Source organism: Uruburuella testudinis (assembly GCF_022870865.1).
Taxonomy (GTDB): domain Bacteria; phylum Pseudomonadota; class Gammaproteobacteria; order Burkholderiales; family Neisseriaceae; genus Neisseria; species Neisseria testudinis.
In genome coordinates, this window is record NZ_CP091508.1 from 1144900 (window position 1) to 2067645 (window position 922746).

Sequence of the window (922746 nt, forward strand, 5' to 3'; positions counted from 1 at the left end):
AGCATCGGCCACGTTTCGCCTGAAGCCGCAGAAGGCGGCGCCATCGGTTTGGCGGAAGAGGGCGACACAGTGGAAATCGATATCCCCAACCGCAGCATCAACCTGGCCGTGTCGTTTGAAGAGCTTGAGCGCCGCCGCGAAGCCATGGAAGCACGCGGTGCGAAAGCTTGGAAACCGCAAAACCGCGACCGCTATGTGTCTGCCGCCTTGCGCGCCTATGCCGCCATGACCACATCGGCCGACACCGGCGCAGTGCGTGATGTGTCGCAGGTTGAACGTCAAGACTAATGGTTTTAAAATCAATAACAAAGGCCGTCTGAAGCGTAAGTTTCAGACGGCCTTTGTCGGGTAGGGGCTAGGGTGTCCTGGCCATTCGATTTATGGGTGTATTTTGCTCCTGCTGCGTTAAAAAGCCTCGCAAGATGTCCAATCTTGCTGCGTTTTTTGCCTGGCATCTGCATTTCATAAACGAATGGTCAGGACACTCTAGGGTGTCCTGACCATTCATAATGATTCAGATTTTTTGCGCTAAAAGCACATCTGCTGCGTTTTCAGGAGCAAAATGCACCCGTATATCGACACATCAGGACACCTTAGGGGTGATTTTCAGGCGGCATGGCGGCCGCGCTCGTTGTTGAATTCACGCACATAAGCCACCAGCGCAGTGATGCAGCCGTCGATATCGTCGACACCGGCCAAAAACAAAATCGTGCGCAGCGACGACAAATCATGATCGGCCACCAAGGGTGCTGCATATTGGTTGGGAAACGCCAGCGGGCAGAGCCACAGCTTGTCTTCGGGGCGGTAGATGCCCAGAATTTCGTTGCGGCCGTTGTGGCGGTGCAGGGTAAACTGCACGGCGGCGCTGGCGGGTATGGCCTGTGTGGAAAGCTCGAGTTGATGAATCTGCATCAGTGGTTCCTTTTCCTGTTTAGCATTTTGGGCAGCAATTGGGAGTAAATCGCCCGGGGGTGCGGATATTGCGCAAGCTGATAAAAAGCACCCTGTAAGCCGAAAGCCGGGTGCGTTGCCGTGTTTGCCGGCAGCTTTCCGGCTGCGGCCACATCTGCGCCTGCGTTCCACCTTGCCGGCAAAGGCAGGTTGGCATGGTTTCCCAACTCATGATGTCAAGCCATCTTAATGCCGGCGCATTTACGCTGTCAACTGCTTTGATGATATTCATCGGCGGCATTTTGTGATAAGTTTGCACATCGCTGAACACTCACCGCACGGATGATGAAAAAATACGATACTTTGGCCGATTGCGTCGGCCGCACGCCCCTGATCCGGCTGCAACGCGTGGCTGCACACACACAGGCAACGGTGCTGGCCAAGCTTGAAGGCGACAACCCCGCCGGTTCGGTTAAAGACCGCCCGGCTTTCAATATGATTGCGCAGGCCGAACAGCGCGGCGAAATCCGCCCCGGCGACAATCTGATTGAAGCCACCAGCGGCAACACCGGCATTGCGCTGGCGATGGTGGCGGCGATGAAAGGCTATACGCTCACGCTGCTGATGCCGAAAAACGCCACCCAAGAGCGCAAAGATGCGATGGCTGCCTACGGTGCCGTGCTGATTGAAACCGACAGCATGGAAGCCGCCCGCGATCAGGCGCTGGCGATGCAGGCGCAAGGCTTGGGCAAAGTGCTCGACCAGTTCAACAACCCCGACAACAAACAGGCGCACTACCTCACCACCGGCCCTGAAATCTGGGCGCAGACTGAGGGCAGAGTCACCCATTTCGTCAGCTCGATGGGCACCACCGGCACCATCACCGGGGTGGCCAAATATTTGAAAGAGCAAAACCCGGCTGTGCAGATTATCGGCCTGCAACCCGATGCCGAATCATCGATTGCCGGCATCCGCCGCTGGCCGGCCGAATATATGCCCGGCATTTTCGAGGCAGATTTGGTCGACCAAACGTTAGATGTCAATCAGAAAGATGCCGAGAAGTTCATGCGCGAAATGGCGAGAGAAGAAGGTGTGTTTGCCGGTGTGTCGTCGGGTGCGGCGGCCATGGTGGCGGTGGATATTGCCCGACAAAACCCCGGTGCGGTGGTGGTGTGTATTATCTGCGACCGCGGCGACCGTTATTTGTCGACCGGATTGTTCGGCAGAGCAGACTGACGGATACGGTATAACAGGCCGTCTGAAACCCATTGATTAAAATCATGGTTTTCAGACGGCCTGTCGATATTGTCAAACCAAAATATCAGGCGGCAACGCCGGGCTATTTTTGCAAACGGGTATACGCCTGAATCCATTCAATCATGATGCGCACTTTGGGTGTGGTGTCCATATTGGCCGGATACACCAGATAATAGGCGCCGTGCCGTTGCAGGCGGTGGGGCCAGGCCAGATGCAGTTGGCCGGCGGCCAGCTCGCGCTGCACCAGAATTTCCGGCACCAGTGCAATGCCGCAACCGCATTCGGCCGCATGGATAACGGCATAAAAAGAATCGAAGCGCGGGCCGTTGAACGTGCCCGCCCATTCGATATTTTGCGCCAGCAGATATTCGTGCCATGCCCGCGGCCGCACGCGCGACTGTATCAGAATATAATCGGTTGATGTGGTGATGTCGGCCAACGGCGGCGGTGAAATCTGCGGTGCGCACACCGCCACAAAATGGCCGTCAAACAACTTGATGCTGGCCAGCCCCGGCCAAACACCATCACCGTGTAAAAAGCCGATGTCCATATTTTGGTTGAATTCAGCGCAAAAATCGCCCAGCTCATCGTGAATATCCAAGTGGATGTGGGGGTGGGCTTTGCCGAAGCCTTTCAGGGCGGGAATCAGCCAGCGGGCGCCGAAAGTAGGGTGGGTGGAAATGCGCAGGGTGTCCGCCTCACTGCCGTGCGCCAACACATTCAATACGGCGTGTTCCAAATGGCTGAGCATTTCTTGGGCTTCTGTTAAAAACAGTTTGCCTGTCGGCGTGAGCTGCAAACCGTGTTGCAGGCGGTGGAATAACAAGCCGTTGAGCGTGGTTTCCAGTTGCGCCACTTGTTTGCTCACCGCACTTTGCGTCATGTGCAGCTCTTGCGCCGCCTTGGTAAAGCTCAGGTGGCGGGCCGAGGTTTCAAAGCATTGTAAAGATGAAACCGACGGAAATTTTTTGGCAGCCAGTTTTTTCATGATGATATCGCTGTAATGGTGTGTGTTGAAGAGCGGTTGCAAGTTGATGATAGCGAAAAACATGATAACCGTCACTCGCCGGGAAAGCCTTGAGGCCGTCTGAAAAAGCCTTTCGCTGTTATCGTGAAAGCGGTAAAATAGCGTGAAAATTTTAAGATGAAATATCAGGCCGTCTGAAAAGTGTTGTAGGGTTTCAGACGGCCTGTCGATATTGAAAGCATAATATGAATCTACACCAAACCGTAGCCGCTGAAGCTGAAGCGGCTTTTGCCGCCGCCGGCATTGCCGGAAACCCGGTGGTTTTGCAGCCGGCCAAAAATGCCGATTTCGGCGATTTTCAGATTAACGGCGTGATGGGGGCGGCCAAAAAGGCCAAACAAAATCCGCGCGAGCTGGCGCAAAAAGTGGCCGATGCGCTGGCGGGTAATCAGGTGGTCGAATCGGCCGAAGTGGCGGGGCCGGGTTTTATCAATCTGCGCCTGAAGGCGGCATTTTTGGCGCAAAACATTGAATCGGCGCTTTCAGACGGCCATCTGAATGTGCGCCAAAGCATGCATCCGCAAACGGTAGTGATTGATTATTCCTCGCCCAATCTGGCCAAAGAAATGCATGTCGGCCATTTGCGTTCGAGCATTATCGGCGACAGCATTGCCCGCGTATTGCGCTATCTCGGCCACCACGTGATTGCGCAAAACCACGTGGGCGACTGGGGCACGCAGTTCGGCATGTTGGTGGCGTATATGGTGGAGCAGCAGCAGGATAACGCTGAATTCAAGTTGGCCGATTTGGAGCAGTTTTACCGCAGCGCCAAAATCCGTTTCGACGAGAGCCCCGAATTTGCCGACGCCGCGCGTGAATATGTGGTGAAACTGCAAGGCGGTGATGAAACCGTGTTGGCATTGTGGCGGCAGTTTGTGGCGGTTTCGCTGCAACACGCACAAGCGGTTTACGATACGCTGGGCTTAAAGCTCACGCCCGCCGATGTGGCCGGCGAATCGATGTATAACCATGATTTGCAAACCGTGGTGGATGATTTGAGCGCCAAAGGGCTGGCGGTAGACGATGACGGCGCCAAAGTGGTGTTTTTAGATGAATTTAAAAACCAAGACGGCGAGCCGGCGGCATTTATCGTGCAAAAACAAGGCGGCGGCTTTTTATACGCCAGCACCGATTTGGCCTGCGTGCGCCATCGTGTCGGCCGTCTGAAAGGCGAGCGTTTGCTGTATGTGGTCGATACCCGCCAAAAACTGCATTTCGAACAATTATTTACCACTTCACGCAAAGCCGGCTACCTGCCTGAAAATGTCGCCGCCGAATTTATCGGTTTCGGCACCATGATGGGCAAAGACGGCAAGCCGTTTAAAACCCGCAGCGGCGATACCGTGAAGCTGGTGGATTTGCTCGATGAAGCGGTGGAACGCGCCACCGTGCTGGTGCAAAGTAAAAATGCAGATTTGGGCGCAGACGAAGCGGCACAAATCGGCCGCACTGTAGGCATCGGCGCCGTGAAATACGCCGATTTGAGCAAAAACCGCAGCAGCGATTATGTGTTTGATTGGGAAACCATGCTCAGCTTTGAGGGCAACACCGCGCCTTATCTGCAATACGCCTACACCCGCGTGCAGAGCGTGTTCCGCAAGGCGGGCGCATGGAATCAAAACGCCGCCGTGATATTGGATGCGCCGTTGGAAAAACAACTGGCGGTGGAGCTGCTGAAATTTGAAGATGTGTTGCAAAGCGTGGCCGAAACGTGTTATCCGCATTATCTGGCCGCTTATCTCTATCAAGTGGCCACCTTGTTCAGCCGCTTCTACGAAGCCTGCCCGATTCTGAAAGCCGAAGGCGCCACACGCGACAGCCGCCTGCAACTGGCGAAGCTGACGGGCGAAACGCTCAAGCAAGGCTTGGATTTGCTGGGCATTCAAACGCTGGAAGTGATGTAACGACAGGCCGTCTGAAAAAGGTTTCAGACGGCCTTTTTTGTTTTATTGCGAATTTTCCTGCGGATTGCCGCATCGGCTGATTGGGTAGGGTTGCTGCCAAATAAAATTCATCAAGCACAGAAAGCAGGGTATCGATGAACCGTTATGATTGGATGTTGGTCATTTTCACCGCAGTGCTGGTGTGGTCGGGCATTGCGCCGAAAGATTATCCCACTTGGGCGCTGGAAGTTTCGCCTGCTGTGATCGGTGCGGTGTTGCTGGTGGCTACGCGCAAGCGTTTTCAGTTTAGTGATTTTGCTTATTGGGTGATGTTGGCGCATGCAGTGGTGTTGATGGTGGGCGGGCATTACACCTATGCCGAAGTGCCGCTGTTTGACTGGTTGCGCGAGCCGATGGGCTGGAGCCGCAATAATTACGATAAAGTCGGCCATTTTATGCAGGGATTTTCGCCGGCGGTGATCGCGTTGGAGATTTTGTGGCGCAATCAGGTGGTAAAAAGCCGCGGCTGGCTGGTGTTTCTCACCATTTGCGTGTGCATGGCCGTCAGCGCGGTGTATGAGTTGATTGAATGGCTGGTGGCGGTGCTCAGCCAAGAAGCCGCCGATGCCTTTCTCGGCACTCAGGGTTATGAGTGGGATACGCAGTCGGATATGCTTTGGTGTTTGATCGGCGCCTGCACCATGATGCTGCTGCAAGGGTTTGGCGGCGGTTTGCGCAGGCGTTGATACGGATAGGTGCGTGTTGGTTGGAGGCCGTCTGAAACATTTGTTTCAGACGGCCTTGGCATGTTGCTGCGATATTTGTGTAACAAAAATGCGGTGTTTGTTTGAATGGTTGGTTCTGCTTTTGCTTTTGCTTTTGTCAGGCGTTGCCAACAGCATTCAGGCCGTCTGAAAAGCCAGCAGTTGCGCCACATTTTGCTCGGTTTGGGCGGCGATTTCTGTGAGGGCGATGCCGCGCAGCGTGGCAACGGTTTCGGCGATTTTGCGCACGTTGGCGGGGGTGTTGGTTTGGTTTTTCAGCATAAACGGGCTGTCGGTTTCGAGCATGATGTGCGCCAGCGGCAATTCGGCAGCGGCACGGCGGGCTTTTTGGGCGGTGGGGTTGAGCAACAGCGAGCCGATGCCGATTTTCAAACCGCAGCCGATCAGTAATCGGGCTTCTTCAAGGCTGCCTGAAAAAGCGTGGGCAATGCCGCCTTGTGTGAAACCGGTTTGCCGGATGGCGGCCACGATGGCGGCGGTGGCTTTGAGGTTGTGCAGAATGACGGGGCGGCGGTGTTGTTCGGCCAATTCGAGTTGGGCGCACAATAGCTCGTTTTGCCGCGCACGTTGGGCTGCGGTTTGCTGTTTGCCGTAAAAATCAAGGCCGATTTCGCCGACCAGCGCGCGCGGATGCTGTTGGAGCAATGTGCCCAGACAGGCCAAATCGGCATCGGCGGCGGCTTCGGCAAACCACGGATGAATGCCGAGGGCGATATGCACATGCGGATGGCGGGCGAGCGCCAAAACGGCGTCAAAGTCGCTGCGTTGTGTGGCCGGCACGATAAACCGGCACACGCCGGCCTGCGCGGCATCGGCGAAGATGGCGGGCAGATTTGGGTTGAGCACGGGGTCGGCCAAATGGCAATGGGTGTCGGTAAGCATGGTGTTTGACGGTAGAGGCCGTCTGAAACATATTCATATTTAATGTTTCAGGCGGCCTCTACGGCTTTATAAACTGCGCAAGCGCTCGATACTCGGGGCGTAATAATAAGCGCCGGATACGGCAGTAGACATATGTTTGAGCAGCAGGTCGGTTTTGCCGTCGGTTTCGCCAAACATGCTGAGCAGCTGCGCTTCGATATTGTGCAGGTTGGCGCAATAGGCGATAAACATCAGCCCGTGTTCGCCCGATACAGTGCCGAAGGGCAGGCTGCGGCGCACGATTTTGAGGCCGATGCCGTTTTCTTTGAGGTTGGTGCGGCCGAGGTGCGAATCGGGCAGGCGCACATCTTTGCTGAATTCTTCGTTGGTCGCTTTGCTGCGCCCCACGCAGCGCTCTTGTTCCGCCACGCCCACATCGGCCCATTTTTTCAAATCGTGGCGGTATTTTTGCAGCAATACATAGCTGCCGCCGCAATCGGGGCTGCCGGCGCAGATGGTGCCGACCCGGGTAACGTTTTCATCGCCCTGCGGGTTTTCAGTGCCGTCGACAAAGCCGTCGAAGCCGCGCTCTTCCAGCAGGCGGAAACCGTGGGTTTCATCGGCTACGGTGATGTTGCCGCCGAACGCGGCGAGCACGTCGGTGGCCAGTGCGAAGTTGATGTCGTGGTGCAGTGAGGCGATGTGGATCATCACATCATGCTGCGTGGCCGGTGCCAAGCCGTTGCCGAGCGCCCGAAAAGGCTTGAGTTCGCGGCCTTCTTCGCAGTGGCCGAAGCTTTGCCACAGGCGGCTGCCGAAAGCGATGGTGAGGCCGAGGTTTGCTTGGGGAAATTGCTGTTGCAGCGCTGCCAGTGCATCAAGGCCGGTGAGGCAGGCTTGTTTGATGGCGTTTTCGCAGCCGGGCAGCACATCGGCTTCGATAAAAATACCGGCTTTACAATGGTCGGGCACAATGGCGCTTTGCGGGGTGGTCATATCGGCTCCTTGTTTGAATATTTTCTGCTGTGCATTATAACGCTTTTCAGTGATGCTTTCAGGCCGTCTGAAAAAATACAGCCGCCGGTGTATCAGGGCTCTGACCATTCATATAACATTATCTTTTTTGCGCTAAAAGCACATCTGCTGCGTTAAAAAGCCTCGCAAGATGCCCAATCTTGCTACGTTTTTTTGCCCGGCATCTGCATTTTCAGGAACAAAAATCCCCCCATAAACGAATGGTCGGCACACCCTGGTAGTTTATGAGTATTTCAGCAGCCGCCGATTGCGTTTCTTTACTTTTCAGACGGCCTTTGAGCGGCGGCGGCCATGATAAAATTGCGGGTTTTTCAAATAAGGATATCCGCCGGTGCGCACTGTGATTTTTGTTTTGGTGCTGCTGCTGATGCAGCTGTTTACCTTCGGCCTCGGCCGCTCGCTGCAATGGCTGTTTGCCGCCCGTATCGGCAAACGCGGCCGCCGTTGGCTGATGGCGGCGGCTTTTCTGATTACCAATGCGCTGATTGCCGGGCTGGTGTTGCAGCTGGGGCATGCGGTGTTCCGCTGGATGGCGCTGTGGATGGTGTTGCTGCTGTTTGTGATGTATGCGGCGCTGGCCACGTTTTTGCTTTATCTTGTGCTGTGCCGCGTGTTGGACGAGCGGCCGATGTCGCGCAGCTTGCGCTTGTTTGCGCCGCTGTTTTTTATCGGTTTGGCAGGCTGCGCCGTGTATAACGCCTACACGCCGGTGGTGCGCCATGCTGAAATCACCCTCAACAAACCGCTGGCCAAGCCCTTGCGCATCGGCATGGCCAGCGATTTGCACACCGGTATGCTGGTGGGCGCCCGCCAGCTCGACAAACTGGCCGATATCATGAACCGCGAACAAGTCGACATTATTTTGCTGCCCGGCGATTTGATGGACGACAATGTAGAAGCCTACCGCCAGGAAAACATGCAGCCGCATCTCGAAAAACTGCGTGCGCCTTTGGGCGTGTATGCCACTTTGGGCAACCATGATCTGTTCGGCCACGAGCGGGAGATTTATCAGGCGTTAACCCAAGCCGGCATCAAAGTGCTGACCAATGAAGTTGTGGAAACCGACGGGCTGCTGCTGGTCGGCCGTAATGACGATTTAGACGAACGCCGCCCGAGTACGGCGCAATTGCTGGCGGGGCAGAATACCGGGCTGCCGGTGATTCTGCTCGACCACCGCCCGACGCAAATCGAAGCGCACGCCCGCTTGCCGGTAGATATCCAGCTGTCCGGCCATGTTCACAACGGCCAGGTGGCGCCGGCCAATCTGATTGTGCGCTACCTTAATCGCTTGGCTTACGGTTATGAGCAAATCGGCAACGGCCATTTTTTTGTGACTTCCGGTTATGGTTTTTGGGGCGTGCCGATGCGCTTGGGGTCGCAATCGGAAGTGTGGGTGATTGATGTGAAAGGGCGCTAGGGTGTCCTGACCATTCGATTTATAGGTGCTTTTAGCGCAAAAAAGATGATGATATATGAATGGTTAGAACATCCTGGAAAACTGTTTAAACAAAGGCCGTCTGAAAGCAATTATGTTTCAGACGGCCTTTGTTTAAACAGTATTATTTCATTCGACGAAGTTGTTTAGGGTATCCCGACAAAGCAAACCGATGCCGGTTCCCAACTGCTGTCAAGCCAGCCCGTGCTGTTTGCGCCATTGCAGCGGGGAGATGCCGTGCCATTGGTGGAAGGCGCGGCTGAAGGAGTGGGTTTCTTGATAGCCGAGGTAAAAGGCGATTTCGCCGATGCCCATGTCTTGGCGTTGCAGCAGTTGTTCCGCCGTTTGTGCGCGGGTGGCTTCGAGCAGCCGGCCGAAGCTGAGGTTTTCGGCTTTCAGACGGCGTTGCAGGGTGCGCGGGGTGATAAACAGGCGGGCGGCGATTTGTTCGAGCGTGGGTTTGTTGCCGTTGAGCAGGCGGGCGATTTCCTGCTGCACTTGTTGTTGCAGGCTTTGCGGATAGGGCGCGCCGCTGTTTTGCGCCAACAGCGGTTGGAACAGGTGCAGCAGTTCGGCGTTGTGGTTGTTGAGCGGCAGCTCGAGGGTGCGGTTGGCGTAAACAATGGCATTGCGTTCGGCTTGCGTGATAATCGGGCAGCCAAAATAAGCCTGATAGCCCGGCGGAATGCGGTTGCGGGTGAGCTCGATCCGCAACGGGGCGGGTGTGGGGTTGAGGCTGAGGACGAGGGTGTGCTGGATGGAGCGGAAAAACATATCGCTGATGATGTCGGGTTCGGGCTGCTCGCTGAACGGCCATTGTGAGGAAACGGCGGTTTCTTCTGCGCTCCGGTCGATGCAGATCCGTTGCGGGCAGACCATTTTTTTGTAGCGCGCCAGCCGTTCGAGTGCGGCGAGAAAATGGCAGGAATGCATCATCACGATGGTGGCGGGGTCGCAGCCGGCCTGATTGTCGCCGCCGTCGATTTTCAGGCCGAGCAGCGGGTCGCCGCTTTGCTGTGCCACGGCTTGCCAAAAGGCGAAATAGTGCGCAGTCGGCAGGGTGGGGCGGCTGTCGGATAATACGGTCGGCGAAATGCCGGCCGCTTTCATCAGCTGCACGATGTCCATACCCATGCTGCTGATTTGGATTAAGATGTTGTGATTCAAGGGAAATTTATCGGGTGCGTGCATACGGTTGCTTTATCGGTTGCCTGTGGTTTGATTGTAGAACAATTGGGCGGGAAGTCACGCTAAAATTTTCCACGCCGGCGGTTCAGCACTTCCAACAACAGCGCCAGCACCAGCGCCGCCGCGCCGATGGCAAACAGCGTGCGGTGGCCGCCGTGGGTGAGGTTGAACACCATCGACAGCAAATAACCGGCAGCGGCTTGAAAGGCGGCGAAAAACACCGTTGCCCGGCTCCAGCCCAGATGCTGTTTGTGCGGCTCGGGCACGGTTTCGTTAATCCGCGCCAACATCAGCGGCACAATGCCCGGCGGAAACGTGCCGATGATAACGGTCAGCCCGATCAGCAGCAGATAATGATCGCTGTAAGCCAGTGCAAACAAGGCCAGCATCTGAGCCAGCAGCACCATGCGCAGGGTCGGCTTGGCGCCGAAACGGTCGGCAAAATAGCCGTACAGCACCGGCCCGATCATCGAGCCGATACCGTACACGCCCCAAAACAGCGCGCCGGTGTGCGTGCCCAGCGCCATACCGCGTGCGATAAAATCCACCAGAAACACCGCCGGCGCCACAATGCTGACCGCAATCAGCGAATATTGCGCATACAGAATCCACAGCGGTTTCGGGGATGGCAAGTGCGGTGCGGCGTTGCCGTTTGCAGCCGCATCGGAATGTGCCGGCACCACGTGCAACAGCGGCGCAGGTTTGGGCAGATTCCACCAGCTCAACAAGGTCAGCAGCGCCGACACCACGCCCAAGCCGTACCAAGTGGCGCGCAGCCCCAAATCAATCAACAGCGGCACCAGCGTGGCCGAGGCAAAAATGCCCAACCCGATACCGAGAAAAATCGCCCCACTGGCCAAATTGCGGCTGCCGGCGGGCACATGCGGCAACACCGTGGCCGCCACCAACACCATAATCGCCCCGCCGGAAATGCCCGACACCAACCGCCACACAAAATACCACCCCACCGACAACGGAAACGCACAGGCGAAAAACGACAAAGTGACCGCCAACATCATCAGCCGCAAAGTGTGGTTGTTGGAAAAACGCGCCGCCAGCGGCCGCCCGAGCAACGCCCCGATCAGATAACCGGCCAGATTGGCCGCCCCCAGATAAGCCGCATCGGCCGAAGAAAACCAATGCTGGTTAATCAGCTCCGGCAAGAGCGGCGTGTAGGCAAAACGCGCCAGCCCGATAGCAATCAAACTGGCCGACAAACCTGCAAAAATATAGCGCATCATCGCACTGCGGGAAACGGCATGCGGCATGGTGTGTGACATGGGTTGCAATCCTCAATGAAAAAGGTGCTGTTTAGCACCCGTAAAACGAATGAGCCGTTATTTAAGCGGTAGAAATTCTGCCGGCAGCCAGCGATAGCCTTTGCCGTCTTTCACAATATGGCCGATACCGGGGAAAGGCAGGTGCGCCGCGCCTACCCATAAACGCTGCTGTTCGACCAGATTCAAAATCCGTTTGCGGGTGGCGATGGCTTTGGGTTGGTCGCTGTCGACTTCTACCGAAATATCAGGGTTTTTCAATTGAATAGAATGGCTGTGGATGATATCGCCCCACACCAGCAAACGCTGACTGCCGCTGCCGAGCAAATAGCCGGTCATGCCCGGCGAATGGCCGGCTTCGTCTACCGTTTCAATGCCGTGAATTGGGTTTTCGCCCCGCTTGAAGGTGCGGAATCTGCCCGCCGCCCGATAAGGTGCCACCGCGGCAACCGCCGCTTTAAAAAAGGCTTGGTCGTGCTCCGAGCGGCTTTGCGCCACTTTGCCGCCGAGCCAATAATCGGCATCATCTTCCGGCGCATACAACACGGCATTCGGAAACGCTATCGTGCCCTCGTCCGTGGTGACGCCGCAAGCATGATCGGGGTGCAGATGGGTAACCAGCACGCTGCTGATTTGCTCAGGCTGCACGCCGGAGGCTTTCAAGTTGTCGAGCATATGCCCCAGCCCGTCGCCGAGGCAGTTTGATGCACCGGCATCGATTAAGGTGTATCGGCCGTTTTGATTCAGCAGATAGGCATTCACCGAAGTTTGCACACCCTCTGCGGTTAAGGGCAGAAATAGGGCGTTAAACACATCTTTGGCTTCGTTGAGGCTGATGCCGCGCAACCACTGGTGCGGCAGGTTAACCGGCCCGTCGTATAAGGCTGTAACCGTGACGCCTTTGTCTAAAGGCAGGCGGAAATAACCGGCCACCTGCTGTTCCTGCACCCGCGCAGGGGCGGTGTGTTCAGGCAACGCGTGTGCCGCCGCTGTTGAAGCGGCTGCCAATGCCAAACTTGCCGTTAAGGCGTTTACCATTTGATGAAGTTTCATGTTTGCTCCTGTGTGAATGTCCGCAGTTTACAGGCCGTCTGAAAATAATGTGAACCGCAGTGCGACAAAAATATGGCAAAACACGACAAATTTTGCATCAAATGCGACGGGGGATTGCAAGGTGGAAAGACCGTCTGAAACTGCACTTTGTATCAGTGCATGTTCAGACGGTCTCTCCTTAGTCAAGCCTATTGAGCCTTTCCGCCTGCTCAAGCGCGGGTGGGTGTGGGGGTGGTTTTGTGGCGGTGGCCGGCCATCAGTGCGGCGATGGTCAGCAGCAGGGCGCCGGCCCAGGCGGTGTGGATCAGGCTGCTGTGCGCTACGATTTGTCCGCCGAGGGCGGCGCCGAAGGTGATGCCCAGATTGAAGGCGGCGATGTTGAAACCGGAGGCCACTTCAACCGCTTGCGGGGCGTCTTGCTGCGCTTGCTGCACCACCAGCAGTTGCAGCGGCGGCACGGTGGCGAAGCTGGTCAGCCCGAGCAGGATGGTGCTGACGGCAAGGGCGGCGGGGTGGGTTGCGGTGAGGATAAACGACAGCAACACCCACACCTGCGCGGCAAACAAAATTTTCAAGGCCGTGCGTGCGCCGCTGCAGTCGGCCAGCTTGGCGCCGAGAATGTTGCCGCTTGCCACGGCGGTGCCGTAAGCCACCAGCATCAGGCTGACGGCGTTATTGCCGAAGCCGCCCAGCTGTTGCAGTATCGGCGTCAGAAAGATAAACAACACAAAAGTGCCGCCGTAGCCGATCACGGTCATCGCATACACCTGCCACAGGCGCGGCGAAGTCAGCACCGCCAGCTGCTGCCTGCGGGTGGGCGGGGCGCCTTGCCGCAATTGGCGCGGGATAAACAGCAGGCTGCCGGCAAACGCCGCCACGCCCAGTGCCGACACGATTAAAAACGTGGTTTGCCAACCCAAATGTTGGCCGATAAATGTGCCCAGCGGCACGCCGGTAACCAGCGCCACGGTCAGCCCGGTAAACATCATCGCAATCGCTTGGGCGGCTTTTTCTTTGGCGACCAATTGGGTGGCAATGGTGGCGCCGATCGAGAAAAACACCCCGTGTGCCAGCCCGGTGACCACACGGGCGCTCAGCAAAGTGGCAAAGCCCGTCGCCTGCCAAGCGAGCAGGTTGCCGACCACAAAAACGGCCATCAGCATCAGCAGCACGTTTTTGCGCGGCCAGCGGGCGGTGGCGGCGGTCAGCAGCGGCGCGCTGACGGCAACCGACAAGGCATACAGGCTCACCGCCAGCCCAGCGGAAGGCAGGGTAACGCCCAAATCGGCGGCAATGGTGGGCAGCAGCCCGACAATCACAAATTCGGTGGTGCCGATGGCAAACGCACCGAGCATTAACGCAAACAAAGCAAGCGGCATGATTTTTTCCTCTTTGATGGATTCAGATGCAACAGAGGGCATCATGCCGCATTTATCTTTGCGAAAAAACACGGTAATATGCAAATTACTTTTACAAAAACCGCAAAAATAGCATGAAACTGGATTTAGACGCCTTGAATATCTTTGTGCAGATTGTCGACAGCGGCTCGCTCAGCGGCGCAGCGGCACGGCTTGATTTGCCTGTGTCGGCAGTGAGCCGCCAGCTTGCACGGCTGGAGGGCAACCTGCAACTGACGCTGTTGCAACGCAGCACCCGCCGTATGCAGCTCACCGATGAAGGGCGGCTGCTGTTGGCACAAGCGCGGCGGATACTGGACGAAGTACACCTGACCGAAGAGCGGTTGGCGATGCGGCGCGCCGAAGCCGGCGGCCTGTTGCGGGTGAACACGTCGGTGCCGGTGATGCTGCACGTGCTCGCGCCGCTGCTACACGAATTCCGCCGCCAATATCCGCAGATCGACATCGAGCTCGACAGCAACGACAACCTGATTGACTTAATCGAAGCGCGCACCGATGTCGCCCTGCGCATCGGCCGCCTGCAAGATTCCGCCATGCACGCCCGCCTGCTCGGGCACACCGCCGTCTGCGTGCTGGCTGCGCCCGCCTATCTGGCGCAACACGGCACGCCGCAAACCAGCGCCGATTTGGCACGCCACGCATTGCTCGGCTTCCGCAGCCCCGCCTCGCTCAACCAATGGCCGCTTCTCGACCACAACGGCAGGCTGCTGGAGATCGAACCCGCCATTCGGGCTTCCGGCGGCGAAACCCTGCGCCACCTTGCCCTCGCCGGCAACGGCATCGTCTGCCTTTCCGAGCTGATGACCTGGCAAGACCGCCAAAACGGCACGCTGGTGCCGGTGTTGCCGGAGCAGCAGCAAACCGTTACCCAACCGCTCTACGCCGTGTATTACCGCCACCGCACCTTATCCGCCCGCACCGCCGTGTGGATTGATTTTCTGGCGCAGCAAATCCCCCAAATGCCGTGGTATCGGGCGCAGGCGGCGCAGCCATCGGCAGGCTGAGGCCGTCTGAAAAGCCAAAGTGCGGTTTTTTAGCGATACAAGCCGACAAGCGGGCAGGCTGAAAACCATATGCCGCTTGCCCGCTTATGTTTGTGAATGAGGATAAACACAGCCAATCGTTTGCTGATAGGCAGATTGATTAAAGGAATCAATAAAGGCCGTCTGAAAAGCCCAAGTGCGGTTTCAGACGGCCTGTTCTTCACGAGAGAATCCTAGGGTGTCCTGACAATTCATGAATTTCCCTCATGATTTCTATGAGCATTGCCCCGCTAGTCAAGCCGGCTGTTTCTGCTTATGATAAATCCCATCGACGGCCATGTGACGGGCCGTCAACCGATTGATTTCACAATTAAAGGAAAAGAAAATGACTTTAGAACAACTGATCGACCGCCAAGCGTTAAAAGACTTGGTAGACACTTTTTCTAACTTGGCTGATGAAAAACGGGTGGCGGAGCAGATGCCGCTGTTTACCGAAGATGCGCAAGTCACCACCTATATCGGCGGCGAATTGTTTGCCGATATGCACGGGCGGGGCGAGATTGAAAAAGTGTTTACCGATTTTCTGGCGGGTTTTGAGCGTGTTTACCATTTGAACGGCCAGCACACGGTTACGTTTAACAGCAGCGACAGCGCCGATGCGATTAATTATTGTGCGGTGCAATTGGTCGGCGAGCAAGACGGCAAACAGGTGCTGCACAGCCACAGCGTGCGCTATCAGGACAGCTACCGCAAAATAGACGGCAAATGGCTGATTTCAAAACGCATTGCCAACTTTATGATCAGCGACAGCCGCGAAATCGGCGCTTAAGCACCGGTGCCGCAAGAGGAACACCGCATGAAAGCCAAAACATCCGCCTGGCTGCTTGCTGCCTTATCGTTGGCGTTGGCGGGCTGCCAACAGCTTGATCCGCAAGCGATTCATCTCGCCAAACAAGGCAGCTTCACCGTGGGCGGGCGCTACGTCACCCACCCCGGCACGTTCAGCCCCGATCATTTCATTTCACCGCAAGGCCAGCGGGCTTATGGCGATTTCGCCTACGTCAGCTACCAAACGCCGGTCAACGCCAAGCCTTATCCGCTGATTTTCCAGCACGGCGGCGCACAATCGAAGCGCACGTGGGAATCTACCGTCGACGGGCGCGACGGCTTCAACACCTTGTTTCTGAAACAAGGCTACAGCGTGTATCTGCTCGACCAGCCCCGCAGCGGCGAAGCCAATCTGTCGACCCAAGCGGTCACGCCCGACACGCCGTGGGCAGCCAACCCGATGTACGGCGACAAAACCCTCTACTTGCTTTCACGCATCGGGCATTACAACGCCCAAGGCGAAGCTGTGGCCAACGCCCAATTTCCGAGCGGCGAAGCTCATTATCAGGCATTCCAACAAAGCTGGACCATCGGCTCCGGCCCGCTGGACAATGATTTGAACGCCGATGTGCTGGCGCAACTGGTCGAACAAACCGGCGGCGCCGTGCTGGTTACCCACTCCATGGGCGGCACCATCGGCTGGCGCACCGCCTTGCGCAGCGACAACGTTAAAGCCATCATCGCCTATGAACCCGGCGGCACCCCGTTTATCTTCCCCGACAGCGAAATGCCCGCCGTTACCCAAGCCCGCTTCGCCGCCCTCAGCGCCACCGCCCTCGGCGTGCCGATGGCAGAATTTCTGAAACTCACCCGCATGCCGATCGTGCTGTATTACGGCGACTACATCAAGGTCGGCTCCGAGCATGTCGGCGAAGACAAATGGGGCACCGAGCTGGAAATGGCGAAACAATTTGTGGCCGCCATCAACCGCCACGGCGGCGACGCCACCCTCGTCCACCTGCCCGACATCGGCATCAGCGGCAACTCACATTTCCTGATGGGCGAAAAAAACAACCGCCAACTGGTTGCGCTGGCGGCTGCATGGCTGAAAGAAAAAGGGTTGGATCGGTAAGGTTAACGAGTTCATCAGTCAGGCCGTCTGAAAACCGCACTTGGGGTGTCAACGTGCGGTTTGGGCGGCGTTTTATTATCTGAAGGTAATGAATTAAATGTGATTTAAGAGTAAATATTATTTTTTGGCGTAAGAGACAAAAAGGCTGTTTTTCCTAACCATTAGAAGCAATTAGGTCAGTCATTTCATGTTCCGGCTTAAGTAAATGAATCATATTTTTACGGTTATGATCGCTACCCGCCAGGGTGTCCTATACCCTGACCAACGCCATCATTTGCTCAAAAGAATACAAAGCTGATTTTCGCCCCGCAGCTTCTTCTTTTATGCTCAAAATCTTCTTTTCAAGCAGGGATTTGGTGAAGCGGTTGGCGGTAGCAGGCGGAATGCCGGTTAATTCCGCCAAGCGGTTGTTGCGAAAGACGGGATAGGTGAAGACAAAATCCAGTACAGCCAATGAATACTTAGAAGATAGTGTTTCGGTGAAGACAGTTTTCATCTCTTCATATAGTGCCTGAATATTCTGGGCAATCGCCAGATTGTGTGCCGCTTGCCACTGCACCGCTTCTAAGAAAAAAATGCACCAGCTATGCCAATTACCCGTTTGTGAAACCTCGCGCATTAAATCAATATAACGCTCTTTGTGTTCTTCAAAGTAGCCGCTGATATAAAAATGCGGCGCGCCGATGGTTTTAGATTGCCAGAGCATTAGGGTAATCAGCATTCTGCCGATACGGCCGTTGCCGTCTTGAAATGGGTGCAGAGCTTCGAATTCTAAATGAGAGATGGCAGTTTTAACCAGCGTAGGGGCTGGGTCGTGGTTAATATACTGAAAAAGTTTGTCGATTCCCTCTTCTAATTTTTCGGGGCTGATGGGAACAAACAAGATAGCTTTCTTACCTCGATCAGCCAGATAGTTTTGTTCGCGCTTAAAAGTGCCGGGCGCTTTAGCCGCACCACGCCCGTAGGATAAAAGCTGCTGGTGCATGGTTTTAAGCACAGATTTACTGAAGGGATAACCCTCCTCTATGGCTGCTTGGGCATTTTTTAAGGTTCGCTGGTAAAGAATGGTTTCAACAATATCAGAACGTACCTCCATAGAATCGTCGCCTTCAGAAAAATCGGCCTCATACTGCATGATTTCGTCCATGGTACTGATGGTGCCTTCCATTCGTGACGAAATCACGGCTTCTTGGTTGCGTAATGGCGCCAACAAAATTTCGCTGTTGTGCAAGTTTTTCAGCATCTGATCATAACGGGCGAGTGCATCGGTTGCCTGTAACAGTCCGGGCATGAGTTGGATATAATCCAAAGATTGTGGAGGAAACTGATCGTAATGGTATTGTACGGCGTGATCTAACTTCAGCATGGGCGTCCTATTTCTCTGTGGAGCGAAATTTGTTAATCAAAAAGTAGCCATTTTGATTGGCAATCGATATTGTCGCTCATTTATGCATCGCAAACAAGTTTGTCAATCAAATTTTGAGAAAAGTGATTAACAAATCATCTTGTCACCCACCAATGAGGCGCAAAACCACTTGTGCCTCATTTTTATGTTTTTTTGATTGACAAACGCCGTCTGAAACCGCACTTGGGGTGTCAACGTGCGGGTTTCAGACGGCCTGATTTTACGGCACTAAAGCCTTAGGGTGTCCTGACAATTCAGAATGCACGCTTTTTACGATGATGCTTGGTTGGGGTCGTACGCCAGCAGGCGCTTGCTGATGCTGCGCAGCAGGGCGGCTTCTTCCGGGCTGATGGGCACGCATTGTGCCATTTGCTCGGGCACGGCGGCGGCTTGCGATTCCAGCGCGCGGCCTTGTGCGGTCAGTGCGATTTGCACCACGCGTTCATCGTATTCGGCGCGCCGGCGCTCAAGCAGCCCTTTTTGCTGCAAACGCTTGAGCAGCGGGGTGAGCGTGCCGCTGTCGAGATGCAGTTTGCCGCCGATTTGGCTGACACTCTGCCCGTCGTGTTCCCACAGCACTATCATCACCAGATATTGCGGATAGGTTAAATCGATCGCCTCTAAAAACGGCGTGTAGCGGCGGGTGATTTCTTTCGACAGCGCATACAGCGGAAAGCAGAGCTGGTTATCCAATTTTAATTGTTGGTACATTCAGACGGCCTCGATGGCGCAAAAAAAGATAAATGGCGGTTTAAAAAAGCCGCGCTGTTTGTTTCATACCGAATAGGATAGAGAAAAATTAAATTTCTCGCAATCTGATTTTATGAAATTTATTTTTCAGACGGCGCGGAAATGGCATTGAGGAACAAGCAATGCGGTGGGGCGAAGGGTGGAAAAGCGCCATGCCGGTTGTGATTGAAGCGGCTGAAAGAATATCAGGCCGTCTGAAACCGCACTTTGGTTTTTTCAATCAAACACCCTAATCCATACCGTTTCCCCGCGAATGTGTGTTAATTGGCGGCACGTTATCCAATGCATTGATGTGGAAATGATTTTATCTGTTGCATAAGGCAAAGGCCGTCTGAACCGCACTTTTATTATCCAAAGTGCGGTTCAGACGGCAAGCGGCTATACGCCGCGGCTTAGGGGGGAGCCGGGTTTTGCACGTTCGGCGTGAATACGGGCTTTTTCTTCCTCGCTGCGGGTTTTGTTGTCGTGCCAGGCTTGTTGGGTGGTGCTGTCGCCGCCGACGACGTTGGTGTCGCCGCGCTGCATGGCTTGGTAGCCTTGGCGGGCGACTTGGGCGGGGTCGTTTTTCCAGCTGTTGTCGCCGAAAGCGGTGGTTTGCATGCCGGCGCGGGCGTGGAATTCGGTGGCGGTGGCGCCGGGGTGGAGGTTGGTTACGCTGATGCCGCTGTCTTTCAACTCTTCACGAATGCTGTTGCCGAAGGCGCTTAAAAAGGCTTTCGACGGGCCGTATACGCTTTCATACGGGGTGGGCGTGCTGGCGGAAAGTGAGCTGACCAGCAGAATTTTGCCGCCGCCTGCGGCGATCATCGGCGGAATCAGCGCATGTGCCAGCCGCACCGGCGAGGCCATGTTGAGCGCCATCAGCTGCAAATGTTTTTCCAATGGGTTGTCGATAAAGGCGCCGCCGACGGCGATACCGGCGTTGAGCACCAACACCCGCACCGTGCGCCCGCTGTGGCGGACGGCATCGAGCACGGCTTGATTGCCGGCTTCGGTCGCCAAGTCGGACTGCACGGCGATGACTTCGCCGCCGTGGCTTTTCAGGCTGTCGGCGGCGGCAAATACGCGTTCGCCGGCGCCGGTGATGATTAAATCATGGCCGTCGGCTGCCAGCAGGCGGGCGATTTCGAGGCCGATGCCGGCGGAGCCGCCGGTAATCAGGGCTAAAGGTTTGCTCATGTGAATCTCCTTATTTTAATGATTAGGTTACTGACCGCTTTGCAACAAGGCCGGGTTTTGCCACCAATGGTCGTTTTGGAAGCGGTGCGGCTGGTATTTTTCGCCCATTTTCGGCACGTCTAACGGCAGGCCGGCACGTTGGGCGGCGGCGTTTGTGCGCTTGATCGATTCGTTCCACGGGTTGCGGCCGAGGCTGAATACGCCCCAGTGAATCGGCAGCATGCGCGCGGCGCCGAGATCGAGGGCGGCTTGCACGGCTTGTTCGGGGAACATATGGGTGTTCGGCCAGCCGGGGTTGGCGGCGTCGATTTCGATAAAGGCGAGGTCGAAGCCGGCGTATTTTTTACCGATTTCGGCGAAATGCCGTCCGTAGCCGGAATCGCCGCTCCAAAACAGCCGTTTGCCTGCGCCTTCGATCACAAACGAAGCCCACAGGGTTTTATTGCGGTCGTTGCGCCAGCGGGCGGAATAGTGCAGTGCGGTTTCGGCATGGAAAGTCAGCCCAGCAACGGTGGCGCTGTCGCCCCAGCCCAGCTCGGTGATGTTTTCAGACGGCACGCCCCACGATTGCAAGCGTGCGCCCACACCGAGCGGGGCAACAAAGTGCGGTATCGCACCCGCTGTCGGTTTTGCCAAACGGCGGATGGTGGCGGCTTCGAGGTGGTCGTAATGGTCGTGGGTGATCAGCACGATATCGGCGGCGGGCAAGGCGTTGCGCGCGATCGGCGCCGCTTGGAAGCGCGGCACCACAAACGGCAGGTTGAGCGGTGCGGCATTGTCAAGCACGGGGTCGATAATCAGCCGTTTGCCGTCCAATTCAAGAATGGCGCTGCTGTGGCCGAGCCAGTAATAGGCAAAAGGTTCGGCTTGGGCAAAGCTGCTGCCGTCTAATGCCGCCATCGGCAGCGGCGCGGCGGGGGCATAACCGCTGTAGCGCCGCCAGCCGCCTTTGCCGGCCGCTTTTTCGGGGTAAAACACCAATTCGTCATACAGGTTGTGAAAGCGGCCGTCACGGTAATAATCGAGCGATGCGAAACGGGTTTCATCGGGCAGCGCGCCGATATTGCGGGATAGCTGACAGCCCGCCGCCGCCACGGCAACGGCCAGTGCGGTCAAGGTGTAGAGGCTGTAGCGTTGCCATTTTTTCATCAAATCACGTTCCTTTCGCGGCGGGAAGCCTTATGATTGAACCCATTCGGCAAAACGCGCCTGCCAATCGGGGTGCCAGCGTGACAGCGCCGGTCGGTTGTGAATCATGTCGTCTGCCGCCCATTGAATGCGTTTGGCATCGAGTTCGGCGCTGACGGCATTGTCGGGGCAGATCAGGTAAAAATCGCCTTGCGTAAAACGGTCGGCAAAATAATCGGCCACCTGCGCCGCCGTCCACGGCTCATCGGGTTTGTCGGCCGGCCGGCGCAAATCCTGATCGGGGAAGTTCATCGGCGTCCAGGTATAGCCCGGCACCAGCAGATGGGCGCTGATTTTGTCGCCGGCGGTTTGGCGCAATTCGTGTGCCAGCTGCTCGGTCAGCACTTTCACCCCGGCCTTGGCGACCGAGTAGGCGGCATTGCCCGGCGGTGTGGTGATGCCTTCTTTCGAACCGAGGTTTACCACTGCACTGCGCCCGGATTGCGCCAGCATCGGCGGCACAAACAGCGCCTGCGCCTGCACGATGGCAAACAGGTTTACCTCCAGCTGCCGCCGCCACGCCGCCATTTCGCCCCACGGCCCGGCGCCGGCGAGAATGCCGGCATTGTTGATTAAAAGTGCGGTTTCGCCAAAGCGCCCGAAAGCGGTGTCGCGCAAACGGGTGAGATCATCACTCGACGCCACATCGCCGACCACCGCCTCGGTTTCGGTGTTTAGCGTTGCCGCCAGTGTGTTTAACGCCGCCGCATCACGGTCGAACAGGCACAAGCGCATGCCGAATCCGGCCAATTTGTGCGCCAGCGCCGCGCCGATGCCGTTGGCCGCACCGGTAATCACCGCCGCCCGCCCCGGTTGTAAAATATCCTGCTTCATGTTGCTGCTCCGTGTTGCATTGATTTTGACTATTATCGGCAAAACAAGCACGGGAAACAATGTATTGAAATGTGATTTCAGAATGAACGAAAATGCAATAATCAGGCCGTCTGAAACCGCACTTTGGCTTTTCAGACGGCCTGATGGTGTTGATATGGCTATAAAAATTCTTTGCGTAGAATGTCTGCCAAGATATCGAACACCAGTTTCACCCGTGCCGGCAGTAAGGTGGCGGAGGGGCGGTAAACATACAGCTGCCACGGCTCTGCTTTATAGCGGTTCAACACCGGCACCAGCTCACCGCGCTTGATATACGGCATCGCCAGATGGTCGGCTAAGTGGGCAAACACCCGTCCGCCGAGCGCCGCCGCCACTTCCGCTTCGGCATTGGCGGTGATAAAGCGCGGATTTTTCGGCAGAAATGCGGCGCCGTCGGCAAACTGCCATTGCCACATTCGTCCGGTGTGCGGGTTGATCAGGCCGCTGAGCGGAAAATTTTGCTGCAAATCGTGTAAATCTTTCGGCTCGCCCCATTGCGCCAGCAGCGACGGCGCCGCCACCACTTGCGCCCCCATCGGCATAATCGGGCGCACCACCAAGCGGTTGTCGGGCATGCTGCTGATGCGGATGCCGACATCAATCTGTGCATCGACAATATTCACATGCGCCTCGCTCACCCGCCAGTCGAGCACGATGTCGGGGTAGTCGTCCAAACGGCTTAACACCGCCTGAAGCAGCGCTTCGTTTTGGATAAAGCGCGGCAGCGCCACCCGCACCACGCCGCGCATTTCGCCCTGCAACGGGGTTTGCGCCGCTTGGAACAAGGCCTCGCCGTCTGAGAGCCATTGCCGTGCCAACGGGTAAAAATATTCGCCGTAACGGGTGAGCTTGATTTGGCGGGTGTTGCGCTGAAACAGAATTTCGCCCAGCTCTCTTTCCAGCCGGCGAATGGTGCGCGACACCATCGGCGCCGCCACGCCTAAGCGCACCGCCGCTTCGTTGAATTGCAGCGTTTCCGCCGCCGTGCAGAAAATGCGCAATGCTTCCGGTTTGTTCAGCATATCACCGTCCTGTTTGGGTTTTGGGAACACTATAGCAAAATCCGAGGGCAAGTTATATTGTGCTGAACCGAGGCCGTCTGAAACCGCACTTTGGGTTTTTCAGACGGCCTTTTCATGCCCGCACCCGATTGTTTAACCACGCTAAACGGCTTATTCGGCAAAGTGCGGTTTATCTCAACAGCGGATCGGGTTATGCTGAATGTCGACATATTTTTATCGCAACCCACAGGAGCAAATCATGAAACACAGACAATTGGGCGGCGCACAAGGCTTGAGCGTATCGGCGCTGGGCTTGGGCTGCATGCGCATGACGTTCGGCGATGCGCCGGTCGGCGACAAAGCGCAGATGATTGCATTTATCCGCCAAGCCGTTGCACGCGGAGTCAGCTTTTTCGACACCGCCGAATTATACGGCCCGTTTGACAATGAAGAATTGGTGGGCGAAGCGCTGGCGCCGTTTAAAAACCAAGTGGTTATCGCCACCAAATTCGGTTTCAATCCCGATAAAGACGGCAAGCCGACCATCGCCGCCGGGCTGAACAGCCGCCCCGAGCGCATCCGCCAAGTGGCGGAAGCCTCGCTCAAACGCTTGCAGGTTGAGGCGATTGATCTGTTTTACCAACACCGCCCCGATCCGAATGTGCCGGTGGAAGAGGTGGCCTCAGCGGTGAAAGAGTTGATTGCCGAGGGCAAGGTGAAGCATTTCGGACTGTCGGAATCGAACGCCGAACAAATCCGCCGCGCCCATGCCGTGCAACCCGTTACCGCCCTGCAAAGCGAATATTCGCTGTTTTGGCGTGAAATCGAGCAAAACGATGTGCTGGCAACTTGTGAAGAGCTGGGCATCGGATTGGTGCCTTACAGCCCGCTCGGGCGCGGCTTTCTCACCGGCACCATCACGGTCGGTCAAAAATTTGCCGCCAACGATATTCGGGCTAACAATCCGCGTTTTACCGATGAGGCGATTCGCGCTAATCAGGCGGTAGTGGATTTGTTGCTGCGCATCGGGCAGGAAAAGGGCGGTGCGACACCTGCACAAATCGCGTTGGCTTGGTTGTTGGCACAAAAACCTTGGATTGTGCCGATTCCCGGCAGCCGCAACCTGAAGCGCTTGGACGAAAATCTGGGTGCTGCGGATATTGTACTGACCCCCGCCGATTTATCGGCCATCGAACAAGCGATGGCAGAGATTGAAGTGGTAGGCGCGCGGTATTGATACCGCTTAAGGCCGTCTGAAAGCTTAAGTGCGGTTTAAAAGCGGCAGCCGCTGTTTTTGCCCATCATGATCCGCTTCAGACGGCCTGACCGTTATTCAAGCCTTGCGGCTTGTGCCCTCTCCCTAACCCTCTCCCACGGGAGAGGGAATTCGGTTGCTGTTGTGTTTTCGGTTGTGCGTTTTTGCCGTTGTGTGTTTTTGCCGTTGCGGTGTTTGGGTCGGCGTTTGTTTTCCCGCCAATCTTACCGCTTCAGCCGCTTGGCTCCCTCCCCCTGTGGGGGAGGGCTGGGGAGAGGGCGGCAAACCGCAGGTTTGCTTCATCGCGTATTCCGTCATCATCATTTTCAGACGGCCTGACCGTTATTCAAGCCTTGCGGCTTGTGCCCTCTCCCTAACCCTCTCCCACGGGAGAGGGAATTCGGTTGCTGTTGTGTTTGCCGTTACGCGTTTTTTGCCGTTGTGTGTTTTTGCTGTTGTGGTGTTTGGGGCGGCGTTTGATTTATCGCCAATCTTACCGCTTCAGCCGCTTGACCCCCTCCCCTGTGGGGGAGGGTTGGGGAGAGGGCGGCAAACCGCAGGTTTGTTTCATCGCGCCTTCCGTCATCATTTTCAGATGGCCTAACCATCATGCAAGCCTTGCGGCTTGTGCCCTCTCCCTAACCCTCTCCCACGGGAGAGGGAATTCGGTTGCTGTTGTGTTTGCCGTTGCGCATTTTGGTCGGCGTTTGTTTTATCACCACTCTTACCGTTTCAGCAACCTGGCTCCCTCCCCTGTGGGGGAGGGTTGGGGAGAGGGCGGCAAACCGCAGGTTTGCTTCATCGCGTATTCCGTCATCATCATTTTCAGACGGCCTGACCGTTATTCAAGCCTTGCGGCTTGTGCCCTCTCCCTAATCCTCTCCCACGGGAGAGGGAATTCGGTTGCTGTTGTGTTTGCCGTTGCGCGTTTTTTGCCGTTGTGTGTTTTTGCTGTTGCGCATTTTGGTCGGCGTTTGTTTTTCCGCCAATCTCACCGCTTCAGCAATCTGGCTCCCTCCCCAGTGGGTTGGGGAGAGGGCGGCAAACCGCAGGTTTGCTTCATTTTGCCGAGTTGTTTCAAACTTTATTGTGCGTTGGCGCATGGTCGGTTTGTGGTTGGCCGGTGTTGTCTGTGTGCAGCGAATGCAGCAGAGGCAGCAGTAAATCTTCCACGAGGTTCCAAAACAGCGGGGTGTCGATCGGTTCGTGTTCGTCGCGGCCGAATACCAGTTTGACTTCGGTATAGTCGCGCTGGCCGGTGCTTTTTTTGTTGCCGCGGTATTCGTTGCGTGCTTTTTGTTGTGCGTTTTCGCGTTTGTCGGCTGGGTTGTCGAGCAATGCTTTGGCGGTGGCTGATGAGGTTCTGGCGAAAAAGGGCAGCGGGCGGGTTTGGCCGAGGTGGAAGTAGGCCAGCCATTGTTGCAGTTGCGCCCGTGCGGATGCCTGCGGGATGGCGGGCAGGGTTTCGGTGTGGCCGGGCAGCAGCAGGTGGCTGTGGTAAGCATCGGTTTCAGGCGGCCTGACGGCGCAGAAAATCAGGTGTTGCAACTGATAGGCGAGCTCTTCGGGTGCGGAAGGTTTTTCGTTGAGAAAATAAATCAGGCCGTGCCGGTGGCGTTGGCTCAGGCTGCCGTGCAGGGTGTGGCCGCCAAGGGTGAGGGTGTAGGCATAGGGCGGCTGTGCGGGGCTGTGCAGCAGTTGGCTGTCGAGTGATTTTGCAGCGGTTTGAAACTGCTGCTGCCACAGGCGGCCGAGTTCGCCTTCGGGCAACAGGCTTTCGGCATTCAGGCGTTGCGCGGTGCGGGTGAAGTCGTGATTCAGACGGCGGGCGCGGGTGTAGGCTTCGGTGATACGGCCGTTGTGCAATGGGGCAAACGGTTCGGCGGCATCCCAGGCTTCATCGGTGTAGGGCTCGCGCCAGCTCAGGGTGTGTTGCAGCCAGCTGCGCACAGGGTTGCGCCAAAAGCGGATAAAGTCTTCTTGCCGGATTGCTGCGGTGGCGGCGGCTTCGGTGAGCGGTGCGTGGAAAAAAGTGCTGCCGGCTGCTGCGGGCCGGTTGAGTGCTGCTGCATAATCGCTGCGGCTGCTGATGAGGCCGTCTGAACGGGCAGAGGGTGCAAAATAGCGGTGTGAAAAGGCTTGCAACGGGTGTTGTTGCACCAAATCGGCGGCCAGTATGCTGCTGCGTTGCCCGCTCATGGCGGCGAGGGTGTCGATAAGCTCGCTCAGCAGGGCGGAGGGCGCCAGCTCGTCGTCGTTGCTGATGCTGCGCCCTACATAAGATAAATACAGGATTTCGCGGGCGCTGATGATGGCTTCGAGAAATAGGTAGCGGTCGTCGTCGCGGCGGGCGCGGTCGCCTTTTTGCGGGTGGCGGGCGATAAGGTCGAAGGCGGCGGCTTTGGTGTTGCGCGGAAAATTGCCGTCGTTCAGCCCCAGCAGGCAAATGACTTTAAACGGCAGGCTGCGCATCGGCACCATGCTGCAAAAGGTGATGCCGCCGCGTAAAAAGCCGGCCTGGCTCTGGCTGCTGAGAAAATGTTGCAGATGCCGGATGGCGGTGTGTTGCGGCAGGTTGCCTGCGAATGCGGCCAACTCGGCTTCTGCCTGCCATCGGGCGAGGGCTTGCTCGATTTGTTGCAGTGCGTGTTGGTCGTCGGTGCCGGGCAGGAAGAGGGCGGCCAGCAGTTTGCGCACACGCTCGCACCAGGCGCTGATATCGGCGGGCTGCTGCCAACTGTGGTAAAGCTCGGCCAAGGTGCGGATGAGGGCGCTGAAACGGCTGAATACGGCGATTTGGTTGGGGTCGCTGTGCCAGGCGCTGAGGTTTTGCCACACGGGGTTGCTGCTTTCGGGCAGCAGCCAGCCCAGCACCAGCCGTTCCAGCCCTTGCTGCCAGGTAAACAAGGTATTGGCGGCGCCGTGGCGGCGGCGCATGTCGCCGTCGAGCCCCCAATGTATGTTGAGTGCGGCTATGGTGTCGTGCAAAAGCGGCAGGTCTTCGCGGCTCAGTTCAAAGCGTGCCAGCACCAAATCGCTGTCGAGCAGGGGCAGCAGCCGGTCGACTTCAAAACGGCTTTCCAACAGCTCCAGTGTTTGTTCGAGCGCGTATAAAAGCGGCTGGCGGCGGCTGAGTTTGACGTCGGAAACAGAATACGGCAAAGCCTGTGCGCCGCCTTGAGCCTGCCCGAACACGGCTTCGATATAGGGGCTGTAAGGCTCGATATTGGGGGTGAGGACGGCGATATCGTGCGGCTGCCAATCGGGGTGTTCGGCCAATATGGCGAGCAGTTGGTCTTTCAATATCTGCAATTCGCGCAGGGGGCTGTGGGCGGCATGAATGCGGATGGAGCCGTCGTGCAGCAGGGCACTTTGTGCGGCATCGGGCAGGGAAAGGGTTTGAATGTCGTGTTGCAGCCGTTTCAATAATGAGGCCGTCTGAAGCGGCTCGCTGAAATAGCTGTGTTCTTCGGTAATCGGCGCTTCGGCCAACGCATCGAAAAAATCGCGCCCTTGTTTGCCCAACGAAGCCAGCAGCGGGTGGCCGCTCTGGCTGAGGTCGATATCGTCGCTGCTGTTTAAAATCTGCGCCGCTTCAATTACGTTGCCCCAATATTCGCTGCTGGGATTGAGCGCAAAAATGTGCACGTCGCAATGCTCGGCAACGGCTTGCAGCAATTGCAGATACATCGGCGCCAGGGTGGCGATGCCGAACACAAACAAACGCTCGGGCAGCTTGTCGGCGCTGAGTGCGTCAAGCAGCTGCTGCCACATGGCGACACGGTGCAGGGCGTGGCCGCTGCCGTCGTCGAGAAAGCGCCACAATGCGGCTTGCCAGATTTCATCATCCCCCAAGCCGATGAGCTGCCCTTGCTGCCAGGCCGTAATCCATTGCGGCCGGTAAACCAGGTATTGGTCGAAAATATCGGCCAGTTGCCCCGAAAGCTGATAAGCCGCCGATTCGCTGCTGTTCAGATAGCTTTGCAGGGCGGTATGGGCGGTGCGGTATTCAGAGGCCGTCTGAAAGGCTTCGCTTTGAAACAGACCCAGCAGCCGCCAGCGCATCACTTCGGGCGCAAACGGGCTCAGCTCGGGAATGCCGGGCAGGCACTCGCGCATCAGCCGCCAAGTCAGCCCGGCCGGCAGGCTGAATTTGAGATTGGCCGCCACGCCCAATTCACGCGCCAGATAAGTGTTTAAATAACGGCGCATGCCTTGGCTCTGCACCACGATTTCTTCAGGTGCCAAGGGGTTTTCAAGCGGCATCAGCTGTTGCAGCCCGGCGAAGACACGGGCAAGATTTTCCAAGCGGTCGGATTGGTGCAGATAGAGCATAATCGGCAATAGGGTGATGGCAGACAAACCATTATCCAACATTACAGGCCGTCTGAAAACGAGCGCAGCGAGTTTCTGCGGAGTTAAAACGAGCGCAGCGAGTTTCTGCGGAGTTAAAACGAGCGTAGTGAGTTTCTGCGAAGCTAAAACGGGCGCAGCGGGTTTCTGCGAAGCTAAAACGGGCGCAGCGGGTTTCTGCGAAGCTAAAACGAGCGCAGCGGGTTTCTGCGGGGTGATGGCGGGCTTTCAATACATTGACTACAGGCAGGCGGGCGGCGATAGTCAGTGCGCACGGTATCGTAACACTCCAATACATGTATCAAACTCCAATACATGTATCACAAGGAGCAAATAAAGAGGGTGTGCAAGTGCAGCATATCAGTTTGATAATGTCATAGAAAGGCCGTCTGAATGCGTTTCAGACGGCCTCGGTATTTTTGATGCCGTTAATGGTTGTGAGTCGGAATGCTTTGTGCGGCGGCGGCCACTTGCTCCGGCATCAATTTGTTCAAACAATCGGTATGGCCGAGCGGGCATTCGCGCTTGAAGCAGGGCGAGCAGTTTAGATGCAGGCTGACGATTTTGGCGCGGCGGCTCAGCGGCGGGGTGTGGTCGGGGCTGGAGGAGCCGTATACCGCCACCAGCTTGCGGCCGAGTGCGGCGGCCAGGTGCATCAGGCCGCTGTCGTTGCAAACTACGGTGTCGGCGCAGGCCAATAAATCGATGGCTTCGGAAAGGCTGGTTTTGCCGCATAAATTGGTGCAGAGGCCGTCTGAAAGGGTGTTGATTTCTTCGGCAATGTCGAAATCTTTTTGTGAGCCGAACAGCCATATCTGCCAGCCTTGCGCGGCATAGCGGCGGGCGAGTTCGGCGAAGTGGCGTGCCGGCCAGCGCTTGGCGGGGCCGTATTCGGCGCCGGGGCAGAAGGCGAGCACGGGTTTGCCGGTGTTTAAGCCGTGCCGGGCAAGTGCGGCGGCTTGGCTGTGCGGGTCGATTTGAAAGCGCGGATTGTCGGAATGGCCGTTGAAATCGGCTTGGGTGGGGTGGGCCAGCGCGGTGTAGCGGTCAACCATCAAGGGCAGCGCGGTTTTGTCGAGCTTGCGGATGTCGTTGAGCAAAAGGTAGCGCGATTCGCCGACATAGCCGGTGCGCTGTTTGATGCCGGTGGCGGCGGCAATCAGGGCGGATTTGAGCGAGCCGGGCAACACAATCACTTGGTCGTAGCCGCGTTTGCCGAGCATGCGGCCGGTTTGCCAGCGCTTTTTCAAATCCAGCGCGCCGTGGCCGAACGGGTTTTCGATGATGTTATTCACTTCGGGCATGCGCTCAAATACGGCCATCGACCATTTGGGGGCGAATATGTCGATGGTGCAGCCCGGATGCAGCGCGTGCAGGCGGCGGTAGAGCGGCTGGGTCATCACGCAGTCGCCAATCCAGCTGGGGGAGATAATGAGGATTTTTTTCGGCATGGTTAGGCAGATATTTTGATTTGAGTGGGTATTTTAACGCAAATCGCCAAGATGCCCTACAGGCCGTCTGAATCAATTATGTCGATTTGCAAAAGTCAGCGAACAAGGCGGCGAGTCGAGTTAATGCAGTTAGTTTATTTTTGTGAATGGGTATCAGGCCGTCTGAAATTTTTTCAGACGGCCTGATTGATATGGTTGGGCAGATATTGATGGGCGCATTCAGACGGCCTGTGGCGGCAGATGATCTGTGGTAAATATCAAATCACGGAACGAGGTTGCTCGTGAAATTATATTCCAATTAAAGTGGAATATTAAAATATTAATTTAAATTTTCGATAAATTAAATGGATTTTTTGATAAAAGGTTTTGTTGAAATTATTTTTTTGTTAAGGTAAAAAAGCCTTTACGGGTGTCGGGGCCGCCTGCGGCTGTTTGCGAACCAGAAAAGAAAGAGGCTTATGTCTGAACAAAATTCATTTGCGCAAGAATCGGCGCGGGCGAAAAGTAATATCAACCCGCCGGTGTTTTACAGCGCGGCCATCATTATTGTGGCGATTATGCTGTTTGCCGTTATTTTGCCGGAATTGGCGGATAGCACATTTAAATCGGTACAGGCGGCGATTGTGGAAAACGCCAGTTGGTATTATGTGCTCACGGTGGGCATTATTTTGCTGACGTGCGTGTTTTTGGGCGTGTCGCGCTATGGCAATATCAAATTGGGGCCCGATCATTCGCGGCCGGATTATAAAAATATTTCTTGGTTTGCGATGCTGTTTTCTGCCGGCATGGGCATCGGTTTGATGTTTTTCGGTGTGGCCGAGCCGGTGATGCATTTTCTGACCCCGCCGCACGGTGACGGCGGCACAGTGGGCGCGGCGCGCGAAGCTATGCGGCTGACGTTTTTCCACTGGGGGCTGCATGCTTGGGCGGTGTATGCGATTGTTGCTCTGATTCTGGCTTTTTTCTCTTACCGGCACAATCTGCCGCTCACGCTGCGTTCGGCGCTTTATCCTTTAATCGGCGATAAAATTTACGGCCCCATCGGCCATGCGGTGGATGTGTTTGCGGTGGTGGGCACGCTGTTTGGCTTGGCCACTTCGCTGGGCTACGGTGCTTTGCAGGTGAATGCGGGTATCAACCATTTGTTTCCGGCGGTGCCGGTGGGCACGCTCAGCCAGGTGGTGCTGATTATCGCGATTACGGCGCTGGCCACCATTTCGGTGGTGAGCGGGTTGGATCGCGGTGTGAAAATGCTGTCAGAATTGAATATCGGTTTGGCGGTGGTGTTGCTGCTGTTTGTGCTGCTGGCCGGCTCGACGGTGTTTTTGTTGCAGGCTTTTGTGCAAAACGTGGGCTATTATTTGTCTAGCATTGTGAATATGACGTTTAATCTGTTTGCCTACGAAAAAACCGATTGGTTCGGTGGTTGGACGATTCTTTATTGGGGTTGGTGGGTGAGCTGGGCGCCGTTTGTCGGCCTGTTTATCGCCCGTGTGTCGCGCGGGCGCACCATTCGCGAATTTATCACCGGCGTGTTGCTGGTGCCGGCGGGCTTCACGTTTATGTGGATGACGTTTTTCGGCAATTCGGCGATTGAGATGATTTTGAACCAAGGCATTGTATCGTTGGGCGAAGTGGTGTCGCAAGATGTGTCGCTGGCCTTGTTTGCCTTTTTGGAGCAGCTGCCGTTTGCCACCGTTTTCACTTATGTGGCGCTGCTGATGATTGTGGTGTTTTTTGTGACTTCCGCCGATTCGGGCGCGCTGGTGATGGACATGCTCTGCGCTTATGGCGAGGGCAGCACCGGTGTCGGCTACCGCATTTTTTGGGCGGCCGGTGCGGGTGCGGCAGCGATTGCGCTGCTGCTGGCCGGTGGTTTGGGCGCATTGCAAACGATGGCAATCGCCAGCGCGCTACCGTTTGTTACGGTGTTGATGGTTGCCATTTACGGTTTGTTTAAGGCCTTGAATATCGATGCGCAAAAGCAGGAAGTGTTGCAGCTGGGGCTGACCACGCCGCTGCCGGCGCAAGGCAGCGGTGCTTGGCGCGAGCGTTTGCAGGTGATTATGGATTTTCCCAACCGTGAAGTGGTGCAGCGTTTTGTTGACCGCACGGTGAAAAAAGCCTGTGAGGAAGTGGCCGAAGAATTGCGCAACAGCGGTTTGAATGCCGAAGTGAGCGCTCCTGAAAGCGGTCAAGTGGTGCTGAGCGTGCATCAGGGTGAGGAAATCGACTTCACTTATCAGGTGGTGGCCACCGGCCACATTCAGCCTGAATTTGCGCAAAGCAATACCAGCACGCAGGAAGCGGACGAAGCACAAAAATATTACCGCGCCGAAGTGCATTTGGGCGAAGGTGGTCAGGATTACGATATTATGGGCTGGAGCCGTGAGGGGGTGATTAACGACATCATCAGCCAATATCACAAACATCTGCATTTTTTACACAGTTTGCGTTGAGCGGATGTGTAAAAACGGGCAGGCCGAATCAATCGGTTTGCCCGTTTTTTTGTTTTCAGACGGCCGGAAACCTTTGCAAAACCCTAGATTTGAGTATAGTTCGAAATTAGAATAGTGCAGAAAGCGCATATATATCATGGGGATAGGTAAGATTTCGAGCGGCGAATAACGAAGAAATGTGCCAAAGATAGGGATTTTGCAAAAGTCTCGGCCTTACACATAATCATTTAAGCTGCTTGATTCGTTATTCCTGCTCAAGCCGGAATGTCCTTTTATATAAGTTGATTTGCAATCAATGGGTTGAATTGTTGTGGATAGATTCCGGTTTGTGCAGGAATGATTAGCTTTCGGGTTGTTTCCAAACTAAAATTTATTTTGCAAAAGCCTCAAGCTTTTGTTTGAATGATTGCCAATAATGGGTTTGCGCTCATTCTGCGTATTATGTATCAGGCCGTCTGAAAGTGTTTTCAGACGGCCTGATACGTAAAGCAAAGAAACACGCGTGTTTAATCGGTTTCCAGATATTGCGTTTGCTTGCCCTTGCGGGTGAGCGTGGCGGCGTTGTCCTGCACATGCCAGCGGGTGGTGGCGTTGCTGTATTCGGCACCTTGCGCCCATGCGCTGGCCTGAGTGAGGGTTTCTACCGTGCTGCCTTGGTGCAGCTCGACAGTCAGCGGGCTGTTGCTGTTGATATACACGGCTCTGATGCGGCTGTTGCCTTTGGCGGCGCGGTAGTCGATGGTGTAGGTTTGGGTAGCGGCCACGATGGGGGCGGGCGCTTCGGGGCGCACGGCTTTTTGCGAACCGCAGGCGGTGCAGGCGAAAATCAGCAGTAGGGCGATGGGTTTCATGCGGATCCCTCGGGCTCAGTGGTGGCCGGCTTCGCCTTCGAGTTTGTAAACCGCGCCGCAATAGGGGCATTCGATGCTGCTGTTGGACTGTATCGGCAGAAATACGCGCGGATGGCCGTTCCAGGCTTGGTTTTGCGGGCCTGAGCAGTGCAGCGGCAGATCATGGGGCGTAATCACGATGGTTTCTTGGTTCAGTTCGCTCATGGTTTTATCCTTGTGTTGATGTGTTGCAAGAGGCCGTCTGAAAGCGGAGGGATATCAGACGGCCTGATGGGGCTAATCAATAGGCTTATTTTACGTAAGTGAGCCAATGGCGGTATTGCGGGTTTTTGCCTTGCACGATATCGAAAAAGCGTTGTTGGATTTCGGCGGTTATCGGCCCGCGTTCGCCGATGCCGATTTCGCGGTTGTCGATTTCGCGGATGGGGGTAACTTCGGCGGCGGTGCCGGTGAAAAATACTTCGTCGGCAATATACAGCTCATCGCGGGTGATGCGTTTTTCAAACACTTCCAGCCCCATTTCTTTGGCAATCGCAATCACGGTGCGGCGGGTAATGCCGTCGAGGGCGACGTCGAGCGCGGGGGTGTAGAGTGCGCCGTCTTTGACCGCAAAAATGTTTTCGCCCGAGCCTTCGGCCACGTAGCCTTGTGCATCCAGCAAAATGGCTTCATCGTAGCCGCCTTGGTGGGCTTCGCTGTTGGCCATGATGGAATTCATGTAGTTGCCGTTGGCTTTGGCTTTAATCATGGTGATGTTGGGGTGGTGGCGGGTAAACGAGCTGATTTTGCAGCGGATGCCGCGTTTGATACCCTCTTCGCCCAAGTAGGCGCCCCAAGGCCAGGCGGCCACAATCAATTGCACATCGTCTGCTTTGGGGGCGATGCCGAGTTTGGCTGAGCCGTAAAAAGCCATCGGGCGGAAGTAGCACGAATGCAGATTGTTGGCTTTCACCACGTCGATGTGCGCCTGATTGACGGCTTCTTTGCTGAAAGGCAGCGTCATGCCGGTGATTTTGGCGGAGTTAAACAGGCGGTCGGTATGCTCTTGCAGGCGGAAAATTGCCGGGCCTTCGGCGGTTTCGTAAGCGCGCACACCTTCGAATACGCCCATGCCGTAGTGCAGGGTGTGGCTGAGCACGTGGGTTTTGGCTTCGCGCCATTCGGTTAATTCGCCGTTGACCCAGATTTTACCGTCGCGGTCGTCCATTGTTAATGCCATGATTTGCTTTCTGTATTTGTCGGTCAGAGTGTTGTGTGGTGCTTTTGCGGCAAACTGCGGCGTTGTGCGCGGCTTGAAGGCGCGGCAGGGCGGATGGCTGCTGCGGTGTTTGCGGGCATAAAGCAGAAAATTGTCTGCATTATTATACTCGTTTTTTATCGGGCTGCACTGCTTTGCCGCAGTTTATTGAAAGGCCGTCTGAATGGTTTCAGACGGCCTCAGCGCTTCTTGAGCATGGGTTAATCATCACCTTGATGCACGCAGCGGATATGTTTTCAGAGGCACAAAGCACCCGTTAACCGCATGGAATGCCCCAAAAAAACGGCGGCGGGCGGTTGTTAATCTTTCAAACGGAATTCCGCTGCGCGGGCGTGGGCGGTGAGCATTTCGCCGTGTGCCAGTGTGCTGGCGATTTTGCCGAGTGTTTGCGCGCCTTGCTCCGATACTTGAATCAGGCTGGAGCGTTTTTGGAAATCGTAAGTGCCCAAGGGGGAGGAGAAACGGGCGGTGCGGCTGGTGGGCAAAACGTGGTTGGGGCCGGCGCAGTAGTCGCCGAGGCTTTCGCTGGTGTATCGGCCCATGAAAATGGCGCCGGCATGGCGGATTTTTGGCGACCATGCTTGCGGGTTTTCAACGGAAAGTTCCAGATGTTCGGGTGCGATATAGTTGGCGATTTCGCAGGCTTCGTCTAAATTTTCGGCCAGAATCATGGCGCCGCGGTTGCCGAGTGAGGCTTCGATGATGGCGCGGCGCGGCATTTCTTCAATCAGTTGGTTCATGGCCGTCTGAACCTCGTCAAGATATGGCTGCGAGGTGCCGATTAAAATGGCTTGGGCGATTTCATCGTGTTCGGCCTGGCTGAACAAATCCATCGCCACCCATTCGGCGGGGGTGCTGCCGTCGGCAATCACCAGGATTTCAGAGGGGCCGGCCACCATGTCGATGCCGACCACGCCGAACACGCGGCGTTTGGCGGCGGCAACAAAGGCGTTGCCGGGGCCGGTGATTTTGTCTACCTGCGGCACGGTTTCGGTGCCGTAAGCCAGCGCGGCCACGGCTTGCGCACCGCCGATGGTAAAAACGCTGGTTACGCCGGCTACGTAGGCGGCGGCCAATACGATGTCGTTGCGCTCGCCGTTGGGCGTGGGCACAACCATGATGATTTCTTGTACGCCGGCCACGTGCGCGGGCATGGCGTTCATAATCACTGAGCTGGGATAAGCTGCTTTGCCGCCGGGCACATAAATGCCTACCCGGTCGAGCGCAGTGATTTGCTGGCCGAGCAGCGTGCCGTCTTCATCGGTGTAGCACCACGATTCCATTTTTTGGCGCCGGTGGTAGCTTTCTACCCGGGCGGCGGCTTGCTTTAAGGCCGTCTGAACGTTTTCGGGCAGGCGCTCGAATGCGGCTTTGAGGTCTGCCTGCGAAAGAGTGAGGTCGGCCATGTTTTGGGCGGATGTGCCGTCAAAGCGGTTGCTGTATTCGATGACGGCCGCATCGCCGCGCTTTTGTACATCGGCGCAGATGTCGGCCACAATTTGATCGATTTTTGGGTCTTGTGCGGTTTCAAAAGCCAGCAGTGCTTTGAGCTCGCTCTGGAAATTGTCGGAACGGGTGTTGAGCTTTTTCATGGTTGTTCTCTGGGTAGTTAAAAAGTGTATCGGATGCGGTTGCCGTCGAGGTGAATGATGCCGTGCGCCTGCAATTCGTCAAACACGACGGCGGCTTCTCCGGCTTCTGTGCGCAGCCAGGATGCAATCGAATTTTGCAGGCTGCGGCTGCTGATGGGGCGGTTGCGGCTGATTTTTTGTAAAACGGCCAGCGTTTTTTGTGCGGCATCGGAAAGCGTTGCGCTGGCTTTCGGGCGCCGGTTTGCCGGTGCTGCTTGAGTTGGCGGTAAAACGGTTTCAGACGGCATGATTTCGGCATCGATGATGTCGGCTTCGGCAATCTCGTCGGGGTAGCTGATTTTATTGTTGTTGAAAATAAAAATGCGTTGTTGCGCCAGCTTGGCGGCGGTTTGCTCGCTGTTGCCGGTGTCGGTGTCTTGGCCGCTGCCGGCAAAGCTTTGGATAACGTTATAAAGCGCCGTGCGGCTGCGTGGGCGCAGTGCCAGAATGCGTTTGATCAGACGTTGGTCGAAATCTTTGCTGCTGAAGTGATAGTGCAGGTTGTGGCCGGCATCTGCGCTGATAAAGCCTTGCAGCAGCAGTTTGGCGGCGATTTTTTCCACACTTTGCAAGCGCTCGTTTTTGCGGTGTGTTTTCAATTCGCTTTTCAGCAGCTTGCGCAAGGTTTTCAGCAGCTTTTCATAGTTGCCGGGCAGGGGCGGTTCTGCTTGGCTGAAATAGGCCACGGCTTTTTTGAAACCGTTGCGGATTAAAGCATTGTCGGTTTGGGGCAGGGGCTGAGGTGCTGTTTGGGCGGCATTGTTTTTGCCGTTGCCGAGCATTTTGACTGATTTTCCGCTCAATTCTTTTACCCGCACGATTTGCTCGGCCATCTTACGGTTGTCGATATGTTCGACCAGCGGGTCGAAGCCGCCGTCTTTGGAAAGAATGCAGATTTGCGCATCGGGATCGGTTTGGGTGATGCGGCCCATGTAAAAGGCCAGGTAAAAATCCAGCGCGTTTTTGCCGGTTTTTTCCAGGCGCACGAAATGCACGTTTTTACCGAAGCGCAATAAGGATTCGCATAAATCGATCGGGATGCTTTTTTGTTGGTGCAAACCGAGAAACAGCCAGATTTGGCAATCATCATCGCTGATTTTATTCAAATCGGCAGGTTGGGTGTTTTCAAAATCAATTAATAAATGTTTCATCGGTTTGCTCGCTTTTTCAGACGGCCTCGCTCAAGCTTCTGCGCCTACTGCGCCGGCAAAGGCATCGATAATCGGCTGGAGTAGGGCGTATTTGACTTTCAGCGCGGCTTTGTTGACCACCAGGCGGCTGGAAATATCGGCAATATGCTCCACTGCTTCAAGGTTGTTGGCCTTTAAAGTGCCGCCGGTTGATACTAAGTCGACAATGGCATCGGAAAGCCCGACCAAGGGCGCCAGCTCCATCGAGCCGTAAAGCTTGATGATGTCTACGTGCACGCCTTTGCCGGCAAAGTGTTCGGCGGCAATATCGGGGTATTTGGTGGCCACGCGCAGGCGGCGGCCGGGCTGCGAGGCGGCTGTGTAATCAAAGCCTTTTTGCACCGCTACCATCATGCGGCATTTGGCAATTTGCAGATCAAGCGGCTGGTAAAGGCCGTCGCCGCCGTGTTCGGTGAGCACGTCTTTGCCGGCGATGCCGAAATCGGCCGCGCCGTATTGCACATAAGTGGGCACGTCGGTGGCGCGTACAATCACCAGCCGGATATTGGGCAGATTGGTGCCGATAATCAGTTTGCGCGAGCTGCCCGGCTCTTCGGCAGGTGTAATGCCAGCAGCGGCCAGCAGCGGCAGTGTTTCGTCAAAAATACGCCCTTTGGAAAGGGCAATGGTCAGATGATTGTTGTCAGACATGGTTTTCTCTTGATGAGGCCGTCTGAAAACGTTTCAGACGGCCTGATGAAACGGTGAAGATGCTTATTGTAGCAAAATCTTGATATCATCGGCGATTTGTGCGGCGGTGCTGCCGTAAGGCGCAAATACCGCCACTTCGCCGGCTTTGTCGAGCAAATACGCACCGGCCGTGTGGTCAACCAGATAAACCGTGTCAGATTGCTGCCCCGCTTTGGCCGACACTACCCGGTATTGCTGCTTGATCACCGGCAGGCTTTGGCCTTCGGTAACAGTCAGACCGATAAAATCAGGGTTGAATTGTTTGGCATATTTGCCGATTAATTCGGGCGTGTCGCGCTCGGGGTCGACACTGGCAAAAACCACCGCCACATCTTTGGCCTGATCGCCCAATTGTTTTAACGCATCGCTATAAGTCAGCAGCTCGGTGGGGCAGACATCGGGGCAGTGGGTGTAGCCGAAAGACAAAACCACCACTTTGCCTTTTAAGCTGCTCAGGCTGAAAGGCTTGCCCTCGCCGTCGGTCATGGTGAAATCGCCGCCGATGTCTTCTTTGCGCATATCAGTGCCGTGGAAACCGGCCGAGGCGGCCGCGCCTGAAGAATCGGCAGAAGCCGGCGCAGAAGCTGCCGGTGCGGCGGATTGTTGCGGCTGGCAGGCGGCCAGCAGCGCTAAAGCCAGCGCAGGCGCCATCAAGCGGCGTGAGATAGGATTCATGTTATTTACTCCTGATAGGAAATACGCTTATCTTAACGTGTTTGCCGGTTTTGATGTAGGGGTTTCGGCAGTTTTTGCACCGAACTTGATTTAGGCGAAATCCGCCGCACAGGCCGTCTGAAACCGAGTTGAAATTAATATTTATTATTTTCAATTGTTTAATAAAAATGTAATAAAATATGACGATGTGCGCTTTACAAGAAAAAATTTGCCGCTATAATAGCCACTTCTTCACCGCCCAGGTGGCGAAATTGGTAGACGCAGGGGACTCAAAATCCCCCGCCGCAAGGTGTGTCGGTTCGAGTCCGACCCTGGGCACCAAATACTAAAGCGCTTGAATCTAAACGGATTCAGGCGCTTTTGCTTTTGGGTTTTATTCAATTTGATTTTTGGTTTTGTTCTACATTTTATATCTTGTTCTACATTTCGCCTGATTTGCGGCTATAAAAAATAGCCCGGATTGGGCTATTTTGTCGGCTATGCCGGTTATGTTCTGGATTGGCATTTTCATTCTAAAAATATTTTATTAATTTCTCTTTATAAAACAATTAGCTTGATTTAAATAATGCAGTTATTCAATTGCCGTTTCTATAGGCGGCTTTTTGGATTGTGTATTTTTATAAACCAGTGCCGTTTGATTGCAGTGGGCTGTATTTAAATTTTATCCTTGCATCCAATACCCTAACAAGCCGGAGGAGATCACGGCGATGAGTACGGTTGGCAGCATCGACAAGCGGCTGGAGGCCAGCAGGGTGAGCGCCAGGGCAATCAGCTCGTGCGGTTTGTCGGAAACGAAATGCGGGGCAATCACGGCAATGAGCACGCAGCCGGGCGCAGCTTCCATCACGGCGGCGGCGCGCGGGCTGAGGGTGCGGCGGCGCAGGGCGAGAAAGCCGATAAGGCGGGTGGAATAAGTGGCGGCGAGCATGCCGAGAATGGTGAGGAATGAGGCCCATGAAATCATGCTTCGGCACTCCAAAAATAGGCGGCAATCAAGCCTGCTGCCGCACCGGCCGGCACATACCACGCGCCTTCGCCCAACAGAGAAACCAGCGCCGCGACCGCCAGGCTGACCAGCCATGGCCGCGCGGCTCGAAAACCTTTCCACATTCCGCGCAACAACACCAGAAATACGGCCGGAAAAGCCATGCCGAAACCCAGCGCTTCCACATCGCCGAATGCGGGGCCGACGGCGGCGCCCAGCGCGGTAAATGCAACCCACATCACATATAGGGTCAGGCTGACACCCATATAATAAGCCAGGCTGAATGCCGGCAGACCGCGTGCTTTGCGGCGGTTGGCATCGGCAATGCCCATTGCCCAGCTTTCATCGGTCATAAAAAACAGTGCGGGCAGGGCTTTTTTCAGCGGCAGATGGCGCATATAAGGCGTTAACGCAGCGCCCATCAGGATGTGGCGGGTATTGATCATAAAAGTTACCGCGATAATCAGCAGCACGGGCAGTGGATTGCCCCACAAGCCCACGGCGGCAAATTCGGAGCCGCCGGCAAAGTTCAGGCCGGTCATCAGCGGCATTTCGAGCACACTCATGCCTTTTTGGGCGCCCTGTACACCTAAAATCAGCGCAAAGGGAATCATGCCCACCAACACCGGCAGGCAGTTTTTGATGCCGCGGTTAAATTCAGAACGGGGCGAGTCGGCCTTTGTCGGCAAGGTGTGGGCAGCGGTGGGCGGCATGGCATATTTCCTGTAAACGGGCGCTTATTATAATATCGGACGGCTAAAATCGGATTGCGTATATGCTGAAAATTTTCATCAAATAAGCATTAAAATCATTATTTCTGGAAAATCCTTGCTGCTTTGCAGCGCAACGGCAAATGGCAAAATGTGGAGCAGGCCAAACCGATAGGCTGTCGCTGTTGCCCTGTTTGAGGCGGGTAAACTGTTGGAAGAAGCGGGCATTATCGAGCGTTACCGCGCCCAAATCGATGCAGCCAAAGTGGGCAGGGGTTTGCCGTGTTTGTACGGGTGCGGGTGAAAAGCCGGGATGTGTGGCGGTGGTAGAAGGCTTTGCCGAAGCGGTGCGCGGCTTGGCGCAGGTATTGGAGTGCCATCTGATGGCGGGCGACAGCAATTTTTGTTGCGGGTGGTGGCTGCGGATTTAGACGATTACCGCTGTTTTCAGATTGAACACCTCACCCATATTCCGGGTGCAAAATATCAAAATCGGTGTTCCTCTATAGCAGGTAAAGCTGACTTCCCGGCTGCCCGGTTGCAGAACAGCCCGCCCGGTTTGCATTTCCAAGTGAATGAGATTAGGTGTTGTATTTTTGAGGCCGTCTGAATATTTTCAGACGGCATTTATTTGATATGGGTAAAATAAATGCTATGATAATTTCATTAACAATAACGGGGAACAATATGAGTATCAAGCAATGGCCGCAGGGCGAGCGGCCGCGGGAAAAACTGTTGGCACGCGGCGCGCAGGCTTTGAGCGATGCCGAATTGCTGGCAATTCTGCTGCGGGTGGGCACGCGGGGCATGAGCGCGGTGGATCTGGCGCGGCATCTGTTGGGCGAATTCGGCAGTTTGGGCAGGCTGATGAGTGCCGATGTTAGGGCGCTGTCGGCGCATAAAGGCATGGGGCTGGCGAGTTACACCCAGTTTGCGGTGGTGCGCGAAATCGGCCGCCGGGTGTTGAGCGAGGAGCTACAAGACGACACGGCATTCGGCAGCCCGCAGGCGGTGGCTGATTTTTTGCGCCTGCAATTGGGGCATGAAAAAGTAGAAGTAACGTGGGCGCTGTTTCTCAACCAGCGCAACCGCTTAATCGGCCAAAGTGAGCTCGGGCGCGGCACGGTGGCGGAAAACACGGTTTATGTCCGCGAAGTGGTCAAGCAGGCGCTCGATGCGCATGCCAGCGCCTTGATTATCGCGCACAACCATCCCGGCGGCACAGCGGAGCCTTCCGAAGCCGATATCGCATTTACCCGGCGTTTGCGCAGCGCGCTGGATTTGGTGGATGTGCGGCTGCTCGATCATTTTGTGATTACCGCGCGGCAGGCGGTATCGTTTGTGGAGCGGGGCCTGCTGTAGCTGCTAGGGTGTCCGGATAATTTGTTTATGAGGGGATTTTTGTTCCTGAAAATGCAGATGCCAGGCAAAAAACGCAGCAAGATTGGACATCTTGCGAGGCTTTTTAACGCAGCAGATGTGCTTTTAGTGCAAAAAATATGATGATGTATGAATATTAAGGATATCCTAGCTGCGTGTATCGGCAGCGGCTGCCAAACCATTCCGCAGGCCGTCTGAAAAACATTTACAAAAATAAGTAACGTGCGTTCGGGATAAGAAAATTTCAAAAAACAGCAGCTGATTGATAGTAAGGTGCTGTGTGTAAAAACAAAAAACACCAGAAGACTATATTTAAATCCATTGGCGGCAGAAAGCCGGGCAAAGATAGTTCATCGCACGGGCAGGGCATGACGGCGCAGGATTTTTATACGGGCCAAATCATCACCGAGCAAAGGGTTGCCGGACATTAAATTTTATCCGGCAGTATTTGGGTGGTGTTGCCGCACTCTGTTCCCTCCCCGTCCCAACGGGTTAGGGTAGGGGTAAAATCGTGAAGGATTTTTATCTCATGAATGATCTTAAATTATCTTATTCCGAACGCACGTTAAGTAGATAAGGCGGGGCAAGGCGGTCTGAATTATTTTGTGAATCGGAATAGGGCGCGCCGATTACCCTATGGACGGATGCGGCTTTCCGATATAATCAAGCCTTTCAGACGGCCTTTGTGTATCTCCATGCTGACCCCTCAAGATCTCGTGTTTGACCGCCGCCACATCTGGCATCCCTACACCTCTATGACTGAGCCGCTGCCGGTGTATCCTGTTGCTGAAAGCGCGGGCGTGCATCTGACCTTGGCCGACGGGCGGCGGCTGGTAGACGGCATGTCGAGCTGGTGGTGCGCGCAACACGGCTATAACCATCCCGAATTGGTGGCCGCCGCCAAAACACAGCTTGATACGCTGCCGCATGTGATGTTCGGCGGCATTACCCACGAGCCGGCGGTACGTTTGTGCCAGAGTTTGCGCACCATGCTGCCGCAGAATTTAGCGTGTATTTTTCTGGCCGACTCCGGCTCGGTGGCGGTAGAAGTGGCGCTGAAAATGGCGCTGCAATATTGGCACGGCAAAGGTGCGCCGCGCAGCAAATTTCTTACCATTTCCCGCGGCTATCACGGTGACACCTTCGGCGCCATGAGCGTGTGCGACCCCGTGAATTCGATGCACAGCCTCTACAGCCGCTTTCTGCCCGAGCATATTTTTGTGCCCGCGCCGCAAAGCCGTTTTGACGGCGAATGGCTGGAAAATGACATCACGGCTTTTCAGACGGCCTTACACACACACCGTCACGACACCGCCGCCGTGATTTTAGAACCGATTGTGCAGGGCGCCGGCGGCATGCGCGTGTATCACCCCGACTATCTGCGCCGTGTGCGGCAGCTGTGCGACCAATACGGCGTGTTGCTGATTCTCGATGAAATCGCCACCGGCTTTGGCCGCACCGGCAAGTTGTTTGCCTGCGAACATGCCGGTATAGCGCCCGATATCATGTGCATCGGCAAAGCGCTCACCGGCGGCATGATGACGCTTTCCGCCGCCGCAACCACCCGCAAAGTGGCGGCAATCATCAGCCGCAGCGAAGCCGGCGTGTTTATGCACGGCCCCACATTTATGGGCAACCCGCTGGCTTGCGCCGTGGCCGAAGCCAATATGCAGATTTTGGCGCGGGGCGAATGGCAGGCGCAAGTGGCGGCGGTTGAAGCGCATTTTCAGACGGCCCTGCGGCCGCTCTCAGCCGAGCCCAACGTGGCCGATGTGCGCATTATCGGCGCCATCGGTGTAGTGGAAACCCACAAACCCGTGAATATGGCGGCCATGCAGGCATTTTTTGTGCAAATGGGGGTGTGGATCAGGCCGTTTGGCAAATTGCTTTACCTGATGCCGCCGTATATCATTCAGGCAGATGAGCTGCAACAGCTGACCGATGCCGTGGCCGCTGCCGTCAGGCGCGATGATTTGTTTGCCTGAACATCTTGATATTTGAAAAACAGTTCAGACGGCATCGCAACGCATTCACAAAAATAGTGAGCAAGGCGGGCCAACGCGGTTAGCTTGCCTTGGTGAATGGAGATAACAGGCCGTCTGAAAGCATCAAGCAGGATAACCCACCAGGATAATAACCGACATGGATTTGACCGAAACCCAATTAAACTCCGAGCCGCTGATCGAAGGCTCGTTTCTCAACATTTACCGCGACACCATCCGCCTGCCCAACGGCCATGAAAGCGGCCGTATCGTGGTGCGCCACCCCGGTGCGGCCTGTGTGCTGGCCGTCACCGGCGAAGATGAAGTGGTCTTGGTGCGGCAATGGCGTTATGCCGTCGGCAAACCGCTGCTGGAGCTGCCGGCGGGCAAACTCGATGCCGGTGAAGACCCGGCACAATGCGCCTTGCGGGAATTGGCCGAAGAAACGCCATACACCGCCGAGCGCGTGGTGCTGCTGCACACGTTTTACACCGCCCCCGGCTTTTGCGATGAAAACATGTATCTTTACCGCGCCGAGGGCGTGCGCGCCGACAGTATGCTGAGCACCGATGAAGACGAATTTACCGAAACCGTGTTGCTCAGCCGCGAGGCCGTAAAAACCGCATTGAAAAACAACGAAATCGCCGATGCCAAAACATTGGTGGGTTTGCAGCATTGGCTGCTGGCAGATACTTGAGGCCGTCTGAAATATTGAGGCCGTCTGAAACCGGTACGGCGGTTCGGTTTGCCTGTTTTAACCGCAAACCAACGGCTATAGTGGAGTGAAGAAAGCCGTGATACAAGGCAGCAGCAACGCTGTAGCACGTGTTTATTTATGTCGCTCTATATCAGGTTCGGCGTGCCGCAGCGCATACCTTGTTTTAAGTTTGACCGCATAAAGGAAAAACACATGCCGAAAATCACACCGATTGCCGCCTTTAACGACAATTATATCTGGCTGATCGAAGCGAACGGCCGGGCCGTGTGTGTCGACCCGGGCGACGCGGAGCCGGTGTCGGCATATCTGCACCAACACAATCTGCAACTGGCGCAAATCTGGATTACCCACCATCATCACGACCACACCGGCGGCTTGGCGGCTTTGAAAGCAGCCTATCCCGATTGTATCGTGTATGGCAACAGCGATATCGCCGGCGCCACGGTTGCGGCAGGTGAGGGCGTGCAGATTGAATTTGCCGGCATGCACGCCGGGGTATGGCACACGCCGGGGCACACCGATCAGCACATCAGCTATCTTTTGCACACTTCCTCAGGCCTGCATGTATTTTGCGGCGACACCCTGTTCAGCGCCGGCTGCGGCCGTGTGTTTACCGGCACCGTTGAGCAGCTGTTTGCCAGCTTACAGCGCTATAACAGCCTGCCGCAAGACACGCTGTTTTACCCCGCCCATGAATACACCGCAGCCAATCTGCGCTTTGCCGCCCATATCGAACCCGATAATACCGATATTCAGACGGCCTTGGCGCAGGCCGCACATACGCCCACTTTACCGGTAACATTGGCGCACGAACGCCGCATCAACCCGTTTCTGCGTACTGCCGAAGCCGCCGTATACCGCCGCGTTGGCGGATTAACAGGCCGGCAGCCGGCCGATGAAACCGCCGTGTTTGCCGATTTGCGTATGCTGAAAAATCATTTTTAACCGCCATCAAACAATGCCGCTTCGGGCGCCTTTGCAAGGCGCCTTTTTCGTGTTCGGAAGCATTGCCTATAGGTTAAGGCCGTCTGAAAACGGTGAAAATGAAGTTTCAGACGGTCAAAATCATTTTAAATCAAAGGATGTCAAACCATTTGTCGAATACAAATATCCGACAAATGGTTGCTGGAAATAATAATGTTGGAATGCACGATAAAGCAAACCTGTGGTTTGCCGCCCTCTCCCCAGCCCTCCCCCACAGGGGAGGGGGCCAGGTTGCGGAAGCGGTAAGATTGGCGGGAAAACAAACGCCGGAAAAAACACACAACAGCAAAAACACCGCAACGGCAAACACAACAGCAACCGAATTCCCTCTCCCGTAGGAGAGGGTTAGGGAGAGGGCACAAGCCGCAAGGCTTGAATAACGGTCAGGCCGTCTGAAAATGATGGCGGAATGTGCGATAAAGCAAACCTGCGGTTTGCCGCCCTCTCCCCAGCCCTCCCCCACAGGGGAGGGAGCCCGGTTGCTGAAGCGGTAAGATTGGCGGGAAAACAAACGCCGACCCAAACACCGCAACGGCAAAAACACCGCAACGGCAAAAACACCGCAACGGCAAAAAACGCGTAATGGCAAACACAACAGCAACCGAATTCCCTCTCCCGAGGGAGAGGGTTAGGGAGAGGGCACAAGCCGCCAGGCTTGAATAACGGTCAGGCCGTCTGAAAATGATGGCGGAATGTGCGATAAAGCAAACCTGCGGTTTGCCGCCCTCTCCCCAACCCTCCCCCACAGGGGAGGGGGCCAGGTTGCTGAAGCGGTGAGATTAGCGGGACAAACAAACGTAGGTCAAAGCGTGCAACGGCAAAAACGTGCAACGGCAAACACAACAGCAACCGATTTCCCTCTCCCGCGGGAGAGGGTTAGGGAGAGGGCACAAGCCGCGAGGTTTGAATAACGGTTAAGGCCGTCTGAAACCCAAAAATGATTTTTTGGTAGAGCATCGGCTATCTGAATACCCATTCACAAAAGTAAGCGAACCAGGCGGCGAGAGCTGGACGGAAGGGGTTATTGTTATTACCAAAACACTTGCCACCCAAACACTTTCCACTGTGCGGCGCTCGATATTTATTGGCGGCACTGCAAATCCGGCTGCGGCCTCATGCCCGTTCTGACAAGCGCTCATGGCGCACGATGGCGCGGATGATGCTGCGGTTGGGGTGCAGTGCGTTGCGGAGGCGCGGTGAGAGCGGGTCGGGCAGGCCGAGGATGCGGGCGGCGATGCTTTCGGCGCAAATCGGCGCGGTGGCGAGGCCGCGGCTGCCGTGGGCGGTGTTGATGTAGGCGTCGGGCAGGTAGGGGCAGGGGGTGTTTAGGCGGTAGTTTTTATCCAGTGCCAGCTTGGCGTATGCGCTTTGTATGGCGCGGATGTCGCCGAGCGGGCCGGCCATCGGCAGGTGGTCGGGGCTGTCGCAGCGCACGGCGGCGTGGCCTAGGGTGTCCTGACCATTCGATTTGCGGGTGTATTTTGCCCCTGAAAACGCATCTGCTGCGTTAAAAAGCCTCGCAAGATGTCCAATCTTGCTGCGTTTTTTGCCTGGCATCTGCATTTTCAGGAATAAAAATCCCCTCATAAACAAATTGTCCGGACACCCTAGGGTGTTCTGGCCATTCGTTTGGCGGCGGTTCGGGCCGTCTGAAAGCAAATTGTGTGCCAATGCGGGATGAAGTGCGGCCAGCCCGGCGCGGTTGGCGGCTTCATCGCTGGTGCGCAGTCGGCTGTCTGCATCGTGCGGCAGAAATGTGGCGCCATAGCAATGCAGCCCTTGCCAGGCGGGGCTGATGTAGGTGGCGCCGGAAAGGGCGCAACGCAGCCGCGCGGATTGGGCGGTAACGGCGGCGAGGCTGGTTTGGCCGCGGATTAGTTGATAGGGCAGTGCGGCCAGGTTGAAATCGGCGGCGTCGGGGCTGTGGGCGCCGAGGCAGTAGATGATGTGGCTGCCGCAAAAGGTTTGTGCGGGGGTAGCGGCCTGCCATTCGCGGCCGTTGTGGACGGCGTGCAGCAGCGGGGTGTGGCTGTGCAGTGTGATCAGCGGGTGATCGAGCAGCGCTTGCACCAGCGCGGGCGGGTTCAGCCATACGCCTTGCGGCCAGTAAAGGCCGTCTGAAGCAATGGGAAGGCCGGCGATTTTGCTGGCTTCGGCGGCATTGACGCTGCGGTAAAGGTGGGCATGGTGTCGTTGTTGACCCAATGCGTGGTTGCGTTTGGTTTCGGCGGCGCTGTGGTTGAGGTGGAGAATGCCGTTGCCGCCCCATGTGTTGCTGTCGGGCAGCAGTTTTTGCAGCAGGCGGCGGCTGTGGCCGTAGCCGCAGAGCAGCAGCTCGGTCTGCTCGGTGTTGTGGGCGGAAATTTTGGCATACAGCAGCCCTTGGCGGTTGCCCGAAGCGGCTTGTGCCGGCTCGCCGGCTTCTAACACGGTGACCGGCAGCCCGCGTTCGGCCAGCGCTCGGGCAGTGGCGGCGCCGGCAATGCCCGCTCCGATAACGATGGCACGGGTGGGGGCGGCGCTTTGCCGGGGCGCTTGCAGCCACGGTTTGGCTTGCTCTTGCGGCTCTTGCGGCAAGGCGGGGGTTTGCCATTGTATCGGTGCGTTGAAGTAGTCGCCCAGCCGCGCGGCGTGTCGGGGCGGCAGCAACCACAGATGAACGCCGGGCAGGATGTCGTTAAGGGCGTTGGGGCCGTTGAATTGCAGGCAGCCGATTTGTGTGTTGAGGCGGTGCTGTAATTGTGTTTCGAGTGCAGACGGGTTTTCAGACGGCCTGAAGGCGGGCATGTCGGTGTCGTGCAGACACACAATCAGATAAAGCGGTGCGGCATGCGATTGCACGGCTTGTGCTATGGCGGCCAGCGGTGGCGGGGCGTTCCAGGCGAGAAAATTCATGATGAGGCCGTCTGAAAAATATGGGGTGGTGTTTTAGGGGGTGCCGCTGTTGCGCGGGTTGAGCCATTGCCATTGCTCGCGCAGGGTTTCGGCCAAGGCGCGGCGCCTCTCTTCGGGGGTGCTCATGCCGTAGGTGAGGCGCTGAAAGTCGATGGTTACCGAGGGGTTGTCGATGGGGCCGCTGATGGTGAGCGGTATCGGCTTGGCTTGGCGGTTGCGGGCGTTGTGGATAAACAGGTTTTCGGAAAGGGTTTGGCTGGCGAGGTCGGTGCGGCCGCTGCTGCGGATTTCCAGCCGCGGCGAGATCAGCTCGACGTTTTCGTGATAGTCGATGCCGTTTTCGATATGGCTGAGCATGGAAAAGCGGCTGAACGGGGTTTGCACGTCGGTGCGGCCGCTGCCGATGGCGGCGGCGTTGCTGGCGCGTTGCAGGATGTTGTCGAAATCAATGCCGAGCCAGGCGCCGTCGGATACGGTCAGTTGCAGGCTACCGTTCAGGCTGCGGGTGAGCTCGCTGCGGTTGCTGCCGCGGGCGGTGAGGTCGATAACAGCGTTGCCGTTGCCGCTGATGCTGCTGTAGGCAAACAAATCTTGCAGCAGCGCTCTGATGTGCACGCCGGCGGCGTTTTGCTGCAAGTGGTAGGAAATCGGGTTGGTGTTGGCCATGCTGATGCCGCCTTCGGTGATGCCGCCGTAAAGCCCGGCGCGAAAGCCGGATAAGGTGATGCGCTCGCGGTTGGCAAACAGGTGGCTGCTCAGGTTGTCGAATTGCAGACCGGGCATGCTGAGGCTGCCGATGGTGATTTCGGTATCGATAACGGGCGCTTTTTCATGCAGCAGCAGGGCGGGGTAAAGGCTGCCGGATTGCGCCTGCAAGTCTTGCCAATAAGGGGCGAGGGCGAGTTTGTGCAGGTTGAGCCTGCCGCTGAGTGTCGGCGTGCCGTGCGGATTGGGGGTGTAGGCGGCGTTGAGTGCGGCCGGTTGGCGGTCGAACAGGCCTTGCAATCCGGTTTGCCAGCTGCCGTTGTGCTCGAGTGTGAAGGTGCCGGCCAGCTGGCTGTTGAAGCGCGGATCTGCTGCTTTGCCGAGGTTGTCTTGCAGGGTGGTGAGCTTGATGTCGGCACGCAGTTGCTGGTTTTTCTGCCAGGTGGCGGCGCCGGAAAGGTTGAATGTGGTCTGCCGGCTGCTGCTTTGCAGATTGTTGTTGATTTCAAATTCATCGATGGCGGCAATGCTCGGACGCAGGCTGATTCTGCCCAGCGCTAAGGAGCCGTTCCAATGCGCCGACTCGTTGCCGGCGGTGTAGACGGCGTTGATTTTGCCGATGTTCAGGTGGCGGTTGGCCCAAGTGGCGGCGGGGCTTTCGGCGGTGAGGTGCAGGTTGTGGAAAGGGCTGTCGGCACGCAGACGTATGTTTTGCAGCGTGAGGGTTTGCGCGGAGGGTTGCCAGCTCAGGCTGCTCTCGCTGTTGAGGCTGAACGGCTGCCCGTGTATGGCGCTGTCGGCCTGCAAGTGCAGCTGCGGTATGCGCCAGATACCGTTGTTTTGTTGCAAACTGCCTTCCGCCGACCAGGCGGCCGGGGCGGATGTATGGCTTTGGAGGGTGCCGCGGCTGCTGAAGGGGCGGCCTTCGTTGCTATCGTTGCCGATATCGGTATAAAAATCATTCAGATAATAGCTGCGCTCGGGCAGGTGGATATTGATGCGGCTGTCGGATACGCTCAGCCGGCCGGGTGCGGCCGTGTCGGTGTGTGACTGCCATAAGTCTTGCAGGCTCCAGCGCCCGTCGCTGTCGTGCAGCAGCTCGATTTCCGCTTGGCGCAGCTGCCATTTTTCAATTTCGGGGCGTGCCTGCCACAGGCTGCTCCAGCTGATGCCGATGCGCATTTCTTTTACCATCACGGCGGCGGCTGCGCTGCCGGGTTTGGTAATCACCACGTTGTGCAGCGTGGCGGTGGGGCGGGGCAGCCAGCTGCGGCCGATGTTGCTGCTGAAGCGCACGCTGCGGCCGCTGCCCGCTACGGCATCGTCGGCCAGCGCGTGCAGGCGTTCGGGGCTGAAAAGCTGGTGCAGCGTCAGGTAAAGGCTGAGCACGGCCAAAATAAGGGCCATGCTGCCGAAGCTGATGAATTTCAGCCAAAATCTGCCTGAGCGCAAAAGACGAATCATGGGTGGATATAATCGGAAAAACAGCTTGGAGTATAACACACGCGTTTGGAAACATTGGCACGGCAAGGTGATTGTTGCTACTATGTAGCCGTTAAACTGCTGCTGCATCACGAAGCGGCGAGCCGGAGACGGTAGCAGCTTGTACGACAAGGTGAGACAGCGATGTAGGATGATGCAGTTGAACGGCTATCGTGCAATCAGCCAAATCGCCGGTTTTGTGTTTGGCGGCGTGATTTTTGCGTTGCCGTTTGTATGGTTCAAGCGGTGCGGCCCTTGAATATCCGGGAGCTTTATCATGATTATTGTTATGCAGAAACAGGCTTCGGGCGCCGCTATCGAGCGTGTGGTCGGGCTGATCCGCAGCCGCGGCCTGCAAGAGCATGTGTCGCGCGGGGAAGAGCGTACCATTATCGGCGCGGTGGGGGATGAGCGTGTGTTTCATCCGCACGAAATCGAGAGCCTGCCCGAAGTGGAGCGCGCCATCCGGGTGTTGAACGACTGGCGTATCGTCAGCCGTGAAGCACAGCCGCACGACAGCATCATTACGGTGCGCGGCGTGGCGTTCGGCGGCAGTAAAATGCTCGATATTGCCGCCACACCCGAGCGGGCGGCTGCGGCCGATGCGGTGTTTGCCGACCCTTTTTATCTGCCCTACAGCCCTTATGCCGACAGCGGTTATGGTGAGGAAAAAAACCAAATCCGCACCATGCAGGCGCTGATGCAGCAATATCATGCGGCAGGCAAACCGGTGATTGTGCGCATACGCGATGTCCGCCAAATTGCTCCCGCGCTCAATGCGCAGGCCGATATTTTATATTTGGGCGGCGAATTGATGGGCAATCGGGCGCTGCAAGACGAAGTTGGCCGTCTGAATACGCCGGTGGTGTTGTGCAAAGACAAGCACCATCGGGTTGACGAATGGCTGGTGGCCGCCGAACATGTGGCTTTGCGCGGCAATCACCACATTATTTTGGGCGAGGCGGGCACGCTCAGTTTTGAGCCTGAACATACTTACCGTTTGGATGTGGATGCGCTGGTGCGGGTGCGCAAGGCCAGCCATCTGCCTGTGATTGCCAACATCACCCGCCTGTGGCACGGCGATATGCCGCAAGAAACGCTGTATAAATTGGCGATGGCGGCAGGGGCGAGTGGGGTGGTGAACAGCTTGTAAGCGGTACGATCAAACCGCCGCCTTGTTGATCGTCAAACTCAAATAAAGGTATCACAAGGCAACAGCTTACTTTTGTGAATGGTTAAAGGCCGTCTGAAAACATAATTGTTTTCAGACGGCCTTTAATCATGAGCGCCTTGGGGTGCCCTGATGTGTCATAGATTATCATCTTTTTTGCGCTAAAAGCACATCTGCTGCGTTAAAAAGCCTCACAAGATGCTCAATCTTGCTGCGTTTTTTGCCTTGCATCTGCATTTCCGGGAGCAAAAATCCCCTGATAAACAACAGTCAAACCGATTCGGCAGGTTTTCCGCTCAGTTTTCGTTGTCTTCGTCGCCGTAATATTTGACGCCGATTTTAATCGGTGCGCGGCCTTGTGATTTGCGGTGGTGGTTGGAATCGCGCAGCGAATAGGCGCAGCCGCAGTATTCCTGCTGATAAAAATGCTCGCGCTTGCTGATTTCAATCATGCGCGCGCTGCCGCCGCCTTTGCGCCAGTTGTATTCCCAATATTGCAAACCGGGGTATTTTTCAGCCGCACGCACGCCGCAGTCGTTGATTTGGTTCATGTTTTTCCAGCGCGAAATGCCCAGGCTGCTGGTGATGACGGGAAAGCCGTGTTCGTGGGCATAAAGGGCGGTGCGCTCGAAGCGCATATCGAAACACATGGTGCAGCGGCGGCCGCGTTCGGGGTCCATTTCCATGCCTTTGGCGCGCTCGAACCAGTTGTCGACATCGTAATCGGCATCGATAAACGGGATGTTGTGTTTTTCGGCGAAGGCGATGTTTTCGTTTTTGCGGATTTCGTATTCTTTTTTCGGGTGGATGTTGGGGTTGTAAAAATAAATCGTAAAATCAATGCCCGAAGCGAGCATGGCTTCCATCACTTCGCCGGAGCAGGGCGCGCAGCAGGAATGCAGCAGCACTTTTTTGTGGCCGCCGGGCGGCACCAGCTCGGGGCGCTCGAAAGGTTTTTGGTCGGAGGTGTTACTCATGGTGTGGTGTTCTTTATGCGTGTGACAAAAGCGTTTCAGACGGCCTTTTCTCAAATAAAGGCCGTCTGAAAAGTGTTGAGGCATTATTTTAGCAGAACAATGCCTTATCGTAAAAGTAACCAATGCCTGAAAGCGCTAAAACTTATTTCACTTTAGCCAGCGTATCGGCAAAGGCGGCCACGGCGCGGTCGATGTTTTGCAGCTTGTCTAAGCCAAACAGGCCGAGGCGGAAGGTGGAAAAATCGCTGCGCTCGCCGCATTGCAGCGGCACGCCTGAGGCAATCTGCATGCCTTGTGCCGCAAATGCCTTGCCGTTTTGAATGTCGGGATCAGTGGTGTAGCTTACCACCACGCCGGGGGCTTCGAAGCCGGGCGCAGCCACGCTGGGGAAGCCTTGCTCGGCCAGCAGCGCACGCATTTTCTGCCCCAATTCGGTTTGCGCGGCTTTGAGGGTGTCGAAACCGATGGCTTCGGCTTCGCGTATCACATCGCGCAAAACCAGCAGCGCATCGGTTGGCATGGTGGCGTGATAAGCGTGGCCGCCGTTTTCAAAAGCCTGCATGATGGCGAGCCATTTTTTCAAATCGAGCGCAAAGCTGTCGGATTCGCTAGCCTGCACTTTTTGATAAGCGGCTTCGTTCAACATCACCAGGCCGCAGCAGGGGGAGCCGCTCCAGCCTTTTTGCGGTGCGGAAATCAATACATCAATGCCGAGTGCGGCCATATCCAGCCAGATGCAGCCCGAAGCGATGCAATCGATAACCAGCAAACCGCCGACGGCGTGCACAGCATCGGCCAGCGCTTTGATGTAATCATCAGGCAACATGATGCCGGAAGCGGTTTCTACGTGCGGTGCAAACACTACGGCGGGGCGGTATTCGGCAATCGCCGCGGCCACTTCTTCAATCGGTGCGGGCGCAAACGGCGCTTGGGCTTCATCGCTCTGACGGGCGGTAAACACGCACGTATCGGCGGCAATGCGGCCTTGTTCGAGAATCTGCGTCCAACGGAAGCTGAAAAAGCCGTTGCGGATAATCAGGCATTTTTCATCCCGTGCCAGCTGCCGCGCCACCGCTTCCATGCCTGATGTGCCGCTGCCGGGAATCACTGCCGCATAATCGGCGGCATACACTTTTTTCAGCGTGGCGGCAATCTCGCGCAAGGTCGTCTGAAACTTTTGCGACATATGGTTTAAGGCGCGGTCGGTGTAAACCACCGAATATTCGAGCAGGCCGTCTTCATCAATTTCGGGGCGGGGCAGGGTGGTCATGCAGGTTCTCCGTTTGTTGTAGTGATGTGTTGACGGATATTAGCATCAATACGCACAAGCTTAAAGGCCGTCTGAACCTCATATTTTCAGACGGCCTTTAATAAGCGCACGGTTGCTCGGATGCTGGTCAGACAAGCTGCCGTATTTGCGCGGGCAGTTGTGCCAAATCACCAAACAGCAATTTGCCGGGCAAGGCTTGCGGCAGGATGTGCTGGCCGGCAGGTTGAACCAGCAGTTGCGGTACACCTTGCAAGCCCAAACTTTGTGCGCATGCGCGGCCCTCGCTGATACGTGTTTGTGCCGCAACGCGGGTGGCAGGACGGGTGATGATAGCGGCGGCTTCGTGCAAATCAAGTGCTTGCAGAATATCAGCCAACACGTCAGCATCAGTTACATCACGCCCATCGACATAACGTGCAGTTTGGAATGCGGCGAGGGCGCTCAACTCTCGCTCGGGGCGATGTAAGGCAACCGCCGTCAGCGCATCGACCATAGGGGTGGAATCGAATCCGGTGTTGGAACCTAATACATTTTCACGGTAGGCATCGGAAAATACTTGGCCGGTGAGCGCGGCGATTTGTTGGTCGTTGCGCCGGGCGTGGGCGGCAAAATCAGCATCAATCGTGCGTCCGGGTTGGCAAAACAGTCCGGTGGGCAGGGCGCGGAGGTGGAAATCCGCTTGCGCGGCCAATAGGCGGATGGCAGGGGCGGCGCCATAGCACCAACCGCACAGCGGGTCGAACAGATAAGTGAGGTTTACCATTTCATTTCGCCTTTGTTGACTTTGGCGCCCAGTTCGAGATTGATTTGGCCGCCGAGATCGGGATAGGCTTTTTGCATGTTGTCAATCAATGCTGTGCTGTTTGGGCTGGCGGCCAGCTTCTGCTCGAAAGTGTTGAGGTAATCGCGGGTGTGGCGGATGGCTGATGCATCATATTGAGCACCTGCCTGTGCATGGCCGGGAATCACGGTTTGGGGTTGCAGCGCGGCCATTTCATCCAGCTGCTGCCGCCATGCGCGGCGCTGTGCGGCGGTGGCGGTGTCGGCCGTCCAAACGTGCATATTGCCGAATACGCCGATGTTGCCGGTAAGGGTTTTGATGGAGGGAATCCACACATACGGGCGGTGCGCCAATATGCCGGTGGTGCCGCGGATTTCAATGGTTTTGCCTTCCAGCGTGAGTGTGTTGCCGGTGAGCGGGGTGGGCAGCAGCGGTTTCACCGGCGCGTTGGCGCCCATGCGCGGCGACCATGTAGCCAGCTTGGCGGGCAGTTTGGCTTTGATTTTCTCCACTACGGCGGGGGTGGCTACCACTTTTGCTTCAGGAAAAATCTGTTTCAATGTTTCTGCGCCGAAATAATAATCAGGGTCGGCCTGGCTGACTAAGATGGTGGTGAGCTGCTTGTTGCTGTCTAATACGTTGGCGGCAATCCGCAAAGCATCGGCGCGGGTAAAGCCGGCATCGATGACCACGGCTTCTTTTTCGCCGCTGATTAAGGTGGAGTTAACACTGAAGCTTTCCGGCGAGGCGTTGTAAACTTTTACCTGCAAATCTTCGGCTTGGGTGAAGGCGGTAGCCAGCATCAGCGTGGCGGCAAAAATAGGGGTTTTGATGTTCATGCGGATAATCCTTTATTTTGGGGTGTGTGATAAGAAAGTGCGATTGTAGACGGAAACGGTGGAAAGATTAAGTGGCAATGGCTGATTTGATTGTTTAGTTTTTCTAATGAATTGCGGTGTGGCTTTGCTGCAAATCTAAGGCCGTCTGAAAATATATTTTCAGACGGCCTTAGGGTGTCCGGACACCCTGGGTTGCGGAAAGCTTAAGCGACCTGGGTTTGGTGCTCGTCGCCTTGGCGCTCGCGGATTTCGCCGAGGCGGTAAACGGTTTCGCCTTGTTCGGTTAAGAATGCCTGCACGGCGTCGGCATCTTCTTTTGCGATGATGACGGCCATGCCGATGCCGCAGTTGAAGGTGCGGTACATTTCCTGCGCGTCAACGTTGCCGGCCTGTTGCAGCCATTGAAACAGCTTGGGCATTTCCCATGCTGCGGCATCGATTTGGGCAACGGTGTGTTCGGGCAATACGCGCGGTATGTTTTCGGTGATGCCGCCGCCGGTAATGTGTGCCATGCCTTTGATGGTGAATTGCTTGAGCGCGGCCAGAATCGGTTTGACATACAGGCGGGTGGGGGCGATGATGGCTTGGCGCAGGGTTTTGCCGCCGTCAAACGGGGCATCTAAATCGGGTTGGTCGCGCTCGATGATTTTGCGTACGAGGGAATAGCCGTTGGAGTGGGCGCCGTTGGAGGCTAAGCCCAATATCACGTCGCCGGGCACGATGCTGCGGCCGTTAATCACTTGGTCTTTTTCTACTACGCCGACGGCGAAACCGGCAAGGTCGTATTCGCCTTCGGGATACATGCCGGGCATTTCGGCGGTTTCGCCGCCGATCAGGGCGCAGCCGGATGCTTCGCAGCCTTGGGCGATGCCTTTAATGACATCGGTGGCGCGGGCAACGTCGAGTTTGCCGCAGGCGAAATAGTCGAGGAAAAACAGCGGCTCTGCGCCTTGCACCAGAATATCGTTAACGCTCATGGCGACAAGGTCGATGCCGACGGTGTCGTGTTTGTCCCAATCGAAAGCGAGTTTGAGCTTGGTGCCCACGCCGTCGGTGCCGGAAACCAGAACCGGATGGCGGTATTTTTTGCTGATTTCCACCAGCGCGCCGAAGCCGCCCAAATCACCCAATACTTCGGGGCGCATGGTGCGTTTGGCAAAGGGTTTGATGTTTTCAACCAATTGGTCGCCGGCATCGATATCGACACCTGCATCGCGGTAGCTCAATGAATCGCTCATGTGGCAGGGCTTTCTTCGGGTGGGTAAAAGTCGGTGCTTATTTTACCTGATTTTAACGGGCTGTTGTTTGTGCCGGCCAAATAATTTCAGACGGCCTCTGCTGTCATAGCCGCTTAATTTAATAGCTATTCATAAAAATAACCTGACTGCGTCGGCTTGCCTTGTTTGCTTGCTTTTATGAATGGGTGTGATTCTGCAAACAAGCCGGGCCGTCTGAACGCATTTTCTTTCAGACGGCCTTTGTATGGGCAGGGTTTTTGTGAACTACACTCTGTTACGTGGGTTTGGGATAAGATAATTCATGAGATATAGAATCCTTCACGATTTTACCCCACCCTAACCCTTTCCCGTTGGGTCGGGGGAGGGAACAGAGTGCAGTAGTAGCAACCGAATGCGACGCTTGCCGGCTGCATTTCCAGAAGCAAAAATCCCCTCATAAACGACACATCAGGACACCCTAGGCCGGTTCGGCCATGCTCAGCGCTTGTTGGATATCGACGGCGACAATGCGCGAGACGCCTTTTTCTTGCATGGTCACGCCGATCAGCTGCTCGGCCATTTCCATGGTGAGGCGGTTGTGGGAAATATAGAGAAATTGGGTTTGCGCCGACATTTCTTTCACAAGCTTGCAGAAACGGCCGGTGTTGGCGTCGTCGAGCGGGGCATCCACTTCGTCGAGCAGGCAGAAGGGGGCGGGGTTGAGGCTGAACAGGGCAAACACGAGGCTCATGGCGGTCAGGGCTTTTTCGCCGCCGCTCAAAAGGTGGATGGTGCTGTTTTTCTTGCCGGGCGGGCGCGCCATGATAGAAACGCCGGCGGTGAGCAGGTCGTCGCCGATCATGTGCAGTTTGGCTTCGCCGCCGCCGAACAGAGTGGGGAAGAAGGTTTGTACTTTTTCGTTGACGGCTTGAAAGGTTTCTTTGAAACGGGCTTTGGTTTCGTTGTCGATTTGGGCGATGGCTTCTTCGAGCAGGGCGATGGCGGATTGCACGTCTTCGCTTTGGTTGCGGTAATAGCCGTCGCGTTCGCGGGCTTCTTCCAATTCTTGCAGGGCGGCGAGGTTGACGGCGCCGAGGGCTTGGATTTTTTGGGCGAGGCCGCCGATGTCGTCGCTGAGGGCTTTGAGGCTGCCTGATTCGGCGGCCAGGGTTTCGAGGGCGGCTAAGTCGGCTTGGCGCTCTTCGAGGTTTTGGTGGAAGCGTTTGGCGCCGAGCAGGGCTTCTTGCTGTTGCAGCAGCGCGGTTTGGGTGGCGGCTTGCAGTTGCGGCAGTTTGGCCGATAGGGCTTGCTGGGCAGCGTATTGTTCGCGGCCTTGGGCTTGGGTGGTGCTAAGTTGCTGCTGCACGGCGAGGTATTGCTCATCCAGAGTAAGCACTTCTTCGCTGAGACTGTCGAGTTTGAGGTGTTGTTCGTCGCCGGCTTGTTCGGCTTCATAAGCCAGTGCCAGCTCGCTTTGGCGCTCCTGCCAGTCGAGGGTTTGCTGTTCGAGCTGGGTCAGTTGCTGCTGTTGGTGTTGTTTTTGTTGTTGCAGTTTGTGTACATCGACTTCGGCGAGGCCGTAGCGGCGGTTGGCTTCGAGCAGGGCGAGGCGGGCTTGTTTGAGCCGGTTTTGCTGTTGGCTGCAGTTGTTGCTGATGCTGTGTTGCTGCTGCTCCAGCTCGGCGGCGGCTTCGCTGAGGGTAGCGATGTCGTCTTCGAGGCCGTCTGAAGTTTGTTCGAGAATCAGTTGTTCTGCTTCGATTTGCAGCAGTTCGCGCGCGATGTGTTCGCGGCGGATTTGGCCTTGGTTGGTGCGGGCGAGCAGCTCGGCGGCGCGGGTTTGGGCGGCTTGGTATTGTTGTTGGTGTTGTTTTTGCTGCTGCAACAGGTTTTTGTGGTGTTGTTCGGCGGCTGTTTGAGCGCTTCGGGCTTGGTTGTGGGTGCGTTCGGCGTTTTGCAGCTGTGGTGCGAGTGCTGCCAGCTCGGTGTTGAGTGCGTCGAGGCGCTCTTTGCGTTCAATGAGATTGCCGCCGCTGTTTTGGGCATACAGCATCACGCTGATGCGGTCGATTTGGTGGCCTTCGGGGGTGAGCCAGATTTGGCGGCCCTGCAAGTCGTTTTGGCGGGCGAGGGCGTAAGGTAGATCAGGGGCGCACAGAATGCCGTCGAGCCAGTGGTGCAAGGCCGTTTGAAATGGGGCTTTGGCTTGAATCTGATTGAGCAGGGCTTGTGCGGGCAGGCTTTTTTTGAGGCCGCCTGAAAGGTGGTCGGCCAGCCATGCGGCCTGGCCTTGGGGCAGCGGTGCGGGCGGGGTAAACCCGGATGGCACGGCGCGGGCGTGCAGGCGTTCGGCCAGCACCACGCTGAGGGCGTGCTGCCATTCGGCGGGGGCGGTAATGTGCTGCCACAGCTGCGGGGTTTGGGCGGCTTCGGTGTGCGCCCAAAAATCGCTGTCGGTGTCGCTTTGTGCCAGCAGTTGGGCGAGGGCTTGTTGTTGTGCCTGTAGGGTGATGTGTTGCTGTTGCAGCTTTTGCTGCTGCACAGAGGCCGTCTGAAGCTGTTGTTGTGATTCTTCAAGCTGTTGTTCTGCTTGAATGATTTGTTCTTCGTAATGTGTTTGCTGCTCGGCCAGCAGGGCGGCTTGCTGTTGCGCGGCCTCGGTGTCGGCATCGGCGGGCAGGTTGAGGGCGGTGTTTTCTTCTTTCAGACGGCCTTGACGTTGGGTTTGGGTGTGCAGGGTTTGTTTGGCATGGCTCAGTTGCTGCTGCTTCAAGGCCAGTTCGCGTTTGATGCGGTTGTGTTCGTCTTGCTGGTTTTGGTGGGCGGATTCGAGCGCGCTTTGGGCTTCTTCCAATTCGGGCAGTTGTTCTTCCTGTTCGGCCACCATCATCGCCAGCTCGGCCAGCTCGGTTTGTTTGTTTTCGATTTGATAATCGGTTTCTTCCTGCTTGGCGCGGATTTGCTGCTGCTCTTGATGGATGCGTTGCAGTTGTGCTTGTGCGGCGGTGCGGTCGCGCTCGATACGCTGATGCAGGGTTTGCCGGTGGCGGATTTGTTCTTCGAGGCGGGCGATTTGTTCGCGCAGAATGCCGCGGCGGTTGCTGATGTCATGCGCATCTGCCTGCTGTGCCTGTTCGGCTGCTTGCAGGGCGTGAATCTGCTCGCTGAGCGTTTGGATTTGCGCGGCGGTTTCGTCTTGCTGCTGTTGGAAATTTTGATGTTGGGCGGTGGCTTTGTCGGCGGCGGCCAGGGCTTGCTGCCATTGCACGTAGTCGAGCAAATCTTGCTGTTGCGACAGTTGGCGGGTGAGGGTTTGGTAGCGTTCGGCGGTTTCGGCCTGTTTTTCCAGCTTTTCAACCTGGCGGCCAAGTTCGCTTTGCAAATCGGCCAGGCGCTGCAAATGCTCGCGTGTGTCTTTCAGGCGGCCTTCGGTTTCTTTGCGGCGCTCTTTGTATTTGGATACGCCCGCCGCTTCTTCTATGTAGGCACGCAATTCTTCGGGACGCGCTTCGATGATGCGCGAAATCATGCCTTGTTCGATAACGGCATAACCGCGCGCGCCCACGCCGGTGCCGAGAAACAGATCGGTGATGTCGCGGCGGCGCACTACTTGGTTGTTGATGAAATAAGTGGATTCGCCTTGGCGCGTGAGCTGGCGTTTGATGCTCACTTCGGCATATTGCCCCCACGGGCCTTGCAGGGTTTGATCGGCGTTGTCGAATACCAGCTCGACCGAAGCGCGCGGGGCGGGGCGGCGGGTGGCAGCACCGTTGAATATTACGTCTTGCATGCTCTCGCCGCGCAGCTGTTTGGCCGAGGCTTCGCCCAATACCCAGCGCACAGCATCAATCACGTTGGATTTGCCGCAACCGTTGGGGCCGATAACGGCCACCAGCCGGCCGGGCACGTGGATGCTGGTGGGGTCGGTAAAGGATTTGAAGCCGGCAAGTTTGATGTGGGTGAGGCGCATAAATCGGACTGATGAAAGAGAGACGGCTATTTTAGCTGAAATCAGGATGATGTGCTTTTGTGTGTGGCGGGTATTTTGCCTGACGGCGGATGCCTGCTTGAAAAAAATATTTTGATTGTGTGAAGCTTGGTTGTTGAAGCTGCTGTTTCAAATAGATTTTTTGTGATTTGAAACACGTTTCTTAAAAATTTACACTCCATGCGAATGGCGGTGTTTTCGAGGGTAAAGGCGGGGTGTTGTAAAAAAGATACCCCGTGAAAATATTCTTAAAGCTGATAATTTTAAGCTTTAGAGCCTAAGATTTAACTTTTGTTTTGCATATGTTTATGTCTTTGGCATGAATGCATTGCTTACCCTTCCGGCATTTTTAAAAGGGTGGGAAAAAGGCCGCTTTCAACCTTTTGTCAGCTTAATTTGCCGTTTGTGAAGTCATGTTAAAAGCATGCGCAGATGCGTTTATCATTCTGCTACGTCTTGCTTTATGTGATACGGGGATTGCCGCAATCCGCTGTCAAACTAATACGGAAACGGCTTCAAATCACTAGGGCGTTCTGATGTGTTGTTTATGAGGGGATTTTTGCTCCTGGAAATGCAGATAGCGGGCAAAAAGCGCAGCAAGATTAGATATCTTGCGAGGCTTTTTAACGCAGCAGATGCGTTTTTAGGAGTGAAAGCACCCATAAATCGAATGGTCAGAACATCCTAACACATAGGGCCGAAAAATATTTAATAACGGCATGTGTCTTGAGGCTTTCAGGGCGGTGCCTACAGGAGCCTTGATTATGTTCAAACCTCGTCATTTGTTGTGGATTCTTTTGCCGGCACTCGCTTCCGGCTGCGCTTACCATCCGAAAGAAACCTGGGTAGATACCTATCCGATTGTATACGCTACCGATGTGCCCGAAGGCCGATCATCCGTTGTGTTTTACCGCCCGGCTGATGCAGTTGACGGGCCTGCTGTGAATGTTTATGTCAACGGCCAATATTCCGGCTCTTTGCAGCCCAATGCCTACCGCCAAGAAACCGTTTGTGCGCAAAACCAAAGATTTTATGCCGAATTTACCGACCGTGATGCGGCATACAGCAAAAAAGCCAACGCCGGCGATTATTACAACCTGCCCGAAGCGGCAGTGTCGTTTTTCAAAATTGTTGACAACGGCAACGGCGCACCGCAGTTGCAGGCTGTTTCCCCGGAGCAGGCGCAGCAGGAAATACAGGGCGTGATGCAGCAAAACCACACGCTTTCCCGGGTAAGCAAAACCGGGCAGTGTGCGCAGGTATTAAAACAATACAGCCTGCAAGCTGCTGCTTTGTTTCAATTCGACCGCTATCAATATAAAGACATGCTGCCGCAGGGGCAGCGTGAAATCGCCGCCATCTCTGAAGATATCAAGCAAAACCCCGACCACATCAGCAGCATTGCTGTTGTCGGCCACACCGACCCGCAAGGCAGTGCGCGTTATAACCAAAAACTATCTTACGAACGTGCCGCTACTGTGAAGCAGGCGCTGGCCGGCTCGGGCGTGCCCGGCAATCTGATTACGCCGCAAGGCCGCGGCGAGCGTGAGCTGAAGGTGGCCGACTGTCGTGCAAAACACCCGCGCAATGTCGAGGCACGCAAAGCATGCGACCAGCCCAACCGCCGTGTGGAAATTATCCTGCGTGGCGAAAAAGCAGAATAACACGTGATTCCAAAAATACCGAAATCAAAGAAATTTTAAGGTGAATAAAATGGCTAAAAACATTACGCTGAAAATCAATAATGCTCAAGAAACCGTAGAAACCGTGAATTTTCAGACGGCCTCAGGCGAGGCGCTGCGCATTCCGGCACAGGCGGATGTGAACTATCAGTTTGTCGACGACGCAACCCGGCTCGGCCCGGAAAACATCATGACCAAGCGCGTAGGCAATGATTTGGCCATCGCGTTTGAAGGTTCGGATATTCAAAATCCTGATATGATTCTCGAGGGCTATTATGCAGATACCACCGGTGCATCAAAAAGCAGCCTGTTAATCGGCGAGCATGAAAACGGCGGCATGTATCCCTATGTGCCTGAAAGTGCCGCGCCGGCCGATGCCGTTACCATGTTGGCAGAAGAAGTGGAAGCCGGTCAGGCGCTGGGCGGAGAAATCGTGCAAAGCTTGTGGGCACCCGTACCGTGGTGGTTGCTGGGCTTGTTGCCGTTGGCCGCATTGGCCGCCGCTTCAGGCGGCGGTTCGGATGATTCCGACCGACCGGTAATCGCACCGATTGAAATCAGCGCAGATGCCCCCGATAACACCAACGACAATACGCCGGCCATCACCGGCACCACCGATGCTGCAACCGGCAGCGTAGTGGTTGTGGTGCTGACAGACAGTGCCGGCAATACCCAAACCGTTTCCACCGTGGTGGGCGAAGACGGCTCTTATTCTGTGGTGCCGGAAACCGCGTTGGCCGATGGCGGATATACTGCGGCGGCCACGGTGACCGAGCCGGGCGGCAGAACGGCCACGGCTACCGACCCGGGCAGTATCGACACCACGGCCGTTATCACCGTTGATGCACCGGATTCAAGCAACGACAATACGCCGACCATCACCGGCACCACCACCGATGTAGAAGTCGGCCAACCGGTAACCGTTGTGGTGACCGACAGCGAAGGCAATACCCAAACCATCACAACCACCGTAGGCACCGACGGCACCTATTCTATAGATGTACCGAATGCCTTGCCGGATGGCACCTATACCGCCGTAGCAACTGTTCAGGATAAATTGGGCAATCAGGCTGAAGCCACCGATCCGGGCTCGGTAGACACCACCGCGCCGGTGATTACTGTAGACGCGCCCGACAATACCAACGACACCACTCCGACCATTACCGGCACCACCGATGCGCCGGCAGGTTCTGTAGTCACTGTTGTGATTACCGACAGCGAAGGCAAGACCCAAACCGTTACCACTACCGTTGATTCAGGCGGCCACTACAGCGTTGATGTGCCCGAAGCGCTGCCGGAAGGTAATTATGAGGTGGACGTTAGAGTAAAAGATCCGGCCGGCAACGAAGGCAAAGCCAGTGATGACGGCAGCGTAGATACTGTTGCGCCAACCATCACCGTAGACGCGCCCGACAATACCAACGACACTACCCCGACTATTACCGGCACTACTGATGCGCCAGAAGGTTCCGTAGTAACCGTTGTGGTAACCGACAGCGAAGGTAATACCCAAACCATCACCACTACCGTTGATTCAGACGGCCACTACAGTATTGATGTTCCCGAAGCGTTGCCGGAGGGTAATTATGATGTTGATGTCAGTGTAAAAGACCCGGCCGGTAACGAAGGTACCGCCGGCGATAACGGCAATGTCGACACCACCGCACCTGTGATTACCGTAAATGCACCGGATCATACAACAGATACCACCCCAACCATCACCGGTACTACCGATGCGCCGGCGGGCTCTGTGGTGACTGTTGTGGTAACCGATAGCGAAGGCAATACCCAAACCGTATCGGCTACCGTAGATGAAACAGGTAATTATGCCGTTGAACCCATCCGCCCGTTACCAGATGGCGATTACACCGCCGAAGCGACGGTAACCGATCCGGCCGGCAACGAAGGCAAAGCCAGTGACCCAGGTTCGATTGATACCACTGCACCGACGATTACTGTAGATGCCCCCGACAATACCAACGACACCACCCCGACCATTACCGGCACTACTGATGCACCGGCAGGTTCCGTGTTGACTGTTGTCGTCACCGACAGCGAAGGCAACACCCAAACGCTGACCACTACCGTTGATTCAGACGGCCACTACAGCGTAGACGTGGAAACCCCGCTGGCCGAAGGCGATTACACCGCCGAAGCGACTGTGACCGATCCGGCCGGTAACGAAGGTAAAGCCAGTGATGACGGTAGTATTGATACGAATGCACCGACCATCACCGTAGACGCGCCCGACAACACCAACGACACCACCCCGACCATCACCGGCACTACTGATGCGCCGGCAGGTTCTGTGGTGACTGTTGTGATTACCGACAGCGCAGGCAATACCCAAACTGTGACCACCACGGTTCAGGAAGATGGTACTTACAGCGTCGATGTACCCGAAGCATTGCCGGAAGGTGATTACACCGCCGAAGCGACTGTGACCGACGAAGCAGGCAATACTGCCACGGCAACCGATCCGGGCTCGGTAGACGTAACTGCGCCGAGCATCACCGTAGACGCCCCCGACAACACCAACGACACCACCCCGACCATCACCGGCACCACCGATGCACCGGCAGGTTCTGTGGTGACTGTTGTGATTACCGACAGCGAAGGCAATACCCAAACGCTGACCGCTACCGTTGATTCAGACGGCCACTACAGCGTAGACGTGGAAACCCCGCTGGCCGAAGGCGACTACACCGCCGAAGCAACCGTAACTGATGCAGCGGGCAACGAAGCGACCGCTACAGATCCGGGTTCGGTAGACACAACTGTGCCGACCATCACCGTAGACGCGCCCGACAATACCAACGACACCACCCCGACTATTACCGGCACCACTGATGCACCGGCAGGCTCTGTGGTCACTGTTGTCGTCACCGACAGCGAAGGCAACACCCAAACGCTGACCACTACCGTTGATTCAGACGGCCACTACAGCGTAGACGTGGAAACCCCATTGGCCGAAGGCGATTACACCGCCGAAGCGACTGTGACCGACGAAGCAGGCAATACAGCCACTGCAACCGATCCGGGTTCGGTAGACACAACTGCACCGACCATCACCGTAGACGCGCCCGACAATACCAACGACACTACCCCGACTATTACCGGCACCACCGATGCACCGGCAGGCTCTGTGGTCACTGTTGTCGTCACCGACAGCGAAGGCAACACCCAAACTGTGACTACCACGGTTCAGGAAGATGGTACTTACAGCGTCGATGTACCCGAAGCATTGCCGGAAGGCGGTTACACAGCCGAAGCAACGGTAACCGATCCGGCCGGCAACGAAGGTAAAGCCAGTGATGACGGCAGTATTGACACGAATGCACCGACCGTCACCGTAGACGCGCCCGACAACACCAACGACACTACCCCGACCATCACCGGTACTACCGATGCGCCGGCAGGTTCTGTGGTGACTGTTGTGGTAACCGACAGCGAAGGCAACACCCAAACGCTGAGCGCTATCGTTGATTCAGACGGCCACTACAGCGTAGACGTGGAAACCCCATTGGCGGAAGGCGGTTACACCGCCGAAGCGACGGTAATCGACGAAGCAGGCAATACTGCCACTGCAACCGATCCGGGCTCAGTAGACACAACGGCACCGACCATCACCGTAGATGCCCCCGACAACACCAACGACACCACCCCGACCATTACCGGCACTACCGATGCACCGGAAGGCTCGGTTGTGACTGTTGTGGTAACCGACAGCGAAGGCAATACCCAAACCGTTACCACTACCGTTGATTCAGACGGTCACTACAGCGTAGACGTAGAAACCCCGCTGGCCGAAGGCGACTACACCGCCGAAGCAACCGTAACTGATGCAGCAGGCAACGAAGCGACCGCTACAGATCCGGGTTCGGTAGACACAACTGCACCGACCGTCACCGTAGACGCGCCCGACAACACCAACGACACTACCCCGACCATCACCGGTACTACCGATGCGCCGGCAGGTTCTGTGGTGACTGTTGTGATTACCGATAGCGAAGGCAATACCCAAACTGTGACCACCACGGTTCAGGAAGATGGTACTTACAGCGTTGATGTACCCGAAGCATTGCCGGAAGGCGATTACACCGCCGAAGCGACTGTGACTGACGAAGCAGGCAATACTGCCACTGCAACCGATCCGGGTTCGGTAGACACAACTGCACCGACCGTCACCGTAGACGCGCCCGACAACACCAACGACACTACCCCGACCATCACCGGTACTACCGATGCGCCGGCAGGTTCTGTGGTGACTGTTGTGGTAACCGACAGCGAAGGCAACACCCAAACGCTGAGCGCTATCGTTGATTCAGACGGCCACTACAGCGTAGACGTGGAAACCCCATTGGCGGAAGGCGGTTACACCGCCGAAGCGACGGTAATCGACGAAGCAGGCAATACTGCCACTGCAACCGATCCGGGTTCAGTAGACATAACGGCACCGACCATCACCGTAGATGCGCCCGACAATACCAACGACACCACCCCGACTATTACCGGCACCACTGATGCACCGGCAGGCTCTGTGGTCACTGTTGTCGTCACCGACAGCGAAGGCAACACCCAAACTGTGACCACCACGGTTCAGGAAGATGGTACTTACAGCGTTGATGTACCCGAAGCATTGCCGGAAGGCGGTTACACAGCCGAAGCGACTGTGACTGACGAAGCAGGCAATACTGCCACTGCAACCGATCCGGGTTCGGTAGACACAACTGTGCCGACCATCACCGTAGACGCGCCCGACAATACCAACGACACCACCCCGACTATTACCGGCACCACTGATGCACCGGCAGGCTCTGTGGTCACTGTTGTCGTCACCGACAGCGAAGGCAACACCCAAACGCTGACCACTACCGTTGATTCAGACGGCCACTACAGCGTAGACGTGGAAACCCCATTGCCGGAAGGCGATTACACCGCCGAAGCGACTGTGACCGACGAAGCAGGCAATACAGCCACTGCAACCGATCCGGGTTCGGTTGATACCACTGTGCCGACCATCACCGTAGATGCGCCCGATAATACCAACGACACCACCCCGACTATTACCGGCACCACCGATGCGCCGGCAGGCTCGGTTGTGACTGTTGTGGTAACCGACAGCGAAGGCAATACCCAAACCGTTACCACTACCGTTGATTCAGACGGTCACTACAGCGTAGACGTAGAAACCCCGCTGGCCGAAGGCGACTACACCGCCGAAGCAACCGTAACTGATGCAGCAGGCAACGAAGCGACCGCTACAGATCCGGGTTCGGTAGACACAACTGCACCGACCATCACCGTAGACGCGCCCGACAATACCAACGACACCACCCCGACCATTACCGGCACTACCGATGCACCGGAAGGCTCGGTTGTGACTGTTGTGATTACCGATAGCGAAGGCAATACCCAAACTGTGACCACCACGGTTCAGGAAGATGGTACTTACAGCGTCGATGTACCCGAAGCATTGCCGGAAGGCGGTTACACAGCCGAAGCAACGGTAACCGATCCGGCCGGCAACGAAGGTAAAGCCAGTGATGACGGCAGTATTGACACGAATGCACCGACCGTCACCGTAGACGCGCCCGACAACACCAACGACACTACCCCGACCATCACCGGCACCACCGATGCACCGGCAGGCTCTGTGGTCACTGTTGTCGTCACCGACAGCGAAGGCAACACCCAAACGCTGACCACTACCGTTGATTCAGACGGCCACTACAGCGTAGACGTGGAAACCCCATTGGCGGAAGGCGATTACACCGCCGAAGCGACGGTAATCGACGAAGCAGGCAATACTGCCACTGCAACCGATCCGGGTTCGGTAGATACAACAGCGCCTACCATCACCGTAGACGCGCCCGACAACACCAACGACACTACCCCGACCATCACCGGTACTACCGATGCGCCGGCAGGTTCTGTGGTGACTGTTGTGGTAACCGACAGCGAAGGCAACACCCAAACTGTGACTACCACGGTTCAGGAAGATGGTACTTACAGCGTTGATGTACCCGAAGCATTGCCGGAAGGCGGTTACACAGCCGAAGCAACGGTAACCGATCCAGCCGGCAACGAAGGTAAAGCTACCGATGATGGCAGTATTGATACCAATGCACCGACCATCACCGTAGACGCGCCCGACAATACCAACGACACTACCCCGACTATTACCGGCACCACCGATGCGCCGGCAGGCTCGGTTGTGACTGTTGTGGTAGCCGACAGCGCAGGCAATACCCAAACTGTGACCACCACGGTTCAGGAAGATGGTACTTACAGCGTCGATGTACCCGAAGCATTGCCGGAAGGCGGTTACACAGCCGAAGCAACGGTAACCGATCCGGCCGGCAACGAAGGTAAAGCCAGTGATGACGGCAGTATTGACACGAATGCACCGACCGTCACCGTAGACGCGCCCGACAACACCAACGACACTACCCCGACCATCACCGGCACTACTGATGCGCCGGCAGGCTCGGTTGTGACTGTTGTGATTACCGATAGCGAAGGCAATACCCAAACTGTGACTACCACGGTTCAGGAAGATGGTACTTACAGCGTTGATGTACCCGAAGCATTGCCGGAAGGCGGTTACACAGCCGAAGCGACTGTGACTGACGAAGCAGGCAATACTGCCACTGCAACCGATCCGGGTTCGGTAGACACAACTGCACCGACCGTCACCGTAGACGCGCCCGACAACACCAACGACACTACCCCGACCATCACCGGCACCACCGATGCACCGGCAGGCTCTGTGGTCACTGTTGTCGTCACCGACAGCGAAGGCAACACCCAAACGCTGACCACTACCGTTGATTCAGACGGCCACTACAGCGTAGACGTGGAAACCCCATTGGCGGAAGGCGATTACACCGCCGAAGCGACGGTAATCGACGAAGCAGGCAATACTGCCACTGCAACCGATCCGGGTTCGGTAGATACAACAGCGCCTACCATCACCGTAGACGCGCCCGACAACACCAACGACACTACCCCGACCATCACCGGTACTACCGATGCGCCGGCAGGTTCTGTGGTGACTGTTGTGGTAACCGACAGCGAAGGCAACACCCAAACTGTGACTACCACGGTTCAGGAAGATGGTACTTACAGCGTTGATGTACCCGAAGCATTGCCGGAAGGCGGTTACACAGCCGAAGCAACGGTAACCGATCCAGCCGGCAACGAAGGTAAAGCTACCGATGATGGCAGTATTGATACCAATGCACCGACCATCACCGTAGACGCGCCCGACAATACCAACGACACTACCCCGACTATTACCGGCACCACCGATGCGCCGGCAGGCTCGGTTGTGACTGTTGTGGTAGCCGACAGCGCAGGCAATACCCAAACTGTGACCACCACGGTTCAGGAAGATGGTACTTACAGCGTCGATGTACCCGAAGCATTGCCGGAAGGCGGTTACACAGCCGAAGCAACGGTAACCGATCCGGCCGGCAACGAAGGTAAAGCCAGTGATGACGGCAGTATTGACACGAATGCACCGACCGTCACCGTAGACGCGCCCGACAACACCAACGACACTACCCCGACCATCACCGGCACTACTGATGCGCCGGCAGGCTCGGTTGTGACTGTTGTGATTACCGATAGCGAAGGCAATACCCAAACTGTGACTACCACGGTTCAGGAAGATGGTACTTACAGCGTTGATGTACCCGAAGCATTGCCGGAAGGCGGTTACACAGCCGAAGCGACTGTGACTGACGAAGCAGGCAATACTGCCACTGCAACCGATCCGGGTTCGGTAGACACAACTGCACCGACCATCACCGTAGATGCGCCCGACAATACCAACGACACCACCCCGACTATTACCGGCACCACCGATGCGCCGGCAGGCTCGGTTGTGACTGTTGTGGTAGCCGACAGCGAAGGCAATACCCAAACGCTGACCACTACCGTTGATTCAGACGGCCACTACAGCGTAGACGTGGAAACCCCGCTGGCCGAAGGCGACTACACCGCCGAAGCAACCGTAACTGATGCAGCGGGCAACGAAGCGACCGCTACAGATCCGGGTTCGGTAGACACAACTGCACCGACCATCACCGTAGACGCGCCCGACAATACCAACGACACCACCCCGACCATTACCGGCACTACCGATGCACCGGAAGGCTCGGTTGTGACTGTTGTGATTACCGATAGCGAAGGCAATACCCAAACTGTGACCACCACGGTTCAGGAAGATGGTACTTACAGCGTCGATGTACCCGAAGCATTGCCGGAAGGCGGTTACACAGCCGAAGCAACGGTAACCGATCCGGCCGGCAACGAAGGTAAAGCCAGTGATGACGGCAGTATTGACACGAATGCACCGACCGTCACCGTAGACGCGCCCGACAACACCAACGACACTACCCCGACCATCACCGGTACTACCGATGCGCCGGAAGGCTCTGTGGTCACTGTTGTGGTAACCGACAGCGAAGGCAATACCCAAACCGTTACTGCTACCGTTGATTCAGACGGCCATTACAGCGTAGACGTAGAAACCCCGTTGGCGGAAGGCGGTTACACCGCCGAAGCAACCGTAACCGATGCAGCCGGCAACGAAGGCAAAGCTACCGATCCGGGCAGTGTGGACAGCATTGAGCCCAGTGTGTCTGTAGAAGGCCAATCTGTACCGGAAGCGAGCCATACAGTGGTTAGCGGCACGATTAATGTCAGTGATGACCATGCGGTTACTGCCATTACAGTCGGGGGCAGGGATGTGACGCTTGCAACAGCAGATAACCCTGTTGTCATCGTGACTGATAAAGGCACGTTGGTAATCACGGCCTATGATGCGGCTGCTGGCGTAGTGTCTTATACCTATACTGAAAACGGCACGGCTAAAGACCACAGCGGCGGCGATACTTCCGTGATCGACAGCTTTATCGTGACGGTTCGTGATGCGGCAGGCAATCTTGTGATGGAAAGCTTGGATATCACCATTACCGATACGGCGCCTGTTGCGGCAGATGATGCCGGCAGCATTCGCGAAGGTGATGTTTCGGTGAGCGGAAATGTGTTGGAAAACGACAGCACCGGCGCCGATACTCCAACAGAAGTCAGCCTGGAAAACGGGCAGGGCGCTTATGGCCGGTTAACGCTTGATGCAAACGGCGGATACAAGTATGTGCCGGATGCTGATAATAGCGCGGTGAAGGCTTTGAATGACGGCGAAACCCTGACCGACAGTTTCACTTATACGATAACCGATGCCGACGGTGATACCAGCACAGCCACGCTGAATATCACCATCAACGGCGTATCAGACGATAAAGCCGTTATCGGCACCAATGAACCGGAAACCGATATTGTCGGCGGCGGCGGTAACGATGTGCTGATTGGCGACCGCGGCGGTTATAACACTGTGATTACCAAAGGCACCGATTACAACGTAGCGATTTTGCTGGATATTTCCAACAGTATGCAGGATTTCGAAACCGATGCCGGCATCACCTATCTGGAAATGGCGCGCCAATCTCTGCTCAAGCTGGCACAAGATTTGGGCAATCACGACGGCAATATCAATGTGGCATTTATGGCATTTAACCGTACCGCCAATATGGTGTTGAACATCAGTGAGCTGACTGAAGACAATGTGGATGAGTTGCTGGCATCGATTACTGCGTTGCAATTGGGCCCGCGCATTCAGGGCGCCACCAACTATGATGATGCTTTTGCAGATGCCGCCACATGGTTTAACAGCGTGTCCGACAACGGTCACACCAATGTTACCTATTTCCTTACCGACGGCCAGCCCACTGTATACGGTGCAAGCGGCGCCAACAGTGTCGGAGCATACACCACTCAGGAAACGGTAACGGCGGCTTTAGAAAGCTTCCAAACATTAAGCAAGGTTTCTGCCGTGCATGCCATCGGTTTTGCCCAAGGCATCAGAGAAACTGTGTTGGATTACTTCGACAACACCATGGAAAACGGCGGGGAAATGGCATCTGGCAGCACAACGTTGACCGAATATGCCGGCCAATATCCGGTTACTTTCACCTACAGCGGTGAGATGGGCGATTCTGCCATCGTTGCCAATCCGGCCGAGCTGGATGTCGCTTTGGAAAGAGGTACCACCACCAATGTGCAAAATGAAATCTCTTCCGACACCATGTATGGCGGTGAGGGCAATGATATTCTGTTTGGCGACAGCATCAACACAGACGATTTGTCTTGGGTAAACGGCGACACCGATGCCGAATATACCGCCGGCAGTCATGACGGTATGGGGGCAGAAGCCTTAACCGAATACATCAAATGGTCTGACAACAGCGGCAGCGATGCCAGCGATCAGCAGATTGTGGATTATGTTCGTGAAAATTGGGTCGATTTGCTCGACGGCCGCAGCGACGGGGGTAACGACACGCTTAACGGCGGCGGTGGCAACGATATCCTGATCGGCGGTGCCGGTAACGATACGCTGAATGGCGGCGAAGGTGCCGACCAGTTTGTGTTCTTGGCCAACAGCAACAGCGGCAACGATATCATTACCGATTTTGAAGAAGGCTCGGATAAAGTTGTATTTGCCGATTTGGTGGGGGCGGAGCAGCTGCAAAACGCTGTTTGGGATGATGCCGGCCACACCTTGAGCTTTACCGGTGTCGGCAGCGACGGCAGCGAATACAGCAACAGCATCACCTTCAGCGGCATGTCGGCCGGGCAGACTTTGGAAAGTGTGCTTGAAAAACATGTGGAATTTATCGCTTGATTTTAGGGTATTTTGACCAGTTGATTGATGAGTATATTTTGCCCCTGAAAACGCATTTACTGCGTTAGAAATCCCCTCATCAATCGAATGGTCGGAACACTCTGGTCGTATCAGAAAAGCCCTGCATCAGATGCAGGGCTTTTTATCGGCAGGTGCGTATTGATACCTAACCTGACTGCGTTGGTTTGCCTTATTGTAGTGCCATCGGCCCGCCGCCTGGTTGGCTTGCTTTTGTGAATCGGTTTCACTCAAGCAGAAGGTTCGCGGGCAGAAGTCGCGCTGTGCCTGTGTTGTCAACCACTACCGGCAATTTCATTAAAGCAAGGCCGTCTGAAACCGCATTTCACAGTGTTCAGACGGCCTTTACACACAGGGTTTTGTGAGCAGCATCCACGTGATACACCCTGTAGGCCGGCTTCTCGAATCCGATATTTTTTCAGACGGCCAAAATCATTTGGCATCACAAGAATCTCGAACGATTGGTCGGATACAAGTATTCGACAAATGCTTGCTTACTTTTATGAATGGGCATAACTTTTATCAACAGGCACCACGATAATCTATTGGATAAAAACACCGCTTTCGGCGCTTCTGCACAAACAGAAGCCGGAAGCGGTGCTTTGGCCAAGACCCGGTTTGCTAAATCACAAAATCGAGCAGATAAAATTCATCTTTGCCGACATTGCATTCAGGGCAGCGCCAATCGTCGGGAATGTCTTCAAACTTGGTGCCGGGTGCGAGGCCGTGTTCGGGGTCGCCCAGCTCTTCATCGTAAATCCAGCCGCAGGGGCCGCACATGTATTGTGCCATGATGAGTCCTTTTGATTTTCAGGGTGTTATGCCCATTCAAAAATAAGCTGAGCCGGCTTGTTTGATTGCACGATGGATGCCGGCTTTTTTGAATGGGTTTCAGACGGCCTGTCTGAATAAAACCAAGGTCAGGCCGTCTGAAACAAATTAAGCTTCCAACGCTGCGATTTCTTTACGCAGATGCTTGGTGGCGGGGGTTACAATGGCCACAAACATGGCTTCGCGCATGCGGCGTTGGGCCGGGCTGCGCATCAGGTAGCCTTTGGCGCCCGCGTGCAAGGCGGCAGATTGGGCGGCGGTGAGGCTCAGTTCGCCGGCGGCCAGGCGCAGCTTCAGCGTCGGCAATAATTCGGGGCGGTTGTGCCAAGCGGCATCGGCCAAGCGTTCGGTTTCCGCCCAGGCTTGGTTTAAGGCCGTCTGAATATCATCAAAGCTGTGATCGAGATAAGTGTTGACTTCGCCCGCGCTGACATTGGCCAAGCGGATAACGCCGAGGCAGCCGTCGATAATGCCGGCGCCTATGCCCATTTGCAGCAGAATAAAGCCGGATTTGATACGCTCGATGTAGTTGGCAAATTCATCGGCATCGGCAAGCAGATCTTGGTTGGAAACAAACACGTTTTCAAAACGCACGCTGAAAGTGCGGGTGCCTTCGAGGGCGCAGAATTCGGGGCAGGCTTGCAGCGATACGCCTTCTGCGTGGCCGCCGGTCATAAACATCACATAACTGCCGCCGATTTGGGCGGTAGAAGCCCAAACATGATCTTCGCCGATATTCGACACCCAAGGCAGCGAGCCGTTGACAATATAGCCGCCTTCGGTTTTTTCGGCCTGCAACAGGTGTTTTTCAATGCCGGCCAAATGTTTGACGGTGTTCGACATGCCCGTGCCGGCCAGTTTTTTACCTTGCAAAACATCGCGCTGATAGCGTTCGCGCACTTGCGGATTGCTGCTTTGGTGCAGATACCAGGCGCAGGCGGTTTGGCACCATACGGAAAATGCGGTTGCGCCGCATTCGCCGCCAACAGCACGAATCACATCGATTTGCGCGGCCAGCCCGAGGCCGTTGCCGCCTTCTGCTTCCGTGCCCACGCAGGCAAAACCGCCGATGCCGCCGAGCTTGTGCATAAAATCTTGCGGATACAGGCCCTTGCGGTCGATATCGTTAACCAGCGGGCGTAAATCAGCTTTGACGAGATTGCGTACAGATTCAATCAGTTCGGCGCGTGAGGTCATGGAAAGTCCTTTTTGATCATGCTTGTTTTCAGACGGCCTTAATGCAGGTAAAGGCCGTCTGAACAAAGCAAAAAGATTAAGCGTAGGCTTGCAGTTCGGGGTTGATTTCGTTGTGCGCCAGATTGTTGGCATAGTTGCACAACGTAGCCAAGGCCACGCCCAGCACCACTTCCAGCGCTTGCTGCTGGTTGTAGCCGGCATCGAAAAAGGCTTGCAATTCATCATCGCCCACGTTGCCTTTGTTGGCCATCACCGATTGGGTAAACAAAGCCAATCGGTTCAATTTGGGGTCGTCGATGGCATCAGTGTTGCGCAGCGCTTCGATGGCTTGCGGTTCCAGCAGTTTTTTCTTGGTGCTCAGCGCCGTGTGGCCGGCTTTGCAGAAGCCGCATTGGTTGATAACGGCAGCAGTAATCTGCACCACTTCGCGCTCACCGGGCGTGAGGCTGGTGCCGGCATTGATGGCGCCTACATCTTGATACATCGCCAGTGCAGCGGGCGAGTTGGCCAATACGCCGATTAGGTTGGGCAGAAAGCCGTTGTTTTTCTGCGCGGTTTCCACGCGGGCGCGGGCGGCTTCGGGGGCGGTGTCAACAGTGTGTACGGTTAAACGGGCCATGTTTTATTATCCTTTATATTATGTATGAATATGCTGAGGCAGATTAGCAGTGTATTTTACGGAGGCCGTCTGAAAAAAGGAAAGAACGGGAATGTATGAGTTTAGAACCAAAAGTTATATGGTTTGATGCCGTCTGAAAAAACCACTCGGCAGCCTTCAGCCGGTTTGCTTTTTCAGGGTATTCAGACGGCCTGAAACTTGCATTTTATGCTACACTCAACGCCTGTTTTTATTTGGCAGAGCAATCAATCATGGCAGGCAATACATTCGGACAACTCTTTACTGTCACCACATTCGGCGAAAGCCACGGCCCGGCGCTGGGCTGCATTATCGACGGCTGCCCGCCGGGGCTGGCCTTGGATGAAGCGGATATCCAAACCGACCTCGACCGCCGCCGCCCCGGCACCAGCCGCCACGTTACCCAGCGGCGCGAGGCCGATGAAGTGGAAATTCTCTCCGGCGTATTCGAAGGCAAAACCACCGGCACACCGATTGCGCTGCTTATCCGCAACACCGACCAGCGCAGTAAAGATTACGGCAACATCGCCCGCCAATTCCGCCCCGGCCATGCCGACTACACCTATTGGCACAAATACGGCACCCGCGATTACCGCGGCGGCGGCCGTTCATCTGCCCGCGAAACCGCCGCGCGCGTGGCTGCCGGCGCCATTGCCAAAAAATGGCTGCAACAAACATTCGGCACCGAAATCGTGGCCTACGTTACCCAAGTGGGTGAGCAGGAAATCGCTTTCGAAAGCTATGAACACATCGGCCGAAATCCGTTTTTCGCTGCCAACGAAAGCCAGATTGCCGAGCTGGAAAACTATATGGACAGCATCCGCAAATCGCTGGATTCGGTGGGCGCAAAATTGCGTGTCGAAGCGCGTAACGTGCCCGTGGGCTTGGGCGAGCCGGTGTTCGACCGCCTCGATGCCGATATCGCTTACGCACTGATGAGCATCAATGCCGTTAAAGGCGTGGAAATCGGTGCAGGCTTTAATAGCGTGACACAGCGCGGCAGCGAGCACGGCGACGAGCTGACACCCACCGGGTTTGCCGGCAATCATGCCGGCGGTATTCTCGGCGGCATTTCCACCGGCCAAACCATCACTGCCAACTTTGCTATCAAGCCCACCAGCAGCATTGCCACCCCGCGCCGATCCATCGATATCGACGGCAAACCGGTAGAAATCGCCACCCACGGCCGCCACGACCCCTGCGTCGGCCTGCGCGCCGCACCGATTGCCGAAGCCATGCTGGCGCTGGTCTTAATCGACCATGCTTTGCGCCAGCGCGCGCAAAATGCCGATGTGGCCGTGAACACGCCGGATATTGCGCGCCGCTGAAGCGGGAACACCATCTGCGCTCGGGCATGCCGTTTAACATACACTTTACAAAATAAAAAGCTTAGCCAAAACATTCAGTTTATACTACAATGCCGCCTGAATTTGCAGGCGCACCTGGCTTGTAAGAAGTAGCTACCACAGGAAACCAGAAATGACACAAGAAACCGCTTTGGGCGCGGCCCTGAAATCTGCCGTTCAAACCATGAGCAAAAAAAAGCAAACGGACATGATTGCGGATCATATCTATAATAAATACGATGTGTTCAAGCGCTTCAAGCCGTTGGCGCTCGGTATCGACCAAGACTTGGTGGCTGCCCTGCCGCAGTTTGATGCCACGCTGATTGCGCGCGTGTTGGCCAACCATTGCCGCCGGCCGCGTTATCTGAAAGCCTTGGCGCGCGGCGGCAAGCGTTTTGATTTGAACAACCGCTTTAAAGGCGAAGTGACGGCCGAAGAGCAGGCCATCGCCCAGCAGCATCCGGCTGTGCAACAGGCCGCTGCCGCACAAGCAGAGCGCAAGGCCGCCGAAGCAGCCAAAGCTGCCGAAACGGCGGTTGAAGAAGCAAAACCGCAAGACACGGCAGACACGGCAGCTGATGAAGTGCCGGAAAACAAAGCCGCAGAGTAAAGCTTGCCGGTATCTGAAAATAAACGACAACCCGCTACTGTAGAGCGGGTTGTCGTTTATTTTCAGACGGCCTTTGCATACACAGGGTTTTGTGGGCAGAACCCACATACACCCTGTAGTCGGATTCTTGAATCCGACATGTTTCAGACGGCCAAAATCATTGAGCATCACAAGAATATCGAACCATTTGTCGGATACAAGTATCTGACCTTGCTTGCTAACGGCGTTGGCTTGCCTTGTTCGCTTGCTTTTGTGAATGGGTGTTATCCTGAATATAAGCAAAGGCCGTCTGAAGGTATTTTTTTTCAGGCGGCCTTTGCATGCACAGGGTTTCGTGAGCAGCACCCACGCGCTACACCCTGTGGGTCGGGTTCTCGAATCCGACGTTTTTCAGATTGTAGATGATTGAGCCCGTCGAAGCTCTGCATCAACCGACAGAACGGTTCAAACAAGCTCCACCCGGCAAGCTCCACCCACCCAGGTTTCGGGATATTTTTAAGATATGCGGCTTGCGGGCGGAATACGGCAAATCCTATTCTGTTGCAATCTTCGCCGCCAACATGTCTTTGACCCTGCTGCGCCATTCGTGCTGCAAAATGCTGAGCACGGCGGTGTTGCGGCGTTTGCCGTTGGCCAGCACGATATCGTTGCGCAACACCCCCTCAAGTGTGCAGCCGATGTTGAGCAGGGCGCTGATGCTGGTGGTGTTGTTAACATCTGCGGTAAAGTTTACGCGGCACATGTCCCATTTTTCAAACGCATGCTGCAACAATAAAAATTTGGCGCGCCGGTTTACCCCTTTGCCGCGCATTTTGGTATGCAGCCAGCTGTAGCCGATGCTGACGGTTTTATGGCGTTCGTTAATATCATAAAAACGGGTGCTGCCCACGATTTCGCCGCTTTGTTTCAATAAAACCGTAAACGGCAAGTGGCTGCCGGCCGCACGTTGCACCAGCGCCCTTTGAATATAGCTGTGCATGTTTTCGGCGCCGAGAGCGGTGTTGGGCGTGTATTGCCAGGTGTCGGGGCATTCGTCGGCAATTTTCAGGAGCGCATCGAAATGTTCGATTGCAAGCGGCATCAGGCAAACGGTTGAGTCTTGCAAGGTCAGCATGTTGGTCTCCTTGTCGGTTTTTTTTATTGAAGGCGGCAGGGGCGGTTTCATCAGCGCCGCGTGGTAGCTTGCCGCCTTACTTTATTTATGTTTGTGATGGGTTTTTAATAAAAAATATGAAATTTCAAATACTTGAAAACATCTTTTCAGACGGCCTGATGTTCCCGTAGGGTATGCGGCACGATGGTCAGCGGGCAGCCCGACTGATGCGGTTGAGCGGCGTTTGCCCCTTTTTGAATCGGCATGATGCAACCATACGGTGCGAATGTGACAAAGCATACAGCAGCCGTTATAACCCGAAAATCAATTGTTCGGTAAATTTTTTGCGCGCGGCAGGCAGGCTGTCGAGCAGGCTCATCACGCCGCCGCGGCCGAGTTTGAGCACGGCATCGGGATGGTCGAACAAGGTTACCAGGCTGTGGGTAAAGCCGACAATGGCTTGCGCATCGAGCCGGCGGCAGGCGGCGTATTGCCGGGCCAAGTGATGATTGTGCAGGCTGTGCGGCGCATCAAAACAGCGTGCCAGCGCCAGCGCATCGCGCACCCCCAAATTCAGCCCTTGTGCCGCCACAGGATGCATGGTTTGAGCGGCATTGCCGATGCAGATTACGCGGCCGCTGTATACTTTGTTCAGCTGCTTGAGCTGTAGTGGAAATACTGCCGCTTCACCGCGTGTTTTCAGACGGCCCAAACGGTTGCCGAACGCCTGTTCGAAAGCTTGGGCGAAATCTGCAAACGGCATCTCTTTCAGCGCTTGGGCATCGGCGGGCGAGCGAGTCCACACCAGGCGGTAGGCATTGTGATAGGGTAGCAGCGCAAACGGGCCGCTGTCGGCAAAACGCTCGTAAGCAGTGCCATCATTGCCGTGCTCAAATTCGAGCGTGGTCACCAGCGCCGATTGCCGGTAATCATAACTGTGGCGGCTGAGGCCGGGCAGATTGTCGGTTAGGCGGCCGCCTTCGGCCAGCACCACCCAATCGGCAGTCAGGCTGTGCGGTTTGCCGTTGCACACAATATCCAGCTCGGCAAAGCGGCTGAGCGTACGCACGTTTTGCACCTGTGTCTGCCACAATACCGGTGTTTGCTGCACATCAAGCGCCGCCTCGCATTGGCGCATCAGCAGCGCATAATCCACCGTGCGCCCCAGCGCGGCTACGCCCATATCGGCGGCGAGCAATAAGGTGCGGCCGAACACGCCCTGCTGCGAAATGTGCACATTCTCAATTGCAGTAGTGGCTTCAGGGCGGCAAGTCTACGCCCGCCTGCTCAAAGGCACGCACGCTGTTAAACGATAAAGCCAGCGTGCGCCGGTCGCGGATGTCGGCATGTTGCGGCCGCGCTTCAATCAGCAATACCTGCTTGCCCTGGCGCTGCAAAGCCAGAGCCGCCAATACACCGACAGGGCCTGCGCCGATAACGGCAATTTGGGTGTGGATGGGGATGCTTGGCATGATATCGGCCTCAGGTTTCAGATGGCCTGTATTGTAGCGGATTTACGGTGGGGGTTGAATAAAAGGCCGTCTGAAATAATTGAACTGCTCCTCAAAAGTTGGACATCTTAACTAACTTATTCAGGAGCAGTTCAATTTATTTCAGACGGCCTTTGATGATTCAATTCAATCGAAATCAAGCGGCGAGGCGTTTGGTCACTTTGTCCCGATTAACGATTTCCCAGAAGCTTTTCCGAGCATTAGTGGCGGCTGTTGCGAATCATATGTAGGATGGGGGTAACCTCATCAAAACCGTTGCGATAGCTGAAATGATAGGGCTGAAAATCCTGTGGGTTTCGCATGTGTGAAACAACATGCAAGGCCGTCTGAAAAAAGCGAAGATGCAAAAAGGCCGTCTGAAAATAATCTTTCAGACGGCCTTTGATGATTCAATTCAATCGGAATCAAGCGGCGAAGCGTTTGGCCACTTCTTCCCAGTTAACGATTTCCCAGAAGCCTTTCAGGTAGTTGGGGCGGCTGTTGCGGTAGTCGATGTAGTAGGCGTGTTCCCATACGTCGCAGGTCAGCAGCGGGGTGGCGTCGGTGGTTAACGGGGTGGCGGCGTTGCTGGTGGATACCAAATCCAATGAGCCGTCGCTGTTTTTCACGAGCCAAGCCCAGCCTGAGCCGAATGTGCCGGCGGCGCAGGTGTTGAAGGCTTCTTGGAAGGCTTCGAAGCTGCCCCATTTGGCATCAATGGCGGCGGCCAGTTCGCCGGCGGGTTTGCCTTGGCCTTTGGGGGTAAAGCCGAGCCAGTAGAAGGTGTGGTTCCAGGTTTGGGCTGCGTTGTTGAACATGCCGCCTGAAGATTTTTTGACAATTTCTTCTAAAGACAGATTTTCAAACTCAGTGCCTTTGATTTGGTTATTGAGGTTGGTGATGTAGGTTTGGTGGTGTTTGCCGTAGTGGTATTCCAGGGTTTCTTTGGAAAGGTGAGGCTCCAGTGCATCCAGTGCGTAGGGCAGCTCGGGCAGTTTGTGTTCCATTATCCAGCTCCTGTTTGTGGTTGGTGTGGTTGTTCGGTTATGTTATGGCGTAGTCGGTATTTTTGGATACAGATACGGGTTAAATTCTACCCGCTTCGGGCTTAAAAGACCAATAAAAATTATTGCTGATTTGAGCGTACTCTTGCAGAGGCAGAGCCGTTATAATGCCGCTTTAACAACGATGAGGATGAGTGTCATGAATGATTATGTGGATACGATGCCGTCTGAAGACCGCGAAGTCAGTGCGTTGTCACTGCCGCCTCATTCGATGGAAGCGGAGCAGTCGGTGATCGGCGGGCTGCTGCTGGAAAATTCAGCGTGGGACCGCATTGCCGATGTGGTGATGGGGGAAGATTTCTACCGTCACGAGCACCGGGTGATTTTCCGCACCATTGCCAATCTGATTAACGAAAGCCGCCCGGCAGATGTGATTACGGTGCAGGAGGCGCTGGAGCGCAATGACGAGCTGGAAGCGGCCGGCGGTTTCAACTATCTGATTACGCTGGCGCAAAATACGCCTTCGGCGGCCAATATCCGCCGCTATGCCGAGATTGTGCGCGAGCGCTCGATTATGCGCCAGCTGGCCGAAGTGGGCACGGAAATCGCCCGCAGTGCTTATAATCCGCAAGGCCGTGATGCGGCAAAATTACTGGATGAGGCAGAAAACAAGGTGTTTCAGATTGCTGAGAGCACGGCCAAATCGAAGCAGGGCTTTTTGGAAATGCCGGCGCTGCTCAAAGAGGTGGTGGAGCGCATCGATATGCTTTATTCGCGCGATAATCCGGACGAGGTTACCGGTGTGGCGACCGGTTTTATCGATTTGGATAAAAAAACATCGGGCTTGCAGCCGGGCGATTTGGTGATTGTAGCGGGACGGCCTTCGATGGGTAAAACCGCATTTTCGATCAATATCGCCGAACATGTGGCGGTGGAATCCAAATTGCCGGTGGCGGTGTTTTCAATGGAGATGGGCGGTGCGCAGTTGGTGATGCGTATGCTCGGCTCGGTGGGGCGGCTCGATCAGCATGTGTTGAAAACCGGTGCTTTGCAGGATGAGCATTGGGGCCGTCTGAACGATGCGGTGGTGAAATTGTCGGATGCGCCGATGTTTATCGATGAAACCCCCGGCCTGACCGCGCTCGAATTGCGCGCCCGCGCCCGCCGGTTGGCGCGTCAGTTTGGCGGCAAGCTGGGCTTGATTGTGATTGACTATTTGCAGCTGATGCAGGGCTCTTCCGGCCGCGCCGAAAACCGCACCGCCGAGTTGGGCGAGATTTCGCGCTCGCTCAAGGCTTTGGCTAAAGAATTGCAGGTGCCGGTGATTGCGCTTTCGCAGTTGAGCCGCGCAGTAGAATCGCGCACCGACAAGCGTCCGATGATGAGCGATTTGCGTGAATCGGGCGCCATTGAGCAAGATGCCGATTTGATTATGTTTATGTATCGCGACGAATATTATAATGCCGAAACCCAGCTTAAGGGTTTGGCCGAATGCATTATCGGCAAACACCGTAACGGCCCTACCGGCAAGGTGTTTCTCACCTTTATGGGGCAGTTTACCAAGTTTGATAATGCTGCCTTCGTGCCGGAGGCAGCGATGATGGAAGATTGATACAGGTTTGGCCTTGCTAATAGGCGGATTTCATATTTTGTTAGCCATCTCGGGGTATTTTCATTTAAAATGCCCCGATAATTTTTATAAAACACATACATTACTTGAGGGCTGTTTGCCGCCGGCATGATTTGTGGCGTTCAGGAAACCATTTCAGGCATATTACTCATGCATTTCAGACAACGGGGCTTTACCCTTATCGAGCTTTTGGTGGTCATCACCATCATTGCGATTATGGCGCTCATCGCGCTTCCCAATATGAGCCAATGGCTCGCCGCCCGCCGTGTGGCCGGACAGGCCGAGCAGGTGGCCAATCTTTTGCGCTTTGCGCGTGCCGAAGCTGTGCGGTTAAATGCGCCGGTGTATGTTTGCCCGGTGCAGATCCGTGTTGACGGCAATCCTGATAATTATTGCAATCTGGGGTTTTCAGGCCGCGGCTTGGGCGCGTGGGCAGATACCGATAAAAGCGGCTTTTATGACCGCAATGCCGATGTGGCTTTGCGCGCCGTGGTGTTGAATGATGCAGGCAGCAACCAAACAGATTATGTTGCCGAAACCTATAATTTTGCCGGCACCCGCACCGGCGCCGATTCAGTGTGGGGCTTTTTGCCCAACGGCTCTTTCGGCCATATGCCCTCGGCCGGCGGCGCCTTGAGTGTGGCCGACGGCTATATCAAAATTGCGCTGACCGATGCCCGCGCAGTCGATAATGCCGCCCGCACCAACCGTGCCAGCGTGGTTTTGGTCGACAGCAGCGGCCGTGCCGAAGTATGCGCCAAACGGGATGCGCGCGCGCTGTGCCGATTTGCAGCCGCAGCAAGCAGTGATTGAGGGGCCACCATGAAAATAACCGCAACCGAAACAATCATCTTAAAAAACCAATCCGCCTTTTATGCAAGAGGCCGTCTGAAAACCGCCCAAAGCGGCATGACGCTGCTGGAAGTGGTTGTTGCCATGTTTGTGTTGGCCATCGGTGTGTTGGCGCTGTTGGCGACGCAGCTGAAAACCGTGGCCGGCGTGCGTGAGGCGGAAAGCCAAACCATCGTGGCGCAGGCTGTGCAAAACTTGATTGAAGGCATGCTGGTGAACCCCACCTTATCGGCGGCTGCCGATAATAGCGGAGAAGCTACGGGGTGGGCACTTAAATCTTATGATGCTTATCTGACCGGCGGCACACAAATCCAAAGCAGTGGAGGGGCGGTGCGCTATGACGGCGCAGGGCAAATCAGCAAACTTGCGCTGAGCCGGATGCAGATCAGCCAATTTCAACAGGAATTATTCAGCGCGCTGGGCGGACAGGTTTTTTACGCCATCTGCCTCGACAGCTCCGGTCGCGCGCCCACCGTCAGCAACGGCAATATGGCGGCCAATTGCACGGCAGCTGCCGATGCGCCGACGGTTGTTAAAGTGGCCTGGCTGATGGATAACGAAGAAAACCGTGATGGTACCCCCGGGCTCAATACCGACGGCGATTATTTTGTATACACCTATCAGGCTAGGGTAACACAATGATAAACCATAAAAAAATATACTCCGCCCGCCCGGCTGCCGCCGCGAAACAGGCGGGCTTCAGCCTGATTGAATTTTTAGTGGCCAGCGCTTTGAGCATGATTGTATTGATTGCCGTCGGATCGGGCTATTTTGCTTCACGCCAGCTCAGTGATACGGCTTTGGCGCGCCTGAATGTGCAGCAGGATTTGCGTAATACGGCCAATCTGATTGTGCGCGATGCCCGTATGGCAGGCAGTTTCGGCTGCTTCAATATGGCTGCCTACCGGCCGGATGCGGTCAGTGAGGCAGCAGATTCCGAGGCGGCTTTGCGCTTGAGCGTGCCGGGGCAGAATTCATTGGTGCCGGTGAAAGCCTTGGCGGCAGCCGAGTTCAGCCCGGCGGGCTTTGCAGCGGAATCCGAGGCGCTGGTGTTTCAATATGGGGTTGGTTCGGCTTCGATTATCAACCTAACCGCCAACGGTGCCGAGTTGCAGATACCGGCCGGTGATCCGCTGCAAACCGCCGTCAACGGCACGCCTTTGGTCTTCAGCAGCTGTGCCGTGCTCGACCGGCCGGCTGTCTATACCGTCAGCCGCAGCAATAACCGCTTGAACATCGGCAATATCGCGCCGGCTTTGAGTGCCGCGCAGGTGGCCAACGAGTTTGCCGTATTGCGGTATACGGTTAATGCTTATGTGTTGGGCACGGCAGGGGAGCAGCAAGGTTTATTCCGTTTCCAATTGGCGGATAACGGCGGTTGGAGCAATCCGCAATTGCTGATGCCGGGCATTGAGGCCATGGACATCCAATACGGTTATGTCAATAACTGCCCCGTTATCGGTGCGGCTTCAGAAGCGGCGGCGGAAGAAACATTTGAATTTACCGATACATTAAAAACCGGCAACGATGCAGAAGGAGAGGGCGTGGCTGCGCCGGCAATTATCCGCATCACGCTCAACGGCGGCAATGATGTGGCCGCGCAAACAGCGGTCGGCGACGCTGCCGGCGGTGTTCATGTTTACAATATCGATGCAACCGTTCGCGGGGGAAACATATGCGCAGACCGTGCCATTTAAACCATGCCAAAGCGCCGCAACAGGGTTTCGCCTTGTTTATCGTGTTGATGATGATGATCGTGATCGCTTTTTTGGTGGTGGCGGTGACGCAGTCGTATAACACGGAAATGCGCATCGGCAGCAATGATGCCGATCGGAAAATGGCGATGTCGCTGGCTGAAGCGGCTTTGCGCCGAGGCGAGGGAGATATTGCCGATTTGGGTAATCCTGCGTTTACGCAAAACTGCACCGGCGGCTTGTGTACGCTTGCCGGGGCGCAGGCCGCTACGCAGGGCAGTGTAACAATCGGCGCCGACAGCTCCAATGTAGCGGCTTGGGAGCGGCAATGCGGTAACAGCGGCTGCCTGGAAAGCAACGGCCGGGTTTATGCTGCCGGCTCCGAAGTCAGCAGGCCGCCGCGTTACATTATCGAATTTATCGATGCCAAAACCGACGACCGCATGATTTACCGGGTAACTGCCCGTGCGTGGGGGCGCAATGCCAACACGGTGGTAACGGTGCAGTCTTATGTGGAAGTGGCCTCTTAATGGAGTATATGATGGAGAAACCGCCGGGCCAACGTGGGTTTACGTTGATGGAAATGATGATTGTGGTGGCGGTGTTGGGCATTTTGGCCAGCATTGCCATGCCTTCTTATGCCCGCTATATGGAGCGCGGCCATTTGGCCAACGCCCATGCAGAGTTGGTCAATATCCATCATGCCATCAAGCGTTTCCGGGTTGCCAATCCGAGCGGGGCGGGCAGCGATACCGGCGGCAATGCGGCAGATACCGCCACCGAAGCGGGCTTGCAGCAGTTTGTGGCGAATCTTCGTCTGGAAAACACCGTGGAAGATAAATACCGGATTTCTGCAACCATGCCCAATGCCGCCGCCAACCGCCGTTACAACCTGTTGGCGATACCCCGGGAGCATACGGGTTATACCCTGGCCATATGGATGAGCAGCGCCGGCGAGGCTTACCGCTGCCGCAGCATAAGCGCGGCTCAAGCCTATCAAACCACGGGCAATTGCGAAATCATTCAGTAACGTGAGTTTGGGATAAGGTAATCCATGAGAGATAGTCAAACTCAAATAAATGCATCACGGGGATAAACTGAAGAGGGTGCGCAAGTGCAGTTTATCGGCTTGATAAGGCGGTGCTTTTTTATAGCCAAGACTCACCGAAATCAGGTGATTTTTGTGAATGGGTGTAAGCCATATGCCTTATCAAAAGGCCGTCTGAATAGATTTTCAGACGGCCTGTTGCTTGTATGGCGGCAAGTTACGGAATATTGGAAACCGGCTGCTTGCGCATAAACTTCCATTTCACGGCGTAGCCGAATAAAGCGGGAATCACGGCGATGATAATTTTGAAAGTCCAAGTGGCATACCACGGTTTGGTGATAACGATGGTATCGCTCGAGGCGCCCGGCATCAAGATATCGCTGACGGCATACCAATCGAGATAAGGCCACCAGCAGGCCACCAGCAGGCCGAGGAAAATCGGCCAAATCATGCGGCTGGCATTGCGTTGCCAGATGATAAAAAACACCACTGCCCAAATCAGGGTGAGCGCGGTAATCAGCAGCGCGGTGTGGGTGGGGGCGCCGAAATAGTCGGCAGCAAAATAAGTAAGCACCACCCACAGTGCGGCCAATATGGCCATAATGAATTCTTCGGGGCGTTTGAGCATGATTCGGGTTCCTTCAATGTCGTAAAAAGGCCGTCTGAAAGCGGCAGAATGGTTTGCTTGAATATTACCGTAATTTTGGCTGTTTGGGTATTTACAAGCGAAAAGCCGCCTTTTTAGGCACATGATTGGGTATGCCATGAAAGATAAGGCCGTCTGAAAGCTTAAACGTGCGGTTCATGTTTTCAGACGGCCTAATGGTAGCCGGGCAATATGGTTTGAGCCGATATCGCTGAATTCATCAGCTTGTAGAAGGCGGAACGGGGGGCTTGGTGCGCTGAATGAAAGACTCAAAATTCCCTCATAAACGAATGGTCAGGATGCCCTAGGGTGTCCTGACCATTCATATATCATCATCTTTTTTGCGCTAAAAGCACATCTGCTGCGTTAAAAAGCCTCGCAAGATGCCCAATCTTGCTACGTTTTTTGCCTTGCATCTGTACTTTTATCACAAAAAATCTGAGTCATTCTGAATGGTCAGGATACCCTAGGCGCAAGCTGTCTGCCCCACATTCAGGCTGAGATTATGGAACGCGGCCAGTGTGTTGCGGTGGCCGATGCTGATAATCATGCTGTCGGGCAGGCGGGTTTTGATTAAGGCATATAAGGCGGCTTCGGTTGGCTCGTCGAGCGCGGAAGTGGATTCGTCCAGCAGCACCACCTGCGGTTGCACCAACAAAATGCGGACAAAGGCGATGCGCTGCAATTCGCCGGGCGAAAGGCGGTGTTGCCAGTCGCTGAGTTCATCAAGTTTGCCGGTTAAGTGGCCGAGCCGGCAATCGTGCAGGGTGGCCGCCAGTAAGGGGTGGTGCGGATTGATATCGGGATAACAGATGGCTTCGCGCAAGCTGCCCTGCGGCGTGTAAGGGCGTTGCGGCACAAATAATATCTGCCGCAGCGCCGGGTGGCGGATGGTGCCGCTGCTGCCGAACGGCCACAATCCTGCCAATGCCCGCAGCAGTGAGGTTTTGCCGCAGCCGCTGGGGCCTTGTATCAGCAGCGAATCGCCGCGCCGCACGTGAATGTTGACGCCATCGAGCAACACCTCGCCGTTATTGCGGTAGAGCGCCACATTTTGCAGCTCGAGGCCGTCTGAAATTTCTTCCGTTGCTGCCCGGCGGCTGTGCGCCGGTTGTTCGAGGCTGCTTAAAAAACCGCTCAGGCGCTCCAGCCGTGCACGGTAGACAGTGAATTGGCCGTAAAAATTGCGGAAAAACGACATCGCTTTTTGCAGGCGCGCAAAGGCTTGCACCGTTTGCTGCATATCGCCGATTTTGATCTGCCCGGCAAAAAAACGCGGCGCTTGCAGCATCAGCGGCAGCAGCTGCATCACTTGTGAAAAAATATCATTAAATCCGCTGAGCGACACGCTTTGGCGGGCAATGCGCCAGCGGTTGCGGATAATGGCGGCAAAGCGGCCGGCGAGCTGCTGTTGCTCCTGCCATTCGCCGTTATAAAAAGCAATGCTTTCGGCATGGTCGCGGATGCGGATAAGCGCATAACGGTAATTGCCGTTCAGCTTTTCATTGTCATAATTGGCGCGGATCAGCGGGCGGCCGATCCACATGGCAACGGCGGTGGCCAGCAAAATGGCGATATACACAAAAAACACGATGCCGCGCGGAATTTCAATGCCGAACACCGGCAACACCCCGGCCAGGCCCCACAGCACAATGGTAAATTCAATGGTAGACAATACCGAATTGAGCATGCCGCGTACAAATTCGATGGTCGACACAATAAAATCCTGTGCATCTTGTTGAATACGCTGATCGATATTATCAGGCGCATGGCGCAGCATTTGCAGGCTGTAATAATTTTTATCGGCCAGCCAGCGCGAGGTTAAGATGCCGTTGAGCTTTTCCGACCATTTAATCGCCAGCGCCTGATCCAAAAAATCATTGAAAATACCGTTGACCGCGCGAATCAGCATCACTGCGGCATTAATCAGCACCGCCGTCCAAAATACGGCCGCGAGCTTGTCTTGCAAGGCGCTGTAGGCGCTGTTGTAGAGAAAAGTGTTTAACACAAACAGGCGGATTTCAGTGAGCAGCAGCAACACCATCACGCCCAGCAGCAAGATGATTTTGCCGCGGCTGCGCTTATTGAGGCAGGGCTTGAGAATTTGCCAAAACTGCTTGCCGAAGCGGGTTTTGCCCAGCAGAAACACCGCCAGCGCGAGCACCAGCACCACACCGCAGAATGTTTGCAACAGCCACAGCGGTGTGGCCTGTAGCTCGATTTGCCATTTTTGCATGAGAAACTTTGTATGAGGCCGTCTGAAATCATTTTCAGACGGCTATATCAATAGGATGAGTGATTTTAAATCTGAATATCTGCACAAGATAAGACTTGTGAAATTTTATTACTTTTTGTGCGGCAAAATCTACTGCCATCATCAAGCAGCATGCGCGGGTGTTATGAAAACGCAACATAATGGTTTTAAATAGCCGTTTTGCAATATTTTTGATGAAAGCATGCCGATAAAAAGAATATAATAACGAAAATTAAGCTGATTGAATACAATTCTCAAGCGCAAAGTATTTTTATTTCTTTTTGATGCGAGTATACACAATGACACACAAACTGGCTTTAATTCCGCTGCTGCTTGCCAATATGCTGGCTCATGGTGCAGAAGCAGCGGCCGATGATGCAGAAGCAGAAGCGCAGGCGCAGCTGCCAACCGTGCGGGTGAGCGGCAAAGCCACCCGTTCGTTTTCGATTGCCAGCGACGGCGACCTGCGCGACCGCGTAAACTTGGGCTTGCTCGGCAAAGCCAATGCATTTACCGCGCCGATTACGGTGGTGAGCTATGATGAAAAAGTGATTAACAACACCGAAGCGCGCACGCTGGTGGATGTGGTGGCAAAAAACGATGCTTCTACATGGTCGTTCGGCGGTGAAACCAACACACTGACCGGCCTCTATTTTCGCGGCTATCAGCTTGATTCGCGCCAGTTTAGCGTCAACGGTTTGGCAGGTATGTACGGCACGCAGGGCACATCCAGCGTGCAGGTGGCTTCGGCACAGCTGATTAAAGGCGCCAGCACGGCGGTAACGGGTATGGATCCTGAAGGTGCGGTGTCGGGCGCAGTGAATATCGAAACCAAAAAAGCGGCCGATGGGGGCAACCGAAAAATCGGCATCGGCTATTTCAGCGACAGCCGTGCACAAGGCACGTTTGATTTGGGGCAGCGGTTCGGCGCCGCTAAAGAATGGGGCGTGCGGGTTAACGGCAAGCTGCGCCACGGCGATACGCCACGGCAAGGTTATTCTGAAGACAATAAAGAATTTGCCTTAAATGCTGATTATCGCGGCGAAAAACTGCGTATGGCATTTGATTCTATTTATTCCAAACGCAAAACCAACGGCGGCCGAGCCCGCATCCAAGATATTCAAAATGCCGAAGGCCGCCTGTTTGATGCCTTAGACGGCGATATTAATCTGGTGCCGGGCTGGCAGTATCAAAATACGCGCGGCCAAACCAATATGTTTACCTTTGAATACGACACCGATTATGATTTTCAGGTAAGCGGCGGTATCGGCTATAACGATGCACGTTATTCCGGCATTTTGGCTTCGCCGCTTGCAGGTGCAACCGGCCAAAACTACCGCACCGGCACTTCTCGGTTGACCGACCAGCGCTTTAAAACCTTGAGCATGAATTTATCGGCGCGCGGCGAATTTGAAACCGGCAGCGTCAGCCATAATTGGAGCACCGCGCTTGACCGCGTCAACCGCAAGCGCCTCACTTATCGCGGCGCTTCGGCCAGCAGCAATAATCTGACCATTGATCCGAGCAGAAATATTGCGGACCAATTGGCTGCTTTGAATGCCGATTACAGCACCGCATGGGATCCGAATCCGACAGTTAATTCAAAGGTTAAAGTAACCAGCCTGGCCTTGTCCGACACCCTGGGCTTTGCCGGCAACAAATACCGCCTCACTTTGGGCGGCCGCTTCCAGATGGTGGATCAGAAAAACAAAGTGGCCGGCACCGATGCCGATGCAAGCCGCTTCAGCCCGATGGTGATGGCTGCATGGGTGCCCACGCCTGATTGGGTGGTATATGGCAATTACATGGAAGATTTGGAGCCGGGTGCCGTCAGCACCGACAGCATCACCGATGAGACTACCATGGCCGATCCGCGTGTGAGCCGCCAATTTGAAATCGGTGTGCGCAAAAACTGGGGCAATTTTGTGACCACGCTGAACGCCTTTCAGATTACCCGCCCCGGCTACTGGCGCGGCAATACCGCATCGGGCACAGATTTTGCCGCAAGACGTGCGGCCGGCTCTGCTTACGCCGGTTCGGAGCAGGGTAAAGAGCGCAACCGCGGGGTGGAATTCAATATTTATGCCAATCTGTTTGATAAAACCCTGCGCCCGAGTTTTGGCTTGATGTATTTGAAATCTGATTTGATTGATTATCCCAATTATCAAGACAACTTGGTAAACGGCACTCAGGTAGCCAACCCGAAGGTAGTGGCCAAAGCCGGTGTAGAATGGGATACCCCGTTTGTAAAAGGCCTGACCTTAAACGGCCATGTGCAGCATTACGGCAAATCGTATCAAGACACCGCAAAAAGATACAGTTTCCCGTCGTATACCGTTGTTGATGTGGGCGCGCGCTACAGCACCAAGCTGAGCAGCAAAAATCAGCTGACCGTCAGCGGCTCGGTGGAAAACCTGTTCAACAAAAATTACTGGCAGGTGCAGCGCGGCCAATACGACCGCAGCTTCGCCGTGCTCGGCATGCCGCGCACCTTATGGTTGAAAGCGGAATTGGCCTTTTAAGCGCCCTGAATACGAAAGCAGCAGTGGAGCTTGAAAGTTAAAATCAAGCACGGCAGCCGGGCTGAGACGGAACATACCCACATTGATGGGTATGTTTTTTATGATGTTGAAAAAATCCTGAAGTTTGACTCGGGTTTGATACCCATTCACCAAAATAACCTAACCGCGCTGAAGCGCCAAGCCAACCGGCCCCATACTGGCTGTACTGCCTTCGGCCCGCTGCCTTGTTGGTTTATTGTTGTGAATGGGGATAAGTCTTTATGCTGCATCAAAAATCAGCGGGCAGGGCGGCAGGCTGAAGGCCATACTGTTGCAAAAACCGCTTTATTGCCGCTGGATTGCCGGGATTTCGCTCTGGGCGCCAGATGATGGATTGGCCGGAATCAAATGTTTCAGACGGCCTGTTATCGGATGATTCTTAGCGTGATGATGGTGTATTTATAACGGTTGCGGTAAACAAATGTTGCAAAGGCCGGATTATCGAATCGCCGAACAGTTGTGCTTATGAGCATGCAGTAAAGGTGGCGATGATTGATTTTATTGAATATTTTGAAATGATTCTTGTGTGGGTCGTGCTATAGTAAAGATTGAATGCTTTCTGAGAAACTGCCGGCGAAACCGAGCCAATCAACCTTGGCGGGCAGGGAGTTTGGAGAAGGCAACAGCTGCGTTTGCATGGCTGAAAAAAGGCCGACAACATTCGATGCGGCGGCGCGCGCTGCGTTTACACGACGGAATGTTTATTTAATTGCGTTTGAATGGTTTCAGACGGCCTGATGTTTGCCGTTGCGTTTAGGCAGCTGCTGTTGAAATAATCCATTTTGCCAAATTTATTGACCGCCGGTTTGGGCTTTATATTTTATCAGGGCGGATGTTGAAGCTGTGTTTGTGTGCCGAATCTGCCGTTTATTTGCAGAGGCCGTCTGAAAAATTCAGGCTGCTTTTTGTTGTGTTGAAAAATGGAGCTTGCGATACCGGTAAAATCTTGTTGCCGGTATTGCCGGAAAGCTGTTTTATCGTTGTGCCGGCTGGTCAGGCAGGCGGTTAAGCTGGTATGCTTGCGCCAATTTCAAAAGGAATCGGGTATGTATCAAAAGAAAGTGCGCGGTATCAGGCCGTGGATGTTTGGCGTGGCGGTGCTGGCGGTGGTGGTGTGGCTGTTTTATGCGCTGGGCAATATTCTGACACCGTTTATTGTGGCGGCGGTATTGGCTTATATTCTGAACCCGTTGGTGGAAAAGCTGCGCGATAAAGGAATGAAGCGCGGCTTGGCTTCGATGCTGGTGATGATATTCTCACTGATTGTTTTGTTGGCGTTGGTGCTGATTATTGTGCCGATGCTGATTAATCAGTTTAATAATATGGTAACGCGCCTGCCGCAAATGATTAATTTTGTGCAGCATGTGCTGTTGCCTTGGGTGAATCAGTTTACCAATGAGCGGGTGGCGCTGGATACGGGCTCTATCATGGCATGGCTGCAATCGCATGCCGGCTCGCTGAATGCAGCGGTGCAGAAATTCGCGCCTACGCTGATGCGGCAAAGCAGCACTTTGGTGATCGGGGTGACGAATTTTCTGCTGCTGCCGTTTCTGCTGTATTATTTTTTGCTGGATTGGCAGCGTTGGTCGCACGGCATCCGTGCGCTGGTGCCGCGCCGTTATATCGATACCTACACCCGCATCAGTGGCAATATGGATAAGGTGTTGGGCGAATTTTTGCGCGGGCAGCTCACGGTGATGCTGGTGATGGGGCTGATTTACGGCGTGGGGCTGATGCTGACCGGGCTGGATTCGGGTTTTGCCATCGGTATGATTGCGGGAATTTTGGTGTTTGTGCCTTATCTGGGGGCGTTTACCGGCTTGTTGCTGGCTACATTGGCGGCTTTGCTGCAATTCGGCTCGTGGCAGGGTTTGCTGATGGTGTGGGGAGTGTTTGCCGTCGGCCAGTTTATCGAAAGCTTTTTTATCACGCCGCAAATTGTGGGAGACCGGATTGGTTTGTCGCCGTTTTGGGTGATTTTTTCGTTGTTGGCGTTTGGCCAGCTGATGGGCTTTGTGGGCATGCTGATCGGCTTGCCTTTGGCGGCGGTAACGCTGGTGTTGTTGCGTGAAGGGGCGGATGTTTATTTTAAAAGCCGTTTTTACCGGCATCAATAAACGCTGCAATCTTCAATGGCAGTAGTATCGGAATATGTTGTTTATCAGGCCGTCTGAAAATATTTTCAGACGGCCTTTGTTGATTGCATTATATCTATTCATAAAAGTAAGCGAGCAAGGCGGCGAGCGGAAGACAGTAAAACAGTACGATGAGGCAGGTCGACGCCGTGAGATTATTTTTGTGAATGGGTATGACGCAAAACAATAAATTTCAAATCGTGCGAGGCTGTGCCGCATACCTTACATCAACGTGTATTATTTTTATATATTTGAACAGCATGCGGCGGAAAGCAGGGTAGCGCCCCGTAAGGTTGTTTGCCGAGCAGCGATTGAAAAACTGATCAAAGATGAGCCGCCGTTATTTTTCGACCGGCAGCCCGAAATGCCGATAGCTGCGTTCGGTAGCCATGCGGCCGCGCGGGGTGCGTTGCAGAAAACCTTGCTGAATCAGATAAGGTTCGATAACGTCTTCGATGGTGTCGGTGGATTCGCCGATGGCTGCGGCCACGTTTTCCAGGCCGACGGGGCCGCCGCTGAATTTGTATAAAATCGCTTCCAGAAACTTGCGGTCCATCACATCCAGCCCGGCTGCATCCACATCCAGCATCGAAAGGGCAGCATCGGCGGTTTCAGCGTTAATCACGCCGCTGTGTTTCACTTCGGCGTAATCGCGCACGCGGCGCAGCAGGCGGTTGGCAATGCGGGGGGTGCCGCGGCTGCGTTTGGCTACTTCCATTGCGCCTTCGCCGCCCATATTCAGTTGCAGCAGTTGTGCCGAACGGGTGACGATGGTGGCCAGATCGGCATGTTCGTAAAATTCCAGCCGCGAAACTATGCCGAAGCGGTCGCGCAGCGGATTGGTAAGCATGCCGGCGCGGGTGGTGGCGCCTACGAGGGTAAACGGCGGCAGGTCGATTTTGACCGAACGGGCGGCGGGGCCTTCGCCGATCATGATGTCGAGCTGGTAGTCTTCCAGCGCGGGATAGAGAATTTCTTCTACCACGGGGCTGAGGCGGTGGATTTCGTCGATAAACAACACATCGTGCGGTTCGAGATTGGTCAGCAGGGCGGCCAGGTCGCCGGCGCGTTCGAGCACGGGGCCGCTGGTTTGGCGCAGGTTAACGCCCAATTCTTTGGCGATGATGTGCGCCAGTGTGGTTTTGCCCAAACCGGGCGGGCCGAACAGCAGCGTGTGGTCGAGCGCTTCGCCGCGCTTTTTGGCCGCTTCGATAAAAATGGCCAATTGCTCTTTGGCTTTGGCCTGGCCGATATAGTCGGCCAGCGTTTTCGGGCGCAGGGCGCGCTCAAGCAGCTCTTCTTGCGAAGAGATGTTTTGGGCGCTGATGATGCGTTGTGGTGCGGCGGCGGTAAGGTTGTCGGTTTGCAGCATGGGTGTCGGCTTGAGGAAAAGGGCAGTAAGAATGATACCTGAAATTGCCCGGCTTGGCTTGTGATACCCGTCCACAAAAATAAGCCATAGGGGGATGAAGAAAACACCCTAAGGGCAAGTGGATAAGGTAAATTAATTTGGTCGGGTTGTTTTTCGAATAAGTTGTAGTAGCCGTTTTTTAAACGGGCTATCAAACCCTCAGGCCGTCTGAAAACAGAAAACGGTTTCAGACGGCCTAGGGTGTCATGACAATTCATATATCATCATCTTTTTTGCGCTAAAAGCACATCTGCTGTGTTAAAAATCCTCGCAAGATGTCCATCTTGCTGCGTTTTTTGCCTTGTATCTGTACTTTTATCACAAAAAATCTGAATCATTCTGAATGGTTAGGACACCCTAGACTTTCCGGCAGTTTCCCGGAATCATCGGGCACGCATCTGCCGCCACATTTGGTAATCGCGCAGCGGCGGCACGGGCGGGTTGAGGCAGTGCGGGCATACGCCGGTAATGTCTTCATCATCTTCTTCGATGTGCAGCGCGTTGGGGTCGAATTTGGCTTGCTGCATCACGGCCTGTGTCAGTGCTTGCGCCTGCACGACGTCGAATTCGAAAGTAGCGAGAATTTCGGCCAGCAAATCGTGTTCGGCGCGGCTGAATTGCCGGCTGTGGGTTTCAATCATGCGGATATAGTCGGCATTGCGGATTTTAAGCGTGAGCAGCTGGGCGTGCATGGAAGTGGCCGTCTGAAAAAACTGGTGTGATTATAGCGTAAAACAGGCGGATTCGGGGCGGTAGCGGCGGTTGTTCCAATTTGTGAAGGCAAAAAAAAGGTGTGGTACGAAACCACACCCAAACACACACACATCAAGAGGAAAGAGATAACGGTAAATCAATTTTTCGGGCTGCTGTCTGCTTGCTTTTTTACCCAAAAAAATAAAAAGGTTGCAATCACCATCACAAATAAAATAGTAATCATTGATAAGATGCCTACCGGCGATTTAAATAATTCGTTCAGCAGTTCCATGTTGTGTTCCCTTTGTTTGCTGTTGATTTCATTATTTGCTGGGTGTGATTATAGATAAAAACCATTATCAGGTTTTGATGCAAGTCAATGTTGGCACCATTGCGTGGGAAATATTGAAAATAAACTGTTTTTTCGGGGCGGATGGCTTGTTTGGCAGCCGGCCTGAAATCAAAAAAACCGCCCGGGCGGGGCGGTTTGGCCGGTTGTTGTTCAGACGGCGGGTGAAAAAGCATCGGAAAAAAAGGCTTCGGGCGGTAGGCCGCGCTCGTTTTCGAGGTGTTTTTGTGCGCCTTCAATCATGTCGGTCGAGCCGCAGGCATACACTTCATAACCCGATAAATCGGCATAATCGGCCGCCACATGTGCCTGAATATAGCCGCGGGCGCCGTTCCAGCCTTCATCAGGGCGGGAGAGCACCGGAGTGAATTTTGCATCGGGTAATTGCGCCAGCAGGGCTTCGGCGGCGGGCAGGGCGTATAAATCGGCTGCTTTGCGGGCGCCCCAATAAAGATGCACCGGGCGGCGGCTGCCGGTGTCTATCATATGTTGCAACAGGCTTTGAATGGGGGCAAAACCTGTGCCGGTGGCCAGCATCACCATCGGTTTGTCGCTCTCTTGCAGGGTAAACGTGCCCAATGGGCCGCGGATGCGCATAATGGCTTTTTCTTTGACGGCCGCTTCTTCGCCAAACAGCATGCCGGAAAACAAACCGCCCTCGCGCTTGCGGATATGCAGCTCCAGCATATCGGTCTGAGCGGGGCTGTTGGCTATCGAATAGCTGCGGGTGTGGTTGTCTTTCAAGAGTAAGTCGATATATTGGCCGGCCCAAAATACAAACGGCGGCGCTTTGGGCAGCGAGAGCTTGACGATGGCCATGTCGTGGCGGATGTCAACACTGCAAACGCGCACGGGCAGGGTTTTGACCGGCGGTGCGTCGGCGCCGTTATAACCGGGCACTTTCAACTGCACGTCGCTTTTGGCGGTGCAGCAACACATTAAAATCTTGCCCTTGGCCGCTTCTTCGCTGCTCAGTGCCAGCTCGGCATGCGGGCCTTGTTCGACTTCGCCGCTGATTAAATCGGCTTTGCATTGGCCGCAAATACCGTTTTGGCAAGAATGGGGCAGGTTGAGGTTTTGGCGTTTGGCCGCCGCTAAAATCGGTTCGCCGCTGTTAACGGTGAAAGCGGTTTGATCGGGAGCAAGGGTAACGGTGTAAGACATGGTAAAGGGCGCAGCCGCAGGTAAAAATAAGATTATAGCGAATTTCCCCCACTATTGCTGGCATAGCCCGATTTTCTATCGTAGTATGAAATTCCTATAAACATGATAAATAAAGGGGCAGGAGATGAGAACAACATTATTGGCTGCGGCATTGGCAGCATTGGGTTTGAGCGGTTGCAACAGCTTGAGCGGTAAAACGCCGCAGGAAATGATGCAGATTTCGATGGCACGCAGTTTGAAGCAGGATTACAGCTATAATTTCAGTGGCGAATCAAGGATATATTTAAGCAAGCAGGAAGACGGTGTTGCGCCTGAAGTGGCCGGGTGGGGGCGCGAGCGTACCGGGCAGGCCGACGGCCAAACCGATGGTGAGGCAGCAGGTGCTGAGGGTGCTGAAGCAGATCAGGATGCCCTGATGTCTGCAACCGGCCGGGATTTGATGCAGGCCTTGACATCGGGCGGTGCGGGTCGTGGTTTGGGCAATAAAATGGCTGATGCTTTGCAGAAATATCCGGGGCTGGCAAACTATCTTGCCAATGGCCGCATCAACTTTGATGGTGCGGTGGATTTGCGCCAAGAATTGATGGAGATTGTGCCAGAGCTGGTTTTAAACGGGCGCAACGAGCAGATTGCCGTCAAAATGCCGATATTGCTTGACGGTAAAAACATGAGCATCACGGCCGATTTGCCCGACAGCGTGCAGATGGCTTTGAATTTTAAGGTTGGCGAACCGATGCGCAAACGGTTGGGGCATGAGCCGATACGCATTACCATGAAAGATGAAAACAAAAAAGGCATTCCGGTGCGCAATGCCGTGAAAGCTGCGGTTTACGCCAGTTATAAAGCTTATGGCGAACTGCCGCCGCAGTCGTTCAAGCTGAGGGAAATGGATGATTTCGGCAGGCAGATCGGCGGCCGCTACCGGCTGGAGTTGGTGATGGATGATGAAACCAACAAAGCTTATTATGAGGCGGCCGTGCGTGAATTTTCAGCCAAGCTCGACGAATTGGCGCAATCCTCGCCCGAAGCCGGCGCCACGCCGGAAGGATATGAAAAAGTGCGCAATATGGCTAAAGGGTTGATGCGTTTGGTGAATGGTTCTGTGAGCTTCACCAGGCTTTACGGCGGCCCGGCATTTGTCAGCTTTTATCTCGACGGCAAGGGGCGGATGCTGGGTATGCGCCAATATATGCAGTTTAACGGCAGCAGCGGTCAGGCATTGAATATCGACAGCAACCTCAAGCTGTATCATTTTGGCAAACCGGTGTTTACTTTCAAACCGCAAAATGTCAAAACCATTGGCTTAGACGAGTTGATGATGTCTATGCAACAGAAAAATCAGGCAAAATATGATGCGCGTCATGGGCGTTCTTCATCTGGTCGGGCGGATGCGGTTGCAGAGATTGCGTTGCCGTTTCAGCCGCATGTGGTTGAAGAAAAAGTGCTGGCCGAGTAATGGTTTGTTGGCGGCGGCATGATATGAAAGGCCGTCTGAAACAACTTATCACACAGGTTGTTTCAGACGGCCTTTGTTTTTTGGCTGAGGCGGTTACTTTTGGGCTTCGCCTACTTTTAACAATTTGATATCAAACACTAATGTGCTGTTGGGGCCAATTTTATCGCCCATTGCGCGGTCGTCATAAGCCAGTTTGGCCGGCACGAAGAAGGTGTATTCGCCGCCTTCTTTCATCAGCTGCAAGCCTTCGGTCCAGCCGGGAATGACTTGGTTGAGCGGGAAGACAACCGGTTCGTTGCCGTGTTGTTTGCTGCTGTCAAACACGGTGCCGTCGATCAGGCGGCCTTCGTATTCTACGGTTACGACATCGGTGGCTTTGGGTTGTGCGCCGGTGCCTTCGGTTTTCACTTGGTATTGCAGGCCGGAAGCGGTGGTTTTCACGCCTTCTTTAGCGGCGTTTTCTTTCAGGAAGGCTTCGCCTTTTTCCAGATTGGTTTTAGCGTCTTCCACCATTTTGGTTTGTGCTTTTTGCTGTTGTTCCGCTAAAAACGTCATCATCACTTCTTGCGCCTGTTGCTCGCTCAATTTGGCTTCTTTGCCGTCGAGCATGGTTTCCAGGCCTTCATTGAAGCGCTTGATGTCGATGTCGGTGCCTTGGTCTTTCATCTGCTTGAGTGTGCGGCCGATGTCCATACCCATGGCGTAGCTGGCTTGCTGGGTGGGGTTGCCCAAATCGGCTGCTGCGGCCGAAGCGGCTTGCGTGCCTGAGGCGGCATCGGTGTTTTTCACTTCTTGTTTGCAGGCGGCCAAAGCCAGCGTTGAGGCCAGCGCCAAGGCGCCGAGCTTAAAGGTTTTGTTCATAAGAAATCCTAGATGGAAAATGAAAAAAACATTATAACCAAGTTTACGTTAAGTTGATGGGCAGAATGTAATAATCAGGCCGTCTGAACATAAATTTGTTTCAGACGGCCTTTGTCAAAACACGGTTTTATTTCACCACATAAGCCAGTGCGTATTTGCGGCCTTGCTCGTCGCGTTCCCAATACACGCCTTGGATTTCCGGCTCGAAGCCGGGCAGTTCGTTAACGCCTTCTTCTAGAGCGCGGAAGTATTGCAGCGCTGCGCCGCCCCACACTTCGCCGGGCACGATACACAATACGCCGGGCGGATAGGGCAGCGCACCCTCGGCGGCAATGCGGCCTTCGATTTGGCTCAGCGGCACGAGCTCAATGCGGTTGCGGATGTAGGCATCGTGGGTTTCAGACGGCATCTGTTTGAGCTTCGGCCATTTGTCGCGCTGAAACATGTCTTGCAGTAATTGGTTGAGATAGTGTTTGCGGTAGAAATCGTGCATTTTTTGGCACAAATCCTGAATGCGCATATTTTGGTAAACAGGTTGCGCAGCCACCAGGCTCGGCAGCATTTCACGCACGAATACGTTGGCTTCGTAAAGCTCTTCAAAGCGGGCGATGGTGGCGACCAAATGCTGGAATTTGGCCATGTTTTCCGCCGGTGTGAGCAGAAACAGAATCGAATTAAGGTCGGCTTTTTCGGGAATCAGCGAGCGTTCGCGCAGATAGTGCGCCAACACCGAAGCGGGAATGCCGTGCTCTTCATATTCGCCGGTTTCGCGGTTGATGCCGGGGGTGGTCAACAGCAGCTTGCAGGGGTCGATAAAATATTGGTTTTCGGCATAGCCGTCGAAATCGTGCCACGCGGCATCTTTGGCAAAACGGAAATAGCGGATGTCGTCGACCATTGCTTCGGTTTCGTGTGCCTGCCAGGGTTTGCCGTCGATTTCGGGCGGCACAAACGGTTTAATCAGCTTGCAGGTTTGCAGCAGCATTTTGCGCGCATCGATGCCGCCGATCACGCATTCGCGCCACATGCGCTGACCGGCCTTGCCTTTGTGCATTTTGGCGTTGACATCGAGCGAGGCAAACAGCGGGTAAAACGGGCTGGTAGAGGCGTGCATCATAAAGGCATTGTTGAAACGCTTGTGGTTGCAATAGCGCGCTTGGGTGCTGATGTGGTTGTCTTTTTTATGGATTTGCGAAGTTTGCGAAAAGCCCGCCTGCTGTTTGTGCACCGATTGGGTGACCAAAATGCCGGGGTCGTTTTCATTTAATTCGAGCAGCAGCGGCGAGCAGTCGCGCATCATCGGGATAAATTGCTCGTAGCCCACCCAGGCCGAGTCAAACAGAATGTAGTCACACAAATGGCCGATGCGGTCGAGCACTTGGCGGGCGTTGTAAATCGTGCCGTCGTAAGTGCCGAGCTGGATAACGGCCAGCCGGAACGGCCGCGCATCATCGGCGCGTTCGGGGGCTGTTTCGCGGATGCGCGCGCGGATGCTTTGTTCGTCGAAATCGGCAGCGGGAATGCCGCCGATTAAGCCGTAGGCATTGCGGGCGGTTTGCATATACACGGGAATGCCGCCGCTCATGGTAAGCGCGCCCTGATGCACCGATTTGTGGTTGTTGCGGTCAAACAAAACCAAATCGCCTTTGGCCACCAGTGCGTTGATGCAGACTTTGTTGGCGGCAGATGTGCCGTTGAGCACAAAATAGGTTTTGTCGGCGTTATACACTTTGGCCGCGTGCGCCTGTGCGGCGTAGGCCGGGCCTTCGTGAATCAGCAAATCGCCCAGGCGCACATCGGCGTTGCACGAATCGGCGCGAAACAGGGTTTCGCCGAAATAAAGAAAGAAACGGCGGCCGGAGGGGTGTTTGCGGAAAAACTGGCCGCCTTGATGGCCGGGGCAGTCGAAAGCGGCGTTGCCGTAGTCGGTGTAGTCTTTCAGCGCTTGGAAAAACGGCGGGTCGAGCGAGTCGATATAATCGGCGGCCGCGGCGTTAATCAATTGGCCGTTGTAGTATTTTTGGTCGAGTGACAATTCAATCACGCCATACACTTCGGGCAGCCATTCGGCAGGCACACTCTGGCCGTATTCCACCGCGGCAAAAATCGGCACGGGAAAACCGATGCGCTCCAGCTCTTCCCACACCATGGGCAAATCGGCTACCGTGGCCACCACCGCGCAAACATTGGTGAAATCGGTCATGTCGATGTCCATTGTTTTGTAGTCGCACTCGAATGCAAATTCCGTGTCTTTGCTGGCCGCGATTTTCATGGGCTTATCCTTTGTATGTATGCGGTTTGTAGGCTTTTTCTCGGGTAAAAGAATAGGGCAAACAGGTAGGGGTGTCTATATTTTTTAAAAGGCCGTCTGAAAATATTTTTCAGACGGCCTCAGGTAGGTGTATGCGGTGCAGACAGGTTATTTTTGTGAATGGGTATTAAAACGAAGTGCCGACCAAATACGCCGTATAAGCAACATAAGCCGCCAGCAGCACACCGCCTTCGGTGCGGGTGATACGGCCGCGGCGGCCCCAGGCAAAAGCCAGCAGCAGCACGGTGAGCAGCGCCATCACCAGCACATCGCGGTTTAATACTTCGGCCGCCACCGGCATGGGGTGGATAAGCGCAGCCAAACCCACTACCGCCAGCGTATTGAAAAGGTTGGAGCCGATCACGTTGCCCAGCGCGATATCATGCTCGCCTTTGCGTGCGGCGGCCACCGAAGAAGCCAATTCGGGCAGAGATGTGCCCACCGCTACCACGGTGAGGCCGATAATCAAATCGCTCACACCCATGCTTTGCGCAATGCTGACGGCACCCCACACCAACAGGCGCGAGCTGAGCACCAACACCACCAAGCCTAATATCAACAGCATTAAAGCGCGGCTCAAAGGCATTTTGGCGGCGGGATTGGCAAACTCATCGGCAATATCGCCGACGATATTGTCTTTGCCTTTCATGTTTTTCAGCACCGTGTAGCCCATAATCAGCGCCAGCGCCAAGAGCAGCACCATGCCGTCGGCTAGCGATAATTCGCCGTCAAACAGTTGCGCAGCCGCCAGCGCCGTAACCGCCAGCAGAATCGGCAGCTCGCGGCGGACAATCTGCGGGCGCACCGCAATCGGGCTGATTAAGGCGGTGATGCCCAAAATCAGCGCAATATTGGTAATGTTGGAGCCGTAAGCATTGCCCAAAGCAATGCCCGGGCTGCCCTGCATGGCCGAGAGCACCGACACCACGATTTCGGGTGCGGATGTGCCGAAGCCCACAATCACCATGCCGATTAAAAGCGGCGACATGCCGAAATGTCCGGCAGTGGCGGCGGCGCCGTCCACAAAATAATCGGCACTCCATACCAACAGTATCAAACCGGCAATCACAGCCAAAACGGCCCAAATCATAGTGTTTCCTTGTGTGTGTTATCCATAAAACGGTGGCGAATATTAACAGATTTTCCCTATAAAGCCGATGTGCCGTTTTGGGGCGGTGTGCTGTAGGGTGCGCTCAAATATGATATCAAGCGCATGTTTTATTAGTATTTTTCAGACGGCCTGAAGATTGCTTTGGTTTTGCCGCCGAATGGCGCAGCCTGAAAAAACGCTTGCATCTGTATCGGAAATCATACACGATGGCCTGAAAAACAACGGGGTCGGAACAGGAGAATACCATGCAGAAACACAGTCGGGCGGTACGACCGCTCAGCAGCTATGCCGCCTATCACCGCGACAAACGCAATATTGCCAGCCATTTTATCGGCATTCCCTTGATTTGGCTGGCCATTGCCATCTTGCTGGCCCGCCCCGCATGGTTTGTTGGCGGGGTGACGGTTTCACCGTTATTGCCGGCCGCCGTTTTACTCTGCATTTATTATTTCCGCCTGCACCGCACATTGGGCTGGCTGATGCTGGCGGTGATGCTGTTCACTTATCAGATTGCCGCCTATACCGCGATGCAGAGCACCGGTGTGTGGCTGACAAGCGCATTGGCGATGTTTGCCGCCGGCTGGGTGATTCAGTTTGTCGGGCATTATTACGAGCAGAAAAAACCCGCTTTTTTCGACGATATCCGCGGCCTGATTATCGGCCCCGTGTTTATGATGGCCGAAGCCTGCTTTATGCTCGGGCGCATGAAAGATTTGCAGGCCGCCATCGAAGCGCAGGTGGGGCCGGCAGTTATCAAAACGCGCCCGAATAAGGCCGTCTGAAAAGGTTTGCCGACTGCCGGCAAACCTTTTCAGACGGCCTTTGCCAGTTTGATATTATTGCGCGAAATACTTCCGGTAAATCGTTTCATATTCGCCGCTGTCGCGCACTTTTTGCAACGAGGCGTTTAGGGTTGCCAGCAATTCTGTTTCATCCGGCCGCACGGCAATACCGTATTCTTCTACCGGAAAATCAGGCACTTCGATAACGGTAAAATGGCTGTTGCCGTTATTTTTCACATAATTGCCCACCACAGCGCTGTCGCTGATCATGGCTTGTGCACCGCCGGTTTCTAAAGCTTTGACCGTGAGCGGCAGGTTTTCGAAGCGGGCGATTTTCGGGCTGGTGGTGCCAAACAGCTTCTGCGCGGCATAATCGCCGGTGGTACCGGTGCTCACCGCGATTTTATCGAGCTTGGCCAAATCGTTAACCGATCGGATATTCTGGCCGTTTGAAACCAGCACCACTTGCTTCACTTCAAAATAAGGCTTGCTGAACGCCATGCTTTGGCGGCGTTCATCGGTAATGGTGATGGCCGAAATCAGAATATCGTTGTCTTTGCTCTTGAGCGAGGCAAATAGGCCGTCCCACGGCTGGTTTTTATATTGGATATTGAAACCGCCTGCTTTGGCCATGGCATCCATCAGATCGACATCAAAACCATGCACCCGGCCTTGGCTGTCGGTGGATTCAAACGGCGCGAAATTGGCGTTCATACCAACATTGTAAACCTTGTTGGTATGGTCGGCGGCATGGTTTCCGCTTTGGGCGGCGGGCTGGCAGGCCGCGAGCATCAACGCAGCGCTCAGGGTGGCAAGCAGGGCGGTGGGTTTGACAAACATGGCGGGCTCCTTTATCGGCATCAATGGGACGGTCGATATAGTTTAACTGATTGTTGACACAATAATCGGTTAAATTTAAGGCAGGGCCGCCTGAAACCCATTTACAAAAGTAAGCCAACAGTGCTGGCTCATCTTGTTCGCTTACTTTTGTAAATGGGTTTCAGACGGCCTCTGTTTATAAATTGTTATTTCCCCTGTAATTTCTTCAATACCGCTTTGGCCGTCTGAATCCGTGTGTCTACATCTTCCATCACCGCATGCACTCTTAATTTGTTCTGTCCGGCCAGGCGGTAGTTTTTGTTGTTTTGAATCAAGAGAATGATTTCGGCAGGGTCGATGCTGTGGTTTTTGCCGAAGGTCAGGGTAACGGCTTCGGAGGTGGCGTCGATGGCATCGATGCCCAGTGCTTTGGCGGCCAGACGCAGGCGGTGGCTTTCGAGCAGGGTTTTGACGGGTTGTTCGGGCAGGCCGAAGCGGTCGACCAGCTCTTCGTGCACGGCGTTGATTTGCTGCTCGGTTTCGCAGGTGGCGAGGCGTTTGTAGAGCACCAGCCGTTCGTGGATGTCGGGGCAGTAGCTTTCGGGCAGCAGCGCAGGGCTGTGCAGCTTGATATCGGTGGTGACACCCAGCGGGGCATCGAGGTCGGGCACGCGGCCTTTTTTGAGATCGCGCACGGCTTGTTTGAGCATTTCGGTGTAGAGCGAAAAGCCGACCTGTATCATTTCGCCGCTTTGGCCTTCGCCGAGGATTTCGCCGGCGCCGCGGATTTCAAGGTCTTGCATGGCCAAGGTGAAGCCTGCGCCCAAATCATCGGCGGCGGCGATGGCGTCGAGGCGTTTTTCGGCGTCTTTGGTGATGTATTCGGGAGTGAGCAGGTAGGCGTAGGCTTGGTGGTGGCTGCGGCCGACGCGCCCGCGCAGCTGGTGCAGTTGCGCCAACCCGAATTTATCGGCGCGGTTGATGATGATGGTGTTGGCGTTGGGAATGTCGATGCCGGTTTCGATGATGGTGGAACAGAGCAAAACGTTGAACCGTTGTTGCAGAAAGTCGCGCATCACTTGCTCGAGCTCGCGTTCGCGCAATTGGCCGTGGGCTACGCCGATACGGGCTTCGGGCAGGAGCTCGGCCAGCCGCTCGTGCATGTTTTCGATGGTTTCGACTTCGTTGTGCAGAAAAAACACTTGGCCGCCGCGTTTGAGCTCGCGCAACACGGCTTCGCGGATGCTGGCTTCGCTGAAGGGTTTGACGAAGGTTTTGACGGCCAGCCGGCGGTTGGGGGCGGTGGTGATGAGCGAGAAATCGCGCAGGCCTTCGAGCGCCATGCTCAGCGTGCGCGGAATCGGCGTGGCGGTGAGGGTGAGGATGTCGACATTGGCGCGCAGGCGTTTGAGCTGCTCTTTTTGGCGCACGCCGAAGCGGTGTTCTTCATCAATAATCACGAGGCCGAGGTTTTTGAATTCGATATCGGGCTGCACCAGTTTGTGGGTGCCGATAACGATATCGACTGTGCCGTCTTTCATGCCGGCCAAGGCTTGTTGGGTGGCTTTGCCGCTGTTGAAGCGCGACAATTGGGCCACTTTGACGGGAAAATCGGCGAAGCGGTCGGCAAAGTTTTGCGCGTGTTGCTCAACCAGCAAAGTGGTGGGGGCAAGTACGCACACTTGTTTGCCGCCCATCACGGCTACAAAGGCGGCGCGCAGGGCAACTTCGGTTTTGCCGAAGCCGACGTCGCCGCACACCAGGCGGTCCATCGGTTTGCCTTGGGTGAGGTCTTTCAACACTGCGCCGATGGCGGCGGCCTGGTCTTCGGTTTCTTCATAGCCGAAGCCGTCGGCAAAGGCTTGGTAGTCTTGCTCGTTTAATTCGAATTTGTGGCCTTGCTGGGCGGCGCGTTGGGCGTATAAATTCAGCAGCTCGGCGGCGGTGTCGCGCGCCTTTTCGGCGGCACGGCGTTTGGCTTTGCTCCATGCGCCGCTGCCGAGTTTGTGCAGATGCACGTTGTCGTGGGCGGCGCCGGAGTAGCGGCTGATGAGGTGCAGTTGCGACACGGGCACATACACGAGCGCTTCTTCGGCGTATTCGAGCAGCATCATTTCGCCGCTGCCTTCGCCCAAATCCATGTTGACCAGCCCCATGTAGCGGCCGATGCCGTGTTCTTCGTGCACCACCGGGTCGCCGATGTTGATTTCGGCCAAATCGCGCAACAGGCCGTCTGAAACGGCGTTGTGTTTGCGGCGGGTTTTGCTGCGGCTGCGGGCCACGTATTGATAAAGGTCGGATTCGGTGATGACGGCGATACTTTCAGACGGCAATTGAAAGCCGTAAGCCAGCGGGGTAACGGTAAGGCACAGCGGTGCATCGCTGTGCAAAAAGGCCTGCCAGTTGTCGACTGTTTGCGGCTTGATGCCGTGTTGCTGCATAAAACCGAGCATGGTTTCGCGGCGGCCGAGGCTTTCGGCACACAGCAGGATTTTGCCCGCAAAGGCCGTCTGAAAATCTTGCAGCGCCTGCAAAGGCTGTTCGGCCTGGCGGTTGACGGCTACATCGGGCAATGTGTGCGCGGGGCTGTCGAATTCGGGCAGGATTTGCGGATAGGGTTTCAGACGGCCTGAAAATTCGCTGTCGCTGAGATACAAATGCCGTGGATGTAAAGGCGGGTAGGTTTCATCGCCTTGCGCCATGGCAAAACGGGTTTTGACATCGGCCCAATAGCGCGCCGCCTCGGCATGGGCGTCGCCGATGCAGACGGCCACGGCATCTTCGCCGATATAGTCGAACAGCGTGGCGCAGTCGTCTTCAAAAAACAGCGGCAGGTAATATTCGACGCCGGCGCCGAAATGGCCTTTGCTCACGGCTTGATACACGGCGGCATGGGCGGGGTTGGCTTCGATTTCTTCGCGGAAGCGGGCGCGGAAGATTTTTTGCGCATCGGTATCGGTGGGAAATTCGTGTGCCGGCAGCAGGCGGATTTCGCTCACCGGTGCGAGGGTGCGCTGGCTGTCGGGGTCGAAAGTTTTGATGCTGTCGATTTCATCGTCAAACATATCCAGCCGGTAAGGCGCTTCGCTGCCCATCGGGAAAATATCCAGAATGCCGCCGCGCACGGCGAATTCGCCCGTGGCCACGACATTGGTCACGCTGCTGTAGCCCGCTTCCACCAGGCTTTCGCGCAAAGCATCGATGTTTAGCGTTTGCCCCGCCTTCAGCCAAAATGTGCGTCCCGCCATAAACGACACCGGCGCGAGCTTTTGCATTGCCGTGGCAACGGGCACAAACAGCACGTCGGCCTGTTTGTTTTTCAATTGCCACAAAGCCGACAAACGCTCTGATACTAAATCCTGGTGTGGCGAAAAGCGCTCGTAAGGCAGCGTTTCCCAGTCGGGCAGAAAGACGGTGGTGTCTTGCGGCCGGAAAAACTGCCACGCAGCCTGAAGGCGCAGGGCTTGTTCCACATCTTGGGTAAACACGGCTTTGAGTGTTTTTTCGGGCAGGTTTTCGGCGAGAAACAGCGGCAGGCTGCCGCGCGAGAGGCCGGGCCAGACGGTTTTTTGAGCAGGGGCGGGAAGGGTTTGGTTCATAAACGGCACGCAGGTATGGCCGTCTGAACGCCATCTGTAAAAGCAAGCCGGCCGGGCGGGTGTGCACAGTCAGGTTGTTTATCAATGGGCATGAAAAGGTTCAGACGGCCTGAGGGTGTGCAGGCCGCCGTTTGCAGGCGAATGGCGGCGGGCGCAACCCAAGTTGGCAGAAAAAAGCTTATTTTAACAGCTTTCAGGCCGTCTGAAAGCCTGTTGCCGGGTTTACAGGCGAAACAGCCTGCCGGTTGCGATGGCGGTAGAGCCGCCGAGTAGGGTTGCCAAGAGGCGGTGTTCGGTGGTGGCGAGCGGGTCGCCGTGGCCGATGGCAATCAGAAAGACGATGGTGGCGGAAACCATGGCGGTAAACAGGCCGTAATGCGCCCGCTGCATCGAAAACGCGGCGGCTGAAGTGATGGTGAGGCAGGCTGTCAGCCATAAGTGTGCATCGTGAAAAGCATACACCGCCAGTGTGGCGGCGGCACAGCCGGTGAGTGTGCCGATAAAGCGGTTGACGCCGCGGGTGAGCGTGTCTGCCGAGGCGGGGCGCAACACCAACAGTGCCGTCATCGCCGCCCAATAATTGTTTTTCAGGCCGGCGCTTTCGGCAGCATAAAGCGCCAAACCCACGGCCAAACCGGTGCCGGCGGCAAAGCGCAGCAGCCTTTGGCTGGGCAGCGGCGTGGCGGGCGGGGGCGGCAGCGGGGCGGCGCTGGCCGGGGTGATGCGTGCCAGCAGCATGGTAAACGCCATTTGCAAGCCGCCGCCGGTGAGTATGCATAAGCTGCGCAGGGCGGCTGCTTCGGGTGTGCCCGGATAATAAGCCGCCACCAAAAAGGCAATCACGATTTGCAGCATAATCCACCACCAATTATTGTTGTAGCTGCTCAATGCGGCGCAGACAGCGGCTAACAACGCCGCAGCGGCGAGCGCCACGGCCGGCTCACTTCCTGCCAGCGAACCGGCAAACGCGGCCAGCGCCATGCCCAATGTGGCTTGCCCCATGACCCGCCAGCGGTGTTTTCCGATACTGCGTGCCGCTCCGAAGCCGGCAGAAAAAGCAGCGCCCACAACCACCACGGCCATTACCGGGTTCAGTTTCATACTCAGCGCCATCACAATCAAAATGGCCGGCGCGCTCAAGACGGCCTGGCGCCAATAAATCGTGCCGCAGCTTTTTTTCAGGCGGGTTAACAGGTTTTGTAGGTTGGAGCAGGGTAAAGTGGGCATGGTCGGAAGTATTCGCGGTTTGGGAGGCCGTCTGAAAGAAGGGTTTTCAGGCGGCCTGTCGGTTTGGTATACGGAGCTGTGGCGGGCTGGGCACTCTAGGATGTCCTGACAATTCATATATCATCATCTTTTTTGCGCTAAAAGCACATCTGCTGCGTTAAAAAGCCTCGCAAGATGTCCAATCTTGCTGCGTTTTTTGCCTTGCATCTGTACTTTTATCACAAAAAATCTGAGTAATTCTGAATTGTCAGGACCCCCTAGGGCACTTTAAGCAATGGTCGGGCAGTTAAAACAGTTGCAGCAACATATCCGCCACCGGCACCACAATCATAAACAGCAGCGTGCTGGCGGTCACCACATTGGTGGCAAATTGCACATCGCCCTTGGCTTCGTGCGCCAGAATCGGCAACACCGCCAGCGCGGAAACCGACGATTGCATGATCAGGGTTTTGGCTTCGATATCGGGCAGCGGCATGATGCTATGACCCGCCAGAACCAGTATCACCATAATGGCGGGCGCCAGCACAAATTTGCCTGCCAGCGCGGCGATGGTGTCTTTATCGAAGCGGATGCTTTTCAAGCCTGCATCGGCCAGGGTGATGCCGATGTAAACCAGCGACAGCGGCGTTACGGTGTTGCCCACATAGCCGAGCGTGCTGTGGATAAACGAAGGCACGGGAATATCAGCCAGCAAAAATACCAGCGCCACCAAAAAGCCGAGCAGGGGTGCGGGAAGCAGCTTTTTCCAGTTGAATGCCTGCTTGTGCGCCGCTTGCGGCTCGGTGCTGTCGCCGGCAATCAGGAAGGCGCCGAAAGCCCAGGTGGATAAGGTGTTGAGCACGTAATACACCAAAAAGTAAGGCATGCTGGCCTCGCCGAACAGCGCCACATTCAGCGGCAGGCCGATAAAGATGGTGTTGGCGTTGACGATGGTGTTGATAAACACGCCGCGCCGCCCGCGCCGCACCTTCAGTATTTTGACCATCAGCCAGGCGGCCAGATAGCCGATTGCCATAGAGAGTGCACCGTAAATCAGGCCGTCTGAAAGCGCCATCAGTTTGTCGCGGCTCAGATAGGTTAATACCGAAACAAAAATAGAGGCGGGCAGGGCGATATTCATAATCAGCTTGGAAATATTGCCGGCAAAGCTGTCGGCAAACCAGCCTTTGTTGCGCAGATAAAACCCCAGCGCGATGATGAATATGATGGGAAGCACGCTTTCCACAGCGGTGAGGAAAATCATGATGCTTGTCCTTAAACGGTAAAATATTTGGAAACACAATGTGATACAGGCCGTCTGAAAGGTTTGGCAAACCCGGTTTGCCTTTCAGACGGCCTGTTGTTTTTATATTTTGCTTACCTTGGTTAATCGCGGTAAACCGGCTGCCACATGGCGTCTTGCACTGCCTGCACCAGATTGTCGTGCTGTTTGGTGGCCACGCCGTCGGCGATTGCCTGTTTGGCCACGGCCAGCGCCACGGTGGCGGAGCTGGCGCGCAGGTTGTCGACCGGCGGCAGCAGTGCCGCGCCGGGTGACGACACGTCTACCTGTCCGGCCACGGCTTCGGCGGCAGCCAGCAGCATGCCGTCGGTGACGTGTTTGGCGCCCGACACAATCACGCCCAGCCCCAAGCCCGGGTACAGCAGCGCATTGTTGCCCTGGCCGATGTGGTAATCCACGCCTTGGTACGATACGGGGGCGACCGGAATGCCGGTGGCGATCAGCGCTTTGCCTTTGCTCCACGGAATAATATCGGCAGGCATGGCTTCGATGCGTTCGGTCGGGTTGGAAAGCGGCAGAATAATCGGGCGCTCAGTGCCGGCGGCCATCGCTTCAATCACTGCCTGCGTAAACGCACCGTGATTGGTCGAGGTGCCGATTAAGATGGTCGGTTTGACTTGCTGCACCACGGTCAGCAGGTTGATTTTGCCGTCTGCGCGCGCCCAGGTTTGGACTTCGGCGGCACTGCGGGCATAGGCTTGCTGGTAATCGGGCGCATCTTGCATATCGTCGGTGACCAGGCCGTTGATGTCGACCAGCCACACGCGCTGTTTGGCTTCTTCGGCACTCAGGCCGCTGCGCACCATGGCGGCGTGAATCTGATCGGCCATACCGGTGCCTGCGGTGCCGGCGCCGTAAACCAGCAGGCGTTGTTCGGCAAAGCTTTGTTGGGTAACTTTCAGCCCGGAGAACACGGCAGCCATCACAATCGCGCCGGTGCCTTGCATATCGTCGTTGAAAATGCGGTATTGTTCGGCATGGTTGACCAGAATGCGGCGGGCATTGCCGGGGCCGAAATCTTCAAAGTGCAGCAGGGCGTTGGGGTAGAGCTCGCTGACGGTTTTCAGATACAGCTCGATAAAATCATCGTAAGCTTGGCCGCTGATGCGGGCGTGGCGGTTGCCCAGATAGGCGGGGTCGTTGAGCAGGGCTTCGTTGTCGGTGCCCACATCGAGGTTGACGGCAATCACGCGGGCGGGGTCGATGCCGGCGGCGGCGGTGTAAACCGCCAGTTTGCCCACCGAAATATCGGTGCCGTTGACGCCCCAGTCGCCGATGCCGAGGATTTCCTGTGCATCAGATACCACCAGCAGATCGATATCGTCGGGGCCGTAGCCGAGGTTTTCAAACGATGCGCGCACGTCTTCGGGGCGGTCGATCGAGAGATACACCGCGCGCGACTGGCGGTAGTCGCCGCTCCATTTTTTAATCGCTTCGCCGATGGTGGGGTCGTATACAATCGGCAGCATTTCGGCCAGGTGGTCGGTGATGACGGTAATACAGCACTTCGTTGCGGTTGTGAAGCTGGTCGAGATAAATATATTTTTCCAAATCGGTTTCATAAACACTGAGCTGCCGATAGGCGCGCGCGGCTTGCTGGTCGAGTGTTTCCACTGCGGCGGGCAGGCGGCCGGTGAGGCCGAGTTTGGCGCGCTCTTCATGAGTGAAGGCGGTTTCGCGGTTGGTGAGCGGGTTGCTGAGGATGGCGGGCTTTTGAGACATGATGGGGCTCCTTAAGGTCGGGAAGGAAAAAACGATGCCGGGCTTTGCGGCGGCAAGCTCTTTTAAAACAATAGAATATCAAAAATACTCATGAATATTAATCTGAATGAGTGTACTCTGTGTTTCACAGCCGAGTGTTTTCTGTTTGTGTCAAAAAATAATTTAATATAAATAAAAAAGCTTGGGTTTTGTTGCTGATTTTGGTCAAAAAATTTATCTTTGAGTAAAGCATATTGTACATTTTATTCTTACTTATCAGAATAAAATTCTCTTTTTTTTACAGTTTGAATGTCTGATAGTGAGTATTTTATAGGGCAAGACCATTAGCTGTGAAAAACCATACCATACACAAAATCGGGGCCATGATTGCCAAATACCGCAAAGCCGCCGGCATCACGCAGGCTGAGTTGGCCGAGAAGTTGGAATTGAGCAACGATGCCATTTCACGCTTGGAGCGCGGCCATATTTCACTGACGGTATCGCGCCTGTTTGAGCTGGCTGAAATTTTCGAATGCGATGCGGCAGATTTGCTCAATGCCAGCAGCCACCGTATCCAAGATCACGAGCGCCGGCTGATGGCGATGCTCAATAAGCTGGAAGCGAGAGAAAGAGTGATGCTGCTCGGCCTGATTGAGCAGTTGATTCATTGGAAACTCAATGCCATGGAAGAAGAGCTTGAATGAGCGCTGTCAGGCGCAGGCGGCAAATTATATTTATTCACAAAAGTAGGCCAACGCCGTTAGGGTGTCCTGATGTGTCATATTTTTTGCGCTAAAAGCACATCTGCTGCGTTAAAAAGCCTCGCAAGATGCCCAATCTTGCTACGTTTTTTGCCTGGCATCTGCACTTTTATGGCAAAAAATCTGAATAATTCTGAATGGTCAGGATACCCTAGGGTGTCCTGACAATTCATATATCATCATCTTTTTTGTGCTAAAAGCACATCTGCTGCGTTAAAAAGCCTCGCAAGATGCCCAATCTTGCTACGTTTTTTGCCTGGCATCTGCACTTTTATCACAAAAAATCTGAGTCATTCTGAATGGTCAGGACACCCTAGGTTGTTTTGTGAATCGGTATGATTGGTTGGCGGCGGTTTGAATACTTTTCAGACGGCCTGTTTCTTGCGATATGCCGGCGTTGCCCGGCCGCTTTTATTTCAACTTGGTATAAAATGCAGACTTTGATAAACCGTTTCGGGTAAGGGCAGGCAAATGAATGTGGTTAAGATAAAAAATATCACCATCGGCGAAGGCGCGCCCAAAATCTGTGTGCCGTTGGTGGCGGCGGATTTGGCGGCATTGCGGGCGCAGATTGAAGCTTTGGCGGGGCTGGAATTCGATTTGGTGGAGTTTCGTGCCGATTTTCTGAAAGAAGTGGAAGATGCGGATTATGTGATGGGCTGCTTGGCCGAAATCCGCCGCATGCTGCCCGATACGCCGCTGTTGTTTACATTCCGCACCGCTGTCGAGGGCGGCGAACATGCGGTAGCGGCGGAATATTATTTTGCGCTGCTGCATGCGGCCATCGGCTCGGGCCATATCGATTTGGCCGATATCGAACTGTTTGCCGGCGAAGAGCAGGTAAAGGCAGCGGTGGCGCTGGCCAAAGCGAAAGGCGTGGCGGCGGTGTTGTGCAATCATGATTTTGACAAAACGCCGTCGAAAGCTGAAATCATCAGCCGTTTGCGCTGTATGCAGGATTGGGGCGCCGATATTTGCAAAATCGCGGTGATGCCGCAATCGGATGCCGATGTGCTGGTGTTGCTGGATGCCACGGAAACCATGTACCGTGAGCATGCGGTGCAGCCGTTGATTACGATGGCGATGGGGCAGAGGGGCATCATCAGCCGCTTGGCGGGTGCGGTGTCCGGCTCGGCAGTAACCTTTGGGGCGGCCGGAAAAGCTTCGGCGCCGGGGCAGATTGCGGCCAATGATTTACGCTTTATTTTGAATGTGTTGACGCAAAAAGTTTAAGCAAATTGCGGCATCGGGCAGAGGCTGCCGCGTGCAGACAGGCCGTCTGAAATCAAGTTTCAGACGGCCTGAAATCGTTGCCATGCTTGATTTGAACAATGATGCATTTATACCTGTTTACAAAAGTCAGCCAACAAAGACGAATGGTCAGGGTGCCTTATCATCAATAAAACCATTTTGCCATACTGCTTTGGTAGTAGATAAAAGGCAGGGTAATGATTGTTGGCCGGCCATGATAAAACGGCGCTTTATTGTGTTGACGGGGCATATCATGCGTTTTTATCCAGCGGTTTGCGCGGCGGTGCTGCTGATGTGGGGGCAGGCGGTGTCGGCTGCCGAAATCACGGTATCGGCGGCGGCGAGCTTGAGCAATGCGTTTAAGGAAATTGCCGGGCAATACGAAAAGCAGTATCCGCAGGCGAAAATCAGGCTCAACACCGCCGGTTCGGGCGCTTTGCTGCAACAGGCGCTCAAAGGCGCGCCGGTGGATGTGTTGGCTTTTGCCGATGAAACCACGATGGATCGGGCGCAGCAGCAAGGTTTGATTCGCCCGGAAAGCCGCCGTGTGTTTGCGCGCAATTCGCTGGTGGTGGCAGCACCGGCCGGCAGCCGGCTGCGGGTGGGCAGCCTGGCCGATTTGAATACGCCGGCGTTCAAGCGCATTGCCTTGAGCAATCCGGCCAGCGTGCCGGTAGGGCGCTACAGTAAAGCGGTGCTGGAACGGGCAGGATTATGGGAAAAGCTGCAACCGAAAATCATCCAAACCCAGCATGTGCGCCAATCGCTGGATTATGTGGCGCGCGGTGAGGTGGATGCGGGTTTTGTATACCGCACCGATGCGGCATTGATGCGCGATAAGGTGAAGGTGTTGGCCAGTGTGCCCACGGCAACGCCGGTGTCTTACCCGCTGGCGGTAGTTACACAAAGCCGCCAACCGGCTGAAGCGCAGCGCTTTGCGCGTTATGTGCGCACACCGGCAGCGCAGGCGGTGTTAAAGAAATATGGTTTTGAAGCTTATTGATATTGAGGCCGTCTGAAAAATCCGCCCTGCGGATATGTTTATATCAATAAAATGATGGCTGCAAATAATGAATACCCATTCACAAAAGTAAGCCAATAAGGCGGCGGCCGAAGACAGTACACGCATATGGGGCTGCTTCGGGCCCAGCCGCACCAACGCCGTTAGCTTATTTTTGTGAATGGGTATAATTGGTGAATGGGTATAATCGAATGAATGATACTTTTATCAATATAAACTACCCTTAATAATTTTTCTTTGCAAATCTTGGGCAGACTGTATAAATTCTTAACTTTATTTCACTGTCAAATTAAAGCACAGCATCAGGCTGTTTTTTAATACCAAAGGAGTGGGTGGTGATGAAGTCTTCGAATTTGTATATTTACGGCGGCGGCGGCCACGGGCAGGTGGTGGCGGATATCGCAAGATTGGCAGGTTACCGCAATATCTGTTTTTTAGACGATGCCCACGGGCGTAAATTCGATGCCAGCCTGCCCAAGGGTGATATTATTGTAGCCATCGGCAACAATGCGGTGCGCCAGCGCCTGTGTAAAAAAGTAACCGCGGCGGGTTTCCGCCTGATTAACTTGGTTCACCCCAGCGCCATCATATCGCCCAATGCCACATTCGGCATCGGTGTGGTGGTGATGCCGCTGGCGGTGGTTAATGCCGGCGCACGTATCGGCGACGGGGCGATTATCAACACCGCATCGGTGGTGGAGCACGACTGCATCATCGGTGTTTGCGCGCACATCTGCCCGAGGGCGGCGCTGGCGGGCAATGTAACGGTTGGCGACAGGGCGCAGATGGGCATCGGCAGTTGCGCGATTCAAGGTTTGAAAATTGGCGCGGGCAGTATTGTGGGCGCAGGCAGTGTGGTGGTAAAAAATATTGCTTCAGATGTGGTTACTTTCGGCAGCCCGGCGCAAGTGTATCGGAAGCTGGCTTAAACGGCAGATGTTGAAGCTGCACACCGCCCAACTGATATGCCGCCCAACCGGCTATGAAATCATGCCGTCTGAACTTATTGATTTCAGACGGCCTTTTTTATCGGAACACAGATGGGTGATGCGGTTATAACGGCTTTGCTGCTTTCTTTAAAAGTGGCCGGATTGGCGACTTTATTCAATATCGTGCTCGGCACGGCAACGGGCTTTGCTTTGGCGCGTCTGCGTTTTGTCGGGCGTAATGTGCTCGACACGCTGCTGACGCTGCCGATGGTGATGCCGCCCACGGTGATGGGCTATTATTTGTTGGTGCTGTTGGGGCGTAACGGGCCGCTGGGCGGCTGGCTGCAAAACACATTCGGCATTCATTTGATTTTTACTTGGCAGGGTGCGGTGATTGCTGCGATGGTGGTGACTTTTCCCTTGGTGTTCAAGCCTGCGCGGGCGGCCTTTGAGGGGGTGAATCCGCAATTGGAGCAGGCGGCACGGGTGGCGGGTTTGAATGAGCGTGCGGTGTTTTTCCGCGTGAGCCTGCCGTTGGCCTGGCGCGGCATTTTGGCCGGTGTGCTGCTGGCATTTGCGCGCGCCTTGGGCGAATTCGGCGCCACGCTGATGATTGCCGGCAGCATTCCCGGCCAAACGCAAACCTTGTCGATTGCGGTTTATGAAGCGGTGCAGGCCGGAGAAGATAGCACGGCCAATTGGCTGGTGTTGCTGATTTCACTGGTGTGCGTGGTAATTTTGCTGGCCGTCGGCCGTTTGGCGCGCGCGCGTGACGGCAGGGAGCGGATTTGATGCGGTTTGATATCGATATTTATAAAAAGTTGCCATCGTTTGAATTGAAGCTGAAACTGCAATCGCCGCATGAAAAGCTGGCGCTGCTGGGGCCTTCCGGTGCCGGCAAAAGCTTGAGCCTGAGCCTGCTGGCCGGGCTGCTGCAACCCGACGGCGGCCATATCCGCATCGGCGGGGAAACATGGTTTGATGCGCATACGGTTTTAAGCGTGCAGCAGCGGCGGGTGGGGCTGGTGTTTCAAGATTATGCGCTGTTTCCGCACTTAACCGTGGCGCAAAATATTGGTTTTGGTTTGCAGCCGGGCTGGTTCAATCCCGGCAGAAGGCCGTCTGAAAAAGTGCAGCAATGGTTGGATATTCTAGATTTGAACCGTGTGGCCGATCATTATCCGCGGCAGATTTCAGGCGGCCAAAAGCAGCGCACCGCATTGGCGCGCGCCTTAATCATGCAGCCGAAACTGCTGTTGCTCGATGAGCCGTTTGCCGCATTGGATACCGATTTGCGCCGCCATACCCGCGCAGAGCTGTTGCAGCTGCAACAGCAAACCGGCGTGCCGATGATTTTAATCACGCACGATCAGGCCGATGCCGATGAATTGGCCGATGAGGTTTGGCGTATGGCCGACGGGCAGATGGCCGTCTGAAAGCATTGATTCACAAAAATAACCTGACGGCATGTTTGCTGTTGTCTTGGGCTCGCCACCTTGTCAGCTTACTTTGATGCGTGGGTTATTCTGGAAATAAGCCAGGCCGTCTGAAAGCATTTTTTTCAGACGGCCTGTGTAGGTGCAAGGTTTTTGTGAACAGAATCCATGCGATACACGATGTGGGTCGGATGCTTGAATCCGACATTTTTCAGACGGCCAAAATCATTGGGCATCACAAAAATATCGAATAATTTGTCGGATACCAGTATCTGATGTCAGCTTACTTTTGTGAATGGGTTATTCTGCAAACAAGCAAAGGCCGTCTGAAAGCATTTTTTCAGACGGCCTTGTGAATCAATTATATTTATGCACGTTTGGGGTCGTTCGGGCGTTGTTGTACGGCCAGTTTGTCGAGAATGCCGTTGACAAATTTGTGGCCGTCGGTGGCGCCGAAGGTTTTGGTCACTTCGATGGCTTCGTTGATAATCACCGGATATGGGGTTTCGGGCATGGCGTTCAGCTCGTGGGCGGCCATCAGTAAGACAGCGCGTTCGATGGGGCTGAGGTCGTTTTCATCGCGGTCGAGCAGGGGGCGGATCTGCTGCATGTAGTCGCGCTGGTTGCTGTGTGCGCCGAAAAAGAGTTTGGTAAACAATTCTTCATCGGCTTTTTTAAAGTCGCTGCTTTCGCGGATGTTTTTGGCAACTTCGGGTGCGGCGGTTTGGTTGAGCGCGGCTTGGTAGAGTGCCTGCACGGCAAATTCGCGGGCGCGGCGGCGGGGTGTTTTCATGGGTGTTTTCATGGGTGTTTCCTATATTGGCTGTGTTCAGACGGCCTCAAACAATATCCGTTTGTGCAAATCATCTGACTGCATCGGCTTGTTTCGCCGTATTGTTTGCGGCCGGCCGTTTGGTCAGCTTGTTTTGATGAACGGATATTGTTTGAGGCCGTCTGAAACCGAATTAATCTTTGGCGCCGATTAATGTGTTGATCAGATTGGCGCATTCTACGGCCACAATGGCGGCATCGGCGGCTTTTTCTTCGATGCGGGCGTGTGCCTGTTCGTCGTTTTCGGTGGTGAGGATGGCGTTGGCAATCGGAATGTTGAAATCAAGGCCGACACGGGTAACGGCGGCGCCCGATTCGTTGGCCACCAGCTCGAAATGATAGGTTTCGCCGCGGATGATGGCGCCGATGGCCACCAGGGCGTCATATTTGCCGGTGGCGGCCATGTTTTGCAACACCAACGGCACTTCCAGCGCTCCCGGCACGGTGGCTACGGTGATGTGTTTGGCTTTTACGCCCATTTCTTGCAGTTTGGCGGTGCAGATGTCGAGCATGGCGCTGCCGACTTCGTTGGTGAAGCGGGCTTGCACGATGCCGATGCGCAGGCCTTTGCCGTTGAGGTTGGGTTGGATGGTGTTCATTGCGGATACTCCCTTATAGGGTTGGAATGAGTCGGGCGGGTGGTTTGATACCCATTCACAAAAATAATCTAACGGCGTTGGCTCGCCTGGGCATGAAGCGGGCGATTGCTGCCGTTTGGTCGGTTTGCTTGTTTAAACAGCGATGGTATGCGGCGGCCCGGTTTAATCTTTGGGCTGCCAGTCGGCCACGGCTTGGAAGCCGCCGTTGTCGTTCAGCTCCCAGGCGCTGCCTTCGGGTTGGTTGATGAATTCGCTGACGGCGGGGTTGCTGCGGGTAATGTCGCCAACGCTGTATACCGTAAAATTATCGGGGTTGTCGGTATATTCGTCGCTTTCTTCGCCGCTGAAAAAGCGCCAGCCGCTGTCGTTTTCAAACACCGGTGCTTCGCGATACATAAAGCCTACCGGCTCGCCTTGTTCGCTCACGGTTTTGGTGGCGATGCAGCGGCCGAGGGCGGTGGAGAGTGCGGAGGCGAATTTATTCATGGTTTTCAGACGGCCTAAACATTTTAAAAGCAGATTCTACACGATTCGGCGCTGTTTCGCACCGTTAAGCATGTTTGCTTTTCAGCGAGCCGAGGTAAATTGCCAACAGCGTTAATGCGGCGCCCGTCCATTGCAGGCCGTTAATCGGTTTGTGCAGCCAGAAATAATCAATCAGCAGCGCCGCTACCGGCTCGCTCAGCAGCAGCAGGCCGGTCAGCGTGAGCGATAGCAGCGGTACGGCGTAGGCAATCAAGCCCCAGGCCAGGCATTGCATAATGGCGCCGTACACCAAAATCAGGCCGACGTCGCGCAGTGTGGTCGGGTAGAGGCTGTCGGCATTGAAAATCAGCGAGGGCAGCACCAGCGCGGCCATGCCGCCGAGGCTGACCAGCAACATCATGGGAAAGAGCTGCACTTTTTCTATTTTGTGTGTTTCGCGGATAAAAATCATCGACAAAGCCAACATGGCGCCGGAAATAATGCCGCTGGCAAAGCCCCAAACTGCATTGCCGTTGTGGCTGAATTCGGGGCTGCCGATCAGCGCCACGCCGCTGATGGCGATAAACAGGCTCAATATTTGCAGGCGGGTTTGGCGTTCGCCGAAAAAGAAAAAACCGATGGCGGAAAGAAAAAAGATTTGCAGGCTGTTGAGCAGGGTGGAGATGCCGGGGCCGACGGCATAAATGCTTTCGTGCCACAGCGCCAAATCGAAGCCGAGAAACACGCCGGAGAGCAGTGCCAATTTGAGCGCGCGTTTGTTTTTGGGCATCTGCTGGCCGAAAAAGCGCGCCAGCAGCCAGAAAATCACAGCCGCCACTGCCAGCCGCCAAAAGGCAATCGCATAAGCGCCCACGGGCACAAATTTAACAATCAGACTGCCGAGGCCGAATACCACGCAGCCGATAACCAGAAGCGGCGCGGCATGGCGGTTGGTTTGCGAGGTGGGCATAGCTTTCTTTCACATATTATTTTTCAGACGGCCTTGTATGTTATAGGCCGTCTGAAAGTTTGGCAAGCGGGTTTTGAGCGAAATTTTTTTTGGCTGTCTGCCCGGTGTGGTTTCAGACATTAACATGCTGTACGGGCTCGCTTGTGTATTCACATGCCTGCCGGTTTTCAGACGGCCTTTGTGGTGTTGCGCCATGAATTTATTTATCGTGCGTTCGGGATAAGATAGTCCATAAGATATAAAATTCTGCACGGTTTTGCTCCCGCCCTAGGGTATCCTGATGTGTCGATTTATGGGTGTATTTTGCCCCTGAAAACGCATCTGCTGCGTTAAAAAGCCTCGCAAGATGTCCAATCTTGCTGCGTTTTTGGCCTGGCATCTGCATTTCCAGGAACAAAAATCCCCTCATAAACGACACATCAGGATACCCTAGCTGCACTGTCTGCACTGTCTGCCGATTGCTGCCTTGTATCACTTTTCTTCATTCCACTATATTACATGGCGCCTTCGGGTGTTTCAAAGCCGACCACTTCCAAACCAAAGCCGGTAAGGCCGTTCATGGCTGAGGGTTTGCCCATCACGCGCATTTTTTTGATGTTGAGGCCGGCGAGGATTTGCGCGCCGATGCCGTAGGTTTTGCGATCCCATTTTTTTACTTGGAAAGCGTTTTTCGGCAGGGTGCGTTCCAGCAGGGCGCTGCCGTCTTCGGTGCGGTGCAGCAAAATCACCACGCCCGCTTCGGCATTTTGGATGCGTTCGAGCGCTTTGGGCAGCGGCCAGCTGTGGTTGGGGTCGACTTGCAGAAAATCCATCACGCTGAACGGTTCGTGCACGCGCACCAGCGTTTCGGCGGCGGTGTCGGGATGGCCTTTGACCAGCGCCAGGTGGGTTTCGCCGGAAAGTTTGTCGACATACACATGTTGTTGGAATTCTCCCCACGGGGTATGCACGGTGGTGTCGCCCATTTCTTCGAGCAGGCTTTCGTTGCGGCTGCGGTATTCGATTAAGTCGGCGATGGTGCCGATTTTGATGTCGTGCTCTTGGGCAAAGGCCATCAGCTCGGGCATGCGTGCCATGGTGCCGTCGTCGTTGAGAATTTCACAAATCACGCCGGCGGGGATGAGGCCGTTCATTTGCGCCAAATCCACGGCGGCTTCGGTGTGGCCGGCACGCACCAATACGCCGCCTTTTTGCGCGCGCAGCGGGAAGATGTGGCCGGGTTGTACGATGTCTTCGGCTTTGACGCCGGGTGAGACGGCGGTGAGGATGGTGTGGGCGCGGTCGGCGGCGGAGATGCCGGTGGAAATGCCTTCGGCCGCTTCGATCGATACGGTGAAGTTGGTGCCGTATTGGGCGCCGTTTTTCTGAGTCATCTGCGGCAGATGCAGGCGGTCGACCAGATCATCGTTCATGGGCAGGCACACTAATCCGCGTGCGTGTTTGATCATAAAGTTGATGGCCTGGGGGGTGACGAATTGGGCGGCCATTACCAGATCGCCTTCGTTTTCGCGGTCTTCGGCATCGGTGATGATGACCATTTTGCCGGCTTTGATGTCGGCCAGAATGTCGGAAGTGGGGGAAATTTTGTTCATGTTCGGGTTCGCTTGTCGGGGAATAGGGTGGGCATGGGTTATGGATGCGCCGCTGTGGTCGGTGTCGAGCCACATCACGGGCATACCGACGGAAGCTTCGATTTTGCGGGCTTTTTTCTCGCCGAAGGATTTATTTTTCAACAACGAAGAAAGCTCGCCCTGATTGATGGCGGCGGCTTCTGCAAAGGCTGACTGCTGGCCGCCGTGCAGGCGGTTGATCCATTGGCGCAGATTGTGGCGGCGCAGGGCTGTGGTGTCCATAATAGGCTTAATCGGGTTGGGTATCGGTTTGATTGTAGGCTGATGTTTACTGAAAGGCAAATATTTTTATGATTGGTTGATAATTACTTTTTAGTAAATAGCAGGCCGTCTGAAAGATTGATTCAGACGGCCTGCATATAGTCAAATTCAAAGAAATGTCGCACAAAGGATAAGCTGAAGTGGGCGGTAAGTGCAGTCTACCGGCTTGATAATATGGGCGTTTGTGTGGCCAAGGGCTGCTGCAATCCGCTTACTTTGTAATGTATAAAAATCCTTTACCGCTTTGCCCCTACTCTGATTCTCTTTTGTTGAGACGGAGGAGGGAGCGGAGTGCCGCCATATCAACCGAATGCTGCAACATCAAGCGAATGCGGCCGGGCAAAATTTGATGTCTGCCGGCCCGGTGATTATCCGGCCTGTATAAAAACGCTGCGCCGTGATGCCTGCTGTGTGCATGAATGATTTTTGCCCGGCTTTCTATAATAAATTGATTTGAATATATATATTATATCCGCCCTCAGACCTGTTGCGCCAATATGCGGGCGACGGTGTCGACGATGGCTTGTGTTTGCGGGTCGATTTCGATATTGATGATGTCGCCCGTTTTGCGGCTGCCGAACAGGGTGCGCTCTAATGTTTCGGGAATCAGGTGCACGTTGAATTCGCTGTCGGTTACCTCGCCGATGGTGAGGCTGCAACCGTCCAGCCCGATAAAGCCTTTGGTGAGGATGTAGGGTTTGAGTTCGGGCGGCAGGGCAAACCAAACGGTGCGGTTGTGTTCGTTTTCATCGATGCGGGTAATGGCGGTGGTGGCGATGATGTGGCCGCTCATCACGTGGCCGCCGATTTCGTCGCCGAAACGGGCGGCGCGTTCGAGGTTGACGGCGTCGCCGACTTGGAGCGCGCCGAGATTGGTTTTGGCCAGCGTTTCGGCCATCAAATCGAAGCTGACCCGGTTGCCTTCGATGCGGGTAATGGTGAGGCAGCAGCCGTTGTGGGCGACAGATGCGCCGGCTTGCAGCTGCTGTGTCATGTGTTCGGGCAGCTCGACGGTGTGGGTGCGGAAATCGGAAGCGGGGGCGTGGATGGCGCTGATGCGGCCGGTGCCTTGTACGATGCCGGTAAACATGGTGGTTCCTTTGAGATTGGCGTTTCAGACGGCCTGATTTAAGCGCAGGCCGTCTGAAAAAAATGTTAACGTGCCCTCTAGGGTGTCCTGACAATTCGATTTACGGGTGTATTTTGCCCCTGAAAACGCATCTGCTGCGTTAAAAAGCCTCGCAAGATGCCCAATCTTGCTGCGTTTTTTGCCTGGCATCTGCACTTTCAGGAACAAAAATCCCCTCATAAATAAATTGTCCGGACACCCTAGTGAGAGGTGTTTTAATCGGGATTGCAGGGGCTGTTGTGGTTGGTTTGCAGGCTTAAAGCTTTGCGTTTTGCGGCGGCTTTAAAGCGGCAGCGCTGTAATTCGGTGGCGAGCGGCAACGGCGGCACGGGCACGGGTTTGCCTTCGTGCATGGCCACCATGGTGAAATAGCAGCTGTTGGTATGGCGCACGCTGCGGGCGCGGATGTCTTGCGCTTCGACGCGGATGCCGACTTCCATCGAGGTGCGGCCGGTGTAGTTGACGCTGGCGAGAAAGGTAACCAGCTCGCCCACGTGTATCGGCTCTTTGAAGGTGACTTTGTCGACTGAAAGGGTCACGCAATAGTGGCCGCTGTAACGGCTGGCGCAGGCATAGGCCACTTGGTCGAGCAGCTTGAGCAGATCGCCGCCGTGCACGTTGCCGCTGAAGTTGGCCATATCGGGCGTCATTAATACCGACATTTGCAGCTCGTATTGCGGCAGGGTATCGGTGAGTGTGGTGTTGTTGAGATTGTTCATTATACTTTGCTTTTTATTGTTCAGACGGCCTTGCTATCAATCAGGAAATAAGGCCGTCTGAAAGATTTTACAACCATTTGCGCCGATGAAACACTGCCAGCAGGCTGATGATAATCAGTGCCATCAGGCCGAGCACCATAAAATAGCCGTAATGCCAGTGCAGCTCGGGCATATTGTCGAAATTCATGCCGTAGATGCCGGTGATGACGGTGAGCGGCATAAACAAAATGGTGATCACGGTCAGCACGCGCATTTGCTGGTTGAGGCGGTTGGATTGGAACGACAAATGAATATCCATCATGCTCACCACCATATCGCGTGAGGCATCCAGCGATTCGAGCAGCTGCATGGTGTGGTCGTAGGCATCGCGCAGGTAGAGGTGCGATTTGCCGTGAAAGGCGGTAAATTCGCCGTGCACCAGTTGCGCCAATACATCGCGCAGCGGTTGCAGCGTGCGGCGCAGGCGTACGGCGTCGCGTTTGAGGCGGTGGATGCGGGTGAGCAGGCCGCTGTTGTCGGCGGTGTCGGCAAACAGGGTTTTGTCGATGGCTTCGACGCGGTTGTTGAATTGATCGAGGGTGAGAAAATAATCGTCTATCAGGCGGTCGATGATGCGGTAGGCGAGAAAGGCGGCATCTTGGTTGCGGATGTCGTAGCGCGGGTCACTCATGTGTTGGCGGATGCTGCTGAACAAGCCCAGCGGGCGTTGTTGAAACGTGAGCACAAAATCGCTGCCCACAATCAGATAGACCTGATCCGATTGCAGCTTGCCGCCGCTGTATTGATAAACCCGTGCGGCAATAAAAAGATAGCTGCCATAGTCTTCGATTTTGGGGCGCTGCTTCTGGCTGAGAATGTCTTCCAACACCAATTCGTGAATGTTGTAGGGCGCCAGTGCGGCTTTGAGCAGCGCGGCGTTGTTGAGGCCGACAAAGTGCAGCCAGTTAACCTCATTACCGTCGGCGCGGTGTAGATCGGCAGGCGCAACCACGCTGCCGGTTGTGGTGCTGAGCATGCCGTTGTCGGCGGGCAGGTAGTCGGCAAGGGTGCAGTGTTCGGCCGTGTAGCGGGTTTGATGCACGGCATGTTCGGGCGCTGTGCTGATGTCGCTGCGCGGCACGGTGTAGTCGCTGCTGTGCACAGGCTCGAGGGCGGGAGTGTCGTGGTCGTTCGTCATATAATCTAAGGAAAACCGGGAAAACGGGTTTGCAGCATCAAGAGGCCGTCTGAAACTCATTCACAAAAGTAGGCCGGCAAAACGGGCTAACGCGGTGGGGTTGCTTTTGTGAATGGGGATAAAACCGAATTTCAGACGGCCTGCCGATTTATTGCGGCTGCACGGTAAACGGCATATTGATTTTTTGCCACTGCTCGCTTTCGTATTCGAGCGCGCCGGCCACCAGCGGATGCTCATCGAGCCAGCTTTGGCTGATGCGCAGCATAAAGCCTTTGCCGTGTTCGTCGAGGCGCAATTGGGTAAAAGGCGGTAATTCCAGCGGCAGGCGGGCGCGGCAGAACAGTGCGGCCAGGCGCAGCGAAAGTATGGCAAACCACATCATTTGGTTGCCGTTGATCGGTTCGGCCATTTTGCGCACATCGCCGCGGTGGCCGAGCACCAGCAGCGATAAAATGCTTTGCTCTTGGCGTGAAAAGCCCGGCATGTCGGCGTGTTCCAGAATATAGGCGGAATGCTTGTGGTAGCCGGTGTGGGCGATATCGATGCCGATTTCGTGCAGCAGTGCCGCCCAGCGCACATATTGCTGCCAATGAGCCAGCTCCTGCACCGGCGTGTTGTAGGCGTGGCAGATGCTTTCCATAAAATGCTGCGCTGTTTCGGCCACGCGGGCGGCTTGGTTGAGGCTGACGTGGTAACGCTGCTGAAATTCGGCGGTGGTTTGGTTGCGCATGTCTTCATTGAGCTGGCGGCCGATAAAATCGTAAAACACGCCGTCGCGCAGTGCCGCTTCGGTTACCATCATTTTTTGAATGTCCAGCTCTTCAAAAGCCGCCATCATTACCGCCAGGCCGCCGGCAAATACTTCTAGCCGGTCGGGTTTCAAGCCTTCCAGGCGGGCTTTTTTGGTGCTGCCCGCATCGATAATGCGTGCGGCAATTTTCTGCATACCTGCATAAGTGATGTCGGCTTCTTGCGGGTTTTCGGCAAACATTACATCGCGGATCGATTTGGCCGATCCGGATGTGCCGACGGCAAAATCCCAGCCTGTGCGTTTCAATAATTTGCTGATGCGTTGGATTTCGTTGCGCGCGGCAGTAATGGCGGCTTGAAAGTCTTTTTGGCCGATTTTGCCCTGAAAAAAGCGCATGCTGTAGGTTACGCAGCCCAAAGGCAGGCTTTCGGTGTTGGTGGGTTGCAAATCCGAACCGATCACAAATTCGGTGGAGCCGCCGCCGATATCGACCACCAGCATTTTGTCGCCGTTGGGCGGCAGCGTGTGCACCACGCCGGTGTAAATCAAGCGCGCTTCTTCACGCCCGGCAATCACTTCAATCGGAAAGCCCAGCGCTTGTTCGGCTTTGGGGATGAACTGGCCGATATTTTTGGCCACGCGGAAAGTGTTGGTGGCCACCACGCGCACTTGTTCGGGGCGGAATGCACGCAAGCGTTCGCCGAATTTCGACAGGCAGCTCAAAGCACGCTCCTGTGCCTCTTCGCTGAGGTTTTTCTGCTCATCCAAACCGGCGGCAAAACGCACCATTTGTTTGAATGAATCAATCACTTTCAGTTGGCCGTTGTGGTTTTCGCAAACTTGCAGGCGGAAGCTGTTGGAGCCTAAATCGACAGAGGCGATGACGTTGGAAGCGGGTGCGGTCATGGTGGCGGGCAGAAATGAATATTGAAACGGAGATGTTACCGTGTGGCGGCGGCGCTGTCATCTGTAATCATGCGGGCTGTTGTAAATCGGGCATAAACGGCGTCTGCTTTTACCTCTGCACGGCTGATATTCGGCAGAGTGGCCGATTTCGTGTATCAACCCCGTTGAGAATCAGAATCCGAACCGGGCGGCAAATGGCGGTGCGCTGGCGAAACAACCCAACTTTTATTCACAAGAAGCTTGATAATACGGCATAGGCCGTCTGAAAATATTAGATTGTGGCCAGAGTGGTTGTTTTACACGAGCGTTATAGAATGCGGCCGGATGCAGAGGCCGTCTGAAAGAGTATACGGCGGAATATGAAAATGATGAAATCAATCTCATGGGCAGCCATCCTGCTGCTGGGCGGCTGCGTGTATGCAGAAATGCCTTACGGATGTGTGGCGGCGGTAGATCTGCCGCAGCTTTTGGCGGCAGCATCGGCGCCTACGGCACTTATAACCTGTTCGATTTACTGCGCTGGACAGATTGTGCCTTGTTGGTTACACACGGAGACGACGGCGGCAAATAAACAGGCCGTCTGAAAATTCAGACGGCCTGTTTGAGTATAGGTAGATTACAGCGCGGCGAATAAAATAAAGCCGAAAAAGGCTGCCGGCATCAACATGCATCAGCCTAGAACCACGGTCAGATGAATTAAAACATTCATTGCATACCCCTTTCTAAAAAAATGAAGGCAGGCGCCGAGATGGCAAAAGACCTAGGGTGTCCGGACAATTTGTTTATGAGGAGATTTTTGCCCCTGAAAATGCAGATGCAAGGCAAAAAACGCAGCAAGATTGGACATCTTGCGAGGCTTTTTAACGCAGCAGATGCGTTTTCAGGGGCAAAATACACCCGTAAATCGAATTGTCCGGACACCCTAGTATTAAATATTATTATGAAAGCCGGCTCGGGCTGATTACCAAAGCGTTTGTAATACCAAGAAAACCGCATAAAGCAGGGCAGCTGCCGCCAGCAGAAAAAAGGCAGTGTAAAGGATAGCCAGCCATTTCAGGCTGGAATATAAGCCATCGGCCAGAGCGGTAACCACATGATTTTTATCCAGCATGACTTGCCCCTGATGATTGAGACGAAAAATGGCAAAAGACCTTGTATTAAATATTATTATGAAAGCCAGCGATAAAGCAAGCGCTGCGTTTCAACGGCTCAAGCAGAGCAGCAGCAGTTTGGGTGGCGAACTGGTTAAAAACCAAACCGAATTGAGCAAATTGGAGAAAGCAAAAGCGGCTTTGGGCAAGCATACGGCCGCCATCAATAATTTGAAGCAGTTAAGTGAACAGTTGTTTTGCTGATGCTGCATCAAACCACCCTGCATAAAACAATAACCATTTATGCTCCGCCGTGTACCACCGTGTTTTACCAAGATGCTGTGCCGGCAGATTATCCGCAGTATTTGCATTATCGTTATTGATGGTTGGGGCGTAAACCCGTTTTGAAAAAATATAGACAGAGAATCTGAGCATTTTTAATGCCTTTAATGCCGATTTACTTTGTGAATAGGGATGAAAATTAAAAAAACCTGCCGTTTCGGCAGGTTTCTGTTACGCGGTATGATCAGGCTTTATCAATCCAGTCGTCCAATTCTTTTTCGGCTTGTTCTTTAGTATAGCCGTAGCGCTCTTGAATTTTACCGGCGAGCTGGTCGCGTTTGCCTTCGGCGACTTTCCAATCATCATCGGTCAGCTTGCCCCATTTTTCTTTGGCTTTGCCTTTCAATTGATCCCATTTACCTTCTACTTGATCCCAATTCATCATTGTATCCTTTCTGGTTGGTGGCGGGAGGCGCTTGTTTCGTTGCGCTTGATTTCACTATAGGGGCAGGGCGGTTGTTTGACAAGGCGGGTCGGTATCGGGTGGGTTTTGTAAAGGCGGGAGTGGTTGATTGTAAGGAAAATATTTCTACGGCATTTATTTGTTTTTACTTGAATGGTTAAAAAAATAAAAAAATTAATCACTTGGATGCAGCTTAGGGTGTCCTGATGTGTCGATTTACGGGTGTATTTTGCCCCTGAAAACGCATCTGTTGCGTTAAAAAGCCTCGCAAGATGTTTAATCTTGCTGCGTTTTTTTGCCTGGCATCTGCATTTTCAGGGGCAAAAATCTCCTCATAAACAAATTGTCCGGACACCCTGGGCCGAAATGATGTGGCTGGAAAATAAGGCCGTCTGAAAAATATTTCAGACGGCCTCATGATTTCATCATATATTCTCAAGATTCTTAAGGCAGCTGCTTGATGGATTCGGCCAATTCGTGAAACATTTTATTGGCATTGACTTCGGTTACCCAGTGCGCATTGGCCGGTTTGCCGGTGGTGCCCCACCAATCGACCACGCAGGCGCCCATGGTCAGCTCGCTTTGGGTTTCTACCGCCACATGACAGTCGCGGCCGCTGAAAAATTCAGGGAACACGGCACAGGCGATTGCACAGGGGTCGTGCAGCGGCCCGCCTTCGAGGCCGAATTTTTGGGTGTCGAAACGCTCGTAGCTTTGCAGAATGCCGGCCAGGCGGCTGCCGTTGGCATTGGCCTGTTTGCGCAAAACATCCATGCGCGGGGTGGTGATGGTGGCTTTGTGGGTGACGTCCAGCGGCAAAACAGTAATCGGCACACCGCTTTGCAGCACGATTTGCGCGGCATGGGGGTCGACATAAAAATTAAATTCCGCAGCCGGAGTGATGTTGCCGGCTTCAAAATAATTGCCGCCCATCAACACAATGTTTTTAATGGCACGGCCGATATCAGGCGCCAGGCTCAGCGCTTGGGCAATATTGGTCAGCGGGCCGATGGGGCAGATGGTAATACTGGCATCATCGGCTTTGCGCAAGGTGTCGATTAAATAGGGCACGGCGTGCACCGGTTGCAGCGGGCAGACGGGCTCGTGCAGCGCAACGCCGTCGAGGCCGGTTTTGCCGTGCACTTCTTCGGCGGTAATCAGCTCGCGCAGCAAGGGTTTTCCCGCACCGGCATATACGGGGAAATCTGTTTGGCCGGCCCAGTCGCAGATGATGCGGGCATTGTTGGCGGTATGGTGCAGGCCGACATTGCCGGCAACCACAGTGAGCGCCATAAAATCAATCAGGCCGCGTTTGGCGAGGCCGTGTGCCATCAAAATGGCGGCGGCATCATCCTGGCCGGGGTCGGTGTCGATAATCAGGCGGATTTTGTCAGACATGTACGGGTGTTCCTAAGGCATGGGTTTATCTGTGAAGCAAATACCGTGGTTGTAAACACCGCCATTATCGAGGCAGGCGTCTTGTGCCAAAAAGCGTTCGGCAGCAATGCCGGCCATAAAGGCGGCGCACAAGCCGATAATTGTGAGAGCGGTTTTCATAAACGGGCGTCGGTTCAAACAAAATAGCAGTGTAACCCAGCCGATTGAACGGTACAATACGGCTTTGTTTTCAGACGGCCTCAGGCTTTATCCGATTATGCAGCTACTTTTGGCGCCCATGCAGGGGCTAACAGATGATGTGATGCGTGATTTGCTGACCCGCATCGGCGGTTTCGACGAATGTGTGAGCGAATTTGTGCGCATTACCCATACGGTGCATTCGCGCCAGACTTGGTTGAAATATGTGCCGGAAATCGGCAACGGCAACCGCACGTTTGCGGGTGTGCCGTGCACGGTGCAGCTGTTGGGCAGCGATGCGGAAAATATGGCTGTTAATGCGTTGGAAGCGGTGCGTTTCGGTGCGGCCAAGATTGATCTGAATTTCGGCTGCCCCGCGCCCACGGTCAATAAACATCAGGGTGGGGCGGTGTTGCTGAAAGAGCCGCAACGGGTGTATCACATTGTTAAAACGCTGCGTGCCGCCCTGCCAGCGCACATTCCGCTCACGGGCAAAATGCGCCTGGGGTTTGAAGATAAATCGCTGGCCTTGGAAAACGCTTGTGCCATTGCCGAAGGCGGTGCGTGTGCGCTGACTGTGCATGCGCGCACCAAAGTGGAAGGCTACGAACCGCCGGCGCATTGGATTTGGGTGCGCAAAATCCGCGAGGCGGTGGCGGTGCCGGTGACAGCCAACGGCGATGTGTTTACCTTGCAGGATTATCTCGGCATCAAGCAGGAAAGCGGCTGTGAGAGTGTGATGCTCGGGCGCGGGGCGGTGATGCGGCCGGATCTGGCGCGCCAAATCAAGCAATATGAGCGCGGTGAGGCGGTGATGGCGGCTGATTTTGCTGAAATTATGGCTTGGATACGCTTGTTTTTTGATTTGTGTCTGGCTAAAGAGGCCAACAATAAATACCCGGTTGCCCGCCTGAAACAATGGTTGGGTATGATGAAGCGGGTGTATCCTGAAGCGCAAGGCGTTTTCGATGCCGTGCGCACGTTGGAAGAGGCGGGCGATGTGCAAAAGGCGCTAGAGCATCTTAACCATTCGATTTACGGATGATTTTTGCCTCTAAAAATGCATTTGCCGGGTTAAAAAGCCTCGCAAGATGTCCACAATTTTGCTGCGTTTTTGCCTGGCATTTGTGTTTTTATCACAAAAAATCTGAATCATTCTGAATGGTCAGGGCACTCTGGCCGGCCGTGTCGGCGGGCCGGGCGGTGAAAGCCTGCTTGTTTCAGACGGCCTTTGGTCAGTCGGCGTTAATCCTGCGTCCGCCCAAGGCGGTGAAAGCCTGCTTGTTTCAGACGGCCTTTGGTATTAACATAGGCCGTCTGAATAAATGTTAACAATATAAAGGGCCGGATAATGAGCGAAACTGAAAAAACCGAACAAATTTCCCCCAGCGTGAAAGCCAGTATTCTTTCTGAAGCGCTGCCGTATATCCGCCGTTTTTCCGGCTGCACCATCGTCATCAAATACGGCGGCAATGCCATGACCGAGCCGCACTTGAAAGAGGGTTTTGCCAAAGATGTGGTGCTGCTCAAGCTGGTGGGCATCAACCCCGTTATCGTGCACGGCGGCGGCCCGCAGATTAACGATATGCTCAATAAAGTGGGCAAAGAAGGCACGTTTGTGCAAGGCATGCGCGTGACCGACGGCGAAACCATGGATATTGTCGAAATGGTGCTCGGCGGCCATGTTAACAAAGAAATCGTGTCGCTGCTCAATCAGCACGGCGGCAAAGCCGTCGGCATTACCGGGCGCGACAGCCACTTTATCAAAGCCAAAAAACTGTTTATCAACACCCCCGAGCGCAACGGCGTGGATATCGGCCAGGTGGGGGTGGTGGAAAGCATCGACAGCTCGCTGATTAAAGGTATGGTCGAGCGCGGCTATATTCCCGTGGTCGCCCCGATCGGTGTCGGTCGCCAAGGCGAGGCGTTCAACATCAACGCTGATTTGGTGGCGGGCAAGCTGGCTGAAGAATTGAATGCCGAAAAGCTGGTGATGATGACCAACATCACCGGCGTGATGGACAAGCAGGGCAATCTGCTCACCAATCTGACCCCCAAACACATTGATGATTTGGTGGCCGACGGCACGCTTTACGGCGGTATGCTGCCGAAAATCAGCTCCGCCATCGAAGCGGCCACCAACGGCGTGAAAGCGGTGCATATCATCGACGGGCGGGTGCTGAATGCCTTGCTGCTGGAAATCTTTACCGATAAAGGCGTCGGCTCGATGATTTTAGGCAAAGACAACGCTTGAGCAACGGTTTGATTGAATCAGGCCGTCTGAAAACCATTGAGAAAAATAAAGCAGGCAATATTATTTCTCCTTGCCGTTTGCGTAGGCTGCTTGCGGCCTGATTATGGCGGAGGCTTTCAGACGGCCTCAGTATTTTGTATGCTTGGTTTGCTGCCTTGTCTGATGATTAAATGAAATGGTTGCAGACAGATATGAGGCCGTCTGAAAAATGATTACCCGTGTTGGATGTTTAATATCTGATTGCCGCAAGCGATAGAAAATTTTCAGACGGCCTGAGTATTTTTCATCAAACAAACGCAACCGCCGGCAAACTTTAGGGTGTCCTGATATTTGAAACAAGCCGCCCATATTGAAAGGAAAAGCTGATGCAAAACTACCTTACCCCCAATTTCTCGTTTGCGCCGATGATACCCGAACGCGCACAAGGCAGCCGCGTGTGGGACAGCGAAGGGCGCGAATACATCGATTTGGCGGGCGGAATTGCGGTTAATGCACTCGGCCACAGCCATCCGGCACTGATTGAAGCGCTGACCGAGCAGGCGCAGAAGCTGTGGCATGTTTCCAATATCTACACCACAACCCCCGCACAGGCGCTGGCCAAGAAACTGACGGAAGCCACGTTTGCCGACAAAGTGTTTTTTTGCAACTCCGGCGCCGAAGCCAACGAAGCGGCTTTGAAACTGGCGCGCAAATATGCACACGATCATTTTGACGACAGCAAGAGCGAAATCATCGCTTGCATCAACGGTTTTCACGGCCGCACGCTGTTTACCGTATCGGTGGGCGGGCAGCCGAAATACAGCCGCGATTTTGCCCCCTTGCCGCCGGCCATCACCCACGTGCCCTATAACAACACCGCCGCGCTCGAAGCCGCCGTAGGGCCGCAAACCTGCGCCGTGATTATCGAGCCGGTGCAGGGTGAAAGCGGGGTGCTGCCGGCAGAGCAGGCTTTTCTCGAAGCCGCCCGCCGCGCTTGCGATGCCCATCATGCGCTGCTGATATTTGATGAAGTGCAAACCGGCATGGGGCGCACCGGCAAACTGTTTGCCTATCAACATTACGGCGTGGTGCCCGACATTCTGACCAGCGCCAAAGCATTGGGCAGCGGTTTTCCCATCGGCGCCATGCTTACCACCGATAAAGCCGCCGCCAGCTTCGGCCCCGGCACCCACGGCTCGACATTCGGCGGCAACCCGCTGGCCTGCGCCGTGGCCGGTCGGGCGTTTGATCTGATTAACCGCCCGAATACCCTGCAACATGCCGAAGAACAAGGCAGCAAGCTGCAACAGGCTTTAACAACTTTAGGCCGCGAAACCGGCGTGTTTCAAGAAGTTCGCGGCATGGGCATGTTGATCGGCTGTGTGTTATCCGCACAATATGCCGGGCGTGCCGGCGAATTGGTGCAACTGGCTTTGCAGCAAGGCCTGATGATTCTGATGGCCGGTGCCGATGTGGTGCGTTTGGCGCCCAGCCTGTTATTGAGTGATGAAGACATGCAGGAAGGCTTGGCACGCCTCAACAAAGCACTGCAAAACTGGCAGTAAATCAAAACAGGCTGCGGCCTGTTTTTTTGCCGTTGCGGGCGGCACTATAAGGTTGAGGCCGTCTGAACAAAAAAGGAGCCATATGAAAAAATGTGTGATTCTGACCGGAGCCGGTATCAGCGCCGACAGCGGTCTGCAAACCTTTCGTGATGCCGGCGGCTTGTGGGAAGGCCATAAAATAGAAGATGTGGCCACGCCCGAAGCCTTTGCGCGCAACCCGCAACAGGTGCTGGATTTTTACAACCAGCGCCGCCGCCAGGCTGCCGCAGCCGAGCCAAATGCCGCACATCGGGCTTTGGTGCGGCTGGAAGCATATTACCGGGTGCAGATTATCACGCAAAACGTCGATAACCTGCACGAACGCGCCGGCAGCAGCCGGGTGCTGCATTTGCACGGCGAATTAAACAAAGTGCGCAGCAGTATGGATGAAAACGATATTATCGATTGGGAAGGTGATCAGACTTGTGCCGATGTCGATAAAAACGGCTACCCGATGCGCCCGCATATTGTCTGGTTCGGCGAAAGCGTGCCGCTGTTTGAGCAGGCGGCGGCATATGTGGGCGATGCAGATGTGGTGATGGTGGTCGGCACGTCGCTGCAAGTGTATCCGGCCGCTTCGCTGTTGCAATTTGCGCCGCCGCATGCCGATAAGTATCTGGTCGACCCTTATCCGGGCGCGATGGCGGCCGATGTCATGGTGGTGGCCAAAAAAGCCAAAGAAGGCGTGCCTTCGCTGGTGGAAGATTTAATCGGCTTGGCCGGTTGAGTTTTGGCAAGGTGGATAACGAAACAAATACAGCAGGCGCCCTAGGGTGTCCGGACACCCTAGTCTTGTGCTTGTTTTTAAATGGATATGGCGTGGTGTTGCAGGCTTTTGCCTGCTTGCGAATGATGGAAAAACATTTGATTTGCAAATACTCAGGCCGTCTGAAATTCAGCGCCATTCGCAGGGAAAGCCTACGCTAAAGTCTGAATGCCGGGTTGTTACCGCAATCTTATCAAAGCAAGGCCGTCTGAAACGAAACGGGCTTTTCAGACGGCCTGTAAGACAATTCGACAAAGCATTCGATATTTTTGTGATGCCCAATGATTTTAGCCGTCTGAAAAATGTCGGATTCGAGAATCCAACCTACAGGACGTATCGTGTGGGTGTTGCTCACAAAACCCTGTGTGCAAAGGCCGTCTGAAAAACGCTTTCAGACGGCCTTGCTCGGTTTCAGAATAATGCCATTCACAACAGTGGGCTGGTCATGGTAAGCCGAACACCGTATGGCGCGGGTTGACTTGGCGCTTCAGCGTTTTAACGAAACCAGATTCTCTTCGAGCTCAGGCGAGGCCAACGCGGTTAGGTTTAACGGGTATTACAGCGGTTTGCAGGCCACCATGTAGTTGACATCGGTGTTGTCGCTCAGCTGGTATATTTGGGTGAACGGGTTATAGCTCAGGCCTTTGGTGGCGGTGACGGCAAGCCCTGCTTGGCGGCACATCCGCGCCAATTCGGCCGGGGCGATGAATTTCTGCCAGTCGTGGGTGCCGCGCGGCACCAGGCCGAGCAGGTATTCGGCGCCGAGAATGGCGTGCAGATAAGATTTGGGGTTGCGGTTGATGGTGGAAAAAAACACCGTGCCGTCGGGCTTGACCAGTTTGGCGCAGGCGGCCACGATGGCGGCGGGGTCGGGCACGTGTTCCATCATTTCCATACAGGTAACCACATCGAAACTTGCAGGCGCTTCGACAGCCAAATCTTCTACGCGGATGCAGCGGTAGTTAATGTTTGGTACATTTTGCTCAAGTGCATGCAGTTTGGCGATTTTCAGCGATTTTTCGGCCATATCGATGCCGGTGGCGTGTGCGGCGCCGAGTTTGGCCATGCTCTCGGTGAGAATGCCGCCGCCGCAGCCGACATCAAGCACGGTTTTGCCGCTGATGCGGCCGTGCGCATCAATATAGGCCAGCCGCAGCGGGTTGATGTCGTGCAGGGGTTTGAATTCGCCGCTTTCATCCCACCATTTGTGGGCGAGCTGGCTGAATTTGTCGATTTCGCCTGCGTCTACATTGTGCAGGTTTGGGGTGTGTTCGCTCATGGCTTTTTCCGTGTCGGTTTTGGGCGTATTTTACGCTATTTTTCAGGCCGTCTGAAAGATTTGCTGCGGGTTTTCATACCCATTCACAAAGGTAAGCCAACAAGGCTGGGGCGCCGAATACCGCGCAGCCTGAGGCGGGCAATGTAATTGGTTTTTTTGCGAATGGATATCAGCTGGCTTTTTTCCATAAGGCAAAGCCTTCGGTTTTATTGCGCGGCCGTGCGCCCTGCCATACGGTTTGCCAGCCTTGCGGGGCGGTGCTGTGCAGAGGTGTTTGCACCAGGCGGTAGCGGCAGTTGTGGCCGGTGTTCAAATCGAGCGGGCTGTATTGCGCCCATGCCAGGCGGGCGGCGTGGGCATCGGCATCGATGTTGATGCAGTGGCCGCCGTTGCGGATATCGTCGGGCAGGGCGGCGGCCATTTGGGCGACAACGGGGCGGTAGCTTTTGGCGGCATCAAGCCAGGGCAGAAACAGCGTCATCATCAGCGCCCACACCAATGTGGTGCCGGCGGCCCAGTTGGTAACGGCTTGGCGGCCTTTGATGTGCTTGCGGGTAATCGCCCACAGCCATACGGGGGTGAACGAAAGCGCCACCACCATCGGCATAATGTTGATGTCGGGCGTGTAATAAGGGCTGAAATAAGCGCTGCGTTCGGCCAGTTTGGCCGGCCAGCCATAGTTCATGGCGAAAAAGCCCAGCCATAAAAATGCCGCCAACAGGCCGAATGCCATGATGCCGAACCAGTTGATAAAAGCCGCTGCACCACGCCTCAGACCATCGAGCCGCGCGGCGCCCAACAAGGCCAGCGGCGGCAGCAGCCACAGCAAATGATTTTGATAGCGGCCGGGGCTGGCGGCTAACAGCAGGCCGATGAACAGCAACCAGGCCAGTGCCAAAACCCCCCAGCGCTCCTGCCAAAGTTTCAGACGGCTTGCGGTCCAGATGGCCAGCGGCCAGGCGGGAAAGGCAAACCAAAGCAGGTTTTTCAGGTAATAGGGCAGGGAAAAGGCCGTCTGAAAAGTGGTGCTGCCGCCAAAGATGCCCCATAAGTATTGCTGCCGCCATTGTGTCAATGCGGCGGCATCGGTGTGGTAAAGGGCGAAAGGATAAGCCGATATCAGCGGCAGCGCCACGGCCAGTGCGCCGATCAGGGTGATGTAATAACGTTTGACGCGCCACAGCGGGCTGACGGGCAAGGTCAGCGCCATCAGCATCAGCGCGGCAGCAACCGGCCAGCCTGCCGATAACGACAGCAAAGCCCAGCCGCTGCCGAGCAGCAGCGAAGCCATAATTACGCGGGTTTGCGCCAGCGAAAAGCCATACAGGCACAAGCCCAATGCGGCAAATTCCACCGATATGCCGCTGAGAAAGTGGCCGTTTGCCACCATACCGGCGCAGCCGATAAGAATCAGCACCACGCTGCGCCCCTGATGGCGGCCTAAAAAGCGGTAGCCGGCCATGCCGCAGGCAGCCAAACCCAAAGCCGTAAACAGCACAGTGGCGAAACGGGAAGCAGAATAAGCATCGGCAGCCCAAGGGGATAGGGCGGTTTGAAAGCCTGCCGCCGCCCAAACATACACCGGCGACACTTTGAAATAAGGCGCTCCTAATACTTCGGGCACCCACGCGCGGCCGCCGTCGAGAAAATGTGCCACCGCCGCATAAACCTGCGGCTCTGCAGGGTTCCACAAATCGTGTGAAAACACACCCGGCCACAGCCAGGCGAATACCAGCAATAGCAGCAGCCACGGTTTTTCATGGGTTTTTTCAAGGGCGCGGGATTCGGGCGGGGTATAAGTCAGCATGAGGTGGTTTTTGAATAATGAATGTTCAGTTTAACAAATTCAGGCGGGCGGCGGCGGATTTTCAGACGGCCTGTTTGGAGGCCGTCTGAAAGCTGCTGGGTATTAGGCAGTAAAATCAGAAACTTCGCCTTTGCCGGTGTTTGGAGGCCGTCTGAAAGCTGCTGGGTATTAGGGTGTTCGGACAATTCGATTTACGGGTGTATTTTGCCTCTGAAAACGCATCTGCTGCGTTAAAAAACCTCGCAAGATGTCGAATCTTGCTGCGTTTTTTGCCTGGCATCTGTACTTTTATCACAAAAAATCTGAGTCATTCTGAATGGTCATGATGCCTTAGGGTGTCCTGACAATTCGATTTATGGGTGCTTTTTGCCCCTGAAAACGCATCTGCTGCGTTAAAAAGCCTCGCAAGATGTCGAATCTTACTGCGTTTTTTGCCTGGCATCTGCATTTTCAGGAACAAAAATCCCCTCATAAACAAATTGTCCGGACACCCTAGAGCCATTCAGCCAAATCGGCGGTATCAATGTTCCACGCCCATACGCCGTTGCCGCGGCCGTCGAGCCCGCGCAGGAAAAGGTAGCGCACGGCAATAACCGGCAGCGCTCGGTTGCGGAGCTTGAAATAACGGGCAACGGCAATGGCGTAAATCAGCGCTTGCAGGTAATAGTGGTGTTCGGCCATCGCTTCATTCATGGCTTGGGGCGTGTAGTCGGCGCTGCCCATGCCCAAGTGGTTGGATTTGTAGTCGATAATACACACTTGGCCGTCTGAATCTTGATACACCATATCGATAAAGCCGTTGAGATAGCCCTCTACATCGGCAAAATCAAGCCATTGTGCGGCGGCGGCGCATTCGGGCGGCAGGCTGCTGCGGGCAAACCATTCGCGCAAACGGCTGAGTTTGAAATCGTGCATGTGCAGCGTAAAGGCCATTTCGGGCAGACGGCGGGCGGCGGGTTGGTCGGCCAGGGCGTGGCTGCCGGTGAGCGGTGTCAGACGGGTGTGATTGAGCATGGCGGTAACGGCATTTAGCCATTCTGCTTCGAAGCCGTAACGGGCCAGCGTGGTGCAAACCGCTTCGCTGCGGCTGTCGGCGGCGGTGTTGAAGTCAAAATTTTCCAGCAATTCGTGCAGGCAGATGCCGGCCTGGGCGCCGCGCGGAAAGTGGTGGATGTCGCCGGGCGAGCCTGTTGTTGTGTGTTCGGGCGGGTTTTCTGCGGCGGCGGCCTCGGCGGGGTCGATGGCCGGCTGCAATTCGTCGCGTTCGTGGTCGCGTGTTTGGGTGTGGCGGCTTAAGCCGGTAAAGCTGGTGTGGCGGATAAAGTCAAACGGCCGCGGCGGGAAGGCAACGGCCTGATAATGGCCGTCTGAAAGGCGGGCGGCAGGGCCTGTGGCCGGCTCGGGTGCGGTTTCGACAAATGCAAATTCAGTGTCTGCCGGGGCTTGGTCGATAAAGCGCTGCCAGTTGTTGTAGAGCATGGCTTTTTCGCCTGCGGCATCGTTGATTTTTTTTTCGGCGAGATAGGCGGCCTGTGTGTCGCTGCGGTTGCTGTGGCGGCCGCCTTCGAGCAGATAGGCGAAGGTGTTGACGGCGGTGTGGTTGCAATGGGCGGCGTAAATCACCAGCTGTTCTTCGGCGCGGGTCAGTGCTACGTAAAGCAGGCGCAGGCGTTCGCTGGCTTCTTCGTCGGCCAGCTGGATTTGGTCGGCTTCGTCAAGCTGGGTGTCGGCGAGCAGCTCGCTGCCGTTGCTGCGGTGCAGAATCTGCCAGGCTGCCGGTTTGTTGTCGGGGGCGTCCCACACAAAAGGGCAGAAAACCAGCGGATATTGCAAGCCTTTTGAGGCATGCATGGTAACAATTTTAACCAGCGCTTCATCACTTTCCAGCCGCAGCAGGTGGCTGTCGCTGCGCTGCCCTTGTCCGGCGGCCTGAATTTGCGCCAGCAGCCATTGGTGCAGCGATGAGGGGCTGTGGCTTTGTTCGTCTTCTTCGGCCAGTTTTTCTAAAATTTGATGGTAGTTGGTGAGGCTGCGTTCGTCGTCGGCGGCCAGCAGGCGGGTTTCGATGCCGTGGCGGGCGGTGAATTGCTGCATGGCGGCGTAAAAGCCGTGCCGCTGCCACTGTGCGGCTGCGGTTTCGGCAGAAGTAATCCAATCGAGCAGCGCTGCTTCGTTTTGGTTGAGTGCGTAAAGCTCGTCGGCCGTTTGCCGGAACAGCACGCTGCCCAACACAAAGCGCAGCGGCTCGGTGCGCTGCGGTTGCAGCCAAAAGCCGATCAGGGCGGCAATGGCAGCGGCTTCGGCGGTGGCAAACACCGATTCGCGCTGCAAAAGCACGCTTTGTACGTTGCGTGCTTTCAGCGCCCGGCTGATCAGGCCGCCTTCGTTGTGGGTGCGCACCAAAACGGCAATATCGCCCGATTGCAGCGGCGCGCCGTTTAAATTCAGACGGCCTTGCGCGGCCTGATTGAGCACGGCGGCGATTTCGTCGGCGCAATATTCGGCGGCACGGCTGCGCAGGATTTCTTTGGTTATGATTTGCTGGTTGTCGTCTATCCAGCGCACTTGCACGGCGCTGCGCGGCGGTGTCAGGTTGCTGTGCGCGCGGGCGGCGTCGACATCGGTGTAATCGATGTGCGGCAACACAAACGGGTGTTGTTTTTGTTGGAACAGCGCGCCAATGCTTTTAATCAGTTTGCGGTGGCTGCGGCGGTTGGTGGCGAGGGTGTAGCGGTGGTCGGCATCGCGCGCCGCTTGCAGATAGGCGTAGATATCGGCGCCGCGAAAGCTGTAGATGGCTTGCTTGGGGTCGCCCACAAGAAACAGCGGGTTGCCGTGGGCGGTAAAGATGCGGTTGAAAATTTCGTATTGCAGCGGGTCGGTATCTTGAAATTCGTCAATCAGAGCCACTCGCCAGTTGGCGGCTGCGGCGGCGGCCAGCTCGGCGCGGTGCGGGTTGCAGGTGAGGGCTTGGTGGGTGTCGATCAGCAAGTCGTCAAAGCTGCGGTCGCGTTGGGATTTTTTTTGCTCGGCTAGGGCGTGGTTGATGTAGGCGAGCATGTCTAGGGGCAGCGCAATCAGCGCTTCGGTTTCGACTTGGCTTTGTGCAGCCAGATCGCGGCCGAGATCGGCCAGCACTTGCAGGCGGGCAAAGGCAGCTGTATCGGGGCGGGCGGTTTTTTTGGTTTTGCTTTGCAGGGTGTCGGCCGCCAGCATGGGCAGCTTTTCTTCGGGTTTAGGCAGGCAGCCGTTGTCGGCGGCGGCCTGCAATCGGGCAAACAGTGGCTCGAAAGTGGTTTTGCGGTAGTTGTTGCCATTGAGTTGCGGGTGAACCTGCCAAAAGGTTTGTGCCAGCTCGGGCAGGATGGGAACAATGCGCTGCCATGTTTGCTGCACCTTGTGTTCAGCTTGCGCCAAATCGGCTTCAGGCCGTCTGAAACTCAAATAGGGGCGGTTGAGAAACGGTTGGATTTCGGCCAGCATGCGCTCGGGCGTGTATTTGTATTGGAAGGCCAAACGTGCTTGGTGGTTATCGGCGGCCACTTGTGTGCGCCAGAAATCTTGGGCGGGCGTGAGCAGGCGCGTGCGGCTGTGTTCGGCCAGCTCGGTATCGAAAGGGGCTTGGCACAGAAAGGCGTAATCGCGCAGCAGCCGCTGGCAGAAACCGTGTATGGTGTAGATGGCGGCGTTGTCGAATTGGCCGATGGCGGCTTTGAGGCGCACTGTCAGGCGCTCGTGTGATTCTTGCGCCAGCGCGCGGGTGAGTAGGGCGGAAATAAATTCGTCGGCACAATAGGGTTGCAGGCCTTCTGCATCGGTGATGCCGGCGCAGCTGCCGTCTTCCAGCGCTTGCAGGGCTTCATCCAAGCGTTTGCGCAAGCGGGTTTTCAATTCGGCGGTGGCTGCTTTGGTGAAGGTAACCACCAATATGTTTTCTACCGGCAGGTGTTCCAGCAGAATCATGCGGGTAAACAAGGCCGCAATGCCCCAAGTTTTGCCGGTGCCGGCTGAAGCTTCGATAAGGTTGGTGCCGGCAATGGGCACCTCAAGCGGGTCGAACGGGGTGGCTGGGGTCATGATGCAGATGCGGTTGGAGGAATAGGCAGATTATAGCAAAGGCCGTCTGAAAAGAAAGCGCTTGCCTTTTCAGACGGCCTTTTATATAAGTATGGGCATTATTGTGGGATAGAGAGCGTAAAGCATGCAAACGCCGATGCAGAATACGCAAAACTTGTGGCTGATTGTGCTGGCAGCGGTGGCGGCGGTGTTGAATCTGCCGATACGTGAAGCAAAAGTGGTGCGGCCGGGCCGTGGGGCAAAGGCGGCATAACCTATGCACAAAATAAAACTAACAAGGCGAGCCAACACCGTTAGGTTATTTTTGTGAGTGGGTATCAGGCCGTCTGAAAAATGTTTTCGTCAAATATTCAGACGGCCTCATGCGGCATTCAGATCAGCTCAAGCAGTGTTGCAGTGCTTTCTACCCGGCAATAGCCGAATTGCAGCGCGGCCATGAAGGCGGCGTGTACTTGTTCGGCGGGCACTTTAACGCCGTTGAATTCCATATCCAGCGTGGCGCAGGCATCATGGGCAAGCAGGCATTCGTAGCCGAAATCAACCGCCGCGCGGGTAACGGCATCAATACACATATGGCTCATGGCGCCTACGATAAACAGGCGCTCGATGCCGGCTTGTTGCAATTGTTGCTGTAGGTCGGTATCGCGAAAGCTGTTGATCTGTTGTTTGACAATCACTGCTTCGCCTTCTTGCGGCGCCATGCCGGTATGAATCTGCGCGCCTTCAGAGCCGGGTTGGAAAAAAGGGGCATCGGCGTTTGGAAATTCATGGCGCACGTGAAATACCGGCAGACCCTGTTTGCGGAATCCGGCCAACAGTTTGCTGCCGTTTGCGGCGGCGGCTTCGGTATGGTGCAGCGGCCATTTTGCGCCGGGAAACGTGGGGAAGTAATCGTTTTGGAAATCGATAATCAATAAAGCGGTTTTGCTCATGTCGGGCTCCTTTCAAAGAGTGGCTTGCAGGGTAAACCTAGGGTGTTCTGACCATTCGATTTACGGGTGTATTTTGCCCCTGAAAACGCATCTGCTGCGTTTGTTGCCCGGCATCTGCATTTTCAGGAACAAAAATCCTCATAAACAAATTGTCCGGGCACCCTAAGGTATCCTGATAATTCGATTTATGGGTGCTTTTTGCCCCTGCAAACGCATCTGCTGCGTTAAAAAGCCTCGCAAGATGTCCAATCTTGCTGCGTTTTTTGCCTTGCATCTGCATTTCCAGGAACAAAAATCCCCTCATAAACAAATTGTCCGGACACCCTGGTTATACCCATCCGTAAAAAAAGCGGCGTACCGAAGACAGTGCACGCATACGGCAAGGCAAGCCAATGAAATAGGTGATTAAAAGCAGGTGATTAAGTTGCACGCTTAATGTTGTTTACAGCGCAATCATCACATGCTTGGTAATCAGGTAATCGCCCACGGCTTCGGCCGATAAATCTTTGCCGAAACCCGATTGCTTAAAGCCGCCGTGCGGGGTTTCGGAGGTGAGCGGCAGGTGATCGTTTACCCACACGGTGCCGAAGCGCAAATCGGCGCTGAAGCGCATGGCGCGGGCAACATCGGTGGTAAACACGGATGAGGCCAGCCCGAAGCGTACATCGTTGGCCAGGGTCAGCGCTTCTTCATCGCTGCCGAATGTTTGGATGGTCATCACCGGGCCGAATACTTCGTTTTGCACGATTTCGGCTTTTTGGTCGACGTTGGTCAGCAGCGTGGGGCTGTAGTAATGGCCGCCGCCGAAATCGAGCGTGTGGCCGCCGAACAGCGTTTGTGCACCTGCTGCTTTGGCGCGTTCGACAAAACCGCTCACGCGTTCGAGCTGTTGGGCGGAAATCAGCGGCCCCATCATCACGCCTTCGTCAAACGGCAGGCCGACCTTGAAGTTTTGCGCCTGCACCAGCAAGGCTTCGGTAAATTTTTCTTTTACCGATTCGTGCACCAGAATGCGGGTGGCGGCGGTGCAGTCGTGGCCGGAATTGATAAAACCGCCAAACGCGGCTTTTTCGGCAGCCAGCTCGATATCGGCATCGGCAAACACTACCAGCGGTGCTTTGCCGCCCAATTCGAGATGCACGCGCTTGAGGGTGTCGGCGGCGCTTTTCATGATAAATTTGCCCGTGTCGCTCGAGCCGGTGAGGCTCACCATCTGGATATCGGGGTGCGCCACGATGGCTTTGCCGGTGTCGCCGGTGCCGGTGATGATGTTTAATACGCCGTCGGGCAGGCCGGCTTCTTGGGCGATTTCGCCGAGCAGCAGGGTGGTGCGCGGGGTCATTTCCGAGGGCTTGATGATGGAGGTGCAGCCGGCGGCCAGTGCGGGGCCGATTTTCCAAGCGGCCATCAAAAGCGGGTAGTTCCAAGGGGCAATGCCGGCGGTTACGCCGCAGGGTTCGCGGCGCAGCATCGAGGTATAGGCGCTGTTGTATTCGCCGGCGCGGCTGCCGCCGGTGTCGCGGGCGGCGGCGGCAAAAAAGCGCAGGTTGTCGACCACAAACGGCAAATCGCCGCCTTTGCTGATAAATTCATAAGGTTTGCCGGTGTCTTCGGTTTCGATTTTGGCCAGCTCGTCGGTGCGCGCTTCGATGATGTCGGCCATTTTCGACAACACGGTGGCGCGCTCGCCGGGTGTGGCTTTCGACCAGCGCCCGTCGTCGAATGCGGTTTTGGCGGCGGCCACGGCGGCGTTGACTTCTTTTTCGCCTGCTGTTGCCGCTTGCGCCACGGTTTCGCCGGTGGCGGGGTTTTCTATATCAATCATGCCGGCGCCGCTTTGCCAGGCGCCGTTAATCCATAATCCGTATTCCATCGGTTTGCTCCTTTGGTGATTCAGCGTTGATTTCAGTAACAGCAGTGGGTGGCTTTGAGGCCGTCTGAAAAGCAGGTTGGCTTTCAGACGGCCATTGTGTTTTCAGATGGCATGGCTGACGTTTTGCAAGGTGTCTTCCAAACGCGCCAGCACTTCGTCAAGCAGCTCGTAGGGAATATTCAGCGCCGGCTCCAAGCGCACAACCGATGAGTTGTTGAGCGTGCCGGCAGTCAGCACTTTCCGTTTGAACAGGCCGGAAACCACTTTGTAGCCGAGCTCGTCGTTTTCAAACACCATGGCCAGCAGCAGGCCTTTGCCGCGGATGTCTTTTAAAATATGCGGATATTGCTCTTTCAGACGGCCTAATTTTTGCAGCAGGTAGCGCCCTTTTTCAGCTGCCTGCCCGGGCAGGTTTTCTTCCAGCATCACGCCGATGCCGGCCAGGGCGGCGGCGCAGGCAAGCGGGTTGCCGCCGGTGGTGGTGGTGTGCATAAACGGGTTGGGCTCGAGGCACGACCAGATTTCGGCGGTGGAGAAAAAGCCCGACATCGGCACCACGCCGCCGCCGAGCGCTTTGCCGAAGCAGATGATGTCGGGGGCGACATCCCAATGGTCGACACCGAAAATTTTGCCGGTGCGGCCGAAACCGGTTTGCACTTCATCGGCAATCAGCAATACGCCGTAGCGGCTGCATATTTCGCGCAGGCGCGGCCAATAATCGTCGGGCGGCACCACAGCGCCGGCTTCGCCCTGTATCGGTTCGGCCACCACGGCGGCCACATCCATGCTGCCGACTGAGTCGGCGATTTTCAGCAGCTGTTCTACCGCATCGGCATCACCGTAGGGCACATGGCGCACGCCGCCCAAAAGCGGCAGCAGCGGTTCGCGGTAAACCGATTTGCCCAAGAGCGATAAGGCGCCCAGCGATTTGCCGTGAAAACCGCCGGTGGTGGAAATAAAGCCGCGCCGGCCGGTGTAGAGTTTGGCCAGCTTCATGGCGCCGTCTACCGCTTCGGTGCCGCTGTTGGCAAAAAAGCCGTATTGCAAATCGCCGGGGGTAAGCTTGGCCAGCACTTTGGCCAATTGGCCGCGCAATGGATCGAGCATTTCTTGGCTGTATTGCGGGCTGCGGTCGAGCTGGGCTTTGGCGGCGGCCACAATTTTGGGATGGCGGATGCCGGGGCTGTAGAGGCCGAATCCGCCGAGCATGTCGATGTATTCGCGCCCCATGATGTCGCGCAGAATCGAGCCTTGACCATACCAATCGGTTAAGGCGAAATCGTCGGTTTCGGTAACGGATTTGCGGTAATCGAGAAAGCCGCGGTTAACGTGGTTGGCGAAATTGTCGGCCACGTTGGAAGACACCCATTTGCGCTGCTCGTCGCTCAGCGCCGCTTCGGGCGTGTTGATGATGTCGAGTATTTTATTTGCTTCGCTGAAAGCCAGCTCAATGTCTCGGCCGGCCGGGGTAGGGGTGTGTTTCGACATAAATTCTCCTTGTGTGCTGCTTCGGGCAGGCGGCAGAATTTTATCGGTGGAAATGAAATGCTGAATCAATAAAATAATGCCGTCTGAAACGGAATATGTTGCATGGTTGTTGCTTTGCTATGATGTTGGCAGGTTGGAAAAAAATGATTCTGTTGTCAATCTACTACTTTTGTTGAAAGCCAGTCAAGGGGCATGATGAGGCCGTCTGAAATATTTCAGACGGCCTCATCTTCATCCACAAAAATAATCTAACGGCGTTGGCTCGCTTTGTCGTATGTGCGTACTGTTTTCGGCACGCCGCCTTGTGAGCTTGCTTTTGTGAATGAGTGTTATACCGGCTTGACGGCTTGCCTGATGCCGTCTGAAGCCGTTTGGAGAGGGTTGCGGCCAAGATGGGGCAAGGCGGGGGTGGCTTTTTTGAATGGGCATCAGGCAGGCGGGCGCTCTGGAAACAAGGGCATGATGCCGGTTTGCGGCGGAGTCAGGCAGGCGTGCAAATCGGTGAGTTGGCGGCTGATGCGTTGGCTGACGGCTTCGGCGGCAGCCAGATCGGCGGCGCTGATGCGGGGGGCGGTTTGGGCAAACAAGGCGGCATCCAGCAGGCGTTCGGCGTGCATGCCGGGGCGGTAATAATGCAATACGGCGGGTTCGTTGGCACCGAAAAGCGTGCCGACAATGCTGCTGCGGGTCAGGGCAATGCCCAGCGCGGCATCTTCGCCGCCGAAGCGTTTGAATAATTCGTCTGCTGGAAACCCGCCGCAGGCCAGCAGCAGGCTGCGGCGGAAGACGGTGTTGCCGCCTACGGTCATTTCTAAGCGCTGCCAGGCTTCGGGCAGCTTGGGGTGGCCGGCATAGCGGGCGGGCAGGCCGACTGCTTTTAATTTCAGGCGCACGAGGCCTAATTGGGGGTGCTGCGCCAAGGCGACGGTGGCAGCGGCCAGCGCGCCGGTTTCGTAGGCATCATCGGCATCGAGAAAGGCGATATAGTCAGCATTGCTTTGCAACAGCCCCCAGTTGCGCGCACGGGAAACGCCGCCGTTGTCGGGCAGGCGGGCGCTGAAGATGCGGTTGGAGGCAGTGGTCAGGCGGCTGATGATTTGCGGGCTGTGGTCGGTAGAGGCATCGTCTATCAGCCAAACATGCCGCACCTGTGCTTGGGCGAGCGCGCTTTCGGCTGCGCGGGTGAGGGTGGCGGCGGCGTTGTAGCAGGGAATGACCACATCTAAAGCAACAGGCATGGCGAAACCTCCGAAATAAGGTGGATGGGGCGAATATCCGGCACGCCGGGTGGGTTTGCAGGGCGTGTTTCATGATGCCGGTTTATGAAAATAACCTGACCGCGTTACTCCGCCCTATCTTGAAGAGGGCAGTGTTTGCCAAGCCAAGCGGCGTGGTGTATGCATGGTTTTCAGCCTGCTTGCTTTGTCTGCCTGCTTCTGCACATGGGTTTTACTGCTGTTGCAGAAACCGGGCCAGTTCGGCGGCGGTAGGCATGCCGCCTTGGGCGCCGAGTTTGGTAACCGATAAAGCGGCGGCGGCGCAGGCTTGTTTGACGGCTTCGGCCATGCCTTGCTGCCAGAATACCGCCAACGCGCCGTTAAAGGTGTCGCCGGCGCCGGTGGTGTCGGCGGGAGTAACTTTAAAGCTGGGCTGGTGTTGCACATGGCGCTGTTCATCATGATAGAGCGCGCCTTCTGCGCCGCGGGTCATCAGCACCGGGCAGGGGGATTGCTGCATCAGGGTTTCTGCGGGGGTGTCTTCGGGCAGGCCGAGGCTGATGGCCAGTTCGTAGGCGTTGGGGGTAAGCAGGGTGATGTTTGGCAGCAGCTCGGCGGGCAGGGGCTGCGCCGGAGCCGGGTTGAGAATAAAGGGCTTGCGGTGTTTTTTAGCCAGTTTGGCGGCGGTAATCACGCATTCCATCGGGATTTCGAGCTGGCACAAGATAATGTCGGCTGCGGCGATGGCGGGCGCTTGTGCTTCGATGTCGGCCGGGGTGATGCTGAAATTGGCGCCGGGGACGATGATGATGTGGTTGTCGTTTTCGGCCACGGTAATGTTGGCCATGCCGGTGGCTTGGCCGCTGGCAGTATGAATATTGTCGGTGTTGACGCCTTCGCGTTTGAGGTTGGCGCACAGCTCTCGGCCGAAGCTGTCGTCGCCGACTGCGCCGATCATGGTCACTTCGGCACCGAGGCGGGCGGCGGCCACGGCCTGATTGGCGCCTTTGCCGCCCATAAAGCGGTGGAAACCGCTGCCGATGAGGGTTTCGCCCACTTTGGGGAAACGCGGCGATTGGGTAACCAAATCCATATTGATGCTGCCGATAATGGTGATTTTGGGTGCGCTCATGAAAAATGCTTTCGTATTTGGAAAAGGCCGTCTGAAGGCTCTGAGATGTTTTCAGACGGCCTGACGGTTATGGGTTTGGAGACCGGTTTATCGTTTGTTGCTGCGCTGTAAAATAATGTCGGCATAGCCGCAGGAGGCTTGCAGGCGGATATGCTGCTTTTCGGCTTCGGCAATGGCGGCTTCAACCAGCAGGCGGGCAAGGCCGCGGCCGCGTAACGGCGGCCGGATAACGGTATGGTTGATGTCCCACCGCCCGTTGCTGATGATGCGGTAAGTGAGATAACCGGCCTGTTCGTCGCCGTTGTGGGTTAATGTGAAGCGCTGTGTGTCAGGATGGTGGGTAATTTGATTCATATTTTTTCCTTTTTTCGGGCTGCTATCCATTCACAAAAGTCAGCCCACGCCGTTAGGGTATCCTGACAATTCGATTTACGGGTGTATTTTGCCCCTGAAAACGCATCTGCTGCGTTAAAAAGCCTCGCAAGATGTCCAATTTTGCTGCGTTTTTTGCCCGGCATCTGCATTTCCAGGAACAAAAATCCCCTTATAAACGAATGGTCAGAATACCCTAGGTTGTTTTTGTGAATGGATATGAAGCAGCTTGTTGTCAGGTTTACCCGCTCCAGGCCGTCTGAAAAGCAGGCCGTCTGAAAAGCAGGCGGTTTGGAAAACGAATCTGCACAGCCGTAATGCATCATCTGATTGGGTTTTAAATATCCACTTCTGCCGTGTCGCCTTCGGCTTCCATCCAGGCGCGGCGGCTGGCGGCTTCGCCTTTGCCCATCAGTTTCACAAAAATGCTTTGGGTGGTTTCGTGGGCGGTTTCGGGAATCTGCACTTGCAGCAGCCGGCGGGTATCGGGGTGCATGGTGGTATCTTTGAGCTGGTCGGGGTTCATCTCGCCCAAGCCTTTGAAACGGCTGATGGAATAGGCCGTTTCTTTCACGTTTTCTTTTTGCAGCCGCTCCAGAATGCTGTCGAGCTCTTGCTGGTCGAGTGCGTAGAGTTTGCGGGCGGGTTTGGCTTTTCCTTGTGCATTCACATCCACACGGAACAAGGGCGGTTGGGCCACGTAAATATGGCCGTTGGCAACCAGCTTGGGGAAGTGGGTATAGAAGAGAGTGAGCAGCAATACTTGGATGTGCGAACCGTCGACATCGGCGTCAGACAGAATGGCGATTTTGCCGTAGCGCAGGCCGCTTAAATCGGGGTTGTCGTGGTTGCCGTGCGGATCCACGCCGATGGCCACGGCAATATCGTGGATTTCGGCATTGCCGAAGAGCTGGTCGCGGTGGGTTTCAAAGCTGTTGAGCACTTTGCCGCGCAGGGGCAGGATGGCTTGGGTGGCTTTGTCGCGCGCCAGTTTGGCCGAGCCGCCGGCGGAATCGCCCTCTACTAAAAACAATTCGTTTTCGCGAATATCTTCGCTTTCGCAGTCGGTAAGTTTGCCCGGCAATACGGCCACGCCGCTGCCTTTTTTCTTCTCGATTTTTTTCACCGAGCGCATGCGCGCCTGTGCCTGTTTGATGGCCAATTCGGCAATTTTTTTGCCGGCTTCCACATTTTGGTTGAGCCACAGTTCGAGCGGGTCGCCCGATACGGCGGCCACCAGTTTGAGCGCGTCGCGGTTGGTGAGTTTGTCTTTGGTTTGACCTTGAAACTGCGGGTCGAGCACACGGGCGCTCAACACAAACGCTACTTTGCAAAACACATCGTCGCTTTGCACTTTAACGCCGCGCGGCAGTAAATTATGGTGGGTGATGAAGTTGTTGACCGCGTGAAACACCGCTTGTTTCAGGCCGGCTTCGTGGGTGCCGCCCAGCGGGGTGGGGATGAGGTTGACATAGCTCTCGCTGGTGCAGCTGCCTTCTTCCAGCCAGGTCAGCGCAAATGCTGCGCCTTCGCCTGTGCTGAAATCGCTGTCGTGGCCGTCTGAAATATAATTTTCTGCCGAGAAAACCGGCACGGCTTCTTGTGCTTCGCTGATCAGATTGTTGAGATAGCCTTTGAGGCCGTCGGGGTAATGCCAGGTTTGGACAAGCGGCTCGATTTGGCCTTTTTGCGGGCGCGTGAGCGATACGGTTACGCCCGGCAGCAGCACCGCTTTGGCGCGCAGCAGCCGCTCCAGATCGGGAATGCTGTATTGCGGCGATTCGAAATATTTGCCGTCGGGCCACACGCGCACTTCGGTGCCGCTGTCGCGCACGGCGCATTTGCCGATTTCGGCCAAGGGCCCGACCACATCGCCGCCGGCAAACACGATGCGGTGGATTTTGCCTTCGCGTTTGACGGTAACTTCCAGCCGGGTCGACAGCGCGTTGGTCACCGATACGCCCACGCCGTGCAGGCCGCCGGAAAAGGCATACGCGCCGCCGTCTTTTTTGTTGAACTTGCCGCCCGCGTGTAATTGGGTGAACACCAGTTCGATCACCGGCAACCCTTCCAGCGGGTGCAGCCCCACCGGAATGCCGCGGCCGTTGTCGCGTACCGACAGCGAGCCGTCGTCGTGGATTTCGACTTCGATTTTATCGGCATAACCGCCCAGCGCTTCATCGGCGGCGTTGTCGATGACCTCTTGGCAGATATGGGTGGGGTTTTCGGTGCGGGTATACATGCCCGGACGCTCTTTGACCGGTTCGAGGCCTTTGAGGACGGTAATGCTGGATTCGCTGTATGAATTGGGTGTGGTCATGGGAGATGTTGCTGTGTAAAGGTTTGGCCGGAATTCTAACATGTATTGTGAAAGAACCAAATTATCCTGCGTTGCCGCTGCGGGCGTAATAAAGTGCCGGCGGCGGCATCAGGTGATTTGCAGTTGCCGGCGGCGGTGCAGAAAAAACGCTTTCAGACGGCCGTCTGAAAGCGTTTGCAGTTATTTTTCAATCAGATTGCCGGAATAGAATTCTTCCAGCGATTCCAGCCCGCGTAAAAAACGTGACAACTCCAGCAATGCGCCTTCATACACGCCGCGTTTGAAATCAATCACTTCGTCTATCGGTGCCCAATAACGGTGCCAGCGCCAGCCGTCGAATTCGGGGTGGCTGGTGGCGCGCAAATGTACATCGCTTTCGCGGCCGACCAGGCGCAGCAGATACCAAATCTGCTTTTGGCCGCGGTAAGAGCCGCGCCATTCGCGGCGCACCCAATGTGAAGGCACATCGTAGCGCAGCCAGTCGCGTGTGCGCCCCAATATTTTCACATGGTGCGGCAGCAGCCCCACTTCTTCCAAAAGCTCGCGATACATGGCGGTTTCGGGGCTTTCGCCGGGCTTGATGCCGCCTTGCGGAAACTGCCACGAATGCTCGCGCACGCGCTTGCCCCAAAATACTTCGTTGCGCTCATTGGTTAAGATAATACCGACATTGGGGCGATATCCTTCTCTGTCCAGCATAGTGTCGCCCTGTAATAGAATTTAATGGCGTAATTTTCCCACAAATACGGGGGGTTTGACAAATGTGCGGCCGTCTGAAAAAAATAAAATCAGTTTGTGGTGTAAGCCCCGAGGTGTCCTGACCATTCGGAATAATTCAGATTTTTTGCGCTAAAAGCACAGATGTTGGGCAAAAAAACGCAGCAGATGTGCTTTTGGCGCAAAGATGTGATATGACACATCAGGATACCCTATCGGAAGATGTGTTAAAAAATGTTTATTTTTACGCGGCAAAATCTTGCATCAGCCAGGGTTTTGCCGTTTAATGGCACCATGCTGCAACATGGCGGCGACACGTGTTGCTGGCGGCATATTACCGCTGCAATTTATTGACATGTTTTTTTTAAACATAAAGGACAAAAAATGAAAAAAACTCTGTTGGTTTCTGCGCTGGTGAGCCTTTTTGCGGCTGCTTGCGGCGGTTCGAACAATACCGGCGAACAGGCCGGCAGCGGGGCGGCAAGCGCGGGGCAACAAGCGGCGGCACCTTCGGCCACGGGCAATCTGAACATCTATAACTGGTCGGATTATGTTGATCCCGATACGGTTACCGAGTTTGAAAAAGCCAATAATATCAAGGTGCGCTACGATTATTACGACAGCAACGAAACGCTGGAGGCCAAAGTGCTGACCGGCAAGTCGGGCTATGATTTGGTGGCGCCGTCGATTTCCAACGTTGGCCGGCAAATTAAGGCGGGTGCTTATCAAGAAATCGACAAGAGCCAGATTTCCAACTACAACAATATCGATCCCGAGCTGCTGACCATGATGGCGCAGGTGGATCCGGGCAATAAATACGCCGTGCCTTATTTCTGGGGCATCAACACGCTGGCCATTAATAAAGATCAAGTGGCCAAAGCGTTGGGCAGCGAGCAACTGCCTGAAAACGAATGGGATTTGGTGTTCAATCCCGAATACACCGCCAAGCTGAAATCTTGCGGCATCAGCTTTTTAGACAGCCCCACCGAGCAGCTGCCGTTGGCGCTCAACTATATCGGCAAAGATGCTAACAGCGAAAGTGCCGATGATTTGAATGCCGCGGTAGACATGATGAAAAAAGTGCGCCCCGATGTGAAGCGCTTCAGCTCCTCAGGTTATATCGACGATATGGCAGCGGGCAATCTGTGTGTGGCGGTGGGCTATGGCGGCGACCTCAATATTGCTAAAAACCGCGCCAAAGATGCGGGCAACGGTGTGAATATCGAAGTGCTCACACCGAAAACCGGCGTCGGCATTTGGATTGACTCTTTCCTGATTCCGAAAGATGCGCAAAACGTGGCCAATGCCCATAAATACATCAACTACACGCTCGATCCGGGCGTGGCTGCCAAAAACGGTGATTTCGTTACTTACGCCCCGGCCAGCCTGCCGGCACGCAAGCAGATGGATAAAGCGTATGCTGATGACAACTCCATTTTCCCGAGTAATGAAGTAAAAGCCAAAAGCTTTGTGATTCTGCCCAAATCGCCCGATGCGGTAAAACTGAGCGTGCGCCTGTGGCAGGGCTTGAAAGCCGGCCAATAAGCATGAAGCAAAGGCCGTCTGAAACCAAAGCACCGTATATGAGCGGTGCTTTTTTGTTTCAGACGGCCTTGATGTGCAGCGTGATAACAGTGAAAGCCGCCGATTGCAGTAAAATAGACAATTTTATGCCGCAGTCGGTACAATAGGCCGTCTGGTGCCCATTTGAAAAAAGTCAGCAGATTAAGTGGCAGGCTGGAAACCGTGCGGCCAATCTGTTTTTCAAATAGGTGTAAAAAGGAAGCAAATGAATATTCTGATTTGTAACGACGACGGCTATCTTGCGCCGGGTATTGCGGTTTTGGCACGGGTGGCGGCTGAGTTTGCCAATGTGCGCGTGGTGGCGCCCGAACGCGACCGCAGCGGCGTGAGCAATTCGCTCACACTCGACCGCCCCCTGCACATCCGTCAGGCCGAAAACGGCTTTTATTATGTGAGCGGCACGCCCACCGACTGCATTCACTTGGGCTTGCACGCCTTGCCTGATTTCAAACCCGATTTGGTGTTGTCCGGCATCAACAACGGCGCCAATATGGGCGACGACACCCTTTATTCGGGCACCGTGGCCGCCGCCACCGAAGCGTTTCTGCTCGGTATTCCCGCCGTGGCTTTTTCACTCAATGATTTCAGCGGCCGCTATTGGGAAACCGCCGAGCGGGCGGCGTGGATGATGATTGAGCATTTGCTGAAACAGCCGCCCAAGCAGCCGATATTGTGGAACATCAATATTCCGGCCGTCGACCCTGAAGACATACAAGGCTGCAAAATTACCCGTTTGGGGCGCCGCCATCATGAACAAAGCATCGTGCCGGCTCAAAACCCGCGCGGTGAGGCCGTGTATTGGATCGGCCCGGTCGGCGGTATTTCAGACCGCGACAACGGCACTGATTTTGCCGAATGCGAAGCCGGCTATATCACGGTAACGCCGTTGCAGATTGATTTGACCGATTACCCGGCGATGGCCGGCGTTGCCGGTTTTTGGCAGGGGGTAATGCCGTAATGCATGCGCATTGGATTGGTTTTGAAAACCGCCGCCAGCGTATGGTAGAACGGTTGGCGTATATGGGCATCGGCGCAACGGTTTTGCAGGCCATGGCCGCCGTGCCGCGGCATTTGTTTGTAGAAGAAGCGCTGCGTACACGGGCTTACGACGAATTGTCGCTGCCGCTGGGCTTGGGGCAAACCATTTCCCAGCCCTATACCGTGGCAAAAATGACGGAACTATTATTGGGCAATCCCCCACAAAGCATGCGCCGGGTGCTGGAAATCGGCACCGGCTGCGGTTATCAAACCGCCGTGCTGCTGGCTTTGGGGTTGCCGGAAATCTATTCGGTGGAGCGCCTGCGCCCGCTGCACGAGCGCGCCAAGCAGCATCTGCGCGCGGCGGGTCTGCTGGCCAAAGCGCGCACGGTATGCGGCGACGGTTATCTCGGTCTGCCCGAAGTGGCGCCTTTCGACGGTATTCTGGTCACTGCCGCACCTACCGAAATCCCGCTGGCGCTGCTGCAACAGCTGGCTGTCGGCGGCCGCATGGTGCTGCCGCTGGACGAGGGCGGTCGGCAATATTTGTGGCTGATTGAAAAAACAGCGCAAGGCTACCGTGAAACCTGTGTGCAGGAAGCCAATTTCGTGCCCTTGGTCAGCGGGCGCGACACACCGTAAAAAAACGCTAAAGACTTGAGAGCAGGGCATAGTTTGATTATGATATGCCCCAATTCCATATAAAAACCAGACAGAAGGTAAGATGAATATGTTAAAACAAACCGCATTCCGTACCGGCTCGGCAGCCCTGATTCTCATGCTGGGCGCCTGTTCGTGGTTCCAACAGCCGGCAGCCCCCGTTGTGGCAGGCACCACGACCACGGGTGCGGCAACTGCCCCGGCTGAGCAAAGCAATCCGTATGGCGCTACCCCGTATGATCCGAATGCGGCCGGTGCAGACACAGCAGTGCCGTACACACCGCCGGCAAGCAGCGGCGGCGCCTATATACCGTCTAACGCCCCTGTCGACATCAATGCCGCCACCCACACCGTGATTCGCGGCGACACCGTTTACAATATTGCCAAACGCTACAACATCACCCAAGACAACCTGCGCGCCTGGAACAATCTGGCTGATAACAATATCGGTGTCGGCCAAGTGCTGCGCGTGAAACCTGCCGGTTATGTTGCGCCTGCCGGCACCGCCGCCGCACCGGTGGTGACCACACCGGCAGCGCCGGCAGCAACCACACCCGCAACCACGCCCACCGTGTCGGGCGCCACCCGCAGCGTGGCCGGCATTACCTGGCAGCGCCCCACCGCCGGCAACGTGATTGCCAATTTCGGCGGCAGCAATAAGGGCGTGGATATTGCCGGCACCGCCGGTCAGGCCGTGGTATCCTCTGCCGACGGTAAAGTGGTGTATGCCGGCTCGGGCTTGCGCGGTTACGGCAATCTTGTGATTGTGCAACATAATTCCACTTATCTGACCGCCTACGGCCACAACCAGAGCCTGCTGGTAAAAGAAGGCCAAACCGTGAAGCGCGGCCAAACCATCGCCCGCATGGGCAGCAGCGATGCCGACCGCACCAAGCTGCATTTCGAAGTGCGCCAAAACGGCAAGCCGGTCAACCCGACTCAATACGTACCATTTTAATTTTTAAACCGCTTAAGATAACAACCGCTTTCAGACGGCCTGATAAAACATACAGGCCGTCTGAAAGCGGTTTTTGTTTGTATGAAACAATCAGCGCGGGCGCATCAAAGACACACATCAAGGATACGCATCCGGCAGACAGATGAGGCCGTCTGAAACATCAAATATTTCATACCCATTCACAAAAATAGGCTGACAAAGCGGCATACGTTTGCAGAACCGGTCGGCTTAGTGTTTCGGCGCCTTGCCGGCTTACTTTTGTGAATGGCTGTCAGCTGAACCGCTATGCCTTAAATCTTAATGATTTTTAAGGTGACTACTTGCCAACCCAAAACGCTTTAGGTATATTGGACACTTGTCCAATATGTTCAGACGGCCTGAAAATGTCAGATAGTGCCCGTGCTCAATTGATTGCCGCCGGCTTGAAGCTGTATCCGCAATACGGCTATGCCAAGCTTTCGGTGCGCTTGTTGGCGGCCGAAGCGGGGGTGAGCCCGGGTATGTTTCATCATGTGTTTGCCAGCAAAGATGCGTTTGTGGCGGAAGTGTTGGTGCATCAATATCAGCGCACTTTCGGCCGTTTGACTTTGTCCGGCGCAGATACGGAAGATGCTTTTTTGCATCTGCGCGAAATCTTGCGGCAGCAGGTGCGTTGTCTGCGCGACAATCTCGATTGGGTGCAGCGGGCGTTTGCCGACAGCGGTGAAGGTGTGGCGGTGGTGCGTGATTTTTGGCACCGCCATTTCCAGGAACGTCATGAACAGCTGATGGCGCTGCTCAACCGCTGCCGGGCATTGCCGGTTTCCGAGCAGGTGCACCGGTTGGCGTATTTGCTCGGTGCCGTCGGCGCGCCGATGGTCATCGGCACCCGCATGCGCGAAATGGATGTTTTACCCGCAGATTTGGGGGCGTATATGTCTGAAATTATCGAAGATGCCGCAATAGACCGCCGCATCGATTGGGCACTTTCCGCGCTGTTTCCCGAGGCAAAAATCCCCTCCTAAACACAGGCTCAGAACAACCTTGGAATCGTCAGCCAAACAACAGGAACAAGTATGAAAAAAATCATAGCAATTGCGGTGGTGGCCGCATTGGCCGCCGGCGGCTGGTATTACTGGCAGCAGCAAAATAAAAGCGGTTTGCCCGAAGGCTTTGTGCAGAGCAACGGCCGGCTCGAATTAAACCGTTTTGATGTGGCCAGTCTGTATGCCGGGCGGGTGAAAGCGATGCCGGTGGACGAGGGCAGTGAAGTGGCCGAAGGCGATGTGTTGGCCGAATTGTCGTCGGATACCAGCAGCAGCCAATTGGATGCCGCCAAGGCGCAGAAACAGCGTGCGCAAGAGGCGGTGGCTCGTGCCGATGCCGAAATCAAGGCTTATGAGCAGCAGCAGAAAGTGGCGCAAATGGAGCTCGGCAATGCGCAAAACCTCAAGCGCGATGAATTGGTGTCGGCCGCCGAAGTGACCAAGCGCCGCGCTGCCCGCGACAGCGCTGCCGCTTCGGTGAGCGCCGCCCGCGCCGCCCGTGCCGAAGCGCAAGCTGCCGTGGCCGCAGCACAGGCGCAAATCGACCAAGCCGCCTCGGTAAATGAAGATATGGCCATCCGCGCGCCGATTGCCGGGCGGGTGGAATACAAAATCGCCGAAGTGGGCAATGTAATCGGCGCCGGCAATAAAGTGGTGAGCCTGCTTGACCCGCGCGATGTATCGATGACGGTGTTTCTGCCCACTACCGAAATCAGCCGTTTGAAAGTGGGCGATGAAGCGCGGATTGTGCTCGACGGCATGGATGCGGTCTGGCCGGCCGGCATCACTTTTATTGCCACCGATGCCCAGTTTACGCCCAAGTCGGTAGAAACCCAAAGCGAGCGTGAAAAGCTGATGTTTAAAGTGAAGTTGAAAGTGCCCGCCGACACTGCCTTGCAATACAAAGGCCTGCTCAAAGGCGGCCTCACCGGCAACGGCTATGTGCGGCTGGATAAGCAGGCTCAATGGCCGGAAAATTTGGCGGTAAAGCTGCCGCATTGAATCAGGCCGTCTGAAAACAGGCGCTTATCCGGCGGCAGGCAAACGGTGTTTCACAATCAGGTGCAGGTTTGTTTTCAGACGGCCTGATGCAGTAATGTCATATAAAAATAATATATTCAAGCTTTACCTGCATTGTTTTGGAGAAACACATGAAAGCCAAGTTAAAAGCCTATTTGAAACAACACTACGCCGACAGCCGCGCACACGATGAGGCGCAAAACGAGCGGGCGCAATGTTGGCGCAATCTGCATCCCGACAGCGCCGCGCTGCTGGCCTTGCTGGTGCGGGCGAAACAGGCGCGCAAGGTGTTGGAGGTGGGCACCTCTAACGGCTATTCGACTTTATGGCTGGCCGATGCCGTGCGCGATACCGGCGGTTCGCTGCGCACGCTGGAAATCGACAAGGCGCGCAAAAAAGCGGCCAAACAGCATTTGCGCGAAACCAAGCTCGATGATTATGTGCGCATGGAAGTGTGCGATGCGGGCGAATTTTTACGCGCGTATCAGAAATATTACGATGTGGTTCTGCTCGATGCCGACCGCAGCCGCTATGCCGATTATTGGCCGGATTTGCAGCGCATCCTCACCAAGCCCGGCAGCCTGTTGGCGGTGGATAACGCGTTATCGCATGCTGAAGAAATGCAGGAATTTGTGGCGCTGGTGGAAGCAGATAAAAATTTCAGCAGCACCATTGTCGATATCGGTGCCGGCTTGCTGTTGGCAAGCAGTATTTGAGGCCGTCTGAACAAGCGCGGCACAATCAGGTTGATAGATGAAGCCCCGGGTTTGACAGGCGGTTGAGTTTGTCAAAATCATAGCTTTGCCGACAAAGGCCGTCTGAAAAAAGGAATGTGATGAAAGTTGTGCTTATCGGTGCCACCGGTGCTACGGGCAAGGCATTGCTGCCGTTGCTGCTGGCTGATGCAAACTTCAGCCGTGTCGATGTATTTGTGCGCCGGGCGCCCGATGTGCAGCATGAAAAACTGCATGTGCATGTGGTAGATTTTGCTGATGTGGCCGGCTGGTGCGATAAGTTGCGGGGTGATGTGCTGTTTTCCTGCTTGGGCACCACGCTGAAGGCGGCGGGCAGCCAAGAAGCGCAATGGCAGGTGGATTATCAGGCGCAATATGATGTGGCGCAGGCGGCGCAGGCAAACGGTGTGGGCACGCTGGTGTTGGTGTCGTCGGCACAGGCCGACCCGAAAGCACGTTGGTTTTATCCGCGCATGAAAGGGCAGTTGGAAGCCGATGTAGCGGCGCTGGGCTTTGCCCGCCTGCTGATTTTCCGCCCGCCGCTGCTGCTGCGCCCCAACAGCAGGCGCACGGCGGAAGTGTGGGGCGGCAAAATATTGCAAGGGCTGAACCGTGTGGGTTTGCTGCAAAGCCAGCGCCCGTTGCCCACGCCGCAATTGGCACAGGCTATGCTGCAAGCGTTTCAGACGGCCTCAAGCGGGATGAAGGTTTATGAGGCGCAGGATATTCGGGCTTTGTTGGCGCATGTGCAGGCCGTCTGAAAAATGATGGCGGCTTAAATGTTCACTTTTGTCCGAAGCATCAAGCGCCAAGCTGCTTGATGCCGTCTGAAACCCGGCGGATTGCGGCAACGGCGCTTTTTTCTGCGGCAGGGTTCGGCAGCGGGCAGCAAACCGCAGATTCCCCCCGCGTTGCTGCTGATGTTTATCCACACGGTTTGAATTTCTTATATTGCGACCGGTATTGTTAACTGAGGCCGTCTGAAAGAAGATAAAGATGCCGACAAACCCAACTCAAAACGCTGCTATAAGCGTTAGCCAACTGTTTCACCGCTACGGCAAAATCGAAGCGCTGAGCGAAGTATCGTTTACGCTGCCTGCGGGGGCGACGGTAGGCTTGATCGGCCCCGACGGTGTGGGCAAATCAACCTTGCTGTCGCTGATTGCCGGGGTGAAAATCATTCAAGAGGGCACGGTGGAAGTGCTCGGCGGCGATATGGCCGACAAGCAGGCGCGGCAGGATTTATCGCACCGCATCGCTTTTATGCCGCAGGGTTTAGGGCGCAATCTGTATCCGACTTTGTCGGTGTATGAAAACATCGATTTTCATGCGCGTTTGTTCGGCTTGAATGCCGCCGAACGCCAAGCACGGATTCAGCGGCTGCTCGATGCCACCGGCCTGGCGCCGTTCCCCGACCGCGCGGCGGGCAAACTTTCAGGCGGCATGAAGCAGAAACTGAGCCTGTGTTGCGCGTTGGTGCACAACCCCGATTTGCTGATTTTGGATGAGCCGACCACCGGTGTCGACCCCTTGTCGCGCCGCCAGTTTTGGGCGTTGGTAGAAGATTTGCGCCGCGAAATCGACGGCATGACCGTTATCGTGGCCACCGCCTATATCGAAGAAGCCGAGCGTTTCGAACATTTGCTGGCCATGGACGACGGCAGGCTGTTGGTCAACAAACCCACGCAGGAAGTGATGCAGGAATACGGTGTGAAAACGCTGGAAGAAGCCTATATCAAGATGTTGCCGTCTGAAAAGCAGCAGGGTTCGGGCGGGCTGGCGCTCACGCCGTTCAAGCCTGATCCCGATTCGCCGCCGGCCATGGAAGCGCACGGGCTGACCAAGCGTTTCGGCGATTTTACCGCTGTCGATAATGTGAGCTTCTGCATCGAAAAAGGCGAAATTTTCGGCTTTCTCGGCTCCAACGGCTGCGGCAAATCCACCACCATGAAAATGCTCACCGGCCTTTTGCCTGCCACCGAGGGCGAGGCCGAGCTGCTGGGTAAACCGATTGATGCCGGCGGCATGAGCACACGCATGCGCGTAGGCTATATGTCGCAAGCGTTTTCGCTGTATGAAGAGCTGACGGTGCGCCGCAATCTCGAGCTGCACGCCCAGCTTTACCGCATGGAAGGCGCGGCAGCCAAGCAGGCGCTGGAAGATGCGCTGGTGCAGTTTGACCTTGCCGAAGTGGCCGATACCAAACCCGCCGATCTTTCGCTCGGTATGCGCCAGCGCCTGCAACTGGCCGCCGCCTGCCTGCACAAGCCCGAAGTGCTGATTTTGGATGAACCCACTTCCGGCGTCGACCCTGCCGCACGCGATATGTTTTGGCGCCATCTGCTCAAGCTCTCGCGCGAAGATAAAATCACCCTGTTTATTTCCACCCATTTTATGAACGAGGCCGAGCGCTGCGACCGCATTTCGTTTATGCATCGCGGCCGTGTGTTGGCGGTGGGCACCCCTGCCGAGCTGACCGAAAAACAGCATGCGCCGGATTTGGAAGAAGCATTTGTGCAATATCTGTTGGAAGACGAGCAAGCAGAAAATGCCGCAGGTTCAGACGGCCGTATGAAAGTTAGGCCGTCTGAAACCGCACCGGATAACGGGCGGCAAAGCCCGCACACACCTGCTACCGAAAATGCCGAAAGCGCAGCTGCGCAAGCCGCCCGGGTGGTTCGTGCCGATCGGCAGGCCGGCGGGCCTGTCACAGGCGGGCAAACACCTGCAACCGAAAGCAACGCTGTTGCTAAACCGCCTGCCGGATTATCGGCATCCGACCGTTCAGACGGCCTGAATATATCCAACAGGCCGTCTGAAAAAAATACACAAAATCATGTGCTTGAAACAGAATCGGCCGCAGCGCATGTGGAAATAACGACATCTGAATCTGAAACATCAGTATCCGACCGTTCAGACGGCCTGAATATATCCAACAGGCCGTCTGAAAAAAATACACAAAATCATGCGCTTGAAACAGCTTCGGCCGCAGCGCATGTGGAAATAACGACATCTGAATCTGAAACATCAGTATCCGACCGTTCAGACGGCCTGAATATATCCAATAGGCCGTCTGAAAAAAATACACAAAATCATGCGCTTGAAACAGCTTCGGCCGCGGCGCATGTGGAAGCGGCGGCACCCGAATCTGAACCATCGGCATCCGACCGTTCAGACGGCCTGAATATATCCAACAGGCCGTCTGAAAAAAATATACAAAATCATGCGCTTGAAACAGTATCGGCCGCGGCGCATGTGGAAGCGGCGGCACCCGAATCTGAACCATCGGCATCCGACCGTTCAGACGGCCTGAATATATCCAACAGGCCGTCTGAAACCCCAACACAGCACACTGATTCGCTCAAATACTGGCTCGCTACCGTGTTTACCTTTGCCATGCGCGAGGGCAAGGAATTGCTGCGCGATAAAATCCGCTTGTTTTTTGCGGTGCTGGGGCCGGTGATTCTGATGGCGGCTTTGAGCTGGAGCATTTCGTTTGATGTGCAAAACCTCAGCTTTGCCGTGCTCGACCGCGACCAGAGCAGCCACAGCCGGGCGCTCACCGAATATTTTTCCGGCTCGCGCTATTTTGTCGAACAGCCGCCGTTGCAATCAGATGCCGATGTCGACCGAGTGTTGAAAAGCGCGCAAACGCAATTGGTGATTGATATTCCGCCCGGTTTCGGCCGCGATCTGCTGCGCGGCGACCAGCCGGAAGTGGGCTTTTATATCGACGGCACGGCACCGTTTAATGCTGAAAATATCAAAGCTTATGTGGGCGGCATCCTCACCCGCTACACGCAAGACCAAATCCGTGCCACCGGCCTGCCGCTTGATTTGCAGCCGGCTGCCGATATTGAGGCGCGCTTTCTCTACAATCAGGATTTCAAAAGCATGTATGCGGTGGCGCCGGGCATTATGATGCTGGTGCTGATGCTGATTCCGGCAATGATGACGGCCATCGGTGTGGTGCGCGAACGCGAAATCGGCTCGATTGCCAATCTGTATGCCTCGCCCGCCAGCGTGCCACAATATTTAATCGGCAAACAACTGCCTTATATCGCGGTGGGCATGGTGAATTTTGCCGCGCTGATGCTGATGATGCTGTTTTGGTTTCAAGTGCCGTTTAAAGGCTCGTTTTTGGCGCTGAGTGTGGGGACGCTGCTGATTGTGTGCGTATCGACCGCGTTGGGATTGCTGGTGTCGAGCTTTGTGCGCTCGCAGGTGGCGGCAATTTTTGTGACCGCCATCATCACGCTGGTGCCCACCATCAATTATTCCGGCTTTCTTTACCCGATTTCCACCATGACCGGGGCGGCCTATTGGATCGGCACGCTGTTTCCCGCTTCGTGGTATATGCGCATCAGCGTGGGCACGTTTACCAAAGGGCTGGGCCCGGCGGATTTGCAGCAGGAATTTTGGGTGCTGGCGGCGGCGTTTTGTCTGATGTTGCTGGCAGCCTGCCTGTTGCTCAAAAAGCAGGAGAAATAAAATGCGCACCCTGAAAAATATTTGGTATCTCACCTTAAAAGAATGGCGCAGCCTGTTTGGCGATCCCATGCTGGTGATTATGATTGTGTTTGTGTTTTCCGCTTCGATTTATTCGGTCGCCAAAGGGGTGAGCAGCGATGTGAAAAATGCCACCGTGGCGATTATCGACGGCGACCGCTCGATGCTTTCCCATCAGATCCGCGATGCTGTTCAGGCGCCGTATTTCAAGCCGCCGGCCGACATCAAGCGCGAGGAAATCGATAGGGCGATGGATGTGGGCGATTATATTTTTGTGCTCGATATTCCGGCCGGTTTCGAGCGCGATGTGCTGGCCGGGCGCAAACCCGAAGTGCAATTGCTGATTGATGCCACCACCATGACCCAGGCCGGTGTCGGCTCATCGTATCTGATGCAGATTTTCCAGCGCCAGATCAGTGATTTTCTGCAACAAAACAACGCGGCGGCGATGATGCCGGTGCAGCCGGTGATCAATGTGTCGTTCAACCCCAACAGCCTGAGCGAATGGTATATGCCGGTGATGGAAGTGGGCAATATGATTACCCTGCTCACGCTGGTGTTGGTGGGCGCGGCGGTAATACGCGAGCGCGAACGCGGCACCATCGAGCATTTGCTGGTGATGCCGGTGCGGGCGGTGGAAATCATGATGGCCAAAGTGTTGGCCAACGGCACCGTGATATTGGCCGCTTCACAGCTTTCGATGTGGTTTATGGTGCACAAACTCATCGGCGTGCCCATCAACGGCTCGCTGGCGCTGTATGCGCTGGGCGTGGGCGTGTTTCTGTTTTCGATTGCCGCGCTGGGCATTATGCTGGCCACCATCGCCCCCACCATGCCGCAGTTCGGCCTGCTGATGCTGCCGGTGTTTGTGGTGTTGCTGCTGTTTTCCGGCTCCGGCGCACCGCGCAGCAATATGCCCGATGCCGCGCAGGGCATCAGCGAATATTGGCCGACCACTCAATTTGCCGGCTTTGCCCAAAACGTGATTTACCGCGGCGCGGGCATGGATATTGTGTGGCCCGAATTGCTGGTAATGGGGGTGACCGGCGCCGTGTTTCTGGTGCTGGCATTGTTCCGCTTCCGCAAGATGCTGGAGCAGCAGGGTTAGGGCGTCCTGACCATTCGATTTATGGGTGTATTTTGCCCCTGAAAAACGCATACGCCGCACAAAATTTATTCCCTTCAATAGATTGTGCCTGCCCGGGCCGTCTGAAAACAACCGCATCGCGGATACGGCTGTTGTTATGCAAACTTGATACAGGCCGTCTGAAAAAGGAAAACCATGAAAACCTGTTTGAAAACCCTATCGTTCAGCTTGATTGCCGCCTTTGCCTTGGCGGCCTGCCAAAACACCACGGTGCCGCTCGACAGCCAAATCGAAGTGCCGCAGCAGTTCAGTCAAGCCGAAGCGGCGAGCGGCAGCGCCCAAATCGGCCGTTGGTGGCAACACTGGCACGATCCGGTGTTGAGCGCTTTGATTGAGCAAGGCTTGCAGCAGAGCCACGATGTGCAGATTGCCGTCAGCCGCTTGAATGAAGCGCGTGCCACCAGCCGCATGGCACGTGCCGATTTGGGGCCGCAGGCAGGTTTGAGCGGCTCGGCGGGTATCATGCGCGGTGAGCTGGAAAACCCTTTGAGTGAAAGCGCCCGCAATGTGCTCGGCCAGTTTCCGCCAACAGCCGGTATGGCCGACAGCCGTCAAGATATTAAAGGCAACAGCCTTATCGGCGGTATTTCCGCTTCGTGGGAACCGGATATTTTCGGCGCCAAACGCAGCGATGCCGATGCCGCGCGCTATGCGGCATTGGGTGCGCAAGAGCAGCTTTACGGCGCGCAGATGCTGGTGGCCGGCGATATTGCCGAAAATTATTTCAAAGCCCGCGCCGCCGCCGTGCGCCTGGAGAATGCCGGGCGCACCGTGGCCACGCTGGCGCGCATGCAGCAATATGTGCAGGGGCGCTTTCAGGCCGGCCATGTGACGGCTTATGAAGTGGGCGATGTGCAAAGCAAACTTTCGGCGGTAAAGGCCAAACAAAGCACCATCCAATCCGAATATGATGCCTATGTGCGCAGCATTGCCGTGTTGGTCGGGCAGGTGCCGCAGCGTTTTACCCTGCCTGAAAGCAGCGTAGACGTGCTTGCCCGGCCGCCTGCCGCCCCATCGGGTCAAACCCCGCAAGGCATGCTCGAGCGCCGCCCCGACATCCGCGCCCGTGCCGCGCAGGTTAACGCTTATGCGGCCAAGCTCGCCAGCGCCAAAGCCGATTTGCTGCCGCGTTTCAGCATCAATTTTTTGGGGCAGGGCGGCCGCATCGAAATCGACAGCGACGCCCCCGCGCTGAAAGGTTGGGGCAGTTTGCTCAGCCTGGGCATTCAAATGCCGATTTTCACCAACGGCCGCATCAAAGCCAATATCGCCGCCAGCGATGCCCGCCTGCAAACAGCTTTGCTGCAATACGACCAAACCGTGTTGCAAGCCTTGAGTGAGGTAGACAGCGCCTATCAGAGCCAGCATGCGCTCAGCCGTCAAAATGCGCTGATGCGGCAGGCACACCGGCAGGCAGACAAACAGGCGGCCGATGCGCAAAAACTGTTCCGCTATGGCGATAAAACACTGGATGACGCGCTGACTGCACGCTTGAATGAAGAAGAAATGGCCGATAACCTGGTGCAGTCGCAATTGGCCAATGCGCAAATGTTGCTGAATCTGTATAAGGCTTTGGGCGGCGGCTGGCAAGAGTAGCTCATTTACCAAAATAACCTAGGGTATCCTGACCATTCATATATCATCATCATCTTTTTTTGTGATAAAAGCACATCTGCTGCGTTAAAAAGCCTCGCAAGATGCCCAATCTTGCTACGTTTTTTGCCTTGCATCTGCATTTTCAGGAAAAAATCCCTCCATAAACGACACATCAGGACACCCTAGCGGCGTGGGCATGCCTGAGCTTGAAGGTGTTCAAGCGCCAAGCCAATCAGCCCCGTACTGCCTGTACCGTCTTCAGCTCGCAGCCTGAACAGCTTGCTTTTTTGAATGGGTATTCTGCAAACAAGCAAAGGCCGTCTGAAAGCATTTTCTTTCAGACGGCCTTTGCACGCGCAGGGTTTCGTGGGCGGAGTTTGCGTTATGCACTCTGTAGATCAGATGCTTGAAGCCGACAAAGCGCGTGATGTTGCTGCTGTTTCCAAGCATTACGGTCATGTTGGAAATGTCGGATTCGAGAATCCGACCCGCTCTGGCTTAACTGCAAGCGCATAACATCATCATATTGCTGTTTTTGTGGAAGTAAATATTCCCTTTCGGCATCTGCACCAGCCGTGCCGCAAGTTAAGCGGCGCGGCGGTGTTTAGTTATCCAACCCTTTTGCCTTCAGCCAACCCGCCAAATGTTCCGCTACTTCTGCATTGTTTAAATCGGAAAACGGGAAATGGGTGTTGCCTTTAATGCCGGCTTTAGGCAATTCGACCACGGTAACATCGCCGCCGTGTTTGTTGACCGCATCGGCCCATTGTTTGGCCAACTGCAACCGCACATGCCATTGCTCGCCGCCTTGTGTGCCGTCTAATTGCTCGGGGATAAAGTCGCCGAAATAAATCACAATCGGCAGGCGGGTCAGCTTGTCAAATTGCGCTTTGGGTACGCTCATTGGGGCGACATCGCCGAAGCGGCTTGTTAATGTCGGCGGCGTTTCGCCTTCGGGAAACGGGAAGTTGCCCGGCTCATAGGCGGCGATGGCGTTGACTTTGTCGCTTGCCATGGCGGTTGTCCAGCCAATCACGCCGCCGGCGGAATGGGTGATGAAAATGCCGCCGCCGGTTTTGTCAAACAGCTTCACCATGCTGTCGGTTATCACGCCGACGTCAAATGCGCCGGTGCTCGGGGTCATTTGGCGGAAGAATTGTGCTTGGGCTGCTTTGTCGCTTGGAAATGCCACGCCGGGATTCATGTTCGGATACACGCCGATGCGGAATTGGGCGTACCAAAATTGATCGTCAGGTACGGCGGCGAGTTCGGCGGCTACGGTGCTTTGCCCGGCTTGGCCGCGCCGCGGTTGGTCGACCAGATAAATCGGGTAGCCTTTGCGTAAAAACAGCGTGTCGAAGCCTTCACGACCGTCGGGTGTGGTTTGCCAGCTGCGTGCGGATTGGCCGTAGCCGTGTAAAAACACCAGCGGGTGCGCTTTGGCACGGGTCGGAATTTGGTAAAACACGCTGGCGTGATCGCCGTGCAGGGTTTGACCGCCGGCCTGCACCGAGGCGTTGTATACGTCCCAAAAGTTGTTGCTGCTTTTGCCTGCGGTTGCGGCGGGAACCGGTGTGTAAGTGCCGGGGCTGGTTTTTACTGTGCCGCCCACGGCAAAACTGCCTTGTTGTTCAATCGACAAGGGCGCGGCGAAACCGGGAGCAGGCAGGCTGCACACCGCCAGCAATAGGGTGGTAAAGATTTTGTTGCGCATACATTACTCCTTGATGGTTACGGCTGTTTGGTGAATGGGTAGCAATGGGTTTCAGACGGCCTCAATATTAGGGTATCCTAATCGTGCGGATAGTCGAACGCATGTTTCGGGCAGGTTTCAGACGGCCTCAATATTTAGGACACCCTAATCGGGTGCTTGCCCGTTATGCGCCGGCCAGCGGCATTCGGTTAAAGCGAATTCGCTGAAAACAGCCTCAAAGCTCGATTCCTCGGGGCTACAGGCATAGATGCCGAAACGGATTTCGGCTTCGGCCTTGCCCAGATGGCAAATGCGCATTTGGCTGAAGTTGATGCCGTCAAAAGAGGATTCGATACAAAAATCAGCTTCGCGCCGGCTCAGGCGGTAGTAGATGGATTTGTGGGCGCTATCGATGGCGGTTGTCGCCCAATCCGAATAGCCTTGATTGGTGACCACACTGCCCAAATGCTGGAAATCGGCATTTTCATATTCGACCGAAGCTTTCAGCCAGTTTTCACTGTCCAGATAAACCACGATGCCGGCCTGATCAAAACGGTGTTTGCTGTCAAAAGCAACTTTCACGCTGAAGGAAAAGTAGGCTTCGGCACTGGCCGTCTGAAACAAGGGCGCATTGTCATTTTGAAAATGGTAATAAGTGCGCTGCCACAAATCGGTATGCGGGCGCGTTTTGATGCGGATTTGCTGGTTCTGAATTTCCCACTCGGCCGGGTGGCCGGTCCATTGGAAGGTGTTGAAATCGATGGTCATGGTTGGCTCGTTTGTGTTAAGGCTGGTCAGTTAAAATAGCTAGGCTGTCCTGATGTGTCAATTTAAGGGTGTATTTTGCCCTTGAAAACGCAGCAGATGTGCTTTTAGCGCAAAAAAGATGATGAGATATGAATGGTCATGACAGCCTAGGGTGTCTGGACAAGTTGTTTATGAGGGGATTTTTGTTCCTGAAAATGCAGATGCCAGGCAAAAAACGCAGCAAGATTGGGCATCTTGCGAGGCTTTTTAACGCAGCAGATGCGCTTTCAGGGGTAAAAAGCACCCGTAAGTCGAATGGTCATGACACCCTAGGGTTTTAGGAGTTTGCCGCGCTATTTTATCCTTCGGGTTGCCGATATTCGAATGCACAACGGTTTTCGGTGTCTGAACATACAGATGGCGGCAGAGAGTAGGCCATCTGCAATTTTCAGATGCAAAAACCCTCTTGTGCCCATACACAAAAATAAGCTAACGGTGTTGGCTCATCTGAGCTTGAGGAGAACCGGCCGCTGTCTTCGGCCCGCCGCGTTGTTGTTTTATTTTTGTGAATGGGCATCACAAACGGATTATCAAGCGCTTATACGTCCATGTGTTGCTTGGCCAGCCATTCCACCATGGCCGGGTCGCGGTGTGAGAAAAACTGGCTGGTGGCGGTGTCGAGCGTTTGAATGAGCGCCATATCGTCGGGGCTGAGGGCGAAATCGAAAATATCGATGTTTTCTGCCATCCGCGCTTTGCGCACGCTTTTTGCCAGCGTGGCGACACCGCGTTGCAACAGCCAGCGCAAGATTACCTGCCCCACTGATTTGCCGTATTTTTGGCCGATGCGGGCGAGTGTTTCGTTGTCAAACAAGCCGTTTTTACCTTCGGCAAACGGCGCCCAGGCTTGCGGCACAATGCCTTTTTCAAGCATAAACGGCACGTTGTCTTGCTGCTGGTGAAACGGGTTGGCTTCGATTTGGTTAACTGCCGGGCTGATGTGGTTGAACAAGCTTAAATCCACCAAGCGGTCGGGGTGGAAATTGCTCACGCCGATGGCGCGGATTTTGCCCGCTTCGAGCAACTCTTCCATCGCCCGCCATGCGCCGTGCACGTCGCCGATGGGCTGGTGAATCAGATAAAGGTCGACATAATCTGTTTGCAAGCGGTTGAGGCAGCGCTCGAATTGGGCTTTGGCACCTTCATAGCTGGCGCCGTTAATCCACAGTTTGGTGGTGATAAACAACGCTTCGCGGGCAATGCCGCTTTGGCGCAGGGCGTTGCCCACTTCGGTTTCGTTGTGGTAGGCAGCAGCGGTGTCGATCAGGCGGTAGCCGCAGTCGATGGCATCGAGCACCGCGCGTTCGCATTCGGCTTTATCTTGGATTTGAAACACGCCAAAGCCGGTTACCGGCATTTCAATGCCGTTATTCAGGGTGAAAGTTTGCATGATGATTTCCTTTTAATCAATGAGTTTCCGAGCTTTGCAGGCCGTCTGAAAACCGTTTTCAGACGGCCTGAAATTTATGGATAATGTATTAATATTTATCAAACGATATGGCTACCGATCCAACACCTCGCGTGCGTGTTGGGCGGCGGCGGGGATCAGAAACAGCCCTTTGTGGTTTGTGCCGGTGGCGTTTTTAAACACTTCTTCGGTCATATACAGGCTGTCGGCTTTGTCGCCCGCCATCATTAACAGCGGCTGGTTGATCAGCTCGACTTGGGTGTTGGCATCAAATGCCATCAAATCTGCCAGGCTGCTGAGGGTGGAATGGGTTTGCGAATTGGGTGGAAGTGGCTGCGGGCGTAATATTCGTAGCCTTCGCGATACATTTCAAACGGCAGCGCGGCAATTTGCGCTTCGGTCATGCCTGCGTCAAAGGCGATGGCGATGTAGCCTTGCTGCGCCAGATTCTGCGCATACAGCCCCGCCACTTGCTCTTTCACGCCGCCGTTGGGGTGCGCCACCACGATGGCGGGGTATTGTTTATTCGGGTCGTATTGCGCCGGCGTGTAGACATTCGCTGCAATATCAATGCCGTTGATGTGGTATTGCACCGGATGGATGTTGACTTTGCCCGCTTCGTTGCGGGTAATCGCGCCGTGATACACCAGCCCGAACGGATTGGCTTGGGCGACTTGGGTGGCAGCGGTGTTGTCCGCCGGGGTGTCGGCATAGCTGTTCATGGTGCTGAGTCCTATTAATACGGCCAAGAAAGCGGGTTTGAGTATGCGGTTTTTCATTGTCTGCTCCGGGCTGTGTGTTTATCAGTGTTTATCAGTGTTTATCTTAAACGGCTGAATCGTTCGGATAAACCGCCTTTTGCTGAATAAACTGTTTAGCCGTTTGAAACAATATGATTGAGGCCGTCTGAAACCGCACTTGGCTTGATCGTCGGCGCCACGGCGGCGGAAACCCTTTGCCATTTCGCCCGAAATGGTTAAGATGTAGCGGAATGAAGAAAGAAGTGATACAAGGCGAAGCAACGCCGCCGCACTTTTTATTCATTTCACGATAAAGCCATCTTTGCCCGCCGCATCGCAAGACAGGGGAACATCATGCGCCATTTCAACGAGCTTCACGCCTTTATCACCGTTGCCCGAGCAGGCAGCTTCACCGCCGCCGCGCAACGGCTGGGCGTGTCGAAATCGGCGCTCAGCCAAACCATCGGCCATCTCGAAGGCCGCCTCAACCTGCGCCTGTTTAACCGCACCACCCGCAGCATTTCGCTCACCCCCGCCGGCGCGCAGTTGTTTGGCGAAACCGAACCGCACTTTGCCGCCATTCAAGACGGCATCGACAATTTGGGCAATTTCAAAGACACCCTCAGCGGCAGCATCCGCATCAACACCAGCGAGCTGGCCGCCAACTTGATTCTCTATCCCAAACTCAAACCGCTGCTGGCGCAATATCCTGAGCTGCATATCGATTTAGTGGTCGACAACCGCTGGGTCGACATTGTCGGGCAGGGCTTCGATATGGGCGTGCGGCTGGGCTATGCCGTGCACCAAGACATGATTGCGGTGCAAATATCCGCCGCCGCCAAAATGGTGGTAGTGGCCAGCCCCGACTACCTGCACGGCAAACCCGCCGTAGCGGACATCAGCGATTTGCTGCAACACCGCCTGATCGGCATGCGTTTTTCATCCGACCACCAACAGACAGCATGGGAATTCAACGTTAACAACCAAACCGTCGCCTTCCAGCCGCAAGCGCAATTTTCAGCCAACAACAACCTGCGCTACCAAGCCGTGCGCGACGGGCTGGGCATCGCCTGGCTGCCCGAAATGGCGGTAAAAAACGACCTCGACAGCGGCAGCCTGATCGAGCTCTTGGGCGAATACGCCATCGTTTACGAGCCGCTTTATCTGTATTACCCTAACCGCAAAGGCCACTTAAACATCTTCAAAATCGTGGTAGACGCGCTGCGTTGGCGCGATTGACCGTTTGAGGCCGTCTGAAAGACCTGAAAAAAGGAGAAGAACATGAAAAAACGCTTAGCCGCCATCACCTTAGCGCTGATCGGATTGGCGCTTCACCCCCTATCGGAGGCCAAAGAAATGAAAGTCAAAATCACGCTCGACAACCACGTGCGCTACGCCACCCTTGCCGACAACCCCGCCGCCCAAAGCCTGTTTGCGCACCTGCCGCTCAGCCTGCCGCTGAAAGATTACGCCGCCACCGAAAAAGTTGCCTACCCCAACTTCAAACTCAACACCAGCCGCGCCCCCGCCCGCCACCGAGGCCGCCCCGGCGACATCACCTATTACGCCCCGTGGGGCAATCTGGCATTGTTTTACCAAAGCGGCCCCGAAGCCGCCGGCCTGATTTACCTCGGCCGCTTCGACAGCGACTACCAACCCCTGCTCAACGCCGGCCATATCAAAATCGAAGCCGCACATTAACCCTAACCGCACTGCTAAGGCCGTCTGAAAACCGTTTCACATCAAAAGTGCGGTTTCAGACGGCCTATGGGCTTCCAAGACGGATATGTGATACGCATTTTATCAAGTTGGCGTGTTATGATTTGCTGTAATAAATATACAGGTTTTTAAATAAGTATCGTCAAATCAGCAACTAACGACAACATGATGATGAATAATGGTTTTTTGTGCTTTACCGCTTCGGCATTACAAAATCCAAAATCATCAACAACCTTAAAGGCGGATAGCCATGGCAAACAGAATTTTAAAAGATATACGCTACTACGAAAGCACGCATCAGAATATTGAAGGGCAAAGCCTTCCCAACAATTTAGGCAAACTTTTCGTTCCGACCGGCGATACGCCCTACATCGGGCAACGCATCGCAAGAAAGTTGAACGAGCTGAAATACTCTTATGGGGAGTTTGACCATATCTATATCAACTTCACAACCTTCATTCAAGCGCATGAAATCATCGTTTCCGACAGGGATACTGATAGTAGAATCAAATAGATAGATTTGGCATTGATGCGGATAAATTAAACTCGCTTCAAGACATTGAAAAAGACCATTTTATAAAATCTTCAACTTTCAAAATATTAAGCCATATAAGCCAAGGTGAGAATTTGGCATTGGTGAAGCAGACTGAAAAATTGTTGGCTGAATTGGATACGGAAATCAAAATTCACTTCAAAACCAAGGAAACAAATTCGTACAAAGTGGTTATCTATTATCAAATAGCATCGATAAACGGCGGCACGCAAGCGTTAATCGAGTATTACGACAAGAAAACAATATTGGTAAAACAGCGAGCTATAAACTTCAACATGATGAAGATATTGATACGCCGGTCGACACCATAAGTGTCAAAGACGGCCTAATTATGTTGAAACTCAAAAAATCGTTTAGCGCCACACTCATCAATCAACGATACAACACACCGATAGCATTGAAAATTAGCGAACTCACAGAAATAAACTGCCATTAAATATACTGTATCTTGATGCCGTCTGAAAGCCTCACTTTTGATAATAAAAGTGCGGTTTCAGACGGCCTTAAACAGACAATCGACGCCCAAGTGCGGTCGGATGGGCGGTTATGGCTGTGGTGTTTGCAGTTCGGCAAGTAAAAAATTTGTTAACGCTTTAATTTTCATGATGCTTTTGCTGGCGGGCGGGTAAACCAGATAAATACCGTCGCGCTCTTTTGCGGTGTCGGGCATGAGTGTCCACTCGGGCAGAAGGCGAACGAGCCGGCCTTGGGCGAGCGGGGTGTCGATCAGCCAGTCGGGCAGGTGGGCGATGCCGATAGCGGCTAAGGCGTAGTTCAGCAGCAGCTCGGTGTGGTTGGTGCTCAGGCTGCCTTGCACTTGCACGGTTTGCGTGCCGTGGTGCGGGTGGCTGAACGACCATTTTGCCGCCGTATGATGAGGCGGCATGAAAACCAGACAATTGTGCTGCGGCAAATCGCTTGGTGCGGCCGGCGTGCCCCGCTGCACCAGATAGTCGGGGCTGGCGCACAACACGCGTTGCTGCGGGGCAAGGTATTTCGCCACCAGCCCGTCATCGCCGACCCGACCGACCCGAACGGCCAAATCATAGCGCCCTTCCGCCAAGTCAAAAAAATCATCGGCGGCATGCGCTTCCAGCCGGATATGCGGATAGCGGCGGGCAAATGCGGCCAACAGCGGCGCCAGCTTAGCATGGCCGTAAGCCGGCGGATAGGTAATGCGCAGTTTGCCCTGCAATTGCTCGGTTTCCTGCTTCAGCGAAAGGTTGGCGGCATGCAGCTCGTCTAAAACCGCGCGGGTTTGCTGCAAATAATGTATGCCGGCATTGGTTAGGGTGATGCGGCGGGTGGAGCGGTTTAACAGGCTCACGCCTAAGGTTTGCTCCAAGCGGTCGATTTGTCGTGCCACCGATGAAACGGCCAGATTAAGTTGGCGGGCGGTGGCGCTGAAATTGGCAGTTTCGGCAACGGAATGAAAAATGGTAAGTGCGGAAAAAAAGTCCATATCGGGTTTCTCTTTTGCGTAAAAGGCAAAGCTGTTTCGCTTTTATGGCATATTATCATTATTTTTAGGTGCAATATAATGGTGTCGAACGGATTTTTTAGTCATCGAAACCTTTACCGCAAAACCAAGGAGCGCAACATGTCAAAACGCATTGTATTTAATCAAACCGGCGATGCCGATGTATTAGAGATTATCGAACACACCGAGCCGGCACCGGCCGCAGGCGAAGTTCAAATCAAGGTGCACGCCATCGGCTTGAATCGGGCGGACATTATGTATCGCAACGGCGAAACCGGCGTGAAGGATTTTCCCGCCCGTTTGGGTTATGAAGCCAGCGGCGAAGTGGTGGCGGTGGGCGGCGGCGTGGCCGGATTTGCCGTGGGCGATCGGGTGGCGTCGATTCCGGCATTCAGCTTTGCCGACTATGCCGCTTACGGCGAAATCGTCAATCTGCCCGCCCGCGCACTGGTGAAAATGTCTGCCGGCCAGTCGTGGGTTGAAGCGGCGGCGAGCTGGATGCAATACATCACCGCATTCGGCGCACTGGTGGCATATGCCCGCTTGCAGGCGGGGGATTTTGTGATTATCAATGCCGCCTCCAGCAGCGTGGGTGTGGCAGCGATTCAAATCGCCAATATGGTGGGGGCGGTGCCGATTGCCGTCAGCCGCAGCGCCGCCAAAACACAGGAATTGCTCGATGCAGGCGCTAAGCAGGTGATTGTTGCCGCCGAAGAAAACCTGAGCGAGCGGGTGCTCGCCATCACCGGCGGCAAGGGCGCCCGTGTGGCGTTTGATCCGGTCGGCGGCAAAGGCGCCACAGAGATTCTGAATGCCTTGTCTGACGAAGGGCAGTATTATCAATACGGCACTTTATCGGGCGAACCGCTCACCGTGCCGGCGTGGACGCTTATCGGCAAACGTCTGACTTTGCGCGGCTATGTGTTGTTTGACATTACGCAGAATGCGCAAAAGCTGGCGCAGGCCAAAGCCTTTATCACCCAAGGGTTGAGCGACGGCCGATTGAAACCGCTGATTGCCAAAGTGTTTGACTTTGATGATGTCCGCCAAGCACACCGCTTGATGGAGCAGGGCAGCCAAGTGGGCAAAATCGTGCTTCAAACCCATTTGCAACAATAAGCCAACGGCGTTGGCCCGACTCATCATCATCTTCCTATAAGAAGCCGTCTGAAACCGCACTTTGATGATGAAAGTGCGGTTTTCAGACGGCCTTGATACTTCATTTAGCGCTTAATCTGCACATCCTGCCAGTTTTGCGTATTGCGGCGGATTTCGGGCGCGGCGCCGGTAAACACTTGTGCGGCTTCGCTGTCGTTCATCAGCGTATAGCGGAACCATGCCGTCATGTAGCCGTCGGGCAGATAGAGCAGCTCGCCATGGTCTGCATGGCTGCGCCGTGCCATCACGGTGAGGCCGTTGCCGGATATTCGGGCGTAATTGTCGCGCAGGGAGGTGAGCGGTGCAATGCCGCTGTCGGGGTCTTTGCCGTCGCCGCCGTCAAAAGGGCCTGTGCCGGCGTTCATAAAATACGGCACGTTTATTTTGCCTACGTTATACGGCCATTTCAGTGCTAAAGCCAAGGCATGTTTGGGGGTGCTGGCCGTGTAGAGCGCTTTGAACTGATGGCTGTTGGCGAAGTTGCCGACCGCATTAATAGCGCCGACACCGCCTTGCGAATGACCACTCACGCCGGCACGGTTGAGGTCGAGCTTGCGGTAGAACAGGCTGTCGGGATGTTGATTTTGCTGCTGCAAAAAGGCCAAGCTTTGCGATGTAGACGAGCCGTCCCAACTGCTGGAGTCGTCGTTGCCGATGACCACAAAACCCCATGAGGCCAGATGGTTAAAAATGGCTTCATATTTGTAATATGCCACACCGGAGCCGTTGGCAAATACCACCACCGGATAAGTCTGCTTGCTGTGCGGCAGATCGGCGGGATACCAAACCTTGTATGTTTTAAAACGCTGCCGGCCGCCGGCAAAGGTTTGCGAGGCGGTATGAAAAGTGCCCGGCGCGGTGTATTTGCGCTCCAGCGGCATTCCGGTTTGCGTTTTCTGATAGTAGTCTGATGCGACCATCGCCGGCATCATGCGGTCTAGCGCCGAGCAGCCGGCTAAAGCGAGCAGCGTTAAAGCAGCCGCTAAGATCTTTTTCATGGGCTTTTCCTGATTAAAATATCGCGTGAAACTGTTTCAGACGGCCTGCGGCTTATCGGCGGTAATAGCGGTCTTCTTTATTCAACTGGCTGCCGATCACGCCGCCCAACGCCGCACCGCCCAACGTTGCGCCCGAATCACCGCCGATCAGATGGCCGGCGGCACCGCCGATGACCGCACCGGCAACCATATTACGCTGTTGGCGGTCCAAGCTGCCGCACGCACTTAATGACAGAGTGATGGCAAACACAGCCAATATTTTGAAAACAGTTTTCTTCATGATGTATCCTTACCGGTTGGCATATTGATGAAAAGTGTTACATCTGTAACAATGTATACGGTATGGTAATCAGCGATTCAAGCAAAGGCAATGCAAAATCGGCAAGCTGAAACAAAACGGGGAATATGTAACATGGCAAAAACGCTCAACACAGTGGTGAAAGAAAGCATCACCCAAGCCCTGCTGCGTTTGATGGAAACGCAGGATTTCTATGCCGTCAGTATTACCGACATCACTAAACTGGCAGGGGTGAGCCGCATTTCGTTTTACCGTAATTTCGACTCGAAAGAAGATGTGCTGATCAAACATCTGCAAACAGAAACCATGGCGGAATTGGCGGCAAACATCATCGAACCCACCACCCGCTATATTTTTATCGGGATTTTTCATGCCATCAACCGTGTCGGTGAGCTGGTAGATTTATTGTATGCCCGCAATCTGTCACACCTGTTTTTGGCATACATCCGCGCCTGCTGCGGCGCCCGCCCTGAATTGGACAACGAAACCGCACATCGGAATTCACTGATTATGGGCATTTGCTTTGGCGCATTAGATGAATGGATACGGCGCGGCCGTCAGGAAGACGCGGAAGAAATGGCGGCGTCGGTGCACCGGCTGTTGGATAAAATCGCAACGGAATGGGATACGCCCAAAGAAGCGTAGCGCTGCTGTCAGGCCGTCTGAAAACCGTTTCGCATTAAAAGTGCGGTTTCAGACGGCCTGATCACCGTTCCCCGCCATCACTTCCCGCAGCCAGCGTTGTATGGGGTGGTGGCGTTGGTGCCAGACGAGCATCTGTCGCCGATTACCAAGCCATCGAACACCTGTTGATCGATCAATACAGCGAGGGCGGCAAACAGGCCGACAGTCGTATCATGAAGCCGGCGTTTCACGAGCAGGCTACGATTTATAGTGCCGATGAAAACGGCAAATTGGCAGGCGGTGCGATTCAAGGTCTGTTTGATGTGATCGATAATGTGTTCCGGCCGTCTGAAAACCCCGAAAGTGGCGATTGCCTATATCGATATCAGCGGTACGGCGGCGTCGGCACGGGTCGACACTGATGACTTGAACGGCTTTGGTTTTGCCGATTATTTCAACCTGTTGAAAATTGAAGGAAAATGGACGATTGTCAGCAAAATCTTCCATACTCATTATGCTGAGGTTTAAAGGAACAATATGAACATTTTGATTATCGGCGCCAACGGCCGTGTCGGCTCGCAACTGGCGCAAACCCTTGCCAAGCAAGGGCACACGGTACACGCCGCCGCCCGCCAAGCAAACCCTGATTGGCAGCACGGCCATATCCGCCATCAGCCGTTCGACTTAACCGCACCGTTGGCGGATATCAGCCAAATCATGGCAAGCGTCCGCCCTGATGTGGTGTATTTTACCGCCGGTTCGCGCGGCAAAAATCTGTTGCAGGTCGACGCTTTCGGCGCGGTGAAAGCCATGCAGGCGGCAAAAGCGGGCGGTGTGGGGCGGTTTATTTTGCTCAGCTCGGTGTTCGCCTTGCAGCCTGAGCGTTGGGGTGAAAAATTTTTGGCAAACATCACCGATTACAACATCGCCAAATATTTCGCCGATGATTGGCTGGTGCATCGAAGCGGTTTGGATTACACCATTTTGCAGCCCGGCGCACTGCAAGAAGGCGAAGCCGACGGCAAAATTCAAACCGATGTCGCCGAGCCGCTCGCCAACAGCATCGGCAATGTCGCCGCCACGCTCGCCGCCTTATTGCATGCGCCGAACACCATCGGCAAAGTCATCACCATGGCCGATGGCAACACCCCGATCGCCACCGCACTTGAGGCCGTCTGAAACCGCACTTTGAGGCTTTTCAGACGGCCTTGGTGGGTGCTGATAAGTTGGCGGTTACAAATCAAACTGTTGAATCAGATTAACGTGCAAACGGGTTGCCACATTGCCGCGAACCGCATTGGAATAAGGGCAGACTGCGTGGGCTTTTTCGATTAATTTGCGGGCCTCTTCTTCGCTTAAGCCTTTGACGGTAATGGTAATATCCAAATCCAAGCCGAATGCGCCGTCTGCTTTTTGCCCGATACCGACCGTAACGGTGGTACTGGCTTGCTCGGGTTTGATGCCCAATGTCGGCGCCACGTGGTTCATGGCGCTGTCAAAGCAGGCGGCGTAGCCCATGGCGAATAATTGCTCCGGGTTGGTGCCGATTTTGCCGCTGTCGTTTTGGAAGCCGACTAAATCAAAACCGATTGAACCGTCGTCCACTTGGGTGTGGCCGTCACGGCCGCCGGTGGCGGTGGCAGAGGTTTTGTAAAAAATTTTCATGGTAAGTCTCCTTGATGGTGAGGTTAAAATAAAGTTAAAACAATCGATGGCATTCGTTTAGACAAATACAGCGGCTCGCCTGATTTTTCCGGCAGATTCCATTCTTGCTCAAGCCACGCCAAATGCGCTTCTTCGTCTGCCAAAATTTTTTCAATCAACATGCGGATGATGGCATCGTGTTCCGCCGCCGTCCGCTCCGCCCATTGGTTTAAGCCGAGGCGGGCATGTTTTGCAGCGCATAATCGCCTCCGGTTCATGGGCGATTTTGCCCTCGATCTCGCTTGCCAACAGAGCGGCGCCTCACGCTGCTATCACGGCAATGTGGCTTCATATTAAATTGCTTACAATTCAATATGCTAAAAATTGCGCATGCAAAACCGCACTTTGCAATGGTTCATACCCTATTCAGGCGGCCTGATGTGCGGTGAGGATAAAATACATTATCACAATTTAATTGTGCAAAATATAAGGCCGTCTGAAAGGGTTTGCTTAACGAATGCGCGTATAGCACTGCCAAATTAAATTGTGCGCAATATAATTTGGAAAAATTTTTATAACAAGAGGGAATGCGTGAAAGTGAAACGGGGTTGAGGAGAAGATAAGGCCGTCTGAAACCGCACTTTGAGGTGCTTTTCAGACGGCCTTGCCGATTACGAGCGGCCGGTCGACAGCCCGGCTTTGCCGTTTTCCCACAAGGTTTTAAACAACACTTTCCACGGCGACAATGTCGGGTCGGGCTGCTTGCCGTTGGCCAGCCGCTTCATCTGGTTCATATACCAATCCATCTCCAGCACTGCGCCGACTTTGTTGTCGAGCGGGGCAAAGCCGGTTTTGATGCGCTCGGTTTTCACCGTCTGATAATCGCCGCCGGCGATTTTGTTCGGCAAATCGGGCACCAGCGCAAACGGGCGGGCGATGCCGACAAAGTCGAGATGGCCGCTGCCCAGCGCCTCGTTCATCGCCGCTTGCGAGCGGAAACCGCCGGTGATAATCAGCGGCACCCGGCTGACGGCGCGCGCTTTTTCGGCATAATCCAAGAAAAAAGCCTCACGTTGGCGGGTGCCGGCTTTTTGGCGGGCAGCGGTGAGCATTTCCGGGCTTTCGTAATTGCCGCCGGAAATTTCAATAAAATCAATGCCGAGCGCCGACATTTTCTGCACCACCCGCACCGATTCGCTTTCGTCAAAACCGCCCTTTTGAAAGTCGGCGGAATTGAGCTTCAAGCCCACCAAAAACGTTTGCCCGACAACGGCACGGATAGCGTGATAAATCTCCGTCAAAAAGCGCATACGGTTTTCCAAACTGCCGCCCCAGCGGTCTTCACGGCGGTTGTGGTGCGGAGACAAAAACTGGCTGATTAAATAACCGTGCGCGCCGTGAATCTGCACGCCGGAAAAGCCTGCTTTTTCCGCAATGCGGGCGGTTTCGGCAAATTGCGCGATTAAGGTTTTGATTTCGCTGTCTGTGAGCGCACGCGGCGGATTGATAAAGCCGTCCATACCGGCCAGCGGCACGGCACTGGGCGCCAGTGGCACGGCCGACACCGCCTTGGGCGACTGTTTGCCGGCGTGGTTGACCTGCATAATCAGCAGCGCCCCGTTTTGCGTGCCGGCTTGCGCCCATTGCTGCAAACGGCTCAAATCACGCTCATCGGCCACCATCACATCGTCAATCGAGCCTTTACCGCTTTTATCAACCATCACATTGCCGGTTACCAACACCCCCGCACCGCCGTTTGCCCACACCTCATACAGGCGCACCAGCTCGTCACCCGGGCGGCTGTGCTTGGCAAGCTGCTCTTCCATCGCAGATTTGAAAAAACGGTTTTTCACGGTTTTGCCGTTGGCAAACGTAAAGGGCTGAAACAGCATGGTTGTCTTCCTTTCAGGTTGAAGTGTTTAAGCGTTTAAAAATTTAAACCTATTGGTGCAAAAATAATCCCCGAAATGGGGAAGGGGAGCCGCCGTTTAAAACGCCGTGCTGATTGTTGCCCCGGCTTATGCCTGACGGGCCGCCTCATCTTGTTCGAGCAGCGCCACCAATTCTTTCAACGACGCCAGCGTCGGTTGCAGATTGAGGGAATAATACCGCTCTTTGCCGATTTGATTGACCTTAATCAGCTGCTTGTCGAGCATCAGCTTCAAATGATGCGACACCGCCGGCCGCGAAAGATGCAGCTGCTCGGTAAGCTGGTTTACATTCAGCTCACGCTCCCTGTCGAGCAGGCAGAGGATTTTCTGGCGGTTGTCGTCGGCCAACACCGAAAACACCGGCAGGCATTGCTGAAATTTATCGAGAGTAGGCTGGCTCATCGGCTTTTGTTTACGGGTTTAAAAATTTAAACGGATTTTAAACAGTCTGTTGCTGAATGTCAACTTTTTCAGACGGCCTGTAGGTAGAGGCCGTCTGAAAAAGTTTTATTTAATATGAATGTGGAATAAGATAATTTATGAAATATACTGTTTTATCCCCACTCTAACTTTCTCCCGTTGGAACGGGGAGGGAACAGCGTGCTGCAACAGCAAACGAATGCTGTCGGGCAAAACTTGAGGCGCGGCAAACTGCCAGCCCGGTGGTTATCTGGCCCGTATCAAAGCGCTGCGCCGTCATGCCTGCCTATGGGTATGAATTAATGTTGATCAGCTTGCTGTCGTTAATTGATTTGAATTTAATGATAGTCTTCTTGTGGTTTTTTTGCATATAAACAGCAACTTGCTTCAAGGCAGCTGCTCTTTTGATATTTTATCCCAATTGATTAAAGTCAGGCAATGCAACGGGCAATGCAACGGGCAATGCAACGGGCAATGCAATGGGCTGTTTCGATGAATGGTTTTCAGACGGCCTCAAGGCATATCAAACATCAATATGGCTAAAAAAATATCTGTTTTAAAACGGCGTGGTGGCGCCGCATACCCATTCACAACATGAATCTAACGGCGTTGGTGCGCCTTGTCGGCTTAGTTTTGTGAATGGATATCAGGGGATATAAGGCATGTATCCAAGCGCGGCTGCCCGGCTCAGGCATAATAGCCGGCGCCTAAAATGCAGGCTTTGGCCGCGCCGGTGGCGTGGTGCGGGTTGCCTGGAATGCGGTTGACCCAACAGGCGGCCAGCCAGCCGAATGCGGCGGCTTCCACCCATTGCGGGTCGAGCTTGAGTGCGGCGGTGCTGTGCAGGCGGATATTGCGTTCAGCCAGTTTGTGTTGCAGGCGCTCCATCAGGGCGTGGTTGCGGATGCCGCCGCCGCACACATACACGCTGCGGGTGGCTGCTGCATGCATAAAAATGGCGGCGGTGATGGTTTCGGCGCTGAATTCCAGCAGCGTGCGCAAGACATCGTGCGGGTTTTCGCTGCCGTTTAAGTGTGCAAGCAGCCAATCGAGCGAAAACAGCTCGCGGCCGGTGCTTTTGGGCGGCGGCAGTTTGAAATAGGCATGGGCGCTGAGGGCGGCCAGTAATTTGGGCAACACTTTGCCTTGAGCGGCTTTGTCGCCGTTTTTATCGTAAGGCTGCTGCCAGATGTGCTGCATCCAGGCGTCCATCAGCATGTTGCCGGGGCCGGTATCGAAGCCTGAAGCGGGGGCGTCCGGCGGTAAAACGCTGATGTTGGCGATGCCGCCGATGTTTAAAACCACGCGGGTTTCGTCTGCGCTGTGGAACAATGCCTGATGAAAAGCGGGCACCAGCGGCGCGCCCTGACCGCCGGCGGCCAAATCGCGGCTGCGGAAATCGCCGATGGTGAAGATGCCGCAAAGCCCGGCCAGCAGGGGCAGATCGGCAAGCTGGATGCTGTAAGCCGATTCGGGCGCGTGGCGTATGGTTTGGCCGTGGCAGCCGATGGCGCGGATTTGTGCCGGCTCAAGCTGTTGCTGCGACAGCAGCAGGCCGACAGTTTGCGCATACAGGCGGCTTAATTCCTGCGCCAGCACCATGCTGCGGTGCAGCTCGTTGTGGCCGGTGTCTTGCAGCGCCAGCAATTCGGTTTTCAAGCGTTGGGGGTAGGGCAGAAAAGCGTGTGCCTGTGCCGCCAGCCAGCGTGTGCCGTGCATACGGATTAAGACGGCATCGGCACCGTCCATGCTGGTGCCGGACATGATGCCGATATAAAGTTGGGTGTCCATGATGTGATAGAGGCCGTCTGAAACAAAAGCCTTATTCTAACGCGATTTGCACCGTTTGGCTTGAGGTTGGCGGCAGATGTACGGCTGTCGGCAGCAGATCGGCCGCCGCTTGCAGGCTTGCGCCGGCGGCGGCTCTGCTATAATACCCATTCACAAAAACAACCCGACGAAGCGGGCTTGCCGGTTGAATCAACAGAAAAGGATGTTATGCAAAACGAAACCAACAACGAGCCGATGCGCCTTTCCAAGCGTATGGCGCAGCTGGGGCTGTGTTCCCGCCGCGAGGCCGACAGCTATATCGAGCAGGGCTGGGTGGCGGTTAACGGGCAGGTGGCGGTGCTCGGCCAAAAAGTGACGGCCGCCGACCGCATCGATTTAAACAAGCAGGCACATGAGCGGCAGGCGCAGAGGGTGACCATTTTGCTCAACAAACCGGTGGGCTACGTGAGCGCGCAGGCCGAAAAAGGCTATAAAGCGGCGGCAGAATTGATTACCCCTGAAAATCATTGGCAAGATGATGACAGCCGCATCATCTTTAGCGAAAAACACAAATTCGGCCTGGCGCCGGCGGGGCGTTTGGATATCGATTCGGTTGGCCTGCTGGTGCTGACGCAAGACGGGCGGATTGCCAAGCAGCTGATCGGCGAGCACAGCGGTATCGAAAAAGAATACTTGGTGCGCGTAAAAGGCAGCCTTTCGGCAGAAGGCCTGCGCCTGCTCAACCACGGCCTAAGCCTCGACGGCGAAAAACTGCGCCCCGCCAAAGTGGAATGGCAAAACGAAGACCAATTGCGCTTTGTGTTGCAGCAGGGCAAAAAACGCCAAATCCGCCGCATGTGCGAGCTGGTGGGGCTGCGGGTGGTGGGCCTGAAGCGCATCCGTATGGGAAAAGTCAAACTCGGCCGCCTGCCGCCGGGAAAATGGCGCTATTTAAGCAGTCATGAGCATTTTTAAGCGGGGTAAAGGCCGTCTGAAAATGCAAGGCCGTCTGAACCTGTGCACATGTTTTCAGACGGCCTGAATCAATGGGCAAACATGTTATGATAACGGCCATTGTGTAAACGGAAGAAATACATGAATACCTGGAGCGAAGCGCTGGGTGCGGAAAAGCAGCAGCCTTATTTTCAGCAGATTTTGAATACAGTTAAAGCCGAGCGCCAAAGCGGGCAAATCATTTATCCGCCGGCGCACGATGTGTTTAACGCCTTTAAAGCCACCGAATTCAATCAGGTAAAAGTGGTGATTTTGGGGCAGGATCCTTATCACGGCGAAGGGCAGGCGCACGGGTTGTCGTTTTCGGTGCAGCCGGGCATCAAGATTCCGCCGTCGCTACAAAACATCTATAAAGAGCTGGCCGACGATATCGCCGGCTTTCAAATTCCGAACCACGGTTATTTGCAGCATTGGGCCGATCAGGGCGTGCTGCTGTTGAATACGGTGCTGACGGTGCGCGCGCATCAGGCGCATTCGCACGCCGCGTTGGGCTGGGAAACCTTTACCGATAAGGTTATCCGCCAATTGGCCGAGCAGCGCGAGCATCTGGTGTTTATTCTGTGGGGCAGCCATGCACAGAAAAAAGGCGCCTTTATCAGCCGCGAGCGCCATTTGGTGATAACCTCGCCACACCCTTCGCCCTTGTCGGCCTACCGCGGTTTTTTCGGCAGCCGGCCGTTTTCACAGGCGAATGCTTATTTGCAGGCAAACGGGCACAGTGGGATTGACTGGCAGGTGTAAGGCCGTCTGAAAATCAGGATAAGGAATAAAAACATGATGTACCGGTGGTTGCTGTCGTTGAAAAAACCGAGCAACAGCTTGTGGGTAACACCTGCTTGGGGCGCTTTGCTGGCGGTGGTGTTTGCCTTTGCGGCGCAGCTGGCCAATATCTGGTTGCCGGTGGATACGCTGCCCGACATCGAGCGCGGTACGTTGGAAGGGTTGCTGGATGTGATTGCTTCGAGCATGTTGGCGGTGAGCACCTTTTCATTGTCGATTATGGTGTCTGCCTTTGCTTCGGCTTCTAACGGCACCACGCCGCGGGCAACAGAACTGGTGATGGGCGACGACAACACGCGGATGGCGATTGCCAGCTTTATTTCTGCTTTTATCTACGCAATTATTGCCAAAACAGTGTTGGGGATGGGCTTGTATGGCCAAAACGGCCGCTTTGTGTTGTTTGTCAGCACCGTGTTGGCACTGGCTTATCTGATTTTCACGCTGATACGTTGGGTGCACACGCTGTCCCAACTCGGGCGGATGGGGAACACGCTGGATAAAATTCATACCGCCGCCCAAAAAACCTTGCAAGCGTACCGTAACAACCCGGCGATGGGTGCGGCTTGGCGCGGCGTTTGCAGCCCGAGGGCGCGCGTATTGCGGGCGGAACACAGCGGTTATCTCACCCATATCAATATGGCTACCCTGCAAAGCCGGGCGGCGGAAAAGGATTGGCATGTGCACATCACCGTGCGCCCCGGCGATTTGATTATGCGCGATACGGTGCTGGCCTTGATAGAAAAAGGCGATGAAAGTTGCGATGATTTGCGCAATGCTTTTGTGTTGGCGCAAACCCGCAGTTACGACCAAGATCCGGAATGGGGTTTTATCGTGTTGAGTGAGGCGGCGCAGCGGGCATTGTCGCCGGCCGTTAACGACCCGGGCACAGCCATTGCCGTGATGACCGGCATGATGCGGCTGTTGGCAGATGTAGCGCCGGAGCAGGCAGGCGGGCAAAAGCAATATGACCGCCTTGCCATCAAGCCGCTCGACAGCAGCGATTGGGTAAAGAGCGGCTTTGCGCCCATTGCCCGGGATGGCGCCGGTATTTTGGAAGTGGGGTTGGTGTTGCAGAAAACATTGGCTGCTGTAAACCGCAGCGCACCGGAAGCCGCCGTGTCGCAGGCGGCGGCAGAGGTGGCGGCGGCGGCATTCGAGCGGGCGTGTCAGTCGCTGGATTTTGCGCCGGATATACAGGCGTTGCAGCAAAAAAGGGCAGCCTTGTTTGGCAGCGCAGCAGATTTGCCGATGCCGGCAGACCATTAAACCGTTATACAGTTATGCCCATTTACTGTAGGCCGAATTCTCGAATCCGACATTTTTCAGACGGCTAAAATCATTTGGCATCACAAGAATATCGAATCATTTGTCGGATACAAGTATCTGACCTGCTTACTGCTGTGAATGGTTTGAAAACCTTAGGGTGCCGGACCATTCGATTTACGGGTGTATTTTGCCCCTGAAAACGCATCTGCTGCGTTAAAAAGCCCCGCAAGATGTCCAATCTTGCTGCGTTTTTTGCCCGGCATCTGCATTTTCAGAAACAAAAATCCCCTCATAAACAAATTGTCCGGACACCCTAGCGCTTTTCAGACGGCCTTGATAATTTCGATTTTAGAAATTATGAAATTATAATTGATAAATTTACTTGAAATCAAAGCCGCTTCATAATGCTCCCATCGCAATTAATGAATAGATTGAAAAGGAAACCGATATGAGCCAAGCGATTTCACGCCGTCGATTTATGCAGACCGGTGCCGTTACCGGAGCCGCTCTGATGACTGCGGCTGTGCCGGTGCTGGCGCAAAGCGTGCGCGCCGTTGCTGATGCCGGCCAAAGCAACCGTGCCGCCTCGCTGCCTTTAACCCAAACCTGGGACAAAGTATTCCCGCAAAGCAGCCGTGTCGACCACCGCAAAATCACTTTTATCAACCGCTTCGGCATCACGCTGGCGGGGGATTTGTATCTGCCGAAAAACCGTCGCGGCAAATTGCCCGCCATTGCCGTGAGCGGCCCGTTCGGTGCGGTGAAGGAGCAGACCTCTGGGCTGTATGCGCAAACGCTGGCCGAGCAAGGTTTTGTCACTTTGGCGTTTGATCCGTCTTACACCGGCGAGAGCGGCGGCGAGCCGCGCGGCATGGCTTCGCCCGATGTCAACACCGAAGATTTCAGCGCCGCCCTCGATGCTTTGGGCATGCTGCCTGAAGTCGACCGCAACCGTTTGGGCATTCTCGGCATCTGCGGCTTCGGCGGGCAGGCGCTCAATGCCGCTGCGATGGACACCCGTGCGAAAGCCGTGGCCACGTCGGTGATGTACGACATGAGCCGCTCTATCGGCTGGGGCGTGGGCGATCAGCAAAACGGCTATACCCCTGAACAGCGGCAGGCGGTGAAAGAATATCTGAATAATCTGCGTTGGGCAGATGCGGAAAGCGGCCGCCGAAATATCGGTCTGCACGAATTGAATGTGGATGCCGAGGGCAATGTCACCAGCGCCCAACGCATTTTGCCGGAAACCCTGCCGGCCAATCCACACCCGATATTGGCGCAGTTTTTCGATTTTTACCGCACCGACCGCGGCTACCACCCGCGCAGCATCAATTCCAACACCACTTGGCTGGCGACCATGCCGCTCTCTTATGTGAATATTCCGATGATGAGCTACATCAGCGAAATTTCACCGCGGCCGATGCTGATTATTGCCGGCGAAAAAGCCCATTCGCGCTATATGAGCGAAGATGCTTTCAAAGCGGCGGGCAATAATCCGAATAAAGAATTGCTGATTGTGCCCGATGCCACCCATGTGGATTTGTATGACAACCGTTCCGGCAAAATCCCGTATGACAGGCTGACCGCGTTTTTCCGCGATCATTTGAAATAAACCGCCAAGCAGGCATGAGGCCGTCTGAAATGCACTTTTCACCAACGCATTTCAGACGGCCTTTTTCATATCACAAACAAAATGTTGTATCCATAAGCCGCTTTATTTAAACTGGAATCATCTTGCCTGTCATCTTTACTCAGGAGCCACATGATGATGAATTCAAACCGTTTATGGCTGGCGGCGGCGGTATCCGCTTTATCGGCGTCTGCATTCGCCGCCGATGCCGATTTCCAGCGGCAATGCCTGGCGCTGAAAGGCGACAACAGCCTTTACCGCACCGAAATCACCCGTGCCGACTGGGTCGGCGGCGGCGACATGCCGTCCGACCGGATGTCGGCCCTGACCGGCGCCGCCGTGCGCAAGCTGCAAATGCCGCCACACTGCCTACTTGAGGGCAGCATCGAGCCGCGCAAAGGCGCCGACGGCAAAGATTACGCCACCACATTTCAACTGCGCCTGCCCGCCGAATGGAACCGCAAATTCCTGTTTCAAGGCGGCGGTATGGACGGCTTTTTAGCGCCGGCAGTGGGTTCGATTCCGTTTCGGGGGGCTACCGCACTTCCCGCCCTGATGCGCGGCTATGCGGTGGTGAGCATGGACGGCGGCCACCGCGGGCGGGATGCCGCTTTTGCCGCCGACCAACAGGCACGGCTGGATTTGGCTTATGCCGCCACCGGCAAAGTCACCGCCGCCGCCAAACAGCTGATCGGCAGGCTCTACCGCAGCGAGCCGCAAAAAAGCTATTTTATGGGCTGCTCCAACGGCGGGCGCGAAGCCATGATGGCGGCACAACGCTATCCGCTTGAATTCGACGGCGTGGTGGCGGGCAACCCCGGTTTCCGACTGGCATATGCGGCGGTCGGCGAAGCTTGGGACAACCAACATATTATGGCGGCAGCACCCCAAAATGCCCGTGGCGAGAAAATTTTCGCCAATGCACTCACCAAAGCGGATTTAGATGCCGTATCACAAGCCGTTTTAAACCGCTGCGATGCCAAAGACGGCCTCAAAGACGGGCTGGTGAATGCCTGGGAAAGCTGTGATTTCAAACCGGAAATGCTGCAAAAACAACTCGGCGCCCACAAAGTGAAGCTGCTCAACACCCTTTTCGGCGGCGCCAAAAACAGCCGCGGCGAACAAATTTACGCATCATGGCCTTATGATGCAGGCATCAACAGCGAAGGCTGGCGCCAATGGAAACTCGGCAGTTCGCAAACCGCACAGCCCGACGCCCGCAATATCGTGCTCGGCGCCGATTCGCTTGCCGGCCTGTTTATCACGCCCTACAGCCCGAATTTCGACACCATGAAATTCGATTTCGACCGCGATACGGCCAAAGTGCGGCAGATGGCCGGCATTTTCAACGCCGATTCGACCAACTTAACCACCTTCAACCGCCGCGGCGGCAAAATGCTGCTGGTGCAGGGCGTATCCGACCCGGTGTTTTCCACCCACGATTTGCGCGACTGGTATCGGCAGCTGCAAGCCGATACCCCCAATACGCCCGACTCAACCCGCCTGTTTATGGTGCCCGGCATGGCGCACTGCGGCACCGGCCCCGCGCTGGATGATTTCGACCCGCTCACCGCGCTGGAAAACTGGACCGACAACGGCATCGCCCCCGACCGCATAATCGCGCAAGGCAAAGCGTTCCCCGGCAAAAGCCAGCCGCTTTGCGCCTACCCGAAAACAGCCGTTTATACGGGCGGTGATGAAAACAAGGCTGAAAGTTTTGTTTGTCGTTAAATATGCCGAATCATGGTCAGGATACCCTAGGGTGTCCTGACCATTCGATTTAAGGGTGTATTTTGCTCCTGAAAATGCATCAGCAGGTAAATGCTCAATCAAGGCCGTCTGAAATCTGAACTGTACCCCAAAAGTTGGACGCCCCCACCAACCCATGAAAGGTACAGTTTTCTTATGTCCAAATACAGCCTACACTTCAAACATCAGGCCGTGATGCGTTATTATGCACTCAGAAGCCAACAACGCACCGCAGACGAGCTTCAAATATCCCGAACCCACTTACGCCGATGGATTGCCGCCTACGAACGAGCAGGCATCCACGCGCTGGAGCACCCCCAAAGCACCATGTCCAAACAACGCAAAAACCCCTTTATTACCGACAAGCCCGATGCCGAAAAAACACAGGCAGAGCTATTAGAAGAAGTCGCCTACCTCAGAGCGGAGAACGCCTATCTAAAAAAACTCGATGCGCTGATGAAGCGCGCAAACCCAACCGAGAAAAAGCCCGCATCATCGAAGCATTAAAAACAGAACACCCGCTAAAATATCTTTGCGAATCTGCCGAACTGTCACACAGCAGCTTCTACTTCAGCAGAAAAAGCAACCAAAAGCCCGACAAAGATCAGGCAGATATGGAAGCAGTATACGCCGTTTACCAGCAGCACAAAGGCTGTTACGGACAAAGGCGCATTGCCGCCGCACTGTCATGGAACACCAAGAAAGCAGCGCGGCTGATGAAAAAAATGAATTTGAAAGCCATCGTCAGAGCCAAGCGAAAATACCACCCGCCGGCGATGGGCGAAACATCCGAGAATCTGCTGAAGCGCAACTTTAGCGCCAACACACCCGACGAGAAATGGCTGACCGATGTCACCGAATTCAAATGCGACGGTCAAAAGCTGTATCTGTCGCCGATACTCGATTTGTATAACCGCGAAATCCGCAGCTATCACCTGTCGCGCCGCCCGAACAGCGAAATGGTAACGGCCATGCTGTCACAGGCAGTAGCGCAGCTGGGCGCACGCAAACCGATACTGCACTCCGACCAGGGCGTATTGTATCGTTGCCATGCGTATCGTGAGCAATTGGCAGAGGCAGGCATCACCCAAAGCATGTCGCGCAAAGGCAATTGCTGGGATAATGCGCCGATGGAGAGTTTTTTCGCAATATTGAAGACGGAATGTTTCTACAACCGGACTTTTGCTTCGATAGAGGAATTGGAGGCGGAAATACATGACTATATCCGCTACTACAATCATGAGCGATTGAGTTTGAATTTGAAAAAACTGAGCCCTGTGGCATACAGAACTCAGTTTGCAACCGCCGCTTGAAGCGTGATTGATTCAGCGGTTTTAAAATGTCCAAGATTTGGGGGGGCAGTTCAAATTTTCAGACGGCCTTGATTTCTATTATTGGAATTATGAAATAACAATTGATAAATTTACTAGAAACTGAAGCCGCTTTAAAATGCCTGCTATCAAATTAATGGTTTATTTTAAGAAAGCCCGACATGAACTTCATCATTTCACGCCGAAAATTTATGCACTCTGCCCTAACCGTTATCACCGCTGCCGCGCTGGCCGCTGCTGCCGCACCTGTATGGGCGCAAGATCGTGTTTCAACCACAGGAAACCCAGCCATGACCTTAAACCTCACCCAAGAATGGGATAAAATTTTCCCGCAAAGCAACCGTGTCGACCATCAGAAAGTGCAGTTCAAAAACCGCTACGGCATCACGCTGGCTGCTGATTTATACCTGCCGAAAAACCGTGGCAACCGCAAGCTGCCCGCCATTGCCGTGAGCGGCCCGTTTGGTGCGGTGAAAGAACAGTCTTCCGGCCTGTATGCGCAAACCATGGCCGAGCGCGGTTTTATTACGCTGGCGTTTGATCCTTCCTACACCGGTGAGAGCGGCGGCGAACCGCGCAATGTGGCCTCGCCCGACATCAACACCGAAGATTTCAGCGCCGCTGTGGATTTTCTCACCACTTTGAGCAGCGTGGATGCCGGGCGCATCGGCATTATCGGCATCTGCGGCTGGGGCGGCATGGCCCTGAATGCGGCGGCGATGGATACCCGCATCAAGGCATCCGTTATCGCAACCATGTATGATATGAGCCGCGTGATGGCCAACGGCTATAACGACAGCGTTACCCCCGAACAGCGCTACCAAACCCGCGTGCAGCTCAATGCGCAGCGCACCGAAGATGCCCGCAGCGGCACCATCGCGCCTTCTACCAACAATCTGCCTGAAAAGCTTACCGGCAGCGAGCCGAAATTTGTGCAGGATTATTTCAACTTCTATAAAACCCCGCGCGGCTTCCACCCCCGTTCCGTGAATTCCAACGGCGCATGGACGGCCACCACCCCGCTCTCTTTTATGAATATGCCGCTGTTGAGCTATACGGCGGAAATCCGCAATCCGGTGTTGATGGTACACGGTGAAAACGCCCATTCGCGCTATTTTGGCGAAGACGCGTTTAAAAAGCTCACCGGCAACAACAAAGAATTGCTGATTATCCCCGGCGCGAGCCATGTTGATTTGTATGACAACGAAGCCGGCAAGATTCCGTTTGATAAGTTTGAACAGTTTTTTAAAGCCAATTTGAAATAACCGCTTTGGTAAAACTAAAGGCCGTCTGAAACCGGAAATAGCGGTTTCAGACGGCCTTTGTTTGACGCATTGATAAAAGCTGCGGTATTTTGTTCCCTCTGTTTTAACGGAGGCGGGTTGGGCAACGGAGTAGGGTAATTAATATCCATTCACAACAATAACCTAACGGCATTGGCTCGCGGCTTTGTTAGTTTGCTTTGGTGAATGTGTATTCTGCAAACAAAGGCCGTCTGAAAGTCGTTTCTTTCAGACGGCCTTTGTTTGAAGCGCCGATAAAGCTGCGGTATTTTGTTTTCTCTGTTCCAACGCAGAGGGAGGCGGTGATTAAGTTGAACCGCAATTGTGATTCAAACCGCTATTTTGCAGCGGAATCCGCTACCGCCGGCCGGCCGATCCAGCCTTTTTCTATCAGAATATGTTTGATTTGCGCATAAATAATCGGCGCGCTCACCAGCCCCGCCAGGCCGAACATGGCTTCCATCAGCAGCATGGCCAGCAGCAGCTCCCAGGCGGCGGCCTTGATTTTTTGGCCGATGATGTGCGCATTCAGAAAATATTCGAGCTTGTGGATGCCTATCAGCCACAACAGCGACATTACGGTCACGGTTACACTGTCGGACAGGCTCAATACCACGATAAACGCGTTGGAAATCAGATTGCCCACCACCGGAATCAGGCCGCTGAAAAAGGTCAGCGCCACCAACGCGCCGGACATCGGCAGCGGTTTGCCCAAGAGCGGCAGGATGCCGAGCAGGTAGATGGCGGTGAGCGCCGTGTTGATCAGCGAGATGCGCACTTGTGCGAAAAACACTTCGCTAAAGCTGTTGCACAGGCTTTGAAAGGCATCGTGAAGGCGGGCGCTGAGCGGCGCGGCCGGTCGCGGCATGCCCGTCGGCATCTGCACTGCCATCAGGCCGCCGATAATGAGGCCGGCCAGCGCGTGGCCGATGGCGCTCAAGGTGTGGGTGCCGGCGGTTTGCAGTTGCAGCGCATGGTCTTTCAGCCCTTGCGAAAGTGCATCGCGCAGCCCTTCGGCAGAGGCGGGGAGATAACGGCTGAGGCTGGCGGGCAGTTGGGTGTGCAGCCGGTCGAGCACGCCGGCGGTCTGCGTCATCAGGCTGCTGATAATGTTGCCGCCGGCCTGATTGTGGAGCCAGTGGCCGGCCAGGTAGATTGCCGCAGCCGAGAGCAAGACAAACAGCAGTAAGGCCGACAATTCGGCGTGGCGCACGCCGGGGCGGCTGCGGCGCAAGTGGTGTGCCAGCCATCGGGTAGCGGTGCAGGTAATCAGCGCGGTAAACAGCGCAATGGTCAGATGCAGCAGCAACACCGGCAGCCACAGCAGCAAAACACCGGCAATGGCCGCCGGAAAAGTGGTAAAGCTGAGTTTTTCGCGGGTATTCATAATCAGATGATGAAGGTGGATTCAACAATGGTTCAGGCCGTCTGAAGCATCTTTCAGACGGCCAGGGTGTCCTGATGTGTCGTTTATGAGGGGATTTTTGTTCCTGAAAATGCAGATGCCGGGCAAAAAACGCAGCAGATGCGTTTTCAGGGGCAAAAAGCACCCGTAAATCGAATTGTCCGGGCACCCTAAGGCGCAGATAGTGAAATGAATAGAAAAGTGCTGCGGCGTTGCAGCGCTTGGCATCACGTCTTTTTTCATTCTCTCTATTTTACGCTTCGCCCAATAATTGTTCACGGGTTAGCAAAAACACAAAGCCGTCGCCGCCGCTGGTTTCCAGCCAGGTAAACGGCAGCTCGGGATAAGCGGCTTCGAGCGCATCGCGGTTGTGGCCGATTTCGACCAGCAACACGCCTTTGGGGTTGAGAAATTTGGCGGCTTGCAAGATGATTTGGCGGGTGGCGTCGAGGCCGTCTTCGCCGCTGCCCAAAGCCAATTCGGGCTCGTGCAGGTATTCTTCGGGCAGGGTGTCTACCGATTCGGCATCGACATAAGGCGGGTTGGAGACAATCAGATCGTAAGTGTCTTCCAGGCCTTCAAATAAATCGGTGTGAATCAGATTGATGCGCGCTTCGAGGCCGTAGCTTTCCACATTGACGGCGGCCACTTCCAGCGCATCCAGGCTCAAATCGACCGCATCGATTTCGGCGGCAGGGTAGTGGTGCGCCATTTGAACAGCCAGACAGCCGCTGCCGGTGCACAAATCCAACGCGCGGTGCACCAGCTCTTCGTGCTCGATCCACGGCGCCAGCGGTTCGCCCAGTAATTCATACACAAACGAGCGCGGCACAATCACGCGTTCGTCGACATAAAAATCAAAATCGCCCTGCCAGGCCTGATGGGTGAGATAAGCCACCGGCAGGCGTTCGTTAACGCGGCGTTCGATCAGCTCAAGCACGTTTTCTTTTTCGTTTTTCAAAAGCTTGGCATCCAGATAAGGCTCAAGCATATCGAGCGGCAGGTTAAGGGTGTGCAAAATCAGATAGGCGGCTTCGTCGTGGGCGTTGTCGCTGCCGTGGCCGAAAAACAAATCGGCTTCGTTGAAACGGCTGACGGCAAAGCGCAAAATATCGCGCACGGTGGTCAGTTGCTGGGCGGCTTCGGTAAACATGCGGGCTCCTGATAATCATCAATATGGCGCAATTATAGCGGATATGCCGGCGGCGCTGTCGATATTGCGCATTAGGGTGTCCTGACAATTCGATTTACGGGTGCTTTTTGTCCCTGAAAACGCATCTGCTGCGTTAAAAAGCCTCGCAAGATGTCCAATCTTGCTGCGTTTTTTGCCTTGCATCTGCATTTTCAGGAACAAAAATCCCCTCATAAACGACACATCAGGACACCCTGGGGTGTCTTGACCATTCATATATCATCATCTTTTGAAGGATTTCAGACGGCCTCAATCATGTTGGTAGCATATATGAGCCGGCTTGATGGAAGCAGGCAGATTTTTCATCAAAACAGCCGTATTTTCAGCATCAATTTCATTTATACTTAAACCATTGTCAAATCATTATCGAAAATGCAAAAAAAGGAGCCGTTATGAGCCAAACTCTGCCGCTGCGCGCCGATACTGTGGGCAGCTACCTGCGTACTGCCGCCCTCAAACAAGCCCGCGCCGACTTTGCCGAGGGCAAAATCAGCCGCGAAGCGCTGACCCGTGTGGAAGATGAAGAAATCGCCAAATTGGTAGACGACCAGCTGGCTGCCGGCCTGGGCGTGATTACCGACGGCGAATTCCGCCGCTCGTGGTGGCATATTGATTTTCTGGAAAATCTCGACGGTATTGAGGGCTTTGTGCCCGAGCAGGCCTATGCGTTTAAAGATACCGAAGTGCGCCGCTACAACACCCGCTGCAACGGTAAAGTGGCGTGGCCGCAAAACCATCCGTTTATTGCGCATTATCAGGCGTTGGCGAAAATTGTGGGTGAGCGCGGTGTGGTCAAATACACCATTCCTAGCCCCAACCAATTGATGTATCCGTTTATTTGGGATACCGGCGTGTATGCCGATAAAGCGGCTTTTGCCGCCGATGTGCGGCAGGCTTATCGGGATGCCGTTCAGGCTTTTTACGATGCCGGGTGCCGATATCTGCAAATCGATGATGTGTATTGGGGCAGCCTGTGCAACAACCCCGATGCGCCTGAGTTTGTCGAAAACAAGCGTTATGCGCTGGAAAATATTCAGGCCATTTTGGCCGGCAAACCGGCAGATATGTGCATCACCACCCATGTGTGCCGCGGCAACTACAAATCATCGTATCTGCTCAGCGGTGCGTATGACCCGGTGGCGCCGGAGCTATTTGGCCAAACGGCGTTTGACGGCTATTTTCTCGAATACGACAACGAGCGTTCGGGCGGTTTTGAGCCGTTGAAATATTTTAACGACAATCCGCATAAAGGCCGCATTGTATTGGGCTTGATTACTTCGAAATTCCCTGAGTTGGAAAATAAAGAGGCAGTAAAAGCACGCATTGCCGAAGCCGCCGAAATCGTGCCGCTTGAGCAGTTGGCACTCAGCCCGCAATGCGGTTTTGCCTCTACCGAAGAGGGCAATATCATGACCGAAGCCGAGCAATGGGCGAAGGTGCGGTTGGTTGAAGAAATTGCCGCAGAGCTATGGGGCGGGCAATAGAGCAGGGTGTTTGTGTTGATGTTCACCCGCAATCGCATCAAAACAAGGCCGTCTGAAACTGCATTTTCACCGTTTTCAGACGGCCTTATATATTCAAGCCCTAAACAAGGGGCATTTCTCACGGTATCTTAATCTATAAATGCTTAACCGGTGCTGTCGGCTAACCGCTTCGGCATCGTTGCGGGCAGTGATGGTGAACAGCCTGGTAGTGTGAGTGCCACCTACGGAAAAACTGAAAAAAATGGATGTTAAATGATGTGTTTTGAATATCTGAGGCCAATCATGGATGTGCGGCGGCCATAAAAAAGCGGCAACCCGAGGGCTGCCGCTGGTACATCATTCAATCGATTGCTGCTGCGCAAAGGCTGTTTAGCGGATATCGGCGTAGCGGGCGCGGAAGTTGTCTTCCGGGTAGAGGCTGTAGGCAGCGCCGTCGCGGTCGCCGGTGTAAACCAATTTCACGCTGTCGTCGTTTTTGGCGGCGCGGATAATATTGCTGCGCGGTGCTTCTTGAACCACGCTGCTCAAATCAGCGTGCGGGCGGTAGCCGTTGGGGTAGCTTTCGGTCGGGGCGCCGTTGGCGAAAGCGGCGGCGGCAGTCAGGCTCAATACGGTAGCTAATACGATGTTTTTCATGATACTTTCCTCTTGTTGTTTGCGGATGTTTTTCAATAAACAAATCACACTTGCGCTGTGTTTGTCGGATGAGTGCAGTATACGTTCGGTGATGTTTGTAATAAAGCAACGTTTCATTAAAACATAATTTCCTATTTGGAAATATTAAGGCGCGTTAATGTATGGTTTGTTTGTTGGTTGCGAATTATTAATGTAAAAACAAGAGATTGGCCGTCTGAAAAAAAAGTGGCGCGTAGGGGGATAACGTTTTGGTTAAGGCAGCGGCTGTTTGTGTGAAGCTTTTTTACACGGGTGCCGATTGCCGGACGATGGCGCTTTGCCGCAACCGCAGGGCGGAGCATATGTTTGACATCTTTACATAAGGCAACAGATTTTTGATACACTACGCGGTTGGATTCTTTATATAGGACAAAGCTTTCAGACGGCCTATTGCTCATCATGCCTATCCACAAATACCGCTCATTGCCGGCTCTGTGTGTGTTGTATTGCCTTCAGTTTGCTTGGTCGGCTGATTGATGAATAGGTTAAGGTTTAAGGCCGTCTGAAAGCGCGGATAAATTATGTTGCTCGATTTGAACGGCTATTCATGGCCGGTGTTTAAAAAAGAAATCAATAAGCTGGCAGTGCTGGCGCTGCCGATGCTGGTGGCGCAGGTGGCGCAGGTGGGCATTGGTTTTGTGGATACGGTGATGGCCGGCGGCGCAGGCAAGGAAGACTTGGCGGCGGTGGCGCTGGGCAGCAGTGTGTTTGCCACGATTTACATTACTTTTATGGGGGTGATGACGGCGCTAAACCCGATGATTGCGCAGCTTTTCGGCGCCGGCCGCAAAGATGAGGTAGGCGAAACGGGGCGGCAGGGCATTTGGTTCGGCGTGATGCTGGGCATCATCGGCATGCTGCTGATGTGGCTGTTGGTGTGGCCGTTTCAGGCTTGGCTGGATTTGAGCGATAAGGTCGAAGAGATGATGGCGCTGTATATGCTGTTTACCGGCCTGGCAATGCCGGCGGCGATGGTGCATCGGGCGCTGCATGCTTATGCTTCGAGCCTCAACCGGCCGCGGGTGATTATGATTGTGAGCTTTTTGGCGTTTTTGCTGAATATTCCGCTCAATTATGCTTTTGTTTACGGCAAATTCGGTATGCCGGCGCTGGGCGGTGCGGGCTGCGGGGTGGCAACGGCGCTGGTGTTTTGGTTCAATGCGCTGGTGTTGTGGCTGTATGTGGCCAAACAGCAGTATTTCCGCCAATTTAAATTGATGGAAACATTCAGCCGGCCCAACGCTCAGGCGTTTGGGCAGATTTGGAAATTGGGCATGCCGATCGGTTTGTCGTTTTTTCTGGAAGTGAGCCTGTTTTCGTGTATTGTGTTTTTGGTGGCGCGGCTGGGCGAGGATTATGTAGCGGCACAGCAGGTGGTGATCAGCCTCACCGGGGTGATTTATATGATTCCGCAAAGTGTGGGGGCGGCGGGCACGGTGCGGGTGGGCTATTCGCTCGGCCGCGGCGAATATGTGCGGGCGCGCTATGTGTCGGGCGTGTCGCTGGTGTTGGGCTTGGTGCTGGCGGTGGCAACGGCTTTGATTTTGGTGCTGTTCCGTCATCAGCTGGCGGGAATGTATACCGATGATGCGGGCGTGTTGGCGATTGCGGCGGCGGTGTTGTTGTTTGCGGCGGTGTTTCAGTTGGCCGATGCAACCCAATGTGTGGCTTCTTATGCGCTGCGCGGCTACAAGCTCACGCGGGTACCGATGCTGATTCATGCCGTGGCGTTTTGGGGCTTCGGGCTGCTGCCGGGCTACTGGTTGGCTTATGGACATGATATGGGGATTTACGGTTTTTGGACGGCGCTGGTGCTGTCGTTGACCGTGGCGGCGGTGTGGCTGGTGTGGTATTTGGAAATATGCAGCCGTACGATGGCGGCAAGAAAAAGGATGGTGTGATGCAGCTTGAGTATGATGTAGATTTGCAGCCGCTCAATACGTTCGGCCTGCCCGCCCGGGCGCGCTATTTTGCCACGCTGGCCGATGCGGCCGATTTGCCCGAATTGGTGCGGCAGCCCGAATTTGACCGCCACACGGTGTTGTGGCTCGGCGGCGGCAGTAATATATTGTTGATGCAGGATTATCCAGGCTTGGTGGTGCATATGCAGAATAAAGGCATACGCGAAATCCGGCGTTCAGACGGCCTGGTCTATATTGAAGCGCAGGCCGGTGAAAACTGGCATGATTTTGTGTTGCACACCTTAAACATGGGCTTGTGCGGCCTCGAAAATTTAAGCCTGATTCCGGGCACGGTGGGCGCGGCGCCGGTGCAGAATATCGGCGCTTACGGTGTAGAAGTGAAAGATGTGCTCGATTCGGTGTGCTGCTTTGATTTAGACAGCGGCACATTTGTCGAGCTGGGCAACGCGGAATGCGGTTTTGCTTATCGCGAAAGCTTGTTTAAGCAAGCCGGCAAAGGGCGTTATGTGATTGTGTCGGTGCGGTTTGCGCTCAAAGAAAACTTCAGCGCCGATGTGCGTTATGGCGATTTGGCGGCGGTGTTGGCCGAACGTTGCGCCGGCAGAGCGGCTACGGCTAAAGATGTTTCCGCTGCGGTTTGCCAAATCCGCGCCGAAAAACTGCCCGACCCGAAAACGCTCGGCAATGTCGGCAGCTTTTTCAAAAACCCGATTGTCGGCGCGGCGCAGGCGCAGGCTTTGCAGGCGCAGTATCCGCAAATGCCGCATTATCCGCAGCCCGATGGTTCGGTGAAGCTGGCTGCCGGCTGGCTGATCGACCAATGCCGTCTGAAAGGCTTTCAAATCGGCGGGGCGGCCGTGCATGAAAAACAGGCTTTGGTGTTGGTAAACAAGCAGCAGGCATCGGCACAAGATGTGTATGATTTGGCCATGCATGTGCGTGCGCAGGTGCAGGCGCGGTTTGGCGTGGATTTGCATGCCGAGCCCAATTGGTTGCCATTGTCTTTTACGATATGATTACAATATTGATTATGGTTGTTGGCTATAATCTGAAATTTCACGCTGCTGTCTGATACATGTTTCATGCCTATTCTGCATCAGCGCAGCGATAACAATAACAGCCTTGCGGTACTGCCGCAGGCACAACAAACAAGGAGTAACATTGTGGTGAAAGAAGCCAGACCGAATACATATAACCGTATTGTAGACGCCAGCCTGGTGCTGTTTAACGAAGAGGGCGAGCGCAATATCAGCACCAACCACATCGCCGCCCATTTGGGCATCAGCCCGGGCAATCTGTATTACCATTTCCGCAATAAAGATGAAATCATCGTGCAGCTTTTCAAGCGCTACAGCGAAGATTTGCTTGAGTATCTGCATGGCGCGGTGTTGCCCACCAATGTGTGCAACTCGGTGAATTATATGGCGGGCATTTATGATGTGATGTGGCGCTATCGTTTTTTGTTCAGCGACGTCAACACGCTGCTGGCCCGCAGTGCCGAGCTTTTGGGCGAACACAATGATTTCACCCATGCCAAAGTGTCGCCGCTGCTGGTGAAGCTGCTCACCCGCTTAAACGGTTTAGACATCATCCGCGCCGATGAAACCGCCATGAACGATATGGCCATGAACATGTGGATTGTGACCAAATATTGGTTCGACTTCGACGGCTCATTGCGCGGCCGTGCCAAACTGACCGAAGATTCGAAAGTGCGCGGCATCCGGCGCACCCTCAGCCTGTTGCGCCCTTATCTGCTGGAAAGCTATATCGAAGAATTCGACCGAACACTGGCTTCTTTATCGCTGGATTCCGAGTGTATGTAGGTTTTCAGACGGCCACTGCAAGATATAGCGTGTGGGCGGTTTGGTTTGATACAAAGCAATGCCGTCTGAAAAAATATGGCGGTATTTGATTTTTGGCTGAACCATTTGGGTGTTCTGATGTGCCATGTATCATCATCTTTTTGGCGCTAAAAGCACATCTGCTGGGTTAAAAAGCCTCGCAAGATGCCCAATCTTGCTGCGTTTTTTGCCTTGCATCTGCACTTTTTATCGCAAAAAATCTGAATCATCCTGAATGGTTAGGACACCCTGAGTCAGGCAACTGCAAAAAGGGCAGGCACAGGCAGCTGAGTTTGCCGAAGTCCTGCATGAACCGGCAAACGGTTTTGATAAATTCAGCCATTAAGCAATCTTTTTTAATAGACCGGAATCATGATTAAGGCCGTCTGAAAAGCGTATTTCAGACGGCCTTTATTGTTGTTCAGCTTAATCATCTTACTTTTGTGAATGGGTATTATCTTGCCTCGTAAGATTAAGTCGCACAGTACTGGGGTGTCCTGACAATTTTTTTGCCTGGCATCTGCATTTCCAGGAACAAAAATTCCCTCATACACGAATTGTCAGGACAGCCTAGGCAACCATCGCGGGAAAACCCGCCTGGTCTGTATGGGTGAATTTCTATTAATGATAATTAAAATCAATAAAAATGCATTCCAAATAAAATTAGACTATGCCCCCCGAAATAGCTTACAATTCATTACATCATCTTGCTATCGGCAACAGATTGATGGCGGTTTCGGAGTATTCGGCCAGATTGCCCTGCAATACAATCATAAAAGGCCATGTTTTTCATGGTCTTAATGCCGTCGGCAAGACATCAATAAAGTTTGAATGAATAACAAGGCCGTCTGAAAAAAGCGGCTGAAAAATCAGGCAGGAACACAACCATGAATGTAACCAGACGGCAGTTTTTCAAAGTCACCGCCGCCGGCGCAGGTGCGTCCGGCTTGGCGGTAATGGGCATGATGCCGACCAATGCGTGGGCAGAAGTGCGCCAATACAAGCTTTCTCGCGCATCAGAGGCGCGTAATAACTGCACTTATTGCTCGGTAGGCTGCGGCACGATTCTTTATAGTTTGGGCGATGGTGCCAAAAACGCCAAAAAATCCATTTTCCACATTGAAGGCGACCCTGATCATCCGGTCAGCCGCGGTTCACTCTGCCCGAAAGGCGCATCGTTGATTGATTTCGTGCACAGCCCCAACCGCCTGCATTTTCCCGAAGTGCGCGAGCCGGGCAGCAACGAGTGGAAACGCATTTCATGGCACGATGCGCTGACCCGCATTGCCCGCCACATCAAAGACGACCGCGATGCCAACCTGATTGTTAACAACGAAAAGGGTGTGCCGGTGCACCGACTGCCCACTTTGGGCATGCTTACCGCTTCTGCTTCTTCCAACGAAACCGGTATCCTCACCCAAAAATGGATGCGCTCGCTCGGCATTGTTGCCACCGATGCGCAGGCGCGTGTGTGCCACGGCCCTACTGTGTCGGCGCTGGCTTCCACTTTCGGCCGCGGGGCGATGACCAACACTTTTGTCGATATTCAGCACGCCGATTTCATTATGGTGATGGGGGGTAATGCCGCCGAAGCCCACCCGGTCGGTTTCAAATGGGTGATTGAAGCGAAAAAGAAAAAAGGCACCAAATTGTTTGTGGTCGACCCGCGCTTCAATCGCACCGCCGCCGTTGCCGATTTCTATGCGCCCGTGCGCTCGGGCAGCGATATCGCCTTTTTGGGTGCATTGATTAACTGGCTGATTGAAAACGATAAAATTCAATGGGAATATGTTAAAGCCTATACCAACGCCAGTTTTATCGTGGCGGAAGGCTACGACTTTAACGAAGGCATGTTTTCCGGCCACGAAGGCGAAACGCCCGACGAAGACAAAAAAGAAGAAGAAAACCCCGAAGTGGCCAGCCGTGTCGGCAAGCGCAGCGGTTTTTACGACAACGAAACCTGGTATTACGAGCTCGACGGCAATGGTTATGCCAAAACCGACCCCACGCTGCAACATCCGCGCAGCGTGTGGCAGTTGCTGAAAAAACACTATTCGCGCTACACGCTCGATATGATGAACACCATCTGCGGCACCTCCAAAGAAGACTTTCTGAAAGTGGCCGAAGCATGGGGCGAAATGGCGGCGCCGGATAAAGCAGGCACCATTCTTTATGCATTGGGCTGGACGCAACACACCACCGGCACCCAAATTATCCGCACGATGGCGATGGTGCAACTGCTGTTGGGCAATATCGGCATGTCGGGCGGCGGTGTCAACGCATTGCGCGGCCACTCCAATATTCAAGGTTTGTCTGATTTGGGGCTGCTTTCCACTGCGTTGCCGGGCTATCTTTCACTGCCGAGCGAAGACCGCCACCGCACTTTCCAAGAATACATCGAAAAACAAACCCCCAAGGCTTTGCAACCTGGCCAGCTCAATTATTGGAGCAACACGCCGGCCTTTTTCGTCAGCTTTTTGAAGTGGATGTATGGCGAAAATGCCACCCGCGAAAACAACTGGGGTTACGATTGGCTGCCGAAATGGGACAAAATGTATGATATTTTGCAGCTCACCGAATTGATGTATCAGGGCAAAGTAAACGGTTTGCTGGTGCAGGGCTTTAATGCGCAAGGCTCGTTCCCCGATGCGCATCGCGTTACCGAAGCATTTTCCAAATTGAAATACATGGTGGTGATGGATCCGCTGGCTACTGAAACCGCATCGTTTTGGCAAAACCACGGCGATGCGCATGATGTTGATCCGGCCGCCATCCAAACCGAAGTATTCCGCCTGCCCACGCCTTGTTTTGCCGAAGAGGCCGGCTCAATTGTGAATTCTTCGCGTTGGCTGCAATGGCACCACCCCGGTGCGAAGCCGCCCGGTGAAGCCTTACCCGATCTCGATATTTTGGGCGAATTGCATATGATGCTCAAAGCACTGTATGAAAAAGAGGGCGGCACCGCGCCTGAGCCGATTACCAAACTGGCTTGGCACTATAAAGACCCGTATGCACCGACGCCGGAAGAAATGGCCAAGGAATCAAACGGCTATGCTTTGGCGGATATTAAAGACGAAAACGGCAATATTGTGCGACGCAAAGGCGAGCTGCTCGACGGCTTTGCCCAATTGCGCGACGACGGCAGCACCGAATGCGCCACCTGGATTTTTTCAGGTTCTTGGACAGAGCAGGGCAATCAAATGGATCGCCGCGACAATACCGACAGCGGTTTGGGCAATACGCCGAAATGGGCGTGGGCATGGCCGGCCAACCGCCGCATCATCTACAACCGCGCCTCTTGCGATCCGAGCGGAAAACCGTGGGATCCGAAGCGCGTGCTGATTCATTGGGACGGCAAAAAATGGGCAGGCGCCGATGTGGCTGACTTCAAAGCCGATGCCGCACCCGATTCGGGTATGAATCCGTTTATTATGAACGAAGAGGGCGTAGGCCGCCTGTTCTGCGCGCGCAAGTTGGTGGACGGCCCCTTCCCCGAGCATTACGAGCCGCTTGAATCACCCATCGGCACCAACCCGTTACACCCGAGTGTGGTGCAAACTCCGGCGATGCGGTTGTTTGACAGCGTGAAAGACCGCATCGGTACACACGAAGAGTTTCCTTATGTCGGCACCACCTACCGCCTGACCGAGCATTTCCAATTCTGGACCAAGTCGGTGAAACTGCTGATGATTGCGCAACCGCAGCAATTTATCGAAATCAGTGAAGAGCTGGCGAAAGAAAAAGGCATTGAAAAAGGCGATTGGGTAAAAGTAAGCTCCAAACGCGCCTGGATTAAGGCAAAAGCCGTGGTAACCAAACGCGTGGTGCCGTTGCAGATTAACGGCAAAACCGTGCATCAGATCGGCATTCCTTTGCATGGCGGCTGGGAAAACGTCTCCGGCGAGAAGCAGTTCCTCGTGAACTCGCTCACACCTTTTGTCGGCGATGCCAACACCCAAACGCCCGAATACAAAACCTTTTTGGTGAATATTGAAAAAGCATAAGGAACGGAAATCATGGCATTACAATCATTAGACATCAAACGCCGTTCCGCCACCGCCGGCATTACCCCGCCGCCGGGCGTGCGCCGGCCGGAAGAAGTGGCCAAACTCATCGACGTTACCACCTGTATCGGCTGCAAAGCCTGCCAGGTAGCCTGTTCGGAGTGGAACGATATTCGCGACGAAATCGGCACCAATCACGGCGTGTATGACAACCCTATGGATTTGACATCCAAAAGCTGGACGGTAATGCGCTTCAGCGAAGTGGAAGAAAACGGCAAGCTCGAATGGCTGATCCGTAAAGACGGCTGTATGCACTGCGCCGACCCCGGCTGCCTCAAAGCCTGCCCGTCGCCCGGAGCGATTATTCAGTATCACAACGGCATTGTAGATTTCCACGAAGAAAACTGCATCGGCTGCGGCTACTGCATTTCCGGCTGCCCGTTCAATGTGCCGCGCATCGATAAAAAAGACCACCGTGCCTACAAATGCACGCTGTGTTCCGACCGCGTGGCCGTCGGCCAAGAGCCCGCCTGTGTGAAAACCTGCCCCACCGGCGCGATTCAGTTCGGCACCAAAGAAGACATGAAAGGCGTGGCCGCCGAGCGGATTAAAGATTTGAACAACCGCGGCTACGACAAAGCGGGTTTGTATGACCCCGAAGGTGTGGGTGGTACGCATGTGATGTATGTGCTGCACCATGCCGACAAGCCCGGCCTTTATCACGGCTTGCCGGAAAACCCCAGCATCAGCCCGACTGTGAAACTGTGGAAAGGCTTCTTGAAACCTCTGGCTACCATCGGCATCGCCGCCGCCACGCTGACCGGATTCTTCCATTACATCACCGTCGGCCCCAGCAAGGCTGAAGATGAAGAAGACGCGCCCGAAGTCATCGGTAAAGACGGCAAAACCCTGCACGGCGAGGAGGATGCATAATGAAAGAAAAACTGATTCAACGCTATAACCGCAGTGAGCGTATCAATCACTGGATTGTGGCCGTGTGTTTTGTGCTGCTGGCCATTTCCGGCCTGGCATTTTTCTACCCGGCCTTTTTCTGGCTCACCGGTGTATTCGGTACCCCGCAATTAGCGCGGATTATCCACCCCTTTGTGGGCGTGGTGATGTTTATCGGCTTTTTCGTACAGTTTTTCCGCTATTGGAAACACAACTTCCTCGATAAAGAAGATGTGAAATGGATGAAATCAGTCAAAACCGTGCTTAAAGGCCACGAAGTGGGTGATATCGGCAAATACAACGGCGGTCAGAAAGGCATGTTTTGGCTGATGACCGGTTGCATGATTGTGCTCCTGTGCACCGGCATTATCGCCTGGCGCCCGTATTTTGCCGAACTCTTCCCCATTCCCATTATCCGCCTGGCCTTACTGTTTCATGCTTGGGCAGCACTGATTCTGATTGCGGGCATTATTGTGCATGTATATGCCGCTTTCTGGGTGAAAGGCACCATTCGCGCAATGGTAGAAGGCGTGGTTACACAAAAATGGGCGAAAAAACACCACCCGCGCTGGTATCGTGAAATGTTGGCAAAAAACGAACAGGCCGAGCAGGATAAAGTAAAACCCAATATTACACCAAAAAACAGCCGGTAATTCATACAGATAAAGCAGCCTTTTGGGCTGCTTTATCTGTATGAAAAAATGGCGGCCTTGGTAAAATATTTTTCAGCATAGAAAATTCAATCATACCCATTCATAAAAGTAAGTTAACAAGGCGGCGAGCCGAAGATATAGTAAAAGAAATTAAAAACTAGTACAAATCCACAAAAAGTGGATTGTCTTGATACGCTTTTTTTCTATTTCTTGTGGATTTGTGCTAGTTTTTAATTTCTTTGACTATATTATGAAAGCAGCCGCTTACAGGCTGCTGGGTGTTGGAACACGGATTTTGAAGAAATCCGTGTGGCTGCGTTTGCCGGCCGCTTGCGGTGAAGCAATCAGCTGGTGGTGATAAACCGGCGGTGTTGTCAGCTGCCTTCATGCATCTGGGATTCTTAAAAATCTTGTCATCTGACGTAACCGGCTATTATTCCGCAGACAGTAAAAACGGATTACTGCCTGCGCGGCTGTAGCCTGCTTCGCCGACTAAAATATCCAGCCCTAATGATGCCAGGTCGTCGGCAATGGGGTCGGCGTATTGTTGTTTTTCCAAGCGGTAAAGTTTTCGGTAGCTGCGGCATGTTTCACAGCTTTCGGCTTTGGCACCCAATAAGGGGGCGACTTGGGTGGGGGCGGTATCGGTTTCGATTTCTTGTATGCCCATGCCGCTGCTGTCGCCGCAGGTGGGGCATTTGGCGCGTAAGGCATTCCAGCGGCTGTTGCAGTGCGGGCAGTGCATGTAGCGAAATCCTGCTAAATCGCCTTTGGCCAATACTACGCTGCCGACGGCTTCTGTGCCGCAGCAGGGGCATAGGGTGCGTTCTTCTACTGGGGGAACGTCGTCTTCGGTCAGTTGTGCTGCCCATGCGGTCCAGATGATTTGCAGGGCGGCTTGTACCCAAATGATGGCGGCTCGGTCGCTGTTTTCTATTTTTGATGTGGATACGCGCTTGGCCAATGCTTCGGTTTCTTCGCGGGTAAGTGCGGCGAGCCTGTTTAGTTCGGCTTGTACGGTCATGTTTGGCTGATGGTTGATTTCGTTTAACAAATCGGTAAATACGCCGTAAAAATCAGCCGGCACTTGCTCTGTTGCGGCCGGGGGCAATGTTGTGCTGCCTTGGCGCAAGGGCGGTGGGGTGAAGCGGTGTTTGGCCGATACGGCATGTTGTGCGGCGGTCAGTTTGCCCAACAGTTCGAGATACAGGCGCCATTCGCTGTTGTCGGCTTCGGCCAATTCAAAAAAACGCATGCTGCGTTCTTCAAAAACATGGCTGGCAGGTGCTGTCCAAAAGGGTGTGTGAAAGAGGCCTTTCTGTATGGTTTCGGCAGGTTTGGCGGTGGTCATGATTTTCCTTATGCAGCCTAAGGCTGTTGGTTTTATTGAATGATGGTTTGTTTTCAGACGGCCTGATATTCTTTAATATTCTAATATTCTTTTTTTGCATGGATTGCATTGGCTGGCGGGCCGGCGATATTGTGAAACCTATTGATGCCGATGCAAGGCGCTGCGATGTTGCGGCAGGTATTAAGCTGTTTCACGATAACAGATAAACCCGGTATGGCTGTATATGCTGAACTGGTGTGGTTTGGCGAAGCCGGCCAGGGTGATGCCCGATTGTTCGGCCAGCCGCACGGCTAATGCGGTGGGTGCTGATACGGCCACAACGCAGCCGATGCCGAGCATGGCTGCTTTGGCGATCATTTCATAGCTGGCACGGCTGGAAATCAGTGCAAACCCCTGCTGCCAATCTAGCGCTTGGCGGGCGCCGAAGCCCAGCAGTTTATCTAATGCATTATGGCGGCCGACATCTTCAAATAAATATTGGATTTCGCCGCCGACTACCCATGCTGCGCCGTGTACTGCGCCGGTTTGGCTGCGCAAATGCTGGTGCGATTGCAAATGATTCAAGGCCGTCTGAATATCGGTGGCACGGATATTGCCGTTGCGCACCACTTGTGGCAGTTCGGTGGGTATGGCCGCGAGGCTGTCGATGCCGCATAAGCCGCAGCCGGTACGGCCGCTCATGCTGCGGCGGCGCGCTTTCAGGGCTTGAAATTGGGCCGAAGCGATTTCCAGATGCACTTCAATGCCGTTGCAAGCCTGTTTCACTTCAATATCATAAGCTTGGCCGGCATGCTGCAAAATGCCTTCGCTCAGGCTGAAGCCCAGCGCCAGTTCGGCCAAATCGGCAGGTGTTGCCATCAATACTACGTGGGCAATGCCGTTATACACCAGCGCTACCGGTGTTTCTTCGGCCAAAATATCATCATTTGTGCAAGCTGCGCCGCCGTTGATCCGGCAAACGGAATGCAGGCTTTTTGTATCGAAATTCATGGTTTGGTATAGGCGGTTATTCAGGGCTTGCCGGGCATCTGTATTTTTAGGAACGACCATTCCCTTGTTAATAATGTCAGAACACCCCGGCCATAACATTATTAAAGCTATTGCAAACGAAATGTCGGCATGGTTTGGCATTATAACCATTTTTGCCGCATAAATCTGTTTCGCCCGCCCGTAAAGCGGTGAATGGAAGTGGGGAGCGCACTGCTTGGCTTTGTGTTCAACGCTGCAGCTTATCTGCTTGTTTTGCGTTGACAGGAGCAGATAAAGTTTGGTGGTTTTTGCATGGGCGTCATTCCTGTTTGGTCATCATGCGGCACATCAACATAAGCCGATGCCGTCTGAAAATCTTGATGGTTTTCAGACGGCATGAATGATTAAAACATATTGTCGTCGGGGCGCAGCCTGTGAGTTTTCTGTTTGCCCTTAACGTTGCGATTATGGATATCGCAAACACCGGGCGGCTTCAGACGGCCTTTGCCGGCATCATCTTAAAAGCTATACGAAAGCTGCAAACGGTTTTGTAAAAACTCATTGTCGTTGCCTTGCCGTTTTTGCATGCCGGCAAAATCGCTGATGCTCAAACCTTTCAGACGGCCTTGAAAGCGGTAGGTGCCGAACAGCAAGTATTCGGTCATTTTATGGCTGCCTTGACCGGCGTTGTTGGATGCGCGGACGTGGGTAAGGCGGCTGCCCATAAATAATTTATTGTTAACCGCGCCGGTGAGTTCGGCAGACCATGCATTGCCTGCACCGAGATCTTGGGTGCTGGTGAAGAAGGGCTGAGCGAAAAAGGGGCCGGAAGAAGTGTTGTGCGCATAAGGTGTGGGCAGTGCGCCGTTGTGATAGGCATCGGCTTCGTTAAACATATGGTTGTAGGCCAGTTTGAGGTTGGCGCTCGGGGTGGGCTTGAGCTTGACTTGTATGCCGGCAACTTTGCTGTCTACTTTGCCGAGGTAGGCGCTGCCGGTATCGTTGCCATACATGCCTTGCAGGCTGATTTCGGGCTGCCATTTGAGATTGCTCATGCCGTAATTGGCTTCTGCATAATAAAGGTTTAGCAAGTCATCATAATGTTGCACCCACAGCCGGCCTTTCAGGTAGTGGTCGCCCAATGGTATTTTTTTGGCCGCGCCGATGGCTGTCATGCCGTCGGTGTCTTGGCTCAGGCCGATAAACGGGTCGTCTTTCAGGCGCGAGCCTTTGCTGAACTTGCTGGTGCCGTAGCTTTTGAATTTGTTGGCTTTGGTGGCGCGGATAAAATTGTCGGCATCGCCATAGCGGATGTCGATGCCTTGATACAGATAAGGCAATACGCGGAAATTGCTGTAGTCGCCGACAAAAGGGATATCGGCAAGACGTTGGTTGCCGGCGGTCACCGCAAATTTTTGGTGTTGCCATTTGATATAGGCTTCACCCAGCCCGAAGGTGTCGTCGCCCAACTCGGTTACCGGGCTGGAGCCTTGATCGAGATTATGCTGCCCTTCGATACCGATGGCCGCCTGAAAACCGTGATAGGGCGCGGTTTTGTAGGTGGCATAACCGCCAATCGCGGTAGCATCTTGGCTGTTGCCGCTGAAATAAGCATTATTGAGCGAGTAGGATTGTAGGCGCAGGCTGCCGTCGATGCTGCCGCAGCTAAGAGCTTGGCTGATGTTGCCGGCGTTGTCGTTTTCGCATGCTGTGTCGTTGGAAAGCGGCATGGCTGATGCCAGTGAGCAGCAGGTGCCGAGGCTGAGAAATAAAATGGTTTTGGAGGTCATCGTGATTTCCGCATGGTTGGTGTCGGTATACGCAACATTCGGCTAAGCGATGTTGCAATGTGTTAAATCAGGATAAATTGTTAACAATTTATTTTGTATTGTCAACAATTATTTGCAGTTTGGTGATGTGGGGCAAAAAGTGAGCCTATTTTATGCTAAAAGAATATCGCAGTTGGGGGAGCAAGTTTGCTGTATCTCTGATTCCGAACGCACTATAATGGCCGCTGATTGTTTTGTGACCTAATCGATAATGAATAAAGAACTGCTCGGCATTTTATTTTTACCGGCGGGCGTGATCAGCATGTGTTTGGCCGGGCTGTGGCAAATATATGTGATGATGACTGAAAGCCATACTCTCAACCGCTTTAAAGACAAACAGCTGGTTTGGGTGGTGGCGGCCTTGTTTTTCAGCTTCAGCCTGGCTGTTTACTGGTTTTGTCCGAATGCCCGCAAAAAAGGCTGGTTGTTTGCGATACTGGCTGTCGGCGGGGTGGCGATGTATGTGTCGGCGCGAATGTGGCTGCCGTTTGGCCGCTAGGGTATCCTGGCAATTCGATTTACGGGTGTATTTTGCCCCTGAAAACGCATCTGCGGCGTTAAAAAGCCTCGCAAGATATTCAATCTTGCTGTGTTTTTTGCCTGGCATCTGCATTTTCAGGGGCAAAAATCCCCTCATAAACAAATTGTCAGGATACCCTAGCGTATCTGCCTGTGTGTAGTGGTTTGTAATTGATTCAGGCCGTCTGAAAGCATTTTTTGCCGATTTATTATCATTTGAAATCCATTACGGCATCATTATTGCTTTCAGACGGCCTTGTATTTAACCTTGGGCGCTTTTGAGCTAGGATACCCTAACATTCCGCCAACCGTTAATTTGGCTCAAATAAAAAGATAAAAAATGGTGGCAGCATGGCTTGAAGTAGTGAAATCCACAGCGATTTCGACTATACTGTTTCCGTTTGAGCAAACAGTCGGATTATGGCATCCCACTTATCGAAGATGCCGATTATCAACAACTATAGAGGACGATTTCATGAACTTACATGAGTATCAGGCAAAAGAACTGTTGGCAAGCTACGGCCTGCCCGTGCAAGGCGGCATTTTGGCTGCCAGCGGAGACGAAGCGGCCGCGGCTTACGACAAGCTCGGCGGCAAATTTGCCGTGATTAAAGCGCAGGTGCACGCCGGCGGCCGCGGCAAGGCGGGCGGTGTGAAAGTGGTGAAAAGCCGCGAAGAAGCCAAAGAAGTGGCCGACAGCCTGATCGGTACCAATCTCGTTACCTACCAAACCGACGCCGGCGGCCAACCGGTTAACAGCGTTTTGGTTTGCGAAGATATGTATCCGGTGCAAACCGAATTGTATTTGGGCGCAGTGGTCGACCGTTCGACCCGCCGCGTAACCTTTATGGTTTCGACCGAAGGCGGCGTGGAAATTGAAAAAGTAGCCGAAGAAACGCCTGAAAAAATCATCAAAACCACCGTTGATCCGCTGGTGGGTCTGCAACCCTGCCAAGCACGTGAAGCCGCGTTTGCTCTGGGCTTGAAAGACAAACAAGTCAATCAATTTGTGAAACTGATGACCGGCGCTTACCGCGCATTTGTAGAAAATGATTTCGCCCTGTTTGAAATCAACCCGCTGGCCGTGCGCGAAAACGGCGAGCTGGCCTGCGTAGACGGCAAAATCGGCATCGACAGCAACGCACTTTACCGCTTGCCGAAAATTGCCGAGTTGCGCGACAAATCGCAAGAAAACGAACGCGAGCTGAAAGCTTCCGAATTCGACCTCAACTATGTTGCCCTTGAAGGCAATATCGGCTGTATGGTAAACGGCGCAGGCCTGGCCATGGCCACCATGGACATCATCAAACTTTACGGCGGCCAGCCGGCCAACTTCCTCGACGTAGGCGGCGGCGCCACCAAAGAGCGCGTGGTGGAAGCATTTAAGCTGATTTTGGAAGACAAATCGGTGCAAGGCGTTTTGATTAACATCTTCGGCGGTATCGTACGCTGCGACATGATTGCCGAGGCCATCATTGCTGCGGTGAAAGAAGTGAACGTTACCGTGCCCGTGGTGGTGCGCTTGGAAGGCAATAATGCCGAATTGGGCGCGAAACTGCTGGAAGAATCCGGCTTGAAACTGACTTCTGCCGACGGCTTGGCCGACGCAGCCGAAAAAATCGTTGCAGCCGTTAAAGCCTAAGGAGAAAATGAATGAGCGTTTTAATCAATAAAGACACTAAAGTATTGGTACAAGGTTTCACCGGCAAAAACGGTACGTTCCACTCGGAGCAAGCCATCGCTTACGGCACCAAAGTAGTGGGCGGCGTTACCCCGGGCAAAGGCGGTCAAACCCATCTGGATCTGCCCGTATTCAACACCATGAAAGAAGCCGTAAAAGAAACCGGCGCCGATGCATCTGTAATCTACGTGCCGGCACCGTTTGTGCTCGATTCGATTGTTGAAGCTGTCGATTCAGGCGTTGGCCTGGTGGTGGTAATTACCGAAGGCGTGCCCACTTTGGATATGCTCAAGGCCAAACGGTATCTCGAAACCAACGGCAACGGCACCCGCTTGGTCGGCCCCAACTGCCCGGGCGTGATTACACCGGGTGAGTGCAAAATCGGCATTATGCCGGGGCACATCCACCAGCCGGGCAAAATCGGCATCATTTCCCGTTCAGGCACGCTCACTTACGAAGCCGTGGCGCAAACCACCAAACTGGGCTTGGGTCAGTCGACCTGTATCGGTATCGGCGGCGACCCGATTCCGGGCATGAACCAAATCGATGCACTGGAGCTGTTCCAAAACGATCCGCAAACTGAAGCCATTATCATGATCGGCGAAATCGGCGGCACCGCAGAGGAAGAAGCCGCCGAATACATCCAATCAAACGTTACCAAACCGGTAGTCGGCTATATTGCCGGCGTTACCGCGCCGAAAGGCAAACGCATGGGCCACGCCGGTGCGATTATTTCCGGCGGTAAAGGCACGGCGGAAGAGAAATTCGCAGCGTTTGAAAAAGCCGGTATGGCTTATACCCGCAGCCCGGCAGAGCTTGGCAGCACCATGCTGGAAGTGTTGAAAAGCAAAGGCATGGCATAAATAGCTGTGTGGTTTTAACAGGCCGTCTGAAACGTTTCAGACGGCCTTTGTTTTTCACGGCAGCAATTGTTTCATGCTATCATCTGCCCCTGAAATCTTAACCGGAATCTGAAAAAATGACTGCTTTAAAAAACGATACTTTCCTGCGCGCGCTCTTGAAAGAGCCGGTCGAATACACGCCGGTGTGGATGATGCGCCAAGCCGGGCGCTATCTGCCCGAATATAAGGCCACCCGCGCGCAAGCGGGCAGTTTTTTAGATTTGTGTAAAAACACCGAATTGGCCACCGAGGTAACCATTCAGCCGTTGGAGCGGTTTGATTTGGATGCGGCGATTTTGTTTTCCGATATTCTCACCGTGCCCGATGCTATGGGCTTGGGGCTGTATTTTGCGGAGGGCGAAGGGCCGAAATTCGAGCGTGTATTGCAACATGAGGCTGATATTGCCAAGCTGGAAGTGCCCGATATGGCCAAGCTCGGTTATGTGTTTGACGCGGTATCATCAATCCGCCGCGCGCTTGACGGCCGTGTGCCGCTGATCGGTTTTTCAGGCAGCCCGTTTACGCTGGCCTGCTACATGGTGGAAGGCGGCAGCAGCAAGGAATTCCGCACCATTAAAAGCATGATGTATGCGCGCCCGGAGCTGCTGCATAAAATTCTCGATGTTAATGCGCAGGCGGTAACGGCTTATCTGAATGCGCAAATCGATGCCGGTGCGCAGGCGGTGCAGATTTTCGATACTTGGGGCGGTGTGCTCAGCGATGCGGCGTTTGCCGAATTCAGCCTGCGCTATATGCAGCAAATTATCGGCGGTTTGAAACGTGAAAACGAAGGCCGCTGCGTGCCGGTGATTGTGTTTACCAAAGGCGGCGGCTTGTGGCTGGAGCAAATGGCGGCCATTGGCGCCGATGCACTGGGGCTGGACTGGAGCTGCAACATCGGCGAAGCCCGCCGCCGGGTGGGGGAAAAAGTGGCGTTGCAGGGCAATTTCGACCCGTTTGCTTTGTTCGGCACGCCCGACAGCATCCGCACCGAAGCGGCGCGTATTTTAGCGGCTTATGGCACGGGCAGCGGCCATGTGTTCAACCTCGGCCACGGCATCAACCAGCATGCCGACCCCGAACACGCCAAAATTTTGGTCGACGCGGTACACGAATTGTCGCGCCGATACCATTGTTAAGCCCGTGGTTGATCCGGTGCAAAGGGCCGTCTGAAATGTTTCAGACGGCCTTTGTAATCAAACAGATATTTTGCTTGATGGCCTGATTCTTATATAATCAAGGCCGTCTGAAAGAGAGCGGTCGGTGAATCATGGAAGCATTTCGCGAAATTCCCTGGGGTGAAATCCTGCTTTATCTGCACACTGCTGCCGTGGTGGGCTGCACGGTGCGTGTGTTATACAAACAGCGCAATATCGGCAGCGCTTTTGCCTGGCTGATTTTGCTGTTTGTAGTGCCGTTTGTGGGGGTGGGGCTTTACCTGTTAATCGGTGAGCCGCGCTTGGGCACGGCGCGCAGTAAGCGCACCGCAGAGATGAACCGGTTTTACAGCGAAGTGAGCGAGCGCTATCTGGCGGATGTGCATCTGGCCATACGCGACGACGTGTCGCCGCATTATCGCGGTATCAGCCATGTATCCGCCGCAGTAACCGGCCTTTATGCCACCCGCCACAACGATATGGCGCTGCTGCACACCACCGACAGCATTCTCGATGCCATGCTTTTCGACATTACCCATGCCGCCGAAACCTGTGTGCTGGCTTTCTACATTATCGACCCGCAAGGGCGCATCGAAACCCTGTTGGAAGCTGTGGAAGCGGCTGCGGTGCGCGGCGTGAGCTGCATTGTGATGGCAGATGCGGTGGGCAGCGAAGATTTCTTTAAAAGCACCTGGCCCAAGCGCCTGCAAGCGGCCGGCATAAAAGTGCAAAAAGCCCTGCCGGTGGGCATCTGGCGCACGCTGTTTACCCGCACCGATTTGCGCAATCACCGCAAGATTTTGATTGTCGACAAAAAAATCGGCTATACCGGCAGCTTTAATCTGGTCGACCCGCGCTATTTCAAGCAAGGCGCCGGCGTGGGCGAATGGGTAGACGTGATGATGCGCTGCACCGGCCCCTTGGTGTTGGAAATGGCGGCGGTGTTTTACGCCGATATCGCCGTGGAAGACGAGCGCAATTTGGGCGAAGTGCAGAAATACCTCACCGGCTTTGCCGAGCAAGTGCCCGCGATGCTGCCCGAAAAAATCAGCAGCGGCAATGTGGTGGCGCAAGTGATTCCTTCCGCCCCCAATCAAAGCGAGCGCGTGATTTACGACACCATCATCTGCGCCATTCATGCAGCCGAACGCAGGCTGATGATTACCACGCCGTATTTCGTGCCCGATGAGCCGCTGTTGCAGGCGCTTACCACCGCCGCCCGCCGTGGCGTGGAAGTGACGCTGATACTGCCTGCGAAGGTAGATTCGATGATGGTGCGTTATGCTTCGCGCGCATACTACCCGCTTTTGCTGGAAGCCGGCGTGAACATTGCCCTTTACCAAGGCGGCCTGCTGCATGCCAAAACCTTGACCGTAGACGAAGATTACGCGCTTTTCGGCACCGTTAACATGGATATGCGCAGCTTTTTTCTCAATCTCGAAATCAGCCTGGCCATTTATGACCGCAACATCACCGCCCAAATTGCCGCCCGCCAGCTCGCATATTTGGGCGACAGCCAGCCCATCAACGTAAGCGCTTGGCAGCAACGCTCGAAATGGTGGGGGTTGGTGGAAAACACGGTAAGGCTGATGAGCCCGTTGTTATAGTTTCCCACGCCAAACCTGATGTAGATAGTTCAATAAAAGAAAAACGGGTATAAAAACAATAAACTTCAAATTGTGCGCAGATAGCATGAAGGCTGCTGCTTGATTTTTGTTGCAGGTTTTCATGGTGTTTGCGCACGATTTGTATCATTTTTTTGCATAAGATGCGGTGCGGATATTGAGGCCGTCTGAAAAAATTTTTCAGACGGCCTGTGTTTTTGTAATGAAGTGTTAAAAAATATTTGCTATTTTATATATAATAATATATATTCTCATTCAATAAAAAATATTCAATGATAAAAACCCTTATTATTTTAAACATATGAGAAAACATCATAATAAAACAGCTGCAACATCATCCGTGTTGATGGTTTGCCCATCGCCGTTCGAGCCGTTGGGCGTGCCCGTGAAAACTATTGCGGCTGTATTTTCTGCCCGGCATGCATTAATGCTGGCGGCTTTGGCTTGCTGCGGCACGGCGCAGGCGGTCACGGCTGATTTGGCGCCGGTGGTGGTCAGCGGCGGCCGGCAGAAACCGCAGCCTGCGGCGGAGCAGAAAACCCGGGCGGCGATTGAGCAGGAAATCATCCGCGACAGCAGCGATTTAGTGCGCTATTCGCCCGATGTGGGCATCAGCGACAGCGGCCGTCACAACAAGGGATTTGCCATGCGCGGTGTCGAGGCCAACCGGGTGGGCATTACCATTGACGGCGTGGCGCTGCCGGACATGGAAGAAAATTCACTTTACGGCCGTTATGGCAACTTTAACAGCGCGCGCCAGAGCATAGACCCGGAATTGGTGCGCAATATCGAAATGGTAAAAGGGGCGGATTCATTTCAATCGGGCAGCGGCGCTTTGGGCGGTGTGGTGAATTACCGCACGCTCAATACGCAAGATTTGTTGTTGCCCGGGCGCAGCTTCGGCGGCTTGTTGAAAAGCGGCTACGGCAGACGCAACCGCGAGTGGACAAATACTGTCGGCGCCGCCGCACAAAACGGGCGGTTTGATATGATGGTGCTGTATTCGCAGCGGCGCGGGCATGAAACTGAAAGCGCGGTAAAAGGCGAAGACACTTACGGCAGCGGGCGCGGCATACCCGACCCGGCCAAGCACCGCTATCACAGCTATCTGGCCAAGGCCGGCTTTCAAATCGATGATGCACACCGCGTGGCCGTATCGGTTAACGGCCAGCAGGGCAGTCGTTATACCCGAGAATATTCTTATGCGCTGTTGAGCAGCCAATGGCGCGATGCCGACGACAAACACCGGCGTTTCAACGGCAATCTGAATTACGAATATACGCCCGATTCAAACCACCTGGCGCTGTTGCGGCTGGATGCCGATTATCAGAAAACCGGCCTGGATGCGGTCAATTATAAAGGCTCGCGCCATTGGTCGAGCGGCGAGCCGGAGTTGGATGAAATATACGACCGCCGCATCGATTCGGCGTATAAGCGCTTATCGTTAAGAGCCGACAGCCAACCGCTGCATTGGGGCGGCAGGCACACCTTATCGTTCAAAGCTTTTCTCAGCCGCCGCGATTTCGAAACCATTAATAACGATACCCTCATGCTCAGCCGCGGGCCGCATCAAACCGTTTCGACTATTCAATATCCGATGAAAACCACGCAAACGGGCTTTTCGCTGCTCGACAATATTGCTTGGAACGATGTGTTTTCCAGCCGTATCGGCGTGCGCTACGACCGTGAAAAAGTGGCGCCGAAAGCTTTGAACGCCGCATGCAGCAGCGCCTGCCTGGCCGAAGGCAAGCCTGCGGGCAATACGTTTGGCAACTGGAACGGTTTGATCGGCACCGATATACAGCTCAACCGCGTTTGGCGGGCGGGCTACACCCTCAGCAGCGGCCACCGCGTGCCCAGCGCATCGGAAATGTATTTCACCTTTACCAACCCCTACGGCTCCTGGAAATCCAATCCAAACCTGAAAGCCGAGCGCAGCATCACCCACACTTTGTCTGTGCAGGGAAAAGGTGCGGCCGGCGATTTGGATGTTAACCTGTATCAGAGCCGCTACCGCAATTTTTTGGTGGAGCAGGAAAACATTGTGGCCACGCCGAATCCGTATTATGAGCAATGCTCTTGGTATGGCTGCGCGCAATACGACCAAACGCCCATGCACCAAATGGTGAACTTGGATAAAGCCCGCATCAGCGGTATCGAATTGAAAGGCCGTCTGAATCTGCACCAAGTGTTGCCGGTGGGCGAGGGCTGGAAACTTTCCGGCGGTTTGGGCTACAGCAAAGGCAAGCTTTCGGGCGAAACCAGCCTGCTGTCGATACAGCCTTAAAAGCCATTATCGGCCTGGATTACGAGCAACCCGAAGGCCGCTGGGGCGTGTTTTCACGGCTCACTTATTTGGGCGAGAAAAAACCGGCCGATGCGAAAGTAACCGAAATCGGCGGCTCACGCGGCAACCTCACGCAAAATGTGGTGACTTATCCCTGGCTCAACGGCTCGGCCACGGTGTTTGATTTATACGGTTTCTACAAGCCGGTGAAAGCGCTGACTTTGCGTGCCGGCGTCTATAACCTGTTTAACCGCAAATACCACACGTGGGACAGCCTGCGCGGCATCAATGCCAACAGCAACCACCAATTCGGTCGACCGCCAAGGCAAAGGGCTGGCGCGCTTTTATGCGCCGGGGCGTAATTTTGCATTGGCTTTGGAATATAAATTTTAAAACCTTAACCCTTTCAGACGGCCTGACACCCATTGGCAACCAACCTAGGGTGTTCTGATCATTCGATTTACGGGTGTATTTTGCCCTGAAAACGCATCTGCTGCGTTAAAAAGCCTCGCAAGATGTTTAATCTTGCTGCGTTTTTTTGCTTGGCATCTGCATTTCCAGGAACAAAAATCCCCTCATAAACAACACATCAGGACACCCTGGCCGTGTCGGCTTGCTTTTGTCAATGAGTATCAAAACAGCTTGAGGCCGTCTGAAAACCGATGATGAAAAAGGAAAAATAAATGAGCAACCCAGATTTGACTTTTGCCATGCGGCTGAAAGAAGAAAACCGCACCACCCACGACAGCGTTGATCATTTGGTGATGTCGGTGCAGCCGTTTGCCAATCCCGAAAACTACACCCTGTTTTTAAAACTGCAATCGGTGTTTCACAAAGTGGTCGACCCGATTTACCGCGACCGGCAGCTCAACGAGCAGATTCCCGAGCTGGCCGACATGGCGCGCTATGAAGCGGTGGTGCAGGATTTGCAGGATTTGGGCAGCACGCCTTATCATTTTCAGGGCGAATGGCCAGAGCCCGAGGGCAACAAAGCCATCGGCTGGCTGTATTGTGCCGAAGGCTCCAATTTGGGCGCGGCTTTTTTATTCAAAGACGCCCAAAAGCTTGATTTTACCGCCGAGCACGGCGCCCGTCATCTGGCACCGCATCCCGACGGCCGCGGCAAACATTGGCGTGAATTTGTAGATTATTTAAACGATTTGAATTTGGATAAAGCCGCGCAAGACGAAGCCATTCTCGGCGCCAAAGAAGCTTTTGCTTTTTACAAAGTGATTTTGCGCAAAATTTTTGAGCTGCCAGAAGGCGCAGAAGCACCGCCGGCGCAAGCCTGACAGCCATTCACAAAAATAAGCTGACAGCGTTGGTTTTGCCTGAGCTCAAAATAAACGTGGGTCGGATACTCGTATCCGGCAAATGGCTTGATATTCTTGTGATTCCCAATGATTTTGGCCGTCTGAAAAATGGCGGATTCAAGAATTTGGCTATAGGGTGTATCGCGCGGGTTTTGCTTACAAAAAAACCGCGCGTGTAAAGGCCGTCTGAAAAATATTTCAGACGGCCTTGATGATAATGAAATAGCGATGACAGATTAATCTTGATAGCGCACTGAATCACTGCCACTGTTTTTCTGAATAAACTCGATTTTGTAACCGTCGGGGTCTTCCACAAACGCAATCACCGTGCTGCCGTGTTTCATCGGCCCGGCCTCGCGGGTAACTTTACCGCCTTTAGCGCGCACGGCATCACAGGCGGCATAGGCATCGGGCACTTCGATGGCGATGTGGCCGTAGCTGTTGCCCAAGTCGTAGCTGTCGGTGTCCCAATTGTGGGTGAGCTCGAGCACGGTGTGGTCGGATTCGTCACCGTAGCCGACAAAAGCCAGTGTGAATCTGCCTTCGGGGTAATCGTTTTTGCGCAGCAGCGTCATCCCCAAAACATCTTGATAAAATGCTAATGATTTATCGAGGTTGCCGACGCGCAACATGGTGTGGAGCATTCTCATGGCGGTATTCCTTGTGTGGTTTGTGTGAAATCAGTGATGCCGGCCGGTGGTGCGGTTGCGCCTGTTTACAAAAGCAAGCCAATGCCGCCGGGTTATTTTTGTGAACAGACATGGCAAAAATATCAGGCCGTCTGAAAAGCCGTGTATACGTTTGATTTTACCACATTCATATGGCTGTTTTCAGACGGCCTCAAGCCGTTTGTCGGACGGTGGTTTATTTAATTCACAATAATTTTGCCGCATGTATTGAATTCGCGCGCCAAATTGGTTATAACACTAATGTTAAGTTATGTAGATTTTGTTGTTTTCTTTCATAAATAAAAGGACAGACAGATGAGAATTGGTATTCCCAAAGAGTCGCTGGCCGGTGAAACCCGTGTGGCGTGTACGCCTGCAACCGTTACCCAACTGCAAAAGCTCGGCTTTGAAGTGGTGGTGGAGCAGGGCGCAGGTGCGGGCGCGAGCTTGAGCGATGCGGCTTATGCGGCTGCCGGGGCTGCGGTGGCCGATGCTGCCGAAGTGTGGGGCAGCCCGCTGATTTATAAAGTGAATGCGCCTGATGAAGCGGAAATAGGCCGTCTGAATGCCGGCCAAACGCTGGTGAGCTTTTTGTGGCCGGCGCAAAACCCTGAGCTGGTGCAAAAGCTGGCCGATAAACAGGTAAACGTGTTGGCGATGGATATGGTGCCGCGGATTTCGCGTGCGCAGTCGCTGGATGCACTCTCATCGATGGCCAATATCAGCGGCTACCGCGCTGTGATTGAAGCAGCGAATGCGTTTGGCCGTTTCTTCACCGGCCAGATTACTGCTGCGGGCAAAGTGCCGCCGGCGCAAGTGTTGGTGATTGGTGCCGGCGTGGCCGGCTTGGCCGCCATCGGCACCGCCAATTCGCTGGGTGCGGTGGTGAAAGCGTTTGATACGCGCTTGGAAGTGGCCGAGCAAATCGAATCGATGGGCGGCCAATTTCTGAAGTTGGATTTCCCGCAGGAAGCAGGCGGCAGCGGCGACGGCTATGCCAAAGTGATGAGCGAAGAATTTATTGCCGCCGAGATGAAGCTGTTTGCCGAGCAGGCCAAAGAGGTCGACATCATCATCACCACCGCCGCCATTCCGGGCAAACCTGCGCCCAAACTGATTACCGCCGACATGGTAGAGAGCATGAAACCGGGTTCGGTAATTGTCGATTTGGCAGCAGCCACCGGCGGTAACTGCGAAATGACCCGTCCGGGCAAATTGTTTGTGACCGACAACGGCGTGAAAATCATCGGCTACACCGATATGGCCAACCGCTTGGCCGGGCAGTCTTCCCAGCTTTATGCTACCAACCTTGTGAATCTGGCCAAATTGCTCAGCCCGAATAAAGACGGCGAAATCACGCTGGATTTTGAAGACGTGATTCTGCGCAACATGACAGTAACCCGCGATGGTGAAATCACGTTTCCGCCGCCTGCTATTCAAGTATCGGCCGCACCGCAACCGAATGCTGCCAAGGCCGCGCCGGTGGCAAAACCCGAGCCTTTGCCCGCTCCGTTGTGGAAAAAACTGGCGCCGGCCGTGATTGCGGCGGTGTTGATTTTGTGGATGGGGGCGGTGGCACCGGCCGAGTTTCTCAACCACTTCATCGTGTTTGTACTCGCCTGCGTGATCGGTTATTACGTGGTGTGGAATGTCAGCCACTCGCTGCACACGCCGCTGATGTCGGTGACCAATGCCATTTCCGGCATTATCGTGGTGGGCGCGCTGCTGCAAATCGGCCAAGGCCATGCGGCGGTGTCGTTTATCGCCTTTATCGCGGTGTTGATTGCCAGCATCAATATTTTCGGCGGTTTTTATGTTACCCGCCGCATGCTGAATATGTTCCGGAAAGGTTGAGGAGGCCGATATGTCACACGGATTGGTTACTGCGGCATACATTGTTGCCGCCATCTTGTTTATTCTTTCGCTGGCCGGGCTGTCGAAGCAGGAAAGCGCCAAAAACGGCTGTTATTACGGCATGGCCGGTATGGCGATTGCCTTGTTTGCCACCATTTTCAGTGAAAATACCGCCGGTTTGGGCTGGGTGATTATCGCCATGGCCATCGGCGCCGCAGTCGGCATTTATAAAGCGCAAAAGGTTGAAATGACCGAAATGCCGGAGCTGATTGCGCTGTTGCACAGCTTTGTCGGCCTGGCGGCGGTGTTGGTGGGCTTTAACAGCTTTATCGAGCCGGGCGATGTGTCGGCCGATATGCACAATATCCACTTGATTGAAGTGTTTCTCGGCGTGTTTATCGGTGCGGTAACGTTTACCGGCTCCATCGTCGCATTCGGCAAACTCAACGGCAAAATCAGCAGCAAACCCTTGAGCCTGCCGCACAAACACAAGCTCAATCTGGCCGCGCTGGTGGTGTCGTTTCTGCTCTTGCTCGGCTTTGTCGGCGCCGACGGCAGCTGGCTGGCGCTGGTGGTGATGACCGCTATTGCGCTGGCATTCGGCTGGCATCTGGTCGCAGCCATCGGCGGCGCGGATATGCCGGTAGTGGTGTCGATGCTCAACTCGTATTCCGGTTGGGCGGCGGCAGCGGCGGGCTTTATGCTCGGCAACGACTTGCTGATTGTCACCGGCGCATTGGTCGGCTCCAGCGGTGCGATTCTGTCGTATATTATGTGTAAAGCCATGAACCGCTCGTTCATTTCAGTGATTGCCGGCGGCTTCGGCACCGACGGCTCTTCTGCTGCCGCTGATGGTGAAGAAGTGGGCGAATACCGCGAAGTGAAGCCTGCCGATGTGGCCGAAATGCTCAAAGGCGCCAACAGCGTGATTATCACACCGGGCTACGGCATGGCGGTGGCGCAGGCGCAATATCCGGTAGCTGAAATTACCGATCTGTTGCGCAAGCAGGGCGTGGAAGTGCGTTTCGGCATCCACCCCGTAGCAGGCCGCCTGCCCGGCCACATGAACGTATTGCTGGCCGAAGCCAAAGTGCCTTACGATATCGTGTTGGAAATGGACGAAATCAACGACGATTTCCCCGAAACCGATGTGGTGCTGGTCATCGGCGCCAACGATACCGTTAACCCCGCCGCCCAAACCGACCCCAATTCGCCCATCGCCGGTATGCCGGTGTTGGAAGTGTGGAAAGCGCGCGAAGTAGTGGTGTTCAAACGCTCGATGAATACCGGTTATGCCGGTGTGCAAAACCCGTTGTTTTTTAATGAAAACAGCGTGATGTGCTTCGGCGATGCCAAAGCCACTGTAGATGAGATTTTGGCTGAATTGAAGAAATAAGGCCGTCTGAAAAGCAAATGCCTGTCTGAATGGGTTTTCAGACAGGCATTTTTATTGGCTAATAATACCCATTCACAAACATAACCTAACAGCATTGGCTCGCCGTGCCGTACGTGTGTACTGTCTTCGGCCCACCGCCTTGTTAGCTTACTTTTGTGAATGGGTATGAAAGATATTTTTCAGACGGCCTTTAGTTATTCAGTAAAAGCCAAATCAATAAATCGCTCGTCCGCTGCTGCCGAGCGCTTCGGCGATATCATCGGCTAGCGGTTGGCAGTCTTCCGTGCTCAGATTGCTGACAGTGATGCGGATGGCGGGTTGGCGGCTGAGGGAAATTGGTGCGCCGCTTTGTACGGCCCAGCCTTTGGCGGCGAGGGCTTGGATGATGTGGGCTTCGTTGGGCACGGGCAGCCAGATGTGCATGCCTTCGCCGTGCTCGGGGTGGTAGGGCAGGCGGATGTGGTGTGCGGCCAGTGCATCGAGCAGCAATCGGCGGCGGTGGGCGTAGCTTTCGGCAATGCGGTTGAGGCCGTCTGAATCGAGGCTTTGCCAGATGTTGAGGGCGAGGTGTTGTAAAAGTTTGCTGATCCAGCGGGGGCCGAGGGTAAAGCGGGTTTTCATGGCCGGCAGGATGGGGCTGTTGCCGGCGGCAACGGCAATGCGGAAATCGGTGCCGAGAAATTTGCTGGTGGAGGTGGAATAAATCCATTCGTTGGTAAAACTCTGCATACCGTGAAACGGCATGCGGCTGAGCGCGCCCCAATGGTCGTCGATAATCAGCAGGATATTGCGGTTGTCGAGAGCCTGCTGCCATTGTTGCCAGCGTGTGCGGCTGTAGCAGATGCCGGTGGGGCTGTGGGCGCGGGCGGTCAGAATCACGGCAGAGGCGTTGTCGAGAACGGCCGGCGCGGGAATTTTGGCACCTTCGGCATCCATCGCCAGCGGCACGGCTTGCAGGCGCAGATGGTTGAGCAGGGCGATAGCGGGCGGCCAGCAGGGGTCTTCAATCAATACTTTGGCGCCGGGCAGGCAACGTTGGGTGAGGGCGCGTTCGATGATGTCGAGGCTGCCGAAAAAGAGATAGGGCTCGGCGCTGGTGTGGCAGTGTTGTTGCAGCCAGTGTTGTATAAATGCAATCAGCGCGGGGCTGTCGCCGTGGCTGCCGACATCGGTGGCGAGGTTGTAGCCGCTGATGTGTGCTGGGTTGATGCTCGGCAACAGATTGCGGTCGACATTGCCGCTGGCCAGGTCGATCAGGCCGGTGGGCAGGGCCATGGTTTGCCAGGCGGCGGTTTTTTCGGGCACAAAGCTGCCGCGGCGGCCGTCGGTGGCGATGATGCCGGCGTTGCGCAGTTGTTTGTAGGCGGCGGAAATGGTGTTGGGGTTAACGCCCAATTCTTCGGCCAGCGCACGCACGGTGGGCAGGCGGAAGCCCGGCGGCCAGTGTTGGTTGCGGATCAGCTGCTCGATGGATTGGGCGATGTTGACAGCGGTGGTGCCTTTGGGGTTTAATTGCATTAAACAAAACCTATTTTGTATTAATACAAAAACTTTAAATGAGTTTTGGATGATTGGCAAGTGTTTTCAGACGGCCTGATGGGTTTTGCGATATATATCAAGCGGATTTGATGTATATGCTGCCTGGCCGTCTGAAACAGACGTATAATATAGTGCATAAAAAAACCAATACCGTTAATGATTAAGGAACATACCATGTCGAAAGAGCCTCAGGCCGGCCGCCCCAAAGAGCAGGTGGTCCAACTTTACCAGAGCGGCAAGCGCATTCATCCCAAGCTGGCGAAAGGGCGCTTTGCCAATTGGCGTATTGCGGCAATTTTGGCAACACAGTTTGTGTTTTATGTGTTGCCGTGGTTTAACTGGAGCGGCCGTCAGGCGGTGTTGTTTGATATTCCCGAGCGGCATTTTTATATTTTCGGCCTCTCGCTGGGCATGGGTGATTTGATTTATCTGGCCGGCCTGCTGATTATCAGCGCTTTCGGCCTGTTTTGGTGGACCACGATTGCCGGGCGCTTGTGGTGCGGCTATGCCTGTCCGCAAACGGTGTATACCGAAATTATGCTGTGGATCGATCATTTTGTCGAAGGCGACCGCAACAAGCGCCTGAAGTTGGATAAAGAGCCGTGGAATGCCCGCAAAATCCGCATCAAGGCCACTAAATACCTGTTGATTTTTGTGGTGTGCGCGTGGACGGGCATTACCTTTGCCGGCTGGTTTACGCCGATTCGCGAATTCGTGCCGGCGGTGTTTGCGCTCAGTGCCGGCGGCGGAGCCTTGTTTGCTGCTGCGTTTTACGGCTTTATGACGTTTTTGTTTGCCCACATTATGCGTGAGCAGGTGTGCAAATATATGTGTCCTTATGCCCGTTTCCAAAGCGCGATGTTCGACCACGATACCTTGGTGATTTCGTATGACGAAGAGCGCGGCGAACCGCGCGGCGCCCGCAAAAAAACTGCCAGCCGCGAAGATACTCATCTTGGCGACTGCATCAACTGCACCATGTGCGTGCAGGTGTGCCCGGTGGGCATCGATATCCGCGACGGCTTGCAATATGAGTGCATCGGTTGCGCCGCCTGTATTGATGCCTGCGATGAAATCATGGATAAAATGGATTATCCGCGCGGGCTGATCCGCTATACCACTGAAAGCGCGTTGAAACACGAATATTCTGAAAAAGACATCAAAAAACGTTTACTGCGCCCGCGTGTGCTGGGCTATGGTGCGGTGTTGTTTGCAGCGGTGGCGGCTTTGCTGTTCGGTATCGTTACCCGCGAAACGCTGCATGTCGACATTATCAAAGACCGCGGCGTGATGGTGCGTGAAAACAATCAGGGCTGGCTGGAAAACGCGTATAATCTGCGCATTATCAACGCCAGCGAAAAAGAGCAGGTGCTCGATGCCAAAGTGAGCGGTTTCGATGAAATCACACTCACCGGCCTGCCAGAGGGCGGTATTACCGTGCCCGGCAACGAAACCATTACCGTGCCGGTGCAGGTGTCTACCATTCCCGAATATGCAGATAAGGGCAGCCACCCCATCGAGTTTGAATTCAGCTACCGTTATGCTGATGATAACGAAGCACCGCGCACGCTGACTGAAAAAGCCTCGTTTATTGGAGAATGATTTGAGCAAGCAAGAAAAATCCAGGGTATGGTATAAAGAGCCGTGGCCCTGGCTGCTGATGGCCGGGCCCGCTATCGTGGTGGTGGCGGGTTTTACCACGTTTTATCTGGCGCAGAAAAATGCTGCCGATTTGGTGAGCGATGATTATTATAAAGACGGCAAACACATCGACATCCAACTGCACCGCGATGAAGAGGCTGTGAAACGCCATATCGAAGCGCAGGTGTTGGTCAGCCCCGACAACGATGCGGCCAAAGTGTTTGTGAGCGGCGATTTCGATAGCGGCCGGCCTTTGAATCTGGTGCTGATGCATCCGGCCAAAAAGGCCAACGATCAAACTGTGAAATTGCAGGCGGTGCAATCCGGCGTGGCTTCGGGCAATAAACACGAATATTCCGCCGTGTTCAAACCGCTGCCGGCGGCCAACCACTGGTATGTGCGCCTGGAAGATGCGGGCGGCACATGGCGGGTGGAAGATAAATGGATTGTCAGCCAGGGCAATGCACTCAATTTGAAACCGATGAACAAGCTGCTCGGAGATCAGGCTTCGGGGCAAAACTGAGGCCGTCTGAAAATATCAGGCAAGCAGGTTATATCAAAAGCGCGGACTGTATGTTGTCCGCGCTTTTTGTGTGTGCAATATGGATATTTTTCAGACGGCCTGTCAATATTGTTTTCACAAAATCGGTATCACAAACGGTTTTTTAAATTAACGTGAGTTCGGGATAAGAAAATTCCAAAAAAAAGAGCCGCCGCTTTGTAGCAAGCGGCTGTTTGCATGCAAACAAAAACCACAAGAAGGGCATCGTTAAATTCGAATAAATTGACGACAGAAAGCTGAGCAAATTTTTCTAAACGCTTGTTAATGCGTGGCGGTTTGAATAAAGGCGCGGCGGATGTTGTTCAAATCAAGCTGAATCTGGCGGATACCGCCGCCGGCAATAAAAGCGGCGCTGCTGAGGTAAACGATATGACCTTGCCGCCAGGCGCGGGTTTGGTGCATGAGCGGGTTGTCCAGCACGCTGCGGGCGGCCAGGCCGGCTTCACCGACGGCGGTGCTGCGGTCGACCACAAACAGCCAGTCGGGATCGGTTTGGCGCAAAAATTCAAACGATACCGGCAGGCCGCGCTGTTGCAGCGCCAGGCTGTTGGGCGCAATCGGAATGCCCAGTTCGCGGTAAACCCAGCCGAAATAAGAAGCTTCGCCAAAAGCCGAGAGCTTGCCGCCGTTGACCATAATCACCAGGGCGTTGTGCGGGTTTTGTGCGCGGATGGCGGCGCGGGTGTCGGCCAGCAGGCGGGCAGTTTGCCGGTGCAGCGCTTCGGCTTCGGCGGTTTTGCCGAACAATCTGCCGAAGTCGTCTAAGCGCTTGAGGCCGTCTGAAATCAGGCTGCTGCCGTTCACGCTCATGTTGACGGTGGGTGCGATGGCTTTAAGCTCGTGTTGCAGGCGGTTGGCCGACAAGCCGAGCATAATCAGATCGGGGCGTGCGGCGTGCAGCGCTTCTTGATCGGGCTCGAAAATGGTGCCGGCGCCGACGGCCTGTGCCGATGCCTGATCGAGGTAGTCTAAAAAGCTTTTTTCCGGCACTACGGCGGGATGCACGCCCAGGGCGGTGACGGTGTCGAGTACGGCATAGTCGTAAACCGCTACTTTGGCCGGCCGTGCCGGCACTTCGGCGCTGCCTTCGGCGGTGGTGATGCGGATAAGGGCGGCGGGTGCGGCGGCGGTGTCGCGCTCTTGGGGCGAACAGGCACACGGCAGCGCGACAAGCAGAACGGCGTTTAAGATGCGGATAGATTCCATGATGTTTTCAGACGGCCTTATCGGTTGGTGCGGCGGCGCGGCGCCAATAGCCTTTGATGCGGTTGCGTTCGCGCGGCAAGCCTAGTTCGCGCAGGTATTTTCGTATGGCGGTGGCATCGGCGGCTTCGAGCGCCCCCCAGGCGGTGTCGATTTCGGGATGAAGCTTCAAACAGGCGGTAATGGCGGCGGGGGTATCGCCGCGGCTGCTGATGCGGTGGATGTGTGTGCCGGCCGGCAGCATGGTGTCGGGCAGGTAGGGTTGGTCGGCCTCATCACCGGTGATGCTGATGACCACCGGCGGGATGGGGTTTTGCCAGTTTTCCAACAGGGCGGCAACAGTGGGTAGGGCGGTTTCGTCGCCCATCAGCAGCGCACGGCCTTGGGCCAGATGGGTGGTGTGTTCGTGAAAATCGGCGGTGCTGCGGATCAGGTCGCCGGCTTGCAGGGTGCTCGCCCAGCGGCTGCCGTGGGTGTTGCCGTGTAGAAAGACATCGATCACGGCAATATCGGCAAAGGCGGCGTCGGGGCTTTTGCGGGTTGCGCGCAAGGTATAGTAGCGCAGCCCTTCAAAAAGGGCGCCGAGCACTTGTTGGCGCTCCCGGCTGTCGGCATGGCGCATTTTTTCCATCAACTGCCGTTGTGCGGCCACATCTTCAGACGGCAGTCTGCCGGCTTGTGGTGCGGTGCGCCGGTTGTGGGTTTGCAGTTGGAAATACCAGGCGTAGCCCGGTTCGTTTTCGGGTACGGGCTGTTCGCTTTTCAAGGTAATCCGCTGCATGTTGGGGGTGATTTTTTCGTTGCTGATAACGGTGAAATATTGATTTTTGCCGCCGGTGAGCGGCTTGCCCTGCTCGACGGCAGCGCGGAAAACGATGTAGTGGATTTGTTCGTCGAGGCTGCAAGGGTCGAGCTGGAAGGGGATGAAATATTCGCGGCAGCCTTGTGCGCTGTGTGTTTCCATCAGCAGCCCTTCTTCGTAAAGGTCGGCCACGCGGGCGGATTGTGCGTGCGGGTCGGCATAGGTAAGGGCGATGTTGAGCACATCATCGCTGTGGTCTTCGTTGATGTGGTCGATGATGTCGTATTTGTGTTCGGTGTCGCGAACGGGTGTGCGTGTAGTCATAACATGGCCTTTGCAGTCAATGTGTATCGGTATTGAGGCCGTCTGAAAAAAATGGTTTCAGACGGCCTCAATGCTCTAGGGTGTCCTGATGTGTCGATTTACGGGTATATTTTGCCCCTGAAAACGCATCTGCTGCGTTAAAAAACCTCGCAAAATGTCCAATCTTGCTGCGTTTTTTGCCTGACATCTGCATTTTCAGGAACAAAAATCCCCTCATAAACAAATTGTCCGGATACCCTAGGGTGTCCTGATGTGTCATCTATCATCATCTTTTTTGCGCTAAAAGCATATCTGTTGCGTTAAAGAGCCTCGTAAGATATCCAATCTTATTGCGTTTTTTGCCCGCTATTTGCATTTCCGGGAGAAAAAATCCCCCGTAAACGAATGGTTAGGATACCCCGGCTTACCAGCGGTAGCCGAATGATAAGGTGGCGCGGCGGCCGGTGCCGTAAAAGCAGGCAAAGTCGTCGGCGCAGGAGGCAACGTATTTTTTATCGGTCAGGTTTTGGATATTAAGCTGAATATTGGTGCCGCGCAAAGCTTTGAAGCGTTCGCCCGCCCGATAGGCCAGTTTCAAATCCCATAAGGCGTAGGCCGGGACGCGGAAGGTGTTGAAATTGTTGCCCCATGTTTTGCTCTGATAGCGGATGCCGGTGCCGATGCTGAAGCCGCGCAGGCTGCCGCGCCGGAAGCGGTAGTCGCTCCAGAGCGAGGCGCTGTGGCGGGGCAGCCCCCAGTGGGTTTTGCCTCGGGTGGTGTCGTTGTTGTTGGTGTCGAAGGCGGCTTCGAGCACTTTTTGATTGAGATAGGTGTAGCTGCCGCTGATGCCCCAAGCGGGTGTGATGTCGCCTTGCAGTTCGATTTCGGCACCGCGTATCCGCGCTTTGCCGGTGGTGGCGTAGCCGCTGCTGAAGCTGCCGTCGGGCTGCTGTACCTGGCTGCCGGCATCGTAAGTGGCGAGGTTGCGCTGGCGGATGTCGAAAAGGGAAGCGGTAAGCATTACATGCTCGGCCGGGGTGTATTTCAGGCCGATTTCGGCTTGGCGGGCGGTGGTGGGCTTGAGCGCCCGGCCGTCGTTGTCGATGCCGACGGCGGGTACGAATGAGGTGCTGTAGCTGAAATAAGGCGCAAGGCCGTGCGGCAGGCGGTAGAGCGCGCCGGCACGCCAGGTAAAGCGGCCGTCTGAAAGCTTTTGGCTGCGGTTGCTGTAGGCCAGCGGGTCGGTGTAGGTGGTGCGGGCGCGGTCGTAGCGGCCGCCGATTTGCAGGTTGAGCCCGCCCCATTGCATTTGGTCGTGCAGATAAAGGCCGAGCTGGCGGATGCCGGTGGTGCGGTTGTGGGATTGGCGGAAGGGTTCGACGGTTGCGCCGTAAACAGGCTTGGCGCTGTTGATGCCGCGCTGGGTGGTGCCTTCCCAGCGGTCGAATTGTTCGCGGCCGTCGTAATAATCGAGGCCTGTGAGCAGGGTGTGGTTCAGACGGCCTGTTGCAAATTGCCAGGTGGCGCGGTTGTCGAGCTGAAATTCGCGCCAATGGGTGTTCCACACGGTGGATTCGCGGTAGATGTCTTTTTCGCCGCTGCCGAGCAGGCCGTCGGCCACCGCCCGGCTGCGCAAGCCCGGGCCCCACGGCCGGTCTTGTGTCCAACGTGCGCCTTCGAGTGCGGCCAATACGCTCATTTTGTTGCGGTATCTGCCCCAGGCGGCATCTTGGCTCAGGGTGAGGTGGCTGTTGACTTGATGCTCGAATGCATAGCCGATGCGCAGTTTGCGATTGCGGTGTTCGTTGAATGCGGGGTCGCCGGCGAAAAAGTTGCGGTCAATGCGGGTGCCGTCGGAATAGGCGTCTACTGTGCCTTTGCGCGGTAAAAAGTTGCGTTCGCCGGCTTTGGGCGAGTTTTCATAAAGGGCGGAAAGGGTGAAGCGGGTGCGGTCGTTTTGCCATTTGAATGAAGGCGCAAGGGTGTAGGATGCTTGCTTGCCGTTGCTGCCGGTGCGCCATTCTACATGCTTGGCGGCGCCGATCAGACGGTAACTGAGTTGGTCGTTGAGAGCGCGGTCGATATCGATGGCGGCTTCTTTGCGCCGGCCGCTGCCGGTTTTGACCACGATTTCGTGTTCGTTGCTGCCGGTGGGCTGTTTGGTGATGATGTTGATGATGCCGCCGGGGTTGGCCTGGCCGTAGAGCACGGAGGCGGGGCCTTTCAATACATCGATGTGGTCGACGATATAGGGGTTGAATTCAAGGTGGGCGTAATAGCGCATGCCGTTGATGTGGGGCAGCTCGGTGCCGCCGTAAGCCGGTGCGCCGGCGCCGCCCAAATCGCCGCCGATACCGCGCACGCTGGCTTCAATCATGGTGTTTTCGCCGCGGTAGCCGCTGCGGGAAATGCCGGAAGTGTAGGCCAGCGTGGCCGGCAAGTCCGGCGGGTCGCGCTCGTCGAGATGGCGGCGGGTAATCACGCTGACGGAATTGGGGGTGTTTTTGACCGGGGTATTGGTTTTGGTGGCGGTAGCCGATGTGCCGTTGCTTTGAATATAGCCGTAGCGGGCGGCATTGCGGTGCCCTTGCACTTCAACGGTTTCCAGTGTGGTTTGTGCGGCCGGAATGTCGGCGGCTTGGGTAAAACCTGCCAACAGGGCGCTTTGCAAAACGGTGAGCCGGAAAAAAATATGTTTTACGCCCATATAAATCCTATTGATAATAATTATTAGTAAGGATAGGATTATACCTGTCGTCCGACCGGCCGGCGGCGACCCATCGACAATTTTTTAGCGACCGATACACAATATTATGAATATACAGGAACACCCCCTTTATGCGGGCGGGCGGCATTTTTCAATCAGCGGCGAGCAGCAGGGCGAGGTGTTGCTGTATACGTTGCATCACGGCATCGAATACAAATATGCGGTCACAGATACCATGATCGACCATTGGCACCAGCCGGTGTGTTTTACGCCGGATCTGCGTTTGGTGATTACCTTGCAGGGGAATACGCATCTGCGCATGGACAGGCAGGATTTCCGGGTTCAGACGGCCTCAGGCGGCATGGGCATGTTGTTGCCGATGATTGAACCGGTGGCGGGGGAAAAGGTTTTTCAGCGTGGCCGTCAAAATGAATTGGTGCTGTTTTTCAGCCGTTTCTGGTTGGAAGAATGGTGCGGGCACAATCCGGTGTTGCGGCGGGCGTTATTGCGGGCGCATTTGCAGCCGCATTATTTTGCGGTCAACGCGCCGGTGATGCGGCAGGTATGCCGCCTGTTGGCCACGCACGATCTGCCTGCGGCATGGCGCCGCTTTCATCAGGAAGCCCAGAGCATCGCGCTGCTGGCCGAAGTGTTGCAGCTGCTGTTTGCCGATGCGGCCGACAACAGCCGGCCAGCGCTTGGCGGGGCAGACAAGCGTATTGCGCGGTTGGCCGAAATGTTGCACGACAGCGCTTATGAACATTACACGCTCACCGAGCTTGCCCGCGCCTGCCACAGCAACGCCACCACCTTGCAGCGCGATTTTTTTAACGCATACGGCCAAAGTATCGATCAATACCGGCGTGCCTACAAACTGCATCTTGCCCGCGAGGCGCTGCGGCAGGGCATGCCGATTGCGCAAGCGGCACGGGCGGGCGCTTATACCAATTTGCAAAGCTTTGGCCGCGCTTTCAAAAAACAGTTCGGTTGCAGCCCCGGCGCCTGCCGTCCCCGTGTTTTCAAGGCCGGGCAGCGGTCGGTTGCGGCAGAGAAAGTGCCTGCAAATCGGATGGTCGGAAAACCTTAGCGTGTCCTGAGCATTCGATTGCGTTGAAAAGCCTGGCAAGACGGCTGATCTTACTGTGTTTTTCCCGATATCTGCACACTCAGGCATAAAAATCCCCCTTAAATCGAATGGTCAGGACAGCCTAGGGTGTCCTAACCATTCAGAATGATTCAGATTTTTTGTGATAAAAGTGCAGATGCAAGGCAAAAAACGCAGCAAGATTGGGCATCTTGCGAGGCTTTTTAACGCAGCAGATGTGCTTTTAGCGCAAAAAAGATGATGATATATGACACATCAGGACAGCCTAGTATCCGCAAGCATACTACACGTGATAACATACGGGTTTTAAGAGGCCGTCTGAAAAGGTTTCAGACGGCCTGAACAAACCCATAAAACCATCAGGATAATCAGCATGGACGATTTAATCAAAGAAGCTGCCCTACATTTTCACGAATACCCCAATCCCGGCAAAATCCAAGTGGCGCCCACCAAGCCGCTGGCCACCCAATACGACCTCTCTTTGGCTTATTCGCCCGGTGTTGCCGCGCCCTGTATGGAAATTTACAACGATCCGCTCGCTTCCTACAAATACACCGCCCGCGGCAATCTGGTGGCGGTGATTTCCAACGGCACCGCCGTGCTGGGTTTGGGCAATATCGGCGCACTGGCCGGTAAGCCGGTGATGGAAGGCAAGGGCGTGTTGTTTAAAAAGTTTGCCGGTATTGATGTGTTTGATATCGAAGTCAACGAAACCGACCCTGATAAAATTGTCGACATCATCGCCTCGCTGGAGCCGACTTTCGGCGGCATCAACCTGGAAGACATCAAAGCGCCCGAATGTTTTTATATTGAGAAAAAACTGCGCGAGCGGTGCAATATTCCCGTGTTTCACGATGACCAGCACGGCACCGCCATCATCACCGCAGCGGCAGTGCTGAACGGTTTGCGCGTGGTCGGCAAAGACATCGAACACGCCACGCTGGTGTGTTCCGGTGCCGGCGCGGCGGCGATTGCCTGCCTCAACCTGCTGGTGGCGCTGGGCATGAAGCGCGAAAACATCACCGTGTGCGATTCCAAAGGCGTGATTTACCAAACGCGTGAAGACAAAGACCGCATGGACGAATCGAAAAAACACTATGCCGTGGCCGACAACGGCCAGCGTGTTTTGGCCGATGCCGTGCCCGGAAAAGATATTTTCCTCGGCCTCTCCGGCGCCAATGTTTTGAGCACCGATATGCTCAAAACCATGAATGACAACCCGATTGTGCTGGCATTGGCCAACCCGCAGCCCGAAATCTGGCCGCCGGAAGCCAAAGCCGCCCGCCCCGATGTGATTATCGGCACCGGCCGTTCCGATTTTCCGAACCAGGTCAACAATGTTTTGTGCTTCCCGTTTATTTTCCGCGGTGCGCTGGATGTGGGCGCCACCACCATTAATGAAGAAATGAAGCTGGCCTGTGTGCGCGCGATTGCCGATTTGGCGATGGCCGAGCAAAGCGACGTGGTAGCGGGCGCTTACGGCGATGCCGATTTGCACTTCGGCCCCGAATACCTGATTCCCAAGCCTTTTGATCCGCGCCTGATTGCCACTATTGCACCGGCGGTTGCCAAAGCGGCGATGGATTCCGGCGTGGCCACCCGCCCGATTGAAGACATGGGCGCGTATATCGACAAACTGAATCAGTTTGTTTACAAAACCAGCCTGTTTATGCGGCCGGTGTTTGCGCAAGCCAAAAAAGACGTCAAACGCGTGGTGCTGGCAGAAGGTGAAGACGAGCGTTCATTGCACGCCGCCCAACAGATTGCCACCCAAAAGCTGGCGTTCCCTGTGTTGGTCGGCCGCACCGCGGTAATTGAAGAACGCCTGCAACATCTCGGCCTTACCATTCAGCCGGGCAAAGATTTTGAGCTGATCGACAACGAAAACAACCCGCATTATGAAGAATCTTGGCAGGAATATTACAGCCTGCTCAAGCGCAAGGGCGTTACCGAAGAAATGGCCCGCCGCCGCCTGCTGGCCAACAGCACGCTGGTGGGCGCGCTGATGGTGCGATTGGGGCATGCCGATGCGCTGGTGTGCGGCACGGTCGGCCGCTACCGCGACCATTTCAAAATCATGGAAGAAGTGATCGGCTACAACAACCCTGAGCAGCATGCGTTTGCCATGAATGCGCTGATTTTGAACCAAGGCAATTTCTTTATCGCCGACACTTATGTCAACGCCGACCCCACCGCCGAACAGCTGGCGCAGGGCACGTTGATGTGTGCCACCGAAATGCAGCGTTTCGGCATCACCCCCAAAGTGGCGTTGTTGTCGAATTCCAATTACGGTTCGATTGATAACGAATCCAGCCGCAAAATGCAGAAAGCCCTGAAGCTGATTCAGCAGCAAAACCCCGAATTGCAGATCGACGGCGAAATGCAGGGCGATGCGGCGATGATGGAAGAAATGCGTCAGCAGATTTTCCCCGAAAGCACCTTCAAAGGCTCGGCCAATCTGTTGGTGATGCCCAATATCGAAGCGGCCAACATCAGCTATAACCTGCTGCGGGTGTCGTCTTCAAACGGCATTACCATCGGCCCGATTCTGATGGGTCTAAACAAGCCTGTGCACATTGTTACCCCGATTTCCACCGTGCGCCGCATCGTAAATATGGTGGCCTTGGCGGCTGTGGATGCGCAACGCCAATAAGCTTGTGATAACAGTATCAGGCCGTCTGAAAAGTTTTCAGACGGCCTGATTTATTTGAATGGATATCAAGTGAGTGCTTGAAATCTCTGCAAGCAGCACCATCTCTTAGCAATCACAACCTCAAATCTGCCCGTATGAAAACTTTGCTCCGCTTATTGATGGTGGTGGTTTTGCTGACTGCCGCCGCTGCTGCCGTTTGGTTTTTCCGGCAGCAAACGGCACAACCGCAACCGGTGCTCACACGGGAGGGCGTGCTCACGCAAATCCAGAATCTCAACCGCCTGGAAAGCACGGCTTTTTATATCGATACCATCATCAAAACCGAAAAGCCGGGCAATTGGTATGCATTGTGGCAGGATTCGCAAACCGGCCTGTTTATGGCGCACGGCAGGGTGGTGGCAGGGGTGGATTTGAACAAACTCACCGCAGAGCATGTTAACGTGGTCAACGATAAAATCATACTCAGCCTGCCGCCGGTGGAAATTTTAAGCGTGAGTTTGGATAATCTCGATGTTTACGACATCAAAACCGGATCGCTCGGCCTGCACCCGATTGATAAGAGTGTGTTTCAAACCGTGCAGGAGCAGGCCAAAAAACAAGTGTTGCAAAGCGCCTGCAAAGCCGATATTTTAAACCATGCGCAAAATCAGGCGCAGCAACAGCTCGAAACCTTGTTTGCCCTGGTGCAAACCCCCGTATCGGTGTATCCCGCCGCTTTACCGGTGTGTGAAGCAGCTTAACCCGCAAGAGAAAGGAAGTGTTATGTCGCAAGTTACCTTACAAGGCAAGCCCGTAGAAGTGGGCGGAACGTTTTTGGCTGCCGGCCAGAGTGCGCCCGATTTTACATTAACAGCCAATGATTTGTCGGATAAAACGCTGGCCGATTTTTCGGGCAAGCGTAAAATCATGAATATTTTCCCCAGCGTAGACACCGGCGTTTGTGCCAAATCGGTACGCACCTTCAACGAAAAAGCCGCAGCGTTGGATAACACCGCCGTGTTGTGTATTTCTGCGGATCTGCCGTTTGCACAAGCCCGTTTCTGCGGTGCCGAAGGCATTGACAACGTTACCATGCTTTCCAGCTTCCGCAGCAGCTTTGCCCGTGATTACGGCGTGTCTATCGACAGCAGCGGCATGCGCGGCCTCAATGCCCGTGCAGTGGTGGTGTTGGATGAAAACAACCGGGTGCTGCACAGCGAATTGGTCGGCGAAATCGCCAATGAGCCGGATTACGAGGCCGCGCTGGCGGTTTTAGGGTAAGCACCCGCTACATGGCCGCGCAATAACGTAGCGGCAACTCCTTAATCACAGATGAGGCCGTCTGAAAACTGATTTTCAGACGGCCTCAGTTTATTGAATGTGAGTTCGGGATAAGAAAATTCCAAAAGAAAGAGCAGCCGAACCACAGAAAGCTAAGCAAAAATAATTGATAGGCACGGGCGGGCGGGCATTGCGGTTTTGTTCCCGCTCCATTCCAACAGGTCAGGGCGGGGGTAAAGTCATAGCTCATGGATGATCTCTTATTCCGAGCTCACATTATTTATTTCTCAAAAGCAAAGCCCAAATCAGGTAAAATAACGCCTTTGCCTGCCACTTGCACCCATCATGATAGAAATCAAAAACCTCACCCTCCAGCGCGGCTTGAAAGTCTTGCTGAATCAGGCCGACCTGACCATCAATCCCAACCAGCGCGTGGGTTTGATCGGCAAAAACGGCAGCGGCAAATCCAGCCTGTTTGCCCTGATAAAAGGTGAAATTTCGGCAGATGGCGGCGATGTGCAGATACCCAAACACTGGCGTTTGGCTGCAGTGGCTCAAGAAACCCCGGCGCTGGATACTTGTGCATTGGATTATGTGCTGCAAGGGGATGAGCAGTTGCAACAGCTGCAAGCCGCCTTGGCTCAGGCCGAAGCGCATAACGAGGGTATGAAGCAGGCCGAATATCATGCCAAGCTGGAAGAAATCGATGCCTACACCGCTCCGGCGCGGGCAGCCAAACTGTTAAGCGGATTGGGGTTTTCCCAACAAGAGCACACCAAACCGGTGAGCGCGTTTTCCGGCGGCTGGCGCATGCGCCTGAATCTGGCGCAAGCCTTGATGTGCCGCGCCGATCTGCTGTTGCTTGACGAGCCGACCAACCATCTGGATTTGGAAACCGTGCTGTGGCTGGAAAACCATCTTGCCGGGCTGGCGTGCACGCAAATCATCATTTCGCACGACCGCGATTTTCTCAATGCCACCACCACCCAAACCGTAGAGTTGGCCAACCAAAAGCTCAGCCAATACGGCGGCAACTATGATTTTTACCAAACCGAACGTGCGCAACGGTTAGCGCAGCAGCAAGCGGCTTATGTGAAGCAGCAAAGCCAAATCAAACACCTGCAATCGTTTATCGACCGTTTTAAAGCCAAAGCCACCAAAGCCGTGCAGGCGCAAAGCCGTATGAAAGCGCTGGCGAGGCTGGAGCGCATCGCACCGGCGCATTTGGACAGCGAATTTTCATTTGCATTCGACACCCCGGCGCATCTTCCCAACCCCTTGTTGAAGCTGGATAAAGTTGATTTGGGCTATGGCAGCGATGTGGTTTTGCACAACTTGAGCCTGTCGCTCGAAAGTGGTGCGCGTTACGGGCTGTTGGGTGTGAACGGCAGCGGCAAATCCACATTGATTAAAGCGCTTTCAGACGGCCTCAAGCCTTTAAGCGGGCAGATTATCCGGGCCGACAAGCTCAATATCGGCTATTTTGCCCAGCACCAGTTGGATACCTTGCGCGCCGACCAAAGCCCGCTGTGGCATATCCAACAGCTTGCTCCTGAAGTCAAAGAGCAGGAAATCCGTAATTTTTTGGGCGGCTTCAACTTTGTCGGCGATATGGCGCTGCAAAAAATCGAACCGTTTTCCGGCGGCGAAAAAGCGCGTTTGGCGCTGGCCATGATTGTTTGGCAAAAGCCTAATCTGCTGCTGCTTGACGAGCCGACCAACCATCTCGATTTAGACATGCGCCATGCACTGACGCTGGCTTTGCAGAGTTTTCAAGGCGCGCTTATCGTGGTATCGCATGACCGCAGCCTGCTTGAAGCCACCACAGATCAGTTTTTATTGATTCATCAAGGCCGTCTGAATGAGTTTGACGGCGACTTGAATGATTACCGCCAATGGCGTTTGGCGCAGGAAAATGCCGCCGCCGCTCCGGCTGCATCTGCGCAGACACAGAGCCGCAAAGATACCAAAAGACTGGAAGCACAAATCAGGCAGGAGCGCACGCGCCGTTGCAAGCCTGTGCAGCAGCAAATCGATAAAGCGGAAAAAGAAATGGCCGGTTTGGCTGAAAAACAAAATGCATATGAAGCATTTTTGGCACAAGAAAGCGCCTATTCTGATGAAAATAAAGCCAAATTGCAGCAAACACTCGCCGAGCTGGCCGAAGTCAAAGTAAAATTATCCCAATTGGAAGAAAACTGGTTGGGCTGGCAGGAAGAATTGGAGCAGATTCATCAAGCGATTGATGCTGAATTCGCTGCCGGCTGATTGATATCCATTCACAAAAATAACCTAACGGCGTTAGCTCGCCTGAGCGCGAAGAGGGCTGTTTTTGCTAAGGCGTTGAAGCGCCAAGTCAACCAGCCCTGTAGTGAATGTACTGTCTTCGCCTGGTTATCGTGAAATGAATAAAAAGTGCTGCGGCATTGCTGCGCCTTGTCATACCGGCTGTATTGTCTGCGGCTTGCTGCCTTATGTCACTTCTTACTTTTGTGAAGGGTATCAGGGTGTTCTAACCATTGCTAACATCATCTTTTTTGCACTAAAAACACAGGGGATTGTGAATGAAAAAATGGTTTGCCGCCGCAACCTGCTGCATGGCGCTGCCCTTAGCGGCCGCGCCGGTGTATACCTGTCGAAACGGCACAGAAACCGTATACACTTCAGAACCGCTTGGCCATTGCCGGGAAGACAAATTACCGGGCATCAGCCGCTACGAGGGTGCTGCCGCCTCATTGAAACCGGCTGCCAAACGCAAACCGAAAGCCGTTCAAAAAACACCGCAACGCAGCAGCAAAGCCTCATCCCGCAAAACAAGCGCCCAAACCGGCGCTAAGCAAGCCGGGCAGAAACGCATCAAAGGGCAGGGCAATAAAGGCTTCCCGGCGGTTGCAGGTAAAGAAGTTCAAGCAAGATGAAAAAATTAGCCATGATTGTGGGCGCAGGCATAGGGATGCTCACGGTGCACCCAAGCCACGCCGCTAAAATTTATACCTGTGTGATTAACGGCGACACCGTATACACTTCAAAACCTTCCGGCAACTGCCGTTCTGCCGATTTGCCGCCGATTGGCCGCTACAGCAGCGCCCGTTATGATGCGCCGCCCAAGGCTTCCGGCAGGCAGGCGGCACCGGTGCGCAGCGGCACGGCAAAAAATCTGCCTGCACAGCCGGGGCAGTCAAGAGAAAACACTGCTGTCGCCAAGACGGCCGCCCCGCCTGCGCCCAAAAATACAGCAATCGGCAATGGCCGCCGCGCCATTTTAGAGCAAGAATTGGCCAACGAGCGTCAGGCGCTGGCCGATGCCCGTCAGGCACTCGCCGGCGCCCGTGCCGCCAAAAACGGCACGGTTAACCAGCAATTGATCAGCAATCTTCAAAGCAGTGTGCTCGACCGCCAGCAAAATATTCAAGCTTTGCAGCGCGAATTGGGGCGGATGTAGCCAGATACAGCTATTTATTAATAATCAAACAGCATTATCCTGTACTCAAAGAGGGTCGCCTTGCTGGCTTACTTTTGTGAATGAGCACAACTCAGGCAGAACGTTCGCAGGCGGAGCCCAAGCTACGTTTGCGTTACCAACCGTTGCTGGTAATCTCATTAAAACAAGGCCGTCTGAAACCGCACTTTCACGGTTTTCAGACGGCCTTAACCTATCGGCAAACGCTTACCGGCGAGGTTGACCAACACCCCATTCGGCATCGCTGTGATGGTAAGCTGGATGGTAGTGTGGATCTGCCCACGAATAAAAACAGAATAAATAATGTGAATTCGGGATAGGATAGCCCATGAGATATAAATCTTTCACGATTTTACCCCCACCCTCACCCTCACCCGTTGGAATGGGGGAGGGAACAGATTGCGACAACACCAACCGAATGCTGTCCTGAGTATTCAGAACGATTCAGATTTTTTGTGATAAAAGTACCGATAACAGGCAAAAAACGCGGTAATGCTGGGCATCTTGCGAGACGTTTTTAACGCAGCAGTTGCGTTTTTAGGAGTGAACAGCACCCATAAATTGAATAATCAGGACACCCTAGCTGCACTGCCTTCGGCGTGCTGTCTTTTTGTGAATCGGTATGTATTGTAAAGTAGAGGCCGTCTGAATATGCTTAATAGCTTTCAGACGGCCTCTATCGTTTATGATACTTTGATCAAGCAACATCAGGCTTTTTTGTTGGCCAGTGCTGCTTTGATGTAAGCGGTGAAAAGCGGATGGCCTTTACGCGGCGTGGAGGTGAATTCCGGGTGGAACTGGCAGGCAAAGAACCAAGGATGTTCCGGCAGCTCGATGGTTTCAACCAAGCGCTCGCGGCCGGCGGATACGCCGCCGATAACCAGGCCGGCTTTTTCCAGCTCGGGCACGAAGTTGTTGTTGACTTCATAGCGGTGGCGGTGGCGCTCTTTGATTGTGGTGCCGCCGTAAATTTTGGCGGCCAGGCTGCCTTCTTTGAGCTCGACTTCTTGGGCGCCCAAACGCATGGTGCCGCCGAGATCGGTGTTTTCGTCGCGGGTTTCCACGCTGCCGTCGGCGGTTTGCCATTCATCGATCAATGCAATCACGGGATAAGGTGTTTTGAGATCGAATTCGGTGGAATTGGCATCCTGCATGCCGGCGATGTCGCGGGCGTATTCAATCAGGGCGATTTGCATGCCCAGGCAGATGCCCAAATAGGGAATCTGGTTTTCACGCGCGTATTTCACAGCGGCGATTTTGCCTTCTACACCGCGGATGCCGAAGCCGCCCGGCACCAAGATGGCATCCATGCCTTTGAGGCTGTCGATACCTTCTTTTTCGATGGCTTCGCTGTCGACATAGGTGATTTGCACGTTGGTATCGGTGTGGATGCCGGCGTGTTTCAGCGCTTCAGTGAGCGATTTGTAGGATTCGGTCAGGTCGACATATTTGCCGACCATGGCGATTTTTACGGCATGTTTGGGGTTTTCGATGGCGTAAACGATTTTTTTCCACTCGGTTAAGTCGGCTTGCTGGACATTCATCTGCAATTGCTCGCAAATGATGTTGTCGATGCCCTGGTCGTGCAGCATTTTCGGGATTTTGTAGATGCTGTCGGAATCATAACAGCCGATGACGGCGCGCTCTTCCACGTTGCAGAAGAGGGCGATTTTGCGTTTTTCGTCTTCGGGCAGGATGCGGTCCATGCGGCAGATCAATACATCGGGCTGGATGCCGATTTCGCGCAACTCTTTCACTGAATGCTGGGTGGGTTTGGTTTTGATTTCGCCGGCAGCAGCAATATAGGGCACGTAGCTCAAGTGGACAAACAAGGTGTTGCTGCGGCCAAGCTGGCTGCGCATCTGGCGGATGGCTTCCAGAAAGGGCAGCGATTCGATGTCGCCCACGGTGCCGCCGATTTCAACAATGGCAACATCGTTGCCGGCCGCGCCTTCATGCACTTTGCGCTTGATTTCGTCGGTAATGTGCGGAATCACCTGCACGGTGCCGCCCAAATAATCGCCGCGGCGTTCTTTGGCAATCACCGATTCGTAAACCTGGCCGGAAGTGAAGTTGTTGCGCTTCATCATGGTGGAGTTGATAAAGCGCTCGTAGTGGCCGAGATCGAGGTCGGTTTCGGCGCCGTCTTCGGTCACAAATACTTCGCCGTGCTGAAACGGGCTCATGGTGCCGGGGTCGACATTGATATAGGGGTCGAGCTTGAGCATGGTGACTTTCAAGCCGCGGGATTCAAGAATGGTTGCAATAGAAGCGGCGGCGATACCTTTGCCTAATGAAGACACTACGCCGCCGGTTACAAAGATAAACTTGGTCATGATGGTTGCCGCTCAGTTGGAATCCGTAATTCTACCTTGAACACGGATGGCTGGCAAACGCAAGCGGCCTTATATATGAAATATCAAAAGGCCGTCTGAAAACATGATAACGGGTTTCAGACGGCCTCGATATGAAATATATTTATTTCAGGCAGGCATTGAGCCATTGGCGGCGCTGGCCTGGTGTGAGCAGTTGGTAGATGCGGTGCTGAACCTGCATTTCTTCCACGGCAAAATCAATGCTGGCCAGATAACGGCCGCTGATGTAGTTACGGGCATTTTCGTGATTAAACGGCTCTTCTGAAAGAATTTTCACAATCTCACGGCGCCGCTGGCGGCTGGTGCGGTCGGTTTTTTTTGCGGCCGAATCGAGGGTTTTTTTATACTCGTCGCGGATAATGCGCATCTCGGTATGCTGCTCTTTAGTGAGGGAAAGCTTGCGGATGTCGCAATTGGGGTGGAAATCGTCCAAGCGTGATGTAAGCGGGGAGGCTTGGGTTGCGGCTGAGAACCCTGCACACAGCGCGGTTGCTGCCAGCAGCCGGGTTAATCGGTTAGGTTTCATTAGGCTCTGCACTCAGTTTCCCCAAAATGTTTAATCGGTGTGAAATATAACGGATTGGCGTGTGAAAAGCGGTATAATCCCGGTTAACTTTGGTTAACGGCGGCATTTTTACGATAAAACCGCCGTATTGTCTGTTTTTGGAAATTATCAGAACGGGGCGGCAGATGCCGGCCGACACGGAGGAAATATCGTGCAGAAATTTCGTATTGCACCCAGTATTTTATCAGCAGATTTTGCCCGTTTGGGCGAGGAGGTGAGCCGTGTTATCGAAGCCGGCGCCGATTTGATTCACTTTGATGTGATGGATAATCATTATGTGCCCAACCTGACTTTCGGGCCGATGGTGTGCCAGGCGTTGAAACCTTATGCCACCGTGCCGGTGGATGTGCATCTGATGGTGGAGCCGGTAGATGATTTGATTCAGTCATTTGCCCGGGCCGGTGCCGATATCATCACATTCCACCCCGAAGCGAGCCGCCATGTCGACCGCAGTTTGAGCCTGATTAAAGATGCCGGCTGCCGGGCCGGGCTGGTGCTGAATCCGGCTACGCCTGTGTATCTGTTGGAAAATGTGCTTGAGCGCTTGGATATGGTGTTGCTGATGTCGGTCAACCCCGGTTTTGGGGGGCAGAGCTTTATTCCGCAAACTTTGGTGAAAACACGGCAGGTGCGTGATTTGCTGGATATGTATGCAGGTGAAAGCGGCCGCCGGATTGCGCTTGAAGTGGATGGCGGCATCAAGGTCGACAATATTGCTGCGGTGGCGGCGGCCGGTGCCGATACGTTTGTGGCCGGCTCGGCCATTTTCGGCCAGCCGGATTACAAGGCGGTGATTGATGCTATGCGGGTTGAGTTGGCTGCGATAGACGGGGGAAAATAATCAGTATGGTTTGCCTGATTTATTGACTGTAGCGTTGACGTGCTAAGTTGGCAGGCGCTGTATGTGTGTGGTTTTCAAGCTGCCCTTACCATGATGACGAAGTTGAACGGCTTTATTTTTGTTGCTTCAAAAAGAATTTGACAAAGATTTCAGCTTGTTTGATAGGTTGATACGGTCAATAGCCGGTCAAATCATCTGGCGTGTATTGAAATTACATTACAGGCCGTCTGAAAAGTTTTTCAGACGGCCTGATTTTGTCAACAGTCTGGCCGGCCATATCTTATGCGGCAGTGGTGCGGCGACTGTGATGAGATTGAATAATCGACAGATAAAAATCAGTTTTATACAAAGTTGTTAGTTTGTGTTAATTTGAATTAAAAATGCTGATAAATTTATTTTTGAAAAATTAAATTTCAAATTGTAGGAAAATTTTGTATTTATTATTTTTATTCAAGCTGATTTGCTGAGACGCTGTGTATGTAAAATCTTAAAAAACCTTTGACGATTGCCGACAATTTCCGTATTTTAGGAAGACTTAAACTTAATTATGACACTGCATCTGCTGCATGCCGAAATGCAAGTATTTAAATTACAAATCAAGCGGGTGCGCCTCTACCATTGTCTTTGCAGGAAAGGTTTATCATGTCCATGCTGTATGATCGCACACTAGAAAAAGAAAACTGCGGTTTCGGCCTTATCGCCAATATCGACGGCGAGCCGAGCCATAAAGTGGTGCGCACCGCCATTCTCGGCTTGTCGCGGATGCAACACCGCGGCGCGATTTTGTCTGACGGCAAAACCGGTGATGGTTGCGGCCTGCTGCTGCAAATGCCGAAAACCTTCTTTCAAGCCGTTGCGGCAGAAGAAGGCTTTACATTGGCGCAAAATTTTGCCGTCGGCCAGATTTTTCTGCCTGACGATGAAGAATTGGCGCAACAATACATCAATATCATCAATGAAGAGTTGATCGAAGAAACACTGGGCGTTGCTGCATGGCGCGAAGTGCCGGTGAATGTGTCGGTGTTGGGGTCGATTGCCGCGGCCGATATGCCGAAAATACGGCAAGTGTTTATCAACGCGCCGAGCGGTTGGCGCATTCAGGATATCGAGCGGCGTCTGTTTGTGGCGCGCCGCCGTATCGAAAAACGCATCGATCACGATGATTTTTATATTTGCAGCCTTTCCAACCGCACCATCATTTACAAAGGCTTGTGCATGCCGAAAGACTTGCCCAAGTTTTATCTTGATTTGGCCGATTTGCGTATGCAGTCTGCCATCTGCCTGTTTCACCAGCGCTTTTCTACCAACACCATGCCGCGCTGGAAGCTGGCGCAGCCGTTTCGCTATCTGGCGCACAACGGCGAAATCAACACCATTTCCGGTAACCGTGCCTGGGCGCGCGCGCGCGCCTATAAATACCGCACGCCGCTGATTCCCGATTTGGCCACTGCCGCACCGTTTGTGAATGAAACCGGCTCGGATTCCAGCTCGCTCGACAATATGTTGGAGTTATTTGTGAACGGCGGCATGGATTTATTCCGCGCCATGCGTTTGCTGGTGCCGCCTGCCTGGCAGCAAAACCCCGATATGGACGACAATCTGCGCGCTTTCTATGATTTCAACTCGATGCATATGGAGCCGTGGGACGGCCCCGCCGGCATTGTGCTTTCAGACGGCCGTTACGCCGCTTGCAATCTCGACCGCAACGGCTTGCGCCCGGCGCGCTATGTGGTAACGCAAGACCGCCTGATTACCATTGCTTCCGAAGTCGGCATTTGGGATTACGCACCTGATGAAGTGGTGGAAAAAGGCCGTGTCGGCCCCGGCCAATTGTTGGTGATTGATACCAAAAACGGCAAAATGCTGCACTCTGACGAAATCGACCAAGAATTGCGAGCCCGTCATCCTTATCGTGCCTGGCTGGATAAAAACGTACAGCGCCTGATTCCGTTCGAGCAGCTGCCGGAAGACGAAGTGGGTGAGGCGGCGATGGATAATGAGCAGCTCGCCGTTTACCAAAAACAGTTTCTTTACGACCGCGAAGAGCTGGAAAGCATCGTGCGTGTGATGGGCGAAAACGGCCAGGAGCCTGTGGGCTCGATGGGCGATGATGCGCCGTTTGCCGTATTGAGCGAGCGAGCGCGCCTGATTTACGATTATTTCCGCCAATATTTTGCGCAAGTAACCAATCCGCCGATCGACCCGCTGCGTGAAGCGCATGTGATGAGCCTGACCACCAGCATCGGCCGCGAAATGAGTGTGTTTTTTGAAGCCGAGGGCATGTCGAGCCGGGTGAATTTCAAATCGCCGGTATTGCTGTATTCAGATATGCAGCAACTGTTGCGCCTGCCGCAGGAGCATTACAAACACGTGGTATTGGATGCGGTTTACAACCCGGCTGAAATCAGCCTGAAAGATGCGGTCGAGCGTTTGTGCGGCGAAGCCGAAGCTGCCGTGCGTAATGGGGCGGTGCTGTTGGTATTGTCCGACAAAGCCATCAGCAAAACATTGCAGCCGATTCCGGCGCCGTTGTTTGTGGGCGCAGTGCAAAACCGCCTGGTGGAAACCAATTTGCGCTGCGATGCCAATATGATTGTGGAAACCGCTTCTGCCCGCAATCCGCACCATTTCGCCGTATTGATCGGTTTGGGCGCAACTGCCGTTTATCCTTATCTGGCTTATGAAAGCCTGGCGCATATGGTTAATGTGGGCGCGATTACCAAACCGATGCGTGTGGTAATGAGCAATTTCCGCAACAGCGTGAATAAAGGCCTGTATAAAATCATGTCGAAAATGGGGATTTCCTGCATTTCCTCATACCGTTGTGCCCGCCTGTTTGAAGTCGTGGGCTTGAACAGCGAAATCACATCGCTGTGCTTCCCCGGTATCACCAGCCGCGTGGAAGGCGCATCGTTTGCCGATTTGCACGACCAATTGTGCGCCATGCGCAAACGTGCCTGGCAGCGCAGCAAAGAAGTAGATGCCGGCGGCCTGTTGAAATTCAAACCGCAGGGCGAATATCACGCTTACAACCCCGAAGTGGTCAACACCATTCAGGCGGCCTGCAACAGCGGCGATTACAGCAAATACCGCCTTTACGCAGATGCCGTGAACCATCGTCCGGTGGCCACCATTCGCGATATGCTGCGCTTGAAAACCGAAGGTCGCGAGGCCATCAGTGTGGATGATGTCGAACCGGCTGAAAACCTCTACAAACGCTTCGACAGCGCCGCGATGTCGATCGGTGCGCTCAGCCCTGAGGCGCACGAGGCGCTGGCGGTGGCCATGAACCGCTTGGGCGGCTATTCCAACTCAGGCGAGGGCGGCGAAGACCCGAAACGTTACGGCACTGAGAAAGTATCGCGCATCAAACAAGTGGCTTCCGGCCGTTTCGGTGTGACGGCGGCTTATCTGATGAGCGCTGATGTGATTCAGATTAAAGTGGCTCAAGGTGCCAAGCCGGGCGAGGGCGGCCAATTGCCGGGCGACAAAGTAACGCCTTACATTGCCCAGCTGCGCTATGCCGTGCCGGGTGCAACACTGATTTCACCGCCGCCGCATCACGATATTTATTCGATTGAAGATTTGGCGCAGCTGATTTTCGATTTGAAGCAGGTAAATCCGGGCGCTTTGGTGTCGGTGAAGCTGGTTTCTCTGCCGGGCGTGGGCACCATTGCCACCGGCGTAGCCAAAGCCTATGCCGATCTGATTACCATTTCAGGCTATGACGGCGGCACCGGCGCAAGCCCCTTGAGCAGCGTTAAATATGCCGGCTCGCCATGGGAGCTGGGTCTGGCCGAAGCACAGCAGGCGCTGGTGGAAAACAACCTCCGCCATAAAATCCGCCTACAAGTAGACGGCGGCCTGAAAACCGGCCTTGACATCATTAAAGCCGCCATTCTCGGCGCGGAAAGCTTCGGCTTCGGCACCGGCCCGATGGTTTCGCTGGGCTGCCGCTATCTGCGCATTTGCCATCTGAACAACTGTGCCACCGGTATTGCCACCCAAGACGACACCTTGCGCAGCAAGCATTATCACGGCCTGCCCGAAAAAGCGATGAATTACTTTAAATTTATCGCCCAAGATGTGCGTGAAATCATGGCCGGGCTGGGTGTCGGCAAGCTCACCGATTTAATCGGCCGCACCGATTTGCTGGAAATCATCGAAGGCAAAACCGCCAAACAGCGCGGCCTTGATTTGAGCAGACTGCTGTATGCGCCGAAAGTGCCGCAAGGCAGCGCCCGTTTTTGCACGCAAAACAACGATCCGTTTGACAAAGGCCTGCTCAACAAAGCCATTGTCGAGCAGGTGCGGCTTGCTTTTGAGAGCGGCGGCAGCATGGATGTGAATTTCGACATCAGCAATCTCGACCGTTCCGTAGGCGCAACCCTGTCGGGCATGATTGCCAAGCAATACGGCAACCGCGGCAATGCCGAGCAGACTTTTAATATTAATTTGAACGGCACCGCAGGCCAGAGTTTAGGCGTGTGGCTGGCCGGCGGGGTTCACCTCAACCTGACCGGTGATGCCAACGACTATGTGGGCAAAGGCATGGCCGACGGCCGCATCGTCATCAAGCCGCACAACGGCGCGGCATTTAAGGCCGAAGAGGCCACGATTGCCGGCAATACCTGCCTTTACGGCGCCACCGGCGGCGAGCTGTTTGCCGCCGGGCGGGCGGGCGAGCGTTTCGGCGTGCGCAATTCCGGCGCCATTACTGTGGTTGAAGGCATCGGCGACAACGGCTGCGAATACATGACCGGCGGCGTGGTAACCGTGCTGGGCAAAACCGGCATTAACTTCGGCGCAGGCATGACCGGCGGTTTTGCCTATGTGTTGGATGTTGACGGCCGCTTTAAAGGCCGCATCAACCCGGAAATGGTAGAAGGCCTCGGCATTGCCGATTTGCCGATGCACCAAGAGCATTTGCGCGGCCTGATTTCCCGTCATGTGGAGTTGACCCGCAGCGCCCAAGGCGAGCGCATCTTGTCGCATTGGGAAGATTATGTCGACCAATTTGTGCTGGTAAAACCGAAAGCCAACGATGTTAATGCCTTGTTGGGCCACAAACGCCGCACGGTTACCGAATTGCGTGCCATTACCCAATAAAGCCGCAGAAGGCCGTCTGAAAACCGTTATGCTGTTTTCAGACGGCATCAGCAGCATCGGATGAACAATGAAGTGTTCAGACGGCCTCAAAAACATCAGGCCGTCTGAAACCAAGAATAAGTTTGCAAGGAACTACACATGAGCCAACGCGAAAATATCTATCAATTTATCGATTTGCCGCGCGTCGATCCGCCGAAAATCCCGTTAAATAACCGCAAAACCACATTTGTGGAAATTTATCAGGCCTTTACCGATACACAGGCACAGGCGCAGGCCGACCGCTGTTTGGCTTGCGGCAATCCCTATTGCCAAAACAAATGCCCGTTGCATAACAACATCCCCAACTGGCTGCGCCTGGCCAATGAAGGCCGTATTATCGAAGCGGCCGAATTGGCGCACAGCACCAACAGCCTGCCCGAAGTGTGCGGCCGCGTATGCCCGCAAGACCGTTTGTGCGAAGGCGATTGCACCCTGAATGCCGAATTCGGTGCCGTTACCATCGGCAATGTAGAAAAATACATTACCGAAAAAGCTTTTGAAATGGGCTGGCGGCCTGATTTGCACGATGTTCCCCGTGCCGGCAAAAAAGTAGCCGTTATCGGCTCCGGCCCGGCGGGCTTGGGTTGTGCCGATGTGTTGGCGCGCAACGGTGTAGACGTTACTGTGTATGAGCGCCAGCCTGAAATCGGCGGCCTGCTGACTTTCGGCATTCCTTCATTCAAACTGGAAAAAGAAGTGATGGTGCGCCGCCGCGAAGTTTTTGGCGGTATGGGCATCGAATTCAAATTGGGCGTGGAAATCGGCAAAGATGTGATGCTGGATGAATTGGTGGACGAATACGATGCTGTGTTTCTCGGTGTCGGCACTTACCAAGGCATGAAAGCCGGTATTCCCAACGAAGAAGCCGAGGGCGTTTATTCTGCGCTGCCGTTTTTAATCGGCAACACCCAAAACCTGCTCCGCTTCGACAGCCCCGATTATGTGAGCATGGCGGGCAAGCGCGTGGTGGTGTTGGGCGGCGGCGATACAGCGATGGATTGCGTGCGCACTTCCGTACGCCAAGGCGCGGCAGAGGTAACTTGCGTATACCGTCGTGATGCTGCCAATATGCCGGGCAGTAAAAAAGAATTTACCAACGCCAAAGAAGAGGGCGTGGCATTCCAATTCAACGCCCAGCCCGTTGCTATCGAGGCCGAGCCTGTGGCGGTAGAAACCGATGCAGCCGGCAAGGTTAGCGGCATCCGCATTGTTAAAACCCAAATGGGCGAGCCGGATGAAAACGGCCGCCGGCGCGCCGAAATCATCGCCGGCAGCGAAGAAGTGATTGCCTGCGATGCGGTGATTGTGGCGTTTGGTTTTGCGCCGCACCAAATGCCGTGGTTGGAAAGCGTGGGCGTTACCACCGACCGCCGCGGCAGAATTGAAGCAGCCGGCCGTTACAAACAGCAAACCGCCAACCCGAAAATCTTTGCCGGCGGTGACATCACCCGCGGTTCTGATCTTGTGGTAACCGCCATTGCAGAAGGGCGTGATGCTGCTGAGGGCATTTTGGATTGTTTGGATATTTGATTATCCGGTAACACAAGAGGCCGTCTGAACATATTTCAGACGGCCTCTTGTGTTATGCAAAAATAATATTTTGGTTTTGAATGTAGTATAAAACGATATAACGTAAGTTTGGATAAGAAAATGCCGAAAAATAGCAGCCGATTGGTAGCAAGTTGCTGTTTAAAAAATAAAAACCACAAGAAGACTATTGTTAAAGTGAAATTAATTGACGACAGAAAGCTGAGCAAAGTTGATTCATACGCACGGACTAGGGTGTCCTGATAGCGCCGTATTTTATGCGGGTTAGACAATCATCGGGCTGCCGGATTGCCGGACATCAAGTTTTGTCCGGTAGCATTCGGTTGGTGTCGCGGCATTCTGTTGCTCCGTTCCAACGGAGGAGGGTCAGAGTATCCTGATGTGTTATATATCATCATCTTTTTGCGCTAAAAGCACATCTGTTGCGTTAAAAAGCCGGGCAAGGTGCTCAGTCTGGCTACGTTTTTTGCCTGGCATCTGCACTTTTATCACAAAAAATTTAAGTCATTCTGAATGGTCAGGACACCCTAGGTGGGGCAAAGCAGCAAGCATTTGTCGGATACTTGTATCCGACAAATGCTTCGATATTCCTGTGATTCCAAATGATTTTGGTCGTCTGAAAAATGTCGGATTCGAGAGTCCGGCCTACAGGGCTTATAGCACGGATTTTGTTCACGGAATCCTGCGTATGTAAAGGCCGTCTGAAAGAAAGTGCTTTCAGACGGCCTGACCTGTTTTAAAAGTCATGCCTCATAAAAGTAGACCAACGCTGTTAGATAGATTATTTTTGTGAAGGGCATGGCTCGTGCAAAAACTCCGCAAAGCCTGCTTACTGTGCGCCTTTACGCCCTTTGTCCGTTTTCTCACAGTTATACTTGATTTGACCTTGACCCTATCTGAAAACAATTGGCGGTTTATGGGTTTGATAGCCGTTCAAATTAATCATGATACAGAGCAGCATAGGATGGTTCAGCCGAACGGTTATAGGGTATTTTGTGTGTCGGAAAGCCGGTCGATAATGGCGCAGTCGGGATCGGCATTGCCTTTGCAGCAGTCGTGCCAGCTTTGCAGGGTGTCGGCCATGCTTTGCAGGCGGGCGATTTTTTGATGCAGGGTGTCGAGATGCCCGCCTACCAATTGCTTCACTTCGGCGCTGGTGCGGTGTGGACTGTTTTTCAGGTTTAACAAGGTTTGGATTTGGGCGAGTGAAAAGCCGACGTCGCGGGCGTGTTTGATAAAGCGCAGTGTGTCGAGGTCTTGGCTGCCGTATTGGCGGTAGCCCGATTGGCTGCGTTGGGCGGGGCTGATCAGGCCGATGTGTTCGTAATCCCTGATCATTTTGCTGGTTAAGCCGGTAAGTTTGGCGGTTTCGCTGATATTCATGCTGAGAGGCCGTCTGAAAGATTAAGGTAAATATAGGGGCGGGCCGTTTTTATTCAATGAAGCATTGTTTGATGGTTTCACAACATCAAACTGCCGGTCTGCACATCCGGCAACAAACTGTGGAAAAGCGTGATTGAACGCGCATTAATGCAATAAATCCCAGCCGAATTTGCCGATCATGATACACAGCAGCACCATAAAGCCGTAGCGCAGAAACCGGCTGCCGCCGCGCATGGCCAGATGGGCGCCGACGAGCCCGCCGCTGAGGTTGGCTGCGGCCAGCGGCAGCGCCCATGCCCAGACAATGTGGCCGTTGGGCACAAAAAAGCTGAGGGCGGCAAAGTTGGTGGTAAGGTTGATCACTTTGGCGGATGCGGTGGCGGTCAGGAAATCGTAAGCGAAAAAACGCACAAAAATAAAGGCCAACAGGCTGCCGGTGCCGGGGCCGAACACGCCGTCATACAGGCCGATCAGGGCGCCAAAAAACAGACCCCAAGCGGTTTCTTTGCGTGAAAGGGCGGTGGTGCGGGCAACTTGGCCGAGATCTTTTTTGAAAAACGTGTAAACAAACATGGCGGCCATAATCACCAGCATGGCCGGTTTCATGTATTGCACGGGAATATAGGCTACCAGTTGTGCGCCGCCGTATGAGGCCAAAAAAGCCAACACAGCCGCGGGCAGCAGCATTTTCCAAGGCACGGCGATGCGGCGGATGAATTGGCCGGTGGCTGTCAAGGTGCCGCAAAAAGAGGCGAATTTATTGATGCCCATCACGGTGGCTACAGGCATATTGCGTGGCAAAAAGTTAAACAGGCCGGGAATCTGCAATAAGCCGCCGCCGCCCACGGCTGCATCCATCAGCCCGGCCAAAAAACCGAGTGTGAGCAGGAAAATAAGTTGGGCATCCATGATGTTGTGAAGATGTGAATAGAAAAGTGTAGTTTACACAAAAAGCGGCCGGTCAGATATAGAACACACCGGCTTATTTTACTGTGCCGCTGTCTGTTTGCACTTGGGCGGTTGGGGTATTTATGTCGCAGCGGTTTCCTTTCTGAAAGTGCCGTTTGGGGCAGCAGCAGATCGCAACAGCCCGTTGTGTGGCCTGTTGAGATTTGCTGTAAAATGGCGGTTTTACCAACACATCAGGCCGTCTGAAACATGAGCGACATTACCGCATTTGCCAACCGTTTGGGCAAAAATGCCAAACACTATCTGAAATGGGCGCGCCGCAACGGCATCGAGGCCTGGCGCCTGTATGACCGCGATATTCCGCAATATCCGTTTGCCATTGATGTGTATGGTGAACAAATCCACCTGCAAGAATACGATACCGGCTGGCTGATGCCGCCTGAAGCCTATGAAACTTGGCTTGCCGAAGTGCAGGAGGCAGTGGCTTTTATTACCGGTTTTGCGCCGGGGCAAATTCATCTGAAACGGCGCGAACGCCAAAAAGGCACGCAGCAATATGAAAAAACCGGCAAGGCCGGCGCTGATTTTACGGTGGCTGAAAACGGGCGCCGGTTTTGGGTAAATTTAGAAAAATATCTCGATACCGGCCTGTTTCTCGACCACCGCAACACCCGCAAACGCGTGGGCGAAATGGCGGCCGGCAAGCGTTTTTTGAATTTGTTTGCCTACACCGGCAGCTTTACCGTGTATGCCGCCACCGGCGGTGCGGCTGCCAGCGAAACGGTGGATTTGTCCAACACCTATCTGGATTGGGCGCGGCGTAATTTTGCATTAAACGGCATGGATGAGGGCAAACATGCCATTGTGCGCGCCGACGTGTTTCAATATCTTCAGACGGCCTCAGAAGCGGGCAAGCGTTTCGACCTGATTGTGATGGATCCGCCCAGCTTTTCCAACAGCAAGAAAATGCTCGATATTTTGGATATCCAGCGCGACCATATGCGCCTGATTGACGGTGCGATGGCTTTATTAGCCGACAACGGCGTGTTGTTTTTCTCAAACAATCTGCGCAGCTTTGAATTGAGCCCGGATGCGGGTGGGCGGTATGCGGTGAAAGATATTTCCAAACAATCGGTGCCGGAAGATTTCCGCAACAAAAAAATCCATCAGTGTTGGGAAATCCGGCATCGTTGAGCCGGCGCTTGTTGAGCATTTATACTCATGCACAACAGTAAGCTGGCCAGGCGGCGAGTCGGAGGCAGTACACACATACGGAGCCGGTTGGCTTGGTGCTTCAGCGCTTGAGGGAAACCGGTTTTCTTCGAGAACAGGCAAGTTAAAGCAGTTAGATTATTAGGTGAATGAGTATAAAAATAGGCCGTCTGAATCTTGGTTTTCAGACGGCCTTTTGATGATGCGGCAATGTGCTTACGGTTTGATCACGCTTTTATTGCCTTCAACGATTTTCAGCCCGGCCGACACCAGGGCGCCGATGTCCGCTACATTGGCAGGCATGATTAAGGTATTGTTTTCTTTAGCCAGTTTGCTGAAAGCTTCAACATATTGTTCGGCCACTTTCAAATTAACCGCTTCGTTGCCGCCCGGGTGCTGCAATGCGGCGGCTACGGCGCGGATGGCGTCGGCATTGGCATCGGCCACCAGGCGCAGGGCTTCGGCTTCGCCTTGGGCGCGGTTGATTTGGGCGATTTTCTGGCCGTTTGATTCATTGATGGCGGCCTGCATTTCGCCTTCGGATTGTTGGATATCGGCTTCGCGGCGGCCGCTGGCAAGGTTGATTTGCTCGATTTTGCGGCCTTCTGATTCGGCGATGCGGGCGCGTTTTTCACGCTCGGCGGTGATTTGCGCCTGCATAGAGCGCAGGATTTCTTGCGGCGGCACCAAATCTTTGATTTCGTAGCGCAACACTTTTACGCCCCACGAGACGGCGGCCTGATCGAGTGAGGCGACCACAGTGGCGTTGATGTCGTCGCGTTCTTCAAAGGTTTTATCCAGCTCCATGCGGCCGATAACCGAGCGCAGCGTGGTTTGCGCCAGTTGGGTAATGGCCATGATGTAGTTGCTGGAGCCGTAAGAGGCAAGCTTGGGGTCGGTAACTTGGAAATAGATGATGCCGTCGACCGTGAGCTGGGTGTTGTCGCGGGTGATACATACCTGGCTGGGCACGTCGAGCGGGATTTCTTTCAGGGTGTGTTTGTAGGCGATGCGGTCGACAAACGGAATCAGAATGTTCAGGCCGGGATTGAGCACTTTGTGGAAACGCCCCAAGCGTTCCACCACGTAGGCTTCTTGTTGCGGCACCACGGTAAACGATTTGAAGCCGAATATAATCACGGCCAGTAAAATCAGAATGGGGAAGCTGAGCAGCAGTTCCATAAGTTCTCCTTTAATGTGAACGGGTTAATGCAGGTGGATCAGCAAAAGGTTGCCTTGTTTGCCGGTAATCACGCCGGTGGCCGGGGCCGGGTGCGGTGCGCTGATGTGGTTGACGGCCTGCGCCTGCCATTGTGCGCCGCGGTAGAGCACTTCGTATTGGTCGGTGTGAAGATGGCGCACAATCTGCACGGTTTGGCCGATGTCTAAATCGCTGCGGGCGGCTTCGACTTCGGGGGCGCGGCGGTGGCGGCGTATCCAGCCTTTTGCCCACCAAATGCCGATGGCGGCGAGTATGGCGGCAGTGATGACGCTGATGGCGGGGCTGTCAAACAACAGCGCAGCCAAGCCTGCGCCAAACAGTGCGGCGCTGACCACCAAGAGGTAAATGGTGCCGACAAACAGTTCGAAAATCAGAATCAGGGCGGCGGCGATAAACCAGCTCAACATGTTCGCGCTCCTTGTTGTTTGTTTGATGGTTTCAGACGGCCTGTGGTTGCAAGGCCGGGCTTGTGGATGTTTTGTTGTGTCGGCTTGTGCTTATCGGAACATCTGTTTGGGGGCAGCGTGGGTTCAGCCAAATAAAAACAACTTTCATCTGTTTGATAATAACAGAAGATGGGCTGCTTGGCGGTAAATACGGATAAATTTATGGATACAACCGTTAGAGAAACCGCCGCTAAGCGGAATGCGCGGAGGCCGTCTGAAAGATTGGTCGGATTTTTCAGACGGCCTTACAGATGCTCTGGTTTTTATTCGGCTTCGTCAATCCATGCTTGCTGAATGGCTTCGAGGATGCGTTCGCCGCTGCGGTCGGGGTCGTCGTCGAAATCAGGCAGCGCCAGCACCAGCTCACGCAGATGAGTGAAGCGGATGGTGGTCGGGTCGGTGTCGCCGTGGGTGTCGTAAAGCGCTTCGGCAATGCGTTGGGTGTCGGTCCATTTCATCATGTGTTCCTTTGTTTTGTGGCCGTCTGAAACTAATTAAGTGCCAGGGTGTCCTGATGTGTCATCTATCATCATCTTTTTTGCGCTAAAAGCACATCTGCTGCGTTAAAAAGCCTCGCAAGATACCTAATCTTACTGCGTTTTTTGCCTGGTATCTGTACTTTTATCATAAAAAAACTGAATAATTCTGAATGGTCAGAGCACTTCAGGACGGCTTGTCGGATTAATGGTGTTCGCGGGCGTGGTTGATGGTGTATTTGGGAATTTCTACCACCAAGTCTTCATCGGCTACGGCGGCCTGGCAGCTCAAGCGTGAGTCTGCCTCTAAGCCCCAGGCCTGATCGAGCAGGTCTTCTTCCAGCTCGGTCGGCTCTTCCAAGCTGTCGAAGCCTTTGCGGATAATCACGTGGCAGGTGGTGCAGGCGCAGGATTTTTCGCAGGCATGTTCGAGTTCGATATCGTGTTCGAGCAGTATGTCCAATACAGATTCGCCGACAGGGGCGTTTTCGATAATTTTGCCTTCGGGGCAGAGGGTGGCGTGGGGGAGCACGGTAATTTTCGGCATGTGTGTTCTCTTTGGAATGGTTTCAGACGGCTTGTCAGGCTTGGAGGCCGTCTGAAAAGGTATAACAGAGGTGGTTGATGATGAGGCGGCCTCAAAGCCTGTTTGGCCGTCTGAAAAAGTTTACAGGTTTTCTACGCTTTGGCCGGTGAGCGCGCGCTGGATGTTGCGATCCATGCGGCGGGCGGCGAAATCATCGGTGGCATGGCTGAGCGCGGCGGTGGCGGTGCGGATGTTTTCGGCACTGCCGTTTTGAATGCTGTCGGATACGTTGCTGATGGCGGCTTGCACGCCATTCAGTTCGTCGGTGCCCAGCAAATCGCTGTCAAGCGCAAGTGCGGCTTCAACGGCGGCAATCAGGCCTTCGGCTTCAACGGCGGCTTCGGCACGGGCGCGGGCGGCCATATCGTCGCCGGCTTTGTTCATGCCTTCTTTCAGCATTTGGGTAATGGTTTCGTCGTCGAGGCCGTAGGAAGGTTTGACTTCGATTTGCGCCTGTACGCCGGTGGACTGTTCGCGTGCAGACACGGAAAGCAGGCCGTCGGCATCTACTTGAAAGGTAACGCGGATGCGCGCGGCGCCGGCCACCATCGGCGGAATGCCGCGCAGGGTAAATTTGGCCAGGCTGCGGCAGTCGGCCACCAATTCGCGTTCGCCCTGCACCACGTGGATGGTCATCGCGGTTTGGCCGTCTTTGAAGGTGGTGAAGTCTTGCGCGCGCGCGGTGGGCAGGGTGGAATTGCGCGGAATCACTTTTTCGGCCAGGCCGCCATAGGTTTCGAGGCCGAGTGAGAGCGGGGTAACATCGAGCAACAGCCAGTCTTCTTCATTTTTGTTGCCTGCCAGCACATCGGCCTGCATGGCGGCGCCCAGCGCAACCACTTGGTCGGGGTTGAGGTTGTTGAGCGGGGTTTGGCCGAAAAAGGCGGCAACGGCTTGTTGTACATGCAGCATGCGGGTAGCGCCGCCGACCATAATCACACCTTTGATGTCGCTCTTGCCCACGCCGGCATCTTTCAGCGCCTGTTTGATAGGCTCGATGGTTTTGGCCACCAGATGTTGGGTGAGGTTGTGGAATTCTTGACGGGTGATGCGGGTGTCGACCGTGAGGCCGTCTGAAAGCGTGGCCTGAATAGTGGTGCTGGCATCATCGGTGAGCGCTTCTTTGGCTGCGCGGGTCAGGCTCAGCAGCAGTTGGCTGTCTTGCTCGTTTAATGGCGACAAGCCGTTTTGTTCGAGCAGGTGGCAAAACAGGCGGTGGTCGAAATCATCGCCGCCTAATGCGCTGTTGCCGCCGGTGGCTTTGACTTCAAACAGGCCTTTGGTGAGCTGCAACACGGATACATCAAAGGTGCCGCCGCCGAGGTCGTATACCACAAACGTGCCTTCGGAGCGGTTGTCCAAGCCATAGGCGATGGCGGCGGCTGTCGGCTCGTTTAAGAGGCGCAACACGTTTAATCCGGCCAGCCGCGCGGCATCTTTGGTAGCTTGGCGTTGGGCGTCGTCGAAATAGGCGGGCACGGTAATCACGGCGCCGGCAAGCTCGCCGCCGAGACCGGCTTCGGCACGTGCTTTGAGGGTGCGCAAAATGTCGGCGGATACGTCTATCGGGGTTTTGCTGCCTTGGCGGGTGTGCAATTCGATGATGCGCTCGTTGTTGCCGAAACGGTAGGGCAGGTAATGGCTGCCGGTTTTGAGGTCGGCCAGCGTGCGGCCGATCAGGCGTTTGGCAGAGCTGATGGTGTTGAGCGGGTCGATTTTCTGCGCTTTGAGGGCGTCGTGGCCGGTTTCTACACGACTGTCTTCGCAATAGCGCACCACCGAGGGCAGGGTGGCGCGGCCTTGTTCGTCGGTCAGGCAGACGGCGCTGCCGCTTTTAACGGCGGCCACCAGGCTGTTGGTGGTGCCGAGGTCGATACCGACGGCAAGGCGGTGTTGGTGTGGAGCGGCGGAGAGGCCGGGTTCGGCGATTTGCAAAAGTGCCATTTTTGTCTTGTGCCTTTGGGTATTGGTGTGTTGGCGGCTATTTTAGCAGATTCGGTGCGGATAGTTGAGCGTTTTTGTCGGGAATATAATCAGGCCGTCTGAAATATTTTCTGCTTTCAGACGGCCTGACAGTGGAGGCGCTTGATTCGGGCGGGCAGCCATTCAGATCAAGAAAACCGGCGCCGGCGGGTATGGGCGGGTGTTATTGATGTTTGCGGATGGCTTCGATGGCCTGCTCGATTTCACTCGGGCTTTCGTTTTCATAACGGCGCTGCTCGGCATCGGTAAAGCCGTTTTCATTCAAGGGGCCGAGATTGCGGACGGCGGCTTCGTATTGGGTGTGGTTTAATTTGGTTTGGCTGATGCGCCATGCGGTTTGGCCGTTTGTTTCGACCGGTTCGGCCATCCACAGGCCTTCTTGGGAAAAGTGTGCCAATACCGATAAGGCCAGCGTTTTCATGTCGGTTTGCGGCCTTTCGCTGCCGATGCGCCGACCGATGCGGTTGTTGCGCAAATCAACGGCCTCATCAGCGGCATAACGGCTGGGGTAGTCGGTTTGCGCTTCATCGATAACCGGATTGATTTCATAAGCATGGCCGACGGCTTCGGCGGTGGCGGGGTCAAACCGTGCAGCGATGGCGGCCTGCCACAGTGTATGGCGCACGGCATTGACTTGGGTGCCGCGGCCGTCGCCGTTGGCGCGGTCATCCAAGCCGGTGCGCCTGGCAAAACGGATGGCGTTGCTGGTGATGTTGGCCGATTCGCTGCTCTCCATGCCGATGGCCTGCGCGGCAATTGGGTGGGCAGCGATAAAGCGGATGATTTTGCCGCGCCGGCTTTCGGGCTGTGTTTGCGGCGTTTCGGCGTGCGCTGCCGGTGCTGCGGCAATCAGCAGCGCCAGGCAGACGGAGTGTGTCCATTTCATAGGGATGAGCGATATTAGTGTGATGACAAAATCATTTTAGTGGCGGCGGCAGCGGCTTGGTTCACAGGTTTACCTGATTTTTCGCTGCGGTTGGCGGCAGAAAGCGCGGTAAGGCTGGTTATCTTATGCAGGTTTTCGCGGCGGTAAACGGTTTTTTTGCCTTTAATATCTGTTGAAAGTATAAACCGTTGCATCTTTATCCGCCGGCTATTGTAAAATGAGTGCCAATTTAGGGTATCCTCTGATGCGTCGTTTATGAGGGGGTTTTGTTCCTGGAAATGCAGATGCCAGGCAAAAAACGCAGCAAGATTGGATATCTTGCGAGGCTTTTTAACGCAGCAGCTGCGTTTTCAGGGGCAAAATACACCCATAAACCGACAAATCAAAACACCCGAGGGCATGGCTCTTTTGAAAATAGTGGCTGAAATTGCAACATATGAAACTGAAACATATACATATAAAGAGAAAACAGATTGTGCCGCTGGCGGCGGCTTTTATTCTGGCCGCCTGCACTTCTGCCGCGCCCTTGCCGCGCCTTGCTCAAGCTTGGCCGCAACAGGATGAGGTGCGTTGGTTTAAGCTGGTGCAAACGGCAGAAGACGGCCGCATTTTGCAGACCAGCCTGCTGGCGGTGCAGCCTGACGGCAGCGACGGCTTGCGTTTTGTGCAAACCGATGCGCTGGGTGCGCCTTTGGCACGGCAAACTGTGAGCCGTAAAGGTTGGGCAAACGATGGTTTTGTTGCGCCCAACCGTCGTGCGCAGCAGGTATTTGCAGCGGTTGTGCCGCTGATTGATCCGCAAGCGGCGGTTTATCCGCAGCCGCATGTGGAAAAGCAGGGGGCAGCCGATATTTATTTTCAAAATGGAAAGGAAATGTGGCGAATAGTGCGGCAAAATGATGCGGCTGTGATGATGTTTCCCGACCGCAGCGTTTGGCAGCTGACGCCGCTGGATAACGGACAAACCGAACCATGACCAATACCCCTGTTTTTCTGAGCGCGCCTGCTGTAACCAGTGCTCTCGGCAGCGGCCTGCAAGCCCATGTGGATGCTTTGCTCAATCCGCCGGCAGTTTCGCCGCTAACTGTGTCTGAGCAGTGGATGAAGGGTAAGGCTTATGCTTTTGGCGCCGTTACTGAAACGCTGCGCCCGTTTCCCGAATCGCTGGCTGCCGTGCACCGCAGCCGCAACAATCAATTGCTGTGGCATGCGTTGCGGCAGATTGAGGCGGATATTGCCGGAGCCGTTGCCCGTTTCGGCGCCGGACGGGTAGCGGTGGTGATGGGCACGTCAACCAGCGGTGTGGATGAAAATATACCGCTTTTCCAGCATATTGTATCCGGCGGCGGTTGGCATGACGTGCCTTTTAACCAGCAGCAACAGATTTTATCGGCGCCGGCTGATTTTGTGGCAGCGGTTTACGGCTTGGGCGGCTTGTGCTACGGCGTATCGACGGCTTGCACATCCGGGGCGCGCGCCTTAATCAGTGCGGCAAGATTGTTGAAGGCAGGCTTGTGCGATGCGGTGGTGTGCGGCGGTGTCGACACCTTGTCACCGCTGACCATCAATGGTTTTGCCGCGCTGGAAGTGCTTTCAGACGGCCGGGCCAATCCGTTTTCCGTTAACCGCAACGGCATCAATATCGGCGAAGCCGCCGCCGCTTTTGTGATGACGCGCGAAGCGGATTTCGGCAGCAGCCTGCCGCTGCTCGGCTATGGCGCCAGCAGCGATGCTTATCATATGTCGTCGCCGCGCCCCGACGGAATGGGGGCGGCGCAAGCGTTTCAGACGGCCTTAAAGCATGCGGGTATGCCGTCTGAAGCCATCGGCTGGATTAATCTGCACGGCACCGGCACGCAACACAACGACAGCATGGAAAGCCTCGCCGTTGCCCAAGTATTCGGCGGCCAAACACCCTGCACCTCAACCAAGCCGCTCACCGGCCACACCCTTGGCGCTGCGGGCGCCATCGAAGCGGCTTTTTTGTGGGGCATGGTCAGCCGCCGCCACAATCCGCAAGGCCGCCTGCCGCCGCAAATTTGGGACGGCGTGCGTGATCCGGCATTGCCCGCCATCGCATTTACCGACAGCCACAGCGCATGGCCGCTTGAACGGCGCATCGGCGCCAGCGCATCGTTTGCCTTCGGCGGCAGCAATGCGGTGGTGGTGGTGGGCGAGCCGGCTTGATACCGTGCCGGCCGCATCGTTTGAGGCCGTCTGAAAAACCTCATCACCCGACACAATAAAGTGACCCTTATGCCTGAAAAATTAATGTGCCCGATTCATCAGCCCGCTCCTTTGCTGCCGCACAGCGGCCATATGGTGCTGCTCGACTGCATCACCGATTATGGTGAAGATTATCTCTGCGCCGAAGCCGGAGTGGGCGCAAAACACCTATTGCTGCAAAACGGCAGCCTGCCGGCATTGGCGGGCATGGAAATTATGGCGCAGGGAATTGCCGCGTTGGCGGGCTGTCATGCACACAATGCCGGCGAACCGGTGCGGCTGGGCTTTTTGCTGGGCACGCGCAAGCTGAATCTGTTTGCCGATGAAATTCCCGTCGGTACCACGCTGGCCGTCCGCGTGCATGCTTCCACTCAAGACACCACGGGTTTCGGCGTATTCGACTGCGAGCTGCGCTGGCTTGATGCGCCTGCCGAAGCCAAGGCGAAACTGCCTTCAGACGGCCTGCTGGTGCAGGCGGCATTGAATGTGTTCAGCCCGAAAGACGGTAAGGCCCATTTATGAAAGTAAGCAAATCAGGCAGTGTGGTGCAGCCGGGTTGTTGTGATATGTGATGCCCATTCACAAAAGTGAGCCAACGCCGTTCGATCATTTTGATGAATGGGTATGAGCAAGGAATCAGGCCGTCTGAACGGAGCAGTAAGAATCACTGCGGGCAAGCTGAGGCCGTCTGAAATCTTTCAGACGGCCTTGATAAATTTTGTTAAAATTTCGGCTTTGATTTTAAAACCTTATACTGCTTCGGCTAGGGTGTCCTGACCATTCGATTTACGGGTGTATTTTGCCCCTGCAAACGCATCTGCTGCGTTAAAAAGCCTCGCAAGATGCCCAATCTTGCTGTGTTTTTTGCCTGGCATCTGTACTTTTATCGCAAAAAATCTGAATCATTCTGAATGGTCGGGACACCCTAAACCGCTTCTCTTCGAGTTGAGGCGAGACAATGAAATAGGATGATGCAGTTGAAAGGCGATCACTCAGGAAAACGTATGAAAGAAACCATTTTAATCACCGGCTCCGGCCGCGGTATCGGCAAGGCCGTGGCGCTGGGTTTGGCGGCCGACGGCTACGATATTGCCGTGCATTGCCGCAGCCGGCGCGATGAGGCTGAAGCAGCGGCAGCAGCAATCCGCCAACTCGGGCGCAAGGCGCGGGTGTTGCAGTTTGATGTGGCCGACCGCACCGCCTGTCGCGAAATTCTGACCGCCGATGTGGAAGCGCACGGCGCCTATTACGGCGTGGTGCTCAATGCCGGGCTGGCGCGTGACAATGCCTTTCCCGCGTTGGAAGATGACGATTGGGACAGCGTGTTGCGCACCAATCTCGATGGTTTTTACAATGTGCTGCATCCCGTGATGATGCCGATGATACGCCGCCGCAAACCGGGGCGGATTGTGTGCATGGCATCGGTGTCGGGCTTGGTCGGCAACCGCGGTCAAGTGAATTACAGCGCTTCCAAAGCCGGCCTGATCGGCGCGGCCAAGGCGCTGGCGCTTGAATTGGCCAAACGCAAAATTACCGTCAACTGCGTGGCGCCCGGCTTGATTGATACCGATATGCTGGATGACCATGTGCCGGTTGGCGAGATTCTGAAAATGATACCGGCGCAGCGCATGGGCAGCCCCGAAGAAGTGGCGCACGCAGTGCGTTTTCTGATGGATGAGAAAGCCGCCTATATCACGCGGCAGGTGATTGCGGTGAACGGAGGTTTGTGTTGAAACGGGTTGTGATTACAGGCATCGGCGGCATCACCGCATTTGGTCGCGATTGGGCAAGCATTCAGACGGCCTTCAAGCAAGGCCGCAATGCCGTGCAAAGCATGGATTGGCAAACGCAATATCCCGAGTTGGAAGCGCAATTGGGCGCGCCGGTTAACGGTTACGCGCCGCCGAAGCATTGGACGCGCAAACAGTTGCGCAGCATGGGCCGGGTATCGCAATTGTGTGTCGATGCCGCCGAACAGGCATTGCAAGATGCCGGATTGCTTGGTGATGAAACGATTAAAGACGGGCGCATGGGCGTGGCCTGCGGCTCATCATCGGGCAGCCCGAAAGACATCGGCGACATCGGCGAATTGCTGCTGACCGGCACATCGCAAAATTTCAGCGCCAACACTTATGTGCGCATGATGCCGCACACCACCGCTGCCAATATCGGCATTTTTTTCGGGCTGACCGGCCGCATTATCCCCACCTCCAGCGCCTGTTCGTCCGGCAGCCAAGGCATCGGTTATGCTTATGAAGCCATCAAATACGGCATGATCGATATGATGCTGGCCGGCGGCGGCGAAGAGTTCAGCCCCTCGCAAGTGTATGTGTTCGACTCGCTCTATGCCGCCAGCCGCCGCAACAATGCGCCCGAATTAACCCCGCGCCCGTATGATAGCACCCGCGACGGCTTGGTGATCGGCGAAGGCGCGGGCATGATGGTGTTGGAAAGCTTGGAACATGCTTTGGCGCGCGGCGCGGAAATTTATGCGGAAATTGTCGGATACGGCGCCAACAGCGACGGCAGCCACGTCACCCGCCCGCAAAAAGACACCATGCAGCGCTGCATGGTGCTGGCTTTGAAAGATGCTGCCATTGACGCCGGCCAAATCGGTTATGTTAACGGTCACGGCACCGCCACCGAGCAGGGCGATATCGCCGAAACGCTGGCCACTGAAGCCGTGTTTGGCAGCCGCATGCCCATCAGTTCGCAAAAAAGCTATTTCGGTCACACCCTCGGCGCATGCGGCGCGCTGGAATCATGGTTTTCCATCGAAATGATGAATGGCGGCTGGTTTGCCCCCACCGTGAATCTCGACAATATCGACCCGCGCTGCGGCAAACTGGATTATATCTGCGGCCAAGGGCGTGAAATCGATACGGATTATGTGATGAACAATAATTTCGCTTTTGGCGGTGTGAATACCTCGTTGGTGTTTAAGCGCTGGCAAGGTCATTGATTTGTTTGCTTCACCCGTGTTTGCTTCTTTTTTTGTGCGCACAAATGTTGATGAGCATTTGGTGAAGGCATGCATGGCAGAGGTTGTATTGGCAGAGAAGCGGATGGATATCGGACAGCGGTTTGGGCGGGCTCAAGAGCAGGCCGTCTGAAAGCGCAGGCCGTCTGAAAGCGCAGGCCGTCTGAAAGCGCAGGCCGTCTGAAAGCGCAGGCCGTCTGAAAGCGCAGGCCGTCTGAAAGCGCAGGCCGTCTGAAAGCGCAGGCCGTCTGAAAGCGCAGGCCGTCTGAAAGCGCAGGCCGTCTGAAAGCGCAGGCCGTCTGAAAGCGCAGGCCGTCTGAAAGCGCAGGCCGTCTGAAAGCGCAGGCCGTCTGAAAGCGCAGGCCGTCTGAAAGCGCAGGCCGTCTGAAAGCGCAGGCCGTCTGAAAGCGTAGGCCGTCTGAAAGCGTAGGCCGTCTGAAAGCGTAGGCCGTCTGAAAGAGCGGGCCGTCTGAAAGCACTATGTTTTTGATGAATAATGTATGTGTGCGGGTTTGTCCTATTGCTTTGCCCGCTTACTTTTTTGAATGGGCTGTCATTGTCTGAAAAACAGGGAAACCGGATACGGTTTATCGTGGCGAAATCAGAATGATTGCATAGAAGTTGTATGTAAATCATGAGGTTGCGATGAAAATAGGCGGGCGCGCTGCAATGGATTTATTCGATTACCTGGAGCTGCATATGCAAGAGCTAGGGTGTCCTGATTATGCCGGGCAATGCTCGGGCGAGTTTTCCGGCATGTTTTGTTTATTGCAGATTTACCGGCCGAGCAATTCGAAGCCGTTGCTGAAAAGATGATGCAGGCGTGTAAGGATTTGCCGGATTTGGCTGGCTATAAGCAAGCAATCGGCAAGGCGCTTGAGGCAGGATCCGAGACATCAAAAACGGGCAGTATCAAACTTGCGGTATCGAAATCTAAAAAACGCGCTTTTAAGCGCGTTTTTCTTTGTGCCTGTTTTTTTCATTATGCCGGCGGGCAGAATATGCTTTTCCGGCTATTCGGGTTTGGCGGTTTGCTCGGGATGATCAAGGTGGTAGATTTGCGCCACGGCATCTACCAGGCTGCTGTCTTGTGCGCTGGCTTTGTTTAGGGTGCGGGTGGGGGAGTGCAGCAGTTTGTTGGTCAGCTGCACCGACAGGCGTTCCAGCACTTCTTCGGGCGGCGTGCCTTTGGCCAGCTGTTTCATCGCGTTTTCGAGCACGTGCCGGCGGGCGCGTTCACCTTCGTCGCGCAGGGCGCGGATTAAGGGCACGCTTTGGCGGCCGCGCTGCCATTCGATAAATTCGCCCACCTTCGCTTCAACCATGGTTTCGGCTTCGGCGGCGGCTTTTTGGCGTGCTTCTTTGCCGCTTTGCACGATGCCCATCATATCGTCAACGGTGTAAAGATAGGCATCGCCAAGCTCGCCCACTTCTTCTTCGATATCGCGCGGCACGGCCAAATCAAGCATAAACACGGGCATGCTTTGGCGCTTTTTGAGGGCGCTTTCCACCATGCCTTTGCCCACAATAGGCAGTTGGCTGGCGGTGGAAGATACTACAACGTCATAGTCATGCAGGATATCGGGCAATTCGTTGAGCAGGCGCGGTTCGGCATTGACACCGAGTTTTTCGCATAATTCTTGGGCGCGGGGCAGCGTGCGGTTGGCGACAGTCATCAGCTTCGGATTTTTGGCGGCAAAGTAAGTGGCCACCAGCTCTATCATTTCGCCGGCGCCGATAAACAATACGTTTAAATCGGCAATATCGGGGAAAATCTGTTCGGCCATTTTGACCGATGCGGCAGCCATCGATACCGAGCTTTCGCCGACCGCGGTGTCGGTGCGCACTTCTTTGGCAACGGAAAAGGTTTTTTGAAATAAGGCATTGAGCCAGCTGTCGAGCGTTTGCTGCTCTTGCGAGACGCGCACGGCATCTTTAATCTGGCCGAGAATCTGCGGTTCGCCCAATACCATGGAATCAAGGCCGCAAGCCACGCGGAAGGCATGGCGGATGGTGTCGCTGCAACCGTAGGTGTAAAGATAGGGGCGGATTTCGTCTACGCTGAGGTTGTGGTATTGCGCCAGCCAGCGGATGATTTCTTCGGCATCGCCCACGCAATAAAGCTCGGTGCGGTTGCAGGTGGATAAAATCACTGCCTCTTTGGCGGCACGGCTGTTGATCAGTGCGCGCACGGCATCGGGCAATGCGGCGGCGGCAAACGCGAGCTGTTCGCGGATGCTGAGCGGTGCGGTTTGGTGATTGAGGCCGATGGCGGTGAGTTGCATTTTTTGGAGGCAGATGGTGTGTTAGCGCGCTATTATAACGCAAACGGCGATTGAAAAAAATGCTTGCGGGCGATAGATTTTATTGTAGGCAATAAATGAAAATGGTTATCGAATGCTATAATAATCAAATGCTTTCAGACGGCCTCAGTGCTTTGCCGGCACCTTTCAGATGACGTGTTCCGGTATGGTCTGCGGCTTGCTTATTGCCGTGCGGATGTTTATGCTGTTGTTAATGGTTAGAGCCGGGGTATCCGGACAATTCGATCTACGGGTGCTTTTTGCCCCTGAAAACGCATCTGCTGCGTTAAAAAGCCTCGCAAGATGCCCAATCTTGCTGCGTTTTTTGCCCGGCATCTGCATTTTCAGGAACAAAAATCCCCTCATAAACAAATTGTCCGGACACCCTAGGGCAACAAGGAGCAATGATGGATTTACATGATATACGCGAAGATTACAGCAAGCGCGAGCTTTCAGAGGCGGAATGCGACGCCAGCCCGATTGCGCAGTTTGAGCGTTGGCTCAATGAAGCGATTCTTGCGCAGGTTAACGAGCCGACTGCGGTGAATGTGGCCACGGTGGGGGAAGACGGCCGCCCCAACAGCCGCATGGTGTTGTTGAAAGAGGTAAACGGGCAGGGGTTTGTGTTTTTTACGAATTACCACAGCCGCAAGGGGCGGGCGTTGGCAAATCATCCGTTTGCGGCGCTAACCTTTTTTTGGCCGGAGCTGGAACGGCAGGTGCGGGTGGAAGGGCGGGTGGAAAAGCTGGATGCTGCCGCATCTGATGAATATTTTGAAAGCCGGCCTTATACCAGCCGCATCGGTGCGTGGGCGAGCGAGCAAAGCACGGTGATTGCTGCCAAATCGATGTTGGTAAAACGTGCGGCGGCTGTCGGCCTGAAGCATCCGCTGCATGTGCCGCGCCCGCCGCACTGGGGCGGCTATGTGGTGTTGCCGGAGCGGGTGGAATTTTGGCAAGGGCGGCCGAGCCGTTTGCACGACCGCATCCAATACCGCTTAGATGGCGGCGTGTGGGTGAAAGAGCGGTTGGCGCCTTAACTTATAGATTCAGCAATTAAATAACTGAATTTTTTAAATCAATCTAATTGTTTTAAAAGAAATTAACAAAAGATTTTTAGAATTAAAATTGCCGAATCTATAGTACTTAATTAAAAGATACCATCGTTTGCAAATAATATGCAGGCTTGAAGCATTCAGACGGCCTCAAGACAATATCAAAACCCATATATCAAACCCCATGCCAAACATCCGGCTTGAGGCCGTCTGAAACCCATGCGAAAAAGTCAGCAGGCAAAACAGGCGCGGCAATGCGGCAGTTTGTTCGGATGGGTAGCAAATATCAAACAGGAGAAACCATGCAGCAAAACAAACCTTTTCCGCGCGTGTTGACCATTGCGGGCTCTGATTCCGGCGGCGGCGCGGGCATTCAGGCCGATTTGAAAACTTTCGGCGCACTCGGTGCCTATGGTGCCAGCGTGGTAACGGCGGTGACCGCACAAAATACCTTGGGCGTGCAGGGGGTGCATGCGGTGCCGGCCGATATGGTGGCCGCCCAATGCGAATCGGTATTGGGCGATATCCGTATGGATGCGGTCAAAATTGGTATGCTGCCCGATGTGGCCACCATCGAAACCGTGGCGCAGGCGCTGCGTAAATACCCGGTGCCGTTTATGGTGCTTGATCCTGTGTTGGTGGCCACTTCCGGCGATTCACTGGCGCTGGAAAACACCGTTGATGCGATATGCGGACAGCTGTTGCCGTTGGCCGATGTGGTCACGCCTAATTTGAATGAGTTGGCGCAGTTAAGCGGCAATGCACCGGCGCAAGATGAAGCCGAAATGCTGGCACAAGGGCAGCAATTATTGCAAAAAGGAGCAAAAGCGGTGTTGCTCAAAGGCGGTCATTGGGCAGACAGCGCCCAAGCGCGCGATTGGTTGGTGCAGCGCAATAGCGAGCCCCAATGTTTTGTAAACAGCCGCATTGCCACGGCCAACACCCACGGCACCGGCTGCACGCTGGCTTCTGCCATTGCTGCGCTTTATCCCCACCGCCGCAATCTGAATTTTGCCGTGGCGGCTGCCAAAAGTTATCTGCATGGTGCGATTGCTGCCGGGCAATACTGGAAAGTGGGCAGCGGTCACGGGCCGTTGGCACATTTTTGGCGCACGGTGCGCGATTGATTCATCAGACTTTCAGACGGCCTTTGATACAGAATCAGCATAGGCCGTCTGAACGCTATATAATGCCGCCATGAAACACATTACCTCCGCCCAAAACGAGCAGCTCAAACATTTGGCCAAGCTGCTGTCACAAGCCAAAGCCCGCCGCGAACACGGCCAAACCGTGTTGGAAGGTGCGCATCTTTTGCAAGCCTATCTGCAAAGCGGCGGCGTGCCCGAGCAGGTTTATATTCCCGAAAGCAAAGCCGCCCAAGCCGAAACCTCTGCGCTGACGGCGCAATTGCCGGCTGATGTGCTTACTTTGGTGAGCAGCGCGGCTTCGGCAAAAATCACCAGCCTCACCGAAGCGGAAGAAATCATGACGCTGATTGCGCTGCCTCAGCCGAGCGCTCTGCCGCAGACCGGCGATTGCGTGGTGCTTGAGCGCGTGCAAGACCCGGGTAATGTCGGCACGATTCTGCGCAGCGCGGCGGCGGCGGGTGTGGATGAAATTGTGTTGAGCGCCGACAGCGCCGATGTGTGGTCGCCGAAAGTGCTGCGCGCCGGTATGGGAGCGCATTTCCTGCTGCGGCTGCATGCCCGCGCCGATGTGTTGCAATGGCGGGCAGGCTACACCGGCAGCGTGTGGGCAACCGCGCTCACTGATGATAACAACCACAGCCTTTATGCACTCGATTTGCGGGGTGCGGCGGCATGGGTGTTCGGCAACGAAGGCAGCGGCGTGAGTGAAGCGCTGTTGTCCGGTGTTGAGGGCAGCGTGAAAATCCCGATGGCAGGTGCAACCGAGTCGCTGAATGTAGCGATGGCGGCAACGGTTTGTTTGTTTGAACAGATGCGGCAGCGGCTTGAGGCCGTTTGAAAGAAAAAACATGGCGGAAATTAAAATCGTGGTGGCCGACATCACCACCTTAAACGTAGACGCCATTGTCAATGCAGCCAATGAAACGCTGTTGGGCGGCGGCGGTGTAGACGGTGCCATCCATGCAGCGGCAGGACGCGGCTTATTGGCAGAATGCCGTCTCTTGGGCGGCTGCCGTACCGGCGAAGCCAAAATCACCGGCGGTCATCTGCTGCCTGCCCGATACGTTATCCACACCGTCGGCCCTGTATGGCACGGCGGCAGCCAGGGCGAAGCGCAACTGCTGGCCGCCGCTTATGCCAATTCGCTCAAGCTGGCGCAGGAATACGGCTTGCGCAGTATCGCTTTCCCCAATATCAGTACCGGCGTTTACGGCTATCCGGCTGACAAGGCCGCCGTCATCGCATTGCAAAGCCTGCGTGCTACATTAGCGCAATGCCCCGCCATCGATACCGTTATCTTATGCTGTTTTTCAGAGCAGGCTGCTTTATTGTACCGCTCGTTAGCGGCAGCAGATTCTTAAAACAAAACCGCCTCGGCAACGAAATACCGGCAAGCACTGAGCCGTTTGACACGGCCGTCTGAAAAAAGATGGCGACACCACCCGAATGGCTATTCAGCTCTGCATGTTTTATGTTATTAGCAAAGGAAAATCTGATGCAATTACAATCATTTGATGCAACCGCCCGCAAGCGCCTGGCCGCGCTGCTCGATGCTAAGGCCGAAAACGGCAACAGCATGCGCTGCGATGAAGTGCAAGGCTTTATGCTGGCGCTGCTGTCCGGCCCCGACAGCCTCAACACCGCTGAATGGCTGCCTGAAATCCTTGCCGACGAGCAGCTTTTCAGTGAAGAAGAGCGGAAAGAAGTGGAAGCGCTGGTATTGAGCTGGGCGGTTGATATGCGTGAAAAACTGGTTTCCGGCAGCCTGCCCGAATTGTGTCTTTATGAAGATGAGGGCGGCAGCGATTTCTACACTTGGTGTAATGCCTATCTTTACGCGCTCGATGTGGTGCCGACCGATTGGTTTGAAAAAGCCGCCGATGATGATTTTGAAGATTTGTTTTATCCGGTGATGGCGCTTGGCGGTATTTATGATGAAGAAGACGAAGGCCAAATCATCATCACCTTTACCGATAAAGAGCTGGCGCAGCTGGAAAGCGACTTGCCGCATGCGCTGCTGGGCATTTACCGTTATTGGCAAAGCGTGATCAACAAGCCGCAAACCGTGCGCCGCGAGGGCGATAAAATAGGCCGCAACGATTTATGCCCCTGCGGGAGCGGTAAAAAATACAAAGCCTGCTGTGCTAGGGTGTCCTGATGTGTCGTTTATGAAGGGATTTTTGTTCCTGGAAATGCAGATGCCAGGCAAAAAACGCAGCAAGATTGGACATCTTGCGAGGCTTTTTAACGCAGCAGATGTATTTTCAGGGGCAAAAAGCACCCGTAAATCGACACATCAGGACACCCTAGGCTATCCTGATTGTCGTTTATGAGGGGATTTTTGTTCCTGAAAATGCAGAGGCGAGGCATAAAATCAAAAAAGGCCTTTCGCTAAGGCGCTGAATGCCAAACCGGCAGGTGTTGATACCTGTAAAAATCAGCTGACCAGTTGAGCCAACGTCGTTAGATTATGTTTGTGAATGGTATGACTGTCTTATCAGCTAACTTATTGAACGGCTATATAACAAAATCATTCCGTATTTTGAAAGTTATCAGGCCGTCTGAAAATTTCAGACGGCCTGATGCACAAATATCAAAGTGGTTTTCCACCCCAAAATTATAGCTTATACCCATTCGCAAACATAATCTAACGGCGCAGGCTCAACTGACCAGCTTGCTTTGGTGAAAAGGTATTAATCTTTCGGTTTGCTGGCCAAAATATTAATCACTTTTTTCGGTGCCGGCAGCTCTACTTTGATGGCCTCTTCATGATTGAGGCCGTCTGAAAACTGCTGCGGCAGGCTTTCGCGGTCAAACGCCAAATCGCCGCCATGTTTCAGCTTTTGGCCGCGTTCAAGTGATTGAAAGTCAAACAAACCGGTATCGGCCAAATGCGAGGGCACCACGTTTTGCAGCGCTGAAAACATGCTCTCGATGCGGCCGGGAAAACGCTTGTCCCAATCGTTGAGCATTTCCTTAATGACCTGGCGTTGCAGATTCGGCTGTGATCCGCACAAATTGCAGGGAATAATCGGAAATTGTTTTAACTCGGCATAGCGTTCCAAATCTTTTTCTTTCACATACGCCAACGGGCGGATAACGATATGCTCGCCGTTATCGCTCACCAGCTTCGGCGGCATGGCCTTGAGCTTGCCGCCGTAAAACATATTCAGAAACAGCGTTTGCAGAATATCGTCGCGATGGTGGCCGAGGGCGATTTTGGTGCAGCCCAATTCTTTGGCCACACGATACAGCACACCGCGGCGCAGGCGGCTGCACAGCGAACAAGTGGTTTTTCCTTCCTCAATCACGCGTTTCACCACCGAATAAGTGTCTTCTTCAATGATTTTGTAGGGCACACCGATGCTTTCCAGATATTCCGGCAACACATGTTCGGGAAAGCCCGGCTGCTTCTGATCGAGATTTACCGCCACCAATTCGAAATCAATCGGCGCACTGGCTTGAAGCTGGCGCAGAATATCCAAAAGCGCATAGCTGTCTTTACCGCCCGAGAGGCACACCATAATTTTGTCGCCCGCTTCAATCATATTGAAATCATTGACGACATCGCCCACTGCATGGCGCAGGCGCTTGTTTAATTTATTGTTTTCGAGTTCGTGTTTCGGTTTTTTAGACATGGTTTTTCAGGTAGGGGAAAATTTTTCAGGGCTGAATTATAGCTTATTGAAGCAAAGGCCGTCTGAAAGATTGTATTCAGACGGCCTTATATATTGCACTTTTTGAAACAGAGATTTAGTTTAACAGCGTATTGATTTGCGCCACCCGCGCAGATTCATTCAAAACACCGGCGCTTTGCAACAGCTGTAAATAAGCGCGGATATGGCCGTATTTGGCTTCGGCCAGCTTTTGTTCCGCATCGGCTTTGGCCTGTTGTGCCTGCACTTCTTCCAGATTATTGCGGATGCCGACTGTTTTTCCCATCCGGGTGGCTTCCAGGCGCGCATTGGCGCTGTCGAGCAGGCGCTGTTGGGCAAGCATTTGGATTTTGCTGCTGCGGCTGCCGAGATAAGCCTGCCGCACTGCTAAGGCAGTCTGCCGTTCGGTGTCCAGCAGCAGAGCATGGTTTTGGGCAACACGCGCGGCGGCTTCGCGCACTTGGCTGGCGGTTTGGCCGCCGCTGTATAAAGGCATACTCAACTGCAACGTCAGTGTTGCGCCTTTGCTGCGGTATTTTTGTGCATCACCGGCATATTTGCGGGTGCTGTGATTATCCTGATAACCGCCGTTGAGGGTAAGCCGCGGCAAATGGCTGCCTTTGGCCGCAGCAAGGGCGGCTTCAGCGTTTGCCAGCGCTGCTTTTTGCAGCTGCCATAAATGGTTGTGCTGTTTGGCCAGTTGCTGCCATTGTTGCTCTTGTGATCCGGCAAGAAAATTGCCTAAATCTTTGTGCGGTTGCAAGGGGCGGATATCAGCAGGATTAAGCCCGGTTAAATCCGCCAGGGTATTTTCTGCTATCTGCAATCGGGTGGCGGTGTCGATTTCTTTGGCCAGCGCCGCATCATAGCCGGCTTTGGCTTCATAAGTATCTAAAATGGTGGCGGCACCTTGTGCAAACATCGCCTGTGCCTGCCTGATTTGCTGGCCATAGGCGCTTTTTTCATCGCGCACGGCTGCCAACTTATCACGGTTGAGCAACACATCAAAATAAGCCTGCGCCACATTCAAGCGCAATTCGTCTGCATGGCCGGCCAGCCGGATATCAGCCATTTTTTCGGCTAACCTGCCTTGCCGGTATTGGGCAAAGCGGCTTTTATCAAACAATATCTGGCCGGCCTGCACATTCCAGCCGTGGCTTTGGGTGTTGGCGGAAAGCGAATAAGGTTGCTTTTGATAAACCGCATTGGCCGTTACCTGAGGCAGTAAAGCCGCCCGCGCCTGATATTTCTGCTCGGCCTCCGCATCACGGCTGTGCTTGGCGGCGGCATGGCCGGCAGAATAATTTAAAGCCGCCCGCCAAGCTTCGGATAAATCGAAAGCATTGGCCGTCTGAAAAATCATAGACAGCATAAAACAAAATACGAATAACAATCGAAAATTTAGCATAAGTTTTAATATAAAGAAGTTTGTCGTTAAGATAATTTGGAAAAATTAACAGATAAAGCATCAATATTTTAAATTTATAGTTGAATAGAATTAATTATTGATATATGTCAAATATGTTTGTAATATAGCATAAATATATTTTAAGGCAATTAAATTTTTGATAAACACCCAATACGCAGGAAAGAAGGAGCAGCATGCATTTGGATTTCAAGATTTCACCGGAGCAGTTTCACCGCGAATACCTTTATCAAAAGCCTATGGTATTTAAAGGTGCGGTTAAAAATATCAATATCGGCTGGAAAGAGATAAACGAGCTTTATCAGCGGGCAGATCCGATGGATCACCAGTTTAAATTCCGCAAAGGGCCGATGATCCCGAAAGAAGCCTATGTGGAAGCCGTTAATGATGTCGGGCGCACGCGTTACCGCTTTAATAAAGCAGCGGTGTATCAATATTTGAAAGAGGGCGCAACGCTGGTTTACAACCGCATCAACAACGAGCCGTTTGTCGATGATATTGCCAAGCAGGTGGCGCAATTTGCGCGGGCGCAAACCGTTGTGAGCAGCTATCTGGCTTTTGGTGATGCCCCTTCCTATAAAAATCATTGGGATACCCGCGATGTGTTTGCCGTGCAGCTGGTCGGCAAAAAACATTGGACCCTCTCTGCACCTAATTTCGCAATGCCGCTGTATATGCAGCAGGCCAAAGATATGCCGCATATCCTGCCGCCCGAAAAAACCGATATGGAAGTGGTGCTTGAAGCCGGCGATGTGCTGTATATTCCGCGCGGCTGGTGGCACAACCCTGTGCCGTTGGGCTGTGAAACCTTTCATCTGGCCATCGGCACCTTTCCGCCAAACGGCTACAACTATATGGAATGGTTGATGAAGCAGATGCCCGAAATTACCAGCCTGCGTCAAAGTTTTCGAGGTTGGGATGCCGATCAAGAAAATATCCGGGATATAGCGCAGCAAGTGGCCGGGCTGATTGCCAACCCGGAACAATATGAACACTTTATACAGGCATTTTTGGGCGATCAGCGCGTAGATTCACCGTTGCGGATGGAATATTTCGGCAACCCGAATGCAGACAGTCTGCCGGATAATGTGCGGCTGCGGCTGAATGCGGTGGATATGTCTACGCTGGCAAAGGGCTATATCATTGCCAACGGCACCAAAATCAATGTGGATGAAGACAGCATTGAGGTGCTGGAAAAGCTTGCCTGCCGGAATAAAGTATCGTTATGTGATTTATTGGCCGGGTATACAAAAGAACATCAAACTAAAATTGAAATGCTGATTACCCAAATGGGTGCATTGGATATTATTGAAATTATTGAAACAAAAGGGAATTAATAGCGAAATAATATTTAGGCTATATTTTAAATAAAATATATTAATCATCCTAATTAATTGATAGGTGGTTTGATTTATTTTTTAAGGAAATATATGGATTTAACTTTAGGGCTTGTTTTTTTAGGCAGCTTTTATTTTCTTTTTTTTATAGGTAAGTTTTTTAGTTTAGGTGACAGGTTTAAGGAAAAGTATGATGTTGAAATTGAATTTTTGTTCTATCTGATAGCAGGAGTAATTACAGTAATAGTTTATTTGAATATATAGCTTTTAAATTTTAGTTACTATTAAAGGAATATTATGCGTCAATTAGATATCAAGGATTTGGAAATTGTAACAGGTGCTGTTGGTGTTCCGGGAGCAGTTTTCGGGGCGGCTTCTGGGCTTGCAAGCTACGCAGGGAATATAAGTACAGGCCCAAATGAATGGGATTGGGTGGATGCTGCAATGGTTGTTGGTGTCGGTGCCGTCGCCGGTGCAGTTACAGGGCCTGTTGGTGCGAATCGAGCTGTTCATGCTATTGGTATTTTGGGTGTTGGAGGCGTTGTTGCTGGGGGAATGCAGAGCGTACGGACAGGAACAGTTACGATTGGCCCAGTAACATCAGTGCCTGCATCAGCTCCAGATCCAGCAGGTAATAATTATTGTGATGATGGCACAGATTACTAAGTATTCATATCTATCAAATCATTTTGATATTTCAGCATTAAGTATTGCTATGCAGCATTATTGATAAAATTTAATGTAATTTAAACAATTAATTTAAATATGGAGGGTTTATGGCTTTCAATTTAGCAATTATTTTTTTTAGCAGTTTACTATTTTTTTTTCTAGTAAGTAGCTTTTTTAATTTAAATAAAGGGTTTAGGTATAAATATGGTATTTCTGCCGGTTGGGTGTATCTTGTAATGGCTATAATATTTACAGGTGTTATATATTTAATTTATGCTTAATAAATATTTGAATTGTATTCTAAATAAAAATATATTTAATATCGACTATCCTAATTAATTGATGGTAGTTTGATTTATTTTTTAAGGAAATATATGGCTTTAACTTTAGGGCTTGTTTTTTTAGGCAGCTTTTATTTTCTTTTTTTTATAGGTAAGTTTTTTAGTTTAGGTGACAGGTTTAAGGAAAAGTATGATGTTGAAATTGAATTTTTGTTCTATCTGATAGCAGGAGTAATTACAGTAATAGTTTATTTGAATATATAGCTTTTAAATTTTAGTTATTATTAAAGGAATATTATGCGTCAATTAGATATCAAAGATTTAGAAATTTAGAAATTGTAACAGGTGCTGTTGGTGTTCCGGGAGCAATTTTTGGTTCGGCTTCTGGGCTTGCAAGCTATGCAGGAAATATAAGTACAGAGCCAAATAAATGGGATTGGGTGGATGCAGCAATGCTTGTTGGTGTCGGTGCCGCGACCGGTTTTAGTATTTTAATGGTTATGCTTGTTATAAATATCAAGCAATATTGAAGGAGAGGAGATGGAGCAAAAATCAGAAATAAGACAGGTTGTAGATTTTGTAATCATTTTTACAATTATTCTTGCTATGTTTTATATAATATTATTGTTATATTTGCATGTGTTAAATAAAATTTTAATGGATAAGTTAGATGTAAAAACTTATCAGATTTTATTGGAATATTCAGGTGCGATTTCTATTGTTGTAGCATGGGTGCTGTTTCAAGGGGGGGGGAAATTTTTTATTTTTTTAAGAAAAAGAAGTCAGGAGATTAGAAGTAAGAAGGATTAATGGAGCAAAAATCAGGAATACAAAAAATTATATATATTTTAAGTATTTGTTTTGTTTTTTTATATAATATTCTTGTTTTATATATATGTCTTGAATAAAGTTTTAATAGACAAATTAGATATGGAAACTTATCGGTTTTTGTTTGAATATTCAATTGTGCTTTCTTTTGTTGCAGCATGGATATTGGCTGAAGTGTTTATTAAACTTTTTATATTTTTAAGGAGAAAAAATAATGAAAGAAATTACCATTCGTGAATTAGAGATGGTGGTAGGCGGAATGGGCGCTATTCCGCATATTATCCGAGCCGGCTCTGTTGTGCTTAAAAGCCCTGCCGGAAAAGGGGCTGTAGTCGGAGGGGGCGTGCATGTTGCTGAAAATCAATTAAGCGGTACGGAAACCAATATATCAGGTTTCACGGGAGCTGTGGTGGGAGGTGCTGCTGGTGGGAAAACTCACGGGCTACCGGGGTCAGTTATCGGTTCCAGCCTGCTAGGGTCTTCGCTTGAAGGCGCATTGAATGGTAAAGGACCTCTTGCTCCTGAGTTTTTCAAAAACCAAGGAAAAGACCCGGCCGGAAATAATTATTGTGATGATGGTACGGATTATTAATCAGATAGGGCCTTCAGGCCGCCTGAAAAATAAGGGCAGTAGTGCTTGGCAGATACTTTAATGATGAAAATAAATTATTTAAAGAAATGCAATGAATTGTTGAAAATCTTTATTGATAGTAGGGTTGACAGCATCTGTTGTTTTTGATTTTGAGGGGATTTCTAACTTCATCAAAATAGGCAATTCATTTGCATTTTTTCTTTGGGTAAATCAGGATTAAGCGGTGCTTTTTCTGTGATGGTTTTCTTGGTTTATTGACATTATAAAGCAAACAAGTCCGGCAGGGGTTGAAGCCTGAGTGTTATTAATTTTTTATAGAATTATATGAGTATGTCAGAAACGCCTGAACATTTCTTCCGCCCTGAAGTATTTGAAGCGAAAAAACACAAATGGACCGGCCGGATTGTGCTGACCCGACCGTTTTCTTTTGTGTTTTTAAGCTGGTGTGCGGCCATTGTGGCGGCACTGATTGTGATTTTTGCCGTGTTTGGCAGTTATACGCGCAAAACCACAGTTGAGGGGCAGCTTTTGCCGGTGTCGGGTTTGGTCAAGGTATATGCGCCGGATATGGGTATTATCAGTGAGAAAAAATTTGCCGATGGTGATTTTGTCAGGCAGGGGGATGAGTTATTTACGCTTTCGACCAGCCGTTATAACGGCAGCGGCGATATCCAGCAGCGTTTGGCGGCGGAAGCGGCTTTAAAGAAAACGCTGCTGTTGCAGGAAATCGGGCAGGTGCAGCGGGTGCATGAGGGCGACGGACGCGTTTTGCGCAGCAGCCTGGTTAAGCTGCAAAGCCAGTTGGGTGATGTGAGAAAGCAGTTGGCAGGGCAGGTGCGCAGGGTAAAGCTGGCGGAGCAGGTGGTGGAAAAATACCGGCCTTTATTGCAGCAGGGCTTTATTTCCGAGCAGCAGATGATGGGCTATGAGGGTGATTATTTAGACCAGCTTTCGCGCTTGGATGCACTAAGACGTGAAGAAACGGGCATCGAGCGTGAAATCGGTGAGCAGCAAATCAGCCTGAAAAACCTGCCGCAGCGCCAGCAAACAGAATTGAGCCAGCTTAATCGGGCTATTGCATCGATTAATCAGGAGATGTTGGATTGGGATTTGAAGCAGCGGCAAAGCATACGTGCGAGTAAATCCGGTTATGTGAGCACTTCAAATGTGGAAGTGGGGCAGCAGGTGGATCCGAGCCGGTTGTTGTTGAGTATTGTGCCGGAAGATGCTGAATTGGTGGCGAATCTTTATGTACCCAGCCGTGCTATCGGCTTTATCAAACCGGATGATAAGGTAGTGTTGCGTTATCAGGCTTATCCGTATCAGAAATTCGGCCATGCGGGCGGCAAAGTTGTTTCGATAGCCAAAACCGCTTTGGGCAAACAGGAGTTGGCGGGGCTGGGTGTGATTTTCACGGATGCGGCGCTTTTAAACGAGCCGGCTTATTTGATTAAGGTAAAGCTGGATAAGCAGAGCATTCAGGTTTATGGTGAAGAAAAACCGCTGCAAATCGGCATGGTTGTAGAGGCAGATGTGTTGCATGAGCGTAAAAAGCTGTATGAATGGGTACTCGACCCGCTTTACAGTGTTTCGGGAAAATTAAATTGAGTATGGATTATCTGGCAAGGCTTTCTTTCGGTTTTAATAAAAAGCTGCCGATTGTATTGCAAACCGAAGTAGCCGAGTGCGGCTTAGCTTGCCTGGCTTCGGTGTTGGCGTATCACGGCTATCACACAGATTTGCGTACTTTGCGGCAGCAATATTCGCTTTCACTCAAAGGGGCTAATCTTGCCCATATTGTGCGTTTTGCCAATCGGCTGAATCTAACTTCAAGAGCTTTGCGTTTGGAATTGCACGAGTTGGAAAATTTGAAGCTGCCTTGCATTTTGCATTGGGATTTGAATCATTTTGTGGTGTTGCGTTCGGTGGGTAAAGATGCGGTAACGATTATGGATCCGGCTATCGGTTTGCGCAAAGTAAAGCTGTATGAGGTGTCGCGCAAGTTTACCGGTGTGGCGTTGGAATTGTGGCCGAACACGCATTTTGAGGAAAAAGAAGAAAAACAGAAAATCAAGATTTTGCCTTTATTGAAGGGTGTGTCGGGTATCAAGCGCTCGTTGGTGCAGGTATTGGTGTTGGCTGCGGCGTTAGAGGTGTTTGCGTTGGTCAGCCCGTTTTTTATGCAATGGGTGATTGATCATGTGATTGTGACGGCTGATCGGAATTTGTTGACTACTTTGGTGTTGGGTTTCGGTTTGCTGATGATTGTGCAGCAGTTAATCGGTTTGCTGCAATCATGGGTGGGTATGCATTTGGCCACCACTTTGAATATTCAGTGGAAAGCCAATGTGTTCAAGCGGTTATTGGCTTTGCCGAGTGATTTTTTTCAGAAAAGGCACTTGGGTGATATTGTTTCACGCTTCGGATCAATAGACAGTATTCAAAGTACGTTGACTTCCACATTTTTTGTGGTGATTCTCAATGGCGTAATGGCGGTGTTTACCTTTGCGCTGATGTTTTTATACAGCCCGCAATTGTCGCTGATTGTATTGGTAACGCTGGGTTTGTATATTTTAATCCGCTGGGCGGCTTATCATCCGCTGAGAAATGCTACTGAAGAGAATATCGTGCATGCTGCCAAGCAGAGCTCTTATTTTATGGAAACGGTGCGCGGTATTCATACGGTAAAACTTTTTCAGAAAAACGAACAGCGCCATGGCGTATGGATGAGCCTGTTTGTTGATACTGTTAATACCGGTTTGACCACACAGAAACTGGCGATTTTATTTGGTTTTTCTAATAAGCTGTTATTTGGTGTGCAAGGGATTCTGATCGTTTATCTGGGCGCCCTCAATGTTTTGGACGGCTTGTTTACCGTGGGGGTGTTTATGGCTTTCTTGGCGTATAAAAGCCAGTTTGAAGGCAGGGTGGGCTCGCTGGTTGATCAATATGTGCAGATTAAAATGCTGGGATTGCATGCAGAGCGGTTGGCCGATATCACGCTGACGGAGAGTGAGTTGGAAAAAAGCGAGCAAGCTCATTTGCCGGTATGTGGGCATGATGTTGAAATTGTATTAGAAGATGTGGCTTTTCGGTATGCTGAAAGTGAGCCGTTTATCTTGAAAAATATCAATTTACATATTATGCAGGGTGAATCTGTGGCCTTGGTTGGCAGCTCGGGATGCGGGAAATCAACGTTAATGAATATTTTAATTGGAAATTTGAAGCCCGAAGCAGGTAAGGTTTTGGTAAACGGGTATGATATTTATCAACTGCATCCTGATTTTATACGGGGGTTAAGTGGTACGGTAACGCAAGACGATGTGCTGTTTTCGGGTTCGATTGCTGAAAATATCAGCTTTTTTGATGAAGTACCGAATCTGCAAAAAGTCGAACAATACGCCCGCATGGCAATGATTCATGAAGAAATCATGCAAATGCCTATGGGTTATGAAACTTTGATTGGCGATATGGGCAATGCTTTGTCGGGCGGGCAGAAACAGCGCATTATTTTAGCGCGGGCACTTTACCGTAACCCGAAAATTTTGTTTTTGGATGAAGCCACCAGCCATCTAGACATGGCTAATGAAGCAGCGATTAATGAGAATCTGAAAGCGGTGAATATAACCAAAATCATGGTGGCGCACCGAAAAGAAACCATCGATTCGGCAGACAGAGTGATTAATCTGGAAACAGAGTTTGCATAAACGGAGGCCGTCTGAAAGATTGTATTCAGACGGCCTTTTGCATGTCTTTATCCTTTTCAGACGGCCTTAAACCGATTTAACTGCTTTTACGGTACAATGCCCGTTTGTTTTCAATAAAAAGGTGTGCCTGAAAAAATGGCTTCTTTAGAAACTTGGATCGGCCTGCGTTATTTGCGGGCGAAAAAGCGCAATGGGTTTATGTCGTTTATCACCTTGATTTCGATTGCCGGGATTGCGCTGGGCGTGACGGCGCTGATTGTGGTGTTGTCGGTGATGAACGGTTTTCAGAAAGAGATTCGCGGCCAGCTTTTGAATGTGGCGCCGCATGCGGAAATCGGTTATTACGATACGGGCAACGGTGAGGATTGGCAAAGTTTGCGCCGATATGTGGAAGGTAAAAAAGAGGTGCTGGCCACGGCGCCTTATGTTTCTGATCAGGCTTTGCTGGCGAATGCGGGCGAGGTGCGCGGGGTGCAGATTCGCGGGGTGTTGCCGGATGAAGAACAAAAAGTGGTTGATTATGGCAGCAGTATGCCGCAGGGCAGTTTTGCCGATTTGAAGCCGGGCGAATTTGACATTATTCTCGGCGAGGGGCTGGCGCAGGCGTTGGGCGCAGAAGTAGGCGGTAAGGTTACGGTGATTACGCCTGAGGGTAATGTAACGCCTGCCGGTGTGGTGCCGCGTTTGAAGCAGTTTAACGTGGTGGGCATTGTGAAAACGGGTGTGTATGAAGTGGATAATTCACTGGCGATGACGCATCTGAAGGATGCGCAGGTGCTTTACCGTATGGGCGAGGGCGTGGGCGGATTGCGCTTGAAACTGGCCGACCCGCAAAATGCGCCTGCATTTATTGCCAACCTGATTCCGCACGCCGAACAAGATAAGGTTTGGGTGCGCGATTGGACGTTTCAAAACCGCAGCTATTTTGAGGCGGTGGAGCTGGAAAAGCGCATGATGTTTATCATTCTAACGCTGATTATTGCGGTGGCGGCATTTAATCTGGTGTCGTCGCTGGTGATGGCGGTAACGGAGAAACAGGCTGATATTGCGATATTGCGCACACTGGGTTTGGCGCCTGCCGGCGTGATGAAGATTTTTATGGTGCAGGGCGCATTTGCCGGTTTTTTCGGCACACTTATCGGCGTGATTTGCGGCGTGGTGCTGGGTTTGAGTGTGGGGCGGATTGTGGCCTTTTTCGAGAACTTGTTCGGTGTGCATCTGATTAATTCGCAAATTTATTTTATTGATTATCTGCCCAGTGATGTCAACCCGCGCGATGTGGCCGTGATTGCCTGCATTTCGCTGGTGCTGGCTTTTTTGGCCACGCTTTATCCGAGCTGGCGTGCAGCAAAAACCCAACCTGCGGAGGCGTTGCGTTATGAATAATGTGGTATTGGCCTGCAATCATGTGGGCAAAAGTTACCGTGACGGTGAATTGCATGTGGATGTGTTGCAGCAGCTGGATTTTCAGGTGGCCGAAGGGCAGAGCGTGAGCATTATCGGCGCTTCGGGCAGCGGTAAATCAACGTTGTTGCACATTCTCGGCGGTCTTGATATGCCCAGCAGCGGCAATGTGAATTTGATGGGCCATGATTTGAGTAAGTTGAATCAAAAACAGCTGGGCGATTTGCGTAACCGTTATCTTGGTTTTGTGTATCAGTTTCACCATCTGCTGCCTGAGTTTTCGGCGTTGGAAAATGTGATGATGCCTTTGTTAATCGGCAAAAAACCGAAAGCCGAAGCCGAAGCGCAGGCTGCGGCAATGCTGGAAAAAGTAGGCTTGAAACCACGCATGCTGCACCGCCCGAGCGAATTGTCGGGCGGGGAACGGCAACGCGCCGCTATTGCCCGTGCATTGGTCACCCAGCCGAAATGTTTATTGGCGGATGAGCCGACCGGCAATCTCGACCGTAAAAATGCGCAAAATATTCTCGATATGATGTTGGATTTGAAAAACGAGTTGGCTACGGCGTTGGTGGTGGTTACCCATGATGATGAACTGGCCGGGCGCTTTGACCGTGTGATGACCATGGCCGACGGGCGCTTAGAGGATAAGGCGGTGTCTTGGTGAGACTTGTCGGTTTGTTGTGGCTGCTTTGAAAAAAGTTTGCGGGCGGAGCCTACGCTGCATCTGCGTTATCAACCGTTATCGGCAATTTCATTAAAACAAGGCCGTCTGAAAACCGTACTTTTACGGTTTTCAGACGGCCTTAAGGCATCCTGACCATTCGATTTATGGGTGTATTTTGCTCCTGAAAACGCATCTGCTGCGTTAAAAAGCCCCGCAAAATGTCCAATCTTGCTGCGTTTTTTGCCTTGCACCTGTATTTCGTCGCTGTCAACCAACACCGATTCGGCATTGCTGCGGGCGGCGGCCTTGATTCCAGAAGGGTTTTGTTTTTCGGTTTGCCGTCTGCCTGCTGATGAAGGGATGATGCAAATGCCGTCTGAAATAATTTTCAGACGGCATTTTTTCAGGGATTTCTGTTGTTTTGATAACCGTTTGCTATTCGGCTGTTTTGGTTTTCATCGCTATGAAATCCCTTGCCCGGCGGCGCATGGCGGGGCTGCCGGCTTGCGGTTATGCTTCGCGCAGGGCTTGTGAGGCTTGCTCGTCGGCGTGGTAGCTGGAGCGTACCATTGCGCCGATAGCGGCGTTGGTAAAGCCCATGGCGTAGGCCTCTTTTTCAAATTCTTTGAATTGTGCCGGGGTAACATAGCGCAACACCGGCAAGTGGCCGTCTGAAGGTTGCAGATATTGGCCGACCGTGATCATTTCGATATTGTGCGCGCGCATATCGCGCATGATTTCGCGGATGTCGTCATCGCTTTCGCCCAAGCCGACCATAATGCCGGATTTGGTGGGAATGTGCGGCATCATTTCTTTGTAGCGGCGCAGCAGCTCCAGCGAGTGTTTGTAGTCGGCGCCGGGGCGGGCTTTTTTATACAGGCTCGGATGGGTTTCGAGGTTGTGGTTCATGACATCAGGCGGGGTTTGGGCGAGGATTTCCAGCGCGATATCAAGGCGGCCGCGAAAATCGGGCACGAGGATTTCGATTTTGGTTTGCGGGCTTTTTTCACGGATGGCGCGGATGCAGTCGGCAAAATGCTGGGCGCCGCCGTCGCGCAAGTCGTCGCGGTCTACCGAGGTAATCACCACATAGCGCAGTTTCATGGCGGCTACAGATTCTGCAAGGTTGGCCGGTTCGTCGGCATCCAGCGGGTTGGGGCGGCCGTGACCGACGTCGCAGAAGGGGCAGCGGCGGGTGCAGATGTCGCCCATAATCATAAAGGTGGCGGTGCCTTTGCTGAAGCATTCGCCGATGTTGGGGCACGAGGCTTCTTCGCATACGGTGTGCATTTTTTGATCGCGCAAGATGTTTTTGATTTCAAAAAATTTCTTGCCGCTCGGCAGCTTGGCGCGTATCCATTCGGGTTTTTTGATTTTTTCTTCGAGCGGCACGATTTTAATCGGAATACGTGCGGTTTTGTCGGCACCTTTGAGTTTGATGCCTTGTTTGGGGTCGGTTTTGATTGCGCTCATTGTGCGGTTTCTTTCGATGCGAGTTGTGTTTTCAGATGGCCTGTGAGCTTGTCGGCCACTTCACTCAGTGTGGGGCAGGGGCTCAGCAGGTCGGCCATTTGTGTCATTTCCATGCCGGCATAGCCGCAGGGGTTGATGTGGGTAAACGGTGTCAAATCCATATTGATGTTGAGGGCGAGGCCGTGGTACACCGCACCGTTTTTAATTCTCAGACCCAGCGAGGCGATTTTTTTGGCGCCCACATACACACCGGGACGGGCGGGATCGGCGGCGGCATTGATGCCGTATTCGGCCAAGGTGGCGATGATGCTGTTTTCTAAGGCACTCACGATGTGGCGTACGCTGGTTTTGCGGCGTTTGAAATCAATCAGGGTGTAGATCACCAGCTGGCCGGGGCCGTGGTAGGTAATCTGGCCGCCGCGGTCGATTTGCACCACGGGGATGTCGTCGCGTATCAGCAGGTGCTCGGGTTTGCCGGCCAGGCCTTGGGTGAAGACCGGCGGGTGTTCGACCACCCATAATTCGTCTTCGGTTGCCTCGTTGCGGCCGGCATTGAAGGTTTTCATGGCTTCGAATACGGGCGCATAGTCGGCCAGCCCGAGGGATATGATTTTCATCACAGCACCACTTTAACCATCGGGTGCGCGGTCAGGGCGCGATAGATGTTGTCGAGCTGCTCTTGGCTTTCTACGTTGACTTGGGCGGTGGCGCCCAGGTAGTTGCCTTTGCTGCTGGGGCGGGTGTTGATGTGTTGCGCCTGCGTGTCGGGGGCGTGCTGCCGGATAACATTGAGAATGGTTGATTCAAACTCCGGATGCTGTGCGCCCATGATTTTCAGTGGGAAAGTGCAGGGAAATTCGAGCAGGGTGGTTTTTTCTTCGGACATGGCGGTTTCCTTGATTTGAGCGGTTCAGGCCGTCTGAAACAGGTTTTCAGACGGCCTGAACTCTATCGGATGTTATTCTAGCGCAAATAGTGTTCACAATCCATCTTGCGGGCGTAGAGACAGTGCCCGCGCGAAAGCAGTTTTTCAAGGCTTGAAAAAAAATATTTCAACCCAACGTTGCCGTTAATCCGATTTATTCAGCAAAGAACAGAGATTAAAAATGGCAACAGACAAACATTTTGAGGAATATAGCGCATTGGCCACTCTGCCCTTGCGCGACGTGGTGGTTTATCCGCATATGGTTTTACCGCTGTTTGTGGGCCGGCCCAAATCGATTGCCGCACTTGATTTGGCCATGGATAACGATGAACCGGTGTTTTTACTGGCGCAGCGCGATCCTAATGATGAAGAACCCAATGCCAAAGATTTGCATGAAATGGGCACTGTTGCCCATGTGCTGCAAGTATTGAAGCTGCCCGACGGCACGGTAAAAGTGCTGGTGGAAGGTGTGCGCCGCGCCCGCGCCTTAACGGTGGAAGACACCGGCGAGCTTTTTCTGACGCATGTGGAAGCTGTGTATGACAGCGAATCCGACAGCGCCGATATGGAAGCATTGCGCCGCACTTTATTGTCGCAGTTCGACCAATTTGCCAAGCTCAATAAAAAGATTCCGAGCGAGGTTATCGGCACCATTCACGGCATTGAAGAAAACGGCCGTTTGGTTGATACGGTGGCTGCACATCTGCAATTGAAGCTGGATCAGCGCCAGGAAATCCTCAACACCGTGAGTGTGGCGGAGCGTATGGAATACCTGCTCGGCCAGATTGAAGCCGAGCTGGACATCATGCAGGTAGAAAAACGCATCCGCGGCCGGGTGAAGCGCCAAATGGAAAAATCGCAACGCGAGTATTACCTCAACGAGCAGGTAAAAGCGATTCAGAAAGAGTTGGGCGAAGAAGACGAGCGCGGCGAACTGGATGCATTGGAAAAACAAATCAAAGAAGCCGGCATGAGCAAAGAGGCGGAAGAAAAATGCCTGGTAGAATTGAAAAAACTGAAAATGATGCCGCCGATGTCGGCCGAATCTACCGTGGTGCGCAATTATATCGACACCCTGTTGGAATTGCCGTGGAAGAAAAAATCACGTGTTATCAAAGATATCGTTAAGGCCGACTTGGTGCTTGATGCCGATCACTACGGTTTGGAAAAAGTAAAAGAGCGTATCCTCGAATATTTGGCGGTGCAAAAACGTGTCGACAAGCTCAAAGGGCCGATTTTGTGCCTGGTCGGGCCGCCGGGCGTGGGTAAAACCTCGTTGGGCGAATCCATCGCCAAAGCCACCGGCCGCCAATATGTGCGCATGGCCTTGGGCGGCGTGCGCGATGAAAGTGAAATCCGCGGCCACCGCCGTACCTATATCGGCTCGATGCCGGGTAAGATTTTGCAAAACATGGCCAAGGCCGGTGTGAAAAACCCCTTATTCCTGCTCGATGAAATCGACAAAATGGGCAACGATTTTCGCGGCGATCCTGCCAGCGCGCTGCTGGAAGTGCTCGACCCGGAACAAAACAGCAAGTTTGTCGATCATTATGCCGAGGTAGATTATGACCTGAGCGATGTGATGTTTATCGCCACATCCAACAGCTTCAATATTCCGCCGGCACTGCTCGACCGCATGGAGATTATCCGCCTTTCCGGTTATACCGAAGATGAGAAAATCAGCATTGCCATGCAGTATCTTGTGCCCAAACAAATGAAGCGCAACGGCGTCAAAGACGGTGAAGCAGAGATTGAAGAGAGTGCGGTGCGCGACATCATCCGTTACTACACCCGCGAAGCCGGCGTGCGCTCGCTGGATCGCGAAATCGCCAAAATCTGCCGTAAAGTGGTGATGAAAGTGGCCATGGCTGAAGACAAAAAAGCGGCCGCAGGAAAAGGCCGTCTGAAAGCCGAAACCACGGTGGTCAATGCTGAAAACCTGCGTGATTATCTGGGGGTACGCCGTTTTGATTACGGCGTGGCCGAAGATGAAAACCGCATCGGCCAGGTAACCGGGCTGGCGTGGACGGAAGTCGGCGGCGAATTGCTGACTGTTGAAGCGGTAGCATTGCCCGGCAAAGGCAACATCATCCGCACCGGCCAGTTGGGTGATGTGATGCAGGAGTCGATTTCCGCAGCCTGGAGCGTGGTGCGCTCACGCGCCGAATCGGTGGGCTTGGCACCGGATTTCTATGAGAAAAAAGACATCCACGTGCATGTGCCCGAAGGCGCGACACCGAAAGACGGCCCCAGCGCAGGCATCGCGATGACACTTTCCATGGTGTCGGCATTTACCCAAATCCCCGTGCGTGCCGATGTGGCGATGACCGGCGAAATTACCTTGCGCGGCGAAGTGTTGCCGATTGGCGGTTTGAAAGAAAAACTTTTGGCGGCGCTGCGCGGCGGCATCAAGCATGTGCTGATTCCGCACGACAACGTGAAAGATTTGGAAGAAATTCCCGCCAATGTGAAAGAGGGGCTCACCATTCATCCGGTCAAATGGATTGATGAAGTGCTGGCTTTGGGTTTGGAGCGCCAACCCGAGCCTTGGCATGCCCCGCAGACAGAGCCTGAGCAAGGAGTGCCGAACGAGGGCGGCAAGTCAAGCTTAAAAGCAACCAAACACTGATTTAGTAGCAATGTGTTGTAAAAGATGCGGTAGATATGGGCGAAACCTTGAAAAAGCGCAATATTCCGCATCTTTTCGCTTGACACAGCGATTTTAGGCTTGCTATAAAGGCGCAGATGTACAAAATTTGTACCAAATGCCCGATTGTCGGGGCTTTCATTATTTCTAAACGATAGAAAGGGACTTATTGTGAACAAGTCTGAATTGATTGAAGCCATTGCTCAAGAAGCCGATATTTCCAAAGCAGCAGCTACCAAAGCTTTGGACGGTATGATGAATGCTGTCACCAACGCGCTGAAAAAAGGCGACACCGTAACTTTGGTTGGTTTCGGCACTTTCTACGTTGGCGAGCGTGCAGAGCGCCAAGGCCGCAACCCGCAAACCGGCGAGCCGCTGACCATTGCTGCGGCCAAAACTCCGAAATTCCGCGCCGGTAAAGCTTTGAAAGACGCGCTGTAATACCCGTTTGAACCGTATTGATAAAGGCAGGCCGCTTGGCTTGCCTTTTTTGCTATCTAAGGCCGATTGGTGCGGTTCGCTTTATCGGTTTGTTTGGGCAAGGCGGATAATTTGTATTGCCTTCGGCTCGCCGCCTTGTCGGTTTACTTTTATGAGTGGGTATAAAAATCCGCTATAAATTGTCCGCCACCCCGAAAACACGCTACAATGCGGCTTTGCTTTTCACATTACATCATTAGAAACTATGTTTGCTTCCGTAGAAAAATACAGTGGTCCCGCCAAAGTGTTGCTGGGCTTGATTGCGTTGACATTTGTCGGCTTCGGTGTAAGCACCGTGGCGGCACCCGGTTCTGATTATATTGTTAAGGTGGGCGACCAAAAGGTTAGCCAGCAGGCTTTGAATCAGGCTGTTCAAAATGCTCAGGCCGCCGGCGGCAATGAATCGCGTGATGCGATTTTTAATGCCTTGCTGCAACGCGCGTTGTTAACCGAAGGCGCCAAACAGATGGGCGTTTCGGTATCGCAACAGCAGCTGAAGCAGATTATTGTGGATGACCCGAGCTTTCACGATGCAAGCGGTAAATTCAGCCAGGATTTGCTGAATCAGTATCTGAGCCAGCGCCATTTGAGCGAAGATCAGTTTGTGGCGGAAATCCGCGAGCAATTTGCTTTGCAGAATATGATGAATCTGGTGCAGAACGGCACGTTAGTCAGCGATGCGCAGGCACGGCAGCTGGTAAATCTGATGCAGTCGCAGCGCACCATCCGCACCGTGACATTCAGCCCCGAAGCATTTGCCGCCCAAGTGAAAACCGATGATGCGGCCTTGAAGGGCTATTATGAGGCGCATCAAAAAGATTACACGATTCCGCAGGCAGTGAAGCTGGAATATGTGGCCTTAAACGCCCAAAACTTGGCGGCGGCGCAACCGGTGAGCGAGCAGGAACTGCGCACGGCGTTCGAACAGGAAAGCGCGGCAGCCCAGCCCAAGCGTGAAATCGCCCATATTTTGTTTCCGGTTGCGCAGGATGCAAGCGATGCCGAGCGCAATCAGGCTAAAGTTGAGGCTGAAAAAGTATTGGCACAAGTGAAAGCCGATCCGTCGAAATTCGCCGCTTTGGCCAAGCAGTATTCCAAAGACCCCGGTTCGGCCGATAATGGCGGCAATATCGGCTATATGGCTAAAGACGGCGGCTTGGGTAAAGAATTTGAAGATGCTGCATTTTCATTGGATAAAGGCGCCATCAGCGATGTGGTTCAGACGGCCTACGGTTATCACATCATTACCATTCTGAATATTCAAAACCAGCCGGTGTTTGAGCAGGAAAAGCCGCGTCTGGAAGCTGAGTTGAAGCAGAAAAAAGCGGCCGCAGAATTTGCAAAAGCCAAAGAGCAATTGGCCGAAGCGGCGTTCAACCATCCCGAAGGTTTGAGTGAAGTAGCCAAAATCACCGGTTTGAAGCTGGAATCGCCACCGGATTGGCTCACGCGTGAAAACGGTCAGGCTGCCGGCATGCCTGAAGATTTGCTCAATGCTGTGTTTAGTGACGATGTGTTGAAGAAAAAGCATAATTCCGAGCCGGTTACGGTCAATGAAAACACCGTGTGGGTGGTGCGTGCCAAAGAGGTGCGCGAGGAGAGTACGGAGAGCTTTGACAAAGCCAAAGATGCTGTGCGTGTGGCTTATTTGCGTTCGGAAGCAGCCAAGCTGGCCGAAACCAAAGCCCAGCAGGCGCTGGTGGATTTGAACAGCGGAGAAAAACCCGCATTGGCTTGGTCGCCGGTGTCTGAGCTGACTGCCGAGCAGGCGCGTCAGTCTATGCCGCCTGAAGCATACAGCGCGCTGTTGAAAGCCCGTCCGGCAGCGGGCAAGCCGGCTTATGTATTGCTTGAGGGCTTGCCGGCACCGGTGTTGATGGAGGTGCAGGCGGTTAAAGCACCGCAAAATGCCGAAGCACAGCTGCCGCAGGCAAAATTACTGTTGGCACAAAATCAGGCCAATAATGTATTCGACAGCTTGCTCGCTAATCTGCAAAAAACCGTCAAACAAAAACAGGGCGCCCAAAAAATAAGCGATTCGGAATAAAGGCGGATGTTGAAAAACCGGAGCGGCTGCACAGCGGCTCCGGTTTTTTGCGGCGATTGCGGCGGAGCGGGTCGGGTGGTGCTAATACGGCAAGTGTGCCGGTATACCTAACCTGCAGAAATATTCACATGTCTGTTATTCGATGTTTACTATAATCATGCAGAAGCTTGGTTTTTAAGCTAGAATACGCGGCTGTGGTGAAAGAACCTGCTGGATGGTGTTTGGCGCCGTTATGCCGGCTGTAGCAATATTCCGCATGGCGGGCTCTTTTACTTGATTTGCGCCAAATTCAACAGGCCATCTGAAAATCAGCAACCCGTTTCATATCTATTTGTCACAGTAAAACCGGCAAGACCGGGCTATGCAGCCGGGCGGATTTATGAATGGTTATTCAGACGGCCTGAAATACACGTTTAACGGCTTACATACAAACCAATGAAAAATATTCGAAATTTCTCTATCATCGCACACATCGACCATGGCAAATCTACGCTGGCCGACCGTTTTATCCAATATTGCGGCGGGCTGGAAATGCGTGAGATGAGCACGCAGGTGCTCGATTCGATGGACATTGAAAAAGAACGCGGCATCACCATCAAAGCACAAACTGCCGCTTTGAGCTACAAAGCGAGAGACGGCGAAACCTATCAGCTCAATCTGATTGACACCCCGGGTCATGTGGACTTTTCTTACGAAGTTTCCCGCTCGCTTTCCGCCTGTGAAGGCGCGCTTTTGGTGGTGGATGCTTCTCAAGGCGTGGAAGCGCAAACTGTGGCCAACTGCTACACTGCCATTGATTTAGGAGTGGAAGTGGTGCCGGTGTTAAACAAAATTGATTTACCGGCCGCTGATCCCGACCGCGTGGCGCAAGAAATTGAAGACATTATCGGCATCGATGCGGTAGGTGCGGTAACCTGTTCGGCCAAGAGCGGTTTGGGCGTGGAAGAGGTGCTGGAAGAAATCGTGCAAAAAGTGCCGGCGCCGGCGGGCGATGAAAGTGCGCCTTTGCAAGCGATGATTATCGATTCGTGGTTTGATAATTATGTTGGCGTGGTGATGCTGATCCGCATCAAAAACGGCACCTTGAAGTTGAAAGACAAAGTGCAGTTTATGAGCACCCGTGCAGAAACCCAAGTGGAGCAGCTGGGTGTGTTCACGCCCAAATCGGTGCCGAAAACCGAATTGAAAGCCGGCGAAGTGGGCTTTTTGATTACCGGTGTGAAAGAATTGGATACGGCCAAAGTGGGGGACACCATCACCTTGTTGTCCAACCCCGCCGCTGAGCCGCTGCCGGGCTTTCAGGAAGTGCAGTCGCAAGTGTTTGCCGGGCTTTATCCAGTGGAAAGCCATGATTATGAGGCTTTACGCGATGCTTTGGAAAAATTGCAGTTGAACGATGCTTCCTTGAAATTCGAGCCGGAAGTCTCCCAAGCGCTGGGTTTCGGTTTCCGCTGCGGTTTTTTGGGTCTGCTGCATCTGGAAATCGTGCAGGAGCGGCTGGAGCGCGAATTCGATATGGATCTGATTACCACCGCGCCGACGGTGGTATATGAGGTGTTGCTGAAAAGCGGCGAAAAAATCGAAGTAGAAAATCCATCCAAGCTGCCCGAAGTGGGCAGTATTGAAACCATTTTTGAGCCGATTATCACTGCTACTATTTTGGTGCCGCAGGAATACGTGGGCGCGGTGATGACTTTGTGCAACCAAAAGCGCGGTATTCAGAAAAATATGCAATATTTGGGTCGTCAAGTCATGCTGACTTATGATTTGCCGATGAACGAAGTGGTGATGGATTTTTTTGACAAGCTCAAATCCACCTCGCGCGGTTATGCTTCGCTGGATTACGAATTCAAAGAATTTCAGGCGGCCGATTTGATCAAACTCGATATTATGGTAAACGGCGAAAAAGTAGATGCGCTCAGCCTGATTGTCCATCGAGCCAATGCCGTATACCGCGGCCGCGAGCTGGCCGCAAAAATGCGTGAGCTGATTCCGCGGCAAATGTTTGATATTGCTGTGCAGGCCGCTATCGGCAGCCAGATTATCGCCCGCGAAACGGTGAAAGCTTTGCGCAAAAACGTTCTGGCCAAGTGTTACGGCGGCGATATCACACGTAAGAAAAAGCTGTTGGAAAAACAAAAGGCCGGCAAACGCCGCATGAAGCAGGTGGGCAATGTAGAAATTCCGCAAAGCGCTTTTTTGGCGATTTTGCAAGTGGGAGACAAATAAATGAGCAATACCCTGATGTTGGGCGCGGTGGGCGCGCTGGTGGCCGGTTTGGTGCTGTTTTTCATCAGCAGCAAACAGCGTACGGAAAGCGGCGAATGGAGCAGTTCGCTGCAATGGGGCTATTTGCTGATGATGATCGGCGTGTTCGGCATTTTATCGGCTTTTATGAGCTTTACCGCCGTGCTGCTGATTTTTGTATTGTTTACCGGTTTGGTATGGCTGGTGCACAAAGGCCGTCTGAAAAGCCGCACAGGCAATGCCGACAGCAATCATTTCACCGATTATATGAGCGGTTTTTTTCCGATTATCCTGATTGTGTTTGTGTTGCGCACTTTTGTGGCCGAGCCGTTTCAGATTCCCTCCAGCTCGATGCGCCCGGGCTTGGTTGTAGGTGATTTTATTTTGGTCAACAAATTCGCTTACGGTATCCGCACGCCCATTATCAATAATGTATTGGTGCCCACGGGCGAAGTGGCGCGCGGCGATGTGGTGGTGTTCAATTACCCGGAAGACACCAAAATCAACTACATCAAGCGCGCCGTCGGCGTGCCCGGCGATGTGGTCGAATATAAAGATAAAGTGTTGAGCATCAACGGTAATATTGTGGAAGACCATGCCGCGGGTGTGCAGAGCTATGCGGAAAATACCCGCCAATACGGGGTCATCAATATTGAGGCGGATGCATTTAGGGAAACCATCGACAACCACACTTTTGAAGTATTGAAAATGTCTGATGAGCCGAGCTTCAAACCGGAGCGTGTGCGCCCTGATTTTGCTTACCGCAACAACTGCGAATACACTGAAGACAGTGCCGGTGCGGGAACAGCCTTTAAATGTATCGTGCCCGAAGGCCATTATTTTATGATGGGCGATAATCGCGACAACAGCGAAGACAGCCGCTATTGGGGTTTTGTGAGCGATGATCTGATTGTCGGCAAGGCATTTTTCATTTGGATGAACTTCGGCCATATGAGCCGCGTGGGCACCCGAATCGAGTAACCGTTAAACACAGCCGCTCAACTTAATCGCCATACAGGCGCGGCATGATGCAGTTGAATGGCTGTAACAGGCCGTCTGAAAGCAGATTCAGCATTCAGACGGCCTCATAAGCTATATCGTGAATCAGGCTTTATACCCATTTGCAAAAGCAAGCCGACGCCGCTAGGTTAGTTTCGTGAATGGGTATAACGATGCAGATCAAGCCGTCTGATACCCATTCATAAAAGTAAACTAACAAGGCGGCGAGCCGAAGACAGTGCAGCTAGCACGGCAAGGCGAGCCAACGCTGTTAGGTTATTTTTGTGAATGGGTATGAATATGCAGAATATGCTTTCAGACGGCCTCAAGTTATCTTTAATACAGCCTTAAATCTTTTCCACATTTTGGCGTTATGGCCACTACCTACTTAAGAAAATCAACCGACAAGGCGGAGCAAAGCCGCATACTTGGTTGAAAGTGGGCAGCACACGGATTTTGCTTTTGAAATGCCGCTATCTGTCTTTCGGGGCCGTGGCTTATTGGGCAATAACTGGTTGCAGTTGGCAAGCCGGCATGTGCCGGTATCTCAAGTGTTGAAAAGCATTGGGGCAGGACTTTGAAAGTAAATGATGAAACCCAACCCGATAAAAGCACGGGCACTGCAACAGATTCAACAGCAGCTCGGCCACACTTTTGCTTCAACCGCTCTGCTGATACAGGCGTTGACCCACCGCAGCCATTCGGCCAAAAACAACGAGCGCTTTGAATTTGTGGGCGACTCGATTTTAAACTACACCATCGCCAAAATGCTGTTTGATGCGTTTCCCAAGCTCAGCGAAGGCGAGCTTTCGCGTTTGCGTGCCAATTTGGTTAATGAAAGCGTGTTGGCTGAGCTGGCGCGGGAAATGAACGTGGGCGAGGCCTTGTTTCTCGGCACCGGCGAATTGAAAAGCGGCGGATTTGACCGCGCTTCGATTTTGGCCGATGCGATGGAAGCCATGTTTGCCGCTGTGAGCTTCGATGCCGGGTTTGCCGCCGCCGAGCAAGTGGTGTGCCGCCTGTTTGCCGGGCGGGTGAAAGCGGTGGATTTCAAAAATCAGGGTAAAGACAACAAAACAGTGTTGCAGGAAGCCTTGCAGTCGCTCCGTTTCGCTTTGCCGAAATACCGGATTGAAAAGCAAACCGGCGAAGGCACCGATGCCCGCTTTGAGGTGTCGTGTGATTTGGGCGAATTGGGTTTTATCTGCACCGCTGAAGCAGGCAGCCGTAAAGCGGCCGAGCAGGAAACGGCGAAGGAAGCGATGGCCTGGTTGCAGCAAAAATATCCGCTGAAAAAGAAAAAATAAGCCAGGCCGAATGGTTTTAAAGGCTTAAAATGACGCAAAACAGTTGAAAACGATATGGGTGTTTTGCGTTTGTTTTTCCGATATCTGTATGCCTAGGGTGTTCTGACAATTCGATTTACGGGTGCTTCTTGCCCCTGAAAACGCATCTGCTGCGTTAAAAATACTCGCAAGATGTCCAATCTTGCTGCGTTTTTTGCCTGGCATCTGTACTTTTATCACAAAAATCTGAATCATTCTGAATGGTCAGGACACCCTAGCAGTTGCAGATGAAGGCATTTTTGCTTTAATAAAATATGTATAGCCCTTATGGCGGGTTTCCGCAAACAGGCCGTCTGAAACGCAATCCAACCGTGTTGGCTCGCCTCAGCTTGAAGAGAAACGGTTTTATTCAAGCCAACCGGCTTCGTACTGCCTGTATTGTTTTTCGGCTGCCTTATCAGCTTATTTTCGTGAAGGCGTTTCAGACGGCCTGTCAAACCGAGAAAGAATCAATAATGAATAATGAATTTCAAATTCCTGATGCCGATGGTTACCGCTGCGGCTTTGTTGCCATTGTCGGCCGCCCCAATGTGGGTAAGTCTACGCTGATGAATCATTTGATCGGCCAGAAAATCAGCATCACCAGCAAAAAAGCACAAACCACGCGCCACAAGGTCACGGGTATTTACACCGACGATACAGCGCAATTGGTGTTTGTTGATACGCCGGGTTTCCAAACCAATCACCGCAACGCGCTCAACGACCGCTTGAATCTGAATGTAACCGAGGCGGTGAGCGGCGTGGATGTGATTGCGTTTGTGATTGAAGCAATGCGTTTTACCGATGCCGACCGCGTGGTATTGAAGCAATTGCCCAAGCATACGCCGGTGTTGCTGGTGGTAAACAAAATCGATAAAGATAAGGCCAAAGACAAATCAGCGCTGGATGCTTTTATTGCCGAAGTGCGCGCCGAATTTGATTTTGCCGGCGCAGAAGTGGTCAGCGCCAAACACGGCCTGCGCATTGCCAATCTGCTCGAAACGCTCAAGCCTTTTCTGCCTGAGAGCATTCCGATGTATCCCGAAGACATGGTTACCGATAAATCCAGCCGTTTTTTGGCGATGGAAATCGTGAGGGAAAAGCTGTTCCGCTATTTGGGCGAAGAGTTGCCGTATGCGATGAATGTGGAGGTGGAGCAGTTTGAAGAAGAGGAAAGCGGCCTTTACAGCATCTATATTGCCGTTTTGGTTGATAAAGACAGCCAAAAAGCGATTTTAATCGGCAAAGGCGGCGAGCGCTTGAAGAAAATTTCTACCGAAGCGCGCTTGGATATGGAAAAGCTGTTCGATACCAAAGTGTTTTTGAAAGTGTGGGTGAAGGTAAAGTCGGGCTGGGCCGACGATATCCGTTTCCTGCGGGAGTTGGGGCTGTAGCGATTGCCGGCAGATACGATGCAAAGGCGCGGTGATTGTTTTAGATTTTCAGACGGCCTGCCGGTTTGAAAAAGTGAACAAGCGCGGTAATGCACCAGGTTGTTTTTTGTATGGATATTAATCTTTTAAAATGAGTGGGATAGACAACATCATCCCTTTTGCCCACAAGCTGTTGCGCGCGGTTTTATCTGAAGGCGGCCGTGCACTCGACGGTACCGCCGGCAATGGTCATGATACGTTGGTGCTGGCGGAGCAGGTGGGGGCAAGCGGCAGGGTTTGGGCATTTGACGTGCAGCCGCAAGCGCTGCAAAATACCTCGGGCCGTCTGAAAGCTGCGGGACTGGATCAGCGTGTGACGCTGGTTTCAGACGGCCATCAACATTTGGCTTGTTACATTGATGAGCCGCTGGATGCGGCAGTATTCAATTTCGGCTGGCTGCCCGGCGGTGATAAAAGCCGCACCACAGAAGCCCCCGCCAGCCTGTGTGCACTCGAAGCGGCGCTGGCCTTGTTGGCGCACGGCGGCTTGCTGGTGGCGGTGCTGTACCCCGGCCACGAAGCGGGGCGGCAGGAAGCGGCAGCAATCGAAAATTGGGCGCAAGCCCTGCCGCAACAGCATTATGCCGTGCTGCGTTACGGTTTTATCAACCGGCAAAACCGGCCGCCTTATCTGCTGGCGATAGAAAAGATGCGCAAGCCGTGAATGTTTGGTTAAAATAATACCCAATCACAAAAGTAAGCTGACAAGGCGGCGAGGCGGGCCAACGCCGTGAGATGATTTTTGTGAATCGGCATAACAAGCGCTATGCCGCAACATACCGCTTAAATATAATCAAAAGAGAACCCGAACCATGCAATATCTGTTTGTCAAACACAGCCATATGCTGTTTGTGGCGGTTACCATTATTTTATTCAACCTGCGTTTTTGGCTGCGTTTTAGCCGCCCTGAAAAACCATTGTCCGGCGTGTTGAAAGTGTTGCCCCATCTGAATGATACGCTGCTGCTGTTTACCGGCTTGTGGCTGATGAAAATCACCCATTTCACACCATTCGGCAACGCCAATTGGCTGGGCGTAAAAATCTTATTGCTGCTGGCCTATATCGGCATCGGCATCATGGCTTTGAAAGCGCCGCCGCGCTCGGCTAAAGCCAATACCGGCTATGTTTTGGGGATGATTTTTGTGCTGACCATTGTTTATCTGGCGCGCTATAAACCATTTTAAACGATATGATGAATACACCGAAACCAGCCGTAATCGCCCTGGGCAGCAATCTGCAAAACCCCGCCGCACAAGTGCGCGCCGCCTTACAGGCCATTGCTGCGCACCCGCAAATCGAATTAAAGCTCACCTCATCGCTTTATCGCACCACGCCAGTGGGCTATGCCGACCAACCTGATTTTGTCAACGCGGTCTGCATTATCCGCACCACGCTCGACAGTAACACCTTGTTGGCGGCATTAAACGCCATCGAGGCGCAGTTCGGACGCCGGCGCAGTTTCCGTAATGCCCCGCGCACATTGGATTTGGATATTATCGATTACAATCACGAAACCAGCGATGATTTGCATCTGACATTGCCGCACCCGCGCGCGCACGAACGCAGCTTTGTGATGCTGCCGCTGGCCGAAATCGCCCCCGATTGCCAAATCGACCGCCATGGCCGCGCCGCTGATTTGGCGGCGGCTTTGGGCAGCGAAGGTATTTGCCGTTTGGATGCAGAGGGCACCGCCGTTGTTTGAACAGGTTTATTTTTTCATACAGGAACCGCTATGGATTACCGTTATATCGTTGTAGAGGGCTCGATCGGCAGCGGCAAATCGGAGCTCAGCCGCCGTTTGGCACAATATTTTGATGCACTGCATCTGACCGAGAGCCCCGAGCGCAACCCTTTTTTGGAGCAGTTTTACCTCAACGCCGCCAATCACGGCTTGGCCACCGAGCTTTATTTTCTGATGCGCCGCGCCGAAGCTGTGGATGCAATCAACACCGAAGAAGAGAAAAACGAGCGCATTATCGCTGATTTTTTGCTGGAAAAAGACCAGATTTTCGTGCCGGTGGTATTGGGCGGGCGTGAGCCGGGTAACGAGCAGACACTGTTTTGGGAAATGAAGCGTAAAATCATGCCTGAATACCCGGTGCCTGATTTGGTGATTTATCTGCAAACTTCGGATGAAGCGGCGCAAAAACGTTTGCAAAAGCGCAACGATGCCACACTGAATTTGTTTCCCGCAGGTTATCTGAGCCAGATTCAAGATGAATACCGGCGCTTTTTCCATCTTTATCAAAATGCCCCCCTGCTGATTGCCAATGCCGACGAGCTGGATTTTGCCGGCAACGACGATCATTTTGAAATGCTGTTGCGCGCCATGAGCAACATGCAGGGCAGCCGGCATTATTTGAATTTAAACGAAGTATAACGGCATGCCTATTCATTAACCTAAGCAGGCAGAGGGGGCAACACGTCGAGCCAGCGTTATGAATCGGTTTCAGACGGCATCGGCATGCGCATTTGCCCAATCTGCACGCAGGCAGCATACCGATATCTACAGGCGCTTGAAATTGTGCCGAATAATGCCATATTTAGTTGCGTTTAACACACAGGCCGTCTGAAGGCCGCAAGGAAGCTCATGATTACCGTCAACACCCTGCAAAAAATGAAAAACGAAGGCGAAAAAATCGCCATGCTTACCTGCTATGAGGCCAGCTTTGCCGCTTTGATGGAAGCGGCCGGCGTGGATGTTTTGCTGGTGGGTGATTCGCTCGGCATGGCCGTGCAGGGGCAGGCCTCTACTTTGCCGGTCAGCCTGCAAGAGATGTGCTACCACACCGCCGCCGTGGCACGCGGCAGCCGCCAGGCCATGATTGTGGCCGATTTGCCGTTCGGCGCTTATCAGCAGAGCAAAGAGCAGGCATTTGCCGCAGCAGCCGAGCTGATGGCGGCCGGTGCGCACATGGTCAAACTCGAAGGCGGCGTGTGGATGGCCGAAACCACCGAATTTCTGCAACTGCGCGGTATTCCCGTGTGCGCACATATCGGCCTGACGCCGCAGTCGGTGCATGCTTTCGGCGGCTACCGCGTACAAGGCAAGGGCGATAAAGCCGAAGCCTTGCTCAATGATGCCAAAGCTCATGAAGCTGCCGGTGCGGCAATCGTGTTAATGGAATGCGTGCCCGCCGAATTGGGCAAACACGTTACCGAAAGTGTGGCTTGCCCCACCATCGGTATCGGCGCAGGTGTGGATTGCGACGGCCAAGTATTGGTGATGCACGATATGCTCGGCATATTTCCCGGCAAAACCGCGAAGTTTGTGAAAAACTTTATGGAAGGCCAAACCAGTATTCAGGCAGCGGTTGCGGCGTATGTGGATGCAGTAAAAGCGAAAACCTTCCCGGCGGCAGAGCATACATTCAGTGCATAAGCTGATTATTTCTATTCATATTTTTCAGACGGCCCGGTCAGGAGACCCTAGGGTGTCCTGACAATTCGATTTACGGGTGTATTTTGCCCCTGAAAACGCATCTGCTGCGTTAAAAAGCCTCGCAAGATGTCCAATCTTGCTGCGTTTTTTGCCTGGCATCTGCATTTTCAGGAACAAAAATCCCCTCATAAACAAATTGTCCGGACACCCTATGCCGTCTGAAAACCATTAACCGATTTTATTTTACAGATTGCCAAATCATGCAAATCATTCATACCATCCGAGAGCTGCGCGAATGGCGCAAAACCGCCGGCCGTGTGGCCTTTGTGCCTACTATGGGCAATCTTCACGAAGGCCATCTGGCGCTGGTGCGGGAAGCGCGGCAACGTGCCGATCATGTGGTGGTCAGCATTTTTGTTAACCGCCTGCAATTCGGTCAGGGCGAAGATTTTGATCAATATCCGCGTACTTTGCAACAAGATGCCGACAAACTCAAAGGCGAGGGCGTGGCGGTGGTGTTTGCTCCTGATGAAAAAGAGCTTTATCCGCGTGTGGAACAACGCTACAACGTAGAACCACCGCATTTGCAAAACGAGCTTTGCGGCGCTTTCCGCCCCGGCCATTTCCGCGGCGTGGCAACGGTGGTGAGCAAACTCTTTAATATCGTGCAGCCTGAAGTGGCCTGTTTCGGCAAAAAAGATTACCAGCAGCTAGCGATTATCAAAGGTTTTGTGGCTGATTTGAATGTGAATGTCGAGATTGTGCCGGTCGATACCGGCCGCGCTTCAGACGGCCTGGCATTGTCCAGCCGCAATCAGTATCTGAGCGAAGCCGAACGAGCCGAAGCGCCGCGCCTTTATCGAGAGTTGATGGCGATGGCGCAAGCCGTTAAAGGCGGTAATCTGGCTTATGCCGAGCTGGAAAATACCGCCCGAGCACATTTGGAAGCGGCAGGTTGGGCGGTAGACTATATCGAAATACGCCATGCCGACAGCTTGGAAGTGGCGCATGCGGGCGATAAAAATGTGGTGATATTGGCCGCCGCGCGTTTGGGCAAAACCCGCCTGATCGACAATATCGAAGTCAGACAAGATTAAAGTTGCCGGCCGGGCTGGGGTGCTCTGACTATTTGATTTATCGGGAATTTTTCCTAAAGCGCATCTGTCGTGTTAAAAAGCCTCGCAAGATGTCCAATCTTGCTGCGTTTTTTGCCTGGCATTTGCATTTTCAGGAACAAAAATCCCCTTATAAACGAATTGTCAGAATACCCTAGCGTAAAAAACGACGGCTCTGCAAGGTTTCGGTTTGTATGTTCAGACGGCAGCATTTATTTCATCATTTCCAAGCGCGCTTGTGGCGGCAGCAGCAATTGATAAGCCGGAATATGCAGCGCTGCGGCGATTTTTTCGATGTTGGATAGGGCAATATTCCAGCGCTTGCGTTCGACGGCGGAAACATAGGTGCGGTCCAGCCCGCATTGCCGCGCCAGCTCTTCTTGCGACCAGCCTTTGTTTACCCGAAAAAGGCGCATATTGTAAGCCAGCACGGCGCGCAAATCGGCTTCATCGGGCAGCTCGGTGGGGGCGGTGATTTTGTTGGCCATTGCCGTTCCTCGGGTTGTTTGCTTTAACGGATTTTACTTCACGTTTTGTATAAAATAAAGGCCGTCTGAAAGATTTGGCAGGTTCGCCAATCATTCAGACGGCCTTTGAATGGATATTTCAGCTGCGTTTGGCCGCATCGCTTTTTTCTGCTTTGGCCGACCAATAAGAAGCCAGCAGCGAGCCGGAGATATTGTGCCACACGCTGAAAATGGCGCTGGGCACGGCGGCAAGCGGTGAAAAATAGGCGGCGGCCAATGCGGCGCCGAGGCCTGAATTCTGCATGCCCACTTCGATTGATAAGGTTTTTTGCGCATCATAAGGCAGCTTGAGCAGCTTGGCGGTAAAAAAGCCGAGCAGGTAGCCGATGGTGTTGTGCAGAATCACCACGCCGAAAATCAGTAGGCCGCTTTCGGCAATTTTCGGTTTGCTGGCGCCCACTACCGCACCGACAATCAGCACAATCGCTACTACTGAAATCAGCGGCAAAAGCTCCGATGCCGCTTCGGTTTGCTTTTTAAACAACACATGTGCGAGCACGCCCAAAACAATCGGCAGCAGCACCATTTTCAAAATTGATACAAACATTGCGGCAGCGGAAATATCCAGCCATTGGTGGGCCAGCAGGTAAAACACCGCCGGTGTGAGCACCGGGGCAAGCAGGGTGGAAATCGACGTAACCGCCACTGAGAGCGCCACATTGCCGCGCGCCAGATAGGTAATCACGTTTGAAGAGGTGCCGCCCGGGCAGGAACCGACCAAAATCACGCCGATGGCGATTTCGGCTGGCAGATTGAGGCCGACAGCCAGCGCATAAGCCACCAGCGGCATAATCACAAACTGCGCCGCCACGCCGATAATCACGGCTTTGGGGTGGCGGCCGAGAATATTGAAATCAGTCGGCGAGAGAGTTAAACCCATGCCGAACATCACGATGCCCAGCAGCCACGGGATAAACGGAAGCACCCATTTGAAGGTTTCAGGCGCCACAAATGCAACAACGGCAAACAGCGCCGCCCACAGAGCGAAAGTTTTACCGACAAAGCGGCTGAGTGTGATGAAAGCGTTCATAAAAAAATAAGGTCAAAAAATAAAGTCAAAAAAGGATAAAGCATACGCTGATTTGCGGGCAAGTTAAAGATTTATGGTGCAAATAACTTTGCAGGAGGCTGTGCCTGCAAATGGAAGGTTATTCGGGCGCCATAGCGATTCATTATTTTGATGACAAAAAATTCTGAATTGTCAGGACACCCTAGGGTGTCCTGACGTGTCGATTTACGGGTGCTTTTGCCCCTGAAAACGCATCTGCTGCGTTAAAAAGCCTCGCAAGATGTCCAATCTTGCTGCGTTTTTTGCCTGGCATCTGCATTTCCAGGAACAAAAATCCCCTCATAAACGACACATCAGGACACCCTAGCGGTGGCTTGTTTGTGCTCAAAGAGATCTGGTTTCGCGATAGAAACGGCAATTAAGTAACTGCATTTTTAAATCAATCTAAGTGTTTCAAAAAAGAAATTAATAAAATATTTTTAGAATTAAAATGACCGAATTTATAAGGCGCTGAGGCGCCAAGTTCACCGGCCCGGCAAGTGTGTACTGTTTTCGGCCCGCCTGGTTCGCTTACTTTTGTGAATGGGCATGATTCTGGATGACCCAAATGCTCTATGCCGTCTGAACGGCGGCAATCATGCGGTTGCGCAGCCAGCGCGCGGCGGCGGCAAGTTCGCCGGCCAGCATGCCGATTTCGCCGATGCCCGAATCGCGCAACACATCGGCCGCCGCACCATGAAGCCATACACCGCCGCAAACTGCTTCGCCGACCGGCACGCCTTGTGCCAGCAAACTGCCGATGATGCCGCTTAATACATCGCCGCTGCCTGCGGTGGCCAAGCCGGGGTTGCCGCTGCGGTTGATGTATTCGCTGCCGTTGGGGCTGCATACAATGGTGTGGCGGCCTTTCAATACCGTGTGAGCATGAAATTTTTGGGCGATCTGGCGGGCGGCGGCACTGCGATCAGCTTGTATGGCAGCTGTGGTGCAGCTGAGCAGGCGGGCGGCTTCGGCAGGGTGGGGCGTGAGCACCAGTGGGGTTTGCCGCACGGCTTGATCGGCCAAATCGGGGTGATGTGCCAAGAGGGTGAGTGCATCGGCATCAAGCAGCAACGGCGCCGCGCGGCATGCGGCCAATTGCGCGCGCAATAAGGTAACAGAGGTGCTGCCTAAACCCAGCCCGCAGCCGAGCACCCAAGCGCCGATATCTTGCCGCTGCTGCAAACCGGCGGCGGTGTCCAGCATGATTTCGGGGCGTTCAGGAATCACCGGAAACGGCAGTGCCTTTTGATTGAAACCTGCCCATACCTTGCCGCAGCCGCTGTAAATGGCGGCAGAGGCAGCAAGCACAACGGCGCCGCTCATGCCTTCGGCCCCACCGATCACGGCCAGCGTGCCGTAAGTGCCTTTATGGCTTTCTTCGGCGCGCGGGGCGAAAATATGGGGGAAGTGCCCGGCGTTTTGCAAAAGCGTGTCGAAGTGTGTAACACGGTAGGGGCTTGAAAACATGATGATTCTCTGAAATAAATTGGTTACAATACGGAATGCGGGCGGTTTTTCATACCCATTCAAAAAAGTAAGCTGGCAAAGCGGTAAACCGAAGACAGTGTCGGTAAGAGGGCTGGTTGACAGGGTGCTTCAATGCCTTAGCGAAACCAGTCCTTTTCGGGCTCGTTATTTTTGTGTATGGGTATAAGGCCGTCTGAAACCCACTATCATCATATAAGAATGAAAGCAGATTATGAAGCAAAAACTGAAAGTATGGGATTTGCCCACACGCCTGTTTCACTGGGCTTTGGTGTCGGTATTGGCGTTTATGTGGTATAGCGGCGAAACCGGCGGCAATCTGATGGCCTGGCATTTGCGTTGCGGCCTGCTGATTCTGGCGCTGTTGGTGTTCCGCATCTGTTGGGGTTTTTGGGGCAGCGATACCGCGCGTTTCAGTCAGTTTGTGCGCGGCCCGGCGCAGATTAAGCGCTATTTGAAAGGCGATCTGACCGAAAACGAACAGCCCGGCCACAACCCTTTAGGGGCGTTGATGGTGTTGGCGCTGCTGGCTGCGTTGGCAGTGCAGCTGCTGAGCGGCTTGTTTGCCAGCGATGAAAATATGTGGCTCTACAACGGCTATCTCAACAGCCTGATCAGCAGTGAGGCGGGAGCGGCTGCCCGCAGCATCCACATTGTGTTTTTTAATGTATTACTGGCGCTGGCGGCGGTGCATGTGTTGGCGGTGTTGCTGTATCAATTGGTGAAGAAACACAATCTGATTGCGCCGATGTTCAGCGGCCGCAAAACGCTGGAAGGCAGGCTGCCGGAGCTGAAGTTTGCCGGTATCGGCAAATTTGCTGCCGCTGTGGCGGTGGCGGTGGCGGTGATTGCGATGGTGGCGAATGCCGGTTGAGTGTTGCTGCCGATATTTTCAGACGGCCTCAAGCAGCATATTTCAGGTGGTTTGAAATAAAAAGGTTATAAAATCAAGGCCGTCTGAAAGTATATTTTCAGACGGCCTTAAAATTGTTCAATGGTTTATCGGTTGTTCCAGCGTTCGATAGATTCTTTAATCACTGCTTTGGCTTCCGCCACATCGCCCCAGCTTTCCACTTTGGTGGAACCCGGTTTTTTCAGGGCTTTGTAGTTATTGAAGTGGAATTCGATTTGCTTGATTAACTGCTGCGGCAAATCGGCCAGGCTGTTGTAGGCGTTGCCGCTGTTGCGGTCGTCGGCGGGCACGCACACGATTTTGTCGTCTACTTCGCCGTCATCCACAAATTTCATCACGCCGATGACTTTGGCTTCCAAAAACACGCCGGTGGCCAAGGGCTGCTCGGTAATCAGCAAAACATCCAGCTCGTCGCCGTCTTCATCAAGCGTTTGCGGAATAAAGCCGTAGTTGGTGGGCTTGGCGAAAATGGCAGGCTCTACGCGGTCGAGCTGAAAAGCGGCTACTTTGCGGTTCCATTCGATTTTGTGGCAGCTGCCGGCGGGGATTTCGTTAACGACATTGATGATGCCGCCGTCTACATCGCCGGGCGTCAGAATTTGGTTAAAATCAGCCATAATGTTTCCTTGAAAAAAGATGTCGGACGGGCGGGAGTATAGCAGGTTTTCAGACGGCCTGACACGCGGTTATAATGGCAGACTGATTTTCAATTATTAGGAACCGCCATGTTGGCCGAAAAGCTGATTCCCCATTTCGACACGGTGTTGCGCACCCTGTTTGCACCTGCCGTTTCTTCACGCCCCTATCCTGATGCAGGGTTGGAAGAGGGCGCATTGAGTGATACAGAAAAGCAGCATGCGCTCGGCCTGATGCGGGTAAACCATGTCGGCGAAGTGTGCGCCCAAGCGCTGTATCAGGGGCAGGCGCTGACGGCGCGCGACAAAACCAACCGTGAAGCGCTGCAACACGCTGCCGATGAGGAAGTGGAGCATCTGGCCTGGACGGAAAAACGCGTGAAAGAATTGGGCGGCCGCACCAGCCTGCTCAATCCGCTCTGGTATGCCGGCTCGCTCGCCATCGGTGTGGGCGCAGGCTTGTTGGGCGACAAATGGAATCTGGGCTTTTTGGAAGAAACCGAAAAACAGGTTACTGCCCATTTGGAAGCGCATTTGCAAGGCTTACCTGCGCAGGATGTCAAAAGCCGCGCAATTGTGGCGCAGATGCGGCTGGATGAAATGCAGCATGCTGAAATGGCCCATGATTTCGGCGCCGCCCCCTTGCCGTTGCCGGTGAAAGAGATGATGAAGCTGAGTTCGAAAGTGATGACTGCCATCAGTTACCGGATTTGATGGATACGAAAGAGGCACAACAGGCCGTCTGAAACCGATGTTTCAGACGGCCTGTTGCTATATGGCCGTTTAATTTGAGCATCATATGAAGCCGCAGGCTGAAAACAATGAATCCGCTTATGTTTAAAATTCAAATACATATATTTTATAAATAAGAACTATTATTAAAATATATGAATTTTGAAAAATTCATTTGAAATTAAAATTGGCTGTCATTATGCCTGTTTGATATGCTGAGTGTATGGCGAAACCACTCGATATGCAGCGGAAAGCCGCGTGTGGTGCGGTTATACGCAGTGGGCGGTTGCGTCATGAAAAACATGCGGTGGTTTGACAAAATGCATGGCCGTGAGGCAGGCCTGCTTGTGATAAGGCAGTTGCCGGGCGGATATTTTTGCCAAATAACCCTGTTTCCCTCAATTTTTTTAGGAGCGTATGATGAAAGTAATCAGTAAAATCGTTGCATTGACTTTGGTATCTGCCGGATTGGCAGCACCTTTAACAGCTGCTGCCATGGGCAATGCGCCGGTTGTCGAGTATGACGGTTCGGGTTGGTGCACGAAAGAATATAACCCGGTGCCTTATGTTACCAAAGAGGGAAACACCATCACGGCACCGAATCCGTGCATTGCTGCGGCTTGGAAAGCGCAAGGCCGTTAAGCATTTCCGACCATTTGTTGGTGGGGCGAAAATACCTGTCAATCGAATGGTCGGCATGTCGGCTTCGGCTGTTATAAAACCGGCAATAAACTAAGGTAGCCCGACCATTCAGAATTGCTAGAGTGTTCTGAATGGTCGGGCTACCTTAGTTTGTTGCCGGCTTGTTTTTGAAAATGAATCAGTCGGTTTGCACGCCGTTTTGTTTGGCTTCGAGCCATTCCCAGCGTTCGAGTTTCTCCAGCAGCAGCATTTCGATTTCTTCGGCACGCTGTTGCAGCTGGGCGGCTTTTTCGTATTCTTTGAAAATATCGGGATCGGCCAGTTGCCTGTTTAAGTCGGCTTGCTCGGTTTCGAGAGCCGCCAATTCATCGGGCAGGCCGTCAAGTTCGCGCTGTTCTTTATAAGAAAGTTTTACGGTGCGGTTGGTTTTTGGTTTGGTTTTTTCCGGCTCTGAGGCCGTCTGAAGTTTGGGGGCAGCGGCTTTTTCTTCGCGGGTTTTGGCGTCGATATAATCCTGGTAGCCGCCGATGTATTCTTTCAGACGGCCTTCTCCTTCAAATACAATGCTTTGGGTAATCACATTGTCGAGAAACATCCGGTCGTGGCTGACCAGAAACACCGTGCCTTGATAATCGCGCAATAATTCTTCCAACAGCTCTTGGGTGTCGATGTCCAAATCATTGGTCGGCTCGTCGAGCACCAGAATGTTGGCGGGACGGGTAAACAGTTTGGCCAGCAGCAGGCGGTTGCGCTCGCCGCCGGAGAGTGAAGAAACGGGGCTTTGCGCGCGGGCGGGGTGGAAGAGGAAATCTTCCAGATAGCTCATCACGTGTTTTTTCCTGCCGCCGATTTCGACATAATCGTTGCCTTGGCCGAGGGTGTAGAACACGGTGTCGTTTTCGTTCAGGGCGCTGCGGAATTGGTCGAAATAGGCCACTTCTTGTTTGCTGCCGAGGCGAATTTTGCCGAATGTGGGCTGCAATTCGCCCAAAATCAGCTTTAAAAAGGTGGTTTTGCCGATGCCGTTGGGGCCGATCAGGCCGATTTTGTCGCCGCGCTGAATAATGGCGGTGAAGCGTTCCATGATTTTTTTGCTGTCGTATTGAAACGAAGCATCTTCCAGCTCGGCGATGATTTTGCCGCTTTTTTCGCCGGCGGCCAGTTTGAAGTTGACCTGGCCTTGCACGTTGCGGCGCTCGGCGCGTTGTTTGCGTAATTCTTCCAAACGCTTTACACGGCCTTCGTTGCGGGTGCGGCGCGCTTCGATGCCTTTGCGTATCCAAACTTCTTCTTGGGCGTGGAATTTGTCGAACAGGCGGTTGTGTTCGGCTTCTACGGCCAGCTCTTCGGCTTTTTTCTCGCTGTATTTGGAAAACGAGCCGGGATAGCTGCGCAGCGTGCCGCGGTCGAGCTCGACGATGCGGCCGGCGATGTTGTCGAGAAAACGGCGGTCGTGGGTGATGACCACCATGCTGCCGGCAAACTGTTTGAGCAGGTTTTCCAGCCAGATAATCGCATCGATGTCGAGATGGTTGGTGGGCTCGTCCAGCAGCAGTACATCAGGTTTCTGCACCCAGGCCTGCGCCAGCGCCAGCCGCTTTTTCTGGCCGCCTGAAAGGTTGCCGATTAATTCGTTTTCGGGCAGCCCCAATTCGCCGATGGTTTGGCGGATGGCGGCGTCAAACTGCCAGCCGTCTTGCGCTTCGATCTGGCTTTGCAATTCGTTTAATTCTTTAAACAGTGCATCATCTTGGCTGCTTTCGAGTGCGTGGCTGATTTGGTGATAGCGGCGCAAAACATCGCGCAAGCCGCCCAGCCCTTCGGATACGGCATCGAATACGCTGGTTTGCGGGTCGAAAAAACTTTCTTGCGGCACGTAAACAATTTTAAGGCCGTTTTGAATGATGATTTGGCCGTCATCGAGTTTTTGCACACCGGCAATGATTTTCAGAAATGAGGATTTGCCTGCGCCGTTGCGGCCGATCAGGCCGATTTTTTCGCCGCTGTCGAGCTGAAAAGCGGCATGGTCGAGCAGGGCGACGTGGCCGACGGCGAAAGAGGCGTTTTCTACTTGCAGGATGTTCATAAGGTAAAGGCTTGCGTGGCAAAACGCGTATTTTAACCGATTTTACGGCTTTAAACGATAAACCCGAGCAGGCCGTCTGAAAGGATAAGGGGAGGCCGTCTGAAAACAGCAGATGCTTTTCAGACGGCCTCAAATTGGCAGTGTTAGTCGATTTCTTGTTGGAAGCCGCCCATTAACGGCGTGTCGAGCGCCCAAACGGTTTCGATGCAGCTTTTGAGCAGATCGAGGGAGGGGTCGGCTTCGTATTCGTCGAGATAAATAAAGCTCAACGGCAGGGTTTGGCGGTATTCGTCGAGAATGGTCAGCGGTTTGCCGCTGTCCCATGCGGCTTCGGCTTTGTGCGAGGGCACCATGGCAACGCCCACGCCTTGGCAGACAAGGTCGATGATGGTTTGCGGATAGTCGCAGATAATTTGCTGTTTGGGGGCGATTTTGTGTTTGCGCCAAAATTGCTGCAAATGTTTGCGGCTGCCTGATGTGCCCGACATTTCAATCCAGGCGCATTGGCCGAGGCTGGCGGGCAAGCCGTTTTGAATGGCTTGGGCTTGGTCGGCGGCACAAATCAGCGAATAATGGATGTCTTCGAGAAACACGCTGCGCAGGCCGCGGTGGATGACCGGGCCGAGAAAAAAACCGCCGTGCAGCTGTTTGGCCAGCACGCGCTGCTCGATTTCGCCGCTCATGCCGTATTGGATATGCAGTTGGATATCGGGGTCGCGGCGCAGGATTTCTTGGGTCAGGCGGGTGATTTTGGCCGGATCGGCCGGGTGGATCAGGCCGAGCTCGGCGTGGGCGATATAATGTTCGGCCAGGGTTTTGGCAAAGCAGTCGAGCTTGTGGTGCTGTTGCAGCAGCGCTTCGGCTTCGGGCAGAAAAACTTCGCCGGCCAGGGTGAGCGTCATACCGTTGGTGTTGCGTTTGAACAGGGTAACGTCGAGGCTTTTTTCGATGGCCTTGATTTGGGCGGATACGGCAGGTTGGGAAAGATGCAGCCGTTCGGCAGCCTGGGTGAGGTTGCCGATATGGGCGACTACAGTAAAGGTTTTGAGTTGGGTGTAGTCCATGCGGTTCTCTTAATTTCTCTATTAATAATATAGGCGCTGCTGCCGCCGGGCCGGGGTGTGCGAAACGGAGCGGCCGTTTGGTGTAAGTGGTTTTCTTTGCGCTTTTTAACATATTTCAGGGCCGACTGGAAGAGTTTTTACTCTGAAATAGTGCTTTTAAATCAATTTGCTTGCTGATGCCCATCAGCGAGGCAAATAGCGGCTATCAGAAAATAAATTGGCCGAAAGATTTGCAAAAGCATTTAAATCAGAATAAGTTAAACAATGAGCCGGGCGCTGCTCGGCGAATGAAAATAAAGGAGCGGCAGAATGGATAAGCAGACGGCGCAAAAAGTGCTCTCTCATCCCAAATTTCAAAAAATGGCGGCGCAAAAAGCGGTGTTGGGCTGGCTGTTTTCGGCTGTGATTTTTACGGTGTATGTGGCGTTTATTTTGTTTATCGGCATCAGCCCGCAGGTGTTTGCCACGCCGGTGGCGCCGGGCAGCGTAACCACTTGGGGCATTTATGTGGGGCTGTTTGTGATTGTGTTTTCCGTTGTATTGACCGGCGTGTATGTGTATATCGCCAACGGCAAATTCGAGCAGGCGACACGGGAAGTGGTGCGGGAAGTCATGGAGATAGAAAAATGACCAAGCAGATAGCCGTTTTGATGGCGGCATTGTGGGCAAACGGCGCTTGGGCGGCCGATGTGGTGGCGGGAGCGGTGCAGCGGCGGCCTCTGAATGTGGCGGCGGTGGTGATGTTTTTTATTTTTGTGGGCGCCACGCTTTATATCACCAAGTGGGCGGCGGGGCAAAATAAGTCGTCGAAAGATTTTTACACGGCCGGCGGCGGTATTTCCGGTTTTCAAAACGGGCTGGCGATTGCGGGTGATTATATGTCGGCCGCTTCGTTTTTGGGCATTTCTGCGATGGTGTTTACGCGCGGTTACGATGGGTTGATTTATTCAACCGGCTTTTTGGTGGGCTGGCCGTTGGTGTTGTTTTTGGTGGCCGAACGCTTGCGCAATTTGGGCAAATTTACCTTTGCCGATGTGGTGGCTTACCGTTTGCGGCAGACACCGGTGCGCCTGTTGGCGGCCTCGGGCTCGTTGTTGGTGGTGGTTTTGTATCTGATTGCGCAAATTGTGGGGGCGGGCAAGCTGATTCAGCTGTTGTTTGGTATGAGCTATCTTTCGGCGGTGTTGATTGTGGGTGTGTTGATGGTGGCTTATGTGTTGTTTGGCGGAATGTTGGCGACCACTTGGGTGCAGACGATTAAGGCGGTGCTGCTGCTCAGCGGCGCCACTTTTATGGCGTTTATGATTATGAAAAGCGCCGGATTCAGCATGGAAAGCATGTTTGCCCGTGCTGCCGCCGTGCATGAGCAGGGGGCGGCCATCATGAGGCCGGGCGGCTTGGTCGGCGACCCGGTGGATGCTTTGTCGCTGGGGTTGGCGCTGATGTTCGGCACGGCCGGGCTGCCGCATATTCTGATGCGTTTTTTTACTGTGCCCGATGCCAAACAGGCGCGTAAATCGGTGTTTGTGGCCACGGGGTTTATCGGCTATTTTTATATTCTGACTTTTATTATTGGTTTTGGCGCGATTATTTTTGTGACGCAGGATAACCCTGAGTTTTTCCAAACCATGCAGCGCGAGGGTAAAACGGTGGTGGAAATGATCGGCGGCACCAATATGGCGGCGGTGCACCTCTCTGAAGCCTTGGGCGGTAATTTGTTTCTCGGCTTTATTTCTGCGGTGGCGTTTGCCACCATTTTGGCGGTGGTGGCGGGGTTGACGCTTTCGGGGGCGTCGGCGGTGAGCCATGATATTTATGCTTCGGTAATCCGTAAGGGGCAGGCCACTTCTGTGGAGGAAATGCGGGTGTCGCGTGCAACGGTGTTGGTGCTGGGCTTGGCGGCTATTGTTTTCGGGCTGATGTTTGAAAATCAGAATATCGCATTCATGGTGGGCTTGGCGTTTGCTGTGGCGGCTTCGGCCAATTTTCCGATTTTGATGTTGTCGATGTTTTGGAAAGGTTTGACCACGCGCGGTGCGGTTGCCGGCGGTTTCAGCGGTTTGCTGTTGGCGTTGGTGCTGATTATTCTGGGGCCGGGAGTGTGGGTGCAGGTGCTGCACTATGAAACACCGGTGTTCCCCTATGGCAATCCGGCGCTGTTCAGCATTCCGACGGCGTTTGTTATGGCTTGGCTGTTTTCGGTTACCGACCGCTCCGAAGCGGCCGGGCAAGACCGTGCGGGTTATGAAGCGCAGTATGTGCGTTCGATGACCGGCATCGGCTCGGAAGAAGCTTCGGATCATTAGACTGCCGTTTGCTTGTTCCGGCCGGATACAGGCCGTCTGAAAGCAGAAATATCCGGTAGCGGCATGCGGTGTGATGATGTGTGTATGCCTGCCGGAAAATATCGTTTCAGACGGCCTGTATATTTAGTACAATGCCGTCTGAAACGATTTTGAAGGAAGCATCATGTATTTTGTAGACCGCACCGCAGTGGTATTGAAACCTACCGTTAAATTTCTCGAATGGCTCAAAAGCCTGGACGACGATATGCCCGAACTGACCATCGAGCAGCTGCGCACCAATTGCTCGGTATATCTGATTCCCGAATTCGATGAGCCGGAAGCGGCGGTTTCGTATTTTGACGAGCGCTATCAGGAAATCTTCCGGGCCGAGCTGGCCGCGTGGGATACCTTGGAGGACAACTGGCCGCAAGACATGAGCTTGAAAGCGTTTTGGGAATATTTCGATATTGAAATCCACGACATGGTGCTCGATATGGAAGAGGGCGACATGAACGTCAGCCCTGTGTTTGACAACATGATGTAAGCCGTGATGCAGCAGGCATTTCAGACGGCCTTGAGGCCTTCCCGAGCAGGATGCATCATCGTTGTGTTGCTGCATGCAGCCGCAGTTTGGCTGTGTTTGACCGCCTTTTACGGCCTGATGCGCTGGGCGGGTTTGCTGCTGCTGGTTATCAGCTTGGTGTGGGCATGGCGGGTGCAAACCATGCAGCAGGCCGGCGCGGTGTTTAAAATCGCCGTAAACCGAGAAGGGCGGGCGGTGGTGTTTGTGGGCGACAGCCAAACCGCGTTTGCTGCCCGGCTGGCCGCCGGCAGCCTGATTGCCCGGCGGGCTTTGTTTTTAAAATGGGACCTTGGCGACCGCATCATCCGCCATTGCGTGCTGCCCGACATGACCGACAGCGAAAGCTACCGCCGTTTGGCGGTTTGGGCAAAGTGGGGGCAGCCTAAAAATTAATGCCGTCTGAAAGGTATGCTCTGCCATGCTTTCAGACGGCCTCAATATTGGTTTGAACGATTAAGATGAAAACATTAAACGACTGGCTCTCCCATCTTGAAACCGCACACAGCACCGGTTTGATCGATATGGGGCTGACACGTGTGGGCGCGGTGAAAAACGCCATGGGGCTGCATCCGCAATGCCCGGTGATTGTGGTGGCCGGCACCAACGGCAAAGGCTCGGTATGCGCTTTTCTCAGCCAGATTTACAAGCAGGCCGGCTTTAAAGTGGGCACGCTCACCAGCCCGCATCTGCTGCGTTTTAACGAGCGCATCGCCGTTAATGCCGAGCCGGTAAGCGATGAAGCCATTGTAGCGGCGTTTGAGCGCATCGAAGCGGCGCGCGGCGAAGTTTCACTGACCTATTTTGAATTCAACACCTTGGCCGCAGTCGATATTTTCATGCGCGAGGCCGTTGATGTGATGGTGCTTGAAGTGGGTTTGGGCGGGCGTTTGGATGCGGTTAACGTGTTTGATGCCGATTGTGCGGTGGTCACCAGTATCGACTTGGATCACCAAGCGTTTTTAGGCGACACTGTCGAAAAAGTGGCTTTTGAAAAAGCCGGCGTATTCCGCAGCGGCAAACCGGCCGTTTGCGGTCAAAACCCGCCGCCCGAATCGCTGCGGCAGCATGCTGAGCATATCGGCGCCCCTTTGCTGCTGATCAAACGCGATTTTGATTTCAGCAAATTGGAACAACAGCAATGGTCGTTCCGTTTTCATCCGCAAGTCGCCTCATTATTTTCAGACGGCCTCAACCGCAACCGCAATGCGTTGCCGATTCCGGCTTTGCGCGGCGCGTATCAATTGAACAATGCCGCGTGTGCGCTCGCCGTTGTCGAATGCCTAAACAGCAAGCTGCCCATCGATATCGGTGCCATCAAACGCGGTTTGCTGTTGGTCAACAACCCCGGCCGTTTCCAAGTGCTGCCGGGCAGGCCGCTGGTGATACTTGATGTCGGCCACAATCCGCATGCTGCCAAGGCTTTGCGCCAGGGGCTGATTGCGCTGCCGTTTGCAGAAAAACGCACCGCCGTGTTCAGCATCTTGAACGATAAAGATATTGACGGCGTGTTGGCAATCGTTAAAGACCAGTTTGATGCGTGGCATATTGCCCCTTTGCACCTGCCGCGCAGCATGAGCCCTACCGATTTGCAGCAAAAATTACAGGCACACGGCATCGAGAATGTGCAAACATTCGAGAATGTGCAGACTGCTTATCAAGCCGCTTTGGCGGGCGCTTCGGAAAATGATAGAATTACTGTTTTCGGCTCGTTTCACACGGTGGCCGAAGTGATGGCAATGTTGTAACAGGAACGCTCATGGCAGACAACCGCTTCAATTCCCTTAATGAATACGAACAACTGAAACGTAAAAACCGCCGCCGCCTGGTGGGCGCATCGGTAATGGTGGTGCTGGCCGGCGTATTGTTGGCAAAAGTGCTCAACCAGGGCGAAAATAAGGAAACCGTACAAAATATCAGCATCGGCGCGTCTGATGTTCAGACGGCCTCAAGCGTTGAAACAGGCGATGTGCCGCAAGTGGCGATTAACAATCAAGCCGCTTCGGCCGATGATGCTTCTGATTTGTCGCCGGCTGCCGTGCTCGAACCGGCACCCGAAGGCTCAACCCGCAGCACCGAGTTGGCCAACCCGCTGGCAGACGGTATGCCGCAAAATCAAAATACAGATACAACAGAAACAGCCGCAGACCCCGATACAGTGTTTGAGCGCGCAGTTGTTAACGAGCCGGCAGATGAAACACCTGCCGCCGCATCACCGCCGGCGCAAACTCCGCAGCAGACAGCCAAGCCTCAAACGGCACCACAAGCGGCAGCACCCGAAACAGCGCCCCGTCGTGAAACTGCCGCTCCGCCGCCGGTGGTGGTTATCAATAACCGTAACACAGCACAGCAGGCCGCAGAAAAAGCAGCGGCAGGGCGCAAAGCCGAGCAAGCGCGCGCAGCGCAACAGGCTGCCGAGGCGCGTGCGCGTGAAGCCCGTCAGGCCGCCATCCAAAAAGAAGCCGAGTTGAAAAAAGCCCGACAGGCCAAGCAGCAGGCTGCCCGTGCAGAGGCGCAAAAGCAGGCCGAAACCAAGAAAAAACAACAGGCGGCTGCTCAGCAGAGCAAACCGCAGGATATTTTGAATAATAAAGCCGCCACCGCCGCCGCCAAACCTGATCCGAAAGCCATTTTGGAAGGCCGCAGCACAGCTGCCGCAGCAGGCGGCAAAGCACTGATTCAGGCCGGTGCATACAGCAGCCGCGATCAGGCGCGGCAAACCCAGCAAAAGCTCGCCAATGCCGGTGTCAGCGCTTATATCAGCGAGGCCGAAACCAGCAAGGGCACCGTTTACCGAGTACGCACCGGCAATTATGCCAGCCGCGCCGCTGCCGACCGGGATTTGGCAAAAATCCGTCAACAGGGTGTAGATGGTATGGTGATCGGGCAATAGTTATGGCCATATTCGATATGATTGCTTTCGGTGTGATTGCCATCTGTATCATCATTTCGATGATACGGGGCGTGATCACCGAAGTAACTTCGCTGCTGATTTGGGTTGTGGCGTTTATTGTGGCGAAAATGTTTGCCGTGCCGTTTGCAGATTTTGCCCTAACTTCAGTGCAACCGCATGCTTTTGCTGTGGTATTGGGTTTTATTTTACTGTTTGTTGCTGCATGGGTTGTGCAGCATTTTTTACGTTCGCTGCTCACTGCGGCCGTGTCTGCGGTGGGCTTGGGCAGCATCAACCGTGTCTTGGGCGGGGTATTCGGCGCGGTAAAAGGCGTATTGGTGGTGACATTGGCGGTGCTGGTGTGTTCGTTTACCGATTTGCCGCAAAGCCCCGATTGGCAGCAATCGGTAAGTGCGGTTTATTTTGAAATGCTGGCACGCCTGGCCGTGCCTTATCTGCCGCCTGTGATTGCGGAACAAGTGCAGTATCCGACGCTTTAATTTTTGGAGACATAAAATGTGTGGTGTTTTAGGAATGGTCAGTCACCAACCCGTTAACCAAAGCCTGTATGACGGCCTGCAAATGCTGCAACACCGCGGGCAGGATGCCGCAGGCATTGTGACGGCAGAGGGCAATATGTTTCACATGCACAAAGGCAAAGGCATGGTGCGCGATGTATTCCGCACCCGCAATATGCGCGACCTCACCGGTAATGCCGGCATTGCCCATGTGCGCTATCCCACCGCCGGCAATGCCGGCAGCAGCGCCGAGGCACAGCCTTTTTACGTGAGCTCGCCTTTCGGCATCGTGTTGGCACACAACGGCAACCTTACCAATACTGAAGAGCTGTATGAAAACGTGTGTTTCAAACATCTGCGCCATATCAACACACGCTCAGATTCAGAAGTGCTGCTCAATGTGTTTGCTCATGAATTGCGGCGGGAAGTGACCGGCGCAGGCACCACGCATTTGAGTGTAAACCATGTGTTTGATGCCGTGAGCAGTTTGCACAAGCGTGTGCGCGGCGCTTACGGCGTGGTGGCGCTGATTGCCGGCTACGGCATGGTGGCTTTCCGCGACCCGAACGGTATCCGCCCGCTTTCATTGGGTACGCAAACCGATGAAAACGGCCGCATCACCTATTGTGTGGCTTCCGAATCGGTAGTGTTCAACAGCCTGGCATTTGAGCGTGTGCGCGATATCGAGCCGGGAGAGGCGGTGTTTATCAGCTTTGACGGCCAATTTTACTCACGCCGCTGCGCCGAAAACCCGCGTTTGAACCCCTGCTTGTTTGAATACGTGTATTTTGCCCGCCCCGATTCGGTGATGGATGGCGTATCGGTGTATCAGGCGCGCGTCAATATGGGCGTAACCCTGGCCGATAAAGTGGCGCGCGAGCTGCCGGTAGACGATATCGATGTTGTGATGCCGATTCCCGATACCAGCCGCCCCAGCGCGATGGAATTGGCTCAGCGTTTGGGCAAGCCTTATCGAGAAGGTTTGATTAAAAACCGCTATATCGGCCGCACCTTTATCATGCCCGGTCAGGCCACCCGCAAGAAATCGGTGCGCCAGAAGCTCAGCCCGATGGAATGCGAATTTGAAGGCAAAAGCGTGTTGCTGGTTGATGATTCTATCGTGCGCGGCACCACCAGCCGCGAGATTGTAGAAATGGCCCGCCAATCCGGCGCCCGTAAAGTATATTTTGCCTCTGCCGCGCCGGAAGTGCGTTACCCCAACGTATACGGCATCGACATGCCCACGCGGGAAGAATTGATTGCCAACGGCCGCAGCGCTGCCCAAATCGCCAAAGAAATCAGCGCCGACGGCTGTGTGTTTCAAGATTTGGCCGCGTTGGAGAAAGTGGTGCAGGCGCTTAATCCGCAAATTGAGGCATTTGATACCTCCTGCTTCAGCGGCTGCTACCTGACCGGCGATATTGATGAAGCGTATCTGCAACGCCTCTCTGTCAGCAAATCTTCCGCAGCGGCAGCCCAGCTTCAGCCCAGCCAAGTGGAACACAGCATCCGCATCAGCGATAATGATGACGATGAAGAGTGAAAGATAGCAGCAGGATTTGAGCTGAATAGCTGCCGCAACAAAGCAGGCGTTCCGGCAGCATATAGTCGAAGAAAAAACAAAACTAGTACAATAGAAAAACCATGGCCACTCAAAAGATTACCGACAAATGATATTAGCAAAGCCGAATCAGGTGAAACCTATCGAGCTTTAGCCGCTGAATTCAACATCTCACGATAACCGGTTATTTTCGGTAGGCCTTTATAATTGCAGCATTGATAGTGCCGTTTTCCATCACTGGGTTGAAATGCTACTGCTGCCAGAATGGCCCCCACGCAGCGTGATCGTGATGGATCATGCCAAATTTCATAAAAGACAGATATTCAAGACTTGATTGAAAAAGCGGGGCATACGATTCTTTGGCTGCTTCCATACAGCCCCGACCTAAATCCGATTGAGCAAACTTGGGCTTGGATTAAACAGAAACGGAAAGATTGGAGGGTGGATTGTCTGGATACGCTGTTTTTCTGTTTCTTGTGGATTTGTGGCAGTTTTTAATTTCTTTGACTATATTTTTGCTAAGTGCCGAAGTGCCGGTTAATCACTTTTCTATAGGCCGCCTGAAAGCATCAATTTCAGACGGCCTGTTTGATAAAGGGTAGAGTGATAACTGTTCAATTAAATCATCTTACGGAGCAGCGAGTTGGAGGCGGTACAAGGCTGTATGGAGCAGGTTGATTTATAACCAATTCACAAAAATAATCTAACGGTATTGGCTCATTTTGCCGCTACACTTTTTATTCATTTCAATTATAAATTCGGCAGTTTTAATTCTAAAAAATATTTTATTAATTTCTTTTTAAAAGCAATTAGATTGATTTAAAAATGCAGTTGTTTAATTGCTATTTCTATAATACTTCAGTGTCTTAACGAAACCAGTTTTCTTCGAGCTGAGATGAGATAACGAAGCAGGGGGGGGGCGGTTAGAAAAATTGAATTTTTTGATGTTATCAGCCGCTGATAATTTAGTTATAGGCCGTCTGAAACCTTTAAGGATTTCGAAAACCGGCTAGTTGGATGAGTTGAGTTAGGTTTGGGTAGCCGTGAATTTGCGGCGTTATCATGAAAGAATATGATGTTCGAAACTCAATTATTTCGCATGAATACTGCTTTGGCAGTTGGCATGAGCCTTCAGACATGACTTTTTGAATAAATAAAAAATAAAAACAATTATCATTACTTGATGAAAGATTGGGGAATCATTACAATATCGTATCTTTTATTTTTCAAATTTGACCATCATGCGCCTGCACCCATTCCAACTTCTCCCTCTGACATCTGCGCTTACCTTGGTTCACAGCGCTTATGCGCAAAACAGCACCGGTGCCGATGTTTATTCGGCAGTATTGCCCACCATGGTGGTGGAAGCCAGCGCCGATGACGGCAGCACCAAAGGCTATATCGGCTATGGTGAGGCCAAAGTCAGCCGCAACGGCTTGGAAATTCGCGAATTGCCGCAAACGATAGATGTGATTAATATTCAGAAAAACAAAAATTACAACACCAATGATTTAAGCTCGATTCTGGAGGGCAATGCCGGCATTGATGCCACATATGACATGCGCGGTGAAAGTATCTACTTGCGCGGGTTTAACATTGACGCCAATGATATTTACCGTGACGGCATCCGCGAAAGCGGCCAGGTGCGCCGCAGCACCGCTTCGGTGGAGCGGGTGGAAATTCTGAAAGGCCCTGCATCGGTATTGTATGGCCGCAGCGGTGGCGGCGGTGTGGTCAACATGGTCAGCAAAGCGGCGAATTTTCAAACGGCACGCAGCATCGGTATCACTTACGGCTCGTGGGCAGATCGCAGCGCCAATATCGATATCAATCAGAAAATCAGCGACGGCGCAGCCGTGCGGCTGATTGGTGAAATCGGCCATGCAAACTCGTTCCGCTCCGGTATCGGCAGCAAATCGCGCATGATTTCCCCCAGCATTACACTGAAAAGCACCAACGGCCTGAGCTGGACCGGGCAATATATCTATGATAATACCGAGCGTATTCCCGACCGCGGCCCCAATAAAGCCGAATACGACAAAATGGGCCTTTCCTATCGCACCGGTTTTGCCCGAGCAGGCGATAAGGTTGACGACACTCTGCATCATTTCCGTTCTGATTTAACTTGGCAGATAAGCCCCGATTGGTCGCTGCAATGGCTGGCCGGTTACCGTCGTGCCAACCAGAATTTCGATCATTATTACGGCGGCAGCTATAACGAAACCACCCGATTGTTGTCGCAAACCTATGCCTGGCAAAACACGCGCAATGAAACCCTTTCCAGCGCGCTCACGCTCAACGGCGGATTTGATACCGGCCGCATCAATCATAAAATCACCGCCGGTTGGGACATCAGCCGCGAAAACCGCCATCCTATCCTCGCCGTGGTGCGCAATCAAAGTATCGATCCGTTTGACCGCGGCAGTTGGACGCGCATTGTCCAGCGCCCCGCCGCCACCACCGACAACCGCCACCACCGACAACCGCCACCGGGCGCATGCTGCCGGCTTGTTTATCCAAGATTTGATTTCATTCACACCGACAGTAAAAGTGATGTTGGGCGGCCGCTATGACCGCTATCGGTTTCGCTCCACCAACATCGACAACCAAACCCGCAGCTACAGCGGGCACAGCTTCAGCCCCAATGTAGGCGCCGTGTGGGATGTTACCCCGCAGCACACACTTTATGCTTCCTACAATAAAAGTTTTTCGCCCTACGGCGGCCGCAGCTATTTAGGGGTATCCACTTCGCAAGACGAAATTTTTAACAGCGCGCCAGAATATGGCCGCCAATATGAAGCCGGTGTTAAAAGCGATTGGCTGCAAGGCCATCTGAATACAACGCTGGCATTTTACCGCTTGGAGCGTTACAACATCCGCTACCGGCCGGACAGTGTCAACCGCCCCTACGAATGGCGCACACGCGGTAAAGAGCGTTCGCAAGGTGTGGAATTGGGTGCCATCGGCCAGATACTGCCCGGCTGGTATCTGCGCGGTTCGGCCGGCTGGATGAATGCCGAAATCGCCGAAGATGCCGCCGATCCGGCCGCGGTCGGCCGCCGGCTCAACAATACCGCCCGTTTCAACGGCAACCTGTTTGTGCGTTATGCGCCGGGTGAAAAATTCTATGGCGAAATCGGCGCTACCCGTGTCGGCGGGCGCTTTTATTATAATGCCAACAGCAATACCGCCACCATCCTGCCCGGTTTCACGCGGGTTGATGCCATGGCCGGCTATACCCACAAGCAATGGAGCGGCACACTGGCGGTATCGAATCTGCTCAACAAACAATATTGGCGCTCAACTTCGATGCCCGGGGAGCCGAGAGCCGTTACCGCACGGCTGAACTATCGTTTTTGATGCTTTAAAGATAAGAAGGCCGTCTGAAAGCGAAACTTTCAGACGGCCTAGGGTGTTCTGACCATTCATTCAGGAGCAAAATACACCCATAAATCGAATGGTCAGGACACCCTGGGTTTATTCATTTAAACTTCACTATTCAATATTGGGTTGTCTTTTTCTTTCGGCAGCACCCAGTTGAGAATAATCGCCAAAATTGCGCACAATCCCACACCGGCAAAACTCATGCTGCCGAATTTAATCACCATGCCGCCCACGCCGGTGGTGAGCACCGAGCTGACAATCACCAGATTTTTCGGTTGCATCAGATCCACTTTGGCATCAATCAGCGTTTTTAAGCCGAGCGAGGCGATGGTGCCGAACAGCAAAATCATGATGCCGCCCATAACCGGCAGCGGAATCGAAGCCAGAAAAGCATTGAATTTGCCGAAAAAAGCCATAGCAATGGCAAAAACCGCCGCCCAAGTCATGATAACCGGATTGCTGTTTTTTGTAATCATCACCGCACCGGTTACCTCTCCGTAAGTCGTCACCGGCGGGCCGCCGATCAGGCCGGCCACGCAAACGCCGAAGCCGTCGCCGGCCAACGTTTTATCCAGCCCCGGGTCTTTGGCGTAATCTTTGCCGGTTACCTTGCCGATAGCCATCACGCCGCCGATATGTTCGATGGCCGGCGCAATCGCCACCGGCAGCATAAACAGCGCCGCATGCCAGTTTACCTGCGGTGTTTCAAAGTGGGGCACAGCAAACCAAGGAGCGGCCACAATCGGGGCGGTATCAACCAGGCCCATAACAAGGGCGGCAATATAGCCGGCCGCCACGCCGATTAAAATCGGCACCAGCCGCATCATTTTACTGCCGAACACCGCCACCATCACCGTGACCGCAAAGGTAAAGCCCGAAAGCAGCAGCGCCTGCGTGTAATCCACCACTTGTTCGCCGCCGGCCTGGCCCATGGCCATCTGACTGGCCACCGCCGCCACAGAAAGGCCGATAACCATAATCACCGGCCCGATAACAACCGGCGGCAGCAGGCGGTGCACGGCGGCCAAACCGCGCCATTTGATCAGCAGTGCAAACACAAAATACATAAAGCCGGCGGCAAACAGGCCGAACATGGTAGAGGGCAGCCCCCATTCGGCAATCGAATAAATAATCGGTGCAATAAAGGCAAACGAAGAGCCGAGAAATACCGGCACTTTACGCCGGGTAATCAATTGAAACAGCAGCGTGCCCACACCCGCGCCCAACAGCGCCATTGCCGGATTCAGCCCGGTGAGCAGCGGCACCAGCACCATGGCGCCAAAAGCCACAAACAAAATCTGCGCGCCTGAAACAGCAAGCTTGATTTGTTGCATGTTAATTCCTGTTATTTTTTATTAATAAACGAAGCGGATTATACCGCCGCCCGTTGATTTTGTGTGGAATGTTTGGCGCCACCAAAGGTGCAGGCCGGCCAAGTATAGGGAAGGGGGGCAATGATATTTTTTCAATGACTTGAGCAGCCTGTTATGCGGATATGCTTGTTGAGGCGGCTGGTTTTGGAAGTTTTATTTTTCAGACGGCCTGCTTCTTTATGTGCGCGCTATTTTGCAAGAGCAGCCGCCTCTGATCTTTGCAACAATTGATCCAGCACCTCCGCAGCATCCCATTCCAAAGCCCGGCAATAGCTGATGAATTCAAACACATCCAGCCTCCGATCGCCCGTTTCTACTTTGCCCACAAATGAGTGCAGCACACCCAGCCGTTCAGCCAGTGCACGCTGCGACAAACCCAGCGCCAATCTGCGCTGGGTAAATAAATTCCGCAAATGAATGTGCTCGCTCGAATGAACAGATAAGCGCAGGTTCTTTTTCATTGCTCCGATTTTAGGTACAATGCAATTTGCACCCGTTTTAGGTGCAAATAAGATTAACCTATTTATTGAAGCCAGGAATGACTGCCATCCCCATTCATGTTGTTGATACATTTGATGATATTCGCGAAATGCTTGCTGCCGAATATCTTGATGAAAGCCAATCCTACCCGTGGATTGTGGCTTTTTCCGGCGGCAAAGACAGCACCTTGGTCGCACATTTGGTATTTGAAACCCTGATAGACTTACCGCCTTCTCTGCGGAAACGGCAGCTGTTTTTCGTTTCCAACGATACTTTGGTGGAAAGCCCGTTGGTGGTCGCCCATATGCGCCAAACCTTGGAGAAAATTTTACACGCCGCGGCAATTTACAAACTGCCGGTATCAGGGCAGGTTACCACGCCCGATTTAAAAGAAACTTTTTGGACTTTGCTGATTGGCAAAGGCTACCCTTCGCCCAACCGCAATATGCGCTGGTGTACCGACCGCCTGAAAATCCAGCCGACCAGCAAGTTTATTCTCGACAAAGCAGCCGAAAACGGCGCAGCCATCATCATCTTAGGTGTGCGTAAAGACGAATCCGCCACCCGAAAAGCCAGTATCGAAAGCCACCAAAACATCAGCAATTCCAATCTCACACCCCACGGCAGCCTGCCAAATGCATTTGTATTCAGGCCGATTGTGGATTTGAGTACCGATGATGTATGGGAATTTCTTGCTTCTAACAATCCACCGTGGGGCGGCACGCACGACAGTTTAATCAAACTCTACCGTGAAGCTGCAGGCGGTGAATGCCCGATTGTGTTGTCGCAAGATGAAGCACCCGGTTGCGGCACAAACTCCAGCCGCTTCGGATGCTGGACGTGCACAGTGGTTAATAAAGACAAAAGCCTGCAAGGTTTTGTAGACGTCGGCAAAACCGAATTCCAGCCGTTGATTGAATTTCGCGATTGGCTGGTAGAGATACGGAATCTGCCGGAATACCGGCAAGTGGAGCGGCGCAACGGCACAGTGACCATCAAGCAGGGCAAACATATACCCGGCCCGTTTACCATCGAAGCGCGGCAGATGATTTTGCAGCGCTTGCTGGATGTTCAGACGGCCTATGGCAGTGAATTAATCAGTCAAGAAGAAGTGGAATTAATCAAACAAATTTGGGCACAAGACCTAATCCAAACTTATACAAGGAAAAACGCATGAATACGGAAATACAAGAACAAGTCGGCGATTTGCTGCTGTGGAGCGATCCCGATGCAAAGAAACTGATGGAGGAAATTGCTAAAGAGCACGGTGTTGCAGTTGAGGCGCTGGCGGAGTTGGTAGCATGGGAACGTGAACAACAAGAACGTATACGCCGTCGTGGAATGACGGATGCTTTTGATGAGATTTTTGACAACGCACGCTACTGGAAATAAAAATATGTGGATTCATTCAATTACATTACGGAATTTCAAGTCTTATGATCATGCAGCATTCAGCTTTCCCGAGCCTGGAGAGGGGAAAAATATTGTTTTAATCGGTGCGCAAAACGGCCACGGCAAAACTACGCTGTTAGAGGCAGTTTATCTCTGCCTGTATGACAAAGATGCCATCAGCCATTTGCAGCGCGCAGGTTTGAATATGCAGAAAAACAATTATCCCGAGTTTTTAAAATCGGCGCTGTATCATGAGGCAGAATCCAAATACGGTCGATATACCATGAGTTTGGAAATCGAAATCCGCCAAAATTACCGTGAGGCCAAGCATGGTTTGCGGATTCGAAGGAATTGGTATTTCAGTAGCGACAGAAATTTGATTGCCGGCGAGCACGGCAGCTTGGTAACGGCTGAAATTCTGAAAAACGGACAATACGAGCTGATTGATGAAAAGGATATTGATAAATACACCAATGCATTTGCTTTACCGTTTGACTATGCACCGTTTTTCTTCTTTGACGGTGAAAAAATCGTTCAGACGGCTCAACAAAGCGGAACGGGTTTATGGTTGAACACCGCGTTGAAAGGCTTGTTGGGCGTGACTCTTTTAGAAAAACTGAGGGTCAGCCTGAAAGACTACCGCAGCAAGTGCATTTCTGAAGGTGCTACTGAAAAAATACAGAATGATTTACGTGAAGCTGAGGCTAAGTTGCAATCTGCAGAAGCTACTTTGCAAGTATGCCGCGACGAGTTGGCAGCAACTCAGGAACAATGGCAGCAGGCAGCCGAAGAGCGTGAACGCCTGACGCAGCAGCTGGGCGGCGGTGGCGACATCCGAACTTCGGAGGAGTTGCTTCGTCTTCGTGAAAAACTGGAAAAGGAAATGGCGGAGTTTGAAGCTAAAGTCAAAGCTGCCGTTAAAGCCATGCCTTTGGCATTTTTGCCGCGGGAAAGTTTGAAAGCATTGCAGCAGCAGTTGGAAAAAGAAAAAAACCGTCTGAACCATGAAGCCGGTAAAAATCAAATTGCAGAGAAAGTGGATGATTTTTGGAATGCATTTGTTTCCAGCGAGAAGGTTAATCAGGCATTGGGCCCGGTGGCCAATATGATTTTGGGTCAGCCTTTGATGAAAGAGGCTGTAAAAGACTGCTGGGAAGATTTATTTTATCCGTTGCCATCTGAATGTGCCGACAAAATAGAACACAATTACCTGTCGGTCAATGCTCATGCAGAGATTCAAAATGAAATCAACAGATTGCAGGGGATGCCGCAGGATAAAATTGGTATGCTGTTGGCGGAAAATGAGAAGCGTGCGGCGGAACGCAAGAAAATTTCGGCAGAAATCGAATTGCTGAAAGGCACAAATAAAGATGAGTTGGTCGAGCAGTTGAAAGCCGTGACCGAAGAGACTGAAAAATTCAAAGAACGTACAGGCCATCTGAAAAGCAATGAAAGCCGCCAAGAGAAAGATTTTAAACGTTGGCAGAAAGAAGTCGAAGATTTGCAGGACAAAATCAGCGACAGTAATCCAAAGTTGCTGAAATCGCGCAGGGCGGGTGAAGTAGATAAGGTCATTATCCGCCTGACTGAAGAATTGCTGAAAAAGAAAGTTAAAGAAGTCGGCGAAGCGGCTACACGGATCAACCGTGCCATCGCGCATGATGAGCGTATTGACAGAATTCGTGTGGAAAGCGACGGGCGTATGGGCATTTTTGGAAAAGATGGCTATGAATCCCGCGTAGACCTATCGGCAGGGCAAATGCAGATTCTGATTATGGCGTTGGTGTCCGCGTTGGCAGAAGTTACCCGTTATCGCGCCCCCTTTATCATTGATACGCCGCTGGCACGGTTGGATGAAGGCCATCGTGAAGGATTGTTCAAACATTGGTGCAATTTGGAACAGCAGGTGATTTTATTGTCGCAAGATACGGAAATTACACCGGAAGTGTACTACCGTTTAGAGCCGTCTGTCAGCCGTACCTATCTGGTTGAAGCAGAATCTTTGAATAGTGCGGGTGCGCGTTCGCGTATTTCTGCCGATGTTTATTTTGAATAAGGGAAACAAGTATGTATCAACTGGATCATGATGGCGATTGGGATACTGATTATTTTCATACCTTGATGGGGGAAAAGCGGATTATTTCCAGTAAAGAAGCAAAAGATATCAGAGAAAAATTAATAAATGCAGGTGCACTGCCTCCTCTGGATAATAATTTTGACTGGGCAATGTTGTGTATAGGTTATTGTTTTGCGAAAGGATTCACTAAACAGGCACATCGTTTGATTCCGGCGCCATCCGGAAACGGAAAGGGAGTGGAAATTCCATCATTTCAAACCTGTTTTCAGGATTATTCGCGGCTTTGGTTGGTTTTATTGAGTGAAACACTTTTTTGCTTAAAGCCCGGCGAGGCTGTGACCAAAGACGAGTTGTACACCCTGATTCAGTCGCTGTGGCATACGGGTGCAGTGGAGTTGGATAAATTCTGGGAAGGCTGCAAACGCTTCAAACCCGATTCCGATTTAGCAGCGCGGCAGGCGTTTTTGAATGAGTTGACCGAATTGGCGGAAAAAAACGCAGGTAAGATCAGCCTTTCAGACGGCCTTGTTGCAGAAGGCGGCGAAGTCATGCCGTCTGAAAACCAAGAACAGCGTTTGCGCAGCGCATTTCAGCGTTTGAATATTCCGGTTAGCGAGCTGAACTTCAATCATGCAGGGGCGCGTTATGATATTTACCGGCTGCGTTTGGGTAGATATGTGGATTTGGAAAAACACCATCAAGGGTTGTGTTCGGATTTAGGCGTAAAAAAAACCGCCCTGCATATCGTACCCTGTTACAACAATGAAAGCCATGCTTATGATATCAAGCTGCTGCGCCCCAAGCAGCAATGGCACAAGCTGGGCGCTGCCAAGTTTGCAGAAGCAATGGCCGGATATGATCAGAATCATATTCTGCCGGTATGCATGGGTATTGATGAATACGGCAAGGCGCATTTTGAAGACTTGGCAACCGCTCCGCATTTATTGATAGGTGGCACAACCGGTTCGGGAAAATCGGTTTTTCTGCGCACCATGTTACGCAGCCTGTTTGATTTATCCAAGGGGCAGGATAAATTGGAGGTTGCCATTCTCGACCCGAAAAAAGTAGATTATTTGGTATTTGAGAATGAGGAAGACTTGTGGGAAGAGCGGATTTTGGATGATTACGATGAGATGTACCAATTTTTGCTGGATTCGGTCAATGAATCCGAGCAGCGTTATTCATTGATGAAGCAACACGGGGTGCAGAAAATTTCCCAACTGCCTGTATCCGTCCGCCCGCGTTATCGTGTGATTGTGGTTGATGAATTGGCAAACCTGAAAAAGCAGCATGACGGGATTGAAAAGCAGTTGATGATGCTGGCCGAAAAAGCCCGTGCTTCGGGGATTCATCTGATTTTGTCTACACAACGGCCCGATGCGCAAACTTTAGACGGCACATTACGCACCAATCTGCCTGCCCGCATTGCTTTAAGCGTACAGAAATCTACTGAATCCAAAATTATCTTGGATGAAACCGGTGCAGAAAAACTGCTTGGGAAAGGTGACCATTTGGTAAAATGGAATAATGGTACACCGTATTTTCTGCATGGGTTTGATATTTAAATCAGCATGATTAAAAGGCCGTCTGAAAGCGTGGCTTATATGAAGCAAGGCTTTCAGACGGCCTTGCTTGTCTGGATTCATTTCACGCTGCATAATCCTTTATCGCAAAAATAAATCAGGCCGTCTGAAAGGAATCTGCATGAAACCCGCTAAGTTTTTTAAACTCGCCGCTTCTGTGTTAAATCGCTTAGATGCTTGGCTGCCGCCCGAAACGGCCGAGCCGGATTGGCAGGCGCTGGCTTACCGCTGGCAGAGCGTGGGGCGGCGCGGGGTGTTGGAAAGCCTGCCCAAGCCGCATACATTTGCGTTGAGCCGTTTGGCCGCGGTAGACGGGCAGATGCAGCGGCTGGTGCGCAATACCGAGCAGTTTTTGGCGGGCCGGCCGGCGAATAATGTGTTGATGACGGGCGCGCGCGGCACAGGTAAATCTTCGCTGGTGAAAGCGTTGCTGCACGAATACGCCGATGCGGGTCTGCGCCTGATTGAGGTGGATAAAACCGATTTGGTGAGTTTGCCCGCGCTGTTGACGTTGTTGGAAAAGCGGCCGGAAAAGTTTATTGTGTTTTGCGATGATTTGTCGTTTGAAAGCGGCGAAGACACGTATAAAGCGCTGAAAACAGCGCTTGACGGCGGTTTGTCGCAGCGTTGCGCTAATGTGTTGGTGTATGCCACCTCCAACCGCCGCCATCTGATGCCGGAATATATGGATGAAAATGCGGCAACAACGGGCGTGCGCGGGGAAGTGCATCCGAAAGAGGCGGTGGAAGAGAAAGTGTCGCTCTCTGACCGCTTTGGTTTGTGGTTGAGTTTTTATCCGTTTGATCAAAACGATTATTTGCAAGCTGTGGAAAATTGGCTGGAAGATTTCGGCCTGCCGTTAGACGACACCGCACGGCAGGCGGCTTTGAATTGGTCGCTGATGCGCGGCAGCCGTTCGGGGCGGATTGCCTGGCAGTTTGCCTGCGATTGGGCGGGGCGTTTGCCGCAGCAGCGGGTGGTAGATTGACAGGTTGTGGAAATCGGCGGGTTTTGCTGGAAGGCTCCGGCTTTGAATCGGCCGTCTGTAAGCCTTGATGCAGTAATTTGCCTGCAAAGCGGCCGACAACCGTAACCCACTATCGATGTCATGGCGTAAAGGCCGTCTGAACAAAAATGTTCAGACGGCCTTTTGTATTCCCGCTTAATAAACACGCATCGATAATGAATGTTTTACAAAGTGGTTGGGTGAAACTTGATTTAAGTCAGTAAGGCAAATCTGAAAATCCATAAAATACCATATCTAGTAGTTATTGGTGCATTTTAACACTATATATAGTATTTGGAGGGGGCGATGCAGGCACTCAGGTTTATCAGCGAAGAAATCGTGTGGCAAGAAGTGCCGGGCGAAGTGTCGTTGGCGTTTTTCTGTTCGGGCTGCCCGTTGCGCTGCCGCGGCTGCCACAGCAGCGACAGTTGGAAAGCGGGGCGCGGCACGGTGTTGACGGCAGGCTACTTACAAGGCCGTCTGAAACAATATCGCGGTTTGATTAGCTGCGTGCTGTTTATGGGCGGCGAATGGCACGGCGGATTGCTCAAGCAGATGTTGCGCATTGCCCGCGAGGAAGAGCTGCACACCTGCCTCTACACCGGCCTGGAGCGTCACGAGCTTGATCCGGCGCTGTTGCCGCATCTCACTTATCTGAAAACCGGCCGCTGGCTGCCCGAGCGCGGCGGTTTGAATGACCCCGATACCAATCAACAATTTACCGATCTGCGCTCCGGCGCCAATCTTAATCATTTGTTTCAAGGAGAACCCTTATGATTCGGCTGCATCCCGAACAACTCAGCGGCAAGCTGCATTTTATCGACGACTACATTGCGGCGCACAATGCGGCCGACGGCTCGCACATAGACGCCAATGCCAATGTAACGCATAAAAATATTGCCACCATGGAAAACGAATTGATGAAAGATTTTCTGGTGCAGGTCAACCGCGCGCAAGTAAGCCGCAAAATCAGCGAGATTTTCGGCAGCGAATGGGCGCAGGAATACATCCGCCAGATTGAGGCGCACGAAATTTATGTGCACGACGAAACCAGCCTCAAGCCTTATTGCGTGTCGGTGACGCTGTATCCGTTTTTGCGCGACGGGCTGACCAAGCTCGGCGGCGAATCGCAGGCTCCCAAGCATCTGGCTTCGTTTTGCGGCTCGTTTGTCAACCTCGTGTTTGCCATCAGCGCGCAGTTTGCCGGCGCCGTGGCCACGGTGGAATTTCTCACTTATTTCGATTATTTCGCCCGCCGCGATTATGGCGCTGATTATTTGAACACCCATGCGCACGAAGTGGCCAACCATTTGCAACATGTGGTGTACAGCATCAACCAGCCCGCCGCCGCACGCGGTTATCAGAGCGTGTTTTGGAATATTTCGCTGTATGACACACATTATTTCGAAGCCATGTTCGGCGATTTTGTGTTTCCCGATTTCACCAAACCCGAATGGGCGAGCGTGGCGCGGCTGCAAAATTATTTTCTGAAATGGTTTAATCAGGAGCGCAGCAAATCGGTGCTCACTTTCCCGGTGGTAACTGCCGCCATGCTCACCGAAAACGGCGCCTGCAAAGACCGGCAGTTTGCCGACGAAATGGCGCAAGAGTTGGCCGAGGGCAATTCGTTTTTCATGTATTTGTCCGACAACCCCGATTCGCTCGCTTCCTGCTGCCGCCTGCGTAATCAGATTGACGACCGCACCTTTTCTTACACCCTCGGTGCGGGCGGCGTGGCCACCGGCTCGATTAACGTGATAACGCTCAATATGAACCGCCTCGAGCAAGACGGCCGCGATCTGGCTGAAGAAGTGGCCAAGCTGCACCGCTACCAATACGCCTACCGCAAGCTGATGGAAGAATATCAGGCCGCCGGCATGCTGCCGGTGTATGACGCAGGCTTTATCACGCTCGACAAACAGTTTCTCACCATCGGCATCAACGGCATGGCCGAAGCAGCGGAGGCCTGCGGCATTGAAGCGGGCTATAACCCCGCATACATTGAATTTGTGCAAGGCCGTCTGAAAACCATTTTTGAAGCCAATAAAACCGCTTCGAAACAATACGGTGTGCGCTTCAACACCGAATTTGTGCCGGCAGAAAACCTCGGTGTGAAAAATGCCAAATGGGATAAGGCCGACGGCTATAAAGTGGCGCGCGACTGCTACAATTCGTATTTTTACGTAGTGGAAGATGAAAAAATCAACGCGTTGGATAAATTTTTGCTGCACGGGCGCGAACTCATCGACTGGCTGGACGGCGGCTCGGCGTTGCACCTGAATTTAGACGAAGCCTTGAGCCCGTCGGGCTACCGCTCGCTGCTCGATATTGCCGCCAAAACCGGTTGCAACTATTTCTGCATCAACGTGAAAATCACCATCTGCAACGAATGCGGCCATATCGACAAACGCACCCTGCAAGCTTGCAGCGCCTGCGGCAGCCGCAACATCGATTACGGCACCCGCGTCATCGGTTATTTGAAGCGGGTATCGGCCTTCAGCAGCCCCCGGCGCAAGGAACATGCTTTGCGGCATTATCACCGCAGGGCGGCATAATTGGCTTTGCGTTTAAAGAGAATGGCTTTGTTGTTTTGGTTGGTTGATTTTAATCAGATGGTTAAGCAGGTTGGCTGCGGATATGGTTTACCCCTTGTTCGCCCCAATGCAGCTTTGGGCGCAAGGTTTGGCCGTATGGGTAATCGGCGGGTTGGAGTACGCGCAATGATTTGATATTCTTGTGATTCCCAATGGTTTCAGCCGTCTGAAAAATATCGGATTCAAGAATCCGGCCGACATAATGCATCGTGCGGACTTTGCTCGCAAAAACCCTGCGTGTGCCAAGGCCGTCTGAAGAAAATGCTTTCAGACGGCCTTGTTTGTTTGCAGCATCATACCCGCCCAAACCTTCCCCAGTTGGATGGGAGGGGGGAACAGAATGTGGCAACCAACCGCATGCCTTCAGATAACTTCAGATAACTTCATTGCTGCCAGCCCGGCAGCCCGGTGATTTTCGGCCCGTATCAAACTACTGTGCCGTAAAGCCGGCTTACACCAATTGTTCGCCCCAATGCAGCTTTTGGCGCAAGGTTTTGTAGTATTGGTAATCGGCGGGATGGAGTACGCGCAGCGGATGGCGGTAGCGGTGGATCAGGATGCGGTCGAAATTATGGATATCGGTAAACGACTGGCCGTCGAAATGCACGCGCGCATCGCCGCTTTTGGTGACTAAAATTTCGATTTCGCAGGTATCAGCCACGGCAATCGGGCGGTTGGTCATCGATTGCGGGCAAATCGGCACCAATGTAAAAGCGCGCAGGCTGGCTTGCAGAATCGGACCGCCGGCGGCGAGCGAATAGGCGGTGGAGCCGGTGGGGGTGGAAACAATCAAGCCGTCCGAGCGTTGGGTATACACGAATTCGCCGTTGATAAATACTTCGAATTCAATCATTTGGCCGGCGCCGCCGCGCGACACCACCACATCGTTGAGCGCCAGCGAAGGCGGCATGGGCTGGCCGTCGCGTATCAGCGAGGTTTCCAGCAAAATGCGCTCTTCGGGCAGATATTTGCCGGTGAGCATGCCGCCCAGGCCGTGCACCATATGCTCGCGCGGCACTTGGGTGAGAAACCCTAAATGCCCTTGGTTGACGCCGATCATCGGCACGCGGTAAGGGGCGATTTTGCGGGCAACAGAAAGAAAGGTGCCGTCGCCGCCGAGCACAATCACCAAGTCGCATTTTTTGCCGAGGTTTTCTTTGGTGGTGATGTGGCAGCGCTGCCAGTCTTCCGAAGCGGCGGAACCATCGTCGATGCTGGCTTCATCAAGATAAATATCCAGCTGCTGCCCGCATAAAAAGTCGACCAGCAGATGCAGGGTTTCTTGAATGCGGGGCGTTTGCGGGCGGGTAACGATGCCGATGTGTTTGAATTGGCTGTTCATGCGCAGCTCGGTTGGGGTGGGGATAGGCGATTATAGCGTTTTTTACAGGCCGTCTGAAAGGGCTTGTAGTCGATATCTTGCATTCAGACGGCCTGATAGCTTGGGTAAAATAAATTCTGCTGCGGTATCGAGGGTTTGCACGGCTATTATGCGCGCCACAAACCGGCATAGCGGCTGCGGGCTTTCAGGTATTTCGGGGCGACAACGGCCATGCAGTAGCCCGCTTGCGGATTTTTTTTGAAATAGCCTTGATGATAGGGCTCGGCGGGGTAAAACGTTTGTGCGGCGGCCAGTTCGGTGACGATGGGTTGCGGGTAGTGGGCGGCGGCTTCGGCCAAAAATGCCTCTGCTTCGGCTTTTTGGGCTTCATCAAGATAATAAATGCCGCTGCGGTATTGGCTGCCGATATCGTGCCCCTGCCGGTTGAGTTGGGTGGGGTCGTGGATGGTAAAAAGAATTTCCAGCAGCGTGCGGTAGCTGACAACTTCGGGGTCGAATTCAATCTTCACGGCTTCGGCATGGCCGCTGTTGCCGCTGCACACTTCGGCATAGTCGGGTTGTTCGGTGTGGCCGTTGATGTAGCCGGAGAGGGCGGCGGAAACGCCGTTGATTTGGTTGAACACTGCTTCGATGCACCAGAAGCAGCCGCCGGCGAAAATAGCGGTTTGCATGATGTAATCCTTTTACGGTTGCGGGTGTGAATATATTGATTCAGACGGCCTGATGAGCGGCAGCATGGCTTCGGCAGGCTCCGCCGCCCGGTGTTCAATATATTGTTTAAGTGGTTATTGTGGCTATAGATTCGGCAATTTTAATGCTAAAAATCTTTTATTAATTTCTCTTTTAAACCATTAGATTCATTTAAAAAATAGATTTATTTAAAAAATCAGCTATTTCATTGCCGTTTCTATCATTTTTACGACAGCGGAAGTTTCAGGCCGTCTGAAAAAGTGTGGTGATGGATACGGCAGGTTTGTCGGCATTATAGGCTTTCAGACGGCCTGTTGCGTTTGTGGCGGAAAAACTGCTGCAACCGCTCTTGGCACGCCCGGGCAGCTACGCCGCCGAGAACGGCGGTGTGGCGGTTGAGGCGGTTATCGGCAAACAGGTTGATGATGCTGCCCGCCGCGCCGCTTTTGGGCTCTGCCGCGCCGTAAATCACGCGGCGGATGCGTGCTTGAATCAGGGCGCTGGCGCACATGCTGCACGGCTCCAAAGTGATGTAGACATCGCAATGGTCGAGACGGTAGTTTTGCAGCACCCGCCCGGCTTCGGCCAGTGCGCGGATTTCGGCATGATGGCTGATGTTGTGGTCGGCAATGCAGGTATTGTGTGCCGCCGCAATGATTTTGCCTTGATGCACCACCACCGCGCCCACCGGGATTTCGCCGGCGGCGGTGGATAGTTCTGCTTGTACCAGCGCTTGGTGCATAAAGTGTTCCATTTCTGCCTGCGGTGGAAACACGGCCACAGGCGGATGGCGGCGCAAGGCATCAAGCAGGGCGGCTTTTTCAGCTTCTGCCAGTGCCTGCGGCGTGCGGTTTTGCGTTAATGCGGCAAGCTGCCACAACGTGCTGCGGGTGATGGTGAGCCCGGCGGCTTTGAGCAGCAGAAAAGCCGCAACTGCGCCGTGTGCCTGCAAATCTTGTAAGGTGGCGATGCCGAGCTGTTGCAGGGTTTTCAGGGTTTGGGGGGCGAGGGGCGGAGTGGTTAGGGGCATGGGCGGGAAATAAAAGGCCGTCTGAAAAGAGGATTGTAACGGATATTGGCGGGGAATAGATAAGGCCGTCTGAAAACCATGTGCAAAAACAGGCCCTAGTCAAAATCAAATTCAAATAAAGGTAGCGCAAGAAGGCAAAGCAGGAGGATGTGCAAAGTCCCCACGCTAACCCGTTGGGACGGGGAGGGCGCTGCGTGCTGCAACACCAACTGAATATTGCCGGATAAAACTTCATGTTCCGCAACTCAACAGTCTGATGATGATCTGAAATACCCATTCATAACAGTAAGCGAATAAGTTAGAGAGCCAAAGGCAGTACACCCTAGCGAAACCGGTTTTCTTCGAGTTCAGGCAAGCCCATGCGGTTAGGTTGTTTTTGCGAATGGGTATTGGTAATCAAGTGATTGGCATTTGATTTTGACTATGGCTTGTTTTTGCACATGGTTTTCAGACGGCCTTAATTTACCCGCGCGGATGGTGTTCGTCGACAATATTTTTCAGCCGCACATTGGCTACATGAGTGTAGATTTGGGTGGTGCTGATGTCGGCATGGCCGAGCAGCGCCTGCACCATACGCAAATCGGCGCCGTGGTTGACCAGATGAGTGGCAAAGGCATGGCGCAGGCTGTGGGGGCTGAGTGTGCGGATGCCGGCGGCTTCGGCGTATTGCTTCACAATCATCCAGGCGAGCTGGCGGCTGATGCCGGTGCGTTTCTGGCTGACAAACAATTCGTCGATGATGCGGCCTTTAATCAGCTGCGGGCGGGCTTCGCTTAAGTAGCGTTCTACCCAATAAACGGCTTCCTGACCGATGGGCATGATGCGCTGTTTGCTGCCCTTGCCGATGGTGTTGATGCGGCCGCTTTGCAGGTTGACTTCGTTGATTTTCAGTTTGACCGCCTCGGTAACGCGCAGACCGCTGGCGTAGATGATTTCCAGCAGGGCTTTGTCGCGCAGGCCGTGGATGCTGCCGGTGTCGGGGGCGGCCAAGAGGGCGTCGATTTGGTTTTCGGTAATCAGCGGCGGTAGGGTTTGCGCCTGTTGCGGTGCTTTCAGGTAGCGGGTAGGGTTGTCGCTGCGCTGCTCATTGTCGGCCAGCCAGCCGTAGAGCCGTTTGCAGGCGGAAAGGGCGCGTGCTTGCGAGCGCGGCTGCTCGTCGGGGTGATATACGGCGGCGGCCAGATCGGCGGCACCGGCATCCAGCCAGCCGAAGCCTTGCGCTTCCAGGCGCGCGGCAACTTTGTCGAGGTCGCGGCGGTAGCTGTCAAGCGTGTTTTGGCTCAGCCTTGCCTGCAACCAAAGGTGTTCGAGCAGCTGCTCGCTGATGTCTTGGTTGGTGTTTGAATGCGGGTTCATGCAAAATCAATGCCTTCGTGGTGCAGCAGCCAGCGTTTGACGGCGAGCGCTTCATCCGTGTTTTTGCCGCTGGAAAAGCCACCCAAGCCGCCCTTGGCCACAACGCGGTGGCAGGGCACCACCAGCGCCAGCGGGTTTTTGCCGCAAGCGCCGCCGACTGCGCGCGGGCCGCTGCCGATTTTGCGGGCGATGTCTTGATAGCTCATCACTTCGCCGGCAGGGATTTCGGCAATCGCCTGCCATACTTTTTGCTGAAACGGCGTGCCTTGGCGGGAAATCGGATGGCCGAAGTTTTTCAGACGGCCTGAAAAATAATTGTCGAGCCGCTGCTGCCATTCATCGGGCAGCGGATACGGGGCATGGGCCAAATCGCCGTGCAGGTTGAGTGCGATCAATTCGCCGTGCTCGAAAACCAGCGTGATGTTGCCGAACGGGGCTTTATATAAACAGGTTTGCTTCATGATAATGGTAAGGCCGTCTGAAAAAGTTGAACAACGGTTAAGCGGCATTCCACGCCATCGCTTCGATTTTGTGGCCGTCCAAATCGCGCACAAAGCAGCCGTAGTATTCGGTGCCGTAATGCGGCCGCTCACCGGGGGGTACCGTCCGCAGTTGCGCCTTGAGCTAGTGCGGCTTGGTAAAAGGCATCGACCTGGCTGTTGTTTTCAGCCAGAAAAGCGATGTGTACGCCGTTGGCGGTTTCGGCTTTTTGGCCGTTATACGGGCGCTGTATCCAAAATTCGGGAAATTCGCGGCCATAGGCAATGGCTTGATGTTCGCTTAAATCCAAGATTCTGCGGATGCCGAGCGGGGCGAGCACGGCATCATAGAATTCGGTGGCCAGTTCAAATTGATTGGTGCCTAGGGAAACATGGGAGAGGGCGGAGGAAAGGCGGCTCATGGGAATGCTCCTTTTGTTTAATCACTGATATCCAAACGCTGTTGCAGGCGCTGTTTGGCTGCCGGCCATTCGGCACGGGTCATGCTGTACATCACGGTATCGCGGATGCTGCCGTCGCGGCGGGCGGCCTGGCCGCGGATGATGCCGTCTTTTTGTGCGCCCAGCCGCTCGATGGCGGCTTGCGAACGGGTGTTGGTGATGTCGGTGCGCCAGCCGACGGTTTCGCAGTTTAAGGTTTCAAAAGCGTGGCGCAGCAGCAGGTATTTGCAGGTGGTGTTGACATGGCTGCGCCAGCGGCTTTGCGCATACCAGGTGTAGCCGATTTCCACGCGGCGGGCGGCAAGAATGATGTCGTGGTAGCTGGTGCTGCCGATGATTTGGCCGTCGGTTTCATCAATCACGGCGAAGGCACAGCGGGCTTTGTCGTTTAAGGCCGTCTGAATATAGGCGGCGGTGTGTTGCGGTTCGGGCACGGTAGTGAATGCCAACTGCCATAATGCTCCGTCGGCTGCGGCGGCTTGCAAACCGGCTTCGTGCTGCATGCCGAGCGGTTCGAGGCGCACGCTGTTGAGGCTGAGGGTAACCGGCGGTGCAAAGGCGGTCATTGTGATTGGCTCACGGCTTCCAATACTTCCTGCGCATGGCCGGCTACTTTTACTTTGCGCCATTCATGGGCGATTTCGCCGTTTTTATCCAGCACAAAGGTGCTGCGCTCGATGCCCAAATGCTCTTTGCCGTAAAGTTTTTTCAGCTTGATAACGTCAAACTGTTTGCACACGGTTTCGTCTTTATCGCTCAATAATTCAAACTGAAAGCCTTGTTTGGCGCAAAAATTCTGATGCGATTTGATGCCGTCGCGCGAGATGCCGACCACGGTGTAGCCCAGTTTTTCAAATTCGGGCAGGCGCGCATTGAAATCGAGTCCTTCGGTGGTGCAGCCGGGGGTGCTGTCTTTGGGGTAGAAATAAATAATCAGCGGCAGGTGTTCGGCAGAGACGAAATCTTGGCCGCTGCTGGAAGGTAGGGTGAATGAATAAGCGGTCATGGTGTGGGTGGTTAAAAAAGTTTCAGACGGCTTTATCTTACGACAAGTGCGGCCGCTGCGCCAATGTAATTTTCAGACAAGAAATGTGAATTTCTTTTATAATCGCGCACACATTTTATTTTATGTCGCTTTGATAAAAGGATGGCGCGATGAGCGTGTTAAACAGTTTGTTGGGTATGGCGGTGTTGATTGCTATTGCGGTGCTGCTTTCGAGCAACCGCCGCGCGATTAATGTGCGCACGGTGGCCGGTGCTTTTTTGATTCAGGTGGCCTTGGGCGCGCTGGTGCTGTATGTGCCGTGGGGGCGTGAGGGGCTGCTGGCTGCTTCGGAAGGCGTGGGTAAGGTCATCGCCTACGGCAACGACGGTGTGGGCTTTTTGTTTGGCGGGCTGGTGTCTGATCAGATGTTTGAAGTGTTTGGCGGCGGCGGCTTTGTGTTTGCGCTGCGGGTGTTGCCGATGATTGTGTTTTTCTCGTCGCTGATGGCGGTGCTGTATTACACCGGCGTGATGCAGGTGGTGATTAAAGTTATCGGCGGCTTTTTGCAAAAAGTGCTCGGCACTTCGCGGGCGGAGTCGATGTCGGCAGCGGCCAATATTTTTGTGGGGCAGACCGAAGCGCCGCTGGTGGTGCGCCCGTTTATTAAAAACATGACCCGCTCGGAATTGTTTGCCGTGATGAGCGGCGGGCTGGCTTCGGTGGCGGGCTCGGTACTCGGCGGCTATGCGCAGATGGGTGTGCCGCTGCCTTATCTGATTGCTGCTTCGTTTATGGCGGCGCCGGGCGGGTTGCTGTTTGCCAAACTGCTGATTCCCGAAACGGAACAAGCGCGCACCGATGAAGATTTTGTCGACGATGCCGACAAGCCGGTGAATGTGATTGATGCGGCGGCCGGCGGTGCGGTAACCGGTGCGCAGATTGCCATTGCCGTGGGCGCTTCCCTGCTGGCGTTTGTGGCGCTGATTTCTTTAATCAACGGCATGATCGGCGGCGTGGGCGGCTGGTTCGGCTATGGTGATTTAACCCTGCAAGCCATTTTGGGCTGGCTGTTTGCGCCGCTGGCCTGGGTTATCGGTGTGCCGTGGGGCGAGGCGGGCGTGGCCGGTTCGTTAATCGGCCAAAAAGTGGTGGTAAACGAGTTTGTGGCTTATTCTGAATTTGTGAAATATCTGCAACCCGAATCGGCCGTGCAGTTGAGCGACGGCACCAAAGCGATTATCTCGTTTGCTTTGTGCGGTTTTGCCAACTTGGGCTCCATCGCGGTATTGGTGGGCGGCTTGAGCATCATGGCGCCGAGCCGCCGCAAGGACGTGGCGCAGCTGGGCTTGAAAGCGGTGGTGGCCGGCTCGTTGTCGAACCTGATGAGCGCGGTGATTGCAGGGCTGTTTATCGGCTTGTCGGGCGCGGCGGTGTTGGGCGGTTGAGATTTTGCCGACAGCAAGGCCGTCTGAAACGTTTCGGTTTTCAGACGGCCTGTTTGTTTTGAGCGGCATTCAAACGGCTTTTTTATATGTATCTGCTTCAGACGGCCTTATAATAGGCCGTCTGAACATCCCATCAAAAAGGAAAGCCGTCATGCCGAACACCGAAGCTGTGTTATCTGTATTGAAATCATTGCAAAACCACATCTGCGCCGCGCTGGAAGCACAAGAGGGCGGGGGGGCGCATTTTGTTGCAGACGAATGGCAGAGCAGGCTCGGCACGGGTGAGAGCCGCGTGTTGAAACAGGGCGCGGTATTCGAGCAGGCCGGGGTAAATTTTTCGCATGTGAAAGGCGCTGCCATGCCGGTTTCGGCCACGGCACACCGCCCCGAGCTGGCGGGGGCGCCGTTTGAAGCGATGGGCGTCTCGCTGGTGATTCATCCGCATAACCCGTATGTGCCCACCAGCCATGCCAATGTGCGCTTTTTTATTGCCTATCCAGAGGGTAAGGCGCCGGTATGGTGGTTTGGCGGCGGCTTTGATTTAACGCCGTTTTATCCGTTTGACGAAGACATCGTGCATTGGCACCAAACCGCAAGCGATCTGTGCGCGCCGTTTGGCGAAGGCGTGTATGAAGAATATAAAACATGGTGCGACGATTATTTTTATCTCAAACACCGCAACGAAACGCGCGGCGTGGGCGGCTTGTTTTTTGACGATTTAAACCGCTGGGATTTCAACACCTGCCTCAACTTTATCCGCGCAGTGGGCGCTGGTTATGTTGAGGCTTATGCGCCGATTGTGGCCCGCCGCAAAACCCTGCCTTACGGCGGGCGCGAGCGCGATTTCCAGCTTTACCGGCGCGGGCGTTATGTGGAATTCAATCTGGTGTGGGACCGCGGCACGCTGTTCGGCCTGCAAAGCGGCGGGCGCACGGAAAGCATTTTGATGTCGATGCCGCCGCTGGTGCGTTTCGAGTATTGTTATCAACCGCAGCCCGGTTCGCCGGAAGCAAAGTTAAACGATTATCTACGCCCACGCGATTGGTTGGGCGAATCGGGTTTTGCCGGCAACGGAGCGGATTGATTGTAAATATGGGTGGTAGATGTTTTTGTTTTTTATAGGAAAACCGTAAATTTTCTCTGGCGGCCGGCTGAGTTTTCTTCAACTAATGTTTGGTAAAATATGTAAAGCAAGATAAAATGGGAAAGAATACAGGTTTTTTGATAAGTGTTTGTTATGCCCATTCACAAAAATAAGTTAACCAGGCGGCGGGCCGAAGACAGGATACCCTAGAGTGCCCAAGCATGGGCCGGTTGACTTGGTGCTTCAGCGCCTTAGCGAAACCGGTTTTCTTCGAGCTCAGGCAAGCCAACGCCGTTAGATTGTTTTTGTGAATGGGTATGATACGGCTGCGGCATGATGCAGGCCGGCAATACGGGCAGGGCTGTTGCCAGCCTTTTCTGCGGTTATATATCAATCAATGCGGGCGGCATGGATAATCTTTATTTTTCTTTCAGTGTGGCCGCTTGGCGTGCGGTCGGCAGCCGTATGGCAGACGAGGGGCAGTGGCGCGCCTGGGCGGCCGATGCGGCTTGTGCCGATAACTTGCCCGATTACAAGCCGGCGTTGCCGTTTTTACCGGCCATGCAGCGGCGGCGCTTGGGTGTGCCGGCGCGCTTGGTGCTCGATGCGGCTTGGAATTTGGCCGGGCAGTTTCCCGATGCGCCTTTGGTTTATGTTTCGCACGACGGCGAAATCAACCGCAGCTTCGAGCTGTGGCTAAGTTTGTTGCGCGAGCATACGGTGTCGCCGACTTCGTTTGGTTTGTCGGTGCACAATGCGCTGGCCGGGCAGTGGTCGATGTTGCGCGGCGATATGAGCGAACATACCGCATTGGCGGTGTGTGGCGACGGTTTGGAACATGCTTTGGCCGAAGCCTATGCTTTATTGCAGGAAGGTGCGCCGCGGGTGCTGGTGGTGTCGGCAGACGAGCCTTTGCAAGCCGATTATGCGGCGGATGCCGTGCGCGCGCCGTGGCCGTATGCGCTGGCCATGGTGGTGATGCGCGGAGATGAGTACCGTTTGTCGCTGATGCCGTCTGAAACGGTTTCAGACGGCCTGATGAATCATTATTGGGGCGCACTCGATTGGATACGGTTTATGTGTTCAGACGGCCTTGAGCATGTGCAAAATTACGGCAAGCGCCGTTGGCTGTGGCAGAAACAAGATGCGCAGGCTTAATTATCTGCGCCGCCTGCTGGCAACGGCGTTTGGCTTTGTGTTGTTCGGCGTGGCCGGTGTGTTGTTCAAGCCGGTGCTGCTGCCTTACACGCTCAAAAGCACGCGCGGCGATGTGGCGCGGCAGTTGCAGGCGCGGCGGCTGGTGGGCGCAATCTGGCGCTTTTTTGTGCGCTATCTGTTGGGGGCGGGCGTGTTGAGCGTGAAGTTTAACGGCTTGGAAAAATTAGGCAGGCCGGGGCAGCTGGTGTTGGCCAACCATCCTTCGCTGCTGGATGTGGTATTGCTGCTCAGCCATGTGCCGCAGCTCAACTGCATCGTTAAAAAAGATTTGCTGCACAATCCGGCCATGAAAAGCCCGATTCTCGCCTGCGGTTTTATTCCCAACGATGAATCGCTGGAGATGATGGACGAAGTGGATGCGGTGCTCAAGGGCGGGCAGAGCCTGCTGATTTTCCCCGAGGGCACGCGCACAGGGTGGGACGGGCAGGTGAAACTGCACCGCGGCGCTGTTTCCATCGGCTTGCGCAGCGCGGCGGTCATCACGCCGGTGGTGATTAAAATGACCCCGCCGAATTTCAAAAAAGGCCAGCCGTGGTATAAAATTCCGCCGCACAAAGTGCATTACGAAATCACTGTGGGCGATGATATCGCCCCGCAAAGCTGGCTCGCCGAAAAGCCGCTGCCGATTGCCGCGCGGCGTTTGAACGAACATCTGCAAAACTATTTTACACGGGAAACAACATGAATTTAGAAAGCCAAATCAAACAATTAATCATCGACAGCCTGGGGCTGGAAGACATCACAGAAGCCGATATCGAAACCGATGCGCCGCTGTTCGGCGACAACGGCCTCGGCTTGGATTCGGTTGATGCGCTGGAGCTGGGGCTGGCGGTGCAAAAAACCTTCGGTTTCCAAATGGACGGCGAAAAAGAAAACCTGCGCGACCACTTTGCCAGCGTGCAGACTCTGGCCGATTTTATCCGCAGCAAGCAGGCATAAGGAGCGAGTGATGACTGAGAACGAAATCCGCCAAATCCTCACCGATGCGCTGGTCAACCTGTTTGAAATCGAGCCGGAACGCATCACGCCTGAGACCAATCTTTATGAAGACTTGGAAATCGACAGCATCGATGCCATTGATTTAATCGACTACATCAAACGCCAAACCGGCCGCAAGCTGTTGGCGGAAGATTTCCGCAGCGTGCGCACCGTAGAAGACGTGGTGCAGGCGGTGTTGCGCAAAGATGCGGCGGCGGCCGAATAAGTGCGCCTCGCCGGGCAGATATTGTTGGCGCTGTTGAGCGCGGCCTATCCCTTGTTGTGGTATTTCGGCCGCGACAACGGCGCTTTTTACTGGCTCGCCGCGCTGATGTGCGGCTTGTGGCTGCTGCGTGCGGCCATGCAGCGCCGGCGCGGGCAGCGCATCGTGGCGCTGATATTGGCGGCTTTTTTCGCCGCCGTATTGCTGCTGCGGCTGCCGCAGAGCATGTATTGGTATCCCGTGTGGGTAAATCTGCTGATGTTGGCGTTGTTCGGCGGCAGTCTGCCGGCAAAACAAAGCCTGATTGAGCGTCTCGCCCGTTTGCAACACCCTGATTTGCCGCCCGAAGGCGTGCGCTACACCCGCCGTGTGACGCAGATTTGGTGCGTGTTTTTTATTTTAAACGGCGCGATTGCTGCGTTGTTGGCGTGGCGGCAACTGCATGATTGGTGGATGATTTACACCGGTATAATTGCTTATGTATTGATGGGGTTGCTGATGGGCGGCGAGTGGGTTTATCGGAAAGTGGTGTTGAAACTTTAATGCGGCTCTACAAGGCAGCAGCTTGGATAATTCGTTTTAGGATCCTGTCTGCGGCTTGCTGCCTTGTATTACTTCTTTCTTCCATTCTGCTATAGAGCCACTCATCTGATTGATAACTGAAAGTCAAAATAGTAACTTCCATGTCCAAACTCACTGAAATCCTCTCTCCCGACCTGAATCCAAACGACTTAATCGCCGTCAATCCTGATTGGAAACGCGCCGATTTCAACCGTGCCGCCGATTACCTGTCTGGCCGTCTGAAAGCAGCAGGCGTGCGCACGGCGGCGCTGTGGTTTGATGATGCGGCATGGTTTGCTTGTGCAGTGTTGGCGGCGTGGCATGCCGGGGTGCGGGTGGTGTTGCCGTCGAATTTGGCGGCGGAAAATATTGCCTGGGCAAATGGCGCAGCGGATGTGTGGCTGGCAGATGCGGCATCTCAAACATTGGCGGGCGTTTCAGACGGCCTTAGCGTATGGGCGATAGATGAATTAATAAAAACCATGCCGTCTGAATACCAAACTGATGCGCAAAATTGGCGTTTGCATGAAAACGCCGAGGCATGGTTGAAAACATCCGGCTCCGGCGGCGCAGCGCAAGTGGTGGTGAAAACCTTGGCGCAGATGCAGGCAGAAGCGGCGGCGCTGGCGGATTTTCTGCCGTTTGCCGATTGCGGTGAGGTCGGGCGCACGGTAGCGGTGGGCAGCGTCAGCCCGCAGCATCTATACGGCTTTACCTTCCGCTTTGCCGTGTCGCTGGTGGCGGGGTGGCCGATGGCGCGCGAGCAATATGTTTACCCCGAAACGCTGCTGGCGGCCACGGCGGCGCATAAAAATGTGGTGTGGATGACCAGCCCGGCGCTGCTCAACCGCATGGGCGAAGCGCGCAACTGGGCGGCGGTGCGGCCGCTGTTGCGCGGTATTTTGTCGGCGGGCGGTGCATTGCCCGAAGCCACAGCGGCATTGTTGGCGCATCATGCGGTGATGCCGTCTGAAATTTACGGCAGCACCGAAACCGGCGTGATTGCGCAGCGCAGCGGCAGCGGTTTGTGGCGGCCGTTTGCCGCGGTGGAAATCGGCCAGAATGCAGAGGGGGCATTGTGGGCACAGTCGCCGTGGAGCGGCGGCCGTCAGCAAACTGCCGATATGATTGAAACGCAAAACGGCGGTTTTATCCTGCTCGGGCGCAGCGACCGTATCATCAAATTTGAAGACAAACGTGTATCGTTGGTGCAAATCGAGCATGATTTGCTGGCACATCGGTGGGTGGCCGATGCCTGTTGCGGCCTGCATCCGCAATACAAACGCCTGGCTGCCTGGCTGGCATTAAACGCAGCGGGCATCAATGCCTTGCGCGAACAAGGCCGCGCTGCCGTTGTGGCAGCATTGAAAAAACATTTGGCGCAAACGCAAGACCCCATCGCCGTGCCGCGCTATTGGCGTTTTGCCGCAGAGTTGCCGCGCAATGCCCAAGCCAAAATCGCTGCCGCTGATTTTCAGACGGCCTTTACCCAAACCCAAACCGCGCCTGAATGGCCGTTTGAAATGGTGCAAACTGCCGCCAACGAATGGCAGATATACAGCCGCGTGCCGCTGGATTTGGTGTATTTCGGCGGCCATTTTGCCACGTTTCCGCTGGTGCCCGGCGTGGTCGAGCTGCAATGGGTGCGAGATTTGGCGGCGCGTTTCGTGTGGGGGCGGCAAAGCATTGTGCGGGTGGAAAATCTCAAATATCAGCAGTTTTTGCGTCCGCACGATGAAATCCGCGTGCAGTTGAACTACGATGCCGATAAAAACAAACTCACGTTTAAGCTGGAAAACGGGGCAGCAGTGTGCGCATCGGGGCGGTTGGTGTTTGGCAGGTTTGAGCGGCAAGAGGCCGTCTGAAATATCGGGTATGGACAACAAAATGAAAACATTAGCGCTGATTCCCCACTACCGCCACACCGCCACGGTCGGCAAAGTGGCCGCCGCCATGCGCGGTTTCGGTTTGGATGTATTGATTGTGGATGACGGCTCGGGCGCAGACTGCAAGCCGGTATTAGATAATTTGGCCGGTTCAGACGGCATCAATGTGCTTTACCGCACGGCTAACGGCGGTAAGGGCGCCGCGGTAAAAAGCGGTTTGAAATATGCCGAACAACACGGCTACACGCATGTTTTGCAGGTGGATGCCGATGCCCAACACCATTTGCCCGATGCGCAAAAGCTGATGCAGGCCGCCGCCGCCGAACCGCAGGCGCTGATATGCGGCTGGCCGCAATATGGCAGCGATGCCCCGAAATCACGCCTGTATGGCCGCAAAATCACCGATTTTTGGAACATGGTCAACACCGGTTCCACCGACATCAAAGACGGCATGTGCGGTTTCAGGCTCTATCCCGCAGCATCGGCGCTGGCGGTGGTGCGCGAAGAAAACGTGGGCGGGCGCATGGATTTCGACACCGAAATCCTCATCCGCCTGTATTGGCGCGGCGTGGCCGTGCGCTGGATTAAAACACCGGTGCGCTATACTTCAGACGGTATTTCGCATTTTGATGCATGGGGCGATAATGTGCGCATCAGCAAAATGCACGCGCGGCTGTTTTTCGAAATGCTGGCGCGGCGGCTGAGCGGGCGTTGGCGGCGGTAAGGCCGTCTGAAAAATGTTTGCCGATATGAGCCGAATCATGAAAAAAGACAACGGATAAATATTCAAACCATCTTGTGCGGCTTGGCTGCTTGCCGCTGAGCGCCGCTGCCTGAATCATGCCGAAGCCTTGCAGCAGCTCGCGCCGTGTGGCGGGCAGTGAATCATCGGATGAAGATCATCCGTATTTTAGGGAAAACATGCTGATTATATATTTTAAGCATCTCGTTGATGAGGCCGTCTGAACGCATGAATGCAAAAGCCAACCACTGGGCGGTACAGCAAGAGCGCGGCAACCGCCTGTTTCTCGGCCTCACCACGCTGATGGTGCGCCATTTGCCGCCGTGGCTGATGAACCCGTGCATCTGGTTTGTGGTGCTGTATTTCTATATAACCGCGCCCAAGCCGCGCCGCCATATTGCCCGTTATCAAGAGCGGCTGCGTGCGGCCTTTCCCGATGCGCCGCTGCCGCGCCGCCTGCCGGTGTTGCAGCAGTTTACCGCATTCGGGCAGGCGGTGTGCGACCGCTTTGCCGTGTGGCAGCACAAAATCAGCTATCAAGATTTGCAACTGCACGACCCAGATGATGTGTATGCCGATATGGACAACCCCGGCGGGCGCGGGCAGATTTTTGTGTGTTCGCACTTGGGCAATGTTGAAATCTGCCGTGCGTTGGTATCGCACCATCAGGGGTTTAGGCTGAATGTGTTGGTACACAGCCGCCATGCCGAAGCGTTTAATGAAGCACTGATAAAAGCCGGTGCCGACCGCATCCAATTGATTCAGGTGGCCGATTTGGATGCCGCGCTGATGATGGATTTAAACGCGCGTATCGAAGCGGGCGAATGGCTGGCCGTTGCTGCCGACCGCGTGCCGGTGCGCGGCGAGAAAACCGTGGCGGTAGAATTTTTGGGAGCACAGACCCGGCTGCCGCAAGGGGCGTGGCTGCTGGCGGGATTATTGAAAACGCGGGTGAACACGCTGTTTTGCATCAAAAAAAACGGGCGTTACCATTTGAAGCTGAATCGTTTTCTCAACAGCACCGATTGGCCGCGCGGCAAGCGCACCGCTGCCGTGGCCGCCGCCGCGCAAGCATTTGCCGACCGCCTGGCCGAAGAGTGTGCCGCCGCGCCTTTGCAATGGTTTAATTTTTACGATTTTTGGAATGACCACAATGGCTAAACACGTTTATTGCCGCCACCGCACCGAAATCGAAGTGCCGTTTTTTGATGTCGATGCCATGCACATCGTTTGGCACGGCCATTATGTGAAATATCTTGAAATCGCCCGCTGCGCTTTTTTGGCAGAAATCGGCTACGACTACAATGAGATGGGGCGGCAAGGCTACAGTTGGCCGGTGGTGCAGCTCAATTTGAAATATGTAAAACCCGCCCGCTTCGGCCAGAAAATCTATGTGGATTTGGCGGTGGTGGAAATCGACAGCTGCCTGCGCATCGACTACACCATCAGTGATGCCGTAAGCGGCCAAAAGCTGACCAAAGCCTCAACCACACAGGTGGCGGTGGCGCTGGAAAACGGCGAGATGCAGTTTCAAACCCCGGCAAGCTGGCTGGCGGCGGTAAAGCACTACACAGGTTTTCAGGCGCTTGATGCTGCTTTATCCCCATTCTGACCCTTCCCCGTCGGCAAGAGAAGGGAATAGAATTCAGACGGCCTTTGTCTCATCTTAAATCAATGCAGGCGGCTGATGCCTATAATGGAATGAGGAAAGCAGTATCGCTCACGGATTATCTTATCCCGAATGCACATTCGCTTACTGTTGTGAGCAGCTGCTCAAGGTTTATTTTTTCGGGCTCAGCTGATCAACCAGGCCGCCGTCGGCAAAGTATTTTTTCATAATATCGCTCCAGGGGCCGAAGGTGTCGGTGGGGCGGAAGGTGGCGATTTGCGGAAAATCATTGCTGTGTTTGGCCAAAACTTCGGGGTTGCGCGGGCGCAGATAGAGTTTGGCGGCCAGCTCTTGCGCCGGTTCGCTCCACAGATATTGCAGGTATTCGGTGGCAGCTTCGCGGGTGCCTTTTTTATCGGTCACGCTGTCGACCACAGCTACGGGGCTTTCGGAAAGAATGGTGTAGCTCGGATACACGATTTCAAACTGGTCGGGGGCGAGCACGCGGCTGACGTGGTTGGCTTCGTTTTCAAAGGTAATCAGCACATCGCCGATGTTGCGTTGGGTAAAGGTGGTGGTGGCTGCGCGGCCGCCGTTTTCAAACACCGGCACATTGGCCAGCAGCTTGCGGGCAAATTCGTTGGCTTGGTTTTCATCGCCGTTGTGGGCATTGAGCGCGTAGCCGTAAGCGCCCAAAAAGGCATAGCGGCCGTTGCCGGTGGTTTTCGGGTTGGCAATCACGATTTTCAAATTGTCTTTGGTTAAATCGGCCCAGTCGCGCACTTGCTGCGGGTTGCCTTTGCGCACCAGAAAGACGGTGGTGCTGGTAAACGGCACGGCGTTATCGGGCAGGCGTGTGCTCCAGTTGTCGGCCACCAGGCCTTTTTGTTCTAATAATTCGATGTCGGAAAGCTGGTTCATGGTGACCACATCGGCCTGCAAACCATTGGCTACGGCCAGCGCCTGCTTGCTCGAACCGCCGTGCGACTGTTGGATTTCGATGCTGCTGCCGGGGTGTTTGGCGGCGTATTCTTTGGCAAATAGCGGATTGTAGTCTTTATAAAAATCGCGCGCCACATCGTAAGACACGTTGAGCAGTTTGACGGTGCCGGCGGCTGCGGTGGTGCTGTCGGAAGCGGATTGGGCGGTGGCGGCGGATTTGTCGGCCGGCGAGCAGGCGGCGAGTGCCAGCACGGTGCCGAACAAGGCGGCAAATGAAAGCGGACGGGGAGCAGGCATGATGCGTTCCTTGTGGATAAGGTAATGAAGTTTAATGGTTATACTTTACCGAGGCCGTCTGAAAAAGAGAAAGAATGCTTGGTTGTATGCAAATACGGTTTGGTTATATGGTTTGCGGGTAAATACCGCTCGTGTGGGTTTTTGAGCATTTTTCCCAAAAAAGGGCATCCTGACTCTCTCCCGCAAAGGCGGGGGAATGGTGCAGCTGAATATTCAAGTTTATGATATTCAAGCGCATGATGTTGATATTCATGCACAAAAATAATCTGACGGTGGCTTGCCCGATCGGCTTGTTTTTATGAATGGGCATTATTTGAATTTTATGATAAAGGCCGTCTGAACAATCGATTTCAGACGGCCTTATCTATATTAAGCCCTAAACAAGGGTGTTTCTAACGGTATCTTGTCTGTTCAAAATCAGGCTTCTGCCAGCCAAAAATCCCTCGGTGCATCGAGCACGGGTTTCACAATGCCGGTGCGCACGGCAAAATCACCGAAGCCTTCGCCGGCGGTGCGGTGTTGCGCCCAGTCGGCAAACCAGTTGTCGAAAATCTGCAAAATTTCGTCTTCGGTGATGTTTTCTTGAAACAGGCGCGGAATGCGGGTGCCTTCGCGGTTGCCGCCGGCGTAGAGGTTGTAGCGGCCGACGGCTTTGCCGACCAGGCCGATTTCGGCCAGCATGGCGCGGCCGCAGCCGTTGGGGCAGCCGGTGATGCGCAATACGGTGTGCTCTTGCGACAAGCCGTGTCGGGCAAACAAGGCATCGATTTTGTCGGCAAACTGCGGCAGAAAACGTTCGGCTTCGGCCATCGCCAGCGGGCAGGTGGGCAGCGACACGCAGGCCATTGAATTTTCGCGCTGCGGGGTAACGGCATCGCTGATCAGGCCGTGGGCGCGGGCGATTTGCTCGATTTCATCTTTTTGTGCGGGCGGCACGTTGGCGACAATCAGGTTTTGGTTGGCGGTGAGGCGGAAGTCGCCCTGATGCACTTTGGCGATTTCGCGCATGCCGGTTTTCAGGGCGCGGTCGGGATAGTCGAGCAGGCGGCCGTTTTCGATAAAGAGGGTAAGGTGCCAGTTGCCGTCTTCGCCCTGCACCCAGCCGATGCGGTCGCCGCGAGTGGTGAATTGATACGGGCGGATGGGGCCGAATGCGGCATCCATGCGTTTTTCCACTTCTTCGATAAACACTTGCGTGCCCACGCGCTCGAGGGTGTAGCGGGTTTTGGCGGCTTTGCGGTCGCTGCGGTTGCCCCAGTCGCGCTGCACCGAAACCACGGCGGCGGCGCAGTCGAGCACTTTATCCAGCCCGATAAAGCCGAATTCGCGGGCGGTGTTGGGGTAGGTGGCGTGGTTGCCGTGCTCCATCGAAAGGCCGCCGCCCACCAAGACGTTGAAGCCGGCGAGTTTGCCGTTTTCTTCGATGGCGACAAAGTTCAAATCGTTGGCGTGCAAATCGACATCGTTGTGCGGGGGAATCACCACGGTGGTTTTGAATTTGCGCGGCAGATAGTTTTTGCCGAGCACAGGTTCGGTGCTGTCGCCGCTTTTCACGCTTTCTTTCAGCGGTGTGGCTTCGGCGAATTGTTCGGTGGAATGCAGTTTTTCGCCGTCGAGCCAGATTTCGGCGTAGGCCAGCGTTTTCGGCAGCAGGTGTTCGCTGATTTTTTTGGCCCACTCGTAGGCTTCGCGGTGCAGCGATGATTCTACGGGATTGCTGGTGCACAATACGTTGCGGTTGACATCGCCGGCGGTGGCGATGGAATCCAGTCCCAATTCGTTGAGCCATTGGTGCATCGGTTTGATGTGGTCTTTGAGCACGCCGTGAAATTGGAAGGTTTGGCGGTTGGTGAGGCGGATGGAGCCGTAAAGCGTTTGCTCGGTGGCGAATTGGTCGATGCCGAGCCATTGTTTGGGCTGGATGATGCCGCCGGGCAGACGGCAGCGCAGCATCACGTTTTTCAGCGGCTCCAGCTTTTGTTCTACGCGTTCGGCGCGGATGTCGCGGTCGTCTTGCTCATACATGCCGTGAAAGCGGATAAGTTGGAAATTGTCGCCGCGAAAACCGCCGGAAAGGCCGTCTGAAAGATCATCGCTGATGCTGCCTTCGAGATAATGGCTGTCGCCTTTGAGGCGTTCGTTGTCGGCAAGCGGCGCATCGGGCAGCTTGGCGCGCGGGTCGGTGGTGGTCATGGGCGTTCCTTGGGTGAATACGTTTTAATATGGCATTACTTTAAACAGGCCGTCTGAAAAAGGGAAAGAATGCTTGGTTATCTTTAAATACGATTGGGTTATATGCGTTCAGACGGCCTCTGTATCTTTTTTATGCCGGATGCCGAATAGGTTTTAAAGGCCGTCTGAAGCTTTTTCAGACGGCCAAACCATCAATACACATCGCGCTGGTAGCGTTTGTCTTCGCGCATTTCGTTAAGATAATCTTCGGCATCGTCGCGGCTTAAATTGCCTTTGTCGGCAATGATGTCGAGCAAGGTGTTTTCGACATCTCGGGCCATGCGGGTGCCGTCGCCGCACACATAGATATGCGCGCCTTGTTGCAGCCATGCCCATACTTCGGCAGCGGCGGCAGCGAGTTTGTGCTGCACATACACTTTTTCTGCACCTTGGCGGCTCCAGGCCAAATCGGCGCGGGTGAGCAGGCCGTCTTTGCGGTACTGCAGCCATTCGGCCTGATAGAGAAAATCATCGGTGAATTTCTGATTGCCGAACACGAGCCAGTTTTTGCCGTTGTCGCCGTTGGCCTCGCGCTGCTGCATAAAGGCGCGGAAAGGGGCGATGCCGGTGCCGGCGCCAATCATGATGATGGGTGTGTCGCCGTTGGCAGGCAGGCGGAATTGCGGATTGGGCTCGACAAACACGCGCACTTCGCCGCCTTCTTCCAAGGCGCCGCCGATATAGCCGGAAGCCGCGCCGGTGTAGCGGTTGCCGTGGTGTTCGAACTGCACCACGCCCACGGTGAGATGCACTTCTTCGCCGGCTTCGTCTTGCGCCGAGGCAATCGAATACAGGCGCGGGGTTTGCGGGCGGAAGAGGCCGAACAGGGTTTGTGCATCCAAGGGGTGCGGATATTCGGCAAACACGCCCACCGGCGGCGTGGCGGCCAGATACACATCCAGCGCTTCATGGTTTTCTACGGTGGCCTGCAAATCGGCGTTGCCGCTCAAGGCCGCGTATTGCTGCACCAGCGCGGGCGTGTTTTGGGTGATGTCGGCATGGTGGGCGAGCGCTTCACGGACGGCGGTTTCGCGGCCGTCTGCAAGTTTGACGGTTTCGTTGCCGTTTAATTGGTGCAGGGCGAGAATTTCGTCTACCAGCGCGACGGCATTAACCGGCCAGATGCCGAGTGCGTCACCGGTTTGATAGCGGATGCCGGAGCCGGCCAAGTCGATTTCGATGTGTTCGACATCTTTTTCGGCATGGCGTGCGGTGATTTTCTGGCGCACCGACAGGCTGGCGGCAAACGGTTTTTCTTTGCTGTAAAGCTGGGCTGCGGGGGCGGCGGCAGGGGGGGGCGTGGTGAGGCCGTCTGAAACGGGGACGCTGCTTTGGGCGCACAGTTTGCCGACCACCGCGGCGGCGCTGTCGATCCAGGTATTGGCGGCGGCTTGGAAATCCAAGTCGCAAATGCCCAAATCGTGTAAACGGGTGGCGCCGAGTTTGGCCAATTGTGCATCAAAATCTTTGCCTGCCTGACAAAAATCGGGATAGCTGGAATCGCCCAAACCCAGCACGGCAAAGCTCAGTTTGCCCAAATCGGGCGCTTTTTTGCCGAACAGGAATTTATGCAGCGGCAAGGCTTCTTCGGGCGGCTCGCCTTCGCCTTGGGTGGAAGTGACCAGCAACACGATATCTTCTTCGGGCAGCGTTTTACTTTTGAAATCTGCCGCCGCCACCAGCCGCGCGTTGATGCCGGCGCCCTCCAGTTTGACCAGTAAATCTGAAGCCACGCGGCGGGCGTTGCCGGTTTGCGATGCGGATAATATGGTAACGCGGCGGGCAGGTGCGGCGGCTGTTGCCGCAGCGGGCAGGGTGTCGGCCAAGCCCGTTGCTGCGCTGCCGCTCTGGCTTTGTGCCCAACAATAGCCCGACAGCCAGGCAAGCTGGGTGGGGGAAAGTACGGCGAGTGAGGCGGCGATTTCGGGCGGCAGCGGTTGGGTCATGGCGGTTCCTTGTTTGGATAGATACGGCGCGTGCAGGCGCTATGGTGAAATGAATCAAAAAGTGCTACGGCCTTGCTGCGTAGGATTTTGTCATGGCTGTATTGCCTGCGGCTTGCCGCCTGGTATCCACTTTTTTCATTCCACTATATTGTGATTGGTTTGCTGCTACTTTAAACAGGCCGTCTGAAAAAAGGAAAGAATGCTTGGTTATCATCAAATGCAATTTTGTTATATGCAAACAGGCCGTCTGAAATATATTGCTTTCAGACGGCCTGTTTGCATATCGATTGATAAAATCACCGGTTGGCCGGTTTGCTTTCGGCGGATGGGTGTGCCTTAAAAAATTTTCCAAAAACAATCAGCTGATACCCATTCACGAAAGTAAGCTAACAAGGCGGCGAGCCGAAGACAGGACACCCTAGCACGGCAAGGCGAGCCAACGCTGTTAGCTTACTTTCGTGAATGGGTATGAGTTGCCGGAGCCCTTTGGTTGCCCCCTATAAAAGGCTTCAGGCGGGCTGCGGTCAGATTATTTTTATGAATGGGTTTGAAAACGTTTGCCGATGATTTCTACCAATAAATCAAACACCACTTTTACCCGTGTCGGCGTGATGACCCGTTGCGGGCGGTAAAGGTATACCGGCCAGTGGATTTTGGGAATCTCGGCGAAGATTTCCACCAGGCTGCCGTTGGCAAGATGAGGGTCGGCCATCCAGTCGAGCTGGTGGGAGAATGCGCGCCCGGCCAGGGCTGCCTGCAAGGCGGTGTCGATATCGCTGGCGATAAAAACAGGTTTGGCCGGTGTGAATTGCAGGTTGTCGTTGATAAACCAGGTCCAGATGCGGCCGGTATTGTTGTCGAGCACGCCGGTGAGCGGGAAGTTTTTTTGCAGGTCGGTGAGGCTTTTCGGGTGGCCGGTTTGCGCCAACAGCGCGGGGGCAACTACGATTTTTTCGCTGGTTTCGCCGACTTTGCGGGCAATCAGGCGGCTGTCGGCAAGCTGGCCGATGCGCACGCCGATGTCGATTTGTGCTTCTACCACGTTCAGGCGCACGGTGTCTGAGCGCCAGTCGAGAATCAGGCTGGGATAGGGGGTGAGTGATTGCAGCAGCTCGGCCAGAATGCCGCCGCTATCGGGCATGTCGGGCGCGGTGATGCGCACCAGGCCGGCCATTTCATCGGTGTGGCGGCGTTTGGCGGGGGTAAACAGGCGCTCGCTTTCTTCTAATAATTGCTGGGCTTGCGGCAAGAATTGCCCGCCGAAATCAGTGAGCTTGATTTGACGGGTGTTGCGCTGGAACAGCGGTTCGCCCAAGTGGTCTTCCAGATCGGCGATGATGCGGGTAATCACCGGCGGCGATACGGCCAGGCGGTTGGCGGTTTCTTTGAATTGCAGGGTTTCGGCGGTGATGCAGAATACTTTCAGCGCTTCGAGTTTATTGAGCATGGTTTCTTTTGGGGAAATTATTAAATTGTGATTAATAAATTTACATGAAATTATTTTTATTTTAGCATAAGTTTTTTAATGTATAGCGAGTGTTGTGATATGAATCATGCTTTTCCGATTAATGAGCTTATTCCCGCCGGCAGCCCTGTGTATGATGAGATTCACCGCATTGTGGATGAAAATACGCCGCATATTGCCAAGCTGGGCAGCGGCCCGCGCAGCGCGGCGGAAATTTGTGCGCTGCTGTCGCAAATCACGCAAACGCCTGTTGATGAAAGTTTGCGGGTGAATCTGCCGCTTTACAGCGATTTCGGCCGCCATTTGCGTATCGGCAAAAATGTGTTTATCAATACCTGCGTGGTGTTGGTAGATTTGGGCGGCATTACGTTGGAAGACAATGTGCTGCTCGGGCCGTGTGCCAATATCATTACGGTCAACCACCCCGCTGATCCGGCACAGCGGCGGGGGCTGATTTTAAAACCGGTGGTTATCCGCAAAAACGCCTGGATTGGGGCGGGTGCCACGATTTTGCCGGGGGTAACGGTGGGGGAAAATGCCATTGTGGCCGCCGGTGCGGTGGTGAGTAAAGATGTGCCGCCCAATACGGTTGTGGGCGGTGTGCCGGCCAAAATCATCAAATCTGCGCTTTGATTTCAGGCTTTCAGACGGCCATTTGCTTTATGCCGCCGGATAAAGCCGTTAGAATAAACGCTTTATTTCTGTCGGGGTAACCAAGCTTGAAAAACAACATCAGGCTGCTCTTGGCCGGCCTGCTGCTGGCCGCGCTGGCTTACAGCTTTTGGTATAGCGCGCCGTGGTTGCAGCTGTGTTACGGCCTGGCCTTATTTTTATTCGGCATGCAGTGCATTGAAGAGGGGTTGCACAATGCCGCCGGCGGCACGCTTGAGCGCATGATGGCCAAAAGCACCGCCACGCCGGCAAAAGGCCTGCTGTTTGGGATGGGGGCGACGTTTATACTGCAATCGAGCACTTTGGTGTCGTTGCTGACCATTGCGTTTTTGAGCACCGGCCTCATCAGTTTGGCCGGTGGTATTGCGGTTATTTTGGGCACCAATCTGGGCGCAACCAGCGGCATTTGGCTGCTGGCCGCTGCGGGGCAGAGCATCAGCCTGAGCCCGGCGGCGGTGCCGATGCTGGTGTTTGGCATTCTGGCCGGTTTTTTTAAAGGCAGAGCCAAACCGGTGGGGCGGGTGTTGGTGGGCATTGCGCTGATTTTTATCGGTATTGATGCGATTAAAGACGGCTTTCAAACCGTGGGCAGCCAAGTGGATTTGGCTGCGATACAGGTGAGCGGCATTGCCGAAGTGGCCATTTTCAGCGGCATCGGCCTGTTGCTGACGATTGTGCTGCAATCTTCACATGCCACGCTGATTCTGACTTTGGCCGCCTTGGCCGGCGGGCAGATCAGCTTGGCGCAGGGCTTTGCCATTGCCATCGGCTCTAATGTCGGCTCCAGCATTTCTACGGCTTTTGTGGGCATGCTCGGCAGCGAACGCAGCGGCCGCCGCCTGGCGCTGGCACATTTGCTGTTTAATGTGGTTACGGCGGCGTTGTCGCTGCTGATGTGGCTGCCGCTTACGCGGCTGGTGGTTTGGTTGGCGGCCGGAGTCGGTTTGAATCCTCTATTGCAATTGGCGCTGTTTCACACGTTGTTTAACCTGTTGGGTTTGGCGGTGTTTTGGCGGCTGCAAGGCATGTTGGCAGCGCTGCTGCAACGGTGGCTGCCCGATAAAGCCGGCGAAGACAAGCTGTTGCCGGGCAGCAGCCGGCAAGTGCGTGCCCGCTATTTAAGCGGCAACGTGCTGCGTTCGGGCGATACGGCCATACGCGCGGTGTTTCAGGAAATCCGCCATTTGAGCGCGCTGAGTTTGGAGGCCATCTGCCATGTGTTGTTTATTCCTGCCGAGCGGCTTTATCAGCATGATGAAGCGCAAAATCCCGAGCTGCCTTTGCCCGCAGCGCCGTTGGAATTGGATGCCCAACAGATTTACGAGCGCCAAATCAAACCTTTATACAGCGAGCTGCTCGACTTTATCAGCAAAATGGATATTGACGGCGCACAACAGCAGCAACAGCTTGCCGCCGCGCATATGGCGGTATCGCAGCTGATGGAGATTGTGAAAGACAGCAAACACCTGCAAAAAAATATGCAGCTTTACTTGCAACAGCCCGAATCATCGCTCTACCGTGATTATTTGCGCTTGCGCAGGCATTTGTTTAAAACCTTGTGTCTGTTCCGCCGCATTGCTGCCATGCCCGCAAAAAGTGCCGAATGGATGGATGAACTGGGCAAGCTGGAACACCACATCGGCACGCTGGAAACCTTTCGCGGCCGGGTAATGGTAAAACTGCGCAGCGGCGAAATCGACGGCTGGCAGACATCATCGCTGATGAACGACAGCAATTACGCCCGCCGGATCGGCTTGGGCGTGACCGAGGTTTTGCATATTGCTGCTTTGGAGCTGCCCAAAGGGGCGCGGGTGTTGCCGGAGGACATGTGATATTTATGCACAAAAATCACTTAACAGCGTTGATTCGCCTGAGCTGGAAGAAGCACCAAGCCAACCAACTCCATACGTGTATACTGTTTTCGGCTCGCCGCTTTGTCAGCTGACTTTTGTGCATGAGTCTGATGCAGTGCACCGGCAACAATAATGGATTCTGTAAAAAATAAAGGCCGTCTGAAACTTTGTTTCAGACGGCCTTGATGATTACGGGCGGTGTTTATGCGCCGTAAACCGGGTTTTTGGCACACAGGGCGGTGGCGGCTTCTGCAACGCGCGCCAGTGTGGCTTCATCTTGCGGGTTTTCCAGCACATCGGCAACCAGATTGGCCAGCGCGCGGGCATCGGCTTCGTTGAAACCGCGGGTGGTCATGGCGGCGGTGCCGATGCGGATGCCGGAGGTAACAAACGGTTTTTCCGGGTCGTTGGGGATAGCGTTTTTGTTGACGGTGATGTGCGCTTTGCCCAAAGCTTCTTCAGCAGCTTTACCGGTGATGTTTTTGCTGCGCAAGTCAACCAAAAATACATGGCTCTCGGTGCGGCCGGAAATGATGCGCAGGCCGCGTTTTACCAGCTCTTCGGCCATGGCGGCGGCATTGGTTTTCACCTGCTTGGCGTAGTCTTTGAATTCAGGTTGCAGCGCTTCTTTGAAAGCCACCGCTTTGGCCGCAATCACGTGCATCAGCGGGCCGCCTTGCAGGCTGGGGAAGATGGCGGAATTGAGGGCTTTTTCGTGAGTGTTGTCGCGACACAAAATCACGCCGCCGCGCGGGCCGCGCAGGGTTTTGTGGGTGGTGGTGGTGGTAAAGTCGGCAAACGGCACCGGATTGGGGTATTCGCCGCCCGCCACCAAGCCGGCGTAGTGCGCCATATCGACAAACAGATACGCGCCTACTTTATCGGCGATTTCGCGGAATTTCGCCCAGTCGATTTGCAGGGCATAGGCAGAGGCGCCGGCTACAATCATTTTCGGTTTGTGTTCCAAGGCCAGGCGTTCTACTTCGGCGTAATCCAGCACTTCGTTTTCATCGAGGCCATAGGTAACGGCGTTGTAGAGCTTGCCGGAAATATTGACCGATGCGCCGTGGGTGAGGTGGCCGCCGTGGGCGAGGCTCATGCCGAGAATGGTGTCGCCCGGTTTCAACACGCTGGCGTATACGGCTTGGTTGGCTTGTGAGCCGGAGTGGGGCTGTACGTTGGCGTATTCGGCGCCGAAGAGTTTTTTCACGCGGTCGATGGCCAGCTGCTCGGCGACATCAACGTGTTCGCAGCCGCCGTAGTAGCGTTTGCCCGGATAACCTTCGGCGTATTTGTTGGTCAGCTGGCTGCCTTGGGCTTCCATAACGGCGCAGCTGACGTAGTTTTCAGAAGCAATCAGCTCAACGTGGTCTTGCTGGCGCTCGACTTCGGCGGCAATGGCTGCGGCCAGCTCGGGGTCGTAGTTTTCGATGGTAACGCTTTTTGAGAACATGCTCGGGTTCCTTTGAACAGGTGGTGTGACAGGGCAGGTTTCAGACGGCCTGTATAACACCGCAGGCCGTCTGAATCGGTTAAGCAGGGTGGTATTGTAACTGAATTCTACGCGCTGCGCGTATGAAAAAGGCTGGGCTTTATTGTTAACAAAATTCATTCACGCGGCAGGGTTATTTGAATAGGTCGTCTTGTTGCAGATGATGGTCGATGGCGGCAATCAGTTTTTCCAAATCATATTCGGCTTGCGCCGAGCGCAGGCTGTCTGCCACGCCGGCGAGCGCCATGGCATCGAGTTTTTTACGGGCGATGGCTTGCGCTTCTTCACGGAAACGCAGCAGTTTGTCGGGCTGTGCGGGCGCTTCGGGGGCTGCCAGTGCATAAAGCGGTTCGCTGTTGAGGCTGAAGCCGATATCGGCGCGCTTGGGGCGCCATTCGGGATCGTTGGTTTGCAGCCAGTGGTTGCGCCCTTCCAGTTTGACAAACTGCCCGTTGATGCCGCTGATGTGGTGGAATTTTTTCATGGTATCAGGCTCCTGGGGCATTCCGGTCATTCATACAGTGAAATGAATAAATGAAGTGCTGCGGCGTTGGCTGTCTACTGCTTGCTGCTTTGTATTACTTCTTTCTTCATTCCGCTATCATCATCTTTTTAAGGCGGCAGATGCATTTTCAGGGGCAAAATACACCTGTCAATCGAATGGGCAGAATGCCTGCTTCAGCTTTTTGAGCCGGTGCGGGTCAGCCAGCCCATTTCTTGCAACAGCGGGATATTTTTCGGCGCGTAGGTGTTGCTGTAATAGCGGGCGAATTTTTCGCGGTAGGGCAGTTTTTCACGGGCTTCGCCGAAGGCGGTCATGGTTTGTTCGTATTGTGCCAGGCCGTCTGAAAGGGTGGTGTCATCGGGATAGCGGTTTTCGCTGTAGACGGTGTGTTCGGGCAGACGCGGTTTGAGCGCCATTTCGATATCGGGTGTGCCGATGCAGAGGCCGACAATCGGAAAGGTGTTGGCCGGCAGTGCCAATAATTCGACCAGCTGCGGTGCGATGGTGCGGATGCCGCCGGTAAAACAGGTGGCATAGCCCAGGCTTTCGGCGGCGACAACGGCGTTTTGGGCGGCCAGCGCGGTGTCGGTTACGGCGGTAATCAGGCTGTCGGGCTCACCGGCAGCGGTAAAGCTGCCGCCGGCGGCAAGGCTGGCGAGGCCGGCGCGGTGCAGGTCGGCAATAAAAATCAGATAGGTGCTGCATGTGCCGATTTGCGGGTTGCCCGGTTGCATTGCGGTGATTTGTGCGCGCAATTCGGGGTTGCTGATGTTGATGATGCTGTAGTGTTGGCCGTTCATCCATGAAGGTGCCCGGCGGGCGCAGTCGATAATGGTTTGCAGGTCGGCGGCGGGCAGTGTCAGCCCGCTTTTGAAATGGCGGTAGGTGCGGTGGTTTTGTAGGGTTTCGACGGTGTGGTTCATGGCAAGGCTCCTATTTGGCGGATGCTTGGATTGTATGCGCCTGCGGTGCAGACGTCTAGCTTTTGCGGGCTTTTGTGCTGTGTCAAAAAAGCATTCGGGCCGTCTGAATAAGGCTGGCTAAAATGCATGGCTTTGTTATAATGAAACTACAGTAACATCCATTTAAAAAAATAATCCGACTGCTTTCGGTTCGCTGCTTTATTTGGCCGGATTTGCTTTTTGAATAGGCATAAGAATAGATTTGGCCGACCGGTTACAGGCCGGCATCAGGGTTTGCCGATGTTGATTGACGGGTGTGTTTTTCTTGAAAACGCATGTGTTTTTGGGGAAACCGCCCGATAAACAATGTTAAGCAAGCGCTCGCGAAACAATCGCCAGATTGTGTGGTATTTTTATTAATCAAAGAGGATAAAACAATGTTTCCTGAATATCGTGAACTGATTGCAAAACTGAGACAAGAAGACAACCATTTCGCCCGTTTGTTTGACGAGCATAATGAGCTGGACGATAAAATCACCGGCCTGACCAACAGCCCCGTAACCGGCGGTTTGGATGAAATTGAGGAATTGAAAAAACAAAAATTATTTTTAAAAGATCAGTTGTATGTGATTTTGCAAAAGGCCGCAGCTGAAGGCAAATAAACGCAGCAGCAACGATAAAGCAGGCCGTCTGAAAGTTTTCAGACGGCCTGCTTTATTTTGCCGGTTATTTTTCGGCAGATTTGGCGTTTTTGACCACTTGTGTCGGCGCTTCGATGGGGAAAAACAAATTCAGCGGATTGGCGCGGATTTGCGCCCAAACGCTTTTCAGCAGCGCCGGCATGCTGTCGATACGGGTATCGCGCGAGCGCAGTGCGACAAACAGCGCCAACATAAAGCTCACCCACAGGTTGACCAGGCCGATCAGCACCACGCCGAGCAGGCCGAGCATGAAGGCGGCAAGGCCGATGTGGCCGCTGATGGCGGCGTAGCCGAGATTGGCCGATGAGAAGGCCACGTGGCGGATGTCGAGCGGCAGGTTGAGCAGGTGGCCGAACCAACCGGTCATGCCCAGCAGCATGCCGAACATAAAGTTGCCGGCCAGCGAGCCGTAATGGTGGTGCAGATAGCCGGCAAACCACACGCGCAGGCGGGCGGGCATGATTTTTTTCAGCACCGGGTGCACGGTGAGCCTGCGGCGCAGATCGAGATAGTCGGCACGGTTGTCGAAAAAGCCCGAGATAATGCCCGAGCAAAACAGCCACAGCCCGGCAATGGCGGCATACCACAAGGTGGGTTGGGTAAAGGGTTGCAGCGATTTGAGCTGATAGGCGGTGTTGTCGGCGCTGAGCAGCGGGGCGCCGGTGTGGCCGGCAAACACAAATGCAATCAGTGCGGCAAGCAAGATGGCCACGCTCACATTGCCGAACACGGCCACGCTTTGCGAGCGCGCCACATCAATCAGCAGGGTGGCCAGGCGGTTGTTGACCACACGGCCTTTGTCGTTGCGCTCGACTTCTTCGGCGAAGCTGGCGGCGGTCATGGCCGGTTGCTTGGTGGCCACGGTGAAATGCAGCATGTGGATCAGCATAAAGCCCAAGCCGTAGTTGAGGCCGGCCAGCAGTGAAGTGGTGAATTCGCTGAAACCCATGTTGCCGATATGGATTTTGTTGAGCGCCATCAGGGCAATCAGCACGCCGCCGCCCACGGCCGAGCGCAGCATGCCCCAATATTCGCTGCGGTTGCGGGTGATGTAGTGTTCGCCGTGGTCGCTGGTGTTTTCACTGATGCTTTTGGCCAGCATTTTGATGCTGCGACGGCGCAGCAGGCTGGTGCTGTGCTGTTCGACGGCGGCCAGGGTCATGGTGTTGAGCAATACGATGGTTTGGCGCTGGCGCAGGGTTTCATCATCGCTGGTTTGAATGTCGAGCAGGCGTTTGAGGCGTTCGAGCGTTTGTTGCAGGCGCTCGAGCAGGTGCGCCACTTTTACTGATGAGCCGGCGCCGGCACCGGTGCCTTTGCGACGCAAACGGGTGACTTTGTTTTGGCATTGCTCCAGCATCACTTCGATATGGGCGGTGTCGTAAGGCTGAGTTTGGCCGGGCATGCGGTAGTGCGCCACCAATACGGCCACTTCGCGCTGCAAGGCCACAAAGGCGGAATCTACATCGAGCAGCTTCGGTTCGATACGGATAAAGTCAGGCTCCAGCTCTTCGGCGGCCACCCAGATGGCCAGCATTTCCAAAGCATGCAGCCGCGCTTGGGTGATTTGGCGGGATGCGGCCTGCACGCTTTCTTCGCCGGCACAGCTGCTCAAGAGGCCGTAGAGGTTGAGCCATTGGCGCAGGCTCAGTGTTTGCAGCCATGTTTCGTCATGATGCGAGCGGAAAAGGTATAAAAACACATCTTTAAGGTTGTTTAATTCTTTATATGAGGGGATGAAGCGCTCATAAATGCGGATGGCCACCTCACGCCCGAAACCATTGCGGGAAAACACGCCCAGCCCCACTAATGCGGGGTAAACGTGGATTTTTGAGAGCCAGAAGTGAAAACGGGTACCGAATGTATGGCAAAGTTCGGGGTTTTCGGTGAGTAGTTCGAGCAGCATGTCGAAACGTTCGGCGGCATGGCGCGAGCCGCCCTTGCGGATAAAGTGCACCAAGGCATCGAGCAGGGCGACGAAATTGCCGGTTTCAAGCTGTTCTTGCAGGGCGGTGTGAAGATTGCGTGGTGTGATTTTGATCATTCTGTTTCTTTATTACAAGGCAATTTCCATTATATAGGGGTTTTTAAGCAAAATTACAGTTTTTATGCGAACCTTTGCCGGCGGCCGGTTTTCAGACGGCCTCAGGGCCCTAAGGACACCCTTAGCGTGCGCCATTCAAATACTGTTGCTGAAAATAGGCCAATGCCTGATGAAAGCTGCTGAATATGGGGTGGGCGTCATCATACATCATCAAATTGAAAGGCAGCGCGAAATCTTCGATGCCGGTGTAGGCAAAGCGCTTGTCGGGTGCGCTTTGGCCGAAATCGAAGCCTTGGTATTTTTCGGTTTGATCGGCATCGTTATCGGTATAAACCAATACGGTTTTGCCCAGCGCGGCGGCATAACCGCATTCGTAGGCGGTGCCGCAATCGGGCTCGTTGCTGCGAAAAGGCGAAAGGTTGGCGATAACGGCATCGCAGCTGCGTATCATGGCTTCGTTGGCGCGGCGGATAATCAGGGCGTTGCGGCGTTTGGCGCCGGCATCGGCGGCCGGGTCGAGGGTGAGTTCGTTATCGGTGGGAATCAGCAGCTCGAAATGCAGGCTGTTGCCGGAAAGGGCGGCGGCTTGTTGTTTCATGGCGGTAAAAACGGTGTTGCGTGTGTTTTCGGGCAGAAAGACATCGCCGCCGGCGCAGTAGATTTTGAAGGTGTGCACGGATTGGCTCCTGAATATGTGGGGGTTTTGACGGTAGGCAGGCAAGCTTGAGTATTCCTTGAGTATTCATGGTGGAATGAATAAAAAGTGCTGCGGTGTTGCTGCTTTGCTGATTTGTATTACTTCTTTCTTCATTCCTGTATATTTTAAGGCTTTTTTAGACACTGTTGTTGTGCGCTTGGATTTTACTCTGCCCGCGGCCTCATTGTGTAAGTATACAAGATGAGGCCGTCTGAAAAAGCAGTTGCGGTTTCAGACGGCCTGATTTTATTGTGCAAACGGATAGGATGCGGTTTGGTCGGTTATACCCATTCGCAAAAATAATCTAACGGCATGGGTATGAATCGGGATGGGCCGTTCAGATTTCAAAAGTGCTTTGGCTGCTGCCGCTGCGTATCATGCCGGCGGCCACGGTGTGGTGGGTGGCCTCGTCGATGAGGATAAAGGCGCCGGTGGCGGGGTTGTCGGCATAGGTGGTGGCGGTGAGCGGCTGTTGGGTTTTCAGGCTCACGCTGCCGATGTCGTTGAGGGCGAGCTGATGGGCAGACTGCACGTGGCTGAGGGTGTGTACGTCCCACACATAGGCGATTTCGCTGATTTTGACGGCGCTGGTCTGTGTGCCTTGTTTGAGCAGGTATTTGCGCCGCAAATTGAGCGGAGTTTCGTCAAACCAGCATAAGGCCGCCTGAAAATCTTGGCCGGGGCGGGTGGGGTTGTCGGCAGCGAGAATGCTGTCGCCGCGCGAAATGTCGATGTCGGTGTCGAGTGTCAGGGTCAGCGTTTCGCCGGCTTGGGCTTCCCGGGTTTCGCCCCCGGCGTTGTAGATGGCGCTGATACGGGCGTGTTTGCCGGAAGGTTGTATCACGATTTCTTCGCCTGCTTTCAGACGGCCTGATTCGAGGCGGCCTTGGTAGCCGCGAAAATCGTTGCTGCTGCTGCCGTCTTGACGGGCAACACGCTGCACGGGAAAGTGTGCGGGCAGGTCGGCACGGCCGGTGCCGGCCACGGGCAGGGTTTCTAAAAGCGGCAGTAGCGGCAGGCCGTCGTACCAAGGCGTGTGTGCGCTGGTGTTGACGATGTTGTCGCCTTGCAGGGCGCTGATGGGCAGATAGCGGATGTCGGCTTTGAGGCCGATTTGTGCGGCCAGCGCGGCATAGGCTTCGGTGATGGCGCGGTATTTGCTTTCGTTGAAATCGAGCAGGTCAAGCTTGTTGACCGCCACAATCACGCTGGGGCAGCCGAGCAGTTTTAAGATGGCGCTGTGGCGCTTGGTTTGCGGCAGCAGGGTGGCGGGCGTGGTGGAAAAATCAACACGGGCGGCATCGATTAATACGATGGCGGCATCGGCGGTGGAAGCGCCGGTAACCATGTTGCGGGTGTATTGCTCGTGGCCGGGGGTGTCGGCAATGATGAATTTGCGTTTGGCGGTGGCGAAATAGCGGTAGGCCACGTCGATGGTGATGCCTTGTTCGCGCTCGGCGGCCAAGCCGTCGGTGAGGCTGGCAAAATCGATATTGCGGCCGCTTTCGGCATCGCGGTTGAGTTTGTCGAGCTGGTCGGCAAGCAGGGTTTTGCTGTCGTAGAGCAGCCGGCCGATTAGGGTGGATTTGCCGTCGTCGACGCTGCCGGCGGTAATGAAGCGGAGCACGGGGGCGGTGGTTGCAGACATGGGTGTTCCTTTGTTCGGAGGGCGTTTGGATGGCGTTACTTTAACGAGGCCGTCTGAAAAAAGGAAAGAATGCTTGGTTGTAATGAAATGCGCTTTGGTTATATGGCGTGTGCGGGTATTGCGTGAGTTTGGGGTAAGATAATCCATGAGATATAAATTATTCACGATTTTACCCCTCAACCCTCCCTGTTGGGACGGGGGAGGGAGCGGAATGATGCAGCATCAAAACCGAATGCTGTCGGACAAAGCTTGATGTTCGGCAACTCCCGAGCTTATGTTGGTTCCGCAAGCCGGATGGGCGGAGAGCCGAAGATGCCGAACACGGTATGATGATGCGGTTCGGCACCGTCGGCCTGCTTTGATGCGCGGGCGTGGAAACGGCGGTTTGTTTCAGGCCGGTAGCGGGTGCAGATGGTAATCGAGGTTTTCGTTTTGCACTTGCAGCAGCAGGTCGATATTCGGGTGTTTGCCCGGATGGCGGCGGGCATCGGCCACGTGTTCGGCAAACCATTCCAGCCCGCGGGCGGCAGATTCGGCATTTAAGGCGCCGTTGAATTCGGCTGCCAATGCGTGATAGAGTTTGAGCGAACCGAGTTTTCCGGGCGCGGCCGGGATGTGGTGCAGCATATTGCCTTCGGCATCGCATACGTTTAAACCGCTCAAGTGGTCGATGGCGGGCATGGCGGCGAGGTTGTCTTGAAAGCTCATGGGAATCCTGTGGGTGATATGAATGAATCAGGCCGTCTGAAAAAAGTGGTTCAGACGGCCTTTAGATGCAATCAGCGGGTGCCGAAAATTTTGTCGCCCGCATCGCCCAAGCCGGGGATGATGTAGCCGTGTGCATCAAGGTGGCTGTCGAGCGCGGCGGTGTAGATGGTCACATCGGGGTGGGCGTTGTTAACGGCTTTTACGCCTTCGGGCGCGGCTACGAGCACCAGCACTTTGATGTTTTGGCAGCCTTTGCTTTTGAGCAGGTCGATGGTGGCGTTAACCGAGCCGCCGGTGGCCAGCATGGGGTCGAGAATGAGGGCGGGGCGCTGGTTCATGCTGTCGACCAGTTTTTCAAAATAGGATACCGGTTGCAGGGTTTCTTCATCGCGTTGCAGGCCGACCACGCTGATTTTGGCGGTGGGAATCAAATCGAGCACGCCGTCGAGCATGCCCAGGCCGGCGCGTAAAATCGGCACCACGGTAAGGGTTTTGCCTTTGATGCGTTGGCCTTCGATGTCGCCGCACCAGCCGTCGAGAATGTAGTTTTCGGTTTCAAAATCGCGGCTGGCTTCATAAGCCATCAGGCGTGCCAGCTCTTTGGTGAGGGTGCGGAATTTGTAGGTGCTGCATTCGGCTTCGCGCATCAGAGTGAGTTTGTGTTTGACCAGCGGGTGTTCGATAATGGTGATATTCATGATGAGTGCTTTCGGTGGGGCGCGTGTTTCAGACGGCCGGTATGATTGAATCCGGCGTTATTATAAAGGTTTTGACGGCGGCTTGTGAATGCTTTCAGACGGCCATATACAAAAAACCCTGCATCGGGCAGGGTTTTTTTTAGGTGTTGCGCTCAGGCTTTCAGGGCGTCTTGCAGTTCGCCTGCTTCATACATTTCCATCAGAATGTCGGAGCCGCCGATAAATTCGCCGTTTACATAAAGCTGCGGAATGGTCGGCCAGTCGCTGTATTCTTTGATGCCTTGGCGCACTTCGTCGTTTTCCAATACGTTAACGGTTACAAAATCTTCACAGCCGGCCGCTTGCAGCAGCTGCACGGCGCGTGATGAAAAACCGCACTGCGGAAACTGTTTGGTGCCTTTCATAAACAATACCACGCGGTGGGTGGTAACCACTTCTTTGATTTGCTCTTGAATGCTCATGTGTTGATCCTTTAATGATATCGGGTTCGGTTCGGGAAGTAATATAAGGCTGTTTGAGGGCAGATGCAATAGTTCGGAAAGCCTAGGGTGTCCTGACAATTCATATATCATCATCTTTTTTGTGCTAAAAGCACATCTGCTGCGTTAAAAAGCCTCGCAAGATGTCCAATCTTGCTGTGTTTTTTGCCTTGCATCTGCATTTCCAGGAACAAAAATCCCCTCATAAACGACACATCAGGAAACCCTAGCCTTGTTTTTCAAACACGGCGGCGAAAAAACCGTCGGTTTGATGTTGTGCCACATTCATTTGCAGGTAGTGGCCGGTGTTGAGGGGCACTTTGGCGGCGGAGAGCAATTCGGCGCAATCCAGCTGCACCCAGCCGGGGTGGTTGGCCAGAAAACGTTCGGCCTGCTGCTCGTTTTCCTGCGGCAGGATGCTGCATGTGGCATATACCAGACGGCCGCCGTTTTTAACCAGCTTGGCCGCTTCGGCCAGAATGCTTGCCTGCTGTTGTTGCAGGGCGGCGAGGGTGGCGGGCGATTGGCGGTATTTCAAATCGGGATTGCGGCGCAGGGTGCCGAGGCCGGAGCAGGGCGCGTCGACCAATACGCGGTCGGCTTTGCCGTGCAGACGGGCGATGCGGCTGTCGTGCTCGTTGTCGATGCGTTGCGGATGAATGGTGGTAACACCGGCGCGGGTCATGCGCGGTTTGAGGTTGGCCAGGCGTTTTTCTGCAATGTCAAACGCGTAGATGCGGCCTTTGTTGGCCATCATGGCGGCCACGGCGAGGGTTTTGCCGCCGGCGCCGGCACAAAAGTCGACCACGATTTCGCCGCGCTTGGCGCCCAGCAGCAAGGCCAGCAGCTGGCTGCCTTCGTCTTGCACTTCGAGGGTGCCGTCGAGAAACAGCGGGTGTTTGTTGAGCGCGATTTTGTCTTGAAAACGGATGCCCCACGGTGAATAGGGCGTGGCTTCGGCAGCCAGGCCTTCGGCGTGTAATTGCGCCAGCACTTTGTCGCGTTTGCCGTTGAGGGTGTTAACGCGCACATCAAGCGGGGCGGGGCGGTTGACGCTGCGGCCGAAGGCGAGAATATCGCTTTCGCTTTGTTGCGCGGCGGTTAATGTGTCGATCAACCATTGCGGCAGCTCGGCGGCGGTGTTGAGGCCGTCTGAAAACTCGCTTTTGCGGGCTTTGAGCTGGCTGAGAAAGGTTTTGTCTTCCTCTTCGAGCAGCGCTTCAATGCGGCTGATGTTGACGCTGCGGCCGAGCACCAGCGCGGCCAGCGCGGCTTTTTTTGCTTGCACGTGCGGGCGGCGCAGGGCGGCGGCGATTTTTTGATAATGGCGCAGGGCGGCGAAAGCGGTTTCGGCGATTTCGTGGCGGTCTTGGCGGCCGAGCTTGCTGTGCGCGCGGAAATAGGCAGAGAGTACGGCATCGGCAGGCTGTTTGAAAGTCAGCATGTCGGCCAATACGGCGGTGGTGTGTTCGAGCTGGTTGGGGGTCATAATCAATATGTCGGGTGGAATTGCCGCCATTATACGCGATATTGGGGCGGTAAAGATTTTATACCCGTTTAAAACAGGCTGCCCGGCGGCGTTGCGCTTTGCCGGACTTTGGGCTTAGGGTGTCCTGATGTGTCGTTTATGAGGGGATTTTTTTTGCCTTGCATCTGCACTTTTATCGCAAAAAATCTGAATAATTCTGAATTGTCAGGACACCCTAGGTTATTTTGTGGACGGGCATTGCCTCATTATTGGGTGGTTTTGATGACTGGGCAACCGACAGGCCGTCTGAAAACTTTATTCAGACGGCCTGTTGGTTTGAACGCTGTATCTTCGGTCAGGGTTTGACGGTTTGACCGTTGATTTTCACGCTGGTGAGTTTTAAATCGTAGTTTTTGCCGTCGTCGCTGTAGCTGATTTGGGCGGGAATGTTGCCGAAAGCCGGGGCGAAGGCATAGGTAACGGTGTCGCCGCCGCGGCGGACGCGGTATTGGTTGACGGCGGTGCGGCCGCCGGCCACGCTGACTTGGCTGCTGCCGATGCGTTGGAGGGCGCCGACGTTATACAGCTTTTTGCCGTTGGTGATTTTCAGGCCGCCGGGCAGTTTGGCATCGTTGGCAGCCAATTGCCAGGCGAGGGTAAATAAATCCATGGTGGGGCCGGATACGTTTTCGGTTGTTTGAGCGCCGGTGCGGCCGTAGGTGACTTTGCCGCCGCTGAATTTGGCTTCGGCATAGGTTTTGCCGCCGCGGATGTCTTTATAATAAGTGGGGCGCAGGCTGTTGCCGGAAATGGTGCCGCCCGATTCAAAGCGAATGCGGTAAAGCGGCACTTTGATGTTGGAGACGATTTTGTAGCTGTTGCCGCTGCGGGTGAAGGTCATGGTGGCGGGAATGCCGTAGCTGCCCGAATATTGCAGCTCGGCCGATTGCGGCAAGTCGGCGGCGAATGCGGGGGCGGCCGCTAAGGCTGCGGCGGCGAGGATGGTGTGCAAAATGGTTTTTTTCATCATTTTCCTTTCTTTGTCCGGTTTATCTTTGCCGGGTTTAGGCGAGCAGTTCGGATGTGCCGGCGCGGTGTTCGGCATTGATAACGCGGTTGCCTTTGATTTTCAGACGGCCTGCTACAAAATCAGCCACGGCGCGGGGAAATAATTGGTGTTCCACTTTCAATACCCGCGCGGCAACATCATCGGCGCTGTCGTTATCCGCTACCGGCACTGCGCCTTGGGCGATGATGGGCCCGCAGTCAAGCTCGGGGGTAACAAAATGGATGGTGCAGCCGGCAATGCGGCAGCCTGCTTCGATGGCGCGTTCGTGGGTGTGCAGTCCGGTAAAGGCGGGCAGCAGCGAGGGGTGGATGTTGATCAGGCGGCCTTGGTAATGGCGGCAGAATTCGAGGGTGAGAATGCGCATAAAGCCGGCCAATACCACCAAATCGGGCTGGTAGGCATCGATTTTCTGCATCATGGCTTGGTCGAAAGCGGTGCGGTCGGCAAAATGGCGATGGTCGAGCGCATCGGTGGCAATGCCGCGCTCAGCCGCCCAGGCCAGGCCTGCGGCTTCGGTGCGGTTGCTTAATACTGCGGCGATACGCGCGCCGGGAATGTCGGTTTCAACAATGGCCTGCATATTGCTGCCGCGGCCGGAAATCAGAATAACGATGTTTTGGGTGTGCATGCAAAAGTCTCTGGCGTTTTCATGGGTTTCCGCCCCGTTATCGTGCAGCCGGTTGTGGTGCCGGCGCCGGTATCGGCGGCTTGCGGAAATGTTTTAATAAAATAAACGGCAAAATGTGCTGAAACAAGCAAATTAGCTTAATTTAACCGCGTTTTAAATGATTTGCAGGCTTTATTGTAACCAAATTCAGTAAGGCCGTCTGAAACAATTGTTCAGACGGCCTGATGCCGTTTAAAAATAAGTCCAACGGAATGCGGGATCAGGCCGGAAAGAGTGTCAGCCACGCCGATTTGAGCAGGCCGTAAGCGAGGTAAAACATCATCACTGCAATCAGTCCGTCTAAAATCTGCCACACCCGCTCACGGCTGAATAAGGGCAGCAACAGTCGCGAGCCGTAGCCGATACCGGCAAACCAAATGCCCGAAGCCATAATCGCGCCGATAAAAAAACTGATTTTGCCGGCCTGCCCGAAACGGGCGGCGCTGCCGCCGATGAGCATGACGGTATCAACATAAACATGCGGGTTCAGCAGGGTAAGCGCCAGCGTGGTTGCAGCGGTTTTGTAGGCAGAAACCGGTGTGGCGGCTGCGGCGGATACGTTCATGTGACCGCCGCCGCGCCAGGCGCGCTTAAGGCTGAGCATGCCGTAAACCAGCAGAAAAACGCCGCCGGCCAGCGAGAGCCATGCCGCGGCGCGGGTGTTGTCGGAGAGCAGCAGCGCCACGCCGAAAATGCCGCAGCCCATCAGCACCACATCGCACAGCCAGCACAGCAGCACCACAATGCCGGTATTTTGTTTTAATAAGCCCTGTTTCAATACAAAAGCATTTTGGGCGCCGATGGCAATAATCAGGCTGCCTGAAATCATCAGGCCGTTAAAAAAAGCATTCATGATAAAATCCTGGTTGGGGTGAAACGGCACTGCCTGCTCCGGCAGCGCCGTATTTCATGTGTGTATGGCGCACATTATCGGCGCCCGGCCGGTGTTGTGCCAGCAGATGAAGTTTTTTTCAGGCCGTCTGAAAAATATTCAGGAAACAGTGAATGAATTGGGATTTCAAACAATGGTCGGCGCTGGCCGCGGCGGCCGACTGCGGCAGCTTCGAACAGGCGGCGGTGCAGCTTAATATCACGGCCTCGGCGGTGTCCAAACGCATTCGCGATTTGGAAGAAACGGCAGGCGCACTGCTGATAACACGGGCGCGGCCGTGCCGTCCGACGGCGCAAGGGCAGCAGCTGCTGCGTTATTGGCGCCAGGTGGTGAGCTTGCAGCAGGCGCTGGCGCATGAGCTGCAACAACGGCCGCCGGTGCTTTCGTTGGCGGCCAATCATGATTCGCTCGATACCTGGCTGCTGCCGGTGTTGGCTGAAGCTGCGGCCGACGGCGGGTTGCTGCTGGATATTCAGGTCGAAGATCAAGACCATACCCGCGCATTGCTGGCCGAAGGGCGGGTGATGGCGGCGGTGAGCAGCGAAGCCGAAACTCTGCGCGGCTGCGAGGTGCATGCTTTGGGCGGGTTGCGCTACCGCCTGATGGCTGCCCCGGCTTTTGCTGCCCGTTATTTTTCAGACGGCCTCACCCCGGCAGCTTTGCGGCGCGCGCCTTTGCTGGTGTTTAACCGTAAAGACGATTTGCAGGCTGATTTTCTGCGCCGGCATTTGCAGGCCGATGCGGCCATGTGTCCGACTCATTATGTGCCTTCTTCACACGCTTTTCTTCAGGCCGTGCGCATGGGGCTGGGTTATGGGATGTTGTTTGAACAGCAGCTGCAAAGCGAGCAGATAAAGGCCGGCGAGCTGCTGGATCTGTGCCCGCAATATTTTATAGATGTGCCCTTGTTTTGGCATTGCTGGCAGGCGCAGCCGCCCAAGCTGCAAAGTTTGCGCAAAGCAGTGCAGCGCTCGGCGGCGGTGCATCTGACGGCTGTGCAGAGCGGCTGATGCTGTTGAGGCGCGGTGTTTGGAGCATTGGCGCGGCAAATATCAAACTTGTGAAAAAGCCGCCTCAAACGGGCGGCTTGCTTTTGAAATTTTTAAACTTTCAGTCTAAGGGTGTTCTGATGTCGTTTATGAGGGCAAAATACACCCGCAAATCGAATGACCAGGAACTCCTAAGTTACAGGCTGTCGGTAAAGGTGCGGGTAATCACATCGCGCTGTTGTTCGGGCGTGAGTGAATTGAAGCGCACGGCATAGCCGGATACGCGGATGGTGAGCTGCGGGTATTTGTCGGGATTGACAATGGCTTCTTCCAGCGTTTCACGGGTCAGCACATTCACATTCAGGTGCTGGCCGCCTTCCACTTTCGGGCGGGCGTTAATATCGAGCGGAATTTCTTTAAAAGACACATCGCCCAATGCGGCGAGGGCGAGCACGTCGTCTTCTTTGAATTCGCCGCCTTTGGCGCACAGGCAGCGCACTTCTTGGGTTTCATCATCAAGCAGCCAAAACGAATGCAGCAAATCGGCGTTGGCGGTTTCGGTGATTTGAATACCTTTAATCATCTTTCTCTTTCCTTTCTATGGCTTATACAAAAAAATCATCAGTTGTATGAAATTGTATACCCGGCGGATGAATCGTGTTTGATGTAAATCAAATTACGAAAGCCTACAGCGCGGAAATGAAGGTTGGGTATCAGGCCGGCGGATTCGTATTTCAAGTGCAACAACCGCAGATTTCGTTTTCAGCATCAATAGTTATGTGCTGTTACAGTGGCATTATCAAGAACAAGCGGCTTCGCCGTGCCTGTCGGCATTCTTGACAATGCCACTGTAACAGCAACCTGGTCTTCATGCTGAAAACAAGGAAACATAAGCCTTAGCTCGCATAATGTAAGCGCTGCACTTGAAATGCGAATGTAAGGCCGTCTGAAAAAGCGGGCGGAGAGGGCGGAGAAATATCTGCAAGGGCCGGCGCCGCGATTACCATGTTGCCGAAAGAGTGCCTGATTTGCGCTAAATCAAAATGCTTGTATGATGAAGATGCTGTTTTGATAATATCAAATCAAATTGTATGGAATATAAAATTTATTCTTGAATATCAAGAATGTTATATTTCAATTTGATATAAATGTTTGGAGGGTTCATGCAAAACCGTATTTTGTTGGGCATGCTGGCTGCCGCTTGGTGTGCCGCTGCTGCTGCGGCTCCTCATGCTGCGCAACATTGGTCTTATCAAGGCAACGAAAGCCCGGCGCATTGGGGCGGGCTTTCTGAAGCCTATGCACTTTGCCGCAGCGGTAAAAACCAGTCGCCGGTCGATTTGGCCAAGGCCTTGCACAGCAGCGTGGATACAGTGGCGTTTGGTTATCTGCCGCAGCGCTACGAAGTGGAAAACAACGGCCACACGGTTGAGGCCAAGCCGCAAGGCCGGGAGCAGACGCTGGCTATCGGCGGCAAGCAGTTTGTATTGAAACAATTTCATTTCCATACACCGAGCGAACACACTTTTAAAGGCCGCCATTTTCCGATGGAGGCGCATTTTGTACATCAAACTGCCGATGGCGAGTTGGCGGTGGTGGCGGTAATGTTTGAAGAAGGGCGGGCCAATCCTGCGCTTGCCCCTTTGTTGGCTGACAAGCTCAAACCGGGTCAATCGGCGGATTTAGCGCAAGCTTTGGATATTATGCCGTTGTTTCCGGCCAACCGCGCCCATTTCCGCCTAAACGGCTCGCTAACCACGCCGCCGTGCAGCGAAGGGGTTTATTGGGTGGTGATGGAAACGCCGGTAAGCGCCGCCAAGGCGCAAATCGCCGCCATGCACGATATCATCGGCTATGCCAACAACCGCCCGTTGCAGCCTTTGAATGCGCGTGTGGTGGTGGAAGAGGCGGAATAACGGCAGGATAACGTTGAGCATTCGGTTGACGGGTATTTTGCCTCTGAAAAGGTCAGCGCGTTGGCGGTCAGCTCGGTGGGGTTGTGGCTGCCGGCATCAAGGCGCTGGCGGCGGTGTGTTGCAGGCGGATATCGCCCGCGGTCGATTGCAGAGTGAGGTTGCCGCCGGCGCTGAGGGTGTTGCGCCGGCTGTCGGCATAGCTTTGGTTTTGGCTGGCATTGGCGGTTTTAAAGCCGACGCCGGCTTCGGCTTTGGCCAATACCGCACCCTGCTGCAAATCATCAGGGTTGACGGCCACGCCGTTTTTAAGGGCATCGGCGGCAACTTTGGTATTGCGGGCGGCGGCATCGGTGACTTTGCCGACCGCATCGTAAAGCTGATAGCCCTGTGCGGCGGCGGCCATGCCCTGTAGGGCGCGGGTGCGGTCGCCGGCGTTGCTGTCGACGGCATCTTCAACGGCATAGGCCAGCTCGATCAGCGGCGAAGACACTTTGGCAAAGGTGCCGATTTTAACGTCGCGCTCGGATTGGTGGCTGCTGCCGCGGTTGTAATCGTCGAGAATGTCGATATTGTTAGCGGTGATGTTGATGTCTTTGGCCGCCGCCACGTCGGCGACTTGTTGAGTATAGCCGGCACCGGCCTGCATATTGACGTTGCCGCCAAGACTGCCGACTTGTGATTTGACTTGCTCGACTTGGCTGCTGTGGCTGTCTTGACGGTTTTTCATCCAACCGCTGAAATATTCGGTGTCGGAGATTTGCGCCGAGCCGATGCCGCTGCCCACTTGGGTTTCACTGAGGGATTGGCGGTTTTGGCCGGACAGGATATTGATGTTGCCGGCCGCATTGAGGTTGAGATTGTTTTGGGCAACGACGGTGCTGCCGATCACATCAATATCGCGCCCACCTTACGGCTTGCTAAATTTGTTCGATTATTTCATAATACTTAACAATAAGTTGGTATCATCTATGAAATTAATCAATAAATTCCTAATAATATTTACATTTTTTGTTGTGAATTTACTTGAGTAATAGTGCCCCCCTATAATCACCTCCTTTCTATCATATTCCTCATTCTCAATCCAGTTTTTTACATCTATATCACCATCATCTGCATATATACTCAATAGCGGTAAATAAATTCCTGAATCATATTCTACAGTAAGTTCAAAAATTCCAGTTTCAGGTTCAGGAACAATACTAATTTTTATTACCCCTCTAGTATATTCCAATGTTTTTATTAGTATTTCATTAATAATTTCTTTTGTTGGATTTGTAAAAACTGGAAATTGTATTCGTTCATTTGCCAATGAAATTCCATATCCACCAAAACTTAATTTTTTCATTTTTTTTCCTTTATTGATTTCATACCTGGTTGCCAATAATAACTTTTTGTCTTGCCAGTTAGATTATCTATCGCTTTAATTGTTAATGTTTTCAAGCCTGCAATTTCGGCGGCTACCGCAATATCTCCTTTGCAATAGCTACAAACATCTTTACCTATAACTTCCATACTCATGCTGGCATTTTTAGTTTTACCAGCATTATAAGCTTGCTGTATGACCCCAATTTCAGCGTGAGAATCTGCTAATGTATTATTAGGTCTATTTTTTCCATCCTTTGCAATTTTTGCGTTAACTCTATCTGCAATTAAAGTATGTGTTCTGGGAGAGTTAATTTTTGCAGTTTGATTAACATCGTAAAAGTAATCTTTCCCAATAGATCCTTTCGCACTTACTTGAACAGGTTGATCATTTCTGATAGGTAGAATGGACTGAGGTTTGCTACTTCGTATATTTGCCATTTTACCTCCAGCCGTCATTTCTGTTTGAAAACGCGCCTCCTCAAGTGTTTTGCCATCCTCAACAGCCCATTGTTGCTGTACCTTAACAAAACCCGTATCACCGTTGTGTATGACCAGGTTTGAGGTCGGCAGCCAGTCTCTTTGTTCTGCCCGAAGAAATTCAGATCTATCATACGAGGGGAGCACGGATACGATACCCTGCATTTTACTTGCAATGGTATACAGAAGGCCTCGTTCTTCACTTCCTTTTGGCAGTTTGGCTGCGGCAGCTTCCATTTTTCGGCTGTCAGCTTCGTATTCTCGCTTCAGATTTGCCAATGCCTTTTCTTTGATTGCATGGCTCATATTACTTTGTCGTATTTTTTGCTCTTCTTGGATAAAGTACTCAATACTATGGGCACCGGATTGCTTAGTAAGTCTATCCAACAGCGCAATTTCTGTTTTAGACAACCAACCTTTTTGTTTGGCAGTTTGAGAATGTAACCAGTTATTCTCAACCGCATTCTGCGCCACCACACCGCCAATTTGCGCATTCAACCCGGAATCACCGCCTATACCGCCTACAAATGCGCCCACCGCCGCACTCAAATCACGGATGGTGGTTTTTTGCTCCTCTGAAAGCAGGTTCGGATGATTGGCTGCTTCTTTGCCGGCCAGAACTTCTGTGATGACTTTGGCTGTGGCTTCCGCACCTGCGCCCGCCGCGGCACCTGCACCGAAATCGCCGCCGTTGCCCGCGGCTACGATGCCTGCCAGCAGGGCATGGCTTAACAGTTGTGCCGTTTCATTCGGGTTGCTGCCGTTTTGGCCGAAGGTTTGGCCGATGGTTTCGGCGGCGTAGGGGGAGAGGGTGTTGGCGGCCGTCTGAAGGCCGTTCTGCCCGCCGAGGGCGCCGGTGACAACGGTGGAAACGGCATTGAGCGCGCGGGCTTTGCTGCCGCCGATGCCCCAATCTTTGGCGGATTGTTGAGCCTGATTGTATTGTTGTACGGCGGCTTCGATTTGAGCGGCATCGTTGTTTTTGATGGCCGTCTGAAGCTGTTCGTAGGCCTGTTGTTGCGCTTTCTGCGCTTCCGCCGCCATATTCCCGCTAAACGTGCGCACGGCTGAGGTGATGTCGGCGGTGGCGGATGCTGCGGCCTGCTGGTTGTGCAGAATCTGTTGGATATCGGGCAGGGCAGCCAGTTTTTGATGGGCGGTTTCGGTGTCGCTGTTGATGCCCAATGCTTGGGTGGTGGTTTCTTGACCGCCGATATTCAGACGGCCTGCGCTTAAAGTAGCACGGGTCATGCTGCTGTCGCTGCCGCTGTCATATTGGGGCAGGGTCGGGCTGTAGCCGGGGCCTTGGCTGATGCTTTGGCCGGCTACGGCGGATGCTTGGCCGAGGGGGCTTTGTTGGAAGGCTTCGCTGCTGCTGAGCCCGCCGCCGTAGCCGCCGCTCAACCCCACATTCGTTGCTTTGTAGCTGCTGTGGTTTTGAATATCTTCAAAGGTCAGCGCGTTGGCGGTCAGCCCGTTATTCTCTTTCGCCGCGGTCGAGGCAATCGCGCCGCCTTTGAGCTGCACGCTGCCGGCGTTGATGTGGTAGCCGCCGTCGCCGGCAAACAGGCCGGATTGGGTGTGGACGGTATTGCTGCTGCCCGAAGCTTTGCTTTGGTTGAAATTGCCGGAAGCTTCCCAGGCGCTGCCGAGGGCGATTTGTATTCTGGCACCGGCGCCGCTTTGTTTGCTGGTTTGCGACAGCGTATCTTGCACGCTTTCGATATTCAGACGGCCTTTAACATCGGTATCGATGCGGTTGGCGGTGACGGTGGCGCCGCGTAAAGTGGTGTCGCCTTGGCTGTTGAGGCGGATGTGGTCGGCTTCAAGGGTGATGTGGCTTTCGGCAAGGTAATAATTTTTGCCTTTTCTATCACTGACCTCGCCGTAAATATAGACGCCGACGCAAAAATAAGAAATGCCGTTTGAAAAGATTGTTTTCAGACTGCTTGATTTCATTGAAGTAAAGATGAAATAAAGCCGTGTGGCCAATAAGTGTCCACCCTATGTCCGTTTCGCTTGTTAGATTTCATTAAGAAAATCGGGATTTTCAAATAATTTGTAGATAAAGCTTTGAATTGAAACTGCTAATGGAGTTTCCATATCCCATATCCAATATACTGGCTGTTTAGGCTTATCTACATCTCGTATATCAAAACAAATAAAATACTCACTAAATCTTTCAAAAAAAGGTATTTGATATGGCTCAAGAGTAAATTCAGGAGATACTTGTTCAGACTCTCCCGTCAATATATCTACAATAGATAACGGATCCATAATGCGATTATCTGACCCTGTGCGTATACTCTCACTTTTACTAATAGTAAGAAAGCCATAACCAATTTCGTTCCAGAAATTTGATAAATCGGACGGTATCGTAATATGTTTTGTTAATTCTAGAAAGTCATTTTCTGGAACTTTAAAAAACAAATTTTTATTTACCATAATCGGTATATATTCATCACTATCTTTCATAATGATTGAAGCATTTTTTATTAGTTCAAACATTTATCTAATCCTTATTTTCTCTGAATATTTCTTAATGGACCATCCCAGCGATGAATACCCCCTTGGTGTTGGTCCGGGTATCTTGCAGGAGTGATATTTTGCCAAATATTACCACCATTATTTTCCAAAGGCTGAATATGATGTACATCATATTTGGAGCCTACTCGTTTTATGATTCTTCCAGTTTTTGAAGATATCACAGGCTCAGTATAGGTTGGCCATTTTAGCCCCGTATTTACTTCCCACTTTTTAATTAAACTTTCCCTCTTTCTATTAAACTCAGTTCGTCTCTGATGAAGTGTTTGTGATGACGGTGTAAATACACCATTAGCCCTAATATAATCAGTTAATCCTATTCTCTGAGAAAATTCAATTTTATACCCAGTTTGAGCTTGAATGTCATTTAAATACTCCCTGATGTTAAGTGCTCTGTTAACAACTTGGCCAGGGGTACTATAACTCTGATAAATGCCATTAAATCTGGCAACATATTCAGCCTGACTCCTTCCTCTCGGCTGTGTTCTTAAAAATTCAGCAAATGCTCTCATTTGAGCAACTTCAGCAGAGGTAACAATTCCCCTGCCTTCGGAGTCTACATTTCTAGCTGTTGGAAATCCGTTGAAATTAGGAATAAATGAGCGGACTTGAGCAAATTGAAGATTGTACGCAGCAATGTTGAGGTCATTGCGTATTAATTGTGGCGTTCTAAACCCGCGCCCAGCCTGGTTGTTTTCAGCAGCATTCTGCCCAATCACTCCCGAAATCTGCGCATTCAACGCCGCACCGCCGTTTCCGGTCGCGCCGACGATGGAGGCAATCACACCGGTAGTCGATTTGATTTCGTCTTTAATGTGTTCAGGCAACAGGTTGGGGTTGAATTCACCCGTTTGCGGGTCGATGGCGGTGTAGCCGTCGTTATATTGCTGGCTCAGATATTGCGCGGCTTTTTCGGCTGTAACCGCTGCCGATCCGCCGCTTAATGGGTCGCCGCTGTTAATATAGCTTAAGGTTGCGCCCAAGAGGAAGTGGCCGACCATTTGTGCGGCTTCGTTTTGGTTTTCTCCGTGGCCGAAGGTGTTGCCGATGGCGGCTGCGGCGTAGGGAGACAGGGTGTTGGCGGAGGTTTGCAGATTGGTTTGGCCGCCGAGAATAAGGCCTTAATCTTCCTCACTCCAATATGGTAAATTATCCCATCCCAATAAAAAGAATAATGATGAAGCTATAAAAATAATTCCCATCTGTTTTAAACTAGATAAATCTATTCTGCCAATTAGAAAAATTATTAGTAAAAATTCTAATTGGAATATTATAAAAATAAATATATTAGCTATAATTAATTGACTTTTATTTCTTATTTTAAAAAACTTTTTAATTAGAAATAAATTAAAATATACTATAGCTGGAATTAAAAGAGCTATTCCGTATAAAGTTCGTCTATTTTCTTTAAATTTAATCATAAAAATACCTATTTTTTCTGTATATTCTTTCTCATATCTGGAACTTCTATAAGAATGATATCTCTTTTTTCTAGAAACTTTGATGCAGTCCCACTACCTGCTTTTCCCACACCATATTGAATATATAGAGATGGAATAATAAGGCTATTCTTCATTATTTTATTTGCTTTTAAATCATCACTTCTTACATTAGACCATTTGAACATACTTTCAGAAGCCTTGCTTAAGCCTTTACCAACTAAAATCCCTAAACTTGCATCATAAGATAAATCAGATACTTTATATGGCTTACCTTCTATAATTACTGTAGTAATAACACCTTGGCCAACAGAAGATAAAGCAGCAATAGCATAAGATTTTCCTCCAATTGCTACAATAGGCAGTGCTAAAGAACCGTATACTAGATTTTCAACACCTGTATGTTGTCTTAAGCCATATCCTTGCAGATATTTATTAACTTCTTTATTAGCTTCTTCAATTGTTTTTCCACTTTCCAATTGTTGCTTGTAAAGTGATACAGCTCCTTTTAAGGATTCAACTCCTACATTTCCTCCCATCAAAGATTCGTATCCACTTAATTGGTTATTCTCAACCGCATTCTGCCCAATCACCCCGGCAATCTGCGTATTGAGCGCTGCACCGCCATCACCGGTTGCACCCACCAAAGCCGCAATCACGCCCGTGGTGGATTTGATTTCGTCTTTCACGCTTTCGGGCAGCAGATTCGGATTGAATTCGCCCGTAACCGGGTCTCTTGCGGTTTGGCCGTCGTCGTATTGCCGGCTCAGATATATTGCGGCTTTTTCAGCGGCTACGGCTGCGCTGCCGCCACTGAGTGCATTCCCGCCGTTGATGTAGGCCAGGGTTGCGCCTAAGGCGAAATGGCTGACTGCTTGGGCGACTTCGTTTTTGTCGGCGCCGTGGCCGAATTGTCGGCCGATGGCGGCGGAGGCGTAGGGGGCGAGGGTGTTGGCGGCAACCTGTATATCGGTTTGGTCACCGAGCGCGCCGGTAATCAGGGCGGAGGCGGCATTTAATGCGCAGCTGTTGCTGCCGCCGATGCCCCAGTCGCGGGCTTTATTATAGGCCGTCTGAAAGTTTTCGCTGTTGTTCAATAGGAAATTGGTTTCTCAGCTTCGTGAGTAATTGAAATCATAATGCTCAAATTTTATATCTTCCATAAATAAAGACGATAATAAAACTTTTATTCTTTCAAATCTATCATAAATATCAGCTTCTGTATTTTTACAATTTACTGAATTAATTGAAAATAGTTGCCAATTTGGAACCATTAGTAATTCTACTATTCTCATAATTCCAATCAAAATATCTTGAGGTAGAAATTTTTCTTCATTATATTTTTTTGATATTTCTAACAAATCCTGTTCTAATTTCCAATATTCATTATCATCCCATGCACCATAATCTAGCCATTTTCCAATAAAAGAATCCTCATTGTATTCTGTATAGTAAGTTATATTTCTATAAAAATCCTTGAAATTGCTCATATTAGTCTCCAATTTTCTTTAAATTTAAATCAAAAGTTCCATTTCGAGTATTTTTTGAATTCAATTTTTCAGGGCTAGAGGCTTCCTTCCATGCTCCACCAATATGGCCATCAACGTCTCTTGTTATATAGCTATTATCTTTTTTAAAAATTACGGCACCTGATTTAGTTCTGAAATTAGTTTTTATATATCCAAGAGATTTTGCTGCTTTAGCAGCCTCTGTATCAGTTTTAAATACAGGCCCGGAAAATTTTCTAGTGGTCGCGCTATCTTTAGCCTTCCACTGATTGCCAACCTTAGATTTCCCAATACTCCCAATCATCCCCACTGATGCATACATTGCCGCTTTTGCATGGTCGATAACTTCTTTATCGTTCATGCCGCGGAAATCAAGAACTTTGCCCAGTACGCCGTTACGGTAGCCGTCTGCGGTTCGTTTCAGGAATGCAGGGTCTCGTTCAACAATCAATTGGTCAAGATTGTTTCTCAAATCTTGTCGGGTAATTTCATCACGGCAAATTTGATTACTGCCACAGATTAAGTGTAAAGCTTCTTTACCCGGTTTGGAGGGGTCGATGCCGGGATAATTGTCGCTTTCAGTGATGACTGCCCAGTCTCCTGATTGCGCTTTACCAATCTCATTAGCACAGGCTGTTGTTTGCGGATTAGTCGTGCAAATGTCAATGAGTTTGGCTCGTTGGTAGGCATCAAGGGCAGCAAAAGTATTTTTAACATCGATACAAGCCTTATGTTCCGATATTTGAAGGCTGAGAGTTTTTTTAGTTACTGTGAAATTCCACACTTGCGTTAATGAATAGGCTATTTTCACCCACCCATAAAGAAGGGCATTTAATTTCTAAATATTTTCAAAATTTATCCAGTCATTAATATATTTTAACGATATGTGATCTAAATTATTTTTAATTAATGGCCAAGAGTTGTTTTCTTTTGAGTAGTTATACATGGATTCTAATAGTCCAGTAGCAATATAGTTTTTAAGAACTTCTTCTCCATTTGACATGCCATCTTTAATGTAAGCAAATATATATATACGATCATTTTTGGAAAGTTCTGATAGGTTTATTGCTATTGTTCTACCTATTTCACCAAAAAGCATTACTGGTAAATCATCTCCCCATTCATCAATGAAATTGTTAATTGCAAGTGATATTTGAGATATGGTTTTAATTTTTTTTAAAAATTGATCGTGATTCATTTTTATTTTCCTTTAAGTGCATTTTGAAGATCGCGTAATATGTTCTTGGCAGTTGACTGATCGCTAAATGATGCTTCAGGATTTTTTGCTAACCATCTTTCTAATGCTACAGAATAATTTTTAGCTTTTTCGCTATGTTCTCTACCACCAACCTTGGTATTATTTTTAAGTTCATAACGAACCGCATCAGCTGTACTTCCACTACCTATTTTTGCATTGTCTCGATATAAATCATTAACAATTTTTTTAAGGGTGGGATCTTTTACTATAGGTTTAGACATTTTGGTAGTTAACTGGTCAGCTAAATTTCTGCCACTTACGCTATCGGCTTTCCCCTCAGAGGTACTGTATTTTACTTGGTTATTTACTTTGATATCTTTGGTACTACTCGGCAATTTTGATTTGGATACCGTATTCGTGGAGCCTTTTAGATTTCCTCCATGGCCAGCAACGGGCATTTCCGTTTGAAAACGTGCCTCCTCAGCGGTTTTGCCATCCTTAACTGCCCATTGCCTTTGAACAGCAGTAAATCCGGTATCGCCACTATGAATAATCGGGTTTGATGTTGCCAGCCAATCTCGTTGCTCCGACCGAATAAACTCTGATTTTTCATACGGCGGAATGATAGATACAATCCCCTGTATTTTTCGGGCAATATCAAACAATATCTCCCGTTCTTTACTTCCTTTCGGAAGTTTGGCAGCAGCCGCTTCCATTTTTCGGCTGTCGGCTTCGTATTCTCGTTTCAGATTAGCTAAAGCTTTTTCTTTATCAGTACTAATCATCCTGCTTTGACGAATTTTCTGCTCTTCTTGAATAAAATACTCAATACTCTTTGCACCTGATTGCTTGGCAAGTTTATCCAGCAGTGTAATTTCCGTTTGGGACAGCCAGCCTTTTTGTTTGGCAGTTTGGGAATGCAGCCAGTTATTCTCCACCGCATTCTGCCCAATCACTCCCGAAATCTGCGCATTCAACGCCGCACCGTTATCTCCCGTTGCACCCACCAAAGCCGCAATCACGCCCGTGGTGGATTTGATTTCGTCTTTCACGCTTTCGGGTAATAGGTTGGCATTAAACTCGCCCGTTTGCGGGTCGATGGCAGTTTGACCGTCGTCGTATTGCCGGCTCAGATATGTTGCGGCTTTTTCGGCTGCAACCGCTGCCGATCCGCCGCTTAACGGGTCGCCGCTGTTAATATAGCTTAAGGTTGCGCCCAAGAGGAAGTGGCCGACCATTTGTGCGGCTTCGTTTTGGTTTTCTCCGTGGCCGAAGGTGTTGCCGATGGCGGCTGCGGCGTAGGGAGACAGGGCGTTGGCGGCGGTTTGCAGGTTGGTTTGGCCGCCGAGTATGCCGGTGAGCAGGATGGTGCCTGCGTTCACTGCGCGGGATTTGCTGCCGCCTATGCCCCAGTTTTTGGCTTCGGTGTCGGCATTGCGGTAGGCTTCGGATTCGCTGCTTAAGACGGTTTGGCGTTCGATGTCGCTCAGTTGGCTGAAAGCTTCGTAACTGCCGTCATTTTGGGCTTTCAGACGGCCTTCGTATTCCGCTTCGGCTTTAGCCCGCTCTTCGGCTGCTGCCTGTTGGCGGTTGCCGCTGAAGGTACGCGTTGCGGATACGATGTCTGCTGTTGCTTTCGCTACAATCTGCTGCTTCTCGGTAATCGCGGCTAAATCGGGCAGGGCGTTGACTGCTCTGTGGGCGCTGCTGCTGTCGCTGTTGATGCCCAATGCTTGGGTGGTGGTTTCTTGACCGCCGATATTCAGACGGCCTGCGCTGAGGGTGGCACGGGTAATGCTGCTGTCGCTGCCGCTTTCATATTGGGGCAGGGTCGGGCTGTAGCCGGGGCCTTGGCTTATGCTTTGGCCGGCTACGGCGGATGCTTGGCCGAGGGGGCTTTGTTGGAAGGCTTCGCTGCTGCTGAGCCCGCCGCCGTAGCCGCCGCTCAACCCCACATTCGTTGCTTTGTAGCTGCTGTGGTTTTGAATGTCTTCAAAGGTCAGCGCGTTGGCGGTCAGCCCGTTATTCTCTTTTGCCGCGGTTGAGGCAATCGCGCCGCCTTTAAGGTGCATGCTGCCGGCGTTGATGTGGTAGCCGCCGTCGCCAGCAAACAGGCCAGTGATTCGTTATTGATTGCCATCGAATTCCCTTTAAAACTCTGCTAATAAAAAAATTTTATTAGATACAGACTTTTTGATGTTTTTATCAGTTTCTAGGCCTAAATCATTTTCTTCAATTTCTGTTAATAGTTGAAAAATTTCTTCTTCGCTTGCATTGGCATGTAATAAAGTTAAGATTTTTTTTGCATAAGTTAAGTATTCGTCTTTAAGTTGTGGGTTCTCGTTTATCATAATTGGATCCCAATGATTAAATAGTATGCTATTAATTTCATTTAGAATATTTTTCATTTTACTCTGTCCAAAATATTGTGGATATTCTTATCAAAATATGACTTTCCATATGTTGTAACTAGCTGCCCATTTTTATTGATTACTACCGCTGCGTCTTGTGAGAGAAATAAAAATCCTCCATTACTTTGTTTGAGAATTAAACTAGGGTTTTGTACGGTGTCTATAACTTGGCTTGAAGTTACTCCTCGCTCTATTTTTCTATCAATATAATGTTTTCTTAACCCTGAAATTTGTATATTGGGATTTTTAATTACTACTCCTAACTTGCCAAAATTTTGCCCATGCAATTGTAACTCTTTTTCCTTCTGAGCTAACTGCCTAAAATTATTCGGCAATTTTTCAGCATTTCTCGCCAATTCCAGCAGCTCCTTGGCTGCCTTCAAATCCCCCGTTTCTTTGGCAGCCTGGTAAGCTTTCCTAAAGTCACCTATGTATCGTACTTTTTCTGCCTGTTTCAAACCCGGCATGGCAAAAATGGTAGCGATAGCGTACTCGGAAACCGTATCCGCTTCTTTAAAATCACGAATAGTACCGACAACTGACAAATCCCCCAAAAACTGAGCAACTGCATGGGTAAGCTTGGTGTTGGCTGCAATTTGCTCGGGCGTATAGCCGCTAGCCATCAACACGGCGGCATCAGTAGAACTGTATTCCTGATTATGAGCATTTTTGGCTTCTTGGCTCATACCGTATTGCTGAAGATAGCCAACGCTTAATCCGCCCATGGCTATTGTGGCTTCCCGTTTCAAATTCAGGCATTGGGTGGATTGGGCATTCTGGCAAGCAGTTAAAAGGCGCAAGTCTCTTGCGACATCAAGGGCTTTTAACTTATCTCTTTCTGCACAGGCTTGTGTCAAGCCGGCTCCTCCATTACAGGCTTTTCCCAGCTGGATTAGGCGCTCGACTTCAGGAGACGAAAGCCAGTTATTCTCGACCGCATTCTGCCCGACCACACCGCCACGCTGGATATCTGCCGCTGAGCCGCCGGAGAGGCCTGAAGCCAATGCGCCCACTGCCGCACTCAAATCACGGATGGTGGTTTTTTGCTCCTCTGAAAGCAGGTTCGGATGGTTGGCTGCTTCTTTGCCGGCCAGAACTTCGGTGATAACTTTGGCAGTCACTTCCGCACCTGCGCCCGCCGCGGCACCTGCGCCGAAATCGCCGCCGTTGCCCGCGGCTAGAATGCCTGCCAGCAGGGCATGGCTTAACAGTTGTGCCGTTTCATTCGGGTTGCTGCCGTTTTGGCCGAAGGTTTGGCCGATGGTTTCGGCGGCGTAGGGGGCGAGGGCGTTGGTGGCCGTCTGAAGGCCGTTCTGCCCGCCGAGGGCGCCGGTGACAACGGTGGAAACGGCATTGAGCGCGCGGGCTTTGCTGCCGCCGATGCCCCAATCTTTGGCGGATTGTTGAGCCTGATTGTATTGTTGTACGGCGGCTTCGATTTGAGCGGCATCGTTGTTTTTGATGGCCGTCTGAAGCTGTTCGTAGGCCTGTTGTTGTGTTTTCTGCGCCTCTGCCGCCATATTGCCGCTGAACGTGCGTACGGCTGAGGTAATGTCGGCGGTGGCGGATGCTGCGGCCTGCTGGTTGCGCAGAATCTGTTGGATATCGGGCAGCTCGGCGAGTTTCTGATGGGCGGTTTCGGTGTTGCTGTGGATGCCCAGTGCTTCTACTGTGGTTTGCTCGCCGCCGATATTCAGACGGCCTGCGCTTAAAGTAGCGCGGGTGGTGCTGCTGTCGCCGCCGCTTTCATATTGCGGCAGGGTCGGGCTGTAGCTCGGGCCTTGGCTCATACCTTGGCCGGCCGTGGCGGAGGCTTGGCCGAGGCTGCTTTGTTGGAAGGTTTCGCCGCTGCTGAGGCTGCCGCCGTAGCTGCCGCTGAGGGAAACGCTGAAGGCGTTATAGCTGCTGTGGTTTTGAATGTCTTCAAAGGTCAGTGCGCCGGTGGTCAGCCCGTTATTCTCTTTCGCCGCGGTCGAGGCAATCGCGCCGCCTTTGAGCTGCACGCTGCCGGCGTTGATGTGATAACCGCCGTCGCCGGCAAACAGGCCGGATTGGGTGTGGACTGTATTGCTGCTGCCCGAGGCTTTGCTTTGGTTGAAATTGCCGGAAGCTTCCCAGGCGCTGCCGAGGGCGATTTGTATACGTGCACCGGCGCCGCTTTGTTTGCTTTCTTGCGACAGCGTATCTTGCACGCTTTCGATGTTCAGACGGCCTTTAACATCGGCATCGATGCGGTTGGCGGTGGCGGTGGCGCCGCGTAAAGTGGTGTCGCCCCGGCTGTTGAGGCGGATGTGGCCGGCGTTCAGCTCGGTGGGGTTGTAGCTGCCGGCATCGAGGCGGTGGCGGCCTTTGGTGGCGCCGGCTTCGGCGTAAACATAGATGCCGGTTTGCGCGCCCACTGAGGCGCCGACGCCGACGGAAGCGCCGAAGCTGCTGTTTTTGCCGTCGCTGTGTTGGCTGCTGCGGCCGGATTCGAGGCTGATGTCTTTTGCCGAATCGAGGCTGAGGGTGCCGCCCGCGCTGGCGGCGGTGTGTTGCAGGCGGATATCGCCCGCGGTCGATTGCAGAGTGAGGTTGCCGCCGGCGCTGAGGGTGTTGCGCCGGCTGTCGGCATAGCTTTGGTTTTGGCTGGCATTGGCGGTTTTAAAGCCGACGCCGGCTTCGGCTTTGGCCAATACCGCACCCTGCTGCAAATCATCAGGGTTGACGGCCACGCCGTTTTTAAGGGCATCGGCGGCAACTTTGGTATTGCGGGCGGCGGCATCGGTGACTTTGCCGACCGCATCGTAAAGCTGATAGCCCTGTGCGGCGGCGGCCATGCCCTGTAGGGCGCGGGTGCGGTCGCCGGCGTTGCTGTCGACGGCATCTTCAACGGCATAGGCCAGCTCGATCAGCGGCGAAGACACTTTGGCAAAGGTGCCGATTTTAACGTCGCGCTCGGATTGGTGGCTGCTGCCGCGGTTGTAATCGTCGAGAATGTCGATATTGTTAGCGGTGATGTTGATGTCTTTGGCCGCCGCCACGTCGGCGACTTGTTGAGTATAGCCGGCACCGGCCTGCATATTGACGTTGCCGCCAAGACTGCCGACTTGTGATTTGACTTGCTCGACTTGGCTGCTGTGGCTGTCTTGACGGTTTTTCATCCAACCGCTGAAATATTCGGTGTCGGAGATTTGCGCCGAGCCGATGCCGCTGCCCACTTGGGTTTCACTGAGAGATTGGCGGTTTTGGCCGGACAGGATAGTGATGTTGTCGGCTGCATTGAGGCTGAGGGTGTTTTGGGCAACGATGGTGCTGCCGATCACATCAATATCGCGCCCGCTTTGCAGCGCCGCCGCCCCGCCGACGGAAAGGCTGCTGCCGGTGAGGTGGTTCAACGCGCCTTCACCTTGGCCGCGCTCGTTGAAACTGCCCAGCGGCATCAGGTGGTCGCGGTTGTCGATGCTCAAACCGCTGCGGCGGCTTTGGGCGCTTTGGTTTTGACCGTCGGCGGCAAAGCCGAGGCGGATGCTGTCGCGGGCGGAGAGCAGCGCATCGCCCTCGGCGCTGATTTGCGCGCCTTCGCTGCGGATGCCGCCTTCGGTGGCGATAATGTTCAGGTGTTGACCCGCCGCCAATTCGCTCACCACCGCTTGGGTGCGGCTGTTGTTTTGTTCGGCAGATGATTTGCTGCGCCCGCCGCTGACCACCAACGGCGTCATCGCCGCCTGAGCGGCTTTGAGGGCCGCCAGATCGCGGGCAAACCAAGTGCCCACGGCGCTGCCGCTGTTTTGGCTGCCGGCCATGGATTGGTCGTAAGCGGTTTTGGCGGCGGCAATGGGGTTGTAGGTGACCCCGATGCTGAGGCCGCTCTGCTTGCTTTGCTGCTCGCTGCGGCTGCTGTCGGTGATATACGCCGCATCAAGGTTGACTGCGCGGCCTTGCAGGTTTAAATCGCCGCCGGTATTCAGACGGCCTGCGCTGATGTTGAGCGCGTCGCCTGCGAGGAGTGCGGTGTTGCCTGTGCTGCTGCCGATTCGGCTGAGGGTGAGGCTTTGGCTTGTGCCGTCTTGTTGCAGGCTGTGGCGGGATTTGCTGTAGCCGACGGCAGCAACGCCGTTTGCAAGCGAGGCAGTGAAACCGGAGCGCTTACGCTCGTGAAACTCATGATCCGAATACGCATTCTCAGCCGCGGTGATGTTGACATCATTGCCGGCCGTCAACACCGTGAGGCCGTCTGAAACCACCCGGCTGCCGCGCACATTTACATCCTGCCCGGCACGAACCACCACTTCCTTACCCTCGATGCTGCTGCCGACCGCTTCATCATGTTGGCGGCGGTATTGGTCGAGCGAGGTTGTTTTAGAAACCATGCTGCGTGATTCGTTGTACAGCGAGTCGTCTAAATCCAGCGTTTGCCGGCCTTCGCTGATGTCGACATTGCGGCCGGAGAGGGTGGTGCGGCCGCCGTCGCCGGCAATGCTGCCTTGGCGGATGGTCAAATCATCTTTGGCCGAAATCAGAATATCGCCCGCCGCACCGATAACGGTGCCGGCTTCCGAAGTTTGGGCAACGTGGCGGTGGTTGCGGTCGGAGAGTTCACCCTGTTTGCTGTGGGATGAAAGCTTGGCGGTGCCTAAATCGATGTGGCCGTCTGAAACGATTTGCGTTTGGCCGTTGGCGGCTTCGTTGCGCAGATTGGCGGCGACGAAATCGATATTTTCGTTGGCTTTGAGGCTTAAGCGGCCGTCTGAAGCGTTGTTGACATACAAAGCGGCGACGCGGTCGATTTGGGTTTGGCCGTTGCGCTCATCGCCGCCGGTGGCGGTGGTGGAGGCGATGCGGAGGCGGTCGGCTTCGACGGCGAGGAGGGTGTCGGCGGAAACGGTGCCGCCTTCGATATGGACATCATCGGCGCGCAACCCGACCTTGCCGCCTTGGATAAGGCCGCTGTTTTTAATATCGGTTGCGGATAAGTCGACCACTTTGCGTCCGGCCAGCGTGCCGCTGTTGATGATGCTGCCCGCGCTGTCCATCGCCAGCTTGTCGGCACTAATCAAACCGCCGTGGGCCGTGAGGTCATCAGGTTTAACGGTAAGATAGACTTTAGGCGCCAATACTTCGACGGTGCTGCCGTCAATCAGGGTGAGGGTTTGGGTTTCCAACCAAACGATGTCGCTGGTCAAACGGGCGATTTGTTCGGCGGAAAGCTTGATGCCGGGGCTGAGTTGCTGCTCGCGGGCAAAGGTAATGCCGGCGCTCATCAGGGCTTGGTATTGCGCTTCGTCGCTTTGGTAGCCGTCGAGACGGCGGTAGCCGGTGAGGCGGGCAATTTGCTCGTTTATCAGCTTTTGCTCGTAATAGCCGTCGCCCAAGCGCTTGTGTATATTGTTGGGGTCGATATTGAGGGCGTTGAGCATGTAATCGCTGCCCAGCCATTGCTTGTTGTTGGTAAAGGCGGGGTCGGTTTCCACCCAATAGGCGGGGTTGGCCGGGTTGACGGTGTAGAGGCCGGAGGCGGGCAGCTTGGTGTCGGTGTTTAGGGTGTTGATGGGGGCAGTGCTGCTGCCGCCGCCGGTTACGGTGCTTGGGCGGGTTATGGCTTGGGCGGCGGTTTTTTCAGGTGGGGGTAGGGCGTTGCCGTATTCCTTCACTTCGGCCGTCTTAAGCTCAAAGTCGGGATGGCTATCCGGCGGGCTGGGAATGTGGCCGCTTTCTTTGTCGAATTCGATATGCCGGTCGCCTCTGAAACCGTGTTTGTCGTAACTGCCGCGCCGCAGCATGCCGGTGTTGACGGTGCGGACGGTGTCTTTGTCTGCCTCGTTCCGGATATTTCCCTTACCTAAAATCGCACCGCCGCTCAGTATCATACTGTTGTGGTTTAGCCAATTGCCTTCGGCTTGCAGGTTGCCGCCGACCAGAATGTGGGCCGGGCGGTTGTCGATGATTTGCTGCTTATAAACGTTTTGAACGTAATCGGCTTGGTAATATTGCTCGACTGCGTATTTGTGCAGCCATTGTTCGGGGCGGCCGTCGTGGTAGATAAAGCCGAAATCATGTTTTTCTTTGCGGGTGACGCCGTCTTCGCCTACCGTAAAGAATGGCTCGGCTTCTCCGGCTTTGGTATAGGAAACAATATGCTTGCTGCTGTCTAAATATTCGCGGGTGCGGAAATGGTTGTTTAGGTTTTGCAAGGATTTAACGCCGATTCGCGCGTCTGCGCCGGCTTCAATCGTGGCGCCGGCATTCACCAAACGATCAGCCAAACCCTGCGCCTGATGGCTCTCGTTTAATTCGAGGCCGATATTCAAACTGCCTTCAGAGGAAAGCTTCGCGCCTTCCTGATTGGTGATGTCTTTGGCTCCAATCGCCAAATGCTCGCGCGCGGCAACGGTTGCCGCTTTGGTTTCGCCGTTAACCGTTTCTTCCCGGTTCACCAGCTTAGCCGCTTCAATGCCGACCCAATCACCGTATACGCGCCCCGTACCGATATTCGATACGGTGCCGCCTGCTTCCAGCAGGGTGAGGCCGTTGCTGTTGATGAGGCCGCGGTTGGTGATGTTGTTGGCTTGAAGGTGCGTGTCGCTGCCGGATTGGATTTGACCCGTATCCGTATTGTTGATGCGCCTGGCTTCCAGCCGCACAAAGCGGCCGCCTGCCAAGGTGTGGCTGTTGTTGATGTCGCCTTCGCTGCTTAAGCGCAAGCCTTGCCCGGCGCGAATGTCTTGTTCGGCGCTGAAGCTGTCTTTGAGGTTGAGCGACAGATTCTGATTGGCCGCCAGCGCGCCTTGTTTGGCTAAGGTTTTGGCTTGCAGATCGAGGTTTTGCCCGGCAAGGATTTCGCCGGAAGCGTTGTTCAGCGCTAAGGTTTGCTGGTTGCCGTCATGGATTTTGACGTCTTTGGCCGAGCTGATGAGGCCGCTTTGGTTGTTGAGGCCGTCTGAAACCTTGAGTTCGGTTGCCTCATCGCTGCGGATTTTGCCTTGATGGTTGTTAAGCTCGGTTGCTTCGACTTTCAGACGGCCTGTGTCGATTTGGCCGTTTTGGTTGTCGAGGGTTTGCACGGCACGGATGAGGGCATCTGGTGCGGCGGTTTGGCCGCTTCGGTTATTGAAATTTTGGCTGTTGATGCGGAGGCTGCCGGCCGATTGCAGTGTGCCGTTTTGGTTGCTCAGCGTTTGGGCGCGGAGGATGAGGCCGTCTGAAGATAAGAGACTGCCGCTGCGGTTGTTGAGCGTGTCAACCGCGATGTCGGCGCTGCCGCTGCGGATGCTGCCGTTTTGGTTGTTTAGCAGGCTGCCTTGTGCGCTCAGGCGGTGAAGGTTTAAAACCCCCTGATTGTGCAAACTGCGGCGGCTGCTCAAAGCGACGTCGCCGTTGGCTGTGATTCGGCCGCGGTTGTCGAGGCCGTCTGAAACGGCGATGCGGCCGGCGGCCAATGTTAACGGTGCAGCGGCGGGCGCGGTTTGGGTGCTGCCGTTACCGGCCGCGGTGGTGGGGGCAGGGGTGTTGCTGCTGTGATTGTTATTGCCGCTGCTGTTGTCGTTATCGTTATCGTTGTTGCCGCTGTCGGCCGGTGTGGCGCCGATTAAGCCGCTGCTGTGGTTGCGTATGCTGCCGGCACTGACGGCCAGAGCCTGCAAACCGGTTTGGGTAATCGTGCCGCTGTTGTTCAGACGGCCGGTTTCGATGTCGAACCGGGCGGCGTTGATGCGGCCGCTGTTGTTCAGATGGCCTGAATTGCGGATATCCAGCCCGCCGGCAGCGGCCAGCAAACCGCTGTTGTTGAAAGAGGCCGTCTGAATATTGGTGCGCCCTTGCGCGGAAATGCTGCCGCTGTTATCCAATGCGGTTGCTTTGACGGTAACGGCGGCACTGTCGGCGGCACCTTGGGTGTTGTTTGAGGCCACCATGCTGCCGCTGTTGCCGATGTTGCCGTCGGCGCTGAGCGTTACCCCGCCGGCAGCGGCAAAGATTTGCCCGGCATTGTGGATACCGACGCCTTTGTCGGTGCTGATTAAGGTAATCTTGCCCGCATACATGCCGCCCAATGCGCCGGTATCAATGGCGACTTTGGCGGTGTCGGCTGCGGGCGGGAGGCCGTCTGCAACAGCCCCGGGCACACCGTCGGCGCCCATATCATGATTACCTGCCGCCACTTGCAAATCATTCGCCCAAATGCCGGCATTCACCGCGGCGGCCTGCGCCAGAATGCGGGTGTAGTCGGCACCGGCGGTATCCAAACCCCTGCCCTCTACCGCCACACGGCCGCCGCGCACCCGGAAGCCTTCCAGATGACCGTTGTTTAGCAGCGGTTTGCCTGTGGTGAGGGTGACCCCCGCCGCATTGATAAAGCCGCCGCCGTTCACCCGAATCCCCGCCGGGTTGGCCATCACCACCTCTGCGCGGCGGCCGGCGACCTCGATATAACCGTTGAGCAACGACGGATTGGCGCTGTTGACTTGGTTTACAATCACCCGCGCTTCGCCGCCGGCCAGCCACGGATTACCCTGCACCCAACCGCCCAGCTGCGTTTGCACGTTGCGGCGGCTGTTGTTGAGCACCGCCCCTTTGCCGTCGACATCGAATTGGCGGTATTGGTTGACCGACACGCCGCCGGCAGAGGGCGTTTGAATATTCACCTGCGGCAAACCGTTGGCCGTTTGCAGCACGGTCGGCTGCTGGTTTTGAGGGGCGGATTTGTCGGCGCCAATACCGGCGGCACGGGCAGGAAGCACCAGCGCCAACCCCAAAGCCATCATCAATGAGAAACGCCACAGCGGCAACCGGAATGAGGCTGCCGCCGGCTGCGGTACGGCACCGCCGCCGTCTTGCGCAGACTTGCCCGCGCGGGCGGCGTTTTCAGCAACGGCAACCATGATGCCGCGTTTTTGATTGAAGATGACTTTGTAGAGGGTTTTGTTCATGGCGGTTGACTGGCGGTAAAAGATGAAATCAAAACGGGCCGGCTGCTTTAAAACGAATAATTCAAGCTGAAGCCCAAGACGGTATCGGCCGTCTGAAAGTGGGCGGGCTTTTTAAAGGGCTTGCCGGCAAAGACGTCGTAATAAAGATTGCCGCCAAGCTTGAACTGCCCTTTGAGGCCGACCACGCCGCCGGCCAGCGTTTGCCCGAGCAGGTAAGACGCGGAGCGGCCGGATACGTGCCCGACGTCGGCGCCGATGTAGGCCAGATGGCCGGGGCGGTATTGCCAACCCACATCGTTGCGCCAATACCAGCCGCGCTCGGCCGCCAGCGTGAGTTCGCCGTCAAAGCCGCGCACGCTGTAACGGCCGCCGATGGCGAGTTTGTCTTGCTGCACCAGCGGAGTTTTGTTCCATTGGGCATGAATGGATGTGTCGTAGGCAAACGCTTGCCTGCCGAGGGTGAAGGGCAGGTTGAAATCGGCATCGGCAGTGATGATTTTCATGCGCGAAGTGCCCTCGCCAAAAGCTTCTTCCGGCGAGGGCAAGCTGCGGTTGGCACCGGTGCCGCGTTTGTAGGCGGCAGCCAGATTGAGGGTGGCGTTGCCGAGATATTCTCTATGACTCAGACCGATTTGCCAACCGGCGGTTTGGCGGCGCTGCACACCGATTTCGGCATCATTGATAAAGCTGTATGACGCCTGTTTCCATAATTTCAGCGTGGCGTGGCTTTTGCGGCGGCCATCACGGTAGAGCAGGCGGGTGAGGCCGAGGTCGGTAGTGAAGCGCTCGCCGTTGTAATCGTAGTTTTCACTGTCGCCCGCCACCGCTTGATGATAGCGGTAGCGGTTGTGGTTAAACGCCCACAGCCAGTTGCCGAACGGCACGGAATAATGCACGGCCAGCGATTTGCTGCCGCTGCCGGTGGTGCGGCCGCCGGCATCGGTATAACGGGCTTTATGCCCCAAATCACGGCCGTACGACAGATAAAACAAATCGCTCAGCCCCAGCGGATTGTCGGCCGAAAAGGCGACATTGCCCTGATATTTGCCGGTGGCTTTGCTGCCGGAATCGTCGATACCTAATGAGAGGCGGTAAGGCAAAGTTTGCTGTTGCCAGTGCACCACCACATCGCTTTCATCGGGCGCAGTGCCCGGCACAATTTGGATATCGGCTTCGGCAGTAGGAATACGCTTGAGGTTTTCCAGACCCTGCTCCAAACCGCGTAAATTCAGGATTTGGCCGTCTGAAACGGGAAATTCGTTTTGAAAAGCAGCAATGCGCCCGGCAGTGCTGCCGGGGCGGTCGGCCCCTTCGATGCGGAGGGTGCCGATACGGCCGGGAATCACCGTTAACACCAATACGCCCGTTTTTAAGTCTTGCGGCGCCGCCAGAATACGGGTGGTGGTGTAGCCCTTGGCAATCACGGCATTTTGCGCCAAAGTCATAATATGGTTAATGCCTTGCGCCCCCAAACACATACCCGGCGTAAAACCCGATTCAGCCAGCGCCTGCTTGAGGGCGAAACGGAAATGTACAGCTTCATCACCCTCAAGGCGGATTTGCCGCACCGCAAAGCAGGGCGATTCGGCTTGCGCTAAAGAAAATGTAGCCCCCGGTTGTGCCTGTGTTTCATCCAAACGGACATCGGCGTGGGGCTGCATCTGTTGCTGTAAGTGTTGTTGGCGCTGCTGCTCGCGTTGGAACTGCTGTTGCTGCAAACGCTCGGCCTGTATTTGGGCTTCGGGCGGGATATCTGCGGCGGCCGGATGGGGCGCCAGGGTCATCAGGCAGCATAGGGCAACGGGCTTGAGGCGCGAAGACATACTTGTCATATTTGTTGGGATTGGTTAATAAAGTATTAAGTTATGATATCTAATATTTATGTGACGGTAAAAGGAATGATTACTTTTTAGGGGATGAAGTGTTGTATTATTGGTTCATAATGAAAGCAGAGGTTGGTTTTCTGCCGGTCTGAAGCCTTGCAAAATACGGTTTTATTGACCCGCTCACAAAATAATCTGACCGCATTGGCTTATTTTTTAAATGAGCATTGTGTTGGAATGTGCCCAAGCATTGTGTGATTCAGGAGCAGATTGATCAGGCAGATTGAAATGAATATTTGGTTGGAAAGGCAGTTGGCAAAGATATCAGGCCGTCTGAAAATAGCTTCAGACGGCTTTGGATTTGAAACGGTTTCAGCCGGCGCTGAAGGTGTTGCATTGGTTGATGTCGCCGCTTTGCAGGCCGCGTTTGAACCAGGCCAGGCGTTCGGCGGATGAGCCGTGAGTGAAGCTGTCGGGCACGGCGTAGCCTTGCGATTGTTGTTGCAGGCGGTCGTCGCCCACGGCTTCGGCAGCGCTGAAGGCTTCTTCGATATCGCCGCTTTCAAACAGCTGCTCTGATTCGGCATGGTTGGCCCAGATGCCGGCGAAACAGTCGGCCTGCAATTCGAGTTTCACCGATAAGGCGTTGGCCTGACGGCTGCCGGCGCTTTGTTGGGCTTGGTTGACTTGCGGCAGGATACCGAGCAGGTTTTGAACGTGGTGGCCGACTTCGTGGGCGATCACGTAGGCAAAAGCGGTGTCGCCGGATGCGCCGAGCTTGTTGCGCATGTCTTCATAAAATGAGAGGTCGATATACACTTTGCGGTCGGCCGGGCAATAAAAAGGCCCCATGGCGGCTTGGCCGGTGCCGCAGGCGGTTTGGGTGCCTGCGGTGTAGAGCACCATGGTGGGCGGGGTGTAGCGGCTGCCGTTGCGGGCGAAATAGTTGCTCCAGGTGGTTTCGGTATCGGCCAGCACCACGCGTGCCAATTCGTTGAGCTGGGCTTCCTGCTCGCTCGGCAGGGTGCTTTGCCGGGCGGTTTGGGTGCCGACGGCCGGGGTGCCGACAATGCCCGACAGGTCGACGCCGTAATAGGCGCCGACCAGCAAAATGATGATGCCGAGTATGCCGGTGCTTTTGCCTCCGATGCGGCGGCCGCTTTGGCCGCGGCGGTCTTCTACGTTTGAGCTTTGGTTGCGTCCTCGCCAGCGCATAGCGGGTATCCTTTGGTTGAAATCAAACGGTTGGTATTATACGGCAGTTTGTTTGGGTGTGAGTGGGTTTGCATCATGCGGCGGGTTTTCGGGCCGGATGGTTGTCGCGTTTTTCAGACGGCCTCGGGTGTCCGGACACCCTCGGGGTTACCAGTCGCCGCGTTTGACTTTGTCGATTTGGCGGCGGTCGCGTTTGGTGGGGCGGCCGTCGGGGTAGGCGGCGCTGCTGCGGCCGGCTTGGTCGAGCAGTTTTTGTTGTTCGCGCAATTCGGCGGTTTTCATGTCTTCCTGATAAAGTTGGCGCGCTTCAGGCGCCGGGCGGCGCTGGTGGTTGAGTGCGAGCACTTTGATTTTGTAGGGCAGGGAGTTGAGGGTAAGGTCGATGATGTCGCCTGTGCCGATGTTTTTGCTGTTTTTCACTTTGTCGCCGTTAACGCGCACACGCCCGAGCTCGATGTGTTTTTGTGCCAGCGAGCGGGTTTTGAAAAAGCGGGCGGCCCACAGCCATTTGTCGAGCCGCATGGCGGTATCGGTGTCGGATGATTTCATATTCGTTTTTTGCGGCACTGTAGGGTATTCTGACCATTCGGTTTATGGGGGGCTTTTTGCCTCTGAAAACGTATCTGCTGGGTTAAAAATGCCTCGCAAGATGTCTGATCTTGCTGCGTTTTTTTGCCCGGAATCTGCATTTTGGAAGCAAAATCCCCTCGTAAACGACTACATCAAAACACCCTAGTGCGTTGCCGATGGGTGGAAAATCTTATTATAGCGGAACTGTTTTGTCTTCTCTATCGCAATGCCGTCTGAAACGGATGCGGTTTGTGTTTGCCGGCTTGCGGGCTATGGCCGATACAGAAAAGCGGCAGGGTTGATAGGCAGTATGGTGTTTATTAAAAATATTTGAGGCCGTCTGAAATATAGATATTGATTAATCTGTTGCTTTTTTGTTTTGAATTTACATGCAATTTTAATATAAAAATATTTTATTATTAACAATTAAATTTTAGTATGTAAAAAGTAGTTATTAAGTGTTATGATATAACATATTTAAAAATACCGGTGCGGGAATTTTCCGGTTTGATGAATCATCGGCGAAGGGTCACAATTTATAATGAGACGTTTAAAACATAACAAAATAGCGCTGAATGTGGCGGCGGCTTTGATGTTGCTGCCTGTTGCGGTTTATGCGCAAGATGCGGCGGAAACGGCGCTGTTGCCGGAGGTGGAAGTGTTGGGCACGAGAGCGGTATCTTCGGCCAAAGCGAAGTTTATGGGCACGAAAACGGTGCTGGAAGGGGTGCAGTTGCAGCAAAACCGCGCGCCGACTTTGGGCGGTGTGGTCGAAAAAACGGCGGGTGTGCAAAGCGAGCATTTCGGGCCGAACTCGGGGCGGCCGGTGGTGCGCAGTTTGTCCGGTTCGCGCGTGCAGGTGCTGGCCAATGATTTGTCGTTGCAGGATGTGGCGGTGATCAGTGGTAATCTGCCCGCGCAGATTGAGCCGTTTATGGCTGAAAAAATCGAAATTATCAAAGGGCCGGCCAGCGTGCTTTACGGCGGCAGCGCTATCGGCGGCTCGGTCAATGTTGACGATGGGCGAGTGCCGGTAAAAATCGGCGATAAGCGTTTCAGCGGCAAAATTGATGTGAGCGGAGGCATGAATACCCCCAACACGCAGATGTTCCGCCTCGACGGCAACAACGGCAGCAATTGGGCGTGGCATATCGATGGTTTGCGGCGGCAGATTTCGTCTTACCGCATTCCGGGGCGCACGAAGGCAGATGTGTGTTATGACCCTTCTTTGGCAGGCAGCCAAACTGCTCTGCGTGATATGTGTCAGATGAATATGAAACTTACCCGCGGCGGCATCAACCCTGCATGGTATCCTTATTTAAACAAATATTTTATCGATAACCCCGATGAGCTGGAAAGTGAAATCGACCGCTACCACACCCGGCCGGCCAACCATTGGGGTGTGCCGAATCCGCCGAATCCGGCTTATGTGCCCGGTTCGCCACCGAATCTGCCTGATATAAAAGGGCCGCTAACCGATATGGTGGCCGTGCCTCACGGCAGGATTCCAAACAGCCATCTGAAAACCCAATCATTCAGTGCGGGCACGAGCTATATCAGCGAAAAAGGCTATGTCGGTATTGCCGTCAACCGCTACCAAACCGATTACGGTGTGCCCGGGTTTGCCTACGATGGCGGCTGGAGCAACGGCGTGGTGAAAAATATCGGTTGGAAGCCGGCCAATATCCGCGCCCGGCAAACCCGTTGGGATGTGCGCGCGGCATTAAACGAGCCGCTGCCCGGCATCGAGCGTATCGGCTTGAGCTTGGGCTATGCCAAGGCTGAAAACGGCGATTATTTGGGGGAATTTCTGTCTAGCGGTCTCAACAGCACCAGCAAGCAGATGCGGGTGGAAGTGAGCCATGCGCCGCTGGGGCCGTTTTCCGGCACATTCGGCATGGCGGCAAATCGCCGCATTATCGACAGCAGTGGCGAAGATGCCTATATGCCGAGCGTTAAAAGCCGCGAGCAGGGGTTTTTTGTGCTGGAAAAAGCTAATTTCGACCCGGTAAGCATAGAGATGGGCGCACGTTGGGACAGTATCAAACACGACCGCAAGCCTGATGATTACCGCGCCGGGCAAGGCTGGGGAAAATATCACGACAAACCGCACCGCTTTGCCCTGCAAAACTACCATGCCGCCCTGCAATGGCACATCAGCGACACTTGGAATGTCAAGCTGCAACGCAGTTGGTCGGAACGCGCACCGGAGGTAAACGAGCTTTATGCCAGCAACCGCCATCTGGCCACATTATCGGTGGAAGAGGGCAATGCCGGGCAGCAGAAAGAAAAAGCGATCGGCTGGGAATTGAGCAGCAGCATGGAGAGGCAAAACTGGCAGGCTCAAGCCACTTTATACCGCAACGAATTCCGCAACTACAGCTATTTGGGCTACACGGGGTTGTCCAGCAGTCTGCCCGGTGCCGAAAGGCTGCTGGTACGCCAATGGCGGCAGCACGACACGACTTTGAGCGGTATGGAGCTGAGCATGCGCTACCGTTTCTTAAACAATCGCAGCGGCCAATGGTTTGTCGGCGCATTCGGCGACTGGGTGAAAAACCGCCCCAAATACCATGAAAACAGCCCGACACAGAGCTTGGCCGGCAACTATATGCCCGGTATGCCCACATCACGTTATGGCGGCGAACTTGCTTGGGAACGTTCGGGCTGGCGGGCTGCGGTCGGCGCGGTGCATTACACCCGTCAGAAAAAAGTGGGCAAAGTGATTGATAACGAGCCCGAGTTACCGGGCTATACTTTGGTGGATGCGCATCTGGCTTATGCCCACAGCAGCCGTTACGGCGACTGGGAATGGTATCTCGACGGCAAAAACCTGACCAACCGCGAAGCGCGCCCGTTTAACTCGCCGTTGAAATACCTTTCACCCTTGCCGGGGCGCTCGCTCACAGCCGGGGTGAGGGTAGGCTTTTAGAAGCGGCTCAAGCGAGGGCGGGCGGCTGTCCGGCAGAGGGGTATCGGCCTGCTCTGCAAGGTTTCAGACGGCCTTGGAAATATTCCTTAAGAAATACAGCAGTTAATAAGCAGAAAAACAACGGCAGGCCGTCTGAAAACTTGCCGGCCTGCACGATAAAATAGTTCATAAAAGCTGCCAAAACAGCCATCTTCGAGTATGATAGAGCATAAATCTTACTGACGAGAGCAATCGTGATATGAAACCTGTTTTTCTGGACTTCGAACAGCCCATTGCTGAATTAACCAAAAAAATCGATGAACTGCGCTTTGTGCAGGGCGAGTCCGCCGTGGATATTTCTGATGAAATCACCCGCCTGCAAAAGAAAAGCACCGATTTGACCAAATCGATTTTCAGCAAGCTTACCCCTGCACAAGTGTCGCAGGTATCGCGCCATCCGCAGCGCCCCTATACCATGGACTATATCAAAGCCATTTTTACCGACTTTGAAGAGTTGCACGGCGACCGCCATTTTGCTGACGATAAAGCCATTATCGGCGGCTTGGCACGTTTCAACGGCCAAAGCGTGGTGGTCATCGGCCATCAGAAAGGCCGCGACACCAAAGAAAAAATCCGCCGCAATTTCGGTATGCCGCGCCCCGAAGGCTACCGTAAAGCCTTGCGCCTGATGGAAACTGCCGAAAAATTTCATTTGCCGGTGATGACGTTTATCGATACACCGGGTGCCTATCCCGGCATCGGCGCCGAAGAGCGCGGTCAATCGGAAGCCATCGGCCGCAACCTTTACGAGCTTACCCGCCTGCGTGTGCCGGTGTTGTGCACCATTATCGGCGAGGGCGGCTCCGGCGGCGCGTTGGCGATTGCCGTGGGCGACTACGTGAACATGCTGCAATATTCCACTTATTCGGTGATTTCTCCCGAAGGCTGTGCTTCGATTTTGTGGAAAACCGCCGAGAAAGCCGCCGATGCGGCTCAGGCGCTGGGCATCACGGCTAAGCGCCTGGCCGATTTGGACTTGATCGACCGTGTGATTGAAGAGCCTCTGGGCGGCGCCCACCGCAATCATGTCGAAATCACCGCTCGGGTAAAAGAAGTATTGACCGAGCAGTTGCGCACCGTGCAGGATATGCCGATGGCCGATTTGCTGACCCGCCGTTTTGACCGCATTATGGCTTACGGTGAGTTTACTGAAAAATAAGCTGATAAAAGCATGATACCGCACAAGCAGGCAGCCTACGGTCTGCTTGTTTTTTTGCTTATGGCTTAGGGTGTTCTGACCATTCGATTTACGGATGCTTTTTGCCCCTGGAAACGCATATGCTGCGTTAAAAAGCCTTGCATCTGCATTTTCAGAGTAAACCCCCTCATAAACGACATCAGGACACCCTAGCCGTTGCGGCGGTCTGTTTGACGGAATAAACCGATATGAATCCAATGACAGCACCACACGAAACCGCGCCTGATCTGCCGGCCGCGCTGGCGGCTGCCTGGCCGTCTGAAATCGGCGCAGGCAGCGGTATCGAGGTCGGCTTGAGCGGCGGATTGGATTCGGTGGTGTTGCTGCATGTGCTGGCCGGTTTGCGGGAGCGCTTCGGCTTTGGTTTGCAGGCGGTGCATGTGCATCATGGTTTGAATGCCGCTGCCGATGAGTGGGCGCAATTTTGCCGGACATTGTGTGAGCGGCTGGCAGTGCCGCTGCGGCTGGAGAAAGTGCAGGTCGGCACGGCGGGATTGGGCGTGGAAGCAGCCGCCCGAAAAGCGCGTTATCAGGCATTCGCGGCCAGCCGTTGCGGCGTGTTGGCGTTAGCGCACCACCGCGATGATCAAGTGGAAACGTTTTTACTGGCGGCTTTGCGCGGCGGCGGCCTGCGGGCGCTGGCGGCGATGCCCGAGTGGCGGCCGTTGAACGGTAAAACCCGTATTTGGCGGCCTTTGCTGGCTTTCCGCCGCGATGAATTGGCTGCTTATGCAGCGGCGTATGGTTGGGATTTTGTGCAGGATTCGAGCAATGCCGATAATGCATTGTTGAGAAATTGGTTGCGCAACGAAGGCCTGCCGCCGTGGCGCGACAGATTGCCGCATTTGGATGCGCATATCGTGCACAGTATCGGCGCCCTGCAAGATGAGTTGGCTTTGTTGGAAGAAATCAGCGGGCAAGATTGGCAGGCGGTTCATCACAACGGCAGCTTTGATGTGTGCCGCTGGCGTGCGCTCAGCGATGTCCGCCGCCGCCAGCAGTTGCTGCGCCTGGCGAAACACCATCATTTAGGCATGCCCGGCAGCGCTTCTGTGGCCGATTTCGCACAAACGTTGCTGCATCTTCAGACGGCCTCTGCCCAATGGCATTTACCGCACGGCCATGTTTATGCTTACCGCAACCGCCTGTTTGCACAGCCGCATGATTGGCTTTCAGATTGCCCGTGGCTGCCCGAGGGTAAAACAAGCACCGGCCGTCTGAACAATCTCTTAACAGAAAACGGTTTTACCTTGCGGCCTAATCTGTTTGGGTTACGTGAAGAAGTGTTAAATTCTGCGGGCGGCATTCGGGCGGTTGCTGCCGCAGATGTGATAAATCTTGCCGTTGGTCGCAAAAGTGTAGGGAAAATTTTACAAGAATGCAAAGTGCCGCCGTTTGTCAGACCATATTGGCCGATTGTAACGGATAGTGAAAATCGCTGTGTGGCTATTGCTAATGTGTGGGTAAATGTTCATTATGGCTGCCGAAATGGGGTTCTGCCGGTTTTTGAACCATTTAACCGATTTATTTTGGAACCAAAATGAAGGTAAAGCGTCATACCCGATATAAAGCACGCTTTGCCGACAGCGTTTGTCATCAAGGAATTAAAGGTTAGACATGAACGATCGTCAAATCGATCAGGCATTGGTAGAGCGTGCGCAAAAAGGTGACCACAAAGCGTTTGAGCTGCTGGTGTCGAAATATCAGCGCCGCCTGACCCGCCTGCTTTCTCGTTTTATCAAAGATGAGCACGAGGTCAACGACGTTGCCCAAGAAGCACTGATTAAAGCCTACCGCGCCTTGCCGAATTTTCGCGGCGAGAGTGCATTTTATACTTGGCTTTACCGCATCGGTATCAACACCGCAAAAAACTTTCTGGTGACTTCCGGCAAGCGGCCGTTTGTCAGCGCCGATGTTGCCAATGATGAAGGGGATATTCTCGATTTAGCCGATCAGCTGGCCGACCATCACACGCCGGAAGCTGAAATGATGAACCGGGAAATTTTGCAGACGGTGGAGTCTGCCATAGCCAAGCTGCCCGATGATTTACGGAAGGCCATTACCCTCAGGGAAATGGAAGGCTTGTCTTACGAAGAAATTGCTCAGATTATGGACTGTCCGATCGGTACCGTACGCTCGCGCATTTTTAGAGCACGCGAGGTAATCGCCAAAGATTTAAGGCCGTTATTGGATACGTCTGAAGACCAAAGGTGGTAGGGAAATGGCCAATAAAAAACAAGATTTCGAATACGTGTCTGCCGCAATGGACGACGACGGGCTCTCGGAAGAGGCGCTCGACAAATTGTTGTCTGATGCCGATGCGCAGCAAAAATGGTATGAATACCATTTGATTCGCGATTATCTGCAACACGCCAAACCGATTGTGGGTAAAGACATCAAAATGTCGGAAACCGACTTTTCCGTTTCGCTGCAACAGGCTGCCGCAGAAAACAAACAGCGCTGCGGTGCCCGCCAGCAGCAAAGCGGCCGCACGGCCAATGCCGCCAATCACGCCTTTATGCGGTTTGCCGCTGTAGCCAGCGTGTTGGCCGTGGCCGTGGCGGTTTGGCAGATGTGGCCGCAGGCGGATCATACTGCGGCTGCCGTGGCTGCGTCTCAGCAGGCGCCGGTACAGAAAACTGATGCGGCCATCGTGCCGGTGGGCGGTCATGCTGCTGCGGCGCCCAAGCAAGATGTGGTGGTGCCCAATGCCGCATTGGCCAACCAAGCGCAGGCGGAGCAACGCTCTGCCGTGCGGGTGGAAAAGCTGAATGAAGCGACAGCGCCTCAGGCGGCCAGCGCTGCGCAGGCCGTGCAATAACAGGTTAAATGCACGTTTGAGCAGACGCAGGGTATTTTATCAACATGGTTTGCCCGCTGCTGTTGGTTGAAATACAAAAAAGCTTTTGCCCAATGGCAAAAGCTTTTTTGTTTGCTGTATGACCGGTTTATATATTTGACTATATATCCGGCATGAAAATAATCGGATTGTGTTGGCTTTCTTTAGCTGCGTTATAGTAAAAAATAATATAAAAAGGCCATATTATCGGGCCGATATACGGGAAAAGGCCGTCTGAACGGTTGGTGTGTGCAACTGTTCAGACGGCCTTTTTACCGGTGATTGAATGATGGCGGTTTGCAGTTTTTAGCGGTGTGCGGCAAATTTGTTGTGCCGGTGTTGCGGCTTGCGTTGCGTCCATTTTCGGTAGGCCGAAAGTAGCGGCGGGGCGGCGAGCACGGTAAGCGTGATGGACACCATCAGCAGTGCGGCATAGTTTTTAAAAATATCAAAATCAAATGCATAGCGGAAAAATGATGCGGTGAATAAAGTCAGCATCACAACCAAGGCCAAGCCGATCGCGGAAGTGAGCAGCTTGGCAAACCAGTGGGTTTGGCTGGGTTTCATAAGCTGTCCTGTTTTGTCATGGTTGGGTAATATTATAAATAACGTGCGGATAAATTTGAGCGGAAAGGGCTTTAAATTGGGTAAATAAACCGCAGGGCATTGGCGGCTATGTGTTTGAAATGAAACGGCATGTAAAAAATGATGCCGTCTGAAAGGTTTCAGACGGCATGAAATGGTCAGTCGATTTTCACCCATTTCAGGCGCATGGCGTTGCTGAGTACCGAAATTGAGCTGAGCGCCATGGCCGCGCCGGCAATAATCGGGTTGAGAAAGCCGAATGCAGCCAGCGGAATGCCCAATACATTGTATATAAAAGCAAAAAATAGATTTTGTTTGATGTTTTTCAGTGTGGCGCGTGAAACCAGCAGTGCATCAACCATTTGATTGACCGAATGCTGCATCAGTGTGGCCGAGGCGGTGTGTTCGGCCACATCGGCCCCGCCTTTCATGGCAAAGCTCACATTGGCGGCGGCCAGCGCGGGCGCATCGTTGATGCCGTCGCCCACCATGGCTACGGTTTTGCCGCTGTTGCGCAGTTTTTGTACGGCGGCGGCTTTGTTGCGCGGGCTCATATTGCCTTGTGCGTGAGCGATGCCGAGTTGCGCGGCGATGTAGGCCACCACGCTTTGATGGTCGCCGCTCATCACATAAACATCGATGCCGTGTGCTTTCAGACGGCCTATGGCTTCGGCGCTGTCGGTTTTCAGTTCATCGGCCAGGGCAAAAGCGCCGGCGGGAACATCGTTGACCGATACGGCGACAATGCTGGCAATCTGCCAGATTTCGGCGGCATCTTCGGGCAGGGTCAGGCCGCACCATTCGGGTTTGCCCACTTTGACACGGCCGAAACCGGATACTTCGGCTGCAATGCCTGCGCCGGCTTCGGTTTTGGCGTTGCGGGATTCGGGAATATCGGGCAGGCGTTCGAGTGCGGCTTTGACGATGGCGTTGGCCAGCGGGTGGGCGGCGTTTTGCTCAACGGCGGCAGCGGCGCGGTATAAATCGGCTTCGCTATACGCGCTCTCTGACGGCAGCCACACCGCGGCTACTTGCGGGCGGCCTTGCGTGAGGGTGCCGGTTTTATCGAGCACCACCGCATCTACATGCGCGGCTTCTTCCATGGCGGCGGCGTCTTTAAACCAAATACCGTGATTCACCGCTTTGCCCATGCCCACCATAATGGCGGCGGGCGTGGCTAAGCCGAGTGCGCACGGGCAGGCAATCACCAGCACGGCCACGGCATTCATCAGCGCGTTTACCCAATCGGCGCTTATATACCAAGTGATGAGGAAAGTGAGCGCGGCAATGCCCACCACCACGGGCACAAATACGGCGGCCACTTTGTCGGCCACGCGGGCAATCGGCGCTTTGCTGCCTTGTGCTTCAGAAAGCGCGCTCATCATGTCGCCCAGCAGGGTTTGGCTGCCGAGCTGTTCGGCACGGTAGACTATGCTGCCGTCGGTCATCATGGCGCCGGCCAACACTTTGCTGCCGGCGGTTTTGGCTTCCGGCTGCGATTCGCCGGTGAGATGGCTTTCATCTGCCCAGCCGTTGCCGCTTGCCACGATGCCGTCGGCGGCAATGCGTTCGCCGTGGTTGGCACGGATGATATCGCCGATTTGCACTTGGTTAAGCGGCAGGCTCTGCCAGCGGCCTTCACGTTGCACGTTAACATTTTTCGGCGTGAGTTTCAGCAGCAGGCCGAGGCTGTTGAGGCTGTGTTTTTTGGCGCGCTCTTCCAGAAATTTGCCCAAGCTCACGAAGCCGATCACCATCACGCCTGCTTCAAAATACACGTGCGCCATGCCGTCGTGCCCCATGGCGCGGTGTGAAAACAGCATAAATACCGAATAGAGGTAAATCGCTACCGTGCCGATGGTTACCAATACGTCCATATTGGCAAGGCCGCCTTTAATCGATGCCCACGCGCTTTTGTAAAACGGCACCGCCAGCCACAGCTGCACGATGCTGGCGAGCGCAAACTGCCACATGGCGGGCATCATCCAATGGTGATGGCCGCTCATCATGCCGGCCATGCCGATGATAAAGGGAATATTGATGGCAAACAGCAGCCATAAGCGCCAGCCGATATGGGTTTCTTTGATTTCAGCAGGCGCATCGTCGGTTTGCAGGGTGGCGTGATAGCCTGTTTTTTCGATAATGCCGGCGATTTCCTCGGCTGTGGTGCGGTTGCCGTCAAACGAAATTTGCGCTTCTTCGCTGGCGAAGTTTACGCCGGCTTCGCTGATGAAATCTTTTTTGTTCAGCACTTTTTCAATGCGGTTGGCACAGGCCTGGCAGGTCATGCCGTCGATGCTGAAGCGGGCTTTTTGTTGCATGACGGGCTCCTTATCGGGTTTCAGACGGCCTAAAGAGGTATGGAGGCCGTCTGAAAATATCATTCTGAAAATATCATAGGGTTCAGGTGATTGATATGCTGCCGGTTGGTTTCATGCCCATTTGCAAAAGTAAGCGGGCAAGACGGGCCAACGCGGTTAGGTTGTTTTTGTGAATAGGGTTTCAGACGGCCTCCACACCTCTTTAGGCCGTCTGAAAGCAGGGCGGGTAAAACACACGTGTTATACCGAGCTGTCTGCAAAAGTGATGTTTGCTTTAAACCGTGTTACACGGCGGCATCAAAACCGGCATCTTCCACGGCTTCAATCAGCGTTTCAGTTGAAACTTTGGCCGGGTCGTATTCGATTTCAGCCTGAGCCGCCGCCAGATCGACATTGGCTTGGCCTACGCCGTCAAGCGCTTCCAATACGCGGGTAACGCTGTTGACACAGCCGCCGCAAGTCATGCCGCCGATATTGAGTGTGATGGTTGCCATAAGATTTTCCTTTGTGTCAGATACGGATGTCACTATAAACCTTAACGCGGGGGTAAGGTCAAGGGTTTGGCAAACGAAAAGCCTTAGGGTGTTCTGACCATTCGATTTTCAGGTGCTTGGTTACCCCTTGAGAATGCACTTATTGCACTAAAAATATAATGATATATAGATTATCGGAATGCTCAAGGCCGTCTGAAAAAATGTTCAGACGGCCTTTTGTAAGCGGATATTGAGGTTGCCAAACTTAATTGCTCAACTGCTCAAACAGCGCCTGTTTTAATTCGAGCTGGTTTTTGGGGTTGTCCAAATGCGGGCTGTAGAGCACGAAGCTGTCTTCTACGCGCTCATCGAGCGTGCTCACTTTGGCATAACGCAGGCTGATTTCCTGTTCGGAAAGCACTTCGGCGATGTTGGCCAGCAGATAGGGGCGGTTGACCGCTACCAATTCAAGCGTATACCAGCCGGGGTAGTCTTCTTCGGGCATCAGCCGTATGCCGGGCGCGATCGGCAAATGGCGGCTGCGGCGGCTGCGTATGCCGCAGGTGGTATCGTCTTCTTCGCTGCGGCAGCCGTGGATGAAGTTGTTCAACTCGGCTTCGAGAGCGCTTTGCAGGTTGGGATAATCAGGGTGTTCGTGTTGCGGTGGAATCTGCACGATAAAGGTGTCGAGAATATAGTTGTGCGCGGTAACAAAGGCGCGCGCCGCCAAAATGTTGAGGCCGTGGTGGCTGAAAATGCGGCTCAGGCGGGCAAACAGCTTGGGTGCATTGGGCATAAACACCATCACTTGCAGGGTGTCGCTGGCGGGCAGGAATCGGGTGCGGGTTTGCGGGGTATCGGTATTGTGCACCAGGTTGGCGGTGTGCCAGAGGATTTCCTGCAATTCGTGGCGCACGAAATAGGCGGGGCCGAGCGCCTGCCATAATTGTTGCTGCTGTTTTTCGGGTGTGTTGGTTTGGGTGAGCAGATCAACGGCGCGTTGCTGGCGGCGGCTGACGATAACGGTGCGGCTGCTGGTTTCGCCGGCCAGATGGCGGCGGGCTGAGTGAAACAGGTTTTCGAGCAGGCTGGCTTTCCAGTCGTTCCACAATTTGGGGTTGGTGCCGCGGATGTCGGCTACGGTAAGCAGATAAAGCGCGGTCAGGCGCTCTTGCGTTTTCACGTGTGCGCAAAAGCGGGCGATGACGTCGGGGTCTTGAATGTCTTCTTTTTGAGCGGTCGACGACATCAATAAATGATCTTCCACCAGCCAGGTAAGCAGGCTGCTTTCCTCTTCGCTTAAAAAATGGTCGGCGGCAAACGCGCGGGCATCGGCAATGCCTTGCTGGGCATGGTCGCCGCCGCGGCCTTTGGCAATATCGTGAAACAGGGCGGCCAGGTAGAGTATGTATTGTTTGTCGAAGCCGTGCATCAGCGCCGAGGCAAACGGCAGCTCGTGGCTGTGGGCATCCATGGCCAAGCGGCGCATGTTGCGTAAAACCATCAGAATGTGGTCGTCTACCGGATAAATGTGAAATAAATCGTGTTGCAGCAGGCCGACGATTTTGCCCCAGGCCGGCAGGTAGCGGCCGAGCACGCCGTAGAGGTTGAGAAAGCGCGCCACATGGGTGAGGCCGCTGCCTTGTTTGAAAAAGCCGATAAAGCGTTCGCGGTTGACCGGGTTTTCATAAAACCGGCGGTTGATTTTTTGCGAAGCGGCCCACCAGCCGCGCAGGGTTTGCGGGGCAATGGTGGTGATGTCGTTGCGGCTTTGCAGAATTTGAATGATTTTGAAAATATGGGTGGGCTTTTGGGCAAACAGTTTTTTATCTTTTGCGGCAATCTGGTTGCCGACCTGATAGTAATCTTCATCAATATTGTGCACGATGCGGGGCAGGCGCGAATAAACGCGGCCGCGCAGCATCGGCAGCAGAATGCCGTTGAGCTGTTTGACGGTTTTGGTGGCGCGGTAGAGTGTGCGCATCAGCTTTTCGCTTTTGATGTATTGGGCATCGTCGCGCAAATCCATGCTTTCGGCCACTTGGGTTTGCAAATCGAAAATCAGGCGGTCTTCTTCACGCCCGGCGGTGAGGTGCAGGTCGATGCGGATTTTGGCCAGCTGTTTGTGGCTGTTCATCAGCATGCCGGCTTCGGCGCGGGTGATGATGCCCTGGCTGATGAGGGTATGCACTTCGGCATCAAGCCCTTGCGCTTTGGCGAGCCACAGCATGGTGTGGATATCGCGCAGGCCGCCCGGGCAGGTTTTGACGTTGGGTTCGAGCACCGCGCCCGAGCCTTGTGCTTTGGCGTGGCGCTGCTGCATTTCCACCAGCTTGGCTTCGATAAAAGCGGCGGTGTCGCGTTGCAGGCTCATGCGTTGCAGGGTGCGCTCGGCGATGATGTGGCTGCCGCAGATAAAGCGCGCTTCAAGAAAGGCGGTATCGCTGGTGATGTCGTCTTGCGCACTTTGGCATAATTCGTCGATGCTGCCGGCTTTGATGGCGGGGGCGAGCTGCATATCCCATAAGGTTTGCACAAACGAAGCCACTTTTTCTTGCTCCGCTTCGGATAGCGGATGCGCGGCGACAACGGCCAAATCCAAATCGGAACCGGGATACATTTCACCGCGCCCGAAACCGCCGGTGGCCAGCAGGCATAAAGCGCTGCCGGCGAAAATTTCCTGCCAAAGTGCGCCCAATGCCGTTTCAAGCGCTTTGCCGTAGCTTTCGAAAAACACCATCGGCAGGCGTTTGGCACGGTAGTGTTCGATGGCTTGTTGTTTTTTGAAGTGTAAATCTTGAATGGCAGACTGGATAACGGTTTGCATGAAAATCTCTCTTTACGCTTTAACATTTTAAATATAAAAGCTCAGGCTTATCTGCGATGAGGGCTTTTCAGACGGCCTGTTTGTTTCAATTTTGTTTCAATGATGCGGCGGTTACTTGAATTTACAATAGACTATTTTTTGTAAATTGGCTATAGTTTGATGCCGTTTGGCTTTCCGCCGGCTCCTTTTCAGCTTACCCGACAGCAGAGTTGCAGTGACCCGCTTTATACTCTTGAATGCCCTGCCCATAAGGCAGGTTTGCGGTAAATAAGGCCGTCTGAACACAGGTTAGATAAAAACTTTCAGGAAATAGTATATGAATACTGCAACAACAACTGCTGTACAGCTGCGCAACAATCCCTATAAAGTTGCGGTGGCTTCTATGGTGGGCACCGCCATCGAATTTTACGATTATTATATCTATGCCGCGGCGGCGGTGCTGGTGTTTAACAGCCAGTTTTTTGATAAAAGCAACCCGAATGCGGCCATTTTATTATCACTTTCCACTTTGGCGCTGGCTTTTTTTGCCCGCCCGCTCGGCTCGGCATTGTTCGGCCATTTCGGCGATAAAATCGGCCGTAAAAAAACATTGGTGGCTTCGCTGCTGACCATGGGGGTTTCTACGGTGGGCATCGGCTTGCTGCCCACTTATCAAAGCATCGGCTTGTGGGCGCCGTTATTGCTGTGCGTGTGCCGCATCGGCCAAGGCTTGGGCTTGGGCGGCGAGTGGGGCGGCGCGGCGCTGGTGGCCACTGAAAATGCGCCCGACGGCAAACGCGCCTGGTTCGGCACTTTTCCGCAATTGGGCGCGCCCATCGGCCTGCTGTTGGCAAACGGCGCCTTTTTCGGCGTGAGCGCTGCATTTGGTGCTGAGGCTTTGGTGGAATGGGCGTGGCGGATTCCTTTTCTGGCTTCGGCGGTGTTGGTGCTGGTGGGGCTGTATATGCGGCTGACCCTGCATGAAAGCCACGTGTTTCAAGAGGTGGAAGACAAAGGTCTGAAAGTGGATGCGCCGGTGAAAGAAGTGTTGGTGAAGCATGCCGGTCCGATTATTCAGGGCACATTTATCATGACCGCCACTTATGTGTTGTTTTATGTGATGACGGCTTTTGTGCAGGTGTTTTCAAAAAGCCCGGTGGCGCTCTCTGCCGCCGGCCACCCGACCGGCCTGGGGATTCCGGCCAATACCTTTACCGGCTTTTTGATGATAGGCGCGGTGGTATTCGGCATTTTTACCAGCATTTCGGGCTTGTTTGCCGATAAAATCGGCCGCCGTGCCTGGTTGATGGCAGTTACCGTGGGTATTATCGCCTTTGGTTTGGCGATGCCGTTGTTTTTGGATAACGGCACACCGATGAGCGTGTTAACGTTTATTGTGGTGGGTTTGATGCTGATGGGCTGCACGTTCGGGCCGATGGCGGCGCTGCTGCCGGAGCTGTTCCCCACCGAGGTGCGTTATTCGGGTGCATCGCTGGCTTATAATCTGGCTGCCATTGTCGGCGCATCTGTGGCCACGATTGTGGCCATCAAGCTCAATGAAAATTTCGGCCTGATGGGCGTGGGCGTGTATCTGGCGGTTAACGGCGTGTTGTCGTTGCTGGCACTGTGGAGCGTGCATGAAACGAAAGACGTCAGCCTGATGAGGCGTGAGATTTACGAGCCTTGATGAATCAGGCCGTCTGAAGAAAAAAGAGGCTTTCAAGCCTCTTTTTTTGGTTGTTGGATTTGGCAAGGTATTTTCATCTTTAATACTCATTTATACCAAATCACAAAAATAACCTAACGGTGTTGGCTCGCCTTGCCATACCGGCTGTACTGCTTCGGCTCGCCACCTTGTTAGCTTACTTTTGTGAATTGGTATTATTCAAATCGTGTTGAAACCGGCGCTCCGTTGCTTAAAGATGCCGTCTGAAAGCACCTTCAAGGGCTTTGAGTGCAGGCGGGTCAGCGCAGATGGTTTAACTTAAACAGCTATCGTTTTCAGGCGGCCTGAAAGCCGGTTTCAAGCGGATATAAAGCGTGCGGTTGACTTCGGCAACGGTTTCGCCTTTGCTGTCGGTCAGCAGGGTGTGCAGCTCAGGGAAATATTTGCCGCCGCCGGCGGTATTTTCACGAACGGCGCGCAAAAAATCATCGCTGATGGTGCAGTTGAAAAACACTTTGCCGCGGCCGGGGCGGATAAAGTCGATGTGGGCGGATTTGTCCCAAATAAAATATTTGTCGCCCAGCAGCCCCATCAGCATCAGCGAGTAAATCGGATCGGTCATCGCAAACAGGCTGCCGCCGAATTGGGTGCCGTTGGCGTTGCGTGTGCCCGGCCAGTTTTTCAGCACAACGCGGCAGTGGCGGAAATCATCGGAAAGCTCAGTGATGCGGATGCCGGTAAATAAAAACGGCGGCCACAGATTTAACAACCGGCGCAGACGTGCGGGTTTGGCGAATACCCAGTTTTTCATATTTTCTCCTGATGTTTTTATATGGTTATAGCCATTTGAGACGAAGCGGGCTTGTCCTACGCAGCAGATGTGTTTTCAGATAAAAAGCACCCGTAAGATAAAAGCGGTGCAAAGCATCGTTTGCACCGCTTTATTTAAGCATATTTTTCAGACGGCCTGATGAGAAAATTAGGGTTTGAGCTCGATGGCAGGCCGTTTTGTTGATGGTTAATTTGCTGCTTCTGTGGTGAAAAACAGCGTTTCTTGTTGCAGGGCACTGCCGTCGGCATCGGTAAGCACGGCTGTGGCGGCGGAGAATTTGATCACGGCCAGATTGATGCTGCCCTCGGGGCTGTGGGCGCTGTTGATGATGATGCCGGCTTCTTCACCGTTTGCCTGCACGGCAATGCCCGCTGCTTCGAGGGAGGCACCGCTTAATACGGCCAAACCGCGTTTGACTTGGCCGCGGTATTGGGCACGGGCGATAATTTCTTGGCCGGGGTAGCAGCCTTTTTTGAAATGTACGCCGCCGATGGTGTGTTGATTTAACATTTGTGCCACGGCATTTTCGCTGGTGGCGGCGGAAATCCACGGGTAGCCGCTTCTGATTTCGTGTGTGTTCCAGGCATTTTCGGCAGCGGCGTCATAATCGGGGAGCGCTGCGGCAGGGCCGATGCTGAAGCGGCCGCCGTGCGGCAGGGCGGCGGTCCAGATATTGCTTTGCTGTGTGGCCGCAAATGAAAGAGCCGGGGTATCGGCGCCGGCGGCAACGGCATCTGCGGGCAGGGCGCCGGCGGCGGCAAATTCGGGCAGAGGTTCGAATACGGCTTTGGCGCGTAAAACAAACATACGCAGGCGTTTGATGACCGGCTCGGCTAAGTCGGCAGCCAGCGCCAGCAGCAAATCATCACCGCGGTTGAGCACCAGCATATTGGCAATCACGCGGCCTTTGGGAGTGTTGTAGGTGGCATAGCAGGCTTCGCCGGGCTGCAAATGCTCGATATCGTTGGAGAGTTGGCTGTGTAAAAAGGCAGCAGCATCAGCGCCGCTGACGCGGACAATGCTGAAAAAAGGCAGACGGGTAGGCATGGGGCAATCCTTATTGATGGCGGTTGGATGTGTATGGCAAGCGTGTTTTGTCGTGGTTTATATAAGGCCGTCTGAAAGATTTCCAAGTGCTTTCATTATGGCCGGTTGCGGCGGTTTACCTTAACGGCTTGTCTGCCTATAGCGGAATGAGGAAAGAAGTGATAAAGACGCAGCCACGCCGTAGCACTTTTTTTATTCATTTCACTATGCTTTGAACATGGTTTCAGACGGCCTGAGGTTGGCAGCGGCCGTGTTACAGGCCCATGGCATGTTTGATCATTTGGTGTTTCAGTGGGGCGGCGGCGTTAACCAGATTGAGGCCGTTGTTGCGCAGCCACGGCAGGGCGGGTAGGCTTTGGTTGCCGAAAAGGCGGAACAGCCCGTCGCAGGCAAGCTGCATGGTGCGCACCGGCTCGAGACGGTTTTGCATATAGCGCTTCAGCAGCTGATGGGCGCCGAGATCGGGCGTGCCACGGCTGAGTGCGGCAAATTCAATCACATCGCCGAAGCCCAAATTCACACCTTGTCCGGCCAGCGGATGAATGGTATGGGCGGCATCGCCGATGAGCATGATGCGTTGTGCAACTGTGGTTTCGGGGCGGCGCAAGATCAGATTAAAGGCAAAAGCGGGCGAAAGCGGCGAGAGTTTGCCCAAAATGCCTCCGCCTTGTTCGGTAACGGCATGGGCGAGCGCTTCGGGCGGCAGCAGGGTGAGTTTTTCCGGCTCGGCCGTGCTCCAAACCATGGAAATTTTATTGCCGGGCAGCGGCAGATAGGCCAAAACTTCGCCGTTTTTAAACCATTGGTAAGCCGTGCCGCCGTGGCTTTTTTCAGTGTGGAAATTGGCGACCACGCCGTGATGGCCGTAAGCATCTTCTTTAACGCGGATATCTGCCTGGCCGCGTACCCACGAGCCGGCGCCGTCGGCACCGACAATCAGCTTGGTTTTCAGCGTTTCGCCGTTGTCGAGTGTGAGTGTGGCGCTGTCAATTTCGGTGGCGATGGCGGCGGCCGCTTCGGTGAAAACGGGAATATCGAGTGCCCGAATTTGTTGCCACAAGGCGGCCAGCAGCCAGCGGTTTTCGGCAATGCTGGTCAGCCTTTCGGCATGAATGGCCTCAGCGTCGAATTCGATGCGGCCGCCGTTATCCCCGCGCACATCCATCCGGCAAACCGCTTGTATACGGCTTTCAGACGGCCATGCCTGAAGTGATTGCAAAAAAGCCCGGTTGGCAGGGCTGATGGCATAAATACGCGCATCCCAGCCCTGTTCGAGCTTGGCGGTATCAGCGGCGGGCGGACGGATTTCAAGCAGGGCAACCCGGCGCTGCTGCTGTTTCAGAGCAACAGCCATGGCGGCACCGACCAAGCCGCCGCCGATAATCAGAGCATCGTAAATCATGAGGAAGCGCTTTGTTTGGAATAATGGGATTATACCCGTTTCAGACGGCCTTTAGGGTGTCTTGAGCATTTGATTTATGGGAGTCGTTAGCCCTTGAAAACACATCTGTTGTGTTAAAAATACTCGTAAGGTATCCAATCTTGCTGCGTTTTTGCCCGGCATCTGTATTTCCCGGAACAAAAAACTCATAAACGAATGGTCACGATATCCTATAGAAACGGCAATTAAATAACTAAATTTTTTAAATCAATCTAATTGTTTTAAAAAGAAATTAACAAAAGATTTTTAGAATTAAAATTGCCGAATCTATAAAGAAAGGCCGTCTGAATAAGCCGTTTAATGCCTGGCGGCTGCATGTTCGAGTTTGTAGGCCTGTTGCAGCGGGCTGATTTTTTCCAGCCGCGCTTTATCGATGGCGGCGGCGATTTTTTCGGGCTGGTGCTGGTGGGCGGCGGCGATGGCGGCGGTGTCGATATGGTTGGCGGTGTGGCGTAAATCCAGCCAGTGTTCACGTTGCGGGTAGGGGGTGTGTTCACGGTTCAGGCGGCCTTGCGTGTCGGCCACGCACACATTCAAGGCCGTCTGAAAGCGTTCGGGGCGGCGGAAGGCATCGGTTTTTTTCAATGTATTCAAAATGGTTTGCGGCCGCAGTTCGGCAACGCTGTGAAACATGATATGCCAGCGGCACACTAATTCGGCCAGCTCGGCGCAGGCTTTGGGTACCCGCCAGCGGGCGTTGACGGTGCGCACGGGTTCGACGCCGGCGAGGTCGTGGCCGTGGTGGCGCGGCAGAATATCGGCGGGAGTGTGTGCTTTGCCGAGATCGTGCAGCAGCGCGGCATAGCGTTCGGGCAGGCTCAGGTTCATATCGGCGGCACGTTGCAATACCATCAGTGTGTGTATGCCGGTGTCGATTTCGGGGTGGTAGTCGGCGCGTTGCGGTACGCCGAAAAGCGCATCTACTTCGGGCAGCAATATTTTCAATGCGCCGCATTCGCGCAGGATTTCGATCATGATACGCGGTTGCGGTTCCATCAGGCCTTTGGCCAATTCCTGCCACACACGTTCGGCCACCAGCGCATCGGCTTCGCCTTCGGCTACCATCTGCTGCATCAGCACCATGGTTTCAGAGGCCACCTGAAAACCGTAGCGGGCGGCAAAGCGGGCGGTGCGCAAAATCCGTACCGGGTCTTCGGCGAAGGCGGGGGATACGTGGCGCAGCAGGCCGTCGGCCAAGTCGTTACGGCCGTTAAACGGGTCGATGATACGGCCGTCTGAAGCCTGTGCCATGGCGTTGATGGTTAAATCGCGGCGGGCGAGGTCTTGCTCGAGCGTAACGTTTTTGTCGGCATAAAAGGCGAAACCGGCATAGCCTTTGGCCGTTTTGCGTTCGGTGCGCGCCAGGGCGTATTCTTCGTGGCTGTCGGGGTGCAGGAACACGGGAAAGTCTTTACCCACCGGCCGGTAGCCGGCTTTGAGCATGGCATCGGCATCGGCGCCGACCACTACCCAATCGCGGTCGCTGACGGGCAGGTTTAATAAGGCATCGCGCACTGCGCCGCCAACCAGATAGATTTGCATATTGAGGCCGTCTGAACAATAAATGGTTTCATTATAATAGACATTGATGTTTTATACACAGGGAAAGGCCGTCTGAAAACGTTATTCAGACGGCCTTGCGTTGCGGGTTGCGCGGATGTGGTGTTTGGTTAAATCAAGCGGTTAAACACCAGTTTGCCGTTGTCGGCCTGCACGCTGATGGTGGATTCCGGTGCGTAGCGGCCTTCGAGCAGTGCTTTGGCGAGCGGGTTTTCGATTTCGGCCTGAATCGCGCGTTTGAGCGGACGGGCGCCGTAAACGGGGTCGAAACCTGCTTCGGCAATCACATCCAGCGCGGCATCGTCGACGTGCAGATGCAGGTTCATGGCGGCGAGGCGTTTTTCCAGGCTGTGCAGCTGGATTTTGGCGATGCTGCGGATGTTCTCTTGGTCGAGGCCGTGGAATACTACCACTTCATCGATGCGGTTGATCATTTCGGGGCGGAAATGTGCTTTCACGTCTTCCATCACCACTTCTTTTACCGCTTCGTAATCGCTCACGCCCATTTGCTGGATGTGTTGGCTGCCGATGTTGGAGGTCATCACGATCACGGTGTTTTTGAAGTCTACCGTGCGGCCTTGGCCGTCGGTGAGGCGGCCGTCATCCAGCACTTGCAGCAGAATGTTGAACACATCGGGGTGGGCTTTTTCTACTTCATCAAGCAAAATCACGCTGTAGGGTTTGCGGCGCACCTGCTCGGTGAGGTAGCCGCCTTCTTCGTAGCCGACATAGCCCGGCGGCGCACCGATTAAGCGGGCGACGGCGTGTTTTTCCATGTATTCCGACATATCGATGCGGATAAGATGGTCTTCGCTGTCAAACAAAAAGCTGGCCAGCGTTTTGCACAATTCGGTTTTGCCCACGCCGGTGGGGCCTAAAAACAGGAAGCTGCCGTAGGGTTTGTTGGGGTCGGCAAGGCCGGAGCGCGAGCGGCGGATGGCATCGGATACGGCGCGTACGGCTTCATCTTGGCCGATGACGCGGCTGTGCAGCACGTCTTCCATTTTCAATAGTTTTTCGCGTTCGCCTTCCATCATTTTGCTCACCGGAATGCCGGTCATGCGTGAGACGATTTCGGCCACTTCGTCTGCCCCTACTTCGGTGCGGAAGAGCTTGTTGGCTTGTTTTTTGTCGGCGCTTTTTTCTGCGGCTTCAAGCTGTTGGCCGAGCTTGGGCAGCTCGCCGTATTCTAATTCGGATGCGCGGCCGAAATCGCCCTGGCGTTTGGCCTGCTCGATTTTGACCTTGATGTCGTCCATCTGTTTTTTGATGTCGGCGGTGCTGGAAGACGAGGCTTTTTCGGCTTTCCAGATTTCGTCTAAATCGGCATATTCTTTTTGCAGCTCGCCGATTTCTTCGTCAATCAGCTCCAAGCGTTTTTTGCTGGCATCATCGCTTTCTTTGGCAACGTGCATTTTTTCCATGCGCAGTTGGATGATGCGGCGGTCGAGTTTGTCCATCTGCTCGGGTTTGCTGTCGAGCTCCATTTTGATGCGGCTGGCTGCTTCGTCAATCAAATCAATGGCTTTGTCGGGCAGAAAGCGGTCGGTGATGTAGCGGTCGCTCAGCTCTGCCGCGGCCACAATCGCAGGGTCGGTGATGTCGATGCCGTGGTGGATTTCATAACGCTCCTGCAAGCCGCGCAAAATGGCGATGGTGTCTTCTACGCTCGGTTCGTCGACCAATACTTTTTGGAAACGGCGCTCCAGCGCGGCATCTTTTTCGATGTATTGGCGGTATTCGTCTAAAGTGGTGGCGCCGATACAATGCAGCTCGCCGCGTGCCAATGCCGGTTTGAGCATATTGCCGGCATCCATCGCGCCATCGGTTTTGCCTGCGCCGACCAAGGTGTGGATTTCATCAATGAAAATCAGTGTTTGGCCGTCGTCTTTAGCCAAATCGTTGAGCACGGCTTTGAGGCGCTCTTCAAACTCGCCGCGGTATTTGGCACCGGCAATCAGTGCGGCCAAGTCGAGCACCAGCAGGCGTTTGTTGCGCAGGCTTTCGGGCACTTCGCCGTCTACAATGCGTTGTGCCAGGCCTTCTACAATCGCGGTTTTGCCCACGCCCGGCTCGCCGATGAGCACGGGGTTGTTTTTGGTGCGGCGTTGCAATACCTGAATGGCACGACGGATTTCGTCGTCGCGGCCGATAACCGGGTCGAGCTTGCCTTCACGGGCGCGCTCGGTTAAATCGGTGGTGTATTTGCTCAGGGCTTCACGCTGGTCTTCGGCGTTGGGGTCGTTGACGGTTTCGCCGCCGCGCACTTCGTCGATGGCAAGATTCAATTGTTTTTCAGTGATACCGGCGCTTTTGAGAATTTTGCCGGTGGGGCCGTTTTCCTGAATCAGACCGAGCAGAAACAATTCGCTGGCGATATAGGCATCGCCGCGTTTGGTGGCGGCTTTGTCCATCAGGTTGAGCGCATTTTGCAGCTCACGGCCGGGCAGTATTTCGCCGCCTTGGCCGGAAACTTTAGGCAGGCTGTCGAGCAATTGTTGCAGCTCGCGTTTGATTTGCGCCACATTGCCGCCTGCTTTCACCAAAAGGGCAGACATGCCGCTGTTTTGGTCGTCGAGCAGGGCTTTCAATACATGGGCGGCTTCGAGATAGCCACTGTCTTGCGCCAATGCCAGGCTTTGGCCGGTTTGCAGGGCTTGCTGGAATTTGGCGGTTAATTTGTCGAATCTCATGATGATTCCTTTGCGGTTTATGATTGGATAGCGGCTATATTGGGCTGCCTGTGGGTAAGTCAAGAAGAAAAAGCTTGAATTTGCCGTGAAAATGTTTATATTTACCTTATCTATATGAATATTATTTGAATTATTTTTAATGTGCTTGTGGATAAAATTTAATGAACGATGTGCGGATAATGGCAAAAAGCCGTTTTCAGGCCGTCTGAAAGCCGGGATGAAGCGGTGGCTTTGATGTATAATTACAAAATTTTCCGGGCTGCCCGGCCATTTGAACAAGAAAGCAGAATCATGAGCAAAAAACGTGTTTTAACCGGCGTGACCACCACCGGCATTCCGCATTTAGGCAATTATGTCGGTGCCATCCGCCCGGCTATTGCGGCTTCCAAAGCGCCCGCTACCGAATCGTTTTTATTTTTGGCCGATTACCACGGCATTATCAAATGCCACGACCCGGCCATGATTCACGAGTCTACCCAAGCGGTGGCCGCCACTTGGCTGGCTTGCGGCCTCGACCCCGAACGCACCACGTTTTACCGCCAATCGGATATTCCTGAAATCATGGAGCTGAACTGGATTCTAACCTGCATCACCGCCAAGGGCTTGATGAACCGCGCCCATGCCTATAAAGCAGCGGTGCAGGACAATCTCGATAAAGGCCAGGAAGACCAAGATCACGGTGTGGAAATGGGCTTATACAGCTATCCGATTCTGATGACCGCCGATATTCTGATGTTTCAGGCCAACGAAGTGCCGGTGGGGCGCGATCAAATTCAGCACGTGGAAATGGCGCGCGATATCGCCGGCCGCTTCAACCACCGTTTTCAAGAGCTGTTCACTTTGCCGGAAGTGAAAATCGATGAAAATGTGGAGCTTTTGGTGGGCTTGGACGGGCGCAAGATGTCGAAAAGCTACGGCAACACCATCCCGTTGTTTGAGGGGGAGAAAAAACTGCAAAAGTCAGTCAACAAAATCGTCACCAACCTCAAAGAGCCGGGGGAGCCCAAAGGCACCGATGAAAGCCCGTTGTTTGAAATCTATAAGGCATTTTCCACACCGCAGGAAACCGCTGCATTCGCTCAAGCTTTGGCAGAAGGGCTGGCTTGGGGCGAGGCAAAAAAAATGTTGGGCGCGAAAATCAATGCCGAGCTGGCCGAACCGCGCGAGCGCTTTAACGAGCTGACCGCCAATCCGGCACAAATCGAAGCCATTTTGCAGGCCGGAGCGCAAAAAGCACGCCAAGAAGCGCGTTTGCTGTTAGACGCTGTGCGCGATGCCGTGGGCGTGCGGGCGTTGAAATGAAATTAAGATAACGTTGAGATGCCCACATCAAAAAGCCCGCCATGTTGCTGCATCGGCGGGTTTTTGGTTTTGTGAATGGGTATTATAAGGCCGTCTGAAAAGATTGAATGATGCTAGGGTGTTATGACAATTCGATTTACGGGTGCTTTTAGCGCAAAAAAGATGATGATATATAACACATCAGGACACCCTAACAGCCTTTATCGAAAACCCGTTTTCAGACGGCCTGCTAATCAGCTGCGGGATTTTCAGGCCGCTTCTGTTGTGCCGGCAAGCGGATTGAGCGACACCAATAATTGATCTACTTTAAGGTTGTCGGTATCGATGATTTCAAATTTGTATTTATCGTATAACACAAAATCGGTTTTCTTCGGAATTTTGCGCAGCATATACATCATAAAGCCGCCGATGGTTTCGTAGTTTTCCGAGTGGGGAAAATCCACAATGTCTAAGGCCCGCATCACATCCTCCAGCGGGGCGGCGCCTTCGATCAGCCATGAAGTTTCGCTGCGTTGGATAATCTGCGGTTCTTCTTCGGTGGCCACCAGTTCGCCCATCACGATGCTCATCACGTCTTTCAGCGTGACCACGCCGACCACCAGCGCATATTCGTTGACGATAACGGCAAAGTCGTCGCCGGCGTTTTTAAACGTTTCCAATACTTCATACAGCGACAGCGTGTCGGGAATAAACAAGGCTTTGCGCAATACGCGCCGGTCGGTGAGGCGGATGTTTTGCTCTTTCAGATAAAGCGTCAGCAGCGTATGCGATTCGATGTAGCCGATCACTTTTTCCAACTCGCCGTTGCACACCAGAAATTTGGCGTGCGGTTTTTCGGCCATGATGGAAAGCACGGTTTCGATGTTGTCGTTTTTATCGAAATAAGCGATGTTTTCACGCGCATTCATGGTTGAGGTGACGGTGCGTTCCTGCATATCGAAAATATTTTCAATCAGATAATGCTCTTGCTGCTTCAACACGCCCGCTTGTGCGCCGGCATCTACCACGGCGTAGATATCTTCTGATGTGAGCTGGTCGGTGCGCACGGTAGAAATTTTTAAGGCTTTGAAAATCGCATTGGCAATGCCGTCGAAAAACAACACAAAAGGTTTCAGCACAAAAATCAGTAACATTACCGGCCGCACCACGCGCACGGCGATGCGTTCAGGATGAGTCATGGCAAAGCGCTTTGGCATCAGATCGGCAAATAAAATAAACACGCCGGTTACCAGCATAAACGACAGCAGCGAAGCCGCTGTTTCTACCCAACCGGCATCAATATGGCTGCGGATGATGCCGTTGAGAAAAGGGCGTATTGCCGCTTCACCGACAATACCGCCGAGAATTGCCACCGCATTGAGGCCGATTTGCACCACAGTAATGAAGCTGCCCGGCTGCTCTTGCATTTTGAGCACATCCAGCGCGCGCACATCGCCCTCTTTGGCCATCACTTGCAATTTGATTTTGCGTGACGAGGCCAGCGCCAGCTCGGAGCATGAAACAAAACCGCTGATGGCAATCAGCAGCAGAATGATGAACACAGCTTCAAGAATATTCATAAAGGCAGAAAGTGGTGGCAGATAAGGCGATTGTAGCACTTTTACGGATAACACCCATGCACAAAAATAATCTAACGGCGTTGGCTTGCCTATGCTCGAAGAGGGCCGGGTTAGCCACAGCGCTGAAGCGCCAAGTCAATCGGCGCCTACTGTCTTCGGCTCGCCGTCTGGTTAGCTTATTTGGGTAATAGGTCTAAGGCCACGGCCTGCTTATGATTTTTCGCCTGATAAAACGTATCGTGCGGATGGTATTGAAAGGCCGTCTGAAAAATATTTCAGACGGCCTGAACGATGATGTTTCTAGGGTGTTCTGATGTTTCATATGTCATCATCTTTTTTGCGCTAAAAGCACATCTGCGTTAAAAAGCCTTGCAAGATGCCCAATCTTGCTGCGTTTTTTGCCCGGCACCTGCATTTTCAGGAATAAAAATCCCCTCATAAACGACACATCAAGACACCCCAGACCCTACGGCAACTGCTCGGCCAATCTGGCCACGATGGCCGCGGCAGCTTCAGGCTTGCCGGTTTCGGGCAGAGATGTTTCACCGCCGGCATCGATGATGGTGATTTGATTGGTGGTTTTGCCCATGGCAACAGATACATCGTTGGCAACCAGCATCGGTATATTTTTGCGCAGGCGTTTGGCGCGGGCGTGTTCGATGATATTGTGGCTTTCGGCGGCAAAACCGATGCAAAACGGCGGCTGCGGCAATGCGGCAACCGAAGCGAGGATATCGGGGTTTTCGGCCAGCTCGATAACCGGCAGGGCGCCGTTTGCTTTTTTCAGCTTGTGCACACTGCTGTTTTTCACTTTATAGTCGGCAACGGCCGCCACGCTGATGAATACATCTTGGCCGGCAATGCGGCGGTGTACGGCTTCATACATGGCTTGTGCGCTGAGCGCCTGTTCGGCGGCAGCCAGGCCGGCGGGCAGGGCGGTTTGCATCTGGCCGTATACCAGCGACACTTCGGCACCGGCGGCACGGCAGGCGCGGGCGAGCGCTACACTCATTTGGCCGCTGGAAATATTGGTGATGCCGCGCACAGGGTCGATGGCTTCGAAGGTGGCGCCGCCGGTAATCAACACTTTTTTGCCTTGCAGCTGCTTCGGTGTCCATAAATCAGGCAGTAAATCGGCCAGCTCGGCCGCTTCAGGCATGCGCCCCACGCCGGTTTCGCCGCAGGCCTGTTCGCCGCTGGCCGGTTGGAACACGGTAATGCCGTCGGTTTGCAGCAGGGCGATGTTGCGGCGGTTGGCCGGGTTGAACCACATTTCAACATTCATGGCCGGCGCAACGGCCAGCGGGCATTTGCGCGCGGCGGCAAGGTTGGTGAGCAGGTTGTCGGCAATACCGCCGGCAATTTTGGCGAGCGTGTTGGCGCTGGCGGGGGCAATCAGAAACACATTGGCACGGCGGGTAAGGTTGATGTGTGCCATGCCGTTGCCGCCGCTCTCGCCGCTGTGGGTGTCGGACAGCACCGGGTTGCCGCTCAGGGCTTGAAAGGTGAGCGGCGATACGAATTCGGTGGCGGCGCGGCTCATGGCCACGGTAACGTCGTGGCCTTGTTTTTTCAACAGGCGCACGAGTTCGCAGGATTTATAAGCGGCAATGCCGCCGGAAATGCCGAGGAGGATGTGTTTGCTCATAATCTGGCTTTAAATGTGATGAAAGGCCGTCTGAAAATAAGGGCGGCGAGGCCGAAACCAAGTTTCAGACGGCTGTTAATATAGCATATGGGCGTGAAACTGAATAATCCGACTTTGTTGTTTCGTCTTTAGTTCTGCTCTGAATCGGTTCTGTTCATACCGCCGTGTTGTGATGGTAAAACTCAAATGGGGACAGGGGGGGCTGAATGCTGTCGGACAGCTTAATGCTCAGCAACCCGACAGCCCGGTTATTTTTATGAATCGGTATAAACGCATGTTTGTGTGTGGTAAACAAAGATAAGGCCGTCTGAAACGTTGTTTTTCAGACGGCCTCAATAGCCGGTTGGTTTATAAAATCAAATATTTACAATTTGATTTCGCGGCTTTTGCCATCAATGGTTTCAACAATCGAGAAGGTTTGCGCTTTGGTGTTTGCAGTCATCACGGCGGTGGTGTTTTCGGCCGCGTTGGTCCAGCTGATTTCAATTTCGTTTTCTCCCAGCGCTTTCACGGCAAATTCACCGTCAAACGCAGGGCTCGTATTGCGGAATTTCAGCAGATTAAACAATTGCTGCACCACGGGGCGTTGTACTTCGCGGTCGATTTCGTCCAGAGTGTAGTAGTGGCGGTTGATGTTGCGGCCTTCTTTGGTTTTTTCCAGCAATTCGATATCGTTTTCGCCGGCCAGCAGACCCACGTAGTAAATCTGCGGAATGCCCGGTGCAAAGCATTGCAACACGCGGGCGAGGATGTAGGCTTGGTCGTTGTTGCCCAGTGCCGAATAATAAGTGCAGTTGATTTGGTAGATATCCAAATTATTGTATTCGGCGCTGCTGTATTTTTTCTTCACGTTGGCGCCTTGGGCATACAGCGCTTCGCGGGCGGCTTCGGTTTCTTCGTCGCTCATCAGGTCTTTAACGTCGACCACACCGATGCCGTCGTGGGTGTCGAGGGTAGTGAATTGTTTGCGCGGGCAGATTTCCATCCAGTGCACCAAGCGGTCGACACGGCCGCTGAAGAGGGTGTGCAGCACCAGCATCGGCAGCGCGAAATCGTATACATAATAATCGTGTTCGGCGATTTTGAGCTGGATGGTGTAATGCTCGTGAATTTCAGGCAATACGGTAACGTTGTGCGCATCGAGCACATCGGTGCATTCTTTCAGGGTTTCCCAGATTTCCGGCTCAACGAAAAAGCAGTTGGTGCCGATTTTTTTGTTGGCATAGGCAAAGGCATCAAGGCGGATGATGGATGCGCCTTGTTTGCTTAAAAATTCGAGGTTGTTTTTGATGAATTTTTTGGTGGTGGCGGTGGTAACGTCTAAATCCACCTGCTGCTCATCAAAGGTGCACCACACTTTTTCTGCCGTGCCGTCGGCAAATTCGGCCATGCGGTAGGGCGCCCGCGGTTTGCGTTTGTAGATTAAATCGACCTGCTCTTGCGTAGGCTCGCCGTTGGGCCAGAAATTTTTATAACGGATAAACAAATCGGCATATTCCGAGGCGTCTTTTTTCTCAAGGAAATCTTTGAAATAGGGCGATTGGGCGGAGATGTGGTTGACCATAAAATCAAACATCAGGTAATAATCTTCTGCCAGCGCATTCACATCTTTCCAGTCGCCGAATGCGGGATCGACTTTGGTGTAATCCATAGGGGCAAAACCACGGTCGCCCGATGAAGGGAAAAACGGCAAAATATGCACGCCGCCCACCACGTCTTTGAGCGGGCCTTGCAATACTTTTTGCAAATCTTTCAGATTGTTACCCAAGCTGTCGGCATAGGTAATCAGCATGGCTTCGTTTTTTAGCTGCATGGTTTTTTCCTGTGGTTGTCTGGATATAGAAAGCAGGGCGGCAGTATCGTAACATGTGTTGTCAGGGGCATGTCGACTGCGGCTTAACCGGTGTGGTTTTGCCGGTAAATGGTGCAGGCAAAGCATTAAGACACCGATGTCATTGACTATATCATATCAATCCGGTGCGGCAAGTTCAATGAATGGCGGGTAATAAAAGATAAAGGTTTTATCTTGTTTGATATAAAACAAGCTTTTATGTGGTGAGGCCGGCAGTGCAGAGCATGCAGGCTTTTGTGTAATAACGTTGTCGCCGGATAACTGATGCCCATTTATAGACGAATCGGGAAGAAGAAGCTAGGGTGTCCCGATGTGTTAGATATCATCTTTTTTGTGCTAAAAGTATCTGCTGTGTTAAAAATTTGCATACAGTGCCTAACTTTTAGCGCAAAAAATTTGAATCATGCTGAATCGCCAGAAGGCCCTGATGCAGTCGGGTTGCTGTGATAAATGAGCATAAATGTTTCAGACGGCCTCGGTATTGCGGTATCAGGATTCTTGTGTCGTCCATTCGGCAGCGGCTTGCGGCTGTTTCAGAGTGGTCAGTTTTTTGGTTAGGATATTCAAAATCAGGCCATAAGCCGGCAAGAAAAACAATGTGCAGATAGCCAGTTTGAACAGATAGTCGACAAAGGCGATTTCCGGCCAGTGAGACGCCATAAAGGCATCGTTGCTGGCATAAAACGCAACACTGAAAAATACCAGCGTATCCAGTGCATTGCCCAAAAAGGTTGAGGCAGTGGGTGCTGCCCACCAGGATTTCAGATGGCGCAGGCGGTTGAATACGAAGATATCCAAAAATTGGCCGAAGGCGTAGGCGGCGAAACTGGCCAGCGCGATGCGGCCGACAAAGGTGTTGAATACGGCAAGCGATGCCCAGCCGGTCCAGCTGCCTTCGCTGAATAATACTGAAAACACATACGATAATGCCAGCGCCGGCAGCATCACCCAAAAAATAATCCGCCGCGCCAGCCTTTGGCCGAAAATGCGCACGGTTAAATCGGTAGCCAGAAAAATAAACGGAAAGGTGAATGCGCCCCAAGTGGTGTGAAAGCCGAAAATATCAAATGGAAACTGCACCAGATAGTTGCTGGAAGCAATCACCAGGATGTGAAAAAGTGCCAGCCATATCAGTGCTTTGTGTTGCTGTGCTTGGGTGAATTGATACATGATGAGGTGTCTTTATGATGGTTTGCAAAAAATAAACAGGCGTTTCAGACGGCCTGATGGATGTCAGGCCGTCTGAAAAAACCCGCAGCGGTTTATTGCATATCGTGGCGGAACAGGCGTTCGCGGGCGAGGTTTTCAAACTCGGTGCCCGGCTCGCCATAATTGGCAAACGGATGGATGGCAATGCCGCCGCGTGGGGTGAATTCGCCGAACACTTCGATGTATTTCGGCTGCATCAGCGCGATAAGGTCTTTCATGATGATGTTGACGCAGTCTTCATGAAAATCGCCGTGATTGCGGAAGCTGAAAAGATAAAGCTTGAGTGATTTGCTTTCCACCATTTTGATGTTGGGAATATAGCGGATGTAAATGGTGGCAAAGTCGGGTTGGCCGGTCATCGGGCACAAGCTGGTAAATTCGGGGCAGACGAATTTGACGAAATAATCATTGCCCGGATGTTTGTTGTCGAATGCTTCGAGCACTTCTGGCGCGTATTCGGTTTTGTATTGCGTGTTTTGATTGCCCAACAGCGTGATGCCGGCGAGCGCTTCGGTGTTGCGTGACATATTGATTCCTTAGTTTTTTAATGTGGGAGGTTCTCGAACCACAAGGGGCGTTATTTTAATATAAACGGCAGGCTTTGTGCGCTTTTTCGGTGATATGGAAATAAAAGGCGGCGTTGGGTTTAGGATTCGGCCAAAATGCAAACGGTCTCAAAGGCAGGGTGGGATATTTATATCAAAATAAAATATATGTGTATGTAAATCAAAATAAAAGGTTGGTTTTTCTGTTAATTGGATGGCATAATCCGGGTTGCAGCCGTTTGTTGGCAGAGCAAACCGATTATCTTGTTTTTAGTTATGTAAATAAGTGTTTCGTTTACCATGCAGGCAGTTTGAATCTGAATATTTTAATGCTGCCGGCCGGCGGTTGTTAGGCGGTTGAGCGGCTTCTAAATTCCATACCTGTCAATCTTGAGAATATTATAATGAGTTTTTCACAAATAGAGCTGATGAATGCTTTGCACCTGTTGTCTGAACGCCTGCCTGATTTTTCCGAGCAGCAGGCACAATCCAACCGCTTGTTGAGGGTGGTAACCGAGCGCTTGAGCAGCCATCTGAATGAAGGCTTGAAAGAATTCGGCATCAATGAAAATCTGTGGTTTGCCATGTTGGCACTATATGTCAGCCCCAACAGTGAAATTCTGCCTTCGCGCTTGAGCGATCTGATGGATCTCACCCGCACCAGCGCCACCCGCCTTTCAGACGAAATGGTGGAACACGGTTGGGTGGAGCGCCACATCAATCAGCAAGACCGCCGCCAAATTGTGTTAAAATTAACCGCTGAAGGTGAAGCCTTTATCCAAAAAGTGTGGCCGAAAATAGCCAGCAAAAGCGGCGCTGCATGGGAAGACTTCACCAATGACGACTACGCCCAGTTGCAACATCTGCTGAGCAAGCTGCTCGCCCGTTTGGGCGGCTGATTTCAGCTTGCTGCAACGGGCTTGCTATCTGACACAGAGCCCGAAATGAACATTCAAGCTACCGTGCGCGGCTTGGGCATACTTAGTATATGTATGCTCAGCGCTTGCGCCCCGTTTGGCAAACAGTCGCCGTTGGAAGCTCCAACGGCGTATTCGTTGCCGCAAGGGCAGTCTGCCCATATCTCCCGCGCCGACTGGTGGATGCAGTTGCGCAACCCCCAACTCAACCGTTTAATCGAACAAGCCTTTGCCGGTTCGCCCGATTTACGCACCGCCAAAGCCCGTTTCGAGCAGGCGCAGGCGCAATTAGGCATTACCGAAGCGGCCACCGGGGCGCAAATTGGCGCTTCTATCCGCGGTGCCGGCGTGTATGTGTCGCCCAAGCCGTCTGCGCAACAGGGCGATCCGGATCATACGATGGTGCTGGCAAATGCAGCTTTGCAAGGCAGTTGGACGTTTGATTTTTGGGGTAAAAACCGGGCGAAAATCGCATCGGTTTTGGGGCAGCGCCGAGCCATCGCCTATGAAACCGAACAAATCAAAATCGAGCTGGCTCACGCCGTAGCCGCGCAATATTTTGCCTGGCAAAACCTGACCGGACAGCAGCAGCTGTTGGCTCGGCGTGTGGCAGATGCAGCCGAAACCGAAAAACTGCTCAACCAGCGTATCCGCGCCGACCTGCTGCCGGCCAGTGCGGCTTATCCCGCGGTATTGGCGCAGCAGCAACTTCGGGCACAGCAATTGCAATTGGTGCGAAACGCCGCCCGTGTGCGCCACAGCTTGGCCGTGTTGAGCGGGCAGGCGCCTAATGCGCTGGACGGCGGCAGCCCTTCGGCATCCAATACCGCGCCTGTGTTGGTGGCGGCAGATATCCGCGCCGATTTGTTGGGCAGCCGGCCTGATATTGCCGCCCAACGTGCTTTGTTAGCTTCCCGTTTGCAAAATGTTCAGGCGGCCAGAGCCGAGTTTTATCCCAATATCGAATTGAAGTTGCTGGCAGGGTTTGCCCATATCGATGCATTTAATCTGGTGCACGGTAAAAATTCGGGCATGCTTGGCGTGTTGCCGGCGCTGAATCTGCCGATTTTCACTTCTGGTGCGTTGCAATCGGGTTTGGCAGCACGGCATGCAGAATACAACCAACAGGTGGCGCTGTATGATCAAACCGTGTTAAATGCCATGCGTTCGGCTGCCGATGCGGTGAGTGATTACCAAACGCTACAAGGGCAGGCGGCATTGCAGCAGCGGGCGGCATCGGTGGCCGAAAAAGCCGCCGCTGCCACGCAACGCCGGATGCGTGCGGGTTTGGATAACAAGCTGGCTTATTTGCAAAAGCACGACGAAGCTTTGCAAGTGCAAATGCAGCTGGTGCAGACACAAAATGAATGGCTGACGGCATGGAGTAATCTGCATGCCCAACTTGGCGGCGGCTTTCAGGCGGAGTAAACTAAGCGCCGACATGCCTTAGGGGGTCCTGATCTTCGATTTATGGGTGTATTTTTCCCCTGAAAGCGCATCTGCTGCATTTTTTGCCTGGCATTTGTACTTTTATCACAAAAAATCTGAATGATTCTGAATCGTCAAGATACCCCTAGGATGTCCTGACAATTCATATAATAATTCATATGCCATTGTGTTTTGCGCTAAAAGTACACCTGTTGCGTTAAAAAGCCTCTGCATTTCCAGAAGCAAAAATTCCCTCATAAATGACACATCAGGATACCCAAGAGGCCGTCTGAAAATACCCGGCGGCCTCCACAAGCCATTCATTCAATCAAAATAACGGAATATAAAAGCATGAGCGATTCCCAAGAAAACACAGCGGCCGCTGCCGCGCCCCAAAAACAGCGCGTGCCCGGCCGCCGCAAGCGCAACCTTACCTTGGTAACACTGTTGTTTATCGCCATCGCCTTGGGCTTTGCGCTGATGTATTTTTTGGTGTGGCAAAACGAAGAAGAAACCGAAGATGCCTATGTGGCGGGGCATTTGGTGCAAATCACTCCACAAATCGCCGGCACAGTGCGGAAAGTGGCGGTTGATGATACCGACATCGTAAAAAAAGGCGATGTATTGGTGTCGTTGGACGACAGCGATTTTCAACTGGCTTACGAGCGGGCGCAAAATGATTTGATTCAGGCCATCCGCCAAAACAAGCAGCAAACCGCCGTTTCTTCGCAGGCAAGGGCACAAGTGCTGGCGCGTAAAGCCGATTTGGCCACTGCACAAGCCGATTTGCGCCGCCGGGAATCGCTGGCGGGCACTGATGCCATTTCCGGCGAAGAGCTGAGCCATGCACGTGCGGCGGTGGTGCAGGCGCAGGCAGCATTGCGGGCGGTTGAAGCCGAAGAAACCTCGGCACAGGCCGCTTTGGGCAACAACATTCCGTTGCGCCAGCAACCTGCGGTGCAGAGTGCGGTGAGCCGCATTAAAGATGCGTGGCTGAATTTGCAGCGTACGCAAATCCGTGCGCCGATCGCGGGGCAGGTGGCCAAGCGCAACATCCAAGTCGGCCAGCGCACGGCGCCCGGCACGCCGATGATGGCGGTGGTGCCGCTGCAAAATTTGTGGGTGGATGCCAATTTTAAAGAAGTGCAATTGCGTAAAATGCGCATCGGCCAACCGGTGGAAATGACTGCTGATTTATATGGCGGCAAAGTGGTGTATCACGGCCGCGTGATGGGTTTGTCGGCCGGTACCGGCAGCGCTTTCTCGCTGTTGCCGGCACAAAATGCCACCGGCAACTGGATTAAAGTGGTGCAGCGCGTGCCGGTGCGCGTGAGCCTGGATGCCGCCCAATTGCAGCAACACCCTTTACGGGTGGGGCTGTCGATGACGGTAACGGTGGATACGCACGACGGCAGCGGCCAAACCATGACGGCGGCGGCTGAAAAAAATGCGGCCATACCGGAAGCCGATGCGGTGGATTGGACGGCGGCTGACGAATTGATTGATCAGATTTTTGAAAAATATGCCAAATAAAGGCTGAAGTGTTTCAGACGGCGGCAGATTTGCAGTTTTGGCAGCCTTTGAACACTTTTTGCCGGATAAACCGCGTCATGTTTCGAGAATGGGCAGGCTGAAAATATAATCGTACGGCCGCGCGACTTGATGGATAAGCTAATATCGGGCCGGCTTGCGTTTACTTTCAGACGGCCTCTGCAACCTCTATCTCGATGATCCTCCGCCTGTTGCAGGTTCAAATGTTTGAGCAGGGCTTGTGCTTTTCAAAAATAATCTGTCTGTGTGGCTCTGTTTGGGCTGGAAAACCATGTCTGTGCCCGGCGCAATGAAATGCCGATAGCGAGAAAAAAATGACTTACCCCCCGTTGCAAGGTATGCGTTTGGTGTTGGTAACACTGGCGCTGAGCCTTGCCGTATTTATGGAAGTGTTGGATTCGACCATTGCCAATGTGGCGGTGCCGGTGATTGCCGGCGATTTAGGCGCGGCAACCACGCAGGGCACGTGGGTGATTACATCATTTGCGGTGGCCAATGCGATTTCGATTCCGCTGACCGGATTTCTGGCTCGCCGTTTCGGCGAGGTTAAGATTTTTGTGTGGTCGGTTATCGGCTTTGTGGTGATGTCGTGGTTGTGCGGTATTGCCCATAATCTTGAATTGCTGGTGTTGTTCCGCGTGTTGCAGGGTTTGGTGGCCGGGCCGCTGATTCCATTGTCGCAAAGCCTGCTGATGGCATCGTATCCGCCTGCCAAACGCACGCTGGCGCTGGCTTTATGGGCGATGACGGTGGTGGTGGCGCCGGTGTTGGGGCCGATTTTGGGCGGCTGGATTTCCGATAATTGGCATTGGGGCTGGATTTTCTTTATCAATATCCCCATCGGTATCATGGCCGCTTTCGTAGCGTGGCGGCAGCTGCGCGAACGCGAAACCGAAACCGTGCGCACGCCTGTGGATTATATCGGCCTGATGCTGATGGTGGTCGGCGTCGGCGCTTTGCAAATGATGCTCGACCGCGGTAAAGAATTGGATTGGTTTGCCTCCGGCGAAATTATTGTGTTGGCGGTGCTGGCGCTGGTGTGCCTCACTTATTTTATTGTGTGGGAATTGGGCGAAAAATATCCGATTGTGGATTTGTCGCTGTTTAAAGACCGCAATTTTACCGTCGGTGTGATTACCATTTCGCTCGGCTTTATGCTGTATATGGGCACATTGACCCTGTTGCCGCTGGTGTTGCAGTCTCATTTGGGCTACACGGCCACGTGGGCGGGTTTGGCGGCGGCGCCGGTGGGTATCTTGCCGGTGATCTTATCGCCGATTATCGGCCGTTTCGGCGGCAGGCTGGATATGCGCTGGCTGGTGACCGGCAGCTTTTTAGTGTTTGCTTTTACCTTTCACTGGCGCACCAATTTTTATGCCGGCATGGATTTCGGCAATGTAGTGTGGCCGCAATTCTGGCAAGGTTTGGGCGTGGCGATGTTTTTTATGCCGCTTACCGCGATTACGCTGTCGAGAATGCAAGGCTCGCAAATCGCCGCCGCCAGCAGCCTGTCGAATTTCTTGCGGGTATTTATGGGCGGCGTGGGCGTATCGGTGGTGACAACGATGTGGGAAAAGCGTGAAGCACTGCACCACACCCAGCTGGCTGAGCAAATCACACCTTATTCGGATGCCGTCAATCAATCGGTGCAAAGCATGGTGCAATCGGGCTTGTCGCAAGAACAGGCATTCGGCAGCATGGTTCGCGCTATTACCCAGCAAGGTTTTATTATCGGCTCGAATGAAATTTTTTGGGGCGGCAGCATTTTGTTTGTGGTAATGATCAGTGTGATTTGGTTTGCCAAGCCGCCGTTTGGCGCCGGCAGTGGCGGGCATTAAATATAAGGCCGTCTGAAAATATGCTTTTCAGACGGCCTTATACTCTACTCATACTCATTCACAAAAATAACCTAACGACAAGGCGAACCCTGTCATTAGGTTATTTTTACAAATAAGTATTGATTATTGCAGAGCTGCTCGGTTCAGGCTTTGCCGGTGCTGCCGAAGCCGCCTTCGCCACGTTCGCTGGCGGCAAATTCGCCGACCACTTTAAATGCCGCCTGAATCACCGGCACAATCACCATTTGCGCGATACGCTCCATCGGTTCGATGGTAAAGGTGGTTTGGCTGCGGTTCCATACTGATACTTTCAGCTCGCCCTGATAGTCGGAATCGATCAGGCCGACGAGGTTGCCGAGCACGATGCCGTGTTTGTGGCCGAGGCCGGAGCGGGGCAGCAGCATGGCGGCATAGGCGGGGTCGGCCAGATGCACGGCCAGGCCGGTGGGCACGAGGCAGGTTTCGCCGGGCGCCAGGGTAACGGCTTCTTCAAGGCAGGCGCGCAAATCAAGGCCGGCGGAGCCGGGGGTGGCATAAGCAGGCAGTTGTTGAGCCATTTTGGGATTGAGGATTTTTAATTCGACTTCGATTTGCATGAGGGTTCTCACAGTTTTTTCAGACGGCCATTATACACAAAGGCCGTCTGAAAATGTTTTATGCCCATTCATAAAAATTACTTAACGGTGTTGAAGCTGCTACGTTAACAGACCCCGTGCCGGTATGGTTTTCAGTTCAACGCCTTATCGGCTTGCTTTTGTGAATGGATATGAGTTTCAGACGGCCTAGGGTGTTCTGACCATTCAGAATGACTCAGATTTTTTGTGATAAAAGTGCAGATGCCAGGCAAAAAACGCAGCAAGATTGGGCATCTTGCGAGGCTTTTTAACGCAGCAGATGTGCTTTTAGTGTAAAAAAGATGATGATATATGACACATCAGGACACCCTGGGGTGTCCTGATGTGGTTTAGAAACCGGCTTGCTGTTCCAGCGTTTCAACCCATTTTTCATCCAGGCCGAGTGCTTGGGAGAGCTGCGAGAGAAACACAATTTCTTTGCGTGCCAAATCACCGCACACCATACGGGCGGCCAGATAGGCTTCGGCGGCAAGAGCGGGCTGGTTGCCGATTTCGCGGGCAAGGTCGGCAACGGTGGCGGGGTTTTGCAATTGGGCGGCCAGCCATTGTTGCGCTTCGGGGTCGGCAGCATCTGCCTCGCTTTGAATCAGCGCCCGTTCGGTTTCGTCAATCAGGCCGTCTGAAGCGGCGGCGGCAACCATGGTGCGTAAGATGATGCGGCCTGCATTTTCGGCGGAAGCGCCTTGATGTTGGAATGCTTCCGGCGTCAGCACCGGCGCGTTGCTGGCGGCGGTGTTGCCGGCAGCGGCCTGATTGCGCTGCCAGGTTTGGTAGGCCTGCCAGGCCAGTGCGCCGATGGCAGCCATTGATCCTGCCTGCAACAATTTGTTGCCGCTTTTGCGCTTGCCTTTGCCTTTGAAAATCATCGATAACACGCTGGCAGCCGCTGCGCCGCCGCCGATTTTCAGCAAGGTATCGGTGTTGAAACCGTTAGTGGCTGCGGTATTTTGTTGCGGTGCGCCGGTGCTGTTTTTCTGTACGGCGCCCAATACTTGGTTGAGCAGGTTGTTTAAATTCATGGTGTATCCTTGTGAACGGGTGATGATAGCTAAATAAAGCCGCAATGGGAAATCACAAGCCGTGGGGGATGTAAAAAAACGCTTACATGCGCCGCATCATCAGCAAAAAATAGCCGCCGCCGAGCAGCGTTGCCATCAGGCCGGCGGGGATTTCATAAGGAAAACCGATTTGGCGGCCGAGCCAGTCGGCCAGTGTCATCACGGTGGCGCCGATTAAAGCCGCATAAAACAATTGCTGTTTGGGCAGGCGCGCGCCGAGCATATTGGCCAGGTGCGGGGCGAGCAGGCCGACAAAGCTCAGGGGGCCGATGAGCAGCGTGGCCAGTGCGGTGAGCAGGGCGCTGAACATAATCAGCGTTATGCGTGCCGCCGCAACATGCACGCCAGCCGATTGAGCCACTGTGGCGTTGAGGCTGAGCAGACCGAGCCAGCGGCTCAGGGGCAGGGTGGCCAGCAGCAGTATTAGCGCGAGCGCCAGCATGCTGCCGGAAAGCAGCGGCGCGGCCTGATAAGTGGAACCGGAAAGCCAGACCAGCAGTTGCTGTATGCGCAAATCGCCGCCGGCCGACCACACGCGGATAAAGGCATCAGCCAGCGCGGCCACGGCAATGCCGGTGAGCAGCACTTTTTCGGGCTGCAAACCGCTTTTGCGGTTAAACAGCATTATCAGCCACAAAGCGGCCAACGCCGAGGCAATACCGGCCAGCCAAAAACCGCTGCTGCCGGCGGGGATGTCGAACACCAATACCGCTGTCATCACACCGAATGCGGTGCCGGAGCTGATGCCGAGCAATTCGGGGCTGGCCATCGGGTTTTGGGTAAGCCGTTGCAGCAATACCCCGGTAACCGCCAGCATGATGCCGCAAGCGGCGGCGGTGAGCAAACGCGGGTAGCGCAGTGCCAGCAAATCAGCATGAAAAGCAAACTGCCAGCCGTCGGCGCCTTGCCCGCAAAACAGCGCCAGTGCCACCGCCAGCAATAACAACAGCGGCAGCATCCGCAGCAGCGGTGATGCCTGAAGCCGCGCCACGGTTTGCGCCGAGGCCGTCTGAATGGCAGATCGGGCGGGGGTGCGCATCATCAGCCACAGCAGCAGCGGTGCGCCGATCAGGCCGGTTACCGCGCCGGCGGGCAAATCGATTTGGCGGTAGTGGTTGAGCAATATCAGCAGATTATCGGTCAGCAGCAGCATTAGGGCGCCGAACACAAACGCCGCCGACAGTCGCGCCCACAAAGTGCGCACACCGAGCTGGCGTACGGCTGTGGCAGCGGCCAGGCCGATAAAACCCATCATGCCCACCATGCCCACCACATTGGCGCTGAGAAAAGCGGCAACGGCTAAAGCCGCCAGACGTATGGTTTTGACCGGAATACCGAGCGCGGCGGCCTGATCGTCGCTCAGGCTCATCATCGCCAGCGGTTTGACCAATAATGCCAGCACGGCGACGGCGGCCAGAATGCGCCACAGCAATGCGGTGCTGTCGTGCCAGCTGTCTTGCAGCAGCGAGCCGCTGCCCCAAAGCATGATGCCGCGGGTTTCTTCGGAATAAAAAAGAGTAACGATGCCGGTAACGGCGCCAAGATAAAGCGAGGTTACCAAGCCGGCCAGCACCACCATCAGCGGCACCAACTCGCGCCGGGCCGACAACCACAACACCATGGCCAATGCGGCGGCCGAACCGCCGAACGCCACCGGCGCGTTGCCATAGGCCGTCAGCGCCGGTGCAAACACGGTGGCCGCCACCAATGCGGTTTGGGCGCCGCTGCTGACGGCCAAGGTGCTGTCGGAGGCGAGCGGATTGCGCATGATTTGTTGCAGCAACATGGTGGCCAGCGCCAAACTGCCGCCGGCGAGCAGTGCCATTGCCATGCGCGGCAGGGTGTTGTTCTGCACCATCAGCGCATCCAGCGGCAATGTATCGGGGGCGGCAAACAAAGTTGCCCACGGCCAATGCCATTGCAGCTTTAACACCCATGCCGAGCAGGCAAACGCCGCCAACAGCAACAGCAGCGCCCAGCGCGAAACAGGCCGTTTGAGCAGATTTACCATGCGCTTTCCTTTTCAGACGGCAATTGTTGTGCGAGGCCGTCGGCAAAATGCTGCATCGAAGGCAGCGCGCCATAGCTCCACGATGGCGGCAGAATGCGGCGGTTTTGCGGTTTGGCAAACGGCAGCCGTTGCCACAATGCACTTTTGCCGAGTGCGGAGCGGGTGTTGCGCGGATGCGGCTGCACGATAATCAGCAGCGTGTCGGGCGGCAGCTTGGCCAAATCGGTCAGCGCGATGTTGGCAAAGCCCCATTCGTTGGAATCGCCCTGCCAAGCGTTTTTCAAACCGAGTTTTTGCAACACCACGTGATACATGCTGGTGTGGCCGTAAATCCGGGCATGGCGGGCATCGACAAACTGAATCACCGCCAGCGGCCGTTCGGCATGAGGTGCAAGGGTTTTGCGCTGGCGGGCAAATTGGCTTTCTGCGGCGCCAATCAGCCGTTCGGCAGCGGCAGAATCCCCGATAATCCGCCCCAATCGGCGGGTGGCGGCCAGCGTTTGCGCATAGCGGATGCCGTTGTCGGTGCTGAAGCGGACTTCATGCACCGGTGCGATTTGTTCGAACTGCGTTTTCAGATGGCCGAACCATGGCGATTGGATAAAAAAATCGGGCTTCACCCGGTAAAGCTGCTCCAGATTGGGTTGGAAGCGCAGCCCCGAATCCAGCACGGTTTGCGGCATGGGCGGGTGGTTGACCCAATCGCGGTAGGCACGCTTGTCGCCCAGGCTCACCGGCGGATGCCCCATGGCCGCCAGCGTTTCTGCAGTGGTCCAGTCGGAAGTGGCCACGCGTGGTGCGGCTTGGGCGGGGGCGAGCATTAAAATCAATATGGCGGCTTTGAGGCCGTCTGAAAAATATTTGCGCATAAAAATTATATTGCTTTCAGACGGCATTTTTTGATTCAGGCCGTCTGAAAGATAAATGTTAAGGGTTGGAAATCAGCTGCTGCATGACACCCATTCATAAAAATAAGCTAACGGCGCCGGCTCGCCTGAGTTAGAAGAGAACCGGTTTCGCTAGGGTATCCTGACCATTCGATTTACGGGTGTTTTTTGCCCCTGAAAACGCAGCAGATGTGCTTTTAACGCAAAAAAATGATGATATATGACACATCAGGACACCCTGTGGCCGTCTGAAAACATCGCTTGTATGGCAGACAATTTAAGGCAAGGCCACCGGCAGGCCGCTTTGGGGGTGGCGGATGATGTTCATCTGCACGTTGTAAATATCGTTGAGCACGCCGGCAGTCATGATTTCGGCGGGTTTGCCCTGCTTGAGCAGGCGGCCTTGTTTGAGCGCCACCAGCTCGTCGCAATATTGCGCGGCCAGATTGATGTCGTGAATCACGATAATCACGCCGAGGTTCAGGCGCTGCGACAAATCGCGCACCAGCGCCATCACTTCGAGTTGGTGGGCGATATCCAGCGCCGCCAGCGGCTCATCCAGCAGCAGGTAGCGGCTTTGCTGCGCCAGACACATCGCCAGCCAGATGCGCGAACGTTCGCCGCCGGACAGGGTGTCGACAATTTGATCGGCAAAGCGTTCGGTATGGGTGAGTGCGAAGGCTTCGGCAATGGCACGGCGGTCGGCATCATTGCTGCGCCCGAGCAGGCCGCTCCAGGCATAGCGCCCCATCGTAACCAGTTCGCGGGCGGTGAGGGCGGTGGCGGCCGGCAGATGTTGCGGCAGATAGGCAACTTGTTTGGCATAATCGCGGGCGCTGTAGGTGGCGACGGGGCGGCCGTCGAGCAGAATCGAGCCGCCGGTGGGTTGTGTTTGGCGGGTGAGCAGTTTGAGCAGGGTGGATTTGCCGGAACCATTATGCCCAATCAGGCCGTAAACCCGGTTGGGCTTGAAGCTGAGGGTGATATCGTGCAGCAAAATGCGGTCGGGCACGGCAAAGGTGGTTTGTTGGAGTTGGAACACGAAAGGCTGCTGAATCAATAAAACGGTGAATTTTAACGGATAGCGATGATGATGACAATCATGCCCGCCGGTTCAGCCGGCTTTTGCGCAGAACCGGCGGCGCCCGAATGATTGCATTTCAGCCGCATTTGCTCGGGCGGGGACGGTATGAGGGCAGCAGCGAAACATCGTGCGGATTGTTTAAAAAGTCTTTCAAGGCCGTCTGAAACATCGGCAGCTCGATGCGGTAACGCGGCCAATCAAGATAACGGGCGGCATAATAGTGGGCGAGCAAATCTGCCTGCTGCTCCATGTTCAGCGCGCTGAAACGGGTGATGTGTTGCAGCGGCGGATACACATAGGCGCTGCGTTTGCGGTAACCGCCCGTGAGTGCCAGCAGCAGGCCGCCGAGCCAGGGGCGGTAGCCTTGCTGGTGCTGCCATACGTGGGTGAGCTCGTGCATCAGCCATATTTGGTAATTCGGTGCGGCGCGGGTAAAGTCGGGTGGGCAGTTGTCGCGGGGAAAATAAATATGGTTGCAAGGGGCAACGGCAACGTTGAGCGAGGGCAGGCAGGGAATGCCGCGGTAGATTTTCACGCGGCTGTAGTCGATGCTGCTGCCGAACAGGCGGCGGGCGGCGGCAATTTCCGATGCGCCCAGCCGGCGCCAATGCTGCTCAAACATGATGGTCTTTGCGTTTGTGCCAATGATGGGCAGTATGCCAGCGCCAGAGCCATAAGGTGGCGAAATAGCCGGCAACGGCCAAAATGCTGCCCAATACCGGCACGCCCAGCAACAGCGGTTTGCCCGCGCCCATCAGCCATGCCTGAGATTCGGCCCAGAAACGGCCGCTGCTGAGAGAAGGGAATTCCAGCTCGCCGGCTTCTATGCCCAGCATCAGGGCGCCGATTTTGTAGGCGAGATAATAAAGCGGCATGTAGGTGAGCGGATTGGTGTAGAGGGTGGCAAACACGGCCACGGGCAAGTTGGCGCGCAGAAAATAAGCCACAATCAGGGCGCTGAGCATTTGGGTGGGGCCGGGCATCAGGCCGCAAAACATGCCGATGGCCACCGCAATGGCGGCGCGGCGGCGGTTGAGCGTCCAAAAATAGGGTTTGTCGAACACGGGGGCTAAGGGCTTGATCCAGCGTGAAGCGAAAATGTGTTCGCGGGTGGGCAGTTTGTGGCGGAAGCTGCGGCGGTGTCGGGTCATAAAGGCTCGGATGGCGGTTGGTCGTGTTCAGATTATGGCGGCATTGCAGAGAAGCAAAAGGCCGTCTGAAAGTAAATTTCTGAAATGAAACGATAGCGGCGCATGATAGGCTGCCATTTTCAAATAATGGTTTTTCTTTTCAGACGGCCTGTGTCACGGCACTCTGGTTTTTCCGGCGCCGCTATAGCTTTTCAAATCGCGCCATATGCGGGGCTCAAGCTTAAACAGGCAGGCAATCAGCGGCAGATTGCCGACGGCCACGATCAGGTAGAGCAGGGTAATGCTGTCAAACGCCCACAAGAGGGCGGCGCTGATCAGGGCGGCGGCTACCATGAAAATGCCGTTTACGATGTTGTTGGCGGCGACGGCATGGGCGCGGAAGGCATCACTGCTGGCGGTTTGCAGCCAGGTGTAGAGCGGCACGGAGAAAAAACCGCCGAAAAAGCCGATGGCAATCATGGTGAGCATCACCGGCCAGGCGTTGGCCTGCGATAAAAACCACAGGATGCCTTGCAGGCTGTCGAAGCGGTTGCCGTGGGTGAGCCACACCAATAACAGGCCGCAAACGGTGAGGCCGAAAGTGCCTATGGCCACCAGCCCCAACCGTAAAGCCTGATGGCTGAGTTTGGCACACAGCACCGAGCCTGCGGCAATGCCGATAGAAAACAGCGCCAGCATCAGATTGAAGACGTTGTCGTTGCCGCCGAGATGGATTTGCGTGAAAGTGGGCAATTGGGTGGTGTATACCGAGCCTACAAACCAAAACCATGAAATGCCGATGATGGCGGTGTAAAGTTCGCGTTGGGCAAAGGTTTGCCGCAACAGCGAAAACGTGCCTTTGGCAATATTCGGTTCGATGCGGGTGTCGGGTGCTTTGGGCGGCACCGAGGGCATAAACAGGCTGCTGAGCGTGCCCAATGCGGCCACGGATATCACCAACGCAGCCACCACGCCGGGGTTGAAGCCGGCCACGGCGGTGCCGAGAATCTGGCCGAATAAAATGGCGATAAAGGTACCTGATTCAATCAGGCTGTTGCCCATCATCAGCTCCTTATTGTTGAGATAGTCGGGCAAAATCGCGTATTTCAAAGGGCCGAACAGCGTTGATTGCGTGCCCATGCAAAACAGACAAAACAGCAATAAGGGCGCCGATTGCAGATAAAAGCCTGCGGCGGCGGCAAGCATCACCAGAATTTCCAGCACTTTGATCGCGCGCGCCAGGCGGGCTTTGTCGAATTTGCTGCTAAGCTGGCCGGAAATGGCTGAAAAAAGAAAATACGGCAAAATAAACAGCAGCGCGCCGAGATTGAGCATTTGGCTGGGCGGCAGAAAATCATTTTGCCCCAAGCCGTAAAAGCTGATCATCACAAACAGTGCGGTTTTGAAAAGATTATCGTTGAATGCGCCGAGAAACTGGGTGCCGAAAAGCGGAGCGAAGCGGCGGCTGGGGGCAAAGTTGATGTTATCTTTCAGGCTCATGGTCGGTTTCTTTGTCTGCTTTGTCGGTCGGGCTTGTTTGGTCGGTAGAGTCGTCATCCATAATAATACGGTGCGCGGGGCCTTCCAAATCATCAAACTGGCCGTTTTTGCCCGACCACCAGAAAAAATAGGCAATCATAAATGCCAATATGATGCTGATGGGTATCAGGATAAAGATGCTTTCCATGTCAGATAATGCCTGTTAAGTCGTTGAGCAGCAGCGTTTGGCCGCCGATGCTGAGGTATTCGTTGCGGATGCGGCCGATGGTGCTTTGGCCGTCAAACAGGGCGACATGGTCTTTTTCTGCCGCCCAATAGAGTGGGGCTTCGTCGTTCAGATAGGGCGAGAGCGCGTTTAAGGCTGCCGAATCTTGCGGCGGTGTTTCGCTTTGCAGTTTGACGGCAAAACGGCCGCTCTGCGGCGGCTGCTCGGTTTCATCGTCGGCCAGCATGATAAAAAAGCCCAAATGCTCGCCTGCTTGCGTGTGGATACTGAAATAGTGCATGGTTGTTGTTGAGGCCGTCTGAAAAACAATTGCGGCGGCTGTAAAGTGGATAATGGCTTAATGTAACAGTTTGTGCGCCGCATGCAAAGTGCGGCCGTCTGAAACCGGTTTTCAGACGGCCTGTTGCGGCAAAACCATCATGCTCAGATTAATTCTAAATCGGGGCCGGCGTTTTGGGCGCGGCGGCTGCGCAATTGGATGTCGAGACGCAAATCGTTGGCGGAATCGGCATTTTTAAGCGCTTCTTGCAGGCTGATGTGGCTGTTTTCATACAAATCATATAAGGCCTGGTCGAAAGTCTGCATGCCGGCTGCCTGTGATTTTTTCATCACTTCTTTGATGGCATGCACTTCGCCTTTGTGAATCAGCTCGGCAATCAGCGGTGAATTGAGCATCACCTCTACAGCAGCCACGCGCCCTTTGCCGTGTTCGCGCGGAATCAGCCGTTGCGATACAAAAGCCTGCAAATTGAGCGAGAGATCGGTGAGCAGCTGGGTGCGGCGTTCTTCGGGAAAAAAGTTGATGATGCGGTCGAGCGCCTGATTGGTGCTGTTGGCATGCAGCGTGGCCATGCAGAGGTGGCCGGTTTCGGCAAATGAGATGGCGTAATCCATGGTTTCGCGGTCACGGATTTCGCCGATCAGAATCACATCGGGCGCCTGGCGCAAGGTGTTTTTCAGGGCGATGTGCCAGTTGTCGGTATCAACGCCCACTTCGCGCTGGCTGATGATGCAGTTTTTGTGTTGGTGGATAAATTCGATCGGGTCTTCGATGGTGATGATATGGTCGAAGCTGTGTTCATTGCGGTAGTCAATCATTGAAGCCAGCGAGGTGGATTTTCCAGAGCCGGTGCCGCCCACAAAAATCACCAGACCGCGTTTTTTTAAGGCGATTTTCTGTAAAACCGGGGGCAGGTTGAGGTTTTCAAATTTGGGAATTTCGCTGGTAATGGCGCGCAACACCAAGGCCGATGCGCCGCGCTGCACCATGGCATTAACACGGAAGCGGCTGGTGTCGGGCAGGCTGATGGCGAAGTTGCATTCGTTGGTGGCGGTGAATTCTTCGATTTGTTTGCTGCTCATAATCGAAAAAGCAATTTCCATGCAACGCTCGGCGCTGAGCGGCTCATCGCTGATGGGGGTGATTTTACCGTCTACTTTCATCGCCGGCGGAAAGTTGGTGGTGATGAAGAGATCAGAGCCTTTGTATTTATTGAGATGGCGCAGCCAGGTGTAGAGCGCATCTTTGGCGGATGGTGGGTTGTGTTCCATCTTTTTATGCTTTTCGGAAGGTGGCAATGAAGCGGATTATAGCAAATTTCAGATGGCATGAAGTTGTGTATGGCATGAATTGCAGTGAAAATCTGTTTATATTTGAATGGTTTTTTAAGCGCCTGCGGTCATGCCGGCAAAAGTGGTGCAGGGCGGGCCCGGTGGGTATAATGCGGCTGGTTTATCTCTATTCGGAAAGCGGAAAATGCAGACAACTTCATTAAAACAGGCGGCCACGGTGGCGGTTATCGGCGCGATGGCACAGGAAATCGAGCTGCTCAAAGCCGGTATGAGCGATGTGCGCAGCGAACAGTTTGGTGCGTTTAGTGTGCATTACGGCCGTTATGGCGGCAAAAATATGGTGTTGGCGCTCAGCGGCATCGGCAAAGTGAATGCGGCGGTGGCCACGGCGGTGGTGATTCAGCGCTTTAAGCCCGATTGTGTGATTAACACGGGCAGCGCCGGCGGTTTGGGGCAGGGTCTGAAAGTGGGGGATGTGGTTATCGGCAGCCGGGTGGTGCATCACGATGTAGATGTAACGGCTTTCGGTTATGCCGTGGGGCAGGTGCCGCAGCTGCCCGCTGTGTTTGACAGCGATGCGCTGTTGGTGCGCACTGCAAGCCGTGCGGCGGCGGTGTTTGAAGGTGCGGCGGTGCATTGCGGCTTGATTGCGAGCGGCGATCAGTTTATTCACAGCAGCGATAAAGTGGCGGCTATCCGCGCTGCATTTGCCGGGGTGCAGGTGGTGGAAATGGAAGCAGCCGCCATTGCTCAAGCCTGTTTGCAGCTGGCGGTGCCGTTTGTGGTGATTCGTGCGGTGTCGGATTTGGCCGATGAAAAAGCCGATGTGAGCTTTGAAGAATTTTTGCAGACAGCGGCGGTAAATTCGGCAAAAATGGTGCAGCAAATCGTGCAGGCTTTATAAAAATTTATCAGCCTCATCCGACAACAGGCCGTCTGACAAACGGTTGCCAGGCTTACCGGCTTACGCACGGCGGGCTTGTCGAACCATTCAGACGGCCTGTGTCTCTATCTGCATTCTGATTAATACCTGATTCACAAAAGTAAGCTAAATAAGACGGTAAACCGAAAGCGGTACAACGAGTGCGGCAAGACGAGCCGACCGTCGGATTATTTTTTATGAATGATCAGAACACCCTAGGGTGTCCGGACCATTCGATTTACGGGTGTATTTTGCCCCTGAAAACGCATCTGCTGCGTTAAAAAGCCTCGCAAGATGTCCAATCTTGCTGCGTTTTTTGCCTGGCATCTGCATTTTCAGGAGCAAAAATCTCCTCATAAACAAATTGTCCGGACACCCTAGGATCGCCCTTCGCGGGCAAAGATTTCATCGGCGTAGTCGCAACTGGCGGTGATGGGAATGCCTTGTTTGTCGGCTTCTTTAACTGCGGCATCCACAAGACGGCGGGCCAGGCCTTGGCCGCGGGCTTCGGGTGATACGCGGGTTTCGGTGATGTCCCAGCTGCCGCCGATGATGCTGTAATCAAGATGGCCGATTTCTGCGCCGTCGAGTGTCAGAGAGAAGCGTTGTCGGTCGGCCTGATGTTGGATGTTTAACATAAGATGCACTCCTTCAAGCAGTAGATGGTTGATGGTTAAAGGGAAACCGGCCGGGCTTCAGCGGATTGCCGCAAACTGAAGCCGGTAAGGATAGCGGGGTGATGCAGGCAGCGCCCAGGCTATTGTTTCAACAGAAATACATGCACCGGCGGCTGCGCTTAGCTGTTACACAGTATAGGCCGTCTGAAAGAAACGGGCAATGCGGATGGCGGTTTGCCTGAGGCGGCGGAGGTGATATGAAGCCCGACATTGTTTGCAATTCAGGCAAATTGTAAACAATGTCGGGATTTTTTTAAATGAAATCATATGAAATTGTTGTAAATCATGGGCTTGGATTTGGCATGGCGCTTGCTTGGCTGTTTGAGTGAACCTTTTGCAATAGGAGCCTGTGATGTCATACGTTACCCCGAAAGAATTCGTTGCCCATATGGTGGATGCGGGCGAATACAAAGTGTTTTTGTCGACCCGCGATTTGCTGGTGCGCGGTTATATGGCCGGCGCGATTTTGGCTCTGGCGGCGGTGTTTGCGGTTACCATCACGGTGCAGACCGGCAATGCGCTGCTGGGGGCGGCGCTGTTTCCGGTGGGGTTTTGCATGATTTATCTGCTGGGCTATGATTTGCTGACAGGAGTGTTTACGCTGACGCCGCTGGCTTTACTGGATAAGCGGCTCGGTGTGACTTGGCGTGCGGTTTTACGCAACTGGGGCTGGGTGTTTCTCGGCAATTTTGCCGGTGCGCTCACGGTGGCGGCCATTATGGCATTTGTGTTTACCATGGGCTTTAACACCGATGCAGGCGTGGTTGGTGAAAAAATCGGCCATATCGGCGAATCGCGCACGCTCGGTTATGCCGAATACGGAGTGGGCGGCTGGGCAACGATTTTTCTGCGCGGCATGTTGTGCAACTGGATGGTCAGCACCGGTGTGGTGGGGGCGATGTTGTCGCGCTCGGTCAGCGGCAAAGTGATTGCCATGTGGATGCCGGTGATGGTGTTTTTCTATATGGGTTTCGAACATTCGGTGGTGAATATGTTTCTGTTTCCCATCGGCTTGATGCTGGGCGGCGGATTTTCAGTGGCCGATTATTTTATCTGGAATGAAATCCCCACTGTGCTCGGCAATCTGGCCGGCGGTTTGCTGTTTGTGGGCGTGATGCTGTATGCCACCCATTATAAAACCGCACCTTCCCGCCCGCAGCCCGCTGTGGCCGGCAGAGTGGAAGAAAGCGTGCCGGAAGTGAAAATCACGGCTTGAGGTGTCATACCCATTCATCAAAGTAAGCCAACAAGACGGCGGGCCGAAGAACAGTGCAGGTAGTATGCGGCCGGTTGACTTAGGGCGAGCCGACACCGTTAGATTATTTGTGTGAATGGGCATCAGCCGGTAAGGCAGATTAAAGAGCTTACGCACGATATGCCGCCAGAAAACCAAGGCCGTCTGAAAATATGTTTCAGACGGCTTTGGTTTTCTGGCAATGGGTAATTGTTAAAATGCTCCGGGTTGGGGCCGGCAAATTGGCCGGCAGATACCTATAAAAGCATATTGGCAAACAACAAGCCGAAAGCCAGGCTGAAGGCCATGCTCAGCAAGCCGGGAATCATAAAGCTGTGGTTGAAAATAAAGCGGCCGATTCTGGTGGTGCCGGTGGTGTCGAAATCGATTGAGGCAATAATCGGGCCGTAATTGGGGATAAAGAAATAGCCGTTAACGGCCACAAAAGTGCCGATAATAATCGGTGCCGGCACGCCGAGCGAAATGGCCACCGGAAACAAAGTCGCCACAGTAGCGCCTTGGCTGTTAACCAATACCGACAGCAGAAACAGCGCGAAAGCAAAAGTCCACGGCGCAGTTTCCACCAAGCCCGACACGGCAGTTTTCACTTCTTCCAAGTGGCCGTGCATCAGCGTATCGCCCAACCAGGCAATGCCGAATACCGCAATCACCGCCCGCATGCCGGCATGAAATACCGAGCCTTGGGTAATCGCCACATTATTGGGTTTGCAGAATAAAATAATCAGCGCGCCGGCGGCCAGCATCACAATTTCAATCGTGTGCGCCATACCCATCGGTTTGCCGTCGAACACCGGCCGCAGCGACGGCACAGCACCCATCAATACCACCAGCAGAGCGGCAAACAGAAAAATGCCCACAGATGCTTTGGCGGTTTTGCTGATTTCAATGTCTGCTGCGGCCGCTGTGGTTTCATTTAATTTTGTATAAGTGGCGCTTTGCAAACGGCGCCGGTATTCCGGGTCGTTTTCCAGCTCCTTGCCCATTTTGTTGACAAACACACAGGCCAGGCCGATACCTAAAATAGTGGCCGGCACTGTGACCATCAGCACATCAGCCATGGTGATGTGCTGCGGTTCCAGATAAGCCACGCAAGCTACCACCGCCGCCGCAATCGGGCTGGCCACAATCGCAAATTGCGAAGCAATCACCGCCATCGACAACGGTCGCTCGGGGCGGATGCCGTTGTTGCGGCTCACTTCGGCAATCACCGGCAGCACCGAATAAGCCACATGGCCGGTGCCGGCCAGCACGGTAAACATGTAGGTTACCGCTGGCGCCATAAACGTGATGTATTTCGGATTTTTGTGCAGCACGCGGGTGGCGATTTTAATCATATAATCCAAACCGCCCGAAGCCTGCATCGCCGCAGCGGCAGACACCACCGCCATAATCATCAGCATGACATCAATCGGCGGGCTGGTCGGCTCCAAGCCGAAACCAAACGCCAACACCGCCAAACCCACACCACCCATCACGCCGAGGCCGATACCGCCCACCCGTGCGCCGACCAGAATACACAACAGCACAATGGCAAATTGAATAAAAAACATAACTGCTCCATAGATACATGCAAAAATTTTTATAATTTTACCCAAAGTTTGCAGGAGTATGTAATTTTATTGCTTGATTAATTGATTCAGATTAGTTTTTAGTAGCTTTATTAGATTTCGGCAGCCGATTCCGCCAACGCCAAATGATGCCCTCCACAAAAATAACCTAACGGCGTTGGCTCGCTTGAGCTCGAAGAGAACCGGTTTCACTAAGACGCTGAAGCGCCAAGCCAACCGGCTTCGCACGATAGATTCGGCCATTTTAATTCTAAATATTTTATTTATTTCTTTTTTAAAACAATTGGATTGATTTGAAAATGTAGTTATTCAATGGCCGTTTCTATAGCTCCGGTTGTGCTGTCGTCAACTCGCCGTTGTGTTTATTTGCTTTTATGAAGGGCATAAGGCCGCCTGAAACATAGGTGGGTTTGCAGGTTTTTCAGACGGCCTTGAATTGTTAAACCAATTGTCATGTTGTTATCAAACAAGCCTTATCGTGAAATGAGTCAAAAAGTGCTACGGCGTTGCTGAGCTTTATCGTACTGGATGCGGCTTGCTGTCTTGTGCCGCTGCTTTCTTTATTCCACTATATAAGCAATACAGGTTTAAGCGTTTGCATGGCCGTAAATTGATTGGTTGATGGCTGAAGACATAGAGCATAAGAATTGAAGCCGTCTGAAATATTTGTTTTCAGACGGCTTCGGTATTAAACACGCTGCGCCAAATCGAGAATCGCCTGCCGGTTAGACGGGGAAAATACCAAATCTGCCGCAGCGGCGGCGGCCAGCCATTGGTAGCGGGTATGCTCGGCGCTCAAGCGCACCGGGGTATCGCGGCGGATGCAGGCTGAGAATATGTGTTCGGTATTTTGGGTGATGCCGGGCGGATAGCGGTGGCGCCAGTGCAGGTAAATTTCGTATTGCCGGCTTTGCTGCCAGTTATGCAGTTGGTTTTCAGCAAGTCGGATGCCGGTTTCTTCGGCCACTTCGCGGCGGGCGGTGGCGGCCAATGTTTCGCCGGCTTCGATGCTGCCGGTAACCGACTGCCAGAAATTCGGGCGGTCGGCACGTTCGATCAACAAAATATTGCCGGTGCCATCATGCAGCACCACCAAGACGGAAACCGGCTGTTTCAGCGGTTTGGTTTGCTGGCTCATTGGTGTACTCCGTCATCACTGTCGAAGGTTTCGTCGGAGCGGGTGTCGGCACGGGCTTTTTGGCCGGCATGGCGCACGGCTTCGTAGTCGGGCGTTTGCGGTTCGTTGAGAATGCGTACTTCGCGCTGCGGGAAGGGGAATTCGATGTCGTTTTCGTTAAACCGCTTCCAGATATCCAGCAAAATTGCGGAAAACAAGCCTAAAAAGCCATTTTCAGGGTCGTTTACCCAAAAGCCGACACGCAGATTGACGCCGTTGTCGGCAAATTCGATTAAAAAGGCTTTTGGTGCGGGGTCGGTTGCTACCCGTTCTTGTGCGGCCGCGGCGGCTTCGAGAATCTGCATGGCCTGCGCCAGGTCGGTGTGGTAGGCCACCTGAATATCCAGGCTCTGCCACAGTGATTTGGCGGTGTAAGATTCGTTGATAACGGTAGAGGTTACAAAGGTTTCGTTCGGAATCAGCGCTTCTACACCGCCGGCGCTGCGCAATACCACAAAACGGCTGGTGATTTTGGTAACATAGCCGGTGAAATTATCTACCGTGAGGCGGTCGCCGGGGCGGATGGAGCGGTCGCCCAAAATGATAAAGCCGGAAATATAATTGCTGGCCACTTTTTGCAAGCCGAAGCCGATGCCGACGCCCAACGCACCGCCGAACACCGATAATACCGTCAAATCGATGCCCACCAGCGGCAGCGCAATCAGAATGGCCAAAATCACCAATGCCGACGTGATGACTTTTGATAAAACAATGCGCACATTCATGTCTAAGCGGCTGCTTTTCATCAGGCGGCTGTTCACGGTGCGCGCCAGCCATAAGGCCAGCATCATAATCACAGCCACCCACAGCAGGCCGGTGAGAATGGTGTAGAGATTTAGGGTAATGGAGCCGATGGGCAGCTCTACATTTTTCAAGGTATGGATAATGATGTCGTCAATGCCGGAAATCCACAACAAAAATGCCACCCACAACACTGTTGCCAACGTGCGCTCCAGCGCATCGGTTATTTTGTTGTCGGGCAGTGCGGCGTTGACCACCGCCAAAGCAAGCCTGATTAAAATCATCCAGCGTGCCGCCATCACCAATAATTGCAGCCACACGCCCCTGAAGCCGAAGCTTTGCCAGAGATAAAGCCCGATAATGGCCGTAATCAGCAGCAATATCGGCCATAAAATACGCTGGCCGATGTGGTGCAGAAACGCCCATTTCGGGGAGGAGGCGGAACGGCGGCTGATGATGCGCGAAGCCATCCAAAAGGTAAACCACATCAAGGCTGCCGCTAAGGCCAGCTCAATCCAACCTGCGGGCTGGTTGAAGCTGCGTTCTAGTAAATGTGAGGTAAATTGCTGGCGGGCAAAAAGATTGTTAAAAAAATCCATTAGGCTGTTGCCTGTGTCTTCTAAAATTTTCGGGCCGTTAACGGCTATTTTACTGGCTGTTTGAAGCATGATGATTCTCGCGGAGTGAGCTGTGTTTCAGACGGCCATTATAATATAGAAGTGCAAAGCGGATAGGGTGTTGAAACCTTTACTTCCAAGTGTTGCACTTGAAATGCAAGCTAAGCACAAAAATCTGAATCATTCTGAATGGTCAGGACACCCTGGCGAAATCACCCCTCTGAGCGCAGGTAAGCCGATGCAGCCAGGGTTGTTTTTGTTAATGGGCATTATTTGTGCAGGCCGCATTCTTTACTGTTTTGATTTTCCCACCACCACCGTCCGGCGCGGATGTCTTCGCCGAGTTTTACCGGTCGGGTGCAGGGTTCGCAGCCTATGCTGGGGTAGCCTTGGCGGTATAAATCATTCAGCGGCACGTGGCGGGCGAGGGCATAGGCCCATACATCGGCTTCTTCCCAATCGAAAATGGGGTTGAATTTAGCAATATTGCGGGCATGATCATGCTCTTCAAGCATCAGGCTGCTGCGGGTGCTGGATTGGCTGCGGCGCTGCCCGGTGAGCCAGGCCGGCGCATCTGCCAGCGCACGGTTGAGCGGCTCGATTTTGCGGATATGGCAACATTGCTTGCGCCGCTCGATGCTTTCATATATCGAGCCCATGCCGTAATCATGTTCGAATGCGGCGGCGGCTTCCGGCTGCGGTTGGAAAATTTCGATTTCAATACCGTAATGCGCATGGGTTTGCGCAATCAGTGCTTCGGTTTCTGGATTGAGTTTGCCGGTATTGAGTGTGATGATGCGTATCGGCAGCCGCTGTCGGCAGATTTGGTCGGTAATCACCATATCTTCCACGGCAAGGCTGGAGGCGAAAACGGCTTGCGGATAACGGGCTGCAATATTGTGCAGGCGCTCGGACAATGTGGTTTCAAGCTCGGGCAGGCGTGCGGTTTGGGCAGTGGTTGCGGCAGGCAGTTGCCATAATGCGGGTTTGGCCATGATCAGGCTCCGTCTTTTGAATTAACGGCTATTGTCTGCCTGTGGCCGGAAAATGGGAAAGAATGGTTTTTTATGTGCTTATAACCAATTGATCAGGCCGTCTGAACGTTTTATTTATTAAACCTGCTTTGCCGGCCGATTTTTTATGGATAGGTTTGAATGGGCAGCAGACGGCCTGATTGATTAGGGATACTTACGGCATTTGATTTCTCTATCGGTGCAAAACATCGCATTTTGTTCGGCCGCACAGGCTTTGCGCACCTGCTGGCGGGCGATGCCTTCATTATCGGCGCTGGCTTCATAGCTGTGGCCGAATACCGATACATTGCAGGCATACACCGGCTGCTTGGTTTGACGGTTTTCGATAATGATATGTTGCTGCCGGTTTTGCTGTTCGAGTTTGCGGATGCGTTCGCCCAGCTCTGCCACGGTGCGCTCCAGCCTGTCGATGCGGCTGTCGGCAACGGCTGTTGTCGGCAAAATTGTTGCAGCGGCCAGAAAAATGATGAACAAGTGTTTTTGCATAATTGGAATAATCAGGTTTGAAAATATCATATTGTAACATTTTATGTGGAATGATGGCCGTCTGAAAACCATGATACTTATGCCGTATGGCGGGGGTGTGGATAAAATGACAAAATATACCTAGGGTGTCCTGATGTTTATGAGGATTTTTGTTCCTGAAAATGCAGATGCCGGGCAAAAAACACAGCAAGATTCGCCATCTTGCGAGGCTTTTTAACGCAGCAGATGTGCTTTTAGCGCAAAAAAGATGATGATATATGAATGGTCAGTACACCCTGGCATAATCCCGCGCCGGATGGGTTGTCCATATAACGAAACACGATAAGCAAAGCAAAAACGATTCTTTTTATTTTGTTTCAGACGGCCTTAATATCGGCGGCATAATCATACAGGAACACACCATGAGCCATTATCCGATTTTCGCTGATTTAAACCGCCGCCCCGTGCTGCTGGCCGGTGCCGGGCATGTGGCCGAACGCAAGGCGGAAAGCTTATTGCAGGCGGGCGCAAAATTGCAGGTGGTGGCTGAAAAACTGAATCCACAGTTTCAACAATGGCTTGATGAGGGAACAATCGAATGGCTGGGTCAGGATTTTCAAGCAGCTTATTTGGAACATGTGTTCCTAGTCGTCGCCGCCACCGATAATCATGCGCTGAACCGCAATATTTATCAGGCCGCCGAAGCGCGCGGCAAATTCTGCAACACCGTAGACAATCTGGATTTATGCTCGTTTATCGTGCCTGCCGTGATTGACCGCAGCCCGATCAAAATCGCCGTATCCAGCGGCGGCACTTCACCGGTGCTGGCGCGGCAGTGGCGGCAGAAAATTGAAACACTGATTCCGCAGCACACCGGCAAAATGGCAGCATTGGCCGGCGCATGGCGGCCGCGGGTCAAGGCAGCCATCGGCAAACTGAGCGAACGCCGCCGCTTTTGGGAAACATTATTTGCCGGCCGTTTCGATACTTTTGTGGCGCAAGGCCGTCTGAATGATGCCGAAGCCGAATTCAACACCCAACTGGCGGGCTGGCAGAGCAAGCAGGGCGAGGTGGCTTTGGTGGGCGCCGGCCCCGGTGATGCGGGCTTGCTGACTGTGCATGCATTGCAGGCGATGCAGGCGGCCGATGTGGTGCTTTACGATGCATTGGTTTCTGATGAAATCCGCGCCCTGATCCGCAAAGATGCCGACAAAATCTGCGTAGGCAAACGCGCCGGGCTGCATCAGGTGCAACAGGAAGAAACCAACCGCCTGTTGGTTCGATACGCGCAGCAAGGCAAACGCGTGGTGCGGCTCAAAGGCGGCGACCCTTTTGTATTCGGCCGTGGTGGCGAAGAAGCACAGGAATTGGCACAAGCAGGCATTCCCTTCCGCATCATACCGGGCATTACCGCCGCACTGGGCGCCACCGCTTATGCGGGTATTCCGCTGACCCACCGCGACTGCGCCCAAACTGCACTCTTTATCACCGGCCATTGCCGCACCGACGGCCAGGATTTGCACTGGCAGACGCTGGCGCGCGGCAGGCAAACCTTAGTGGTTTACATGGGCACCATCAAAGCGGCAGAAATTGCAGGGCAATTAATCGCCCACGGCCGCGCAGCCGATACGCCCGCAGCCGTGATTTCCAATGGCACATTGGCGCGACAAAGCGTGCAAACCGGGCTGTTGCGCGATTTGCCGGCCATGGCCGCAGTAGCCCCGCGCCCCGCATTGATGGTAATTGGTGAAGTGGTGGCATTAAGGGATGAATTAAAGTGGTTTGCGGATCATCAGGCAGTGCCGCTAAACGCATGAAATCTAGGGTGTCCTGGCTATTCAGTTGCTACCGTTACGACCGCTTGAAACAGCACTACGAAAGCACGGTTGCCTTGGTATGTATCATGCTGCGGCTGTCAATATAACAAGTAATGGTCAGGACACCCTAGGGTGTCCTGATGTGTCATATATCATTATCTTTTTTGCGCTAAAAGCACATCTGCTGCGCTTTCAGGAGCAAAAAGCACCCGTAAATGGAATTGTCAGGATAACCCTAAGGCTTGCTAAACACATTTGAAAGCATTGCTTTATTTCAAAGCAATGCTTTCAAATATTTCCCTGTATAACTCCCTTTCTTCTTCGCCACGTCCTCCGGCGTCCCCTTAGCAATAATCCTGCCGCCGCCATCGCCGCCTTCCGGCCCCAAGTCGACAATATAATCCGCCGTTTTAATCACATCGAGATTGTGCTCGATAATCACAATTGAGTTGCCTTTACCTTTCAGACGGCCTATGACTTCTAACAGCAAAGCAATATCGGCAAAGTGCAGGCCGGTGGTGGGTTCGTCGAGAATATACAGCGTGCGGCCGGTGTCGCGTTTGGATAATTCTAAGGCGAGTTTCACGCGTTGGGCTTCGCCGCCGGATAGGGTGGTGGCGGATTGGCCGAGGCGGATGTAGCCTAAGCCGACGTCCATCAGGGTTTGCAGTTTGCGGGAAACGGTGGGCACGGCATCGAAAAATTCGCGGGCTTCTTCGACGGTGAGGTCGAGAATCTGGCTGATGTTTTTGCCTTTGTATTGCACTTCCAGCGTTTCGCGGTTGTAGCGTTTGCCGTGGCAGACTTCGCAGGGCACGTATACATCAGGCAAGAAGTGCATTTCCACTTTAATCACACCGTCGCCTTGGCAGGCTTCGCAGCGGCCGCCTTTAACGTTGAATGAGAAGCGGCCGACGTTGTAGCCGCGTTCGCGTGAAAGGGGCACACCGGCGAACAGCTCGCGGATGGGCGTGAACAGGCCGGTATAGGTTGCCGGGTTGGAACGCGGGGTGCGGCCGATGGGGGATTGGTCGACATTAATCACTTTGTCGAGGTGTTCCAGCCCTTTGATGTCGTCATAGGGGGCGGGCTCTTCGCTGGCGCGGTTGAGCTCGCGGGCGGTGATTTTGGCCAGCGTGTCGTTAATCAAGGTGGATTTGCCGCTGCCGGATACGCCGGTGATGCAGGTAATCAAACCGAGCGGCAGTTCGAGGGTCACGTTTTTGAGGTTGTTGCCTTTGGCGCCTTTCAATACCAGCATGCGTTCGGGGTTGACGGGCGTGCGAACTGAGGGCACGGCGATGGCTTGTTTGCCGCTCAAATATTGGCCGGTTACCGAGTTGGCACAGGCGGCGACTTTTTCGGGGGTGTCGGCAATCAGTACGTTGCCGCCGTGCTCGCCGGCACCGGGGCCCATGTCGACCACAAAATCGGCTTCGCGGATGGCGTCTTCGTCGTGCTCGACCACAATCACGCTGTTGCCCAAATCGCGCAGGCGTTTGAGGGTGGCGAGCAGGCGGTCGTTGTCGCGCTGGTGCAGGCCGATGGAAGGCTCGTCGAGCACATACATCACGCCGGTGAGGCCGCTGCCGATTTGGCTGGCCAGGCGGATGCGCTGGGCTTCACCGCCGGAGAGGGTTTCGGCGCTGCGGCTGAGGTTGAGGTAATCGAGGCCGACATTAATCAGAAAGCCCAAGCGCTCGGTGATTTCTTTGAGGATTTTTTCGGCGATTTGCTTTTTGTTGCCCTCTAAATCTAAGGTTTCGAAAAAGCGGTGGGTTTGGGTGAGCGGCCAGGCAGAAAGCTCGTGCAGCGGCTGTTTGCCTACATACACATAGCGGGCTTCTTTGCGCAGGCGCGCGCCGCCGCAGCTGGGGCAGGCGCGGTGGCTTTGGTATTGCGATAATTCTTCGCGCACGGCGGGGGAATCGGTTTCGCGGTAGCGGCGCTCGAGATTGGGCAAAATGCCTTCAAAAGCATGTTCGCGCTGGAACGTGCCGCCGCGCTCGCTCAGGTAGGTAAATTCGACCACTTCTTTGCCGGAGCCGTTTAACACCACTTTTTGAACTTTTTCGGGCAGCGCTTCAAACGGCGTGTTGACATCAAAGCCGTAATGTTTGCCGAGCGATTGAATCATTTGGAAATAGAAGGTGTTGCGTTTGTCCCAACCTTTAATCGCGCCGGCGGCGAGCGACAATTCGGGGTGCATCACTACACGGGCGGGGTCGAAAAAATTCATGCTGCCCAAGCCGTCGCAGGTGGGGCAGGCGCCGACGGGGTTGTTGAAGGAAAACAGGCGCGGTTCCAGCTCGGGCAGGCTGTAGGAGCATACGGGGCAGGAAAAGGTGGCGGAAAACCAATGCTCTTCGCCGCTGTCCATTTCCATTGCCAATGCACGGTCGCTGCCGTGACGCAGCGCGGTTTCAAAGCTTTCGGCCAGCCGCTGCTTGATGTCGGCTTTTACTTTGACGCGGTCGATAACCACATCGATATTGTGTTTGATGTTTTTTTCGAGCTTGGGCACTTCATCGAGCTGATACACTTCGCCGTCCACGCGCACGCGGGCAAAGCCTTGTGCCTGCAAATCTTGAAACAAATCAACAAATTCGCCTTTGCGGCCGCGCACGGCCGGGGCGAGAATCATCACGCGCGTGTCTTCCGGCAGCGCAAGTACGTTGTCCACCATCTGCGACACGGTTTGGCTGGTGAGCGGCAAATCGTGTTCGGGGCAATAAGGCGTGCCGACGCGGGCGTAGAGCAGGCGCAGGTAGTCGTGGATTTCCGTTACCGTGCCCACGGTGGAGCGCGGGTTGTGGCTGGTGGATTTCTGCTCGATAGAGATGGCGGGCGAGAGGCCTTCGATCAAATCGACATCGGGTTTGTCCATCATCTGCAAAAATTGGCGCGCATAGGCAGACAAGCTTTCCACATAGCGGCGCTGGCCTTCGGCATAGAGCGTGTCGAACGCGAGCGAGGATTTGCCGCTGCCCGACAAGCCGGTAACCACCACCAGCTTGTGGCGGGGAATATCGAGATCGATGTTTTTCAGATTATGGGTGCGGGCGCCGCGGATGCGGATGGTGTCGTTTGAGCTGCTCATGCTTATCTGTGCCTTTTGCCGGAAATTTCCGTGTAAAACGAATCGGCTATTATAGCATTTTTGGCTTGTTCGGGCTGATAGCCATCAAGCTTTCACGCTAGGGTGTCCGGACAATTCGATTTACGGGTGTATTTTGCCCCTGAAAAAGCATCTGCTGCGTTAAAAAGCCTCGCAAGATGTCCAATCTTGCTGCGTTTTTTGCCTGGCATCTGCATTTTCAGGAACAAAAATCCCCTCATAAACGACACATCAGGACACCCTAGGGTGTCCTGATGTGTCATATATCATCATCTTTTTTGTGCTAAAAGCACATTATCAACGAATTGCCGATACGCTAAAGGCCGTCTGAAAACATAAGTTTCAGATGGCCTTTGTTTGTTTCAAATGGTTAATTCAGAATATTTATTCAGGATATAGTGAAATGAAGAAAGTAGTGAGACAAGGCAGTAACGCTTTAGCACTTTTATTCATTTCACGATAGCCTAACGGCGGCGTACCAGCTGCCAGGCGCGGCCGAGATAGCTTACGCTGGCAAAACCGCTCCATACGTGTACCATGCGGGTGAACGGGAAAATCAGGAAAAACGTCATGCCCATAAAGATGTGCAGTTTGAAAAGCAGGTTGGCTTCGGCGATATAGCTTGCCGCGCCGCCACGGAAGGTCACGATGTGTTGCGCCCAATGCATCAGCTGCACCATTTCATGGCCGTCGGTGTGCTGCATACTCACAAAGATGGTGCTCAAACCCAGCAGCAGCGTGATCAGAATCCAGATCAACACCAATTTGTCGCGCCAGGTGGAGTTGGCAGCGAGGCGGTCGCATTTGAAGCGGCGGTTAATCAAGATAATCAGGCCGGCCAGCGCCATCAGGCCGAAGATGCCGCCCATCAGCATGGCGAAAATCTGTTTGGCTTCATGCGATACGCCGATAAATTCCCAAAACCACAAGGGGGTAAGCAGGCCGAACAGGTGGCCGAAAAACACCATCAATACGCCGACGTGAAACAAAATATTGCCCAGCCGCAATTGACCGCGATACAAGAGCTGGCTGGATTCGCTTTTCCAGCTGTATTGCTCGCGGTCGAAGCGCACGAGCGAGCCGAAAAAGAAAATCGCCAGGCAGATATACGGATAAATACCGAAGAAAAATTGGTTAAACGTGTTCATGATGCGGCTCCTTTTGCTGCGGCGTGATACGCAGATTTGGGATAAAACTGTACGGTTTCGATGCTGGGCTTGAGCAAGGGCTCCTGGCCGCTGAAATCGGGGCCGAAGGTTTCCATCGCTTCATCCATGTCGCGCACCGGCGGCTCGACCAAGGGCAGCGGGGCAACCGGGCTCAGCGCGGTAACACCTTGCAGCAGGGCGGCATAAGGTGAAGCGGCAGCATTCAGCTTGCCGGCAATATGCGCCACCACGTGCACGGCATCGCCCAACAGCTTTTGCGCGTGTTCAGACGGCACCTGCGCCAGATATTCCAGCAATACCGGCAGATAGTCGGGCAATTCGTCATCACCCAATTCAAAGCCGCCACGGCGGTATTCTTGCAGCAAGTCGACCATGGCGCTGCCGCGGTCGCGGTCTTCACCGTAAACATGTTCGAAAATGTAGAGCGCGTGGTTGCGGTTGCGGTCGAAAGTGGCGACATAATTTTCCTGCAATTCGCGCAAACTGTGGCTGCCTAAATAATCCAGAAAGCCTTGCAGGGCGGTTTGCTGCGCTGATAATTCGGGCCATTGCTGTAAGGCCGTCTGAAACTCAGGCAGCGCTTCGAGCAAGTCGGCTTCGGGATAGCACAACAGCGCCGAAAACCATTGGTAAACGGGGTTGGCAGCCATCAGCGCACTCCTTTTTCACGGTTGTCTTCGGCATCTTTGCGCAGACCGTGGAATACAATCGGTGTGCCTTTGCGTTTGCCGAACAGGCTCTCTTCGCTGCTGCCGCTGGAGCAGCCGTTGCCGAAGGTGAAGCCGCAGCCGGATTTGTCGTCGAAGCTGTTTTCCACCATTTCTTTATGCGAAGTGGGGATAACGAAGCGGTCTTCATAATTGGCAATCGCCATAATCTGATACATGTCTTCAACCATCGCCGGTGTGAGGCCGGTACCGTCTAACGTGGCTTCAAGCGTTTCGCCGTGCACGGTTTGGCCGCGCTTGAAGCGGCGCATGGCTATCATACGTTCGAGGGCGGCTTTAATCGGCTCGATTTTACCGGCGGTAAGCAGATTGGCCAGGTAGCGCAGCGGAATACGCATTTCGTCAACGCTGGGAATGATGCCGTTTTCACCCACCAAACCATTTTCGATAGCCGATTGGATGGGCGATAAGGGCGGAATATACCAAACCATCGGCAGCGTGCGGTATTCGGGGTGTAGGGGGAAGGCCACTTTCCATTCCATCGCCATTTTGTAGACCGGTGATTTTTTGGCGGCATCGAGCCAGCTTTGGCTGATGCCTTGTTTGAGGGCTTCTTTTTGCACTTCCGGGTCGTGCGGGTTGAGAAACACGCCGAGCTGTTGTTCATACAGATCTTGCGGGTTTTCTACTGAAGCGGCCTGCTCGATTTTGTCGGCATCGTAAAGCAATACGCCGAGGTAACGGATGCGGCCGACACAGGTTTCCGAGCATACGGTGGGCTGGCCGCCTTCGATGCGCGGGTAGCAGAAAGTGCATTTTTCGGCTTTGCCGCTTGTCCAGTTGTAGTAGATTTTTTTATACGGGCAGCCCGATACGCACATGCGCCAGCCGCGGCATTTGTCTTGGTCAATCAGCACAATGCCGTCGTCTTCACGCTTGTAGATACTGCCGGAAGGGCAAGAGGCTACGCAGGTCGGGTTCAGGCAGTGTTCGCACAGGCGCGGCAGATACATCATAAAGGTTTGCTCAAACGCGGCGTGCATGTCTTTTTGGATGCCTTCAAACAACACGTCTTTGGCGCGTTTTTCAAATTCGCCGGCCAAATCGTCTTCCCAGTTGGGGCCCCATTCGATTTTGTCCATTTTCTTGCCGGTCAGCACGGAAACGGGGCGCGCCGTCGGCGGTGTTTTCATTTTCGGCGCGTTTTGCAGATGCTCGTAATCGTAGGTGAACGGCTCGTAATAGTCGTCAATCTGCGGCATATTGGGGTTGGCGAAGATGTTGGCCAGAATTTTCAGCTTGCCGCCTTGTTTGGGTACGAGCTTGCCGTCGGGCTTGCGCACCCAGCCGCCGTTCCATTTTTCTTGGTCTTCCCAGTTTTTCGGAAAGCCGATGCCGGGCTTGGTTTCTACGTTGTTAAACCAGGCGTATTCCACGCCGTCGCGCGATGTCCACACGTTTTTACAGGTAACGGAGCAGGTGTGGCAGCCGATACATTTGTCCAGGTTCAGAACCATGCCTACTTGTGCTCTGATTTTCATGGTGTTGTTCCTTTTGTTTTGTTCAAACAGGCTTTTGATTGGTTAAGGCCGTCTGAAACATTTGTTTTTCTTTTCAGACGGCCTGCGTTTTAAACAAGGCCGTCTGAAAGCTTGGCTGTGGTCGGTTTGGGCTTTATGCCGGTTCGTCCATCCAGTCTACGCGGTTCATTTTGCGCACAATCACAAACTCGTCGCGGTTGGCGCCGACGGTGCCGTAATAGTTGAAGCCGTAAGCCTGTTGGGCGTAGCCGCCGATCATGTGGGTGGGCTTCAACACCGTGCGCGTTACCGAATTGTGAATGCCGCCGCGTTTGCCGGAAGTTTCCGCACCGGGCACATTAACGATTTTTTCTTGCGCGTGGTACATCAGAATCATGGTTTCCGGAATCCGCTGGCTCACCACGGCGCGGGCGGTGATGGTGCCGTTGGCGTTAAACACTTCCACCCAGTCGTTGTCGACGATGCCGGCTTTTTTCGCGTCTGTTTCACTGATCCACACATTCGGGCCGCCACGGAACAGAGTAAGCATGCGCAGGTTTTCCGAATAGGTGCTGTGGATGCCCCATTTTTGATGCGGCGTGAGGAAGTTCAGCGTGATTTCCTTATTGCCGTTGCCGCGCTGACCGAGCAGTTTTTGCGTGGTTTTCAAATCGACTGCGGGTTTGTAAACACACAGGTGTTCGCCGAAAGAGCGCATCCACAAGTGATCTTGATAAAACTGCTGGCGGCCGGTAATGGTGCGCCACGGAATCAGCTCGTGCACATTGGTGTAGCCGGCGTTGTAGCTGACTTCTTCGCTTTCAATACCCGACCAAATGGGCGATGAGATAATTTTGCGCGGCTGGGCGACGATGTCGCGGAAGCGGATTTGGGTGTGCTCGGCAGAGGCGGCCAGATGTTTGTGTTCGCGGCCGGTGGCTTTGCTCAGCGCTTCCCAGGCTTTTACGGCAACGTGGCCGTTGGTTTCCGGCGCCAAAGTGAGAATCATCTCGGCGGCATCAATGGCGGTGTCCAGCTTCGGCTGGCCTTTGCCCGCGCCCTCGGCACGCACGCCGTTGAGTTTGCGCAGCAATTCCACTTCGTGGCCGGTTTGCCAGGCCAGGCCTTTACCGTTGTTGTTGATTGTTTCCAGCAAGGGGCCGATGGAAGTGAATTTTTCGTAAATCAGGCCGTAATCGCGTTCAACCACTGTCATGGCCGGCATGGTTTTACCCGGCACCGGCTCGCATTCGCCGTGTTTCCAATCTTTCGGGTCGAAGGGTTGCCCCATCTCCTGCGGGCTGTCGTGCATCAGCGGGGTGAGCACGATGTCTTTGCGCACGCCGAGGTAGTCTTTGCCGATTTCGCTGAATTTTTTGGCGAAACCTTTATAGATTTCCCAATCGGTTTTGCTTTGCCACAACGGGTTGACCGCCTCGCTCAAGGGGTGGATGAACGGGTGCATGTCGGAGGTGTTGAGGTCGTCTTTTTCATACCAGGTGGCGGTCGGCAACACGATATCGCCGTAGAGGCAGGTGGTCGACATGCGGAAATCAAGCACGGTCAGCAAATCCAGCTTGCCTTCGGCGGCGGGGCGCACGGTGATTTCAGACGGCGTGATGCAGTCTGCTTCTTCGCTGAACACCGCATTTTGGGTGCCGAGCAGATATTTCAGAAAATATTCATGGCCTTTGCCGGAAGAGCCGAGCAGGTTGGAGCGCCACACAAACAGGTTGCGCGGGAAGTTTTGCGGGTTGTCGGGGTCGTTACAGGCCATGTCGAGGCTGCCTGATTTGAGGCCGTTTACCACAAAATCAGTAGGATTTTGGCCGGCGGCTTCAGCTTGGTCGACAATATCCAGCGGGTTGGCGCTCAATTGCGGCGCGGAAGGCAGCCAGCCCATGCGTTCGGCTTTGGCGTTGTAGTCGATCATCGACATGTTTTCCATTTTGCCGTCGGCACCCGGGGCGAGGATTTCATTCATGCCCAGCTTTTCATGGCGCCATTGGCTGGTGTGCGCATAGAAAAACGAGGTGCCGTTCATCTGGCGCGGCGGACGGTGCCAGTCAAGTGCGAAGGTGAGCGGTGTCCAGCCGCTTTGCGGGCGCAGTTTTTCCTGGCCGACATAATGGCACCAGCCGCCGCCGGATTTGCCGATGGCACCGCACAGCATCAGCATATTGATGATGCCGCGGTAAGCCATATCCATGTGATACCAGTGGTTGAGCCCGGCGCCCACAATCACCATGCTGCGGCCTTCGGTGTCGTGTGCGTTTTGGGCAAACTCGCGTGCCACCTGAATCACCAGCTCGGGTTTCACGCCGGTATGCTTCTCTTGCCATGCCGGGGTGTAAGGTTTGTCGTCGAAATAGTCTTTAGCACAATTTTCGTCGTTTTGACCGTTTTCGATACCGTAGTTGGCCACCATCAAATCGAATACAGTGGCCACAAGAGCGGTTTCGCCGTTGGCCAGCGCAATGCGTTTGGCCGGCACTTTGCGGTAAACCAAATCATCGTGTTCGCCGCCGAAGTAGGTAAAGCCGACGCTGGCAATGTCATCAGCCGAATTTTTCAGGCTCAATGCCGCACGGGTGTCTTTGCCTTGGGCGCGTTCTTCGAGGTTCCATTTCCGGCTGCCGTCCCAACGGAAGCCGACCGAGCCGTTGGGCACGCCCAGGCTGTCGGCGGTTTCGTCCCAAGTAAGGGTTTTCCATTCGGTGTTTTCGGTTTCGCCGAGGCTGCCGTCGATATCGGAAGCACGTAGGAAGTATTGCGGCTCATAGCCGGCGGCGGTTTTTTCCAAGCGCACCAGCATCGGCATGTCGGTATATTGGCGGATGTAGTCGGTGAAGTAGGCCGACGGATTATCGAGGTGGAATTCCTTCATAATCACATGCCCCATGGCCATTGCCAATGCAGCATCGGTGCCTTGTTTCGGCGCCAGCCAGATATCGCCGAATTTGGCCATCTCGCCGAAATCGCTCGAAACGGCTACGGTTTTGGTGCCTTTGTAGCGCACTTCGGTATAGAAGTGGGCATCGGGCGTGCGCGTCATCGGCACGTTGGAGCCCCATACCATCAGATAATTCGAGTTGTACCAGTCGGCTGATTCGGCCACATCGGTTTGCTCACCCCAAACTTGCGGGCTGGCGGGCGGCAAATCGCAATACCAGTCGTAAAACGAAAGCGGTACGCCGCCGATCAGGCCCAGATAGCGCGCACCGGCGGCGTAGCTCACCATCGACATGGCAGGAATCGGTGAGAAGCCGATAACGCGGTCGGGGCCGTAGTTTTTAATGGTGTAGGCATTGGCGGCGGCCACCATTTCATTGGCTTCTTCCCAATCGGCGCGCACAAATCCGCCCAAGCCGCGTTGGGTTTTGTAGGCTTTGCTGCGTTCTTCGTTTTCAACAATGTATGCCCAAGCTTCTACCGGCGACATGGTTTGACGCGCATTGCGCCACATTTCGGCCAATACGCCGCGAATCATCGGGTATTTCACACGTTGGGCGGAATACACATACCAGCTGTAAGACGCACCGCGCGGGCAGCCGCGCGGCTCATGGTTGGGCAGGTCGGGGCGGGTGCGCGGGTAGTCGGTTTGCTGGGTTTCCCAGGTAATCAGGCCGTTTTTCACATAAACTTTCCAGCTACAGGAGCCGGTGCAGTTAACGCCGTGGGTGGAGCGCACAACTTTATCGTGCTGCCAGCGGCTGCGGTAGGCGTTTTCCCATTTGCGGTCTTCTTCGGTCAGTACGCCGTGGCCGTTGGCAAACGGCTCGTGTTTGTTGCTGAAAAATTTCAGACGGTCTAAAAAGTGGCTCATTGGAGTGTCCCTCACTTTGCGCTTTATAAATAAAGCTGTTCTCAAAACCTTTTTGGTTAAGCTGTAATATAAAGTAGCCGCGTGTCAAAAAATATGCGCCTAAAGGGCTTTGCAGAAAATCATTGGAATAGGGTTCAGACGGCCTGATAGAGTAGGGGGCGTAATGCTTTCGGATTAGGGTATTCTGACAATTCGATTGATGGCAGCTTTTGGCCGCTGAAAACACTTCCACACACACGTTAAAAGCATTAAGATGCCGTACAGCATTTGCTCATACTGCATCGGCAGGCAGGCTTGCAGACAGGTATGACAGGCCGTCTGAACAATCAAAGGCCGTCTGAAAAAGGAAAATCAACACATGAAAACCAGTGCACGCAACCAGCTTTCGGGTGTGGTCGCTTCAATCGGCAAGAGGGCGGAAACATGCGCGGTGGCGGTGGCACTGCCCGGCGGCCAAACGCTCACGGCAGCAATCACGCCCGAGTGTTGTGATGATTTGGCCTTGCGGCCGGGCAGCGCGGTTATCGTGTTGGTTAAATCGACTGATGTGTTGGTTGCCACTGATTTGGCCAACATCAAACTCTCGGCATGCAACCGGCTCGACGGCATCATCAGCCATATCGACCGCGGCGCGGTCAATTCGGTGGTTGCCCTTGATGTGGGCGGCGGCATGATGATAACGGCCGGCATCACCATGCAGAGCACCGAGCAGCTTGATCTGCATCCGGGGCAGAAAGCGGCGGCAGTGTTTCAGTCGGGCAGCGTGATTTTGGGGGTATTGGCGTAAAAGTTACTTTAATTTATTGAATTTTTTTATATTACTGCAATATGAAATTTATATGGCCGTCTGAAACAATGGTTGATTTTCAGACGGCCTTGTTATATTCTCACGCAAACACACTAAAATTTACACATAAAAATTAAAGTGTTCCGGTTCCGCCACCTACCGACCTTGTTGCTTTTAGCATGGATTGCAGAATGCCCGCTGCCGCACCCGCGCGGGCGATAGGGAGAAGATGATGACACCGTTGTTTCTCGGCCAATCTTTGGGGTCGCACCTGTTGGCCACCTGCATATTTCTGATTTTTTTAATGTGCTTGGCCTGGTTGTTGGCGGCAGTGATGCCCGTTCGTGAAAAACCGGACGATGAGTAGGTAAACGGCGATTGCTGATATCCGTTGCCAAACCGCGTTGGCTTAAATGCTGGCAAACGGGCGGTATGCTTCTGCGTTGAAGTCTGAATCAACTCACAAAATATGCCGAATCATCAGGTAAATAAATACGGGTATCTTGCGGGTGTTTTTAACGCAGCAGATGTGCTTTTAGCATAAAAAAGATGATGATATATGACGCATTAAAACACCCAAAGGCCGTCTGAAAAGAAAATCTGCTTTTCAGACGGCCTTAGTGTATGGGCACAGCGGCACATTATCTTGATGCCGCTTCCGGTTTGCCTGTTTTTAATTCGCGGATGGTTTGCGCCACATCTTGGGATTGGGCAATCACAGAAATAACGGCTATGCCGTCAGCCGCGCCGGTGGCGTAAATTTCATGCACGTTGTGGGGTTTGATGCCGCCGATGGCCACTAATGGTTTGTCAATGCCTGCGCGGCGGATTTCCTGCAAACGTTTGGCGCCGGCCAAGGGATTGGGTTTGGCTTTGGATTGGGTGGGAAACATCGGGCCGACACCGAAATAATCGATGGCGGTATAACGGCTGCCCTGCTGCGCCTGCTCAACGGTGTTGGTCGACAAACCGATCATCAGTTTGCCGCCGCACAATCGGATAACTTCCTCAACCGGCATATCTTCTTGGCCTACATGGATGCCGTCTGCGCCGATTTTCAAGGCCAAATCGACATTGTCGTCAATAAAAAACGGCACGCGGTGCCGGCGGCACAGAGCCAGGCAGGCGCGGGCAAGCGCCTCTATGGCTGCGGCATCTGCCAGCGAGTGGGCTTCTTTTTCACGCAATTGGAAACAGGTAATACCGTTTGCGAGCGCCTGCTCCAGGCAGTCGAGCAGGGCTTGGCTGCGATCGCCTTCTGCATGGCGGAAATCTTGAGTGCCGGCGATAAAGTAAAGCGACAGCATATTTTTGATGTTTTGCGGCATGGCGGTTGGTTCTCCGATAAATGAATGGTCAGGACACCCTAGGGTGTCCGGACAATTCGATTTACGGGTGTATTTTGCCCCTGAAAACGCATCTGCTGCGTTAAAAAGCCTCGCAAGATGTCCAATCTTGCTGCGTTTTTTGCCTGGCATCTGCATTTTCAGGAACAAAAATCCCCTCATAAACGAATTGTCAGGACACCCTAGCTGCCCGGCTGCGGCACTTTATGCTGCACGGCATACACGGCTGCCTGCACGCGGCTGCTTAATTCGAGCTTGCGCAAAATATTCTGAACATGCACTTTGATGGTGGATTCGGCCAAATCAAGATGACGGGCAATCACTTTATTGCTGTGGCCGGAAGCCAAATAGCCCAAAATTTCCAATTCGCGCGGGGTCAGGCTGGCCAATTCGTTGTTTTTCGGCGGTGCAGCCGGGGAAATCAGCGATTGCACCAGCCGTGCGGTCATTTCGGGGGAAAACACATTGTCGCCGTCTACGGCTTTGCGGATGCTTTCCAGTAGAAAATCGGCGTTGATGTTTTTCAGCAAAAAGCCGCGCGCGCCGATGCGCATGCATTCGGTGAGATCGTCGCTGTCTTCCGACACGGTGAGCATCACCACGGTTTGCTGGGGGTTGGCGCTCAAGATTTGCGCCAATGCTTCGCGGCCGTTCATCACCGGCATGTCCAAATCGAGCAACACGATATCGGGGCTGAGCTGTTCGGCCAGTTTCACGCCGGAAAGGCCGTCGGCCGCTTCGCCGATCACCTCTAAATCGTCTTGGCGGGAGAGCAGGGCTTTGATGCCGCTGCGAAACAGGGTGTGGTCGTCAACCAGAATAATTTTGATTTTGCTCATGTGGCCGTTCTCTTTTGGTGTGGCAGCGTTAATGTAATTGTAGTGCCTTGTAATGGCGTGGATTGTACCTCAAGTCGGGCGTGGATGCGACGGGCCCGTTCATGCATGATGCCCAGCCCGACATGCTCGCCCGAAAGATTGTTCAGACGGCCTGTGTCGAAACCGATGCCGTTGTCGCAAATATTCAGGGTGAAATCCTGTTCGTTGGTAATTTTGAGCCGCACTTGTTTGGCTTGGGCGTGTTTGCGGATGTTGGACAGGCTTTCCTGCAAAATAAAAATCACCTGCAATTGCTCATCGGCGCTTAGCGGCATGCCGTGGCCGACCCAGTCGGTGTCGACGGGAATCTGGGTTTGCTGCTCGAAACGTTTCACGAGTGTGCGCACCGCATCGGGAAATTCTTTTTTGCTGATTTTGGTGCGGAAATTCAACAGCAGCTCACGCACGTCGTCGTAGCATTCCTGCACGCCCTCTTTGATGAAGCGCATGTTTTCCGCCACTTGCTCTTTTTCGCCGGCAGCCACGGCGCTTTCGAGCATTTGCACTTGCAGGTTGAGGAAGGTCAGCGTTTGCGCAATACTGTCGTGCAGGCCTTGCGCCATCAGGTTGCGCTCCTGCAATACAGCCAATTGCTGGTTTTCGGAAGCCAGCCGGCTGTTGGCAATCGACACGCCCAGCTGGTCGCAAAGTGCGTGCAGCAGCTCGGTATCGCCCGGCGCCAGCTTGCGGCCGTCTGAAAAATAAAGCGTGAAAATGCCGAGCTCTTGGTCTTTATAGCGGATGGGGAACACGGCCACATCGTCAAAGCCTGCATGTTCGCACAGGGTGGCGGTGTTTTGCGGCGTGTGGGTGTCAAAAAAATAAACCGGTTGTTCATCGGTTTTCTGCGCTGCGGCACCGCACAGGCATTCTTCCAGGCGCTCGCATTGTTCGGCGGTTTGCAGCTTTTCGGGCAGGCCGCTGCTGGCGGCCAGATCCATGCGTTTGCGGTCGAAATCGAGCAGCCTCACGCTGCCGGCATCGGCGGCGATTTCAGGCAGAACCCGCGCCAGAAAATCTTCGGCGGCGGTGGTGGCGGTGTGGCTTTGGTGTAAATCGCGGGTGGTTTGGTAGAGGGTTTCGAGCTCGCGGTTTTTGTTGGCCAGATTTTGCGTTTGCAGCGCCACTTGCCCTTCCAAATCGGTGTAAAGTGTTTTCAAGTGGGCGCTCATCTGGTTGAAACCATTGCCGAGCTGGGCAAATTCAGCCACATTGCCGGTGGTTACCTGTGCGCCGAAACGGCCGCGGCGGATGGCCTGCATGCCGTCGCGGAGCACATCAATCGGGCGGATAACCCATAAATAAAGCAACACCACCATCACGCCGGCGCCCATCATCACCATCGCCATCAAGGCCGTCTGAAACAGGCGCAGCCATTCGGTGTTGCGCGCGTTGACGGTTTCAACCGACAGCACAAAGCTGTCGATCAGGCTGACAAACTGGCGCAACTGCTCGCTGTCGGGCGGGCCGTTTTCCATCAGCGGCTTGATCACGCGGTACCAATGGTTCACGATGGCCTGCATTTTTTCGTGCACTTCCGGTTTGTCGGGCAAAAACAGCGGCCGGGCAGGGTCGCCGCGTTCGATGGTGTGCATGGTTTGTTCAAACGAATGGATTTGCGCCCGCAGGGTGGCCGGGGCAGCCTGCCGGTTCACCAAATAGGCCAGCCGGTAAGTGCGCATGCGCAGGCTGCCCGCATCGTTGATGGCTGCCCCCGCGCCTTCTAGCCGCCACGACAAAACCAGCGTAAAGGCGATGGAAAACAGCGCCGCACCCACCCACAAGCAGGTGAGCAGCTTGAGGCGGGCGGAAAGGCTGGTGCCGAAACGGTTGATGACAGGTGGTTTCATAATGATGCAAATGGTTGGAACTAGTTATAAAGTATCATCTCATGGAAGTATATTCAATCCGCCGAAAGGCTAGGTGTTTATTCGCTGAATGGGGCTGGGTTTTGGTGTAAAATTCTGTCAATATCTTTTCCAACAGCAGTTTCTTTTCAGACGGCCCATTCCAACATGATTACAATTCTCTATTTCGGCGTGCTCAAGCAGCGCCTCAATACCGCCCAAGAGCAAATCAGCTGGCCGGGCGGCAACGGCACCGATTTGCTGGCGCTGCTGCACGGGCGCGGCGAAGAGTGGCAAACCGCCTTGGCGCCCGGGCAGATTTTCCGCCTGGTTATCAATAAAAAAATCAGCACCTGGCAGGATGAGATTCCCGATGGCGCCGAAGTCGGCCTGCTGCCGCCGGTAACGGGAGGATGACGATGCAAGCCGTGATCCGCGTTCAAACCGCCGACTTCAACCTGCAACAGGAATATCAGGCCTTGCTGGCTTCGGGCGGCAATATCGGTGCCGTGGTAAGCTTTACCGGCCTCGTGCGCGACCGCGATACCGACACGCCGTTGTCGCATCTTTATCTCGAGCATTTCCCCGAAGTAACCGAAGCCGAAATCGCCCGCATTGTGCAAACGGCTGCCGGCCGCTGGCCGCTGAGCGCCTGCACCGTTATCCACCGTGTCGGCCGGCTGGCTGCCGACGAGCAGATTGTGTTGGTGCTGACCGCCTCCGAACACCGCCAAGCGGCCTTTGAGGCCGCCGAATATCTGATGGACTATTTAAAAACAGAAGCGCCTTTCTGGAAGCAGGAAGCTTTTTCAGACGGCCGCGAACAGTGGGTAGCGGCCAAGCAAAGCGATTGCGCCGCCGCCGCACAATGGGAACAACCATGAATGTCAGCGCATTGATTTTGGCCGGCGGCGAAGGGCGGCGCATGAGCGGCCGCGACAAAGGCTTGATCGAATGGCAGGGCCGGGCGTTTGTCGACCATGTTATCGGCCGCATCCGCCCGCAAGTGGGGCACATCGCCATCAGCGCCAACCGCAACCTTGAAGAATATGCCGCCCGCAGCGCCCACGTTTTTGCCGATGCCCGCCAATGGCAGGGGCTGGGCCCGCTGGCCGCTTTGTGCACATCGGCCAGCGATATCCAACTGGCCAAAGCCGATTGGCTGCTGGTGGTGCCGTGCGACACCTTATACCTGCCCGAAAATCTGGTGCAGGTGTTTCAGGCCGCCGCGCAACGTTCGCCGCTTTGCAGTGCTTTTTACGCCCAAACCGACAACCAACAGCATTACAGCGTGATGTTTTTCCGCCCGCAGCTGCTGCCCAGCTCCATCGCCTACCTGAATGCCGGCATGCGCACCATCCGCGGCTGGTTGCAGCAGCAACGCGCCCGTTCAGTGCAGTTTGCGGCGGATGCCTGTTTTGCCAACTATAATTCACCACAAGATATGGACACCCCGCCATGCTAGATTTCAATACCGCCCGCCAACAACTGCTCGACACCCATGCCTGCACATTGGGCAGCGCCAATCTTGCCCTGGCCGAAGCCGCCAACCGCATTTTAGCGGCGCCGCTGCCGGCACAATATCCCAGCCCCATGTTTGACAACAGCGCCATGGACGGCTATGCCGTATGCGATACGCAAGGCCGTCTGAAAGACTTTACCGTTATCAGCCGCGTGCAGGCCGGCGAATGCGCTGCCGCACCGCTGCAACACGGAGAAGCCGTGCGCATTTTTACCGGCGCGCCGCTGCCCGAAAACACCACCGCCGTGGTGCCGCAGGAGCAAACCGAAATCGAAAACGGCGCGTTGCACATTCTTGCCGACATCGCTCCCGGCCAACACATGCGCCTGAGAGCCGAAGAAATCGAAGTGGGGCAGGAATTGCTGGCGCAGGGCAGCAAGCTCAACGCCGCCGCGTTGGGGCTGGCCGCTTCGCAAGGCTATAAAAACGTGCCGGTTTACGAAAAACTGAAAGTGATCGTATTTTCCAGTGGCAACGAAATCATCGAGCCCGGCGAACCGGCGGCAGAAGGTAAAATTTACGATGCCAACCGCTACCAGCTGATTGCCTGGCTGAAAACACGCGGTGCCGAAGTGATGGACGGCGGCATTCTGCCCGACGACCTGAGCCGCACCGAAACCGCGCTGGGTTATGCCGCCAAAAAATTCGACGTTATCATCACCAGCGGCGGCGCCTCAGTGGGCGAAGCCGATTATCTCAAGCAAGCCATTGAAAATGTGGGCACACTCACCACCCACACCTTGGCCATCAAGCCCGGCAAACCTTTTGCCTGGGGCAGCATCGGCAACACCAAAGTGTTTATCCTGCCCGGCAACCCGGTAGCCACTTTCGTCACTGCCCACATGCTGCTGTTTCCGGTGTTAAACAAACTGATGGGTAAATATCCGCGCTATTGGAATCTGCCCAACTTTACTGTTAAAGCCGCATTTGATACCCGCAAAGCCATTAAGCGCCGTGAATTTCTGCGGGTGTGCGTCGAAGTAGATGATGCCGGCGAAACCGTCGCGGTGTTGCTGCCGAACCAAGGCTCCGCCATGCTCAGCACCTGCGCTCGTGCCAATGCATTATGCGAAGTGCCGCCCGGCGAAACCGTTGCCGCAGGGCAGCATGTGAAAGTGCATATATTGCCGACTTGATGCTTTGTCGAAACACCCGGGCCGTCTGAAAGCAAATAGTTTTCAGACGGCCTGCTATTTCTTGCACAATCAGCAGACAGGCCGCAAAGCTGCCGGTGTGTTTTTGCGCATGGGTATGTCAGGCCGTCTGAAAACTGCTTTATACGGCAACAAACACTGCGCCGTTTTCCACTTTCACGGGGTATACGCCGATTTGATAATCATCGCCGGAGAGGCAGCGGCCGTCTTCAAGCGAATAGGTTTTTTTGTGGAACGGGCAGGCCACTTTGGGGATATGCTTGCCCGATTCATCGCATACCGAGCCCAGCATGCCGCGTGCCAGCGCCATTTGCTGTTTGTGCGGGCAGAGGTTGTCGGTGGCATACCATTTGCCGCGGCGGGCAAAATGGAACACGGCAATCTGTTTGCCGGCTACTTCGGCGCAGGCGCCGCCGTCTTCGGGAAAATCGGCGGTGGTGCCGACCGGGTGCCATTGGGTCATGAGTTTGTCCTTTCGCTGATTAGTTTTGAGGCCGTCTGAACCGGCATGCTTATGAGGCGGTTTCTTTTTCTTTGCTGTTTTCTGTTTCGTCATGCCAATCGGCAGGCCGTTTCATCTCGCGCATAGGGATAAAGCGGATGGTTTCGTCTTTGGCATCAGAATTAACAAAGTGGCGGAAACGTTTGCGTTTTTCAGGGTCGGAAACGGCATCTTTCCATTCGCACACGTAAGTGGCTATGTGGTGCTGCATTTGCTCGTCGAGGTCGGCACAGATGCCGAGGCTGTCGCGGATAATCACGTCTTTCAGGTATTCGATGCCGCCTTCGAGTTTGTTGAGCCACGGCGCGGTACGTTGCAGCGGCTCGGCGGTTTGGGCGTAAAACATCAAAAAACGGTCGATATAGCGCATGGCGGTATCGCTGTCGACATCGGCGGCGAGCAGGGTGGCGTGTTGCGGTTTGGCACCGCCGTTGCCGCCGACATAAATATTCCAGCCTTTTTCGGTGGCGATGATGCCGAAATCTTTGCTTTGTGCTTCGGCACATTCGCGCACGCAGCCGGATACTCCGGATTTGAATTTGTGCGGCGTGCGCAAGCCTTTGTAGCGGTTTTCCAAATCAATGGCAAAACCTACCGAATCTTGTACGCCGTAGCGGCACCAGGTGCTGCCCACGCAGGATTTTACCGTGCGCAGCGATTTGCCGTAGGCGTGGCCGCTCTCAAAGCCGGCGGCGATTAATTCTTCCCAAATCGCCGGTAAATCGCCGACATGGGCGCCAAACATATCGATGCGCTGGCCGCCGGTGATTTTGGTGTAGAGATCGTATTTTTTTGCCACTTGAGCAATCACCAGCAATTTGTCGGGGGTGATTTCGCCGGCGGGAATGCGCGGTACCACCGAATAAGTGCCGCCTTTTTGAATATTGGCCAAAAAGCGGTCGTTGGTATCTTGGGCAATATCGTTGCCTTTGGTGAGAATCGGGTCGTTCCAGAGTGTGGCCAGAATTGAAGCCACCAGCGGTTTACAGAGCTCGCAACCGTCGCCGTGGCCGGCATGGTCGAGCACTTCATTGTAGCTGTGCCAGCCTTTGACTTTAATCATGTGGTAAAGCTCTTGCCGGCTGTAGTCGAAATGCTCGCATACGGTGTTTTTCACCACCCGTCCCATCGATTTCAGCGTGGTGTCGAGCAAATCTTTCAGCATCGGCAAACAGCCGCCGCAGCCGGTGCCGGCCTTGGTGCAGGTTTTAAGCGCGGCAATGTCTTCGTTGCCGGTTTTGACTGCTTCTACAATTGCGCCTTTGCTCACACTTTCACACGAACAAATTAGCGCACTATCAGGCAAATCGGCCACGCTCATGCCGGCGGCGGCGCCCTCGCTTTGCGGCAGAATCAGGCGCTCGGGGTTGGCCGGCAGCTTCATATTGTTGGCATACATTTGCTGCAAAATGCCGTATTCGGCAGCGTCACCCACCAACAAACCGCCCAACAGGCGCCTGCCGTCGAGGCTGATATTGATGCGTTTGTAAAAGCCTTTGCCGGTGTCTTCATAAATAATCGGCAGGGCGGGCTCGGGGCTGGAAGGGTCGGCAAACGGATTGCCGAAGCTGCCCACATCAGTGCCGATAAGCTTGAGTTTGGTTGATAAATCTGCGCCTTTAAAAAGCTTGGCATGGCTTTCTCCCGCCAAACTGTTGCCGACCAAATTGTGCGCCAACACTTCGGCCATATCGTAGCCGGGCGCCACTAAGCCGTAAATCATACCGCCGTGCAGGGCACATTCGCCGATGGCATACACATGCGGCGCACTGGTCTGCATGGCATCGTTAACCACAATACCGCCGCGGTTGTCCACTTTGATACCGGCCTCACGGGCCAGACTGTCGTTGGGCACGATGCCGGCAGACACCACCAGCATATCTACTTTCAAACGGCTGCCATCGCTGAAACGCATCGACTGCATGTATTCGCGGCCTTCGATTTCTTCGGTAACGCGTGAAAGATGCACCTGCACGCCGCCGGCTTCGATTTTCTGTTTCAACAGCCCGGCACCGCGGTCGTCAAGCTGGCGCGTCATCAGGCGGGGCGCGAACTCCACAACATGCGTTTCCAGCTGTAAATCGAGTAGGGCGCGGGCAGCTTCAAGGCCGAGCAGGCCGCCGCCAAGCACCGCCGCGCTTTTGCAATTATCGGCATAGCGGATGATGTCGTTCAAATCATCAATGGTGCGGTAGGGAAATACCCCTTGTTTTTCAGCACCTTGAATATCGGGCATAAAACAGGAAGAGCCGGTGGCAAAAACCAGCTCGTCATATTCACACACCCGCCCCGAACGGCTGGATACCGTTTTACGGCTCAAATTGATTTCGGTAACCCGATCATTCAGAATCAATTCGATACCACGCTCGGCATACCATTCAAGCGGGCTCATCGATAATTTTCCGGCATCATGATGGCTGAAATATTCGGAAAGATGCACACGATCATAAGCATGCAAGCGTTCCGCACCAAACACCGTCAGCGAAAATTGATTTAAGCCGCCTTTTTCAGCCAGCTTCTCACAAAACTTGTAGCCGACCATGCCGTTACCGATAAGCACTATTTTCTTCATCACCGTGTTCCTAGTGTTTAATAAAGTTTGACAAAATAATGGCAAGAAAACAAAGAAGTTCAAATAAGCAAAAAGGAGTATAAGATTATTATATATTTGAATTTAAATATTATTTATTTTATAAACCTCTTTAGCCTTATATGTTTTGTTTACAATTTTATAATTTATTGTCTACAATTTAATGAGGGCGAGATTGAAATAAGAATTTAGGCAGCCTTGCAATCCGGTGGAGATAAATGGCTGGTCTGTGCGCAGGGATAAATAAAATGCCGTCTGAAAATTAAAGCCGTCTGAAAATTAATTTCAGACGGCATTTCGGATGCTCGGAAAATACCCGACAATGGCTGAATCACTAGGCCGTCTGAAGCATTTAATATTTCCAGAATGAAACCATCTTACTGATGCACGCCGGAGGATTAAGTTTCCCCAATAATGCTGTAACAAAAAGCCATCTGAATGATTGGCAAACATGCCAAGCCATTCAGACGGCCTTATTCAGAATTCAAACGGCCTTATCAATATATTTATATATAGAGCTATACATAAATCGGGCGGAGTATCCAAGTTATCTCTCTATATTAAAAATTTAACATAATATACATTATGCGAAATTATGGTTACCATCTTTTCCCAAGTTTGCCTCAGGCCTTCTGGTATTTCAGACGGCCAGTGGTATTCCAGACGGCCTGAGATCTTTGTCAAATACTTCCTGCTCAAGTATTCAGTCGCACTGAAACAACGTTAGCTGCACAATTATTGCTTGCCTCAACAGAATAAGAAACTGCTTTATTGATAAAGCACGCCGTTGTGTTTTAGCCATCCGTCGATATGGCGGTGCTGCGGGTCGTGATGTGTCCAATGAATGACGCCGCCTTGTTGCGACCATTCGTATTCACCGTAAAACTCGACGGCATCGCCTTTTTTCAAGCCTTTGATTTTAGGAGACAAATCTATATTATGGGCAACCAGTAAGGTTTGACCGCTGTCGAGCTTGAGGACAAAACGCTGGTGGCGCGAGCCTTTGTTGTCATCCGGTAAAGTTTTGCTGACTATGCCGCGGCCTTGTATTTGCAGATTGTTTTGCTTTTGCTTAAAGGCCGTCTGAAGCCTTTGATTGCTTTGGGCTGCGGCCGATTCAACAGCGTTTTGCGGTGGTTCGGCGGGTTGCTGCCACTGTTGGTAGCCGTATAAGGCTCCGATGAGCGCTATCAGCAACAATAGTTTTTTCATTTTTATTTTCAAAAGTTTAATGCTTATCGGCGTTTAAATTTGAGGCTGTATCTGATTTCAGACATCACGGCTTTCAGGTTATATTCGAGAATTTCATCTACCAAGGCCGGGGTTTGTTCGTTAAGGCTTTGTTGCAGCTGGTAAGTCAGTGCCGCCGCTTGTTTCTGCACCGCCACACGCACCATACCGGTAACCGCATCGGTAAGGTGCGGTCGCAAACGTTGGGTCAGACGCTCTATCAGCTCTTTTTCAGATAAGCACATTACCGGCAGGCGGGGGTTGACCTGTGGGTCGATCACTTGCACGCTCACCGGTATTTGCTCGGCTTCGGCAAACAAATCTTCTCCGGCTGCGGCGCCCTCTTCTTGTGCCGTCGTGGCGGCTTCGGGCTGTGTTTGTGCGCGTTTGGCGTTCAACCAGACGGTTCGTGTGTGCTGAATATGTTCGTCATCGGCCGTTTGCAGAGAAGTTTGCGCGTTCAGCCAATCTTCTTGCAGCAACACGCTGGCATCGGCTTCTTCTGCTTGGGCGTTGTCGTTTTCAAATGGCTCGTTATGCGCTTGCTGCCACTGTTGCAGATATTCGCGCAATATTTTTTCACGCAAAGCGGCATCCGGCTTGCGTGCAACAGCCGGCTCCGACGCCTGAGGTTGGCGTGTCGGGGTGGAAAAATCGGGCGCGGCAATGTGAACATCGGTATGCGCTGCTTCTGCATGTAGGGGTGTTTGGCGTTTTTCGCGCAGCTGCTCCAAACCGCGCTCCCAGTCGAATTCTTCTTGGGCTTGCGGTTCTTTTTGAGATTCGGCGGTTTCTTCGAGGGTAAAAGTGAGATCGGGTATCGGGCGTTCGTTGCTCATTATAGAATCTTTCTTTTCATTTTTCGGCCTGCTGCTTTATGCTTTAATGTGGCAGCGGTATGCCGGTAAAAATATGCGGCACCGGCAGGTTTGCTATAATGTGCGTATTCTAACAGATTCTTAAAGGAAAAATCATGAACAGCCTCGAACAACGCCTCGATTATCTGGAAGAAGCCAATGATGTGCTGCGCATGCAAAACCATGTGTTGTCTACGGCTTTTAAAGGCATGATTCGCGCCCTGCCCGCCGACATCGCGCAAGATGTGGTGGAATCGGTGCAGCTGGCTTTTGAAGACGCATTGGCTGAGTTGAATTATGAAGACAGCCCGCATACAGATTTATTTCATGATGTCACCTATGCTTTTTTCCGTGAAAAAGAGCGTTGAGGCCGTCTGAAACATTGTCTCTGTATTTTCGGGCAAAAATCCGCTAGGCAAAATATGGACAGCCTACTTTGTTTTGTAAAATTATGCTAAACTAAACCATCAATTGTTTTCAGGAATGTGACCATGAATATGAAAAAATGGCTTGCCGCCGCCCTCACCTGCTCTGCTTTGGCTTTAGGCGGTTGCGGCGGAAGTAACAACGACCAGGCGGCAACGGCAGCCGATGCCGATGCCGATAAAGTTTATCGTGTGGCCATGAATGCTGAATTTGCGCCGTTTGAGTCGCTTGATTCGGCCAATCAGGTGCAGGGCTTTGATGTGGATTTGGTGAATGCGATGGCAAAAGCCGGCAATTTCAAGGTCGAATTCAAACACCAACCGTGGGACAGCCTGTTCCCCGCTCTGGCCAACGGCGATGCGGATATTCTGGCTTCGGCAGTAACCATCACCGATGACCGCAAGCAAACCATGGATTTTACCGAGCCTTATTTTGAAATCACCCAGGTGATTTTGGTGCCGCAAGGCAAAAGCATCAAATCGGTAGAAGATTTGAAAAATGCACAGCGTGTAGGCGTGGTAACCGGCAATACCGGTGATTTTGCCGCCTCGCAAATTTTGGGCAACAACAGCCCAAAAATCGCCCGCTTTGAAAATCTGCCACTGCTGATTAAAGAGCTGGAAAGCGGCGGCCTCGATGCCGTGGTCAGCGACAGCGCCGTGGTCGGAAATTATATTAAAAACAACGGCGACAAAGGCTTCAGCATGGTGGCTGTGCCCGACTTTACGGTAGAAAACTACGGTATGGCGGTGCGCAAAGGCGATAGCGCTACTTTGAATATGCTGAATGAAGCATTAAAACAAGTGCGCGCCAATGGCGAATATGATCAGATTTACAGCAAATATTTTGCCAAATAAGCAGATGTAAAAATATTGAAAAAGCCCGATTGTTTATCGGGTTTTTTTATATTTCAGACGGCCTGATGACTGTTGCTACATTCTTGTTCCGGCCGAAATCCGGGATGGGTTAACAAAATGGCTTCGACAAGCTTGGCTGCTTGAATTTTAAGATAAACAGGCCGTCTGAAACCAAATCATGTTTTCAGACGGCCTGTGTTTGCTTTATGAAACCTATCTATTACAACACTTTAACAATGCTTTCGCACAAATATCGGATATTGGCGGCGGTGATGCCGGCCACATTAATCCGGCCGGAGCGGACGGCATAAATGGCGAATTCGTCTTTCAGGCGGTCTACTTGATCGGCACTCAGGCCGCTGAATGAAAACATGCCGTTTTGGTTCACAATAAAGCTGAAATCCTGCTCTGCACCGTATTCTTTCAGCAAGTCGACAAACTGTTGGCGCATTTCTTTGATGCGGCTGCGCATTTCGTCCAATTCGGCCACCCATTGTGCTTTCAGTCCCTCATCTTGCAAAACGATGGCTACGGCACTGCCGCCGTGTGAAGACGGGTTGGAATACAGCGTGCGGATGATGGTTTTTACCTGGCTGAATGCGCGCACGGCGGTTTCTTCATCGGCAGCAACCAGTGTAAACGCGCCTACCCGCTCATTATAAAGACCGAAGTTTTTCGAGTATGAGCTGGCCACCAGCATTTCTTGATGATTGGCGGCAAAGGCGCGCAAACCCACAGCATCTTGCTCCAAACCGTTGGCAAAACCTTGATAAGCAAAGTCAAACAGCGGCAGCCAGCCTTTTTCGGCCGACATTTCAGCCAAAGTCGCCCATTGCTCCGGTGTGGGGTCGATGCCGGTGGGGTTGTGGCAGCAGCCGTGCAGCAATACCACATCACCGGCTTGCGCTTGCGACAAATCTTCAATCATGCCGTCCCAGTCCAAATTGTGGCCGGTTTTGTTGTAATAGCGATAATCGCGGATATTGATATCTACGGCTTTGAAAATGGCGTTATGATTCGGCCAGGTGGGCGCACTGATCCAAACGTTTTTGGCTTCGGTTTGGCGTTTGATAAATTCGGCAGCCACACGTAAAGCGCCGGTGCCGCCCAGGCTTTGCGCGGTTTTGGCGCGTTTACTGCGCACGATTTCACTATCGGCGCCAAACAGCAGTTTTTGAGTTTCGGCATTGAATGCGGCCACGCCGTCGATGCCGAGATAATTTTTGGTGTTTTCTGTTTCCAGCAGGCGTTTTTCTGCTTCTTTAACGGCTTTAACAATCGGGGTTTGGCCGTCGGCATCTTTATACACGCCGATACCGAGATTGACTTTGCCTTCGCGCGTGTCGGCTTTAAACGCTTCGCCCAAGCCCAAAATCGGATCGGCGGGCGCTGCCTGGATTTTTTCAAACATAATGACACCTTTCTGCAATGAAAACGGGATAAAAATAAGGAAATCCAGCTTGGAATCTTACCCCTTTTAAAAGGGGTTGGAAACAATTTCAGGCAGATTATTTGGCTTATATCATGAATGCCTTTCAAAGCGGTGTTCTCTGATTGCCGGCTTTACAAATCAGCGATAAACCCACAAAATCGGTTTTCCGTAAATCTGCAAAGGAAACACTGATGTTAAAAGTAAACCAGTATTTTGATGGCAAAGTGGCCTCTATCGCGTTGAACACTGCCACATTGCCGGCAACGGTGGGGGTGATGCTGCCGGGCGAATATACTTTCGGCACCCAACAATTTGAAACGATGACCGTTATCAGCGGTGCGTTAACCGTGCTGCTGCCGGGTGCGGCGCAATGGCAGACTTTTGCGGACGGCGACAGTTTTACTGTGGCGGCAAATCAGGAATTTAAAGTGCAGGTAGCGGCGGATACGGCTTATTTTTGTACTTATGGAGAATAAGTCTAGTGTGTTCTGATCACTCGATTTACAAGTGCTTTTTGCCTCTGAAAATGCATCTGTTTTTTTCCGAATGAGTATCATAAAAAACGGCATACCATATGGTATGCCGTTTGCTTGGGGTTGAGAACCTCTGTATTTGGCAGTGGTTTGTGTTTTAGTCCTCTTGCGCCCCGTGTTGCAGGTAGTTGGGCAAGCCCATGCCTGCAATCAATTCTTGCTGTGTTTCCAGCCAATCGATATGCTCTTCATTGGTGTTTTTCTGCTTTTCCAACAGGCTGCGGCTGACGTAGTCTTGCTTTTCTTCGCATATGGCAATTGCAGCCACCAGCGCTTCATGTTTTTCACGCTCTTTGGTCAAATCGCACTGAATGATTTCTTCAGTGTTTTCACCAATCAGCAATTTACCCAATTCTTGCAGGTTCGGCAGGCCTTCCAGCAACAGAATGCGCTCGATAATATCATCAGCGGCTTTCATTTCCACAATAGACTGCTTGTAAAAATGCTCGCCCAGCTCTTCCAAACCCCAGTTTTTCAAAATACGGGCGTGCAGAAAATACTGGTTGATGGTCACCAGCAGCAAACCCAAATTTTTATTCAGTTCGCGGTTAACAATGGGATCGCCCTTCATAACAGGCTCCTTTTTAATGTGATGTGTATCAGGGTGCAGTTCGGTTTACAGCTGGCTTTGCAGGTAGTTTTGCAAACCCAAAAGCTCGATCAGGCGCAGTTGCTGCTCCAACCAATGTGCGTGGTCTTCTTCAGTGTCTTTTAATTGTGCCACCAGCATATCGCGGGTCACATAATCCTGTTTTTCTTCGCACAGTTTGACGCCTTTTTTCAAATTGGCGCGTACTTCATATTCAGTATTTAAATCAGCTTTAAGCATGGCCGGCACATCTGCACCGATATTCAATGCATCAGGCGTCATTTTCGGCGTGCCTTCCAGCATCAAAATGCGGCGGATAAAATCTTCGGCATGCTGGGTTTCTTCTTCCATTTCATGATTGATGCGCTCGAAAAGCTTGTTGTAGCCCCATTCGGCATACATGCGCGAATGAATAAAATATTGATCGCGCGCTGCCAGCTCGCCGGCCAGCAATTCGTTCATATAATCGATAACAGCTTTATCGCCCTTCATTTGATATCCCTTTCTTGATGCAGCCGCAACGCTAAAAAAATGGTGCGGTTTGAAGTTAATAGGGTTGTTGCCAACCTGATGAAGCATATTGTAGCAATATTTCCCTGATTGTGAAATTTTCTGTTTAAAATACAAACAATTATCAACAGCAAGCCCATGCCTGAAAAGGCCGTCTGAAAAGTTACATGGTTGTTTTATTTTGATTTTTATTGAATACTATATTGATAATCTATCACAATTAGAATTTTTATTTACAAAGTTTAACTGCCTCATGGTGTTGCATCTGCAATTACACACAGATTTGCCACAAAAGCATGCTATAATCTGCGGTTACTTATTGATACCAGCTAAGGCACATTGACGCCATGAAACAAATCCGCAACATCGCCATTATCGCCCACGTCGATCACGGCAAAACCACCCTCGTAGACCAACTCTTACGCCAATCAGGCACATTCCGCGCCAACCAGCAGGTTGACGAGCGCGTGATGGACAGCAACGATCTTGAAAAAGAACGCGGCATTACCATTTTGGCCAAAAACACCGCCATCGAATACGAAGGCTACCACATCAATATCGTCGACACCCCCGGACACGCCGATTTCGGCGGCGAAGTGGAACGCGTTTTAGGCATGGTCGATTGCGTGGTATTGCTGGTTGATGCACAAGAAGGCCCGATGCCGCAAACCCGTTTTGTGACCAAAAAAGCACTGGCGCTCGGCCTGAAGCCGATTGTTGTCATCAACAAAATCGACAAACCGAGTGCGCGCCCGAGCTGGGTAATCGACCAAACATTTGAATTGTTCGACAAACTCGGTGCCACCGACGAACAGCTCGATTTCCCCATCGTTTATGCTTCAGGCTTGAGCGGCTTTGCCAAGCTGGAAGAAGAAGACGCCAGCGACGACATGCGCCCGCTGTTCGAAACCATTTTGAAACACACCCCCGCACCGAGCGGCAATGTTGATGCACCGCTGCAATTGCAGATTTCCCAACTCGATTACGACAACTACACCGGCCGTCTCGGCATCGGCCGCATTCTGAACGGCCGCATCAAGCCCGGCCAGGCAGTTGCCGTAATGAATCATGACAAACAAGTGGCGCAGGGCCGCATCAACCAGCTTTTAGGTTTTAAAGGCTTGGAACGTGTGCCGCAAGACGAAGCCGAAGCCGGCGAAATCGTGATTATTTCCGGTATCGACGACATCGGCATCGGTGTAACCATCTGCGAAAAAGACAACCCTGCCGGCCTGCCGATGCTCAGCGTGGACGAGCCCACACTGACCATGGACTTTATGGTCAACACTTCGCCGCTGGCCGGCACCGAAGGCAAGTTTGTCACTTCGCGCCAAATCCGCGACCGCCTGCAAAAAGAGCTGCTGACCAACGTTGCCCTGCGCGTGGAAGACACCGATGATGCCGATGTATTCCGCGTATCCGGCCGCGGCGAACTGCATCTGACCATCTTGCTGGAAAACATGCGCCGCGAAGGTTACGAGCTGGCCGTGGCCAAACCGCGCGTGGTTTACCGTGACATCGACGGCCAAAAATGCGAACCGTATGAAAACCTGACGGTTGACGTGCCGGACGAAAACCAAGGCGCAGTAATGGAAGAGTTGGGCCGCCGCCGTGGCGAACTCACCAACATGGAAAGCGACGGCCAAGGCCGCACCCGTGTTGAATACCACATTCCCGCGCGCGGCCTGATTGGCTTTCAAGGCGAATTCATGACCCTCACCCGCGGCACCGGCCTGATGAGCCACGTGTTTGACGACTACGCCCCGGTAAAACCCGACATGCCCGGCCGCCACAACGGCGTTTTGGTATCGCAGGAAAATGGCGAAGCTGTGGCTTATGCCCTGTGGAATCTGGAAGACCGCGGCCGCATGTTTGTATCGCCCGGCGACAAAATTTATGAAGGCATGATTATCGGCATTCACAGCCGCGACAACGACTTGGTGGTCAACCCGCTCAAAGGCAAAAAGCTCACCAACGTACGCGCCAGCGGCACCGATGAAGCCGTGCGCCTGACCACGCCCATCAAGCTCACGCTCGAAAGCGCAGTTGAATTTATCGATGACGATGAATTGGTAGAAATTACCCCGCAATCTATCCGTCTGCGCAAACGCTGGCTGCAAGAGCACGAACGCCGCAAACATTTTAAAAAGCTTGATTAATCGGTTTTTTACCATCAAAGGCCGTCTGAAACACTATTTTCAGACGGCCTTTTATCGCTTGAGGCAAAACGGCAGATACCCGTTCGAAATAAAAATTTCTTTACCATACTGCCCGCAGCACTCTTGATAAATCGCCTTTCTGCCCGATATTGAGGCCATCTCAAACTTTCTTTTTTTACGGAAAACACAACACCATGAAAAAACTGATTGCCCTTGCCGCCCTCTCCGCTTTCGCGCTGGCCGCCTGCAAAGACAATACCCAAGCACAGCTGCAAGAGCAGCAAAAACAAATCGAAGCCCTGCAACAGCAGCTGGCACAGCAAAACACCAATGCCCAGCAAGACAACACCGTTTACGAGCTGACCACCGACGCTGTGAAAGATACCATTCCGGCCGAATTTCAGGCTAACGGCAACAACGGCGAGCCGGTTACCGGCACCGACGGCCAACAATATATTTATGACCAATCAACCGGCAGCTGGCTGTTGCAAAGCCTGATCGGTGCTGCCGCCGGTGCTTTTATCGGCAATGCCTTGGCCAATAAATTTCAAAAAGCCAAGGCCGACACCCCCGCCGCCCGCCGTGCACAAGCGAATTATTACCAGTCAAGCCAATACCGCGGCCAAACCAGCCAGCAGTTGAACACCCGCAGTGTGCCCGCACAAAATGCAGCAGCAGCCAACGCCAACAGCCAAAACCGCGCCGCCACGCCGAATTACCGTCAAGCCAACAAAGCGCCGTCAAACTATCGCAAGCCGGCACGCCGCGGTTTCGGGCGCCGCCGCTGATGCAAAAGCCGTCTGAAGGCAGTTTTTCCGGCATAGGAAAAACCCGCAGCGAAAGATAAAGCTACGCTATCAAGCTTTCAGACGGCCTGTTTCAATAGTACAATCGGGGGCATCCTAACCATTCGATTTATGAGTGCCTTTGGCCGCAAAAAACGCATCTGCCACATCAAAAGTTTTGTAAGATGCCCAATGCTGCTGCGTTTTTTTGCCTGACATCTGCATTTTCAGGAACAAAAATCTCTCCATAAACGAATGGTCAGAACACCCTAGAGCATGAAATCAAACAAGCATATTAGCATATTAAGGAAATATCATGAGCAGCAAACACAGCAAACTGATTATCCTCGGCTCCGGCCCTGCCGGATATACCGCCGCCGTTTACGCCGCCCGCGCCAACCTCAGCCCCACCCTGATTACCGGCGTGGAGCAAGGCGGACAGCTGATGACCACCACCGATGTAGACAACTGGCCGGCCGATGCTCAAGGCGTGCAAGGGCCCGAGCTGATGACCCGATTTCAAGCTCATGCCGAGCGCTTCGGCACCGAAATGATTTTCGACCAGATCCACACCGTTGATTTGCAAAACCGCCCCTTCACGCTCAAAGGCGATATGGGCGAATACACTTGTGATGCGCTCATTATCGCCACCGGCGCCTCTGCAAAATACCTCGGTCTGCCCGGAGAAGAAAAATTTGCCGGCAAGGGCGTGTCCGCCTGCGCCACTTGCGACGGTTTTTTCTATAAAAAACAAGATATCGCTGTGGTCGGCGGCGGCAATACCGCAGTCGAAGAAGCATTATATCTCGCCAATATCGCCAACACCGTTACCCTGATTCACCGCCGCGACACCTTCCGTGCCGAAAAAATTATGGTCGACAAACTGATGCGGCGTGTTGAAGAAGGCAAAATCATTCTCAAGCTTAATGCCAATCTGGATGAAATCCTCGGCGACGATATGGGTGTCAACGGCGCCCGCTTGAAAAACAACGACGGCACCACCGAAGAAATCAAGGTTAACGGCGTGTTTATCGCCATCGGCCACAAACCGAATACCGACATTTTCAAAGGCCAGCTCGACATGGATGAAACCGGCTATCTGAAAACCCATGGCGGCAGCGCCGACAATGTGGGCGCCACCAACATCGAAGGTGTATGGGCAGCCGGTGATGTGAAAGACCACACCTACCGTCAAGCCATTACCAGCGCGGCCTCCGGCTGTCAGGCTGCACTTGATGCCGAACGCTGGCTGGATCAGCAAAGCTGAAACGATTATCATTGTTCAGGCCGTCTGAAACCTCAATTTTTCAGACGGCCTTGAAGAATCACCGCCCCACCCCATTTCTATCAAATCCAACCCTCTTTAAAAAGGATGCTTCATGATTAAACTGCACACCAACTTCGGCACAATCGGTATCGAGCTCGACCATGAAAAAGCACCGGCTACCGCCGCCAATTTCGAACAATATGTTAAAGACGGCTTTTACGACGGCGTAATTTTCCACCGCGTGATTAAAGGCTTTATGATTCAGGGCGGCGGCATGGATGAAAACATGAACGAAAAAGCCACCCGCGAGCCGATTCAAAACGAAGCCCAAAACGGCCTCAAAAACGACAAATACACCATCGCCATGGCCCGCACCCAAGCCCCTCATTCGGCTTCGGCGCAATTTTTCATCAACACCAAAGACAACACCTTTTTGAACCACACCGAGCCGAGCATGCACGGTTGGGGTTATGCCGTATTCGGTAAAGTGGTAGAAGGCCAAGATGTGGTTGATGCCATCGAAGGCGTGGCCACCAAACGCCATGGTTATCATGATGACGTGCCGGCAGATGCGGTCGTGATTACCAAAGCAGAAATCGTTTAAGCCCGAGCCGTTGCACGACAAGCGCGGCGCAAGCCGGAAATTTTTGCCCCTCTGAAGTCAAGTCATCTGATTAATACCCATTCATAAAGGCGGCGAACCGTTAGATTATTTTTGTGCATGGGTATTAAGAAGGCCGTCTGAAAGTATTTTTAACTTTCAGACGGCCTTCTTTTATAGGGTGTTCCCGATCTCCGCTTACATTTTACATCATTAGAAAATGCAAACTGGCTCAGTGGAAAATGCAGTCAGTGGAAAATGCAGTAAGATTGGATATCTTGCAGTTACTTGGCGTTAGGGTATCCTGACCCATTCAGAATGATTCAGAATAATCTGATTACCCTACACCGCCGCATCCGAACGCTCGCCGGTACGGATACGCACGGCTTCTTCTACCGGCAGCACAAAAATTTTACCATCCCCGATTTTGCCCGAGCGTGCTGCTTCCACAATCACTTCAATGGCCCGGTCAACATCTGCATCGCTCAAAACCAGCTCCAGCTTCACTTTCGGCAAAAAATCCACCGCATATTCGGCGCCCCGGTAAATTTCCGTATGGCCTTTCTGACGGCCGAACCCTTTGACTTCGCTCACCGTCATGCCGGTAATGCCAATTTCAGTCAGCGCCTCGCGCACGTCGTCAAGCTTGAACGGTTTGATAATGGCTTCGATTTTTTTCATGGTGCTGGCCTTTTAATAGATTGATCGGTTTATTTCACGATAAAATTAACATAAAGCTTTATTTTATTCAATCAACTTTCAAGCATCTGCCAAAGAGGCCCAACAAGCCGCTTGAGGCCGTCTGAAAGTTGCTTTTGCAGCCCCCTGTTTTAATATTACGGCATCAAAATTCCCAAGCAGCACACATCAATTTGGCGTACAATTCGGGTTCTTTCCAACCGCATCTGTGAGCCGAATCCATGTCTGTCGTTTTACCCTTGCGCGGCGCTACTGCCTTATCTGATTTCCGTGTTGAAAAATTATTACAAAAAGCCGCAGCCGCCGGTTTGCCCGAAGCCGGATTAAGCAGCGAATTTTGGTATTTTGCCAGCAGCACCACCGCGCCGGATGCCGACACCGTTGCCAAATTGCAGGCCCTTCTTGCTGCCGAAAGTGTTCCCCAAACCCCCGCAGCTTCAGACGGCCTGCATTTATTTTTGATTACCCCGCGCATCGGCACCATTTCGCCTTGGGCATCGAAAGCCACCGATATCGCCCGCAACTGCGGCCTTGCGCATATCGAGCGCATCGAACGCGGCATGGCAGTTTGGATTGAAGGCAGCCTTACCGATGAGCAGAAGCAGCAATGGGCGGCGCTGCTGCACGACCGCATGACCGAAAGCGTATTGCCCGACTTTCAGACGGCCTCTGCACTGTTTGCCCACCCGCAGGCGCAAACCTTTGCCACGGTTGACGTATTGGGCGCAGGCCGAGAGGCCTTGGTGCAAGCCAACCGCGAATTGGGCTTGGCGCTCTCGCCCGATGAAATCGACTATCTGGTTGAAAACTACCAAATCCTCAAGCGCAATCCCAGCGATGTCGAGCTGATGATGTTTGCTCAAGCAAATTCCGAACATTGCCGCCACAAAATTTTCAATGCCGATTTTATTCTTGACGGTGAAACACAGCCCAAATCATTGTTCGGCATGATACGCGACACCCACAACGCCCATCCCGAAGGCACGGTAGTGGCCTATAAAGACAATTCCTCCGTGATCGAAGGCGCCAAAATCGAGCGTTTCTATCCGAGCGCTGCCGAAGGCCAGGCTTACCGCTTCCATGAAGAAGACACCCACATCATCATGAAAGTGGAAACCCACAACCACCCCACCGCCATCGCGCCGTTTGCCGGCGCAGCCACCGGTGCGGGCGGTGAAATCCGCGATGAAGGCGCCACCGGCAAAGGTTCGCGTCCGAAAGCCGGCCTCACCGGTTTTTCCGTGTCCAACCTCAACATCCCCGGCGCAGAGCAGCCGTGGGAGCAATACAGCGCCACAGAAACCGCTTACGGCAAACCCGGCCACATCAGCAGCCCGCTCGACATCATGCTCGAAGGCCCGATTGGCGGCGCGGCGTTTAACAACGAATTCGGCCGCCCCAACCTGCTCGGCTATTTCCGCACCTTTGAAGAACAACACAACGGCCAGATGCGCGGCTACCACAAGCCCATTATGATTGCCGGCGGCTTGGGCAGCATTCAGGCGCAGCAAACACATAAAGACGAAATCCCCGCCGGGGCGCTGCTGATCCAACTCGGCGGCCCGGGCATGCTCATCGGCTTAGGCGGCGGCGCGGCTTCCAGCATGGACACCGGCACCAACAAATCTGATCTCGATTTCAACTCGGTGCAACGCGGCAACCCCGAAATCGAACGCCGTGCACAAGAAGTGATCGACCGCTGCTGGCAATTGGGCAGTAACAACCCGATTATCTCGATTCACGATGTCGGCGCGGGGGGGTTGAGCAACGCCTTTCCCGAGCTGGTAAACGATGCCGGGCGCGGCGCGGTGTTTAAGCTGCGTGATGTGCCGCTGGAAGAACACGGTTTGAGCCCGATGCAGATTTGGTGCAACGAAGCGCAAGAGCGTTATGTGTTGGCCATTCTCAAAAAAGATTTGAGCACTTTCCGCACCATCTGCGAGCGCGAACGTTGCCCGTTTGCCGTGGTCGGCACCGCTACCGACGACGGCCATCTGCAAGTGCGCGATGATTTGTTTGACAACAACCCGGTTGACCTGCCGCTGAATGTGCTGCTCGGCAAACCGCCCAAAACCACCCGCAGCGACAGCAAACAGATGCCGTCTGAAAGCACGTTTGATGCCGGCCAATACGATTTGCGCGAATCTGCCTACCGTGTGTTGCGTCTGCCCACCGTGGCCGGCAAAAACTTCCTCATTACCATCGGCGACCGCAGTGTCGGCGGCCTGACCCACCGCGACCAAATGGTCGGCCGCTTCCAAACCCCCGTAGCCGATGCCGCTGTTACCATGATGGGTTTCCACACCTACCAAGGCGAAGCCATGAGCATGGGCGAAAAACCCACTGTCGCCTTGTTTGACGCCCCCGCATCAGGCCGCATGGCCGTGGGCGAGGCCATCACCAACATCGCCGCCGTGAATATCGGCAGCATGGGCAATATCAAACTTTCCGCCAACTGGATGGCCGCTTGCGGCAACGCCGGTGAAGATGAAAAACTCTACCGCACCGTTGAGGCCGTATCACAGCTTTGTCAAACGTTGGACTTGAGTATTCCGGTAGGCAAAGATTCCTTGTCGATGAAAACCGTGTGGCAGGATGGCGGCGCGCAAAAATCGGTGGTTTCCCCCCTATCGCTGATTATTTCCGCTTTTGCCGCGGTGATCGATGTGCGTAAAACCATCACACCCGAGCTGGAAAACCGGCCCGACAGCGCCATTTTTGCCATCGACTTGGGTTTCGGCCGCAGCCGTATGGGCGGCAGCGCCTTGGGGCAGGTGTGGAAAAACATCAGCGGTGTCGCCCCTGATTTAGACAATGCCGCCCACCTGGCCGCATTTTATCAAACCATACAAACGCTGCTGGCCGACGGCAAGCTTTTGGCCTATCACGACCGCGGCGACGGCGGCCTGTTTGCCACGCTGGCCGAAATGAGCTTTGCCTCACACTTGGGCATGAACCTGGATTTGGCCGTAATGATCGAGCAGGCACGGGCCTGTAGCGATAACAGCAAGCTGCAAGATGCCGCCGTGCGTACCTTGTTTAATGAAGAATTGGGCGCCGTCATCCAAGTGGCGGCCGAAGATATCGAAACGGTTCAGACGGCCTTTGCCCAAGCCGGCCTTGCTGCTGCACTGCATCAAATCGGCAGCATCAACCACAGCGAGCGCCTGCTGATTCAAAACGGCAACACCGTTTTGCTGAATGAAGACCGTCTCGACCTGCAAAAAGCCTGGAGCGAAACCAGTTGGCAGATGCAACGCCTGCGCGACAATCCCGCCTGTGCCGACAGCGAATACGCATTATTGAGTGATGATAAACGCAGCGCCCTGTTTGCCGATTTGACTTTTGATGTCAACCAAAACATCGCCGCACCGTTTATCAATAAAGGTGCCCAGCCGAAAATCGCTGTTTTGCGCGAACAAGGCGTTAACGGCCAAATCGAAATGGCCGCCGCCTTTACCCGCGCGGGCTTCGATGCCTACGATGTGCACATGAGCGATTTGATGGCAGGCCGTGTGAATCTGCGCGGGTTTAATATGTTAACGGCCTGCGGCGGCTTCAGCTACGGCGATGTATTGGGCGCCGGCGAAGGTTGGGCAAAATCGATTTTGTTCCACCCCCAATTGCGCGATATGTTCAGCGCCTTTTTCGAGCGCGCCGACACCCTCACGTTGGGCGTGTGTAACGGCTGCCAGATGGTGAGCAACTTGGCCGAAATCATTCCCGGCACACAAGTCTGGCCGAAGTTTAAACGCAATGCCAGCGAGCAGTTTGAAGCACGCTTGAGCATGGTTCACATTCCGAAATCGCCCTCGCTGATTCTGGCCGAAATGGCCGGCAGCAGCCTGCCGGTGGTGGTCAGCCACGGTGAAGGCCGTGCCGACTTTACCCATTTGGGCGGCAACATTTCAGACGGCCTCAACATTGCTTTGCAATATGTCGACGGTCAAAACCAAATCACCGAGACCTACCCACTCAACCCCAACGGCTCGCCGCAAGGTATTGCCGGTGTCACCACTGCCGACGGCCGCGTAACCATCATGATGCCGCACCCCGAGCGCGTATACCGCACCGCACAGATGAGCTGGGCGCCCGAAGGCTGGGATGAGCTTTCCGGCTGGTATCGCCTGTTTGCCGGCGCACGCAAAGCTCTGGGCTGATGCTTCATCATCTGTAACCAAACCACAGGCCGTCTGAACGTTTCAGACGGCCTGTATCTTTAAAAACCCTTTAAAACATTTATGGAGCCCATAATGACTGCGCCGCTCAAGCTTACCGCCAAAACCGCCGATGTGGGCGGCATTCCCGTTGCCCGCGTTTTACCGCAAGCCAAAAAGCGCACCATCGGTGCCTGGTGCTTTCTCGACCATGCCGGCCCCAGCATATTTGCCGAAGGCGAACCGGGTCTGCAAGTCGGCAGCCACCCGCACACCCACCTGCAAACCTTTACCTGGATGCTGGCCGGTGAAGTGCTGCATCAAGACAGCCTCGGCAACAAAATACTGATTCGCAGCAAACAGGTTAATCTGATGACGGCAGGCACCGGCATCTGCCACACCGAGCAAACCCCGCCCGAAAGCCGCAAACTGCATGCCGTGCAGTTGTGGATAGCCCTACCCAAAAACCAGACCATTGCCCCTGCGTTCCAACATTACCCCAAATTGCCCGAATGGCAGGACAGCGGCGCCGATTATATTCTCACCACCGGCAGCTTCGATGGCCGCACCGCGCCCACACTGCAATACAGCCCCATTGTCGGCGTGGATATCCGCTACCGCAACGGCGGCAGCCATTACCATCCGCTCAACCCCGATTTCGAATACGGCATATTGGTGATACAAGGCCGTCTGAACATCGGCAACGAAAGCTTCGGCCCCAATGATTTGGCCTACCTTCCCACCGGCACAAACGATATCGGGCTGGCAGCCGAGGCCGATACCCATATCATGCTGATTGGCGGTAAGCCGCTGGATTTCGAACCGGTTATCTGGTGGAACTTCGTTGCCGCCGAGCGCGCCGAAATCGAACGTGCCACCGCTGAATGGAATGCCCACAGCAAACGCTTCGGCAGCATCGATACCGAGCTGCAACGCCTGAACGCCCCTGAAGTGCCTTGGGCAAAGCAAAAATAACCGTTAATATCCATGATGCCGTCTGAAAACTTTTCAGACGGCATCATTGCATTTAATTAAAATGTATTTGCAACCCCTGTATTTGCAACACCTGCATTTGCTTCACTAAAAAGCATGCCTATTGATAAAAGCCAGTGCATCAAGCAACAGGTAGAAATCCTTATCGACAGTACGGCACCCGCTTAACGTGCACTTCAGCGCCCGATAAAACAACGCTCATCAAGCCGAATGAAACCGGTTCAGCCCCATCATGCACTCCGCTGCCTCGCCTTCGCTCAAAGAGAATGGGTGTTACCGCGGTGCTGAAATATAGTGAAATAAAAGAAAAACGGATAAATAAATTTCAAATCGTGCATCGCGTATATGCCCTTAGGGTGTCCTGACCATTCAGAATTATTCAGATTTCGGGCTTACTTATTGCATGCCGTCTGAAACTTCCATTTCAGACGGCCTCATAGCATCAGCTCAGTTTTCGTCTATTTCCTGTTTAATCACAGCTGCCATGGCTTTGCCTGCTTCAGTAAGCGAGACCACCTCATCGGGCTGTTTGCAGGGCGTAACCCAGCCTTGATCGACAAAAAATTCATCCAGTCCTTCTTCCTGCAAATCGCCCCATAATATTTCACCATAACATTGCGGCTCAGCCAAAGCCATCAATACAGCTTCTTGATTATTTTCCCACACGCTGTCTTCACTATATTGCGGCGGTGATTTGCCTACTCTTTTCGCAGTGCGGCAATACCAACCGTCGCTGTCGGGATCATCATCATTAATCTGAAAAATCTTTTCCAGCCGCAGCCGGTGCATCCAGTCGTCGCCGAAGTCGAACCAATAATGGATGATGTCTTTTTCCTGTAATCCGGCATCGGCAATGGTAAATTGGGCGGCATTATGTACGGTAGTATTGCCATGACCGGGTACCGGGTCGAGCAGGCTGACTTCTTCGTGCCGGCCGTATAGCTCTTGCTCATTTTTGATGTCTTGACGGGTCAGCAAAAATTTGAACATATGCGGGTCAAAGCGGTCGAATGCCTCAAAAATTTCTTCGTGCAACATGGCAAACGGTGCATTGCCGTCCACTTCAATAATGCGGTGCAGTTTGTTGATAGGCTGGCCGCGCTCGCCGATAAGCGATACTTTGAAACGATACATGGTTACTTTTTTTGACATGGTTTACCTCACTGTTTGCCGACATCGTATGATGGGCAAGTTTAACAATTTGTTTGTGATTACACCCATCAAACCCTGTGCTGCTTTGGGTGTATTTGCCGTTTTTTATTCGACATCCAGCGGCACTCTGCCGTCGGGCACGGGAAACGCCTGATTCAACGCGCCGAACTGCTCGGCACTCAGGCTGATGGCCAGACAATCGGCAATTTCTTTCATATGTGCCGGTTTGCCGGTGCGCGGGATGGATACCATATTGCTTTGCGACAAGGTAAAGCACAGCAGCACTTGGTAGACGCTGATGTTTAATTCGGCGGCAATTTGCTGCACGGCGGGGTGGTTGGTTAACCCGCGTTGCAATGCGCCGGCTTGTGCCAGCGGGCAGTAGGCAATGGTGGGAATGTGGCGTTGGTCTTGCCAAGGCTTCAGCGCCACTTCGATGCCGCGCGAACCGAGGTGGTACAGCACTTGGTTAGCCCGGCAATGGCTGCCGTTGGCTTCGGCCAGCAATTCCTGCATATCTTCCAAATCAAAATTGGAGACGCCCCAAGCTTTGATTTTGCCTTTTTCTGCCATTTTTTCAAAAGTATCGATGGTTTCTGCCAAGGGCGTGCCGCCGCGCCAATGATAAAGATACATATCCAGATAATCGGTTTGCAATGCTTTCAACGAGGCATCGAGGCTTTGCTCAAGATAGCGGCGGTTGGCATTTTGGGGCAATACTTTGGAAATAATGTATAAATGTTCGCGCGGATACGGGGCAACGGCTTCACCCACCAGGTTTTCCGAACGACCGCTGCCATACATTTCGGCGGTGTCGATGATGGCAATACCGCGCTCGATGCCGTAACGCAGAGCGGCGATTTCTTCGGTGCGCGTGGCGCTGCTGTCGCCCAGTTTCCATGTGCCCATGCCCAATTTGCCGTGCTGCAATAATGTTTGTGTGGCCATTTGTCTGCCTTGATGGTGAAGTGGAAGATAAAGCTATTGTAGCATTGTGCCGGCTTGATGCTTGTCGGGAAGATTAAATGGCGGCCGTCTGAAACGCTTGTGTTCATTCAAAAGCAAAACGCGGCCGGATGATGTTTTGAATAAATATGAAAATTTGTTGTTCAGACGGCATTACTTTTTATGGCTATTTCCCATACAATCGCACCAACAGATGAAACAATCATATCGTAATAAAGGATTTTTATGAGAATTTACAAGCGCCCAAAAGCACCGCAACTGGTTTACCAACTGCATATTCGTTTGATGGATTCCGAACCGGAAATCTGGCGGCGGATATTGGTATCGGCAGATATTGATTTGAACAATTTTCACCGGGTGATTCAAGAAGCGTTTGAATGGGAAGGTTACCACCTGTTCCGCTTCAGCCAATACGAACCTTGGAGCGGCAATGTGGTTTTCCCGCCCACAGATGAATACGGTGCGATAAAGATGCCGAACGAAATGGGAATATATGATGCCCCGCCATTGCTGCGCGATGTGTTAGAGGTTGGCGGCCGTTTGTTTTATGTTTACGATTTCGGCGATGACTGGCAACATGAAATTTTGTGTGAAGCGCTGATGATAAAGCCGCCCAAAATCCGGCTGCCGCTGTGCACAGACGGTGCCAACCATGCGGCTTTTGAAGATGTGGGCGGTGTAGGCGGTTATATGGATATCGTGCATACTATCGCCAATCAAGATAAGCCTGAATATCAGCATGCAGTGGCTGAATTAATCGATGCATACGGCAAACGGATTTTGAAGTTTGATGCTGCTGCATTTGATCCGAAAAAAGTTAAGTTTTCACGTTAAGTGCCACGGGAACAGTTTGCCGTATAGATTATAGGTAATATCCGATGCCGTCTGAAATCCTTTGAAGATTTTGTAAAATTCCTGTTGTGTCAGCAGAAATGGTTCGGTGGAATGCTTTCACACTGAAAAAGTATTTTGCAAAAGTGCTGTTGGGGTTTCAGACGGCATGGTTTTACCATAGGCTGCGTTTGAGGCCGTCTGAAAACAGGCCGATAGGTGATGGAGATATGGCAACATAAAAAAGCATATCCGGCAGGATATGCTTTTTGTGTAATTTGTTCGTCAACAAGAGACTTATAGAAAAACCATCGATCTAGGTATCTTAACGTCGTTTACAAGGGGCTTTTACCCATGAAAATACAGAATGAACAAAAATCCATAAAAATTCAATATGTTGCGAGATTTTTTGAATACAGAAAATGCGTTTTCAGGGAAAATACCCGTAAGCCGAATAGTCAGAATGCGCTAGAACATGCTAACCGAGCAGCTGTGTCCGCCAGCGCCGGGCTTGCAGGCGCACTTGTTCGGGTGCGGTGCCGCCCAAATGGTTGCGTGCATTCAAACTGCCTTCGGGTGTGAGCACATCATAGACATCGTTTTCAATCAAATCAGAAAAGCCCTGTAACGTTTCCAGCGCCAGTTCGCTCAAATCCACGCCCTGCCCGTCGGCATGGCGCACGGCCAAGGCGACGACTTCGTGACTGTCGCGGAACGGCATGCCTTTTTTCACCAGATAATCGGCCAAATCGGTGGCGGTGGCAAAACCCTGCATCACGGCGGCGCGCATGTTTTCAGGCTTCACGCTGACACCGCGCATCATGTCGGCATAAATACGCAAGGTGTCGATTAAGGTGTCTACCGTATCAAACATCGGCTCTTTGTCTTCCTGATTGTCTTTGTTATAGGCCAACGGTTGTGATTTCATTAGCATAATCAAGCCGGTTAGATGGCCGATAACACGGCCTGATTTTCCGCGCACTAGCTCGGGCACGTCGGGGTTTTTCTTTTGCGGCATGATGCTGGAGCCGGTGCAGAAGCGGTCGGCAATATCGATAAAACCGAAGCGCGGGCTCATCCATAAAATCAACTCTTCCGACAAGCGGCTCAGATGCACCATCAGCAATGAGGCGGCGGCGGTGAACTCGATGGCAAAATCGCGGTCTGATACGGCATCCAGCGAATTTTGGCAAATTTGTTCGAAGCCCAGCAGCTCGGCGGTGGTTTCACGTCGGATCGGATAGGTGGTGCCGGCCAGCGCGGCGGCGCCCAGAGGCATGCGGTTGACCCGCTTGCGGCAATCGGCCATGCGTTCGTCGTCGCGGCCGAGCATTTCCACATAAGCCAGCATGTGGTGGCCGAAACTTACCGGCTGTGCAACTTGCAGATGGGTAAAACCGGGCATCACCACTTCGGCGTTTTGTTCGGCCAAATCCACCAGCGCCATTTGCAGATTTTGAATCAAACCCCGAATTCGGGTGATTTCGTCGCGCAGCCACAACCGGATATCGGTGGCTACTTGATCGTTGCGACTGCGGCCGGTATGCAAACGTTTGCCGGCATCGCCGATTTTATCGGTCAGGCGGCGTTCGATGTTCATATGGACATCTTCCAAATCCAATGACCAAGGCATTTTGCCGGCATCGATTTCTGCTATAATGGCGGCCATTCCCTCACGGATGGCGGTTAAGTCGTCTGCGCTCAACACGCCCGCCTGATGCAGCATTTGTGCATGTGCTAATGATCCTTGTATGTCCCACTTTGCCAGGCGCTTGTCGAAATCTATTGATCCGGTATATTTTTTGACCAGCTCCGACACAGGTTCGTTAAACCGGCCCGACCAAGTTTTGCTATCATTCATTTTATCGTCCACTATCGGTTATCTCTAGAATAAGGTGTTACTCATGCCCATTATACGTCAAATCATGTCTCGGTTTGCAGTGCCCGACATGCGAAATTTTGGCACTATTTTGCGCCTGATTCTTTCCAGCACCGCCGTATTGCTTCTTTTCCCCTTAATCAGCGCCTCACCATACAGCTATTTGGAACAAGTTTACCAGCACGCGAGCTGGGGCGCCCCCACCTTGCTGATTATTTTGATTGAAGGCTATCTGACTGCCGAAATTTTTCAAAAAATCAAAATACAAGCTTATGCTGTGGCAGTGGCCCATTTGCTGAACACCTTTATTTTTGTGATGGTGGATTATGTGATTTTGGGCACACGGCAAAGCTTTTGGCAGCATTTCTTTTTGTTTAACTTTGTTGCACTGGCCTTTATGTATACCGAAGCCACCCGCCGGCAGAGCCTGGTGCCTTCGCTTTCGGAAGCACGGTTGAGCGCGCTTACCGCCCGCATCCGCCCGCATTTTTTGTTTAACAGCCTCAACGCCGCCATCAGCTTAATCAGACTGCGCCCGTATGATGCGGAAACATTGCTGGAAAACCTGGCCAATCTTTTCCGCGCACAATTGCGCGACGGCAGCCAAAGCAGCACGCTGGGGCAGGAAATCGAATGGGCGCAGGAATATATCGCCATCGAGCAAATCCGCATGGGGCATACGCGCGTGCAGGTGATGTGGCAGCATAAAGCGCCCGATGATGCAGAAACGCCGCACCTGCTGTTGCAGCCCCTGTTGGAAAATGCAGTATTTCACGGCATCGAATCAGCCCACCGGCCGGGCTATATTTCGGTGCTCACCGCGCGCCAGAACCATTGGATTTATATCCGCATCGAAAACCCTTATATCCCGACCGAAAGCAACGAAAACGCCAAACCGCACAAAGGCAATTCAATGGCCTTGCAAAATTTGCAGGAGCGTTTGTCGCTGATGTATGACAACGATGCAAAAATCAGAAGCCGCAGCTTGGACGGCGTGTTCCGTGTCGATATCCGCCTGCCCTACCGCAAAAAATCATCCGATTTGGCCAAACTGTTCGGCTGAGGCAAACAGCCATCCGGCAGATTTCTTTAACACAGGGGCTGCCGCTCAGGTCGTGCTGCTCCTGCCCCGCAATTCAGCATTATCCCGAATCGGGAATCTGGGTTAAAATAAGCGCTTTCCTCTATTGAAATATTTGGTTTAAATGGCCCAACACCCCTACCGCCGCTTGCGTGCACAACGGTTCGAAATGCCCGAAGTCGGTATTTCAGAAGAAGGCAATATCCGTTCGCTGCACTTGGGCAGCGCCACCATTCAAAGCTCGATGAACCTCGATCATCCGGCCGAGCTGGTGCTTTCATACAGCCGCGCCATGATGGGCTGGCTGCTGTTTGCCGACCACACGCCCACCCACATCACCCAAATCGGCTTGGGTGGCGGATCATTTGCCCGCTGGATTGACGCCTACCTGCCGGCCACCCGTCAAACTGCCGTCGATATCAACCCGCAAGTGATTAATGTGGCACGCAGCCTGTTTGAATTGCCTTTTGAAGACGAACATTTTGAAATTATCGAAGCCGACGGCGCCGAATACATCAAAACCGTGCGCGGCGGCACTGATGTGATTTTGGTTGACGGTTTTGATGGCGAGCAAATCATCGATGCCCTGGTAGACGAGCCGTTTTTCCGCAACTGCCGCCGCGCGCTCTCGCCGGAAGGTGTGTTTGTAACCAACTGGTGGAGCGGCGACAAGCGCTATCAGCGTTTTGTCGAACGGTTGTTAGACGTATTTGAAGGGCGCGTGCTGGAGTTGCCCGCTGAAAGCCACGGCAATATGGCCGTATTTGCGTTTCAAAACACGCCGCAAGAGCAACGTTTGGACACATTGAAAAAACGTGCTGAAAAACTAAGCAACCAATACGGCTTAGATTTCAAGCGTATGTTTGCCGATTTTAAAGCCCACAATCAAAATAACGGCAAATCTTTTTGCTTGTAAGGCCGTCTGAAGCCTGTATAAATTATAAATGGGTAAGGCCGTCTGAAACCCTAGGGTTTCCTGATGTGTCGTTTATGAGGGAATTTTTGTTCCTGGAAATGCAGATGCAAGGCAAAAAACGCAGCCAGATTGGACATCTTGCAAGGCTTTTTAATGCAGCAGATGCGTTTTCAGGGGCAAAAAACGCCCTTAAAACGAATGTTCAGGATACCCTAGGCCACCGCGCCCAATACCACATTAAGAAAGCAAACCCATGAGCTATTTCGAACGCCACCTTTTTATTTGCACCAACGCCCGCCACGATGCTTGCAAACAAAGCTGCAACGATAATGGTGAAGGCGATGCCGCCGTCGATTTTTTAAAAGGCCATGCCAAGCAACTCGGCCTGATCGGCCCCGGCAAACTGCGTATCAGCAGCACCAGCTGTCTCGGCCGCTGCGAATCCGGCCCCGCTATGGTGATTTACCCCGAAGCGCGCTGGTATACTTATGTTGATGAAGAAGATTTGCAAGATATACTCGATCAAGATTTAAGCAACGGCGAAGTGGTAACACGTTTGCTGATTGATGCGCCCAAATAAAATAACAGCCATTCACAAACGGCGTTGACCGTCTTGTTGGCTTACTTTGGTGAATGGGTATTACAACTGACATTTGTTGCCGCAAGGCCGTCTGAAAGCTTTCAGACGGCCTCTGGCAAAACCAAGCTTTACATGCCGACGGTCGGATAACTGAATATCGAATAATGCCCATTCACAAAAAACAACCTAACGGCGGTGATTCGCCTTACCCTGCGTGCGTACTGTCGTCGGCTCGCCGATTTGTTCGCTTACTTTTATGAATGGGTATAATCAGAAAGCCTCAGCACTTGGGGCAAACCGAAAGAAAAATAATGATGCTGAAATCTCAAAACCAACACTTAATCGAAGGCCCCGCCGGCAAGCTTGAAACGCTTTACCTGGCGGCCCAGGGCCGTGAGCGCGGCGTGGCGGTCATCAACCACCCCAACCCCCGGCATGGCGGCACCAATACCAATAAAGTGATTCAAACCGCAGCCAAAGCATTGAGCCAACTCGGTTTTCATTGCTATCTGCCCAACCTTCGCGGTGTCGGCAACAGCGATGGCGAGCATGATTATGGCCGGGGCGAAACCGATGACTGTATCGCCGTTATCGACTATGCCCGCGCCCGCCATCCCGATGCCGCGCAGTTTGTGCTAAGCGGTTTTTCCTTCGGCGGCTATGTTGCTTTGTTTACTGCCCAACAGCGCCGCCCCGATTTGCTGCTGTTACTGGGGCCGGCAGTAGGCATATATGACCGCACAGAACCGATGGCCGCCGATGCAGCCAAAACCCTGCTGATACATGGCGAAACAGATGATATTGTGCCATTGCAAAATGCTTTCCGCTGGGCGGCGCCCCAAGATTTGGCCGTGGTGGTTTTGCCGGATGCATCGCATTTTTTCCATGGCAAACTGATTTTGCTGCGCGACACGATTTCCCGGCAGGCTGTTTCGTTTTTAAATGATTAATTCGATAGGATTCAACATCATAGCTAGAAAATGCCATATATAAATTCTGCATATCCATTCAAAAAATAAGCTGACAGCGTTGACTTGCCAGCTTATTTTGTGAATGGGTATTTTGTGCACGGTTTAAAAATATTCTGGAAATTCAAACCATTGAGCCGGTTAGCACCATCATGTAGAAATAGCAGGCCTTGGAAAATCCGGCTCACATGAGCTCATGCTTGGTGCGAGCTTGCCGATGTTGTTTGCGCCGGCGATCAAGATTCATCAAACAAATCATTTTCAAACAAATCGCGTGCTTGCATACGGGCATTGCAGTCGATTTCAATCGGCTCGGTTACCCGGCAGCAGCACGGCAGAATTTCATTGGGGCCGATAAACGCCAGCGGCAAATCGTGATACGCCACTTTGCCCGATAGCAGTTTTACCCGGCAAGAACCGCAATAGCCGCTCCGGCATTGGTATTCCACATCATGGCCGGTGCGCTCCAGCCCTTCGAGCAGTGTTTCGCCCTCTTGCAGTTCAAAAATTTTATCGCGGGTGGTGATTAAAGTCATGTGTGGTTTCAAATACTGCAACATCGCCGCCAGCAAACGCCCGGGCAATGTGGCTGCATCATGATAAAAATCAATTCGCACGGCTGTTCCTTATGGTTTCAGACGGCCTATTGATCATACAGGCCGGTTGTAACAGCATAGAAAAAACCGATGACAATTTAATGAATTACCCATTTATCAAAACAAGCTGCCGTCTTGTCAGCTTGGTGTATAAGCGGGTATAAAGGCCTTCTGAAATAATACGGAACATTTTCAGACGGCCTCAGATGTGATACCTACCCAAAAGGTCGAAACCGCCCTGCTCTAATGAGCAACCGGCGGTATATCCGAGCCTTTATGGCCATGCAGTCATGCCATGCTTTACAACTCGAAATCGCCCAAGTCTTCGGCTTTGACTTCCGCATCGATTTGACCGATCAGATAAGAGCTGATTTCCACTTCCTGTGGGGCGACCTGTACATTATCCGATGACAACCAAGCGTTAATCCACGGAATCGGGTTTTGATTGGCGCCTTCGAATGCGGGTTTCAAGCCCACCGCCGCCATGCGCAGATTGGTGATGTATTCCACATATTGGCCGAGAATTTCTTTGTTCAGGCCGATCATCGAACCATCTTTAAATAAATATTCCGCCCATTCTTTTTCCTGCAAAGCCGCCAGCTTAAACAGCTCGAAACATTCTTGTTCGGATTCGGCGGCAATTTCAGCCATTTCCGGGTCGTCCACACCGCTGCGCATCAGGTTGAGCATGTGCTGGGTGCCGGTAAGATGCAGCGCTTCATCGCGGGCAATCAGTTTGATGATTTTGGCGTTGCCCTCCATCAGCTCACGTTCTGCGAAAGCAAACGAGCAGGCAAAGGAAACATAAAAGCGGATGGCTTCCAATACGTTGACGCACATCAGGCACAGATAAAGCTTTTTCTTCAGTGCACGCAGGCTGATGGTGACGGTTTTGCCGTTGATTTGGTGTTGGCCTTCGCCCAGCAGATTATAGTATTGCGTGTGCTCGATTAAATCGTCATAGTAGCAGGCAATGTCTTCTGCACGTTTGATGATGTATTCGTTATCAACAATATCGTCAAACACAATCGAAGGATCATTAACGATATTGCGGATAATATGGGTGTAGGAGCGGGAGTGGATGGTTTCGGAAAACGACCAGGTTTCAATCCAGGTTTCCAGCTCGGGAATCGACACCAACGGCAGCAAGCCGACATTGGGGCTGCGTCCTTGAATCGAATCAAGCAGGGTTTGGTATTTCAGATTGCTGATAAAGATATGTTGTTCGTGCACCGGCAGGTTTTGATAATCGATACGGTCGCGCGACACATCGATTTCTTCCGGGCGCCAGAAAAAAGACAATTGTTTTTCAATCAGTTTTTCAAAAATTTCGTATTTTTGCTGGTCATAACGCGCCACATTCACCGGCTGGCCGAAAAACATCGGCTCCAGCAAAGCATTGTTTTTTTCTTTACTGAAAGTGCTGTAAGACATCACTAAATGTTCACACGACATGATTTGATTTCCAATATATTTTCAGACGGCCTCATTGGCCGCATGATTGATGATTTCAGGCGGAACCAATGTTCCGCCCTATTTACTTGATTTATCTCGGGTGCTGATATTTTATCTGTAATACCCATTCACAAAACAGCCTAACCACGTTCGTTCGCTTGTGCTTGAAGAGAATCGGTTTTGCTAAGGCGCTGAAGCACCAAATCAACCAACCTTGTATTCGCTGCACTGTCTCCAGCCCGCCGCTTTGTCCGCTTACTTGAGTGAATAGATATAAGAATCACCCGTCCGCCACCTGAGTAGTTTCTTAAATCTTACATGCTCCGCCTGCACAACCGTCGTCTTGCAGATCAACTTGGGTATCGTCGGCACCATCGCGGGTGTTGTGGTAATACAGGGTTTTCACGCCGAATTTATAGGCGGTGAGCAAGTCTTTCAGCATTTGCTTCATCGGCACACGGCCGCCTTCGAAACGCTGCGGATCATAACTGGTGTTGGACGAAATAGCCTGATCGACAAATTTCTGCATCACTCCCACCAGCTTCAGATAACCATCGTTGCCCGGCAATTGCCACAGCAGCTCGTATTGATCTTTCAAACGTCCGAATTCGGGCACCACTTGTTTCAAAATACCGTCTTTAGAAGCTTTTACCGATACCAGGCCGCGCGGCGGTTCAATGCCGTTGGTGGCGTTGGCAATTTGCGAACTGGTTTCAGACGGCATCAGCGCCGTCAGCGTGGAATTGCGCAATCCGTGTTGCACAATATCGGCGCGCAGGCTTTCCCAATCCAGATGCAAAGGCTCTTGGCAGACGGCATCCAAATCTTTTTTGTAAGTATCAATCGGCAGCTTGCCCTGCGCATAAGTGGTTTCGTGAAACAGCGGGCAGGCGCCGTATTCTTTGGCCAGGCTCACCGAGGCTTTGAGCAGGTAATATTGAATCGCTTCAAAGGTGCGGTGGGTCAGGCCGATGGCAGAGTCATCGCTGTAGCGTACACCGTTTTTGGCCAGATAGTAAGCATAGTTAATCACGCCGATGCCGAGGGTGCGGCGGTTCATGGTGGCGATTTGCGCTGCCTTAATCGGATAATCTTGGTAATCTAGCAAGGCATCCAGCGCGCGTACCGCCAAATCGGCCAACTCTTCCAACTCGTCGAGGCTGTTCAACGCGCCCAAGTTAAAGGCCGACAAGGTGCACAGGGCGATTTCGCCGTTTTCATCGTTGATGTCGTTTAAGGGCTTGGTCGGCAGCGCGATTTCCAAACACAGATTGGACTGGCGGACCGGCGCCACACTCGGATCAAACGGGCTGTGGGTGTTGCAGTGATCAACGTTTTGAATGTAGATGCGGCCGGTGCCGGCGCGCTCCTGCATCAGCAAGGAAAACAGCTCGGTGGCGGGTACAATGCGCTTGCGGATGGCCGGGTCCTGCTCATATTGGGTGTAGAGGCGTTCGAATTCGTCTTGATCGGCGAAAAATGCATCATACAGGCCGGGAACTTCGTGCGGTGAAAACAACGCAATATCGCCGCCTTTAATCAGGCGGGTATACAGCAGCCGGTTGATTTGTACACCGTAATCCAGATGGCGTACACGGTTATCTTCCACACCGCGGTTGTTTTTCAGCACCAGCAGGCTTTCCACTTCGATGTGCCATAACGGGTAAAATAAAGTGGCTGCACCGCCGCGCACCCCGCCCTGTGAGCAGGATTTCACCGCAGCTTGGAACATTTTGAAAAATGGAATACAGCCGGTGTGTTGCGCTTCGCCGCCACGGATTTCACTACCCAAGCCACGGATGCGGCCGGCGTTGATACCGATACCGGCGCGTTGCGACACATATTTGACAATCGCGCTGGTGGTTGCATTGATGCTGTCGAGGCTGTCGTCGCATTCAATCAATACGCAGCTGGAAAATTGGCGGGTGGGAGTGCGCACACCGCTCATTATCGGTGTGGGCAGGGAAATTTTGAATTGGCTGGTGGCATCATAGAATTTTTTCACATAAGCCAAACGGGTGTTGCGCGGATATTTGGCAAACAGGCACATAGCCACCAGCATATACAGAAACTGAGGGGTTTCGTAGATTTCACGGCTGACGCGGTTTTGCACCAGATACTTGCCCTCGAGCTGCTTAACGGCGCCATAAGAAAAGCTCATATCGCGCTCATGGTCAATATAAGCATTGAGCTCGTCAAATTCTTCACGGCTGTAATCGGCCAACAAGTGGCGGTCGTATTTACCTGCCTCGGTCAGCTTGCGGACATGCTCAAGCAGGTGTGGCGGCTCGAATTCGCCGTAAGCGATTTTACGCAGGTGGAAAATCGCCAAACGTGCCGCCAGATATTGGTAATCGGGTGTTTCTTGTGAAATCAGGTCGGCAGCGGCTTTGATGATGGTTTCATGGATATCGTCGGTACGGATGCCGTTGTAAAACTGGATATGCGATTTCAGCTCAACCTGAGAGACGGAAACATTGTCTAAGCCCTCGGCCGCCCAAGTGATGACACGGTGGATTTTATCAAGATTGATGTCTTCCAAACGCCCGTCACGCTTGGTTACTTTCAGATTGCTGGTTACGTTCATCGCCAAATCCCGGTTAGTCAGAAACACAAGATACGGTAGTATCTCGCCGTGTGGAACACAATATAATGTATTTTCTGGCACTCTGCCAGTCTTGACAAACCGCTTGCTTTTGCGTGGATGGTGCGCTCTGATGAGGCCGTTTTTGATAGTGCCTTGAGTATTCAGCCATTGCCGTATTTTTGACACAATGTTTGCCTAAAAATGGTGCAGTAGTTAATTATTGTAAACCCTTTGTTGACCTTTTTCGCTTGCCAAATATGTTTGCACGACAATTTATGCCAAATAACAATATTATATGTACATCAATGCAATCAGGTTGTTTTTTATCCCCCGGTTCCACCAATTCACAATATAAAAATACCTTACCGAGAGCAACGGTAAGGTATTTAAAGTAAACGGCTTATTCTGCGGTTTGGGTTTCCACTTGCACCGGTGCGGCAGCCTGCTGCTTCTCATGCTGAAGGCTGACGGCCCGAGCCGGTACAATAGTTGAAATCGCATGTTTGTAAACCATTTGTGTGACCGAGGTGTTGCGCAACAACACCACATATTGGTCGAATGACTCTACCTGGCCTTGTAATTTGATACCGTTAACCAGGTAAATAGAAACCGGCACATGCTCTTTACGCAAGGCGTTCAAAAAAGGATCTTGTAACATTTGTCCTTTAGCTGTCATATTTTTAACTCCGTTATTATGGTTCTAGGGTTTCGGGAAAGTACGTGCCGATTGTAGCCCCGAATGCCGCTTTTTACCAATACTTTTCGGTAAGAATGTGCAAACGTCGTGTTTCCATCCATTCGAAAAAAACAGCCGGCAAGAAGAGCTACATAGTCAGATTAATCTTTTCGAATCGGTATGATGCCGCAACCGCATGAGTTTAGATGCCTATGCCGTCTGAAAGTTTCCGTTTTTTTCAGACGGCCTGAAAAATCATGCTGGCAAACAAGTTTGATGTTTTTCCAAAATGGTTTTTATCAAACGACAGGCCGTCTGAAATAGGTTTCAGACGGCCTTCTGTTATTTGCTGTGTTGTTTTTTCACGCTGACTTTGGTTTTCTTTTTGAAGCGGCTTTTTTCTTCTTTGCGCCCTTCCCGCTTTTCAATGCGGTTACTTAGAGCCACCCGGCGCAGCGGTTTTTTCTTCGGTTTGTCATCCGCTTCTTCATAAGGGTTTTCAGAAACATTATATTGAATCCGCAGCGGCGTGCCTTGCAGGTTGAAGGCTTTGCGGAAGGTTTGGGTCAGATAGCGGGTATATGAATCCGAGATATGATGCAGCGAATTGCCATGCACAACGATAACCGGCGGATTCATGCCGCCTTGGTGGGCATAGCGCATTTTAGGGCGCACCAAGCCGGCTCTGGGCGGCTGTTGGCGCTCGATGGCGCTTTGCAGCACCCGGGTAATTTTCGGTGTCGGCATTTTAATCATGGCGGCGTTATAAGCCGATTGGATGCTGTCAAACAAGCCATCAATGCCGCGCTCTTTTAATGCGGAAATATAATGGAATTTGGCAAATTCGAGAAAATACAGTTTGCGGGCGATATCGCGCTTGACTTGCTCTTTACGCTCGTCACCGATGTTGTCCCATTTGTTTACAGCTACTACCAGCGCCCTGCCCGCTTCCAGCGCAAATCCGGCAATGGTGGCATCTTGGTCGGCAATATCTTGCTGCGCATCCAGCACCAATACCGCCACATTCGCCGCTTCAACGGCCTGCATGGCTTTAATCACCGAAAATTTTTCTACCGCTTCATCCACTTTGCCGCGACGGCGCACGCCTGCGGTATCAATGATGGTAAACGGCTTGCCTTCACGTTCAAAGTCGATATGGATACTGTCACGCGTGGTGCCGGCCATGTCGAACGCAATCACGCGCTCTTCGCCGAGGATGGCGTTGACCAGTGTCGACTTGCCCACATTCGGGCGGCCGATAATGGCAAACACAGGGTGTTTGGGCTGTTCGGTTTCTTCTTCGGCATCGGGAAAATGTTCCAACACTTCTTCAATCAGGTGATAAACACCGTCACCGTGCGCACCGGAAATAACAGTCGGCTCGCCCAAAGCCAGTTCGTAAAATTCAGCAGCCAGCACGGCCTGATTGGCGCCTTCCCCTTTATTCACCGCCAGAAAGACCGGGCGCGTACTTTGGCGCAAACGGTCGGCAATGATTTTGTCTTGCGGGGTAACACCGTTGCGGCCGTCGACCAGAAACACGACTGCATCTGCTTCATCAATGGCTTGCAGTGTGTGTTTGGCCATTTCGTGCAAAATGCCGCTGTCAACCACCGGCTCGAAGCCGCCGGTATCGATTACCAGATAAGGCTTGCTGCCCACACGGCCATGCCCGTAGTGCCGGTCGCGTGTCAGCCCGGGCATGTCGGCGACCAATGCATCTTTGGTACGGGTGAGCCGGTTAAATAAAGTGGATTTGCCGACATTCGGGCGGCCGACCAAAGCTATTGTGGGTTTCATGTGCGTCTCTAAAATGGTTTCAGACGGCCTACATATCGGCAGGCGGCCAAGAAAAAGTTAAGGGCTTGTAAAAAGCAATCTCCTTTTTACAAGCTGCCCAGGGCTTTTTGACTATGCAGAATTATTCAGATTGTTTGTGATGCAAATATAGATGCAGGGTGAAATGCAGCAGATGTACTTGTCAGCAAACAAAAAGATAATGATATGTGAATAATCAAAAGGCCTGCGGCGGTTTATACCCAATCGGGCTGTCTGTAGGCAGAAACGGATATTCGACAAAGCTGTTTGCAGCATCTTTTCTTGTACTGCTACAAAAAATCATCCGACTGCACCGGCTTGCCGTCTTATCCGTTTATATTTAATCGGCGTTATGTTATGCAATTGTTGTTTTATTGCCGTAATTACCCGCTATTGCCGAACAGATGTTTTTAAAATGCCAACCGTTTGGTTTTTATTTCAACTGATCAGCCTTAAGTTGCAGCAACTCACGATTACCGGCTTCTTTAGGCAATTTGTTCAAGGTTTGCTCGTATGCAGCCAATGCTTCTTTGGCTTTTCCTTCAGCCGCATAAACATCGCCTTTGGTTTCCAGCAGCAGCGGTTCGAAATCAGCGTCAACAGGAGTATCCAAAGCTGTCAGCGCTTCGGTGTATTTTTTCTGCTGCAGATACACAATGGCCAAGCGTTGGGCGGCAAGCGCCTGAACCAGTGGGGCTTTTTGGTTTTTCAGCACCCAATTCAGATGGCCTTCGGCCACATCATATTTGCCATTGTCAAATTCAGTGGCGGCTGCCATTAACGTGCCTTGTGCAGCGGCAATACTACCGGGATAATTTTGCTGCAAATCGGCCAAATCGGCACGAATGGCGTTTTGATCGCCCTGATTTTGTGCTTTTTCAACCATTTGAGCTAATACTTCGGCTGCTTGTTGGTCTTTTTTGAGTTGGTGGTTTTGATACCATACGTGGCCGAGATAGGCTAAAGCGACCAGCACCAATACGGTAAACAGCCAGCGCCCCCAGCTTTTCCAAAAATATTTGAAATTTTCGAGCTCTTCCTGATCTTGAATATGTGTTGCCATTTATGCCTGTTTCCATGTTTTTAAAGTATTCGATAATTCTGCAGCCGGCACAGTAATCTGCCCCAAACCGCCCTGCAAGTCTTTCAGCGTTACTTCGCCTTTGAGCAATTCGTCTTGTGCCACAATCAGTGCAAAACGTGCCTGGCTGCCGTCGGCTTTTTTCATTTGCGCCTTCAGGCTCTGATAGCCCGAATGCTGCAACACGTTAAAGCCTTCCCGGCGCAAATCGGCGGCATATTGCAATACTTGCAAGGCCGCACCTTCGCCTTGGTGCATGGCATAGACATCGGGAGCGGCATAATCATCCAGTGAGCCGTATTCATGCACCAGCAGCAGCAAGCGCTCAATGCCCATTGCAAAGCCGATAGAAGGCGCACTTTTGCCGCCCAGCTCTTCTATCAGGCCGTTGTAACGGCCGCCGCCGCAAACCGTGGCTTGGGCGCCGAGTTTGTCGGTGGTCCATTCGAAAACGGTGAGATTATAATAATCCAAGCCGCGCACAAGCCGTGGGTTTTCTACATAAGCAATGCCCATACCGTCGAGCATGGTTTTAAATTGCCGGTAATGCGTGTGCGAAGCTTCGCCGAGATAGTCAATCAGGCTTGGCGCACCATTACAAATATCCTGTAAATCAGGGTTTTTGCTATCGAGTACCCGCAGCGGGTTGGTATGCAGACGCCGTTTGCTGTCGTCATCCAGCAAGTGTTCATAGCTGCTGAGATATCCGACCAGCGCGGCGCGGTGTGCGGCACGTTCTTCACGATTCCCCAGGCTGTTGATTTCTAACGTAAGGTGTTCGCTTATTCCTAATTCCCGCCATAAATCGGCCGACATGGCAACGATTTCCGCATCAATATCGGGCCCTTCAAAACCCAATGCTTCGATGCCCACTTGGTGAAACTGGCGGTAACGGCCTTTTTGCGGGCGTTCGCGCCGAAACATCGGCCCCATATACCAAAGCTTCTGAGGGCTGTTATAGAGCAGATTATGTTCGACAACGGCACGCAGGCAGGAAGCTGTGCCTTCGGGGCGCAAGCTCAAACTCAAAGAGTCGTTAGAATCGGAAAAGGTGTACATTTCTTTGCCGACCACATCGGTTTCTTCGCCGATCGAGCGCACAAACAAGCCGGTTTGCTCAACAATCGGTGTGCGGATTTGACGGTAGCCGAAACGGCGGGTCCAGCGCACAACCGTATCTTCAAAGGCCTGCCAAAATGATGAGGTTAATTGAAAGTCTTTTTGCGCTATCGGCAGCAAATCATTCATGCCTTTTACAGCTTGGATTTTCTTTCCCATGGTTGTCTTTAAACTGTCCATTTGCAATAACAAGGCCGTCTGAAAAACCATTAAACATTCAGACGGCCTCATCTGATGATTATGAGGCTTTAATCGGAATAATACGGATAGACGAGCGCTTGGCACCGCCTTCACCATAATGGGTTTCCACATATTCTTGCACAATCGCCAAAAACTCGGCGGCCATATTGTCGCCTTTCAGTGTGACTTTGCGCTGACCGTCGACATAAACAGGGGCGACAGGTGTTTCACCGGTACCGGGCAGGCTGATGCCGATATCGGCTAATTTGCTCTCACCGGGGCCATTGACCACACACCCCATCACGGCGACATTCAAACTTTCGACCCCCGGATATTGCGCGCGCCAAACCACCATCTGTTCACGCAAATATTGCTGGATATCGCGTGCCAGCTCTTGAAAAACTGTGCTGGTGGTACGGCCGCAACCGGGGCAGGCAGTAACCATCGGTGTAAACGAACGCAAGCCCATGGTTTGCAAAATTTCCTGCCCCACCACCACTTCCTGAGTGCGCGGGCTGCCCGGTTCGGGCGTGAGGGAAATGCGGATAGTGTCGCCTATGCCTTCTTGAAGCAATACGGCCAACGCCGCAGTGGATGCGACAATGCCTTTACTGCCCATGCCTGCTTCAGTCAGGCCCAAATGCAGCGGATAACGACAACGTGCACCCAAATCACGATAGACTTGAATCAAATCCTGCACCGCGCTCACTTTGCACGACAAAATGATTTTGTTTTCCGGCAAGCCCAAATCAACCGCTTTTTGGGCGGATTCCAAGGCCGATACAATCAAGGCTTCTTTCATCACTTCATCAGGTGATTTCGGGTTGGCGGAAGCCAAATTGGCATCCATCATCCGTTTGGCCAAGCTTTGATCGAGGCTGCCCCAATTGACACCGATGCGTACGGCTTTATCATGCTCTGCGGCAGTGCGGATCATATAGGCAAATTTTTCATCGCCTTTCACCCCCTTGCCGACATTGCCGGGGTTGATGCGGTATTTTGACAACGCCTTAGCGCAATCCGGAAACTCTTGCAGCAGGCGCTCGCCATTAAAGTGGAAATCGCCAATCAATGGGGTGTTACAGCCCATATCATCAAGACGCCGGCGGATTTCGGCTACTTTGCCGGCCGCTTCGGGGCTGTTTACCGTGATGCGGACCATTTCCGAGCCAGCATCGCTGAGCGCTTTGATTTGCTGCGCGGTGCCTGCTGCATCGGCAGTGTCGGTGTTGGTCATCGACTGAACGATTACCGGCGATTCAGAGCCCACGGCAATGTGGTCGATTTGTACTTGGTGTGTGTTCCTGCGTATTGGTGCTTGCGTGCTCATTATTGGCCTGCTTTGAATGATGAGGTTTTTTGGCTCACCATATGGTTGGATACGGCAATATTTTGGCCGCCATAACTGGCCGTCGCGCCAATGGCGTAGCCAATCCATACATCATAGGGCGCCGCGCCTTGAAAGCGGTGTTCGCTGCCCGCCGGCACAATCCGGTTAACCACAAACTGCCCGTCCTTGTCTTTAATCACCAGATTGGAGCGATAGCGAACCTTAACCACCAACTCATCAGCCGCCGCTACGGGTTCGCCGGCAGCCGACGCCGCTTGCGAAGCTGCCGCAGACGGTGCGCTGGCGGCAGAAGCCGTTATCGTTTGCTCGGCATCACTGCTCATGGCCACCACCGAAACATTGCTGGCCTGAAGATTGGGCGCAGCCACTTCATTCAAAGCCGTGCTGCTGCTGTCGGCTTGTTTTTCATTTTCGGCATTGGATTTGCTTTGCCAGGCATAAACGCCACCGGCAATGGCCGCCAACAGCAATATGCCGAAAACCCATTTGGGAAATGATTTTTTAATTTCGGTTTGCTGATAATTTAATGATTCGGCATGCTTACGCTCAGCTGCGTAAACATTGTGCCGACTTTGCGGCATGATGCGGTCGAGATAGCCGGCCACTTCATTATCATCAAGCTCGAGAAAACGGGCATATGTACGCAAAAAACCGCGCACGAACACCAATTCGGGCAGCCCTTCGTAATTTCCGCTTTCCAAGCCTTCTATCTGGCGTGCCGGCAGCTTGAGGCGTTCAGCTACTTCCCCAATGGAAAATCCGCGCTTTTCACGGGCAATCCGCAGCTTTTCACCTAACTCGGTTGCTGCATCGACTGTGCTGTCGGGTTCGTTATATCGTTTATTATCACTCATTACAAGCGTCCTGTTGTAATTGATTGCAATTCTTCAGAGTAAGGAAAGTTTGCCCGCAATTGGGCTTCGTATTCATAAGCCGCCTGCATATTGCCGAGCGATCGCGACAAGCGCCACCCCAACAGCAAATCATCTGCTGTCAGCACATCGATTTTACTTTGATACTGACGGAAGTAATAATCTGCATCATTTAAATGGCCTGCCAGCATTTTTGTTCGTGCCAGCTCTTTTAATGCCGGAAAAAAGCCCGGATCGGCTGCTAAAGAACGCTCCAAATAAGCTTCCGATAAAGCATATTGCCCCATTTTAGCGCTGCATATGCCTTTATTCAGATAAGCTACTTGTGGATTCGGATAAGTAGGATCGGCCAAAGCCGTATCAAAATAAGCAATCGACTCGGCAGGCTGGTTTACCTGACTGCACAAAAACCAGCCGTAATTATTATTGGTTTCTGCGCTGGCAGGGTTAATTGCCAAGGCCTTCAGAAAGCTTTCCCGCGCTTTATCGGGCACTTTCAGATATTGGTAAATTTGGGCGCGCACCAGCCATGCATTTTCATTTTTGCTGTTGGAAACCAATGCTTCTTCAATGCTGGTGGTTGCCTGACGGTAATCTTTTGCCCGCATATATTCAACGGCCAGTTGGGTTTTGATATTGGACACCTCAATTGCGCGCTCACGTGTGCTGGGTTTTGAACCACCGGTGCCTGCGCAGGCGCTGACCAGCAATGCCAGCAACAAAGGCTGCCAAATTGTTAACTTCATCGCTTAACCTTGTTGTTCTATTAAAATCTGCTGCCATTTTTGTTGGCGGCGGGTTTTATCTTTAACCTGCCCGGCAAGCTGGCCGCAGGCGGCATCAATATCGTCACCGCGGGTTTTGCGTACCGTAACCACCAAGCCGGCCTGTTGCAGAATATCACGGAATACGCGGATGTTTTCATTACTGGAGCGTTCGTAACCTGAGCTTGGAAACGGATTAAACGGAATCAGGTTAAATTTGCAGGGCACATCGCGCACCAGCTCAAGCAATTCCCGTGCATGTTGCGGCTTGTCATTGATGCCGTCAAGCATGACATATTCAAAAGTAATAAAATCACGCGGTGCTTTCACCAGATAACGCTGGCAAGCAGCCATCAGCGCTTTGAGCGGGTATTTTTTATTCAGCGGCACGATTTCATCACGCACGGCGTCATTTGAAGCATGCAGGGAAACGGCCAACGCAACCGGCATCACATCTTTCAAGCGGTCCATTTGCGGCACCATACCGGAGGTAGAAACCGTTACCCGACGGCGCGACAAACCATAGCCGTGATCATCCAGCATAATACCCAGTGCGGTCACTACGTTATCGAAATTGGCCAACGGCTCGCCCATGCCCATCATCACCACATTGGAAATTACCCGCTCGTTTTTAGGGGTTACCCCCATGGCCTTATTGGCCCACCACAGCTGGCCGATGATTTCGGCGGCAGTCAGATTTCGGTTGAAACCTTGGCGGCCGGTTGAGCAAAACGTGCATTCCAGCGCACAGCCGACCTGAGAAGAAATACACAACGTGCCCCGTTCGGATTCCGGGATAAATACGGTTTCTACACCGTTTCCGGTGCCGACATCAAGCAGCCATTTTCGGGTGCCGTCTGAAGATTTTTGCGAAGTCATCAAGTCGGGAACAATAATGTCGGCTTGGGCTTGCAGCTTGGCACGCAGTGATTTTGCCAAATCGGTCATTTCATTGAAATCGCAGGCACCACTTTGATGCATCCAGCGCATCACTTGCTTGGCGCGAAACGGCTTTTCGCCCATTTCGGCAAAATGGGCGGTCAGGCCGTTCAAATCAAAATTCAGTAAATTGGTTTTCATGTGTTCTTTTATAATGAAAAGCTTTTAAATTAAAGCTGTTGTCACTTTGCATTGTACTGAAATTATGGTCATCGCACCATGCAGAATCACCACAGATTTAATTTAAAAACCTATAGGCCGCCTGAAAATTCAGGCAGCCTGAAGGATTTTTAATCACCCGGGTTAACGCGAGCAGATTTCGCTTTGGCTGAAAAAGTAAGCGATTTCAATCGCTGCATTTTCAGCGCTGTCCGAGCCGTGTACAGCATTGGCATCAATTGATTCGGCGAAGTCGGCACGGATGGTACCGGCGGCAGCCTCTTTCGGATTGGTCGCACCCATCAGCTCACGATTTTTGGCAACGGCGTTATCACCTTCCAACACCTGAATCATGACCGGACCGCTGGTCATGAATTCCACTAGAGCGGCAAAAAACGGGCGCTCTTTGTGCACGGCATAAAAATCTTGGGCTTCTTTGGTGCTCAAATGCTTCATTTTGGCTGCGATGACACGCAAGCCGTTGTTTTCAAAACGGCTGTAAATTTGGCCGATAACGTCTTTAGCAACGGCATCGGGTTTGATAATTGAAATAGTGCGCTCAATGGCCATTTATTTTCCTTAAATATTTGTTCAGTAAAAAACCGCTGCGTATTCTAACAAGTTTCCTTGTATTTTTGTTAACCGTAATGGCTTTTTTTCTTCAACTCCGACAAAGTCAGATGGGGCAACCCCAAATACTCTTCCGACTGCATCTCGGTCATGCGGCTGACTGTGCGTACAAATTCATTGGCAAAATCACCTTCTATATAAATTTCTTCAGCCGCCACTTCGCTGGTGGCACAAAACTTCACCCGGAAATCATATAAAACATCAATCAGCCATGTTAGGCGCCGCGCCTCTGCGCGCTCGGCCGTGCTTAATTTTTCAATCCCCGACACAAATATCATTTCATAGCGCTCAGCCAGATAAAGATAATCTGCCTGGGATCGCGGCCCGAAGCACAGCACACGGAAATCAAACCAAATAGCCTTGTCGGCTTGGGCATTACACATCAGCTCACGGCCGTGAATGCTGATGGTTTGTGGCTTTTTTTGTGTCCCATGCGTCATTTGGGCAAATAATTCTGCAAGCTTTTGCTCGTTTTCCTCATTTGCCGGCACATAAAATACTTCAGCCGGTCGCAAAGTTCTCAAGCGGTAATCCTCGCCGCCATCCACATTCAAAGTGGTTAATTTTTCTTCAATCAATGCAATGGTCGGCAAAAAACTGCTGCGGTTCTGCCCTTGAGGATACAGCTCGGAAGGTGCGTAATTGGAAGTGGCCACCAACACCACGCCGTCTTCAAACAAATTTTCCAGCAGGCGCCCTAAAATCATGGCATCGGCAATATCACTGACATGAAATTCATCAAAACACAGCACTCGCGTTTCTTTGGCGATTTCTGAAGCCACTGCTTTGAGCGGATCTGCTTCGCTTTTGAGTGCCTTCATGCGTTTGTGCACCTCGGCCATAAAGGCGTGGAAATGTACGCGGCGTTTGCGGCGGTATGGCAGGCAGCCGTAAAACACATCCATCAAAAAGCTTTTACCGCGGCCGACACCGCCGTAAAAATACAGCCCTTTCGGCAACTGCGGCGAGCGCAGGCTGCGGCCCAGAAAGCGGTTGCGCTTGCGCTTGAACATCATTAATTCGGTCCAAAGCTTGTCTAAATACTCAATTGCTTTGGCTTGCGCGGCATCCCGGATAAACGCAGGCTGCTGTGCGGCTGCCTGATACCAGGTTAACGGGCTGTGGTTGGTAAAGTTTGGTGCTATAAAACGGTTGTCGTTATTCTTGTTCATGGTAACCATTCTTAAAGAGAATATGTCCGCCATTATAAAGGATTTCAGACGGCCTCGAACCATTTTCATGAGAAAAGGCCGTCTGAAAGTATCAATATAAAAAAACGCCGCAATCATGCGGCGTTTCTCACACTAAACTACTTGGCGTTGTTTTGCAAAGTTTGATCGACGCGTTCGCGCAATTCCTTACCCGGTTTGAAATGGGGCACATACTTCTCAGGCACCTCCACTTTTTCACCGGTTTTCGGATTGCGGCCGATTCGTGCAGGACGGTGGTTCAAATCAAAGCTGCCGAAACCGCGAATCTCAATCCGTTGCCCTTTGGCGAGCGAGCGTGTCATGGTATCTACCAATACCTTTACGCTGTACTCGACATCTTTGGCGACCAATTGAGCGCCGTTTTTTTCAGCAAATACTTCTGCCAAACGAACCATTAACTCAGATTTGGTCATGACCGCGCCTTATTCCTGATCACCGGAAAGCTTGGCTTTCAGCAGATCGCCAAGGCTGGTAGTGCCGGCGCTGGCTGTTGCTGAAGCATTTACCGAGTTGAGTGCATCACGGTTTTCTTTGGCATCTTTGGCTTTCACAGACAGGCGGATGCTGCGATTTTTGCGGTCGACAGTAGCCACGACAGCTTCTACTTCATCGCCTTCTTTCAACACGTTGCGCAAATCTTCTACGCGCTCGCTAGACCATTCGGCAGCAGGCAGATAGCCTTCTACTTCGTCAGACAGAGCAATCACCGCGCCTTTGGCATCGATAGATTTCACAGTGCCTTTTACCAGCGAACCTTTGTCGTTCACGCTGATGAAGTTGCCGAAGGGGTCGCCTTCCAGCTGTTTGATGCCCAAAGAGATGCGCTCTTTTTCAACATCAATCGCCAATACCACGGCTTCAACTTCTTCGCCTTTTTTGTATTTGCGCACAGCTTCTTCGCCAGACTCGGTCCAAGACAGATCAGACAAGTGCACCAGGCCGTCGATACCGCCGGGCAGGCCTACGAATACGCCGAAATCAGTGATGGATTTAACAGCACCTGAGAGTTTATCGCCTTTATTGTGGCTGGCTTCGAAATCTTCCCACGGATTAGCTTGGCATTGTTTCATGCCCAAGCTGATGCGGCGGCGGTCTTCGTCGATTTCGAGAATCATCACTTCTACTTCGTCACCCAATTGAACTACTTTGCTCGGATGTACGTTTTTGTTGGTCCAATCCATTTCGGAAACGTGCACCAAGCCTTCGATGCCTTGCTCGATTTCCACAAATGCGCCGTAGTCGGTCAGGTTGGATACTTTGCCGAACAGGCGGGTGCTTTGCGGGTAGCGGCGAGCCAAGCCGTTCCACGGATCTTCGCCCAATTGTTTCATACCCAAAGATACGCGTTGTTTTTCTTGGTCGAATTTCAGCACTTTGGCTTCAACTTCCTGACCCACTTCCAACACTTCGCTCGGGTGTTTCACGCGGCGCCATGCCAGGTCGGTGATGTGCAGCAGGCCGTCGATGCCGCCCAAATCAACGAATGCACCGTAATCGGTGATGTTTTTAACGATACCTTTAACCACTGCACCTTCTTGCAGGTTTTCCAGCAGCGCTTTGCGCTCTTCGCCCAAAGTGGCTTCCAAAACCGCGCGGCGTGATACCACCACGTTGTTGCGTTTTTTATCCAGCTTGATCACTTTGAATTCGATTTCTTTGCCTTCAAAGTGTGAGGTGTCTTTTACGGGGCGGACATCAACCAGTGAGCCCGGCAGGAATGCGCGGATGCTGTTGATCATAACGGTCAGGCCGCCTTTAACTTTACCGTTGATTACGCCTGAAAGGATGTCGCCGTTTTCCATGGCTTCTTCCAGCGCAATCCAATCGGCAGCGCGTTTGGCTTTCTCGCGCGACAGTTTGGTTTCGCCGAAGCCGTTTTCTACAGACTCGATGGTAACGGTAACAAAATCACCTACTTTAACTTCAATCTCGCCCTGTGCGTTTTTGAATTCGCTTACGTCAATCAGAGACTCTGATTTCAAACCGGCGTTTACGGTAACGAAGTTGTTGTCGATTGCCACCACTTCGGCAGTAATCACTTCACCGGGGTTCATCTCTTGAAGGGTAAAGCTTTCTTCCAATAACTGGGCAAAATTTTCCATAGTCATATCTAACTCTTTTCGATACACCGCCAAGGGGTGCGGGTCTGGTTGGGAAACGCTTGCTGCCCTTGGCGCAACAAGCGGTTACTGCATAATATTTTCAGACGGCCTCTGTGAAAACAAGGCCGTCTGAACGGGATAAATACGAATTATACAGCAGATTTTATTTTTTGCCATACCAATCAAGCACTTTTTTTACTGCCTCGTCAATCCCCATCTCGGAAGTGTCTAATAATTCGGCATCGGGCAGCTGCACCAGCGGTGCCACCGGGCGGCGGCGGTCGGCCTCATCGCGTGCTTCGATGTCGGCGAGAATACGCTCAAACGCTACCCCTTCGCACGGCGAGCCCAATTGCTTGGCCCGGCGCTCGGCGCGTACTTGTGCGCTGGCGGTTAAAAACACTTTTAAAGCCGCATTGGGAAAAATAACCGAGCCCATATCACGGCCGTCGCCCACCAAGCCTTGTTTGGTCAGAAAATCGCGCTGGCGTTGTAACAGTGCTTCGCGCACCTGCGGCAGCTGTGCTACGGCGGAAGCGCCCATACCGATGGCTTCGGTGCGGATGGCTTCGGATACGTCTTCGCCGTCCAGCCACACCGTTTGCCCTTCAAACACAATGGGCAGCGACTGCGCCAGTTTTGTCACGCCGGTTTCATCGTTCCATTCGATATGCTGTTTTTGTGCATACAAGGCCGTCAGGCGGTAAAGCGCACCCGAATCCAGATAATGAAAACCCAGCGCCGCGGCCACCCGTGAAGCCACTGTGCCCTTGCCGGAAGCGCTGGGGCCGTCGATTGCGATTACTTTATGGTTTAAATCCATCGTTATCTCTATATATAATGTGTTCGACTGAAAAAATTATTGGCATAATAGCAATTCTTAACCGTTTTCTCCATACCGCCGTGTGCGGTTGACTGCATAAAGAAAAGTAAATGACTGAATCTATCCGATTGCCCGCCGCCGCGCTCAAACCGGCCACCGTAGCCCTTCCCGGCTCCAAAAGCATCAGTAACCGCACCCTACTGCTGGCCGCTTTGTCTGACAATACTTGTGAAATCCGTTCGTTATTAAAGTCTGACGACACCGACCGCATGCTTGAAGCGCTCGCCAAACTCGGCGTGCAATTTGAGAGAACGGATGAAGGCCGTCTGAAAGTTTATGGCAGCGGCGGCATTTTTCCCAACCGCCAAGCCGATTTGTTTCTTGGCAATGCCGGCACGGCTTTCCGCCCGTTAACGGCGGTGCTGGCGATATTGGGCGGTGATTATCATCTGCACGGCGTGGCACGTATGCACGAGCGCCCGATCGGCGATTTGGCAGACGCATTGCGCCTGGCCGGTGCCGATGTGCAATATTTGGGCAATGAGGGCTATCCGCCGCTGCAAATCAACACGCGCACTGATAATGGTGTGCGCGTGATTCCGATTAAAGGCAATGTGTCCAGCCAGTTTCTGACCGCCCTGCTGATGGCGCTGCCGCTGACCGGCGAAGCGTTTGAAATTCACATGGTGGGCGAGTTGATTTCCAAACCTTATATCAACATTACCTTGAAGCTGATGGCGCAATTCGGTGTAGTTGTAGAAAATCAAAATTATCAGATTTTCAAACTGCCTGCCGCTGCGTGCTACCATGCGCCCGATGTGCTACCCGTAGAGGGCGATGCTTCCAGCGCATCTTATTTTCTTGCTGCCGGCCTGCTGTCAGGCGCCCCTATCCGCGTGACCGGCATCGGCCGCAACAGTATTCAGGGCGATGTGGCCTTTGCACACGAGCTTGAAAAAATCGGCGCAACGGTGATATGGGGTGATGACTTTATCGAAGTTTCCCGCGCAGAAGGCACAGCTGTCCGGCCTTTTGATTTGGATGCCAACCACATCCCCGACGCTGCCATGACCTTGGCCGTAGTAGCATTGGCCGCAGGCGCGCCCTGCACTTTGCGCAATATCGGCAGCTGGCGTGTTAAAGAAACAGACCGCATCGCCGCCATGGCCGCCGAATTACGCAAAGTGGGCGCAGAAGTGGTTGAAGAGGCGGAAGCCATTCACATCACCCCGCCTGCCGCACTCACTGCCGATGCCGAAATCGACACTTATGACGACCACCGCATCGCCATGTGTTTTTCTTTGGTATCACTGCTCGGTGTACCCGTGGTAATTAATGACCCGAAATGCACACATAAAACCTTTCCCACTTATTTCGATGTATTCGCTTCATTGAGAAGTTAACATCAAAAGGCCGTCTGAAAGGGTTTGGCAAATGCACCAACTTTTCAGACGGCCTAGGGTGTCCTGATGTGTCGTTTATGAGGGGATTTTTGTTCCTGAAAATGCAGATGCAAGGCAAAAAACGCAGCAAGATTGGACATCTTGCGAGGCTTTTTAACGCAGCAGATGTGCTTTTATCGCAAAAAAGATGATGATATATGAATTGTCAGGACAGCCTAATATTCATTCGAAAAATTTCCACCAAATTTTTACATTCCGATACATAATTTTCAGACGGCCGTCATCATTCAAACATTGAAATTTCATATCATTACCTGCACATGTTGAAGATGTTGCTATAATAATTTCTGTTGTTTGTTATCACGGAACACATTTATGAGCCCTTCTCCCATTGTCATCGCCACCTACAATATGCATAAAGGCATGTCTGCCCTTAACCGCAAAGTGCAGGTAGACAGCATGGCAGAAGCGTTGCAGGCGTTAAAGCCAGATGTTTTGTTTTTGCAGGAAGTGCAAGGCGAAAACCTGCGCCGAAAACTCAAACTCCCCGCCTTTCCCAGCCAGCCGCACTACGATATTTTGAGCGAATATTTATCGTTTAACAGCAGCTATGGCAAAAACGCCACCTACCCGGAGCGCCATCACGGCAACGCCATTCTCAGCCATTTGCCGATCGAAACCCGTAACAACCTAAACATCAGCGTCAACAAACTTGAACAGAGAGGCGTATTGCATTGCGAAATCCAGCCCGAAGGTTGGCCGTTTCCGCTGGTTTGCCTGTGCGCCCATCTGAATCTGCGCGAGCCTGACCGGATGAAACAATATCAGGCCATCTTTGAATATGTGAGTAAACATGTTGATCCGATGAGCCCGCTGATTATTGCGGGGGACTTCAACGACTGGCGTCAAAAATCCTGCCTTTCACTCGGCAATGCCTTGGATTTGCAAGAAGTATTTGTCAACGCCAACGGCAAACGCCCGAAAACATTCCCTGCCCGCCTGCCGCTGTTGAGCCTCGACCGTATCTACACCCGCAATCTTGATGTGCTGGATGCGCAAATTCATAAAGAAAAACAATGGCAATTATTGTCTGATCACCTGCCGTTAAGCGCCAAAGTGATACCGCGCTACCGCTGAGCAATCCTGTGCTTTTCAGCGATAATCCGATTGACGGGTGCTTTGTGCTTCTGAAAACGTATCTGCTGCAATCTGCATGTTTAGAAACAAAAATCTGCGGGTCGATACACTCATTCAATCATCAGAAAACCCTAAGGCCGTCTGAACCACAGCATTCAGACGGCCTTATATCATTCACAAAAACAAGCTGATGAGACGGCAGACCGCAGACAATACAGGCAGAAAGCTCTCGGGCAGAGCCCGCGCTACGCCTGCATTATCAACCGTCCCCCGCAACTTCATTAAAACAAGGCCGCCTGAAACTGCGCTTCCACCGTTTTCAGACGGCCTCAACCTATCGGCAAACACTTAGCCGGTGTCAACCAACACCCATTCGGTATAGCTGCGGGCGGTGATGATGGGCAGCATACGTTCCCATTCATAAAATAATCTCACCGCGTTGGCTCGCCTGAGCTCAAAGTGGGCCGGTTCGCTAAGGTGCCGAAGCGCCAAGCCGACCGGCTCCGTGCCAACTGCACTGTCTTCGACTCGCCGCCTTGTTAGCTTACTTTTGTGCATGAATACTGGTGCAGATTGGTATTGAATCGCAGATTATTCCGCTATATATTTACCACATCCGTTTATTGGAATTTATGAATGATGGATTATCTGAAACGCATGCCTTTTACCATCGTGTTTATCGATCAAAAAGGCCGCACATACCAAGACAGCAGCGAAGCGCTAAACCGGTATATCGAGCGCCACCCGATGGCTGTGCCGCGCCTGCACCAACCGCACTTTGCCGCCAAAATACTCGAAATGGCCGCCCACAGCTGCGGCATGCGCGTTGTGCGCCGTCTGCCCGACAGCCGGGTTAAGCGCGAGCTTTATTATGTGGTCCGCAACACCATGTTTCAGTCGGAAGAAGCCATGTGGGCATTTATCAACAACCCTGATAATCTAAACATTGTGCGCTAAAAACGCTATAATCTTTTTTCAGACGGCCTCTTGCTGCCGGGCGCACGGCAGCAAGCGCCTAACGGCTTTCCAGTCAAATAACGTGCTTACAGAGCAACAAACGTCCCAACCGACACCCCTGCCATTGCGAAAGAAACGCCATGCTTCTCATGATTGATAACTACGACAGCTTTACCTACAACATTGTTCAATATTTTGCCGAGCTGGGCGAAGAAGTGGCAGTACGCCGCAACGATGACATCACGCTTGAAGAAATTGCCGCATTAAATCCCCAATACCTGGTTATCGGCCCCGGCCCCTGCTCACCCAAAGAGGCAGGCATTTCTGTGGCTGCGATTCAGCACTTTGCCGGCAAAATACCGATGATGGGTATCTGCCTCGGCCATCAAGCCATCGGTGAAGCCTTCGGCGGCAAAATTATCCGCGCTCAAACCCTGATGCACGGCAAAGTGTCGCCGGTCGCCCACCACAACAGCGGCATGTTTGCCGGCCTGCCCAATCCGGTTACCTGCACCCGCTACCACAGCCTGGTTATCGAACGCAGCAGCCTGCCCGACTGCCTTGAAATCACCGCCCAAACCGACGATGGCGAAATTATGGGGGTGCGCCACAAACACCATCCCATAGAAGGCGTGCAGTTTCACCCGGAAGCACTGCTGACCGAATACGGACATGATATGTTGAATAATTTTCTGCTGGAATTTAAAAATTTTCCAACAGCCGCAGCCTGATAAACCGTTGGAACATCGTGAAAAAGCATATCAATCCGGCTCTCGAAAATATGGAAACAAATTCGGTGCCGCAACCATAGAATCAGCGTAGTTTCACGATAATACCCATTCACAAAAGTAAGCTAACAAGGCGGCGAGCCGAAGACAGTACAGCTAGTACGGCAAGGCGAGCCAACGCTGTTAGGTTATTTTTGTGATTTGGTATAACAACAGTCGTATTCTATTCATCCAAACAAGGGAACCATCATGATTACCCCCCAACAAGCCCTTAGCCGGCTGATTGACAATAATGAGCTTTTTTACGACGAAATGAGCGACCTGATGCGCCAAATTATGCGCGGCGAAGTGGCACCGGAGCTGATTGCCGCCATTCTTACCGGTTTGCGCATCAAAGTGGAGAGTGTGTCTGAAATTGCCGCGGCCGCTGCGGTTATGCGTGAGTTTGCCGCAGCCGTGCCGGTGCAAAACACACGCAATCTCGTCGACATCGTGGGCACCGGTGGTGATGGCGCCCATACCTTCAATATTTCCAGCACCGCTATGTTTGTTGCCGCAGCCGCCGGTGCCAAAGTAGCCAAACACGGCGGACGCTCGGTTTCTTCTTCCAGCGGTGCCGCCGACATCATGGAACAAATGGGCGCTTCACTCTCGCTCTCCCCCCAACAAGTGGGCACCTGCATCGATCAAACCGGCATAGGCTTTATGTTTGCCCCCAACCACCACAGCAGCATGCGCCATGTGGCGCCGGTACGCAAAGCGCTCGGCGTCCGCACCATCTTCAATATTCTCGGCCCGTTGACCAACCCCGCTGCCGCGCCCAATCAGGTGTTGGGTGTATTTCATATTGATTTGGTCGGTATTTTGTCGCGCGTATTGCAGCAATTGGGTTCGGAGCATGTTTTGGTGGTGCACGGCAGTGATGGCCTGGATGAAATCACCATCACCGGCAACAGCCGTGTCGCCGAATTGAAAAACGGCAAAATCGGTGAGTTCGACATCCACCCCGAGCATTTCGGCATTCCTGTTTACGCTAATCTCGACGATATCAAAGTATCCGACAGCCGCGAATCGCTCATGAAAATGCAAAGTGTGCTCAACGGCGAACCGGGAGCCGCCCGCGATATCGTCTTGCTGAATGCCGCCGCCACAATTTATGCCGGCAACGTTACCGACTCGCTGGAAGACGGCGTAGCTGCGGCTCGCGAAGCGATCGACTCCGGTAAAGCCAAAGCTAAACAACAGGAATTTATCACCGCCAGCCAACAATTATCGGCCGCATAAGGTGCCCTGACCATTCGATTTATACCCCATTCACAAAAGTAAGCTAACAAGGCGGTACAAGTAGTGGGGGCTGGTTGGCTTGGCGCTTCAGCACCTTAGCGAAACCAGTCCTCTTCGAGTTCAGGCCAGCCAACGCCGTTAGATGATTTTTGCGAATGGGTATAAATCGAATGGCCAAGGCATCCTAAATAACATCAGGCCGTCTGAAAAATAATCTTTCAGACGGCCTGATGTTTTATTGATGCTTACAACACGGTATGCGGCGGCTCATAATGGATAATGCCGCGGATTTTGTTTTGTTCGTTGACCAGCACCACTTTGGGCTCGTGGTTTTTGGCTTCTTCGTTGCTCATCAAGATATACGACATGATAATCACAATATCGCCTTTCTGCACCAGCCGTGCGGCGGCGCCGTTGAGACAGATAACACCGCTGCCGCGCTCGCCGGGAATGGTATAGGTTTCCAGCCGCGCGCCGTTGTTGTTGTTGACGATTTGCACTTTCTCGTTCACGCAGATGCCTGCGGCGTCGAGCAGGTCTTGGTCGACGGTAATGCTGCCGACGTAGTTCAAATCGGCTTCGGTAACGGTGGCGCGGTGGATTTTGCCGCCGAGCATGGTGCGAAACATGGTTTTCTTTCTTTTAATCAAATGGTTCAAAGCGTTATCAGTATGCAAACGGCTGTTTGAGGCCGTCTGAATCATAGTGTGCATGATGCGTTTCAGACGGCCTGTATTATAAACCCAAAGCGGCTTTTGCCCATCTTAAATATGGTGCAAAACCTCTACTGACCGGCTGCATCAGAATCTGCGGGCATTCGTAGCTGTGCAGCTGTAAAATGGTTTTTTCGATGGCGCGGTAATGGCAGCGGGATGATTTGACGGTAAGGCGGATTTCTTCATCGCAATGCAGTTCGCCCTGCCAAACATATTGGCTGGTAATGGTTTCGTATTGCACACAGGCAGCCAGCTTGTGCGCCAACAGCGCCGCGCCGATACGCCGCGCTTCTTCGAGATTGGGCGCGGTGGTGGTCACGGTAACGGGTTTGTATTGCGGCATTTCAGACGGCCTTATTTGAAATTCAACACCGGCCAGCCTTTTTCGGCGGCTTCTTTGAGCAATGCTTCATCGGGATTCACGGCCACGGGGTCGGATACGATGCGCAACAGCGGCAAATCGTTTTGGGAATCGCTGTAAAAATAGGTTTTGCCGTAACCAGCAATGGTTTCGCCGCGCGCTTCCAGCCATTGGTTAAGGCGGGTGATTTTGCCCTCTTTCAGGCTCGGGGTGCCGATATGGCGGCCGGTGTAGCGGCCGTCGGCGCTGATTTCGAGCTGGGTGCCGATAATGTTTTCGATACCGAAAAGGCGGCAGATGGGGGTGATGATAAATTCGTTGGTAGACGAAATCACCAGCAATTCATCGCCGGCATCACGGTGGCCTTGCACCAGCATTTTTGCCATCGGGCTGATGTGCGGCAGAATGAATTCTCGTGTGAATTCGCGATGCATTTCGGCCAATTCGTCCATGCTGAAACGGCTCAGCGGCGCCAAATGAAAAGCCAGAAATTCATCGATATTGAGGCAGCCGTTGCAGTAGTCTTGATAGAATTTGTCGTTTTGGGTGCGGGTGTATTCTGCATCGACCACGCCTTTTTTGATCAGATATTGCGGCCAGGCGTGATCGGAATCGGTGTTGATCAGTGTGTTGTCGAGATCGAAAATGGCGAGGTTTTTCATTCGGTTTCCTGTTGTTTCAAAAGCTGGCGCAATAAAGGCAGCGTGATGCGTTTGCCCATCATCACGGCGTAGTTGTCGAGGGTGTCGAGCATCTGCATCAGGCTGTCCATATCGCGGCGCCAGTGGTTGAGCAGATAGGCAAAAATGTCGGCATCAATCGTGAGCTGACGTGCTGCGGCCATGCTCACCAGCGCATCGATTTTTTCTTGATCGCTCAGCGGTTTCACATCATAAATCAGGCAGTAGCCCATGCGGGTGCGCAAATCTTCGCGGATCACCAGCTGTTGCGGCGGCACATCGGCTGAGAGCAGCAGAAAGCCTTGGCCGCTGTTGCGAAACTGGTTAAACACGGCAAACAGCAGCGCTTGCTCGTCGTCGTTTAATTTATCAACCTGGTCGATGGCCAGATAATCGGCCTCAAAGGCTTTGTCGGTAAGCGGCGATTGGGCGGCATCGACATACACGGCCCGGTGCCCGGCTTGCAGCGCCTGCGCCACCCATGCCTGCAAAAGATGGCTTTTGCCCGAGCCTTCCTGCCCCCACACATAAATAAACTGGCCGTGCTGCTGTTGCAGCACGTGCAGCAGCTCGGCGTTGGCCGTGCCCAGAAATTTATCAAATCCGGGGTAGGCTTGGGCGGCAAAATCAAAAATAAGCTGGTTCACAGAAAAATCTTTCCGCAGGCATCAGGGCGGTTAATTGTACGTTGTTTTCACGCATGGCAGCAAGCCGCGCCGTTTATTCTCTGCGGTTTGGCGCAAACGCGGTTTTCACTTAGAATAGCGAACTTCTGGCACATCAGGCCGTCTGAACCCTTGTTTTTTAAATTTATCTTCAGACGGCATTGTTAAAATCGGATATTCCGGCCTTTATTCAAGAAAGATTATTTGTGATCAGCACCATTATTGATTTCATCATGCACATCGACCAGCATTTGAGCGTGCTTGCCGCCGATTACGGCATGTGGATTTACGCCATATTGTTTTTGATTATTTTTTGTGAAACCGGGTTGGTGGTCACCCCTTTCCTGCCCGGCGATTCGTTACTCTTTGCCGCCGGCGGTATTGCTGCGTTGGGCGAAATGAACATCCACCTGATGGTGGCGCTGCTGTTGGTTGCTGCCATTTTAGGCGATGCGGTCAACTTTGCCATCGGTAAATATTTCGGCGGCCGCTTGTTTGCCAACCCCGATTCCAAAATTTTCCGCCGCGCCTATCTGAAAAAAACCCACGCCTTTTATGAAAAACACGGCGGTAAAACCATTATCATCGCCCGCTTCGTGCCGATTGTGCGCACGTTTGCCCCGTTTGTGGCCGGCATGGGCAATATGCACTACGGCCGCTTTATCCGCTACAATATTATCGGTGCGGTTTTATGGGTGGTGTTGTTTTCTTATGCCGGTTACTTCTTTGCCAACATACCGGTGGTCAAAAACAACCTGGCCTTGGTGCTGGCCGCCATCATCGTGATTTCGATTCTGCCCGCCGTGATTGAAATCATCCGCGCCCGCCGTGGTGCTGCTGAAAACCGATAAGTATTTTTCTTTCACCACACACAGGCCGCCTGAAAGTTTTCAGACGACCTGTGTGTGGTGAAAGCAATGATTATAAACGGCTCCAAGCCAATCGGCCGGCATCCCCTTAGGGTGTTCTGATGGTCGTTTATGAGCGGATTTGCGCTCCTGAAAATGCAGATACCAGGCAAAAATGCAGCAAGATTGGACATCTTACGAGGCATTTTTAATGTAGAAAATATGCTGTTAGCGCAAAAAATTTGATGATATATAACACGTCAGGATATCCTAACCACAACACAATATATCAAGGCCGTCTGAAAATATGCTTTCAGACGGCCTTGATTATATTGCCTAAAAGAGCCTGATGCGTCTTTTAAGCCCCTAAATCATTCAATCCAGCAAGTTTTTCTTAACCACTGCCGGGTTGCCTGCCGCAACGCTATAAGGTGGAATATCTCTGGTGACAACCGCAGCGGCACCGATGGTGCAACCTTCACCGATGGTTACGCCGCCCATAATAATCGCACGGCGACCCAGCCAGACATTATCACCGATAACGATGGGCTTCACTTCGGTATAACCATCGTATTGCTTGGTAACGGGATCGAATTTATGTTGTGTGCTGTAAAACAAGCACTCCGGCCCCATAAAAACATTTTTTCCGAGGGTTAAGCCTTTGGCGATTTCACACCTTACACCGATGCTCGAATTGTCTCCCACCACCGTGTCGGGAAGCACATAGCCGCCTTGCTCGATATTCACATTTTTACCGATATTGTCGGAAATCCGTTTGGCCAGAAAATACCTGATTTTTTTAGCAATTCCGCCAAACGGTTTTTCGTAGGAAGGCGGTAAAATAGCGCCGATAACACGCAACAGCCGTACATAAATTTTCTTTTTCACGATTACTCAACTCCCAATTGATGTTGTCATCAAATTATAGTGAAATGAAAAAGGAGTGATACAAAGCAGCAAGCCGCAGCAACACCGTAGCACTTTTTCTTCATTTCACGGTAAATCAAATCAAGTAAACGCTTTCCCTATTATCTTACTCTGAAGCAGGTGCTTGATCATCAGGATGGTCAGACAGATTTTCTAAAGTTTCGTTCTCTGCTTCTTCCGGCTCTGCGACACGCTCCAGGCTGACCAAAGTTTCGCCTTCATCGAGGTTAATCAGCTTCACACCTGCCGCTGCACGGCCGGTTTCGCGGATTTGATCGACTTTGGTGCGAATCAATACGCCGCCGCTGGTAATCAGCATCAAATCATCGCTCTCGGCCACCAGCGTTGCGGCCACCAAATCGCCGTTGCGCTTGCCGGTGTTGATAGCGATATTGCCCTGGCCGCCTTTGCCTTTGCGGCTGTAGTCGGCAATCGGGGTGCGCTTGCCGTAGCCGTTGGCCGTGGCGGTGAGCACTTGCAGTTCTTCTTGCGCCTCGCACTCGGGCGCGAAAGTAATCAGGCTGACGATACGGCCGTCGGCAGGCAGACGCATACCGCGCAAACCGCCGCTGCCGCGACCGGATGGGCGTACACCTTTGTTGGCTTTGGGCGCGCTGCTTTCGCCGTTGTCGGCTTCATCGCTGCTTTCGGCTTCAATGATGTCGCCGTCTTCTTCGCTCTCGTCAGCATCGCTGCTGCCTTCCCAATATTCGTTGAATCGGATGGCTTTACCGAGGTTGGAAAACAGCATAATGTCGTGACAGCCGCCGGTTTTGGCTACGCCTACCAGTGAATCGCCCTCTTTCAGCGCAATGGCTTTAATGCCTTGCGCACGCACGTTTTTAAAGGCGCACAATTGCACTTTTTTCACCATGCCTTGCGCAGTAGCGAAGAATACGTATTCGTCTTCGGGGAAATCGCGCACAGCCAGAATGGCGCTCACTTTTTCGCCCTCATCGAGTTGGATGACATTGTTAATCGGTCGGCCGCGACTGTTGCGCCCGCCTTCAGGCAGTTTGTATACTTTAATCCAATGGCACTTGCCTAAATTGGTGAAACACATCAGATAATCGTGGGTGTTGGCCACAAACAGGGTTTCGATAAAGTCTTCGTCTTTAGTGGCGGCAGCCTGCTTGCCGCGTCCGCCGCGGCGCTGTGCCTGATAATCGCTGGTCGGTTGGGTTTTGATGTAGCCGCTGTGGGTAAGCGTGACTACCATTTCGCGTGGCGGAATCAGGTCTTCATCGGCAATGTCGCCACCGAAGGGGTTGATTTCGCTGCGGCGCTCATCACCGAATTGGCTTTTGATTTCTTCCAATTCGTCGTTGATGATTTGGGTGATGCGCTCCGGCTTGGCCAAAATATCCAGAAAATCAATAATCTGCGCCATAATGTTTTTATAATCACCGATAATGCCGTCTTGATCGAGGCCGGTAAGGTTGCGCAGGCTCATGCGCAAAATAGCATCGGCCTGTATGTCGCTCAGATAATAACCTTCGCCCTGCAAACCCAGATTTTCCGGCAGCCCTTCGGGGCGTGCCATGCTCAAGTCCAAATCGCTGCGGCTGAGCATGTCTTCCACCAAACCGGAACGCCAGGCGCGTGCCAACAGGCGTTCTTTGGCTTCGGGTGCATCGGCTGAAGTTTTAATCAGCTCGATCATTTCGTCGATGTTAGACAAGGCCACTGCTTTACCTTCGGCGATATGGCCTTCGTGGCGGGCTTTTTTCAAGCGGAATAAGGTGCGGCGGGTAACCACTTCGCGGCGGTGGCGCAAAAATTCGCTCAAAATCTGCTTGAGATTGAGCAGGCGCGGCTGTCCGTCGACCAGCGCCACCATATTGATGCCGAAGCTGTCTTGCAATTGGGTGAGCTTATAAAGCTGGTTCAACACCACTTCGGCGTTTTCGTTGCGTTTGAGCTCGATAACCACGCGCATGCCCGATTTATCAGACTCATCGCGCAGATCGGAAACGCCTTCCAACACCTTATCGCGCACCAATTCGCCGATTTTCTCTACCAATTTGGCTTTGTTTACCTGATACGGAATTTCATCAATGATGATGGCTTCGCGTTCGCCGTGTTTGCCGATGGGCTCGATATGGGTTTTACCGCGCATCACCACGCGGCCGCGGCCGGTTTTATAGCCTTCGCGCACACCGCTCAAGCCGTAAATGGTGGCGCCGGTGGGGAAATCGGGCGCCGGCATCAATTGAATCAATTCTTCGATGCTCATGTCACCGTTGTGCAAAAGCGCCACGCAGGCGTTGATGGTTTCGGTGAGGTTGTGCGGCGGGATATTGGTGGCCATGCCCACGGCAATACCGGATGAACCGTTGACCAGCAAGGCCGGAAAACGGGTGGGCAAAACCAGCGGCTCATGTTCGCTGCCGTCGTAGTTGGGGCCGAAATTCACGGTTTCTTCTTCGATATCGGCCAGCATTTCATGGGCGATTTTAGCCATGCGGATTTCGGTATAACGCATCGCCGCGGCGCCGTCGCCGTCAACCGAGCCGAAATTGCCCTGACCGTCGACCAGCATATAGCGCAATGAAAAATCCTGTGCCATGCGCACAATGGTGTCATACACTGCACTGTCGCCATGGGGGTGGTATTTACCGATTACGTCGCCGACAATACGGGCAGATTTTTTATAGGCGCTGTTCCAGTTGTTTTTCAGCTCGTGCATGGCGTAAAGCACGCGGCGGTGCACCGGTTTCAAACCATCGCGCACATCCGGCAGCGCCCGCCCCACAATCACGCTCATGGCGTAATCGAGGTAGCTGCGGCGCATTTCGTCTTCAAGGCTGATGGGGATGGTTTCTTTGGCAAAGTGATGGTCGTTGCGGATGGTTGCGTCGGTCATGATGGTTTGGCAATTCTAAAGAGAAAAATTCACACACGATTCTAACACAAAACCGCTCTTCTTTGGCTTTGTGCTTCTAGGGTGTCCTGACCATGTGATTTATGAACACATACTACCCGATTGGGAAAGCATTTACCGCATATCCGTTTAAATGATGATAAGTATCTTTTGTATTTCGAGGCCATCTGAAATTTTGCAGTCGGGCAAGCATAATTTTTAAAATTCCAAAAGCATGAAATCGCATACAGCAATGCTTGCAGGGCTTACCCACAAAACCTGTGGATAACTTTGTGGACAGTATGTGAACTGATGCGGTTTTTCCTATAAAATCAGGCTTTCCAACATGATTGCACAAAAATTAAGCCGACAAATAAAATCTTTATATTTCATAAAGTTAAATAATAAAAGAAGTTGTCAAGATTCTTTTGCTTTATTTTTATGACAGCCACAATGTTTATTTTTCCCAATGTGGATAAACATAAAATTTATGTACACAAGCGCTTGACAAAACGCCAAATCAGCGTAAAACCTTGCCCCACAATGATTTAAGGCCGTCTGAAAAAAATGAAGCCGTTTGAAAACCCTTCTCAATTTACCTGCTGGCTGTTTTGCAATGTCATCGACAATTACGGCGACATCGGCGTATCGTGGCGCCTGGCCCGCGCCCTGCACAATGAGTTGGGCTGGCGGGTGTGCTTGTGGGTAGATGATGAAACCGCCTTGAGCGCACTGTGCCCCGGCTTGCCGCCCCTGCCCTGCACTTTCCACAATATTGCCATACAGCGCTGGCAGGCAGGTGTATATGCCGAAGGCGCGTCTGCAGCCCCACCACCGCAAATCGTTATCGAAACCTTTGCCTGCAATTTAGCGCCGAATGTGCTCGACATTATGCTGAAAACCCGGCCTTTATGGTTGAATTGGGAATATCTCAGCGCCGAAGCCAGCAACGAACGTCTGCACGCACTGCCTTCACTGCAAAGCAACGGCTTGCAGAAATATTTCTGGTTTATGGGTTTCAGTGAAAACAGCGGCGGCCTCTTGCGCGAATATGATTATGCCCGAAGCAGCACGCCCGATAATGCCTTGAGAAAGCAATGGCTGCTGCCTGAGAAAACCGCCCCCGAATGGCTGCTGTTCGGCTACCACAGCCCGATATGGACCGAATGGCTGCGCATGTGGCAACAGGCCGGTAAGCCTATTTGCCTGCTGTTGGCAGGCAAACAGATTATTGAGAGCCTCAAAGCCGATGCTGCTATTCCCCAAAACGCGTTGATGCACCACGGCGATGTGTTTCAGACGGCATGTGTTACTTTAGTCAACATGCCTTTTGTGCCCCAAAGCGATTTCGACCGCCTGCTGCACCTGGCCGACGGGCTGATTATCCGCGGCGAAGACAGCTTCGTGCGCGCCCAATATGCAGCCAAACCTTTTTTCTGGCACATTTATCCGCAAGACGAGATGGCGCATTTTGACAAACTGCATGCCTTTTGGCAGCGCGTCTACCCCACCTTTCCCGAGGCTGTGCAAAGTGCCCACCAAGCCCTCTCCGACGAACTGAACGGCGGCCCCGCCCTGACCGCTGCGGCGCGGCTTGCTGCTTGGAAGGTGCTGCAAACACACTGGCACGCGTGGCAAAAAAGCAGCACCGATTGGCAGCAAAACCTGTTTGCCCAAACTTCCGCTACCGAAAAACTAGCCAAATTTATACAAGGTAAGTTAGAATAGCGCGTTTATTTTTACGATTACCGATTGATTGGAAAACACAATGAAAACCGCACAAGAATTGCGCTCAGGCAACGTATTTATGGTGGGCAACGACCCGATGGTGGTACAAAAAACCGAATACATCAAAGGCGGCCGCAGCTCGGCCAAAGTGAGCATGAAGCTGAAAAACCTGCTCACCGGCGCCGCTACCGAAACCATCTATAAAGCCGACGACAAATTCGATGTCGTGGTGCTGGCCCGCAAAAACTGCACCTACAGCTACTTTGCCGACCCGATGTATGTATTTATGGATGAAGAGTTCAACCAATATGAAATCGAAGCCGAAAACATCGGCGACAACCTGAAATTTATCGTAGACGGCATGGAAGACGTGTGCGAAGTAACCTTCTACGAAGGTAACCCCATTTCCGTAGAGCTGCCCACCATCATCGTGCGCGAAGTGGAATACACCGAGCCGGCTGTTAAAGGCGACACTTCAGGCAAAGTGATGAAAACCGCACGCCTGATCGGTGGCACCGAAATCCAAGTGATGTCTTATGTGGAAAACGGCGACAAAATCGAAATCGATACCCGCACCGGCGAATTCCGCAAACGCGCTTAACTGTTAAACAAATAATCTTATATGCCGTCTGAAAATGTTCAGACGGCATTTTTATATTCGCTATAACAAAATAATAAAATGGCATTATTTTTGATGCCGAACCCCCTCTAGGGTGTCCTGGCAATTCAAAATTACTCAGATTTTTTGCGCTAAAAGCACATCTGCTGCGTTAAAAAGCCTCGCAAGATGCCTAATCTTGCTGCGTTTTTAGGAGTAAAAAGCACCCGCCAATCGAGTGGTCAGAACATCCTAAAGCACTTGCTCGAAATAATTTCTGCGATTATGCTTGATTTACGTTATATTCTGTAATAACTGCGTTATTTTTACCCCGCAGTTACCGCAATGAGCAGTACCTCACAATAAATAAAACCATCAGGAGAAACAGTATGGAGAAAATCTGGTTACAAAGCTATCAGGAAGGTGTCAGCGCAGAAGTTGATGTCCGCCAGTTTAGCTCAATTGTCGATGTATTCCGACAAAGCACCGAACGCTATGCTGATCGCACTGCGTTTATCAATATGGATAAAACCATGAGCTTCGGCGAGTTGGCCGAAGCGGCCGGTCGGTTTTCATCATTTTTACAGCATCATCTCAAACTCAAACGCGGTGACCGCGTGGCCATTATGATGCCCAACCTGCTGCAATATCCGGTTGCATTATTCGGCGCCCTGCAAGCCGGTATGGTTGTTGTGAATGTTAATCCGCTTTATACCCCGCGGGAATTGGAACATCAGCTCAAAGACAGCGGCGCCACCACCATTGTGGTGTTGGAAAACTTTGCCGACACACTCGAAATGGTGCTGCCGCGTACACAAATCCAAAACGTGGTCATCACCGCTATCGGCGATTTGCTGGGCGGTTTCAAAGGCTGGATAACCAATTTTGTGGTGCGGAAAATCAAAAAAATGGTGCCGAAATATGAATTGCCCGGCGCCATCCCCTTCAAACAAGCCTTGGCCATCGGCCGGGAAAAACCGTTTGAGCCGGTAGAAATTACGCTGGAAGACACTGCCTTTCTGCAATACACCGGCGGCACCACCGGCGTGGCCAAAGGTGCCGAGCTGACCCATGCCAACATTTGCGCCAATGTGGTGCAGGCCAAAGAATGGATCAGGCAGGATCTCAGCCGCGACGGCGAAGTCGCAGTGAATGCCCTGCCGCTCTACCACATTTTTGCGCTTACCGTTAATCTGATGATTTTTATGGAATTGGGGGCCACCAACCTGCTGATTACCAACCCGCGCGACCAAGCCGCCCTGATTAAAGACATGCAAAAACACCAAGCCACCGTGTTTATCGGTGTGAACACTTTATTTAATGCACTGATCAACCAAGATGCATTTAAAGCCATGGATTTTTCGCGCTGGAAGCTTTCGCTCGGCGGCGGTATGGCTGTACAAAAAGCCGTGGCCGACAAATGGCAAAGCATTACCGGCATTCCCATCATCGAAGCCTACGGTCTTACCGAAACCAGCCCCGGCGTTGCCATCAATCCGCTCAACATCAAAGCCTATACCGGCAGTATCGGTTTGCCGATTTCCAACACTGATATTGAAATCCGCGACGAACAAGGCCGCCCGGTTGCGACAGGCGAGCCCGGCGAACTGTGGGTCAAAGGCCCGCAAGTGATGAAAGGCTATTGGAAACGCCCAGAAGAAACCGAAAAAGTGCTCGACAGCAAAGGTTTTCTGGCCACCGGCGATATTGCCGTTGTGGATGAAAAAGGCTGGATCAAACTGGTTGACCGCAAAAAAGACATGATTGTCGTATCAGGCTTCAACGTGTATCCGAATGAAGTGGAAGATGTGATCGCCCAACACCCGAAAGTGTTGGAAGTGGCCTGTATCGGCGTTGATCATGAAAAAACCGGCGAAGCACTGAAGCTTTTTGTGGTGAAAAAAGAAGCATCACTTACCGAACAAGAGCTGATTGACTACGCCCGTGGCGAGCTGACTGCTTATAAAGTGCCGAAACTGATTGAGTTTCGCGATGAATTGCCCAAATCAAACGTGGGTAAAATCTTGCGCCGCGAACTTCGCCAGGAAGAAACCAAAAAAGCATAGCCGTCTATTTTAATACAGGCAACAACAAAGGCCGTCTGAATCATATTTTCAGACGGCCTCATCACATAGAAATCATGAGCCGGCTGGGCTTGCCGATATCTATACTCTCCATTCATACTGTGGCAGCATACTACAAGCGGCTCTACCCATTCACAAAAATAAGCTAACGGCATGGGCTCGTCTTCCCATACGTGTGTGCGGTCTTCTGCACACCACCTTGCCAGCTGACTTTTATGAATGGGTATTAGCTTATTTTTGTGAAGAATATCACTCTTTCAACAATCGCCGCTCATACACCGCTTGTGCCAGCGTGCCCGCATCCACATATTCCAGCTCGCCGCCCAAAGGCATACCGCGCGCCAGACGGCTTACTTTATAAGGCAGATTTTTAAATAATTCAGACAACACATAAGCGGTCGCATCGCCCTCAGCGGTAAAATTGGTGGCGATGATGATTTCTTCGACTGCGCTGTTTTGCAGCCGGCTTACCAATTTTTCCAGCGCAATATGATTCAAATCCATGCCCTGAGCCGGGCTGACTTGCCCCATCAACACAAAATAAAGCCCGTCATGACAATGAGCCGCTTCCATGCTGGCCACATCGGCCGGCATATGCACAATCATCAAGCGGCGGCTGTCACGGCCGGTGTCGGCACAGATTTCACACTGTTCGTTTTCGCAAAAAGTATTGCAGCCGCTGCAATGATGCACCAAGTTTAGGGCATTTTGCAAAGCCCCCGCCAATTCGGCCGCACCTTCCCGGTTGTGCTGCAACAGTTGGTAAGCCATACGTTGCGCCGATTTGGGGCCGACATTGGGCAATACTTTTAAAGCATTGATTAAACGGGTAAACGCATCGGGTGTTTTAGACATAAGCTTTCAGACGGCCTGAGACCGATTCACAAAAGTAAGCTGGCAAGACAGCGAGTAGAAGACAGTACAAATAATATGAAACCGATTGGCTTGGTGCTTCCGTGCCTTAGCGAGACCTTTTCTCTTCGAACTTAGGCGAGCCATCACCATTAGTTCATTTTGGTAAACAGGCATGAAACAATCAAACATGATAATTAAAGATAAAGCGTGAGTTTATGATTTGAATGCCGTCTGAAAATATTCAAACGGCACCAATCAGGTTCAGCCTGCTGTTGTTGGCCATTAGGTTTTTATGGCTGAAAATGCATTGCGGTACCCATTCGATTTACGGATGTATTTTGTTTCTGAAAACGCATCAGCTGCGTTAAAAAGCCTCGCAAGATGTCCAACCTTACTACGTTTTTTCCTGGCACCTGCCTTTCCAGAAACAAAAAAACCTCCATAAATTGAATGGTCAGAATACCCTAGGCTTCTTAAAGCTGAGCCCTGTTGCAAACAACAATTTACCGGAAAAAATCCCCCATGCCGGGCGGCAGGCCTTGCGTGAATGCGCCCATGGTTTTGCTGGTGGTTTCTTCGGCTTTGGCGCCGGCATCATTAATGGCCGCCAAAATCAAGTCTTCCAGCATTTCTTTATCATCGGCGGCTTCTTGAATCAGCTCTTCGCTGATATCCAGTTTGCGCAAAACATGATTGCACGTCATGGTGACTTTCACCAAACCGTTGCCGGCCTCGCCGCTCACTTCGGTTTCGGTAAGCTTGGCCTGCGCTTTTTTCATATTTTCCTGCATTTGCTGGGCTTGCTTCATCAAGCCGCCCAATCCGGCTTTTCCAAACATAGTTTGCTCCTATAAAAATCAAAAAAATCAGGCCGTCTGAAACATGGTTCTGCCGATTTCAGACGGCCTTATCGGGGGGCGGTATGATTTCTGCCATACCGCAAACATAATAATTGAAGTTGCTGATTGCTGTTTAAAGGCAAAATATTTCCGTTGCCATCTATAATAGTCAGCACATCCTAGCTATCCTGACCATTCGATTTATGGTGATTTTTTGCCCCTAAAACTGCATTTGCTGCATTAAAAAGTCTGACAAGATGTCTATCTTGCTGCGTTTTTATCTGGCACCTGCATTGCTAGGATGTCCTGATGTGTCATATATCATCATCTTTTTTGCGCTAAAAGCACATCTGCTGCGTTAAAAAGCCTTGCAAGATGCCCAATCTTGCTGCGTTTTTTGCCTGGCATCTGCACTTTTATCGCAAAAAATCTGAATAATTCGGAATGATCAGGACACCCTAGGAACAAAAATCTCCTCATAAACAACACATCAGGACACCCTAGTCTTCCTGTTCGGCCAACACTAAAGTATCCGGCAGCCATTCAGCCTCAAACAGCTGCAAGATATCTTGCGCCGCAGCATCGGCCTCAAGCAATGTTTGCGCATGGCGACGCCCCTCGCGTTGCAAGCGTTTGTAGCGCATATCGGGAGTTTCCCAGCCGGCATCATCACGCCAGGGCTCGGTTTGCAATTTCAAATTCAGGTCGTAAGCTTCAGCCAAGGTGTTTTGAATTTTGTCCAAACGCTCTTTATTGGTAGTCGCCCGTGCTTCTGCCGTCAGCGCCAACAGCATCAGGCCGGTATCGGCATGATACGCCGTCCAGGCGGCGTGGCGGGTCAGCATTTGCGCGGCACCCAGCTTCGGCGCCAGCCGCTTGACAATAGCCGCCCAATTTTCCGGTAAAAATTCCGGCAAAGGCACAAATACCGGCTCATCTGCCGCCGTTTCGGCTTCTGCCGTATCCTCATCGTCTTCAACGTCTGCCACCAATTCGGCTACTGCGGCAGACAAAGGCGGTTCGCCATAATCAGCGTATCCGGTATCATCTTCCGGCTCGATATCCGGCGCAAAATACAATGCACCAGCCGGTATGCCGTCATGATTTTCAGCAACCGTTTCAGAATCAGCATAAGTTTCATCTGCAATAGTCGGCACAGTCTCCGACTCCGGCAGTGAGGGTGCAGATGTCTGCTTTTCGGACACCGGCGCAACCTCAAGCGACGAAGCTGCCTCAACTGCCGGCGCAGCCTCCTCCCAAGGTGGGATTTCCGTCTCTGCCTGAACGGCTGCCGTTTTGCCCGCCGGCAATTCCTGAGGCACTGCGGCTGCCGGTTGTGTTTGCTGTGGTATTTCCACCGCAACAGCCGGCATATCAGGCAGAGTCAACGGCTTTTTTTCGGCAGATTCCGTATGCGCAGGATTATGCAGTTGCGTTCCCTCAACCACATCATCGATATCGTAGGGCTTGGCCGCCATCGGAGTAAACGCCAGCATCCGCAGCAAGGTCATCACAAAACCGGCATATTCGTCGGGCGCAAGGCTTAAATCTTGTTTGCCGTGAATGGCGCATTGGTAATAAAGCTGAATCTGCTCATCACTCAAATATTGCGACAGGCGCAGCAAGATTTCATATTCGGGGTCATCGCTGCCAATGGCTGTCGGCACGGTTTTCAATAAGGCCAAACGTTGCAGCAGCATAGCCAATTCGCTTAATGCGCTATCGAAGCCGATGGCACGGGCGGCCATTTCCTGCGCTTTCTGCAACAGCGATTCGCCGTCTTGATTGACAATATACTGCAATAATTCATAAAGATAGCGTTTATCAACAGCCCCAATCATTTGGCGGACATCTTGTTCGCCGACACTGCCCGAACCCATCGCAATGGCCTGATCAAGCAAACTTAACGCATCACGCATCGATCCCATGGCCGCACGGCCGAGCAGCTGCAAGGCGGCAGGCTCGAAAGCAATTTTTTCTTCTGCCAGCACATAGGCCAAATGGTCGGCCACCTGCTGGCCGGTCATATTGCGCAACACAAATTGCAGGCAGCGGCTCAACACAGTAATCGGCACTTTGTGCGGATCGGTGGTGGCCAGAATGAATTTCACATGCTCGGGCGGCTCTTCCAGCGTTTTGAGCATGGCGTTGAACGCGCTTTTTGAAAGCATGTGCACTTCATCGATGATGTAGACTTTATATTTGCCCACCGTGGGTGCATATTGGGCGTTTTCCAACACTTCTCGGATATTGTCGATACCGGTATTGGATGCCGCATCGATTTCCAACAAATCAACATAACGGCCGGCATCGATTTGAGTGCAGCTTTCACATACGCCGCACGGTTCGCCATGCTCCGTATGCTCGCAATTGAGGCTTTTGGCGAGAATGCGCGCAATGGTGGTTTTGCCCACGCCGCGGGTGCCGGTGAGCAGGTAAGCGTGATGCAGACGGCCTTTGTCGAGCGCGTTGCGCAGCGCTTTGACTACATGCTCCTGCCCCACCAAATCGGCAAAGGTTTTCGGCCGCCACTTACGGGCAAGCACTTGATAAGCCATAATCTGCTCGCTTTACAGGCGGTAATTGCCGCTGACACCGTTGGCGATATCGCGCACGGCAGTCACATACATACGGCTGTGGTTGTATTGCCAAACGGCATAAAAATTATTCAGACCGAGATAATACTCATACACCCCCGGGCTGGTTTCGAGGCGATATAAGATGGCTTTTTCATCATCAGCTACCCCTTCCTGCGGTTGAACACCCAAACGTTTGAAATCGGCTACGGTGCGGGTGAGCGCGGTTTTTTCGTCGATAATGCTTTGTAACTCCTGATTAATGGTGAGCGACACCGGCACCACCATCTTGCCGTTGGTTTTCCAACCGTGCGCTTTCATATAGTTGGCCACCGAAGCGGCCACATCGCCGACGTTGTTCCAAATATCATGGAAGCCGTCACCATCATAATCCACCGCGTATTTGCGAAAGCTTGACGGCATAAACTGCGGCATACCCATGGCACCGGCATAGCTGCCTTTAAAGCTGAACACATCACGCTTTTCAGCTTTTGCCATCAACAGAAATTCATTCAATTCTTTTTGGAAAAATTCGGCACGGCGCGGGTAATCGAATGCCAGCGTGCTCAGCGAATCGGCTACCCGGAAGCTGCCCATATTGGTGCCGTAATTGGTTTCAATGCCCACAATCGCGACAATGATTTCAGCCGGCACACCGTAACTCTTCGCCACCGCATCAATCACCCCTTTGTTTTTCGCATAAAACTGCTTGCCCGCGCTGACGCGGCTGCCGCCGGCATTAGCTTGGCGGAATTCATACCACGGCTTAGAAGTGCCGGGGCGGTTCATGATATTGATAATGTTGCCTTTGTATGCAACACCGCCGAAAAAGTTTTGCAGCTCGTTATACGAGAATCGGCCGCTTTTTACCTCATAATCGATAAAGCGCTGCACATTGGCATTGCCGTTAAAGCCACTGATAGCTACCGATTCGGCAGCATCATCAAACACCGGCCGCTGGGCTTGCGGCACTACCGCGGTTTCGGGCGCGTTACTGCCCTCCGGTGGCTGCGGCGCACTACAGGCAGCCAAAATCAGCGCAGCAGTGAGCGGAACGGCAATTTTTTTCATATCGTTTAATCCAATGTGTGATAAGAAGTAGAAACAGAGCGCAGTTTATCAAATTTACAGGCCGTCTGAAAGCATTGTTGTTTCAGACGGCCTGTTGGAGTTGTTTATCCTTCGCCGTATTGCAATATTAAAAACAAAGGCAGCAGATTAAAGTAATACCGGCCAATACGGCAAATCAATACAGCTAACAGAAATCATGCAGCCGAGTTGTTTTACGTATGTTGGCACCGCTCGGATTCATCAACAAGCAAGCAAAGGCCGTCTGAAATATTTTCAGACGGCCTTTACTCACAACCGAAGAATTACTCGACAGCAGGCACAACCGCTACGGTAATTTTAGCTACGGCATCAGTGTGCAGCGCCACTTCCACTTCGTACTCGCCGACAGCCTTGAAAGGGCCTTCCGGCAGGCGTACATTGGATTTGGCTGCTTCAATACCGGTGGCGCGGATGGCTTCGGCGATATCAGCGTTGGTTACAGAGCCGAACAGGCGGCCGTCAACACCGGCTTTTTGCGCTACGGTGATGGTTTGGCCGTCCAGTTTTTCTTGGCGGGCTTGCGCATCGGCCAAAATTTCAGCCTGTTTGGCTTCCAGGTCGGCGCGGCGTGCTTCGAATTCTTTCATGTTGGCTTCGGTTGCACGTTTGGCTTTACCGCTGGGAATCAAAAAGTTGCGGGCATAACCGTTTTTCACGGTTACTACGTCACCCAGATTACCCAGGCCGCCGATTTTTTCTAACAGAATGATTTGCATGTTACTTTTCTCCGTCAATTATTTATGTTGGTCGGTGTAGGGCAACAGCGCCAGGAAACGGGCGCGTTTAACCGCAACAGACAGTTGACGTTGATAACCTGCTTTGGTACCGGTGATGCGGGCAGGAATGATTTTGCCGTTTTCAGCGATAAAGTCTTTCAACAGGTCTACTTGTTTGTAATCCACTTCTTGGATTTTTTCAGCCGTGAAACGGCAGAATTTTCTACGTTTGAATGATTGACGAGCCATTGTCGTTTAACCTTTATATTCTTGAATGTTTTGTATCCGCAGTATCGGCCGTGGAAAGCGTTTGCTTCTTTGTGCAAGAAAACCGCTCACTTCCACCATTATATTTTTCCGATGCTGCCACTGCACAGCTTCCTCACCGATAATCTTGGCCGGCATTTCAAACTTAACCAAGCATTGCTGGCCGTTTTCCTGCTGCCAGGATTCATGTTTCAACACCACATCAAGCACGGGAATACCGGCGGGGGTGTAGCGCAGGCTGCCGATTTCGGCAATTTGCGCAGCAAGGGTAAGAAGATTTTCCAATCTTTAAGCTTCGGCAGTTTCTTCTTTAGCTTCTTCAGCCGCGCCGCTGTTGCTCAGCAGGCTTTTCGATTTCTCGTCTTTCATCATCGGAGAAGCTTCGGTAACGGCATGTTTGGTTTTGATGGTCAGGTGGCGCAATACCGCATCGTTGAAGCGGAAAGCGGTTTCGATTTCTTCAACCACTTCCGGCGTTGCTTCGATGTTCATCAAAACATAATGTGCTTTGTGGATTTTATTGATCGGGTAAGCCAGTTGGCGGCGGCCCCAGTCTTCCAAACGGTGGATGGTACCGTTGGCTTCGGTAATCATGGTTTTGTAGCGTTCAACCATTGCGGGCACTTGCTCGCTTTGATCAGGGTGAACGATAAACACGATCTCATAATGACGCATGTTATCTCCTTACGGTTTAAAAAACAGCCTTTTGCCATGCGAAAAGCAAAAGGCAAGGTTGCAAAACGGGAAATTATAAACGCTTTCTGCTTGCAGTGCAAGCATTGGCTGCTCCTGCCTGCCATCCGCCCTATTTATCCAAAAAATCATCATTTCATCACGCACAAATAATCAAGCAGCCGTCTGAAAAATACCGGCAAGGCTTTTGATGCTTGAAGGTATTTTTCAGACGGCCTTTTACGATAACCGAAGCATAACCGTTATCTATTGGCTTAACAGCTTGTTACTGCTGCCGATGGAATCATACCCATTCACAAAAGTAAGCTAACAAACGCCGTTAGGTTATTTTTGTGAATGGGTATAACCATGCCGCTGCTTGGTGATGAAAGCGCCGATAACTGCTTCATCGGCCGCTCTTTCAAGCCATACCGGCAAAAACGCTTATTTTTTCTTGCGTTGAGGCGGTAAGTCGGTGCAAGTGCCTAAAGCCACCTCTGCGGCCAAACCGATGGTTTCGCCTAACGTCGGATGCGGGTGGATGGTTTTGCCGATATCGGTGGCATCACAACCCATTTCAATCGCCAGACAGATTTCGCCGATCATATCGCCGCCATTAGGGCCGACAATCCCACCGCCGATAATCCGGCCGCTTTCGGCATCAAAAATCAGCTTGGTAAAGCCTTGGTCGCAGCCGTTGGCAATAGCGCGGCCGGAAGCGGCCCATGGGAAGTTGGCTTTGGTGATTTTCACACCTTCTGCTTTGGCGGTGGTTTCGGTAACGCCCACCCAAGCCACTTCCGGCGCGGTGTAGGCCACACCCGGAATCACGCGGGCATCGAAATAAGCTTTGTGGCCGGCACAGTTTTCAGCGGCCACATGGCCTTCGTGTACGGCTTTGTGCGCCAGCATCGGTTGGCCGACAATATCGCCGATGGCGTAAATATGCGGCACATTGGTGCGCATCTGCTTGTCTACCTCGATAAAGCCGCGGTCAGTTACCGCCACACCGGCTTTTTCGGCATCAATCAGCTTGCCGTTGGGCGCGCGGCCTGCGGCCACTAAAACGGCATCGTAACGCAGCGGCTCTTTCGGTGCATTTTCACCTTCAAAAGTCACATAAATACCGTCTTCTTTGGCATCTACGGCTACGGTTTTGGTGTTGACCATAATGTTGTCGAAGCGGTATTCATTCAGCTTCTGCCACACTTTGACCAAATCACGGTCGGCGCCCTGCATCAGGCCGTCCATCATTTCCACCACATCCAGGCGGGTGCCCAGTGTGCTGTAAACCGTACCCATTTCCAAGCCGATGATACCGCCGCCGATAATCAGCATTTTACCCGGCACTTCTTTCAGCTCCAACGCGCCGCTGGAATCGATGATGCGCGGATCTTCAGGGATAAACGGCAAATTCATCACGCGGCTGCCCGCGGCGATAATGCAGTTTTTAAACGCAACGGTTTTCTTTTCGCCGGTTTCGACGGCTTGCTCGTATTGCGCACTGTCGGTCAGCGCCACTTCGATGTGATTGGGGCCGACAAACAAGCCGTTGCCCTGAATCACGTCTACTTTGCGCGCTTTGGCCATGCCGGCCAAACCACCGGTGAGTTTGCTGATGACTTTTTCTTTGTAGCCGCGCAGCATGTCGATATCTAACTCAGGCTCAGGATATTTGATGCCGTTGGCGGCCAGGTGGCGCACTTCATCAATCACTGCCGCATTGTGCAGCAGCGCTTTTGAAGGAATACAGCCCACGTTCAAACACACACCGCCCAAAGTATTGTAGCGCTCGATAATCGCCACTTTCAGTCCTTCATCGGCTGCGGCAAAGGCAGCAGAATAGCCGCCGGGGCCGCCGCCCAACACCACCACATCGTATTCGACATCGGCAGAACCGCTGAATGAGGCCGCCTGCGGCGCGGGTGTAGATTCCGCTTTGGCTGCCTCTGCTTCGGCAGCCGGCGCCGCTGCCGGTTGTTCTTCGGCTTTAACGCCGTCGGCTGCCGCTTCGATAACGGCAATGATGCCGCCTTCTGAAATTTTATCGCCTACTTTAACCTTTACTTCTTTCACCACACCGGCAGCCTCGGCGGGCACATCCATGGTGGCTTTGTCGGTTTCCAAAGTAATCAGCGTGTCTTCAACGGCTACTGTGTCGCCCGCTTTGATTTCCACGGCAATAATGTCCACATTTTCGTGGCCGCCGATATCGGGCACTTTCAGTTCGATCAAGCTCATGTTTCACCTTTCGTAAAGCAGCCTGATGCTGCTTTTTTCCAATATTTCTTTCAGACGGCCTCAAACTCTATCGAGGCCGTCTGAAACAGCTTTACAATACTACGCGGCGGAAGTCTTTCAGCAGATTGGCCAGATACACGGTAAAACGCATACCGGCAGCACCGTCAATCACGCGGTGGTCGAAAGACAGGCTCAGCGGGCACATCAGGCGCGGTTCGAATGCAGAGCCGTTCCATACCGGTTTCATCTGCGATTTGCACACGCCCAAAATAGCCACTTCGGGTGCGTTGACAATCGGGGTGAAACCGGTGCCGCCGATGCCGCCCAAGCTGGAAATGGTAAAGCATGCGCCTTGCATTTCCTGCGGTTTGAGCTTGCCTTCGCGGGCTTTTTTCGACAATTCGCCCAATTCGATGCTGATTTCTTTGAGACCTTTTTTGTCGGCGTCTTTAATCACCGGCACGACCAGGCCGTTGGGGGTATCGGCGGCAAAACCGATGTTGTAGTATTTCTTCAGAATCAGGTTGTCGCCGTCAAGTGAAGAATTGAATTCGGGAAATGCTTTCAGCGCGGTTACTGAAGCTTTGATGATGAAAGCCAGCGGCGAGAGCTTCACGCCTTCACGCTCCCATTCTTTGTTGAGCTGTTTGCGGAAATTTTCCAGCTCGGTCATGTCGGCATCTTCGTTAACGGTAACGTGCGGAATCACTACCCAGTTGCGCGACAGATTTTGGCCGGAAATTTTCTTGATGCGCGACAACTCTTTGGTTTCGATTTCGCCGAATTTGCTGAAATCGATTTTCGGCCACGGCAGTAAATCCAAGCCGCCGCCCAAAGAAGCACCGGTAGCGGCCGCCGGCGCGCCTTTGCCTGCACCGCCCTGCATGGCGGCTTTCACAAAGGCTTTAATGTCGTCGCCCATGATGCGGCCTTTCAAACCGCTGCCTGTTACCAAGCCCAAATCCACGCCCAGTTCACGTGCCAGTTTGCGTGCAGAGGGGCCGGCATGGGCTTTGGCAAATGCGGCTTCATTCACCGGGGTGTTGCCGAATGCGGCTTTAGGCGCGGATGCAGCAGGTGCCGGTGCGGCGGCGGGTGCCGCAGGTGCTGCTTTCGGGGCTTCGGCAGCAGGTGCCGCAGCCGGAGCAGCGGCTGCACCTTCGGCTTCCACTTCGATAATCGCCGTGCCTTGCGACACTTTGTCGCCCACTTTGATGTAAACGGCTTTGACCACACCGGCAGCGGTACTCGGCACGTCCATCGTGGCTTTGTCGGTTTCCAAAGTGATCAGGGTATCGTCTTCGGCAACGGTGTCGCCCACTTTGACTTCAACCGCAATCACGTCTACATTGTCGTGGCCGCCGATATCGGGCACTTCTACTTTAACAGTTGCACCGGCGGCGGCAGGTGCGGCCGCTTGTGCCGGCGCCGGCTCGGTTGCGGGCGCAGATTCTTGTTTCGGCGTTTCTTGTACGGGTGCGGCTTCTGCGGCTGCACCTTCGGCTTCAACAGTCAGAATTACGCTGCCTTCCGATACTTTGTCGCCCACTTTGATGTTGACGGCTTTTACCACGCCTGCCGCATCAGCAGGCACATCCATCGTGGCTTTGTCGGTTTCCAAGGTAATCAGGGTGTCGTCGATGGCGATGGTGTCGCCTGCTTTCACTTCAACGGCAATCACGTCTACATTATCGTGGCCGCCGATATCGGGTACTTTGATTTCTACGATTTGGCTCATCGTGCTTTCCTTTAACAGCCGCAACACAACGGGTGTTGCAGGCTGGTTGGTTTTGTTAAAACGAAACGATTAAACTTTGCAGACAGGATTCAGACGGCCTGACCGTTCAAAGGCCGTCTGAACGCTTTCTCAGCGCTTCCAGCTCGGTGCGGTATCGGTTTTGATACCGTATTTTTCAATCGCTTGTTGCACCACTTCTTTGCCTACCTTGCCTTGTTCGGCCAACGCGCTCAAAGCGGCAACGGCAACATGGCGGCTGTCGACTTCAAAGAAGTCGCGCAGGTTGGCGCGTGAATCGCTGCGGCCGAAGCCGTCGGTGCCCAACACATGGTAATCGTTGGGAATATAGGCGCGGATGCGGTCGGCAAAGCTGCGGATATAGTCGGTAGAGGCAATCACCGGGCCTTCGCGGCCTTGCAGTTGCTGGGTCACAAACGGCAGTTTTTTGTCTTCCAGCGGGTGCAGACGGTTGTAGCGCTCGGCCTCGATGGCATCACGGTGCAACAGGTTGAACGAAGGCACAGACCAAATATCTGCTTCAACACCAAAGTCGTTTTTCAGCAGCTCGGCGCCTTTGATGATTTCGTTCAAAATCACGCCCGAGCCCATCAGCTGCACTTTCTTATCGCCTTTACCGCCTTCTTTGAAGAGATACATGCCTTTGATGATTTCTTCTTCAATACCCGCACGTTGCGGCAGTGCCGGATGGGTGTAGTTTTCGTTCATCAACGTCAGGTAGTAGTACACATCTTCGTGTTCCACATACATACGGCGCAAACCGTCTTGCACAATCACGGCCACTTCGTAAGAGAAGGTCGGGTCGTAAGAAATGCAGTTCGGAATCAAATCGGCCTGAATCTGGCTGTGGCCGTCTTCGTGTTGCAAACCTTCGCCGTTGAGCGTGGTACGGCCTGCGGTGCCGCCGAGCAAAAAGCCGCGGGCATGCATATCGCCGGCAGCCCAAGCCAAATCGCCTACGCGTTGGAAGCCGAACATTGAGTAGTAAATGTAAAACGGAATCATGGCGAAATTGCTGTTGGCATAACTGGTGGCGGCGGCAATCCAATCGGCCATTGCGCCCGGCTCGTTAATACCTTCTTGCAGAATCTGTCCGTCAACCGATTCTTTATAGAACATCAGCTGGTCTTTATCCTGCGGGGTATATTGCTGGCCTTTAGGGTTCCAGATGCCGTATTGGCGGAACATGCCTTCCATGCCGAAAGTGCGGCTTTCATCAGGCACGATGGGCACAATGCGCTTGCCGATCTGCTTGTCTTTCAGCAAGGTGCTCAAAATGCGCACAAACGCCATGGTGGTGGAGAATTCGCGGTCGCCGCTGGATTGCAGCTGGGCATCGAAAGTTTCCAACGCCGGAATCGGCAGCGCTTCTTTATTCGGGTTACGTTGCGGCAAGTAGCCGCCCAGCGAATTGCGGCGCTCGCGCAGATATTTCATCTCTTCGCTGTCTTCCGGGAAGCGGTAGTAAGGCAGATCGCCGCTGTCGATTTGCTCGTCGGTTACCGGAATGCTGAAACGGGTGCGGAATTTTTTCAGTGATTCCTTATCCATTTTTTTGGCTTGGTGCGCCACGTTTTGGCCTTCGCCGGAAGCACCCATGCCGTAACCTTTAATGGTTTTGGCCAAAATCACGGTCGGACGGCCGTGGTTGTTGTTTACGGCTTCATAATAAGCGGCATAAACTTTGTGTGGGTCGTGGCCGCCGCGGTTCAATGCCCAGATTTCATCGTCGGACATATTGGCAACCATGGCTTTCAGCTCGGGCGTGTTGAAGAAATGCTCGCGAACATAAGCGCCGTCTTTAGATTTGTAGGTTTGGTAGTCGCCGTCCAAACATTCGTTCATGCGCTGTTTCAGTGCATTGTTGGTATCGGCGGCCAAAAGTGCATCCCAGCGGCTGCCCCAAATCACTTTCAAGACATTCCAGCCGGCACCGCGGAAGTTGCCTTCCAGCTCTTGAATGATTTTACCGTTGCCGCGCACCGGGCCGTCGAGGCGTTGCAGGTTGCAGTTAATCACAAAAATCAGGTTGTCGAGGCCTTCGCGGGCAGCCAGCGAAATCGCGCCTTGGCTTTCCGGCTCATCCATCTCGCCGTCACCGCAGAATACCCATACTTTACGGCCTTTGGTTTTGGTCAGGCCGCGTGATTCCAAATATTTTAGGAAGCGTGCCTGATAAATCGCCATCAACGGGCCCAAGCCCATCGATACGGTGGGGAACTGCCAGAAATCAGGCATCAGGTGCGGGTGCGGGTAGGAAGACAAGCCTTCGCCTTCTACTTCCTGACGGAAATTGTCGAGCTGTTTTTCGTTCAGACGGCCTTCAACAAACGCGCGGGCATAAATGCCGGGCGCAGAGTGGCCTTGAATAAAGACCAAATCACCTTCTTCGCCTTCGCCTTTGGTGCGCCAAAAGTGGTTGAAACCAACATCGTATAACGTGGCGGCAGATTGGAAAGAAGCGATATGGCCACCCAGCTCCAAATCTTTTTTACCGGCACGCAATACCATGGCGGCGGCATTCCAGCGGATAATCGAGCGGATACGGTGTTCCAATTCCTGATTGCCCGGCGACTTTTGCTCTTTGCCGACCGGAATGGTGTTCAGATAAGCGGTAGTGGCATCAAAAGGCAGGTAAACACCGCGGCGGCGGGTGTATTTCACCAGGTTTTCCAGCAGAAAATGCGCACGTTCGGTGCCTTCAGTTTCCAGCACAGAGCTTAACGCATCCAACCATTCCTGGGTTTCAATCGGATCAACGTCATTAATTTGGGTGGACATAATTATCCCTTCTGTTGAGTGTTATGAAACAGGGCTTGAACAAGCCCTACTCGCTTTCGTTTTCGAACCTAATTTGCACATTAACGAACATCGCAGCTGCCGGCTGAGCTTTAAGCAGGCATAAACATATAAAATTCAATCATTTAATTTCATTTCACACATTAACACGGCGGAATGATGGCGTTATATGCAATTTTCCTTTGAAATCCTATCAGTAAATAAGCAAGCTGGCAAACGGGTAAATGATGTCGAAATTTTTAAAAATGCAGTTGAATTTTGTGCCGCTGCCTATTTACATTCTCTTTCGAACATCAATCAGAAAAAAATGCCGGTTTTATTTTCTTTTAAGAACGAAAATTAACCGGAAACGAACTGCTTTACAGCGATACAACCGATTTTCAAATAATCGGAATAACCGTTAAAACGCGTAAAACCTGCAACGGCAGCAACCGACTGTACGGTCAGCGATTGTTGCGCTTAATCAGAATCCTAACCGCACCGTCATTGCCTTGATGCAGCTCGGCGTAAGCCAATACATCAGGATGCGCCATCAGCCAGCGGCGCACGGTATTTTTCAACACCGGCTTGTAGCCTGCCGAACCCAAACCGCTGCCGTGCACAATTTCGCCGCACACGCCGCGGCGGGCCACAAATAAGATAAACTCATTGAGCACTTGCTGCGCCTGCTCCTGCGTGTAGCCGTGCAAATCCACATCGGCCACCACCGGCCAATGGCCGCTTTGCAGGCGGCGGATGTCGTTTTGCCCCTGCCCGTTTTTGCTGAACGTGGCCGGCGGTTCGCCCCAACCGCCGTCGCCCACATAAAAATAATCATCCGCATCTGATGCGGCGGCTTCTTTTGCACGGGGTTTGATGGGCGATGAGTCTCTTGGCGGAGTATAACGGTTGGTGTTTTTCAAAGGTATGACATCGGCCATTTCTTTGGCAAAATCCACTTGTCCGGCGTTCTGTTTGCGCTTGGCATCTTCAGCCTCAGCACGCGCTTGCGCCGCCGCTTTCGCCTGCTTGCCTAAGTTTTTTAAAGTTGATTGGAAGTCGTTGCTCATCATGAATCCTGATATCTTTATCGCTTGTTTCAGACGGCCTTTCGGTTGAGGCGGTATTTTTCTTTATCACTAAACAATGATTTCATAAAGCCAATCAATCGCGCACATCGGCCAGCCTCTGACTGCCGAATTGCGGCTGGGCAATCATGGCGGCAAGCACGGTTGCCGTATCTTCGGCGCTGCTCAAACCGCCCGCTGTTTTCAAATCTTGAAAACGCTGCACCATCGGAAAAACACCGGCATCAGCCATGCGGATTTCTGCCTGCATCGGGGTGTCGACAACCCCCGGCGCGATGCTGGCAATCTGCACATGCCGATGCCCTTCGGCGGCGATGCAGCGCGCATGATGGTCGAGCGCGGCTTTGGTTGCGCCATACACGCTCCAACCCGGATAAGCGGTGCGTCCGGCGCCGCTGCTGATGTGTGCGATTTTCAACATAGCGGCGGCAGGTTTCGCGGCGACGGCATGGTTGCTCAGCAACAGCGGTGCGGTAATGTTCAACGACACGGCTTGGCAGAGGGCGTCGGCATCTTGCTGCCCCGCTACCGCATTGGGTGCAACCGTGCCGGCATTGTTAATCAACACGATTTCATCGGCATCGGACATAAAGTGCCGCATCATGCCGTCTGAAAGCCATTTTATCAACGCTTGGCTGTCGCTTAAATCAATAAGATGTTGTTGCAGTATTTCAGACGGCCTCAAATCTGTCGGCCGCCGCGACAAACCCAACACTGCGCGGCCTTGCGCCAGATAATAAGCAGTCAAGGCTCGACCCAAGCCGCTGCTGTGGCCGCTGATGATGATTTTGCTGTTCATCAGAAAAACTCCTGCGTGTTGTTTGGTGAAAGGCCGTCTGAAACTCTATGCTTTCAGACGGCCTGTTATCTAGGGTGTCCGGACAATTCGATTTATGGGTGTATTTTGCCCCTGAAAACGCATCTGCTGCGTTTTTGCCCGGCATCTGTACTTTTATCACAAAAAATCTGAATCATTCTGAATAATCAGAACACCCCAGCTGTTCAACCCACCCGGTAAAACGCCAAGCTGCCCAATAAATTCGGCATGAGGTTAATCCGCTTGCTGCCGGTCATCACGGTGCGCTCGAGTATGTTGATGTGGTTTTTAGCGCACAAACGGTCGAAGTCTTGCAAGGTGCACCAATGGATATTAGGCGTGTTATACCATTGGTAAGGCATGCGCTCCGACACGGGCATGTGGCCGGAAAATGCAATTTGCAAACGGTTGCGCCAATAGCCGAAATTGGGGAACGACACAATCGCCTGTTTGGCCACGCGGGTCAGGTCTTGCAAAATGGTTTCGGTGTTTTGCATGGCCTGTATGGTTTGACTCAACACGATCACATCAAAGCTGTTGTCGTCAAACGCCTGCAAACCCTGCTCCAAATCGGCCTGAATCACATTGACGCCGCAGCTGATGGCGGCCACCACGCTGTCGGTGTCGATTTCCACCCCGTAGCCGCTGCATTGTTTGTGCGCCACTAAGGCCGATAAAAGTTCGCCGTCGCCGCAGCCCAAATCCAGCACCCGGCTGCCGGCGGGAATCCAGTCGTAAATCAGTTGTAAGTCGTCGCGCAATTTCATGCCTGCAATTCCTTGTAAACATTATTCATATAAGCACGAACGGCGCGGGTATACGGCTCGTCTTCCATTAAAAAAGCATCGTGGCCGTGGTTGGATTCTACTTCGATATACTGCACCGGCTTGTGTGCCGCCACCAGCGCTTTCACCAATTCATGCGAACGCTCGGGGGCGAAGCGCCAATCGCTGCTGAAACTGGCCACAAAAAATTTGGCCTGTGTGCGGCTTAAGGCCGTCTGAAGGTTGTGGCCGTATTCGGCGGCGGGGTCGAAATAATCCAGCGCCTTGGTCATCAGCAGATAAGTGTTGGCATCAAAACGTTCGGAAAATTTATCTCCCTGATAACGCAGATAAGATTCCACTTCAAATTCAATGCCGTAGCCGTATTGATAACCCTCGCCGCGCAATGCCCGACCGAATTTTTTACCCAGCCCTTCTTCAGCAAGATAAGTAATGTGCCCCATCATGCGGGCGATGCGCAAACCCCGCCGCGGCACGGTGTTGAAACGGACATAATGGCCGCCGTGAAAATCAGGGTCGGTTAGAATCGCCTGGCGGGCGACATCGTTAAAGGCGATATTTTGCGTGGAAAGCTTGGGCGAGGAAGCAATAACCAAAGCATGGCGCACCCGCTCCGGCAAATCGATGGCCCATTGCAAAGCCTGCATGCCGCCAAGGCTGCCGCCCGCCACTGCCGCCCATTGCGCAATGCCGAAATAATCGGCCAGCATGGCTTGCGAATGCACCCAGTCTTTTACCGTAACCATCGGAAAATCTGCACCATAATTTTCGCCGGAAGCGGGATTGGCCGACAAAGGCCCGGTGCTGCCGTGACAACCGCCGAGATTGTTTAAGCCGACCACAAAAAACTTTTCCGTATCAATCGGTTTGCCCGCACCGACCATGTTGTTCCACCAACCGGGATATTTGTCTTCATGCGTATGGCGGCCGGCCACATGATGGTTGCCCGAAAGCGCGTGGCAGATTAAAACGGCATTGCTTTTGTCGGCATTGAGTGTGCCGTAAGTTTCAACCATCAAATCAAAGCGCGGCAACACTTGCCCGTTTTGCAGCACCAGCGGCACTTCAAATGGGATTTTTTGCGGAATCACAAACTCTTCGGCGGTATGGATGGTCATTTCAATCAGGCAGACGGTGCGGAAAACCGTTATTATAACGGCTTGGGGCTGATTTGTGCATGGCACTTGCCGCCACACGCTGATGCAGAGGCAGTTGTTTTTTCAGACGGCCTTAGGGAAATCAAAATGATAGGCCGTATATTAAGAATATTCTTTTTTGTTGCACTGATTGCATTGATTATCCACCGCCTGTTTAACCGCCGGCAGAAACGGGCGCTGCATGAAATCGTGCAAATCAGCGCCTGGGTGTTTTTGGCCGCAGCCGTGCTGGCGTTGGCTTGGTATGTGTGGATGGCATATGCCTGATATATCAAACCAATACAATCATCAAAAGGCCGTCTGAAATAAAAATGCTTTCAGACGGCCTTAATCACGATAACGGCTTCATGCGGATTACGGTGCTTTAAGTGCTGCCATACATTGTTTGTCGCGCGCTTCAAACCGGGCGGCACCACCGAGCAAATCCAACTGCGCTTGGGCGCTGATTTTGCTGAACGACTGTATCTGCTTTTCAGTCAGCTTTTCCAGCGGTTCATCCCACATGCAGGTGCAGTAATCATCAATCACACCGGCCGATTGCCCTTCCAGCCCGGCCGTTTTCAAATCGGCCTGCCACTTTTCGGAAAACGGCACATTTTTGATGCAGGATTCAATAATCGCCTGCTTGGCTTTGGGTTTGGAAAGCGCACATTGCGACAAAAAGAAAAAACCGGCAAACAGCGACATCACCACCCAAAACCAAATGCGGATGGTGCGGATTTTTGCCTTGGTTTTGCGCCGCTGCGCCTCGGCCTCGGGGCTGAGCCCGGGTTTATCGGCTTCAGGCATGCAGGCTCTCCATGCGGATCATCACCACCGGGCGCTCAACCGAATCAAGCGCTTCAATGGCTGCAATCGCCGCCTTGATGTTTTTCTCTACCGTGCTGTGGGTCAGAATCACGATTTCGGCGATGGTTTGCTTAATCACGCCTTTTTGAATCAGCGCTTCGATCGATACCCCTTCGTCTGCCAGCAGGTTGGCAATCCGGCCGAGCACGCCGGGTTTGTCTTCCGCTTCAACGCGCAGATAATAGCTGCTGGTGATTTCGTCCATCGCCAACATGCGTTGTGCCTTCACTTCGCCGGCCTGAAATGCCAGATGCGGCACGCGGTTGCCCGAATCGGCAGTAATCAGGCGGCTGATATCGATGATATCGGCCACCACCGCGCTGGCAGTCGGCAATGCGCCCGCCCCGGCACCATAATAAAGCGTTTCGCCGACCATATCGGCATCTACGCGCACGGCATTCATCACTCCGTTAACATTTGCCAGCAGGCGGCATTCGGGAATCAAGGTGGGATGCACGCGCAATTCGATGCCTTGTTCGCTTTTGCGGGTGATGCCCAACAGCTTCACACGGTAGCCCAATTCTTCGGCATAGCGGATGTCGCGGCTGTCGAGCTTGCTGATGCCTTCCAGATAGCAGGCGTTGAAATTGACCGGCGTACCGAAAGCCAACGCGCTCATAATGGTGATTTTGTGGCCGGCATCGTGGCCTTCGATATCAAATGTCGGGTCGGCCTCGGCATAACCCAATTCCTGCGCCTGTTTCAGCACATCGGCAAATGCGCTGCCTTTTTCACGCATTTCGGTCAGAATAAAATTGCTGGTGCCGTTAATGATGCCGGCAATCGAGCGGATATTGTTGGCCGCCAAACCTTCGCGCAAAGCCTTGATAATCGGAATACCGCCCGCCACCGCCGCTTCAAACTGCACCATCACGTTTTTCTGCTCGGCCAATGAAAAAATCTCATTGCCGTATTCGGCCAACAGCTTTTTATTGGCAGTTACCACATGCTTGCCGTTTTCAATCGCTTCGAGCACCAAATCTTTGGCAATTTCGGTGCCGCCAAACAGCTCTACCACAATGTCTACCTCGGGATGCCGCACCACGGCAAACGGGTCATCGGTAATCAATGTCGATTCGGCACAAGCGGCGCGGGCCTTTCCGGCATCACGGGTAGACACCATAAACACATTCACATCGCGGCCCAAGCGGCGGCTGATTTCCGCCGCATTATTGCGTAAAACTCCGACGGCACCGCTGCCGACGGTTCCCAAACCTAAAATGCCGATATTGACAGGCTTCATCGTGTCTCCTTAAGCCACAGTGTGTTAGTATAAGCGCGCGGGCTTGCTCTGAATAAAGGGCTTAATGCTACCCGAATTCGCCTGATTTTGCACCTGAATTTTATGGAAACACGCCATGCAGATTGAAGAAAGCCACAACGCCAAAACCCTCACACTCGAAGGCTACACCCCGGGCCGTATCGAAATCAGCGGCACCGTTCACACCGAGGCCGTGATATTGCAGTCCGACAGCGTTTGCCCTGCCGGCATCAACACCCCCGCAGAGCTGACCGAGCAACACTTGCTGACCGCCGCAGAAAGCAGCACGCCGCCAGAAGTAATACTGGTCGGCACCGGTGAAAAACAAATCTTTCTACACCCCAAAATGGCCGCTGCCCTGGCCGCCAAAGACATCGGCTTGGAAAGCATGACCACCGCCGCCGCCTGCCGCACTTATGTGATTTTGCAAAGCGAAGGCCGCCGCGTGTGGGCATGGTTGTGGCCATAAGCAGTTTTTGCGGCGTTTCATCAAGGTGTCACATACAACGGCCATACTGGCGGCATAGTCAAAGCGTTGCCATGCAGTAACGCGGCGCAGGCCACAACCCAGCTTTCCCCAAGGAGCTACACCATGCAACACCGCAGACGACAAAGCGTTTTCCAAGCCGCCAAACGTGCGTTTAACGCCCACAGCAAGCCCTCTGCCCCGACAACCGCTTCCATGCCGGTATCAGGCCGCTGAGCCGAATTCGTAACGCTCAACGCATATCTCAAATGTGCGTTTTTTTATTTTAGACTGTGATTGCAGATTGTTTTCATCCCCATTCATAAAAGTCAGCTAAACAGGCGGCGGGTTGACAGTGCACACATATGGAGCTGGTTAACTTGGTGCTTCAGCGCCTTAGCGAAACCGGCCTTCTTTGAACGCAGGCAAGCCAATAAAGTTAGGTTATTTTTGTGAATGGGTATCGACGGCCTTATGATGTTTGAACTGCCCCCCAAATCTTGGACATTTTCAAACTGCTGAATCAATCACGCTTCAAGCGGCGGTTGCAAACTGAGTTCTGTATGCCACAGGGCTCAGTTTTTTCAAATTCAAACTCAATCGCTCATAGTTGTAGTAGCGGATATAGTCATGTATTTCCGCCTCCAATTCCTCTATCGAAGCAAAAGTCCGGTTGTAGAAACATTCCGTCTTCAATATTGCGAAAAAACTCTCCATCGGCGCATTATCCCAACAATTGCCTTTACGCGACATGCTTTGGGTAATGCCTGCCTCTGCCAATTGCTCGCGATACGCATGGCAGCGATACAATACGCCCTGGTCGGAGTGCAGCATCGGTTTGCGTGCGCCCAGTTGCGCCACTGCCTGTGACAGCATGGTCGTTACCATTTCGCTGTTCGGGCGGCGCGACAGGTGATAGCTGCGGATTTCGCGGTTATACAAATCGAGTATCGGCGACAGATACAGCTTTTGACCGTCGCATTTGAATTCGGTGACATCGGTCAGCCATTTCTCGTCGGGTGTGTTGGCGCTAAAGTTGCGCTTCAACAGATTCTCGGATGTTTCGCCCATCGCCGGCGGGTGGTATTTTCGCTTGGCTCTGACGATGGCTTTCAAATTCATTTTTTTCATCAGCCGCGCTGCTTTCTTGGTGTTCCATGACAGTGCGGTGGCAATGCGCCTTTGTCCGTAACAGCCTTTGTGCTGCTGGTAAACGGCGTATACTGCTTCCATATCTGCCTGATCTTTGTCGGGCTTTTGGTTGCTTTTTCTGCTGAAGTAGAAGCTGCTGTGTGACAGTTCGGCAGATTCGCAAAGATATTTTAGCGGGTGTTCTGTTTTTAATGCTTCGATGATGCGGGCTTTTTCTCGGTTGGGTTTGCGCGCTTCATCAGCGCATCGAGCTTTTTTAGATAGGCGTTCTCCGCTCTGAGGTAGGCGACTTCTTCTAATAGCTCTGCCTGTGTTTTTTCGGCATCGGGCTTGTCGGTAATAAAGGGGTTTTTGCGTTGTTTGGACATGGTGCTTTGGGGGTGCTCCAGCGCGTGGATGCCTGCCCGCTCGTAGGCGGCAATCCATCGGCGTAAGTGGGTTCGGGATATTTGAAGCTCGTCTGCGGTGCGTTGTTGGCTTCTGAGTGCATAATAACGCATCACGGCCTGATGTTTGAAGTGTAGGCTGTATTTGGACATAAGAAAACTGTACCTTTCATGGGTTGGTGGGGGTGTCCAACTTTTGGGGTACAGTTCAGTTTTCAGACGGCCTGTAAAGAAATAATCAAAAATAAAACAATACCTTTCTAAAAAAAGCATGCCGATACAGCAAAAAAACTTGCCAACCGCCGCCAAGACGGGCATAATGCGCACTTCTTCGCCGGTATAGCTCAGTTGGTAGAGCAGCTGACTTGTAATCAGAAGGTCCCGAGTTCGACTCTTGGTGCCGGCACCAAATATAAAACAGCCCGATTTAATCAAATCGGGCTGTTTTTTATCGGTTGCCGATGCCCGGCATGCAGACGGATTGATCACCAACTTTCCTGACTACTTGATTTACGGTGTATTTTCCCCTTAGGGCGTCCTGATGTGTCGATTTATGGGTGTATTTTGCCCCTGTAAACCGACACATCAGGATACCCTATTCCGCAAAATACCGGATCTTACTGCATTTTGTATTTTCTCATGGTTATGAAATGCTCAACAGACATCGGAAACACCCTATTAAAAGGCCGTCTGAAAGTAAAAACACTTTCAGACGGCCTTTTAATACCCATTCACAAAAACAGCCTAACTTTATTGGCTTGCCTGCGTTCGAAGAAGGCCGGTTTCGCTAGGGTGTCCGGACAATTTGTTTATGAGGGGATTTTTGTTCCTGAAAATGCAGATGCCAGGCAAAAAACGCAGCAAGATTGAACATCTTGCGAGGCTTTTTAACGCAGCAGATGCGTTTTCAGGGGCAAAAATACACCCGTAAATCGAATTGTCCGGACAGCCTAAGGCGCTGAAGCACCAAGTCAACCAGCTCCATATGCGTGTACCGCCTTCAACCTCAATATTGCCGGCAACTTCAGAAAGCCCCGGCAAGTGTGTTTCGGCTATTCGCGCAACACTTCAACCAATGCCTGCAACAAAGGCGAGCCTGAGCGCCGGTTGGGGTAGTAAAGGTAATAGCCGGGATAGGTAATCGCCCAATCGTCCAATACGGTTTTCAGACGGCCTGAAGACAGCTTTTCCGTAATCGAATCGCGCGGTGTCCACATCAAGCCGTGTCCGGCTGCGGCGGCATTTTGCAGCAAAAAACCACTGTTGGCGGTAAAACGGCCTTGTGGGCGGATTTTGACGGTTTTGCCGTCGTCGGGATTGGTAAATTCCCACGCTAACAGGCCGCCGTGGGTGGGCAGACGCATTGCCAGGCATTGGTGGGCGCTTAAGTCGGCCGGGGTTTGCGGTGTGCCGTATTGCGCCAGATAAGCGGGGGCGGCAGCCACACACATCTGCATATCGGGCGACAGGCGCACGGCAATCATGTCTTTGGCTACATCGTCGCCCAAGCGGATGCCGGCATCGAAACGCTCGGCCACGATATCGATAAAGCGGTTTTCTGCCACTAATTCCAGCGACACATCGGGGTAAACCTGCAAAAAGTGTTCAAATTTCGCCCACAACACCGATTCAAAAACATGTATGCTGCCGTTTACCCGCAGGCTGCCGCGAAGATTTTCCTGTTCATTCAACACATTGCTGATTTCTTGATCGATGTTTTCAAACAAGGGCAGCAAATGGCGATACAGCCGCTCACCCGCTTCGGTAGTGGAAATGCTGCGTGTGGTGCGGTGGAACAATTTCACTCCCAAGCGGCTTTCCAATGCCCGCATGCTGTGGCTCACTGCCGATTGCGATACGCCGGTTTGCGCAGCGGCTTTGGTAAAACTGCCGGTTTGCGCCACAGCGATAAAGGTGCGCAGATCGTTTAAATTTTCTGCCATGATGCCTGCCTTTGCCGATTCATGATTTCAATTCATGTCAGTATACATCTTTTACCCACTAATCAAGAATAATCCGCTTGTTTTATGATGCATGCTGATGTTTATCGAATGGGATGCAATGCCATGACCAATATTTTGATTTTAGGTGCCGGCGGCAGCTTGGCCGCACAAGTGATTCCCGAATTATCGGCCGATGAAAATCTTTTGCTGACGCTGTTTGTGCGCCGCCGCAACCGTGTCCGGGCTTTTGAAAACCACCCGCGCATACGCATCATAGAAGGCGATGTGCTGGATATGCACGCGTTAACAAATGCCATGCGCGGGCAGGATATCGTTTATGCCGGTTTGGCGGGTGTGCTTGAAGCGATGGCACGCAATGTGGCCACGGCGATGGCCGACACCGGTGTGCGCCGCCTGATTTGGGTCAGCTCGATGGGCATTTATGGCGAAACCGGCGAAGACCACGGCGCCATACTCAAGCCCTACCGCCGCTCTGCCGCCATTATCGAAGCTTCCGGCCTGGATTACACCATTCTGCGCCCAGCATGGTTTACCAACGGCAGCGAAATTGATTATGCGCTCACACAAAAAGGCGAGGCATTCCGAGGCAGCAGCATTTCCCGCCGCAGCTTGGCTCACTTTATCGGCAAACTGGTCAGACAGCCCGAACACCATATCGGTGAAAGCTTGGGCTTGGCAAAATGCTGAAATATGGCTTAGGGTGTCCTGATTTGTCATATATCATCATCTTTTTTGCGCTAAAAGCACATCTGCTGCGTTAAAAAGCCTCGCAAGATGTCCAATCTTGCTGCGTTTTTTGCCTGGCATCTGCATTTTCAGGAACAAAAATCCCCTCATAAACGACACATCAGGACACCTTGGGCCGTCTGAAAACCGCCGTGCTGTGCTTTCTGATGATGGTTATTTTTCAAACCGGGTAAACCATGAATTTTTCTTCTCCTCTGCCGGCCGCCGAACGATGGCGCCACATCATGCGCTTTTGCCCCGGCGAAGGCCGTGTATTGGCTTGGTCTTTTGTTTACGTGTTTGTGCTGTTTGTGGCTTATTACGTGATGCGCCCGATACGCGATGAATTGGGTGTAGCCGGCGGCATCGGCAATCTGCCGTGGCTGTTTACCGGCACCCTGCTGGCCATGCTGGCGGCAAACCCTTTGTTTTCGATGTTGGTCAAACGCTGGCCGCGCCGCAAATTCGTGACCGTGGCTTATCGTTTTTTCACGCTGAATCTGTTGCTGTTTGCAGCGGCGTTGGCGCTAACGGATGATGTGCAGCAGCAATGGGCCGGACGGGTGTTTTTTATCTGGTTGTCGGTATTCAACCTGTTTGTGGTATCGGTGTTTTGGTCGCTGATGGTGGATGTGTTCGACAGCGAGCAAAGCAAACGCCTGTTTGGTTTGCTCGCCGCCGGTGCCACGCTGGGCGGTTTGGCCGGCTCGGCTTTAACCGCCAATCTGATTGCGCCTTTAGGGCCGGTGGGGTTGCTGCTGCTGGCGGCTGTTTTGCTGGAAACGGCGGTTTTTGCGGCCAAAAAGCTGTTGCAACAGCATACCCGCACCGCACCGCAGGCAGAAGAAATTATCGGCGGCAGTGTGTTTGCCGGCATAGCGCACACCTTCCGTTCGCCTTATCTGCTGGCCATTTCGGCATTTATTTTGCTGTATTCGATTACCTCGACGCTGCTGTATTTCCAGCAGGCGGAAATTGCCGGCGCCTACTTCAGCGACCGTGCCGCCCGCACGGCGTTTTTCGCCCACATTGATTTATGGGTCAACGGCCTGACGCTGTTGTGCCAATTGTTCCTCACCGGCCGTATGGTGCGCCGCTTAGGGATGGTGGTTGTGTTGTGCGTGCTGCCGGCGCTGAGCACGGCCGGTTTTGCCATGTTGGCAGCGGCGCCTTCCATCGGCGTATTTGTGGCGGTGCAAGTGGCGCGGCGGGTGAGCAATTTTGCCTTTGCCCGCCCTGCCCGCGAAATGCTGTTTACCCGCCTGCCCCGCGAAGACCGCTATAAAGCCAAAAATTTTATCGACACCGTGGTCTACCGCAGCGGCGATCAGGTGGGCAGCTGGGGCTATGCAGGTCTGGGCGCGCTGGGCATGGCCATACCCGCCATTGCCCTACTGGCCGTGCCGGTGTGTGCGTTGTGGATGGGGCTGAGCGTGTGGTTGGGCAGGCAGCAAAACCGGCAGCCGTCTGAAACACCGCCGCATTCATGAATACTGCTCATAACCAAATGCAGATTTACCCGGCTAATCAAGAGGCGGCAGCTTCTTTATCATAGGATGAACCATTCGAAATTGATGAAACATAGTGAAATGAATAAAAATGCTGCGGTGTTGCGGCGCCTTGTATCACTGCTTTCTTCATTCCACTATGGCTTTGCAATCAAGCAACCCGACAGGCCGTCTGAAACACGGCTACAGATTTATCAAAGGAGGCCATGATGTCTTATACCCGTCGTAATACTTTGAAAATGCTGGCCGGTATCGCCGCTTTAGGCGTGCTGCCCTCTTGCCATGCCGCCCCTGCCGACAATGGCCGCAACGCGGCTGCTGCCGCTACCCATGACGCGGCTGCTGCTGCGCCCGCAGCCGGCCGGCCGCTCAAAATCGGCATCATCGGTGCCGGCTGGCTGGGCGGCACAGTGGGGCGCATTTGGGTGAAAGCCGGGCATGAAGTGATGTTTTCCGCCCGTAATCTGGATAAAGTGCGCCGCGATATTCAGGGCTTGGGCGCCCGTGCCCGCGTCGGCACCCCCAAAGAAGCGGCGGCATTCGGCGATGTGTTGCTGTTTGCCGTACCTTATACTGCCATGGATCAGCTGGGCAAAGATTTGGCGCCCGAAATCCGCGGCAAAATCGTATTGGATGCCACCAACACCAACGGCAGCGATCCGCGCGTACAGCAGGAAGCCGGCGGCAATGTGGCGGTAATGAGCAGTATTCTGCTGCCCGACACCCGCTTGGTGCGCGCTTTCAGTTGTGTTGATGCCACTCAGATTGAAGCTTCGTTTGAACGCGGCGGCCGCAACCCGCTGGCCGTGCCGATTGCCGGCGATGATGCCCAAGCGCTGGCCACTGCCGAACAATTGGTGCGCGATACTCATTGCGTGCCCGTTTCGGTGGGCGGTTTGGCCAATGCGGTGAAATTTCAACGCGGCTCGGCTGCATTCCGCAACCACACCAACGAAGCGGAAATGCGCCGGATTTTAGGCGTATAAAGTTTGAGGCCGTCTGAAAACGGCTTCAGACGGCCTCTGTAAAACAATTGACAAACAAATGCTGCACAACAGCTTTACAAGGCTCCGACAAGCTCCGCCGCTCGGATTTAACGGTTTAGCAATCGCCCTATCATCAGACAAGGAAGAAAACATGAAACTGCCCCTTCTTTTTTCAGGCGGCCTGTTGGCGCTGCTTTCTGCCTGTTCGCAAGCCGAAAACATCACGCCTGCCGCTCCGATGCCGTCTGAAACACCGCCGCAGACAGCCGCCGCACCCGCCTCGGTATACACCAACAGCATCGGCATGAAATTTGTGGCGGTGCCGGCCGGCAGCTTTCTGATGGGCTCGGCAGCAGCCGATTCGGCAGCTTTTGATGTTGAAAAACCACAACACCGCGTTACCCTCAGCCAACCGTTTTACATCGGGCAGTATGAAGTTACCCAAGCCGACTGGGAGCGGGTGATGGGAGAAGGCCCGTTTGCCCGCAGCCGCTCCAACCCCTATTACAGCCTGCCCGGCATGGCCGCACGAATTACCAGGCCCAACCACCCGGCCACCGTTTCATGGCAGGATGCGCAAGAATTTATCGCCAAACTCAATGCCTTGGAGCAAACCACCCGCTACCGTCTGCCTACCGAAGCCGAATGGGAATACGCCGCCCGCGCAGGCACGCAAAGCGCGTATTCTTTCGGCAACAATGAAGCCGATTTGGGGCGCTATGCCTGGTTTGGCGAAAACTTTACCGGCGGCGGCTCCCATCCGGTCGGCCAAAAGCTGCCCAACGCCTGGGGCCTGTATGACATGCACGGCAATGCTTGGGAATGGGTGAACGACTGGTTCACGCCCTACACCGCCGCCGCACAAACCGATCCGCAAGGCGCCGCTTCCGGCAGCGATAAAACCGTTCGCGGCGGCAGCTGGCACCGCACCGCCACCAGTTGGCGCGTGGCCTTCCGCAAACCTTATCCGATTGATTACCGCGGCATCAGCGTCGGCTTCCGATTGGCGATGGATGCACCATGAGGCCGTCTGATACTCATTCAAAAAAGCAAGCAAGGCGGCGAACCGAAAACAATACGCGCCGTCAGGTTATTTTGGTAAATAGGCATGAAAACAAGGCCGTCTGAAAGCAGGCAACATCATGAAACGTTTATACCCATTATTATTTGCAGGCATCATGCTGTCTGCGCCGCCATTCAGCAGCGCCCAACCGCCGAGGCCGTCTGAAAACCACAAGCCTTTGGTTGTCTACCTCAGCCGCACCCAAAACACCGCCGCCCTCGCCCGCATCATCCAACAGCAGACCGGCGCCGATTTGGCCGTGTTGGAAACACAAACGCCCTACCCGCAAAACTACCGCGCGGCCGTGGCGCAGGTTGCGCGTGAAAACGAGCACGGCTATCTGCCGCCGCTCAAACCGCTGCCGCATCAGCCCGCGCACTATCAAACCGTTTACCTCGGCTTTCCCGTGTGGGATATGCAGCTGCCGCCGCCGGTTAAAAGCTGGCTCGCACAAACTGATTTACGCGGCAAAACCGTGCACCCCTTCGCCACTCATGCCGGTTACGGCGCAGGCAGCAGCTTTGCAGATGTCAAACGCCTGTGCCGGGGCTGCACCGTTTCAGACGGCCTGAGCATGCAAGGCGGCCGGGAGCGCGACGGTATTTTGTTGGTCATACAAGGCCGCAAAGCCGCCGATGCCGGGCAACAAATCAGCAACTGGTTGAAGCAGTTGCAAAAATAATCAATCACACTATCAAACCGATGCTGCCGACATAACCGTACAGGCGGCGGGTTGTCATAAAGAAAGAAGGTTATCCCATGAAACAAGTCACTGTTGTTATCGGTTCGGGCGCCATCGCCCAAGCCATCGCCCGCCGCGTGAGCACAGGCAAACATATTTTACTGGCCGACATCCAGCCCGAGCATGCCGAAAGTGCCGCCAAAATCCTGCGCGAAGCCGGTTTTGAAGCGAGCACCGCCACGGTGGATGTGGCCGGGCGCGCTTCCGTGCAGGCTTTGGCCGAACGCGCCGCCGCGCTGGGCGACATCACCGGCGTGATCCACACCGCCGGGCTGTCTCCCTCGCAAGCCGCACCGCAAGATATTCTTAAGGTCGATTTATACGGCACCGCCGTGGTGTTCGACGAATTCGGCAAAGTGATTGCCGCCGGCGGCTCGGGCGTGGTCATCGGTTCGCAATCCGGCCACCGCCTGGCAGTAGACGAGCTTACCCAAGCGCAAGCCGATGCCTTGGCTACCCTGCCCGCCGAAGATTTGTGTTCGCTGCCGTTTGTGCAGCAAATCGACAACAGCCTGCGCGCCTACCAAATCGCCAAACGCGGCAATGCCTTACGCGTGCAATACGAAGCCGTACGCTGGGGCAGGCGCGGCGCACGCATCAACTGCATCAGCGCCGGCATCGTGTTTACCCCGCTGGCTTACGATGAATTGAACAGCCCCGAGCGCGGCGCCTTTTACCGCAATATGCTGGCAAAATCCCCCGTAGGCCGCGGTGGCACGCCCGATGAAATCGGTGCGCTGGCTGCGCTGTTGTTCGGCCCCGAAGGCGGCTACATCAGCGGCAGCGACATCCTCATCGACGGCGGCGCCACGGCATCGTATCACTACGGCGAGCTGAAACCGCAATAAATCCATCTGCGGATAATCAGACGGCTTGAAACGGAAAACCAATAGTTGAGGCCGTCTGAAAAGTTTACTAATCAAATCATATTCCTGCAATTTGATTTCAGACGGCCTGATACCGGTATACAGGTTCAAAATAAGTACAGCGAAACCCATTTTATGCAGCAATCGCCGTTTGATTCGCCCCTTTGGCTGATTTGATTGAATGCTATTGATTTAAGGAAGCACGATGAAAATATTGTTCAAACCTGTTCTGATAGCGCTGTCTCTGGCATCCACCGCCATGCCCGCCGCAGCCGAAACCGCACCGCAGCTGGCTTTTGCACACGCAGAAACAGCCGAACAACTGATCGAACGTCAGGCCATTCAAGATTTGGTCGATACGTTTTCCAATCTGGCTGATGAAAAACGGGTAGACGAACAGATGCCGCTGTTTACCGAAAACGCTCAAGTCACCACTTACACCGGCGGGCGGCTGTCGTCCGACTTGCACGGCCGCACCGAAATCGGCAATGCCTTCCGCCGGTTTTTGTCGGCCTTCCACACTGTTTATCACTTGAACGGCCAACTCACCGTCCGCTTTACCGGCAAAAACAGCGCCGAAGGCATCACTTATTGTGCGGTCAAATTGGTGGGAGAACAGGCGGGCAGACAAGTGTTGCACGAACACAGCGTACGCTATCAGGACACCTATCTGAAAAAAGACGGCAAATGGCTGATTGCCAAACGGGTTTCCCATTTTATGATCAGCGAAACCCGCCCTCTTGATTGATCTGCCGCCTGATGTTTATGCGACCTTCCGCCCGCCGACCGGCTGTTTGCATGAATATCAAACCGTATCAGGCCGTCTGAAAAACCAAATGGTGCTTTCAGACGGCCTGATGTTTCTTTATTAATGAATTATCTTCATAAGTATATATCGCCTAAATAGATTAATACCAAAAGATTTTAAAGGTAAAATCACCGATATATTTTTGATGAATAATTTATATGAAAACAACTGCCGCACCCGACACGCTTTCTCTGATTCTGATTTTAGGCGCGCTGATGGCCTTTACCTCGCTGTCTACCGATATTTACCTGCCCGCCATGCCGCAGATGTCGGCGGATTTGCACGGCAATGCAGAATTGACGGTAACGGGCTTTCTCATCGGCTTTGCCGTTGCCCAATTATTTTGGGGGCCGGTGAGCGACCGTATCGGGCGTAAAAAGCCGTTGTTTGCCGGCATGGTGCTGTTTGCGGCAGGCTCGGTGGGCTGCGCATTATCCGACTCTATCGGCGAAATTGTGTTTTGGCGGGTGTTTCAAGCCGTGGGCGCCTGCACTGCACCAATGTTGGCGCGGGCGGTGATTCGCGATTTATATGGGCAGGCTCAAGCTGCGCAAATGCTCTCTACGCTAACGGTGGTGATGGCTGCCGCGCCGATTATCGGGCCGCTGCTCGGCGGGCAAATCATCCGCTTAACATCATGGCATGCGATTTTCTGGCTGCTGGCGCTCATCGGCGCGGCCATGCTGCCGGCGCTGCTGAAGTTGCCGGAAACCCATCCCGCCGCCAAACGCCGCCGTGAACCTTTATGGCATGCTTTCAGCCACTACGGCGAATTGTTGGCGAATAAAATATTTATGCGTTATGTGGCCTGCGTGGCGCTGTTTTATACCGCCGCTTATGCATTTATCGTCGGCTCGCCTTTTGTTTATATTGATTATTTCGGCATTGATGCGCAACACTACGGCTGGCTGTTTGCCTTGAATATTCTCGGTGTGATGGCGCTGAGCGTGATAAACCGCCGCTTGGTCAACCGTTTCAGCCTCGATCAGCTGCTGCGCGTTGCCACGACTGTGGCGGCTTTGGCCGGTTTTATCACGGCGCTTTGCGCTTACAGCGGCTTCGGCGGCATTTACGGCATCGTGCTGCCTGTGTTTGTTTTTTTCGCTACCAACGGCATTATCGCCGCCTGCGCCACCGCTGCCGCATTAAACGGTGTGCCGCATATTGCCGGCGCCGCCTCGGCTTTAATCGGTTCGCTCCAATACGGCAGCGGCATCGTTTCCTCACTGCTTCTGGCCGCCTTTGCCGACGGCACACCGCAGACGATGGCGCTGATTATCGCCGTGTTTGCAGTCGGCAGCATGATAGCGGCACAGCTGCGGCTGCGGCCGTCTGCATCGATTTAAACATGCCGCCGCAAAGCAAAGGCCGTCTGAAAGGTTTCAGACGGCCTCTCTGTTGCCTGTTAATGCCTATACTTCCGCCATCGCCATCAGGCTGGCATTGCCGCCGGCTGCGGTGGTGTTTACGCTCAGGCTGATTTCTTCAAACAACGGGAGCACATCCACACCGGCTTGCGCATCAAACACTTTGACCAGCGCGCCGCCGGCTTCGGCCAGCTGCGCTTTGATTTCAAGCGGCAAGGGTTCGAGTGCGACAACATGGGCAAGCGGCTGCGGCGGTATGCTGCGGCTGACCGCCAGCCATTCGCCGGCGTGTTCCTGCCAGATGGCGAGCGGATGTTGCGACGATACCATGACACGGATGCCGGATGCCGCCAAGCGGATTAAGGCAGCAAAAGCGGTTTCCAAATCACCGCCATACAGCCACACGCTGTACGGTGCATGCCAGCTCAAGCTGTTGCGCTCGCCGGTGGGGCCGGGCAGCAGCGCTTCGGCCCGGCGCAGGGTATGCACGCGGCTCTCGCCCATCACGGCGCTCAGGCGCACTCTGGCGGCGTGGTCAAACCCCATTTGCTGCATCAGGCCGGCCATCATGTGCAGCGCCTGTTCGTCAGCTTCGCCGTTGCGGGTGAGCGCGGGCATCTGCCATGCGGCGGCGCGGCTGAGGCGTTGCAGATAAAAGGGGCCGCCCGCTTTGGGGCCGGTGCCGCTGAGACCGTGGCCGCCGAAAGGCTGCACCCCCACCACCGCGCCGACGATATTGCGGTTAACATACACATTACCCGCTTCAATACGGCGGCAGATATGCGCCACCGTGCCGTCGATACGGCTGTGGATGCCGTGGGTCAGCGCGAATTGCTTGGCGTTGATTTGGTCGATTAAAGCATCCAGCTCGCCGGCGCGGTAACGCACCACATGCAGCACCGGGCCGAATACTTCGCGTTGCAGCTCGTTGAGGTTGTTTAATTCAAACAACACCGGTGCCACAAACGTGGCGTTTTCCGCGTCTTGCGGCAAGGCAATCTGATGAAACGATTGGGCGGCGGCTTTCATTTTTTCGATATGCGCCAACAGGTTTTGCTGCGCTTCGGCATCGATAACGGGGCCGACGTCGGTGTTGAATTGCGCCGGATTGCCCACCCGCAATTCGTTCATCGCGCCTTTAATCATCGCCAGCATATGTTCGGCCACGTCTTCCTGCACACACAGCACGCGTAAGGCGGAGCAGCGTTGGCCGGCGCTGTCGAAAGCGGAATTGAGCACATCGGCGCACACTTGCTCGGCCAAAGCGGTGCTGTCGACAATCATAGCGTTCATGCCGCCGGTTTCGGCAATCAGCACGGGATGGTCGTTGCGGCGGCTCAAATTGCGGTTAATCAGCCCGGCCACTTCGGTGGAGCCGGTGAAAATCACGCCGTTGATGCGGGTATCCTGCGTTAACGCCGCACCCACATCGCCGGCACCCGACAACAGTTGCAACACGTTTTTCGGCACACCGGCTTCATGCATCAGCTGCACGGCATAATGGGCAATCAGCGTGGTTTGCTCGGCCGGTTTGGCCAGCACCACATTGCCGGCGGCCAATGCGGCCGCCACTTCGCCGGTGAAAATCGCCAACGGGAAATTCCACGGGCTGATGGCCGCCACCGTGCCTATCGGTGCACGGTCGGCGCAGGTGGTTTCGGCTTCATCGGCATAATAGCGGCAGAAATCCACGGCTTCGCGCACTTCGGCAATGGCATTTTGCAGTGTTTTGCCTGCTTCGCGCACAGCCAACATCATCAGTACGGGCATCGCTGCTTCAAATTTGTCGGCGATACGGCGCAAAATTTCGGCACGCTCAAAAGGCGTTACCGCCGCCCATGCGCCCTCCACCGTTTTAGCTGCCGATACGGCCTCAGGCACGGCATCGGCTTTGATAAAGGCGGCTGTGCCGACAATATCGCTGAAATCGGCGGGATTGCGCACCTCATGCGCGGCGGCGGCATCGGCTTCCACCGCTGTCAGCGGCGCGGCGGCATAGCTTTGCCGGGCGGCCTCATTCATCTCGGCTTGCAGCTGCTGCAAAACAAATTCATTGCTCAAATCCAAGCCTTGTGAATTCAGACGGCCTTTACCATACAAATGGCGCGGCAGCGGCAAAGCGGCATGCATTTTGCCGCCGGCGGCCTGCGCCGCTTCCAACGGGCATTTGATTAAATCGTCGATGCTCACATTTTCATCGACAATCTGGTTGACAAACGAGGAGTTGGCGCCGTTTTCCAACAGCCGGCGCACCAAATACGCCAGCAGCGTTTCATGTGTGCCCACCGGCGCATAGATGCGGCAGCGGCGGCCGAGGTTTTGCTCACCCACCACTTGGTCGTAAAGCGTTTCGCCCATGCCGTGCAGGCATTGGTGCTCGAAATCTTTGCCCAAACCCATTTGGTAAATCGCTGCCAATGTATAGGCATTGTGGGTGGCAAATTGCGGAAACACCGCATCTTGCGCAGCCAAAAGTTTGCGCGCGCAGGCCAGATACGACACATCGGTGTGCACTTTGCGGGTGTAGACCGGATAGCCGTCAAGGCCGTCTACCTGCGCCCATTTGATTTCGCTGTCCCAATAGGCGCCTTTCACCAGGCGGATCATCAGCTTCTGATTGCTGCGGCGCGCCAGGTCGATTAAATAATCAATCACAAACGGGCAGCGCTTCTGATACGCCTGCACCACAAAACCGATGCCGTTGAAGCCGGCCAAATCGGGATCAGACACCAACGCTTCCATCAAATCGAGCGACAATTCAAGCCGGTTGGCTTCTTCGGCATCGATGTTCAAACCGATATCGTATTGTTTTGCCAGCAAAAACAATGCTTTCAGGCGCGGCAGCAGCTCGCTCATCACACGCTCGTGCTGGGCGCGGAAGTAGCGTGGGTGGATGGCCGACAGTTTGACCGAAATGCCGTTACCCTCATACACGCCCGCACCGGCGGCATCTTTGCCGATGGCATGAATGGCATTGACATAATCTTGATAATAGCGCTCGGCATCGGCTTCAGTCATGGCCGCTTCGCCCAGCATGTCGAACGAAAAGCGGTAGCCCATTTTTTCACGCTCTTTGCCGTTTTTCAGCGCTTCTTCAATGGTCTGGCCGGTCACAAACTGCTTGCCCAACAAGCGCATGGCGTAATCCACACCTTTGCGAATCAGCGGCTCGCCGCCCTTGCTGACCACGCGGGTCAGCGCCGAGCCCAGATTTTGCTGCTTGCTGCCAGGCGAAGTGAGTTTGCCGGTAATCAGCAGCCCCCAAGCGGCGGCATTCACAAATAAAGACGGGCTGTTGTTCAGATGGCTTTTCCAATCGCCGCCGGATAATTTATCTTGAATCAGCTTGTTGCGCGTTGCCACATCGGGAATGCGCAGCAGCGCTTCGGCCAAACACATCAGCGCCACACCCTCTTCGCTGGATAGGGAAAACTCATGCATCAGCGCATCCACACCGCTGGCCTTGCTGCGGCTCGCGCGCACTTGGGTAACCAGGCGGCGGGCGAGTTTGCCGGCTTCGGCCTTCTCGGCCGCGCTCATCTCGGCCTGCAGCAGCATATCGGCCACCGCTTCCGCTTCATCACGGCGGTAGGCGGCGGTAATGGCATTGCGCCATTCGGTTTGGGAATGGGAAAAGTCAAACATATTATCCTCTGCAATATTGATGAAGAGCCGCTTGGGTGTCCTGACGTCGTTTATGAGGTTTTTGGCGCCTGAAAATGCAGATACCGGGTAAAAAACGCAGCAAGGTTCAATATCTTGCGAGGCTTTTTAACGCAGCAGATGCGTTTTCAGGGGCAAAATACCCTTAAATCGAATGGTCAGGATAGCCTAGAGGGCAACCGCTGTTCACGAGCAGATTTCCGCGCCCGAAAATGCAGATGCCAAGCAACTCCGACAGTTTTTATTGAATGCCGCCATATGTGTTTCAAACAGGCTTTTGCAGCACAACACTTTTGATGCCGTCTGAAAACAACATATATCGGCTTATATATTACACTTATTAACACAATAATAACATTATTACGTGTATCAGAATGGCGTATCAGCGCTTTGCAAACATTCAAAAAAGCAAACCGATAAGGCAATCAAGCATTCGGGCTGGGGTTTCAAACAGACATCAGGCCGTCTGAAAGCTCGGTTTAGAGTTGTCCTGACCATTCGATTTAAGGGTATTTTGCCCCTGAAAACGCATCTGCTGCGTTAAAAAAACCTTGCAAGATATTGAACCTTGCTGCGTTTTTTACCCGGCATCTGCATTTTCAGGCGCCAAAAACCTCATAAACGACGTCAGGACACCCTAGCCCTGATAAACCAACACCGCAGCCGCCAAATCTTCCGAAGCGGCGCCCACAGCCTTATAAACCGTGATTTCATCGGCCGCCGTCCGCCCCGGGTGCCGGCCTTGGCACAAACCTTCCAAATCAGACAACACCTGCTCGCGGGCAAACTCCCCCGCTGCCATCGGCGACAATAAATCTCCGGCTTTATCCAGTGCCTCATCGGTATCGACAAACACCGATGTGCCGGCAAACATCGCATCATCCGATTCGCGCATATCCGGTTTGAAACTGCCGATTAAGTCGATATGCGTGCCTTTTTGCACCCATTCGCGCAACACCAGCGGCGCGGTGGAGAGCGTGGCGCAGCTCACGATATCGCTGTCGCGCACCGCCGCTTCCAAATCTGTTACCGCCTCGGCATCAAAGCCCTGCTGTTTCAAATCACCGGCCAGACGGTGTGCTTTATCCGCATCGATATTCCAAATACGCACTTTGCCGATATTCCGAACCGCCGCATAAGCAGGGGCGATTTCGCGCGCCACATTGCCCGCCCCCACAATCAGCAGATTGCGGGCATCTTCACGCGCCAAATATTTGGCGGCAAGCGCTGAAGCGGCGGCGGTGCGGCGACAGGTAATCTGATTGCCGTCCATCACCGCCACCGGCACACCGTTTTGCGCATCAAACAAGGTATAAGTTGAATGCAGCCCGGGCAGGCCGTGTCTTTTGCCGTTATCGGGATAAATGGTGACATGCTTGATGCCCATAAATTTATTTTTCTGCCAGGCCGGCATAATCAGCAGCGTTGCGGCCGCATCATCGCCGTCAACGGCATGAATATGGCGGCGCGGCACCACGCAGCCTGCAATAAAAATCTGCCGTATCGATTCAATTAAAGCCGGATAAGGCAGGCGCTCGCCGGTGGCCTGGTAATCAAAAATTTTCATCGTTTGCTCCTCTGTCGAAATCTGGTCTCCAAACCTGAATTATACTATATGAAATAGATTTTCCTATACGAAAATTCATAATTAAATCTGCTTGTGATAAAATCAACCGCCCAAACACACCGCCTCCGCCCTGCTGCCGCACAGCGCGGCGCAAAACCATGATGAATACAAACCATAGCGGCCCTGCCGCCGAAAACAACAGCCTTTTTTTAGCCGCCCAAGTGCATTATCTGCGCAAAAAAGCAGATTTGACCTTGCAGCAATTAAGCCAAAAAAGCGGCATTTCCGTTTCGACCCTGTCTAAAATCGAAAAAGGGCAGTTATCGCCCACCTACGAAAAAATCGTGGCGCTTGCCCGCGGCTTAAACGTGCCCATCGCTGCCCTTTTCCATGAAGAAAGCAACAACACCCCCAACGGCCGCCTGGCCGTTACCCGCGCCGGCACCGCCAGAATACACAGCACCCGGCAATACGATTATCAGGCACTGTGCGCCGATTTGAGCAACAAGCGTTTTGTGCCGCTGCTGACCACCATCAAAGCCCGCAGTATCCGCGAATTCCCCGCACTGCTGCAACACGAAGGCGAAGAGTTTATTTATGTTTTGGAAGGCCGGGTTACCGTACACACCGATTTCTACCAGCCCATCATCCTTGAAAGCGGCGATGCCTGCTATTTCGACAGCACCATGGGGCATGCCTGCGTGGCCGGGGAAAACGATGCCCGGGTGTTGTGGGTGTCGTCTCACTTGGCGCAAAACCCGCCCGCCGCCGACGGCAATTAAACAACGGTATTTTTTAAACCGATTCAATGGCTTGGCAAATCACGGTAATAATTAAGCAACCGGATCTATCCATCAAACAGAGGCCGTCTGAAACATTTCAGACGGCCTCTGTTTGATGGAAAACCCATCGACAACACATTCAATATCTTAACGAAAAACTCCCGCCATCCGCTGTTTTGAAACGTATGCCGGGAATATTGCCGCAGCAGCGGTTTATTCGTCCAACTGCAAGCCCGAGCGCTCGCGCACCGCAGCAATGGCCGCCAGCGACACCAGCCCGGTAAAGATGATATAGCAGGCAATCGGCACATAAGAATGATCAAAACGGGTCAGCAGAAACGTGGCCACCAAAGGCGCTGTGCCGCCGGCAATGGCCGCACCGATCTGATAGCCCAACGTGATGCCGGTGTAGCGCACATTGCTTTTGAAAATCTCAGAAAACATTGTGCCCAACACCGCTGTGGTCGGCGCCCAAATCACACCCAAGCCGATAACCGTGGCCAAAATCAGCATGCCGAACGAGCGGGTTTGCAGCAACCAGAAATAAGGAAACGCATAAGCCATCATCATCAGCACCCCGCCGATATACACGGTTTTGCGGCCGATTTTATCGGAAAGCGCACCCATCACCGGAATCAACACCGTGGTCACAATCGTCGCCACCGTTACCGCATTCAGCGCCTGTGTGCGGCTGAAATCCAGCTCTTTGGTGGCGTAATACACGATAAAAGTCGACATAATATAAAACGGCGCGGTTTCTACAAATTTCGCCCCCACCGCAATCAATACCTCGCGCTTGTGGTGTTTGAATGTTTCAAACAAAGGCACCGCCACCACATTGCCGCTTTGCTGGTTTTTCTTAAACGACGGCGTTTCATCAATGCCTTTACGTATCCACAAACCGATAAACACCAAAACCGCGCTCAACACAAACGGCACCCGCCAGCCCCACGATAAAAACACATCATCCGGCAACATGCTCATCACCGTCAGCGCCAAGGTGGCCAACAGCATGCCGATGGTCACGCCCATTTGCGGCACGCTGCCGAAAAAGCCGCGCCGCTCTTTCGGCGCATATTCCACCGCCAACAGCATCGCACCGCCCCATTCGCCGCCGATGCCCAGACCTTGCACCAGCCGCAGCGCCACCATCAGAATCGGCGCAGCAATGCCGATGGCCTGATACGTGGGCAACAGGCCCATCAATACTGTGGCACCGCCCATCAGGCTTAAGGTGAGCACCAACGTTTTCTTGCGGCCGATTTTATCGCCGATATGGCTGAAAATAATGCCGCCGAAAGGCCGTATGAAAAAAGACAGGGCAAAAGAAGCGAATGCCAGCATGGTGCCCACAGCCGGATCTTCGGCAGGAAAAAACAATTGATTAAACACCAATGCCGCCACCGTGCCGTAAAGAAAATAATCAAACCACTCGATCGAGCTGCCGATCAGGCTGGCCAGCAACACCCGCTTCGATACTTTATTTGTATTCATTCTGCTTCCTCTATTGATTTTATTTAAAATGTGTAATTATTGTATAAGAGATTTAATTTTCTTAAAAGAAAATTATGAAGAATAAACTATAAATTCATGACTGATGCCGGATTATAGGCAACAAAAATTAAGTTATCCGGCAATGTTCGCTCGGTGTGGCAGCACCCTGTTCCTTTCCCGTTGCAACGGAAAATTAGGGCGGGGGCAACGCCGCGAAGCACTATAGTGATGCATCATCTTGGTTTGCTCTTTGTGATGCATTTATTTGTGTTTTATACCCATTCATAAAAATAACCCAACCGCGTTGGCCTGTTTTGCCCGCTTAACTTTTGCGAATGGATATGATGACCCTATTCGCTTTTAACGATGATTAAAACGGTTTTTCAGACGGCCGCAACAATACCGCGTACAATAAACCCAGCCTATGGCTGCCGCCGGCAGCGTTCAGACGGCCTTTTTATCCTTCGCCCTGCATAAACACATGAATACACAAGCCCCTGCCTCCCCGCCCTCACGCTGGTTGCCGCTGCTGTTGGCCGTTGCCATTTTCATGCAGATGCTCGACACCACCATTTTAAATACCGCCCTGCCGAAAATGGCGGCCGATCTCAACGAGTCGCCGCTCAATATGCAATCGGCGGTGATTGCCTATGCGCTCACACTGGCGCTGCTGATTCCCCTGAGCGGCTATCTGGTCGACCGCTTCGGCACCAAAAAAGTATTTATCGCCTCGATGGCGCTGTTTATGCTCGGTTCGGCCATGTGCGCCGCAGCGCCGAATCTGCCGATGCTGATTGTGGCGCGGGTGGTGCAAGGCATCGGCGGCTCGATGCTGGTGCCGGTGCCGCGGCTGACACTCTTGCGGGTATACGATAAATCACAACTGCTCAACGCCATCAACTATGCCGTCATGCCCGCCCTGCTCGGCCCGATACTGGGGCCGCTGGTAGGCGGTTATTTGGTCGACTATGCCAGCTGGCACTGGATCTTTCTGCTCAATCTGCCCATCGGTGCGCTCGGCATGTTTATGGCGCTGAAAATCATGCCCGATGTCAAAGGCGAAAAAAACCAGCTTGATTTAGTCGGCTTTGTGCTGTTTGCCGCAGGCGCCACCGCCCTGAGCCTGTCGGTAGAAATGGTCACCCATCCGGGCGCCGCTATATTTTCATTGCTGCTGGCGGCCGGCAGCGGTGCGGCGGCATGGCTGTATTGGAAACACGCCGACCGCGATGATGCGCCCTTATATGCGCGCAATCTTTTTCAAGTGCGCACCTACCGGCTGGGCTTGGCCGGCAATTTGTTCAGCCGCCTGGGCATGAGCTCGGTACCCTTCCTGCTGCCGCTGCTGTTTCAGGTGGCCTTTGGTTTCAGCGCCAGCCTGTCGGGCTGGCTGATTGCGCCGATTGCACTGGCTTCGCTGCTGACCAAGCCCGTGATTAAGCCCATCATCGCCCATTTCGGCTACCGCCGCGTGTTGGTTGCCAACACCCGCATACTGGGCATCTTGATTATGTGTTTGGCTATTCCTTCTGCCGATACGCCCTTATGGCTGTGGATGATTCTGCTGCTCTTTATCGGCACCAGCAATTCATTGCAGTTTTCCGCCATGAACACGCTGACCATTGCCGATTTGCGCCCTTACCAAACCGGCAGCGGCAACAGCCTGATGGCCGTCAACCAGCAGCTGGCCATCAGCTTCGGCATTGCCCTGGGCGCGCTGATTCTGAATTTTTTAAGCAAAAGCAGCATCGGCACCGCCAATCTGCACAGCGCCTTTCGCTACACGTTTATCTATATCGGCGCGGTCACCTTTATTTCCGGCTGGATTTTTACCGGACTGCACGGCAGTGACGGTGAAAATCTGGTGAAAAAACCACCGAAAACCTGATACTTGATAAAACCTGATACTTGATAAGGAGCGCATTCATGTCGTTTACCCGCAAATACCGTGCCGACAGCCAAGCTTTCGATTTGAGCCGCCACAACCCGGCCGACAAATCCGACGTGCCCGACAGCAAAGCCGAACGCCGTGCCGCAACCGAAACCTTAAGCATCGAGCTTGACCGTCTGCAAGACATCCTCTACGGCCAAAACAAACACCGGCTGCTGATTATTCTGCAAGGCATGGATACCTCCGGCAAAGACGGCACCATCCGCGCCGTGTTCCGTGCCGCCGACCCGCTGGGCATGCGCGTGCAGGCATTCAAAGCCCCAAGCGAAGACGAAAAAGCGCGCGATTATTTATGGCGTATCCATCAAGTGGTGCCGAAAAACGGCGAAATCGTGATTTTCAACCGCAGCCATTATGAAGACGTATTGGTGCCGCAGGTGCGCGGCTGGATTGATGAAGCCGAATTTAAACGCCGCCTGCGCCACATCAACAATTTCGAACGCATGCTGGCCGAAACCGGCACCACCATTGTCAAAATCTACCTCAATATTTCCAAAGAAGCGCAGCGCGAAAGGCTGCAAGAGCGCATCGACCGCCCTGAGAAAAACTGGAAATTCAACCCCGGCGATATCGAAGACCGCAAACTTTGGGGCAGCTTTATGCAAACCTACCAAACCGTGATAGCCGCCACCGACAGCGACCACGCCCCCTGGTATATCGTGCCTGCCGATTCCAAATCATCGCGCAACGTGATTATCGTGAACATTCTGCTCGAACATTTGAAAAAACTCGATTTGGCCTATCCCGAAGCCGATACTTCCGGCTGGCCGGAAACGGTGGAATAAACAAAAAATTTTCAGACGGCCTCTATACTCCAAACCCTTCAATCCGATGAAAACATAACAGCATAACAGTATATAATCCGAAGGCCGTCTGAAACCCGCACGCCCGACAACACATGAACCGCATCCTCATCCGTCTGCTTCTGCCCGCCCTGCTTGCCGGCTGCCAAACCCTGCCCACGCTCGACAACCGCAGCGTGAGCCGCTATATCGACATCGCCTCCGCGCCCCGGCTCGAAGCCGCATTAAAACCGGCCGTACCCGACACAGCCGACACGCCCGCCGGCACATCGGGCATTTATCTGCTCGGTGATGCCCACGATGCCTTTGTCGCGCGCGCCACCTTGATCGAATCGGCCGACCACACCCTCGATTTGCAATACTATATCTGGCACAACGACGTATCCGGCAAACTGCTGTTCAACATGCTCTACCGCGCCGCCGACCGCGGCGTGCGCGTGCGCCTGCTGCTCGACGACAACAACACCAACGGGCTAGACAACGTATTGGCCGCGCTCGACAGCCATGCCAATATCGAAATCCGCCTGTTCAACCCCTTTATCACCCGCAAATGGCGCGCGCTGGGCTACCTCACCGACTTTCCCCGCCTCAACCGGCGCATGCACAACAAATCGCTCACCGCCGACAACAAAGCCACCATCATCGGCGGGCGCAACATCGGCGACGAATATTTCAACGTCAGCCAAGACACCGCCTTTGCCGATCTCGATATTCTCGCCACCGGCAGCGTAGTCAGCCAAGTATCACAAGATTTCGACCGCTACTGGGCCAGCCAGTCGGCCTACCCGCTGGCGCGCATCATCACAAAAGTCGATATTCAAACAGGCTTTAACCAGCTTGCCGGCAACGACAGCAGCAAAGCCCACATCCTCGCCCGCTACCGCCGCGATCTGGAACAATCCGGCCTCTACCACGCCATCGAAACCAACCAAGTGCCGTGGACACAAGCACAAACCCAGCTCATCAGCGACGACCCCGCCAAAGGTCTTGACCGCAGCCGCGACAAACCCTCGATCGGCGAAAAACTGTCTGAAGCCTTAGGCATGCCCGAAAAAGAAATCTACCTGGTTTCCCCCTATTTCGTGCCCACCAAAGAAGGCAGCAAAGCCCTGGCCGAGCTGGTGCAGGAAGACATCGGCGTTACCGTGCTCACCAACTCCCTGCAAGCCACCGATGTGGCCGCCGTGCATTCGGGCTATGCCAAATACCGCAAGCCGCTGCTCAAAGCCGGCGTAGCCCTTTACGAGCTCAAGCCCAACCACGCCGTGCCCGCCAGCCGCGACCGCGGCCTCACCGGCAGCTCCTCCACCAGCCTGCACGCCAAAACCTTTATCGTCGACCAAGAGCGCGTGTTTATCGGCTCACTCAACCTCGACCCGCGCTCGGCACGCCTCAACACCGAAATGGGCGTAGTGATTAAAAGCCCCGAAATCGCCGCCGCCATGCAGCGCACACTTGCCGACACCACACCGCAATACGCCTATAAAGTTACCCTCAACCGCCGCGGCAAACTACAATGGCAAGACCCCGAAAGCGGCGAAACCCTCAAAAAAGAACCGGAAGCCGGCTTTTGGAAACGCCTGACCGTGAAAATATTATCCATATTGCCGATCGAAGGCTTGCTATAGCCCGGCCGTGCCATGGATTCTCAAATCCGACATTTTTCAAACGGCTGAAAACTTCACGGCAAACCCAAGCATTCTTTTCAGACGGCCTTTTTTCTTTTATATTTATATTCAAACCTTCAGATTTTTTGTGATAAAGCACAGATGCCAAAAGCAAAAATCCCCTCGCCAACAGCACATCATGCCCCCAACCCGACAGCCGTCTGAAAGAAACCCGTATGAATAATCTGCTCAAAGCCGCCCTACTCGCCGCCCCCTTAAGCCTGCTCGCCGCCTGCGGCAGCAGCCACAAAAGCCAACCGAAAGCCTCATCGGCTCAAGCGCGTAAAATACAGCCCGTGCGCATCACCCATATCGACCGCGATCTCGGTGCGCAAGAATTGATGCTGCAAAGCATCAGCCTGATCGGCACGCCCTACAAATACGGCGGCAGCAACACCGCTACCGGTTTCGATTGCAGCGGCATGATTCAATATGTTTATCAAAACGCATTGGGCGTCAGCCTGCCCCGCACCGCCCGCGACATGGCCGCCGCCTCACGGCCGATTGCCCAAAGCCGTCTGAAAACCGGCGATTTGGTGTTTTTCAACACCGGCGGCAGCAGCAAATATTCACACGTCGGGCTTTATATCGGCAACGGCGAATTCATCCACGCCCCTTCCAGCAACGGCACCATCCGCACCGAAAAACTCAGCAGCAGCTATTTTTCCAAACGCTTTGTCGGCGCGCATACTTTTTTCTGAACCCCAAAAGCGGCAAAATATACCCGTATCGAATTGTCAGAATGCCCTTACACCTGCGGCAAACTTTGGGTAGAATGCACATCTGTGCAACACCAACCGCGCCTTCGCAGCAAACACGCAAAGGCCGTCTGAAAACTTAGGAGTTCTCATGTCAAACAAACTGATTCTGGTATTAAACTGCGGCAGCTCTTCGCTCAAAGGCGCCGTTTTGGATAACGACAGCGGCGAAGTGCTGCTGAGCTGCCTGGCCGAAAAACTCAACCTGCCCGATGCCTTCATCACCTTCAAAGCCAACGGCGAAAAACACACCACCTCGCTGGCCGAACACCCCGACCACACCGGCGCCGTCGAAGCCCTGATGGTCGAATTGCGCGCCCACGGCCTCGATTCCAAAATCGGCGCCATCGGCCACCGCGTGGTCAGCGGCGGCGAGCTTTACAGCGAATCGATTGTGGTAGACGATGATGTTATTGCCGGCATTGAAAAATGCATTCCGCTGGCACCGCTGCACAACCCCGCCCACCTGCTGGGCTTGCGCGCCGCCATCGATATTTTCAAAGGCCTGCCCAACGTGGTTGTGTTCGACACCGCCTTTCACCAAACCATGCCCGAACACGCCTACACCTACGCCGTGCCGCACGAGCTCTACACCAAATACGGCCTGCGCCGCTACGGCGCACACGGCACCAGCTACCGCTTTGTGGCCGATGAAACCGCCCGCTTTTTGGGCGAAGACAAACAATCATTGCGCATGGTCATCGCCCATCTGGGCAACGGCGCCTCTATCGCCGCCGTATCCGAAGGCAAATGCCAAGACACCAGCATGGGCTTAACACCGCTCGAAGGCTTGGTAATGGGCACCCGCAGCGGCGACATCGACCCGAGCGTGTTTTCATTTTTAGCGCAAAATGCCAATATGAACATCACCCAAATCACCGACATGCTCAACAAAAAATCCGGCCTGCTCGGCATTTCCGGCCTTTCCAACGACTGCCGCACCATTGAAGAAGAAGCCGGCAAAGGCCACAAAGGCGCACAACTGGCGCTGGAAATTTTCGCCTACCGCCTTGCCAAATACGTTGCCAGCATGAGCGTGGCTTCAGGCGGCATTGATGCCCTGGTGTTTACCGGCGGCATCGGCGAAAACTCCAACCTCATCCGCAGCAAAGTCATCGGCTATCTGGGCTTCCTCGGTCTCACCGAAGATGCCAAAGCCAACGAAGATGCACGTTTCGGCAACGCCGGCGTGATTACCACCGCCGAGAGCAAAGTCAAAGCCGTGGTGATTCCCACCAACGAAGAATTGATGATCGCCCACGATACCGCCCGCCTGACCGGCCTGTAAACTGCGCCGGTTCACAACAAAGCCCTGCTAGTCGGCAGGGCTTTTTTTATCGGTGTGGCGCAACACCGATTTACAAAAATAACCTAACAGCGTTGGTATTCTTCTGCACACACGCAAGGCCGTCTGAAAGTATTTTTTTCAGACGGCCTTTACATACACAGGGCTTTCGCAAGCAGAACTTATGTATATATCATGCAAGCCGGATTCCCGAATCCGACATTTTTCAGACGGCCAAAATCATTTAGAATATTCAACCACTTGAGGAAACAGCATGCCATAACACCAACCGAATGGTGAATGCAGGTGCAGCCGTTTAAAATCATACATTCTTTCAAAGCAAAGGCCGTCTGAAATATTTTCAGACGGCCTTTGCTTTGCCCTGCCTAGGGCATCCTAGCTTCCTCCATACCTTTTATGTATGAAATACAACTCATTCGGTCTTAGACAATACCTTTGCGTGCATATATCGTGTATCGGGTATCAATACATAAGATAACAACAAAGGAGCAGCAGCATGAACCGCATTCAAGTAGACGAGGTTATCGATCGGGCGAAGGTTTCGCCGTTTCATTGGCGGATATTGTTTTGGTGTACGCTGATTATTGTTTTCGATGGCTATGATTTGGTGATTTATGGTGTGGTATTGCCGATTTTGATGCAGCAATGGCAGTTGGATCCGGTCACCGCGGGGGCATTGGGCAGCACGGCCTTGTTCGGCATGATGGTGGGGGCTATGCTGTTGGGCACGTTGGCCGACCGCTTCGGGCGCAAGAAGATGATTGTGCTGTGTGTGATTCTGTTCAGCGGCTTTACCGCCCTCAATGGTTTGGCGCAAACGCCGCTGCAATTCGGCATCATGCGCTTTATTGCCGGCTTGGGCATCGGCGGAGTGATGCCGAATGTGGTGGCGCTGATGAGCGAATATGCGCCCCGCCGCATCCGCAGCACGCTGGTGGCGGTGATGTTCAGCGGCTATGCCATCGGCGGCATGATGTCGGCTTCGCTGGGCATTTGGATTGTGCCGCAATTCGGCTGGCAGGTGATGTTTTATCTGGCGGTTATCCCGTTGTTGCTGCTGCCGGTGATTTGGTCGCAATTGCCTGATTCTGTAGCCTTTTTGGTGCAACAGGGCAAAACCGATACCGCGCGCCGGGTGTTGCGCTCGCTCAGCGGCCAAGCGATTGCCGATGATGCGGTGTTAACAGTGCATCAGCCGCAAAAAACCGAGCAATCGTTGGGCGCTTTATTCAGCCACAACCGTGCGTTGAGTACTTTAATGTTTTTTCAGGCTTTTTTTATGTGCCTGCTGATGGTATACGGTTTGGGGTCGTGGCTGCCGAAGCTGATGAGCATGGCGGGCTACGGCTTCAGCTCCAGCCTGATGTTTCTGCTGTTTTTGAATATCGGCGGCATTATCGGCGCCATCGGCGGCGGTTGGCTTTCCGACCGTTTCCACCCGCGCCCGGTGTTGATGCTGTTTTTTACGCTGGCTGCGGTTTCGCTGGCGCTGCTCGGTTTTAAAAACCATGTGGCGGTATTGTATCTACTGGTCACGGTGGCCGGGGCAACCACCATCGGTTCGCAAATTCTGCTCTATGCTTATGTGGCGCAGTTTTACCCTACAGCCATCCGCTCGACTGCATTGGGCTGGTCTTCGGGCGTGGGGCGTATCGGCGCAATTTTGGGGCCGGTGTTGGGCGGCGCACTGTTGGCGATGCAGCTTTCCCATCAGATGAATTTTCTGGCCTTTGTGATTCCGGGTGCGCTGGCTGTTATCGCCATTATGCTGACGGCCGGACGTAAAGAGGCCGTCTGATACCATTCACAAAAACAGCCTGCTTGCAGGCTGTTTGATTGTTCACACGTTCTCACGCGTATAAGCGATACCGGCCTTGTCATACAGCGAATAAATAATTTCCAATAATTTGTGCAGGTTTTCCGAATGGTCGTGCTGGCGCATGCTCATGATGATGGGCGATACGGCGTTGGGGTCATTCAGCGGCATAAAATGAATATCGTTGCGCAACATGCCGTAAAGGCTGTTGGGCACAATGCTGATGCCCTCGCCCGCTGCCACCAGCCCCAAGGCAATCTGCAATTCGCGCACTTCGATAATCCGCTCCGGCTTCAGCGAGCGGTCGGCAAAAATGCTCAATACTTGGTCGGCAAAGCTCGGGCGCGGTTTGTTGGGAAAAATAATCAGCGGTTCGTCAACCACATCGGCCAGATTCAGCGCTTCAACGCTGCCCGCAAGCCTGTGCCCCGGCGGCAGCGCCACCACCAGCTTTTCTGTGCGCAAAATAATGCGCCGCACCAGCGAATCTTCTATTCTCAAGCGGCCGAAACCCACATCGATCCGGCCCTCTTTCAACGCGCTGATTTGCTCGGTGGTGCTCATTTCATGCAGCGTAATCGGTATGTCGGGGTATTGCTGCCGCCAGCTGTAGATGATGCGCGGCAGCATGCCGTAGAGTGTCGATGCCACAAAACCGGCCACCAGATTCTGCTCAACGTGGCTGATGCGCTGCGTCATCGATTTCAAATCCGCCGCTTTGGCCAGCAGCTGTTGGGCATGGCCGTAGAAAAACTGCCCGGCTTCGGTCAGCTTGAGCGGGCGAGAGCCGCGTTCAAACAACTGCACCCCCAACTCTTCTTCCAACTGTTGGATTTGGCGGCTCAGCGGCGGCTGGGCGATAAATAATTTTTCGGCGGCGCGGGTAAAACTCTGCTGTTCGGCCACGGCCACAAAATAGCGCAGGTGTCGAAGCTCCATATCATACCTTTTAAGTATTAAATTGATACCAAATCGGTTTTAGACAAGCAATATGGCCTGTAGTAAGGTGTAATCACTAAATAAATATACCTAATAGCTATGATTAAGTCTATCGAAACCTTGCTGCTGGAAGTGCCGACCATCCGGCCGCACAAACTTTCTGTTACCACCATGAACACGCAAACACTGGTGTTGGTGCACATCATGTTTTCAGACGGCCTCGAGAGCTGGGGCGAAGCCACCACCATCGGCGGCTTGAATTATGCCGAAGAAAGCCCGGCCGCCATCAAAACCAATATAGACACCTACATCGCCCCGCTGCTGTTGCAGGCGCAGCCGCAAAATACCGCCCGGGCCATGCAGCTGCTGCACACCCACATCAAAGGCAACCGTTTTGCCAAAAGCGCCATCGAAACCGCCCTGCTCGATGCGCAGGCCAAACGCTTGGGCACACCTTTAAGCGAGCTGCTCGGCGGTGCGGTACACGATGCGCTGCCGGTAGCTTGGACGCTGGCCAGCGGCCAAACCGATCAAGACATCGCCGAGGCCGAACACATGATCGGCGCAGGCCGCCACCGCATTTTCAAGCTGAAAATCGGCCTCAACAGCGTAGCCGATGATGTGCGCCACGTGTTGGCCGTCAAACAAGCCCTCGGCAGCAGCATCAGCGTGCGCGTGGATGTGAATCAGGCCTGGACGGAGCTGGAAGCCATGCGCGGCATTGCCATGCTGGAAGACGGCGGCATCGATTTAATCGAACAACCCGTGGCCGCCGGCAACCGCAATGCGCTCAAACGGCTGTGCGAGCATTTCAACGTAGCCATCATGGCCGATGAAGCGGTGTTGGGGCCGCAAAACGCCTTCGAGCTGGCCGCCGGGCATTATGCAGATGTGTTCGCCGTTAAAATCAATCAGGCCGGCGGTTTGCGCAATGCCGCGCTGGTGGGGCAAACCGCGGCGCTGGCCGGCATCGAGCTTTACGGCGGCACCATGCTCGAAGGCGCCGTCGGCACACTGGCCTCGGCACATGTGTTCAGCACTTACCCCGAGCTGGCCTTCGGCACCGAGCTGTTCGGCCCGCTGCTGCTCACCGAAGACATCATGACCGAGCCGCTGCCTTACCGCGACTTTATGCTGCAACTGCCGAAAAAACCGGGGCTGGGCATTGAAGTAGACAAAGAAAAAGTCTACCGCCTGCGCACCGCCTAAACGGCGACAACACCCTCTACCAAGGAGCACACATCATGTTATTCCACATCCGCATGGACGTTCATCTGCCTGAAAACATGCCGTCTGAAACCGCAGCGCGCATCAAGGCCGAAGAAAAAGCCTATTTCCAAACCCTGCAACAGAGCGGCAAATGGCGGCACATCTGGCGCATTGCCGGCCAGTATTCCAACATCAGCATTTTTGATGTGGCCGATAACGAAGAGCTGCACCGTATTTTATCTTCGCTGCCGTTGTTTCCCCATATGCAGATAGAAGTAACGGCATTGTGCCGCCATCCCTCATCGCTGCATGCCGATGACCGTTGATTTTTCTTATCACTGATTTTTCTTTTCAGACGGCCTGAACCTGTTTCAAGCCATGAAAACCGTGCTGCATTGGTGCCGCACAAACTTTCTGCACCCTAAAAAAACCAACACACCAAGGAGAAATACCATGAACCACCAGCAAATCGACCAATTGGTTAAAAGTTTTAATGTCGACACCGCCAAAGGCGAAGTCAACCCGCGCGTTCAGGCAGTTACCGTGCGGCTGGTGTCGGATTTGTTTAAAGCCATCGAAGATCTCGACCTCACGCCCCACGAAGTGTGGAAAGGCATGGAATTTTTGATTGATGCGGCCAAAGCCAACGAAATCGGCCTGTTTGCCGCCGGCCTCGGTTTGGAGCGTTTTATCGACATTCGTGCCGATGAAGCCGAAGAAAAAGCCGGTTTGTCGGGCGGCACGCCGCGCACCATCGAAGGCCCCTTATATGTTTACGGCGCGCCTGAGAGCGTGGGTTTTGCCCGCATGGACGACGGCGCCGAATCCGACCATGCCAAACCGATGATTCTCGAAGGCATGGTTTACGGTGCCGACGGCCAGCCGTTGCCGAATGCCAAAGTGGAAGTGTGGCACGCCAATACATTGGGCAACTATTCTTTTTTCGACAGCACCCAGAGCGACTTCAACCACCGCCGCACCATCTTCACCGATGAAAACGGCCGCTACAAAGCCCAATCCATCGTACCCAACGGCTACGGCTGCCCGCCCCAAGGCTACACTCAGGCGCTGCTCGACCAGCTCGGCCGCCACGGCCGCCGCCCGGCGCATGTGCATTATTTTGTGACCGCCGACGGCCACCGCAAGCTCACGACCCAAATCAACATCGACGGCGACGAATACCTGTGGGACGACTTTGCCTTTGCCAGCCGCGAAGGTTTGGTGCCGCCGCTGCAAGAAGTGAGCGACGAAGCCGCTATTGCCGAACAAGGGTTGGATAAAGCCTATGCCCACATCGTGTTCGACATTCACTTGCTGCCTGAAAGCGAGGGGGTGTTTGAAGCCGAAAACGAGCGCCGCCGCGCCTCAGCCTAAACTTCAGACGGCCTTATCCGCCAACAGAGGCCGTCTGAAAAACACTCAGGAGCACTGCCATGATTCCGATTCATACCGAAAAAAAACGTCTCGATGATTTTCTGATTGAAGACCACGCAACCGGCGATTACCGCCTGCACCGCAGCGCCTTCACCGATGAAGAGCTGTTTGAGCTGGAGATGAAACACATTTTCGAAGGCAACTGGATTTATCTGGCGCACGAAAGCCAGATTCCCAAGATCAACGATTACTACACCACCCACATCGGCCGTCAGCCGGTTGTGATTGCCCGCAACCGCCAAGGCGAATTAAACGCCTTTATCAACGCCTGCACCCACCGTGGCGCCCAGCTGTGCCGTTTCAAAAAAGGCAACAAAGCCACCTATACCTGCCCTTTTCACGGCTGGACGTTTAACAACAGCGGCAAACTTTTGAAAGTAAAAGACCCTGAAGACGCCGGCTACCCCGACTGCTTCAACAAAGAAGGCTCGCACGACTTGAAAAAAGTAGCGCGCTTTGAAAACTACCGCGGCTTTTTGTTCGGCAGCATCAACCCCGATGTTGCCCCCTTGAGCGAATTTTTAGGCGAAGCGGCCAAAATTATCGACATGATTGTCGACCAATCTGAAGACGGGCTGGAAGTATTGCGCGGCGCTTCAACTTACACCTTCAACGGCAACTGGAAGCTGCAAGCCGAAAACGGCGCCGACGGCTACCATGTTTCCGCCGTGCATTGGAATTACGCCGCCACCACCCAGCACCGTAAAGAAGTAAATGCCGCCGACAATATCCGCGCCATGAGCGCCGGCAGCTGGGCCAAGCAGGGCGGCGGTTTCTACTCGTTTGAAAACGGCCACATGCTGTTGTGGACCAACTGGGCCAACCCCGAAGACCGCCCCAATTGGGACAGACGCGAAGAATTCGCCGAAAAATTCGGTCAGGCCACCGCCGATTGGATGGTGCAGCGCTCGCGCAACCTCTGCCTTTACCCGAATGTGTATCTGATGGATCAATTCGGCTCGCAAATCCGCCTGCTGCGCCCGCTGGCGGTCGATAAAACCGAAGTCACGATTTACTGCATCGCACCCAAAAACGAATCGGCAGAAGCCCGCGCCCACCGTATCCGCCAATATGAAGATTTTTTCAACGTCAGCGGCATGGCCACGCCCGACGATTTGGAAGAATTCCGCTCCTGCCAAGAAGGCTACAACGGCATTGCGCTTGAGTGGAACGACATGTGCCGCGGTGCTGCCCACTGGATTGAAGGAGCCGACCAAGCCGCCGCCGATATCGGCCTCAAGCCGCTGCTCTCCGGCGTAAAAACCGAAGACGAAGGTTTGTATACCGTACAACACCGCTACTGGCTGCAAGAGATGAAAAAAGCCACCGCCGCGCAAACCGCACAAGAAGGAGACGGACAATGAGCAGCCGCATCGAACAAGTAAGCCAGTTTCTCTACCGCGAAGCCCGTTATCTGGATGATAAACAATGGAACGAATGGCTGGCCTGCTACCACCCCGAAGCTTCGTTTTGGATGCCGAGCTGGGACGACGACGGCACGCTGGTCAGCGATCCGCAACGTGAAATCTCGCTGATCTACTACCCCGACCGCCAAGGGCTGGAAGACCGCGTGTTCCGTATCGAAACCGAGCGCTCCAGCGCCACCATTCCCGACACCCGTACTTCGCACAACATCAGCAATGTCGAGATTATGGCGCAAGAAGGCGACAAACTGACCGTGCGTTTCAACTGGCTCACCTTCAGTTTTCGCTATCACACCACCAATACATATTACGGCTGCTCCGAATATGATTTGGATATGTCGGGCGCTGCGCCGCTGATTACGCGCAAATACGTGGTGTTGAAAAACGATTACATCAACCAACTGATTGATGTCTACCATGTTTAGGCCGTCTGAAACACCATAACAACAAAGGAGCAAACATCATGGAACACACCATTGCCCTTCAATTTGAAGACGGTGTTACCCGCTTCATCGGCTGCCGCAGCGGAGAAACCGTGGCCGAAGCCGCCTACCGCCAAAAATTCAATATTCCGCTCGACTGCCGCGACGGCGCCTGCGGCACCTGCCGCAGCTTTTGCGAATCGGGCAGCTTCGAGATGCCCGAGAGCAGCTATATCGAAGATGCACTCACGCCTGAAGAAGCGGCCGAGGGCTATGTGCTCACTTGCCAGATGAAACCCACTTCCGATTGTGTGTTGCGCATCGCCTCATCTTCTGAAGCCGCCAAAACCGGCGTCACCGTTTACGAAGGCGAGCTGGCCGAACTGGAGCAGCTCTCCGAATCTACCATCGCATTCGGCATCAAAACGCCTGCACCTGAAGAGCTGGTGTTTTTGCCCGGCCAATATGTCAATGTGACCCTGCCCGGCAGTGATGAAACCCGTTCTTATTCGTTCAGCTCCGCGCCGATGAGCGAGATTGCCCGCTTTGTGGTGCGCAATGTACCCGGCGGCAAAATGAGCAGTTATTTGAGCAAAGAGGCCGCTGTGGGTGCAAAAATGCAGTTTGCCGGCCCTTTCGGCAGCTTCTACCTGCGCCCGGTTACCCGCCCGACGCTGTTTCTCGCCGGCGGCACCGGTATCGCGCCGTTTCTCTCGATGCTCGACAGCCTGGCGGTAGCGGGCTGCCATTATCCGGTGAATATGGTGTTCGGCGTTACCAACGATTTCGACTTGGTGGCATTGGAAAAACTCGACGACATACAGGCCAACCATCCGTGGTTCCACTACACCACCTGCGTGGTCAGCGAAGCGAGCAGCCATCCGAAAAAAGGCTATGTCACCCAACATATTGAAAGCGATTGGCTGAATGACGGTGATGTCGATATTTATCTGTGCGGCCCCGTTGCCATGGTGGAAGCTGTGCGTGGCTGGTTGGAACAATCGGGTATCACACCGAAAAGCTTCCATTTCGAGAAATTTTCCGCCAGCGAGCAAAAATAATCAGGAGGCCGTATGAACAAGCGTTTTGACCATAAAATCTGCGTGGTAACCGGCGCGGCACAAGGCATCGGCCAAGGCGTGGCGCTGGCTCTGGCAGCAGAAGGCGGTGCGGTGGTGCTGGCCGACCGCAGCGAATTCGTACATGAAACCGCCGCCGCCATCCGCACACAAGGCGGCCGCTGCCTGACGGTGTTGGCCGATTTGGAAACCTTTGCCGGTGCGCAAAGCGTGGTGGATGCAGCGGTGGCCGAATTCGGATGTGTTGATGTGGCCATCCACAACGTCGGCGGCACCATTTGGGCGAAGCCGTATCAGGAGTATGCCGAAGCCGAAATCGAAGCCGAAGTGCGCCGCTCGCTGTTTCCCACTTTATGGAGCTGCCGCGCCGTATTGCCGCAGATGATTGCGCAACAGGGCGGCAGCATCGTCAACATTTCTTCGATTGCCACCCGCAGCATCCACCGTATCCCTTATGCTGCTGCCAAAGGCGGAGTGAATGCAATGAGCATGAGCTTGGCAATGGAGCATGCTTCAGACGGCATCCGCGTCAACGCCGTTGCCACCGGCGGCACCGAAGCCCCGCCGCGCAAAGTACCGCGCAATCCCAAGCCGATGAGCGAGGAGGAGCAGGTGTGGTATCAGGCCATTATCGACCAAACCGTGACATCCAGCCTGATGAAGCGCTACGGCAGCATTCAGGAGCAAGTAGGCGCGATTCTGTTTTTGGCCTCTGATGATGCCAGTTACATCACGGGAACGGTGTTGCCGGTGGGCGGCGGCGACGTAGGCATGGGTTGAGGCCGTCTGAAAGATGATTGTGGTTCCATCATTTGCTTTTGCTGAAGAGATACGGCAGCCATGTTTGAGGCCGTCTGAAACTGTTCGGGCTTCCGTAAATCTGCCCTTTCTTTTCACCGCACCAGGGTGTCATGATGTGTCGTTTATGAGTGGATTTTTGTTCCTGGGAATGCAGATGCCAGGCAAAAAAAACGCAGCAAGATTAAACATCTTGCGAGGCTTTTTAACGCAGCAGATGCGTTTTCAGGGCAAAATACACCCATAAATCAATACATCAGAATACCCTAAGGAAACATCATGTTAAAAGATCTCTCCCTTTCCGCCGTTACCGCCGGATTTTTGGCGGTATTGATTTCCTATGCCGGGCCGATGGTGCTGATGTTTCAGGCGGCCTCGGCGGCGCAGGTTTCTACCGAGATGATGATTACTTGGGTGTGGGCGATTTCTGTCGGCGCAGCGGTGTCGGGCATTCTCTTGAGCTGGTGGCTGAAAGCGCCGGTGGTCACGGCCTGGTCGGCACCGGGCAGCGCCTTGCTGATTCCCCTGTTCCCCGCGTTGAGCCTGGGCGAAATGGCCGGCGCCTACCTGACCGCCGCCGCCATCATGCTCGCCATCGGCCTTTCCGGCTATTTCGACAAACTGATGGCATCGATTCCCAAAGGCGTAGCCGCCGGCATGATGGCGGGAATTTTATTCCAGTTCGGCACCCATGCCTTTCATGCCGCAGGCGATGTGCCGCTGCTGCTGTTTGCCATGCTGTTGACGTATTTAATCAGTAAAAAATGGTTGCCGCGCTACACCGTAGTGCTGGTGTTTGCCGTCGGCCTGCTGTTGAGCAAATTAACCGGCAATCTGGATTTCAGCGGCGTGCAGTTTGCCATCACCCGTCCGGTGTGGATTACGCCTGAATGGACGTTTTCCGCCACCCTCAGCCTTGCCCTGCCCTTGGTGATGGTGAGCCTGACCGGCCAGTTTCTGCCCGGCATGGCGGTATTGCGGCTGGCGGGGTACCGCACGCAGGCCCGGCCGGTGATGGCCGTTACCGGCGCGGCTTCGCTGCTGACGGCCTGCTTCGGCGGCATCAGCATCGCGCTGGCCGCCATTACCGCCTCATTGTGCACCGGCAAAGATGCCCACGCCGACCCCGGCAAACGCTATATCGCCGGCATCAGCAACGGCGTGTTTTACCTGATCGGCGGCTTGTTTGCCGGCGCCATTGTGACCCTGTTTGCCGTATTGCCCCAAGCGCTGGTTGCTATTTTGGCCGGATTGGCGCTGCTGGGTGCCATCGGCAGCAATATTGCCGCCGCCATCGAAGACACACAGCACCGCGAAGCCGCCGTTATCACCTTTCTGGCCACCGCCTCAGGCATGACGCTGTGGGGTTTGGGCTCCGCCTTTTGGGGCGTAATCATCGGCATGCTCTCGGCATGGCTTTTAAAGCCTAAAACACCCTAGGGTGTCCGGACAATTTGTTTATGAGGGGATTTTTGTTCCTGAAAACACAGATGCCAGGCAAAAAACGCAGCAAGATTAAACATCTTGCGAGGCTTTTTAACGCAGCAGATGCGTTTTCAGGGGCAACATACACCCGTAAATCGACACATCAGGAAACCCTAAGGCCGTCTGAAAGCATCCGGCAATCCGATAGTGGCGTTCAAACATCTGAATAGGGTTTCAGACGGCCTGATGTCATCGGGCAAGGCTGCATGTTTCAAGCCAAAGGCCGTCTGAATCAACAGGATTGATAAATATGATGAGCAATTTCACCGATACGGCAAATGGCCGGGCTGTTGTCCATGGCGCGGATATTCATAACCACCGGCGCCGCAGCTTCCGGCTCGGCCAAAGGCAGATAGCTGATATCGGCGCGCTGCAATTGGGCGAAGCTGGCGGGCACGATACACACGCCCTCCCCGGCCGCCACCAGCCCCAGCGCCAGTTGCAGCTCACGCGTTTCCACACAATGTTTCGGAGCCAGCCCGACAGATTTGAACACATTGAGCACCACATCGGCAAAACTCGGGCGCGGTTCGGCCGGAAACAAAATCAGCCGTGCGGCGGCAATGTCCACCAAACGCACTGCACCCGGCTCGCTCAGCAGCGGCGGGCTGTTTTTGGGCACGGCCAACAGCAGGGGCTCTTGATACAAAACTTCACTGTGCACGCCCGGATCGTGCAGTTGCAAACGGCCGAAACCGATATCGATGGTGCCCGATTTCAAAGCGCCGATTTGCAGCATGGTGTTCATTTCCTGCAAGCGGATTTCAACATCTTGAAACTCCTGTTTGATGGTGCGGATCACCTCGGGCAGAGCTGTATACAGCGAAGAAGCCACAAAACCGATGGTAAACGTTTTTTGCAGCTTGCCGATTTTTTGCGTCATGGCGCGGGTTTCTTCCAGCACCGACAAAATATAACGGCAGCGCTCCAGAAAAAACACCCCGGCATCGGTGAGTGCCAAAGGGCGGCTGTGCCGCACAAACAGCGGCGTATCCAACGCTTCTTCAAGTTCTTTAATATGTTTACTGAGTGCGGGCTGGGCAATACATAATTGTTCGGCAGCCCGCGTAAAGCTTTGCACTTCGGCCACCGCCACAAAATATTTCAGTTTTCTCAAATTCATGATTATATGTTTTTCGATATAGATGTGGGGAAAATCGGTATTGGACTTACGGTAATCGCTTGGAAATAATCGGATTTCAACAAAGTATATAACAAAAAACCGATAACAAAGGAGACTGAAATGAATGCGGTTACCCACTTCACCGTGTGGCTGATGCAGCGCTATCTGCCCGATGCTTTTATCTTGGCGGTGCTGCTCACCGTCGTCATTATGCTGATGGGCACCACACTGGGCGGGCACACGCCTTTTGAAATGGTGGATTATTGGGGCAAAGGTTTTTCGGCATTGTTTAAATTCGCCATGCAGATGACCTTGGTTTTGGTTACCGGCTATGCGCTGGCGCTCACACCGCCGGTGCGCAAATTGCTCGACAGGCTGACCGATATCCCCAAAACGCCGCCGCAAGCGCTGGCAATGACGGCGTTGATTTCGTTTTTCGGCTGTTATCTGAACTGGGGTTTCGGTTTGGTAATCGGCGCGATTTTGGCCCGTGAGATGGGCAGAAAGGTGCAAGGGCTGCATTTTCCGCTGGTGGTGGCGGCAGCTTACAGCGCCGAAATCGTACGCGGCCCTTCTTCGTCTATTCCCTTGGTGGTGGCCACGCCCGGGCATTTTATGGAGCAGCTTACCGGCATTATTCCGGTAACCGAAACCTTGTATTCGGGCTGGAACCTGCTGCTGACCGGTTTGATTCTGGCTGCATTAATCGGCCTGTATCTTTCCATCCGCCCCAAACCCGAAAGTGTCATCAGCTATGAGGGCCATGCAGAAAGCCCTAACCGTGCGGCTGCCGCACTCCAGGAGCCTGAGACCTTTTCAGAAAAAATCGAGCACAGCCGAGTGATGAATTATGTGCTGGCCGTTATGCCCGCTTTATACCTGGCCGGCTATTTTATGAAAAAAGGTTTCGATTTGAATCTGGATGTGGTGATTTTGATTTTTTTGCTGCTCTCACTGCTGCTGCACAAACACCCGATGGCCTTGCTGGATGCCGTTAAAGAAGCGGTGGTGTCGTCGCGCGGCATTATTCTGCAATTTCCGCTGTATGCAGGTATTGCAGGAATGATGACTGAATCGGGGCTGGTGATGGTGGTGGCCGATTGGTTTATCGAAATCGCCACACCCGAAACCTTTCCCGTGCTCACTTTTTTGTCTGCCGGTTTGGTCAATATTTTCATCCCCTCCGGCGGCGGGCAATGGGCAATTCAAGGGCCGGTGATTATCGAAGCGGCCAAATCGCTGCATGCCGATATTCCCCAAACCGTGATGGCTTTTGCCTGGGGAGATGCTTGGACTAACCAAATCCAGCCGTTTTGGGCTTTGCCGCTGCTGGGTGTGGCCGGGCTGTCGGCCAAACACATTATGGGCTATTGCGTGGTTTGGCTGATGTTGTCGGGCATGGTCATCGGCGGTGTGTTTTTAGTATTAACGTTCATCTAGCAAAGAGAGAAAATATGATAGACAAAACCACATTATCCATACACGAAGCCGTGGCCGGAATCCACGACGGCGCTACGGTGATGATCGGCGGTTTCGGCACTGCAGGCCAGCCGGCGGAGCTGATTGATGCGCTGATTGAGAGCGGCGCAAAAGGGCTGACGATTGTGAACAACAATGCCGGCAACGGCGACATCGGGCTGGCGGCGCTGCTCAAGGCCGGGCGGGTAGAAAAAATGATTTGCTCATTTCCGCGCCAGAGCGATTCTTATGTGTTTGACGAATTGTATCGTGCGGGCAAGGTGGCGCTGGAATTGGTGCCGCAGGGTAATCTGGCCTGCCGCATTCAGGCGGCGGGCGCTGGGCTGGGCGCGGTGTTTACGCCTACGGGTTACGGCACGCTGTTGACCGAGGGTAAGGAAACCCGTGAAATCGACGGCAAACAATATGTGCTCGAATATCCGATTTATGCCGATTTTTCGCTGATTAAGGCTTATCAAGGCGACCGTTGGGGCAATTTGGTTTACCGCAAAACAGCGCGTAATTTCGGCCCCATCATGGCTGCCGCAGCAAAAACCACTATTGCACAAGTGAAAGAAATTGTGGCATTGGGCGATTTAAACCCCGAACACATCATCACGCCCGGCATTTTCGTGCAGCATGTTGTGGCCGTCTGAAAGGAGTTGTTATGAATTATCAAAGCAGAAGCCGCGCCGATATCGCCCGCCGTGTGGCACAAGATATCAGTGAGGGCATGTATGTGAATTTGGGCATCGGCCTGCCCACCAAAATTGCCGACTACCTGCCTGCGGATGCGGAAATTTTTCTGCACAGCGAAAACGGCCTGCTCGGGATGGGCCCTGCGCCGGATGAGCGTGAGCGTGACAGCGAATTGATTAATGCCGGCAAAGAATACGTTACCCTGATTAAGGGCGGTTGTTTTTTTCATCATGGCGATTCGTTTGCGATGATGCGCGGCGGCCATATTGATTTGTGCGTGCTTGGCGCGTTTCAAGTGGCGGCCAACGGCGATTTGGCCAACTGGCACACCGGCGCGGCCGATGCGATTCCGGCGGTGGGCGGTGCGATGGATTTGGCTGTAGGGGCGAAAAAAGTGTTTGTCACCATGGAGCATGTAACCAAACACGGCGAACCGAAAATTGTCGAACGGTGCAGCTATCCGCTCACCGGCATCGGCTGCGTCAACCGCATCTACACCGATTTGGCGGTTATCGACATCACCCCGCAAGGCTTGCTGGTGCGCGAGATGGTGGCGAGGCTGGATTTGGCGGCACTGCAAAATCTCACGGAAGCCGAGTTGCACGATGGGCGGCAGGCCGTCTGAAAAGCAGAGCATAAGTTAAGCTGCCGATGATTGATATATTTTAAAAAACCGATTCCATTAAGCCGTCTGAAACGTGTTGGCTTTTTCAGACGGCCTGATAAGGATACCCAATCGACACAAGGAGCATGTTATGAGCCAAGCTTATATTATTGATGCGGTGCGCACGCCGTTCGGGCGTTACGGCGGCAGTTTGGCTGCCGTGCGCGCCGACGATTTGGCCGCCGTGCCGATAGCCGCTTTAATGGCGCGCCAGCCGCAAATCGACTGGCAGCGGTTAGACGATGTGGTGTACGGCTGTGCCAACCAGGCCGGTGAAGACAACCGCAATGTGGCGCGGATGGCGGCGCTGCTGGCCGGGCTGCCGGCAGACGTGGCCGGCGTTACCCTCAACCGCCTGTGCGGCTCCGGTCTCGATGCCGTTGCCACTGCTGCGCGCACCATCAAATGCGGCGAAGGCCATCTGCTGATTGCCGGCGGCGTGGAGAGCATGAGCCGCGCCCCGTTTGTGATGGGCAAAGCCGAAGGGGCGTTTGCCCGCAACCTCAAGCTGGAAGACACCACCATGGGTTGGCGCTTTATCAACCCGCAACTCAAGGCACAATACGGTGTCGACAGCATGCCCGAAACCGCTGAAAATCTGGCCGACGAACGCCACATCAGCCGCGCCGACCAAGACCGTTTCGCCCTCATCAGCCAACAGCGCGCTGCGGCCGCGCAACAAGGCGGCGTGTTTGCACGCGAAATCGTGCCGGTGGCCGTGCCGCAGCACAAAGGCGCGCCGCTGTTGTTTGAGCAAGACGAACATTTGCGCGCCACTTCCATCGAAGCGCTGACCAAACTCAAAGGCGTGGTGCGCCCCAACGGCAGTATCACCGCAGGCAATGCTTCAGGTATCAACGATGGTGCCTGTGCGCTGCTACTCGCATCTGAGCAGGCTGTGCAGCAATACGGCCTCAAGCCGCAAGCCCGGGTGGTGGCAGCCGCGGTAGCAGGCGTACCGCCGCGCATTATGGGCATCGGCCCGGCACCCGCCATCCGCAAAGTGCTGGCGCAAACCGGGCTGACGCTGGCGCAGATGGATGTGATTGAATTAAACGAAGCCTTCGCCGCCCAAGCGCTGGCAGTATTGCGCGATTTGGGGCTGCCCGACGATGCAGAACATGTCAACCCCAACGGCGGCGCGATTGCCCTCGGCCACCCGCTGGGCGCATCCGGCGCGCGGCTCGCCACCACCGCGTTGTATGAACTCGAACGGCGCGGCGGCCGCTATGCCTTGTGCAGCATGTGTATCGGCGTCGGGCAAGGCATCGCGCTGATTATCGAGCGCGTGTAGCCATACCCAATTTGGCCGGCATACCGATTATCTGAAAGACATCAGCAACAGGCCGTCTGAAAAACATTCAGACGGCCTCAACAAAGGAAGTTTTTATGTGGATTCACACTCATGACGGCAACCGCCTGTATGCCCGTTCATTCGGCGATGAGCAGGCACCCGCGCTGATTTTCTGCAATTCGCTCGGCACCGATCACAGCATGTGGCAGCCGCAAATCGATGCACTCAGCACCGATTACCGCGTGATTGTCTACGATACCCGCGGCCACGGCCATTCGAGCGCAAAAGGCGGCTCTTGGACACTGGCCGACTTGGGGCGCGATGTGATCAGCGTGCTCGACGGTTTCAACATCCCCACCGCTGGCTTTTGCGGCATTTCCATGGGCGGGCTTACCGGCTTGTGGCTGGCGCTGCACCATGCCGAACGTTTCAACCGCATCATCATCAGCAACACCGCCGCCAAAATCGGCAACACCGAAGCTTGGTCGGCACGTGCCCGAAGCGTGCGCAGCGAAGGCATGAACGCCATCGCCGACAGCGCCGCATCACGCTGGTTCAGTGATGATTTCTGCCGCCGAAATGCCGCCGCCGTCGCCCGCCTGACCGAAATCCTGCGCCATACGCCCGCCGAAGGTTATGCCAAATGTTGCGAAATCTTGGCCGCAGCCGACCTGCGGCCGCACATACACACGGCAAAAAGCGACATACTGGTCATCGGCGGCACCGCCGACCCCGTTACCACGCCGGATGATGCGCAATGGCTGGCTTCCACCCTACCGCATGCCACCCTTGCCGTATTGCCGGCTTCGCATATTGCCAACATCGAAGCGGCCGAAGAGTTCAACCGTCTGCTTCACCCCTAGGGTGTCCGGACAATTCGATTTATGGGTGCTTTTTGCCCCTGAAAACGCATCTGCTGCGTTAAAAAGCCTCGCAAGATGCCCAATCTTGCTGCGTTTTTTGCCTGGCATCTGCATTTTCAGGAACAAAAACCCCCTCATAAACAAATTGTCCGGACACCCTAGTGATCAAATCTCAAATTCAAGCAGGCGGCTGAATTTTCGAAATGCTTTTATTTTTGCAAATGGGCATGGTGTGTTTTTTCCGTGAGCGGAGTCTACGCTACCATACTGCTCACCATCATCGCCCGCAGCAACGCCAGTCAAGCATTTGCCGATAGATTAAGGCCGTCTGAAAACGGTAAAGTACAGTTTCAGACGGCCTTGTTTTAAGGAGATTGCGGGGGGCGGTTGACCATGCAGACTTATGACCATGCAGACTTAAGATATCATAGGGTTCCGCCTCGAGCTTTCTGCTGGAGTTAAACCCATTCACAAAAGTAAGCTGACAAGGCGGGCCGGCGCCGTGAGGTTATTTTTGTGAATAGGTGGCATTAACCCCGCATGCGTCAATACTTCGCGCCCCTGAGCATGCCTTGAATAGCATTGCGGCGCAGCTCGCGGTATTGCGCGGTTTGCGGCGAATCGGGCACGATGATTTCAAATGCGTGAAACACGCCCGGAATCACATGCAGCTCGGTGGGCACGCCGGCTTGAATCAGGCGGTTGGCATAATCGATGTCTTCGTTGACAAATAAATCCAAATCGCCGACCGCGATAAATGCAGGCGGCAAACCGCGCAGGTTTTTGGCGGCAGCGGGTGAAAAATACGGCATTTGCGCATTGCTGATGCGCTGGTTGCCGCGCAATTTGTTCCAGCCGAAACGATTGGACGCCGCCGTCCACACAAATTCACCGGCATCAGGGTTGCGATAAGGAGAACGGTCGGTGCCGGTGCGGTGGTCGAGCATCGGATAAATCAACACTTGCCCTGCCGGCGTGAATTCGCCCTGATCGCGCGTATACAAAGCCAAGCGTGCGGCCAGCCCGCCGCCGGCACTTTCGCCCATCAGAATCAGCCGCGAGGCATCCAAGCCCAATGCGGCCGCATGGCGGTAAATATGGCTCAAGCCGTGGTAGGCATCTTGCAGATCGGCGGGAAACGGCGCTTCGGTAGCCAACCGGTATTCCACACTCACCACGGCTGCCTGATTGCGTTCGGCCAAATCGGCCAGTGCGGCATTATTTTGACGGGCATTGCCCATGATGTAGCCGCCGCCGTGGATAAAGTAAATCACCGGCAGCACCGCCGCCGCTTTTTGCGGGCGGTATACATACAAATCTACCGCCGGTTGGCCGTCTGCCGCCGGCACAATGATTTTTTGACCGGGCTGTACGCCGCTTTCGGCAGCCGATTTGAAACCGGCATTGCGGCGTGCCACTTCGGCATCATCGCTGATGTCGGCTGTCCATTGCGGTGCGGTGCTTTGGTATTCGGGCGCCAAACGGTGCAGGGTTTTCAAGTCTTGTGCGGCAACGGAAAGGCTGAATGCCGCGCATATTGCAGAAAAAATCAATTTATTCATGACATGTCCTTTATGGTGGCTCATAAAATAAAGGCCGTCTGAAACCCATTCACACAAGCAGTTTGGATAACTTTGTGCGAATGGGAAAGCCGGATGATCTTCAGACGGCCTTATGTTGAAAAACTTTTCCAATCAGCCATTTAGGCTGCGTTTTTCAGGCTTTTCATGTCAATCACAAACCGATATTTCACATCGCTTTTCAACAGCCGCTCGTAAGCCTGATTGATGGTTTGGATGTCAATCATTTCCACATCGGGCACGATATTGTGCTCGCCGCAGAAATCCAACATTTCCTGCGTTTCGGCAATGCCCCCGATCATCGAACCGGCCACGGTGCGGCGGCCCATAATCAGCGGCACGGTGCTGATGGTGGATTCCAATTCGCCCACCAAGCCCACCAATACCAAGGCGCCGTCGAGGGTCAGCGTTTGGATATAGGGTTTCAAATCATGGGTGTAGGGCACGGTGTCGATAATCACGTCGAAAGTGTTGGCCACCGCCAGCATTTGCTCATCATCAGTAGACAACACCACATTGTGTGCACCTAAAGCCAGCGCATCGGCTTCTTTGCCGCTTGAGCGGGTAAACAAGGTCACTTCGGCGCCCATGGCATTGGCCAGCTTCAACGCCATATGGCCGAGACCGCCCAAGCCCACCACCGCCACTTTGCTGCCTTTTTGCACATTCCAATGGCGCAGTGGCGAATAGGTGGTAATGCCGGCGCACAACAGCGGTGCCACAGCTTGGGTGTCGAGGTTTTCCGGCACGCCCACCACAAAGTTTTCAGTTACCACGATGGTGTCGCTGTAGCCGCCGTAGGTGCGCATGTGGTCGCCGAAGCGGTCGGTGTCGTTATAGGTTTGCACATTGCCGTTTTCGCAATATTGCTCCAAGCCCTGTTCGCACGGATGGCAGTGCCGGCAGGAATCAACCATACAGCCGACGCCGACCAAATCGCCGACTTTGAATTTTTTCACATCGGCACCCACGCGGCGCACCCGGCCGACGATTTCATGACCGGGCACCAGCGGATATTGGCTCCAGCCCCAATCGTTTTTGGCCTGATGCAGATCAGAATGGCACACGCCGCAATATTCGATGTCGATTTCCACATCATTAGCGCGCACATCGCGGCGCTCGAATTCAAACGGTGCCAGCGGTGCGGTGTCGGATTGTGCGGCATAGCCGCGTGCTTTGATAGTCATATCAGCTTCCTTTACTTGCGGGTTAATAAATAACTGTCGTCAATCAGATTATCGATGGTTTCATCGTTTGGGCCGCCCTCAAGCAGCAGGCTGACCCAATGTTCTTTATTCATATGCCAGGCCGGAAAAATGCCCGGCAGCTGCAACAGCGAGCCGACCATCTCCGGGGCGGCCTTGAGGTTGAGCACATCAACCGGCGCCGAATCGGGCAAACCCAATTTATTGGCGGGGATATTCATCAGCACGGCAAACCATTTGCGCCCGCCGCCGTGGCGGAACACGGCATAATCCGGCCACCGCGCCCACAAATATTCGGGCGCCGCAGCATAATGCTCTTGCATATGGCGGATTAAAACATCGCGGTTCATACAGTCTCCTTTTCAGACGGCCTGTTTACAGCAAAACAATTTGAATATGTATTTTCAAATGCTTCCTTCAAGCGGCCACCGCTTTATTTCACCCCTTCCCACCAATGCACTTGCGGCAGTTGGCGGATATTGAATACCTGGCCGATTTGCGGCGTGGCGGTTTGCAGCGGAGTGTCTTCAGCCGCCGCCATAAAGCGCTCGATCGGCTCGCGCCAAGTGTGGTAAGCCAAATCGAATTTCGCCCAATGCACCGGCATCACTGCCGCCGCGCGCACATCTTGCGCCGCCTGCACCGACTGCTCGGGCGTCATGTGGATGTTTGCCCAGTTTTCATTGTAAGCACCGTTTTCAATCATGGCAAAATCAAACGGGCCGTATTGTGCGCCGATGTCGGCAAAATGCCTGCCATAGCCGCTGTCGCCGTTGAAATACAGCGATAAATCGGGCGATTTCACCACCCACGAGCCCCACAATGTGGAAAAGCGGTTGTTGAAATTGCGGCCGCTGAAATGGCGGGCGGGGGCAAGGGTTAAATCGATATTGCCGAGTTTGGCGCTTTCGTGCCAATCTAACTCGATGATTTTGTTATCAGCAATGCCCCAGCGCTGCAAATGCGCTTTAACGCCCAGCGGCACATAAAACCGCTTGGTTTTGGGCGCGATTTCTTTGATGGCGCGGTAATCGAGATGGTCGTAATGGTCATGCGAAATCAGCACCGCATCCAATGGCGGCAAATCGGCTGTGATCGGTGTATGCGTAACCGCAAACGGGCTGCCGGCCAGCGCAATCGGCGAAGCACGGTAAAACACCGGGTCGGTAATCAGCGTTTGGTTGTCGGTTTTCAACAATACGGTAGAATGCCCCAGCCAAACAAAATCACCGTTTTGCAACTGAGCGGCATCTAATTTCACACTCGGCAACGGCTCGCCCGGCTGTTTGCCTTCGGGCGGATTGAGCACCGATGAGAGCCAGTCGAGCAACGATGGCGAACCGCCCGCCGAGGTATCGATGCCGGTGGGCTCTGCATTATTGAATTTTTCACCGTCAAACTGCGGCGAAGCCTGTATTTTCGCCATGCTCGCCGCATCCGGTTTGCCGCCGAAAGTCGGGTGCAGATACACAAAAGCCACCACCGCCGCAACCAGCAGCAAGGCCGCCGCCAGCAGCCATTTCAACACCGTAAGCAATACTATTTTCATCATCTGCCAATAAATTTATGAATTTGTGAATTTGTGAACGTATTTTTTCAGACGGCCTTTTCCTACCGCCTGATTTTGTGCTTGCCAAACCGCTGCCAAGCCGATGCAGCCGCAAAGCGCAAACAGTCAGCATTTATCATAATCCTACTTTAATGCCGGGTAAATTGATAAATGAGAATTTAATAATTTCCCAAACAGAAACAATCGCCCTGCCCCACTCATTGATTGAGGCCGTCTGAACATTTCAGACGGCCTCAATCAATTACCCACAATGTTGCCATTGCATACACTTTGTTAACCATCATGCACACATCAAAACAACAACCCATTGAATCAATTGAAATTAAAATATGGCACGATTCTTGCTCAATCACTGATGACCCCACCACTTAATCTTTGAGGAGCCCGCCATGAACCTGCACAACATCTTAATCACGCCCGAATCACTGCAACAACTGCAAGCCGCCGCCCCGGTGGTGCTTATCGACACCCGCAATGCTGAAAGCTATGCCGCCGGCCACATTCCCGGCGCCGTCAATCTGCATGAAGTTTTCACCTTTTTAGCCACCTCTACAGCCGAAGGCCTGCGCGAGCTGCGCGACACCTTTGTGGCCGCATTGGGCGCAGCGGGCATCAGCGGCAGCGAAACCGTGGTGTTTTACGAAGACTCATTAAACGGCGGCTACGGTCAATCTTGCCGCGGTTTTTTTCTGCTGCATTGGCTGGGCTACGCCGATGTCAAAGTGCTCAACGGCGGCTACAGCGCCTGGACGGCCGCAGGTCTGCCGGTGTCTGTTGAAGCGGCAACACCCGCGCCGGCGCGCTTTCCTGCCGACTTGCCCGCCAATGATGTGATGGTTGATGCAGACTATGTGCTCGCCGCGCTCGGCAGCGACACCGTATTACTGGATGTGCGCGACGTGGTGGAATGGATAGGCGAAAGCTCCAGCCCCTACGGCGTTGATTTCGCACCGCGCAAAGGGCGTATTCCCGGCGCACGCTGGATCGAATGGTATCGCTTTATGAAGCCCTCTGCCCAAGGCCCGGTGATGAAAACCCCCACCGAAGTCAAAGCGGAATGCGACAGCGTCGGCATCGGCTGCGATGATGAAATCATTCTCTATTGTTTCAAAGGCGCCCGAGCCGCCAACACTTTTCTGGCGCTGAAACAGGCGGGTTATGAAAATGTGAAAATGTATTTCGGCTCGTGGAACGAATGGTCGCGCAATCCCAATTTACCGATTGAAACCGGCACCGAAGAAAAAGCCGCCTGAAACCTGCCGGCACAGGCAGCATCTACCCCCGTTGAGATGGGGGAGAAAACCACATGCCGCCACACCAATCGAATGCTGAAACACCAGCCGAATGAAGTTTCAGACGGCATTGCAAGACGCTTAGCTCTGGCAGTATCAACCGAATGCTGCCGGGCAAAATAAGGCCGTCTGAATATTCGGCAGGTTTGCCGAAGCCTTTTCAAACGGCCAAGGGTGTCCTGATCATTCAGAATGGTCAGGACACCCTAATATAGTGAATCCTATAGTGAAATGAAAATACAGGATATTAAAACTTCACGCCTTTATGCAAAGCCACCACCCCGGCAGTCATATTGTGATAATCGACACTGTCGAAGCCCGCATCCAACATCATTTGCCTTAAAGTTTCCTGATCCGGGTGCATGCGGATGGATTCGGCCAGATATTGATAGCTGTCGGCATCTTTGGCAATCATTTTGCCCATCAGCGGCAGCAGTTTAAACGAATACACATCATAAGCCGGCGCCAAGGGCTTGAATACTTTTGAAAACTCCAGCACCAGCAGCGTGCCGCCGGGCTTGAGCACACGATACATTTCTTTCAGCGCCGCCTCTTTGTGCGTCATATTGCGCAGGCCGAAAGCCACCGACACCAGATTGAAATAATTATCGGGAAACGGCAGTTTTTCGGCATCAGCCAGCGACACCGGCAACACCAGGCCTTCGTTGAGCAGGCGGTCGCGCCCCACGCCGAGCATAGAAGAATTGATATCGGTCAGCCACACTTCGCCCTCTTTACCCACGCGCTTGGCCCAACCGCGCGACAAATCGCCGGTGCCGCCGGCAATATCGAGCACTTTGTCGCCTTTATTGAGGCGCGCGGTATTGATGGTGAAATGCTTCCACACGCGGTGCAGGCCGCCCGACATCACATCGTTCATAATGTCGTAGTTTTTGGCTACCGAATGAAACACCTCGGCCACTTTGCCGGCTTTTTCTTGTTCGTCAACGGTTTTGAAGCCGAAATGGGTTTTATTGTCGCTCATGGTTTTTCCTGAAACTCTGTTTAATGTTTGCCGCAGCCGCCCGAACCGCAGCCGTGCCCCGCTTTGGGTGCGTCGGGCGATGCAATGCGCGATGCGCCGGCTGCTTCGATTCTGCGCAAATAATCTGCCCACATTGTATCGTATTCGTGCGCCAATTTATATAAATAATCCCAGTCGTAAAGGCCGCTGTCGTGGCCGTCTGAAAACGTGATTTTCAGCGCATACTGCCCCACCGGCTCCAACCCTGCAATCACCACCGCAGATTTGCCTGTTTGCAGCACCTCCTGCCCCGGCGCATGGCCGCGCACTTCGGCGCTGGGCGAATACACGCGTAAAAACTCGGCCGGCAGCGATTTGGCCCCGTCCTGATAAACCAGTGTGAGCGCTGCGCGGCTGTTTTGCAGGCGGATTTCTTCCGGCATATTGTGTTTCATTGATGTGTTCCTGTTTGTTAAAAATACATTTAAAGCAGCGGCCGCCTATCCATCGGGCATTTATTTTCCGCCCCGCTTGCGCAACCGTGCCACGCGCACGCTGAATGCTGCACCCGCCAGCGCCAGCGCCAGCAGCGTATACAGAATCATGCGCACCGCCCAAAGCTGCTGCACAGCATCCAAGCCCAAAGGCAGCACCATCACCAGCACAAACAATACAAACGCCAGCATCATCAGTGCGATAAAAATAAAAGCCAAGCGTGTGGCCCGGCGGATTTCAGCATTGGTATTCATCACGCGCAACAAGTCTGAAAAAACCATATTGTAGCAGAAGCGGCCGGTCGGTTTCAGACGGCCTCAAGGCTTAGGGTGTCCTGATGTGTCGTTTATGAGGGGATTTTTGTTCCTGGAAATGCAGATGCCAGGCAAAAAACGCAGCAAGATTGGACATCTTGCGAGGCTTTTTAACGCAGCAGATGCGTTTTCAGGGGCAAAATACACCCTTAAATCGACACATCAGAACACCCTAATGCCCCAGCATCAACACCAGCGAAATCGAGAAAAACGACAGCAATGTGGTGACCAGCATCGCCGCTGCGGTTTGCCGTTCATAGCCGTATTGCAGGCCGAACAGCGGATACATGCTCGCCATCGGCACACTCGCCAGCAGGGCGCCGGCAAACATGGTGTCGGCATCTGCGCCAAACAGCCACAAACAAGACACCACCAGCACCGGAAACAGCAGCAGCTTGCCGCCGGTTATCACCACAATATCGGTCAGGTTGCCGCGCACTTTCAAACCATACAGGCCGCCGCCGATCACAAACAGCGCCAACGGCGACGAAGCGGAAGCCATCATCGCGGTAACTTTTTCCAACACCGCCGGCACCGGAATACCCAGCACGGCAAACACCAACGACACCGCCAGCGCAATGATAATCGGGTTTTTCGACAGATTTTTAGCAATGCGCCACAGCAATGCACCGATATTCGCCCCGCCCCGGGCCGCATCAATCAACACAAACATCAACGGCAGAATCAGCATATTTTCCACCAAAACATTCATGGCAAAAAACACGCCCGCCGGCGCGCCCACCGCCATCGCCAACAGCGGATAACCGATAAAGCCCGTGTTCGACATGCCCGTGCCCAAGCCGTTGAGCGCCGCCAGCGCCGCATCCTGACCGCGCCATTTGCTGATGCCCCATCCGGCCGCAAACGACAGCAGCGAAGCCAGCGCATAGCCTGCCAGATAAGTGATATTGAGCACATCGGCAAGCGGCCGGGTGGCAATGGCGTGAAACACCAACATCGGCAGCCCCACCCGAATCACAAATTTGCCCATACCGGCGAGCTGCTCGCGCGTAAAGAATTCAAAACGCACGGCAAAATAGCCCATGGCCATAATGATGAAAATCGGTGTGGTGATGGTGAGGATGGCAAGCATAATCTACCTTGAGGCCGTCTGAAACCAAACGGCAATACCGCATCTGCCCGCAATTGCGGCAGCCAACGGTGTGAACGGAAATGCGCACATTTTAGCAGAAGGCCGCCCTGCCCCGCGCAGATTTCTAAAATTCGCCGCAAACGCTTTCAGACGGCCTCAAATCGCGCTATATTAAAAGCCTCATATTCCCGATTATCCGCCCGAAAGGAAACCCTATGCAAACCCAAGCCGTGATTGACCACATTACCCACTGGTTGAAAAACTATGCCGCCACCGCCCGCGCCAACGGCTTTGTTGTCGGCGTTTCAGGCGGCATCGATTCGGCTGTGGTTTCCACCCTTGCCGCCAAAACCGGCCTGCCTACCCTGCTGCTGGAAATGCCCATCCGCCAAAAAGCCGACCAAATCGACCGCGCACAAGCGCATATCGACGATTTGAGCAGCCGCTTTGCCAATGTATCCGGCCGGCGGGTCGACCTTACCCCCGCATTCGACCGCTTTGCCGACACCGTCGACGTAGACGAAGCCGAATATCCGGCCAAACAACTGGCGCTGGCCAACGCCCGCTCGCGCCTGCGCATGCTGACTCTTTATTATTACGGCCAGATCAACGGCCTGCTGGTTACCGGCACCGGCAATAAAGTGGAAGATTTCGGCGTAGGCTTTTTCACCAAATACGGCGATGGCGGTGTAGACATCAGCCCGATTGCCGACTTGCTGAAAACTCAGGTATACGAGCTGGCCAAAGCCCTCAACGTCATCGAATCCATCCAACAGGCCACGCCCACCGACGGCCTGTGGGACAACGACCGCAGCGACGAACAGCAAATGGGCGCAAGCTATCCCGAGCTGGAATGGGCCATGAGCGTATACGGCAAGCAGCCACCCGAAGCCTTTGAAGGCCGCGAGCGCGAAGTGCTGGAAATCTACACCCGCCTGCACCGTGCCATGCAGCACAAAATCAACCCGATTCCGGTGTGTGAAATTCCGCCGGAATTATTAATCAAGAGCTGACAGCGCCATTCGGGCAAGGCCGGCGGATACAGAGAAAATCAGCAGCCAACGTGTGGCGGATACCGGTAGCCGACAAATGGTTTGATATTCTTGTGATTCCCAATGATTTTAGCCGTCTGAAAAATGTCGGATTCGAGCATCCGATTACAAGGTATATAGCATGATGGGTTCTGCCCATGAAAGCTCTGCATATACAAAGGCCGTCTGAAAGAAAATGCTTTCAGACGGCCTTGCTTGTGTTCAGAATAATGCCCATTCATGAAAGCAAGCGTCGGATACCGGGAGCCGACAAATGGCTTGATACTTTTATGATTCCCAATAATTTTGGCCGTCTGAAAATATCGGATTCGAGCATCCTACCTATAGGATAGAGCATGAAGGGCTTTGCTCACGAAAGCCCTGTGTATACAAAGGCCGTCTGAAAAAAATGTTTTCAGACGGCCTTTGCTTGTGATCAGAATAATGCCCATTCATGAAAGCAAGCATCGGATACCGGTAGCCGACAAATGGTTTGATATTCTTGTGATGCTAAATGATTTTGGCCGTCTGAAAAATACCGGATTCGAGCATCCTACCTACAGGATAGAGCATGAAGGGCTTTGCTCACGAAAGCCCTGTATACAAAGGCCGTCTGAAAGAAAATGTTTTCAGACGGCCTTGCTTGTGTTCAGAATAACGCTCATTCATGAAAGCAAGCATCGGATACCGCTAGCCGACAAATGATTTGATATTCTTATGGCTCCCAATAATTTTGGCCGTCTGAAAAATACCGGATTCGAACATCCTACCCACAGGATAGAGCATGAAGGGCTTTGCTCACGAAAGCCCTGTGTATACAAAGGCCGTCTGAAAAAATGTTTTCAGACGGCCTTTGCTTGTGTTCAGAATAACGCTCATTGACAAAAGCAAGCCAGCGCCGCCAGCTTATTTTTGCGAATGGATATTAAAAAAACCGCGACCATTTCAACAGGGCTTCGTTTTTGCGATAGGCTGCAAACCAGCCGGCATTGCTGCTGACCCGTGTGTGTTTCAAAGTCAGCGCGGGGGTGAAGCCGCCGAGCTGCCAGCGCGGCACGGTGAGTGTGGCGCTGTAAACCTGTTCGCGGTCGCGGCGTCTGACTTGCAGCCACGGGTTGAACGCGGCATATTGGCGCCGACGCACGGCTGCATTCAGATTGAGGGCGACATTATCGCCCCATTGCCGCACCACGCCCGCCCGCAAGCCGTATTGGCGGTAATCATTGGCCGGCTCCTGCGTTTGCCGCCATTGCATATCCGCCCCGCCATAGAGCCACCAGCGCGGATTGGGCGCATACGATAATGTGGCGTATACGCTGCTATGTTTGCCGTTGTTGTGGCGGTAATCTTCGGCATACTGCATGTGTTTGCGTTCGGCCTCGATATTCACGCCCCAATCTGGCCGCGGGCTGTATTGCCATTCCGCCCGCGCACCTGCCGCCCGGTAAAGGCTGCGGTTGCCGGTTTGGTTCCATTCCCACAGCGGCGCCGCCGACCAGCTGTGCTGTGCCGAAGCCCATTGGTAACCGGCGGCCAGATTTAAAGTGTCCTCACTGCGCCCGGCATGGTGGCGGTAGTGCGTGCCATACAGCAGGCCGCGCAGCCATAAGGCATGATGCCCGGCCAGCGGCCAGCGTTTGCTCAATGCGGCATCATAACCTATGCCGCGCGCGGGCTGCGGCGGCGGAGACGACTGCTCATATTCGAGCGGCACACCGGCCGGCGTGTGCAGAATAAAGGTTTCGCTTTTACCGGTGCCCTCCCCCACATTACTGTTCCACACCGGCCCCGCCGACACCGACAAATGCCAACCGTTGCGCACATCCAGCGCATCCCGATAGCCTTGCACATTTTTGCGCACCGCCGGCGGCAGTTTTGCATCGGCTAATTGCGCAAACTGTGCCTGCGCCGCCTTGTCTTCACGGTTATCAAACAACAGGCGCGCCCAATCCAGGCGCGCGCGGGTAAATTCGGGCTGCGCCGCCAGCAAGGCCTGATACTGCCGCTGAGCCTGCGCCAAATCACCGCGCAAACGGCTCAGGGCTGCTTCGGCAAAATCGGCCGTGGCGGCATCATATTCGGGCAACGCACGGTAACGCTGCAACAAACGCGCCACATCATCCGCCTGACGGTGGTTAACCGCCACCATCAGTGCCACCGCCAGCTCCGCCGCATTGTTACCCACCGCAAAATCTTCGCCGTTTATGCGCAACACACCAGCTTCCGGCTCCGGCACCAATGCCGCCTGTTCGCGCTGCTGCAACAGCTGCTGTGTTTGAAAACGCAATTGCTGCGCCGTTTGCTCGCTGTCGGCATAAACCGGCAGCGAGCAAACGGCCAAACCCAACGCTGCCCAATATTTTTTTATCATTCGCTTGTTGATATATGTGTGTATTTTTCAGACGGCCTCAAGCTGTTTTGCCGGGCACGGTAAATCAAAAAGCAAAAGGCACCGGCCGCCGCCGCATGCCCCTTGATGTGTGAATTTATTTTTTTACACCGCCGAATGCAGTGTCGAGTTTGCGGTCGTCAAACTTGGCAAAGCCCGCCAGGCTGCCGGCATTGTTGCCAAAGAAATGGCCTTGCGAAGTGCCGGTTTTGCCCGCCGCAGTTGCCGAGCCGTTAAAGCTGGCGGCAGCAGTGTTGATTTTTGCATCCACGCCTACGTTTAAAGCATTGTTGGCCAGGCTGCCCTTAAGCGTGTTTTTGCCGAAATCGGCGGTAAACGTGCCGTTGAGCTGGTTGTTGCCGCTGTATTGGTTGATGCCTTTAACCGCATAAGTGGCCGTGCCGGAAGTGGGCATATTGGCGGTTTTGTCTTTACCGACATAGTAAACCGAGCGGGTGGCGCCGGCGGTGTCGTTATGCGCCGTCCATTCACCGTAATAAACTTCGGCGTTGCTGTCGGCCAGTTGGGCGAAATTGAAATTGCCCATCGCCACTTTACCATGAGCCGGCGGCGTAACCACGGTGACGTTGTTGCCGTCGGTTGCACCATAATCAGGATTCTGTTCGGTTAATTTCCGAACACTTCTCATTGAAATTTTACTCAATTGTCCAAGCGCAACACCTTTAACACCAACACCGGGCAAGCCTGCAGAATCTGCATGCGGGCCAAAAGGTATCCACATACTGCCGCCCACCTCGATATTATCCTTATAGCTTTGGGAGCCTACCGTTGCGGCATGAGCCATTGAAGAAATCATGCCAACAGCCAACACGGCGAGAATCTTTTTCATTTTAATGCCTTTCTATCTGCGAACAGATAATTATGTCAGAGAATATATACTGCATCTAAAACTGCCTTCTTGATTGAGAAGGCAATCTCAGTATAAACACAAACATTATAAAAGTAAATAAAAATCAATATTATTTATGAAAGCTTTTTAATATTTAGCTATACTCGGCTTAGGCCGTCTGAAATCATGGGCAAGTTTTTATGGCAGCGGTTACAGCATCAGAATTTCCCGGAAAGGCTGAATTTCAACGTCCGCCCCGGTGCCGGCATCTCAGAACGGGTAAGCGGATCGAGGTAATAACGGTTGGTCAAGTTATTACCGCTGATTTCAGCAGTAATGTGCTTGTTGATGCGGTAGCGGGCATAAGCATCCCATACCGTTACAGAATGCCAGCGAATAGTGTCATTAAATGTATTTTGATAATAAGGCCATAATTCACCGAAATTTTTCGGGCCGTTATTGCGCCAGCCGGCATGGTGGGTCAGGCGGCTGCCCAATTCCAGCTTATCATTGAAAAAACGTCCGCCAACTCCCCAATTGAAGCTGTATTTGGGCGGTTGCATATTCTGGATGTAACCGCTGCGGAAGCCGTCTTCAACGCAATTCGGAATACGCCCCTGATAGGGATCATATAAAGCTGCCTGATCTTCATCGCAGATTCTGTTTTTCAGGGTGTATGAAGCGCCTATATCAGTGAAAAAACGACCATTGTCGTAACGCGCCTGCAGTTCCAACCCGGAAGTTTCCCACTTATCGACTTGGATAAAAAACAAATTGACATCGCGATCTATCGGATTTTTGATGCTGTTGCGATACCAAGCCAGCTTGATATCGGCGGAAGCCGGCTGTTTGTCAAACAGGTTGCGGAAATCGTAAACATAGCCCACTTCCACGTTGGTGGCTTTTTCGGGTTTGATTTGCTGGGTACCTAAAAAACCTGCTGAAAAGGCAACAGTAGATTCAAACAGGCTGGGCATACGGGTTGCCTGTGTCCAACGGCCATAAATGCGGTGATTGTCATTCAAACGGTATGAAGCCGACAATACCGGCGACCAGCCGGAAGAGGCTTTGCGTTTGTCAACTTGGGTGTTGGCGCCGGAATAATCATAAATCGGCAGTGCTTGTAATGCACCTTCAGGCCGGATCCAACCATTTTTTTGTGCTTCACCGTTCAAGAAAGGATTGTTGGCACGGCTGGCCTTTCCGTTTGCATTCATTTCCCAAACGATACTGTGAAACAACTGACCATAATTGCTCGCATCAGTATTGATGCAACGGCTGGAATCGGAATCGCTTTGACAGCCTCCCGTGTAATAACCTAAATTTTCTAAGGCGCTACTGCGCCAATCTTTCTCATATTCCTTAAATGCAGCGATAACGGCCGGGTCGGTCAGCTCAGTGTAATAATTCAATTTATAGCCGGTTTTTCGAGCATTCATCATCATGACATAACCGTTATAATTCGGATCGTCTTTATCGTTGAGGATTTGTTGTAAACCTTTATCAAATGAAGAATAACCGTTCCAGCGTGCACCGGCACTAATGGCCAATTTTTCGGTGGGCTGCCAGTCGAAATTGAAATCGAATTTGTATTCTTTACGTGTGCCCTGCCGGGGGCGGGAGCGGAAGGAATCAGGCTGATCAGGGTCTTTCCACCAACGGTCTTTAGAATCTAAGTCTTCTTGCTGATAATTGCCTGCCAAGGTAAGCGCCAACGTGTCGGTAAGGCTGATTTTATTGGAAAGATTGACCCCCCAGCGGTTATTGTCGGCAGTATAGAGAGAGGAGTTGACAATGGGATTCTGCCCTTTGGCATCCAAGGGAAAGCCGCCGCTGTTTTGAGTGGTAGTTTTGGCACGTGTCGTCCAAATACCTGCCTTGACATCAAGCCAAGGGTTTTGCGGCTTCCAGCTATAATTCAGATAATAGGCATCCAAGCCCACAGAGCTGAGCGGCCATTGCGGCAGCAACCGCTGGTCTTGATATTCGCGGTAAAAATCACCCAACCCCATGGTGCCTGATATGCGTGAAGGCATAATGTCGCCATAATCCGAGCGGATACGGCTGTAGCCCAGCTGCACAGCCTGATTTTCAGACGGCCTCCAAGTGCCTTTCAGTAAAATTGATTGAGTTTTGTTAGATGTATTCGGAACCTCATAGCCCCCTTTAATCAGCTGGTCGCTTTCCTCTCCGATGTAGCGCTCAACCCCGCCTTTACCGGCAAAATAATTACCGCGATCGCGGTGGGCAAACGCGGCCAGAAAATCAAACTTGTCTTGTTTTATCCCTGCCGCTATCCGATAAGCCTGATCGTGACCAAAGCTGTTGAAGCGCTGTTGTTTGGCTTCAACACTGGTCATACCTGCTATCCACTTCGAACCATATTTTTCCCGCGCCCAATCCGGCACGGATTTACCGATGTATTGACTGTAGTCTGCTCTTTCTTTAACAGCATTATTGGAAGCCTCAAAACGGACATCCACGCCGTATGTTTTCCCTTTTTCCACAACATCATCAATAGACAAGGTGCGTATTTCTACACCACCACCAATCGAGTTTTGCAAACTGCGATTGAGCGAAGGGCCTTTTTCTACACGGATACTGCTGATTAACATTGGGTCAATATAGTTGCGGTTATTGGCACCGTTATAGCCACGCCAGACAGTAATCGCCTGCTCCGTGCCATCCACCGTTACCGGCACGCGCCCCTGCCCTTGAATACCGCGCACATTAGGGTCTATCCCGCCGCTGTTGCGGGCATCACCCATTTGCACCCCCACCATGCCTTTAAACAGATCTGCCGGGCTGGTGCCGCGGTAGGTGTCGATTTCCTGCAAGCCTTTATAAACGCTGGAAATATCCTCTTCGTAAACTTTGTCGTGCCCTGCTGCATCGCGCACATTGCGCATGCCTTCTACCACGATCGCATTCAGCTCTGTTTTTGAAGCCGCTTCATCGCCGCCTGTTTCGGCTGTATTCGCCCACACATGCGGGGATGCCCACAAGATACTCAAACACAGCGCGATGGTTTTGAGCGGATAGTTTTTCATTCTGTTTCCCTTGTTTACATTTATCAGAGGTTGTCGGGCAGAGCCGGCACGGTATGCCGCTGTTTTGATGCCGGAATCTGCTGTGTTTTATTGAAATGCCCGCAGGCTTTATGCCGCATGCGGGTTGCATTATATCCATTCGCAAAAGTAAGTCGGCGGCACCGCTTCAGCCTGCCGTTTTGTCGGCCGGCTTCTATGAATGGGCATCAGACAGGCTGAATCCCCCATTTTGGGAATACATTACAACCCGTTTCAACACAAAGGCAGATAATAGTATTTTCATCTTTATACGTCAATAATAGTAATAGTTTTTATTATCTGATTAATTTCGTGTAAATATACTACTGCTTCTACTTCTATCGGCGTATGTGCCGTCTGAAAAATTATTCATATAATATGATTGTTATAAAAAAGGCCGTCTGAAAAGCCTGAACCCGATATAAGGAACCCAAACCATGACCGATTTGAATGTATGGCAACAAGCCCCGCTGAATGCCACCATCAACCACATTTTGCAGCGCTATCATGAAGTGCACCGCCGGCAGTTGGCCGATTTGATTGTGTTGGCGGAAAAAGTGTCTGCCGTGCACGCGGGGGTGTTTCCTGCTGAGGTGTTACCGCTGCTGCAAGGCATAGAGGCTGATTTGTCAAACCATATGATGAAAGAAGAGCGGGTGTTGTTTCCGATGATTAATCAGGGCGCCGGGCGTGGTGCGGCGATGCCGATTCAGATGATGATGCACGAGCATACCGAGCATGAGGCGGCTATCGGGCAACTGCTGGCGCTAACAGACAATCTGACGCCACCAGAAGGGGCTTGCGGCAGCTGGCAGCGTTTGTATGCGCAGGCGCGGGAATTTGTGGATGATTTAAACGACCACATCACGCTGGAAAATGAAATTCTGTTTGCGCGCGTGCTGGCTGCTTGATCGGCTGTTTGAATTTACATATCAAAGGCCGTCTGAAAATGTTTTCAGACGGCCTACCATTATGCAAGCCTTGCGGCTTGTGCCCTCTCCCTAACCCTCTCCCACGGGAGAGGGAACTCGGTTGCTGTTGTTTTTGCCGTTACGCGTGTTTTTGCCATTGTGTGTTTTTACCGTTACGTATTTTGGTCGGCGTTATTTTCCCGCCAATCTTACCGCTTCAGCAACCTGGCTCCCTCCCCTGTGGGGGAGGGCTGGGGAGAGGGCGGCAAACCACAGGTTTGCTTTATTGCGTATTCCGCCATCATTTCAGACGGCCTGACCATTATGCAAGCCTTGCGGCTTGTGCCCTCTCCCTAACCCTCTCCCACGGGAGAGGGAACTCGGTTGCTGTTGTTTTTGCCGTTACGCGTTTTTTGCTGTTGTGTGTTTTTGCCGTTACGCGTTTTTTGCTGTTGTGTGTTTTTGCCGTTGCGCGTTTTTTGCTGTTGTGTGTTTTTGCCGTTGCGCGTTTTTTGCTGTTGTGTGTTTGGGTCGGCGTTTGTTTTTCCCACCAATCTTACCGCTTCAGCAACCTGGCTCCCTCCCCTGTGGGGGAGGGTTGGGGAGAGGGCGGCAAACCGCAGGTTTGCATCATTCCGCCTTCTTCCATCATTTTCAGACGGCCTGACCATTATGCAAGCCTCACGGCTTGTGCCCTCTCCCTAACCCTCTCCCACGGGAGAGGGAACTCGGTTGCTGTTGTTTTTGCCGTTACGCGTTTTTTGCCATTGTGTGTTTTTACCGTTACGCATTTTGGCCGGCGTTATTTTCCCGCCAACCTTACCACTTCAGCCACCTGGCTCCCTCCCCTGTGGGGGAGGGCTGGGGAGAGGGCGGCAAACCGCAGGTTTGCATCATTCCGCCTTCTTCCATCATTTTCAGACGGCCTGACCATTATGCAAGCCTCACGGCTTGTGCCCTCTCCCTAACCCTCTCCCACGGGAGAGGGAACTCGGTTGCTGTTGTGTTTGCCGTTACGCGTTTTTTGCCGTTGTGTGTTGTTACCGTTACGTATTTTGGTCGGCGTTATTTTCCCGCCAATCTTACCGCTTCAGCAACCTGGCTCCCTCCCCTGCGGGGGAGGGCTGGGGAGAGGGCGGCAAACCGCAGGTTTGCATCATTCCGCCTTCTTCCATCATTTTCAGACGGCCTGACCATTATGCAAGCCTCACGGCTTGTGCCCTCTCCCTAACCCTCTCCCACGGGAGAGGGAACTCGGTTGCTGTTGTTTTTGCCGTTACGCGTTTTTTGCCGTTGTGTGTTTTCCGTTACGCGTTTTTTACCGTTGTGTGTTTTTGCCGTTGCGCGTTTTTTGCTGTTGTGTGTGTTTGGGTCGGCGTTTGTTTTTCCCACCAATCTTACCGCTTCAGCAACCTGGCTCCCTCCCCTGTGGGGGAGGGTTGGGGAGAGGGCGGCAAACCGCAGGTTTGCTTTATCGCACATCCCATCATCGCCATCATTTCAGACGACCTATTCCTGCGCCCACGGCGGCTTCCTCGCCAACACGTCGGCATACGCCGGGCAATCTTCGCTGTGCGCACCGCTCATACCTATTTACAACAACAATCTCACGGTGCGTCTTGTCGGTTTACTTTTGTGAATCGGCATGATACGGATATGGCCGGTTTTTCGCCATTTTTCATACAAATTCTCTGCATTTTCACTTGTTGAAATGCCGTTTTCAAGCCGTTTTTGCGGTGTTTTCTGCATTGATTGTCAACATTTTCCAGTGCTTTCACTCGAATTTTCATTTACATATTCACAAACATATAATTACATTACACTACATTGGTTTACCGTTAAATTTTCAACATTTTGTTTACATACTGTGATGGGCGGTATCTTGTTTTTTTATGGAATCCATCAGAATAATTCAATTTAAAATATTTTGAACTATGCTATTCTGCCCCTACGGTGCAGTATTTTAAGCATCTGAAAACTTTGCCGGTTCACCGGATTTTGCGGTCTGCACTGCATGATTCGGGCAAAATAAAACGGCAGATCTAATTATAAAATTGTCAACAAAGGAGGAAGTCATGTCTGTTAACAAACATGATGCTGCAAGCTACTGGAAGGCAAACGTCCGACTTATCGTTATCTGCTTGGTTGTCTGGGCGCTGTGTTCTTATGGCTTTGCAATCGTTTTACGTCCTGCTTTATCAGGCATTCCGGTCGGCGGCTCCGATTTGGGTTTCTGGTTTGGTCAGCAAGGTTCGATTCTTACCTTCATCGCTATCATTTTCTTCTATTCGTGGAGAATGAATAAGCTGGATGAAGAATTCGGTGTGGATGAGGAGTGAGACTATGAGCCAATTTGTGATTAACTTGATTTTCGTCGGCGCTTCTTTTGCGCTGTATTTCGGCATTGCGATTTGGGCGCGTGCCGGCTCGACCAAAGAGTTTTATGTGGCCGGCGGCGGTGTGCATCCGGTATTAAACGGCATGGCCACGGGCGCCGACTGGATGAGCGCGGCTTCGTTTATTTCGATGGCCGGCCTGCTGGCCATGAACGGCTACGGTGCGTCGGCTTATCTGATGGGCTGGACCGGCGGCTATGTGCTGCTGGCTCTGCTACTTGCCCCCTACTTGCGCAAGTTCGGCAAATTTACTGTGCCCGACTTTATCGGCGACCGTTTCTACAGCCGCACCGCCCGCTTGGTGGCTGTGCTCTGCCTGATTATCGCTTCCACCACTTATGTAATCGGCCAGATGACCGGTGCAGGTGTGGCTTTCTCGCGCTTTCTTGAAGTGAGCAGCACCACCGGCCTGATTATCGCTTCGATTGTGGTGTTATTTTATGCGGTATTGGGCGGTATGAAAGGCATCACCTACACTCAAGTGGCGCAATATGTGGTACTGATTATCGCCTATACCATTCCGGCAGTGTTTATTTCGCTCAACCTCACCGGCAACCCGATTCCGCCGCTGGGCTTTTTGAGCACGCACACCGAATCAGGCATGCCGCTGCTGCAAAAGCTCGACAGCATCATCACTGAGCTGGGCTTCACTGCCTACACGGCCGATGTGCCCAACAAGCTGAATATGTTTTTATTCACCATGTCGCTGATGATCGGCACTGCCGGCCTGCCGCACGTGATTATCCGCTTCTTTACCGTGCCTAAAGTATCTGATGCCCGCTCTTCGGCCGGTTGGGCACTGGTGTTTATCGCGCTGCTTTACACCACCGCACCGGCGGTAGGCTCGATGGCGCGGATTAACTTGGTCGACACCATCTACCCGCAAGGCACGGCGGCCGCACCGCTGGAATTTGAAGCACGCCCGCAATGGATGAAATCTTGGGAAACCACCGGTTTGCTGAAATTTGAAGACAAAAACGGCGACGGCAGAATCCAGTATTACAACGACAAATCCGCCGGCTTTGAAGCCACAGCTGCCGAGCGCGGCTGGGCAGGCAACGAGCTGACCGTTAACAACGATATTATGGTATTGGCCAACCCTGAAATCGCCAACCTGCCGTCTTGGGTAATCGGCCTGATTGCTGCCGGCGGTTTGGCTGCGGCACTCTCGACGGCGGCCGGTTTGCTGCTGGCAATTTCATCAGCCATCTCGCATGACTTGATTAAGAAAACGCTCAAACCCGATATCAGCGAAAAAGGCGAATTGCTGGCCGCGCGCATATCGATGACGGTTGCCATCATTATCGCCACCTGGTTGGGCATCAACCCGCCCGGCTTTGCAGCACAAGTGGTTGCACTGGCCTTCGGTATCGCCGCGGCTTCGATTTTCCCGGCTTTGATGATGGGTATTTTCTCAAAACGCATCAACAGCACCGGCGCAGTTGCAGGCATGCTGGCAGGTTTGATTTCCACCTGTGTTTACATTTTCCTCTACTTGGGCTGGTTCTTTATTCCCGGCACCAACAGCTTTGAAAATGTAGAAGCCAACTGGTTGTTCGGCATTTCTCCGCTCTCGTTCGGCGCAGTCGGTGCCATCATCAACTTTGTAGTCGCCTTCATCGTATCGAGCGCAGGCAAAGCACCGCCGCAAGATGTGCAAGATTTGGTGGAAAGCGTACGTTACCCGCGTGGTGCAGGTAAAGCAGTTGACCACTAAACCGTATTTTCATTAAACTCATTCGGGCTTCCTGTTACGGAAGCCCGAAATATTTAAAACAACTTAAAAATAAAAGGAATGCCATGATTTGGGAATTTGTCGCCACAGTTTCAGCCGGCCTCGGTGCCGCCGGCATTATGATGATTATCCGATTGCTGGTTAAAAAACTGCCCAAATGGCTGGTGCCTGCCGCTGCCGGTTTGGGCATGATCGGCTTTCAGGTTTACAACGAATACAGCTGGTATGGGCACACCCGCTCACTGCTGCCGGCCAGCGCGGTAGTGGTGGCCGAAGTGCCGGAAAGCACGTTTTACAAACCGTGGTCGTATGTGAAACCGCAAATATTGAAATTTGTTGCCATCGACACCGCCAAAACCGCGCCTGTCGGCAACAGCGGCCAAGTGCTGCAAACCAACCTTTACTTTTTCGAGCGCCGCATGAGCGCCCAAACCTGGCCGGTATTGATCAACTGCCAAACCGGCCTGCAAGCCAATGCGCCGCAAACCGCGCATACCAATCAAACGCAGAGTGTAGATGCTTCCGCATGGAGCAAAACCGACTACAGCGAAAAAATCGCCCAAGCCATCTGCCCGGGCAAAGCTTCGTAATCGTAAACCCGGCTGTTGCGATTTCTGCGCATTATTTTTGTTTTATCTTCATGCCGCTCTATGCTATAAAGCAGCTGTTATCCACATCATGCCGTCTGAAACCAACGTTCAGACGGCCTTAATATTTATTTTACATATGAACATCATTGCTCTTGTTTTCAAACAGCACCGCCGGGCTTTTCTGGTGATGTTTGCGCTCACCCTGCTTTCCGGCCTGCTCGGTATCGGCGTATTGGCGTTTATCAACACCTATCTTTTGCGCAGCAGCGAAGGCACGGTGCAAAGCGTGATGTGGCAGTTTGCCGCCCTACTTGCCGTTTACCTGCTGGCGGCCACTTATGCCCAAATCAAGCTATCCAAGCTCGGCCACCAATTTGTGTTTGAATTGCGCACCCGCTTGCTCAAACGCATTATGGATTCACACGATGCGCAAATCCAGCTGACCGGCAAGCCCAAGCTGCTGGCCAGCCTTTCCAACGATATCCGCAGCATCAGCATGGCCTTTGCCCGCCTGCCGGAGCTGGTGCAGGGCATCTTGTTTACACTCGGGTGCAGCGTTTATATGATTTGGCTTTCGCCCAAATTATTTATGGTAACCGCGTTAATTCTCAGCATTATGGTGCTCGGCAGCAATTATGTGGTCAAACGCGTGTATGCCAGCTTCCGTGCTATGCGCGGTTATGAAGACGAGCTTTACAGCCACTATGAAACCAGCCTCGACGGCCACAAAGAGCTTACCCTCAACCGCTATCGGGCAGAACGCTTTTACCGTGAAGCATTCAGCACCACCGCGCAACACAACCGCAATGCCGCCATCCGTGCCGACAGCTACCATGCCTTTGCCATCAACTGGGGCAACACCCTGATGCTGGCGGCAGTGGGCATTATCTTTTACCTCTCACTCTACCACCACTGGGCCGGCCTGGCCGATGCCGCCACCATCACCATGACCGTATTATTTATGCGCTCACCGCTCTCACAAGCCATCAGCGCCTTTCCCATGCTGATGAGCAGCCAGGTAGCGCTCAATGCGCTCGACAACTTAGGGCTTGCCGACTACCGCCCCGATTTCCACAGCAGCCACAACCTGCCGGCCGGTTGGCAGAGCATCCGCCTTGAAAACATCACCTATGCCTACCCCGCCCAAGGCGGCCAGCATTTTGCACTCGAGCCGGTCAACCTTACGCTCAAGCGCGGCGAAACCGTGTTTCTCATCGGCAGCAACGGCTCAGGAAAATCCACACTTTCTATGGTATTGGCCGGGCTTTACACGCCCACATCCGGCAAAATTTTTGTTGACGACGTCGAAATCACCGATGCCAACCGCGATGCCTACCGCCGGCTTTTTGCCAGCGTATTTACCGATTTTCATTTGTTTGAACAACTGGTAGACGGCCTCGGCCAAGACGTATCCGACGACATCACCGCCCAATGGCTCAACCATCTGCGCCTGAGCGATAAAGTGAAAATCGAGCAACAGCGCATTCTCAACAGCAAGCTTTCGCAAGGCCAGAAAAAACGCCTCGGCCTGCTCGCCGCCGCGCTGGAAAACCGCAGCATGCTGATACTCGACGAATGGGCGGCCGACCAAGACCCGCAGTTCCGCCGCGTGTTTTACGAAACCCTGCTGCCCTTGTTAAAACAACAGGGCTACACCGTATTCGCCATCAGCCACGATGATAAATATTTCCACCACGCCGAGCGCATTATCTCGATGAAACAAGGCAGATTGAGCGAACACAGCGCAGCCGAAGCGGTGCATGTGGCCGACGAACACAGCCGCTGAAGCAGCCCGGCCTCAGCGGCTTAATGCCTGCTGCCAGCTGCCCGTTTTCGGCGCGGCTTTCAAGCTTTGCTCGAAATCTTCCAACATCTCCAGCTCAAAGCGGCTGAAGCCTGCACGCTCGCGCGCCTCGATATTCACATAGCCGCGGAAAATAAACAAATCATAGCGGGCAATCAGCGTTCGGAACAAAGCCACCGGCTCCAACCCACGGCGGGCGCACAGATAATGATACCAATGATTGCCGATTTGTACATGCCCCACTTCATCGCGGTAAATAATGTCGAGCACGGCGCAAGTTGCCTCATCACCGCGCTGCGCCACTTTGGCGCGAATGGCCGGGGTCACGTCCAACCCGCGCGCTTCCAGCACCCGCGGCACCAGCGCCATACGCAGCAGCGGATCAAACGCCGTTTTATAGGCCATGTCCCACAAATGGTTATGCGCCTCAAAATCACCATAATCAAAACCGTAGGCATTCAGACGGCCTCTCATCAGTGAAAAATGATATGCCTCTTCTTTTGCTACCCGAATCCAGTCGGCAGTAAATGCTTCCGGCAGATTGCGGAAACGGTAAGCCGCATCCAGCGCCAGATTGATGGCATTAAACTCAATATGGCAAATCGCATGCAGCATGGCCGCATAGCCTTCGGTGGTGCTCATTTTGCGCTTTTGCACATCGGCAGGCGCCACCAAAATCGGTTTTTGCGGGCGGCCGGCAAAGCGGAAATCCAGCGCCGCAGCAGCCGGTTTGCCAACACCTCCGGCGGCGGCAAGTTTTTCAAACAACTCAGCAGCCGCACGGCATTTGGCATCGGGGTCACTTTCAAGCAAAGCGGATTCAAGCAGAGGATAAGGGTTGTAAAGCATGAGCGGCAATCATCCGAATATCGGCAGAGGCATTATTATATAGCCGTTAAACCGAATCATTCTACTATGCCGGCCTTACCCCGCGTGCATACCGTCTGTTATCAACGGGCATGGTCGCTATACCTGCATGATTTTTTGTTAAGATGCATGTAAAGCCCGACAAAAACATTCAACAAGCGATTAAATAAATGTGAAAGCCGCCGCCTGCCTATGATACAAAATCCGATACAATTCAGAATACTAACCGGCAAGCCCGACCGTTTACACAAATTATCGACTTGATTGGGGGCTTGCCTGATACACAATAACGCCTATACTGGCGCCAACGGTCGGAATACCGGCACCATCAACAACAAGAAAGGAAGGAATACTGCATGAAACAACGCACTTTGCTGAAAACCATCACTGCATTAGGCTTCTGCGCCGCCATCGGCGTTGCACAGGCCGGCGCCATTGACGCGCTGAAAAAATTCAACAGCGACACCGACGGCATCAGCGGCAATTTCAGCCAAACCGTGAAAAGCAAAAAGAAAACCCAAACCACCAACGGCGCGTTCCAAATCCAGCGCCCCGGCCTGTTTAAATGGGAATACACCCGCCCCTATAAGCAAACCATCGTCGGCGACGGCAAAACCATTTGGCTTTATGACGTAGATTTGGCGCAGGTAACCAAATCATCGCAAGACCAAACCATCGGCGACAGCCCGGCTGCCATTTTGTCGAACAAAACCGCGCTCGACAGCAGCTATTCGCTGAAAGAAGACGGCTCTTCAGGCGGCATCGATTATGTGTTGGCCAGCCCCAAGAAAAACAACGCCGGCTACCAATACATCCGCATCGGCTTTAAAGGCGACGCGCTGGCGGCCATGCAGTTGAAAGACAGCTTCGGCAACGAAACCACCATCAGTTTCAGCAATTTGAATATGAAGCCCAATCTTTCCCGCAACACCTTTAAATTTACCCCGCCCAAAGGCGTAGATGTGTTGAGCAACTGATCGCCATTCATCATCAAGTGCTTAAAACACAGGCCGTCTGAAATATTTTTTCAGACGGCCTGTGTTGTCTAGGGTGTCCTGACAATTCGTTTATGAGGGGATTTTTGTTCCTGGAAATGCAGATGCCAGGCAAAAAACGCAGCAAGATTGGACATCTTGCGAGGCTTTTTAACGCAGCAGATGCGTTTGCAGGGGCAAAAAGCACCCATAAATCGAATGGTCAGGATACCCTAGGGTGTCCTGACCATTCACAAAAGTAAACCAACAAGGCGGCGAACCGGAGACAGTACACATATATGAGGCCGGTTGGCTTGGTGTTTCAGCACCTTAGCGAAACCAGCCTCTTCTAGCTCAGGCAAACCAACGCCGTTAAGCTATTTTTGTGAAAGAATATGATTCAATTAATGTTGCTGGCATCAATGTTGGTGGTGATGATGCGCAGGCGCTTGGCTTTGCGCCGGGGTTTTGGTTTCCACCGTCACCGTTTGGGCTTTGGCGTTTTTGAATTTCAACGTCAGCGGAAATTTCTGCCCTTCTTGCAGCGGTGCTTTCAAGCCCATCAGCATAATGTGGTAGCTGCCGGGTTTCAACACCACTTCCCGGCCTTTGGGCAGCGGCAAGCCGCCTTCCACTTCGCGCATCCGCATAACACCGTTGTCGTTGATGTGGGTGTGGATTTCCACACGTTCGGCCACAGGTGTGGAGCCGCCGAGCAAAACATCATCGGTTTTGCCGTCATTTTCAAGCGCCATAAACACGCCGCCCATATTCATGCCCTGCACCGTGGTGCGTGCCCAGGCATCGTCAACATCAATGCCTGCTGCAAAAGCAGCCTGGCAAGTGCCGGCAAGCAGCAAAGCTGCCATCAGTTTCTTCATAATTCATTCCTTTGAGATGATTGTTTGCTACACAGCCTTTATACGCTTAAAGGCCGTCTGAAAGCTTGACCTGCATTAAAAAAGATTCAAACCGTATTCACGCCACAGCGACATCAGCCACAGCAGTGCCAATAATACCAGCGCCAGCGTTTGCGCCGCCGAGCCGGCATCTTTGGCGCGTTTGGCCAACTCGTTTTTGGCTGTTGAAGTATGATCTACCGCCGCTTCGATGGCCGTATTGATTAATTCTACAATCAACGAAATAAACGATGCGCTGATCAGCATCATGCGTGAAGCCGGGCCGAAATCAAACACAAACGCCAGCACCATCAGCGTGCCGTTGAGCCACACCAGCTGGCGAAAAGCGCTTTCATAGCGGTAGGCGGCGCGAAAGCCGTCTTTGGAATATCCGGCCGCATTGATGATGCGGCGCAGCCCGCGCTTGCCTTTCACTTGATTTGCATAAGAATTGTCTGTCACGTTAATCCCCTGTAAAAGCCATCAGCCATAACACCGCCAACATCGCCAGCGTGATGTATTGCGCGGCGGAGCCGACGTCTTTGGCTTTTTTGGCCAATTCGTGCTGGTCTTGCGAAGTGTGGTCCACCGCAGCTTCAATGCCGGTGTTGAGCAGCTCGATCACAATCGAGGCAAACGAGCCCAACACCAAAATCATTTTCACAGCCGTGGCAAAGCCGGCAAAACACAGCATCAGCATCAATGCACCGTGCAGCCACAATAATTGACGAAACCCCTGCTCTTCACAGGCAAAGCGCACACCGTCGGCGGAATAGCGCAAGGCATTGATAATCCGCCGCAAACCTTGCTGCCCCTTCATGCGGCGGGCGTAACTGTCGGGCTTGAGCACCATCGTTCAGACGGCCTTTACGCTTTGGCCCATGCAGCCGCGGCATCGGCAAACATGGCGGCCACATCGAAATCTTTTTGTTTCATGATTTCCTGAAAACCGGTGGGGCTGGTCACATTCACTTCAGTGAGGTAATCGCCGATGATGTCCAAACCGGCCAGCAAAATGCCGCGCCGTTTCAATTCGGGCGCCAGTGTTTCAGCGATTTCACGGTCGCGCGCACTTAATGCCTGCGCCACACCGCGCCCGCCCGCCGCCAGATTGCCGCGTGTTTCACCGTTTTGCGGAATACGTGCCAACGCAAACGGCACCACTTCGCCGCCAATCACCAACACACGCTTGTCACCCTCCACAATTTCGGGAATATAGCGCTGCGCCATGATGGTGCGCGTGTCGAGCTGCATCAGCGTTTCGAGAATGCTGCCGATATTAGGGTCTTGCGCGGTCAGGCGGAAAATGCCCATACCGCCCATGCCGTCGAGCGGTTTCACAATAATATCGCCGTGCTCGGCCAAAAAGGCGCGGACATCAGCGCTTTGGGTGCTTACCAACGTGGGCACGGTAAATTGACTGAAGTTTAAAATCGCCAGCTTTTCATTAAAATCGCGCATCGCCTGACCACTATTAAACACCTTCGCACCCTGCTGCGCCGCCAATGTCAGCAATTGGGTGGCGTAAAGATACTGCATGTCAAACGGCGGATCGGTGCGCATAATCACGGCATCAAAATCTTTCAAGGCCGTCTGAACGGCATCTTGAGCTTCAAACCAATGATGGTCGTCATCATGTTTGACACCGGCAAACGCAAACGCCGCCGCCTGCGCCACCACTTCGCCGCCGCGCACCGACAGGCCGCTGCTCAAAACATGATGCAGCCGCCAGCCGCGCGCAGCCATTTCGCGCATCATGGCATAAGTGGTGTCTTTATAGGTTTTAAACGTCGCCATCGGGTCGGCGATAAACAGCACGTTCATGGTTTTTCCTCATTTGATAACGGCGTAATCATACCCTGCTTTAAGGCCGTCTGAAAGGCATTCCTTCACAGCAGAATCATCATGGCACAGCAAGATTAAACAAAGCTCAAAAAAAGACGTAAGAGACAAAAAAGGTGCTGAAAATAGCTGAAAGCCTTATCTTGCAAAGATTTCAAGGATTCAAAGGTTTTGAATACAAAAAATGCCCTTTTTGCCGCCCAGCTCAAACAAGGTCAAAAAAGACGGCAAACAAAATGGCCGACAACAGGCGTAAGGGACAAAAAAGGTGCTATTTTTGAGAGATATTGCTCTAAGGGACATTTTAGGTACTACTAAGGCTGTTTTTAGAGAAATAATCTTTAATAAACCTAATCTTATTATCCTTTTTCATGCCTTGATGGCAACGTAATTTTTGCTTCATATCCGGCGTAAGAGGCAAAACCGGCACTTCGATGCTTGGCAAAAATATATGCTTTAGATTCAAGTAAGTTTATGCAATTAAGTTATTTTTCGACTGCCGACACAAGCCAAAAGGCAATAAAAAAACAGCTAGTGTAAGTAGCTGTTTTTAGTGTTATTTTTGGTCGGAGTGAAAGGATTCGAACCTTCGACCCCTTGCACCCCATGCAAGTGCGCTACCAGACTGCGCCACACTCCGACTCAAAGAAAGACAGGATTATAGATTCAGACGGCCTGATTAGCAAGCTTTTTTTCGATTTCCGCTAATATTTTTTGCAGTGCATCACGCACTTCATCTGCCTTTAAAGACGGATTGCCTTCTGAATCAACGGCATTGCCGTTAAACTCATCAACAAATGGCGCAAAGGTGTCTTTCAGCTTGCGCAGCTTGATGACATCGCGGCGGGTATAGCTGTTGCCGCCATAGCCTATTACCTCGGCATGCTCATGCTGCCAGCGGGCAAACTGGGTAGGATTAATCTGCACCAGCTCGCACAATTCTTCAAGGCTGAAATAGCGTTGAGCCGGAATCGGGGGCAACAGATCAACGTTGTTTGTCATAGTAATGCTCCACCATGCCTTTAAGCTTTTGGCTGGCATGGAAAGTCACCACTCGGCGTGCGGTAATCGGCACTTCTTCTCCGGTTTTTGGATTTCGACCCGGGCGCTGCGGCTTATCGCGCAACTGAAAATTGCCGAAGCCGGAAATTTTAATTTCTTCACCGCGTTCTAAAGTGGTTCGGATTTCTTCGAAAAAGAGTTCGACGATTTCTTTGGCATCGTTTTTGGTTACGTTGCTTACTTTATCTACCAGAATATCGGCCAGTTCGGCTTTAGTCAAAGTCATTGTTATTACCTTTTATTTTCAACAGGAGCTGATTATCACTAATTTACATTTAAAATTCAAGCAAATATCAGATTTTTTATTGGCGCAATTGCGCGCCTGCACTTTCGGCCGCTTTAATGAGTTTATCCATTAAAGCTTCGACCGTTTCATCGGTAAGCGTGGCTTCACTGTCTTGCAGAATCACTTTTACCGCCATACTTTTCGCACCTTCCGGCAGGCCGGCACCGCGATAAACATCAAATACGGAAATTTCCCGCACCAGTTTGCCTGACGCATGGCGTAATGATAAGAGCAATGCATCATGGCTCATTTCTTCCGGCATCACAAAAGCTAAATCGCGGCGCACAGGCTGGAACTTGGATACGGCATGATAAGTTGTTTTTTCCTTGCCGAGCACAGCAGCCATGTCGATTTCAAATACCAAAGCGGCTTGCGGCAAATCATATTTTTGCAGCCATTGCGGATGCAGCTCGCCAACAAAACCGATGGGGCGGCCTTCAAATATGATTTCGGCAGTACGCCCCGGATGCAGAGAAGGATGTAGGGCTTTGACAAACTGCACCGCCTTACCCGCCAATAAAGATTCCACATCGGCTTTGATATCGTAAAAATCAACATTGCGGTTTTTTTCGCCCCATTGCTCCGGCAAAGCGGAGCCATACAGCAAACCGCCGATCCGCTCGTTTTGAATAAACAGGCCGTCTGAAGCTTTGCTGAAAACACGTGCAACTTCAAATATGCGTACTCGGTTTTGTTTGCGGTTGAGGTTGTTTTGTAAAATTTCTACCAAACCGCCAATCAAAGTGGAGCGCATCACGCTCAATTGCGCAGCCAATGGGTTTTGCAAGCGGATGGGGTCAGCATTGTCGGCAAAATCTTTTTCCCACTGCTCGTCTACAAACGCATAGCTCACCACTTCTTGATAACCGCGCGCTGCCATTTGACGATATACATCGATACGGAGCTGTCGGGTTTCGGGCAGGGGCAACATTTTCAGACGGCCTGAAGTTTGGTCGTCAGGAATATTCTCATAACCATACACGCGGCCGATTTCTTCGATCAAGTCGGCTTCGATGCCGATATCGAAACGGAAACTGGGCGAGACTGCTTTAAAGCCGCCTTCGATGGCTATGGGATTGAGGCCGAGATGCTGTAAAATGGTTTCCACTTGTTGGGCAGACACGGCCACGCCCAATATTTTTTCGACACGGCTCAAGCGCAGGTTGACGGTATTGGCGGCAGGCAGGTTACCCACTGCTTCAACTTTTTCACCGGCCCGGCCGCCACAGATTTCCAATACCAATTGAGTGGCGCGCTCAATCGCATCTGCCTGCAAAGTCCAATCCACACCGCGCTCGAAGCGGAATGAAGAGTCTGAACCGAACCCGTATTGGCGTGATTTTCCGGCAATAATTTCGGGGGCGAACCAAGCGGCTTCCAACACAATATTTTGGGTGCCGTCTGAAACTGCGCTGCCTTCACCGCCCATCAAACCGGCCATGCTCAACACACCTTTTTCATCGGCAACCACCAACGTATTGTCAGCCAAGGTAACGTTTTTTTCATTCAAACAAGCCAATGTTTCACCATTCACCGCACGGCGCACGATGATACGGCCATTGAGCTTGTCTGCATCAAATACGTGCATCGGCTGCCCCAGCTCCAGCATCACATAATTGCCGATATCGACCAATGCAGAAATCGAACGGACTCCGCTGCGTGCCAAACGCTGCTTCATCCAATCGGGTGTGGAGGCACGGGCATCAACGTCTTCAATCACGCGGCTGATAAAACGGCCGCAATCGGCAGCAGCATCAATCTGCACAGCCTGGGTTTTCGCACTTTTTACTGAGGCCGCCTGAAACACTGCCGGCGTATTTTCACATTGGGTCAGAGCAGCAACTTCACGAGCCAGCCCTTTGATGCTGAGACAGTCGGCACGGTTGGGCGTGATTTTCAAAGTCATCACCGCGTCATCCAAATCCAGGTAATCACGGATATTTTGACCGATAGGCGCATCGGCGGGCAGAATATGCAAGCCGTCTACACCATCGTCCGGCAGGCCCAGCTCATCGGTCGAACACAGCATGCCGTTGGAAACCTGACCACGCATTTTGGTAGGTTTGATTTTGAAATTACCCGGCAACACCGCACCCGGTAAAGCACACGGCACTTTAATGCCTGCTTTCACATTCGGCGCCCCGCAAACAATTTGAATCCACTCGCCTGTGCCCGCATCAACTTGGGTAATATTCAAGCGGTCGGCATCCGGGTGTTTGTCTACCGATTTTACTTCGGCCACAACAACACCACTGAATGCAGGCGCTGCAGTTTCCACTTCTTCAACTTCCAAGCCCGCCATGGTAAGCAGGTGCGCGAAGTCATCGGCAGAAAGATTCGGATTGGCCTGGGTTTTCAGCCAATTGTAAGAAAATTGCATGATATTCTCTTTATATTTTTCAGGCCGTCTGAAACGGCAGTCATAACATTAAAACAGATTCAAGCCGTCTGAATGACCAGACAGTTGTTATACGGCAGCAAGCATTCGACAGCCAAATCAATTGTTTTAAATGCAAAAGCATAAATTCGACCGCTAACCGCCTATTCAAATAGTCAGATTTTTACTTGAACTGCTTTAAGAAACTCAAATCATTATCGAAAAACAGGCGCAAATCGTTCACTCCGTAACGCAACATGGCAAAGCGGTCAAGGCCAATACCAAATGCAAAACCGGTATATTTCTCAGAATCGATGTTTACATTTTGCAACACATTCGGGTGAACCATGCCGCAACCGCCCACTTCCAGCCATTTGCCGTTATCGCCCATGATGTCGATTTCGGCAGAAGGCTCGGTAAACGGAAAGAACGACGGGCGGAAGCGCACTTGCAGATCATCGCGCTCGAAAAAGCGGCGGATAAAATCGGTAAACACGGCTTTCAAGTCGGCAAAAGTCACCCCCTCTTCTACCCACAAACCTTCTGCCTGATGAAACATCGGCGAATGCGTGGCATCGCTGTCAACGCGGTAAACACGACCGGGCGCAATAATACGGATGGGCGGATTTTTTTTGTCCAGCATATAGCGGATTTGAATCGGCGAAGTATGGGTGCGCAATACATCGCCGTTTTCCACATAAAATGTATCCTGCATGGCGCGTGCCGGATGGTTTTGCGGAATGTTCAGGGCTTGGAAATTATGGAAATCATCTTCGATTTCAGGGCCGTCGGCCACCTCGAAGCCCATCCCGTGAAACAGCTCAACCACACGTTGCAATGTGAGGGTTACCGGGTGCAGTCCGCCTTCGTTTTGGCCGCGCCCGGGCAAGGTAACATCCAGCGCTTCGGCTGCCAATTGGGCTTTCAATTTGGCTTCATTTAAAGCATCACGCTGTTTGTTTAATGCTTCTTGAAATTGGTTTTTGCATTCATTGATGTGGGCACCGATGGTTTTTCGTTCATCAGGCGACATTTGCCCCAAGGTTTTCAGCAGCCCGGTCAGCTCGCCTGTTTTACCCAGATAGCGGGCTTTAACTTGCTCCAGCGTATTAAAATCGGCTGCCGCCTCAAGAGCCGCAATGCCTTCCGCAACAATACGGTTTACATTTTCCATGATGTTTTACATTTCATTGCCAGTAATTTTATGATTGCAGAAAGCATCCAAACAACAAGGCCGTCTGAACCTGATCCAGACAGCCTGCGGCTTTCCGCTTCATTTGAAAGTTGGTTATTTTAACGCAACTAAGCCAAAAAAAACAGCGATTTAAAGAAAAAAATACACGCAATCAAGGCAAATTGAAATAAAAAAAAGGAAACCGAAGTTTCCTTTTTTAAATCTGTTTCAGCGTTAAGCTTAAGCCAAAGCAGTTTTTGCTTTTTCAACCAATTGGGCAAAGGCGGCTTTGTCAAACACTGCCAAATCAGCCAATACTTTACGGTCGATTTCAATCGCGGCTTTTTTCAGACCGTTCATGAATTTGCTGTAAGACAAACCGTTTTCACGGGCACCTGCATTGATACGCACGATCCACAATTGGCGGAATTGACGTTTGCGTTGACGACGGTCGCGATAAGCATACTGACCGGCTTTCATCACCGCCTGTTTGGCAACACGATAGACGTTTTTACGGCGACCACGATAGCCTTTGGCTAACGCTAATACTTTTTTGTGACGGGCACGTGCGGTTACACCGCGTTTTACGCGTGGCATAGTTTAACTCCTTAAGCGTAGGGTAACATTTTAGAAACAGAAGCCATATCGCGCTCGTTCACCATAGAGGTGCCGCGCAATTGGCGTTTTTGCTTGGTGGTTTTTTTGGTCAAAATGTGACGCTTGAAGGCATGAGCGCGCTTCACACCACCGTTACCCAGTACTTTAAAGCGCTTTTTAGCACCCGACTTGGTTTTCATTTTAGGCATGGGATACTCCATATCATTTATTAGATAAGGTATAAGGGGGCTTAGCAAACCCATTCGCCAAACACTTGAAGCCCTAATACCACGGTTTTTTTGCCGCTTTCCAAAAGCTTGCCCCGCACGGCATCAAGGCAAGCTGCGCATTATATCTTTATTTTTTCTTTGGCGCAATCATCATCACCATTTGGCGCCCTTCCATTTTCGGAAACTGCTCCACGGTGCCGATTTCAGCCAACTCTTCTTTCACACGCTCCAAAAGCTGGGCACCCAACTGCTGGTGCGCCATTTCGCGGCCGCGGAAGCGCAAAGTTACCTTCACTTTGTCGCCATCTTCCAAAAAGCGGGTGATGTTACGCATTTTGATGTTGTAATCACCCTCATCGGTACCCGGGCGGAATTTGATTTCCTTAATTTGCACCTGCTTTTGCTTTTTCTTAGCTTCGTCGCGTTTTTTGGCCTGCTCGTATTTGTATTTGCCAAAATCCATGAGTTTGCACACAGGCGGCTTGGCAGTGGGGGAAATCTCTACCAAATCAACATCCTGCTCTTCGGCCATAGCCAGAGCTTCACGGACTGATACCACACCAAGCTGTTCACCTGAACTACTGATTAAACGCACTTCTTTCACAGTGATTTCACCGTTGATACGTGCTTCGCGTTCTTGAGCGATGACAATACTCCTTATAAAAATTAATGATTAACCAAGGCCAGGGCGATTTCCTGCTTTAATTGCGCAATAAAATCACCTAAATCCAGCGAGCCAAGGTCTTCTGCTTTGCGGCGCACGGCCACTTTGTTTTCTTGCTTTTCTTTATCACCGACCACTATTTGATAAGGGAAGCGGTATTGGCTGTTATCACGTATTTTGTAGCCTATTTTTTCATTACGCAAATCCAGCGTCACACGAAAGCCTTCCATGCGTAGTTTTTCAGCCACTTCACGGCAATAATCTGCCTGATGCTCGGTGATGTTCATGATCACCAGCTGCACAGGTGCCAGCCACAACGGAAACGATCCGGCATGGTTTTCAATCAAGATGCCGATAAAGCGCTCAAGAGAGCCTAAAATCGCACGATGCAGCATCACGGGGCGGGCACGGTCGTTGTTTTCGGTTACATATTCGGCATCCAACCGCTCGGGCAGCACAAAATCCAGTTGCAGTGTGCCGCACTGCCAAGAGCGGCCAATCGCGTCTTTGACATGATACTCGATTTTCGGGCCGTAAAAAGCACCCTCTCCCGGCAATTCTTCCCATGTTACGCCGCAAGCGGTCAAAGCTTCACGCAAACCGTTTTCGGCTTTATCCCAAATTTCATCCGAACCGGCACGCAATTCAGGGCGTAACGATAATTTCACCGCCACATCATGAAAACCGAACTGTTTGTAAATACGCATCAACAATTCATTGAATGCACGGGATTCTTCCACAATTTGGTCTTCAGTGCAAAAAATATGCGCATCATCCTGCACAAAACCGCGCACGCGCATCAGACCGTGCAAGGCACCTGAAGGTTCGTTGCGGTGACAAGAACCGAATTCGGCCAAGCGCATCGGCAAATCTCGGTAAGAGCGCAAGCCATGATTGAAAATCTGCACATGCCCCGGGCAATTCATGGGTTTGACGGCATATTCGCGCTTTTCCGACAAGGTGATAAACATATTGTCTTTATAGTTTTGCCAATGCCCAGACTGCTCCCAGAAAGCTTTATCCATAATCTGCGGGGTTTTCACCTCCTGATAGCCGGCTGCATCCAGCTCTTTGCGCATATGCTGCTCGATGGTTTGCCACAGAGCCCAGCCTTTGGGATGCCAAAACACCATACCCGGTGCTTCGTCTTGCAAATGAAACAAATCCAACTGCTTGCCAAGCTTGCGGTGGTCGCGTTTTTCAGCCTCTTCCATGCGCACGATGTAGGCTTGCAAATCTTCCTTGCTGGCCCAGGCTGTGCCGTAGATGCGTTGCAGCATTTCATTATTGCTGTCGCCGCGCCAATATGCACCCGCCAATTTGGTGAGCTTGAAATTTTTTAAAAAACGGGTGTTCGGCACATGCGGGCCGCGGCACATATCGACGTATTCCTGATGATGATACAAGCCCATAGATTCGACCTCGGGCATATCTTCAATCAGGCGCAGTTTGTATTCTTCGCCGCGCGCCTGAAATTCTTTGATGGTTTCCGCCCGCGGGGTCATCACTTTGACGACATCATAATTTTGGGCAATCAGCTCTTTCATGCGGCTTTCGATTTTGGCCACATCTTCAGGGGTAAACGGCTTTTCGGTAGCGATATCGTAATAAAACCCATCTTCGATGACCGGGCCGATCACCATTTTGGCATCGGGGTAAAGTTGTTTGACCGCATGCCCCACCAAGTGGGCGCAGGAATGGCGGATGATTTCGACACCTTCCGGATCTTTCGGTGTGATAATCTGCAGGCTGGCATCTTCGCTGATTAAATCGGAAGCATCGGCCAATCGGCCGTTTACCTTGCCGGCCACCGTGGCTTTTGCCAAACCCGTGCCGATAGAAGCCGCCACATCATACACCGACACAGGGGCTTCAAATTGACGGACAGAGCCGTCAGGCAAGGTAATATTAATCATTAAAAACTCCAAACCGGTAAACACAATAAACAACAAAAACCGCTTGCTTTACCGGCTTTTGTTGTTCGCAAAAAATCAGATATTGCGGGTTATCATTGCGGCGGCTGCCCGACAAGCAAGGCAACTTAACCCGCAACTTTTCAATAAGCTTGTGATTTTATCCGATTGCCAAGCCCATTGGCAAGCCGGATGCGCTATATTTCAGACGGCCTGCCGATAATTCCGTTATAATCACGCCAATTTGAATCCACTCTGCAACAACCATGCTGAAATTCACCTTACACAATAAAGACGGCCATGCGCGCCGCGGCACGCTTGAGCTCAACCACGGCAAAATCGAAACACCGGTTTTCATGCCTGTCGGCACCTATGGCTCGGTTAAAGCGATGACCCCGCAAAACCTGCACGACATCAACGCACAAATCATTCTGGGCAACACCTATCATCTGTGGCTGCGCCCCGGCTTGGAAGTGATCGGCGGCTTTGGCGGCCTGCACGATTTTATCGGTTGGAACAAACCAATTCTGACCGACTCGGGCGGTTTTCAGGTATTTTCCCTTTCCGAAATGCGCAAGCTCACCGAAGAAGGCTGCACATTCAAAAGCCCGATTAATGGCGACAAATTGTTTTTATCGCCCGAAATTTCGATGCAGATCCAAACCGTGCTCAATTCCGATATCGCCATGCAGCTCGACGAATGCACCCCCGGCGAAGCATCGCACGAGCAAGCGCGAAAATCGCTGCACATGAGCCTGCGCTGGGCTGAACGCTCTAAAGCCGAATTTGAGCGCCTGCGCAACCCCAACGCCCTATTCGGCATCGTTCAAGGCGCAATGTATGAGGATTTGCGTGAAGAGTCACTCAAAGGTTTGGAGCAGTTTGACTTTCCCGGCCTGGCCATCGGCGGCCTGTCGGTAGGCGAACCAAAACCGGAAATGTACCGCATGCTGCGCGCCGTCGGCCCGATGCTGCCGGAACACAAACCGCATTATCTGATGGGTGTGGGTACGCCGGAAGATTTGGTTTACGGGGTGGCGCACGGGGTGGATATGTTCGACTGCGTGATGCCTACCCGCAACGCCCGCAACGGCTGGCTGTTTACCCGTTTCGGCGATTTGAAAATCAAAAACGCCAAACACAAGCTCGACAACCGCCCGATAGATGAAAGCTGCTCTTGCTATGCCTGCCAAAATTTCAGCCGCGCTTATCTGCATCATTTGCACCGTGCCGGTGAAATTCTGGGCGCCCAGCTCAACACCATTCACAATCTGCACTTTTACCAAGTGATAATGGCCGAAATGCGCGAAGCCATCGAACAGGGGCAGTTTGAAAACTGGCGGGCACAATTTCATGAAAACCGCGCCCGGGGTACGGATTAAAGCTGATTCACATCCATAAAGAATAAAGCAAAAGATAAGGCCGTCTGAAACTTGAATAGCAACCAAGTTTTCAGACGGCCTTAATCTAATCATTTGATTATTTGAGATTTAACAATCCACTCATGCCTAAACAGAGGCAGATGACTCCAACTCAATCGATGCAGCCAGCAGCGACAAACGTGCCATCACACCATAAACATACAAACGATTACTGCTGCAATCGGGGTTGTCGCCGCACACATGATTGGGCACCCCCATGGCATCCCAATGCTCAAACACGCGCTTGCTTTGGGCATCGGCAATTTCCTGCGCCGCTTCGCTGCTGCCGCTTACCGGAAAGCTTTGCTGCAACGGCACAAACAGCATACCCGATGCATTCAAGTTTTCGTCTGCACCGCGGCCTTCGTGCACCCGGAAAAAGCCGCCGATCACAAAGCGATCCATCATATACACCACCGGCTCCGATACTGCACCATGCAAGGTTTCATAAGTGTAGATGCCCTCTTGCACAATCACTTCCGTAACCTCCAAGCCCTCTTTTACTTTGGCCATTTTATTACGGTTTTTGCGGTTCAATCCGCGCACTTCATCAGCCGATTTTACGCTCATCACCCCCATGCCGTAAGTGCCCGCATCAGCCTTGACAATCACAAACGGTTGGTCGGTAATGCCTTTTTCATCATACTTGGCCTGAATTTTTGCCAGCATACGCGCCACAGCGTCGGCAAGCACATCCTCACCTTCGCGTTCCTGAAAATCCAGCCCGCTGATTTGCTCGAAATAAGGATTAATCTGCCACTCATCAATATCGATTAATTCGGCAAACTCGGCGGCCACCCGGTTATAAGCGGCGAAATGTGCCGTTTTACGGCGAGTGGTCCAACCACCGTGCAGCGGCGGCACCACCGTTTGCTGCAAATCTTGCAAAATTTCCGGCACACCGCCCGACAAATCATTGTTCAACAACACCACGCACGGCGAAAAGCCATCCGCCAAATGCACCCGCCCGCGCGTGCGCAGCAAAGGCTCAATCAGCAATGTATTGCCCAGAGCCGTTTCAAACTCTGTCGGCTCAGTGATTTCAGGATTCAGGCTGCCCAGGCGCACTTCAAAGCCTGCACTGCGCAAAATATGGCTCAACGCATACACATTTTGCAGATAAAAAGTATTGCGGGTATGGTTTTCCGGCACAATCAACATGGATTTAGCGGTTTCGCAAGCCCGCTCCACCGCATCTTGAGCCGCAATTGCCGCCAGCGAAATAAATTGCGGATTCAAATTATTAAAGCCGCCCGGAAACAGATTCATATCGATTGAAGCCATTTTATAGCCGGCATTGCGGATATCTACCGAACCATAAAACGGCGGCGTGTGATTGCCCCACTGCGCGCGGAACCAGGCCTCGATTTTGGTTTGATTGGCCAAAATTTTGGCTTCAAACGCCTGCAACTGCGGCAGGTATTTCGGTAACAATACGGGTAACGACATGATGTTTCCTTAATCAGCGGCCTGTTGAGACGGCCAGTAAACGATGGGGCTAATTATAGCAACTCCCATTCAAACTGAAAGCGGATATTTTATTTTTATAGCCTATAGGACATTCTGACCATTCATATCTCATCATCTTTTTTGCACTAAAGTGCATCTGCTGCGTTAAAAGTGCCTCGCAAGGTGCCCAATCTTGCTGCATTTTTTGCCTTGCATCTGTACTTTTATCACAAAAAATCTGATGAGATATGAATGGTCAGGATGCCCTCTAACTGAGGCCGTCTGAAACCGGCAACACCAAACGCAAACAAGAATTCATATTAATTCCGTATCAATAAAGCAACAAAATAACATGCCGCCGCATCAAACCGCCCTATTTCAGACGGCTTCAAAATACAAACGGCAGCCAATCCGCTATAATGCGCTCCGCAGTCAAGACCATTTCCGGTATTTTCTGACCAACACAATCAACTCATCTCTGAACCGCTTCGACATCAGAACGACAGATACATATACGTTTCCGCCGTTTGAAAACCGCTACCGGTTCTAGGGTGCCCTGACCATTCGATTTACGGGTGCTTTTTGCCCCTGAAAACGCATCTGCTGCGTTAAAAAGCCTCGCAAGATGCCCAATCTTGCTGCGTTTTTTGCCCGGCATCTGCATTTTCAGGAACAAAAAATTCTCTCATAAACAAATGGTCAGAAATGCCCAAATATTGATTAACACAACAACCGTCTCAAATACTGCTCCGCAATTTTCAGACGGCCTTATTATTCAAACAGAGAATAACATGAAACAACACACTATTTTCACCCGCAGCCTGCTTGCCGCCGCCGTGTTGGGTGCCTACACGCAAAGCTTCGCCGCTGATGAAGTCGCAAGCGCCGAATTGGAAACCGTCAGCGTGGTCGGCTCGATGAACAAACTCAATAGCGTGCCTTTCCGCCAGGCAAAATCAGCCGTCACCATCAGTGCGGAAACGCTTTCCGAAGAAGGCGTAGAAAAAATGGATGAAATCGGCCGTTATCAAGCCGGTTTCACCAACCAGCCTTTCGGCAGCGATACCAATACCAACTGGTTCCATATCCGCGGCACCGAGGCGAGCCAGGCAGTTGACGGCACCTTATCACCCGGCTACGGCTTTTTTACGCCTCGTGTTGAGCGCTATGGCGTGGAAACTGTTGAAATCACCAAAGGTGCCGATTCGATGACTTTTGGTGCCGCCAATGCGGGCGGCTTGATTAACTACATCAGCAAACGCCCGCATAAAGAGCAAGTCGGCAAAGGTGAAGTGAACGCTTCTGTCGGCAATAACGGCCAATACGGCATCGGTGCCGACTACACCGGCGCAATCAGTGCCGACCAAAATCTGCGCTACCGTTTGGTCGGCTCGTTTCGCGCTGCCGACGGCGAATGGGACGGCACCGACAATAAAACCGTTTACCTTGCGCCCTCTTTGTCTTGGGACATCAGCGATAAAACCCATCTGACCCTGCTGTCGAGCTACCAGCGCGACAAAGGCACGCCCAGCAGTAATTTTGTGCCGATGACCGGCTCATTGGTGGCCGTAGACGGCCAGACAGTCGGCCGCCATACCAACTTGGGCGACCCCGGTCTGGATAATGAAACCAACAAGCAATATTCGCTCGGCTATGAATTCAGCCACGATTTTGACAACGGCATCACGTTCAGCTCCAACTACCGTTATAACAAAGCCGACAACAAACACATGGGCGTATATGTGTGGTCCGGTGTGAGCAACAACGAAGCCACCCGCGATTTGGTGTATAACGATGGCAGCAACAAAACCCACAGCATCGACAACCGCCTCACTTGGCGCTGGAAAAATGAAAATATCGATAATACTTTAGTGGGCGGTGTTGATTACCGTCATCAAAAAGTAAACGGCTTATACCAACTGCTTTCTTGGCCTACCATTGTCAGCCCGGGCACAGTGAATATTTTCAACCCGACTTACGGCGTCACGGCCGATACTGCTGCGATTCCGCGAAATGATTTGAAAGCTACCCAATTGGGCTTCTACCTGCAAGACAGCGTGCGCCTGTTTAATAGAGTCGGCATTACCGCAGGCATCCGCCACGACCGTGCGAAAAGCGAAGAATACACCAACAACCAATCTGTGAAGAAAAACCATACTTCTTACTCAGGCTCGGTGATGTATTACGCCCCATACGGAATCAGCCCTTATTTTGCCTACAGCGAATCATTCCGCCTGCCGACAGGCCTGAGCAGCAATCAAACGCTGTATGATCCGCAAACCACCGAGCAATACGAAGTGGGTGTGAAATACATACCGAGCTGGCTTGACGGCACCATCTCCGCAGCAGCCTTTAAAGCCAACGATAAAGGCGCATTGATTTCCGGCGCCAACGGTGTCGGCAGCACGGTCAGCGGTGATTCCTCCAAGCGTAAAGGCGTAGAAATTCAGGCACAAGCGCAAATCACCGATAATCTGAGCGGCCAATTTGCCTACACTTATCAATCGCGCACCGACAAAGGCACAGACAATATCGACTACCGCAACACGCTGTATGCCAAGCATTCCGCCAGCCTGCGTGGTGTATACAGCTTTGACCAAGGCGCATTAAACGGCCTGTCGTTGGGCGCCGGGGTTCGCTATGTCGGCACCAGCACCGTAGACGGGCAATATGCAGATGCGGCTTACCGAGGCATGAAAGTTCCCTCTTCTACCGTATTTGATTTATTTGCCCGCTATGATTTCGCACGCAACTGGACGGCTCAAGTCAATGTAGACAATGTCGGTGACCGCAAATATATTGCAGCCTGCGATGCCTCATACTGCTATTACGGCCAAGGCCGCAGCATTTTAGGCTCTGTCAGCTATAAATTCTAACCGCTCTTAAAAGCTTTGCTCAGGCCGTCTGAAACTGTTTTCAGACGGCCTTTTATTTCAGACGGCCTTTTTACAACTTAAATATTAACTTTTAAAACAATAAGATATTTAACCACCCGTTAATCACGACAATTTCCGCACTGAAAACTTGACCCAACACAAATTTATGCATAAAAAAGTAAATCCGCATAATGACACCGATGTCATTACATGGTAATCTGCCTGCAATACCCACAAGGAATCTGTCATGACCACGATTTACGATGTTGCACGCCACGCCGGCGTATCTGCGAAAACAGTAAGCCGTGTGTTAAACAACGATGCGCCGGTCAAACCGGAAACGCGTGAAGCAGTACAAAAAGCAATTGGCGAATTGGGCTATATCCCCTCTTCCGCAGCACGCATGATGCGCTCCAACCGTTCGGGGCTGATCGGCTTGATTACCGGTGCCATTTCGCAATCTTCAGCCCGCACCGATACCGCACATCAACCGCGCGGTTTGAGCGATATGCTGCTGGTGCAAGGTGCGCTGCAAACGATTTCGGCCTCCGGGAAAACGCTGATGATTGCCGACACCGGCGGCGATGCCGATAAAGTAGCGCCGCTGATCCGCACTTTTTTGCAACACCGCGTCGAAGGCATTTTATATGTGGCCGACCAGCATAAAGAAGTGGCGCTGCCGAAAGTGCCCGATGACTGCCCAATTGTATTGTTGAACTGCTTCGACCGCCTTAACACGCCTTCGGTGCTGCCGGATGATGCCAACGGCCAAAAACAGCTTGTAGAAGCCCTTATCGGCCACGGCCACCGCCGTATTGCCTATCTAACGCTGCCGCCCGATGTGATTGCCACCCGTCTGCGCGCTGAAGGATACCGCGCGGCGCTGGCAGCAGCCGGCATCGGCTATGATGCTGATTTGCTGGTGGCGGGCTACCCGAACCAAAACAACGACAGCCGGGATTTATGGAACGCCATCGAACATCTGATGACATTGGCTAAGCCGCCCAGCGTGATTTGCTGCGGCAACGATGAAATGGCTTTGCGCGTCTACGGCATCTTGCGCACCCGCGGCCTGCGTATTCCTGAAGAAATTTCAGTAGTGGGCTACGATAACGATGTTTCGATTACCGAAACGCTGTTTCCACCGCTTTCAACGGCCGTTCTGCCTTATTATGAAATGGGCATGCAGGCAGGCAAAATTCTGCTGGAGCTTGCTTCCGGCAAACCTGCCAAAAAAACGGCACCCAATCCGCTCATTATCCCCTCGGAAGTGGCGTGGCGTTCATCGGTTATCACGATAGACAGATAAACAGACAGATAAGCCCGAAAGCAGCCCGACTTAATAATAAACACAACACCGGCCACACACATCACGAAATGGGCAACCCTTATCCCCCCCTATTTTGTTCATTCTCAAAGGAGAATAGTGTATGAAACTCGATCAGAAACTGGCCATGACCTTACGCCAGATTGTGCTGATGAACTTTGGTTTTTTCGGTATCCAATACAGCTTCGGCTTGCAGCAAACTGCGATTAACCCGGTATTCAGTTTTCTAAATGCCGACCCCGGATCGCTGCCCCTGCTCAATATGGCCGGCCCGGTAACCGGCCTTTTGGTACAGCCGCTTATCGGTGCGCTCAGCGACCGCACCTGGGTAAACGGCCTCGGCCGGCGGCGGCCTTATTTTTTAATCGGTGCCATCGGTTGCAGCATCTGCCTGTTTTTTTACCCGCACGTGACCGCTTTATGGATGGCCGTATTGCTGCTGTGGCTGCTCGACATCAGCAACAACACTGCCATGGAGCCGTATCGCGCCTTTATTGCCGACACCCTGCCCGAACACCAACAACCCACCGGTTTCCTGATGCAAAGCGTGTTCACCGGCCTGGGCATCACACTGGCCAACGTGTCATTGTATTTTTTTCAGCAAATCATCACCGGTTCGTCTGAAAACGGTATTCCTTACTGGGTATACGGCTCGTTTTATATCGGCGCATTCTGCTCCATCGGCTCTGTATTGATTTCCGTATTTTCCACACCCGAAAAGCGCCCTTCCGACGAAGAGCTGGCCGTTATGCGCGCCAAACCCAGAGGCCTGCTTCCCGCCGTCACCGAAATCGGCATGGCCATCAAAGACATGCCCAAAGCCTTGTGGCAGTTGGCGCTGGTTTATCTTTTCCAATGGTATGCCATGTTTATTTACTGGCAATACGTCACCCTCAGCATCGCCCAATCGGTGTGGGGCAGCACTTCGGCCGATAAAGAAATCTATGCGCAGGCCGTGGGCTGGGCCGGGCTGGTAAACGGCTTCTACAATATCGTAACCTTTATCTCTGCTTTCGGCCTGATGCTGCTGGCTAAAAAATATGCCGCCAAATACGTACACGCCTTCGCCGTATCGCTGGCCGCCGTTGCTTTATTGATTTTCCCCCACATCAGCAACAAATTTCTGCTGTTTGTGCCGATGATCGGCTTCGGTATCGCGTGGGCGAGCATGATGGGCGTGCCTTTCCTGATTGCAGTCAAAGAAATTCCGAAAGAGCGTTACGGTGTTTATATGGGCATCATCAATATGATGATTGTGATCCCGATGCTGATTGAAACCGTAACCTTCGGCTGGATTTTCAACCATATCCTGGGCGCCAATCCGGGCAATGCCATCACCTTTGCCGGTATCTTGCTGGCACTGGCTTCCATTGCCACACTGTTGATTAAAACCCGGCAAACGCCGGCAGCAACAGAATAACGGCAAAATAAAAACGGCAATTTTGCCGTTTTTATTTTTTTAGGGATAACCACCGAAAGATAATTTCAACGCCGTTAAATTATCTTGTGAATGGGTATGCGTTTATCAGCAAGCCAATACAATGAAGGCCGTCTGAAAACACACAAGTTTTCAGACGGCCTAACCAATTAAATTAATCTAAACTCATTCAAATATGATATCCATTCAAAAAAGTAAGCAAACAATGCGGCGAACCGAATACAGTACACACATATGGGCTGGTTGACTTGGCGCTTCAGTCCTCTTCAAGCTCAGGCGAGCCAACGCCTTGAGACTATTTTTGTGGATGAGCATTACGGCAATTCTTCCAACACATAACCTTCTTCATCCCACACGGTGCGCTTGATTAAATCGCCGTCACGGTATACCGTTTCTGATTTTTTGGCGCCGCTTTCATACCAATCAAGCACAATGCCGTTTTGTTTGCCGTGATCAATGCTTAATTCCGACAGCAGGCGGCCTTGTTCGTTCCAGCTGACAATGCTGGTCGGCTTGTCGTCAAGCATGGTCATTTCGGTTTTCGGGCTGCCGTCGGCATACCATTGTTTCCAAACACCGTTGGCCTTGTCGTTTTTAAACTGAATTTCACTTTCTTTATTGCCGTTGCGGTAATAGCGTGCGCCGGTGCCCTCACTTTTTCCTTCTGCATAAGGCATAACGGCCGAACGCTTACCGTTGGGATACCAGTTGATCCACTCGCCGTTGGGCTTGCCGTTTTTATATTGACCGGTCATTTTTTTCTGGCCGTTGAAATACCATAAAGTCAGCACACCGTTGCTCAACACCGGCACAAACGTTTGAATCTGCCCGGCCGGCACCTGATAAGGATCAGAATATTTTTTCATCGACGGGTAATAAAAATCCTGCGAATGCGCCACGCCCTGCTGCACACGGTATTCACGCACGTATGCCACCGAAGACATGGCCGGCGTTACCCGGCCTTGCTGGTTGAAATACAGTTTCTGCGTTTGCGCCAGCGCCGGCAGCGACACGGCCATCATCGAAGTTGCCCAAACTGCTTGCCCTAATCTGTTCATTTTCTCTACTTTTGCCAGTAAGATTTCACATTAACAAACTCATACAACCCGAATTCAGACAGCTCCCGCCCATAACCGGAAGCCTTCACGCCGCCAAACGGCAAACGCAGATCGCTGCTGGTATGGCGGTTGATGAACACCGCACCCGTGGTGAGTTGGCGCGCATATTTCCATGCCTGCACTTCGTCGGCCGAATAAATGCTCGCCCCCAAGCCAAACGGATTATCATTGGCCAGCGCCACCGCATGCGCTGCATCACGTGCGCGTAACAATACTGCCACCGGCCCAAACACTTCTTCGCGATACACACGGCAGGCCGGTGTCACATTATCCAATACCGTTGCCGGATAAAACCACCCCCTGCCCTCAGGCAAAACCCCGCCGCACAAGGCCGTTGCTCCATTAGCCAGCGCATCTTCCACCTGGGCGTGCACCCGCAGGCGCAAATCTTCACGGTGCAGCGGCGCCAGTGTGGTTGAGGCATCCAACGGATGACCGGTTTTCAATTTGGCGCATTCTGCCAAAAACAGCGGTAAAAACCGATCCGCCACCGCATCAGTGATGATAATCCGCTTGGCCGCGTTACACGATTGCCCGGCATCACGAAAACGCGAATAACACGCATCGGTGGCGGCTTGTTGCAAATCCGCATCCGGCATCACAATAAACGCATTACTGCCGCCCAGCTCCAGCACCGTTTTTTTCAGATGCGCTCCGGCATGAGCAGCGAGATGGCGGCCGGTATCGGTAGAGCCGGTAAAAGCCATCGCATCGCAATGCGCCACCGCTTGCAAAGTCGCTTCATGATCAAGCCATGCCGCCTGAAACGGCAGCTCAGTGCCTGCCAAATCAAACAATGCCGCAGTTACCCGCGCCACACTCGGCGCAGGCTTGACCACACAGGCATTACCCGCACATAAAGCCGGCACGGCAAAACGCAACACCTGCCACACCGGATAATTCCAAGGCATAACCGCCAATACCACACCCAAAGGCTCAAAACACACTTGGCTCAAACTTGCCTGCGTGGCAATGGTTTTATGCGCCAGCAATTCAGGCGCCAAACGTGCATAGTAGCGGATAAGCTCCACCGATTTATCCAGCTCGGCTTCACATTCACGCAGACAGCGCCCGACTTCTTCGCAAACCATATGCGCCAAACGGTTGCGCCCGGCCGCCAGCCGGTCGGCAAATGCCGACAACAAAGCCGTGCGCCCGGTTACCGGCAGGGCGGCAAAATGCTGCTGTTGCTCGCGCAAACCGGTCAAATCACGGGCAAACAGCGGCCACGGCTGCGCCGCACGTTCATACAAAGTTTCTCCGCTGACAACATTAACACTGCGAAACACTGCTTTCTCCATAATTTCAGACGGCCAAAAGCTTTGGCAAAATACTTTTTCCGCACGCAAAGATGCCCTGATGTGTCGTTTATGGGGGAGTTTTTGTTCCTGAAAATGCAGATGCCGGGCAAAAAGCACTCGAAAATCGACACATCAGGATACCCAAGCACTCAACCCACTCCGTCATTCCGGCGCAGGCCGGCAACCGGTGCCTTACCGAAAGTTTACTTTAAAACCATATACTTGAATCAAAAAAAAGATTTCAGCCCGCATCGAAATAACGTTAATCAAACAATTTCCATTGTTTCAACAAGAATTTTGCGAGGCTCTCGGTTTTTAAATGTTATGACAGATTCACAAGGTGCCGTCTGATACCCATTCACAAAATTAAGCCAGTAAGGCGGCGAACCAACGCAGTTAGGTTATTCTGGTAAATGAATATAAATGTTAAGAAAGACATTATGACAGCTTTGCCCGCCAATATATCAAGCCATTGCAAAACGATGGGGAATTATGCCGATCGGCATAGAAATTGTTGTAAAAAAGATACCGTATAATGACAGCAATATGAAAACACCCTGTTCAAAACATTGAACAGGGTGCTGGAATTGGCACGCCCACGGGGAATCGAACCCCGGTTACCGCCGTGAAAGGGCGATGTCCTAACCGCTAGACGATGGGCGCGGATATCTTGATGGCGCACCCGGAGCGATTCGAACGCCCGACCCTCTGGTTCGTAGCCAGATACTCTATCCAACTGAGCTACGGGTGCGTGTATCACTGCGCTTCGTTAGTGCCGTGAATCAAGAGAACCGAATAATATAGAAACTGCCAAAATCTGTCTACCCTTTTTTTCACATTTTCTCATCAAAATATTTACCCGATTGAATTTAATCTGAATTTAGGAAAGCTTTTTTCAGACGGCCTGATGCCAAAGCCAGAACGCCCTAAACCATACCGATGCCGGAAACTTCACGTGCCATTTTCGCTGCCGCGTTATCAGTCATGCCGCCGACAAAATCCAGAATTTTCATATAAGCCTGATACAAACTGTCGGCTTGAGTGAGCGGATCATCATTGTTCAGCAATTCCAGCGCCAGCGATTGGCGTGTGCCCACCTGCCCTTCCGTAATCAGCGCATGCGCAGCCGGCACCAACAAATCCAGAATCGAGCCCACACAGGGAAAGGCGGCGATTTCGGTCATCAACTTACTTTGATGGCGGAAAATCCGTGTGCGCGCCAATTCTTTGGCTTTTTCCAGCGTGTTTTGCACTTCAGGGCTGCACAAAGCCAGCAAGTCTTTACCTTGAAATTCGCCATGAAGCAAATCTGATTGATGGGTCATAAAGGTTTGCGCCACATCATCAATCGCCCGACCGATGGCGATGCCGCGCAGCATGGCGCAGCGCTGGCGGCTGCTTTGCGCGTGCCAGGTGGTTTCGGTAAATGTGAGTTCGGCCAGAATGCTTTCCACTTCGCTATCGCCCAACAGGCCGATTTCCACGGCATCTTCCAAATCGAGCAAAGCATAGCAAATATCATCGGCCGCCTCCATCAGATAAGAGAGCGGATGGCGCGCCCAACGGTCTTTTTCCAACTCCGGCAGCCCCAATTCGACTGCCACGCGGCGGATGTACGGCAGCTCGGTTTGATAGATATTAAACTTCTTGCGGCCGTTGGGCGACAGCGTGGTCCACGGGTATTTCAGCAGCGCACCGATGGTGGCAGCCGTCAGCCGCATGCCACCGCGGTTGCGGTACATCTCCAAGCTCGCCAGCAAGCGCAGGCTGTGGGCGTTGCCTTCATAAGTTTGCACATCATTGCGCTCGGCTTCACTCAAGCCTGCCAGATAGCGGCTGTGGGCGGGATTGCGGAACCAGTCGCGCAAAGCATCTTCACCGGTGTGACCAAACGGCGGATTACCCAAATCGTGCGCCAGGCAGGCCACCTGCACCACCGCGCCGATATCGCTGGGGGTATTGCCCAGAGGCAGAAATTCGCCTGCCTGCATCATCATGCCGACACGGTTGCCCAAGCTGCGCCCCACACTGGCTACTTCCACGCTGTGGGTGAGGCGGTTGTGGGTGTGGTCGTGTTCGGCAAACGGATGCACTTGGGTTTTGCGCCCCAAGCGGCGGAACGCGCCGGAAAATACCACCCGGTCGTAGTCGATATGAAAATCGGTGCGCAAGGCATCGGCGCCCTCTTGTGTAGACGGCGTGCTGGTGGGCACGATTTCACCGTCTTTGGGGCGGAAACGTTGGGTGCTGAGCAATTGCTGCCAATTCATTTTGGTGGTCATCGTGGGGTTTCCTAGTATTGGCGTGAAATGAAAAGCGGTATCAGCAGCATGCCCGCCACACCCCGAAATCTGACGGCATGCGTTCAAAACGGTTGATACCAAAAGATTTTTCTATCATTGCCATATGGTAATTAGGTTTACACAAAAACAGGCCGTCTGAAATATTTGATATTTCGATCAATCAAATATTTGGGTTGTTTGCAGAGCTTTACACTGAAATAAGCTATTCGGCTATAAAACAGGCCGTCTGAAAACTTTCAGACGGCCTCGGGCATTTATTTGCCGCGCATCATTTCAAAAAAATCGTTATTGTCTTTGGAATCTTTCAGCTTGCCCACCAAAAATTCGGTGGCCTCGATGTCGTCCATCGGATGCAAAAATTTGCGCAGCAGCCACATGCGCTGCAATTGATCGTTGGATACCAGCAATTCTTCGCGGCGGGTGCCCGAACGGTTGATGTTGATGGCGGGGAACACGCGCTTCTCGGCCAAGCGGCGGTCGAGGTGCAGCTCCATATTACCGGTGCCTTTGAATTCCTCAAAAATCACATCGTCCATACGGCTGCCGGTTTCTACCAGCGCAGTGGCGATGATGGTCAGCGAGCCGCCCTCTTCGATATTCCGCGCCGCGCCGAAAAAGCGTTTCGGCCGGTGCAACGCATTGGCATCTACGCCGCCGGTGAGGATTTTGCCGGATGCCGGCACCACGGTGTTGTAAGCGCGTGCCAGGCGGGTAATCGAATCAAGCAAAATTACCACGTCTTTTTTATGCTCTACCATGCGTTTGGCTTTTTCAATCACCATTTCAGCCACTTGCACATGGCGCGCCGCCGGTTCGTCGAAAGTGGATGAAACCACCTCGCCGCGCACAGAACGAGTCATTTCGGTGACTTCTTCCGGGCGCTCGTCGATCAGGAGCACAATCAGCTCTACTTCGGGGTTGTTGGCGGTAATGGCATGGGCGATGTTTTGCAGCATCACAGTTTTACCGGTTTTCGGCGGTGCCACCAATAATGCGCGCTGCCCCATGCCGATGGGCGACACCAAATCAATGGCGCGGCCGGTGAGGTTTTCTTCAGCCTTGATGTCGCGTTCGAGCTTGAGCGGGCGGGTGGGAAACAGCGGAGTCAGGTTTTCAAACAGAATTTTATGCTTGCACACTTCCGGCTTGTCGCCGTTGATGCTGTCGAGGCGCACCAAGGCAAAATAGCGTTCGTTGTCTTTGGGCACCCGCACGCTGCCTTCGATGGTGTCGCCGGTGTGCAGATTGAAGCGGCGGATTTGGTTGGGCGACACATAAATATCGTCGGGCCCGGCCAGATAGGAAGTGTCGGAGCTGCGCAAAAAGCCGAAGCCGTCGGGCAAAATTTCAAGCGTGCCGGAGCAGGTAAAATTTTCGCCCTGCTTCATCAGCTGGCGCACAATGGCAAATACCAAATCCTGTTTGCGCAGGCGGTTGGCATTTTCAATGCCGTGTTGTTCGGCCATTTCCAGAAGTTTGGAAATGTGCTGGGTTTGTAATTCGGAAACGTGCATAGTATGAGATATCTTAAAATGTGAGAAATGGCGGCCTGAGGCCGTCTGAAAGTAAAGATGAGGATAGGGTTAAGCCGATGCGGCTTGATATAGAACGACAAAGTGCTTGTCAGACTCGGATTGTATTCAGTCGCCCCTGTTGTGTCAAATTTAATTAAGAAGCTTGAATCTTATCTGCTGCCGAAAACACAAACAGCTCATGCTTTATTTTGCCACAATCCGACCCGTGGTTTGATCCACCCGATAACGATTAATCGTACCCTCTGCAATATAACCTGCCGCTTCTTCAATGCTTGCCAGCGGCACATCAAACCACTCATGCGGGCGGTAGCTTTGCCCGTTTTTCGCCGTTAATGTGATGTTCAAGCGTTGGCCGTAGAAAAAAGTGTGCAACAATCTTTCAAAAGTATGCGGATTGATGTTGCGGCATTCAAACGCCAACACCGGCTTCACTTCACTTTCCAAAAAGGCAATATCATTTACCGATTCCGCCAAGCGGGCGGCTACCGTGGTAGTGGTAAAGCCGATTTTGTGCACATGGCGGCAGCCCGCCAATTCCGGTTTGGCGGCAGTCAAAGCCGCCACATACAACCAGCCCGTTACCTCTTCACGGCATGGGTCGCCGGAAAGCAGATCACCGTTTTCAGACGGCTTCTGCATCATCACTTTGCGCCCGTTCGGATCTTTATATACCGCCCTGGCCAACGAGCGCATCAAAATATTCGATTCTGTGGCATTTTCATAAATCAAGCGCAGACGGAATTGGGCACGATTGCTTTTGCGCGCCTCTGCCTCCACCACATCGGCTATATAGCAAAGCTGGCCGCCCAATAAAAACAGCTCGCCTTTTTGCAGATTTTGCTCGGTTTTCAAGCGTTCCAAGTGCGCCCGCCCCGCTTTCAAAGCGGCATGGGTTTGTTGGAACAAAGCCTCAAAACGCCAAAAATCCACACATTCCCGCCGCTCTGCATTGCCTTCATCGGCATAAGCTTTGCCTTGTTGCTCGCTAATATGCGTAAAATCAAAAATCTCAATATTGCCCGCATCAAGCAAATCCAAATCATCATCGTCAAAAATATCAGCCAAACTGATTACTGCTGCATCAATATTCAGCAAACCAAACTCATCATATGCCTTGAGCATTTCGGCACATTCCCCATCACGGCACAAAGACTGCAAAGTTTTCGCCAACAATTCCTCTTGAAAATCGCCACTGCTTTCAGACGGCCTGCGCTGATGCCGTCTGAAAAAATCATTCACTTCTGCAAACTGTGCGATGCCGGTTTGGTGCCGCGCATCATGCTGTATTTTCGGTTTAACATCCGCCAACAGCCCCAAATCATCGTCCTCCCAAATATCATCCAACCCGCACCGGCTTTTTCTGCGCAGCACCAGCATCACACACCACCTTTCGACAAGCTTTCCGCTTTTTTATTGCGAATATAAATCAAGGCTTCAGCCATACGTTTTTCCATGATATCGGCAGCATTTTTTGAGGGTTCGCGGCCATTGGTCTGCACAAACGTCTTAATCCGCGGCCACAGCATTACCGCTTCATCCTCACTCATGCTGATTCTGCCTGCATCCACATAATTTTGAATCGCTTTCAACAAAGCACTGTCAACATTTTTCGACAAAATCTCATACGCCTGCGCAAACGGATTTACCGCCCGAATCAAATCTACGTTTAATTTTTCGATATTAATAAATTTCTCACCCAAACGCACAAACTGCGTGTTGCCCGCTATTGATTTCTCACCTGTTTTCGGATGAACAATTTCTGCTCCTGCCGGCAGCTCGTGCTCGCGCACAATCTTCTCCGGCTGCACATTCGCCTGCTCATCGGCAGAAAGTGTCTCAATATCCACAAACAAACCGCCCTGTTCCACAAAACGGCGCTCGCCTTCTATTTGCGCATTTTCAGGCAAGCTTCGGCCATCTATCAAACCGCCGCCGCTATTGGCCGTCATTATCGTTAAAATGCCGTCTGAAACCTGCTGACGTTCATCCGCATTCAAATCAGGATAACGATGCGCCACAATTTGCGGCAGCCGCACCTCATTTACCGTTTCAGACGGCATTTCGACATTCACATAACCCCGCTGCGCCTGCTGATCTTGCGTCAGCGCCGCAATAATTTCAGTGGAATCGCCGTTTAAAATCTCCACCACTTTGGCCGACACCGGCACCACCGTATCGTCCACCACCACCGTTCCGGCAGGCAACACCTCGCCTTTGCCCACATCCGAGCGGCGACGGAAAGTGATATTCGGTGCCAGCACCTGCTCCATCAGCAACGACAGCGTAATCGCTTTCAACAGATTGTTAACCGATACTTTCACATCTTCGTCCGCCGCTTCCGGCTGCGCAATCAAATTGGTAAACTGTGCGTGGCTTTTGCCCGGGCAATCACGGGTAGCCCGACCGATAATCTGCACCACTTCCGTCATCGAGCTGCGGTAGCCGATGGTAAGCACATGCTCGCAAAAGGGCCAGTCGAAGCCTTCTTTCGCCATGCCCAGCGCGATAATAATGTCCATATCTTCACGCTCTTTTACTCCGCGCAAATATGCCTGCACTTTCGGGCGCACCAGCGGATGATCGTCCACCAGATCAGCGATTTTCAAGTAACCGCCCGCATGGGTTTTAATCGTGATAATGCCCGTAGCCTCATCGCGGCCGACTTCCTCGCCCAAAATGTCGATGATGTGGCCGACGGCAGAATATTTGTCCACCGCCGCCTCGCCCGAATTCACATTCGGAATATGGATAATCGTTTTCTTGGCCGGGTCGAGCACCTCGCCCAAGGCATCCAGATAGCGCCCCTGATAAAAATGGTAGCCCAAGCCCAGCGATTTCAAATATTGATAACCGTTTAGCTGTTCGTAATAAGTGTAGGTTACCTTTTCGAATTTTGCCTCATCTTCTTCGGTAAGAATCGGCACCGCATCACCGCGAAAATACGAGCCGGTCATCGCCACAATATGCGCTGCCGATTGCTGCATCAGCGTATCCATCAGCCCGCCCAAACGGTTGTTTTCATCCGCCGACACATGATGAAATTCATCCACTGCCACCAAAGTATGGTCAAATGCCGCCGCATTGCCGATTTCATCAAAGGCAAAACGCAAGGTGGCATGAGTACACACCAACACCTCATCATCGCCGCGCATAAAGCGGCAAAATGCTGCCACCTTGCCTTTATCATCGAGGCCGTCTGAAACGCAAAGGTTGTTTTCAGGCTTCACCCGCCAATCGGCAAAGAAACCGAAACAGCGTAAATCGGTATCGGCAAACGAGCCGCCAATCGACATTTCCGGCACCGCAATCACCGCTTTTTTCAAACCCTGATTGTTTAATTTATCCAAAGCCAAAAACATCAGCGCCCGCGATTTACCTGAAGCAGGCGGTGCTTTCAGCAGCAGATATTGCGCCTGCCGCTTGGCAAACGCACGTGCCTGCATTTCGCGCATGCCCATATTGTTTTGCTTGGTGCTCGTGCCCGTTTGCGCATATTCGACATTGAGTAAGGGGATGGTCATGTTGTTTTCCTTTTTTTTGGTTTACGTCGCTTTGAAAGTTGCGATACCGGCCGTTATTTGCTTTCAGACGGCCTTTTCTTGCTTTTAGCTGCTTTGGCTTTCGTTTTCACTTCTGCTTCGCGTTGCTGTTCTGCTGCAATCAATTGCTCATACAAACCAAACAGATGCGCCACGCGCTCAAGGCCGTCTGAAAAAGGTTTGCTGCGGTAAAGCTTATCCACCGCCGCATCCAGCGTCTGATGGGCTTGGCGCAGATTAGCGGGCATTTTGTCGGGGTCGTATAATTCAGCCAGGGTTTTGCCGGCGTTTTCGGCACGGGCCCGCAAGATATTTTTGGCCAACTCGGCAATCTGTTCCCGCGCCGCTGCCGATGCTTGCGGCCACGGAAAAGTGTTGTAAACCAAAGTGCCGGAATAGCGGTAACGACTTTCCAGACGGCCTGCCACCATGCGCATCCAATCGTTGTGCATCATCGAATTTAAAATACCGAATTCGTAATAAGTGGCGTAGGGAATCATTAAATTAGCATTACTGCTAATTACATCGGCATTCAGAAAAGCCATCGGTATATATTGACGGCGCTCGGAAGATACAGAGGGGACGAGGATATATTGGCCGTCTGAAGGTTGGCGGATTTCAGTAAACAGATGGGCCTTCTCTGCCCATTCTTGCGTTTGCTTCTTTTTACTGCTCAAACGAAATGCACGCACAGCATGCACCCGCGCCATCACTTGCGGCATAGCAGCCAATTCATCTTCGCCAATCCCCACCAGCCACAAACACCAGCGCTCTTTGCCATTGAGAAATTCATCCGAACCAAGCAGCTTTTTCATCCATTTTGCGGCTTGCGGCTCAGCGGCAAGCAAAGCTTCTTTTTCAGCAGGGCTCAATATCAGATGGCCGCCGTCTACCGGTTTGTTGCCGTACACCATAGCCGACACATCGGCCAACGGCGTTTCTCGGCTATTCACAGCCAAATTGCTGCCCGCAACCAGATACGGGCTGATATTGGCCACTTCCTGCACCACCCATTCTTGTTCAGACGGCCTGAACAGGCGGCATGGCGGGGTTTTGGCGGATTCAAAATCCGGCTCGTTATTGCCGCCGTCACCAAACGCAAAGCCTGATTGTTGGCCGCGGTATACCCTTTCCCGTGTCGGTTCGGCCGCCAAACCGATAACCACCACATGCACGGCGGCCTTTTGCCTGGCATTGTTTGCCCACGCAAAAGTTTGATAGGCAAAAGCGATGCGTGCGTTCAATGCAAAAACCGGCGGCCACAACATCGCCACTTGCTCCCCTTGGGTGATCGAATTGGTGGCCACAAATGCGAGTTTTGCACGGCTGCCCCTGATGTATTGCGCGCCTTTCCAAAACCAGCAGGCCACGTAATCGAGCATTTTGAATTTTTTAAAGCCGTCAAACACGATTTGCATGTCTTCCGTTTGCGCATCAGTGCGGTTGCCCGAACCGCCAAACGGCGGATTACCGACCAGATACACTTCATCATCGCGGTGCGAATCGCGCGGGCAGAAAGTTTCCCAATCTTGGCGCAAGCTGTTGGCGGCGAGGATGTGGCCGCTGTCTTTCAGCGGCAGCGTCGGTAAGGCATTACCCAGTTGCAGTTGGTGGGCGCTGTTCATTTGATGTTCGGCCAGCCACAACGAAAGCTTGGCGGTTTCAGCGGCAAAGTCGTCGATTTCGATGCCGTAAAAACAGCCTAAATGGATTTGGCTGACGAAATAATCATTGCTGCCCAAATCTTTGATGGCTTGGAAAATCCGGATTTCCAAACGGCGCAATTCTTTGTAGGCGATAATCAGGAAGTTGCCGGAGCCGCAGGCAGGGTCGAAAATTTTGATGCGGGAAAGGCGCATATTGAGCGCGTGCAGCTTTTGGATTTTGGTATCGGCACGAGTTTGGCCGTTGGCCAGAATCTGCTCGAAGGCCGTCTGAAAGTCGTCTAGAAAAAGCGGGCGTATGACTTTCATGATATTGGGCACAGAGGTGTAATGCTGCCCCAAACGGCTGCGCTGCACGGGATCAATCACGGCTTGAAACATCGAGCCGAAAATATCGGGATTGATATCGGCCCAATCAAGCTGCCCGCATTCAATCAGCAGGCGGCGGGCGCGGGCATCAAATTGCGGCACGGGATAATCATCGGCAAACAGGCCGCCGTTTACATAAGGGAAAGCGGCTAAATGGGCGGCTGCCCGGCACCGCTCGGGATGGCTGTCGGGCTGGTTGAGGATGCGGAAAAGTTGCGTCAGATAAGCGGCGGTGTCGCTGCCGTTTTTTTGGGTGATATTGGCCAGCGTTTGCGTGAAGCTGTTTTTAGCGAAAATACCGGTGTCTTCGGCAAAGAAGCAAAACAGCAGGCGGGTGAGGAAAATATTGAGCGCGTGAATCGCTTCGACAGAAGCATCGGGATTCAGGCTGCGAATTTGATCGGAAAGCCGTCCCATTTTTTCGGCGGCTTTGGTATCGGCAGGATTTTCACTGATGTCGCGGCTTTTTTCATAACCGGCCAACGGCAGGAAAAAGGCATAGTTTTTGTGAAGCTCTTCAAAAGGGAAATCGACTGTGTCATCAACCTTGGCATCGTAAGCGGTAATGTCTTGATAATCGGTAACGATTAAAAAGCGGATTTTATGTTGGGCAATAGCAGGCGACTGTCGCAACTGCGCCAGCGCTTCGGCCACGTCGTGCCCCCCCCCCCGACAGGTTGGAAATACAGGCGCTGTTTAAGCGCTACGGCGCCGCAATCGATATTATCGGCCACGTTGCTTGCCGCATCACCTTTTTTCAGTTTGGTGATCGTGGATTTCGGGGTATCGAAAATGCGCAAAAATTCGTAGATAAAACTATTGCGGTCAGGCTCTTGAACAAGTTTTTCAAGCGCCTCGAAAATTTGAGTGGGATGGAGTGCCATATTATTGTAGTAAGACTGTTATCCGAAATAAATAAAAGAAAGGCCATCTGAAAACGTTTTCAGACGGCCTCGCAGAAGATTTTATGCTTTGGCCTGCCAACCGTCTTTCAACGTAACCGTGCGGTTGAACACCGGTGCACCGGGCTTGTGGTCGTGGCGGTCGGTAACGAAATAGCCGAGACGCTCAAACTGATAGCGGCTTTCGGGCGCGAGGGTGTTGGCTACCGGCTCCACCCAGGCGCTGATTTCGGTTACCGATTCCGGATTGAGAAAATCGGTAAACGGCACGTATTCGCCGTCTTCGCCGCGCACGGCATCGGGGCGGGCTTCAACAAACAGGCGGTCGTATTGGCGCACGGTGGCCTGCACGGCGTGCTCGGCGGAAAGCCAGTGAATCACGCCTTTAACCTTGCGGCCTTCGGGCTTTTTGCCCAAGGTGTCGTGATCGATGCTGCACTTGAGCGACACAATGCGGCCGCCGGCATCTTTCACCACTTCTTCGCATTTGATCACATAGCTGTAGCGCAAACGCACTTCGCCGCCGGGGGTGAGCCGCTGCCAGCCTTTGGGCGGGTTTTCGCTGAAATCGTCGGCTTCGATGTAGAGGGTTTGGGAAATCGGCACTTCGCGTTCGCCGAATTCGGGATGATGCGGATGATAAGGCGCACTGCGGCTTTGGGTGAGCGCCGGATCATAATTCACCAGCTCGACTTTAATCGGGTTGAGCACGGCCATCATACGCGGTGCGCTCTCTTCCAACTCTTCGCGGATGGCGCCTTCGAGCACGCTCATATCAACAATATTTTCTGATTTGGAAACGCCCACGCGTTTGGCAAACAAACGCAGGCCTTCGGGGGTGTAGCCGCGACGGCGCATACCGGAAATGGTAGGCATACGCGGGTCGTCCCAGCCTTTAACATGGCCTTCTGTAACCAATTGATTCAGTTTGCGCTTCGAGGTGATGGAATACAAAAGCTCCAAACGTGAAAATTCGTATTGGCGCGGATGGTTGTCGATGGGGATATTATCGAGCACCCAGTCATACAGCGGGCGGTGCGCTTCAAATTCGAGTGTGCACAGCGAATGGGTAATGCCCTCGATGGCATCGGAAATGGCATGGGTGTAGTCATACATCGGATAGATGCACCATTTGTCGCCGGTGTTGTGGTGGTGCACGCGGCGGATGCGGTAAATTACCGGATCACGCAGGTTGATGTTGCCCGAAGCCATATCGATTTTCAGGCGCAGGGTTTTGCTGCCGTCGGGGAATTCGCCCGCTTTCATGCGCATAAACAGATCAAGGTTTTCTTCGATGCTGCGCTCGCGATAAGGGCTGTTTTTGCCCGGCTCGGTGAGCGTGCCGCGATATTCGCGCATTTCTTCGGCGTTCAAATCGTCAACATAGGCTTTGCCGTCGCGAATCAGGCCGACGGCATACTCAAACAGCCGGTCGAAATAGTTTGAGGCAAAACGCGGTTCGCCCGCCCATTTGAAACCCAGCCACTGCACGTCTTCTTTAATGGCGCGCACGTATTCGTCGGACTCTTTTTCAGGATTGGTATCGTCGAAACGCAGATTGCACAAGCCTTCATACACGTAGGCCAAACCGAAATTGAGGCAGATCGATTTGGCATGGCCGATATGCAGATAGCCGTTGGGCTCGGGCGGAAAACGGGTGTGGATGGTGTTGTGTTTGCCGCTTTTCAAATCTTCATCGATGATGGTGCGGATAAAATGATTGTCGGCAAATTGGTCTTTGTTCATCATATAGGGTCGTTATTTATTGGAGATGTTTAGTTTTCAGGCGGCCTTTATGTATGAGGCCGTCTGAACAAGGGATAAATCAGATAATGGTGCATTGTACCTGAAAATTCAAGCCGCGTTCAGACGGCCTGCGGCAAACAGCAAAAAGCCGCCTGAAACGGGCGGCCTGTGGTTGCGCTGTGATATTTTATTTGGCTTGCTCACCGCCAAACCACTTATCGTAAATTTTTTGATAAGTGCCGTCGGCTTTGATGGCTGCAATGCCGGCATTGATTTTAGCCAGCAAATCATCATCGCGCCCTTTGCGTACGGCAAAACCGTAATGCTCGGTTTCAAAAGCCGGGTCGCTGACGGTGGTCAGCTTGACGTTGGGGTTGTTGTTGACAAAATTCTGAATCACACCGTTATCGCCCACAGAGGCATCTACACCGCCGGTGAGCAGCTCTTTCAAGGCCAGCGGCATGGTGTCGAAACGTTTGATGTTGGCGCTGCCGGCTCCTTGCTGTTTTTGCAGCACCAAATCGCCGGTGGTGCCGGTTTGCACGGAAGCGGTATGATTTTGCAAATCGGCAAACGATTGGATATTAGCACCTTTTTCATTGGTAACAATCAGTTGCGATGCTTCAAAATAAGGGTCTGAAAAATCCATCTGCCCTTTGCGCTCTTCGGTAATGGTGACGCTGGACGACACCAGGTCGCTGTCGCCTTTATCCAAGGTGGCAAAAATACCTTCCCACGGGGTGTTGGCAAAATCAAATTTAATGCCCTGATTGGCGGCGATGGCTTCTAAAATGTCTTTCGAAAAGCCGACTACCTGGCCGTTGTCTTGATATTCAAACGGCGCATAAGTGGCATCGGTGGCCACCACATAGGCTTTTTCGGCTGATGGTGCGGCGGCGGTGTTGTCGTTTTTAGAGCAAGCGCCCAACATCAGGGCGGCGGCGATGGCGGCCAATACGGCGGTTTTCTTAAACATGGCTTTCCTCAGTTAGTTTGTGTAAATCGTCATTTACTGAATCATACACAAGTTTGATGGGCATGAACACTCAAATTGTCAACAATAATATCTTTGTGCCGATTTTCTGCCTACAGAGGCATGATATTTTTCAAATATATTAATTTTAAATATAACATAACAATAAAAGGCCGCCTAAAGCAGAATATTTCAAACAATCGGCTGTTTTCTGCATCATAACGACAGACAACACCGGAAACAAAACACCCCTATCCGCAAATCCGTTAAAATCATATTTTCTCTTTTCAGACGGCCTCAAGCTTGCTATGCATGTGCGCAAAATCATCCACATCGATATGGACGCTTTCTATGCTTCGGTAGAATTGCGTGAGCAGCCGCAACTGCGGGGCAAGCCGGTGGTGGTGGCGTGGGATGGGCCGCGTTCGGTGATTTGCGCCGCCTCATACGAAGCGCGCCGTTTCGGCCTGCACTCGGCCATGTCGGTGGCGACGGCCAAGCGTTTGTGCCCGCAAGCGGTCTATATTGCGCCGCATTTTGATTTATACCGGCAAGTGTCGCAGCAGATTCATCAGATTTTTGCACAATATACCGACCTGATCGAGCCGCTGTCGCTGGATGAGGCCTATCTGGATGTTACCCGCAATCATCAGCATATTCCCTATGCCGTCGATGTCGCCCGCCGTATCCGTGCAGACATTGCTGCTCAAACCGGCTTAACCGCTTCTGCCGGTATTGCGCCCAATAAATTTCTGGCTAAAATCGCTTCCGACTGGCGCAAGCCCAACGGCCAGTTTGCCTTGCCGCCGCAAAAAGTAGCCGCTTTTTTGGAAACGCTGCCGCTGGCCAAAATACCCGGCGTGGGCAAGGTTACGCTGCAAAAAATGAATGCGCTGGGCATGCATACTGCCGGTGATTTGCGTGCTTTCGAACGCGGCGAGCTGCTCAATCATTTCGGCCGCTACGGCTACCGCCTGTATGACCTGGCCCGCGGCAACGATGAGCGGCCGGTTAAGCCCAGCCGCGAACGTTTGCAGATTTCCACCGAAATCACCCTGCCCGAAGATTTGCCGCTGGCCGAAATCAGCCGCCATCTGCCGCATTTGGGCGACGATTTGTGGGAGCAGGTCACGCGTAAAAAAATACAGGCGCGCAGTGTAACGTTAAAACTGAAAACCGCCGATTTCCGCATCATCACCCGCTCGCTCACCTATTCGTCTGCTCTGCCCGATGCGGCTTCGCTGCAACAGGCCGCCGCCACGCTCATCCGGCGCATACCGCGCCAGCATGATGACGCATTCCGCCTAATCGGTATCGGTGTCGGCCATTTGATGCCTGCCGGGCAGCAGCAAAGCTTATGGCATGAAGAAGAAAACGAACCGCAGACCAGTGAATCTGATCAGTCTGAGGCCGTCTGAAAACCGTCACGTTTGCTTAAAAATACGCCGCTCTCGATATGGTGGGTAAACGGAAATTGGTCAAACAATGCCATGCGCCGGATATCATGCGTTTGCGTGAGTATATCCAGATTGCTGCGCAGGGTTTCGGGGTTGCAGGAGATATAAATCACATAATCAAACTGCGCTACCAGCTGCAATGTTGCATCATCGATACCGGCCCGCGGCGGGTCGACAAAAATGGTGGAAAACGCATAATCGGCCAACACAATGCCCTGCTCTTGCAGGCGGCGGAAGGGGCGGTTGCCGCGATAGGCTTCGGTAAATTCTTCGGCCGACAAACGGGCAATCTGCACATTGCGGCTGCCGTTGGCCTGAATGTTCCACAAAGCGGCATTAACAGAGGTTTTCGACACTTCGGTAGCCAACACGCGCCGAAATTTATCAGCCAGCGGCAGGGTGAAATTGCCGTTGCCGCAATAAAGCTCAAGCATGTCGCCGCCCAAACCTTCGGCGCAGCTGCAAGCCCAAGCCAGCATTTTTTCGCACACTTGCGCGTTGGGCTGGGTGAAGCTGCCTTCGATTTGGCGGTAGCTGAACGTTTTGCCGGCCACATGCAGCTTTTCGGTGACAAAATCCTGATCCAACACCACTTTTTGCCCGCGGCTGCGGCCGATGATGCGGATGACCAATTCGGCCTGCAACGCCTCTGCGGCGCGATGCCATTGGTCGTCCAACTTTTTGTGGTAAATCATCGTTACCAGCATTTCGCCGCTGAGGGTGGATAAAAATTCCACCGCATACCAGCGGTTTTTCAACACCGGCTGACCATCCACGGCAGCCATCAGGCGCGGCATCAGCCGGTTGATGGCTTCAGATGCAGGAGCAAACTGATCGCAACGGATAAGTGAACCGCCGCCGGCCTTGCGGCCGCGCTCAAACATGGCGTAAAACATGGTTTCGCCTTCATGCCACACGCGGAATTCCGCCCGCATGCGGTAATGCTGCGGCGCTGATTCGAAAACTTCCGGCACGGGGGCATTCAGGCCGCCAAACAGGGTTTGAAGGTATTGTTTTTTTTCATTCAGCTGTTGCTGGTAGTCGCTGCTCATCATCGGTTCCGTATTTTTCAATCGCTGTGATTATACGGTAATCTTGATGGCTGCGCTGTATCGGAAAAATGGTTTTGCCAAGGCTGTATATTGATGATTGAACAGCAAACACCGTATAAGCAAATTCATCTTAAAAACAGGCCGTCTGAAAAGCTTTTCCACTTTCAGACGGCCTGATAAGGCTGATATTGCGCTTACGCGATTATCTGACCGGCAGCCATCACATCATCTAAGCTGCTGTTCTGCACGGTGAGGCTGAATTGCTGATAGGCAATCTGAACATCTTCACCGCGTTGCACAGAAAAATCGGCGAGGCTGCCGTTGTCGAACAACGCGGCGGCAAACATCAGCCGGTCGCCTTCGTTGTGCGATGAGTTGAAATCGCTGATCTGATAGCTGCCGGAAGCATCAAATACAAAAGTATCGTCTCCGATACCGCCTGAAAGGCTGATGTCGTTGCCGCGCGCATACAAAATATCATTGCCCTCCGCGCCATACAGACGGATGCCGTTTTCGCCGGCAACCAGCATGTCGTTGCCTTCGCCGCCGTGCAGCAAGCCGCCGCTTTCGTTGCCATAGAGGATATCGTCGCCGTTGCCGCCAAACAGGTTTTTGCCTTTCAAGGTGTCGCTGCCGCTGCCGCCTTCTTCATGCGTTTGGTATTCCACCGATTGATTGAAACTTTTAAACAGCTTGAAGCGCACATCGGCCAGCTCGTTTTCCTGCACTTGATAAGGGCGGGTATGGCTGAGCAAATCGCCGTTAAACGTTACCTGCTCGATATTGTGCGCCTGCACCAGCTCTGCATTGCCGGCCTGCTCGAAAAACACAGTGCCGTCATTCAGATGAAAAACCTGCCAATCAGCGGTTTTGCCGTCGAGCCACAAAGTATCGCTGCCGCTGCCGCCGTCGATGCGGTCATTGCCGCCGCCGGATTTGATGGTGTCGTTGCCGGCGCCGGCATCAATATAATCGGCGGCCGAACCGCCTTTCAGCTTGTCGGCATGCTGGCTGCCGATGAGGAAAGCCGGCTGGCCGTAGTGGTCGGACGTGATGGTGTTTTTGTCTTCCACCCAGCTTATCGGGCGCGCCAGATCGGAAAGATTGGAAACGATGATGGTGCTGTCTTGAGTGGTGTGCTCATAAAATGAAGATTCGCCGATGCGGGTAATGGCATCAGTCATCATGCCGTCGACATGGGCATACCAGGCAAAAGGCAGATTGAGCAATGAAAACAGCGGCGCCGGCCACAACGGCGAAGCATAGGCATCGCCATACAGCACGATATTGTCGACACTCGAATCATACGGGGTGTCGGGATGCACCAGCCCGGGCTTGGCGGCGGCCAGCGCTTCGGCCAAAGTGGCGTGGTCGCCCGCCGCACGGAATACCACATCGTTTTCATAGCCGTAATTGAAGATAGACGGATCATCAAAAATTACCGGCGCGGCATGGCCGATATAGTCGGCATCGCTGAAAAAGCCGTCGGCCAGCGTTTCGCGGAAGCGGGCCATGATATTGGTGTAGCCGCCGCCCAGGCTGTAGCCGGTTACCACAACATCTTCGCCGCTCAAACCTTGCGCTTGGGCATAGGCTTTAACGGCTTGCAGCAAAGGCTCCATATTCGGTGCGATGGTGCCTTCGTTGAGTTGCAGATAATCCAGAATATCTACCGGCGAATTGGTGGCCGTGAACGAAACGCCGATTTTTTGAACTGCGCCGCCCTCGTCAAACTGCGCCACAATCTTGGCTTGCGGCCCGGTCAGCAGCGTGCCGCTGATCGGGCTTTTGATAATATAGTGGCCGTGCGCATCCAACGCACTTTGCGGCAGCCCTAAATCGGCCGGCGCCAATTCACGCCAACCCGCCGGTAATTTGTTGTGGGAAAAGTTGTCGATAATGCCCTTGTCTTCCAGCCAGCCGACTATTTCACCCACCGGCAAGCCCATCGGTTTGCTGAGCGAGCTGTAGGTAGCCAGTGCATGTGATGTTTGCAATAAAGCCAGCATTTCTGCCGATGAATACTGCTTGTAGTCAAAAACCGCCATATTGTTTCTCCTCTTGTGATAGAACGGATTTGTTGCTATTTCAAACAACTGTTTGAAATAGCAAGAATAAACTAGCACAAGCCGTTTTCAAAAGCAATCGGTTTTTAATTTCATTATCACTTTAATAACAAATCAGGCCGTCTGAAAAAATGTTTCGGCAGATGTGGCGTGGTGGGCTCAGCCCAAGAGCTTCGTTTGGCTTGAGTATGTTTTTTTCGTGGCAAAGCCCTCACTCCAACGACTGATCAGGCCGTCTGAAAATCATTCAGACGGCCTGATAAAAAGTTCACTTAAGCCATTCATTAAAGCAAGCGCGGTAGTGCGTAATGCACCGTTTTAAGAAATTTTGCGGGCAGCACACAATCCGAAACATTCATTTTCTAAAAATCCAACCGACAGTATTTCCTGCAAACACTCAAGCCTGTTTTTGCATATGATGGCGGTAGGCAAACCAATATACACCACCCACAAACACCGCACCGCCGATGGTATTGCCGATAAACACCGACACCATATTTTCAGCAAACTGCACCCATGAAATGTCCGCGCCCGCCCAAATCGCTGCCGGAATCACAAACATATTCGCCACCACGTGTTGGAAACCGACCAACACGAAAATCATGATGGGAAACCAAATGCCGAGAATTTTTCCGGCGTAAGAATGCGCGCCGTAGCACAACCACACGCCCAAACACACCATCCAGTTGCAGCCGATGCCCGAAACCAGCGAGCGGCCGAAGCCGGCGTTGACTTTTCCTTCGGCAACAGCAATGGTTTTATGCAGCACTTCGCCTTCGGTGAGGCCGACGTAATGGCCGAAAAACCAAGCCACGGCCATCGCGCCCAGCAGATTGGTGAAGGTCACAATCAGCCAGTTGCGGCCGAGCTTGGGGAGTGTGATGCGCTTGGCCAGCCAGGCTGTCGGCAATACCATCATATTGCCGGTAATCAATTCACCGCCGCCGATCAGAATGCCGATCAGGCCGATGGGGAACACCGCCGCGCCGATAAACACGGCCAAGCTGCCCCATTCGTGCGGCATGCCGCCCACCACACGGATATAGGCCAGATAGCCCAATGAAATAAACGCACCGCCGAGAAAACCCAAAATGCTTAAATAAGAGATGCCGCCTGCGGCTTTGGCCTCGCCTTTTTCAATGGTGGCTTGCAGAATCTGATGGGGATAATAATCACTCATTACCGTCTCTTTTGTTTATCCGTAATAAAGATAGCGGCTATTGTAAAGTAATTTTCAGACGGCCTTTTGATATAACTCATTTTCTTTGTAGGTTAATTACAAAAAGCCGCCATACATGATGTACGGCGGCTTGCGCTTGATACGGCGTTATAAAAATCCGGCTTATTTGTTCAACTCTTTGGCCAGATAGAGCCAGGTTTCAATCACGGTATCCGGGTTCAGCGATACGGTATCGATGCCCTCTTCCACCAGCCATTTGGCAAAGTCAGGGTGATCTGAGGGGCCTTGGCCGCAAATGCCGACATATTTATTGTGTTTGCGGCAGGCGGAAATCGCCAGATGCAGCATCACTTTAACGGCCGGGTTGCGCTCGTCGAATGTGCTGGCAATCGGGCCGCCGCTGTCGCGGTCAACACCCAATGTGAGCTGGGTCATATCGTTGGAGCCGATAGAGAAACCGTCGAAATATTGCAGAAACTGCTCGGCCAGCAAGGCATTGCTCGGCACTTCGCACATCATAATCAGGCGCAGGCCGTTTTTGCCGCGTTCGAGGCCGTTGGCTTTCAACGCTTTAATCACTTGCTCGGCTTCGCTCAAGGTGCGGACAAACGGAATCATGATTTCTACGTTGGTCAGGCCCATTTCATCGCGTACGCGTTTGAGCGCGTCACACTCAAGCGCAAAGCAGTCTTTGAAATCTTCCGACACATAGCGCGCCGCACCGCGGAAGCCCAACATCGGGTTTTCTTCATGCGGTTCGTAAATGCTGCCGCCGAGCAGATTGGCATATTCGTTTGATTTGAAATCAGACATGCGCACAATCACTTTGCGCGGATACACCGATGCCGCCAGCGTGGCCACACCTTCGGTAATTTTGTCGACATAAAAATCTACCGGTGAAGCATAGCCCGCAATGCGCTCGTTGATTTCGGCCTGTAAATCGGCATCTTGTTTGTCGAATTCGATCAGCGCTTTGGGGTGGATGCCGATTTGGCGGTTGATGATGAATTCCATACGCGCCAGGCCGATGCCTTCGCTGGGCAGGCCGGCAAACGAGAAGGCCAGCTCGGGATTGCCCACGTTCATCATGATTTTCACCGGTGATTTGGGCATATTATCTAAAGCCACATCGGTGATTTCCACATTCAGACGGCCTTCGTAAATCAGGCCGGTATCGCCCTCGGCACAAGACACGGTAACTTCCTGGCCGTCTGAAAGCTTGGCGGTGGCATCACCACAGCCCACAACCGCGGGAATGCCCAATTCACGGGCGATAATTGCCGCGTGGCAGGTGCGGCCGCCGCGGTTGGTCACAATCGCCGAAGCGCGTTTCATCACCGGCTCCCAATCGGGGTCGGTCATATCGGTAACCAGCACATCGCCCGGCTTCACAGTATCCATCTCGGAAGCATCTTTCACCAGGCGCACCACGCCCTGACCCACTTTCTGGCCGATGGCGCGGCCTTCACACAATACGGTTTTATCGCCGTTGATGGCATAACGGCGCAGGCTGCGGCCGCTTTCTTCCTGCGATTTCACGGTTTCCGGGCGCGCCTGCAAGATATAGAGCTTGCCGTCGGTGCCGTCGCGACCCCATTCGATGTCCATCGGGCGGCCGTAGTGCTTTTCGATAATCAGGGCATATTGCGCCAACTCAGTCACTTCGGCATCACTGATAGAAAACTGTTTGCGCTCGGCTTCATCAACATCAACCACTTGCACCGATTTGCCGGCCTGCGCCTGGTCGGTGAAGGTCATTTTAATCAGCTTGGAGCCCATGGTTTTGCGCAAAATAGCGGGCTTTCCAGCTTTCAGAGTGGGCTTGTGCACATAGAATTCATCAGGGTTGACCGCGCCTTGCACCACGGTTTCGCCCAAGCCGTATGAAGAGGTAACAAACACCACTTGGTCGAAGCCGCTTTCGGTGTCGATCGAAAACATCACACCGGCCGCGCCGCTGTCGGAACGCACCATGCGCTGAACACCGGCCGACAAAGCCACCACATCATGAGCAAACCCTTTGTGTACGCGGTATGAAATGGCCCGGTCGTTATACAAAGAAGCAAACACATGTTTCATGGCTTCTTTAACATTTTCCAAACCATTGATGTTCAAGAAAGTTTCTTGTTGACCGGCAAACGAAGCATCAGGCAGGTCTTCGGCAGTGGCGGAGGAGCGCACGGCCACGGCAATATCTTCACTGCCGGCTTCGGCGGTCATTTTATCCCATGCGGTTTTGATGTCGGCATCCAGCTGCTCGGGAAAAGGCGTGTCTAAAATCCATTGGCGGATTTCTTTGCCCACCCGCGCCAGCTCGGTTACGTCTTCCACATCTAAAGCCGCCAGGGCTGCGGAAATACGTTCGTTCAAACCGTTGTGCGCCAAAAAAGCGCGGTAGGCTTCTGCGGTGGTGGCAAAGCCGCCGGGCACGCGCACACCTTTTTCGGTGAGTTGACTGATCATTTCGCCCAAAGAGGCGTTTTTACCGCCCACGCTTTCCACATCGGTCATGCGCAGGTTTTCGAACCAAATAACGTAATTTGCAGCCATTGTTTAATCCAGTGTCACAAGTTAAAAAATAAATGAATCTCGCAACGGTATTCTAACCACTCACACGGGCAGTGTCATGTTTTTTTCATGACCTGCAAGCCGGCGCAATGTTTGCAAAATTGCGGAAACACGCGTTTGTAATTGAATGAAACCGTTTATCGCCAATGCCGTATTTTATGTTAACCGTTGTAAATCAGGGGCTTTAGAATACATTAACAACTTTCAGACGGCCAATTGAAGCTAAATTACTGGCATAATATGCCAATAATTTTCAAAAAACTTTCTGAAAATGGGTATTTAATTTCAAACAAATTTAAATGTAGTGCTGTGTAGTATTTGCCGCAAGGCTTTATTATCCTGCTTTTGCTTGGTATCATAAACCTATCTTTACAGGCCGTCTGAAACCCATTTAAAGACAAGCCGGCAGCGCCATGCAGCCCGCTTTAGTTTTAAATAAATATGTACCCGGTTTTCCGGCCGCCCACCCTCCTTCACGAAAGTACATTATGGCCCGCCGCTCCGCTTTTTTTATTTCCGACCGCACCGGTTTAACCTCCGAAAGTATGGGCGAAGCCCTGCTCGACCAGTTTGAAGGCGTGAATTTCAAACGCGCCACCTATCCTTTTGTCGATACGCCCGAAAAAGCCCGTGCCATGGTGCAGATTATCAACAACACCAACGAGCAAAGCGGCCTGCGCCCGTTGGTGTTTACCAGCATTATCGACAATCAGATTCGTGAAATCGTCAAAACCAGTGCCGGCCTGAATTTGAGTTTTTTCGATGCCTTTCTCGGCAAAATCGAAAGCGAATTGGGCGTTCAGGCACGCCATCAAGTCGGCCGCAGCCACGGCATTGCCGACACCGAGCGCTACGATGCGCGTATGGAAGCGGTGAATTTTTCACTCAATCACGACGACGGCATCAGCGGCAAAGATTTGAAAGACGCCGATGTGATTCTGATGGGCGTATCGCGTTCCGGCAAAACCCCCACCTGCCTGTATTTGGCCTTACAATACGGCATCCGCGCCGCCAATTACCCGCTCACGCCCGACGATTTGGAAAGCACCGACCTGCCGCGCATGGTAAAAGCTTATAAAAACAAGCTTTTCGGCCTGACCATCATGCCCGAACGGCTGCAAGCCATCCGTCAGGAGCGCCGCCCTGATTCCACCTACTCCAGCCTCAACACCTGCCGGCGCGAAGTGGCCGATGCGCAGGCCATGTTCCGCCAACACAGCGTGCCGTTTACCAACACCACCGACAAATCAGTGGAAGAGCTGGCCGTATGCATCATGCAGGCCTGCAAACTGAAACGGCGGTTTTAAAACAGCGGCTTGCGCCGTACCGGTCTTTTTCAGACGGCCTTTACGCTATATAATAGAGGCCGTCTGAAATATTGTTCAGACATTTGATTAAAGAAAGGCAACCGATGAAAAAACGCAACATTGAAATCAACAAAGGGCAGATTCAAGATAACGCCCTCAAAGCGCTGGTCAAATCCAACCTTTTCCGGCACAAAGTTTACAAAAACAAAAAAGGCAAAGGCGCCTACAGCCGAAAAGGCCGCCAAAGCCACACAGAATCAGGTTTTTTGCGTATCATGCAGAAACCTGATTTTTTATTGGCCGTCTGAAAATGCTTGCCCTGCTGATTATTCTCTCTGCCGCACTGATAGGTGCAGATATTTATGTGTGGCTCCAAGCCCGTGCCAAAAGCTACCAAAATGCAACCGCCATGCCCGCCGCCGAATTCGGCCTGATTTTGGGCACAGCCAAATATATCGGCGAACAGCGCGCGCTGAACCGCTATTACCAAAACCGTATCGATGCCGCCGTCGAATTATGGCGTGCCGGCAAAGTGAAACGCTTTATCGCAAGCGGCAGCGGTTTAGACAACACCCCCAGCGAAACCGTGTGCATGCAGGCCGACCTGGCAGCCGCCGGCATTCCCGCAAGCGCCATCTGGCAAGACCCGGCCGGCCTGCGCACGCTCGACAGCATTATCCGCTACCGCCAAAGCTTCGGCCGGCACAGCGTTTGCATCATTTCGCAACCTTTCCACAACCAGCGCGCCCTGATGCAGGCACAAGCCTGCAAACTCAATGCCTGTGCTTACGACGCCCGCATCATCGGCATCCGCGCCGGCTGGAAAATCCACGCACGCGAACGCGCGGCACGGCTGCGCTTGTGGTACGACCTGCTCTGCCGGCAAGCGCCCCGATACAGCATTGCCGAAATTCCAATCAAGCAATACCCCACTTCTTCATCAAGCAACGAATAATATTCACAACAATCACCTAACCACGTTAACGCGCCTTGTCGTATGTGTGTACAGTCTGCAAATAAGCAAAGGCCGTCTGAAAGTATTTTCTTTCAGACGGCCTTTGCTCACACAGGTTTTTTGTGAGCAGAACCCACGCAATACACCCTTTAGGGTGTTCTGATGTGTCATATACCATCATCTTTTTTTGCCCCTGAAAACGCATCTGCTGCGTTAAAAAGCCTCGCAAGATGTTCAATCTTGCTGCGTTTTTTGCCTGGCATCTGCTTTCAGGAACAAAAATCCCCTCATAAACAAATTGTCCGGACACCCTAGGTCGGATTCTTAAATCCGACATTTTTCAGACGGCTGAAATTATTTGGCATCATCAGAATATCGAACCATTTGTCGGATACAAGTATCCGACCTTGCTTCATCAACAATCGGCCAACCGCATCGCCAAACCTATGCAGTCCGCAACAAACAACAGAGCCGCAGTCTGCTGACGGCGGCTCTGTTCGGGCGGCAGCCCGATTATTGCGCATCACGTTGATTGTTTAGCAAACTCTCGGCGCGGTCTTGCTCAAACTCGCCCCACATGGCGTTCAACACCGCCAGCAATACGGCAAAGCCCAAGCCCAATACCCATGCAAAATACCACATAATCTTTATCCTTTGTCTGCGGTTTTCAGACGGCCTTTTAAAAGCTGAGGCCGTCTGAAAGCACCTGATTCGAAATCAATAAGCGCTGTGATCGTTTTCACGCACATATTCGGCGGTTACCTTGCCGCGCATCACCCGAAATGCCCAACCGGTGTAGGTCACCACAATCGGCATCATGATGATGGTGGCGAAAAACATCACTGTGAGCGTGAGGTGGCTCGAAGTGGCGTCCCACACGGTAAGGCCGGAGCGCAAATCGCTGCTGCTGGGCAAAATAAACGGAAACAGCGACACGCCGAAAGTGGCAATCACGCCGAGTATGCTCAGCGAAGAGCACACAAACGCCGCCAAAGTTTTACCGGCCCGCGCCAGCAGCAAAGCCGCCAACACACCCGCATAAGCCAGCAACGGCACCAGCATAACCAGCGGCCAGCGTTGGTAGTTGAGCATCCAGGCGCCGGCCTGCCGCACCACTTCTTTGCCCAGCGGATTGGCCAACTCGCCCGGTGCCAGCCCGGCCACAGCCACATAACCGTCGATACCGGTCGCCACCCACACCCCGGCCGCACTGAATGCCAGCAAGGTAATCAGCGCGCTGCCGATTAAAGTATGGCGGGTGCGCCGGTAAACAATGCCTTCGGTGCGGTGCATCAGATACACGCCGCCGTGAAACACCAGCATCGCCACCGACACCACGCCGCACAATAAAGCAAACGGGTTTAACAGCGCCCAAAACGAGCCGGTGTAAAACGAGCGCATGCTGTCGTCGAAATGAAACGGCACACCCAGAATCACATTGCCCAAGGCCACGCCAAACAATAGAGCAGGCACAAACGAGCCGACAAACAAACACCAGTCCCACGTTTTGCGCCAGGTATCGTTTTGAATCATGCTGCGGTATTTAAACCCCACCGGGCGGAAAAACATCGCCCACAACACCGCCAGCATCGCCCAGTAAAAACCGGAAAACGCTGTGGCATATACCATCGGCCAGGCGGCAAAAATCGCGCCTGCGCCGGTAATCAGCCAGGTTTGGTTGCCTTCCCAGTGTGCGCCGATGCTGTTGATGACAATGCGCCGCTCTTCATCGGTTTTCGCCACAAAAGGCAGCAGCGTGCCGATGCCCATATCGTGGCCATCCATAATGGCAAAACCGATCAGCAGAAAGCCGATAAACAGCCACCAGATAAATTTCAGCGTGGCATAGTCGAATAAATTAATGATATCCATGTTCCGCTCCCTTAATGATTGTGTTCATTATCGTAACGGCCGGTGCCCAACGAGCCCGGGCCGATGCGGATATATTTCTGCATCAGATACACTTCCACAATCAGCAGCACGGTATAAAAAGCGATAAAACCGCTTAACGAACCGATGAGCGAGCCGATGGAAAGCGAAGAAGCGGAAAGATGAGTGGGTAATACGCCGTAAATCGTCCACGGCTGGCGGCCGTATTCGGCCACAAACCAACCCGATTCAATCGCCAGCCACGGCAGCGGCAGCGATACCACAGCCACTTTCAGCAACCACGGTTTGGCGGCAAACGTGCCTTTCAGCGAAGACCAAAAGCTCAAGCCGAACACCAGCAACATCGCAAAACCGCAAGCCACCATAATGCGGAAAGTAAGGAACATCGGCCATACGGTCGGCACCGAATCGCGCGCCGCCTGCGCCACCATTTCGGGCGTGGCCTGATCCACATCCTGCACATATTGCTTCAGCAGCAGGCCGAAGCCCAAATCTTCTTGGTGTTGGCGGAACACGGCTTGCGCTTCGGTATTTTTGTTGTCTTTGCGCAAAGCTTCCAGCGCGGTTACGGCATGGCGGCCGGAATCAATCCGTTTTTCGTTTTCCGCAATGATTTCCTTAATGCCCGGAATCGGCGTATCGAGCGAGCGCGTGCCGATAATGCCCATCACATAAGGAATATGAATGGCAAAATCGTTTTTCATTTCTTTTTCGTTGGGAATGGCAAACAGGTTGAACGATGCCGGCGCCGGCTCGGTTTCCCACATCGCCTCAATCGCCGCCATTTTGGTTTTCTGCGCATGGCCGATGCTGTAGCCCGATTCGTCGCCCAATACCAATACCGACAAAATCGAAGCCATGCCGAATGCGGCGGCAATGCGGAAGCTTTTCTTGGCAAATTCCACATCTTGTTTGCGCAACAGATACCAGCTTGAAATCGACAGCACAAACATCGAGCCGGCCACATAACCCGCCGACACCGTGTGCACAAATTTATTCTGCGCTTCGGGGTTGAAAATCACCTCGATAAAGCTGGTCATCTCCATGCGCATGGTTTCAAAGTTAAAAGCCGCGCCCACCGGGTTTTGCATCCAACCGTTGGCCACCAAAATCCACAAGGCCGACAAATTAGTGCCCAGCGCCATAAAGATGGTCACCAGCAGATGCTGGCGGCGCGACATTTTGTCCCAACCGAAGAAAAACAAGCCCACCAGCGTGGCTTCGAGAAAAAACGCCATCAGCCCTTCCAGCGCCAGCGGCGCGCCGAAAATATCGCCCACATAATGCGAGTAATACGACCAGTTGGTGCCAAACTGAAATTCCATGGTGATGCCGGTGGTTACCCCCAGCGCAAAGTTGATGCCGAACAGCTTGCCCCAAAATTTGGTCATGTCGCGGTAAACCACCTTGCCCGTCATCACATAAACCGCTTCCATAATCACCAAAATCCATGCCAGCCCGAGCGTGAGCGGCACAAACAAAAAGTGATACAAAACTGTGATGGCGAACTGAAGCCGCGATAATTCGACTAAGTCCATAGTGTTGCTCCTGTGTGTCAGGTTTGTTTGAAGTTTTATTACAAAAATACAGCTTCCGGTATTCTACTCTCCCCCATCCGCCGGCAAAAGGTCGTTTACATTATCAGGAAACCCCTAGGGTATCCTGACAATTCGATTTATAGGTGCTTTTTGCCCCTGAAAAATCAGAGGCTCATTTATCTTTCAGACGGCCTCTTGCAGATGCAAACGCTCAAACGCCCAATCGGCCTGCACTTGATGGCTGGCCAATATCAACAGGCCGTGTTTTTGCTCGGCAACCAGCATATCGGCCAAGCGGCTGCGGTTGGCGGCATCCAGCCCGGCAAACGGCTCATCCAGCAGCAATAAGGCGCGCGGTTTCAACAACAGCCGTGCCAGCGCAATCCGCCGCGCCTGCCCGCCCGACACCTCGGCGCCGTATTCGCCCAAACGGGTATGCAGGCCTTGCGGTTGCGCACGCGCCCAGCCGGCCAGCTGCACTTTTTCCAACACCTGCCACAAAGCCGCATCGCTTGCCGCCGCATCGCCCAAACGCAGATTTTCCGCCAGTGTCAGATCAAAAATATCCACCTGCTGCGCCAGATAGCCGACCGCATCATGCTTTACAAACGCACCCCAATCCTGCCCATTGAGTTTCAGACGGCCCCTCTCAGGCAGCAACTCGCCCGCCAGCACATCCAACAGCGTTGATTTGCCCGCACCGGAGCGCCCGCTAATCAGCAGCACTTCGCCGCTTTTAAGCGTGAAATTTACGTTTTCCACGCCATTTAATGCCCCCGCCTTTTTGGCGCTGACGGCTTCTGCACTGAATGTCAGACTATCTTGCGGCCAAACAGCGGCGGCTGTTTCTGCGGCAGGCGCTGCGCTGCCCAGCGCATTTAAGCGGTCGCGGGCGGCCATGCTGAAGCCGAGCGCCATCCATTGCGATGCCTGCGGTGTGAGCACTTCGTTCAAACCAAACACCGCCAACACCAGCGCCAGCAGCAGCGGCACACTCAAAGCTCCACTCTGCAACAGCGGCCAGGCCTGCCACAGCAACAAGCCTGTCAACAGCGCCAACAGGCATTGCTGCAACCACACATACACGCTGGCCAGCTGCTGTTGGCGCAGTTGCAGGCGGCCGTATTCCGCATCGGCCTCAAGAAACTGCCGCCCGCAATCCGCCCAGCGCTGCCACAACAGCAGTGAAGTGAGGATACTCAAGGGCATCAACAGTAAATGGCGCCGCCGCTCCGCCGCCTGCGTGTCGGCGCGGGCGAGCGCGATGCCCTGCCGCGCCGCCAATGCAGGCAGCAGCACACCCGCCGCCAACAAAGGCGGCAACACATAAACCAGCAACCCGGGCGCAGCCAGCAGCAGCCACACCACAAAGGCCGTCTGAAGCAGCAACGCCCATAACCACGGCATCAGAAAACGCAGCGGCCATTGGTCGAGCAAATCAATATCGCCGGTGAGCCGGTGCATGGCCTGTGCCGACAACACACCGGTGCCGGCAGATGCCGCAGCCAAACGGCTGAAAAAACGCACCCGCAAATCACGCAGCAGCGCCAACACTGCATTGTGCGAGGCCAAGCGCTCGCCGTAACGCCCGGCGGTGCGGGCAATCGCCAGCGTGCGGATAATCGCGGCGGGGCGGAAATAATCAAACGTATAAGCCGTTGCCATTGCCGCCAGCCCGGCTGCTGCTGCCGCGCTGATAAACCAGCCCGACACCGCCAGCAGCGCCACCGTGGCCGCCAGCGTGATTGCACCCAACACCCATGCCAGTGCCCACATGCCTTTGCGCCCCTGCCACAATTCGCGCAAACGGATATCTTGTTTACCGCTCATCAGGCGCTCCTTCCAGCATCACCACCTCATCCAGCCACGGCACCGCCGCCAAATCGTGGCTCACCAGCAACACGGTTTTGCCGCGGCTGATCTGCCCCAACACGCGGTATAAATCTGCCGCCGTTTCTTCATCCAAATGCGCCGCCGGTTCGTCGAGCAGCCATAAAGGCGCATCGTGCAGCAGCAGTTGCGCCAGCGACAAACGCTGCTGCTGCCCGCCCGACAAGCCTTGCCCGCGCTCACCCAGATAAGTGTTCAAGCCGTCGGGCAAACGCTGTATCAAATCCCACAAACCCACCGCCTCCAGCGCCTGCCGCATCTCTTCTGCTCCGGCAGCGGCATTTGCCAGGCGCAGATTGTCGGCAACCGTGCCCGGCAGCAGCGTGGCCGTTTGCGCCAGATAAGCGGTTTGCCGTTGCAGGCAGGCCCGATCGAAGCCGGCGCAATCTTCACCATTCAACCAAATCCGCCCGCGGTAGGCGCAAAAACCCAGTAGCGCCTGCAACAGGCTCGATTTGCCCACACCGCTGCGGCCGCCGATACCGATGCGCGCGCCGGCGGCAACGGCAAACGAAACCGCCGCCAGCCGCTCGCGATCGCCTTCGCCGCCGATGGCAAGCTGTTCCAGCCGCAGCGACGGCGCAACTTTCAGAGCATCTTGGTGTGTTGATTTCCGAGTGTTTTCCGTTTCTGGAATGGATTCATGAAAACGCTCTGAGGCCGTCTGAATACCATTTTCAGACGGCCTTGAAGATTCAGCCGCCATATCCAGCAAAGGCTGCACTGCTTCGGCTGCCGCCTGCGCCTGCGCTTTGGCATGATAATCGGTGCCGAGCTGGCGCAACGGCGCATAAAATTCCGGCGCCAGCAGCAAGATAAACAAGGCGCTGCGGTAAGGCACCGGCACTTCGCCCTGCGCCCACGGCAGCACCCCGATCAGCCCCAGCCCCAAATACACCGCCACCAGCGCAATCGCCAGCGAGGCAAACAATTCCAACACCGCGCCCGACAAAAAAGCCAGCCGCAACACGCCCATCGTGCGCCGCTGATACGCCTCTGCCGCCGATGCCACCTGTTTTTCCGCCTGCGTTGCGGCATTCAAGCGGCGTAAAGTCGGCATGCCGCGCACCAAGTCTAAAAAACGCCCACCCAGCTGCGCCAACGTGTCGAGCTGCTCGCGGCTTTTTCCGGCTGCCGCCGAACCGACCAATATCATAAACAGCGGCACCAGCGGCGCCGTGAGCAGCAACAGCAGCGCGGCCAGCTTACTGTGTGCAAACACCGCCGCCGCAATCACCAGCGGCGTAGCCACAGCCACCGTGCGCTGCACATAAAAACGGCTGATGTAGCCGTCGAGCGCATCCACCTGCTCCAAAACCCGGGTGCTCAACGCCCCGTCGCTACCGAAACGGCTGCGTGCCGGCCCCAAGTCTGCCAGTGCATCCAACAACCGGCGGCGCAACTGATGGCGCACATCTAAGCTCAGGTTTTGCAACCGGCGCTCTTTATAAAGGGAAAGCAAAGGCCGTAACAGCAAACACACCAACAGCCACGGCAACACGGTATAAAGGCCGTCTGAAGGCAAACGCTCCCCCGCCGCCGCCGCGTTGAGCCAGCCGGCAAACAAATCGGCCAGCAGCGCGCTTTGCCATATCAACAGCGCCAACGCCACCCATGCCGCCAAAAGCGGCAGATACAGGCGGCGGCGGTAGGGGCGCATCAGCGCATCCAGCAAAGCGGCAGAACGGGGGGCTCGGCGCATCATGAAAACCATCCGGGTAATGAGGTGAAAAACAGCAATAAAAGATTAACAGCGTTCAGACGGCCTGATACCTTTAGATGAGGCCGTCTGAACAATCGAATCGGATTATAGCAGCCGTTATCAGACAAAATGCCGCCCCGCCCGATGTTTACATGAATTAAGAAAACGCTTGAAACACTGCCCGTGCAACAGCGGCAAACCCGGCAAAGCGCGCTTGAAAAGAATCGTAAAGACCGTCTGAAACAATAGGTTCAGACGGCCTTTACCGGTGTTTGGGTTATACCGCCGCACACCACAGCTTTGCCGCAAATGCAATAAACAAAGCCCCCACACCGCCCTTGCCCGCTGCTCCGGCTCTACGGTGGCGCGCCACCATTTGCGTGAGGCGGCGGGCGGCCGGAGCGGTGAGGTTGAGAAAAATCAGGCTGATGGTTTGGAAAATCAGCCCCAGCACGAGAAAGCTTGTTAACGGATGCGGATAGCTGATGTCGACAAACTGCACCATCATCGATGGAAAAAACAACAGCCCTTTCGGATTGAGCAACGCCACCATCAGCGCTTTTTTAAAGACTTTCGGCTTGCCGCCGGCCGGCAAGGCGCCGGCGGGCACGGCCTGCGGTGTGCCGTTGCACCAGCGTTGCCGCGCACTGTATAAAAGCTTGATGCCGAGCCAGGCCAGATAAGTGCCGCCCACCAACTTCAGGCCGTCAAACAGAAACGGATAAGCTTTCAGCAGGGCGCCGGCGCCCAAAGCCGAAGCGGCAATCAGCGTGCCGTTGCCGAGAAACGTGCCGGCAATCGCACGACGGGCGGTTTTGGCGCCGTATTGCCCGGCCACGGCCAGGCAAAACATCGAATTGGGCCCGGGCAATAAAATCAACACCGTTACCGCCAGCGTGTAAGCAACAATATCGGTAATACCGAACATGGTTTTTCCTTTCCCGTCATTCAAAAAAAGCCGGCTGCTTTTTGAATGGCCGGCGCCTTCTTTGCGCTCAGATGAAATAACGAAACAGAATGATTCAGCCGGACGGTTTATGATTTCAGACGGCCTGCATATCGGAGAATACAGCCGCCGGAGTGCCCTGACCATTCACAAAAACAACCTGACCGCATCAGCCCGCAGCCTGCCCCGCCTGCTTTTGCAAATGGGCTTCAGACGGCACTATACACAGCCGCCGTTCATACATAAAATACCAATCAAGAAACCCTGTGATAGGAAAACCGTATGATAAATTTCCGCCTGATTCGTCATCTGTGGCTTTTTCTGGCGGTGGCAGAGGAAGAGCATTTCGGCCGTGCCGCTGCAAAACTCGGCATGTCGCAACCGCCGCTGACCGAGCAAATCAAGCAATTGGAACACGCATTGAAAGTCAAATTGTTTGAGCGTTCGCGCCGGGGCACGCAGCTTACTCCCGTGGGGCGGGCGGTTTTACCGGCGGTGCAGCAGTTTGCCCGACAATTGCAACAGCTTGAAAGCGCCGTGCAGGAAGCCGTGACCGGCCACAGCGGCACACTCACGTTCGGCGCGATTACCGTGGCGATGCTGGAGGTGTTGCCGCCCTTAATCGAGGAAATCAAACGCCGCCATCCCGATATAACGGTGCGGGTGCGGGAAATCGACAGCGCCGAAGCCGTGCCGCTGTTGCAGGCCGGCGAAATCGATATGGCGTTTGCCCGGCTCGACGGCTATCTCGGTGCCGACATCCGCTCCAACACCCTGTTGCGCACGCCCCTGGCTGCTGCCGTGCCGAAAAGCCACCGTTTGAGCGGCAAAGCGCAAATTTCACTGGCAGATTTGGCCGATGAAGCCTTTGTGATGTTCGAACGCAAAGTCAGCCCGGCCTCATTTGATGCGCTGCTCGCCACCTGCCGCCAGGCCGGTTTTTCGCCGCGCATTCTGCATGAAGTGCGCTCGGTGAGTTTGCAGATTGCTTTTGTCGGCTGCAACCAAGGCGTGGCGCTGGTGCCCGCTTCATTGACACAGCTTTTGCCCGCCAACGTGGTGCTGCTGCCCTTGCAGGAAGCCACCCGCATCACCACTGTAGCCGCCGCATGGCAACACACGCGTGACAACCGGCTGATAGCAAGCGTGCTGACTGTATTAGACCAACAATGGCCGAAGGCTGTTTGATACCCGGCATGCTCCCCACCGGCCTGTGAGTTGTCAGGACACCCATCTGCCGGCTTGCTTTTTTTAAATGGTTTTCAGACGGCCACATGTGATATAAAAGGCCGTCTGAAAACCATTTGCACGAGCATATCATGAACACACCCACGCTGATTTCCCGCCATAAAATGTTCAACGGCCATCACGAGCGCTACCGCCACGCCTCAGCGGCCACCGGCACCGACATGACGTTTGCCGTTTATCTGCCGCCGCAAGCGCTGCAAGGTTATCAAGTGCCGGTGCTGTATTGGCTCTCCGGCCTTACCTGCACCGATGAAAACTTTTCCACCAAAGCCGGTGCGCAACGTTTTGCTGCCCAATGGGGCATGGCGCTGGTGATGCCCGACACTTCGCCGCGCGGCGATGATGTGGCAGACGACGAGCGCTACGATTTGGGCCAAGGCGCGGGGTTTTATGTAAACGCCGTCGAAGCGCCGTGGGCAGCACATTATCAGATGTATGATTACGTGGCACACGAGCTGCCCGCGCTGATTGAAGCGCATTTTCCCGTAACCGACAAACGCAGCATTTCCGGCCACAGCATGGGCGGCCACGGCGCGCTGCAAATCGCGCTGAAAAACCCCGGCCGCTACGCCGCCGTATCGGCCTTCGCCCCGATTGTTAATCCGAGCGAAACGCCGTGGGGGCAAAAAGCCTTTACCGCTTATTTGGGCGGCGATCAAACCACTTGGGCGCAATATGACAGCACCAAATTGGTTCAGACGGCCTCTGCCAAGCTGCCGATACTGATCGATCAAGGCGGTGGCGATGATTTTTACCCGCAAGAGCTGCAACCGGAAAAATTCGCCGCCGCCGCCCGGGGCAACGGCTTTCATGTTCAATTCAACCTGCGCCCGGGCTACGACCACAGCTATTACTTTATCGCCAGCTTTATCGACAGCCACATTGAATTTCATGCCGATGCGCTGGGCTTATGATTAAAACAGCTGAGGCCGTCTGAAAGGATGAATGCTTGAACTGCCCCCCAAATCTTGGACATTTTCAAACCGCTGAATCAATCACGCTTCAAGCGGCGGTTGCAAACTGAGTTCTGTATGCCACAGGGCTCAGTTTTTTCAAATTCAAACTCAATCGCTCATAGTTGTAGTAGCGGATATAGTCATGTATTTCCGCCTCCAATTCCTCTATCGAAGCAAAAGTCCGGTTGTAGAAACATTCCGTCTTCAATATTGCGAAAAAACTCTCCATCGGCGCATTATCCCAGCAATTGCCTTTGCGCGACATGCTTTGGGTGATGCCTGCCTCTGCCAATTGCTCACGATACGCATGGCAACGATACAATACGCCCTGGTCGGAGTGCAGCATCGGTTTGCGTGCGCCCAGTTGCGCCACTGCCTGTGACAGCATGGTCGTTACCATTTCGCTGTTCGGGCGGCGCGACAGGTGATAGCTGCGGATTTCGCGGTTATACAAATCGAGTATCGGCGACAGATACAGCTTTTGACCGTCGCATTTGAATTCGGTGACATCGGTCAGCCATTTCTCGTCGGGTGTGTTGGCGTTAAAGTTGCGCTTCAACAGATTCTCGGATGTTTCGCCCATCGCCGGCGGGTAGTATTTTCGCTTGGCTCTGACGATGGCTTTCAAATTCATTTTTTTCATCAGCCGCGCTACTTTCTTGGTGTTCCATGACAGTGCGGCGGCAATGCGCCTTTGTCCGTAACAGCCTTTGTGCTGCTGGTAAACGGCGTATACTGCTTCCATATCTGCCTGATCTTTGTCGGGCTTTTGGTTGCTTTTTCTGCTGAAGTAGAAGCTGCTGTGTGACAGTTCGGCAGATTCGCAAAGATATTTTAGCGGGTGTTCTGTTTTTAATGCTTCGATGATGCGGGCTTTTTCTCGGTTGGGTTTGCGCGCTTCATCAGCGCATCGAGCTTTTTTAGATAAGCGTTCTCCGCTCTGAGGTAGGCGACTTCTTCTAATAGCTCTGCCTGTGTTTTTTCGGCATCGGGTTTGTCGGTAATAAAGGGGTTTTTGCGTTGTTTGGACATGGTGCTTTGAGGGTGCTCCAGCGCGTGGATGCCTGCTCGTTCGTAGGCGGCAATCCATCGGCGTAAGTGGGTTCGGGATATTTGAAGCTCGTCTGCGGTGCGTTGTTGGCTTCTGAGTGCAGAATAACGCATCACGGCCTGATGTTTGAAGTGTAGGCTGTATTTAGACATAAGAAAACTGTACCTTTCATGGGTTGGTGGGAGGTGTCCAACTTTTGGGGTACAGTTCACTTTTTTCTATTTCATCAAACTGCAACACAAATGCCCCACAATCAGCGCTTCTCCGGCCGATATGCGGCAACAGCGCCCATCCTGCCGGCTGTTTCTTGAATATTGTCAAACCCACAGGTAAATACACATGCGTTACTCACGTTTTCTGCTCGCCGCTCCGCTTATCGCATTGGCCGCCTGCTCCGGCCAAAGCGAAACGGCCGCACAACAACCCGCCGCTGCCGCTCCGGCCGCAACGCTCACTTTAGAACAGATTATCGAAAAAGCCCGTGCCGAAGGCCGCATCAACAGCGTGGGCATGCCCGACACCTGGGCCAACTGGAAAGAAACTTGGCAAGACTTGGCGCAAGAATACGGCCTGCAACACCAAGACACCGACATGAGCTCGGCGCAGGAAATCGCCAAATTCGCCGCTGAAAAAGACAACGCCACCGCCGATATCGGCGATGTCGGCGCCACCTTCGGCCCGATTGCGCTTGAAAAAGAAGTGGTGCAGCCCTACAAGCCCACCACTTGGGATCAGATTCCCGATTGGGCAAAAGATGCAGACGGCAACTGGGTGATTGCCTACACCGGCACCATCGCCTTTATCGCCGACAAACAAAAAGTTACCGATGTGCCCAAAAGCTGGGCCGATTTGAAAAATTCGTCTTACCGCATCACCGTGGGCGATGTTTCCAGCGCCAGCCAGGCGGTTAACGGCGTGCTGGCGGCCAATTATGCGCTGGGCGGTACAGAAGCCGATTTAACCCCCGCAATGGATTATTTTGCCGATTTGGCCAAACAAAAACGCTTGGCAATGGTCGACCCTTCGCTGGCCAATCTGGAAAAAGGTGAAGTGGAAGTGGCGGTGGTGTGGGATTTCAACGGCTTGAATTACCGCGATCAAATCGATGCCAACCGCTTTGAAGTGGTGATTCCGAGCGACGGTTCGGTTACCTCGGGCTACGCCACCATCATCAACAAATACGCCAAGCACCCGCACGCGGCCATGCTCACGCGCGAGTTTATCTTGTCTGACAAAGGCCAGCTCAATCTGGCGCGCGGCTATGCCCGCCCCATCCGCATCGAATCCTTAACCATTCCCGCCGAGGTGCAGGCCAAACTGCTGCCGCAGGTGCAATATGCCAAGGCGCGCCCGGTAGCCGATATGGCCGCTTGGGAAAAATCGGCTAAAGCGCTGCCTTCGCTGTGGCAGCAGAAAGTGTTGATTAATCAATAAGCGTTTGTCTGATACACCCCGATAAGGCAGAGTTTCAGACGGCCTGTCGGGGTTTTGCTGATTATCCGGTTTTACCCTATGGAGCCGCACCATGAACAAAGTGATTCTGGTTCTGCTGGACGGCCTCAATGCCGACACAGGCCGCAACTGTATGGGCTATCTGCAAGCCTTGTGCCAAGATCAAAAAGGGCGCTGTTACACGCTCGAATGCGAGCTGCCCTCGATGTCGCGCCCGCTCTACGAATGCGTGCTCACCGGCATTGCGCCGCATATCAGCGGCGTTTACCACAACAATATCGTGCGCCTTTCGCGTGAACAAAGCATCTTTCATTATGCCCGCCAAGCCGGATTGAAAACCGCGGCGGCGGCTTATCATTGGGTGAGCGAGCTGTATAACGCCGCGCCTTTCGATGCCGGGCGCGACCGTCACACCGCCGATGAAACGCTGCCCATTCAATACGGCCATTTTTACTATGCCGACCACTACCCCGATTCGCATCTGTTTGACGATGCCGAACACCTGCGCCGCGCCTACGCGCCCGATTTTCTGCTGGTGCATCCGATGAATATCGACGATGCCGGCCACAAAGCGGGTTTCGACAGCGCCGCCTACCGCAACGCCGCCCGCAAGGCCGATATTTATCTTTCGCATTATCTGCAAACATGGCTGGATGACGGCTATCAGGTCATTGTTACCGCCGATCACGGCATGAACAATGATAAAAGCCACGGCGGCATTTTGCCTGAAGAGCGCGAAGTGCCGCTGTATGTGTTCGGCAGCGCATTTTCGCTGGCCGGTGCCGATATCCGCCAAACCGAAATCTGCGGCACGGTTTGCGCTTTATTGGGTGCAGCGCACGACAAGCCCCTGTGCCGGGAGCTGCTGCGATGATTCAGACGGCCTTTGCCGCGCGCAAAGCGCGTATCGGCAAGCATTGGGGCACTTATGCCGCCGCCGTGCCTTTTGTTTTGCTGGTGGTGCTGTTTTTATTCGCACCGCTGGGCTGGGTGGTGGTCAATGCCTTTCGCAGCGATGCCGGCGCGTTAACCCTCGCCAACGTGCAGGCGGTGTTCGACAATGCTTTTTATCTGCAATCGGTCAGCATTTCACTCAAGCTCAGCTTCATCAGCAGCGTGGCCGGCCTGCTCATCGGCTTTCAAGGCGCTTATTCGCTGTATGCCGTGCGCAACAGCCGTTTCGGCCGCGCATTGGTGCTGCTCAACAGCCTGCTGAGCAATTTCAGCGGCGTGCCGTTGGCGTTTGCCATCATGATTGTGTTCGGCTCCAGCGGCGTGATGACGCTGCTGCTGCAACATTTCGGCATCGGCGAAGTGTTGGACGTGTATTCCTACAGCGGTATTTTGGTGAGCTATATTTATTTTCAGATTCCGCTGGCGGTGCTGCTGCTTTATCCGTCTATCGAGGCGCTCAAGCAGGAATGGCTCGAAAACGCCTATCTGCTCGGTTCGTCGTTTGGCGGCTATTTTGTGAAAGTGGCGCTGCCGGTGCTGATGCCGGCGCTGTTGGGCACGTTTATCATTTTGTTTGCCAACGCCCTGGGCGCCTACGCCACCGCTTATGCGCTCACCACCGGCAATTTCAATATTCTGCCCATCCGCATCGCCGCGCTGATTGCCGGCAACCTCACGTTAGAGCCAAATATGGCCGCCGCGCTGGCTTTGGTGCTGGTGTCGCTGATGCTGGTGATGACGCTGGCGCACCAATACCTGCTGCGCCGTTATCAGGAGTAAAACATGAGCCAAACCCGTTCGCGCGCGTTTCATTACACTTATCTGACGGTGCTGATGCTGGTGATGCTGGTACCAGTGGCGGCCACGCTGATGTATGCCACTTCGAGCAATTGGTCGCGCACCATTCTGCCGGAAAACTGGACGCTCAAATGGCTGCTGGAAATTTGGAGCAACCCGCGCTTTCTCAAAGCCAGCCTTTATTCGGCGCTGCTGAGCACCACGGCGGCGGTGTTGAGCATTGTGATTGTGTTCCCCGTGTTGCTGGCGGTGCACACCAGCCATCCGAAATGGGAAAAATGGATCAGCCCGGTGCTGGTGCTGCCTTTCACGCTGCCGCCGGTGGTGGCTTCAGTGGGCATGCTGCAACTGTATTCGGGCGTGTTGAGCACGTTTGCCGGCACTTTTCTGGTGCTTACCGGCTGCTATTTCACCATTGTGCTGCCGTTTGTTTACCGCTCGCTCGATAATAATTTCCGCGCCATCAGCGTCAAAGACTTAATCGAAGCTTCGGCGCTGTTGGGAGCAAGCCGTCTGCAAACGGTGAGGCATATTCTGATGCCCAACCTCAAACGCGGGCTGACAGTGGCGTTTTTTATTTCCATCGCCTTTTTAATCGGCGAATTTGTGTTTATCAATATTCTTTCAGGCGGCCATTTGGAAACCATCCAGATTTATCTCTACAGCCTGAAAAACCGCTCCGGCCATTTGAGCAGCGCGGTGGTGATATCTTATTTTATGGTGATGCTGCTGATTACCCTGCTGGTCAGCCGCTTGAGCCGGGAGAAACAAACATGAGTGAATTAATCATTAAAGATGCCTATAAAGCCTTTGGCGGATTGGTGGTTATCGACCATTTAAACATCCACATTCCGCAAGGCTGCCTGCTCACGCTGTTGGGCCCCAGCGGCTGCGGCAAATCTACACTGCTGCGCTGTATCGCCGGGCTGGAAACGCTCGACCGCGGCCAAATCCTGCTCGACGGCGCCGACATCACCCGCAAGCCGCCGCAAAAGCGCAATATCGCTATGGTATTCCAACACTACGCGCTGTTCCCCAACATGACCGTAGCGCAAAATATTGAATTCGGCTTGAAAATCAAAAAAATGCCGTCTGAAGTGCGCGCCGCCAAAGTGCAGAAAGTGTTGGAACTGGTGGAGCTGCAAGCCTTTGCCGCTCAAAAACCCGCCTCACTTTCAGGCGGCCAGAAACAGCGTGTGGCATTGGCGCGCGGCTTGGTGATGGAGCCGAAACTGCTGCTGCTCGACGAGCCGCTTTCCGCACTCGATGCCCGCATCCGCAAAAACCTGCGCAGCCAGATTTGCGACATTCAAAAAGAGCTCAACCTCACCACCGTATTTGTTACCCACGACCAGGAAGAAGCGCTGGCGATGTCCGACCAAGTGGTATTGCTCAACAGCGGCCGCATCGAGCAGCATTGCAGCCCCGAAACGCTTTACAACAGCCCCGCCAACGAATTTACCGCCGGTTTTATCGGCAACTACAATATGGGCGCGCTGCCTTCGCTGAAACACCCCGACCGCAACGCTTCGCTGGTGGTGCGCCCCGAAGCGATACAGATTCACCCCTCACAAGGCGATATTGCCGCCGTGATTCAAACCCGCACCCTGCTCGGCAGCATCGTGCGCTACCGCGTAGCAACCGATATCGGCGACACCCTGCATGTCGACGTGCTCAATTACGGCCCCGCCAGCAGCCTGCCCGAAGGCAGCGCAGTCTACCTCACCGTGCCGCCGGCCGAAGTGATTGCCCTGCAAAAAAGCGCAGCCGTTTAACAAGCTTTTCAGACGGCCTGCGGCGTGCATACCGTATTGCAAGGCCGTCTGAAACGATTTATTTGGAAACCCTGATGAACCTGGCCATTTTCGACCTCGACCACACCTTAATCAGCTGCGACACCGAAGTTTGCTGGATTGATTTTCTGCACCGGCGCGCTCTGCTGGATGATGATTTTTTACAGCGGCGCGATGCGCTGTTTGACCAATACGCCGACGGCAGCGTAGATGCCGATGAATTCGTGCGCTTTCAGCTCTCCAGCCTCACCCCCTTCAAACGCCGCGATTTAGAAGCCCTCTACCCCGAATTTCTGCAAACATTCATTCTGCCCGCCGTGTATCCGCAAGCGCTTGAATTAGTCGATAAACACCGCCGCCAAAGCGACCGACTGCTGCTGCTTTCCGCCAGCAACGAATTTCTCATCCGCCCGATTGCCGCCGAATTCGGCATCAGCCACATCATCGGCGTGATTCCCGAAGAGGACGGCAACGGCGGCTTCAGCGGCAACGTATGCGGCACCGCCAGCTTCCGCGAAGGCAAAATCACCCGCCTGCACCAATGGCTGGCACAACACGGCCGCACGCTAAACGATTTCGGGCAATGCTGGTTTTACAGCGATTCGGTCAACGACCTGCCGTTGCTGCATCAGGTCAACCGCCCCGTTGCCGTCAACCCCGACCCCAAACTGGCCGCCACCGCCACCGCACAGGGCTGGCCGGTATTGCATTTTGCCCATGCAGCACCACAAAAGGCCGTCTGAAACGGAAAGGCCGTCTGAAAAACTGGTTTTCAGACGGCCTTTCATACCTTTCGCTCAAAGCATTCCGCTCAGGGCCGCACATGTTCGCCCGCATCATTAACCGGGTCTTGATGCACAATCACATCCGCCCTATCAAACAGCGCCTGCACGCGCTCGGCCACCGTTTCGGCAATATCGTGCGCCGCCACAATATTCAGCTTATCGCTCAAATCTACGTGCAGTTGGATAAAATACTGCGCCCCCGCCACCCGTGCCTGCAATTTATGAATGCCGCGCACACCGGCCACCGCCAATGCCGCCGCTTCGATTTGCGCCATGATTTCAGGCGGCGGGGCTTTATCCATCAGCGTATTGACCGCATCCGCCGCGATATGCCAGGCGCTCTTGAAAATCCACAAGCCCACCAACACCGCCAACAACGGATCGGCGAGCGGCCAACCGTAAGCCGTGAGCAACAACGCCGCCAGCACCACGCCGTTGGAAAGCAAATCGGTAACATAATGCAGGCTGTCGGCACGCACCGCTTGCGACTGCGTGCGCTTCAGCACCCAACGCTGAAACCACACCAGCGCCAAGGTGAGCAACACCGACACCACTATTACAGCCATGCCCAAATCGGTTTGCAGCACCGGCTCCGGCTTAAACAACCGCTCGACCGCGTTTAAAATCAAAAATACCGACGAGCCGCCGATAAACGCCGACTGCGCCAACGCCGACAAACCCTCCGCCTTACCATGGCCGAACTGATGATCTTCATCGGCAGGCTTCAGCGCCCAATGCACAGCAAACAGGTTAACCAGGCTGGCCAGCGAATCGGTGAGCGAATCAACCATGCTCGCCAACACACTCACCGAGCCTTCGGCCAGCCAAGCCCAGGTTTTCAAGCCCACCAGCAACACCGCCGTGCCCACCGAAGCATAAGTGGCGAGCTTCAACAGCTTTGCGCGTTGGTTTTCCATAGATTCCCTTGAGATTCAAGCTGATAAAGAAAGAGATTATAACCTCAAACCGCCGCTCCAAACACCAATCCATCCCACAAATGAAGCTTGCATAACAGCCCCGACAGCCGGCGTCCTTGTGCTACAATCCAAGCAAACCCACTCTTCCCGTTTCAACGTAAAGGAAATCCCCATGGCACAAATCGCCCCCGATATTTTCAAAGCTTACGACATCCGCGGCATTGTCGGCAAAACCCTCACCAACCAAGCGGCGTACCTGATCGGCAAAGCCATTGCCGCCAAAGCCGCAGAAAAAGGCGTGCAGCAAATCGCCATCGGTCGCGACGGCCGTCTGAGCGGCCCCGATTTGATGGAAAACCTTGCCCGAGGCATCACCGAGAGCGGCATCAATGTGCTCAATGTCGGCATGGTGGCCACACCCATGCTCTATTTCGCCGCCACGCAACACAGCGCCGGCAGCGGCGTGATGATTACCGGCAGCCACAACCCGCCCGACTACAACGGCTTTAAAATGATGCTCGCCGGCGACACCCTCTCAGGCGAAGCGATTCAAACGCTGCTGGCGGTAATTCAAAACGATGAATTTGTGCAAAACGCCGTCCCCGGCAGCATCAGCGAAAAAAACGTAGCCGCCGATTATCAAGCGCACATCGTCAACCACATCAAACTCGCCCGCCCGATGAACATCGTGATTGATGCCGGCAACGGCGTGGCCGGCGCTTATGCCGGCGATCTCTACCGCGCGCTGGGTTGCACCGTGAGCGAGCTTTTCTGCGAGGTAGACGGCAACTTTCCCAACCACCACCCCGACCCGGCCAAGCCCGAAAACCTGCAAGACCTCATCGCGGCCCTGCACAACAGCGATGCCGAAATCGGCCTGGCGTTCGACGGCGACGGCGACCGTTTGGGCGTGGTCACCAAAGAAGGCAACATCATCTACCCCGACCGCCAGCTGATGCTGTTTGCACAAGACGTGTTAAACCGCAACCCCGGCGCCAAAGTGATTTTCGATGTCAAATCCACCCGCCTGCTCGCCCCGTGGATTAAAGAGCACGGCGGCGAACCGATTATGGAAAAAACCGGCCACAGCTTCATCAAAACCTCGATGAAGCAAAACGGCGCCCTGCTGGCCGGCGAAATGAGCGGCCACACCTTCTTTAAAGAGCGCTGGTTCGGCTTCGACGACGGCATGTATGCCGGCTGCCGCATGCTGGAAATCCTTTCCCGCAGCGACAACCCCTCCGCCGTATTAAACGCCCTGCCGCAAAGCACTTCCACACCCGAATTGAACATCAAGCTGCCCGAAGGCAGCAACGGCCACGAAGTGATTGCCCGGCTGGCCGAAACCGCAAAATTTGACGGCGCCCGTGAAATCATCACCATCGACGGTTTGCGCGTCGAATACGCCGACGGCTTCGGCCTGATGCGCGCATCCAACACCACACCGGTGCTGGTGCTGCGTTTTGAAGCCGACAGCCAAACCGCCATCGAACGCATCCAGAACCAGTTTAAAACCGTTATCGAAAGCTTCCCCGGCTTAACTTGGCCGCTGTAAGTTTCTGATATTGCAATAAAGGCCGTCTGAACATATTTTGTTTCAGACGGCCTTTTGTCATCTGCCGTGCAGGCGTACAATCTGAACACGGCCGCACCGGCACACACAGAAAGGATCACACCATGCAATACCGACCACTCGGCACCACCGGCATTCAAGTGAGCAAAATCTGCCTCGGCACCATGACCTGGGGCGAACAAAACACCCAAGCCCAAGCCTTCGAGCAGCTCGATTACGCGCATTCGCAAGGGGTGAATTTTATCGACACCGCCGAAATGTATCCCGTGCCGCCCAACCGCGACACCTACAGCACCACCGAGCAATACATCGGCGCATGGATAAAAGCGCGCGGCAAACGTGATGATTTCGTGCTCGCCAGTAAAATCGCCGGCCCCACCGGCAACAACAACCTCGACGGCTATATCCGCGGCGGCAACAATAATTTCTCGCGCGCGCAAATCATCGAAGCCTGCAACGCCAGCCTCAAGCGGCTCAACACCGATTATCTCGACCTCTACCAACTGCACTGGCCCGAGCGGCAGGCCAACTTTTTCGGCAAACTCGGCTTATCCGGCCTCAGCACCGACGAGCAATTCACCCCGTTTGCCGAAATCATCGAAGCCATGAGCGAATTGGTGCAGCAGGGCAAAATCCGCGCCTACGGTTTGTCGAACGAAACCGCTTGGGGCACGCTGCGCCACCTGAGCGCCCATGAAGCGCTGCCCGGCTCCGCCCGCGCCGCTTCGGTGCAAAACCCCTACAACCTGCTCAACCGCAGCTACGAAGTGGGCATGGCCGAAGTATCATTGCGCGAACACGTGCCGCTTTTGGCCTATTCGCCGCTCGCTTTCGGCGTGCTTTCCGGCAAATACCGCCACGGCCAAAAGCCCGCCGGCGCACGGTTAACGCTGTTTGAACGTTTTCAACGCTACACCAAACCCAAAGCCGTAGAAGCGGTGGAGCGCTATGCCGCCATCGCCGATGCAGCCGGCCTTTCCCTCACCACTCTGGCGCTGGCGTTTGTGAGCGAACGCGCTTTTGTTGCCAGCAACATCATCGGTGCTACCACCATGGCACAGCTGCGCGAAAATATCGCCAGCGCCGATGTGGTGTTGGGCGACGATGTTTTAAACGCAATTGATGAAGTGCACGCCGAAATCAGCAACCCCTGCCCTTAAGGTGTTTTGATGTGCCGTTTACGAGGGGATTTTTGTTCCTGAACGCAGAGGCAAAAAACACAGCAAATGCGCTTTCAGGGGCAAATACACCCATAAATCGAATGGTCAGGACACCCTAATACTGCCGAGCACATAAACAGGCCGTCTGAAATGCTATAATCGCCCTCTTTCAGACGGCCTTTCTTTTCAAGCAGCACACATGAAACTCAATCCCCAGCAGCAGCAAGCCATTCATTATCTCGGCGGGCCTCTTTTCGTATTGGCCGGCGCCGGCAGCGGCAAAACACGTGTGATTACCGAAAAAATCGCCTACATGATCACACAGGCCGGTTATGCGCCGCACAGCATCGCCGCCATCACCTTCACCAACAAAGCCGCCAAAGAAATGCAGGAGCGCATCGGCCACATGCTCAGCAAAAAGCAAACGCGCGGGCTGACGGTGTGCACATTTCACTCATTGGGCATGAAAATGCTGCGCGAAGAAGCGCCGAACATCGGCTACAAAAAAAACTTTTCCATACTCGATGCCACCGACAGCAGCAAAATCATCAACGAATTATTGGGCAGCAGCGGCCGCGAAGCCATCTTTAAAGCGCAAAGCCGCATTTCACTGTGGAAAAACGATTTAAAAACGCCCGAACAGGCGCTTCAGACGGCCTCAAACGAATGGGAACGGCAAATGGCGGTGATTTACGCCAGCTATCAAGCCACGCTCGAAAGCTATCAGGCGGTGGATTTCGACGATCTCATCCGCCTGCCTGCCGTGTTGTTGCAACAAAACAGCGAAGTGCGCCTGAAATGGCAGCACCGCCTGCGTTATCTCTTGGTCGACGAATGCCAAGACACCAACACCTGCCAATACACGCTGATGAAGCTGCTCACCGGTGCCGAAGGCCTGTTTACCGTAGTCGGCGACGACGACCAATCAATTTACGCCTGGCGCGGTGCCAATATGGAAAACCTGCGCAGCCTGCAAACCGATTTTCCGCAGCTCAAAATCATCAAGCTCGAGCAAAACTACCGCTCCACCGCCCGCATTTTAAAAGTGGCCAACAAAGTCATCGAAAACAACCCCAAGCTGTTCCCCAAAACCTTGTGGTCGCAATTCGGCATGGGCGAAGCCGTGAAAGTGGTTGCCTGCCAACACGAACAACACGAAGCCGAATGGGTGGTCAGCCAAATCGCCAAGCAAAAAATCGTCGGCGAAGGCAAAATCAACTATGCCGATTTCGCCATCCTCTATCGCGGCAACCACCAATCACGCGTGTTTGAAGAAGCCTTGCGCAGCGCCCGCATCCCCTACCAGCTTTCAGGCGGCCAAAGCTTTTTCGACAAAGCCGAGATTAAAGACGTTTTGTCCTACATCCGTCTGATTGCCAACCCCAACGACGACCCCGCCTTCCTGCGCGCCGCCACCACCCCCAAACGCGGCATCGGCGACACCACCTTAGGCCGTCTGAACGCCTATGCCCACAGCCACGGCGGCAGCCTTTACCAAACCGCGCTGAGCATGGACGCGCTGGCCGAACTCAACAGCAAAAACCGCGAAGCCGTGCAGCAGTTTATGTCTCTGATGGAAGAAAACCGCCGCCGCGCCGAAAGCGCCGATGCCGGCGAACTGATTCAGACCCTGCTCACCGACATCGGCTACGAAGCCCATCTGCTCAACAGTGAAGAAGGCAAAGCCGGCGAAATCAAATGGCGCAACGTGCAGGATTTGGTCGGCTGGCTGGCCAAAAAAGGCGAAGAAGACGGCAAAAACATCCTCCAAATCGCCCAAACCATCGCCCTGATGACCCTGCTCGAAGGCCGCGACGGCGAAGAAGTCGATGCGGTGAAAATGTCGACCCTGCACGCATCAAAAGGGCTGGAATACCCGTTTGTATTTCTGGTCGGCTGCGAAGAAGGCCTGTTCCCCCACGGCGACAGCGTCGAAGAAGGCAACCTCGAAGAAGAACGCCGCCTGATGTATGTCGGCATCACCCGCGCCAAACGCCAGCTCACGCTCACCCACTGCATCAAACGTAAAAAACAAGGCCAATGGCAATTCCCCGAACCCAGCCGCTTTATCGATGAAATGCCGCAGGAAGATTTGAAGATTTTAGGCCGCAAAGGCGGCGAACCGATCGTCAGCAAGGCCGAGGGCAAAAGCCACCTCGCCGGATTAAGCGCCATGCTGGCCGGAAAAAGCAAAAGCGGCTTGTAAGCAACTGTTTGTGAGCACCACTTATTTGATGAATGGGTATTATTAATAAGGCCGTCTGAAAATTCTTTTCAGACGGCCTTTGTTTGATGCTGTTGAAACCATATTAAAATAAACACAAGATATTGCAGCGATTTTCCATTTCATGCGCAGGTATGGCACAAGTCACGCACGCGGTTGCGGGAACCCGAACTTTTGTAGGCCGGATGCTCGAATCCGGCATTCTGGGCATTGCAGCAATGACTCAAAATCGCAGAAACATCGAATATTTGGTCGGATACAAGTATTCGGCCTACACAAAATAGATTACCTTCGTTCAGCGCAAACGCCTCTGCTTTTACTCCTCCACCGCACCAAACAACAACCCTTCTTTAATCCCGCGAATCTTATCCCGCAACACCGCGGCTTCTTCAAACTGCAAATCGCGGGCGGCGGCCTGCATGGCTTTTTCGAGTTTGGCGATTTCTTTGAGCGCATCGTCTTCGTTGCGGATTTCGCCTACTTTCACTTTGTTTTTGCCTTTGCCGCGCCCTTTGCCGCTGCTTTCTTCATGATAAACGCCGTCGATGATGTCTTTGACTTTTTTCACGATTTGCTGCGGCACAATGCCGTGTTCGGTATTGAACTGGATTTGTTTTTCACGGCGGCGTTCGGTTTCGCCGATGGCGGCCTTCATGGAATCGGTAATTTTGTCGGCGTATAAAATCGCCAAGCCGTTTACATTGCGGGCGGCGCGGCCGATGGTTTGAATCAGGCTGCGGTGGCTGCGCAGAAAGCCTTCTTTGTCGGCATCAAGGATGGCCACCAGCGACACTTCGGGGATATCCAAACCTTCGCGCAGCAGGTTGATGCCGACCAATACGTCAAACAAACCCAGGCGCAAATCGCGAATGATTTCAACACGCTCGACCGTGTCGATGTCGCTGTGCAGGTAGCGCACTTTGACGCCCAATTCGCTGTAGTAATCGGTGAGCTGTTCGGCCATGCGTTTGGTGAGCGTGGTCACGAGGGTGCGCTCGCCTTTTTCTTTGCGCAAGTTGATTTCGCTGAGCAAATCGTCGACTTGGGTGCCGACGGGGCGGATTTCGATAAGCGGGTCGACCAGGCCGGTGGGGCGTACTACTTGCTCGACCACTTGGCCGGCGTGTTCTTCTTCGTATTTGGCCGGGGTGGCGGATACAAATACGGTTTGCGGCATGATGCGTTCGAATTCGTGAAATTTGAGCGGGCGGTTATCGCGGGCGCTGGGCAGGCGGAAACCGTAATCAACCAGGTTTTGCTTGCGGCTGGCATCGCCTTTATACATGCCGCCGATTTGGGTAACGGTAACATGGCTCTCGTCGATAAACATGATGGCGTTTTTGGGCAGGTAGTCCATCAGCGTGGGCGGCGGTTCGCCTTCTTTTTTGCCGGAAAAATGGCGTGAGTAGTTTTCAATGCCTTTGCAGAAGCCCATTTCATAGAGCATTTCCAAATCAAAGCGCGTGCGCTGTTCGATGCGCTGGGTTTCTACCGGGCGGTTTTCTTGGGTGTAAAACGCTACGCGTTCGCGCAATTCTTCTTTGATGCTTTCGCAGGCGCGTAATACGGTGTCGCGCGGGGTAACGTAATGGCTGGAGGGGAATACGGTGTAGCGCCCTACCCGTTGCAGGCTGCCGCCGGTGAGCGGGTCGAATAAATCGAGGCGGTCGATTTCGTCGTCAAACAGGCTGATGCGCAGCGCCCAATCGGCACTCTCGGCGGGGTAAACATCAATCACATCGCCGCGCACGCGAAAGGAGCCGCGTTTGAAATCCATTTCGCCGCGGTCGTATTGCATCGAAACCAGAATGGAGATGATATCGCGCTGCGAGAGCGTGTCGCCCTCTTTTACCGACAACACCATTTGCTGGTATTCGGTGGGGTCGCCGATACCGTAAATGGCGGATACGGTGGCCACGATAATCACATCGTTGCGCGTCATCAGGTTTTTGGTGGCGCTCAGGCGCATCTGCTCGATGTGTTCATTAATCGCCGAATCTTTTTCGATAAACAGATCGCGGCTGGGCACATAGGCTTCGGGCTGGTAGTAATCATAGTAAGACACGAAATATTCCACCGCGTTTTCGGGGAAAAATTCGCGCATCTCGGCATAAAGCTGCGCCGCCAGCGTTTTGTTGTGCGCCATGATAATCGCGGGGCGGCCGCTCTGCGCAATCACGTTGGCCATGGTGTAGGTTTTGCCGGAGCCGGTTACGCCGAGCAGGGTTTGGTAGGCGAGGCCGTCTGAAAGCCCTTCAAGCAGGCCGGAGATGGCGGTGGGCTGGTCGCCGGCGGGCGGAAACGGGCGGTGCAGTTTGAAAGGGGAATCAGGGTATTGGATGATATCCATATTCGGCTCTGATGCGTTGTGCGCTCAATAAAAAACAGATTATAGCAAACCGGACGGTGTTTTCAGACGGCCTGATTGCATGCCTGAATCACTTCTGCCTGTGGTTGGTATTTTCTTACAATAAAAGCATGCATTTGTAGTCAAATACACACGTTTTATGCACAGATTGAGTGAAAAGCAGCAAAGAAAGGTAAAGCAACACACGGTGTTCACAGCATTATTCTTATCATTGGGCGGTGGTAATCGCCTTCAGACACAATATTCTCAGGAAGGATATAGAAAATGAAAAAATATTTCGCCGAATTCTTCGGTACGTTTTGGCTGGTTTTCGGCGGCTGCGGCAGCGCCGTGTTGGCTGCGGCTTTCCCCGAGCTGGGCATCGGTTTTGCCGGTGTGGCGCTGGCTTTCGGTTTGACCGTATTAACCATGGCTTATGCAGTCGGCCATATTTCAGGCGGCCATTTCAACCCGGCGGTATCGGTGGGCCTGCTGGTGGGCGGCCGTTTCAACAGCAAAGATTTGCTACCCTATATTGCGGCACAAGTGATCGGTGCCATTGCTGCCGGTGCCGTGCTTTACTGCATTGCTTCGGGCAAAGCCGGCTTTGATGCCGCCGCCTCAGGCTTCGCCAGCAACGGCTACGGCGAGCACTCGCCCGGCGGCTACAGCCTCACCGCTGCGCTGCTGATTGAAATCGTGTTGACCGCCTTTTTCCTGATTATCATCATGGGCGCCACCGATGAGCGCGCACCGCAAGGTTTTGCGCCGATTGCCATCGGTTTGGCGCTGACACTGATTCACCTAATCAGCATTCCGGTTACCAACACCTCTGTTAACCCGGCCCGCTCTACCGGCGTGGCTTTGTTTCAAGGCGGTTGGGCTGTCGGCCAGCTGTGGCTGTTTTGGGTGGCGCCGATTATCGGCGGTGCCATCGGTGCGGCCATTTACCGCTACCTGTTGGCCGGTTTCAAACCGGTTCGTTTAGACGATTAATCTATCTTTGACCGGGCATCATCTCAGCCCGGCCGCTGCGGTTACCCATCCGAAAAATGCAGCCTGCAATTGCAAGGCTGCATTTTTTACATACGGTTTCGGCTATAATACCGTCTGAACACAACAGCGGAATTCTGATTATGCAAACCCTGCCTTTCCAAACCGAAATCGCCGACCGCATGCTTGCGGGCACCGAAGGCGAACACATCCACCCCGATGCCGTATTCGTGCAAACCGCCAACGGCTACTGGCTGGCCTGGCACAACGGCACAGCCGCCATGCTCGCCCCCAACACCCCGCCCGATATCCCCTGCTTTTGGGTAGAAGGCGCGCACTCGCTGGAAGAGCTTGCCTCCATGGTGGAAAACGGCGATTTTGACGATATGGAAGAATTCGACGGTGATGACGAAGCCTGGCAGCAGGCGCTGGCCGAACACGAAGCCCATGAGCACGACGAACACTGCGGATGCAAACATTAATAAACAAAGCCAAAGCCCCTGCTGCAACTGCATGGCTGGCAGCATGTTTGATGTTAAGCGGCTGCGTGGTCGGCGCGGCGGTCGATTTAGCCGCCACCACCGTAGCAACCGCCGGTAAAATCGCTATCAAAACCACCGGCGCAGTGATAGAGGCCGTGATTCCCAACCAAGATAACAACACAAAAAAGCAAAAGCAACCGCAAACCCAACCACAGCCCGCCCATCAAGACGGATATCAACCTGCGGCTGCCGCTTATCAGCCCAACCCGCAATATCCGCTAAGTGATGAAACCGGTGATGGATATAGATACCGCTGACACCCCGTGAACATGATTATGGCAAACAAAGGCCGTCTGAAAACTTTCAGACGGCCTTTGTTTGCCATATCAGATTGAAAACCATCAGCTATCTGAACCATGCTCATGCTGCAAATGTGCCCGCAGCTTTGCCTCGTCCAAAAACCAATGGCAGATTTCCACATCGCCGTCGAGCAGCACCGGCACCCGTTCGTTGTATTTTTCTTCCAACACAGGATCATCGTCAACATCGAATATTTCCAAGCCAAAGCCGTATTGCTGCTGAAAAGGCTGCAAAGCATCGCGCATTTTGTGGCACAAGCTGCAATATTCGCGAAACATCAAGGTTAGGGTAAAGGGCGGGTTCATGATTCAAAGGCCGTCTGAAAAAAGAGCTTTTATTATAAAGCAAAACCAACAAATACTTGAGCATCCCACAATTTGTTGCCAGCCCCTACACCCTCCGCCGCCAAACACAACAGCAACTTGAAGCGCCCTGATCACGCAAACGGCAACATAGCGGTTTATGCCTGCCAAACCAAGCCATCAGCCCGGATTAAAGTAAAGCAATGGCAAAAATATCGCAAAAAGCAGTACAATACCCCGTTATACGATTTATTTGACAAAGCTAAAGCCCGATTATGAAAATCAGTACCCAATTTGATGCAGGCGCCGTTACCGTAAGCGACTTGAGCGATCCGCAAAACATCCGCCTCAAACTGCGCCCCGACAACGCTTCCGATTTCGCCCAATGGTTTTACTTCCGCCTGCAAGGTGCCGCCTATCAAAACTGCATCATGCACTTTGACAACGCCGCCGAAGCCGCCTACCCCGAAGGTTGGGAAGACTATCAGGCATGCGCTTCTTACGACCGCCAAAACTGGTTCCGAGTGCCGACCCGTTATGAAAACGGCGTGCTCACCATCGAACACACACCCTTGGCCAACAGCATTTACTATGCTTACTTCGAACCTTATTCCAGCGAGCAGCACCTCAATCTTTTAGGCGATGCACAAGGCAGCGGCCTGTGCCAAATCGACGATTTGGGCAGCACGGTGCAAGGCCGCGACATGAACCTGCTGACCATCGGCAATCAGGTGGAAAGCGATTTGAAAGTATGGGTTATTGCGCGCCAGCATCCGGGCGAAACCATGGCCGAATGGTTTACCGAAGGCCTGCTCGCCCGCTTGCTCGACCCGCAAGACCCCACCGCCCGCGCCCTGCTCGATCAGGCAACGTTTTACGTGGTGCCGAATATGAATCCCGACGGCTCGGCGCTGGGCAATCTGCGTACCAATGCCGCCGGCGCCAACCTCAACCGCGAATGGCACTCGCCCAGCATCGAAAACAGCCCCGAAGTATATTATGTGCGCGAAAAAATGCAGGAAACCGGCGTAGACCTGTTTCTCGACATCCACGGCGATGAAGCGATTCCGTATGTGTTTGTGGCCGGCACCGAAGGCGTGCCAAGCTACAACCCGCACATTGCTGCGCTAGAAAGCCGCTTCAAAACTGCTCTGAAAGCCGCCAGCCCCGACTTTCAAGACGAGCACGGCTATGAAAAAGATGCCCCCGGCGAGGCCAACCTCAGCATGGCCACCGCTTGGGTAGGCGAAAACTTCGGCTGCTTGGCCTATACCTTGGAAATGCCGTTTAAAGACAACCTCAACCTGCCCGATGATGATTTCGGCTGGAACGGCCAACGCTCATTGCGGCTGGGCGAAGCCATGCTTTCGGCGGTGTTAAACGTCTTGCCTGTGTTGCGCCCGGCACAGTAAAACAGTGATTTGCATGCTGTAGCAATGAATTGAGATTTAAAGGAATACAGTTAAGAAACATACAATCACTCAGAGAAATGTATCACTTAATTTGCCCGCAAAAGGCACATAAAGAGGGTGCACAAGTGCCCCCCACCCTAAGGGGTTCTGACCATTCGATTTATGGGTGCTTTCTGCCCCTGAAAACGCATCTGCTGCGTTAAAAAGCCTCGCAAGATACCCAATCTTGCTGCGTTTTTTGCCTTGCATCTGCATTTCCAGGAACAAAAATCCCCTCATAAACGAATGGTCAGCATACCCTAATCCTTTCCCGCCGGAATGGAGAGGGAACAGAATGTTGCTACAGCAAGCGGATGCTGCCGGATAATACCAAATCACATGTTGCATACAATAAATCTTCAGGCCGTCTGAAAATATTCAGACGGCCTGAAGATTTAGTGCAGCATTGCAGCCTCTTGGCAACTTTCTATCCGTCCAAATGCTCGGTGCTTTGTGCCAAAATGGTGCGGTTGCCGTTGCTTTCCGGCGCCGACACAATACCGTCCGCCTCCATTTGATCAATCAAGCGGGCGGCTCGGTTGTAGCCGATGCGTAAATACCGCTGCACCGAAGAAATCGTGGCTTTACGGGTTTTCAACACACACGCCACGGCATCGTCATACATCGGGTCTTGCTCACCGTCGTTATTGCGGCCGCTGTTGGCATTGCTGAACATATCATCGCCGCCCACACCGGAAGTCAGAATATCGTCGATATAATCCGGCTCGCCGAATTGTTTCAGGTATTCCACCACATGATGCACTTCATCATCCGCCACAAATGCGCCGTGTACGCGCTGCGGGTAGCCTGTGCCCGGCGGCAAAAACAGCATATCGCCCTGACCGAGCAGGTTTTCCGCCCCCATTTGGTCGAGAATAGTGCGGCTGTCTACCTTGCTTGACACTTGAAATGCCAGACGGGTGGGAATATTGGCCTTAATCAGGCCGGTAATCACGTCTACGCTGGGGCGCTGGGTGGCCAAAATCAAATGGATGCCGGCCGCGCGGGCTTTTTGTGCCAAACGGGCAATCAGCTCTTCGATTTTTTTGCCCGCCGTCATCATCAAATCGGCAAACTCATCCACCACCACCACAATAAACGGCAGTTTTTCCAACGGCTCGGGATGATCGGGGGTGAGTGAGAAAGGATTGGCCAGGGTTTCGCCGCGTGCCGCCGCATCGGCCACTTTTTGGTTGAAGCCGGCCAGATTACGCACGCCCATATGGCTCATCAGGCGGTAGCGTTTCTCCATTTCGTTCACACACCAATTGAGTGCATTTGCAGCCAGCTTCATGTCGGTTACTACCGGAGCGAGCAGATGCGGAATGCCTTCGTAAATGCTCAATTCGAGCATTTTCGGGTCGATCATAATCATGCGCACTTCTTCAGGCGTGGCTTTGAACAGCATAGACAGAATCATCGCGTTCACCCCCACCGACTTACCCGAACCGGTCGTGCCCGCCACCAGCAAATGCGGCGCTTTGGCCAAATCGGTGACCACCGGCTGGCCGGTAATATCTTGCCCTAATGCCAAAGTAAGCTTCGATTTTGACTCTTGAAACACCGGGGCATTAAAGATTTCACTCAAGCGTATCATCTGCCGTTTGGGATTGGGCAGCTCCAGCCCCATGCAGGTTTTGCCGGGAATGGTTTCCACCACGCGGATAGAAGCCACGCCGAGCGAGCGCGCCAAATCTTTTTCGAGATTCAGCACTGCATTGCCGCGCACGCCGACATCAGGCTCGATTTCGTAACGGGTAATCACCGGCCCCGAATAAGCATCCATCACCTTCACTTTTACCTTGAATTCGGCCAATTTCTCTTCGATGGTGATGCTGTTTTCCAGCAAGGCATCTTCGGTTTGCATGGCGCTGTGGTCAAACTGGGGCGGTTGCAGCAAAGCCACGGTCGGCAGCTGCGTTGCTTCTTGGGCATACGGTGTGGCTTCAGACGGCCTCATCTCTATCGCGGCGGTATCCGCTTCATCGCTTGCCGGATAATCCTGCCACGGCGCGGGTTCCGCATAAGCAGAGGCCGTCTGAACAGGTGTCGGCAACCCGCTGTCTTCGGCGTCTACGGGGGCCGATTCGCTAATCAAACGGTCGGTAATCGACCAGCTGGGCGTATCGCTGACATGTGCGTTAACTTGCGCCGGTAAGCTTTCAGACGGCATCGGGCGCATTTCTTCCACATCATAATGGCTGCTGAATGCCGGCGGTTCGGGAATATCGATGGGCGGCAAGCTGACTTCGGGCACCGGCGGCGGCTCGACAATCATCGCATCAGGAGCAGGCATGCCCGCCGCAACGGCGGCGGCATACGGCGTAAAGCGGGTGGAAATCGGCGCCGTGCTTTTAGGCGTTTGCAGCTTGATGGCATGGCTCTGCTCGACACGGGCGGCATCGGGAATCACGCTCTCACGCGTTGCGGTGTTGACACGACGGATGCGCTGGCGGTTGACCGGCGAATCGGTTTTGGCCAAATTGGCAAACACCTCGCCTTCGGGAATCACATTGGGCTGCACCACCGTTTGCACCGGTGCTTGAGCCGATGCCTGACGGCGGCGCGCCATACGCTGGCGCATCAGATTGGTGCGGATGTCTTCCACACCGATGGTTTCGGGGTTATTTAAGGCTTGTGCCACCGATTGGGTGATTTCGCTGCGGGGCACGTCATGAGTGAGCTTTTGCACTTCAGACAACACCCGCTCGCGCGTGCGCACCACCGCCGGGTCGTTGGGGCTGATGATTTTGGGTTCTACCGGCGGTTTGGGCGGCGCGGCCGCTTCGAGTGCGGGCTTAAACTGCCAGTTTAATTCAACCACTTCCATATCGGGCGTGGGCTTGGAAACCGGCTCAGGCGGTCGGGCAACGGTTTCTTTTTCGGCCAGCTCCGCCAGCGGTATTTCGTTTAACGCGCGGGTGGCCTCTTCCAGCGTAATCACCGGCAAAGCGGCATCCACCACTTTGGCAGGCCGGTATTCGCTCTCTTCAAAATGCACATAAGCGGCCGGTGCAATCGCTTTGGCACGCGGCAATGCGCGCTCGCTCTGCTGCGACACCGGCGGCACCACTGCGCCGAACATGGGAATATCATGGCCGGAAACAGCGGCGGCTGTCGCTTGCTCTGCTGCTTGCTCGGGCGCCGGCGGCAGCGGTTCCGGTTTTAAAGCCCGCACCGGTGCATCTTCTACTTCGGCTACTTCGGCAATATCATCTGCTTTCGGTGCGGCGGCAAAAATCGGCAGCTCTTCCAGCCCGTCATCCGTATGGGCGCCAACCCGTCGGCCCAAGCCTGAAGTGGCATCCAGCTTGCGGCTGTGTTTGGGCGAGAGTGCGCGGAATTTGGCCACGGTTTTATCGTATACCGCTTTGGCCTCTTCAGCTGCCTTGTGGCTTTGGCGGATGTTTTGCAGATTAGGCTCCACACCGCGCAATACTTTAGGCTGCTTCACGCCTTCTGCTTCAACGGCATCCGGCGCGGCTTCGTGGCGGCTCAGATAAGTGAGTTCGCGCAACCATTCCTGCTCTTGGCGGTAACGCCACCACAATACGCCGGCAATCGCGCACAGTAAGATAATCAGTAACAACGTCCACAACATAAATACGGCAGCCTTAAGTTGGTTTCGGCAAAGTGGTTATTTTAGCGTGTTTTCGGCTTAAACAGAACTGCTTTAACGCGCCCGCTTCTGCCCTGCCCGATTCGGCGTATAATGCAGACGGTCGCAGCGGCATCATAGTCATTCAAACAAAGCAGACCCATAAAGCAGCGGATGGAAAACTGTGCGGATGGCACGGCAAAACAGGCCGGCCAAACACCCGGTGCCATAAAATCCGCACCTGCTGTTTGTTACTCCGATTATTCAAGGGTGAACATTTGCCCGGACAACGTATCGGGCAAAAGATCTGCCAATCAAATCTTCAGAATGTCTACAGGCCGTCTGAAACCGTTTATTCAAGCAAATTGCGCTTTTATCGGATATTGTCATGAATTTTCTTGCCCATTGGTTCGACCCGTTTACCCTGCATGTTGCCAACGGCATCTTGCTTCTGCTGCTGGCTGCTGCCGCCAAACCGGCCTGTTTGGCAGTAGCCGGGCGTCCGGCTGCGGCGGCCGGTGCGGTGTTGATATTGGCGGTGCTGTGGGGCTTGCATGTGGAATTGGGCAGCGGCCATTTGGCCGGCATCACCTACCATCTGCTCGGCATCAGCCTGATTACGCTGATGGTGGGCGCACCGGCCGCTTTATGGCTGGGCACGCTGATGCTGCTGCCCTACACCTGGCTGCTGCACGGCGCGGGCAATCTGCATGTTGTCGGATTGAATGCCCTGCTGTTGCTGCTGCCCGCCATTTCGGTCAACCTATGGTTGCGCCGCTGTTGCACCAAGCTGCCGCCGAACTTATTTATTTATATTTTTGTCAACGGCTTTATCTCGGCCGCTTTGGGGCTGCTGTTTACCGGCGCATTATTGGTTGCCGCCTTGCAGGCCGCCGCGGTGTATTCTGCCGAAACATTATGGCGCGGGGCTTTTCCGGTGTTTTTCCTGCTCGCTTGGGGGGAAGCTTTTCTCACCGGCATTTTTACCGCCGTTTTTGTGGCATTGGCGCCGCAATGGTTGATTACTTTTGATGATGGGCATTACTTACAACAGCGCAATGAAATCTGGAAAGCTTAAAAATTTTCAGACGGCCTAGGGTGTCCTGACAATTCGTTTATGAGGGGATTTTTGTTCCTGGAAATGCAGATGCAAGGCAAAAAACGCAGCAAGATTGGACATCTTGCGAGGCTTTTTAACGCAGCAGATGCGTTTTCAGGGGGCAAAAAGCACCCGTAAATCGAATTGTCCGGACACCCTAACACAACATGTCGGTATTTAAATCAAACAACACTGCACCCTGGGAAACCAACCCTATGTTGACACACATTATCATGATTGCCGCCGGCGCTGCCATAGGCGCCGTTTTACGTTGGGCATTGGGTTTGTGGCTGGCATCAGCCTCGTCCTCAATGGCATTGGGCACACTGGCGGCCAATTGGCTGGGCGCTTACCTTATCGGCATAGCGGCTGCGCTGGTGATGCATACCGAAATGCTGCCGTCGCACTGGCGTTTGCTGGTGATCACGGGGTTTTTAGGCAGCCTCACCACTTTTTCGGGCTTTTCGTTGGAAGTGGTCGGCATGTTGCAGGCGCAACGTTGGGGTGCCGCCCTGGCCACGATTTCGCTGCACCTGCTCGGCTCGCTGCTATTAACCGCAGCGGGCATGTTCACCGTTGCCTTTTGGCGGGCTTGAACCTGGGGTATCCCGGGCATTCGATTGATGAGTGCTTTTTGCACAAAAAATCTGAATAATTCTGAATTGTCAGCACACCCTAGGGTGTCCGGACAATTCGATTTACGGGTGCTTTTTAGCCCCTGAAAACGCATCTGCTGCGTTAAAAAGCCTCGCAAGATGTCCTATCTTGCTGCGTTTTTTTTGCCTGGCATCTGCATTTTCAGGAACAAAAATCCCCTCATAAACAAATTGTCCGGACACCCTAGCAGCGCTTACCCGATGCCGATATCCAAACAGATAATTTCGCCGCACACCGCCTGCCCGGCATCGGTAAGATGCGCCGGCTTGTAGGCGGCAAAGGTATAAGTGATATCGGCGCAGAAAACATCAGCATCGGTTTCGGCAGTATCGCCGTTTAAGCCGGTGGGAATATCCAACGCGATTTTGAGGCCGTCTGAACGGTTGAGCAAACGGCAGCAGGCCGCCACTTCTGCCGGCAATTTGCCGCTGAAGCCGGTGCCGAATATGCCTTCGATAATGATGTCGCACCTTTGTTGCAGATATTCGGGCAGCGACTCGGCGGTTATAAAATCAACATCTGCCAACGGCAGCAGGCGGCGGCGGTTGGATTCGGCCAACTCGGATAATTCGCTGCCGAGCAAAAACACAATGCTGCAATGCCAGCCCTGCGCCTGCAAAATCCGCGCGATAACCAGGCCGTCGCCGCCGTTATTGCCTTTGCCGCATACCACCAGCCCCCGCCCCGGCTCTGGGTGGCGCTGCAAAATATCGGCGGCGGCCGCCCGGCCGGCATTTTCCATCAGCTGCTCAAAGCTGGTGCCGGCATCCACAGCCATTTGCTCGTGCCGGCGCATTTGTTCGGCAGTATAAACTTTCATACATTCCTCCGCAGTTCAGACGGCCTCAGGTTCACTGTGTTAATCATAGCGCAGACAGGTTGCGGAAATATGATAAAGCAGGCCGTCTGAAATTTATCCCCATTCACAACATTTATCTAACAGCGTGCTCGCTTCAGCTTACTTTTGTGAATGGGTATTATTCGTCGGCAGCGGCACGGCGTTCGATTTCTACCCCGACTTCGCGCACATTAGCCAAAATGCCCGGCTTGACCACGCGCACACGCACCCATACGGCGCCGAAATCCTGCAATACCAATTCGGCAATGTGTTCGGCCAGCGCTTCCAGCAGCAAAAAGCTTTGCTCGCGCAAGCTTTGGCGCACGGCTTCGCAGACATCGCCATAATGAATGGTGTCGTCGATATGGTCGGATTGTGCCGATTTTTCGGCCACGCCGATGTCCAGATCAATCAGCAGCGTTTGCATCTGCTCGCGCTCCCAGCCGTATACCCCGATAAGCGTATCGGCTTTCATGCCGTGCAAAAAGATTTTATCCATTTTGTTTTGCGCCGTTTCACGTTAGAATCACCGCTTCATTCTAAATCAAAAGTATTCGCAATGCTGCTAAATTTACTGGCCGTGCTGGCCGCTTATCTCATCGGTTCGCTTTCGTTTGCCGTTATCGTGTCGAAATTTTACGGCATGGACGACCCGCGCACTTACGGCTCGGGCAACCCGGGCGCCACCAACGTGCTGCGCAGCGGTAAGAAAAAAGCCGCGGCGCTCACACTTGTGGGCGATGCACTGAAAGGCCTGGCGGCAGTATGGCTGGCCAGAGCGCTGCAAGATTCGCTGGGGCTGGGCGATGCCACTGTTGCGGCGGTGGCGGTGGCGGCGTTGGTGGGGCATATGTGGCCGGTGTTTTTCAGCTTCAAAGGCGGTAAAGGCGTGGCAACGGCGCTGGGCGTGCTGCTGGCCTTATCGTGGCCGGTGGCGTTGGTGTGTGCGCTGGTGTGGCTGGTGATGGCGTTCGGCTTCAAGGTTTCATCGCTGGCGGCATTGGCGGCAACCGCGGTCAGCCCGGTGGCGGCTTATTTTTTAATGCCGCACCCCTCTTGGGTGTGGGCCACGCTGATCATCGCTCTGCTGGTTTTATTCCGTCATCAGAGCAATATCCGCAACCTGCTCAGCGGCAAAGAGGGTAAAATCGGCGAGAAAACCGAATAAGCGCCCTTGTTTTCCTGATAAACATATAGAAAAACTGCCATGAAAACACGCAAACCACTTTCAGACGGCCTGTTGAAAAAAAGCCTGGCCGTATCCGCCGTGCTGGCTTTGTCGGCCTGCTCGCTGGTGCAATATCAACCGCTGAAAACCATTTCCAAAGTGGATTTGAACAGCGGCTACCGGCTGCAAAAAGTGATGGACGAAAAACGCGACGCTGCCGAAAACGATATGCTGGTGGTGCTGATGTTTTCAGGCGGCGGCACCCGGGCGGCGGCATTGGGCTACGGTGTGCTGGAAGAGCTCAACAAGCAGAAAATCTGGGTAAACGGCAAAGAAAGCAGCCTGATCGAGCAAATCGACTTGGTTACCGGCGTGTCGGGCGGATCGGTGTTGGCCGCCTATTTTTCACTGCACGGCAAAGACACCATTCCCTCGTTCGAGCGCCGTTTTCTCAAGCAGAATTTCCAGCGCCAGGTGGCCAAACAAGTGTTTTCGGCGGCCAACCTGCCGCGGCTTACTTCGCCCGAATTCGGCCGCGGCGATTTGCTGCAAGAACAATTTGAAAGCAGCCTGTTTCGCAATGCCACATTCGGCGATTTGGAAAAACACCGCAAAGGGCCGTTTGTGATGATCAGCGCCACCGATATGTCGCGGGGCAGCCGTATTGACTTTACCCAAGAGTATTTCGATGCCATGTGCCTCGATTTATCAGCCTTACCGCTGGCACGCGCAGTGGCTGCATCCAGCGCCGTGCCGCTGGTGTTCGCGCCGATTACCTTAAACAATAACGGCGGTAACTGCGGCTACACCCTGCCCCGCGAAATCAAGCAGGCCGCCGAAACCGACCCCGACAAACTGCAAAGCAAAACCCGCCGCGAATTCGGCAACCGGCTGCAAGACTACAGCAACAGCAGCGAGCGGCCGTATATCCATCTTTTAGACGGCGGCCTCACCGATAATCTGGGCTTGCGCAGCCTGTTGGACACAACCGAAATCTATTCCGACAATATGGTTTACCGCCAATTTAACGACGGCACGGTCAACAAAATCGTGGTCATCAACGTCAATGCGCAAAACCAGCTGGCCAGCCAAATCGACCAAAGCGCGGCAGTGCCGGGCGTAACCGAGGTGCTGAATGCGATTATCAATATCCCCATCGACCAATATTCGCAAGAATCGCTGCGCCGCTTCCGTGCCTTTACCGACCGCTGGAACGAAGAAGCCCGCAGCAATAGCGGCCATGAAGTCAATATGTATTTCATCAGCCTCAACCTGCGCGATTTGCCTGAATCGCAATTGCGTGAAAACGTGCTCAATATTTCCACCAGCTTTTATCTGCCGGGCAATCATGTGAATGATTTGAAAGAATCTGCACGGGTGCTTTTGCGCCGCTCGAAAGAATACAACCGCCTGCTCGAAGCCTTGGCCGCCCCGCCTGCCGAACCGGAGCCGGTCTCCCAACCGGTTTGGTTTGTGGGCGAAGGCCCGGTGCAACCGCCCAGCCGTGAGCAGATGCAGGGTTATGATGCGCTGTTTGAAGCGGCCTCTGCTGTAGATTAGGGTGTCTGACCACACGTTGATGAAGGTGTTTTTGCTCCTGAAAACGCATCTGCCGGTTAACAAAATGATGATTAATAAAGAATGGTCGGAAAGCCTTAGGGTATTCCGACCATTCTTATCCTGATCATCGCCACCGCCATTATCGAATTGAAAAATGGCGGCACAGGGTATAGCTATGGCTTCACGCCGAATGCCCCATCCCCACTTTATTAAAACATTATTATTTTGCTTTATATCAAAAGGCCGTCTGAAAAAAGCTACCGGCCGGTGTTTTGCTGTTGCCCCGTTCCAAAAGAGAATTCTATAATTCAAGCAGTTTTGTTATTTTCTTTCCATCAGGATTCTCGCCATGAAACAATATATTCTCGACCCGAAAGCTCTGCTCGGCGGAGTAATTGCCCGCGACGACGACCAGGAGCTGGTGCAACTGGCCTTGCAAAAAGACAATGAAATTCCGCCTTATCAGAGCGATGCAATCATTTTATTAATCGTGCTCAACGGCAGTGCGCAGATTGTTACCGAACAAGAAAGCATTGAAACCCAAGGCCTGCAAGTGGTGCGCATCGAGCCGAACGAAACCCACAGCATCCGCGCGCTGGAGAACAACACCACCATTTTGGTATTCAAACAACTGACGCACGATTTGGTATTCAGCAAAAAATTGCGTTTCGGCAACTGCTGTCTGTAATACCCATTCACAAAAACAACCTAACGGCGTTGGCTTACCTTGCCATACTCGTTGCACTGCCTTCGATTCGCCGTCTTGTTTAACTTACTTTTGTGAAAGCGTATCAAATCTGCCGGACAAAAAAAGGCCGTCTGAAATGCTTTCAGACGGCCTTTTATAATAAAAATCAGATAGATGCGTTAACAAATGCCACCAATTGGCCTTTTGCCAGCGCACCCACTTTGGTGGCCACGTTTTTGCCGTCTTTAAACACCATCAGCGTGGGAATGCCGCGAACGCCGAATTGTGACGGAGTTTGCTCGTTTTCATCGATATTGATTTTAACCACTTTCAATTTACCGTCGAATTCGGCGGCCACTTCGTCCAGAATCGGGGCGATCATTTTGCAGGGACCGCACCACGGCGCCCAAAAATCCAGCAATACGGGTACGTCTGATTTCAATACGTCTTGTTCGAAAGAAGTGTCGGTGGCGTGTACGATTAAGTCGCTCATGGTATTTTCCTTATTAAAGTGAACGGGCAGAAAATGCCCATTCGGATGGATGACTTTCTGCATCTAGAATAGGGGTTTCGGGTGGAAATTTCAAGGGGCGGCATGCAGCAATAGTTTTTTCGTATAATCCGCATCAGGTTTGACAAACACTTTTTCCACTTCGCCGGCCTCTACCACACGCCCGTCTTTCAACACCAAAACGCGGTGCGACAGGGCGCGGATTACCGCCAAATCGTGGCTGATGATGATTAAGCTCAAGCCGTATCTGCGTTGCAGGCCGGCGAGCAGCTCCAGAATCTGCTGCTGCCACTGCACATCCAGCGCGCTGGTCGGCTCATCAAGCACCAACACTTGCGGGCGCACGATAATCGCCCGCGCAATCGCCAGCCGCTGTCGCTGGCCGCCGGAAAACGCATGCGGATAACGGCCTAAGATATCGTCGTCCAACCCCACCTGCCGCAATACCTCGCGCACCCGCTGCCGCATGGCCTCTTGGCTCATTTCCGGTTCATACACACGCAACGCTTCGGACACGATGTCAAACACATTCATGCGCGGATTAAACGCACCGAACGGGTCTTGAAACACCATTTGAACGGCACGCCGGCTTTCGGGCCGCCACGGTTTGCCGTTGATGTTCAGACGGCCTGTTGAAGGCATCAGCCGCATGATGGCTTTGGCCAATGTGGTTTTGCCGCTGCCGCTCTCGCCGATAATGCCCAGCGTTTCGCCCGCTTTCAAATCAAACGACAGCGGTTGCAACAATACCTTTTCGCGCTTTTTAAACCAACCTGCCCGCTCGACAACTGCCACGCTGATGTTTTCCGCGGCCAATACCGTTGCCGCCTCCTTCGGCAAGGTTTGCACCTGCCGTTTGGCGCCGATACCGAGCAGCATTTTGGTGTATTCGTGCTGTGGGTCGGCAAACACCGCCTCTGCGCTGCCCTGCTCCACAATCCGCCCGCCGCGCATCACCGCCACATCATCGGCAAAACGGCGCACCAAATTCAAATCATGGGTGATGTAGAGCATGGTCATATTGTGTTCGGCTTGCAGGCGCGACAACAAATCGAGAATCTGCGCCTGCACCGCCACATCCAGCGCCGTGGTCGGTTCGTCGGCAATCAACAGCTGCGGCTCGGCCGCCAGCGCCATCGCAATCATTGAGCGCTGGCGCTGGCCGCCCGAAAGCTCAAACGGATAAGCCAAGGCTTTTGCTTGCGGCTCATGAATGCCGGTTTGCTCCAGCAAAGCCACCGCCCGCTGCCACGCTTGTTTGGGCGGCAAACCCAAATGCAGCGTGAGCACTTCGGCAATCTGTTTGCCCACCCGCATCACCGGATTAAGCGCCGTCATCGGCTCTTGAAATACCATGCCGATGCTTTTGCCGCGCAGCTTTTGCAATTGGCGCGGCGTTTTATCGAGCAGGTTTTCGCCGTTAATTTTCAGACGGCCTGTAAACGATACCGCCGGATTAAGCTGCATAATCCCTTGCGCCAACACGGTTTTGCCGCTGCCGCTCTCCCCCACCACCGCCAGTTTGCGGCCGCGCCTGATGGTGAGGTTGATGTCGTGCAATACCTGTTTGCCGGGAAACGCGGCGTTGAGATTTTCGATTTCGAGGATATTCATAAGCACTTTATTTTCAGACGGCCTTGATTCAATGAATGGTGCTTTACTTATAGAAACGACAATTAAATAACTGCATTCTTTTCAATCAATCTAATTGTTTTTAAATAGAAATTAAAAAAATATTTTTAGAATTAAAATTGCCGAATCTATAGCAAACCGCAGATAAAAAAATCAACCGCTGCGCGTCCGCACATCAAATGCCTGCCGCAGCCCTTCACCAATCATCACCAGCAACAGCAGCATCAGCGTCAACGCACCCACGGCAGACAAGCCTATCCACCAAGCATCAAGATTATCCTTGCCCTGCGCCAGCAGTTCGCCCAAGCTGGCTTGTGAAGCAGGCACGCCCAAGCCCAAAAAGTCTAAGCTGGTGAGCGCCAATACTGCGCCTGAAATCCGAAACGGCAAAAATGCCAGCACCGGCGTGAGGCTGTTGGGCAGAATATGCCGCCACATAATCGTGCGGTCAGCCACGCCCATGCTTTTGGCCGCGAGCACATAATCAGCCTGGCGGTTTTTCAAAAACTCGGCGCGCACATAGTCTGATAAACCCATCCAGCCAAACAGCGCCAGTATCGCCAGCAACACCAGCAGGCCGGGGTTGAAAAAAGATGAGAGGATAATCAGCAGGTAAAGCTCCGGCAAGCCGCCCCAGATTTCCAAAAAACGCTGCATCAGCAAATCAACCTTACCGCCGAAATAACCCTGCACCGCTCCGGCAAACACGCCGATTATTGTGGTGACGGCGGTGAGCGCTAAGGCAAACAAGAGCGAATCGCGAAAGCCGTACACCAAGCGCGCCAACACATCGCGGCCGCGGTCGTCGGTGCCGAGCCAATGCTGTCGGGAAGGAGAGGCAGGGTCGGGTTGGGTGTCGAAATCATTAAGGGTGTTGGCGGCATAAGGATTGGGCGGATACACGGCATGGTTGCCGTCTGAAGTGATGTTGCGGCTGATCAGCGGATCGAGATAGTCGGCGGGGGTGTCGAAATCGCCGCCGAACGCGGTTTCATGATAATTTTTCAGCAGCGGAAAATAATAGCTGCCCTGATAGCTCACCCATAAAGGTTTGTCGTTGCTCCACAAAGGCGCCAGCAATGCCAGCGCAAACAATACGGCCAGCAAACGCAATGCCCGCATGCCGCGTTTATGTTGTTTGAACGCCTGCCAGGCAGATGTAGGAGAATGGTTTGGCTGCATGAATCTTAACTTTATGGTTGAGGCCGTCTGAAAACTTATTTCTGTCCGCCGAAATGAATGCGCGGGTCGACCCACGAATAGGAAATGTCCGACAATAATTTCGCCAACAAGCCCATCAAGGTAAACACATACAGCGTGCCCATCACCACCGGATAATCGCGCTTCATCACCGCTTCGTAGGAAAGCAGGCCTAAGCCGTCGAGCGAAAACAGGGTTTCAATCAAAATGCTGCCGGTGAAAAACGCGCCGATAAAAGCGGCGGGAAAGCCGGTAATCAATGGAATCATGGCGTTGCGGAACACGTGTTTCAGCAAAATCTGCCGCTCCGGCAAGCCTTTGGCGCGCGCGGTGTAAACGTATTGGCGGCGGATTTCTTCGAGAAACACGTTTTTGGTGAGCACCGTCATCACCGCCAGATTGCCCGCCACCGAAGCAGTTACCGGCAGCACCATATGCCAGAGGTAATCTTTAATCCGCATCGGCCAGCTCATTGCCTGCCAATCGTCGCTCACCAATCCGCCCTGCGGAAACCACGAAAAAAAGCTGCCGCCGCCAAACAAAACCAACAGCACCAGCCCGAGCACAAACGGCGGAATGGTGTAGCCCACCAAAATTACCATGCCGGTGGCCGCATCAAAGCGCGAGCCGTCACGCACCGCTTTCATAATGCCCAGCGGAATACAAATAAGATAAGTGAGGAAAAACGTCCACAAGCCCAAACTCATCGACACCGGCATTTTCTGCTTCACCAGCTCAAACACGGTTTGATGGTGGAAAAAACTCTCGCCCAAATCAAAACGAGCAAAACGGGCAACCATATCGGTGAAGCGCTCCAGCGGCGGTTTGTCGAAGCCGTAGAGCGTATTGAGTGCGGCCAAATCTTCCGCACTGATGCGGGCGCGCCCCTGCCCCATACCGCCGCCCTGCACCGCCGTTTCAGCACCGGGCGTGCCGCCGCTGAGCTGCTGCACCATCTGCTCCACCGGCCCGCCGGGCACAAACTGGATGATGGCGAAAGTAATCGCCAAAATACCCAGCAAGGTGGGAATCAGCAGCAACAAGCGTTGGAAGATATAGCGCCACATAGGGTTCGGCTTTCGGTATGTCAATCTATTTGATATATGTTAGCAAACATTGAGGCCGTCTGAAACCACAACGGCTTTCAGACGGCCTTTTTAATGGGATGGCAGAAGGCTGACAGACAAATCCACTCCTACACAAACAAGTCGCTTCTGCCGGTCGATGCTCAAATTGAATATTCCCAACCACATGGCAATGATTTGAAATTTCAGAGCAATCATACGATTTGACGAATACAAGTATCCGGGCTGCACCGTTTTGGTGAATGGGTTTCAGACGGCCTCAAATAATGATGACATAACGGATTCGGCCATTCAGGTGAATGATAAAATCTGTTATTTTAAACGCATATACTTATTTCGACAGCACAAAAAACTCAATCAATACGTTTTTGAAAATAAAACCGAATACCCCCAAGCCCAACACCAAAAACAGAATAAAAGTGCCAAACTTGCCGGCTTTGGATTCTTTACCCAAATGCCAAACAATAAAGCCCAAAAAAATAATCAAAACCGTCAGGCAGATTTTCAATGCCCATTCGGAAAATACTGCTTCATCCATAATCTTTCCTTATCACACAATTATTTCAGACGGCCTGTTATACCCATTCACAAAAATAATCTAACGGCGTTGGCTCGCCTTGTCGTACATGTGTACTGTCTTCAGCTCGCCGCCTTGCCAGCTTACTGTTGTGAATGGGTATTATTCTACAGCAGGCCGTCTGAAAGCTTATTTTCCGCATTCAAGCCAAAGCCTGTTTTAAATCCTCAATCAAATCATCGGCATGCTCCAAACCGATGGAAAGGCGGATCAAGCCCGGGCGGATGCCGGCTGCTTCTTTGGCTTCGGCACTCATTTTGCCGTGCGTCGTCGTCCACGGGTGGGTGATGGTGGAGCGGGCATCGCCGAGATTGGCCGTGCGCGAAAAAATTTCTACAGAATCAATAACTTTCCATGCCACATCTTGGCCGCCGTCTACTTCAAACGCCACCACAATACCGCCGGCGGTTTGCTGTTTTTTCACCAAATCGGCTTGCGGATGATCACCGAAACCGGCGTGATACACATTCAGCACCTGCGGCTGCCCACGCAGCCAGGCCGCCACTTTATCGGCATTGGCGCATTGCCGTTCGATGCGCGGCGACAGGGTTTCCAGCCCGCCGAGCAACACCCAGGCATGAAACGGCGCCATCGACAAACCGCCGGCGTTCATATACATCTGCACCTGTTTCATCAATTCGGCATTACCCACCACCACCCCGCCCTGCACGCGCCCTTGACCGTCGATTGCTTTAGTAGCCGAATGCAGTGAGATATCCGCGCCCAGCGCCAGCGGTTTTTGCAGCAAGGGGGTCAGGAAGGTATTGTCCACGGTTAAAAGCGCGCCGGCATCATGGGCGATTTGCGCCAAGGCTTCCAAATCGGCAACTTCATTGAGCGGGTTGGAGGGTGTTTCGAGAAACAACATTTTTGTGTTCGGCTTCACGGCCGCGCGCCATTCGGCCAAATCGGTTTGCGACACATAGCTCACTTCGATGCCGAAGCGCTTGATGTGGTTGTCAATCAAATTGATGGTGGTGCCGAACAGGCTGCGGCTGCAAATCAGATGGTCGCCCGCGCTCAAAAAGGTGAGCAAGGCCGCCTGAATCGCCGACATGCCCGTGCCGGTAGCAACAGCGTGTTCGCCGCCTTCCAGCATCGCCACGCGTTTGGCAAAAGTGGCGGTGGTGGGATTGGCGGTGCGGCTGTAGGTGTAGCCTGATTTCTGGCCGGAAAACAATGCGGCGGCATCGGCGGCGGTGGGCCACATAAAACTACTGGTGAGAAACAGCGCCTGATTGTGTTCGTTGTATTCGGTTTGCTCTTTAAAGCCGCGGATGGCGAGGGTTTCGGGGTGGAGTGTTTTGCTCATGGTGTTTTCCGTAAATTCAGTCGGGGCGGCAGATGCTGAATCTGCCTGAAAATATCGTTAACATTTTGCGCTTATTCGGAGCTGCTTTCAACCACCTGCGCCGGATTGATGCAAATTTGCCGATATCTATAGTGGAATGAAGAAAAAAGTCATACAAGGCAACAGGCCGCAGACAGTACAGCCGCTATGACAAGACAAGGCGCTGCAATGCCGCCGCACTTTTTTCATTTCACCATGTTTATCCAAGCCAGCGGGAAAAGCGGTAAACACCCTATAGAAACGGCAATTAAACAACTGCATTCTTTTCAATCAATCCAATTGTTTTTAAATAGAAATTAATAAAATATTTTTAGAATTAAAATTACCGAATCTATAGTGATTTAAAACCTTTGCAAAATCTTTGTCGGGCCGGCAAACATCTCTATATCTTATAAATGAGCATGATTGACAACCGAAGTGCCACGGCTAAACATAAGGCCGTCTGAAAACAATTTTCAGACGGCCTTCAATATATAGGCGCTTATTTCACCAGGTTTTTCAATACCAACGAAGCCAAATCGTCTAAGCCGAAGCCGTCGGCATCTTGGGCAGTGCCGTTGGGCGTGGCGCTGTCAACCAGATTAGGCAGGTATTGTGCCAACAAATCGCCGGCCTGCTGACCGCTCATGCCGAACTTGCCGGCCAATTGGTCGATCACACCGCCGCCGAGTGCCGACTGCAAATCATTGCCGGATACGCTCTGATTGGCGCTGTTGCTGGAAATCCAACTTTCCAACGCACCGCCCAAGCCGCCCTGCTGCAACTGATTGATCAGATTGCCCACACCGCCGTTTTGGCGCACCAGCTCCATCACCATCGCAATCGCATCATTTTGCTGGCCGCCTTGGCCGTTTTGATTGCCGAGCGCCGAAGCGGCTGCATTAATTAAACTGTCCATCAAAGCCATAATGTGTTGCTCCTTAATCCAAGTATAAAAGCATGTGTTCAAACAGCCGTGAGTGTAGGCAAAGCCGGCAGATTCTGCATCTGTTTTAACCTGATTTAATCATCATCCGTTGGAAACAACCGCCAGGCTGCGCAGATTTGCCGTCTTGTCTGCAGGCTTTTATCAATAGGCATCCCATATAAAGGCCGTCTGAAAAGCTGCTGCATACTTTCAGACGGCCTCAAAATCAAGATTGCCCTTCTTCACGGCCATTGAAATATTCCGCCGCGCCGCCGTCAAAAAAACCTTGCAAAATAGCCTGCGCCGCCACCTGATCAAGCACCGTTTTTTGCTTTTTGCCAAACACCTGCGCTTCAGCCAGCAAGCTTTCGGCGTATAACGACGACATGCGTTCGTCCACCCAATACACCGGCAGATTGAAACGCCCGTGCAGACGACGGCCGAATTTGCGGCTCAAGCGCGTCAGCTCGTGCTCGGTGCCGTCGGCATGTGTGGGCAGCCCCACCACCAACTGCCGGGGCTGCCATTCGCGCACCAACACGGCAATGGCTTCAAATTTTACCTCATTATTCTGGCCGCTTACCGTCGCCAGCGGGTGCACAATGCCCACTTCTGCATCGCCCTCGGCCACGCCGATACGCGCTTCGCCGAAATCAAACGCCAGTGTCGTGCCCGTTGGCGCTTTATGCACGGCCGGCTCCCTGCAACAGATTGGGGTTGATGCCGATTTTGGCAAACGCGGCATCGTAGCGCTGCGCATAAGGCAGATCAAACAAAATATGGGTATCCGCCGGCACGGTCAGCCAGGCATTTTGTGCCAATTCTTTTTCCAGCTGTCCGCCTTCCCAACTGGCATAGCCGATACTCACCACCGCTTTTTCTACCGCACCGGGCTTGGCCAGGCTTTCAATAATATCGCGTGAAGTGGTGAGCGCCACCTCGTCATTAATCAGCAGGCTGCTCTGCCACGAGCCCACCGGCGTATGCACCACATAGCCGCGGTCAATCTGCACCGGCCCGCCCATCATCACCCATTCGTTTTGAAAACGTTCGGGAATATCCGCATCGGCCGCCGCAAAAATCAAATCCATTGTGACCGGCGAAGGCTTGTTGACCACAATGCCCATAGCCCCTTCTTCATTATGCTGGCACATGTAAATCACACTGCCCTCAAAAAAAGGGTCGTCCATCGACGGCATTGCCACCAAGAAATGGTCTGCTAAATTCATATCAAAATATCTCTCTCGTCAATGCACCGTAAATAAGGGCAAATACCGTTTTTACAAGCCGCTGCAAGCCCGGCAGACAGCAATGTTTCAGACGGCCTGCCAATCCAGTATAATCACCACATCCAATCGTTAAGCAGATGCACCGCCATGCCGTTCAAACCCTTGCTGCTGGCCGTTTCACTAGGCCTTTCTTTCCCCGCTGCCGCCGCCCCCGAAGCCGGAGCCGCACCGGTTACCGGTGATTTGCAGGAAATCCAAAAAGCCATCAATGCCGCCCAAAGCGATCTGAAAGAAAAACAGGCCGCCCAAAAAAACGCCCGCCAAACGCTCGACCAAACCCGCGCCGCGCTGGCCAAAGCACAACAAGAGCTGGCCGCCGTCAACCGCCAACAGCGTGATACCTGGCAAAAACTGCAAACGCTGCAAACCGAATTAGGCCGTCTGAAAACCGAAGTGGCCGGCACCAAAGCACAAGTGGCGCGGTTGCTGGCCGGGCATTATAAAAACCGCCAGCCCAACGCCGTGATGCTGTTTTTAAAAAATGCCGAACCCGGCCAAAAAGCGCGCTATCTGCAATACGCCCGCTACATCCATCAGGCCAACGAAAAAGTGATCGCCGAGCTGGTGCAGCAACAGCAGGCACTGGCGCAGCAAGAAAGTGCCATCGACGGCGAACTGGCACGGCTCAACCGACTCAAAACCCAGAAACAAGCCGCACTCAACAAACTCGGCCGCAGCCATTCTGCCGCACAAAGCGAAAGCAGCCGGCTGAGTGCCCAAATCGAAAACCAAACCAAACGCATCGCCTCACTGCGGGCCGACGAACAACGGCTCAACACACTCTTGGCCGATATCGCCAAACGCAACGCGCAAAAACGCAAACAAGAAGCCGCCGCGCGCACAAAAGCCGCCCAAGCCCGCATTGCCGCCGCCAATAAAGCCCGCGCCGAACAAGCCAAAAAGCAGCAAAACGCCAAAAACAGCGCGCAAACTGCCAAACCCAAAACACCCCCCCCCCGCTCCACCCTCACCGCCGAAGACCGCGCATTGCAGCCGCCATCTGAAATTCAAGTCGGCAACAGCGGCTTCAGTGCCATGCAAGGCCGTTTGCGCCGCCCCATCGGCGGCAGCATCAACGGCCGCTTCGGGCAAGCGCGCGCCGGCGGCGGCACATGGAAAGGCGTATTTTTTGCCACCGCGCCCGCTGCGGTGCAAAGCATTGCCGCCGGCACCGTAGCGCATACCGGCCCTTTGAGCGGCTACGGCAATATCGTGGTTATCGACCACGGCAACGACTATGTCAGCGTTTATTCCGGCCTGAGCAACATTTCAGCCGCAGCGGGCAGCAACATTGCCGCAGGCCGCACCATCGGCCGCAGCGGCAGCCTGCCCACGGGCGAACAAGGGCTTTATCTGGAAATCCGCTACCGCGGCCAGCCGATGAACCCGCTCTCATGGCTGCGCTGAACCCTATCGCTGTTCAACTTAACCATCCGAACACCTGTTAACAATATTTTTACCCGAATACAGTTGCCCGCCCCCGATAAATCACATAAAGTGCCGAAATCACAAACACAGGCCGTCTGAAAGCCTGGGCAAGAAGAAAGAGAAAGCAAAACAATGGCAAAATCCACTTTGAAAAAAGTCGCCCTTTACACGCTTGGCGCTTTCAGCGGCGTATTGCTCAGCTTGAGCGTGCAAGGTTATGCCGCCGGCAAAGACCAAGCCGATCAAGCCTTGCCGGTGCAGTCGATCCGCACCATGGCTGAAGTATACGGCCAGATTAAAGCCAATTACTATCAAGACAAATCTGATGACGACTTGCTCGAAGGCGCCATGAAAGGCATGGTTGCCGGGCTTGATCCGCATTCCGAATACATGACCAGCAAAGACTATGCCGACCTGAAAGAATCCACTACCGGCGAATTCGGCGGCTTGGGCATGGAAGTGGGCGCTGAAGACGGCTTTATCAAAGTGGTTGCCCCCATTGAAGACACCCCCGCCGAACGCGCCGGCGTGAAAAGCGGCGATTTGATTGTGAAAATCGACGGCGCATCCACACGCGGCATGAGCGTGAGCGAGGCAGTGAAAACCATGCGCGGCAAGCCCGGCACCGACATCACCCTCACCCTTTCACGCAAAGACGCCGACAAACCGATTGTCATCAAAATCACCCGCGCCATCATCAAAGTAAAAAGCGTCCGCCACCACCTGCTTGAGCCCGGTTACGGCTATATCCGCATCAGCCAGTTTCAAGAACGCACCGTGCAGGCGCTCAACGAAGCCGCCCGTGCGCTCGAAACCGAAAACAAAGGCCCGCTTACCGGCCTGGTCATCGACTTGCGTGACGACCCCGGCGGCCTCTTAAACGGCGCCGTAGGCGTATCCGCCGCCTTTTTACCGCCCGACGCCACCGTGGTCAGCACCAAAGGCCGTGACGGCAAAGACGGCATGACCTTAAAAGCCGTGCCCGAAGACTATATGATCAGCTCCGGCCGCGACCCGCTCTCCGGCCTGCCTGCCGAGCTGAAAACCATCCCGATTACCGTATTGATTAACTCCGGCTCCGCTTCCGCCTCCGAAATCGTAGCCGGCGCACTGCAAGACCACAAACGCGCCGTCGTGGTAGGCACCCAGAGCTTCGGCAAAGGCTCGGTGCAAACCGTGTTGCCGCTTTCCAACGGCAGTGCCGTCAAGCTCACCACCGCGCTTTACTACACCCCCAACGACCGCTCCATTCAAGCGCAAGGCATCGTACCGGATGTAGAAGTCAAAGACAAAAACCGCCTGTTTGAAAGCCGCGAAGCCGATTTGCTCGGCCATATCGGCAACCCGCTCGGCGGCAGTGAAGTCAACGGTGGCTTCTTCGAGCCCGAAACACCGGCTGCCGACGAAAAAACCGATAAAGAGCAAGAAGACGACATTATCGCCCGCCGCACACCCAATCCGGCCAAAGACGACCAGCTCCGAAAAGCATTAGAGCTGCTGAAAAGCCCTGCCGAATGGCAAAAATCACTCGGCCTGGCCACCACCAAACCGGCACCTAAAAAAGAAGATAAAAAAGCAGACGAATAAAACCACTCTGCCTGGCTTCGAATGAAACAAACCGTAGTAAAGAGGCCGTCTGAACAAACTAATGTTCAGACGGCCTTGGTTTATATCCGTCAGCCGACCAGGCGGCAAACCAAATACAATACACATACGCAACCCGCAAAGCGGGAGCAGAATAATACCCAACCACAAAAATTACCTAACAGCGCAGGCCCGCCTTGCCGCACTAAGGTGTCCTAACCATTCAGAATGACTCAGATTTTTTTGCGATAAAAGTACAAATGCAAGGCAAAAAACGCAGCAAGATTGGGCATTTTGCGAGGCTTTTAACGCAGCAGATGTGCTTTTAGCGCAAAAAAGATGATGATATATGAATGGTCAGGACGCCCTAGTCGTACTGTCTTCGGCTCGCTGCCTTGGTTAGCCTACTTTTGTAAATGGGCATAACGCCTGAAAATTGCTTTCAGAATAGACATGAAAGCACAACAGCCGCCAATACCGATATAAATTATTTTACGATTCAAATCATTACCACCAAACCGCTAAAAAGCACCCGCCAAAGCATTGACACTTTCCAGCGCGCCGCTATAATACACGCTTCTTCCCTGATAGCTCAGTCGGTAGAGCGACGGACTGTTAATCCGCAGGTCCCTGGTTCGAGCCCAGGTCGGGGAGCCAAATCAATAAAAAAGCCCGAACTACCGGTTCGGGCTTTTTTACATTCCCAACATTTCCCATCCGATTAATTACAAACAATCAACAACAAGCTTTTCAGCGCAACGGCTAATCTGCCAAATACCAAATACCAATAAATCACACTAATTTCAGCTTCATAATTGAAATTAAATGGCAAATTACATCAAAACAAAATTTATCGCCATAATTTACATATCCAATGCTTGCAATGATAACCGTTAGTATTTATATTAACACCTACGAATAAGACTAAATCTCATTATATGAGTGCAGCACATTATTTTAGGAGCACACCATGTTTGTATGCATCTGCAATGCCATTACCGACCGCCAAATTCAAGAAACCGTTGCCGCCGGCGCCTCAACATTGAGCGATTTGCAAGCACAATTGGGCGTGGCTACTTGTTGCGGCTGTTGCAGCGATTTGGCCTCTTCTTATCTCACCACTGCCAACCAAAACACCCAAACCGCCATTACTGCCGGTATCCGCGTACAAAGCTGACCTTATCCGCCCTATTTCCAACCAGGCCGTCTGAATGTTTTTTCAGACGGCCTGTGTGATTTTACCGATATCATCAATCTGGCTGCGTGATTTATGATATAGTTTTTATGCATATCATACCCATTCAGACCACAAGCTAGGGTGCCCTAGAGTATCCTAACAATGCGGCAAGCCAACGCAGCCGGATGGTTTTCACATGGGTATCACACATCAAACCACATCAATCACAGCACAAGGAATTATGATGGAATACATCAAAACCCGCGCCGCCGTTGCCTGGGCGCCCAACCAACCTTTAACCATCGAAGAGCTGGATTTGATGCCGCCGCAAAAAGGCGAGGTGTTGGTGCGCATTGTTGCCACCGGCGTCTGCCACACCGATGCCTACACGCTGAGCGGGCAAGACAGCGAAGGTGTGTTTCCCTGCGTACTCGGCCATGAAGGTGCAGGCATTGTCGAGGCGGTAGGTGAAGGCGTTACCAGCGTCGCCGTCGGCGACCATGTGATTCCGCTCTACACCGCCGAATGCGGCGAATGCAAATTCTGCACCTCCGGCAAAACCAACCTCTGCTCGGCCGTGCGCGCCACACAAGGCAAAGGCCTGATGCCCGACGGCACGGTGCGTTTCTTTAAAAACGGCCGGCCGGTGTATCACTATATGGGCTGTTCCACGTTTTCGGAATACACCGTCGTGGCCGAAGTATCGTTGGCAAAAATCCAACCGGAAGCGCCGCTTGAAGAAGTCTGCCTGCTCGGTTGCGGTGTGACCACCGGCATGGGGGCGGTGATGAATACCGCCAAAGTAAAGCGCGGCGACACGGTAGCCATCTTCGGCTTGGGCGGCATCGGCCTGGCTGCCATTATCGGTGCACGAATGAGCGGCGCAAGCCGTATTATCGGTATTGATACCAACCCGACCAAATTTGCCATGGCAACAAAATTAGGCGCTACCGAATGCATCAATCCCAAAGATTTCGACCGGCCGATTCAAGATGTGGTGGTTGAAATGACCGATGGCGGAGTGGATTATTCGTTTGAATGCATCGGCAATGTCGAAGTTATGCGCGCCGCACTCGAATGCTGCCATAAAGGCTGGGGTGAAAGCGTTATCATCGGCGTGGCGCCTGCCGGTGCGGAAATCAGCACCCGCCCCTTCCAACTGGTTACCGGCCGTGTTTGGCGCGGCTCGGCTTTCGGCGGTGTTAAAGGCCGCAGCGAATTGCCCGGCATTATCGCGCAATACATGAACGGCGAATTCGCCCTGAGCGACTTCATCACTCACACCATGCCGCTCGAAGACATCAACCAAGCTTTTGATTTGATGCACGAAGGAAAATCGATACGCAGCGTGATTCATTATTGAAATTGAACAAAACCCGCACCCACCTGCCATCACGCATGATCATCAGCTTATACCCATTCACAAAAATAACCTAACGGCGTTGGCTCGCCTTGCCGTACTCACTACACTGTCTTCGGCTCACCACCTTGTTAGCTTACTTTTATGAATGGGTATGAAACAGCCATAGAAGGCCGTCTGAAAACAAATCTTTCAGACGGCCTTCTATTTAGTTTACAATAACCACCATTCCGATTTCACATGATTTAATGAGAAAAGCATAATGTTAGACATCCAATTGCTCCGCAACAATACCGCCGCGATTGCCGCCCGCCTGGCCGAGCGCGGTTATGATTTTGATACCGCCCGCTTCGAGGCCATCGAGGAGCGCCGCAAAGCGCTGCAAGTGCAAACTGAAGAGCTGCAAGCCGCGCGCAACAGCACGTCCAAACAAATCGGCGCACTCAAAGGCCAAGGCAAACATGCAGAAGCCGAAACCGCCATGGCCGAAGTGGCTGCGATTAAAGCAAAACTGGAGCAAACTGCCGCCGATTTCGAAGCAGTGCAGGCAGAATTGGATCACTGGCTCTCCGGCATCCCCAACCTGCCGCACGAAAGTGTGCCGCAAGGCAAAGACGAAAGTGAAAACATCGAAGTGCGCAAAGTGGGCACGCCGCGCGTATTCGACTTTGATGTGCAGGATCACGTTGATTTGGGCGCACCGCTCGGCCTGGATTTTGAAGCCGGTGCAGCTCTTTCCGGCGCACGCTTTACCGTGATGAAAGGCCAAATCGCCCGCCTGCACCGCGCGCTGGCACAATTCATGCTCGATACCCATACCCTGCAACACGGCTATACCGAGCATTACACGCCTTATATTGTGAACGACAGCACCCTCTTCGGCACCGGCCAGCTGCCCAAGTTTGGCGAAGATTTGTTCCACGTAACCCGCGGCGGCGATGAAAGCAAGCTGACTCAATACCTGATTCCCACCGCCGAAGTTACCCTCACCAACACCGTGCGCGACAGCATTCTGGCTGCCGACACCCTGCCGTTAAAATTAACCGCCCACTCGCCCTGCTTCCGCTCCGAAGCCGGCGCTTACGGCAAAGACGTGCGCGGCCTTATCCGCCAACACCAGTTTGACAAAGTGGAAATGGTGCAAATCACCCACCCCGATGCTTCTTATGATGCCCTTGAAGAAATGGTGGGTCATGCCGAAAAAATTCTGCAATTGTTGGAACTGCCTTACCGCGTGATTACCCTCTGCACCGGTGACATGGGCTTCGGCGCCGCCAAGACCTACGATTTGGAAGTCTGGGTGCCCGCGCAAAACACTTACCGCGAGATTTCCAGCTGCTCCAACTGTGAAGACTTTCAAGCACGCCGCATGAAAGCCCGCTTTAAAGACGAAAACGGCAAAAACCGCCTCGTGCACACCCTTAACGGCTCCGGCCTTGCTGTCGGCCGCACTTTAGTGGCCGTGTTGGAAAATCATCAAAACGCCGACGGCAGCATCAACATCCCGGCCGCGCTGCAACCCTACATGGGCGGCGTAACCAAACTGCAAGCAAAATAAACGCTATTTCATATCATTAAAAACAGGCCGTCTGAATCATTTCAGACGGCCTCTGCATTTCCCCATAAGGGTATTGCAATCATTCGGTTTAGGGATATTTTTCGCTTTGCATCTGTATGTTATCACGAAAAAATCTGAATCATTCTGAATAATCAGAACACCCTAAAACGCATATTCCAACTGCGCACGGAACACATTAACATCTTGGCGCTTGTCGCCCACGGTTGCATTCACTTGTTTGCCGTGCAGATAAGAAGTTTGCAATTTCAGGTTTTTCCACAGCATATAATCCACCCCCAATTGCGCGCCCTGCACGTTTTTACTGTAATCGTTTACAGACGAAATGCCCGACATAGCACCTACCCGGCGCAGGTTGAAAAACACATCATATGAATTGCGCACCGCCCAATCGGCATTTTTAAATTTCACCTCGGTAAACACACCGTCCGGCGATGCTTTACGGCCGGCGCTGTCGCGCACATTATCGATATTGGAGCGGCTGTAGGCGGCCATCCAACGCCAATCATCGTTAAATTTCACATCCAAACCGATTTCGCCGAGCACGGCATCTTTGCTCGAATCGCCCGGGCGTTTGACATTTTTCAGATACACAGCAGTGCCGGCCAAATTAACATTTTCAGCCACCGGAATCACCGTTTGCGCATACACAATCGGTTCACGGCGCACTTCGGCACCCCACGGATTATCATTCAGATGCTTGGTCACACGCGCCACGGCCACTTTGGTGGGATATTTGTAATCAAAGAAAAGCTCGGCACCGGTAACTTCATTATCCAACACACGGCCGTAAGACGAGAAAGCGCCATATTTACCGATGCGCGCTTTCACTTTATCGTAAACCGTGCCTTCGACATAAAGCTTGTTCATCGGAATATCATGGTCGCCGTTCATCTTGCCGGTTTCCAAATCCATCTGCGGCTCAATCTGCAACACGGCCCGCCAATCATGGTAAATGCGCGCCGAAAACCACAAATCCGCGTTCAAATGGCTGGCCGTATCGCGCGGCTGATCTGCGCTGCCGGCATAAGCGCTGTTGATGTCGCCGCTGTCGACACGGGCGCGGATGGTGCCGGTAGCCTTAAAGCGGTCGTCAAAGAAGCTTTTATCTTCATACGCCCGATCAACAGTGGCATTCACATAATCATCAGTAGTAGCCAGCGCCGCAGCAGTATTATCGGCCCAAGCCGTTGTCGGAAACAAAGCGGCAACCATCAACGGCAAAGTGTTTTTCAGTTTCATACGGGTCAATCTCCAGATAAGGCATTGTTAAAAATATTATCCATTTTGCTGCTTTTACCGATATATCGTGAAATGAATAAAAGGTGCTACGGCGTTGGCTGCGCCTTGTGCCACTTCTTCATTTCAATATAGATACGCGATGACACCGATGTCAACGCCGGATAAAAAAAAGAGAAAACACAGCAAATCGGTTTTTTAAGTTATTTTATTTTTTTAAAATTAATGTATGTAATCCTATTTAGTTTGGGTAGCAACGTCAAGCATCATGGTCATATTTATTACATCATCTTGATAATAATTTGATTTCAATCAACACAAAAAGGCCGTCTGAAACTGTTTTTCAGACGGCCTTAAACATCATTAATATCATTTAAAATACAAAGTACTATTCCACTTTTTTCAAACCGCGCGACCGCAATGTGGCAATCGTGCCGTCAACACCCTGCTGTTTGATTAAATCATTAAACTGATTGCGGTATACCGTAACCAGGCTTGAGCCGTCAACCCGGATATCATAGATTTTATACACCGCACCCACTTTATACAGCCGATAACCCACTTCATATTTATTGCCGCTGCCGGTGCGGATTTCAGTGAACACCTCCACCCGGTTATTGCCGCTGTCGACAATTTTGGGCAACAGCTTCACTTGTGCATCAGCGGCGCCCATCAAAGCCGCGTGGGAATACATGCCGATCATCATGTTTTTAAACGCGCTGATAAAATCGGTTTTCTGCTTGGCGCTGAACTGGCGCCACGGCAGGCCGACGGCCAACGCAGAAATACGCTGGTAATCCAAATATTGGTCGGCATAGCGCTCGATGCGCTGAATCTTCTGCGCCTCGCTCAACTGCTTGTTGCGCGCCACAGCCAACACCGTATCCATATTCTGCTGAAACTGCACCTGCGCCGGATGCTGGGTGGTTTGCGCCGCCATTGCAGCCGGTGCCGCCATCACAATCGGCGCAGCCATCAAAGCCGCCATCAATTTATTCATTCACAACTCCCTCTTGCTTGTTTGCCGCCATACGCCGGCAGCTTGGTTGAAACACACTTTATTAAACAATATATCCATGTTAGCTGCGATTAAATCCTGCAAATTGTCGGCAAAAAGCACAGGCCGTCTGAAATCCATTTTCAGACGGCCTTGAGATACTCACTCATCAATCATTCACCCCAACCGTGTAGGCAAGGGCCCTATCCACGATTTAAAGGCTAAATCTATGTTTATCACTTTCAACTGTTTACGTTCAACTCTGTTGTTTCAACAATATTGACAAAAACTACAGGCCATCTGAAAAGGTTTCAGACGGCCTGTAGTTTAATCAAAAAGTGGTCAATCAAGCCAGCTTGCCGTTAACCCAGTCGTTCACGCTGGCCAGCGCCTGCGGCAGTTTATCGGCATCGGTGCCGCCTGCTTGCGCCAAATCAGGACGGCCGCCGCCTTTGCCGCCGATTTGCTCGGCAACAAATTTCACCAAGTCGCCCGCTTTCACTTTGGCGGTAAGCGGTTTCGATACACCGGCGCAGAGGGAGACTTTGCCTGTATTTACCGCAGCCAGCAGCACCACGGCTTGATCAGATTTGCCGGTGAGGTCGGTCACGATATCGCGCAATGCGCCTGCTTCGGCATCGATTTGGGCGACTACCAGCGAGGCGCCGGCGAGGTCTTGGGCGTTATCGAGCAGTTTGGCCGCGGCATATACGGCCAACTCGCTTTTGGCTTGCGACAAGGCTTTTTCCAGCGCTTTGGTTTGGGCGGCGTTGGCCTGAATTTTGGCGAGCACGTCTTTTTCGGTTTGCGCTTTTACTTCGCCGATGATGTCGCGCACCAAACGCTCTTGATTTTGCGCCCACTGCAAAGCATTCAGGCCGGTGATGGCTTCGAGGCGGCGGATGCCGGCGGCGATACCGCCTTCGCTGATAATTTTAAACAGGCCGATATCGCCGGTGCGGGCAACGTGGGTGCCGCCGCAGAGTTCAGTGGAGAAATCGCCCATTTTCAACACGCGCACTTCGTCGCCGTATTTTTCGCCAAACAGCATCATCGCGCCGGCTTTTTGCGCGTCTTCCATGCTCATCACAGCCGCATCCACGGCCACGTTGGCGAGAATGGCGGCATTCACGCGACGCTCGACTTCGGCAATTTCTTCGGCCGTTACGGCTTGCGGATGGGAAATATCGAAGCGGGTCAGCTCGGCAGTTACCAGCGAGCCTTTTTGTTCGACATGGGTGCCGAGCACATCGCGCAGGGCGCGGTGCATCAGGTGGGTGGCGCTGTGGTTGCGCATATTGGCGTTGCGCACATCGTTGTCGATTTTGGCGGTAACGGCATCGCCCACGTTCAGACGGCCTGAAACGAGAATACCAAACTGGCCGGTAACGGCAGCCTTGATTTTTTGGGTATCGCGCACTTCAAAACGCTTGTCGCCGCTGAAAATGTAGCCGACATCGCCCACCTGGCCGCCGCTTTCGGCATAAAACGGCGTAAAATCAATCACCACTGCGCCGCTGTCGCCTTCTTCCAGCGTGTTGACCGGCTCGCCGTCTTTATACAAAGCAACTATGGTGGCTTCGGTTTGGCGCTCGCTGTAGCCTTTGAATTCGGTATCACAACCTTCATACGTCAGTTGGGCGTTGGCTTTAAAGCTTTGTGCGGCACGGGCGCGGGTGCGCTGTGCTTCCATTTCGCGCTCGAATCCTGCTTCGTCCATGTCGATATTGCGCTCGCGGCAAATGTCAGCGGTGAGGTCGTAGGGGAAGCCGTAAGTGTCGTAAAGTTTGAAAATCACGACGCCGTCGAGTTTTTGCACGCCGCCTTGCAAAGCTTCTTCCAACAAGGCCATACCGGTTTCCAGCGTTTGCGCAAACCGGGTTTCTTCGTTTTTGAGCGCTTCTGCAATTTGGCTTTGTTTTTCTTGCAATTCGGGATAGGCTGCGCCCATTTCCGCCACCAAATCTTTCACCAGCTTATAGAAAAAGGCTTGTTTTTGGCCGAGTTTGTAGCCGTGGCGCACGGCGCGGCGGATGATGCGGCGCAACACGTAGCCGCGGCCTTCGTTGCTCGGCAATACGCCGTCTGCAATCAGAAACGAGCAGGCGCGGATGTGGTCGGCAATCACTTTCAGGCTGGGGATTTCCATGCTGAATTCAACGCCTGTTTCGCGCGCGGCGGCTTTGAGCAGGTTTTGAAACAGATCGATTTCATAGTTGGCGTGCACATGCTGCATCACTGCCGCCATACGCTCCAAGCCCATGCCGGTATCTACGCTCGGCTTGGGCAGCGGATTCATGGTGCCGCTCTCGTCGCGGTTGAACTGCATAAATACGCAGTTCCAGATTTCGATAAAGCGGTCGCCGTCTTCTTCGGCGCTTCCCGGCGGGCCGCCCCAAATGTGGTCGCCGTGGTCGTAGAAAATTTCCGAACAGGGGCCGCAAGGGCCGGTGTCGCCCATTTGCCAGAAATTGTCGGAAGCATAGCGCTCGCCTTTGTTGTCGCCGATGCGGATGATTTTTTCAGACGGCATACCGATTTCGTTCAACCAGATATTGTAGGCTTCATCATCATCGGCATACACGGTGGCGAGCAGTTTTTCTTTCGGCAGATTAAGCCACTCGGGCGATGTGAGGAATTCCCAAGCAAAATGAATGGCATCTTTTTTGAAATAATCGCCAAAGCTGAAATTGCCCATCATTTCAAAGAAAGTATGGTGGCGGGCGGTGTAGCCCACGTTTTCCAAATCGTTGTGTTTGCCGCCGGCGCGCACGCATTTTTGCGCGGTAGTGGCGCGGCTGTAAGCGCGTTTGTCGAAACCGAGAAACACGTCTTTAAACTGGTTCATGCCGGCGTTGGTAAACAGCAGCGTGGGGTCGTCGTGCGGCACCAACGATGAGGAAGGCACAATCTGATGGCCTTTGCTTTCAAAGAATTTCAAGAATTTTTGGCGTAATTCAGCGGTTTTCATAATATTTTCTATGTAGGTTAAACGTTTTTCAGACGGCCTCAACACACTCGCAAAGGCCGTCTGAAAAAGCAAAATAAAATCTTTGGTATCTTACCGCAAAACTGCGCCGCCGCCTACCCAAATCCATGCCTGTGCTTTATACTTTGCTGAAACCCGAAAGCCCGTGTTGCCTCAACACACGGCGGGTTTGCAAAGTTTTCCAACCCACTTTTCACATAAGGAATCATAATGGTTAAAAAATTATCATTACTCGGCCTTGTGGTGCTGGCACTTTCGGCTTGCGGCGACAAGTCGAACGAAAAACCCCCAAGCGCCGCGGCTTCCGCATCCGAAGGCGCACCGGCCGCCGCCCTGCCCGAAACGGCCTCTCTGAAAATCTACAACTGGTCGGATTATGTCGACCCTGAAACCATCGCCGATTTCGAAAAAAAATACGGCGTTAAAGTGACTTACGATGTGTACGACAGCGATGAAGCCTTGGAAGCCAAAGTGCTTTCCGGCAAATCCGGCTACGACATCGCCGGCCCTTCCAATGCCTTTATCGGCCGCCAAATCAAAGCCGGCGCCTATCAAAAACTTGATAAAAGCCTGATTACCAATTATAAAAACATCAACCCCAAGCTTTTAGCGCTGATGCAGGAAGTCGACCCGGGCAACGATTATGCCGTGCCTTTTTTCTGGGGCACCAACACCTTTGCCATCAACACCGAACGTGTGAAAAAAGCGCTCGGCAGCGACACTTTGCCTGATAACCAATGGGATTTGGTGTTCAATCCCGAATACACCGCCAAGCTGAAACAATGCGGCATCAGCTATCTCGACAGCGCCGCCGAAATCTACCCGATGGTGCTCAACTATATGGGCAAAAACCCCAACAGCAGCAATCTGGACGACATCAAAGCCGCCACCGATTTGCTCAAACAAAACCGCCCGAATATCAAACGCTTCACCTCATCGGGCTTTATCGACGACCTCGCCCGCGGCGACACCTGCGTCACCATCGGCTTCGGCGGTGATTTGAACATCGCCAAACGCCGCGCCGAAGAAAGCGGCGGCAAAGAGAAAATCCGGGTGATGATGCCGAAAGAAGGCGTGGGCATCTGGATCGATTCGTATGTGATTCCGCACGATGCAGCCAATCTGCTCAACGCCCACCGCTACATCAACGAAAGTCTCGCACCCGAAGTCGCCGCTAAAAACGGCAATTACGTAACCTACGCCCCCGCCAGCCTGCCCGCACGCGCGCTGATGGATGCCGAATACCGCGACGACAACACTGTATTCCCCAGCGATGAAGACATGGCCAACAGCTTCATTATGGTGCCTATCGAGCCTGAAAGCCTGAAATTTATGGTGCGCCAGTGGCAGGGCATCAAAGCCGGCAAATAAGCGGCACACGATCGCCATCATTATCAATCAGGCCGTCTGAAACAAATTGTTTTCAAACGGCCTTTTCTTTCATCCGTTTTTTTATCATAACGGCACGGCCAAACATGAATATTTTTGAGATGTCTGCCTGTATTTCATGCCGGTTTGATAACAGGCAAACAGTACGGCAAGGCCTTAAGCGCGGCTGTCGTCAAGCTTTCCGCTGTTTGCAAAACTCAACCGAAAAAGCCCATTTTTACCTGAATCAGCTTTTCTAATTCACGCAACACACGGCGGCGCGACACAAAGAAAATAATATGGTCGCCATCAGCCATCACCGCATCTTCCTTATGCCCCATAATCACCTCTTTTCCGCGCACCAGTGCGGCAAAATGGCAACCTTGCGGCCAATTGATTTCGGATACGCGGCGGCCGACCAACGCCGAAGTTTTCACATCGCCGTGCACCACCACTTCAATCGCCTCTGCCGCACCGCGCCGCAGCGGGTGCACCGCCACCACATCGCCGCGGCGGATATGCGCCAAAATCGAGCCGATGGTCACCAAGTGCGGCGACACCACGATATCGATTTTATTGCCTTCGAGCAAATCCACATAGCTGGAGCGGTTAACAATCGCAATCACGCGCTTGGCTCCCAGATTTTTTGCCAGCAGGCTCGACATAATATTATTTTCATCATCGTTGGTAAGTGCGCAAAACACATCGATTTCATCAATGTATTCTTCAGTCAGCAAGCTTTCATCAGTGGCCGAGCCGTTGAGCACCAAGGCGTTGTCGAGATGTTCGGCCAGCCATTCGGCTCTGCCGGGGTTGTATTCGATAATCTTGATATCGACTTTACTTTCCATCTGTTTGGCCAACCGGTAGCCGATATTGCCGCCGCCGGCAATCATCACTTTGCGGGTGCGCTGCTCCAGCGGGCGCAATTCGCGCATAATCGCCTGCACATTATTGGCAGCCGCCACAAAACACACTTCGTCGCCCTCGATAATCACCGTCTGCGCCGAGGGCACAATCAGGCGGTTGTTGCGGTAGATGGCGCTGATTTGGCAATCGACGCCCTCAGGCAGATGGCGGTTGATCTGCGAAATTTCTTTATTCACCAGCAGCCCGCCTTTGTGCGCCTGCACAATCACCATTTTGGCTTTATCTTCGGCAAAACGCAGCACTTGCAAAGCGCTGGTATAGTTGAGCAGGCCGGCCAGCCGTTCGGTAACCAGCTGCTCGGGGCTGATGGATTCTGTAATTTCAAACAGCGCCAGGCTGTTTTCGATGTCTGCCTCTTCCGAACCGAATTCAACATAATCGGTAGAGCGCACCCGCGCCAGCCGGCTGGGAATATTGAACCAGTCGGCCGCAATTTTGCAGGCCACCAGATTGGTTTCATCGCTGCGGGTCAGCGCCAGTATCAAATCAGCATCACCGGCGCCCGCCCGTTCCAACACCACCGGTGATGCACCGTTGCCGACCAAGGTCTGCACATCGAGCTTGCTGCCCAAATTGCGCAAAGCATTCTCGTCGATATCGATAATGGTAACATCGTTATTGGGTATGGCCGCCAGATTGTGCGCCACGGTCGAGCCGACCTGGCCGCTGCCGAGTATCAAAATTTTCACGTTTGCATGCCGTCTGAAAATAAACAGCTTGTATTGTAAACCAACTCTGCGGCAGCCGCACCGTTTCAGACGGCCTGATTTATTTGTGTACAGCCGGCAGGCAAACTGATTAAAATACTGTACACAATATGTAAAAAGCCTCCGAATACCACGGCTATGCCCGCTTTGGCCGCAGCATTTCGGAGCCGCCACAATAAGGCCGTCTGAACGCGCCACTACCCAAGGAACCCACCATGACCGTCATCCGACAAGAAGACTTCATCCAAAGCATCGCCGATGCCTTCCAATTTATCAGCTACTACCACCCCGTCGACTACATTCAGGCGCTCACCCGCGCGTGGGAAAAAGAACAAAATCCCGCCGCTAAAGACGCCATGGCCCAAATCCTCGTCAACAGCCGCATGTGTGCCGAAGGCCACCGCCCCATCTGCCAAGACACCGGCATCGCCACCGTGTTTCTCAAAGTGGGCATGAATGTGCAGTGGAATGCGCAAATGAGCGTGCAAGAGATGGTCAACGAAGGCGTGCGCCGCGCCTACACCCATCCCGACAACACCTTGCGCGCTTCGGTATTGGCCGACCCCGCCGGCAAACGCATCAACACCAAAGACAACACCCCCGCCGTGGTGCACATGGAAATCGTGGCCGGCGACAAAGTGGAAGTCACTTGCGCGGCCAAAGGCGGCGGCTCGGAAAACAAATCCAAGCTGGCCATGCTCAACCCTTCCGATTCCATTGTCGACTGGGTGTTGAAAACCATCCCCACCATGGGCGCCGGTTGGTGTCCGCCCGGCATTTTGGGCATCGGCATCGGCGGCACGCCTGAAAAAGCCATGCTGCTGGCGAAAGAATCGCTGATGAGCCATGTCGACATTCAAGAGCTGCAAGACAAAGCAGCCTCGGGCGCCGAGCTTTCCGCCGTAGAAGCCCTGCGCTTGGAGCTGTATGAAAAAGTAAACGCACTGGGCATCGGCGCTCAAGGTTTGGGCGGCCTGACCACCGTGTTGGATGTCAAAATCCTCGACTACCCCACCCACGCAGCCGGCAAACCGGTGGCGATGATTCCCAACTGCGCCGCCACCCGCCACGTAGAATTCGAATTAGACGGCTCCGGCCCCGTCGAACTCACCCCGCCCTCGCTCGACGACTGGCCTGATATCACCTACAGCCCGGATAACGGCATCCGCGTCAATGTCGACGAAATCAGCAAAGCCGACGTGGCGCAATGGAAAACCGGCGACGTGTTGCTGCTCAACGGCAAAATCTACACCGGCCGCGATGCCGCGCACAAACGCATGGTCGATATGCTCAATAAAGGCGAAAAACTGCCGGTCGACTTTACCGACAAAATCATCTATTACGTCGGCCCCGTCGACCCCGTGCGCGACGAAGTAGTCGGCCCCGCCGGCCCCACCACCGCCACCCGCATGGACAAATTCACCCGCCAAATGCTCGAACAAACCGGCCTCTTGGGCATGATCGGCAAATCGGAACGCGGTGCCGAAGCCTGCAAAGCGATTGCCGACAACAACGCCGTGTATCTGATGGCAGTCGGCGGCTCGGCTTATCTGGTGGCCAAAGCGATTAAAGAAGCCAAAGTCGTGGCCTTCCCCGAATTGGGCATGGAAGCGATTTATGAATTTGAAGTGAAAGATATGCCGGTTACGGTGGCGGTCGACAGCAGCGGCACATCCGTGCATGCGATTGCGCCGAAACAATGGCAGGCTAAAATCGGCATTATTCCGGTGGAAGCGTAAGCTTGAGCTGACTTTAGCTATAGAAACGGCAATTGAACCACTCCACTTTTAAATCAATCCAATTGTTTAAAAAGAGAAATTTTTAGAATTAAATTGTCGAATCTATCAATACGCCGGCAAAGGCCGTCTGAAACCCGTGAACGTGCCGTTCACATTTCAGACGGCCTTTCTTCGATAGAATTGCTGCTAACGGTTGGCAACGCCAGCATAGCGTCAGCTCCGCCCGCACACTTTCTGCTTAAATGGGTATTAACTTGAATTGATATTAATAAGATAAACCGAGGCCGTCTGAAAACCATAAATCAGGTTTCAGACGGCCTTGTTATGGCCGAAATATATAGCCGAACCGCTTGGGTTACCGATAACGAAGAAATCTGATTATTCAACATCAGGCCGTCTGAAAGACAATGCTTTTCAGACGGCCTTTACTCCATTTCAATCAGCTATGCCGAAGCTTACCAATAGCCCAAAGCTTTCCACCACATCAGGCCTACGGTGCCGAATACCAGCAATTCAAACAAGCTCATCAGAAAACCGGCTTTCCACCACTCTTTCATGTTTACATAACCCGAACCGAAAATCACCGGCGAAGAGCCTGATGCATAATGGGTCAGCGACATCATGATAGAAGTAGCGGCCGCCATCATCAGAGCAAACAGCATCGGCGGTGCGCCCAGCGCCAAACCGGCAGCGTAAAACGCGCCGAACATAGCGGTTACGTGGGCGGTGCCGCTGGCAAACATATAATGTGCGTAGAGATAAGCCAGCATCAGCAGGCTGCAACCGGCCACCCAATTGAGGCCCAAGCCGGAAATACTGCTTTCCAACAGGCCGGAAAACCAGGCAATCAGGCCGAGCTTGTTCAGAAACGTTGCCATCATCACCAGCGCGGCAAACCAGGTAATGGTATCCCATGCGCTTTTTTCTTTCAGCACTTCATCCCAGGTCAGCACACCGCTGATTAACAACAATGAAAGGCCGATAAACGCAGTGGTGGTGGCATTAACCGCCCAAGCGTCGCCCAAAATCATGGCCGGAATCCCTGCCCACAGCGCCAGCAGCAGGGCAAAAATCACCAGCATAATCCATTCGCCGCGGCTCATCGGCCCCATTTCACGCAAACGCTCTTTGGCAAACTGGGTAGCATTCGGGGTTTTCTTGATTTCGGGCGGATACATCCAGTAAAGAATCAACGGCATCACAAACAATGCCAGCAAACCCGGCACCAGCATCGCCAGCGCCCAAGTGCCCCACGAAATCGAAATCTGCGAATCAGTGGCTTTGGCAATCAACTCCACCACCAGCGGATTGGGGGCGGTGGCAGTGATAAACATGGAACAACAAATAATATTGGCATGATAATTCACCAGCGCCAGATATTTGCCCATACGGTTTTCGGTGCCCTTTTCCGGCTCGGATTCAAAGCTGGTGGCAATCGCCCGCATCACCGGGTGCACAATGGCACCGCCGCGGGCGGTGTTGCTCGGCGTAATCGGTGCCAGCATCAGGTCGGAAATCGCCAGGCTGTAGGCGATACCGATGGTGCGCTTGCCCCAAATCGCGATAAACATATAGCCGAAACGCATGCCCAAGCCGGTTTTCAGCAACCCGCGCGAAATCATAATGGCCACGCCGATCATCCAAATCAGCGGATGATTCAGGCTGCTCAAAGCATCTCTGGCTGCTTGCGCAGGGTTGTCGCTGGTTACGCCGCTCAAGGCCACCAGCGTGATGGCAATCATGGCCACCGCACCAATCGGCATGGCTTTGCCGATAATGGCAGCCACCACACCCACAAACAATGCCAGCAGATGCCAAGCTTCCGGCGTAACACCCTCCGGCACCGGAATGGCGAACCAGATAAGCAGCGCCAACACGACCGAGACAGCAGTAGGAATCGGTTTAAAGCCCATAACAATATACCTCCCAGGTATTGATAAAAGAATTTTTTTATTTCATATGCATATCAATAGAATGCAGTTCCCCGCAAATCGGGCAGTTGCCGGATTTGCGGGTAGCGGGCTGCCGGATCGGCAGCGTGTATTATTGTTGTGCCGGCAAGCCGTATTCTTCCGGAAACGTGCGTAACGAGCTTTTCAACACAGTTACCGCGCCGTCAATCAAGCCGCAGCGACCGCTGCCGGGCAGAATCTGACACAGATTTTCCAGCGCACGCAAATCATCGGCAGAAGCCACGCCGCTGTCGACACGGTCAATCAAACGGGCCAACTGGAATGTGCCGCTTTTGCAGGGCGGGCATTGTCCGCAGGAATTGGCGGCAAAAAATTCTACGTATTCAGACACTTTACGCACCACGCTGGTGCCTTCCGAAATCACAATCATGGCGCCGGTGCCGAGGCTGGAATGACGGGCGCGCACCGATGTGAAATCCAGCGGCACATCCAAATCGGCAGCGGTGAGCAAAGTATTGGAAGGGCCGCCGGTAAACACGGCTTTAAACGCGCGCCCCTCCAACATGCCGCCGCCGTAATCGAAAATCAGCGATTGCAGCGTGGTGCCCATCGGCAGCTCATACAAGCCCGGATTTAACACATCGCCTGAGAGCGAATAAAGCTTGGTGCCCGCAGCCTCGCCGATGCCCAAATCACGATACCACTGCGCACCATTGCGGATAATATGCGGCACATTGGCAAAAGTTTCGGTGTTGTTAATCAGCGTCGGATCGTCGTTGACGCCGCTTTCGGCAGGATACGGCGGTTTACGGCGCGGAAACGGAAAGCCGCCGTTCAGCCATGAAATCACCGCAGTTTCTTCACCGCCGATATAGCGGCCGGAAGTGGGTACCAATTGCAGATTAACCGGTGCGCCCACGTGCGCCTCCAGTTTTTTAAACAATTCATGCGCCTGCCATTGCGGAATCGCGGCGGTAAGTGCGGCAATCGATTCTTTCTGATGCGGGTTAACATACAGAATCGCATGGTTGGCCCGGGTAGCCGCCGCGGCAATCAAAATGCCCTCAATCACTTGATGCGGCGTGTGTTCCAACAGATAGCGGTCTTTAAATGTGCCCGGCTCGTCTTCATTGGCATTGCACACCACATAACGGCCGCCGTTGGTGGTGGCAGCGTTTACCGCAGCCTCCCATTTGCGCCAAGTGGGAAAGCCCGCCCCGCCCATGCCGCCCAAGCCGGATTCCTGCAAAGTGGCCACAATGGCTTGCGGATTTTCCAGTGCCGCCAGCAGACCTTCCCCGCCGCCTACATTTATCCAAGCAGCCAAATCTGCGCCCACCAGGCGGGAAGGATGTAATAATAATTGATTAAGCTTTTGCATGAGCATTCTCCTGAATACCGGCGTGTTCGCGCAAATCAAACCGACCATAATCGGGGTAAAGCACCGGCGCTTTGCCTTCGCTTTGAATGCCGGCACGGGTCAGCTCGCGCTGTAATTTATAAACATGTGAAATACCGCCGCGGGCTTTTTTCAAAGGCAGGCCGGTTTGTGCCGCTGCCTCGCCGGCACGGCGGCCGAAGCTGATAATATCGAGCAACGCATTACCCATCAGACGGTTACGCCCGTGAATGCCGCCGGTGACTTCGCCGGCGCCATACAAGCCCGGCACGGTAGACTGGCCGTTGCCGTCAATCAGCATACCGCCGTTTTGGTAATGCAGGGTCGGATGAATCAGCAGCGGTTCTTCTGCCGGATTGATGCCGCATTTGTGTGCCACATGTGCCAGCGAAACCAAGCGTTTTAACACATCGGGATCTTTGGCAATCAAGCGCGGCGTATCCAAAAACACACCAACCTGGCCATCGCGCAACACGCCGCGGCCTTCGGCACACTCGCGCAAAATAGCCGCCGCCACCACATCACGCGGCTGCAATTCGTCGACAAAACGTTCGCCCAAGCCGTTAACCAAATGCGTGCCCGCCGAACGGACGGCTTCAGAAATCAGCGCCCCGGCCAGGTGCGGCGGATGCGCCACACCGGTGGGGTGGTATTGGAACGAATCCACATCGCGCAGCTTCGCGCCCATGCGGTAAGCCATCACCAAGCCGTCGGCCGTGGCGCCATAATGATTCGATGTTGCAAAATCCTGCAAATGCAAGCGGCCGCTGCCGCCGGTGGCCAATACCACTGATTTGGCATGCACCATCAGCAATTTGCGGCGCTCCAAATCATACAGCACCGCACCCACACAACGGCCATGCTCGTCTGAAAGCAATTCGATGGCCGGGCAACGGTTCAGCTGAGTAATATTGCGCTCCAATTCCACGGCTTCACGCAATACGCGCATCATTTCCAAGCCGGTAAAATCGCGGTAACACAATACACGCGGCGTGGTGGTGCCGCCGGCGCGTTTGCGCTGCAAGCGGCCGTTATTGTCGGAGCCGGCCGCCAAATCAAAATTCATGCCCAGGCCGATCAACCAGCGGATGGCGGCGGGGCCGTCGGTAACCATTTGCGCCACCAGCGCTTTATCGGCAGCATGGTGGCCACCTTTTACGGTGTCTTCAAAATGGCGTTGCAGGCTGTCTTCCTCGCCCACGGCCGCCTGAATACCGCCTTCGGCCATCACCGTATTGCTGTCGCCGATACGCAGTTTGTTGGCCATCACCACATCCGCACCGGCTTCGGCGGCGGTTAATGCTGCCGCCGCACCGGCACCGCCGCCGCCGATAATCAGCACATCGGTATTCATTTGCAGCGCACCGGCCAGATTGAAATCATCAATCAACGGGCGGCTCAGCAGCAATTTGGCTAAATCGGGATGACAAAATTCGCCTGCGTTGGCGCCCACCGGCAAGGTGATGCGCGCATCGGCACCATAATCAGGATGATAATCTTGTAACAATATTTCTTTGGCCGGCAAATCATTGCGCATTTCCAACGCAGAGGTGCGCAGAGTTTGCAGTGCTTGGGCGTAATCCACGCCTTGACGTTCGGTATTCATTAGTGCGCCTCCCCGGCAGTTGCATGGATGTCTACACTCATCGCGCCGTTATCGATCTGCTGTAAACGGCGCATCAAATCAATCGGACGCAGTGTGCGTGCAGCTTTCATGCGGCGGGCAAACAAACCCAAATGGTTGGGGCGGATATTTTCGGGGCAGGCCAATGTGCATAAATTGCACATCACGCATTCATCGAATGTTGCTGCTGCGGCCACAAAATCACCGGCCACCACCTGCGCAACGCCATCCTGCACATGCAGGCCTTTCGGGCATGAGCGGTCGCAACCGCTGCAATGGCGGCAATGCGAAGCTTCAGGAAAAATACGGGCGGTGTCATCAAGCCAGTTCCAGCCGTCGCCCACTTCGTCTACATCATAATAATGCACGTGCTCGGGCATAAAATAATCAACAAAGCTTACCTGCATGCCCGGCTCGATTTTGGTTTCACAAGCCAGCGCAGTCGTCACCTCGCGCTCGCCCTCTTTGCGGATCAGGCAGCGGCAAGAGCCGCAAACGCCCTGCCCCATACAGCCTACATTGGCGGTAATGGCATTACCTGCGCGGGCGTAAGCCTGAATAATGGAAGATTCCGGCGAAGCTTCAACTTCATGCCCGTCGATGACCAATTTGTATAATTCATTGCTCATATGCTCATCCTAAAACGATTTGGTGTGGATTGGAGTTGTGTTGTCGGCCGTTGTCATGTTGTTTTCCGACAAACCAGATAATGGTTATCAAATTTATTATGTAAATCAACAATCATGCAACAATGAAATTTTATCAGAAATTGCCTTGCAGCCAGATAAATCGGAATATTTCGGCACAAAAAAGCATCTGCCTGCACCTTGTGAAAATAAATGTTAAATAAACACTTAACCCAATGTTTTTCATCAATTAAATATTCAATATTGAGTATAAAAATGAGATGAATTTTTATTAAATTTAATGATGAATTTTTAAAAACAAACACAAAAATAAAAATATCCATATGATTTAAATAGAAATTTTTAAAAATGCATACCAGGTTGATTATTTTGTTGCTTAGTTTCAGATAATGAAGCTGATTTAATCTAAATCAAATTAATACTGCTATTTTCTGACAAAAATGAAACATTTTTGTAATTTTATAACTTGCAAACCTGATTACCCCACAAATAAGGCCGTCTGAACGCGCCATTACCCAAGGAACCCACCATGACCGTCATCCGACAAGAAGACTTCATCCAAAGCATCGCCGATGCCTTCCAATTCATCAGCTACTACCACCCCGTCGACTACATTCAGGCGCTCACCCGCGCGTGGGAAAAAGAACAAAATCCCGCCGCTAAAGACGCCATGGCCCAAATCCTCGTCAACAGCCGCATGTGTGCCGAAGGCCACCGCCCCATCTGCCAAGACACCGGCATCGCCACCGTGTTTCTCAAAGTGGGCATGAATGTGCAGTGGAATGCGCAAATGAGCGTGCAAGAGATGGTCAACGAAGGCGTGCGCCGCGCCTACACCCATCCCGACAACACCTTGCGCGCTTCGGTATTGGCCGACCCCGCCGGCAAACGCATCAACACCAAAGACAACACCCCCGCCGTGGTGCACATGGAAATCGTGGCCGGCGACAAAGTCGAAGTCACTTGCGCAGCCAAAGGCGGCGGCTCGGAAAACAAATCCAAGCTGGCCATGCTCAACCCTTCCGATTCCATTGTCGACTGGGTATTGAAAACCATCCCCACCATGGGCGCCGGTTGGTGTCCGCCCGGCATTTTGGGCATCGGCATCGGCGGCACGCCTGAAAAAGCCATGCTGCTGGCGAAAGAATCGCTGATGAGCCATGTCGACATTCAAGAGCTGCAAGACAAAGCAGCATCGGGCGCCGAGCTTTCCGCCGTAGAAGCCCTGCGCTTGGAGCTGTATGAAAAAGTAAACGCACTGGGCATCGGCGCTCAAGGTTTGGGCGGCCTGACCACCGTGTTGGATGTCAAAATCCTCGACTACCCCACCCACGCAGCCGGCAAACCGGTGGCGATGATTCCCAACTGCGCCGCCACCCGCCACGTAGAATTCGAATTAGACGGTTCCGGCCCCGTCGAACTCACCCCGCCCTCGCTCGACGACTGGCCTGATATCACCTACAGCCCGGATAACGGCATCCGCGTCAATGTCGACGAAATCAGCAAAGCCGACGTGGCGCAATGGAAAACCGGCGACGTGTTGCTGCTCAACGGCAAAATCTACACCGGCCGCGATGCCGCGCACAAACGCATGGTCGATATGCTCAATAAAGGCGAAAAACTGCCGGTCGACTTTACCGACAAAATCATCTATTACGTCGGCCCCGTCGACCCCGTGCGCGACGAAGTAGTCGGCCCCGCCGGCCCCACCACCGCCACCCGCATGGACAAATTCACCCGCCAAATGCTCGAACAAACCGGCCTCTTGGGCATGATCGGCAAATCGGAACGCGGTGCCGAAGCCTGCAAAGCGATTGCCGACAACAACGCCGTGTATCTGATGGCAGTCGGCGGCTCGGCTTATCTGGTGGCCAAAGCGATTAAAGAAGCCAAAGTCGTGGCCTTCCCCGAATTGGGCATGGAAGCGATTTATGAATTTGAAGTGAAAGATATGCCGGTTACCGTGGCGGTCGACAGCAGCGGCACATCCGTGCATGCGATTGCGCCGAAACAATGGCAGGCTAAAATCGGCATTATTCCGGTGGAAGCGTAAGCTTGAGCTGACTTTAGCTATAGAAACGGCAATTGAATCACTCCATTTTTTAAATCAATCCAATTGTTTAAAAAGAGAAATTTTTAGAATTAAATTGTCGAATCTATTAAGATAAACCGAGGCCGTCTGAAAGCCATAAAATCAGGTTTCAGACGGCCTTGTCTTGATAAAATTGCTGCCAACGGTTAGCAACGCCAACCTAGCATAAGCTCCGCCCGCGCACTTTTTGCTTGAATGGGCATTAACTCGAATTAGCATTAATTCAGATAAGCCGAGGCCGTCTGAAAACCATAAAATCAGGTTTCAGACGGCCTTGTGATAACCGGAAGAATAACCGATTCACGTGGAGAACCGATAACAAAAAATCTGATTATTCAATATCAGGCCGTCTGAAAGACCATGCTTTCAGACGGCCTGATACAACGGTTTCACAGCCTTGCACTTTAACTTAACTTTTCAAACCGCCCGATGAAACTGTGTTAAATTTATCGGCGTATTGATTCATTTGAAAGCAACCGCATGTTGAAAAAAACCTTGCTGTTGGCTGCTTTAGCCGCCACTGCCGCCTTTCCTGTTGCGGCTGAGCCGTTGAATTACAACATTGTCCAGTTTGCCGAAAGCGCCAATGCAGAGGTGCCGCGCGACACCATGATTATCCGCCTGACCGTTAACGAAGAAGGCCGCGACCGTGCTGTAGTCAACCGCGCTTTTGTACGCAAATACAATACCCTTACCCAGCGTATCGAGGCCAACCGCGCCTTTAAAAGCGAACTGCTCGGCCGCAACGCCTACCCGCGCTACGAATATAAAAACGGCAAGCGCACCCAAATCGGCTGGCAGGAAACCGCACAAATCAAAGTGGAAAGCAAAGATTTCACCGCATTAAACCGCCTGATTGCCGAAGCGCAAAACGAAGCCAACCTTCAAAACACCTCGTTTAGCGTGTCCAAACAAAAACGCGAAGAAGTGATTGATGAAGTGAGCAAAGCCGCGCTGGCACGCTTTCAATCCCGCGCTGAAACGTTAGCGCGCACATTGGGCTTTCGCGGCTACAAAATCGTGAGTTTGGATCTCGGCCAAATCGGCAATCAGGAAGTGATGTCTGCATATGCCGACGCAGCCGCGCCGATGGCCTTACGCGCCATGAAAGCCGGCAGTGCCGGCGAAATCGCCGAAACGCCCAACCCGGGCACCGAACAAATCAGCATTACCGTTAACGGCACGATTCAGCTGTAAGCTTTTAGAAAAACGCCGATATCCTGAAGGCCGTCTGAACAATTGGCAGATTTGTCGCATCAAACCATCCAGACGGCCTTTTATGCGGTTTTTATAAATGATATGTTACTTAACCCTGTCTTAATATCCTGCCAAACATACGGAGCGCCACATGAATAAAACCCGTTTCCTACGCCTGAGCACCTTTATTGCCACCGCCGCCGCGCTTTCGGGCTGCACCTCGGTAGCCGATATGGTGGGCTATGACAGCGCCACCCTCAACGCCAGCGCCGCCAAAAGCTACACTCAAGTGGTACAGCAGGCGCAAAGCAAGCAGATTCTCGACACCACCTCGCAAACCTCGCGCCGCATCCACACCGTATTCAACCGCCTCAAGCCTTATGCCAACCAGGCCAACAAAACCGGCGTGCCGTTCAACTGGCAGATGAGCGTGATTAAATCCAACGAGCTCAACGCATGGGCCATGCCCGGCGGCAAAATGGCGATGTATACCGGCATGGTTGACCGCCTGAAACTGAGCAATGACGAAATCGCCGCCGTGGTCGGCCATGAAATGACTCACGCCCTGCTTGAACACAGCAAACGCGCTGTCGGCCAGCAAGTGCTCACCGGCCTGGCTGCCAATATCGGCGGCGCGGTGCTGCAATCCACCACCGGCATCAGCAGCAACGCCGCCGGGCTTTCCACCGAATTGCTGAGCCAATACGGCGTCAACATGCCTTTCTCGCGCAGCCAGGAAAGCGAAGCCGATGCCGGCGGTGTGCGCCTGATGGCAGAAGCGGGCTACAATCCGCAGGCGGCGATTACGGTGTGGGAAAAAATGAACAACGTGCGCGACAACAACAACACGCTCAATGCCATCACCTCATCCCACCCCACCAACAACGCGCGTATCAACGCCATTCGCAGAATGCTGCCTGAAGTGATGCCGATTTACGAACGTAATAAACGCCGCTGAATGAAATTGCGCCCAATATACGGCAGCAATTGATTGAATGCACCACGCATAACGGTGCTTTTACTAGGGTGTCCTGACAATTCAGAATTACTTAGATTTTTTGTGATAAAAGTACAGATGCAAGGCAAAAAACGCAGCAAGATTGGACATCTTGCGAGGCTTTTTAACGCAGCAGATGTGCTTTTAGCACAAAAAAGATGATGATATATGAATTGTCAGGACACCCTAAAGCTTCAGGCCGTCTGAAAACAGGCAAGCGGATCACTCCGGCTTGCCTGTTTTAATATTGTTTTTGACCGTTCGGATGGCAAACAAGCCCTACTGCCTGATTAAAGGATAAGGATTCACCGCCCCTTCACGGGTGTAAACACCATAATGCAAGTGCGGCGGCGTGCCCTTGGCGTTACCGCTGTCGCCCACATAGCCGATAACCGTGCCCGCTTCAATCCAGTCGTTTTCCTTGATTTCGGCAAAGCTTTCCAAATGCGCATAATAATGCCACACCCCGCCAGGGCCGGTAATGCCGACAATATTGCCGCCCAGATTGTTGCGGCCGACACGGTTGACCACGCCTTTGGTGGTGCTCAAAATCGGTGTGCCGCGTCGGGCAAAAATATCCACGCCCTCATGCCTGCGCCCGTTGTTGCGCGCGGCACCCCAGGTATCGCTGAAACGTTGGCCGGGCAGCGGATTGGGCAGACTTTGCCATGCAGGTGCCGGCTCCTGCAACAGTTTGGCACGCCACCAATAAGGCGCCCAATAAGGCTGCAAACCGATAACCAACGTTACGGCCACCAGCAGCCAAAGCAAATGTTTGAGCAATTTTTTGGGATTCATTTCACAGATACTCAAAAGCAGGCGCCGGCAAACGGCTCATCACGGCTTGCGGCGGATTATCATGGTTATCCAATATGGCTGTTACATTCTATCAGCATCATTCAATATTCACTACCGGCAGCACGCCCTAGGGTGTCCGGACAATTTGTTTATGAGGGGATTTTTGTTCCTGAAAATGCAGATGCCAGGCAAAAAACGCAGCAAAATTGAACATCTTGCGAGGCTTTTTAACGCAGCAGATGCGTTTTCAGGGGCAAAATACACCCGTAAATCGAATTGTCGGGACACCCTAGGGTGTGCTGATATACCGGGCAACAAAGCAGTGCGCACAATGATGATGCCGCCAAACAGCCATAGCGGGTTGGCACCAACCTTATCAATGCAGTTATCAATGCAGCTAAAACCGCTTCAAACCACCGCTTTCAGACGGCCTCAACCAATAAGGTTTGACAGGCCGTCTGAAAGCATACACACTTGCCCGTTTGATTGTTTGCCCGTTTTTTTATGAACTGGAACCAGCATTTTCAAGCCGCTCTGGCGCAACAGCACAACCGGCAGGCCTACCGCAGCCGCCGGGTGCGCCGTGCCGGCATACGGCCGCCTTTTCTGGAAAGCGGCGGAGTTTACTATGTGAATTTTGCAGGCAACGATTATCTCGGCCTCAGCCATCATGAAAACATCATTGCCGCCTGGCAGCAGGCATTGGCGCAATATGGCTGCGGCAGCGGCGGTTCGCCTCTGGTCAGCGGCCACACCGATGCCCACGAAGCATTAGAAAACCAATTGGCCGATTGGCTGGGCTATGACCGCGCCCTGCTGTTTGCCAGCGGATTTGCTGCCAACCAAGCCCTGCTGCTCGGCCTGCTCGACAAACACAGCGTGCTGCTGGCCGACAAATACTGCCACGCATCCATGCAGGAAGCCGCAACGCTGAGCCCCGCCGTTTTCCGGCGTTTTCCGCACCAAAACCATCAGATGCTGGCCGGCCGGCTGGCCGAATACAGCGGCCGCCGCATCATCGTGGCAAGCGAGGGCGTATTCAGCATGGACGGCGATTGCGCCGACCTGCCCCGTCTGGCAGCACTTTGCCGCCCCCACCAAGCCCTGCTGCTGATTGACGATGCACACGGCATCGGCGTATTGGGCGATGAAGGCAAAGGCAGCGCCGCGGCAGCCGGCGTGCAGCCTGATGTGCTGATCATTACTTTCGGCAAGGCGCTCGGCAGCATGGGCGCTGCCGTATTGTGCAACCGCATCACCGCCGAATACCTCACCCAAACCGCCCGCCATCTGATTTACAGCACCGCCATTCCACCGGCGCAGGCCGCCGCACTTACCGCCGCATTCACATACATACGTACGGCCGATGATTTGCGCAGCCGGCTGCAACACAATATCGCACTGTTTCAGACGGCCTTACATCATTACAACCTCGCCGAGCGGCTGCTGCCTTCACACACACCCATCCAACCCTTTATCTGCGGCAGCAATGAAACCGCGCTTGCCCTGGCGGCCAAACTGCGCAAGCAAGGGCTGTATGTGCCGGCCATTCGCCCGCCCACCGTGCCGGCCGGACAGGCGCGGCTGCGCATCACCCTCAGCGCCGCACACGAAGAAAGCCACATCATGCGCCTGGCAGAAAGCCTGTATCATGCCATCTGAAAACGCCAAACACCACATCGCCCGCGCCTTCAGCCAAGCCGCAGCCGGTTATGACCAAGCCGCGGCTTTGCAGCGCCAAAGCGGCATGCGTCTGCTTGAGCTGCTGGATGCCCCGGCACACATGCCCGGACAAACCGTGCTCGATATTGGTGCCGGCAGCGGCCATTTCAGCCGCATCATGCAAATGCAGGGCGCTCAAGTATGGGCGCTGGATCTGGCGGAAGGCATGTTGCGCCACATCAGCGCACACCGCCATGCCCACGCCTGCCTGCTGGGCGATGCCGAAGCCTTGCCGCTGGCAGCCGGCAGCATCGGGCTGTGTTTCAGCAATCTGGCTGTGCAATGGTGCGGCAACCTGCCCCGCGCCGCCGCCGAAATGCACCGCGTTACCCGCCCCGGCGGCTGTGCGGCAGTGGCCACCATCAGCGCAGACAGCCTGTGGCAATTGCGCCATGCCTGGCAAGCGGCCGACGATGCACCGCACGTTAACCGCTTTTTGAGCGAAGCCGATATCCGCGCCGCTTTTTCCTGCTTTACATCGGTGCATGTTCACACCGAAACCCTCACCCAAACCTTCGACAGCCTGCGCGGGCTGCTGCACAGCCTGAAAAGCACCGGCGCCAACCATGTGCTCGGCCGCAACCAACGCGGGCTGACCGGCAAACACCGCTGGCAGCGCTTTTGCACCGCTTATGAAAATTTGCGCACACCCGAAGGCAAACTGCCGCTGGACTACCGCATCACCTACCTCATCGCCCACACCTAAACCGAAAGCCGCCCCGCCGCATTGGCGGCAGCCCTTACACTCGGCGCCGATTGGCTCAGCACTTCGGTACCCTCTCGAAACCGGCTCTCTTCAAGCTCAGGCAAACAAGCAAGTTAAACGACGATAACACGTAAAATCAGGCATACATACCACAACTTCCCGTAAAAACACCCCCAAAACCTTGCAAATCCCCGTGTTTGCCCCTACTCTGACAACCTACCAAGTGTGATTTCACACGCCATAAAGGAAAACCCGATGAAAAAAACCAAAATCTTTGCCTTGCTTGCCGGCGCCGCCGCACTGGCCTTCGGCGTTAACGCCTACGCAGCCAAAGACATCAAAGTAGCCGCCAACAACACTGCCTACACACAAGACGACGTGCAAAAACTGGCCGCCACCGCAGTGAGCATGGGCGTGAAAGAGCCGGTCAACTTAAACCTTGCCGGCGGCAGCCTGACCGTATCCGGCAGCAGCGCAACCAAATGTGTATTTAAAGTGGGCAGCGGCAGCAAACCGCAAATTCAGGGCGTAAACTGCAAATAAGCGCCCATCGCCTGATTGAGGCCGTCTGAACCATTGTTCAGACGGCCTCAATCCTTATCTGCCTCGCGACAAGCTTTTAACCAGCCCAGCCGCCTAGGGTGTCCTGACCATTCGATTGATTACACGACACAGCGGCAGCCGCCAAACAGTTGTGCCTCCACCACAAACTCAGGCACAATAAACCTCTATCACGCAGCAATGCTGATACGCACAGCCATCCCGCCCGCTTCAGACTCAATAAACGCAGGCCGTCTGAACGAAACGCCCGCCCGAAAGGAAACCCACATGACCCAACGCGTGTTTATTGTACACGGATACGAAGGCAGCCCCAACGGCAACTGGTTCGACTGGCTTTCCGCCAAAGTGCGCGAACACGGCGCCGAAGCCAGCGCCCTGCACATGCCCGACCCCGGTCATCCTTCCGCACCGGCCTGGCAGCACAAACTCGACCAGCACATCGGCGCGCCCGCCGGCAACACTTTCTTGGTCGGCCACAGTTTGGGCTGCATCACCCTGCTGCACTTCCTCAGCCGCCACCGCCCCGAAAAAATCGGCGGGCTGGTGCTGGCGGCAGGCTTTGCCGCAACGCTGCCGCCGCTGCCCGTATTAGATGATTACATCCGAGCTTCGGCACCGGATTTTGAAGCACTCATCAACATTGATATGCCGGTGCATTGTTTGATTTCCGACAACGACACCCATGTGCCGCCGCCCCTTTCCGAGCAGATGGCCGCGAAACTCGGCAGCCCGGTCAGCTGGATTGCCAATGGCGGCCATTTGATGGCAAGCGACGGTTTCACCGCTTTGCCACCGGTGTGGGAAGCGCTGATGCCGATGCTGGCCGTCAGCCGATAAGAGATTTGCCGGTGGCCGTTTGATGAATCAGTATGCCTTTGATGATTGGTTTTATGATTCAAGAAACCTTTTTCAGACGGCCTTTTCTTTACAAAGTTAATGATATATTATAACATTTGATTTTCTTGTAAAGGAGCCAAAATGAAACGCATTCTCTTCAGCGCAGCATTGCTGTCGGCCGTTATCGGCAGCGCCCACGCCCATGAAATTTGGGTAGAAACCGCCCACACACACGGCGGAGAAATTTTGAAAGCCGAATTGGGCTACGGCGACTTTCCCGAGCTGACGCCGATTCCGCAAGACCGCAAACATATTTTCAGCCAGCCCTTACAGCTGGTTACCGAAAAAGGCACTGAAAACCTGGTGCAAAAAGGCACGCACAATTATCAGTATCAAAGCAAAAAGCCTGTTGCCGAAGGCAGTTTTTTGGTGTTGGGCACCTACCGCCCCACTTTTTGGTCGAAAAACAGCGCCGGCTGGAAACAGCAAAACATGGTTGAAATGCCCGATGCCGAATACTGCGAACAAACCCGCATGTATGCTAAAAATATTGTAAACGTCGGCCATGAAAGCGCCGGCAAAACCGTAATTACCCGCCCCGCCGGCCAAGGTCTTGAAATCGTGCCGCTCGATAACCCCGCCAACATCCGCGTGGGCGAAGCGTTTCCGGTCAAAGTGCTGTTTAACGGCGAACCGTTGCCCGGCGCCACCCTCACTGCCACCTTCGACGGCTTCAGCCAACCCGATCCGAAAGTGCATAAAGTGGAAGCACAGGCTTTTTCAGACACCACACTTGACGACGGCAGCACCCAAATCATCCCCTTGCGACAAGGCTTTTGGAAAGCCCGCGTGGTGCACAAATCACAGTTCCCCGATCAAAAAACCTGCCAGAATCTGGCCAGCTACGCCACGCTGACATTCCAAATCGGCCACGCCCATCATTGACCGCCGCCTATAGCGGAATTCTGATATCTGCGACAGGCCGTCTGAAACCCATATTTCACCCGGTTTCAGACGGCCTGTAGCATACTGAATTCTATTTATTCAAAAAATCAGCTGATATCTTTGCAAAACTCCTGTTGCAGCGGCGGCAATCGTTCGGTTAACGCCATTCCGATAACTGCCGGAATAACGGCATGATAAATGCTTCTACCAAAACAGTATTTTACAAAAACCGGCACCGAAACTCTGGCTTACCTTACCGTGTGTGCCATGTTTCATCTTGCCGGCCGTTTTTTTTAAATCAGCATCCGCCATCAGTATGATACCGCTCCATATTTGGTAGTAATTATTAAAATATTTACTACAGTTTGTTTGAAGTCAAAACACTTTGGCCGGGCGTTCCTTACAATCCGCCCACACCCGTTTTTAAGGAAAAAAATGAAACTGCTCTTATCAACCGCCCTGCTCGGTTTGGCCTTACCCGCTCACGCACACGAAGTGTGGGTGAACGCGCCCGCCCATTTGCCCGCCGGCGCAGTGTTGCATGCCGATTTGGCTTATAACCACGACTTTCCCAACCCCGAAACCATAGCGGCCGACCGCGAACATATTTTTCTGCCCTTGCAACTTACCGGCGCCCACAGCAGCCGCAAGCTGACACAGCACGGCGAAAATTATCACTACACGTCTGCCAAGCCTTTAGCCCAAGGCACTTATTGGGTGAGCGCCACCTACCGCCCCACGTTTTGGAGCAAAAACGACAAAGGCTGGCAACAAGGCAGCCTGACCGATGTGGCCGGCGCACATTATTGCGAGCGCAGTGAAATGTTTGGCAAAAGCCTGCTGGTTGCAGGCGGCGGCAAAGCAGATATGGCGGTTGCAAGCCGCGCCATCGGCCAAACGCTGGAAATTGTGCCGCTGGCCGACCCGAACCAAGCCGCAACCGGCGCACTGTTTCCATTGCAAGTGCTGTATCAGGGCAAACCGCTGGCCGGCGCCACGGTCACAGCCACGGCAGACACGGTTGTGGAAAAAGATCTTGCCGCCACCCACGACCACCGCGAACCGCAGGCCTTTTCAGCAAAAACCGATAAAGCGGGAAAAGTCAATCTGATTCCGCTGATTGAAGGCTTGTGGAAAGTGAAAATTGTGCATAAAACGCCGTTTGCCGACAGCGCCGTCTGCCAACATTCGGTAAGCTATGCCACGCTGATTGTGCCGGTGGGCACTCAACGCCGTTAGGGTATTCTATAGATTCGGCAATTTTAATTCTAAAAATATTTTCTTAATTTCTATTTAAAAACAATTAGATTGATTAAAAAAATGTAGTTATTTAATTGCCGTTTCTATAGGGTGTCCTGATGTGTCGATTTACGGATGCTTTTTGCCCCTGAAAACGCATCTGCTGCGTTAAAAAGCCTCGCAAGATGTCCAATCTTGCTGCGTTTTTTGCCTGGCATCTGCATTTTCAGGAACAAAAATCCCCTCATAAACGAATTGTCAGGACACCCTAGCCTTTAGCCACAATAAGCACCACCACTGATATTTGCCGATAAAGCATAACAGGCCGTCTGAAAACCTTGGTTTCAGACGGCCTGTTATGTTTTATACCTCATACGCAGCAACACAACCGGATGATTGGTGCATCATATGATTCGCGGGTTATCAACAGAGGCTATTTTTTCACAAACACCAAATCCCACACCCCATGCCCCAAACGCTTGCCGCGTGCTTCAAACTTAGTTTCGGGGCGGTAAGCCGGCGTCGGCGCATAATCGGCAGCGCTGTTTCGCAATTCCTCAAAACCGTTCAACACTTCCAGCATCTGCACTGCATATTCTTCCCAATCAGTGGCCAGATGGATATAACCGCCCGCTTTCAGTTTCGGCAGCAATTTGGCCACAAACGGCGTTTGCACCAAGCGGCGTTTGTTGTGGCGCTTTTTGTGCCACGGGTCGGGGAAAAAAATGTGGATGCCGCCCAAGCTGCCGTCGGCCAGCATATTTTCCACCACTTCCACCGCATCGTGGCGCATCACACGGATGTTGGCCGCCTGCTCTTCTTCCATCAGTTTCAACAGATTGCCCACGCCGGGGCCGTGCACGTCGATGGCCAGAAAATCTTTTTCCGGCAGACGTTTGGCGATTTCCACCGTGGCCACGCCCATGCCGAAACCGATTTCCAATACTTTATCATTATCGCGGCCAAAGCAGGTGTTTAAATCCACATGTTGCGGCTGATAGTCTAAACCGAATTGCGGCCACAGCGTATCGATGGCGCGTTGCTGCGCCGCCGTCATATGCCCCTGACGCAACACAAAACTGCGGATACTGCGCTTGTGTTCTGCGGCGGACGTTTGTTCTGAATATTGGTTTTGTTCAGTCATGTTTACTCAATAATTATCTAATCGGTTATTCTGCTCATTCAAAAAGCCAACCCTCAAGGCGGCGGGGGTGCAGACACGGGGTTGACCCGGCGGGCACTTCCACCCAATAAAACAGCCCTCTTCATATTCAGGCTGATGTCATCAAGTTGTTTCTTGAATGGGCATCAGGCCGTCTGAATGCTTCAATCCGTTTCCCACGATTCTTTCAGACGGCCTCAAATGATCTTGCCCGCCGTATTATACCTTATCGGCAACAACACAACAGCACCCCGCCTGCACGGGCAATCAGCAGCTTATCGGTTTATCCGCCACGGCATGATGTTATCGCTGATATCGAATATTGATAGCATGTTCAAAGCGGCAATAAAATGCAGACTCGGCGCAATCACCGCCCACCCATTGCCCCCGCTTGCCGGCACACCTTTCTCTTTACGCATATCGTTTTCAGACGGCATTATCACTGCATATTAACAGTCAAAAAAAAAAGCCGATGCTTGAGGCCGTCTGAAATAAACATGCCGATATCGGCTATAATAAGGCCGTCTGAAATTACCGTTCCGAAAGCTTGCATGAACCGCATCGCCGCCCTGCCCGACCACCTCATCAACCAAATCGCCGCCGGCGAAGTGGTGGAACGCCCCGCCAACGCACTGAAAGAAATCGTAGAAAACAGCATCGATGCCGGCGCAACCGAAATCGATGTCGAGCTCTCGGGCGGCGGTATCAAGCTGATACGCGTTACCGACAACGGCGCAGGCATTCATGCCGATGATATTGCGCTGGCACTCTCCCGCCACGCCACCAGCAAAATCGCCAGCCTTGCCGATTTGGAACACGTCGCCAGCATGGGCTTTCGCGGCGAAGGGCTGGCCAGCATTGCCTCCGTTTCACGCCTCACCCTCACCAGCCGCCGCGCCGGCAGCAGCCACGGCCAACGCATCAGCGCCACAGACGGCAAACTCAACCCCGGCGGCGCGGCGGCACACCCGGTCGGCACCACCGTAGAAGTGGGCGAACTGTTTTTCAACACCCCCGCGCGGCGCAAATTCCTCAAATCGGAAAGCACCGAATACGCCCATTGCGCCACCATGCTCGAACGCCTCGCGCTGGCTCATCCGCAAATTGCCTTTTCACTCAAACGCGACGGCAAAACCGTGTTCCACTACCCCGCCCAAAGCCTGCACCAACGCGTGGCGGCCATTATCGGCGAAGATTTTCAGACGGCCTCTATCGAAATCGACAGCGGCGAAGGCATCATGCGGCTGACCGGCGTGATTGCCAAACCCACATTTTCCAAAGGCAAAAGCAGCCAGCAATATTGCTTTGTCAACCGCCGTTTCGTGCGCGACAAAGTGATGCTGCATGCGGTCAAACAAGCCTACCGCGATGTACTCCACAACGCACTCACCCCCGCTTTTGTGCTGTTTCTCGAACTACCGCCCGAAAATGTCGACGCCAACGTGCACCCCACCAAAACCGAAGTCCGCTTCCGCGACAGCCAGGCCGTGCACCAACTGATATTCCACACCCTCAACAAAGCGCTGGCCGGCACCCGCGCCGACCAAACCGACAGCGTGGGCAATGCCGGGCAGGTGTTGCACCAAATCATGGGCATTGAAACGCCGTCTGAAAACCCTTCAGACGGCCTCAAGCTGCAAACCACGCCTGTGCAAAACAGCTTCGGCAGCTTTGGCAACAGCGGCAAATCCGCCCCTGCAGCCTACACACCCGCATCCCGAGTGCCGCAACAACGCGGCCTGAGCCTGCGCGAAAGCCAGGCGGCGCTCAACACCTATGCCGAGCTGTACCGCCCAACCGCCACGCCCGACGACATCGAATTAGAGCAATTCGAGCAAGCACGTTTCAACACCGGCAACAACAACGACAGGCCGTCTGAAAACCTTTCAGACGGCCATGAAACACCGCCCGACACCCCACCGCTGGGGTTTGCCATCGCCCAACTTTTAGGCATTTACATACTCGCCCAAGCCGAAGAGAGCCTGCTGCTAATCGACATGCACGCCGCCGCCGAACGCGTGAATTACGAAAAAATGAAAAGCCGCCGCACCGAAGCCGGCAGCCTGCCCGCACAACAACTGCTGATTCCCGTGACCTTCGCCGCCAGCCACGAAGAAGCCGCCGCCCTTGCCGACCACGGCGACACCCTGCGCGAATACGGGTTGGAGCTTTCCGACCTCGGCAACAACACCCTCGCCGTCCGCGCCGTGCCGCAGATGCTCGGCAAAAGCGACGTAGCCGCACTCGCCCGCGACATGCTGCGCGAAGTTGCCGAACACGGCAGCGCCCAAAGCCTCGAAGCCCGTGAAAACGCCATCCTCAGCACCATGGCCTGCCACGGCTCCGTACGCGCCGGCCGCCAACTCACCCTGCCCGAAATGAACGCCCTTCTGCGCGACATGGAACGCACCCCCCGCAGCAACCAATGCAACCATGGCCGCCCCACCTGGATAAAACTGACCTTAAAAGAATTGGACGCGCTGTTTTTGCGCGGGCAGTAACAACAGTTCATACTGTCGGCAACCGGAACAACATCTGCATCAGTGTTGTTCTTTTCTGCCGTTTCTGCATCATCAAACAAAGCCACAATCAACCAAAAAAAAAACACAGATAAAACAACAGAGTAAAATCATTTATTCAATCCGCTAATGGACAAAATGGTTTTCAGACGGCCTGCAAAGTCGTTTGCCTGACCGCTTTCGCCATCCTCCGTATAGTTAGCTCAAAACAAGCTTTCAGGCCGTCTGAAAATCATTCACAACAATCACCTAACTGCGTTGGTTCACCTTGCCGTACTCCTTGTACGGTCTTCAGCGTGCCGCCTTGTTGGCTTATTGTTATGAATGGCTGTATGCAACGCCCATGCCGTTGCTGCTATTGTTTTTGATTTGCGGTTTTATATGACTACCCGATGCAATCGCTATAGTTACCACTATCGTTAAAATGTCGGGTTATTTTTTTGAGCAGACACCGACCGCTTGGCAAGTTAAAAAGCATACCTGTAAAAATATTTACAGGTCGATTTTCTATTTATTCCACACCATTATTCCCCATACCGATATGCGTCAAACACAATACCGGCGCGGCTTAAAAATATTTTTATGCTATTAATGAATTTTTTAAAATATTCATACCCACTAAAATTTATTTGAACTTCTTTCCAATCCCTCACTCCTAGCAACAGAAAACGAATAGCACATTGCTTTAATCATTTATTGTTAACTTATTGATTAAATATAAAAAGTGCTAAAGTTTTCTACGGTTGCGCAGCCGAATACGGGTTCTACAGTCTCGCTTCAACAGTTTGACCGCCACTTCAAACAAGCCATTGAGTTTGTTTGAAATAAAACGGTTATATTTACTTTGAATTGCAAGAAAGGTTTGAATCATGAAAAAGCGTTCTATTTCTTTATTTTTGGGTTTGATGCTGGCTGCTACAGGTGTGCAGGCCGGTGGTCTTGGCGGCGGCCTAGGCGCAGCAGCGCTCGGAGGTAATGCTAACGGCACAGTTACCGTCGGCACTATTACCAATTCCAACGTTGATGCTACCGCAAATGCAACCGGTAAGGATTCTGAAGCCATGGCCGGCGGTGTGATTTCTGCCACACCGAAAGGCCAGCAAGGTGTCAACGCTAAAATAACGGTAGGTGTTATCGACAATTCTACGATTAGAGCCAAAGCCACTGCAAAAGATGGCGGAGCTGCTTATGCAGGCGGTGTGATTTCCAAGTAATTTCCCCATCCATTTTATCTAAAAGCCGTCGGCATCAACCGATAGTGCCATTCATCTGAATCAACAATACTTTGCAGGTCGGGCTTTGCCTGCCTCAGTCTCGGCCTGCATCGTATTTTCTGAAACAGATGCCGTTAGCGGCACACAGCCAATCATTTTTCAGCTTAGCAGGAGCGATATCATGAATATCCGACACCAACTGATATTGGGCACTTTGGGCAGCGCATTGCTTGCAGCCGCAGTTTCCACAACAGCAGCCCCCAACTCCATCACAGATAAAGGCTCCGTCAGCCAAAAAGCCAGCGTTGCGGCCAACAAACAAAAAATCAACACCGAGCAAATCAAAATCAACGGCCTGCAAGGCGGTAAAATCACCACCAAAGGCAATAAAATCATTGTGCAAGGCGGCACGATTGTATCGAAAGCGGGCGACAAAGAGCCTGCTATCCGCATCGACAACCCGAAAAACAAGCAGATTCTGATTCAAAACACCCGCATTCTTTCAGACGGCGTTACCCAAAACAATAAAAACGGCAGCGCCGGAATTGTGGTGATTGAAAACAATCAGAAACAAGGCAACAACCAATCGCGCGTGCAGATTGACAACGTGCGGGTAGAAGCGCGCAACAGCACCATCCGCGCCCAATCCAGCAGTGGCGGCAGCGCTTGTGCCGGTGTGGTATGTACCGGCTTCGGTGATGATGATGACAGCGATATGGTGGTGAATATCCGTGGCAACAATACTTTTGAGGCTATTTCAAAATGAGCGCACGGTCTATTCTGAAAACCCTTACTGCCTGCGGCGCTCTTTTTACGCTGAGCGCATGCAGCACCGCAACATTGCAGGCCACGCGCGCGCATTATGCCTCGGAAAACAGCCGCAATAAAACGCAGGAAGTAGCCGATGCGCGGGCACAGCAAATCAGCGACGGCAGCACGTTTTACGGCAAAAAGCTGCAATGTTTGAGCGATTTGCACAAAGATTTCTTTTTGGCACAGCGTGAAGCCCTATTGAAATCGGGTGAAGCGAAAGGCGAAGGCTGGTTCCGCATGGCGGTGGCACCGATTCGCGACAAAACCGGTAAAGTGTTTGATCTCAATTCTACCGTGCTGTCAGATATGGTGATGGACTCGCTGGCACATTTTAAATATTTCGATGTGGTCGAAACCCCGCTCTATCCCGACGGGCTTACCGACTCACGCAATAATTTCCTCGACCCGCGCTATGTGATGCCCAACGGCATTATTCAGAATTTTTCATCAACCATGACCACCTTGCAGCATTTGCCGGTGGGCACTATCTTCCCCTCTAATTACTACATCAGCGGCGCGGTAACCCAATACGATGAAACCAACGTATTGCCCACCAATAAAGACATCGGCGTAGATATCTACCAATATCAGTTTTCACACAACACCCAAGCCATCACCGCCACCGTCAATCTGCGCCTGATTGATTCATGGACCGGTGCTGTGGTGCGCATGCCTGAAAATAACGACTTAGCCAGCGTCAGCATGACCAATACATTCTATACCATCAAAACCGGCAACAACTTTTTCCGTCTTATCGGCACCAAAGATTACGGTATTGATTACTCGGTGGAAGTAGGTGACCCGAAAACCGCCGCCGTAAAAGAAATGGTGGATAAAGGCGTGTATCAGCTGCTCGAAAAATTCCTGCGCCCCTACCAAGTGCGTGAGTCTGATTGCTAGGAGCAAAAAAATGTCAAACACTCAAAACAAAATCCGAACAGCATTAATAGCCTTCAGCTTATTGTGTGCATGGCCAGCTCAGGCAGAAATTTATATCATCAATACCCAAACACTCGACCCTGAGCAATTGGGCCCCGGCAGCGGCCACTCATTAAGCAACATCGAAGCCAACCGCAGAATTTTACTGGATTACTACCATTACACCGATCAGCAGCAAGCCGTATTAAACCGCCGTCAGGCAACACAGGATTTGGCCTATAAAATAGAGCATCTGAAGCAAACCGGTGCCGACAAACAAACGCTGGCCGACATCAACAGCCAGCTCAAACAGCTTCAAAATGCCGCCCATACTGCCCTGCCCGAATTGTCGAAATTCGCCCTGCCGGAATTTAAGCAACTGCATCAAATCGAGCAGGAAAACGCTGCCCAATTGGAAAACCTACAACAACAGTCAGCAAAAATTCCCACCACGCCAAATATTACAGACCCGCCGGCCCGACTGCCTGTGGAATGATTCGGTTTGTGCAGCTTCAGGCTGTGCGGATTTCGCCGCAAGTGATATCAATTCATGCCCAAGCACAAATTCGATGATGGAGGGTGTAATAAAAATGCGCGATTACGAAAGCTTGCCAGTTCACAAATCCAGGGCGAACGATAATCGCGCATTTCAAGTGGATAAACCGCTTAATCAGAACGTTGCATTTGATTCCGTTAATGCTCAAAATGATTGATTTTAAAGAAGAAGGCAAAGCACATATCTTTAGTAGGCTAACAAAGCGATAGGCCAAAGGCTGTACAGTTGCTACGGGTATGCTTGCCTACTCGCTGCCTTGTCAGCTTACTTTTATAAATGGGTATCCGTTATTTTGTTGGCTCGGCATCCAGCTGCTTTTCAGGCGGCCTCTGTTATAATGGCTGATTATTTATCAGGCCGTCTGAAACCATGCCCCACCCCAAAGCCCTTGCCCTGCTCGGCCCCACGGCCAGCGGCAAAACCGGCCTTGCGCTGCAAATTGCCGCGGTGCTGCCGGCGGAAATCATCAGCCTCGATTCGGCGCTGGTCTACCGCGATATGAACATCGGCACTGCCAAGCCGAGCATGGCGGAGCGTGCTGCCGTGCCGCATCATTTAATCGACATTATTTCGCCGCTGCAAAGCTATAGTGCCGCCGAATTTGTGGCCGACTGCATGCGGCTGGTGAATGAAGTGCATGCGCGCGGCAGGCTGCCGTTGATTGTGGGCGGCACCATGATGTATTTTCATGCGCTCACGCAGGGGCTCAATGCGCTGCCGCAAGCCGATGCCGCCATCCGCGCAGCATTGCAGGCCGAAAAAGCGGCGCATGGGTTGGCCTACTTATATGCGCGTTTGCAAGCCGTCGACCCGGCCACGGCCGCGCGGCTGCAACCGGCCGACAGCCAGCGTATCGAACGGGCGTTGGAAGTGTTTGCGCTGACCGGCAAGCCGTTAAGTGCGCATTTTGCCGCACAGCAAACCCATACGCCGCCGCTCGATTTGCTCAGCATTGCGCTGGTTCCCGATAACCGTGCGCTGCTGCATGCACAGATTGCCGCTCGTTTTCATGCCATGTTGCAACAGGGTTTTGTGGAAGAAGTGCGGCAGCTTCAGACGGCCTATCCCGACTTAAACGCCGATATGCCGGCTATGCGCTGCGTGGGCTACCGGCAGGCGTGGGATTATCTGGCCGGTGCTTGCGATTATAATGCCTTTGTTGAAAAAGGCATCGCCGCTACCCGCCAGCTGGCCAAACGCCAACTGACCTGGTTGCGTAAAATACCGTTGGCGCACAGTATTGATCCTTATGCTGGCGATGATTATGTTCAGACGGCCTTAACGCTTGCCCACCGGCATTTCCAAGTATAAGGCCGCGCTGTTTCTGATGCCGGCCTAGGGTGTCCTGACCATTCGATTTATGGGTGCTTTCTGCCCCTGAAAACGCATCTGCTGCGTTAAAAAGCCTCGCAAGATACCCAATCTTGCTGCGTTTTTTGCCTTGCATCTGCATTTCCAGGAACAAAAATCCCCTCATAAACGACACATCAGGACACCCTAGGGTTCCTAACCATTCAGCAAACTCTCAGGTGCAGCAAAATATCCTCCAACTTTTTTCCGGTTTTCATCATGCAGAATCTTCCTTCCGTTTCCTTCAAACGCCGCCTGGCTTCGCTGCTTTACGAAGCCTTGCTGGTTGGTGCCGTTACCGCTGTAGCGGCGCTGCTGGCCGGCATTGCGGCCACTGTGTTCAACACGTTGTCGCCGCTCTTGTCGAGCCTTGTTGTCAGCATTGTGTTGCTGGCGGTCTGGTGGCTTTACTTCAAACTCAATTGGGTCGGGCAAGGCCAAACGCTGCCGATGCGGGTATGGAAAATCGGCCTGACCGACCACCGCGGTGCGCGCCCGCCGCTGCCGCAATTGCGCCTGCGTTTTATGTGGGCCTGCGTATTGATTGTGTTTGTGCCGCTGCTGGCTTATCTCGGCCTGCGCCATCTCGGCGGCATTCCGCCCAAGCCGGCATTTGGTGCGGCGCTGATTTGGTGGATACTGCCGTGGGGTTTTGCGTTTTTCAATGCCGACCGTCAATTTCTGTATGACTACCTGGCCGGCACGCGGCTGGTGGATGTTAAACTGCGGCATGAAGCCCATCAACAAAAATGAGCGGCCCCATCGCCGCTTCATACCCCTTCACAAAAGCAATCTGAGCGCATGAGGCCCGCCCTGTTCTACGGGTTGTCTTGTCTTTAGCTTGCTGCCTTGTTGGCTTACTTTTGTGAATGAGCATGAAGCATCTGACATTAAGGCCGTCTGAAACACCGAAAATACGGTGCTTTCAGACGGCCTGATGTGTTTTTGGAAGCAAAAACCAACTATTAAGCTAAAAACAGCCGGTAAGCCTGATTGTGGGTTTCATCTTCATACACATAACCGAGCTTTTCCAAAAAATCGTGAAATGCCTGCTCGTCTTGCGGCGGCACATCCACGCCGGCCAACACACGTCCGTAATCGGCGCCGTGGTTGCGGTAGTGAAACAAGGTAATGTTCCAGCCCGTTTGCATGCGGTTGAGAAAGCAGGCCAGCGCACCCGGGCGTTCGGGAAACTCAAAGCTCACCACCCGCTCGTTCTGCACTTTATGGGTGCGCCCGCCCACCATGTAACGGATATGGATTTTGGCGATTTCATCGTTGGTCAGGTCGGTATTGGGCAGGCCGGCCTCGGTAAGCTCTGCGCTGATTTTGGCCAAATCCTGCACGCCGGCGGTTTGAATGCCCACAAAAATATGCGCGGTTTGATCGTCGCCGTAGCGGTAGTTGAATTCGGTGATATTGCGGTTGCCCAAAATATGGATAAATTTCAAAAAACTGCCCGGCTGCTCGGGAATCGACACCGCGAAAATGCCTTCGTTGCCCTCGCCCAATTCGCTGCGCTCGGAAACATGGCGCAAACGGTGGAAATTCATATTGGCGCCACTGGTCACCGCCACCAGCGTTTGCCCTTGGGCATGATTGCGCGCGATATATGATTTCAAACCGGCCAATGCCAGCGCGCCCGCCGGCTCGGCGATGCTGCGGGTATCGTCGAAAATATCTTTAATGGCACCGCAAATGGCATCGGTGTCGACTGTGATGATGTCGTCGAGCAAATCACGGCAGATGCGGAAAGTTTCCTCGCCCACCAGCTTGACCGCGGTGCCGTCTGAAAACAGCCCCACATCTTTCAGCTCCACCCGTTCGCCTTTGGCAATCGAGAGTTTCATGTCGCAAGAATCATTGGTTTGCACACCGATAAGCTTGATTTCCGGGCGCACCTGTTTGATAAAGGCCGCCATACCCGCCGCCAGCCCGCCGCCGCCGATGGGCATAAAAACCGCATCGATGCGCCCCGGGTTTTGGCGCAAAATCTCCATGGCAATCGTGCCCTGCCCGGCAATCACATCGGGGTCGTCAAACGGCGCGATATAAGTGAGCCCGCTCTCTGCCACCATTTTCATGGCATGATCATAGGCATCGTTATACGACACCCCTTTGAGCACCACCTTGCCGCCACGGTTGCGCACCGCATCAATTTTGATTTGCGGCGTGGTGGCCGGCATCACAATGGTGGCTTCGCAGCCCAAATGCTGTGCAGAAAGCGCCACGCCTTGCGCATGGTTGCCCGCGCTGGCAGTAATCACGCCTTTTGCCAGCGCCTCTGCGGGCAGCTTGGCCATTTTATTGTAAGCCCCGCGTATTTTGAACGAAAACACAGGTTGCAAATCTTCGCGTTTGAGCAATACATTATTGCCCGAGCGGCGCGACAAAATACGTGCCGGCTCGAGCGGCGTTTCCACGGCCACATCATATACCGAAGCGGTGAGGATGCGGATCAGATAATCAGAATAAGAAAGCGTGTTGGCATTCATGGGCGTTATAGCAATTGATAAAGGCCGGCAAGCGGCGCGGCCAAAGGTAAAACCATACCTTGCAGACCGCCCGAACGCAAGAAAAATGTTAGCAACCGTAACGATTATAGGTATAATATGCACCTGAGCGCCTGCACATAAATAGCGCTGCCAGGCCGGAAAACCGCCGAATATTGCCCAAAGCGCCCCGGCTCATACCGGCCTGATGCTGCACTTTCGGGAAAACACGTGCAAATACCACCTTTTATCGTCGGGCCGTCTGAAACGGGCGGCCTGTATCTTTATTCAGAACATTGAGAAGTTTGACCCCATGAAAAAACACCTGATCGGCCTCAGCCTGGCCGCCATGATGCTCGGATACGCCGTTGCCGCTCCCGAAAGCACCGCTTCAGCACCGCAAACCGCCGCTTCGGCCGCCCAAACAAACACAGCTGCAGCCGCCCCCCAACCCGCCGTTACCGCCCCTCTGCCCGAAATTGCCGCCACCGCCTATATGGTCAAAGACTTGCAAAGCGGCCAAGTGTTGGCACAAAAAGACTTAAACGTGCAAGTAGAGCCGGCCTCGCTGACCAAGCTGATGACCGCCTATCTCACCTTCAAAGCGCTCGACAACGGCACCCTCAAGCCCGACCAAATGCTCAGCGTATCCGAACAAGGCTGGAAAGCCGAAGGCTCGCGCATGTTTCTCGAACCGCGCACCCCTGCCAGCGTGAGCGACTTGATTAAAGGCCTGATTGTGCAGTCCGGCAACGATGCCGCCATCACTCTGGCCGAAGCCATCGGCGGCAGCGAAGCAGGCTTTGCCACCATGATGAACGCCGAAGCCAAGCGCCTGGGCATGAACCAAACCTTCTTCGCCAACAGCACCGGCCTGCCCGCCGAAGGCCACCTGACCAGCGTTAACGACTTGGCCACACTGGCCGGCGCCATTATTCAGGATTTCCCCAAGTATTACCCGATTTACTCAATGAAATCATTTAAATACAACAACATCGAGCAACCCAACCGCAACCTGCTGCTCTACCGCGATGCCAGCGTAGACGGCCTGAAAACCGGCCACACCAGCAGCGCCGGCTACAATCTCGTCGCCTCCAGCAAACGCAACGGCCGCCGCGTGGTATCGGTAGTGGTGGGCACCGCCAGCCCCGAAGCGCGCGCCGCCGAAAGCAGCAAACTCCTAAACTGGGCGCTGCAATCTTTCGACACCCCCAAACTTTACGATGCCAACCAAACCATTTCGCAAGTAAAAGTGTATAAAGGCGCCGCCAACGCCGTCAACGTGGGCTTTATCGAACCGGCCTTCATCAGCATTCCGCGCGGCGAAGGCAAAAACATCAAACCGATTCTCGAAACCGTGCAGCCCGTATTGGCGCCGATTCAAAAAGGCCAGGTATTGGGCAAACTGAAAATCGTCAGCAACGGCCAAACCCTGGCCGAAAAAGAAGTGGTGGCGCTCAACGCCGTTGAAGAAGCCGGCTGGTTCGGCCGCACTTACGACAGCATTGTGCTGTGGTTTAAAAACCTTTTCTCCGACGAATAAACCTGCCCCGCTCCAAACAAAAACCGCTTTCCCAAAAGCGGTTTTTTAGTTTTCAGACGGCCTGGGCGCCATTCAAAAAAGTTATACCCATTCATCAAAGCAAGCCAGCAAACCGAAAGCCGAAAGCAGTACACACTGATCTGGTTGGCTTGGCGTGTCTGCGTTTTAGCGAAACCGACCCGCTTCAAACACAGATGAGCCGATGAATGGGTATGAAAAAAAGCGCCAATCGTCAAGCGTTAGCGGTTTTGAATCAACTTCAGGCCGTCTGAAAAACGTTTTCAGACGGCCTGATAATACAACAGATTGCAGATCCATTATTTTTATACCCATCATTCACAAAAGTAAGCCAGCGCCATTAGGTTATTTTTGTGAATGGATATTATTCGGCAACAGCAGACGGCGGCTTGCGTTTGCGCGGGCGGCGCTTGCGTTTGCGTTTCGGCTTGTCCTCTTTCACCTCTTCATCCGGGCTGTCTGCATAATGGGCGCCCGAGCCGCCGCTGCTGCTCATGCTCATTTCATGACGTTTATCGTCATTGGCATGTTGAAACACCGTCCACCATTGCGCCAACGCCTCATCCACTTCGCCAAGCTGGGCGCGCAATACCAGAAAATCATAAGCGGCACGAAAGCGCGGCTGCACCAGCAAACGGTGCGGGCGGGCGCCTTTGCGGTTGGCAAATTGCGGCTGCAACACCCAGATTTCGCGCATGGTTGCGGCAAACCGTTGCGGCACGCCCCAACCTTTTTCAATCTCATCTCGCAAATCGGCAATGGCGCTGTTCATGGCCGCCGCCGATTTCTGCCCGGCGGCTGAATTCCGCAGCCAATGCGCGTTCAGCTGCGGCCACAAAATCGCCGCCAACACAAACCCCACCGACACCGATTTGTCGGCACGCAAGCGCTCGTCGGTGTTTTTCAGCGCCAGCGACACCATATCCGCGCCCTGATTGCCGGTGTTTTGCAAGGCATCAAACAGCGGATGGATGCCGCACTCAATGCCAAGTTTGTTTAATTGCTGCAAACATTCGCGCGAATGCCCCGAAAACAGCAGCTTCATAATTTCGTCAAACAAACGCGCCACCGGCTCCTGTTTCAGACGGCCTGCATAATGCGGAATCGGCTCGGCTGTTGCCGCATCTACTTCAAAGCCCAGCTTGCCCGAAAGGCGCACCGCCCGCAACACCCGCACCGGGTCTTCCTGATAGCGCTCGGCCGGATTGCCGATCATCACCAGTTTGCGCGCGCGGATGGCCGCCACCCCTTGATGAAAGTCGATAATCTGCTGGCGCATCGGGTCGTAATACAAAGCATTGCAGGTAAAATCGCGGCGCATCGCATCTTCTTCCATGCTGCCGTAAGTGTTGTCTTTCATGATGCGGCCCTGCTCGTTTTGCTGCACTTTGCCGCCGCCGCGGAATGTCGTCACCTCGATGGTTTCCGGGCCGATCATCACATGCACAATCTGAAAACGCCGCCCGATGATGCGGCTGCGGCGAAACACCTTGCGCACCTCTTCCGGCGTGGCATTGGTGGCCACATCAAAATCTTTCGGCTCGATGCCCAACAACAAATCGCGCACCGCACCGCCCACCACATAAGCCTCAAAGCCTTCATGGTGCAAACGGCGCACCACTTTTTCGGCGGCAAAGCTGAGCATATCGGCACGGATGCCGTGTTCGCCAAAAGGCACGGTTTGTTTGTGTGCACGCGTTTTCGCGGCCCTGCCCGGCAAAACCTTGTGCAGAATTTTTTTAAACATATCGGGTTCACAATCATTCAGTAACAGCGCCTCAGAATCTTACCGGCACGGCCAAAATACCGGCACAACTTGATTCACCAACGCTTAAGGCCGCCTGAAACACAGCGGTTTCCTGAAACCTTTGCACGATCATCTGCAAAAAATGCCCGTGCAAAAGTTTCAGACGGCCTCACAATCCATTAACAATCTGCCGGCATTATACCTGAGCCGCCGCCGGCATAAACCGGTTTCCGTTATTTTTCCCGTCTAGAGTGTCCTGACCATTCAGAATGATTCAGATTTTTTTGTGATAAAAACACAGATACAAGACAAAAAGCGCAACAAGATTGTATGAAAATACCCACGCCACACACCTGCCCACAGCTCAAAACCACGGCAAAAACACCACCGCCGCGCATCAACACTTTTTAGCGCTGTTTTCACAAAAATTATCGGCTATAATAAGCGCTGTTAACAGGAGAACAGCATGTACAACTACCAATCCGACGTCACTCAATTTATCGACAACTACATCGAACAAAACCCGCAAGAAGCCGAACAGCGCCTGAAAAACCGCGCCCTGCTGTGGGATGTCGAGCTCAACCCCGAAGAGCAGGCCGATTTTGAAGCAGCCGCGCTGCCCAAACCGCCCTACGCCTACCAATCTGTCAAATAAACCGCCAAACGGCTACGGCGCATATGAGCACCCACACCCGTAACATCGATGCCGCACTCACCAGCTATCTGCGCAGCATCGGCGAACCCGAACACCCCGCCCTGGCCGCATTGCGCACCCGCACGCGCGGCCACCGGCTCGGCAAAATGGCGATTGCGCCCGAACAAGCCGCGCTGCTGGCATGGCTGGCGCGGCTGATGCAGGCCGAACGCTATCTCGAAATCGGCGTATTTACCGGCTACAGCAGCACCGCCGTGGCCTTGGCGCTGCCGCCGCACGGGCAAATCAGCGCCTGCGACATCAACGTCAGCTTTACCGATATCGCCCGCCAAAGCTGGCACGAAGCCGGTGTGGCCGATAAAATTACCCTGCACCTCCAGCCTGCGCTACTCACACTCGACGAATTAATCGACAACGGTGCCTCAGGCAGCTACGACATGGCCTTTATCGATGCCGACAAACCGCCCACCCCGCAATACTACGAGCGCTGCCTGCAACTGGTGCGCCGCGGCGGCCTGATTGCCATCGACAACATATTGCTCGGCGGCCGCGTGATGCAGCCGGCCGATGCCGACAGCCCGCCCAGCCTGAAAATCTTACAAAATTTCAACGCCGCCCTGCCGCAAGACCCGCGCATCATACCGATTACCCTACCCGTTGGCGACGGCCTTACCCTATTGCTGAAAAAATAATGCAGGAACCCACATGAACCACACCGCGCTGCTAACCTTATCCGCCCTGCTGCTCACCGCCTGCGCCGCCATCGAACCGGCCGCGCCCGCGCCTGCCGCACCGCTGCCGCCGGCTCCCGCCATTGCAGCAGAAGCCGACGACGACACCATTCCCTACCCCACGCTGGACACCCAAAGCCAAATCGACAATCTCGGCATGCAGGTGGCACGGCTCGAATACCAGCTCAACAGCCTGCAAACCCGCATCCGACAGCTCGAACGCCAATCCGCGCCGTCGGCAGCCGCACCGGTGCGCCGTGCAGCCGCCCTGCCTGAACCGTCTGCCGCCACCGCCGCACCGGCCTATCCGGCGGCACCGCCTACCGACAACGCACGCTACACACAAGCCTTGCAGCAATACCGCCTCGGTAATTATGTTGCCAGCGCCGAATTACTGAAAAATGCCGAAAGCGGCGGCAACGGCAGCGAAACCGCGCGCAAAAGCATGTATCTGCTGCTGCAAAACCACCGGCAGCTGGCCAACTGCGAATCAGCCATCAACATCGGCCGCCGCTACGCCAACCGTTTCCGCAGCAGCGCCACCGCCCCCGAAGCCCTATTTGCTGTGGGCGAATGCCAATACCGCATGCAACAGCGCGACATCGCCCGCGACACTTGGCGCAAACTGATGCAGACCTACCCCGACAGCCCCGCAGCCACACGCGCCCGCCGAGCGCTCAATCTGCGCTGACAGGCCGTCTGAAACAGCAGGGCAGGCTTACCCTTATGCCGCCGCGAGCATCGGCTAAAACATATAAAATCATTTTTACAGCAAAATCACTGACATAAAAGGAAAATCCAATGATTCAAGTCGGCATCATTATGGGCAGCAACAGCGACTGGCCGGTTATGCAGCATGCAGCGCAGTTTTTACAACAATTCGGCATAGAATACGAAGCTCGCGTGGTCTCTGCCCACCGCACCCCCGATTTGATGTTTGAATACGCCGAAACCGCCCGCGAACGCGGCATCAAAGCCATTATCGCCGGCGCCGGCGGCGCCGCACACCTGCCGGGCATGGTAGCTGCCAAAACCACCGTGCCCGTGTTGGGCGTGCCCGTGCCAAGCAAATATCTGCGCGGCGAAGATTCGCTGCTCTCCATCGTACAAATGCCCAAAGGCGTGCCCGTGGCCACCTTTGCCATCGGCGAGGCCGGCGCCGCCAATGCCGCCCTGTTTGCTGTAGCCATATTGGCCTGCGACAATCCCGAATTGGCACAAAAGCTGGCAGAATTCCGCACCGCGCAAACCCAAACCGTGTTGGCAATGGATTTGCCCGCAGCAGAATAAAGCAAAATCCGAGGCCGTCTGAAAGCAGTTTGCGTTTTTCAGACGGCCTCAAATACTGCCCTGTTTGCTGTAGCCATGTTGGCCGGCGACAACCCCGAATTGGCACAACAGCCGGCCGAATTCCGCACCGCGCAAACCCAAACCGTGTTGGCGATGGATTTGCCCGCAGCAGAATAAAGCAAAATTCGAGGCCGTCTGAAAGCAGTTTGTGTTTTTCAGACGGCCTCAAATAGTGCCCTGTTTGCTGTAGCCATGTTGGCCGGCGACAACCCCGAATTGGCACAACAGCCGGCCGAATTCCGCACCGCGCAAACCCAAACCGTGTTGGCGATGGATTTGCCCGCAGCAGAATAAAGCAAAATTCGAGGCCGTCTGAAAGCAGTTTGCGTTTTTCAGGCGGCCTCAAATAGCGCCCTGTTTGCCGTAGCCATGTTGGCCGGCGATAATCCCGAATTGGCGCAACAGCCGGCAGAATTCCGCACCGCGCAAACCCAAACCGTGTTGGCGATGGATTTGCCCGCAGCAGAATAAAGCAAAATTCGAGGCCGTCTGAAAGCAGTTTGTGTTTTTCAGACGGCCTCAAATGATGGCAAAATCTATTTCACAGGCAATTGCCGCGCTATTTTCATCACAGTACCATTTGGCGATAAAAATTGTTTATCCCCTGTATATCTTGCCAAATTTCAGACGGCATTCTAAAGTAAAGGCCGTCTGAACATTTTTGAAAGCCCGTTATGTTTTTCGTATTGTCGCCCGCCAAAAACCTGAATGAAAAAGACCCGGCTCCGGTATCGCAATACACCCAACCCGCGCTGATTCAAGAAGCCGAACAACTGATGGCCGAGCTGCGCCGGCTGGCACCCCAGGATTTAGCCGCGCTGATGCATGTATCCGACAAAATCGCGCTACTTAATGCCGAGCGCAATGCCGCCTGGCAAACCCCTTTCACACCCGAAAATGCCAAACAGGCAGTTTATCTGTTTAACGGCGATGTCTATGAAGGCATCGATGCCCAAAGCCTGCCCGAGCAAGGCGTGCAATATCTGCAAAACCATGTGCGCCTGCTCTCCGGCCTCTACGGCCTGCTGCGCCCGCTCGATTTGATGCAGCCCTACCGCCTCGAAATGGGCACGCCGTTTGCCAATGCGCGCGGCAAAAATCTGTATGAATTTTGGGGCGGCCGCATCACCGACCTGCTCAATCAAACCCTTGCCGAAGCCGGCAGCGATACCTTAATCAACCTCGCCTCGCAAGAATATTTCAAATCGGTGGATACCCAAAAGCTCCAAGCCCGCCTGATTACGCCGGTGTTTAAAGATGAAAAAAAAGGCCGATACAAAATCATCAGTTTCTACGCCAAAAAAGCGCGCGGCCTGATGGTGCGCTATGCCGCCGACCACAACATCAGCGAGCCTGAAGCGCTCAAAAATTTTGATTACGAAGGCTATGCATTCAATGAAGCCGCGTCATCAGAAAACGAGTGGGTGTTTTTGCGCGCCGAACAGCAAAAATAAACGATGCCAATAAAAACAAAATATTAAAACCAATCACAGGCAAACTGCTTGGCAAAAGCAGCAATTTAAGCTAATATGCCCGTCTTCAAGAAACGGAAGCGTGGCAGAGCGGTTTAATGCAACGGTCTTGAAAACCGTCGAGGGTTGATAGCCCTCCGTGAGTTCGAATCTCACCGCTTCCGCCAATTCTTGAACTGGTTTCATACCCATTCATAAAACAAACCGGCCGGGCAGCACCACACAGTCGGGTTATTTTGATGAAGCGGTATAAAAAAACAGGAAGCGTGGCAGAGCGGTTTAATGCAACGGTCTTGAAAACCGTCGAGGGTTGATAGCCCTCCGTGAGTTCGAATCTCACCGCTTCCGCCAAACATGAAAACCCGCCGGCAAAACGGCGGGTTTTCTTTATTCAAATATACCGCAGCAAATATGCCGCAGTATGTTATAGTGAAATGGAGAAAAAAGTGCTGCGGCGTTGCGGCGCCTTGTCGTACTAACCGTATTGTCTGCGGCTCGCTGCCTGGTATCACTTCTTTCTTTATTCCACTATATATTTGAAAAATCACGTGTATTTCAAGCCTGCTTTATGACCGAACCAGACTACACTTTTACCCGTGCCGATGCCGCTGATCTGCCCGCCATCGTTGCCATCTACAACAGTACCATCCCTTCCCGCCGGGTAACCGGCGAACGGGAGCCGGTCAGTGTTGAAAGCCGCCGGGCGTGGTTTGAAAGCCACCAACGGCCGCACCGCCCGATTATTGCCGCCAAAAACAACAATGGCGAAGTGGCCGCATGGGCCAGTTTCAATGATTTCTATGCGCCGCACGATTATGATATTTTTGCCGAAATCAGCATTTATGTGCATGAAAACCATCGCGGCAGCGGCTTGGGCGCACAGCTGCTCCAACACATGGAAAGCATCGCCCCCGAGCTGGGCATCCGCAGCATCATGGCCATGATTTTTGCCCACAATCCGCCCAGCATTACCCTGTTTGAACGCGCAGGCTACACCCTTTGGGGCAGACTGCCGAAAGTGGCCGACATGGACGGCCTGCTTGCCGATATTGTGATTTACGGCAAAGCCTTATAAGGCAGTTAACATTGATGAATACCCCGCACCCCTCATCCGATAACCAATTACGCAAAAACGCTGCTGTGGCGGTGTTTGCACTTTCCCTGCTTATCAATCTGGCAGCAGCAGCTTTGTTCAACAGCCACAGCTTGGCGGCGTCGGCGGGCGCTGTGGCGGCGCTGCTGCTCAATGCCGTGCTGGCGGCCGCGCTGCTGCGTTTGTTCAAACTGATTCATTTTGATGCCGACCGGCCTGAATTGGTGGTGCAACGTTGTGTGCTGCTGGCAGTATTGGCGGCCATCACCGCCACACCGGCAGCGCTTTTAGCCGCGTGGCTGGCGGCAGATTTGCTTTGCGCGCCCATCATCCAGCTTGCCGTTTTGGCGCTTGCCTATGTTTTTATCCGCAGGCTTGCCCGGCAACGGCTGGCTTGATGACTTTACACCCCGTCCGATGCGGCTTTTTCCGTTAAAAAATCCACCACCACGCCGATACGCCGCGCTTTTTGGCTGTGCTGCGGATAATAAAGATACACGGCCGGATAGCGCTGCCAATAATCCTGCAACACGGGAATAAAATCTTCACGGTCGGGCAACAGCCGCCATGTTAAATCGAAAATGCGCCCGATACCCAAGCCCTTTCTCACGGCATCATTCATCACTTCAATATCGTTAACCATGACCGAAACCGGCATATCCACCGTCAAATCCTGCCCTTTATCATCCAACACCAGCGGCAATATCCGGTTGGCGGTGATAAAGCGGTAGCCGATCAGACGGTGATTGCTCAATTCGGCAGGCGTTTGCGGCAAACCGTATTGCGCCCGATAATCCGCAGACACATACAAACCCTGCATCACCGGCTCGCTCAGCCGCCGCGCCACCATATTTTCACCCACCGTATCACCGAAACGAATACCCAAATCAAAGCCTTGCTCGATAATGTCCACCGTGCCGTCGTTTACCGAGATTTCCAGCTGCACATGCGGATAGCGGCGGCAAAATTCAGCATAATGCGGCCGGATAATGCTTTGAAAGGCAAACCGCGGCACAGTCATTCGCACGCTGCCGGCAGGGTTGCCGCCCAAATCCTGCACGCTTTCTACTGCCGAAACCAATGATTGCACAACATTTGCCGTACGCTCCTGCAACAGCCTGCCCGCTTCGGTCAACTCGATTTTGCGGGTGGTGCGGTGAAACAGTGGCAGGCCGATATGGGTTTCCAGCAGTTTCAGCGATTTGCTGACCGAAGGCGCTGTGGTTTCCAGCCTGCGGGCCGCACCCGAAATACTGCCCTCGGCAACAATCGCCTGAAATACCGTTAATTGGCCGTAAATGGCGCTGTTCATAACCGCTCCTATTCTTCACTTTTACGAAAAAGTGTTTTATCCGATCTTCATCTAAACACCGTTCACCGGCTTGTTATACTATGCACCAACACATTTATCAAGAAACGGGCTGAGCGGCGGCATGCATTTCATGCCCGCTGTTATGCCCATGGTTTGTCAACAAGCAAAGGAACGCCATGAAACCGCAACTCCTCTTAGCCGCCGCCCTGCTGACCTGCTCCGGCCTCGCCGCTGCTGCCCGGCCGGCTTATTATGTGGCCGAATTCCAGCCCGCCGGAAACGAGAGCATCCGCCCCTACAGCGCCGCAGTCGAAAACACCTTCAAGCCCTACGGCGGCCGCTTTATCGTGCGCGGCGGCGAAGCCGATGTGAAAGAAGGCTTCGGTGTGCAGGGGCGCCTGGTGATGATTAAATTCGACAGCCTCGCCCAAGCGCAGGCTTGGTATCAATCGCCCGCATATCAGCAAATCATCCCCATCCGCCAACGCGCCGGCAATTCGCGCACGTATATTGTGGAAGGTTTGGAAGAATAAATCTCAGGCCGTCTGAAAGCTTTCAGACGGCCTGATTATTTCCATAACAGAAAAAATGTTTATACCGGATGCCCTCTAAAAACCGCCTGCGCGCTCCGCTATACTCTGCCCTATAGCAACACTTTTTCTTTAGGAACAAAATCATGAGCAAAGCATTAATCGTATGCGGCCACCCGAATCTGCACCAATCCACCGCCAATCAAACCATTATCGAAACCTTGCGGCAAACACTGGGCGACACCGCGCACATCCGCCTGTTGGGCGAACTTTACCCCGACTCTCAAATCAACGTTGCCGCCGAGCAGGCCGCGCTGCTGGATGCCGATGTAGTAGTGTGGCAGTTTCCCTTTTATTGGTACAGCCTGCCTGCACTGATGAAAAAATACCTCGATGACGTTTATCTGCACGGCTTTGCCTATGGCAGCAACGGTACCGCATTGGCAGGAAAAAAGCTGATTGTCTCGTTTACCGCCGGCGCCCCTGCCGCCGCCTATCAATACGGCGAAGCCATGAATTATCCGGTAGAAGATTTTCTGCCGCCCTTACGCCAGAGCGCAGTGATGTGCAGCATGGATTGGCAGCCGCCGGTATATTCAACCGACATTATGTATGTGCCCGGTGTCAGCAGCGAAGCCGACCGTGAAGCCGTCGAACACAAAGCCCGTGCGCATGCCGGCCGGCTGGCGGCGCAAATCCGCACCTTAATCAATCAAGAGGCCGCCGCATGAAACGATTAAAAACCCTGATAAGCGCCGCCGCACTGTCCGCCGCCGTTGCCGCGCAAGCCGCGCCCGTGGTGAACTTGTTTGAGCTGGGCGTGCAACCGGGCAGGCCGGCCGAATATAACAAGGTAGGCGAAAACAATATCCGCCAATCGATTAACGGCGAGCCGGGCACACTGGTGATGCATGCTTTGCGCCATGCCGATGATGCAAATCTGGCCTATATGTTTGAAATCTATGCCGATGAATCCGCCTATCAAGCGCACTTAAAATCGCCGCAATATCAGCATTTTTTACAACAATCGCCGCACATTCTCACCGAACACAAAAAACGCATCGGCTTGGTGCCGCAATTTCTCGGCGAAAAAACCGCTCCCTTGCGCTTAACGGAAAACATGCAGGTAAACCTGGTTACCGTTACGCTCAAACCCGAAGCCGCCGCCGCATTTGCCGCTGTGGTTTTGCCTGAAATGGCGCAGTCGCTCAAAGTGGAAGACGGCGTATTGGCAATGTATGCCGCCACCGATCAGGCCGAGCCGCTGAAATGGTATTTTCTGGAAATCTATGCCGATGCCCAAGCGTATCAGCAACACCGCAACACGCCGCATTTTCAAGATTATCTCGCCCGCACGGCAGACATGAGCACAGACAAAGCCTTTATCCCGATTAAGGCCGTGATGCTGGCGAACAAAGGCGGGCTGATGTTTCATAGTGATTCACAAAAATAACCCAAGCGGCGTTGGCCCGCCTGATTAACTTACTGTTGTGAATGAATATAATTTCAGACGGCCTTACCGCAGTAAGCGCTGTAGCCGAAACTTCAAACTGTTTGAAAGGAGCATAAGATGCCGATTAACCGACGCAATCTGATTAAAGCCGGGCTGGCGCTGGCCGTTCCCGGCGCCGCTCTGGTGGCCGCAGGCGCCTCCGATACGCCGCCCGATACCCGAAACACACCCGCACCACAAACAGACACACAGGAAAAAAACGCCGTGAAAAAAACCCTTGCCTATGTTTCCCACCCCTACCCCGAGCGCTCCGTGATGACCAAAGGCCTGCAACAGGCTGCCGAAAGTATTAGCGGCGTTACCGTACGCAATCTGGAAACCCTCTATGGTTTCGACACCCGCGCCATCGATGCGCAACAAGAATACGAGCTGACCCGGCAGCACGAACGCATCGTGTTTATGTTTCCCACCCACTGGTTCAATATTCCGCCGATGATGAAAGCTTATCTGAACGATGTATGGGGCAGCGTGGGGCCGGGCTTGTGGCAGGGCAAAGAAATGCTGCTGGTTACCACTGCCGCCGGCGGCGACAGCACCTACGGCCCATCCGGGCGTATCGGCATACCGCTGGCCGATGTGTTTGCACCGATGAAAGCCAGCGCCGCCCACACCGGCATGATTTACCTGCCGCCGCTGGCGTTTCAAAATGTGAGCGCATCACGATTGCCGCAATATCAGCAGCAACTGATTGAACGTTTGAGCCGGTAAACCGCCAAAGGAGTATACAATGAACGACCAACGCAACCCGCACACCCGTTTAAGCCGCCGCCGTTTTTTACTGGCCTCCTCGCTCATCGGCGCCGGCGTGGCGCTCAGCCCGCTGGTCATGTGCGCACCACGCAACCGCAGCACCACAACAACCGGCAATGCCGCGCCGCAGGGGCAGGCAGCCGCCTTCGATTTCAACCGCCGCACCGTCAGATTAAACGACGGCCGCGACATGCCGATTATCGGCATCGGCATGTTTACCCTGAGCAATGCAGAAGCCGAAAGCGCCACGCGCCATGCCTTGCAAAACGGCTACCGGCTGATCGACACCGCCCACATCTACGGCAACGAAGCCGCCGTCGGGCGCGCCGTCAAAGCCTCCGGCATACCGCGTGAAGAAATCTTTATCACCAGCAAATTATGGATGAACGATTTCCCCAATGCCGCTGCCGAAATCGACAACATGCTGCAACGGCTCGATACCGGCTATATCGATTTACTGCTGCTGCACCACCCCGCCCCGCACGACCAAGCAGCCTACCGGGCCATGGAGCAGGCCGTAAAAGCCGGCAAAGTGAAATCCATCGGCTTATCGAATTATTACGAAAAAGAATTCACACAAATCATGCAAACCGCCACCATTCCCCCCGCAGTGGTGCAAAACGAAACCCATCCGTATAACCAATGGAAAAACCTCAAACCCTTCTTTGCCCGCTACGGCACAGTGCTCGAATCATGGTATCCGCTGGGCGGACGCGACCGTTACGGGCGCGGCGGCAAAGACACACTGTTTGCCGACCCGACCATCGTTGCGCTGGCACAGAAACACGGCAAAACACCGCCGCAAATCCTGTTGCGCTGGCATCTGCAAGATGGCAACATCGCCATTCCCGGCTCCGCCAACCCCGCCCATATCCGCGAAAATATCGATATTTTCGATTTTGCCCTGAGCGATGAAGACATGGCCGCCATCAGCAAGCTCGACAAACAACAGCGGTTTTCCACATTCTAAAAAAGCCGAGATTTTTGCAAATGCCCGCTGAAACCGCCTCGCAACCTGATTCCGACTGATGAAGCATTTTCAAGCTGAAAAGCCCTCTACTAAACACTAGGGTGCCCTGAATGTGTCGATTTGCGGGTGTATTTTGCCCCTGAAAACGCATCTGCCGCGTTAAAAAGCCTCGCAAGATGCCCAATCTTGCTGCGTTTTTTGCCTGGCATCTGCATTTTCAGGAACAAAAATCCCTCCATAAATGACACATCAGGACACCCTAAAGGCCGTCTGAAAATAAATTTCAGACGGCCTTTAGGGTTTACCGATACTGCCTATCCGATTATACCCATGCCCAAAATACGGATGGCCATATCACCATAATGTTGGTTCTCCAACAACAAATCTTAATATATTTCAAATAAAATTGATTTTTATTGACAAAAAAACCATCTCACATTAACATTTCGCGCATCAACAGGAATGATTATTAATAATCCTTATTTAATTTGTATTAATAGTGATGCGGAGTAGAAATGAAGAAAACCATACTGGCTGTTTTAATCAGCAACGTATTTGCGGTATCGGCTTGGGCCGATACTGAAACACCGACAACAAATTTGGAAGAAGTAACGGTTGTCGGCGACCGCCAAGGCGCGAAAGTGCGCACCAATGTCGTGACGCTGCAAGCAAAAGACGAAAGCACGGCCACCGATTTGCGCGGCTTGTTGGAAGAAGAGCCCGCCATTGATTTCGGCGGCGGCAACGGCACTTCGCAATTCCTGACCATTCGCGGCATGGGGCAAAACTCTGTTGATATCAAAGTGGATAACGCCTATTCCGACAGCCAATTTTTGTATCACCAAGGCCGCTTTATTATTGACCCCGCATTGGTGAAAATCGTATCGGTACAAAAAGGTGCAGGTTCGGCCAGCGCCGGTATCGGTGCCACCAACGGCGCGATTATTACCAAAACAGTTGATGCTTTAGACTTGCTCAAAGATTTGGATAAAAACTGGGGCGTGCGCCTCAATAGCGGCTATTCCAGCAACGACGGCCGCATTTACGGCGCCAGCGTGTTCGGCCGCGCCGGCAATTTCGACGGCTTGCTCTCTTACAGCCGCAACAATGAAGACGATTACAAACCGGGCAAGGATTTTACCAATTACAACGGCGGCAAAACCGTACCCTACAGCGGCTTGGACAAACGCAGCTATTTGGCCAAACTGGGCGCAACCTTCGGCAACCACCGACTGGTATTGAGCCGCATGCAAGACCAACACCGTGGCGACCGTTTGGTGCGTGAAGAATTTGCCGTTACCGACAATCCCCGTCTGAGCCTGGCACGCCAATCACCGGCTTACCGTGAAACTACGTTGGAAAACAACAACCTGGAGTGGACAGCCACCGATTTGGGCTTTGTTGAAAAACTGACTGCCAACGCTTATCTGATGAAAAACAAGCGCTATTCCGCCGATGACAGCGGCAACGGTTATGCAGGCGGTATTGCCGGCCCAACCACCACCACCATCACCACCAAAGGCGCCAATGTCGGCCTCGACAGCCGCCTCGGCGAGCATACCCTGTTGAAATACGGCATCAACTACCGTCATCAAGAAATCGAACCGCATGCTTTCCTCAGCACTGCTTACACACTGACCAATCCGAAAAAAGCCGACTCCGGCGTGTATGTGGAAGCGATTAACAACATCGGCGATTTTACCCTCACCACCGGTTTGCGTTACGACCACTTTAATTTGAAAACCCATGACGGCAAATCGGTATCGGATGGCGCAGTGAATCCGAGCGTCGGCGTGATTTGGCAGCCGCTCGACACACTCAGCTTCAGCGCCAGCCACAACTACGCCACCCGCAGCCCACGCCTCTATGATGCGTTGCGTACACATGGCCGAAACAATTCGATTACCTCGATTGCCGACGGCACCAAAGCCGAACGCGCACGCAATACCGAAATCGGCTTCAACTACAACAACGGCGCATTTGCCGCCAACGGCAGCTACTTCTGGCAGACCATCAAAGATGCTGTAGCGGGTCCGCAACAACGTCATGATGCCAACGGCAACCCCATTTCCGGTGTCCGTGAAATCACCAATGCCGGTTACATTAAAAACCGCGGCTACGAATTGGGCGCGTCTTACCGCACCGGCGGCCTGATTACCAAAATCGGCGTGGCACAAAGCAAACCGCGTATTTACGATACCCACCCGGAAAACCTGTTGAGCGCCAACCCCGAGTTTGCCGTACAAGTCGGCCGCACTTGGACTGCTTCCGTAGCCTACCGCTTTGCCAGACCCAATCTGGAAATCGGCTGGCAAAACCGCACGGTTCAAAAAGCCGGCGGCTCAGTATTGGTTCGTGAACGCAATGACGGCACGCTGACACCGGTTGAGCGTAAAAGCTACAACGTCAACGACATTTTTGCTAACTGGAAACCGCTGGGCAAAGACACTTTGAACGTGAATTTCTCAGTTAACAACGTGTTCAATAAGTTTTACTACCCGCACAGCCAACGCGGCGAAACCCTGCCGGGCATCGGCCGTGATTTCCGCTTAGCGGTTAATTACAAGTTTTAACCGGCAGCAGTAGGTTTTCAGCAAAACCTGCTTACCGCAGTGTAAAAAAACCTTTCAGACGGCCTCATCATATTCAAGGCCGTCTGAAAGGTTTTTTAATGCACCAGAATAATGATATTGTTGTTTTTTAAATAAAAAAGTATTCCACAAAGGCTTAAGGCGGATTATGCCCAATCACAAAAATAAACTAACGGCGTTGGCTTGCCCGGTTAGCTTATTTTTGTGAATGGGCATTATTTCTTATTTGGAAAATATTTCGGTCGCTGCCACGGTCTTATATACATCAAGCCAAATGTCTATACTGTTTGCATTCTCAGACGGATCGGCCGCCTGATATCCATATTCAAGGAGCAGACAAATGGACAATCTTCCCAAAATCGCTTTAGGCACTTGGTCGTGGGGCGCAGGCTTTGCCGGCGGCGATCAGGTATTCGGCAATCATTTGAGTGATGAGCAGATGCAGCAAGTGTTCGACACCGCCATGCAGCAGGGGCTGAACCTGTGGGATACCGCCGCTGTTTACGGCATGGGCACGTCTGAAACCGCCTTGGGCGCGCAAACCCGCCGCTATGCGCGCGAAGATTTGCTGTTGTCGACCAAATTCACCCCCAATATTGCCGACACCGCTTCCGCCACGCCGGTAGCCGATATGCTGGCCGCCAGCTGCGAGCGCTTGGGCACCGACTATATCGATGTTTACTGGGTGCACAACCCTACCGCAGTCAATACCTGGACCGAACAATTTATCCCGTTGCTCAAAAGCGGCAAAATCAAGCGTTTCGGCGTATCCAACCATAATCTTGAGCAAATCAGGCTGGTAAACGACACACTGGCGCAGGCAGACTGCAAAATTTCTGCCGTGCAAAATCACTACAGCCTGCTCTACCGCGCTTCCGAACAAGCCGGCATTCTCGATTACTGCCAGGCCAACGGCATTACCTTTTTCGCCTATATGGTGTTGGAACAAGGTGCGTTATCCGGCCGCTACAACCGCCAAAACCCCTTGCCCGAAGGCAGCGGCCGCGCTGCTACTTATAACCCTATTCTGCCGCAACTCGAAACCTTAACCGATGCCATGCATGAAATCGGCAGCCGCCACAATGCCTCCGCCGCACAAATCGCCATCGCCTGGGCAATTGCCAAAGGCACGCTGCCGCTGATCGGCGCCACCAAGCCGCACCATGTCAGCGATGCCGCCGCTGCCGCCCAAATCAGCCTGAGTGCCGAAGAAATGAGCGTGCTCGAAACCTTGGCTGCCGATGCCGGTGTCGACACCAAAGGCGCGTGGGAACAGACGATGGCGTAAGCGTTTCCAGGGTATCCTAGGGTATCCTAGCAAAGGACGGCGCGGCAGATAAAATGTAGCCCGCCAACCGGTTTTCATACCCATCCATCAGATACAACTATAGATTGATTTGGAGAATCAGGCAAAAAACACCGAGAAACAGGATAATGCACCCGACTGCCTGCGGCGTATCATACTTTTAATAATTCAACAGCAGGCAGCCGCAATGGCGCTGCATTTTTTCACGTTTTAAAGGTATGGATGATCATGAATATTTCATTTTCCAATCAAGTGGCATTGGTTACCGGAGCTGCTTCCGGTTTGGGTTTGGCAACCGCCAAAGCATTTGCAGAAGCCGGTGCGGCAGTGGCAATGGCCGACTGGAACGAAGATGCCGTGCGGGCGGCTGCGGCAGAATTGGCGGCACAAGGCCACCGCACGCTGGCGATTCGCTGCGATGTTTCCCAAGATGCCGAAGTGCAGGCTATGGTGGCGCAAACGGTGGCCGAATTCGGGCGGCTGGATGCGGCATACAACAATGCCGGTGTTCAAAACGTGCTGGCGGATACTGCCGACACCAGTGCCGAAGATTATGACCGCGTTACCGGTGTCAATCTGCGCGGCATTTGGAGCTGCATGAAATTTGAATTGCAACAGATGCGCCGGCAAGGCAGTGGCGCGATTGTGAACTGCTCGTCGTTGGGTGGCCTGGTCGGTGGTGCGCAACGCGGCATTTATCACGCTGCCAAACACGGTGTGTTGGGCTTTACCAAAAGCGCTGCGCTGGAATACGCCGAACAAGGCATTCGCATCAACGCCGTATGCCCCGGCCTGATTTGGACGGCGATGGCGGAGCAGATGGTAGCAGGCGGCCAGCAAGCCGCGCTGGATGCAATACTGGAAAACGTGCCGATGCGCCGCCACGGCCGGCCGGAAGAAATAGCCGCCACGGTGCTGTGGCTGTGCAGCGATGCAGCCGGCTACATCACCGGCCAATCGATTTCTGTAGACGGCGGTTTGATTATGCGCTAACCGCTCAGCCATCGCCCTTTCAGGCCGTCTGAATATGATTGCCGGCAAAATCAGGCAATATTCGTGAACAAGACTGCATGTTTTCAGACGGCCTGCTTGTGATGATGCCGGCGTCTCTATTTATCTGATAAGGAGCCTGTTGTGAACGATTTTAACCATTCTTTTTCCCGCCGCAGATTCGTGCAATACGGCTTGGCTGCCGGCGCAGGCATGCTGTTGAACGCTGCCAAGGCGCAGACGGTTAGCGGGGGTCATGCATCTGCCGCCCCGGTTTACCGCCCGATCACCGCCAAAGGTTATGCCGCGTTTGACAACTCCGGCAAACTCGCCCCATGGATATTTGAGCGCCGTGCAGTGGGTGATAACGATATTTTGATTGACGTGAAATACGCCAGTATCTGCCATTCCGACATCCATCAAATGAAAGGCGATTGGGGGCAGCAGCAATATCCGCAAGTGCCCGGCCATGAGATTGCAGGCATTGTGGCCGCCGTGGGCAAAAATGTGACCAAATTCAAAGTAGGCGACCGCGCCGGCGTGGGCTGCATGGTAGACAGCTGCATGCGTTGCGAAAGCTGCCTCGCCGGGCTGGAACAACATTGCGACAACAACGCCACTGTGTTTACCTACGGCTACCCCGACCCAACCTCGCCCTCCGGCATCACCCAGGGCGGTTATTCCACCAACATCGTGGTGCGCGACCATTTCGCCGTACACATTCCCGACAGCATCAAGCTGGAAGAAGCTGCGCCGTTGCTGTGTGCCGGCATCACCACGTATTCTCCGCTGATGAAAGCCGATATCAAACCCGGCGACAAAGTCGGCGTGGTCGGTATCGGCGGCTTGGGGCATCTGGCGGTGAAACTGGCCGCGGCAAAAGGCGCAGAAGTGTATGCCTTTACCACTTCTCCGGAAAAAGTACGCGATATCAGGCGCTTTGGTGTCAAAGAAGTGATTGTGGTCGATAATCTAGACAAATTGCAGCCGTATAAAGGCCGGTTGGATTACATGATTGCCACCGTGCCGGTGCAATTTGATGTTGCCGCTTATGCCGCCACTGTCAAACCTTACGGCAGCTTCACGCTGGTGGGGATGCCTGATGCGTTTAATATCACACTGAGTAATATTGCTCTGTCGCAATCGCGCGTCAACTTCAACGCCTCGCTTATCGGCGGCATTCCGGAAACGCAGGAAGTGGTGAATTATTGCGCTGCCAACAATATCCGCCCCACGATCCAAATGATCAGCGCGGCACAAATCAACGATGCCTGGGAAAATGTGGTCAACAAAAAAGCGCGCTACCGCTATGTGATTGATGCCGCCACTTTTTAATAAAAAACGTTATGCCCTTTATTCAAACAAGCCCGCAAGCCGTGCCAACACAGCCTGGTTGTTTTTTTGAACGGGTATGGCTTTGTGAAACAGCTCATGATGCTGTGGCCTGCAAACGGTGAATATCTTGGGCAGGCGGTGCGCCGAAATGGCGGCGGTATTCGCGCGAAAACTGGCTGGCGCTTTCGTAACCGACACTGAAGGCGGCACCGCCTGCATCACATTCGCCGCTCAGCATCAAACGCCGGGCTTCTTGCAGGCGCAATTGTTTCTGAAATTGCAGCGGTGTGATGCCGGTTACACTGCGGAAATGAGCATGAAAGCTGGAAAGGCTCATTTGTACATATTCAGCCAGGGCTTGCACGGATAAAGGGCGGCTGAAGTTGTGGCGCAGCCATTCGGTTGCGCGGCGGATACGGTAGCTTTGGCTGCCGCTCAATGCGGCTTGAAACAAAATGGCCGCAGCGGGCAATTGCAGCAGCCAATAATGAATTTCGCGGCGGATCAGCGGCGCGAGTATCGGGCAGGCGTCCGGGCGGTCGAGGAGAGCAAGCAGGCGGCGAAAGGCATCGCTAAGCTCGGGCGTGGTGTCGGCCAGTGCAACATGGCTTTGTTCGCCGATACTTGGCGGTTGCAAATGGTGTTCGCTGATCAGGTGGCTGATTTCATCGAGATCAAGGCGGAAAATCACACCCAAATAAGGCTGCTCGGCGCTGGCGGTAACGATACTGGAAGTAATCGGCATGTTGGCAGCGGCAAGATTGATGTGGCCGGCACGAAGCTGCATGCGGCGGTTGTCGGCCAACACATTTTTTTCACCTTGCAACACCAGTGCGCAAAACGGCGTTTCGATGCAGGTTTCCGGTTTGGTGGGCGCAGAAAAACGGTAAGGTGTTACATCTGCCAGCAAGCGGTGCGGCGGATAATCGGTGGTGCCGGGCATGATATCAACGGCGTGGCGTGCTGCCAGTTTGAATAAAGTATCCATCCTATTTCCTTTTCTTTTCAGACGGCATAAGATTAGGCAAACTTTTCCATCAGACAACCTTTGCCTAATCGGCTGAATCATCAAGCTGCAAGCAAACTAAAAGTGAAGCCGCCTACATTTTTTCAGATAGATATCAAACAGGTATGATTGAAAACACCTTACCCTTTGATAATAAGCATCACCCATCAAGCTTGCCTAAAATTTCAGATGATTCTACGCTGCCTTTGCAAGCGCACCAAGCAAAAAAACATTTTTTCAGACAATCAGGCAAAAATTGGCGAGAAATAGGCTAATGGCCGTCTGAATAACCGAGATACACTTTAAGCAACAACAGATTCAAATAAAATTATTCACACTATCTTCCAACCCGCCGTTTAACTTTCAAAGGATACCGCCATGAAACCTTATGCTTTGCTGATTGCCCTCGCCGCATCCGCCCCGACTGTGTTGTCAGCCGCCGCAACGGAGCCGGTGCAAACCGTTACCCGCGCTGCCGCACAGCAATCCTTCGCCGGCCCCGAGCAATATTTCACCGGCAATGTGCGTGTGGATATGCTGTTTGACCCGAATGAACACAATCACGAATCCGGCGCTTATGTTACCTTTCAGCCCGGCGCACGTTCGGCCTGGCATACCCACCCGAAAGGGCAGCGGTTGGTTGTGACCGCCGGAAGCGGCTATACTCAGGAATGGGGAAAACCGAAGCAGGCCATCGGCCCCGGCGATGTGGTTTGGTGCCCGCCCGGCGTGAAACATTGGCATGGCGCCGCACCCGGCAGCAGCATGACCCACCTCGCCCTCACCGCCAGCGATGAACACGGTAAAAACGTTGAGTGGCTGGAAAAAGTGAGCGATGCCCAATATCACAGCCATTAAAAGTGAAACAAACCCAGCAATAGGCTCGGCGGGCAGATAAACCTGTCGATACCGTTACCGGATGCCACAATCAGGAGATTGAAATGAACAGCCACCCTTTTGCGCAAATGTTTGCCCTTGGCGAAAAAAACGATGCCTACGCCCAATATTTCACCGGTCAGAGCTATCTTGCCAATCTTGCCGACGGTGATGCACCCGCCCACAACGTTACCTTCGAGCCGGGCTGCCGCAACCATTGGCATATCCATCACGGCCAGCGCCAACTGCTGATCTGCACCGCCGGGCGCGGCTGGTATCAAGAAGCGGGCAAGCCCGCGCAAGCCATGGTTCCCGGCGTGGTCATCGATATTCCCGCCGATGTCAAACATTGGCACGGCGCGGCAAAAGACAGCTGGTTTTCCCACATCGCCATCATGGTGCCGCAAGCCGGCGCCCACACCGAATGGTGCGCAGCGGTTACCGAGGAAGAATATGCCGCTGTTGAACATGCTTGATGACACCCGTTTGATCACGCCCAAGAAAGGAAAGCCGATGCCCCTCACCAAACCGCTCATCACACTTGCCTGCCTGTTTGCACTTACCGCGTGCGCACAAACGGCCGCTGCGCCCGCGATTCAGGCAACAGAAATCAGTAGCCGTAGCACAGGAGCCACCATGTTGACCACCCGCCAACAAGACCTCGCCCTCATCGGCAAATACACTGCCCGGGGCGACCAAACCGCACTTGCCGCCGCGCTCAATCAGGCGCTGGATAACGGCCTGAGCGTCAACGAAGCCAAAGATGCGTTAGTGCAGCTGTATGCTTATTGCGGCTTTCCCCGCAGCCTCAATGCGCTGACCACCCTGATGAACGTCACAAACAGCCGCAAGGCGCAAGGTATTGCCACCCGCGAAGGCCGCACCGCCACGCCCTTGCCTGCCGATACCGATATCTTGCACAAAGGCACGCAAACCCAAACCGAGCTGGTCGGCCAGCCCGTGAGCGGTGCGCTGTTCGACTTCGCCCCCGATGCCGACCGCTACCTGAAAACCCATCTTTTCGGCGACATCTTCGCCAGCGACCTGCTCAACTGGCAGGAGCGCGAAATCATCACCATCGCCGCACTGGCGAATATCAACGGCGTGGAATCTCAATTAAACGCCCACAAAGCCATCGGCAAACACAACGGCCTCACAGACGAACAACTGCAAGCCATTGAAGCGCTGTAACCGGCGCTGCTGCCGATATCCGAAAGCCTGTTTGATGCCCATTTATGTCTAACCGGGTATCAAACAGGCTTTTTTATCGGGCGGATTATTGCCTTTATGGAAAATATCTTTACAACAAAAGCAGCCTACACTTCATCCAGCAAGCCGTTTAAACTGCATCTTGTCGAAACGGATACCCCCTTTGCACTCCGTTTCAGTTTTAATTTTATCTTCCACACTCAGGAGCAAAAAATGAACAACCCTGCTTTATTTGTCGCCGAATTTGAAATTTCCGATGCCGAAGGCATGACCCCCTACCTCACCCAAATCGGCGCAACACTTGAGCCGTTCGGCGGCCGTTTGGTTTCCCTCGACCACAATGTGGTATCGTTGGAAGGCGACACCGTTAAAGGCGGCATGGCCGTGATTGCATTCGACGATATGGAAAAAGCACAAGCCTGGTACCACTCGGCCGCTTACCAAGCCATTATCCCCATCCGCCAAAAAGCCGCGCGCACCCGTGCCTATATTATCGACGGCTTGGCGCAGTAATCGGCCAACAACTTCAGGCCGTCTGAACACCGCAGGCACAACTTGTTTTTCAGACGGCCTCATCTATCCCTATCCACACACAGGAGCCCTATTATGAACACGCCAAACAAACCCGTATTATTCGTTGTCACCAGCCAAGAGGTAAAAGGCGACACCGGCATTCCCACCGGCTTCAACCTGGCCGAAGTTACCCACCCGCTGGAAAAACTGCAACAAGCCGGCATTGAAGTAGAATTTGCCTCCATCAAAGGCGGCGCCGCACCGCTGGACGGTTTGGAAGACATGAACGACCCGGTCAACAAACATTACTGGGCCGATGAAAATTTCCGCCATGCCATCGCCCACACCTTGCGCATCGACGATATCGACCCCGGCCGCTACGCCGCGATTTTCTTTGCCGGCGGCCACGGCACCATGTGGGATTTTCCCGACAATGCCGCTGCGCAAAAAGCCATCCGCGAAATCTATGAAGCCGGCGGCATCGTTTCCGCCGTATGCCACGGCCCTGCAGCGCTGGTAAACGCACGCCTTTCAGACGGCAGCCTGCTGGTCGCCGGTAAAAACGTGGCCGCGTTTACCGATGCGGAAGAGGAAGAAGTGCAATCCACCGATGTGGTGCCGTTTTTGCTCGCCTCTACCCTGAACGAACGCGGCGCACATCATCAGGATTCGCCGAACTGGTCCGACAAAGTGGTAGCAGACGGCCGCCTGATTACCGGCCAAAACCCGCAATCCGCCGCCAGCTTGGGCGAAGTGCTGCGGGATGCGTTAAACGGCCGATAAACAGCAAAACCTCAGGCCGTCTGAACACTGCCGGTTATGTTTCAGACGGCCTGGGTTTCAGACGGCCTATTTTCTCTTCACAAAACGTTAGCTGCCGATAAAGCCGCCGCAAACCCGCCTACCTGTATTTTTAAGCATACCATTTGCACAAACTTCAACCCGCCGGCTTGCTTTTGTGAATAGAATTTATCCTCCGCCACACCACTGCCCGTTATGAACCGCCGCCGTTTTTTAAAAGCCGCCGCCGCATGGATATTGACTGCCGCCGTGCCGGCCGCACACAGCGCAACACACCGTTCCGAATCACACCGCCGACCCGTTTTAACGCCCGCCGGCAAGGAAACCCTTATGAAAATCATCTGTATCGAAGAACACCTGAACACCCCCGCACTGGCCGCCGCCACCCTGCCCGCCATGCAGGCCGAAGCCGCACCGATGTTCGGCTGGGGCAGCCGTATCGACGACGGCACCGTGCCGCTGCAAAAAGGCCGCGCCGGCATCGCCTCGCCCAAACTGATTCCCGGCATGACCATCGATGTCGGCGCCGGACGGCTGGCGCAAATGGATGAACACGGTATCGACATGCAAATCTTGTCATATGGCGGCGCACCGCAGCTGGCCGCCGCATCTCAAGCCGCCGGGCTGATGCGCACCGCCAACCAACATCTGGCCGATGCCGTCAGCCGCCACCCCGACCGTTTTGCCGGGCTGGCCACCCTGCCCTGGCAAACACCCGAAGCCGTGGCCGGCGAGCTGGAGCACGCGGTTACCCAATTGGGCTTGCGCGGCGCCCTGATTAACGGCAGGCCGTCTGAAAACTTTCTCGACCACCCGCGTTACGATGAAGCGCTGGCCGCTTTCGCCGAATTGGGCGTGCCGCTGTATGTGCACCCCGGCCTGACCGCTGCGCCCGTTCAGCAAGCCTATTACGCCGGCTTCGATGCCGAAATCGATGCCCGCCTGGGTTATTTTGCCTGGGGCTGGCATCATGAAGCCGGCGTGCAAGTGGTGCGCATGATGGTCGGCGGCGTATTCGACCGCCACCCCAAGCTGCAAATCATTTCCGGCCATTGGGGCGAAATGGTGCCGTTTTACCTCTCCCGCCTCGATGTGGCGCTGCCGCCCGAAGTAACCGGCCTGAGCCGCAGCCTCTCGCAAACCTACCGCGAACACGTTTACGTTACCCCCAGCGGCATGCTGGAGCCGGCCATGCTGGCATTTGTGCGCGACACCGTTGGTGCCGAGCGGCTGATTTTCTCAATGGACTACCCCTACCAAACACTGGAAAACGGCCGCAGCTTTGTCGAACAAGCCGATTTGAATGAGACACAGCGGCAGGCATTCGCCCACGGCAATGCCGAAAAACTGTTCGCTCTGGGGGACTAGGGTGTCCTGACCATTCAGAATGATTCAGATTTTTTGCAATATAAAGTGCAGATGCCGGGCAAAAAACGCAGCAAGATTGGACATCTTGCGAGGCTTTTTAACGCAGCAGATGTGCTTTTAGCGCAAAAAAGATGATGATATATGGCACATCAGGACACCCTAGGGTGTCCTAACGCACACTCAGGCCGTCTGAAAATATGGTAAAATCTCACTTTACCGATTATTTCAGACGGCCTCTGCTTTAAATTGCAGCGGCTTTCCCCATATTTGCACCATGCACACTCAAAACAACCCTCAAAACATCATCGTCGGCCTCTCCGGCGGTGTCGATTCTTCCGTAACCGCCTATCTGCTCCAACAAGCCGGACATCAGGTACGCGGCGTGTTTATGCAAAACTGGGAAGACGACAACAACGACGAATATTGCAGTATCAAAGAAGATTCACTCGATGCGATGGCGGTGGCCGACATCATCGATATCGACATCGACATTGTGAATTTCGCCGCCCAATACAAAGACAACGTTTTTGCCTATTTTTTGCAGGAATATCAAGCCGGGCGCACACCCAATCCCGATGTGCTCTGCAATGCCGAAATCAAGTTCAAATGCTTTCTCGATTATGCGGTTGAGCAAGGCGCCGATGTAATCGCCACCGGCCACTATGCGCGCAAAGAAATCCGCAACGGCATCCATTATCTGCTCAAAGGCCTCGACCCCAACAAAGACCAAAGCTATTTCCTCTACCGCTTGCAGCCCTTCCAACTCGAACGCGCGATTTTTCCGCTCGGCGATTTGGAAAAACCCGAAGTGCGCCGTTTGGCCGCCGAAGCTCAATTGCCCACCGCCGCCAAAAAAGACAGCACCGGCATCTGCTTTATCGGCGAGCGCCCGTTTCGCGAATTCCTGCAAAAATACCTGCCCACCAACAACGGCAACATGGTAACGCCCGAAGGCAAAATCGTGGGCGAACACGTCGGCCTGATGTTCTACACCCTCGGCCAGCGCAAAGGCCTGGGCATCGGCGGCGCAGGCGAGCCGTGGTTTGTGGCCGGTAAAGATTTGGCCAAAAACGAATTAACGGTAGTGCAGGGGCACGATCATCCGCTGCTCTTTACCGACACATTAATCATGAACGACTTGAGCTTCACCCTGCCCGAGCGCCCCGCCGAAGGCCGCTACAGCTGCAAAACCCGCTACCGCATGGCCGATGCCGCCTGCTCGCTGAAATACCTCGATGAAAACACCATCGAGCTGACGTTTGACGAACCGCAATGGGCGGTAACGCCGGGCCAATCCGCCGTATTGTATGACGGCGAAATCTGCTTGGGCGGCGGCATCATCATGAGCACCGACAAACCGGTGATTATCACCGGATAACACCAGGCCGTCTGAAACCCTTTCAGACGGCCTTTATTGACTGATACAAAAGGGAAATCAGATATGGAGAAAGTCTGGCTGCAAAGCTACGAACAAGGCGTGCCCGCCGAAATCGACCTCACCCGCTACCACTCGATTATCGATGTATTCGAACAAAGCGTGCAAAAATTCGGCAGCAACCCCGCATTTCAAAATATGGGCAAAACCCTCAGCTATGCCGAAACCGACAAACTGGTGGCTGATTTTGCCTCTTTTCTGCAAAACACACTCAAGCTGCCGCAAGGCGAGCGCGTGGCCATCATGATGCCCAATGTGTTGCAATACCCCATCGCCCTGTTTGGCGCCCTCAAAGCTGGCATGATGGTGGTCAACACCAACCCGCTCTACACCCCGCGCGAATTAGAGCATCAACTGAACGACAGCGGCGCCACCACCATCGTCGTGCTGGAAAACTTCGCCAACACACTGGAGCTGGTGCTGCCGCGCACACAAATCAAACACGTGATTATCGCCAACATCGGCGAAATGTTCGGCACCCTCAAAGGCGGGCTGATGAATTTCGTTATCCGCAAAATCAAAAAAATGGTGCCCGAATACCGCATTCCCAATGCCATCGCCTTTCAGACGGCCTTAAAACAAGGCGCGGCACAAAGCTTCCGGCCGGTTGCCCTCAACCGCGACACCCCCGCCTTTTTACAATACACCGGCGGCACCACCGGCGTGGCAAAAGGCGCCATACTCAGCCACGGCAACATCTGCGCCAATATGCTGCAAGGCGCGGCATGGATTAAAAACCAACTGCGCGAAGGCAAAGAAACCGTGATTGCCGCGCTGCCGCTGTATCACATTTTCGCGCTGACGGTTAATCTGATGATTTTCACCCAAGCCGGCGCCAAAATCCTGCTGATTACCAACCCGCGCGACATGAAAAGCTTTATCGGCGACATGACCAAAAACAAAATCAGCGTGTTTATCGGCGTCAACACTTTATTTAACGGCATGGTCAACCGCCCCGAATTTGCCGGGCTGGATTTCTCCGGCCTCAAGCTTACCCTCGGCGGCGGCATGGCCACCCAAAAAGCCGTGGCCGAAAAATGGAAAAGCATCACCGGCACCCCGATTGTAGAAGCCTACGGCCTCACCGAAGCCAGCCCCGGCGTCAGCTGCAACCCCCTGAATATCCCCGCCTACACCGGCAGCATCGGCCTGCCCGTGCCCTCTACCGACATCGAATTGCGCGATGAAAACGGCAACCCGGCCGCACAAGGGCAACCCGGCGAAATGTGGGTAAAAGGCCCGCAAGTGATGCAGGGCTACTGGCAGCGCCCCGAAGAAACCGCCAAAGCCATTGATGCGCGCGGTTTTCTCGAAACCGGCGATATTGCCGTAATGGATGAAAAAGGCTGGTTCAAACTGGTTGACCGCAAAAAAGATTTGATTGTGGTGTCGGGCTTCAACGTTTACCCCAACGAAATCGAAGAAGTAGTGGCACATCACGACAAAGTGCTCGAAGTGGCCTGCATCGGCGTGCCCAACGAAAAAACCGGTGAAGCGCTGAAACTGTTTGTGGTCAAAAAAGATGCCTCCCTCACCCAAGAAGAATTAACCGCCTTTTGCCGCAGCGAGCTAACGGCTTACAAAGTGCCGAAAAACATCGAATTCCGCGACGAGCTGCCCAAATCAAACGTCGGCAAAATCCTACGCCGCGAATTGCGCGACAGCGAACAGAGCTGATGGCCGCCACACCGATCACTTCCCACCAATCAAGGCCGTCTGAAAGATAAACTGCACTCCAAAGCGATGGTTAAATTCAAAATAAGTAGTTTACGATAGGAAACTGATCGAAAATGATTTATACGCACGGGCAGGCATTACGGCGCACAGTATTTTTATACAAATCAGATAATTACCCGACTGTCGGGTTAGCGGAATGAAGTTATCCGGCCGCATTCGGTTGAGGTTGCCGCACTCTGTCCCCTCCCCCGTTCCAGCGGGAGAGGGTTAGGGTGGGGGTAAAGCAGTCAAGGACTCTTTATGCAAAAATAACCTGATGCTGTTGACCCGCTTCATTCGCTTACTTTTGTGAACGGGTATTATTCTGCACACAAGCAAGGCCGTCTGAAAGCATCTTCGTTCAGACGGCCTTTATACCCATTCACAAAAGTAAGCTAACAAGGCGGCGAGCCGAAGACAGTACAGCTAGTACGGGGCTAGTTGACTTGGCGCTTCAGCGCCTTAGCGAAACCAGTCCTCTTCGAGCTCAGGCAAGCCAACGCCGTTAGGTTATTTTTGTGAATGGGTATTACACGCGCAGGGTTTTCGTGAGCAAAACCCACATGATACACGATGTGGGGCGAATGATTGAATCCGACATTTTTCAGACGGCTGCAATCATTTGAAATCACAAGAATATCAAACCATTTGCCGGATACAAGTACATATTCTTGCTTGTTGGTATTTGGTATGAGTCTTACCGCCGACAGAACTGAATGATTTGCAGCCACTAAAAAACCGGACATTATCAGCTACCCGATAATATCCGGTTTTTTGTAAACCGTTCAAACCTTCAGACGGCCTTAACTGTTCCGTCAAAAGTATTTTGACCCCTTAACGCCTGCTCAAGCAAACGGATGTTGCAATACAATGGTTTCTTCGCGGTCGGGGCCGGTCGATACAATCGCCACCGGCGCGCCGCACACTTCTTCGATGCGTTTCAAATAGGCTTTGGCATTTTGCGGCAGCGCATCGTAGCTTTTCACACCGAAAGTCGATTCGCTCCAGCCCGGCAGGGTTTCGTAAATCGGTGTGCATTCGGCCACCAAATCGGCGCCAAATGGCAAAATATCGGTTTTTTCGCCGTTGGGCAGCTCGTAGCCCACGCAGATATTGATGTTTTCAATGCCGTCCATCACATCCAGCTTGGTGATGCACATACCGGAAATACCGTTGACCTGAATCGAGCGTTTCAGCGCGGCAGCATCAAACCAACCACAACGGCGGGCGCGGCCGGTTACCGAGCCGAATTCGTTGCCGCGCTCGGCCAAGCCGGCGCCGATGTCGTCAAACAATTCGGTGGGGAAAGGGCCGGAGCCTACGCGGGTGGTATAGGCTTTCACAATGCCCAACACATAATTGAGCATTTGCGGCGGCACACCGGCACCGGCAGAAGCAGCGCCGGCCAAGCAGTTGGAAGACGTTACGAACGGGTAAGTGCCGTAGTCGATATCGAGTAATGTGCCTTGCGCACCCTCAAACAGCAGCTTTTCACCTTTTTGGTTTTTATCATACAGCGTGCGCGATACATCAGTCAGCATCGGCGTGATGCGCGGCGCCACTTTTTCAATCAGCGCCATCACATCTTCCAGCTTTACCGGTTCGGTATTGTGCAGGTGTTGCAATTGCACGTTGTAATAAGCCAGATTCGCTTCAACCTTGGCTTTCAACGCTTCGGGATTGAGCAGATCAACCATACGGATGGAGCGGCGGGCAACTTTATCTTCATAAGCCGGGCCGATGCCGCGGCCGGTGGTGCCGATTTTACCGGCGCCGCGTGAAGCTTCGCGGGCTTGGTCGAGCGCGATGTGGTAAGGCAGAATCACGGTACAGGTCGGTGCGATTTTCAGACGGCCTTCCACGTTTTTCACACCGGCGGCATTCAGTTCATCGATTTCACCCAACAGTGCTTCGGGGCTGACCACCACACCGGAGCCGATAAAGCAGTCGAGTGATTCATGCAGAATGCCGCTCGGAATCAGGCGCAAAATGGTTTTTTTACCACCCACTACCAGAGTGTGGCCGGCGTTGTGGCCACCCTGAAAGCGCACCACACCGCTGGTTTCTTCCGCCAGCCAGTCTACAATTTTGCCTTTACCTTCATCACCCCATTGGGCGCCGATTACTACCACGTTTTTTACCATTTTCCGATACCTTAAATATAAATGTCGAAACTAAAAATCTTGACTTCAAGCCTGCTCAACGATGGTCCACTTGCCGTCTTGTGCCACCAAACGGGCGTTGATGTCGCGGCTGGCATTCGATTCGATGCCGTAATCCACCACCACGCACTGCCCCTCAGCACGCAGCTGGGCAATAATTTCGGCTGCCTGCGCCGCATCCTGCTGCGCCACGGCAATGGCCGGCAGGCGCTCGCTGCGCGGCAGGCGGCCGGTGAAGGTGCGCAGGTCGAAGCTGAAGCCGGTGGCCGGGCGGGCGCGGCCGAAATATTCGCCCAAGCCGTCATAACGGCCGCCGCGTGCCACCGCATCATGACACTTGCTGCCGTAGGCGGCATAAAGCAAGCCGGTGTGGTAGTTATCCACCCGCAGCTCAGACAAATCGATGTGTACATTTTGTCGGGGAAACGCTTCGCAAACCGCTTGCAAATCATCCAGCGCTGCGCCCACTGCAAACAAATCGGGCAATTTTTCACGCGCTTCATCCAGCACTTCACGGCCGCCATAAAGCGTGGGCAACAGCGCAAATGCTTTCGCCCACATGCCGTCGAGTTTCCACACGCTTACCTGCGCGTGCACCGCCGCCGCATCTTTATCCTGCATCAGCGAGAGCAGTTGCGCCGACTGTTTTTCATCCAGCTCCGCCGCGCCGGCCAATGCGCGGAACACGCCGACATGGCCGAGCGAAAGCAGCAAATCGCCGATTTCGCCGATTTGCAGGCTTTTGAGCATTAAATCAATCAATTCGATGTCGGCCTCAATGCCGGCCAAGCCGTACAACTCTGCCCCAACCTGCAAAGGTTCGCGGGTATTTAAAAAACCATCGGGGCGGGCATGCAGCACCGAGCCGGCATAGCACAAGCGGTTGATGCCGTTGTTGGCTGACAACAGATGTGCATCGATACGCGCCACTTGCGGGGTGATGTCGGCACGGATGCCGAGCTGGCGGCCGCTGATTTGGTCGACCAGCCGAATGGTTTTCAATGCCAAGCCCGCATCGATGTGAGTAAGCAGCGAGTTGCTGTATTCCATCAGGGGCGGGTGCACCAATTCGTAGCCGTGTACACGGAACAGAGCCAACAGCTGCTCTTTCGCGCTTTCAAGCTGGCGCGCGGTCGAGGGCAGAATGTCGGCAATGTGCTCGGGTAATTGCCAAGACTGCATGGGATTCTTTCTATTATCGGTAAACGTGGCAAGGGCTGCTTACATTTAAAATCAAGCGGCGCGACAACGCCGGATATACCTGTGTGTGGTCATTATCGCCTGATTTTAAATCTAAACAGCCCCTGTGGCGGCATAATCCGCCGTGTTATTAAAATCAGACTTTAACATAAAAATACACTTTCGTGCAGCCTGTTTTTCATCCGCAAAGCGCTTGGGCACGGCAGATACTTTCAGACGGCATCCGGCATCATATCTGCTACACAAAGGCCGTCTGAAACCCTATCGTTTCAGACGGCCTTATGCCTGATTTTGCCCATCAATCAGAATCAGTATGTGCCTTTAACCAAAATATCTTTGGTAACATTCTGAATGTCGCGGTGGCCGGTAAATGCCATCGACACATCCATTTCTTTATACAGAATTTCCAGCGCGCGGGTAACGCCTTCTTCGCCGTAAGCGCCCAAGCCATAGAGGAAAGCGCGGCCGATCATGGTACCGCGTGCGCCCAGCGCCCAGGCTTTCAGAATATCTTGACCGCTGCGGATACCGCTGTCCATCCACACCTCGATATCGCTGCCCACCGCGCTCACCACGTCAGGCAGGGCTTTGATGGTCGACGGCGCGCCGTCGAGCTGGCGACCGCCGTGGTTAGACACAATCAATGCGTCCGCACCGCTTTTTACGGCCATTTCGGCATCTTCCGGTTCCATAATGCCTTTAATAATCAGCTTGCCGCCCCATAAATCTTTAATGCGCGCCACATCGTCCCAGCTCAAACGCGGGTCGAACTGCTCGGCTGTCCAAGAAGAAAGCGACGACAAATCGCCCACATTTTTAGCATGACCGACAATATTGCGGAATGTGCGCCGCTCGGTGTTGAGCATTTTCATGCACCACTCGGGCTTGGTTGCCAGATTGATCAGATTGGCCAGTGTGGGTTTCGGCGGCGCAGACAAACCGTTTTTGATGTCTTTGTGGCGCTGCCCGAGCACCTGTAAATCGGCAGTCAGAATCAGCGCCGAGCAATTGGCCGCCTGCGCGCGTTTGATCAGGTTTTCCATAAACTCCTGATCGCGCATCACATAAAGCTGAAACCAAAAAGGCGCAGTAGTGTTTTCCGCCACATCTTCAATCGAGCAAATCGACATGGTAGACAATGAAAACGGCACACCGAATTTTTCGGCCGCGCGTGCAGCCAAAATTTCACCGTCGGCATGCTGCATGCCGGTAAAACCGGTCGGCGCAATCGCCAGCGGCATTTTCACCTCTTGGCCGATCATTTTTGTGGCCAGGCTGCGGCCTTCCATATCCACCAACACTTTTTGGCGGAATTTGATATCTTGAAAATCAGTGGTATTTTCACGGTAGGTGGTTTCGGTCCACGAGCCGGAATCGGCGTAATCGTAAAACATTCTCGGCACTTTGCGCTGCGCTACCCGGCGCAGGTCTTCGATGCAAGTCATCTTGCTCAAATCGCGTTTCATTGTGTATTACCTTCGATATTTGTTGTGAAGTGTTGTCAACAAAAGCCCCTGCCATAATCAAATACCGCCCCAAACGGTTTTCAGACGGCATTAAATTACCGCAAGCAGCAAATTTATGTGAATTTATACCAAGCTTCCCAAGATTGCAAATGCTTTCATTAAGAAAGCGTTAGCCGCGCCAACGCATTTTTCAGGCCGTCTGAAAGCCGCATAAGCGAATTGCGTTTAAATACATCATGCTAAACAACAAACCACTACATCTTTGCGCCGACCGATGTTGTTATTGGTATTTTTCATATCCGCATAGCGACAAACAATCGGCACATTTCTATACTTGACTGATTCACTCAGATATTAGACAATTACCCCATAAAAACACACCGAACACAGGCGCATCATTATGCGATTGACCACCAAAGGCCGCTTTGCCGTAACCGCCATGATTGATTTGGCCATGCACGCCCAACACGGCGCGGTCAAGCTCAACGCCATCAGCGAGCGGCAACACATTTCCCTCTCTTATTTAGAGCAGCTTTTCAGCAAACTGCGCCGCGCCCGGCTGGTAGAAAGCATACGCGGCCCCGGCGGCGGCTATATATTGGCTGCCGATGCCGCCGATATCAACATCGCCCAAATTATCGCCGCAGCCGAAGACAGGCTCGACGCCACCCAATGCAACAGCAAAGCCAACTGCCACCACGGCGCCCCCTGCCTGACCCACGATTTGTGGGAAAACCTGAATAAAACCATCAACGATTATTTAAGCAGCGTTACCCTGCAAAGCATGATTAACCGACAAGCCGCCAACGACGGCAAAATCGTTACCTTTACCCACATTCATTGAGACAATACAACAAGAAAGACCACCGCCATGACTGTTAAAACCCCGATCTACCTCGACTACGCCGCCACCACGCCCATCGACAAACGCGTGGCCGACAAAATGATTCCCTACCTCACCGAGCTGTTCGGCAACCCCGCCTCCAGCAGCCACAGCTTCGGTTGGACCGCCGAAGAAGCGGTAGAAAACGCCCGCAGCGAAATCGCCAAGCTGATCAACGCCGACAGCAAAGAAATCGTGTTTACCAGCGGCGCCACCGAATCCAACAACCTCGCCATCAAAGGTGCCGCACAGTTTTACCAAAGCAAAGGCAAGCACCTGATTACCGTGAAAACCGAACACAAAGCCGTGCTCGACACCATGCGCGAGCTTGAGCGCGAAGGCTTTGAAGTCACCTATCTGGGCGTGCAGGAAAACGGCCTGATTGATTTGGAAGAACTCAAAGCCGCCATCCGCGACGACACCATTTTGGTATCAGTGATGTGGGTGAACAACGAAATCGGCGTGGTGCAAGACATCGCCGCCATCGGCGAAATCTGCCGCGAACGCAAAATCATTTTCCACGTAGACGCCGCCCAAGCCGCCGGCAAAGAGCCTATCGACCTGCAAGCAGTCAAAGTCGACCTGCTCAGCATGTCCGCCCACAAAATCTACGGCCCCAAAGGCATCGGCGCCTTGTATGTCCGCCGAAAACCGCGTATCCGCCTTGAAGCGCAAATGCACGGCGGCGGTCACGAACGCGGCTTCCGCTCCGGCACCCTGCCCACCCACCAAATCGTCGGCATGGGCGAAGCGTTTCGTCTGGCACGCGAAGAATTGCAACAAGACCGCGCCCACGCCCTCAAGCTGCGCGATGTATTCCTCAAAGGCATCGAAGGCATCGAAGAAGTCTATATCAACGGCGATTTAACACACCGCGTGCCCACCAACCTCAACATCAGCTTCAACTTCGTGGAAGGCGAAAGCCTGATTATGGCCGTGAAAGAATTGGCCGTATCCAGCGGCTCGGCCTGTACTTCCGCCTCGCTGGAGCCGAGCTATGTATTGCGTGCACTCGGCCGTAACGACGAGCTGGCACACTCTTCATTGCGCATCACCTTCGGCCGCATGACCACCGAAGAAGAAGTGCGATACGCCGCCGAACTGATTAAATCAAAAATCGGCAAACTGCGCGAATTGTCGCCGCTGTGGGAAATGCATAAAGAAGGCATCGATTTGAGCACCGTTGAATGGGCGGCACATTAAGCAATATATTAAGGCCGTCTGAAAAACTTCAGGCGGCCTGCCAACCCGATGCAAATATCAACTTGCCCGCAAGCCACTCAACCAAAGCAGACTACACGCCGCCCGAACACTTGAATTCCCTTCAGACGGCCTTAAATAAAACAGACAACCACAAGGAATCCACATCATGGCATACAGCAACAAGGTCATCGACCACTACGAAAACCCCCGCAACGTCGGCTCGTTCGACAAAAACGACGACAGCATCGGCACCGGCATGGTCGGCGCCCCGGCCTGCGGCGACGTGATGAAGCTGCAAATCAAAGTCAACGAAAGCGGCATCATCGAAGACGCCAAATTCAAAACCTACGGCTGCGGTTCGGCCATTGCCTCTTCCTCGCTGATTACCGAATGGGTCAAAGGAAAAAGCCTCGATGAAGCCATGTCGATTAAAAACAGCGAAATCGCCGAAGAGTTGGAACTGCCGCCGGTAAAAGTGCACTGTTCGATTTTGGCCGAAGACGCGATTAAAGCCGCCGTTTCCGACTATAAAAAGAAAAAAGGCAACTAACCGGTGGCAAGCGGTTGGGCGCCCGATGGTGCGGAGCAGCAACAGATTGACGATTCGCTCAATGATGCTCTGCAACATGCCCGTGCCCAACTGCCGCAGGGCGAAAGCGCGCACGAATGTGCCGAATGCGGCGACCCCATCCCCGCCGCCCGCCGCCACGCCCTACCCGGTGTGCAATTATGTATCGCCTGCCGGCAACTGCACGATGAGCAAGAAAAGTTTCAGACGGCCTATAACCGACGGGGAAGCAAAGACAGCCAATTGAAGTAAATTGAAATTCAGCCGCCCCAAAAGGAAACCCGATGCCTTTCAACACAGCAGAACAACAATCTTTATGGGCACAAAAAGGCATCGGCCCGACCGTTTTGCAACGCCTGCAACAAATGGCGCTGGACGACACCGCCAAACTGGCCGCCGCCGATGTGGAAACCATATTGCAGCAAGGCGCCGCCTTAACCGGCAGCACCTGTTGGCGCAACAGCCCGCAAGCCCGCGCCGCCATACAAACCGCCGTTTGCTGGGCGCAACAACGTTTATCCCTTTCAGACGGCCTGTAATATACATCAAGGCCGTCTGTAACACCGACTGCATCCGCAATTTTTAAGACAGATGAAAGACTTAAGGACAAGGCAATGATTACCCTGACTGAAAATGCCGCCAACCATATTCAAAACTTCCTCAGCCGCCGCGGCAAAGGCGAAGGCATCCGCCTGGGCGTGAAAACCAGCGGCTGCTCCGGCATGGCCTACACCCTCGAATTCGTTGATGAAATCCAACCGGAAGACATCGTATTCGAAGGCCACGGCGTGAAAGTATTTATCGATCCCAAAAGCCATGTTTACCTCGACGGCACACAATTAGACTACACCAAAGAAGGCTTGCAGGAAGGTTTCAAATTCGAAAACCCGAATGTGAAAGACGAATGCGGCTGCGGCGAAAGCTTCCACGTGTAATATTGCATTGGAAAAGCAGCGCCTAGGGGGTTCTGATCATTCAGCATGATTCAGATTTTTTGTGATAAAAGCACATCTGCCGCATTAAAAAAACCTCGCAAGATGCCTAATCTTGCCGCGTTTTTTTGCCTGATATCTGCATTTACAGAAACAAAAATCCCCGTATAAACAACTTCAGAACACCCCGGCATAGAGTTTTTACTCCGCCAATAAAACGTTATACTTTGTGAAAAGTTGTGGTCATACAAATGCAAACAGATTCCCCATAGAATCCGCCTGCAAACAACCATGTCCGCAACCGCGATAAAAAATACGGCAGGCCCGGCCCGACCGTAATCGATGATAATAACCACGGGTATTGCGTTATGTTTGCACAACTGCACCGGCTGCTCGACCGCAGCCAACACTTTTCCAACGACTATTGGCACGAATGCGCCCTGTTTGAAGCCGAAGCCTGCCTGCAATCTTTTCAAACACAAGACTGGCTTGACCTTGCCGAAGCGCTGCCCGCGCAGATTCGCCCTTGGCAACTGCGCTGCATCGACGTTTTGCATGCCGTGCCCTCTGTTGCCGCTGTCAAGCTGTTGCAGCAACTGTGTGACCATACCGACAAAACCATTGCCCGCACCGCAGCCTGCTCGCCCTGCGCCACAAAGCAGGCTGTCCAGAAGACATCCGCACCGCCGTCAACTATGCTGCCGATAAAGCACAAACCGTTATCAAACAAACCGGCTGGCGCGGCTTTTTGCAACGTAAGCATCCGTTTCACCCGGCTGTCTAAACCGCTTGAATACCCATTCGAAATAGAAGACCTGAACCCGGCAAATCGTCAACCGCTCGAAAGCAGTTGTTCGAGGGCATACCAAGGTATCCCGACCATTCAGAATGCTTCAGATTTTTTGTGATATAAAGTATAGATGCAAAAAGGTAAAAAACGCAGCAGATATGCTTTTAGCGCAAAAAGATGATGATATATGAATGGTCAGAACACCCTAAGATATCTTGCATTCAGACGGCCTACTGCAATCAGCCGCATTAAAATCTTTGCAAAATGCCCGTGAAGCAGCCCGTAAGCGTTCGATTAACATTATGTAACATCATGCCGGCGCAAGCCCGAGATCCATAGCCGGTATTCAAGCCATGATTTAAAATAACTTTTCCGGCCACATACAGATTCCCGCCTGCATCTGAATCACAGCGTCATGGCGTGCTTTCACGCCGGAAAAATATTTGCCAAGGCCTCAAATAATTTTGATGATGGCCATCAGACACGGCAAAGCCATGCGCGCAACAAGCAGAGCGCTGCCGCCATCCGCCCTGTAACATCCATAAGCCGGAAACACCATGAATCAATACTTTACCCTCTTCCAACTCGAACCGCGCTTCGACATCGACACCGCCTCGCTCGAGCAAACCTACCATACCCTTGCCGCGCGCTTCCACCCCGACAAATTTGCCGCCACATCTGCCTTTGAACAAAAACAGGCCATGATGATGTCGTCTGCCGTTAACGAGGCCTACCGCATCTTGAAATCCCCCATCGACCGCGCCGCTTATCTGCTGAAACAACACAATATCGATGCCGATGCGCCCGAACACACCTCGTTTGCCGCCGAATTTCTGATGCAGCAAATGGAATGGCGCGAAACGCTGGAAGATGCCCGCGCCCAAAATGATGAAGCCGCTCTGGCTGCTTTAGATGCCGAAATCCGCCACGAGCAAACGGCATTACAACAAAACCTTCAGACGGCCTTTGCACAAACCCAATACGAACAAGCCGCTGCGCTGGTGCGGCAGGGGCGTTTTTTAAACAAACTGCGCCAAGAAATTTACGCCGCCCAAGCCTGAATCCATTTAAAAAAAAGCAGATTGGGCAAACCGATGTTTTTAAATAAATTTGAGGCCGTCTGAACATTCAGACGGCCTCAAATACCGATATGGGTGCGGATTAGCTGAAAGCTTTTCAAAAGGCTTTTCCGGCGTGGAAACCCTTATCCCCCCATTCACAAAGCAGCGCCGCAGCACTTTTTATTCATTTCCTAGGGTGTCCTGACAGTTCGTTTATGGGGGGGGGGATTTTTATTCCTGGAAATGCAGATGCAAGGCAAAAAACGCAGCAAGATTGGACATCTTGCGAGGCTTTTTAACGCAGCAGATGCGTTTTCAGGGGCAAAATACACCTTAAATCGAATTGTCAGGACACCCTAAATATATGAATTTCGGCCTGCGCCGGCATAAAATTAACCATCAAGCCGGCTGAGCTTCGCCCACCAATTCCGCCAAAGCGTTCAGACGGCGTTCCGATTTTGCCACATAAGGGTTATCTGTATCCCAAGCATAGCCCGCTAAAATCGAGCTGAGCATGCGGCTGATGTCGGCATTGCGGTTTTCGGCATAGATCACATTTTGAAAGCGGCCGTCATACCAGCCGTTAACATAGGTGCGGAATGCATTCACACCCACCATCAGCGGCTCGGTAAATCCGCCCTGCCAATCCGCATCCTCGCCGCCAAACTGCTTCACCAGCAAATCGGCGGCGAGCTTGGCCGAATGCATGGCAATGGTAACGCCCGACGAAAACACCGGGTCGAGAAACTCGGCCGCATTGCCCAACAAAGCGAAATGCTTGCCGTGCAGGGTTTTCACATTGGCCGAATAGCCCTGAATACTGCGGAACGGAAACTCGTTTTCCCACACCGCATCAGCCAGCACTTCGGCCAGCATCGGGCATTCGAGCGCAAATTTTTTCAACACCGTTTCCGAATCGCCCGCCAGCTTGTCGGGCGTGCCCACCACACCGATAGAGCAATGATTGTCGCCAAACGGAATCGTCCACAGCCACACATCACGGTGCTGCGGATGCGTGGTAATCAGAATCTTGTTGCGGTCGAATTTCGGGCTGGTAATATTGTCTTCGATATGGGTGAAATGGGCGATGCGCGGCGGCAATTCAGACGGCGTTTCCAAATCAAGCAGGCGCGGCAGCACACGGCCGTAGCCGCTGGCATCAAGCACAAAACCCGCATTCAATTCATATTTTCCACCATCATCGCTTTCCACACTCAGCCGCGCCGTATCACCGCTGTTGTCGAACGCCGTCACGCCGTGGCCGAAACGCACTTCCACGCCCTGCTTGGCCGCTTCATCAATCAAAATCTTATCAAACAATGCCCGGCGCACTTGAAACGTGGTGCCGGGGCCGTCTGAAAATTTGTCGGTAAAATCAAAATAAGTATAGCGCCCGCCCCAAGTAAACGCCGCGCCGTTTTTCAACTGAAACGAAGGTTCTGCCCGCACCGCATCGGCAAACCCCGCTTCCTCGATAAACTCCATACAATGCGGCAGCAGGCTTTCGCCAATCACAAAACGTGGAAAATACTGCTTTTCCAACACACACACGCGCAAACCCTGCCGGTGCAGCAAGGCCGCCGCAACCGCACCGGCAGGGCCGGCGCCGATAATGGCAACATCAATATCTTTATTCATTTCGATTCCTTCGATCAGGCCGTCTGAACCGTTCAGACGGCCTTGGTGGTGATACCCATTCATAAAAACAACCTAATTGCGTTGGTTTGCCTTATCAGCTTATTGTTGTGAATGGGCAATCAAATATTATCCCGCAACAGCCAGGCTGAAAACAGCAGATTAAAGACCACGCCCACTGCTACCGTTAAACCGAATGATGCGACCGCCGGCGTGCTGCTGAACGCCAGCAGGCCAAACGAAATGCCGGTGGTGAGTGCCGCCAGCAGCAAGCCGCCAAACCGGGCTGCTTGGCTTTCGTGGGCAGCATAGGCATACACCGCGTAATCCACGCCGATGGCCGACACCAGCAGCAGCCCGAACATGGCAAACAGGCTCACCGGCAGAGCCAGCCAGCCCAACACCGCCACACTGCACACCGCCGCCGCCAACGGCACCGCCAACACCAGCGTGCCGCGTTTGGCGCCGAACACCTTCCACAACAGCAGCCACGCCAAGGCATACGAAGCCAATTTCAACCAGGCAGCCTGATTGCGGGTGTGCCGAAACAATTCATTCAGATGTGCGCGCTTATCCGCCCAATGCACGCCGCTCAACCCCGATAATGCCGACTGCACCGCCGCCGTATCGCGCACACCGCTCAAGCGCACCACCGCCGCCAACCGCCCGGGCGCCGCCTCGCCTAAATATAAAGGCCGCCAAGCCTCGCCCAACCCGGTTTTGAGGCCGTCTGAAAGCGATATGGCCGGCTGTGCCGCCGCTTCACGCAAAGCCCGGCGCATGGCTGGGCGCGGCACACCGATTTCGCGCATGGCCGCCCAAGCTTGCGGCTGCCCGGCCAAATCATTCAGGCGGTTTTGCAAAGCCTGTTGTTCGCTTGCCGTTGCCAGCCATTGGTCGAGCGACTGCCAAGCGGCCAATTTTCCCGCCGCCTGAAGTGGCTGCAAAACCTGCCCCACCCGCGCACTTTGTTGCAGCAGGGCGTTTTCGTCTGCCGCCTCTACCACCACATATTGGCCGCCGAAATCGGTGCCGCTCAATACGCCGATTTGCTGTGCTTCGGCCAGCAACGGCGGCGGCAGCACCACCCATTGGCGGATATCGTCGTGCCAATCGCTGCGCCACAGCCCGCCGGCCAGCAGCAGGCCGAGCAACACCAGCCAGCCGCGCTTGTGCAAACGTTTTTTCAGACGGCCTGCATAAGGGTGCAATGCGTTTGCCAGCCGTGCAAACGGCACACTTTTATTGTGATAACGCGCAAACAGCGGCGGCAGCCACCACACCGTTGCGCCGAATGCACCCAACAGCGCAAAACCGGAAAACACCGCCGTTTGCCGCAACACCGGCAGCGGCGTAAACCACAGCAGCGCATAGCCCGCCACCGTTACCGTCAGGCTGACCGCAAACGTGGGCAACACATGCCGCATCGCTGCCTGCGCCTGCCAGCTGCGGCGGCTTGAGGCCGTCTGAAACACCGAGGGCGTGAGCCAATGCAGCGGAAAATCCACCAGCATCCCCACCAGGCTGGTGCCGATCACAATCGTGAGGATATGCACTTCACCAAACAACGCCAGCACCGCCGCCAAACCCGTGAGCATGCCCGCGCCCAACGGCAAAGTGAGCGCCAGCACGCGGCCGCTGCGGAACACCCACAGCAACAAGGCCAAGGTCAGCCCCAGCCCTGCTGCACCCATCAACCGGCTTTCGCGCTCGGCTGCCGCTTTGGCCGCCGCCGCAAACACCGCACCGCCCGCGCTCAAGCTTTGCACGCCCTGTTTTTCGGCCAGTGCGCGGCTTTGCTGCAACAGCGGCAACAAATCCGCACCGGCATCCGCCACGCTGTTTTGCCCGCGCAGCCTGCCGCGCAACCATACCCAAGTGTGGCCGCGCTCATCTTCGGTAAACAACATGCCGTGTTCCGCATCCCATTGCAAACGGCTTTGCGGCTGCGCCTGCGCCAAACTGAAACGGCCGAAACCGAGCCAGTCTTGATCCAAAGGCAGCGGCGATGTGGTGGCAAACGGATTGGCCGCATCTTGCGCCCGGATTTGAAAATATTGTGCCGCATCTTCCATCAACAAGGCGCGTTCGGCGGCCGGCAATGCGGCCAAACCGAGCTGCGCCGCCTCTGTGCGCACTTGCGCCAAATCCGGCATGATTTCGCTGTCTACCGCCGCAAATAAACCGCTCTTGCGCCACAATGCCGCGATATCGGAAGCCGTCTGAAATGCTTTATCTGCCTCAGCGCTGCCCGCCAGCAACACCACCTGCCCGTTTGCCTGCGCCTCATTGGCTTTATCTGCCGCCTGCAACAACACATCCGGCCGCTGCTCCTGCGGCAACAGTGCGGTGAGGCCGGTTTGCAGCCACGGCCGTGCCGCCAAGGTGTAGCATACAAACACGGCGGCGAGTGCGATAAAAAAGGTGTAGATAACACGGGATTTGCGGGTCATGATCGGTTTGGTTTTTGTCGCTCTGACACTTGCCTCGGGCACTTTGCCGAGTGTGTCGGATTCGAGACTCCGGCCTAAAAGCTTTTCAGACGGCCTGATAAAAGTTTGATGCTTGGCGCCGATTAGCCATTCACTTCAACGCCGCCTGTGCAAACGCATCCGGCGCCTGGTTGGTGGTGATGCCGCTAAACGTCATCACCGTGCGGTCACCCTGTTTTTCGTTCAACTCAATCCGGCGCACCACAGCATCGCCGCTGATTTCAATACGGTCAAACACCTGCTTCATCAGCGTGGTTTTCGGGGTCAGCCGCAACGTCCATTTTTGGGCATTGCCGCTCAATTGCAGCGCAAACTGTTTTTCCAGCCCTGCCGTATTGCCGCCGAGCAAATCGAGAAACAGCTTGATTTGCTGCGCTTGGCCGCTCCTGCCGCTGCCGGCCACCCAGGTTTTGCCGTTCCACTGCATAATGCCGTCGGCACGCACACGCAGGCGGTTTTCAAACGGCTTTTGCATCTGCCACAGCAAACCGCGCCCGGGCAGCAACACAAAACGGCCTTGTGTGGTCATGGGCTTGTTGAGCGATTTCAAGTAACGCTGCTGGGTAAACGCGCCTTGCACGTTTTGCGGTTTTTGCAGGGTTTGCGCCAGCTCCGCGCCTGAAAAAGCCCACAATATCGGGCTGAATAAGGCCAGGCCGGCGGCGAATATCCGTTTTTTCATGCCGATTCTCAAAACAAGGTTGATTGATGGTGCGGATTGTAAACCATAAACCATCAGGCCGTCTGAAAATCAATTGCCGATGCAGGCTTTGATATAACCAAACCTGATTAACATACAACCAACCATTCTTTCCCTTTTTCAGACGGCCTGTTTAAAGTAGCGCCACGATTATCAACCTTATTGCCCTGCTATGCGATTGTTAAAAACCCCCAGCGTGCTGCCCGGCTTCAACCTCAGCCTCGGCCTTACCGTGCTGTGCCTCTCGCTGCTGGTATTGCTGCCGTTTGCCATGATGGCGGCGCAAACGGCGGCCATCGGGTGGACGGCGTTTTGGCAGACCATTACCGAGCCCAATGTTTTGGCGGCGGTGTGGTTGAGCCTGCGCATGTCGTTTTATGCCATGCTGACCAATATTGTGTTCGGCACGCTGGTGGCCTGGGTGTTGGTGCGCTATGAGTTTCCGGGCAAAAACCTAGTCAACGCCTTGGTAGATTTGCCGTTTGCGCTGCCCACGGCGGTAACCGGCATCGCATTGGCCACGCTGTATGCGCCCAACGGCTGGCTCGGCCGCTGGTTTGCCCCGCTCGATATCAAAATCGCTTTCACGCCGATCGGCATTTGGATTGCGCTGGTATTTGTGAGCCTGCCGTTTATCGTGCGCGCCGTGCAGCCGGTGCTCGAAGAGTTGCCTGTCGAATACGAAGAAGCCGCCGCCACACTGGGAGCCGCTCGCTTTACCGCTTTACGGCGCGTGTTGCTGCCGGAAATCATGCCGGCGCTGCTCACCGGCTCCGGCATGATGTTTGCCCGCGCCACCGGCGAATACGGCTCGGTGATTTTTATCGCCGGCAACATTCCGATGGTATCGGAAATCCTGCCGCTGATCATTACCGGCAAGCTCGAGCAATTCGACGTGCAGGGTGCATCGGCGGTTGCGCTGTTTATGCTGATGATTTCTTTTGTGATTTTATTTTTGCTCAACCTCAGCCAATGGGCGCTGAGCAAACGGGCGGGGGCAAAAGCATGAGCCGAAATGCAAACATCAATCCCAATCTTACCGAACCGCGCTGGCTGCGCCTGACCTTAATCGGCATTGCGCTGGCGTTTTTGCTGCTGATGCTGGTGGTGCCGCTCACAGCAGTATTTTACGAAGCCTTGCGGGGCGGATGGCAGCTTTATCTGGAATCGCTCACCAACAGCGAAGCGCTGGCCGCCATCAGGCTGACGCTGATTACCGCTGCCATTGTGGTGCCGGTCAATGCCGTGCTCGGCATCGCCATGGCCTGGCTGCTCACCCGCTTTGATTTTTACGGCAAGCAATTTTTAACCACACTGCTCGATTTGCCTTTTTCCGTGTCGCCAGTGGTGGCCGGCCTGATGTTTGTGCTGCTGTTCGGCGCCCACACCGCCATCGGCGGCTGGCTCGAAGCCCAAGGCATTCAGATTATTTTTGCGATTCCGGGCATTATTTTAGCCACCTTGTTTGTTACCTTTCCATTTGTGGCGCGCGAGCTGATTCCGCTGATGCAGGCGCAGGGCGACAGCGAGGAGCAGGCTGCGCTGATTTTGGGTGCCTCGGGCCGGCAGATGTTTTGGCGCATTACCCTGCCCAACATCAAATGGGCGCTGCTCTACGGCATTATTCTCACCAATGCCCGCGCCATGGGCGAATTCGGCGCCGTGAGCGTGGTGAGCGGCCACATCCGCGGCGAAACCAATACCATTCCGCTGCTGGTAGAAATTTTATATAACGAATACAGCTTTACCGGCGCATTTGCTTTATCGAGCGTGTTGGCATTGCTGGCCTTGGCCACGCTGGCGCTGCAAAACATCATCACCCGCATCCAAGATAAAAAACTCGCCGCCGCCGAAAGGAGCGCAACATGAGCATCACCATTCAAAACCTCAACAAACATTTCGGCAGCTTTCAGGCGCTCAACAACATCAACCTGAATGTGCCCACCGGCAAACTCACTTCGCTGCTGGGGCCTTCCGGCTGCGGCAAAACCACGCTGCTGCGCATCATCGCCGGGCTTGAAAATGCCGACAACGGCAAGATTTTGTTTGACGGCCAAGACGTGACCGGCAAGCATGTGCGCGAACGCAAAGTCGGCTTTGTGTTTCAACACTACGCCCTATTCCGGCACATGAATGTGTTTGACAACGTCGCCTTCGGTCTTTCGGTATTGCCCAAATCAGATCGCCCCGGCAAAGCCGAAATACGCGCGCGGGTAGAAGAATTGCTGGCGCTGGTGCAGCTTTCGCATCTGGCCAAGGCCTATCCGCACCAGCTTTCAGGCGGCCAGCGCCAACGCATCGCACTGGCGCGCGCGCTGGCGGTGAAGCCCAAGCTGCTGCTGCTCGACGAGCCTTTCGGCGCACTCGATGCCAAAGTGCGCAAAGAGCTGCGCACCTGGTTGCGCGACATCCACCACGAATTGGGCATCACCAGCATTTTAGTCACCCACGATCAGGAAGAAGCGCTGGAAGTATCCGATGAAATCGTGGTGATGAACCACGGAAAAATCGAGCAAACCGGTAATGCCGACACCCTTTACCGCAGCCCCGCCAACGCCTTTGTGACTGAATTTTTGGGCGAAACCGATGCTTTTGAAGGCCGCATCGAAAAAGGCGCCTGGCAGTATCACGGTTTCAGATGGCCTCTGGAAGCCGCCGCCTGGCAGGAGCAGACCGCCACCGCCTACGTGCGCCCGCACGAATGGGCGCTGGCCGAAAACGGCACACCGATGCTCACCGCGCGCATCGGCAAAATCCATGCCGCCGGCGCCCTCACCCACCTGACCCTGCAACCGGAGCAAGGCCGCGAAATCCATGTAACGTTTGCCGGCAGCGAAGCCGCACAACGCGGGTTTACCGTCGGCCAAAACATTGCCCTTACCCCCAAGCAGATTTATGTGTTTTCACAAAACGAGCTGATTGATTATTCGATTTAAGTCATACAGCGGTCAGGCCGTCTGAAAACCAATTCAGACGGCCTGATTACTGTATGGCAGCCGGCTTACCCTGCCGCCGCACCATTGTGTTTGCCCTTCCCAGCAGCTTTATAGGCCGTCTGAAAGCATTTTGTATCAAAATACACACCGATTAACAATATCTTTACAGTTACAACGGATTACATTTATACTAGGGTGTCCTGACCATTCATATATCATCATCTTTTTTGCGCTAAAAACACATCTGCTGCGTTAAAAAGCCTCGCAAGATGCCCAATCTTGCTGCGTTTTTTACCTGGCATCTGTACTTTTATCACAAAAAATCTGAATAATTCTGAATGGTCATGACACCCTAGGCCGTCCGGCCCGAAATCCGCAACTCAACCCGGCCGTATCATTAACCACAACCACCATAAGTAAAAAAAGGAGAGGCAATGGCTCAGCAAAAAGACCCGCGTCCCGACAATGTCGAGCTGCTCAGCGCCCAATTACCGATTACCGATTTCAAAGGTTTGATCACAACCATTATTGCGGCTGTTATCTGTTTCGGCATCTATCAGATTCTGCCCTACGACATCAACGCCAACAAAGGCATCGCTGTGCTGCTGTTTGTGGCGATTTTATGGTTTACCGAAGCCGTACACATTACCGTTACCGCGCTGATGGTGCCGATTTTGGCCGCTGTTATCGGCATCCCCGAAATGGACACCAAAACCGCACTGGCCGGCTTTGCCGACCCGATTATCTATATTTTCTTCGGCGGCTTCGCGCTGGCGACCGCACTGCACATGCAAAGGCTCGACCGAAAAATCGCGCTGTGGCTGATTTCACTTTCAGGCGGCAATATGAAAATTGCCGTGCTGGCCATCTTTGTCGTTACCGCCTTTTTATCGATGTGGATCAGCAACACCGCCACCGCCGCCATGATGCTGCCGCTGGTGCTGGGCATGATGGATCACCTCGATCGCGAAAAAGAGCGCAAAACCTTTGTGTTTGTGTTGCTGGGCGTGGCCTATTGCGCCAGCATCGGCGGCTTGGGCACCATTGTCGGCTCGCCGCCCAACGCCATCGCCGCCAAAGCGCTGGATCTTGATTTTGCCGGCTGGATGAAAATGGGTTTGCCGATGATGCTGCTGATTCTGCCGCTGATGCTGTTTGCACTGTATGTGATACTGCGCCCCAACCTCAACGACCGGGTGGAAGTCAAAGGTGAACATATTCCGTGGACGCTGCACCGTGTGCTGGCCATGCTGATTTTCTTGGGCGCCGTTGTGGCGTGGATTTTCGGCAGTAAAATCAAAGAGGTTTTCGGCATCACCAACCCCGACACCGTTGTGGCGCTCACTGCCGCCGTGGCCGTGGTGGTATTTGGCGTGGCGCGCTGGAAAGAAATCGCCCGCAACACCGACTGGGGCGTGCTGATGCTGTTCGGCGGCGGCATCGCCTTAAGCTCGCTGCTGCAAAAATCAGGCGCATCGCTGGCTTTGGGTCAAGAGCTGGCCAGCACGTTTGTCTTGGCACACCCGCTGATTGTGGTGTTGGCCGTTGCCGCCTTTATTATCTTCTTAACCGAATTTACCAGCAACACCGCCTCCGCCGCGCTGCTGGTGCCGATTTTCGCCAGCATCGCCACCCAAATGGGGCTGCCCAAAGAAGTGTTGGTGTTTGTGATCGGCATCGGTGCATCCTGCGCCTTTATGCTGCCGGTTGCCACCCCGCCCAACGCCATCGTGTTCGGCACCGGCCTGGTGAAACAAAAAGAAATGATGCGCGTGGGTATCTTGCTGAATATCTTGTGTATATTCCTCGTCGGCTTCTGGGCTTACTTCGTGCTGATTTAAATGCATAAAGCTTGATAAATCATGCCGTCTGAAAATTTTCAGACGGCATTTTTGATATTAATTAAGTTGTATTTGCAACACCCGCATTTGCTACACTTTAATTTACCGCTTCAGTGCAGCCCCTGCAACAAAACTTTCAACCACATTTTTTCAGACGGCATCATTCGCAGTTTATAGCAGACGCCCGATTTGAAATGCCCGCAAAACCATTCTTTCAAAGCCCGAATTTTGTGCCGCACGCACTATAACCCCTCATTTTCACTTATAATAGCAGCCTGATTTTGCCGACAAAGTTTGTTATGACCGCGCAGCACCCCATCCACACCGTTACCCTCGCCTTTACCGGCGCCTCCGGTATGCCTTACGGCATGCGCCTGCTCGAATGCCTGCTGCAATCGGGAAAAACCGTATGGCTGCTGTATTCCCAAGCCGCGCAAGTGGTGGCGCAGCAAGAAATGGGCTTAAACCTGCCGGCATCTGCCGGCGCCTGCCAAACTGCATTGTGCGAGCGTTTTCAGGTTTCAGACGGCCGCCTGCGCGTGTTTGGCAAAGATGAATGGTTTGCCCCACCCGCCTCCGGCACCAATCCTGCCGACGCCATGATTATCTGCCCCGCCAGCATGGGCGTGGTGGCCGCCGTGGCGCACGGCACATCCGACCATTTGATCGAGCGCGCCGCCGATGTGGCATTGAAAGAGCGCCGGCCGTTGGTGATTGTGCCGCGTGAAGCGCCTTTTTCTTCACTGCATCTGGAAAACCTGCTCAAGCTTTCACAAGCAGGCGCCGTGATTCTGCCGCCTTCCCCCGGCTTTTACCACCACCCGCAAAACATCGGCGACATGATTGATTTTGTGGTGGCGCGCATTCTCGATCAATTGCGCATCCCCCATACGCTGATGAAAAAATGGGGAGAAAAATAATGGAAGGTTTACAAGAGCTTGTAGAAATGTTGGCTGCTTTTGCGCATTGGATATTGACAATCCTCGATGCTTTGTTTTAAGCTGCAAGCCATGAACTCTTCAAACATTCGCCCCTTCGCTTATTTTTATTGGTACCACACAACCGTGCGGTACTCTTTTGCGCTTGTTTGAAACACAGCACCACCTAGCAAATGCGAAAAAGCAGCCGCCCGATTACCACAGGCGGCCTTTTTATTTGCCGCCAAGATATACCGCTCAGGAGCAAATAAAATGAAAACCGCTATTCAAACCGCCAACATCAACAACGCCGACACCGCTGTTTTACACCGCTGCCACATGATTGTCGACGGCAATATCCACCGCCCCGATTTATGCATCGCAACCTTACCTGCCGACAGCAATAATCTGATCAGTGAAGCCTTGTTGCCGCAAGTGCGCTCCACCGCCACCCTGATTGCCGCCATGCGCCACGATTTCAACCACGCCAGCCCCGATGTCTTCACCGAAGAAGCCGATTGGTTTGCCGCCCGCATCATCGTATTGGGCGTGCGCCGCTTCCACCTCGACATCACCCTGACCCCGATGCTGCAAACCGCCAACCGCCGTGCCGAAGCCTTTGCCCGTGCCCGCGGTCTGCCCTTCACCCCGGCCGAAATGCGCATGAGCCTGCATGCCGGCCGCCCTGCCAACCTGCTGATTATCGAAACAGAACACCAACCCTCGCAAAACGGCATCATTGCCAACAGCTTAGCGCTGGCGCAAAAATTAACCTCTGCGCACAGATAACACCCTCAGATAATTCCATGCTGCCCGTTATCCGGTTTGATTTGAAAAACATTTACCGCCGACACATTTATTGTTGTTAACAGCCTAGGGGGTCCTGATGTGTTGTTTATGAGGGGATTTTTGTTTCTGGAAATGCAGATGCGTTTTCAGAAACAAAATACCCCCGTAAATCGAATTTTCAAAACACAAATGCTTTTTGCATCAACCCGGCACAACAAGGCCGTCTGAAAGCGGATTCGGTTTTTCAGACGGCCTTGATCATCATTTCACTATATTTCTAAGACAAATGCGCCAGCAATTCCAACGGTGCGCCGATACGGCAGTCTTGCAACCAGTTTTCAGGGCGGTCGTCTGCCGCGATGTAGCCCCAATCTGCCAACACCGAAAACATGCCCGCATGTTTGCCGGCCTGCATATCGCGTTCGGCATCGCCCACATAGATACAACGCTCAGGGGCAACGCCGATTTGTGCACAGGCATAATGCATCGGCTTGGTGCTGGGCTTGGCTTCAGCGCAAGTGTCGCCGCTCACCACCACCGCCGGCGCCGTGACAAAGCCGAGCTTGGGCACCAGGCGATGAGTAAAGGTATGCGGTTTGTTGGTGATGATGCCCCATTGGATGCCGCGTCGGCCAAGCTCGGCAATCAATTCGTTCACGCCCTCAAACAACACGGTTTCGCAGTCGAAGCAGCGCTCATATTCGGCCAGATAATCTTGGCGCCATTGTGCGTATTGCGGATGGTTTTTGCCGATGCCCGCCCCCATCAGAATCAGGCCGCCGGCACCGTGGCTGGCCACAGGCCGCACTTCGCTCATGCTTTTTTCGGGCAGGCCGTGGCGGCGCAGCAAGCTGTTGAGCGCGCCGCCCAAATCAAGGGCAGTGTCGGCCAAAGTGCCATCCAGATCAAATAATACGGCTTGGGTGTTCATACGGGCTTCCTGTTAAAATAAAGGCCGTCTGAAATTTCAGACGGCCTTTATTTTAACAGAATCTGCAATCATTCAGACGGCCTGCTCTCCATCAAGGCGTACAAGGCTTTGGCATCTGTTGCCGCACTGTTTTCAGACGGCATAGTTTCATCGTAACTGTCAGTAACATCCACGCCTTGCGGGTCGAGGATTTTCAGAATCAGGAAAGGTTCACCAACCGCAGCCTCTTGGGAGATTTGAGCCCCGTCAAAAATTACGCTGTCAGTACTTGTCTCTTGGCCTGTTTGCGGGTTATTATGGGTTGTGGGCAATCGTTCCAGAACGCGGGTACTGTCTTTTTCGGTATCGTCTGTGTAGGAGGTATTGCCCACTTTCTTATCTAACACTTTATGCGTATAAGCCGCATACTCAAATTTCCCTGAATCACGTTCTACCGCCTGAACTTCCAGCAGCAATTTATAACCGTTTTTCAATTCCACCCATTTTTGATAGGCATGAAAAGCCATCATGCTTTTATCTTTGTGGTCGTGGTTGGGTTTCGATGTGCCCGTAAATTTGCCTCTTGAAAATACATCTGCAACAAAAGGTATGGCCAACGCACGAAGATTATTGCGGCGGCTGTCAAATGCCAAATGATTTATGCTATCGTTATGATTAAACTGAATCATCTTGCCATCTGATGCACGGATAGAACGCCCCTGCAAGTTGGCGGCCACCCATGCAGCCACCACTTTTTTACGTGCACCTTGCCCCATTTCCTTAGTAACATCAATCGCCTTTTCGGCAAGCAAGGCCGTTTCTTCAGCCGATAGCTCAGGAAAGGCCACCTTGCCGTTCTTATCGAGATTTTCTTCCGTTTTCTTGGTTTTCACCTTGAAACCCAACTGTTTGCGCAATGCCTCCACCTCTTTTAACAGCGGCAATTTCTTCAACGGATTTTTCTCAATGTTCCGCGCGGCAACCGCCGCTTTCAGACGGCCTGCCAATTTCATCTTCTCAATCGGGTTCATTGCTCTTCACTTTCTTGCGCGAATTCATCGGTTTTCAGGGCGTATGCATCAACAGCTTTTGCGACCAAATCTTGATCGTATTCATACACACGCGTTGCGATTTCTTCCATCTTGGCGTAGAAGTCATCGGCCAATACATCAATCTTGCCGTCGATTACATCTTGCAAGAATGCGCGGTCGTCTTCGACTTGCGGTTCGGTTGCAGCCGGTTGCTCTGTCTGAAATTCATTCTCTTGTGATTTATCGGCTTCCTCTTCATCGTATGAATCTTCATCCTTGATTTCGTTGCCGTCTTTATCAAACAAGAATAGATTCAACACCCAGCCGCCGTTTGTGCTGTCAAATGTTGCATCTTGATTAGCCAAGTCCAAAAGCTCGTCAATGGATTCGACTGTCTCAGCCTCAAGTGCTGCCTGCTCAATATTGCCTTCAGCTTCGTTAATGGTGCGATTATTGTCCAGCATCTCTCGGATTTGCAGAAGCTCCTCTTCGGCGGCTTTGGTATCGTCCATAACTCCCTCTTGCGTGTTAACGGAATCAAGTGTATCATTCTGACTAAGCGGTTTATCCGCTTGAAGATGACGGGGAAAAGGAGCTTTGTGTACTTCGACTATCCCGTCATTTTCTACGTCCAAGCTATCCATAATGGCATCCACACTTTCTTTCACTTGTAAATCGTAATGAAATTTACCACCTAAATCCTCACTCACAACAACACGCGCACCATAGGAAACGCCATCAACATTTACTACAGTTTTTAAATAATGGTATTTAATCCCAAGCTCTACTTCTTTATCTGAATAACTCTCCTGGCTTTCTTTGAATTTAATGCCGTTTGCAATAATTTCTTTAATCTTGACGGCCAGAAGTAATTTAATTGGATTTGCACTACTGTGTTTGTATTTTTTAGCGCCTGACCCCGAAAAACCTACATCTGCCTTTAATGCGCTACTGTAAACCGTTTGCCCCACCAAACCTTTCAAGTGGTCGAATGCGGCCTGACGAAGCGCCTTTTTCCCCTCTTCGGTATCAGTATCAAAATCGCCAAGCTCTTTGCCGGTTACCACAACGGGCTCAATGGTTGCTGTTTGACCGTCATTGCCTGCTGCCACGGCTTCAGACGGCATTTCTGATGCTTCCTGCACATCAGCAGGCGCCTCACTTGATTCTGATTGCTCGTCCAGCCATTCATTGCCCCATGCCAGCGCTTCATCAAGCGAGTTGGTTTTCTTGGGCTGAACAAATCCGCCGTTTGGCAGTTTAAACACAACCTCATAATCATAAGGGTTGCGTTTATACTCTGTGACATCTGAATTTTTATAAGCCCCGGAAATAACGACTTCTTTGTCGCCAACACTTTTTTTGGCCAAAAAGGTTCCCATGGCAGCATCATCATAATTCACAAAATAGCCCATACTTTCGGCTAAAGCCCGATAAGTTGCCATCAATTCATTTGTCGGCACAATGCGCTGCTCAAAAGCCTGCGCAAGCACATCATCCCCGTTTCTGTATGGGTTGTTATCCGACCATTCCAACGATGTATCATTTTCAGGGTTCGCTTCCGCTTTTTCAGACGGCATTGCGGAAGTTTCAGGCATTTGTGTGCCGTTTTCTTTCGCCTCAAGCTGCTGCACCAAATCAGCCAAAATACCCTCTTTCTCGGCAATTTCCTGTTCCATTTTGGCAAGATTGGCCACACGTTCGGCACGGGCGGCATTGGCTTTGGCAAAACGGGCGGTGTTTTTCTCTACCAGCGCCATCACTCGGCGGGCAACCTGCTGAATCGGCAAATCTTTGCCGTTTTCCCGCGCCACGGCAATGGTAATATCCTTGCGGTTCAACAACCATTTCCAGCTAATCAGCATATCGTCGGGGGTAATTTTCTGCGGCGTGGTATCGGGGTTGTGCAAAAGCACACTCACGGTTTGGCCGTCTGTCAGCTCAAACATCACCGCCACATTAGTTGTGCCGTTTTGTTTCATCGGCTTGCTGATAAATACACCGTTTTCAGCCACTTTCAGGCTGCTTGAGGCGCGATTTAGGGCGGTGCCGAGCAGGTTTGCGGTGCGTTCCAGCTTTTTGTTCTGCACCACCAGCGCATCAAATGCGGCTTCGTCTTCCAGCTCGGCGCCGTCTTCGATTTCGCTCTGCATCACGGCATCCATTGTTGCCGGCTCCAGCATTTCTTCGTAAGTGTCGGTGCTGCGCAAGCCGTAAATCAGCTTGGCGGCGGCGGTGTCGATATTGCTCCAGTCAATATTCGGGGTCATTTTCTGCTCCGTGTCGTAAGGGAAAGATTGTGCCGATACCAGCTTTTTGTGGTTGCCGTTGTCCAGCCACCATTCGAGTTGCGCTTTACTGCAAGCGAAAATTTCAGGCGATCGGCCTGTGGTGATTTCATAGGCGCGTGCGGCCTGCTCTTCATCAAAGAAATTCAGCATGATTTTATGTTCGTCAAACTTGCCGCCGGCAAACTGATTGATGATGAACGCCTGCTCTGCCTGTGGGAAAAGGCCGACATAACAATCTATCGGCTGCCCGTCTGCCCCCTTTGTGCCTGCGATTTCGCCGTAATCGGCGGCATAGCGCCAAGCCTTGCCGTTCTTGATGCGGTATTGGCCGCGCCTGACTTCAATATTGATTTTCATAAAAAAACCCTAAACTCCGTATCCATTTTATGGATTGAGTTTAGGGGCTTTCGGCAGTTAAAGCGGCTGCTGTTCCCGTTTCAGACGGCCTTGTTGTTATTTTCGCGGATTTCGAGAATCTCTACAATCAGCGGCGGATATTCTTCCGCTGAAACTTGCGCACGGTCGAAAACGGCGGTATGATGTTCTTTAAGCGATGGAGGGGTTCTAAGGGGGCGTTTGGTGCATACGTCATCTTGGTAGCAAACTCCATCATATGCAACTGCGCCAGAATCAGGGGATAGTTTTCGACTGTCCTCTTTTTCTTTGTCCTTTTCATAGTCTTTTACGGTGTAAACCAATAAATCTAATCCATCCGCAGCCAGCAAACCATCTGCCAACTCTGCTGCTTTTACCTGCATGTGCACCTGTTTGTCGGAAACATCTACCCATTTTCGGTAAACGTGAAATGCCGCAATATCGTTACGCTTCTCATCCGGCAGTTGCCGTCCGACAAAATTTCCCATCATCAGCACATCCACGGTATGCGAAACAGCAACTGCAACAATGGAATCATCAAATGCAACATCATAAGCGATATGATTTTTAGAACGTTTGCTAAATCGGACTGTTTTTCCGTCTGATGTCTCTACCGTCTTTCCTTGCATCTGCTTTAGATAATCCATCAGGGCTTTGCTTATAGCCTTGGCCGTTGCATTCTCGGGAATTTCCAAAGGCTGCAAACTCCGTACATCCAGCGGCTGCAACCCGCTTTCAGGCAGTTTGTTTACTTTTACCTTAAACCCTAGCTGCTTACGAAGTTCTTCTACCTCTTTTAACAGCGGCAGTTTTTTCAGCGGGTTTTTCTCAATGTTCCGCGCGGCAACCGCCGCTTTCAGACGGCCCGCCAATTTCATCTTCTCAATCGGGTTCATGATCACCTTTCATCACACGCCCGTAAGCCTGCCACTCCGCCAGGTCATTACGCTGCTCGTCGGCTATTTCTGCCATGCCTGCATATTCAGCCGCGCACTTTCCGAATAATGCCCAGCCTCGGGCAACGGCTTCGCCATCAGGTGTGCCGGCGATTGCAGCGGTTGCGGGCAGGTTTGCGCGGCTGCTTTGATTTTCGGCGTATTGCTGCAAGCGGCCAAGCTCGCTACGCAAATCAGCGATAACAGTTTTCGCATGTTGTCTCTCCTTTTCGATTTTCGTTTGTTCGGCGGCCAGCTTAGCCGTCGCGGCGCGTTCCTGCTGCAATACTGCCTCCGCCTGCCTGCCGTGCGCTTGTGCCAGTTCGGCGCTGATTGCTGCTGTTGCAGCGGCATGGCCTGCCCTGTATTGGGCGGCACGATCCTTGTAAATCGTTCGGGTTATTTTGACAAACAGGCATCAATCATCCGTGCCCGTCTTCATGCGCAGCGGGGCGGACGGTGCACACCAATTCATCGCCGTGGCCATGCGCCCTGCTCTCGGTTTGCACGGTAACATGGCTGATGTCTTGATGTTGCAAAACCTGTTCGATCCGGTGCGAGATGCGCTCCGCCTCAGCCACTGTCAAGCCGCCGTCAACTACAATATGGCACGATAAAACATGCAGGCCGCTGGTGATGGTCCAGATGTGCAGATCATGCACCGATTCCACACCCGGCACCTGCGTGATGGCGGCAACAATTTTATCGCTGTCTACACCAGTCGGAGCGCCTTCCATCAGAATATGCAGCGCACTTTTCAACACGCCCCAGCCGCTTTTAGCAATCAGCAGCGCCACCACCACACTGGCCAGCGGGTCGGCCCAACGCCAGCCGAACGCCATCATCAGCAACGCCGCCGCAATCGCGCCCACCGAGCCGAGCAAGTCGCCCAACACATGCAGATAGGCGCCGCGCATGTTGATGTTTTCATCGGTGTCGCCGCCGCGGTGCATATACCAGGCCACAAAAATATTCACCAGCAAACCGGCGCTGCTCACCGCCAGCATGCCGAGCGTGGCGATTTCGGGCGGGCGGATAAAGCGGCCGATGGCGGCATAAATAATCACGGCGGCAATCGCCAGCAGCGTCAGCCCGTTCAGCGCAGCCGCCAGAATTTCAAAGCGCTTGTAACCAAACGTATTGCGGCGGCTGCCCGGCCGTTCGCCGAAATGAAAAGCCGCCAGCGAAAGCCCCAGCGCAGCCGCATCGGAAAACATGTGCCCGGCATCAGACAATAGCGCCAAGCTGTTGGTGAGCAGGCCGCCGATGATTTCCACCAGCATAAATGCGGCGATAATCAACAGCGACACACGCAATACTTTTTTATTACTGCCATGAGCATGGGCGCCATGGTCGTGAGCATGATTATGGTGATTGTGCGACATCTATCTGCCTCTTTAACGGTGCGACACGTGCTCGAGCGCCTGCTTGAGCAGGCCGATAACATGCGTGTCGTCTTCAGAATAATATAAAGTAGCACCGGCACGGCGAAACTTCACCAAGCGCAGGTTTTTCAAAAAACGCAGCTGGTGCGAGGTAGCCGACTGGCTCAAACTGAGTTTGGCGGCAATTTCCCCCACCGCATGTTCGCCCGTACACAACAAGTGCAAGATGCGGATGCGGGTGGGGTCGGCCAGCGCTTTAAAAATCTGCGAAAGCTGAAACAAGGTTTCTTCATCAAGTTCGGTTTGCATTATATAATCTTATATGAGCAATTATTCATGTATTCGATACTATAAAGGCCGTCTGAAAAAGTCAATACTTTCAGACGGCCTCATCAGATTTCAGCCCGCATGATACTAGGCGAGGCAAGCTATAGATTCGGCAATTTTAATTCTAAAAATCTTTTGTTAATTTCTTTTTAAAACAATTAGATTGATTTAAAAAATTCAGTTATTTAATTGCCGTTTCTATAATGCAGCCAGGTTATTTTTTATGAATAGCTACGGCACAACCCGATCAACGCGCCACCAACACCGCCAAGCCCATGCCGCCGCCTACGCACAAAGTGGCCAGCCCTTTTTTCGCATCGCGCCGCTGCATTTCGTGCAGCAGCGTAACCAAAATACGGCAGCCCGATGCGCCGATGGGGTGGCCCAATGCAATCGCACCGCCGTTCACATTCACTTTTTCCATATCGAAGCCGAGATTCTTGGCCACACCCAACGCCTGGGCGGCAAATGCCTCATTGCCTTCAATCAAATCCACATCATCCAGATTCCACCCCGCTTTTGCCAACGCCATGCGCACCGCAGCCACCGGCCCCAAGCCCATCACTTCCGGTTCAACCCCGGCGGCGGCATAGCCTTTGATGACGGCCAACGGTTTCAAGCCCAATTCGGCGGCCTTTTCAGCAGACATCATCAACACCGCCGCCGCGCCGTCATTAATGCCCGAAGCATTGCCGGCGGTAACGCTGCCGTCTTTTTTAAACGCCGGCCGCAACGCCGCCAAACCCTCGGCGCCGGCATCGGCCTTAATGTATTCGTCGGCACTGATTTCCAGCGGTTCGCCCTTGCGCTGCGGCACGCTCACGGCGGCAATTTCCGCATCAAAACGCCCCTGCGCGCGGGCAGCAGCGGCTTTTTGCTGTGAAGCCAGCGCCAATTCATCTTGCTCTTCGCGACTGAGGCCGAGTTTGCCGACAATATTTTCCGCCGTTATTCCCATATGGTATTGCCGGTAGGCATCGGTCAGCCCGTCGTGCACCATGCTGTCCGTCAGCTTGCCGTCACCCATTTTCAAACCTTGGCGCATGTGCAGATAATGCGGGCTTTGCGACATTGATTCCTGCCCGCCCGCTACCACAATTTCCGCATCGCCGCACATAATCGCCTGTGCGGCCATCTGCACCGCTTTCATGCCCGAGCCGCACACCACATTCACCGTGGTGGCCGGCGTTTCAACCGGAATCCCCGCCGCCAGCGCCGCCTGCCGTGCCGGATTTTGGCCGACCCCTGTCGTCAGCACATTGCCCATAATCACTTCGCTAACTGCCTCAGGCGGCAAATCCGCCGCATCCAATACCGCCCGAATCGCTACCGCGCCCAACTGCGGCGCGCTCACCGATGCAAGGCTGCCCAAAAAACTGCCGATGGGGGTGCGCTTGGCGGCAACAATCACAACTTCTTTCATTCCTACACTCCTTTTGGTTTGTTTTTCTGCAAATTTTTCTACAAATCCGATATCCCGGTCTTGGTTTGTTTATGATGCCAGAAGCACCCGGCAACACTCTGTTTGATATGGCCAAGCTGCTCAGATACCGGCCTTACGCCGATACCGCCTGCCGTCTTATACCGATATTCACTGACTTTACCATAGATTATGCCTGCTTTTTTAACGTTTTCTCCAGGCCGTCTGAAATATATTTTTCAGACTTATTGTCTAAAATAAAGCTTATTCAATCTTTTTGCGTAAATTTTATTGCCAACAAAGTCCAAAAAGTCTAATATAGCACCAAACTTCCAACGCCACCCGATTTGATAAAAGCAAACAAAATGAACGCACAAACCCTTTACGACAAACTTTGGAACAGCCACATCGTCCGCGAAGAAGAAGACGGCACGGTATTGCTGTATATCGACCGCCACTTGGTACACGAAGTAACCAGCCCGCAAGCATTTGAAGGCCTGAAAATGGCTGGGCGCAAGCTGTGGCGCATCGACAGCGTGGTTTCCACCGCCGACCACAACACCCCCACCGACCATTGGGATGAAGGCATCAAAGACCCCATTTCCAAACTGCAAGTAGACACTTTGGATAACAACATCAAATCTTTCGGCGCACTGGCCTACTTTCCGTTTAAAGACAAAGGCCAGGGCATCGTGCACGTGATGGGCCCCGAACAAGGCGCCACCCTGCCCGGCATGACCGTGGTCTGCGGCGACTCGCACACCTCCACCCACGGTGCATTCGGCGCATTGGCGCACGGCATCGGCACCTCCGAAGTCGAACACACCATGGCCACCCAATGCATCACCGCCAAAAAATCCAAAGCCATGCTGATTAAAGTAGACGGCCGTCTGAAACCCGGCGTAACCGCCAAAGACGTGGCACTCTACATCATCGGCCGAATCGGCACCGCCGGCGGCACCGGCTACGCCATCGAATTCGGCGGCGAAGCAATTCAAAGCCTCTCTATGGAAGGCCGCATGACCTTGTGCAACATGGCCATCGAAGCCGGCGCACGCTCCGGCCTGGTGGCGGTTGACCAAACCACCATCGATTACGTACAAGGCAAACCGCTCGCCCCCAAAGGCGACGACTGGGAAAAAGCCGTAGCCTATTGGCGCACACTGGTTTCCGATGAAGGCGCACAGTTCGACAAAGTATTTGAATTTGATGCCGCCGACATCGAACCGCAAGTAACTTGGGGCACTTCGCCCGAAATGGTGCTCGACATCAACGGCAACGTGCCCAATCCCGCCGCCGAAGCCGATCCGGTCAAGCGCAGCGGCATGGAGCGCGCCCTGCAATACATGGGCTTGCAGGCCGATACCCCGTTGAATGAAATTCCGGTAGACGTAGTGTTTATCGGCTCCTGCACCAACAGCCGCATCGAAGACTTGCGCGAAGCCGCCGCCGTGGCCAAAGGCCGCAAAAAAGCCGCCAACGTCAGCCGCGTGCTGGTGGTGCCCGGCTCCGGCCTGGTAAAAGAGCAGGCCGAACAGGAAGGCTTGGATAAAGTATTCACCGAAGCCGGTTTTGAATGGCGCGAGCCGGGCTGCTCGATGTGTCTGGCCATGAATGCCGACCGCCTCGAGCCGCAAGAACGCTGTGCCTCCACTTCAAACCGCAACTTTGAAGGCCGCCAGGGCAACGGCGGACGCACCCACCTGGTCAGCCCGGCCATGGCGGCAGCGGCAGCCGTTACCGGCCATTTTACCGACGTGCGCGCATTAGGGGTATCCTGACCATTCGCTCGACGGGTGATCAGAACATCCTATAGATTCGGCAATTTTAATGCTAAAAATATTTTTTAGATTGATTTAAACATTCAGTTGTTTAATTGCCGTTTCTATCGTGTGATGTTTTCAGACGGCCTCAAACCATCAACATGCCGTCTGAATAACAATTTAACGGCACCCGCCCGCTTGAGTTCGAATCGGTGTGTGTATCCCGCCGCCTTATTCGCCTACTTTTGTGAGCGGGTATGTGGGCATGAGCACCCGCCAAACCATTTTTAATTGAACTTCTTGCCGCAACACAGCTTCTAAGTTAAGCTGGTTGTACTTTTATTTTTTAACCCAAGGAGTTCATGATGCAAAAATTGATTTTAACCGCCATTGCCGCTGCCGCATTTTTAGCCGGTTGCAACACCATCGCCGGTGCAGGTGAAGATGTCAGCGCCGCCGGTTCGGCCGTAACCAACACTGCCGACAAAGTACAATCTGAGATGTAAGGCATCTTGTTGTCCGATTAAGATGTTTACGTGCATACCGCCTGCTCGGATATGCACCACACTCAGAAGGCCGTCTGAAAATTTTTCAGACGGCCTTCAAAACAAGCCGCCGCAATGATTGCCATCACAATAAACAATAGCTATGATAGGAAATGCAGCAACACAGTGGCTGTACTTTCCCAAAATAAAGGAGCTTAAAATATGAAAAAACTGATTTTGATTACCTTGACCGCTATGTCTTTACTGTCTGCCTGTAACACCGTATCAGGCTTCGGTGAAGACGTACAAAAAGCCGGCAGCAAACTGGAACAGTCTGCTGATCGCAACGGCGCCAACTGATTCCGTTTACCCTGCTCCCGCCTCCAGCGGGAGCATTTTCCACCCGAAAGTACAACAGCCATGAAATTATTTACCCGCATCAACGCGCTGGTTGCCCCGCTTGACCGCGCCAACGTCGACACTGACGCGATTATTCCCAAACAATTTTTAAAATCCATCAAACGCAGCGGCTTCGGCCCCAACGCCTTCGACGAATGGCGCTATCTTGATCACGGCGAGCCCGGCATGGACAACAGCCAACGAGTGCTCAACCCCGATTTTTCGCTCAACCAACCCCGCTATCAGGGCGCACAAGTCTTGCTCACCCGCAAAAACTTCGGCTGCGGCTCCTCGCGCGAACACGCCCCATGGGCGCTGGATGATTACGGCTTCCGCGCCGTGATTGCCCCCTCGTTTGCCGACATCTTCTTCAACAACTGCTACAAAAACGGCCTCTTGCCCATCGTATTGGATGAAGCCGCAGTCGACCAACTGTTTCAAGAAACCGAAGCCACCGAAGGCTACGCACTTGATATCGATCTGGAAAAACAAACCGTTACCACCCCGAGCGGCCAATCTTTTACCTTCGATATCACCGAACACCGCAAACACTGCCTGCTCAACGGCCTCGACGAAATCGGCCTCACCCTGCAACACGCCGACGACATCAAAGCCTTTGAAGAAAAACGCAAAGCCGCTCAGCCGTGGCTGTTTCACGCTTGATAACAGACTTAACAGGCCGTCTTTTTCAGACGGCTTTTAACCATCCTCCAGGATAACCGCCATGACACCCCCGACCATCGCCGTTACCGGCAGCAGCGGCCACATCGGCGGCATGGTTGCCCAACGCTTAAGCCATGCCGAATTTCCGTTGGTGCTTCCCCTGCGCAACCCCGCCAAAGCGCCCGAACTGCCGCACAGCGAAGCGCGCGTGTGCAGTTATGCCGACAAAACCGCTGCAAAAGCCGCATTAAACGGCATTTCGGTTCTGTTTATGGTTTCCGCCGGCGAAAGCCTCACCCGCGCAGCCGAACACCGAACCTTTGTTTCCGCAGCCGCCGAAGCGGGTGTACAGCATATCGTTTACCTGTCTTTTGCCGGCGCTGATGCACACAGCACCTTCACCCTCGCCCGCACCCATGCCGATACCGAAGCCGCAATTCAAGCTAGCGGCATCAGCCACACCTTTTTGCGCGACAACTTCTACAGCGAAATGATGGCCGAGCTGGCCGGCCCGGATCACATTATCCGCGGCCCGGCAGGCAACGGCCGCGTGGCCTGCGTTTCCCAATACGATGTGGCGGAAGCCGCCGCCAATATCCTGCAAGACATTGCCGCAGGCGGCAGCCGCCACCGCAACCAAACCTATACGCTGACCGGCTCCGAATCGCTCAGCCTCACCGACATTGCCGCACAATTAAGCACATACCGCGGCACAAACTACCGCTTCCACAATGAAACAACAGAAGAAGCCTATGCCGCCCGCCGCGCCGGCTATCCCGACACGCCGGATTGGATGCTGGATGCCTGGGTATCCACCTACACCGCCATTGCAGCAGACGAACTCGCGCGCATTTACCCGGATTTAGCAGATATTCTCGACAGAACGCCGCGCACATTCCAACAAGTATTGCAGGAAAAGGCCGTCTGAAAGCAAAACCTATGATACTCGACACCATCGCCAACGCCGAGCGCTACGCCGCCCTGCATCCCGACTTTCTCGAAGCCATGGCGCTGCTGCAAACGCTCGATTTTGCCAACTTGCCCGACGGCCAAGTGCCGTGCGCCAATCCCAATATCCGCATCTTTATTGGCCGCGAACCGATGCGCAGCCGCGAAGACGCAAAGCCCGAAGCACACATTCAGCACATCGATATTCAGGTGCCCTTAAGCGGCAGCGAAGGCTACGGCTGGATAGACAGAGGCCGTCTGAAACACAGCTTGGGCTATAACGAAATGCGCGATATCGAATTTTTCGACGACACCCCCGATGTGTGGTTCGATGTCGCCCCCGGCGAATTCACCCTCTTCTTCCCCGCAGATGCCCACGCCCCGCTGGTCGGCAATGAGCCGCATATCCGCAAAGCCGTGTTTAAAATCCGCACCCTCGAATACCGAATCGAATCACCTTAACCATCCACATAAGGAAAACCGAAATGACCCAACAAATCGCCATTCTGCCGGGTGACGGCATCGGCCCCGAAATCACCGCCCAAGCCGTGCGCGTGCTCGACAAACTGAAAGAGCAAGGCCTTGATATTGCCTACGAATATGCGCCAATCGGCGGCGCAGGTTACGACGAATACGGCCACCCCTACCCCGAATTCACCCAAAAGCTGTGCCGCGCCGCCGATGCGGTATTGCTCGGTGCAGTGGGCGGCCCGCAATACGATAATCTCGACCGGCCGCTGCGCCCCGAACGCGGCTTGCTCGCCATCCGCAAAGATTTAAACCTGTTTGCCAACCTGCGCCCGGCGATTCTGTATCCAGAATTGGCCAACGCCTCCACACTGAAGCCCGAAGTGGTGGCCGGTTTGGATATTTTGATTGTGCGCGAGCTTACCGGTGATATTTATTTCGGCGAACCGCGCGGCATCCGCACGCTGGAAAACGGCGAGCGCGAAGGCTTCAACACCATGCGCTACAGCGAAAGCGAAATCCGCCGTATCGCCCATGTAGCCTTCAAAGCCGCACAAAAACGCAGCAAAAAAGTCTGCTCGGTCGGCAAAGCCAATGTATTGGAAACCACCGAATTATGGCGCGAAATTTTTGATGAAATCGCCCCCGAATACCCCGATGTAGAATTAAGCCACATGTATGTCGACAACGCCGCCATGCAGCTCGTGCGCGCACCGAAACAGTTTGACGTGATTGCCACCGGCAACATCTTCGGCGACATTTTGAGCGACCAGGCTTCGATGCTCACCGGCTCCATCGGCATGCTGCCCTCCGCTTCGCTCAACGAAACCGGCAAAGGCCTGTATGAGCCCTCGCACGGCTCCGCGCCCGACATCGCCGGTCAAAACAAAGCCAACCCGCTGGCCACCATTCTCTCTGCCGCCATGCTGCTTCGCTACAGCCTCGGCGACGAAGCCCGCGCGCAACAAATCGAGGCCGCCGTGCAAAAAGTGCTCGAACAAGGCTACCGCACCGGCGATATTTTTGAAGAAGGCTGCAAACTGGTTTCCTGCTCCGAAATGGGCGATGCGGTATTAGCCGCGCTGTAAGCGCTTGCCATCGTTTAAAACGGCTGCACCGGCAAGCAGCTTCAGATGGCCTCACTATTATTCAAGCCTTGCGGCTTGTGCCCTCTCCCTAACCCTCTCCCACGGGAGAGGGAATTCAGTTGCCGTTGTTTTTGCTGTTGCGTGTTTTTTCCGGCATTTGTTTTTGCCGCCAATCTTACCGCTTCAGCAACCTAGCTCCCTCCCCTGAGGGGGAGGGCTGGGGAGAGGGCGGCAAACCGCAGGTTTGCTTCATCGCGCCTTCCACCATCATCATTTTCAGACGGCCTAACCATTATTCAAGCCTTGCGGCTTGTGCCCTCTCCCTAACCCTCTCCCACGGGAGAGGGAATTCAGTTGCCGTTGTTTTTGCTGTTGCGTGTTTTTTCCGGCATTTGTTTTTGCCGCCAATCTTACCGCTTCAGCAACCTAGCTCCCTCCCCTGAGGGGGAGGGCTGGGGAGAGGGCGGCAAACCGCAGGTTTGCTTCATCGCGCACTCCGTCATCATCATTTTCAGACGGCCTCACTATTGTTCAAGCCTCGCGGCTTGTGCCCTCTCCCTAAACCGAATTCCCTCTCCCGCGGGAGAGGGAATTCGGTTGCCGTTGTTTTTGCCGTTACGCGTTTTTTTGTCGTTACGCGTTTGGGGCGGCGTTTGATTTTTGGTGGCGTTTGATTCTCCCGCCAATCTTACCGCTTCAGCCGCTTGGCTCCCTCCCCTGTGGGGGAGGGTTGGGGAGAGGGCGGCAAACCGCAGGTTTGCTTCATCGCGCACTCCGTCATCATCATTTTCAGACGGCCTCACTATTGTTCAAGCCTCGCGGCTTGTGCCCTCTCCCTAACCCTCTCCCACGGGAGAGGGAATTCGGTTGCGGTTGTGTTTGCCGTTGCGTGTTTTGGCCGGCGTTTGTTTTCCCGCCAATCTTTTACTGCTTCAGCCACCTAACTCCCTCCCCTGTGGGGGAGGGCTGGGGAGAGGGCGGCAAACCGCAGGTTTGCTTCATCGCGCACTCCGTCATCATCATTTTCAGACGGCCTCACTATTGTTCAAGCCTCGCGGCTTGTGCCCTCTCCCTAACCCTCTCCCACGGGAGAGGGAATTCGGTTGCGGTTGTGTTTGCCGTTGCGTGTTTTGGCCGGCGTTTGTTTTCCCGCCAATCTTTTACTGCTTCAGCCACCTAACTCCCTCCCCTGTGGGGGAGGGCTGGGGAGAGGGCGGCAAACCGCAGGTTTGCTTCATCGCGCACTCCGTCATCATCATTTTCAGACGGCCTCACTATTGTTCAAGCCTCGCGGCTTATGCCCTCTCTCTAACCCTCTCCCGCGGGTGAGGGAACTCGGTTGCTGTTGTGTTTGCCGTTGCGTGTTTTTTCCGGCGTTTGTTTTTCCCGCCAATCTTACCGCTTCAGCAACCCGGTCAGTGTAGGTCGGTTTCCCCGAATCCGGCATTTCCAACATCACCGCCATGCTCGGAAACAACAGCAGCATCAAGCGTTTTGTCGGATACAAGCTATCCGACGATTCTGGATGCGATGCTGCGGGATCGTTTGGCGGAAGCGAAAGCAGTTTGATGGTGCTGAAATATTGCTGATTTTATTAAGATAAACAGTTTTTGGTATTTTTGTCCGACGGGGTTAAAAATACAGTTGCTACGCCGCCGGCACAAATTATTCGGCAAGTGCTTTAATAAACAAAAGGCCGTCTGAAACACCGCTTTCAGACGGCCTTTACGCTTGCTTGCATCAAGCATTCTTATTTTCCGTTATAATGCCGTTTCTATAACAGATTCAATCACTCAGGCCGTCTGAACGCCTATGCCGCCTTTTATCTACAAACCGGTCAACACCTACCGCCGCTGGTGGCGCTATCAGTTGTTCCGCCCTGATGCCACACTGCCGGCGCACACGCTCGATTGCCCCGAATGCGGACAACGGGTGGATTTGCCGCGCCTGCGCCAAGGGCAGGAAGCGCATTGCCCCAATTGCGGCTTCGAGCTGGTAGAGGTTGAAAAAAATCCGTATCTGGCGCCGCTGGCTTATGCGACAACCGCGCTGATTCTGATGGCGTGTGTTTACAGCATGATGTTTGTAACGGTGGAGCTGGGCAGCGTAACTGCGATTCTGTCGCTGCCTTCGATGTTGAAAACGCTGATTTTGCAGGATTTCGGTTTTTTGGCCGAAGTGATGTTTGTACTCACGTTCGGCACGCCGCTGTTGTTTTTGCTGCTGTGCCTGTATGTGTATACTGCGCTGGTGCGCAAAAAAATCTATCCCGGCCTGTTTTACGCCACACGCACGCTGGCGCGGCTGCGGCATTGGATTATGGTTGACGTGTTTTTTGTGTCGACGCTGGTGGCGTATATCAAGCTCTCGGCGGTGGCGCGGGTGGAGTTTGGCGCTGCATTCTGGCTGATGTTCGGCCTGGCGGTGATGCTGATCCGCACTTCGGTGTCGATTCCGCAGCACTGGGTGTATTACAAAATCCACCAGATTCGCGGCTATCGGGCGGTTCAGACGGCCTCAGACGATAAAATCTGTTGCAGCCGCTGTTTGTATTTCCGTGATAAAACGGAACACACCTGCGGCGTGTGCGGCTCAACGCTGTTTCGACGCCGCCCCAAAAGCCTGAGCATTTCGCTGGCCTTTTTGCTGGCGGCAGCAGTGCTGTATGTGCCGGCCAATGTGTTGCCGATTATGATTTCATCCAACCCGCTCAACACCGAAATCAGCACGATTCTCAACGGCATCACATATATGTGGCGCGACGGCGACAAGCTGATTGCAGCGATTATTTTCAGCGCCAGCATTTTGGTGCCCACATTAAAAATCGCATCGATGGGCTTTTTGATTACCTGCGCGAGCTTGCGCCCGCCGCTGGCCGCACACACATTGTCGCGCCTCTACCGGCTCACCGATGCGGTGGGGCGCTGGTCGATGATTGATATTTTTGTGATTATTATTCTGATGAGCGCATTCCACACGCCGCTGGCGCGGGTAACGCCCGGCCCGGCTTCGCTTTATTTCTGCCTGGTGGTGCTGCTGACCATGCTTTCCGCTTATTTTTTCGATCCGCGCCTGATTTGGGATAAAGCGCGCTCATCGATGCCGTCTGAAAACATTTCCGCCATAAAGCCCGAATATGAACGATGAAACCAACCCGCCTTTAAAACCCGTGCCCGCCCGTGTGCAGAAAACCAATGTGTTTACCTCGGTGGTGTGGCTGATTCCGCTGATTGCGCTGATTGCCGGCGGCTGGCTGCTGATGCAGAACATCCGCAACACAGGCCCCGAAATCACGCTGTTGATGGACAGCGCCGAGGGCATTGAAGTGAATAACACCGTAATCAGGGTATTGAGCGTCGATGTCGGCCGCGTAACCCGCATCAAGCTGCGCGAAGACCAAAAAGGCGTTGCCGTTACCGCACGCCTCAGCGCCGATGCCAAAGACCTGATGCGCGAAGACACCCAATTTTGGGTGGTGAAGCCGCGCATCGACCAAAGCGGCGTTACCGGGCTCAACACCTTGGTTTCGGGCTCTTATATCGCCTTTACCCCCGGCAAAAGCGAAGAAAGCCAAGACACCTTTACCGTGCTCGACATGCCGCCGATTGCCGCCATCGGCCAAAGCGGCCTGCGCCTGAAACTAGTGGGCAGCAACAACAAAATGCTCGGCGTGGGCAGCCCGGTGCTGTATGAAAACTTTACCGTCGGCCAAGTGGAAAGCGCCCGCTTCAACCCCAAAAACGAAACGGTAGACTATACCATTTTCATCCAAAGCCCCAACGATAAGCTGGTGGGCGAAAACAGCCTGTTTTGGCTGGAAACCGGCATCAGCATCCAAACCACCGGCAGCGGCATTGTGCTCGATTCAGCGCCCCTGCCCGCGCTGCTTTCCGGTGCCATCGCCTTTGGTTCGCCCATCAACGGCGAAAAAGGGCAACCCGTGGCCAACGAAAAAACCTTCGAGCTCTACAACAACCGCGCCCAAATCGACAATCTGCCCGGCGCACGCGCGCTTTATTACATAGCCTTTTTCAAACAAAGCGTGCGCGGGCTGGCCGCCGGAGCGCCGGTAGAATACAAAGGCATCAACATCGGCGCCGTGGCCGACGTGCCCTATTTCGCCCCCGACGACAGCCTCAAGCTGCTGCAAAACGGCTGGATACCGGTGCGCATCCGCATCGAGCCTGCGCGTATGGAAATCAACGCCCGGCGCCAAAGCCGCGAACATTGGCAGCAGCAGTTTCAGACGGCCTTAAACCGCGGCCTCACCGCCACGCTGGCCAGCAACAATCTGGTGATCGGCAGCAAAATGATCGAGCTGGCCGAACAGCCCGGCAACAACACCGGCGGCACGCTGAAACCCTATCAGCAATATGCCGGCAACCCCGTCATCGCCACCCGCAGCGGCGGGCTGGACGAATTGCAGGCCCAGCTGAGCGACTTGCTCAACAAGTTCAACAAATTGCCGCTGGAAAAAACCGTGGGCGAATTAAACGCTTCATTACGTGAGCTGCAAACCACCCTACGCTCGGCCAACGCCCTGATCAACAAGCCGCAAACGCAGGGTATACCGCAAGAATTAAACCAAACGCTGGCCGAATTGCGCCAAACGCTCGCCGGTGTATCGCCGCAATCACCGCTTTACAGCGACATCCAAACCACGCTGCAAAGCATCGACCAAACCCTGAAAAACGCGCAACCCGTGATCAACACCCTGAAAGAAAAGCCCAATGCGCTGATTTTCAACAGCAATGTTCACGACCCGATACCGAAAGGAAACCGCTGATGCGCCGATTGTTTTCCGCCTGCGCCGCTGCAAGCGCCCTTGCCGCATGCAGCACCCCGCAAACCACGCAGTATTTCACCCTGCCCGACAGCCAATACAGCCTGCCCGCCCAACGCGGCAATGAAACTGCCGTACGCGTGATTTTAGCCGAACCGCTGGCCAACGGCGGCCTGGTATACCAAACCGATGCTTATCATGTGAATTTCGCCCGCAACCACCTTTGGGCCGGCGCACTCGATAACGCCTTGGCCGCCAGCTTCAGCAACAAGCTCAACCGTCTGAATCCGCACCGCCGCTTTATGCCCGCCAACCGCAGCAGCGCAGATGCGCCCACGCTGAAAATCTATATGGAAGCCTTTCAAGGCAGCTATCAGGGGCAAACGCAAGTGCGCGGCTACGCTGTGTGGCCAAACGGCCAAGGCCGCAATTTCAATATCGATACCCCGCAACAAGGCGACGGCTATACCGCCATGGTGGAATCGCTGGATGCGGGCGTGAATGCCGCGGCGGCGGCCATCTCCGAATAGATGGCCCATGCCATAATCTTTGCTGCCGTCTGAAACACAACCGTTCAGACGGCCTGTCAAACCGATTCACAAAAGTAAGCTGAACCACATGAACAAACACCCGCTCACCCTGGCCGGCAAAAACGCAGCCGTTTACACCTCTGCCAACCACCGGCCTGATCATCCGCTGGTGGTGACATTTCCCGAGCCCGATGAAGCCGATGCCCTGGTTGCGCTGCTGCCCGAGGGGGTAACGCTGCTGGCGGTAGCAGAGCCGGATTGGGAAACGGCATTTACGCCCTGGCCTGCTCCGCGCGCCTTTAAAAACGGTGCCGATTTCAGCGGCGGCGCGGCGGATTATCTGCAAATTTTGAATCATACGATATTGCCCGAAACCGAAGCCGCATTGGGTCTGCAACCCGTGTGGCGTGGGCTGGCGGGCTATTCGCTGGCCGGTTTGTTTGCCCTTTATGCCGCCTGCAACAGCCCCACATTCCGGCGCATCGCTTCGGTGTCGGGCTCGCTTTGGTTTGACGGCTGGCCTGACTATATGCGCAAACACATTCCGCAGCCGCTGCCCGAATGCGCTTATTTTTCTATCGGCGACACCGAAAAAAACAGCAAAAACCCACGCATGGCCGTAGTGGAAACACATACCCGCGAGGCTGAAATGTTATGGCGGCAAGCCGGTGTTAAAACCGGGTTTAAGCTCAATAGTGGCGGCCATTTTCAAAATGTACCCGAGCGCACCGCCGAAGCAATTGCTTTTTTGGTGCAAGCATAATGCCAAACCGCAGCGCACCCACAGATTGCACACTGATGCCCATTTCAAATTTCTGAAACCCGCTTATTTATATCATCATTAAGCCTGAGGCCGTCTGAAACCGCGCTATGCATTCAGACGGCCTTGATTCGGTATACCTATGCCGGCGAATCGTTACGCTGTTATCTGTTTACCGGCATTCATATTCTTTGCAACCGCTATTTACAGCCTTCCCGCACCGTTTTACATTAGGGTGTCCTGATGTGTCGATTTACGGGTGCTTTTTGTTCCTGAACACACATCTGCTGCGTTAAAAAGCCTCGCAAGATGCCCTTCTTGCTGCGTTTTTTGCCTGGCACCTGCATATTTAGGAACAAAAATCCCTCCATAAACAACACATCAGGACACCCTAGGGCATCCCCTAACGCCAAACACAATAAAAACACAGGAAGCCGCGCATGGACCGTTTCGATTTCAACTACCCGCCCTATAATTTTTTAGACGGCCGCCAGCGTGCCGCACTGCAAAAATCGGTGGATATTGCCTTTTTCCACGATGGTGAAACCCTGATCCGGCCGCAACAGCCGATCGAGCATTTATATGTGGTTATCAAAGGCTTGGTCAAAGAAAGCGGCGGCGACGGCGAAGTGTTGGCACTTTACCGCGAACACGACACTTTTGAAGCGCGGGCGCTGGTAGAAGGGTGCAGCCATCATGAGTTTGTGGTCGAAGAAGAAGCGCTGGTCTACACCATACCCAAGGCCACCGTCTTGCAGCTGATGGAAGACAACCCGCGTTTCGGCGCCTATTTCTACGCCAGCGTGGCCGAAAAGCTGTCCAGCCATTCGGTCGACCGCAACGAACACGAATTTGAAAGCCTGTTTACCGCCAAAGTGCGCGATGCCTACCGCCAAAACACCGTCTGGCTTGACGGCAGCGCCAGCATTCTCGATGCCGCACAAACCATGAAAGCGCACAAAACCAAAACTGTGCTTATCCGCCATCAGGGCAAAGTGGGGCTGTTTACCGAATCGGCGTTTCGCGATATTGTGATTGCCGGCGCCGCCACTGCCACGCCGGTTTACCAATGGTCGCCTTTCGAGCTGATTGCCGTCGACATTGAAGATTTCGTCTTCAATGCCCTGCTGCGCATGACCCAATTCAACATCCAGCGCGTGATTGTTACCGAGCAGGGCGAGCCTGTCGGCGCACTGGAGCAAATCGATGTGCTGGCTTATTTTTCCAACCACACCCATTTGGTCGCCCAACGCCTCGACCGCGCCCAAAGCATTGACGAATTGGTGGAAATCGCCGCCCAAATGACCGATTCGATTCAAATATTGCGCAACAACGGCGTGCGCGCACCGCAATTGGCACAATTGATGCAAGTGCTCAACAGCAGCTTGTTTGAAAAAGTGTGGCGCCTGCTGGCACCGCCCGAGCTGTATGACAACGCCTGCCTGATTGTGATGGGCTCCGAAGGGCGGGGCGAGCAGATTTTAAAAACCGATCAGGATAACGCCCTGATTTTGAGCGAAAATGCCGATATCGAGCTGGCCGCCGCCACAGCCGCGCAATTTTCCGCCACCCTCGAGCGTTTGGGCTATCCGCCCTGCCCCGGCAAAATCATGGTCAACAACCCGGCCTGGCGCAAAACCCTGCCCGAGTTCAAAAAAATGGTCAGCAGCTGGTGCTATTCGCCCGGCCCCGAATCGATGATGAATCTGGCGATTTTTATTGATGCCAAAGCCGTTGCCGGCGACGAGGGCCTGCTCGAAACCGTGAAAACCCATTTGCAAAAAACCATGAGCAACGATGCCGGCATGCTGATGGCGTTTGCCCGCGCGGTAGAATTGTTTGACGGCCACAGCAAGGGCTTTTTCACGCAGCTGCTGCGGCGCGGCCAGAGTGAAAAAATGGACATCAAAAAAATGGGCATCTTCCCGGTGGTGCACGGCATCCGCGCCTTAAGCCTGGAAGCACGCATCGAAGACACCAATTCGTTCGACCGCCTGCACAATCTGGTGCAAGCCGGCATCATCGACAGGCAGTTGGGCGAAGACACCGCCGAGGCTTTGGGCTATCTGATGGATTTGCGCCTGAAAGCCGGCTTGAGCGCGCTCAACAGCCCGATGCCGTCTGAACCCAACCAAATCGACATGCACAGCCTTTCCACACTTGAGCGTGATTTGCTCAAAGATGCGCTGCAAGTGGTGAAGCGGTTTAAAAGCATGGTGCGCCATCATTTCCATTTGGGGGTGGGCTGATGTTCGAACGTTTTTTCCGCAACCGCGAACGCAAAAAACTCACCGAGCCGGCCTATGACGTGCTTTACGAAACGCATCCCGACGAAATGGTCAGCTTCGATTGCGAAACCACCAGCCTCGATGTGAAAGAAGCCGAAATCATTTCTATTGGTGCGGTTAAAATCCGCGGCCGCAAAATACTCACCAGCGAATCGTTTTACGTATTGGTCAAACCCGAAGGCATGATGGAAGCGGCCAACGTTACCATTCACGGCCTGCGCCCGAAAGACCTTTCAGACGGCATTCCCGTAGAAGACGCCATTCGGCAGTTTCTCGATTTTACCGGCGGCCGGTCGCTGGTGGGCTATTATCTGGAATACGATGTGGCCATGATCAACAAATTTCTCAAGCCGATGCTGGGCATCAAACTGCCCAACCCGCAAACCGACGTTTCCAGCCTCTATTACCGCCAGGAAGTTACCCGCACCATACACAACGCCTATATCGACCTGCGCATGGCCACCATGGTTAAAAAACTCGGCATCCCCGACCTGCCCCGCCACGATGCGCTGAACGATTCCATCAATGTTGCCATGATGTATCTGGCTTTACAGGCACGCAGCAGGCGTTAAGCCCGGAAAAGCACAGCACCGGGCGCCCTGATGTATCGTTTATGAGAGGATTTTTATTCCTGGAAATGCAGCAAGTGCAGCAAGTGTAAATCGGATATTGGTATCCGACCAATGGTTCGATATTCTTGTGACGCCAAATGATTTTGGCCGTCTGAAAAATGTCGGATTTGAGAATATGATCTACAGGGCATATCGTGTGGGTTCTGCTCACAAAACACGCACATGCAAAGGCCGTCTGAACAAAATGCTTTCAGACGGCCTTTTATTTGTTTCCAGAATTATGCCGATTCAAAAAAACACCCAAATATGTTGGTTCGGCTTTCCCCAATCGACACATCAGAACACCCTAGGGTGTCCGGACAATTTGTTTATGAGGGGATTTTTGTTCCTGAAAATGCAGATGCCGGGCAAAAAACGCAGCAAGATTGGACATCTTGCGAGGCTTTTTAACGCAGCAGATGCATTTTCAGGGGCAAAAGCACCCGTAAATCGAATTGTCCGGACACCCTAATCCTTCCGGCGTAAGCCGCCCACTCTTTCTAACTAAACTTCCCTATGCCGATTATTCCTTATCCGCCGTGCTTTATGCCGATATTAAAGCCATGCCGGCAGGCGTAAGGTTGCACTGTAAAAATTTATTTACTTTAAACGGCCGCATTTTGTTAAGAAATGTATGCCGGCAACGTTTAAGGAACCGCATAATGGCTTCTCAAAAATACAAACAATATTCCGTGCTTTTTTCCAGCACCCTATCCTTCACCGTCTGTTTTATGATTTGGATGATGCTGGCGGTGGTGGGCATTCCGATTAAAAACGAATTGGGCTTGAGCGAAACCGAATTCGGCATTCTCGCCGCCACGCCGGTACTCTCCGGCTCGCTTATCCGCGTGCCGCTGGGCATTTGGACCGACCGTTTCGGCGGCCGTATTGTGCTGTTTTTGCTGATGCTGGCCTGCGTGCCGGCTATTTTCATGATGCAGTATGCCAGCCATTTCTGGCATTTTCTGGTTATCGGCCTGGTGATGGGGCTGGCCGGCGGCTCGTTTTCGGTGGGCACGCCTTATGTGGCACGCTGGTTCCCCAAACACCAGCAGGGGCTGGCGATGGGTATTTTCGGCGCCGGCAATGCCGGTTCGGCCGTCAATAAATTTGTGGCGCCGGCACTGATTGCCTACGGCACTTGGCATTTTGTGCCGACTGTATATGCCGCCGTAATGCTCGGCACTGCGCTTTTGTTTTGGTTTACCTCCTACAGCGACCCCGCCCATAAAGTGCCCTCATCAGTTACCCTCGGCGAGCAATTGGCCTTGCTAAAAGACCCCGGCGTGCTGCGTTACAGCCAGCTTTATTCGGTGGTGTTCGGCGGCTATGTGGGGCTGGCTTTGTGGATGACCAAATATTATGTCGGCGAATATGGCCTGAGCCTGCAAACCGCAGCTTTTCTGGCAGCCTGTTTTTCGCTGCCCGGCGGCGTGTTGCGTGCCTTCGGCGGCTGGCTGTCCGACAAATTCGGCGCTTATAAAGTAACCTGGGCGGTGATGTGGGTGTGTTGGGTGTGTTTCTTTATCCTCTCTTATCCGCAAACACAATTACACATTCAAACCACCGACGGCGGCACCACTGCACTGCACCTCGGCCTGAACGTTACCGTGTTCACCATTCTGATGTTTACTGTCGGCGTGGCCATGGCGGTGGGCAAAGCTTCGGTATTTAAATTTGTGGCCGATGATTATCCCGCCAATATCGGTGCGGTATCGGGCATTGTCGGCCTGGCCGGCGGCTTGGGCGGCTTTTTGCTGCCGATTATGTTCGGCGCGCTGGAAGACATCACCGGCATCCGCTCCACCAGCTTTATGCTGCTCTACGGCACGGTGTGCGTCTCTTTGGTGTGGATGCATTTTTCTATGAAAGCCAAACGCACCGACAACACGCCCGCCCGGCAAGCCTAACCTTTTTTCAGACGGCCTGAAAGATTTACCCGGGCCGTCTGAAAGCATTTTCGGAGAACACACATGAGTCATCTCATTCAAGACTGGCGCCCTGAAGACAAACAGTTTTGGGCGCAAACCGGCCGCCCTATCGCCCGGCGCAATTTATGGATTTCCATTCCCGCACTGCTGCTGGCATTTGCCATCTGGCAGGTGTGGAGCGTGGCGGTGGTCAACCTGCCCAATATCGGCTTCCAATACACCCCCAACCAGCTTTTCTGGCTTGCCGCGCTGCCCGCCCTTTCCGGCGCAACATTGCGGATTTTCTACTCTTTTATGGTACCCGTGTTCGGCGGCCGCAAATGGACGGCGATTTCCACCGCCAGCCTGCTGCTGCCCGCCATCGGCCTCGGCCTGGCCGTGCAAAACCCCGACACGAGCTACATCACCATGATGATTTTGGCCTTGTTGTGCGGATTCGGCGGCGGCAATTTCTCATCCAGCATGGCCAACATCAGCTTTTTCTTTCCCAAAGCCGAAAAAGGCACGGCGCTGGGTTTGAATGCCGGCTTGGGCAACCTCGGCGTATCGGTGGTGCAGTTTGTGGTGCCGCTGATCATTACCGCCGGCGTGTTCGGCGCCTTCGGCGGTGAAGCGCAAACCTGGGTAAAAGGCGGCGAAAGCAAGCAGATGTGGCTGCAAAACGCCGGCTTTATCTGGGTGCCGTTTATCATTCTTTCTACCTTGGCCGCCTGGTTCGGCATGAACGATTTGGCCAGCGCCAAAGCCAGCTTTAAAGATCAGGCGGTGATTTTCACCCGCAAGCACAACTGGATTATGTGCATTCTGTATTTGGGCACATTCGGCTCGTTTATCGGCTTTGCCGCAGGTTTTCCCTTGCTGATTAAAGCCGAATTTCCCCATATCGACCCGGTAAAATACGCCTTTTTAGGCCCCTTGGTCGGCGCATTGTCGCGCCCGCTCGGCGGCTGGTTGTCAGACAAAATCAAAAGCGGCGCCAAAATCACCCAAATCGTGTTTGCCGGCATGATGATTGCCGTATTCGGCGTGATGTCTTTTTTGCCCGTTCACGGTCAAGGCGGCAATTTTTGGGGCTTTTTCGCCTGCTTTATGGTGTTGTTCGCCCTCACCGGCCTGGGCAACGGCTCTACCTTTATGCAAGTGCCGGTGATTTTTCTGAACATGCACCACCGATTGGCACAACAAGGCCGGACATCGCCCGAACAGGCCGTTCAAAATGCCAATAAAGAAGGCGCGGCGGTAATCGGCTTCACAGCGGCATTTGCGGCTTACGGCGGCTTTTTCATCCCCAAAAGCTACGGCACCTCCATCGCGCTCACCGGCAGCGTTAACAGCGCCCTGATCAGCTTTATTATTTTTTACGCGCTCTGCCTGGCGCTCAACTGGTGGTATTACGCGCGCAAAAATGCCGAAGCCCAATGCTGAGCATGTTGCCGGAGCAAACGGAGCCGGCGGTTTTGCAAAACCATCAAGCAAAATGATTTGATTGAACCGCCAAAGCATATAACCAAACCGCATTTGATTACAACCAACCATTCTTTCTCTTTTTCAGACGGCCGCGATAAAGTATTACCCGTTAAGGCCGTCTGAAAAAAGAGAACCGCATGTCTATCCAAAACCAACACCTCAACTGGCTCGAAGCCGAATCCATCTACATCATCCGCGAGGTTATCGCCGAAGCCAAAAACCCGGCGCTGCTGTTTTCCGGCGGCAAAGATTCGGTGGTGCTGCTGTCGCTGGCGGTTAAAGCCTTTCAGATTCCCGGCCGCGAATTAAAGCTGCCGTTTAAACTTTTGCATGTCGACACCGGCCACAACTACCCCGAAGTGATTGAATTTCGCGACCAAACCGTTGCGCGCACCGGCGTGCAGCTGGTGGTGGGGCATGTTGAAGATTCCATCAGAAAAGGCAGCGTGGTATTGCGCCGCGAAACCGACTCGCGTAACGCCGCCCAAGCCGTTACCCTGCTCGAAACCATCGAAGAGCAAGGCTTTGATGCGCTGATGGGCGGCGCCCGGCGCGATGAAGAAAAAGCCCGCGCCAAAGAGCGCATATTCTCGTTTCGCGATGAATTCGGCCAATGGGATCCAAAAGCCCAGCGCCCCGAATTATGGTCGCTCTACAACACCCGCCTGTTTGCCGGCGAAAACATGCGCGTTTTCCCGATATCCAACTGGACCGAGCTGGATATCTGGCAATACATCGAACGCGAACAGCTTGCCCTGCCGCCGATTTATTACGCCCACCAACGCGAAGTGGTTGAGCGCAACGGTCTGCTGGTGCCGGTTACCCCGCTCACACCGAAACGCGAAGGCGATGTTTCAGCCGTCAGAAGCGTGCGTTTCCGCACCGTCGGCGATATTTCCTGCACCTGCCCCGTGGCCAGCACCGCCGCCACCGCCGCCGATATTATTGCCGAAACCGCCACCGCCACCATTTCCGAGCGCAGCGCCACCCGCATGGACGACCGCGTGTCTGAAGCGGCCATGGAAGAGCGCAAAAAAGCCGGTTATTTCTAAACCGCTGCAAGCCTGATATCCACTCACAGAAGTAAGTTAACAAGGCCGTCTGAAAGAAAATGTTTTCAGACGGCCTTGTTAACTTACTTCTGTGGATGAGTATAAAGAGAGATTTGGCCCTTAGAAATGCAGATGCTTGGCATAACCCGTATCACACCGGCATCACTGCAGCATCTGAAACACATGTCCACACATCGCGCCATGCCTGTTCGGGCCGTCTGAAAGCGCCGAAACGCCGCCATTCGATTTGCACATTTTTATGCGCCGGCCACACGCAGGCCGATGCCCAACCGCCGTTCAAGCCCGCCACCCCGTGCCAGCCCGCATGGCCGTGCACATGCAGGCAAACATGAGAACCTGCCCGCATCATCAGCCCCACATCAGCCAATGCAGCAGGAAAATCCAGCCCGGCCGCTTTAATCAAAGCCTCTTTCACACACCACAAGCGATAGTAGTCGGCCGCCCGCCAACCGCGCACTGCCAGCCATTGCTGCTCGCTGCGGCGGCACCACAAAGCCGACAATGCGGCGAAATCACGAGCTTGCAGCCATTCGATGTCTACCCCGATGTTTTCAGCCTGCCAACCCGCCGCCAACAAAGCCGCGCCCTTGCTGTGCGAAAGCGACAACACCGGCAAACCGGCCTGCTGCTTTAAAAAACGGCTGACCTGCCAATCGGCCCGGCCGGCCAAGCGGGGTGCCGCCGCAATACGCGCCGCATCGGCGGCATCCAGCAAATCGGGGCGGTAGCGGGCGGCACAAGAAGCATCTGCCAGCAACAGATAAAGGGGTTCGGGTGTAGCAATTCGGCGCATGAGTATCGGGGTAGTCAGAAAAAAACTATTATAGAAGCAAGCAGCCTACTCGTGTAAAATGCCGCATCTTGTGATAAACGCAGCGAATCCGCCCCCTTATGAAGCCTTCAATTTTAGACAAACTGCAACAACTTGCCGAACGGCTGGAAGAAGTTACCCACCTGCTCGGCTCGCCCGAAGCCACCGACAATATGGATAATTACCGCAAGCTCACGCGCGAGCATGCGGAAATCACGCCGATTGTTGAAGTGTTTCAGCGCTACCGGCAAGCGCAAAACGATTTGGGCGATGCGCAGGAAATGTTGGCCGACCCCGAAATGAAAGCCTTTGCCGCCGAAGAAATCGAAGCCGCCGGCGCACAAATCGATGTGTTGGAAACCGAATTGCAAAAACTGCTGCTGCCCAAAGATGCCGATGACGACAAAAACATTTTCATCGAAGTGCGCGCCGGCACCGGCGGTGATGAAGCAGCCTTATTTGCCGGCGATTTGCTGCGCATGTACAGCCGTTTTGCCGAACGCAACCGCTGGCAGGTGGAAATCGTGTCGGCCAACGAAAGCGATTTGGGCGGTTATAAAGAAGTGATTGCCCGCATTGTCGGCCTAGGCGCATACAGCAAACTCAAATTCGAATCGGGCGGCCACCGCGTGCAGCGTGTTCCGGCCACCGAGAGCCAGGGCCGCATCCACACCTCGGCCTGCACCGTGGCGGTGATGCCCGAAGCCGACGAGCTCGAAGAAATCGAGCTGAACCCGGCCGATTTGCGCATCGACACCTTCCGCGCATCGGGCGCCGGCGGCCAGCACATCAACAAAACCGATTCCGCCGTGCGCATCACCCACCTGCCCAGCGGCATGGTGGTGGAATGCCAAGACGGCCGCTCGCAACACGCCAACAAAGCCCAAGCCATGAAAGTGCTGGCCGCCCGCCTCAATGATGCGCAAAAGCGTGAAGCCCAGGCCAAAGAAGCCGCCGAGCGCAAAAGCCTGATCGGCAGCGGCGACCGCAGCGAACGCATCCGCACATATAACTATCCGCAAGGCCGCGTAACCGACCACCGCATCAATTTAACCCTGCACAAACTGGATTTTATTATGGACGGTGATTTAGACGAACTGACCGGTGCATTGATTGCCGAGCATCAGGCCGAACTGCTGGCCCGCATGGGCGACTGATACCCATTGATAAAAACAGGCCTGAAAACAACCTGACCGCATTGGCCGCCCTGACGTATGTGCTATACGCAAGGCAGGCCGAGGCGGTCAGATGATTTTCTGAAGCGGTATAAACCGCAGGTTTGATTCATCGCGCATTCCATCATTACCATCATTTTCAGACGGCCTATTCCTGCCTGTTTCGGCTGTCTCACCAACACCTCGGCATATACCGGGCAATCCTATCTGCACCGCTCAAATAGCTTTTTTACAGCCATCGTGAAACAACAGCTATTCAACCCTCTATGTTCAGACGGCCTTTTCTCCGCATGAGGGCATGACAATCAAACGCTGCTGAAGCTGCCCGTCGCCTGCTGCCCGGCATTATTTAAAATTGCGGATCGGCACCCACGGCTGCATGCGCAGCAACACCTGCCACAAAGCCTCGGGAATATGCTGTTGCTGTGCGCCAAGCGCGGCATCCAGGCTGTCGGTCAGCGCTTCATCGTTGCCGGCGGCGATTTTCACGGCAAAATCAGGGTTGATAATCGCACCGCGCCCCACCGCGATTAATTCTGCATAACCGCTTTGAGCAGCGGCGGCAATGTGCGCGCCGCTCACCAAGCCGCCCACGCCCATCAGCGGCAAACGGCCGGCCAGATGCTGATGAATACGGGCAATGCGCTGAGGCGGCAAGCTGCTGTCTTCGGCGGCATTTTCAGCCGGTTCGTTAAAATCGCCAAGCGACACATGCAGGTATTGCAGCGGCAGTTTTACCAATTCGTCTATCAAGGCCAGCGTGTCGGCCATTTTAATGCCTTCCGCCGGCGCTTCTTCGGGTGAAAAACGGTAGCCGACAATAAAATCGGCGCGGCCTGCGCGGGCGACGGCATCGGTAACGGCACGGGCAACGGCCAGTGGAAAGGCCATGCGCCGTTCGCGGCTGCCGCCCCATTCGTCGGTGCGCCGGTTGCTGGCGGCAGAATAAAACTGTTGCAGCAGATAGCCGTTGGCACCGTGGATTTCCACGCCGTCGAAGCCGGCTTCCAGCGCATACTCGGCGGCTTGGGCGAATGCATCCACCAATTCGCGGATTTCTGCATCGGCCAACACCCGCGCTTCGGTTTGCAACGCCGCATCGGCTGCTTTGACTTGTTCAGAAATAAACGGCGGGGCAATCAGTGTGAACGGGCTGGGTGCCACCACACCGCCGGCCGGCACCAAATGCGGTAATGCGCGAAAACCGCCGTGATGAAGCTGCAATACCGCTTTGGCACCGTGCGCCTGTATGCTTTGTGCCACACGGCGCAAGCCGGGCACATCGGTGGCGCAAACGGCATTCGGTTCGCCGTCAAACGCGCGGCCGGTCGGGTGTACTGCGGTGGCAGCGCTGATCACCATGCCCAAGCCGGCGCTGCGGCTGCCGACAAAATCGATTTCAGCTTCACTGGCGCTGCCGTCTTCATTTGATGCCCAATGCGTCATCGGCGCCAGCACCAGGCGGTTGGGCAAGGTGGTGCCGTTATTGAAGGTTAAGGGCTGGAATAGGGTTTGAAACTGCGGTTTCATCATCAATCTCTCAAACATAAAAAATGGTTTCAGACGGCCTCAACCGCCTGTTTGAACAAACGGTAAGATTCAAATTGCAAGGCTTGATCGTAAATATAGCTGACCGCCATATATTCATCGGCGCGCAGGCGGGTGTGCAGCTCGCCAAACTGCGCGGCCAGTGTGGCAGGGCCGCCGATTAACGAGCAGGCGGTCATGCTCTCAACGGTGTGCCGTTCCATTTCATTCCAGCGCCCGTCCATGCTTTCCAGCGGCGGCGACAGCGGCAGGCGGCTGTTGCGCACCACATTGAGGAAAAACTGCTGCTGCGTGGTGGCCTGATACTGCGCCTCTTCATCATCGGCGGCGGCAATCACGTTCAGCGCCACAATCGCATAAGGCTGCGCCAAGCTTTCAGACGGCCTGAAGTGGCTGCGGTAAATCGATAACGCCTGCTCCAACATGCGCGGGGCAAAATGGGCGGCAAACACATAAGGCAAACCTTTTTCCGCCGCCAGATAAGCGCTCTCGGTGCTGGAGCCGAGAATATACAGCGGAATATGTGTGCCGATGCCGGGAAAAGCTTTCACATAGCCCTGCCCTTCGGCGCTGCCCAAATAGCGCTGCAAAGTGGCCACATCTTCGGGGAAATCGAGCGAAGTTTCGCGCTCTGCGCGGCGCAATGCCTGTGCGGTCAGACGGTCGGTGCCGGGCGCACGCCCCAAGCCCAAATCAACGCGGCCGGGGTAAAGTGTGGCCAGCGTGCCGTATTGTTCGGCCACAATCAGCGGGCTGTGGTTGGGCAGCATCACGCCGCCGGAGCCCACGGTGATGGTTTGGGTGTGTTGCAGGGTGTGGCTGATTAAAATCGAAGTGGCCGAGCTGGCCAAAGACGTGGTGTTGTGATGTTCCGCAATCCAATAGCGGCGGTAGCCCAAGGCTTCGGTGTGCTGCGCCAGCGCCACCATATCGGCCAGCGCTTGCTCGGTGGAGCCGCCTGCGCGCACGGGCACCAGATTGAGGACGGATACAGCAGGTGTTGTCATGATGATTCCTTTCAATTTCGGTTACGGCCTTTCAGACGGCCTGTGGCTTTATTTAGCGATAATTTTTTATATCTGAAAATATAGATAAGATTTAATGTAAAAAAAACCGACCATGGGTATCGGTACATTACGCAGCACGGCTTTGCCACCGCCGCCATCAATCTATAGATTCGGCAAGGAAATATTGAACATTTAATTTTTAAAATCAAATTATTTTCAATAGATTAACATTTGAAAATCATGAAGCTTCAATTATCAAATCCAAAACGGCCATGGCGGGCGGCAACAAGCACGGTTTGGCATTTTGTTCCGCCGGCCTGCCGGTACAAGGCTGAAAAGTGCCTGTCAATCGAATGGTCAGAGTGCCCTAAGGCATCCTAAAACTGCTCGTGCAATTGCTGCAACCAGGCTTGCACACCGGCGCGGCAGTAGCGGTAATAAGTCCATTTGCCGATGCGGCGCGATTCGAGCAGCCCGGCTTTTTTCAGGGTGTTGAGATAGCCCGACACCACCGATTGCGCCAACCCCGCTTTTTCGGCAATCAGGCCGACACAGATTCCGCCTTCGAAATCATGCAGCCCATCGCAATGGGCAGACGCGGCAAAATGCTGTTGCGGGCTTTTCAGCCACATCAGTATCTGCCAGCGGTATTCGTTAGACAATGCTTTAAAGATTTCGGTCGGGTTCATGGCTGCCATGATAAATCTATTTTTACAGATATGTCAATACGAAATTGAGGCCGTCTGAAACCCTATTTCATTTCAGACGGCCTCTTGTTTCAGACGGCCTCAAGCGCTACATTTGCTATTCGAATCGTGGTTTTAAAGGCATATTAATCATCAATCCAATGCCGTGCCGCTTTCACCGCCTTGCCCCAATAATGCAGCATGTGGCGCACCCGCTCGGGCGGCAGCTGCGGGCTGAACACTTTATCGGCCTGCCATTGGGCGCGCAATTCATCGGTATTTTTCCAAAAGCCTACCGCCAGCCCGGCCAGATAGGCGGCGCCCAGCGCAGTGGTTTCGGTAATCTGCGGGCGCACAATGTCGAAAGCAAACAAATCCGACTGCACCTGCATCAGGTAATCGCTTTTGCTGGCGCCGCCGTCTACACGCAATTGGGCGGTGGCATGGCCGGCATCGGCTTCCATCGCTTTCACAATGTCGTATACCTGAAAAGCAATGCCTTCGAGCACGGCGCGGGCGATGTGGCCGTCGGTGGTGCCGCGGGTAATGCCGAACAGGCTGCCGCGTGCGTATTGATCCCAATAAGGCGCACCCATGCCGGCCAGCGCGGGCACAAAATACACGCCGCCGTTGTCGGCCACAGAAGCGGCCAGCGCATTGATTTCATCGGCCTCGCGTATCATGCGGGCGCCGTCGCGCAGCCATTGGATGGCCGCACCGCCCACAAACACGCCGCCTTCGAGCGCATAAGTGGTTTCGCCGCCGATTTGCCAGGCCACGGTAGAGAGCAGGTTGTGTTGCGAATCCACCGGCCGGCTGCCGGTATTCATCAGCAAAAAACAGCCGGTGCCGTAAGTGTTTTTCAGCATGCCTTTATCCAGGCAAAGCTGGCCGAACAAAGCCGCCTGCTGGTCGCCCGCAATGCCGGCAATGGGGATTTCGCGGTTGGTAAATCGCGGCGACGTATGGCCGTAAACCTCGCTGCTGCTGCGCACTTGCGGCAACATCGCCGCCGGAATATCAAACAGCGCCAGCAAATCTTCATCCCATTGCAGCGTGTGAATATTGAACAGCATGGTGCGGGCGGCATTGCCGGGGTCGGTCACAAACGTGCGCCCTTCGGTCAGGTTCCACACCAGCCAGGTGTCTACGGTGCCGAAGCATAATTCTCCCGCTTCCGCCCGCGCCCGCGCACCGGGCACATGTTCGAGAATCCAGCGGATTTTGGTGGCCGAAAAATAAGCATCCAAAACCAGGCCGGTTTTGGCGCGGATATTGCCGCCGTGTGCCGCGCGGATGCTGTCGCAATATTTGGCGGTGCGCCGGTCTTGCCACACAATGGCGCGATACACCGGTTCGCCGGTTTTCCGATCCCACACAATGGTGGTTTCGCGCTGGTTGGTGATGCCCACAGCGGCAATATCGGCCGCGGCAATGCCCGATTGCGCCAACACTTCGGCCAATACCGATACCTGCGAGCTCCAAATGTCTTTCGCATCGTGTTCGACATATCCGGGCTCGGGAAAATGCTGTGCAAACGCTTTTTGCGCCTTGCCCGCCACTTCGCCTGCGCGGTTGAAAATCATCGCGCGCGAAGACGTGGTGCCCTGATCCAGTGATAAAATATATTGGGGTTTCATCATGCTTTCCGGCTGTGTTTTTCCGAAATGTACCGCGAATGACGGCACACCGCAAATCCCGTACAATTCCCTCTTTTCAGACGGCCTCATCTTATGCTCAGCTACCGCCACGCATTCCACGCCGGCAACCATGCCGATATGCTCAAGCATTTCACGCTTTATCTGGTGCTGGATTATTTCAACCGCAAAGACAAGCCTTATTGGTATATCGACACCCACAGCGGCGCCGGGCTGTATGACTTACGCGGCCCCGAAGCGCAAAAAGTGGGCGAACACCGGCACGGCATCGCCCGAATGCAAGCCGCACCGGTGCTGCCTGAAACGCTGGCAGCCTTTTTAGGCCGTCTGAACGGCAGCCTGCCCGAACCCCACCTTTATTGCGGCTCGCCGTGGCTGGCGCAATCACTGCTGCGCCCCGGCGACAAACTGCGGCTGTTTGAGCTGCACCCGGCCGATTTTCAGCATTTGCAGGCCAATATGCAGGAAGCGCGTTTGGGGCGGCGCGGCCAGCTGGCTCAGGCAGACGGCTATCAAGGGCTGATTGCGCTGTTGCCGCCGCCCACCCGCCGCGCCGTGGTGCTCATCGACCCGCCTTACGAAGAAAAACAAGACTACACCCGCGTTACCCACACCTTGAAAGAAGCGCAAAAACGCTTTGCACAAGGCTGCTACCTGGTGTGGTATCCCTGCCTTTCCCGCGAAGAAAGCCGCCAGCTGCCCCGCCGGTTGCAGGCACTTTCCCCCGAAAACTATCTGCAAGCCGAGCTTTATGTGCAGCACCCCCGCGCCGACGGCTTCGGCATGCACGGCAGCGGCATGTTTGTCATCAACCCGCCCTATCTGCTGGCCAAACAGCTTGAAGAAGCCCTACCGGCCCTGAGCGAATGCTTGGCACAAGATGACGGCGCACGCTTTGTGCTGGATTATCAGATTCCTTAAATCAACTCAGGCCGTCTGAAAACAAGTTTCAAACGGCCTGATAGCGGGCGTTTTAGCCATTTATATCCCATCATCTTTTTAACGCGGCAGATGTGCTTTTAGCGCAAAAAAGATGATGATAGATGACACATCAGGACACCCTAGATTCACTGATAGAAAACCGCCGCCGTTTGCATTACAATCAACACATTCACGCCATGCATGCAAGGAAATCTACCGATGCCTACCGTTTTGCACTTTTCCGCCTGGCTGGCAGGCTTGGCTCTGCTGGCCGGCTGCGGCGAACAAAAACAGCAATTCCAACAAGCATTTGATGAAAAATACCGCAGCGAATTCATCACCTCGTTTACCAAACAATGCATCAGCAGCATTCCCGCACATGTGCGCATGCCGGAAACGCAAAAACAGCAGCTGTGCCAATGCTCGGCAGAAAAAGCCGTAGAAGTGGTTTCGGCTACCGAAATCGCCCAAGCCATCACCGGCAATATCGATGAGGCGCTGCAAGAAAAAGTGACCACCGCCGCCCGCCCCTGCTTGGAAGCCTTAGCGGCACAAGCTGCATCCAATCCGCAATAACCCGTTTCAACAAAGAGAGAAACTTATGACCACCCTGGCCGAATTCCTGCCCCAGCACTTGCAACAACATACACTCCCCGCCGAATTGGGCGGCGTGCTCGAATCTGTGGTAAACGCCTGCATTCAAATCAACCGCCAAGTGCGCCTCGGTGCGCTGGCCGGCATTCTCGGCGAAGCCGGCACCGGCAACGTTCAGGGCGAAGACCAGAAAAAGCTGGATGTGATTGCCAACAACACGCTGATTCAAGCGCTGCAAGCCAATCCCCACGTGGCCGGACTGGCCAGCGAAGAAGAAGACAGCTTTGTGGCCTGCCATGAAAACGGCGGCTATCTGGTGCTGTTCGACCCGCTCGACGGCTCATCCAACATTGATGTGAATATTTCTGTGGGCACGATTTTTTCGATTCTCACCAAACCGCAAGGCGCGCTCGACACCGCATCGTTTTTACAGCCCGGCCGCGACCAGGCTGCCAGCGGCTATGTGCTCTACGGCCCGCAAACCCAATTGGTGTTTACCCTGAAACACGGCGTGTTTGTGTTCACCCTCAACGAAAACGGCGAATTCATACAAACGCAGGCCAATCCGCAAGTGCCTGAACAAACCCGCGAATTTGCCATTAACATGTCGAACCGCCGCCACTGGCATGCGCCGATGCAGCAATATATCGACCAACTGCTGGCGGGCGACACCGGCTGCCGCGGCAAAAACTACAACATGCGCTGGGTGGCTTCGATGGTGGCCGAAATCCACCGCGTATTGATGCGCGGCGGCGTGTTTATGTATCCCCAAGACAAGCGCGACCCCGCCAAACCCGGCAAACTGCGCCTGATGTATGAAGCCAACCCCTTGAGCCTGATTCTCAAGCAGGCCGGCGGCGCAGCCACCAACGCCGAAACCGACATGCTCGACATCCAGCCCGAAGGCCTGCACCAACGCGTGGCCGTGGTGATGGGCAGCCGCGAAGAAGTCGAATACGTGCGCCGGCTGCATCATTAAGCCAACACACGCAAGGGCAACCCAGGGTGTTCTGATGTGTCGTTGGTAAGGGGATTTTTGCTCCTGAAAAAGCATCCGTCAATCGAATGGTCAGGGCACCCTTAAAGGCCGTCTGAAAACAACCCGATGTTTTTTTCAGACGGCCTTTTTACATCAGATTAACAAATACCCGCATCAAATTCAGCGATAATTATTTCTTTCAACACACCCATATACCTACCCTATGCACACCCTGACCAAACTCACCCTCGGCAGCCTGATCGGCCTGGCCGCATTCAACGCCCAAGCCGAAACCCGTGCCGTGATTGACACCAATATGGGGCAGATCCGGCTCTCGCTCGACGAACAAAAAGCCCCCAAAACCGTTGCCAACTTTGTCAGCTATGCCGATAAAGGTTTTTACAACAACACCATTTTCCACCGCGTTATTGATGGTTTTATGATTCAGGGCGGCGGCTTCACGGCCGATATGAAGCAAAAACCCACCGATAAAGCCATCGCCAACGAAGCCGATAACGGCCTGCAAAACCACACCGGCACCATCGCAATGGCGCGCACCGCCGCTCCCAACTCGGCCACCAGCCAGTTTTTCATCAACGTGGCCAACAACGATTCGCTCAATTTCCGCAGCAAAACCCCACAAGGCTACGGCTACACCGTATTCGGAAAAGTAACCGGCGGCATGGATGTGGTCAACCGCATTGCCAAAGTGCAAACCACCAACCAAGCCTACCATCAAAACGTGCCCCTGCGCCCCGTGGTGATTCAAAAAATCAGCATCATCAAATAAGCGTAAACGCAGCATCAAACCGCCTGAACCCCCCGGGCGGTATTTTTATGTTAGGATAGTAATCGTTGTTTGCAATCATATTTTTCCACCCGACTGAGGAGCTTCTGATGAAAAAAACACTGTTTGCCGCACTGCTTGCCGTTGCCGCCGCCGGCGTATCGGCTGCCGAATATAAAATCGACAGCAACCACGCCAACGCCCGCTTCGCCATCGACCACTTCGGCACCACCACCAACACCGGCGGCTTTTACGGCCTCAACGGCATCGTGCGCTTTGATCCGCAAGCCAAAACCGGCTCCATCAGCGTGACCATTCCGGTCAGCTCGCTCAACACCGGCATCAGCGGCTTCGACAACCATTTGAAAAGCGCCGATTTGTTTAACGCCGCCCAATATCCCGACATCCGCTTTCAATCCACCCAATGGCATTTCAGCGGCAACAAAGTCAGCTCGGTCGACGGCTTGCTGACACTGCTGGGGCAAACCCATCCGGTTACCCTCACCGCCACCAAATTCAACTGCTACCAAAGCCCGATGCTGAAAGCCGAAGTGTGCGGCGGCGATTTTGAAACCACCATCGACCGCACCCAATGGGGCATGAATTTCGGCGTGGCACAAGGCATGAGCAAAAACGTGAAGCTGAACATTCAAGTTGAAGCTTCTAAAATTTAAATTGTTTTTAAAATAAGCAAGATAGCCGTTCAGCTTAATCATCATACGGCAGCAGCAGGCCGAAGTGAGATGCTTCAGCTGCACGGCTATAACGGCTATAGTTGATACCAGGCCGTCTGAAAGCCATGATTTTTACCCTGTATTTTCAGACGGCCTGATACCTATTCCGCCCATTCCGACCGAGCCCGCCATGAGCGCACAAGCCTTTATTCTCAGCGATTGCGAATACCCCGAATGCGAAGAAAAGCCCTATGCACTCTTAGTGGCCAACCCCACCAAAGGCCACCACTTCATCTCGCAAACCGAGCAGCGCCAACACGCGTTCAACACCCACGTCAACGCGCAAAACCGCAACGTATACCGCTGGCCGCTGCCCTTGTTTGAAAAAAACCGCCGTGGCCAACCGCAAAGCGTCAACATCGAAAACAACCTCGAATACCCCAATCTCTACACACTGACTTTCGTCAAAGGCAACGGCGGCAGACAATACAACCTCGAAAGCTGGTTCAGCCGCTATGAAAGCGGCTATGAAGAAGCCTGCAACCGTGTGCTCACGCTGCCTTCAGGCCGTCTGCAAGTGCCTGAGCCGCTCTGGCGCATACTCAAACTCAAGCTGCTGGGCATTTTGCGCAATCCCTTCAACCGCAGCGACCCTTTCGTTTACCGTCTGCACCATGTGCTGTTTACCCAACTGCCGCAGGTGAGCGAAGAATTCATCGGTCTGATTGCCGAGCGCCCGCAGCAGCGGCTCGACAAAATTCTGCACACCTTCGGTTTCAATATCGACGAATACACCCGCTGGCTCGCCAATCTTTACGGCATGCTCAGCGAAGGCGTGCACCGCCCCTCCCTGTTCGAGCGCCTGTTTGCCGCCCTTTTCAACGACCCCGCCGCCGTTAAAATCGAACTTTACCGCTACAACGACCGCCGCAACTGTTGCTTTTTTGCCGACAGCGGCTACTGCCTGCAAGCCTCGCAGCAACGTTTCAGCATCGGCATGAACCTTAGCGCCGAAATGTTTGCCATCGTCCACGTCGAGCGCCATCATTGGGACGACATGAAACAACGCTTCCCGCATGCCCCAACGGCTTTACAGGCCGAAGTGCGCATCAGCGACGACAACCACACCCAACGCCGTACCTACAACCGCCTCACCATCCGCCAGGCATGCGAAGCGGTGTATGGCAGAAGCAACCGGCGGCAGGATTATTTTTAGCGAATAACACAAAGCCGTCTGAAACACATTTCAGACGGCCTGAGACTTTTGCAAAACCCTAGGGTGTCCTGATGTGTCGTTTATGGCGGGATTTTTGTTCCTGAAAATGCAGATGCAAGGCAAAAACGCAGCAAGATTGGCCATCTTGCGAGGCTTTTTAACGCAGCAGATGTGTTTTCAGGGGCAAAATACACCCTTAAATCGAATGGTCGGAGCACCCTCGCGGTAAACAGCTTTTATCTATAGCATCGCAAAGGCCGTCTGAAACTCACGTTTCAGACGGCCTGATCAATCCGTCACACCTTATTTTGCGGCCTGATAAGTTTTATCTGCCTCTTCAAATTTCTCTACCACACGTTGCGGTGTTTTGCCCAACAGCGACACCACCACCACGGCGATAAAGCAGGCGATAAAGCCCGGCACGATTTCATACAGGCTGCTGCCGGTAGCTTTCCAGGCCACTACGGTTACCGCGCCGATAATCATACCGGCCAGCGCGCCGGCAGCGGTCATGCGTTTCCAAAACACCGACAAAATCACCACCGGGCCGAAAGCGGCACCGAAACCCGCCCAAGCGTAAGACACCAAGCCCAGCACTTTGCTGTCGGGGTCGGCGGCGATAATGATGGCAATAATGGCCACTGCCAACACCATCAAACGGCCGATCCACACCAATTCTTTTTGCGGCGCATCGGGGCGCAGAAAGCCTTTGTAGAAATCTTCGGTGATGGCGCTGGAGCACACCAGCAATTGGCAGGACAGGGTCGACATCACCGCAGCCAGAATCGCGCTCAAAATAATGCCGGCAATCCACGGATTAAACAGCAAGGTGGTCAGCGCGATAAAAATACGCTCGTTGTTGCCGCCCAAAGCGCCGATTTGATCGGGATGCGCGCCGAAATAGGCAATACCGAAATAGCCCACGGCCACAGCGCCGATCAGGCAGAGAATCATCCACGTCATGCCGATGCGGCGTGCCTTCACCAGCGATTTCACATTTTCAGCGGCCATAAAGCGCGCCAAGATGTGCGGCTGGCCGAAATAGCCCAAGCCCCAAGCAGCGGTGGAAATGATGCCCATCAGCGTGGTGCCTGCAATCAGGCTGCCGTATTCTTTGCCGGTGGTGGCGGCCACGCCTTGAATGGCGGCATTCATTTCATCTGCACCGCCCAGCGCCAGATACACCATAATCGGCGTCAGAATCAGCGCGAAAATCATCAAGGTTGCCTGCACGGTATCCGTCCAGCTCACCGCCAAAAATCCGCCGATAAAGGTGTAGGCGATGGTGGCACCCGCGCCCAGCCACATCGCCTGCGTGTAAGTAATATCAAACAGGCTTTGAAACAGGCGCGCGCCGGCCACAATGCCCGATGAGCAATAAATGGTGAAGAAAAACAGGATAATCGCCGCCGAAATCACTTTCATCAGGCGGCCTTCTGCGCCGAAACGGTGAAAGAAATAATCGGGCAGCGTGAGCGCGTTATTGTTGTATTCGGTGTGCACACGCAAGCGCCCTGCCACCAAACGCCAGTTGAAATAAGCGCCGACAGTGAGGCCGATGGCAATCCATGCCTCACTGAGCCCCACCGCGTAAATCGCGCCGGGCAGCCCCATCAGCAGCCAGCCCGACATATCCGAAGCGCCGGCCGACAAGGCGGTAACAAAGCTGCCGAGGCTGCGGCCGCCGAGAATATAGTCGTCGAAACTGCGTGTGGAAAAATATGCGGCCAGCCCGATTAACAAAACCGCGATGATGTAGATCGAAAATGTGACATACATCGGATTGAAATTACCCATAAAACCCTCGAATTTCCTAATTGATTGTTGATGCCGTTTCACCCGCATCCCGCAAAGCGACCGGCTCCGTTTTTATTTTCTGCGCTTCGGTATTGTCGACAAAAGCATTGCATTACGGCATTTAACATCAAGGTTGGTCTTTAGTCAAGAATTGTTAACTCAGGCTTAGCTGATTTTAACGCAGTATATTTTCAGACGGCCTTGATATTATCATTGCTTCGTTTCACGGCAGCATTGCGCTTTTGAAAAACATGTGCCGCCACACTTTATTGATAACGATGCACTTGAATTTAATGCTTCATACCGCATGTTAATCAGGCCGTCTGAACGCTTCGGCAAAGCTGCACCACCGATTCAGACGGCCTCGTTTGATTTTAATATACCCCTTCACAAAATAAGCTCATAAAGCGGGCCGGAGGCAGTACACATATACAGCTAAGGCTACAGCAAGGCGAGCCAACACAGTCAGCTTACTTTTGTGAATGGGTAGCAGGCGGCGGGCTGCAAATTTATCATGTAGCAACACAGCCATCGCACCGGGTTAACCTCCCCACCGATTCCCCTGCAAAACAAAACCACCCACCACAAGGAAAACCATGTTCACCATTCTGATGATTCTCGGCCTGATTGCCCTGCTGATCGGCCTGCTCGGCACCATTTATCCGGCCATTCCCGGCCTCGGCCTGATGTTTGCCGGCGCCTGGCTTTTAGCTTATGCCGGCGACTATCAGATTATCGGCAGCGGCACACTGATTTTTCTCGGCATTGTGGCCGCCGTCGGCACCGCCATGGATTATGTGGCCGGCATGCTGGGGGCAAAATTTACCGGCGCCAGCAAAACAGCGGTGTGGGGCGCATTAATCGGCGGCATCATCGGTGTCTTTTTCTCATTGCCCGGCCTGCTGCTCGGCCCCTTGCTGGGCGCCGGCATCGGCGAATTTTGGGCGCGTAAAGATTTATGGTCGGCCGGCAAAGTAGGCGCGGGCACTTTTGTCGGCTTTATTATCGGCGTGATTGCCAAAGTGGGCTGCGCACTCACCATCGTGCTCACATTGGCCGTGATGGGCATCATCAGTCTGTTTTAACGGCTGCAAACCATTTGTTTTGAAACCATTTGTTTTGGTAAATAGCTATCCAATTAAAACCCACAGGCCGTCTGAACATGATTTCAGACGGCCTGCGGGTTGTGTTTGATATTATTCGGCGGTTTATTTATATTTTCCACCCGTACACGCCACACCCAGCACCATGCCGTTTTCTTTTTCGGCCTGCCGCTCAAATTCAGGCAGCGGGTGCACACCCGGGCGGCGTTTCAGCAACACTAATCCGTATACCGCTGCGGCATGCGGCCACCAGCGGTCGCCGGCCGATTCCATAAAACGCCAGCGCCGCAGCGCTGCACGGCTGTTTACCGCCGGCACATACACCATAAATTGCCCCGCTTCAACGGCAAACCCCACACTTTTTGCCTGTCGCTTCAATTGCGGCAACGGCAGGCAGCGCTTTTTTTCAGGCAACCGGCTGCCGTCAAAACGACGGCTGAACCGCCACAGCGAATGCGGATTAAAACCCGTGAGCACCAAACGGCCTTCAGGCTTTAGGGCGCGGTAAGCCTCCGCCAGCGCCAAATAAGGCCTTCCGCCGCATTCCAAGCCGTGCGGCATCAGCAGCAAATCGAGCGACTGCTCCGCCCACGCGCTTTCATCTGCCGCCATCTGCACATCAAGCCCCACGCAAATACGCTGTTCAGACGGCCATAACGGCCAATCAGGCATGCCCGTCTGCACCACCACATCCGCATATAAAGCCTGCGTGATTTTAGAAAAAAACTGCTGCTCGCGCGCCGCCGTGTAGCGCCCGGCTTCGGTTTCGGCAAACCACCTCATCACTGTTTCACTATTCATAAAACCACCTGTCGTTCAACAAACACATCATACCGCCCCGCCCCTTATCGTTCAAAACCTTTCTTTATCAGCGGTCGGGCGATGCAAGTATCTAGAATTTTATAAGGAAATTAACATTTCAACAGCTTGACGATACCCCTTTGAGCCAGTACTATCAGCCGAATTGAATGATTCTGAAGCTCTGATACCGAAACACTATGGCAAAACTAAAATCAATTGTACTGGCCGTTGGCGGCCTTTCGGCGCTCTCGTGCGCGGCACTCAGCCACGCCGCCACCCCCAACCAAACCGGCATGGCCATGATGCGCCTGAATGCCGCTCTGACCGACCAAACCGACACCCGTTTTGCCTCAGGCAGCCTTTGGAACAGCTTACGCAAAGACTTCCGCATGGCCGAAGTCAATACCGAGCTGGTGCGCCGCCACGAAACCAAGCTTGCCGCCGGCCGTGCCTATTTCGACCGCACCATCAACCGCAGCAAACCCTATATGTATCATATTGCCCACGAAGTCAAAAAGCGCAATATGCCGGCCGAAATCGCCCTGCTGCCCTTTATTGAAAGCGCCTTCGTCACCAAGGCCAAATCACCGGTAGGCGCCTCGGGGCTGTGGCAGTTTATGCCCGCCACCGGCCGCCATTACGGCCTTGAGCGTACCGCACTTTACGACGGCCGTCACGATGTATATGCCGCCACCGATGCCGCTTTAAACTACCTGCAATACCTGCACGGCCTGTTTGGCGACTGGTCGCTGGCGCTGGCCGCCTACAACTGGGGCGAAGGCAACCTCGGCCGCGCCATCAACCGCACCCGCGCCCAAGGCCTTGAGCCGGTGTATGAAAACATCCGCATGCCGAATGAAACCCGCAATTACGTGCCCAAACTGCTGGCCGTGCGCAATATCGTCAGCAACCCGCAGATGTTCGGCCTGAATCTGAGCGAAATCGACAACAAACCTTATTTCAAAACCCTCACCCTCGACCAACCCGCCGACATCAGCGCCATCGCCCGTCTGGCAGGCATCAGCGAGAGTGAATTTCTGACACTCAATCCGGCATTTAACGCGCCGGTCTTTATTCCCAAAAGCAACCGCAAACTGCTGCTGCCGGCAACAGCCGCAGCCACTTTTGAAAAAAATTACCGCAACGCCAAACCCGAAACCCTGCTCTCATGGGACGTATACACCCCCTTTTCCAGCACCAGCCTGAGCAGCATCGCCGCCCAAACCGGCATGAGCGTGGCTGAAATCAAACGTCTCAACAGCATGAGCGGCAACACCGTCAGCGCTGGCCGCAGCATTCTGGTGGCCAAAAACAGCCTGAACAACAGCAGCTTCGGCAGCGAAAGCCTGAATCTGGCCGCCATCGACAGCGACAACAGCCCCGACACCTACCGATCCAACATGCCCGTGATGCAGCCGATGCCCGATAACACAGCCGCGCTGGCTTCAGCACGACCGGCAACACCCGCAGCCGCGCCCATCACCGTGGCGCGCATCGAAGCTTCAGGCAACCCTTATTCGGGCCGTCCGCAAATCGTAGCCGCACAAACCCGTCCGCTGCCCGAGCCGGCCAACACAGCCGCTGCCGACATCCGCATCCAAGCCGCCCAACCTGTGGCCGCAGCCACCGCCCCGTTTGAAGCGCCGACAGCCGAACTGACAGCTATTGCCGTCAACAGTCCGCTGCCGCTGCCGACACAGCCCGGCGTTGCCGCCGAAAGCGATGACCCGCTGCTGGCGCTGGCACAAGAATCCACCATGCGCATCAATGCGGCCGAAAGCGTACGCAACGTGATTGCCCAAGCCGATGCCGACAACGCCGCACGCCTCCGCACCGAACAGGCAGCCGCCACCCGCGCCAAACAACAGCAACGCACCGAAACACGCCTGGCGCGCGCCAATACCGCGCCGCAGACAGCCGCCGGCAGCCACCGCGTAGTGGAAGGCGACACTTTGTTTAATATTTCGCAACGCTATAACGTCAGCGTTGCCGACTTGATTACTGCCAATAACATCACCGGCAACAATATCCGCCGCGGTCAGGTATTGAAAGTCGCGGCGGCGGCCAATCAGCGCAGCACCGTGCGCAATGTTTCCTACACCGTGCGCAAAGGCGACACCCTGAACACCATTGCCAACCGCTTCAATGTCGATGTCAACGACATCCGCCGCTGGAACCGAAACACCCGCACCATCACCCCCGGCCAGCGTTTGAAATTGATCGGCAGCTGAAAAAGCGCATAAAAAACACCCCTGAATCAGGGGTGTTTTGTTTCGCCGTTAAACTTAATATGTTGAAAACCGATTTTCCTATTCATTCACAAAAATAAGTCAACAAGGCGGCAAGCCGAAGACAGTACCGCAAGTGCAGGTCGGATACTTGTATCCGACAAATTATTCAATATTCTTGTGATGCCCAATGATTTTGGCCGTCTGAAACATGTCGGATTCGAGCATCCGACCCACATCGTGTATCGCATGGATTCTGTTCACAAAAACCTTGCACCCTACACAGGCCGTCTGAAAAAATGCTTTCAGACGGCCTTTTATCATGCACAGTAAAGCAGCAGCACAATAATAGCGATTGATAAAAACAACCTAACGCCGTGGGTTCGCCTGCTTCACTTACTTTTATGAATGGTTATAAAGCTGCATCAATAACGCGGTTCAGCAGAAAATCAAATACCCAAAATCATGACAATCGGTTTATCTGCTGTTTCATGCAACCGGTCGAAAAAAGCAGCCTTCTTTCTTTTGCACGCCTTTATTCGCATTTAGCATCAATTCAGCAACCATAACCGCAAAAAAGACCAACAAACCGCTTTCAGACGGCATTATCTGCTTAAGCGATTATTTTAATAAATGTAAATTTATGATTAAGATAAGCCGTTTGAACCCACCGGAGCATCTGTCATGAAAAAAACCGTTTTATTTATCTTGCTTACCGCTGCCGTTTCTGCACAAGCACAAACACCCGATACCCTCGCCCGCGTGATGGAAAGCAAGCAGTTGCGCGTATGCTCGCCGGGCGACTACAAACCGTTCAGCTTCGAGCGCAACGGCCGCTTTGAAGGCATCGATAACGATTTAATCACCAGCCTGGCCAAAAGCCTGGAAGCCGAAACGGTAATGGTGAAAACCAGCTGGCCGAATCTGATGAAAGATTTCACTGCCGGCAAATGCGATATCGCCATCGGCGGCATTTCGATTACCTTACCGCGCCAACAGCAGGCTTTGTTTAGCGAACCTTATTTCACCAACGGCAAAACCCCGCTGGTGCGCTGTGCCGATGTCAAAAAATATCAAACCATCGAAGCCATCAACCGCCCCAATGTGCGCATCGTCGCCAACCCCGGCGGCAGCAATGAAAACTTCGCCCGCACGGCATTAAGCCGGGCAAACCTGACCATGCATCCCGAAAACCTGACCATTTTCCAAGAAATCATCGACAACCGCGCCGATGTATTCGTGACCGAAGCCGCTGAAGCCATCGTTAAAAGCCATGAACATAAAAATATTCTCTGCGGCGTCAACCCCGAACAGCCGCTGCGCCCCGCCCAAAACGGCTGGCTGATTCCCAACCGCGATTTCCGCTTTAAAGCCTATGTCGACCAATTTCTGCATTTAGAAAAATTATCAGGCAATCTAAACACCACCATCAACCGTTGGCTGCCGCGCTGACCCGAAAACCACCGGCACCGCCGCACAATCTGAACAGCCATTTTTTTCAGGCGGCGGCATATTTCATAAAAATTAGAAAAAACTTATTCAAACTATAAAAAATCTTAGTTATAATACAGAAAAACTTTCAATACGAGGGTATCCTACCATCGTTTATGAAGGAACTTTTACCCCTGATAATGCAGATGCAAGGAAAACACAATAAGATTGAACATCTTACAAGGATTTATAATTAACACGGCAGATGCGTTTTTCAGAAGTAAAAAGCACCCGTAAATCGAATGCTTAGGCCCTAGGGCTTCCCAACCGCCTCAAACCGCCCGGCCCATAAGGACACACCATGCTTTTGGCACTTTCATTGCGCGATTTTGTGATTGTCGAACAACTCAACCTGAACTTCCAAACCGGTTTCACCGTGCTCACCGGCGAAACCGGGGCCGGCAAATCCATTACATTGGATGCGCTCGGGCTGCTGCTGGGTGATAAAGCCGATTTCAGCCAAGTGCGCAGCGGCGCCAAAGAAGCCCGCCTCTCCGCCTTATTCGACATCAGCGCCCTGCCGCAACTGCAAGCCGGTCTGCGCGAACAAGGCCTGCTGGAAGAAGGTGCGGAAGAGCTCAGCATCCGCCGCATCATCGATGCCAAAGGCAAAAGCCGCAGCTTTCTCAACAATCAGGCCGCCACACTCACCCAATTGAAAGCCGTTGGTGAACAGCTTATCGACATTCACGGCCAAAACGCACACCATTCGCTCAACAAAGAAGCCGCCCAACGCCACCTGCTGGATGCCTTTGCCGGCAGCCTGCCCCAGGCCGAAACCGTCAAACAACACTATCAAAGCTGGATTGCCGCCCAAAAAGCCCTTTCCGAAGCCCACAGCCATGCCGAAAGCATTACCATCGAACGCGAACGGCTCGAATGGCAGTTTAATGAACTCAACCGGCTCGATCTGCAAAGCGGCGAATGGGAAACCTTGAGCCAAAGCCACGACAGCCTCGCGCATGCCGCCGAATTATTACAGGCCGCCGAGCAGGCCGGCGACTGCATTGATGGAGAAAACGGCATGCAAAGCCTGCTCTATCAATGTCAGAAGCTGCTGGGCAACCTGCAAAACATCGAACCGCGCTTTGCCGAAAGCCTCAACATGCTGGCCAGCATCGAAGCCGAGCTGGGCGAAGTCAGCGCCAATATGCGCGATGTAGCCGCCCGCGTCGAAATCAACCCCGACGAGCTGGCCGAGCAAGAGCAGCGCATGAGTGAATTGATGAGCATGGCGCGGAAATACCGTGTCGAGCCGCAAGAATTGCCCGAAAAACTGGCCGAACTGGAACACGCCCTGCACAATCTGGATGCCGCCACCGATATCGCCGCCCTTGAAGCCGCGGCTGCCCGCAGCGAACACGATTATATGCAGGCTGCGCAAAAACTTTCCGCCTCTCGCCATGAAGCCGCCGCCGAGCTCAGTAGCGAAACCGGCAAACATATGCAGCACCTGGCCATGAAAGGCGCCCGCTTTCACATTGAGCTGCTGCCCTCTTCTCCTACTGCACACGGCTTGGAGCAGGTGCAATATCAAGTGGCCGCCAACAAAGGCACGCCTTTGCGCCCGCTCAACAAAGTGGCCTCAGGCGGCGAACTTGCCCGCATCAGCCTGGCGCTGCAAGTTGTTACCAGCCGCTATACCCAAGTGCCCACCTTGATTTTTGATGAAGTTGACACCGGCATCGGCGGCGGCGTTGCCGAAATGGTCGGACGTGCATTGCGTGCGCTGGGCAAACAACACCAAGTGCTTGCCGTTACCCACCTGCCGCAAGTTGCCAGCTGCGGCGAAAACCATTGGCAAGTATGCAAACACAGTGAAGGCGAGCAGACCCTCAGCGAAATCAACATACTCACACCGGCGCAACGCATCGAAGAAATCGCCCGCATGCTCGGCGGCGAAACCATTACCGACACCACCCGCAGCCATGCCAAAGAGCTGCTGGAATTGGCTGCAAAATAGCAACAGATACGCTTTCAGGAACACAAAATCCGTAAATCGAATGGCCCAAACACCCTAATGCAGCACTTCATTATTGTGAATTGAAGCCAGCCATCAGAATGGTTGATTGACTGCAATATCAAACCCTTCAGACGGCCTGTTATATTCATACCCATTCACAAAAATAACCTAACGGCATTGGCTCGCCTCGGCCTACTGGTTGTACGGTCTTCGGCTCACTCCTTGTTAGCTACTTTTGTAAATAGATAATAAGCTGAACGGCTATAAATAAACAGATAGATATTCGGATTCTGCAACGATTGAGGCCGTCTGAATGCTGTAAACATGAACTGTACCCCAAAAGTTGGACACCCCCACCAACCCATGAAAGGTACAGTTTTCTTATGTCTAAATACAGCCTACACTTCAAACATCAGGCCGTGATGCGTTATTATGCACTCAGAAGCCAACAACGCACCGCAGACGAGCTTCAAATATCCCGAACCCACTTACGCCGATGGATTGCCGCCTACGAACGAGCAGGCATCCACGCGCTGGAGCACCCTCAAAGCACCATGTCCAAACAACGCAAAAACCCCTTTATTACCGACAAACCCGATGCCGAAAAAACACAGGCAGAGCTATTAGAAGAAGTCGCCTACCTCAGAGCGGAGAACGCTTATCTAAAAAAGCTCGATGCGCTGATGAAGCGCGCAAACCCAACCGAGAAAAAGCCCGCATCATCGAAGCATTAAAAACAGAACACCCGCTAAAATATCTTTGCGAATCTGCCGAACTGTCACACAGCAGCTTCTACTTCAGCAGAAAAAGCAACCAAAAGCCCGACAAAGATCAGGCAGATATGGAAGCAGTATACGCCGTTTACCAGCAGCACAAAGGCTGTTACGGACAAAGGCGCATTGCCGCCGCACTGTCATGGAACACCAAGAAAGTAGCGCGGCTGATGAAAAAAATGAATTTGAAAGCCATCGTCAGAGCCAAGCGAAAATACTACCCGCCGGCGATGGGCGAAACATCCGAGAATCTGTTGAAGCGCAACTTTAACGCCAACACACCCGACGAGAAATGGCTGACCGATGTCACCGAATTCAAATGCGACGGTCAAAAGCTGTATCTGTCGCCGATACTCGATTTGTATAACCGCGAAATCCGCAGCTATCACCTGTCGCGCCGCCCGAACAGCGAAATGGTAACGACCATGCTGTCACAGGCAGTGGCGCAACTGGGCGCACGCAAACCGATGCTGCACTCCGACCAGGGCGTATTGTATCGTTGCCATGCGTATCGTGAGCAATTGGCAGAGGCAGGCATCACCCAAAGCATGTCGCGCAAAGGCAATTGCTGGGATAATGCGCCGATGGAGAGTTTTTTCGCAATATTGAAGACGGAATGTTTCTACAACCGGACTTTTGCTTCGATAGAGGAATTGGAGGCGGAAATACATGACTATATCCGCTACTACAATCATGAGCGATTGAGTTTGAATTTGAAAAAACTGAGCCCTGTGGCATACAGAACTCAGTTTGCAACCGCCGCTTGAAGCGTGATTGATTCAGCGGTTTGAAAATATCCAAGATTTGGGGGGCAGTTCAACATTCAGACGGCCTCATATACACACAAATATACATCTGTTTAGGTCACATCATTCTATTGATAAACCGCTACCGACAACAGATACTGCTACCCACATTCTAGAACTTTCTCATCATTCGATTCGCAGAGCTTTGCGAATCGCGCCAATATTTCCAAAGCAGCAATGCCGCCCCCATCAACAGCCGTTGGCGCCAGCGTAACGGTAAAAATACGCTGTTCCACAACAGGCGGCTGGAAGGCAGGCCGTTGCTCAGGCTGAGTGCTTGATGCGTTAAACCCACCGCCTTGTTGAAACCGCTGTCGATAATGCTTTGCTGCTCACGTGCTTTTTGCTGTTTAAGATATTCCGCTGCAATTTTCAAGCGGGTCAGCTGCGCTTGCAACTCCAGCAACTCCCGTTGTTCGTTGGCATTTATTTTCATTGTTCCTGCTCCTTTCTTGCCGGCTCGGAGCCGCCACCTGTTTGGCCGCGCAAGTAAGCGATATCCTGCTGCATATCCTGCAAAGTGGCCATCACTTGGCTGCTGCGGTTGCGCCAAGTGGAAACTGCCCAGGCCAATAATGCGGCTACAGCCAATAGCGATACAGCGGCAATACTGAAAAACACCCAAATTTTGGTTTGATTGTCCAATACGCTGTTTAATCCGAACAGCAAGCTGGACAAGCCCAATAAAGCCATAACGGCAGCAAAAACAATGGCGCCGATGATTCTCAACACGCTGCCGGCCTGGGCATTTAAATCAAGCGCCAACAAACGCAGGCGCAATACCATCAAATCACTGCCCTGATACAGCAGTGTTTTAAAATGCCGGATATGGTTTCCCAAGCTACTCATGATTCTCCCTTGTTTGCATGATCTGAATGTATTACCCCGCCGGGTATGATGAAACAGCCGGCTTCGGCAGGTTTTCAAAATCGGTATTGCACAACGCCTGCCATCTCTCCGGTACGATATATATCAATATAAGATGCGCTTAGGGCATCCTGACGGAGCATTCATTGCAGATTGAAGATACCGTAAAAAGCCGCCCGGCCGCAGGCTGTGGTTCTGCATACGGGCGGCAATCGGAAATGGGGCTGAGGCCGTCTGAATCATAAATCGCAACGGCTCAAATCACCCGATGCAAACGGGCTTAACGGCGGTTGAGCAAAACACCTACAACCAAGCCTGCCAGTGCGGCAAAACCCATAGCGTAATAAGGTTTGTCTTGAATCAGCTCATCGGTATGGCGGGCAGCGCCGCGGGCCTTTTCGGCGGTGTAATGCGCGCCTTCGCGTACGCGGTCGGCGGCTTCGCGGGCTTTGTCGGCAGCAGCCGATTCAAAATCGGCAAACTGTGCTTTAACCTTGCTCAATTGCTCTTGTGCTTTAACTTTCAAGGCTTTGGCTTCTTCTGTGCCGGCTTCAACACCGGTGTCATACAGGCTTTCCACTTCTTGCAACACGTTGCGCACTTCTTTCATCAGGGCTTCTTTTTGGGCTTCGAATTCACGATCTTTACGCATCATACTCTCCTTGTGTTTAAGTGAAAAAACGGCGGTATTTCCTGTCGCCTTGTTTTTCAATATAACGGCATTTTGTAAAATTGCAAGGAAATTGATTTTTATTTTAATAAAATAAGGCCGTCTGAACATTTTCAGACAGCCTTTATCAAGTTACGCCGATATCCGGATTTAAACCTTACGCATGTGCATCCGCTACTACCGGCAGCAGTGCTTCGTTTTCATCATGCGTAGCACCTTCCAGCGCCAGCAGCCGTTGCTGTTCGGCGCGGGCATCTTGGCCGGTTTCGTCAAACACTTTGGCCAATGCCAAACGCGCCTGCACGCTCGGTGTGATGGCGAGGCTGGCTTCAAGATAGCCCTGTGCCTTACCCCAAAGTTGTTTGCTGTAAGCCAGCTGCCCCAAATGCATCAGCAGGCGGGCATCTTTGGGGCGGCTTTTGAGCCAGCCGTCGGCTGTGTCGATGGCTTTGCGTTGGGCTTTTTCATCCAGATAGCGCACACTGTGCACAAACGGTTCCAGCAATTCTGCCTGCTGGGTGTGCGGATAATACTGGCCGACCCATTTGACAGCCTGGTCATACAAACCCAGCGCCGCATATTTTTCGGCAATCGGCAAACACAATTCGCCTGTTTTCTGTGCATCGGGAATGCGCTTCAGGCAGGCTTTCAGGCCGCTGCTGTCGGTGGCTAGCGCCAACAGGCGGCGGTATGCCCAGCTTTGATACTGGCCGGCTTCGTATTCGTTGATGGCACCGGCCTTTAAAAGCTTGGCGGTTTTATCCAACACATCAAGGGCGTTGCCGTGATCGAAGGCATAACGCAGTTGCAGGCGCACCAGGCGGGTCAGGTGGGGGTTGATTTGCGCAGCCGCGGTGATGTTGCTTTCTGCGGCGGGATAATCGCGGCGGCTCAATGCCGATTCGGCCAGTAGCAAATGGCGTGAAAGCTGCTGTTTGGCCGGCAGCGCGGCGATGTCTTGCAGATATTGGTCGCGCAATGCGGTGTCGTCCATCTGGTCGGCGGCATGTGCGCCCAACATCAGCGCCAGCGTGCGATTGTCGCCGGCTTCTTTGTTGGCCAGCACCTTGGCGGCTTCTTGCTCGGCTTTTTGATATTTGCCTTCAAAAAAGGCCAGGCCGGCATTATTCAGCGCTGTGCCGGCCTGACGGCCTTTGCGTTTGACACCGAAGCGCTGCATCCGCCCGGGCACATGCAAAATACCGGCAATCAGGCGCACCAGCAGATAAAGCACCACCACCAGCGCAATCAGGCCGAGAATAAAGGCATGCAGATTCACGCGCAGCATGGTTTGTTCAGCCACGATATACACATTGCCGCTATACGTGCTGGCGGCCATCGCCAGGCCGACAGCAACGGCAAACAGCACAATAATCCAAATCAGGCCTCTCATGCTTGATCCCCTTTCACTGCGTCAGGTGCAGATGCCGGTTTGGCGGCGGGCGCGGCCGTGCCGGCAGACGAAGCGGGCGCGGCCTCAGGCTCGGAAGCAGCAGCCGGAGCCGAGGCGGCGGCAGGCTCTGATGCGGTGCTTTCCGCAGCGGCATCAGGCAGCGCATCCGGATGGGCGGTGCGCAGATTGTCTTGATAAGCGCGCACGGCGGTCAGGCTGGCTTTGAGCGGGTCATCGGCAATCATGCGCACATCAAGCGCTTTTAAATCCGACAATTCTTTCAACCACGATTGGGTGGCCGGCGAGCGGCCGTCGAAATATTGTTTCACCGCCGCTTCGGCGCTGTTCAAATCGCTTTGGAACACTTCGCCGTTATGCTGCATCAGCGCCACGCGGGCATCCAAGAGCCGCAAGCGCAGGTTTTCACGCACGAAATACACTTGCTCGGGCGCCATCAGCATGGCATCGTTATTATTCAGCTTGCGCACTTCCACCATGCCTTTGAGGCCGGCCAAGGTTTTTTCCCATGCTGCCTGCCACCACGGCAGGCCGTCGGTATTTGCCGGCGCGGCGGCGGTCTGCCCCGGCTGCAAAGTGCCGTCAACCATCAGCGGCAAACCGGCCACTGCGGTTTCCAAACGGCCCAAGCGCAGCGATGCGCCGGCCATATCTAAATACGGGCGGTTTTTCAAGGCTGCCAAATCGTTGCTCACGGCTTGTTTAATCGGCAGCAGATCGGGCTGGTCGAAACGGCTCAGGCGGTTTTCGATATTTTCCAGCGTGCTGAGGGCAACCGGCACATTGCCCGACAGCAGCAATTGCTGTGCCGCCAGATTCAACGTGGCTTCGGTTTCGTCTACCAGCCAGTCGGCACGGCCTTTGAGCAGCTCTTGATACGCACGGTTGGCGGCGGCGATTTGCGCGGTATTTTGCTTTTGGCCGTCTGAAAGCTGTGTCAAAGCGGCCTGCACTTCGGTTTGTTTGCGGATATTGTCTTGCAGCAGGCTGGCGTTTTGGCTTTCGCCCAAAGCGGCTTTATCGATTTTCTGGTCGAAGCTCAATTGCTGGGTTTTTAAAATATTCTGCCCCTGCACAAATAAAAAGCCACTGGCCCCCAAGCCCAACAAGGCCAACACCAGCGCACCGGCGGCCAGGCCTTTGCCGGAAGACTGTTTGATCACCACGGGGGCGGGGGCGGCTGTCGGTGTTTGATTGGATTCAGACATGTTTTTTCCTGTGTTGTTGGGTTCCGGGCGACCGGCTGCCGGCGGCACGGGTTCGGGCTTGGTTTCGGATGCGGGCTCCGGCTCGCGCCCTGCTTCGTTTCGGGCGGTGCCGGCCTGCGCCGCTTCGTGTGATTCCGCACTGTCGGGCGCGGCTTCGGGCGGCGTGGCGATGCCGTCGGGCGACACCACAATCGGTTGGGATTGCGCCGCTTGGCCGGATGGGTTTTGCGTTTCGTCGGGCTTCATTGCTTACTCCGTTTCGCGCTGTAAGGTATGCATATCGAGCTGCGCCACCAGCCGGACATTGTCGGCGCCGGCGGCACGCAGCGTGGCGGCTATGCGCTCATGGTGGGTAAAGTATAGCAAGGTTTCGAGAGATTGCGCCAATTCGAGCGGCACTTGTGCAAATAAGGCCGAGGCGATTGCCGACGAAGTCACATATGCGGCTTGCGGTTTTTCTTGCGCAAACAGCGCCCAATCCAATGCCTGAGGCCGTCTGAAATACACTTCGGCAAGCTCGACCGCAAAGCCTTGCCGCCGCAGCGATTGTGCCAAAAAGTCGCGCCCGCCGCGGCCGCGTACAATGAGGATTTTCGCGCTGTGTGCCAGGTTTTGCCATACATCCAGCCGTAACACCGCTTCGCTGTCGTTGCCCGTTTCCGGCGCATAAACCGGCTGCGGGCAATATTGTGCCAAAGCTTTGGCGCTGCCCTGCCCCACGGCAATCTGCACCGGCAGGCCGTCTGAAAAATCCAACAAGGGCGCAGCTGCCGCCACCGCACTCGGGCTGACCCAAAACACCGCATCTGCCGCCCGAAACCTGGCCGGCAACTGCTGTAAGGCGGCGGCATCGGCTTCGATGCGGATGGGGCTGAACGGCACAGCGCGCCAACCTGCCGCCGCGCAAGCCTGCATTTCGGCGGCGGCACGGCCTTCGGGGCGGGTAATCAATAATGTGGGCATGGTTTTCAGACGGCCTTATCGATGGATGTCATCTGTTTCGGAACATACAAAAGCGGATACTTGCAGCACTCAAATAGGATGCCGGCAGAAATAACAACAGGCCGTCTGAAAATCCATCATCTCTTTCAGACGGCCTTTGCTTCGTTTTTTATTGTTCGGCCAAAATGGCTTGAATCAATTCTATCGCGCCATCTTCGGCCAGCTTTTTTGCCACGGCGCGGCCGAGTGCATCGGCATAGGCCAACGGCGCCTCGGCCTGTGCCTGCAAAGTCACGGAGCCGTCGGGGTGGCCGACCAGGCCATGCAGGGTGAGCAGGCCGTCTGCTTCAGTGCAATAGGCGGCCAGCGGCACTTGGCAGCTGCCGTCAAGCGCACGGGCAAGTGCGCGTTCGGCGCTTACGCAGGCGTTGGTTACGGCATGGTTGAGCGGATTGAGTGCTTCGAGCAAATCATAGCGGTGGGCGGCGATTTCGATACCGAGCGCGCCCTGTCCGGCTGCGGGCAGGCTGTCGAGCGGCGACAAAATCAGGCGGATGCGTTCATCAAGGCCGAGCCGCTGCAAACCGGCGGCAGCGAGAATGATGGCATCGTATTCGCCCTTATCAAGCTTGCCCAAACGGGTTTGCACGTTGCCGCGCAGGGGTTTGATGTTGAGATGGGGATAGCGGGCGCGCAATTGGGCTTCGCGGCGCAGGCTGGAGGTGCCCACTACTGCGCCGTGCGGCAAGTCTTCCAGCCGCTCGTATCGGTTGGATACAAAGGCATCAAACGGGCTGGCGCGCTCTCCGATGGCGGCCAGCGCGAAGCCTTCGGGCAAATCCATCGGCACGTCTTTAATCGAATGCACGGCCAAATCGGCACGCCCCTCTTGCAGCGCCTGCTCCAGCTCTTTGATAAACAGGCCTTTGCCGCCGATTTTGGAAAGGGTTTTGTCGAGGATTTGGTCGCCGCGGGTAGTCATGCCGAGTATCTGCACGTCGCACTCGGGGTAAAGGGCTTGCAGGCGCGCCTGAATGTGTTCGGCCTGCCACATGGCCAGTGCGCTTTCGCGGCTGGCGATAATGAGTTTGCTTGGGGAAGTCATAAATAAAGCTCGCAAATGCGTGAATACGGATGCGGGCAAGTCTACCATGATTTGCGTAGTTTTTCAGACGGCATGCTGCATCAACAGGCCGTCTGAAACCTAAACAGCGCTTTTTTTCAGACGGCCATGATGTCTACTTTGGGCAGATACAGCACATCGTAGGTCGGTTTGTTGAGCAAATCGGCCAGAGTAAAGCCGTCGAGATAATTGAGAAAGGCTTTGATGCCGCCGCCGATAATGCCGGCCAGGCGGCAGTTGGGCGAAATCAGGCAGTCGTTATTAGGGCCCATGCATTCGACCATCTGCATCGGCTCCATATGACGCACCACCGCGCCGATGTTGATCTGCTCCGGCTCACACGCCAGCTTGAGGCCGCCGCCCTTGCCGCGCATGCTGGTTAGAAAACCGCCTTTTACCAGTGCAGTAACCACTTTCATCAAGTGGCTTTTGGAAATGCCGTAGGTGTCGGCGATGGTGCCGATATTGACCAGCGCATCATCGTTAATGGCGCTGTAAATCAGCACACGCAAGGCGTAATCGGTGTGTTGGGTCAAATACATAGGTGTATCTCTGCTAAGCTGTCACGTATGGTGTAATCATACCTGAATTTGATTTATTTTCAATTAAGTTTCATAATATATGAAACTTATAAAATAATCCAACCACGGGCACAACCATGAAACCTCTAAAACGCCACCCCGATTTAATCGAACGCTCACGCGAGCATCATCATTCATTGGCATTATGCGTGCGTATCCTGCGCGACCCCGCCGCCACACATCAAACCGATATCGAAGCCCACCGCCCTGATTTGCTGGCTCATTTTCAGGCTGAAGAGCAACAGTTTGCACCTCATTGGCCGGCACTCGATGAAAAACTGCGCAGCCGCTTTGAGGCCGACCACGCCGGGCTGCGCGATATGCTGGCGCACCCGCAATATCAAAATAGTGAGTGGAACCGCCGCTTGGCCGTTACCTTGCGTGATCACGCCCGCTTTGAAGAGCGCGAGCTGTTTCCGGCCATTGAGCCTTTTCTGGATACGCCGTAACCGTTTTTCAGACGGCCTGCCTGTATTCAAAAATCAAGCCGCAACCACACCCGAACCACTTGCAAAACCCTAAAAGGAACCACCATGACTATGCTGTTCAAACACCCTGTTTGGGCCATGGCTTTCCGCCCGTTTTACGCGCTGGCGGCGCTTTTCGGCGCGGCCTCAATACTGCTGTGGGGCTTCGGCTACCCGGGCACGCCTGATTTGCCTTCGTTTTACTGGCATGCCCACGAAATGATTTGGGGCTATGCCGGTGCGGTGGTGGTGGGCTTTCTGCTCACGGCCGTGGCCACCTGGACCGGCCAGCCGCCTACCCGCGGCGGTGCATTATTCGGCCTGACCGCGGTTTGGCTGCTGGCGCGGATTGCCGCGCTCGTTCCCGGCGGTGCCGCGGTAAGCGGTGTGGCCGGTACGGTGTTTTTCTGGTATGCGGCGGTGTGCATGGCGCTGCCGGTCATACGCAGCCGCAATTCGCGCAACTATATCGCCGTGGCGGCGCTGGTTTTGTTCGGCCTCACCCATGCGGTGTTCCACCTTTATTTGCAGCCGTTCCAACCCGGCGCACTGCTCAACGGCCTGCTCTCGGGGCTGGTGATGGTGGCGGGCTTTATCGGCCTCGTGGGCATGCGCATCATCTCGTTTTTTACCGCCAAACGTTTGAACATTGCGCAAGTAGCCAGCCCGATGTGGGTGGCTTTGGCCGCGTTGGTGCTGCCGATGCTGATGGCGGTGCTGATGATGCTGCAAACAGCATTGCCGTTAGCCGGCCTGCTGGGCGTGGCCGCCGGTGTGATCAATTTGGTGCAGGTGTGCCGCTGGTGGCATAAAGGGGTGTTGCGCGAGCCGATGCTGTGGGTGCTTTTCGCCGGCTATGCCTTTACCGCTCTGGGGCTGTTGGTAACCGGCCTGGCGCAATGGCTGCCCGCCTATCTTTCTTTAGGTGTGCATTTAATCGGCGTGGGCGGCATCGGCCTGCTCACCGTCGGCATGATGGCGCGTACCGCACTCGGGCATACCGGCCACCCGATTTACCCTGCTCCCAAACCCGTATCTTTGGCTTTTTGGCTGATGATAGCTGCCACTCTGATACGTATTCTGGCCACTTTTGTCAGCGGCACGGCCTATACCCACAGCATCCGCTGCTCCGCCGTTCTGTTTACCCTCTCGCTGCTGCTGTATGCCTGGCGCTACATCCCCTGGCTGCTGAAACCGCGCGCAGACGGCAAGGCAGGCTAGGGTATCCTGACCATTCATATATCATCATTTTTTTGCGTTAAAAGCACATTTGCTGCGTTTTCAGGGGCAAAATACACTCTTAAATCAAACGGTCAGGATACCCTAAACCCCGGCCTCCGACACCATGCAACCCTCAGGCCGTCTGAAAAAACTTTTCAGACGGCCTGCTTGCGCTTAAACTACCTACACCGATTCATCCGCCAATCCTGCTCATACTGAGAAGAAGCCAACGCGGTTAGATTATTTTTACCAATGGGCATAACATAAAAATTCAGCCTGCCCGCAGCTGCCCGGCACGATTTAAACCCACTCCAAACCATCGAAAGGACGTTTCATGGCAAACCGCATCAAAATAGGCATCGTCGGCGCCACCGGCTACACCGGCGTCGAATTATTGCGCCTGCTGGCCCTTCATCCCGGTGCAGAAGTGACCGCCATTACCAGCCGCAGCGAAGCCGGTGTGCACGTAGCCGATTATTTTCCCAGCCTGCGCGGTATTTATGATTTAGCGTTCCAAACGCCCGAAGAAGCAGGGCTGGAACAATGCGATTTGGTATTTTTCGCCACACCGCACGGCGTTGCCATGCGCGATGCCCCCGCCCTGCTCGAGCAAGGCGTGCGCGTGGTCGATTTATCGGCCGATTTCCGCATCAAAGACATCCCCACCTGGGAGCAATGGTACGGCATGCCCTTTACCGCCGCCGAAACCCTGCAAGAAGCCGTGTACGGCCTGTGCGAGCTTAACCGCGAATCCATCAAAACCGCCCGCTTGGTTGCCAACCCCGGCTGCTACCCCACCTGCGTATCATTGCCGCTGCTGCCGCTGTTGCAGCACAACCTCGTCAATACCGGCATGCCGCTGATTGCCGACTGCAAATCCGGCGTTTCCGGTGCCGGCAGAAAAGCCGCCGTCGGCACCTTGTTTTGCGAAGCCGGCGACAACTTTAAAGCCTATGGCATCGGCGGTCACCGCCACCTGCCCGAAATCAAACAAACCATCTCTGCCCTGCAAGCCGATGCGGCCAAAGGCTTTGTGTTTGTGCCCCATCTCACCCCGGTTATCCGCGGTATGCACGCCACCCAATACGTTCATCTGCAAGCAGACTGCAACCCGCACGATATTTTGAGCAGCTTTTACCGCAACAGCCCGTTTGTAGACGTTATGCCGCCGGGCAGCACCCCCGAAACCCGCAGTGTGCGCGGCGCCAATATCTGCCGCATCAGCGTGCAGAAAGCCCCCCAAAGCGATGTGTGGATACTGCTCTCGGTGATCGACAACCTGGTCAAAGGCGCTGCCGGCCAAGCCGTGCAAAACATGAACATCATGTTTGGCTTCGACGAAACCGCCGGTTTGCAAACCGCGCCTTTGTTGCCATAATTTTCTTGCCAACCAACAACATCATGCCGTCTGAAACATTTTCAGACGGCATGATGTTGTTGGCCAAGCCAAAGCAGCTCCGCTTCCATTCATGAATGGGCATTAACTGCCGAAACAATAGCTTGCTTTTGCAAATAGCCAGCAGATATTTACCAATGATATGCCGATGCAAATCGATCGGTAGCCGCCACCAGCGCGGCGGCCACGTCACCTTCTGTTGCGGCATGCCCGCCCTGCACAATGCGCAAATCCGCCTGCGGCCACGCCTGATACAACGCCCAGGCGCTGTGCATCGGCGTACACATATCATAGCGCCCCTGCACAATCACGGCAGGAATATCGCGGATTTGGGCAATATTGGCCAAAATTGCCCGCCCGCCTTCCAGCCAGCCCAAATTCATAAAATAATGGTTTTCAATGCGGGCAATCGCAAGTGCACCGTAAGCATCGTTGCTGACCGGCTCCGGCTCAAACTGAACCAGATAGCTTTCCCAATCTTCCCAAGCCTTGGCCGCCTGCAAGCGCTGCTGCTCATCATCGCCGAATAACAATTCATGATAAGCCCGCACCAACCGATTACGCTTATCCACCGCAATCGGCGCAATATATTGCTGCCATTGCTCGGGATAAATCCGGCTGGCGCCACCCGCCTCGTTGAGCCAATCGATTTCATGTTGGCAGCACAGAAAAATTCCGCGCAAAATCAAACCCGCCACCCGCTCGGGATGGGTTTGGGCATAGGCCAACGCCAACGTGCTGCCCCACGAACCGCCGAACACCAGCCAACGCCCGATGTCGAGCATATCGCGCACTTTTTCAATATCCGCCACCAAATCCCAAGTGGTATTGTCTTCCACACAGGCATACGGCGTGGAGCGCCCGCAGCCGCGCTGGTCGATGATGATGATGCGGTAAATTTCGGGGTTGAAAAAACTTCTGCACACCGGCGGAGCACCCGCCCCCGGCCCGCCGTGCAGAAAAATCACCGGTTTGCCTGTCGGGCTGCCCGATTCTTCCCAATAAATCTGATGCACAGGCGATACCTGCAACCAGCCGCTGCGGTTGGTTTCACAAACGGGATACATCTGTTTCCTTTCGGTATTTTTATAAACAAGGCCGTCTGAAACATTTCAGACGGCCTTAGGGGTGACCTAATGTATTGTTTATGATGGGACTTTTGTTCCTAAAATGCAAATGCAGATGCGAGGCAAAAAACGCAGCAAGATTAGACATCTTGCAAGGCTTTTTTAACGCAGCAGATGCGTTTTCAGGGGCAAAAAGCACCCGTAAATCAAATTGTCAGGACACCCTAGCGGCAAACGGCTACACAGCCGCTTCTTCCGTTATTTTTTTCGCTGCCGTTTTTTTAAACTGCAACACCACTTCTTCGTTTTTCACATCCCAATCGATGCGCACATAACCGCCTTCGGCCAAGCGCCCGAACAATAATTCGTCGGCCAAAGCCTTGCGGATTTTATCCTGAATCAGGCGGTGCATCGGGCGGGCGCCCATTTGCGGATCAAAGCCTTTTTCGGCCAGATAGGCGCGCAGCGCGGGCGTGAATTCGGCTTCCACTTTTTTATCGGCAAGCTGCTGCTCAAGCTGGAGCAGAAATTTGTCTACCACTTTGATAATCACCGGTTCGCTCAAAGGCGCAAACGGAATAATCGCATCAAGACGGTTGCGGAATTCGGGCGTAAACAATTTGTTGATGGCCTGCATTTCATCACCGCGCTCGCGTTTGCCGGTAAAGCCCACGCTCGGCCGGCTCAAGCTTTCCGCGCCGGCATTGGTGGTCATAATGATAATCACATTGCGGAAATCGGCGCTTTTACCGTTGTTGTCGGTGAGTTTGCCGTGATCCATCACTTGCAGCAACACGTTGAAAATATCGGGGTGGGCTTTTTCGATTTCATCGAGCAGCAACACGCAAAACGGCTGTTTGTTCACCGCTTCGGTCAGCAGCCCTCCCTGTTCGAAACCTACATAGCCCGGCGGCGAACCAATCAGCCGCGCTACGGCATGGCGCTCCATATATTCCGACATATCAAAGCGTTGCAGCGTAACACCGAGTGAAAAAGCCAGCTGGCGCGCCACTTCGGTTTTGCCCACGCCGGTGGGGCCGGAAAACAAAAAGCTGCCGATGGGTTTGTCGGGCAGGCTCAAGCCCGATCGTGCCATTTTTACCGCCGCCACCAATGCTTCGATGGCGCTGTCTTGGCCGAATACCATGTTTTTCAGATCACGGCCGAGAAACTGCAAAACCTGTTTGTCGTCGTGCGACACGGTTTTCTCGGGAATGCGCGCCACTTTGGCAATCACCGCTTCAATCTGCGCTTTGCCGATGACTTTTTTCTGTTTCGATTTCGGCAGAATGCGTTGCGCCGCACCCGCTTCATCCATCACATCAATGGCTTTATCCGGCAGAAAACGTTCGTTGATGTAGCGGGCGGAAAGCTCTGCCGCCGCCTCAAGTGCGCCACGGGTGTAGCGCACTTCGTGAAAGTGTTCAAACATGGGCTTGAGGCCGCGCAGAATCTGCACGGTTTCGGCCACACTCGGCTCGGCGATGTCGATTTTTTGAAAACGGCGGCTCAAAGCATGATCTTTGTCGAAAATGGTGCGGTATTCATCGTAAGTGGTGGCGCCGATACAGCGCAACTGACCTTTTGCCAGCGCCGGTTTGAGCAGGTTGGAGGCATCCATGGTGCCGCCCGACACGCTGCCGGCGCCGATAATGGTGTGGATTTCATCGATAAACAACACCGCGTTCGGAATCGTTGCCAATTGTTTCAACACCGCTTTCACACGCGCTTCAAAATCGCCCCGGTATTTGGTGCCGGCCAGCAATGCGCCCATATCCAGCGAAAACACTGCCGCGCCCTTGAGCGTGTCGGGCACTTGGCCGTTAACGATTTGGTGCGCCAAACCCTCGGCCAGCGCGGTTTTACCCACACCGGCCTCGCCCACCAGCAACGGGTTGTTTTTACGGCGGCGGCACAACACCTGCACCAGCCGTTCCATTTCGTGTTTGCGGCCGATTAAAGGGTCGATACGGCCGGCCAACACTTCAGCATTCAGGTTGACGGTATAGCTGCCCAGCGCATCATTTTGGTCGCCCTCTGCCGCACTTTGCTGATAATCGCCTGAGGAACGACCACCCTCGTTGCCCTCTGGCGGCTCACCATGCGCCAAGCAGCGTAAGATGTCGTAGCGGGTAACCGATTGCAGTTGCAAAAAATACACGGCGGGGCTGTCGCTCTCATTCATCAGCGCCACCAACACATCTACCGGCAGCACCTCACGCTTATCGGCGGCCTGCACATGCATCATCGCCCGCTGCAACACCCGCTGGAAGCCGATGGTCGGCTGGGTTTCGGTGTTATCGAGCAATGCTTGCGGCAATACCGGCGTATTTTCCACCACGCTGCTGATCAGCTGTTCCGACAAAATAGCGCAATCGGCGCCGCATTGCTGCAACAGATTGCGTACTTCATCGTTTTGCTCGATCAACACCAGCAAAAGGTGTTCGAGCCCGATCAGCTCATAATGCCGTGCGCGCGCATCGGCATATACATGCTGCAAAATCCGCTCCAATTCGGCCGAAATCATTTATACCTCCTCCACAGTGCATTGCAACGGATGTCCTTCACGCTTGGCGCGCCGCATCACCTGCTGCTGTTTGGTTTGGGCCATATCGAGCGTGTAAACGCCGCACAACCCCTTGCCCTCATGGTGCACAAGCAACATCACCGCCATCGCCCGCGCTTGCGGCAATACAAAAATCTCTGTTAACACGTTTACCACGAAATCCATCGGTGTGTAATCATCGTTGAGCAGATAAACGCCGTATTTTTTCGGCGGCGCGATTTTTTCACGCCTGCTCAAGGCGGCGGCACCGGTTTCACGGCTTGCATTGACATTGCTCATATTAAATCTTTTTAGGCTTTTGAAAAGTGGTTTCTGTTGTATTTTGTGACATTTTAATAAATTTTGAGTTTTTTCCCAAACATTACTTGACTACAATACTTAACAAAGGTAAAAAGCCAGTTAAGCAGAAATCAGGCATGAAGTTTAAAGCGTAATGGTTTGGGAGAAACTCGAAACTTTTAGTTTTACCGCTCTGCCGCATTTTGCTGTATTTTTGTTAATTTTTTAGTATAGGAAGTTCAATGGCAACCGGTATTGTTAAATGGTTTAACGACGCTAAAGGTTTTGGTTTTATCACTCCGGACGAAGGCGGCGAAGATTTGTTTGCTCATTTCTCTGCAATCAATATGGATGGTTTCAAAACCCTGAAAGAAGGCCAACGCGTGTCTTTCGAAGTTACCACCGGCCCCAAAGGCAAACAAGCTGCTAATATTCAAGCTGCTTAATCTATATTGAGTCGGCTCTGCCGATTACAATCATCATGGCGGGTTTTTTATAAAACCCGCTATTTGTTTATCTGCCTTTTTCAGACAGCCTTAGCGTATTCTGCTCATTTCCGCAGCAGCGGCAAAGTCAGTTGCCGCCTTGCCGGGCAGGAAAACCGCATTCTGACCCGGCTCAATGATTTGAAATACACGCTCAAGCCCGAGCACAGCGAAGCCATCGAAAACCCGAGCACAGCGAAGCCATCGAAAACCCGAGCACAGCGAAGCCATCGAAAACCTCAACCGTTATTATCGGCGCCATATTCATCATGAACACGATTAAACCCGGCATTTACCGCCACTACAAAGGCAACCTTTACGAAGTTACCGGCTGCGCCCGCCACTCTGAAAGCGGCGAAACCCTGGTGGTTTACCGCGCACTCTACGGAGAATACGGCCTGTGGGTGCGCCCTGCCGCCATGTTTGCCGAATCTGTGGAAAGCGGCGGTCAGCGCAAGCCGCGCTTCGAATGCATCCGCGTATTTTAGCAGGCCGGCGTAAGTCAAGCCTGCCCGATCCGCTTACTGACCTGCTTTGATTAATCCGATTTTTTCAGACGGCCTATCTCTGTTAGAATGGCCGTCTGAAATTCACATATCCGTATCCACATGAGCATAGCCAACAATAAAAAAGCCTTTCACGATTATTTTATCGAAGAGCAACTCGAAGCCGGCCTGGTATTAGAAGGCTGGGAAGTCAAAGCCGTACGCGCCGGCCGCGTGCAGCTGAAAGAAGCCTACATTCACTGGAAACGCGGGGCATTTTACCTGGTGGGCTGCCACATCACCGCCCTGCCTACAGCCTCCACCCACGTCAAGCCCGACCCGGTGCGCCAGCGCAAACTGCTGTTGAAGCAAAATGAAATCAACAAATTAATCGGCAAAACCGAACGTGCCGGCTATACCATCGTGCCGCTCAACCTGCATTACCACCGCGGCTACATCAAAATGGATATCGGCCTGGCCAAAGGCAAAAAACAGCACGACAAACGCCAAAGCCTGAAAGAAGCCGACTGGAAACGCGAAAAGCAACGTTTGATGAAAAGTGTGCGCTGATACGGCCACACTAATGCCATTCACAAAAATCAGGCTTCACGCTGTTTAATTCATACCATACAAGGAAAACCCCAATGAAACGCCCAATCTTACTGATGATCAGCAGCATCACATTATTATTATCGGCCTGCCAAAGCAGCCAACCCGTTCTGGGTGCCAACGGTGCAGAACAATTAAACAACATCCGCCACCTCTGCATCTTATCCAACCCCAAAAATCCCAATCCCGGCTTAAACCGGCAGATTGCCCAATCTCTGACAAAATACGGCATCAGCAGCGAAACCGTAGATGCTGCCTCTAACCGCAAGCGCCTCTATGAGCCGGAATGCCGCTACAATCTGCGTTACAACACCCGCGGCATCGGCAACAACATGCATTACCTCTCCTTGCTGATCCGCACACCGGAGCATCCGGTTGCCAGCCTGCGCGCCAACCCGAATTTCCGAAATCCGCAAAACCAACAAGCAGAAATCGACCGCATCATCGGCACACTGCTGAACAAAAAATAACCATGGGCTTAATTTCAGACGGCATCGACAATACTGAGGCCGTCTGAACCATCAGCAAGAGCCATTAAGCTTATATCGCTGTCTCGCCCATTTATGTGAAAGTGCATTATTTCTTTGCGTAAAAACATGCAATAATCGTTTCCCGGTTCTTTTCAGACGGCCTCATCATCCCAATAATGAGGCCGTCTGAATCATTCTATAAAGCTGTTGCCATGCCCCAACCTTCTCTTGTTCTGCCGCTTTTTCTGATTATTGCCGGTGCCGTATGGTTTTTAAAAACCACCGGCATCCTGCCCGCCACCGCCACACTGATATCGATTGCCCTGGCCGTTGCCGGCATCGTGGTGCTGCTGATGGACGGCATCAACAAGCAATCGGTGGTGGCCGGCCCCATTCTGATTTACATCGGCGCCGCCGTTTATTTGAAAAGCCAATACCTGCTCGGCTATTCACCGCTGGTGGCACTGGGCATGATGGTGCTCGGCTGCTTATTGCTGCTTTCGCGCAGCAGCATTATTCCCTACAAAATGCCCAAATATCCCGATAAACAATAAACAAAATATATCAGGCCGCCTGAACATACCCGCTCAAAACACACCCCGGCGCTGTCGGCTTATGTTTCAAACGGGTATGAAACACTTTTCAGACGGCCTTTATGATACAATTGCGGCCAAATCCGATTTCTTTTTTATGCACAAAATTCCATCATGACCCAAGACAAAATCCTGATTCTCGACTTCGGCTCGCAAGTCACCCAACTCATCGCCCGCCGTGTGCGCGAAGCCCATGTTTACTGCGAGCTGCACTCTTACGACATGCCCTTAGAAGAGATTAAAGCCTTCAACCCCAAAGGCATCATTCTTTCAGGCGGCCCCAACTCAGTGTATGAATCCGATTATCAGGCCGACACCGGCATTTTCGATTTGGGCATTCCCATACTCGGCATCTGCTACGGCATGCAGTTTATGGCTTACCATTTAAACGGCGAAGTTTCCCCCGGCGACCAGCGCGAATTCGGCTACGCCCAAGTCAAAACCATCGACAGCGAGCTCACCCGCGATATTCACGACGGCACACCCAATGTGCTTGATGTGTGGATGAGCCACGGCGACAAAGTCTCCAAACTGCCCGAAGGCTTTGTTGTTATCGGCGACACCCCAAGCTGCCCCGTAGCCATGATGGAACACGCCGAAAAACAATTCTACGGCATCCAATTCCACCCCGAAGTTACCCACACCAAACAAGGCAAAGCCCTGCTCAACCGCTTCGTGCTTGATATTTGCAACGCCGCGCCAAGCTGGACCATGCCCAACTATATTGACGAAGCCGTAGAGAAAATCCGCGCCCAAGTCGGCAGCGACGAAGTGATTCTCGGCCTCTCCGGCGGCGTTGATTCATCCGTGGCCGCCGCGCTCATCCACCGCGCCATCGGCGACCAGCTCACCTGCGTATTTGTCGATCACGGCCTGTTGCGCCTCAACGAAGGCAAAATGGTAATGGACATGTTTGCCCGCAATCTCGGCGTCAACGTCATTCATGTCGATGCCACCGATGATTTTATGGGCAAACTCGCCGGCGAAACCGACCCCGAGAAAAAACGCAAAATCATCGGCGCCGAATTTGTAGAAGTGTTCCAAAACGAAGCCGGCAAGCGCCAAAACGCCAAATGGCTGGCACAAGGCACCATTTACCCCGATGTAATCGAATCGGCCGGCGCCAAAACCAAAAAAGCCCACGCCATCAAAAGCCACCACAACGTCGGCGGCCTGCCCGAAACACTAAACCTGAGCCTGCTCGAACCCCTGCGCGACCTATTTAAAGACGAAGTGCGCGAGCTCGGCGTAGCGCTCGGCCTGCCCCGCGAAATGGTCTACCGCCACCCCTTCCCCGGCCCCGGCTTGGGCGTGCGCATCTTGGGCGAAGTGAAAAAAGAATACGCCGACCTGCTGCGCCGCGCCGACGATATTTTCATCGAAGAGTTACGCAACACCCGCGATGAAAACGGCACCTCATGGTACGACCTCACCAGCCAAGCCTTTGCCGTATTCCTGCCGGTAAAATCCGTCGGCGTGATGGGCGACGGCCGCACCTACGAATACGTTGTCGCCCTGCGTGCCGTCGTCACCAGCGACTTTATGACCGCCCATTGGGCCGAGCTGCCCTACAGCCTCTTGGGTAAAGTGTCCAACCGCATTATCAACGAAGTGCGCGGCATCAACCGTGTGGTATACGACGTCAGCGGCAAACCCCCCGCCACGATCGAATGGGAATAAAACCTTACATTCCGCATTAATCCGCATTAGCTTAAAACAAAACTCAAAGCCCCGAATAATCGGGGCTTTTGCTGTCTGTATAAGTCCATAACGGTTTGCATCAGTCAACAAAATTTCACGGCATTTCGTGCGGTATTTTGTATAATATAAAATCAAAATACCGTCCAACACTTGAAAGCCGCCAAATGCTCAATGACCGAATACTGAAAACTGCCAAGCCAAAAGAAAAGCCCTACAAACTGCAAGACCGTGACGGCATGTATGCCTACGTTGCGGCATCGGGCACAATTTCGTTCCACTATGACTACAAATTTAACGGCCGGCGCGAAACTTTGACTATCGGCAAATACGGCCTAATCTCTTTGGCCGAAGCGAGAGAAAGGCTCTTGGAAGCCCGAAAATTATTGGAAAGCGGTGTCAGCCCGGCAAAGAACAAGCGGGAGCGCAAAGCGTCCACGATTCACGGCGAAACGTTCGGCGCATGGTTTGGGCTTTATATCGAAGATGCGGATTTTGCCGACAGCACACGGACATTGAGGATTGAAATTTACCGGCGTAATATTGGAAAAGAGTTTGACAATAAAAAAACTGGCAGAAATTACCGAGCTGGATATACGCAATTTGTGTGAAAAAATCAAAGCACGCGGCGCACCGTCGCAAGCGGTATTTACCCGTGATATTTTCGCGCGGGTGTATCAATTTACCGTCAGTAAAGGGGTCGCGATAAACGATCCAACCCGAAATATTGCCCCCGCCTCTATCGCCCGATTTAAAGCGAGGGATCGCGCATTGTCAGAAAAAGAAATTAAAGTGTTTTTGCAGTATTTAGAAAAAGCCGATGTGTACCCCGCCAGTAAAAAAGGGCTGCTACTGATACTGCTGACCTTAGTGCGGAAAGGCGAAATGGTAAACGCGCAATGGCATGAAATTGATTTTGATAATGCCGTGTGGCAGATTCCGCCAGAACGCATGAAAGCACGCCGGCCGCATAATGTGTATTTGTTGAGCCAAGCCATCAGCATTTTGCATTATTTAAAAACACTGGCAGAAGATTCTCCTTTTGTTTTGCCCGGGCGCAACAAAACAAACCAACCAATCGCCATCAGCTCTATGAATCGCGCCATCTGGCGGATACTGAAACTTGCCCGCAAAGACGGCATCACCATTGCCGATTTTACCGTACACGATTTGCGCCGCACAGGCCCTACCCTGCTACACGAACAAGGCTACAACACCGACTGAATAGAAAAAGCGCTGGCACACGAGCAAGGCGGCGTGCGGGCGGTGTATAACAAAGCCGAATACGCCGAACAGCGGCGCCAGATGCTGCAAGAATGGACTGATTTCATTTATTCGTTATAAGCAAAGGCCGCCTGAAAACCTATTTTCAGACGGCTTTTTTTATCAAAAAAAATGAAAATTGTGCTTGGCTGCTTATTACTATAATTATATAATACACTCATGGATTAGGAAATAAGAAACCCGCTGCGGCAACAGCGGGAATCCCGAAAGAAAGGAGGTAAAAAAGATGATAAAATTCCTAATCTTAGTGATTCTATTAGTCATCAGCTACCCAGCTTACTGATAAAATCGATTGATTAACCAACCGGGCAGCTAAGGAGGCTGCCCACTACCAACTTTCTGAAATTACTTTATCACAAGGAAAATAAAATGGCAAACGCAAATACCGAGCACAGCCGCAAACTACGGGCGGCCACTGCGGCTAAAGTCCAGAAAGAAAAGCTGGCCAGCGGTGAATATGCCCAAATCACTCTGCGCACCGATACGAAAACCATGGCAGATTTTAAAGCCATTTTAGATGACATCGGCGGCAAGCGGCCGGAGGCTTTGAAAAAACTGATTGAAATTTACTGGGCACAAAAATGATTTAGGCCGTCTGAAATTCAGACGGCCTTTTGCTTGCATACATCGTTTTTTTTGTTTTATATTCCATTCTACGAGGCGTCGAAAACCTCTAAACAAGCGGAATCGCACCGTTATTGCGATATTTTTACGTCCATAGTTTTCTTTTGGTTTCCTTTGGGTTGGATTACCGAAGTTTCCTATGGCCGCGAGGGCTGGGAATACAACACCTGTTTTGGCAGGGAATAACCACGGCTTGACCCAAAAGACCACCAATCAGGAACAAGCGTAAAAGGAAAAAGCCGAATATCGAAGATAGGCAATGCCGACATCAGAAAAAACCTGTACATGCCCGCTCTTGTAGCCTACCGCTGTAACGCCTTTCCCGACTTTGTAAGCCGTCTGAAAACCAAGGGCAAACCCATAAAGCTGATACTTGTCGCGCTCATGCGTAAATTGGCCGTGATAGCGCTTACCCTGTTGGTCAACGGCCAAGATTTCGACAAAGCCCGATATATATAGCCATTGGTAAATAAAAAACACTCTGGATAAATCAGGGTGCGCTTTGTTGCAACATCAAGAAATGTAAATATTATTGACTGTGAAATACACTATCTTTCTTGTTTAGGTTTTTCGAACCTCGCGGCCACCTATTTAGGCACAACTTCGAAATCAAAACAAGGAAACTTCAAAATGAACCAAGTTCAACACATTCAATTCCACGGTCAAACCGTTCCCGTTTTCACTCGTAACAACCAACACTATGTAGCCATGAAGCCGATTGCCGAAAACATCGGGCCTGATTGGGTGTCACAACATAAAAAATCAAGCGCAATCAAATTTTAAATTCAGGTATGGTCATCATGACCATACCTGCCACAGATGGCAAGATGTATGAAACCATGTGCCTGCCCCTCGACTACCTCAACGGCTGGCTGTTCGGTGTTGATGCCAACCGCGTGAAGCCCGAAATCAAACCGCGTCTGCTGCAATACCAGCGCGAATGCTTTCAGGTGCTGAATGCCCATTTCAACCGCCCCATCGAGCAACCGCGCACCGCCCTGCCCGCCGTTACCGACCACATGCCGCGTCGCGATGAGCTGATTCAGGTGGTGATGATGCTGGGCGACCGGCTGATGGAAATCCACAACTGGGGCAGCAGCAACCTCTACGAACATATCGACGGGCTGATGAAAAAGCCGCTTAGCCGCTGCACCTATTATGAATTGGTGTCGCTTATACGCAAGCTGCACCGCGAAACGCAAACCACCGGCGGGCAGCCGATTGTGGCCGGCCACCGCCACAGCGATACAGCCGGCGACAATACGGCCCTCACCGAGCTGCTCACGCTGCTGTACTATTCGCTGCGCCTGATGACCCACACACAGGAAATGGCACGCTATCTGAAATTTCTCGACAGCCGCGTGCTCGTGACCATGACTACCACCGTGCAGGAAATGCGCCGCCCGATGCGGCAGACCCTCAACTGGCTGGAAGAAGCCGCCGATTCGCTGCCCCCGCATTTTTCAGGCACGGCGGCTTATCTGCAAACCATCAAACAGGATTTTCTGGCGGCCTTTCCGCCCGCCCCGATGCCGCCGCGTAAATAAGCGGTAGTGCGAAGCCGTCTGAAAACATTTCAGACGGCTTTAAAGTTACAACAAAAATGTTGCATTAAACCATTGTAAACACAACATTTTTGTTGTATTATATCCTTGCTGTATCAGAAAGGAGGCACGATGAAATACAGTGAATTTCGAAAGTGGCTTTTATCTCAAGGTGTGGAATTTACCACACAAAAGCGCGGCAGCCATCAGTTAATCAGGTTGGGCAACAAAACATCGGTTTTCCCGAACCACGGCAGTAAAGAAATCGGTACGGGGCTGGTCAACAAAATCAAGAAAGATTTAGGTCTGAAATAGGAGACAAGCCCGAAAGGGCTTACCTTCATACGAAAGGAAACATTATGTTAGCTTATCCCTACAAACTAACCCCCGACGACAACGGCACTTTTTTGGTAACTTTTCCTGACATTCCCGAAGCGACCGCTGTTGGTGAAGACTTGGAATCGGCCAAAATCGAAGCCTTAGACGGCCTGCTGTGTGCATTAGACGGTTATTTCGAAGACCGCCGAGCCATCCCCTTACCGGGCAGCTACAGCGATACACAAGACACCGTCAGCCTGCCGGCATTAGAAACCGCCAAAGTGCTGCTGCTGAATGAAATGGTCAGCCAGGGCGTAAAGAAAGCAGAAATGGCGCGGCGGCTCGAAGTGCATATGCCGCAAGTTGACCGCCTGCTTGATTTGCGCCACAACACCAAAATCGATTTTATGGAAAAAGCCGCTTCAAAACTGGGGAAGCATCTGAATATCAGCTTTTCTTAATATAATCTAACACCTTATCTTTTTGATACAGTAAAAAACAGCCGTCTGATTTTCAGACGGCTGTTTTTAGACAAAATAATGCACCATATTTACACCACAAATAAAATTAAAAATATAATTATTTATTTTTGCTGTTTAGAAACGCCGCAGATTGCGACAAACACGCTCGGAATACCCAAGCCTAGGCGCAATAAAAAAACGCGCTAAAAAGCGCGTTTTTGAGGCCGTCTGAAAAATCATTTCATCAGGCTTTGGAAATATTGCTGCACATCCTCCATCAAGCCTTGTTTGTCGTCGCCGGTCAGCATCATAAATTCCCGCTGCGGGATAAACACTTTTTTATTGCGCCCCGCCCAGCCCCCAAAATTATGAATGGCCGCATATTCCATATTGGTGCCGACCAGTGCCGTATCGTTATCGGCCATGCTGCTGATGCTGCCGCGCAGCGCGCCGGTATCAATCAGCGGCTTGCCGTTGCGGTATTTCAGCCCCAGCCACTTCGGGCGGCCGCTTTGGCGGAAATTCATCCTCACCGCCGTGTGCATGCTGCCGGAGAGCACCCGCATCAGCAGATAGCGGTTTTCCACACCTTGCTGCAAGCGCTCGATTTGGTTTTGCACCACAAAAAGATTGTCGATTTTAATATCAATCATGGTATGATTCCATTTCGTGGAGCTACTGGAAAAGCGGTGAATCTGCCTACCGCAGCCTACCTGAAAAGGTGACCGAGAGCGTGTGCAGGGGAGCGGCAGTCCTGCCTAGTAGCTTTTCACGATTTCTTTCTTCTTCATCAAATTACGGATTTCATCTTTACCTATCCGTCGAAACGATTGCAAAAACAGCTCATTTTCATCATATAGGTATTTGATAACTGCCATTTCAGTATCTTTTACAAAAATCAGATTTTTACCATCTCTAAAAATCAAATCCGGCTGATTGAAAAGTGTAGGCAATTTCTTGTATTCGTCAACTTCAAACATTTGGCCTTCCCGACTGTCCACCTGTTTAATCAACGTATCATCCGACAGCCATACCGTTGCCCGTTTCAAGCCCGTCTGCTTCTGCACGCCAACACTCAGCACACCTGCTGCAAATTTCACTTGCCGCGACAGTTTGTTGCGGATGGCGATTTGCTCGTCCTTCGTAGGCTTGCCCTCAATTTTCAGACGGCTTTTCACTTCGTCAAATTCTTTTTCAAATTGTCTGAAAGTAGCCCTGAATTCCGCGCCGCCCATCTCTGCCTTGGCAAACTGATGCGCCAAGGCGCGGTCGTATTTATCCAAATCGGGGCGGTAATTCATGCGCCCGGCGTTGTAATCAAAGCTGCGGTCGGTGGTATGCAGGCTGCCATCGGGGGCTTTGTAGGCCATCGTCGGGTAACTGTCGCCTTTTTTATTGTAGATTTTGTGCGTCTCTACAAAGTTTTCCGGCGTGGATTTGCCCACGATATGCCCGCCACGCTCAATATCGCGTTCGGCCAGCGCCATCACGGTGCAGCGGCAGTTGTAGCCGTTGGGCGGGTAAAAGGTTGTCCAAAACGGGTCGTCATAGCGGTAGACCAATCCGTCCATCGCCGCATGGGCGGGGCGGGTGCGATGGTCGGCCACCGCGTCATACATCCAGTAGGGTCGCGCCTCGATATTATCCATCAGGGCTTGATACAGCCCGACATTGTAGGCACTCTGCATATTGGTGCGGTAGATGGTTTCCAGCCGTCGCGGCGAGCCGAACACCTCGCCCGTGCCGGGGTCGATAATGTCTTTGCCGTTATGCCCGTTCGGGTGCAGCCAGCCTTTGTTTTGCAGGTGCTGCAAAATATCCTTTTTCCACGCGTTAAACGATTGGCCGCTGTCCGCCGATTTAACCATGCTCTGCTTGATGTCGTTGAGCATATCCAAATCGCTCATGCGCGCAATCGTGTACACCTTGGCGATTTCGCTGGCGGTCAGGTTGCGGTAGCTCTCGGCGGTAATGCCTTTTGCCTTGAGCCATTCTATAGCCGCAGCGGGCTTTAAGCCGAGGGCAAATTTGATTTCAGGCGCCCGCATCGGCCTGCCCCAGTAAATCGCTGATAAACAAAGCCTGCTCCATATAAGTGCGCAATGCCTTATTGTCGAGGTTCGGATACAGCGCCGTCAGCGCCGCATCTGCCTCTTCGTAGCTCTCGCAGGCCGTTAAAGCCGCCACCGCCTGCTTGATCACCGGGTTGAGTTGCGCATTAAAATCAGGTGATTCCATCGCTTCATCCAATGCCGCGTCTAATACTGCCTGTTTTTTGCTGCCGCCGCGTTCAGACGGCCTTTGTGCCGACAATGCGCTCAATGCCGCGCGGTTGACCGGGTTGTCTGCCGGCGTGCGCGCCAATACCGCCTCGCCCTCGGCTGCATCGGGGATGGTTAATTTATCGCGCACCCAGCTTTCGGGGATTTGCACCCCCACATCTACCAGCTTCGGAATCGCTTCGGCCAACACGGCAATATCCTCAGGCTCGCGGGTGTCAAACTCAAAACGCGGCGCACGGGCAGGGTCGACGCCCGGATAATTGATTTGCAGCCACGGCAAAATTAATTGTCGGCTGATGGTTTGCGCGAGCTGGCGCGCATCGCTGACCAGCAAATCGCGCCGCACCTCGTTATGCACCATGCCCAGCGCATTGGTGCTTGATTTGCCGTCGGCGCCGCTGGTGAGCGTTTGCCCCAAAATCAGCCGTGCCGCCGCTTTTTCACACCAGTCGGCCATCTGTAAAAACGGATTGCCGGCCGATGTTGTGCCGGCGGCGGCATTGTGCAGCTCGATTTCCATGCCCTCGGGCATGATGCCCGCCGCGTTGTGGCCGATTTCCGCCACTGCCCGCAGCAGTGTGCGTTTTTCTTCCTTCGTGGCGCCGGCGCCGTATTTGCCGATGCGGATGGGCATGCCGTAAAGTTCTAAAAATTCGGCAAAATCATGCACCGCGTAATGTTTAAACATATACAGCCACGCCAGCGTGCGAAACAAACCGTTGCGCGCCTGCTGCACGCTGCGCGATTTGTGGCTGTGCACAATCCAGCCCAGCGGCCACAGCGGCTCACCCTCTTGGCTGTCCGGTGTTTTAAGCAGCAACTCATCGTCTTTGCTCCACTTAAACCAGCTTTGCGGCCGGTGTGTGAGCATGGCCGGCAGGTATTGGCCGCCCTCAAGCGCCCATTCGATTTCCAGCGCGGCAAAACCGTGCCCGACCGCATCCATCAGGTCAATCACCAAATCATCAAAAGCCGGCAGGCTCTCCAGCAGTTCATAAGCCGCTTCGGCCAGCTTGTCTTCGGCGGGCGTGGCATTGCGCGGCGCTTCGATGCGCCAATCCAGCGTCAGCAGGGCGCGTTTGCGTGTGCCCAGATTGGCGGCAATATCGCTGTCGCGCTCTTCGATATCGGCATAAAGCTCGTGCTGGGCAGTAATGTCGCCGCTTTCGCCGTCTTCAAACAGGCTGCGCATTTTTTGCGGCGTGATAAAGTTAGACGGATGTTCGGCAATCACGCGGCCGGTGGCCGTGATTTGCGCTTCGTCGGTCTGCAAAACCTGCGCGGGCTTCGGCACCTTTTGCTTTTTATCTTTTTTCGCCATCAGCGGCTCCATTTGCTTTTGTAATCATTGTCGTCAAAATCATCATCGGCCACGCTGTGCCACTCAATCGGCGCGGCATTGCCCGCCGCCAGCTCAAACAGCATCTGCAAGGCATCCGGGCCGTCATCGTGCGCGTGCTTCGGAAAGCGGCGCAGCTGGTCAATCAATTCCGCGCAGTCTTTGTGGATTTTGATATGGCCGTTTTCCATATGCGGCTGCACCGATTCGATCCGCAACACTTTATCGGCTGTCGGCTTGACTCCGCGCGCGGGAATCGGCACACCTTGCTGCAAGCCGCGTTTGGTCAGCTCGGTTTTCAAAAACTCCTGAAACTGCACCACCTCTACCGCCCACAGCCGGCATTTGTATTGCTTTTGCAGCCCAATCACATCAGCTATGATTTTATCGGGCACGCGGCGGCGGATTTGCGCCGCCGCCACATACAGCGTAACAGTCGGCCGGTGCCAGCCGCCAATCAGAATCGCCGACGGGTCGCGATTGGCGTTGCGCTTGCCTAACGATGGATCCAACGCGCCAAACCAAATCAAATCGCCCGGCAGGTCTTTATCGGCAAACAGCGCCGCATCGATGGTATTGGCAAAAATGGCATCTTCGCCGCTCACCGGCTCGTTTTGATACTCGCAGTCAAACGCCGCTTTGCCGATACGGGCGCGGATGGTCATCAGCAACAGCAGCGGCCGCTGCGCCCAACTCACCTTGCTGCCGGCCACCATTTCGGCCGCATGGGCTTCGTAAAATGCCGCAGCTGCTTTCCGTCCCTCATGCTTGTAGATGGCTTCCCACTCATCCCACAGCGCCATATCGTCCGGCCAAGAGACAACCGCCTGAAAGCGGCGGCTGTTCCAAAACGCGTTTTCCAACACGCGGTTGAGCACGCTGTCGTAGTGCAAGATGGTGCCCACATACAGCACATCGTATTTTTCACCCGCCGCGCCTAAGGGCAATACCGCTTTATTGAGCCAATCCATCAGCTTCGCGCGTTGCTTCGGCGTTTCCACATTTTCATCGTTTTCGATGTCGTCGAGATAGGCCATATCGGGGCGGCGTGCGCCGTGCTTGGTGCCGCGCAGCTTCATGCCGCTGCCGTAGGCTTTGATTTTGTTGCCCTGCTTGGTGATGATTTCGCCCACGCGCCAGCGGCGGCCGACCCCGCACACTTCAGGAAAATCCAGCGCCAGCCGTTTGTTTTCGGTCAGCTCGGTTTTAATCACTTCCACCGAGCCTGCCGCCTGGTCTTCCACGTCTGAAATAATCACAACGTTATGTTTGGCGTGGCGGATTTCGTCCCACAGCGCCTTAATTTGCACGCCGATAGTGGTTTTCGCTTCACCGCGCGGCGCGGCCACCGCCTCAGCTTCCGCCTCGGGCGACACAGTCATGTTCGGCACAACTTCGTCAATCAAGTAATCATGAAATGCCGACCAACTATCCCCGCGGATATGGTGCGGGAAATAGGTTTCTAAAAAAAATCTGAAACCCGTTTTCGCATCAAACACGCGCGCGCGCCGTGCCGCAATATCAGCAGGGGCATCCGAAAGCCCGGCATCTTCCGCCTCAATTCGCTGCACCAAATCCAAGCGGATGCTCTCCATCCGCTCGCGCAGCTGCGCCTTGGTGATTTTCTTTTGCGTCATCGTTAAAATTCCTGTTCGATTACCGGGATAAAGCTTTCAAACACATTTAAAAAATCGTTGTTTAGCTGCGGGAAATGCTGCTTGATGTGCTGCGACAGCAAATCCACCGTTTTAATCGCCACCGCCGCTTCATGCACTTCGGGCAGCAGGCGGCGGTTGGCCGCCATCGCTTTATTAAATGAATCCGACAAGCTGGCCAAAGCCTTGGCCTTGTCCAGCGGGCTGATGTCTGTTGCTGCTTGCAACTCTTTCATTACCGATTCGTATTGCACAATCTGCCCGGCAATCATCCCGCGCGCAATGGCTTCGATATCGCCGCCGGCCAAAGTATGCGCCGCGCGCAGCTTGTCCCAATCATCGCCGCCGTCTTTAGCCGCATCGCGCCAGCGCCGGGCGGTGGCAAACGCCACTTTACACAGCTGTGCAGCGGCTTCGAGCGATTGGCCGTTGATATACATCGCCCTCAGCTTCTCGCGTATCTCTTTCGGATGCGCCATATCAACCGCCCAAGCCCAACTTGGCTTTCACCACTTCCCAGCCCGTGGCCACAACCATGCCGCCCAAGCCGCCATACATCGCCGCCGTGCGGCGGCACTCTTTGCGGATTTCTTTGATTTCTTCATCCATCCGTGCTTGGTTTTCCAGCTGCTCGTCCTGCTTGGCTTCGATGCGCGCGAGCGCGGCCAAAATCGGGTCTTGGTTTTCCATTACTTATCTGCCTTTCTTTCGGCCAGTTTGTCGATTTTCTCTTCTAATCGGTGCAACGTGCGCATCACGCCCTCATTGTCCGCCCGCGCTTCTTGCTTGGTGGCATAGTCCAACTGCACTTTGTGCAAGCGGCTTTGCAGTTCTTCGTAGCGCTCGTCACTCTTTTTCAGACGGCCTGCAATATTGTTAACCCAATACCAAAACGCCGCCGCAGCCACGCCCCACAAGGTTTTAAAACCAAATTCAAAATCCATCGGGTTCATGGCGCCTCTCCAAAAACCACGCGGCAGCTGTAGCCGTCGCGGCGGATGCTGGCAATTTCCAATGCATCACCTAGGCGCTGCACGCAGTACACCGCAGCCAGCGCCTGCCATACCGCGCGAATCTGATGTTCGAATTTAATCAAGCCTAAATCCATGCCGAAAGTTACTTCAAATCGGCTGTTCATGCGCACCGTGTACGCCCAGCTGGTTTTATCCAACAGCTGCGACACGTGCACGATAAAGCTTTCCTGCTCGCGCGCGCGGCTCATGCCCAATTCCAAATCGGCATGCTTGCCGGCAATCACCCGTTGCACCAATTCACGATAGGCCGTCATTGCCCACCTCCCGCCCATTCGCGCCATGCCGCACTTTGGTTTTCAAGCCGGGCCACATAGCCGCCGAATTCTGCCGCATGTTGCAGCAGCTTTTGCACCGTGCCGCCTTGCGGCGGATCAGGCCGCTGCGGCGGCACCAACAAAGCCGCAGGCGGCGCAGGCATTACCGGCATCTCAATGGTCTTAATCGGCATAGCCGAGGGCGCGGCGGTATTGGCGCAGGCTGTGAGCGCCAAAGCCGTCAGTGCAGCCGTCAGCAGCTGCTTGGTCTTGTTTGATGGCATCATCGATTTCCTTTTTATTCCGTTCCACTTGCAGGCGGCTTTTTTGCTGCTGCTCGGCCAAATTTTTAGCCACCGCATCCGCTTTAGCCTGCTGCACTTGCGCCAGCTTTTGCACCTCCGCCAGCTTGGCCGTATAGGCCTGTTCCGCTGCCAAAGCCTGCGCCCGCTGCTCGGCCCTGATTTCAGCAATCACTGCCTGCTGCCACGCCAAGGCCGTCTGAAAGCCGCGATGGTGCGCATACCAAACAACCCCTGCCGCCAAAGCCGCCAACAGCACCTGCCGCCAATACTTAATCCACACCATGCCGTGCCTCCTGCTCCACTTCCTGCCGCTTCACGCTCACATACGAGCGCGCCACTGCATAGCCGCCGACAATGCCCAGATAAATCGCCCAGATTTCAGACGGCGCATCCGGCGCGGCAATAAATTTGTAGGTCGCCGCTGCACAAGCCACGTTTGCCCAAATTTTGCTGTGCGAAAATTTGCCGCTTTGCGGGTTTTTAAAAATATCCAGCAAACTAGCCACGACGCACCTGCCGTTTTCTTTTCGCCCGTCGCGCTTTGGCCACACCGCTGCGGCGGCCTGATGGTGCCGGCGGCGCAATCGGCTTAGGGGGGTGGCCGCTATACCACGGCACCCGCTTGATTGCCTCCTCCGGGCAGCCGCGCCGGCGCCGCCACCATGCTTTCAACCACGCCATCATGCCCATCATGCCGCCCCTTTCCCAATCGCTGCCGCCTGCTGCCGCATCGCCACCCGTTGCGGTTGGCCAAACGTGCGGTTGGCCGCCGCATATTGCTCCAGCACTGCCGCAACATCCCGATGACGGGCATTGCAGCCATCGGTCACGCTGTGGCGCAGATTCGCCGCCACCCGGCGCACCCAGCCGCGCCCGAAGGCATCAAATGTTGAGAGTTTCGTGTAAAACGCCAGCCGCTGGGCGTTAAAGCGGCGCACCACCTCACACACCGGCATGCGTGCCAGCGCCGCCAGCGTGATATTGCCGATCACGCCGTCATCCGCCACACCCAAAGCCCGCTGCAAAAAGCGCGCCGCATTGCCGCGGCCGTGATTCACGCAGGCATCAAAATATTGATATGCCAGTGCAAACGGGAAGCGCACACAGCCGCAGCCCGTCCAATAAGCGCGGCGGTAGATTTCCACCGCCTGCGCCCGTGTCATTTCTTTCATGCTGCCCTTATAGCCGTTTGCCCGCGCCGTGCGGCGGGTAATGCCCCAATTGGTTTCCCCGCCCGGGTCGCGCGGATGATGCACATAACCGCCTTCATGGCCGAGCACCCGCTCAATCGCCTTCTCAAAGCCCATTCTGTCCCTTCCCAATCCTATCTAAACACGGTTTAAAACCCATTTATCAGCCTGCATTTTCCCGCCGCCGCGCTGCCGCCGGCCACGGCAGATGCTTCAAACCCGGCCGCCCGCCACAAATCGCAGGCATAAAAAAGCCGCCCGAAGGCGGCCAAAATCAGGCTCACTATCCAAATTAAAACAAGGTCTCCTGTTTCGTTACCGGCTCACAGCGGCCGCGCATAATCGTATAGCCCGTCCGTTCCGAAATCTGATATTTCGGGCACAGCGCACTCATCGCCATCAGCTTGCTTTTACCCTCACGCTCCGTCAGCGCCAGAAACTCATGCCGAAACTGCTCATTACGCAATTCCCGCAGCGCCTCCTCACAACGCGGCACATACATTTCCTCGCCGCCAAATACCCGCAGCAGCTGATAAGTCTTGGCTTCACCGATGGCCGCAAACAGAATATTCAGCCGCGGCGTATCCTGCCGACCCTTGCCAAACTTAAACCGCGCCCCGCCGATGGCCTTGACCAATGCGCAAGCAGAGCGCACGCCGATCGCCTCAACGATATCCAGCATCGATTCCGGCAGCAGATGCCGCACCCGCTCCAAATCCAAATCAGCCATGGCCTGCCTCCCGCTTTTTCCGATTCGCATGTATCTGCAACGCCGCCACCAGTTTGTGCAGGTGCGCATCGTTCAACCATTCGACCCGGTCAACCTTAAACATGCCCCGCGCCATCGCGTGGGCATAATTCCAGTGATAGCCCAATTCAGCCAGCAGCGCTTCGACTTTGCGCAGCATCGCATCTGCCGATTGCCGCCGTTTCGGCACCGCGCCGCCTTTGGCCGCAGGCGCAAAACCCTTGGCCGTCAGCTCGGCCAGCACCTTTTCCAAACCAAGGACGCCCAGCTTGGTGCAAGAATCCTGACCGGCCACGCGCAGCAGCAGGGCGCGATAGGTGGCATCGTCCAAACCAAGCTGTTTCTGGCCGATTTTGATTTTGGCAATCAGTTTGCGCCGCCGCTCTTTCAAATTCATCTAAAAATACCATATGCTGTATATTAGATTGGATTTTATCACTATTTTATACAATATGTTGTGTTTATTGCGTTGTTTTTTCGGCATGAAAAAAGGCCGTCTGAAACCTAAATTTCAGACGGCTTTCAAAAGACCTAGTTAAATCACTTTTCCAGCGATTCCAGCGATTGCGCATATTCCGCCAAGCAGAGCAGCAGGCAGCCCAGTTTTTCCGATTCCGTATCGCTCATGCGGCCGAATTCCAGCAGCGCCGCGCCTAAAAATTCCAAGCCTTGGTGCAGGCTGCTGCGTTTGATGTCCAATTGTTCCGAATTCATCGCTTAACCCTCCAAGCTCAAAGATTGTTGTGCGGCATTGCGGCCGATTTGCGGGTTGGGCTGATACTGCACAAAGCCCAAATCATTCAGCTTTTTCAAGCGGTAAGACACCGCGCCCGGGTTTAAATCCAGCAGTTTGCCGATTTCGGTCAGGTTCAAGCCCATATTGCGGTAGCGCAGCAGGCTGAGCATTTCGGGCGCGGCTTGGAAATAAGCATCTTCCAGCGCATCAATCCGCCACAGCACGGCATCGGGGATGGCCTTGGCCTGTTTCTCCATTTCGATAAAATAACGGCGGGCTTGCCGGCCTTTGTCTTTACGCTCGACCATGCAGAGTTCTTTGGCCATGTCGAGGGAAATTAAATAACGTGAGTTCGGGATAATCCAGCACGTTTCCTACCCCCCTAGCGGGCAAGCCGGCGACATTGATTTTTACCCCCGGCTTAAACGGCATCAAGCAATACGCAACCAAGTCCGAAATCAAATTCAGCAAGAAACCTGTACTAAGAACGGTGCCGTGTATGTTCTATTTGGCAAAGGTTTTTCAACTCATCAAATACCGACTCGATCACACCGCGCTTTTGCAGCAACCCCGGCTCAAAAGGTGTTTTATCCTGTTGTTTCATATTCTTTTTATTCCCCGTTACCAAACGAATGCCATATTCGTTTTGCAGCCATTGAGTCAGCTCCTTACCCAAATAGCCCTTATCGCCGACAACAATGCCCCACAACGAAGCCGCCATATCTTTCAAAGCATGGCGGTCGTTGACGTTACCCGGGGTTAACCGGACATCGACAAGCTCTCCTTGATGGTTGATAAGGGCATGAAGTTTGAAGCCGTAGAACCAACCCATACTGCTTTTACCGCGCCGGGCGCTGCCTGCAAAAACACGGTTGGTCGGGATGCGGCGGTTATGGCAAACGGCTAAAGCGGTGGAGTCGACAAAGCTGATGCCGCTGCATTGTCCCATTTGTGTTTTGAGAAAGGCGGAAAAGGGGATGATGGTGCGTTGTGCCAATTCGACAAAGCGGTTGTAGGAGGGCATATTGGGAAATGCCTGGCTGAGCATGCGTTTGATTTGAAAGAGATAATAGGTTTTGAAATGGCGATAGCGGATTTGGTGGAAATCAATCCAAACGGTCATGATTTCTGCTGTGCTGACGGAGGTTTTGCGCTGTCGGATTTTTTTGTTTGCTTGGTGTGAAATGCGTTGTTGATTAAATTTCGGTTCGAATGTTTTGCAAAAATCGTCCACGAGACAGAAAAGTTCGGTAAGATAATCCATGAGAGGCCTTCTTGTGGTTTTTTGTTTGTGTGCAAACAGCAGCTTACTACAAGTCGGCTTCTCTTTTTTGGAATTTTCTTATCCCGAACTCGCGTTACGTAGAACCCACGCGACACAGCATGCAGGTCGGATTCTCAAATCCGACATTTTTCAAACGGCTAAAATCATTTTAAATCAAAAGAATATCAAATCATTTGTCGGATACCAGTATCCAACAAATGCTGACTTACTTTTGAATGGGCACCAACCAAATTTTCAATCCTTTCAGACGGCCTGAACAAATCCTCGCTCCTTTCTCAGAAAAAATGCATCAGCATACCAAGTATGTTAACAAAAAAACCCTATTCTGCATCTATACTGCTGAAAAGCTTCTGCAATCATCGTTTCAGACGGCCTTAATCAAAACAAACAATAAATAAAAATAATTTATATAAATACTTATTGCAATAAACACCATATACCTCCATACTGCTTGTTCCGAATAAGTATTTAACAACAAAGAAAGGAGTCTGTTTATGCAACACCGCAGACGTCAAGCCGTATTTCAAGCAGCCAAACGCGCATTCAATGCCCGCCCCTCTGCCAACGGCAACGCCGGTCAAGCCGCAGCATCACGCTAGGATGACCGGATAATTTTGAGGTAATGCGGTTTTTCGCAAAAATCCGCCTAGCCCGCCTCAACAGCACCGCCTTGAAAAAGGCGGTTTTTGTTTGCCGCCATCCGCCTGATTCAGTATTTTCAAGTTAAAACATATTTGATAAGCTGAGGCCGTCTGAAAATCTTGTTTCAGACGGCCTCAAGCAACCATCAAGGCCGCTCCTCACTGAACCGCCAGCCGCCCAAATCCAACCCCAAATCGAAAAGATTCAGCCGGCCGACCGCCACACGTACCAAGCGCAGGCAAGGATAACCGGCCTTTGCGGTCATCCGTCTGACCTGGCGGTTTTTGCCCTCGCTGATTTTGATTTCCAACCAAAAATCCGGCACCGTTTTACGCTCGCGTATCGGCGGGTGGCGCGGCCACAACCGTTGCACCTCTTCCGCCGCCAACACACGCACTTTGGCCGGGCGTGTTACAAAATCGCCCAAATCCAAACCTGCCCGCAACCCGTCTAACCGTGCTTCGTCAGGCAGGCCTTCCACCTGCGCCCAATAGGTTTTTTCTTTTTGATATTTCGGTTCGGCAATCTGCGCCTGCAAGCGGCCGTTATTGGTCAGCAGCAGCAGCCCCTCGCTGTCGGTATCCAAACGGCCGGCCGGATAAAAGCCCGGCTCGTTAATATAATCTTTTAAGCAGCCGTGTTTTTCATGCGCTGAAAACTGGCAAATTACGCCATAAGGCTTGTTAAACACAATTAAATCATCCATTTATTTTTTCGTTAAATTACAAGATGTTTTATTCTACCCTGAAAAGCAGCAAACCCCTAGGGTGTCCTGATGTGTCGATTTAAGGGTGCTTTTTGCCCCTGAAAACGCATCTGCTGCGTTAAAAAGCCCCGCACAATGGTTGGCTTGCTGTATTTTCTGCCCGACATCTGCATTTGCCGAGCAAAATATATCCAGGAACAACGCCAGGAAACCCTAGCGCAAACACTCAAAATCAAGCATAATCAGCGGGCAAGCGGTAGCCCTAAAGTTTCCGCCCCCTATGAGAAGAACCCGAACAGGAGACACCATGAGTCACATTAAAGTACCCGCAGATGGCCAAAAAATCGTAGCCGGCCAAGCGATTCCGAACAACCCGATTATCCCCTTCATCGAAGGCGACGGCATCGGCGTGGACATCACCCCGGTGATGAAAGACGTTATCGATGCAGCCGTTGCCAAAGCTTATGGTGGCGAGAAAAAAATTCATTGGATGGAAGTATTCGCCGGCGAAAAAGCCACCCGTGTTTACGGCGACAACGTATGGCTGCCCGAAGAAACCCTGCAAGCGCTGAAAGATTATGCCGTATCCATCAAAGGCCCGATGACCACGCCCGTCGGCGGCGGCATCCGCTCGCTCAACGTGGCGCTGCGCCAAGAGCTCGATTTATACCAATGCGTGCGCCCGGTGCGCTATTTCAACGGTGTGCCCTCGCCCTTGAAAGACCCGAGCAAAACCGACATGGTGATTTTCCGTGAAAACACCGAAGACATTTATGCCGGCATCGAATGGGAAGCCGAAAGCGCCGAAGCCAAAAAACTGATTGCCTTTCTGCAAAACGAAATGGGCGTGAAAAAAATCCGTTTTCCCGAAACTTCCGGCATCGGCATCAAGCCCGTGTCTAAAGAAGGCACCACCCGCCTGGTGCGCGCCGCCATCCAATACGCCATCGACAACGACCGCGACAGCGTTACCTTGGTGCACAAGGGCAACATCATGAAGTTTACCGAAGGCGGCTTCCGCGATTGGGGCTATGAGCTGGCACAAAAAGAATTCGGTGCCGAATTGCTCGACGGCGGCCCGTGGTGCTCATTCAAAAATCCGAAAACCGGCAAAGAAATCATCGTAAAAGATGCCATTGCCGATGCCTTCTTGCAACAAATCGTGTTGCGCCCGGCCGAGTATGACGTCATTGCCACCTTGAATCTGAACGGCGACTACATCTCCGACGCATTAGCGGCACAAGTAGGCGGTATCGGTATCGCCCCGGGCGCCAATATTTCCGACAGCTACGCCGTATTCGAAGCCACCCACGGCACCGCGCCGAAATATGCCGGCCAAGACAAAGTCAACCCCGGCTCGCTGATTCTGTCTGCCGAAATGATGTTGCGCCATCTGGGTTGGAAAGAAGCGGCTGATTTGGTCATCGCCTCTATGGAAAAAGCCATCGGCGACAAACAGGTTACTTACGACTTCGCCCGCCTGATGGACGATGCCAACGAAGTTTCCTGCTCGCAATTCGGTAAAGCTATGATTGAACGCATGTAATTATATATGCCGTCTGAAACCCGTGCCGCGTGCACGGGTTTTTATTTCAACCAGATGATTACTAGGGCATTTTTCCTACCGCTTCATGATAAGGCGTGAAATCTGCAAATACACCGGATATCAAACGAATTTAAATGAAATTCAGCGATTTAACACCCAAAACCCGGAATACCCCAAAAACACCGTCCGTGACGCTTGACGACCGACAGCACCTCAGGTATAGTTCGCATCTCTTGACGGAGTAATGGCTGAGAGGCTGAAGGCACACCCCTGCTAAGGGTGCATCTGGGCTTAAACCTGGATCGAGGGTTCGAATCCCTCTTACTCCGCCAAAATAAAAGAAAAAGCCCTTGTTTTTACAAGGGCTTTTTCTTATTTATAGAAATTTCCATACCTATTTCCATCTTTATTCAAACCCGTATTCCGTCATTTCTCATCTTACCCACGCCAAGACTCAAACTATCAAACGCGGTTATGCCTGCTTTATCAGACGGCATCGCAGCATGGTATATACGGCAAAATACGCCCATGCAATGAAGTGATTTATGAATGGGTTGGGTTGTACTGCATACCAGGCCGTCTGAAAAAAGCCGGTATATCAATCCCATCGCCATGCCACCGCGTGTGCCGCAGCCGATCATACCGCTTGCGATTCTAATCACAACCAGCAAACAAACCGCCGCTTGGTTATAAACAAATGAAAAAACAGTATTTCATGCCGCAACCAGCGCTTGCTATATTGCTTCCATCATATCTACCGATGGGAGCAAAACATGAATTTCAAATCATTCTGGCTAACCTTGCCGCTTGCCTTAGCCATAAGTGCCTGCGGCCAAAGCAGCAGCCAGGCTTCCGCATCAAATACTGCCGGCACAAAACCGCCTGCCAAAGTGTCGATTTTAAATGTGTCTTACGATCCTACACGGGAGCTTTATCAAGAATACAACCCGATTTTCCAACAATATTGGCGGGAAAAAACCGGTCAGGAAGTCAGCATCCGGCAATCCAACGGCGGCTCCGGCAAACAATCGCTGGCGGTGATGAATGGTTTGAAAGCCGATGTGGTGACCTTGGCATTGGCGGGCGACATTGATGCGCTCAACAAAGGCGGCAAAACGCTGATTAACCCCGACTGGCAGCAAGCCCTGCCCGACAACAGCACGCCCTACACCTCTACCATCGTGTTTTTGGTGCGCAAAGGCAACCCAAAAAATATCCGTGATTGGGGTGATTTGGTGCAAGGCGATGTGCAGGTGATTACGCCAAACCCGAAAACATCTGGCGGCGCGCGCTGGAATTTTCTTGCAGCCTGGGCTTATGCCAAACACCGCCCCGGCGGCAGCGATGAAACAGCCAAACAATTTGTGGGCGAGCTTTACCGGCGCGTGCCGGTGATGGATGCCGGCGCCCGTGCCGCCACCATCACCTTTAGCCAACGCGGCTTGGGCGATGTGCTGTTGGCTTGGGAAAATGAAGCCTATCTGGCCGTGAAACAATCCGGCGGCGCGCTGGAAATCATCACCCCTTCAGTGTCGATATTGTGCGAGCCGCCGGTGGCCGTGGTAGATGCCAATGCCGATGCCCAAGGCACGCGTGAAGTAGCTGCCGAATATCTGGCACAGCTTTACACCGAAGATGCCCAGCGCTTGATTGCCAAACATTTCTACCGCCCCACGAATCCGAAAATCCAAGCCGAATTTGCCCATCAGTTTCCGCCATTGAAGTTGGTGACCATCGATCAGGAATTCGGCGGCTGGCACAAAGCCCAACCGCAGTTTTTTGCCGATGGCGGTGTGTTTGATCAAATTTATAAAAAATAAATGAATGCGGAAAATGCTGCTTTAAATAAACATATATAAAAAGGCCGTCTGAAAACTTTTCAGACGGCCTATAGCAAGTATGATAACTGCTCGGTCCAACCTTTAAATCATGGCTTGGGTTTGTACCTGTACCTGCTCTTGAATGGCGTTGGCGATTTGGGCGCCGTCCCATGAGCTGCCGTCTGCATTAAACGAGAAGCTCTCCACTTGATGGTCGCTGCCTTTAAACCAGTCGGTCAGAGTGATGCTGTCGCCCTCGCTGCCTTTGATGTCGATAACCAAATTGCTGCCGCTGATGCTGAAACCCAAATCTGATGCGCTGATATTGTGGCCGAATGCCAGAATATCGCAGCTGCCGCCGGTTTCGACAATGGTGTCGTTGCCGTAGCAAATATCGTAGTAATACACGTCATCGCCGGCGCCGCCGTAGAGCACATCGTTGCCCGAACCGCCGTCAAGGAAGTCGTCGCCGTTGCCGCCATACAAGGTATCGTCGCCGCCTTTGCCGTACAGCTCGTCATTACCGTCCAGTCCTTTGAGCACGTTATCGCCGGCATTGCCGGTTATGATGTTGTCGAGCTCGTTGCCGGTGCCGTTGAGGTGCGCTTCTTCCATCAAAATCAGGTTTTCAACATTGTCGGGCAATGTGTAATCCAGATAAGAGCGTACGGTATCGGTGCCTTCTCCGGGCAGCTCGATAATGTCGTCCGGTGAGAATTGCACCATATACACATCGTTACCTTTGTCGCCATACAAAACGTCATGACCGTGGCCGCCGTTGAGGTAATCGTTGCCGTCGCCGCCATAGAGAATGTCGTCACCATAGCCGCCATAGATGGTGTCGCCGTTGTTATCGCCGTAAACAATATCGTTGCCCTTGCCGGCGTAAATCACATCGGCGCCGTCTTTGCCGTAAATGATGTCGTCGCCATCGGTGCCATAGATGGTGTCTTTGCTGTTGCTACCGTGAATGGCGCCGATTTCATCGGGGATAATGTCTTTGATGATGTTGCCCGGATTGGTATCGATGCCGCCAAAGCTGTTGCCGGGATTGTCGCCGTCGACATCCACGCAATCTTCACACTCGTCATCCGGATCGGTAGGCTGCGGTTCCGGCTGGGGCTCAGGCTGCGGTTCCGGTTGCGGTTCGGGTTTCGGCTCGGGCTGTGGTTCCGGCTGCGGCTCGGGTTGCGGCTCGGGTTGCGGCTCGGGTTGCGGCTTGGGATCCGGTTTCGGCTCGGGTTCGGGCTTCGGCTCGGGTTTCGGACAATATTGATAAACCGGTTTCAGGCAGTCAAACAGGCTTTTCAGGCTGAACACCGAGAAGCATGAATAAGGTTTGGCCGGCTTGCTCCAGCCGCCGCCGGGGGTGCAGGAATAAATGCTGACCGGCTTGCTCCAACCGCCGTATGACGAACCGCCGTAGTGGCCGCCGCCGTATGATGAGCCACCGTAAGCATAGCTGCCGCCGTAAGAGGGGCCACAGCTGATTTTAGCGCTGTAAAAATAAGACATTAGTGTTCTCCAAAGGTAATGTTGCTGCATTGCCGAAATGGGAAATCGCTTCCCATTTTGAGAATTTTAATCCACCCGGAATAACAACTTGCTTATCTTAGAATAGCGGTTATACATACAGACCAGCGGTATCTTTTTTTAACTTTTTCATGCTTTTGGTTTGATTCTGCATATTGGGGAAATAAAACGGCAATAAATGTTAAACATTTATTGCCGTCTGAAACAAACCGACCTTTATTTGCAAAGCCGGTTGTGCCATCCATCCGCAAAAGTAAACAGATAAACCGCAGAGGTTTCTTTTTGAATCGGTATGAAAATCTTTATGCTTCCAGCCGTTCCGTGGTAATGCTGCCGTCACTGCCGACAGCCAAATAGCCGCCCTGCCCGCCTTCCCAATCTTGCAGCACATAACGCTTCAAAACATTACCGTGAAAATCATGCTCATGCACGGCCGGGCGATGGGTGTGGCCGTGAATCAGGGCGGCAAGGTTTTTATCGGCATATTTGGCCAACAGCGCCTGCACACCCGCTTCGGTGGCATCGGAAATCTCGCTTTTGCCGTCGGCCGCTTTTTTAGTTTCACTCATCATGCGGATTTGCCCTGCCAGCATTCGGCGCTCGGCCAAAGGTTTCATCAACACGGCCGCCTGCCACATCAGATTGCGCGATTGGGCGCGAAACTGCTGGTAGGCCACATCATCGGTGCACAATTCATCACCGTGCACCAGCAGATAAGGCTTGCCGTAAAGCTCGGCCACATATTGCTCGGGCAAAAGCGTGACCCCGCTTTTTTCGGCAAATGCGGCGCCCAGCAGAAAATCGCGGTTGCCGTGTTGAACAAACACCGGCGTATTGCGCGTAAATCCGGCCAATGCCGTCACCACACTTTGGATAAACGGGCTGTCGTCGTCATCACCCACCCACACATCAAAAAAGTCGCCTAAAATATACAGCGCATCGATTTTGCCTTGCCACTGCTGCAATGATTGGAAAAACAAACGGTTGAGTTGAGGCACGTCTTCCGACAGGTGCAAATCAGAGATAAAAATGGTTTGTGTGTTCATAAGGCTAAGGCTTTATTTTTTAAAAACAGATTCATAACAGGCCGTCTGAAAGCCGGCGTAACAACGGCCGCCGGCATCCAACACGGGGCGTTTGATCAAACTGGGCTGTTCAACCATCAGGCGGATGGCCGAGGCGGGGTGTTCGGCCGCGGCTTTTTGGCCGTCATCAAGCTTGCGCCAGGTGATGCCGCGTTTATTGAGCAGGGTTTCCAGCGGCACATCCGCCAGCCAGCTTTTAATCAGCACTTCGTCGGGCGGCGTTTTCTTAAAATCAACAAACTCATATTCTATGCCGTTATCAGCCAACCATTGGCGCGCTTTTTTCACGGTATCACAATTGGGAATGCCATAAATTTTAGTCATCACATCCACTTTAAAAGGTTTTCAGACGGCCTCTATTGTACGGACAGGCACACGGTTTGTCATCGAAACCGCAAAAAGGCTTGGAAGCGCCGGCAAAAAACGCTATGCTTCCAACCATCACTGCCATTCGCCGCCGGCAGATTTTGGAGAACCCCATGAATCGCACCAGCTTTACCGCCCTAACCGCCGCCCTGCTGCTCGCCGCCTGCTCCGGCGGCAACGAAGCGGGTAAATCCACCTTTAAAAAAGCCATCGATCAATACGCCGAACAGCACGGCGTGTGTCTGCCGCTGGCCTTAAACGTTCAAAACCCGCAAGGCTTTGAGGCCCGAGCCCATGTTACATTAGGCGAAGCGCTGATCAGAATGGCCGAAACCGACACCCACGGCAACAAAATCAACCGCGAAGCGCACTCACAAATCGAATTGCTCGAAGACCAAGGTTTCTATAAACAAGCCGACACCGAAACCCTGCCGCAGCCCGATCAAAAAGACATCAAAATACGCCGCTACGAGCTCACCGACAAAGGCGCTGCGCAAACGCTCGAAAGCCCGCACGGCCCGCTGTTTTGCATCGGCACTCAAGAAGTGGAAAAAATCAACTGGTTTACCGAGCCCGCACCGGCCAACGGCATCACCGTTTCCAAAGTTTCCTACCAAGCCAAATTCAAGCCCGAACGCTGGGCTGAAAAGCTGCTGAAAAAAGGCGGCGCCGAATGGGCAAACATCGAGAGCACACGCACACAAACCGCCACATTGGTGCAAACCAACGAAGGCTGGCGCGATATCCGCGAGCTGCGTTGAGCTTTATCAGCAAACATTCCCCCTGTTTTCAGACGGCCTGATGAAAGGCCGTCTGAAAACAGGGGAAAAAGACAAACCGCCCAAATAATGCTATGCTTCACGCTTTCAAAATCATCTGTTTGAAGCAATGAAAAAGCTCCTGATCACCGTATCGGCCATTGTCTTACTGGCATTGGCAGCCACCTTTACCGGCCTACCCTATTATCTGGGCATCAAAGCCGAACAAAGCCTTGCCGAACAGCAGCAACTGCTGGCGCAATCCAACCTGCTCACCATAGAATCGCACCGCTACGAGCGCGGCTGGTTCAGCGCCACCGAAACCACAGTTATCCGCCTCAAACCCACCCTGCTTCACAACATCCGCCCCTACCTGCCCGAAAACCTCAAAACCGTGCTCAACGAGCCCATCACACTGGTCAGCCGCGTGCGCCACGGCCCGTTTGCCGGCAGCCTCACCCCTGTGCGTGCGCAGATAGACACCGAGTTTCAATACCGCCCCGAAGCGGCCAAAGTATTGGCGCGCTTTTTCGGTGACCAAGCTCCGGTCAGCATGCGCAACACCGTATATCTGAGCGGCAACGGCACAATCGACCTGGCCGTGCCCGCATTCGACTACGAAGAGCTTTCCGGCATCGCACTCGATTGGAAAGGCCTCAGCGGCCACACCGACTACAGCAGCGGCTTCAACAACTACACCCACGAATACACCGCCCCCGCCCTGCACATCAAGTTGGCCGACCAAGGCGATGCCGCTTTTGAAAACCTGCATATCCGCACCGAAACCACCGACGGCAAAAACCGCCTGGCCTTGGGCAACAGCAGCTTCAAACTCGATAAATTTTCTATGCAGTGGAAGCAGGGTGTCGACTATAACGTGAAGCTCAACGAATTGGTCAACCTGGTTACCAACCTGCAAATCGGCGCCTTTATCAACCCCACCGGCACCATTGCCCCCGCCAATATCGTTGTCGACAAACTCCAATTCGACACCCACACCGGTGAAGAAGGCAAATGGATCAACAGCGAAGGCCGCTTCCAATTCGAAAACCTCACCTACGGCGACGAACAATACGGCCCGCTCGACATCAACATCGCCGCCGAACACCTGGATGCACAAGGGCTGCTCGCCATTAAAAACAAACTGGCCGAGCTCACCTCTAAAGAAATGAGCGAAGAGCAAATCCGCCGCGAATTGCTGCAAACCGCCAAAACCGATGCCGCCGGCCTGTTTACCCAAAATCCGGTATTAAAAGTCAAAACCTTCAGCTTCAAAATGCCCGAAGGCACCGTCGACGTAAAAGGCCAACTCAGCTTCAACAACCTCAACGCCGCCGACATGAACGATTTTGCCGCCATGATTCGCAAAACACAGGCGCAATTCGACATGAACATTCCGCAAAAACTGCTGGAAAAACTGGCCATCAACCAAGCCGGCAGCCTGTTTAGCGTTAATGCCGAAGACCTCGCCGAAGGCCGCGCCAGCCTCGACGACATCAACGAAACCCTGCGGCTGATGGTCGACAGCACCATCCAATCGATGCAGCGCGAAGGCTACCTCACGCTTAACAACGGCATCGTCTCCACCCGCATCGATCTGGCCGGCAACTCGCTCCAGCTCAACAACAAAGTGTTTGAAAGCGAGCCGGAGCCGGATTTCAGCGAAACCGATATGCTGCCGGAAAACACTGCCTCCGAGCCGGCCATCTTCGGCGCATCCGAGCCGGAAACGCTTCCCGAAGCCGCATCAGCACCTTAAAACAGTCAAACAGGCCGTCTGAAACGCCGTTGTCTCCCACAGCGTTTCAGACGGCCTGCTCTTAAATAATACCCATTCACAAAAATAACCTAACGGCATTGGCCCGCCTTGTTGGTTTACTTTTTTAAATGGGTAGTAAGCCAACATCATTAGATTATTTTTGTGAATGAATCATCTCCTGAAGATCTAACCATTCAGAATTATTCAGATTTTTGTAATCAAAGCACAGGTGTTGGGCGAAAAGCACCCGTAAATCGACACATCAGGACACCCTAGGGCGTCCTGACCATTCAGAATGACTCAGATTTTTTGTGATAAAAATGCAGATGCAAGGCAAAAAACGTAGCAAGATTAAGCATCTTGCGAGGCTTTTTAACGCAGCAGATGTGCTTTTAGCACAAAAAAGATGATGATATATGAATGGTCGGGACATCCTAGAGCTCCCCGCCCCACGCCCGCCCTATCATCTCCCGCAAGCTGCTGCGCCGCTGTTCGTCAGCCGTGCAGGCCGTCTGAAACGCCGCCCGGCTGCCCCAAAACACAAACCGCTCACGGGCACGGGTAACCGCCGTATACAGCAGCGCCTTATTCAGCCCGCCGCCGCTTTCAGACGGCATCGTCACAGAAGGCGGCAACAGCCACACATCACGATATTCCGAACCCTGGCTTTTGTGCACCGTCATTGCAAACGCCGTAGCATAGCTGCTCAAGCGGCTGAGCGGAATTTTACGGTAGCCTTGCGCGGCGGCAAACCAGGCAGACAACACGCCCTCCTCATCCGGCAACACCAAACCGATGTCGCCGTTAAACACATTCAGCGCATAATCGTTGCGCTCAATCATCAGCACCTGCCCGGCAAACCACGGCGCATCAGCACGCACTCGGCCATGCTGTTGCAAACAGCGGCGGTAGGCCTGATTAAACGCTTCGGCATCATCGCGCCACGCCGCCAACACCACCACATCAGTTTGCCGGGCAAACGCCTGCGCCACATCGCCCGCATCCACCGCCTGCCAATAATCCGCCTGCAAAGCATAGATCGCCTCGGCCTGTTCGCGGCTGCCACGCTCGCGCAGCTGCAAATCATCAGGAAAACGGTCAAACGCAGCCCACACCGCCGAGACATCCTCCGCCGCCACCGCGCGTGCCAAACAACCGATGCCGCTGTTGTCGCCGAAACGGTGGCTGACCTTTAAGCGCGCCACATTTTGCGACAAAGGCAAGGGCAGCGCGGCCGTCTGAAAACCATGTTGCGGCAACATCGCCTGCAATTCGCGCGCCGTATCTTCACCCAGCAGTGTCGGCTGCGCCAGCGCCGCCAGCACCGCGCCGGCGCCCACAGAAGGCAGCTGGTTTTCATCGCCCAGCAATACCACCCGGCAGCCGGTGGGTACCGCCCGCAGCAACTGCAACAGCAGCGCGATATCCAACATCGAAGCTTCATCGACAATCAAAACATCCAACGCCAACGGCTGCTCGGCGTCAAATAGCGGGCGCATCTGCGGCGGGCGCAGTTTCAACAACCGGTGCACAGTCTGCCCCTCCAGCTGCAACAAATGGCTGCGCACCGGCTCAGACAGATCAAAATCAGCCAGCGCACGATGCAGCGCACGCGCCATATGCGCCGCCGCCTTGCCGGTGGGCGCGGCCAGCGCAATACTCGGCATCTGCGCCTCACCATCGCACAACAACCCCAACAGCTTGGCCACCGTCGTGGTCTTGCCCGTACCCGGGCCGCCGCTGATCAGCATAAAAGGCTGCAACAGCGCCAACGCCGCTGCATCGCGCTGCCCTTCGCTGCCTTGGCCGGCAAACCAATCCTGCAAATTCCGCCCCGCCCGCATCCAGTCTGCCGGCGCAAGCGGCGCTTTGGCCAAGCGCACGATTTCCGCCGCCAAATCACGCTCAAGCTGCCACATACGCCCCAAAAACAAACGTCTGCCCGCCAGCACCAACGGCGTGTCGCCGCCACTGCCGACCACCGGTTGAGCCGCAGCCAGCGCCGCTGCTTCCGCCTCGTCCAACCAAATAAACGAATGGCCGTCTGAAAGCGCGGCAAACAAACGCGGCAGATACGGTGCGGCACACCCGGCCGCCTGTGGCGCATGGCGTTGCAACAACATCACCGCCGCATCGGCAGCAGCCTGATAAGCTTCAACAGAAATGGCAGACATCAATATTTTTCCCATACATATAATCAAGGCCGTCTGAAAAATATTTCAGACGGCCTTGATTATAAGCGAACGCACCGCAAAGCCGAAGCAGATACCCATTCAAAAAACAACCTGGCGCCACCGCCCACCCCATCCGCTTAGGTTTTCCAACCATTATGATTGCCGTTAACGCAAGCCTGCCCCAAACGAAATGCCTGTTGAAACAGCAGAAATCGTTCGGCTAATATTATTCCGGCAAACCTGAATACGGCGCACTCACATACTTTAGATACTGGAAAAAGCACTAAACAAGCATTTGACAAGGCCACACACAGCAAACCGCACAAGCGGCCAAACAGATGAAATGGTTTGAATGAAGCACGTTGTATTATATACTTAGGCATCGCGACGCCCAAGCAAACCGCCCGCCGGCGGCAAGCTGCTTTACCTATCCGACCTGATTTTTCAAACGGCCTCCGTCAAAGCCCAAGGCCGTCTGAAACAAAATCAAATAAACATATACTTTTTCTTATTTTATGCGATAATAGCTAAGATAATTCTTAGCAATCGCCATCCATTTACTACACGAGAGCCATCATGTCAGACGAAAAAAACAAATCAGATGAAAAAAAATCAGATGAAAAAGGCAAAGCCCTTGCCGCAGCCCTAGCCCAAATTGAAAAGCAATTCGGCAAAGGCTCCATCATGAAAATGGACGGCAGCCACAAAGATGAAAATCTCGAAGTAGTGTCCACCGGCTCGCTCGGCTTAGATTTGGCGCTCGGCGTAGGCGGCCTGCCCCGCGGTCGTGTAGTAGAAATTTTCGGCCCCGAATCATCCGGCAAAACCACCCTCTGCCTCGAAACCATCGCCCAATGCCAGAAAAACGGCGGCGTATGCGCCTTTATCGATGCCGAAAACGCTTTCGACCCGGTTTACGCCCGCAAGCTCGGCGTTAAAGTGGAAGACCTGATGGTGTCCCAGCCCGACACCGGCGAGCAGGCGCTTGAAATCTGCGACATGCTGGTACGCTCCGGCGGTGTGGATATGGTGGTGGTCGATTCCGTGGCCGCGCTGGTGCCGAAAGCCGAAATCGAAGGCGAAATGGGCGACAGCCACGTCGGCCTGCAAGCCCGCCTGATGAGCCAGGCGTTGCGCAAGCTTACCGGCCACATCAAAAAAACCAACACTCTGGTGATTTTCATCAACCAAATCCGCATGAAAATCGGCGTGATGTTCGGCAGCCCCGAAACCACCACCGGCGGTAACGCGCTGAAATTCTACGCATCCGTGCGCCTGGATATCCGCCGTATCGGCCAGATTAAAAAAGGCGACGATGTTTTGGGCAACGAAACCCGCGTCAAAGTGATTAAAAACAAAGTCGCCCCGCCGTTCCGCCAAGCCGAATTCGACATTCTCTACGGCGAAGGCGTCAGCTGGGAAGGCGAGCTGATCGATATCGGCGTCAAACACAATATCGTCGAAAAATCCGGCGCATGGTACAGCTATAACGGCGCCAAAATCGGCCAAGGAAAAGACAATGTGCGCGTATGGCTGAAAGAAAACCCGGAGGTGGCCAAAGAAATCGATGCCAAAATCCGCGCCGCAGTCGGCGTTAAAGTAGAAATTACCGAGGGCAAAATCGACGAAACCGACGGCGAGCAACCGGAAGAATAAGCGCTATCGTCAAATCTAAATAAATTAACGCCAATAAAGTGAGCAAAATAGTAAACATGTGCAGCCAGCCGGCTTTACCGCGCCATACTTTGTTTGATAAGAGCCAGCTAATCACCGGGCTGTCGGATTGAGATAAATTCGGATTGAGAGAAATTAAGTTAATCCGGCAGTAGTATTTGGTTGGCGTTACGGCATTCGATTAGTGTTGCAGCATTCTGCGCCCCTCCCCCGCCCAACGGGGAGAATTAGGGTGAGGGCAAGCAGTCAGGCTTTTGATACCCGATATGAAAACCACCTGATTGCATGGATTCACCTTGGCTGCATAAAATACTGCATTATCAAGCCGGTATCCCACATTTGCGCGCTATTTTAGCTTGCTTCCTTGTGATACATTGATTTAAATTTTACTATCATTTAGAATCCGGAGGCATTTCACCCGCCGGTAAGGGTTGGAGTATCCTAAGCATTTGATTTACAAATTACGAATGCTTTTTTGCACCTGCAAACGCAGCTGCATTAAAAATTCTCGCAAAAACTGTGTTTTCAACGCGGCAAATCGGTTTTCCGCCCAACCTTATATCGTATGCCGAACAATAAATCCCAACACCAAACATCAGGCCGTCTGAAAGTTTTCAGACGGCCTGATGTTTCAACCGCAACCGGTAAATACCGCTGCCCTGTATCCGTGGCGCTACAGTGTTTTACATGAGCGCTTATACCCCCGCCTACAGCCTGCTTGTTTTAGCCACGGCCACAGAAAACTGCTATACTCGTTCACATTCATTTACATCTTTTCAGGCCGTCTGAAACATGATTACGTTGCAACAATTCCAACAACAAGCCGAAGCAGGCTACAACCGTATTCCGCTGGTGCAAGAGCTGCTGGCCGATCTCGATACGCCGCTTTCCCTTTACCTCAAGCTTGCCAACCGGCCCTACAGCTACCTGCTCGAATCGGTGGTCGGCGGCGAGCGCTTCGGCCGCTATTCCTTTATCGGCCTGCCTTGCCGCACTTACCTCAAAGCCGCGGGCAAGCAGGTCAGCGTTTATCACGACGGTGAAATCATCGAACAATACAGCGGCAACCCGCTGCACTTTATCGAGCAATTCCACGAGCGTTTCAAAACGCCCGAAATCCCCAATCTGCCCCGTTTTACCGGCGGCCTGGTCGGCTATTTCGGCTATGAAACCATTTACCATTTTGAGCATTTCGCCCACCGTTTCCAGCAAACAGACAAACCCGACACCATCGGCACCCCCGATATCTTGCTGATGTTGTCGCAAGAATTAGCCGTTGTCGATAATTTGAGCGGCAAAATCTACCTGATTGTGTATGCCGACCCCGCAGAAAACAACAGCTATCACAACGCCCGCGAGCGCTTGGAAGCCTTACGCACCCAATTGCGCCAAAGTTGCGCCATCCCGCTCTCGCTCGGCAGCCCCGCGACCGAGCCCGCACACGAAACCGGCGAAGCGCGCTACAAAGAATATGTGCGTAAAATCCGCCAATACATTCTCGACGGCGACTGCATGCAGGTGGTGCCCAGCCAGCGCATGAAGCTGGAATTCACCGACAACCCGCTCAGCCTCTACCGCGCGCTGCGCACGCTCAACCCCTCGCCGTATATGTTTTATTACGATTTCGGCGATTTCCACGTGGTCGGCTCATCGCCCGAAATTCTGGTGCGGCGCGAGCGTGACGACATTATCGTGCGCCCCATCGCCGGCACCCGCCTGCGCGGCAAAACCCCCGCCGAAGATCTGGCGCAAGAACAAGATTTGCTCAGCGATGCCAAAGAAATCGCCGAACACGTGATGCTGATTGATTTGGGGCGCAACGATGTCGGCCGCGTCAGCGAAACCGGCCAAGTCAGCGTTACCGAAAAAATGGTGGTCGAACGCTATTCGCATGTGATGCACATCGTCTCCAACGTCGAAGGCCGTCTGAAACCCGGCGTATCCAATATGGACGTACTCGCCGCCACCTTCCCCGCCGGCACACTTTCAGGCGCCCCCAAAGTGCGCGCGCTGGAAATCATCGAAGAGCTGGAACCGGCCAAACGCTGTATCTACGGCGGCGCGGCAGGCTGTTGGGGCTTCAACAACGATATGGATTTGGCCATCGCCATCCGCACCGCCGTGATTAAAGATCAAACCCTATATGTGCAAAGCGGCGGCGGCATCGTGGCCGATTCCGATGAAGAAGCCGAATGGCAGGAAACCCAAAACAAAGCCCGCGCCGTATTGCGGGCGGCGCAGATGGTGCAGGAAGGTTTGGATAAATAGCAGACCATGTTTGCAAACATCCGGCATCGATATTTAAAGCAATGCCGCTATACTAACCCTGCCTTTTCTCAACTCAAGCGGTGCGGCGGAGCATAGTGGAATGAGGAAAGAAATGATGCAAGGCGCAGCAACGCCGCAGCACTTTTTATTCACTTCACTATAAATAGTCCGGCTAAACAGCCGCCGTGATCAGGCCGTCTGAAATACCTTATTGTCAAACGGCTTTTTATGGCAACCCTCTCTGCAACTACCGTGAATACATAACTTTTTGATACAATGCCCACTTTAGCGCCCACCATCATTCACCCCCCATTCACAAAAGTCAGCTCACCGGGCGAGCCGGCGTTAAGCTGTTTTTGCGAATGGTTTCAGACGGCCTTTTCACATTCCATATTGCCAGAATAATGACTAATCAAACCACCGCTCCCATTCTCCCGCCCGCTATGCTCGGCATTCTCGGCGGCGGCCAGCTCGGCCGCATGTTTACCGTAGCCGCCAAAACCATGGGCTATCAGGTAACCGTGCTCGACCCCGACCCCTACGCACCCGCCGCCGCCTATGCCGACCGCCATTTGTGCGCCTGTTTCGATGATCAGGCCGCGCTGGCCAAGCTGGCACAATGCGCTGCGGTTACCACCGAATTCGAAAACGTGCCCGCCGATGCCATGCGTTTTTTGGCGCAACACACCCCGGTATCGCCAAGCGGCGATTGTGTCGCCATCGCCCAAAACCGCATTCAGGAAAAAGCTTGGATTCAGAAAGCCGGCCTGAAAACCGCGCCTTATCAGGCCGTCTGCAAGCCGGAAGACATCACCGACGCCAGCGCAGCACTGTTGCCCGGCATTTTGAAAACCGCCACGTTGGGCTATGACGGCAAAGGCCAAATTCGTGTCAAAACCACAGACGAATTGCGCGAAGCCTTTGCCGCACACGGCGGTGTCGATTGCGTATTGGAAAAAATGGTGGATTTACGCGGCGAAATTTCCGTGCTTGTCTGCCGCCTGAACCACGATTGCGCTCTCACTTTCGATCCGGCTGAAAATATTCATGAAAACGGCATTTTAGCCTATTCCGTCGTCCCCGCCCGCCTGCCTGCCGCCGTGCAGCAGCAAGCCCGGCAAATGGCACAGCGCCTGGCTGACGAGCTCGATTACGTCGGCGTGCTGGCGGTAGAATTATTTGTGGTCGGTGATGAGCAAACGCTGGTAGTCAACGAAATCGCCCCGCGCCCGCACAATTCCGGCCACCACACCCTTAATGCCTGTGCAGCCGATCAGTTTCAACAGCAAGTACGCATCATGTGCGGCCTGCCGCCCGCCGATACCCGCCTGCTCTCACCCTGCTGTATGGCCAACATTCTCGGTGATGTCTGGCGCGAAGACGGCAGCGAGCCGAATTGGCTGCCGCTGCAAACCGATAAAAATGCCTACCTGCACCAATATGGCAAAAGCACCGCCCGCAAAGGCCGGAAAATGGGGCATTTTACCGTATTGGCAGACGATGCCGGGCAGGCATTCGCCACAGCAACCAAGCTGCACCAACTGCTTTGAAGCCGCCGAAAATGCTGCAACCGCCCTCCTCAACCATTCGTTTACGAGTGTGTTTCCACCTTACCACCAGCTCCGCCCTAACTGAAGAAAACCCGCTATGCAAGCCCAATTCATTACCCTAGACGGCATCGACGGCGCCGGCAAATCCACCAATCTCGACGTGATGAAAAACTGGTTTGCCGAGCGCCGGCTGCCGGTGGTCTTCACCCGCGAGCCGGGCGGTACACCCGTGGGCGAGGCTTTACGCGAAATCTTGCTCAACCCCGCTACCCGCGCCGGCCTGCGCACCGAAACGCTGCTGATGTTTGCCGCCCGCCAACAACATATCGAAACCGTGATTCTGCCCAATCTGAAAAAAGGCATACATGTGATATCCGACCGCTTTACCGATGCCACATTCGCCTATCAGGGCGGCGGTCGCGGCGTACCTTTTGCCGATATCGAAACACTGGAAAACTGGGTGCAGGGCAGCTTGCGCCCCAACCTGACCCTGCTGCTCGATGTGCCGCTCGAAATTTCCATGAACCGCATCGCCCAAACACGCGAAAAAGACCGCTTCGAGCAAGAGCAGGCCGATTTTTTCATCCGGGTGCGCGATGCCTACCTCACGCGCGCCGCCGCCGCCCCCAAACGCTACGCCATTATCGACAGCAACCGCGATTTGGCCGCAGTCAAACACAGTATCGAAACGGTATTAGACCGCCATTTCCAGGCCGTCTGAACAGCCGGCTCGACAAACCCACAGCAGCCGTTTGCCAACGTATTATTTTTTCAGACGGCCTGTTGGATAACTTCACAGGTCGGAGGCAAAATGTTGGCCTTCCCGGCCATTCCTCATGATTGCCGTGATGTTGTCAATATAGGTCTCAAGTATCCGACCGACAAAGCCGCCCGCGCAGGAGCGGCGGTTAGGCGTTTATCCAAACAAACACCCTAGGCCGTCTGAAAAACCCAAAAAGCGTTTCAGACGGCTATAAGCCTTGTATAATGGCCATATCTTCCCCCCGATACACCGATAATGATTTATCCTTGGCACCAACTCCAATGGCAAACACTTGCCGAGCACTGGCAAAACCAGCCCAACGCCTGGTTGTTTACCGGCAAAGAAAACACCGGCAAAACCGCTTTTGCCCGCCATTTGGCGCAGGCGCTGCTGTGTGAAACCCCACAAGCCGCACACCAAGCTTGCGGCACCTGCCCTTCCTGCCACTTGTTCGGACAGCAAAGCCATCCCGATTTCTACGAACTCACGCCCGAAATCCCCGAAGGCGAAGCTGTGGGACGCAAGCTGTTGCAAATCAAAATCGATGCCGTGCGCACACTAATCGACAACATCCAGCTCACCTCCGTGCGCGGCGGCAAGCGTGTGGTTTTGGTGCATCCGGCCGAAAGCATGAACCAGCAGGCCGCCAACGGCTTGCTGAAAATATTAGAAGAGCCGCCTGCCGATGTGATTTTTCTACTGATTACCCACGCCCGCGACAAACTTTTGCCCACCATCAAAAGCCGCTGCCGCCAAATGCTGCTGCCCGCGCCCTCACACCAGCAAGCCCTGCAACACCTACAACAGCAATCAATCGAAAATGCCGCCGCACTGCTGGCATTTCACGGCGGCGCACCGCTGTTTGAAGCCGATCCCGAACAAGACCGGCTGCGCCAATCACTGCTCGAGCTGCTGGCCGCACCGCGCCTGCTGGCGATTCTCGATTATGCCGCCGCCTTCGACAAACAAAAATGGCCGCTCGCCCTCTTTCTCGACTGGCTGCACAAATGGCTGCTCGACGTCGGGCTGGCACAGCAAAACATGCCGCCGCTCTATTATCCCGACCACGCCGGGGCATTGGCGCAAACCGGCGCCAAAACCAGCCCCGCCGCCCTCTTCGGATTAACTGCCGCCCTAAACCGCCTCAGCCCTTACGGCCACCATACCTTAAGTGTTAAAATGCAGTTAGAATCACTGTTGGTTGACTATCTTAATTTTTGGCAAAACAAATAAGGCAGGCTTATGAATATCCCCAGAAATCTGCCCGGCAAAATGCTGGCATTGCAGCTGCGCGACAAAACCTTGCTCTACAACAGCTATATGTCGTTTTTAGAACACGGCGGCCTGTTCGTGCCCACCGACGACACTTTTTCGCTCGGAGACGAAGTGCTGCTTTCCATTGAAATCATCAACCATCCCGATAAAAAATTCCTGCCCACCAAAGTGGCTTGGATTAACCCCGCCCGCACTTCTGCCCACCGCCCCAAAGGCATCGGGCTGGCATTCGGCAGCGACGAAATCAGCGTTCAAACCAAAAACCTGATTGAAGCCGAGCTCGCCGGCATGCTGCGCAACGACCGCACCACCTTTACCCTTTAACACCCGATCGAACACACATGCAATTAATCGATTCCCACTGCCATCTGAATTTCGAAGGCCTCGCCGGCCGCCTGCCCGAAGTGTTGGACAACATGGCGGAAAACCAAGTCAGGCAAGCGCTGGCCATCAGCGTGAGCCGCGAAAGCTTTGTAGAAGTGCTGGCCATTGCCGAGGCACATGAAAATATCTACGCCAGCATCGGCGTACACCCCGACCGTGAAGATGCCGCCGAATTCAGCACGGCCGAAATGGTGGCGCATGCCCAACACCCCAAAATCGTCGGCATCGGCGAAACCGGCCTCGATTACCATTGGTGCAAAGGCGATTTGGCCTGGCAGCACCGGCGCTTTGCCGAGCACATCGAAGCCGCCAACCAAAGCCGCCTGCCGCTGATTGTGCACACCCGCGATGCCGCCGACGACACCATGGCCATGCTCAAAGAAAACAACGCCCATGCCGGCGTGATTCACTGCTTCACCGAAAACACACGCGTGGCCAAAATGGCGCTGGATTTGGGTTTCTACATTTCCTTTTCCGGCATCGTTACCTTCAAAAATGCCCCCGACATCCAGGCCGCCGCCCAATATGTTCCCGCCGACCGCATGCTGGTGGAAACCGACGCCCCTTTTCTCGCCCCCGTGCCCAAGCGCGGCAAATCAAACGAGCCCGCCTATGTGCGCCACACCGCCGAATTCATCGCCAAACTGCGTGGAGACTCGCTGGAAAACATCGCCGCCGCCACCACCGAAAACTTTTACACCCTATTTAACAAAGTACCGAAAATAACCGCATCACAGGCCGTCTGAAACGTTCAGACGGCCTGACTGCCCGCAAAAACCATGACAAAAATCCGCCTTACCGTACTCGGCTGCGGCAGCTCCTCCGGCACCCCCGTCATCGGCTGCCCCTGCCCCGTCTGCACCGGCAGCAACCCCAAAAACCGCCGCAGCCGTTGCAGCGCCTGGCTCGACATCAGCGGCCAAGGCTGGCAGATCGACACCGGCCCCGACTTCCGCAGCCAAGCCCTGCGCGAAGCCCTGCCGCGCATCGATGGCGTGCTCTACACCCATCCGCACGCCGACCACCTCAACGGCATCGACGACTTGCGCGCCTTTTGCTACCGACAGCAAAGCAGCATCCCGATTTACGGCAGCGACTTCACCCTCGCCAACATCACCGAGCGCTTCCACTACGCCTTTTACCCGCCCAGCAGCCATTGGAACCGTCCCGTGCTCGAAGCCCGAACGCTTTCAGACGGCCTCAAGCTCAACGGCGTGCCGCTGCAATATTTCGACATGCCGCACGGCCATTGGCCGACCACCGCCTACCGCATCGGCAACATCGCCTGGCTCACCGACATCAACCACATCAGCGACGCGCAAATCGCCGCCCTGCAAGGCCTCGACCATTTGTTTATCGATTGCCTCAGCGAGCGCCCCTACCCCAGCCATTTAAGCTTCGAGCAAGCCTGCGATTACGCCCGCCGCATCGGCGCCAAACAAAGCTGGTTAATCCACATGACCCATGCGCTGGACTATAACGACCTGCTCGCCCGCAGCCCGCAAGGCATTGCCCCCGCTTATGACGGTTTGACTGTCGAATGCGACTACAGCATCCCCGCGTAAAAACAACATCCCGCCGATTGGCACGCATACCCATTCACAAAACAACCTAACGGCGTTGGCCAGCCTGAGCTCAAAGAGAACCGGTTTGGCTAAGGTGCTGAAGCACCAAATCAACCAAATCCTTACGCACTATACCGGCTTCGGCTTGCCGCCTTGTTGGCTTGCTTTTGTAAATGGGTATCAGACGGCCTCCACAAAACAAAATGCCGACAGCATTGCGCTGTCGGCATTTTCAATCAGGTGGCGAGCCAAACCCCTGGCACTGGCGCATCAGAGTGGGCTGCTGGCTTCCGCCCCTGACCCGTTGTTCCAAATTACCATGCAGGGAGACCCGCCGTAAGAGCTGTATTATAGCGGCCTTATGCCCCAAAACACAAGCCCGCAATGGCGGCTGCGGCCAAGGGCCGTCTGAAAGCATAAAATTGTTTACAACCCCGATGCGGCAACATGAGCCGTCTGCATGTATTCCGCCCATATTTTTCCATTGAAAAATCATTGAAATTACATTACATTAAGCCTTTTACCATACTGCGCCAAGCCAAACTTTTCATGCGGCGGCACAACACATCAGGCCGTCTGAAAACAATAAAAAAAGCCGATTAGGCGCCCGCTGCGGTAAAAATCCTTTAAAATAGCCGTTTGCCTTTGTTCCAGCAGTCAATAAAACCATACGGACACCACACATGACCACCACCGCCCCGCAACGTATCCGCGAAATTCCCTACAACTACACCTCTTATTCCGACCGCGAAATCGTTATCCGCCTGTTGGGCGAAGCATCGTGGAATGTTTTGCAAACCCTGCGCAGCCAGCGCGTTACCGGCCGCTCGGCGCGGATGTTGTTTGAAGTGTTGGGCGACATTTGGGCAGTGGTGCGCAACCCTTACCTAATCGACGACCTGCTCGAACACCCGCACCGCCGCGAAGCGCTGGTGAAAGAAATGCGCCACCGTTTGGGCGAAATCCAAAAACGCCGCGACGACAACGAGCAAGTGGCGCAGCTGATTCAGGCTGCCGAAACGGCAGTTGCCCGTTTCGACAACAGCTTTCATGACACCAAAACCCGCCGCGAGCAGATTCTCAAGCGCTTGAGCAAAATCACCAAAAAACACAATATCATGTTTGACGGCCTCGCACGGGTATCGCACGTCACCGATGCTACCGACTGGCGTGTGGAATATCCGTTTGTGGTCATCAATCCCGACAGCGAGGCCGAAGTTGCCCCGCTCGTGCGTGCCTTAATCGAACTTG

The 922746-nt window shown here is 53.7% G+C and carries 821 protein-coding genes, 9 tRNA genes, 1 other RNA gene, 8 pseudogenes and 2 riboswitches (2 of these 841 cut by a window edge); of the genes and pseudogenes, 419 read left to right on the forward strand and 420 right to left on the reverse strand.

The window, feature by feature from the left end:
- Nucleotides 1-288, forward strand: the end of a protein-coding gene (ilvD, locus tag LVJ83_RS05345; protein WP_244787028.1) for a dihydroxy-acid dehydratase. 1578 nt of this gene lie to the left of the window's left edge; only the last 288 of its 1866 coding nucleotides appear in the window; its start codon lies beyond the left edge, outside the window; its stop codon occupies nt 286-288.
- 318 nt (nt 289-606) lie between these two features.
- Here ilvD and LVJ83_RS05350 read toward each other — a convergent pair whose 3' ends face one another.
- Nucleotides 607-912, reverse strand: a complete 306-nt coding sequence (locus LVJ83_RS05350) for a hypothetical protein (protein WP_244787029.1) — start codon at nt 910-912, stop codon at nt 607-609.
- Nucleotides 913-1022: 110 nt separating this feature from the next.
- Nucleotides 1023-1133, reverse strand: a riboswitch (SAM-I-IV-variant riboswitch).
- A gap of 100 nt (nt 1134-1233) precedes the next feature.
- On the opposite strand from LVJ83_RS05350, the gene cysM reads away from it, so the two are divergent.
- On the forward strand, nt 1234-2127 hold the full coding sequence (cysM, locus tag LVJ83_RS05355) for a cysteine synthase CysM (RefSeq protein ID WP_244787031.1): 894 nt from the start codon (nt 1234-1236) through the stop codon (nt 2125-2127).
- 103 nt (nt 2128-2230) lie between these two features.
- Here the strand turns inward: cysM and LVJ83_RS05360 are convergent, their stop codons facing one another.
- Complete coding sequence (locus LVJ83_RS05360; RefSeq protein WP_244787034.1) at nt 2231-3199, reverse strand: LysR substrate-binding domain-containing protein; 969 nt, start codon at nt 3197-3199, stop codon at nt 2231-2233.
- Nucleotides 3200-3360: 161 nt separating this feature from the next.
- On the opposite strand from LVJ83_RS05360, the gene argS reads away from it, so the two are divergent.
- On the forward strand, nt 3361-5079 hold the full coding sequence (gene argS / locus LVJ83_RS05365) for an arginine--tRNA ligase (RefSeq protein WP_244787036.1): 1719 nt from the start codon (nt 3361-3363) through the stop codon (nt 5077-5079).
- A 134-nt stretch (nt 5080-5213) separates the two neighbouring features.
- Nucleotides 5214-5804: a DUF2238 domain-containing protein gene (locus LVJ83_RS05370; protein WP_244787038.1), complete on the forward strand. Its 591-nt coding sequence runs from the start codon at nt 5214-5216 to the stop codon at nt 5802-5804.
- A 156-nt stretch (nt 5805-5960) separates the two neighbouring features.
- Here LVJ83_RS05370 and LVJ83_RS05375 read toward each other — a convergent pair whose 3' ends face one another.
- Together LVJ83_RS05375 and LVJ83_RS05380 are read right to left on the reverse strand one after the other, a co-directional pair.
- A complete protein-coding gene (locus LVJ83_RS05375) occupies nt 5961-6725 on the reverse strand; it encodes a TatD family hydrolase (RefSeq protein ID WP_244787040.1) in 765 nt (254 codons plus the stop codon).
- A gap of 66 nt (nt 6726-6791) precedes the next feature.
- Nucleotides 6792-7700, reverse strand: a complete 909-nt coding sequence (locus tag LVJ83_RS05380) for a Dyp-type peroxidase (protein WP_244787042.1) — start codon at nt 7698-7700, stop codon at nt 6792-6794.
- Between the two features lie 406 nt (nt 7701-8106).
- Between LVJ83_RS05380 and LVJ83_RS05385 the strand changes: the two genes are divergently transcribed.
- Entirely contained in the window at nt 8107-9156 is a 1050-nt protein-coding gene (locus tag LVJ83_RS05385; protein ID WP_425316027.1) for a metallophosphoesterase, read from the forward strand.
- A 210-nt stretch (nt 9157-9366) separates the two neighbouring features.
- On the opposite strand, the gene LVJ83_RS05390 is transcribed toward LVJ83_RS05385, so the two are convergent.
- The 4 genes from LVJ83_RS05390 to LVJ83_RS05405 all read right to left on the reverse strand — a co-directional run bounded on the left by LVJ83_RS05390 (nt 9367) and on the right by LVJ83_RS05405 (nt 14071).
- Nucleotides 9367-10365, reverse strand: coding sequence for an AraC family transcriptional regulator (locus tag LVJ83_RS05390; protein WP_244787046.1), 999 nt, complete (start codon nt 10363-10365; stop codon nt 9367-9369).
- A 59-nt stretch (nt 10366-10424) separates the two neighbouring features.
- Nucleotides 10425-11642, reverse strand: a complete 1218-nt coding sequence (locus LVJ83_RS05395) for a YbfB/YjiJ family MFS transporter (RefSeq protein ID WP_244787047.1) — start codon at nt 11640-11642, stop codon at nt 10425-10427.
- A 57-nt stretch (nt 11643-11699) separates the two neighbouring features.
- Nucleotides 11700-12692 (reverse strand): MBL fold metallo-hydrolase, encoded by a 993-nt coding sequence (locus tag LVJ83_RS05400; protein ID WP_244787050.1) that lies wholly within the window; start codon nt 12690-12692, stop codon nt 11700-11702.
- 209 nt (nt 12693-12901) lie between these two features.
- Nucleotides 12902-14071 carry an MFS transporter gene (locus LVJ83_RS05405; RefSeq protein ID WP_244787052.1) on the reverse strand — a complete coding sequence of 390 codons (1170 nt, stop codon included), beginning with the start codon at nt 14069-14071 and terminating at the stop codon, nt 12902-12904.
- A gap of 113 nt (nt 14072-14184) precedes the next feature.
- On the opposite strand from LVJ83_RS05405, the gene LVJ83_RS05410 reads away from it, so the two are divergent.
- From LVJ83_RS05410 to LVJ83_RS05420, 3 genes are all read left to right on the forward strand, one after another.
- Nucleotides 14185-15114, forward strand: coding sequence for a LysR family transcriptional regulator (locus tag LVJ83_RS05410; RefSeq protein ID WP_244787054.1), 930 nt, complete (start codon nt 14185-14187; stop codon nt 15112-15114).
- Between the two features lie 364 nt (nt 15115-15478).
- Nucleotides 15479-15922, forward strand: coding sequence for a nuclear transport factor 2 family protein (locus LVJ83_RS05415; RefSeq protein ID WP_244787056.1), 444 nt, complete (start codon nt 15479-15481; stop codon nt 15920-15922).
- 27 nt (nt 15923-15949) lie between these two features.
- Nucleotides 15950-17053, forward strand: coding sequence for an alpha/beta hydrolase (locus tag LVJ83_RS05420; protein ID WP_244787058.1), 1104 nt, complete (start codon nt 15950-15952; stop codon nt 17051-17053).
- 250 nt (nt 17054-17303) lie between these two features.
- Here LVJ83_RS05420 and LVJ83_RS05425 read toward each other — a convergent pair whose 3' ends face one another.
- The 6 genes from LVJ83_RS05425 to LVJ83_RS05450 form a co-directional block, all read right to left on the reverse strand.
- Nucleotides 17304-18419: a Fic family protein gene (locus LVJ83_RS05425; protein ID WP_244787060.1), complete on the reverse strand. Its 1116-nt coding sequence runs from the start codon at nt 18417-18419 to the stop codon at nt 17304-17306.
- A gap of 309 nt (nt 18420-18728) precedes the next feature.
- Nucleotides 18729-19169, reverse strand: a complete 441-nt coding sequence (locus LVJ83_RS05430) for a MarR family winged helix-turn-helix transcriptional regulator (RefSeq protein WP_280515226.1) — start codon at nt 19167-19169, stop codon at nt 18729-18731.
- Between the two features lie 417 nt (nt 19170-19586).
- Nucleotides 19587-20387, reverse strand: a complete 801-nt coding sequence (locus LVJ83_RS05435) for an SDR family NAD(P)-dependent oxidoreductase (RefSeq protein WP_244787062.1) — start codon at nt 20385-20387, stop codon at nt 19587-19589.
- A gap of 27 nt (nt 20388-20414) precedes the next feature.
- Nucleotides 20415-21536, reverse strand: a complete 1122-nt coding sequence (locus LVJ83_RS05440; protein WP_244787064.1) for an MBL fold metallo-hydrolase — start codon at nt 21534-21536, stop codon at nt 20415-20417.
- Nucleotides 21537-21566: 30 nt separating this feature from the next.
- Complete coding sequence (locus LVJ83_RS05445; protein ID WP_034616062.1) at nt 21567-22409, reverse strand: SDR family NAD(P)-dependent oxidoreductase; 843 nt, start codon at nt 22407-22409, stop codon at nt 21567-21569.
- A gap of 158 nt (nt 22410-22567) precedes the next feature.
- Entirely contained in the window at nt 22568-23470 is a 903-nt protein-coding gene (locus tag LVJ83_RS05450) for a LysR family transcriptional regulator (RefSeq protein WP_244787066.1), read from the reverse strand.
- Nucleotides 23471-23708: 238 nt separating this feature from the next.
- Here LVJ83_RS05450 and LVJ83_RS05455 point away from each other — a divergent pair, with 238 nt between their 5' ends.
- Together LVJ83_RS05455 and LVJ83_RS05460 are read left to right on the forward strand one after the other, a co-directional pair.
- On the forward strand, nt 23709-24686 hold the full coding sequence (locus tag LVJ83_RS05455) for an aldo/keto reductase (protein WP_244787067.1): 978 nt from the start codon (nt 23709-23711) through the stop codon (nt 24684-24686).
- 57 nt (nt 24687-24743) lie between these two features.
- Nucleotides 24744-25043, forward strand: a complete 300-nt coding sequence (locus LVJ83_RS05460) for a hypothetical protein (protein ID WP_244787069.1) — start codon at nt 24744-24746, stop codon at nt 25041-25043.
- A 738-nt stretch (nt 25044-25781) separates the two neighbouring features.
- Here the strand turns inward: LVJ83_RS05460 and recC are convergent.
- Together recC and waaF are read right to left on the reverse strand one after the other, a co-directional pair.
- Complete coding sequence (gene recC / locus LVJ83_RS05465; protein WP_244787658.1) at nt 25782-29039, reverse strand: exodeoxyribonuclease V subunit gamma; 3258 nt, start codon at nt 29037-29039, stop codon at nt 25782-25784.
- Nucleotides 29040-29485: 446 nt separating this feature from the next.
- Entirely contained in the window at nt 29486-30508 is a 1023-nt protein-coding gene (gene waaF / locus LVJ83_RS05470) for a lipopolysaccharide heptosyltransferase II (RefSeq protein WP_244787071.1), read from the reverse strand.
- 458 nt (nt 30509-30966) lie between these two features.
- Between waaF and LVJ83_RS05475 the strand changes: the two genes are divergently transcribed.
- On the forward strand, nt 30967-32967 hold the full coding sequence (locus tag LVJ83_RS05475; RefSeq protein ID WP_244787073.1) for a BCCT family transporter: 2001 nt from the start codon (nt 30967-30969) through the stop codon (nt 32965-32967).
- A 506-nt stretch (nt 32968-33473) separates the two neighbouring features.
- On the opposite strand, the gene LVJ83_RS05480 is transcribed toward LVJ83_RS05475, so the two are convergent.
- The 7 genes from LVJ83_RS05480 to LVJ83_RS05510 all read right to left on the reverse strand — a co-directional run bounded on the left by LVJ83_RS05480 (nt 33474) and on the right by LVJ83_RS05510 (nt 39262).
- Nucleotides 33474-33818: an MliC family protein gene (locus LVJ83_RS05480; protein WP_244787075.1), complete on the reverse strand. Its 345-nt coding sequence runs from the start codon at nt 33816-33818 to the stop codon at nt 33474-33476.
- 15 nt (nt 33819-33833) lie between these two features.
- Entirely contained in the window at nt 33834-34022 is a 189-nt protein-coding gene (locus LVJ83_RS05485) for a zinc-finger domain-containing protein (RefSeq protein WP_244787077.1), read from the reverse strand.
- Between the two features lie 85 nt (nt 34023-34107).
- Nucleotides 34108-35037: a branched-chain amino acid transaminase gene (locus tag LVJ83_RS05490; RefSeq protein WP_244787079.1), complete on the reverse strand. Its 930-nt coding sequence runs from the start codon at nt 35035-35037 to the stop codon at nt 34108-34110.
- Nucleotides 35038-35375: 338 nt separating this feature from the next.
- A complete protein-coding gene (hisD, locus tag LVJ83_RS05495; RefSeq protein WP_244787081.1) occupies nt 35376-36668 on the reverse strand; it encodes a histidinol dehydrogenase in 1293 nt (430 codons plus the stop codon).
- Between the two features lie 17 nt (nt 36669-36685).
- Complete coding sequence (locus tag LVJ83_RS05500) at nt 36686-37858, reverse strand: PIN domain-containing protein (protein WP_244787083.1); 1173 nt, start codon at nt 37856-37858, stop codon at nt 36686-36688.
- A gap of 30 nt (nt 37859-37888) precedes the next feature.
- Nucleotides 37889-38548, reverse strand: coding sequence for an ATP phosphoribosyltransferase (gene hisG, locus LVJ83_RS05505; RefSeq protein WP_244787085.1), 660 nt, complete (start codon nt 38546-38548; stop codon nt 37889-37891).
- 63 nt (nt 38549-38611) lie between these two features.
- Nucleotides 38612-39262: an SCO family protein gene (locus LVJ83_RS05510; protein ID WP_244787087.1), complete on the reverse strand. Its 651-nt coding sequence runs from the start codon at nt 39260-39262 to the stop codon at nt 38612-38614.
- Nucleotides 39263-39498: 236 nt separating this feature from the next.
- On the opposite strand from LVJ83_RS05510, the gene LVJ83_RS05515 reads away from it, so the two are divergent.
- Nucleotides 39499-39583: transfer RNA gene (locus LVJ83_RS05515), tRNA-Leu, on the forward strand.
- Nucleotides 39584-39923: 340 nt separating this feature from the next.
- Here LVJ83_RS05515 and LVJ83_RS05520 read toward each other — a convergent pair.
- A complete protein-coding gene (locus tag LVJ83_RS05520; protein WP_244787089.1) occupies nt 39924-40226 on the reverse strand; it encodes an AzlD family protein in 303 nt (100 codons plus the stop codon).
- On the reverse strand, nt 40223-40960 hold the full coding sequence (locus LVJ83_RS05525) for an AzlC family ABC transporter permease (RefSeq protein ID WP_244787091.1): 738 nt from the start codon (nt 40958-40960) through the stop codon (nt 40223-40225). Before LVJ83_RS05525 ends, LVJ83_RS05520 begins: the two co-directional genes overlap by 4 nt.
- Nucleotides 40961-41211: 251 nt before the next feature.
- Here LVJ83_RS05525 and LVJ83_RS05530 point away from each other — a divergent pair, with 251 nt between their 5' ends.
- The 5 genes from LVJ83_RS05530 (at nt 41212) to gloB (ending at nt 45982) form a co-directional block, all read left to right on the forward strand.
- Complete coding sequence (locus LVJ83_RS05530) at nt 41212-41388, forward strand: Lrp/AsnC ligand binding domain-containing protein (protein WP_244787093.1); 177 nt, start codon at nt 41212-41214, stop codon at nt 41386-41388.
- A gap of 256 nt (nt 41389-41644) precedes the next feature.
- Complete coding sequence (gene radC / locus LVJ83_RS05535; protein ID WP_244787095.1) at nt 41645-42319, forward strand: RadC family protein; 675 nt, start codon at nt 41645-41647, stop codon at nt 42317-42319.
- A 713-nt stretch (nt 42320-43032) separates the two neighbouring features.
- Nucleotides 43033-44322 (forward strand): adenosylmethionine--8-amino-7-oxononanoate transaminase, encoded by a 1290-nt coding sequence (gene bioA, locus LVJ83_RS05540; protein WP_244787097.1) that lies wholly within the window; start codon nt 43033-43035, stop codon nt 44320-44322.
- Between the two features lie 157 nt (nt 44323-44479).
- Complete coding sequence (locus LVJ83_RS05545) at nt 44480-45016, forward strand: NUDIX hydrolase (RefSeq protein ID WP_244787099.1); 537 nt, start codon at nt 44480-44482, stop codon at nt 45014-45016.
- A 213-nt stretch (nt 45017-45229) separates the two neighbouring features.
- The gene (gloB, locus tag LVJ83_RS05550) at nt 45230-45982 is read left to right on the forward strand and encodes a hydroxyacylglutathione hydrolase (protein ID WP_244787101.1); all 753 of its coding nucleotides are present in this window, start codon (nt 45230-45232) and stop codon (nt 45980-45982) included.
- A gap of 1152 nt (nt 45983-47134) precedes the next feature.
- Here gloB and mnmC1 read toward each other — a convergent pair.
- A complete protein-coding gene (gene mnmC1 / locus LVJ83_RS05555) occupies nt 47135-48916 on the reverse strand; it encodes an FAD-dependent 5-carboxymethylaminomethyl-2-thiouridine(34) oxidoreductase MnmC1 (protein ID WP_244787103.1) in 1782 nt (593 codons plus the stop codon).
- A gap of 33 nt (nt 48917-48949) precedes the next feature.
- Nucleotides 48950-51193, reverse strand: coding sequence for an AsmA family protein (locus LVJ83_RS05560; protein ID WP_483368481.1), 2244 nt, complete (start codon nt 51191-51193; stop codon nt 48950-48952).
- 187 nt (nt 51194-51380) lie between these two features.
- Here LVJ83_RS05560 and LVJ83_RS05565 point away from each other — a divergent pair, with 187 nt between their 5' ends.
- Nucleotides 51381-52256, forward strand: coding sequence for a chorismate mutase (locus LVJ83_RS05565; protein ID WP_244787107.1), 876 nt, complete (start codon nt 51381-51383; stop codon nt 52254-52256).
- Nucleotides 52257-52570: 314 nt separating this feature from the next.
- On the opposite strand, the gene LVJ83_RS05570 is transcribed toward LVJ83_RS05565, so the two are convergent.
- From LVJ83_RS05570 to smc, 6 genes are all read right to left on the reverse strand, one after another.
- Nucleotides 52571-53251, reverse strand: a complete 681-nt coding sequence (locus tag LVJ83_RS05570) for an epoxyqueuosine reductase QueH (protein ID WP_244787109.1) — start codon at nt 53249-53251, stop codon at nt 52571-52573.
- Nucleotides 53252-53393: 142 nt separating this feature from the next.
- Entirely contained in the window at nt 53394-54521 is a 1128-nt protein-coding gene (locus LVJ83_RS05575) for an aminotransferase class V-fold PLP-dependent enzyme (RefSeq protein WP_244787111.1), read from the reverse strand.
- 127 nt (nt 54522-54648) lie between these two features.
- Nucleotides 54649-55284: a DsbA family protein gene (locus LVJ83_RS05580; protein WP_244787113.1), complete on the reverse strand. Its 636-nt coding sequence runs from the start codon at nt 55282-55284 to the stop codon at nt 54649-54651.
- The gene (locus tag LVJ83_RS05585; protein ID WP_244787115.1) at nt 55278-56141 is read right to left on the reverse strand and encodes an MBL fold metallo-hydrolase; all 864 of its coding nucleotides are present in this window, start codon (nt 56139-56141) and stop codon (nt 55278-55280) included. The genes LVJ83_RS05580 and LVJ83_RS05585 overlap by 7 nt, the downstream gene beginning before the upstream one ends.
- Before the next feature lie 203 nt (nt 56142-56344).
- Entirely contained in the window at nt 56345-57379 is a 1035-nt protein-coding gene (gene purM, locus LVJ83_RS05590) for a phosphoribosylformylglycinamidine cyclo-ligase (protein WP_244787117.1), read from the reverse strand.
- A 457-nt stretch (nt 57380-57836) separates the two neighbouring features.
- Entirely contained in the window at nt 57837-61328 is a 3492-nt protein-coding gene (gene smc, locus LVJ83_RS05595) for a chromosome segregation protein SMC (protein WP_244787119.1), read from the reverse strand.
- A 782-nt stretch (nt 61329-62110) separates the two neighbouring features.
- On the opposite strand from smc, the gene LVJ83_RS05600 reads away from it, so the two are divergent.
- Nucleotides 62111-63010 (forward strand): OmpA family protein, encoded by a 900-nt coding sequence (locus LVJ83_RS05600; RefSeq protein ID WP_244787122.1) that lies wholly within the window; start codon nt 62111-62113, stop codon nt 63008-63010.
- Between the two features lie 49 nt (nt 63011-63059).
- Nucleotides 63060-73778: an Ig-like domain-containing protein gene (locus LVJ83_RS05605; RefSeq protein WP_244787124.1), complete on the forward strand. Its 10719-nt coding sequence runs from the start codon at nt 63060-63062 to the stop codon at nt 73776-73778.
- A 639-nt stretch (nt 73779-74417) separates the two neighbouring features.
- Here LVJ83_RS05605 and LVJ83_RS05610 read toward each other — a convergent pair.
- The 3 genes from LVJ83_RS05610 to LVJ83_RS05620 all read right to left on the reverse strand — a co-directional run bounded on the left by LVJ83_RS05610 (nt 74418) and on the right by LVJ83_RS05620 (nt 76443).
- Nucleotides 74418-74588, reverse strand: coding sequence for a rubredoxin (locus LVJ83_RS05610; RefSeq protein ID WP_244787126.1), 171 nt, complete (start codon nt 74586-74588; stop codon nt 74418-74420).
- Between the two features lie 147 nt (nt 74589-74735).
- Entirely contained in the window at nt 74736-75824 is a 1089-nt protein-coding gene (locus LVJ83_RS05615) for an acyl-CoA dehydrogenase family protein (protein ID WP_244787128.1), read from the reverse strand.
- Between the two features lie 76 nt (nt 75825-75900).
- Nucleotides 75901-76443 carry a carboxymuconolactone decarboxylase family protein gene (locus tag LVJ83_RS05620; protein WP_244787130.1) on the reverse strand — a complete coding sequence of 181 codons (543 nt, stop codon included), beginning with the start codon at nt 76441-76443 and terminating at the stop codon, nt 75901-75903.
- Between the two features lie 251 nt (nt 76444-76694).
- Between LVJ83_RS05620 and aroC the strand changes: the two genes are divergently transcribed.
- Together aroC and LVJ83_RS05630 are read left to right on the forward strand one after the other, a co-directional pair.
- On the forward strand, nt 76695-77789 hold the full coding sequence (aroC, locus tag LVJ83_RS05625) for a chorismate synthase (protein ID WP_244787132.1): 1095 nt from the start codon (nt 76695-76697) through the stop codon (nt 77787-77789).
- A 151-nt stretch (nt 77790-77940) separates the two neighbouring features.
- Entirely contained in the window at nt 77941-78417 is a 477-nt protein-coding gene (locus LVJ83_RS05630) for a ProQ/FINO family protein (RefSeq protein WP_244787134.1), read from the forward strand.
- Between the two features lie 532 nt (nt 78418-78949).
- Here LVJ83_RS05630 and LVJ83_RS05635 read toward each other — a convergent pair.
- The 4 genes from LVJ83_RS05635 to LVJ83_RS05650 all read right to left on the reverse strand — a co-directional run bounded on the left by LVJ83_RS05635 (nt 78950) and on the right by LVJ83_RS05650 (nt 82007).
- Nucleotides 78950-79531: a GNAT family N-acetyltransferase gene (locus LVJ83_RS05635; RefSeq protein ID WP_244787136.1), complete on the reverse strand. Its 582-nt coding sequence runs from the start codon at nt 79529-79531 to the stop codon at nt 78950-78952.
- Nucleotides 79532-79820: 289 nt separating this feature from the next.
- Entirely contained in the window at nt 79821-80747 is a 927-nt protein-coding gene (locus LVJ83_RS05640) for an FAD-dependent monooxygenase (RefSeq protein ID WP_244787138.1), read from the reverse strand.
- A gap of 22 nt (nt 80748-80769) precedes the next feature.
- A complete protein-coding gene (locus LVJ83_RS05645; RefSeq protein ID WP_244787141.1) occupies nt 80770-80982 on the reverse strand; it encodes an FAD-dependent oxidoreductase in 213 nt (70 codons plus the stop codon).
- 443 nt (nt 80983-81425) lie between these two features.
- Nucleotides 81426-82007 carry a superoxide dismutase gene (locus tag LVJ83_RS05650; protein WP_244787142.1) on the reverse strand — a complete coding sequence of 194 codons (582 nt, stop codon included), beginning with the start codon at nt 82005-82007 and terminating at the stop codon, nt 81426-81428.
- Nucleotides 82008-82203: 196 nt separating this feature from the next.
- Between LVJ83_RS05650 and dnaB the strand changes: the two genes are divergently transcribed.
- The 6 genes from dnaB (at nt 82204) to LVJ83_RS05685 (ending at nt 87210) form a co-directional block, all read left to right on the forward strand.
- The gene (gene dnaB, locus LVJ83_RS05655) at nt 82204-83616 is read left to right on the forward strand and encodes a replicative DNA helicase (protein WP_244787144.1); all 1413 of its coding nucleotides are present in this window, start codon (nt 82204-82206) and stop codon (nt 83614-83616) included.
- Between the two features lie 168 nt (nt 83617-83784).
- On the forward strand, nt 83785-84447 hold the full coding sequence (locus LVJ83_RS05660) for a pilus assembly FimT family protein (protein ID WP_244787146.1): 663 nt from the start codon (nt 83785-83787) through the stop codon (nt 84445-84447).
- Nucleotides 84448-84456: 9 nt separating this feature from the next.
- Nucleotides 84457-85128, forward strand: a complete 672-nt coding sequence (gene pilV / locus LVJ83_RS05665; RefSeq protein ID WP_244787148.1) for a type IV pilus modification protein PilV — start codon at nt 84457-84459, stop codon at nt 85126-85128.
- A complete protein-coding gene (locus LVJ83_RS05670) occupies nt 85125-86183 on the forward strand; it encodes a PilW family protein (RefSeq protein ID WP_244787150.1) in 1059 nt (352 codons plus the stop codon). The genes pilV and LVJ83_RS05670 overlap by 4 nt, the downstream gene beginning before the upstream one ends.
- The gene (locus tag LVJ83_RS05675) at nt 86162-86710 is read left to right on the forward strand and encodes a pilus assembly PilX family protein (RefSeq protein WP_244787152.1); all 549 of its coding nucleotides are present in this window, start codon (nt 86162-86164) and stop codon (nt 86708-86710) included. The genes LVJ83_RS05670 and LVJ83_RS05675 overlap by 22 nt, the downstream gene beginning before the upstream one ends.
- A gap of 11 nt (nt 86711-86721) precedes the next feature.
- Complete coding sequence (locus LVJ83_RS05685; RefSeq protein ID WP_280515227.1) at nt 86722-87210, forward strand: PilX family type IV pilin; 489 nt, start codon at nt 86722-86724, stop codon at nt 87208-87210.
- 235 nt (nt 87211-87445) lie between these two features.
- Here the strand turns inward: LVJ83_RS05685 and LVJ83_RS05690 are convergent, their stop codons facing one another.
- Together LVJ83_RS05690 and LVJ83_RS05695 are read right to left on the reverse strand one after the other, a co-directional pair.
- Nucleotides 87446-87856 carry a hypothetical protein gene (locus LVJ83_RS05690; RefSeq protein ID WP_244787154.1) on the reverse strand — a complete coding sequence of 137 codons (411 nt, stop codon included), beginning with the start codon at nt 87854-87856 and terminating at the stop codon, nt 87446-87448.
- Between the two features lie 484 nt (nt 87857-88340).
- Nucleotides 88341-90110 (reverse strand): ABC transporter ATP-binding protein/permease, encoded by a 1770-nt coding sequence (locus LVJ83_RS05695; RefSeq protein WP_244787156.1) that lies wholly within the window; start codon nt 90108-90110, stop codon nt 88341-88343.
- A 317-nt stretch (nt 90111-90427) separates the two neighbouring features.
- Between LVJ83_RS05695 and LVJ83_RS05700 the strand changes: the two genes are divergently transcribed.
- The 3 genes from LVJ83_RS05700 to LVJ83_RS05710 all read left to right on the forward strand — a co-directional run bounded on the left by LVJ83_RS05700 (nt 90428) and on the right by LVJ83_RS05710 (nt 94806).
- On the forward strand, nt 90428-92650 hold the full coding sequence (locus LVJ83_RS05700; protein ID WP_244787158.1) for a TonB-dependent receptor: 2223 nt from the start codon (nt 90428-90430) through the stop codon (nt 92648-92650).
- A gap of 30 nt (nt 92651-92680) precedes the next feature.
- Nucleotides 92681-93019: a hypothetical protein gene (locus LVJ83_RS05705; protein WP_244787160.1), complete on the forward strand. Its 339-nt coding sequence runs from the start codon at nt 92681-92683 to the stop codon at nt 93017-93019.
- Nucleotides 93020-93735: 716 nt separating this feature from the next.
- Nucleotides 93736-94806: an AI-2E family transporter gene (locus LVJ83_RS05710; protein WP_244787162.1), complete on the forward strand. Its 1071-nt coding sequence runs from the start codon at nt 93736-93738 to the stop codon at nt 94804-94806.
- A 358-nt stretch (nt 94807-95164) separates the two neighbouring features.
- Here the strand turns inward: LVJ83_RS05710 and ruvB are convergent, their stop codons facing one another.
- The 4 genes from ruvB to LVJ83_RS05730 form a co-directional block, all read right to left on the reverse strand.
- On the reverse strand, nt 95165-96196 hold the full coding sequence (ruvB, locus tag LVJ83_RS05715) for a Holliday junction branch migration DNA helicase RuvB (RefSeq protein WP_244787164.1): 1032 nt from the start codon (nt 96194-96196) through the stop codon (nt 95165-95167).
- 422 nt (nt 96197-96618) lie between these two features.
- Nucleotides 96619-96927 carry a hypothetical protein gene (locus tag LVJ83_RS05720; RefSeq protein ID WP_244787166.1) on the reverse strand — a complete coding sequence of 103 codons (309 nt, stop codon included), beginning with the start codon at nt 96925-96927 and terminating at the stop codon, nt 96619-96621.
- A gap of 158 nt (nt 96928-97085) precedes the next feature.
- Nucleotides 97086-97220: a DUF3149 domain-containing protein gene (locus tag LVJ83_RS05725; RefSeq protein WP_244787167.1), complete on the reverse strand. Its 135-nt coding sequence runs from the start codon at nt 97218-97220 to the stop codon at nt 97086-97088.
- Nucleotides 97221-97430: 210 nt separating this feature from the next.
- A complete protein-coding gene (locus LVJ83_RS05730) occupies nt 97431-98441 on the reverse strand; it encodes a 2Fe-2S iron-sulfur cluster-binding protein (RefSeq protein ID WP_244787169.1) in 1011 nt (336 codons plus the stop codon).
- Between the two features lie 124 nt (nt 98442-98565).
- On the opposite strand from LVJ83_RS05730, the gene LVJ83_RS05735 reads away from it, so the two are divergent.
- On the forward strand, nt 98566-99897 hold the full coding sequence (locus tag LVJ83_RS05735; RefSeq protein WP_244787171.1) for a hypothetical protein: 1332 nt from the start codon (nt 98566-98568) through the stop codon (nt 99895-99897).
- Between the two features lie 93 nt (nt 99898-99990).
- Here LVJ83_RS05735 and bamJ read toward each other — a convergent pair whose 3' ends face one another.
- From bamJ to LVJ83_RS05750, 3 genes are all read right to left on the reverse strand, one after another.
- Nucleotides 99991-100758 carry a BamJ family beta-barrel-assembly machinery protein gene (gene bamJ, locus LVJ83_RS05740; protein WP_244787173.1) on the reverse strand — a complete coding sequence of 256 codons (768 nt, stop codon included), beginning with the start codon at nt 100756-100758 and terminating at the stop codon, nt 99991-99993.
- A 127-nt stretch (nt 100759-100885) separates the two neighbouring features.
- Nucleotides 100886-103030, reverse strand: coding sequence for an ornithine decarboxylase (gene speC / locus LVJ83_RS05745; protein WP_280515228.1), 2145 nt, complete (start codon nt 103028-103030; stop codon nt 100886-100888).
- Nucleotides 103031-103196: 166 nt separating this feature from the next.
- A complete protein-coding gene (locus LVJ83_RS05750) occupies nt 103197-104159 on the reverse strand; it encodes a calcium/sodium antiporter (RefSeq protein WP_244787175.1) in 963 nt (320 codons plus the stop codon).
- Nucleotides 104160-104425: 266 nt separating this feature from the next.
- On the opposite strand from LVJ83_RS05750, the gene LVJ83_RS05755 reads away from it, so the two are divergent.
- A complete protein-coding gene (locus LVJ83_RS05755; RefSeq protein ID WP_244787177.1) occupies nt 104426-104962 on the forward strand; it encodes an Mpo1 family 2-hydroxy fatty acid dioxygenase in 537 nt (178 codons plus the stop codon).
- Nucleotides 104963-105016: 54 nt separating this feature from the next.
- Here LVJ83_RS05755 and LVJ83_RS05760 read toward each other — a convergent pair whose 3' ends face one another.
- From LVJ83_RS05760 to LVJ83_RS05785, 6 genes are all read right to left on the reverse strand, one after another.
- A complete protein-coding gene (locus LVJ83_RS05760; protein ID WP_244787179.1) occupies nt 105017-105802 on the reverse strand; it encodes a basic amino acid ABC transporter substrate-binding protein in 786 nt (261 codons plus the stop codon).
- A 185-nt stretch (nt 105803-105987) separates the two neighbouring features.
- On the reverse strand, nt 105988-109380 hold the full coding sequence (gene mfd / locus LVJ83_RS05765) for a transcription-repair coupling factor (protein ID WP_244787181.1): 3393 nt from the start codon (nt 109378-109380) through the stop codon (nt 105988-105990).
- Nucleotides 109381-109602: 222 nt separating this feature from the next.
- Entirely contained in the window at nt 109603-110607 is a 1005-nt protein-coding gene (locus LVJ83_RS05770) for an FUSC family protein (protein WP_244787183.1), read from the reverse strand.
- A 286-nt stretch (nt 110608-110893) separates the two neighbouring features.
- The gene (locus LVJ83_RS05775) at nt 110894-111850 is read right to left on the reverse strand and encodes an AEC family transporter (RefSeq protein ID WP_244787185.1); all 957 of its coding nucleotides are present in this window, start codon (nt 111848-111850) and stop codon (nt 110894-110896) included.
- Nucleotides 111851-111972: 122 nt separating this feature from the next.
- Nucleotides 111973-113430 (reverse strand): NAD-dependent malic enzyme, encoded by a 1458-nt coding sequence (locus LVJ83_RS05780; protein ID WP_244787664.1) that lies wholly within the window; start codon nt 113428-113430, stop codon nt 111973-111975.
- Nucleotides 113315-113611: a hypothetical protein gene (locus tag LVJ83_RS05785; protein WP_244787187.1), complete on the reverse strand. Its 297-nt coding sequence runs from the start codon at nt 113609-113611 to the stop codon at nt 113315-113317. The genes LVJ83_RS05780 and LVJ83_RS05785 overlap by 116 nt, the downstream gene beginning before the upstream one ends.
- Nucleotides 113612-113940: 329 nt before the next feature.
- On the opposite strand from LVJ83_RS05785, the gene LVJ83_RS05790 reads away from it, so the two are divergent.
- The 6 genes from LVJ83_RS05790 to LVJ83_RS05815 all read left to right on the forward strand — a co-directional run bounded on the left by LVJ83_RS05790 (nt 113941) and on the right by LVJ83_RS05815 (nt 118988).
- Nucleotides 113941-114294, forward strand: a complete 354-nt coding sequence (locus LVJ83_RS05790; protein ID WP_244787189.1) for a helix-turn-helix domain-containing protein — start codon at nt 113941-113943, stop codon at nt 114292-114294.
- 528 nt (nt 114295-114822) lie between these two features.
- Nucleotides 114823-115584, forward strand: a complete 762-nt coding sequence (aroD, locus tag LVJ83_RS05795) for a type I 3-dehydroquinate dehydratase (protein WP_244787191.1) — start codon at nt 114823-114825, stop codon at nt 115582-115584.
- 271 nt (nt 115585-115855) lie between these two features.
- Nucleotides 115856-116605 (forward strand): molybdate ABC transporter substrate-binding protein, encoded by a 750-nt coding sequence (gene modA, locus LVJ83_RS05800; RefSeq protein ID WP_244787193.1) that lies wholly within the window; start codon nt 115856-115858, stop codon nt 116603-116605.
- Nucleotides 116606-116961: 356 nt separating this feature from the next.
- Nucleotides 116962-117552, forward strand: a complete 591-nt coding sequence (locus LVJ83_RS05805) for an acetyltransferase (RefSeq protein WP_244787195.1) — start codon at nt 116962-116964, stop codon at nt 117550-117552.
- A gap of 111 nt (nt 117553-117663) precedes the next feature.
- Nucleotides 117664-118344 carry a molybdate ABC transporter permease subunit gene (gene modB, locus LVJ83_RS05810; RefSeq protein ID WP_244787197.1) on the forward strand — a complete coding sequence of 227 codons (681 nt, stop codon included), beginning with the start codon at nt 117664-117666 and terminating at the stop codon, nt 118342-118344.
- Nucleotides 118344-118988 carry a sulfate/molybdate ABC transporter ATP-binding protein gene (locus tag LVJ83_RS05815; RefSeq protein ID WP_244787666.1) on the forward strand — a complete coding sequence of 215 codons (645 nt, stop codon included), beginning with the start codon at nt 118344-118346 and terminating at the stop codon, nt 118986-118988. Before modB ends, LVJ83_RS05815 begins: the two co-directional genes overlap by 1 nt.
- 367 nt (nt 118989-119355) lie before the next feature.
- Here the strand turns inward: LVJ83_RS05815 and nusB are convergent, their stop codons facing one another.
- The 11 genes from nusB to ppx form a co-directional block, all read right to left on the reverse strand.
- Nucleotides 119356-119781: a transcription antitermination factor NusB gene (nusB, locus tag LVJ83_RS05820; protein WP_244787668.1), complete on the reverse strand. Its 426-nt coding sequence runs from the start codon at nt 119779-119781 to the stop codon at nt 119356-119358.
- Nucleotides 119782-119953: 172 nt separating this feature from the next.
- Nucleotides 119954-120418, reverse strand: coding sequence for a 6,7-dimethyl-8-ribityllumazine synthase (gene ribH, locus LVJ83_RS05825; protein WP_244787199.1), 465 nt, complete (start codon nt 120416-120418; stop codon nt 119954-119956).
- A 162-nt stretch (nt 120419-120580) separates the two neighbouring features.
- Nucleotides 120581-120904 carry a DUF2185 domain-containing protein gene (locus LVJ83_RS05830; protein WP_244787201.1) on the reverse strand — a complete coding sequence of 108 codons (324 nt, stop codon included), beginning with the start codon at nt 120902-120904 and terminating at the stop codon, nt 120581-120583.
- 64 nt (nt 120905-120968) lie between these two features.
- Nucleotides 120969-121853 carry a DMT family transporter gene (locus LVJ83_RS05835; protein ID WP_244787203.1) on the reverse strand — a complete coding sequence of 295 codons (885 nt, stop codon included), beginning with the start codon at nt 121851-121853 and terminating at the stop codon, nt 120969-120971.
- Between the two features lie 199 nt (nt 121854-122052).
- On the reverse strand, nt 122053-122262 hold the full coding sequence (locus tag LVJ83_RS05840) for a hypothetical protein (RefSeq protein WP_244787205.1): 210 nt from the start codon (nt 122260-122262) through the stop codon (nt 122053-122055).
- A gap of 85 nt (nt 122263-122347) precedes the next feature.
- Nucleotides 122348-123709: a bifunctional 3,4-dihydroxy-2-butanone-4-phosphate synthase/GTP cyclohydrolase II gene (gene ribBA, locus LVJ83_RS05845; RefSeq protein WP_244787670.1), complete on the reverse strand. Its 1362-nt coding sequence runs from the start codon at nt 123707-123709 to the stop codon at nt 122348-122350.
- Nucleotides 123710-124223: 514 nt separating this feature from the next.
- Entirely contained in the window at nt 124224-124835 is a 612-nt protein-coding gene (locus tag LVJ83_RS05850; protein ID WP_244787207.1) for a riboflavin synthase subunit alpha, read from the reverse strand.
- Nucleotides 124836-124859: 24 nt separating this feature from the next.
- A complete protein-coding gene (locus LVJ83_RS05855) occupies nt 124860-125054 on the reverse strand; it encodes a hypothetical protein (RefSeq protein WP_244787209.1) in 195 nt (64 codons plus the stop codon).
- A gap of 35 nt (nt 125055-125089) precedes the next feature.
- Nucleotides 125090-125593 (reverse strand): acyl-CoA thioesterase, encoded by a 504-nt coding sequence (locus LVJ83_RS05860; protein WP_244787211.1) that lies wholly within the window; start codon nt 125591-125593, stop codon nt 125090-125092.
- A 67-nt stretch (nt 125594-125660) separates the two neighbouring features.
- Nucleotides 125661-126770 carry a magnesium/cobalt transporter CorA gene (corA, locus tag LVJ83_RS05865; RefSeq protein ID WP_244787213.1) on the reverse strand — a complete coding sequence of 370 codons (1110 nt, stop codon included), beginning with the start codon at nt 126768-126770 and terminating at the stop codon, nt 125661-125663.
- Between the two features lie 148 nt (nt 126771-126918).
- Complete coding sequence (gene ppx / locus LVJ83_RS05870) at nt 126919-128427, reverse strand: exopolyphosphatase (protein ID WP_244787215.1); 1509 nt, start codon at nt 128425-128427, stop codon at nt 126919-126921.
- Nucleotides 128428-128786: 359 nt separating this feature from the next.
- On the opposite strand from ppx, the gene LVJ83_RS05875 reads away from it, so the two are divergent.
- Together LVJ83_RS05875 and LVJ83_RS05880 are read left to right on the forward strand one after the other, a co-directional pair.
- The gene (locus LVJ83_RS05875) at nt 128787-129011 is read left to right on the forward strand and encodes a hypothetical protein (RefSeq protein ID WP_244787217.1); all 225 of its coding nucleotides are present in this window, start codon (nt 128787-128789) and stop codon (nt 129009-129011) included.
- A gap of 164 nt (nt 129012-129175) precedes the next feature.
- Nucleotides 129176-129388: a hypothetical protein gene (locus LVJ83_RS05880; RefSeq protein WP_244787218.1), complete on the forward strand. Its 213-nt coding sequence runs from the start codon at nt 129176-129178 to the stop codon at nt 129386-129388.
- Here LVJ83_RS05880 and LVJ83_RS05885 read toward each other — a convergent pair whose 3' ends face one another.
- Nucleotides 129389-129538 carry a hypothetical protein gene (locus tag LVJ83_RS05885; protein ID WP_244787220.1) on the reverse strand — a complete coding sequence of 50 codons (150 nt, stop codon included), beginning with the start codon at nt 129536-129538 and terminating at the stop codon, nt 129389-129391. It abuts the gene before it with no gap.
- A 28-nt stretch (nt 129539-129566) separates the two neighbouring features.
- Between LVJ83_RS05885 and LVJ83_RS05890 the strand changes: the two genes are divergently transcribed.
- Entirely contained in the window at nt 129567-129782 is a 216-nt protein-coding gene (locus LVJ83_RS05890; protein ID WP_244787222.1) for a hypothetical protein, read from the forward strand.
- A gap of 262 nt (nt 129783-130044) precedes the next feature.
- On the opposite strand, the gene LVJ83_RS05895 is transcribed toward LVJ83_RS05890, so the two are convergent.
- The 3 genes from LVJ83_RS05895 to LVJ83_RS05905 all read right to left on the reverse strand — a co-directional run bounded on the left by LVJ83_RS05895 (nt 130045) and on the right by LVJ83_RS05905 (nt 131820).
- Nucleotides 130045-130242, reverse strand: coding sequence for a CsbD family protein (locus LVJ83_RS05895; protein WP_244787224.1), 198 nt, complete (start codon nt 130240-130242; stop codon nt 130045-130047).
- Nucleotides 130243-130707: 465 nt separating this feature from the next.
- Nucleotides 130708-131661 carry a nucleoside hydrolase gene (locus LVJ83_RS05900; protein WP_244787226.1) on the reverse strand — a complete coding sequence of 318 codons (954 nt, stop codon included), beginning with the start codon at nt 131659-131661 and terminating at the stop codon, nt 130708-130710.
- Nucleotides 131662-131673: 12 nt separating this feature from the next.
- Complete coding sequence (locus LVJ83_RS05905; RefSeq protein ID WP_244787228.1) at nt 131674-131820, reverse strand: hypothetical protein; 147 nt, start codon at nt 131818-131820, stop codon at nt 131674-131676.
- Nucleotides 131821-131917: 97 nt separating this feature from the next.
- On the opposite strand from LVJ83_RS05905, the gene LVJ83_RS05910 reads away from it, so the two are divergent.
- From LVJ83_RS05910 to LVJ83_RS05925, 4 genes are all read left to right on the forward strand, one after another.
- Nucleotides 131918-132883 carry a tRNA dihydrouridine synthase gene (locus LVJ83_RS05910; RefSeq protein ID WP_244787230.1) on the forward strand — a complete coding sequence of 322 codons (966 nt, stop codon included), beginning with the start codon at nt 131918-131920 and terminating at the stop codon, nt 132881-132883.
- 306 nt (nt 132884-133189) lie between these two features.
- Nucleotides 133190-134092 (forward strand): acetylglutamate kinase, encoded by a 903-nt coding sequence (gene argB / locus LVJ83_RS05915; RefSeq protein WP_244787232.1) that lies wholly within the window; start codon nt 133190-133192, stop codon nt 134090-134092.
- A gap of 365 nt (nt 134093-134457) precedes the next feature.
- Nucleotides 134458-135636 (forward strand): acetylornithine/succinyldiaminopimelate transaminase, encoded by a 1179-nt coding sequence (locus LVJ83_RS05920; protein ID WP_244787234.1) that lies wholly within the window; start codon nt 134458-134460, stop codon nt 135634-135636.
- An 82-nt stretch (nt 135637-135718) separates the two neighbouring features.
- Nucleotides 135719-136402 carry a Sir2 family NAD-dependent protein deacetylase gene (locus LVJ83_RS05925; RefSeq protein WP_244787236.1) on the forward strand — a complete coding sequence of 228 codons (684 nt, stop codon included), beginning with the start codon at nt 135719-135721 and terminating at the stop codon, nt 136400-136402.
- 232 nt (nt 136403-136634) lie between these two features.
- Here LVJ83_RS05925 and LVJ83_RS05930 read toward each other — a convergent pair whose 3' ends face one another.
- The 15 genes from LVJ83_RS05930 to LVJ83_RS06000 all read right to left on the reverse strand — a co-directional run bounded on the left by LVJ83_RS05930 (nt 136635) and on the right by LVJ83_RS06000 (nt 153637).
- Entirely contained in the window at nt 136635-136796 is a 162-nt protein-coding gene (locus LVJ83_RS05930; protein WP_244787238.1) for a hypothetical protein, read from the reverse strand.
- Between the two features lie 201 nt (nt 136797-136997).
- Nucleotides 136998-137720, reverse strand: coding sequence for a bifunctional 2-polyprenyl-6-hydroxyphenol methylase/3-demethylubiquinol 3-O-methyltransferase UbiG (gene ubiG, locus LVJ83_RS05935; protein WP_244787240.1), 723 nt, complete (start codon nt 137718-137720; stop codon nt 136998-137000).
- Nucleotides 137721-137889: 169 nt separating this feature from the next.
- Nucleotides 137890-139527 (reverse strand): glycosyltransferase family 39 protein, encoded by a 1638-nt coding sequence (locus LVJ83_RS05940; RefSeq protein ID WP_244787242.1) that lies wholly within the window; start codon nt 139525-139527, stop codon nt 137890-137892.
- On the reverse strand, nt 139521-139712 hold the full coding sequence (locus tag LVJ83_RS05945; protein WP_244787244.1) for a hypothetical protein: 192 nt from the start codon (nt 139710-139712) through the stop codon (nt 139521-139523). The genes LVJ83_RS05940 and LVJ83_RS05945 overlap by 7 nt, the downstream gene beginning before the upstream one ends.
- Before the next feature lie 122 nt (nt 139713-139834).
- Complete coding sequence (locus LVJ83_RS05950) at nt 139835-139999, reverse strand: hypothetical protein (protein ID WP_244787246.1); 165 nt, start codon at nt 139997-139999, stop codon at nt 139835-139837.
- A gap of 20 nt (nt 140000-140019) precedes the next feature.
- A complete protein-coding gene (gene recB, locus LVJ83_RS05955; RefSeq protein ID WP_425316028.1) occupies nt 140020-143607 on the reverse strand; it encodes an exodeoxyribonuclease V subunit beta in 3588 nt (1195 codons plus the stop codon).
- Nucleotides 143608-143975: 368 nt separating this feature from the next.
- On the reverse strand, nt 143976-144536 hold the full coding sequence (locus tag LVJ83_RS05960) for a cysteine hydrolase family protein (protein WP_244787250.1): 561 nt from the start codon (nt 144534-144536) through the stop codon (nt 143976-143978).
- A 37-nt stretch (nt 144537-144573) separates the two neighbouring features.
- Entirely contained in the window at nt 144574-144840 is a 267-nt protein-coding gene (locus tag LVJ83_RS05965) for a hypothetical protein (RefSeq protein WP_244787252.1), read from the reverse strand.
- Nucleotides 144841-144978: 138 nt separating this feature from the next.
- Entirely contained in the window at nt 144979-146409 is a 1431-nt protein-coding gene (locus LVJ83_RS05970) for an aminobutyraldehyde dehydrogenase (RefSeq protein WP_244787254.1), read from the reverse strand.
- A 102-nt stretch (nt 146410-146511) separates the two neighbouring features.
- Nucleotides 146512-147897: a putrescine aminotransferase gene (locus LVJ83_RS05975; protein ID WP_244787256.1), complete on the reverse strand. Its 1386-nt coding sequence runs from the start codon at nt 147895-147897 to the stop codon at nt 146512-146514.
- A gap of 428 nt (nt 147898-148325) precedes the next feature.
- Entirely contained in the window at nt 148326-149135 is an 810-nt protein-coding gene (locus LVJ83_RS05980) for a glycosyltransferase family 2 protein (RefSeq protein WP_244787258.1), read from the reverse strand.
- Between the two features lie 211 nt (nt 149136-149346).
- Nucleotides 149347-150246 (reverse strand): ribokinase, encoded by a 900-nt coding sequence (gene rbsK, locus LVJ83_RS05985; protein WP_244787260.1) that lies wholly within the window; start codon nt 150244-150246, stop codon nt 149347-149349.
- An 87-nt stretch (nt 150247-150333) separates the two neighbouring features.
- Nucleotides 150334-150600 (reverse strand): GNAT family N-acetyltransferase, encoded by a 267-nt coding sequence (locus LVJ83_RS05990; protein ID WP_244787262.1) that lies wholly within the window; start codon nt 150598-150600, stop codon nt 150334-150336.
- 355 nt (nt 150601-150955) lie between these two features.
- Complete coding sequence (locus tag LVJ83_RS05995; RefSeq protein WP_244787264.1) at nt 150956-152938, reverse strand: DNA topoisomerase IV subunit B; 1983 nt, start codon at nt 152936-152938, stop codon at nt 150956-150958.
- Nucleotides 152939-153118: 180 nt separating this feature from the next.
- Complete coding sequence (locus LVJ83_RS06000; RefSeq protein WP_244787266.1) at nt 153119-153637, reverse strand: RNA pyrophosphohydrolase; 519 nt, start codon at nt 153635-153637, stop codon at nt 153119-153121.
- Nucleotides 153638-154039: 402 nt separating this feature from the next.
- Here LVJ83_RS06000 and LVJ83_RS06005 point away from each other — a divergent pair, with 402 nt between their 5' ends.
- The 11 genes from LVJ83_RS06005 to LVJ83_RS06055 all read left to right on the forward strand — a co-directional run bounded on the left by LVJ83_RS06005 (nt 154040) and on the right by LVJ83_RS06055 (nt 167866).
- Complete coding sequence (locus tag LVJ83_RS06005) at nt 154040-155200, forward strand: polyamine ABC transporter substrate-binding protein (protein ID WP_244787268.1); 1161 nt, start codon at nt 154040-154042, stop codon at nt 155198-155200.
- A 244-nt stretch (nt 155201-155444) separates the two neighbouring features.
- Nucleotides 155445-156197, forward strand: a complete 753-nt coding sequence (gene surE / locus LVJ83_RS06010; protein WP_244787270.1) for a 5'/3'-nucleotidase SurE — start codon at nt 155445-155447, stop codon at nt 156195-156197.
- Nucleotides 156197-156859, forward strand: coding sequence for a protein-L-isoaspartate(D-aspartate) O-methyltransferase (locus LVJ83_RS06015; RefSeq protein WP_244787272.1), 663 nt, complete (start codon nt 156197-156199; stop codon nt 156857-156859). The genes surE and LVJ83_RS06015 overlap by 1 nt, the downstream gene beginning before the upstream one ends.
- Before the next feature lie 88 nt (nt 156860-156947).
- Nucleotides 156948-157835: a peptidoglycan DD-metalloendopeptidase family protein gene (locus tag LVJ83_RS06020; RefSeq protein ID WP_244787274.1), complete on the forward strand. Its 888-nt coding sequence runs from the start codon at nt 156948-156950 to the stop codon at nt 157833-157835.
- 383 nt (nt 157836-158218) lie between these two features.
- Nucleotides 158219-158839 carry a TetR/AcrR family transcriptional regulator gene (locus LVJ83_RS06025; RefSeq protein ID WP_244787276.1) on the forward strand — a complete coding sequence of 207 codons (621 nt, stop codon included), beginning with the start codon at nt 158219-158221 and terminating at the stop codon, nt 158837-158839.
- 51 nt (nt 158840-158890) lie between these two features.
- Nucleotides 158891-159862 (forward strand): HlyD family secretion protein, encoded by a 972-nt coding sequence (locus LVJ83_RS06030; RefSeq protein WP_244787278.1) that lies wholly within the window; start codon nt 158891-158893, stop codon nt 159860-159862.
- 149 nt (nt 159863-160011) lie between these two features.
- Nucleotides 160012-160596, forward strand: a complete 585-nt coding sequence (locus tag LVJ83_RS06035; protein WP_244787280.1) for an O-methyltransferase — start codon at nt 160012-160014, stop codon at nt 160594-160596.
- Between the two features lie 119 nt (nt 160597-160715).
- Nucleotides 160716-161375: an NAD(P)H-binding protein gene (locus tag LVJ83_RS06040; protein ID WP_244787282.1), complete on the forward strand. Its 660-nt coding sequence runs from the start codon at nt 160716-160718 to the stop codon at nt 161373-161375.
- 235 nt (nt 161376-161610) lie between these two features.
- Nucleotides 161611-165105 (forward strand): ATP-binding cassette domain-containing protein, encoded by a 3495-nt coding sequence (locus LVJ83_RS06045; RefSeq protein ID WP_244787284.1) that lies wholly within the window; start codon nt 161611-161613, stop codon nt 165103-165105.
- A gap of 1 nt (nt 165106) precedes the next feature.
- Nucleotides 165107-166231: an ABC transporter permease gene (locus LVJ83_RS06050; RefSeq protein ID WP_244787286.1), complete on the forward strand. Its 1125-nt coding sequence runs from the start codon at nt 165107-165109 to the stop codon at nt 166229-166231.
- A 174-nt stretch (nt 166232-166405) separates the two neighbouring features.
- A complete protein-coding gene (locus LVJ83_RS06055) occupies nt 166406-167866 on the forward strand; it encodes an efflux transporter outer membrane subunit (RefSeq protein WP_244787288.1) in 1461 nt (486 codons plus the stop codon).
- A 604-nt stretch (nt 167867-168470) separates the two neighbouring features.
- On the opposite strand, the gene LVJ83_RS06060 is transcribed toward LVJ83_RS06055, so the two are convergent.
- Together LVJ83_RS06060 and LVJ83_RS06065 are read right to left on the reverse strand one after the other, a co-directional pair.
- Nucleotides 168471-169580, reverse strand: a complete 1110-nt coding sequence (locus tag LVJ83_RS06060) for an alpha/beta hydrolase (RefSeq protein WP_244787290.1) — start codon at nt 169578-169580, stop codon at nt 168471-168473.
- Between the two features lie 144 nt (nt 169581-169724).
- Entirely contained in the window at nt 169725-170327 is a 603-nt protein-coding gene (locus LVJ83_RS06065) for a DUF1349 domain-containing protein (protein ID WP_244787292.1), read from the reverse strand.
- 170 nt (nt 170328-170497) lie between these two features.
- Here LVJ83_RS06065 and LVJ83_RS06070 point away from each other — a divergent pair, with 170 nt between their 5' ends.
- A complete protein-coding gene (locus LVJ83_RS06070; protein ID WP_244787294.1) occupies nt 170498-170647 on the forward strand; it encodes a hypothetical protein in 150 nt (49 codons plus the stop codon).
- Between the two features lie 257 nt (nt 170648-170904).
- Here LVJ83_RS06070 and LVJ83_RS06075 read toward each other — a convergent pair whose 3' ends face one another.
- The 3 genes from LVJ83_RS06075 to LVJ83_RS06085 form a co-directional block, all read right to left on the reverse strand.
- Nucleotides 170905-171756, reverse strand: a complete 852-nt coding sequence (locus LVJ83_RS06075; protein ID WP_244787296.1) for an aldo/keto reductase — start codon at nt 171754-171756, stop codon at nt 170905-170907.
- Between the two features lie 111 nt (nt 171757-171867).
- Nucleotides 171868-172053 carry a hypothetical protein gene (locus LVJ83_RS06080; RefSeq protein ID WP_244787298.1) on the reverse strand — a complete coding sequence of 62 codons (186 nt, stop codon included), beginning with the start codon at nt 172051-172053 and terminating at the stop codon, nt 171868-171870.
- A complete protein-coding gene (locus LVJ83_RS06085; protein ID WP_244787300.1) occupies nt 172053-172553 on the reverse strand; it encodes an alpha/beta hydrolase in 501 nt (166 codons plus the stop codon). Before LVJ83_RS06085 ends, LVJ83_RS06080 begins: the two co-directional genes overlap by 1 nt.
- Nucleotides 172554-172868: 315 nt before the next feature.
- On the opposite strand from LVJ83_RS06085, the gene LVJ83_RS06090 reads away from it, so the two are divergent.
- The 3 genes from LVJ83_RS06090 (at nt 172869) to LVJ83_RS06100 (ending at nt 174747) form a co-directional block, all read left to right on the forward strand.
- Nucleotides 172869-173753 carry a LysR family transcriptional regulator gene (locus LVJ83_RS06090; protein WP_244787302.1) on the forward strand — a complete coding sequence of 295 codons (885 nt, stop codon included), beginning with the start codon at nt 172869-172871 and terminating at the stop codon, nt 173751-173753.
- A gap of 42 nt (nt 173754-173795) precedes the next feature.
- Complete coding sequence (locus LVJ83_RS06095) at nt 173796-174215, forward strand: cyclophilin-like fold protein (RefSeq protein WP_244787304.1); 420 nt, start codon at nt 173796-173798, stop codon at nt 174213-174215.
- Between the two features lie 268 nt (nt 174216-174483).
- Nucleotides 174484-174747, forward strand: a complete 264-nt coding sequence (locus LVJ83_RS06100) for a hypothetical protein (RefSeq protein ID WP_034616104.1) — start codon at nt 174484-174486, stop codon at nt 174745-174747.
- A gap of 583 nt (nt 174748-175330) precedes the next feature.
- On the opposite strand, the gene LVJ83_RS06105 is transcribed toward LVJ83_RS06100, so the two are convergent.
- Nucleotides 175331-176248 carry a LysR family transcriptional regulator gene (locus LVJ83_RS06105; RefSeq protein WP_244787305.1) on the reverse strand — a complete coding sequence of 306 codons (918 nt, stop codon included), beginning with the start codon at nt 176246-176248 and terminating at the stop codon, nt 175331-175333.
- A 138-nt stretch (nt 176249-176386) separates the two neighbouring features.
- On the opposite strand from LVJ83_RS06105, the gene LVJ83_RS06110 reads away from it, so the two are divergent.
- The gene (locus LVJ83_RS06110) at nt 176387-177385 is read left to right on the forward strand and encodes a zinc-dependent alcohol dehydrogenase family protein (protein ID WP_244787307.1); all 999 of its coding nucleotides are present in this window, start codon (nt 176387-176389) and stop codon (nt 177383-177385) included.
- A gap of 104 nt (nt 177386-177489) precedes the next feature.
- On the opposite strand, the gene LVJ83_RS06115 is transcribed toward LVJ83_RS06110, so the two are convergent.
- Both LVJ83_RS06115 and LVJ83_RS06120 read right to left on the reverse strand, forming a co-directional pair.
- Complete coding sequence (locus LVJ83_RS06115) at nt 177490-178422, reverse strand: poly(ethylene terephthalate) hydrolase family protein (RefSeq protein ID WP_244787309.1); 933 nt, start codon at nt 178420-178422, stop codon at nt 177490-177492.
- Nucleotides 178423-178474: 52 nt separating this feature from the next.
- On the reverse strand, nt 178475-178702 hold the full coding sequence (locus tag LVJ83_RS06120) for a glycine zipper 2TM domain-containing protein (RefSeq protein ID WP_244787311.1): 228 nt from the start codon (nt 178700-178702) through the stop codon (nt 178475-178477).
- A 132-nt stretch (nt 178703-178834) separates the two neighbouring features.
- Here LVJ83_RS06120 and LVJ83_RS06125 point away from each other — a divergent pair, with 132 nt between their 5' ends.
- From LVJ83_RS06125 to LVJ83_RS06135, 3 genes are all read left to right on the forward strand, one after another.
- A complete protein-coding gene (locus LVJ83_RS06125) occupies nt 178835-179365 on the forward strand; it encodes a TetR/AcrR family transcriptional regulator (protein ID WP_244787314.1) in 531 nt (176 codons plus the stop codon).
- Between the two features lie 312 nt (nt 179366-179677).
- On the forward strand, nt 179678-179872 hold the full coding sequence (locus tag LVJ83_RS06130; protein ID WP_244787316.1) for a nuclear transport factor 2 family protein: 195 nt from the start codon (nt 179678-179680) through the stop codon (nt 179870-179872).
- Nucleotides 179873-179881: 9 nt separating this feature from the next.
- A complete protein-coding gene (locus tag LVJ83_RS06135) occupies nt 179882-180523 on the forward strand; it encodes an NAD(P)H-binding protein (protein WP_244787318.1) in 642 nt (213 codons plus the stop codon).
- A gap of 54 nt (nt 180524-180577) precedes the next feature.
- On the opposite strand, the gene LVJ83_RS06140 is transcribed toward LVJ83_RS06135, so the two are convergent.
- The 5 genes from LVJ83_RS06140 to LVJ83_RS06160 form a co-directional block, all read right to left on the reverse strand.
- A complete protein-coding gene (locus LVJ83_RS06140) occupies nt 180578-181009 on the reverse strand; it encodes an organic hydroperoxide resistance protein (protein WP_244787321.1) in 432 nt (143 codons plus the stop codon).
- Between the two features lie 23 nt (nt 181010-181032).
- Complete coding sequence (locus LVJ83_RS06145; protein ID WP_244787323.1) at nt 181033-181266, reverse strand: ferritin family protein; 234 nt, start codon at nt 181264-181266, stop codon at nt 181033-181035.
- Between the two features lie 393 nt (nt 181267-181659).
- A complete protein-coding gene (locus LVJ83_RS06150; protein ID WP_244787325.1) occupies nt 181660-182880 on the reverse strand; it encodes an NADH:flavin oxidoreductase/NADH oxidase family protein in 1221 nt (406 codons plus the stop codon).
- Between the two features lie 126 nt (nt 182881-183006).
- Complete coding sequence (locus LVJ83_RS06155; protein ID WP_244787327.1) at nt 183007-183321, reverse strand: ArsR/SmtB family transcription factor; 315 nt, start codon at nt 183319-183321, stop codon at nt 183007-183009.
- A 705-nt stretch (nt 183322-184026) separates the two neighbouring features.
- A complete protein-coding gene (locus LVJ83_RS06160; RefSeq protein ID WP_244787329.1) occupies nt 184027-185130 on the reverse strand; it encodes an anhydro-N-acetylmuramic acid kinase in 1104 nt (367 codons plus the stop codon).
- Between the two features lie 207 nt (nt 185131-185337).
- Between LVJ83_RS06160 and LVJ83_RS06165 the strand changes: the two genes are divergently transcribed.
- The 3 genes from LVJ83_RS06165 (at nt 185338) to LVJ83_RS06175 (ending at nt 188169) form a co-directional block, all read left to right on the forward strand.
- Nucleotides 185338-186084 (forward strand): pseudouridine synthase, encoded by a 747-nt coding sequence (locus tag LVJ83_RS06165; protein ID WP_244787331.1) that lies wholly within the window; start codon nt 185338-185340, stop codon nt 186082-186084.
- A gap of 120 nt (nt 186085-186204) precedes the next feature.
- Nucleotides 186205-186864, forward strand: coding sequence for a uracil-DNA glycosylase (gene ung, locus LVJ83_RS06170; RefSeq protein WP_244787333.1), 660 nt, complete (start codon nt 186205-186207; stop codon nt 186862-186864).
- A gap of 33 nt (nt 186865-186897) precedes the next feature.
- Complete coding sequence (locus tag LVJ83_RS06175; protein ID WP_244787335.1) at nt 186898-188169, forward strand: DUF2254 domain-containing protein; 1272 nt, start codon at nt 186898-186900, stop codon at nt 188167-188169.
- A 152-nt stretch (nt 188170-188321) separates the two neighbouring features.
- Here the strand turns inward: LVJ83_RS06175 and LVJ83_RS06180 are convergent, their stop codons facing one another.
- Nucleotides 188322-188462 (reverse strand): hypothetical protein, encoded by a 141-nt coding sequence (locus LVJ83_RS06180; protein ID WP_244787337.1) that lies wholly within the window; start codon nt 188460-188462, stop codon nt 188322-188324.
- A gap of 155 nt (nt 188463-188617) precedes the next feature.
- On the opposite strand from LVJ83_RS06180, the gene LVJ83_RS06185 reads away from it, so the two are divergent.
- The 5 genes from LVJ83_RS06185 (at nt 188618) to LVJ83_RS06205 (ending at nt 194147) form a co-directional block, all read left to right on the forward strand.
- A complete protein-coding gene (locus LVJ83_RS06185) occupies nt 188618-189784 on the forward strand; it encodes an alpha/beta hydrolase (RefSeq protein WP_244787339.1) in 1167 nt (388 codons plus the stop codon).
- Nucleotides 189785-189934: 150 nt separating this feature from the next.
- Nucleotides 189935-191533 (forward strand): tannase/feruloyl esterase family alpha/beta hydrolase, encoded by a 1599-nt coding sequence (locus LVJ83_RS06190; protein ID WP_244787341.1) that lies wholly within the window; start codon nt 189935-189937, stop codon nt 191531-191533.
- Nucleotides 191534-191707: 174 nt separating this feature from the next.
- Nucleotides 191708-192058, forward strand: a complete 351-nt coding sequence (locus tag LVJ83_RS06195) for a helix-turn-helix domain-containing protein (RefSeq protein WP_244783964.1) — start codon at nt 191708-191710, stop codon at nt 192056-192058.
- Nucleotides 192046-192864 (forward strand): IS3 family transposase, encoded by an 819-nt coding sequence (locus LVJ83_RS06200; protein WP_244787672.1) that lies wholly within the window; start codon nt 192046-192048, stop codon nt 192862-192864. The genes LVJ83_RS06195 and LVJ83_RS06200 overlap by 13 nt, the downstream gene beginning before the upstream one ends.
- A 179-nt stretch (nt 192865-193043) precedes the next feature.
- Nucleotides 193044-194147 carry an alpha/beta hydrolase gene (locus LVJ83_RS06205; protein ID WP_244787343.1) on the forward strand — a complete coding sequence of 368 codons (1104 nt, stop codon included), beginning with the start codon at nt 193044-193046 and terminating at the stop codon, nt 194145-194147.
- Between the two features lie 355 nt (nt 194148-194502).
- On the opposite strand, the gene LVJ83_RS06210 is transcribed toward LVJ83_RS06205, so the two are convergent.
- The 3 genes from LVJ83_RS06210 to LVJ83_RS06220 all read right to left on the reverse strand — a co-directional run bounded on the left by LVJ83_RS06210 (nt 194503) and on the right by LVJ83_RS06220 (nt 196936).
- A complete protein-coding gene (locus tag LVJ83_RS06210; RefSeq protein WP_244787345.1) occupies nt 194503-195552 on the reverse strand; it encodes an AI-2E family transporter in 1050 nt (349 codons plus the stop codon).
- 271 nt (nt 195553-195823) lie between these two features.
- Complete coding sequence (prmB, locus tag LVJ83_RS06215) at nt 195824-196723, reverse strand: 50S ribosomal protein L3 N(5)-glutamine methyltransferase (protein ID WP_244787347.1); 900 nt, start codon at nt 196721-196723, stop codon at nt 195824-195826.
- 18 nt (nt 196724-196741) lie between these two features.
- Nucleotides 196742-196936 carry a hypothetical protein gene (locus LVJ83_RS06220; protein ID WP_244787349.1) on the reverse strand — a complete coding sequence of 65 codons (195 nt, stop codon included), beginning with the start codon at nt 196934-196936 and terminating at the stop codon, nt 196742-196744.
- A 218-nt stretch (nt 196937-197154) separates the two neighbouring features.
- Between LVJ83_RS06220 and LVJ83_RS06225 the strand changes: the two genes are divergently transcribed.
- Entirely contained in the window at nt 197155-198246 is a 1092-nt protein-coding gene (locus LVJ83_RS06225) for a 5-methyltetrahydropteroyltriglutamate--homocysteine S-methyltransferase (protein ID WP_244787351.1), read from the forward strand.
- Between the two features lie 369 nt (nt 198247-198615).
- On the opposite strand, the gene LVJ83_RS06230 is transcribed toward LVJ83_RS06225, so the two are convergent.
- Nucleotides 198616-198882: a hypothetical protein gene (locus tag LVJ83_RS06230; RefSeq protein WP_244787353.1), complete on the reverse strand. Its 267-nt coding sequence runs from the start codon at nt 198880-198882 to the stop codon at nt 198616-198618.
- 560 nt (nt 198883-199442) lie between these two features.
- On the opposite strand from LVJ83_RS06230, the gene LVJ83_RS06235 reads away from it, so the two are divergent.
- The 6 genes from LVJ83_RS06235 (at nt 199443) to LVJ83_RS06260 (ending at nt 208292) form a co-directional block, all read left to right on the forward strand.
- Nucleotides 199443-200822 (forward strand): MATE family efflux transporter, encoded by a 1380-nt coding sequence (locus tag LVJ83_RS06235; RefSeq protein ID WP_244787355.1) that lies wholly within the window; start codon nt 199443-199445, stop codon nt 200820-200822.
- Nucleotides 200822-201859: a UDP-N-acetylmuramate dehydrogenase gene (gene murB, locus LVJ83_RS06240; RefSeq protein WP_244787357.1), complete on the forward strand. Its 1038-nt coding sequence runs from the start codon at nt 200822-200824 to the stop codon at nt 201857-201859. The genes LVJ83_RS06235 and murB overlap by 1 nt, the downstream gene beginning before the upstream one ends.
- 147 nt (nt 201860-202006) lie before the next feature.
- On the forward strand, nt 202007-202666 hold the full coding sequence (locus tag LVJ83_RS06245; protein ID WP_244787359.1) for a TetR/AcrR family transcriptional regulator: 660 nt from the start codon (nt 202007-202009) through the stop codon (nt 202664-202666).
- Nucleotides 202667-203571: 905 nt separating this feature from the next.
- On the forward strand, nt 203572-206688 hold the full coding sequence (fdnG, locus tag LVJ83_RS06250) for a formate dehydrogenase-N subunit alpha (protein WP_244787361.1): 3117 nt from the start codon (nt 203572-203574) through the stop codon (nt 206686-206688).
- Nucleotides 206689-206700: 12 nt separating this feature from the next.
- Entirely contained in the window at nt 206701-207621 is a 921-nt protein-coding gene (gene fdxH, locus LVJ83_RS06255; protein ID WP_244787363.1) for a formate dehydrogenase subunit beta, read from the forward strand.
- On the forward strand, nt 207621-208292 hold the full coding sequence (locus LVJ83_RS06260; RefSeq protein WP_244787365.1) for a formate dehydrogenase subunit gamma: 672 nt from the start codon (nt 207621-207623) through the stop codon (nt 208290-208292). The genes fdxH and LVJ83_RS06260 overlap by 1 nt, the downstream gene beginning before the upstream one ends.
- Nucleotides 208293-208725: 433 nt before the next feature.
- Here the strand turns inward: LVJ83_RS06260 and LVJ83_RS06265 are convergent, their stop codons facing one another.
- The 3 genes from LVJ83_RS06265 to LVJ83_RS06275 all read right to left on the reverse strand — a co-directional run bounded on the left by LVJ83_RS06265 (nt 208726) and on the right by LVJ83_RS06275 (nt 212402).
- Nucleotides 208726-209643 carry a formate dehydrogenase accessory protein FdhE gene (locus LVJ83_RS06265; RefSeq protein WP_244787367.1) on the reverse strand — a complete coding sequence of 306 codons (918 nt, stop codon included), beginning with the start codon at nt 209641-209643 and terminating at the stop codon, nt 208726-208728.
- Nucleotides 209644-209823: 180 nt separating this feature from the next.
- Nucleotides 209824-210633 carry a formate dehydrogenase accessory sulfurtransferase FdhD gene (fdhD, locus tag LVJ83_RS06270; protein ID WP_244787369.1) on the reverse strand — a complete coding sequence of 270 codons (810 nt, stop codon included), beginning with the start codon at nt 210631-210633 and terminating at the stop codon, nt 209824-209826.
- Nucleotides 210634-211130: 497 nt separating this feature from the next.
- Entirely contained in the window at nt 211131-212402 is a 1272-nt protein-coding gene (locus LVJ83_RS06275; RefSeq protein WP_244787371.1) for a hypothetical protein, read from the reverse strand.
- A 250-nt stretch (nt 212403-212652) separates the two neighbouring features.
- Between LVJ83_RS06275 and LVJ83_RS06280 the strand changes: the two genes are divergently transcribed.
- From LVJ83_RS06280 to LVJ83_RS06310, 7 genes and pseudogenes are all read left to right on the forward strand, one after another.
- Nucleotides 212653-212940, forward strand: a complete 288-nt coding sequence (locus LVJ83_RS06280) for a hypothetical protein (protein ID WP_244787373.1) — start codon at nt 212653-212655, stop codon at nt 212938-212940.
- A 495-nt stretch (nt 212941-213435) separates the two neighbouring features.
- Nucleotides 213436-214602: an ADP-forming succinate--CoA ligase subunit beta gene (gene sucC / locus LVJ83_RS06285; protein WP_244787375.1), complete on the forward strand. Its 1167-nt coding sequence runs from the start codon at nt 213436-213438 to the stop codon at nt 214600-214602.
- An 11-nt stretch (nt 214603-214613) separates the two neighbouring features.
- On the forward strand, nt 214614-215504 hold the full coding sequence (gene sucD / locus LVJ83_RS06290) for a succinate--CoA ligase subunit alpha (RefSeq protein WP_244787377.1): 891 nt from the start codon (nt 214614-214616) through the stop codon (nt 215502-215504).
- 116 nt (nt 215505-215620) lie between these two features.
- Nucleotides 215621-216682, forward strand: coding sequence for a uroporphyrinogen decarboxylase (hemE, locus tag LVJ83_RS06295; protein ID WP_244787379.1), 1062 nt, complete (start codon nt 215621-215623; stop codon nt 216680-216682).
- A gap of 131 nt (nt 216683-216813) precedes the next feature.
- Entirely contained in the window at nt 216814-218307 is a 1494-nt protein-coding gene (cls, locus tag LVJ83_RS06300; protein ID WP_244787381.1) for a cardiolipin synthase, read from the forward strand.
- A 445-nt stretch (nt 218308-218752) separates the two neighbouring features.
- Nucleotides 218753-221005: pseudogene (locus LVJ83_RS06305) on the forward strand (TonB-dependent hemoglobin/transferrin/lactoferrin family receptor).
- Nucleotides 221006-221295: 290 nt separating this feature from the next.
- Nucleotides 221296-221904 carry a biliverdin-producing heme oxygenase gene (locus LVJ83_RS06310; RefSeq protein WP_244787383.1) on the forward strand — a complete coding sequence of 203 codons (609 nt, stop codon included), beginning with the start codon at nt 221296-221298 and terminating at the stop codon, nt 221902-221904.
- A gap of 257 nt (nt 221905-222161) precedes the next feature.
- Here LVJ83_RS06310 and gloA read toward each other — a convergent pair whose 3' ends face one another.
- Entirely contained in the window at nt 222162-222575 is a 414-nt protein-coding gene (gene gloA / locus LVJ83_RS06315) for a lactoylglutathione lyase (RefSeq protein WP_244787385.1), read from the reverse strand.
- Between the two features lie 333 nt (nt 222576-222908).
- On the opposite strand from gloA, the gene LVJ83_RS06320 reads away from it, so the two are divergent.
- Complete coding sequence (locus LVJ83_RS06320; RefSeq protein ID WP_244787387.1) at nt 222909-224447, forward strand: Re/Si-specific NAD(P)(+) transhydrogenase subunit alpha; 1539 nt, start codon at nt 222909-222911, stop codon at nt 224445-224447.
- A gap of 10 nt (nt 224448-224457) precedes the next feature.
- Nucleotides 224458-225843 (forward strand): Re/Si-specific NAD(P)(+) transhydrogenase subunit beta, encoded by a 1386-nt coding sequence (gene pntB, locus LVJ83_RS06325; RefSeq protein ID WP_244787389.1) that lies wholly within the window; start codon nt 224458-224460, stop codon nt 225841-225843.
- Nucleotides 225844-226056: 213 nt separating this feature from the next.
- On the opposite strand, the gene LVJ83_RS06330 is transcribed toward pntB, so the two are convergent.
- Nucleotides 226057-227361: an aminotransferase class I/II-fold pyridoxal phosphate-dependent enzyme gene (locus tag LVJ83_RS06330; RefSeq protein ID WP_244787391.1), complete on the reverse strand. Its 1305-nt coding sequence runs from the start codon at nt 227359-227361 to the stop codon at nt 226057-226059.
- Between the two features lie 195 nt (nt 227362-227556).
- Here LVJ83_RS06330 and ccoG point away from each other — a divergent pair, with 195 nt between their 5' ends.
- Both ccoG and LVJ83_RS06340 read left to right on the forward strand, forming a co-directional pair.
- Complete coding sequence (gene ccoG / locus LVJ83_RS06335; protein WP_425316022.1) at nt 227557-228984, forward strand: cytochrome c oxidase accessory protein CcoG; 1428 nt, start codon at nt 227557-227559, stop codon at nt 228982-228984.
- A gap of 1 nt (nt 228985) precedes the next feature.
- Complete coding sequence (locus tag LVJ83_RS06340; RefSeq protein WP_280515229.1) at nt 228986-229546, forward strand: FixH family protein; 561 nt, start codon at nt 228986-228988, stop codon at nt 229544-229546.
- Nucleotides 229547-229846: 300 nt separating this feature from the next.
- Here the strand turns inward: LVJ83_RS06340 and LVJ83_RS06345 are convergent, their stop codons facing one another.
- The 4 genes from LVJ83_RS06345 to LVJ83_RS06360 form a co-directional block, all read right to left on the reverse strand.
- Entirely contained in the window at nt 229847-230791 is a 945-nt protein-coding gene (locus tag LVJ83_RS06345) for a siderophore ABC transporter substrate-binding protein (protein WP_244787395.1), read from the reverse strand.
- 7 nt (nt 230792-230798) lie between these two features.
- The gene (locus tag LVJ83_RS06350; protein ID WP_244787397.1) at nt 230799-231914 is read right to left on the reverse strand and encodes a siderophore-interacting protein; all 1116 of its coding nucleotides are present in this window, start codon (nt 231912-231914) and stop codon (nt 230799-230801) included.
- 67 nt (nt 231915-231981) lie between these two features.
- Nucleotides 231982-232131 carry a hypothetical protein gene (locus LVJ83_RS06355; RefSeq protein WP_244787399.1) on the reverse strand — a complete coding sequence of 50 codons (150 nt, stop codon included), beginning with the start codon at nt 232129-232131 and terminating at the stop codon, nt 231982-231984.
- Between the two features lie 186 nt (nt 232132-232317).
- Nucleotides 232318-234600, reverse strand: a complete 2283-nt coding sequence (locus LVJ83_RS06360) for a TonB-dependent siderophore receptor (protein ID WP_244787401.1) — start codon at nt 234598-234600, stop codon at nt 232318-232320.
- Between the two features lie 106 nt (nt 234601-234706).
- Between LVJ83_RS06360 and LVJ83_RS06365 the strand changes: the two genes are divergently transcribed.
- From LVJ83_RS06365 to LVJ83_RS06395, 7 genes are all read left to right on the forward strand, one after another.
- Nucleotides 234707-235687: a helix-turn-helix domain-containing protein gene (locus LVJ83_RS06365; RefSeq protein ID WP_244787403.1), complete on the forward strand. Its 981-nt coding sequence runs from the start codon at nt 234707-234709 to the stop codon at nt 235685-235687.
- A 391-nt stretch (nt 235688-236078) separates the two neighbouring features.
- Nucleotides 236079-238358 carry an NADP-dependent malic enzyme gene (locus LVJ83_RS06370; protein WP_244787405.1) on the forward strand — a complete coding sequence of 760 codons (2280 nt, stop codon included), beginning with the start codon at nt 236079-236081 and terminating at the stop codon, nt 238356-238358.
- A 134-nt stretch (nt 238359-238492) separates the two neighbouring features.
- Nucleotides 238493-239098, forward strand: a complete 606-nt coding sequence (locus LVJ83_RS06375; protein ID WP_244787407.1) for a DUF4230 domain-containing protein — start codon at nt 238493-238495, stop codon at nt 239096-239098.
- Nucleotides 239099-239120: 22 nt separating this feature from the next.
- Complete coding sequence (gene tpx, locus LVJ83_RS06380; protein ID WP_244787409.1) at nt 239121-239618, forward strand: thiol peroxidase; 498 nt, start codon at nt 239121-239123, stop codon at nt 239616-239618.
- Between the two features lie 345 nt (nt 239619-239963).
- The gene (locus tag LVJ83_RS06385) at nt 239964-241886 is read left to right on the forward strand and encodes an ATP-binding cassette domain-containing protein (protein WP_244787411.1); all 1923 of its coding nucleotides are present in this window, start codon (nt 239964-239966) and stop codon (nt 241884-241886) included.
- 296 nt (nt 241887-242182) lie between these two features.
- On the forward strand, nt 242183-242536 hold the full coding sequence (locus tag LVJ83_RS06390) for a hypothetical protein (protein ID WP_244787413.1): 354 nt from the start codon (nt 242183-242185) through the stop codon (nt 242534-242536).
- Nucleotides 242533-243060 (forward strand): hypothetical protein, encoded by a 528-nt coding sequence (locus LVJ83_RS06395; RefSeq protein WP_244787415.1) that lies wholly within the window; start codon nt 242533-242535, stop codon nt 243058-243060. The genes LVJ83_RS06390 and LVJ83_RS06395 overlap by 4 nt, the downstream gene beginning before the upstream one ends.
- Nucleotides 243061-243785: 725 nt before the next feature.
- Here the strand turns inward: LVJ83_RS06395 and LVJ83_RS06400 are convergent.
- Nucleotides 243786-245414 (reverse strand): CTP synthase, encoded by a 1629-nt coding sequence (locus LVJ83_RS06400; RefSeq protein WP_244787417.1) that lies wholly within the window; start codon nt 245412-245414, stop codon nt 243786-243788.
- Nucleotides 245415-245556: 142 nt separating this feature from the next.
- A complete protein-coding gene (locus LVJ83_RS06405) occupies nt 245557-245979 on the reverse strand; it encodes a Spy/CpxP family protein refolding chaperone (protein ID WP_244787419.1) in 423 nt (140 codons plus the stop codon).
- A 190-nt stretch (nt 245980-246169) separates the two neighbouring features.
- On the opposite strand from LVJ83_RS06405, the gene rpe reads away from it, so the two are divergent.
- The 3 genes from rpe (at nt 246170) to LVJ83_RS06420 (ending at nt 253537) form a co-directional block, all read left to right on the forward strand.
- A complete protein-coding gene (rpe, locus tag LVJ83_RS06410; protein ID WP_425316023.1) occupies nt 246170-246859 on the forward strand; it encodes a ribulose-phosphate 3-epimerase in 690 nt (229 codons plus the stop codon).
- 642 nt (nt 246860-247501) lie between these two features.
- Nucleotides 247502-251968: a glutamate synthase large subunit gene (gene gltB, locus LVJ83_RS06415; protein ID WP_244787421.1), complete on the forward strand. Its 4467-nt coding sequence runs from the start codon at nt 247502-247504 to the stop codon at nt 251966-251968.
- 138 nt (nt 251969-252106) lie between these two features.
- Nucleotides 252107-253537 (forward strand): FAD-dependent oxidoreductase, encoded by a 1431-nt coding sequence (locus LVJ83_RS06420; protein WP_244787423.1) that lies wholly within the window; start codon nt 252107-252109, stop codon nt 253535-253537.
- A gap of 999 nt (nt 253538-254536) precedes the next feature.
- On the opposite strand, the gene cueR is transcribed toward LVJ83_RS06420, so the two are convergent.
- Nucleotides 254537-254938 carry a Cu(I)-responsive transcriptional regulator gene (cueR, locus tag LVJ83_RS06425; RefSeq protein WP_244787425.1) on the reverse strand — a complete coding sequence of 134 codons (402 nt, stop codon included), beginning with the start codon at nt 254936-254938 and terminating at the stop codon, nt 254537-254539.
- 144 nt (nt 254939-255082) lie between these two features.
- Complete coding sequence (locus LVJ83_RS06430) at nt 255083-255847, reverse strand: sulfite exporter TauE/SafE family protein (protein ID WP_244787427.1); 765 nt, start codon at nt 255845-255847, stop codon at nt 255083-255085.
- Nucleotides 255848-256096: 249 nt separating this feature from the next.
- Here LVJ83_RS06430 and LVJ83_RS06435 point away from each other — a divergent pair, with 249 nt between their 5' ends.
- Nucleotides 256097-257041, forward strand: a complete 945-nt coding sequence (locus LVJ83_RS06435) for a class I SAM-dependent methyltransferase (protein WP_244787429.1) — start codon at nt 256097-256099, stop codon at nt 257039-257041.
- Nucleotides 257042-257275: 234 nt separating this feature from the next.
- Here the strand turns inward: LVJ83_RS06435 and LVJ83_RS06440 are convergent, their stop codons facing one another.
- The 7 genes from LVJ83_RS06440 to LVJ83_RS06470 form a co-directional block, all read right to left on the reverse strand.
- The gene (locus LVJ83_RS06440) at nt 257276-258241 is read right to left on the reverse strand and encodes an SPFH domain-containing protein (RefSeq protein WP_244787431.1); all 966 of its coding nucleotides are present in this window, start codon (nt 258239-258241) and stop codon (nt 257276-257278) included.
- A gap of 24 nt (nt 258242-258265) precedes the next feature.
- Nucleotides 258266-258688 carry an NfeD family protein gene (locus LVJ83_RS06445; protein WP_244787433.1) on the reverse strand — a complete coding sequence of 141 codons (423 nt, stop codon included), beginning with the start codon at nt 258686-258688 and terminating at the stop codon, nt 258266-258268.
- Between the two features lie 302 nt (nt 258689-258990).
- The gene (gene iscX / locus LVJ83_RS06450; protein ID WP_244787677.1) at nt 258991-259185 is read right to left on the reverse strand and encodes a Fe-S cluster assembly protein IscX; all 195 of its coding nucleotides are present in this window, start codon (nt 259183-259185) and stop codon (nt 258991-258993) included.
- Between the two features lie 223 nt (nt 259186-259408).
- Entirely contained in the window at nt 259409-259750 is a 342-nt protein-coding gene (fdx, locus tag LVJ83_RS06455; protein WP_244787435.1) for an ISC system 2Fe-2S type ferredoxin, read from the reverse strand.
- Nucleotides 259751-259870: 120 nt separating this feature from the next.
- Nucleotides 259871-261733: a Fe-S protein assembly chaperone HscA gene (gene hscA / locus LVJ83_RS06460; RefSeq protein ID WP_244787437.1), complete on the reverse strand. Its 1863-nt coding sequence runs from the start codon at nt 261731-261733 to the stop codon at nt 259871-259873.
- Between the two features lie 202 nt (nt 261734-261935).
- Entirely contained in the window at nt 261936-262658 is a 723-nt protein-coding gene (locus LVJ83_RS06465; RefSeq protein WP_244787439.1) for a DUF6973 domain-containing protein, read from the reverse strand.
- A gap of 14 nt (nt 262659-262672) precedes the next feature.
- Nucleotides 262673-262852 carry a hypothetical protein gene (locus LVJ83_RS06470; protein ID WP_244787441.1) on the reverse strand — a complete coding sequence of 60 codons (180 nt, stop codon included), beginning with the start codon at nt 262850-262852 and terminating at the stop codon, nt 262673-262675.
- A 242-nt stretch (nt 262853-263094) separates the two neighbouring features.
- On the opposite strand from LVJ83_RS06470, the gene LVJ83_RS06475 reads away from it, so the two are divergent.
- The 5 genes from LVJ83_RS06475 to LVJ83_RS06495 all read left to right on the forward strand — a co-directional run bounded on the left by LVJ83_RS06475 (nt 263095) and on the right by LVJ83_RS06495 (nt 267846).
- Complete coding sequence (locus LVJ83_RS06475) at nt 263095-263634, forward strand: hypothetical protein (RefSeq protein ID WP_244787443.1); 540 nt, start codon at nt 263095-263097, stop codon at nt 263632-263634.
- Nucleotides 263631-264845 carry a beta-ketoacyl-ACP synthase gene (locus tag LVJ83_RS06480; protein WP_244787445.1) on the forward strand — a complete coding sequence of 405 codons (1215 nt, stop codon included), beginning with the start codon at nt 263631-263633 and terminating at the stop codon, nt 264843-264845. The genes LVJ83_RS06475 and LVJ83_RS06480 overlap by 4 nt, the downstream gene beginning before the upstream one ends.
- 69 nt (nt 264846-264914) lie before the next feature.
- On the forward strand, nt 264915-265406 hold the full coding sequence (locus LVJ83_RS06485; protein WP_244787447.1) for a hotdog family protein: 492 nt from the start codon (nt 264915-264917) through the stop codon (nt 265404-265406).
- Nucleotides 265407-265888: 482 nt separating this feature from the next.
- Nucleotides 265889-266617, forward strand: a complete 729-nt coding sequence (gene fabG / locus LVJ83_RS06490; protein WP_244787449.1) for a 3-oxoacyl-ACP reductase FabG — start codon at nt 265889-265891, stop codon at nt 266615-266617.
- Nucleotides 266611-267846, forward strand: a complete 1236-nt coding sequence (locus LVJ83_RS06495) for a beta-ketoacyl-ACP synthase (protein ID WP_244787451.1) — start codon at nt 266611-266613, stop codon at nt 267844-267846. Before fabG ends, LVJ83_RS06495 begins: the two co-directional genes overlap by 7 nt.
- Before the next feature lie 132 nt (nt 267847-267978).
- Here LVJ83_RS06495 and LVJ83_RS06500 read toward each other — a convergent pair whose 3' ends face one another.
- From LVJ83_RS06500 to LVJ83_RS06510, 3 genes are all read right to left on the reverse strand, one after another.
- Nucleotides 267979-268500 carry a hypothetical protein gene (locus LVJ83_RS06500; protein WP_244787453.1) on the reverse strand — a complete coding sequence of 174 codons (522 nt, stop codon included), beginning with the start codon at nt 268498-268500 and terminating at the stop codon, nt 267979-267981.
- A 377-nt stretch (nt 268501-268877) separates the two neighbouring features.
- On the reverse strand, nt 268878-270149 hold the full coding sequence (gene hemA / locus LVJ83_RS06505; RefSeq protein WP_244787455.1) for a glutamyl-tRNA reductase: 1272 nt from the start codon (nt 270147-270149) through the stop codon (nt 268878-268880).
- 165 nt (nt 270150-270314) lie between these two features.
- A complete protein-coding gene (locus LVJ83_RS06510; protein ID WP_244787457.1) occupies nt 270315-270533 on the reverse strand; it encodes a hypothetical protein in 219 nt (72 codons plus the stop codon).
- Between the two features lie 41 nt (nt 270534-270574).
- Here LVJ83_RS06510 and pdxH point away from each other — a divergent pair, with 41 nt between their 5' ends.
- From pdxH to LVJ83_RS06540, 6 genes are all read left to right on the forward strand, one after another.
- Nucleotides 270575-271207, forward strand: a complete 633-nt coding sequence (pdxH, locus tag LVJ83_RS06515; protein WP_244787459.1) for a pyridoxamine 5'-phosphate oxidase — start codon at nt 270575-270577, stop codon at nt 271205-271207.
- A 317-nt stretch (nt 271208-271524) separates the two neighbouring features.
- The gene (thiD, locus tag LVJ83_RS06520) at nt 271525-272349 is read left to right on the forward strand and encodes a bifunctional hydroxymethylpyrimidine kinase/phosphomethylpyrimidine kinase (protein WP_244787461.1); all 825 of its coding nucleotides are present in this window, start codon (nt 271525-271527) and stop codon (nt 272347-272349) included.
- A 70-nt stretch (nt 272350-272419) separates the two neighbouring features.
- Nucleotides 272420-273208 (forward strand): TrmH family RNA methyltransferase, encoded by a 789-nt coding sequence (locus LVJ83_RS06525; RefSeq protein WP_244787463.1) that lies wholly within the window; start codon nt 272420-272422, stop codon nt 273206-273208.
- 10 nt (nt 273209-273218) lie between these two features.
- Nucleotides 273219-273731, forward strand: a complete 513-nt coding sequence (locus LVJ83_RS06530) for an O-acetyl-ADP-ribose deacetylase (RefSeq protein ID WP_244787465.1) — start codon at nt 273219-273221, stop codon at nt 273729-273731.
- Between the two features lie 134 nt (nt 273732-273865).
- On the forward strand, nt 273866-274528 hold the full coding sequence (locus LVJ83_RS06535) for a YecA family protein (protein WP_244787467.1): 663 nt from the start codon (nt 273866-273868) through the stop codon (nt 274526-274528).
- A gap of 10 nt (nt 274529-274538) precedes the next feature.
- Nucleotides 274539-274703 (forward strand): hypothetical protein, encoded by a 165-nt coding sequence (locus LVJ83_RS06540; protein WP_244787469.1) that lies wholly within the window; start codon nt 274539-274541, stop codon nt 274701-274703.
- A 360-nt stretch (nt 274704-275063) separates the two neighbouring features.
- Here the strand turns inward: LVJ83_RS06540 and ttcA are convergent, their stop codons facing one another.
- Both ttcA and LVJ83_RS06550 read right to left on the reverse strand, forming a co-directional pair.
- Entirely contained in the window at nt 275064-276008 is a 945-nt protein-coding gene (ttcA, locus tag LVJ83_RS06545; RefSeq protein WP_244787471.1) for a tRNA 2-thiocytidine(32) synthetase TtcA, read from the reverse strand.
- Nucleotides 276009-276123: 115 nt separating this feature from the next.
- Complete coding sequence (locus LVJ83_RS06550) at nt 276124-277398, reverse strand: TolC family protein (protein ID WP_244787473.1); 1275 nt, start codon at nt 277396-277398, stop codon at nt 276124-276126.
- Nucleotides 277399-277628: 230 nt separating this feature from the next.
- Between LVJ83_RS06550 and LVJ83_RS06555 the strand changes: the two genes are divergently transcribed.
- The 11 genes from LVJ83_RS06555 to LVJ83_RS06605 all read left to right on the forward strand — a co-directional run bounded on the left by LVJ83_RS06555 (nt 277629) and on the right by LVJ83_RS06605 (nt 287471).
- On the forward strand, nt 277629-278789 hold the full coding sequence (locus LVJ83_RS06555) for a JmjC domain-containing protein (RefSeq protein WP_244787475.1): 1161 nt from the start codon (nt 277629-277631) through the stop codon (nt 278787-278789).
- Between the two features lie 93 nt (nt 278790-278882).
- Entirely contained in the window at nt 278883-279053 is a 171-nt protein-coding gene (locus LVJ83_RS06560; RefSeq protein ID WP_244787476.1) for a hypothetical protein, read from the forward strand.
- A 33-nt stretch (nt 279054-279086) separates the two neighbouring features.
- A complete protein-coding gene (locus tag LVJ83_RS06565; RefSeq protein ID WP_244787478.1) occupies nt 279087-279455 on the forward strand; it encodes a hypothetical protein in 369 nt (122 codons plus the stop codon).
- A gap of 377 nt (nt 279456-279832) precedes the next feature.
- Nucleotides 279833-280003, forward strand: coding sequence for a hypothetical protein (locus LVJ83_RS06570; RefSeq protein WP_244787480.1), 171 nt, complete (start codon nt 279833-279835; stop codon nt 280001-280003).
- A gap of 276 nt (nt 280004-280279) precedes the next feature.
- Nucleotides 280280-280549 (forward strand): hypothetical protein, encoded by a 270-nt coding sequence (locus LVJ83_RS06575; protein ID WP_244787483.1) that lies wholly within the window; start codon nt 280280-280282, stop codon nt 280547-280549.
- Between the two features lie 232 nt (nt 280550-280781).
- Nucleotides 280782-281159, forward strand: coding sequence for a hypothetical protein (locus LVJ83_RS06580; protein ID WP_244787485.1), 378 nt, complete (start codon nt 280782-280784; stop codon nt 281157-281159).
- Nucleotides 281160-281489: 330 nt separating this feature from the next.
- A complete protein-coding gene (locus LVJ83_RS06585; protein WP_244787679.1) occupies nt 281490-282767 on the forward strand; it encodes an HlyD family secretion protein in 1278 nt (425 codons plus the stop codon).
- Between the two features lie 2 nt (nt 282768-282769).
- Nucleotides 282770-284866, forward strand: coding sequence for a peptidase domain-containing ABC transporter (locus LVJ83_RS06590; protein ID WP_244787681.1), 2097 nt, complete (start codon nt 282770-282772; stop codon nt 284864-284866).
- A gap of 135 nt (nt 284867-285001) precedes the next feature.
- Nucleotides 285002-286252 carry a lipoprotein-releasing ABC transporter permease subunit gene (locus LVJ83_RS06595; protein WP_244787487.1) on the forward strand — a complete coding sequence of 417 codons (1251 nt, stop codon included), beginning with the start codon at nt 285002-285004 and terminating at the stop codon, nt 286250-286252.
- On the forward strand, nt 286245-286937 hold the full coding sequence (lolD, locus tag LVJ83_RS06600) for a lipoprotein-releasing ABC transporter ATP-binding protein LolD (RefSeq protein ID WP_244787489.1): 693 nt from the start codon (nt 286245-286247) through the stop codon (nt 286935-286937). The genes LVJ83_RS06595 and lolD overlap by 8 nt, the downstream gene beginning before the upstream one ends.
- Before the next feature lie 168 nt (nt 286938-287105).
- Nucleotides 287106-287471, forward strand: a complete 366-nt coding sequence (locus LVJ83_RS06605) for a hypothetical protein (protein WP_244787491.1) — start codon at nt 287106-287108, stop codon at nt 287469-287471.
- Here the strand turns inward: LVJ83_RS06605 and lipA are convergent.
- From lipA to LVJ83_RS06620, 3 genes are read right to left on the reverse strand one after another with little or no spacing between them, the layout of a single operon-like run.
- Complete coding sequence (lipA, locus tag LVJ83_RS06610; RefSeq protein ID WP_244787494.1) at nt 287448-288410, reverse strand: lipoyl synthase; 963 nt, start codon at nt 288408-288410, stop codon at nt 287448-287450. The two genes, LVJ83_RS06605 and lipA, sit on opposite strands and share 24 nt — an antisense overlap.
- On the reverse strand, nt 288407-289027 hold the full coding sequence (gene lipB / locus LVJ83_RS06615; protein WP_244787496.1) for a lipoyl(octanoyl) transferase LipB: 621 nt from the start codon (nt 289025-289027) through the stop codon (nt 288407-288409). Before lipB ends, lipA begins: the two co-directional genes overlap by 4 nt.
- On the reverse strand, nt 289027-289296 hold the full coding sequence (locus LVJ83_RS06620; protein ID WP_244787498.1) for an HP0495 family protein: 270 nt from the start codon (nt 289294-289296) through the stop codon (nt 289027-289029). Before LVJ83_RS06620 ends, lipB begins: the two co-directional genes overlap by 1 nt.
- Before the next feature lie 220 nt (nt 289297-289516).
- Here LVJ83_RS06620 and lon point away from each other — a divergent pair, with 220 nt between their 5' ends.
- The 12 genes from lon (at nt 289517) to panB (ending at nt 303895) form a co-directional block, all read left to right on the forward strand.
- Nucleotides 289517-291964 (forward strand): endopeptidase La, encoded by a 2448-nt coding sequence (gene lon / locus LVJ83_RS06625; RefSeq protein WP_244787500.1) that lies wholly within the window; start codon nt 289517-289519, stop codon nt 291962-291964.
- A gap of 189 nt (nt 291965-292153) precedes the next feature.
- On the forward strand, nt 292154-292423 hold the full coding sequence (locus LVJ83_RS06630) for an HU family DNA-binding protein (protein WP_244787502.1): 270 nt from the start codon (nt 292154-292156) through the stop codon (nt 292421-292423).
- A 244-nt stretch (nt 292424-292667) separates the two neighbouring features.
- A complete protein-coding gene (locus LVJ83_RS06635; RefSeq protein ID WP_244787504.1) occupies nt 292668-294509 on the forward strand; it encodes a SurA N-terminal domain-containing protein in 1842 nt (613 codons plus the stop codon).
- A 435-nt stretch (nt 294510-294944) separates the two neighbouring features.
- The gene (lepA, locus tag LVJ83_RS06640; RefSeq protein ID WP_244787506.1) at nt 294945-296738 is read left to right on the forward strand and encodes a translation elongation factor 4; all 1794 of its coding nucleotides are present in this window, start codon (nt 294945-294947) and stop codon (nt 296736-296738) included.
- Nucleotides 296739-297737: a signal peptidase I gene (lepB, locus tag LVJ83_RS06645; RefSeq protein ID WP_244787508.1), complete on the forward strand. Its 999-nt coding sequence runs from the start codon at nt 296739-296741 to the stop codon at nt 297735-297737.
- 608 nt (nt 297738-298345) lie between these two features.
- A complete protein-coding gene (gene rnc, locus LVJ83_RS06650; RefSeq protein ID WP_244787683.1) occupies nt 298346-299062 on the forward strand; it encodes a ribonuclease III in 717 nt (238 codons plus the stop codon).
- A gap of 494 nt (nt 299063-299556) precedes the next feature.
- Nucleotides 299557-300474: a GTPase Era gene (gene era, locus LVJ83_RS06655; protein WP_244787510.1), complete on the forward strand. Its 918-nt coding sequence runs from the start codon at nt 299557-299559 to the stop codon at nt 300472-300474.
- 130 nt (nt 300475-300604) lie between these two features.
- Nucleotides 300605-301177, forward strand: a complete 573-nt coding sequence (gene mnmM / locus LVJ83_RS06660; RefSeq protein ID WP_244787512.1) for a tRNA 5-(aminomethyl)-2-thiouridylate-methyltransferase MnmM — start codon at nt 300605-300607, stop codon at nt 301175-301177.
- A 148-nt stretch (nt 301178-301325) separates the two neighbouring features.
- Complete coding sequence (locus LVJ83_RS06665) at nt 301326-301697, forward strand: SirB2 family protein (RefSeq protein WP_244787514.1); 372 nt, start codon at nt 301326-301328, stop codon at nt 301695-301697.
- A gap of 8 nt (nt 301698-301705) precedes the next feature.
- Entirely contained in the window at nt 301706-302215 is a 510-nt protein-coding gene (gene folK, locus LVJ83_RS06670; RefSeq protein WP_244787516.1) for a 2-amino-4-hydroxy-6-hydroxymethyldihydropteridine diphosphokinase, read from the forward strand.
- Nucleotides 302216-302245: 30 nt separating this feature from the next.
- Nucleotides 302246-302893, forward strand: coding sequence for a deoxynucleoside kinase (locus tag LVJ83_RS06675; RefSeq protein WP_244787518.1), 648 nt, complete (start codon nt 302246-302248; stop codon nt 302891-302893).
- Nucleotides 302894-303103: 210 nt separating this feature from the next.
- Nucleotides 303104-303895, forward strand: a complete 792-nt coding sequence (gene panB, locus LVJ83_RS06680; protein ID WP_244787520.1) for a 3-methyl-2-oxobutanoate hydroxymethyltransferase — start codon at nt 303104-303106, stop codon at nt 303893-303895.
- Nucleotides 303896-303919: 24 nt separating this feature from the next.
- On the opposite strand, the gene LVJ83_RS06685 is transcribed toward panB, so the two are convergent.
- Nucleotides 303920-304084: a hypothetical protein gene (locus tag LVJ83_RS06685; protein WP_244787522.1), complete on the reverse strand. Its 165-nt coding sequence runs from the start codon at nt 304082-304084 to the stop codon at nt 303920-303922.
- 71 nt (nt 304085-304155) lie between these two features.
- Between LVJ83_RS06685 and panC the strand changes: the two genes are divergently transcribed.
- On the forward strand, nt 304156-304992 hold the full coding sequence (gene panC / locus LVJ83_RS06690; protein WP_244787524.1) for a pantoate--beta-alanine ligase: 837 nt from the start codon (nt 304156-304158) through the stop codon (nt 304990-304992).
- A 230-nt stretch (nt 304993-305222) separates the two neighbouring features.
- On the opposite strand, the gene LVJ83_RS06695 is transcribed toward panC, so the two are convergent.
- The 3 genes from LVJ83_RS06695 to LVJ83_RS06705 form a co-directional block, all read right to left on the reverse strand.
- Nucleotides 305223-305498 (reverse strand): helix-turn-helix domain-containing protein, encoded by a 276-nt coding sequence (locus LVJ83_RS06695; RefSeq protein ID WP_244787526.1) that lies wholly within the window; start codon nt 305496-305498, stop codon nt 305223-305225.
- Between the two features lie 118 nt (nt 305499-305616).
- Entirely contained in the window at nt 305617-306567 is a 951-nt protein-coding gene (locus tag LVJ83_RS06700) for a bile acid:sodium symporter family protein (protein ID WP_244787528.1), read from the reverse strand.
- 591 nt (nt 306568-307158) lie between these two features.
- Nucleotides 307159-308055, reverse strand: coding sequence for an NAD(P)H-hydrate dehydratase (locus tag LVJ83_RS06705; protein ID WP_244787530.1), 897 nt, complete (start codon nt 308053-308055; stop codon nt 307159-307161).
- A 232-nt stretch (nt 308056-308287) separates the two neighbouring features.
- Between LVJ83_RS06705 and LVJ83_RS06710 the strand changes: the two genes are divergently transcribed.
- Entirely contained in the window at nt 308288-308947 is a 660-nt protein-coding gene (locus LVJ83_RS06710; protein ID WP_244787532.1) for a cytochrome b/b6 domain-containing protein, read from the forward strand.
- A 125-nt stretch (nt 308948-309072) separates the two neighbouring features.
- On the opposite strand, the gene LVJ83_RS06715 is transcribed toward LVJ83_RS06710, so the two are convergent.
- A complete protein-coding gene (locus LVJ83_RS06715) occupies nt 309073-309603 on the reverse strand; it encodes an inorganic diphosphatase (RefSeq protein ID WP_244787534.1) in 531 nt (176 codons plus the stop codon).
- A 111-nt stretch (nt 309604-309714) separates the two neighbouring features.
- Here LVJ83_RS06715 and coq7 point away from each other — a divergent pair, with 111 nt between their 5' ends.
- On the forward strand, nt 309715-310335 hold the full coding sequence (gene coq7 / locus LVJ83_RS06720) for a 2-polyprenyl-3-methyl-6-methoxy-1,4-benzoquinone monooxygenase (protein WP_244787685.1): 621 nt from the start codon (nt 309715-309717) through the stop codon (nt 310333-310335).
- 435 nt (nt 310336-310770) lie between these two features.
- Nucleotides 310771-310995 carry a hypothetical protein gene (locus LVJ83_RS06725; RefSeq protein ID WP_244787535.1) on the forward strand — a complete coding sequence of 75 codons (225 nt, stop codon included), beginning with the start codon at nt 310771-310773 and terminating at the stop codon, nt 310993-310995.
- A gap of 178 nt (nt 310996-311173) precedes the next feature.
- On the opposite strand, the gene LVJ83_RS06730 is transcribed toward LVJ83_RS06725, so the two are convergent.
- Nucleotides 311174-313081 (reverse strand): ATP-binding cassette domain-containing protein, encoded by a 1908-nt coding sequence (locus LVJ83_RS06730; protein ID WP_244787537.1) that lies wholly within the window; start codon nt 313079-313081, stop codon nt 311174-311176.
- A gap of 143 nt (nt 313082-313224) precedes the next feature.
- A complete protein-coding gene (locus tag LVJ83_RS06735; protein ID WP_244787539.1) occupies nt 313225-314145 on the reverse strand; it encodes a LysR family transcriptional regulator in 921 nt (306 codons plus the stop codon).
- A gap of 309 nt (nt 314146-314454) precedes the next feature.
- On the opposite strand from LVJ83_RS06735, the gene LVJ83_RS06740 reads away from it, so the two are divergent.
- The 11 genes from LVJ83_RS06740 to LVJ83_RS06785 all read left to right on the forward strand — a co-directional run bounded on the left by LVJ83_RS06740 (nt 314455) and on the right by LVJ83_RS06785 (nt 325342).
- Complete coding sequence (locus tag LVJ83_RS06740) at nt 314455-314775, forward strand: DUF485 domain-containing protein (RefSeq protein WP_244787542.1); 321 nt, start codon at nt 314455-314457, stop codon at nt 314773-314775.
- Nucleotides 314772-316451, forward strand: a complete 1680-nt coding sequence (locus tag LVJ83_RS06745; protein WP_244787544.1) for a cation acetate symporter — start codon at nt 314772-314774, stop codon at nt 316449-316451. The genes LVJ83_RS06740 and LVJ83_RS06745 overlap by 4 nt, the downstream gene beginning before the upstream one ends.
- 163 nt (nt 316452-316614) lie before the next feature.
- A complete protein-coding gene (locus tag LVJ83_RS06750) occupies nt 316615-316974 on the forward strand; it encodes a hypothetical protein (protein ID WP_244787546.1) in 360 nt (119 codons plus the stop codon).
- A gap of 6 nt (nt 316975-316980) precedes the next feature.
- On the forward strand, nt 316981-317406 hold the full coding sequence (locus tag LVJ83_RS06755) for a protein YgfX (protein WP_342345086.1): 426 nt from the start codon (nt 316981-316983) through the stop codon (nt 317404-317406).
- Nucleotides 317407-317471: 65 nt separating this feature from the next.
- On the forward strand, nt 317472-318758 hold the full coding sequence (gene folC, locus LVJ83_RS06760) for a bifunctional tetrahydrofolate synthase/dihydrofolate synthase (RefSeq protein ID WP_244787550.1): 1287 nt from the start codon (nt 317472-317474) through the stop codon (nt 318756-318758).
- A gap of 11 nt (nt 318759-318769) precedes the next feature.
- A complete protein-coding gene (locus LVJ83_RS06765; protein WP_244787552.1) occupies nt 318770-319903 on the forward strand; it encodes an SPOR domain-containing protein in 1134 nt (377 codons plus the stop codon).
- Between the two features lie 2 nt (nt 319904-319905).
- Nucleotides 319906-320403 (forward strand): CvpA family protein, encoded by a 498-nt coding sequence (locus LVJ83_RS06770; RefSeq protein ID WP_244787554.1) that lies wholly within the window; start codon nt 319906-319908, stop codon nt 320401-320403.
- Between the two features lie 16 nt (nt 320404-320419).
- Complete coding sequence (gene purF, locus LVJ83_RS06775) at nt 320420-321964, forward strand: amidophosphoribosyltransferase (protein ID WP_244787556.1); 1545 nt, start codon at nt 320420-320422, stop codon at nt 321962-321964.
- Between the two features lie 339 nt (nt 321965-322303).
- Nucleotides 322304-322480, forward strand: coding sequence for a transposase (locus LVJ83_RS13645; protein WP_425316029.1), 177 nt, complete (start codon nt 322304-322306; stop codon nt 322478-322480).
- Nucleotides 322481-323271: 791 nt separating this feature from the next.
- Nucleotides 323272-324555, forward strand: a complete 1284-nt coding sequence (locus LVJ83_RS06780) for a TonB-dependent receptor (protein WP_244787558.1) — start codon at nt 323272-323274, stop codon at nt 324553-324555.
- Entirely contained in the window at nt 324491-325342 is an 852-nt protein-coding gene (locus LVJ83_RS06785) for a TonB-dependent receptor (RefSeq protein ID WP_244787560.1), read from the forward strand. Before LVJ83_RS06780 ends, LVJ83_RS06785 begins: the two co-directional genes overlap by 65 nt.
- Nucleotides 325343-325467: 125 nt before the next feature.
- Here LVJ83_RS06785 and LVJ83_RS06790 read toward each other — a convergent pair whose 3' ends face one another.
- A complete protein-coding gene (locus LVJ83_RS06790) occupies nt 325468-326700 on the reverse strand; it encodes a uracil-xanthine permease family protein (protein ID WP_244787562.1) in 1233 nt (410 codons plus the stop codon).
- 227 nt (nt 326701-326927) lie between these two features.
- Nucleotides 326928-327200, reverse strand: a complete 273-nt coding sequence (locus LVJ83_RS06795) for a helix-turn-helix domain-containing protein (protein ID WP_244787564.1) — start codon at nt 327198-327200, stop codon at nt 326928-326930.
- A gap of 77 nt (nt 327201-327277) precedes the next feature.
- Here LVJ83_RS06795 and dndC point away from each other — a divergent pair, with 77 nt between their 5' ends.
- The 7 genes from dndC (at nt 327278) to nrdD (ending at nt 335832) form a co-directional block, all read left to right on the forward strand.
- The gene (dndC, locus tag LVJ83_RS06800; RefSeq protein ID WP_244787566.1) at nt 327278-328396 is read left to right on the forward strand and encodes a DNA phosphorothioation system sulfurtransferase DndC; all 1119 of its coding nucleotides are present in this window, start codon (nt 327278-327280) and stop codon (nt 328394-328396) included.
- Entirely contained in the window at nt 328393-328611 is a 219-nt protein-coding gene (locus tag LVJ83_RS06805; RefSeq protein ID WP_244787568.1) for a DNA modification system-associated small protein, read from the forward strand. The genes dndC and LVJ83_RS06805 overlap by 4 nt, the downstream gene beginning before the upstream one ends.
- Nucleotides 328612-328615: 4 nt before the next feature.
- Nucleotides 328616-330667, forward strand: a complete 2052-nt coding sequence (locus LVJ83_RS06810) for an AAA family ATPase (RefSeq protein WP_244787570.1) — start codon at nt 328616-328618, stop codon at nt 330665-330667.
- Between the two features lie 356 nt (nt 330668-331023).
- Complete coding sequence (locus LVJ83_RS06815; RefSeq protein WP_244783775.1) at nt 331024-332253, forward strand: FtsK/SpoIIIE domain-containing protein; 1230 nt, start codon at nt 331024-331026, stop codon at nt 332251-332253.
- Nucleotides 332254-332392: 139 nt separating this feature from the next.
- A complete protein-coding gene (locus LVJ83_RS06820; protein WP_244783776.1) occupies nt 332393-333259 on the forward strand; it encodes an ATP-binding protein in 867 nt (288 codons plus the stop codon).
- Nucleotides 333260-333583: 324 nt separating this feature from the next.
- Complete coding sequence (nrdG, locus tag LVJ83_RS06825) at nt 333584-334054, forward strand: anaerobic ribonucleoside-triphosphate reductase activating protein (RefSeq protein ID WP_244783777.1); 471 nt, start codon at nt 333584-333586, stop codon at nt 334052-334054.
- Nucleotides 334051-335832: an anaerobic ribonucleoside-triphosphate reductase gene (nrdD, locus tag LVJ83_RS06830; RefSeq protein ID WP_244783778.1), complete on the forward strand. Its 1782-nt coding sequence runs from the start codon at nt 334051-334053 to the stop codon at nt 335830-335832. Before nrdG ends, nrdD begins: the two co-directional genes overlap by 4 nt.
- Before the next feature lie 61 nt (nt 335833-335893).
- Here the strand turns inward: nrdD and LVJ83_RS06835 are convergent, their stop codons facing one another.
- The 9 genes from LVJ83_RS06835 to LVJ83_RS06875 form a co-directional block, all read right to left on the reverse strand.
- Entirely contained in the window at nt 335894-336178 is a 285-nt protein-coding gene (locus LVJ83_RS06835; protein ID WP_244783779.1) for a hypothetical protein, read from the reverse strand.
- Nucleotides 336179-336322: 144 nt separating this feature from the next.
- Nucleotides 336323-337213: an NAD(+) kinase gene (locus LVJ83_RS06840; protein WP_244783780.1), complete on the reverse strand. Its 891-nt coding sequence runs from the start codon at nt 337211-337213 to the stop codon at nt 336323-336325.
- Nucleotides 337214-337359: 146 nt separating this feature from the next.
- A complete protein-coding gene (msrA, locus tag LVJ83_RS06845; protein WP_244783781.1) occupies nt 337360-337884 on the reverse strand; it encodes a peptide-methionine (S)-S-oxide reductase MsrA in 525 nt (174 codons plus the stop codon).
- A 311-nt stretch (nt 337885-338195) separates the two neighbouring features.
- Entirely contained in the window at nt 338196-338933 is a 738-nt protein-coding gene (gene tadA / locus LVJ83_RS06850) for a tRNA adenosine(34) deaminase TadA (protein ID WP_244783782.1), read from the reverse strand.
- Nucleotides 338934-339395: 462 nt separating this feature from the next.
- A complete protein-coding gene (gene xerD, locus LVJ83_RS06855) occupies nt 339396-340289 on the reverse strand; it encodes a site-specific tyrosine recombinase XerD (protein ID WP_244783783.1) in 894 nt (297 codons plus the stop codon).
- Complete coding sequence (locus tag LVJ83_RS06860; protein ID WP_244783784.1) at nt 340286-340798, reverse strand: methylated-DNA--[protein]-cysteine S-methyltransferase; 513 nt, start codon at nt 340796-340798, stop codon at nt 340286-340288. The genes xerD and LVJ83_RS06860 overlap by 4 nt, the downstream gene beginning before the upstream one ends.
- Nucleotides 340799-340878: 80 nt before the next feature.
- Nucleotides 340879-341190, reverse strand: coding sequence for a VOC family protein (locus LVJ83_RS06865; protein ID WP_244783785.1), 312 nt, complete (start codon nt 341188-341190; stop codon nt 340879-340881).
- A gap of 17 nt (nt 341191-341207) precedes the next feature.
- Nucleotides 341208-341795, reverse strand: a complete 588-nt coding sequence (locus LVJ83_RS06870) for a GNAT family N-acetyltransferase (protein WP_244783786.1) — start codon at nt 341793-341795, stop codon at nt 341208-341210.
- Entirely contained in the window at nt 341792-342235 is a 444-nt protein-coding gene (locus LVJ83_RS06875) for a peroxiredoxin (RefSeq protein ID WP_244783787.1), read from the reverse strand. The genes LVJ83_RS06870 and LVJ83_RS06875 overlap by 4 nt, the downstream gene beginning before the upstream one ends.
- A gap of 149 nt (nt 342236-342384) precedes the next feature.
- Between LVJ83_RS06875 and LVJ83_RS06880 the strand changes: the two genes are divergently transcribed.
- From LVJ83_RS06880 to LVJ83_RS06930, 11 genes are all read left to right on the forward strand, one after another.
- Nucleotides 342385-343659, forward strand: coding sequence for a NupC/NupG family nucleoside CNT transporter (locus LVJ83_RS06880; protein ID WP_244783788.1), 1275 nt, complete (start codon nt 342385-342387; stop codon nt 343657-343659).
- A 151-nt stretch (nt 343660-343810) separates the two neighbouring features.
- Nucleotides 343811-344743 (forward strand): oxygen-dependent coproporphyrinogen oxidase, encoded by a 933-nt coding sequence (gene hemF / locus LVJ83_RS06885; RefSeq protein ID WP_244783789.1) that lies wholly within the window; start codon nt 343811-343813, stop codon nt 344741-344743.
- 408 nt (nt 344744-345151) lie between these two features.
- Nucleotides 345152-345901 (forward strand): beta-ketoacyl synthase chain length factor, encoded by a 750-nt coding sequence (locus LVJ83_RS06890; protein WP_244783790.1) that lies wholly within the window; start codon nt 345152-345154, stop codon nt 345899-345901.
- Nucleotides 345888-346646, forward strand: coding sequence for a lysophospholipid acyltransferase family protein (locus LVJ83_RS06895; RefSeq protein ID WP_244783791.1), 759 nt, complete (start codon nt 345888-345890; stop codon nt 346644-346646). Before LVJ83_RS06890 ends, LVJ83_RS06895 begins: the two co-directional genes overlap by 14 nt.
- Nucleotides 346643-346900: a phosphopantetheine-binding protein gene (locus tag LVJ83_RS06900; RefSeq protein ID WP_244783792.1), complete on the forward strand. Its 258-nt coding sequence runs from the start codon at nt 346643-346645 to the stop codon at nt 346898-346900. Before LVJ83_RS06895 ends, LVJ83_RS06900 begins: the two co-directional genes overlap by 4 nt.
- Before the next feature lie 10 nt (nt 346901-346910).
- Complete coding sequence (locus LVJ83_RS06905) at nt 346911-347165, forward strand: acyl carrier protein (protein ID WP_244783793.1); 255 nt, start codon at nt 346911-346913, stop codon at nt 347163-347165.
- The gene (locus tag LVJ83_RS06910; protein WP_244783794.1) at nt 347166-347705 is read left to right on the forward strand and encodes a COG4648 family protein; all 540 of its coding nucleotides are present in this window, start codon (nt 347166-347168) and stop codon (nt 347703-347705) included. It begins immediately after the preceding gene.
- Between the two features lie 140 nt (nt 347706-347845).
- The gene (locus tag LVJ83_RS06915; RefSeq protein WP_244783795.1) at nt 347846-349588 is read left to right on the forward strand and encodes an ApeI family dehydratase; all 1743 of its coding nucleotides are present in this window, start codon (nt 347846-347848) and stop codon (nt 349586-349588) included.
- A gap of 22 nt (nt 349589-349610) precedes the next feature.
- Nucleotides 349611-350333: a glycosyltransferase family 2 protein gene (locus tag LVJ83_RS06920; RefSeq protein WP_244783796.1), complete on the forward strand. Its 723-nt coding sequence runs from the start codon at nt 349611-349613 to the stop codon at nt 350331-350333.
- Between the two features lie 246 nt (nt 350334-350579).
- Nucleotides 350580-351512, forward strand: a complete 933-nt coding sequence (locus tag LVJ83_RS06925; protein WP_244787686.1) for a lysophospholipid acyltransferase family protein — start codon at nt 350580-350582, stop codon at nt 351510-351512.
- On the forward strand, nt 351505-351963 hold the full coding sequence (locus LVJ83_RS06930) for an acyl-CoA thioesterase (protein WP_244783797.1): 459 nt from the start codon (nt 351505-351507) through the stop codon (nt 351961-351963). The genes LVJ83_RS06925 and LVJ83_RS06930 overlap by 8 nt, the downstream gene beginning before the upstream one ends.
- A gap of 168 nt (nt 351964-352131) precedes the next feature.
- Here LVJ83_RS06930 and LVJ83_RS06935 read toward each other — a convergent pair whose 3' ends face one another.
- The 4 genes from LVJ83_RS06935 to LVJ83_RS06950 form a co-directional block, all read right to left on the reverse strand.
- On the reverse strand, nt 352132-353199 hold the full coding sequence (locus LVJ83_RS06935) for a sulfate ABC transporter substrate-binding protein (protein ID WP_244783798.1): 1068 nt from the start codon (nt 353197-353199) through the stop codon (nt 352132-352134).
- A gap of 417 nt (nt 353200-353616) precedes the next feature.
- On the reverse strand, nt 353617-355392 hold the full coding sequence (gene cysI, locus LVJ83_RS06940; protein WP_244783799.1) for an assimilatory sulfite reductase (NADPH) hemoprotein subunit: 1776 nt from the start codon (nt 355390-355392) through the stop codon (nt 353617-353619).
- A gap of 191 nt (nt 355393-355583) precedes the next feature.
- Nucleotides 355584-357377 (reverse strand): assimilatory sulfite reductase (NADPH) flavoprotein subunit, encoded by a 1794-nt coding sequence (locus LVJ83_RS06945; protein WP_244783800.1) that lies wholly within the window; start codon nt 357375-357377, stop codon nt 355584-355586.
- A 535-nt stretch (nt 357378-357912) separates the two neighbouring features.
- Nucleotides 357913-358824, reverse strand: coding sequence for a LysR family transcriptional regulator (locus tag LVJ83_RS06950; RefSeq protein ID WP_244783801.1), 912 nt, complete (start codon nt 358822-358824; stop codon nt 357913-357915).
- Nucleotides 358825-358923: 99 nt separating this feature from the next.
- On the opposite strand from LVJ83_RS06950, the gene LVJ83_RS13580 reads away from it, so the two are divergent.
- Both LVJ83_RS13580 and LVJ83_RS06960 read left to right on the forward strand, forming a co-directional pair.
- Nucleotides 358924-359475, forward strand: coding sequence for a DapH/DapD/GlmU-related protein (locus LVJ83_RS13580; protein ID WP_280515208.1), 552 nt, complete (start codon nt 358924-358926; stop codon nt 359473-359475).
- Between the two features lie 86 nt (nt 359476-359561).
- Nucleotides 359562-361346, forward strand: a complete 1785-nt coding sequence (locus LVJ83_RS06960) for a Na/Pi cotransporter family protein (RefSeq protein WP_244783802.1) — start codon at nt 359562-359564, stop codon at nt 361344-361346.
- 223 nt (nt 361347-361569) lie between these two features.
- Here the strand turns inward: LVJ83_RS06960 and glyA are convergent, their stop codons facing one another.
- The 3 genes from glyA to LVJ83_RS06975 form a co-directional block, all read right to left on the reverse strand.
- Nucleotides 361570-362820 carry a serine hydroxymethyltransferase gene (gene glyA / locus LVJ83_RS06965; protein ID WP_244783803.1) on the reverse strand — a complete coding sequence of 417 codons (1251 nt, stop codon included), beginning with the start codon at nt 362818-362820 and terminating at the stop codon, nt 361570-361572.
- 172 nt (nt 362821-362992) lie between these two features.
- Entirely contained in the window at nt 362993-363343 is a 351-nt protein-coding gene (locus tag LVJ83_RS06970; protein WP_244783804.1) for a hypothetical protein, read from the reverse strand.
- Nucleotides 363344-363537: 194 nt separating this feature from the next.
- A complete protein-coding gene (locus LVJ83_RS06975; RefSeq protein ID WP_244783805.1) occupies nt 363538-364287 on the reverse strand; it encodes a nitroreductase family protein in 750 nt (249 codons plus the stop codon).
- Nucleotides 364288-364703: 416 nt separating this feature from the next.
- Here LVJ83_RS06975 and LVJ83_RS06980 point away from each other — a divergent pair, with 416 nt between their 5' ends.
- Nucleotides 364704-364928, forward strand: a complete 225-nt coding sequence (locus LVJ83_RS06980) for an HP1242/YdcH family protein (protein WP_244783806.1) — start codon at nt 364704-364706, stop codon at nt 364926-364928.
- A gap of 64 nt (nt 364929-364992) precedes the next feature.
- Here the strand turns inward: LVJ83_RS06980 and LVJ83_RS06985 are convergent, their stop codons facing one another.
- The 10 genes from LVJ83_RS06985 to LVJ83_RS07030 all read right to left on the reverse strand — a co-directional run bounded on the left by LVJ83_RS06985 (nt 364993) and on the right by LVJ83_RS07030 (nt 375298).
- Nucleotides 364993-367011: a site-specific recombinase gene (locus LVJ83_RS06985; RefSeq protein ID WP_244783807.1), complete on the reverse strand. Its 2019-nt coding sequence runs from the start codon at nt 367009-367011 to the stop codon at nt 364993-364995.
- Between the two features lie 121 nt (nt 367012-367132).
- Nucleotides 367133-367687 (reverse strand): nucleoside 2-deoxyribosyltransferase, encoded by a 555-nt coding sequence (locus tag LVJ83_RS06990; protein WP_244783808.1) that lies wholly within the window; start codon nt 367685-367687, stop codon nt 367133-367135.
- A 358-nt stretch (nt 367688-368045) separates the two neighbouring features.
- On the reverse strand, nt 368046-369356 hold the full coding sequence (locus tag LVJ83_RS06995; RefSeq protein ID WP_244783809.1) for a sulfate adenylyltransferase subunit 1: 1311 nt from the start codon (nt 369354-369356) through the stop codon (nt 368046-368048).
- Nucleotides 369357-369746: 390 nt separating this feature from the next.
- Nucleotides 369747-370064, reverse strand: coding sequence for a DUF2322 family protein (locus tag LVJ83_RS07000; protein ID WP_244783810.1), 318 nt, complete (start codon nt 370062-370064; stop codon nt 369747-369749).
- 71 nt (nt 370065-370135) lie between these two features.
- Nucleotides 370136-370762 (reverse strand): uracil phosphoribosyltransferase, encoded by a 627-nt coding sequence (gene upp, locus LVJ83_RS07005; protein WP_244783811.1) that lies wholly within the window; start codon nt 370760-370762, stop codon nt 370136-370138.
- A gap of 152 nt (nt 370763-370914) precedes the next feature.
- Entirely contained in the window at nt 370915-371223 is a 309-nt protein-coding gene (grxD, locus tag LVJ83_RS07010) for a Grx4 family monothiol glutaredoxin (protein ID WP_244783812.1), read from the reverse strand.
- Between the two features lie 244 nt (nt 371224-371467).
- Nucleotides 371468-372730 carry an RsmB/NOP family class I SAM-dependent RNA methyltransferase gene (locus tag LVJ83_RS07015; RefSeq protein WP_244787688.1) on the reverse strand — a complete coding sequence of 421 codons (1263 nt, stop codon included), beginning with the start codon at nt 372728-372730 and terminating at the stop codon, nt 371468-371470.
- Between the two features lie 334 nt (nt 372731-373064).
- A complete protein-coding gene (locus LVJ83_RS07020; protein ID WP_244787690.1) occupies nt 373065-373736 on the reverse strand; it encodes a DUF3108 domain-containing protein in 672 nt (223 codons plus the stop codon).
- 37 nt (nt 373737-373773) lie between these two features.
- Nucleotides 373774-374406: a phosphoribosylglycinamide formyltransferase gene (gene purN / locus LVJ83_RS07025; RefSeq protein ID WP_244783813.1), complete on the reverse strand. Its 633-nt coding sequence runs from the start codon at nt 374404-374406 to the stop codon at nt 373774-373776.
- Between the two features lie 259 nt (nt 374407-374665).
- A complete protein-coding gene (locus tag LVJ83_RS07030) occupies nt 374666-375298 on the reverse strand; it encodes a LysE/ArgO family amino acid transporter (protein WP_244783814.1) in 633 nt (210 codons plus the stop codon).
- 152 nt (nt 375299-375450) lie between these two features.
- Between LVJ83_RS07030 and LVJ83_RS07035 the strand changes: the two genes are divergently transcribed.
- Nucleotides 375451-376347 carry a LysR family transcriptional regulator ArgP gene (locus LVJ83_RS07035; RefSeq protein WP_244783815.1) on the forward strand — a complete coding sequence of 299 codons (897 nt, stop codon included), beginning with the start codon at nt 375451-375453 and terminating at the stop codon, nt 376345-376347.
- A 175-nt stretch (nt 376348-376522) separates the two neighbouring features.
- On the opposite strand, the gene grcA is transcribed toward LVJ83_RS07035, so the two are convergent.
- Complete coding sequence (gene grcA, locus LVJ83_RS07040; RefSeq protein ID WP_244783816.1) at nt 376523-376909, reverse strand: autonomous glycyl radical cofactor GrcA; 387 nt, start codon at nt 376907-376909, stop codon at nt 376523-376525.
- A 580-nt stretch (nt 376910-377489) separates the two neighbouring features.
- Here grcA and LVJ83_RS07045 point away from each other — a divergent pair.
- On the forward strand, nt 377490-378242 hold the full coding sequence (locus tag LVJ83_RS07045; protein WP_244783817.1) for a carbonic anhydrase: 753 nt from the start codon (nt 377490-377492) through the stop codon (nt 378240-378242).
- A gap of 67 nt (nt 378243-378309) precedes the next feature.
- On the opposite strand, the gene LVJ83_RS07050 is transcribed toward LVJ83_RS07045, so the two are convergent.
- The 3 genes from LVJ83_RS07050 to LVJ83_RS07060 are packed head-to-tail and all read right to left on the reverse strand — an operon-like array spanning nt 378310 to nt 381611.
- Complete coding sequence (locus tag LVJ83_RS07050; protein WP_244783818.1) at nt 378310-379131, reverse strand: hemagglutinin repeat-containing protein; 822 nt, start codon at nt 379129-379131, stop codon at nt 378310-378312.
- Between the two features lie 42 nt (nt 379132-379173).
- The gene (locus LVJ83_RS07055; RefSeq protein ID WP_244783819.1) at nt 379174-379587 is read right to left on the reverse strand and encodes a DUF6911 family protein; all 414 of its coding nucleotides are present in this window, start codon (nt 379585-379587) and stop codon (nt 379174-379176) included.
- On the reverse strand, nt 379584-381611 hold the full coding sequence (locus LVJ83_RS07060; RefSeq protein WP_244783820.1) for a cytidine deaminase-like fold-containing protein: 2028 nt from the start codon (nt 381609-381611) through the stop codon (nt 379584-379586). The genes LVJ83_RS07055 and LVJ83_RS07060 overlap by 4 nt, the downstream gene beginning before the upstream one ends.
- Before the next feature lie 15 nt (nt 381612-381626).
- Between LVJ83_RS07060 and LVJ83_RS07065 the strand changes: the two genes are divergently transcribed.
- Entirely contained in the window at nt 381627-381869 is a 243-nt protein-coding gene (locus tag LVJ83_RS07065) for a hypothetical protein (RefSeq protein WP_244783821.1), read from the forward strand.
- On the opposite strand, the pseudogene LVJ83_RS13650 reads toward LVJ83_RS07065, so the two are convergent.
- The 14 genes and pseudogenes from LVJ83_RS13650 to LVJ83_RS07130 form a co-directional block, all read right to left on the reverse strand.
- Nucleotides 381819-382043 (reverse strand): annotated as a pseudogene (locus LVJ83_RS13650) (hemagglutinin repeat-containing protein); the annotation flags it as partial. The gene LVJ83_RS07065 and the pseudogene LVJ83_RS13650 overlap by 51 nt on opposite strands.
- 63 nt (nt 382044-382106) lie before the next feature.
- On the reverse strand, nt 382107-382592 hold the full coding sequence (locus LVJ83_RS07070) for an SMI1/KNR4 family protein (RefSeq protein WP_244783822.1): 486 nt from the start codon (nt 382590-382592) through the stop codon (nt 382107-382109).
- Nucleotides 382593-382603: 11 nt separating this feature from the next.
- A complete protein-coding gene (locus LVJ83_RS07075) occupies nt 382604-383629 on the reverse strand; it encodes a hypothetical protein (RefSeq protein WP_244783823.1) in 1026 nt (341 codons plus the stop codon).
- Between the two features lie 120 nt (nt 383630-383749).
- The gene (locus LVJ83_RS07080) at nt 383750-384049 is read right to left on the reverse strand and encodes a hypothetical protein (RefSeq protein ID WP_244783824.1); all 300 of its coding nucleotides are present in this window, start codon (nt 384047-384049) and stop codon (nt 383750-383752) included.
- Nucleotides 384050-384057: 8 nt separating this feature from the next.
- Complete coding sequence (locus LVJ83_RS07085; RefSeq protein ID WP_244783825.1) at nt 384058-385164, reverse strand: VENN motif pre-toxin domain-containing protein; 1107 nt, start codon at nt 385162-385164, stop codon at nt 384058-384060.
- A gap of 15 nt (nt 385165-385179) precedes the next feature.
- Complete coding sequence (locus tag LVJ83_RS07090; RefSeq protein WP_244783826.1) at nt 385180-385557, reverse strand: Imm41 family immunity protein; 378 nt, start codon at nt 385555-385557, stop codon at nt 385180-385182.
- 1 nt (nt 385558) lies between these two features.
- Entirely contained in the window at nt 385559-386386 is an 828-nt protein-coding gene (locus LVJ83_RS07095) for a toxin C-terminal domain-containing protein (RefSeq protein WP_244783827.1), read from the reverse strand.
- A 27-nt stretch (nt 386387-386413) separates the two neighbouring features.
- Entirely contained in the window at nt 386414-386773 is a 360-nt protein-coding gene (locus tag LVJ83_RS07100; RefSeq protein WP_244783828.1) for a DUF7674 family protein, read from the reverse strand.
- Nucleotides 386774-386775: 2 nt separating this feature from the next.
- Complete coding sequence (locus LVJ83_RS07105) at nt 386776-388503, reverse strand: VENN motif pre-toxin domain-containing protein (RefSeq protein WP_244783829.1); 1728 nt, start codon at nt 388501-388503, stop codon at nt 386776-386778.
- 420 nt (nt 388504-388923) lie between these two features.
- Nucleotides 388924-389181 carry a hypothetical protein gene (locus tag LVJ83_RS07110; protein ID WP_244783830.1) on the reverse strand — a complete coding sequence of 86 codons (258 nt, stop codon included), beginning with the start codon at nt 389179-389181 and terminating at the stop codon, nt 388924-388926.
- Nucleotides 389178-398090 carry a two-partner secretion domain-containing protein gene (locus LVJ83_RS07115; protein WP_244783831.1) on the reverse strand — a complete coding sequence of 2971 codons (8913 nt, stop codon included), beginning with the start codon at nt 398088-398090 and terminating at the stop codon, nt 389178-389180. The genes LVJ83_RS07110 and LVJ83_RS07115 overlap by 4 nt, the downstream gene beginning before the upstream one ends.
- Before the next feature lie 47 nt (nt 398091-398137).
- Nucleotides 398138-399874 (reverse strand): ShlB/FhaC/HecB family hemolysin secretion/activation protein, encoded by a 1737-nt coding sequence (locus LVJ83_RS07120; protein ID WP_425316030.1) that lies wholly within the window; start codon nt 399872-399874, stop codon nt 398138-398140.
- A gap of 411 nt (nt 399875-400285) precedes the next feature.
- The gene (gene ypfJ / locus LVJ83_RS07125) at nt 400286-401128 is read right to left on the reverse strand and encodes a KPN_02809 family neutral zinc metallopeptidase (protein WP_244783833.1); all 843 of its coding nucleotides are present in this window, start codon (nt 401126-401128) and stop codon (nt 400286-400288) included.
- A gap of 147 nt (nt 401129-401275) precedes the next feature.
- Entirely contained in the window at nt 401276-401677 is a 402-nt protein-coding gene (locus tag LVJ83_RS07130) for an RNA-binding S4 domain-containing protein (protein WP_244783834.1), read from the reverse strand.
- Nucleotides 401678-402239: 562 nt separating this feature from the next.
- On the opposite strand from LVJ83_RS07130, the gene LVJ83_RS07135 reads away from it, so the two are divergent.
- Nucleotides 402240-404630 carry a TonB-dependent receptor gene (locus LVJ83_RS07135; protein WP_244783835.1) on the forward strand — a complete coding sequence of 797 codons (2391 nt, stop codon included), beginning with the start codon at nt 402240-402242 and terminating at the stop codon, nt 404628-404630.
- 7 nt (nt 404631-404637) lie between these two features.
- On the opposite strand, the gene LVJ83_RS07140 is transcribed toward LVJ83_RS07135, so the two are convergent.
- On the reverse strand, nt 404638-404799 hold the full coding sequence (locus LVJ83_RS07140) for a hypothetical protein (protein ID WP_244783836.1): 162 nt from the start codon (nt 404797-404799) through the stop codon (nt 404638-404640).
- Nucleotides 404800-404868: 69 nt separating this feature from the next.
- Between LVJ83_RS07140 and LVJ83_RS07145 the strand changes: the two genes are divergently transcribed.
- The 4 genes from LVJ83_RS07145 to LVJ83_RS07160 all read left to right on the forward strand — a co-directional run bounded on the left by LVJ83_RS07145 (nt 404869) and on the right by LVJ83_RS07160 (nt 408688).
- Nucleotides 404869-405828, forward strand: a complete 960-nt coding sequence (locus tag LVJ83_RS07145) for an acetyl-CoA carboxylase carboxyltransferase subunit alpha (protein WP_244783837.1) — start codon at nt 404869-404871, stop codon at nt 405826-405828.
- A 227-nt stretch (nt 405829-406055) separates the two neighbouring features.
- Complete coding sequence (gene tilS / locus LVJ83_RS07150) at nt 406056-407411, forward strand: tRNA lysidine(34) synthetase TilS (RefSeq protein ID WP_244783838.1); 1356 nt, start codon at nt 406056-406058, stop codon at nt 407409-407411.
- 73 nt (nt 407412-407484) lie between these two features.
- Nucleotides 407485-408084 carry an RNA polymerase sigma factor RpoE gene (gene rpoE, locus LVJ83_RS07155; RefSeq protein ID WP_244783839.1) on the forward strand — a complete coding sequence of 200 codons (600 nt, stop codon included), beginning with the start codon at nt 407485-407487 and terminating at the stop codon, nt 408082-408084.
- A 4-nt stretch (nt 408085-408088) separates the two neighbouring features.
- On the forward strand, nt 408089-408688 hold the full coding sequence (locus LVJ83_RS07160) for an RseA family anti-sigma factor (RefSeq protein WP_244783840.1): 600 nt from the start codon (nt 408089-408091) through the stop codon (nt 408686-408688).
- 324 nt (nt 408689-409012) lie between these two features.
- Here the strand turns inward: LVJ83_RS07160 and LVJ83_RS07165 are convergent, their stop codons facing one another.
- The 4 genes from LVJ83_RS07165 to glnD all read right to left on the reverse strand — a co-directional run bounded on the left by LVJ83_RS07165 (nt 409013) and on the right by glnD (nt 414912).
- Nucleotides 409013-409273: a hypothetical protein gene (locus LVJ83_RS07165; RefSeq protein WP_244783841.1), complete on the reverse strand. Its 261-nt coding sequence runs from the start codon at nt 409271-409273 to the stop codon at nt 409013-409015.
- Nucleotides 409274-409449: 176 nt separating this feature from the next.
- Nucleotides 409450-411612, reverse strand: a complete 2163-nt coding sequence (locus LVJ83_RS07170) for a heavy metal translocating P-type ATPase (protein ID WP_244783842.1) — start codon at nt 411610-411612, stop codon at nt 409450-409452.
- Nucleotides 411613-411896: 284 nt separating this feature from the next.
- Nucleotides 411897-412106 carry a heavy-metal-associated domain-containing protein gene (locus LVJ83_RS07175; protein WP_244783843.1) on the reverse strand — a complete coding sequence of 70 codons (210 nt, stop codon included), beginning with the start codon at nt 412104-412106 and terminating at the stop codon, nt 411897-411899.
- A gap of 244 nt (nt 412107-412350) precedes the next feature.
- Nucleotides 412351-414912 (reverse strand): [protein-PII] uridylyltransferase, encoded by a 2562-nt coding sequence (glnD, locus tag LVJ83_RS07180; protein WP_244783844.1) that lies wholly within the window; start codon nt 414910-414912, stop codon nt 412351-412353.
- 316 nt (nt 414913-415228) lie between these two features.
- On the opposite strand from glnD, the gene LVJ83_RS07185 reads away from it, so the two are divergent.
- On the forward strand, nt 415229-416578 hold the full coding sequence (locus tag LVJ83_RS07185; RefSeq protein WP_244783845.1) for an MFS transporter: 1350 nt from the start codon (nt 415229-415231) through the stop codon (nt 416576-416578).
- A gap of 292 nt (nt 416579-416870) precedes the next feature.
- Here LVJ83_RS07185 and LVJ83_RS07190 read toward each other — a convergent pair whose 3' ends face one another.
- The 5 genes from LVJ83_RS07190 to clpB form a co-directional block, all read right to left on the reverse strand.
- The gene (locus LVJ83_RS07190; RefSeq protein WP_244783846.1) at nt 416871-417368 is read right to left on the reverse strand and encodes a DUF4442 domain-containing protein; all 498 of its coding nucleotides are present in this window, start codon (nt 417366-417368) and stop codon (nt 416871-416873) included.
- Nucleotides 417369-417575: 207 nt separating this feature from the next.
- Nucleotides 417576-418436, reverse strand: coding sequence for a CAF17-like 4Fe-4S cluster assembly/insertion protein YgfZ (ygfZ, locus tag LVJ83_RS07195; protein WP_244783847.1), 861 nt, complete (start codon nt 418434-418436; stop codon nt 417576-417578).
- Between the two features lie 253 nt (nt 418437-418689).
- Nucleotides 418690-419838: an FAD-dependent monooxygenase gene (locus tag LVJ83_RS07200; protein ID WP_244783848.1), complete on the reverse strand. Its 1149-nt coding sequence runs from the start codon at nt 419836-419838 to the stop codon at nt 418690-418692.
- A 336-nt stretch (nt 419839-420174) separates the two neighbouring features.
- Nucleotides 420175-421419, reverse strand: a complete 1245-nt coding sequence (locus LVJ83_RS07205; protein WP_244783849.1) for a multifunctional CCA addition/repair protein — start codon at nt 421417-421419, stop codon at nt 420175-420177.
- Between the two features lie 128 nt (nt 421420-421547).
- Nucleotides 421548-424130: an ATP-dependent chaperone ClpB gene (clpB, locus tag LVJ83_RS07210; RefSeq protein ID WP_244783850.1), complete on the reverse strand. Its 2583-nt coding sequence runs from the start codon at nt 424128-424130 to the stop codon at nt 421548-421550.
- Nucleotides 424131-424421: 291 nt separating this feature from the next.
- On the opposite strand from clpB, the gene trpS reads away from it, so the two are divergent.
- Nucleotides 424422-425432: a tryptophan--tRNA ligase gene (gene trpS / locus LVJ83_RS07215; protein ID WP_244783851.1), complete on the forward strand. Its 1011-nt coding sequence runs from the start codon at nt 424422-424424 to the stop codon at nt 425430-425432.
- A gap of 248 nt (nt 425433-425680) precedes the next feature.
- Here trpS and paeA read toward each other — a convergent pair whose 3' ends face one another.
- The 5 genes from paeA to queF all read right to left on the reverse strand — a co-directional run bounded on the left by paeA (nt 425681) and on the right by queF (nt 432227).
- On the reverse strand, nt 425681-426991 hold the full coding sequence (paeA, locus tag LVJ83_RS07220) for a polyamine export protein PaeA (protein ID WP_244783852.1): 1311 nt from the start codon (nt 426989-426991) through the stop codon (nt 425681-425683).
- Between the two features lie 466 nt (nt 426992-427457).
- Nucleotides 427458-428639, reverse strand: a complete 1182-nt coding sequence (coaBC, locus tag LVJ83_RS07225; RefSeq protein WP_244783853.1) for a bifunctional phosphopantothenoylcysteine decarboxylase/phosphopantothenate--cysteine ligase CoaBC — start codon at nt 428637-428639, stop codon at nt 427458-427460.
- A 364-nt stretch (nt 428640-429003) separates the two neighbouring features.
- Nucleotides 429004-430452 carry a sucrose phosphorylase gene (gtfA, locus tag LVJ83_RS07230; protein WP_244783854.1) on the reverse strand — a complete coding sequence of 483 codons (1449 nt, stop codon included), beginning with the start codon at nt 430450-430452 and terminating at the stop codon, nt 429004-429006.
- A gap of 528 nt (nt 430453-430980) precedes the next feature.
- Nucleotides 430981-431661 (reverse strand): 7-cyano-7-deazaguanine/7-aminomethyl-7-deazaguanine transporter, encoded by a 681-nt coding sequence (locus LVJ83_RS07235; protein ID WP_244783855.1) that lies wholly within the window; start codon nt 431659-431661, stop codon nt 430981-430983.
- Between the two features lie 92 nt (nt 431662-431753).
- On the reverse strand, nt 431754-432227 hold the full coding sequence (gene queF / locus LVJ83_RS07240; RefSeq protein WP_244783856.1) for a preQ(1) synthase: 474 nt from the start codon (nt 432225-432227) through the stop codon (nt 431754-431756).
- A gap of 3 nt (nt 432228-432230) precedes the next feature.
- Nucleotides 432231-432275, reverse strand: a riboswitch (PreQ1 riboswitch).
- 374 nt (nt 432276-432649) lie between these two features.
- On the opposite strand from queF, the gene LVJ83_RS07245 reads away from it, so the two are divergent.
- The 4 genes from LVJ83_RS07245 (at nt 432650) to LVJ83_RS07260 (ending at nt 437979) form a co-directional block, all read left to right on the forward strand.
- Nucleotides 432650-433144 carry a MarR family transcriptional regulator gene (locus LVJ83_RS07245; RefSeq protein ID WP_244783857.1) on the forward strand — a complete coding sequence of 165 codons (495 nt, stop codon included), beginning with the start codon at nt 432650-432652 and terminating at the stop codon, nt 433142-433144.
- Between the two features lie 45 nt (nt 433145-433189).
- On the forward strand, nt 433190-434590 hold the full coding sequence (locus LVJ83_RS07250) for an efflux transporter outer membrane subunit (RefSeq protein WP_244783858.1): 1401 nt from the start codon (nt 433190-433192) through the stop codon (nt 434588-434590).
- Between the two features lie 351 nt (nt 434591-434941).
- Nucleotides 434942-436123, forward strand: coding sequence for an HlyD/EmrA/EmrK family protein (locus LVJ83_RS07255; protein ID WP_244783859.1), 1182 nt, complete (start codon nt 434942-434944; stop codon nt 436121-436123).
- A 332-nt stretch (nt 436124-436455) separates the two neighbouring features.
- Nucleotides 436456-437979: a DHA2 family efflux MFS transporter permease subunit gene (locus tag LVJ83_RS07260; protein ID WP_244783860.1), complete on the forward strand. Its 1524-nt coding sequence runs from the start codon at nt 436456-436458 to the stop codon at nt 437977-437979.
- Between the two features lie 143 nt (nt 437980-438122).
- On the opposite strand, the gene dut is transcribed toward LVJ83_RS07260, so the two are convergent.
- The 11 genes from dut to LVJ83_RS07315 form a co-directional block, all read right to left on the reverse strand.
- On the reverse strand, nt 438123-438575 hold the full coding sequence (gene dut / locus LVJ83_RS07265; protein WP_244783861.1) for a dUTP diphosphatase: 453 nt from the start codon (nt 438573-438575) through the stop codon (nt 438123-438125).
- Between the two features lie 368 nt (nt 438576-438943).
- Complete coding sequence (locus tag LVJ83_RS07270) at nt 438944-439633, reverse strand: tellurite resistance TerB family protein (RefSeq protein WP_244783862.1); 690 nt, start codon at nt 439631-439633, stop codon at nt 438944-438946.
- An 82-nt stretch (nt 439634-439715) separates the two neighbouring features.
- The gene (gene fhuB, locus LVJ83_RS07275) at nt 439716-441683 is read right to left on the reverse strand and encodes a Fe(3+)-hydroxamate ABC transporter permease FhuB (protein WP_244783863.1); all 1968 of its coding nucleotides are present in this window, start codon (nt 441681-441683) and stop codon (nt 439716-439718) included.
- Nucleotides 441677-442552, reverse strand: coding sequence for an ABC transporter substrate-binding protein (locus LVJ83_RS07280; protein ID WP_244783864.1), 876 nt, complete (start codon nt 442550-442552; stop codon nt 441677-441679). The genes fhuB and LVJ83_RS07280 overlap by 7 nt, the downstream gene beginning before the upstream one ends.
- 295 nt (nt 442553-442847) lie before the next feature.
- Nucleotides 442848-443612, reverse strand: a complete 765-nt coding sequence (locus LVJ83_RS07285; RefSeq protein WP_244783865.1) for an ABC transporter ATP-binding protein — start codon at nt 443610-443612, stop codon at nt 442848-442850.
- A gap of 118 nt (nt 443613-443730) precedes the next feature.
- Nucleotides 443731-444276 carry a DUF4157 domain-containing protein gene (locus LVJ83_RS07290; RefSeq protein ID WP_244783866.1) on the reverse strand — a complete coding sequence of 182 codons (546 nt, stop codon included), beginning with the start codon at nt 444274-444276 and terminating at the stop codon, nt 443731-443733.
- Complete coding sequence (locus LVJ83_RS07295; protein WP_244783867.1) at nt 444269-444805, reverse strand: DUF2062 domain-containing protein; 537 nt, start codon at nt 444803-444805, stop codon at nt 444269-444271. The genes LVJ83_RS07290 and LVJ83_RS07295 overlap by 8 nt, the downstream gene beginning before the upstream one ends.
- Nucleotides 444806-444958: 153 nt before the next feature.
- Complete coding sequence (locus LVJ83_RS07300) at nt 444959-446284, reverse strand: MFS transporter (RefSeq protein ID WP_244783868.1); 1326 nt, start codon at nt 446282-446284, stop codon at nt 444959-444961.
- Nucleotides 446268-446471, reverse strand: coding sequence for a cbb3-type cytochrome oxidase assembly protein CcoS (gene ccoS, locus LVJ83_RS07305; protein WP_244783869.1), 204 nt, complete (start codon nt 446469-446471; stop codon nt 446268-446270). Before ccoS ends, LVJ83_RS07300 begins: the two co-directional genes overlap by 17 nt.
- A gap of 1 nt (nt 446472) precedes the next feature.
- On the reverse strand, nt 446473-446790 hold the full coding sequence (locus LVJ83_RS07310) for an HLGFF motif protein (protein WP_244783870.1): 318 nt from the start codon (nt 446788-446790) through the stop codon (nt 446473-446475).
- A gap of 143 nt (nt 446791-446933) precedes the next feature.
- Entirely contained in the window at nt 446934-448061 is a 1128-nt protein-coding gene (locus tag LVJ83_RS07315) for a PilT/PilU family type 4a pilus ATPase (protein ID WP_244783871.1), read from the reverse strand.
- 205 nt (nt 448062-448266) lie between these two features.
- Between LVJ83_RS07315 and LVJ83_RS07320 the strand changes: the two genes are divergently transcribed.
- Complete coding sequence (locus LVJ83_RS07320) at nt 448267-448986, forward strand: 5'-methylthioadenosine/adenosylhomocysteine nucleosidase (protein WP_244783872.1); 720 nt, start codon at nt 448267-448269, stop codon at nt 448984-448986.
- Between the two features lie 395 nt (nt 448987-449381).
- Here LVJ83_RS07320 and LVJ83_RS07325 read toward each other — a convergent pair whose 3' ends face one another.
- Nucleotides 449382-449642 carry a GNAT family N-acetyltransferase gene (locus LVJ83_RS07325; protein WP_244783873.1) on the reverse strand — a complete coding sequence of 87 codons (261 nt, stop codon included), beginning with the start codon at nt 449640-449642 and terminating at the stop codon, nt 449382-449384.
- A 391-nt stretch (nt 449643-450033) separates the two neighbouring features.
- On the opposite strand from LVJ83_RS07325, the gene LVJ83_RS07330 reads away from it, so the two are divergent.
- A complete protein-coding gene (locus tag LVJ83_RS07330) occupies nt 450034-450897 on the forward strand; it encodes a formate/nitrite transporter family protein (protein WP_244783874.1) in 864 nt (287 codons plus the stop codon).
- Between the two features lie 275 nt (nt 450898-451172).
- Here LVJ83_RS07330 and LVJ83_RS07335 read toward each other — a convergent pair whose 3' ends face one another.
- The 5 genes from LVJ83_RS07335 to LVJ83_RS07355 form a co-directional block, all read right to left on the reverse strand.
- Nucleotides 451173-452486, reverse strand: coding sequence for an anaerobic C4-dicarboxylate transporter (locus LVJ83_RS07335; protein WP_244783875.1), 1314 nt, complete (start codon nt 452484-452486; stop codon nt 451173-451175).
- A 706-nt stretch (nt 452487-453192) separates the two neighbouring features.
- Nucleotides 453193-453642: a dihydroneopterin triphosphate diphosphatase gene (gene nudB / locus LVJ83_RS07340; RefSeq protein WP_244783876.1), complete on the reverse strand. Its 450-nt coding sequence runs from the start codon at nt 453640-453642 to the stop codon at nt 453193-453195.
- Nucleotides 453639-455021 (reverse strand): mechanosensitive ion channel family protein, encoded by a 1383-nt coding sequence (locus LVJ83_RS07345; RefSeq protein ID WP_244783877.1) that lies wholly within the window; start codon nt 455019-455021, stop codon nt 453639-453641. Before LVJ83_RS07345 ends, nudB begins: the two co-directional genes overlap by 4 nt.
- 287 nt (nt 455022-455308) lie before the next feature.
- The gene (locus LVJ83_RS07350) at nt 455309-456040 is read right to left on the reverse strand and encodes a phosphoadenylyl-sulfate reductase (RefSeq protein ID WP_244787692.1); all 732 of its coding nucleotides are present in this window, start codon (nt 456038-456040) and stop codon (nt 455309-455311) included.
- A gap of 177 nt (nt 456041-456217) precedes the next feature.
- The gene (locus LVJ83_RS07355; protein WP_244783878.1) at nt 456218-456547 is read right to left on the reverse strand and encodes a hypothetical protein; all 330 of its coding nucleotides are present in this window, start codon (nt 456545-456547) and stop codon (nt 456218-456220) included.
- A gap of 413 nt (nt 456548-456960) precedes the next feature.
- Here LVJ83_RS07355 and cysG point away from each other — a divergent pair, with 413 nt between their 5' ends.
- Nucleotides 456961-458355 carry a siroheme synthase CysG gene (gene cysG, locus LVJ83_RS07360; protein ID WP_244783879.1) on the forward strand — a complete coding sequence of 465 codons (1395 nt, stop codon included), beginning with the start codon at nt 456961-456963 and terminating at the stop codon, nt 458353-458355.
- Between the two features lie 274 nt (nt 458356-458629).
- On the opposite strand, the gene uvrA is transcribed toward cysG, so the two are convergent.
- From uvrA to LVJ83_RS07390, 6 genes are all read right to left on the reverse strand, one after another.
- Nucleotides 458630-461455: an excinuclease ABC subunit UvrA gene (uvrA, locus tag LVJ83_RS07365; protein ID WP_244783880.1), complete on the reverse strand. Its 2826-nt coding sequence runs from the start codon at nt 461453-461455 to the stop codon at nt 458630-458632.
- A gap of 92 nt (nt 461456-461547) precedes the next feature.
- Complete coding sequence (locus LVJ83_RS07370; RefSeq protein ID WP_244783881.1) at nt 461548-461694, reverse strand: hypothetical protein; 147 nt, start codon at nt 461692-461694, stop codon at nt 461548-461550.
- 243 nt (nt 461695-461937) lie between these two features.
- The gene (gene narI / locus LVJ83_RS07375; RefSeq protein WP_244783882.1) at nt 461938-462621 is read right to left on the reverse strand and encodes a respiratory nitrate reductase subunit gamma; all 684 of its coding nucleotides are present in this window, start codon (nt 462619-462621) and stop codon (nt 461938-461940) included.
- The gene (gene narJ / locus LVJ83_RS07380; RefSeq protein WP_244783883.1) at nt 462618-463292 is read right to left on the reverse strand and encodes a nitrate reductase molybdenum cofactor assembly chaperone; all 675 of its coding nucleotides are present in this window, start codon (nt 463290-463292) and stop codon (nt 462618-462620) included. Before narJ ends, narI begins: the two co-directional genes overlap by 4 nt.
- Nucleotides 463292-464851: a nitrate reductase subunit beta gene (gene narH / locus LVJ83_RS07385; RefSeq protein ID WP_244783884.1), complete on the reverse strand. Its 1560-nt coding sequence runs from the start codon at nt 464849-464851 to the stop codon at nt 463292-463294. The genes narJ and narH overlap by 1 nt, the downstream gene beginning before the upstream one ends.
- A gap of 133 nt (nt 464852-464984) precedes the next feature.
- On the reverse strand, nt 464985-468656 hold the full coding sequence (locus tag LVJ83_RS07390; RefSeq protein WP_244783885.1) for a nitrate reductase subunit alpha: 3672 nt from the start codon (nt 468654-468656) through the stop codon (nt 464985-464987).
- Between the two features lie 358 nt (nt 468657-469014).
- Between LVJ83_RS07390 and LVJ83_RS07395 the strand changes: the two genes are divergently transcribed.
- Nucleotides 469015-469443 (forward strand): TOBE domain-containing protein, encoded by a 429-nt coding sequence (locus tag LVJ83_RS07395; RefSeq protein WP_244783886.1) that lies wholly within the window; start codon nt 469015-469017, stop codon nt 469441-469443.
- A gap of 641 nt (nt 469444-470084) precedes the next feature.
- On the opposite strand, the gene thiE is transcribed toward LVJ83_RS07395, so the two are convergent.
- From thiE to LVJ83_RS07410, 3 genes are all read right to left on the reverse strand, one after another.
- Nucleotides 470085-470771 carry a thiamine phosphate synthase gene (gene thiE / locus LVJ83_RS07400; RefSeq protein ID WP_244783887.1) on the reverse strand — a complete coding sequence of 229 codons (687 nt, stop codon included), beginning with the start codon at nt 470769-470771 and terminating at the stop codon, nt 470085-470087.
- A 200-nt stretch (nt 470772-470971) separates the two neighbouring features.
- Nucleotides 470972-471628 (reverse strand): response regulator, encoded by a 657-nt coding sequence (locus LVJ83_RS07405; protein WP_244783888.1) that lies wholly within the window; start codon nt 471626-471628, stop codon nt 470972-470974.
- Nucleotides 471625-473517: a type IV pili methyl-accepting chemotaxis transducer N-terminal domain-containing protein gene (locus tag LVJ83_RS07410; protein WP_244783889.1), complete on the reverse strand. Its 1893-nt coding sequence runs from the start codon at nt 473515-473517 to the stop codon at nt 471625-471627. The genes LVJ83_RS07405 and LVJ83_RS07410 overlap by 4 nt, the downstream gene beginning before the upstream one ends.
- A 165-nt stretch (nt 473518-473682) precedes the next feature.
- Here LVJ83_RS07410 and LVJ83_RS07415 point away from each other — a divergent pair, with 165 nt between their 5' ends.
- The 4 genes from LVJ83_RS07415 to LVJ83_RS07430 are packed head-to-tail and all read left to right on the forward strand — an operon-like array spanning nt 473683 to nt 476172.
- Nucleotides 473683-473931: a MoaD/ThiS family protein gene (locus LVJ83_RS07415; RefSeq protein WP_244783890.1), complete on the forward strand. Its 249-nt coding sequence runs from the start codon at nt 473683-473685 to the stop codon at nt 473929-473931.
- A gap of 2 nt (nt 473932-473933) precedes the next feature.
- Complete coding sequence (locus LVJ83_RS07420) at nt 473934-474398, forward strand: molybdenum cofactor biosynthesis protein MoaE (RefSeq protein WP_244783891.1); 465 nt, start codon at nt 473934-473936, stop codon at nt 474396-474398.
- A complete protein-coding gene (gene mobA / locus LVJ83_RS07425) occupies nt 474395-474979 on the forward strand; it encodes a molybdenum cofactor guanylyltransferase MobA (protein ID WP_244783892.1) in 585 nt (194 codons plus the stop codon). Before LVJ83_RS07420 ends, mobA begins: the two co-directional genes overlap by 4 nt.
- Nucleotides 474973-476172 (forward strand): molybdopterin molybdotransferase MoeA, encoded by a 1200-nt coding sequence (locus LVJ83_RS07430; protein ID WP_244783893.1) that lies wholly within the window; start codon nt 474973-474975, stop codon nt 476170-476172. The genes mobA and LVJ83_RS07430 overlap by 7 nt, the downstream gene beginning before the upstream one ends.
- A 139-nt stretch (nt 476173-476311) precedes the next feature.
- Here LVJ83_RS07430 and nirD read toward each other — a convergent pair whose 3' ends face one another.
- The 4 genes from nirD to LVJ83_RS07450 form a co-directional block, all read right to left on the reverse strand.
- Nucleotides 476312-476653 carry a nitrite reductase small subunit NirD gene (gene nirD / locus LVJ83_RS07435; protein ID WP_244783894.1) on the reverse strand — a complete coding sequence of 114 codons (342 nt, stop codon included), beginning with the start codon at nt 476651-476653 and terminating at the stop codon, nt 476312-476314.
- A 49-nt stretch (nt 476654-476702) separates the two neighbouring features.
- The gene (gene nirB, locus LVJ83_RS07440; RefSeq protein ID WP_244783895.1) at nt 476703-479264 is read right to left on the reverse strand and encodes a nitrite reductase large subunit NirB; all 2562 of its coding nucleotides are present in this window, start codon (nt 479262-479264) and stop codon (nt 476703-476705) included.
- Nucleotides 479265-480050: 786 nt separating this feature from the next.
- Complete coding sequence (locus tag LVJ83_RS07445) at nt 480051-480494, reverse strand: DUF3465 domain-containing protein (RefSeq protein ID WP_244783896.1); 444 nt, start codon at nt 480492-480494, stop codon at nt 480051-480053.
- Nucleotides 480495-480517: 23 nt separating this feature from the next.
- Complete coding sequence (locus tag LVJ83_RS07450) at nt 480518-481351, reverse strand: hypothetical protein (protein WP_244783897.1); 834 nt, start codon at nt 481349-481351, stop codon at nt 480518-480520.
- 134 nt (nt 481352-481485) lie between these two features.
- Here LVJ83_RS07450 and LVJ83_RS07455 point away from each other — a divergent pair, with 134 nt between their 5' ends.
- The gene (locus tag LVJ83_RS07455; RefSeq protein ID WP_244783898.1) at nt 481486-481737 is read left to right on the forward strand and encodes an NGO1151 family protein; all 252 of its coding nucleotides are present in this window, start codon (nt 481486-481488) and stop codon (nt 481735-481737) included.
- Nucleotides 481738-481860: 123 nt separating this feature from the next.
- Nucleotides 481861-482652 carry a basic amino acid ABC transporter substrate-binding protein gene (locus LVJ83_RS07460; RefSeq protein ID WP_244783899.1) on the forward strand — a complete coding sequence of 264 codons (792 nt, stop codon included), beginning with the start codon at nt 481861-481863 and terminating at the stop codon, nt 482650-482652.
- A 220-nt stretch (nt 482653-482872) separates the two neighbouring features.
- On the opposite strand, the gene LVJ83_RS07465 is transcribed toward LVJ83_RS07460, so the two are convergent.
- Complete coding sequence (locus tag LVJ83_RS07465; protein WP_425315994.1) at nt 482873-484063, reverse strand: amino acid aminotransferase; 1191 nt, start codon at nt 484061-484063, stop codon at nt 482873-482875.
- Between the two features lie 212 nt (nt 484064-484275).
- Here LVJ83_RS07465 and ppnP point away from each other — a divergent pair, with 212 nt between their 5' ends.
- Complete coding sequence (ppnP, locus tag LVJ83_RS07470) at nt 484276-484560, forward strand: pyrimidine/purine nucleoside phosphorylase (protein ID WP_244783900.1); 285 nt, start codon at nt 484276-484278, stop codon at nt 484558-484560.
- A 154-nt stretch (nt 484561-484714) separates the two neighbouring features.
- Here ppnP and bfr (LVJ83_RS07475) read toward each other — a convergent pair whose 3' ends face one another.
- On the reverse strand, nt 484715-485188 hold the full coding sequence (gene bfr / locus LVJ83_RS07475; RefSeq protein WP_244783901.1) for a bacterioferritin: 474 nt from the start codon (nt 485186-485188) through the stop codon (nt 484715-484717).
- 45 nt (nt 485189-485233) lie between these two features.
- Entirely contained in the window at nt 485234-485698 is a 465-nt protein-coding gene (gene bfr / locus LVJ83_RS07480) for a bacterioferritin (RefSeq protein ID WP_244783902.1), read from the reverse strand.
- Between the two features lie 365 nt (nt 485699-486063).
- Between bfr (LVJ83_RS07480) and typA the strand changes: the two genes are divergently transcribed.
- The 4 genes from typA (at nt 486064) to LVJ83_RS07500 (ending at nt 490531) form a co-directional block, all read left to right on the forward strand.
- Nucleotides 486064-487875 (forward strand): translational GTPase TypA, encoded by a 1812-nt coding sequence (typA, locus tag LVJ83_RS07485; protein WP_244783903.1) that lies wholly within the window; start codon nt 486064-486066, stop codon nt 487873-487875.
- Nucleotides 487876-488069: 194 nt separating this feature from the next.
- Nucleotides 488070-488663, forward strand: coding sequence for a hypothetical protein (locus tag LVJ83_RS07490; RefSeq protein WP_244783904.1), 594 nt, complete (start codon nt 488070-488072; stop codon nt 488661-488663).
- A 313-nt stretch (nt 488664-488976) separates the two neighbouring features.
- Nucleotides 488977-489927 (forward strand): thioredoxin-disulfide reductase, encoded by a 951-nt coding sequence (gene trxB, locus LVJ83_RS07495; RefSeq protein ID WP_244783905.1) that lies wholly within the window; start codon nt 488977-488979, stop codon nt 489925-489927.
- 112 nt (nt 489928-490039) lie between these two features.
- Entirely contained in the window at nt 490040-490531 is a 492-nt protein-coding gene (locus LVJ83_RS07500; protein WP_244783906.1) for a peptidylprolyl isomerase, read from the forward strand.
- A 339-nt stretch (nt 490532-490870) separates the two neighbouring features.
- Here the strand turns inward: LVJ83_RS07500 and LVJ83_RS07505 are convergent, their stop codons facing one another.
- Nucleotides 490871-491209, reverse strand: a complete 339-nt coding sequence (locus LVJ83_RS07505) for a P-II family nitrogen regulator (protein WP_244783907.1) — start codon at nt 491207-491209, stop codon at nt 490871-490873.
- A gap of 239 nt (nt 491210-491448) precedes the next feature.
- Between LVJ83_RS07505 and purL the strand changes: the two genes are divergently transcribed.
- Together purL and LVJ83_RS07515 are read left to right on the forward strand one after the other, a co-directional pair.
- Nucleotides 491449-495387 carry a phosphoribosylformylglycinamidine synthase gene (gene purL, locus LVJ83_RS07510; RefSeq protein ID WP_244783908.1) on the forward strand — a complete coding sequence of 1313 codons (3939 nt, stop codon included), beginning with the start codon at nt 491449-491451 and terminating at the stop codon, nt 495385-495387.
- A 93-nt stretch (nt 495388-495480) separates the two neighbouring features.
- A complete protein-coding gene (locus LVJ83_RS07515) occupies nt 495481-496359 on the forward strand; it encodes a pirin family protein (protein ID WP_244783909.1) in 879 nt (292 codons plus the stop codon).
- A 465-nt stretch (nt 496360-496824) separates the two neighbouring features.
- Here LVJ83_RS07515 and LVJ83_RS07520 read toward each other — a convergent pair whose 3' ends face one another.
- Both LVJ83_RS07520 and LVJ83_RS07525 read right to left on the reverse strand, forming a co-directional pair.
- Nucleotides 496825-497529 (reverse strand): IS1096 element passenger TnpR family protein, encoded by a 705-nt coding sequence (locus LVJ83_RS07520; RefSeq protein WP_244783910.1) that lies wholly within the window; start codon nt 497527-497529, stop codon nt 496825-496827.
- Nucleotides 497530-497634: 105 nt separating this feature from the next.
- Nucleotides 497635-498477 carry an aldo/keto reductase gene (locus LVJ83_RS07525; RefSeq protein ID WP_244783911.1) on the reverse strand — a complete coding sequence of 281 codons (843 nt, stop codon included), beginning with the start codon at nt 498475-498477 and terminating at the stop codon, nt 497635-497637.
- 243 nt (nt 498478-498720) lie between these two features.
- Between LVJ83_RS07525 and LVJ83_RS07530 the strand changes: the two genes are divergently transcribed.
- Nucleotides 498721-499329: a plasmid pRiA4b ORF-3 family protein gene (locus LVJ83_RS07530; protein ID WP_244783912.1), complete on the forward strand. Its 609-nt coding sequence runs from the start codon at nt 498721-498723 to the stop codon at nt 499327-499329.
- A gap of 475 nt (nt 499330-499804) precedes the next feature.
- Here LVJ83_RS07530 and argH read toward each other — a convergent pair whose 3' ends face one another.
- On the reverse strand, nt 499805-501187 hold the full coding sequence (gene argH / locus LVJ83_RS07535; RefSeq protein ID WP_244783913.1) for an argininosuccinate lyase: 1383 nt from the start codon (nt 501185-501187) through the stop codon (nt 499805-499807).
- 43 nt (nt 501188-501230) lie between these two features.
- Here argH and LVJ83_RS07540 point away from each other — a divergent pair, with 43 nt between their 5' ends.
- The 5 genes from LVJ83_RS07540 (at nt 501231) to LVJ83_RS07560 (ending at nt 504732) form a co-directional block, all read left to right on the forward strand.
- Entirely contained in the window at nt 501231-502268 is a 1038-nt protein-coding gene (locus LVJ83_RS07540) for a sensor histidine kinase (protein WP_244783914.1), read from the forward strand.
- Nucleotides 502269-502410: 142 nt separating this feature from the next.
- Nucleotides 502411-503202: a polyamine aminopropyltransferase gene (locus tag LVJ83_RS07545; RefSeq protein WP_244783915.1), complete on the forward strand. Its 792-nt coding sequence runs from the start codon at nt 502411-502413 to the stop codon at nt 503200-503202.
- Nucleotides 503203-503276: 74 nt separating this feature from the next.
- Complete coding sequence (locus LVJ83_RS07550) at nt 503277-503459, forward strand: hypothetical protein (RefSeq protein WP_244783916.1); 183 nt, start codon at nt 503277-503279, stop codon at nt 503457-503459.
- The gene (locus tag LVJ83_RS07555) at nt 503456-503782 is read left to right on the forward strand and encodes a (2Fe-2S) ferredoxin domain-containing protein (protein WP_244783917.1); all 327 of its coding nucleotides are present in this window, start codon (nt 503456-503458) and stop codon (nt 503780-503782) included. Before LVJ83_RS07550 ends, LVJ83_RS07555 begins: the two co-directional genes overlap by 4 nt.
- A gap of 314 nt (nt 503783-504096) precedes the next feature.
- Nucleotides 504097-504732 (forward strand): alpha/beta hydrolase, encoded by a 636-nt coding sequence (locus tag LVJ83_RS07560; protein ID WP_244787696.1) that lies wholly within the window; start codon nt 504097-504099, stop codon nt 504730-504732.
- A 254-nt stretch (nt 504733-504986) separates the two neighbouring features.
- Here LVJ83_RS07560 and yfaE read toward each other — a convergent pair whose 3' ends face one another.
- The 16 genes from yfaE to cmk form a co-directional block, all read right to left on the reverse strand.
- A complete protein-coding gene (gene yfaE / locus LVJ83_RS07565) occupies nt 504987-505286 on the reverse strand; it encodes a class I ribonucleotide reductase maintenance protein YfaE (protein WP_244787698.1) in 300 nt (99 codons plus the stop codon).
- A gap of 360 nt (nt 505287-505646) precedes the next feature.
- Nucleotides 505647-506780, reverse strand: a complete 1134-nt coding sequence (gene nrdB / locus LVJ83_RS07570; protein ID WP_244783918.1) for a class Ia ribonucleoside-diphosphate reductase subunit beta — start codon at nt 506778-506780, stop codon at nt 505647-505649.
- Between the two features lie 328 nt (nt 506781-507108).
- A complete protein-coding gene (gene nrdA, locus LVJ83_RS07575; RefSeq protein WP_244783919.1) occupies nt 507109-509388 on the reverse strand; it encodes a class 1a ribonucleoside-diphosphate reductase subunit alpha in 2280 nt (759 codons plus the stop codon).
- A gap of 400 nt (nt 509389-509788) precedes the next feature.
- Entirely contained in the window at nt 509789-510064 is a 276-nt protein-coding gene (hfq, locus tag LVJ83_RS07580; protein WP_244783920.1) for an RNA chaperone Hfq, read from the reverse strand.
- Nucleotides 510065-510406: 342 nt separating this feature from the next.
- Entirely contained in the window at nt 510407-511864 is a 1458-nt protein-coding gene (gene der, locus LVJ83_RS07585) for a ribosome biogenesis GTPase Der (RefSeq protein ID WP_244783921.1), read from the reverse strand.
- Between the two features lie 451 nt (nt 511865-512315).
- Nucleotides 512316-512945 (reverse strand): YfgM family protein, encoded by a 630-nt coding sequence (locus tag LVJ83_RS07590; protein WP_244783922.1) that lies wholly within the window; start codon nt 512943-512945, stop codon nt 512316-512318.
- Entirely contained in the window at nt 512946-514241 is a 1296-nt protein-coding gene (gene hisS, locus LVJ83_RS07595) for a histidine--tRNA ligase (RefSeq protein ID WP_244783923.1), read from the reverse strand. It abuts the gene before it with no gap.
- 79 nt (nt 514242-514320) lie between these two features.
- Nucleotides 514321-515592, reverse strand: a complete 1272-nt coding sequence (gene ispG, locus LVJ83_RS07600; protein WP_244783924.1) for a flavodoxin-dependent (E)-4-hydroxy-3-methylbut-2-enyl-diphosphate synthase — start codon at nt 515590-515592, stop codon at nt 514321-514323.
- Nucleotides 515592-516467 carry a helix-turn-helix domain-containing protein gene (locus LVJ83_RS07605; RefSeq protein WP_244783925.1) on the reverse strand — a complete coding sequence of 292 codons (876 nt, stop codon included), beginning with the start codon at nt 516465-516467 and terminating at the stop codon, nt 515592-515594. Before LVJ83_RS07605 ends, ispG begins: the two co-directional genes overlap by 1 nt.
- Complete coding sequence (gene pilW / locus LVJ83_RS07610; protein ID WP_244783926.1) at nt 516467-517231, reverse strand: type IV pilus biogenesis/stability protein PilW; 765 nt, start codon at nt 517229-517231, stop codon at nt 516467-516469. Before pilW ends, LVJ83_RS07605 begins: the two co-directional genes overlap by 1 nt.
- Before the next feature lie 3 nt (nt 517232-517234).
- Nucleotides 517235-518329, reverse strand: a complete 1095-nt coding sequence (rlmN, locus tag LVJ83_RS07615) for a dual-specificity RNA methyltransferase RlmN (RefSeq protein WP_244783927.1) — start codon at nt 518327-518329, stop codon at nt 517235-517237.
- Nucleotides 518330-518491: 162 nt separating this feature from the next.
- Nucleotides 518492-518917, reverse strand: coding sequence for a nucleoside-diphosphate kinase (gene ndk, locus LVJ83_RS07620; protein ID WP_244783928.1), 426 nt, complete (start codon nt 518915-518917; stop codon nt 518492-518494).
- Between the two features lie 68 nt (nt 518918-518985).
- A complete protein-coding gene (gene zapE / locus LVJ83_RS07625) occupies nt 518986-520149 on the reverse strand; it encodes a cell division protein ZapE (RefSeq protein WP_244783929.1) in 1164 nt (387 codons plus the stop codon).
- Nucleotides 520150-520286: 137 nt separating this feature from the next.
- Nucleotides 520287-520601, reverse strand: coding sequence for an integration host factor subunit beta (locus tag LVJ83_RS07630; RefSeq protein ID WP_244783930.1), 315 nt, complete (start codon nt 520599-520601; stop codon nt 520287-520289).
- Nucleotides 520602-520610: 9 nt separating this feature from the next.
- Nucleotides 520611-522296 carry a 30S ribosomal protein S1 gene (gene rpsA, locus LVJ83_RS07635; RefSeq protein ID WP_244783931.1) on the reverse strand — a complete coding sequence of 562 codons (1686 nt, stop codon included), beginning with the start codon at nt 522294-522296 and terminating at the stop codon, nt 520611-520613.
- 157 nt (nt 522297-522453) lie between these two features.
- A complete protein-coding gene (gene cmk / locus LVJ83_RS07640; RefSeq protein ID WP_244783932.1) occupies nt 522454-523113 on the reverse strand; it encodes a (d)CMP kinase in 660 nt (219 codons plus the stop codon).
- 110 nt (nt 523114-523223) lie between these two features.
- Here cmk and aroA point away from each other — a divergent pair, with 110 nt between their 5' ends.
- The 5 genes from aroA (at nt 523224) to trpD (ending at nt 528622) form a co-directional block, all read left to right on the forward strand.
- Nucleotides 523224-524516: a 3-phosphoshikimate 1-carboxyvinyltransferase gene (aroA, locus tag LVJ83_RS07645; RefSeq protein WP_244783933.1), complete on the forward strand. Its 1293-nt coding sequence runs from the start codon at nt 523224-523226 to the stop codon at nt 524514-524516.
- 375 nt (nt 524517-524891) lie between these two features.
- Nucleotides 524892-525653, forward strand: coding sequence for an endonuclease/exonuclease/phosphatase family protein (locus LVJ83_RS07650; RefSeq protein WP_244783934.1), 762 nt, complete (start codon nt 524892-524894; stop codon nt 525651-525653).
- Between the two features lie 636 nt (nt 525654-526289).
- Nucleotides 526290-526610: a hypothetical protein gene (locus LVJ83_RS07655; protein ID WP_244783935.1), complete on the forward strand. Its 321-nt coding sequence runs from the start codon at nt 526290-526292 to the stop codon at nt 526608-526610.
- 140 nt (nt 526611-526750) lie between these two features.
- Nucleotides 526751-527341 (forward strand): aminodeoxychorismate/anthranilate synthase component II, encoded by a 591-nt coding sequence (locus LVJ83_RS07660; protein ID WP_244783936.1) that lies wholly within the window; start codon nt 526751-526753, stop codon nt 527339-527341.
- Nucleotides 527342-527587: 246 nt separating this feature from the next.
- A complete protein-coding gene (gene trpD, locus LVJ83_RS07665) occupies nt 527588-528622 on the forward strand; it encodes an anthranilate phosphoribosyltransferase (protein ID WP_244783937.1) in 1035 nt (344 codons plus the stop codon).
- 245 nt (nt 528623-528867) lie between these two features.
- Here the strand turns inward: trpD and panD are convergent, their stop codons facing one another.
- The 4 genes from panD to hda form a co-directional block, all read right to left on the reverse strand.
- Nucleotides 528868-529251, reverse strand: a complete 384-nt coding sequence (gene panD, locus LVJ83_RS07670; RefSeq protein WP_244787700.1) for an aspartate 1-decarboxylase — start codon at nt 529249-529251, stop codon at nt 528868-528870.
- 106 nt (nt 529252-529357) lie between these two features.
- Nucleotides 529358-529681: a divalent-cation tolerance protein CutA gene (gene cutA, locus LVJ83_RS07675; protein ID WP_244783938.1), complete on the reverse strand. Its 324-nt coding sequence runs from the start codon at nt 529679-529681 to the stop codon at nt 529358-529360.
- An 11-nt stretch (nt 529682-529692) separates the two neighbouring features.
- Complete coding sequence (locus LVJ83_RS07680; RefSeq protein ID WP_244783939.1) at nt 529693-530361, reverse strand: histidinol-phosphatase; 669 nt, start codon at nt 530359-530361, stop codon at nt 529693-529695.
- The gene (hda, locus tag LVJ83_RS07685) at nt 530358-531026 is read right to left on the reverse strand and encodes a DnaA regulatory inactivator Hda (RefSeq protein ID WP_244783940.1); all 669 of its coding nucleotides are present in this window, start codon (nt 531024-531026) and stop codon (nt 530358-530360) included. Before hda ends, LVJ83_RS07680 begins: the two co-directional genes overlap by 4 nt.
- A 224-nt stretch (nt 531027-531250) precedes the next feature.
- Between hda and LVJ83_RS07690 the strand changes: the two genes are divergently transcribed.
- Entirely contained in the window at nt 531251-531895 is a 645-nt protein-coding gene (locus tag LVJ83_RS07690; RefSeq protein ID WP_244783941.1) for a DedA family protein, read from the forward strand.
- Between the two features lie 372 nt (nt 531896-532267).
- Here LVJ83_RS07690 and LVJ83_RS07695 read toward each other — a convergent pair whose 3' ends face one another.
- Together LVJ83_RS07695 and gyrA are read right to left on the reverse strand one after the other, a co-directional pair.
- Complete coding sequence (locus LVJ83_RS07695; protein WP_244783942.1) at nt 532268-532780, reverse strand: acyltransferase; 513 nt, start codon at nt 532778-532780, stop codon at nt 532268-532270.
- 145 nt (nt 532781-532925) lie between these two features.
- Nucleotides 532926-535685: a DNA gyrase subunit A gene (gene gyrA, locus LVJ83_RS07700; protein WP_244783943.1), complete on the reverse strand. Its 2760-nt coding sequence runs from the start codon at nt 535683-535685 to the stop codon at nt 532926-532928.
- Nucleotides 535686-536249: 564 nt separating this feature from the next.
- Here gyrA and earP point away from each other — a divergent pair.
- From earP to LVJ83_RS07715, 3 genes are all read left to right on the forward strand, one after another.
- Nucleotides 536250-537410, forward strand: coding sequence for an elongation factor P maturation arginine rhamnosyltransferase EarP (gene earP / locus LVJ83_RS07705; RefSeq protein ID WP_244783944.1), 1161 nt, complete (start codon nt 536250-536252; stop codon nt 537408-537410).
- Between the two features lie 40 nt (nt 537411-537450).
- On the forward strand, nt 537451-538011 hold the full coding sequence (gene efp, locus LVJ83_RS07710) for an elongation factor P (protein WP_244783945.1): 561 nt from the start codon (nt 537451-537453) through the stop codon (nt 538009-538011).
- Between the two features lie 386 nt (nt 538012-538397).
- Entirely contained in the window at nt 538398-540074 is a 1677-nt protein-coding gene (locus LVJ83_RS07715; RefSeq protein ID WP_244783946.1) for an AMP-binding protein, read from the forward strand.
- 267 nt (nt 540075-540341) lie between these two features.
- On the opposite strand, the gene recR is transcribed toward LVJ83_RS07715, so the two are convergent.
- The 15 genes from recR to metX all read right to left on the reverse strand — a co-directional run bounded on the left by recR (nt 540342) and on the right by metX (nt 557710).
- A complete protein-coding gene (gene recR, locus LVJ83_RS07720; protein WP_244783947.1) occupies nt 540342-540947 on the reverse strand; it encodes a recombination mediator RecR in 606 nt (201 codons plus the stop codon).
- Between the two features lie 503 nt (nt 540948-541450).
- Entirely contained in the window at nt 541451-541786 is a 336-nt protein-coding gene (locus LVJ83_RS07725; protein ID WP_244783948.1) for a YbaB/EbfC family nucleoid-associated protein, read from the reverse strand.
- A 500-nt stretch (nt 541787-542286) separates the two neighbouring features.
- The gene (gene dnaX, locus LVJ83_RS07730) at nt 542287-544344 is read right to left on the reverse strand and encodes a DNA polymerase III subunit gamma/tau (RefSeq protein WP_244783949.1); all 2058 of its coding nucleotides are present in this window, start codon (nt 544342-544344) and stop codon (nt 542287-542289) included.
- Nucleotides 544345-544356: 12 nt separating this feature from the next.
- Nucleotides 544357-545433 (reverse strand): lytic murein transglycosylase B, encoded by a 1077-nt coding sequence (mltB, locus tag LVJ83_RS07735; protein WP_244783950.1) that lies wholly within the window; start codon nt 545431-545433, stop codon nt 544357-544359.
- Between the two features lie 302 nt (nt 545434-545735).
- Nucleotides 545736-546188 (reverse strand): 50S ribosomal protein L9, encoded by a 453-nt coding sequence (gene rplI, locus LVJ83_RS07740; protein ID WP_244783951.1) that lies wholly within the window; start codon nt 546186-546188, stop codon nt 545736-545738.
- A gap of 18 nt (nt 546189-546206) precedes the next feature.
- The gene (rpsR, locus tag LVJ83_RS07745; RefSeq protein WP_132952286.1) at nt 546207-546437 is read right to left on the reverse strand and encodes a 30S ribosomal protein S18; all 231 of its coding nucleotides are present in this window, start codon (nt 546435-546437) and stop codon (nt 546207-546209) included.
- 6 nt (nt 546438-546443) lie between these two features.
- Nucleotides 546444-546740, reverse strand: a complete 297-nt coding sequence (priB, locus tag LVJ83_RS07750) for a primosomal replication protein N (protein ID WP_244783952.1) — start codon at nt 546738-546740, stop codon at nt 546444-546446.
- 3 nt (nt 546741-546743) lie between these two features.
- Nucleotides 546744-547130 carry a 30S ribosomal protein S6 gene (rpsF, locus tag LVJ83_RS07755; RefSeq protein ID WP_244783953.1) on the reverse strand — a complete coding sequence of 129 codons (387 nt, stop codon included), beginning with the start codon at nt 547128-547130 and terminating at the stop codon, nt 546744-546746.
- Nucleotides 547131-547571: 441 nt separating this feature from the next.
- Nucleotides 547572-549368, reverse strand: coding sequence for a dihydrolipoyl dehydrogenase (lpdA, locus tag LVJ83_RS07760; RefSeq protein WP_244783954.1), 1797 nt, complete (start codon nt 549366-549368; stop codon nt 547572-547574).
- A 91-nt stretch (nt 549369-549459) separates the two neighbouring features.
- Entirely contained in the window at nt 549460-551106 is a 1647-nt protein-coding gene (gene aceF, locus LVJ83_RS07765; RefSeq protein WP_244783955.1) for a dihydrolipoyllysine-residue acetyltransferase, read from the reverse strand.
- A gap of 129 nt (nt 551107-551235) precedes the next feature.
- Nucleotides 551236-553905, reverse strand: a complete 2670-nt coding sequence (aceE, locus tag LVJ83_RS07770; RefSeq protein ID WP_244783956.1) for a pyruvate dehydrogenase (acetyl-transferring), homodimeric type — start codon at nt 553903-553905, stop codon at nt 551236-551238.
- A gap of 461 nt (nt 553906-554366) precedes the next feature.
- A complete protein-coding gene (locus LVJ83_RS07775; protein ID WP_244787702.1) occupies nt 554367-554972 on the reverse strand; it encodes a Smr/MutS family protein in 606 nt (201 codons plus the stop codon).
- A gap of 94 nt (nt 554973-555066) precedes the next feature.
- Nucleotides 555067-555789, reverse strand: coding sequence for an SDR family NAD(P)-dependent oxidoreductase (locus LVJ83_RS07780; protein ID WP_244783957.1), 723 nt, complete (start codon nt 555787-555789; stop codon nt 555067-555069).
- Nucleotides 555790-555992: 203 nt separating this feature from the next.
- A complete protein-coding gene (gene metW, locus LVJ83_RS07785) occupies nt 555993-556574 on the reverse strand; it encodes a methionine biosynthesis protein MetW (RefSeq protein WP_244783958.1) in 582 nt (193 codons plus the stop codon).
- Nucleotides 556571-557710, reverse strand: a complete 1140-nt coding sequence (gene metX, locus LVJ83_RS07790; RefSeq protein WP_244783959.1) for a homoserine O-succinyltransferase MetX — start codon at nt 557708-557710, stop codon at nt 556571-556573. Before metX ends, metW begins: the two co-directional genes overlap by 4 nt.
- A 126-nt stretch (nt 557711-557836) precedes the next feature.
- On the opposite strand from metX, the gene LVJ83_RS07795 reads away from it, so the two are divergent.
- On the forward strand, nt 557837-558016 hold the full coding sequence (locus tag LVJ83_RS07795) for a protein MIGRI (protein WP_244783960.1): 180 nt from the start codon (nt 557837-557839) through the stop codon (nt 558014-558016).
- Between the two features lie 87 nt (nt 558017-558103).
- Here LVJ83_RS07795 and LVJ83_RS07800 read toward each other — a convergent pair whose 3' ends face one another.
- Complete coding sequence (locus LVJ83_RS07800; protein ID WP_244783961.1) at nt 558104-558538, reverse strand: hypothetical protein; 435 nt, start codon at nt 558536-558538, stop codon at nt 558104-558106.
- Complete coding sequence (locus LVJ83_RS07805) at nt 558531-559841, reverse strand: homoserine dehydrogenase (RefSeq protein ID WP_244783962.1); 1311 nt, start codon at nt 559839-559841, stop codon at nt 558531-558533. Before LVJ83_RS07805 ends, LVJ83_RS07800 begins: the two co-directional genes overlap by 8 nt.
- 115 nt (nt 559842-559956) lie before the next feature.
- Between LVJ83_RS07805 and LVJ83_RS07810 the strand changes: the two genes are divergently transcribed.
- A complete protein-coding gene (locus LVJ83_RS07810; protein ID WP_244783963.1) occupies nt 559957-560328 on the forward strand; it encodes an Mth938-like domain-containing protein in 372 nt (123 codons plus the stop codon).
- A 531-nt stretch (nt 560329-560859) separates the two neighbouring features.
- On the opposite strand, the gene LVJ83_RS07815 is transcribed toward LVJ83_RS07810, so the two are convergent.
- On the reverse strand, nt 560860-561777 hold the full coding sequence (locus LVJ83_RS07815; protein WP_244787704.1) for an IS3 family transposase: 918 nt from the start codon (nt 561775-561777) through the stop codon (nt 560860-560862).
- Nucleotides 561666-562016, reverse strand: coding sequence for a helix-turn-helix domain-containing protein (locus LVJ83_RS07820; RefSeq protein WP_244783964.1), 351 nt, complete (start codon nt 562014-562016; stop codon nt 561666-561668). The genes LVJ83_RS07815 and LVJ83_RS07820 overlap by 112 nt, the downstream gene beginning before the upstream one ends.
- A gap of 180 nt (nt 562017-562196) precedes the next feature.
- On the opposite strand from LVJ83_RS07820, the gene LVJ83_RS07825 reads away from it, so the two are divergent.
- A tRNA-Thr gene (locus LVJ83_RS07825) sits at nt 562197-562272 on the forward strand.
- A gap of 643 nt (nt 562273-562915) precedes the next feature.
- Here the strand turns inward: LVJ83_RS07825 and LVJ83_RS07830 are convergent.
- A complete protein-coding gene (locus tag LVJ83_RS07830; RefSeq protein ID WP_244783965.1) occupies nt 562916-563806 on the reverse strand; it encodes a LysR family transcriptional regulator in 891 nt (296 codons plus the stop codon).
- 123 nt (nt 563807-563929) lie between these two features.
- On the opposite strand from LVJ83_RS07830, the gene LVJ83_RS07835 reads away from it, so the two are divergent.
- From LVJ83_RS07835 to LVJ83_RS07870, 9 genes are all read left to right on the forward strand, one after another.
- Nucleotides 563930-564514, forward strand: a complete 585-nt coding sequence (locus LVJ83_RS07835) for an NAD(P)H-binding protein (RefSeq protein WP_244783966.1) — start codon at nt 563930-563932, stop codon at nt 564512-564514.
- 236 nt (nt 564515-564750) lie between these two features.
- Nucleotides 564751-566043, forward strand: coding sequence for an NTP/NDP exchange transporter (locus tag LVJ83_RS07840; RefSeq protein ID WP_244783967.1), 1293 nt, complete (start codon nt 564751-564753; stop codon nt 566041-566043).
- Nucleotides 566044-566267: 224 nt separating this feature from the next.
- Complete coding sequence (locus LVJ83_RS07845; RefSeq protein WP_244783968.1) at nt 566268-567047, forward strand: NADPH-dependent F420 reductase; 780 nt, start codon at nt 566268-566270, stop codon at nt 567045-567047.
- 151 nt (nt 567048-567198) lie between these two features.
- Nucleotides 567199-568071 carry a formylglycine-generating enzyme family protein gene (locus LVJ83_RS07850; RefSeq protein ID WP_244783969.1) on the forward strand — a complete coding sequence of 291 codons (873 nt, stop codon included), beginning with the start codon at nt 567199-567201 and terminating at the stop codon, nt 568069-568071.
- A 118-nt stretch (nt 568072-568189) separates the two neighbouring features.
- The gene (locus tag LVJ83_RS07855) at nt 568190-568792 is read left to right on the forward strand and encodes a flavodoxin family protein (protein WP_244783970.1); all 603 of its coding nucleotides are present in this window, start codon (nt 568190-568192) and stop codon (nt 568790-568792) included.
- A 77-nt stretch (nt 568793-568869) separates the two neighbouring features.
- Complete coding sequence (locus LVJ83_RS07860; RefSeq protein WP_244783971.1) at nt 568870-569700, forward strand: SDR family oxidoreductase; 831 nt, start codon at nt 568870-568872, stop codon at nt 569698-569700.
- A gap of 223 nt (nt 569701-569923) precedes the next feature.
- A complete protein-coding gene (locus LVJ83_RS07865; RefSeq protein ID WP_244783972.1) occupies nt 569924-570466 on the forward strand; it encodes a nuclear transport factor 2 family protein in 543 nt (180 codons plus the stop codon).
- On the forward strand, nt 570459-570590 hold the full coding sequence (locus tag LVJ83_RS13585) for a hypothetical protein (protein WP_280515209.1): 132 nt from the start codon (nt 570459-570461) through the stop codon (nt 570588-570590). The genes LVJ83_RS07865 and LVJ83_RS13585 overlap by 8 nt, the downstream gene beginning before the upstream one ends.
- A 94-nt stretch (nt 570591-570684) precedes the next feature.
- Nucleotides 570685-571872 (forward strand): multidrug effflux MFS transporter, encoded by a 1188-nt coding sequence (locus tag LVJ83_RS07870; protein WP_244783973.1) that lies wholly within the window; start codon nt 570685-570687, stop codon nt 571870-571872.
- Between the two features lie 66 nt (nt 571873-571938).
- Here the strand turns inward: LVJ83_RS07870 and putA are convergent, their stop codons facing one another.
- Together putA and lhpI are read right to left on the reverse strand one after the other, a co-directional pair.
- The gene (gene putA / locus LVJ83_RS07875; protein WP_244783974.1) at nt 571939-575538 is read right to left on the reverse strand and encodes a bifunctional proline dehydrogenase/L-glutamate gamma-semialdehyde dehydrogenase PutA; all 3600 of its coding nucleotides are present in this window, start codon (nt 575536-575538) and stop codon (nt 571939-571941) included.
- 655 nt (nt 575539-576193) lie between these two features.
- Entirely contained in the window at nt 576194-577123 is a 930-nt protein-coding gene (gene lhpI / locus LVJ83_RS07880) for a bifunctional Delta(1)-pyrroline-2-carboxylate/Delta(1)-piperideine-2-carboxylate reductase (protein ID WP_244783975.1), read from the reverse strand.
- A gap of 158 nt (nt 577124-577281) precedes the next feature.
- Between lhpI and LVJ83_RS07885 the strand changes: the two genes are divergently transcribed.
- Complete coding sequence (locus LVJ83_RS07885) at nt 577282-577905, forward strand: helix-turn-helix domain-containing protein (protein ID WP_244783976.1); 624 nt, start codon at nt 577282-577284, stop codon at nt 577903-577905.
- A gap of 213 nt (nt 577906-578118) precedes the next feature.
- Here the strand turns inward: LVJ83_RS07885 and LVJ83_RS07890 are convergent, their stop codons facing one another.
- Entirely contained in the window at nt 578119-579399 is a 1281-nt protein-coding gene (locus LVJ83_RS07890) for an MFS transporter (protein ID WP_244783977.1), read from the reverse strand.
- Nucleotides 579400-579880: 481 nt separating this feature from the next.
- Between LVJ83_RS07890 and LVJ83_RS07895 the strand changes: the two genes are divergently transcribed.
- The 6 genes from LVJ83_RS07895 to LVJ83_RS07920 all read left to right on the forward strand — a co-directional run bounded on the left by LVJ83_RS07895 (nt 579881) and on the right by LVJ83_RS07920 (nt 587682).
- Nucleotides 579881-581287: a DHA2 family efflux MFS transporter permease subunit gene (locus tag LVJ83_RS07895; RefSeq protein ID WP_244783978.1), complete on the forward strand. Its 1407-nt coding sequence runs from the start codon at nt 579881-579883 to the stop codon at nt 581285-581287.
- 38 nt (nt 581288-581325) lie between these two features.
- Nucleotides 581326-582135 (forward strand): PPK2 family polyphosphate kinase, encoded by an 810-nt coding sequence (locus LVJ83_RS07900; RefSeq protein ID WP_244783979.1) that lies wholly within the window; start codon nt 581326-581328, stop codon nt 582133-582135.
- Between the two features lie 113 nt (nt 582136-582248).
- On the forward strand, nt 582249-583781 hold the full coding sequence (locus tag LVJ83_RS07905; RefSeq protein WP_244783980.1) for a phospholipase D family protein: 1533 nt from the start codon (nt 582249-582251) through the stop codon (nt 583779-583781).
- Nucleotides 583782-583996: 215 nt separating this feature from the next.
- Complete coding sequence (locus tag LVJ83_RS07910; protein ID WP_244783981.1) at nt 583997-584521, forward strand: C40 family peptidase; 525 nt, start codon at nt 583997-583999, stop codon at nt 584519-584521.
- Nucleotides 584522-584669: 148 nt separating this feature from the next.
- A complete protein-coding gene (locus LVJ83_RS07915; protein WP_244783982.1) occupies nt 584670-585866 on the forward strand; it encodes an acetate kinase in 1197 nt (398 codons plus the stop codon).
- A 514-nt stretch (nt 585867-586380) separates the two neighbouring features.
- Complete coding sequence (locus LVJ83_RS07920; protein WP_244783983.1) at nt 586381-587682, forward strand: aromatic acid/H+ symport family MFS transporter; 1302 nt, start codon at nt 586381-586383, stop codon at nt 587680-587682.
- 42 nt (nt 587683-587724) lie between these two features.
- Here the strand turns inward: LVJ83_RS07920 and LVJ83_RS07925 are convergent, their stop codons facing one another.
- Nucleotides 587725-588639 carry a LysR family transcriptional regulator gene (locus tag LVJ83_RS07925; protein ID WP_244783984.1) on the reverse strand — a complete coding sequence of 305 codons (915 nt, stop codon included), beginning with the start codon at nt 588637-588639 and terminating at the stop codon, nt 587725-587727.
- 99 nt (nt 588640-588738) lie between these two features.
- On the opposite strand from LVJ83_RS07925, the gene LVJ83_RS07930 reads away from it, so the two are divergent.
- The 9 genes from LVJ83_RS07930 (at nt 588739) to LVJ83_RS07970 (ending at nt 596660) form a co-directional block, all read left to right on the forward strand.
- Entirely contained in the window at nt 588739-589848 is a 1110-nt protein-coding gene (locus LVJ83_RS07930) for a muconate/chloromuconate family cycloisomerase (protein ID WP_244783985.1), read from the forward strand.
- A 35-nt stretch (nt 589849-589883) separates the two neighbouring features.
- Nucleotides 589884-590174, forward strand: a complete 291-nt coding sequence (gene catC, locus LVJ83_RS07935) for a muconolactone Delta-isomerase (protein ID WP_244783986.1) — start codon at nt 589884-589886, stop codon at nt 590172-590174.
- A gap of 127 nt (nt 590175-590301) precedes the next feature.
- Nucleotides 590302-591222, forward strand: a complete 921-nt coding sequence (catA, locus tag LVJ83_RS07940) for a catechol 1,2-dioxygenase (protein WP_244783987.1) — start codon at nt 590302-590304, stop codon at nt 591220-591222.
- 59 nt (nt 591223-591281) lie between these two features.
- A complete protein-coding gene (benA, locus tag LVJ83_RS07945) occupies nt 591282-592646 on the forward strand; it encodes a benzoate 1,2-dioxygenase large subunit (RefSeq protein ID WP_244783988.1) in 1365 nt (454 codons plus the stop codon).
- Complete coding sequence (gene benB, locus LVJ83_RS07950; protein ID WP_244783989.1) at nt 592643-593131, forward strand: benzoate 1,2-dioxygenase small subunit; 489 nt, start codon at nt 592643-592645, stop codon at nt 593129-593131. The genes benA and benB overlap by 4 nt, the downstream gene beginning before the upstream one ends.
- Nucleotides 593132-593169: 38 nt before the next feature.
- On the forward strand, nt 593170-594189 hold the full coding sequence (gene benC, locus LVJ83_RS07955; protein WP_280515210.1) for a benzoate 1,2-dioxygenase electron transfer component BenC: 1020 nt from the start codon (nt 593170-593172) through the stop codon (nt 594187-594189).
- A 12-nt stretch (nt 594190-594201) separates the two neighbouring features.
- The gene (locus LVJ83_RS07960) at nt 594202-594987 is read left to right on the forward strand and encodes a 1,6-dihydroxycyclohexa-2,4-diene-1-carboxylate dehydrogenase (RefSeq protein WP_244783990.1); all 786 of its coding nucleotides are present in this window, start codon (nt 594202-594204) and stop codon (nt 594985-594987) included.
- Nucleotides 594988-595284: 297 nt separating this feature from the next.
- Entirely contained in the window at nt 595285-596445 is a 1161-nt protein-coding gene (locus LVJ83_RS07965) for a benzoate/H(+) symporter BenE family transporter (protein WP_244783991.1), read from the forward strand.
- 20 nt (nt 596446-596465) lie between these two features.
- Nucleotides 596466-596660 carry a hypothetical protein gene (locus LVJ83_RS07970; RefSeq protein ID WP_244783992.1) on the forward strand — a complete coding sequence of 65 codons (195 nt, stop codon included), beginning with the start codon at nt 596466-596468 and terminating at the stop codon, nt 596658-596660.
- Nucleotides 596661-596722: 62 nt separating this feature from the next.
- Here LVJ83_RS07970 and LVJ83_RS07975 read toward each other — a convergent pair whose 3' ends face one another.
- Complete coding sequence (locus LVJ83_RS07975) at nt 596723-597613, reverse strand: LysR family transcriptional regulator (protein WP_244783993.1); 891 nt, start codon at nt 597611-597613, stop codon at nt 596723-596725.
- A gap of 120 nt (nt 597614-597733) precedes the next feature.
- On the opposite strand from LVJ83_RS07975, the gene LVJ83_RS07980 reads away from it, so the two are divergent.
- The 6 genes from LVJ83_RS07980 (at nt 597734) to LVJ83_RS13590 (ending at nt 602960) form a co-directional block, all read left to right on the forward strand.
- Nucleotides 597734-599053: a short-chain fatty acid transporter gene (locus tag LVJ83_RS07980; protein WP_244783994.1), complete on the forward strand. Its 1320-nt coding sequence runs from the start codon at nt 597734-597736 to the stop codon at nt 599051-599053.
- Nucleotides 599054-599067: 14 nt separating this feature from the next.
- A complete protein-coding gene (locus LVJ83_RS07985) occupies nt 599068-599727 on the forward strand; it encodes a 3-oxoacid CoA-transferase subunit A (protein WP_244783995.1) in 660 nt (219 codons plus the stop codon).
- 11 nt (nt 599728-599738) lie between these two features.
- Nucleotides 599739-600395, forward strand: coding sequence for a 3-oxoacid CoA-transferase subunit B (locus tag LVJ83_RS07990; RefSeq protein ID WP_244783996.1), 657 nt, complete (start codon nt 599739-599741; stop codon nt 600393-600395).
- A 130-nt stretch (nt 600396-600525) separates the two neighbouring features.
- Complete coding sequence (gene pcaF / locus LVJ83_RS07995; protein ID WP_244783997.1) at nt 600526-601728, forward strand: 3-oxoadipyl-CoA thiolase; 1203 nt, start codon at nt 600526-600528, stop codon at nt 601726-601728.
- A 95-nt stretch (nt 601729-601823) separates the two neighbouring features.
- Nucleotides 601824-602591, forward strand: coding sequence for a 3-oxoadipate enol-lactonase (gene pcaD / locus LVJ83_RS08000; RefSeq protein WP_244783998.1), 768 nt, complete (start codon nt 601824-601826; stop codon nt 602589-602591).
- Between the two features lie 243 nt (nt 602592-602834).
- Complete coding sequence (locus LVJ83_RS13590; RefSeq protein WP_280515211.1) at nt 602835-602960, forward strand: hypothetical protein; 126 nt, start codon at nt 602835-602837, stop codon at nt 602958-602960.
- A 176-nt stretch (nt 602961-603136) separates the two neighbouring features.
- On the opposite strand, the gene LVJ83_RS08005 is transcribed toward LVJ83_RS13590, so the two are convergent.
- The 4 genes from LVJ83_RS08005 to LVJ83_RS08020 form a co-directional block, all read right to left on the reverse strand.
- A complete protein-coding gene (locus LVJ83_RS08005; protein ID WP_244783999.1) occupies nt 603137-604153 on the reverse strand; it encodes an alpha/beta hydrolase in 1017 nt (338 codons plus the stop codon).
- A gap of 140 nt (nt 604154-604293) precedes the next feature.
- Entirely contained in the window at nt 604294-605358 is a 1065-nt protein-coding gene (locus LVJ83_RS08010; RefSeq protein WP_244784000.1) for an NAD(P)-dependent alcohol dehydrogenase, read from the reverse strand.
- Between the two features lie 11 nt (nt 605359-605369).
- Nucleotides 605370-605726, reverse strand: a complete 357-nt coding sequence (locus tag LVJ83_RS08015) for an MmcQ/YjbR family DNA-binding protein (RefSeq protein WP_244784001.1) — start codon at nt 605724-605726, stop codon at nt 605370-605372.
- A gap of 83 nt (nt 605727-605809) precedes the next feature.
- Entirely contained in the window at nt 605810-606925 is a 1116-nt protein-coding gene (locus tag LVJ83_RS08020) for an MBL fold metallo-hydrolase (protein WP_244784002.1), read from the reverse strand.
- Between the two features lie 410 nt (nt 606926-607335).
- On the opposite strand from LVJ83_RS08020, the gene LVJ83_RS08025 reads away from it, so the two are divergent.
- Entirely contained in the window at nt 607336-608199 is an 864-nt protein-coding gene (locus tag LVJ83_RS08025; protein WP_244784003.1) for a sulfurtransferase, read from the forward strand.
- Between the two features lie 286 nt (nt 608200-608485).
- On the opposite strand, the gene ubiE is transcribed toward LVJ83_RS08025, so the two are convergent.
- The 4 genes from ubiE to LVJ83_RS08045 all read right to left on the reverse strand — a co-directional run bounded on the left by ubiE (nt 608486) and on the right by LVJ83_RS08045 (nt 611104).
- Nucleotides 608486-609223, reverse strand: coding sequence for a bifunctional demethylmenaquinone methyltransferase/2-methoxy-6-polyprenyl-1,4-benzoquinol methylase UbiE (gene ubiE / locus LVJ83_RS08030; RefSeq protein ID WP_244784004.1), 738 nt, complete (start codon nt 609221-609223; stop codon nt 608486-608488).
- 20 nt (nt 609224-609243) lie between these two features.
- Nucleotides 609244-609657 (reverse strand): gamma-butyrobetaine hydroxylase family protein, encoded by a 414-nt coding sequence (locus LVJ83_RS08035; RefSeq protein ID WP_244784005.1) that lies wholly within the window; start codon nt 609655-609657, stop codon nt 609244-609246.
- A 60-nt stretch (nt 609658-609717) separates the two neighbouring features.
- The gene (locus LVJ83_RS08040) at nt 609718-609978 is read right to left on the reverse strand and encodes a cytochrome b6 (protein ID WP_244784006.1); all 261 of its coding nucleotides are present in this window, start codon (nt 609976-609978) and stop codon (nt 609718-609720) included.
- 205 nt (nt 609979-610183) lie between these two features.
- Nucleotides 610184-611104: an AEC family transporter gene (locus LVJ83_RS08045; protein ID WP_244784007.1), complete on the reverse strand. Its 921-nt coding sequence runs from the start codon at nt 611102-611104 to the stop codon at nt 610184-610186.
- A 215-nt stretch (nt 611105-611319) separates the two neighbouring features.
- Between LVJ83_RS08045 and nadE the strand changes: the two genes are divergently transcribed.
- Entirely contained in the window at nt 611320-612117 is a 798-nt protein-coding gene (gene nadE / locus LVJ83_RS08050; RefSeq protein ID WP_244784008.1) for an NAD(+) synthase, read from the forward strand.
- A gap of 943 nt (nt 612118-613060) precedes the next feature.
- On the opposite strand, the gene LVJ83_RS08055 is transcribed toward nadE, so the two are convergent.
- The 3 genes from LVJ83_RS08055 to LVJ83_RS08065 form a co-directional block, all read right to left on the reverse strand.
- Nucleotides 613061-614506, reverse strand: coding sequence for a surface lipoprotein assembly modifier (locus LVJ83_RS08055; RefSeq protein ID WP_244784009.1), 1446 nt, complete (start codon nt 614504-614506; stop codon nt 613061-613063).
- Nucleotides 614507-614621: 115 nt separating this feature from the next.
- Nucleotides 614622-615374 carry a Slam-dependent surface lipoprotein gene (locus LVJ83_RS08060; protein WP_244784010.1) on the reverse strand — a complete coding sequence of 251 codons (753 nt, stop codon included), beginning with the start codon at nt 615372-615374 and terminating at the stop codon, nt 614622-614624.
- 218 nt (nt 615375-615592) lie between these two features.
- On the reverse strand, nt 615593-618424 hold the full coding sequence (locus LVJ83_RS08065; RefSeq protein ID WP_244784011.1) for a TonB-dependent receptor domain-containing protein: 2832 nt from the start codon (nt 618422-618424) through the stop codon (nt 615593-615595).
- A gap of 455 nt (nt 618425-618879) precedes the next feature.
- Here LVJ83_RS08065 and LVJ83_RS08070 point away from each other — a divergent pair, with 455 nt between their 5' ends.
- The 6 genes from LVJ83_RS08070 (at nt 618880) to LVJ83_RS08095 (ending at nt 625860) form a co-directional block, all read left to right on the forward strand.
- On the forward strand, nt 618880-619353 hold the full coding sequence (locus tag LVJ83_RS08070; protein ID WP_244784012.1) for a hemerythrin domain-containing protein: 474 nt from the start codon (nt 618880-618882) through the stop codon (nt 619351-619353).
- Between the two features lie 278 nt (nt 619354-619631).
- Nucleotides 619632-620321 (forward strand): hypothetical protein, encoded by a 690-nt coding sequence (locus LVJ83_RS08075; protein ID WP_244784013.1) that lies wholly within the window; start codon nt 619632-619634, stop codon nt 620319-620321.
- 1107 nt (nt 620322-621428) lie between these two features.
- Nucleotides 621429-621692, forward strand: a complete 264-nt coding sequence (locus tag LVJ83_RS08080; protein WP_244784014.1) for a DUF4212 domain-containing protein — start codon at nt 621429-621431, stop codon at nt 621690-621692.
- A gap of 4 nt (nt 621693-621696) precedes the next feature.
- On the forward strand, nt 621697-623466 hold the full coding sequence (locus tag LVJ83_RS08085; RefSeq protein ID WP_244784015.1) for a sodium:solute symporter family protein: 1770 nt from the start codon (nt 621697-621699) through the stop codon (nt 623464-623466).
- A gap of 83 nt (nt 623467-623549) precedes the next feature.
- Entirely contained in the window at nt 623550-624074 is a 525-nt protein-coding gene (locus LVJ83_RS08090) for a hypothetical protein (protein WP_244784016.1), read from the forward strand.
- Nucleotides 624075-624162: 88 nt separating this feature from the next.
- A complete protein-coding gene (locus LVJ83_RS08095; RefSeq protein WP_244784017.1) occupies nt 624163-625860 on the forward strand; it encodes a multidrug ABC transporter permease/ATP-binding protein in 1698 nt (565 codons plus the stop codon).
- A gap of 12 nt (nt 625861-625872) precedes the next feature.
- Here LVJ83_RS08095 and LVJ83_RS08100 read toward each other — a convergent pair whose 3' ends face one another.
- Nucleotides 625873-626727 carry a ferritin-like domain-containing protein gene (locus tag LVJ83_RS08100; protein WP_244784018.1) on the reverse strand — a complete coding sequence of 285 codons (855 nt, stop codon included), beginning with the start codon at nt 626725-626727 and terminating at the stop codon, nt 625873-625875.
- 374 nt (nt 626728-627101) lie between these two features.
- Between LVJ83_RS08100 and lolA the strand changes: the two genes are divergently transcribed.
- Both lolA and LVJ83_RS08110 read left to right on the forward strand, forming a co-directional pair.
- Nucleotides 627102-627722 carry an outer membrane lipoprotein periplasmic chaperone LolA gene (gene lolA / locus LVJ83_RS08105; RefSeq protein ID WP_244784019.1) on the forward strand — a complete coding sequence of 207 codons (621 nt, stop codon included), beginning with the start codon at nt 627102-627104 and terminating at the stop codon, nt 627720-627722.
- A 92-nt stretch (nt 627723-627814) separates the two neighbouring features.
- Nucleotides 627815-627982: a hypothetical protein gene (locus tag LVJ83_RS08110; protein ID WP_244784020.1), complete on the forward strand. Its 168-nt coding sequence runs from the start codon at nt 627815-627817 to the stop codon at nt 627980-627982.
- Nucleotides 627983-628138: 156 nt separating this feature from the next.
- On the opposite strand, the gene LVJ83_RS08115 is transcribed toward LVJ83_RS08110, so the two are convergent.
- The 13 genes from LVJ83_RS08115 to thrS form a co-directional block, all read right to left on the reverse strand.
- On the reverse strand, nt 628139-628600 hold the full coding sequence (locus tag LVJ83_RS08115; RefSeq protein WP_244784021.1) for a copper chaperone PCu(A)C: 462 nt from the start codon (nt 628598-628600) through the stop codon (nt 628139-628141).
- A gap of 75 nt (nt 628601-628675) precedes the next feature.
- Nucleotides 628676-629080 carry a diacylglycerol kinase gene (locus tag LVJ83_RS08120; RefSeq protein WP_244784022.1) on the reverse strand — a complete coding sequence of 135 codons (405 nt, stop codon included), beginning with the start codon at nt 629078-629080 and terminating at the stop codon, nt 628676-628678.
- A 1-nt stretch (nt 629081) separates the two neighbouring features.
- The gene (locus LVJ83_RS08125) at nt 629082-629471 is read right to left on the reverse strand and encodes a diacylglycerol kinase (RefSeq protein ID WP_244784023.1); all 390 of its coding nucleotides are present in this window, start codon (nt 629469-629471) and stop codon (nt 629082-629084) included.
- A 14-nt stretch (nt 629472-629485) separates the two neighbouring features.
- A complete protein-coding gene (gene gshB, locus LVJ83_RS08130) occupies nt 629486-630442 on the reverse strand; it encodes a glutathione synthase (protein ID WP_244784024.1) in 957 nt (318 codons plus the stop codon).
- Between the two features lie 581 nt (nt 630443-631023).
- Nucleotides 631024-631100, reverse strand: a tRNA-Pro gene (locus LVJ83_RS08135).
- 26 nt (nt 631101-631126) lie between these two features.
- Nucleotides 631127-631462 (reverse strand): hypothetical protein, encoded by a 336-nt coding sequence (locus LVJ83_RS08140; RefSeq protein ID WP_244784025.1) that lies wholly within the window; start codon nt 631460-631462, stop codon nt 631127-631129.
- Nucleotides 631446-631748: an integration host factor subunit alpha gene (locus LVJ83_RS08145; RefSeq protein ID WP_244784026.1), complete on the reverse strand. Its 303-nt coding sequence runs from the start codon at nt 631746-631748 to the stop codon at nt 631446-631448. The genes LVJ83_RS08140 and LVJ83_RS08145 overlap by 17 nt, the downstream gene beginning before the upstream one ends.
- 76 nt (nt 631749-631824) lie before the next feature.
- Nucleotides 631825-634188, reverse strand: coding sequence for a phenylalanine--tRNA ligase subunit beta (gene pheT / locus LVJ83_RS08150; RefSeq protein ID WP_244784027.1), 2364 nt, complete (start codon nt 634186-634188; stop codon nt 631825-631827).
- Between the two features lie 181 nt (nt 634189-634369).
- Entirely contained in the window at nt 634370-635359 is a 990-nt protein-coding gene (gene pheS / locus LVJ83_RS08155) for a phenylalanine--tRNA ligase subunit alpha (RefSeq protein WP_244784028.1), read from the reverse strand.
- A gap of 240 nt (nt 635360-635599) precedes the next feature.
- Nucleotides 635600-635956 (reverse strand): 50S ribosomal protein L20, encoded by a 357-nt coding sequence (gene rplT, locus LVJ83_RS08160; protein ID WP_244784029.1) that lies wholly within the window; start codon nt 635954-635956, stop codon nt 635600-635602.
- 11 nt (nt 635957-635967) lie between these two features.
- Nucleotides 635968-636165: a 50S ribosomal protein L35 gene (gene rpmI, locus LVJ83_RS08165; protein WP_244784030.1), complete on the reverse strand. Its 198-nt coding sequence runs from the start codon at nt 636163-636165 to the stop codon at nt 635968-635970.
- A gap of 148 nt (nt 636166-636313) precedes the next feature.
- A complete protein-coding gene (gene infC, locus LVJ83_RS08170) occupies nt 636314-636853 on the reverse strand; it encodes a translation initiation factor IF-3 (protein WP_342345087.1) in 540 nt (179 codons plus the stop codon).
- Nucleotides 636853-638766: a threonine--tRNA ligase gene (thrS, locus tag LVJ83_RS08175; RefSeq protein ID WP_244784032.1), complete on the reverse strand. Its 1914-nt coding sequence runs from the start codon at nt 638764-638766 to the stop codon at nt 636853-636855. Before thrS ends, infC begins: the two co-directional genes overlap by 1 nt.
- Before the next feature lie 263 nt (nt 638767-639029).
- Between thrS and tgt the strand changes: the two genes are divergently transcribed.
- Nucleotides 639030-640145 (forward strand): tRNA guanosine(34) transglycosylase Tgt, encoded by a 1116-nt coding sequence (gene tgt, locus LVJ83_RS08180; protein ID WP_244784033.1) that lies wholly within the window; start codon nt 639030-639032, stop codon nt 640143-640145.
- A 126-nt stretch (nt 640146-640271) separates the two neighbouring features.
- Here tgt and gshA read toward each other — a convergent pair whose 3' ends face one another.
- Nucleotides 640272-641633 carry a glutamate--cysteine ligase gene (gshA, locus tag LVJ83_RS08185; RefSeq protein WP_244784034.1) on the reverse strand — a complete coding sequence of 454 codons (1362 nt, stop codon included), beginning with the start codon at nt 641631-641633 and terminating at the stop codon, nt 640272-640274.
- 791 nt (nt 641634-642424) lie between these two features.
- Here gshA and LVJ83_RS08190 point away from each other — a divergent pair.
- The 3 genes from LVJ83_RS08190 (at nt 642425) to LVJ83_RS08200 (ending at nt 647256) form a co-directional block, all read left to right on the forward strand.
- Complete coding sequence (locus LVJ83_RS08190) at nt 642425-644509, forward strand: TonB-dependent siderophore receptor (RefSeq protein ID WP_244784035.1); 2085 nt, start codon at nt 642425-642427, stop codon at nt 644507-644509.
- A gap of 247 nt (nt 644510-644756) precedes the next feature.
- On the forward strand, nt 644757-645818 hold the full coding sequence (locus LVJ83_RS08195) for a LacI family DNA-binding transcriptional regulator (protein ID WP_244784036.1): 1062 nt from the start codon (nt 644757-644759) through the stop codon (nt 645816-645818).
- Between the two features lie 121 nt (nt 645819-645939).
- Nucleotides 645940-647256, forward strand: a complete 1317-nt coding sequence (locus tag LVJ83_RS08200; RefSeq protein ID WP_244784037.1) for an MFS transporter — start codon at nt 645940-645942, stop codon at nt 647254-647256.
- A 332-nt stretch (nt 647257-647588) separates the two neighbouring features.
- Here the strand turns inward: LVJ83_RS08200 and LVJ83_RS08205 are convergent, their stop codons facing one another.
- The 12 genes from LVJ83_RS08205 to LVJ83_RS08260 all read right to left on the reverse strand — a co-directional run bounded on the left by LVJ83_RS08205 (nt 647589) and on the right by LVJ83_RS08260 (nt 662727).
- Nucleotides 647589-648332: a toxin-antitoxin system YwqK family antitoxin gene (locus LVJ83_RS08205; protein WP_244784038.1), complete on the reverse strand. Its 744-nt coding sequence runs from the start codon at nt 648330-648332 to the stop codon at nt 647589-647591.
- 5 nt (nt 648333-648337) lie between these two features.
- Nucleotides 648338-649681: an aldehyde dehydrogenase family protein gene (locus LVJ83_RS08210; protein WP_244787708.1), complete on the reverse strand. Its 1344-nt coding sequence runs from the start codon at nt 649679-649681 to the stop codon at nt 648338-648340.
- Between the two features lie 600 nt (nt 649682-650281).
- Nucleotides 650282-650356, reverse strand: a tRNA-Glu gene (locus tag LVJ83_RS08215).
- A gap of 11 nt (nt 650357-650367) precedes the next feature.
- Nucleotides 650368-650444 (reverse strand) — tRNA-Arg (locus tag LVJ83_RS08220).
- Nucleotides 650445-650619: 175 nt separating this feature from the next.
- On the reverse strand, nt 650620-651975 hold the full coding sequence (locus tag LVJ83_RS08225) for a deoxyguanosinetriphosphate triphosphohydrolase (protein ID WP_244784039.1): 1356 nt from the start codon (nt 651973-651975) through the stop codon (nt 650620-650622).
- A 275-nt stretch (nt 651976-652250) separates the two neighbouring features.
- Entirely contained in the window at nt 652251-653510 is a 1260-nt protein-coding gene (rho, locus tag LVJ83_RS08230; protein ID WP_244784040.1) for a transcription termination factor Rho, read from the reverse strand.
- A gap of 204 nt (nt 653511-653714) precedes the next feature.
- The gene (locus LVJ83_RS08235) at nt 653715-654875 is read right to left on the reverse strand and encodes a GIY-YIG nuclease family protein (RefSeq protein WP_244784041.1); all 1161 of its coding nucleotides are present in this window, start codon (nt 654873-654875) and stop codon (nt 653715-653717) included.
- A 32-nt stretch (nt 654876-654907) separates the two neighbouring features.
- The gene (locus LVJ83_RS08240; protein WP_244784042.1) at nt 654908-657052 is read right to left on the reverse strand and encodes a DEAD/DEAH box helicase; all 2145 of its coding nucleotides are present in this window, start codon (nt 657050-657052) and stop codon (nt 654908-654910) included.
- A gap of 53 nt (nt 657053-657105) precedes the next feature.
- Nucleotides 657106-659757, reverse strand: a complete 2652-nt coding sequence (locus LVJ83_RS08245) for a class I SAM-dependent DNA methyltransferase (protein ID WP_244784043.1) — start codon at nt 659755-659757, stop codon at nt 657106-657108.
- Nucleotides 659691-659987, reverse strand: coding sequence for a hypothetical protein (locus LVJ83_RS08250; protein ID WP_244784044.1), 297 nt, complete (start codon nt 659985-659987; stop codon nt 659691-659693). Before LVJ83_RS08250 ends, LVJ83_RS08245 begins: the two co-directional genes overlap by 67 nt.
- A gap of 81 nt (nt 659988-660068) precedes the next feature.
- Complete coding sequence (locus LVJ83_RS08255) at nt 660069-661754, reverse strand: glutamine--tRNA ligase/YqeY domain fusion protein (protein WP_244784045.1); 1686 nt, start codon at nt 661752-661754, stop codon at nt 660069-660071.
- 184 nt (nt 661755-661938) lie between these two features.
- Complete coding sequence (locus LVJ83_RS08260) at nt 661939-662727, reverse strand: basic amino acid ABC transporter substrate-binding protein (protein ID WP_244784046.1); 789 nt, start codon at nt 662725-662727, stop codon at nt 661939-661941.
- Nucleotides 662728-663032: 305 nt separating this feature from the next.
- On the opposite strand from LVJ83_RS08260, the gene dinB reads away from it, so the two are divergent.
- A complete protein-coding gene (gene dinB, locus LVJ83_RS08265) occupies nt 663033-664142 on the forward strand; it encodes a DNA polymerase IV (RefSeq protein WP_244784047.1) in 1110 nt (369 codons plus the stop codon).
- Here dinB and trmA read toward each other — a convergent pair.
- The 4 genes from trmA to ppsA all read right to left on the reverse strand — a co-directional run bounded on the left by trmA (nt 664124) and on the right by ppsA (nt 671029).
- A complete protein-coding gene (gene trmA / locus LVJ83_RS08270; protein ID WP_244787710.1) occupies nt 664124-665233 on the reverse strand; it encodes a tRNA (uridine(54)-C5)-methyltransferase TrmA in 1110 nt (369 codons plus the stop codon). The two genes, dinB and trmA, sit on opposite strands and share 19 nt — an antisense overlap.
- Before the next feature lie 194 nt (nt 665234-665427).
- Complete coding sequence (locus LVJ83_RS08275; RefSeq protein WP_244784048.1) at nt 665428-667281, reverse strand: calcium-binding protein; 1854 nt, start codon at nt 667279-667281, stop codon at nt 665428-665430.
- 415 nt (nt 667282-667696) lie between these two features.
- Nucleotides 667697-668479, reverse strand: a complete 783-nt coding sequence (locus LVJ83_RS08280) for a formate/nitrite transporter family protein (protein ID WP_244784049.1) — start codon at nt 668477-668479, stop codon at nt 667697-667699.
- Nucleotides 668480-668641: 162 nt separating this feature from the next.
- Entirely contained in the window at nt 668642-671029 is a 2388-nt protein-coding gene (ppsA, locus tag LVJ83_RS08285; protein ID WP_244784050.1) for a phosphoenolpyruvate synthase, read from the reverse strand.
- 503 nt (nt 671030-671532) lie between these two features.
- On the opposite strand from ppsA, the gene ppsR reads away from it, so the two are divergent.
- The 3 genes from ppsR to LVJ83_RS08300 all read left to right on the forward strand — a co-directional run bounded on the left by ppsR (nt 671533) and on the right by LVJ83_RS08300 (nt 673309).
- Nucleotides 671533-672354: a posphoenolpyruvate synthetase regulatory kinase/phosphorylase PpsR gene (ppsR, locus tag LVJ83_RS08290; RefSeq protein WP_425316031.1), complete on the forward strand. Its 822-nt coding sequence runs from the start codon at nt 671533-671535 to the stop codon at nt 672352-672354.
- A gap of 104 nt (nt 672355-672458) precedes the next feature.
- On the forward strand, nt 672459-672662 hold the full coding sequence (locus LVJ83_RS08295; RefSeq protein WP_244784052.1) for a ribosome alternative rescue factor ArfA: 204 nt from the start codon (nt 672459-672461) through the stop codon (nt 672660-672662).
- 2 nt (nt 672663-672664) lie between these two features.
- Nucleotides 672665-673309 carry a SanA/YdcF family protein gene (locus tag LVJ83_RS08300; protein ID WP_244784053.1) on the forward strand — a complete coding sequence of 215 codons (645 nt, stop codon included), beginning with the start codon at nt 672665-672667 and terminating at the stop codon, nt 673307-673309.
- A gap of 513 nt (nt 673310-673822) precedes the next feature.
- On the opposite strand, the gene cydX is transcribed toward LVJ83_RS08300, so the two are convergent.
- From cydX to leuE, 6 genes are all read right to left on the reverse strand, one after another.
- Nucleotides 673823-673951: a cytochrome bd-I oxidase subunit CydX gene (cydX, locus tag LVJ83_RS08305; protein WP_244784054.1), complete on the reverse strand. Its 129-nt coding sequence runs from the start codon at nt 673949-673951 to the stop codon at nt 673823-673825.
- A gap of 75 nt (nt 673952-674026) precedes the next feature.
- Nucleotides 674027-675181, reverse strand: coding sequence for a cytochrome d ubiquinol oxidase subunit II (gene cydB / locus LVJ83_RS08310; protein ID WP_244784055.1), 1155 nt, complete (start codon nt 675179-675181; stop codon nt 674027-674029).
- Between the two features lie 11 nt (nt 675182-675192).
- Nucleotides 675193-676737, reverse strand: a complete 1545-nt coding sequence (locus LVJ83_RS08315) for a cytochrome ubiquinol oxidase subunit I (protein ID WP_244784056.1) — start codon at nt 676735-676737, stop codon at nt 675193-675195.
- Nucleotides 676738-676920: 183 nt separating this feature from the next.
- Nucleotides 676921-678567 (reverse strand): amino acid ABC transporter ATP-binding/permease protein, encoded by a 1647-nt coding sequence (locus LVJ83_RS08320; protein WP_244784057.1) that lies wholly within the window; start codon nt 678565-678567, stop codon nt 676921-676923.
- On the reverse strand, nt 678557-680332 hold the full coding sequence (gene cydD, locus LVJ83_RS08325) for a thiol reductant ABC exporter subunit CydD (protein WP_244784058.1): 1776 nt from the start codon (nt 680330-680332) through the stop codon (nt 678557-678559). Before cydD ends, LVJ83_RS08320 begins: the two co-directional genes overlap by 11 nt.
- Before the next feature lie 274 nt (nt 680333-680606).
- Entirely contained in the window at nt 680607-681257 is a 651-nt protein-coding gene (gene leuE, locus LVJ83_RS08330) for a leucine efflux protein LeuE (RefSeq protein WP_244784059.1), read from the reverse strand.
- Between the two features lie 300 nt (nt 681258-681557).
- On the opposite strand from leuE, the gene LVJ83_RS08335 reads away from it, so the two are divergent.
- Both LVJ83_RS08335 and fghA read left to right on the forward strand, forming a co-directional pair.
- Complete coding sequence (locus tag LVJ83_RS08335; protein WP_244784060.1) at nt 681558-682463, forward strand: LysR family transcriptional regulator; 906 nt, start codon at nt 681558-681560, stop codon at nt 682461-682463.
- 131 nt (nt 682464-682594) lie between these two features.
- Nucleotides 682595-683437, forward strand: a complete 843-nt coding sequence (fghA, locus tag LVJ83_RS08340) for an S-formylglutathione hydrolase (protein ID WP_244784061.1) — start codon at nt 682595-682597, stop codon at nt 683435-683437.
- 88 nt (nt 683438-683525) lie between these two features.
- Here fghA and LVJ83_RS08345 read toward each other — a convergent pair whose 3' ends face one another.
- Both LVJ83_RS08345 and LVJ83_RS08350 read right to left on the reverse strand, forming a co-directional pair.
- The gene (locus tag LVJ83_RS08345) at nt 683526-684443 is read right to left on the reverse strand and encodes an IS3 family transposase (RefSeq protein ID WP_244787712.1); all 918 of its coding nucleotides are present in this window, start codon (nt 684441-684443) and stop codon (nt 683526-683528) included.
- On the reverse strand, nt 684332-684682 hold the full coding sequence (locus LVJ83_RS08350) for a helix-turn-helix domain-containing protein (protein ID WP_244784062.1): 351 nt from the start codon (nt 684680-684682) through the stop codon (nt 684332-684334). The genes LVJ83_RS08345 and LVJ83_RS08350 overlap by 112 nt, the downstream gene beginning before the upstream one ends.
- 187 nt (nt 684683-684869) lie before the next feature.
- On the opposite strand from LVJ83_RS08350, the gene LVJ83_RS08355 reads away from it, so the two are divergent.
- The 6 genes from LVJ83_RS08355 (at nt 684870) to LVJ83_RS08380 (ending at nt 690270) form a co-directional block, all read left to right on the forward strand.
- The gene (locus LVJ83_RS08355) at nt 684870-685964 is read left to right on the forward strand and encodes an ABC transporter substrate-binding protein (protein ID WP_244784063.1); all 1095 of its coding nucleotides are present in this window, start codon (nt 684870-684872) and stop codon (nt 685962-685964) included.
- Between the two features lie 91 nt (nt 685965-686055).
- Nucleotides 686056-686856 (forward strand): alkaline phosphatase family protein, encoded by an 801-nt coding sequence (locus LVJ83_RS08360; protein WP_244784064.1) that lies wholly within the window; start codon nt 686056-686058, stop codon nt 686854-686856.
- Nucleotides 686835-687716: an ABC transporter permease gene (locus tag LVJ83_RS08365; RefSeq protein WP_244784065.1), complete on the forward strand. Its 882-nt coding sequence runs from the start codon at nt 686835-686837 to the stop codon at nt 687714-687716. The genes LVJ83_RS08360 and LVJ83_RS08365 overlap by 22 nt, the downstream gene beginning before the upstream one ends.
- A gap of 3 nt (nt 687717-687719) precedes the next feature.
- Nucleotides 687720-688511 carry an ABC transporter permease gene (locus tag LVJ83_RS08370; RefSeq protein WP_244784066.1) on the forward strand — a complete coding sequence of 264 codons (792 nt, stop codon included), beginning with the start codon at nt 687720-687722 and terminating at the stop codon, nt 688509-688511.
- On the forward strand, nt 688508-689509 hold the full coding sequence (locus tag LVJ83_RS08375) for an ABC transporter ATP-binding protein (RefSeq protein ID WP_244784067.1): 1002 nt from the start codon (nt 688508-688510) through the stop codon (nt 689507-689509). The genes LVJ83_RS08370 and LVJ83_RS08375 overlap by 4 nt, the downstream gene beginning before the upstream one ends.
- Nucleotides 689510-689583: 74 nt before the next feature.
- Entirely contained in the window at nt 689584-690270 is a 687-nt protein-coding gene (locus LVJ83_RS08380) for an HAD family hydrolase (protein WP_244784068.1), read from the forward strand.
- Between the two features lie 68 nt (nt 690271-690338).
- Here the strand turns inward: LVJ83_RS08380 and LVJ83_RS08385 are convergent, their stop codons facing one another.
- Nucleotides 690339-691229, reverse strand: a complete 891-nt coding sequence (locus tag LVJ83_RS08385) for a cation diffusion facilitator family transporter (RefSeq protein ID WP_244784069.1) — start codon at nt 691227-691229, stop codon at nt 690339-690341.
- Between the two features lie 172 nt (nt 691230-691401).
- Between LVJ83_RS08385 and LVJ83_RS08390 the strand changes: the two genes are divergently transcribed.
- From LVJ83_RS08390 to rep, 3 genes are all read left to right on the forward strand, one after another.
- The gene (locus LVJ83_RS08390; RefSeq protein WP_244784070.1) at nt 691402-692784 is read left to right on the forward strand and encodes a phosphomannomutase/phosphoglucomutase; all 1383 of its coding nucleotides are present in this window, start codon (nt 691402-691404) and stop codon (nt 692782-692784) included.
- A gap of 122 nt (nt 692785-692906) precedes the next feature.
- Nucleotides 692907-693962 carry an aldo/keto reductase gene (locus LVJ83_RS08395; RefSeq protein ID WP_244784071.1) on the forward strand — a complete coding sequence of 352 codons (1056 nt, stop codon included), beginning with the start codon at nt 692907-692909 and terminating at the stop codon, nt 693960-693962.
- Nucleotides 693963-694161: 199 nt separating this feature from the next.
- A complete protein-coding gene (gene rep / locus LVJ83_RS08400; RefSeq protein WP_244784072.1) occupies nt 694162-696168 on the forward strand; it encodes a DNA helicase Rep in 2007 nt (668 codons plus the stop codon).
- A 334-nt stretch (nt 696169-696502) separates the two neighbouring features.
- On the opposite strand, the gene uvrB is transcribed toward rep, so the two are convergent.
- Nucleotides 696503-698536, reverse strand: coding sequence for an excinuclease ABC subunit UvrB (uvrB, locus tag LVJ83_RS08405; RefSeq protein ID WP_244784073.1), 2034 nt, complete (start codon nt 698534-698536; stop codon nt 696503-696505).
- A 282-nt stretch (nt 698537-698818) separates the two neighbouring features.
- Between uvrB and aqpZ the strand changes: the two genes are divergently transcribed.
- The 3 genes from aqpZ (at nt 698819) to LVJ83_RS08420 (ending at nt 700325) form a co-directional block, all read left to right on the forward strand.
- Nucleotides 698819-699529, forward strand: coding sequence for an aquaporin Z (gene aqpZ / locus LVJ83_RS08410; RefSeq protein ID WP_244784074.1), 711 nt, complete (start codon nt 698819-698821; stop codon nt 699527-699529).
- A 140-nt stretch (nt 699530-699669) separates the two neighbouring features.
- Complete coding sequence (locus LVJ83_RS08415; RefSeq protein WP_244784075.1) at nt 699670-700008, forward strand: general secretion pathway protein GspG; 339 nt, start codon at nt 699670-699672, stop codon at nt 700006-700008.
- Nucleotides 699996-700325, forward strand: a complete 330-nt coding sequence (locus LVJ83_RS08420; protein ID WP_244784076.1) for an NF038104 family lipoprotein — start codon at nt 699996-699998, stop codon at nt 700323-700325. The genes LVJ83_RS08415 and LVJ83_RS08420 overlap by 13 nt, the downstream gene beginning before the upstream one ends.
- Nucleotides 700326-700409: 84 nt before the next feature.
- Here LVJ83_RS08420 and LVJ83_RS08425 read toward each other — a convergent pair whose 3' ends face one another.
- Entirely contained in the window at nt 700410-700673 is a 264-nt protein-coding gene (locus LVJ83_RS08425) for a glutaredoxin family protein (RefSeq protein WP_244784077.1), read from the reverse strand.
- 269 nt (nt 700674-700942) lie between these two features.
- Here LVJ83_RS08425 and LVJ83_RS08430 point away from each other — a divergent pair, with 269 nt between their 5' ends.
- On the forward strand, nt 700943-702082 hold the full coding sequence (locus tag LVJ83_RS08430; protein WP_244787714.1) for a M14 family metallopeptidase: 1140 nt from the start codon (nt 700943-700945) through the stop codon (nt 702080-702082).
- 69 nt (nt 702083-702151) lie between these two features.
- Here LVJ83_RS08430 and LVJ83_RS08435 read toward each other — a convergent pair whose 3' ends face one another.
- Both LVJ83_RS08435 and LVJ83_RS08440 read right to left on the reverse strand, forming a co-directional pair.
- Nucleotides 702152-702361 carry a hypothetical protein gene (locus LVJ83_RS08435; protein ID WP_244784078.1) on the reverse strand — a complete coding sequence of 70 codons (210 nt, stop codon included), beginning with the start codon at nt 702359-702361 and terminating at the stop codon, nt 702152-702154.
- Between the two features lie 187 nt (nt 702362-702548).
- Nucleotides 702549-705722, reverse strand: a complete 3174-nt coding sequence (locus LVJ83_RS08440) for a DNA translocase FtsK (RefSeq protein WP_244784079.1) — start codon at nt 705720-705722, stop codon at nt 702549-702551.
- A 385-nt stretch (nt 705723-706107) separates the two neighbouring features.
- On the opposite strand from LVJ83_RS08440, the gene LVJ83_RS08445 reads away from it, so the two are divergent.
- Complete coding sequence (locus LVJ83_RS08445; RefSeq protein ID WP_244784080.1) at nt 706108-706797, forward strand: energy-coupling factor ABC transporter permease; 690 nt, start codon at nt 706108-706110, stop codon at nt 706795-706797.
- Between the two features lie 236 nt (nt 706798-707033).
- A complete protein-coding gene (crcB, locus tag LVJ83_RS08450; RefSeq protein WP_244784081.1) occupies nt 707034-707414 on the forward strand; it encodes a fluoride efflux transporter CrcB in 381 nt (126 codons plus the stop codon).
- A gap of 254 nt (nt 707415-707668) precedes the next feature.
- On the opposite strand, the gene LVJ83_RS08455 is transcribed toward crcB, so the two are convergent.
- Nucleotides 707669-708295 (reverse strand): NAD(P)H-hydrate epimerase, encoded by a 627-nt coding sequence (locus LVJ83_RS08455; RefSeq protein WP_244784082.1) that lies wholly within the window; start codon nt 708293-708295, stop codon nt 707669-707671.
- A 157-nt stretch (nt 708296-708452) separates the two neighbouring features.
- Nucleotides 708453-708812 (reverse strand): dihydroneopterin aldolase, encoded by a 360-nt coding sequence (gene folB, locus LVJ83_RS08460; RefSeq protein WP_244784083.1) that lies wholly within the window; start codon nt 708810-708812, stop codon nt 708453-708455.
- A gap of 60 nt (nt 708813-708872) precedes the next feature.
- On the opposite strand from folB, the gene plsY reads away from it, so the two are divergent.
- The 3 genes from plsY to LVJ83_RS08475 all read left to right on the forward strand — a co-directional run bounded on the left by plsY (nt 708873) and on the right by LVJ83_RS08475 (nt 711729).
- Nucleotides 708873-709481, forward strand: coding sequence for a glycerol-3-phosphate 1-O-acyltransferase PlsY (gene plsY / locus LVJ83_RS08465; protein ID WP_425315995.1), 609 nt, complete (start codon nt 708873-708875; stop codon nt 709479-709481).
- Nucleotides 709482-709520: 39 nt separating this feature from the next.
- A complete protein-coding gene (locus LVJ83_RS08470) occupies nt 709521-711041 on the forward strand; it encodes a patatin-like phospholipase family protein (RefSeq protein ID WP_244784084.1) in 1521 nt (506 codons plus the stop codon).
- A 349-nt stretch (nt 711042-711390) separates the two neighbouring features.
- The gene (locus tag LVJ83_RS08475; RefSeq protein WP_244784085.1) at nt 711391-711729 is read left to right on the forward strand and encodes a cupin domain-containing protein; all 339 of its coding nucleotides are present in this window, start codon (nt 711391-711393) and stop codon (nt 711727-711729) included.
- A gap of 166 nt (nt 711730-711895) precedes the next feature.
- On the opposite strand, the gene trxA is transcribed toward LVJ83_RS08475, so the two are convergent.
- The 9 genes from trxA to LVJ83_RS08520 form a co-directional block, all read right to left on the reverse strand.
- Complete coding sequence (gene trxA / locus LVJ83_RS08480) at nt 711896-712222, reverse strand: thioredoxin TrxA (protein WP_244784086.1); 327 nt, start codon at nt 712220-712222, stop codon at nt 711896-711898.
- Nucleotides 712223-712312: 90 nt separating this feature from the next.
- Nucleotides 712313-713860: an ABC transporter ATP-binding protein gene (locus LVJ83_RS08485; protein WP_244784087.1), complete on the reverse strand. Its 1548-nt coding sequence runs from the start codon at nt 713858-713860 to the stop codon at nt 712313-712315.
- A 165-nt stretch (nt 713861-714025) separates the two neighbouring features.
- Nucleotides 714026-715054, reverse strand: coding sequence for an ABC transporter permease (locus tag LVJ83_RS08490; protein WP_244784088.1), 1029 nt, complete (start codon nt 715052-715054; stop codon nt 714026-714028).
- 35 nt (nt 715055-715089) lie between these two features.
- Entirely contained in the window at nt 715090-716139 is a 1050-nt protein-coding gene (locus LVJ83_RS08495) for an ABC transporter permease subunit (protein ID WP_244784089.1), read from the reverse strand.
- Nucleotides 716140-716488: 349 nt separating this feature from the next.
- The gene (locus LVJ83_RS08500) at nt 716489-716695 is read right to left on the reverse strand and encodes a DUF2788 domain-containing protein (RefSeq protein WP_244784090.1); all 207 of its coding nucleotides are present in this window, start codon (nt 716693-716695) and stop codon (nt 716489-716491) included.
- Between the two features lie 181 nt (nt 716696-716876).
- Nucleotides 716877-718046 (reverse strand): O-succinylhomoserine sulfhydrylase, encoded by a 1170-nt coding sequence (gene metZ / locus LVJ83_RS08505; RefSeq protein WP_244784091.1) that lies wholly within the window; start codon nt 718044-718046, stop codon nt 716877-716879.
- A 520-nt stretch (nt 718047-718566) separates the two neighbouring features.
- Entirely contained in the window at nt 718567-718992 is a 426-nt protein-coding gene (locus tag LVJ83_RS08510) for a YidB family protein (protein WP_244784092.1), read from the reverse strand.
- A gap of 226 nt (nt 718993-719218) precedes the next feature.
- Complete coding sequence (gene ruvX / locus LVJ83_RS08515; protein WP_244784093.1) at nt 719219-719683, reverse strand: Holliday junction resolvase RuvX; 465 nt, start codon at nt 719681-719683, stop codon at nt 719219-719221.
- Nucleotides 719676-720221, reverse strand: a complete 546-nt coding sequence (locus LVJ83_RS08520) for a YqgE/AlgH family protein (RefSeq protein WP_244784094.1) — start codon at nt 720219-720221, stop codon at nt 719676-719678. The genes ruvX and LVJ83_RS08520 overlap by 8 nt, the downstream gene beginning before the upstream one ends.
- Before the next feature lie 147 nt (nt 720222-720368).
- Between LVJ83_RS08520 and LVJ83_RS08525 the strand changes: the two genes are divergently transcribed.
- The 6 genes from LVJ83_RS08525 to serS all read left to right on the forward strand — a co-directional run bounded on the left by LVJ83_RS08525 (nt 720369) and on the right by serS (nt 727388).
- Nucleotides 720369-721688, forward strand: coding sequence for a murein hydrolase activator EnvC family protein (locus LVJ83_RS08525; protein WP_244784095.1), 1320 nt, complete (start codon nt 720369-720371; stop codon nt 721686-721688).
- 153 nt (nt 721689-721841) lie between these two features.
- Nucleotides 721842-723296, forward strand: a complete 1455-nt coding sequence (locus tag LVJ83_RS08530) for a S41 family peptidase (RefSeq protein ID WP_244784096.1) — start codon at nt 721842-721844, stop codon at nt 723294-723296.
- A 578-nt stretch (nt 723297-723874) separates the two neighbouring features.
- Nucleotides 723875-723950 (forward strand) — tRNA-Asn (locus tag LVJ83_RS08535).
- A 313-nt stretch (nt 723951-724263) separates the two neighbouring features.
- On the forward strand, nt 724264-724470 hold the full coding sequence (locus LVJ83_RS08540) for a (2Fe-2S)-binding protein (protein WP_244784097.1): 207 nt from the start codon (nt 724264-724266) through the stop codon (nt 724468-724470).
- Nucleotides 724471-724711: 241 nt separating this feature from the next.
- Nucleotides 724712-725833 carry an S-(hydroxymethyl)glutathione dehydrogenase/class III alcohol dehydrogenase gene (locus LVJ83_RS08545; RefSeq protein WP_425315997.1) on the forward strand — a complete coding sequence of 374 codons (1122 nt, stop codon included), beginning with the start codon at nt 724712-724714 and terminating at the stop codon, nt 725831-725833.
- A gap of 259 nt (nt 725834-726092) precedes the next feature.
- Nucleotides 726093-727388 (forward strand): serine--tRNA ligase, encoded by a 1296-nt coding sequence (gene serS, locus LVJ83_RS08550; protein WP_244784098.1) that lies wholly within the window; start codon nt 726093-726095, stop codon nt 727386-727388.
- A gap of 162 nt (nt 727389-727550) precedes the next feature.
- Here the strand turns inward: serS and LVJ83_RS08555 are convergent, their stop codons facing one another.
- The 3 genes from LVJ83_RS08555 to alaS all read right to left on the reverse strand — a co-directional run bounded on the left by LVJ83_RS08555 (nt 727551) and on the right by alaS (nt 732613).
- A complete protein-coding gene (locus LVJ83_RS08555; RefSeq protein WP_244784099.1) occupies nt 727551-728648 on the reverse strand; it encodes a hypothetical protein in 1098 nt (365 codons plus the stop codon).
- Between the two features lie 385 nt (nt 728649-729033).
- A complete protein-coding gene (locus LVJ83_RS08560) occupies nt 729034-729645 on the reverse strand; it encodes an MlaC/ttg2D family ABC transporter substrate-binding protein (RefSeq protein ID WP_244784100.1) in 612 nt (203 codons plus the stop codon).
- Between the two features lie 343 nt (nt 729646-729988).
- Nucleotides 729989-732613: an alanine--tRNA ligase gene (alaS, locus tag LVJ83_RS08565; protein ID WP_244784101.1), complete on the reverse strand. Its 2625-nt coding sequence runs from the start codon at nt 732611-732613 to the stop codon at nt 729989-729991.
- Between the two features lie 228 nt (nt 732614-732841).
- Here alaS and LVJ83_RS08570 point away from each other — a divergent pair, with 228 nt between their 5' ends.
- Nucleotides 732842-734002, forward strand: a complete 1161-nt coding sequence (locus LVJ83_RS08570) for a polyamine ABC transporter substrate-binding protein (RefSeq protein WP_244784102.1) — start codon at nt 732842-732844, stop codon at nt 734000-734002.
- Nucleotides 734003-734217: 215 nt separating this feature from the next.
- On the opposite strand, the gene trkA is transcribed toward LVJ83_RS08570, so the two are convergent.
- Nucleotides 734218-735618, reverse strand: a complete 1401-nt coding sequence (trkA, locus tag LVJ83_RS08575; RefSeq protein ID WP_244784103.1) for a Trk system potassium transporter TrkA — start codon at nt 735616-735618, stop codon at nt 734218-734220.
- A 233-nt stretch (nt 735619-735851) separates the two neighbouring features.
- Here trkA and LVJ83_RS08580 point away from each other — a divergent pair, with 233 nt between their 5' ends.
- The gene (locus LVJ83_RS08580) at nt 735852-737375 is read left to right on the forward strand and encodes a fumarate hydratase (RefSeq protein WP_244784104.1); all 1524 of its coding nucleotides are present in this window, start codon (nt 735852-735854) and stop codon (nt 737373-737375) included.
- A gap of 455 nt (nt 737376-737830) precedes the next feature.
- Here the strand turns inward: LVJ83_RS08580 and LVJ83_RS08585 are convergent, their stop codons facing one another.
- The 4 genes from LVJ83_RS08585 to LVJ83_RS08600 form a co-directional block, all read right to left on the reverse strand.
- The gene (locus LVJ83_RS08585) at nt 737831-739288 is read right to left on the reverse strand and encodes a DASS family sodium-coupled anion symporter (protein ID WP_244784105.1); all 1458 of its coding nucleotides are present in this window, start codon (nt 739286-739288) and stop codon (nt 737831-737833) included.
- 130 nt (nt 739289-739418) lie between these two features.
- Nucleotides 739419-740669 (reverse strand): complex I 51 kDa subunit family protein, encoded by a 1251-nt coding sequence (locus LVJ83_RS08590; RefSeq protein WP_244784106.1) that lies wholly within the window; start codon nt 740667-740669, stop codon nt 739419-739421.
- Nucleotides 740656-742293, reverse strand: coding sequence for an FAD-binding protein (locus LVJ83_RS08595; RefSeq protein WP_244784107.1), 1638 nt, complete (start codon nt 742291-742293; stop codon nt 740656-740658). Before LVJ83_RS08595 ends, LVJ83_RS08590 begins: the two co-directional genes overlap by 14 nt.
- Nucleotides 742293-742940: a 4Fe-4S dicluster domain-containing protein gene (locus tag LVJ83_RS08600; RefSeq protein ID WP_244784108.1), complete on the reverse strand. Its 648-nt coding sequence runs from the start codon at nt 742938-742940 to the stop codon at nt 742293-742295. The genes LVJ83_RS08595 and LVJ83_RS08600 overlap by 1 nt, the downstream gene beginning before the upstream one ends.
- A gap of 547 nt (nt 742941-743487) precedes the next feature.
- Between LVJ83_RS08600 and LVJ83_RS08605 the strand changes: the two genes are divergently transcribed.
- From LVJ83_RS08605 to LVJ83_RS08615, 3 genes are all read left to right on the forward strand, one after another.
- A complete protein-coding gene (locus LVJ83_RS08605; RefSeq protein ID WP_244784104.1) occupies nt 743488-745011 on the forward strand; it encodes a fumarate hydratase in 1524 nt (507 codons plus the stop codon).
- 519 nt (nt 745012-745530) lie between these two features.
- Entirely contained in the window at nt 745531-746247 is a 717-nt protein-coding gene (locus LVJ83_RS08610) for an SIMPL domain-containing protein (protein WP_244784109.1), read from the forward strand.
- 151 nt (nt 746248-746398) lie between these two features.
- A complete protein-coding gene (locus tag LVJ83_RS08615) occupies nt 746399-747205 on the forward strand; it encodes a M48 family metallopeptidase (protein ID WP_244784110.1) in 807 nt (268 codons plus the stop codon).
- A 318-nt stretch (nt 747206-747523) separates the two neighbouring features.
- Here LVJ83_RS08615 and LVJ83_RS08620 read toward each other — a convergent pair whose 3' ends face one another.
- Entirely contained in the window at nt 747524-748042 is a 519-nt protein-coding gene (locus LVJ83_RS08620; protein WP_244784111.1) for a M23 family metallopeptidase, read from the reverse strand.
- 151 nt (nt 748043-748193) lie between these two features.
- On the opposite strand from LVJ83_RS08620, the gene LVJ83_RS08625 reads away from it, so the two are divergent.
- From LVJ83_RS08625 to LVJ83_RS08655, 7 genes are all read left to right on the forward strand, one after another.
- Nucleotides 748194-748550: a hypothetical protein gene (locus tag LVJ83_RS08625; RefSeq protein WP_244784112.1), complete on the forward strand. Its 357-nt coding sequence runs from the start codon at nt 748194-748196 to the stop codon at nt 748548-748550.
- Entirely contained in the window at nt 748547-749704 is a 1158-nt protein-coding gene (gene bioF, locus LVJ83_RS08630; RefSeq protein ID WP_244784113.1) for an 8-amino-7-oxononanoate synthase, read from the forward strand. Before LVJ83_RS08625 ends, bioF begins: the two co-directional genes overlap by 4 nt.
- Entirely contained in the window at nt 749694-750470 is a 777-nt protein-coding gene (gene bioC / locus LVJ83_RS08635; protein WP_244784114.1) for a malonyl-ACP O-methyltransferase BioC, read from the forward strand. Before bioF ends, bioC begins: the two co-directional genes overlap by 11 nt.
- A 255-nt stretch (nt 750471-750725) precedes the next feature.
- Nucleotides 750726-751013, forward strand: coding sequence for a hypothetical protein (locus tag LVJ83_RS08640; RefSeq protein ID WP_244784115.1), 288 nt, complete (start codon nt 750726-750728; stop codon nt 751011-751013).
- Between the two features lie 285 nt (nt 751014-751298).
- Nucleotides 751299-751868, forward strand: coding sequence for an RBBP9/YdeN family alpha/beta hydrolase (locus tag LVJ83_RS08645; RefSeq protein WP_244784116.1), 570 nt, complete (start codon nt 751299-751301; stop codon nt 751866-751868).
- Nucleotides 751869-752009: 141 nt separating this feature from the next.
- Nucleotides 752010-752813: a DUF4198 domain-containing protein gene (locus LVJ83_RS08650; RefSeq protein WP_244784117.1), complete on the forward strand. Its 804-nt coding sequence runs from the start codon at nt 752010-752012 to the stop codon at nt 752811-752813.
- A gap of 435 nt (nt 752814-753248) precedes the next feature.
- The gene (locus LVJ83_RS08655) at nt 753249-754052 is read left to right on the forward strand and encodes a DUF4198 domain-containing protein (protein ID WP_244784118.1); all 804 of its coding nucleotides are present in this window, start codon (nt 753249-753251) and stop codon (nt 754050-754052) included.
- Between the two features lie 433 nt (nt 754053-754485).
- On the opposite strand, the gene trmB is transcribed toward LVJ83_RS08655, so the two are convergent.
- Nucleotides 754486-755196, reverse strand: a complete 711-nt coding sequence (gene trmB / locus LVJ83_RS08660; protein WP_244784119.1) for a tRNA (guanosine(46)-N7)-methyltransferase TrmB — start codon at nt 755194-755196, stop codon at nt 754486-754488.
- A 569-nt stretch (nt 755197-755765) separates the two neighbouring features.
- Between trmB and mutL the strand changes: the two genes are divergently transcribed.
- The 7 genes from mutL (at nt 755766) to LVJ83_RS08695 (ending at nt 763337) form a co-directional block, all read left to right on the forward strand.
- Nucleotides 755766-757715 carry a DNA mismatch repair endonuclease MutL gene (gene mutL, locus LVJ83_RS08665; RefSeq protein ID WP_244784120.1) on the forward strand — a complete coding sequence of 650 codons (1950 nt, stop codon included), beginning with the start codon at nt 755766-755768 and terminating at the stop codon, nt 757713-757715.
- Between the two features lie 887 nt (nt 757716-758602).
- Nucleotides 758603-758947 (forward strand): hypothetical protein, encoded by a 345-nt coding sequence (locus LVJ83_RS08670; protein WP_244784121.1) that lies wholly within the window; start codon nt 758603-758605, stop codon nt 758945-758947.
- 181 nt (nt 758948-759128) lie between these two features.
- Complete coding sequence (locus LVJ83_RS08675; protein WP_244784122.1) at nt 759129-759713, forward strand: hypothetical protein; 585 nt, start codon at nt 759129-759131, stop codon at nt 759711-759713.
- A complete protein-coding gene (locus LVJ83_RS08680; protein ID WP_244784123.1) occupies nt 759710-760660 on the forward strand; it encodes a CsgG/HfaB family protein in 951 nt (316 codons plus the stop codon). The genes LVJ83_RS08675 and LVJ83_RS08680 overlap by 4 nt, the downstream gene beginning before the upstream one ends.
- A gap of 10 nt (nt 760661-760670) precedes the next feature.
- Nucleotides 760671-761174 (forward strand): hypothetical protein, encoded by a 504-nt coding sequence (locus tag LVJ83_RS08685; protein ID WP_244784124.1) that lies wholly within the window; start codon nt 760671-760673, stop codon nt 761172-761174.
- A gap of 429 nt (nt 761175-761603) precedes the next feature.
- Complete coding sequence (gene miaA, locus LVJ83_RS08690; protein WP_244784125.1) at nt 761604-762545, forward strand: tRNA (adenosine(37)-N6)-dimethylallyltransferase MiaA; 942 nt, start codon at nt 761604-761606, stop codon at nt 762543-762545.
- Between the two features lie 258 nt (nt 762546-762803).
- A complete protein-coding gene (locus LVJ83_RS08695) occupies nt 762804-763337 on the forward strand; it encodes an RDD family protein (protein WP_244784126.1) in 534 nt (177 codons plus the stop codon).
- 212 nt (nt 763338-763549) lie between these two features.
- On the opposite strand, the gene ilvA is transcribed toward LVJ83_RS08695, so the two are convergent.
- Complete coding sequence (gene ilvA, locus LVJ83_RS08700; RefSeq protein ID WP_244784127.1) at nt 763550-765079, reverse strand: threonine ammonia-lyase, biosynthetic; 1530 nt, start codon at nt 765077-765079, stop codon at nt 763550-763552.
- Between the two features lie 310 nt (nt 765080-765389).
- Here ilvA and LVJ83_RS08705 point away from each other — a divergent pair, with 310 nt between their 5' ends.
- Nucleotides 765390-766619 (forward strand): D-alanyl-D-alanine carboxypeptidase family protein, encoded by a 1230-nt coding sequence (locus LVJ83_RS08705; RefSeq protein ID WP_244784128.1) that lies wholly within the window; start codon nt 765390-765392, stop codon nt 766617-766619.
- Between the two features lie 382 nt (nt 766620-767001).
- Here the strand turns inward: LVJ83_RS08705 and pcnB are convergent, their stop codons facing one another.
- Nucleotides 767002-768384 (reverse strand): polynucleotide adenylyltransferase PcnB, encoded by a 1383-nt coding sequence (pcnB, locus tag LVJ83_RS08710; RefSeq protein WP_244784129.1) that lies wholly within the window; start codon nt 768382-768384, stop codon nt 767002-767004.
- 466 nt (nt 768385-768850) lie between these two features.
- On the opposite strand from pcnB, the gene LVJ83_RS08715 reads away from it, so the two are divergent.
- From LVJ83_RS08715 to LVJ83_RS08770, 10 genes and pseudogenes are all read left to right on the forward strand, one after another.
- The gene (locus LVJ83_RS08715; protein ID WP_244784130.1) at nt 768851-769039 is read left to right on the forward strand and encodes a DUF3460 family protein; all 189 of its coding nucleotides are present in this window, start codon (nt 768851-768853) and stop codon (nt 769037-769039) included.
- Between the two features lie 23 nt (nt 769040-769062).
- The gene (locus tag LVJ83_RS08720) at nt 769063-769731 is read left to right on the forward strand and encodes a class I SAM-dependent methyltransferase (RefSeq protein ID WP_244784131.1); all 669 of its coding nucleotides are present in this window, start codon (nt 769063-769065) and stop codon (nt 769729-769731) included.
- Between the two features lie 13 nt (nt 769732-769744).
- A complete protein-coding gene (locus LVJ83_RS08725) occupies nt 769745-770461 on the forward strand; it encodes a tetratricopeptide repeat protein (protein ID WP_244784132.1) in 717 nt (238 codons plus the stop codon).
- Between the two features lie 110 nt (nt 770462-770571).
- A complete protein-coding gene (purE, locus tag LVJ83_RS08730) occupies nt 770572-771060 on the forward strand; it encodes a 5-(carboxyamino)imidazole ribonucleotide mutase (RefSeq protein ID WP_244784133.1) in 489 nt (162 codons plus the stop codon).
- A 222-nt stretch (nt 771061-771282) separates the two neighbouring features.
- A pseudogene (locus LVJ83_RS08740) lies at nt 771283-771414 on the forward strand (5-(carboxyamino)imidazole ribonucleotide mutase); the annotation flags it as partial.
- A 380-nt stretch (nt 771415-771794) separates the two neighbouring features.
- Nucleotides 771795-772574, forward strand: coding sequence for a peroxide stress protein YaaA (yaaA, locus tag LVJ83_RS08750; protein WP_244784134.1), 780 nt, complete (start codon nt 771795-771797; stop codon nt 772572-772574).
- A 94-nt stretch (nt 772575-772668) separates the two neighbouring features.
- Nucleotides 772669-772759 (forward strand) — tRNA-Ser (locus LVJ83_RS08755).
- Between the two features lie 93 nt (nt 772760-772852).
- A tRNA-Ser gene (locus LVJ83_RS08760) sits at nt 772853-772943 on the forward strand.
- A 217-nt stretch (nt 772944-773160) separates the two neighbouring features.
- Nucleotides 773161-773667 (forward strand): GNAT family N-acetyltransferase, encoded by a 507-nt coding sequence (locus tag LVJ83_RS08765; protein ID WP_244784135.1) that lies wholly within the window; start codon nt 773161-773163, stop codon nt 773665-773667.
- A gap of 14 nt (nt 773668-773681) precedes the next feature.
- A complete protein-coding gene (locus LVJ83_RS08770) occupies nt 773682-774083 on the forward strand; it encodes a hypothetical protein (protein WP_244784136.1) in 402 nt (133 codons plus the stop codon).
- A gap of 5 nt (nt 774084-774088) precedes the next feature.
- Here the strand turns inward: LVJ83_RS08770 and LVJ83_RS08775 are convergent, their stop codons facing one another.
- Nucleotides 774089-774997, reverse strand: a complete 909-nt coding sequence (locus tag LVJ83_RS08775; protein ID WP_244784137.1) for a LysR family transcriptional regulator — start codon at nt 774995-774997, stop codon at nt 774089-774091.
- Nucleotides 774998-775173: 176 nt separating this feature from the next.
- Between LVJ83_RS08775 and LVJ83_RS08780 the strand changes: the two genes are divergently transcribed.
- The 9 genes from LVJ83_RS08780 to LVJ83_RS08820 all read left to right on the forward strand — a co-directional run bounded on the left by LVJ83_RS08780 (nt 775174) and on the right by LVJ83_RS08820 (nt 784982).
- A complete protein-coding gene (locus LVJ83_RS08780; protein ID WP_244784138.1) occupies nt 775174-775530 on the forward strand; it encodes a DUF1330 domain-containing protein in 357 nt (118 codons plus the stop codon).
- Nucleotides 775531-775673: 143 nt separating this feature from the next.
- A complete protein-coding gene (locus LVJ83_RS08785; protein ID WP_244784139.1) occupies nt 775674-776258 on the forward strand; it encodes an NAD(P)H-dependent oxidoreductase in 585 nt (194 codons plus the stop codon).
- Nucleotides 776255-776980, forward strand: a complete 726-nt coding sequence (locus tag LVJ83_RS08790; RefSeq protein WP_244784140.1) for a putative quinol monooxygenase — start codon at nt 776255-776257, stop codon at nt 776978-776980. The genes LVJ83_RS08785 and LVJ83_RS08790 overlap by 4 nt, the downstream gene beginning before the upstream one ends.
- Before the next feature lie 117 nt (nt 776981-777097).
- A complete protein-coding gene (locus LVJ83_RS08795; protein WP_244784141.1) occupies nt 777098-777748 on the forward strand; it encodes an NAD(P)H-dependent oxidoreductase in 651 nt (216 codons plus the stop codon).
- 19 nt (nt 777749-777767) lie between these two features.
- Nucleotides 777768-778760, forward strand: a complete 993-nt coding sequence (locus LVJ83_RS08800; RefSeq protein ID WP_244784142.1) for an aldo/keto reductase — start codon at nt 777768-777770, stop codon at nt 778758-778760.
- A 515-nt stretch (nt 778761-779275) separates the two neighbouring features.
- Complete coding sequence (locus tag LVJ83_RS08805; protein WP_244784143.1) at nt 779276-781333, forward strand: TonB-dependent siderophore receptor; 2058 nt, start codon at nt 779276-779278, stop codon at nt 781331-781333.
- Between the two features lie 358 nt (nt 781334-781691).
- Nucleotides 781692-782639: an aldo/keto reductase gene (locus LVJ83_RS08810; protein WP_244784144.1), complete on the forward strand. Its 948-nt coding sequence runs from the start codon at nt 781692-781694 to the stop codon at nt 782637-782639.
- A 246-nt stretch (nt 782640-782885) separates the two neighbouring features.
- Nucleotides 782886-783650, forward strand: a complete 765-nt coding sequence (locus LVJ83_RS08815; RefSeq protein WP_034616152.1) for an SDR family oxidoreductase — start codon at nt 782886-782888, stop codon at nt 783648-783650.
- A 141-nt stretch (nt 783651-783791) separates the two neighbouring features.
- Entirely contained in the window at nt 783792-784982 is a 1191-nt protein-coding gene (locus tag LVJ83_RS08820) for an NAD(P)-dependent alcohol dehydrogenase (RefSeq protein WP_244784145.1), read from the forward strand.
- A gap of 94 nt (nt 784983-785076) precedes the next feature.
- Here the strand turns inward: LVJ83_RS08820 and LVJ83_RS08825 are convergent, their stop codons facing one another.
- Nucleotides 785077-785970, reverse strand: a complete 894-nt coding sequence (locus tag LVJ83_RS08825) for an AraC family transcriptional regulator (RefSeq protein WP_244784146.1) — start codon at nt 785968-785970, stop codon at nt 785077-785079.
- A gap of 143 nt (nt 785971-786113) precedes the next feature.
- Between LVJ83_RS08825 and LVJ83_RS08830 the strand changes: the two genes are divergently transcribed.
- The 9 genes from LVJ83_RS08830 to LVJ83_RS08870 all read left to right on the forward strand — a co-directional run bounded on the left by LVJ83_RS08830 (nt 786114) and on the right by LVJ83_RS08870 (nt 793867).
- The gene (locus tag LVJ83_RS08830) at nt 786114-786263 is read left to right on the forward strand and encodes a hypothetical protein (RefSeq protein ID WP_244784147.1); all 150 of its coding nucleotides are present in this window, start codon (nt 786114-786116) and stop codon (nt 786261-786263) included.
- A 103-nt stretch (nt 786264-786366) separates the two neighbouring features.
- Nucleotides 786367-786846 carry a (R)-mandelonitrile lyase gene (locus tag LVJ83_RS08835; protein ID WP_244784148.1) on the forward strand — a complete coding sequence of 160 codons (480 nt, stop codon included), beginning with the start codon at nt 786367-786369 and terminating at the stop codon, nt 786844-786846.
- A gap of 83 nt (nt 786847-786929) precedes the next feature.
- On the forward strand, nt 786930-787340 hold the full coding sequence (locus LVJ83_RS08840) for a cupin domain-containing protein (RefSeq protein ID WP_244784149.1): 411 nt from the start codon (nt 786930-786932) through the stop codon (nt 787338-787340).
- A gap of 37 nt (nt 787341-787377) precedes the next feature.
- The gene (locus tag LVJ83_RS08845; RefSeq protein WP_244784150.1) at nt 787378-788055 is read left to right on the forward strand and encodes a carboxymuconolactone decarboxylase family protein; all 678 of its coding nucleotides are present in this window, start codon (nt 787378-787380) and stop codon (nt 788053-788055) included.
- A gap of 231 nt (nt 788056-788286) precedes the next feature.
- Complete coding sequence (locus LVJ83_RS08850; protein WP_034616138.1) at nt 788287-788586, forward strand: DUF1330 domain-containing protein; 300 nt, start codon at nt 788287-788289, stop codon at nt 788584-788586.
- A 93-nt stretch (nt 788587-788679) separates the two neighbouring features.
- Nucleotides 788680-789369: a type 1 glutamine amidotransferase domain-containing protein gene (locus tag LVJ83_RS08855; RefSeq protein ID WP_244784151.1), complete on the forward strand. Its 690-nt coding sequence runs from the start codon at nt 788680-788682 to the stop codon at nt 789367-789369.
- Between the two features lie 348 nt (nt 789370-789717).
- Nucleotides 789718-790755: an amidohydrolase family protein gene (locus LVJ83_RS08860; RefSeq protein WP_244784152.1), complete on the forward strand. Its 1038-nt coding sequence runs from the start codon at nt 789718-789720 to the stop codon at nt 790753-790755.
- 274 nt (nt 790756-791029) lie between these two features.
- Nucleotides 791030-792133: a tRNA 2-thiouridine(34) synthase MnmA gene (mnmA, locus tag LVJ83_RS08865; RefSeq protein WP_244784153.1), complete on the forward strand. Its 1104-nt coding sequence runs from the start codon at nt 791030-791032 to the stop codon at nt 792131-792133.
- A 63-nt stretch (nt 792134-792196) separates the two neighbouring features.
- Entirely contained in the window at nt 792197-793867 is a 1671-nt protein-coding gene (locus tag LVJ83_RS08870; RefSeq protein WP_244784154.1) for an AMP-binding protein, read from the forward strand.
- A gap of 884 nt (nt 793868-794751) precedes the next feature.
- Here the strand turns inward: LVJ83_RS08870 and LVJ83_RS08875 are convergent.
- From LVJ83_RS08875 to LVJ83_RS08885, 3 genes are all read right to left on the reverse strand, one after another.
- Complete coding sequence (locus tag LVJ83_RS08875; RefSeq protein WP_244784155.1) at nt 794752-796050, reverse strand: adenylosuccinate synthase; 1299 nt, start codon at nt 796048-796050, stop codon at nt 794752-794754.
- Between the two features lie 45 nt (nt 796051-796095).
- Nucleotides 796096-797250 (reverse strand): ATP phosphoribosyltransferase regulatory subunit, encoded by a 1155-nt coding sequence (locus tag LVJ83_RS08880; protein ID WP_244784156.1) that lies wholly within the window; start codon nt 797248-797250, stop codon nt 796096-796098.
- Nucleotides 797251-797576: 326 nt separating this feature from the next.
- Nucleotides 797577-798734: an alpha-hydroxy acid oxidase gene (locus tag LVJ83_RS08885; protein WP_244784157.1), complete on the reverse strand. Its 1158-nt coding sequence runs from the start codon at nt 798732-798734 to the stop codon at nt 797577-797579.
- Nucleotides 798735-799134: 400 nt separating this feature from the next.
- Between LVJ83_RS08885 and iscR the strand changes: the two genes are divergently transcribed.
- From iscR to iscA, 6 genes are all read left to right on the forward strand, one after another.
- The gene (gene iscR, locus LVJ83_RS08890) at nt 799135-799578 is read left to right on the forward strand and encodes a Fe-S cluster assembly transcriptional regulator IscR (protein WP_244784158.1); all 444 of its coding nucleotides are present in this window, start codon (nt 799135-799137) and stop codon (nt 799576-799578) included.
- Nucleotides 799579-799605: 27 nt separating this feature from the next.
- Nucleotides 799606-800820 (forward strand): IscS subfamily cysteine desulfurase, encoded by a 1215-nt coding sequence (locus LVJ83_RS08895; RefSeq protein ID WP_244784159.1) that lies wholly within the window; start codon nt 799606-799608, stop codon nt 800818-800820.
- A 166-nt stretch (nt 800821-800986) separates the two neighbouring features.
- A complete protein-coding gene (gene iscU / locus LVJ83_RS08900; RefSeq protein WP_244784160.1) occupies nt 800987-801370 on the forward strand; it encodes a Fe-S cluster assembly scaffold IscU in 384 nt (127 codons plus the stop codon).
- A 3-nt stretch (nt 801371-801373) separates the two neighbouring features.
- A complete protein-coding gene (locus LVJ83_RS08905) occupies nt 801374-801640 on the forward strand; it encodes a DksA/TraR family C4-type zinc finger protein (RefSeq protein ID WP_244784161.1) in 267 nt (88 codons plus the stop codon).
- A 32-nt stretch (nt 801641-801672) separates the two neighbouring features.
- The gene (locus tag LVJ83_RS08910; RefSeq protein WP_244784162.1) at nt 801673-801927 is read left to right on the forward strand and encodes a recombinase RecA; all 255 of its coding nucleotides are present in this window, start codon (nt 801673-801675) and stop codon (nt 801925-801927) included.
- 75 nt (nt 801928-802002) lie between these two features.
- The gene (iscA, locus tag LVJ83_RS08915) at nt 802003-802323 is read left to right on the forward strand and encodes an iron-sulfur cluster assembly protein IscA (protein WP_244784163.1); all 321 of its coding nucleotides are present in this window, start codon (nt 802003-802005) and stop codon (nt 802321-802323) included.
- 50 nt (nt 802324-802373) lie between these two features.
- On the opposite strand, the gene LVJ83_RS08920 is transcribed toward iscA, so the two are convergent.
- Nucleotides 802374-802928, reverse strand: coding sequence for a hypothetical protein (locus LVJ83_RS08920; protein ID WP_244784164.1), 555 nt, complete (start codon nt 802926-802928; stop codon nt 802374-802376).
- Nucleotides 802929-803667: 739 nt separating this feature from the next.
- Between LVJ83_RS08920 and hscB the strand changes: the two genes are divergently transcribed.
- Nucleotides 803668-804171 (forward strand): Fe-S protein assembly co-chaperone HscB, encoded by a 504-nt coding sequence (hscB, locus tag LVJ83_RS08925; protein ID WP_244784165.1) that lies wholly within the window; start codon nt 803668-803670, stop codon nt 804169-804171.
- A gap of 399 nt (nt 804172-804570) precedes the next feature.
- Here hscB and LVJ83_RS08930 read toward each other — a convergent pair whose 3' ends face one another.
- The 3 genes from LVJ83_RS08930 to LVJ83_RS08940 all read right to left on the reverse strand — a co-directional run bounded on the left by LVJ83_RS08930 (nt 804571) and on the right by LVJ83_RS08940 (nt 808980).
- A complete protein-coding gene (locus tag LVJ83_RS08930; protein WP_244787721.1) occupies nt 804571-805809 on the reverse strand; it encodes an NAD(P)/FAD-dependent oxidoreductase in 1239 nt (412 codons plus the stop codon).
- A gap of 119 nt (nt 805810-805928) precedes the next feature.
- A complete protein-coding gene (locus LVJ83_RS08935) occupies nt 805929-808259 on the reverse strand; it encodes an MMPL family transporter (protein ID WP_244784166.1) in 2331 nt (776 codons plus the stop codon).
- Between the two features lie 130 nt (nt 808260-808389).
- Nucleotides 808390-808980 (reverse strand): LolA family protein, encoded by a 591-nt coding sequence (locus tag LVJ83_RS08940; RefSeq protein WP_244784167.1) that lies wholly within the window; start codon nt 808978-808980, stop codon nt 808390-808392.
- Between the two features lie 190 nt (nt 808981-809170).
- Between LVJ83_RS08940 and cysT the strand changes: the two genes are divergently transcribed.
- From cysT to LVJ83_RS08970, 6 genes are all read left to right on the forward strand, one after another.
- Complete coding sequence (cysT, locus tag LVJ83_RS08945) at nt 809171-810007, forward strand: sulfate ABC transporter permease subunit CysT (protein ID WP_244784168.1); 837 nt, start codon at nt 809171-809173, stop codon at nt 810005-810007.
- Nucleotides 810004-810867 (forward strand): sulfate ABC transporter permease subunit CysW, encoded by an 864-nt coding sequence (gene cysW, locus LVJ83_RS08950; protein ID WP_244784169.1) that lies wholly within the window; start codon nt 810004-810006, stop codon nt 810865-810867. The genes cysT and cysW overlap by 4 nt, the downstream gene beginning before the upstream one ends.
- Nucleotides 810864-811934 (forward strand): sulfate/molybdate ABC transporter ATP-binding protein, encoded by a 1071-nt coding sequence (locus LVJ83_RS08955; protein ID WP_244784170.1) that lies wholly within the window; start codon nt 810864-810866, stop codon nt 811932-811934. Before cysW ends, LVJ83_RS08955 begins: the two co-directional genes overlap by 4 nt.
- Before the next feature lie 434 nt (nt 811935-812368).
- Complete coding sequence (locus LVJ83_RS08960; RefSeq protein ID WP_244784171.1) at nt 812369-813775, forward strand: SLC13 family permease; 1407 nt, start codon at nt 812369-812371, stop codon at nt 813773-813775.
- A 299-nt stretch (nt 813776-814074) separates the two neighbouring features.
- The gene (locus tag LVJ83_RS08965) at nt 814075-814695 is read left to right on the forward strand and encodes a flavin prenyltransferase UbiX (RefSeq protein ID WP_244784172.1); all 621 of its coding nucleotides are present in this window, start codon (nt 814075-814077) and stop codon (nt 814693-814695) included.
- A gap of 270 nt (nt 814696-814965) precedes the next feature.
- The gene (locus tag LVJ83_RS08970; RefSeq protein ID WP_244784173.1) at nt 814966-815481 is read left to right on the forward strand and encodes a hypothetical protein; all 516 of its coding nucleotides are present in this window, start codon (nt 814966-814968) and stop codon (nt 815479-815481) included.
- A gap of 277 nt (nt 815482-815758) precedes the next feature.
- Here LVJ83_RS08970 and LVJ83_RS08975 read toward each other — a convergent pair whose 3' ends face one another.
- The 9 genes and pseudogenes from LVJ83_RS08975 to LVJ83_RS09015 all read right to left on the reverse strand — a co-directional run bounded on the left by LVJ83_RS08975 (nt 815759) and on the right by LVJ83_RS09015 (nt 824158).
- Entirely contained in the window at nt 815759-816412 is a 654-nt protein-coding gene (locus LVJ83_RS08975; RefSeq protein ID WP_244784174.1) for an HAD family hydrolase, read from the reverse strand.
- Nucleotides 816413-816480: 68 nt separating this feature from the next.
- Entirely contained in the window at nt 816481-817422 is a 942-nt protein-coding gene (locus tag LVJ83_RS08980; protein ID WP_244784175.1) for an LPD3 domain-containing protein, read from the reverse strand.
- A complete protein-coding gene (locus LVJ83_RS08985; RefSeq protein ID WP_244784176.1) occupies nt 817419-819632 on the reverse strand; it encodes a defense against restriction DarA-related protein in 2214 nt (737 codons plus the stop codon). Before LVJ83_RS08985 ends, LVJ83_RS08980 begins: the two co-directional genes overlap by 4 nt.
- Nucleotides 819633-819815: 183 nt before the next feature.
- Nucleotides 819816-820070 (reverse strand): annotated as a pseudogene (locus tag LVJ83_RS13655) (hypothetical protein); the annotation flags it as partial.
- Nucleotides 820071-820150: 80 nt separating this feature from the next.
- Nucleotides 820151-820984 (reverse strand): LPD3 domain-containing protein, encoded by an 834-nt coding sequence (locus LVJ83_RS08995; protein WP_244784178.1) that lies wholly within the window; start codon nt 820982-820984, stop codon nt 820151-820153.
- A complete protein-coding gene (locus tag LVJ83_RS09000; RefSeq protein ID WP_244784179.1) occupies nt 820971-821309 on the reverse strand; it encodes a hypothetical protein in 339 nt (112 codons plus the stop codon). Before LVJ83_RS09000 ends, LVJ83_RS08995 begins: the two co-directional genes overlap by 14 nt.
- A 136-nt stretch (nt 821310-821445) precedes the next feature.
- Nucleotides 821446-822408: a cation diffusion facilitator family transporter gene (locus tag LVJ83_RS09005; RefSeq protein ID WP_244784180.1), complete on the reverse strand. Its 963-nt coding sequence runs from the start codon at nt 822406-822408 to the stop codon at nt 821446-821448.
- 12 nt (nt 822409-822420) lie between these two features.
- On the reverse strand, nt 822421-822717 hold the full coding sequence (locus LVJ83_RS09010) for an ArsR/SmtB family transcription factor (RefSeq protein ID WP_244784181.1): 297 nt from the start codon (nt 822715-822717) through the stop codon (nt 822421-822423).
- A gap of 265 nt (nt 822718-822982) precedes the next feature.
- Nucleotides 822983-824158: an acetyl-CoA C-acetyltransferase gene (locus tag LVJ83_RS09015; protein ID WP_244784182.1), complete on the reverse strand. Its 1176-nt coding sequence runs from the start codon at nt 824156-824158 to the stop codon at nt 822983-822985.
- Nucleotides 824159-824520: 362 nt separating this feature from the next.
- Between LVJ83_RS09015 and leuC the strand changes: the two genes are divergently transcribed.
- The 18 genes from leuC to cysD all read left to right on the forward strand — a co-directional run bounded on the left by leuC (nt 824521) and on the right by cysD (nt 843391).
- Complete coding sequence (gene leuC, locus LVJ83_RS09020) at nt 824521-825936, forward strand: 3-isopropylmalate dehydratase large subunit (protein WP_244784183.1); 1416 nt, start codon at nt 824521-824523, stop codon at nt 825934-825936.
- A 347-nt stretch (nt 825937-826283) separates the two neighbouring features.
- The gene (locus LVJ83_RS09025; protein ID WP_244784184.1) at nt 826284-826424 is read left to right on the forward strand and encodes an entericidin A/B family lipoprotein; all 141 of its coding nucleotides are present in this window, start codon (nt 826284-826286) and stop codon (nt 826422-826424) included.
- 201 nt (nt 826425-826625) lie between these two features.
- Entirely contained in the window at nt 826626-826763 is a 138-nt protein-coding gene (locus LVJ83_RS09030; protein ID WP_244784185.1) for an entericidin A/B family lipoprotein, read from the forward strand.
- A 60-nt stretch (nt 826764-826823) separates the two neighbouring features.
- On the forward strand, nt 826824-827465 hold the full coding sequence (gene leuD / locus LVJ83_RS09035; RefSeq protein ID WP_244784186.1) for a 3-isopropylmalate dehydratase small subunit: 642 nt from the start codon (nt 826824-826826) through the stop codon (nt 827463-827465).
- Nucleotides 827466-827526: 61 nt separating this feature from the next.
- The gene (locus LVJ83_RS09040) at nt 827527-828393 is read left to right on the forward strand and encodes an NAD(P)H-binding protein (protein ID WP_244784187.1); all 867 of its coding nucleotides are present in this window, start codon (nt 827527-827529) and stop codon (nt 828391-828393) included.
- Nucleotides 828394-828404: 11 nt separating this feature from the next.
- Nucleotides 828405-828875: a NanQ anomerase/TabA/YiaL family protein gene (locus tag LVJ83_RS09045; protein WP_244784188.1), complete on the forward strand. Its 471-nt coding sequence runs from the start codon at nt 828405-828407 to the stop codon at nt 828873-828875.
- A gap of 23 nt (nt 828876-828898) precedes the next feature.
- Nucleotides 828899-829969, forward strand: a complete 1071-nt coding sequence (gene leuB / locus LVJ83_RS09050; protein ID WP_244784189.1) for a 3-isopropylmalate dehydrogenase — start codon at nt 828899-828901, stop codon at nt 829967-829969.
- A 704-nt stretch (nt 829970-830673) separates the two neighbouring features.
- Entirely contained in the window at nt 830674-830913 is a 240-nt protein-coding gene (locus LVJ83_RS09055) for a hypothetical protein (RefSeq protein WP_244784190.1), read from the forward strand.
- Nucleotides 830914-831781: 868 nt separating this feature from the next.
- The gene (locus tag LVJ83_RS09060) at nt 831782-833116 is read left to right on the forward strand and encodes a paraquat-inducible protein A (protein ID WP_244784191.1); all 1335 of its coding nucleotides are present in this window, start codon (nt 831782-831784) and stop codon (nt 833114-833116) included.
- Entirely contained in the window at nt 833106-834755 is a 1650-nt protein-coding gene (gene pqiB / locus LVJ83_RS09065) for an intermembrane transport protein PqiB (RefSeq protein WP_244784192.1), read from the forward strand. The genes LVJ83_RS09060 and pqiB overlap by 11 nt, the downstream gene beginning before the upstream one ends.
- On the forward strand, nt 834755-835282 hold the full coding sequence (locus LVJ83_RS09070; RefSeq protein WP_244784193.1) for a PqiC family protein: 528 nt from the start codon (nt 834755-834757) through the stop codon (nt 835280-835282). The genes pqiB and LVJ83_RS09070 overlap by 1 nt, the downstream gene beginning before the upstream one ends.
- Nucleotides 835283-835370: 88 nt before the next feature.
- Nucleotides 835371-836045, forward strand: a complete 675-nt coding sequence (locus LVJ83_RS09075) for an alpha/beta hydrolase-fold protein (protein WP_244784194.1) — start codon at nt 835371-835373, stop codon at nt 836043-836045.
- Nucleotides 836046-836482: 437 nt separating this feature from the next.
- A complete protein-coding gene (locus LVJ83_RS09080) occupies nt 836483-838291 on the forward strand; it encodes a DUF294 nucleotidyltransferase-like domain-containing protein (protein WP_244784195.1) in 1809 nt (602 codons plus the stop codon).
- Nucleotides 838291-838902 carry a 3'-5' exonuclease gene (locus LVJ83_RS09085; RefSeq protein ID WP_244784196.1) on the forward strand — a complete coding sequence of 204 codons (612 nt, stop codon included), beginning with the start codon at nt 838291-838293 and terminating at the stop codon, nt 838900-838902. Before LVJ83_RS09080 ends, LVJ83_RS09085 begins: the two co-directional genes overlap by 1 nt.
- A gap of 370 nt (nt 838903-839272) precedes the next feature.
- Entirely contained in the window at nt 839273-839413 is a 141-nt protein-coding gene (locus LVJ83_RS09090) for a hypothetical protein (RefSeq protein ID WP_244784197.1), read from the forward strand.
- A 190-nt stretch (nt 839414-839603) separates the two neighbouring features.
- Entirely contained in the window at nt 839604-840851 is a 1248-nt protein-coding gene (locus LVJ83_RS09095; RefSeq protein WP_244784198.1) for an MFS transporter, read from the forward strand.
- Between the two features lie 63 nt (nt 840852-840914).
- Complete coding sequence (locus LVJ83_RS09100) at nt 840915-842297, forward strand: NarK family nitrate/nitrite MFS transporter (RefSeq protein ID WP_244784199.1); 1383 nt, start codon at nt 840915-840917, stop codon at nt 842295-842297.
- A gap of 179 nt (nt 842298-842476) precedes the next feature.
- On the forward strand, nt 842477-843391 hold the full coding sequence (gene cysD, locus LVJ83_RS09105) for a sulfate adenylyltransferase subunit CysD (RefSeq protein ID WP_244784200.1): 915 nt from the start codon (nt 842477-842479) through the stop codon (nt 843389-843391).
- Nucleotides 843392-843542: 151 nt separating this feature from the next.
- Here cysD and LVJ83_RS09110 read toward each other — a convergent pair whose 3' ends face one another.
- Complete coding sequence (locus LVJ83_RS09110; protein ID WP_244784201.1) at nt 843543-844205, reverse strand: 4'-phosphopantetheinyl transferase family protein; 663 nt, start codon at nt 844203-844205, stop codon at nt 843543-843545.
- Between the two features lie 98 nt (nt 844206-844303).
- On the opposite strand from LVJ83_RS09110, the gene prfA reads away from it, so the two are divergent.
- Nucleotides 844304-845380 (forward strand): peptide chain release factor 1, encoded by a 1077-nt coding sequence (gene prfA / locus LVJ83_RS09115; RefSeq protein WP_244784202.1) that lies wholly within the window; start codon nt 844304-844306, stop codon nt 845378-845380.
- 363 nt (nt 845381-845743) lie between these two features.
- Here prfA and LVJ83_RS09120 read toward each other — a convergent pair whose 3' ends face one another.
- From LVJ83_RS09120 to glpK, 4 genes are all read right to left on the reverse strand, one after another.
- Complete coding sequence (locus LVJ83_RS09120; RefSeq protein ID WP_244784203.1) at nt 845744-846946, reverse strand: NADH-dependent flavin oxidoreductase; 1203 nt, start codon at nt 846944-846946, stop codon at nt 845744-845746.
- 11 nt (nt 846947-846957) lie between these two features.
- Entirely contained in the window at nt 846958-847953 is a 996-nt protein-coding gene (locus LVJ83_RS09125) for an LLM class flavin-dependent oxidoreductase (protein ID WP_244784204.1), read from the reverse strand.
- A gap of 377 nt (nt 847954-848330) precedes the next feature.
- Nucleotides 848331-848651 (reverse strand): ArsR/SmtB family transcription factor, encoded by a 321-nt coding sequence (locus LVJ83_RS09130; protein ID WP_244784205.1) that lies wholly within the window; start codon nt 848649-848651, stop codon nt 848331-848333.
- Nucleotides 848652-848785: 134 nt separating this feature from the next.
- Nucleotides 848786-850282, reverse strand: a complete 1497-nt coding sequence (gene glpK, locus LVJ83_RS09135) for a glycerol kinase GlpK (protein ID WP_244784206.1) — start codon at nt 850280-850282, stop codon at nt 848786-848788.
- Nucleotides 850283-850372: 90 nt separating this feature from the next.
- Here glpK and LVJ83_RS09140 point away from each other — a divergent pair, with 90 nt between their 5' ends.
- The 6 genes from LVJ83_RS09140 to LVJ83_RS09165 all read left to right on the forward strand — a co-directional run bounded on the left by LVJ83_RS09140 (nt 850373) and on the right by LVJ83_RS09165 (nt 855468).
- On the forward strand, nt 850373-851218 hold the full coding sequence (locus tag LVJ83_RS09140; RefSeq protein WP_244784207.1) for a 23S rRNA (adenine(2030)-N(6))-methyltransferase RlmJ: 846 nt from the start codon (nt 850373-850375) through the stop codon (nt 851216-851218).
- Between the two features lie 219 nt (nt 851219-851437).
- On the forward strand, nt 851438-851794 hold the full coding sequence (locus tag LVJ83_RS09145) for a hypothetical protein (protein WP_244784208.1): 357 nt from the start codon (nt 851438-851440) through the stop codon (nt 851792-851794).
- A gap of 25 nt (nt 851795-851819) precedes the next feature.
- On the forward strand, nt 851820-852791 hold the full coding sequence (locus tag LVJ83_RS09150) for a class 1 fructose-bisphosphatase (protein WP_244784209.1): 972 nt from the start codon (nt 851820-851822) through the stop codon (nt 852789-852791).
- Between the two features lie 223 nt (nt 852792-853014).
- Nucleotides 853015-853581, forward strand: a complete 567-nt coding sequence (locus tag LVJ83_RS09155) for a peptidylprolyl isomerase (protein ID WP_244784210.1) — start codon at nt 853015-853017, stop codon at nt 853579-853581.
- A 107-nt stretch (nt 853582-853688) separates the two neighbouring features.
- Complete coding sequence (locus LVJ83_RS09160; RefSeq protein WP_244784211.1) at nt 853689-854252, forward strand: YceI family protein; 564 nt, start codon at nt 853689-853691, stop codon at nt 854250-854252.
- A 190-nt stretch (nt 854253-854442) separates the two neighbouring features.
- Entirely contained in the window at nt 854443-855468 is a 1026-nt protein-coding gene (locus tag LVJ83_RS09165) for a hypothetical protein (protein WP_244784212.1), read from the forward strand.
- A 303-nt stretch (nt 855469-855771) separates the two neighbouring features.
- Here the strand turns inward: LVJ83_RS09165 and putP are convergent, their stop codons facing one another.
- Entirely contained in the window at nt 855772-857265 is a 1494-nt protein-coding gene (gene putP / locus LVJ83_RS09170) for a sodium/proline symporter PutP (RefSeq protein ID WP_244784213.1), read from the reverse strand.
- A gap of 596 nt (nt 857266-857861) precedes the next feature.
- Here putP and LVJ83_RS09175 point away from each other — a divergent pair.
- Nucleotides 857862-858350 (forward strand): DUF456 domain-containing protein, encoded by a 489-nt coding sequence (locus tag LVJ83_RS09175; RefSeq protein WP_244784214.1) that lies wholly within the window; start codon nt 857862-857864, stop codon nt 858348-858350.
- Nucleotides 858351-858473: 123 nt separating this feature from the next.
- Here LVJ83_RS09175 and LVJ83_RS09180 read toward each other — a convergent pair whose 3' ends face one another.
- Nucleotides 858474-859154 (reverse strand): class I SAM-dependent methyltransferase, encoded by a 681-nt coding sequence (locus LVJ83_RS09180; protein WP_244787723.1) that lies wholly within the window; start codon nt 859152-859154, stop codon nt 858474-858476.
- Nucleotides 859155-859366: 212 nt separating this feature from the next.
- On the opposite strand from LVJ83_RS09180, the gene LVJ83_RS09185 reads away from it, so the two are divergent.
- The 6 genes from LVJ83_RS09185 (at nt 859367) to LVJ83_RS09210 (ending at nt 866391) form a co-directional block, all read left to right on the forward strand.
- Nucleotides 859367-861400: a lytic transglycosylase gene (locus LVJ83_RS09185; protein ID WP_244784215.1), complete on the forward strand. Its 2034-nt coding sequence runs from the start codon at nt 859367-859369 to the stop codon at nt 861398-861400.
- 180 nt (nt 861401-861580) lie between these two features.
- Nucleotides 861581-861730, forward strand: a complete 150-nt coding sequence (locus tag LVJ83_RS09190; protein ID WP_244784216.1) for a hypothetical protein — start codon at nt 861581-861583, stop codon at nt 861728-861730.
- Between the two features lie 351 nt (nt 861731-862081).
- Nucleotides 862082-862849: a transporter substrate-binding domain-containing protein gene (locus LVJ83_RS09195; protein ID WP_244784217.1), complete on the forward strand. Its 768-nt coding sequence runs from the start codon at nt 862082-862084 to the stop codon at nt 862847-862849.
- Nucleotides 862850-863189: 340 nt separating this feature from the next.
- Nucleotides 863190-864851 (forward strand): DNA repair protein RecN, encoded by a 1662-nt coding sequence (recN, locus tag LVJ83_RS09200; RefSeq protein WP_244784218.1) that lies wholly within the window; start codon nt 863190-863192, stop codon nt 864849-864851.
- 383 nt (nt 864852-865234) lie between these two features.
- Nucleotides 865235-865585, forward strand: coding sequence for a helix-turn-helix domain-containing protein (locus LVJ83_RS09205; RefSeq protein ID WP_244783964.1), 351 nt, complete (start codon nt 865235-865237; stop codon nt 865583-865585).
- On the forward strand, nt 865570-866391 hold the full coding sequence (locus LVJ83_RS09210) for an IS3 family transposase (protein ID WP_244787725.1): 822 nt from the start codon (nt 865570-865572) through the stop codon (nt 866389-866391). The genes LVJ83_RS09205 and LVJ83_RS09210 overlap by 16 nt, the downstream gene beginning before the upstream one ends.
- 151 nt (nt 866392-866542) lie before the next feature.
- Here the strand turns inward: LVJ83_RS09210 and LVJ83_RS09215 are convergent, their stop codons facing one another.
- The 8 genes from LVJ83_RS09215 to LVJ83_RS09250 form a co-directional block, all read right to left on the reverse strand.
- Complete coding sequence (locus tag LVJ83_RS09215; protein ID WP_244784219.1) at nt 866543-866866, reverse strand: hypothetical protein; 324 nt, start codon at nt 866864-866866, stop codon at nt 866543-866545.
- Complete coding sequence (locus LVJ83_RS09220) at nt 866863-867279, reverse strand: phage holin family protein (RefSeq protein ID WP_244784220.1); 417 nt, start codon at nt 867277-867279, stop codon at nt 866863-866865. Before LVJ83_RS09220 ends, LVJ83_RS09215 begins: the two co-directional genes overlap by 4 nt.
- 298 nt (nt 867280-867577) lie before the next feature.
- Nucleotides 867578-867952, reverse strand: coding sequence for an ElaB/YgaM/YqjD family protein (locus LVJ83_RS09225; RefSeq protein ID WP_425315998.1), 375 nt, complete (start codon nt 867950-867952; stop codon nt 867578-867580).
- 172 nt (nt 867953-868124) lie between these two features.
- Nucleotides 868125-869360, reverse strand: coding sequence for a heme biosynthesis HemY N-terminal domain-containing protein (locus LVJ83_RS09230; RefSeq protein ID WP_244784221.1), 1236 nt, complete (start codon nt 869358-869360; stop codon nt 868125-868127).
- A complete protein-coding gene (locus LVJ83_RS09235) occupies nt 869357-870832 on the reverse strand; it encodes a uroporphyrinogen-III C-methyltransferase (RefSeq protein WP_425315999.1) in 1476 nt (491 codons plus the stop codon). The genes LVJ83_RS09230 and LVJ83_RS09235 overlap by 4 nt, the downstream gene beginning before the upstream one ends.
- Before the next feature lie 3 nt (nt 870833-870835).
- The gene (locus LVJ83_RS09240; RefSeq protein ID WP_244784222.1) at nt 870836-871549 is read right to left on the reverse strand and encodes a uroporphyrinogen-III synthase; all 714 of its coding nucleotides are present in this window, start codon (nt 871547-871549) and stop codon (nt 870836-870838) included.
- 148 nt (nt 871550-871697) lie between these two features.
- Nucleotides 871698-872681: a hydroxymethylbilane synthase gene (hemC, locus tag LVJ83_RS09245; RefSeq protein ID WP_244784223.1), complete on the reverse strand. Its 984-nt coding sequence runs from the start codon at nt 872679-872681 to the stop codon at nt 871698-871700.
- 68 nt (nt 872682-872749) lie between these two features.
- Entirely contained in the window at nt 872750-873193 is a 444-nt protein-coding gene (locus tag LVJ83_RS09250) for an RrF2 family transcriptional regulator (protein WP_244784224.1), read from the reverse strand.
- 116 nt (nt 873194-873309) lie between these two features.
- Here LVJ83_RS09250 and LVJ83_RS09255 point away from each other — a divergent pair, with 116 nt between their 5' ends.
- The 3 genes from LVJ83_RS09255 (at nt 873310) to argC (ending at nt 876298) form a co-directional block, all read left to right on the forward strand.
- On the forward strand, nt 873310-873681 hold the full coding sequence (locus LVJ83_RS09255) for a hemerythrin domain-containing protein (protein WP_244784225.1): 372 nt from the start codon (nt 873310-873312) through the stop codon (nt 873679-873681).
- A gap of 84 nt (nt 873682-873765) precedes the next feature.
- Complete coding sequence (locus tag LVJ83_RS09260; RefSeq protein WP_244784226.1) at nt 873766-874920, forward strand: NnrS family protein; 1155 nt, start codon at nt 873766-873768, stop codon at nt 874918-874920.
- A gap of 334 nt (nt 874921-875254) precedes the next feature.
- A complete protein-coding gene (argC, locus tag LVJ83_RS09265; RefSeq protein WP_244784227.1) occupies nt 875255-876298 on the forward strand; it encodes an N-acetyl-gamma-glutamyl-phosphate reductase in 1044 nt (347 codons plus the stop codon).
- 149 nt (nt 876299-876447) lie between these two features.
- Here the strand turns inward: argC and pip are convergent, their stop codons facing one another.
- The 3 genes from pip to clpS all read right to left on the reverse strand — a co-directional run bounded on the left by pip (nt 876448) and on the right by clpS (nt 880228).
- Entirely contained in the window at nt 876448-877383 is a 936-nt protein-coding gene (gene pip / locus LVJ83_RS09270) for a prolyl aminopeptidase (RefSeq protein WP_244784228.1), read from the reverse strand.
- 238 nt (nt 877384-877621) lie between these two features.
- The gene (gene clpA, locus LVJ83_RS09275; protein WP_244784229.1) at nt 877622-879910 is read right to left on the reverse strand and encodes an ATP-dependent Clp protease ATP-binding subunit ClpA; all 2289 of its coding nucleotides are present in this window, start codon (nt 879908-879910) and stop codon (nt 877622-877624) included.
- Nucleotides 879911-880228 (reverse strand): ATP-dependent Clp protease adapter ClpS, encoded by a 318-nt coding sequence (gene clpS / locus LVJ83_RS09280; protein ID WP_244784230.1) that lies wholly within the window; start codon nt 880226-880228, stop codon nt 879911-879913. It abuts the gene before it with no gap.
- A gap of 242 nt (nt 880229-880470) precedes the next feature.
- Here clpS and LVJ83_RS09285 point away from each other — a divergent pair, with 242 nt between their 5' ends.
- From LVJ83_RS09285 to LVJ83_RS09345, 13 genes and pseudogenes are all read left to right on the forward strand, one after another.
- Nucleotides 880471-880674, forward strand: coding sequence for a cold-shock protein (locus tag LVJ83_RS09285; protein ID WP_016687461.1), 204 nt, complete (start codon nt 880471-880473; stop codon nt 880672-880674).
- Between the two features lie 308 nt (nt 880675-880982).
- Nucleotides 880983-881201 carry a DUF1653 domain-containing protein gene (locus tag LVJ83_RS09290; protein ID WP_244784231.1) on the forward strand — a complete coding sequence of 73 codons (219 nt, stop codon included), beginning with the start codon at nt 880983-880985 and terminating at the stop codon, nt 881199-881201.
- A 120-nt stretch (nt 881202-881321) separates the two neighbouring features.
- Nucleotides 881322-881768, forward strand: a complete 447-nt coding sequence (smpB, locus tag LVJ83_RS09295) for an SsrA-binding protein SmpB (protein ID WP_244784232.1) — start codon at nt 881322-881324, stop codon at nt 881766-881768.
- Between the two features lie 74 nt (nt 881769-881842).
- The gene (locus LVJ83_RS09300; protein WP_244784233.1) at nt 881843-882277 is read left to right on the forward strand and encodes a hypothetical protein; all 435 of its coding nucleotides are present in this window, start codon (nt 881843-881845) and stop codon (nt 882275-882277) included.
- A 212-nt stretch (nt 882278-882489) separates the two neighbouring features.
- Nucleotides 882490-882831 carry a LiaF transmembrane domain-containing protein gene (locus LVJ83_RS09305; protein WP_244784234.1) on the forward strand — a complete coding sequence of 114 codons (342 nt, stop codon included), beginning with the start codon at nt 882490-882492 and terminating at the stop codon, nt 882829-882831.
- Nucleotides 882832-882984: 153 nt separating this feature from the next.
- Nucleotides 882985-884550, forward strand: coding sequence for a glutamine-hydrolyzing GMP synthase (gene guaA, locus LVJ83_RS09310; protein ID WP_244784235.1), 1566 nt, complete (start codon nt 882985-882987; stop codon nt 884548-884550).
- A 185-nt stretch (nt 884551-884735) separates the two neighbouring features.
- Nucleotides 884736-885179 (forward strand): Arm DNA-binding domain-containing protein, encoded by a 444-nt coding sequence (locus tag LVJ83_RS09315; RefSeq protein ID WP_244784236.1) that lies wholly within the window; start codon nt 884736-884738, stop codon nt 885177-885179.
- The gene (locus LVJ83_RS09320; protein ID WP_244784237.1) at nt 885124-885792 is read left to right on the forward strand and encodes a tyrosine-type recombinase/integrase; all 669 of its coding nucleotides are present in this window, start codon (nt 885124-885126) and stop codon (nt 885790-885792) included. Before LVJ83_RS09315 ends, LVJ83_RS09320 begins: the two co-directional genes overlap by 56 nt.
- Before the next feature lie 429 nt (nt 885793-886221).
- On the forward strand, nt 886222-886437 hold the full coding sequence (locus tag LVJ83_RS09325) for a hypothetical protein (protein ID WP_244784238.1): 216 nt from the start codon (nt 886222-886224) through the stop codon (nt 886435-886437).
- A 231-nt stretch (nt 886438-886668) separates the two neighbouring features.
- Nucleotides 886669-886935: pseudogene (locus tag LVJ83_RS09330) on the forward strand (transposase); the annotation flags it as partial.
- Between the two features lie 171 nt (nt 886936-887106).
- Nucleotides 887107-888023: pseudogene (locus tag LVJ83_RS09335) on the forward strand (phage antirepressor N-terminal domain-containing protein).
- 129 nt (nt 888024-888152) lie between these two features.
- Entirely contained in the window at nt 888153-888335 is a 183-nt protein-coding gene (locus LVJ83_RS09340) for a type II toxin-antitoxin system HicA family toxin (RefSeq protein ID WP_123805061.1), read from the forward strand.
- 44 nt (nt 888336-888379) lie between these two features.
- Complete coding sequence (locus LVJ83_RS09345; RefSeq protein ID WP_244784239.1) at nt 888380-888799, forward strand: type II toxin-antitoxin system HicB family antitoxin; 420 nt, start codon at nt 888380-888382, stop codon at nt 888797-888799.
- Between the two features lie 236 nt (nt 888800-889035).
- Here the strand turns inward: LVJ83_RS09345 and LVJ83_RS09350 are convergent, their stop codons facing one another.
- The 18 genes and pseudogenes from LVJ83_RS09350 to LVJ83_RS09435 all read right to left on the reverse strand — a co-directional run bounded on the left by LVJ83_RS09350 (nt 889036) and on the right by LVJ83_RS09435 (nt 900975).
- Complete coding sequence (locus LVJ83_RS09350; RefSeq protein ID WP_244784240.1) at nt 889036-889452, reverse strand: phage virion morphogenesis protein; 417 nt, start codon at nt 889450-889452, stop codon at nt 889036-889038.
- A gap of 105 nt (nt 889453-889557) precedes the next feature.
- Nucleotides 889558-890847 carry a phage minor head protein gene (locus LVJ83_RS09355; RefSeq protein ID WP_244784241.1) on the reverse strand — a complete coding sequence of 430 codons (1290 nt, stop codon included), beginning with the start codon at nt 890845-890847 and terminating at the stop codon, nt 889558-889560.
- Nucleotides 890834-892402 (reverse strand): DUF935 domain-containing protein, encoded by a 1569-nt coding sequence (locus tag LVJ83_RS09360; RefSeq protein ID WP_244784242.1) that lies wholly within the window; start codon nt 892400-892402, stop codon nt 890834-890836. Before LVJ83_RS09360 ends, LVJ83_RS09355 begins: the two co-directional genes overlap by 14 nt.
- On the reverse strand, nt 892402-894057 hold the full coding sequence (gene terL / locus LVJ83_RS09365) for a phage terminase large subunit (RefSeq protein WP_244784243.1): 1656 nt from the start codon (nt 894055-894057) through the stop codon (nt 892402-892404). The genes LVJ83_RS09360 and terL overlap by 1 nt, the downstream gene beginning before the upstream one ends.
- Nucleotides 894058-894059: 2 nt before the next feature.
- Entirely contained in the window at nt 894060-894554 is a 495-nt protein-coding gene (locus LVJ83_RS09370; RefSeq protein ID WP_244784244.1) for a DUF1804 family protein, read from the reverse strand.
- A gap of 1 nt (nt 894555) precedes the next feature.
- Nucleotides 894556-894765 carry a hypothetical protein gene (locus tag LVJ83_RS09375; RefSeq protein ID WP_244784245.1) on the reverse strand — a complete coding sequence of 70 codons (210 nt, stop codon included), beginning with the start codon at nt 894763-894765 and terminating at the stop codon, nt 894556-894558.
- The gene (locus LVJ83_RS09380) at nt 894765-895028 is read right to left on the reverse strand and encodes a hypothetical protein (RefSeq protein ID WP_244784246.1); all 264 of its coding nucleotides are present in this window, start codon (nt 895026-895028) and stop codon (nt 894765-894767) included. The genes LVJ83_RS09375 and LVJ83_RS09380 overlap by 1 nt, the downstream gene beginning before the upstream one ends.
- Entirely contained in the window at nt 895025-895363 is a 339-nt protein-coding gene (locus LVJ83_RS09385) for a hypothetical protein (protein ID WP_244784247.1), read from the reverse strand. Before LVJ83_RS09385 ends, LVJ83_RS09380 begins: the two co-directional genes overlap by 4 nt.
- Nucleotides 895360-895527, reverse strand: a complete 168-nt coding sequence (locus tag LVJ83_RS09390; protein ID WP_244784248.1) for a hypothetical protein — start codon at nt 895525-895527, stop codon at nt 895360-895362. The genes LVJ83_RS09385 and LVJ83_RS09390 overlap by 4 nt, the downstream gene beginning before the upstream one ends.
- Before the next feature lie 19 nt (nt 895528-895546).
- The gene (locus tag LVJ83_RS09395) at nt 895547-895951 is read right to left on the reverse strand and encodes a hypothetical protein (protein ID WP_244784249.1); all 405 of its coding nucleotides are present in this window, start codon (nt 895949-895951) and stop codon (nt 895547-895549) included.
- On the reverse strand, nt 895938-896165 hold the full coding sequence (locus LVJ83_RS09400) for a hypothetical protein (RefSeq protein ID WP_244787731.1): 228 nt from the start codon (nt 896163-896165) through the stop codon (nt 895938-895940). Before LVJ83_RS09400 ends, LVJ83_RS09395 begins: the two co-directional genes overlap by 14 nt.
- A 324-nt stretch (nt 896166-896489) precedes the next feature.
- Nucleotides 896490-896975 (reverse strand): annotated as a pseudogene (locus LVJ83_RS09405) (glycoside hydrolase family 108 protein); the annotation flags it as partial.
- Nucleotides 896976-897150: 175 nt separating this feature from the next.
- Nucleotides 897151-897588, reverse strand: a complete 438-nt coding sequence (locus LVJ83_RS09410; RefSeq protein ID WP_244784250.1) for a Mor transcription activator family protein — start codon at nt 897586-897588, stop codon at nt 897151-897153.
- Nucleotides 897581-898003, reverse strand: coding sequence for a gp16 family protein (locus tag LVJ83_RS09415; RefSeq protein WP_244784251.1), 423 nt, complete (start codon nt 898001-898003; stop codon nt 897581-897583). The genes LVJ83_RS09410 and LVJ83_RS09415 overlap by 8 nt, the downstream gene beginning before the upstream one ends.
- Nucleotides 898004-898146: 143 nt before the next feature.
- The gene (locus tag LVJ83_RS09420) at nt 898147-898320 is read right to left on the reverse strand and encodes a hypothetical protein (protein WP_244784252.1); all 174 of its coding nucleotides are present in this window, start codon (nt 898318-898320) and stop codon (nt 898147-898149) included.
- A 3-nt stretch (nt 898321-898323) separates the two neighbouring features.
- A complete protein-coding gene (locus LVJ83_RS09425) occupies nt 898324-898650 on the reverse strand; it encodes a winged helix-turn-helix transcriptional regulator (protein ID WP_244784253.1) in 327 nt (108 codons plus the stop codon).
- Between the two features lie 97 nt (nt 898651-898747).
- Nucleotides 898748-899606: pseudogene (locus tag LVJ83_RS09430) on the reverse strand (IS982 family transposase); the annotation flags it as partial.
- Between the two features lie 808 nt (nt 899607-900414).
- Nucleotides 900415-900975: a pseudouridine synthase gene (locus LVJ83_RS09435; RefSeq protein WP_244784254.1), complete on the reverse strand. Its 561-nt coding sequence runs from the start codon at nt 900973-900975 to the stop codon at nt 900415-900417.
- A gap of 307 nt (nt 900976-901282) precedes the next feature.
- Between LVJ83_RS09435 and icd the strand changes: the two genes are divergently transcribed.
- The 3 genes from icd to LVJ83_RS09450 all read left to right on the forward strand — a co-directional run bounded on the left by icd (nt 901283) and on the right by LVJ83_RS09450 (nt 904341).
- Nucleotides 901283-902521 carry an NADP-dependent isocitrate dehydrogenase gene (icd, locus tag LVJ83_RS09440; RefSeq protein WP_244784255.1) on the forward strand — a complete coding sequence of 413 codons (1239 nt, stop codon included), beginning with the start codon at nt 901283-901285 and terminating at the stop codon, nt 902519-902521.
- Nucleotides 902522-902759: 238 nt separating this feature from the next.
- Nucleotides 902760-902853, forward strand: a tRNA-Ser gene (locus tag LVJ83_RS09445).
- 441 nt (nt 902854-903294) lie between these two features.
- Complete coding sequence (locus LVJ83_RS09450) at nt 903295-904341, forward strand: sulfate ABC transporter substrate-binding protein (RefSeq protein WP_244784256.1); 1047 nt, start codon at nt 903295-903297, stop codon at nt 904339-904341.
- A gap of 102 nt (nt 904342-904443) precedes the next feature.
- On the opposite strand, the gene LVJ83_RS09455 is transcribed toward LVJ83_RS09450, so the two are convergent.
- The 3 genes from LVJ83_RS09455 to LVJ83_RS09465 form a co-directional block, all read right to left on the reverse strand.
- Nucleotides 904444-905856: a calcium-binding protein gene (locus tag LVJ83_RS09455; RefSeq protein WP_244784257.1), complete on the reverse strand. Its 1413-nt coding sequence runs from the start codon at nt 905854-905856 to the stop codon at nt 904444-904446.
- A gap of 320 nt (nt 905857-906176) precedes the next feature.
- Entirely contained in the window at nt 906177-906920 is a 744-nt protein-coding gene (locus tag LVJ83_RS09460) for a UDP-2,3-diacylglucosamine diphosphatase (RefSeq protein WP_244784258.1), read from the reverse strand.
- A 12-nt stretch (nt 906921-906932) separates the two neighbouring features.
- Nucleotides 906933-907283 carry an arsenate reductase gene (locus tag LVJ83_RS09465; RefSeq protein ID WP_244784259.1) on the reverse strand — a complete coding sequence of 117 codons (351 nt, stop codon included), beginning with the start codon at nt 907281-907283 and terminating at the stop codon, nt 906933-906935.
- Between the two features lie 155 nt (nt 907284-907438).
- On the opposite strand from LVJ83_RS09465, the gene LVJ83_RS09470 reads away from it, so the two are divergent.
- On the forward strand, nt 907439-908086 hold the full coding sequence (locus tag LVJ83_RS09470) for a hypothetical protein (RefSeq protein ID WP_244784260.1): 648 nt from the start codon (nt 907439-907441) through the stop codon (nt 908084-908086).
- Nucleotides 908087-908213: 127 nt separating this feature from the next.
- Nucleotides 908214-909842: a YdgA family protein gene (locus tag LVJ83_RS09475; protein ID WP_244784261.1), complete on the forward strand. Its 1629-nt coding sequence runs from the start codon at nt 908214-908216 to the stop codon at nt 909840-909842.
- 434 nt (nt 909843-910276) lie between these two features.
- On the opposite strand, the gene recD is transcribed toward LVJ83_RS09475, so the two are convergent.
- Nucleotides 910277-912016 carry an exodeoxyribonuclease V subunit alpha gene (gene recD, locus LVJ83_RS09480; RefSeq protein WP_244784262.1) on the reverse strand — a complete coding sequence of 580 codons (1740 nt, stop codon included), beginning with the start codon at nt 912014-912016 and terminating at the stop codon, nt 910277-910279.
- Between the two features lie 576 nt (nt 912017-912592).
- On the opposite strand from recD, the gene recA reads away from it, so the two are divergent.
- The 8 genes from recA (at nt 912593) to LVJ83_RS09520 (ending at nt 921495) form a co-directional block, all read left to right on the forward strand.
- Entirely contained in the window at nt 912593-913672 is a 1080-nt protein-coding gene (recA, locus tag LVJ83_RS09485) for a recombinase RecA (RefSeq protein ID WP_244784263.1), read from the forward strand.
- An 810-nt stretch (nt 913673-914482) separates the two neighbouring features.
- Nucleotides 914483-915958, forward strand: coding sequence for an anthranilate synthase component I (trpE, locus tag LVJ83_RS09490; protein WP_244784264.1), 1476 nt, complete (start codon nt 914483-914485; stop codon nt 915956-915958).
- A 404-nt stretch (nt 915959-916362) separates the two neighbouring features.
- Nucleotides 916363-917508, forward strand: coding sequence for a 5-(carboxyamino)imidazole ribonucleotide synthase (locus LVJ83_RS09495; protein ID WP_244784265.1), 1146 nt, complete (start codon nt 916363-916365; stop codon nt 917506-917508).
- 97 nt (nt 917509-917605) lie between these two features.
- Nucleotides 917606-918229 (forward strand): dTMP kinase, encoded by a 624-nt coding sequence (gene tmk / locus LVJ83_RS09500; protein ID WP_244784266.1) that lies wholly within the window; start codon nt 917606-917608, stop codon nt 918227-918229.
- A gap of 297 nt (nt 918230-918526) precedes the next feature.
- Entirely contained in the window at nt 918527-919504 is a 978-nt protein-coding gene (locus LVJ83_RS09505) for a DNA polymerase III subunit delta' (RefSeq protein ID WP_244784267.1), read from the forward strand.
- Between the two features lie 9 nt (nt 919505-919513).
- Nucleotides 919514-919870: a PilZ domain-containing protein gene (locus LVJ83_RS09510; protein WP_244784268.1), complete on the forward strand. Its 357-nt coding sequence runs from the start codon at nt 919514-919516 to the stop codon at nt 919868-919870.
- Between the two features lie 17 nt (nt 919871-919887).
- On the forward strand, nt 919888-920676 hold the full coding sequence (locus LVJ83_RS09515; RefSeq protein WP_244784269.1) for a TatD family hydrolase: 789 nt from the start codon (nt 919888-919890) through the stop codon (nt 920674-920676).
- Between the two features lie 33 nt (nt 920677-920709).
- A complete protein-coding gene (locus LVJ83_RS09520) occupies nt 920710-921495 on the forward strand; it encodes an MBL fold metallo-hydrolase (RefSeq protein ID WP_244784270.1) in 786 nt (261 codons plus the stop codon).
- A gap of 239 nt (nt 921496-921734) precedes the next feature.
- On the opposite strand, the gene ffs is transcribed toward LVJ83_RS09520, so the two are convergent.
- Nucleotides 921735-921831, reverse strand: an RNA gene (ffs, locus tag LVJ83_RS09525) — signal recognition particle sRNA small type.
- Nucleotides 921832-922178: 347 nt separating this feature from the next.
- Here ffs and LVJ83_RS09530 point away from each other — a divergent pair.
- Nucleotides 922179-922746: the start of a DUF3683 domain-containing protein gene (locus tag LVJ83_RS09530; RefSeq protein WP_244784271.1), read on the forward strand. It continues 3263 nt past the right edge of the window; only the first 568 of its 3831 coding nucleotides appear in the window; it begins with the start codon at nt 922179-922181; its stop codon lies off the right edge, out of view.

Excerpts from the sequence above, each read along its gene's own strand:
- LVJ83_RS05350 (WP_244787029.1), bottom strand. The coding sequence starts at position 912 with ATGCAGATTCATCAACTCGAGCTTTCCACACAGGCCATACCCGCCAGC.
- cysM (WP_244787031.1), top strand. The coding sequence starts at position 1,234 with ATGATGAAAAAATACGATACTTTGGCCGATTGCGTCGGCCGCACGCCC.
- LVJ83_RS05360 (WP_244787034.1), bottom strand. The coding sequence starts at position 3,199 with ATGTTTTTCGCTATCATCAACTTGCAACCGCTCTTCAACACACACCAT.
- argS (WP_244787036.1), top strand. The coding sequence starts at position 3,361 with ATGAATCTACACCAAACCGTAGCCGCTGAAGCTGAAGCGGCTTTTGCC.
- LVJ83_RS05370 (WP_244787038.1), top strand. The coding sequence starts at position 5,214 with ATGAACCGTTATGATTGGATGTTGGTCATTTTCACCGCAGTGCTGGTG.
- LVJ83_RS05375 (WP_244787040.1), bottom strand. The coding sequence starts at position 6,725 with ATGCTTACCGACACCCATTGCCATTTGGCCGACCCCGTGCTCAACCCA.
- LVJ83_RS05380 (WP_244787042.1), bottom strand. The coding sequence starts at position 7,700 with ATGACCACCCCGCAAAGCGCCATTGTGCCCGACCATTGTAAAGCCGGT.
- LVJ83_RS05385 (WP_425316027.1), top strand. The coding sequence starts at position 8,107 with ATGCAGCTGTTTACCTTCGGCCTCGGCCGCTCGCTGCAATGGCTGTTT.
- LVJ83_RS05390 (WP_244787046.1), bottom strand. The coding sequence starts at position 10,365 with ATGCACGCACCCGATAAATTTCCCTTGAATCACAACATCTTAATCCAA.
- LVJ83_RS05395 (WP_244787047.1), bottom strand. The coding sequence starts at position 11,642 with ATGTCACACACCATGCCGCATGCCGTTTCCCGCAGTGCGATGATGCGC.
- LVJ83_RS05400 (WP_244787050.1), bottom strand. The coding sequence starts at position 12,692 with ATGAAACTTCATCAAATGGTAAACGCCTTAACGGCAAGTTTGGCATTG.
- LVJ83_RS05405 (WP_244787052.1), bottom strand. The coding sequence starts at position 14,071 with ATGCCGCTTGCTTTGTTTGCGTTAATGCTCGGTGCGTTTGCCATCGGC.
- LVJ83_RS05410 (WP_244787054.1), top strand. The coding sequence starts at position 14,185 with ATGAAACTGGATTTAGACGCCTTGAATATCTTTGTGCAGATTGTCGAC.
- LVJ83_RS05415 (WP_244787056.1), top strand. The coding sequence starts at position 15,479 with ATGACTTTAGAACAACTGATCGACCGCCAAGCGTTAAAAGACTTGGTA.
- LVJ83_RS05420 (WP_244787058.1), top strand. The coding sequence starts at position 15,950 with ATGAAAGCCAAAACATCCGCCTGGCTGCTTGCTGCCTTATCGTTGGCG.
- LVJ83_RS05425 (WP_244787060.1), bottom strand. The coding sequence starts at position 18,419 with ATGCTGAAGTTAGATCACGCCGTACAATACCATTACGATCAGTTTCCT.
- LVJ83_RS05430 (WP_280515226.1), bottom strand. The coding sequence starts at position 19,169 with ATGTACCAACAATTAAAATTGGATAACCAGCTCTGCTTTCCGCTGTAT.
- LVJ83_RS05435 (WP_244787062.1), bottom strand. The coding sequence starts at position 20,387 with ATGAGCAAACCTTTAGCCCTGATTACCGGCGGCTCCGCCGGCATCGGC.
- LVJ83_RS05440 (WP_244787064.1), bottom strand. The coding sequence starts at position 21,536 with ATGAAAAAATGGCAACGCTACAGCCTCTACACCTTGACCGCACTGGCC.
- LVJ83_RS05445 (WP_034616062.1), bottom strand. The coding sequence starts at position 22,409 with ATGAAGCAGGATATTTTACAACCGGGGCGGGCGGCGGTGATTACCGGT.
- LVJ83_RS05450 (WP_244787066.1), bottom strand. The coding sequence starts at position 23,470 with ATGCTGAACAAACCGGAAGCATTGCGCATTTTCTGCACGGCGGCGGAA.
- LVJ83_RS05455 (WP_244787067.1), top strand. The coding sequence starts at position 23,709 with ATGAAACACAGACAATTGGGCGGCGCACAAGGCTTGAGCGTATCGGCG.
- recC (WP_244787658.1), bottom strand. The coding sequence starts at position 29,039 with ATGCTCTATCTGCACCAATCCGACCGCTTGGAAAATCTTGCCCGTGTC.
- waaF (WP_244787071.1), bottom strand. The coding sequence starts at position 30,508 with ATGCCGAAAAAAATCCTCATTATCTCCCCCAGCTGGATTGGCGACTGC.
- LVJ83_RS05475 (WP_244787073.1), top strand. The coding sequence starts at position 30,967 with ATGTCTGAACAAAATTCATTTGCGCAAGAATCGGCGCGGGCGAAAAGT.
- LVJ83_RS05480 (WP_244787075.1), bottom strand. The coding sequence starts at position 33,818 with ATGAAACCCATCGCCCTACTGCTGATTTTCGCCTGCACCGCCTGCGGT.
- LVJ83_RS05485 (WP_244787077.1), bottom strand. The coding sequence starts at position 34,022 with ATGAGCGAACTGAACCAAGAAACCATCGTGATTACGCCCCATGATCTG.
- LVJ83_RS05490 (WP_244787079.1), bottom strand. The coding sequence starts at position 35,037 with ATGGCATTAACAATGGACGACCGCGACGGTAAAATCTGGGTCAACGGC.
- hisD (WP_244787081.1), bottom strand. The coding sequence starts at position 36,668 with ATGAAAAAGCTCAACACCCGTTCCGACAATTTCCAGAGCGAGCTCAAA.
- LVJ83_RS05500 (WP_244787083.1), bottom strand. The coding sequence starts at position 37,858 with ATGAAACATTTATTAATTGATTTTGAAAACACCCAACCTGCCGATTTG.
- hisG (WP_244787085.1), bottom strand. The coding sequence starts at position 38,548 with ATGTCTGACAACAATCATCTGACCATTGCCCTTTCCAAAGGGCGTATT.
- LVJ83_RS05510 (WP_244787087.1), bottom strand. The coding sequence starts at position 39,262 with ATGAATCCTATCTCACGCCGCTTGATGGCGCCTGCGCTGGCTTTAGCG.
- LVJ83_RS05520 (WP_244787089.1), bottom strand. The coding sequence starts at position 40,226 with ATGATTTCATGGGCCTCATTCCTCACCATTCTCGGCATGCTCGCCGCC.
- LVJ83_RS05525 (WP_244787091.1), bottom strand. The coding sequence starts at position 40,960 with ATGCCGCCCACCGCTGCCCACACCTTGCCGACAAAGGCCGACTCGCCC.
- LVJ83_RS05530 (WP_244787093.1), top strand. The coding sequence starts at position 41,212 with ATGCAGCCAAAGTGGGCAGGGGTTTGCCGTGTTTGTACGGGTGCGGGT.
- radC (WP_244787095.1), top strand. The coding sequence starts at position 41,645 with ATGAGTATCAAGCAATGGCCGCAGGGCGAGCGGCCGCGGGAAAAACTG.
- bioA (WP_244787097.1), top strand. The coding sequence starts at position 43,033 with ATGCTGACCCCTCAAGATCTCGTGTTTGACCGCCGCCACATCTGGCAT.
- LVJ83_RS05545 (WP_244787099.1), top strand. The coding sequence starts at position 44,480 with ATGGATTTGACCGAAACCCAATTAAACTCCGAGCCGCTGATCGAAGGC.
- gloB (WP_244787101.1), top strand. The coding sequence starts at position 45,230 with ATGCCGAAAATCACACCGATTGCCGCCTTTAACGACAATTATATCTGG.
- mnmC1 (WP_244787103.1), bottom strand. The coding sequence starts at position 48,916 with ATGAATTTTCTCGCCTGGAACGCCCCGCCACCGCTGGCCGCCATAGCA.
- LVJ83_RS05560 (WP_483368481.1), bottom strand. The coding sequence starts at position 51,193 with ATGCAGCAGCAGTTTAACGGCTACATAGTAGCAACAATCACCTTGCCG.
- LVJ83_RS05565 (WP_244787107.1), top strand. The coding sequence starts at position 51,381 with ATGATTATTGTTATGCAGAAACAGGCTTCGGGCGCCGCTATCGAGCGT.
- LVJ83_RS05570 (WP_244787109.1), bottom strand. The coding sequence starts at position 53,251 with ATGAGTAACACCTCCGACCAAAAACCTTTCGAGCGCCCCGAGCTGGTG.
- LVJ83_RS05575 (WP_244787111.1), bottom strand. The coding sequence starts at position 54,521 with ATGACCACCCTGCCCCGCCCCGAAATTGATGAAGACGGCCTGCTCGAA.
- LVJ83_RS05580 (WP_244787113.1), bottom strand. The coding sequence starts at position 55,284 with ATGGTAAACCTCACTTATCTGTTCGACCCGCTGTGCGGTTGGTGCTAT.
- LVJ83_RS05585 (WP_244787115.1), bottom strand. The coding sequence starts at position 56,141 with ATGAACATCAAAACCCCTATTTTTGCCGCCACGCTGATGCTGGCTACC.
- purM (WP_244787117.1), bottom strand. The coding sequence starts at position 57,379 with ATGAGCGATTCATTGAGCTACCGCGATGCAGGTGTCGATATCGATGCC.
- smc (WP_244787119.1), bottom strand. The coding sequence starts at position 61,328 with ATGCGCCTCACCCACATCAAACTTGCCGGCTTCAAATCCTTTACCGAC.
- LVJ83_RS05600 (WP_244787122.1), top strand. The coding sequence starts at position 62,111 with ATGTTCAAACCTCGTCATTTGTTGTGGATTCTTTTGCCGGCACTCGCT.
- LVJ83_RS05605 (WP_244787124.1), top strand. The coding sequence starts at position 63,060 with ATGGCTAAAAACATTACGCTGAAAATCAATAATGCTCAAGAAACCGTA.
- LVJ83_RS05610 (WP_244787126.1), bottom strand. The coding sequence starts at position 74,588 with ATGGCACAATACATGTGCGGCCCCTGCGGCTGGATTTACGATGAAGAG.
- LVJ83_RS05615 (WP_244787128.1), bottom strand. The coding sequence starts at position 75,824 with ATGACCTCACGCGCCGAACTGATTGAATCTGTACGCAATCTCGTCAAA.
- LVJ83_RS05620 (WP_244787130.1), bottom strand. The coding sequence starts at position 76,443 with ATGGCCCGTTTAACCGTACACACTGTTGACACCGCCCCCGAAGCCGCC.
- aroC (WP_244787132.1), top strand. The coding sequence starts at position 76,695 with ATGGCAGGCAATACATTCGGACAACTCTTTACTGTCACCACATTCGGC.
- LVJ83_RS05630 (WP_244787134.1), top strand. The coding sequence starts at position 77,941 with ATGACACAAGAAACCGCTTTGGGCGCGGCCCTGAAATCTGCCGTTCAA.
- LVJ83_RS05635 (WP_244787136.1), bottom strand. The coding sequence starts at position 79,531 with ATGCTGACCTTGCAAGACTCAACCGTTTGCCTGATGCCGCTTGCAATC.
- LVJ83_RS05645 (WP_244787141.1), bottom strand. The coding sequence starts at position 80,982 with ATGCCAAGCATCCCCATCCACACCCAAATTGCCGTTATCGGCGCAGGC.
- LVJ83_RS05650 (WP_244787142.1), bottom strand. The coding sequence starts at position 82,007 with ATGGAACACAAACTGCCCGAGCTGCCCTACGCACTGGATGCACTGGAG.
- dnaB (WP_244787144.1), top strand. The coding sequence starts at position 82,204 with ATGAATGATTATGTGGATACGATGCCGTCTGAAGACCGCGAAGTCAGT.
- LVJ83_RS05660 (WP_244787146.1), top strand. The coding sequence starts at position 83,785 with ATGCATTTCAGACAACGGGGCTTTACCCTTATCGAGCTTTTGGTGGTC.
- pilV (WP_244787148.1), top strand. The coding sequence starts at position 84,457 with ATGAAAATAACCGCAACCGAAACAATCATCTTAAAAAACCAATCCGCC.
- LVJ83_RS05670 (WP_244787150.1), top strand. The coding sequence starts at position 85,125 with ATGATAAACCATAAAAAAATATACTCCGCCCGCCCGGCTGCCGCCGCG.
- LVJ83_RS05675 (WP_244787152.1), top strand. The coding sequence starts at position 86,162 with ATGCGCAGACCGTGCCATTTAAACCATGCCAAAGCGCCGCAACAGGGT.
- LVJ83_RS05685 (WP_280515227.1), top strand. The coding sequence starts at position 86,722 with ATGGAGAAACCGCCGGGCCAACGTGGGTTTACGTTGATGGAAATGATG.
- LVJ83_RS05690 (WP_244787154.1), bottom strand. The coding sequence starts at position 87,856 with ATGCTCAAACGCCCCGAAGAATTCATTATGGCCATATTGGCCGCACTG.
- LVJ83_RS05695 (WP_244787156.1), bottom strand. The coding sequence starts at position 90,110 with ATGCAAAAATGGCAAATCGAGCTACAGGCCACACCGCTGTGGCTGTTG.
- LVJ83_RS05700 (WP_244787158.1), top strand. The coding sequence starts at position 90,428 with ATGACACACAAACTGGCTTTAATTCCGCTGCTGCTTGCCAATATGCTG.
- LVJ83_RS05710 (WP_244787162.1), top strand. The coding sequence starts at position 93,736 with ATGTATCAAAAGAAAGTGCGCGGTATCAGGCCGTGGATGTTTGGCGTG.
- ruvB (WP_244787164.1), bottom strand. The coding sequence starts at position 96,196 with ATGCTGCAAACCGACAACCTTACCGCCGCCGCACCACAACGCATCATC.
- LVJ83_RS05720 (WP_244787166.1), bottom strand. The coding sequence starts at position 96,927 with ATGCACGCCCAGCTGCTCACGCTTAAAATCCGCAATGCCGACTATATC.
- LVJ83_RS05725 (WP_244787167.1), bottom strand. The coding sequence starts at position 97,220 with ATGGAACTGCTGAACGAATTATTTAAATCGCCGGTAGGCATCTTATCA.
- LVJ83_RS05730 (WP_244787169.1), bottom strand. The coding sequence starts at position 98,441 with ATGTCTTACACCGTTACCCTTGCTCCCGATCAAACCGCTTTCACCGTT.
- LVJ83_RS05735 (WP_244787171.1), top strand. The coding sequence starts at position 98,566 with ATGAGAACAACATTATTGGCTGCGGCATTGGCAGCATTGGGTTTGAGC.
- bamJ (WP_244787173.1), bottom strand. The coding sequence starts at position 100,758 with ATGAACAAAACCTTTAAGCTCGGCGCCTTGGCGCTGGCCTCAACGCTG.
- speC (WP_280515228.1), bottom strand. The coding sequence starts at position 103,030 with ATGAAAATCGCGGCCAGCAAAGACACGGAATTTGCATTCGAGTGCGAC.
- LVJ83_RS05750 (WP_244787175.1), bottom strand. The coding sequence starts at position 104,159 with ATGATTTGGGCCGTTTTGGCTGTGATTGCCGGTTTGATACTGTTGGTA.
- LVJ83_RS05755 (WP_244787177.1), top strand. The coding sequence starts at position 104,426 with ATGCAGAAACACAGTCGGGCGGTACGACCGCTCAGCAGCTATGCCGCC.
- LVJ83_RS05760 (WP_244787179.1), bottom strand. The coding sequence starts at position 105,802 with ATGTTTGTCAAACCCACCGCCCTGCTTGCCACCCTGAGCGCTGCGTTG.
- mfd (WP_244787181.1), bottom strand. The coding sequence starts at position 109,380 with ATGAACCAAACCCTTCCCGCCCCTGCTCAAAAAACCGTCTGGCCCGGC.
- LVJ83_RS05770 (WP_244787183.1), bottom strand. The coding sequence starts at position 110,607 with ATGCCCACTTTACCCTGCTCCAACCTACAAAACCTGTTAACCCGCCTG.
- LVJ83_RS05775 (WP_244787185.1), bottom strand. The coding sequence starts at position 111,850 with ATGATTTTCCTCACCGCTGTGGAAAGCGTGCTTCCCATCATATTCATC.
- LVJ83_RS05785 (WP_244787187.1), bottom strand. The coding sequence starts at position 113,611 with ATGTCTCAAAAGCCCGCCATCCTCAGCAACCCGCTCACCAACCGCGAA.
- aroD (WP_244787191.1), top strand. The coding sequence starts at position 114,823 with ATGAATGTGGTTAAGATAAAAAATATCACCATCGGCGAAGGCGCGCCC.
- modA (WP_244787193.1), top strand. The coding sequence starts at position 115,856 with ATGCGTTTTTATCCAGCGGTTTGCGCGGCGGTGCTGCTGATGTGGGGG.
- LVJ83_RS05805 (WP_244787195.1), top strand. The coding sequence starts at position 116,962 with ATGAAGTCTTCGAATTTGTATATTTACGGCGGCGGCGGCCACGGGCAG.
- modB (WP_244787197.1), top strand. The coding sequence starts at position 117,664 with ATGGGTGATGCGGTTATAACGGCTTTGCTGCTTTCTTTAAAAGTGGCC.
- LVJ83_RS05815 (WP_244787666.1), top strand. The coding sequence starts at position 118,344 with ATGCGGTTTGATATCGATATTTATAAAAAGTTGCCATCGTTTGAATTG.
- nusB (WP_244787668.1), bottom strand. The coding sequence starts at position 119,781 with ATGAAAACACCCCGCCGCCGCGCCCGCGAATTTGCCGTGCAGGCACTC.
- ribH (WP_244787199.1), bottom strand. The coding sequence starts at position 120,418 with ATGAACACCATCCAACCCAACCTCAACGGCAAAGGCCTGCGCATCGGC.
- LVJ83_RS05830 (WP_244787201.1), bottom strand. The coding sequence starts at position 120,904 with ATGAATAAATTCGCCTCCGCACTCTCCACCGCCCTCGGCCGCTGCATC.
- LVJ83_RS05835 (WP_244787203.1), bottom strand. The coding sequence starts at position 121,853 with ATGCCCACCTCGCAAACCAACCGCCATGCCGCGCCGCTTCTGGTTATC.
- LVJ83_RS05840 (WP_244787205.1), bottom strand. The coding sequence starts at position 122,262 with ATGAGGGGATTTTTGTTCCTGGAAATGCAGATGCCAGGCCAAAAACGC.
- LVJ83_RS05850 (WP_244787207.1), bottom strand. The coding sequence starts at position 124,835 with ATGTTTACCGGCATCGTACAAGGCACCGGCCGCATCAGCGCCATCCAC.
- LVJ83_RS05855 (WP_244787209.1), bottom strand. The coding sequence starts at position 125,054 with ATGAGGGGATTTTTGTTCCTGAAAGTGCAGATGCCAGGCAAAAAACGC.
- LVJ83_RS05860 (WP_244787211.1), bottom strand. The coding sequence starts at position 125,593 with ATGAACAATCTCAACAACACCACACTCACCGATACCCTGCCGCAATAC.
- corA (WP_244787213.1), bottom strand. The coding sequence starts at position 126,770 with ATGACGAACGACCACGACACTCCCGCCCTCGAGCCTGTGCACAGCAGC.
- ppx (WP_244787215.1), bottom strand. The coding sequence starts at position 128,427 with ATGACCGCACCCGCTTCCAACGTCATCGCCTCTGTCGATTTAGGCTCC.
- LVJ83_RS05875 (WP_244787217.1), top strand. The coding sequence starts at position 128,787 with ATGAAAATGATGAAATCAATCTCATGGGCAGCCATCCTGCTGCTGGGC.
- LVJ83_RS05880 (WP_244787218.1), top strand. The coding sequence starts at position 129,176 with ATGGCAAAAGACCTAGGGTGTCCGGACAATTTGTTTATGAGGAGATTT.
- LVJ83_RS05885 (WP_244787220.1), bottom strand. The coding sequence starts at position 129,538 with ATGCTGGATAAAAATCATGTGGTTACCGCTCTGGCCGATGGCTTATAT.
- LVJ83_RS05890 (WP_244787222.1), top strand. The coding sequence starts at position 129,567 with ATGGCAAAAGACCTTGTATTAAATATTATTATGAAAGCCAGCGATAAA.
- LVJ83_RS05895 (WP_244787224.1), bottom strand. The coding sequence starts at position 130,242 with ATGAATTGGGATCAAGTAGAAGGTAAATGGGATCAATTGAAAGGCAAA.
- LVJ83_RS05900 (WP_244787226.1), bottom strand. The coding sequence starts at position 131,661 with ATGTCTGACAAAATCCGCCTGATTATCGACACCGACCCCGGCCAGGAT.
- LVJ83_RS05905 (WP_244787228.1), bottom strand. The coding sequence starts at position 131,820 with ATGAAAACCGCTCTCACAATTATCGGCTTGTGCGCCGCCTTTATGGCC.
- LVJ83_RS05910 (WP_244787230.1), top strand. The coding sequence starts at position 131,918 with ATGCAGCTACTTTTGGCGCCCATGCAGGGGCTAACAGATGATGTGATG.
- argB (WP_244787232.1), top strand. The coding sequence starts at position 133,190 with ATGAGCGAAACTGAAAAAACCGAACAAATTTCCCCCAGCGTGAAAGCC.
- LVJ83_RS05920 (WP_244787234.1), top strand. The coding sequence starts at position 134,458 with ATGCAAAACTACCTTACCCCCAATTTCTCGTTTGCGCCGATGATACCC.
- LVJ83_RS05925 (WP_244787236.1), top strand. The coding sequence starts at position 135,719 with ATGAAAAAATGTGTGATTCTGACCGGAGCCGGTATCAGCGCCGACAGC.
- ubiG (WP_244787240.1), bottom strand. The coding sequence starts at position 137,720 with ATGAGCGAACACACCCCAAACCTGCACAATGTAGACGCAGGCGAAATC.
- LVJ83_RS05940 (WP_244787242.1), bottom strand. The coding sequence starts at position 139,527 with ATGCTGACTTATACCCCGCCCGAATCCCGCGCCCTTGAAAAAACCCAT.
- LVJ83_RS05950 (WP_244787246.1), bottom strand. The coding sequence starts at position 139,999 with ATGAGGGGATTTTTGTTCCTGAAAATGCAGATGCCAGGCAAAAAACGC.
- LVJ83_RS05960 (WP_244787250.1), bottom strand. The coding sequence starts at position 144,536 with ATGAGCAAAACCGCTTTATTGATTATCGATTTCCAAAACGATTACTTC.
- LVJ83_RS05965 (WP_244787252.1), bottom strand. The coding sequence starts at position 144,840 with ATGAGGGGATTTTTGTTCCTGGAAATGCAGATGCAAGGCAAAAAACGC.
- LVJ83_RS05970 (WP_244787254.1), bottom strand. The coding sequence starts at position 146,409 with ATGGAATACGGATTATGGATTAACGGCGCCTGGCAAAGCGGCGCCGGC.
- LVJ83_RS05975 (WP_244787256.1), bottom strand. The coding sequence starts at position 147,897 with ATGTCGAAACACACCCCTACCCCGGCCGGCCGAGACATTGAGCTGGCT.
- LVJ83_RS05980 (WP_244787258.1), bottom strand. The coding sequence starts at position 149,135 with ATGCCTGTTGCTTTAGATGTGGTCATTCCCTGCTACAACGCCGCCGCC.
- rbsK (WP_244787260.1), bottom strand. The coding sequence starts at position 150,246 with ATGAGCGCACCCAAAATCACCATTATCGGCAGCATCAATATGGATTTG.
- LVJ83_RS05990 (WP_244787262.1), bottom strand. The coding sequence starts at position 150,600 with ATGAATCAAATTACCCACCATCCTGACACACAGCGCTTCACATTAACC.
- LVJ83_RS05995 (WP_244787264.1), bottom strand. The coding sequence starts at position 152,938 with ATGACCACACCCAATTCATACAGCGAATCCAGCATTACCGTCCTCAAA.
- LVJ83_RS06000 (WP_244787266.1), bottom strand. The coding sequence starts at position 153,637 with ATGCTGGACAGAGAAGGATATCGCCCCAATGTCGGTATTATCTTAACC.
- LVJ83_RS06005 (WP_244787268.1), top strand. The coding sequence starts at position 154,040 with ATGAAAAAAACTCTGTTGGTTTCTGCGCTGGTGAGCCTTTTTGCGGCT.
- surE (WP_244787270.1), top strand. The coding sequence starts at position 155,445 with ATGAATATTCTGATTTGTAACGACGACGGCTATCTTGCGCCGGGTATT.
- LVJ83_RS06015 (WP_244787272.1), top strand. The coding sequence starts at position 156,197 with ATGCATGCGCATTGGATTGGTTTTGAAAACCGCCGCCAGCGTATGGTA.
- LVJ83_RS06020 (WP_244787274.1), top strand. The coding sequence starts at position 156,948 with ATGTTAAAACAAACCGCATTCCGTACCGGCTCGGCAGCCCTGATTCTC.
- LVJ83_RS06025 (WP_244787276.1), top strand. The coding sequence starts at position 158,219 with ATGTCAGATAGTGCCCGTGCTCAATTGATTGCCGCCGGCTTGAAGCTG.
- LVJ83_RS06030 (WP_244787278.1), top strand. The coding sequence starts at position 158,891 with ATGAAAAAAATCATAGCAATTGCGGTGGTGGCCGCATTGGCCGCCGGC.
- LVJ83_RS06035 (WP_244787280.1), top strand. The coding sequence starts at position 160,012 with ATGAAAGCCAAGTTAAAAGCCTATTTGAAACAACACTACGCCGACAGC.
- LVJ83_RS06040 (WP_244787282.1), top strand. The coding sequence starts at position 160,716 with ATGAAAGTTGTGCTTATCGGTGCCACCGGTGCTACGGGCAAGGCATTG.
- LVJ83_RS06045 (WP_244787284.1), top strand. The coding sequence starts at position 161,611 with ATGCCGACAAACCCAACTCAAAACGCTGCTATAAGCGTTAGCCAACTG.
- LVJ83_RS06050 (WP_244787286.1), top strand. The coding sequence starts at position 165,107 with ATGCGCACCCTGAAAAATATTTGGTATCTCACCTTAAAAGAATGGCGC.
- LVJ83_RS06055 (WP_244787288.1), top strand. The coding sequence starts at position 166,406 with ATGAAAACCTGTTTGAAAACCCTATCGTTCAGCTTGATTGCCGCCTTT.
- LVJ83_RS06060 (WP_244787290.1), bottom strand. The coding sequence starts at position 169,580 with ATGCGCAACAAAATCTTTACCACCCTATTGCTGGCGGTGTGCAGCCTG.
- LVJ83_RS06065 (WP_244787292.1), bottom strand. The coding sequence starts at position 170,327 with ATGACCATCGATTTCAACACCTTCCAATGGACCGGCCACCCGGCCGAG.
- LVJ83_RS06070 (WP_244787294.1), top strand. The coding sequence starts at position 170,498 with ATGAGGGGATTTTTGTTCCTGAAAATGCAGATGCCAGGCAAAAAACGC.
- LVJ83_RS06075 (WP_244787296.1), bottom strand. The coding sequence starts at position 171,756 with ATGCAAACTTTCACCCTGAATAACGGCATTGAAATGCCGGTAACCGGC.
- LVJ83_RS06080 (WP_244787298.1), bottom strand. The coding sequence starts at position 172,053 with ATGGCATTTGATGCCAACACCCAAGTCGAGCTGATCAACCAGCCGCTG.
- LVJ83_RS06085 (WP_244787300.1), bottom strand. The coding sequence starts at position 172,553 with ATGAAAAACCGCATACTCAAACCCGCTTTCTTGGCCGTATTAATAGGA.
- LVJ83_RS06090 (WP_244787302.1), top strand. The coding sequence starts at position 172,869 with ATGCGCCATTTCAACGAGCTTCACGCCTTTATCACCGTTGCCCGAGCA.
- LVJ83_RS06095 (WP_244787304.1), top strand. The coding sequence starts at position 173,796 with ATGAAAAAACGCTTAGCCGCCATCACCTTAGCGCTGATCGGATTGGCG.
- LVJ83_RS06100 (WP_034616104.1), top strand. The coding sequence starts at position 174,484 with ATGGCAAACAGAATTTTAAAAGATATACGCTACTACGAAAGCACGCAT.
- LVJ83_RS06105 (WP_244787305.1), bottom strand. The coding sequence starts at position 176,248 with ATGGACTTTTTTTCCGCACTTACCATTTTTCATTCCGTTGCCGAAACT.
- LVJ83_RS06110 (WP_244787307.1), top strand. The coding sequence starts at position 176,387 with ATGTCAAAACGCATTGTATTTAATCAAACCGGCGATGCCGATGTATTA.
- LVJ83_RS06115 (WP_244787309.1), bottom strand. The coding sequence starts at position 178,422 with ATGAAAAAGATCTTAGCGGCTGCTTTAACGCTGCTCGCTTTAGCCGGC.
- LVJ83_RS06120 (WP_244787311.1), bottom strand. The coding sequence starts at position 178,702 with ATGAAGAAAACTGTTTTCAAAATATTGGCTGTGTTTGCCATCACTCTG.
- LVJ83_RS06125 (WP_244787314.1), top strand. The coding sequence starts at position 178,835 with ATGGCAAAAACGCTCAACACAGTGGTGAAAGAAAGCATCACCCAAGCC.
- LVJ83_RS06130 (WP_244787316.1), top strand. The coding sequence starts at position 179,678 with ATGTGTTCCGGCCGTCTGAAAACCCCGAAAGTGGCGATTGCCTATATC.
- LVJ83_RS06135 (WP_244787318.1), top strand. The coding sequence starts at position 179,882 with ATGAACATTTTGATTATCGGCGCCAACGGCCGTGTCGGCTCGCAACTG.
- LVJ83_RS06140 (WP_244787321.1), bottom strand. The coding sequence starts at position 181,009 with ATGAAAATTTTTTACAAAACCTCTGCCACCGCCACCGGCGGCCGTGAC.
- LVJ83_RS06145 (WP_244787323.1), bottom strand. The coding sequence starts at position 181,266 with ATGAACCGGAGGCGATTATGCGCTGCAAAACATGCCCGCCTCGGCTTA.
- LVJ83_RS06150 (WP_244787325.1), bottom strand. The coding sequence starts at position 182,880 with ATGCTGTTTCAGCCCTTTACGTTTGCCAACGGCAAAACCGTGAAAAAC.
- LVJ83_RS06155 (WP_244787327.1), bottom strand. The coding sequence starts at position 183,321 with ATGAGCCAGCCTACTCTCGATAAATTTCAGCAATGCCTGCCGGTGTTT.
- LVJ83_RS06160 (WP_244787329.1), bottom strand. The coding sequence starts at position 185,130 with ATGGACACCCAACTTTATATCGGCATCATGTCCGGCACCAGCATGGAC.
- LVJ83_RS06165 (WP_244787331.1), top strand. The coding sequence starts at position 185,338 with ATGCAAAACGAAACCAACAACGAGCCGATGCGCCTTTCCAAGCGTATG.
- ung (WP_244787333.1), top strand. The coding sequence starts at position 186,205 with ATGAATACCTGGAGCGAAGCGCTGGGTGCGGAAAAGCAGCAGCCTTAT.
- LVJ83_RS06175 (WP_244787335.1), top strand. The coding sequence starts at position 186,898 with ATGATGTACCGGTGGTTGCTGTCGTTGAAAAAACCGAGCAACAGCTTG.
- LVJ83_RS06180 (WP_244787337.1), bottom strand. The coding sequence starts at position 188,462 with ATGAGGGGATTTTTGTTTCTGAAAATGCAGATGCCGGGCAAAAAACGC.
- LVJ83_RS06185 (WP_244787339.1), top strand. The coding sequence starts at position 188,618 with ATGAGCCAAGCGATTTCACGCCGTCGATTTATGCAGACCGGTGCCGTT.
- LVJ83_RS06190 (WP_244787341.1), top strand. The coding sequence starts at position 189,935 with ATGATGATGAATTCAAACCGTTTATGGCTGGCGGCGGCGGTATCCGCT.
- LVJ83_RS06195 (WP_244783964.1), top strand. The coding sequence starts at position 191,708 with ATGTCCAAATACAGCCTACACTTCAAACATCAGGCCGTGATGCGTTAT.
- LVJ83_RS06205 (WP_244787343.1), top strand. The coding sequence starts at position 193,044 with ATGAACTTCATCATTTCACGCCGAAAATTTATGCACTCTGCCCTAACC.
- LVJ83_RS06210 (WP_244787345.1), bottom strand. The coding sequence starts at position 195,552 with ATGAATACCCGCGAAAAACTCAGCTTTACCACTTTTCCGGCGGCCATT.
- prmB (WP_244787347.1), bottom strand. The coding sequence starts at position 196,723 with ATGTTTACCGAAGCCGCCCAGCAACTGACCACCGTGCGCGATATTTTG.
- LVJ83_RS06220 (WP_244787349.1), bottom strand. The coding sequence starts at position 196,936 with ATGAGGGGATTTTTGTTCCTGAAAATGCAGATGCAAGGCAAAAAACGC.
- LVJ83_RS06225 (WP_244787351.1), top strand. The coding sequence starts at position 197,155 with ATGAGCCAAACTCTGCCGCTGCGCGCCGATACTGTGGGCAGCTACCTG.
- LVJ83_RS06230 (WP_244787353.1), bottom strand. The coding sequence starts at position 198,882 with ATGAAAAACATCGTATTAGCTACCGTATTGAGCCTGACTGCCGCCGCC.
- LVJ83_RS06235 (WP_244787355.1), top strand. The coding sequence starts at position 199,443 with ATGTTGCTCGATTTGAACGGCTATTCATGGCCGGTGTTTAAAAAAGAA.
- murB (WP_244787357.1), top strand. The coding sequence starts at position 200,822 with ATGCAGCTTGAGTATGATGTAGATTTGCAGCCGCTCAATACGTTCGGC.
- fdnG (WP_244787361.1), top strand. The coding sequence starts at position 203,572 with ATGAATGTAACCAGACGGCAGTTTTTCAAAGTCACCGCCGCCGGCGCA.
- fdxH (WP_244787363.1), top strand. The coding sequence starts at position 206,701 with ATGGCATTACAATCATTAGACATCAAACGCCGTTCCGCCACCGCCGGC.
- LVJ83_RS06260 (WP_244787365.1), top strand. The coding sequence starts at position 207,621 with ATGAAAGAAAAACTGATTCAACGCTATAACCGCAGTGAGCGTATCAAT.
- LVJ83_RS06265 (WP_244787367.1), bottom strand. The coding sequence starts at position 209,643 with ATGACCACCGCCAAACCTGCCGAAACCATACAGAAAGGCCTCTTTCAC.
- fdhD (WP_244787369.1), bottom strand. The coding sequence starts at position 210,633 with ATGAATTTCGATACAAAAAGCCTGCATTCCGTTTGCCGGATCAACGGC.
- LVJ83_RS06275 (WP_244787371.1), bottom strand. The coding sequence starts at position 212,402 with ATGACCTCCAAAACCATTTTATTTCTCAGCCTCGGCACCTGCTGCTCA.
- LVJ83_RS06280 (WP_244787373.1), top strand. The coding sequence starts at position 212,653 with ATGAATAAAGAACTGCTCGGCATTTTATTTTTACCGGCGGGCGTGATC.
- sucC (WP_244787375.1), top strand. The coding sequence starts at position 213,436 with ATGAACTTACATGAGTATCAGGCAAAAGAACTGTTGGCAAGCTACGGC.
- sucD (WP_244787377.1), top strand. The coding sequence starts at position 214,614 with ATGAGCGTTTTAATCAATAAAGACACTAAAGTATTGGTACAAGGTTTC.
- hemE (WP_244787379.1), top strand. The coding sequence starts at position 215,621 with ATGACTGCTTTAAAAAACGATACTTTCCTGCGCGCGCTCTTGAAAGAG.
- cls (WP_244787381.1), top strand. The coding sequence starts at position 216,814 with ATGGAAGCATTTCGCGAAATTCCCTGGGGTGAAATCCTGCTTTATCTG.
- LVJ83_RS06310 (WP_244787383.1), top strand. The coding sequence starts at position 221,296 with ATGAGCAACCCAGATTTGACTTTTGCCATGCGGCTGAAAGAAGAAAAC.
- gloA (WP_244787385.1), bottom strand. The coding sequence starts at position 222,575 with ATGAGAATGCTCCACACCATGTTGCGCGTCGGCAACCTCGATAAATCA.
- LVJ83_RS06320 (WP_244787387.1), top strand. The coding sequence starts at position 222,909 with ATGAGAATTGGTATTCCCAAAGAGTCGCTGGCCGGTGAAACCCGTGTG.
- pntB (WP_244787389.1), top strand. The coding sequence starts at position 224,458 with ATGTCACACGGATTGGTTACTGCGGCATACATTGTTGCCGCCATCTTG.
- LVJ83_RS06330 (WP_244787391.1), bottom strand. The coding sequence starts at position 227,361 with ATGCAATTAAACCCCAAAGGCACCACCGCTGTCAACATCGCCCAATCC.
- ccoG (WP_425316022.1), top strand. The coding sequence starts at position 227,557 with ATGTCGAAAGAGCCTCAGGCCGGCCGCCCCAAAGAGCAGGTGGTCCAA.
- LVJ83_RS06345 (WP_244787395.1), bottom strand. The coding sequence starts at position 230,791 with ATGGAATCTATCCGCATCTTAAACGCCGTTCTGCTTGTCGCGCTGCCG.
- LVJ83_RS06350 (WP_244787397.1), bottom strand. The coding sequence starts at position 231,914 with ATGACTACACGCACACCCGTTCGCGACACCGAACACAAATACGACATC.
- LVJ83_RS06355 (WP_244787399.1), bottom strand. The coding sequence starts at position 232,131 with ATGAGGGGATTTTTGTTCCTGAAAATGCAGATGTCAGGCAAAAAACGC.
- LVJ83_RS06360 (WP_244787401.1), bottom strand. The coding sequence starts at position 234,600 with ATGGGCGTAAAACATATTTTTTTCCGGCTCACCGTTTTGCAAAGCGCC.
- LVJ83_RS06365 (WP_244787403.1), top strand. The coding sequence starts at position 234,707 with ATGAATATACAGGAACACCCCCTTTATGCGGGCGGGCGGCATTTTTCA.
- LVJ83_RS06370 (WP_244787405.1), top strand. The coding sequence starts at position 236,079 with ATGGACGATTTAATCAAAGAAGCTGCCCTACATTTTCACGAATACCCC.
- LVJ83_RS06375 (WP_244787407.1), top strand. The coding sequence starts at position 238,493 with ATGAAAACTTTGCTCCGCTTATTGATGGTGGTGGTTTTGCTGACTGCC.
- tpx (WP_244787409.1), top strand. The coding sequence starts at position 239,121 with ATGTCGCAAGTTACCTTACAAGGCAAGCCCGTAGAAGTGGGCGGAACG.
- LVJ83_RS06385 (WP_244787411.1), top strand. The coding sequence starts at position 239,964 with ATGATAGAAATCAAAAACCTCACCCTCCAGCGCGGCTTGAAAGTCTTG.
- LVJ83_RS06390 (WP_244787413.1), top strand. The coding sequence starts at position 242,183 with ATGAAAAAATGGTTTGCCGCCGCAACCTGCTGCATGGCGCTGCCCTTA.
- LVJ83_RS06395 (WP_244787415.1), top strand. The coding sequence starts at position 242,533 with ATGAAAAAATTAGCCATGATTGTGGGCGCAGGCATAGGGATGCTCACG.
- LVJ83_RS06400 (WP_244787417.1), bottom strand. The coding sequence starts at position 245,414 with ATGACCAAGTTTATCTTTGTAACCGGCGGCGTAGTGTCTTCATTAGGC.
- LVJ83_RS06405 (WP_244787419.1), bottom strand. The coding sequence starts at position 245,979 with ATGAAACCTAACCGATTAACCCGGCTGCTGGCAGCAACCGCGCTGTGT.
- gltB (WP_244787421.1), top strand. The coding sequence starts at position 247,502 with ATGTCCATGCTGTATGATCGCACACTAGAAAAAGAAAACTGCGGTTTC.
- LVJ83_RS06420 (WP_244787423.1), top strand. The coding sequence starts at position 252,107 with ATGAGCCAACGCGAAAATATCTATCAATTTATCGATTTGCCGCGCGTC.
- cueR (WP_244787425.1), bottom strand. The coding sequence starts at position 254,938 with ATGAATATCAGCGAAACCGCCAAACTTACCGGCTTAACCAGCAAAATG.
- LVJ83_RS06430 (WP_244787427.1), bottom strand. The coding sequence starts at position 255,847 with ATGGATGCCCAACTTATTTTCCTGCTCACACTCGGTTTTTTGGCCGGG.
- LVJ83_RS06435 (WP_244787429.1), top strand. The coding sequence starts at position 256,097 with ATGAGCGACATTACCGCATTTGCCAACCGTTTGGGCAAAAATGCCAAA.
- LVJ83_RS06440 (WP_244787431.1), bottom strand. The coding sequence starts at position 258,241 with ATGGAACTGCTGCTCAGCTTCCCCATTCTGATTTTACTGGCCGTGATT.
- LVJ83_RS06445 (WP_244787433.1), bottom strand. The coding sequence starts at position 258,688 with ATGTTGAGCTGGTTTATCGCCGCCGCCCTGATTCTGATTTTCGAACTG.
- iscX (WP_244787677.1), bottom strand. The coding sequence starts at position 259,185 with ATGAAATGGACCGACACCCAACGCATTGCCGAAGCGCTTTACGACACC.
- fdx (WP_244787435.1), bottom strand. The coding sequence starts at position 259,750 with ATGCCGAAAATTACCGTGCTCCCCCACGCCACCCTCTGCCCCGAAGGC.
- hscA (WP_244787437.1), bottom strand. The coding sequence starts at position 261,733 with ATGGCACTTTTGCAAATCGCCGAACCCGGCCTCTCCGCCGCTCCACAC.
- LVJ83_RS06465 (WP_244787439.1), bottom strand. The coding sequence starts at position 262,658 with ATGAAATGGACACACTCCGTCTGCCTGGCGCTGCTGATTGCCGCAGCA.
- LVJ83_RS06470 (WP_244787441.1), bottom strand. The coding sequence starts at position 262,852 with ATGCAACGGTTTATACTTTCAACAGATATTAAAGGCAAAAAAACCGTT.
- LVJ83_RS06475 (WP_244787443.1), top strand. The coding sequence starts at position 263,095 with ATGAAACTGAAACATATACATATAAAGAGAAAACAGATTGTGCCGCTG.
- LVJ83_RS06480 (WP_244787445.1), top strand. The coding sequence starts at position 263,631 with ATGACCAATACCCCTGTTTTTCTGAGCGCGCCTGCTGTAACCAGTGCT.
- LVJ83_RS06485 (WP_244787447.1), top strand. The coding sequence starts at position 264,915 with ATGCCTGAAAAATTAATGTGCCCGATTCATCAGCCCGCTCCTTTGCTG.
- fabG (WP_244787449.1), top strand. The coding sequence starts at position 265,889 with ATGAAAGAAACCATTTTAATCACCGGCTCCGGCCGCGGTATCGGCAAG.
- LVJ83_RS06500 (WP_244787453.1), bottom strand. The coding sequence starts at position 268,500 with ATGATTTACATACAACTTCTATGCAATCATTCTGATTTCGCCACGATA.
- hemA (WP_244787455.1), bottom strand. The coding sequence starts at position 270,149 with ATGCAACTCACCGCCATCGGCCTCAATCACCAAACCGCACCGCTCAGC.
- LVJ83_RS06510 (WP_244787457.1), bottom strand. The coding sequence starts at position 270,533 with ATGAGGGGATTTTTGTTCCTGAAAATGCAGATGCCGGGCAAAAAACGC.
- pdxH (WP_244787459.1), top strand. The coding sequence starts at position 270,575 with ATGGATTTACATGATATACGCGAAGATTACAGCAAGCGCGAGCTTTCA.
- thiD (WP_244787461.1), top strand. The coding sequence starts at position 271,525 with ATGCAGCAAAACAAACCTTTTCCGCGCGTGTTGACCATTGCGGGCTCT.
- LVJ83_RS06525 (WP_244787463.1), top strand. The coding sequence starts at position 272,420 with ATGAAACACATTACCTCCGCCCAAAACGAGCAGCTCAAACATTTGGCC.
- LVJ83_RS06530 (WP_244787465.1), top strand. The coding sequence starts at position 273,219 with ATGGCGGAAATTAAAATCGTGGTGGCCGACATCACCACCTTAAACGTA.
- LVJ83_RS06535 (WP_244787467.1), top strand. The coding sequence starts at position 273,866 with ATGCAATTACAATCATTTGATGCAACCGCCCGCAAGCGCCTGGCCGCG.
- LVJ83_RS06540 (WP_244787469.1), top strand. The coding sequence starts at position 274,539 with ATGAAGGGATTTTTGTTCCTGGAAATGCAGATGCCAGGCAAAAAACGC.
- ttcA (WP_244787471.1), bottom strand. The coding sequence starts at position 276,008 with ATGTCTAAAAAACCGAAACACGAACTCGAAAACAATAAATTAAACAAG.
- LVJ83_RS06550 (WP_244787473.1), bottom strand. The coding sequence starts at position 277,398 with ATGCTGTCTATGATTTTTCAGACGGCCAATGCTTTCGATTTATCCGAA.
- LVJ83_RS06555 (WP_244787475.1), top strand. The coding sequence starts at position 277,629 with ATGCATTTGGATTTCAAGATTTCACCGGAGCAGTTTCACCGCGAATAC.
- LVJ83_RS06560 (WP_244787476.1), top strand. The coding sequence starts at position 278,883 with ATGGATTTAACTTTAGGGCTTGTTTTTTTAGGCAGCTTTTATTTTCTT.
- LVJ83_RS06565 (WP_244787478.1), top strand. The coding sequence starts at position 279,087 with ATGCGTCAATTAGATATCAAGGATTTGGAAATTGTAACAGGTGCTGTT.
- LVJ83_RS06570 (WP_244787480.1), top strand. The coding sequence starts at position 279,833 with ATGGCTTTAACTTTAGGGCTTGTTTTTTTAGGCAGCTTTTATTTTCTT.
- LVJ83_RS06575 (WP_244787483.1), top strand. The coding sequence starts at position 280,280 with ATGGAGCAAAAATCAGAAATAAGACAGGTTGTAGATTTTGTAATCATT.
- LVJ83_RS06580 (WP_244787485.1), top strand. The coding sequence starts at position 280,782 with ATGAAAGAAATTACCATTCGTGAATTAGAGATGGTGGTAGGCGGAATG.
- LVJ83_RS06585 (WP_244787679.1), top strand. The coding sequence starts at position 281,490 with ATGTCAGAAACGCCTGAACATTTCTTCCGCCCTGAAGTATTTGAAGCG.
- LVJ83_RS06590 (WP_244787681.1), top strand. The coding sequence starts at position 282,770 with ATGGATTATCTGGCAAGGCTTTCTTTCGGTTTTAATAAAAAGCTGCCG.
- LVJ83_RS06595 (WP_244787487.1), top strand. The coding sequence starts at position 285,002 with ATGGCTTCTTTAGAAACTTGGATCGGCCTGCGTTATTTGCGGGCGAAA.
- lolD (WP_244787489.1), top strand. The coding sequence starts at position 286,245 with ATGAATAATGTGGTATTGGCCTGCAATCATGTGGGCAAAAGTTACCGT.
- lipA (WP_244787494.1), bottom strand. The coding sequence starts at position 288,410 with ATGAGCGCAATCAAAACCGACCCCAAACAAGGCATCAAACTCAAAGGT.
- lipB (WP_244787496.1), bottom strand. The coding sequence starts at position 289,027 with ATGAAAATCATATCCCTCGGGCTGGCCGACTATGCGCCCGTATTCGAA.
- LVJ83_RS06620 (WP_244787498.1), bottom strand. The coding sequence starts at position 289,296 with ATGTCCGAAGAAAAAACCACCCTGCTCGAATTTCCCTGCACTTTCCCA.
- lon (WP_244787500.1), top strand. The coding sequence starts at position 289,517 with ATGGCAACAGACAAACATTTTGAGGAATATAGCGCATTGGCCACTCTG.
- LVJ83_RS06635 (WP_244787504.1), top strand. The coding sequence starts at position 292,668 with ATGTTTGCTTCCGTAGAAAAATACAGTGGTCCCGCCAAAGTGTTGCTG.
- lepA (WP_244787506.1), top strand. The coding sequence starts at position 294,945 with ATGAAAAATATTCGAAATTTCTCTATCATCGCACACATCGACCATGGC.
- lepB (WP_244787508.1), top strand. The coding sequence starts at position 296,739 with ATGAGCAATACCCTGATGTTGGGCGCGGTGGGCGCGCTGGTGGCCGGT.
- rnc (WP_244787683.1), top strand. The coding sequence starts at position 298,346 with ATGAAACCCAACCCGATAAAAGCACGGGCACTGCAACAGATTCAACAG.
- era (WP_244787510.1), top strand. The coding sequence starts at position 299,557 with ATGAATAATGAATTTCAAATTCCTGATGCCGATGGTTACCGCTGCGGC.
- mnmM (WP_244787512.1), top strand. The coding sequence starts at position 300,605 with ATGAGTGGGATAGACAACATCATCCCTTTTGCCCACAAGCTGTTGCGC.
- LVJ83_RS06665 (WP_244787514.1), top strand. The coding sequence starts at position 301,326 with ATGCAATATCTGTTTGTCAAACACAGCCATATGCTGTTTGTGGCGGTT.
- folK (WP_244787516.1), top strand. The coding sequence starts at position 301,706 with ATGAATACACCGAAACCAGCCGTAATCGCCCTGGGCAGCAATCTGCAA.
- LVJ83_RS06675 (WP_244787518.1), top strand. The coding sequence starts at position 302,246 with ATGGATTACCGTTATATCGTTGTAGAGGGCTCGATCGGCAGCGGCAAA.
- panB (WP_244787520.1), top strand. The coding sequence starts at position 303,104 with ATGATTACCGTCAACACCCTGCAAAAAATGAAAAACGAAGGCGAAAAA.
- LVJ83_RS06685 (WP_244787522.1), bottom strand. The coding sequence starts at position 304,084 with ATGAGGGGATTTTTGTTCCTGAAAATGCAGATGCCAGGCAAAAAACGC.
- panC (WP_244787524.1), top strand. The coding sequence starts at position 304,156 with ATGCAAATCATTCATACCATCCGAGAGCTGCGCGAATGGCGCAAAACC.
- LVJ83_RS06695 (WP_244787526.1), bottom strand. The coding sequence starts at position 305,498 with ATGGCCAACAAAATCACCGCCCCCACCGAGCTGCCCGATGAAGCCGAT.
- LVJ83_RS06700 (WP_244787528.1), bottom strand. The coding sequence starts at position 306,567 with ATGAACGCTTTCATCACACTCAGCCGCTTTGTCGGTAAAACTTTCGCT.
- LVJ83_RS06705 (WP_244787530.1), bottom strand. The coding sequence starts at position 308,055 with ATGTTTTCAAGCCCCTACCGTGTTACACACTTCGACACGCTTTTGCAA.
- LVJ83_RS06710 (WP_244787532.1), top strand. The coding sequence starts at position 308,288 with ATGAAGCAAAAACTGAAAGTATGGGATTTGCCCACACGCCTGTTTCAC.
- LVJ83_RS06715 (WP_244787534.1), bottom strand. The coding sequence starts at position 309,603 with ATGGCTGATTTTAACCAAATTCTGACGCCCGGCGATGTAGACGGCGGC.
- LVJ83_RS06725 (WP_244787535.1), top strand. The coding sequence starts at position 310,771 with ATGATGAAAGTAATCAGTAAAATCGTTGCATTGACTTTGGTATCTGCC.
- LVJ83_RS06730 (WP_244787537.1), bottom strand. The coding sequence starts at position 313,081 with ATGAACATCCTGCAAGTAGAAAACGCCTCTTTCGCCGTCGGCCACGTC.
- LVJ83_RS06735 (WP_244787539.1), bottom strand. The coding sequence starts at position 314,145 with ATGGACTACACCCAACTCAAAACCTTTACTGTAGTCGCCCATATCGGC.
- LVJ83_RS06740 (WP_244787542.1), top strand. The coding sequence starts at position 314,455 with ATGGATAAGCAGACGGCGCAAAAAGTGCTCTCTCATCCCAAATTTCAA.
- LVJ83_RS06745 (WP_244787544.1), top strand. The coding sequence starts at position 314,772 with ATGACCAAGCAGATAGCCGTTTTGATGGCGGCATTGTGGGCAAACGGC.
- LVJ83_RS06750 (WP_244787546.1), top strand. The coding sequence starts at position 316,615 with ATGTATTTTGTAGACCGCACCGCAGTGGTATTGAAACCTACCGTTAAA.
- LVJ83_RS06755 (WP_342345086.1), top strand. The coding sequence starts at position 316,981 with ATGCAGCAGGCATTTCAGACGGCCTTGAGGCCTTCCCGAGCAGGATGC.
- folC (WP_244787550.1), top strand. The coding sequence starts at position 317,472 with ATGAAAACATTAAACGACTGGCTCTCCCATCTTGAAACCGCACACAGC.
- LVJ83_RS06765 (WP_244787552.1), top strand. The coding sequence starts at position 318,770 with ATGGCAGACAACCGCTTCAATTCCCTTAATGAATACGAACAACTGAAA.
- LVJ83_RS06770 (WP_244787554.1), top strand. The coding sequence starts at position 319,906 with ATGGCCATATTCGATATGATTGCTTTCGGTGTGATTGCCATCTGTATC.
- purF (WP_244787556.1), top strand. The coding sequence starts at position 320,420 with ATGTGTGGTGTTTTAGGAATGGTCAGTCACCAACCCGTTAACCAAAGC.
- LVJ83_RS06790 (WP_244787562.1), bottom strand. The coding sequence starts at position 326,700 with ATGCAACAAATCAAGCTTGCTGTTTCAGGCGCGCAGATTTTGTTTGTG.
- LVJ83_RS06795 (WP_244787564.1), bottom strand. The coding sequence starts at position 327,200 with ATGAAAAAGAACCTGCGCTTATCTGTTCATTCGAGCGAGCACATTCAT.
- dndC (WP_244787566.1), top strand. The coding sequence starts at position 327,278 with ATGACTGCCATCCCCATTCATGTTGTTGATACATTTGATGATATTCGC.
- LVJ83_RS06805 (WP_244787568.1), top strand. The coding sequence starts at position 328,393 with ATGAATACGGAAATACAAGAACAAGTCGGCGATTTGCTGCTGTGGAGC.
- LVJ83_RS06810 (WP_244787570.1), top strand. The coding sequence starts at position 328,616 with ATGTGGATTCATTCAATTACATTACGGAATTTCAAGTCTTATGATCAT.
- LVJ83_RS06820 (WP_244783776.1), top strand. The coding sequence starts at position 332,393 with ATGAAACCCGCTAAGTTTTTTAAACTCGCCGCTTCTGTGTTAAATCGC.
- nrdG (WP_244783777.1), top strand. The coding sequence starts at position 333,584 with ATGCAGGCACTCAGGTTTATCAGCGAAGAAATCGTGTGGCAAGAAGTG.
- nrdD (WP_244783778.1), top strand. The coding sequence starts at position 334,051 with ATGATTCGGCTGCATCCCGAACAACTCAGCGGCAAGCTGCATTTTATC.
- LVJ83_RS06840 (WP_244783780.1), bottom strand. The coding sequence starts at position 337,213 with ATGAACAGCCAATTCAAACACATCGGCATCGTTACCCGCCCGCAAACG.
- msrA (WP_244783781.1), bottom strand. The coding sequence starts at position 337,884 with ATGCAAACCGCTATTTTCGCCGGCGGCTGCTTCTGGTGCATCGAAGCA.
- tadA (WP_244783782.1), bottom strand. The coding sequence starts at position 338,933 with ATGCCCCTAACCACTCCGCCCCTCGCCCCCCAAACCCTGAAAACCCTG.
- xerD (WP_244783783.1), bottom strand. The coding sequence starts at position 340,289 with ATGAACCCGCATTCAAACACCAACCAAGACATCAGCGAGCAGCTGCTC.
- LVJ83_RS06860 (WP_244783784.1), bottom strand. The coding sequence starts at position 340,798 with ATGCCGCTTAACCGTTGTTCAACTTTTTCAGACGGCCTTACCATTATC.
- LVJ83_RS06865 (WP_244783785.1), bottom strand. The coding sequence starts at position 341,190 with ATGAGCCGCCTTTCCTCCGCCCTCTCCCATGTTTCCCTAGGCACCAAT.
- LVJ83_RS06870 (WP_244783786.1), bottom strand. The coding sequence starts at position 341,795 with ATGACCGCCTTTGCACCGCCGGTTACCCTCAGCCTCAACAGCGTGCGC.
- LVJ83_RS06875 (WP_244783787.1), bottom strand. The coding sequence starts at position 342,235 with ATGACCGCTTATTCATTCACCCTACCTTCCAGCAGCGGCCAAGATTTC.
- LVJ83_RS06880 (WP_244783788.1), top strand. The coding sequence starts at position 342,385 with ATGAGCGTGTTAAACAGTTTGTTGGGTATGGCGGTGTTGATTGCTATT.
- hemF (WP_244783789.1), top strand. The coding sequence starts at position 343,811 with ATGCCGAACACCGAAGCTGTGTTATCTGTATTGAAATCATTGCAAAAC.
- LVJ83_RS06890 (WP_244783790.1), top strand. The coding sequence starts at position 345,152 with ATGGATAATCTTTATTTTTCTTTCAGTGTGGCCGCTTGGCGTGCGGTC.
- LVJ83_RS06895 (WP_244783791.1), top strand. The coding sequence starts at position 345,888 with ATGCGCAGGCTTAATTATCTGCGCCGCCTGCTGGCAACGGCGTTTGGC.
- LVJ83_RS06900 (WP_244783792.1), top strand. The coding sequence starts at position 346,643 with ATGAATTTAGAAAGCCAAATCAAACAATTAATCATCGACAGCCTGGGG.
- LVJ83_RS06905 (WP_244783793.1), top strand. The coding sequence starts at position 346,911 with ATGACTGAGAACGAAATCCGCCAAATCCTCACCGATGCGCTGGTCAAC.
- LVJ83_RS06915 (WP_244783795.1), top strand. The coding sequence starts at position 347,846 with ATGTCCAAACTCACTGAAATCCTCTCTCCCGACCTGAATCCAAACGAC.
- LVJ83_RS06920 (WP_244783796.1), top strand. The coding sequence starts at position 349,611 with ATGAAAACATTAGCGCTGATTCCCCACTACCGCCACACCGCCACGGTC.
- LVJ83_RS06925 (WP_244787686.1), top strand. The coding sequence starts at position 350,580 with ATGAATGCAAAAGCCAACCACTGGGCGGTACAGCAAGAGCGCGGCAAC.
- LVJ83_RS06930 (WP_244783797.1), top strand. The coding sequence starts at position 351,505 with ATGGCTAAACACGTTTATTGCCGCCACCGCACCGAAATCGAAGTGCCG.
- LVJ83_RS06935 (WP_244783798.1), bottom strand. The coding sequence starts at position 353,199 with ATGCCTGCTCCCCGTCCGCTTTCATTTGCCGCCTTGTTCGGCACCGTG.
- cysI (WP_244783799.1), bottom strand. The coding sequence starts at position 355,392 with ATGACCACCACCGACCCGCGCGCCAAGCTGCCCGATGCGCCGCTTGCC.
- LVJ83_RS06945 (WP_244783800.1), bottom strand. The coding sequence starts at position 357,377 with ATGACCCAACCGCTGCCGCCCGAAATCGCCGCCTCACTCGCCGTACTT.
- LVJ83_RS06950 (WP_244783801.1), bottom strand. The coding sequence starts at position 358,824 with ATGCTCAATAAACTCGAAGCGCTGAAAGTATTCTGCATCACCGCCGAA.
- LVJ83_RS13580 (WP_280515208.1), top strand. The coding sequence starts at position 358,924 with ATGAATCATGCTTTTCCGATTAATGAGCTTATTCCCGCCGGCAGCCCT.
- glyA (WP_244783803.1), bottom strand. The coding sequence starts at position 362,820 with ATGTTCTCAAAAAGCGTTACCATCGAAAACTACGACCCCGAGCTGGCC.
- LVJ83_RS06970 (WP_244783804.1), bottom strand. The coding sequence starts at position 363,343 with ATGAAAAAATTCCACCACATCAGCGGCATCAACGGGCAGTTTGTCAAA.
- LVJ83_RS06975 (WP_244783805.1), bottom strand. The coding sequence starts at position 364,287 with ATGAACCACACCGTCGAAACCCTACAAAACCACCGCACCTACCGCCAT.
- LVJ83_RS06980 (WP_244783806.1), top strand. The coding sequence starts at position 364,704 with ATGTTTCCTGAATATCGTGAACTGATTGCAAAACTGAGACAAGAAGAC.
- LVJ83_RS06985 (WP_244783807.1), bottom strand. The coding sequence starts at position 367,011 with ATGATCAAAATCACACCACGCAATCTTCACACCGCCCTGCAAGAACAG.
- LVJ83_RS06995 (WP_244783809.1), bottom strand. The coding sequence starts at position 369,356 with ATGTCTGCAACCACCGCCCCCGTGCTCCGCTTCATTACCGCCGGCAGC.
- LVJ83_RS07000 (WP_244783810.1), bottom strand. The coding sequence starts at position 370,064 with ATGAGCTTTCAAGACAACCTCGCCGCCATGCCCGCCATCGACCACTTG.
- upp (WP_244783811.1), bottom strand. The coding sequence starts at position 370,762 with ATGAATATCACCATTATCGAACACCCGCTGGTCAAACACAAACTCACT.
- grxD (WP_244783812.1), bottom strand. The coding sequence starts at position 371,223 with ATGAGCATTCAAGAGCAAATCAAAGAAGTGGTTACCACCCACCGCGTG.
- LVJ83_RS07015 (WP_244787688.1), bottom strand. The coding sequence starts at position 372,730 with ATGACCCCCAACCAGCTCGAACACACCACCGCCGTATTGGCCGACATG.
- LVJ83_RS07020 (WP_244787690.1), bottom strand. The coding sequence starts at position 373,736 with ATGAAAAAAACCATTTTGCACACCATCCTCGCCGCCGCAGCCTTAGCG.
- purN (WP_244783813.1), bottom strand. The coding sequence starts at position 374,406 with ATGCACACCCAAAACATCGTTATTCTGATTTCCGGCCGCGGCAGCAAT.
- LVJ83_RS07030 (WP_244783814.1), bottom strand. The coding sequence starts at position 375,298 with ATGAATGCTTTTTTTAACGGCCTGATGATTTCAGGCAGCCTGATTATT.
- LVJ83_RS07035 (WP_244783815.1), top strand. The coding sequence starts at position 375,451 with ATGAATTGGGATTTCAAACAATGGTCGGCGCTGGCCGCGGCGGCCGAC.
- grcA (WP_244783816.1), bottom strand. The coding sequence starts at position 376,909 with ATGATTAAAGGTATTCAAATCACCGAAACCGCCAACGCCGATTTGCTG.
- LVJ83_RS07045 (WP_244783817.1), top strand. The coding sequence starts at position 377,490 with ATGCAAAACCGTATTTTGTTGGGCATGCTGGCTGCCGCTTGGTGTGCC.
- LVJ83_RS07055 (WP_244783819.1), bottom strand. The coding sequence starts at position 379,587 with ATGAAAAAATTAAGTTTTGGTGGATATGGAATTTCATTGGCAAATGAA.
- LVJ83_RS07070 (WP_244783822.1), bottom strand. The coding sequence starts at position 382,592 with ATGTTTGAACTAATAAAAAATGCTTCAATCATTATGAAAGATAGTGAT.
- LVJ83_RS07075 (WP_244783823.1), bottom strand. The coding sequence starts at position 383,629 with ATGGTCGGCCACTTCCTCTTGGGCGCAACCTTAAGCTATATTAACAGC.
- LVJ83_RS07080 (WP_244783824.1), bottom strand. The coding sequence starts at position 384,049 with ATGATTAAATTTAAAGAAAATAGACGAACTTTATACGGAATAGCTCTT.
- LVJ83_RS07090 (WP_244783826.1), bottom strand. The coding sequence starts at position 385,557 with ATGAGCAATTTCAAGGATTTTTATAGAAATATAACTTACTATACAGAA.
- LVJ83_RS07100 (WP_244783828.1), bottom strand. The coding sequence starts at position 386,773 with ATGAATCACGATCAATTTTTAAAAAAAATTAAAACCATATCTCAAATA.
- LVJ83_RS07110 (WP_244783830.1), bottom strand. The coding sequence starts at position 389,181 with ATGAAAAATATTCTAAATGAAATTAATAGCATACTATTTAATCATTGG.
- LVJ83_RS07115 (WP_244783831.1), bottom strand. The coding sequence starts at position 398,090 with ATGAACAAAACCCTCTACAAAGTCATCTTCAATCAAAAACGCGGCATC.
- LVJ83_RS07120 (WP_425316030.1), bottom strand. The coding sequence starts at position 399,874 with ATGACCCTGGCGCCCCATCCGGCCGCCGCAGATATCCCGCCCGAAGCC.
- ypfJ (WP_244783833.1), bottom strand. The coding sequence starts at position 401,128 with ATGCGCTGGCGAGGACGCAACCAAAGCTCAAACGTAGAAGACCGCCGC.
- LVJ83_RS07130 (WP_244783834.1), bottom strand. The coding sequence starts at position 401,677 with ATGAAATCATCCGACACCGATACCGCCATGCGGCTCGACAAATGGCTG.
- LVJ83_RS07135 (WP_244783835.1), top strand. The coding sequence starts at position 402,240 with ATGAGACGTTTAAAACATAACAAAATAGCGCTGAATGTGGCGGCGGCT.
- LVJ83_RS07140 (WP_244783836.1), bottom strand. The coding sequence starts at position 404,799 with ATGAACTATTTTATCGTGCAGGCCGGCAAGTTTTCAGACGGCCTGCCG.
- LVJ83_RS07145 (WP_244783837.1), top strand. The coding sequence starts at position 404,869 with ATGAAACCTGTTTTTCTGGACTTCGAACAGCCCATTGCTGAATTAACC.
- tilS (WP_244783838.1), top strand. The coding sequence starts at position 406,056 with ATGAATCCAATGACAGCACCACACGAAACCGCGCCTGATCTGCCGGCC.
- rpoE (WP_244783839.1), top strand. The coding sequence starts at position 407,485 with ATGAACGATCGTCAAATCGATCAGGCATTGGTAGAGCGTGCGCAAAAA.
- LVJ83_RS07160 (WP_244783840.1), top strand. The coding sequence starts at position 408,089 with ATGGCCAATAAAAAACAAGATTTCGAATACGTGTCTGCCGCAATGGAC.
- LVJ83_RS07165 (WP_244783841.1), bottom strand. The coding sequence starts at position 409,273 with ATGAAACCCAGCCAAACCCACTGGTTTGCCAAGCTGCTCACTTCCGCG.
- LVJ83_RS07170 (WP_244783842.1), bottom strand. The coding sequence starts at position 411,612 with ATGCAACAAAAAGCCCGCTTCAGCATCGACGGCATGACCTGCCAGGCC.
- LVJ83_RS07175 (WP_244783843.1), bottom strand. The coding sequence starts at position 412,106 with ATGGCAACCATCACACTCAATATCGGCGGCATGACTTGCGGCGGCTGT.
- glnD (WP_244783844.1), bottom strand. The coding sequence starts at position 414,912 with ATGCAAACCGTTATCCAGTCTGCCATTCAAGATTTACACTTCAAAAAA.
- LVJ83_RS07185 (WP_244783845.1), top strand. The coding sequence starts at position 415,229 with ATGAATACTGCAACAACAACTGCTGTACAGCTGCGCAACAATCCCTAT.
- LVJ83_RS07190 (WP_244783846.1), bottom strand. The coding sequence starts at position 417,368 with ATGAAAAACTGGGTATTCGCCAAACCCGCACGTCTGCGCCGGTTGTTA.
- ygfZ (WP_244783847.1), bottom strand. The coding sequence starts at position 418,436 with ATGCCTACCCGTCTGCCTTTTTTCAGCATTGTCCGCGTCAGCGGCGCT.
- LVJ83_RS07200 (WP_244783848.1), bottom strand. The coding sequence starts at position 419,838 with ATGATTTACGATGCTCTGATTATCGGCGGCGGCTTGGTCGGTGCCGCC.
- LVJ83_RS07205 (WP_244783849.1), bottom strand. The coding sequence starts at position 421,419 with ATGCAAATCTATCTGGTTGGCGGCGCAGTGCGCGATGCCTTATTAAAC.
- clpB (WP_244783850.1), bottom strand. The coding sequence starts at position 424,130 with ATGAGATTCGACAAATTAACCGCCAAATTCCAGCAAGCCCTGCAAACC.
- trpS (WP_244783851.1), top strand. The coding sequence starts at position 424,422 with ATGAGCAAAAAACGTGTTTTAACCGGCGTGACCACCACCGGCATTCCG.
- paeA (WP_244783852.1), bottom strand. The coding sequence starts at position 426,991 with ATGAATATTCTTGAAGCTGTGTTCATCATTCTGCTGCTGATTGCCATC.
- coaBC (WP_244783853.1), bottom strand. The coding sequence starts at position 428,639 with ATGAGCAAACACATCCTCCTCGGCATTTCCGGCGGCATTGCCGCTTAT.
- gtfA (WP_244783854.1), bottom strand. The coding sequence starts at position 430,452 with ATGCAGCTAAAAAACGAAGCCATGCTGATTACCTATGCCGACAGCTTG.
- LVJ83_RS07235 (WP_244783855.1), bottom strand. The coding sequence starts at position 431,661 with ATGTATCAATTCACCCAAGCACAGCAACACAAAGCACTGATATGGCTG.
- queF (WP_244783856.1), bottom strand. The coding sequence starts at position 432,227 with ATGTCACGCAACACCGAAGCGCTCGCCGGCATCACGCTGTTGGGCAAT.
- LVJ83_RS07245 (WP_244783857.1), top strand. The coding sequence starts at position 432,650 with ATGAGTTTTTCACAAATAGAGCTGATGAATGCTTTGCACCTGTTGTCT.
- LVJ83_RS07250 (WP_244783858.1), top strand. The coding sequence starts at position 433,190 with ATGAACATTCAAGCTACCGTGCGCGGCTTGGGCATACTTAGTATATGT.
- LVJ83_RS07255 (WP_244783859.1), top strand. The coding sequence starts at position 434,942 with ATGAGCGATTCCCAAGAAAACACAGCGGCCGCTGCCGCGCCCCAAAAA.
- LVJ83_RS07260 (WP_244783860.1), top strand. The coding sequence starts at position 436,456 with ATGACTTACCCCCCGTTGCAAGGTATGCGTTTGGTGTTGGTAACACTG.
- dut (WP_244783861.1), bottom strand. The coding sequence starts at position 438,575 with ATGCAAATCGAAGTCGAATTAAAAATCCTCAATCCCAAAATGGCTCAA.
- LVJ83_RS07270 (WP_244783862.1), bottom strand. The coding sequence starts at position 439,633 with ATGAATTTAAACAACCTGCTCAACCAAGTATTGGGCGCCGTACAGAAA.
- fhuB (WP_244783863.1), bottom strand. The coding sequence starts at position 441,683 with ATGGTAAATCTGCTCAAACGGCCTGTTTCGCGCTGGGCGCTGCTGTTG.
- LVJ83_RS07280 (WP_244783864.1), bottom strand. The coding sequence starts at position 442,552 with ATGCGCAAATATTTTTCAGACGGCCTCAAAGCCGCCATATTGATTTTA.
- LVJ83_RS07290 (WP_244783866.1), bottom strand. The coding sequence starts at position 444,276 with ATGTTTGAGCAGCATTGGCGCCGGCTGGGCGCATCGGAAATTGCCGCC.
- LVJ83_RS07295 (WP_244783867.1), bottom strand. The coding sequence starts at position 444,805 with ATGACCCGACACCGCCGCAGCTTCCGCCACAAACTGCCCACCCGCGAA.
- LVJ83_RS07300 (WP_244783868.1), bottom strand. The coding sequence starts at position 446,284 with ATGAGCCTGAAAGATAACATCAACTTTGCCCCCAGCCGCCGCTTCGCT.
- ccoS (WP_244783869.1), bottom strand. The coding sequence starts at position 446,471 with ATGGAAAGCATCTTTATCCTGATACCCATCAGCATCATATTGGCATTT.
- LVJ83_RS07310 (WP_244783870.1), bottom strand. The coding sequence starts at position 446,790 with ATGCACTATTTCAGTATCCACACGCAAGCAGGCGAGCATTTGGGCTTT.
- LVJ83_RS07315 (WP_244783871.1), bottom strand. The coding sequence starts at position 448,061 with ATGGAACACAACCCACCATCCGCCAAAGATGCGCTCTACACCTGGCTG.
- LVJ83_RS07320 (WP_244783872.1), top strand. The coding sequence starts at position 448,267 with ATGCAGACAACTTCATTAAAACAGGCGGCCACGGTGGCGGTTATCGGC.
- LVJ83_RS07325 (WP_244783873.1), bottom strand. The coding sequence starts at position 449,642 with ATGTTAAACATCCAACATCAGGCCGACCGACAACGCTTCTCTCTGACA.
- LVJ83_RS07330 (WP_244783874.1), top strand. The coding sequence starts at position 450,034 with ATGTCATACGTTACCCCGAAAGAATTCGTTGCCCATATGGTGGATGCG.
- LVJ83_RS07335 (WP_244783875.1), bottom strand. The coding sequence starts at position 452,486 with ATGTTTTTTATTCAATTTGCCATTGTGCTGTTGTGTATTCTGGTCGGC.
- nudB (WP_244783876.1), bottom strand. The coding sequence starts at position 453,642 with ATGAGCCAGCAAACCAAACCGCTGAAACAGCCGGTTTCCGTCTTGGTG.
- LVJ83_RS07345 (WP_244783877.1), bottom strand. The coding sequence starts at position 455,021 with ATGGATTTTTTTAACAATCTTTTTGCCCGCCAGCAATTTACCTCACAT.
- cysG (WP_244783879.1), top strand. The coding sequence starts at position 456,961 with ATGAGCCATTATCCGATTTTCGCTGATTTAAACCGCCGCCCCGTGCTG.
- uvrA (WP_244783880.1), bottom strand. The coding sequence starts at position 461,455 with ATGAGCAGCTCAAACGACACCATCCGCATCCGCGGCGCCCGCACCCAT.
- LVJ83_RS07370 (WP_244783881.1), bottom strand. The coding sequence starts at position 461,694 with ATGAGGGGATTTTTGTTCCTGAAAATGCAGATGCCAGGCAAAAAACGC.
- narI (WP_244783882.1), bottom strand. The coding sequence starts at position 462,621 with ATGAACACGTTTAACCAATTTTTCTTCGGTATTTATCCGTATATCTGC.
- narJ (WP_244783883.1), bottom strand. The coding sequence starts at position 463,292 with ATGGCTGCCAACCCCGTTTACCAATGGTTTTCGGCGCTGTTGTGCTAT.
- narH (WP_244783884.1), bottom strand. The coding sequence starts at position 464,851 with ATGAAAATCAGAGCACAAGTAGGCATGGTTCTGAACCTGGACAAATGT.
- LVJ83_RS07390 (WP_244783885.1), bottom strand. The coding sequence starts at position 468,656 with ATGAGCCACTTTTTAGACCGTCTGAAATTTTTCAGCAACAAACACGAG.
- LVJ83_RS07395 (WP_244783886.1), top strand. The coding sequence starts at position 469,015 with ATGAAAACCAGTGCACGCAACCAGCTTTCGGGTGTGGTCGCTTCAATC.
- thiE (WP_244783887.1), bottom strand. The coding sequence starts at position 470,771 with ATGCCGCAAAACATCAAAAATATGCTGTCGCTTTACTTTATCGCCGGC.
- LVJ83_RS07405 (WP_244783888.1), bottom strand. The coding sequence starts at position 471,628 with ATGAGCAAAATCAAAATTATTCTGGTTGACGACCACACCCTGTTTCGC.
- LVJ83_RS07410 (WP_244783889.1), bottom strand. The coding sequence starts at position 473,517 with ATGAAACCACCTGTCATCAACCGTTTCGGCACCAGCCTTTCCGCCCGC.
- LVJ83_RS07415 (WP_244783890.1), top strand. The coding sequence starts at position 473,683 with ATGATTACAATTCTCTATTTCGGCGTGCTCAAGCAGCGCCTCAATACC.
- LVJ83_RS07420 (WP_244783891.1), top strand. The coding sequence starts at position 473,934 with ATGCAAGCCGTGATCCGCGTTCAAACCGCCGACTTCAACCTGCAACAG.
- mobA (WP_244783892.1), top strand. The coding sequence starts at position 474,395 with ATGAATGTCAGCGCATTGATTTTGGCCGGCGGCGAAGGGCGGCGCATG.
- LVJ83_RS07430 (WP_244783893.1), top strand. The coding sequence starts at position 474,973 with ATGCTAGATTTCAATACCGCCCGCCAACAACTGCTCGACACCCATGCC.
- nirD (WP_244783894.1), bottom strand. The coding sequence starts at position 476,653 with ATGACCCAATGGCACCCGGTCGGCACCACCGCCGATTTTCCCGAAGAC.
- nirB (WP_244783895.1), bottom strand. The coding sequence starts at position 479,264 with ATGAAGAAAATAGTGCTTATCGGTAACGGCATGGTCGGCTACAAGTTT.
- LVJ83_RS07445 (WP_244783896.1), bottom strand. The coding sequence starts at position 480,494 with ATGAAAAAACTATTGTTGCTGATAGCGCTCATCGGAGCCTTATACGGC.
- LVJ83_RS07450 (WP_244783897.1), bottom strand. The coding sequence starts at position 481,351 with ATGAGCAACGAACGCCCGATACCCGATCTCACTTTTACCCTCGAAGAA.
- LVJ83_RS07455 (WP_244783898.1), top strand. The coding sequence starts at position 481,486 with ATGAACAGCCTCGAACAACGCCTCGATTATCTGGAAGAAGCCAATGAT.
- LVJ83_RS07460 (WP_244783899.1), top strand. The coding sequence starts at position 481,861 with ATGAATATGAAAAAATGGCTTGCCGCCGCCCTCACCTGCTCTGCTTTG.
- LVJ83_RS07465 (WP_425315994.1), bottom strand. The coding sequence starts at position 484,063 with ATGTTTGAAAAAATCCAGGCAGCGCCCGCCGATCCGATTTTGGGCTTG.
- ppnP (WP_244783900.1), top strand. The coding sequence starts at position 484,276 with ATGTTAAAAGTAAACCAGTATTTTGATGGCAAAGTGGCCTCTATCGCG.
- bfr (WP_244783901.1), bottom strand. The coding sequence starts at position 485,188 with ATGAAGGGCGATCCCATTGTTAACCGCGAACTGAATAAAAATTTGGGT.
- bfr (WP_244783902.1), bottom strand. The coding sequence starts at position 485,698 with ATGAAGGGCGATAAAGCTGTTATCGATTATATGAACGAATTGCTGGCC.
- typA (WP_244783903.1), top strand. The coding sequence starts at position 486,064 with ATGAAACAAATCCGCAACATCGCCATTATCGCCCACGTCGATCACGGC.
- LVJ83_RS07490 (WP_244783904.1), top strand. The coding sequence starts at position 488,070 with ATGAAAAAACTGATTGCCCTTGCCGCCCTCTCCGCTTTCGCGCTGGCC.
- trxB (WP_244783905.1), top strand. The coding sequence starts at position 488,977 with ATGAGCAGCAAACACAGCAAACTGATTATCCTCGGCTCCGGCCCTGCC.
- LVJ83_RS07500 (WP_244783906.1), top strand. The coding sequence starts at position 490,040 with ATGATTAAACTGCACACCAACTTCGGCACAATCGGTATCGAGCTCGAC.
- LVJ83_RS07505 (WP_244783907.1), bottom strand. The coding sequence starts at position 491,209 with ATGAAAAAAATCGAAGCCATTATCAAACCGTTCAAGCTTGACGACGTG.
- purL (WP_244783908.1), top strand. The coding sequence starts at position 491,449 with ATGTCTGTCGTTTTACCCTTGCGCGGCGCTACTGCCTTATCTGATTTC.
- LVJ83_RS07515 (WP_244783909.1), top strand. The coding sequence starts at position 495,481 with ATGACTGCGCCGCTCAAGCTTACCGCCAAAACCGCCGATGTGGGCGGC.
- LVJ83_RS07520 (WP_244783910.1), bottom strand. The coding sequence starts at position 497,529 with ATGTCAAAAAAAGTAACCATGTATCGTTTCAAAGTATCGCTTATCGGC.
- LVJ83_RS07525 (WP_244783911.1), bottom strand. The coding sequence starts at position 498,477 with ATGGCCACACAAACATTATTGCAGCACGGCAAATTGGGCATGGGCACA.
- LVJ83_RS07530 (WP_244783912.1), top strand. The coding sequence starts at position 498,721 with ATGAGAATTTACAAGCGCCCAAAAGCACCGCAACTGGTTTACCAACTG.
- argH (WP_244783913.1), bottom strand. The coding sequence starts at position 501,187 with ATGAATGATAGCAAAACTTGGTCGGGCCGGTTTAACGAACCTGTGTCG.
- LVJ83_RS07540 (WP_244783914.1), top strand. The coding sequence starts at position 501,231 with ATGCCCATTATACGTCAAATCATGTCTCGGTTTGCAGTGCCCGACATG.
- LVJ83_RS07545 (WP_244783915.1), top strand. The coding sequence starts at position 502,411 with ATGGCCCAACACCCCTACCGCCGCTTGCGTGCACAACGGTTCGAAATG.
- LVJ83_RS07550 (WP_244783916.1), top strand. The coding sequence starts at position 503,277 with ATGAGGGAATTTTTGTTCCTGGAAATGCAGATGCAAGGCAAAAAACGC.
- LVJ83_RS07555 (WP_244783917.1), top strand. The coding sequence starts at position 503,456 with ATGAGCTATTTCGAACGCCACCTTTTTATTTGCACCAACGCCCGCCAC.
- LVJ83_RS07560 (WP_244787696.1), top strand. The coding sequence starts at position 504,097 with ATGCTGAAATCTCAAAACCAACACTTAATCGAAGGCCCCGCCGGCAAG.
- yfaE (WP_244787698.1), bottom strand. The coding sequence starts at position 505,286 with ATGACTTTAATCACCACCCGCGATAAAATTTTTGAACTGCAAGAGGGC.
- nrdB (WP_244783918.1), bottom strand. The coding sequence starts at position 506,780 with ATGTCTTACAGCACTTTCAGTAAAGAAAAAAACAATGCTTTGCTGGAG.
- nrdA (WP_244783919.1), bottom strand. The coding sequence starts at position 509,388 with ATGAACGTAACCAGCAATCTGAAAGTAACCAAGCGTGACGGGCGTTTG.
- hfq (WP_244783920.1), bottom strand. The coding sequence starts at position 510,064 with ATGACAGCTAAAGGACAAATGTTACAAGATCCTTTTTTGAACGCCTTG.
- der (WP_244783921.1), bottom strand. The coding sequence starts at position 511,864 with ATGAAACCCACAATAGCTTTGGTCGGCCGCCCGAATGTCGGCAAATCC.
- LVJ83_RS07590 (WP_244783922.1), bottom strand. The coding sequence starts at position 512,945 with ATGGCAACACATATTCAAGATCAGGAAGAGCTCGAAAATTTCAAATAT.
- hisS (WP_244783923.1), bottom strand. The coding sequence starts at position 514,241 with ATGGGAAAGAAAATCCAAGCTGTAAAAGGCATGAATGATTTGCTGCCG.
- ispG (WP_244783924.1), bottom strand. The coding sequence starts at position 515,592 with ATGAGCACGCAAGCACCAATACGCAGGAACACACACCAAGTACAAATC.
- LVJ83_RS07605 (WP_244783925.1), bottom strand. The coding sequence starts at position 516,467 with ATGAGTGATAATAAACGATATAACGAACCCGACAGCACAGTCGATGCA.
- pilW (WP_244783926.1), bottom strand. The coding sequence starts at position 517,231 with ATGAAGTTAACAATTTGGCAGCCTTTGTTGCTGGCATTGCTGGTCAGC.
- rlmN (WP_244783927.1), bottom strand. The coding sequence starts at position 518,329 with ATGAAAACCAATTTACTGAATTTTGATTTGAACGGCCTGACCGCCCAT.
- ndk (WP_244783928.1), bottom strand. The coding sequence starts at position 518,917 with ATGGCCATTGAGCGCACTATTTCAATTATCAAACCCGATGCCGTTGCT.
- zapE (WP_244783929.1), bottom strand. The coding sequence starts at position 520,149 with ATGAACAAGAATAACGACAACCGTTTTATAGCACCAAACTTTACCAAC.
- LVJ83_RS07630 (WP_244783930.1), bottom strand. The coding sequence starts at position 520,601 with ATGACCAAATCTGAGTTAATGGTTCGTTTGGCAGAAGTATTTGCTGAA.
- rpsA (WP_244783931.1), bottom strand. The coding sequence starts at position 522,296 with ATGACTATGGAAAATTTTGCCCAGTTATTGGAAGAAAGCTTTACCCTT.
- cmk (WP_244783932.1), bottom strand. The coding sequence starts at position 523,113 with ATGGATTTAAACCATAAAGTAATCGCAATCGACGGCCCCAGCGCTTCC.
- aroA (WP_244783933.1), top strand. The coding sequence starts at position 523,224 with ATGACTGAATCTATCCGATTGCCCGCCGCCGCGCTCAAACCGGCCACC.
- LVJ83_RS07650 (WP_244783934.1), top strand. The coding sequence starts at position 524,892 with ATGAGCCCTTCTCCCATTGTCATCGCCACCTACAATATGCATAAAGGC.
- LVJ83_RS07655 (WP_244783935.1), top strand. The coding sequence starts at position 526,290 with ATGATGGATTATCTGAAACGCATGCCTTTTACCATCGTGTTTATCGAT.
- LVJ83_RS07660 (WP_244783936.1), top strand. The coding sequence starts at position 526,751 with ATGCTTCTCATGATTGATAACTACGACAGCTTTACCTACAACATTGTT.
- trpD (WP_244783937.1), top strand. The coding sequence starts at position 527,588 with ATGATTACCCCCCAACAAGCCCTTAGCCGGCTGATTGACAATAATGAG.
- panD (WP_244787700.1), bottom strand. The coding sequence starts at position 529,251 with ATGTTTCGCACCATGCTCGGCGGCAAAATCCACCGCGCCACCGTTACC.
- cutA (WP_244783938.1), bottom strand. The coding sequence starts at position 529,681 with ATGCCGCAATACAAACCCGTTACCGTGACCACCACCGCGCCCAATCTC.
- LVJ83_RS07680 (WP_244783939.1), bottom strand. The coding sequence starts at position 530,361 with ATGAAAAACCTCGCCATTTTCGATCTCGACAACACACTGATCAACACC.
- gyrA (WP_244783943.1), bottom strand. The coding sequence starts at position 535,685 with ATGACCGACGCAACCATCCGCAACGACCATCACTTTGCCAAAGAAACC.
- earP (WP_244783944.1), top strand. The coding sequence starts at position 536,250 with ATGAAGCCGTTTGAAAACCCTTCTCAATTTACCTGCTGGCTGTTTTGC.
- efp (WP_244783945.1), top strand. The coding sequence starts at position 537,451 with ATGAAAACCGCACAAGAATTGCGCTCAGGCAACGTATTTATGGTGGGC.
- LVJ83_RS07715 (WP_244783946.1), top strand. The coding sequence starts at position 538,398 with ATGGAGAAAATCTGGTTACAAAGCTATCAGGAAGGTGTCAGCGCAGAA.
- recR (WP_244783947.1), bottom strand. The coding sequence starts at position 540,947 with ATGTCTAAAACACCCGATGCGTTTACCCGTTTAATCAATGCTTTAAAA.
- LVJ83_RS07725 (WP_244783948.1), bottom strand. The coding sequence starts at position 541,786 with ATGTTTGGAAAAGCCGGATTGGGCGGCTTGATGAAGCAAGCCCAGCAA.
- dnaX (WP_244783949.1), bottom strand. The coding sequence starts at position 544,344 with ATGGCTTATCAAGTGCTTGCCCGTAAGTGGCGGCCGAAAACCTTTGCC.
- mltB (WP_244783950.1), bottom strand. The coding sequence starts at position 545,433 with ATGAAAAAAATTGCCGTTCCGCTCACTGCTGCGCTGATTTTGGCTGCC.
- rplI (WP_244783951.1), bottom strand. The coding sequence starts at position 546,188 with ATGCAAATCATTCTGTTAGAAAAAATCGGCGGCCTGGGTAATCTGGGT.
- rpsR (WP_132952286.1), bottom strand. The coding sequence starts at position 546,437 with ATGGCTCGTCAATCATTCAAACGTAGAAAATTCTGCCGTTTCACGGCT.
- rpsF (WP_244783953.1), bottom strand. The coding sequence starts at position 547,130 with ATGCGTCATTATGAGATCGTGTTTATCGTTCACCCTGATCAAAGCGAG.
- lpdA (WP_244783954.1), bottom strand. The coding sequence starts at position 549,368 with ATGAGCTTGATCGAACTGAAAGTGCCCGATATCGGCGGCCACGAAAAT.
- aceF (WP_244783955.1), bottom strand. The coding sequence starts at position 551,106 with ATGAGCCAAATCGTAGAAATCAAAGTACCCGATATCGGCGGCCACGAT.
- aceE (WP_244783956.1), bottom strand. The coding sequence starts at position 553,905 with ATGTCCACCCAAATTAATGACGTTGATCCGATTGAAACCCAGGAATGG.
- LVJ83_RS07775 (WP_244787702.1), bottom strand. The coding sequence starts at position 554,972 with ATGAGCAACGACTTCCAATCAACTTTAAAAAACTTAGGCAAGCAGGCG.
- LVJ83_RS07780 (WP_244783957.1), bottom strand. The coding sequence starts at position 555,789 with ATGAACAGCAAAATCATCATCAGCGGCCACAGCAGCGGCTTGGGTCGA.
- metW (WP_244783958.1), bottom strand. The coding sequence starts at position 556,574 with ATGAAATTGCGCGACGACTTACAACTGATTTACGACTGGATTCCCGCC.
- metX (WP_244783959.1), bottom strand. The coding sequence starts at position 557,710 with ATGACCATCCATACCGCCGAAGAGTTTGTGATTCCGCAAAAAATCCCA.
- LVJ83_RS07795 (WP_244783960.1), top strand. The coding sequence starts at position 557,837 with ATGATAGGCCGTATATTAAGAATATTCTTTTTTGTTGCACTGATTGCA.
- LVJ83_RS07800 (WP_244783961.1), bottom strand. The coding sequence starts at position 558,538 with ATGCCTGAAGCCGATAAACCCGGGCTCAGCCCCGAGGCCGAGGCGCAG.
- LVJ83_RS07805 (WP_244783962.1), bottom strand. The coding sequence starts at position 559,841 with ATGAAGCCTGTCAATATCGGCATTTTAGGTTTGGGAACCGTCGGCAGC.
- LVJ83_RS07810 (WP_244783963.1), top strand. The coding sequence starts at position 559,957 with ATGCAGATTGAAGAAAGCCACAACGCCAAAACCCTCACACTCGAAGGC.
- LVJ83_RS07820 (WP_244783964.1), bottom strand. The coding sequence starts at position 562,016 with ATGTCCAAATACAGCCTACACTTCAAACATCAGGCCGTGATGCGTTAT.
- LVJ83_RS07830 (WP_244783965.1), bottom strand. The coding sequence starts at position 563,806 with ATGGCAGAAAATTTAAACGATCTGCGCACCTTTATCGCTGTGGCGCAA.
- LVJ83_RS07835 (WP_244783966.1), top strand. The coding sequence starts at position 563,930 with ATGACCAATATTTTGATTTTAGGTGCCGGCGGCAGCTTGGCCGCACAA.
- LVJ83_RS07840 (WP_244783967.1), top strand. The coding sequence starts at position 564,751 with ATGAATTTTTCTTCTCCTCTGCCGGCCGCCGAACGATGGCGCCACATC.
- LVJ83_RS07845 (WP_244783968.1), top strand. The coding sequence starts at position 566,268 with ATGATGTCTTATACCCGTCGTAATACTTTGAAAATGCTGGCCGGTATC.
- LVJ83_RS07850 (WP_244783969.1), top strand. The coding sequence starts at position 567,199 with ATGAAACTGCCCCTTCTTTTTTCAGGCGGCCTGTTGGCGCTGCTTTCT.
- LVJ83_RS07855 (WP_244783970.1), top strand. The coding sequence starts at position 568,190 with ATGAAACGTTTATACCCATTATTATTTGCAGGCATCATGCTGTCTGCG.
- LVJ83_RS07860 (WP_244783971.1), top strand. The coding sequence starts at position 568,870 with ATGAAACAAGTCACTGTTGTTATCGGTTCGGGCGCCATCGCCCAAGCC.
- LVJ83_RS07865 (WP_244783972.1), top strand. The coding sequence starts at position 569,924 with ATGAAAATATTGTTCAAACCTGTTCTGATAGCGCTGTCTCTGGCATCC.
- LVJ83_RS07870 (WP_244783973.1), top strand. The coding sequence starts at position 570,685 with ATGAAAACAACTGCCGCACCCGACACGCTTTCTCTGATTCTGATTTTA.
- putA (WP_244783974.1), bottom strand. The coding sequence starts at position 575,538 with ATGTTTGACTTTTCCCATTCCCAAACCGAATGGCGCAATGCCATTACC.
- lhpI (WP_244783975.1), bottom strand. The coding sequence starts at position 577,123 with ATGAAAATTTTTGATTACCAGGCCACCGGCGAGCGCCTGCCTTATCCG.
- LVJ83_RS07885 (WP_244783976.1), top strand. The coding sequence starts at position 577,282 with ATGATGAATACAAACCATAGCGGCCCTGCCGCCGAAAACAACAGCCTT.
- LVJ83_RS07890 (WP_244783977.1), bottom strand. The coding sequence starts at position 579,399 with ATGAATACAAATAAAGTATCGAAGCGGGTGTTGCTGGCCAGCCTGATC.
- LVJ83_RS07895 (WP_244783978.1), top strand. The coding sequence starts at position 579,881 with ATGAATACACAAGCCCCTGCCTCCCCGCCCTCACGCTGGTTGCCGCTG.
- LVJ83_RS07900 (WP_244783979.1), top strand. The coding sequence starts at position 581,326 with ATGTCGTTTACCCGCAAATACCGTGCCGACAGCCAAGCTTTCGATTTG.
- LVJ83_RS07905 (WP_244783980.1), top strand. The coding sequence starts at position 582,249 with ATGAACCGCATCCTCATCCGTCTGCTTCTGCCCGCCCTGCTTGCCGGC.
- LVJ83_RS07910 (WP_244783981.1), top strand. The coding sequence starts at position 583,997 with ATGAATAATCTGCTCAAAGCCGCCCTACTCGCCGCCCCCTTAAGCCTG.
- LVJ83_RS07915 (WP_244783982.1), top strand. The coding sequence starts at position 584,670 with ATGTCAAACAAACTGATTCTGGTATTAAACTGCGGCAGCTCTTCGCTC.
- LVJ83_RS07920 (WP_244783983.1), top strand. The coding sequence starts at position 586,381 with ATGAACCGCATTCAAGTAGACGAGGTTATCGATCGGGCGAAGGTTTCG.
- LVJ83_RS07925 (WP_244783984.1), bottom strand. The coding sequence starts at position 588,639 with ATGGAGCTTCGACACCTGCGCTATTTTGTGGCCGTGGCCGAACAGCAG.
- LVJ83_RS07930 (WP_244783985.1), top strand. The coding sequence starts at position 588,739 with ATGATTAAGTCTATCGAAACCTTGCTGCTGGAAGTGCCGACCATCCGG.
- catC (WP_244783986.1), top strand. The coding sequence starts at position 589,884 with ATGTTATTCCACATCCGCATGGACGTTCATCTGCCTGAAAACATGCCG.
- catA (WP_244783987.1), top strand. The coding sequence starts at position 590,302 with ATGAACCACCAGCAAATCGACCAATTGGTTAAAAGTTTTAATGTCGAC.
- benA (WP_244783988.1), top strand. The coding sequence starts at position 591,282 with ATGATTCCGATTCATACCGAAAAAAAACGTCTCGATGATTTTCTGATT.
- benB (WP_244783989.1), top strand. The coding sequence starts at position 592,643 with ATGAGCAGCCGCATCGAACAAGTAAGCCAGTTTCTCTACCGCGAAGCC.
- benC (WP_280515210.1), top strand. The coding sequence starts at position 593,170 with ATGGAACACACCATTGCCCTTCAATTTGAAGACGGTGTTACCCGCTTC.
- LVJ83_RS07960 (WP_244783990.1), top strand. The coding sequence starts at position 594,202 with ATGAACAAGCGTTTTGACCATAAAATCTGCGTGGTAACCGGCGCGGCA.
- LVJ83_RS07965 (WP_244783991.1), top strand. The coding sequence starts at position 595,285 with ATGTTAAAAGATCTCTCCCTTTCCGCCGTTACCGCCGGATTTTTGGCG.
- LVJ83_RS07970 (WP_244783992.1), top strand. The coding sequence starts at position 596,466 with ATGAGGGGATTTTTGTTCCTGAAAACACAGATGCCAGGCAAAAAACGC.
- LVJ83_RS07975 (WP_244783993.1), bottom strand. The coding sequence starts at position 597,613 with ATGAATTTGAGAAAACTGAAATATTTTGTGGCGGTGGCCGAAGTGCAA.
- LVJ83_RS07980 (WP_244783994.1), top strand. The coding sequence starts at position 597,734 with ATGAATGCGGTTACCCACTTCACCGTGTGGCTGATGCAGCGCTATCTG.
- LVJ83_RS07985 (WP_244783995.1), top strand. The coding sequence starts at position 599,068 with ATGATAGACAAAACCACATTATCCATACACGAAGCCGTGGCCGGAATC.
- LVJ83_RS07990 (WP_244783996.1), top strand. The coding sequence starts at position 599,739 with ATGAATTATCAAAGCAGAAGCCGCGCCGATATCGCCCGCCGTGTGGCA.
- pcaF (WP_244783997.1), top strand. The coding sequence starts at position 600,526 with ATGAGCCAAGCTTATATTATTGATGCGGTGCGCACGCCGTTCGGGCGT.
- pcaD (WP_244783998.1), top strand. The coding sequence starts at position 601,824 with ATGTGGATTCACACTCATGACGGCAACCGCCTGTATGCCCGTTCATTC.
- LVJ83_RS08005 (WP_244783999.1), bottom strand. The coding sequence starts at position 604,153 with ATGAATAAATTGATTTTTTCTGCAATATGCGCGGCATTCAGCCTTTCC.
- LVJ83_RS08010 (WP_244784000.1), bottom strand. The coding sequence starts at position 605,358 with ATGACTATCAAAGCACGCGGCTATGCCGCACAATCCGACACCGCACCG.
- LVJ83_RS08015 (WP_244784001.1), bottom strand. The coding sequence starts at position 605,726 with ATGAACCGCGATGTTTTAATCCGCCATATGCAAGAGCATTATGCTGCG.
- LVJ83_RS08020 (WP_244784002.1), bottom strand. The coding sequence starts at position 606,925 with ATGAAAATAGTATTGCTTACGGTGTTGAAATGGCTGCTGGCGGCGGCC.
- LVJ83_RS08025 (WP_244784003.1), top strand. The coding sequence starts at position 607,336 with ATGAACCTGCACAACATCTTAATCACGCCCGAATCACTGCAACAACTG.
- ubiE (WP_244784004.1), bottom strand. The coding sequence starts at position 609,223 with ATGAGCGACAATAAAACCCATTTCGGCTTCAAAACCGTTGACGAACAA.
- LVJ83_RS08035 (WP_244784005.1), bottom strand. The coding sequence starts at position 609,657 with ATGAAACACAATATGCCGGAAGAAATCCGCCTGCAAAACAGCCGCGCA.
- LVJ83_RS08040 (WP_244784006.1), bottom strand. The coding sequence starts at position 609,978 with ATGGTTTTTTCAGACTTGTTGCGCGTGATGAATACCAATGCTGAAATC.
- LVJ83_RS08045 (WP_244784007.1), bottom strand. The coding sequence starts at position 611,104 with ATGCTTGCCATCCTCACCATCACCACACCGATTTTCATCATTATGGCC.
- nadE (WP_244784008.1), top strand. The coding sequence starts at position 611,320 with ATGCAAACCCAAGCCGTGATTGACCACATTACCCACTGGTTGAAAAAC.
- LVJ83_RS08055 (WP_244784009.1), bottom strand. The coding sequence starts at position 614,506 with ATGATAAAAAAATATTGGGCAGCGTTGGGTTTGGCCGTTTGCTCGCTG.
- LVJ83_RS08060 (WP_244784010.1), bottom strand. The coding sequence starts at position 615,374 with ATGAAAAAGATTCTCGCCGTGTTGGCTGTTGGCATGATTTCTTCAATG.
- LVJ83_RS08065 (WP_244784011.1), bottom strand. The coding sequence starts at position 618,424 with ATGAAAAACTATCCGCTCAAAACCATCGCGCTGTGTTTGAGTATCTTG.
- LVJ83_RS08070 (WP_244784012.1), top strand. The coding sequence starts at position 618,880 with ATGACCGATTTGAATGTATGGCAACAAGCCCCGCTGAATGCCACCATC.
- LVJ83_RS08080 (WP_244784014.1), top strand. The coding sequence starts at position 621,429 with ATGTCTGTTAACAAACATGATGCTGCAAGCTACTGGAAGGCAAACGTC.
- LVJ83_RS08085 (WP_244784015.1), top strand. The coding sequence starts at position 621,697 with ATGAGCCAATTTGTGATTAACTTGATTTTCGTCGGCGCTTCTTTTGCG.
- LVJ83_RS08090 (WP_244784016.1), top strand. The coding sequence starts at position 623,550 with ATGATTTGGGAATTTGTCGCCACAGTTTCAGCCGGCCTCGGTGCCGCC.
- LVJ83_RS08095 (WP_244784017.1), top strand. The coding sequence starts at position 624,163 with ATGCCGTCTGAAACCAACGTTCAGACGGCCTTAATATTTATTTTACAT.
- LVJ83_RS08100 (WP_244784018.1), bottom strand. The coding sequence starts at position 626,727 with ATGCTTTACAACCCTTATCCTCTGCTTGAATCCGCTTTGCTTGAAAGT.
- lolA (WP_244784019.1), top strand. The coding sequence starts at position 627,102 with ATGAAACAACGCACTTTGCTGAAAACCATCACTGCATTAGGCTTCTGC.
- LVJ83_RS08110 (WP_244784020.1), top strand. The coding sequence starts at position 627,815 with ATGAGGGGATTTTTGTTCCTGGAAATGCAGATGCCAGGCAAAAAACGC.
- LVJ83_RS08115 (WP_244784021.1), bottom strand. The coding sequence starts at position 628,600 with ATGAAGAAACTGATGGCAGCTTTGCTGCTTGCCGGCACTTGCCAGGCT.
- LVJ83_RS08125 (WP_244784023.1), bottom strand. The coding sequence starts at position 629,471 with ATGGTGCTCAAGCCCGACAGTTACGCCCGCCGCATGAAGGGGCAGCAA.
- gshB (WP_244784024.1), bottom strand. The coding sequence starts at position 630,442 with ATGAACGTGCTGTTTATCGCCGACCCGATGGCGACGTTTAAAACCTAT.
- LVJ83_RS08140 (WP_244784025.1), bottom strand. The coding sequence starts at position 631,462 with ATGACAAACAACGTTGATCTGTTGCCCCCGATTCCGGCTCAACGCTAT.
- LVJ83_RS08145 (WP_244784026.1), bottom strand. The coding sequence starts at position 631,748 with ATGACTTTGACTAAAGCCGAACTGGCCGATATTCTGGTAGATAAAGTA.
- pheT (WP_244784027.1), bottom strand. The coding sequence starts at position 634,188 with ATGCAATTTTCTTACAATTGGCTGAAAACCCAGGCCAATCCGAATCTT.
- pheS (WP_244784028.1), bottom strand. The coding sequence starts at position 635,359 with ATGGAAAATGTAAACCGTATTGTTGCGGAAGGCATTGCGGCTCTTGAG.
- rplT (WP_244784029.1), bottom strand. The coding sequence starts at position 635,956 with ATGCCACGCGTAAAACGCGGTGTAACCGCACGTGCCCGTCACAAAAAA.
- rpmI (WP_244784030.1), bottom strand. The coding sequence starts at position 636,165 with ATGCCTAAAATGAAAACCAAGTCGGGTGCTAAAAAGCGCTTTAAAGTA.
- thrS (WP_244784032.1), bottom strand. The coding sequence starts at position 638,766 with ATGATTAATATTACCTTGCCTGACGGCTCTGTCCGTCAATTTGAAGCC.
- tgt (WP_244784033.1), top strand. The coding sequence starts at position 639,030 with ATGCTGAAATTCACCTTACACAATAAAGACGGCCATGCGCGCCGCGGC.
- gshA (WP_244784034.1), bottom strand. The coding sequence starts at position 641,633 with ATGTCGTTACCCGTATTGTTACCGAAATACCTGCCGCAGTTGCAGGCG.
- LVJ83_RS08190 (WP_244784035.1), top strand. The coding sequence starts at position 642,425 with ATGAAACAACACACTATTTTCACCCGCAGCCTGCTTGCCGCCGCCGTG.
- LVJ83_RS08195 (WP_244784036.1), top strand. The coding sequence starts at position 644,757 with ATGACCACGATTTACGATGTTGCACGCCACGCCGGCGTATCTGCGAAA.
- LVJ83_RS08200 (WP_244784037.1), top strand. The coding sequence starts at position 645,940 with ATGAAACTCGATCAGAAACTGGCCATGACCTTACGCCAGATTGTGCTG.
- LVJ83_RS08205 (WP_244784038.1), bottom strand. The coding sequence starts at position 648,332 with ATGAACAGATTAGGGCAAGCAGTTTGGGCAACTTCGATGATGGCCGTG.
- LVJ83_RS08225 (WP_244784039.1), bottom strand. The coding sequence starts at position 651,975 with ATGACCACCAAAATGAATTGGCAGCAATTGCTCAGCACCCAACGTTTC.
- rho (WP_244784040.1), bottom strand. The coding sequence starts at position 653,510 with ATGCACGTTTCCGAATTACAAACCCAGCACATTTCCAAACTTCTGGAA.
- LVJ83_RS08240 (WP_244784042.1), bottom strand. The coding sequence starts at position 657,052 with ATGACCATCCCCTTACTCAATGTCGAATATGCGCAAACGGGCACGAGC.
- LVJ83_RS08250 (WP_244784044.1), bottom strand. The coding sequence starts at position 659,987 with ATGGCACTCCATCCCACTCAAATTTTCGAGGCGCTTGAAAAACTTGTT.
- LVJ83_RS08255 (WP_244784045.1), bottom strand. The coding sequence starts at position 661,754 with ATGATGAACAAAGACCAATTTGCCGACAATCATTTTATCCGCACCATC.
- LVJ83_RS08260 (WP_244784046.1), bottom strand. The coding sequence starts at position 662,727 with ATGTTTAAGAAAACCGCCGTATTGGCCGCCATCGCCGCCGCCCTGATG.
- dinB (WP_244784047.1), top strand. The coding sequence starts at position 663,033 with ATGCATGTGCGCAAAATCATCCACATCGATATGGACGCTTTCTATGCT.
- trmA (WP_244787710.1), bottom strand. The coding sequence starts at position 665,233 with ATGAGCAGCGACTACCAGCAACAGCTGAATGAAAAAAAACAATACCTT.
- LVJ83_RS08275 (WP_244784048.1), bottom strand. The coding sequence starts at position 667,281 with ATGGCGGTTTTTGACTACAAGCAGTATTCATCGGCAGAAATGCTGGCT.
- LVJ83_RS08280 (WP_244784049.1), bottom strand. The coding sequence starts at position 668,479 with ATGAGTGATTATTATCCCCATCAGATTCTGCAAGCCACCATTGAAAAA.
- ppsA (WP_244784050.1), bottom strand. The coding sequence starts at position 671,029 with ATGGCTGCAAATTACGTTATTTGGTTCGAAAACCTGCGCATGACCGAT.
- LVJ83_RS08295 (WP_244784052.1), top strand. The coding sequence starts at position 672,459 with ATGAAAAAACGCAACATTGAAATCAACAAAGGGCAGATTCAAGATAAC.
- LVJ83_RS08300 (WP_244784053.1), top strand. The coding sequence starts at position 672,665 with ATGCTTGCCCTGCTGATTATTCTCTCTGCCGCACTGATAGGTGCAGAT.
- cydX (WP_244784054.1), bottom strand. The coding sequence starts at position 673,951 with ATGTGGTATTTTGCATGGGTATTGGGCTTGGGCTTTGCCGTATTGCTG.
- cydB (WP_244784055.1), bottom strand. The coding sequence starts at position 675,181 with ATGGATATCATTAATTTATTCGACTATGCCACGCTGAAATTTATCTGG.
- LVJ83_RS08315 (WP_244784056.1), bottom strand. The coding sequence starts at position 676,737 with ATGGACTTAGTCGAATTATCGCGGCTTCAGTTCGCCATCACAGTTTTG.
- LVJ83_RS08320 (WP_244784057.1), bottom strand. The coding sequence starts at position 678,567 with ATGAGCGGTAAACAAGATATCCGTTTGCGCGAATTGTGGCAGGGGCGC.
- cydD (WP_244784058.1), bottom strand. The coding sequence starts at position 680,332 with ATGATGCGCCGAGCCCCCCGTTCTGCCGCTTTGCTGGATGCGCTGATG.
- leuE (WP_244784059.1), bottom strand. The coding sequence starts at position 681,257 with ATGTTCGGTATTACCGATATTGTTGCTTACACGCTGGCGGTAACGGTG.
- LVJ83_RS08335 (WP_244784060.1), top strand. The coding sequence starts at position 681,558 with ATGATAAATTTCCGCCTGATTCGTCATCTGTGGCTTTTTCTGGCGGTG.
- fghA (WP_244784061.1), top strand. The coding sequence starts at position 682,595 with ATGAACACACCCACGCTGATTTCCCGCCATAAAATGTTCAACGGCCAT.
- LVJ83_RS08350 (WP_244784062.1), bottom strand. The coding sequence starts at position 684,682 with ATGTCTAAATACAGCCTACACTTCAAACATCAGGCCGTGATGCGTTAT.
- LVJ83_RS08355 (WP_244784063.1), top strand. The coding sequence starts at position 684,870 with ATGCGTTACTCACGTTTTCTGCTCGCCGCTCCGCTTATCGCATTGGCC.
- LVJ83_RS08360 (WP_244784064.1), top strand. The coding sequence starts at position 686,056 with ATGAACAAAGTGATTCTGGTTCTGCTGGACGGCCTCAATGCCGACACA.
- LVJ83_RS08370 (WP_244784066.1), top strand. The coding sequence starts at position 687,720 with ATGAGCCAAACCCGTTCGCGCGCGTTTCATTACACTTATCTGACGGTG.
- LVJ83_RS08375 (WP_244784067.1), top strand. The coding sequence starts at position 688,508 with ATGAGTGAATTAATCATTAAAGATGCCTATAAAGCCTTTGGCGGATTG.
- LVJ83_RS08380 (WP_244784068.1), top strand. The coding sequence starts at position 689,584 with ATGAACCTGGCCATTTTCGACCTCGACCACACCTTAATCAGCTGCGAC.
- LVJ83_RS08385 (WP_244784069.1), bottom strand. The coding sequence starts at position 691,229 with ATGGAAAACCAACGCGCAAAGCTGTTGAAGCTCGCCACTTATGCTTCG.
- LVJ83_RS08390 (WP_244784070.1), top strand. The coding sequence starts at position 691,402 with ATGGCACAAATCGCCCCCGATATTTTCAAAGCTTACGACATCCGCGGC.
- LVJ83_RS08395 (WP_244784071.1), top strand. The coding sequence starts at position 692,907 with ATGCAATACCGACCACTCGGCACCACCGGCATTCAAGTGAGCAAAATC.
- rep (WP_244784072.1), top strand. The coding sequence starts at position 694,162 with ATGAAACTCAATCCCCAGCAGCAGCAAGCCATTCATTATCTCGGCGGG.
- uvrB (WP_244784073.1), bottom strand. The coding sequence starts at position 698,536 with ATGGATATCATCCAATACCCTGATTCCCCTTTCAAACTGCACCGCCCG.
- aqpZ (WP_244784074.1), top strand. The coding sequence starts at position 698,819 with ATGAAAAAATATTTCGCCGAATTCTTCGGTACGTTTTGGCTGGTTTTC.
- LVJ83_RS08415 (WP_244784075.1), top strand. The coding sequence starts at position 699,670 with ATGCAAACCCTGCCTTTCCAAACCGAAATCGCCGACCGCATGCTTGCG.
- LVJ83_RS08420 (WP_244784076.1), top strand. The coding sequence starts at position 699,996 with ATGCAAACATTAATAAACAAAGCCAAAGCCCCTGCTGCAACTGCATGG.
- LVJ83_RS08425 (WP_244784077.1), bottom strand. The coding sequence starts at position 700,673 with ATGAACCCGCCCTTTACCCTAACCTTGATGTTTCGCGAATATTGCAGC.
- LVJ83_RS08435 (WP_244784078.1), bottom strand. The coding sequence starts at position 702,361 with ATGAGGGGATTTTTGTTCCTGGAAATGCAGATGCAAGGCAAAAAACGC.
- LVJ83_RS08440 (WP_244784079.1), bottom strand. The coding sequence starts at position 705,722 with ATGTTGTGGACGTTGTTACTGATTATCTTACTGTGCGCGATTGCCGGC.
- LVJ83_RS08445 (WP_244784080.1), top strand. The coding sequence starts at position 706,108 with ATGAATTTTCTTGCCCATTGGTTCGACCCGTTTACCCTGCATGTTGCC.
- crcB (WP_244784081.1), top strand. The coding sequence starts at position 707,034 with ATGTTGACACACATTATCATGATTGCCGCCGGCGCTGCCATAGGCGCC.
- LVJ83_RS08455 (WP_244784082.1), bottom strand. The coding sequence starts at position 708,295 with ATGAAAGTTTATACTGCCGAACAAATGCGCCGGCACGAGCAAATGGCT.
- folB (WP_244784083.1), bottom strand. The coding sequence starts at position 708,812 with ATGGATAAAATCTTTTTGCACGGCATGAAAGCCGATACGCTTATCGGG.
- plsY (WP_425315995.1), top strand. The coding sequence starts at position 708,873 with ATGCTGCTAAATTTACTGGCCGTGCTGGCCGCTTATCTCATCGGTTCG.
- LVJ83_RS08470 (WP_244784084.1), top strand. The coding sequence starts at position 709,521 with ATGAAAACACGCAAACCACTTTCAGACGGCCTGTTGAAAAAAAGCCTG.
- LVJ83_RS08475 (WP_244784085.1), top strand. The coding sequence starts at position 711,391 with ATGAAACAATATATTCTCGACCCGAAAGCTCTGCTCGGCGGAGTAATT.
- trxA (WP_244784086.1), bottom strand. The coding sequence starts at position 712,222 with ATGAGCGACTTAATCGTACACGCCACCGACACTTCTTTCGAACAAGAC.
- LVJ83_RS08490 (WP_244784088.1), bottom strand. The coding sequence starts at position 715,054 with ATGCAGCCAAACCATTCTCCTACATCTGCCTGGCAGGCGTTCAAACAA.
- LVJ83_RS08495 (WP_244784089.1), bottom strand. The coding sequence starts at position 716,139 with ATGTGGCGCTATATCTTCCAACGCTTGTTGCTGCTGATTCCCACCTTG.
- LVJ83_RS08500 (WP_244784090.1), bottom strand. The coding sequence starts at position 716,695 with ATGGATGAAGCAGTATTTTCCGAATGGGCATTGAAAATCTGCCTGACG.
- metZ (WP_244784091.1), bottom strand. The coding sequence starts at position 718,046 with ATGAGCAAAACACTCCACCCCGAAACCCTCGCCATCCGCGGCTTTAAA.
- LVJ83_RS08510 (WP_244784092.1), bottom strand. The coding sequence starts at position 718,992 with ATGGCTTTGATGGACAGTTTAATTAATGCAGCCGCTTCGGCGCTCGGC.
- LVJ83_RS08520 (WP_244784094.1), bottom strand. The coding sequence starts at position 720,221 with ATGAATTTAGCAGACCATTTCTTGGTGGCAATGCCGTCGATGGACGAC.
- LVJ83_RS08525 (WP_244784095.1), top strand. The coding sequence starts at position 720,369 with ATGCCGTTCAAACCCTTGCTGCTGGCCGTTTCACTAGGCCTTTCTTTC.
- LVJ83_RS08530 (WP_244784096.1), top strand. The coding sequence starts at position 721,842 with ATGGCAAAATCCACTTTGAAAAAAGTCGCCCTTTACACGCTTGGCGCT.
- LVJ83_RS08540 (WP_244784097.1), top strand. The coding sequence starts at position 724,264 with ATGTTTGTATGCATCTGCAATGCCATTACCGACCGCCAAATTCAAGAA.
- LVJ83_RS08545 (WP_425315997.1), top strand. The coding sequence starts at position 724,712 with ATGATGGAATACATCAAAACCCGCGCCGCCGTTGCCTGGGCGCCCAAC.
- serS (WP_244784098.1), top strand. The coding sequence starts at position 726,093 with ATGTTAGACATCCAATTGCTCCGCAACAATACCGCCGCGATTGCCGCC.
- LVJ83_RS08555 (WP_244784099.1), bottom strand. The coding sequence starts at position 728,648 with ATGAAACTGAAAAACACTTTGCCGTTGATGGTTGCCGCTTTGTTTCCG.
- LVJ83_RS08560 (WP_244784100.1), bottom strand. The coding sequence starts at position 729,645 with ATGAATAAATTGATGGCGGCTTTGATGGCTGCGCCGATTGTGATGGCG.
- alaS (WP_244784101.1), bottom strand. The coding sequence starts at position 732,613 with ATGAAAACCGCTGAATTACGCCAAAAATTCTTGAAATTCTTTGAAAGC.
- LVJ83_RS08570 (WP_244784102.1), top strand. The coding sequence starts at position 732,842 with ATGGTTAAAAAATTATCATTACTCGGCCTTGTGGTGCTGGCACTTTCG.
- LVJ83_RS08580 (WP_244784104.1), top strand. The coding sequence starts at position 735,852 with ATGACCGTCATCCGACAAGAAGACTTCATCCAAAGCATCGCCGATGCC.
- LVJ83_RS08585 (WP_244784105.1), bottom strand. The coding sequence starts at position 739,288 with ATGGGCTTTAAACCGATTCCTACTGCTGTCTCGGTCGTGTTGGCGCTG.
- LVJ83_RS08590 (WP_244784106.1), bottom strand. The coding sequence starts at position 740,669 with ATGCAAAAGCTTAATCAATTATTATTACATCCTTCCCGCCTGGTGGGC.
- LVJ83_RS08595 (WP_244784107.1), bottom strand. The coding sequence starts at position 742,293 with ATGAATACCGAACGTCAAGGCGTGGATTACGCCCAAGCACTGCAAACT.
- LVJ83_RS08600 (WP_244784108.1), bottom strand. The coding sequence starts at position 742,940 with ATGAGCAATGAATTATACAAATTGGTCATCGACGGGCATGAAGTTGAA.
- LVJ83_RS08605 (WP_244784104.1), top strand. The coding sequence starts at position 743,488 with ATGACCGTCATCCGACAAGAAGACTTCATCCAAAGCATCGCCGATGCC.
- LVJ83_RS08610 (WP_244784109.1), top strand. The coding sequence starts at position 745,531 with ATGTTGAAAAAAACCTTGCTGTTGGCTGCTTTAGCCGCCACTGCCGCC.
- LVJ83_RS08615 (WP_244784110.1), top strand. The coding sequence starts at position 746,399 with ATGAATAAAACCCGTTTCCTACGCCTGAGCACCTTTATTGCCACCGCC.
- LVJ83_RS08620 (WP_244784111.1), bottom strand. The coding sequence starts at position 748,042 with ATGAATCCCAAAAAATTGCTCAAACATTTGCTTTGGCTGCTGGTGGCC.
- LVJ83_RS08625 (WP_244784112.1), top strand. The coding sequence starts at position 748,194 with ATGAGGGGATTTTTGTTCCTGAAAATGCAGATGCCAGGCAAAAAACGC.
- bioF (WP_244784113.1), top strand. The coding sequence starts at position 748,547 with ATGAACTGGAACCAGCATTTTCAAGCCGCTCTGGCGCAACAGCACAAC.
- bioC (WP_244784114.1), top strand. The coding sequence starts at position 749,694 with ATGCCATCTGAAAACGCCAAACACCACATCGCCCGCGCCTTCAGCCAA.
- LVJ83_RS08640 (WP_244784115.1), top strand. The coding sequence starts at position 750,726 with ATGAAAAAAACCAAAATCTTTGCCTTGCTTGCCGGCGCCGCCGCACTG.
- LVJ83_RS08645 (WP_244784116.1), top strand. The coding sequence starts at position 751,299 with ATGACCCAACGCGTGTTTATTGTACACGGATACGAAGGCAGCCCCAAC.
- LVJ83_RS08650 (WP_244784117.1), top strand. The coding sequence starts at position 752,010 with ATGAAACGCATTCTCTTCAGCGCAGCATTGCTGTCGGCCGTTATCGGC.
- LVJ83_RS08655 (WP_244784118.1), top strand. The coding sequence starts at position 753,249 with ATGAAACTGCTCTTATCAACCGCCCTGCTCGGTTTGGCCTTACCCGCT.
- trmB (WP_244784119.1), bottom strand. The coding sequence starts at position 755,196 with ATGACTGAACAAAACCAATATTCAGAACAAACGTCCGCCGCAGAACAC.
- mutL (WP_244784120.1), top strand. The coding sequence starts at position 755,766 with ATGAACCGCATCGCCGCCCTGCCCGACCACCTCATCAACCAAATCGCC.
- LVJ83_RS08670 (WP_244784121.1), top strand. The coding sequence starts at position 758,603 with ATGAAAAAGCGTTCTATTTCTTTATTTTTGGGTTTGATGCTGGCTGCT.
- LVJ83_RS08675 (WP_244784122.1), top strand. The coding sequence starts at position 759,129 with ATGAATATCCGACACCAACTGATATTGGGCACTTTGGGCAGCGCATTG.
- LVJ83_RS08680 (WP_244784123.1), top strand. The coding sequence starts at position 759,710 with ATGAGCGCACGGTCTATTCTGAAAACCCTTACTGCCTGCGGCGCTCTT.
- LVJ83_RS08685 (WP_244784124.1), top strand. The coding sequence starts at position 760,671 with ATGTCAAACACTCAAAACAAAATCCGAACAGCATTAATAGCCTTCAGC.
- miaA (WP_244784125.1), top strand. The coding sequence starts at position 761,604 with ATGCCCCACCCCAAAGCCCTTGCCCTGCTCGGCCCCACGGCCAGCGGC.
- LVJ83_RS08695 (WP_244784126.1), top strand. The coding sequence starts at position 762,804 with ATGCAGAATCTTCCTTCCGTTTCCTTCAAACGCCGCCTGGCTTCGCTG.
- ilvA (WP_244784127.1), bottom strand. The coding sequence starts at position 765,079 with ATGAATGCCAACACGCTTTCTTATTCTGATTATCTGATCCGCATCCTC.
- LVJ83_RS08705 (WP_244784128.1), top strand. The coding sequence starts at position 765,390 with ATGAAAAAACACCTGATCGGCCTCAGCCTGGCCGCCATGATGCTCGGA.
- pcnB (WP_244784129.1), bottom strand. The coding sequence starts at position 768,384 with ATGTTTAAAAAAATTCTGCACAAGGTTTTGCCGGGCAGGGCCGCGAAA.
- LVJ83_RS08715 (WP_244784130.1), top strand. The coding sequence starts at position 768,851 with ATGTACAACTACCAATCCGACGTCACTCAATTTATCGACAACTACATC.
- LVJ83_RS08720 (WP_244784131.1), top strand. The coding sequence starts at position 769,063 with ATGAGCACCCACACCCGTAACATCGATGCCGCACTCACCAGCTATCTG.
- LVJ83_RS08725 (WP_244784132.1), top strand. The coding sequence starts at position 769,745 with ATGAACCACACCGCGCTGCTAACCTTATCCGCCCTGCTGCTCACCGCC.
- purE (WP_244784133.1), top strand. The coding sequence starts at position 770,572 with ATGATTCAAGTCGGCATCATTATGGGCAGCAACAGCGACTGGCCGGTT.
- yaaA (WP_244784134.1), top strand. The coding sequence starts at position 771,795 with ATGTTTTTCGTATTGTCGCCCGCCAAAAACCTGAATGAAAAAGACCCG.
- LVJ83_RS08765 (WP_244784135.1), top strand. The coding sequence starts at position 773,161 with ATGACCGAACCAGACTACACTTTTACCCGTGCCGATGCCGCTGATCTG.
- LVJ83_RS08770 (WP_244784136.1), top strand. The coding sequence starts at position 773,682 with ATGAATACCCCGCACCCCTCATCCGATAACCAATTACGCAAAAACGCT.
- LVJ83_RS08775 (WP_244784137.1), bottom strand. The coding sequence starts at position 774,997 with ATGAACAGCGCCATTTACGGCCAATTAACGGTATTTCAGGCGATTGTT.
- LVJ83_RS08780 (WP_244784138.1), top strand. The coding sequence starts at position 775,174 with ATGAAACCGCAACTCCTCTTAGCCGCCGCCCTGCTGACCTGCTCCGGC.
- LVJ83_RS08785 (WP_244784139.1), top strand. The coding sequence starts at position 775,674 with ATGAGCAAAGCATTAATCGTATGCGGCCACCCGAATCTGCACCAATCC.
- LVJ83_RS08790 (WP_244784140.1), top strand. The coding sequence starts at position 776,255 with ATGAAACGATTAAAAACCCTGATAAGCGCCGCCGCACTGTCCGCCGCC.
- LVJ83_RS08795 (WP_244784141.1), top strand. The coding sequence starts at position 777,098 with ATGCCGATTAACCGACGCAATCTGATTAAAGCCGGGCTGGCGCTGGCC.
- LVJ83_RS08800 (WP_244784142.1), top strand. The coding sequence starts at position 777,768 with ATGAACGACCAACGCAACCCGCACACCCGTTTAAGCCGCCGCCGTTTT.
- LVJ83_RS08805 (WP_244784143.1), top strand. The coding sequence starts at position 779,276 with ATGAAGAAAACCATACTGGCTGTTTTAATCAGCAACGTATTTGCGGTA.
- LVJ83_RS08810 (WP_244784144.1), top strand. The coding sequence starts at position 781,692 with ATGGACAATCTTCCCAAAATCGCTTTAGGCACTTGGTCGTGGGGCGCA.
- LVJ83_RS08815 (WP_034616152.1), top strand. The coding sequence starts at position 782,886 with ATGAATATTTCATTTTCCAATCAAGTGGCATTGGTTACCGGAGCTGCT.
- LVJ83_RS08825 (WP_244784146.1), bottom strand. The coding sequence starts at position 785,970 with ATGGATACTTTATTCAAACTGGCAGCACGCCACGCCGTTGATATCATG.
- LVJ83_RS08830 (WP_244784147.1), top strand. The coding sequence starts at position 786,114 with ATGATTGAAAACACCTTACCCTTTGATAATAAGCATCACCCATCAAGC.
- LVJ83_RS08835 (WP_244784148.1), top strand. The coding sequence starts at position 786,367 with ATGAAACCTTATGCTTTGCTGATTGCCCTCGCCGCATCCGCCCCGACT.
- LVJ83_RS08840 (WP_244784149.1), top strand. The coding sequence starts at position 786,930 with ATGAACAGCCACCCTTTTGCGCAAATGTTTGCCCTTGGCGAAAAAAAC.
- LVJ83_RS08845 (WP_244784150.1), top strand. The coding sequence starts at position 787,378 with ATGCCCCTCACCAAACCGCTCATCACACTTGCCTGCCTGTTTGCACTT.
- LVJ83_RS08850 (WP_034616138.1), top strand. The coding sequence starts at position 788,287 with ATGAACAACCCTGCTTTATTTGTCGCCGAATTTGAAATTTCCGATGCC.
- LVJ83_RS08855 (WP_244784151.1), top strand. The coding sequence starts at position 788,680 with ATGAACACGCCAAACAAACCCGTATTATTCGTTGTCACCAGCCAAGAG.
- LVJ83_RS08860 (WP_244784152.1), top strand. The coding sequence starts at position 789,718 with ATGAAAATCATCTGTATCGAAGAACACCTGAACACCCCCGCACTGGCC.
- mnmA (WP_244784153.1), top strand. The coding sequence starts at position 791,030 with ATGCACACTCAAAACAACCCTCAAAACATCATCGTCGGCCTCTCCGGC.
- LVJ83_RS08870 (WP_244784154.1), top strand. The coding sequence starts at position 792,197 with ATGGAGAAAGTCTGGCTGCAAAGCTACGAACAAGGCGTGCCCGCCGAA.
- LVJ83_RS08875 (WP_244784155.1), bottom strand. The coding sequence starts at position 796,050 with ATGGTAAAAAACGTGGTAGTAATCGGCGCCCAATGGGGTGATGAAGGT.
- LVJ83_RS08880 (WP_244784156.1), bottom strand. The coding sequence starts at position 797,250 with ATGCAGTCTTGGCAATTACCCGAGCACATTGCCGACATTCTGCCCTCG.
- LVJ83_RS08885 (WP_244784157.1), bottom strand. The coding sequence starts at position 798,734 with ATGAAACGCGATTTGAGCAAGATGACTTGCATCGAAGACCTGCGCCGG.
- iscR (WP_244784158.1), top strand. The coding sequence starts at position 799,135 with ATGCGATTGACCACCAAAGGCCGCTTTGCCGTAACCGCCATGATTGAT.
- LVJ83_RS08895 (WP_244784159.1), top strand. The coding sequence starts at position 799,606 with ATGACTGTTAAAACCCCGATCTACCTCGACTACGCCGCCACCACGCCC.
- iscU (WP_244784160.1), top strand. The coding sequence starts at position 800,987 with ATGGCATACAGCAACAAGGTCATCGACCACTACGAAAACCCCCGCAAC.
- LVJ83_RS08910 (WP_244784162.1), top strand. The coding sequence starts at position 801,673 with ATGCCTTTCAACACAGCAGAACAACAATCTTTATGGGCACAAAAAGGC.
- iscA (WP_244784163.1), top strand. The coding sequence starts at position 802,003 with ATGATTACCCTGACTGAAAATGCCGCCAACCATATTCAAAACTTCCTC.
- LVJ83_RS08920 (WP_244784164.1), bottom strand. The coding sequence starts at position 802,928 with ATGGTCACACAGTTGCTGCAACAGCTTGACAGCGGCAACAGAGGGCAC.
- hscB (WP_244784165.1), top strand. The coding sequence starts at position 803,668 with ATGAATCAATACTTTACCCTCTTCCAACTCGAACCGCGCTTCGACATC.
- LVJ83_RS08930 (WP_244787721.1), bottom strand. The coding sequence starts at position 805,809 with ATGAATAAAGATATTGATGTTGCCATTATCGGCGCCGGCCCTGCCGGT.
- LVJ83_RS08935 (WP_244784166.1), bottom strand. The coding sequence starts at position 808,259 with ATGACCCGCAAATCCCGTGTTATCTACACCTTTTTTATCGCACTCGCC.
- LVJ83_RS08940 (WP_244784167.1), bottom strand. The coding sequence starts at position 808,980 with ATGAAAAAACGGATATTCGCCGCCGGCCTGGCCTTATTCAGCCCGATA.
- cysT (WP_244784168.1), top strand. The coding sequence starts at position 809,171 with ATGCGATTGTTAAAAACCCCCAGCGTGCTGCCCGGCTTCAACCTCAGC.
- cysW (WP_244784169.1), top strand. The coding sequence starts at position 810,004 with ATGAGCCGAAATGCAAACATCAATCCCAATCTTACCGAACCGCGCTGG.
- LVJ83_RS08955 (WP_244784170.1), top strand. The coding sequence starts at position 810,864 with ATGAGCATCACCATTCAAAACCTCAACAAACATTTCGGCAGCTTTCAG.
- LVJ83_RS08960 (WP_244784171.1), top strand. The coding sequence starts at position 812,369 with ATGGCTCAGCAAAAAGACCCGCGTCCCGACAATGTCGAGCTGCTCAGC.
- LVJ83_RS08965 (WP_244784172.1), top strand. The coding sequence starts at position 814,075 with ATGACCGCGCAGCACCCCATCCACACCGTTACCCTCGCCTTTACCGGC.
- LVJ83_RS08970 (WP_244784173.1), top strand. The coding sequence starts at position 814,966 with ATGAAAACCGCTATTCAAACCGCCAACATCAACAACGCCGACACCGCT.
- LVJ83_RS08975 (WP_244784174.1), bottom strand. The coding sequence starts at position 816,412 with ATGAACACCCAAGCCGTATTATTTGATCTGGATGGCACTTTGGCCGAC.
- LVJ83_RS08980 (WP_244784175.1), bottom strand. The coding sequence starts at position 817,422 with ATGAACCCGATTGAGAAGATGAAATTGGCAGGCCGTCTGAAAGCGGCG.
- LVJ83_RS08995 (WP_244784178.1), bottom strand. The coding sequence starts at position 820,984 with ATGAACCCGATTGAGAAGATGAAATTGGCGGGCCGTCTGAAAGCGGCG.
- LVJ83_RS09005 (WP_244784180.1), bottom strand. The coding sequence starts at position 822,408 with ATGTCGCACAATCACCATAATCATGCTCACGACCATGGCGCCCATGCT.
- LVJ83_RS09010 (WP_244784181.1), bottom strand. The coding sequence starts at position 822,717 with ATGCAAACCGAACTTGATGAAGAAACCTTGTTTCAGCTTTCGCAGATT.
- LVJ83_RS09015 (WP_244784182.1), bottom strand. The coding sequence starts at position 824,158 with ATGAAAGAAGTTGTGATTGTTGCCGCCAAGCGCACCCCCATCGGCAGT.
- leuC (WP_244784183.1), top strand. The coding sequence starts at position 824,521 with ATGAACGCACAAACCCTTTACGACAAACTTTGGAACAGCCACATCGTC.
- LVJ83_RS09025 (WP_244784184.1), top strand. The coding sequence starts at position 826,284 with ATGCAAAAATTGATTTTAACCGCCATTGCCGCTGCCGCATTTTTAGCC.
- LVJ83_RS09030 (WP_244784185.1), top strand. The coding sequence starts at position 826,626 with ATGAAAAAACTGATTTTGATTACCTTGACCGCTATGTCTTTACTGTCT.
- leuD (WP_244784186.1), top strand. The coding sequence starts at position 826,824 with ATGAAATTATTTACCCGCATCAACGCGCTGGTTGCCCCGCTTGACCGC.
- LVJ83_RS09040 (WP_244784187.1), top strand. The coding sequence starts at position 827,527 with ATGACACCCCCGACCATCGCCGTTACCGGCAGCAGCGGCCACATCGGC.
- LVJ83_RS09045 (WP_244784188.1), top strand. The coding sequence starts at position 828,405 with ATGATACTCGACACCATCGCCAACGCCGAGCGCTACGCCGCCCTGCAT.
- leuB (WP_244784189.1), top strand. The coding sequence starts at position 828,899 with ATGACCCAACAAATCGCCATTCTGCCGGGTGACGGCATCGGCCCCGAA.
- LVJ83_RS09060 (WP_244784191.1), top strand. The coding sequence starts at position 831,782 with ATGCCGCCTTTTATCTACAAACCGGTCAACACCTACCGCCGCTGGTGG.
- pqiB (WP_244784192.1), top strand. The coding sequence starts at position 833,106 with ATGAACGATGAAACCAACCCGCCTTTAAAACCCGTGCCCGCCCGTGTG.
- LVJ83_RS09070 (WP_244784193.1), top strand. The coding sequence starts at position 834,755 with ATGCGCCGATTGTTTTCCGCCTGCGCCGCTGCAAGCGCCCTTGCCGCA.
- LVJ83_RS09075 (WP_244784194.1), top strand. The coding sequence starts at position 835,371 with ATGAACAAACACCCGCTCACCCTGGCCGGCAAAAACGCAGCCGTTTAC.
- LVJ83_RS09080 (WP_244784195.1), top strand. The coding sequence starts at position 836,483 with ATGGACCGTTTCGATTTCAACTACCCGCCCTATAATTTTTTAGACGGC.
- LVJ83_RS09085 (WP_244784196.1), top strand. The coding sequence starts at position 838,291 with ATGTTCGAACGTTTTTTCCGCAACCGCGAACGCAAAAAACTCACCGAG.
- LVJ83_RS09090 (WP_244784197.1), top strand. The coding sequence starts at position 839,273 with ATGAGGGGATTTTTGTTCCTGAAAATGCAGATGCCGGGCAAAAAACGC.
- LVJ83_RS09095 (WP_244784198.1), top strand. The coding sequence starts at position 839,604 with ATGGCTTCTCAAAAATACAAACAATATTCCGTGCTTTTTTCCAGCACC.
- LVJ83_RS09100 (WP_244784199.1), top strand. The coding sequence starts at position 840,915 with ATGAGTCATCTCATTCAAGACTGGCGCCCTGAAGACAAACAGTTTTGG.
- cysD (WP_244784200.1), top strand. The coding sequence starts at position 842,477 with ATGTCTATCCAAAACCAACACCTCAACTGGCTCGAAGCCGAATCCATC.
- LVJ83_RS09110 (WP_244784201.1), bottom strand. The coding sequence starts at position 844,205 with ATGCGCCGAATTGCTACACCCGAACCCCTTTATCTGTTGCTGGCAGAT.
- prfA (WP_244784202.1), top strand. The coding sequence starts at position 844,304 with ATGAAGCCTTCAATTTTAGACAAACTGCAACAACTTGCCGAACGGCTG.
- LVJ83_RS09120 (WP_244784203.1), bottom strand. The coding sequence starts at position 846,946 with ATGTTTGAGAGATTGATGATGAAACCGCAGTTTCAAACCCTATTCCAG.
- LVJ83_RS09125 (WP_244784204.1), bottom strand. The coding sequence starts at position 847,953 with ATGACAACACCTGCTGTATCCGTCCTCAATCTGGTGCCCGTGCGCGCA.
- LVJ83_RS09130 (WP_244784205.1), bottom strand. The coding sequence starts at position 848,651 with ATGGCAGCCATGAACCCGACCGAAATCTTTAAAGCATTGTCTAACGAA.
- glpK (WP_244784206.1), bottom strand. The coding sequence starts at position 850,282 with ATGATGAAACCCCAATATATTTTATCACTGGATCAGGGCACCACGTCT.
- LVJ83_RS09140 (WP_244784207.1), top strand. The coding sequence starts at position 850,373 with ATGCTCAGCTACCGCCACGCATTCCACGCCGGCAACCATGCCGATATG.
- LVJ83_RS09145 (WP_244784208.1), top strand. The coding sequence starts at position 851,438 with ATGCCTACCGTTTTGCACTTTTCCGCCTGGCTGGCAGGCTTGGCTCTG.
- LVJ83_RS09150 (WP_244784209.1), top strand. The coding sequence starts at position 851,820 with ATGACCACCCTGGCCGAATTCCTGCCCCAGCACTTGCAACAACATACA.
- LVJ83_RS09155 (WP_244784210.1), top strand. The coding sequence starts at position 853,015 with ATGCACACCCTGACCAAACTCACCCTCGGCAGCCTGATCGGCCTGGCC.
- LVJ83_RS09160 (WP_244784211.1), top strand. The coding sequence starts at position 853,689 with ATGAAAAAAACACTGTTTGCCGCACTGCTTGCCGTTGCCGCCGCCGGC.
- LVJ83_RS09165 (WP_244784212.1), top strand. The coding sequence starts at position 854,443 with ATGAGCGCACAAGCCTTTATTCTCAGCGATTGCGAATACCCCGAATGC.
- putP (WP_244784213.1), bottom strand. The coding sequence starts at position 857,265 with ATGGGTAATTTCAATCCGATGTATGTCACATTTTCGATCTACATCATC.
- LVJ83_RS09175 (WP_244784214.1), top strand. The coding sequence starts at position 857,862 with ATGTTCACCATTCTGATGATTCTCGGCCTGATTGCCCTGCTGATCGGC.
- LVJ83_RS09185 (WP_244784215.1), top strand. The coding sequence starts at position 859,367 with ATGGCAAAACTAAAATCAATTGTACTGGCCGTTGGCGGCCTTTCGGCG.
- LVJ83_RS09190 (WP_244784216.1), top strand. The coding sequence starts at position 861,581 with ATGCCCAATGATTTTGGCCGTCTGAAACATGTCGGATTCGAGCATCCG.
- LVJ83_RS09195 (WP_244784217.1), top strand. The coding sequence starts at position 862,082 with ATGAAAAAAACCGTTTTATTTATCTTGCTTACCGCTGCCGTTTCTGCA.
- recN (WP_244784218.1), top strand. The coding sequence starts at position 863,190 with ATGCTTTTGGCACTTTCATTGCGCGATTTTGTGATTGTCGAACAACTC.
- LVJ83_RS09205 (WP_244783964.1), top strand. The coding sequence starts at position 865,235 with ATGTCTAAATACAGCCTACACTTCAAACATCAGGCCGTGATGCGTTAT.
- LVJ83_RS09215 (WP_244784219.1), bottom strand. The coding sequence starts at position 866,866 with ATGAAAATAAATGCCAACGAACAACGGGAGTTGCTGGAGTTGCAAGCG.
- LVJ83_RS09220 (WP_244784220.1), bottom strand. The coding sequence starts at position 867,279 with ATGAGTAGCTTGGGAAACCATATCCGGCATTTTAAAACACTGCTGTAT.
- LVJ83_RS09225 (WP_425315998.1), bottom strand. The coding sequence starts at position 867,952 with ATGATGCGTAAAGATCGTGAATTCGAAGCCCAAAAAGAAGCCCTGATG.
- LVJ83_RS09230 (WP_244784221.1), bottom strand. The coding sequence starts at position 869,360 with ATGAGAGGCCTGATTTGGATTATTGTGCTGTTTGCCGTTGCTGTCGGC.
- LVJ83_RS09235 (WP_425315999.1), bottom strand. The coding sequence starts at position 870,832 with ATGAAGCCCGACGAAACGCAAAACCCATCCGGCCAAGCGGCGCAATCC.
- LVJ83_RS09240 (WP_244784222.1), bottom strand. The coding sequence starts at position 871,549 with ATGCCCACATTATTGATTACCCGCCCCGAAGGCCGTGCCGCCGCCGAA.
- hemC (WP_244784223.1), bottom strand. The coding sequence starts at position 872,681 with ATGGTAGACTTGCCCGCATCCGTATTCACGCATTTGCGAGCTTTATTT.
- LVJ83_RS09250 (WP_244784224.1), bottom strand. The coding sequence starts at position 873,193 with ATGTATTTGACCCAACACACCGATTACGCCTTGCGTGTGCTGATTTAC.
- LVJ83_RS09255 (WP_244784225.1), top strand. The coding sequence starts at position 873,310 with ATGAAACCTCTAAAACGCCACCCCGATTTAATCGAACGCTCACGCGAG.
- LVJ83_RS09260 (WP_244784226.1), top strand. The coding sequence starts at position 873,766 with ATGACTATGCTGTTCAAACACCCTGTTTGGGCCATGGCTTTCCGCCCG.
- argC (WP_244784227.1), top strand. The coding sequence starts at position 875,255 with ATGGCAAACCGCATCAAAATAGGCATCGTCGGCGCCACCGGCTACACC.
- pip (WP_244784228.1), bottom strand. The coding sequence starts at position 877,383 with ATGTATCCCGTTTGTGAAACCAACCGCAGCGGCTGGTTGCAGGTATCG.
- clpA (WP_244784229.1), bottom strand. The coding sequence starts at position 879,910 with ATGATTTCGGCCGAATTGGAGCGGATTTTGCAGCATGTATATGCCGAT.
- clpS (WP_244784230.1), bottom strand. The coding sequence starts at position 880,228 with ATGAGCAATGTCAATGCAAGCCGTGAAACCGGTGCCGCCGCCTTGAGC.
- LVJ83_RS09285 (WP_016687461.1), top strand. The coding sequence starts at position 880,471 with ATGGCAACCGGTATTGTTAAATGGTTTAACGACGCTAAAGGTTTTGGT.
- LVJ83_RS09290 (WP_244784231.1), top strand. The coding sequence starts at position 880,983 with ATGAACACGATTAAACCCGGCATTTACCGCCACTACAAAGGCAACCTT.
- smpB (WP_244784232.1), top strand. The coding sequence starts at position 881,322 with ATGAGCATAGCCAACAATAAAAAAGCCTTTCACGATTATTTTATCGAA.
- LVJ83_RS09300 (WP_244784233.1), top strand. The coding sequence starts at position 881,843 with ATGAAACGCCCAATCTTACTGATGATCAGCAGCATCACATTATTATTA.
- LVJ83_RS09305 (WP_244784234.1), top strand. The coding sequence starts at position 882,490 with ATGCCCCAACCTTCTCTTGTTCTGCCGCTTTTTCTGATTATTGCCGGT.
- guaA (WP_244784235.1), top strand. The coding sequence starts at position 882,985 with ATGACCCAAGACAAAATCCTGATTCTCGACTTCGGCTCGCAAGTCACC.
- LVJ83_RS09315 (WP_244784236.1), top strand. The coding sequence starts at position 884,736 with ATGCTCAATGACCGAATACTGAAAACTGCCAAGCCAAAAGAAAAGCCC.
- LVJ83_RS09325 (WP_244784238.1), top strand. The coding sequence starts at position 886,222 with ATGGCAAACGCAAATACCGAGCACAGCCGCAAACTACGGGCGGCCACT.
- LVJ83_RS09340 (WP_123805061.1), top strand. The coding sequence starts at position 888,153 with ATGAAATACAGTGAATTTCGAAAGTGGCTTTTATCTCAAGGTGTGGAA.
- LVJ83_RS09345 (WP_244784239.1), top strand. The coding sequence starts at position 888,380 with ATGTTAGCTTATCCCTACAAACTAACCCCCGACGACAACGGCACTTTT.
- LVJ83_RS09350 (WP_244784240.1), bottom strand. The coding sequence starts at position 889,452 with ATGATTGATATTAAAATCGACAATCTTTTTGTGGTGCAAAACCAAATC.
- LVJ83_RS09355 (WP_244784241.1), bottom strand. The coding sequence starts at position 890,847 with ATGCGGGCGCCTGAAATCAAATTTGCCCTCGGCTTAAAGCCCGCTGCG.
- LVJ83_RS09360 (WP_244784242.1), bottom strand. The coding sequence starts at position 892,402 with ATGGCGAAAAAAGATAAAAAGCAAAAGGTGCCGAAGCCCGCGCAGGTT.
- terL (WP_244784243.1), bottom strand. The coding sequence starts at position 894,057 with ATGACGCAAAAGAAAATCACCAAGGCGCAGCTGCGCGAGCGGATGGAG.
- LVJ83_RS09370 (WP_244784244.1), bottom strand. The coding sequence starts at position 894,554 with ATGGCGCATCCGAAAGAGATACGCGAGAAGCTGAGGGCGATGTATATC.
- LVJ83_RS09375 (WP_244784245.1), bottom strand. The coding sequence starts at position 894,765 with ATGGAAAACCAAGACCCGATTTTGGCCGCGCTCGCGCGCATCGAAGCC.
- LVJ83_RS09380 (WP_244784246.1), bottom strand. The coding sequence starts at position 895,028 with ATGAACCCGATGGATTTTGAATTTGGTTTTAAAACCTTGTGGGGCGTG.
- LVJ83_RS09385 (WP_244784247.1), bottom strand. The coding sequence starts at position 895,363 with ATGACGGCCTATCGTGAATTGGTGCAACGGGTGATTGCCGGCAAGCAT.
- LVJ83_RS09390 (WP_244784248.1), bottom strand. The coding sequence starts at position 895,527 with ATGCCTGCGCCGCCTGCGGCTTTGTTGGTGCCGCCGCAGCGGCCTGAT.
- LVJ83_RS09395 (WP_244784249.1), bottom strand. The coding sequence starts at position 895,951 with ATGGTGTGGATTAAGTATTGGCGGCAGGTGCTGTTGGCGGCTTTGGCG.
- LVJ83_RS09410 (WP_244784250.1), bottom strand. The coding sequence starts at position 897,588 with ATGGCTGATTTGGATTTGGAGCGGGTGCGGCATCTGCTGCCGGAATCG.
- LVJ83_RS09415 (WP_244784251.1), bottom strand. The coding sequence starts at position 898,003 with ATGAATTTGAAAGAGCGGCGGCGCAAACTGATTGCCAAAATCAAAATC.
- LVJ83_RS09420 (WP_244784252.1), bottom strand. The coding sequence starts at position 898,320 with ATGAATTCGGAACAATTGGACATCAAACGCAGCAGCCTGCACCAAGGC.
- LVJ83_RS09425 (WP_244784253.1), bottom strand. The coding sequence starts at position 898,650 with ATGGTCGAGCGTAAAGACAAAGGCCGGCAAGCCCGCCGTTATTTTATC.
- LVJ83_RS09435 (WP_244784254.1), bottom strand. The coding sequence starts at position 900,975 with ATGGATGATTTAATTGTGTTTAACAAGCCTTATGGCGTAATTTGCCAG.
- icd (WP_244784255.1), top strand. The coding sequence starts at position 901,283 with ATGAGTCACATTAAAGTACCCGCAGATGGCCAAAAAATCGTAGCCGGC.
- LVJ83_RS09450 (WP_244784256.1), top strand. The coding sequence starts at position 903,295 with ATGAATTTCAAATCATTCTGGCTAACCTTGCCGCTTGCCTTAGCCATA.
- LVJ83_RS09455 (WP_244784257.1), bottom strand. The coding sequence starts at position 905,856 with ATGTCTTATTTTTACAGCGCTAAAATCAGCTGTGGCCCCTCTTACGGC.
- LVJ83_RS09460 (WP_244784258.1), bottom strand. The coding sequence starts at position 906,920 with ATGAACACACAAACCATTTTTATCTCTGATTTGCACCTGTCGGAAGAC.
- LVJ83_RS09465 (WP_244784259.1), bottom strand. The coding sequence starts at position 907,283 with ATGACTAAAATTTATGGCATTCCCAATTGTGATACCGTGAAAAAAGCG.
- LVJ83_RS09470 (WP_244784260.1), top strand. The coding sequence starts at position 907,439 with ATGAATCGCACCAGCTTTACCGCCCTAACCGCCGCCCTGCTGCTCGCC.
- LVJ83_RS09475 (WP_244784261.1), top strand. The coding sequence starts at position 908,214 with ATGAAAAAGCTCCTGATCACCGTATCGGCCATTGTCTTACTGGCATTG.
- recD (WP_244784262.1), bottom strand. The coding sequence starts at position 912,016 with ATGTCTGCCATTTCTGTTGAAGCTTATCAGGCTGCTGCCGATGCGGCG.
- recA (WP_244784263.1), top strand. The coding sequence starts at position 912,593 with ATGTCAGACGAAAAAAACAAATCAGATGAAAAAAAATCAGATGAAAAA.
- trpE (WP_244784264.1), top strand. The coding sequence starts at position 914,483 with ATGATTACGTTGCAACAATTCCAACAACAAGCCGAAGCAGGCTACAAC.
- LVJ83_RS09495 (WP_244784265.1), top strand. The coding sequence starts at position 916,363 with ATGACTAATCAAACCACCGCTCCCATTCTCCCGCCCGCTATGCTCGGC.
- tmk (WP_244784266.1), top strand. The coding sequence starts at position 917,606 with ATGCAAGCCCAATTCATTACCCTAGACGGCATCGACGGCGCCGGCAAA.
- LVJ83_RS09505 (WP_244784267.1), top strand. The coding sequence starts at position 918,527 with ATGATTTATCCTTGGCACCAACTCCAATGGCAAACACTTGCCGAGCAC.
- LVJ83_RS09510 (WP_244784268.1), top strand. The coding sequence starts at position 919,514 with ATGAATATCCCCAGAAATCTGCCCGGCAAAATGCTGGCATTGCAGCTG.
- LVJ83_RS09515 (WP_244784269.1), top strand. The coding sequence starts at position 919,888 with ATGCAATTAATCGATTCCCACTGCCATCTGAATTTCGAAGGCCTCGCC.
- LVJ83_RS09520 (WP_244784270.1), top strand. The coding sequence starts at position 920,710 with ATGACAAAAATCCGCCTTACCGTACTCGGCTGCGGCAGCTCCTCCGGC.